Genomic DNA, 922746 nt, shown 5'->3' with positions numbered 1-922746 from the left:
GGGCATCGCCGCCCAGTGCCTCGCCCAGGTCGTCGGTGCCCCGCAGTCCGGCGGCGGTGGCGGTGCGGGTCTGGTGCAGGAAGCGGGGTTCGTCGAAGGCGGCGAGGGCCTCGCGGACGTCGGGCAGATGGGGGTGTTCGGCGTGCAGGGCGGCGGAGAGCTGGGACTTGACGACGGGGACGCCTGCCTGGGCGAGCGCGTTCAGGGCGGTGTGCGGATCTTCGAAGGAGGTGGCGAGGTGGCAGGTGTCGACGCAGATGCCGATACGGTCGTGGCCGATCCCGGTCAGCGGGGCGATGGCGTCGGCGGTGGTCTCGACGATGCAGCCGGGTTCCGGTTCCAGGCCGACGCGGATGGAGCGGCCGGTGAGTTCGGCGAGGGCGTCGAGGCGTTGCGCGAGGGTGCCCAGGGCGGTCAGGGCGGTGGCCGCGCGCTTCTGGTCGTGGGCGGTGCGCCAGGCGAGGGGCAGGGTGGAGATGCTGCCTTCGGTGACGTCGTCGGGGAGGAGCCCGGCGAGGACCCGGGCGAGGTCGGTGGTGTGGGCGAGCCTCTCGGGGTCGGCCCAGTCCGGCTTGTAGACGCGGTACTTGACCTCTTCGGCGCCGAAACCCTCGTAGGGGAAGCCGTTGAGGGTGACGACTTCGAGGCCGCGCCGGTCGAGTTCGGTGCGCAGGCCGCGCAGGGCGGAGGGGTCGGTGACCAGGGCGTGGGCCGCGTTCCTGGCCAGCCACAGTCCTATGCCGAGGCGGTCTCGGCCGAGCCGTCGGCGTACGGGTTCGCAGTGGTCGCGGAGTTGGGCGAGGACGCCGTCGAGGGTTTCGGCGGGGTGGACGTTGGTGCAGTAGGCGAGGTGGACGGTGGAGCCGTCGGGGTGGCGGAAGCGCATCGGTCACTCCCCGCCGCGCAGGACGGAGTTGACCTCGTGGGTGGCGTCGGTCGCGTCGACTTCGAGGTCCAGTCGGCCGCTGAGCCCGTAGAAGGCGACCGGGTTGCGCCACAGGACGCGGTCGACATCGTCCTCGGTGAAGCCCTCCGCCAGCATCAGGTCGCCGACCCTGCGGGTCTTGACGGGGTCGCTTCTGCCCCAGTCCGCGGCGGAGTTGACCAGGACCTGCTCGGGGCCGTAGCCGCGCAGGACGGCGACCATCCGTTCCTCGTCCATCTTGGTCTCGGGATAGACCGAGAAGCCGAGCCAGCAGCCGCTGTCCTTGGCCTCCTTGACGGTGGTCTCGTTGAGATGGTCGACCAGGACGTGCTCCGGGGGCACGGCCGACTCCCGTACGACGTCCAGGGTGCGGCGCAGGCCGGCGAGCTTGTCGCGGTGCGGGGTGTGGACGAGTGCGGGCAGGCCGTGGTCGGCGGCGAGCTGGAGCTGGGCGGCGAAGGCGGTGTCCTCGGCGGGGGTCATCGAGTCGTAGCCGATCTCACCGACGGCGACGACGCGGTCCTTGGCGAGATACCGGGGCAGTTCGTCGAGGACGGGGGTGCAGCGGGGGTCGTTCGCCTCTTTGGGGTTGAGGGCGATCGTGCAGTGGTGGGCGATGCCGTACTGGGCGGCGCGGAAGGGTTCCCAGCCCAGGAGTGAGTCGAAGTAGTCGAGGAAGGAGGCGGGCGAGGTGCGCGGCTGGCCGAGCCAGAAGGAGGGTTCGACGACGGCGCGGACGCCTGCGGTGTACATAGCCTGGTAGTCATCGGTGGTCCGAGACGTCATGTGGATGTGGGGGTCGAAGATGCGCATCAGGACTCCTTCACTTCGGACGCCGTCATCGCCAGGACGCGGTGCAGATCGTCAGGGACGGGGCGGCCGGCGGCGGTGCGTTCGGCGGCGTAGTCGTCGAGCATGCGGGCGAGTTCCGTGTCGGCCCGGGCCCGGTGGAGGAGGTCGGCCACCGCGTCGACGGGCACCCCGGTGAACAGGCATTTCAGCACGGCGTGGCGCCAGTTGTGGGCGTCCAGATGACGCGCGGCGTACGGGCCGACGGCAGCGGCGACGAGGCGCGTGTCGTTGGTGCGCAGGGCGTCTTCGACGAGGTGGAGGGCGTCGGGGCCTGCGACCAGGTGGGGCAAGGCGTGCAGGACGGCTCGGCGTTCGGCGGCGGTGCCCTGTCGGTAGACGCGGGTGAGGGCGTCCGGGCCGGCCTGTGCGGCGTTCAGGATCAGGACGCGTACGGCGTCCGCATGGTCGATGCCACAGCGGCGACCGGCTTCGGCAAGGCGCAACTCCCAGGCGGAGATGGGGCCTTGGGTGTGGGATCGGGCGGCTGCGTCGTCCAGGGCGAGGGCGAGCCAGGTGCGGGCGGCTTCGCCGAGGTGGGCGGTGACCTCGGCGCGGAGATCGTCCAGTGGGATGAGGGGAAGGGGGTTGGGCTTGCCGGCCGCCGGGGCGCCCGGTCCGGTGCGGGGCCGGGTCATGGGGTGCTCCTTTCGGCGGGGGTGGCGGAATGCCCGGTCTGTGGTGTGGCGTGGGTGACAGGAGCGACCTTGGGGGTGGTCGCGATCCGGGGGTGAGTGGTCTGCGCTGCTGCTGAGGCGGAGCGGGCCGCCGGGGTGATTTGCGGATCTGGTGCGGGCCCGGGCGGCGTGGCGGTCGGTTTTGTGGTTTCGGGGAGGTTGGAGGGTGCTGTGCGGCGGAGGTGGTGGAGGGAGTGTTCGGCGTAGTGGGGGCCCGCGTGGGAGTGGCGGGGGAGTTCCACGACGGTCAGGCCCTGGTAGCCGGTGGCGGACAGGGCGGCGAGCACGGGCGGGAAGTCGATCTCACCGTCCCCGAACGGGAGGTGTTCGTGGACTCCGCGGCGCATGTCCTCGATCTGGACGTGCCGCAGCCAGGGTGCGGCGGCGCGGACGCAGTCGGCGGGAGGGAGGGGTTCGAGGCACTGGCAGTGACCGATGTCGAGGGTGAGACCGAGCGCCGCAGGGTCGTCGAGCGCGTGGCGGAGACGGTGGAAGTCGGCGAGGGTGGCGAGCAGATGGCCTGGTTCGGGTTCGATCGCGAGTGGGACGCCGGCTGCGGTGGCCGCCTCCAGGACGAGGGTGAGGGCTTCGGTCAGGCGGTGCCAGGCGGTGTCCGGGTCCGTGTCGGTGGGGCGGATGCCGCTGAAGCAGTGCACTGCGTGGGCGCCGAGGTCTGCGGCGACGCGCACGGCCCTGAGCAGGAGGTCGACGCGTCGTGAGCGGTCGTCCGGGTCGGGGTCGAGGAGCGACGGGCCGTGTTTGCGGCGTGGGTCGAGTACGTAGCGGGCGCCGGTCTCCACGGTGACGCCGAGGCCGAGGGTGTTCAGGCGGCGGGCGACACGTCGGGTGCGCTCGGCGAGGTCGGGGGCGAGCGGGTCGAGGTGCATGTGGTCGAGGGTCAGACCGACGCCGTCGTAGCCGAGGTCGGCCAGCAGACCGAGGGCGTCGTCGAGACGGAGGTCGGTGAGGCCGTTGGTGCCGTACCCGAAACGGAGTGGGGCGAAGGGGGTGCGGGGAGCGGTGGTGGGGTTGGACGGTGGACCGGATGGAGCGCGGTCCCGGTTGGCCCGGTCGCGGGCGCCGTCTGCGGAGGGTGCGCCGGGTCGGGTGCTCACCGGCGTTCCTTGTCTTCGCCAGAGGGTCGGGCGTCCAGGGCCGGTGCCTCCGTGAACGGGGGTGTCTCGGTGTCCATGCCCGTGGGGCGGTGCTGTCCCGCTGTCACGGCGGCGCAGCCCGCGACGACGGTGATGGCGACGGAGCCGCGGGCTCCGATCAGCCATACCCCCACACGAGTTCGAGGACGGGACGACGACGTGGACATGGGCGGCCTCCTTGCCGTTCACGGTGTTCGCGATGTCCGCTGTGTTCGCGGTGTTCACACCCTCCGGCGACGGGACTGGAGGGGAGGGAAGGCGGCGGGCGGAGGTCCGGCGTCCTCCGCCCGCCGCCGCTCAGTCGCCCGCGGCGGCCGGGCTCGCCGGCGCGTTCACGGGCAGTTCCTTGATCCGGATGTCGCGGAAGGACACCTGGTCGTCGGCTCCGTGGTTCTGGATGCCGATGTGACCGTCCCGAAGGCTGCGGGCGGGATCGTTGTTGGTGAAATCGTTGATCCGCACACCGTTGAGCCAGACGCGGAGTCGTTCGCCCTCCACGCGGATCTCGTACGTGTTCCACTCCCCCGGCGGATTCAGCGCACGGTCGCGCTTCCTCAGGTCGGCGGAGCGGAGGCCGTACACGGCCCCGGTGGTGCGGTCGGGGGCGTCGGTCGCGTCGATCTGGATCTCGTAGCCCTTGTCGACCGCCGACCACGGGTCGTCCGAGGGCGGGAAGCCCACGAACACGCCGGAGTTGTCGTCGCCGCGGGCCTTCCAGTCCAGCTTCAGCGAGTAGGCGCCGAAGCTCCGGGCGGAGTACCAGAGCAGACCCAGGCCGCCGGACGACGTCAGTGTGCCGTCGTCGGAGACGGTGAAGCCGCCTGGGCCCGCCTGTTGCCACCCGTCCTGCGAGGTGCCGTCGAAGAGCGGCTCGTAGCCGTCCTCCGGGCGGCAGTCCGCCTGGGCCTTGCCGGTGGCCCAGCGCAGGCCGCCCAACAGGTGCTGCCGGAGAGCCGGTTCGGTGTACGCGGACGACAGGTGGCCGAGGCCTGTGTAGAAGGAGCGGCCGCCCGCGTATTTGTGGCACCAGGCGATCGGGTGGTCGCCGTTCATCGTGCCACCGGTGTACGACGACTCGTCGAGGGAGGCCAGGACGTGTACCGAACTCCGGGGATTGGAGCGGTAGTTGTACCACTCGTCAGTACGGTTCCAGTCCGCGCCCAGGGCCGAGGTCGCCGGGTGGGCTCGGTCCTCCACCTTCATCCGGGCCGGCTGGATGGCCGGGTGCCCCTGGAAGTAGGCGCCGACCAGGCCGCCGTAGAACGCCCAGTCGTACTCCGTGTCGGCCGCCGCGTGGATGCCCACATAGCCGCCGCCGTGGTGGATGTAGCCCTCGAAGGAGGCTTGTTGACTGTCCGTCAAAACGTCGCCGGTCGTCGAGAGGAAGACGACTGCCGCGTACCGGCGGAGGTTCTTCGGGGTGAACGCCGTCGCGTCCTCCGTCGCGTCGACCCTGAAGCCGGCGCTCGTGCCGAGTTCCTTGAGCGCCGCGACTCCGTCGGGGATGGAGTCGTGCCGGAAGGCCGCCGTCTTGGAGAAGACCAGCACCCGGTCGGCGTGGCGTGGTGCGGGCGTGGAGGCGGCCGGGGTCGAGACGCCTCCGAGGAGAAGTGCCGCGCCCACAACAGCGGTGACGGTCAATCGTGTTCGTCCGGTGCGCCCGGCCCGTTCTCTTCTTCCTGATCGTTCTGTTGATCGCATGGCGCGTCTCCCCTCAGCCCGTGGTGAAGGCGAAGTCGTCCACCTCGTACAAGTCGCCGCTCGCCGCTCCCTTGAAGACCAGGTAGAGCGTGGTCGTGGTCTGCGGAGCGTGGGACAGGGTGTCGGTGACGTCCTGGTAGGTGTCCCAGCCGCCGGTCGCCGGTACGGTCGTGCGGCCCAGCACCTTGCCGGTCGGGGAACCCGCGCGGATCTCCAGCCTGCCGCCCGCGCCGGCCGAGGCGACGCGTGCCGTGAGCGACTTGGCGTTGCCCAAGGCGTACGGCGTGAAGGCGATCCAGTCGCCGTTGTCGATGTCGCCGACCGTTTTGCCGCCGTTCGCTGACGCCCGTGAACTGACCACGGTGCCCGAGGAGTTGGTGAAGTGCTCGGCCTGACGGTGGGCGGGCTGGACGACGTTCTGGTCATGGGTCGTCAGGGGCGCCTGGCCGCCGCCACCGAGGTCGGTGTACTGGGCGTCGAAGACCCCGAAGATGTTGGCGTCGGGGTCGTGGCCGCCGTCGGCGCTGGTCTGGATGGTGCCGGAGCAGCCGTTCGCCGAGGTCTGCGGATGGCCGTGGCTGTCGTGGCCGAGGATGAAGGTGACCTGGACCTTGGCGCAGTCGATGCTCCGGCCGTCCTCGCGGTCGGTGACCTTCACCTTGAACGGGATCGCGTCCCCGAACGCGAACAGCTGTCCGTCCTGCGGGAGTTGGAGGGTCACGTTGGGTGCGGTGTTGCCGACGACGACCTGGACGCTCGCGCCGCCCGTGCGGCCGGTGCTGTCCTTGGCGGTCAGCGTCGCCGTGTACGTCCCGTTCTTCCGGTACTTGTGGGAGGGGTTCGGCGAAGTCGATGTGGTGCCGTCCCCGAAGTCCCAGCTGTAGGTGAGGGCGTCACCGTCCTGGTCGGTGGTCCCGGCGGAGGAGAACCTCACCTTCAGCGGGGCCTGCCCGGAGGTGACGTCCGCGGCGGCCTGTGCGACCGGGGAGTGGCCGTCGGTGGCGTTCTCGATGCGGTAGAGGGCGGAGTGCTCGTCACCGCCGAACCAGGAGATGCCGTAGTCGAGGACGTAGAGCGCGCCGTCCGGACCGAAGGCCATGTCCATCACCTGGGTGCCGGTCCACGGGATGTCGTTGATGGACCGCACGGTCCCGTTGGCGTCGCTGCTGATCCGCTTGATCCACTGGCGGCCGAACTCACCGGCGAAGAAGTCGCCGTCGTAGGCCTCGGGGAACTTGACCGGGGAGTCGAGCGAGGCGTCGTAGTGGTAGACCGGGCCGCCCATCGGGGACTCGGAGCCGTCGCCGAACTCCGGTACGGACGCGCCGTTGTACGGGATCCAGGCGGCCTGCGCCGGGGGAAGGTCGGTCAGGCCGGTGTTGTGGGGCGAGTTGTTCTTCGGGGCGGCGCAGTCGAAGGTGGCGCCCGAGGTGCCGGTCGCGAAGTCGTAGTCGACGTAGGCGTCGTTGGCGCCGGTGCAGTACGGCCAGCCGAAGTTGCCGGGGCCGGTCACGCGGGCGAACTCGACCTGGCCTGCGGGGCCTCGGGCCGGGTCGGCCGCGCCCGCGTCGGGACCGTACTCTCCGATGTAGAGGATGCCGGTCGCTTTGTCGACGCTGAAGCGGAACGGGTTGCGGAAGCCCATCGCGTAGATCTCGGGGCGCGTCTTCTCCGTGCCGGGTGCGAACAGGTTGCCGTCGGGGACGGTGTACGAGCCGTCAGTGTTGACCTTGACGCGCAGGATCTTGCCGCGCAGGTCGTTGGTGTTGCCGGCCGAACGCTGGGCGTCGAAGGCCGGGTTGCGGTTCGCGCGCTCGTCGATCGGGGTGAAGCCGTCGGACTGGAAGGGGTTGGTGTCGTCGCCCGTCGACAGGTACAGGTTGCCCGCCGCGTCGAAGTCGATGTCGCCGCCGACATGGCAGCACAGCCCGCGCGAGGCGGGGACGTCGAGGATCTTCTTCTCGCTGGCGTTGTCGAGCGTGCCGTCGGCGTTCAGGACGAACCGGGAGAGCCGGTTGACTCCGTCGAAGGGCGCGAAGTCGGCGGCGGTGCCCGTCTCGGGGGCGTCGCCCGCGGGGGTGTTCAACGGGGGTGCGTAGTACAGGTAGATGAAGCGGTTGGAGCTGAACTGCGGGTCCACGCCTATGCCTTGGAGGCCCTCTTCGTCGTGGGAGTAGACGTCGAGCTTGCCGGCGAGCCGGGTGTTTCCGGCGGCGTCGGTGATGCGGAGTTCGCCGTCGCGCGAGGTGTGCAGGACCGAGCGGTCGGGGAGGACGGCGAGCGACATGGGTTCGCCGACCTCCGGTTCCCCCTTGGCCAGGGTGACCTGCTGGAAGTCCTCGGCGGCGGTCGCCGCGGGGCCGTCCGTGGGCTCGGCGACGGCTGCGCCGGCCTGGGGTACCGCAAGGGTCAGTGACGCTCCCGCGAGCAGCGCGCCCGTGAACAGGGCGAGCGCTCTGCGGAATCCGGGGTGACGTCTGCGACTCCCGGTTCTGCCGGTGCGGGTGGTGTCGACTTTCGCGTGCACGAATGCCTCCAGAATGGAGCTCGTGGTATATGCGGGTGCGATACGCCGGGGTGCGCCGTCACCCCGGAAGCGTCCGGAACAGTCAGGGGCAGCTCAGTCGTTACCCCCGAACGCCGCGTCGAAGGAGGCCGACGGGGGGTCGAAGTCGTACGCCTTGAGGCGGGTCAGTGCTTCGGGGGCGCCCTGGAGCCGGTCCATGCCGGCGTCCTCCCACTCCACGGAGACGGGACCCCGGTAGTCGATCGAGCGCAGCATGCGGAAGACGTCCTCCCAGGCGACGTCGCCGTGGCCGGCGGAGACGAAGTCCCAGCCGCGGCGCGGGTCGCCCCAGGGCAGATGGGAGCCCAGGCGGCCGTTGCGGCCGTCGAGCCGCTTGCGGGCCTCCTTGCAGTCGACGTGGTAGATCCGGTCGCGGAAGTCCCACAGGAAGCCGACCGGGTCGAGGTCCTGCCACACGAAGTGCGAGGGGTCGAAGTTCAGGCCGAAGGCGGGCCGGTGGCCAACCGCCTCCAGGGCGCGCTGGGTTGTCCAGTAGTCGTAGGCGATCTCGCTGGGGTGGACCTCGTGGGCGAACCGCACGCCCTGGGCGTCGAAGACGTCGAGGATCGGGTTCCAGCGGTCGGCGAAGTCCTGGTAGCCGCGGTCGATCATCGACTCCGGGGCGGGAGGGAACATCGCGACCAGATGCCAGATCGCCGAGCCGGTGAAGCCGATGACGGTGTCGACACCGAAGGCGGCCGCGGCCCGCGCGGTGTCGGCGATCTCCGCCGCCGCCCGCCGCCGTACACCCTCCGCCTCACCGTCGCCCCAGATACGGGCGGGCAGGATCGCCTGGTGCCGCTCATCGATGATGGCGTCGCAGACCGCCTGGCCGACCAGGTGGTTGGAGATCGCCCAGCACTTCAGGCCGTACTTGTCGAGGAGCTGGTGGCGGCCCGCCAGATAGGCCGGGTCCGCGAGAGCCTTGTCCACCTCGAAGTGATCGCCCCAGCAGGCGAGTTCGAGCCCGTCGTAGCCGAAGTCCCGGGCAAGACGGCAGACCTCCTCGAGAGGCAGGTCGGCCCACTGGCCGGTGAACAGCGTGAAGTCGCGCGGCATACTCGTCGAACCTCCTCAGACCGATACGGATGACACAGCTGTGGGCGAGACCGCTATGGGCGTGTAGACGGAGTTCCTCCCCGCGCTCTCCTCGACCGCCGCCAGAACGCGTTGCACCTGGAGTCCGTCCGCGAAGGAGGGGCGAGGCCGGCTGCCTTCCGCTATCGCGTGGACGAGGTCGCGGGCCTGGTGGACGAAGGAGTGCTCGTAGCCGAGTCCGTGGCCCGGCGGCCACCACGCGTCCAGATAGGGGTGATCGGGTTCGGTGACGAGGATGCGGCGGAACCCGGCGTGCGCGCCGGGCTCGGTACCGTCGTGGAACTCGAGTTCGTTGAGGCGCTCCAGGTCGAAGGCCAACGAGCCGCGCTCACCGTTGAGTTCGATGCGCAGGGCGTTCTTGCGGCCGGTCGCGTACCGGGTGGCCTCGAAGGACGCGAGGGCGCCCGAGGCGAAGCGGCCGGTGAACACGGCCGCGTCGTCCACGGTGACCTGCCCGGCGCCGACGGTCGCGCCGGCGGTGGCGGTCAGGCCGTTGACCGCGCCGCCGGGCAACGGGCGTTCCCGTACGAAGGTTTCGGTGAGGGCGGAGACTCCGGCGAGGTGTTCGCCCACGAGGTACTGGGCGAGGTCGATGATGTGGGCGCCCAGGTCGCCGAGCGCGCCCGACCCGGCCGTTTCCTTGCGCAGCCGCCAGGTGAGGGGGAACTGCGGGTCCACCAGCCAGTCCTGAAGGTATGTCACCCGCACGTGGCGCAGGCTGCCGAGCCTGCCCTCGGCGACCATGGAACGGGCGAGCGCGGTGGCGGGCAGGCGACGGTAGTTGAAGCCGACCATCGCCAACTGGCCGCGCTGCTCGGCCTCTTCGGCCGCCGCTGTCATCGCCATGGCTTCCTCGACGGTGTTGGCGAGGGGCTTTTCGCACAGTACGTGTTTGCCCGCGGCGAGGGCGGCGAGGGCGATCTCGGCGTGGCTGTCGCCGGGGGTGCAGATGTCGACGAGGTCGACGTCGTCCCGTTCGACGAGGGCGCGCCAGTCGGTCTCGGCCGCCGCCCAGCCGTGCTTGTTCGCTGCCGCTCGGACAGCGCCCGGGTCCCGACCGCAGATCGCGGCGAGCACCGGGCGCCGGGGCAGGTCGAAGACATGGCCCGCGGTGCGCCAGCCCTGGGAGTGGGCTGCGCCCATGAACGCGTAGCCGACCATGCCGACACCGAGTGTCGGCGTGTCGGCGTCTGCCTGTCCCATGCGGAGGTCCTCCTGGTGGTGGGGGGTGATTCAGTGGGTCGGCCGCGGGTCCGTCGTGGCTGGTCGCGCAGTTCCCCGCGCCCCTGTCGGGCGCCCCGTTGCCTCTACTTGAAGCCGGTCGGCATGTACTGGTCGATGTTGGTCTTGTCGACGACCGCCGAGTAGAGCGTGAGGGAGGAGGGGATCTCGAACTCGGCGAGGCCGCTCACCCCCTTGCCCTGGCCCAGTGCGCGGGCGAGGTCGATCGCGGAGGCGGCCATCGTCGGCGGGTAGAGCACGGTCGCCTTCAGGACGCCGTTGTCCTGCTTGATGGCCTGGAAGGCGGAGAGGGCGCCCGCGCCGCCGACCATCAGGAAGTCGTTGCGGCCGGCCTGGTCGATGGCCCGCAGCGCGCCCACGCCCTGGTCGTCGTCGTGGTTCCACAGCGCGTTGAACTTGGACTGCGCCTGCAGGAGTTGGGCCATCTTCGCCTGGCCCGACTCAACCGTGAACTCGGCGGCCTGGCGGGCGACCTTCTTGATGTTCGGGTAGTTCTTCAGGGCGTCGTCGAAGCCCTGAGTGCGCTGCTTGGTCAGTTCCAGGTTGTCGAGTCCGGCGAGTTCGATGACCTTGGCGTCGGACACGTCCTTGAGTTTCTCGCCGATGTACTGCCCCGCGTTGAAGCCCATGCCGTAGTTGTCGCCGCCTATCCAACAACGGTACGCCTGAGGGGTGTTGAAGATCCGGTCCAGGTTGACGACGGGGATGCCGGCACGCATCGCCTTCAGTCCGACCTGGGTGAGCGCCTTGCCGTCGGCGGGCAGGATCACCAGGACGTCGACCTTCTTGTTGATCAGCGTCTCGATCTGGCCGATCTGCGCGGCGGTGTCGTTCGAGCCCTCGGTGATCTCCAGCGTCACGTCGGAGTACTTCTTCGCCTGGCTCTTGGCGTTGTCGTTGATCGCGTTGAGCCAGCCGTGGTCGGCCTGCGGTCCGGCGAAGCCGATGGTGACGGCCTTGCCGGGAGTGTCCGCGGCGGCCGGCTGGTTGTCGTTCGCGGCGGGCTCGTCCGCCGGCTCGTTGCTGGTGCAACCGGCGAGCAGGACTCCCGCCCCGACGGCGGCGGTCCCGAAGAGAAGTCCTCTGCGGCTTGTGAAAGGCGTCGACTCTGGCATGGCGGTGAACCCTTCCCTCAGGTCGTGCTTGCGGTGCGGCGCTGGACGAGCACGGCGGCGACGATGATCGCGCCCTTGGCGATCTGCTGTACATCGCTCTGCAGGTTGTTCAGGGCGAAGATGTTGGTGATCGTGGTGAAGATCAGGACGCCCAGGACGGAGCCGACGATGGTGCCGCGACCCCCGCTGAGCAGGGTGCCGCCGATGATCGCGGCTGCGATGGCGTCCAGCTCGTACAGATTGCCGTTGGTGTTCTGGCCCGAGCCGGACAGGATGATCAGCAGGAAGGCGGCGATCCCGCAGCACAGTCCGGACAGGAGGTAGAGGTAGAGGCGCTGGCGGCGTACGTCGATGCCGGCCAGCCGGGCGGCCTCCGCATTGCCGCCCACGGCGACGGTACGGCGGCCGAAGGTGGTGCGGTTCAGGATCAGCCAGCCGAGAATCGTCACTACCGCGAAGACCAGCACCAGCGGCGGGATGCCGAGGATGTAGGCGTCGCGCTCACCGAGGTCGAGGACGCTGTCGATCGTGACGATCTGTGTCGCGCCGTCGGTGATCTGGAGGGCGAGTCCGCGTGCCGAGGCCAGCATGGCGAGCGTGGCGATGAACGGGACCATCCCGCCGTACGCGATGAGCAGACCGTTGACCAGTCCGCAGCCCAGGCCGACGAGCACCGCGGTGAAGAGGATGCCCGCGAAGCCGTACTCCTGGGTGGCGACGGTGGTCGCCCACACCGAGGAGAGGGCGACGATCGCGCCGACCGACAGGTCGATACCGCCCGACATGATGACGAAGGTCATGCCGACGGTGACAACTCCGATCACCGAGCCCTGGGTGAGGACGAGTTGGAGGTTGCGGGTGTCGAGGAACTCGTCGGGCTTGGTGATGCCGCCGACGACGATCAGTGCGGCGAGGACACCGAGGAGGGAGAGGGTACGGACGTCGGCGCGGGCCACCAGGCCTCGCCAGGCCGGGAGTTGACCGGCCGCCGGGGCCTTGCCGGCGGTGTCGCGCGGCGGGGACACGGGCGCGGTCATGACGCGGGGCCCCTTTCACCGACAGCCGGACTGCCGGCCGCGGAAGTTGTGCTGGCCACAGGGGCTCCTTCCATGACGAGGTCGAGCACGCGGTGTTCGTCGAGTTCGCGGGCGGGTGCCGTGTGGACGACCTGGCCCTCGCGCAGGACCAGGACACGGTCGGCGAGGCCGAGCACCTCGGGCACTTCGCTGGATACCAGCAGCACGGCGAGACCCTCGTCGGCGAGGCGGCGGATGACCGCGTACAGCTCGGCGCGGGCGCCGACGTCGACGCCCCGGGTCGGTTCGTCGAGCAGCAGGACCCGGCAGCCGCGCAGCAGCCAGCGGGCGAGGACCGCCTTCTGCTGGTTGCCGCCGGAGAGGGTGCGGACGGGTGCGGAGGGGTTGTCGGGCCGTAGCGACAGCTCGCGGGTGGCGGCGCGGGCGGCGGCCAGTTCGGCGCGCCGGTTGATCCAGCCTCCGCGTGCGAAGCGGGACATGGAGGAGACCGACACATTGCGGGTGACGGACTCCAGCATCAGCAGTGCCTGCGCCTTGCGTTCCTCGGGGGCGAGCCCGAGCCCGGCGCGCACCGCGGCCCGTACACTGCCCGGCCTCAACACGTGCCCGTCGACGAGCACTTGGCCGGCAGTCGGTTTGCGGGCGCCGTAGATCGTCTCCAGGATCTCCGAGCGCCCCGACCCGACCAGTCCGGCGAGGCCCACGATCTCCCCGGGCCGCACGGTGAGGTCGACGGGCGCGAACTCGCCGTCCCTGGCCAGCCCTTGGACTTCGAGGACCGGTGCGACGCCCGCGTCCCCCGGTGTCGTGGGGCGTTCCGGGAAGACGTACTCGACGTTGCGGCCCGTCATCAGGGCGACGACCTCGCGGGTCGGGGTGGACTTCGCGGGGAGTCCGCCCGCCACCGCCCGGCCGTCCTTGAGGACGGTCACGCGGTCGCCGATGCGGCGGATCTCCTCCAGGCGGTGCGAGATGTAGACGACGGCGACCCCGGCGGCGGTCAGGTCGCCGACGATTCGGAAGAGGTTGTCGACCTCCTCCGGGTCGAGCGCCGCGGACGGCTCGTCCATGACGATCAGCCGTACGTCGTGGGAGAGCGCCCGTGCCATCGACACGATCTGCTGCTGCGCCGCCGACAACTCCCCGACCAGGCGCCCCGGATCGACCTCCGGATGACCGAGTCGGCTGAGCAGAGCGGCTGTTGATGTCTTCGCCGTCCTTCCTCGTACGACGAAGCCGGCGGTCGTCGGTTCATGGCCGAGGTGGACGTTCTCGGCCACCGACAGTCCCTCCACCAGGTCGAGTTCCTGGTAGATGGTGGCGATGCCGAGGCGCATGGCGGCGATGGGCGAACGCAGGGTGACCGGTTCGCCGCGCCAGTTGATGACGCCGTCGTCGGGCTGGTGGGCGCCGGCCAGGACCTTGATGAGGGTGGACTTGCCGGCCCCGTTCTGGCCGAGCAGACAGTGCACTTCACCGGCCTGGACGTCGAGGTCGACGCCGTCGAGGGCCCGGACTCCGGGGAACGACTTGGTGATGCCGGACATGCTGAGCAGCGGTGGTTCTGGTGCCATGACGGTTCCCCTTGGCGGGCGTGCGGGCCGGTTGCAGGGTGGATCGCTTGCTGGGCAGGCGTTTTTGCGCAGGGCAGAGCAGGGCGCTTGTGGTGGTGTGCGTCGAGTGACGGAGGGGTACGGAGTCGGCTTACGCGGGTGAGAACAGGTGGTCGCTGATGAGCCGGGCGGCGCCGATGACTCCGGCGGTGGGGCCCAACTCCCCCAGAACGATGGGCAGGTTGCCGGTCGCCAGGGGCAGCGACTGACGGTAGACCTGGGTACGGATCGCGGCGAGCAGGGTGTGGCCGAGGCCGGTCACCCCGCCGCCGATCACCACCAGGCCGGGGTTGAAGAAGCTGACGAGACCGGCGATGACCTGGCCGGTGCGGTTGCCGCCCTCGCGGATCAGGTCGAGCGAGGTGGCGTCCCCGGCGGCAGCGGCGGCGGCCACGTCGACGGCGCTCAGGGTGCCGCTCGCCTCCCAGCGGGCGGCGAGTTCCGCCGAAAGTCCTTGCTGGGCGGCCTCTTTGGCGTCGCGGGCGAGTGCGGCGCCGCTGAAGTGGGCTTCCAGGCAGCCCCGGTTGCCGCAGGCGCACGGGCGCCCGTCGGGCACCGCCTGGATGTGCCCGATGTCTCCGGCGCTGCCCGTCACCCCACGGTGGACCTCACCGCCGACGACGATGCCGCAGCCGATACCGGTACCGATCTTGACGCAGAGGAAGTCGCCCACGGAACGGGCGACGCCCGCGTGCTGCTCCCCCATCGCCATCAGGTTCACGTCGTTGTCGACCATCACCGGGCAGCCCAGTTCCTGGCTGAGCGCCTCCCGCACGGGAAAGCCGTCCCAGCCGGGCATGATCGGCGGAGCCACCGGAACACCCTCGGGGAAACGGACCGGACCCGGGACGCCGATACCGGCGCCGTCGAACCCCTCCGCGAGCCCGGATGCCCTCAACTTGGCAGCCATGGCCAGGACTTGCTCGAAGACCGCGACCGGGCCCTCGCGTACGTCCATGGGCTGGTTGAGGTGTCCCAGCACTTCCAGTTCGGCGTTGGTGACCGCGACGTCGATCGACGTCGCGCCGATGTCGACGCCGAGGAAGCGCAGGGCGGGGGCGAGTCGGATGTTGTGGGAGCGGCGGCCACCGCGGGAGGCGGCGAGTCCGTCGGCCACGACCAGGCCCGTCTCCAGGAGGCGGTCCACCTCCACGGCCAGCTTGGACCGTGACAGATCGACCTGATCCCCCAGCTGGGCCCGGGAGTTGGGCCCACCGTCACGCAGCAGCCGCAGCAGCCGGGCCTGGTGGGAGTTCGCGGGTCGTGCGGTCATACGTCTCACAAGCCCCTCCCAGCCTGGTCAGGTACCAACCTGCCACGATTTCCGGCCACCTCGCCGGGCTTTCGAGTGGAACGTAGCAGCGACTGCCGGGGCTGGGAAGAAGTCGAGCACAGATTGAAGCTGACTTCTTCCATTCAGAGGACAAAGAGAGGGACGCCGAAGCGCCGTGGGCGCTCGTGGAACGCCTTCCGGAGCCGGAGCCGGAACCGTCACGGGCAGCGGACGACCTGCCCGGCGTACGAGAGGTTGCCGCCGAAGCCGAACAGGAGGACGGGGTCGCCGGTGGAGATCTCGCCGCGCTCGACCAGTTTGGAGAAGGCCAGCGGGATGCTGGCGGCCGAGGTGTTGCCGGACTCGACGACATCACGGGCCACGACGGCGTTCACCGCGCCGATCTTCGCCGCCAGCGGCTCGATGATGCGCAGGTTGGCCTGGTGCAGGACGACGGCGGCGAGGTCCTCCGGGGCGAGACCGGCGCGCTCACACGCCTGGCGGGCGATGCGCGGCAGCTGGGTGGTGGCCCAGCGGTAGACGCTCTGGCCCTCCTGTGCGAAGCGCGGGGGCGTGCCCTCGATCCGTACCGCGTGCCCCATCTCCGGCACCGAGCCCCACAGCACGGGCCCGATGCCCGCGAGCCCCGGCGCGTCCGCTGCGGCGGGCGGGCAGGCCTCGACGACGGCGGCGCCCGCCCCGTCCCCGACGAGTACACAGGTCGTGCGGTCGGTCCAGTCCGTCACCGCGGACATCTTGTCGGCGCCGATGACGAGGGCCCGTACCGATCCCCCGGCCCGGACCGCGTGGTCGGCCGTGGCCAGGGCGTGGGTGAAGCCGGCGCACACGACGTTGAGGTCCATCGTGGCCGCCGAGGGGATGCCGAGGCGGTTCGCGACCCGGGCGGCCATGTTCGGGGAGCGGTCGACGGCGGTCGAGGTGGCGACGAGGACGAGGTCGATCTCGCTCGCGGCCAGGCCCGCCGCGGCGAGCGCCTTGGCGGCGGCGTGCGCGGCCAGCTCGTCCACGGGCTCGTCGGGCCCGGCGATGTGGCGCGTACGGATGCCCACCCGGCTTCTGATCCACTCGTCGTTGGTGTCGACCAGACCCGCCAGGTCCTCGTTCGTGAGTACCTTGGCGGGCTGGTAGTGACCGACGGCGGCGATGCGCGAGCCGTTCATGGGTGGGTCCCCTTTGCTGCTTTGCGGTAGCGGGATCCTCCAGTGTGTTCAGTGACTCACCAGTACGACGGCACGCGATGCCACAGGATTAACGCGGCCGGGTTGTCGGCTTCTATCAGAGTCCCCCGTGTCCGAACACCTACCCTGTGAACAGCTGTGTCGCCTTCTGCACCAGTTCGTAGATGCCGTAACAGAGCGGCAGCCCCACCCACAGCCAGGCGAAGGCGATCAGGGGCCGGCGGTCGGGCGGGCCCGTGTTCTCAGACGGACTGCTCTCGCTGGACATCGGCGGCCTCCTTCGGCGCGGGCACGTGGTGACGGGGATGGACGGGGCGGACGAGTTCGTTGGCGGCGAAGCCGACGGCGAGCAGACCGATCATGATGGCGAACGATGTCCCGTAGAGCGCCGAGCCGTGTTTGCCGGCCTCCTCCTGGCGGTCCGCGATCCAGTTGACGATCAGCGGGCCGAGCACCCCGGCCGTGGACCAGGCGGTGAGCAGCCGTCCGTGGATCGCGCCGACCTGGTAGGTCCCGAAGAGGTCCTTCAGGTAGGCGGGGATGGTGGCGAAACCGCCGCCGTAGAAGGAGAGGATCACCAGGGCGCACAGGATGAACAGCGGCTTGGAGGAGTCCCCGAACCAGGCTATCGACGCGTACATCAGCGCGCCGACGCCGAGGTAGACACGGTAGATGTTCTTGCGGCCGATCAGGTCGGAGGTGGACGACCAGCCGATCCGGCCGGCCATGTTGGCCGCCGAGAGCAGCGCGACGAAGCCGGCCGCCGCCGACACCGAGACCGGTGTGGAGCTGTCCGCGAAGAAGTCCTTGATCATCGGCGCGGCCTTCTCCAGGATGCCGATGCCCGCGGTCACGTTCATGCAGAGGATGACCCACAGGCACCAGAACTGCGGGGTCCGCACGGCGCTGCGCGCGGAGACCTGGACGCCCGTGAGGGCGCTCGGCACGCTCGACCCGCCGGCGGCGGGCTTCTCGCCGCGCGGCACGCGGACCAGGAGCACTCCGAGCGACATGAACGCGGCGTACGTCAGTCCGTGCACGAGGAAGGCGAGCGCGATGCCGGAGCTGTCGGAACCGAACGACTCCAGCATCTGCGCCGACCACGGCGAGGCGATGAGCGCGCCGCCGCCGAAGCCCATGATCGCGATCCCGGTGGCCATGCCGGGCCGGTCGGGGAACCACTTGATGAGGGTGGAGACGGGCGAGATGTAGCCGATGCCCAGGCCGATGCCGCCGACGAAGCCGTAGCCGAAGACGATCAGCCAGTACTGCTCGGTGGCGGCGCCGAGCGAGGCGATGAGGAAGCCGGAGGAGAAACAGATGAGGGCGACGGTCATGGCCCAGCGCGGCCCGTTGCGCTCGACGAGGGTGCCGCCGAACGCGGCGGACAGGCCGAGCATGACGATGCCGAGCTGGAAGGGCAGCGCGCTCTGGGTGCCGCTGAGATCGAGCGCGGATTCCAGTGGCGGCTTGAAGACGCTCCAGGCGTAGGCCTGACCGATGGACAGGTGGACCGAGAGGGCGGCCGGAGGAACGAGCCAGCGGCTCCAGCCGGGCGGTGCTACGGGGGGACTCATGATCCCGGACGATAGGAACCGGCCGCACGGTTGGGAAGGCGGCCGGTCGAACTCGCCGACCGTATGCGGTGAACGGTATCCGCACTGCGCCGAACGGTCGTTCGGACCGGACGAACGGTACCCTCGGCCGCCCGGAGCGCGCCCTCCCGGCCACCGTCTCTCCGCTTCCCGGCCACCGGCGCCGCACCCGGCATCTGTCGCGCCTCTTGTGTCGCACCTCTTGTCGACCCGACGCCCATACTGTAGACAATATGTCGTCAACCCGCTACAAGCCGTTGCCTCGCGACGACAGGATTCCATGGCCCGCGGAGCCGGCTCGCGCGTGCAGGACAATGAGAACGAGAAGGTCACCTACCAGCACGTACAGAACCGGGGCTGATCAGGACATGGGACGAGTCACCGAACGGCGCAGGGTGCTCCGGATCCGGGACGGGGCGGTCTCCACCCGGCCGGACACGCTCGTCGCCGAGGAACCCATGGAGATCCGGCTGAACGGCAAGCCGATCGCCATCACCATGCGGACACCGGGCGACGACTTCGCGCTCGCCGCCGGCTTCCTGGTGAGCGAGGGCGTGCTCGCCGAGCGGCGCGAACTCCAGAACATCGTGTACTGCGCGGGGGCCACCACCGACGGCTCGAACACGTACAACGTGGTGGATGTGCGGACGGCTCCGGACGTGGTGCTGCCCGACATCACGCTGGAGCGGAACGTGTACACGACGTCCTCGTGCGGCCTGTGCGGAAAGGCCAGCCTGGACGCCGTCCGTACGACGGCGCGCTGGGCGATCGACGACGGCGCCGACGCTCCCCCGCTCCGGCTGACACCGGAACTGCTCGCGAGCCTCCCCGACCGGCTCCGCGCGTCCCAGCGGGTGTTCGACCGGACCGGGGGCTTGCACGCGGCGGCCCTGTTCACGGAGGAGGGCGACCTGCTCGACATCCGTGAGGACGTGGGCCGGCACAACGCGGTCGACAAGCTGGTCGGCCGGGCCCTGCAGAACGGCGACCTGCCGCTGTCCCGCGTGATCCTGCTGGTCTCGGGCCGGGCGTCGTTCGAACTGGCCCAGAAGGCAGTCATGGCCGGGATCCCGGTGCTGGCGGCAGTCTCGGCACCCTCTTCGCTCGCCGTCGACCTGGCGGCCGAGTCGGGGCTGACCCTGGTGGGGTTCCTCCGGGGCGCCAACATGAACGTGTACGCGGGCGAGGACCGTATCGCCCTGCGGGCCGCGGCCTCCCGGGGCTGAGCGGTTTCCCCGCGGCACGGCGGCGGGGTCCCGAACGGCGGGGAGCGCCCCCTGCGCCGGTGGGGCCCCGCTTCTCCCCACCGGGTCGCCCCGGCCGCTAGCGCGTGCCCGAGACCCGGGTGAGCAGGCCCAGGAACAGCTCGCGTTCCACGCCGGTGAGCGGCGCCAGCAGTTCGTCGTTGGCCCTGCGTGCGGCCCGCTCGCAGCGGGCCAGCAGTTTTCGCCCCTCCGCCGTGACCGTCACCGCGTTCTTGCGCCGGTCGTGCGGATCGGGTGTGCGTACGACCAGTGAGGCGTCCTGAAGGTCGTTGAGCACGCCGACCATGTCCTTGGCATCGAGCCCCACCCCGCGCACCAGTTCGGCCTGCGCGACCGGGCCCACCTCCGCGACGGCGGAAAGCACCACGTGATGCCACATTTTCAGCCCCTCGTCCGCCAGCGCGGCGGCGACCAGCGCCCGTCCGCGGTCGGCGGCCCTCCCCAGGATCCAGCTGGGGAGGACGCGTATGGAACGAAGTTCGACAGACATGCGGAAATACTAACCAATAATCATTGGACCTCCCAATGGTTATACGTTTATCGTTGGGGCTCCCAACGGTTTCTCGACGCGCGAGTAAGAGGTGCGGATGCGGCGTGTTCGGTACGGGCACACAGGTGGTCCCCGGTTAACAGGTGGTCCCCCGTCAGACGCGGTCGCGGTCGGCGGGGCACTGCTCACCCCGGCGTACGACCTGCCGGTGGGTCCCACGACCGTCACCGGGTTCCAGCCGCACCGAATAGCAAGGTTGTCCTGATCCCCTGACACACGGTTCTTGTGGGGCGGCTGAGCATCCAACTACCGTCTGATGCGCGCACGTTGGACGTAGGATGTCCAGATTTTCGGATGCCCAATTGTTCAGATGTCCAGACCTCTGAAGTCACGAACTCTCAAGTCACGAACTCTGAAGTCCAGACGCATGAAGTCCAGACGTTGAAGGGCAGGGCCGTACATGCCGTCAAGTCTTCGCGCACGTCTCAGATACACCCTCACGGCCGTGTTCACCACGGCCGCTCTGCTGCTCGCGATGCCGAGCCCCGCAGGCGCCGAACAGGCCACCCGTACGGCTACGTTCGAACAGCAGGTGCTCTTCCGGGCCTCTCAGGACCCCGGATACGCCTGCTACCGGATCCCCGCGATCGTCCGGACCCTGAAGGGCACGCTGCTGGCGTTCGCCGAGGGGCGGAAGGACAACTGCGGGGACGCCGGTGACATCGATATCGTCGTCAAGCGGTCGACAGACGACGGGCGCACCTGGGGACCGGTCCAGGTGGTCGACGACGGCGGGGTCGACACGCACGGCAACCCGGCGCCCATCGTGGACCGGGAGACCGGCCGCATCCTCCTCGCGGAGAGCTGGAACACCGGCCGGGGCGGCGGCAACTGCCCGGTGCCCTGCGACCGCAGCCCGCATCTGCAGTACAGCGACGACGACGGGGAGACCTGGTCCGAGCCGCGCGACCTGAGCGCCGAGATCATGCCGCCCGACTGGAACTCCTGGTACGCGACGGGCCCCGTGCACGGTCTCCAGCTCACCCGGGGCGAGCACGCGGGCCGGCTCGTCTTCGGCGTCAACACCGAGACGTGGGACGGCAGTCGGATCACCGCCAACCACGCGGCGCTGATCATCAGCGACGACGGGGGCGACCACTGGACGGTCGGCGCCACCGACAGCTGGCCGATCGCGGCGGACGGCACCTTCCGGCAGAAGCCGTCCGAGGTGACGCTCACCGAGCGCACGGACGGGGTGATCCTGGTCAGCGGGCGTGAACAGGACGGTACCGATCTCGGACACCGCACCCAGGCCTTCAGCTCGGACGGCGGCAGCAGCTTCCTCACCCCGTTCCACGCCCTCCCGGATCTCTACGCGCCCCAGGTCCAGTGCTCCACCGTGGGCCTCGGCGCCCGGGTGCTGCTGGCCTGCCCGGGCGATCCCGACCGGCGCCGGACGATGATGATCCGCTCCTCCTACGACGGCGGGCGCACCTGGGACAGCGTGGACCGGGGCACGGTCGTCACGCGGGACTGGTCGGGCTACTCCGACCTGGTCAGGATCGACAGCGAGACGGTGGGCCTGATGTACGAGGGCGGCACCGTCGACGCACGCGACGAGATCCGCTTCGCCCGCTTCACCGAGGACTGGCTGACGCCCGCACGCGGCCCGGACCCGACCACCCGTGACCTGGCCCCCGGCGCCCGTCCGGCCGCGGTCCTCGGCGGTGCCACGCAGACCACCGGGGTGTTCGGCGGCGGCGCGCTGGAGTTCGACGGCGTGGACGACGCGGTGCGCCTCCCGTACAGCGACCGGCTTCCGCTCGGCACCAAGGACTTCACGGTGGCTCTCTGGTTCCGGACCACGGCGACGACGGGTGACCGGCCGCTGCTGTGGATGGGCGGGGTCGGCTCCACCCAGCCGCAGGTCTGGCTGCGGGCCGAACCCGCGAGCAACCGGGTCCGGGGCCTGATGACCGTCAGGGACGGCGCGTCGGCCGTCAGGACGGCTTCCGCGACCTCCGTGGGTACCTACAACGACGGCCAGTGGCACTTCGCGGCCCTGCGCCGTGGCGGCGGCCAGTTCACCCTCTTCGTCGACGGCACGGCGGTCAGCGTGGCGGACGTCACCGGGTCCGTCAGCCGCAACTCGGTGTTCGGGGTGCACGTCGGGCAACGGGTGGACAGCCTGCAGCACTTCAGCGGTGCGATCGACGATGTCCGGGTCTGGGACCGGGCGTTGGGCACCGCGGAACTGTCCGCGGCCTCCATGACGGCGACCGTGGACGAGGCGGCGGCCACGAGCAGCACGGTGCTGTGGCTGCCGATGGACGAGGTGAGCGAGAGTCGCTCCGCGCGGTAGGTGATTCGTTCGCCGCGGGCCGGTGGGGGCTGGTCGCGCAGTTCCCCGCGCCCCCTTCGGGGCGCGTTGCGCGCCCGGCCCACCCGGTCCGCGGCCCACCCGGTCCGCGGCCCACCCGGTCCGCGGCTCACCCGGTCCGCGGCTCAGCCGGTCCGCGGGCTCAGCCGGTCCGCAACCCACCCGGTCCGCGGCTCAGCCGGAACGGGTCGCCGCTGTCACGCGGGGCGGTCCCGCCGGGTTCTGGTCGGTGGCCGTCTCGTCGGCGGTCACCGGGTCCCGCGACCGGCGTTTGGCGATCACCGCGCACACCATCAGCTGCATCTGGTGGAAGAGCATCAGCGGCAGTACGGCCAGCGCGGCCTGGGACCCGAACAGGACGCTCGCCATGGGCAGTCCGGCCGCCAGGGACTTCTTGGAACCGGCGAACTGGATCGTGATCCGGTCCTCGCGGCCGAAGCCGAGCGCCTTGCCGCCGTACCAGGTGAGCGCCAGCATCACCGCGAGCAGGACGGCCTCGACGACCATGAGTCCGGCGAGCCGGCCGGGGCCGACCTGGTGCCAGATGCCCTCGACCACGCCCTCGCTGAACGCGGTGTAGACGACGAGGAGGATCGAGCCGCGGTCGACCAGCCCGAGCACCTTCTTGTGCCGGGTGACGAACACGCCGATCCAGCGCCGGAGCACCTGCCCGGCGACGAACGGGACCAGCAACTGGAGCACGATGTCGACCAGCGAGTCGAGCGAGAAGCCGCCGCCGGTGCTGCCGAGCAGTGTGGCCGCGAGCAGCGGGGTGACGACGATGCCGACGAGGGAGGAGAAGGAGCCGGCGCAGATCGCGGCGGGCACGTTGCCCCGGGCCATCGAGGTGAAGGCTATGGACGACTGGATCGTGGACGGGACGAGGGTGAGGAAGAGCAGGCCGGTGTAGAGGTCGTGGGTCAGGAACACCGGTTCGAACGCGCGGGCGGCCAGGCCGAGCAGCGGGAAGACGACGAACGTACAGGCGAGAACCGTGCCGTGCAGGCGCCAGTGTTTCAGCCCGGCCAGCGCCTCCCGGGTGGAGAGGCGGGCGCCGTAGAGGAAGAAGAGGAAGGCGATGGCGGCCGTGGAGGCACCCGAGGCGACGTCGGCGCCCGTCCCGCGTGCCGGGAGGAGTGCCGCGAGGCCCACCGTCCCGAGCAACAGCAGGATGTAGGGGTCGATCGGCATCCAGCTCGGCCACTTCAGGCGTTTCACGGTGCTCCACTACTCGGGTTCAGGGACGGTCGGATTCGGGGACGGTCGTGCCCTTTCCATCGTCCTCCTCGGCTCCGTGATCGGGAATCCCGTACACCGCTCTGACTGTCATCGCGGTTCGTGATAACGAGGTAGCGTGGAGACGTGTACGACCCCTCTCATCTGCGGACCTTTCTGACGGTGGCCCAGACGCTCAGTTTCACGCAGGCCGCCCGCCGGCTCGGGCTGCGCCAGTCCACGGTCAGCCAGCATGTGCGGCGCCTGGAGGACGCGGCCGGGCGGCAGCTGTTCTCCCGGGACACGCACTCGGTGGAGCTGACCGAGGACGGCGAGGCGATGCTCGGTTTCGCCCGCCGCATCCTGGAGGTGCACGAGCAGGCGACGGCGTTCTTCACGGGCACGCGGCTGCGCGGCCGGCTGCGGTTCGGCGCGTCCGAGGACTTCGTACTGACCCGGCTGCCGGAGATCCTGGAGGCCTTTCGCAACGACCATCCCGAGGTCGGTGTGGAGCTGACGGTCGAGCTGTCGGGCACCCTGCACGAGCAGCTGGCCGCCGGGAAACTGGATCTCGTCCTGGCCAAGCGGCGCCCCGAGGATCCGCGTGGTGAGCCGGTCTGGCACGACGAGCTGGTGTGGATCGGCGCGCAGCGGCTGCGACTGGAGGCCGACCGTCCGGTGCCGCTGATCGTGTACCCGCCGCCGGGCATCACCCGTGCCCTCGCCATGGAGGCCCTGGAGCGGCAGGGCCGGGCGTGGCGCGTCGTCTGCACCAGCGGCAGCCTCAACGGACTGATCGCGGCGGCCCGTGCGGGCCTCGGCGTGATGGCCCACTCGCGCGGCATGATCCCGCCCGGTCTGGTCCGCGTGCCCGACCGCGCCGGGCTGCCGGAACTGGGCCAGGTCGACTTCGTCCTGGTCCACGGCCGACGCCGTACGCCGGCCCAGGGCGCGGCGGACGCGCTGGCGGCGGCGATCCTCACGAGCGGGGACCGGCTGCACCGGCGCTGACGGGACGGGCGTGACGAAATCGACGTCCGTGACGCAGTGAGAGAAGGCGAACGGTTGCCCGCAGGTCCTTCGGGATCTTAAAGAGAATCCCAAGAGCCCTGGCACGGGCGGTGAGCGGGTCGGTCGGATTCGGTGGAGATAACGGGACCGGGTCGTCCCTCGGCGGAGGAAGATCTGTCCGTCCCCTACCCATACAGACGCAATTTTCCGCCCGCCCCGGCGCATAAGCACAGCACCGCCCGGTTTCGTACCCCCTCCCGCGGTATGAGGCCGTGGGGTAGCTTTCACGGCGCTGTGCAAGGCGTCACGAGGAGCGGGTTTGCGCGAATTCACCAACCCTCCGTTGGCGTTGGCGCCGCCCGTGGGCGGACTGGCCGACGTGGTGTTCGAACATGCCCAGGAAGACCCCCTGCGTGTCGCGCTCGGCCGGAAGGACGAGGCGGGCCAGTGGCAGGACGTGACCGCGGGCGAGTTCCGCGACGAGGTCCTCGCCCTCGCCAAGGGCCTGCTCGCGCGGGGCATCCGGTTCGGGGACCGGGTCGCGATCATGTCCCGTACGCGCTACGAGTGGACGCTCTTCGACTACGCGCTGTGGACGATCGGCGCCCAGGTGGTGCCGGTCTATTCGACGTCCTCGGCGGAGCAGGTCTTCTGGATGCTGTACGACGCCGAGGTCACGGCCGCGATGGTGGAGCACGAGGACCATGCGATGACCATCGCCACGGTCATCGACCGGCTTCCTCAGCTGCGCCAGCTGTGGCAGCTCGACGTCGGCATCGTGCAGGAGCTCTACGAGGCCGGCGCGCACCTCGACGACGACATGGTGCACCGGCACCGGCTCGCGGTCACCCCCGAGTCGACCGCGACGATCATCTACACCTCCGGCACCACCGGCCGCCCCAAGGGCTGTGTCATCACCCACGCGAACTTCATGTTCGAGGCGGACACCGTCATCGAACGGTGGGAACCGGTGTTCCACTCCAAGAAGGGCGACGAGGCGGCGACCCTCCTCTTCCTCCCCCTCGCGCATGTCTTCGGCCGGATGGTGCAGGTGGCCGCGATCCGCGGCGGGGTGCGTTTCGGCCACCAGCCGCAGCTCAACGCGGCAGCCCTGCTGCCCGACCTCGCCGCGTTCCGGCCGACGTTCTTCCTCGGCGTGCCGTACATCTTCGAGAAGGTCTTCAGCGCCGCCCGCCGCAAGGCCGAGCGGGAGGGCAAATCCGGCCCCTTCGAGAAGGCCGTCGAGGTCGCGGTGCGCTACGCGGAGGCCATGGAGGAGAAGGCCTGGGACATGGGCCCCGGCCCGTCGGCGGGCCTGCGGATGCAGCACCAGCTCTTCGAGAAGCTCGTGTACTCCAAGATCCGGGCCGCGATGGGCGGGCGCGTACGGCATGCGATGACCGGCGGTTCGGGCATGGACCGGCGGCTCGGGCTGTTCTTCGCGGGCGCGGGCGTCCACATCTACGAGGGCTACGGCCTGACGGAGACGACGGCTGCGGCCACCGCCAACCCGCCGGAGCGCACCCGTTACGGCACGGTCGGCCAGGCCATCCCCGGTATGACGGTGCACATCGCGGACGACGGCGAGATCTGGCTGCGCGGCGACAACGTCTTCCAGGGCTATCTGAACAACCAGAAGGCGACGGACGCGACCCTGCACGACGGCTGGCTGGCCACCGGCGATCTGGGCTCCCTCGACGAGGACGGCTTCCTCACGATCACGGGCCGCAAGAAGGAGATCCTGGTGACGTCGGGCGGCAAGAGCGTCGCCCCGGGAGGCCTGGAGGAACGCGTCCGGGACCATCCGCTGGTCGCCCAGTGCATCGTGGTCGGCAACGACCGGCCGTACATCGCGGCCCTGGTCACCCTGGACCGGGAAGCCGTCGAGCACTGGCTGGCCATGCGCGACAAGCCGCAGCTGACCTCGACGGAACTGGTCCGCGACCCGGACCTGGAGAAGGAGGTGCGGCGCGCCGTGGTAGCCGCGAACACCCTGGTCTCCAAGGCCGAGTCGATCCGTACGTTCCGCATCCTGGCCCAGCCGTTCAGCGAGGAACACGGTCTGCTGACGCCGTCCCTGAAACTGAAACGCAAGGCGATCGAGGACGCGTACGCGAAGGAGGTCGAGGCCCTGTACCGGGCCTGACCTCCTTCGGGACTGTCTCCGGGACCAGGTGTGGACTAGGTGATGTTCACGCGGAAGATCTTGTCGGACCCGTCCGGCTCCCCTCCGTTGTTGTCGCTGTTGGTGGTGGACAGCCACAGCTGGTCCGCGCCCGGCACCTTGGTGACCGTGCGCAGCCGGCCGTAGGTCCCGACGTAGTACGCGGTCGGCGTGCCCACGCTCTCGTTGTCGCCGTTGATGGGGATGCGCCACAGCCGCTCGCCGCGCAGGGACGCCATGTAGACGACGTTGCGGACGATGGCGATGCCGCTGGGCGAGGCGTCGGCGACGTTCCAGGTGGCCTTCGGGTTGGTCATCCCGGAGACACTGCACGTGCCCTCGCAGGTGGGCCAGCCGTAGTTGGCGCCCGGCTTGATCAGGTTCAGCTCGTCCTTGGAGCTGTTGCCGAACTCTGCCTCCCACAGGCGGCCGCCCCGGTCGAAGGCGAGGCCCTGCGGGTTGCGGTGGCCGAGGCTGTAGACGTAGTTGCCGAACGGGTTGCCGGGAGCGGCTTTCCCGTCGGTCGTCATACGCAGGATCTTGCCGTTGAGAGAGGTCTTGTCCTGCGCCAGGTCGGGTGTCTGGGCCTCGCCGGTGGACACGTACAGATAGCCGTCGGGGCCGAAGGCGAGACGGCCGCCGTTGTGGTAGCGGTTCTTCTTGATGCCCTGGAGCAGGACCTTGTAGTCGCCGAGTTTCGTGCCGTCGTAGGTCATACGGACGACGCGGTTGCCCTCGGACGCGGTGTGCATGAAGTAGACGTAGCGGTTGGTCGCCCATTTCGGGTCGACGGCGACGCCGAGCAGTCCGCCCTCGCCGTTGGTGGTGACGGCCTCGGGGACGGTGCCGACCTTGGTACGGGTGCCGTCCTTGGCGAGTTTCCAGACCCCGAAGTCGTCCCGCTCGGTGACCAGCGCGCTCTGGCCGTCGGGCATCCAGTACGTGCCCCACGGGATCGTCCAGCCCGTGGACAGCGTGGAGACGGAGGACGGGACGCCGCCGTCGGTGGCGCAGGCCTTGGTCGTGAGGCCGACCGTGTTGCTCTGCTCGGAGACGTTTCCGGCCGCGTCGCGCGCGACGACGTTCAGCGTGTAGGGGCTGTCGCAGGCAAGGCCGGTGAGGGTGGTCGAGGTGCCGGTGGTGACGGACTTGTAGACGGTGGAGCCGCTGCGCACGTCGTACGCGACCACCGCCCGGTCGTCCGTCGAGGCGCCCCAGGTCAACTCGGCGCTGTTCGCAGTGACATTGGCGGCCGTAAGGGTGCCGGGCCTGGTCGGCGCGCTGGTGTCGGAGCTGGGTTTGGTGGTGCAGTCGACGACAGGGCTGGCGGCGGAGGTGTTGCCGGCCGCGTCGCGGGCGATGACGGTCAGGTTGTAGGTGGTGGCGGGCGTCAGACCGGTCAGCGCCTTCGAGGTCGAACTCCCGGGCGCCTCACCGATCTTGTTGCCGTGCTCGTAGAGGTCGTACGCCGTCACGCCCGCGTTGTCGGTCGAGGCGCCCCAGGCCAGGGTGAGTCCGGTCTCGCCGATGTCCGCGCAACTCGGCTGCCCGGGACGGGTCGGGGCCTGGGCGTCGGCCGCCGCCGTGACACCGATGCGGTCGAGGTTGGGGCCGCCGTTCGCGGTGGTCGCGGTCGCGCGGATCTTGTTGGAGCCCGCGGTGAGCGGGACGTTGACGGTCTTGTTGACCCAGGTGTTCCAGTCGGCGGTGGCCGGAAAGGTGACACCGGCGGCGACCACCGTGCCGCCGACGGAGATGTCCATCGGACGGTCCACGGCGGTGCCGTTGGAGTACCGCAGGACGACGGCGGAGGTTCCGGCGGAGGCGGCGCTCACCGTGAACTCCACATACGAGCCTGTGACGTTGGTGTAGTCGACGAAGCCGGTGCCCGTGTAGCCGGTGTGGTTGGTGGCCACCGCGCCCTGCACGACGGTGGCGTCCTCGGCCTGGTAGTCGGTGGCGGCCCGCGCGGCGGAGCCCGCCAGGCCGACGAGCGGAAGGGCGAGCGGGACGGCGAGGGCCAGTGACAGCCCCCACGGCCAGGCTCTGCTGGGATTCTTCATGGCTGTCCCCTCAACCCGTGTACTGGGTGAAGACCTTGAGGTATTCGTACGGTTGTTGCGTCACGCCGCTGCAGGCGTCGCCGTCGGTGCCGGACCCGCACGGGCGGTCGCGGTTGACCGACCAGTAGGTGAGGCGGCCGATGTGGTGCTCCTGGGCGTAGGCGAGCATCGTTCTGAAGTCGGCGACGCGGACACGTTCACCGGAGTCGTCGGTTTTGCCGTTCATCGACGACAGGCCGATGTGGGCGTAGGCGGTCGCGTCGGAATAGCCGTACGCCGCCTTGACGCGGGCCTTGAGGCCCTCCATAGCCTGGGTGGTGAGGGTGCCCATGTTCGTCGCGCCGCCGCCGAAGTCGAACGGCATGACGCACCACACGTCGTTCGCCAGACCGGAGTTGGCGGCGCGCTTGATCATGTCGACGCCGGTGGAGTCGGGGCCGCTGGTGGTCGATCCGAAAGTGATGATCGTCTTGAGGCCGGGGTTGTTCGCCTTCGCCGTCTTCAGCGCGTCCACCACGCGTTGCCGCACGGTCGCGTTGGACCACTCGGTGTTCTCGATGTCGATGTCGAGCACCTTGAGCCGGTAGGCGTTGATCACCTTCTGGTAGGCGCCGGCGAGCGCGGCGGCACTGGAGCACTTCTCGCCCAGCTTGTTCCCGCTCCAGCCGCCGACGGACACGACCACGTCACCGCCCGCGGATCTGATCGCGTCGATCTTCGACTGGTCGTTGCCGCCGGTCAGCGGGCGGGTGCCGTCCCACTTCGGGTTGCAGGTGCCGTCGGAGAGGACGAACGCGAGCGTGAACCACTTGACGCCGGTCGCCGACATCACGGCCGTCGGGTTCTGGGGACTGCCCCAGCCGAGGTACTCGTAGGGGGCGACGGCCATGCCGGGCGCTGCTGCTGCCGCCGGCTCCGGGGCTGTCGCTGGCACCGCTGCTGGCGCTGGCGCCGCCGGTGCAGAAACGTTCACGTTGTTAACCGGCTTCACACGGATCAGCCGTGTTTCACCCGGCCGCAGCGTCGCGCTGTACGAGTCCGCGATCACGCCCTTGTGCGAGCCCGACCAGAGGTCCGTGACGTCGCCGGAACCGCTGAAGCCCACCTGGGACCAGTTCACACTGACCGTGCTGTTGCCGGACGTTCCGGTGTTGAACAGGGCCACCACGTAGTCGCCGCTGTTCTCCCGTTTACTGAAGACCTGCCTGACACCACTGTTCACAACCCGTTTCGCGGCCACCCCGTCCTGGTCGACGCCGATCAGCCGGTCATTGGCCAGCATCGCCTTGTCGACGGAGTCGAGTGCGGTGAGGTCGGTGCCGAGCAGCAGCGGGGACGCCGCCATCGCCCACAGGGTGAAGTGCGAGCGCCGCTGGTCGGCGGTCAGCCCCACCTCGTCACCGTTGCCGATCTCCAGGGAGTCCAGGTCGTTCCAGCCGCCCGGTCCGGCGTGCGGCTGCCAGGACGCGGCGGTGTTGAACCGGGAGGAGACATGGGACCAGTCGGTCAGTGGATAACCGCTGCCGTTGGCGCCGGGTCCGCAGTAGCACTCCACGTCGCCCTGCGTGCGCCAGCTGTTGGCGAGCCGGCGCCAGGTGGAGGCGTCCGCGATCGGAAGGTTGTTGGACAGCGCGTAGTTGATGGGCCGTCCGGTGGCACGCAGAGCCTTGTCCCAGGCCTCGACGTCGGGGATGTCCTGGCTGCCCACGCCGTCGATCTTCAGGTAGTCGACTCCCCAGGAAGCGAACTGCCGCGCCCACGAGTTCACGAACTCCTGTGCGCCCGGCTTCCCGTAGTCGATGTAGTACATGTTCTTGCAGTTGTAGTTCTTCTCGGTCTTCGACGTGTCGGCGATGTCCTTGGCGTGGTAGGACGTGCCCTCGATCGGGGTGTTCTTCAGGACGGCGTTCTTGGCGATGCCGGGCGTGACGTAGAAGCCGAACTTCAGGCCCTTGGAGTGGATGTAGTCCGCCAGCGCCTTGATGCCGCCGGGGAACTTCGCCGAGTCGACGGCCCACCGGCCGGCCGAGTCGACGACGAAGCCGTTGTCGTCGCACTTCTGCCAGAAGTCGTCGAGGTTGACGTACACATAACCGTGGTCCTTCAGACCGCTCGACACCAGCGCGTCGGCCTGTGCCTTCAGCTTCGCCTCGGTCGGTGTGCGGCGTACGAGGCTCCAGCTGCTCCAGCCCATGGCGGGCCGGACCGACTGGCCGTTGTCGGAGGCGGCCGCCGGGCGGGCGGCGGCCAGCATTGGGATCGCCGAGGCGATCAGCAGCCCGATCACCGCCACGACCAGCGATCTGACGCGGGTGATACCCGTCATGACTGTCCCTCGTTCCATGACTGTCCCCCGTTCACCGGAGTCGCGTATGAGGTGCCGATCCACGCCTCGTCGATGCGCAGGCGCTTGTAGCGGGTGGTGTCGGTGGCGGCCGCCCAGGTGGTGTCGACTTCGAGGCGTACGTAGCGGGCGCTGACGGCCGTGAGGTCGATCCCCTGCATCCCGCGTCTGCTCGCCAGTTGACCGGTCTTCACCGCGTTGCCCCAGGTCGAGCCGTCGTTGCTGACGAACACCTTGTAGTCCTTGATCCGCGCCGACTGCTCGGTGTCCGAGCGGGCGTAGACGACGGAGTCCTCGCGCTGGTTGAGCCCGACGTACCGCACCTGCTTCGCCGAGCCGAGGTCGAAGGTGAGGTTGACGGGCAGGGTCCTGTCGCTGTCCCAGTAGGTGAGGTGGTCGCCGTCACCGGCGGCGGCGCCCGCGTGGCCGCTCGCCGACGCGCTCGCGCTCACCTTGACGCCGGAGAGGATGCCCTGCCGTCCGGCCGTGGTGACCTTGAAGACGGTGTCGTACGGGTCCCAGTCGCCGAGGCCGCTCAGTGTGAGTACGCCACCCGACTGCGACCAGGAGACCGCCGCTCCGGTACGGAGGTCGGTGACGGCGGAGACGCGGTAGCCGTTGTCCCGGACGCGCAGCACGCTGGTGCTGGGCGGGGTCAGGACGTGCACGTACTGGCGGTTCGGGTCGGCCTTGGCGACCGTGGTGACACCGTGCGCCCCGTCGTTCCAGAAGCCGGGTTTCAGGCCGCCATGCAGGTAGCCGCCGCCCTCGGTGCCGTGCAGGGACTCCCAGATGGGGTCGAGGTAGGAGTCCGCGAAGGTGTTGAAGGAGGCCTGGTTGGCTGGGAAGGTGCCATTGACCCGGGCGGTCTCCGCCATGAGGGCCTTCACTGAGGAGCCGGCGTTGGTGACGAGCCGGCCGAGGGTGAGCATGCGGTCGACGGCGGGGTCGGAGCCGTCGTACCACCAGGCGCCGGACGAGGGGAGCTTGAAGTCGGCCTCGGTCAGGCGGGGTTGTGCGGTGTATACAGCCTGCGGGTAGTCGTATGCGGGCGACATTCCCGTCTTCTGCTCATTGCTGATCATGTCCATGATCGGCGTGTCCTCGTTGTTGTTGCTGAGCGTGTAACCGGGCCGCTTCTGCTGGATCTGCGCGTAGAGGTTGTGGCTCTCCCAGTACGCGTTGTCGTTGTCGATCCAGAAGCCCCCGAGGTCGGGATAGCGGTCCATGACCTCGAAGAAGTTGTCGTAGCCGAACTGCCCGAAACCGTCACGGGTGGTCAGGTCGACGTTCGAGCCCTTGTAGGCCGAGTACGCCGCCGAGTCGAGCCACTCGTGGCCGCCCTCGGCGTGCCACTGGGGGTCGTCGGTCATGTAGAGGATGACCTTCAGCCCCTTGGCCTTCGCGGCGGTGATCAGCTCGCCGACGAAGTCCCGCTCGGTGGAGCAGGAGCCCGGGATCTTCGACGGCCAGGGGCGGGCATAGCCCAGGCGGCTGTGGAAGGTGGCGAGGACGAGGTACTGCGTGTGCAGTTTCTGCGCCTCTTTCACCCAGTAGCCGGGCGTCCAGCCGCCGTTGGTGACGTCGTTCTCCCAGGCGGAGCAGCTGGTGTGGGCGGGTGCGGTGCGCAGGCCCCAGTGCAGGAAGAGGCCGCCGGTGGAGGCCCGGAGGAAGTCCTGGCGGGGGTTGTCCAGGTCGAACGGTCGCACCGCCGGACTCGCCGCGTCGACGGCCTTGACTGCCTTGACTGCGTTCACGGCTGCCGCGCGCGAGGCGGAGTACGGAGCGGGTTGCGGGACGGGGAGCGGGGCGGCGAGGGCGCCGGGCTGGGTGAGTCCGAGGACGGCGGCGAGGACGAACAGGACGATCGCCCCTGCCCCGCGCGGGGAAACGGTGGGGGGTTTCATGGAGGCGGCTCCTCAACCGAGCTGGTAGCCACGGAGGTTGGTGAGCAGCATGTAGGTGTCCTGCAGGGATCCGGAGGTGTCGCCGAGGGAGCGGTAGATGCCCCACTTCGGGCGCACGCGGTCGGCCAGGAAGGTGTCCAGACCGGTTTTCGAGGCGTCGATCACGGTCGCACCGCCGGACTTGAGGATCCAGCGGACCGTGCCCGCCGTGCCGTTGCCGACCTTGATCTGGAAGTCGACGTCGGTCCATTTGTCGTGCAGCGGGTCCAGGTTCACGCGACCGATCAGGACGTTGTCGATGGCCTGCTTGAGTTCGATGGTCTGCACGCCGTTCACCCGGCGCAGCGACTGCACGATGAGCGGCGAGGTGCCGCTGCCCGGCTGCTTCATCTGCATGATGTGGGTGAAGGTGGTGGTCGCCTTCAGTGAGCTCGGGATGTACATCGAGTAGGTGACCCGCCAGGTCTGCCCCTCGGTCCACTTGAGGTAGTCGCTGCCGCTTCCGTTGCGCAGGCCGGTGACCTCCTGGCGCTGGCGGTCGGTCGAGGTGTCGCGGTCGACGGTGTGCATGTTGAAGCGCCAGTTGTTGCCGGTGGCGTAGATGTGCGGGTGTGCGGCGGGGTGGGAGTCGGCGCGGTCGTCCTCGATGGTCTCGAAGGCGCCGAGGCCGTCGGCGCTCGCCGACGGGGCCCACTTCTGCTGCCAGGAGGCGGCGTGGGCAGTGGTGGCGGCCGACAGACCGACGGCCGCTCCGGCGGCCCCGCCGAGGGCGGCACCCAGCAGCGTCCTTCTGGATGTGCTCATGACACTAATCTCCTCGCAGTTGTTCGTTCATGATCAGGAAGGCGCCCAGACCGTGGAAGTCGTTGACGGCCCGGGTGCGGGCGACGTAGTACGCGTAGTCGCCGACGTTGGTGCCGACGGAGATGTCGGCGAGCTCGGTCCGGCCGTCCGCGCCGGTCGAGAGCTTCGCGAGGACGCCCTGGTGACCACGCTCGGCGACAGCCTTGAAGTGCGGGGCCAGATAGCCGCGTTGGGCACCGCGCGAGAGGGCGTAGGTAAACATGCTGGAGCAGGACGTCTCGGTCCAGTTGTCACTCTGGCCGCCCTTGTCGATCACCTGGAACCAGCGCCCGGTCGCCGGGTCCTGGAACCGCTCCAGACCGGCCGCCAACTTGCGCACGATGGCCAGGAGTTGTGGGCGGCGCGGATGGTTCGCCGGGATCGCGTCGAGGACGTTGACGATGGCCATGGAGTACCAGCCGACCGCACGGCACCAGTGCTCGGGAGCGAGCCCGGTCCCCGGATCGGCCCAACCCACGCTCTTCGACTCGTCGTAAGCATGTCTGAGCAGCCCGTTCGCGACCTGCAGATGACCGCCGTAGACGGCGAGTTGCTTCGCGGCCTCGTCGTTCGCGTACGCACTGTCGCCGAACTCCTTGCCGTACTCGACGAGGAACGGATTCACCATGTAGACGCCGTCCGCCCAGAGTTGATGAGCGCGACTCGCGGTGTCCGCGTGCCAGAAAGCGCCGTCGCCCGTGCGCGGGAAGGTGTTCAGACGGTCGCGGATCTTCCTGGCCGCCACGCGGTAGCGGTCCTGGCCGGTCTCGTGGTGCAGGATCACCAGGAGCCGGCCGGCCTGCATGCTGTCGAGGCTGTTGAAGGCCTGGTCGATGGAGCCGTCGCTCTTCACGAAGCGGTCGACGTAGTCCTGGATGTAGGCGAGTTGGCGGGTGTCGTGGGTGCGCCGGTAGACGAGGTACTGGCCGTAGAGGTAGAGGCCGACCGGGTAGGACCAGCCGCCGATGGTGCTCGGCGTGTAGCGGGCCATGGTGGAGTCGACGACGGCCAGGGACCGGTCGGGGGCCGCGGCCGGGCTGGGGGTGGGCCGACCGCTCGCGGCCACGGCCGGTTGCGGAGCGGCCGCGGGGAGCGCGGACAAGGTGACGGCGGTGAGCGCGACGGCCGTGAGGGCCGTCGACAGACGCCGGTGTCTCATGTTCATCCCCTTCGATGGGATTCAGGGGTTTTGTTGGCTTTGTCGGACCTTTCATCGGATGTCTTGCAAATGGAGCCCTCTCGTCGGGGCGGGAGGTATCGCAGACTCGTCCAAGGACGTGTGCCTGCTTTCCGGACGGATGGGGGAGGGAAAGCCCAGGCCAACAGGTTATTCACATAGCCGAACAGAATTCAGCAGCTCGTTCGACGGCGCCATACAGCGTCGCGGCATGACGGGCTGCGGTCAATGGTCCGGACCGATGACCTCGGATGCATTTTTGGCCAATCTTGCTTCCGGGACTGACTCACCGGTCAGTTCGCACCGGTTCCCCGGCGACACAGGCGGCCCGGGATGCGGCACAGGATGCGGCGTGGCTCGTGATCGTACGATGGGAGTCCCCACCCGACGACTGAAGGATCGAGAGCTCGTGAGCAGCAAGGTCCCCCCGATCACTCTGAACAACGGCGTCGAGATGCCCCAGCTGGGCTTCGGCGTCTGGCAGGTGCCGGACGACGAGGCGGAGCGGGCGGTCACCACCGCCCTGGAGGCCGGGTACCGCAGCATCGACACAGCGGCGATCTACGGCAACGAAGAGGGCACCGGCAAGGCCATCGCCGCGTCCGGCGTTCCCCGCGAAGACCTCTTCGTCACCACCAAGCTCTGGAACAGCGACCAGGGGTACGACTCGACCCTCCGCGCCTTCGACACCTCCCTGGAGAAGCTCGGCCTGGAGTACGTGGACCTGTATCTGATCCACTGGCCGCAGCCGGCCAAGGGCAGGTTCGTCGACACGTACAAGGCGTTCGAGAAGCTCTACGCGGACGGCCGCGCCCGGGCTGTCGGGGTCTCCAACTTCCTTCCCGAACACCTCGACCGGCTCCTCCCGGAGACGTCGGTCGTCCCCGCGGTCAACCAGATCGAGTTGCACCCGCATCTCCAGCAGCACGAGTCCCGCGAGTACCACGCGGAGCACGGCATCGCCACGGAGGCCTGGTCCCCGCTCGGCTCCGGCAAGGGTCTGCTGGAGGTCCCGGCGATCGTGGCCATCGCCCAGAAGCACGACCGTACGCCGGCCCAGGTCGTCCTGCGCTGGCATCTGCAGCTGGGCAACGTGGTGATCCCCAAGTCCGTGACGCCGTCCCGGATCAAGGAGAACATCGAGGTCTTCGACTTCAGCCTGGACACGGAGGACCTCGCGGCGATCAGCGCGCTGAACGAGGGCCGCCGGCTGGGTCCGGACCCGGCCACGTTCGAGTCGGGCTGACGACACCCGGACAGTACAGCCGGACAGTCACGGCAACGCCCCGGTCCGCGCCGACTCCGGTCGCCGTTCCGGGGCGTTTCGCTTGCCCCGGGGCGCGTACCCGGCCGTCATGCAGGCGTGAACTCATGACGCCCTGAACCGTGAAGCCGTGAAGCCGTGAAGCCGTGAGCAGAATTTCGGCACGGCCGGGACATCCCGAGGCATCCGGGACGCCACCCCGGTCGGCGGTGCCCGGCGCCTCACTCCCGGCGCACGGCACCCACACGCACCGCCCCCACCACCCGCACTCCCCCGGAACCGCCCGGGCGCCCGCACCCTCCCGGCTCCCGCCCGGCCTCCGCCGCGTCCAACTCCCGGCGGGACGAAGAGAATCGGGCCGCAGCGAACCCCCGTAGCGAACCCCGGTCGACGGGGTTGACGCGGGCATGGTGGCAGGTCCATTTTGGAGCCCACCCGGTAAGGAAACTTTCCTAACAGAAGGGTCCCCCCACAGTGCGCTCTCGAACACTGACCCTCACCGCGGCCGCCGGTGCGGCCCTGCTCGCCACCGCCGCGCTCCCCTCGTACGCCTCGGGCGCGGCCCGGCCGGCGTCCACCAGGGAGGGCTCGGTCAGCGCGGCCGACCTGCTCGCCAAGGTGACGTCCTGCTCCCAGCTCTCCAACGGCAAGTACCGGACCGACGACGAGACCTCGGCGTCGGTCCCCGTGTGCGGCAAGAACGGCGCCGTGTTCTGGAAGGCCGACATGGACGTCGACTGCGACGGACAGCGCACGTCGAAGTGCAGCGAGGACACCGACCCCTGGTACCAGGACGACACGGCGTTCCATCAGTCCAACGGCAAGCCCCTCAAGGCCGATTCCCTGCCGTACGTCGTCGTGCCCAGCTCCAGCAGCATCTGGAACTACTCCGGCGCCGGCATCAAGGGCGGTGGCGTGGTGGCCGTGATCTACAACAACAAGGTCGAGTACGCGGTCGTCGGCGACACCGGCCCCACGAAGATCATCGGCGAGGCGTCGTACGCCACCGCCAAGGCCCTCGGCATCGACCCCGACCCCGAGACCGGCGGCACTGGCTCCGGCGTGACGTACATCCTGTTCAAGAACTCGCAGGTGTCACCCATAGAGAGCCACAGCGCGGCGGTCTCCCTGGGTGACCAGCTGGCCAAGCAGTTCATCCGCAACAACTGACGCGACAACTGACCCGGGGGGGAAGGGGAGTTCGGGGCCCCGATGCCGCGTACTGGGACGCGGCACCGGGGCCCCGAACCAAACAACTCGGCCTGCGACTCCGTCAGTTGGGCTGACCGATAGGACGTACGACGACGGTGTTGACGTCGACTCCCTCCGGCTGGCGGATCGCCCAGACGATCGAGTCGGCCAGCTGGTCGGCCGTCAGCAGATGGCCCGGGGGCAGGCTGCCGTAGCTGTCCCAGAAGGGGGTCTCGACGCGCCCGGGGGCCACCAGTGTCACCCCGACGCCGAACTCCGTGACCTGACGGCGGGTGTTCTCGGCGAGGCCGGTCACCGCCCACTTGGTCGCCCCGTAGATGTTGCCCGGCCCATGGACGAACCCGGCGACACTGCCGACCAGCACGATCCGGCCCCGGGTCTCCTTCAGCGCGTCGATCGAGGCCCTGATGAGCAGCGCGGGCCCGAGCACGTTGGTCAGCACCATCTCGGACCAGCCGGCCGGGTCACCTTCGGCGACGGTGTCGTGGGTGGCGAACCCGGCGTTGGCGACGACCGTGTCCAGCCGCCCGAACTCCTTCAGCGTCGTCTCGACGGCGGCGCGCACGTCGTCGTACTCGGCCGCGTTCCCGGGAATCGTCAACAGGCCCTGCGGGCGCCCTAGTTCCTCCGCGAAGCCGGTCAGCCGTTCCTCGCCCCGGCCGGTGACGGTGACCCGGTGGCCGGCGGCGAGCAGCTGCCGCGCGACGGCCGCGCCGATTCCGCTGCCGCCACCGGTGATGAGTGCGACGGGTGAGTCGGTCATGGTGTCTACCCCCTGTGTGTGCCACGCGTATGCCCTGTCCGTGCCACGCGTGTGCCCTGCGCGTCGGTGAACACCGGGGAGTCCATCACTTGAAGCGCCCTCGAAGTCAAGCCGGAGGCGGGCCCGGCCGCGTCTGACTACCGAACACTTGCCCAGCGCTCCACCCTTCAGGGTGGAGGTGAAGGGCCTCCTGCCCATAGCGGCCCGGCGGGCCGCAGCGGCATGGCTGGAATCGCCTTGTCGGACAACGAAGTTGTCCGACCTACCGCCGGACGGGCGGGAAGTCAGGCCTGCGGAGGCCACGTAAGACCAACCCTCACCGGTCGGCAGAGGCCCGTGAAACAGGAACCCGCGGTGGTACTGCGTAGCAGTACGGACCAGAATCTCCCGCCCTCGGGCAGGAGAGGGCGTCAAGTCTGCGGTTTGCTGCCCGCGTACACCGTGTGCGTGGCCAGGACGAAGATGTCGGGGCGGTGGTGCAGGCCTGCCTTGTCGTCGGGGTCGAGGAGGCGGTCGAGGGTGGCGCGGTCCTCGGCGTCGAGCTCCTCCGCGAACATCGTGCGGCGTCGGTCGAAGACACCGATCACATAGGCGCGGGCCTCCTCCGTGAGCGGTGCGGGCAGATCGAGGAGGAAGGAGCGGGTGCCGGAGGGGCGCAGGCCGGCGGCGGTGAGCAGGGCCGGCCAGTCCTCCGTCTCGCGCACATGGCCGGGCAGGGAGGTCCGCATCTCGCCGAACCAGGACTGCTCGATCACGTCGAGCCGCGCCTCCAGGCCGGGGCGCCCGAAACCGAGGTCACGCGGCAGGTTGCGCTCCGGGAGGCCCCCCTCCATCACGGCGAGCGTGCCACCCGGCGCGAGTGCGGCGGCCAGCGCGGTGAGCGCGGCACGCTGGTCACCGACATGGTGCACGGCCCTGCTCGACCACACCAGGTCGGCGGGATAGTCCAACTCACCCAGTCTATCAGGGAGTTCGGCCAGCACAGTGCTGAAGCGGTCTGCGGTGCCGAGTCGCTCGGCGTTCTCGCGGGCCCGTTCCAGGAGCGGCGCCGAACTGTCGGCCGCGACGATACGCGCCTCGGGGAACGCCGTCGCGAAGAAGCCCGAGATGATGCCGGGGCCGCTGCCCGCGTCGACGATCAGCCCCGGTTCGGGCTGCTGCCCGGCCAGCCAGGCCAGGGCGTCGGCGTAGAGGGGCGCGAACAGTTCGGCCTGCCCCTCCAGGTGCGGAATCATCTTGGCGAAGTCGATGTCGTCGTGGTTGTGGGAATGGTGGGGGGCGGGGGTGGGCGCCTGGTCGTGGTCATGATCGTGCCGGTGCTGATGGGCCATGGTGTGCGGGCCTCCCGTTGTCGTTGGCACCAGCCTGCTCCGCCCGCGCCGAGCAGGCCAGTTCTGTTGCCACTACGGCAAACAGAAATCCCTTCTCGACCGCGCTCGGCAAAAGCCGGATGCGTGGGACAGCCCCGCTCCCCCACGATGTCCGAATGGACGATGAGCTTGTGAAGCGCTTCCTCGAAGACGGGTTCGTGAGGATCGAGGGCGCTTTCCCGCCTCGGGTCGCCGAGCACTGCGCACGGATGCTGTGGCGGGAGACGGGATGCGATCCGGACGACCCTGACACCTGGACGAAGCCCGTGCACTGGGTGTCGGACATGGCTCAGGGCCCGTTCGCCGCCGCGGTCAACACCCCTGTGCTGCATGAGGCGTTCGACGCGCTGGTGGGCGAGGGCCGCTGGGCGTCACGCTATTCGCTGGGCAGCTTTCCGCTGCGGTTCCCGCACGAGGAGGAACCCGAGGACGCGGGCTGGCACATCGAGGGGAGCTACTTCCCCGAGGGCGCGACCTGGCCGTACACGAACCTCCGGTCCCGGGACCGGTCCCTGCTGATGCTGTTCCTGTTCACCGAGGTTTGCGAGGCGGACGCCCCGACCCGCATCCGGGTGGGCTCCCATCTGGACGTACCACCGCTGCTGGAGCCGTACGGAGAGGAGGGCGTCTCGGGGCTGGAGATCGCCCCGGAGCTGGTGGCGGCCTCGGCACACCGGCCGCTGGCGTACGCCACCGGGAGCCCCGGCGACGCGTACCTCTGCCACCCCTTCCTGGTCCACGCGGCGCAACCCCACCACGGCACCCGCCCCCGCTTCATGGCCCAACCACCACTGCATCCGGCGGCACCCTACGAACTGGACCGTACGGACGAGACGTACTCCCCGGTGGAACTGGCGATCCGCCGGGGCCTGGGAAAAACCGCCTGAGCGGACCCGCTGAGGCCGGTCACGCACCCGCGCCCCCCTTCTTTTAGGGGCGCGGGGAACTGCGCGACCAGCCCCCACCGGACCCGCGGCCAAAAACGAACCGCGAATCCGCTGAACCGGCGGAGCCTAGAGCGCCGGGTAGGCGTTCCTCATCAGCTCCTGGAACTGGGCCGAGAACCACTTCCCGGCGAGCGGCGAGTTCCCCAGCGCCCCCGACATGTTGTTGTTGTTCAGGGGGTTACCCGTGTACGTCGGGTCGCACATCCGGTCGAAGCCCTTGCCCTCGTCGTTCGGGATCGCCGAGCTGGCGCCGTCGGACTCGCCCGGAGGCTTCATCCACACGTACGCGTCGATCCCGGTCGCCGGAGCGGCCTTCGGGCGTTCGCCCAGACCCGCGCCGGCCTGGTTGCACCAGTTGCCGACATGGATGCGCCGGTCGATGCGTCCGCCGTCGACGTAGGTGTCGACGCTGGTCTGCGGGCCGGGTCCGGTGGGCCGTGCGGTGCCGCCCCAGCCGTTCCTGGACGTGTCGATCAGCATGCCGATGCCCGACGGGAAGCCGACCGTGACCAGCTGGTTGCGGAAGGCCTGCGCGAAGGAGAGCTCATCGGTGTACCGGTTCCAGTCCACCCACTTCGACTCGCGGACGGACTTGCCGGCCACGGTGTCGTTGATGGTGAAGTTGGTCTCCTTCAGGGCGCTGAAGTTCGCCGTGTTGGAGATGAACCCGTGCACGTCGTTGACGGTCGCACCCTCGGCGGTGGCCGCCTGCTTGAACAGGTCTGCCGCGGGGCCGAAGTTGTCGTCCCAGCCGAGCCAGCCGTGGTGGGCGACATCGATGTAGTTGTAGACGTTCGGCACGTCACCGAGCTTGTTGAGCGCGTAGCCGACACCCTTGATGTAGTTGCCGTTCGCCTTCATCACATTGCACTGGGGCGTGGCCGTGGCCTTGCTGCCGGTGTTGGTGATGAGGTTGGGCAGCGAGTCGATCTCCACTGCCGTGACGATGCGCAGGCCCGCGTACTTGGCGTCCGCGAGGATCGCCGCGATCGGGTCGATGAACTGGGTCTTGTACTTGTCGATCTCCGTCGGGCCGAGTTCCCCGTTGGAGGCGAGGGCGGCGCAGTCCCGTCCGGGCAGGTCGTAGATGACCAGCTGGACGACCATTTCGCCCGTGCCCTTCTGCTGGAGGGCCGCGTCGAGGTGAGCGCGCAGGCCCATCTTGCCGCCTGCTCCGCCGATCGCGGAGATCCGGTCCAGCCAGACGCCGGTGGGCTGGTTGGCGACCCGGCTGCCGCCCGGTTCGGCGGCGGCGTTCGCCGCCCACTCCGGGTTCACGTACACCTTGGCGCCGGCGTACGGGTTGTCGACCCTCGTGCCGGTGCCGGGGCCCGGGTCCGTGGGGCCGGGCGGGTCCGTGGGGCCGCCCCCGCCGTCGACGTTGCAGGTGACCCCGTCGAGGGTGAAGGTGGTGGGAATCGCGTTCGTTCCGCTGTAGCTGCCCTGGAAGCCGAAGCTCGCCGAACCACCGGTGGCGAGCGTGCCGTTGTAGGACTCGTTGGCGGCGGTCACGGCGGTCCCGCTCTGGGTGATCTTCGCGTTCCAGCCGCTGGTGACCTGCTGGTTACCGGCGTACGCCCACTTCACGGCCCAACTCGTCTTGGCCGCGCTGTTGTTGGTGACCGTCACGGCGGCGGTGAAGCCGGTGGACCACTGGTTCTGCACCGTGTAGGCGACGGTGCAGGGGATCGCGGCGATGGCGGCATCGGCCTGCGCGGCGGCCGCCGCGGCACCGGTGGCACCGGCGACCAGCGCCATGGAGGCGAGGATCGCTGTTCTGGTACGGCTCATGAGTGCGGTTGTCCTCTCGTTTTCCTGTGGGGTGCGAAGGGGGTGCGAAGCGCCTTGCCGGGGTGGGGAGTTGGTGCACTAACCGATGGCGCGCAGATGGTCGCGCAGACCGATTCCGAAGGCCGTGGGTGTGCCGTCGTAACCGGAGATCAGGGACGGTCCGGTCGCGCAGTTCCAGGTGTTCCAGGTCCAGCCGAGGTACGACAGGGAGCGGTCGTCGAACCACTTCATGACCCGGTCGACGAAGGAGTGCGCGCAGGTGTTCTCGCCGATCTCACCCGCCACCAGTGGGACCTGGGCGGCGACCGGAGCGAGCGTCGAGTTCCAACAACTTTCGCTGGAACACGAGTTGAAGTTGTAGATGTGCCAGGCGGCGGCGAGATTGCCCGCCGGGTCGGTGGGCTTGTACGTGAGCCACTGGCTGAGGTCGTTCGAGTACGCGAGCCCGCCGGCCAGGATCACGTTCTTGGCGCCGGTGGACCGGACCGCGTCGATCAGATCCTGCATACCGGCTACCTCGTACCCGATGCCGGAGCAGGTGCCGCCGTCCCGCCAACAGGTCCAGGCCTGGGCCGCCGTGGAGGTGGCGCGGTCCGGGTAGGGCTCGTTGAACAGGTCGAACACGACGGTCTGGTCACCCTTGAAGGTGTTCGCGACCGAGGACCAGAAGGCGGGCGAGTACTGCATGTCGGGCATCGGCTTCTGGCAGCTCGCGTGTACGTCGGAGCAGCCGGCCGAGTTGCCCGTGTACTGACCCCAGGTCCAGTGCAGCTCGACGACCGGCGTCATACCGTTCGCCTTCACCTTCGCCACCAGGTCCTTGACGGCGGCGATGTAGTTGGCGCCCGCGTACTCGGGCTTGATGTTGGACAGACCGAGCCAGCACTCCTCGTTCAGCGGGATGCGTACGGTATTCACTTTCCAGTCGGCGATCGCCTTGACCGAGGCGTTGTCGGCCGGTCCGTCCCAGATGCCGTTGCCCTGGACGCACGCGAACTCGCCGCCGGAGCGGTTGACGCCGAGCAGCCGCCGGGTGGCGCCGCCGGAGTCGACGAGCTTGTTGCCGGACACGTGCAGGGCGGGTGCTCCGGCCTCGGGGGCCGGTGGAACGGTGGACGACGCAGTCGGGGACGGCGTCGGGGACGGCTCCGAATCCGCGTTGCATGTCGTCCCGTTGAGCTTGAACGACGCCGGCACGGGATTGCTGCCGGACCGCGAGGCGATGAACCCCGCGCTGACGCTCGCGCCCGTGCCCAGCGAGCCGTTGTAGCTCTCGTTGGCCGCGGTGACGGTGGTGCCGGCCTGGGACCACTTGGCGTTCCAGCCCTGGGTGAGCTTCTGACCTGCGCCGAAGTCGAAGGTCAGACTCCAACTACTGAGCGCCGCCTGGTTGTTGGTGATCCTGACGGAGCTCTGGAAGCCGGCGTCCCAGGTACTGGTGACCGAGTACTCCACCGTGCACGCGGGGGTGGCTCCCGAAGCTGTGAGGACCGGCGCCACCGCGGTGCCCACAAGGGCGACGGCAGCGCTGAGCACAAGTAAAAGACCTGAACGCGGAGGGTGTCGCATGAGCGACTCCTTGCAGATCGGGCGCGTCGTTGCGGACGCGTCGACTGACGGAATCGCTCCCACTGGTGTCAACGAAGCTAGCGCCAAGTGACGGCAAAGGACAGGGGTGGTTGCGTGTTTCCATCAGATGTCGCCGTCGAATCAATTCGAGTCTTCAAACACCTTGACCCTTGACACACCTGTCCCCACTATGGGAGCGCTCCCACTGGTTCAAGGCTTGTTGCTCCTCCCCACATCTCCACGAGCACCTCCGAGCCCGCTAGGAGGAACCAGCACCATGCACCCCCATCGCAGACGCCGTGTCACGCGGCGGTTCTGGACCGCTGCCGTGGCAGCCCTCACCCTCCCTCTGACCATGCTCGCGACCGGCACGACTCCCGCTGAGGCAGCGGCGGTTCAGTGCAGCGTCGACTACAAGACGAATGACTGGGGCTCCGGTTTCACCGCGGATCTGACGATCACCAACCGCGGTACGGACGTCATCAACGGCTGGACACTGACGTACGCCTACGCGGGCAACCAGAAGCTCAGCAACGGCTGGAACGGCACCTGGTCCCAGTCCGGCCAGACGGTCACCGTGCAGAGCGCGACGTACAACGCGACGATCGCCGCCGGTGCGGCGGTCAGCACCGGCGGACAGTTCACCTACAGCGGCGCCAACGCGGCGCCGACGTCGTTCGCCATCAACGGCACGACCTGCGCCGGGGCCCACCAGCCGCCGGTCACTGTGCTGACCAGCCCGGCGGCGGGCGCGGTCTACTCGCAGGGCACCGCGGTGCCGATGGCGGCCACGGCTGCCGCCGCGGACAGCGCGACGGTCACCAAGGTCGAGTTCTACGACGACACCACGCTGCTCGGCACGGACACGACCGCGCCGTACACGTACTCGGCGACCTCGCTGGCCGTCGGAAGTCATTCGCTGCTGGCGAAGGCGTACGACAGCCTGGGCGCCTCGGCGCCGTCCACGCCGGTCGGCATCACGGTCGCCTCCGGTCCCGCCGTGGTCGCCGTACCTACCCAACTCGGCGTCCAGCAGGGCAAGTCGGGGACGTACGACGTCAAGTTGTCGACGCAGCCGAGCGCCAACGTGACCGTGTCGACCGCTCGCGCGAGCGGCAACACGGGACTGTCGGTGACGGGCGGCGCCTCGCTCACCTTCACGCCGGCGAACTGGAACACGGCGCAGAAGGTGACGATCACCGCCAACGCGACGGGCACCGGATCGGCGGCGTTCGACTCGACGGCCACCGGCCACGCCAAGGCGACGGTCACCGTCACCGAGCTGGCGGCCTCGAAGGTGTACGACGCCCGGTTCCTGGACCTCTACGGCAAGATCACCAACCCGGCGAGCGGCTACTTCTCCCCCGAGGGCATCCCCTACCACTCGGTCGAGACGCTGATCGTCGAGGCGCCGGACCAGGGCCACGAGAGCACGTCGGAGGCCTACAGCTACCTGCTGTGGTTGCAGGCCATGTACGGCAAGGTGACGGGCGACTGGAGCAAGTTCAACGGCGCCTGGTCGATCATGGAGCAGTACATGATCCCCACCCACGCCGACCAGCCGACCGGCTCCTTCTACAACGCCTCGAAGCCGGCGACGTACGCCCCCGAGTGGGACCTGCCGAGCCAGTACCCGGCCAAGCTGGACACCGGCGTGTCGGTCGGGACGGACCCGATCGCGGCCGAGCTGAAGAGCGCGTACGGAACGGATGACGTCTACGGTATGCACTGGCTCCAGGACGTCGACAACGTGTACGGCTACGGCAACTCGCCCGGCAAGTGCGAGGCGGGCCCGACGGACACCGGCCCCTCCTACATCAACACCTTCCAGCGCGGACCGCAGGAATCGGTGTGGGAGACCGTTCCGCAGCCGACCTGCGACGCGTTCAAGTACGGCGGTACGAACGGGTACTTGGACCTGTTCACCGGCGACGCGTCGTACGCGAAGCAGTGGAAGTTCACCAACGCCCCGGACGCCGACGCGCGCGCCGTGCAGGCCGCGTACTGGGCGGACGTCTGGGCGAAGGAGCAGGGCAAGAGTGCCGACGTCTCCACGACCGTCGGCAAGGCGGCGAAGATGGGCGACTATCTGCGCTACTCCATGTACGACAAGTACTTCAAGAAGATCGGCAACTGTGTCGGCCCGACGACCTGCCCGGCCGGTACCGGCAAGGACGCCTCGCACTATCTGATGTCCTGGTACTACGCGTGGGGCGGCGCCACCGACACCTCGGCCGGCTGGGCCTGGCGCATCGGCTCCAGCCACACGCACGGCGGCTACCAGAACCCGCTGGCCGCCTACGCGCTCAGCTCGTCCGCCGATCTGAAGCCCAAGTCGGCGACAGGGCAGGCGGACTGGTCGAAGTCGCTGGGCCGGCAGCTCGAGTTCTACCGCTGGCTCCAGTCCAACGAGGGTGCCATCGCGGGCGGCGCGACCAACAGCTGGGCAGGCCGCTACGCGACTCCGCCGGCCGGTACGCCGACCTTCTACGGCATGTACTACGACCAGCAGCCGGTCTACCACGACCCGCCGTCCAACCAGTGGTTCGGCTTCCAGGCGTGGTCCATGGAACGGGTCGCCGAGTACTACCAGCAGACGGGCAACGCGGCGGCGAAGGGCATCCTGGACAAGTGGGTCGACTGGGCGCTGTCCAAGACGACCATCAACCCGAACGGTACGTACCAGATCCCGTCGACGCTCCAGTGGTCGGGCGCCCCCGACACCTGGAACGCCACAACTCCGGGCGCCAACGCGGGACTTCACGTCACCGTCGCCGACTACACCAACGACGTGGGGGTAGCGGCGGCGTACGCCAAGACGCTGACGTACTACGCCGACCGCTCCGGTGACACCGAGGCGGCGACGACGGCGAAGGCGCTCCTCGACGGCATGTGGTCCAACTACCAGGACAGCCTGGGCATCGCCGTCCCGGAGACCCGCACGGACTACAACCGCTTCGACGACGCCGTCTACGTGCCGTCGGGCTGGACCGGGAAGATGCCGAACGGCGACACGGTCAACTCGTCGTCGACGTTCGCCTCGCTCCGTTCCTTCTACAAGAGCGACCCCAACTGGTCGAAGATCGAGGCGTACCTGGCCGGTGGCGCCGCGCCCTCGTTCACCTATCACCGGTTCTGGGCCCAGGCGGACATAGCCCTCGCCATGGGTTCGTACGCGGAGCTACTCGAATAGCCCCCGCCCGGTCCGACCGGACCTGAGCCCCGCGTACCGCGCCGGGCGGCCCCTTCCCGCACTGGGGGCCGCCCGGTGTCGTGTCCTGCTCTCTCCCCCACCCCCTCACCACCCAAAGAGACCTCTTGTCGAGAGGACCCCCACCATGCGAAGAACCCGAATCGTCACGGCCGTACTGGCCCTGGCCGCAGGCCTGTTGGCGGGCAGCCCGCTCGCGCTCGCCGCCCCGTCCGCCGCCGAGGTGACGCTCGCCGCCGACACGTACACGTGGAAGAACGCCCGGATCGACGGCGGTGGCTTCGTCCCCGGCATCGTCTTCAACCGTACCGAGAAGAATCTCGCGTACGCCCGTACCGACATCGGCGGCGCCTACCGCTGGCAGGAGTCGACGAAGACGTGGACCCCGCTGACGGACTCGGTCGGCTGGGACCGCTGGGGCCACACCGGAGTGGTCAGCCTCGCCTCCGACTCCGTGGACCCGAACAAGGTGTACGCGGCTGTCGGCACGTACACGAACAGCTGGGACCCCGCGAACGGGGCCGTGCTGAGGTCGGGTGACCGGGGCACGAGCTGGCAACGGACCGACCTGCCCTTCAAGTTGGGCGGCAACATGCCCGGCCGCGGTATGGGCGAGCGGCTCGCCGTCGACCCGAACAAGAACAGCATGCTGTATCTGGGCGCGCCCAGCGGCAAGGGGCTGTGGCGGTCGACGGACTCGGGGGCGAGCTGGGCGCAGGTGGCGAACTTCCCCAACGTCGGGAACTACGCCCAGGATCCGACCGACACCAGCGGGTACGCCAGCGACAACCAGGGGATCGTCTGGGTCACCTTCGACGAGGCGACGGGGACGGCTGGCAGCGCGACCCGCACGATCTATGTCGGGGTCGCCGACAAGGACAACGCGGTGTACCGCTCGACGGACGCGGGGGCGACCTGGTCACGGTTGGCCGGCCAGCCCACCGGCTATCTGGCCCACAAGGGCGTCCTGGACGCGAAGAACGGCTATCTGTATCTGCCGTACAGCGACAAGGGCGGCCCGTACGACGGCGGCAAGGGCCAGTTGTGGCGGTACGCGACGGCGACCGGCACCTGGACGAACATCAGCCCGGTCGCGGAAGCGGACACCTACTACGGGTTCAGCGGGCTGACGATCGACCGGCAGAAGCCGGGCACGGTGATGGCGACGGCGTACAGCTCGTGGTGGCCGGACACCCAGCTCTTCCGCTCCACGGACAGCGGCGGCACCTGGACGAAGGCCTGGGACTACACCTCGTATCCCAATCGCGCGAACCGCTTCACGATGGACGTCTCGTCCTCGCCGTGGCTGACCTTCGGCGCGAACCCGTCGCCGCCCGAACAGTCGCCGAAACTGGGGTGGATGACGGAGTCGCTGGAGATCGACCCGTTCAACTCGAACCGCATGATGTACGGAACCGGCGCGACGGTCTACGGCACCGAGAACCTCACCAACTGGGACAGCGGCGGCCAGTTCGACATCAAGCCTATGGTCCAGGGTCTGGAGGAGACGGCGGTCCTCGACCTGGCCGCTCCCCCGTCGGGCGGCGCGGTGCTGCTCAGCGCCCTCGGTGACATCGGCGGCTTCCGGCACACGGATCTCACCAAGGTCCCCTCGATGATGTTCACTTCACCGAACTTCACCACCACCACGAGCCTGGACTACGCGGAGACCAACCCGGGGATCGTGGCCCGCGTGGGCAACCTGGACTCGGGCCCGCATGTCGCGTTCTCGACGGACAACGGCGCCAACTGGTTCGCGGGGACGGACCCTTCGGGCGTCTCGGGCGGCGGCACGATCGCCTCGGCGTCGGACGGCAGCCGGTTCGTGTGGAGCCCGGCGGGCACGGGGGTGCAGTACGCGACGGGCTTCGGTACATCGTGGTCGGCGTCGTCGGGCATCCCCGCGGGCGCGATCGTCGAGTCGGACCGCGTGGAACCGAAGACGTTCTACGGCTTCAAGTCAGGCAAGTTCTACGTGAGTTCGGACGGCGGCGCGACCTTCACCGCGTCGGCGGCCACCGGCCTCCCGGCCGGCGACACCGCGCGCTTCAAGGCGCTGCCGGGCACGAAGGGCGACATCTGGCTGGCGGGCGGCGCGTCGGACGGCGCGTACGGCCTGTGGCACTCGACGAACGGCGGTACGACGTTCACCAAGCTGGCGAACGTCGACCAGGCCGACACGATCGGCTTCGGCAAGGCGGCGACAGGAGCGTCGTACCAGACGCTCTACACCAGCGCGAAGATCGGCGGCGTACGCGGCATCTTCCGCTCCACGGACAAGGGGGCGACCTGGACGCGTATCAACGACGATGCCCACCAGTGGGGTTGGACTGGTGACGCGATCACCGGTGACCCGAGGGTGTACGGGCGCGTCTACGTGTCGACGAACGGGCGGGGTGTCATCTACGGCGATACGTCGGACACGAGCGGTGGGGGCGGCGGCGGAGGCACGGACCCGACACCGACACCCACGCCCACCCCACCCACACCCACGGGGGCCTGCACGGTGACGTACAAGGTCACCAGTGAGTGGTCGGGCGGCTTCCAGGCGGACGTGACACTCGCCAACACCGGCACCACCGCCTGGAACGGCTGGTCCCTCGGCTGGTCCTTCCCGAACGGCCAGACCGTCTCCCAGCTCTGGAACGCCGAGTACACCCAGTCGGGTACGGCGGTGACGGCGAAGAACGTGAACTGGAACGCGAACGTGGCGGCGGGCTCGTCGGTGAGCTTCGGCTTCACCGGCAACTCACCGGGCACGAACGGCAGACCGACCGCCTTCAAGCTGGGCGACCAGAGCTGCACGGTCGCCTGAACCGGTGGGTGCGTGTCCGGCGGGACACGCACCCACCCTCGTTCACGGTGTGTAGACCGTCGGCCTCGGTGCCGTCGGCATGTTGTTGCCGATGAAGAAGCTCGGGTGCGGCGGCTGGTTGTATGCGGTGTTCTGCCAGGCGATGCCTGTGCGGTACATCGTGTCGTGGAGAAGGGTGGTGATCCTCGTCGTCGTCTCGATCGGCGTCGAGTAGATACGCAGGGCCGTGTTGTCGCTCGTCGCCCAGACGACCTCCTCGCGCCAGTCGCCGAAGAGGTCCCCGGAGAGTGCCGGGGTGGCCTTCGTGCCGTTGTTGGAGTGGACGGACGCGCCGGTCAGCAGACGGGTGTCCGAGGACGTGCCGTACTTGTCGATGTGCGTGCCGTCCAGGAGTTCACGGACCGGGTCGCCGTCCCACCAGGACAGGAAGTTGACGGAGGACGGTTCGCGGCCCTTCGTGGCGCCGGCCTCGTCGCGGATCGAGGAGTCCGACGCCGACCACACCTCCGCTCCGTCGTTGCCCGCCCAGATGTCCCCGGCGACTCCCCGGCCGTTGTCGCAGCAGGCGGCGAGCTTCCAGTCGACCGTGCCGCTGGCCGGGTCGATGTACAGCTCGGCCGGCTGGGAGGTGCCCTCGGACACCTTGAAGTACTCCAGGCCCGCGTGCGCCGGATCCAGATCGCCCAGATGCTGGGCGTCGCCGTGCCCCGTCTTCGTCGTCCACAGCCCGTTGCCGTTGTCGTCGACGGCCATCGCCCCGTAGACGATCTCGTCCCTGCCGTCGCCGTCGACGTCCCCCACGGACAGGCTGTGCGAGCCCTGACCGTCGAATCCCTTGCCGCTGTTGGTGGAGGAGCTGGAATCGAAGGTCCAGCGACGCGTGAACGCCCCGTTCCGCCAGTCCCAGGCCGCCAGCACCGTACGTGTGTAGTAGCCGCGCGCCATGATCAGGGAGGGGCGGGCGCCGTCCAGGTAGGCGGTGCCGGCGAGGAACCGGTCGACCCGGTTGCCGTAGGAGTCGCCCCACGACGACACGGTGCCGCGCGCCGGGACGTAGTCGACGGTGCCCATCGCCTTGCCGGTCTGCCCGTTGAACATGGTCAGGTACTCGGGCCCGGAGAGCACGTATCCGCTCGAATTGCGGTAGTCCGCCGACGAGTTGCCGATGACAGCGCCGGTCCCGTCGACCGTCGCGTCCGCCGTCTTCATTGCGACCTCGGCCTTGCGGTCGCCGTCGTAGTCGTACACCTGGAACTGTGTGTAGTGCGCGCCCGAGCGGATGTTGCGGCCCAGGTCGATGCGCCACAGCCGCGTACCGTCGAGCTTGATCCCGTCGATGATCGTGTTGCCGGTGTATCCCGACTGGGAGTTGTCCTTGGCGTTGGTGGGCTGCCACTTCAGTACGAAGTCGAGGGCGCCGTCCCCGTCCAGGTCGCCGACCGAGGCGTCGTTCGCCTCGTAGGTGTAGGCGACACCGTCGGGGGTCGTGCCACCGGCGGGCGGGGTGATCGGAACGTCCTTGTATCCGGTGCGGAACTGGATCGCGTGGACGGAGTCGGCCTGTTCGACCCCACCCACGATCGCCCGTACCGTGTAGTCGGCCTGGGCCGGCGCGCCCGAGTGGAAGTAGTTCGTGGAGCCGGTGACCGGCGTCGAGTTGACCTTCGTCCCGGCCCGATAGACGTTGAAGGACACGTCGTTCGGGTCGGTGCCGAGCCAGCGCCAGCTGACCAGGTTTCCGCTGTCGGTGTGCACACTGACGACACCCCGGTCGAGCGCCTCGACCTGACGGGCGGTGGCGGCCTCGGCCGGTGTCACGGAGAGTGACACCAGCCCTGCGGCGGCGAGGACTCCGGCGCTCACGGCGGCCAGCAGAGTCCGGCGTCCGGTGCGGATGGGGATGGGGGTGCGGGTACGGGTGGGGGAATGAGACTGGGCATACGGCTGCGGGTGCTGCACGGAACCAACCTCCTGCGGGGCGGACGGGTTGCACTTCCCAGTCGCCGCCGCTCGCAGGCGAGTTGCCGCTCAGGCACCCCAAGTCGGCTCATCTCGCGGCGAGTTCTCTCGCCGACCTCAGGAGGACCGCGGCTTCCGGAACGCCCGCAGTGTGAACACCGGGTCCGGGCGGGGCCGGTCCTGGTCCGGTAACTCCGCCAGGCGGGCGGCGAAACCGTCGGCCAGCGGGCTTCCCGGCGGTAACGTCATGAACCATCCGCGCCGCAGGTCCGCGACGGCCCGCCGGGGACTGCGCCCCTGACCACGCCCCCGAAAGCGCGCTTCCCCGGCCGGTTCCAGCCCGTGCCCGACGGCATGCGCCTCGACGACGACGGCGGCGTCCGGCGCCGCACGCCAGGGGCGCGAGGCGAGAATTGCGTCGATGTCACTGCCCACGTTGTGCGAGGCACCCTTGTCGACGGTGGTGACATAGACCCCGCCCGGCCGCAGCACCCGCGCGCACTCCCCGACAATGGCCCGGACGTTCTCGTCCCGCCCGGCGAGATGCAGCAGCCAGACACTGGTCACCGCGTCCAACATGCCGTCCGCAAAGGGAAGTTGACGACTGTCGGCAAGTACGACGGCGCCGGGGAGCCGAGCCGCGGCCCGTCTGGCCATCGCGTCGGTCAGATCGACGCCCGCCACCCGCATCCCGGCCCGCCCCGCCGCGAGCCGCCGGGTGACGATGCCCGTACCGCACCCCACGTCGAGCAGGCTGCGCGCCTCTTCGGGTACGAGGCTCAGCACGGCCTGTGCGGCAGCCGCCGCCCTGGGCTCGCCGCCTCGCGAGGCGTCGTAGCGCTCCGCCTCCTGGCTGTAGTCCAGCACGATCGCGTTCCCGCGGCCCGGTCAGCTCGCCCCGTGGCCCGGCGCGAGGGCCTCGACTCTGCGCGCGAGCTCGAAGTCGAGGTCCGTGACGGCCCCGCCCACGCTGTGGGTGTTCACGGTGAGTGACACGGTGTTGTAGCCGAGGGTGAGGTCGGAGTGGTGGTCCAGCTCCTCCTGGACCTGGGCGATGTGGACGACCATCGCCGTGGCGGCGAAGTGCGAGCCGAGGCGGTAGGAACGGGCGATCCGGTCCCCGTGGAGCGACCAGCCCGGCAGCTCCGCCAGCCGGTCCTCGATCTCCTTCTGCGGCAGCGGTTCGAGGGGCATGACCACGCTCCTTCCCTGATGTGGGGTGCACTCCCAGCGTGCCACAGGCCGGGCGTTCCGGCCCAGGTCAGGAGGGGTCGGACCGACGATGTGGCATATGCCGTCCGACGCGGGCGAAGCGGTTCGGGAACGCCGGGGCGCTCGCCTCCCCGGCGATCCCTGTGGCCAGAACCTGTCAGAGCGACAGCGGAACGTGACACACTGCTCGCGATACTTCGGCGCGTAGGGGAGGCGTGGCGTGAGTGAGCGGCGGGCTGCGCCCACCGTGGGCCAAGTGGTGCTCGGACGTCGGCTCCAGGAGCTGCGCGAGGCCGCCGGGCTGAAACGGGAAGAGGCAGCGCGGGTCCTGCGCGTGGCTCCGGCGACCGTACGGCGGATGGAGATGGCCGAGGTCTCCCTCAAAATCCCTTACGTACATGTGCTGTTGACTGCGTACGGCGTCCCCGAGGACGACGTGGCCATGTTCGTGGACCTGGCCGAGGAGGCGAACGCGCCCGGCTGGTGGCAGCGGTTCTCCGACGTCCTGCCGGACTGGTTCAGCATGCATGTGAGCCTGGAGGGCTCCGCCCGGCTGATCCGGAGTTACGAACCGCACTTCGTGCCCGGCCTGTTGCAGACCCCGGAGTATGCGCGTGCCGTCATGGAGGCGGGGACGATCGGGCACGCGGGTCCCGAGGCGGTCGAGCGGCATGTGTCGCTGCGCATGGCCCGGCAGAAGCTGCTGACCCGCGAACACCCGCCCCACCTCTGGGTGATCATCGACGAGACCGTGCTGCGCCGGCCCGTGAGTATCGACGGACAGGTGATGCGCGACCAGCTGGACCGGCTCCTCGACGTGTCGGAGAGCGGCCATGTCACCATCCAGGTCGCCGAGTTCATGGACGGCCCGCATCCGGGCACGTCAGCGCCCTTCGAGCTGTTCCGCTTCGCCGAGCCGGAACTGCCCGACATGGTCTACACCGAGTACCTGACCGGTGCGCTGTATCTGGACTCCCGCCACGAGGTGGCGGCGCACCTGGAGGTTCTGGACCACATGACGGCGGGTGCCGCGTCGGCCCAGCGCACCAAGGAGATCATCGCCGAGTACCGCGACGGCTACTGAACAACGGCCTCGGCCAAGGGACTTGAACAACTTCACCACGGATCACGGAACTTGAGGAGCGACACCGCATGACCGCACCCGAGGGCGCGCCCACCCGCGTGGACACCAGCAGACCCCACCCCGCCCGGGTCTACGACTGGTGGCTCGGCGGCAAGGACAACTACCCGGTGGACGAGGAGCTGGCCCGCCGGATCCTCGCCGTGGACGGCACGGTGCTGCGCGGCGCGCGCGCCAACCGCCGGTTCATGCAGCGGGCGACACGGGCCGCCGCCGAGGCGGGGATCCGCCAGTTCCTGGACATCGGTACGGGCATCCCCACCGAGCCGAACCTGCACCAGATCGCCCAGAGCGTCGCCCCCGACGCCAAGGTGGTGTACGCGGACAACGACCCGATCGTCCTGCGCCACGCCCAGGCCCTGCTGCACGGTACGACCGAGGGCACAACCGACTACGTCCACGCCGACGCCCGCGACCCTGAGACGATCCTGCGCCTGGCCGGCGAGTCCCTGGACTTCACCCGGCCCGTGGCACTGTCCCTGGTCGCGCTGACCCACTACCTGGGCGACGAGACCGACGGCGACGATGTGCACGGCCTGCTGAAGACGTACGTCGACGCGCTCGCCCCCGGCAGCTACCTGGTCCTCTCTCAGGTCACCCCGGACCTCAGCCCCGAGGCCATCACGAAGGCGGCCGAGCACTTCCGGCGCAGCGGCACCCCCTTCTTCCCACGCCCGCTCGCCGAGTTCCACCGCTTCTTCGACGGCCTCGAACTGCTGGGCCCCGGCATCATCCCCGTCTACGGCTGGCGCCCGGAACCAGAGGACGTGGCAGCCCAGGCGGAGGGCATAGTCCCGGTGTACGCGGGAGTAGCCCGCAAGCCGTGAAGCGCCCTGCCGGAAGGGGCGCGGGCCTTTAGGGGCGCGAGGAACTGCGCGAGCAACCACAACGATCCCGCACCCCGCAAACCACCTACACCCCCTACCCCTTCCCGGCACCCCCTTCGTCCCGCTCCTCATCAACAATCTCCGCATCCACCACACCCTCGTCCTCCGACGCCGCCCCGGCGTCGGCCCCCATACCGCCGCTCTCCGTCGGAGACTCCCGCTGGGCCTGCGCATACATCGCCTGCCCCATCCGCTGGCTGACGGTGGCGAGTTTCTCGACCCCCGCCCGCAGCACAGCGATGTCCGTCTCCCCGGACATGAGCGCCTTCACCTCGGCGACCGCTTCCGCGACCTCGGACTGCGCGTCCGCCGGCACCCGTTCCTCGTTGTCCCGTACGAACTTCTCGGTCTGGTAGACGAGTTGCTCGGCCTGGTTGCGTGTCTCGGCCGCCTCCCGGCGCCTGCGGTCCTCGTCGGCGTACTGCTCGGCCTCCCGCATCAGGCGGTCGATGTCGTCCTTGGGGAGCGCCGAACCGCCTGTGACGGTCATCTTCTGTTCGCGGCCGGTGGCCAGGTCCTTCGCCGAGACATGCATGATCCCGTTGGCGTCGATGTCGAAGGCGACCTCGATCTGCGGCACGCCACGCGGGGCCGGCGGCAGCCCCGTGAGGTCGAAGACCCCCAGCTTCTTGTTGTACGCGGCGATTTCACGCTCGCCCTGATAGACCTGGATGCCGACCGATGGCTGGTTGTCGGTGGCCGTCGTGAAGATCTCCGAACGCCGGGTCGGGATCGTGGTGTTGCGCTCGATCAGCTTGGTCATGATGCCGCCCTTGGTCTCGATGCCCAGGGACAGCGGGGTGACGTCGAGCAGCAGGACGTCCTTCACGTCACCGCGGATGACACCCGCCTGGAGTGCGGCTCCCAGGGCGACCACCTCGTCCGGGTTGACGCCCTTGTTCGGGTCCTTGCCCGTGAGTTCCCTGACCAGTTGGGTGACTGCGGGCATCCGGGTGGAGCCGCCGACCAGGATCACGTGGTCGATCGCGGAGAGCTCCACACCCGCGTCCTTGATCGCCTGGCTGAAGGGCTTCTTGCAGCGGTCGAGCAGATCGGCGGTGAGCTCCTGGAACTGAGCGCGCGTCAGTTTCTCCTCGAGGTGCAGCGGTCCCTCGGCGGAGGCGGTGACGTAGGGCAGGTTGACGGTCGTCTCGGAGGAGCTCGACAGCTCGATCTTGGCCTTCTCCGCGCCCTCGCGCAGCCGTTGCACCGCCATCTTGTCGGCGCCGAGGTCGATGCCGTACTGCCCCTTGAAGCGTTTGACGAGGTGGTCGACGATCCGCTGGTCCCAGTCGTCGCCACCGAGTCCGGTGTCGCCGTTGGTCGCCTTGACCTCGATGACTCCGTCGCCGATCTCCAGGAGCGACACGTCGAAGGTGCCGCCGCCCAGGTCGAAGACGAGCACGGTCTGTTCCTCGCCCCGGTCGAGACCGTACGCGAGGGCGGCGGCCGTCGGTTCGTTGATGATCCGCAGCACCTTCAGCCCGGCGATCTCGCCGGCCTCCTTGGTGGCCTGCCGCTGGGAGTCGTCGAAGTACGCCGGCACGGTGATCACCGCGTCCGAGACGTCCTCGCCGAGATACGCCTCCGCGTCCCGCTTCAGTTTCTGCAGTACGCGCGCGGAGAGTTCCTGGGCGCGGTAGCGGGTGCCGTCCACGGATCCCTGCTCGGGGAACCGCCAGTGCCCGTCCCCCATATGGCGCTTGACGGAGCGGGCCGTGCGCTCCACGTTCGTCACGGCCTGCCGCTTGGCGACCTCGCCGACAAGCACCTCGCCGTTCTTCGCGAAGGCCACGACGGACGGTGTGGTCCGCGCCCCCTCGGCGTTCGCGACGACGGTGGGCTCACCGCCCTCCAACACGGCAACCACCGAGTTCGTGGTCCCGAGATCGATCCCGACCGCACGTGCCATGGCTGTCCCCTTCCGCCGGTCTCCTCCTTTGACGTACCCCGGAATCGACGATGCCGCGCACCTCGGGTCGAGGGGCGCGGCAGGGCGGGTGAGCGAGCGTCAGGCGAGCTTCGCCGACAGGGTGATCGTCGTACCGGTCAGGGCCTTGCTGACCGGGCAGTTCTCCTTGGCGTCCTCGGCGGCGGCGACGAAGGCGTCCTCGTCGAGGCCGGGCACGGTGCCTTCCACGGTGAGGTGGATGCCGGTGATGCCCTCACCCGGCTGGAAGACGACGTCGGCCGAGGTCAGCAGCTTGGTGGCCGGGGTTCCGGCGCCGGCCAGGGCGTGCGAGAAAGCCATGGAGAAGCAGCTGGAGTGGGCGGCGGCGATCAGCTCCTCGGGGCTGGTCTTGCCATTCGCGTCCTGGGCGCGCGAGGCCCACGTCACGGGCTGCTCGGCGATGGCGCCGGAGGAGTCGAAAGTGACAACGCCGCTGCCCTCCAGCAGGTTGCCTTCCCAGACGGTGTGTGCAGAGCGCGTGGTAGCCACGGTTCTTCCTTTCGCGTGTGGTCCCGGTGCCGGGGTTCCGTATCCCCCATCCGATCACACTCCGGCCCACTTCCGGCTCACTGCACGCGAAAGACCGGCCCATGGGCGGTGAACGGCAGACGAGCACCCTGCGGAATCAGATACGCGTGCTCGCGCCGCACCCGCAGAACGTCGCACCAGCCGTCCGTGATGACCAGTACGGGTGCCCCCGGCGGGAAGTCGTCGGCCCTGTGCAGCAGGTCGACACCCGGCTGCAGCACGGTCCCACCGCGCCCGTGCACCCGGACCCGTTCGGCGATCTCCGCGACCGGCAGATAGCCCGCGTCGTGCGCGGCGGCATCGCAGAACACGACGCGCGCCGCCGGTACGTCCCGTGCGCCGGCGTACGAGGCGATCGCGCCCAGCGCCTTCCCGAGCAGCGTCCGGTCCATCGACCCGGAGGTGTCCAGCACGACCCCGAAGGTGCAGCGGGCGATCTCCTCGGGCGGGAAGTACCGCCCCGCACGCGGGATGTCGGGGGTGGACGACTGGCGGCGCGAGGGGCGCGCGTACGACCGTACGGGCTCCGGGCGGGGCACGAACTCGTCGAACCAGCGGGCGAGTTGGGCGTCCCAGGGCAGCGGCGGATGGTTCAGCGCGCGGATCTCCTCCACCAACCCGGCGGGCAGGTACCCGCGTTCGTGCTGCTGGTGCAGGTTCAGCCCCTGGCCGAGGCCGCGGCGGTAGAACTCGTCGAGGTCGACGTAGTCGCGCGGCGAGCCCAGCGGGGCGCCCAGGACGTCGCAGGCGCCCTTCCCGCGCAGGGTCGACAGCCGGCGCATCCGGCGCAGGTCGTTCGCGATGCGGTCGTACACCTCCTCCGCCGAGAGGTCGCTCAACTCGACGTCGTACAGGAGCCCTTCGGGCATGGTGCCGACCTCCATCCGCACCAGCCAGCCGTTGACGACGTAGTCGCAGGCGACGTTGAAGAGGTACGGGTCGCGGGTGCCGCAGCGGTCGCCGTGGCGCAGGGCGGCGTGCAGCATCTCGTGGGCGAGGACGAACCGCCATTCCTCGTCGTCCAGGTGACACAGCGGGTTGACGTAGATCTCGCCCGCCTCCGCGTTCACGGCGGCGACGGAGATGCCGTGCGCGTGGGCGAGTTCGAGGTCGGCGACGAGCTTGATGCCGGCGGCGATCCCGCCGAGCAGCGGGTAGGAGGTGACGAACCAGCTCAACGCCTTGTGCCAGGGCCGTACTTGAGCCGACTCGTCGGACATCGACTCGCGTCGGCCGCCGGCCACGTCCATCGCCGTCGCCATCGTCCGGGTCAGGGCGTGGGCGAAGGCGATCTGCCAGTCGGGGACCGACGGGGCCCACTTGTCGTACGGTTCGAGCCACTGGTCGGGTTCGGTGCCCGCCGTACCGCAGCGCTCGAACGCGGCCGGGATCGAGCCCGCGCGGCGCCAGCGGGCGGCGAGCTGCTCCTCGTCGCCGTCGGGGTAGGCGGACGGCAGGAGTTCGGGGGCCGTGCCGACCGGGAAGCCGAGCAGGAAACGGTTGACGACGACACAGCGGGCGGCGATGTCGTAGCGGTCGGGCTGGACGCGTTCGCCCTTCGCCGCCGGGACATGTCCGAAGCCGAGGTGGATGAGGCCGTGCGCGACCGCCCACGCCCACTCGGCCGGTTCGGCCCGCCGGGTGGGGTGGACGTGCAGCAGCCCGTCGGAGTCCGTGCGCACCAGACCGTCGACGGGCGAGAGGGCGCAGCCCTCGCTGCGGCAGGTGTAGAACTGCACCGAGCCGAGCGCCGGGTTGGCGCGCACGAGGGCCAGCCCCGCCTCGTACGCCTCCCTCGCGAGGTCCTTCTTCCGCTGCGCCGGCTTGCGCGCCCGGCTCACCGCCGCGCCTCCACCAGCCGGGGCATGTCCCGCGCCGCCTCCACCAGGAACCAGGCGGGCAGCAGGGGGTTGCCGTCGGCATCGGAGGCGATGACGCTCTGCGCGACCTCCACGGAGATCTCGGCGAGCTGCACGAGCAGCGACTTGGCTCGGTAGGCGGCCTCCCGGCCGTTCGGCGACATGTGCCCCTTGCTGACGGGGAGTTCCTTCACGAGCCGCCCGCGGAACGACTCGGCGAGGTAGTAGAGCAGGTCGCGGTCCTCGACGCGGTGGGGCCAGCGCGCGTCGCCCTTGATGATCGCGTCGATGCCGAACCGGCTGCGCACGATCTTGACGTACCCGCAGAAGGCGGTGGCGTGCGTCGGCGTCAGCGCGCCGTGCGCGATCACCTTGAGGGTCTCCTCGTCGAGCGCGGACCCGAACGAGTGCAGAGCGTCGGAGAGCATGTGCCAGGAGCGGGGCGTGGAGAAGGGCTCCTCGGTCTTCGGCGGCTTGGACCACAGGTGATCGGGCCGGTCGGTGAGGTGGTCCACGACCCACGGGTGGATGTCGTTGTTCGTCGCCCAGACCAGCCAGTCCTTCGGCGAGGCCTCCAGGTGGACATGGGCGAGGCGGTTGATCAGGGCGGAGGCGATCGGCCGGGCGAGGGCGTTGTCCGTGGCGCGGTTGCCGGCGCCGATCACGATCGAGCCCTTGGGCAGCTCGTAGTTGCCGATGCGACGGTCGAGGATCAGCGAGTAGAACGCCTTCTGGACGTCCGGCGTGGCCGCGTTCAGTTCGTCCAGGAACAGGCAGTACGGCTCGTCCCGGGCGATGGCCTCCGGCGGACAGAACACGGACCGTCCGTCGCGGATCTGGGGGACGCCGATCAGGTCCTCCGGCGCCAGTTGCGTACCGAGCAGACTCACGCACTCCAGCCCGAGCGACTCGGCGAACTCCCTTACCAGGGAGGACTTTCCGATGCCGGGGGCGCCCCAGAGGAACACGGGCCGCACGGTCGCGAGACCGAGCAGCAGCTCCGGAATCCGGGCGGGGGTGACGGTGACGGCTGCCTGCACGCAGGAACTCCAGGGGTTCGTAGGGAGCGGAGCGCGCGAAGGCGCGGGGTCCGGTACGAACAGTGTGGGTTCGCGGAAGCGGCAGCGCAGCCGATTTTCCGGCGGCCCGCGCTCAGGCGACCTGGTGGTCCCCGGAGACCTCAAGAGGCACCTGCGGCCCGTTGCACTCGCGCAGCCAGCGCCGCAGTACGCGGTGGAGCTGCTCGGCGCCGACCAGCTCCGCCCCCTCCTCGACCGCCTCCGACAGCGCGGAGGGCGCCAGCAGGAACGGCTTGCTCTGCGCCCCGCCGAGCCCACCGTGCGAGCCGATCTGCTCCTCGAAGGCGAGCACCTCGCCCTCGGCCGGGTCGTACCAGGAGTTGACCATGATGTCGGCGGTGTGCGGGAAGGTGTGCGTACGGCGCACCGCACTCGCCGCGCCGGGACCGAAGTCGGCCAGCACAGTGCCGTGTTCGTCGCCCGGTTCACCTGGCTCGTCTGGATCGCGCGGCTCACTCGCTGTGTTCGGTTCGTCCAGCGCGTCCACCGGGATCTCCACGCCGTGCGCGCCCAGCACCACCCCGCCGTGCTCCTCGCTGGCGACGAGGACGAAGCCGACGCCGGGATGGTTGGCGAGGGTGGTGAGCAGCGCGGGATGGCGGGCGTCGATCTCCTCCCTGGTCATGCGGTGATGCACGTCCGGAAAGGAGATGAGCCCGAGGTTGCCGGAGGCGAGCACCAGCGGTTCGGTGTGGTGGCCGGTGGGCACGTGGTGCCCGCCGTTCTCCTCGACGGGCCGGCGCAGCGCGGCGCGCACGGCGGCCCGCGCCTCGGCCCCGCTGTGGGTACGCCGTGCCCGGCGTGGCACGGGCAGTCCGCAGCCGGCCCGGACCAGGTCACCGAGGCCGAGCCCGTACCGGGCCCGGAAGGTCTCGCCGGGGCTCTGGCCGTGGTCGGAGAGGAGGACGATCCGGTACGGGCGGGGCGCGTGCTGGGCGACTTCCGCGATCAGCGCGGTGGCGCGGTCGAGGCGCTGGAGAACCTTCTCGGCGTCGCGGCTGTGCGGCCCGGAGTGGTGGGCGACCTCGTCGTAGGCGACCAGGTCGGCGTAGACGGCGGTGCGCCCGGCGAGCATGTCGCCCATCACGGCAGCGACGACCACGTCCCGCTCGATGACCGTCGCGAAGGCGCGGATGAAGGGGTAGAGGCCGCCTCGGGCGATCCTCGGGCGCCGTTTCCGTATCCGGGCCATGGTCGACTGGCCGATCTCGCGACCGACCTCGGCGAAGAAGGACAGGGCGGTGCGGACTGCGTTGGCGGGGTCGGAGAAGTAGGCGAAGTAGCCCGAGCGGGAACGGTTCTCCCGGCCGCGCCGGCCCGCGACGGACAGCACGAGGGCCTGCTCGTCGGCGCCGCCGCCGAAGAGGTTGCCCCGGCTGGCGCCGTCGACGGTGAGCAGTCCGCCGTCGCCGGTGCGTTCGACGGCCCGGCGCTGGAGTTCGGCCGCGCTGGTGGGCCGGTTGCAGACCATGACCTCCCCGGTGTCCTTCTCGTACCAGCGGAAGGCCGGGATGTCGTGGTTGGTGCCGTGCAGGATGCCGAGCTGGCTGGCGCCGGTCTGGCTGGACCAGTCGGTGCGCCAGGGGGTGAGCCGGTGGGTGGCGCCCAGCCAGCCCGCGACGGTCGGCATCAGCCCCTTCTCCGCGGCCCGCACCAGGACGTCGTGGCCGACGCCGTCGAGTTGCAGGAACACCACGCCCGGCGTCGTGGGGCCCTCGAACGGCCGCGCGAGGCCGCGTCGGTCGGCGAGACGGTAGAGCCGCCTTCGGTAGGCGTCGTCGTCCCGTACGGCCAGTGCCGCGCCCGTCGCCGAGGCCACGGCGGACATCACGGCGGCGACCACCACCGCCGTCTCCGGGGCCGCCTCGGGGCGGTCGGTCGGGGTCAGCCGCAGGGCGACGAGCAGCAGAGCGCCGTTGAGGAAGAAGACCAGCAGGCCGAGTACGAGGGCGGGCACGAGCAGCAGCAGCCGGACCAGTACCGGCCAGACCAGGGCCGACAGCAGACCGAAGGCGCCGGCGCCGATGGCCGCGGTGACCGCGATCCGGGTGGCGCTGTCGCCGTCACCGGTGCGGATCTGGAAGTCCGGCAGGATGCCGGCGAGCACCAGCATCGTGAGCGTCGACACGGCCCACACCGCAATGCTCCGCCCGATCTGGCTGGCGATCCGCCGCCAACGCCCCGCACCCACGTCCCGCACACCTCACGTCCCGGCCTGTCCCCACGGCGGGGCCTGTGCACACCCTGTCACAACGTGGGAGCGGAGCCCGGAGTGCCGGTCCGGCGCGGGTTCAGCGGCCGTCGTAACCGGCGGTCGGCATGGACAGGCGCCGGTGCACCCGGGCCTTCATCTGGGCGTCGTAAGAGGGTTCCGCGTGGCCCACCGTCTCCACCCGCACCCCGCGTCGCGCGCACTCGGCGGTGAACTCGTCGACCGAGGTCAGCGCGTGTTCCAGGACTCGCTGGCTGGGCGCCACGAAGAGGTCGAGGCCCGGCTCGACGCCGTCCCAGAGGGCGGAGTGGTCGGGCCGCAGACTCCGTACGAGCAGCTCCCGGGTGACGACGTAGCCATGCTCGGCGGCCCAGCGGGCGCACATCGCGTGCTGGCTGCGGGAGTCGACGAGGAAGGGCTCCTCGTCCAGCTCCTCCAGCGGTGTCAGGCTGGCGATCGCGGTCACCCGCGGTACCGGGCCGGGCAGACCTACGGCGGCGTGCGCGTGTCCCATGGCGTCCCCCTCAGCTCCGGGCTTCCCCGCTCACCTCAGGGTTTCCCCACTCGCCCCGGGTTTCCCGCCGACCCTACTCCTGCCCGTAGGCTTCGGGGAGTCGCGCGAAGGAGGCAATGGGGTGCCGGTGGAGATCACGTGGTGGGGTCATGCCACCTGTACGGTCGAGGACTCGGGCGTACGCGTGCTCACCGATCCCCTGTTCGTGCGCCGGCTCGCCCATCTGCGCCGTCGCCGGGGCGAGTTGCCGCCGCCCGGCGCATGGCGCGCGGACCTGGCGCTCGTCTCCCATCTGCACTCCGATCACCTCCATGTGCCCTCCCTCGCGCGCCTCGCGCCGGGCGCGCGCCTGATCCTGCCCCGGGGTGCGGTGAAGGCCGTGCCGGGCCTGGCGCGCCGGCTGGCGCATCTGCGGATCACGGAGGTCGTCGCCGGGGACCACACGAAGGTCGGTGACCTGGTCGTACGGGCCGTGTCCGCGCGGCACGACGGGCGGCGGCTGAATGTCGGACCGCAGCGGGCGCCCGCGCTCGGCTATGTGGTCGAGGGCGAGGCGCGGACGTATTTCGCCGGGGACACCGGCCTGTTCGCGTCGATGGCCGAGGAGGTCGGGCCGGTCGACGCGGCGCTGCTGCCGGTGGGCGGCTGGGGGCCGTATCTCGGGGAGGGCCATCTGAACGCGGAGCGGGCGGCCGAGGCGCTGGCCCGGCTGGCGCCGCGCAGCGCGGTGCCGGTGCACTACGGCACGTACTGGCCGATCGGGATGGACGCCGTGCGCCCCCATGAGTTCCATGCGCCGGGTGAGGAGTTCGTACGGCTCGCGGCGGCTCGCGCGCCCGCGGTCGACGTGTACCGGCTGGAGCACGGGGAGAGCGTGCGCCTGGGGGTCGCGCGGTGAACGTGGTCCTGGCCGCCGCCTCGACCTCGGGGCAGGGGTCGACGGGGCAGGCCATCGGCTATCCGACGCTGTTCCTGCTGGTGATGGTGGGTGCGCTGGTGCCGGTGGTGCCGACAGGGGCGCTGGTGAGTTCGGCCGCCGTGGTGGCCTTCCACGAGACCGCGCCGCTCGCCATGGTCCTGGTGTTCGCGGTGGCCTCGCTGGCCGCGTTCCTCGGCGATGTGGCGCTGTACTGGCTGGGGCGGCGCGGGATGGACTCGAAGAACGGGTCGCGCTGGCTGGCCGCGATCCGGTCGCGGGCACCCGAGGACCGCCTCGCGCAGGCCCAGCGGAAGCTGAGCGAGAACGGGGTGACGGTCCTGGTGCTGTCCCGGCTGGTGCCGGCCGGGCGCATCCCGGTGATGCTGGCCTGTCTGATGGCGAAGTGGCCGGTACGCCGCTTCGCGCGCGGCGACGTCCCGGCCTGCCTCGCGTGGGCCGCGACGTACCAGCTGATCGGCGTCCTCGGCGGTTCGCTCTTCGACGAGCCCTGGGAAGGCGTGGTGGGGGCGGTCGCCCTGACCCTGACGATCAGCGCGGCCCCCGGCGCGTGGCGCCGGGTACGGGGGGTCGGCGGGGCGCGCTGAGTGCCTTTCTTCGCCCCCGCCGCCCCTACCCGTCCCATCCTTGGGGGCTACCGCCCCCAGGCCCCCGCTTCGGCCTGAACGGCCTCGTCCTCAAACTCCCCCAGAGGGGGGACCCCCAGACGGGCTGAAAGACCAGGAGCGGGGGTTCGGGGGCAGCGCCCCCGAGGACGGGAAGGGTAGGGGCGGCGGGGGCGATGAAAACTCAGCCCAGCACCCGCGAGCCCCCCACCGGCAAATCCCACAGGTCCTCCCGGGGCAGACCGGCGCCCTCCCAGGCGGCCCGCACCCGGGTCAGGGGTTCGAGGACCGGCTCCGCCGAGAGGACGAACGTCCCCCAGTGCATGGGCGCCATCCGCCGCGCCCCAAGGTCCACGACCGCCCGCACCGCCTCCTCCGGATCACAGTGAACGTCACTGAGCCACCACCGGGGGTTGTAAGCACCGATCGGCAACAACGCCAGGTCGATCCCCGGGTACCGCTGCCCGATCCGGGCGAACCAGTGGCCGTACCCGGTGTCGCCCGCGAAGTAGACGCGCTGTCCGTCCAGGTCGGTGAGCACCCAGCCGCCCCAGAGGGTGCGGCAGGTGTCGGTGAGGCCGCGCTTGGACCAGTGGTGGGCCGGCACGAAGTCGAAGCGGACGCCGTCCAGTTCGGCCGTCTCCCACCAGTCCAGCTCGGTGACGTGCGTGAACCGGCGGCGCCTGAACCAGCGGCCGAGCCCGGCCGGCACGAACACCGGGGTGTCGCGCGGGAGTCGGCGCAGGGTCGGGGCGTCCAGGTGGTCGTAGTGGTTGTGGCTGATGACGACGGCGTCGACGTGCGGCAGCGCGCTCCAGGCGACGCCCACGGGGGTGATCCGGGCCGGTGTGCCGAGGATGCGGCGCGACCAGACCGGGTCGGTGAGGACGGTGAGGCCGCCGATCCTGACCACCCAACTGGCGTGTCCCGCCCAGGAGACGGCGACCGTGCGCCCGTCGACGCGGGGCAGCGGGCCGGGTTCGAAGGGCAGCCGCGGGATGTCGGCGAGGCCTTCCGGGGTCGGCCGTACCGCGCCCTCTCTGGCGAATCTGGCCATGCCCCTCAGGCCTGGCAACGGGGTGGTCAGCCGGTCGGCGAAGGAACGGGGCCACACCCGGGGCCCGTGCGGCGGCTGAAGCGTCTCGGGCGGCGCGGTCCCGACCGTGCTGTTCACGATGCCGATGCGGGTGTCTGTGCTGGTGGTCGTGGTCGACTCGGACTGCTGCGTCATCGAGGAGACTCCCGTCGCTGAGCGTCGTCACAAAGATCGTCGAAGGTTGCTTCCACCAGGGTCAACGCGCGTCGCACGTGTGGCAGTTCCAGTGGTTCGGGTGACGTGAGCGACTGTGTCCGTTCCTCCGGCGAGTCCCCGAGCAGCGCGCCCGTGGCCAGCCGGACGCGCAGCGACTCGAGGTCGTCCCCGAACCGGTGACCGCCCGGTGCGGGCATGCCGAGCCGGTCGGTGAGATGGTCCTCCAGTTCCTGGGCGTCGCCGACGCCGCGTGCGCCCAGCGCGGTCCGCAGGGGGCCGAGATCGACGTACAGATGGCGTCCGGCCCTGGGCGGCAGGGCCAGACAGCCCGCGGCGACGACCGCGCGGTGCACGGCGTTCGCCACGCGCGCGTGCAGGCGTACGGCGGCGGTGAGCCGTTCGGTGACGGGCTCGGGCTCGCCGAGCGCGTAGCCGGCCGCGGCGGCGACCGGTTCGGCGATCCGGGCGCCGAGCGCGGTGAGTACGTCGAGCACGCGCGCGCGGAGGGCGTCTCCGGAGGCGTTCGCGGGGAAGCGGGCGAGGGCGGCCGGCCAGCCCGGCGGCAGCGACGCGCCGCGCAGGTCGGTGACGACGGTGACCCGGTCGGGCAGCATCTCGGCCGGGCTGAGCAGCACGGTGTCGTGCGGCCGGTGCAGGGTGTCGCGCCAGGTCTCGTCACTGACCAGGTGCAGCCCCTCCCCCGCGGCGGCCTCGACGGTCTCGTGCAGGAGTTCGGGCGGCGCCACGGTGGCCGTCGGGTCGTCCGCCACGGACAGCACGAGCAGCCGCGGATCACCGCCCTCGGCCCGCACCCTCCGTACGGTCTCCAGCAGGGCGTACGGGTCCGGCACGCCTCCGCAGTCGGCCGGCGTGCCCACGTGGAACACGGATCTGCCCAACGCCCGTACCTGCGGCGCCCACCAGGCCGGGCAGGGCCGGGGCACCAGGACGTCGCCGCCGATCGCGGCGGTCAGCGCGTGCAGCAGGGCCGGGGCGCCGGGCGCGGCGGCCACCTGGTCGGGCTCGGCGGGCAGTCCGCGCCGGGTCCAGTAGCCGCAGGCGGCGTCGAGGAGCGCGGGGCCGCCGCCGGCCGGCTGGGCGTCGGGACGGGTGGCCGCGGCGGCGAGCACGGCGGCGAGTTCGGGCAGTACGGGGAGTCCGTCGGCGGGGAGCGGCGGGCCGTAGCGGACGGGGCCGTGCCCCTGGGAGTCCGTCCGCCGCATGCGTTCCTCCGCGCGTTGCCTGTGCGGTGCGTGTGCCCGCCTGTGCCTACGAGTACCCACGGTCACAGGGACTCGTGGGAGCCCGCTCGGGTTGCTTCGACCGGCCCTGCGAGCGGTGCGGGCGGCGGTCCGGGTCAGCCGCGCGCCGGCTTCTCCCTACGGCGCAGCCGGTGTACGGCGGCCCCGGCGGCGCCCGCGATCAGCACGCCGCCGGCGACCAGTGCGGGCACCGAGTCGGTGAACGCACCGCCCTGGCCCGCGTCCACCCCGCGCTGCACCGGTGCGGGGGTGGGTTCGGAGGTGTGCGTGGGGCAGGAGGACACGTCCTGGAAGTCACCGTTCTGGAAGTCACCGTGGGAGTCGGTGGCGCAGGTACTGGTGCCGGTGCCGGTGCTGGTGCTGGTGCTGGTGCCGCTGCCGGTGCCGTCGCGGGTCACTGTGAACGTCGCCTTCCACGCCTTGCCCTGGCCTCCGGCCTGCCCGGGACACGTACCGTCGGCGGTCCATTCGGCGGCGGGGGCGGTCGCGTTCTGGTCACCCTCGAGACTCCAGGCGGGCGCGATCTTCGCGGTGCCGCTGTAGGCGGGGCCGGTCACCTGGTCGTCGTTGCCGGGCACCTGCTGGAGCTGGACGGTGCCCTGCTCGAAGCCCTGGGAGTGCGCGTCGATGGTCGCGGGCGGGGTGCCGCCGGTCGCCTCGCAGGCCACGGAGACGGTGACGGTGCCGCCGGGTCCGACGGTGCGCGGGTTGACCTCCCCGGCGGCGTCCGCGGACACGGCCGAGGCGGCGGTGCCGAGGGCGGCACCGGCCAGGGCGGCGACGGACAGGACACGGGCGGTGCGGCGCATGGCTGGGCTCCTTCGAGCGGCGGCTGCGGGGAGCGTCGGGTGATGCCCCGCACCCCATCACAGCCCGCCCGGCGGCGGGGCGCGCGCGGCCGGGCACCATTCGCGGGACGCGCACGCCCGAGCGGGTGACGGCGGGCCGGACGCACGAGCGCTCACCGAGCGGCTCCAGCTCGGTGAGCGCGACGCGGCAGAAACGGTTCGCGGACCGGAAACCCCTAGGCCCCTCTAGGCCACGTCTTTCATGACCTGGTCCCGCAGCCGGTTGCAGGAGCGGCTGATCAGGCGGGAGACGTGCATCTGGGAGATGCCGAGCTGTTCGGCGATGCGGCTCTGGGTCATGTCCCCGAAGAACCGCATGTAGAGGATGGCGCGTTCACGCTCGGGCAGTGCCCGCAGTCGCGGCTTGACGGCCTCGCGGTCGATGACGGTGTCGAGGGCCGGATCGGCGGCGCCGAGGGCGTCGCTGAGGGAGTATCCGTCCTCGCTGCCGGGCAGTTCGGCGTCGAGGGACAGCGCGGTGAAGCTCTCCAGCGCCTCCAGGCCGACCTTGACGTCCTCCTCGGTCATGTTGGCGTGCTCGGCGATCTCCGCGACGGTGGGCCTGCGGCCCGAGATGGTCTGCGAGAGGTCCTGGGAGGCGAACCGGACCCGGTTGCGCAGGTCCTGGACCCGGCGCGGAACGTGCAGGGTCCACATGTGGTCACGGAAGTGGCGCTTGATCTCCCCGGTGACCGTGGGGACGGCGTAGCTCTCGAAGGCGTTCCCGAGTTCAGGGTCGTAGCGGTCGACGGCCTTGACCAGGCCCAGCGCGGCCACCTGACGCAGATCGTCGAGGCTTTCGCCGCGGCTCCGGAAGCGGCCCGCGAGCCGGTCGGCCATGGGCAGCCAGGCCTCGACGATCTTCGCCCGGAGGGTGTCGCGCTGCTGACCCGGGGGGAGCGCGGCGAGCGTGCGGAAGGCCTCGGCGGTGTCGGGGGCGTCGTTGTGGGGATGCCGCTTCGGACTCGTGTGAGTTCGCATGGTGCGTCGCAACTCCCTAGGAGTGCTTGGGGTGGACGGGTCCCCGCGGGAGAGTGCGCACCACCGGGACAGAGACACCCGGGTCGGTAATACACCGCTCCCACGGACGTGCCTCCTGTCCGAAGCACTGAAGCTGCGCCTGCCCCGCCGTATGCGTGCCAAACAGGTTTACTCAGCGCTGTCCGGAGCGCTGTCCGGCCGCTCCGGTGTGTCGTCCGCTGATCCTCGGGTACGCGGCTGGCACCCCCGAAGTCTGGAGGCACGCATGCAACAAGGCAGCGGCCGCGTCAGCGCCCATCGCGACGACGAAATGAAGCACCAGGTCCAGGGCCTGCTCAGGTCCGGCCATCCGACCCGCACGGAGGAGTGGAACGACCCGGAACCCGCCGCCGAGGACGACCCGCCGATCGCGGGCGGCCCCGTGGCTCCCGGCCGCGCACCGGCCGGGATCGAGACGGTGCGCTTCGAACTGGCCCGCTATCTGGGCCGTACGTCCTTCCCGGCCGGCCCGCGCGAGCTGCGTGGCCTCCTGCGCGCCGGCCACGCCCCCGACACGCTGGTCGAGCCACTGGAGCGGCTTCCCTCGAAGGCGCGTTACGCCTCCGTGCAGGAGCTCGCCGTGGCGGTCGTGAGCGGTCCTGAGAAGAACGCGTAGCCGGGCCCCTGGGGAACGGACCGCGGGACTGCGGAAGGACCAGGAAAGGAGACCACAGGACTATGCGAATCGCGTTTCTGACCGCCCCCGAGGGCGTCGAACAGATCGAACTCACCGAGCCCTGGCAGGCGGTGGCCGACGCGGGTGGTGAACCCGTGCTCGTGTCGACCGAGCAGGGCCGGGTCCAGGCCTTCAACCATCTCGACAAGGGGGACACGTTCCCCGTTCAGGAGGTCGTCGGCGAGGTGGCGGCCGAGTCCTTCGACGGGCTCGTGCTGCCCGGCGGGGTGGCCAACCCGGACCTCCTGCGCACCGACGAGCGCGCCGTCGCGTTCGTCCGGGACTTCTTCGACCAGGGCCGTCCGGTGGCCGCGATCTGCCACGCCCCGTGGACCCTGGTGGAGGCGGACGTCGTCCGCGGCCGGGTGCTCACCTCGTGGCCGAGTCTGCGCACCGACCTGACCAACGCGGGCGGTGACTGGGTCGACGAGCAGGTGCGGATCTGCGACCGCGGACCCGGTGTTCTCATCACCAGCCGCAAACCGGACGACCTGAAGGCGTTCTGCGAGGCACTCGTGTCCGAGTTCGGCAAGAAGGCCGCCTGACGGCTCTTCCCGCCGGTAGCGGACCGCCTTCGTCGCGGCGGTCGCGGCCCATCGGCGCTGGGATCTCCCCCGGTGCGCCGCTGAGATCCACCGCCGCGGGTGCCGCTGCCACGAGCCCCCGGGCCTGGCAGCGGCACCGTTCTCACTCCTGTGCGCAGTCCCGGTCCCGGGCGCCCTCGCGGGTGCGGCCCGCGGCGACCGGGCGGCGCGGATGGCGGCGCAGGTACTCGCCCTCCAGCTGCGCCATCCGGTCGTTGTGGGCGCGCAACGCGTCGCTCGACGCGTACAGCAACGTGTCGTGACGGGTCCGGTGGATCGTCTCCAGCTCCTTCATCAGCTGCTGGTCGTCCAGCCGGCCCGGGTCGACTCCGGTCATGGTGGCACCCCACTCGTCGCGTCCGAGTCCTTCGGTACGCGTGCCGGGTACCCCTCGCCGCCCGGGTGAAGCCCCTACCGCGCCCGCTCCACCCGACGCTCGTCCCACACTGGCTCCGGGGTCTCACGGATCTTCCCGTCACTGCCGAACACCAGATATCGATCGAACGAACGAGCGAACCAACGGTCGTGTGTGACGGCGAGAACCGTGCCCTCGAACGCCTCCAGCCCCTCCTGGAGCGCCTCGGCGGACTCCAGGTCGAGGTTGTCCGTCGGCTCGTCCAGCAGCAGCGCCGTGACGCCCTGCAGTTCGAGGAGCAGGATCTGGAAGCGGGCCTGCTGGCCGCCGGAGAGCCGCTCGAAGCGCTGCTCGGCCTGGGCGGTCAGTTCGTAGCGGCGCAGCCGGGACGAGGCCGCACCCCGGTCCTGCGCGTGCTCGGACCACAGGATGTCGAGGAGCGTACGGCCCTCCAGCTCGGGATGGGCGTGCGTCTGGGCGAAGTGCCCGGGCACGACCCGCGCACCGAGCTTCCACTCACCGGTGTGCGCCACGGTGTCCCCGGCGAGCAGCCGCAGGAAGTGCGACTTGCCGGAGCCGTTGGAGCCGAGGACGGCCACCCGCTCGCCGTAGAAGACCTCCAGGTCGAAGGGTTTCATCAGCCCGGTGAGCTCAAGTCCCTTGCAGGTGACGGACCTTACGCCGGTCCGGCCGCCCTTGAGCCGCATGGTGATGTCCTGCTCGCGCGGCGGCTCGGGCGGCGGTCCCGCCTCCTCGAACTTCCGGAGCCTGGTCTGCGCGGCGGCGTAGCGGGACGCCAACTCATGGCTGATGGAGGCCGCCTGACGGAGGTTCAGGACCAGCTTCTTCAGCTGGGCGTGCTTCTCGTCCCAGCGCCGGCGCAACTCCTCGAAACGCGCGAACCGTTCACGCCGCGCCTCGTGATAGGTCGCGAAACCGGCGCCGTGCACCCACGCGTCCGCACCGGCGGGCCCGGGTTCGACGGACACGATCTTCTGCGCCGACCGGGAGAGCAACTCCCGGTCGTGGGACACGAACAGCACGGTCTTCCGGGTCTCCGCGAGCCGCTCCTCCAGCCACCGCTTGCCGGGTACGTCGAGGTAGTTGTCCGGCTCGTCGAGGAGCAGCACCTCGTCCGTGCCGCGCAGCAGCGCCTCCAGCACCAGCCGCTTCTGCTCACCGCCGGACAGGGTGCGCACCAGCCGCCACTGCGCCTTCTCGTACGGCACGCCGAGCGCGGCCGTGGTGCACATGTCCCACAGGGTCTCGGCCTCGTACCCGCGCGCCTCGGCCCAGTCGGAGAGGGCCTGCGCGTACTGGAGCTGGGCCGCCTCGTCGTCGACGGTCAGCATGCCGTGCTCGGCGAGGTCGACCGCCTTGGCGGCCTCCTGGATCCGCGGTGTGGCGACCGACACGAGCAGGTCGCGTACGGTCGTCTCGTCCCGTACGGAGCCCACGAACTGGCGCATCACGCCGAGCCCGCCGCTCACGTTGACGGTCCCGCCGTGCGGTTTCAGCTCGCCGGAGATCAGCCGCAGCAGCGTCGTCTTCCCCGCGCCGTTGGGCCCCACGAGGGCCACGACGGCCCCTTCGCCCACCCGGAACGACACATCGCCGAGCAGCGCCCTCCCATCGGGAAGGTAGTACTCAAGATGCGCTGCTTCGAGGTGTCCCATGAGGACGCATTCTGCGGGCCCACCACGACCCCGGGCAAACCCATATCCACGCCCGGACAGGTCCTAGCCGTGCAGCGCCTCTCCCGCCGGCCCGCTGCCCGCACCAGGTCCGGCCGCCGCGACGACCGCGCCCGCCCAGGACACCGCCTTCCAGCCGTCCGCCGGGGAACCCTCAAGGACGACCACGCCGGTGTTGTCGAGCCGGTGCTCGGCGGCGAAGGGCACGTCGACGTTGTCCGCGCGGGCCGCCGCCCACATCCGGATCGCGGCGCCGTGACTGACCATGACGACCGTGCCGGCCCCGCTGTCCGCAGCCTCCGCGACGACCGAGTCGAACCGCCCGAGCGCCTCGACGCCGTTCTCCCCGCCCGGCATCCGCAGCTCCGTGTCGCCGGCCGCCCACGCGAACAGGGTGGTCATGTAGGTGTGCGCGGACTCGGGGTCGCCCCGCATCTCCAGGTCCCCGGCGCTCACCTCGCGGATCCCGTCGCGCACCTGGACGTCGAGGCCACGCACCTCTGCCAGGGGCGCTGCGGTCAGCTGCGTACGGATCAGCGTGGAGGCGTACATCGCGTCGACAGCCTCACCCGCCAGGGCCTCCGGCAGCGCGACGGCCTGCCTCTCTCCCAGCTCGGTCAGCCCTGCCCCCGGAACCGCGGTGTCCAGCAGGAACTTCACGTTCGACGGGGTCTGACCGTGCCGGATGAGCAGCAGACGCATACAGGTTTCCTCTCGCCCCACGAATTCTCGCCCCACGGCTTCCCGACGAGCCCCGTGACCTGTTCGACAAGACAAAAAGGCTCACTTCAGGGTACCCAGAGCCTCATGACCGCAGACATCGACCTCACCGTCCCGCAGCTCGGCAGCCACGCCCTGCGCGAGAAACTGCTGAAGCTCGACTTCCGGCTGTTCGAGACCGCAGCCACCAGGAACTGGCCGGGCGCCGAGCGCGTCCTGCCGAGGCTGAGCCGCAGCGCGAACCACGGCGTCCTGTGGTTCGCGACGGCCGCCGCCCTGGCGGCCACCGGGAGCCCCAGGGCCCGCCGGGCCGCCGTCCGGGGCCTGGCCTCGCTCGCCGTGGCCTCCGCGACGATCAACACGGTCGGCAAGCGCTCGGTACGCCGTCCACGCCCCGTACTGGACGCCGTACCGATGGTCAGGCAGCTGAAGCGGCAGCCGATCACCACGTCGTTCCCGTCCGGCCACGCGGCGTCGGCGGCCGCGTTCGCGACGGGTGTCGCCCTGGAGTCCCGGGGTCTGGGGGCGGTGGTGGCACCGCTGGCCTTCTCGGTGGCGATGTCGCGGGTCTACACGGGCGTCCACTTCCCCAGTGACGTCCTGGCCGGCGCGGCCCTCGGCGCGGGCGCCGCGTTCGCCGTACGGGAGCTCATGCCGGCCCGCGACCGGTCCGCGCCCCCGGCCCGGCCGCACGCCGCGGCCCCGGCGCTGCCCGACGGCGAGGGTCTGGTCCTGGTCTCGAACACGGCGGCCGGCACCGCCGACCGGGTCCGCGCCCTGGAGGTCGCGCTGCCGCTCGCGGAGATCGTGGAGTGCGCGCCTCAGGACCTGCCGAGCGAGCTGGAGAAGGCGGCCGCCCGCTGTCAGGTACTCGGCGTGTGCGGGGGCGACGGCACGCTGAACACGGCCGCCGCGGTCGCCCTGCGTTACGGACGGCCGCTCGCCGTACTGCCCGGCGGCACGCTCAACCACTTCACGCTCGACCTGGGCGTCGAGGACGCCCGGGACATCGGCCGGGCGGTCCGCCGGGGCGAGGCGGTGCGCGTGGACGTGGGCCGGTTCCGGTCCGGCGACCAGGAGGGCGTCTTCCTCAACACGTGCAGCCTGGGCGTCTATCCGGAGCTGGTGCGCGAACGGGAGCGCTGGTCCGACCGGATCGGCGCCTGGCCGGCCGGGGTGGTCGCGGCGGCTCGTGTCCTGCGCGCCGACCGCCATCCTCTGGAGGCTCAACTCCGGGGCGAGCGGCGCCCGTTGTGGCTGCTCTTCGCGGGCAACGGCACCTACCACCGGCTCGGCCTCGTACCGGCCCGCCGGGTCGACCTGGCGGACGGGCGGCTCGACGTACGGGTGGTGCACGGCGGCCGTGGGCCCTCGCTGCGTCTCCTGGCGGCGGCCCTGGCCGGACCGTTGACCCGCTCCCCCGCCCACGCGGGCGTCCTGGTCAGCCGTCTCCGGGTGGACGACGTGGCGCCGGGCACCCTCCTCGCGTACGACGGCGAGGTCACGGAGGTGGAGGGCAGCGTGACCCTCGAAAAACTCCCCGAGGCACTGACTGTCTACCGCCCGCTCGGCCGGAACTGACCTCCCCGAGAGACTTGTTGAGCGACCTTGTCCACATCTCAAGACGTGGGTCTCATTATTCGGCACGACTGCGTACGGTGATGAGCGAGTCGTTCGGAGCAGGTTGTTCGAGAAGACGAGAAGGGGCACGGTCATGTCCAAGCCGCAGTCACAGCCGCAGGAGACCGCCGTCTACACGCACGGGCACCACGAGTCCGTGCTCCGCTCGCACACCTGGCGCACCGCCGCCAACTCGGCGGCCTACCTCCTCGGCTCGCTGAAGCCGCACATGAGAATCCTGGACATCGGCTGCGGCCCGGGCACGATCACCGCGGACCTGGCCGAACTGGTCCCCGACGGGCAGGTCACCGGCGTCGACCAAGCACCGGGAGTCCTCGACCAGGCCAGGGCCACGGCCGCCGAGCGGGGTCTCACCAACGTCGAATTCGCGGTCGCGGACATCCACGCGCTGGACTTCCCGGACGACACGTTCTGCGTGGTCCACGCCCATCAGGTGCTCCAGCACGTGGGTGACCCGGTGCGGGCGCTGCGCGAGATGCACCGGGTCACCAAACCGGGCGGGTACATCGCCGTCCGCGATTCGGACTACCTGGCCATGGCCTGGTATCCGGCGTCGGAGGGCATGGACGACTGGCTGGACCTCTACCGGCGGGTGGCCCGGGCCAACGGGGGCGAGCCCGACGCGGGACGTCGGCTGAAGTCCTGGGCGCTGCGGGCCGGGCTCACGGACATCACGGCCACCTCCAGCACGTGGACGTTCGCGGACACCGCCGAGCTGGCCTGGTGGAGCGGCCTGTGGGCGGACCGGACGCTCGCGTCGGCCTACGCGGACCGGGCGACGGAGGGCGGTCTGGCGACCCCGGAGCGGCTGCGGGCGGTATCGGAGGCCTGGCGGGAGTGGGGACGGCAGGAGGACGCCTGGTTCACCGTCCCGCACGGCGAAATCCTCTGCCGAAAGGCCGGCTGACACCGAAATACCGGCCGAACTCCCCGGCCGATGTCTGAGACTCCGATTTCGGGAAACTCGGAGTCCAGGAGGTGCACAATGGTTCCCATTCTGCTCGTACTGCTTCTGGCCCTGATTCTCTTCGGCGTCGGATTCGCGGTGAAAATACTCTGGTGGATCGCACTCATCGTGCTCGTCGTCTGGCTGCTGGGATTCCTGGTGCGGGGCACGAGTGCGAGCGGATCAAGGGGTCGCTGGTACCGCTGGTAGCCGGTGACCCGGTAACAGCGAATGACCCGTCCCCAGGCGTACCCGTCCCTGGGCGTTCAGTCCCTCGGCAGTAGGGGGCCCAGCGGCCCGAGGTCCAGATTCAGGTCCTCGGGCCGCAGCCCGTACCGCTCCCTCAGCTCGGCCATCCGGTCTTCGAGGAGCATGAGTGTGAGCCCCACGCGCTCCTCCTGCTCCTCGGTCATCTCCCCCGTGTCGAAGCGGCGCACGGCCTGCCTCTCCATGAGCTGCCGGAGCAGCTCCACCACGGTCAGGACTAGTTTTACGAGATCCCGTTCGACGGTGTCGGGTTCCAGGTCGAGCCGTTTACGTGCACTCACGTCAACTCTCCCCAGGGCGACGGCACTTGTTCGTTCACTGAGCTGATCAGCGCGTTCAGGTCGATCCGGACGAGGTCCACGTCCGCGATGCGCAGGGTGATGTCCCCGGTGATGACGACCCCGCCGGCGAGCAGCCGGTCGAGCAGGTCGACGAGGGCGACCTCGCGGCGTTCGACGACGGTCACGCGTCCCCCTCCTCGTTCTCTTCCTCGTTCTTCGCGGAGCCTTCGGCGTCTCCGGTGAAGGAGTAGACGGCCCAGGGACCGGTGAGTTCGACCCGCAGTCCCGTAGGGGTCCCGCCGGCGGTGCCGTCCGCGTCGCCTTTCGTCCGGTCGACCAGTTCCACGAGTTGCTCGGAATCCTCGCGCGGAACCAGATAGGCCGCATTGAGCACGTTCTGCCCGGTCGCACCGGAAAGCGCGGAGTTCTGCGGCGCGTGCAGCCGGTGGTCCTCGGCACAGCCGGAAAGGGTGCGATGCAATTCGACGGCGAACGTCTCGGCGCCGCGCCACCGGTCCTCATTCGTCCTGGCGTGCTGTCGCCGCCGACGCAGATAGTCCCGGCCGGAGGTCACCGGCGGGTCCGACGGGACCGGCGTGGAAGTGGAATCGGATTCCGCGTCGGCCTCGTCGGCCTTTTCCAGATACACCTTCACGCCCCACTCGACCCTCCCGTCGAGGCGGTCGAGAGTGCGGTGGAAGTCGTTCTCGCGTTCCTCCATCATCACGCGTACGCCGCTGTCGTCCCGGAAGACGGTGGCGAGCCGCAGCGGCAGCGGTGTGGTGACGGCGGTCAGCGCGTCGATCACGGCCTGGTGGGCGCGCGCCGTCGCGGTCAGCCAGTCGAGGTCCTCCAGCCGGTGCCGGAGGGGCTCTTCGGCGAAGTCCTCCTCCGGCACCGTACTGACGACCGCGACCAGACCGCGGTGGACAAGCAACTCGGGCGGGGCGCCCGCGACCCCCGTCAACCGGGCCTGCAGGGCCGCGTCGAAGGGGCGGCAGACGGCGTAGACGTACCGCAGTCCGGTCATGAGGTCTCCTTCGGCGCTCCCCCGCGCTCCAGTTCGGCCAGCCGTTCACGCAACTCGGCGTTCTCGCGGGCGAGTTCGCCCCGGTGGGCGCGGGAGGACAACGCCGGGTCGTCCTCCCACCAGTCGATGCCCATCTCCTTGGCCTTGTCGACGGAGGCAACGATGAGCCGCAGCTTGATCGTGAGCAGTTCGATGTCGAGCAGATTGATCCGGATGTCCCCCGCGATCACCACGCCCTTGTCCAGCACCCGTTCAAGGATGTCGGCGAGGTTGGAGCCACCGTCATGGCTGTAGGGCTGGGGCAGCCGACTCGCCGGCGAAGTCATCGACGACTCCGGGGCCGGGTCGCGGGCTCGGCTTCGGTCTCGTCCTCGGCGGTCTCCGTCTCGGGCTCGGGCTCGTACGCGGCCTCGCCCTCGTCCACGTCCTCTTCGTACGCCGCCTCGTCCTCGTCGTCGTACGCCGCCTCGTCGTCGTACTCCGGGTCCTCGGGCTTCTCGTCCTCCTCCTCGTACTCACCCTCGGGTTCGGCGGCTTCGGCCTCCTCGTCGACGTCGTCCTCGTACGCGTCCTCCGCCTCGGCCCCTTCTTCTGCCGCCTGTTCCTCCTCTTCCTGCGCGAGGGCGTCCTCGTGGCTCACGACCACCTCGCCGTCCCGGATCTCTCCGCGCCAGCCGTCGTCCGCCTCGCCCTTGATCGTGATGAAGCGGGCGAAGTTCTTGAGGTCGAGCCGGGTGCGCCGGCCCTGGGCGCGCCAGATGTTGCCGGTCTTCTCGAACAGGCCCTTGGGGTAGTACTCGACGACCAGCAGTACGCGGGTGAGGTTCGGGGCGAGTTCATGGAAGGAGACGACGCCCTTGGTCGTGCCCTTCGCGCCCTCCGACGTCCAGGAGATCCGGTCGTCGGGCACCTGCTCGGTGGTGTGGGCCTTCCAACTCCGGTTGGACCAGAAGATCTTGAGCTGCCAGTCGGAGGTCGTGTCGTCGGCGCGGTTCGCGCTCTTGACGCCCTTCGCGAAGGTGCTGAAGTCCTGGTACTGGGTCCACTGGTCGTAGGCGGTGCGCAGCGGGACCCCGACGTCGACGAACTCGATGACGACCGTCGGCTTCTTTCCCGCCCCGCCCTTTCGCCTGCCCTTGCCACCGGTCAGGTTCTTGAAGGCGCCGACCACGCTGTCCTTGGCGTGTCCTGCGCCGACTTCGAGGGCGGAACGCAGGGGCCCCTTCCCCTCGGCGAGTTTGCGGCCGCCGTCGAGGGCCATTTTCGCGAAGCCGGGGCTGTTGCCGTCCGCGATGTCGTTGAGTTTGACGGTCGTCTCGCCGAGCCGGTGTCCGACGCCCGTCAGCAGGCGCTGCGCCTGGGCGGCGAGGTACTCCTGGACCTCCGTCTTCAGCCGGTCGGCGGCCTCGCTCCTGGCGACGTCGGTGATCGGGTTGCCCTTCCCGGATCCGGCGGACTTGACGGACTTGAGGGTGTCGGTCATCGTTCACCGCCTCCCTTGGGCAGCCGCGCGCGGGTACCGCGACCCGCGGCCGTCTTCTTCGCCGCCGTCTTCTTGGCGGTCGCCTTCTTCGCCGCGGGGCCTGATGCCGCCGTCTTCCTGGGGTCCGCCTTCTTCGCGGCGGCCGTCTTCTTCGCCGCCGCCTTCCTGGCCGGCCGCTCGCTCCGCCCGACGGGCTCCTCCTCGTCGCGCTCCTCGTCCGCCGACTCGTCGTAGGCGTCCTTGGCCTCGTCAGCCTCGTCGTCGCGGCCTCGGCCCGGCGTCTCCGGTACGACGCCCGCCAGTTGATCGCGGACCTCCGCCGTGCGGCCGTGCAGACGGTTGGCCAGGGCCTCGACCTGCCGCTCGACCAGTGCGCCCGACGCCGCCTTGCCGACGCCCCGCAGATCCACCCGCAACTGGTCGCCGATCTCCTTGAACTGCGGGTTGTCGCGCAGCTGCCCGGACACCAGGTCCGCGAGCGCCTTGGGGCTCAGTTGCATCCGCTTGCCGGCCACCAGGGTGCCGACAGCGAAGGCCAGTTTCAGTTTCTTCGTACGTCCAAGAACGTATCCGGCCCCTACCGCGAGGCCCAGTCCCACTCGGTTCATCCTCGTGCCGTCCCGTTGTTGGTACCCACGCCCGTGCGCAGGCCTGTCTCCAGCCGGTCGAGGAGCTCGTCCTCGCGGCGGTCGAACTCCTCGTCGTCGATCTCACCCGCCTCCAACTGCTGTTCCAGCTGGGCGAGTTCGGAGCGGACCGTGGCCGGGTCGTAGTACAGCCGTTCCGCCTCGTGCAGCACCTGTCCGATCACCCAGGCGCTGCCGCGCACCGGTGCGAACGGCAGCAGCAGCACCTCCGAGATCAGTCCCATGTCCGGCTCTGTTCCGCCCCGGCGCCCAGTCCGCCCGCCGTGGAACCCGCGGGCTCGCCCGGACCCGGCTCGACGAAGCTGTACGGCGGCAGCGGCCCGTGGACCCGCAGTTCGAGGTAGGGGCGCGCCTTGCGGAGCTGCTCGGTCGCGGTGAGGAACACCTCCGCCGAGTCGCGGGCCACCAGGAAGGACACGTTGGCCAGCCAGCCGGTCGACTCGGCGCCCACGCTCACCGCCACCGCGGACGGCTCCAGCGCCTGTCGCACCTCGACGGCGTCCTCCGCCTCGCGGGCCTTCACCGCGGACACGACCATCTCGCCGAGGCGCACGCGGTCGTCGTAACTGCCGCCGCCTGCTTGCCTGTTGGCCTCGGTGAACGCCCGGATCTCCGGGTTCTCCGCCAGCACGCGGTGCAGGACCGCCTCTTCCTCGTGGCTCGCCTTGACGTTGTACTCGACGTTGCCGTCGAGGGCCCGGAGCCGTTCCTCGTAGTGCTCGGCGCGTTCGGTCAGTACGGAGACGACCGCGTCGTCGTCCGGTGCCACGCTGCCGAACCGCATGGGCAGTACGCAGCCGGCCCCGCCCGCCTCCTCCAGCACATGCTGGTGGGCGAGCAGGTCCTTGCGCTTGGGGCGCAGCCTCTCGGGTGCGTCGCTGACGATCGCCGCGAGGGTGCCCGCTGTCAGGACACGCACGGTACGCGGCGGGTCGCCGACACCGCACAACTCCTTGGCGAAGGAGGGGAGTGCGGGGTGGGTGGCGGCGGTGATGCCGTAGACGTATGTGCCGATGCTCGTGGCGTCGGCCGTCTCGTTGATCGTGGCGTTGGTCGCGTCCGGGTCGCTGCTGGTGCTCACTCCTGCTCCTCCTTCCTGCGCGCGGCCGCGGTCTTGCGGGTGCGGGTCTGCTGCTGCCTGGGTTCGGCCTGGCCCTCGTCACGGGACTGCCGGAAGGCGTCGGAGATGGTCTCGGCGGCACCGGACAGTGCCCCCTTCGACTTGCCCTTCGCCCCGGACTCGGTGATCTCACCGACCAGTTCGGGCAGTCCGGGGCTGCGGTTCGGCCCGGCCTCCAGGTCGAGGCGGTTGCATGCCTCGGCGAACCGGAGATAGGTGTCGACGCTGGCCACGACGATCCGGACATCGATCTTCAGGATCTCGATACCGACCAGGGAGACCCGTACGAACGCGTCGATGACCAACCCCTTGTCGAGAACGAGTTCGAGTACGTCGTAGAGGCCGCTGGAGCCGCCACCTCCGCCGCTCTGCTGTGCCGGGACAACGGTCATACCGTCCACCCCTCCTTGTCTGGTGAAGGACCTGCCGGGCGAAGTACCAGCCGGGGCAGGCCTGTTGATGTGATCCGGTGATGTGCTCCGGGTTATCGGCCGTCGGACCTGCGCGCGTCGGCGCGTCCGCGTTCGTAGCGGCGGACCCGCCGGTAGCCGGTGAGTTCGCCCCGCTTGTCGAGGTCCACGCGGTAGCTCGCGAGAAGGCTCATGGTGTCGGGGACCCTGGTGAGTTCCAGGACCTCGATCTCCAACGCCCAGCCGTTCTCCGTCTGTTCGAAGGACGTCACGGTCTCCGCGGTCATACCCGTGAGTTCCGCGAGCTGGTCGCGCGCCCCGCGCATGATCTCCATGGCCGACTCGGGTGCGTTTGATTCCGAGTGCGATGAGTGCGATGAATTCGTCATAGGTCTCCTGGACATCGGGTGGCCCAGGATCAGCCCCTCAAACCCCGCGGGATCGGACCATCGAGTCGCCGTCGGTCACGGCGCGATCCCCTCCTCCACGAGCAGCCGGCCCGCCGCCATGATGGCCTCGGCGTCGATGCCCGCGGCGTGCAGCTGCTCGTCGGGGCTCGCCGAGCCGGGCATCGTACGAACGGCGAGGCGGGCCAGCCGGGGCGCCGGCCGTCCGTCGAGGAAGGCGTCGAGGACCGCGTCCCCGATACCGCCCTCCTCGCGGTGGTCCTCGACGGTGAGCAGGCAGCCGGTCTCCTCGGCGGCCCGGCGCAGGGTGAGCCGGTCGACGGGCTTGACGGAGTACAGGTCGACGACCCGCACCGGGATGCCCTGGGCGTCGAGCGCGTCGGCGGCGGCCAGCGCCTCGTGGACGGTCACGCCCGCCGCGACCACCGTCAGCCGGTCCGCGCGCCCGGCGGACCGCAGCACCTTGCTGCCGCCGACGGGGAACTCCTCGTCGGGCCCGTACAGGAGCGGGGTCCCACCGCGCGAGGTGCGCAGATACCGGATGCCGTCGAGGCCCGCCATGGTGGTGACGAGCCGCGCGGTCTGGTGGGCGTCGCACGGATACAGCACCGTCGAGCCGTGCAGCGCGCGGAACATCGCCAGGTCCTCCAGGCCCATCTGCGAGGGCCCGTCCTGCCCGATCGCGACACCCGCGTGCGAGCCGACGAGGTTGATGCCGGCCCCGCTGACCGCCGCCATGCGCAGGAAGTCATGGGCGCGGGTCAGGAACGCGGCGAAGGTCGACGCGTACGGAACCCAGCCGCGCGACGCCAACCCCACGGCGGCGGCGACGAGTTGCTGTTCTGCGATGTAGCACTCGAAGAACCGGTCGGGGTACTCCTTGGCGAAGGCCTCGGCGCGCGTCGAGTCGCTGACCTCGCCGTCGAGGGCCACGATGTCGCCCCGGGCGTTGCCGAGCGCGACGAGCGCCTGCCCGTAGGCGTCCCGGGTGGCGACCTTCTCGCCCTCGGCCCAGCGGGGCGGTTCGAGGTGTCCGGCGCGTACGGCGTGCAGCGCGCGGGCGGCACGCGGCTCGGGCGGGCGGACGCGCAGGTCGCGGGGCCCGCCGAGTTCGGCGATCGCGTCGTCGGCGTCCTTGAGCGGCTTGCCGTGCAGGCCCTCGCGGTCCTCGGCGGCCGCGACTCCCTTGCCCTTGAGGGTGCGGGCGAGGACGACGACAGGCTGCCGGGTCGTGGACCCGGCCTCGGCGTAGGCACGGTCGACGGCCTCGACATCGTGCCCGTCGACCTCGACCGTGTGCCAGCCGAAGGCCTTGAACCGGCGGGCGTAGGCGTCCAGATCGTGCCCGTGGCGGGTCGGCCCGCGCTGTCCGAGCCGGTTGACGTCGACGACGAGGACCAGATTGTCGAGCTGTTCGTACGAGGCGTGCTCGGCGGCCTCCCACACCGACCCCTCGGCCAGCTCGCTGTCCCCGCACATCACCCACACCCGGTATCCGGTGCGGTCGAGCCGCTTGCCGGCCAGCGCGATACCGACGGCCACGGGCAGCCCCTGGCCGAGCGATCCGGTGGCCGTCTCGACCCAGGGCAGCCGCCGGGGTGTCGGATGCCCTTCGAGTCGGCTGCCGAGGGTGCGGTAGGTGAGCAGTTCGGCGTCGTCGATGACACCGACTGCCTTGTAGGCGGCGTAGAGCAGCGGTGAGGCATGTCCCTTGGAGAGGACGAAGCGGTCGTTGCCGGGGTGGGTCGGCCGGTCGAAGTCGTAGCGGAAGTGGCGGGCCAGGAGTACGGCCATCAGATCGGCGGCGGACATGGACGAGGTCGGATGCCCGGAGCCCGCGGCGGCCGAGGCCCGGATGCTGTCGACACGCAACTGCTGTCCCAGCTCGGCGAGTTCGGCGGTGTTGTGCAGGGTTTCGGCGATTTTCACGACTCTCCTTCCGATGGGGCGGACCGTTGTGAGGCGGCCCGTCCCGACGACTGTTCCGGCACCCGTTCCGGGGCCTTGCGACGTGCGCCGTCCGGCACCCGCGCCAGCTCCGGCGAGGCCGTGTCCAGCGGCACCGACCAGGACTGCACGAGCCCCAACTGCACGCCCTGGCGCGGGAGTACGGCGTCCAGCAGCCAGTCCGCCGCGACGCGCACCCGGTTTCCGGGCATCGCCACGAGGTGGTAACCCCGGGTGACCGCGCCGGCGACCGGCCCGGACAGTGAGACGCCGGCGGCGACCTGGGGCAGCAGGGGCAGGTACAGGAAGTGGTCGGTCGGGTTCAGCAGGGTGATGTCGGCCTTCTGCCGCGTCAGCCTGGCCGGGGTGCGGGCCGTCCGGTACCCGGCGAAGCCCGCGCCGGCGATCAGGATGCGGGGTCGACTCACGTTTTCGCCTCCGGCGGTGTCGCGGGTGCGGAGCCTTCGGTCAGTCGTACGAACGCCGACGTGGACGTCGTACGGGACCTTCCGCGTCCCCCTGGTCAGGGCACCCAAACGTCTGCCGGCGCCCGGCTCGGCTGACCGCGAAGGCGGACAGTTCCGAGACATGCGGGAACGGGCCGCCGACCCGGCAGGGTCGGCGGCCCGTTCCCGCATGTCTCGTGGCGGTCATGCCCGGTGGTGCGGTCCCTCGGGGTCGGTGCCGTCTCGGCCGGGCGTTCCGGGCGCGGGGACGTTCGGCGCGGCCGGGGGCACGGGCGGCACGTCGACGCCGAACCCGCTCGGGGGCACCGCGGCCGGCGGGTCCGCGGCCGCGCCGACGCTGCCGGCCGGGGGATGCGTACGCGACGGGCCCGGCCGGCCCATGTTGCGCAGCGCGTAGGCCAGGGCACCGAGGATCGCCGCCGTGATGAGAGCGGCGGCCCAGTCCGGCAGCCCCGTCGCCAGGGCCAGCCCCAGGGCGAGCGCGAGCGCCGCGCCCGCGTACAGGGCGACGGCGCCCGACGTGGCGTACAGCGCGGCCGTGCGGCGCTGTTTGCGGGTCTGCTCGCGCAGTTCGTCGCGCACGGCCTCGCGCGCCACCTGCGCAAGCTCGTCGACCAGATGCTTGTCGAGATGTTCCAGGTGATCGATGCGGTCCATGACCGCCGGGTACCCCGGCCCCAGGACGCCTAACGCCGACGGCCGCGCGCGCCCTGCTGCTTCTTCACCATGTCCGAGGTGATCGCCCACCGTTCGTGGTCCCGCCAGGCGCCGTCGATGTAGAGGAAGTCCGGCGAGAAGCCCTCCAGCCGGAAGCCGCAGCGCCGAGCGAGCGCGATCGAGGCGGCATTGCCGGGCTGCACGTTGATCTCCAGCCGGTGCAGCCTCAGTTGCGGCCCGAAGGCGTACCGCACGACGAGACCGAGCCCCTCGCCCATCAGCCCCCGCCCGGCCGCGTGTGCGAAGGCCCCGTAACCGAGGGCGCCGCACAGAAAGGCGCCCTGGACGACGTTGTTGATGTTGATGAACCCGGCGACGGCCCCACCCTCTCCACCGGTCCCGTCGCCCTTCTCGCACACGAGGAACCCGGCCTTCGTCGGATCCTCGATCAGCCGCCCGGCGTACGAGGCATAGGCGTCCGGACTCGCCGGCGGAGCAAGCCAGGGGTGGTGCAGTTCCCGGCTCTCCCGCACCCGGGCGGTGAACTCGGCACCGTCCTCGTAGGTGAACGGGCGTATGCCCACACGGGGCCCTTCGGCGAGATAGTCATTGTGCTCAGACACTCGGTCACCCTACGCGCGGCCCCTGTTCATCTCCGGCGCCGCATGAAGTAGGCCCCGCAGAGGGCGCCGATGGCCGCGGTGCCGAGCAGCGCCATCCACAGCGGCATGGTCACCTCGGGGATCAGCAGCCGGATCCTGGTGGCGCGGGTGTTCTCGAAGATGAAGATCAGGGCGAGCAGGGCGAGCGCCCCGACCGCGACCCTGGCGGGCGTCAGCAGCCCCCGCGCGCCGGTCGCCCTGTCACCACCGGTCCTGCCACCGCTCTCGAAGGTCTTCGGGCTCATGAGGCCAGCATGGGCCGAGCCAGGGCCTCCCGCGCGCCCAGAGGTACGCCGGACGGGTGACGGCACCGCGCCGCTCAGCGCAACGCCGGCTCCTCCAGCGTCAGTGTCCCCGCGTCCGCGTCCAGTTCGGCGGCCACCCCGAACGGGATCGTCAGCGCCCCGTCGCAGTGCCCGAACCCGAACCCCTCCACCACCGGCACCCCGAGCCCGCCGAGCCGGTCGGCGACCACGGCGCGCAGCGCCTCGTACGGACCGCACCGCTCCCACGAGCCGAGCGCGATCCCGGCGACGCCGTCGAGCCAGCCGGTCCGCAGCAGCTGGGTGAGGGTGCGGTCGATCTGGTACGCGCTCTCCCCCACGTCCTCGATCATGACCAGCCCGCCGCGCGCACCGGGCCGGGCGTGCGGGGTGCCCCGTTCGGTGGCGAGCATGATCAGGCAGCCGCCGAGGGTGACGCCCCGGGCCCGCCCGGGCACCACGGGTCCGCCGCCCTCCGGGGCGCTGACGACCCGTACCGACTCCGGATCGAACAGCGTGGCCCGCAGATGCTCCTGGGTGCGCGCGTTCTTGAGGAAGTCGACGGCGGAGATCATCGGACCGTGCAGTGTGGCGAGTCCCAGCCGGACCGCGCACGCCTCGTGCAGGGCGGTGATGTCGCTGTAGCCGACGAACACCTTGGGCCCGGCCGCCCGCAGCGCGTCCCAGTCGAGCAGGTCGACCATGCGCTGCGCGCCGTAGCCGCCTCGGGCGCACAGCACCGCGTCGACCGTGGGGTCGCACCAGGCGGCCTGGAAGTCGGCGGCGCGACCGGCGTCCGTACCCGCGAGGTAGTTGAACTCCCCGTGCCGGTCCAGGACATGGGGTGCGACGACGGGGTCGAGGCCCCAGCCGCGCAGCAGGTCGAGCCCGGACTGCAGCCGCTCCTCGCGCACGGGTCCGCTGGGCGCGACGACGGCCACCCGGGCACCCGGCGCGAGCCTCGACGGCCGTACCAGGGGCTTCACTTGACGAGCTCCAGGGTGGGGATGCCGGGCGGGGTGAGCCCGAAGACCTGTGCGTACAGGGAGAGTTCGGCCTCCAGGACGCGTACGGTCGTGTCCGCGCGCCGGAATCCGTGCCCCTCCCCCTCGAACGCGATGTAGCGGTGCGGCACTCGGCGCCCCTCCGCGGCGAGCCGGGCGAGGAACCGCTCGCACTGCACGGGCGGGCAGATGACGTCGTCCAGCCCCTGCAGCAGCAGGAAGGGGGCGGTGATGTCGGCGGCGTGCTCGGCGGGCGAGCGCTCCAGATAGCGGCCCGGGACCTCGGCGAGCGGTCCGACCAGGGACTCCAGGTACTGCGACTCGAAGTCGTGGGTCTCCCCCGAGCCCCAGCCCGCCAGGTCGAGGATCGGGTAGAGGATCGTGCCGCAGGCGTAGACGTCGGTGCCGGTGAGGGAGGCCGCCGCGGTCCAGCCACCCGCGCTGCCGCCCCGGACGGCGAGCCGGGCACCGTCGGCGGTGCCCTCGTCGGCGAGGGCGAGCGCGACGGCCGCGCAGTCCTCGACGTCGACGACGCCCCACTGTTCGCGCAGCCGGTTGCGGTATTCGCGCCCGTACCCGGTCGACCCGCCGTAGTTGACCTCGGCGACGCCGATGCCCCGTGAGGTGAAGTAGGCGATCTCCAGGTCGAGCACGAGCGGCGCCCGCCCGGTCGGCCCGCCGTGCGCCCACACGACGTACGGGGGCAGCTCGTCGTCGGGCGCCGTGTACCCGGGGTGGTGCGGCGGATAGATGTGGGCGTGGATGTCCCGGCCCTCCGGGCCGGTGAAGGTGCGGATCTGCGGCTCGGGGTAGTGCACGGGGTCGACCGGGTCCTGGTGGGCGGCGCCGATGACCCGGGCCCGTCCCGTACGGGTGTCCAGCTCGACCACCTCGTAGGCGCTGCGCGGGCTGGCCCCGACGGAGACGACCCGCTCCCCGTGCACGGCGAGGGTGGACGCGAACTCGGTCCAGGGGCCGGCCGCGTCGACGACGTCGCCGGTCTCGGGGTCCAGGATGCCGAGCGTGGTCGCCCCGCGTCCGTGCACGACCGCGACGAGGCCGCCGTCCAGCGGGGCGAACCAGCGCTGCCCGACCTTCCACAGCGCCCCGCCGAACTCCTCCGGGCGGGGACACACGGGCAGGTCGTCCCGGTACAGGTTCCACCAGCCGGAGCGGTCGCTGACGTACAGCAGGGCTCCGTCGCTCGCCCAGTCGACCTGCGCGATCGACTCCTCGGGCCCGCCGGCGACCGTCCGGGCCCCGCTCAGCGTGCCGTCGGCGCCCACCTCCGCGAGGACCAGCTCGGTGCCGTCCCAGGGCATGCGGGGGTGGTCCCAGGCGAGCCAGGCCGCGCGCAGGCCGTCGGGCGAGACGCGGGGTCCGGTGACGAACCGGTGCGTATCGTCGGTGAGTTCGCGGACGGCGTCCCGCGCCTCGGCGGCCGACCCGTCCAGCGGCACGGCGGCGAGCACCCGCCGCACGTCGGTGGGTCCGTCGCCGGTGAACTCCTCCAGTACGCACCAGACTTCACCGAGGTCGAGTCGCAACTGCGGCTCCACCCAGCGCAGTCCGCCGCCGACCGGGGACAACGGCGTGAGCGGGCGCGGTTCCTGACCCTCCTCAAGGCGGTACAGCCGCTGATCGGCGAAGTTGACGAAGACGACCAGCGGGCCGTCGTCGCGCATGACGCCGGCCCACGGCTGACCGCCGTACTCCATGACCCGACTGCGCACATTCCACGGCGCGTCCAGGACCGACTCCTGGGAACCGTCCGCGTGCCGCCGCACCAGGGTGCGCCGACCGCCCTCGGTGGGCCGGGGTTCCGTCCACCAGGCCTCGTCGCCGACGAAGCCCACGCAGTCGGGCGACCCGTCGTGGGCGGCGGCGAGTTCCGCGTCGATGGGCGAGAGCCATGATCCGTACGGCAGTGTCTGCACTGTCTTCCCCACTCCTAGGCCGTGCGCAGGAACCGGTCGAGCACCCGGACGCCGAAGTGCAGCGCCTCGACCGGGACGCGCTCGTCGACACCGTGGAAGAGTGCCTGGTAGTCGAGGCCCTCGGGCAGCTTCAGCGGTGCGAATCCGTATCCGGTGATGCCGAGCCGCGAGAACTGCTTGGCGTCGGTGCCACCCGACATGCAGTAGGGCACCACCAGCCCCTCGGGGGCGAACTCCTCGACTGCGGCGCGCATCCGGTCGTACGTGGGTGAGTCCACGGGCGCCTGCAGGGCCACCGAGCGGTGGTGGAACTCCCAGGTGACGTCGGGGCCGGTGAGTTCGTCGAGGGTGGTGCGGAACTCGTCCTCGCAGCCGTGCAGGAAGCGTCCGTCGACGTACGCGATGGCTTCCCCGGGGATGACGTTGACCTTGTAACCGGCGTTCAGCATGGTCGGGTTGGCGCTGTTGCGGATGGTCGCCTCGACGAGCCGGGCGGCGGGTCCGAGCTTGGTGAGCAGGCCGTCGACGTCGTCCAGGTCGGGCTCGATGCCGTGGACGGCGGCGAGTTGGGTGAGCGCGGCCCGGACGGTCGGGGTGAGACGCAGCGGCCACTCGTGGGCGCCGATGCGGGCGACGGCGGCGGCGAGGCGGGTGACGGCGTTGCTGTGGTTGACCTTCGAGCCGTGCCCGGCGCGCCCCTTGGCGGTCAACCTGAGCCAGGCGGTGCCGCGTTCACCGGCGGCGATGGGGTACAGGTGGCGTCCGTCGCCGTCGTGGAAGGTGAACGCCCCGGACTCGCCGACCCCTTCGGTGCACCCGTCGAACAACTCCGGGTGCTCGGCGGCCAGGAACTCGGAGCCGTCCGCCGCGCTGTCCTCCTCGTCGGCGGTGAACGCGACCACGATGTCGCGCCGGGGCCGGACGCCGTGGCGGGCCCAGTCCCGGACGACGGCGAGGATCATCGCGTCCATGTTCTTCATGTCGACGGCGCCCCGCCCCCAGACGACGCCGTCGCGGATCTCCCCGGAGAACGGGTGGACGCTCCAGTCGTCGGCCCGTGCGGGTACGACGTCGAGGTGGCCGTGCAGCAGCAGCGCGTCGGCGGAGGGGTCGGTGCCCTCGATCCGGGCGACGACGTTGGTGCGCCCCTTCGTCCGCTCCAGGAGCTCGGGTTCGAGGCCGGTCTCCGCGAGCAGCGCGGCGGCGTACTCGGCGGCGGGCCGCTCGAAGCAGTCGCCGCCGCCGTGGTTGGTCGTGTCGATCCGGATCAGGTCCGAGGTGAACGACACCACCTCGTCGAGCGCCTGCTGGTCAGCCATACTGCTCCTCCACCGCGGCCGATGCGATCGTCGTGACCGCCTTGAAGGTACGAATGCCCTCGTACATTGTGCCGCTGGTGTACGCCACCTTGCGCTCACCGATCCGCGCGACCCCGGGCACGACGGTGGCGGCCATGGCGAGATGCTCGGCGTCGAACTCCAGGGCGACGGTGAACGGGCCGCCGACGACGGGCTCGTGCCGCACGGCGAGCGCGGCGGCCTCCTTCGCGGCGGCCCGGATGTCGGCCGCGGTCCTGGCGGGCGTCCGGCACACGGCGGCGTACCGCGACACATGGTCCTTGACGGCGACCTTCAACGCCTCGGGCGCGTAGCCGAGGGCGTCCTCGCAGGCGACGTCGTCACCGGTGACGAGCACGACGGGAACCCCGTACTCGGCGACCACATGGGAGTTGAGGAGCCCTTCGCTGGCCCGTACGTCGTTCACCCACACGCCGGTGATGGAGTTGGCGAGGTAGGTGTGGGCGAGGACGCCCTCCATGCCGGCGCCCGCGTGATAGCCGACGAAGGCGATGCCGTCGACGTCGCCGTGCTGCACGCCCTCGACCATGGACAGCGACTTGTGGCGCCCGGTGAGCATCTCCACCCGCTCGTCGAGCCGTTCGAGGAGCAGGTTGCGCATGGTCCAGTGGGCCTCGTTGACCAGCACCTCGTCGGCGCCCCCGTCGAAGAAGCCGAGCACGGCGGCGTTGACGTCCGAGGTGAACATCGAACGGCACCGCTCCCACTGCGGGGTGCCCGGCAGTACGTCGGCCGGCCAGGTGACGCCGGTGGCGCCCTCCATGTCGGCGCTGATGAGGATCTTCATCGTGAGACAGTCCCGTCGCAGGTCAGCGGCTCGCTGTCCGAACGTTACGCGCCGGGCTCCGTCCCGGCCAGGAAGCCCCGCTTCCGCCCCCCGGGTGAAGTCACGGATCTCCGCGCCGAACCGTTCGGTTGCCGGGCAAACACGACAGCCCCGCCTCCCTGCGGAGACGGGGCCGTCGAACGGATCACTGCCCTACGGGACGACGGTGGTCCGTCGGCGCCCGGTCAGGCGCGGCGGGAGCGGCGGGCCAGGAAGAGCGCGCCGGCGCCGAGGGCGACCACGACGGCCGCCACACCGGCGATCGGGCCGACCGGCGCGCCGGCGCCGGTCTCCGCCAGCGGCGGGGTGCTCTCGCTGGGCGAGGGCTCCGGGCTGGTGGGCGGCGTCGACTCCGCCGGGGGCACGTCCGGGGTGGTGGGCGGCGTGGTGGAGGTGGCGGGGGTGGTCGGCGGGACCGTCTCGACCGGCGGCTCACTGCCCGCGGGGGTCGTGGGCGGCGCCGGGGTGGTGGGCGTGGCCGGGGTGCTCGGCGCGGGCTCCGACGGCGTGGGGGCGGGCGGCTCGGAGGCGCCGGTGTCGCACGCCTTGTCCCCGCCGTTCCAGGCGGCTATGAGGTGGTACGGGGTGACCACGTTGCCGGGCTGGTAGGGAGCGGGACCGTGGCCCTCCCCGGTCTGGCCGTCGTACGCGATGTCGTCGCCGTACAGGTCGATCTGCCCGTAGCAGTCCGGGGACTTCACGCTCAGCTTCTGCCAGGTGTGCTCGGCGCCGCCGGCATCGGCGACGTCGGCGGAGGTGAGGTAGACGGTGTCCTTGTCGACCATCGTCTGGTGACCGGAGGTGTTCCAGTTCGGACCCTCCGTCGTGTACTCGGCCAGGGACACGGGGTACTTGCAGCCTTCCCCGACACTCTGGCCCGGGGCCAGCCGCACCTCGACGGCGCCGGGAACGGTGCTCCACGCGTGGAACCCGCCCTGGGAGGTCCAGTCACCGCCGTCGATGCGGTACTGGACGGTGGCGGACTGACACGTGCCGCCCGTGGTCGCGCTCGCCGTGCCCGCCGCGAGCACGGGTACGGCAGCGGCGGCGAAAGCGGTTGCCGCGAGGACGGAAAGAGTTCTGGGGTGGCGCGAACTCGACAAAATGGGCCTCTGTGGATCGTGGCGTGTGGGAGGTGTGTCTAGCGCCAGCGACCGGCGCGGCGGACGCCACGAAGGGTCACGCGGCCAGGTCACTCGCGTTACTTCGCTCGCTTCAGTCACAACGAAGTGATGCGAATTCTGGTCACCTTTCACGACTCTCGTCAATCCTTCACGGGATCATCACATACCAGATTGATCACGGCGGCCGTCGGCCTCGCGGTTCCGGCCGCCGCGATCCTCAGCGCTGGCGCGCCACCACGACCCATTTCGAGGGCAGCACGACACGGGTTCCCTCGGGCGTGTACTCCGTTGTGGTGAGGGGGAGTTCGCCGCTCGCGAGGACCTCGAGGCCGGCGGCGCTCAGGTACACCGGCACCGCCGAGTCCGCCACCTCACCGGGCGCGATGCCGTGCTGGAGAACCGGGCGCAGCTTGGGCGGAGGGCCCTCGGGGCGCTGGGCGAGGTCCATCAGCAGGGGGCGCGCGTCCTGCGACAGTTCGACCAGGAAGGCCCGGCCGCGCTGTCCGATGAGGGTGGCGATGCCGTCGACGAGTGTCTGCCGGTCGTCGGCGTCGCACTGGTGGAGCACCCCGCGCATGTACAGGTTGGTGTCGCCGAGCTTGCCGTGCAGTTCCTCGACCTCGGTCTTCTCGGCGCAGTCGAGCACTTCGTACTCGGCCGCGCCCTCCGGGTCGGCCTGCCGGGCCCGCTCGATCGCGGCGGCCGAGAGGTCGGCGCCGACGACCCGGGTGAACCGGTCGCTGAGGAACCGGGTCTGGGTGCCGTTGCCGCAGCCGAGGTCGAGAAGGGGCAACTCGAAGTCCGCGAGGTGCGGTTCGAAGACGGCGAGGTGGAGGCCGGCGGTCAGCATCGGCTCCGAGTCCCAGAAGACGGCCCCTTGTTCATGGGGGGCCTCGCTCCAGAAGCCCTCCCAGGACTCCCTGTACCGACTCGTCACGCTCATGCCCAACTCCCCAGGGTGCGACGGCTGCCCGTCCTACGTGACGGGCCAGTTCGGTCTACCGTGCCCCGGTTGCGCTCACAAGCGCACCGCGTATTCCTTCACGGCTCGTTCGAGAGGTGTACGCCGGTGTGCGCCTCGCACGCCCCGACCCCGCGGCAACAGCAATCCAAGCACAGGACACTGACGTCACCGACGGAGCGTCAGCGCCGACGCGGCAACGTGAGCTCGAACCACACGGTCTTGCCCGTGCCCGTACGGCTGGCGCCCCACTCCCGGGCCAGTGTGCTCACCACGCGCAGCCCGCGGCCGAACTCGGCAGTGGGCTCGGCGCTGAGCAGCGTGGGCAGGGTGTGGTCGTCGTCGTCCACCTCGCACAGCAGCGTCTCGCCGCGCACGAGCCGCAGTTCGAGGGGACGGCCGTGCGAGCGCCGTACGGCATTGGTGACGAGTTCGCTCACCAGCAGCTCGGCGCTGTCCACCAGCCGCGCCAGGCCCCATTCGTGGAGCTGTTCGCGGACCACGGCTCGGGCCCGGCCCACCTCGGGCGGGCTCGGGGCGAGCCGCCATTCGGCGACGTCGTCCGGTTCGATGCCGCTCAGCCGGGCCATCAGCAGCGCCACGTCGTCCTTGCGGCCCCCGCGCGGGTTGAGGGCGCGGATGATCGTGTCGCACGCGTCGTCCATGGAGGCGGCCGGGTGGGCCGCGGACTCGCAGAGCGTCGCCAGGCCCACCCCGATGTCCTCACCGCGCACCTCGACCAGGCCGTCGGTGCACATCACGAGCCGGTCCCCGGGCGCCACGCGCACGCGTACCGCCTCGAAGGGGACTCCGCCGACGCCGATGGGCGCACCGGTGGGCAGGTCGAGCAGTTCGCTCCGGCCGTCCTCGGCGCGGACCAGCACGGGTGGGATATGGCCCGCGTTGGCGAGGTGCAGCTCGCCCGCGATCGGGTCGTAGACGGCGTAGAGGCAGGTCGCGAGATAGGTGTCGCCGAGGCGCTGGGCGAGGTCGTCGAGGTTGCGCAGAAGCTGGGCGGGCGGCAGGTCGAGGGCGGCCATGGTCTGCACGGCCGTCCGCAACTGGCCCATCATCGCGGCCGAGTTGAGGCCGTGTCCCATGACGTCGCCGACGACGAGAGCGGTGCGGGCGCCGGGCAGTTTCACCGAGTCGAACCAGTCGCCGCCGACCCGGCCGAGCAGCGTGCCGGGCAGATAGCGGGTGGCGATGTCACAGCCCGCCATACGCGGCGGGATGTTCGGCAGCATGCTGTCCTGGAGGGTCTCGGCGACGCTCTCCTGGTAGGTGTACATGCGCGCGTTGTCGAGCACGAGGCCCGCGCGGGCGGCGAGTTCGGCGCCGGTGACGCGGTCCATGTCGTTGAACTCGACGCGCTCCGGGTGGCGCAGCAGGATCATGAAGCCGAGGACGACGTTACGGGCCTTCAGCGGGACGACCAGCATGGAGCGACCGGTGATCAGCGGCCGGATGTCACGCTTCTCGAACTGTGAGGCGATCATGTGCCCCATCTGCTCGCTGATGCGCGGCACGAGGACGGGCTGGCCGCTGGTCATGCACTGGAAGAACGGGGTGTGCGCCGGGAACGGCATGGCCTCGCCGACCGGGACGACGTCGTCCCAACGACCCGGTTCGTCGGTGTGTTCGAGGGCGACGCGGTGCCACATCGTCGTCGTGTCGGGCACGCCGTCGGGGAACCCCTCCCCCGCGACGACCTGTTCACGCAGATAGGTGCCGGCCACATCCGTGAAGCGGGGTACGACGGCCCTGCTGACCTCGACGATCGTGCGGGACAGGTCGAGCGAGGTGCCGATGCGTCCGCTGACCTCGTTGAGGAACTCCAGCCGCTCGCGCACGGCCGCGTACTCGAGGTCCTCGACGTCGTCCTGGAGGTCCTCGGGCAGGGTCTCGCCGGCCTGCGCCGCCCGGGCCGCGCGCTCCCGGCGGGCCTTGCGCTCGGCACGCCGGGGCACGCCCCAGTCGGGGGTGACGGGAATCAGGTCGTTCTGGCTGAACTCCAGGACGGGATAGCCCAGTTCGAGAACCTGGGAGACGATGCGTGCGCTCTCCCCGACGCTCATGCTGGGCAGGATCTCGGGAAGCCTGTGGGCGAGTTCGTCGGCACCGGGGAAGTCGGTGTGCAGGGCGAAGCCGGGCGCGATGCGCTCGACGGCACCCTCGTCGTCCTCGTGGCGCAGCCCGTCGGTGTCGGCGGCCAGCACGAGGAGCCGCTCAGTTCCGGGGCCCACCAGGGGGTAGGCCCACCACAGCACGTCGACGCGGTCGCCGTCGCGGTCGGGCACCGCGAGACGGGCGCGGCCAGCCGCGCGGTAGGGAAGCCGGCCGTCGAGGGAGGACTCCAGGTCGGGTCCGAGGTCGTCGTGGGCCACGTACGACCCGTAGGGGGTCGTGTTCTCGTCCGCGATGTCGGGGAGGGCTCCGGAGACGGGCAGCAGGTCGACGGCGGGCCGGCCGAGGGCTTCCTCCTTGGACGCGCCGAACAGACGCCGTGCGCCCCGGCTCCAGTGCGAGACCATGCCTTCGCGGTCGACCACGACGACGGCCAGCGGGATCCGGCCCGCCGGGGCGTGCTCCGCCGAGGCGCTCTCCCCAGCCCCGCGGCTGGGAGGTACGCCCGTCTCGGTGCCACGGTCCATGGCGCAGGCCCCTTCTTCCCACGGCTCCGCAAGATCTGTGCCGTCGTCACCACCGTACGGCGCCGGTCCGTCGCGATGTGTGGCAATCCGGTAATTGGTCTTGGCCGTTCCGCTCCGGCGCGCGGACGCACGCCCCGCGCGCCGGTACGGCCGAAGCGACCGGCCGCCCGGCCGGCGCCGGGGCCCGGACCTGCTGGTCAGTCGTCGTGTCCGAGCCGGAGGTCGCGTTCCGTACGGCCGCCGCCGGCCACCTGGAGGACGGTGGCGACCGGCGGGTAACCGGAGGCGAGGACCGTGTACTCACCGGAGGCCAGGTCGACGAACCGGAACGTTCCGTCGGCCGAGGTGGTGAGCGTGTCCACGACGGTGCCGGTCATGTCGAGCAGTGTCACGCGCGCGTCCTCGACGGGCCGTCCGCTTCCTGCCCGCACGGTTCCCTTCAGGACCGCGCCGCCGGCGAGTTCGACGTCCTGGCGGGTCTCCCGGGACGGCTTCACGGTGACGGGGAGCGCGGCCGGGCGGAACACGGGGGAGCCGACGGCGAGGGTGTACTCACCGGCCACCAGTTCGGTGATGACGTACCCGCCCTCGTGTCCGCTGCGGGTGGTCGCGACGACCTCGCCGTGCGCGTCGGTGAGCGTGACGGTGGCGTCCGGGACCGGATTGCCGTCCGCTGTCCGTACCCGGCCCGTCAGGTGCCCCGCGCCGCCCAGGACGAGGTCCAGTTCGACGGGTCGTTCCCCGACCGTCACGGAGACCGCCTGGGGCTGGTGACCGCCGGCCGCGGCGATCATGACGTACGTGCCCGAGCCGGGCGTGGACAGCGCGTACCGCCCGTCCTCGGCGCTCGCGCCCCGCCCGATCTGCGCCCCCGTGACGTCGATGAGTGTGAGCGCCGCGCGCGGGACGACGGTCCCGTCCGGGTGCCGCACCGTGCCGGACACCGGGGCTCCGGCGGTGTACGGCGCCCGGGTCTGCGGCATCGCCAGGGTGGCCGAGGTTCCCGCGGGGTCGAGGTCGGCGGAGGCGGTGGGGTGGGACACCAGCGGTTTCTCCTTCAGGAAGCAGGCGACGAGCAGGCCGAGGACCAGTACCGGCACGAGGTAGAGGAAGATGCGCGGCATGGCGTCGGCGTACGCCCTGATGTAGCTGTCGCGCAGCGCCGGGGGCAGCGTGTGGACGAGCTGCGGAGTGAGCGAGTCGGGGTCGGGGAGGCGGGCACCCGCGCGCGTGGGGAGGCTGTCGCGCAGGGACTCGGCGAGCCGGTTCGCGAAGAGGGTGCCGAAGACCGCGGCGCCGACGCTGCCGCCGATCTGCCGGAAGTAGTTGTTGGCGCTGGTCGCGGTGCCGAGGTCGGCGGGGCGCACGGAGTTCTGCACGGCCAGGACCAGGACCGGCATCGCCATGCCGATGCCGGCGCCGAGGACTGCCATCCACAGGCTGTACTGCAGCCGGGGCGTGTCCACTTCGAGGCGGGACAGCAGCCACATGCCGAGCGCCGCCAGGGCGCTGCCGAGGACCGGCCAGATCTTGTAGCGGCCGGTGTGGCTGATGAGCTGTCCGGAGACGATCGACGCGCCGACGATGCCGGCCATCATGGGCACCATCAGCAACCCGGACCCGGTGGCACTGACGCCGTCGACCATCTGGAGGAAGGTCGGCAGATAGCTGGCGGCTCCGAAGAGCGCCACCCCGATCACCAGGCCCACGAGACCGGTGACGTTGAAGACGGAGTCCCTGAACAGCCGCAGGGGGATGAGGGGTTCGGATGCGAAGTGTTCGGCGACGACGAAGAGCGCGCCGGCCACGACCGCTCCGGCACCGAGTCCAAGGATCTCGCGCGAGTCCCACGCGTACTCGGTGCCGCCCCAACTGGTCAGCAGCACCAGGCAGGTCGAGGCCGCGGCGAGCAGCAGGATCCCGAGGAGGTCGAGCCGGGCCCTGACGGTGGGCTTGGGCAGCTTCAGTACGACGGTGACGACGGCCAGCGTCAGCAGCCCGAACGGCACGTTGAACCAGAAGCACCAGCGCCAGGAAAGGTGGTCGGTGAAGTAGCCGCCCAGCAGGGGCCCGGCGACCGAGGCGAGGCCGAACGCGGCGCCGATCAGGCCCATGAAGCGCCCGCGTGCGCGCGGCGGCACGATGTCCGCGATGATCGCCTGCACGCCGATCATCAACCCGCCCGCGCCGGCGCCCTGGAGGGCGCGGAAGGCGATGAGCTGGTCCATGGTCTGCGACCGGCCGGCCAGCGCCGAGCCGACGACGAAGACGACGATCGCGAACTGGAAGACGCCCTTGCGGCCGAGCAGATCACCGAGTTTGCCGTAGACGGGCAGTCCGACGGTGGCGGTGAGCAGATACGCGGTGATCGCCCAGGACATCCTGTCCAGACCGTGCAACTCGCCGACGATCTTCGGGAGCGCGGTCGCGACGATCATCTGCTCCAGGGCGGCGAGCAGCAGGGCGAGCATGAGCCCGAAGAACACCAACCGGATCTGACGCGGTCCGAGTTGTGGAGGTTCGGGTGGGGGTGCGGCGTATGCGGTGGTCGGTTCGTCCTGCACCAGAGTGATCCCGCCCACGTACCGCTCCCCTCGTCGCACCTACCGCACAATTCCCGCTTTGGGCGACAACTGTGAGCAAGCGCGACGAGTTACGGCGTTCCGGTGCACGGGGCGGAGATCCACTCGAACCGGTGAGATGTACGGGGCGGCGGTCAATGCCCCTCGGGAGGTCGCCTCTTGGGCTGTTCCCTTCTTGCTGTGCCCTACTTCTCCACCTCGGTGGCGAGCTTCTCGAGGAGGCCGTCGTAGATGCGGGCGAGGCCCTTGGGGGCGAAGGTCCGCTCGAAGAAGCCGCCGATGCCGGTGGCTCCGGTCCAGACGCTGGTGACGACGACCCTCGACGTGCCCTCGCCGGCGGGGGTGACGCGCCAGGTGGTGACCATTGAGGAGTTGCGGTCCTTCTCGACGAGCTCGCCGTCGGTGGGCTCACTGACCTCCAGGAGGCAGTCCCGGACGCGCTTGCTGGTGGCCTGGAGCTTCCAGTGGACGAGGGTGCCCTCGCCGTCGCCGCCCTCGCGCACCTCGTACTCGCTGAACTGCTCCGGCATCACCTTCGAGCGCGTGCCGCTGTAGTCGGCGAGGGCATCGAACACCGTCTCCGCGTCCGCCGCGACGATGCGCTCCGTGGTGGCCTCGACCTGCGCCATTGCGTTCCTCCAGCAGCTGGTTCTTCGGGGGTTCGCGCTCACCCAACCACCCTGCCGCCCGGCCACCCAAATCGGGGTGCCCTCAAGGACCTTCACGACACTCGAACATACGATCGCACGATCAAGGGAACATGTGTTCTATTCTGGGGCCAGTGCTACCGAGGAGGTGTCATGCGCTGGGAAAACCTCACAGTGGAGTCCGACTCCGGCCCGGCCGACGCCGCGCTGTTCGGCGCGGACGCGGTCACCACCCGTACCTTCGACTCCCCGGAGTTCCGCGGGATCACCTTCCACGAGATCCGGGCCCGTTCGATCATCAACCGGGTGCCGGGGGCCTCACGCATGCCGTTCGAATGGACGGTGAACCCTTATCGGGGCTGCACGCACGCGTGTGTCTACTGTTTCGCGCGCAGGACGCACAGCTATCTGGACCTCGACACCGGTCTCGGCTTCGACTCCCAGATCGTCGTCAAGGTGAACGCGCCCGAACTGCTGCGCCGCCAGCTCGGCTCGCGCCGCTGGCTCGGCGAGCACATCGCCATGGGCACCAACGTCGACTGCTACCAGCGCGCGGAGGGCCGCTACCGGCTGATGCCGGGCATCCTCACCACCCTGCGCGACCACGCGAACCCCTTCTCGATCCTGACGAAGGGCACCCTGATCCTGCGCGACCTCGACCTCCTGGTGCAGGCCTCCCAGGTCACGGACGTCGGCGTCTCCGTCTCCGTCGGCTTCACCGACCCCGACCTGTGGCGCACGGTGGAACCGGGCACCCCCGCTCCGGAACGGCGCCTGGACGTCGTACGGACCCTGGCCGAGCACGGCATCGGCTGCGGGGTGCTGATGGCGCCGGTGCTGCCCTTCCTCAGCGACCACCCGGACCGGCTGCGGGCCACCGTGCGGGCGATCGCCGCCTCCGGGGCGACCTCCGTGACCCCGCTGGTGCTGCATCTGCGCCCCGGTGCCCGCGAGTGGTACATGGCCTGGCTGGGCCATCACCACCCCCACCTGGTGCGCCGGTACGAGCGGCTGTACGCGGAGGGCGCCTACGCGCCCAAGTGGTACCAGCGCCGGATCACCCGCCAGGTCCACGAACTGGCCCAGGAGTACGGAATCGGGCCCAGCGGCGGGGGAATGCCGCGACGGATCACCGAGCCCGTGGAGAACGACGCCGCCGCACCCGACCCGGTCCAGCTGACCCTCCTCTGAGAACGGGAGGACTGGACGACAAGAGAACAATCGGGAAGCCTCCGTACATGCGCTCCGCCTAGGGTGCCGTCATGAACGCCCCGATCCTCGTCCGCGAGATGACCATCGACGACTGCGACCGTGTCTCCGAAATCCGTATCCGGGGCTGGCAGCACGCCTACAAGGGCCTGATGCCGCAGACGTATCTCGACGCCCTGAGCGTGCCGGAGGACGCCGAGCGCCGGCGTACGTTCTTCGTGCGGGCCGGTTCTGAGGTCGTCAACCTGGTCGCGGAACAGTCCGGCACGGTGATCGGCTGGGCCTGTCACGGGCCCTACCGGGACGGCGAGTTCCGCACGGAGGACGCCGAGTTGTACGCGATCTACGTGGCCGTCGAGCGGTTCGGCGCCGGGGTCGGCCACGCGCTGCTGGGCGAGGCGATACGCCGGTGCGCCGATGCCGGGCACCGGCGCCTGTTCCTGTGGGTCGTCGAGGGCAACGACCACGCGCGGCGGTTCTACGAGCGGGCGGGGTTCACTGCCGACGGCGCCGAGGAGCCCTTCGAGGTGGACGGGGTCGCCGTACCGGAGGTGCGGTACGTGCGGGAACTCGCCGGGTGACAGGTTCCCCGGTTCACCTCTGCTTCGGAATGCGCGCCAGGGCGTGCACCGCCGCCTCGGCGAGGGCGGGGTGCGCGAGAGCCTTGTTCAGGACCGGCGCCGCCCGCCGGTCCCCCAGCGTGCCCAGCGCCTCCACACAGGCGAGCGCCACCCGCCGGTAGGGGTCGTGGGGTGTCAGGCGGCGGGTCAGCGTGGTGATCAGCGCCGGCACCGACTCGGGGGCGCGCAGCTCGCCCAGCAGCCGGACCGGGTGCAGGGCGTAGGCGACGCGCAGTTCGTTGGTCGCGAGGGCGGCTGCCGCACGGGCCGTGCGCGGATCACCGAGGCGGGCCAGCGCGTACGCGGCGGAGGCGCAGCGCTGTGGGTCACGGTGGTTGAGGAGCAGGACGAGGGCCTCGAAGGCTCGCCGGTCCCCCGCGAGTCCCAGCCTGAACGCGGCCAACTCCCTGGCCCACAGGGGCTGTCCGGGGGCGGTGAGGACATCGGCCAGTTCGTCGGGGTCTTCGGTCGCCACGAGGCGTTCGTACGTCTCCGAGGTGCCCGCCCCGACCTCGGCCCGTAAACGCTCCGTGAGCGATCGCAACTCTTCGTCCATGAGCCGAGATTAGGTGCGGGAGCGGGAGCGCGTGGGCAGGATCCCGGGACGTACATCACAAAACCGGGGGCTGGCGCGCTCGTTACCCACCGGTTAAGCTCAGACGAGCGAGTTACCCACTCGCCTGTAGTACTTGCTGACGACGGCCTGGTGACGCAGCCGTCGTGAGTGCTGGTCGGTTCGGTACCTCGTGTACCGCAGTACGACCCCGGCTCGGGACAGGGCCGGTCGGATCCACCGTTCCCCGGGCGTGTGCGCTCGCAGTCCGGCAACACCCGCACTCCTTCTCGCACCCGGTGCGCCGTTCTCGGCGAACCCGTAGGTGCTCCCAGTCGTCACCACCTCATTTCTGGAGTCCCGCGATGGCCACTCCCCTGTCCCACACCTCTCCGTCGCCGCTCAGGACCGTCGCCGTGGTCGGCCTCGGCACAATGGGCACCGGCATCACCGAGGTCCTCACCCGCGCCGGCCGCGAGGTCGTCGGCATCGACATCAGCGAGGCCACGGCCGCGACGTCCGTCGCCGCCCTGGAGGCATCGACCGCCCGTGCCGTGGTGCGCGGCCGGCTCACCGAACAGGAGCGCGAGGACGTCCTCGCCCGCTTCCGCACCTCCACCGACCTGCGCGAGGCGGCCGACGCCGACCTGGTCATCGAGGTGGCGCCGGAGTCGTACGAGATCAAGCACCAGATCTTCCGCGCCCTCGACGACATCGTGCGCCCGGAGACGATCCTCGCGACCGGCACCAACGCCCTCTCCGTGACCCGCCTCGCCGCCGACTCGGCGCGTCCCGAGCGCGTCCTCGGCCTGCACTTCTTCAACCCGGCCCCCGCGATGAAGCTGGTCGAGATCGTCTCGTCGGTGCTGACCGCGCCGCAGGCCGTCGCCGCGGTCACCGATCTGGCGATCGAGCTGGGCAAGGAGCCCGTCGCGGTCGGCGACCGCCCCGGATTCGTCGCCGACGGACTGCTGTTCGGCTACCTCAACCAGGCAGCCGCGATGTACGAGGCGAAGTACGCCTCCCGGGAGGACATCGACGCGGCGATGCGGCTCGGCTGCGGTCTGCCCATGGGCCCGCTCGCCCTGCTCGACCTGATCGGCATCGACACGGCCCGTACGGTCCTGGAGGCCATGTACGCCGAGTCCCACGACCGGCTGCACGCCCCGGCGCCCGTCCTGGGTCAGCTGAGCGAGGCGGGCCTGACCGGCAGGAAGGCGGGGCGCGGCTTCTACTCGTACGAGGCGCCCGGCAGCGCGACGGTCGTGGCGGACGCGCTGACCCCGCTGACCGACCTTCCCGAGACCCCCGGCCGCGCCGTCCGCGCCGTCGGTGTCGCCGGCTCCGGCACGATGGCCTCCGGTATCGCCGAGGTCTTCGCCAAGGCCGGGTACGAGGTGGTCCTCGCCGCCCGCAGCGAGGAGAAGGCGCAGACGGCCAAGGCCAGGATCGGCAAGTCGCTGGCCCGCTCCGTCGACAAGGGCCGTCTGACCGCGGAGGCCGCCGCGCAGACCCTCGACCGGATCACCGCCGCGGGCTCGTACGACGCCTTCGCGGACGTCGATCTGGCCGTCGAGGCAGTCGCCGAGGACCTGGAGGTCAAGCAGCAGTTGTTCGCGACGCTCGACAAGGTCTGCAAGCCGGGCGCGGTGCTGGCCACGACCACCTCCTCGCTGCCCGTCGTCGCGTGCGCCCGCGCCACCTCGCGTCCCGAGGACGTGATCGGCATGCACTTCTTCAACCCGGCGCCGGCGATGAAGCTGGTCGAGGTCGTCCGTACGGTGCTGACCGCCGACGACGTCCACTCGACGGTCCGCGAGGTCTGCGTCAGGATCAAGAAGCATGCGGTGGACTGCGGCGACCGGGCCGGATTCATCGTCAACGCGTTGCTCTTCCCGTATCTCAACAACGCGATCAAGATGGTGCAGGAGCACTACGCGTCCCTCGACGACATCGACGCGGCGATGAAGCTGGGCGGCGGCTACCCGATGGGCCCGTTCGAACTGCTGGACGTGGTCGGGCTGGACGTCTCCCTGGCCATCGAGAAGGTCCTGCACCGCGAGTTCCGTGACCCGGGCCTGGCCCCCGCGCCGCTCCTGGAGCACCTGGTGGCCGCGGGCTGCCTCGGCCGCAAGACGGGCCGCGGCTTCCGCGAATATGCCCGCCGCTGACGGGGCCGGCGACCGGTCCGGCCCCGGCCTCGGACCCGCCCTCGGACAGGAGAACGACTGGGGCGGGCTGCTCGGCCCGGCCTCGACACCCCCGCCCGCCCGGGGCGGGGGTGATCCCGGGCGGGCGCGGCACCCCGTGCACATGCAGTACGTTCGGGTCATGTCCCAGCCCGCCAGGTCCTCCCGTACCCCAGCCACGCCCGACGCGCCGGAGAGCGCCGCGGGCGGTCGCGCCGCCGCCCAGCGGCTCAAGATGCGCCGCGAACTGGCGGCCGCGGCGATGGAGCTGTTCTCGACCAAGGGCTACGAGGGCACCACCGTCGACGAGATCGCGGCCCGGGCCGGCGTGGCCCGCCGCACCTTCTTCCGGCACTTCCGTTCCAAGGAAGAGGCGATCTTCCCGGACCACGACGACACGTTGATCCGGGCGGAGGCGGTGCTCAACGCGGCGCCGGCGCACGAGCATCCGCTCGACACCGTGTGCCGCGGCATCAAGGAAGTCATGAAGATGTATGCGGCGCGGCCGGAGATCTCCGTCGCCCGCTACAAGCTGACGCGCGAGGTCCCCACCCTGCGGGAGGCGGAGATCGCGTCGGTCGCCCGCTACGAACGCCTCTTCACCCGCTATCTCCTGGGCCACTTCGACGAGCACGCCCACGACGACGACGCGAACGACGACCCGCTGCTGGCGGAGGTCGCCGCGTCCGCCGTGGTCACCGCCCACAACCACGTCCTGCGGCGCTGGCTGCGGGCGGGCGGCCAGGGCGATGTCGAGGCACAGCTCGACCACGCCTTCGGGATCGTGCAGAAGACCTTCGGCACGGGCATCGGCGTCGGACGTGAGACCGCGCCCCGGTCGGTGCCGGCCTCGGTGACCTCGCAGGGGGAGGTACTGGTGGCGGTCGCGCGGACGGACGCGCCGCTCGACGAGGTGATGCGCACCATCGAGCAGGCGCTGAAGGACCGGTCGTAACGGTCGTAGAGAACCTCGGAAACGGCGGGTCGCAGCCACTGCGGCCCGCCTTTTCTGTTCCCTTCTGGACCCGCCCCCGCCCTACTCTCCAGTAGCTTTTGATCGATCATCGCTCATTTGTTACGTAAAGATTTCATTTGAGGTCAGTTTCTGGCACCCAGTGCCTTGTCACCTGACACGGGGTGCCATACCTTGAAGGTGTCCGGGCGGCCGGCGTGCAGAGACCATTCGTACGTCGACTGTCCCCGCAAACCACGTGTCTGCGCGCCCGGACGCCTGCGTCACAGGCAACCTCCCGCGCCACCACGCGCTGCCGAAAGCACCACCCGCCGAACCGACGGCACGTCTCACCAACCCTCAGCAGCACCGACGTAACCCTCAGCGTCTTCCCTCAGGACGCCATTCGCCGGAGGCAATACCGTGACCGTTAAGGACATCCTGGACGCGATCCAGTCGCCGGAGTCGACTCCGGCGGACTTCGCCGCTCTCCCCCTCCCCGAGTCGTACCGTGCGATCACCGTGCACAAGGACGAGACGGACATGTTCGCGGGCCTCGAAACCCGCGACAAGGACCCCCGTAAGTCGATCCACCTGGACGACGTCCCGGTGCCGGAGCTCGGCCCGGGCGAGGCCCTGGTGGCCGTCATGGCATCGAGTGTCAACTACAACTCGGTCTGGACGTCGATCTTCGAGCCGATGTCGACGTTCGGCTTCCTGGAGCGCTACGGCAGGCTCAGCGAGCTCACCAAGCGCCACGACCTGCCGTACCACGTCATCGGCTCCGACCTCGCGGGCGTCGTCCTGCGCACCGGCCCCGGCGTCAACTCCTGGAAGCCCGGCGACGAGGTCGTCGCGCACTGCCTGAGCGTCGAGCTGGAGTCCAGCGACGGACACAACGACACGATGCTCGACCCCGAGCAGCGCATCTGGGGCTTCGAGACGAACTTCGGCGGGCTGGCGGAGATCGCGCTGGTCAAGTCCAACCAGCTGATGCCGAAGCCGGACCACCTCAGCTGGGAGGAGGCGGCGGCCCCGGGCCTCGTCAACTCCACCGCGTACCGCCAGCTGGTCTCCCGCAACGGCGCCGGCATGAAGCAGGGCGACAACGTCCTCATCTGGGGCGCGAGCGGCGGGCTCGGCAGCTACGCCACACAGTTCGCGCTGGCCGGCGGCGCCAACCCCATCTGTGTCGTCTCCAGCGAGCAGAAGGCGGACATCTGCCGGGCGATGGGCGCCGAGGCGATCATCGACCGCAACGCCGAGGGCTACAAGTTCTGGGCCGACGAGCACAACCAGGACCCGCGCGAGTGGAAGCGGTTCGGCAAGCGCATCCGTGAGCTGACCGGCGGCGAGGACGTCGACATCGTCTTCGAGCACCCCGGCCGCGAGACCTTCGGCGCGTCCGTCTACGTCACCCGCAAGGGCGGCACGATCGTCACCTGCGCCTCCACCTCCGGGTTCAACCACGAGTACGACAACCGGTACCTGTGGATGTCCCTCAAGCGGATCATCGGCTCGCACTTCGCCAACTACCGCGAGGCCTGGGAGGCCAACCGGCTGGTCGCCAAGGGCAAGATCCACCCGACGCTCTCCAAGGTGTACTCCCTGGAGGAGACCGGGCAGGCCGCCTACGACGTCCACCGCAACCTCCACCAGGGCAAGGTGGGCGTCCTGTGTCTGGCCCCCGAGGAAGGCCTCGGTGTGCGCGACGCGGAGAAGCGCGCCCAGCACATCGACGCCATCAACCGCTTCCGGAACGTCTGAGAGGCCTGGATGAGCGAGCGTCAGACCGCGCCTGCGGCGCAGGACGCGCCGGTGTCGAAAGAGACGAAGACAAGGGAGCGCAGCGACCGCGGGCTGAGGAACGTCGACACCGGCACAGAGCGTCCTGCGCCGCAGGCGCAAAAAGAAAGGGACCGGCCGTGGCTCATGCGCACGTACGCCGGTCACTCCACGGCCGAGGCGTCCAACGAGCTGTACCGGCGCAACCTCGCCAAGGGCCAGACAGGTCTGTCGGTCGCCTTCGACCTGCCGACCCAGACCGGGTACGACCCCGACCACATCCTCGCCCGCGGCGAGGTCGGCCGGGTCGGCGTGCCGGTCTCGCACCTCGGTGACATGCGCCGGCTGTTCCAGGACATCCCCCTGGACCAGATGAACACCTCTATGACGATCAACGCCACCGCCATGTGGCTGCTGGCGCTCTACCAGGTCGTCGCCGAGGAGCAGGGCGTGGACATCACCACGCTCCAGGGGACGACCCAGAACGACATCGTCAAGGAGTACCTGTCCCGGGGCACGCATGTGTTCCCCCCGGGACCCTCGCTCCGGCTGACGACCGACATGATCTGCTACACGGTCAACCGCATCCCCAAGTGGAACCCGATCAACATCTGCAGCTACCACCTCCAGGAGGCGGGGGCGACCCCGGTCCAGGAGATCTCGTACGCCATGTCGACAGCCATCGCGGTGCTCGACGCCGTACGGGACTCGGGGCAGGTGCCCGCCGAGAAGTTCGGTGACGTCGTCGCCCGTATCTCCTTCTTCGTGAACGCGGGCGTCCGGTTCGTCGAGGAGATGTGCAAGATGCGGGCGTTCGGCCGGATCTGGGACCAGATCACGCGCGAGCGGTACGGCATCGAGGACCCCAAGCAGCGACGCTTCCGGTACGGCGTGCAGGTCAACTCCCTCGGGCTGACCGAGGCGCAGCCGGAGAACAACATCCAGCGGATCGTGCTGGAGATGCTGGCGGTGACGCTGTCGAAGGACGCACGCGCGCGTGCCGTCCAGCTCCCGGCGTGGAACGAGGCGCTGGGGCTGCCCCGGCCCTGGGACCAGCAGTGGTCGCTGCGGATGCAGCAGGTGCTCGCCTACGAGAGCGATCTGCTGGAGTACGAGGACATCTTCGCCGGGTCGCACGTCGTCGAGGCGAAGGTTGCCGAGCTGGTCGAGGAGTCGCTCACCGAGATCGCCCGTATCGAGGAGATGGGCGGCGCGATGGCCGCCGTCGAGTCGGGCTATCTGAAGTCGAACCTCGTCGCCTCGCACGCCGAGCGGCGGGCCCGTATCGAGTCCGGTCAAGAGAAGATCGTGGGCGTCAACATCTTCGAGTCGACCGAGCCGAACCCGCTCACGGCGGACCTCGACGCGGCGATCCTGACCGTCGACCCGGCCGTCGAGGCCCGAGTGACCTCGGCGCTCCAGGGCTGGCGCGACACGCGGTACCAGCCGCCGTTCAACCACCCGCGTCCCTGCAAGGCGCTGGAGCGGCTGAAGGAGGCCGCCAAGGGCACCGACAACCTCATGGAGGCCACCCTGGAGTGCGCCCGCGCCGGGGTCACGACCGGCGAGTGGGCCGGGGCCCTGCGCGAGGTGTTCGGGGAGTTCCGGGCGCCGACCGGTGTCTCGTCCGCGCCGGTCGCGGTGACCGCCCAGGAGGGCACCGGGCTGGCACTGGTCCGCCGCAAGGTGGAGATCACGGCGCGCGAGATGGGCGTCGGCAAGCTCCGTTTCCTGGTGGGCAAGCCAGGTTTGGACGGGCACTCCAACGGGGCCGAGCAGATCGCCGTGCGGGCCCGTGACGCCGGGTTCGAGGTGGTCTACCAGGGCATCCGGCTCACCCCGGAGCAGATCGTGGACGCGGCGATCGCCGAGGACGTGCACGGCGTCGGGCTGTCCATCCTGTCCGGCTCGCACGCCCAGCTGGTGCCGGACGTGCTCGAACGGCTGCGTGTGGCCGGTGCCACAGACATCCCTGTCATCGCCGGTGGGATCATCCCCAATGGTGACGCCGAACAGCTCAGGGCTGCGGGCGTGGCCGCGGTCTTCACCCCGAAGGACTTCGACATCACCGGAATCATCGGCCGCATCGTCGACGAGATCCGGAAAGCGAACAAGCTCGACCCCCTGGAGGTCCCCGCATGACCACGCCCGCCCCCGTGAACCGGCTCCGTCCGCGACGCTCCTGTCTCGCGGTCCCCGGGAGCAACCCCCGTTTCCTGGAGAAGGCCCAGGGCCTGCCGGCCGACCAGGTCTTCCTGGACCTGGAGGACGCGTGCGCCCCGCTCGCCAAGCCCGAGGCGCGGCACACCATCGTCAAGTTCCTCAACGAGGGCGACTGGACGGGCAAGACGAGGGTCGTGCGGGTCAACGACTGGACGACCGAGTGGACGTACCGCGATGTCGTGACGGTGGTCGAGGGCGCGGGCCAGAACCTCGACTGCATCATGCTGCCGAAGGTGCAGACCGCCCAGCAGGTCGTCGCGCTGGACCTGCTGCTCACGCAGATCGAGAAGACGATGGGCTTCGAGGTCGGCAAGATCGGCATCGAGGCGCAGATCGAGAACGCCCAGGGCCTCAACAACGTCAACGAGATCGCCACGGCGTCCCAGCGCGTCGAGACGATCATCTTCGGCCCGGCCGACTTCATGGCGTCGATCAACATGAAGTCGCTGGTGGTGGGTGAGCAGCCGCCCGGCTACCCGGCGGACGCCTACCACTACATCCTGATGAAGATCCTGATGGCCGCCCGCGCCAACAACCTCCAGGCGATCGACGGCCCCTACCTGCAGATCCGCAACGTGGACGGCTACCGCGAGGTCGCCCAGCGCGCCGCCGCCCTCGGTTTCGACGGCAAGTGGGTGCTGCACCCGGGCCAGGTCGAGGCGTCCAACGAGATCTTCTCCCCCTCGCAGGAGGACTTCGACCACGCCGAGCTGATCCTGGACGCGTACGACTACTACACGTCCGAGGCGGGCGGCAAGAAGGGCTCCGCGATGATCGGCGACGAGATGATCGACGAGGCCAGCCGCAAGATGGCCCTGGTCATCTCGGGCAAGGGCCGGGCGGCCGGCCTGCAGCGCACCTCCAAGTTCGAAGCCCCCGCCGGTTAAGGAGCCCTGAGCACCATGCAGTTCGGACGCACCTACGAGGAGTTCGAGGTCGGGGCTGTCTACAAGCACTGGCCCGGGAAGACGGTCACGGAGTACGACGACCACCTCTTCTGTCTTCTGACGATGAACCACCACCCGCTCCACATGGACGCCAACTACGCCGAGAACACGACGGACTTCGGCAAGAACGTCGTGGTCGGCAACTACATCTACTCGCTCCTGCTGGGCATGTCCGTGCCGGACGTGTCGGGCAAGGCGATCGCGAACCTGGAGGTCGAGTCGCTGAAGCACGTGGCGCCGACCTTCCACGGCGACACGATCTACGGCGAGACGACGGTCCTCGACAAGACGCCCTCCCGGTCGAAGAACGACCGCGGGATCGTCTACGTGGAGACCAAGGGCTACAAGCAGGACGGCACGCTGGTCTGCGTGTTCCGCCGCAAGGTGATGGTGCCGACCGAGACGTACATCAAGGAGCGCGGCGGCGAACAGCCCGGCCGGCCCCAGCTCAAGGAGCAGGAGAAGTAACCATGGCGCGACTCGCCCAGACCGCCGGTCTGACCGACATCCAGCAGGAGATCCTGTCCACGGTCCGGGACTTCGTGGACAAGGAGATCATCCCGGTCGCGACCGAGCTGGAGCACCGCGACGAGTATCCGCAGGCGATCGTCGACGGTCTCAAGGAGTTGGGCCTGTTCGGCCTGATGATCCCCGAGGAGTACGGCGGGCTGGGCGAGTCGCTCCTGACGTACGCGCTCTGCGTCGAGGAGATCGCGCGCGGCTGGATGTCGGTCTCCGGGATCATCAACACGCACTTCATCGTGGCGTACATGCTCAAGCAGCACGGCACGCAGGAGCAGAAGGACCACTTCCTGCCGAGGATGGCGGCGGGCGACGTCCGGGGCGCCTTCTCGATGTCGGAGCCGGGACTGGGCTCGGACGTGTCGGCCATCACCTCGAAGGCGGTGCGGGACGGCGACGAGTACGTCCTGGGCGGCCAGAAGATGTGGCTGACGAACGGCGGGACGTCCAATCTGGTCGCCGTACTCGTCCGGAGTGACGAAGGACATCCCGAGGGGACCGCGCCCCACAAGTCGATGACCACCTTCCTGGTCGAGAAGGAGGCGGGCTTCGGGGAGGTCCGGCCCGGACTCACCATCCCGGGCAAGATCGACAAGATGGGTTACAAGGGTGTCGATACCACCGAACTCATCATGGACGGACTGCGGATTCCGGCCAATCGTGTTCTCGGTGGCACCACCGGCCGAGGTTTTTACCAAATGATGGACGGCGTCGAGGTGGGACGGGTCAATGTGGCGGCACGTGGCTGCGGTGTCGCTCAGCGTGCCTTCGAGCTCGGTGTCCAGTACGCCCAGCAACGCCACACTTTCGGCAAGGCGATCGCCCAGCACCAGGCGATCCAGTTCAAGCTGGCCGAGATGGCTACCAAGGTCGAGGCCGCCCATGCGATGATGGTGAACGCGGCACGCAAAAAGGACTCCGGGGAGCGAAACGACCTTGAGGCAGGGATGGCGAAGTACCTCGCCTCCGAGTACTGCAAGGAGGTCGTGGAGGACGCCTTCCGGATCCACGGCGGCTACGGCTTCTCCAAGGAGTACGAGATCGAGCGCCTCTACCGCGAGGCTCCGATGCTGCTGATCGGCGAAGGTACCGCCGAGATCCAGAAAATGATCATCGGGCGCAGGTTGCTCGAAGAGTACAAATTCCAGGGCTGATTGTCCGCTTCGGGGTGTTTTCTTCGAGTTGAAGGTCACACCCCGTCAGCGCTCTTCAGCCGCCGACTCAGCTTCCTGGCTTACCCAGTTGTGGTCGTGAGCCGCTACGATCGCCGGAAAGCCGCCGTCCCCTGATACCGCGCGGCATCATCCGCTACGAAGGTCATCCATGCCCCACAGCCAAACCTCTGCACCTCGCGACAGCCTGGCAGGCGTACGCCTGGCGCGCGGAGCATCGCCGTGGCTCCTCCCGACCGTCGCCACCGCAGCCCTCAGCCTGGTACGCGCGCGCAAGTCCGGCGCCGCCAAGGCCGTGGCCGTACCCGTCACCGCGCTGGCGGCGGGCATGCTGTGGTTCTTCCGCGATCCCGAGCGCGAGATCACCCAGGGCCGGGTCATCTCTCCCGCCGACGGCGTGGTCCAGAGCATCATGCCCTGGAAGGACGGCCGGACCCGCGTCGCGATCTTCATGAGCCCGCTCAACGTACACGTCAACCGCGCGCCCCTCTCGGGCACCGTGACGTCCGTCGAGCACATCCCCGGCGGGTTCGTTCCGGCGTTCAACAAGGAGAGCGAGAACAACGAGAGAGTTGTCTGGCACTTCGACACCGAGCTCGGTGACATCGAGATGATCCAGATCGCCGGTGCGGTCGCTCGCCGCATCGTCCCGTACCTCCCGCAGGGCACGAAGGTCGAGCAGGGCGACCGGATCGGCCTGATCCGTTTCGGCTCGCGCGTCGACATCTATCTCCCCGAGGGTGTCGAGGTCGCGGTCGAGGTCGGCCAGAAGACAGTGGCAGGGGTGACTCGCATTGACCGTGATTGATCCCGAGACCCAGTGGGTGCCGGAGGCCGACGAGGTGGGTGACGACGAGGAGGAGATGCCTCTTTCTCTCCGCCTCTCAATAGCGGACACCCTCACACTCGGCAACGCGACCTGCGGCTTCATGGCCGTCTACTTCACCACCACGGGCATCCTGATCCCGCACCTCACCGGCAGTGACGAGTCGGGCATGGCCCGTCACTCGGCGGCGACCGCGGTGATCCTCATGCTCTGCGCGGCGGTCTTCGACCTCTTCGACGGTCTGGTCGCCCGCAAGCTGCGCTCCTCCCCCATGGGCGCCGAGCTGGACAACCTCTCCGACCTGATCAGCTTCGGTCTCGCGCCGGCGTACTTCGTGCTGGTGTACGGCATGGTCGCGGACGACGCGTATCAGAAGGTGGCCGCGGTCGGCGCGATCGTCGTCCTGCTCGCGGTGGTGCTGAGGCTCGCGAGATTCTCGTGCGTGACGGTGAAGGACGGCACCTTCCAGGGCATGCCGAGTCCCTTCGGCGCCCTGACGGTCGTCTCGATCGTGCTCCTGGAGCTGCCGTTCGTGGCCACGCTCATGGCCATCGTCGGCACCGCCTGGCTGATGGTGAGCCGCGTCGAGTACCCCAAGCCGCGCGGTCCGCTCGCGATCGCGATGATCTCCTGGATCGTCTCCGGCATGGCCCTCCTGGCGGCCTGGGCCTTCGACGCCCCCGGCGGCCAGTTGCTCCTCCAGACCGGCTGCGCCCTGCAGCTGGTCCTGGGCGCGGTGATCCCGCTCTTCGCCACGGCTCGCCGGGTGAACAACTTCCGCGGCAACCGCCGCGAGGCACGCGCGGCACAGCTGCCGTAGCGGTCGCTGCGACGCAGTCGTACGGAGGGCCCCGAACCGGACGGTTCGGGGCCCTCCGCGTTGTGTGCGGGGTGCTGCCGTGCTCACGCGTCCGGCGCGCGTAGGCCTCCACAGCGGACGATGCCGGCTGACGTCCAGGTCTCGGGCGAGGCCGCGCGATCCGGTCGGGATGACGCCGGCGCCGGACGTGTACCGGCTGTCGGGGCCGACGGGCGGGCGGGAAGCGGCGTCCCGGCTCGCCGGCAGCGGGTGACGCCGCGAGGACGTCACCCTCCCGGCGTCGCTGTCAGACCAGGAAGTCCCGTCCGATGTTCTCCGCGACCCGCTCCAGGATCGGCCCGGCGTCGGCGATGCACTTCGCGATGTCCGGCTCGATCTCCGTCAGGGGGTAGGCCCGCCTGATACCGGCCCGGCCCAGTGCCTCCGGGCGCAGGGAGAGGCGTCCGCACACCGCGACGACCTCGCGGCCCCGCGCCCGTGCCGCCGCGGCGACACCGGCCGGGGCCTTGCCGTGCAGGGTCTGCTCGTCGAGGGAGCCCTCGCCGGTGATCACCAGCGTCGCGCGCTCCAGCGCGGGCGCGAAGCCGAGGACGTCGAGCATGACCTCGATGCCGGGCCGGAACCGGGCGCCGAGGACCAGCGCGCCGTAGCCGATGCCACCGGCGGCTCCCGCACCCGGCGCGGCGGCGTACTGGGCGGCCTTCGCACCGATCGCCGTCTCCAGAACCTTCGCGTAGTGCGCGAGTGACTCGTCCAGGGCGGCCACGTCGTCCGGGGAGGCGCCCTTCTGCGGGCCGTACACCGCGGGCGCGCCCGTCGGCCCGGTCAGCGGGTTGTCCACGTCGCTGGCCAGCACGAGATCGACGTCCGCGAGGCGGGAGTCGAGGCCCGACAGATCGGCCGTGACGAGTCCCTCCAGGCCGCCGCCCCCGGGCGGCACGGGCTCGCCGTCGGCGTCCAGGAAGCGCGCGCCGAGCGCGGACAGCATGCCCGCGCCCCCGTCGGTGGTGGCGCTGCCGCCGACCCCGAAGACGATCGTGCGCGCGCCCGCGTCGAGTGCGGCCCGCAGGAGTTCGCCGGAGCCGTACGTCGATGCCGCGAGCGGCGCGAAGACGCCCGCGGGCAGCCGCTGCAGCCCGCTCGCCTCCGCCATCTCCACCACGGCGGTGTCGCCGCGCAGCGCGAACGCGGCCGTCACCTCGTGCCCGAGCGGCCCCGCGACCCGTGTCTCACGCCGTTCGAATCCGGCGGCGACCGCGGCGGCCACGGTCCCGTCGCCGCCGTCGGCCACGGGCAGCGACGCGATCTCGACGCCGGGTGCCGCCCTGCGCAGTCCGGCGGTCACGCGCTCGGCGACCTCCACGGCCGTCAGGGATCCCTTGAACTTGTCGGCGGCGATCAGCACCCGTACCGTCCGCACACCTGTCACCCGCGCCGTACCCGCAGCGTCCGCCACCCTGTACTCCCCTTGCTTTCCGGCCCCGCACAGATCAGGGCAGTCGCGCCGCTGCGACCTTAACCGCAGGAGCCCCGCCCCGTCATGCCTTCCGGGCCGCTCACAGCCGGGGCACTGCGGCCACCATCACGCCGGGGGAATCGAACACCGTCGGCTCGCTCTGGGCTTGCGTACGGATCTCCGGTCGGGCAAGAGTGCGGTTGACGCGGAGCTCGGGGCTCATCGCGGCGGGACGGGGGCAGACAGGTGTGCAAGACGGATGTGGCCGCCAAGGAGGCGGCGATCGCTCGGTTCCTCCGCGAGTATCCGCAGGCAGCCGAGGCCGGCCGTGGGCATCCTGCCCTCCACGGGTGTGAGGAGGTCCGCTGGTCGGAATTTTCCGAGTGCCCTGCCGCGATCCCGGTCCTGCTGTACGGCCTTCTCGATCAGACTGCCGCGTCCGAGGCCCAGCGTGTGCTCACCAACACCATGTTCAGCATCACCGAGATGAACTCGGCCATGCCGGTAGCCCTGCCGTTTCTGCTTCGTCTCGCAGGCGACCCGCAGGTTCCCGAGCGGTCCGGACTACTGAACCGCTTGGTCACTGCCGCCGACTACTCCAGGCCGATCGATTCCGGCAACCAGGCCATGGCGCTGTGGTACGGCAGCGACAACGATCACCCCGAGCGCGAGCAGTGCAGGGCCGTGTTCGAGCAACACGCGACTGTGGTGGCGATGCTGCCGGAGGGCCTGATCACCCCGGACAGCCGGGCGAGGCTTCAGCAGGCCGCCGGGCTTCTGTGAAACTCCCACGTTCAGGCGGAGGACACCGTACGCAGCGCGGTGTTCGGCTTCGACGGGGTTCGGATCAGTGAACTGGCGGAGCGGACCGTGCGGTTGGGCCACCCGGAGGTGTGACGGAAGCCCGACAGCCCCCGTTTACCGTCTTTCCCCTGGTTACGCTTCCGGGGTGACCACTCAAGACTTCGCCACGTACATCGCCGGGCTGCCTCGCGTCCTGGCCGGCGCCGCCGCCCTCTTCCGTGACGCCGACGGACGGATCCTGCTCGTCGAGCCCAACTACCGTGAGGGCTGGGCGCTTCCGGGCGGGACCATCGAGTCGGACGACGGGGAGACCCCACGCCAGGGCGCACGCCGGGAGACCCTTGAGGAGATCGGCCTCGACCTGGAACTCGGCCGGCTGCTGGCCGTCGACTGGGTCCACATCGCGGGCCATCCGCCGCTGGTGGCGTACCTGTACGACGGTGGCGTCCTCGGCGAGGACGAGCTCAAGTCGATCACCTTGCAGGAGGAGGAGCTGCTGTCGTGGCGGCTGGTACCGCGCGAGGAACTCGCCGAGTACCTCCGGGGCTCCCTGGGCCGCCGGGTGCTGCACGCCCTCGACGTCCTGGCGGAGGGCACGGGAACGGCCGAGCTGGAGAACGGTGACCGGGTGGCCTGACGTCCACCCCGGGTCGGGGTTCATCCCCGGACGTCCGGCGGCTTGACGTCGTCCCCGGCCCGCCTGGCGTCGTCGCGCTCGGCGACCCGGGCCTCCGTGCGGTGGCCGCGCGCGATGTAGTCCCGGACGACGAGTTCGACGGCGTCCTGCGGGTTCCCGACACCGGCGAGCACCATGACTTCGACGACCAGTTCGGCGTCGAGGGATATGGAGACCTTGGCTGCCATGCGGGGACATTAACACCGGACGGTTGTTCGCACAGGGGTACGGCGACAAGGCCCAGGACGGCCCTTCCCGGGCGGATATCCAGTCGCCGCCCGGGACCCCGGAACCTACCCTCGGCTCCATGACCACGAAGCCCCTCGTCGCCGTTCTCAGCGGCGCCGGCATCTCGACCGACTCCGGCATCCCCGACTATCGCGGGCCCAATGGCCTGTGGCGGCGTGAACCCGAGGCCGAGAAGCTCGTCACGTACGACTACTACATGGGCGATCCCGAGATCCGGCGCCGTTCCTGGCAGATGCGGCGCCAGAATCGGACCCTTCAGGCCGAGCCCAACTCCGCGCACCTCGCCGTGGCCGAGCTGGAGCGGGCCGGGGTGCCGGTGCGGGTGATCACACAGAACGTGGACGGGCTGCACCAGCTCGCCGGGCTGCCGGCCCGTAAGGTGCTCGAACTGCACGGCACGGCAAGGGAGTTCGTGTGCACCGAGTGCCATGCGCGCGGGCCCATGGAGGACGCTCTCGCCCGGGTCGACGCCGGGGAGGACGACCCCGCGTGCCTGGTCTGCGGCGGGATTCTGAAGTCGGCGACCGTCATGTTCGGCCAGCGCCTCGATCCGGTCGTCCTCGGTGACGCCCTGGCCATCACCAAGGCCTGCCAGGTCTTCATCGCCGTCGGGACCAGCCTGCAGGTCCAGCCCGCCGCCGGGCTCGCCGGAGTCGCCGCCGACCACGGCGCCCGGCTCGTCATCGTCAACGCCGAGCCGACCCCGTACGACGACCGGGCCGACGAGGTCGTACGGGAGCCGATCGGGACGGCGCTGCCGAAGCTGCTGCGGGAGTTGGCGCGGACGGAGCTGTGACGGGGCGTCACCCCAGGTAGGCGGGGGCGACCGCGGACTTCATCAGGGTGCGGGCCGTGCCGCTGCCGTCGGCGGGGACGGTCCACAGGTCCGAGCCGTAGTCGCCGGGCAGGGCGTAGACGAGGGTGGAGTCGTCGGCCCACAGGGCCTGGTCGTCGATGTTGCGCTGCTCGGCGGTCGGGCTCTCCTTCATGGTGCGCAGGTCGAGGACGTACAGCCGCCAGGGGGCGTCCGGCGAGGCCCCTTTGACGCGTTTCTTGTAGGCGATGCGCGTTCCGTCGGGCGAGAGGGAGGGGCATTCGACGTTGCCGTGCAGGGTGGTGAGGGTGCGTGCGGTGACGTCGCCGCGCACCAGATAGGTCCGGCCGCCGGTCGCCAGCGTGGCGTAGAAACGGGTGTCGTCGGCGAAGGTGACACCCCAGATGTTGATGTCGGCCGCGTGGTGGGTCCGGCCGTCCTTGATGATGCGGAAGGTCTCCAGGTTGTCGTCGACGGCCCAGTTGCGGGTGTCGACGATGGTGGTGCGGGTGGAGAAGTTCGTGCCCGCGTAGGAGTCTCCGCTGACGAAGACCGTCCAGGCCACCAGGTGGCCGGAGGGTGAGACCCGGGCCCGGGTGGGGATGCCCGCTGCCGGGAAGCGGTGCAGCTCGTGCAGACGCGAGTCGAGCACGACCGCCCGGTAGGTGTCCCGCAGGGCGCCGTGCACGGCCTGCAGGCAGACGCCGGTGCCGGCGGCCGCGTGGAAGCGCAGGCACTTGACGCCCGACGCGGTGCGCGGCCCCTGCGGATCGTCGGCCGGTACGGTGGCGAGCTCGTCGCGGTGCGGGCCCCAGGCCAGGTTGCGCACCAGCAGCCGTCGGCCGGTCGTCGGGCGGAGCAAGACGGTACCGGCCCGCACGGTCGGACCGTTCGCCTGCTGCTCGTCACGCATGCCCGAGCGGTGGGCGGCGTACAGCACCGACCCGGTGCCGACGGCACCGAGCAGCACCACGGCGACCAGCAGGATCACCAGGCGGGTTGTCCGGGTCATGCGGGCACCTCATCGGGGGTACGGAGGACGAACGAGGCCAGGACGGCGCTGACGGCGAGGGCCGCGGTGGTGACAGCCAGGGCCGTACGTCCGCCCCACAGGCTCCAGGCCGCGCCGAACGCGAGCGAGCAGGCGAACCGGGCCAGCGCCTGGCCGGTGCCGACGAGTGCCTGCCCGGCGCCCTGGTGCTGTGCCGGTACGGCACCGGCGGTGGCGGCCGCGAGGACTCCGTCGGTGGCGGCGTAGAAGGTGCCGTGCAGGAGGAGGACAGCGACCACGGCCGGGACACCGTGCCACGGGCCGAGCACCAGACCGTAGCCGAGCAGCAGGACGCCGTGGCCGGCCAGGAAGAGCCGGCGGCGGCCGATGCGGTCGGCGAGTGTGCCGAGCGGAAGGGCGAGCAGCAGGAAGAAGGCGGCGGTGCCCAGCGGCAGCAGCGGGAAGAGATGGACGGGCAGGTCTCCTTCACGCTGGAGAAGGAGATAGAGGAAGGAGTCGCTGACGGTGGTCAGGCCGAGCAGGGTCGCGCACACGGTGAGCCGGCGCAGCTCGGGGCGGCGCAGCAGCCCGAGGGCGTCCCTGAGCAACGGCCGGGCGGGCTCGGGGAGTTGTACGGCGGGGGCGGCGGGGACGATGCGCCGGGGCACGAAGAGCACCAGCACCAGTACGCCGAGCAAGGCGATGCAGCCGCTGACCGCGAAGACCGCGTCGTAGCCGTCGACGGTGGCCCGCAGCACGGCGAAGGCGACGAGCGGGCCGAGCAGTGCGCCGGTGGTGTCCATGGCGCGGTGCACCCCGAACGCCCGTCCCCGGTGGGCTGGTTCGGTGGCCAGCGAGATCATCGCGTCCCGTGGGGCGGTGCGGAGGCCCTTGCCGGTGCGGTCGGCGGCGAGGACCGCGCTGATCGCGGGGAGGGTGTGGGCGAGCAGCAACAGTGGCTTGCACAGCGCCGACAGGCCGTAGCCGAGGCCCGCGACCACCTTGTGTCCGCGGCCTCCCCGGTCGGCGAGATGGCCTCCGGCCAGCCGGACCAGGGCTCCGACGCCGTTGTTGATGCCGTCGAGGAGCCCGAAGCCGAGCGGCGACAGGCCGAGTTGCGCAACCACGTACAGGGGCAGTACCGCCGTGACCATCTCCGAGGAGACGTCCGTGATCAGGCTGACGGCGCCCAGGGCCAGTACGGCGCCGGGCACCGCGGCCGGCCGCCGCCCCGGACGGGGGTCCGGGGCGGCGGCGGCCTTGGTGCTGCGGGAGTCCGCGAGATACACGGGCGTCAGTTCCAGATGCCGGCGATGTCGGAGGCCGAGGAGGCGTTGCCCGCGTGTGCGCTCAGACCGGCCAGGTCCTCCACGGTACGCAGGACGTTGTAGTGGTTGTAGGTGGTGGAGCTGGAGCTGCCGGGCGTGACGTGCTGTCCGTAGAGGACGGTGGGGATGCGGTTGCCGGACAGCTTGTTGTCCTCGTCGAAGGTGACGGCGAGGATGCTGTTGTGGGTCTGGGCCCAAGTGGCGTACGCGCTCAGGTTGTTCTTGATCCAGGTGTCGCCGGTGGAGACCGAGCAGTCGTGCATGTCGCTGCACAGGTTCGGTACCACGAAGGAGACCTTCGGCAGGGTCGTGTAGTCGGTCGGGAACTGCGTCATGGTCTTCGCGGTGCTCGTGGGCACGTTGGAGAAGCCGAACCACGGGTTGTGCTTCTGCGCGTAGTTGCCGCTGCTGCAGGTGGTCGAACCCTGGCTGGGCAGCGTCTCGTTGTAACTCGCCCAGGTCTTCCCGGCGGCGATCAGCTCCGAGGCCAGGTTGGGCGCGGAGATGGACCCGACCGATACGCAACTGTCGTCGGTACGGCCCTGGTTGGAGCCCGAGAACAGCATGTAGTAGTTCGGCTCGCTGGGGTGGGTGAGGCCGTAGGACTGGGTGAGGCTCGCACCCCCCGCCTTGAGGGTGTTGTTGAGGTACGGGGCGCTGGAGCTGCCGATCACCTGGGAGTAGGCGTGGTTCTCCATCACCACGACCACCACGTGGTCGGGGGTGGGCAGAGCGGCGGCCTGAGCGGTGGAGGCCGTGGCGGCCCACACCCCGACAGACGTGGCGGTGAGGGCGACGGCCCCGGCGAGTGCGGCGAGGGAACGTCGTTTGCGCTGGGAATCCTTGACGGCTGCCATGACTGTCCTCCGGACAGAGAGACGGACCTACGGGGAGAGCGCCGCTACCTTAGGAGCCCTGAACCGGGCCTGAGTGAAGGTCAGACGAACGGTGGGCCCCACCGGGTAAAGGTCACACCCGGCACAGGTAACGCACAGTAAAAGCCGACGGCGGGCGGCCACCGGCCGGCATTCGGTGAATCCCCCGTCACCAACTGGACATGACTGCCCGGCTGTTGGCATCAGTAGGCCTCGGTCGGCCGTTCACGGTGACAACGGTGACAAGGCCTCCGTGAGTCCCCCTGTCGTCGTGACGGGTGTGGACGCGACCGTCACCGTCGCGGTGGCCAGGCCGCCTCGGGTGGCCCGGACGGTGATGGAGCCCGCCGTGCGTGTCGCGCGTACGAAGACTCTGTTGATGCCCGCTTCCGTGCTCACGTAGGACTGGAAGACGCTGTACGGGATGCCCGCGTTGTGGCCACCGAGCAGCTTCGCCGGGCCGGTGACCGTGAAGTCCACCCGGGCCTGGTCGGTCGGTACGCGGCGGCCCGCCGAGTCCACCGCCTCGACGTCGATCATCGCCACGTCGGTGCCGTCGGCCTTCAGACCGTCGGGTGAGACGTGTGCCGTGAGGCGGAGGGCGACCGCGGGGCCCGTCGTCTGTTTCTGGGTGCGGGTCAGTTCGGTGCCGGCCGAGTCGTGGCCGACGGCGGTGATCGTGCCGGACTGCCAGGCGACGTCGGTGAAGGTGTGCAGGAAGTCGTACTGCGGGGAGGTCGAGGTACCGACCGACGTGCCGTTGACCAGCAGGTCCACCCGGGCGACGCCCGCGGCCATGACGTACACCGTCTTGACCGTGCCGGACGGGTAGGTCCAGTGGCCGACGATGTGCAGGTCGGGGGTCGGGCTCTGCATGACGCGGTGGGTGTAGTAGGTCTCCTTGGGGATGCGGACCGAGTCGACGCGGCCGGAGAGGCGGCACGTCTCCCAGTTGTACTGGCGGCCGTGCTGGTTGGAGTCCGCCCAGGTCAGAGCCGCCGCCCCGGAGTAGCGGCTGTTTCCGGGGCCCTGGATGCGCTGGCTCCAGAACTCGTAGCGGGTGCTCGCGGCGACGGTGGCGGCGAAGTCCTCCGAGGTCCAGTGGTAGGTGACGTCCGGGCCGGTGACGTAGCCGAAGTCCGGTGGGGAGGCGTTGTCCCAGACGCGGCGGGGGGCCTCGTCGCGGGTGAACTCGGACTCGATGAGCGGCACGCGGTCGCGGGCGTAGTCGCTGTAGTGGCGGTTGAGCATCGTGCCGATGTACTCGCACTGGTCCACGGCCGCCGTGCCCCCGTAGGCGGAGTTGTCGGAGGTGGCCCGGGAGCCGATCGCGCGCATACCGCTGGGGTCCCAGGCCTGCTTCAGCGCGCGCATCTGCTGCTGGTGTTCGGCGGTCAGCCAGTTGTTGCCGGACTCCCAGAACAGGATGCTCGGGCTGTTGCGGAAGTAGATCATCACGTCCCGCATGGCCGCGAGCCGCTGGTCCCACTGCACACCGGTGGCGTCGGCCTCCTTGTCACCGGCGGGCTGGACCGACACCAGCCCGTACCGGTCGGTCATCCGGATGTTCGAGGGCTGCGCGGCGAGGTGCATCCAGCGGATCAGGTTGGCGTTGCTCTCCCGGATGAGCCGGCCGTCGTGGTCGCGCAGCCATTCGGGTACGGCGTCGCCGAGCACCGCCCATTCGTTGGTGGCGCGCTGCGCGTACCCGGTGAGGAAGATCTGTCTGTCGTTGATGTAGACGCCGCCGGTGCTCGCCCCGCCTCGGAACTCGGCCTTCCGGAAGCCGGTGCGGACCGTGTACGTGTCGATGACCGTCGTCCCCTCCGCGAGGGTCAACCGCACGGTGTAGAGGGCGGGATACGACGGTGACCAGAAGGTGAGCCGGCTGATCCGGCTGCTGACCTTGACGACATGACTCGTCCCGGCGGCCAGCGTGACCGTCGAGGCGGGCAGCGAACCCACCAACGCACCCTGCCCGTCCAGGACTTCGGCCGACACGGACAGAGTCCGGGAACGGTTCTCGTCGTTGGTGATCTGCGCTTCCGCGTTGATCGTCGCGGTGTGGCCGGAGACGTTGACGGCCGTCGGATAGACGTAGGTGCCGGTGGTGCCGAGGTTGCTGTAGAGAGGGAGCGTGAAGTGGGTCCTGGGCACGACGTGCAGGATGACGTTCCTGGTGAGACCGCCGAAGGTGGGGTTGAAGTCCCGGGTGTCCCACTGGAAGGGCATCCCGGTCGCGACTTCGGGCCGCCACTTGGTGTTGTCCGCGCAGATCGCGAGCACGTTGTCGGCGCCGAAGAGGACCTTGTCGGTGAGGTCGAAGCCGAAGGGGGTGACTCCCGCTTCGTAGCTGCCGATGAGGACGCCGTTCAGGTGGACGGTCGCCGCCTGGCGGATGCCTTCCAGTTCCAGGATCACCTTGTGGCCCGCCTGCTCGGCCGGTAACTGAAAGCGCTTGCGGTACCACGTCGGCTGCATCGCCACCGAGGACTCGCCCGAGCTGCCGATCCAGTTGTCGAAGGAGTCCACGTCGTTGTAGGTGTGCGGCACGCTCACCACGGCCCACCCGGAGTCGTCGAACGTGATCCCCTCGGCGCCGGCCACATTCGACCTGATGAACCGCCAGTCGAGATTCAGGCTGAAACTCTGCCGCTCAGCGGCCTCGACCTGCGCTTCCGAGGCCGTCCCGCCCCTCGGCAGAGCCACCGCACCCGCGCCTGCGGCGGCCCCCTGCAGCACACGCCGTCTGCTCACCCCGTCAGGTTCGAAGGGCGTGGGAGCCGTGGGGGCCGGTGAAGCCGTGGACTCTGTGGAAGCTGTGGAACGGCTGGTGAACTCCATCGTCTACCGCCCTTCGAGACGCGCCCTCACGGGCACCTCCCCCAGACCATTGCCATGCACGCGACAGAAAGCGCTTCACATCATGCGCCGGGGTGTGGCGGGCGACAAGGTGCGGGACGAAGGTCGTTCGGGTGGGGGGTGGGGCTGAGGACGCGGACGGGCCGGGAGAAGCAGCCGGAACACGAGCGGAGAGGTGTTGGAGGAGACGCCGTGAGGGGATGCCGTGGGCGGGGACACCTGAGGCGGGGACGCCATGGGCGGGGACGCCGTGGGGCGGGCTAGAAGAGCGCCGGTCCGCGTTCGAAGTCCAGCAGCCGCTGCTTGCGCTCCAGGCCGCCGCCGTAGACGGTGAGGCTTCCGTCGGCGCCGACCACTCGGTGGCACGGCACGATGATGCCCACGGGGTTCCGGCCGTTGGCCAGGCCCACGGCGCGGGAGGCCTTCGGGTTGCCGAGGGCGTCGGCGAGTTCACCGTACGAGCGGGTCTCGCCGTACGGGATGCGGCGCAGCTGCTCCCAGACGCTGCGCTGGAAGTCGCTTCCGGCCAGCCGGAGTTCGAAAGTGAACTCCTTCAACTCGCCCTGGAAATAAGCCTTGAGCTGCTCGATCGCCTCCCCAAAAGGGGCGTCCTCACGTGCGCCGAAGTTCTCCTCGGCCGGGCGGTGACGCTGGTCGACCATGTAGAGGCCGCAGAGCACCCCGTCGTCGGCCACGAGGGTGAGGAGGCCGTACGGACTGTCGATGACCGTGTGCTGCTTCATTTCTGCTCCTGACGTCCTTGTACCTTGTGCCTTGTACCGGCTCATACCGGGAGGAAGTTGATCGGGTGACTGTCCGTCGCCCACAGATACTGGACCGCGTACGCCCGCCACGGCCGCCACGCCGCCGCCCGTGCCGTCAGCGCGGCCGGCGTCGACGGGAGGCCCAACTCCTGGGCCGCGCGCCGGATTCCGAGGTCCGTGGGGAGAAACGCGTCGGGGTCGCCGAGGGCACGCATCGCGATGACGTCGACCGTCCAGGGACCGAATCCGGGGAGGGCGAGGAGCCTGGCGCGGGCCTCCGGCCAGTCGCTCTCGACACCCAAGTGAAGGTTGCCGTCGGCGAGTTGCTCGACGAGTGTGGCGAAAGTGGCCCGCCGGGTCCGGGGCATGGCCAGGGACTCCGGGTCGAGGGCGGCCAACGCCCGCGGGGTCGGGAAGAGATGCGTGAGACCGCCCTCCGGATCGTCGACCGGGTCGCCGTGTGCCGCGACGAGACGGGCCGCGTGGGTGCGGGCGGCGGCCGTGGAGACCTGCTGACCGAGCACCGCCCGGACGGCGAACTCTGCCTCGTCGACAGTCCGGGGGACACGTCGGCCCGGGCCCTTCGCGACGAGGGGCGCCAGCACCGGATCCGTGGACAACTGCTCGTCGACCGCGACCGGATCGGCGTCCAGGTCGAGCATCCGACGGCATCGGCTGATCGCGACGGGCAGATCGCGCAGATCGCTGAGGGTGAGCCGGCACGCGATGTGATCGGGCTTCGGGGTGAGAGCGGCGATGCCGTGGCCGTACGGGAGTCGCAGGGTCCGGCGGTAGGCGCCGTCCCGCCACTCTTCTACACCGGGTACGGCGGTCGCGGCGAGGTGACCGAAGAGGTTGTCGGGATTCAGCGGGGCCCGGAAGGGGAGGCGGAGGTTCAGCGCGGCGGGGGCACTGACGACCGTGCTCGCGCCACTCGGACCTGGGCCAGGACTCGGACTCGGCTGCGCTTGGGCGCGCGACCTCGGGAGGCGGTTGCGCAGATCGCTCGGGGAGAGGGCGAAGACCTCACGGACGGTGTCGTTGAAGGTGCGGATCGAGGAGAAGCCGGCCGCGAAGGCGATCTCCGCCATGGACAGCGCGGTCGTCTCGACGAGGAGCCGCGCGGTCTGGGCGCGCTGGGCGCGGGCGAGGGCGAGCGGTCCCGCGCCCAGTTCGGCGAGGAGTTGCCGTTCGACCTGGCGGGTGCTGTAGCCGAGGCGGGCGGCGAGGCCGGGGACGCCTTCGCGGTCCACGATCCCGTCGCCGATCAGCCGCATCGCACGGGCCACGAGGTCGGCGCGCTGGTTCCACTCCGGCGAACCGGGGCTGGTGTCGGGGCGGCACCTCTTGCAGGCCCGGAAGCCCGCCTGCTGGCAGGCCGCCGCGCTCGGGTAGAAGGTCATGTTCTCGGGCTTGGGCGGCACCACCGGGCAGCTGGGCCTGCAGTAGATCCGGGTGGTCAGGACCGCCGTGAAGAACCATCCGTCGAAGCGCGCGTCCTTGGACTGCACGGCTCGTACGCAGTGCTCGGTGTCGGTGTGCATCGCGTTCCGCATACGTCCAGCATCGACGATCGGCACGACCGGGGCTGGCGGAAATCCGACATCAGGGTGGCGTGTCCAGGGGCGCTCCGGATCACTTTCCCTCCGAGTCGAGGACCAACCCACAGACTCACCTGCTCAGCGCATCCTTCCAGGCGGCCTCCCTCAGCAGCCGCAGCCCATTGAGGCCGACAAGGACGGTCGAGCCCTCGTGGCCCGCGACCCCGAGCGGGAGCGGCAGCGTGCCGACCAGGTCCCAGGTGACCAGGCCCGCGATGCACACCCCGGCGATCACCAGGTTCTGCGCCACCAGCCGCCGGGCCTGCCGCGCGAGGGCGATCACTGCGGGCACGGTGGCCAGCTCGTCCCGCACGATCACCGCGTCCGCGGTCTCCAGCGCGAGATCAGAACCCGCCCGGCCCATGGCCACTCCGGTGTGGGCGGCAGCCAGCGCCGGGGCGTCGTTGACACCGTCCCCGACGACCATGACCCTGCGGCCGGACGCCGCCAACTCCCGTACCGCGTCCACCTTCTGCTGGGGAAGCAGCCCGGACCGTACGTCCTCGATCCCGACCTCGGCGGCCAGTCGGGCGGCGGCACGCGCGTTGTCGCCGGTCAGCAACACGGGTGCCGTGCCGGTGAGTTCGGTGAGCGCGACGACGGTTGCGGCGGCCCCGGGACGCGGCCGGTCGGCGAGACCGAGCACGCCGACCGGGACGTTGTCGGCGACGACGAGGACCGCCGTACGGCCGGACGCCTCAACCTCCTTGACCAGCGACCGAGTTGCTGAGCCCGACGCCGCCTCTCCCCCGGCCGGCAGCCGCTCCGGCGCCCCGACCGCGACCACGCGCCCGTCGACGACCGCCGTCACGCCCACTCCGGGCGTCGACGTGAAGTCCTCCGCCACGGACAGCGCGAGTCCGCGCTCCCGCGCCGCCTCCACCACGGCCCGGCCGAGCGGATGTTCGCTCGGCTGCTCGGCCGCCGCCGCGAGCATCAGCAGTCGGTCCTCGTCCGGTCGCCCGTCCGGGCCCGGGGCCGGTGCAGCGGGGGCCGAGTGCCGACCCAGGCCCAGCCCCAGACCCAGAACCAGGCCCCGGCGCGGACTCAGTTCCGATCCGGGCAGCGGTCGTACGTCCGTCACCCTCGGCGTCCCCTCGGTGAGCGTGCCGGTCTTGTCCAGGGCGACGGTGTCGACCTGCGCCAGGCGTTCCATCACCACCGCCGACTTGACCAGGACGCCGTGCCGGCCGGCGTTGGCGATGGCCGAGAGCAGCGGCGGCATGGTGGCGAGCACGACCGCGCAGGGCGAGGCCACGATCATGAAGGTCATGGCGCGCAGCAGGGCGTCCGTGAGGTCCGTACCGAAGGCGAGGGGCACGGCGAACACGGCGAGGGTGGCGGCGACCATGCCCAGCGAGTAGCGCTGCTCGACCTTCTCGATGAACAGCTGGGTGGGCGCCTTGGTCTCGGACGCCTCCTCGACCATGCGCACGATCCTGGCGATCACCGAGTCGGAGGCGTCGCGTTCGACCCGTACTCGCAGGGCGCCGGTGCCGTTGAGGGTGCCGGCGAAGACCTCGTCCCCCGCTTCCTTGGGGGCGGGCAGCGGTTCGCCGGTGATGGTCGCCTGGTCGACCTCGCTCACGCCGTCCAGCACGCGGCCGTCGGCGCCGACTCGTTCTCCGGGGCGTACGAGGACAGTGTCGCCGACGGTCAACTCGGCTACGGGAACGGTCAGTTCGCCGCCGTTCTCGTCCTGCCGGGTGGCCGTGGCGGGGGCGAGGTCGAGGAGGCCGCGGACCGAGTCGGCGGTGCGGGCGGTGGCGAGGGCCTCCAGGGCGCCGGAGGTCGCGAAGATGACGATCAGCAGGGCGCCGTCCATGACCTGGCCGATCGCGGCGGCTCCCAGGGCGGCGACGATCATCAGCAGGTCGACGTCGAGGGTCCGCTCCCGCAGCGCTTTGAGGCCCTCCCAGCCGGGCTCCCAGCCGCCGGTGGCGTAGGCCAGCGCGTAGAGCGTGCCCCAGGTCCATGTCGGCGCCCCGGCCGGCTGCAGGGGCAGCGCGAGCAGGAACAGGGCGGTGGCGGCGACGGCCCAGCGGGCTTCGGGGAGCGCCAGGACGCGAGTACGGCGGCGAGGTGCGGTCGGCGTGGCGGCCGACGGGAGGACCGGAGCCTTGGTGAGGGTGGCAGACACCCGAGCCACCATACAGGAACACATGAACACTCATTCATTCGTTCATATGCAATGGGTAGGATACCGCCATGGGTCATGGAGCCGTCGTCACCGCGCAGGACGCCACCGAGCGCGTACGCCTCGACGCGGACAACGTCGCGAAGGTGGCCACCACGCTCCAGGCCCTGTCCACGCCCTCCCGTCTGCTGATCCTGGCCCGGCTGCGCGAAGGCCCGCTCCCGGCGACGGAGTTGGCGGCCGAGGTGGGCATGGAGCAGTCCGCGTGCTCGCACCAACTGCGACTGCTGCGCAACCTGGGTCTGGTCGTCGGCGAGCGCCGTGGGCGTTCGGTGGTGTACACGCTGCACGACCACCATGTCGCCGAGCTTCTCGACCAGGCGGTCTACCACGTGGAGCACCTACGGCTCGGCCTGAGCGACACGGACGCCGACAGCGACAGCGACAGCGAGATGGGCACCGCCGGCTGACTCGGCCGATTCAGCCGGCTCAAGGGGAGTCCGCGGAGACAGCGGTCAGTTGCTTAATTGCCAAATTTCGCAATTGCCTAGATGCTTTACCGGCTGTGCACCCAGACGGCAGACAGCGGGCAGCAGACAGCTACGCCCGTCCACAGGCAGTCACGCGCAAACGAGGGGCTCGGACGTGTCCGTTTCGCTGTACCAGGCCGGCGGCACCGAGTGAGCGGCTCCGGTGGGCGTCGAGCCGGCCACGCATGGCGCCTGGTGCGCTCTCTGCTGCCCGTGCGTGCCGACTTCGAGGCGATGGCCCGTGATCCGCGTCGCGATCTCCTCGCCGGGTTGACCGTGGCGATCGTGGCACTTCCCCTCGCGCTGGGCTTCGGCGTCTCCTCCGGTCTCGGTGCGGCGGCGGGGCTGGCGACCGCGGTGGTCGCGGGCGCGCTGGCGGCGGTGTTCGGCGGATCGAACCTGCAGGTGTCGGGGCCGACCGGGGCGATGACCGTCGTCCTCGTCCCGATAGTCGCCCAGTACGGGCCGGGCGGTGTACTGACCGTCGGACTCCTGGCCGGGCTGTTGCTGATCGGGCTCGCCCTGGCCCGGGCGGGCAAGTACATGCGGTACGTGCCCGCCCCCGTCGTCGAGGGCTTCACGCTCGGCATCGCCTGCGTCATCGGGCTGCAGCAGTTGCCGAACGCGCTGGGGGTGGCGAAGCCCGAGGGCGACAAGGTCCTCGCGGTCGCCGGGCACGCCGTCGAGGCGTTCGTCCGCCACCCCAACTGGACGGCGTTCGCGCTGGCCGCGGGTGTCGCGCTGGTCATGCTGCTCGGTGCGCGGTGGCGGCCGACCGTTCCGTTCTCGATCGTCGCGGTGATCGTCGCGACCGTGCTTGCACAGGTTTTCGACCTGGACGCGGCCACGCCCATCGGGGATCTGCCCGCCGGGCTGCCCGCGCCCTCGCTGGCGTTCCTCGACCTGTCGGCGCTGTCCTCGCTGCTCGCCCCGGCTGTGGCGGTGGCCGCGCTGGCTGCTCTGGAGTCGTTGCTGTCGGCGACCGTCGCGGACGGCATGACGGTCGGCCAGCAGCACGATCCGGACCGGGAGTTGTTCGGGCAGGGCATCGCCAACCTCGCCGCCCCGCTGTTCGGTGGCGTCCCCGCCACGGCCGCGATCGCACGGACCGCCGTGAACGTCCGTACGGGCGCCGGTTCCCGACTCGCGGCGCTCACCCATGCCCTGGTCCTCGCGGTGATCGTCTTCGCGGCGGCGCCGCTGGTCTCGAAGATCCCGCTGGCCGCGCTGGCGGGCGTCCTGCTGGCCACCGCGATCCGTATGGTCGAGATCGGCTCACTGCGGGCGATGGCCAGGGCGACCCGCTCCGACGCCCTGATCCTGGTCCTGACCGCCCTCGCCACCCTCGCCCTCGACCTGGTGTACGCGGTGATCATTGGTCTGGTCGTCGCGGGCACCCTCGCGCTCCGGGCCGTGGCCCAGCAGGCCCGCCTCGACGAGGTTCCGCTGGACCGGGGCGATCACAGCGCCGAGGAGCACGCCCTGCTGGCGGAGCACATCGTCGCCTACCGCATCGACGGACCGCTGTTCTTCGCCGCCGCCCACCGTTTCCTGCTGGAACTGACCGACGTGGCGGACGTACGGGTCGTGATCCTGCGGATGTCCCGGGTGTCGACCATGGACGCGACCGGTGCGCTGATGCTGAAGGACGCGGTCCAGAAGCTGAACCGGCGCGGCATCGTCGTCATGTTCTCCGGCATCCGTCCCGGCCAGCGCCAAGTCCTCGACTCCGTCGGGCTGTTGGACCTGCTACGGCAGACGGATCGCGAGTACGGCTCCACTCCCGAGGCGATTCGGGGCGCGCGCGCTCATCTGGAGTCCACCGGAGTCCTGCCCGCCGTACCGGCGCCGCGCACCACGGTCGAGGCCACGAGCACACCGGCGGCCGGGTCCACCGTCAACAGCACGCGGAACAGTACGGAGAACGACGGGGAGGCGGCCCGATGAGGACGGCACGGCCGGGACCGGTGCGGCCGGCACTGGTGCGGATCGGCGTCCGTGGCCGGGTTCTGTCCTGCGGGCGTCGCGGGCGAGGATGAGCACCATGGTGTTCTTGAATGCGTGGGGGCGATGCGCCGAGGTTCGGCCGGTTCCAGTGCGGTCGTACCGCTGTCCCGGGGAGGCGACGGCACGATGAGTACGCCGCTGTACCAACTCAAGGCCGAGTTCTTCAAGACCCTCGGGCATCCGGCCCGTATCCGTGTCCTGGAACTGCTGAGCGAACGTGAGCACGCGGTTTCGGAGATGCTGCCCGAGGTGGGCATCGAGCCCGCGCATCTCTCGCAGCAGCTGGCGGTGTTACGACGGGCCAACCTGGTCGTCACCCGCAAGGAGGGCTCGACCGTGTACTACTCGCTGACCAGCCCGTATGTGGCCGAACTGCTCCGGGTCGCGCGGATCATCCTGTCCGGCGTGCTGACCGGACAGGCGGAACTGCTGGCCGACCTGCGGGCCGCCCAGGAGGAGGCCGGGGGAACGGCAAAACCGCCGTCCTGACGCGCCGACAGCCCCTGCCCGGCCCGGCCCCCGACAGCCACTATCCGGCCCGGCATCGGCCTGCCCGTCGCCGGAACGGGACGGGGGCCGGGGTCAACGGGCCTCGCCACGGGCCTTCGGTCCGGGCGACGCCAAACACTCACCGCCACCGCACCCCGCACCGCCTACCGCCTACCGCCTACCGCCTACCGCCCAAGTGGACCGAACCCCGGCCGTAGTCAGCGGAGTTGCCCGGCGAACGCCTCGTACGCCTGATCGTCGAAGAGGACGAACCGCACCTCCTCGACCGAGGTCTCCGTGGCCCGTACGGTCTCCACCGCGATACGAGCGGCGTCGTCCATCGGCCAGCCGAAGATGCCGGCGGAAACCGCCGGGAACGCCACTGTGCGAGCGCCGAGTTCGTCGGCCACGCTCAGCGACTCCCGGTAGCACGAGGCCAGCAGCGCCGACCGGTCCTCCTCGGGGAGGTATCGGGGCCCCACCGTGTGGATCACCCAGCGTGCGTCCAGTTCGCCGGCGGTCGTGGCGACCGCTCGGCCGACGGACAGGCCCTTGCCGTAGTGCCCGGCGCGCAGGGCTCGGCAGGCGGCGAGGATCTCGGGGCCGCCTCTGCGGTGGATCGCTCCGTCGACGCCTCCCCCACCCAGGAGTGACGAGTTCGCCGCGTTGACGATCGCGTCGGCACTCTGTCGGGTGATGTCGCCCTTGACAAGCGTGATGGCGGTCATGACTGTCTCAGCCTTCTCCAGACGGCCTTCGCCGCGTTGTGTCCGGACATGCCGTGGACGCCGGGGCCCGGCGGGGTGGCCGAGGAGCAGATGAAGACGGCAGGGTGCGGGGTGGCGTACGGGAACAGGGAGAGCCTGGGCCTCAGCATGAGCTGGAGGCCGTCGGCCGCGCCGGAACCGATGTCGCCGCCGACGTAGTTGGCGTTGCGGGCCGCGAGTTGGGGCGGGCCGGCCGTGGCGCGGGCGAGGACCCGGTCACGGAACCCTGGGGCGAACCGCTCCAGCTGGCGCTCCATGGGGTCGGTGAGGTCGCCCGTCCAGCCGTTCGGGACGTGCCCGTAGGCCCAGAAGACCTGCTTGCCCTCGGGGGCCCGGGAGGGGTCGACGACGCTCGGCTGGACGGTGATCAGGAAGGGGGTGTCGGGGGCCCGGTTCTCGCGGGAGGCGGCGCGCAGAGCGGTGTCGATCTCGGCCCTGTCGGCGGCGACCTGGACGGTGGTCGCCCTGCGGGCCTCGGGCGCCGTCCAGGGCACGGGGCCGTCCAGCGCGTAGTCGATCTTGAAGACGCCCGCGCCGTAGCGGAAGCGCTCGTAGTACCCGCCGAAGCCCGCGATACGGGCCAGTGCGGTGGGTGAGGTGTCGAAGACGTACGCACGCGCGGGTGGCAGGTCGTCCAGCCGCTTGACCTCGTAGTCGGTGTGGACGGTGCCGCCGAGGTCCACCAGATACGCGGTGAGCGCGTCGGAGATCGCCTGCGAACCGCCACGGGCCACCGGCCAGCCGCGGGCGTGTGCCGCCAGGGCGAAGACCAGGCCCACGGCGCCGGTGGCGACCCCGCCCAGCGGAGCCATGACATGTCCGACCAGGCCTGCGAACAGGGCTTGCGCCCGCTCGTCGCGGAAGCGGCGCATCAGCCAGGTCGAGGGCGGCAGGCCGGCCAGACCGAAGCGGGCGAGGGTGACCGGATCGCGGGGCAGGGAGGTCAGAGGCAGGGACATGAAGTCGTGGGCCAGCGTGTCCCACCTGCTGAGGAACGGCTCGACCAGCCTGCGGTAAGCGCCCGCGTCACGCGGCCCGAAGGAGGCGGCCGTCTCGGCCACGGATCGGGCCAGCACCGCGGCCGTGCCGTCCGGGAAGGGGTGCGCCATGGGCAGGTCGGCGTGCAGCCACTCCAGCCCGTACCTGGCCAGCGGCATCGCCCTGAACGCCGGGGAGTTGACGCCGAGGGGGTGCGCCGCCGAGCACGGGTCGTGCCGGAAGCCCGGCAGCGTCAGCTCCTCCGTCCGGGCACCACCGCCCACGGTGTCGCGCGCCTCGAAGACCGCGACGGAGAAACCTCGCCGGGCCAGCTCCACGGCAGCAGTCAGCCCGTTGGGCCCCGCCCCCACCACGACCGCATCGAGCATCGACGGCACCTTCGGACTCCTTTGTCAGCCGACGGCCACTTCAGATCAGGATATGCCGGGACACCGACACTGCCCGGCGCGGGTAACCTCGGCCGGATGACGCGCCGTTTCCGCATCCACTCGCCCGGCGAGGACGCCGACGACACCGCCTGGTTCTGGTTCGAGGTCGAGGACGACGGCTGGGTGCTGCGGCAGGCGGTGTTCGAGGCAGCACTGGAGGTACCGCGTTCCTGCGAGCCCCTCCAGAACGCCGACGGCACCGCCTCCGGCGGCGCCTCGATGGCCGCCTCGCAGACCCAACTGGCCCTCGTACGCGAACGGTTCGGACGGCTGGGCGTCCAGCTCTACCAGACCGTGTACGGGGCGTTCGCCGAAGGCGCCGTGGAGGTGCCGCCGGAGGCGGTGGACGTGAGCGACTCGGAGTTCGAGCGGGCCTGGTCCACGGCCCTGCGGCATCGGCACCTGAGCCACTACGTCACCGGCCCGCTGCCGGAGGGCTCCCTGCTCACCGGCATGGTGTGCGCGCTGCCGTGGGGTCCGGGCCGCACGGGCCTCTTCGTCGACATCAACCTGCCGGTCGACGCCTTCGTGGACGCCGCCTGGCTGCCCTTCGACCCCGCGGACTGGCCGGTGGTGGGCACGGTGGCCGAGTTCGAGGTCGCCACCCTGCGCTTCAGCTCGGCCCGCCCGCAGATCAGGCTGCGCCCGACAGCAGTTCCACCACCCGGCGAGCCGTGGCCGCGTCGCGCGACGCGGTGAACGGCAGCGCGTTGCCGCCGGTTATGCGGAACGGCTCCCCCGCGCGCGTCAGGTGGACGCCGCCGGCCTCCTCGACGAGGAGGATGCCTGCGGCGTGGTCCCAGGCGGCCTCCCAGGAGAACGCCGTGGCGTCCAGTTCACCCCGGGCGATGGCCAGGTACTCCAGGCCCGCCGAGCCGCAGGCGCGCGGCTGGACGCCGTCGGTCCACAGGCCGAGCAGCGCGCGCTTCTGCTCGTCCGTCGTGTAGTCCGGGTGGGAGGTGGCCACCCGGAGGTCGCGGTCGGGCTCGGGCGAGCCCGCGTGCAGGGGGATGCCGTCGAGGAAGGCGCCCTGGCCTCGGACCGCCGTGGCGAGCTGGTCGCGGGCCGCTGCGAAGGTCCACGACGCGCGGACGACCCCGCGGTGGGCGAGCGCGACGAGCGTGCAGAAGCCGGGGTCGCCGTGGACGAACTGCCGGGTGCCGTCCACCGGGTCGACGATCCAGACCGGCGCGTCGCCCTGTATCGCCTCGTACGACGCGGGGTTGGCGTGCACCGCCTCCTCGCCGACGACGACGGAGCCGGGCAGCAGCTTGGGCAGCACCTCGGTCAGATACAGCTCGGCCTTGCGGTCGGCGTCCGTCACCAGGTCGTGCGGGCCGCTCTTCTGGTCGATCTCGTGGGCGGCGAGCTGACGGAAGCGCGGCATGATCTCCGCGGCCGCCGCCTCTCGGACCGCTTCTTCGACGTCGGACGCGTGCCGGGCGAGAAACTCTTCGATGGTTTCGTTGTCTTCGATCATGTCTCCATGAGAGCACGCGGCACTGACAATCCCTGCCGGGCCGGTGGACATGGGATGGAATCCGCCTGAAGACCAGGATTCGGACATCGTCCCGGATGCCCCGGACGCCTCAGCGCCCGACCGCGTACCCCTGCATCCCCCTCGGGTTCGCCGCCGCCGACAGGACACCCGTCTCGGGGTCCCGGGCGACCGCGCACAGCCGGCCCTCGGACCAGTCGTCGCCGATCGTCACGTCGTGCCCCCGGCGGCGCAGCTCCTCGATCACACCGTCCGGCATGCGGGCCTCCACGGTGACGCTGCCCGGGCGTGTGCCGCGTGGGTAGAAGGAGCCAGGGAAGCTGTCGTTGTGCCAGTTCGGGGCGTCGATCGCGCCCTGGAGGTCCAGGCCGCCCCGCACTCTGGCGCCCAGGGCGACCGCGAGGAAGAAGTGCAGCTGCCACTGGTCCTGCTGGTCCCCGCCCGGCGTACCGAACGCCAGTACCGGCACCCCGTCGCGCAGTGCGACGGAGGGCGTGAGGGTGGTCCGGGGGCGGCGGCCCGGGGTGAGGGAGTTGGGCAGGCCCTCCTCCAGCCAGGTCATCTGGAGCCGGGTGCCGAGCGGGAAGCCCAGTTCGGGTACGACGGGGTTGGACTGGAGCCAGCCGCCGCTGGGTGTGGCCGCGACCATGTTGCCCCAGCGGTCGACGACATCGACGTGGCAGGTGTCGCCCCGGGTGGAACCGTCGGCGGCGATCTCGGACTCACCGGGCACGGGGGAGGTGGGGAGCTTGGCGACGGTCGGCTCCCCAACCCCCGGAGCACCGGTCCCGGGCTCGTCCGTGCCCGGCACGCGCGCGTGTGCGCACAGTCGCGGAGTACGCCCGCCGGGGCTCCCGGGCCTGAGCTCGTGCGAGGCCACGCCACCGACGAGGGTCCGCCGGTCGGCGTTGTAGGCGTCGGACAGCAGGTCGTCGAGCGGTACGTCGGCTCCACCGGACGCGTCCCCGTACCAGGCCTCCCGGTCCGCCATGGCGAGCTTGCAGCCCTCGATCAGCAGATGGACGTAGTCGGCGGAACCGTACTGGGGCAGCTCGGCCAGCTCTGACGGGAGCAGCGCGAGCTGCTGGAGGAGGACCGGGCCCTGGCTCCAGGGGCCGGCCTTGCAGAGGGTCCAGCCGTGCCAGTCGTAGGTCGCCGGGGCCTCGTAGGCCGCGGACCAGGAGGCGAGGTCGGCGGCTGTCAGGGTGCCGGTGTGGTGCTCGCCGCTGGTGTCGAGGGTGGGCCGCGCGGACTGGCGCAGGAGCGCCTCGGCGATGAAGCCGGTGCGCCACACCTCTCGTGCCGCCTCGATCTGGGCGACGCGGTCCCCCGCCCCGGCGACCTCGGCGAGCAGTCGCTTCCAGGTGGCGGCCAGGGCGGGATTGCGGAACAGCTCGCCGGGCCGGGGCGCCCGGCCGCCGGGCAGGTAGACGTCCGCCGACGAGGTCCACTCCGTCTCGAAGAGTTCCCGCACGGTCTCGACGGTCGCGCCGACGTTCTCCACGGGTGCGTGTCCGTCCTCGGCGTACCCGATGGCGTACTTCAGGACGTCGGCGAGGGGCTTGGTGCCGTGGTCGCGGAGCAGGAGCATCCAGGCGTCGAAGGCGCCGGGCACGGCGGCGGCGAGGGGGCCGGTGCCGGGCACGAGGTCGAGGCCCAGTCCCCGGTAGTGCGTGATCGTGGCCCCGGCGGGCGGGACGCCCTGCCCGCACAGCACCCGCACCTCGCCGCCGGCCGGCGCGACGATGATCGGCACCTCACCGCCGGGTCCGTTCAGGTGCGGTTCGACGACGTGCAGGACGAAGCCCGCGGCCACGGCGGCGTCGTAGGCGTTGCCGCCGGTCTCCAGGACGGCCATCGCCGACTGGGAGGCCAGCCAGTGTGTGGAGGACACCATGCCGAAGGTGCCCTGGAGCGTGGGTCGGGTGGTGAACACGGGCGGCTCCTTCACTGCGGCACACGATCTGATGATCGTATGTAACCACCAGACCCCAGACCCCAACCCCCAGCTCCCGGCCCCGGCCCCGGCCCCCGACTCTCGACTACGGCCGACGCCGTCCCGCCGTCAGCACGTGGCCGCTCGCGCCGAGCAGCGTCGGTTCGGACTCGATGCGGCGGGTCGCGGACATGACGGCCTCACGGCGCTCAGGGTCGTCCAGCCACTCCTCGACGCCGCCCATGAGCCAGGCGACGCCCTGCAGCCCGTACTGACCCTCGGGGACGAGTCCGGCCTCGCTGAACTCGTCGGGTACCTCGGCCGGTTCGGCGAGGTAGGCGGTGGTGAACGCGCCGTGGTCCGTGCCGTGCCTGCCGTGGGTGCTGACGTCGTCGGTGCGGGCCCGCTGCGCCGGATCGAAGTAGAGCTCCTGCCTCAGCAGGCCGTGCAGCGCGGTGTAGCGGTTGATGGTGGCCGCGACGACCAGCCCCCCGGGCCGGACGGCCCGCAGCGCCTCCCCCAACGCCCGTACCCGGTCTGGCCGTTCGGGCAGGTGATAGAGCGGGCCCAGCAGCAGCACGGCGTCGTACGAGGCGTCGTCCGCGGGCAGCGCACGGGCGTCCCCGAGCCTGGCCGTGACACCGGGCAACCGCCCCGCCTGATCCACATGCAGCGGCACGGGATCGATCAGCTCGACCTCGTACCCGTCCCGCGCCAGCCACTCCGCGTGCACTCCGCTGCCCCCGCCGACGTCCAGCACCCGCGCGGGAGCCGCGGGCAGCAGCCGTCGGAGCACGTCCTGGGTCCGCCAGAACTCCAGCCGGCCGGATCCCTGCCGGATACGGGCGTCCTCCTTGCCGAGCGCGTAGTAGGCGAGGATCTCCTCGCGCACGGCGGGGAGTTCGGGGGATGTGGTCTCTGTGGCGGCCGATGAGGAAGACATACAACAAGGCTGGACAGGGCCGGAGTGACGCAAACGCTTAACGGCGCACCCCACGACCAGTTGAACCGTATCGTCATACATGAGGCCTTTGTCGGAGTTGAAATCACAGTCATCGCACGGCCACGGAGCGAGTTCGCACTTCCACCCCACAGACAGTCATGTGACACTGGCGTCCCGTCCGGAGTGCGGACCCCCCTCCGCACCGACCCCCACGAGAAGTGCGCCTTGAGCCTCCCCCTGCCGCTCGCACTCACCACCCGCCTGGCACCGGTCGCCGTGCTCGCCACGGCCGGCTGGGCGCTGTCCTCGGGCCCGCTCGCCCCCGCGCCGGCCGCCGACACCCATGACTCGGCCACCAAGGGTGCGTCCGCGTCGCCCACCGCGCCCTCGACCTCGGCGGCGACGAAGACGTTCACCGCAGCGCCCGCGCCCTGCTCGGCCGTGACCCCTGGGACGATCAAGTCCCTTGTCCCGGGCGCCAAGGCGGCCGGCAAGGAGATCCCGTCGACGGACAAGGACGCGCGCCGCACCTGCTCCTGGAACGCGCTCAAGGGGTACGACTACCGCTGGCTCGACGTGTCGTTCGAGCTGTCCGACACGGACGCTGCGGCGGAGAAGACGTACAAGGAGCGCCTGACGGAGAAGAGCGGCGGTGGAGTCGTGCCGGGGCTCGGTGACGCCGCCTATTCCGTCGTGAACCTGACCACCGAGGACAAGCAGCAGACCCGCGAGGGTGTCGTCCTGGTCCGCGCGTCGAACGCGCTGGTGGTGATCACGTACAACGGCAGTGACTTCGAGTCGAAGAAGGCGCCCAGCACGGATGTGATCAACAAGGGTGCCATCAAGGCCGCCCGGGACGCGGTGGCAGCACTGGAGGGCACCCGGTAGAACCGGCTACCCTCCGTCGCACCTCACGTCGTCACGTCGTCACGTCACGGGTCAGGCCTTCGCCTCCTCCTGCACCGCGGGCTCCGTCCCGGTCCTGCCCTGGCCGGTCGCCAGCATCAGCACCAGGTAGAGCACCATCGAGGTGCCCAGGCCCACGGCCCAGCCGTAGTCGGCCAGTGAGGACAGGGCCGGGATGGGCCGTCCGTCGATCAGCGGCGCGAAGTTGGCGCCGCCGACGGCCAGCACACCGCCGACCAGGAACGCGACGACCGCCCGCCAGTTCCAGCCGTTGTCGTACCAGTACCGTCCGCCCGCGCGGTACAGGTCGGTGAGGTCGAGCTTGCCGCGGCGCAGGATCCAGTAGTCGGCGATGAGAATGCCGGCGACCGTGCCGAGGAGACCGCCGACCAGCCCGAGCCAGGTGAAGATGTAGCCCTGCGGGTCGGAGTACAGCTTCCACGGGAAGATCAGGACGCCGAGTACGCAGGTGGCGAGCGCACCGGCCCGGAAGCTGATCTTCCGAGGAGCGATGTTGGAGAAGTCGAAGGCCGGGGAGACCAGGTTCGCCGCGACGTTCACGGAGAGGGTCGCCACCAGCACGGTGACCAGGGCGAACAGCAGCCCGAAGACGTTGTCGGTCTTGGCGGCGAGCTGGACCGGGTCCCAGATGGCCTCGCCGTACACGGCCTGCGAGCCCGAGGTGACCATGACGGACAGGAACGCGAACAGCGTCATCGTGGTCGGCAGACCGAGCGCCTGCCCCCACGTCTGGGCCTTCTGGCTCTTCCCGTACCGGGTGAAGTCCGGGATGTTCAGGGACAGCGTGGACCAGAAGCCGATCATGCCCATGAGGGCGGGCGCGAAGATCTTCCAGAAGTCCGCGCCGTAGCCGACCTTGGACGGCTGGTCGAGCAGCGGGCCGAAGCCGCCGGCCTTGCTCGCCATCCACCACAGCATCACGCCGGCGCCGAGGAGCACGAAGGGCGCGGCCCAGTTCTCGAACCGGCGGATGGTCTCCATGCCCCGGTAGATGATGGCAACCTGGATCGCCCAGAAGATGGCGAAGGACAGCCACATCGTCCATGCGTACCCGCCGATGTGCGAGGCGTTCGCCCAGCTGTCACCGATGAGCTTGCCGGCGAGGAAGTAGATCGCCTCGCCGCCGATCCAGGTCTGGATGCCGAACCAGCCGCACGCCACCAACGCCCGTACGACAGCGGGGAGGTTGGCGCCGCGCACGCCGAAGGAGGCGCGGGCGAAGACCGGGAAGGGGATGCCGTACTTGGGCCCGGCGTGCCCGGTGAGCAGCATCGGGATGAGCACGATCACGTTCGCCAGGGCGATCGTGAGCACGGCCTGCTTCCAGTCCATGCCCACGGCGATCAGACCCGAAGCGAGGGTCCAGGAGGCCGTGTTGTGGGCCATGCCCACCCAGAGAGCCGAGAAGTTGTACGTGGTCCAGGTGCGCTTCTCGACTGGAACCGGCAGCAGATCCTCGTTGGCGTACGGCCCGGTGGGAGCGGGCGCGTCGGGGGAGATCTCCACCCGGCCGTCGGGGAGGGTGAGTTGGGAGGACGGCGGTATGGCCGTGGGAGCGGTGTCGGTCATGGGCAGGCCAATCAAAGAGGTGGGTCGGGAAAGGCCGTGCGGGTGGTGGCGCGTTGGGGGATGCGCACAGGACACCCGGAGGTGTCCTGACCCCTTCCCCGGCTACCTGAACGCCGGGGAAGGGGAGTTGATGGGGAGGTAACACAGCAGCCGGTGTACGTCAGGCGTTGACGGCCGGGATGACCGTCGACCCGTAGGCGTCGATGACGGCTTCCTGGGCGTCGTGCATGTCGTAGACGGCGAACTGGTCGACGCCGAGCTCACGCAGCTTGTTGAGCTTCTCGATGTGCATCTCGGGGGTGCCGATGAGGCAGAACCGGTCGACGATCTCGTCGGGCACGAACTGGGTGTCGGGGTTGTCGGCCCGTCCGTGGTGGGAGTAGTCGTAGCCCTCGCGGGCCTTGATGTAGTCGGTGAGTTCCTCGGGTACGGCGGCGGAGTGTTCGCCGTACTTCGACACCAGGTCGGCGACGTGGTTGCCGACCATCCCGCCGAACCAGCGGCACTGGTCGCGGGCGTGGGCGAGCGCCTCGGGCGAGTCGTCCTCGGTGATGTAGGCGGGTGCGGCGACGCAGATCTTCACCTCGGACGGGTCACGTCCGGCGGCGACCGCCGCGTCCTTGACGGCCTTGACCATGTACTCGGTCAGATACAGGTCGGCGAGCTGCAGGATGAACCCGTCGGCCTCCTCGCCGGTCATCTTGAGCGCCTTGGGACCGTACGCGGCCATCCAGACGGGAAGTTCGGCCCCCGGCTTCACCCACGGGAACTTGACGACCGCACCGCCGAGGTCGGCCTCGTCGCCCCGGCCCAGCGAGCGGATGACCTTCATCGCACCGCTGATCCGGGCCAGGGTGTTGGGCGTACGGCCGGCGACACGCATCGCGGAGTCACCGCGGCCGATGCCGCAGACCGTGCGGTTGCCGAACATGTCGTTGAGGGTGGCGAAGGTGGAGGCGGTGACCTCCCAGGTGCGGGTGCCCGGGTTGGTGACCATCGGGCCGACCGTCAACTTCTCGGTGCTGGAAAGGATCTGACTGTAGATCACGAACGGTTCCTGCCACAGCACGGCGGAGTCGAAGGTCCAGCCGTACGTGAAGCCGTTGCCCTCGGCGCGCTGCATCAGCTCGATGACACGCGAAGCCGGCGGGTCGGTCTGCAGAACGAGTCCGAAGTCCATGTGTGTCGCCACTCCTAGTTGAGGTACTGACAGGTGGAGCGCGGGGTGTAGACGCCGTGGCCCGCGCGTCCGGTGAACTCCCGCTCGGTGATGACGAGTTCGCCGCGCGAGAGGACGGTCTCGACACGGCCGGTGAGCCGCTTGCCCTCGTACGCCGAGTAGTCGACGTTCATGTGGTGGGTGGCGGCGGAGACGGTCTGCTCGGCGTGCGGGTCGTAGATGACGACGTCGGCGTCGGCGCCCGGGGCGATGGTGCCCTTCTTCGGGTAGAGGCCGAACATCCGGGCCGGGGTGGCGCAGGCGATCTCGATCCAGCGGCGGCGGCTGATGTGCCCGTCGACGACGGCCTGGTGGAGGAGGTCCATGCGGTTCTCGACGCCCGGGAGCCCGTTGGGGATCTTCGAGAAGTCGCCGCGGCCCAGCTCCTTCTGGCCCTCGAAGCAGAACGGGCAGTGGTCCGTGGAGACGACCTGGAGGTCGTTGGTCCTGAGGCCCCGCCACAGGGCGGCCTGGTGATCCTTGGGCCGCAGCGGTGTGCTGCACACGTACTTCGCGCCCTCGAAGTCGGGCTCGGCGAGGTTGTCGGTCGACAGGAACAGGTACTGCGGGCAGGTCTCGCCGAAGACGTTGAGCCCCTCGTCGCGCGCCCGTGCCAGCTCGGCGACTGCCTCCTGCGCCGAGACGTGGACGACGTAGAGGGGTGCGCCGGCGACCTGTGCGAGCTTGATGGCGCGGTGGGTGGCCTCGGCTTCGAGGAGGGCCTTGCGGACCTCGCCGTGGTAGCGGGGGTCGGTCTCGCCCCGGGCGAGCGCCTGTTCGACGAGGACGTCGATCGCGATGCCGTTCTCGGCGTGCATCATGATCAGGCCGCCGTTCTCGGCGGAGCGCTGCATGGCGCGCAGGATCTGGCCGTCGTCGCTGTAGAAGACGCCCGGGTAGGCCATGAACTGCTTGAAGGAGGTGACGCCCTCCTCGACCAGCAGGTCCATCTCCTTGAGCGTGTCCTGGTTCACGTCGGAGACGATCATGTGGAAGGCGTAGTCGATGGCGCAGTTGCCGTCGGCCTTGGCGTTCCAGGTGTCGAGTCCGTCGCGCAGCGACTGGCCGACGCTCTGCACGGCGAAGTCGATGATCGTGGTCGTACCGCCCCAGGCGGCGGCCCGGGTGCCGGTCTCGAAGGTGTCCGAGGCGGCCGTACCGCCGAACGGCAGTTCCATGTGGGTGTGCGCGTCGACTCCGCCGGGGATGACGTACTTCCCGGTGGCGTCTATGGTCCGCTCGGCCGTCCAGGCCTGGGCGGCCGCGGTTCCGCTGGCGGCGAGGGCGACGATGCGGCCGTCCTCGATGAGGACGTCGGCGTGGAGTTCGTCGGACGCGGTGATGACGAGTCCGCCTCGGATGACGGTACGGCCGGTCATGGGTTCACGCTCCGTTCGGTTGTCTCGAAGGTGCGGGTTGTGTGTGGCTGGTCGCGCCCCGCGGCGGAGCCGCATATGGACGCTGCCCCGCGCCCCTGGAGGGGTGCTTCGCCCCTCCAGGGGCGCGGGAGCACCGCCGGATTTACGGCGCGGTCAGAGGGCCGTAGGCGTCCGGGCGGCGGTCGCGGAAGAACTGCCAGCGGTCGCGGACCTCGCGCATCTTGGCCAGGTCCAGGTCGCGGACGACGAGTTCGGTCTCCTTGTCGCTCGCCACCTCGCCGACGAACTGCGCCTCCGGGTCCACGAAGTACGAGGTCCCGTAGAAGTCGTTGTCGCCCAGTTCCTCGACGCCGACCCGGTTGATCGCGCCGACGAAGTACTCGTTGGCGACGGCTGCCGCCGGCTGCTCCAGCTGCCACAGGTAGGAGGACAGGCCGCGCGAGGTGGCCGACGGGTTGAAGACGATCTCGGCGCCTTCGAGGCCCAGCGCACGCCAGCCCTCCGGGAAGTGCCGGTCGTAGCAGATGTAGACGCCGATCTTGCCCACGGCGGTGTCGAAGACGGGCCAGCCGGCGTTGCCCGGGCGGAAGTAGAACTTCTCCCAGAACCCGGCGACCTGCGGGATGTGGTGCTTGCGGTACTTGCCCAGGTACGAGCCGTCCGCGTCGATCACGGCGGCCGTGTTGTAGAGGACGCCGGGCTGCTCCTCCTCGTACATCGGCAGGACGAGGACGATGCCCAGTTCCTTGGCGAGCGCCTGGAAGCGCTTGACGATCGGGCCGTTCGGAATCTGCTCGGCGTACTCGTAGAACGCCTTGTCCTGCACCTGGCAGAAGTAGGGGCCGTAGAACAGCTCCTGGAAGCACATGACTTGAGCGCCCTGCGCCGCGGCGTCGCGGACCGCCTGCTCGTGGACCTGGATCATCGACTCCTTGTCGCCCGTCCAGGCAGTCTGGAAAATGGCGGCGCGAATCACCCTGCTCATCGGGACCTCCGGTCACTCGGTGTACGGCGAGCCTAGGAAGCCCGGAGATCGGGTTTGAGTTGCACGGTGTCACGCCTGCGGACGCTTCGCGTTCCACGGTGTCACCCTGGCGTCGGCCCATGTTTCACCACTGTTTTCCCTGGTCCTCTGATGTTTCGGAGCGGTAAGACGGAGCGCTGGAGAGTGCGGTCATCGACCTTGCTGGGCGTCGTGCGCGAGGAGCGCGATATGCACGGAGGCGGCCTGCTCGAAGTCGTCGAGATCGAGCCCGAGCCGCGTCTCTATCGCCTCCAGCCGCCGGTAGAGCGCCGGGCGCGACACATGATGAAGTTGCGCGGTACGAGATTTGTTGCGCCCGGTGGCGAGATAGGTCCGGAGCACCGGCAGCAGCTCGGACTCGCCCTCGGCCCCGCACAGCAGTCCGTCGAGCTCCCGCTCCGCGAACGCCTGCACGTGCGGATCGTCCCGCAGCAGCCGGACAAGGCCGCGCAGCCGTACGTCCCTCAGGTGCACCAGCACCGGCAGTTCCTGCCCCGCCGGGGTGTCCGCGACGGCCGCGGCGACGTGCAGCGCCTCGCGCAGTCCGGTGGGCACGTCGTCCCAGCTGGCGAGTGCCCCGGCGGCGGCCACGACGGTCCTGCCCCCGCCGGTCTCCGTGCGCAGCCGGAGCGCGAAGTGCGCGGCCAGCGCCTTGGCGTCCTGGTCGCGGGCCAGGCTCAGCAGGACGGCGGTGGCGTCGTCGGCCAGCTCGGCGACCAGCCCGGGCAGCCCCAACAGCCGCAGTACGCGGTCGAGTTCGGCGGGGTCACCGTCCCGCACGACGAGCGGCACGAAGGTCCGCCGGTTGACGGGCAGCCCGGCGGCCCGCGCCCGCGGCAGCAGCTGCCGAGCCGGTACGACGCCGCTCACCAGGTCCGTCAGCAGGCTCTGGGCGGACTGCTCCTCCCAGGTGCGCACGGAGCCCCCGAGCATGCGGTGCAGGACGAGTGCCTCGGCGGCCCGGTCGGCGAGGAGCCGTCCGGTGGCGGCGTCACCCCGGTAGCCGCAGAGCACGATCCGCCCCCAGCGTTCCCCGCGTCCGCCCAGCTCGGCCCGGATCCAGCCGTCGCCCTCGCTCCCGCCGGCCTGCCGGGAGATGCGCTCCCAGTCGCGCAGCACGTCGTCGACCGCCGACCGCTCCCCCGAGGTGGCGAGGACCCGGTGGGCGAGGTTGGTGACGACGACGGGACAGGCGCTGTGCGAGGCAACTTCGTCGAGAAGACTTTGCAGCGGGGCGCCGGAGGTGATGAGCCCCGTGAGAGCGGTCCGCACCGCCTCGGACAGGCTCACGGCGGCGAACTTCCGCCGTACGAGCCGCGACTGGACCTCCTCCGTCAACTCCGCGAAGGGGGACGGCCGATGGAGCACCACCATCGGCAGTCCGCACCGCTCGGCCGCGCGTCGCATCACGTCCGGCGGCGAGGGGAAGGCCCGCCCGAGCCCGAGGACGACGGCGGCGGCCTCCGCCCGGTGCAGCGACCGGATGTACTCGGCCTGGGCCTCCTCGTCCCCCGCGAGCAGCACCCCGGTCGTGAGGATCATCTCGCCGCCGCTCAGCATCACGCCGACGTCGGCGGCCTCGGCGACATGCACCCAGCGCACGGCCCGGTCGAGCTGGCCGGCTCCGGCCACCACCTCGGGCTCCCCGGCGAGCACCCGTTCCAGGCCGAGGACCTGACGGACCGACAGGGCGGGTTCCAAGGTGGTGGTCGAAAGCATGACGATCTTCCCCTTTTTCTGTGGCTCGGTTCGCCTCCGGGGCGCTCCAGCCTGTGTCGAGAGCCCGACCGTGCTCGACCCTGCGGGCCTCCGCGCGCTCGAACTCTCGGCACAGGCGCGCCCCTTCGGCTCACTCGCCCTTACTCAGGTTCTGCTACTAGGTGCTCCTCAGAGCACGTTCGAGGATCGCGGCGCCCTCCTCGGCCTCCGCGACGGTGAGGGACAGTGGCGGTGCGATGCGCAGCGCGCTGGTGTTGTGGCCGCCCCCCTTGCCGAGGAGCAGCCCCTCCTCCCGGGCCGCTTCGAGCACGGCGGCGGCGGTCTCCGGGTCGGCGGTGTCGGTACCGGGCTTGACCAGCTCGACGCCGATCATCAGCCCGCGTCCACGGACCTCCCGTACGCCCGGAAGCTGTGCGGCGACGGCCCGCAGCCGTTCGATGAGGAGTCCGCCGACGCGCCGGGCGTTGCCCTGGAGGTCGTGTTCCAGGAGGTGGTTGAGGTTGGCGAGGCCTGCCGCCATGGTGATCTGGGTGCCGCCGAAGGTCGAGATGGAGTTGGAGTCGAGGCAGTTCATGATCTCGGCGCGGGCCACGACCCCGCCGATGGACATGCCGTTGCCGATGCCCTTGGCGAAGGTGAGGATGTCCGGCGGACCGTTCTCCGCGTGCGCCTGCCAGCCCCAGAAGTGCTCGCCGGTGCGTCCCCAGCCGGTCTGCACCTCGTCGGCGATCCACAGGATGCCGCGCTCGGCCAGCACCTCGCGGAAGGCCGCGTACAGCCCGTCGGGCGGCGAGGTGAAGCCGCCGACACCCTGGATGGGTTCGGCGATCAGGGCCGCGGGCGGACGGACGTGCCCGAGCAGGTCCTCCAGGTCGTCGACGCAGGCGGCGATGAACTCGGCGTCGCTCAGATCGGCGTACGGACCACGGGTGCGGACGCCGCCGTGGACGTACAGGGTCTGGAGCGGGGACAGGGAGGTCGGGGACCAGCCCTTGTTGCCGGTGATGCCGACCGTGCTGAAGGAGCGGCCGTGGTAGCTGTTGCGCATCGCCAGGATCTGGTTGCTGCGCCGGTAGGAGGTGGCGAGGAGCAGCGCCGTGTCGTTCGCTTCCGTACCGGAGGTGGTGAAGAAGACGCGCGCGTCCGGGATGCCGGACAGCTCGGCGACGCGCTCGGCGAGTTCGACCATCGGCCGGTTGAGATACAGGGTGGACGAGTGGATGATCCGCCCGGCCTGTTCACTGACCGCCTTGGTGATCTCGGGCAGGGCGTGCGCGGTCATCGTGGTGAGGATGCCGCCGAAGAAGTCGAGGTACCGGTTCCCGTCCGCGTCCCACACGTGCCGGCCCTCGCCGTGTGTGATCTCGATCGGGTCGGCGTAGTAGAGGGCGAGCCAGTCCGGCAGAACCGCCTTGTGACGCCCGTACAGATCACCGCTCACGGCTGCACCAGCCCTTCGTACGCGTCCGGCCGCCGGTCCCGGTAGAAGGCCCACTGCTGCCGGACTTCCTCGATGAGATCGAAATCAAGATCCCGCACGACGAGTTCCTCGTCCTTGTCGCTCGCGACCTCGCCGACGAACTGGCCGCGCGGGTTCACGAAGTACGAGGTCCCGTAGAAGTCGTTGTCCCCGTACTCCTCCTGGCCGACCCGGTTGATGGCGGCGACGAAGTACTCGTTGGCGACGGCCGCGGCCGGCTGCTCCAGTTGCCACAGGTGGGAGGAGAGGCCCCGGTGGGTCGCGGACGGGTTGTAGACGAGCTGAGCGCCGTTCAGGCCGAGCTGACGCCAGCCCTCCGGGAAGTGCCGGTCGTAGCAGATGTACACGCCGACCTTCCCGACGGCCGTCTCGAAGACGGGCCATCCGAGGTTGCCGGGCTTGAAGTAGTACTTCTCCCAGAAGCCCTTGACCTGCGGAATGTGGTGTTTGCGGTACTTGCCGAGGTAGGTCCCGTCGGCGTCGATCACGGCCGCGGTGTTGTAGTAGAACCCGGACTGCTCGACCTCGAACACGGGTACGACGATGACCATTCCGGTCTCGCGCGCCAGCTCCCGCATCCGGGTGACGGTCGGCCCGTCGGGGACGGGCTCGGCCCAGCGGTAGTGCTCGGGCTCCTGGACCTGACAGAAGTAGGGCGCGTTGAAGACTTCCTGGAATCCGATGACCTTGGCGCCCTGCCGGGCAGCCTCACGGGCGTGCTCCACGTGCTTGGCGACCATGGACTCGGTGTCACCGGTCCAGGTGGCCTGGACCAGAGCGGCACGTACGACGTTGGCCATGACCTGCTCCTTCGGCTGGACGTCAGAGAGCCTCTACGCCCGTAGACAAGGTCACAAAGGTCGTAGGGGCTTGAAAGTAAGCCTCCGGAGGAGCCTTGCCAAGACCATCGTCGTTAACCCGCGGAGTCGATCACGTTTCACACTCCTGTGGGCGAGTCGCGGGCAGCCGGGCCAGCCCGGTCAGGCGCTGTGCCCGGCGACCCGGAGGGCGTGCACCAGATCCCAGTACCGGTCCTCGGAGGCACCCCGGGCCGCCTCCAGGAGCAGGGGTACGAGGCGCTGCGGGTCGGCGGCGACACTGCGGGCGGCCTCCTCGGGGGTGCGGACCCGGACGTACGCGTCGAGCAGTGCACGCACCTCGCGCCGCCTGCCGTCCTCGGCGAGCCGGAGCACAGCCTCGCCCACCTCCTGGGCCGGCCGCGCCATGCCCTGGCGCAGTATCTGCTCACCGTCGGTGGCCCGCCCCGCCGCGACGAGCGCGTCGGCGGCGGCGACCAGCCGGTCGGCCGGCAGCGAGGCGGCCTCCCAGAGCAGGGTCGCCCAGTCGGCGCCGAGCCCCGCGCGGTGCAGTTCGGCGGCGAGCAGCGGAAAGCGGGCGGCGGGCCACTGGGACGCCTCCACGAGCAGCGCGTGCGCCTCGCCGGTGCGTCCCTCGCCGCGTAGTCGTACGAGGGTGCGGACGGTGTCGATGGTGTCGTGCCGGGCGTCGTCGTCCAGCGCCTCCCGCACCGGTGTCGCGGACTTGGCGGCAGCGGCGGCCCCGGCGAACCGCGCCCCGCGCGGGGCGCGTCGGCCCGGGGTCGCGGCGGGCGCGGGCATCGTCGGCGCCAGGGTGGGGTCGACGGTGGGCGTGGTGCCGGTGTCCGCGTCGTCGATCATCCCGGCGAACCGGGCACTGCCACGGGTACGGCGTTTGGCGCGCTGCTTGGAGGCGGGGCGGGGGTCCGCGGGCTCGGGCTCGGGGGCAGGGGGCTCGTACCAGTCGGCGGGAAGCTGAGGGGGTGTGGTGCGCTCGGCCGAGTCCCCGGTGCCACCGGGAGCGTCGGCCTGCCGGGCGCCGTCAGGGTCGTCCCCCTGCCCGGAGCGCCGACCGCCGTCACGCCCGACGAAGACACCGTCGCCGGTGTCCGGTCCGCCGGAGCCTAGGTCCTCGCCCCGGCGGGCGCCGTCCTGCTCGGCCGCCCGGCCGTCGCGCCAGGCGGGTCCGCCGTCGCCGGAATCCCGGCGGCCGGCGCCGAGACCGTCGCCGTAGGCGGCGGGGTTGGCCCCGCCATCGCCGGCCAGGCGGCTGACGCCGTCTCGCCAGGCGGGTGGGGTGCCGTCGACGTCCCGTTGGCCGGAGCCGCGGTCGTCGCCGTAGCCGGCAGGGTTGGCCCCGTCCCGGTCGGCTGCGCGGCCGGCGCCGTCGTGCCAGGCGGGGGCCCCGTCGCCGGGCCCCTGGCGGCCGAGGGCGCGGTCGTCGCCGAAGGCGATCGCGCGGGCGCCGTCCCGGTCGTCTGTCCGGCCGGCGCCGTCGCGCCACGTGGGTGGGGTGCCGTCGGCGTCCCGTTGGCCAGAACCACGGTCGCCGCCGTAGCCGGCGCCCTCACGCCAGGCGGAGGAGTCGTCGCCGGAACCCGGACCCTGGGGGCCGCGGTCGTCGCCGAAGGCGGCCGGGCGAGCGCCATCCCGGTCGGCGCCGCCGCGCCACGCGGAGGCGCTCTCGCCGGAGTTTCGGCGTCCTGGGCCGAGATCGTCGTTCTTGCGGGCGCCGTCCCGCCAGGCGGGAGCCTCCCCGTCGGAACCCTGGCGTCCGGGGTCGCGTTCGGTGCCGTAGGCGGTCGAGCGGGTGGCGTCCGCGTCGGTCGGGCGGCCGGAACCGGTACGCCACGTGCCGGTCTCGTCGCCGGGACCCGGGCCCCCAGCTGCTCGGTCGGCGCCGTAGGCGGTCGGGCGGGTGCCGGCCTCGTCGGGCGCGCGGCCGGAACCGGTACGCCATGCGCGGGCCTCGTCGCCGAGGGCTCGGGCGGCGGCTTCGTCGGTGGGGTGGCTGGGGCCGCGGGGGCCGTCGCGCCACGCCGGTGCGTCGTCGTACCAGGCGGCCGGGGTGCCCGCCGGGTGCTGTTCGTCCGGGTGGGTGCGTTGGCGCGGCAGGGGCAGGGGGTCGCCCGCAGGCACGTCGGCGGAGTGCGGGGTGTGCTGGACGCGGCCGGTGAACAGGTCGGCCTCGTCGTCGCGGTCGCGGTGCGCGAAGGGCGCCCGGCTCACCGCCCTGCGGGCCAACTGGTCGAGGCGGTAACGGAGTTCGACGCAGCGGGCGGAGGCGCGCTCGTGGTCGTCGTGGGCCCAGGCCAGGTCGAGGCGGAGGCTCTCGGCCTCCTCGTGGCTGGCGGCGGAGGCGAGCGACCGCCCCAGCTCGGCGAGCCGTTCGGCGGCGTACTTCTGTTCCCGGAGCATCACGTCGAGCCGGTCCCCGAGGGTGTCTCGGGCGCCGAGGAGGGTGTCGAACGCGGCGAGCGCGGCCTGGTGCAGGGCACGTGCCTGCTCGGCCTCCGAGGCGACGGCGGCCGTTCCGTACTCCGCGGCGAGATCCTGGAGCAGCGCGTCCACAACGTCCCAGGGCGGCACCTCGGACCCCTCCAGACAGGCCCGCATACCGTCGGGGTCGCGCTGCCAGAACACGCCGCACCAGCCCGCGTCCTGATCGAGACGGGCCAGCAGGCCGTTCAGATACCGCGCGAACTCCCGCACCTGCCCCGGGAGTTGTTCCACCGCCATGACGTCCACCCCATGCCCGACCGGAGTTCTCCGCCCCGTAGAAAACACCAACCGTGTTACGGATGGGCTACGAAGGGTTTTCGGACCGGACGCAGAGTACCGCGCGCCCAGCGGAACGTGACGTGAACCACTGACACATTGGCCGGAACCGCCCCACGAGGCTCACGCCGCGACCGGGGCCGACGGCTCGCACCGCCCGACGAGTTCGTCCATGGACAGTCCGAGGACCCGCGCCAGCGCCGCGACCGTGAAGAAGGCCGGGGTCGGCGCACGGCCGGTCTCGATCTTACGGAGGGTCTCGGCGGAGATACCGGCGTGCGCCGCGATCTGCGCCATGCTGCGACCGCCACGCGCCTCGCGCAGCAACCGGCCCAGCCGCTCGCCGCGTTCACGCTCTTCGGGGGTGAGAGGAGTGCGTACCATGCCACCATTCTAATACCGGTATAGTAATTGGCATGGTGGAACTTAAGACAGACACAGCCATTGATGCCATGTACGACGCGGGTCAGGTGGTCGGCAGCGGCCTGACCGCCGTCCGGGAAGCCGCTGACGTGGGCGTTTCCCTGCGGGAGCTGGACGCGGTGGCGCACGAGGTGCTGCGTGCGGCCGGAGCGACCTCCCCCTTCCTCGGCTACCGCCCCTCCTTCGCGCCCACCCCGTTCCCGGCGGTGCTCTGCGTCTCGGTGAACGACGCGATCGTGCACGGCATCCCGGACGACTACCGGCTGCGCGACGGCGACCTCGTCTCCGCCGACTTCGGCGCCGAACTGGGCGGCTGGGCAGGGGACTCGGCGATCAGCTTCATCGTGGGCGAGCCGCACCCGGCCGACGTACGGCTCGTCGAGACCGCCGAGCGGGCCCTCGCCGCCGGCATCGCGGCAGCGGTCGTCGGCAACCGCATCGGCGACATCGCGCACGCGATCGGCCAGGTGTGCCGTACGGCGGGCTACGGCATCCCGGACGGCTTCGGCGGCCACGGAATCGGCCGCCGTATGCACGAGGACCCCCCGGTCCCCAACGAGGGCCGCCCCGGCCGGGGCATGCCGCTGCGCCCCGGCCTGGTCCTGGCGATCGAGCCCATGCTGATCGGCAGCGGCAAGGACGGCTACTACGAAGCCCCGGACGGCTGGACCCTCCGCACGAACGACGGCTCCCGCGCGGCCCACGCGGAACACACGGTGGCGATCACCGAATCCGGGCCCCGGATCCTCACGGCACGCCAGGACGCCCACACGAGCCGGGCGTAACGTACGGCTCCATGCGCATCAGGAACGGCACTTCGGCGGACACGGAGAGCATCGCGGCCCTGCACACGGCCAGCTGGCGCAGCGCGTACACCGCGCTCATGCCCGCCGCGTACCTGGCCGGCCCGCTGGCGGCGGAGCACCTCGCCAAGTGGCGGGCCCGCACGGACGGCCTGTCACCCGGCCGATGCCTCCTGCTGGCCGAACAGGACGGCGAACTCCGCGGCTTCATCCACCTGGACACGGCCCCGGACGGGCGGGTCCACGTGGACAACCTGCACGCCCGCCCGGACCACGTCGGCACCGGCATCGGCCGCACCCTGCTCCACCACGGCTTCGCCTGGGCCGCCCGCCACCATCCCGGCCAGGACGTCTACCTGGAGGTCCTGGCCGGCAACACCCGCGCGATCGCGTTCTACGAGCGAGCGGGCGGCCTGCGCACGGCCGAACGCCCACTGCGGATGACCGCGGGCTTCACGGTGCGGGAGATCGAGTACACGTGGCCGGCGGCGACGGTCCGCGGCTACGAGGGCGGGCGGTGGGCTTCGAACACGCCGCCGCCCGCTGCCGGCTGACCGAGGACGCCGAGGGCACACGAGTACGCCTGATCCGCCGCGCGGGCCGGGTCACGAGGGCGGGCGGCCTCGAACACACCGACGCCGCCCGCCCTCCGCCGACCTACGACGCCGGCCGCACCACCATCGCCGACCCGCCACCGCGTCGTACCGTCTCGGCGGCGGCCAGCCACTTCCCGTTCGGCAGCCGCTGCACGCCGGTCGCCGCGCCGATCTCGGGGTTGAGCCGGAAGCCGTGGCCGATCGCCTCCAGCTTCGTCCTCAACTCGCTGTTCCACAGCCCCGGTTCGAGCTCGGTGGTCGTCTGGTTGCGCTGGCTCGCGCGGGGTGCCGCGATCGCGTCGACCAGCGGGAGCCCCCGGTCGAGGAAGCCCGTCAGGGTCTGCAGGACGGTCGTGATGATGGTCGCGCCCCCGGGCGATCCGAGAGCCACCACCGGCTTGCCGTGGGCATCCAGGACGATCGTCGGGGACATCGACGAGCGCGGCCGCTTGCCCGGGCCCGGCAGGTTCGGGTCATGGACGGCGGGGCTGGCCGGGGCGAAGGAGAAGTCCGTCAGCTCGTTGTTGAGGAGGAAACCGCAACCCGGGACGGTGATGCCGCTGCCGCCGGTCTGCTCGATGGTCAGCGTGTAGGACACGATGTTGCCCCACTTGTCGGCCACCGTCAGATGCGTGGTGTTCTCGCCCTCGTACGTCGTCGGCGCCGCGACACCGGTGCTCGCGCAGGCCGTCGGGTGACGCGGGTCCCCGGGCGCGACCGGGCTCGTCAGCACCGCGTCGTCCTTGATCAGGCACTCCCGCGAGTCGGCGTACGACTGCGACAGCAGCTCCTTCGTCGGTACGTCCTCGAAGGCCGGGTCGCCCACCCAACGCCCCCGGTCCGCGAAGGCGATCCGGCTCGCCTCGATGTAGCGGTGCAGGAACTGGACGTCGCTCGCCTTCGAAAGGTCCGTCTTCTCAAGGATGTTGAGGGCCTCACCGACCGTCGTCCCGCCCGACGAGGAGGGTGCCATCGAGTAGACGCCCAGGCCGCGATACGACGTCTTCGTGGGCGCCTGGCGCTTCGCCCGGTACGCCGCCAGGTCCTTCAGCGACAGCTCGCCCGGACGCGCGTTGTAGCCCGAACCCGGGTCCACCGGCGGCTTGTTGACCGTGTCGACGATCTCCTTCGCCAACTTCCCCCGGTACAGGGCGCCGACGCCCTTGCTGCCCAACTCCTCGTACGTACGCGCCAGATCGGGGTTCTTGAAGGTCGCCCCGACCACCGGCAGCGCACCGCCCGGCAGGAACAGCTTCGCCGTGTCGGGGAAGTTCCTGAACCGCGCCTCGTTGGACGCGGTCTGCGAGCGGAACGTGTCGTCCACCGTGAAGCCGTCGCGGGCGAGCCGCTCCGCCGGCTTCAGCAGCGTCCCGAGCCGCTGACTGCCCCAACTGTCCAGCGCCGCCTGCCAGGTCGCGGGCGTGCCCGGCGTACCGACGCCCAGTCCGCTCGTGACGGCGTCGGCGAAGGCGATCGGCTGCCCGTTCTCCAGGAACAGACCCGAGTCCGCCGTAAGGGGTGCCGTCTCGCGGCCGTCGATCGTGCGTACCGTACGGGACTTGGCGTCGTAGTAGACGAAGTAGCCGCCACCGCCGACACCGTTGGAGTAGGGCTCCGTGACGCCGAGCGCGGCGGCCGTGGCGACGGCCGCGTCCACCGCGTTGCCGCCCTTGCGCAGGATCTCGATCCCGGCGGCCGAGGCGTCCGCGTCCACACTGGCCACGACACCTCCGTAGCCGACGGCGACCGGGACCTTCTTCGCAGACGTACCCCCGGGCGCGTCCGTGGACGGGGCCGCGGCGGGCGGGGCCGCCGCCCCCACCGACATCACGACAGCCGAAACCGCCAGGACCGCCAGACTTCGCGCGACAGGGCGACGCATCAATACCTCCAGTCAATGACCGTCCGCGCAGCGTAACTTCATCGCCGCGGTCCCGTAAGGGCCCCTCGAACACCGTTGCGGTCGACCGCTAGCATGCGCGCCCATGACTGACGACGTGCGCAATATCGTCCTCGGAGTGGTCGCGGCCGGTATCAGCGCAGCCTTCGGCTGGCTGGCCCGCACCTATCTGTGGAAGCGCAAACTCCGCCGCAAGCAGGCCTTCTTCGGGCTGCCGGACAACTCCGAGTCGCTGCTCGTGGTGAACCGCGAGGCCGGTGGCCCCGAGTTGACGGTGATGCGTCACGACGTGTTCGCGCTGCTGGAACTCGCCGCGCTCATCAAGGACTGCAACGCCCACGCCCAGGTCGTCGCCCACGACGCCACCCAGCAGGGGGTCGGCGAGCGGACCGAGTTCTGTGTGGGCGGCCCGGCCTCCAACCGCCGCATGCTGGCGCATCTGCACTCCCTGCTCCCGGGCGTCCGGGTCAACGTCGACGCCGAACCCGGACCGGACCGCGGCGCCTTCCAGATCGGCACAGAGCGCTATCGCCTGGAGGCGGGCAAGGGCGAGTACGTGATCCTCGCGCGCCTCACCGCCGGCCAGCGCGGCGAGGCCCGGCCGGTGTTCCTGTTCTGCGGCCAGCGCGCGATCACCAACCAGGCGGCGACCCGTTACCTCGCCCGCAATCACGAACGGCTGGCCCGCAAACACGGCAACAACTCCTTCGCCCTGCTCCTGAAGGTCGTCAACTCACAGGCGTACGGCCCCGATGTCGTCGAGGTCGTCGCGGACATCACCCGGGCCGCACAGACGCCCCTGCCGGCCGTCGTCCCACGCAGCTCCCACCGTGCCTCCTAGGGGACGTACGCGGAACGGCCGTCCACGCGGGAGGTCCCCGGAACCAGGCAGAGCGGCACCCTCGTCGCGTACCTTCGCGACGTGGGCCCGCTCGGCCTCGGCGGGTCGGCCGACCCGCTCCGCACATCGAGCACACGTCGACCGGCGCGCAGCTGACCTCCTCCCCGCCAAAAGCACGACCACATACGTGTCGATACCCCTGCACGAGCAGTGATCTCCGGCTGCCGCCGGGCGAGCGAGTGCCCTTCTACTACTGCCCGCCTGGCAGCAGCGTCCCTGAATCGGCCGGTGCGACGGCCTCGGTCCACATCCCGGTGGGGATGAACGACAAATCGTAGTCGAGGTTCGGCTCGGCCGGATTCCCGGCCTCGGCCGCCACCGGGAGCCGGGCCGCCGACAAGTTCACGGCGTCCTCAACTCCCGTGACAGTCAACGATGTTGACCTCAGAGCTCCAGCGTCTCGGCAGCACCTCAGTGCTTAAGGATCTTGGAGAGGAAGTCCTTGGCACGGTCGCTGCGCGGGTCGGTGAAGAACTCCTCGGGGGTACGGTCCTCGACGATGCGGCCGTCGGCCATGAAGACGACCCGGTTCGCGGCCGAGCGGGCGAAGCCCATCTCATGGGTGACGACGACCATCGTCATTCCCTCGCGGGCCAGTTGCTGCATGACCTCCAGAACCTCGTTGATCATCTCCGGGTCGAGCGCCGACGTCGGCTCGTCGAAGAGCATCGCCTTGGGGTCCATGGCCAGGGCGCGGGCGATGGCCACACGCTGCTGCTGGCCGCCGGAGAGCTGGGCGGGGTACTTCGACGCCTGCGAGGCGAGACCGACCCGGTCGAGGAGCTCGTGGGAGCGTTTGTCGGCCTCGTCCTTCCTGCGTCCGCGCACCTTGATCTGGCCCAGCGAGACGTTCTGGAGAACGGTCTTGTGGGCGAAGAGGTTGAACGACTGGAACACCATCCCGACCTCGGCCCGGAGCCGCGCGAGAGGCTTGCCCTCGTCGGGCAGCAGCTGTCCGTCGAGCCGGATCGTCCCGGACTCGATCGGCTCCAGCCGGTTGATCGCCCTGCACAGAGTGGACTTGCCCGACCCGGACGGGCCGATGACCACGACCACCTCCCCCCTGCCGACGGTGAGGTTGATGTCCTGGAGGACATGCAGCTCACCGAAGTGTTTGTTGACTTCCATCAGCTCGATCAACGGATCGACAGCCATGCCCAGCCCTACTCACTTCAGCTGTGTCGTGGTTGCCGCAAACTATCCAGACAGGAGCGGAGTTAATACACGACACGCACCTTTCCGGCATTAGCCGTATTTACGCCAGATGCCCCTCGCGCCTACACCTCCGCGACCTCCCCGTACAGCTGCGACAGCTCGGGAACGCCGCTGGACGCCCACGCGTGTCCGGAGGCGACGACATCGAACTCACGGCCCGACGACAGCCGTACGACGGGCTGGCCGTTGGGCCAGAAGTCCCAGGTGGCACCGGGGACGGTGCGCACGATGACCGTGCCGAGATAGAGGCCCGCGTCGTTGCCGAGCCAGGGCAGCGACTCCTCGTCGTCCCGCCAGCCCGGCACCAGCTGGTCCAGTGCCTCCAACGAGGCGGCGGAGTCGTCGAGTTCGACGCCGGCCCGGTGCGCCTGGGAACGGAGCAGCTCGCATTCGGACAGGAGCCCGGCGACCGCCTCGGGGTCGTGCTCGCCCGCGGAGTACACCGCCACCCCTCGGGCGAGTCCGTGCTTCTTGCGCCAGTTGCCCAGGAAAGGGATGTTCATACGTCCAGCCTGTCATTCACACCGCCGACCGCACCACTGGGCGCGCGGGGTCACGGGTTCCGGCCAACTTCCCCGTCCGCCCCCGCCCGGCGCACCCGCCGCATTGACGGGCCCCCGGCGGCTCCTTAGCTTCACACTGCGGCTGCGCATTGCGGCTTCAGACCGCGTTGAGCGGCGGGCCCGAAGGAGCGGGGGACGGACATGCGCCGAGGTGGCCGAGGCATGCGGGGCCCGGGTGTCCGTGGGCTCCGGGGACCGGGCGTCCGTGGCCCCTGGGGACCGGGCATCGCCCTCGCCCTGTGCGCGGCGCTGACGCCCCTGCCCTCCGCGGCCCGGGCCGCCGAACCCCAACCCCTCCCCCTCACCCGGTACTTCGACAACACCGCCGTCAGCGACGACGCCCGCCCCGAGGCCGCCGACTTCGACGGTTCGGGCGCCTCCGTGTCGGCCCAGGACCTGACGGCCGCCGGCTGGACCAGGGGCTCCGGCCTCACCGTCCAGGGCGCCCGGCTGGTCTGGCCCTGCCGGGAACCGGGCGAGCCGGACAACGTCCGTGCCGCCGGCCAGGCCGTGCGCGTCCGCGGGGAGGGGGACGCCCTCGCGTTCCTCGTCGCCGGCACCGGCGGCGCCGACGTGAACGGCGCGGGCACCGTCTCGTACACGGACGGCACCCGGTCCTCCTACCGGCTGACGGCCCCCGACTGGCGCACCGGCCCCCTCGGCACCAAGGCGGTCACGCTGCCGCATGTGAACACGCCCACCGGTCAACTCGCCGAGAAGGCACGGCTGTACGTCGTCACCGTGCCGATCGCGCGAGGGCACCGGGTCGTCTCCGTCCAACTGCCGTACGCGGCCGACCTGCATGTGTTCGCACTCTCGGTACGGCCCGACACGGCCCGCTGGACGGGCAGTTGGGCGGCGCCGACCTCGACGTACGCGACCGTGGGCCCGTGGACCGACCGGACGTTGCGTCTCGTGGTGCACACATCGGCCGGCGGTCCACGGGTTCGGGTCCGCTTCGACAACACCTTCGCCTCGACCCCGGTACGGATCGGCAGCGCGACAGTGGCCGTGCAGGCGGCGGGCGCCACGGCGAGCGACACTCCTGTGCCGCTGACGTTCGGAGGCTCTCGTGCGGCCCAACTCCCGGCCGGGGCACAGGCGTTCAGTGATCCCCTCGACTTCGCGGTGCCCTCGGACAGCAATCTACTGGTGAGCTTCCACCTGCCAGGCACGGTGACGGCCGCACCTCTGCACCGGCTCGCGCAGCAACGCTCGTACGTCAGCGAACCGGGCGACCACACGGCCGACGGCTCCCCGACGCCGTACACCTCGACGCTGACGACCTGGCCGTTGCTGACGGGGGTCGATGTGGGGGACGGTCCCGGATCCGTGGTGGTGCTCGGCGACTCGATCACCGACGGCGAGCGATCGACGGCGGACGCGAACCGGCGCTGGCCCGATGTGCTCGCCGACCGGCTCCTCGCCCAGAGCACGGTGCCGCACTACGGGGTCCTCAACCAGGGCATCTCCGCGAACCGCGTCCTGTCCGACCGCTACCCGGGCGACGGGGTCTCGACCGACTCGGGCGGGGTGAGCGCCCTGCACCGCCTGGACCGGGACGTCCTCGCCCAGACGTCGGCGCGTACGGCGATCGTCTTCCAGGGCGTGAACGATCTGCGGACGGGCGCGTCGGCGGAGGAGGTCATCGCCGGTCTGCGGGAGCTGGCGGAGCGGGTGCGCGCACGGGAGACACGGGTACTGGTCGCGACGATCGGGCCGTGCGCGGGTGAGGCACGGTGCACGTCGGCGGTCGACGGTCAGCGGATGGCCGTGAACACATGGATCAGGGAGGAGGCTGTACCGGCCGCCGACTCCGGGTCCACGTCCGGTTTTGACGGGGTCGTCGACTTCGACGCGGCGCTGCGGGATCCGGCGCAGCCGGCGCGGCTGCTGCCCGCGTACGACAGCGGGGACCACCTGCATCCGGGCGATGCGGGGCTGGCCGCGCTGGCGGGGGCGGTGGAGTTGGGGGCGCTGGTTCCGTGAGCGCCCCGAGCCCGGCAACCAGGTCTCCCTACACCTCCAGGTCCACCACCACCGGGGCGTGATCCGACGCGCCCTTGCCCTTCCGCTCCTCCCGGTCGACATACGCGTCCTTCGCCGCCTTGGCGAACGGCTCGTTGCCGTAGACCAGGTCGATGCGCATGCCCCGGTTCTTGGGGAAGCAGAGCTGGCGGTAGTCCCAGTACGTGTACGGGCGGTCGTACTTCAGCGGGCGGGGGACCACGTCCGTGAGCCCCGCCTCGCGCAGGGCGGCAAGGGCCGCGCGCTCGGCCGGGGTGACGTGGGTGAGGCCCTCGAAGGCGGCCAGGTCGTAGACGTCGTCGTCCGTCGGGGCCACGTTGAAGTCGCCCAGGACCGCGAACGGGCGGCTGCCGACCGCGTCGGCCGCGACCGCCGCCTTCAGTGCCTCGAACCAGCTGAGCTTGTAGGCGTAGTGGGGGTGCGCCACCTCGCGGCCGTTCGGTACGTACACCGACCAGACGCGGACCGGGCCGCAGGTCGCGGAGACGGCGCGGGGCTCCTCGACGCCCTCGTAACCGGGGTCGCCGGGCAGGCCCCGCACCACGTCCTCCAGGCCGACGCGGGAGATCACCGCGACGCCGTTCCACCTGCCGGTCGCGTTGACCGCCGCCTCGTAGCCCAGCTCGCGCAGCTGGTCGGAGGGGAACTGCTCGGCGGCGACCTTGGCCTCCTGGAGGCACAGCACGTCCGTGCCGGTGCTCTCCAGCCAGGCCAGCAGCCTCGGCAGGCGGGCGGTGATCGAGTTCACGTTCCAGGTCGCGATACGCATGCCCCACAACCTACCCGCCGGGTCTGACAACGCCGCTCAGACCTCCGCCGAGGTCCCCGGCGTCAGCCGCTGGTGCTCGGCGCCGCCGAGGCCGCCGACCAGCCGGCCGTAGATCGGGAGGGCGAGGTCCGTGAGGAGGGCGTCGTGGATGTCGTACGCGCGCTGCGGCTTGACCTCACGGACGTAGTCGACGACCTCGGAGAGCTTGCTCCACGGGGCCATGACGGGGAGCAGCAGGGTGTCGACCGGGTGGTCGGGGACGGTGAGGGCGTCGCCGGGGTGGAAGACGGCGCCGTCGACGAGGAAGCCGACGTTGGTGATGCGCGGGATGTCCGGGTGGATCACGGCGTGCAGTTCGCCGTGGACCTGTACGTCGAAGCCCGCGGCGGTGAACGTGTCGCCGTGGCCGACGGTGTGGACGCGGCCCGGGAAGGCGGCCGATAGCTGCTCCGCGACGGCGTCGAGGGTCCAGAGCTCGGCGGCCGGGTTGGCGTCCAGGGCGGCGCGCAGCCTGCCCTCGTCGAAGTGGTCGGCGTGCTCATGGGTGACCAGGATCGCGTCGGCGCCGGCCGCCGCGTCCTCCTCGCTGAACGCCCCGGGGTCGAGGACGAGCGTCTGCCCGTTCTTCTCCAGGCGGATACAGGCGTGCGACTTCTTCGTGAGCTTCATGGGTCCATCCTGCCGCGCGAGCCCGGGCCGCGTCGCGGCTGGGGGTGGTGCTTTCACCACCCGGCTCAGGGCACATTCCCGGGGATCACCCCTCGGGCGTCGTCTCCTCGCGGATGACCTGCTGGGCCACCTTGAACGCGCTGTTCGCGGCCGGTACCCCGCAGTAGACGGCGGCCTGGAGCAGTACTTCCTTGATCTCGACCGGGGTGAGGCCGTTGCGGAGGGCGGCGCGGGTGTGGAAGGCGAGTTCGTCGAGGTGGCCGCCCGCGACGAGGGCGGCGAGGGTGACACAGCTGCGGGAGCGCCGGTCGAGGCCGGGCCGACTCCAGATCTCGCCCCACGCGTATCTGGTGACGAAGTCCTGGAAGTCCCCGGAGAACTCGTCGGCCTGCGCGAGCGCCCGGTCGACGTGCGCGTCGCCGAGCACCTCACGGCGGACCTTCATCCCGGCGTCGTACTGGTCCGGACGCCCCTGTGCCTCGGGCTGCGGGGCGGGCGGCGCGATCTCCGCGATGGGGGTGACCGGCTGGAGCGCGGCCAGGGCCGGTTTGACCGGGGCCGCCGAGATGGCCATCTGACCGGTTCCGGTGTCGTACGCGGGCTGCCAGGCCGTCGAGAAGTGGCGTACGAGAAGGTCGGTGACGGCGGCGGGCTGCTCCACCGGGACCAGGTGGGAGGCGCCGGGTACGACCGCGAGGCGGGCGTCCGGGATACCCGCGACCAGGGTGCGGGCCTCGGCGGGGCCGGTGACCTGGTCGTCGGAGCCGACGAGGACGAGGGTCGGCACCCCGACGCGGGCCAGTTCGCCCCGTACGTCGAAGGAGGCGAGCGATTCGCAGGCCGCGATGTAGCAGCCGGGGTCGGTGGTGCGGACCATCTGTACGGCCCACTCGGTGATCGCGGGCTGCGCGGCGGCGAAGCCGCTGGTGAACCAGCGCTCGGGGGAGGTACGGGCGATGGGGTCGAGCCCGTTCGTCCGGACGATCACCCCGCGCTGGCGGAACTCGTCGGCCGTTCCGAAGCGGGGCGAGGCGGCGATCAGGGCGAGCGAGGCCAGCCGCTCCGGGTGGCGCAGCGCCAGTTCGGCGCCGATCGCGCCGCCGAGCGCGCAGCCCGCGTAGCCGAACCGCTGCACTCCGACCCTGTCGAGCGTGGCGAGCAGCCGGGTCGCCAGGTCGGTGACCGACCCGGCTGGATGAGCGGGGGCACCACCGTGCCCGGGCAGGTCGAAACGGAAGACCCGCCACTGCTTCACCAGCTCCGGTACCTGCCGGTCCCACATGTGCCAGGTGGTACCCAGTGAGGGACCGAGGATCAGAACCGGGGCGTCTTCTGGCCCGTCAAAGCGGTATTGCAGGGCGTTCGTCGGTGTCTCACTCACCCGCCTGACCCTCTCATCCGTCACGCGATGTCACATCGCCGGGGTGGACCCAGCGGGCCTCGCCCCGCTCCAGCACTGTTCGCGTCACAGCATCAAGTGTGGTGGCACAGACGAGGCTGGACACGACTCACCTGGAAACCTCCCGGAATCCCGCCCAACAGCAGCTTGAACACCACACGGTGAACGCTTGGTGGAAGACTCGGTGGTGGCCCCGTGCTCCGGCTTGCCGTGCCACTCGATCAACCGCGGTGGCGGCGCACCCGTCGCTCGGACAGTAGTAGCGGGTCGCGTGCGATGCTGCTGCTGTGCTGGATGAGATCGACGCGGTGGACTGGGGCTCCATACCGGGCCATCCCCACTGGTACGAACCGGATCGTGCCGCCCATGGTCTACGTGCCCTGGCCCAGGCAGTGAACCTGGTACAGGCGGCGGAGGCCGGCGCGCGGCTCGGCGGGGGTGGAATCGTCCACGGTCACAGTGCCGCTGTGTTCCCAGCCGCCGTGGTGGCGGCTCCACTGCTCCTGGACATCGCCCAGCAGGGTCACCCGGCGGCGAGGGACACCGCGTTGGGGCTGCTTGACGAGGCTCTGTCGTGCTGTCCGCATGCCGGGTACACGCGGGTGGTGGAGCTTGACGGCACCGCGGTTCCGCTCTGCTGTGCCATCGCCCACCATCTGCGAGAGCGCACCGATTTCCTGCTCGGGCTGGGCAGGAGGGGAAAGTCGTTGTTGGCCGACGCGGGCGCGCACTGGCGCTTCGAGATTCGTGAGCGCATCGCCGCCGGCGACGGCACGGCAGCCTTCGGCGTCTTGGCCGGTGGTCTCCCCGACGGCGTGCACGCGGCGGAAATGCATCTCGCCGGTGCCATCACCGTGCTGAGCGAAGTCACCCTCGAATACCCACCCGCAGAAGACTCCCCCGAAGCATGCCTGCGGGTGAACGACCGGCACCCGGACCAACTGCCACCAGGCGCCGTGCTGTTCCCGGCCGAGTGCGGGGATCGCGTTCACTGACCGGCCCCCAGGCGTCAAGGACCTTCTGGAGGAGGTGTCCGCCGCCCCCATGCCCCGCCGCACAGCGGCGTGGTGACGAGAACGCCCGGTGCATGCCCGCGCGTTCGCCACTCAGTGGGCGGGCGTGGACCGCGCGGCCCTGGTGACCCACAGCAGGACGAGCGCGGCGGACTGGATGCCGGTGACGACGACGATCAGAAGCGGGACGGAGACGTCGTACAGGACTCCGGCCAAGGCGCCGCCGACCAGCGCGGCCGCTCCCATGATCCCGGCGAAGACGCCGTACGCGGTGGCCCGGCGGCCCACGGGTACGAGGTCGGCGACGGTGGCACGCAACGTGGACTCCTGGACGCCGACGGCGGCGCCCCACACCAGTGAGCCCGCCACGGCGACCCCCACCGTGTTGGTGAAGGCCAGGGCCGGAACGGCGGCGGACAGCAGCGGCAGGACCACCAGGACCTGGGCGCCGAAACGGTCGTACAGCCAGCCCGTGACCAGCGCCGCCACCGCGTCCGCCGCCATGGCCGCCGCGTACAGCACCGGCACCATCGCTGTCGGCACCAGGTGCCGGACGACCAGGTGGTACGAGAGCACACCGAAGGTGGCGAAACCGGTCAGGGTCGCGGCGGTGAAGACCGCGTAGGCCCAGAAGGCCCGCGGCAGCTTCCTCTCCCGGGACCCGGCAGGTCCCGGCTCCGCGGGCGAGTCCGGCTCCTTGGGCGCCGCTATGCCGACGGTCGTCTCGTAGCCCACCGGATCGGGGACCTTGGCACGCAGCCAGAGCAGCAGCGCGACGGCGGCCACGCCGGGCAGCGCGAGCACCCCGAGCGCCGGGGCGTAGTCGCCGCCGGTGAGGGCGAGGACCCCGGCCACCGTGAGCGGGCCGATGAGCGCGCCGACCTGGTCCATCGCCTCGTGCACCGCGAAGCCGCGGCCCCTTCCGGTGGCGGCGGTGGCGTGCGAGAGCAGTGTGTCCTTGGCCGGGGAGCGCACGGCCTTGCCGACGCGTTCCGCGATCACCAGGGTGCAGGCCGCCCACAGCACGCCGGTCAGACCGAGCACCGGGACGGTGGCCGCGGTCAGCACGTATCCGGCGATCGTCCATGCCCAGAAGCGGCGGCTGCGGTCGGCCAGCGGTCCCGACACCAGACGCAGTCCGAGCGCGGCGGCCTCGCCCGCCCCCGTGACCACGCCGACCACGGCCGCGGAGGCGCCCAGGTGGGCGAGCAGCGGGCCGGTGACGGAACGGGCGCCCTCGTAGACGAAGTCCATCAGCAGGCTGACGCCCCCGAACACCACCACGAACCGCCACGCGGAGAGCCCCTGGGCAGGACCGTCCGAAGGCTCGGGCGTGCCGGACGTCTTGGTACGGGCGTCCTTCACGAGTTCCTCCCCAGGGCGTCGCGTGCCCGGCAGGCCGGACATGGCCTCGACGACATCGGACCACCTCCTGGGGCGCGCACCTCTACACCGGACGAATCCGGCAGGCACATCCTCTCCCGACGCGCTGGAGGAGTCAGGGGCGAAGGTGCAGAGGCGGGTTCAAGGACGCTTCCCCCGCCTGCCGGGCGTGCGTGGCGCCGTTCAGGCCGTCTGCCGCGTCAAGCGCGCCGGGTCCGCGACGTCCTTGCGGGTCACCGCCAGGTACACCACCAGGCCGAGGATGACGGCCAGGAAGAGCCCGCTCGTGACGACGGTGCCGAACCCGAGGCCGCCGTCGCCGGTCTGCTGGGAGAGGTAGTCGCCGATCGAGGCACCGAGCGGGCGGGTGAGGATGTAGGCGATCCAGAAGCTCCACACCGCGTCCAGGCCCAGCGCGAAGTGCGCGACCGCGACGGCGGCGATGGCCAGGGCGAAGAGGGCCGCTGCGAGCCAGTAGCCGAGGTCCATGCGCTCGGAGACCAGGTCGCCGCCCGCCGTTCCGAGGGCGAAGGTGAACAGGACCGCCAGCCAGTAGTACGCCTCGCGGCTGGTGGTGTCGATGCTGTGGATGGAGAGGGTGCGCTCACGCCGGTACCAGACGACGAACGCGACGGCGAGAAGGACGGCGAACACGGTGGTGGTCGTCTCCAGCGGCACGCCCATGTTGTCGGTGAGGTTGTCGCTGATCAGCGTGCCGACGACGCTGATGAGGGCGACGGCGAGCCAGTACACGCCCGCGCGGTACGCCGTGGTGCGGAACTGGACGACGAGGACCACCGCGAGCAGCGCGCTCATGAGCACGGACACGCCGGTCAGGCCCAGGCCGGCTTTCTCGTTGAGCAGGTCGGCCGCGGTCTCGCCGACCGTCGTGCACAACACCTTGATGATCCAGAAGTAGGCGGTGACCTCGGGGACCTTGTTCCAGCGCAGACGGTGGGAGGGGCGAGCGTAGGCACTGGTGCCCGGTTCGGCCTCGGGAGTCCCGGAGAGTTCGTAGGTCATGGGCAGGACGTTGCCAGCGGTTACCTGAACGCATCCTGACTGCCGCGCGGCTTTCCCGGCCCGCCGCGTCCGGCATGATCACGATGGGGCCATGCACACTCGCGCCGCGTCCTGGCTGCGGCACCGGCTCGGCCGCGCCGTCGTCCTCGCCTACGTCCTCGCCCTGCTGCTGCCCGGACCCGGCCTGTGGCTGCGCCACCCCCGTCCCTTACCGCTGACGCACCTGACCCTGCACACCGCACCGCTCCTGCTGTCCCTGGTCCTGTTCTCGGCGGGGCTCCAGGTCCCCGTCCGCGCGCTGGGTGCCCTGCTGCGGCGTCCGAAGGCCCTGCTCGCCGGGCTCGTGCTGCACCTGGCGATCCCGCTGGCGGTGGTGCCGCTCGCCGCGTTCCTGCTGCGGCGCACCCCCGACAGCGACGGCGGCAGCGGACTGCTCACCGCGATGATCCTCGTCGTGGCGATGCCCGTCGCCGCCGGGGCCACCGTGTGGACCGACAAGGGCGACGGCGACCAGCCGACGATGGTGGGCCTCGTCCTGGCCTCCACCCTCCTCAGCCCGCTCACCACCCCGTTGCTGCTGGCCACGCTGTCGCCGCTGCTCAGCGGCGGCTACGCGCACACCCTCGCCGACACCGGCCGGCTGGCCGAAGGCGGATTCGCCCTCACCGCCGTGGTCCTTCCCTGTACGGCAGGCCTGTTGAGCGTGCTCGTCCTGCCGGCGCAGTGGCTGGGCCCTCTCGTCGCGACGGTGGCACCAGCGGCCATGGCCGGTTCGCTGGTCCTGACCTACGTCAACGCCAGCGGCGCCCTCGGCTCCGTCCTCACCCGGCCGCGCCCGCTGCTGTTCGCCGCCGCCCTGGCCGTGGCCGCCCTGGTCTGCCTGCTCTCCTTCGTGCTCGGCCGGGTCGCCGCCCGCCTCCTGCGACTGGAGGCGAGTACCGCCTCGTCGCTGACACTCGCCTGCGGCATGAACAACAGCAGCGCGAGCGCGGTACTGATCTCGGCGTCCCTGCCCGACAAACCTCACCTGCTGCTGCCGGTCCTCGCCTACGGGCTGCTTCAGAAGACCGCCGCGAGCCGGATCGTCACCCGCCTCCGACCGAATCCTGCTCCCGCTCCCGTTCCCACGGCAGGCGCCTGAACGGCCTTCAGCAACCGCCCTCGGAGCCTGTTTCTGACCGTGCTGCTCGTCGGCCTCCGCGCCCAGCTGCGCCGCCGCTGCACGCTGCACGACCAGGACGGACGCAGAGCTGCTTCCCGGGAGTTCGACCTGCTCGCCGTACTGGCCCGGCATGCGGGGGAAACCGTCTCCCGGGAGACTCTGATGGCGGAGGGCGGGGGCACGGATACCGCCTGAACCTCTGCCGGGCCGTCGCCTGCACGACGCGCTGCCGGTGTCGCGGCCGGGGCGCGCCGGCTGCCCGCCGCTTCTCGGTTCAGTCCACGCTGGGCCGGGCGAGGCCGTGGTCGTAGGCGAAGATCACGGCCTGGATGCGGTCGCGGGCTCCGATCTTGGTCAGGACGCGGCCGACGTGTGTCTTGACGGTGGACTCGGACAGGACGAACCGGGTGGCGATCTCGCCGTTGGTCCAGCCCTTGCCGACGGCGACGAGGATCTCGCGTTCGCGGTCGGTCAGGGCACTCAGCCGCGGATCCTCGGCGGAGTCGCTTCTGTGGGAGGGGACGTACTGGGCGTACTCCTCCAGGAGCCGGCGGGTGAGGGCGGGTGCGATGACGGCGTCGCCGGAGGCCACCGCGCGGATGCCGGCGAGGAGTTCCTCGGGGCGCGCATCCTTGAGCAGGAAGCCGCTGGCGCCGGCGCGGAGGGCGGCGTGGACGTACTCGTCGAGGTCGAAGGTGGTGAGTACGAGGACGCGCGAGCGTCCGCCGGCGGAGGCGATGCGGCGGGTGGCCTCGATGCCGTCCATACCGGGCATGCGGACGTCCATCAGGACGACGTCCGGGCGCAGTTCGGCGGTCTTGCGGACGGCCTCGGCGCCGTGCGCGGCCTCGCCGACGACGTCGGTCTCGGGGACGGAGTCCAGGAGGATGTGGAAGCCGTAGCGTTGCAGCGGCTGGTCGTCCACGATGAGGACGGTGGTCATCGGTCACCGCCTTGGGGTGTGAGGTCGAGGACGGCTTCGACTCTCCATCCTCCGCCGCTGGTCGGCCCCGCGTTCACAGTGCCGCCGTACAGAGCCGCTCTCTCCCGCATGCCCACCAGGCCGTGTCCTTCCTCGTTCGGTGGTCCGGACCGTGTGGCCGGGCCGGTGTCGTGGACCCGGATGGTCAGTCGGCTGTCCTCGACGAGGATCGCCAGGTGCACCCGGGTGTCGGCGGCGGCGTGCTTCAGGGTGTTGGTGAGGGCTTCCTGGACGATGCGGTACACCGTCAGCTGCACCCCACTGTCCAAGGCGTCGACGTCACCGGAGGTCCGGTAGACGACCTCCAGGCCGGCGGAGCGCACCCGATCACACAGCGTTCCGACGTCCCCGACGCCGGGCTGTGGACTGAGTTCCAGCGCTCTGGCAGGGCCGTCCGACTCCTCCCGCAGGACACCCAGCACGCGCCGCAGCTCGCCGAGGGCCGTCCGGCCGGTGTCGCCGATGAGCCGCAGGGCCTCCTTGCCCCGTTCGGGAGAGATGTCGGTGGCGTACGAGCCCGCGTCGGCGAGGGTGATGATGACGGACAGGTTGTGGCCGACGATGTCGTGCATCTCGCGGGCGACCCGGGTGCGTTCGGTGGCCGTCGCGAGCTTGCTGCGCTGGTCGCGCTCGATCTCCAACCGGGCGGCCCGGTCCCGCAGTCCGGCGAGCTGGGCCCGGCGGGTCCGTACCATCAGACCGAGCGCCAGGGCCGCGGTCGCCGTGCTCAGCAGGAAGAACAGCGCGTCCCAGACGGACACCGCCGCCGAAGCGCGCACCGCGACCAGCACGATGCCGACCGCCATGGCCCCGCAGGCCCACGGCAGCTGCCGCAGCCGGCCGTGCAGGGACAGGCTGTACAGGGCGATGAACAGGGCGATGTCCGCGCGCAGCGCGGCGCCGAGCGACCACTGGAGAACGAACACGGCCGCGATGGCGGCGAAGGCCGCCATGGGCCTGCTCCGCCGCCACAGCAGCGGCAGCACGAGACCGGACTGCAGGGCCAGCATGGCAGCCGGAGAAAGTTGGTCGAAGGCGAGTTTGAACCGGCGTGGGGCGTCGCCGCCCCCGAGACCCCCCTGCAGCAGATCCGGCAGGCAGAACATCAGGAAGACCAGCACCACCACCGCGGTGTCCAGCACCCACGGATGCGCCCGGTCCGCGTGTCGCAGCCGCTGGCCGCCCCGGCTGAACCGGGCGATCAGCGGTCCCATCCCGCCGATGTCGTCGGTGGTGGTCGTCAAAGTGGTCACCTGCCCATGGTGCGGGCGGTCAGACGTCGCTGCGTACGAGCCGGTACGCCGCGCCGCCCAGCGCCAGCACCGTCCAGCAGAGGAAGACCAGCAGTCCCGCGCCCGGCGACAGGGCCGTGGAGTCGTGGGTCAGGGCGAACATCGCCTCGCCCGCGTTGCTCGGCAGATAGGGGCTGATGTCGTTCTGCCAGGAGCTGGGCAGCAGGGAGATGAGCCCCGGGATCAGCATGAACGTGGCGACCAGCACCGAGATCCCGCCGGCCACCGACCGCAGCAGAGCGCCCAGCGCGACGCCGATCACACCGACCAGGCCCAGGTAGAGCCCGGCGCCCAGCAGGCTGCGCACCACTCCCGCGTGCGACAGGCTCATCGCGGCCGGCGTGCCGGAGACGATGCCGCTGCCGAACCCGAAGGCGACGAACGCGCCGAGCATCCCGACCACCAGCGCGACCAGCCCGAACACGGCCGCCTTGGACCACAGCACGGGCAGCCGACGGGGCACCGCCGCGAGCGTCGAGCGGATCATGCCGGTCGAGTACTCCCCCGCCGTGACCAGCACGCCGAGCACACCCAGGGCCAGCTGGGCGAAGTTCGTACCGAACAGGGACAGGCTGACGGCCGTCGAGGCGGCGAAGTCCGAGTCCAGGTTGCCGGAGTCGATTCCCGACTTGTAGCGGCTCGCGGCGATCAGACCGAAGGCCACCAGGAAGAGCAGCCCGAGGCCCAGGGTGATCCAGGTCGAGCGCAGGGACCACAGCTTGGCCCACTCGGAGGAGAGCACGCGCCGTCCGGTCACCCGGTAGACGGGGCGGGCGGGGGTGCTGCGCGGTTTCTCGGCGGTTGCGGTGAGGGTGCTCACGCGGGCCTCCCGACGGCCTCGATGGTCTCGACGGTGTCGATCCCGGTCGTGGTGCCGTGGTACTCCACGGCATCCCTGGTCAGGTCCATGAACGCCTCCTCCAGGGACACGGTCCGCGCGCTCAGCTCGAACAGCGCGATCCCGTGCTCGGCGGCCTTCAGTCCGATCTCACGGGCGCTCAGCCCGGTCACCTGCAGCTCCTCGGAGCCGATCCGGCCCGTGACGTCGACGCCCGGCCCGGCCAGCACGTCCCGCAGCCGCACCGGGTCCTGGGCCGTCACCTTCACCGTGTCGCCGCCCGCCTCACGGATCAGGTCCGCCACCGTCGTGTCGGCCAGCAGCCGCCCCCGCCCCACGACGATCAGGTGATCCGCCACCAGGGCCATCTCGCTCATCAGGTGCGAGGACACGAACACCGTCCGGCCCTCGTCGGCGAGCCCCTTGAGCAGATTGCGGATCCAGAGCACACCCTCCGGGTCCAGCCCGTTGACCGGCTCGTCCAGCATCACCGTCTGCGGGTCGCCCAGCAAAGCCGCCGCGATGCCCAGCCGCTGGCCCATTCCGAGAGAGAAGGCTCCGGCCCGCTTCTTCGCCACACTGCCCAGTCCCGCGAGGCCGATGACCTCGTCGACCCGGCTGCCCGGAATGCCGTGGGTCAGCGCGAGCGCCCTGAGGTGGTTGTACGCCGAGCGGCCCGGATGGATCGACTTCGCCTCCAGCAGCGCACCGACCTCCTGCAACGGCGCCTGGTGGCCGGCGTAGGGGTGGCCATTCACGGTCACGGAGCCGCTCGACGGGGCGTCGAGGCCGACGATCATGCGCATGGTCGTGGACTTGCCCGCGCCGTTGGGCCCCAGGAAGCCGGTCACCGTGCCGGGCTTCACGACGAAGTCCAGCCCGTCGACGGCCGTCTTCTCGCCGTACTTCTTGGTCAACTGCCGTGCGTCGATCATGCGCGTTCTCTCCCTGTCGGCTGCGGCGTCCGTCGCTTCCGACGCCTCACCGGCAACGCTAAGGTCCGGTTTACCCCGATCCGGTGGTACCGGGAGGCTGAACCGCGCCGCGGGTGTAGTACCGCGGTACTACGCGTCTACCTGCGGTGTCTTCCTTGTTCGCCGGCACCCCGGTGGTCGCAGCAGGCGTCCGGCCGCTACGGGGAGTGGGCCACAGGGTGAGCAGGAGGGCGCCGGCCCCGAAGGTCAGGGTGGGGCGCGAGGGAGGAGGGCCGGCAGGGCCCGCACCCGCTGGGGCACAGCCCCGCCGGTCGCCGGCGTCGTGGCCGGCGCAACCCCCGTAAGCCGCCCCCTGCGTCGACTCTCCCCGGTGTCCAGGCACAGAGTTCCGTGCCCACAGATGTCACGTGTGACGACGTGCAGCTCGGAACCCGTCAGGGCCCCGCCTCACCCTGGGCGATCTCGACCTCGTGGTGGAAGTCGACGACGCCGGCCGTTCCGGCGGCGACGGACAGGACCGTGCAGGCCACGAGGAGGAATGCGGTGATGCGTTTGGCGTGCGAGCGCCCCTCGAAGGGTTCGACGGGGTGGAGGAGGGCGGCGACGCGTTGCGGAACGGGGCCGGTCGTCGCCGCGGGGGCGAAGTCCGGGCGGGTGGAGGGGGAGGCGTGGCAGGCGAGGGCGGCGCGGGCAATGGCTGTGGCGATCAGACGTCGGTCGCCGACGGTGGTGGCGGCGGCTTCGTCGGCGGCCCGTTCGGCGGCGAGCCGGATGGTGTCGCGGGCGGTGCGCAGGGCGGGATGGCAGTGGGCGGTGAGTTCGGCGACGGCCAGGAAGTAGTGGTGGCCGGCCCGGTTGTGGGCGCGTTCATGGGCGAAGAGGGCCTCGCGCTCGGCCGCGTCGAGGCTGCGCAGCATCGCGGTGGTGACGACGATGCGGTGGGGCCGTCCGGGCAGTGCATACGCGTCCGGGTGGGGCGAGTCGACGACGCACAGGTCGCCGGCGGCAGGGCGGCGGTCGGCCTGGGCGCGGGCGGCGTGGAAGGCGCGGGTCTGCCGGAAGGCCGAGCGGGCCAGTGTCCAGGTGCCGAGGGTGAGCACCCCGGTGGCCGCCGTGGCCACGGGCAGGACGAGGTAGTCCGAGGGCGTACGCAGGGGGTGGATGAGTTCGCCGAGGGCAGCGAGGGCCGGGAAGGTGAGCAGCCCGGTCAGGACCAGGGCGCCGAGGGCGGCGACGCAGGCTCCGGCCAGTGCCAGGGCGGAGGCGGTGAGGACCCACAGGGCGGTGGCGGGAGGGAGGCGGTCAAGGGTCCGGCGGGCCAACACCGGTGCCAGGAAGGGCAGGAGCAGCGGCACGAGCAGCAGGGCGGTCATCACTCCCCGCCCTCCAGAAGCCGGCGCAGGTGCTGCTCGTCGCCGGGGCTGAGCTGGGCGACGAAGCGGGCCAGGACCGTTTCCCGGTCGGTGTCCCGGTCGAGTTCGGTGTGCATGCGCCGGGCGGTCAGGCCGGGGGCGTCCTGCATGGGGAAGTAGGCATAGCCGCGCCCCTGCCGCTCCCGGCTGACGACGCCCTTCTCGTGCAGACGGGTCAGTATCGTCGTCACCGTCGTGCGGGCCAGCCCGAAGTCGAGTTCGGTCTGCAGCCGTCCGGGCGTGAGCGGGACCCCGGCCGCCCACAGCGCGGCCATGACAGCGGCTTCGAGCTCGCCGGCCGGTCGCCTCTCGTCCCTCGCGTCGGTCATGGGAACGTTCCTCACTCCGCCATCGTCTACAGTTCAGTAGACCGTCTACAGGATTGTAGTCGGTTGTCGGGTGCCGTCGTGTCACCGATGCGCCGCACCCGACGGTCCGGAAGAAGGATGAAGGGTGAAGGGGCTCCCGACGATGACCACAGCCATGCACCTATCGTCGCAGCTCGCCGTCAATGTGCTGGATGCGCGGTCGCTGCTGTCCGCGTTCGGCGCGCTGGGCGTGGGTGTGGTGCTGTTCGCCGAGACCGGGCTGCTGATCGGTTTCTTCCTCCCGGGCGACTCGCTGCTGTTCACGGCCGGTCTGCTGTGCACCGGCGCCGCCGACCGCGGCCTGAAACTGTCGCTGGGCCCGCTGTTGGTGGCCGCGGCGGTGGGGGCGCTGGCGGGCGCGCAGTGCGGATATCTGCTGGGCCGAAGAGCGGGCGGCGCCCTGCTCGCCCGCAGCCGCTCGGCCCGCCTGCACGAAGGAGCCGAGCGCGCGCAGGCGCTGCTGGAGCGTTACGGGTATGCGAAGGCGATCGTCCTGGCCCGCTTCGTTCCGGTGGTACGCACGGTCCTGAACCCGATGGCGGGCGCCCTGCGGGTGCCGGTGCGGACGTTCACTCTCTGGCAGGTGACCGGGGGGCTGGTGTGGAGCCTGGGTCTGACGCTGGCGGGATACGCACTGGGTTCCTCCGTGCCGGACGTGGACCGGTATCTGCTGCCGATCGTCGCGGTGATCGTGGCCCTGTCGCTGATCCCGGTCGCCTCCGAGATGTACCGCTCACGCCGGGACACGAAGGCGAAGACGAAGGCCAAGGAGGCATGCGGATGAACCTCGCCCTCGACGGTTCGTCGGTCGACGGCCCGGCCTACACCGACGTGGTGAACCTCGCCCGGCACGCTCCCGCGTGGCTGGACGACACGGTCTCGGCGTGGTCGACGTACGGACTCGCCGTGTTCGCGGTGCTCATGGCCGTCGGCTGGTGGCGCGCCCGGCGGGCGGGAGTCATCGCGTCGGTGACGGCACTCGCGGTGCCGTTCGTCGTGGTCGTCGCCTACGGGGTGGACGCGGTGCTGAAGCTGCTGGTGCGCGAGGACCGGCCCTGCCAGAGCCTGCGGGTGGCCACGTTGGAGGCGTGTCCGGCGCCCGGCGACTGGTCCTTCCCCAGCAACCACGCGGCCGTCGCCGCGGCAGCGGCCGTCGCCCTGGCCTTCGTCTCCCGCCGGCTCGGGGCAGTCGGCGCGGTGGCCGCCTGTGCGATGGCGGTCTCGCGGGTCTGGGTCGGCGCGCACTATCCCCACGATGTGATGGCAGGTGTTGTGGTAGGCGCTCTGACCGCTTGGCTCGTCATATCGGCGCTGCGCAGGCATGCGGAGGCCGCCGCCCTGCGGCTCGCCGCCACCCGTCTGCGTCCGCTGCTGGTGGCGGCGTCATGAGGCGCGGTGATCTCGCCGACCTGGCCGGCAGTTGCGGCCTCGGCGCATGGACGGCGTTCGGCGTACTGACCATGGTCGTGGTGGGCCATGACGGCGTGCCGCTGTTCGCGGACGCCGACCTCTCCTCGTGGTCCGTCGCCCACCGACCCGACGTGGCGGTCGCGTTCGCCCGCGGGCTGACCGCCACCGGGACGGGCGCCGTCCCGTTCGCGCTGGCCGCGCTGGCCGGAGTCGTCGCGGGGCGCACCCTCCGGCAGCGGGCGCTCGCCGTCGCACTCTGCCTGGCGTGCCTCGGAGCGGGCCAGACACTGCGGTACGCGGCGATGAGCTTCGTCGCCCGGCCGCGCCCGGCCCCGGCGGACTGGCAGACGCATGCCTCGGGATGGGCTTTCCCCTCCGGCCACGCCACCACGGCGGCACTCACCGCGGGACTGCTGATCGTCGCCGTCCACCTACGTGGCCCACGTGGCAGGACCGGGCTCACCCTGGCCATCGGCGGCTGGGGCGCGCTGGTCGGGCTCACCCGCGTCTACCTCGGCGTGCACTGGTTCACCGATGTCGTCGGCGGCTGGCTGTTCGCGTTCGGCTGGCTGGGAATATGCCTGTGGGCCGTGGCCCGGTGGCTTCCCGAGCGTTTGACCTTCCGTATGACGGACGCGGGCACGGAACCAGCGCGTGGGACGGCGGGACCGATGGGCACGGCAGCCAGCCGAACGGACACGGCACGGGAACCGAAGGAGGGCCATGCGCCAGACGATCCTGGTCGTCGAGGACGATCACGCCCTGCGTGACGTGCTGATGCGCGGGCTGCGCGACGAGGAGTTCGACACCGTGCCCGCGCCGGACGGCGCCACCGCCCTGCGGCTGGCCACCGCCGGCATTTCCGCCGCCGTGCTCGACATCGGGCTGCCCGACGCCGACGGGCGGGACGTGTGCCAGGCGATGCGCGCGAACGGATTCCTCTCCCCCGTCATCTTCCTGACCGCCCATCACCGGCTGCCCGACCGGCTGTCCGGGTTCGCGGCCGGGGGTGACGACTACCTGACAAAGCCGTTCCACCTCACCGAACTCGCGGCCCGCCTGCGGGCAGCCCTGAAACGGGCCGCGCCGCCGCCTGCCGCCACCACAGGAGACCTCGTGCTGGACGCCGTCCGGCACCAGGTCGGCGTCCGAGGCACCCGGGTCGATCTGACACCGACCGAGTTCCGTCTCCTGGCCGCGCTCATGGCGGCTTCCGGCGGCCTCGTGCGCCGCCGTGAACTCCTCCGGGCGGGCTGGCCCGAGGGCGCCCGGGTCCACGACAACACCCTCGACCAGTACCTGACCCGACTGCGCCGCAAACTGCGCGAGGCGGGCAGCGACCAGACGATCGGGACGGCCCGCGGGATCGGCCACCACCTGTCATGAACGGCATCAGCCCTGTCGTGAACGGTGTCCGCCACCGGCCGTGGCCCACCGTGGCGGCTCTCCTCCACCGTCTGGCGCCCCGCACACTGCGCGGCCGCCTCTCCCTGGTGGCACTCACCACGGCCGCCCTGCTGATGCTGGTCCTCACCGTCGCCTTCAACGCCGTGGCGGGCCACCGCCTCCAGCACCAGGCGGACGACGAACTGCGCACCCGCGCCGCCGCCGTCGCGACGACCGTCGACACCAGCGGCACGACGGTACGCGTGCTGGAAACTTCCAACGACGAACTCCTCGACACGAACGTGTGGATCTACGACGGCCGACACCTGCTGGAAGAGCCGCCGGCCGCCGGACCCCTGACCGACGTGGCCGACGCACTCGCCGGACGCGGCGGCCGACGGTGCGTCACCGCCGACGTCCACGGCCCCTTCCGGCTCTGCTCACAGCCGGTGTCCGGCAGGACGAGCGACGCCACCGTGGTCACGGCACTCGACCTCTCCCCCTACCGGAGTTCGGCCGACACCCTGCTCCTGGGTTCACTCGCCCTGGACGCCGTCATGCTCGCCTGCACCTACGCCCTGACCCGGCTGGCGGTCGGCCGCGCGCTGCGCCCCGTCCGCACGATGACCGACCAGGCCACCCAGTGGAGTGCCGTCGCCTCCGAAGAACGCTTCGGCCAGCTGCGGCACCCGGCCGAACTCGCCCGCCTCGGTACGTCGTTGGACGCCATCCTCGACCGCATCCGCACCCTGCTGCGCCACGAGCGGCAGCTCACCGGGGAACTCTCGCACGAACTGCGTACACCCCTGAGCCGGATCATCGCCGAACTCGACTGGTGGCAGGCCCGGCCCCGCACAGACGACCAGACCCGCGCCACCCACCAGGTCATCTCGGCTGCCGCCGAGTCCATGCGGACCATCTGCGACACCCTCCTGGACGACGCCCGTGACGGCGCACTCTCCGCTCCGGGCACCGCAGAGATCCTGCCCACGCTGCAGCGCCTCACCGAAGTCCTGGACATACCAGCCCACTTGACGGTCACCGTCGAGGGTCCGCGCCTGGAAGCCGGAGTGCCGACCGCCCTCCTCGAACGCATCGTCAGCCCGCTCCTCGCCAACGCCTGCCGCTACGCCCACGTCGGCATCACCGTCCGCGCCCACCGCGCACCCGACGGCGTGCGCGTCGACGTCATCGACGACGGACCCGGCGTACCGCCCCCGTTCGCCGGACAGCTCTTCGAGCCCGGCCACCGCGCCGATCCCGGCGACGGACATGCCGGAGCGGGCCTGGGGCTGCCGCTCGCGCGACGCCTGGCCCGCTCCGCCGGCGGCGAGGTGACGTACGACCCCGGACACACCCCGGGGGCACGGTTCGTGGTCAGCCTGCCCGCCGGGTGACGGCAGCCGCACTCGGGGCTGTTGGCGTATCAGGGCGTGATGTCGCGCTGGACGTCCTTACGGGAGACGGCCAGGTAGCCGACGAAGCCCAGGATGGCCACCGTCCAGGACAGCGTGACCGGCCCCAGGCCCAGGTCGAGTCCGCCTCGGCCGTGGCCGACGGCCATCCAGTCGGCGACGGAGGCGCCGAGCGGGCGTGTGATGACGTACGCGGCCCAGAACGCGGCCACCGCGTTCAGGCTCCCCCACCGGTGAGCGACGGCCGGAACGGCGATCGCGGCGGCGTACAGGACGGCGGATCCCAGGTACCCGAGGCCGATCGTGGCGGTGAGGTCACCTGCGGCTGTGCCCAGCGCGAACGTGGCCAGCACGGTGGCCCAGTAGAAGGTCTCGCGGCGCCGGGTGTGGATGCTGTGGATGGACAGGGTGCCTTCGCTCCGGTACCAGAGGACGAAGACGGCGGCCAGCACTGCCATGAAGAACGGTGTCGAGAGCAGGTACGGCACGCCGAGGCCGACGTGCAGGACGTCGGCGGCCATCGTGCCGAACACGCTGACCATGACGATCGCCGTCCAGTAGATCCAGGCCACGTACCGGCGGACGGCGAACTGCAACGCCAGAGCGGCCGCCAGAGCGATGCCGCCGAGGCCGACAGCGGGAATCGGGCCGAGCAGATGGGCCAGGAAGTCGGAGGCCGTCTCGCCCATCCCGGTGGTCAGTACCTTGATGATCCAGAAATAGACGGTGACCTCCGGCACCTTGCTCGCCGCGTGACGCATGTGGCCCGCGGGCCGGTTGTGAGTGAGGTGATCGGTCGACATGGCAGGCACGATGGCACGCTGCCCGGCCTTCGCCCCAGACCCCTTTGCCAGAGTTTTGGCGCTTCCGGTACGGGAGTTGCCCGAGGCTCAGCCGGACCTGAACACGACCTGAACGCAGCGGCCGATGCGCTGGTCAGCAGCGTGCGGCCGGTGGTATTGGCGGTCTCCCGGCATCGTCCTGGCGACTGCGAAGCAGGATGGCGTCCCGCCAGGTGGTGTAGCGGATCAATGCGCCGGAATCCGCAGGTCGTCGCCGCAACGGCGCCGCTCGGGGCCGCGCAGGGCGTTGACGGCAGGTCAGCCGCTGCGTGGCCCGAGAGCCGTGTCCGGTGGGACGATGAGCGAGACAGTCCAGGATCGCTGCGGGACTGCTGGCCCTGGCCGTCCTGTGGGCGGCCGGCAGTGAAGCTGTGGGTACGGACACCCCTTCAGTGACCGACGTGGACATACCCGGCCCACAGTGAGGGGCTGGCCGAATACCGGTCACGCAGGGCGCGTACGGCCCGGTGAAGGGCCTGGGCCGACAGGTCGGTGCGGGGTGGGGTGCTGCCGCCGTGGGTGAGGTCGGCGTAGGTCGCGCGGGTGATCTCCGTCGAGGTGGTGTCGTTGACCGGCCAGAGGGTGCCGATGACGCGTCGGTATCCGGCGAGTTGGAAGGCCCCGGTGATGTGCAGTGCCTCGTCGGCGTTGTCCGGGTGCGTGTTGGAGGTGCTGCAGGCGGACAGGTAGGCGAGGTCCGCGTAGGGCAGTTCCATGGCGGAAAGCTGTTCCACGGTCAGCGGTCGGGTGAGGTGGTCGTGGAGCAGCAGCATGCCGGCTGCGGGGTTCTCCCAGAAGGTGAGGCCGTGGCAGGAGAAATGGGCGACGGGGTGGGCGGGCAGCGCGCGGACGACGTTCTCGTAGGTGGCCTGCGCGCCGGACAGGACCAGGGCGTTCGGCAGCAGTTCCGTGAGGGCCGCGGCCTCTGCCGCCGCGCCCGGCAGCGAGGGGGCGTTCTCGGCGTCGGGCACCGCCACGACCAGCGTGTGCAGGGGCGTACCGGCCGCTGCGGGACCGACCCGGCCGGCCAGGGCGCGCACGGTGGTTGTGTAGGAGGAGACGGCCCGGTCCATCACCGTCGCCTTCCCGCCGCTGTCGTGATGGCCGGCGGCATGGAGCGGGAAGTACGCCATCAGGCCGACGGGGCACCACCAGATGCGGGGCGGGGGCTGCGTGTCGGAGGTCGGGGCGGTGAGGCCCAGCGCGTCGAGCACGGGTGCGGTGACGCGGTCCCACAGCCAGCGCAGGATCTCGTCCAGGTCCCGCTGGGCGTCCCGACGGGCGAGCAGCGACGGGTCGTTCGGGGCGGCGAAGACGGCACGAGTCAGGCGCAGGAGGTGAGCGACGACGTCGGCCTGGGTCAGGCGGGTCAACGGGACTGGCAGGACGGGCTGTTCGGCGTCCGCTTGCAGGATGAGTGCGTCGCAGCGGCGCTCGGAGATGTTCACGATCACTACGGGGCCCTGATCCGCGTGGCGGCGCAGCGCCTGGACGGAGGGCGCCTGCAGGAAGCCTGCCATGCCGTCGAGGCTCCGGATCCGGCTCATCAGGTCGGCCCAGTTCCCGTCGTTCCCGTCGTTCCCGTCGCGGGCAAGGGTGTTGAGCTCGGTGCGCAGCCGCAGGAACTCGGCATGGAGCTGGGGTGACCGGTACCGCAGCAGCCTGAGGTCACGGGCCTCCAGCGTCCGGCCGTGCAGGATTCCGCGCGACAACTCCAGAATTTCCAGGGCCCGTTCCGGTCTGCCGAGCTCCAGTGCGGCGGCAGCGGCACCGTCCGGCAGTCCCTCGATCTGTCTGAGTCCGATGACGTTGCCCAGGTAGGACAGCCAGTCCGGGGTGAGCTGGGGCAGCAGGGCAACTGCGGCTTCGTAGGCGGCGAGTGCGGCGTGCGGGTCACCGAGGTCGGCCTCCATGGCGCCCAGGTGCTGGAAGTTCTTGATCCGTACGTTGGGCGGTCCGGCGGCGGACGCGGCCTCGGCGAAGACATGCCGTGCCTGGCGCCGCCACGCGGCGGTGTCGCCGTCGCCGTGCCTGGCCAGGTCGCGCAGGGTGACGCCCAGATGCCACAGGCGATCGCCACGTTCCCGGTGGTCTGGCGGTGTGGCAGCCGCCACGTGCTGAAACAGCCCCAGCGCCTCATGCAGTGCTGCGGCGTCCGTGCCGCGCGCGTCCACGCTGGAGCGGTACAGCAGGATCGTTGCCAGGGCGAATTGTGCCTCTGTGCGCCAGGGGCCGGGGTCGGGGGCGGCGGCCACGGCCGTGCGGGCGGTCAGTTCCGCGTCCCTGAGCGCGAGTTGGTCGTCGGTCATGGTGTACAGGGCAGCCAGCGACTGAGTGAGGTCGATGAGCGTGTCGGCGTGCTCGTCGGCGGCCGACGGTGTCTCGATCGTCGCCCGCATCAGGTCGATGGCCCGGCGCATCAGGTCGGGGTCCCTGCGGTCCTGGGCGAGCAGCCTGACGGCGGACGCGAGACGTGTCCGACGCGTGTTGAACTCGGGATCGCGCCGCGGTGTGGCCGCAAGGCACTGTTCGCTCAGGTCAACCGCCTCGACCAGCAGTCCCGTGTCCGTCGTCGCGTCGTGCAGTGCCCTGAGAGCGCGTACGAGATCGAATTGTGCCGCGGCAAGGTCAGAGGTGCTGCCGGCCTCGGACAGCGCCTCCCGCGCGAAGACGACGGCTTCCTGGAGCGGTTCGACGTGCGCGGTGGCACCCGCGAGATGCCGTAGCGAGGTGATCAGGGCCGTCCGGAACATGGGGCGGAGTTCGTCGCCGGGCGGGACCGTGGCATAGCCCTCGCGTGCCAATCGGACGGCCTCGACGGGTGCGTCCCGGTCCCCGCTCCGCTCGAAGTGCTCACCGAGCTGGACCACCAGAAAAAACTGGTTCACCTGGAGCATGCTGCTGCCCTGCGGCGTCGCCGCCACGGCCTCGCGGAAAGCGAGCACCGACTCGGCCACGGGCTCGGGGGAGTCCGTGCCCTGTGCGACCGCGAACAGCCGCTGCCCCAGGCTGTTGAAGACCCGGCCGCGGTCGTAGTGGCCCGGGGGCACCAGCGGAACGCAGCGATGCAGCAGGGCGATCGAGGCCGCGAGGTCCGCTTCCCGCTCCGTGCCGGTTCTGCGGCCGGCGCGGTCGGCGAGCAGTTCCGCGGCAGTGAGCAGCACTTCGAGATCGTACGGATCCTCGGCCGCCAGTTCATGCAGCCCGGCCAGTACGTGGGACGGGTCGGTGCCCCGCCTCTCATGCACTTCGGCCATGAAGAGCAGTCTGCGGCGCTTCCACGTACTCATCGCTTCCTTGCTTCCTTCTGGTCCCCCGCAGCGCCCCGGCATCACACTGGCGCCCCACCGCCGACCACCGTAGTGGGATGCGCCGGATCCTGGGACCCCCGTAAAGTCACCAACTCCGGGATCATGCAACTGACATGGCGATCGCGAAGGCAGGGAGCACTCGGTGGACGAACTCGCGGAACGGCTCAGTCGCGTGTGCACACTCATGGGTGCGGGCGAGCTGGAGGAGGCGGCGCGTGAGGCGGGCGCGGCGGAACTCGTCGGGGCTGTTCTTGCGGCGCTGCGCGGAGACGAACCTGTGGCACGCTCCGCGCTGGAGCGTCGGCTGGACACCCTGGACGACCGGATGGCCGCGGCCGGCTTCGGCATCGTGACCAGGGGGGCGAAGGGCTTGCCGACTCTGCCGGGGAACAGCGTCGGCCGTCCGGTGGTGCACCGGTGGATCTGTCCCGCCGCCCACCCCTGCGAGCGGTTGTCGAGCGCGGAGTTGTACCCGGAGGCTCCCGTGTGCGTGATGACCGGCCGTCCCTTCGTCTATGGCCGGGCCCGGCTGTGACCACCTTTCTGTCCGCCCTCGCCGGAAAGGCCGCCGAGAAGTGGCTCGCCCTGCTCGTCCTGCCCGGGGTGGTCTACCTCGCCGGTGTGGCCGCCGCCGTCGTACTGGGACATGCCCACGCCCTGGACCTGGCTGAGCTTCAGCCCGCCATCGACCGGGTGGCCGCCCATCCAGGAGCCTCCAACGCCGGTGCGATCCTCCTCGTGGCCGCCGGTGTGCTGGCGGCGGCCATGCTGGCCGGACTGTGCGCCAGAGCGTCTGCCGTCGTCGTGGAGCGCCTGTGCACCAGTCGGGGCGACCGGTGGCCCGCGCGCCTTTTCGTACGGCGCCGCGTCGACCGCTGGCGGCGCGCCGACGCGGCGTGCGAGGCGGCCGGGACCCGTGCCGAACTCGCCAGGGCCATCGAACGACGCGAGGCCGTCGCCCTCGTCCGCCCCCGGCGGCCCACCTGGACCGGCGACCGCCTCCACGCGGCCGACCAGCGGGTGTACGACGCCTACGGCCTGGAGCTGGGCGCCGCGTGGCCCCGGCTCTGGCTGACGGTCCCCGATGCGGTCCGGGCCGAACTCCTCTCCGCTCGCGAGGCCTACGGCGCCGCTTTCGGGCTCGCCGGATGGGCCACGCTGTACCTGCCGCTCGGCGCCTGGTGGTGGCCGGCGCTGCCCGCCGCCGCGGTCGTCGCGGCAACGGCATGGATCCGGGTCCGTTCGGCGACGGCGGTGTTCGCCGATCTCGTCGAGGCCACCGTCGACCTGCACGCCATCACCTTGGCCCAGGAACTCGGCCTGACCGGCGAACGGCCCGCCCTCACCCGGGAGGTGGGCGACGCCATCACCACCACCCTGCGCAAGGATCCGCCGCCCGATCCACACCGTGATCCGCCGGGCGCCGTCTGATCGCGGCGCCCTGCCTCCCGACAGGTCGGCTGCCGGCAGATCAGCACACCGGCACCGCCAGGTACTGGTGCTCCAGGATCTCCTCGATCTCGACCCGCCCGCCCTCGCGGCCCAGCCCGATGCCCGCGTAGTCGACGAGCTGGGCCCGAGGCTCGGCCTCTGCCATGCCCGGCAAGCTACGCCGCCCGGCCGTGCGCGTACGTGAGTTCACCGGAGCTTCCACCGGCAGTCAGGGTGTGTGCCGGCGGGGCGGGCCGCGCCCGGTCCGGCAGCAGAGCCCGGACGCGCGTCGCGGTCCGGGCCCGCCCCTTGCGGTGCCGCGATGCGGCGGGGGTGCGTCAGCGCTGTGCGGCGTCGTCGCCCGTCTTCGCGGCGCCGTCGGCTGCCTCTGCCTTCTCGCGCATCTTGCGCACCAGCTCCGCCTTCTGGTCGGCGGCACCCTGGCGGTCGAGGTTGCGGTGCGGACCGTTGTTCTGCCGTTCGGTGCGCGACAGCTTCTTGCGCTGGCCGCCGCCCATGCCCACGGGGTTGTTGATGTTCTTGCTCACGGGTTCTCCCGGAATGATGTGAAGTGATCTACGGATTCATTGGTGGGGGACGAGCGCGGCGACATCGAAGGACGTCGGCAGGGGCCCGTCACGCTCTCACTCGTAAATCTGCGGCTGGAAGAACATGGCCAAGACGGTACCCGGTCACGTCAGCTCCGCACACCAGGGCTTTCGCCGTCTGCGATGCCGGCACCGACCGCGCCCCGTCTCTTCTGGTACAGGGCGTCGGGGTGGCCGACCCCGCTGCCCGGAACTGCGCAGTGCATGGCGGTGAAGGTGCCGAGGCCCCCAGGCGGACCCGGTCGCCACCACCACCGCCCCTGAGCCGCAGCTCAGGGGACCGTGGGCGCCCGCCACTGCTCGGCGGCCGTCAGCGGAACGCGGACCGGGAGCTCCACCGACGTCGTGAGCTCGACGCGTCGCCCCTCGGCCGACGAACGGAGGAGGGCGCTCATCGTCTCCAGCACGTGCAGCGCGACGTCACCGTTCGCACGAGGCGGCCGCCGCTCGTCGGAGGCGATGAAGTCGAGCAGGCCGACGCCCCGCGTGCCGCCGACGTATCCCGCCGTCGACGGGAGCGTGCGCCAGTGCGTGGCGCCGAGTTCGAAGAGCCGCACCTCGCCGTCGAAGCCGTTCGGATCCGGCACGGCGAGGGTCCCCGACTCGCCGTGGATCTCGATCGGCGCCGCCGTGGTGGCCACGCCGTCGAAGCTCGTGGTGATCGTCGTCAGGGTTCCGCCCACGTGTTCCAGCACCCCCGAGACATGGGTGTCCACCTCGACCGGGATCCGCTCGCCCGCGCGCGGGCCGCTGCCGATGACTCGCTCGGCGCGCAGCCGGCCTGCCGCCCCGATCACGGCGCTCACCGGACCCATCAGGTGGACCAGGGAGGTGAGGTAGTACGGCCCCATGTCGAGGAGAAGGCCACCGCCGGCGGTGTAGTAGAAGTCGGGGTGTGGATGCCAGCGTTCGTGCCCCGGGGTGATCATGACGGCCGAGGCGAACAGGGGGCGTCCGATGATCCCCGCCTCCAGCGCCGCCCGCGCCGTCTGGATTCCGGTGCCGAGGACGGTGTCCGGCGCGCAGCCCACCCGGACTCCGGCCTTCGCGGCGGACTCCAGGACGGCGTGGGCGTCGGCGAGGTCGGCGGCCAGCGGCTTCTCGCCGTAGACGTTCTTGCCGTGACCTGTGGCACCGAGGGCTATCTCGGCGTGGGCCGCGGGGACGGTGAGGTTGAGGACCGTGTCCACATCCGGACTGCTCAGCAACTCCTCGACGGTCAGCGCCTTTACGCCGGGCAGTTCGGCGGCGACCGCGGCCGACCGGGAGGCGTCGAGGTCGGCGACCGCGGTGACGCGTACGGCGGGATGACCGACCAGGGTGTCGAGATAGGCGCGGGAGATGACTCCGAGACCTACGACGCCGATGCGGTGCGCGTCGCCCACAGCATGCCCCTCTCGATGATGGTGCGAACGTTCGTGTTCTCCAGCACGTCGGGGCTGTGCCCCGGTGTCGTCACCACGATGCGCCCGGCGCCCCACAGCCGGGTCCAGACCGCCGGCGAGCTGACCGGCCGGTGCCAGGGATGCCACGGCCGAACGGGATGCGTGGTGGTGGCGAGTACGTCGATCAGGTCGTCGTGGAGCACCCAGTACTGTTCGGTGTCCAGCTCGAAGTCCTCGATGCCCGCGGTGACGGGGTGTTCGCGGCCGAGCTCGGTGAGGGTGACGGTGTGCGGCAGGTAGTTGTCCGTCTCATCACCCCGGCGCTCGCACGGTTCCCTGCCCGGGTGGGTCGCGAACTGGCCTCCCACCAGGTGGAGATAGTCGGAGGAGGCACGGAACGAGTCGGCGATGCCGCCGTGCCAGCCGGTGAAGCCGGTGCCCGCCACGACCGCCGCGCTCAGTCCCGACAACTGCTCGGCGGTGATCTCCGACATCGTCACGCACTGCACGACGAGGTCGGTGGCGGCCAGTTCAGCGGCATCGGCGTAGACGTCGGGCGACTCCTCGACACGGACGGTGTAACCGCTGCTTTCGAGGAAGGGGAGGAACAGCTCCGTTGCCTTGACCGGCTGGTGTCCTTCCCATCCGCCTCGGACGATCAGGGCCTTCTTCCGCGCCATGGGATTCCTTGTCCTGGGGTTCCGTCGACGTTGTGGCACAGCGCCTTCACTATGCGCGACAGCTGGCACGCCGGGAAGAAGGCCCCCCGAGGCCGGCCCCCGAGAAGACCATCACCTCGCCGGTCTCCACCTCGCGGCGGTCCTTGACGTACGACAACGTCTTCAGAACCACCGTGAGTACGTCCCCGACGCCTTCCACGACATGTGCCATGTGGTCCGCAGGGAAGGACCCAGGTCCCGGCTCCGCGACAGGTCTACTTCTTCGGCGGGCGCAGATGGTGGCTGAGATAGCGGGCGGTGACGCTGTGCGGATCATGTGAGAGATCCTCGGATGTGCCGGTGGCGACGACGGTGCCGCCGGCGGTGCCGCCTCCGAGGCCCATGTCGATGACGTAGTCGGCGTTGGCGATCATGTCCAGGTCGTGTTCGATGACGATGACGGTGGCGCCGTTGTCACCCAGTCGCTGGAGGACGTCCAGGAGCGTGCGAATGTCGAGGGGGTGGAGCCCGACGCTGGGTTCGTCCAGGACGAAGAGGATGTCGGACTGGTTCCGGGTCAGCTCGGTGGCGAGCTTCAGCCGCTGTGCCTCGCCGCCGGAGAGGGCCGGGGTGTCTTCGCCGAGGGTGAGATATCCGAGTCCTAGGTCGATGAGGGCTTGGAGCCGGGTTCTCACCCGGCGGATGTCTCCGACCTGCTCGATCGCCACATTCTTCCAATGAATGAACTCATGGTATCCGTGGACCGACTGGCGATGCCGCCGGACAGGGCGTCGGCGGCACTGATGCCACGTCAGGCCAGTTCCACGCGGTCGATCAGTCCGGCGGCCGTGAAGGCGCCCACGAGCTGCTCGCGGCCCTCGGTGAAGTGGGCCCAACTGTCGAAGTGGACCGGCACGATCCGGCGGGCGCCCAGGATGCGGGCGGCCTCGGCGGCCTGAGCGCTGTCGAGGGTGAGCAACTGGCGGTCCAGGAGATCGGTGCGGACCGCGCCGGCGAACAGCACAGCGGTGTCCACCGGGCCGAAGCGATCGGCGATCTCACGGACCAGCGGGAGTTGGGCGTTGTCACCGCTGACGTAGAGGGTGGGCAGACCGACACCGCTGAGGACGAATCCGACGACCTCGCCGACGATCGGTTCGAGGTCCTCGCGGGCCCCGGGGCCGTGCAGAGCCGGGACTCCGGTGACGGTGACCTTGCCGCCGCCGGGACGGTCCAGGTCTATGGACTCCCAGTCCTTCAGGGGGCGTGCGGTGCCGCCCAGCCTGCCCGCGCCACTGGGCGTGGTCAGGGTCAGGGGTACCTCGGCGAGCAGGGCACGGCCCGAGGTGTCGAGGTTGTCGGCGTGTTCGTCGTGCGACAGCAGCACCACATCGATCCGGCCCAGATCGGCGGGTGCGGCGGAGGCGGACGCGGTCTTGGCCAGCCCCGAGGGGTAGGTGCCGGGAGCATCGAAAGTCGGGTCGGTCAGGAACCGCAGCCCGCCGTACTCGATGAGTGCGGTCGGACCGCCGAAGACCTGGACGGGTACCTGTTCGCTGGACGTACTGGACGCACTGGTTGCGGTCATCACGACATCACCTCACGGATAGATTGGCCTACATCCGTGACAATAGGCGTTTGTCACGGATGAAGGCAAGCTGTAGCGTGAGAAGCGTGAGTGAGACCGATGCCGCCGCCGACACCTCCGACGCTGTCGGCTCCGGGCTGCCGTCGGCCCCGGGCGCCGAGCTCTACCCCGCCCTCGACCTCGCCAACAGCGTCATCGCCCTGCCCGGCGGCCAGTTCCTCGACGCGCTGGGAACCCCGTCCAGTGCCGGCCAATGGCTGGTCGACCACAACCTGGCTCCCGCGGACGCCGGTATCCAGGAACTCTGCGCGGCCCGCCTGCGCTCCCTGCGCGAGCAGGTACGCGACCTGCTCGCCGCTCACGTCGGCGGACACCCCGCCCCCGCCACCGCGCTGAACGCCGTCAACGACGCCCTCACCCGCGTCCCCACCGCCTCCCCGCTCGGCTGGGACTCCGTCCGCGGCATGCATCGCACCGCCCCGCACCCCATCGACCAGATCGTCGACCAGGCTCTCGGCATCCTCGCCGCCGACGCCGCCGACCTGCTCACCGGCTCGGACGCCGAACGTCTGACGGCCTGCCCCTCCACTCCCTGCAACCGCTATCTGCTCCGCGCGGGACGCCGCCACTGGTGCTCGGTCCGCTGCGGCGACCGAGCCCGCGCCGCCCGCGCCTACGCCCGCCGCACCCGGACCACCGCCGGCTGAGTTCGGCCACCCCCGCCCCGCCGACGGTTCACGCGCCGCGCGCCGAGGCGGGGCTTCGCGCATCCTCAGGCCACCGCTAAGGATGGCCCCGCTCTCCACCCAGTTCCGTCCGGCCGTTCCCCACGACCAGCGAGGGACCATCACCGCCCATGACGGCCGCATTCACTCTGCTGACCACCGGTTACGACAGCCTCGACGCAGCAGGCGGGGCATCGGACGGCAACGCGTCGGAGTCGGCGTCGGTGGTTCGGTGGACCGTGCTGCGGGCCGGCGACACCACACCTGGCACGGCCGCCGGCTTCTCCGCCTGCCTGCCGGTGAGTTCCACCCTCACCCGTTGAACGTGTACGCGTAGTCGTACTGCTCCTTGACGCCCGGAACGGCGCCGAGCACCGCATCCCGGCGTCGTTCCAGGTACCGCAGATACGCCTTTGCGCGCCGGAGCCGACGTCGAGCCGCTCGCCCGCCCTGGAGGCGGTCCCCTTGAGGCCGCGCAAGCCGCCCCCGTACGTCGCCAGCGGTTCGTCGGCCGGCTTCACGAGGTAGGTGCCCGCCCGGTAGCTCCCCTCGTTGCGGCCGGAGTCGGCGCCCGGGTCCGCGGGTGCGGACGCCATGGTGGTCACCGTCAGAGAGTTGTAGTCAGGTTCGGACGGCCGTGTGCGGGGAGCCGGCCAGACCTGAGTCGCTCCTGATCTAGCCGCCGCGGCGGCTACTGGAGAGGGTGCGGGCACCGGACTGGTGCCGGACGACGGCCTCGGTGGAAATGCTGCCTGCCGGGCCCTTATGCTTACCTTCGGTAACAATCGCCTCGATACAACCAATGAGGGCGTATGACGCTGCCACGGTTTCCGGCCTTCGATGTCATGACGGCGACCTGCCCGTCCCGCACATCGCTCGCCCGCATCGCCAACAAATGGACAGCCATGGTGGTCATCGCGCTCAGTGCGGGCCCCCGGCGCTTCCGCGATCTGCGCACCGACGTCGACGGCATCAGCGCCAAGGTCCTCACCGACACACTCCGGGACCTGGAACGCGACGGAATCGTCACCCGGCACGTGTACGGCGAGGTCCCGCCCCGGGTCGAGTACGAACTGACCGCACTGGGACGCACTCTGTACGCCCCGATTCAGGCACTCGCCCTCTGGGCCGAGGATCACTTCACCGAGGTACTCGCCGCACGCGAGAGCTATGACGCCCGCCAGTGACCGTGACTGGTCACCAAGGTGCCGATTCAGTGCACCCGACGGTGCGGCGCCCGGCATCTTCCAGGGCGCCGACATCCTCGGCGCGTTCGCCCCGCAGACCGTAGCCCTGTTCGAACAGGGCGGATCCTGATCGCCGGCGGGATGCCGGCGGCCTACTTCCCCCAGAAGGCGTCCTCGGCGCCCTGGTCGCCGGAGAACAGCCACATCTCGACGATCCTGCCGCCCTGGAGACGCAGGACATCCACGCCGTCCATGCTCATGGACGCGTCCTCGCGCCGCCCGCCGAAGTGGATCGAGGCGGCCACCGTGTCGCCGTTGCCCATCAGGGAATGGATCGTGTCGATGGCGAACGAGCCCTGACTGGCCTCCATCATCCCGCCGAGCATCGCGAAGACGGCTTCGCGGCCCTTGTGCTCACCGGAGAACCGGTTGGCGCCGGGCTGATGCCAGACGATCTCCTCGTCCAGAAGCCGGCCCACCTTGGCCAGGTCACCGGTCTGCACGGCCTGGAAGTACTCACGCGCGATGTCGAGGTTCTTGCTGGTCATGACAACACTCCCTCACTGCCTCCGACACGGAGGCAGTACGACTTACTGTTACGGGTGGGATGCGAGGTGCCGCGTGCGCCACTCGGGACGGATCAACGACGCGCGGCCGGGGTTCGGACCGGCCCCTCTCCTTCGGCGAGTTCTCCCGCCGCACCTCAATACTCACGATCGGTATCCAGTCACCTCAACGTAACCAATGGGGTGAAGTGACGCAGGTCACATGCGGTTTGGATGTTGCCCGGGTGTCCATTTCACAAGGGCCGGCCTCCTTCCTGAGTGTGGTCCCACCGCTCATCACCGACGGCGACCGCACCCGGCCACGCAACGTCCGACCCTGCCCCGATCGAGCGATACCACGTCCTGCGACGCGCCCCTCTTTGCTCGATGCCCTGCCGATCGAGCCACACCATGACGGCCCGGTCGTCAACTTCGGGCGGGCACCTGAGACGTCGTCACCGCGAGCAGTCCCATCGATCCACAGGCGTGGGCCATGCCCTCATCAAGAATGTGTTCACGAACCAGGAGTGGGCCGAACCCGGCCAGAGCCCCACGCTTTCGCTCCGCCGAGCGTCAACTGCGCACAGTGGGCCGACGCGGCGGCTGCCGCGAAGATGAGTTACGGCATCCTGACCGCCAAGCACCACGACGGTTTGGCACCGCAGGCGGAGCCGCCGTCGAGCAGCAGCCCTACGCGGGCCGTCGCGAGCAGCAGCGGCAGATCATCCCGTCCTGACCTGCTCTCCGTCCCCCTCCTCCGCTACGGCATGGTGTTGAAGCTCCCACACGACCTCGACGGCGTTCGGCCGGTGTCATCGGCCTCATCACCTTCCCAGGACCGTTCGGGGCTCCCGCACGCTGCGCGCTCAACGAGTTGTGTTCAACCTGAACGTGCGGGAAACCGGCAAGTCAGGGGCCGTGGCTTCCGGGTCGGGACAGTGTGACGGCGGTGGTGCCGGCCGGGCCCGCACCGATGGTGGTCACTCCTCGCTCCCGGGCTGTTGGATCCAGGACCGGCCTTCGGAGACGGGGCGTGGGCCCGGACGTAGACGGTGACTCGCGCCCCGTTGACATGGGTTGTTCCGTACTCGCGGAAGTAGCGCCGCAGGGTGCTTGTTTTCGCTTCCTCCCGTGGGTTGGTCGGCGAGTTCACACCCACCGCGCGGACAGCGACGATCCGGTCGAAGTCCAGCATGCGTGCCGCTATGTCCCGGGCGGGAAGCTCGACACCTGCAAGTGTGTTCGACGAAACGGGATCCTGTGCCAGGGCGAGATCTGTCAGGGAACGGGTGTCCTCGGGGTTGGCCGCGGTCAAGATCCGGTGCTGGCCCGCGAGGTAGAGCAGCCCGTCGCCCGGGCGGCCTTCCTTGCGTACGGCGGCGCCGATTGCGGTGGCGTCATTGCTCCTGCTCTGGGGCGTCCGCAGCGAAAGGCTCGGCGGGACGAGCACGGCCAGTACGGCGACCGCCACGATCCACGGGATCCACCGGACGCACGGGACCCACAGGATCCACGCGTTGCGGGAAGACCGCTGCAGCCGGTGGAAGCAATCCAGCCAGGCGCCCAGCAGCAAGGCGATTCCGATATTGCTGTAGACCACATAGCGGTCGACGAAAAGGGGCTTGACCAGTGACGCGATCAGCAGCAGAAGGCCCGGAAGCACAAGAATCGGCACCGCCAGCACGGGAAGCCGCACGGGCCCCCTCCTCCCCAGGGGCGCCGGGGGCGCCAGGGCACATGCCACGCCCACGACCGCCACAACCAGGAAATAACGAAGCCGGACCGGTCCGCCGATCCAGGACACCTGTTCCGACTGCCCCGCACTGCGGATCGCCAGCGGCAACAGTCCGCCCACCACGCCCGCGGCAGCCACACTCCACGCCTTCAACACCGGTCGTGGAACACGGGAGACGACCAGCGTGACGCCGTGTGCGACCAGGGCGAGGACCGCGAACTCATGGAGCAGACAGGCCAGCAGCATGGTGGAGCCGTAGACCGCCCACCGCCACCGGGTGCGATGCGGGACGCTGACGACGAGTGCACAGGTGGCCCAGGTGACCAGGGCACAGACCATGGCGTACGAGCGGCCTTCCTGTGCGTACTTCTGTACCTGGGGAAGGAGCGGGAACACCAGCCCGGCCAGCAGCCCGGTACGCGGTCCCGCCAGGCGTAGTCCCAGAAGCCCGACTCCGCTCGCGGCCACGGACATTGCCAGCACAGAGGGCAGCCGCAACGTCAGCAACCCCCCGCCGAAGAGGCCGAAGATCTCATGCATCACGGCGTAGTAGAGGGCATGGACGAGGTCGATGTGCTGGGCGGTGTGCCATATCTGCGAAAGATCGCGGTGCGCGAGCTGATAGGTGACGGACTCGTCCCCCCACATGGTGTTCTGCCTGCGGACACCCCAGAGCCCCAGAACGACGGCCAGCGACAGGGGCGCGATGACGACAACGGCTTCGGTCGGGCTCGGTGATCGTCGACGGGCGGGTGCGGGAGGGGAAACCGTCCTGGCCACGGTGGGGGCACGTTCATCAAGGGACATCGGCGACAGGGCCTTTCAGCAGTGGCGAAAAACTCCGCCAGCGTGCCGGGACCTCGTTGACCGTTTGCTGACCCAACCTGACCGGCCGATCAGGAAGGCGGGCCGGCGCTGTGCGAGGCTGCACCGCATGCGCATCCTGGTGGTCGAAGACGAGGTGGACCTTGCCCGGACCCTGCACACCGGTCTGACCGCCGAGGGCTACAGCGTCGACCTCGCCCATGACGGCCGACAGGGACTGTGGATGGCCAGGACCGGCGAATACGCCCTTGTCGTACTGGACTTGATGCTGCCCGGACTCAACGGCTACAAGGTCTGCGCCCAACTGCGCCGGGAGGGCAACGCGACCCCCATCCTGGTACTCACCGCCAAGGACGGGGACTGGGACCAGGCAGAAGCCCTGGACACGGGGGCCGACGACTACCTGGCCAAACCCTTCTCCTACATGGTGCTCGTCGCACGGCTGCGGGCCCTGGTCAGACGAGCCTCCACGGTCGCCCCGCCCGTCCTTGCCGTGGGCGACCTCTCGTTGGATGTCGCCGGCCGGGTCTGCCGCCGGGCCGGGGCCCGGGTGGAACTCACGCCCCGGGAGTTCGCCGTGCTGGAGCTGCTGGCCCGCCGGGCGGGCCAGGCGGTGTCCAAATCGGATCTGCTCTATCACGCGTGGCCCGACGAAGCCCTGGATCCCAACCTGGTGGAGGCGCGCGTCAGCGCGCTGCGCAAGAAGGTGGACGTCGCGTTCGACCGGCAGTCCCTGCAGACCGTCCGGGGTACCGGCTACCGACTGGTGGACGACCGTGAACGCGACTGAGTCGCGACGCCGCTGGTGGCCGCGTTCGGTACGAGCCCGCACGGCCCTGGCCGCCGCCTCGGCCGCCGCCGTCATCCTGGTCGGCATCGGCTGGTGGGTACACCGCGACGTCTACCGCCAGAGCACGCAGATCGCCGAAGGGCAGGCGGAGGAACAGCTCCTGGCTCTCGTCGATCAGTTGAAGCAGGGTGTGGTTCCCGTTCGCAGGAGCACCGTGCCGTACGAGGTCGTCGCGACCGGCCGACGCGCCGCTGTCGCCTACGGCGGCGGCATGGAGGAGTTCGATCCCGGCACCCGCCATGTGCTGCCCGCCCCGCCGAAGGCCGAGTTGCCTGCCCCACCGGATGACGGGGCGGCCTGGGGCTATACGACCCGTCCCATGTACATACCTGCGCGCCACGACTCCAAGTCCTGGGACCGGTTCGGCAAGAACGGTGGGACCTACCTGGTCATGTACGACGACATCCGGGCCGATGAACTGAGCAGCGACAGAGTCGCCGCTCTGGGTGTCGCCGCCGACTCCCAACTGCGGGTCTATGCGGTGGTGCTCCCGCACGCGGCCGAGGACATCGCCGACGCGATCACCGAGGCCACCGACCGCCTGCTGCTCCTGGCCGGGCTCGTCAGTCTCGTGCTGATCGCCGCCGTCGTCTACTTCGCCGTCCGGATCGCGCTGCGGCCGGTCGAGGCCATCCGCGTCCTCACCGCCTCGGTCACCGCGAGCGACCCCCGCGAACGCGTCACCGTCCCCGCCACGGGACACGAGATCACCGCCCTGGCCACCACCATCAACAGCACCCTCGAACGCCTCGACAACGCCGCCGCCCGGCAACGCCGCTTCGTCGCGGACGCCGCCCACGAACTGCGCAGCCCCCTCACCACACTGCTGGCCAGCCTGGAAGTCGCACTCGCCTACCCGGAACGCACCGACTGGCCCGCCGCGGCCACCACCGCCGCACGACAGACCCGCCGCCTCCACGCCCTCGCCGAAGACCTGCTGCTCCTGGCCCGCCTCGACACCCGCACCTCCACAGCCGGCCCGGAAACCGTCGACCTGACAGCCCTTGCCTCCCGGCTGACCGAGCAATATCCCCTCACCGAACGGCCGTTGACCCTCACCTGCGACGGCACCGCCCCCGCACACGTATTTGGAAACCCCGACGAATACGAACGGCTGCTGCGCAACCTCATCGACAACGCCGCACGCCACGCCACACACCGCATCCAGATCACCATCCGAAACCAGGATCCCTGGGTCGTCCTCACGGTGCACGACGACGGACCGGGCGTACCCGCCGAGGACACCGAGCGCATCTTCGAACGCTTCGTCCGGCTCGACGACGCCCGCTCCCGCGACCACGGCGGCACCGGCCTGGGCCTCGCCATCGCCCGCGACCTGGCCCACCGCCACGAGGGCACCCTCACCCTCACCCCCCGGACCCTCGGAGCATGCTTCCAGCTACGCCTGCCCCAAGCCCCCACCCCGGCCGAGAAATGACGCGCCCCACCGCGGCAGCCCTTCGCAACCGGAAGACCACCCGGACCACGCCCACCGCCGCTGCCACGGAACCGATCATCGACTTCACCCGCCGGCTGCGACCCGCACCAGCCGCGGCCCGGCGGCGGCCAGCGCCTGCGGGTGGCCGACCATCGTCGGTCGTACGCCGCGTCCGGCACCACGCCGCCCCGATGTGGGGTAGCGAGCCCGTCGCCTCGGGTCAGGGCTCTGTCGGGTTGCCGAGGCCGGTGAGGGCGCCGACCGGGTCCAGGTCGGGGGTGCCTCGGGGCCACCAGTCGTCGTGGCCCGGTTCGGACTCGTAGGCGTACCAGAGGCCGTCGCGGCCCAGGCGCAGCTGTATGTGGCCGCGCGGGTGGGTGAGGTGGTTTCGCCGGGGTCTGAAGGCGGGGAGGTCCGCGGCGAGGAGGACAGGGCGGGCGCGGTCGAACCGGCCCGCCGGTGGGTCCCAGACCTCTTCGAGGACCGCGAGTCCGTCGAGCCCGCCCTGCCGCCAGGCGGCCACCGCACGTGAGAGATCCGCCGGGGTGCGGCCGGCGGCTCTGGCGAGCGACGAGTAGAGGTGCCGGGTGCCGGCGGTGAGGCCCGAGCCGGGGCGGGCGGCGGCGAGACGTACGGCGTCCTGCCACAGGGTCAGTTCACCGACCGGGTCGTGGCCGGAGGTGAGCAGTGTGTGGGCGCGGGCGGCGGCGTCCGTCGCCAGCTGGTCCAGCGCGAAGGGGTCCGGGCCGCCCGGGGACGCCGGGTAGGCCGGGGGCTGCTCGGGGTGCGGGCGGGGAGGCAGCGGGGCCGGGAGGGGCGGTAGGTGGCGCGGGACCAGCGCCTCGGAGGCCCGGACCCCGGGGAAGGACGCCGGCTGCTGCTCCTGAGCGGCTCGGGCCGCTCGGGCGGCGTTGCGCCGGGACAACTCGTCGAGCACCTCCCGTTCGCCCCGGCCGCGCAGGAGGAGCAGGACGAAGGGGTCGGCGTCGAGAAGGCGGGCGGTCTGGTAGCAGAGGGCCGCCGCGTGCTTACAGGGGTGTCCGGAGTCGGGGCAACTGCACCGGGGTTCGAGGTCGCCGGGGAGGGGCAGCAGTGGTGCCCCGCAGTCGGCGAGGGAGTGGGGCATCTCCTTGTCGAGCAGTGCGGCGATGTGCCCGGGCCGCTCCACGGCGGCGTTCAGGAACCGCTCCCACTCCTGGTCGCCGAGGGTGCGCAGCCGCACCTGGACGCGGTACGGCCGTGGCCGGGAGCCCTGCACATAGGCGAGTACGAGCCCCGGTGTCACGGTGATGGCATCGACGTGCCCCTTCTCCGCGTACCCGCGGCCCCGCCCCAGCCGGGCGGCGTCCAACGCGCCCTCCTCCAGGGCTGCCACCCAGGCGTTCCCCCACCAGCTCTCCGCGAAGCCGACAAGGCCTGACGCCCCGGCCCGGCTCCCCGAGGCCGGCAGAGCGGGGAAGGTTCGGCGCAGCTCGCCGTCCCGGCCGGGGGCGGCCATGGAGGAGGACGAGGAGGCGAGGCGCGAGTTGCCGGCGGGACCGAGAGGACCGGCGGGACCAGCGGGACTGGCAGGACCGGGAGGATCCTCGTCGGGCGGTGCCGCCTGCCGGGACCTGGCAATGTCCCGGGTACCGGGGGTGTCCCGTGTGATGCGGATGCCGGGAGTCTCACGCGTGTCGTGGGTGACCCGGGGGTTCGCGGTGCCATGGGTCTCCCGCATGTCGTGGATGCCCCGGGGGTTCGCGGTGCCGGGGGTCTTCGCGGTGCCCGGAGCGCCCGGCGTGGTCGAGGTGTCCCCCGGCCCGTCTGATGACGCCGCCCCGGGAACCTCGCCGCCCACGGTGCTGTGTCGCGAGACCGGTGCGGCGACGGCACGCAGGACATCCCCGACGGTCACCGGTGGCGAGGTGTCGGGACGTGGGTCGTCGTCCCAGGGCTCCGGGCTCCTCGCCGGGCCGGTGAGGGACTCGTCAGGGGGCAACTCGAAGGATTGGGCGAGCAGTTCCCGTACGTCGCGCCCTCGGTCCGCAGGGCGCCACTCATGTGCCGTCAGCGAGGGCGCGGGCCGGACGGGAGGCCGCGTGGCCTCAGCTGCCGCCGCCTCCGCTTCCAGCCGGGCGCGCCGGGCCTCCCCGCGTGCGGCTCGCAGAGCCTCCCGGGCGACATCCCCAGGCCGCCCGCCCTTGTGGCCCCCGGCGTCGGTGCGCGTCGGCGGCACCTCGCGAACCTCCGGGCCGCTCACGTCCACCGCCCGGGCTTCGGCGTCCTGGGTTCCGGCCGACGTCGCCGCGCCCCGCAGGGCCGCACGAGCCGCGTCTCCCGGCCGACCCTCACGCGCTACGGCCTCGCCCCCGCCGTGCGTCCCGATCGCCTCCTGACCCGCACGCTCCCGCGCCGCCCGCAACGCCCTGCGCGCGGCATCGGCCGGCCGCTCCCTCCCGGCCTCGTCGGACCGAGGCTTCCCGTCCGCTGCCTCCCGCTCCGCGTCATGCCCCGCAGGCATCGCAGCGGCGACCCGATCCCGCTCGCCCTCGTCCTCGCCCGACGAAGGCCACCCTGCCGACGCCTCCCCCACCACGCCACGCCCCCTCGGCGCGACGCCGGCGACCCGCTCCCCCTCCGCCTCGCCCACCAGAGGCTTCCCCGCCGATGCCGGCTCCTCCCCCGTCACCTCGCGCCCCTCGCACACGGCATCGGCGGCCTGGTCCCCATTGGCCTCGCCCGACCACGCACGCCCCTCCGACACCGACACCTCCCCCACCACCTCGCGCTCTGCTTCCCGCTCCCCGTGCTCCTCCGGCGTCATCACACCGCCCCCCGCAGCGAGACCAGGTCCGACAGAGCCCGGTCCGTCAGTTCTGTGAAGGACGACTCGCCGGAGGTCAGGATCGCGTCCGCGAGGGCCCGCTTGGACTCCAGCATCTCCGCGATGCGGTCCTCGACCGTGCCCTCGGTGATCAGGCGGTGCACCTGGACGGGCTGGGTCTGGCCGATGCGGTAGGCGCGGTCCGTGGCCTGTTCCTCGACCGCCGGGTTCCACCAGCGGTCGAAGTGGATGACATGGCCCGCGCGCGTGAGGTTCAGGCCCGTGCCGGCGGCCTTCAGGGAGAGGATCAGGATCGGTGTCGCGCCACTCTGGAAGCGGTCCACCATGCGTTCCCGTTCGGCGACCGGGGTACCGCCGTGGAGCAGTTCCACCGGGACCGCGCGAGCCGTGAGGTGGGACGTGATCAGGCGGGCCATGCCCACGTACTGGGTGAACACCAGCGCCGAACCGTCCTCGGCCAGCAGGGTGTCCAACAGCTCGTCCAGCAGGGCGAGTTTGCCGGAGCGGGCAGCCAGCCGGTCGCCTGCGGCAGGCCCGGGGACCTCCTCCTTCAGATACAGGGCGGGGTGGTCACAGATCTGCTTGAGGGAGGTCAGCAGCTTCAGCACCAGGCCTCGCCGGGCGATGCCGTCCGCCGTCTCGATGGCGAGCAGCGACTCGCGCACGACCGCCTCGTACAGCGCGGCCTGTTCGCGGGTCAGGGGGACGGGGTGGTCCGTCTCCGTCTTCGGGGGCAGTTCCGGGACGATGCCCGGGTCGGACTTCTTGCGGCGCAGCAGGAACGGGCGGACCAGGCGGGCGAGCCGGGCGACGGCCTCCTCGTCCTCGCCGGTCTCCACCGCGCGCGCGTGGCGGGCGCGGAAGGACTTGAGGGGGCCCAGGAGGCCCGGGGTGGTCCAGTCGAGCAGGGCCCAGAGTTCGGAGAGGTTGTTCTCCACGGGGGTGCCGGTGAGCGCCACGCGCGCGGGGGTCGGGATCGTGCGTAGTGCCTTCGCGGTCGCGGAGTACGGGTTCTTGACGTGCTGTGCCTCGTCCGCGACGACCATCCCCCACGGCTGCTCGGCCAACCGGGGCGCCGCCGACCGCATGGTGCCGTACGTCGTGAGGACGAAGCCGCCCGGTGTGTCGTCCAGGGTGCGGTCGGGGCCGTGGTAGCGGCGGACGGGGACGCCGGGCGCGAACTTGGTGATCTCGCGCTGCCAGTTGCCCAGCAGGGAGGCCGGGCAGACCACCAGGGTCGGTTCGCTGCGGGCCCGCCGCAGATGCAGGGCGATGACGGTGATCGTCTTGCCGAGCCCCATGTCGTCGGCGAGGCAGCCGCCGAGGCCGAGGGAGGTCATGAGGTCCAGCCAGGCCAGTCCCCGGAGCTGGTAGTCGCGGAGGCGGGCCTTCAGCCCCGGGGGCGGTTCCACCGGGGTGATGCCGGCCGTCAGCCGGTCGCGCAGGGCCGCCAGCGCGCCGACCGGGACCGCCTCGACGCTCTCGCCGTCGACCTCGACGCGGCCGGTGAGTGCGGCCGAGAGCGCGTCGACCGGGTCGAGCAGGCCCAGTTCACGCTTGCGTGCCTTGCGTACGAGGGCCGGGTCGACGAGCACCCACTGGTCCTTGAGCCGGACGACAGGACGGTGGGCCTCCGCCAGCAGATCCATCTCGGCCTCGGTGAGCGGATCTCCGCCGAGCGCCAACTGCCAGCGGAACTGCAGGAGTTCCTCGCTCTCGAAGAAGCCGGTGCCGTCCTTCGCCGAGCCGGGCGCCGGGCGGACGACAGCCTGGGCGGTCAGGTCCTGGGCGAGGTCCCGGGGCCAGTGCACGGCGACTCCGGCGGCGGCGAGCCGGGTCGCGGCCACCCCGAGGAGGTCGTACAGCTCCTCTTCGGAGAGGGCCAGGACGTCGGGAGACTCCTGCTCGGTGAGGCGGTCGAGCGGGGGCCACACGCGGGCCGCGCGGCGCACCGCCAGGGCGGCGTCCACGCGGGCGCGTGCTCCGAAGGCCGCGTCCGCGGTGCCCGCCCATAGGGTGGCCGCGTCGGTCACCAGGGTGGGGTCGGCGAGGCTGTGCACCTGGACGATCGCCGCGCCCGCGGTACGCACTCGGTCGGGGTCGTCGAACAGTTCGTACGCCGACAGGTCGAGGCGGAGCGAGATCCGTACGCCCGCGTCCATGCCCGCGGCGACCTCCGCCGCCCAGTCGTGGGCGTCCTGCAGCCGCTGGGCCGGGCGCGCGGCGAAGGGCATCCCCGAGGCGTACGGCGCCGCCGGGGTGCGCGGCAGGGTGTCCGCGACGGCGTCCAGGAAGGCACGCAGCAGTGCCTCGGGCTGGGGCAGCAGCAGGGGGCCTGGGCCGGGCAGGGGCACCGCGTGGCCCTCGTACGGCAGGGCCGCGGCGACGGCCCTGAGGTGGGCGATGTCGTCGGGGTCCAGCGGGCCCGCGCGCCAGGCGTCGTGGCCGGCGGGGGTGAGCCCGGGGAGCAGCCTGCCGCGGGCCGTGAGCCGCAGGGCGTGCAGCGCGGCGGCGCCCCAGCAGGCCGTGGCGGGGTGGGCGGCGGGGTCGCGGCGGGCCCGCACGAGCAGGGGCAGCGCCGCGTCGACGGGCAGCGTGAGCGCGGGAGTGGTGCGGCGGCGGACTCCGGCGCCGTGCCGTCGTACGACCGTCAGTTCCGTACGACCGGCGCCCTCGGCCGGCAGGTCCGTGTCTCCTTCCGGGTCCCAGAAGGCGATGCGGCCCTCGCGCGGGAGGGGGGCGGGAAGGAAGACGGCCGCGAGGCGCACGGACACGTCCGCCACCGCTGTCGCCGGTGTCTCCTCACTCAGGTCACCCATGCGTACGTCACCTCCCGCCCTCGTGTCGTGTCCGTCGAGCCGGACGTCTTCGACTGTACGGGCGGGGTCTGACATTGCTGCTGACACCCGGGTCCCGGCGGCGGTCCGGAGGCTGTCGCGCGGCCGGTCAGGGGGTCGTTCGCGAGACGACGTACACCATGTAGTGGTTGGGCTTCGCCCACTTCACGACGATGTGCTGCGTGGGTGCCGGGTTCTTCTGCGGGTGGGCGAGCCCCCACCACGGGCCCGGCTCCTTGAACTTCCAGCCGACGATCTTCTGGTCCCGGGCACTGATGGGGAACTGGTCCTTCTTCAGGCTGGTGCGGGGGACGCCCATGGCCTTGAAGAAGTAGTCGAGCCCCGCGTTCGTGGTCATGAACTGGACGTACAGACGGCTGGTACGCCAGTTGTTCGTCTCGTAGTAGGCGACCTTCGTCGACAGGATGCCTTCGCCGTCGGCCTGGCGCGGGACGGGTACTTCGTAGATGTGGCGCTGGACCTTGGAGGGCCAGGCCTTGGTGAGGCCCCGCGCGGCCCACTTGCGTTCCTTGTCCAAGCCGCTGTCACGGCTCTGGTTGGCGGAGATCACCAGATAACCGGCCGGGACGCCGATGAGGAGCACGATGATCAGCAGGGTCAGGGCGCGCCGGCGGTTGCGGTGACGGCGGTCCTCCGGCGGGCCGGGCGGCTCGTCCGGCGGCAGGGCCTGACGGGGCAGGGAGGCGGTCACAGGGGCCCCTGGGTGGCGCGGCGGGTGGTCTCTACGAACTTCTCGAAGCGCTCGTATCTCTCGAGGCGGCGCCGGTTGGCGCGCCGGAAGCGGCGGGCGACCAGGCGGGCCAGGTCGGCGGCACCGACCATGCCGGCCTCGGGGCCGAGCTGTGCGCGGGCGATGCGGGCCTCGGGGCGGTAGCCGCGGCCGGTGAGATGGCGGCGGAAGGCGTCCCGGGCGGGGCCGATCAGCAGGTCGTCGGCCGCGGAGACACCGCCGCCGATGACGAAGCAGGAGGGGTCGAGGGCGGCGGCCAGGTTGGCGATGCCGACGCCGAGCCACTGGCCGATGTCCTGGAGCAGTTCGATGCACATGGCGTCGCCCTCGCGGGCCAGCTGGGTGATCATCGGACCGGTGATGTCGGCGATGTTGCCCTTGACGTGCTCGATGATCCCGTACGCCACCGGGGAGTCGGCCGCCGCGAGTTCGCGGGCCTCTCTGACCAGGGCGTTTCCGGAGCTGTACTGCTCCCAGCAGCCGCGGTTGCCGCACGGGCAGCGGTGGCCGCCGGGCACGACCTGCATATGGCCGAACTCGCCGGCGACGCCGAACTTGCCGCGCTTGACCTGGCCGTCCTCCAGGATCGCGCCGCCGATGCCGGTGCCGAGCGTGATCATGACCAGGTGGTCCTCGCCGCGCCCCGCGCCGAAGCGCCACTCCGCCCAGGCGGCGGCGTTGGCGTCGTTGTCGACCAGGACGGGGACGGCCAGCCGGCCCGCGAGGCGGTCGCGCAGGGGCTCGTTGCGCCAGGACAGGTGGGGGGCGAACAGGACGCGGTTGCGTTCGGCGTCGACCCAGCCGGCCGCACCGATGCCGACGGCGTGCACGTCGTGCCGGTCTGAGAGGTCGAGAACCAGCTCGGTGATCGTGTCCTCGACGACCTTGGGACTCTTGGACTTGTCCGGCGTCTCGGTGCGGATCGTCTCCAGGATGTTGCCGTCCGCGTCGACGACACCCGCCATCACCTTCGTGCCGCCGATGTCGATACCGACGGTGGGTACGCGGGGCGCCGTGAGGTGGGAACGGCGCTCGCGTGTGCCGACAGTGCGCAGCGCCGGTGCCCGGCGGGAGCCTATGGGGGCGCTTCCCCCACCGGTCGCGTTGAGAGCCCGGGGGAGTGCGAAGTCGCGGTAGGTGCTCATTGCGGCGATTCTGCCTCACCGAGGGACCCGTTGGCGCGCGGGGGAGCGATGGGGTGGTGCGGGGTGTTTGCCGGGTGCGGGTGCGTTGTGGTTGTTCGCGCAGTTCCCCGCGCCCCCGAGGCCAGGGCTGCGCCCTGCCTCATGGGCGTACCAGTAGTTGGAACTCGAATGAGTAGCGCGTGGGGCGGTAGGTGTGGGTGCCGTATTCGACGGCGCGACCGGTGTCGTCGAAGGTGGTGCGCTGCATCGTGAGCAGGGGGGCGCCCTCGCGTTCGGTGAGGCGTTCCGCCTCCTCGGCCGTCGCTCCACGTGCGCCGATCGACTGGCGGGCGCTGTGCAGGGTGATTCCGGCGGCACGCATCAGCCGGTACAGCCCGGTGGCCTCCAGCTGGCCGGTGTCCAGGTCGAAGAGACCGGGCGGCAGGTAGTTGCAGAGGTACGCCATCGGCTCGCCGTGCGCCGACCGCAGCCGTTCCACGTGGTGTACGTCGCTGTCCTCGGCCACGTTGAGCGCGGCGGCGACCTCCGCGGAGGCCGGCACGACCGTGTTGACGAGGACCCTGGTCGCGGGGCGCTGGCCCGCCGCCTCCAGGTCGTCGTAGAGGCTGCTCAGTTCCAGCGGGCGTTTGACCTGGCTGTGCACGACCTGTGTGCCGACCCCCCGACGGCGTACGAGCAGGCCCTTGTCCACGAGGGACTGGATGGCCTGGCGCACGGTGGGGCGGGACAGACCGAGCCGTCCGGCCAGCTCTATCTCGTTGCCCAGCAGACTGCCGGGAGTGAGTGCTCCGTGCTCGATGGCGGCTTCGAGCTGCTGGGACAGCTGGAAGTAGAGCGGTACCGGGCTGCTCCGGTCCACACTGAGTTCCAGCGGCACTGTCGGATCCACATCTGGTTTCGGCACGGCCTGAGCGTAGCTCCGGTGGTTGTTGACGGGAAGTCGTGTAGTTCGATTGTCCTGACATACGCATTGACAGCGTGGCTGGTCGGACCCCAGTTTGGTTCTCATGCGCATCGGAGTCATCGGGACGGGCCGCATCGGTACATTCCACGCGAACACCCTCAGCCGTCACCGCGAGGTGGGGGGATCCCTCATCGTCACGGACGCGGACAGCGGGCGGGCGCAGGATCTCGCCCACCGCTTAGGAGCGACGGCCGCGCCGGGTGTCGACGAGATCTTCACCTGGGGCGTGGACGCCGTGGTGATCACCGCGGCCACCTCGGCCCACGCCGAACTGATCGGTCGGGCAGCACGCTCGGGTCTCCCGGTGTTCTGCGAGAAGCCCATAGCGCTCGATCTGCCTGCCACCCTGGCCGCCATCGCCGAGGTGGAGGCGGCGGGCACCATCCTTCAGATGGGCTTCCAGCGCCGTTTCGACGTCGGCTACGCGGGTGCCCGCGAGGCCGTGCGTTCCGGGCGGCTCGGCCGGCTGCACACCGTCCGCATGATGACGTCGGACCAGACGCCGCCCCCGCCGGAGTATCTGCCGCTGTCCGGCGGGCTGTACCGGGACACCCTGATCCACGACTTCGACATCCTGCGCTGGGTGACGGGGCGGGAGATCGTCGAGGTGTACGCGACCGGGTCGGACGCCGGTCCCCCGATGTTCCGCGAGGCGGGCGACGTCGGTACGGCAGCCGCGGTACTCACCCTGGACGACGGCACGCTCGCCACGGCGACGGCGACCCGTATGAACGGCGCGGGCTACGACGTCCGCATGGAGCTGGCCGGCGAGCTGGACCAGGTCGGCGTCGGCCTGGACGACCGTACGCCGATCGCGTCGACCGAACCGGCGGGTCCGCCGGCCGCGAGCAAGCCGTGGACGGGCTTCCTGGAGCGTTTCGGGACCGCCTACGAGGACGAGCTGTCGGCCTTCGTCGAGGTGGTGCGCGGTGAGCGCGCCAACCCGTGCGACGGCCGGGAGGCACTGCAGGCCCTGCGCGTCGCCGAGGCCTGCGAACTGTCCAGACGGGAACGCAGACCCGTACACCTCGCCGAGATCCCGGGCGGGTGGGACTGAGGGGCGGGCGGTAGGCGGTAGGCGGTAGGCGGAGGACAGTAGACAGTGGACGACGTACGCCCGTCGTCGGCTAGGGCTGGTCCTGCCCGTCTTCTTCCAGGAGTCCCGCGTCGTACGCCAACAGGGCGATCTGCACCCGGTTGTTGAGGTCGAGTTTGGCGAGGATGCGGGAGACGTGCGTCTTGACGGTGGCCACGCTCATGAACAGCGCGGCGGCGATCTCGGCGTTCGACCGGCCCTGGCCGACGGCGACCGCGACCTCGCGTTCCCGGTCGTTGAGCGCGGCTGTCCGGGCCCGGGCGTCGGCCCGCCGGGTGTCGGCCGAGCCGCCGGCCGCGTGGGCCATCAACTGGCGGGTCACGGCGGGCGACAGGACGGGGTCCCCGGCCGCGACCCGGCGGACCGCGGCGAGGATCTCGGCGGGCGGGGTGTCCTTGAGGACGAAGCCGGCGGCGCCCGCGCGCAGGGCGCGCAGTACCTGGTCGTCGGCGTGGAAGGTGGTGAGGACCACGACCTGCGGGGCGTCCTTTCGGGACCTCAGGCGTTCGGTGGCGGTGAGTCCGTCCACCGTCGGCATCCGGATGTCCATGAGTACGACGTCCGGGCCGGTGCGGCCGACGAGGGCCTCGACCTCGCTGCCGTCGGCGGCCTCGCCGACGATCTCGATGTCCTCGGCGCCGCCCATCATGAGGGACAGCCCCGCCCGTACCAGGGGGTCGTCGTCGACGAGGAGCAGTCTGATCACGGTCATGGCCCCACGTAATCACGGTTGTGCGGCGTCCGGCGGTGCACGGGTGCGGGTGCGGCTAGATTGCCGACCTGAACTCCTGTGAAACGAGGGGCCTTTCGTGCGTTACCGGCTGCTGGGCAGGACGGGTTTACGTGTCTCCGAGCTTTTCCTCGGGGCCATGACCTTCGGAGAGCAGGGCGGGGTGGGGGCGCCCAAGGACGAGTGCGCGCGCATCCTCGACGCGTACGAGAACGCGGGTGGGAACGTCGTCGACACGGCGATCAACTACCGCGGTGGTGCGAGCGAGACGATCCTGGGCGAACTCCTCAGGGGGCGGCGCGACCGGCTCGTGCTGTCCACGAAGTACACGATCTCGCGCGACGGCGCCGATCCCAACGCGGCGGGCAACCACCGCAAGAATCTGACGCTGTCCCTGGAGACGAGTCTGCGCCGCCTCGGCACGGACTACGTGGATGTGTACTGGGTGCACATCTGGGACCGGGCCACACCCGTCGAGGAGACCATGCGCGCCCTCGACGACGCCGTGCGCTCCGGGAAGGTGCTGTACGTCGGTATCTCGGACGCCCCGGCGTGGGTGGTGTCCCGGGCCAACACCCTGGCGGAGTTGAGGGGTTGGTCGCAGTTCGCCGCGCTCCAGGTGCCGTACAGCCTGCTCAGCCGGGACATCGAACGTGAACTGCTGCCGATGGCCGAGGCGTTCGGGATGTCGGTGGCGGCCTGGAGTCCGCTGCAGAACGGCATTCTGTCCGGCAAGTACACCCGCGCGCGGGGCATCGCCCCGGACGAGTCGGTGCGGCTGTCCGCGGACGCGATCGGCGAGCGCGAGCACGCGGTGGCGGCGGCGGTGCAGTCGGCGGCGGACGAACTCGGCGCGTCCCCGGCTCAGGTGGCCATCGCGTGGACGATGGCGCACTCCCCCGCCGTGCACCCGATCGTGGGCGCGCGCCGGGTCGAGCAGCTCACCGACAACCTCGGCGCGGCCGAACTGACGCTCCCCGCCGACCTGGTGGCCGGGCTGGAGGAGACCACCGGATTCCGGCCCGGTTTCCCGACCGAGTTCATCGAGGAGACCTCTGCCTGGGTGTACGGGGAGGCGGGACAACGGGTGGTACCGCGTACGGTGCGCGGCTGAAAGCGCCCTCCTCTTCAAAGAGGTGGGGTTCAAAGAGGTGGTGCCGTCACGAAGGAGGTGCCGTCAGGCATCCCACGGCAGCCGGGCCCGGACGGCGAATCCTCCGTCCGGCTCCGCGCCGTGTTCCAGCCGCCCGCCGGCCAGGGTCGCGCGCTCGGTCAGGCCGATCAGGCCCTGTCCGGAGCCGGGGACGTCCGGGACCTCTCCCGGGGGTGCGGGATTGCGTACGGAGACGGTCAGGCCGTCGCCCGGGGCGCCTGTGAGGGACACCGTGACCTCGGCGCCGGGGGCGTGCTTACGGGCGTTGGTGAGGCCCTCCTGGACGATCCTGTAGGCGGTGCGGCCGATGGAGGCAGGTACGGCGGCCGGTGCCGTCACCCGGTTTTCCAGCGCGATCTTCATACCGGCCTCGCGGGATTCGGTCACCAGGAGGTCGAGCGCGGCCAGCGTGGGCTGCGGGCGCCCCGCCTCCTCCGGGTCGCCCGCCCGCAGGACGCCGATGATCTCCCGCAGGTCCTGGAGGGCGTCGTGCGCGCTCTCCCGGATGACCCCGGCGGCCCGAGCGACCTCCTCGCGGGGTGCGTCGGGCCGGAACTCCAGGGCGCCGGCGTGCACGCTCAGCAGGGTGAGGCGGTGGGCGAGCACGTCGTGCATCTCGCGGGCGATGGCCTCGCGGGCGAGCCGCTGCGCCTGTTCGGCCCGCAGCGACGCCTCCGTCTCGGCTCGCCGCAGCCGGTCCCGCAGGCTCACCATGAGCTGCCGCTTGGAGCGCACGAACATGCCCCAGCCGACCGCGGTCGCGGTCAGCAGGACGCTGAGGAACACCGCGGCGAGGTACGGCAGGTCCGGGTCGGGGCGCAGCCAGTAGAAGAACGGGACCACCACGACGGAGGCGCCGCTGACCAGGCCGACGTACCGGAAGGGGCGGTGCACGGCGAGGGAGAAGAGGGCGACCAGCCCTGCGCCGCCCGCGGTCACCGACACGAGGCCGGCCGCGAGCATCGCGACGGCGAGACCGAGCGGCCGGCGGCGGCGCAGCCATACGGCGGCGCAGGCGAGGGCGCCGACCCACTGGTCGACGGCGGCGACGGCGTGCGGGGTGTTCGGGTCGTCGGCCAGGGCGACCGCGCTCAGCACGCCGACGAGGACGGCCAGCAGGAAGCAGGTGAAGTCGACGACCCAGTCGCGGGCGGTGCGCCGGGGCTGTGCGGGCGCCCCGAACCACCTGGCCCGCCGCCCCACGGAGCCCGAACCGGAGCCGGAACCGGGATGCGAGACGGGGTCGGGGTCGAGGCCTTCGAGCACGGCCGACGGGAAGAGCCATCGCGGCCCCGGGAACGCCGTCGTGGGCTCGGGAACGGCCGCAGGAACGGCCGCGGGATCGGATGTCGACCTGTCACCTCTCACAGTCGACAAATCTATGGGGTGACGGCCCGTGCCAACCACGCCGAGCCGTGATCGTCGACCAAAGTCACGCCGCCGCAGACTTTCGGCGCGGTGCGCGCAAGCGACAGCCGACTTCGGAAGAGCCGGTCTCGCCCCGCGGCCGATGCAGGCGGAGGGGCCGCGGAGCGAGCATCCGGGTATGAAGCAGTTTCTGGAAATCGCCGGTTTCATCGCCCTGGTGCAGGGTGTCGCGGGTCTGCTGCACGAATTCACCGACGTGCACTGGGGTCTCGTACAGAAGCTCGGATTCCTCGACGGCTACGAGATCTACGCGAGTGTGGCACTGCTCGTGCTGTCCTTCGCGCTGTTCGCCGCAGCCCAGAGCCGCAAGTCAGGGTGACCGAAGTGGGGAGCCCGGCGGCCGCGGATCAGCCCGCGATGGAGTCGAGTTGTTCCGCTGCCGGGCGCAGGGCCCAGAGGTCACCGCCCGGCGGCTCCTCCAGCAGCGGGACCGCCCGCCGCGCCCGTACGTCACCGGCGTCCGCGGCCGCGTGGACGATGTCGTCCGCGGCGTAGCGGAGGAAGCCGAGTTCCTGATGCGGCCAGGCGGCCGTTCCTGTCGCGGCGGGCAGCAGGTAGTCCACCGCTTTGAACAGGCTCTGCCCGTCCGGGCCCCGGTACGCCCACAGGTTCACGCCGACGTGCCGGCCGATGGCCGCGAGCCGGGTGTGGGCGACCAGGTCGAAGGTCGAGTAGTGCCAGCTTCTGGTCCGTGTCAGCTCCTGGGGCTGGCTGCCGTCGGCCGCGATCTGGGCCGCGATGCGTGTGCCTCGGACGTTCAGGACGGTTCGCCGGGCCAGGTCCCTGTCGCCGGTCGCGTAGGCGAGTGCGGCGAGCTGCATGTCGTAGAAGGTGCCGTGGTTGTTGGTGGCCGCGGCCTCCTCGCTGCCGAAGTCGCTGGTCCTGAGCCAGCCGAGGAAGTCGCTGTTCCACCTCGTCATGCCGGCACGGTCCTTCCGGGTCCAGCCCGGGGCGCCGGTGTCCAGCAGGGCGAGCGCGTCGAGGACGCTGGTGAAGGACTGCGAGAAGTCGATGATGCCGATGGCTCGGCCGTCGTACCTGCAGGGGATGAACTGCGCGTGGTTCAGGTTCGGGTTCATCCTCGTGGCCGGGTCGAGGAACCAGGTGCGCAGCACCTGCCCGGCCTTCTCGGCGTACCGCTTCTCGCCGGTGTAGTACCAGGCGAGGGAGAGGTCGTACGCGGCGTCGAAGGTCTTCTCGACGTCCTGGCGGTCGGTGCCGGTGTCGACCTCGGGGTTGCGCTCGCCGTCGCGTTGCACGTATGGGCAGCCCCAGGCGTTGTCGCTGGTCGGGGGCTTGGATGGCCACCAGTAGGGAGCCTGGCTCAGATAGTCGTGGACGTCGCCGCCGGGTGCGGGGCGTGGTTTGTCGACGACCGTCCAGGGGCCCTGGCTCAGCCATTTGCCGGCTCGGACGCTCAACGCGTCGACGGCTCGGCGCAGTTGGCGGTCGCCGTGCTTCACGCGCAGCTTGGTCCGCTGGAGTTGGGCGCCGTCCAGTACGGCCGTGTGCGGGACCTCGGGCGTGGACTCCGCCGTCACCCGCGCCGAGGCGGTGGGGACGGCGGCGCCGACGGCGAACGCGATGAAGGCCAACAGGAGGACGACCGGTCGTGACAGTGCCGAGGGTGCGCTCGTCTCGCTCATCGATCCACTCCGTTCAGGTGGGCGAACGTGCGGGTGGTGACGCGGGGACAGATCCCGGGCAGGGCAGGGGGCAGAACCCGGGCAGGACACGGGCAGAGCGTCTAGAGCGCGCGCTGTGCCGCGTGCAGGTTCCGCGGGCGTACCGCGTGCGGGCTGCCGTACAGCTCCAGGCGGGTATGGAGGTCGCCGGTGAGGTCGGGGACGTCGATCTGGTCGAACTCCCTGACCTCGTCGATGCCGACGGTGGCGGAGTACGGTGCCAGGCCGTCGATCCTGACGAGTCCCGCGCGGGCGTTGGTGACGCGGATGTTCCAGTGGGTGAAGCGGGCGCCGAACAGGGGGCCGGCGCTCGCGTCACCGCCGTGGCGGCCGGTGTTGTTCAGGGTGATGTCGGTGCGGACGTTGGCGAAGGGCAGTCCGCGGTGGCTGTCGAAGGTGCCCATCCGCATGTCGCCGCGCGACCAGACGTTGTACGAGGACAGCCCCTCGACGTTGATGCCGTGCAGTTGGGTGTTGGAGGGTGCGGGGACGGTGCGCTCCTCGATGGCGAAGTCCTCGACGAGGTTGTCGTGCGAGCCCTCACGGCAGAAGTAGGGGTGGTGGGAGCCTCGGCCGGTGACACGTGTCCGTCGCAGGGTGCACGCGGAGGCGGACACCAGGCCGAAGCCGTTGTCGACGTGGCGGACCGTCACGTCGTCCACCCAGCAGTCGTACGCGCACTGCAGGACGACGCCGTTGTGCCCCTTGTCCAGCAGATGCGGCTGCTGCGGGGTCTCCCTGGCCTCAAGGGTCAGGCCCTCCACCCCGGAGCGCGTCAACTCAGGTACGTGCGTGGTCAGTTGCGGGTTCCATTCCGGGCGTACGTCGAGCGGCAGCGGACGTTCGAGGGTGAGCGTGCGGCCGCGGACCCGGGCGATGCGGACGGGCCACTCGTAGGGGACGTACGACGTCAGCTTCGTCTTGTCGTCCCAGAAGTAGGCCTCGGGTCCGGGGCCGCCGCCGCACATGTGCTCCAGGAGCGTGTGCTGCGCGTCGTCGGCCAGCCGGAGGAGGACCAGGGCACCGGGGCGCAGTGACGTCGGGTTCGTCACCGTGATCGTCCATGAGCCCTGCCGGGCCGGGGCGACCGCCGTGAGCGGGCGCCACTCGTCGCGCAGGTTGCCCGTCCATCCCTCGAAGGGCCACGCCTTCGCCCTGATCGCGGCGACGAGCGAGGACCAACGGGCTTTGGGGGCCAGCCAGATGAGACCGCCCGCCCATGACCAGCCCGACTTGTCGCCGCCGTAGCGGGAGCCGTACGCGCCGATCAGTTCGGTGAGGTTCTTCGTCGCGTACAGGGTCGTACGGCCGCTGCCGGCGCCCTTGAGGGTCACGTTCGACCGGTCCAGGCGGATCACGTCGTCGATGCGGAACGTGCCGGGCGGAATAGTGACCGTGCCACCGCCGGCCCGGCCGGCAGCGGCGATGGCGCGGTTGATCGCGGGGGCGGAGTCGGTCACGCCGTCGGCGACGGCACCGAAATCGCGTACGTCGGCGACAGCGTGACGGCGGGGGTGGTGGGCCGCCCCGCCGAAGCAGCCCGCGCGGCCGACGTAGGGGATCTGCGGGTGCGTGAAGGGTGCGTGGGTGAACTCCCGCCAGAGAAGCGGGGTTTCGGTCAGCGGCGTTCCGGTCGGCGGTGTTCCCGGTCCGGCCGCCGTCGCGATGCCGGTACCGGCCGCCACGGCACCGGCCGCCATCGCGACGGCGCCGCCCAGGACGGCACGCCTGGTCGAGCTGGAGGTCATGTGCATGACATTCGATGTGCCGGTGACGGCTGCGTGTGCGTCTCTCATGTCCGTTCGCCCTTTCCATGGTCTTTCATGGATGTGAACGACGTTCAGATGTGCGCTGAGCGGTGAGCATGCCACGACACACTTGAGGACGAAAGGGCTCGTGCGCTCTTTATTGGCTTGGACCTTTAGAGAGATGGCCTGCACACCGATTCAGATGGGTGAACCGGTCGATGTGGAGCCACATCCCGTCCGAGGCGTTGACGTCATCGGATGAATCTCCTACGTTGCCGTGCGGTCGGGTGCTGCGAAAGCCGTCGCAACCCTTCTCGCTAGGCACGAATGTCATCACCCATGGTTGGGCTGAGCCGCCAGACATCCGACGAATGGAGACAGGACATGAGACGCGGACATCTCTCCGTACTGGCCGTCGTGACGGCGTTGCTGGCCCTCCCGGTCCAGGCCCACGCGCACGCGGCGCAGTCCGGCCGCGCCTACCACGTCGCCCCTCGCGGCAGCGACCACTCACCCGGCACGCGGGCCCGCCCGCTGCGCACCATCGGCGCCTGCCTCGAACGAGTCCGGCCCGGCGACACCTGCCTGGTCCACCAGGGCACCTACCGTGAGCAGTTGACCCCTCCCTCGGGCACCGAGGGTGCTCCGATCACGATCGCCGCGTACGGGGACGGTCCGGTGACCGTGGACGGCACGGAGCGGGTGACCGGCTGGCAGGACGCCGGCGGCGGACTGATCGCCACCGACACCGACCTGCCGCCCGACCCGGACTTCAACGCGGTGTTCCTCGACAACGCCCGCGCCGCCGAGGGCCGTTGGCCCAATTCCGGCGCCGATCCGCTGAACGCCACCTGGGCCGAGGCCGACACCACCTCCACCGACCAGCACATCGACGACACCGACCTGCCCGACGCCGACTGGACCGGCGCCACCGTGCACCTGTGGGCGGGCTCCAACCCCTGGGCCCAGCAGACCGGCACGGTCACCGCCGCCTCGGCGGGCAAGCTGGACTTCCGGGGCGGCAACTACCGCTGCCCGCCCCTGTGCATGGGCAACCAGACCTACCGCAACTACTACCTCGTCGGGTCGAAGGCGGCCCTCGACCAGCCCGGCGAGTGGTACTACGACAGGGCCGCACACCGGCTGTTCATGGTCCCCCCGAAGGACGGCATCGCCGGACACACGGTGACCGCCAAGCACCGGCTGTGGGGCGTCGACCTGAGCGCCAGTTCCCACGTCACCGTGCGCGGCCTGAGCCTCTGGGGCACTTCCCTCCGAACGGGCAAGTCGAGTACGGGAGTTGTGGTCGACGGGCTGCACGCCACGTACGTCTCCGAGTTCTCCACCCTGCCCATGCCGCCGGACAGTGACCTCGCGGTCGAGCCGTTCGAGGGCCACATCGTCGCCTCCCGCATCCTCGACTCGGGCGTACAGATCCTCGGTACCGGCAACACCCTGAGGAACAGCGAGATCTCGCGGTCGGCCGGCGACGGCGTCCTGGTCCGCGGCACCGGCAACACCGTCACCGGCAACTACATCCACGACGTCGGCTGGATGGGCAGTTACACCCCCGGCATCGAGATCAACGGCAACGACCACACGGTCACCCACAACACGATCCGGCGCACCGGGCGGGCGGCCATCGACACGGCCTGGCAGCTCAACGGCACCGAGTTCCACGGCAACCGCATCGCCTACAACGACCTGTCCGAGGCGATGCGCACCTCCCGCGACGGCTCCCCCTTCTACGTGTGCTGCAGCCTGAACGGCTCGGGCACCTCCGTCGACCACAACACCGCGCACGACGCCGACGGCCAGAACGGCTACTACGTCGACAACTACTCCGGCCACTTCAGGCTCCATCACAACGTCGCCTGGAACACCGGCAGCCGAGGCGTCTTCTTCAACGGGCACACCGGCCCGAGCATCGCCAACGAGGACCACAACTCCAGTTACGGGGTGGGCGTCAACGTCGCCTCGGTCGCCCTCAGCGGCGCGACGGACGCGTCGGGTTCGTACTTCAGTAACATCGTCGGGCCCAAGCCGGTCACCGCGACGCAGACCGGAAATCCGCTGCCGGTCGTCCGCTCCAACCTGATCGGCGAGAAGCCCGGCTACGCGGACGCCGTCAACGGTGAGCTGTGGCTGACGCCGGGTTCGCCCGCCATCGACGCGGGCGAGGTGGTCGACGGCGTCACGACCGACACCGTGGGCACGGCTCCCGACCAGGGTGCCTACGAGTACGGCGGTCCCGTCTGGTCGACCGGCTGCGATCTGCCCGGCTGCCGGCAGCGGGTGCGGCACGGCAGTTGGACCGCCACCGCGAGCGACGGCACCGACGCCGCCACCACAGTCGACGGCGACATCAACACCCGCTGGACGGGCGCCGCCCCGCAGGCCGCCGGCCAGTCCCTGACCGTCGACCTCGGCGAGAGCAAGACCTTCGCCCGGCTCTCCCTCGACGCGGGCCGTGACACCGGCGGGCAGCCGTACGGATTCGCGGTCTCCGTGAGCCGCGACGGCACGCACTGGGGTGAGCCCCTCGCCCAGGTCTCCGGCCGCTCCTTCACCCAGGACGCGGTGTTCCCCCGGCAGACCATCGCCCGCTATGTACGCGTCACACTGACCGCGAACGGGCCGACGCCCTGGGTCGTCAACGACATCAGGCTGTACGGGGACGGGCCCGACGCCGCCTCGACGCTCCAGGCCGAACAGGCCACCTCGGTAAGGGGGGTGGCGCGCGGCACGGCGGCCACCGGCGTCCTCGGCGCGGGCGACGGGCTGGGCTTCGACGCGGTGAACATCCGGGGCAGGCACCTCACCGTGCGTCTCGAATCCAGCTGCGCGCGGGGCTGTTCGCTCGGGTTGCGGCTGGACTCACCGGACGGCCCGGTGGCCGCGGTGGTGCCCCTCACGGACACCGTCGGCGAATGGCGGGAACGGTCCGTGACTCTGCGCCGCGAGGTCAGCGGCACCCACGACCTGTACCTCGTGGCGGAGGGCGGGATCCGGGTCGCCGCGCTCGACTGGCTGACGATCCGCCCCTGACCGGCTTCTTCGCCTCCGGTCCCCCGCGCTGCCCGCCGGCGGTCTCGGGGCGGTCAGGCCACGGCGTTCACCAGGTCGGCCACGACGTCGGGCCGCTCCAGTGCGATGAAGTGGCCCGCTCCCCGCACCTGGGTGAACTCTGCGGCGGGCAGCAGCTTCTTGTTGGCTTCGCGGTCCGAGGGCCGGGACCAGTCCTTCTCGCCGTAGACGAGGTGGATCGGGGCCTTGACCTCGGGATAGCGCGAGCGGGCCGCGATGAGGCTGGGCAGGCTCTGGTACACCGCCCGGGCCACGGTCGGGTAGCCGGGGCGGCTGCCCACCTGGAGAAGTTCGTCGATGTAGTCGCCGCGCAGAGCGGTCTTGTCGCCCAGGCCGCCCTGCAGGACCTTGCTGAGGACGGGCTTGGGCTCCACGCCGGCGATCACCGGGCCCACCCCCGGCGCGAGGACACCGCCGACCACCACGCGGGCGAGGAGGCTGGAGCGGGCGATACCGCCGCTGAAGTCGTACGTGTTGACCGCGACGACACGCCGTACCCGGTCCGGCAGATCGGCCGCCGCGGTCAGCGCGAGCACCGCCCCCATCGACTCCCCCACCAACGTCACGTCGTGGAGGTCGAGTTGGGTGAGGAGCCGTTCGACGCCCGCGCGCATCGCCGGCTCGTCATACGACGCACCGGGCACGATCTCGGAGTAGCCCATCCCGGGCAGGTCGAGGGCGTACACGGTGTAGTGGTCGGAGACCAGCGGGATGACGGAGCGGTAGTGCTCGGCCTGGGTGCGCACGGTGTGCAGCAGGACCAGGGGAGCGCCGGTGCCCGCTCTGAGATAGCGCAGCGTTCCTTCGTGGCCGGAGCCTCCCGGGCGGGGGGCGAGGGTGTGGCTGGTGGTCCCCGGAATGTCGATCGTGGGACGCGACGTGGTGTCGGGCATCTCGGACTCCTCGTGGGTGAACTGTGGGCTGATGACTGGGGGTTCGGGCGGGGGGGCGGGCCGGCGGGATGGCGCCGGCCCGGTCGGTCGTCGGGGCGTGTTCCGGTCCGTGGCCTACTGGGCCAGCTGGGGATACAGTCCCGCGAGGTCTCCGGCGAGGCCTGCCTTGACCTGCCGTGAGATGTCGTCGGCGAGTACCTCGTGCGCGCCCGTCTCGATGCCGTCGAGGGCTCGTGCGGCGACGTCGCGCGGGTCGGCCTTGGGACCGTCGGCGCCCGCCGCAAGGTCCGTGTCCACATATCCGACGTGCAGTCCGGTGACACCGATGCCGCGCGGCTGGAGTTCCAGGCGCAGGGAGTTCGTCTGCGACCACAGAGCGGCCTTGGAGGCGCTGTAGGAGCCGCCGAGGGCGAGCCAGGACAGCACCGAGTGCACATTGAGGATGTGGCCGCCGCCGTTGCTCTCGATGACCGGCACGAAGGCCCGGGCGACCAGCAGCGGGCCGTAGAAGTTGGTCTCGAACTCCTGGCGCACGTCGTCGAGCGGGGACCCGAGGAAGGACGCTCCGACCGAGGCGCCGGCGTTGTTGATCAGCACGGTGACATCCTGCGCCTGCGCGGCGGCCGCCGCCACGGACGCCGGGTCGGTGACCTCCAGTGCCACCGGGACGGCGTCGGGATGCGTCACCGTGCGCGGGTCGCGGGCGGTGGCGTAGACCTTGCCTGCTCCACGCAGGTAAAGCTCCTCCACCAGCGCTTTGCCTATCCCGCGGCTACCGCCGGTGACGAAGACGCTCGCGCCCTTGAGGGATGCCATGACTGCCTCCACAACGTGAAACTGACCGGTTTCCACAACAGTAAACCGATCGGTTTCCACGCGCAAGTCCCAACCGACCGGACCTTGGAGGCGGCGTCCGCGCCCGCCTTCGCCCGGGCTGCGGATCCCTGTCGACACAGCGGCGCGGCGACACAAAGGCGTCACAGATGCCTACGCCGAAAGGATGGAGGGGCCCGGCGCCCGCGCGCCACCGGCGCAGGATTCCCCGCCCCCGGCCCGCCGGGCACGAGCGCGGCGCGCCCGCCCGAACCCGCGGCGGGCACCTCGCGGCCGAACCGAGGCCGAGGGCAGGGCCAGAGCCGCGCGTCAGCGCATGTGGCTCGCGTCGAGCATCGCGGCCACGGTGGGCGCGATGAGCCCCGACAACTCGTCGGCGCCGATTCCCGCGCGGGCACTGGCGCCGTCGAAGACCAGGATCAGCTGCCGGGCAAGTAGATCCGGGTCGCTCGCGCCGCCCCGTTCGACCTCGGCACGGAAGAAGCCCGTCAGGTTCGCCTTGACCTGGTGCGCCACCCGGCTGGCAGGGTGGTTCCGGTCCTTGAGCTCGATCTGGACGGACAGATACCGACAGCCGTGGAAGCCGGGCGAATCCGCCTGCGACTCCAGCTGGCGGAAGACATGCGTAATCCGCTCGCGCGGTGAACGGCCGTCGTCCGGCGCGGGCAGGAGCCCGGCCACGAAGGCGGCGGCGCGTTCCTCCAGGCTCGCCGCCAGCAGTTCATCCTTGCTCTCGAACAGCTGGTACATGGAACGCTTCGACACCCCCGCCGCCCTGCACAGCGCGTCGACGCCGATACCTGCACCGTCTCGATAGGTGAGCGTCGCCGCCGCCTCCAGCAGCCGCTCCCTGGAACTTGACTTCGTCTCGGTGGTCATAACGCGAGAGTAACTCGCCTGAGACGAAATGGAAACCGATCGGTTTACGATGATCTCCGGGTGGCTTCGGCGCCGCCGAACAGCCGAAGGCGAGCGCACCGCCCCCGCCGCGATGGCGCACGTCGAGTACGGCCACAGACCCCTCGACGTGAGCTACCGCATACTCCTCGGCGCGTTCCGGCTCAGTGGGCGACGACGGGCTCGCCCTCCGACGGCGCCAGAGCGGCGTTCGGGATCAGGAACGCCGCAAGCAGTGCGCCGACCACGAAGAACCCTGCGCCCCACGCCAGGGTGGCCGTGTAGCCCTCGACGCCGGCCTGGGCCACGGTCAGCGCGCCGGCCCGGTGCGAGGACAGGTAGTCGGTCGTGGCCGACGAGGCGACGGTGGTCAGCAGCGCCGTGCTGATCGAACCGCCCACCTGCTGACCGGTGTTGATCAGCGCCGAGGCGACGCCCGAGTCCTCGTGATGTATGCCCGCGGTCGCGCCCTGGAACGCCGTGGTCATCACTGCACCGAGGCCCAGGCCCAGCAGGATCAGGCCGGGCATGATGTGGGCGGCGTAGGTGCTGTCCAGCTTGAGCTGGGTCAGCAGAGCCATACCGGAGGCGGCGATCAGGAAGCCGGCGCTGACCACGACCTTCGGACCGACCCTGGGCAGCAGCAGCGCGGGCGCCGTGGTCGACGCGACGACGATGCCCCCGACCATGGGCAGGAACGCCAGACCGGTCTTGATCGGCGAGTAGCCGATGCTGGCCTCCAGGTAGTAGGTCAGGAACAGGAAGATCGAGAACATCCCCATGCCGATGACGAACACCGCCAGGAACGAGCCACCGCGCGTCCGGTCGAGCACGAGTCGCAGCGGCAGCAGCGGATGCGCGACCCTGGCCTCCAGCCATACGAACACCGCGAGCAGCACCACGCCGACGGCCATCGAGCCGAGGGAGACCGGGTTGGTCCAGCTGGTCGACTCGACGTGCGCGAACCCGTAGACGATGGCGAACAGCGCGGCGCTCACCACGATCGTGCCCGGGATGTCGAGTTTGGGCCGCTCGGAGATCGCGGGCTTGGCCAGCAGCAACAGCGCGCCGACCAGTGCGAAGGCCGCGAAGATGACATTCACGTACATCACCCAGCGCCACGACGCCCACTCGGTGAGCATGCCGCCGAGCAGCAGCCCGATCGCGCCGCCGGCGCCGGCCAGCGCGCTGAAGATGCCGAAGGCCTTGGCCCGCTCGGACCGTTCGGTGAAGGTCACGCTGAGCAGTGAGAGTGCCGCGGGCGCGAGCAGCGCGGCGAAGAGTCCCTGGGCCACGCGTGCCGCGACGAGGACCTCGAAGTTGCCGGCCGCGCCGCCGAGGACCGACGCCCCCGCGAAGCCGATCAGGCCGGTCACGAAGGTGGTACGCCGGCCGAAGAGGTCACCGAGCCGACCACCGAGCAGCAGCAGGCTGCCGAACGCCAGGGCGTAACCCGTGATGACCCACTGCCGGCTGCCGTCACTGAACCCGAGGTCGTGCTGCGCCGCGGGCAGCGCGATGTTCACGACGGTGGCGTCGAGCGTGACCATGAGCTGCGCGACGCCCAGCACGACGAGCACCCACCAGCGCGTGGCATGTGAGCCGCGGCGGCCCGAGTCTGTTTTCCCGGAAGCGGGCGCGCCGCGATCGAAGGTGGTAGTCATTTTTCCCTTTTTCGCTGGTCGGAGGCAGAACATCGACTGGAAACCGATCTGTTTCCACCTAGGAAAACAGATCGGTTTCCCCAATGCAAGCGAATGGGCCCCCAGGGGCCCCTGATCGGACTCGGCAGGGCCGCCACCGGGCACCAGACGCAGACTCCGTCCCGTGCCGCCCTGTACCGCCACCTCGGAGAGAGCGCCTGAGACCTGGTCGTGGCAGTCCTACCGCGCGTCGAGCGCCTCCACCTCGGCCGCCGCTGAATCCACCGCCTCCGCGTCCGCCCCACTGCCTCGGAGTCCGAGGGCGACGAGAACGGCGGCCGCCGGCACGATCGTCGGTTCCACGGCAATGACCGTGCGAAGGCCCGTCAGCAGGTCCGAGGAGGTGGTGACCAGGCCGGTCGCCAGGCCCCGCTCCGTGTCCGGTATGCCGGACGTGACCGTCAGACCGTAGGAGACGATCACGCCGAGGTGGCACACGCACGCCAGGGAGATGGCGGCCATGGCGAGCCACATCGACGAGACGTCGGCGTTCACGCCCAGCAGCGCCCCGGTCAGCACGCCCTGCCCGGCGAGCGAGCCGGACAGGCAAGGGGACACCCTCGCGGGGCTGCAGCGTGCTCGCTCTGCGACATGCCGCCGCCCGTCCTGGCCGGGGCGGGTACCGCGGAGGTGGAAGCGCCCCCGGCGAGAACCGCGCCGAAGCCGGGCCTGATGTCGGGAACGGCGGACCGGGCATGCCGGGCGCTCGGACGACCTCTCCAACGGTTCGCTCCGGCGTTCACATCCGGCTGCAACCGGCAGGCAGCGAGGCGTAGAAGTGCGGAGGGTGCCGGGCGGCTTCGGCCCAGGTGCGGCGGCAACCAGCGATGGCCGCCGGTCCCCTCAACGACCAGGGGCTAAGAGGGCTGGCAACTCGTCGGTCCGTCAACGGCGCTGGAGGGGCTCTGCCGCGGTGCCCCTTCGGTACGTCCGGGCAGGCGGGTCAGCCGAACAGACGGCGCTGGATCTCCCGCCGGTAGTCCTCCAGGGTCCGGTCCAGGTGTACGGCCGTGGCTTCGGCCGCTTCGTCGGGGTGGCCGTCGCGGATGGCGCGGTAGATGGCCTCGTGCTCTTCGACCGCGGCCGAGGTGCCCTCGCCGAGGGTGTTGTGGATGCCGATCGCGCTGGACTGGCGCTGCAGTCGGCGGGCGTCGCGCACCGCGCTGCCGAGGAAGGTGTTGTGCGAGGCGGCCGCCACCGCCGCGTGGAAGTCGTCGTCGCCCTGGTTGAAGACGTCGACCTCACCATGGAGGTACCCGTGCCGGCACTGCTGCATCGCGACCTCGATGGCGCGCAGTTCGGCCGGCGTGGCGCGGGTGGCCGCGAGTCTGGCGGCGGCCATCTCCTGGACCCGGCGGAACTCGAAGAGCATGAGCACGTGGTCGAGATCCACAGGGCGGAAGAAACCACCCCAGCGACTGGTGATCAGCATGCCCTCGTCGTCCGCGACGAACAGACCGCGGCCCTTGTGCGCCCGCACCCGGCCCAGCGCCGAGAGGATCTTCACGGCTTCCCGGACCACCGCCCGACTGGTGTCCAGCCGCTGCGCCAAGTCGTTCTCCGTGGGCATCCGGTCGCCGGCCACCAGGCGCTCCTCGGCGATGAATTCGAGGATCCGCTCCGCCACGAGCTCGTATCCGGGCCGGTAGTCGCGCCGCCCGTCCGCGCCGTTCACCACTGCTGGCACGGCCGGCGTGTCGTTCATGTGTCCTGCCTCCGGGTGACTGCGACGTGCATGACTGATCCGGTTTGAAACCGCACTCATCGTACCTCAGGCCTCAATAAGTCGTACTCATTATTCAGGGGCTTGATCATAAATCTCTGCGCAACTTCAACCTTATTTACCCATTTGACCAGGTGCGGACGTAAGTTGAGCCGCCCTCTTGCGTCCAACCGGGTCTAAAAAAGCCGTACACACCCCTTGACGCCCCCTTCGATATGGCGGCTAATTTCTTCCGCAGCGGTAATGACAGAGCCGTCAGCCTCAGGCAAACCGAGTGGAGTCGCACATGTCCGTCTACAAGCCTTCGGTCACCCGGGAGACAGGGACCAGCAGGAGACGTGCCGCGTTGCTGGCCGGGTGTGCCACCACCGTGCTGCTCACCGTGACCGCCTGTGGCGGGGGTGGCGGCGCCGGTACGACGACCAAGGACGGATTCGCGCAGGCCGCGCAGAAGGACGGGGCGCTGACCGTCTGGGTGGACGCGACGCGCATGGACGCCGCGAAGCTGTACCAGTCGCAGCACCCGGACGTGAAGATGGACATCGTCAGCTACGACGGCGACGCCAACGGGTCCAACTACCTCCAGACGAAAGTCCAGTTGTTCAACCGCACGGGCAAGGGCTGGCCGGACGTCGTCTTCAGCTCCCAGAACAACGAGGCGAGCTGGGCGGTGGACGCCGGCTTCGCGGCGCCGCTGAACAAGGGCCTGATCCCGGAGGCGACCCTCGGTGGATTCGCCAAGGGCGCCAACGACGTCTGCACCGTCGACGGCACCCTGTACTGCCTGCGCAACGACCTCTCCCAGGCGGTGCTCTGGTACAACGCGCCGCTGCTGAAGAGGTTCGGGTACACGGTCCCGACGACCTGGGAGGAGTACCAGGCGCTCGGCGAGAAGGTCGCCAAGGAGCACCCCGGCTACCTCGTCGGCGACGCGGGCGACTCCTTCACCCCTGAGATCTACCTGTGGGCGAGCAAGTGCGGCGCCAACCACATCACCGGCCCCAAGGCCGTCTCGGTCAACACCACCAGCGAGGCCTGCACCAAGATGGCCAAGCTGATGGACGTACTGATCAAGAACAAGTCGATGTCGATCAGCGGCGTCTTCAGCACCGACTTCGCCAAGAACGAGGCCGACAAGGTCCTGCTGATGCCCGGCCCGGCCTGGTACGGCGGCGCCGTGTTCAAGGACGGCCTCAAGACGCCGGCCAAGCAGATCGCGGTCGCACCCATACCGCAGTGGCAGGGCGACACCTCACCGTCCACCGGCAACGTCGGCGGCGGCACCTGGCTGCTGTCCCAGCACTCCACCCACATCAAGGCGGCCACCGACTTCCTGAAGTGGGTCACCACCGACAACGCCTACCAGGGCGAGAAGGCCCCCGGCTTCCCGGCGTACGCTCCCGCCGCCGAGAACTGGCTGAAGGCGCAGGCCGCCTCCGGGTACTTCGACGGCGACCTCACCGCCCTCAAGGACGCCTCCTCGCAGGTGTGGTCGGACTGGGGTTCGGGCCAGTTCAGCCAGGAGGCGATCTGGGCGGCCACCGTCAAGCCCGGCATGACGCAGGGGAAGACCGTCGAGTCGCTGCTGCCCGCCTGGCAGGACTCGATCGTCAAGTACGCCAAGGCCGACGGATACAAGGTCTCCCAGTGACGCTCACGCACTCCTCCGCCCGCTCTGTCCGGGGGCGCCCTCGCGGCACCTCCCGGCAGAGCCGGGCCGGCGTGGCATTCGTCGCCGGCTACGTACTGCTCCTGATCGCCTTCGGCGTCCTCCCGACCTGTTACGCGATCTACTTCGCGTTCACGGACGCCGGAGGCGCCTTCACCGGCTTCTCCAACTTCGTCACCACGGCACAGGACTTCCGCTTCGTCGACTCCCTGGGCCACGTGGCCCTCTATCTGGTCTTCTGGCTCCTGTCCCTCGTCGTGTTCGTGGTGGTCCTGGCGCTGCTCCTGCACCGGCTGTCCTCCGGGCCGCTCAGCCAGGCGCTGCGCTTCCTCTACTACATCCCCGGCGCGCTCGCCGGCGCCGCGAGCGTCCTGGTGTGGCTGTTCATCCTCGACCCGACGGTCAGCCCCGTCAGCTCCCTGCTGGAGACGCTGGGCTTCCACACCTTCGGCGAGGTCATCGCCCCAGGCAACCTGGCCCTGCTGTTCACGATCATCGCGTTCTGGACCGGAGCGGGCGGCTGGATCGTCGTCATGTACGGCGCGCTCAACAACATCCCCAAGGACGTCATGGAAGCCGCCCGTATCGACGGCGCCAACGGCTGGCAGACCGCCTGGCGCGTCCAGATCCCCATGCTCCGCAAGTGGATCGTCTACATGGCGATCCTGGCATTCGCGGGCGGCGCCCAGCTCTTCGTCGAGCCGCAGCTGCTCTCCCTCGCCAGCACGGGCGTGGCCGGCCGCGACTACTCGCTCAACCAGCTGACGTACGACTTCGCCTTCCAGATGAACAACATCAACGGCGCGGCCGCGGTCTCCGTGGAGCTTCTGGTCGTCAGCGTGTCGGTCGCCGGTGTCTTCGTCGCACGGTCGGGGTTCTTCGATGCCGACTGACACCCGACCCACTCCCCCTGCCACCGCCCGCGCGGAACGGGAGGCGAACACCATGAGCCGAAGCCGCCACGGGGAACCGCGGCAGCGCGGCCGGCGCCCGCGGCACATGGCGTCCCGCCTGCTGGCCGGCTCGGTGCTCACCGTCTTCGTGGTCTTCTTCGTGCTGCCGGTCCTGTGGCTGCTGCTCGCGGCGACCAAGACCGACCAGCAACTGGTCCACGACAACCCGTTGTCCTTCGGATCCTGGCACGCGCTGTCGGTCAACTGGCACGCGCTCACCGCCTTCCAGGACGACGCCATCCTGCTGTGGCTGCGCAACTCCGCCCTCTACGCCTCGATCTCCCTGGTCATCACGCTCTGCCTGGCCATTCCGGCCGGATACGCGCTGGCGATGACCGAGTTCCGCGGCCGGCACACCCTGCTGATCGCGACCCTCGTCGTGATGCTGATGCCGAACGCCACGCTGGTGGTGCCGCTGTTCCTGGAGATCAACGCGGTGCACCTGATCGGCACCATGTGGTCGATCATCCTGCCGTACTCGTTCTACCCGTTCGGCGTGTACCTGACGTACATCTACTTCACCACCGCCGTGCCCAAGGACCTCCTGGCCGCGGCCCGGATCGACGGCTGCTCCGAGTTCGGCGTCTTCCGCCATGTGGCCCTGCCCCTGGCGACGCCCGTCATCGCGCTGGTCGGGTTCTTCAGCTTCGTCGCCAACTGGACGAACTACTTCCTGCCGTACGTGATGCTCCCCGAGAGCGACCAGATGCCGATCCAGGTCGGCGTCGGCAGCCTCCTCAGCAACGTGCCCTCGTTCAACCCGACCGTCGGCACCCTCGCGATCCAACGCCCGCAACTGGCACTGGCGACGCTGGTCGCCATCACACCCGTCCTCGTCGTGTTCCTGTTCGCCCAGCGCTTCCTGGTCAGCGGAATGCTCGCCGGCGCCACCAAGGAGTGACCGCTCTCATGCCCTTCAGCCCGCACCCCGACGCCTCCGGCGACTCGACACCCGATGTCCAGGCCACGGTCCCCCTGCTCGAACCCCCCGGCTGGGCCGTCGCACAGCGCGCCCTGTTCGACCTGCTCGACCACGCCTGGCGCCGCTTCGCCCGCGACTTCACCGGCCCCGACGGACGGCTGAACTACAACGACCGGCTCACCAGCCGCGACGGCGTCGACGATTTCTACGAGGTCTTCTTCAACTGGCCCCAGCTGTACCTCCTCGGCGGCGCCGACGACCTCCTGCCCGCCAGCGAGAAGCACTGGGAGGGGGTCACCAGGCAGCTGACCGAACTGGACATGCTGCGCGACGAGTACGAGCGCGGCTACGACTGGTTCCACCAGGGCGAGAGCCTGCTGCTGCTCTACTTCCTGTGCATGGCCGCCCCCGACCGCTGGGCCGAACGCGCCCTGCGCTTCGCCGAGTTGTACGTCGACCCCGCCAAGGGCAACTACGACCCCGAGCACCGCGTCATCACCCGCCCGCACAACGGCAGCGACCCCGGGCGCACCGGCCTGTTCGACGGCGACGTGTACCCCTGGCTGCTGAAGGAGGCGGAGACCTACGGCTTCCCGCTCGACTGGCTGCCCGAGGCCCAGGACGGCCCGTACCCGCTCTCGGCGGACCCGCGGCTCGGCGACCAGATGCGGGACCGGATGGGCGTCGGCGACACCGCGCTCAACCTCGCCGCGGCGGGACTGGTCCTCAACGCCTGGATCCTGACCGGCGAGGAACGCTACCGGGACTGGATCGTCGAGTACGTCGGCGCCTGGCGCGAGCGCACCCGGGAACAGGGCGGCCTGATCCCGGACAACGTCGGCCCGGACGGGGTCGTCGGCAGCCTCCTGGAAGGCCGCTGGTACGGCGGCCACTACGGCTGGTCCTGGCCGCACGGCTGGCACAGCGTCGGTCACGCGGCCTGCGTGGCGGCGCTCGCGGCGGCGACGGTCACCGGGGACGACGACTACCTCTCCATGGTCGCGACCTCACTCGACGCCCTCATAGAGCGCGGCAAGGTCATGCCCCACACGGAGGCCGACTCCAGCCTGCCCTCCAAGTGGGCAGTCGAACTCGGCCCGGACCAGGACACGCCCACGCTCCACCTGCCCTTCCGGCACAACGACTCGGGCTGGTTCGACTACAACCCGGCCACGCCCCCCGTGCCGGTGGCCCTCTGGCACCACACCTCCTCCGACGCCGACCGCGCCCGCCTCGAGCGGCTGCGTGAGGCCGACGGCATCGACTGGCGCACCGTACGGCCCTTCCGCGCCAAGGAGGAGTCCGGGCACGAGAAGGCGTGGTTCGCGTTCCTCGCCGGCGACGACCCCGGCTATCCGGAGCGGATCCTCGCCGTCGCCCAGGCCCAGGTCCGGCACCGGCTGCGGCGCATCGACCGTTACCGCGACCTGGACGTGCCCGAGGCCGACATCCATGTGTGGCAGCAGACCAACCCGGTGGTCACCGAGGCCCTCGTCCAGCTGACCTGGGGCGGCCCCCAGGTGCTCTACAACGGCGGTCTGCAGCAGGCGAGGCTGCGCTACCACGACGCCGATGCCCGCCGGGCGGGTCTGCCCGCGGACGTCGCCGCCCTGGTCACCTCCATCGCCCCCGAGGCGACCACCGTCGAACTGGTCAACCTCTCCCCCGACGCCGACCGGACGGTCATCGTCCAGGCGGGCGCCTTCGCCGAGCACACCATCACCGGCGTCCGGTACACGACCTGCACGGACGACGGCTGGATCGGGGACATGTACGACTACGGCCACACCGAGCCGGTGGTCTCCGAGGCCGAAGTCCCTTGTGACGGCCCGTATCTGACGGTCCGTCTGCCAGCCTCCACGCGTGTCCGGCTCACCCTGCGGCTGGCGCTTCGTACCCGCACACCCAGCTACTGCACGCCGTTCGACGAGTCCACCTCCCATGGCACGACAGGGGAACCGGTATGAAGCGCATCGCCCAGACCATCAGGCTCATCCCCGAGCACCGCGAGGAGTACCTCCGGCTCCACGCCGCCGTGTGGCCCGGCGTGGAAGCCGCCCTGCACCGGGCGAACATCCGCAACTACAGCATCTACCTTCACGGTGACGTGCTGTTCGCCTACCTGGAGTACCACGGCGAGGACTTCGAGGCGGACATGGCGTCCATCGAGGCCGACCCCGAGACCCAGCGGTGGTGGAAGCTCACCGATCCGTGCCAGGAACCCTGGCCCGACCGGGGCGAGGGCCGCCAGTGGAGCGAACTCCCCGAGATCTGGCACCTGAGCCCGCCCGGCGACGACGCCACCGTCTGACCCGACCCGCATCAGCCCGACCCGACTTGGACCAGCCCGTGAACGCACCTGTGCTCGTCGACGCGCACCACCATCTGTGGGACCTCGACCACCGTCCACAACCCTGGCTGGACGACCCCGGTGTGGCGTCGATCCGCCGCACCTTCACCCCCGAGGACCTGCGTTCCACCGCCACCCACCCCGTCGCGGGCCGGCGGCTGCACGGCACGGTGGTCGTCCAGTGCATCGCGGAGGTCGCCGAGACCGAGGACCTGCTCGCGCTCGCCGAACAGGAGCCGCTGATCCAGGCCGTGGTCGGCTGGGCCGACCTCACCTCCCCGGCGATCGCTGACGTGCTGGATCAGCTGATCGCCGGGCCGGGAGGCGGGTATCTGCGCTCCCTACGGCATCTGGTCCAGGGCGAGACGGACCCGGACTGGCTGCAACGACCGGAGGTGGAGCGCGGGTTGGGGGCCGCACTGGACCGCGGACTGCGCTACGACGTGCTGGTGCGCGATCACCAGCTCGATTCTGCGATCCGGCTCGCGGAACGCTTCCCCGACCTGCCCCAGGTCCTCGACCACGCGGGCAAGCCGGACATCGCCCGGCAGGACTTCGCGGAGTGGGACCGCCGCATCCGGCGGCTGGCCGCACACTCGCACGTGGTGTGCAAGGTCTCCGGGCTGATCACCGAGGCCGACCACACCCGTTGGACCACCGCCGACATCCGCCCCGCCTGGGACGTGCTGGTCTCCGCCTTCGGCCCCGAGCGGCTGATGTTCGGCTCGGACTGGCCGGTCGCCAACCTGGCGGGCGGCTGGAACCGGTGGGCCCGCGCCGTGGACGAACTGCTCACCGGCTGGAGCGAGAGCGATGTCCACGCGCTTCTCGCCGGCACCGCGACCGCGTTCTACCGGCTTGCCCCCGTCGCCGGAGAGAGCGACGGGGCGATCCGAACGACCTGACCCCGCCCCACCGAACATCGCACCGAACCCGCGCCGGACACACCGCCACGCATGCTCCGGGCCGCGCCGAAGGGACCCCTGCCCCATGCCACTTGCCGCCCGCTACCTGTCCGCCCGCACCCTCGACACGACTCCCGCCCCCAGCACCTCGCCGGGCCCCGGCGAGGTGGAGCTGGCCCCCGCCTACGTCGGCATCTGCGGCACCGACCTGCACATCTTCCACGGCGACATGGACGCCCGAGTCGCCGCGCCCGCCGTCCTCGGGCACGAGATGGCCGGCCGTGTCGTCCGGGTCGGCTCGGACGTGGAGGGCTGGGCGCCCGGTGACGCGGTCACCGTGATGCCGCTGCGCTGGGACGACACCTGCCCCGCCTGCCACGCCGGTCACCAACATATCTGCCAGCACCTGGACTTCATCGGCATCGACTCCCCCGGCGCGATGCAGCAGCGCTGGACCGTGCCCGCCTCCACTCTCATACGGCTGCCCGACTCCCTCCCCCTCGACCGGGCCGCCCTCGTCGAGCCCACCGCGGTCGCGGTGCACGACGTCGGCCGGGCCGGGGTGAGCGACGGTGAGCGGGTCGTCGTGGTCGGCGGCGGCCCGGTCGGCGTCCTGATCGCGCTGGTCGCCCAGGCCGCCGGAGGAGACGTCCGGGTGGTGGAGCTGAGCGCCCACCGGCGGCTGCTTGCCGAGGAGTTGGGGCTGACCGTGTGGGACCCGGCCGCCGAGGACCTGCCCGAGCTGGTCCGGCATTGGACCGGGGACGCCGGGGCGGACGTCGCCTTCGAGGTGTCCGGCGCGCAAGGCGGCGTGGACACCGCGGTCGACGTGCTCGGCGTGCGCGGCCGACTCTGCCTGGTCGCGATCCACCCCCGCCCCCGCGAGGTGAACCTGCACCGCTTCTTCTGGCGTGAACTCACCCTCGTCGGAGCCCGGTTGTACGACCGCTCCGACTTCGAGAAAGCGGTGACTCTGGTCGCCGACGGCACCATCCCGGCCGACCGGCTGATCAGCAAGGTCGTGCCGCTCACCCAGGCACCGGCCGCGTTCGAGGCGCTGGAGGGCGGCGGCAACGTGATGAAGATCCTGGTGGACTGCACCGACGAGGCCCAGGAGGCCGCCGTATGACCGCCTTCGACCTCACCGGACGGCTGGCCGTCGTCACCGGCGCCCGGCGCGGCATCGGCCGGGCCATGGCCCGCGCGCTCGCCGAGGCCGGCGCGGACGTCATCGGGGTGAGCGCCTCGCTGGAGGAGTCCGGCAGCGCGGTGGAGAAGGACGTGCGCGCCGCGGGCCGTACGTTCGAGGCGATCCGCGCCGACTTCGCCGATCCCGGGGCCGTCCGGGAACTGGGCGCGGACCTCGCGGGCCGGGAGCGTCCGGTGGACATCCTGGTCAACAATGCGGGCACGATCCGCCGGGCCCCCGCTGCCGAACACACCGATGCGGACTGGGACTTGGTCCTCCAGGTCAATCTCAGCGCCCAGTTCGCGCTGGCCCGCGCGGTCGGCGCGTCGATGGTGGCGCGCCGGCAGGGGAAGGTCATCTTCACGGCCTCCCTTCTGAGCTTCCAGGGCGGCATCACCGTGCCCGGCTACACCGCCGCCAAGCACGGCATCGCCGGTCTGACGAAGGCGTTGGCGAACGAGTGGGCGCCACGCGGGGTGAACGTCAATGCCATCGCGCCGGGCTACATCGCCACCGACAACACCCAGGCGCTCCAGGACGACCCGGACCGCAGCAGGGCGATCCTGGACCGCATCCCGGCCGCCCGCTGGGGCAGCGCCGACGACCTCGCGGGCGCCACGGTGTTCCTCGCCTCGGACGCCGCCGCCTACGTCCACGGCGTCGTGCTCCCGGTCGACGGCGGATGGCTGGGCCGATGACCACCGACCTCACCGCCCTGCTCGCCGGGGCACGGATCGTGCCGGTCCTGACCGTGCCCGATCCCGCCACGGCGGCCCCGCTGGCCCGCGCCCTGTCCGCGGGCGGCGCCCGCTGCGCGGAGGTCACCTTCCGCACCCCGGACGCCGAGCAGGTCGTGAAGGCGATGGCCGCGGAGGGTGGTCTGGTCGTCGGTGCCGGCACGGTGCTGACCGCCGAGCAGGCGGAGCGGGCCGTGGCGGCCGGGGCGCGCTTCGTCGTCTCCCCGGGCCTGGACCACGAGGTCGTCGCCGCGTGCCGGGAACTGGGGGTGCCCGTGGTCCCCGGCGTCGCCACCGCGACCGAGGTGATGGGCGCCCTGCGGGCCGGACTCGACACCGTCAAGCTGTTTCCCGCCGAACCGCTCGGCGGCCGGGCGATGCTCCGGGCGCTCGCGGCTCCCTTCCCCGGGGTGCGGTTCATGCCGACCGGCGGGATCGACGCCGCCGGACTGGCCGACTACCTCGCCGAACCGGCGGTACTCGCGGTCGGCGGCAGCTGGATGGCCGCCCCCGCTCTCCTCGCGAGCGGCGACTACCCGGAGATTCGCCGGCTCACTGCCGAAGCCGTGGAACGGAGCACGCCGTGGCCGACGTGATCGCACTCGGCGAGGTCATGCTGCGCTTCGACCCCGGCGAGGGACGGATCCGCACGGCCCGCGGCTTCCAGGTCTGGGAGGGCGGCGGCGAGTACAACGTCGTACGGGGACTGCGCCGCTGCTTCGGAGTGCGCACCGCCGTCGTCACCGCCCTGGCGGACAACGCGGTCGGACGCCTCGTCGAGGACCTGATCCTCCAGGGCGGGGTCGACGCCTCGATGATCTGCTGGCTGCCCGACGACGGTATAGGCCGCACCGCCCGCAACGGTCTCAACTTCGTCGAACGGGGCTACGGCATCCGCGGAGCGCTCGGCGTCAGCGACCGCGCCCACACGGCCGTCTCGCAACTGCGCAAGGGCGACGTCGACTGGGACACGGTGTTCTCGGCCGGGGCGCGCTGGTTTCACACCGGCGGCATCTTCGCGGGCCTGTCGGACACCACCGTCGACGTGGCCGACGAGGCGATGGCGGCCGCGCGCCGGCACGGCGTCACCGTCTCCTACGACCCCAACTACCGCCCCAGTCTGTGGGCCGGGCGCGGCGGACCGGAGCGGGCCCGCGAGACGGACCTGCGCCTGGCCCGCCACGCCGACGTGGTCGTGGGCGCACTCGGTCTGGCGGGCAGGCATCCGGGGGCCGTGCGGTTCGCGGCCGACGAGGTGCCGGACGCCCTCGCCGCCGTAGCCGGTCTGCTGCCCGCTGCCCAGGTCCTCGCGACGACCCTGCGCGAGGTGCCCTCGGCTGGCGTCAACGACTGGACCTCCGCGGCCTGGTCCGCCGGCACCGGCCACGTCACCGGCCCCGTCATGCCCGGCCTGCACGTCCTGGACCGCATCGGCTCCGGCGACGGCTTCGCCGCCGGACTGATCCACGGCCTGCTCGCCGGCCACTCCCTGGAACGCGCCCTCGCCTACGGCACGGCCCACGGCGCCCTGGTGATGACCACTCCCGGCGATGTCTCCATGGCCACCCGCACCGAGATCGAAGCGCTCATCGCCGGCGCCACGGCCCACGTCCGACGCTGAACGACCCTCTCAGGAGCACCTCTTGCGCCGCCGGAAGATCCCTCACACCCCCGTCGAGGTCACCGAACTCGGCTTCGGCGCCTCGGTGATCGGCAACCTCTACCGGGTGACCGACGCCCATGGTGCCTCGGCCGCCCTCGACGCCGCCTGGGACGCGGGCATCCGCTACTTCGACACCGCACCGCACTACGGCCTCGGCCTCTCCGAACGCCGGCTCGGCGCCGCCCTGCGCGACCGACCCCGCGACGAGTACGTCGTCTCGTCCAAGGTGGGCCGCCTCCTCGTCCACAACGAACACCCGCGGGGCGTCGACGACCAGGGGTTCGTCGTACGGGACGACCTGCGCCGGCAGTGGGACTTCAGCCGCGACGGCGTGCTGCGCTCCCTCGAGGAAACGCTGGAGCGCACCGGCCTGGACCGCCTCGACATCGTCTACCTCCACGACCCCGACGACCACTGGCAACAGGCCGCCGACGAGGCCATGCCCGCCCTCGCGGAGCTCCGCGACCAAGGCGTGATCGGGGCGATCGGCGCCGGCATGAACCAGTCCGCCATGCTCGCCCGCTTCCTGCGCGAGACCGCCGCCGACGTGGTGATGCTCGCCGGGCGCTACACCCTGCTCGACCAGTCCGCCCTCGACGACGTCCTGCCCGCCGCGCAGGCCCACGGCAAGAGCGTCGTCGCCGTCGGCGTCTTCAACTCCGGCCTCCTCTCCCAGGACCGGCCCGCCGAGGGCATGAAGTACGACTACCAGGACGCCCCGACCGACCTGGTGCGGCGGGCCCTGGCCGTCGCCGAGGTCTGCGAGCGCTACGGCACCACCCTGCCGGCCGCCGCCATCGCCTTCCCCCGTACCCATCCCGCCGTCGTCAACGTCACTCTCGGCATGCGCACCGCGGAGCAGGTCAGGCGCAACGTCGAACTGCACGCCCGACACGTCCCCGACGGGCTCTGGGACGAACTGCGCGCGCAGGGGCTGATCAGGGCCGATGTGCCCACCGCGAACGAGGAGCGGCACCCCCGCCGCTGCTGACCGGCACGGCGGCACCGCAGCCGTCGCCCGAACACACCTTCTGGAGCCGCTCATGTTCACGTTCCCGAATGCCCGCGCCCCGAAGAGGGGCAGACACCCGGCCGCATGCAGCCCGCGCCTCCTCCCGGCAGCGCTCACGATGGCGCTCTCGGCCACCGTGCTGGCCTCCCTCACCACTTCGACACCCGCCTCGGCCGCGACCCAGGCCACCTACTACGTCGCCCCCAACGGTGACGACTCCAACGCCGGCACGATCACGGCACCGTTCAAGACCATGCAGCACGCCCGGGACGTCGTGCGCACGGTCAACAACAGCATGACCGGGGACATCAACGTCTATCTCCGGGACGGCACCTACCCGGTGAGCAGCACCGTCTCCTTCACCTCGGCCGACTCCGGCACAAACGGGCACCGCATCACCTACGCCGCCTACCCGGGCGAGAAGCCGGTCCTGGACGGAGGCGTTCAGGTGTCCGGCTGGACCCAGCACAGCGGGAACATCTGGAAGGCCACCCTCAACCGCGACAACAAGCTCCGCGCCCTCTACGTCAACGGCAAGCGCGCTCAGATGGCGTCGAAGACGATCAACTCGGCCGGATGCTACGGGACCTACAGCGTCACGGCCGGCCAGGCTCCCTGGGCCTGGGAGTCGGGTTCGCAGTGCGACGGGGCCAAGTACAGCCTCTCCGACCTGCCGGCCATCGCGTCCAACCAGGACGACGTCGAGATCGTGTCGGCCAGCACCTGGAACACGGCCATCGTCGGAGTCCGCCAGATCACCACGAGCTCGGACGGCGCCAGCCGCGTGGCCCAGTTCCAGGAACCTGGCGCGGCCATCGCCCAGGGATCGGCGTACGCCAAGTTCGTCGCCGGCAGTGGCAGCCACACGATCATGAACGCGTTCGAGTTCCTGGACCAGCCGGGAGAGTTCTACTTCAACAAGAGCACCCACACGCTGTACTACTACAAGGCCGGCTCCGATGACATGACGACGGCGCAGGCCTTCGCGCCGAAGAACCTCTCCACCCTCATCGACGTCGCCGGCACGTCGACGACCGACCACGCACGGAACATCACGTTCTCCGGGCTCACGATCGAGCACTCCGACTGGAACCTGACCAATGTCGCGGGCTCCGTCTTCCGACAGGGCCAGCAGGGCAACGCCAACTCGAACGTGTATGCGAAGCAGAACTTCCACGCGTACACCTACCGCAACGTCGACCTGCCGCCCGCGGCCGTCCGGATCGAGAACGCCGACGGGATCGTCCTGCAGGGGAACACCGTGCAGCACACCGGCGCCGACGGGATCACCTTGGCCAACGACGTGACGGACTCTCAGCTGAGCGGCAACGTCACGAATGACATCGCCGGTTCCGCCCTCACCGTGGGGCACCCCCAGCACGTGTACATCGGTGACCACACCTCGACGAACAACGAGAAGTACCCGGTGAACGTCGAGGGACTCTGCAAGAACATATCGATCACGGACAACTACCTCTACGACAGCGCGGTGCTGTTCCAGGGCTCCAGCCCCGTGTCCGCGTACTTCGTCGATTCCCTGTCCGTCGAGCACAACCGGATCGAGAAGTCCCCGTGGGCGGGCATCACGCTCGGCTGGGGATGGTGGAACTTCGACGGTTCGGCGAACTCGATCAATCCCGGGAACCCGACCACCACGGCGAAGAACAACACCGTCAAGTACAACGAGATCCTCGACACGATGCAGGTGCTCGGCGACTCCGCTCCCATCTACACGCTGGGCAGCCAGCCGGGAACGGAGATCAGCGACAACTACATCAAGGGCGTTCCGGCCGGCCACAAGTACGGCCTGCACCCCGACGAAGGATCCGCCTTCCTCAACGAGCACGACAACGTGTTCGACGTCGACCCGGGCCTGGCGTACACCGTCAACTCCGGCACCTGGGGCCGACAGCACGACCTGACCATCACCAACAACTACGGCACCGTCAACAAGATCGCCGGCAGGAACGTCCCGAACAGCACGATCCAGGACGTGCGGGGCTACGGGGACAACGTGTGGCCGTCGCAGGCGTACGGCATCGCCCTGAACGCGGGTCTGGAGGAGGCCTACAAGAACCTTCTGCCCGCCGCGGTCACGGCGCCGCAGGACTACGCGCTGCCCGCGAGCACGTTCGCCGGCACGGGCGTGCTGACCATTCCCGTGCGCAGCCCCAAGGACGCGACCAGGACGCTGTGGCTGGCTCCCGCCGGTACGACGACGTTCGCCGCCGGTCCCACCATGACCAGCGCGAGCGGCACCTCCACGAGCATCCGCGTCCCGCAGACGGCGGGTGACTACCGGCTCTACGTCGTGGACGCCCAGGGCAACGCGTCCCCCGCGTCGAAGGCGCTTGTGCGGCAGCGCTGGAACCACGTCGACGACAAGGCCGGGGGCGTGACCTACTCCGGCACCTGGTCGAACTGGAACGACACGAAGGACATGAACGGGTCCGAGAAGTTCACGAGCAGCGCGGGCAATTACGCCGAGTTCTCGTTCACCGGCACTGGCGTGCGCTATCTCAGCATGACGCAGCCCAACATGGGCAAGGTGGACGTCCACCTCGACGGCACCCTGACCCAGGCGGGCATCGACGCCTACGCCCCGACGGTGACGAAGCAGGTGCCGCTGTTCGAGAGGACAAACCTGGCCGCTGGCCCGCACACGATCAGGGTGGTGTGCACGGGGACGAAGAACACCGCCGCCTCCAGCACCGTCTGCGCGCTGGACGCGTTCGCCTCCATCCAGTTCCCCGCGAAGAACGCCAACTACAAGGTGGTCAACAAGAGCAGCAACAAGGCGGTCGATGTGTCAGGCGGATCGCTGACCGCCGGAGCCGACATCATCCAGTGGACCGACTCCGGAGCCGGGAACCAGAACTGGCGCTTCGTCCCGGTGGGTGACGGCAGCTACGAGATCGTCAGCCGGAACAGTGCCCTGCTCATGGACGTCAGCGGTGCTTCCACCGCCGACGGCGCGTCCGTCATCCAGTCGTCCGACACCGACGCCGCGAACCAGCACTGGACACTGGCCGCCACCGGAAACGGCTACTACAAGATCAAGAACGTGCACAGCGACAAGGTGCTCGACGTGTCCTCGGGCGGCACTCAACTCGTCCAGACGACGGACACGAACGCCGACAGCCAGCTGTGGAAGGTCGTCGACGTCGACTGATCCGCGAGCCAAAGGGGTGCGAGGGACGGTGCCGGCCAAACCCGGACCGGCGCCGTCCCCGCGTACCTCCAGCACCGCGCATCCGAATCGAGCAGTACCACCTCACATGCGAGGACCCCTACCGAGGGACGGGACTTGTGGACATCACCAGACGACAGCTCGGCCGGCTCGCCGCGGTCGGCACCGGGGCGCTCCTGCTGCCGGGCCTGCTGCCACCGGGCAGGGCAGAGGCGGCCGCACTGTCGGCCGGCAAGTGGGGCGACCAGGGCGACGGCACCTACGTCAACCCGGTTCTCCCGGGCGATTTCAGCGACTGGGACTGCATCCGGGTCGGCGACGACTACTACGGCATCACCAGCACGTTCGGGTACTCGCCCGGCGTGGCCGTCCTGCACTCGAAGGACCTGGTCAACTGGCGCACACTCGGCGGCGCGGTCGGTGACCTGACCCAGATCGGACCACTGCTGAACTGGGACCGGATGAACCGCTACGGCCGTGGCGTGTGGGCCGGGGCCATCCGCTTCCACGCGGGGCGCTACTGGGTGTACTTCAACACTCCCGACGAAGGCTTCTTCATGACGTCGGCACCCTCGCTGGCCGGACCGTGGGACCCGCTGACGGCCGTGTGGCGGACCTCCGGCTGGGACGACCCGTGCCCCTTCTGGGACGACGACGGCCAGGGCTACCTCGTCGCCACGCACTACTCGGACAGCTACAAGATCAACCTGTTCCAGCTGTCCGCGGACGGCAGGTCACTGCTCGGCACACCCACGGTCATCCACCAGTCGCCTGGCAGCGAGGCCAACAAGCTCTACAAGATCAACGGCCTCTACTACCACCTGTACAGCGAGGTGAGATCCGAGGGCCGGGTGCTCATGATGAACCGCGGCTCCAGCCTCCTCGGCCCGTTCGAGACCCGGCAGCTGGAACACGTGAACACCGCGGTGGACCGCGAGCCCAACCAGGGCGGACTGGTGCAGACCCCGGACGGCACCTGGTACTTCGTGACCCACCACGGCCACGGCGACTGGGAGGGGCGTCCGCTGTCCCTCCTGCCGGTGACCTGGGTGGACGGCTGGCCGATCCTGGGCCAGGTGGGCGCGGACGGCACAGGCACCATGGTGTGGACGGGCCGGGTGCCCACCGGCGGCACACCCGGGCTGCCGGTCGACGCACTTCCCGCCGTGGTGACGAGCGACCTGTTCACCGGCACCGGCCTCAAGCCGCAGTGGGAGTGGTACTACCAGGCGCGTGCGGGCTACTGGTCGCTGACCGAACGCCCCGGCCACCTGCGGTTGAAGGCGTTCGCACCGCTGGCCGGCGACAACCTGACCAAGGTGGGGAACACCCTCACCCAGCGGGCGCTGCGCACGGCGGGCGGGGGCACGGTGACCGTCCGCATGGAGTTGGCCGGCCTCGCCGACGGCCAGCACGCCGGACTGTGCCACTACGCGGCCACCTACGCAGGCCTGGGCGTCCGGCGCACCGGAACCACCACCACGATCGCGCACAACGCCGGCGGCACCCTCACCGACGGCCCGGCCGTCATGCAGAACGCCGTGTGGCTGCGTACCACCTGGGACGTCAACGGCGTCAGCAGGTTCTCCTACAGCCTCGACGGCAGCGCGTTCACCCCGTTCGGCAGCACTTACCAGCTCACCTGGGGCGGCTACCGCGGCGACCGGATCGGCCTGTACACCTACAACCCGAACAACACCGGCTACGTCGATGTGGACTCGGTGCAGTACACGATCGCGCCCACCCGGGCGTACAAGTGCGTCAGTGTGCGCAGCGGCAAGCTCATCGAGGTATCCGGAGCATCCTCCGCGGACGGGGCCGCCGTGAGTCAGGTGACCGACAACGGCAACCCGAACCAGCAGTGGGCCTTCCAGTCCACCGGAGACGGCTACCACACCGTCATGTGCGTCAACAGCAGCAAGGTCCTCGACGTGGCGGGGTCCTCCACTGCGGACGGCGCACGGATCGTGCAGTCGACGGCCGACGGGCGGACCAGCCAGCAGTGGCAGCTGCGTCCACTGAACGGTGGCGCGTTCGCCCTGGTCAACCGTAACAGCGGCAAGGTTCTGGATGTCAGCGGTGGCAGTACGGCCGACGGTGCCGCGCTGATCCAGTTCACCGACCGGGGCAGCACCAACCAGCAGTGGACGTTCTCCCGACTCCCCGGCTAGCTCGCGGCGGCGGGGCCGGAAAGCCATGGCTTTCCGGCCCCGCCGTCTTTCTGACCCTTACCGCGTCATCCGGTCACTGGATCGTCCACGCCTGGTTGGACTGGTTCAGTGCCATCCACTGGTCGATGGCGGCACCGTTGGCCGTCGAGCCGGCGCTGACTTCCAGGACCTGCTTGGTCTCGAAGTTGCGGATGAGGTATCCGCCACTGGTCGGCTCGAAGTACCAGAGCTGGTTGTTGCCGCCGCCGTAGGTGTACTGCTGCAGATTGCTCCCTCTGTAGTGAGTCGCACCGTTGATGTCGAGGGCCTTGCCGCTGTTCCTGTTGACGATCTTGTAGAGCTGGCCGCTGACCTGGACGAGGTTCCACTGCTGGTTGGTGCCGCTGTTGGCCGGCCACTGGACGACGCTCGCGCCGTCGGCGGGGGAGGCCTGGTAGACGTCCGCCAGCTGGCCGCTGTTGACGTTCTTGATGGTGTAGTACGTCGACGGGTTGACGTTCGGCGCGCCGGTCGCGTCCTCCAGCGCACCACCGGCCTGCTGCACGCTGAAGTCGGAGAAGAAGAAGTAGGCGCCGTCGGTCTTGGCGACCCGCACGTAACGGAAACTCTGGCGGACGTCGATGTTCCCTGTCAGCGTGGAGGCCATCGGCAGCGTCGTGGCGCCCTGGCGTCCCAGCACGGTGTAGGTGGCGAACGACGGGTCGTTCGAGGCGCGGATCTCGAAGTTGCCGCGCGTCTCGGGCTGGTCGATGTCCTGGCGCATCGTCAGGGAGTACTGGCCGAGCTGGTAGGCCTGGCCGAGGTCGACCTGCCACCACGCCGAGGTGTCGGTCCCGGTGGGTGACCAGCCGGTGGAGCTGTCGTTGTCGTTGCCCTTGGACGCCGCCACGCCGGAGTTCAGGACGGTGGACGCGGTCGCCGGCTTGTTGTAGGCGAGGTTGAGCCGCGCCGACAGGGACTGGTAGGCGGGCTCCAGCCCGGAGGCCTGGATCACCGAGGTGCCCGAGGTCGCGTTGCCGGACAGGGTCACGTTGCTGCCGTTGACGTTCTGGTTGATGAAACCGTCCGTGTGCGACAGCACGTTGTTGGAGACGGTCATGTTGTTGGAGCCCTCGTCCAGGTAGACGCCCGCCACCGCGGAACCGCAGGCAGCCGGACTCCGGACGACGTCGTGCACGTAGTTGCCGTTGATGACGGTGCCCGGGTCGTTGGAGAGGTGGTAGATGCCGGCGGTGTCGCACAGCCGGTTCAGCACATTGCCGAGCCGGTTGTAGCTGATGCTGTTGTTGCCCTCCGCGTTGGCCGCGGACTGCCAGCCCCAGCCCAGCGATATACCGGCCCACGGGGCGTCGCTGATGTCGTTGTGGTTGATGGTGGTGCTGTTGACGAAGCCCGCGTTGATGCCGGCGGTGCCCAGGTAGTCCTCGCCGATCCGGGTGATCAGGTTGTCGTTGACGGTGACGTTCTTGACGACCTCGCGGACGTCCTCACCGGCCGGGGAGACGGGCGGGTTGTAGATGGTGTGGTACTCCACCGTGGGATCGGAGAACTTGCCCACCATGATCCCGTTGCCCGCTATGTCGTACACGACGTTGCCGGTCACGCCGCTGTCGTGGACACCGTGGTGCAGGTCGAGGGCGGTGGACCCCATCTGCGTGAAGGTGTTCCCGGTGAAGGAGACACGGTCGGCGTCCGCGACGTGGACCCCGGCCGGCGGACGGTCGGCGTACTGGTGGTTCGAGGAGTCGGCCGAGAGGTTGTAGAGGCCGCCCTGGCCGTTCAGCAGACCGTTGTTGGTCGCCTCCATCCAGGTGGTCTGGGTGAAGGTGATGCCGGAGAAGCGCAGGTCGTGGACCGGGGCGTCGAGGCTGGTGCCCTTGACCTCCACGAGCGTCGGCAGGGTGGGTGCCTGCACGGTGGCGGTGGACATGTCCTCGCCGGAGCGCGGCTTGTAGTAGAGCGTCTGCGCGGCCGTGTCGACGTAGAACTCGCCCGGCTCGTTGAGGAACTCGTGGGCGTTCTCGAAGTGCAGCGGGGAGCCGTTGGACAGGACCGGGAAGGGCCGCTGGAAGAGGATGCCGGCCTCGTGGTCCTGGATGGAGACGTTGGCGGTGCCGCCCGCGGTGGTGAACGACTTCAGCCGCAGGTAGTTCTCGGCCCACTGCAGTTCGAGGACCATCTCGGTCTGGCTGAGGTTGCTCCAGTTGGAGATCTGCGAACTGAGCACCTGCAGCAGCTTGTTGGTCTTGTCGCTGCCCTGAAGCTGGAAGTCCGAGCCCAGGTCGGGGTACCTCGCGCGGGTGGCGCGCACTCCGTTGACGTACAGCTGACGGAAGTTGAGGCTGCCCACCGACGCCTTGTACTCGCCGTTCGAGGCGGCGGTCCAGCCGGTGATCGTCCGGCCGCTGCTGATGACGGGCGTCTCGCCGTTGTAGGCCTGGTAGACGACGGTGTGGCCGTTCGTGCCGGAGTCGCTCGTGCCCAGGGTGATCGGGCTGGTGAGGTTGTAGGTGCCGCCGCGCAGGTTCACGACGATGTCGCTCGACATGTTCGTGTTCGCGGCGCGGACGGCGGCCTGGGCCGCCTGGATGGTCCTGAAGGCGGCGGTGGTGCTGGTTCCGGAGTTGCTGTCGTTGCCGCCCGTGGGGTCGACGTAGAAGTTCGTCGTGGCCGCTTGCGCCGGCTGGGCCGGCAGTACGGTCGCGAAGACGACAATGCCGGCCGCGAGTGCCTTGGCGAGTCCGGCGAGGCGTAGGGGTCTCATGTGCGGTGTCCTCTCTGAGCCACGTTGCTCATGAGTTGCATTTATCGGGGCTACAGAGGGCACCGGTCAAGGGAATGAGCAGGTATATTTTGGCGAGCCCGCAACCAGAGTCAATGAAGTAGCAGTTCAGAGCCTCTCCAGCCCTTTCGGTATGCACGCGGAGCTACAACTTATCGACAGCCCTCATCAAAAATGAGTCGTACTTATCTAGGATTCTTATCTGGGATCTGGCCATCGGTTGAGCCGAGCGTGCCGGGGCGCGATCCTGGTGGCACCGCCCGTGACGCGTGGTGCCGACGGGGCCGTCGTCACGGCAGGAACGAGAGTGGGTCGTCCCATGGACAACCGGTCCATCGGCTCCGGCGCGGCATTGGGCACCGGAGTACCAGAGGACTTCGCCGTCGTCGTCGATGCCGGTCTGCGAGTCATGGCGTGGAGTTCCGGTGCCCAGGCCCTGTTGGGACACACGCCCGACGACGTCGTGGGCCGTCCGGTCGCCGACCTTCTCGCCGCGGACCTCCCCCACCCGGCCGGTCGGCGGATGGCCGCCGGCGAGCCCTGGACCAGCGAGGTGGCGCTGCGCCACCGTGACGGCGACCGGATCCTCGTACGGCTGCGCGGCGCGCCGCTGTCGACCGGGGGAACGGGTTCCCTCTGGCTCGTCACGGGTGCCACGGTGACCCACGCCTCCGGTCCACGCGCCGCGGACGCGGCCGAACTGTGGGACCGGACGCTCGCGCAGCTTCCGCTGCCCGTCGCGGTCTACGACCACCGCGCCCTGTTCGTGGCCTGCAACGAGGTGATGAGCCAGGCCATGGGCCTGACCGGCGAGGAGATGGAAGGTCTGACCCTCACCGAGATCCAGCCGAGCCACAAGGAGATGGACCGCCTCCAGCGCGAGGTCCTGCGCACCGGGGAGGCGCTCCACAGTGAGCAACGGCCGGGCCGGGGCCTGGGCGAGGTCGACGAGCACGCCTGGTCCGTGTATCTCACCCCGCTCAAGGACCCGGACGGCTCGGTCCAGGGCCTGTCGGCGATGGTGATCGACACCACCGAGCAGTACTGGGCCCGACGGCGCCTGGAGGTGCTCGACGAGGCCGGTGCGCGGATCGGGAGCACCCTCGACGTGAGTCGGACCGCGGAGGAGCTCGCGGAGGTGGCGGTCACGGGATTCGCCGACTTCGTCGTCGTCGACCTGCTGGAGTCCGTCGTCCGCGGGGACGAACCGGAACCGGTGTCGCCCACCGAGCAGATCGTGCTGTGCCGTGCCGCCCATGCCTCGGTGCTCCCCGGGTGTCCCGAGTCCGCGATCGCGGTGGGCGAGACGGCGAGCCGCCCCCCGCGCTCCCCGGCAGCCTGGGCACTGCGCACCGGCCGGGGCACCCGGCACCGCATCGGCGACCCGGTGCTGCGCGAGTGGCTGGCGGAGTCCCCGGCGCGCGCCGAGGCGGTACGACGGTACGGGATGCACTCGGTACTGCTCGTACCGCTGCGCGCCCGCGGCGTCACCCTGGGCCTGGTGTATCTGGTGCGACACCGCACACCGAAGCCCTTTGGCGACGACGACCTGCTGCTGGCCGAGGAGATCGCCGCCAGGGCGGCAGTGAGTATCGACAACGCCCGGCGTTACACCCAGGAACGCCGGACCGCACTCGCCCTTCAGCGCAGCCTGCTGCCCGAGCGGTTGCCCTCCACGACGGCCGTGGACCTGGCCTACCGGTATCTGCCGGCGGGTTCCGCGAGCGGGGTCGGCGGCGACTGGTTCGACGTCATCCCCCTGTCCGGAGGAAGGGTCGCCCTCGTGGTGGGTGATGTGGTCGGCCACGGCATCCACGCCTCCGCGACGATGGGCCGCCTGCGCACCGCGGTCCGTACGCTCGCCGACGTCGACCTCGCCCCGGACGAACTGCTCACCCAGCTCGACGACCTGGTCGTCCGGCTCGACCGGGAGGAGGGACCCGACGCCCGGGGATCGACGAGCGGCGCATCGGGCGAGGTGGGCGCCACGTGCCTGTACGCCGTCTACGACCCGGTCTCGCGCACCTGCCGTCTGGCCCGCGCCGGTCATCCGCCGCCTGCCCTGGTGACCCCCGACGGGACCGTGCGGTTCCTCGACCTGCCCGCCGGCCCGCCGCTCGGCGTCGGTGGGCTGCCGTTCGAAGCGGTCGAGGTCGACCTGGAGGAGGGCAGCGTGCTCGCTCTGTACACGGATGGGCTGATCGAGGCTGCCGACCGGGACATCGACAAGGGGCTCGGCCTGCTGCGGGATGCGCTGAGCCATCCACCGTCCGGCCTGGAGGACATCTGCGACCGGGTGGTCCGCAAGGTGATACCCGCCGCTCCCGCCGACGACATCGTGCTGCTCCTGGCCCGGACATCCGCGCTGGAGCCCGACCGGGTGCACACCTGGCGGCTGCCCACGGATCCCGCCCTCGTTGCCGGGGCCCGCAAGATGGCGAGCGACCAGCTGAGCGTCTGGGGACTGGACGAGCTGGCCTTCGCCACCGAGCTCATCGTCAGCGAACTGGTCACCAACGCCATCCGCTACGGCAGCCAGCCCATCGAACTGCGCCTGCTGCGCGGCGACGCTCTCGTCTGCGAGGTCTCCGACGGCAGCAGCACCGCCCCGCACCTGCGGCGGGCCCGCTCCTTCGACGAGGGCGGACGCGGGCTCCTGCTCGTGGCCCAGCTCGCGGAGCGCTGGGGCAGCCGGCAGACACCCGCCGGAAAGACCATCTGGGCGGAGTTGCCGCTGCCGACGTGAGCGTCCCCGTTTCGTCGGCACTGCGGGGCCGGCGATCCGTGTCGGAAGCAACGAGGTGGCTCGTCGGCACAGACGTCGGCCGGCTCGGCTTCAGGTTCCTGCCTTGCCCCGCGGCCTATGGCGAAGTGGGGGGGTGCGCGGGGCAAGGAGTTCTGCTGTCAGGAACTAGGTCGACGCCCGGCTCACATCACCAGGTGGGCTCTCACCGCACATCTGTTCAGTGATGCGCGCCGACCGCCGGGGCAGTTGGCGGCCCTGCTGAACGCAGGACCGGACTTCCCGGGTTGCACTGTTCCTCGGGCTGATGCGTGGGGGTTCAGCAGCCGTAGTTGACCAGGTTGAACGTGGCGTAGTGGTCGGAGGTGTAGTAGTCCTCCTGGGTCTTCTCGCCGGTGACGATGCGGCGCGCACCGCGCGTGGAGGAGCCCGGCGTGATCACGGTGTACTCGTGATAGTAGCCAGAGGAGTGACTCGGCAGGACGCCTTCCCGGTTCTGGAAGACGACGCCGTCCTGCGAGTACGGGTAGGGGCCACCCTGCTCGATCAGGTCCAGGGTGTCGTGGGCTTGGGAGGGCAGCTTGGTGTAGCAGATGCTGCCGACCGCGGCAGCCGCCGGGGTCGCGGTGACGGCGCCACCGACGACGAGGGCGGACAGGACGGCGGCTGCGGCGCCGATGCGAGTGATCCGTGGGGGGAATCTCATGGCTTCATGATGACGCGCGTAGACAGTGACATGTCAATGACAACTCCGGAGATTTTCCCGTCAAGTCCGATGAGTTTTCGGGAAGTTAACTTGACGCGCGGCATCTGCATGCGATCTACACGTTCTGGTGCGCGGAGGCCTTGCCCCCACATGGGCGGTCCGTGCCTCGAACAAGGTGTCCACGCGCGCGTGGACACCTCTCGGCATGTGACCGTCCGTCGCGTCAGCCCCCGAGTTCCCGGTGCCGGGCCGTCAGTTCCGCCGACCCCTCCTCCGTCAGGGAGCCGAACAGGCGCAGGCGCGAGATCCCACCGTCGGGGTAGATGTCCACGCGCGCGTGCGTGCCCGCCACCGGGGCCGGCAGGACGAAGCGGTGGTTCGTGTCGGGCTGGAGGCGGGTGCGCGGGAGGATCTCCGTCCACTCCCCGTTCTCGCCGTCGCCGTCCCGGAGCGACACCGTCGCCCAACCCGCGCTGTTGCCCTTCAGATACGCCGTGTCGATCTCCACGGCCCTGATCTCCGACCGGGCCACCAGCCGGTAGCTGATCCAGTCGTTGCCCAGGTCGCGGCGCCGGCGCGTCTCCCAGCCGTCGTCCATCTTGCGGGAGCGCCCCGGCTGGATGGTGTTGGACGCCGGTGAGTAGAAGCGGTCCGACGCGTCCTCGGCCCGGCCGCCGTTCTCCAGGGCGACCACGTCGAAGGTGCCCAGCGCCGCCAGCCAGGCAGGGTCGGGGGCGACCTCGCCGTACACCCGCAGGCGCGCGATGCCCCCGTCCGGATGCTGGTTGACCCGCAGGTGCGTGAAGCGCTGTTCGAGCGACACCTCGAAGCCGTTCGCCGCGTGACCGCCCACCTTGGTGCGCGGCACCAGCGTCGTCCACTTCACGTCGTCCGCCAGCAGTTCCTCCGGGGACGGGGAGCCGGGCACCGACACACCCTCCACGGACACGGCCTGCGGATAGTTGCCGCGGAAGTGGGCGGTGTCGACCACGATGCCGCGTACGACGCCCGGCGCGCCGAGCCGTACCAGCGCCCAGTCGTGGTCCTGTGCCGTCGGCCACGGGTGCTCGGCCGACGCACCGCGCCTGCGCCGTGTCTCCCAGCCGTCCATGATCTTGCCCTTGTGGCCGAAGTGCTCGGGCACGAACTCGGCGGGCTCGGGCACGAGCATGTTCTCGCGGTCGGCGAAGAACTCGTCGTTGGCGGCGATCACCCCGGCCCCGAGGCGGCGGTCGGCGAGGTTGGCGTACTGGGTGAAGGGGAAGTCCGCGGTGCGGTAGTCCGCGTACGGGTCGCCGCCTCCGTAGGGGTTCGCGTCGCCGGTGAAGCTCACAGTCGCGGTCACGGTGATCAGTTCTGCCTTTCGGACTTCGGTGTCGGCCGTTGCGGGTGCCTGGAGGGGGATCCGGTCAGGGGATCGGGTCAGGGGGTACGGGTGAGGAGTTGCCCCTTCGGGTCGGTGAACTCGCCCTCCGCCACGATGCGTTGACCGCGCAGCCAGGTCGAGCGGACGACACCGCTGAGGGTTCTGCCCGCGTACGCCGTCACGCGGTTGCGGTGCTGCAGTGCTGCCGGGTCCACGGTGAACGTCTCGTCCGGCGCCAGTACCGCGAAGTCGGCGTCCCGGCCCGCCTCGATCGCGCCCTTGCGCCCGTCGAGGCCGACGAGCGCGGCCGTGCGGGTGGACATCCAGCGCACGACGTCCTCCAGGGAGTGCCCCCTGCGCCGGGCCTCGGTCCACACCGCCGCGAGGCTCAGCTGGAGCCCCGAGATACCGCCCCACGCCGTCGCGAAGTCGGCGGTCTTGAGGTCCGCGGTGGACGGCGAGTGGTCGGTGACCACGCAGTCGATCGTGCCGTCGGCCAGCGCCTGCCACAGCAAGTCCTGGTTGGCGGCCTCGCGGATGGGCGGGCAGCACTTGAACTCGCTCGCCCCGTCCGGGACCTCCTCGGCGGTGAGGGTCAGGTAGTGCGGGCACGTCTCCACGGTGATCCGCACCCCCTCCGCCTTCGCGGCGGCGATCAGTGGCAGCGCGTCGCTCGACGACAGGTGCAGGACGTGCACGCGCGCGTGCAGGCGCTTCGCCTGCTCGATCAGGCCGGCGATCGCCCGGTCCTCGGCGCCGCGCGGGCGCGAGGCGAGGAAGTGCGCGTACTCCGGTCCGCCCTGCTGCGGGGCCGTGTCGAGGTGGTGCGGGTCCTCGGCGTGCACGATGAGCAGTCCGTCGAAGCCGGCGATCTCGGCCATCGACAGGGCGAGTCGCTCCTGGTCGAGGTGCGGGAACTCGTCCACCCCGGACGGTGACAGGAACGCCTTGAAGCCGAAGACGCCCGCGTCGTGCAGCGGGCGCAGGTCCTTGACGTTGTCGGGCAGCGCGCCACCCCAGAAACCGACGTCGATGTGCGCCTTGTCCGCGGCCACCTCCCGCTTCGTACGGAGGTGGCCGACCGTCGTCGTCGGCGGGAGGGAGTTGAGGGGCATGTCGACGAGGGTGGTGATCCCGCCGGCCGCGGCGGCACGCGTCGCCGTCCAGAAGCCCTCCCACTCGGTGCGTCCGGGGTCGTTGACATGGACGTGGGTGTCCACCAGCCCGGGCAGCACGACATCGTCGCCGAAGTCCTCCAGACGCGCGCCGGACGGTACGTCGGCCTCGTACGGGAGTACGGCCACGATCCGGCCGTCGGCGACCGCGACGGTGGCCGCACGCGTCCCCTCGGGTGTGATGACGCGCGTCGAGCGCAACACCAGTTCGACGTCGGGCACGCCGGACCCCTCTCTGTCACCTCTGCACCGTGAATCCCGTCGTTTACTTCCACGTAACGGAATTCAACTTTCTGTTGAAGGAGTCTTCACCGAGCGCCCCACACCGTCAAGAGTCACCCTGCCGACCCACCCGGTCCGATGCCAACCGGAGCGGCGACCTGGATGTTTCCACAAGACGGAATTAGAGTTCCGGAAAGCAGAACGTAGCCATACACCAGCAGGCCGTCAAGCAACCGACCGGTAGGCTGCACCATCGCCTGTCAGCCGTGAAAGGAACGCGCCGTGCCGACGCCCAGCGCCAGCTCCACCGACGCCGCCAAACCCGCCGCCGCCGGCGGTGGTGTCCAGTCCCTGGAGCGTGCCTTCGATCTGCTGGAGCGCATGGCGGACGCGGGCGGTGAAGTCGGCCTCAGTGAACTGTCCGTGAGCAGCGGGCTGCCGCTGCCCACCATCCACCGGCTCATGCGCACGCTCGTGTCCTCCGGCTACGTACGGCAGCAGCCCAACCGCCGGTACGCGCTTGGCCCGCGCCTGATCCGCCTCGGCGAGTCCGCGTCCCGGCTGCTCGGCACCTGGGCCCGCCCCTATCTGGCCCGGCTGGTCGAGGAGACCGGCGAGACGGCCAACATGGCGCTCCTGGACGGCGACGAGATCGTGTACGTGGCGCAGGTTCCGTCCAAGCACTCGATGCGCATGTTCACGGAGGTGGGCCGGCGGGTCCTGCCGCACTCCACCGGCGTCGGCAAGGCCCTGCTCGCCGGTTTCCCGCCGGACGAGGTGCGTTCCCTGCTCGCCCGTACGGGCATGCCGGCCGCGACGGAGAAGACCCTCACGACCCCGGACAGCTTCCTGGCCGCCCTGGAGGACGTACGCCGCCTCGGTTACGCGGTCGACGACAACGAGCAGGAGATCGGCGTCCGCTGCCTCGCCGTCTCCGTCCCCGACTCCCCCACGGCCGCCGCGATCTCGATCTCGGGCCCGGCGGGCCGGGTCACCGAGGAGGCGACGGAGCGGATCGTGCCCGTACTGAAGCAGGTCGCGGCCGAACTGTCGGTGACCCTGGCCAGCTCGGGCAGCCCCACCCACTGATCTCCGCCCCGACGGCCCGCGCCCCTCAGGGGTGCGGGAACCGCCCGACAGGCCCCTACCGAACCGCGGCGCTCGAATCGGCGTATCCAGCGGAGCTCAGCGCGGCGGACTGCCGAACAGTTCCACCGCCGCGCGGACGTCCGACAGGCCACGGGCGAGTGCGCTGACCGAGCCGATCGCGCCGGCGATCAGGAGCAACGAGCGGCGCAGGCGCGGGATTTCGGGGCTCCCCGTGATCGCCATCGCGGCCAGGGAGGCCAGTTCGTCCTCGGCGATGCCACGGTCGGGGAACTCGGCCGGGTGCGCGGCGAGTTCACGGCGCAGCCGGGACACCGCGGTCCGCAACTCCGCAACCCTCGGATCCTCGCCGCTGCCGGTCACCGACCTCTGCCCCAAGCTCCGCAACACAGCTCTCCCCCACTGGCCGCACGTGCGCCCCGCACGCCCCCATGGCGATGGTCGGGCGCCGGGGACGCGGGACAGTAAACGCCAACCACGCGACAGGCGCCACACCATGGACCGAATTTCAGCCCTTGAACACCGGCGGTCCGGCGCCGGGTCAGGTATGCAGGAGACATGACGGAGAAAGCGGACCAGGTGGCAGGGCTGTTGCTCGCGGCGGGCGGGGGGCGACGCCTCGGCGGGCGGCCCAAGGCCCTGCTCGAACACCACGGGCATCTTCTCGTCGAACGCGCGGCCGACGCCCTGCGCACGGCGGGCTGCGCCCCGGTCCATGTCGTCCTCGGGGCCCAGGCCGACGACGTACGGAAGCGGGCGGTCCTGCCCGACTGCGTTGTGGTGGAGAACCCGGAGTGGGAGGGGGGCATGGGGTCCTCGCTGCAGGCCGGGCTGGCATCCCTGCGCGGCACCCCGGCCGGCGCGGTCCTCGTCTCGCTGGTCGACCAGCCGGACATCGGGCCGGAGGCCATGGCCCGTGTGCTCGCCGCGTACACGTCCGGGGAGTCCCTCGTGGCGGCCACGTACGGCGGCACCCGGGGGCATCCGGTGCTGTTCGGCGCCGGCCACTGGGCGGGCGTCGCGGCGTCAGCGGTCGGTGACCGTGGTGCCCGCGACTATCTCAGGGCGCACGAGGACACGATCACCCTCGTGGAGTGCGGTGACGTGGCGGAGCCGTACGACATCGACACACCGTCCGACCTGGACCGCCTGGCGTGACCGGCTGCTCGCCACCAAGATTCTCGACGTCAACAAATGATTGAACTTCCACGATGAGGAAACTAGCATCCACTGATCAGAAACATTCGATCCCAGCAGCTCACAACAGCTCACAGCAAACCGCTGAAGGAAGTGACCGCTCATGTCCGCACCAGCGCCGTCCCCGCTGGCCATCGTCGACGCCGAGCCCCTGCCCCGGCAGGAGGAGGTGCTCACCGACGCGGCGCTCGCCTTCGTGGCCGAGCTGCACCGGCGGTTCACGCCCCGGCGTGACGAACTCCTCGCGCGCCGTGCGGAGCGCCGCGCCGAGATCGCCCGTACGTCGACCCTCGACTTCCTCCCCGAGACCGCCGCGATCCGCGCCGACGACTCCTGGCGGGTCGCCCCCTCCCCGGCAGCCCTGAACGACCGGCGCGTCGAGATCACCGGCCCCACCGACCGCAAGATGACGATCAACGCCCTCAACTCGGGCGCGAAGATCTGGCTCGCGGACTTCGAGGACGCCTCAGCGCCGACCTGGGAGAACGTGGTCCTCGGACAGGTCAACCTGGCCGACGCCTACACCCGGAACATCGACTTCACCGACCCGAAGAGCGGCAAGACGTACGCCCTGAAGGCGGCCGGCGAACTCGCCACCGTCGTCATGCGGCCCCGCGGCTGGCACCTGAACGAGCGCCACCTCCAGCTCGACGGCGAGCAGGTGCCCGGCGCTCTCGTCGACTTCGGCCTGTACTTCTTCCACAACGCGCAGCGGCTGCTCGACCTCGGCAAGGGCCCCTACTTCTACCTTCCCAAGACCGAGTCGCACCTCGAAGCCCGCCTGTGGAACGACGTGTTCGTCTTCGCACAGGACTACGTGGGCATCCCGCAGGGCACCGTCCGCGCGACCGTCCTCATCGAGACGATCACGGCCGCCTACGAGATGGAGGAGATCCTCTACGAACTCCGCGACCACGCCTCGGGGTTGAACGCGGGCCGCTGGGACTATCTCTTCTCGATCGTCAAGAACTTCCGTGACGGCGGCGCCAAGTTCGTCCTCCCGGACCGCAACGCCGTGACGATGACGGCCCCGTTCATGCGTGCCTACACCGAACTCCTCGTCCGTACCTGCCACAAGCGCGGGGCGCACGCGATCGGCGGCATGGCGGCGTTCATCCCGTCCCGGCGCGACGAAGAGGTCAACAAGGTGGCCTTCGAGAAGGTCAAGGCCGACAAGGACCGGGAGGCCGGCGACGGTTTCGACGGTTCCTGGGTCGCCCACCCGGACCTGGTCCCGATCGCCATGGCCTCCTTCGACGCGGTCCTCGGCGACCGGCCGAACCAGAAGGACCGCCTCCGCGAGGACGTCCATGTCGAGGCCGCCGACCTGATCGCCGTCGACTCCCTCAAGGCCGAGCCGACGTACGACGGACTCGTCAACGCCGTGCAGGTCGGCATCCGTTACATCGAGGCGTGGCTGCGCGGGCTCGGCGCGGTCGCCATCTTCAACCTCATGGAGGACGCGGCGACCGCCGAGATCTCCCGCTCGCAGATCTGGCAGTGGATCAACGCGGGCGTCGAGTTCGAGCACGCGGGAGAAACGGTGAAGGCCACCCCGGAGCTGGCCCGCGAGATCGCCGCCGAGGAACTCGCGGCCGTCCGCGCCGAGATCGGCGAGGAGGCCTTCGCGGCCGGCAACTGGCAGCGGGCCCACGACCTGCTGCTGACCGTCGCCCTCGACGACGACTACGCGGACTTCCTGACCCTGCCGGCGTACGAGCAGCTCAGGGGCTGACCTTCTAAGGAGCCGGCTTGTCCGGCCCGTCCTGCCTGTCCGAGTGGCCCAGGGACTTTCCCGGGGCCACTCGGTCGCGTACGGCCTGCTTCACGGCCGTGGGCTCCGGGAAGCCCTGTTCCCTGCGGTCCCAGACCACCTCGCCGTCGACCCGGACGACGAACACGCCGCCGGTACCGGGCTTGAGCGACAGCTCGCCCAACTCCGTCTCGAAGGTGGTGAGCAACTCCTGTGCCAGCCAGGCCGCGCGGGGCAGCCAACGGCACTGGGTGCAGTACTCGATCTGTACTACCGGTCCCACGTGGTTCATCCGAGATGCACCGACCAATCCTGTTCCGCCGCCGGTTTGCCGTGCAGGTCGGGGACCTGCTTGAGCCAGGCCGGCCGCTCCCGTTGTGTCTTCGCCGCGCGTCGCGCGTCTTCCGCGGCCAGTTCCTCGCGGCCGGGGAAGTCGGTGGGCAGCCAGGACGCGGACACCTCCACGCGCGCGTGGAGGTACGTCACATACGCGTCCCGGACCTCGTCGGGGGTCGTGAAGTCGCCCTCGGCCTCCAGCCAGGCGTCCGGCACCTCGGCCAGCACCTCGCGCAGCAGCTTCTCCGTCACGCGGGGCGCCAGTTCGGCGTCGGCGGCGCGGGTGTCCGGGGCGTGGCGGCCGAGGGCGTGGCGGCGGAAGTCGTACGCCTTCTCCGGCGCCGACAGGTCCCACCGGTGGTGGAAGACGAGGGCGGCGCCGTGGTCGATCAGCCACAGGCGCGGCGGCGCGATGCCGAAGGTGGGCCAGACCATCAGGTTGGAACTGTGCGTCGTACGGTCCACGTTGACGGTGAGGGCGTCCAGCCAGACGATGCGGCCCGCCTCCAGGGGATCGACGTCGAACGAGGCCGCCGTCTCCGGGGTGAAGTCCTTGGCGCCCGGCAGGTAGTCCATGCCGAGGTTGAGGCCGGCGCTGGCGTGCAGCAGGTCCTGGACCTCCTGGTGGGGCTCGTGGGCGCCGATGGCCGGGTCGAAGTGGACGAGGACCAGCTCGGGGAAGCGCAGTCCCAGGGCGCGTGCCAGTTCCCCCACGACCACCTCGGCGACCAGCGCTTTGCGGCCCTGCGCGGAGCCGGTGAACTTCACGACGTAGGTGCCGAGGTCGTCGGCCTCGACCACCCCTGGGACGGAACCGCCCGATCTCAGGGGCTCGACGTAGCGGGTTGCCGTGACCTCTCTCATGCCGTGAGCATATTGAATCCTCCCCCAGCTGAAGCAAAGGGATTCCTGGCTCACGCCGCCTACGGGTCAACGACCCGACAGGTCTTCCACGATCAACACCAGCCGGGTTGAAACCAGCCCGGTTTGTACCGCACAGCTTGGAGGTGCATGCGCTGTCTTGGTTCTCGATCAGCACGACGTACGCGCTTGGTTCTCGCAGCGCACGGTGGCTGTGCTACCCAATCTCGTGGCGGTCTTTCGCACCGATCTCAGTTCCAGGAGGGATGCCCCTCCGGTGTGCTGCCGGTGGTGAGTTTGCGGGCGCCCGTGCCGTCCGCGCGGACCGCCCAGATCGCCGGCCGGTCGAAGGGCCCCCGGACGAAGGCCACCCACTTGCCGTCCGGTGACCACACCGGGTCCATCTCCTGGGCGGCCGTCTGCACCAGTGTCTTGTCGTCACTGCCGTCGGCCCTGGCGATGTGGATGTCTCCCCCCGTCCCCTTGCCGGGTGCTCCGGCGGTGTACGCGAGGTAGCGGCCGTCCGGGGACCAGACGGCGTCCAGCGCCCGCCGGGACTGGTGGGTCACCTGCTGGGGTTCGGCGCCCGGCTGTGCCGGATCGACGACGTGGACCTGCCAGCCCGAAGTCTTCTGCAGGCAGACGGCGATGAGCTTGCCGTCGGGGGACCAGGCCGGGTCCTCGACCTTCCCGGAGCCGGTGGTCAGTTGCTGCGCGGAGCCGTCCGAGACGTTCACGGCGAACAGCTGCTGCACACCGTCCGCGCGGCGCAGGACGGCCAGTCGCTTGCCGTCCTGGGACCAGGAGACCCGGCCGCCCGCGATGGCGGCGATCCGGCGGACGCCGGTACCGTCCGCGTTCGCCGTCCACACGGCCGCCCCTTCCGCCGTCTTGCGGGTGAACGCGAACGACTTGCGGTCGGGGGACCACTGCGGGAGGGCGTCGCAGGTCCCGTCGATCAGCTGTACGGGGTTGTCGGTGGTGGAGTCGCGGCGGCCGATCACGCTGTGGCAGTCCGACGATCCGGGCTGCGTGTCCAGCCGGACCAGCAACGGGGCGTCGGGGAACGCGGCGGGGGTCGATCGCTTGGGCGACGGCGAGGTTCCGCCGGCCTTGGCGGCTCCGGGGTCGTCGGAACCGGTCCAGGGCTGCCACACGAGCAGCCCCGCGACAGACGCCGCGACCAGCAGCGCCGCTACGGCGACCGTCCCTCGGCGACCGCGCCGGGCCCCGGTCCCGTTCGACGGTCCGGCACCGCCGGGCGGGGCGGACCCGCCGGACGGGACCGGAGCCGGTGAGAGGACCGGCGGCGGCCCGAAGCCGCGGCCGGGCGACGACTGGACGGTCAGGGGGTGGGAGGCCACGGTCCGGCCCTCGGCAGCCGCCGACTGGGCGGGCGTGGGACGCGGGTCAGTGGCCGGCGCCCGACCGTCAGCCACCGGCGGCGGCCCGTACAAGGCCGCACGCCGGTCCCCGGCCAGGGCCTGCCCGTCGGCAACAGGCGGCGTCCCGGACACCGTCGCACGCTGGTCCCGGGCCAGGGCCCGCCCATCGGCAACAGGCGGCGCCCCCGACACCGTCGCACGCTGGTCCCTGCCCAAAGCCTGCTCCCCGGCGGTCGGCGGCGGGCCGGACACCGTCGTACGCGGATCGGTGGCCGGTGCCTGCCCGTCGGTGACCGGCGGTGGCCCGGACAAGGTCGCGCGCGGATCGGTGGGCGCCGCCGACGGGCGGTCCGCTGCCGCGAGGTACACCGCCGGGGCCTGTCTCCGGATGAGCGCGGTCGCCTCGGCGGGCAGCCAGGTGTCCGACGGATGCCGGACCGTGAGCTGGTCGAGGAACTCCGACGGACCGGGGCGGTCGAGCGGGTCCTTGGCCAGACAGGCCGCGATCAGTCCGCGCAGCGGGTCGGGCACGCCCGAGAGGTCCGGCTGTTCGTGGACGACGCGGTAGGCCCAGGCGGCCGACCCCCCGTCGCCGAAGGGAGTGCAGCCCGCCGCCTGGCTGAGCACCACGCCCAGGGCGAACATGTCCACCGCGGGGGTGAGCGTGCCACCGACGAGCTGCTCCGGCGCGAGAAAGCCGAGCGTGCCGATCTGGAACCCGGTCTGGGTGAGGGCCGTACCGTCGAGGGCCCGCGCGATGCCGAAGTCGATGACCCGGGGGCCGTCCTCCGCGACGATGATGTTGGCGGGCTTCAGGTCGCGGTGGATGACCCCGGCCTGGTGAATGGCGGCCAGCGCCTCGGCGAGGCCGGCGGCCAGCACGGTGAGTGTGTCGGCGGGAAGGGGACCCACCTGGTCGAGCACGTCCCGCAGGGTGGGGCCGGGAATGTAGGCCGTCACCAGCCAGGCCGGCTCGCCCTCCGGGTCGGCGTCCACGACCGGCGCGGTGTGGAAACCGCCGACGCGGCGGGCGGCGGCCACCTCGTCGGCGAATCTGCGCCGGAAGCCCGGATCCGTGCTCAGTTCGGGCCGTACGACCTTGACGGCCACCGCCCGGCCCGACCGCGACCGGCCGAAGTAGACGACGCCCATTCCGCCCTGGCCGAGCCGTCCGACCAGCCGGTACCTGCCCTCCCCGACAGAGGCGGGATCACCTGCTCCGAGCGGTTTCATGACTCCCCCATCTCACCTCTCCGGTCCGGCTGTGGGAACTCATCGCCCCGGCCCCCCGTCCCCGTCGTGCGGCCCTAATGAGCCGCGATGCCCCACTACCGGCCATCAGTCTAGATGTGCCGCTCATGACGTCATCTGGTCCGGAACGGTTCCCCTTCGCCCGCCGGTTCACCCCGCCGGTTCACCCGGTCAGCGGATTCCGCAGCGGGATGTACCGGGCGTCGGCGCCGTCGGCGCCGGTCCAGCGCAGCAGCAGGTTGGTCTTGCCGGGCAGGGTGGGCGAGGCGAGAAGTGCGGCGGCCTCGGGGAGCTCGTGGCGGGACAGCTCCCGGCGTACGGCCGGCCAGGGGTCGAAGCCCGGGTGGCGTTCGCGCAGCACCTCCGCGACCTCGGTGAGGTGGTTGACGACCAGGCAGTACACGAGCCGCTCCCAGCCCGCCGCCCGCGTCACGTCCGGCAGCAGCTTCACGCCCTCCGCGTCCCGGTACAGGGCCTGTACGGGGGTTCCGTGGGCGTCGACCGAGATCAGGCAGTTCTGGACGTGGGCTTCGACGACGACACCGGAACGTGCGAACAGCTCGACGACCGGCGGCACGGCACACCGCAGATACGCCGTCCACCAGGCGCCCGGGTCGGCGAGCTCGTCCAGCGGGTTGCCGTCGAAGCCCTCGACCAGCGCGGCGGCGAGCAGCGGGGTGGCGCCCGGTACGACATGGTCGCGCAGGCCGTCGCGGACCATGACCGCCAGCTCCTCGAAGGCGAAGTCGGCGGTGCGGTAGCCCCGATCGCTGAGCCAGACCGGTCGGCCCTCCGCGGCGGCGACGACCGCCGCGTCCGTGCGGCGCAGCTTCCGCAGGTCGTGGCGCCAGAGCCGGCGTACGTCGTTGGTGATACGGACGTCGAGGCTGAACTTGACGAAGAGGTCGTGCTCGGGCGCGTACAGCGTGCGGATCGCCGCTGTGGGCCAGGTGTCGAACGTGGTCGTGCCCAGCCGGATCAGCCGGCCGTCCGCGAAGGCGTCCGTCAGGCTCGGGCCGACGAGGTCGAGCTGCCAGGGGTGGGCGGGCAGCAGCCGGTAGCCGGGCGGGGCCGTGCCGAAGGTGTCCAGGGCGGACACGTCGCCCTCCTCGGCGACCGCGTCCTCGCGCACGCCGAGCAGCACCAGCGGGAAGGCGGCGTACGCCTCGGGCGCGTACGGCAGCCAGCCGGCGACGGGGCCGCCGCCGCGTGCCTTGGGCGCCGGGTGGTAGGGGTGCCCGGTGAGGAGGGACTGCTCGGAGCGCCGGTACGGGTCGTCGGGCGGGGTGGTGGCGGCGCGGGCGGTGAGCAGTGCGGCGAGCGCGTCCCGGCTGTCGGCCATCTCGGCGGGCAGTTCGGGGTTGGACAGGCCGGTGTGCGCCTGGAGTTCCTCGGCCACGAGCTTGACGAGTTCGGCGTGGCCGACCGGGTGCCAGGTGTCGCCGCCCGTGTTCACCTCGGGCGCGGCGGGCCGCCGTCCCCCGCGCACACGCAGCAGACGCTCCCCACTCGGCAGTCGGTACACATGCGGCTCGCCCGGGCCGGGGAGCGGCTGCGCCACCTCCCGCAGCAGGCAGTTGAGCAGGGGCGCGATCGCGTACGCGTCGGCACGCGCTCCGGTGTCGTCGGGTGTGGCGGGCGTCGCCGGGGGTGCGGTGGGGGGCCTGGTGGGGTCCACGCGTTCCCTCGTTTCTTACGGTGCTTCCCTGCGGTCGCGGTTTCCCGCGCTGGGCCGGCGATCAGTATGTAGGTCGTCGTCCACGCCCGCTCACCAGCACATACCCGCAGCCAAACCCGCACCCGAGGAGCCCGCCCGTGCACCGTCCCTCCAGCGCAGAGGCCGAGGTCGCCGACGAACTGGCCGCCGTGCGGCCCGACCTCGTCGCCCGGTACGCGGCCGAGCTGCCCGGCGCGCGGGCCGCCGTCCTGACCCGGCTGTGGCGGGCGCTCGTCCACGAGCCGCTGCCGTGGATCGTCCGACGTGAGAGCGGTGCGGATCTCCTGCTGGCGGACGGCCGCCGGCTGGAGGGCCCGTACGCCGATCCGTACGCCGTCGACGGTCGGGTCACCGCCGTACGGCTCGGGACACGGTTCGGGGCGGTGTCGTACGAGGACCCGGCGCGGCTGATGACGGACCTGGGCGTCCCGCACGGGGCCGCCTTCGCGGTCGAACTCGGCCACAGTGTCGCCTCGTTGGCCCTGTCCCGCGCCGACCAGGAGCACGTCCCGCGTGCCCCCGGGACCGGCTGGGAGTGGGAGCAGCGGGTCGTCGACGGGCATCCCTTCCATCCCAACTGCCGTTCCCGGCCCGGGTTCTCGGTGGCCGAGCAGCTCGCGTACGGGCCCGAGCACCGGCCGGTCGTGGAGTTGGCGCTGGTGGCGGCGGGCGACTGTGCCGTGCGGGGCGAGTGGCCCGAGTGGCTGCGGGAGGGCGGGCGTCCGCTGATCCCGGTGCACCCCTGGCAGGCGGAACATGTGCTCCGACTCCCCACCCGGGGTGGGCTGTCGGCGCATCCGCTGATGTCCCTGCGCGGTCTGGCGCTCCCGGAGGGCGGACAGCACGTCAAGACGGCGTTGAGCGCACGGCTCACCTCCTCGGTGCGGGACATCTCGCCGTACTCGATCGAGACGGCGGCGACGGTGTCGGCGTTCATGGAGTCCATGGCCGCGCGTCTCGACGGGCTGCTGCACATCACCCGCACCCTCGGCGCGGTCACCGCCGACTCCCCCGATCTGGCGGCGGTGCTGAGGGAGCCGCCCGACCTGTACGCGGACCCGGGGGCCGGCGAGTACGTCGTTCCCGTGGGCGCCCTCGCCGCCACGGGTTTTCCTCGGTCTCCGTCCTGGCTGGCCGAGTTCACCCGTCTCGCCCTCACCGTCGGTCTGCGCCTGCTCGATCTGGGCGTCGCCCTGGAGGCCCACGGGCAGAATCTCCTCGTCGTGCTGTCGGCGACCGGGGACCCGCTGCGGCTGGTCTACCGCGACCTCGCCGACATCCGGGTCAGCCCGGCCCGGCTGGCCCAGCACGGCATCGCGGCGCCGGAGCTGACCGGACGGATCGTCACCGACGACGAACCCGCCCTGCGCCGCAAGCTGTTCGGTTCGCTGGTGGCGGGGGCGCTGGGTGCCACCGCCGGTTCCCAAGCGGCACTGCGGGAGGCGTTGGAGACGGCCGTACGAGGGCTGCCGCGCACGCCCGATCTGCTGGCGCTGCTCGAGCAGCCGCTGCCCACCAAGGCGTTGACCCTGATGCGGCTGTCACCGGACTCGCCGGGAGATCTGTGGACCCAACTGCCCAACCCCTTGGGAGAGGTGACGAAAGAGGGCAGCTGACGGGCCCCGTTTTGAAGCGGGTCGCCCACTGTCAATAGGATCCGTCGATGATCACAAGACAACGGCTGGCGGCGGGCGCCTGCGCCCTGCTCACCGCCCTGGCGGCCGGGATCGCGGTCCCGGCCGAAGCCGTCGCCGACGAAACCACCGCACTCGCTCCCAAGGTCAATCTCCTGCTCGACGTCAGCGGTTCGATGCGGGCGCGCGACATCGACGGCCAGTCGCGGATGGCCGCGGCGAAGCAGGCGTTCAACGAGGTGCTGGACTCGACACCCGAGGAGGTCCAGCTCGGCATCCGCACGCTGGGCGCCAACTACCCGGGCGACGACCGCAAGGAGGGCTGCAAGGACACCGCGCAGCTCTACCCGGTGGGCCCGCTCGACCGCACGGAGGCCAAGGCGGCGGTCGCGACGCTCACGCCCACCGGCTGGACGCCGATCGGCCCCTCGCTGCTGAGGGCCGCCGACGACCTGAACGGCGGTGAGGGCACCAAGCGCATCGTGCTCATCAGCGACGGCGAGGACACCTGCGCGCCGCTCGACCCGTGCGAGGTGGCCCGGGAGATCGCGGCCAAGGGCATCGGCCTCACCATCGACACCCTCGGCCTGGTCCCGAACACCAAGATGCGGCAGCAGCTCAGCTGTATCGCGGAGGCGACCGGCGGGACGTACACGTCGGTCGAGCACACCGAGGAACTCACCGACAAGGTCAACCAGTTGGTCGTCCGCGCCGCCGACCCGGTGGTGACGCCGGTGGCCGTCGAGGGCGCGGCGGGATGTACGAACGCTCCGGCGGTGAAGTCCGGTCTCTACACGGACCGCGAGGAGTTCGGCCAGCAGCGCTGGTACCGCGTCGAGGTGTACCCGGGGAAGGAACTGCGCGCCTCGGTGAGCGTGTCGGCCGACCGTGCCGTCAACCCGGACTACGGGGTGCTGCTGCGCGCGGTGACCACGCACGGCCGTGAGATCGTCCGCGGCGAGGGCAACGGCACCGGTCGTACCGACGTCATCTCGACCGGTCTGCGCTATGCGAAGGCGGACAGCGACGACGACGCGGACAAGCCGGCCGCCGAGACCGTGTGTCTCCAGGTCACCAACTCCTTCTCGGCGGCCGGTGGTGTGAAGTCCGCGCCCGGTCTGCCGCTCGAACTGACCGTGGACGTCGTCGACGGCCCGAGCCAGGCGAGCGACGTGGCCTCCTTCGGTCTCGGCCGCGGCTGGTGGCTGCTGGGCGCGCTCGTCCTGTTCGGCTTCCTCACGGGTGTTCTGTGGGGCTGGATCTCGCGCCTGCGGGTCTCGGTATGGAGGACCAACTGATGCGAGTTGTGCGAGTGATGCGAGTTAGGGCAAGACAACTGCTGCGCGGTACACGCGCGTTGGGCTCGGCCGTGCTGCTGCTCGGGCTGGCCGCGGCCCCGGCCGTCGCCGACGCCTCGCCCTCCCCGAGCCCCTCGGACGGCAGCTCGGCCCCCACCTCGGCGGGCACGTCGTTCCGTACGGCGACGGAGTTCGACCAAGGCCAGCAGGCCACCGCGAGCGGTTCCGCGGGCGACTACCTGTACTGGTCGTTCCCTGCGGACTCCGGTCAACGCCCCACCGTCAAGGCGACGGTGAAGCTGCCGGGCACCCACGCCTCCGAGACCTGGCAGCTCGACGTGTACGACGGTCTGCGGCGCCGCCAGGCCTGCCAGTACGGCGCCCAGACGCGCACCGCCGACGCCGGCACCGCCTCCGTGGAGCTGGCGTGCGTCCTGCGCACGGTCCGCGCCTGGTCTGAGCAGTGGGCCAACGACCCGCTGCCGGGCACGTACTACGTCCGGCTGACGGCGGTGAACCTTCCGACCTCCGACCTCGGCCTCCCGGTCGGGGCCGAAGTGCGGGTGGACTCCAAGGACATCGGCGGCGCGGCGGCCGTGGACGGCTCACTGGCCGAGCCGCTGGTTCCCGGGATCGCGGTCAAGTCCGAGAACTCCGAGGAGGCAGAGGACAGTTCGACGGCGTCCGCCGTGCTGTCGAGCATCGAGCCCGACGACGGCTGGTCCTCCGGCTGGTGGTCCGACCGCTGGGTCTGGACGGCGATCGGCGGTGCGCTGGCCGCTCTGGCGGGCGTCGGCGGCTACGCCCTGACGCGCGGCTCGGGCCGGCCGAGGCAGGTTCCGCCGGGCGCCTGACCCGGAGCTGACGGTACGTCAACATGCCCGCCGCGCAGGGTCGCGGCGGGCATGCCGTGTCTCAGGCCTCGCGCAGGGCCTTGGCGAGCGTCCCGTCGCCGGTCACCTCGATACGTCCGTCCCGTACGGCGTCCAGCACGCTCAGGTCGCCCCGGCCGACCGCCGCACACGTGCCGGTGTCCAGCGACAGGCGGGCGTCGGGCTCCTCGGGCGCGGGGCCGGCGCCGTACACCGGAACGTCCTGGGCACCCACGTACAGATGGAACTCGCCTTCCTCCAGCCGGACTTCGACGAGCCCTCCGCCACTCACGCCGTCCACCGCGTCCAGCCCGCGCAGCAGGGGCAGCGCGAACCAGTGGGCCCGTACGGCGTCCGTGGCGCGCCGCTCGCCCAGCTCGGGCCCGCCCCACTCCCCCAGCGCCTGCAGCACGGGCAGCAACTGGCGTCCCCGGCCGGTGAGTTCGTACACGTATGCGGCCCCGGGCGGAGGCAGCCGACGTCGGGTCGTGAGGCCGTCCCGCTCCATGTCCTTGAGCCGCGAGGCCAGTACGTCCGTGCTGACGCCCGGCAGGTCCGTGTGCAGGTCGGTGTAGCGGCGCGGACCGGCCAGCAGCTCCCGGACGATCAGGAGAGTCCAGCGGTCGCCGACGACATCGAGGGCGCGAGCGACGGAACAGTGCTGGTCGTAGCTTCGGCGAGGTGACATGCGACGCAGTCTAGACATGTTGTTGGACTTTCCAAGCTGAAACTTGGTAAAACCAAGCAACACACGAACCGGAGGGGCGTAAGCGCATGGAGTTCCGGCAGTCGAGCAAGCTCAGTGAGGTCTGCTACGAGATCCGCGGACCGGTGATCGAGCACGCCAACGCACTGGAGGAGGCGGGCCACAGCGTCCTTCGCCTCAACACCGGCAACCCCGCGCTCTTCGGCTTCGAGGCACCGCCGGAGATCCTCCAGGACATGATCCGCATGCTGCCGCAGGCCCACGGCTACACCGACTCGCGCGGCATCCTCTCCGCCCGCCGGGCCGTCGCCCAGCGCTACCAGGAACGCGGTCTGGAGGTCGACGTCGACGACGTCTTTCTCGGCAACGGCGTCTCGGAACTGGTCTCGATGGCCGTGCAGGCCCTCGTCGAGGACGGCGACGAAGTCCTCATCCCCGCCCCGGACTTCCCCCTCTGGACGGCCGTCACGACCCTCGCGGGCGGCAAGGCGGTCCACTACCTCTGCGACGAACAGGCCGACTGGTACCCGGACCTGGACGACATGGCGGCGAAGATCACCGACCGCACCAAGGCCGTGGTCATCATCAACCCGAACAACCCCACCGGCGCGGTCTACCCGAAGGAGATCATCGAGGGCATCCTCGACCTGGCCCGCCGCCACGGCCTGATGGTCTTCGCCGACGAGATCTACGACCAGATCCTGTACGACGACGAGGTGCACCACTCGGCCGCCGCGCTCGCCCCCGACCTGGTCGTCCTCACCTTCTGCGGCCTGTCGAAGACGTACCGCGTGGCCGGCTTCCGCTCGGGCTGGCTGGTGGTGACCGGCCCGAAGCAGCACGCGCGCAGCTACCTCGAGGGCCTGACGATGCTGGCCTCGATGCGCCTGTGCCCCAACGCGCCCGCGCAGTACGCCATCCAGGCCGCGCTCGGCGGCCGGCAGTCCATCCACGAACTCACCGCCCCCGGCGGCAGGTTGCGCGAACAGCGCGACCGCGCGTGGGAACGCCTCAACGAGATCCCGGGCGTCTCCTGCGTCAAGCCGAAGGGCGCGCTGTACGCGTTCCCGCGCCTCGACCCGGCCGTGCACAAGATCCACGACGACGAGAAGTTCGTCCTGGACCTGCTACTCCAGGAGAAGATCCAGGTCGTGCAGGGCACCGGCTTCAACTGGCCCTCCCCCGACCACTTCCGCATCCTCACGCTCCCGTACGCGGACGACCTGGACGTGGCGATCAGCCGGATCGGGCGGTTCCTGAGCGGTTATCGGCAGTAACGCCGACCGGGGCGGTCGACCCGCGTCCGCCATGGGTAGCCCTTCCCCATGACGGACCGACCGCTGCTGCTCCTCGATGTCGACGGCCCCCTCAACCCGTTCCGCGCCCGGCTGCTGCGCCACCGGGGCTACGTGACCCGCCGGGTGCACCCCGCCAACTGGTCCGCACGGCAGAAACCGGGCTCGCGCCGGCTCCGGCGGGGCCTGCGGATCCGGCTGCACCCGGGACACGGCGCCCGGCTGCTCGCCCTGCCGTACGACCTGGCGTGGGCCACGACCTGGATGCACGAGGCGAACGAGATGATCGGCCCGGTGATCGGGCTGCCGGCCGCCCTCCCGGTGATCGAGTTCACCAACCTGTTCGCCGAGGACCCCGACGGCCTGTACTGGAAGACACGGCGCGTCGTGGAGTGGGCCGAGGGCCGCCCCTTCGTCTGGGTCGACGACCTGATCACCGACCTCGACGTCCGCCATGTGGCCGAACATCACGCCGGGCCGGCACTTCTGCTGCGGATCGACCCGCGCCGGGGTCTCGGGGAGCGCGAGTTCGCCGAGCTGGAGCGCTGGGCTCGCGATGTCAGACCCGGGTCGTAGTCTTCGAAAGGGTCGATGACCGTTCGACCTCATCGGCCGACCACCGGGGAGGAGTGCGCCATGACCCGTCCGCCGACCCCCGCCCAGCGACGCGTCATCGAAGCCGCCGACCCCGTCACCGGACGGCTGCGGGGTACGGAGTTCCAGCTCGCCGCGCTGGTGAAGCGAGGGCTTGCCTTCCGGCACCCGCGGCCGCCGCACGCCCACTTCCTGACGCCGTCCGGCCACCGCGTACGCGAGGAGGCCAGACACCCGGACACGCCGGCCCCGGCCGAGGCCGTCCCCGCTTCCGGGGCCCCGGGGGTGTTCGCCGCTCGGGTGGGCGGCGAGGAGGAGATACCGGCCGCCGGGCCCGCCCGGACCCGTGAGGTGCACAGTGCCTGGCAGGGGCTGCTGGAGCTGCGCCGGATGACCAACACGGACGGCGCCACGGACCGTCCGTGCGGCTGGGAGCGTACGCATCTGGTGCAGGCCGCCGCGCTGGCGCTGGAGGCGGCCGGGCACCGCCCCGAGGACGGCGGCGGGGTCGGTGGTGGCTACCGGGTGCGGGCGACTCCGCAGCCGGAGGCCGTCGCCGTGCGCGAGAACGACGGTGCCGCCCTGCGGGCCTGCGCGGCAACCTTGGAGCGGACGGGCTGGCAGGTCGGCGAGCACACCGAACCGCGTACCGGCGCGCGCTATCTGCTGGCGTCACCCCGCCGGAAGTAACTGCCGGATACGCGAAGGCGGTTGACGGCTGTGAGCAACCGCTCAGTACGCTTGCGCCCTCGTCGTGAAGCCGAGCAGTAGTGCCGTAGTGCAGCCTGAAGGGGAAGTCGTGGTCGAACCGTTTTCCGTCCCGGTGACCGTGCGCGGGTACGAGACCGATATGCAGGGGCACCTCAACCAGAGCGTGTATCTCAACTACGCGGAACACGCCCGCTGGTCGTTACTCCACGCCGCCGGGATCAGCCAGGCGGAGCTGTTGGGCGAAGGCGTGGGACCGGTCGCCCTGGAGACCACCATCCGCTATCAGCGGGAGCTGCTTGCGGGTGACGAGGTGGAGGTGAGCTGTGACTTCGTCTGGGGTGAGGGCAAGACCTTCCGTATCCGGCAGACGATCCGCAAGACCGACGGCACGATCGCGGCGGAGGTCACGGCGGTCGGCGGGCTGATGGACCTCAAGGCACGCAAGCTGGTCGCGGACCCGAAGAAGTACTTTCGCGCGCTGGCGTCGGAGCCGCGGCTGTTCGGCCTCTGAGCGGTACTCGCGGCGGCCTCCTGGACGAACTCCGGCCGAGGGCCGTCCCCCTCGGCCGGAGGTCTGTGCGGGCGGCCTGTTGCGGCCTGTTCAGGACGCGCCCGGCACGTCAGGCGCGCGCCGCGATGGCGGCCAGCCGGCGGGCCTCGGCGCGCGTCGAGCGGGCGATCTCGTCCTCGTCCACGTGCAGCAACCGCCCGTTCTCGACGATCTGTTCGCCGTTCACGAACGACGCCGTGACCGGGGCCGCCGCGCCGAAGACGAGGGCGGTGACCGGGTCGGCGATCGACGCGTGGGCCAGGGTGTCCAGGTTCCAGAGGACCAGGTCGGCGAGCTTGCCCGGCTCCAGTGACCCCGTCTCCCTTGCCCGGCCCAGGACTTGGGCGCCGCCGTACGTACCGAGGCGCAGTGCCTGTCGGGCGTTCAGGGCCGCTTCCCGGTGTGCCCCGAGGCGGTTGATGAGGAGGGCGTTGCGCAGTTCGGTGTGGAGTTCGCCGGACTCGTTGGACGCGGTGCCGTCGACGCCGAGGCCGACCGGGACGCCGGCCGCGAGCATGTCGGGGACGCGCGCGATGCCCGCCGCCAGCCGGGCGTTGGAGGACGGACAGTGGGCCACACCGGTCTTCGTCCGGGCGAAGGCGGCGATGTCCGAGTCGTTCATGTGGACGCAGTGCGCCATCCACACGTCCTCGCCGAGCCAGCCGGTGGACTCGAAGTAGTCGGTCGGTCCCATGCCGAAGAGTTCCTTGCAGAACTGCTCCTCCTCGACCGTCTCCGAGCCGTGCGTGTGCAGCCGTACGCCCTTGCGGCGCGCCAACTCGGCGCCCTGGCGCAGGAGTTCGGTCGACACGGAGAACGGTGAGCAGGGGGCGACCGCGACCTGGGTCATGGCGTCGAAGGAGGGGTCGTGGTGCTCGTCGACCGTGGCCTCGGTGGCGGCGAGTGCGCCCTCCAGCGTCTCGACGGCGAAGTCCGGGGGCAGTCCGCCGTCCTTCTCGCTGCGGTCCATCGAGCCGCGCGCGAGGGTGAAGCGGACGCCCATCTCGCGGGCGGCGCCGATGATCGCGCCGGACAGGTCGCCGGAGTCCTTCGGGAAGACGTAGTGGTGGTCCATGGCGGTCGTGACCCCGCCGCGGGCCATCATGGCCAGCGAGCCCTGCGCCGCCGCACGGACCATCGGCTCGTCGATGCGCGCCCAGGTCGGGTACAGCGCCACCAGCCAGTTGAAGAGGTTGTGGTCGGTGGCAAGGCCCCGGGTGATCCACTGGTAGTAGTGGTGGTGCGTGTTGACCAGGCCGGGGGTGACGAGGTGCCCGCTCGCGTCGACGCGCCGGACCACGTCCGCGAGGCCCTCGGGGGCCTTGCCCGGGCCGACCGACTCGATGCGGTTGCCGGCGATCACCACATGGCCGGAGGCGTACTCGGTGTCGGCGGCGTCCACGGTCGCGACCGCGCAGTTCTCGATGACGATGCGCTGAACCATCACTCGGACGTCCTTACAGGTTGGTGAGGTCGGCGGGGATGCGCGGCTCGGCGCCGTCACGCAGGATCGTGCCCTCGATCAGGCCGTACGGCCGGTCTGCGGCGAGGTAGACAGCTCCGTCGGCGGTGTCGTTGGTCAGCCCGAACGGCTTCAGGTCCACCAGGAAGTGGTGCTTGTTGGGGAGGGCGAAACGCACCTCGTCGATCTCGTCGCGGTGCTCGATGATCCGCGCGCCCATCTGGAACAGGGTCTGCTGGAGCGAGAGCGAGTAGGTCTCCGCGAAGGCCGAGAGCAGATGCCGTCGGGTCTGTGCGTAGGACTCCTCCCAGTCGGGCATCTCCCGTTCCTCGTCGGACCAGTTGAAGCGCCAGCGCGCGGACACCTGGGTCGCCAGGATGCGGTCGTACGCCTCGGGGAGCGTCGTGTACTTGTCCTTGACGTAGCCCCAGAACTCGGAGTCGGTCGTGTTCATCACGACCAGGTCCTTGAGCCCGGAGACGACCTCCCACGACGAGCCGTCATACGTGATCTGGGTCAGCCGGGTCTCCTGGCCCTGTCGGGCGAAGGAGTGCTCGCCCTCGCCCGCCGCCTCGATCCGCTCCCAGGAGTACTCCTCGATCCGGATGCGCGCCCTTTTGATCGGCTCCTGGCTGGTCACGAAGTGCCGGGCCAGATGGATGCCGAACTGCTCGGCGGAGTCGATGCCGTACTCCTTGGCGAAGGCGTACACCGTGTTCTTGGTGGTGTCCGTCGGCAGGACGTTCGCGTTCGAGCCGGAGAGGTGGACCTCGTCCATGTCGCCGGAGAGCGACACGGAGACGTTGAGGTCCTTGACGTGGTGGGTGGCGCCGTCGCGGGTGACGCGCACGACGCGGTTCTCGGCCTTGCCGTACTGGTTCTGCCCGAGGAACACGGGCCGGGCCGGGGCGGCCGCATCGGTCATGGCTGCATCGGTCATGGTGCTGCTAGCTCCCTCGGTATACGGAGTAGCCGAACGGGTTGAGCAGCAGCGGTACGTGGTAGTGCTCGCCCGGCACGACGGCGAACGTGATCGCCACCTCCGGGAAGAACGCTCCCGCCGCTCCGCTGTCCCGATTCGCGGGGGCGTCCTGCTGCGCATCGGCCTGTTTCTTCTCCAGATACGGCTCGACCTCGAAGTCGAGCCGTACGTGGGTGATGCCCTCCGGCAGCGCCGGCAGATCCTTGCACCGCCCGTCGGCGTCGGTCGCGCTGCCCCCGAGCGCCCGCCACGCCGCGTCGCGCCCTGCGCGGGCGGCGAGCCGGACGGCGACGTCGGCGGCGGGACGGCCGACGCTGGTGTCCAGGACGTGCGTGGACACGGAGGCGACAGGGGCAGGGGGATCGACGGCGTCGGTGCTCATGTCAGTTACCGCTCTTCTCTTCCTGTTCTTCCCGTACGAGATTGCCCAGCCGGATGCGGTTGATCTTCCCCAGTTCGATGCGGACGATCTCCCTCTCCCGCTCCGGCGTGTTCCCGAGCCGTTCCCGCGCCGCGTCCCGCATCTGCTCGCCGGTCCGGCCGGTCGCGCAGATCAGGAAGACATGACCGAAGCGCTCCTGGTAGGCGAGGTTCAGTTCGAGCATCTCCGCCTTCAGTTCCCCGGAGGCGCCGGCCATACCGCGCTGTTCGCGGGCGGAGGTCGGGTCACCGGGCCTGGGGCGGCCGATCGGCGGGTGCCCGGCCATCGCCTCGGCGAGGTCGTCGGCGGTAAGTCCGGCCGTCGCGGTGTCGCTCGCCGTGTACAGGTCCTCGGCGGTGGCGTACGGCCGCTTCGCGAGCAGGTGCCGCCCCCAGGCCGTCGAGGCACAGGCCTCGTGGAGGGCGGCGCGGGCCGCGGACTCCTCCAGGGCGTTGAACCGGGCGAGTCCGCCAGGGGTCGTACTCGACGTCACGGCGAGCCTCCGTGGCCTTGTGCGTGCTGGGTGTGCCGGTTGTTCCGGGGGTGCGTGCGGTGAGGCACACCGGGCCGGCTGCGTTCGCACAGCTAACGCCTTCCGGCGACGAGACGTCAACACTTTGTTGAAAATCCCGGGGTGGCGGCGCCTTTCGCGCCGGGCCCGTCAGGCCTGTTTCTCGCGGTTCAGGTAGTTGTAGACCGTGAACCGGCTGACCCCGAGGGCGCCCGCGACGGTCTCGACCCCGTGCCGCACGGAGAAGGCGCCGCGCGCCTCCAGTATCCGTACGATCTCCTGCTTGGCCTTGCGGTCCAGTTCAGCCAGCGGCTTGCCGTGCCCCCGCTCCAGCGCGGCCAGGATGTGATCGAGCGAGTCGGCGAGCTGGGGCAGGCGTACGGCGATCACGTCGGCGCCCTCCCAGGCGAGCACCACGTCGTCGGGGCCGGCCCGGCCGGGCGCGAGCAGCTCGCCCCCCATGGCGTCCACCAGCGGTTTCACGGCCGCGACGAAGGCCGCACCGGCGGACCCGTCCCCGGCGCCGGTCACCGGCCGCCCTCGCCGTCGATCACGTTGACCTGGAGCGAGATCCGGGTGGCGCCCGCCTCCAGGGTTCTGCGCAGCAGCGCGTCCAGGGCGGTCAGTACGGCGTCGGCACTTCCCTCGGCGGTGTTGCCGAACGGGCCGACGTCCACCGCGTCCAGTTGGGCCGCCTCGATCACCTCACGAGCGACCAGCGCGTGTGCGGGCGCCTCGTCGAGATCGAAGGGCTCGGTCGTGAACTCCACTCGCAGTCGCACTGTGCACATTCTTCCGTCAGGTCGTGTCCCAGCCACTCGGACACGACCCTAACGGACTCCTCCGCGAAATCAGCGGGGACGGCACCCACACCCGCCGGCAGCCACCCCGCGTCATGAACTGGCTTACAGCCGGAGGGAGTTCACCTTCATGACCGGGTCGGGGGCAGTGTCCCGCGCAGCGGCGGCGCGCCACCTGCGGGCGAGGGAGACGGCCAGTACCGTCATTGCGGCGAGCGTCGCGACACAGGCCGCCAGGGCGGGCAGCGGGGCAATGGCTCCGCCCGCCTGCCGTACGTAGGCCAGGGTCGCCGAGTCGAGGTGCGTGCCCAGCAGATGCGCGGCGGCCAACGCTCCCGAGACGACGACGGCCGCGCCGGTCACGACCGACGACCAGCTGAACCACAGCGCCGCGCCGGCCAGCAGGCAGAGCGCGGAGACACCGAGCGAGGCGGCCAGTCCGTGCTTCGGCGCGTCGACCCAGTCGAGGGGGAAGTGGGCCGCGCCGCAGAGCATGACGAGGACGGCGACGGCCCGGCGGAGCCACAGGACGTCACCCCGCCGGGCACCAGCGACGACCGCCGGCTCCTCGGCGCGCGGTGCGGGGGACTGCGCGATGCGCGGGGCGGTCCCAGGGTCCGCACCATCACCCTGCGCGTCGCCGTCCTGGGCGTCGCCGATGCGCCCGATCAGCTGCACGAGGTCCTCGACGGGCCTGCCGGTGGCGGCGGCGTGCACCGCCTGGGCCTCCGCGTGGGCTGCGTGCGGGGCCGCGTGCAGGAGCGCGACCAGTCGGCCGACCTCGGCGACCGGCCGCTGTTCGGCGGCTGTCCGGATCGCCTCGTCCATCCGGTCGACGCTGTGGTCCGGCGGGCCCAGCAGTTCCACGAGGCGCGAGACGTCCTCCACGGAGCGCGCCACGGCCGCCACGCGCAGGACGGTCGCAGCGGTCGGCAGGCCGTCGGGCGACTGCTCCAGGAGGGTGACGAGCTGGACGACGTCGTCCAGCGGCCTGGCGACGACCAGGGTTCGCACCAGGTCGTCCGTGCGTATACGGGTGACGGGACGGGGTTCGCCCGGTCCGGGGTTCCCCGGGCGGGCAGGGAACGGCTCGACGGCCATGTTCGCCTCTCAACTTCAGTGCACCGGCACACGGGAAACGTGTGCCCCGCTCATATGAACGTTGAACCCTGTGTAACCGCCCGCTTCCCGCCCCGCCACTCGGGAGAGCCCCCTTGACAAGCCCCGGCGTTCGGCGGCAGTCTTCCATCAAGTAGAAACTCATTTCCGCAATGCGGAATATTAAATAGCATGAAACAGAAAATATGGAGTGAGGCATCAATGGAGGCGCCGACGGCCATGGGACTCACAGAGCAGCGCTTCACCGTCAACCTGTCGATCCTCTTCACGGAGCTCCCGCTCCTGGAGCGCCCGGCGGCGGCCCGGGCCGCCGGCTTCACCGCGGTCGAGCTGTGGTGGCCCTGGCTCGACTCCCCCACTCCGGCCAGGTCCGAGCCGGCCTCCCTGCGGTCCGCGATCGAGGACGCCGGCGTCCGGCTCACCGGCCTGAACTTCTACGCCGGACAGCTGCCGGGCCCGGACCGGGGCGCCCTGTCGGTGCCCGGGGCCGAGTCCGAGCGGTTCCGCGCCAACATCGAGGTCGCCGCGGAGCTGGCCGAGTCGCTCGGCTGCGGTGCGCTCAACGCGCTGTACGGCAACCGGATCGACGGCGTGGACCCGGCCGAGCAGGACGCGCTGGCGCTGGAGAACCTGGTACTCGCGGCCCGGGCGGCGAACCGTATCGGCGCGATCCTCCTCGTCGAGGCGCTGAACAAGCCGGAGTCCCCCCGGTACCCGCTGGTCAGTGCCCCGGCCGCCGTGGAGGTCGTCGACCGGGTCAACGAGGCGACCGGGCTGGGCAACGCCCGCTTCCTGATGGACCTCTACCACCTGTCCATGAACGGCGAGGACCTCCCCTCGGTGATCGACCGGTTCGCCGCGAAGACGGGCCATGTCCAGATCGCCGACAACCCCGGCCGCGGCGCCCCCGGCACCGGCACGCTCCCCCTCGCGGACCACCTGGACCAGCTGCGCAAGGCCGGTTACGAGGGCCGGGTGGGCCTGGAGTACAAGCCGGGCGACCGACCGAGCGCCGAGGCGTTCGGCTGGCTGCCGCACACGGCACGCCGCACCCCCTGACATCACCGAGCAACCGACCAGCAGAGAGGCGTCCCGAAATGAGCGATCTCCCCAAGGTCGCCTGGATAGGCCTCGGCATCATGGGCTCCCCCATGTCCGAGAACCTGATCAAGGCGGGTTACGACGTCACCGGCTTCACTCTGGAACAGGACAAGCTCGACCGTCTCACCGCCGCCGGCGGCACGGCGGCGGCATCGACCGCCGAGGCCGTGCGCGACGCCGACGTGGTGATCACGATGGTGCCCGCGTCACCGCAGGTCGAGGCCATCGCGTACGGCCCGGACGGCATCCTGGCGAACGTACGGCCCGGCGCCCTGCTCGTCGACATGTCGTCGATCACCCCGCGGACGTCGGTGGACCTGGCGCAGGCGGCGGCCCAGAAGGGCGTACGGGTGCTGGACGCGCCCGTCTCGGGCGGTGAGGCGGGCGCGGTCGAGGCCGTACTGTCCATCATGGTCGGCGGCGAACAGGCCGACTTCGACCATGCGAGGCCGCTCCTCGAGGCACTGGGCCGGACCATCGTGCTGTGCGGCCCGCACGGCTCGGGCCAGACGGTGAAGGCGGCGAACCAGCTGATCGTCGCCGTGAACATCCAAGCGTGTGCCGAGGCCGTGGTCTTCCTGGAGAAGTCGGGCGTGGACCTGGAGGCGGCGCTGGAGGTGCTGGGCGGCGGCCTGGCCGGCTCCACCGTGCTGACACGCAAGAAGAACAACTTCCTGAACCGGGACTTCGCGCCGGGCTTCCGTATCGACCTCCACCACAAGGACATGGGCATCGTGACGGACGCGGCCCGTTCGGTCGGCGCCGCACTGCCGGTCGGTGCGGTGGTCGCCCAACTCGTCGCATCCCTGCGTGCACAGGGTGACGGGGGCCTGGACCACTCGGCCCTGCTGCGGGCCGTGGAACGCCTCTCCGGCGCCTAGGGTCTGTCGTCACATTCCCGCCGTCCGTCCGAAGGGCGGGCCAGGCGGCGTCAGGTGCGTGCTCTCGGCGTGCCGGGCGCAGGCCCTCGTACTGGTTGTACGTGGGCATGTGTCCGGTGCGGCGAGAGTGCGTGCATGGCGTCGCCAGGCAGGCGGGAATGTGACGACAGGCCCTAGGTCTGACGCCCCCTCCCCGCCCTCCCCGATCTTCCGGGCGGCGCCGGCGCCGACAACTGTCCTGTCGCGCCCAGGCGCCGGCGCCGCCCGGAAACCTCAAATCCAGCTCTGAACCCGGCCCCGGGGGCTTCAACTACCCCCGGAGTCGGGCACATTGTTGTCAGCACGGGGGAACAGCACGGGGGAACAAGGGGAACAACGCACGGGGGAACAACGGGGGAAACAAAGAGGGGGTGCCCATGGGCACCCCCTTCTTCCGTGGCTCAACTGTGTCGGCGTCCTCGGCGTCAGACCTTCAGCGTCCTGATGGACGTCGGCGCATGGCCCGGCTCGGTCGCGATGTCCTCGAACTCCACCACGTTTCCTATGTCGTTGGTCGTCGACATGGAGATGTTCGTGACGCGCTCCAGGATCGCCTCGACGACCACCGGCACCCGGTGCTCCGCGGCGAGCTTCTTGGCCTGCTCGAAGGCGGTGGCCAGTTCGGCCGGGTCCGTCACCCGGATCGCCTTGCAGCCGAGTCCTTCGGCGACCTTGACGTGGTCGACGCCGTAGGCGCCCAGTTCGGGCGAGCCCAGGTTCTCGAACTCCAGGTTGACCTGGAAGTCGATGCCGAAGGCCCGCTGCGCCTGCCGGATCAGGCCCAGGTAGGAGTTGTTCACCAGGACATGGACGTACGGGATGCGGTGCTGGGCGCCGACCGCCAACTCCTCGATCATGAACTGGAAGTCGTAGTCGCCGGAGAGGGCCACCACGGACGCCTCCGGGTCGGCGACGGCGACACCCAGCGCGGCCGGGATCGTCCAGCCGAGTGGGCCCGCCTGACCGCAGTTGATCCAGTGGCGGGGCCGGTAGACGTGCAGCAGCTGGGCGCCGGCGATCTGGGAGAGGCCGATCGTCGTCACGTACCGCGTCTCGGGGCCGAAGACCTTGTTCATCTCCTCGTACACACGCTGCGGCTTGATCGGGATGTCGTCGAAGTGCGTACGCCGCTGGAGGCGGGCCCTGCGTTCCTGGGCCGCCGCCGCCCATTCGGAGCGGTCGGGGAAGCCGCCCGCGTCCCGCAACTCCCTGGCCACCGTGACGAAAAGCTCCAGCGCGGCCTTCGCGTCGGAGGCGATGCCGTAGTCGGGGGCGAAGATGCGGCCGATCTGGGTGGGGTCGATGTCCACGTGGACGAAGGTGCGGCCGGCCGTGTAGACGTCGAGCCGGCCGGTGTGGCGGTTGGCCCAGCGGTTGCCGATACCGAGGACGAAGTCGGACTCGAGGAAGGTGGCGTTTCCGTAGCGGTGCGAGGTCTGGAGGCCGACCATGCCGGCGTTCAGGTCGTGGTCGTCCGGCAGCGTGCCCCAGCCCATGAGGGTGGGGACGACCGGGACGCCCGTCAACTCGGCGAACTCGACGAGGAGTTCGGCGGCGTCGGCGTTGATGATGCCGCCCCCGGCGACGATCAGCGGCCGGTGTGAGGCGTTCAGCAGCGTGAGCGCCTTCTCGATCTGGGCGCGGGTCGCGGCCGGCTTGTGGACGGACAGCGGTGCGTAGGTCTCCGGGTCGAACTCGATCTCCGTCTGCTGGACGTCGACCGGCAGGTCGATCAGGACCGGCCCGGGGCGGCCCGAGCGCATCAGATGGAAGGCCTGCTGGAGGACGCCGGGGACCTGGCCCGCCTCCAGCACGGTGGTGGCCATCTTCGTGACCGGCCGGGCGATGGAGGCGATGTCGACGGCCTGGAAGTCCTCCTTGTGGATCACCGCGGTGGGCGCCTGCCCCGTGATGCAGAGGATCGGGATCGAGTCACCCGTCGCGGAGTACAGCCCCGTGATCATGTCGGTGCCCGCCGGCCCCGAAGTGCCCACGCAGACACCGATGTTGCCGGGGTGGGTGCGGGTGTAGCCCTCGGCCATGTGCGAGGCGCCCTCGACATGCCGGGCGAGGGTGTGGCTGATCCCGCCGGCGGCGCCGAGTGCCGCGTAGAAGGGGTTGATCGCCGCGCCGGGAACACCGAACGCGTGCGTGACGCCCTCTCGCTTGAGGATCTCGACTGCCGCGCGGGCAGCGGTCATACGTGCCATGGAGGAACTCCTCGGATTCGTACTCCCGTCGCGCCCCTCGGAGAGTATGAGATTCCGCATCGCGGAATTTGTTTTCTGCTATCTGGAAACAATGTAAGTGGGGTCGGAAAGGCCGTCAAGAGACGGACAAGCGGGGGTCAGGTGGAGCACGATGGGGCTCTGACCCCGACGTCACGTAGTGGAGTGGGCCATGGCCGAGAGCATGCCGGTGCGGTGCCCGGCCTGCCTGCGCGAGCATCTGTACGCGGCGCCGTCCTATCCGTGCGCGTGCGGTGCGCCGGTCAGCCCGTCGCTCGACGAACGGGCGACCGCGACGGCCGTCACCCACCGGGTCTGGGACGAGCAGTGGATCACTGTGCGCTGCACGGCCTGCGACCGACAGGACCAGTGGCCACACCCCGAACTGGGCTGCCCCTGCGGTACGGTCCTGCGCATCCCGGTGGCCCGGTCGACCCCGGACGCCCAGCCGACGGCCACCCAGCCCCCGCCCGGCACCACGAAGCTCCCCGGCGCCCTGCGCGCCCCCCGCCCTTCCGCCCGCCCCCGGCGCGCCTTCCAGCCGGTCACCATCCGCACCGCGCGCGACGCCGTCACCGCCGCCGCCCTCTATCTGCGCTGGCTCGGCTACCAGGACATCCGCCGCGCGGACCAGCGCCCCCCGTCAGGCGTGGGGCTCGCCGCCCGCGGAGTCCTGGCGCAGGTCGACCCGACGGTGAGCCCGGCATCACTGCGGGACATCGAGTGCCTGTGGCTGACGGCCATGACGGAGTCCTCGGACTGCGTCTACTTCTCCCTCGCCGGCTACGAGGACGAGGCCCGCGCCGGCGCCGAGAGCCTCGGCGTCCCCCTCTTCGTCCTGGACCTGACCGGCACCCCGCAACCGGTCAACACCCCGGCCGACGACCTCGACGCCACGGGGGTCTGAGAGCCGGACAAGCGCGTCCGGCGCCCCCAAGTGGCGCGGGGAACGGCGCGACCAGCCACGACGGCGCCGCAGCGAACCGCCACCCTCTCGCCGCCCCCGTGCGGCGAACTCACTCCCCGGCGTACCTCTCCCGCAGCTCGATCTTCCGCACCTTCCCCGACACCGTCATCGGGAAGGCGTCCAGCAGCTGCAGCCGGCTCGGGATCTTGTAGTGGGCCAACCGGCCCTCGCAGAAGGCCCGTAGCTCGGCGAGGGTGAGCGGTTCGGTGTCCTCGTGCGGGATGACACAGGCGAGGACCTCCTCGCCGTACCGCTCGTGCGGCACTCCGACCACCTGGACGTCGGCGATCTTCGGATGGGCGTACAGGAACTCCTCGATCTCGCGCGGGTAGATGTTCTCGCCACCCCTGATGATCATGTCCTTGATACGGCCGACGATCTCGACGTAGCCGTCCTCGCGCATCACCGCGAGGTCGCCGGTGTGCATCCAGCGGCCGGCGTCGACCGACTCGGCGGTCTTCTCGGGCTCCTGCCAGTAGCCGAGCATCACGCTGTAGCCGCGGGTGCACAACTCCCCTGCTGTGCCACGGGGTTGGGTCGTTCCGTTCGCCGGGTCGACGACCTTGACCTCGATGTGCGGCAGGACCCGGCCGACCGTGCCGGTGCGGTGCTCCAGGTCGTCGTCCCGGCGCGTCTGGAGGGAGACCGGGGAGGTCTCCGTCATGCCGTAGCAGATGGACACCTCGGCCATGTGCATCTCGGCGACCACCCGTTTCATCACCTCGACCGGGCAGGGCGAGCCCGCCATGATGCCGGTGCGCAGGGACGACAGGTCGTACGTCGCGAAGTCGGGGAGGTTCAACTCCGCGATGAACATGGTCGGTACGCCGTACAGCGAGGTGCAGCGCTCCTGGGCCACCGCCCGCAGGGTCGCCGCCGGTTCGAAGGAGGGGGCGGGGATCACGACGCACGCGCCGTGCGAGGTGGCCGCGAGGTTGCCCATCACCATGCCGAAGCAGTGGTAGAACGGCACCGGGACGCACACCCGGTCCTGTTCGGTGTAGGCGATCAACTCCCCGACGAAATAACCGTTGTTGAGGATGTTGTGGTGGGAGAGCGTGGCCCCCTTGGGGAAGCCCGTCGTGCCCGAGGTGTACTGGATGTTGATCGGGTCGTCGCAGGACAGCTCCGGGAACGGCACGGGCGTGCCGCGCGCGATCAGCGCGTCCCAGCCCGGGTCCCCGATGAACACGGTCTCCCTCAACCGCGGGCATCTGCCCCGCACTTCCGCGACCATCGCCCGGTAGTCGCTCGCCTTGTGGCTGACGGAGGCGAAGAGCAGCGAGATCCCGGCCTGGTTGAGGACGTACTCGACCTCGTGGGTGCGGTAGGCCGGGTTGATGTTCACCATGACCGCGCCGATCCGCGCGGTGGCGTACTGGACCAGCACCCACTCGGGGCAGTTGACCGCCCAGATGCCCACCCGGTCGCCCACGGCGATCCCGCTCGCGATCAGCGCGTACGCCAACTTGTCGACGTCGGCGGCGAATTGGGCGTACGTCCAGCGGCGTCCTGACGGTACGTCGACCAGCACCTCGCGGTCGGGCCAGCTCGCGACGGCCCGGTCCAGGTCGGCGCCGATCGTGTCTCCCAGCAGCGGAGTGCTACTGGTCCCGTGGGCATAGGAAGTCACCGGAAGTCCTCCTCGCGGTACTCGTTCTCCGAACCCGCCGCCGTCGCCTCGCGCAGTTCGATCCGGCGGATCTTGCCGGACACGGTCTTGGGCAGGTCCCCGAACTCCAGTCGGCGCAGCCGCTTGTAGGGGGCGAGGACCTCTCGGCTGTGCTCGAACAGCACCTTCGCGGTGTCCGGTCCCGGCTCCCAGCCCGCCGCGAGCACGACGTACGCCTTCGGTACGGCCAGGCGCAGTTCGTCCGGCGCGGGGACCACGGCGGCCTCCGCGACCGCCTCGTGCTCGAGCAGCGCGCTCTCCAGCTCGAAGGGGGAGATCTTGTAGTCGGAGGCCTTGAAGACGTCGTCGGCGCGGCCGACGTAGGTGATGTAGCCGTCCGCGTCGCGCGAGCCGATGTCCCCGGTGCGGTAGAAGCCGCCGGCCATCGCCTCCGCCGTGAGGTCGGCGTCGCCGTGGTAGCCGGTCATCACGCCGACCGGGCGGGTGGAGAGGTCGAGCGCGATCTCGCCCTCGGACGCGCCCGGTTCGCCCGAGACGGGGTCGAGGAGGACGACCTTGTAGCCGGGGCTCGGGCGGCCCATGGAGCCCGTCTTCAGGGGCTGGCCGGGGCTGTTGGAGACCTGGACGGCGGTCTCCGTCTGGCCGAAGCCGTCCCTGATGGTGACGCCCCAGAAGCGGCGCACCTGCTCGATGACCTCGGGGTTGAGCGGCTCCCCCGCGGCCACGACCTCGCGCGGCGGGGTGCGCAGCTGGGTCAGGTCGGCCTGGATGAGCATGCGCCAGACGGTGGGCGGGGCGCAGAAGGAGGTGACGCCCGCGCGGTCCATCTCCGCCATCAGCCGGGCGGCGTCGAAGCGCGTGTAGTTGTGGACGAAGACGGTGGCCTCGGCGTTCCAGGGCGCGAAGAGGTTGGACCAGGCGTGCTTGGCCCAGCCGGGCGAGGAGATGTTCAGATGCACGTCGCCGGGCTTGAGGCCGATCCAGTACATGGTCGCCAGGTGCCCGATCGGGTACGAGGCGTGGGTGTGCTCGACGAGTTTGGGCCGGGCGGTCGTGCCGGAGGTGAAGTACAGCATCAGGGGGTCGTCGGCGTGGGTCGGCCCGTCCGGCGTGAACTCGGCGGGCGCGTCGTACGCGTCCTCGTACCGCTGCCAGCCCTCGGGGGCGCCGCCCACCGCGATCCGGGTGTAGCGGCCGGGGACCTCGTCGAACTTGCCCGTGTCCTCGGCGCGGACCAGGACGTGGGAGACCCGGCCGCGGTCCACCCGGTCGCGCAGGTCGGCGGGGCCGAGCAGCGGGGTCGCGGGGATGACGACGGCGCCGATCTTCATGGCGGCGAGGGCCGTCTCCCACAGCTCCGTCTGGTTGCCGAGCATGACGAGGACACGTTCTTCGGGGCGGATCCCGAGCCCGCGCAGCCAGTTCGCGACCCGGTGGGAGCGGGCGGACATGTCGGCGAAGGACACCTTGGCCTCGGTGCCGTCCTCCTCGACGATGTGCAGGGCGGTGCGGTCGTTGCCGTCCGCGATGACGTCGAACCAGTCCAGGGCCCAGTTGAAGCGGTCGGGGCGGGGCCAGCTGAAACCCTCGTACGCGGTGGCGTAGTCCTCGCGATGGGCCAGCAGGAAGTCCCGCGCCTCGCGGAAACGCTCGGTCACCGTCGTCATCACTCCTCCTCGATCCCGGACCGTTGCCGGGCGACACTCTGACATCGTGTAATCCGTGACGCAGGTCTCACTACCCCCGAACGGGGGTGAGTGCGACGTATGACCGGCGAACACCACGAGCGAGCCGCGACGAAGGGGCGATGACGTGGCAGCAGACACGGCCGAGGCGACCGAGGTGGGGCGGGCGCTGGCCCGGCTGCGGCGGGTGACCGGGCTGCCGGTGGCCTTCGGCGGGCTGGTGGAGAGCGGGCGCCGCCATATGCGCATCAGCGAACTGAGCGGCACCTCCACCCAGTCGCTGCGGGCGCTCGCGGTGACCGCCGGCAACGGTCTGGGCGGCAGGGCCGTGGCCCTGGCCCGCCCGTGCGCGGTGACGGACTACTCCGCCTCCCGGCAGATCAGCCACGAGTACGACGTCCCGGTGGCCGCCGAGGGCCTGCGCTCCGTGGTGGCGGTCCCGGTGGTCGTACGGCGCCGGGTGCGCGGAGTGCTGTACGGCGCACTGCGCACCGCCCTGCCCCTGGGTGACCGTCTGATCGGCGCGACGGTCGAGGCGGCCCGGGACGTGGAGCAGGCCCTCGTCGTACGGGACCAGGCGCGGGAGCTGCTGGCGGCGGCGCGGCCGGAGCCCGCCGGTGCCCGGGGGCCAGGCGACGGGGCGTGGGAGCAGGTGCGGGAGGCGCACGCGGCGTTGCGTGCGCTGGCTCCGCGGATCACCGATCCGGAGCTGCGGGACGCGCTGCTCGACGCGTGCGGTCTGCTGGCCCCGGGGCGGCCGGTGGACGGGGTCGAGCTCGCGCCGCGTGAGCTGGACGTCCTGGCGTGTGTCGCCTCGGGAGCGTCCAACGCGGTCGCCGCGGAGCGGCTGGGGCTGCGCCCGGAGACGGTGAAGGGGTATCTGCGCTCGGCGATGCGCAGACTCGGCGCCCACTCGCGTGGGGAGGCGGTCGTGGCGGCGCGGCGAGCGGGGCTGCTGCCCTGAGCTCTGTCGTCACGCTCCGCACACGTATACGGTGTATTCATTCACGTGTGACTTGAATTTTCCAATGCCTCAACCGTCCTGTTATTCGGCTCACCACGTCGCCGGTCCGAAATTCAAAGATCTGTTGCCTAATATTGGGGCCCACACGACACAGGAGGGGAGCGGTGACCGTGCGACGGGACTTCCAGGAGCCTGGCCGATGCCGCTCTGACCTGCTCATCGGCCGGGAAGAAGCGCTCATCGGGGCGCGCGAGCAACTGTCGCGCGGCGGCAGTGTGCTGCTGCACGGACCGGCCGGAATAGGAAAGTCGACCGTCTTGCGGACATTGGCCGCGGAATACGGTGAATCGGCACGGACCGTGCTGCGTTGCTCCGCGACGGAGTCCGAATCGCATCTCCCCTTCCTCGCACTCGCCGATCTTCTCGGTCTCGCGCTCGACGAGGTGGCCGGCCAGTTGCCCGTCGCCCAGCGTGTCGCCCTGGAGTCGGCGCTCACCGGCCGTGGCGAGTCCACACTCCAGCGCGACGGCCTCGCCCTGCGGCTCGCGGTGCTCTCGGCACTGCGCGCGCTGGCCGCCAAGGGCCCCGTCCTCGTCGTCGCGGACGATCTCCAGTGGCTGGACACCGCCAGCACCGAACTCCTCGGGTTCGCCGCCCGCCGACTGGGCGACGACCCGGTCCGGATGGTGTTCGCGGGGCGGACGGACGGACAGGAGTACGACCGCTATCTACGCGCGTCCACACCGGACACCCTGGCGGTCCGGGTGAACCCGCTGACCCGCGCCCAGGTGGAGGCGCTCCTGGCACACCGGGGCTACGACCTCCCGCGTTCGACCGTGCGGGAGATCCACCGCACCAGCGCCGGCAACCCGCTGTACGCCCTCGAACTGGGCCGCGCCCTGGCCGAGAACCCCACGCCCCCGCGCCCGGGCGAGCCGCTGCCGGTGCCGACCTCGCTGCGCGCGCTGGTGCTCAGCCGCCTGGAGATGCTGTCCGACGACGCCCGCCGCACCCTTCTCGTGGTGAGCGCCGGCGCCCGCCCGACCCTGGCCCTGCTGCACGCGGCCGGCCGGGAGAACGCCGAGGCCGAGACCGCCCAGGCCGCCGCCCTCGGACTGCTGGCGACGGAGCCCGAGGGCCCGGCCGTACGGTTCGCACATCCCCTCGTCTCGGCCGCGCTGTACGCGGAGGCGACCGCCCAGGAGCGCCGGACCGCGCACGCCGCGCTGTCCACGGCCGCCTCCGACCCCATCGAGCGGGCCCGGCACCTCGCCCTGGCCACCGACGGCACGGATCCGGAGGTCGCATCGCGCCTCGCCGAGGCCGCCGCACTGGCCCGGGACCGGGGAGCGCCGACGGTGGCCTCCTCGCTCGGGCTGCTGGCCGCCCGGTACACCCCGGCGGACAGCGCGCCGACCCCCGACGAGCACCGGTTGCGGGCCGCCGAGGACGCGATCACCGCGGGCGAGCTGGATCTCGCGCGGGACATCGCCCGTCAGGTGCTCGCCCGGAGCACGGTTCCCGCCGAACGGGTACGGGCCTGGATCATCGTGATCGACACGGCCGGTCACGCCATGACGGAGGTCGACGCCGTCTTCCCGCAGGCGCTGGCCGACGCGGGCGACGACCCCCAGCTGCTCGCCCTGATCCACTACCAACTGGCCTGGCGGGCGCTGCTCGTGGAGGGCGACTTCGCCGAGAGCCGCGAGGAGTCCGCACGCGCGGCGCAGCTCGCGGCGCGGGGCGGCGACCGGCACACGGAGCTGATGTCGCTCTCCTTCCAGGCCCACACCGAGACCCTGATGGGCCACCCGGACGCGCCCGCGACCATCAAGCGCGCGCTGAAGGAGCCCCAGGACCCGCAGGTGACCGTCCATCACAACGGCATCGGGTCGGTCCGCTTCCGCTGGCTGATCATGAGCGACCAGCTGCCGGAGGCACGGGCCACCATCACCACGCTGCTGCGTGAGGTGCGCCGGCGCGGGTCGGTCGAGAGCGAGGTGCACTTCCTGCGCGGCCTCGCCGAGACCGAACTGCGCTGCGGGCACTGCGGCCGGGCACTGGACCTGGCCCGGGAGAGTCTGCGGCTGGCCCGGGACACCGGAATCGGCGAGGTCGCCTCCGCGATGCTCGCCGCCCTGGCGGAGGCGTCCGGCGGTGACGTGGACCGGGCGCTGGCACTGGCCCGCGAGTCGGTCGAGCACGCCGAGGAGAACGGTGACCTGATCTATCTGTCCCGGGCCCAGGCAGCCCTGGGGTACGCCCGACTGGTGGCCGGGGACGCGCCGGGCGCGGTGCAGTCGCTGCGCAGGGCACGGGAGTTGGAGCACGATCTCGGCGTCGACGACCCGGCACGCGGACGCTGGCAGGGCGACCTCGCGGAGGCACTCGTCCGCGTCGGCGAGCTGACCGAGGCACAGGAGGTCATCGACGTGTCGCGGGCGCACGCACTGCGGCTGGGGCGCGAGAGCGTGCTCGCGGTGCTCGACCGGGCCGAGGCGCTGGTGCGCGCCGCGCAGGGCGAACACGACGCGGCTGTCGCCCAGTTGACGTCCGCGCAGGACCGACTCGCCAAGCTGGGCTACGGACTTGAGGAGGCGCGGGCCGCCCTCGCCCTGGCCGAGCTGCGCACCGGACCACCGGGGCCCGGCGCCACGCCCGCCCCTACGTCGTACGACGAGGCGGCGCGTCTGTTCAGACGCTCCCGCGCGCTGCCCTGGCTGCGCCGGGTGGACGCGGCCACCGTGCCGAATCCCGCCCCGCAGCCCCTCGTACAGCAGCCGCAGGCCGTCGCCGCGCTCGACGGGCTCGCCGCTATGGAACGTCAGGTCGCGGCGCTCGTCATGGAGGGCGCGACCAACCGCGAGATCGCCGGACGCCTGTTCATCAGCGTCAAGACGGTCGAGGCGACCCTCACCCGGGTGTACCGGAAGCTGGGAATCCGGTCCCGGGTCGACATCGTCCGGCTGGCGGCGGGACGCCACACCAACTGACGTCCGCGTACACGCCGTACGGTCGTGTGCCTGCGCGCGATCCATCCTTGCGCTCTCACCGTACCGTGCCGTCGCGCCCGTACGACCGAGGGTTTTCCCTCCCCCAACTCCCCTAGGGGGTTCCCTCATTGGGACGGGCCTTATCCGGCTCCTACCTTGTGAATGTGCCGCTCGCCGGGCACACGGAGCAGTCCCCAGCGCCCCGTGCACGACCCCCACACCCGCGCGTCCCCCCACCGGCAATCCCCACAAGAGGAGAACCCATGTTCGGGCTCGCCCGTGCCAAGAAGGTCGCCGCAGTTCTGGTGGCCACCGCTGCCGCCGCCTCCACCGCGCTGATCGCCGCCCCCACAGCGGTCGCCGCACCCCAGCCCATCGTGGGCGGTACGACGACCACCGCGTCGGCGTACCCCTACGTCATGCAGATCACGGACGCCTCGCAGAACCAGTTCTGCGGTGGCACCCTCGTCTCGGCGACCAAGGTCGTGACCGCCGCCCACTGTATGGTCGGCGAGACCACGAGCAGCGTCAGAGTCGTCGGCGGCCGCACCTACCTCAACGGCACGAACGGCACCGTCAGCAAGGTCACCAAGATCTGGATAAACCCGAGTTACACCGACGCCACCAACGGCGACGACGTGGCCGTGCTGACCCTCGCGACCTCGATGCCGTACACCACGGCGTCGTACGTCACCTCGTCCCAGACCAGCGTGTACGCGGCCGGCACCACCGCCCGCATCATCGGCTGGGGCACCACCTCCGAGAACGGCAGCTCCTCCAACCAGCTGCGCACGGCGACGGTCCCGACCGTCTCCAACTCCAGCTGCTCCAGCTCGTACGGCTCCAGCTACATCGCGAGCGACATGGTCTGCGCCGGCTACACAGCCGGTGGCGTTGACACCTGCCAGGGCGACAGCGGCGGCCCGCTGATGATCGGCGGCGTCCTGGCAGGTATTACTTCCTGGGGTGAGGGCTGCGCAGAGGCCGGCTACCCCGGGGTCTACACCCGGCTGACCACCTTCTCCAGCCTGGTGGCGACGCAGGTCGCGTCGTAACCACCAGCGGTACAGCCACCACAGTCTCCCGAGTACCCCTCGGGTGAATGCCAGGGGGCGTTGCGGACCGGCCACGAGCGGTCCGCAGCGCCCTCTATCCACTTTCCACGCTCTCCCCGTACGCCTACGAGGCGGCGAACCGGATGTCGTACGCCGTTCCCTCGTGCAGTACCGCGAGCATCCGCTCGCCCTCCTCTGCCACCGCCGCCCGCTGATCCTTCGTGAAGTTGCCGAAGGGCTCGACGGTGAGCGTGCCGTCCGTGAGGTGCCACAGGCCCGCGAGGAAACCGTCGACGAGCAGGACGCGGTGCGCCTGATTGCCCGACCAGCTACGGCCCTTGAGGTCGGCGGGGACGACACGGGTGCGGTCGGCGTGCGAGAGCAGCAGGTTGTCGAACTCGGGCAGGAAACGCGGCGGCGCCGGGGTGTCCTCATCGGGGCGGGGAGCGTCGGGGAGGTCGAAGAGCTCGGTGCCGTGCTCGTCCCGGAAGGTGAGCAGCCGGGGGCGGAGGCGTTCGAAGGCGTCGCGCAACCGGGTCAGACCGGCCCAGGTCTGCATGTCCTTCACGGAGGCCGGTCCGAAGGCGGCCAGATAGCGGAGCACGGTCGTGTCCAGCAACGCGGCCGGGTCCGGTTCGGCGGCCCGGCCGAGCCAGTGCTCGGCGGTGGTGAGGGCGACCTGGCCGCTACGGCCCCACAGGCCGCGCGGAGTGACCTGGACGAGCGGGAGCCGGCAGCGCGCGGCGACGGACAGGGACTGCGGGTCGGCGTCCGGCCACTCCACGAGGAGCGCCTCGCGCAGCTGCTTCATCGTGCGCGGCTCCGCCTCGACGAGGTCCCGGGCCAGGCCTGTGAGCCGGTTGAGGTCGACGCCCTCAAGTCCCTTGCGGAAGTAGGTGAGTTCGCGGTCCCGGGCGGGCTGGACGAGTGGACGCAGGGTGAGGCAGTCGTCGGCGGTGTGGGTGTGGATGGTCGAGCGCATGGTGACGATGCGGACGGCCTCGCGGTCGGCCATGAGCCGGGACAGGTCTTCGGGGCCGAAGCCGTCGAGGCGGGCGGCGAGGGCGTAGTACGGGGGCTTGACGTTCTGCGCCTGGAGACCGAGGAGGTGCGCGAGGGCGTCCTTCGCGGACATCGGTGACCAGGTGAGAAGCAGTTGCCGGGCGAGGGTGGCCCGGTTGAGGGCACGGGGCCCGAGGACGGGGGCAGAGGCCGTCGCCGGCGGCCCTGACTTCGTCCTCGGCCTTGTGCTCGTGCTCGTCCTCGGAGTCGCCGTCGAGGGCGTCTTCGCCGTGTTCCGCTCGCTCTGCATGTTTCACACGCTAGCCCTGCTTGCGGACAGTTTCGGTCCGCAATCTCGCCGGGGCACGGCGACACGGAGAGTGAGCAGCCGAATGCCCCGCTGACAGCGCGTCGACCTGGGGCGCACGTGAAAAACTGGGTAAGAGGCTTGTCCGGACCGGATGACCGGACGAGAGGCGGAGGACAAAGTGGACTGGGGACGGTTCGCCCAGGAGATGGCGTCGATGGCGCGGGATCTCCTGGCACAGGATTCGGTCGGTGCCACACTCCAGCGGATCACGGCGTCGGCCACCGAACTGGTGGAGGGCTGCGACGCGGCCGGCATCCTGGTGCTGCGGGGCAAGAAGGTGGAGTCGCTCGCCCCCACCGAGCAGCTGGTCATCGACAGCGATCAACTGCAGGAGCGGTTGGGCGAGGGACCGTGCTTCGACGCGGCCCTCACCGCCCAGGGAGACCGGGTCTTCCGGATGGCCGACGTCACCACCGACCACTCGCGCTGGCCCGCCTACGCCCCGCAGGCCAAGGCCCTCGGAGTGGGCAGCATGATGGGATTCCTGCTGTTCACCGACGACGAGGACCTCGGCGCGCTGAACCTGTACTCCCGCAGCCCCGGCGTGTTCACCGAGGCCAGCGAGCTGGCCGGATGGCTGCTGGCCTCCCACGCGGCGGTCGCGTTCTCCAGCGCCCGCGCCCATGCCCAGATGGAACAGGCCGTCGCCACCCGCCATGTCATCGGCGAGGCGATGGGCATCCTCATGGGCCGCCACCACATCACCGAGGAGCAGGCTTTCGACGTACTGCGCCGATACTCGCAGCAGAACAACACCAAGCTCCGTGAGATCGCCCGGCAGGTCTGTGAACAGGGCGGTATCCCCTGATCGGGCGGGCGGCGGCTCCCCTGGCACAACGTCCGAACCAGAGGAACCTGAGCGGGTTCAGCCCCATGGGTCGCCGAACCTGACCTACGGACCAAGTCCCCCGTACCGCTTCGTTCACACACTCGACAGGCCTTCCTCGTCCACCCCCACCCCTCCCCGTCCCGGGGCACCGCTCCCGTGCGGTCAGGCGCCGGTGTGGTCGTCGGTGTCGGGGTGCGGGGAGAAGGCGACGTCCAGGCGGGTGAGGCCGCGGAAGTTGAGGCTGCGCTGCCAACGCGGTGGCTCGGCGGTGTCGAGCCGCAGGCCGGGGAGGCGGGTGAGGAGGGCCTCCAGGACGATCGCGCCCTCCAGCCGGGCCAGCGCGGCGCCGAGACAGAAGTGCGGGCCGTGTCCGAACGACATGTGCCGTCCGCCCGAGGCCGTGCGCTCGAAGTCCAGCGTGTGGGGGTCGGGGAAGACGGCCGGATCCCGGTTGGCGGCGCCGCACACCAGGAGCACCGTCTGCCCGGCGGTGACCGTGCGGCCCGCGAGCTCCAGGTCGTGCCGCGCCCGACGCAGCATCAGCTGGACCGGGGCGTCGTAGCGCAGGAGTTCCTCGACGGCGGCGGGCATCAGCTCGGGGCGGCGGCGCAGTTGGTCGGCCGCGTCCGGGTCGCGGAGCAGGGCGAGGGTTGCGTTGCCGATGAAGTGGGTGGTGGTCTCGTGACCGGCGATGAGCAACAGGGCGCAGTTGGCGAGTAGTTCGTCGAGGTCCTGCTCGGTGTTCCCGGCCTGTGCGGTCGCCGTCGCGCGCAGGGTGCCGGGGGCCGGCGGGGTGTCCTGGCGGGTGAAGAGCTCACGGAGGTACGTGAGCATCTCCGCCATGCTCTGTGAGGCCTCGCGGTTGCGGTCGGCGTCGAGCCGGGAGTTGCCGATGGCCTCGGCGACCGGCTCGGACCAGGAGGCGACGGCGGCACGGTCCGCCTCCGGTACGTCGAGGAGGTCGCAGATGACGGTGAGCGGGAGGGGCCTGGCGAGGTCCGCGACGATGTCCATCCGGCCGGTCGGCGCCACCCGGCCGATGATTGCGTCGACGGCGTCGACGATCCGGGCCCGGAGTGCGGCCACGGCCCGCGGGGCGAACGCCCTGCTGATCAGGGCGCGGAGCCGTGGGTGGTCGGGGGCGTCGTTGTAGAGCATCTGCCGGCTCAGGACCCGGGCCAGCGGGCGCAGTTCCTCCGGGACGGCCTCGATGTCCGGGTAGCGCACCGAGGACAGTCCCGGATGATTCGCCGCACCACTGACCACCGCGTGCCCGGTCGCGACCCAGGCGCCCGTGCGCCGGTCCCAGAAGAACTCGTCGGCGCTTCGGAGTTCGTCGTAGAAGTCGTAGAGACGTTCTTGGACTTGGGGCCGAAAGGCCGACAGAAGTGATGAGTGGGTGCGCATCGGGCCATTCTTCCAGCCCCGCACGCAGTGGAGTCACCCGATGTCGACCACGCGCGCCCAGGCGGGTGGCGTGTCCGGCTCGTAGTGATCGTCTTCGCCCTCGTCCCACGACCGGCCCGGGCGTTGCCGCCCGACCCGGTGCTGCCGTGGAAACAGCCCGACCACCGTCCTGCACGGCGGTCGGGTGTCCGGCCAGGGTGTCTGGCCGTCGGTCAGCACCACGACGACGTCAGGGCGCGGGGTCGTCCGCAGCGCCCTGGCGAATCCGGTGCGCAGGTCCGTACCCCCGCCGCCCATCAGGGGAATTCCCTCGGCCCGGCACAGCGAGTGCACGATCTGCGCCGACGCGTCGCACGGCAGTACGGTCACCAGATCGCGTCGGCCACCCACCGCGCGGGAGATCGCCGTGACCTCCAGGAGCGCACTGCCCAGTTCGGCATCGCTGACCGAGCCGGAGGTGTCGATGACCACGGAGACCCGGGGCGGTCTGCGCCGCAGGCTCGGCAGGACGATGCCGGGCAGCGAGGCCGAGCGGCGCGACGGTCTGCCGTACGTGTAGTCCTCGCCCACGCCCCCGTCGGAGGCTGCCGAGCGGACCGCCGCGCCCAGCAACTCCCGCCATGGCAGCGGCGGATGGAACGCCTCCTCCGCCCATCGCCGCCACCCCTCCGGGGCGTTCCCGGGGCGGCCGTTGATGCCCTGCGCGACCCGGAACCGGACCGAGTCCCGTTCCTGCTCGGTCAGTCCGTGCGCGCCGTCCGGTCCCAGGTCCCATTCCCGGACCAGCCCGTCGGCCCCGCTGCCGCAGTCCAGCCAGGACAGGCTCAGGGTGTTGGGTCCGAGCCGGAAGCGGCGCAGATACTCCTCCATCAGCTCCCCCGCCGGAAGTCCCAACGCCTCTGGCTCGACAGCGCCTTCGGGGCTGACGAGCCCGTCGCCGAACACGTCGTCGTTGATCTCGCAGTCCGCGGCGATGTTCATCCGCAGCCGCTCTCCGGGGCCGGTCAGTCCGCGCTCGCGGGCGAAACGGTCGCTGCGTCCGTGATGGTCGCGCAGCAGATGCGACACCTCGTGCACCCATACCCCGGCCAGCTCCTCGACGGGGAACCGGTCCACGAACGCCGGTGAGACGTAGCACCGCCAGTGCCGGTCGACGGCCATCGTCGGTACCTGCCGTGACTCCACGGGGTGCAGGGCGAACAGCGCCGTGGCCAGGTAGGGCCGGGCCCGTACGGCGTGCAGCCGGGCGGCGAACAGTTTGTCGAGGTCCAGGGCCCCTGGCGTGTCGGCGTTCATCGGCCGCCCTTCGTTCCGGCGCCCGCCCGACCCGCCACGCGGTCCGCCGCCCGGTCCGCCCGCCGGGAAAGGGACACCACTCCGGCGAACCGTTCGATCGCCGCCGGGACGTCCCAGTCCTCCTGGCGCAGCGAGGCCAGGGTCGTCGCCGGGACGACCACCAGGTCGGGAGCGCCGGTCTCCAGCGCCCGGACCAGCAGCGCCCACGCCGCGTCCCAGCGCGACCTCTCCGGCCGGGCCCGGACCGCCGCCACCACACCGTCCAGTACGGCCTGGCGCAGGTCGCCCCGGTCGGGCAGGACGGCATTCGCCGGGTCGGCGAGCAGCGTCTCGGGGTCCGGCAGGTCCATCCGGTCGAGGCTCGCCAGCAGTTCCAGGCCGGGACCGTCCCCGACCGTGCCCCTGACCAGCAGTGAGAGGACCTCCCGGGAGGACCCGGCGGCGGTCGCGAAGGCGATCAGGCTCAGGGTCATGTCCCAGCTCCGGGGTGACGGCCAGGCGCCTCCCCGGCGGGTCTCGTTGCCGGGCAGTTGATGCACGAGCCCCGGACGGGCGGCGAGAAGCCCGCACACCGCCCGGCGGGCGAAGTCCACGGCGTCCGGCAGCTTTTCGGGCGCGAGCCTCGGCAGCGTGGCCCGGGGCCAGGTCCCGCCCAGGCCGCGTACGACGACCTCGTGGTCGTGGGTCCACTGGAGGTGGATGAACCGGTTGGCCAGCGGCGGGCTCAGCTCCCAGCCGTCGGCGGCCGAGGACCGGGGGTTCGCGGCGGCCACGATCCTTACGCCGGGCGGCAGTTGCAGGGCGCCGATCCGCCGCTCCAGGACCAGTCGGAGCAGGGCGGCCTGAACGGCGGGCGGCGCGGTGGACAGTTCGTCGAGGAACAGCAGCCCCCGCCCGGCCCGTACGAGTCGTACCGCCCAGTCCGGCGGGGCCATCGGGACACCGTGCGTGGCGGGATCGTCCCCGACGACGGGCAGCCCGGAGAAGTCGGACGGCTCGTGGACACTCGCGATCACCGTGGTGAGGGGAAGGTCCAGGGCCACGGCCAACTGGGTCAGGGCCGCGGTCTTTCCGATTCCGGGCTCACCCCACAGGAGTACGGGCAGGTCGGCGGCCACGGCCAGTGTCAGGGCCTCCAGTTGGGAGTCGGGGCGGGGTTCGGTGGTGGTGTCGCGCAGCAGGGTCAGCAACTCGGCGGCGATGTCGAGTTGAGGGGTGGGAGTCGGGGTCGGGGTCGCGGATGTCTCGGAGGTGGGGGTCTCCAGGACGGCGAGGGAATTGCCTGTGGACATGTCTGATCACCTTTGGGGTCGTCGTGTTCGTCGTGTTCGTCATGGGCGGCTGCGGGGGACGGGCGTCCCCGGATCAGCGAAAGGTCGCCTGGCGTGGGCGGGAACGGTGGTCCCGGGTGCGGCTTCGGTCCGGGCGGAGGCCACCGAGTCCGGGACGCGGCCCGGGTCCGGTCAGGCCCGCCCTGAACAGCCCGTAGGTGATCCGTCGCTCGGCGGCCCGCTCGAGTGCGTCGCGCAGAGCGCCGCCGCGCAACACCGCGTCGGGGCCCAACAGGCCTTCTACGACGGCCAGTGCTCCGGCGATGTCCCCGTGGTCCAGGCGTTCGCGGACGCCGGTGAGACAGTCCGGGTGGCGGTGGGCCTCGTCGATGGCCTGCAGACAGGGCAGGGGCGTGCCGGTCAGTTCGGCCAGGAGTTCCTCGCGGCGGATCTCGGCCGGATCGTGGTCCAGCGGGACAAGCACCCCGTCGACCAGGCCGATGCGGTGCAGGGCTCCCCGGCACTCGACGGAGCGCGGCCCGGCTGCCCCGTCCGGGTCACGGGGCGGACGGGTGGGCGGACGATCCGGTACGAGTGCCGAGGCGACCAGCGGGTGCAGCCGGTCCACCTCGATCGCGCCGGTCCGGATCAGCTCCAGGTCGGGCAGCACCCAGGTCGCCGCGTCGGGCAGCACCGGCAGTGCGGAGGCGGCGTCGCCCGGGGGTGCCTCCGTGATCCGCGGTGTCGGCGGCGCGCTGCCGTCCGAGGCCGCGACGAGGTCCAGGAGCAGCCGGTGACGGACCCCGAGCCGTACGGTGACCGCGCCGGGACCGGGGCCGGGGCCGGAACCGGTGGGTCGCCCGTCGGCCCGGAGCAGCAGTTGCGCCTCGGCCGCCCACCGGTCCACAGCGCAGCGACGTCCCTGGGGCAGCCGCGTCAGCAGAGCCGGGGGCGGCGCTGGAAGGGCGCCGGCCGGTGGCCGGCCGGCTCCGGACCGGGTCCGCAGCTCGTCGGTTCTGCGCGCGTCCCACAGATGCCGGTGCAGATCGAGGCGGAACCGTCGGTCGGGGTGGGGGTGCGGATGGCGGCGAGTGGCCGCGTCCGCCAGGGTCCCGTCCCACAGGGCGAGGCTGAGCCGCTGGCCGGCATCCGCCCAGGCGGGCGCGGTCCTGGCCACCAGGTGTACCGGGTGGGCGTCGCGCCCGGCGGTGTCGTACCGGGCCAGACCGATCGTCAGTCCCGGGCGCAGCAGCCCGTCGGGGGCGATCCTCGGCAGGTGCCAGCGCAGCAGGTCGGGCGCCAGGTGGCGGAGATCGGCGCGGAGTCGGGCCGCGAGTTCGTGGCCCCACGTACGGGCCACGGATCGAAGGTTCAGATCGACGTCGACGCCTGCGGCGGCACAGGCGCCCGCCCAGTCACCGACGAGGCGGCGGGCCGTGGCGGTCTCGATCATGGACGGCGGCACGGCGAACTGTCGCACGCGCGGCCAGTAGGAAGGGCGGGTGTCTCCGTACGCGTTCCCAGTGAGCATCAGCACTCACCTTGCGCGGACGGGACCCCCATTCTGCCAACAGAGTGAGTGGTCATCGTGCGGGACGGTATCGGCCCTCTGCCGCAGCCCGCCACCTCTTTTCTTTCTCTCTGCTGCATCTCTTCTGCCTCCCCTTCCGCCTCTCTTCTGCTCAATGTTCCGCCCATACACAACAAACCAGGGCAAATCGATTTCGCTACAAGTTCCGAAATTATTCGTGACGGCGGTGCCACTTGGCCGAAATACCCCCCTCATAGCTTTTTCGCCACCAGCCGCAGTCGGCACCATCCCTGCACAGGAGCCCCGAATGTCCCATTCCTCCAGACGTGGCGTCCTCAAGCTGACCGCGGGCCTGGCTCTCGGGGGCGCTTTCGCCCTCACGGGCTGTGGGCGGAGCGACGACGCCGCCGCCGGGTCAGGCACCGCCGCACCCGTCGACGCGTCCCCCGCCACCGGCACCGTCACCGTCTGGGCCGCCCAGGGCGACGCCGATGCGCTCGACAAGGTCATCAAGCCCTTCAGGACCGCGAACCCCGAGGTCACCGTGAAGGTGACCCTGATCCCGAACGCCGAGTACTACACCAAGCTCCAGTCGGCGATCGCGGCGGGCAAGGGGCCGGACGTCGCCCAGTTCTTCCCCGAGTCGCAGTCGCAGTTCCTCGACCCGGCGATCCTTCGGCCCGTCCCGGACGGCCTCGTCGACAAGTCCGACTTCTTCGAGAGTCTCTGGGCCGCCGGCGTGGCCGGAAACGTCGCCTACACGGTGCCCTGGTACGCCTACACCTACGCGCTCGTCTACCGCGCCGACCTCGCCAAGAAGGCGGGCGTGAAGGCGCCGGCCACCTGGGACGAGACGGTGCCGTTCCTCAAGGCGCTCCAGGGCGCCGGCGCCGGGCACGGTCTGGGGGCCGACATCGGCTGGGACATCTTCAACGGCCAGGACGCCGCGATGTACGCCTGGCAGGCCGGCGGTTCGCTGCTCTCGTCCGGCGGGAAGTGGACCCTCGACAGCCCGGCCATGGTCGACGCGCTGCGGTACAACGCGTCGTTCTTCACCTCCGGCACCGCGGACACCAGCGGGCCCACGTTCCTCGACGCGCAGCCGTACTTCGTGTCGGGCAAGACCGCCATGATGATCACCGGACCGTGGGTCGTCGGACAGCTCGACACCGCCGCGAAGAAGGAGGGCTGGACGGCCGCCCACGTCGCCACCGCGCCACTGCCCGCCGGGGCATCGGGCAGCACCTCCTTCTCCGCCGGGGGCAGCTGGGGCGTACTCGCGGGCGACGGCGACGCGGACGCGTCGTGGAAGCTGGTCCGGTATCTCGCGAAGCCGAGCACACAGGTGGCGCAGTTCAAGGCGTACAGCTCGCTGCCGGCCGTCATCTCCGCGTGGGACGACCCCGCCATCGCTGACCAGCCGCTCCTCGACGCCTTCCTCACCCAGCTGAAGAACACCCGGGCGTTTCCCCAGGTGAGCACCTGGCAGCAGGTCGCGACGCGGCTGGGCAAGGAGATGGAGGCCGTGGCCAAGGGCAAGGAGAGCGCCGCGAAGGCGGCGGCGAACGTCCAGGCGTACGCCGTCAGCCTCGGCACGGGCGCGAAGTGAGCGGCGGATGACCACGACCATCGGGAGTTCCCGGAGTTCCCAAGGTTCCCGGCGCGGGCGCCGGACGGCCGTCGCCTGGCTGTTCCTCGCCCCGTTCGCCGTCGTGTTCCTGCTCTACACGGCGATCCCCACCGTCGCCGCCCTCGGATTCAGTTTCACCGATCTCCGGGGCGCGGACCTGCGGCACCCGTTCGCCGTCGACTTCACGGGCCTGGAGAACTATCTCCGGCTGTTCCAGGACCAGATCTTCCTGCGGGACATCCTGAACACCGCCCTCTTCGTGGCCGTCGGGGTGCCGCTGACCATGGGGCTCGGTTTCGCCCTGGCCGTCGCGCTGAACTCCGGTATCCGGCGGCTGCGCGGGGTGTTCCGTACGGTCTTCTTCGCGCCGGTGGTCACCAACGTCGTGGCGGTCGCCCTGATCTGGCAGTACGCCTTCAACACCGACGGCACCGTCAACAAGGTGCTCGGCGCTGTCGGTCTCGGCGGACCGAACTGGCTGGACGACCCGAACCTGGCGATGCCCGTGGTGATCCTGCTCGGCGTCTGGCGCAACTTCGGCACCGCGATGGTGCTGTTCCTCGCCGGCCTGCAGGCGATACCGCCGGACGTGTACGAGGCCGCCGCCCTGGACGGGGCCGGCCGCTGGAAGCAGCTGCGGCACATCACCCTGCCCCTGCTGCTGCCCACCACCCTCATGGTCTCGGTCCTGCTGACCGTCTTCTACCTCCAGGTGTTCGACGAGCCCTATCTCCTCACGAACGGCGGCCCGTTGGGCTCCACCGAGTCGATGGCGCTGTACACCTACCACCAGTTCGGCTCGGGCGAGTTCGGGGTCTCCTCGGCCGCGTCCTTCGTGATGCTGCTGCTCGTGGCTCTGGTGAGTGCCGTCCAGTTCCGACTGCTGAGGTCCCGCTCATGACCGCCCTCACCGCGCCCGCGACCGCCCGCTCGACCGCCGACCGGGCAGCCCTGCCCCGCCGGTCCCCGTCCCGCCCGCTGCTGTACGGCGCGCTGGTGCTGTGCGCGCTGCTCACGCTGCTCCCGTTCGTCTGGGTGGTGAGCGGTTCGCTGCGCGGCCTCGACGAGATCCGCTCCGACCCCGGTGCCTGGTTCCCGCACCACGTCACCCTCGACAACTTCACCCGACTGTTCCGGACGGCGGGTTTCGGGCGGTTCCTGGCCAACAGCGTCCTGGTCGCGGGCCTCGTGGTGGCCGGCAACATCGTGGCCGCGTCGGCCGCCGGGTACGCGCTGGCCAAGCTCGACTTCGCGGGCCGGCGGATCGCGTTCGGCGCGGTCATGGCGGCGATGATGGTGCCGTTCAGCACGGTGTTCGTCACGCAGTTCGTGCTCACCGTGGACATGGGGCTCGCGGACACCCTCACCGGCATCGCGCTGCCCGGCGTGGCGTTGCCGCTGTCGGTGTTCATCATGCGGCAGTACGCGATGTCCGTCCCCGACGAGCTGCTGGAGGCGGCCCGCATCGACGGCGCCGGCGAGTTCCGGATCTTCTTCCGCATCTTCCTGCCGCTGGCCGGTCCGGCGGTCGCGACGATCACGATCATGTCGTTCCTGTCGTCGTGGAACAACTTCATCTGGCCGCTCATCGTCGCCCAGAGCATGGACACCTACACGCTGCCGGTGGGCCTCGCCGCGACCAGCCAGGCCGCCGCGCACGTCACCGACTACGGTCTGCTGCTGGCCGGCGCGATCGTCGTGATGCTGCCGGTACTGGTGCTCTTCCTGTTCCTGCAGCGCTACTTCGTACAGGGCATCTCCGGATCGGGCATGCGGTGACTTCCATGGACCACCCCGAAGGCATCGCTGTCACCGTCACCGTCCAGGCCCCGGCCGGTCCGGTCGTCGGCCGTCGCACCGGCCCCGTGCAGCGCTTCCTCGGCATCCCGTACGCCCAACCGCCCACCGGCACAAGGCGGTTCGCGGCGCCGGTCCGTCGTGACCGGTTCCCGGAGCCGTTCGACGCGTCCCGGCACGGGCCCACCTCGCAACGCGTTCCCCTGTTCGCCTCGACCACCGTCCCGGAGCCCTCGGTGCCCGGCGACGACATCCTGAACCTGTCCGTCGTCGCTCCCGTCCCCTCCGCCGGCCAGGCGTCCCCCTGTCCGGTCCTGGTGTGGATCCACGGCGGCGGCTTCCTCGCGGGCAGCCCGGCGAGTCCGTGGTACGACGGCCGTTCCTTCGCCCGCGACGGCGTCGTCTGCGTCACCGTCGGCTACCGGCTGGGCGTCGACGGATTCGCCCCGCTGGACGACGCACCCACCAACCTCGGGCTGCGCGACCTGCTGCTCGCGCTCGACTGGGTCCGGGAGAACATCGGCGCGTTCGGCGGGGATCCGGGCCGGGTCACCCTCGCCGGTCAGTCGGCCGGGGGCGCGGCGGTGCTCGCGCTGCTCTCGTCGCCCGCCGCGCACGGTCTCTTCCAGCGGGCGGTCTGTGTGTCCGGCGTCCTCGTCGAAGGGGACCGTGAGCCGGCCCGCCGGTTCGTCGAGCGGCTCGGAAAGCGGCTCGGGGTGCCGGCGACCGGGGCCGGGTTCGGCGGCCTCGCCGTGGAGCGGCTCCAGCGGGCCGTTCTCGAGCTGCGGGACGAACTCGGCGCCGAATCCCTGTCGTTGGGCCCGGTCGTCGGCGACGATGTGCTGCCCGTGTCCGTTTCCGACGGACTCGCCGGGCACGGACATGACGTACCTCTGCTGCTCGGTGCGACGGGCGACGAGTTCGACTGCGCGGCCGCGCCGGAGAACCAGCACCCGAGCCCGTACAGCGGCGCGGAACTCGCCGCCGCCCGCGCCGCCGGTACCCGGGTCACGGACACCCTGTTCCGGGCCGCCTGCCCCCGCGTGGCCTCCGCGCGCCGTGCGGCCGGCGCCGGTACCTGGCTGTACTCCTACGAGTGGCCCTCCCCCGTGCTCGGCGGCGCCGCGCACTGCGTCGACATCCCCTTCTTCTTCGACCTGCTCGACGCGCCGGGCACCGCCGAGGCGCTCGGACCGTACCCACCCGTCGAGTTGGCCACCGCCGTGCACGCCGATGTGGTCGGCTTCGTACACGGCGAGGAGCCGGGCTGGGCGCGGGCGCGAGGCGTGCACGGTGATCCGGCGCGCGAGTACGGCCGCCCCGGCGCGGCCCTCGTCGCCGACACCACCGGAGTGTTCGATCCCGTCGCAGCGGCGGGGACCGGGGCGGAGGCGACATGCTGAGGCCCGGGATGAACGGCATGAACCAGAGCGCCGTCCGACGCGTCAACACCTCGGTGATCCTTCGGACGTTGGCGGTGTCGGCCCAGCCGATGACGTTGACCGCACTCGCCGAGCGGGCCGGCCTCTCGCGCCGCACCATCGAGATCGTCCTGGACGCGCTCGTCGAGGCGGGCTGGGTGACGGAGCTGGCCCGGGTGCCGACCAGCGGCTGTGCGGGGCGCCCCGCCCGGCGGTACGAACTGCGGGCCGAACACGCCCTGTTGGCGGCGCTGCACTTCACCACCTCGGGCGCGTCCGCGGCGGTCGCCGACGTCCGGGGCCGCATCCTCGGCCGGGCGCACCGGCCGCTGCGCGCCTACCTTGATCCGCAGGCCACGCTGGACGACATGGCGGCGCTGGTGCGGGAGGCGCTCGACGACGCGGGCGGGTCGGCGGACCGGCTGCGGGCCGGGGCGGTCGCGAGCGGCGGTGCCATCGACGACGACGGGGTCGTGCGGCGCCTGGTGCACACGACCCGGTGGGAAGGTGTGCGCCTGCCCGACGAACTCACGCGGCGCGTCCGGGTGCCCTGGTTCGCGGACAACGACTCCAACCTCGGTGCGCTCGCGGAGCGTTGGCGGGGTGCGGCGGGCGACCACGACAACGTCGTATGGGCGTTCCTGGGGAACCGGACCGGTCTCGGCATTCTCATCCGGGGTGAGGTGCACCGGGGTCTCGACGGCGCCGCGGGCGAGATCGTCGAGGCGGCCTCGATACCGGCCCACTCGGTCGAGAACCGCCCCGTGGCCTGGCTCACCTCGCCTGACCCGGCCCGGCGTGCGGTGGCGCTCGCCCGGTTCGAGGCGGCCCGTGCGGGTGACGTCACCGCACTCGGTGAGGTCGACGAACTCGTGGACCACATGACGTCGATCCTCACGACCCTGTCGTGGACGATCGCGCCGTCCCTCATCGTGCTCGGCGGCGGGCTGGAGGACGCGGCGGACATGCTGCTGCCCCGGGTACGCGCGGCGCTGCGCCGTGCCCGCACCCCCGCCGTGGAACTCCGGGCCACGGTCCTGGGCCGCGACGCGCCCCTGGTCGGCGCGGTCAAGCTGGCCCTCGACCGCATGGACACCGAGCTGTTCGGCCCGCTTGTGCACAGCGCGTGACGCCCTCCCCCATCACCGGACCGCTGGATCAGCAGCGGGTACGAGACATCAACTGCGGTACAAGACATGGAGCTTCACTGTGACCGACACCCCCCACACCGATGTTCTCGTCGTCGGCAGCGGCATCATGGGCGCGGTCGTGGCCCGGCTGCTGCGGGAGTCCGATCCGGGGCTGCGCATCACGATGGTGGACGGCGGCGAAGCGATCGGTACCGCCCCCGGTGTGCATCTGCACGACGTCGACGACCCTGCCCTGTGGGAGCGCTACAACGACCGGGTCACCACCGGCATCCAGGGCATGTACACGGGTGCCGAGGTGGTGCGGAAGGTGGCGGACGACCTCGACGCGCTGCCGCCCGGCATGTTCCACGCGCTGGCCTTCGGTGAGGACGCCGAGGCGATGCCCGCGACGGCGCTCGCGTGGAACGCGGGCGGGATGGGCGTGCACTGGACGGCCGCGACACCGTGGCCCGCCGGGGACGAGGTGTTCGACTTCGGCGACCCGGCCGGCTGGACGGCTGATCTGGACACCGCACGCCGGGTGCTCGCCGTCACCCCCGCCCCGATCGGCCCGACCGAGGTCGGCGGCCTGGTCCTCGACGTACTGCGCCGGCGCTACGAGGCTGCCGGACCGCCCGACCGGCGACCGCAGCCCATGCCCATGGCGGTCACCGCGACAGACTCGGGCCCGCTGCCGCGCACCGCCCCCGGGACGATCTTCCCGCCGATCGCGGCAGCCGGGGACCCCGCGTTCACCCTCGTGACGGGCACGCTCGTGACCTCGCTCCTCGTGACGGAGGGCCGGGTGGCCGGCGCCCGGCTGCGGCGCGTCGTGGGCGGCGCCGAGTCCGAACTCCGCGCCGGCACCGTGGTGGTGTGCGCCGACGCGCTGCGCACCCCGCAGCTGCTGTTCGCCTCCGGCATCCGCCCGGACGCGCTGGGCCGGTACCTGAACGAGCACGCCTTCGTCACCGCCCGGGTGCTGCTCGACCTCGACCGGTTCGGCATCGACCTCGACGCCCTGCCGCTCCCGCGCGTCGGCGAGTTCTGCACGGACTCGCTCTGGCTGCCGCAGAACGGGGCTCTCCAGCCGTTCCACGGGCAGATCATGAACAGGACGTACGTGGACGACGACGCCCGACCGCTCGCGCACTCCGTGGGCGTCGCGCTGTACGTCCCCGTGGAGTCGCGCCCCGAGAACCGGCTCGTGTTCTCGGAGTCGGACACCGACCTCGCCGGACTGCCCCGGATCGGCGTCGGGTTCGACTACTCCGATACGGACCGGGCACTGATCACCCGCGCGCTGTCCGAAGTCCGGTCGCTCGCGGAGGAGTTCGGCCCGTTCGATCCGGCGACCGAGTCGGCGCTGCTGCCGCCCGGCTCGTCGCTGCACCTGACGGGCACCGTCCGCTCGGGTGCGGCTGACGACGGTACGAGCGTGTGCGGCCCGGACGGCAGGGTGTGGGGCTTCGACAACCTGTACCTCGCCGGCAACGGCGTGATCCCCACCTCGATGGCGGCCAACGTGACACTGACGGGCGCGGTGACGGCCGTACGGGCGGCCCGGGCCATCGCCCGGAACTGACCACCGAAAGCCGCGCAATCTACTTACATCTCAAGGGAGTTGGACCGTGATCGACATCGCGAAGGAATACCGGGTGGCGCTGCCGGCCTGGATCGACGACGAGTTGGCCGACGTGCCCCCCGTCGTCCCCGACCGCGACGACCGGATGCGCCTCGTGCACCGCCTGGCGGATCGCAACTGGCGTGAGGGCAACGGCGGTCCGTTCGCGGCGCTCGTCGCCGAGCAGGACACCGGACGGATCGTCTCGGTCGGGGTGAACGTCGTCCTCGCCTCCGGCGTCTCCAGCGCGCACGCCGAGGTCGTGGCGCTCGGGCTGGCCCAGACAGCCACAGGCGGCTGGGACCTGGGCGGCGAGGGGCTTCCGGCGCATGAGCTGGTCGTCAACTGGCGTCCCTGCGTGCAGTGTTACGGCGCGACCATGTGGTCGGGCGTGCGCGGTCTGGTGGTCGCGGGCGAGGGACCCCAGCTGGAGGAGATCACCACCTTCGACGAGGGCCCGCTCGGCGCCGACTGGGCCGAGCAGTTCGAGTCGCGTGGCATCAAGGTCGTACAGGACGTGCTGCGGGAAGAGGCGCTGGCCGTGTTCCGGAGCTACCGGGACGCGGTCGACGCCGATGACGTCGTCGTCTACAACGCGCGCGGGGGTACCGAGTGACTCCGCCGGCCGCCGGCGAACCGCGCTTCGCCACCGACGTCATCACCTTCTACCACCCGGCGTTCTGGGGGCTCGAAACCCCGGACGCCGTACGGGAGTTGGCGCTCGCCGACCCTGGGGGCTTCTGGGGGCGGATACTGGACGCGCTGGCCGAGGCCGGTGTGACCGGTATCGAGTTGACCTTCGCGCCGGGCGACATCGAGTCGGCCCTGCGCGCCTTCGGCAGCGCGCCCGCGTTCCGGCGCGCGCTGGAGGCACGGGGCCTGAGCATCGTGAGCGCCTTCGTGGCCGGGAGCGACGCCCCCGACTGGCGCCACGGCGACAACCTGGCCGCGATCGTCGCCGACGCCGAGCGGCGCGCGGCCTTCCTCGCCGACGTCGGCGCGGACCTTCTCGTCACCGGACTGCCGATGCGGACCACCTTCGGGACCCGTCCGCCCTTCTTCGTGGACGCCGCGTACATGTCCCGGATGGCCGACATCGCCCATACGGTCGGTGACGCGGTCGCCCGGCTGGGTGTGCGGCTCGCCTTCCACACGGAGTCGAACAGCACGCTCTGGTACGAGCGGGACATCGACCTGTTCATGCTGCTGACCGACCCGCGCCATGTGTGGCTGTGCCCGGACTCGTGCCACATCGCACTCGGCGGCGGCGACCCCGTGGCCGTCGCGCGCCGGCACGCACAGCGGATCGCGCTGGCGCACTGGAAGGACGCGGTCGGGCCGATCGACCGCGAACTGACCATCGACGAGACGGTCTTCGCCCAGCAGCAGCCCTATATGACCGAGCTGGGCACGGGCGTCGTCGACTGGCCGGGCTGGGCCGACGCGATGTCCCGGACACCCGGCGCCGGCACGGTGCTCGTCGAACTGGACGAGGCGCCCGACCCGGTGGCCGCGCTCCGGGCGGGGGTGGCCGTCGCACGGCGGGCTCGGGCGTGACCGGCCGCGCGGGTGTCCGCCACACCCCGGACGGCCCTCCCTATCCGGTCCGCTAATACCGCAATCATCCGATTCGTCCGAACGGGCCGATTCGATCTTCTTCACTGTTCCCATACATAGCTCGATGGGGGTGTTCGCTCCACGAGACGAGGACACAGTGTTCAGAGCAGGACCAGGCACCGCCGCCTCGCGCCGGCGCGTGCACGACTCTCCGCCCGGTCTGCGGAGACGGCTCGCCGGTCTGACCGGCCTGAGTCTCGCGCTCGTAGCAACCGGTTCACCGGCCGTCGCCGCGACCGGCCTCGGCCCGCTCACGGCGGCGACCACCCGGGCCGCCGCCGGCGACGGCGCGGTGACCGTACGGGTCGTCACCGAGGTGGACGCGGACGGCGCGTACGACAGCGTCCTGGAGCCGGGCCTCGCCGGTGTCAGGGTCACCCTGACGGACGACGTCGGCAGCGTCCGGCACCTGACGACCGGTGCCGAAGGCACCGTCACCTTCGCTGCCACGCCCCAGCTCACCGGTGGCAAGTACCGCGTCCAGGTCACCAACCCGGACCCCGGCAACCTCTCCCCCGCCGTCGCCGGCCCGGGCACAGGCCCCGACGTCATCCGCAGCAACGTCGGCTTCGTCGACGTCTCCGGCGGTACGGACGTCACGTACACCACCGGATTCTGGGAGCCCGGCGTCTACTGCCAGGAGAACCCGACCCTGGTCAGCTGCAACCTCACCAAGGGCGACGCCCCCGCCACCTACCAGGGCCTGGTCTCCTTCGGCGGGGACTTCACTAACACCTCCCCCGGCGGAACCGTCACCCAGCTGACCGACAACACCAAGCAGCAGGCCGTGTTCGGCATCGGCGTGGACCGCACCGGCAACAAGTACATGGGCACGCTGGTCAAGCGGCACACGGCCTACGGCCCGGCGGGCGCCACCAACACGATCTACCGCCAGTTCGGCGGCAACACCACCGTCGACACCTTCGTCACCCTGCCCGGCACCCTGACCGCGCACGAGACCACCGACAACTGGCTGCACGACAACGCCGTCTACAGCAAGGTCGGCCGCGAGGGCATCGGCGACGTCGACGTCTCCGGCGACGGAAAGACGCTGTACGCGGTCAACCTCAACGACTCCAAGCTGTACAGCGTGCCCATCCTGGGCTCCGGCGCGACCGTCCGGCCCGGCACGCAGAACGCGTACGACATCCCGAGGCCCAGTGCCTGCACCGGCCAGTGGCATCCGTACGGCATCGGCGTGCGCGGCAAGCGCGTGCTGGTCGGCGGGGTGTGCGGCGCGGAGACGACCGTCCCCACGGCCGCCCCGTGGGGCGACCCGGCGCAACTCAGCGCGCACGTGTACGAGTTCAGCGGCGGAGCATTCAGCGAGATCTTCACGCACGCGCTGAACTACCCGCGCGGCTGCGCCTACCGGTTCACCGGTGACCCGGCCGACGCCTACCGCTGCAAGAAGCCCTCCGCTGTCGGCCAGATCATGAGCGGCGCGTGGGAGGCCTGGAACGAGCGCGTCCCGGGCACGGATCCCCACCTGTTCATCTCCGCGCCGCAGCCCATCCTGTCGAACATCGAGATCGCCGACAACGGCGACCTGGTGCTCGGCTACCGCGACCGCTTCGGCGACATGACGGGCACCGCGACGTACGCGTACAACAGCACCGCCCAGCCGCTGGTGACCGGCATCGCCGCCGGTGACGTACTGCGTGCCTGCAAGTCCGGGACGACGTACACGCTGGAGAACAACGGCTCCTGCGGCGGGCTGAAGGGCAGTCTGCCGGGCAACGACGAGGGATCGGGCCGCGGCGAGTTCTACGACGACTCCACCACGCTCTTCGACGCGGTCCACGACCAGGTCGGCGAGGGCGGCACGGTGCTCCAGCCGTACCGGAAGAAGGTGTGGAGCACGGTCTACGACCCGTACGACCCATTCCAGCAGGGCGCTCGCCGCTGGAACGCGGACACCGGCGCGGTCGAGGGCAATCTGCTCATCCAGTCGACCTCGGGCAACGACCTCGCCCTCAGCCAGAACCTCTTCGGCAAGGCCAACGGTCTCGCCGACCTGGAACTCGTCTGCGACCAGGCACCCGTCCAGATCGGCAACCGCGTCTGGTACGACTCGAACGGCGACGGCGTCCAGGACCCGTCGGAGCCGCCCGTAGCGGGCGTCCTCGTCACCCTGACCCCGACGTCGACCGGGCCGGCGCTGACCGCCACGACCGACGCGAACGGTGAGTACTACCTGGGCACGAAGGACGGCCTGACGCCGAACACGACGTACCACGCCACCTTCGGCTACAGCGGCGTCAACCCGTCGGCACTGCCCGGCTCCCCGACCCTGGCGGAACTGAAGTGGACCCAGGAGGGCGCCGGCCGCGACCGTGCACTCGACTCGAACGTCGACCCGGCGGGCCGGACCGACGTGGTCGTCGGCGACCCGGGCGACGTCAACCACACGATCGACGCGGGTCTGGTCGGTCCCGTCAACAGGCTCGGTGACCTCGTCTGGTACGACACCAACGGCAACGGCATCCAGGACCGGGGCGAGCCCGGCACGAAGGACGTCCCGGTCGAGCTGACCGACCCCGCCACGGGTGACGTGCTCAGGACCACCAGGACGGACTCGAACGGGCACTACCTGTTCCCCGCACTGCCCGACGGACGCTACAAGGCCTGCTTCCGCAGCCCGCGCGGCTACCTCTGGACCAGGCAGAACGCGGGCGCGACAGGTGACGACTCGGTCGTCGACCGGACCAGCGGCTGCTCCCAGCCCGTCACCCTCGGCCCCGGCAACCGCCACGACCTCACCCTCGACGCGGGCCTGGTCGCGGAGCTGTCGCTGACGGTCGTCAAGACCGACCGCAAGACCGGCAAACCGCTGCACGGCGCGGTCTTCCAGCTGTGGCTCGACAGCAACGGCAAGCCCGGCCTCCAGCCCCAGGGCGCGGGCAGGGACCGGATGGTCGGCGACTGTGTCACCGGCCGGACGGGCAGGTGCTCCTTCGACGACAACCAGATCGGCACGTACTACCTCGTGGAGAAGGACGTCCCCGAGGGCTACGTCCTGCCGCGCAACCCGGTCTTCGGCCCCTACCGGCTGACCCTGGAGAACGGCACGGGCGCCGAGGGGCTGATCGTGAAGATCGCCAACGAGCGGGGTGAGCCCTGCAAGGGCAAGAAGTGCTGACGCCCTGCCCAGTGGGGTGACGGCCGCGCACCCGGGAGGGTGACGCGGGGCGGGCCGCGTACCGGTGTCGACCGGTACGCGGCCCGCCCGCATGTAGAGACGTCCCATGCGACGCATCAGGAGCGGTACGACCGAGAAGGCGCCGGGGGCGCGAAGGGTACGGCGGACCTGGTGGGCGGTGGGCGCCCTCGCGGCGGCGGCCTGCGCCGGTCTCCTCCTCACCGGCGGCGGCGATCCCGGCCCCCGGCCCCTCTCTCCCGCCGAGGCCGAACGGATGGCACTGGCCCGCTTCCGCACCTACCGGGTCAGCCCCTCGGAGATCACCCTGCGCGCGGCGTCGGGCGACGGCTCGGCCGTGGTGCGCGCCGTCGTCGACCACCGCAGACACCGGGCCGTCGGATGGTACGAGGTGGCGGGCGCCGGGCGTCCGAACGGCGGCCTGCTCGCCTGGGACCAGAGCGGGCTGGCGGTGGCCGACGGGTCCCCCACACCTCCCGCCGAGGGCGCGCTGCGCGCGGCGGAGCGGCTGAAGCCGACCGCGTGGAAGCGCCGCGCGTTCGGCGCCGCGCCCCTGGACACCGCCCTGCGGCTGGCCCTGTCGCTGGGCGCCGACCGCCCCGACAACGCGCAACTGCTCGCGCAGTCGGGGCCGTTGCGGTTGCGCGACGAGCGCGTGGACGGTCGGCGGTACGACGTCTTCTCGGGGCCGCGACCCCGCCCGAACGCGTCCGCGTCCAGCTCGGCGCGTACCCGTTCCCCCTTGTCGTACTGGGTCGACGACGAAGGGGGCCTGCGGCGCGTGCGGGTGGATCTCGGCCGGGGCCGGAAGATCACCATGGATCTGGGGGGCGTTCGGGTCAAGGGGGTCAGCGGGGTGCCGGGGGCGCCTTGGGGGGAGGGGTGAGCACGGTTTGGCGGCTGCTGGTTCGTTGTGGCTTGTCGCGCAGTTCCCCGCGCCCCTTAGGGGGCGCCCTTCTCACCCGGCAGCAGGAACTTTTCCGGGGTCACCTTGCCCGGTAGGGCTACCGCTGGGCTGGGCGGGGCTGTTGCGGCCTTGGGCATGGGGTGTTGGTTCGGGGGTGGCGGGACGTCCTGGAAGGAGATGCCCGGGGGTGCCTGGACCGGGGTCGGGTGGCCCAGGGGGTCGCGGAGCAGGCCGGTGTCCGGCTCCGCCCGTGCGGCGCCCCGCGTGTCCTTTCCGCAGCGCGTCTCGCGGGGCAGGTCGGCCGGGCTCGTCAGCGACTCGCCGTTGCCGGTGAAGCAGTTGCCTGCCGGGGTGCCGGTGGCGAGGACCAGGTCGGTGCCGTTGCCGGTGACCCGGTTGGCGCGCACGGTGTTGGCACGCGCCGGATAGCCCTGTACGTCGCTCAGCAGCACTCCGGCCGCCTTGTTGTCGCTGATCAGGTTGCGCTCGATGACGTTGGCCCGGCCGCCGCCCGCCCCGACCCCGATCCCGAAGCCGCCGTCGGCCTGTTCGGGACTGGCGTCGTCGTTGTTGTCGGTGAGCGTGTTGCCCGCGACGACCGCGCCGTGCTGCGGGCCGAGCGCCTCCAGGTCGTTGGAGTTGAGGGTCAGACCGACCCGGTTGCGGCTCGCCCGGTTGCCCAACAGGTAGAGCCGTTCGGAGGCGTTGGTGACCTCCAGGCCGACCGCGTTGTGCTCGACGGTGTTGTGCCGCACGACCGTGTCGCAGGGGCGGCACTGGCCGACGTAGATCCCGGAGTCGGCGTGTCCGGAGGCGTAGGAGTGCTCGATGATCCCGCTGCGGGCGTCGAAGGCGTAGATGCCGTACAGCGCGTTGTCGTACGCGGTGACGTAGGAGGCCCGGAACCCCTTCAGCGGGGGGAACTTGACGGTGTCCAGCGGGTCGTAGGCCGAGCCCCCGGCGCGGCCCGCCCGTAGCGCGGACGGGTCGGTCACGCCGGTGAACAGGACGCCGTTGGCGAGATGGTCGCGGACGGTCAGGTTCTCCACGACGGAGCCCGCGCCGGTCACGGTGATGCCGTTGGCGCGCTCGAACTCCCCGTCGACGACCACCCGGGAGCGGTCGAGGCCGCGCAGCACAACCCGTGCCTTGGAGACGGTCACGCTCTCCCGGTAGACGCCGGGTGAGACCAGTACGAGCCCGCCCGCACGGACCCGGTCGACCGCGTCCTGAAGGGAGTTGGTGTCCTGCGGCACCCGGACGACCGACGCCGGTTCGGCTCCGCCCGAGCCCGGGGGCGAGGAGCCCGCACAGGCGGTGACGCCCACGAGGAGGAAGGCAGCGACGACGAACAGGCCTCGTGACACGGTTCGTCCGATTCGCGGAAAGAGGATGTTTGACACGATCGCAGATGTATCGTCCCTTTCACTCCTATGACAGCACATGCCTCTTTCCCCACGCCCGACGGCGCGTCGGACCCCGTACGCCGGGATGTCCTGACCCGCGCCGCAGCCCTCGGCGTCCTCGCCGCGACCGCCTCCGCGTGCACCGACGACGCACGCTCCCGTCCCGCCGCCGCGGGCCCGCCGGCCTTCCGCTTCCGGGGTCCGCGCCAGGCCGGCGTGACGACCCCCCAGCAGACCTCCGCACTCGTCACCGCGTACGACCTCGCCCCGGAGGTCCAGGGAGCGGACGGCGTGCGTGCCCTGAAGGAGGTGTTCGGGCGGTGGACGCGGGCGCTGGCGGAGACCCTGGACGGCGAACTCCCGTCCCCAAGTCCCGTACGTGGGAAGGGGATCGCGGAGGAGATCTCGGAGGGTGCTCCGATCGAGGGGGCCGGGAAGGCCCGGCTCACCGCGACCGTGGCGATCGGTCCCCGGCTCCCCCGGCTCCTGTGTGTCGCCGCGCCGGGCGCGCTGCGTGAGCTGCCGCCGTTCCCCGACGACCGGCTCGACCCCGCGTTCGGCGGCGGCGATCTGCTGCTCCAGCTCTGCGCCGACGACCCGCGTGTCACGACGGCCACCGCGAGCGCGCTCACCCGGCTGGCGGGCAGCACCCTGCGTCCGCGCTGGCGGCAGACCGGGTCCCTGGCGCCGACTCCGGCCGGGCAGACACCGCGCAACCACCTCGGCTTCAAGGACGGCACGGCGAACCCGACGCCGAAGGAGTGCGAGCGCTGGGTGTGGTCCGACGACGCCACCTACCTGGTCGTGCGGCGTATCCACATCGACGTGGCCGGGTTCGCGCGGCTCGGTACGCGGCGGCAGGAGGAGATCATCGGGCGGCACAAGGCGAGCGGGGCGCCGCTCGGGCAGCGGCACGAACACGACGACGTGGACATCTTCGCGAAGACCCCGCAGGGGCGGTACGTGATCCCGCCGCGGTCGCACGTACGGGCGGCCAGTCCTCGGCTGGACTCCGGTGCGCGGATGCTGCGCCGGGGGTACGGCTACGACGCCGGACCGGAAGACCGTGGCCTGCTGTTCCTCGCCTTCATGCGGGACCCCGCGCTGTTCGCCCGCGTCCAGCACCGGATGACGGCGACGGACGACCTGAGCCGCTTCATCGAGCACCGGGGTTCGGCGGTGGCGTACGTCCTTCCGGGTGCTCTTCCGGGTGAGGACCTGGGGGCACGTCTGCTGGCGTGACCGCGTCCGCGTCCGCCTCCGTGTACTCGGGCTTGGGCTCGGTCGGTCGGGGCCTCAACTTCCGTTCCGTACCGGGCTTTTCGCCCCACACGTACACCGCGTCGTTCTTGGCGAGGGTGTTCCACAGCCGCTCGGCGTCGTCGAGGCGCAGGTTGACGCAGCCGTGGGAGCCGCCGGTGAACAGGTCGCCAGGGGTGCCGTGGAAGGCCTGGCCCTCGCTGAAGAACTGGGAGTACGGCATGGGCGCGTTGTCGTAGAGGTCGGAGTAGTGGTCGAGGTCCCGCCAGTAGACGGTGAACCAGCCGGTGCGGGTCTCGTAGCCGTCGCGCCCCGAGCGGACGGGCACGGGCGCGAACACGACCCGGCTCCCCGTCTGCACCCACATCAGCTGCCGGGCCAGATCGACACAGGCGATGCGGTACGTGCGGACGGGGCACCTCCCGGCGGCGTTCGGGTTGGCGCGGGCCTCGACGACGAGCATCGTGCGGTAGGTCGTGAGGCCCGCGTAACCGTCGGCGGGCCGGACCCCGTTGCGGTTCTGGAAGGTACGGACCGCCTCGCAGTCGGCGGGCGTCTGCCGTCCGTCCACGGGCAGTTTCAGATGCTCCTCCAGCTCGCGCTGGTAGGGGCCGGTGCCGGCGGTGCAGGTCTCGGGGGTGGGTGCGGCGGCCGTGGCGATTCCCGTCGGCACCAGCGCCCCCAGGAGGAACCCCAGGGCCATGGCCACCCTCGTACGAGGGATACGGACTCGGGTTCTCGCCACAGCGCCTCCTCGACGGACCGGCATGCGTCCTCACCGACAGGGACACGCCTACAGAGATACGTCACCCGGGCGGGGCGGGACGGTCGCGCCGGGCCGGGCGAGCGCGTTTCGCCGCTGGTCGGCGGCGCCCCGAAGGGTCGTGGGGAACCGCGCGACCAGCCACTTCGGCGCCGCGGACGAACGACGGCGCGGCCCGCCGCTTCCGGCGGAGCGCTTAGCCCGAGCGGGTAGGCAGCGTTCTCCGCTTCGCCCGTCGGTGCTGATGCCCCCGTACGTCGATCGCCGTGAGCGCCATCGCCAACGGGCCCGGGGCCAGGAACGCGAGCGGCGGCAGCATCCACGCGCACAGCGCGGCCGTCACCAGCGCGAGCAGGACCAGGGCGCTGCCGCCCAGGTCCTGGACGGACCGCCGGGCCGCCGCGCCCACGGCGGCCGGCCAGTCGGTGAGCGACTCGGGGCGTCCGCAGGCGCGCAGGCCGGTCACGGCCGCGCAGGCGCCGATCGCGGCGGCGACGGCCGCGAAGGCCCCGCCGCCGGGCAGGCCGGTGCGGGCGAGTGCCAGATCGGCGAGCAGCAGCAGGACGCCCGTCACGGCGGCGAGGCCGGCGGCCAGGTCGCCGGTGCGCAGCCGCTGCCGCAGGAGGCGGAAGTAGCGTCCGGCGGTGGCCGGGCGGTCCTCCCGGGTGCCGCGCAGGATCGCGCAGGCCGTGGAGAGCGCGGCGGGCGCGGTCAGCAGCGGCAGGCTCGCCACGGCCGTGGCGAGACCGATGCTCAGGACGTCCGCGAAGAGGGTCATGCGCGGGCCGAAGATCTCGCCCGGTTCACGGGTCGTACGCATACCGCTCACCGCCTCACCCCTTGATCCCGGAGTTGGCCATGCCCTCCACCAGGAACCGCTGGAAGGCGAGGAAGAACAGGACGATCGGCAGCAGCGCGATCACCGACATGGCGAACATCGGGCCGAAGGCGGAGGTGCTGGACGCGTCCACGAACGACCGGAGCGCCAGGGTGAGGGTGAACTTGTCCGGCGAGAAGAGATAGATCAGCTGGGTGAAGAAGTCGTTCCAGGTCCAGATGAAGGTGAAGATCGCGGTGGTGATCAGCGCGGGGCGGGTGAGCGGGAGGATCACCAGGAAGAAGGAGCGGAACGGGCCACAGCCGTCGATGCGTGCCGCCTCCTCCAGTTCTCTCGGCAGTCCGCGCATGAACTGCACGATCAGGAAGACGAAGAACGCCTCCGTGGCGAGGAACTTGGGCAGGATCAGCGGCCAGTAGGTGTTCACCATGCCGAGCTGGTTGAAGATGATGTACTGCGGGATCAGCACCGCGTGGTGCGGCAGCATGATCGTTGCGATCATGAACGCGAAGAGCGGGCCCCGGAAGCGGAAGCGCAGCCGTGCGAAGGCGTAGGCCGCCAGGGAGCAGCTGATGACGTTGCCGAGGACGGCGCCGCCCGCGATCAGCAGGGAGTTGGTGAGCAGGCGCCAGACGGAGACGTCGTTCACGCCGTCGAGGGCTGTCTTGTAGTTGGACCACTCCAGGTGGCTGGGCAGCAGGTCGAGGCTGGCGATGACCTCGTTCGCGGGCTTGAGAGAGGTCGCGAGCAGCCACGCGAGCGGGTAGAGCATGACGAGCAGCGCGGCCAGGCAGGCGACGTGGAGGGCGATCCGCCGCCGGGCAACGGGCCTGCGCCCGACGGGAGTTGAGGTCACGGTGGTCGTCATCGGACGCCCCCTTCGGTGTCGGAGGCGTAGAAGACCCAGGAGCGCGAGGTCCGGAAGAGTACGGCGGTGACGGCGCCGATGACGATCAGGAGCACCCAGGCCATCGCGGACGCGTAGCCCATGTGGGAGGCGACGAAGCCCCGGTCGTAGAGGTACAGCGTGTAGAAGAGGGTCGAGTCGGCGGGGCCGCCCTTGCCGCCGCTCACCGCGAAGGCGGGGGTGAAGACCTGGAACGCCTGGATCGTCTGCAGGACCAGGTTGAAGAAGATCACCGGGGACAGCATCGGCACGGTGATGGAGCGGAACTGACGCCATCGGTTCGCGCCGTCCACCTCGGCCGCCTCGTACAACTCCCCCGGGATCTGCTGGAGTCCGGCGAGGAAGATGACCATCGGGGCGCCGAACTGCCACACGGTCAGCAGGGCCACGGTGACAAGCGCCCAGCCGGGCTTGAAGATCCAGCCGCCGGTGCCGAAGAGGTTGTCGACGGTGCCGCCGTCGTTGAACAGCGCACGCCAGACCAGGGCGACGGACATCGAGGCGCCCAGGAGGGAGGGGGCGTAGAACGCGGAGCGGTAGAAGGCCCGGCCGCGTTTCATGTTCTTCAGGGCGAGGGCGACGACGAGGGCGAGTCCGAGCTGGAGCGGGACCGCGATGACGACATAGGTGAGGGTCGCGACGACCGACCGCCAGTAGCGCGGGTCCTCGGTGAACATCTGCGTGTAGTTGCGCAGGCCCACCCAGTTGGGCGAGTTGAACATGTCGTAGTCGGTGAAGGAGAGGTAGAGCGACACCGCCATGGGGAGCAGGGTGAGCACGCAGGCGCCCAGTACCCATGGGGACAGGAACACCCAGGCGGCGCCCTCGCGTTGCCGTTTCGGCCGCCGTACGGGGGTGGCTTTCGCGGTGCGGGCGGGGACCGGTGTCTCGGTGGTGGTCATGACCGCAGCTCCGCCTTCGCCTCGGTGACGTAGTCCTGGGCCGCCTCGCGCGGCGACATGCGCTCGTACGACACCTGGTCGTAGTCGCGCTGGAAGGTGGTCTGCAGGGCGCTGTCACCCGAAGGGGGCGCCTGAGGCGGAGTGGCGAGCTTCCCTTCGAGGGTGGCCTGGTAGGCGTAGATCGTCTTGTCGAAGTCCTTCAGCTTCGGGGCGAGTTCCTCGCGGATCGACTCGTTGACGGGGATGCCCCGGGTCGCGCCGAGGATCGCTGCGGCCTCGCGGTCATTGAGCATGAAGTCGATGAGGAGCGCGGCCTGTTCGGGGCTGCCGGTGTCCGCGGCGACGCCCATGAACATGGAGGGCTTGAAGTACTGGCCGGGGGTGCCGTCGGCGCCCGACGGCATGGGGGCGAGGCCGATGCCGTCCGGGATCAGGGCGAGGTAACCGCTGGCGGGAGCGTCCCAGTTCATGTCGGACAGGGCCGTGCCGCGGCCGAGCGGGGTGTTCTCCACCGAGCCGTCGAGCTGGGTGGTCTGCTCGGCGGGCGAGACGACGCCCTCGCGGCGCAGGCCGTCGGTGAACGTCCACCAGCGGGTCAGGTCGTCGACGGTGAAGCCGAGTCGGTGGTCCTTGGTGTAGAGGGACCCGCCCTGGCCGCGCAGCCAGACCTCGAAGGAGTCCTCGCTCTGCCCGGGGTCGGTGCCGCCGGGTTTGCCGGTCTTCTTCTTCAGCGCCCGCATGGCGTCGGCCCACTGGTCCCAGGTCCAGCCGCCGGCCGTGGCGTCGGCGGGCGGCGCGAGACCCGCCTTCTTCCACTGGGCCTGGTCGTACACGACGGTCTCGGTGCCGCGTCCCTGCGGGACGGCGTACTGCTTGCCGTTCAGTCTGCCGGTGGCGAGCAGTCCGGGCTCGAACTCGCCTGTCTTCAGGGTGGTTTGCTGCGTACCGAGGTCGAGGAGGACACCGCCGGAGGCGTACTGGTCGATCATCCGGTAGTCGAGCTGCATGACGTCGGGGGCGTCGCCGCCGGCCGCCTGGGTCGCCAGCTTCTGCTTGTAGGCGTCGTATCCGGCGAACGAGGTCTGCACGTCGACGTCCGGATGCTTCTTCTCGAAGAGGTCGACCGCGGCCTGGGTCCTGGCCGCCCGGTCCGGGTTGCCCCACCAGGTGTACCGCAGGACGACCTTGCCGCCCGCGCTCGTCGAACCGTCCGGGCCAGAGCAGGCGGTGAGTGCGGCACAGAGAGCGAGGGTGAGCCCCGCGGCGACGGTCGCAGTCGCCTTCCGTGACCGCCTGGACTTCCTCCCCGTGCTGGTCCTTGTGCGGTTTCCGGGCATGAGTGGGTCACCTCTTTCACTAGAAAGCGCTTCCACCCCCTCGAACGTCGACCCTAGGGAAGGTCCGGATGTCACAACAAGACCCGTGCACGGATCATGCACCGATCACCACGTCAGGTGGAGGCTCCGCGGCGAGCGGTGGATCATCGTCGGACTCATCGTGACCGGATGGTCCCCGGCCAGTCGCAGACCCGGCAGGCGGCTCGTCAATTCCTGCAGGGTGAGCCGGAGTTGCTCGCGGGCGAGCTGGGATCCTGGGCAGGCGTGGACGCCGAGACCGAAGGCGAGATGACGTACCGGGCTGCGGGTGATGTCGAACTCGTCCGGCCGGGGGTGCCGCGCACCATCCCGGTTGGCGGCACCGAAGGCGACGAACAGCGAGGCTCCGGCCGGGAGTTCGGTGCCCGCGAGGGTGACCGGGCGGGTGGTGACGCGGCGGAATCCCTGGAGCGCCGTGTCGTACCGGGCGGCCTCCTCCACGGCGGCCGGGATGCGGTCGGGTTCCGCGCACAGCAGCTCCCACTGGGCGGGGTGCCGGAGCAGATGGAGGACCGTCGTGCCGATGAGCGCGGTGGTGGTGAGATGTCCGGCGATCAGGAGGTTCTGGAGGTGGGACACGGCCTCGTGGCGCTGGTCGAGGGTGAGTTCGGCGCTGTCGTCGCCGGCTTCGCTGTCGCCGGGGACGGTGACGGAGGCGACGATCTCCGTGCAGAGGTCCTCACGGGGTTCGGTGTGCCGGGCACGGGCGTACCGGTCGAGGATGTGCTGCGTCGCGACGACGTCCTGGGCGGCGGCGATCTGCTCCTCCTCGGGGAGGGGCCGGAAGAGGAGTTCCTCGGCGCGGTACCCGCCGTGCACGACGGCCGACACGTCGGCGGGGTCGAGTCCGACGATCCTGCCGATGACCTCCCCGGGCAACCGGCGGGCGTACGCGGACATCAACTCCACGTGTCCGCCCTCGTGTTGACCGGCGTCACCCGGGTCACCGCTCACGAGCGCGCCGACCAGGGCGGCGGCACGCTCGGCCGCGTACGGCATGACGGCGGCGACCCGGGCGGGCGAGAGGCCCTTGACGATGGGGGCCCGCAGCTCCTGGTGGCGGACACCGTCCGCGCCGACGACGACGGGCCGCCCGCCGAAACCGCCGCCCAGCACCGCGAGCGCGGCGGGCGCCGGCATGACGTCGGGGCGCAGCGCACCGGCCGAGGAGAAGTCCTGGTCGCGGCGGAGGACTTCGCGTACGTCGGCGTCCCGGGCGACCAGCCAGGCGTCGAGTTCGGCGACGAAGGTCAGCCCTTCGGCGTCGCGGGCGCGGGTGTAGTGCGGATAGGGCTCACTCTGCAACTCGTCGAGTCTGTCGAGCGGTTGACGGTCCACGCGGTGCCCTCCGGCCGGGGGTGCGGATCACGGGTCACGGGGTCGCGCCCATGGTGTCGCACACCGCGCGGGGGCGGAAGCGGTCGTCGGCGCACAACCTCGCCCCGGGCCCACCGGTCCCGGCGCGGCGCGCAGCCCGTCGCCCCTGTGCGGGCCCGCGCCGAACACGGGCCGCACGGCCCCGGAACGTGCCGTGCGGCACGGTCGGGTTCCCTACGATCGTGCCGTGGTCAACTTCCTCCTCGAACGTACGGTGCCGCTCCCCCTCGACGACGCCTGGGGCCGGCTCACGGAGTGGCCCCGCCACGCCTCCGTGGTCCCCCTGACCCGCGTCAGGGTGCTCACCGCCCCGCCGACCCACGAGGGCACGGTGTTCGTCGCCCGCTCGGGGATCGGCCCCCTCGCCTTCGACGACCGGATGGAGGTCACCGTCTGGCGGCCACCGACCGAGGACTCACCGGGACTGTGCCGCCTGGAGAAACGCGGCCGGGTCGTCCTGGGCTGGGCGGAGATCGAGGTGCGTCCGGGCCCGGGCGGCCGCTCACGGGTGGTCTGGCGCGAGGAGTTGCGCGTACGGCTGCTGCCGTCGCTGTTCGACCGTCCGCTGGCGGCGGTGTCGCGGTATGTGTTCGGGCGGGCGGTGAACCGGCTGCTGAGGATGGGGTGACGGACGTTACGATCGACTCCGTGGAGCCGGCGGTACGGCCGGTCGGGGGAAGGGGCGAGCGTGCACGAGGAGAACGTGCGGCTGGAGCTTCGGATCGACTCGGGTCCGGGCGCCACCGCGGAGCAGACGGACCGTCAGGTCCGCAGTCTGTACGGCAATCTGCGCACCCTCGGCCTCCTCCGGGTCGAACGCGGGACGGTTGCCGCGCCCGAGGAGTCGATGGCCGGCGTGGGGCACGACCTGGCGGTGCTGGTGGTCAGCGGGGCCTTCTCCGCCGCCGCGCTGAAGGCCCTGAGCAACGTCGTCGTCGCCTTTGTGCAGCGCTCGAAGGCACGGTCGGTGGAGTGGGAGATCGACGGGCACAAGGGGTCGTTCGACGCCCTGTCCGCCAAGGACCAGCAGGCGCTGGTCGAGGCGGTGACCGCACGGATCCAGGCGGGGACGGCCGCGGTGGCGAGCGCCCCGGCCGATTCGGGCACCGGCGTCGCGACCGGCCCGAACACCAACAGCGATCCGGGAGTTGGCGATGGCGGGACGCCGGATCGCACTGCTCGTCGCGACTGACGGCTACCAGGATCCCGGGCTCAGCAGACTCAGACGGCCCGCCCGGGGTGCCACCGAGCTGAAGGCTCTGCTGGAGGACCGGTCGATCGGCCGTTTCGAGCCGGTCCTCGAACTGCTGAACAGGCCCAAGGACGAGATCGAGTCCGCGATCGAGGAGGTTCTCAGCAACCGCGACCCCGACGATCTCGTGCTGCTCTACTTCGCGTGCCACGGCATCCGCAACGACGCCGACCGGCTGTTCTTCGCCACGCTCAGCACGAGACTGCAGCGTCCGCACACCACCGCCATCCCGGCCGCGCTGCTGCACCAGCTCCTCGACGAGTGCGAGGCCCGCACCAAGATCGTGCTGCTGGACTGCTGCTACAGCGGGCTCTTCCACCGGGGCTCCCCCATGTCGCCCGCCCCCGTGAACGTAGAGAAGGCGCTCGGCGGGCGCGGCACGTTCGTCATCACGGCGTCGACGGCCCTGGAGTACGCGTACGAGGGCGAGCAGCTCAGTGTCGACAACAGCCTGTCGGCGCCGAGGTTCACGGCCGCCGTGATCGAAGGGCTGCGCAGCGGCCTCGCCGACCAGAACCGCGACGGCGTGATCACCCCGGAGGAGCTGTACACGTTCGTCCACGACACGGTGGTCAACCAGGCGGGGCCCGAGCAGACGCCGACCAAGTCGGGCCAGTGCGAGGGGAATGTCGCCCTCGCCTACGCGCCCTGGATCGACGCGTCCGCCGGCCCCGCCGCCCGCGCCGCCCTGGCCGACGAACTCACGCTCGGCTCGCTGCTGCCGCCTCCCGTGGAGACCGTCGACCGGGGTTTCGTCTGCGACGCGTGGGAAGGCGCATCCCGGCTGCTCGTGCCTGTCGGCCGCCTGGAGAACAGCACCGGGTCGGAAACCATGTGCGTGGACTTCGCCGGCCGGGACGGCAACGCGGCGGTCGTCGGCAAACTGGGCAGCGGCAAGACCACCCTGCTGCGCTCCATGATCATGTCGCTGGCGCTGACCCACACCCCGCACGAGGCGGAGTTCCATCTACTGGAGGGCGCGGTCAACCGGCTCGGCGTGCTGCGCTCGCTGCCGCACGTACGGACGTTCGCGGCGCCGCACGAGCACAGCGCGGTCGAGGAGGCTCTCACGGCGGTCAAGGCGGTGATCTCCACCCGGCGCACCCTGTTCCGCGACCTCGACATCGACTCCATCGAGGCGTTCCGCGCACTGCGCACCACCGGGCGGATCGAACAGGGGGCGGCGAGCGACGTCTTTCTGGTGGTGGACGGCTGGCTCGACTTCACCTGGGAACATCCGGAGTTCGCGGAAACGGTCCACCGGCTCGCCAACACCGGACTGAACTACGGCGTCCATCTGGTGGCCACGGCCCGCCGTTGGAGCGACTTCACCACCGATCTGCGCGGGCTGCTGGGCACCCGGCTCGAACTCGCCCTGGACGACCCGGAGGAGTCCTTCTTCGACCCTTCGCTGGCGTCCGGGATCTCGGTCGGCTGGGCGCTGTCCCGGCGTCGGCGGTTCCGGGTGGCGGTGCCGCGCTTCGACGACGGGGCGGGTCCGGTGGCAGCGCGGGAGTCGCTGGCGGAGACGGCGGAATCGGTTCGGGCCGGGTGGGCGGCGCTCCGGAGCCGGGAGAGCACTGGTGGGCACGCCAGGCCTTCCGTCGGCCGCCAAGGAGGCGTTCTCACCGGCCTGTTGGGGGTCGGGAACACGGCTTCGCCCAATCTGGCGGCCCTGCGCGCCCGGCCGTCCCCCGAGGACCGGCTGAGGGTGCCGATCGGGCTCGGCGAGGACGGTCAGACGGTGTTCCTCGACCTCAAGGAGAGCGCGCACGGGGGAATGGGCCCGCACGGTCTGTGCGTGGGCGCGACCGGCTCCGGCAAGTCAGAGCTGCTGCGCTCGATCGTCCTGGGACTGGCCGTGCGCCATTCGCCGGAGGAAGTGGCCTTCGTGCTGGCCGACTTCAAGGGGAGCGCGACGTTCGCGCAGCTCGCGGACCTGCCCCACGTCTCGGGGATCATCTCCGGGCTGGCGGACGATCCACTGCTCGTGGCGCGGATGGGAGAGGCGATCAGCGGCGAACTGGCCCGGCGCCAGCAGCTGTTGCGGGCCGCGGGTCTGAGCATCCATGAGTACCAGAAGGCCCGCGCCTCCCGCGACGGCCTCGAACCGCTGCCGACGCTGGTGCTGATGGTCGACGAATTCTCCGAACTCCTGGTCGCGTACCCGGACTTCATCGACCTCTTCGTGCAGGTCGGCCGGGTCGGCCGGGCCCTGGGCGTGCACATGCTGCTGGTCTCGCAGCGTCTGGATGAAGGCCGACTGCGCGGGCTGGAGGCCCATCTGTCGTACCGCATCGGGCTGCGCACCTTCTCGGCGGCCGAGTCCCGTGCGGTGCTCGGCCATCCCGACGCCTACCATCTGCCGCCGGACCCGGGTGCCGGGTTCCTCAAGGCCGACACGACGGACACGCTGGTCCGTTTCAAGGCCTCGTACGTGTCCGGCCCGGTGCCGAAGGCGGACCCGGCCGACGACTACCTCTCGCTGGTGGATATGGCCGTCGAACAGCTGCGGGACGCCGACCCGGCCGCCCACCGGATCTGGCTGCCACCACTGGACGAGTCGCCCACCCTCGATCAGGTACTTCCCGGGAAGATCGCCCTCAACTCCCGGCATGGCTTGCAGGCCCCGGGCTCCGAGCTTCTCCTCGCCCGGTTCGCACTGGCCGACGACCCGTACCACCAGCGGCGCACCGTCATCTCCCTGGACGCGTCCGGGGCCGAGGGGAACGCCCTGGTCGTCGGTGGACCGCAGTCCGGCAAGTCGACCCTGCTCGCCACGCTCATCACCTCGCTCGCCCTCACCCACACCGCCGCCGAAGTGCAGTTCTACTGCCTCGACTTCGGTGGCGGAGGACTGGCCGCCCTGGCCGAACTGCCCCATGTCGGCGGCGTCTTCTCCCGGCTGGACCCGGACCAGGTGCGGCGTACGGTCGCCGATTTCTCCCGGGTCCTCGGTGAGCGCGAGGTGTTCTTCCGCGAGCAGGGCATCGACTCGATCCGCACGTACCGCCGGCGCCGCGCCGCCGGCGAATGGCCGGACCAGCCCCTGGCCACCGACATCTTCCTCGTCGTCGACGGCTGGGCGACCCTCCGGAGGGACTTCGAGGCGCTCGAACCCGTCGTCACGGAAATCGCCTCCCGTGGCCTGGCCCACGGCGTGCATCTGCTGGTCGCCGCCTCCCGCTACGCGGAGGTGCGGCCGCACCAGCGCGATCTCCTGGTCAGCAGGTTCGAGCTGCGTCTCGGTGACACGGCGGAGTCCGAGATCGACCGGCGCCAGGCGCAGTACGTCCCCCCGGGCCGTCCGGGTCACGGCCTGGCCCGCAACAAGCTGCACTTCGTGACCGCCCTGCCAAGGATGGGGACCGAGGCCGCCGGGGAGCTCACCGGCGGGACGACGGAGAGTCTGGTCGCGGCCGTCCGCGCCGGCTGGCAGGGCCCGACGGCCCCACCCGTACGCACCCTTCCGGCCCTGGTCCCCCTCGACGAGCTTCCCGGCCCCGACGACTCCCCGGGCCGTGCCATGGCCGTCGGCATCGACGACGCCAGTCTCGCCCCGGTGTTCCTCGACTTCTCCAACGACCCCTTCTTCCTGGTCTTCGGTGAGTCCGAGTCCGGCAAGAGTTCGTTTCTGCGGCTGCTGGTCCGCCAGTTGTGCGCCCGGGTGTCGCCGGAGGAGGCTCAGCTGCTCGTGGTCGACTACCGGCGGTCACTGCTCGGCGAGGTGCCCGAGGAGTACCTGCTGAGCTACTGCCCTTCGGGGCCCCCGGTCGCCGAGGTCATGACACAGCTGGCCGACGTCCTGAAGGCCCGGATGCCCGGCCCCGATGTGACGGCCGAGCAGCTGCGCGACCGCAGCTGGTACCGGGGCAAGGAGGTGTACCTGCTGGTCGACGACTACGACCTGGTCGCCACCAGCAGCGGCAACCCCCTCGCGCCGCTCATCGAATATCTGCCGTTCGCCCGCGATCTGGGCCTGCGCGTCGTACTGGCGCGCAGTTCGGGCGGGGCGTCGAGGGCTCTGTACGAACCCTTCGTGACACGGTTGAAGGACCTCGGCGCGCAGGGGCTCATGCTCTCCGGCGACCCCAACGAGGGCTTCCTGCTGGGCAGCGTCAAACCGACCCGTCAGCCGCCCGGACGCGGCACCCTGGTCACGCGCAGGGCCACTCAGGGGGTCCAACTCGCTTATCCGCCACCGGCGTTCGAGTGACGTCAGGCCACCGACCCGATCCGCCCCGCCGGTACGGACACCGAGGTGACGTCGTGATGGATCGGCGTGTGCGCCCCGGTCAGCGAAACCCCGCTGCCGCCACGCCTGTTGGCGACGATCTCCGACATGATGGACAACGCGGTCTCCTCGGGCGTACGGGCACCCAGGTCCAGCCCGATCGGTGACCTGAGGCGCGCCAACTCCAGCTCGGTGACGCCGACTTCGCGCAGTCTCTCGTTCCGGTCCAGGTGGGTCCGGCGGGACCCCATCGCGCCGACGTACGCCACCGGCAGCCGCAGTGCGAGCTGGAGCAGGGGTACGTCGAACTTGGCGTCGTGGGTGAGGACGCACAGGACCGTACGGGCGTCCACGGCCGTCCGTTCCAGGTAGCGGTGCGGCCACTCGACGACGATCTCGTCCGCCTCGGGGAAACGGGCGCGCGTCGCGAACACCGGGCGGGCGTCGCAGACCGTCACGTGATAGCCGAGGAACTTGCCCATGCGGGCCAGCGCGGACGCGAAGTCGATCGCGCCGAACACGATCATCCGGGGCGGCGGCACCGACGACTCGACCAGAACCGTGAGCGGTGCTCCGCAACGAGAGCCCCGCTCTCCGATCTCCAGGGTGCCGGTGCGGCCCGCGTCGAGCAGGGCGCGCGCCTCGGCGGCCACCGTACGGTCCAGCTCGGGATGCGCGCCGAAGCCGCCCTCGTACGAGCCGTCCGGGCCGACGAACAGCGGCCGGCCCAGCAGCTCTCCCGGGCCGGAGACGATCCGCGCCACGGCCGCCGCCTCCCCGTTCGCGGCGGCGGCCAGCGCCGACGCGAACACGGAACGGGCGGGCGCCGACGCCCGTACCGGCGTCACCAGGATGTCGATGACGCCGCCGCAGGTCAGGCCCACGGCGAAGGCGTCGTCGTCGCTGTAGCCGAAGCGTTCGAGGACCGACTCGCCGTCCACCAGGGCCTGTTGGCACAGCTCGTACACCGCGCCCTCCACACAGCCGCCGGAGACCGAGCCGATCGCCGTGCCGTCGGCGTCCACCGCGAGGGCGGCGCCGGGCCGGCGGGGCGCGCTGCCGCTCACGGCCACCACGGTGGCCACGGCGAAGTCACGTCCCTGCTCGACCCACCGGTGCAGTTCTTCGGCGATGTCCAGCATCTCGGTCTCCTTGACGACGGCGGAACGGAAGGGCCTGCGGGGCCGGCTGTGCGGCTAGTGCACGCCCAGCCAGCCCTCAAGAGGATTGAGGGCGAAATAGACGAAGAAGATGCCTGTCAGGGCCCACATGAACGCACCGATCTCCCGTGCCCTGCCCTGCGCGACCCTGATGGCGGTGTACGAGATCACGCCGGCCGCGACACCCGCCGTGATCGAGTACGTGAACGGCATGATCACGACGGTCAGGAAGACCGGGACGGCGGTGGCACGGTCGGCCCAGTCGACGTGCCGGGCGTTCGACATCATCATCGCGCCGATCACCACCAGGGCGGCCGCCGCGACCTCCCCGGGCACGATCGCCGTCAGCGGGGTGAAGAACAGACAGGCCGCGAAGAACAGGCCCGTGACGACGGAGGACAGGCCGGTGCGGGCGCCCTCCCCCACGCCCGTCGCCGACTCCACGAACACCGTCTGGCCCGAGGCCCCGGCGACGCCGCCGATCGCCCCGCCCGCGCCGTCGATGAACAGCGCCTTGGACAGGCCCGGCATCCGGCCCTTGTCGTCGGCGAGTCCGGCCTCCGTGCCGACCCCGATGATCGTCGCCATCGCGTCGAAGAATCCGGCGAGGACGAGGGTGAACACGATCATGCCGACCGTCATCGCGCCGACCTGTCCCCAGCCGCCGAACTCGACGTCCCCGAAGAGCGAGAAGTCGGGCATCGACACCGCGCTGCCGTGCAACTCCGGTGCGCCGCTCGCCCATTGCCTCGGGTCGATGACGTGCGTCGCGTTGAGCACGACGGCCAGCACGGTACCGCTGACGATGCCGATGAGGATGGCGCCCGGAACACCTCGGGCCTGGAGCATGAAGATGAGGAGGAGGGTCGCGGCGAACAACAGCACGGGCCAGCCCGCGAGTTCGCCGTCCGGGCCGAGGGAGAGCGGGGTCGCCTCGCCCTGGTGGACGAAGCCGGCCTTCACCAGGCCGATCAGCGCGACGAACAGACCGATGCCCATGGTGATCGCGTGCTTCAGCGCCAGTGGGATCGCGTTCATGATCATCTCGCGGAGGCCGGTGACGACCAGCAACATGATGACGACGCCGTACAGCACGCACATGCCCATCGCCTGCGGCCAGGTCATGGCGGGCGCCACCTGCGAGGACAGCACGCCGGACACGGACAGGCCGGCCGCGAGGGCTAGCGGGACCTTGCCTAGGAAGCCCATGAGGAGCGTGGTGAGGGCTGCGGCGAAGGCGGTGGCGGTGATCAGGGCGTGCTGGTCGAGGGTGTTTCCGGCGGCGTCCTTGCCGGAGAGGATCAGCGGGTTGAGGAGCAGGATGTACGCCATCGCCATGAAGGTGGTGATGCCGCCGCGTATCTCGCGGGCGAGGGTGGAGTCTCGGGCGGTGATGTGGAAGTACCGGTCCAGCCGGGACCGGCCCGGCTGGACGGGGGTTCCGGGTGCCCTGTCTTCCAGGGTCTGTTGGGTCATGTGCCGACTCCCAAGGTTCATAGGGGGTTGGGAAGGTGCACGACCCGGGGGACGGCCCGAGGCGAACGAGGGGTTGTTGGGTTCGTGGTCGGGTGCGGGCCCGTGGGGCTTCTCGCGCAGTTCCCCGCGCCCCTAAGAAAGGCCCTGGTCCTGCGGCCCGAAAGACGAGGGGCGAAGCCCCCGCGTTTCAGGGGCGCGGGGAACTGCGCGACCAGCCCCCACGGACCCGCACACGGCAACGAACCGACTACGCCGTACCAGTCAGGTGCTCCGGGCGTACCGGCGTCTTCGTCAGTTCCAGGCCCGTCGCGGCGCGGATCGCCGCCAGGACGGCCGGGGTCGACGACAGGGTCGGTGCCTCGCCGATGCCACGGAGGCCGTACGGGGCGTGGTCGTCGGCCAGTTCGAGGACGTCGACCGGGATGGTCGGGGTGTCGAGGATGGTGGGGATCAGGTAGTCCGTGAAGGACGGGTTGCGCACCTTGGCCGTCTTGGGGTCGACGACGATCTCCTCCATCACCGCGATGCCCAGCCCCTGGGTGGTGCCGCCCTGGATCTGGCCGACGACCGACAGCGGGTTGAGCGCCTTGCCGACATCCTGTGCGCAGGCCAGTTCGATGACCTTGACCAGGCCCAGCTCGGTGTCGACCTCGACGACCGCCCGGTGCGCGGCGAACGAGTACTGGACGTGTCCGAATCCCTGCCCGGTGCGCAGGTCGAAGGGTTCGGTGGGCCGGTGCCGCCACACCTCCTCGACCTCGAAGGACTCCTCGCCCAGGACGTCCACCAGGTCGGCGAGGACCTCGCCGGCGTCCGTGACGACCTTGCCGCCCTCCAGGAGCAGTTCAGCCGTCGCCCAGGCCGGGTGGTAGGAGCCGAACTTGCGGCGTCCCGCCTCCAGGACCTTCTCGCGGACCAGCTCGCACGAGTTCTTGACGGCGCCACCGGTGACGTACGTCTGCCGGGAGGCCGAGGTCGAACCGGCCGAGCCGACCCGGGTGTCGGCGGGGTGGATCGTCACCTGGGTGACGCCCAGCTCGGTGCGGGCGATCTGGGCGTGGACGGTGACGCCGCCCTGGCCGACCTCCGCCATCGCCGTGTGGACCGTGGCCACCGGCTCGCCGCCGACCACCTCCATACGTACCCGGGCGGTCGAGTAGTCGTCGAAGCCCTCGGAGAAGCCGACGTTCTTGATGCCGACCGCGTAGCCGATGCCCCGGACCACACCCTCGCCGTGGGTGGTGTTGGAGAGGCCGCCCGGCAGCTGGCGTACGTCCGCCGCCTCGCCCGCCGTCAGCCACTGCTGCTCCGGAGGCAAAGGCATCGCCTTCACTCGGCGCAGGAGTTCGGCGACCGGGGCCGGGGAGTCGACCGCCTGTCCGGTCGGCAGGAGCGTGCCCTGTTCCATGGCGTTGAGGCGGCGGAACTCGACCCGGTCCATGCCCACCGCGTCGGCGAGCTTGTCCATCTGTGCCTCGTAGGCGAAGCATGCCTGGACCGCGCCGAAGCCGCGCATCGCGCCGCAGGGCGGGTTGTTGGTGTAGAGGGCGAGGCAGTCGATCTCGACGTCGTCGACGACGTACGGGCCGGCGCCGAGCGAGGCCGCGTTGCCGACGACCGCCGGTGAGGTGGAGGCGTACGCGCCGCCGTCGAGGACGATCCGCGCCTTCAGGTGGGTCAGCTTGCCGTCCTTGGTGGCCCCGTGCTCGTAGCTGAGCCTCGCGGGGTGCCGGTGGACGTGGCCGAAGAAGGACTCGAAGCGGTTGTAGACGATCTTCACCGGTTTGCCGGTGCGCAGGGCGAGCAGACAGGCATGGATCTGCATCGACAGGTCCTCGCGTCCGCCGAAGGCGCCGCCGACACCGGACAGTGTCATCCGGACCTTGTCCTCGGGCAGGCCGAGGACGGGCGCGATCTGGCGCAGGTCGGAGTGCAGCCACTGGGTGGCGATGTACAGGTCGACGCCGCCGTCCTCCCCGGGGACCGCGAGGCCCGACTCCGGGCCCAGGAACGCCTGGTCCTGCATGCCGAAGGTGTACTCGCCGGTGACGATGAAGTCGGCGCGGGCGCGGGCGGCTTCGACGTCGCCGCGAACGATCGGTTGGCGGTGGACGATGTTGGGGTGGTCGACGTGGGCGAAGTGGCGGTCGGTGCGGTTCTCGTGGATGAGGATCGCGTCCGGCGCGGTCGCGGCGGCCTCGTCGGTGACGACCGGCAGTTCGCGGTACTCGACCTTGATCTTGGCGGCGGCTCGGCGCGCGGTCTCCGGGTGGTCGGCGGCGACGATCGCGACGGGTTCGCCGTGGTGGCGGACCTTCCCGTGGGCGAGGACCGGGGTGTCCTGGACCTCCAGGCCGTAGTTCCGCACGTCGGTCGGCAGATCGTCGTACGTCATGACGGCGTACACGCCGGGGAGCGCGAGGGCCTCGGCGGTGTCGATGGAGACGATCTCGGCGTGGGCGACCGTGGAGCGCAGGATCTGGCCCCAGAGCATGTCCTCGTGCCACATGTCGGACGAGTACGCGAACTCGCCGGTGACCTTGAGGGTGCCGTCGGGGCGGAGCGTGGACTCGCCGATGCCGCCCTTGGTCTTCGAGCCCTGGGTGACCTTGGTGGGGGTCCCGAGGGGTGCGTTCCTGCCGGGCATGTCAGACCGCCTCTCCCTGTCGGGCCGCCGCCAGCCGGACCGCGTCCATGATCTTCTCGTAGCCCGTGCAGCGGCACAGGTTGCCCGACAGCGCCTCGCGGATGTCCGCGTCGGTCGGGTTGGGGTTCTGCTCCAGCATCTCGTCGGCGGCGACCAGCAGTCCGGGCGTACAGAAGCCGCACTGGACGGCTCCGGCGTCGATGAACGCCTGCTGGATGGGGGCGAGTTCGGTGCCCTCGCCGGTCTGGGAGTCGGCGGCGCCCTTGGGCTGCCAGCGCTTGGCCGCGTCAAGTTCCGTACCGCAGGCGCCTGTTGTGCAACCGCCGTGCTCCGTACGCTGCTTGGCGTAGTCGGCGAGCCCTTCGACCGTGATGACCTCGCGCCCCTCCACCTGCCCCGCAGCGACCAGGCACGAGCACACGGGTACGCCGTCGAGCCGGACGGTGCACGACCCGCACTCGCCCTGTTCGCAGGCGTTCTTGGAGCCCGGCAGGCCGAGCCGCTCCCGCAGGACGTAGAGCAGGGACTCGCCCTCCCACACGTCGTCGGCCTCCTGGGGCCGTCCGTTGACCGTGAAACTGACGCGCATTACGCGACTCCCTCCGTGTGGGCGGCGGTGCCGCGGTACGACTCCCAGGTCCAGGTGAGCGTGCGCCGGGCCATCACGCCGACCGCATGGCGGCGGTAACTCGCGGTGCCCCGGACGTCGTCGATGGGGTTGCAGGCGCCCGCGCACAGCGCGGCGAACTGCTTGGCGACCGACGGGGTGATGATCTTCCCGTTGTCCCAGAAGCCGCCCTCCTCGAGTGCCGCGTTCAGGAACTCCTCGGCGGCCTTGGCCCGGACGGGTGTGGGCGCCGCCGAACCGATCCCCGTACGGACGGTCCGGGTCTCCGGGTGCAGCGCGAGCCCGAAGGCGCAGACCGCGATGACCATGGCGTTGCGCGTGCCCACCTTGGAGTACTGCTGGGGCCCGTCCGCCTTCCTGATGTGGACGGCGCGGATGAGCTCGTCGGGGGCGAGCGCGTTGCGCTTCACGCCCGTGTAGAAGTCGTCGATCGGGATCAGCCGCGTCCCCCGGACGGACTCGGCCTCGACTTCCGCCCCGGCGGCGAGGAGCGCCGGGTGGGCGTCACCGGCCGGGGAGGCGGTGCCGAGGTTGCCGCCGACGCCGCCCCGGTTGCGGATCTGCGGGGAGGCGACCGTGTGCGAGGCGAGGGCCAGGCCCGGCAGTTCACCGCGCAGGTTCTCCATGATCCGGCTGTACGGGACCGAGGCGCCGAGCCGCACGCTCTGCTCGCCGGTCTCCCATTCGTACAGATCTCCGACCCGGGTCAGGTCGAGGAGGTACTCGGGCCGGCGGTGGTCGAAGTTGATCTCGACCATCACGTCGGTGCCGCCCGCGATGGGCACAGCGGTGGGGTGCTCGGCCTTCGCGGCGAGCGCCTCCTCCCAGCTGGCGGGGCGAAGGAAGTCCATGACCGGCTCTTTTCCTCTTCGTCGCGTACGCGGGTGCCATTGGCTCGTTCATGCGCTGTTCACGTGCGGTGAAACCAGTACACAGGGCTGTGCCGCACCGGGGTCAGTCACGGAAACCATGAAGGAGTTGGCTGGCCAGGGCAATCGTCTTGTAGATTCGTATAAACAGGGGGCCATCGGTAACGTCTCCGATTTTCCCTGGAAACAGTGATCGCCGCGCAGGCGCGAAAGCGCGGCTCTCGGACAGAACGGCGGCGACGAGAATGCGGCTGCGCGCACTGCTGGACACGGACGCGCTGGGCCTCACGCTGCTCGGCGGCGAGGACGAGCTGGACCGCACCGTACGAGGGGTGATGACCACCGACCTCAGGGACCCCAGCCGCTATCTCTCGGGCGGCGAGCTGGTGCTCACGGGTCTGGCGTGGCGCCGGGACCCGGCGGACTCCGAGGCGTTCGTACGGCTCCTGGCGGGTGCCGGGGTCGCGGCCCTGGCCGCCGGTGAGGCCGAGCTGGGGAACATCCCGGACGATCTGGTCACGGCCTGCGCCCGGCACCGGCTGCCGCTGTTCGCGGTGCACGAGTCGGTGGCGTTCGCGTCGATCACCGAGCATGTCGTGCGGCAGGTGTCCGGTGAGCGCGCCGGAGATCTGGCGGCGGTCGTGGACCGGCACCGGCGGATGATGACCTCGGGTCCGGCGGGCGGCGGCCCCGATGTCGTCCTGGACCTGCTCGGCTCCGACCTCGATCTGCGCGCCTGGGTCCTGTCCCCGGCCGGCCGGCTCATCGCGGGCTCGAAGGTGTCCGGCCCCGCCCCGGCTCCCGGCGTCCGCGCGACGCTGGCGGCCGAGTACCTGGCGGCGGCCCGCACCGGCAGACGTGGACCCCACCGGGTGGTGGTGGGCGGCACGGCGTACTCCCTCTTCCCCGTCCGCGGCGACAGCCGCACCGGCGCCGACCAGGGCGGCTCACGGGACGTGCGCGAGACCCTGCTGTCCGACTGGCTGCTCGCCGTCGAGGCGGACGCCGGGGACTGGCCGGCGGAGCGGCTCGATCTGCTCCAGGGCGTCACCCAGCTGATCGCGGTCGAGCGCGACCGGCGCGACGCGGCGCAAACGGTACGGCGGCGGCTCGCGCAGGAGGTTCTGGAGCTGGTGCAGACGGGCGCGGCGCCCGCTGAGATCGCGGCCCGGCTGCGGGTTGCCGCGCCGGTGCTGCTGCCCGGCCTCGGAGCGGCCCCGCACTGGCAGGTCGTCGTGGCCCGCGTGGACTGGTCCGGCGGCGGGACCGAGGGCGGCCCGGTGGCCCAGGCTTTGCTGGAGGAAATCCTTGTCGACCCGCTGCTGACGGGCCCGGAGCACTCCGACCGGATCGCCGTGGCCCATACGGGGGACGAGGCGGTCGCCCTCGTACCGCTGCCGGCGGTGTCGTCGGAGCACGACGGTTCGGAGGCGGGGATCCTGGCCGAGGAGCTGCTCGCCGCCGTACGGGATCCGCTGTCGGCGGGCCTGGACGACGACGGGCGGCTGACGATCGGGGTCAGCGCGACCGTGCACTCGGCGGAGGGACTGCGCGGGGCACTGGAGGAGGCACGGCACGCCCGCCGGGTGGCCGGGGCGCGCCCCGGCCGGGTGTGTGCGGCGGGCCATCAGGAGCTGGCCTCCCATGTGCTGCTGCTCCCGTTCGTCCCGGACGACGTCCGCCGCGCCTTCACGGCCCGGCTCCTGGACCCCCTGCGGGACTACGACCGACGGCACCGGGCCGAGCTGATCCCGACGCTGGAGGCGTTCCTGGAGTGCGACGGCTCGTGGACACGGTGCGCGGCCCGGCTGCATCTGCATGTGAACACGTTGCGGTACCGGGTGGGGCGGATCGAGCAGTTGACGGGCCGGGAGCTCTCGCGTCTGGAGGACAAGCTGGACTTCTTCCTGGCGCTGCGGATGAGTTGAGGCGGCGCGGGCGTCCGACGCCCCGGGTGCGGGGCGTGCGGTCCTGGTGCGCGCCGGGTGGCGCCGGCCGCGCGGCAACCGGGGCACGCAAACTTCCCCGACTTTGTGAATTCTTTCACCTACCCCCTGGCCCGGCACCGGGATTCGTGCTGAGATGCCGCCACACTCAACAGGCTCGATGGCGTGCTCGGGGAGGGCAACGTGGCGCATACCGCCATGTCTGGTTCCGGAACGACTTCTGGTGACGATCCACTCCAGACCGCGGTATGGCGGCTGCGTTCACGCGCCTGCTGGGCGGATGCGGCGGCGCTGCTCGAACCCACCACGGCCGACGCCTCGCTCCAGCGGGCCGCGCTGCTGGTGGAGCGGTGCCTCTACACCGAGCAGGGTTGGGGGGAGGCCGAGGACGCGCTGCGTACGGCGGAGGCGGTGGCCCAGAGCGACGACGAGCGGGGCGCGGCGGCGTGCGAGCGCGGGCAGTTGGCGTACGCGTCGACGCTCCTCGGCGTACGGGACCGCGCCGACGAGGCGCGGGCCGCGCTGGGTCGGGCGGCGGCGTTGATCCCGCCGGGGGCGTCGGGGCGGGCGGTGCTGGACTTCCGGCGGGGGCTGCTGGCCGAGAACCTCGCGCGTTCTCCGCAGGCTGCGCGGGCCGCGTACCGGCGCGCGCACGCGGGGGCGACCGCGCACGCCGATCCGCTGCTGTTGTCGTTCACGTGGCGTCATCTGGCCGGACTCGCCCTGCGCGAGGGGGAGTTGGCGGAGGCGCGGCACGGGTTCAGTGAATCGCTGCGGATTCGGGAGGAGTTGGGGTATCTGGTGGGGACGGCGCCCGCGCTGGCGTCGCTCGCCGATGCGGAGTCCGAGCCGGAGGCTTCGCGGTTGCGGGCGGAGGCGGGGCGGTTGTTCCGGCTACTCGGGGGCGTTCCCACGTGGCTGGCGCGGCAGTTGGCTCCGCCGGCCGCGTCTGCGTGATCGTGTTGCTTTGCAGTGCGCCGTCCGGGCGGGGTGGTTCGGTTGGGTGGCGGGTGCGGGTGCGTTGTGGCTTGTCGCGCAGTTCCCCGCGCCCCTGAGGTCCGGTCAGCGGGCGCCGGTTGCATGGTCTCGGGTCTCAGTGGGCGTCCGGGCGGGGTGGTTCGGTTGGGTGGCAGTGCGGGTGCGTTGTGGCTTGTCGCGCAGTTCCCCGCGCCCCTGGGTGGGGTGAGTCCGGGTTGGCCGCATGGACCCGCACCCCGCTGGACAACAACGACACGTCAGTGGGCGCCTGTTACATGGTCTCGGGTCAGTGACTGGACCAGTTGTACGTCTCTTTCGATCAGGGCGTCCAGCAGGGAACCGTGGTCTGCCGCGTCTGCCATGAGGGCTGCTCGGCTGGTGTCGGTCTTCGTGTCGGCCAGGGGCCATTGGGCGCGGCGGTGGAGGTCGTCGGCGAGCTGGACGAGTTGGGTGTTGCCGGCGAGGGACAGGACCGCCCGGTGGAAGGCGCGGTCGGTCTCCGCGTAGGTGGCGCGGCAGCCGGTGGACGCCGCGCGGGCCGTCGCCTCGGCGAGGGGGCGCAGTTCCGTCCAGCGTTTGGCGGGGACCGTGGCGGCCAGGCGGAGCAGCACCGGGAGTTCGATCAGGGCGCGGATCTCGGCCAGCTCGGCCAGCTCGCGGGCGCCGCGTTCCACGACGCGGAAGCCCCGGTTGGGGACGACCTCGACGGCGCCCTCCAGCGCGAGTTGCTGCATCGCCTCGCGAACCGGCGTCGCGGACACCCCGAACCGGTCGCCCAGCGCGGGGGCCGAGTACACCTCCCCGGGCGCCAGCTCGCCCCCGACGAGCGCGGTGCGCAGGGCGTCGAGGATCTGGCCGCGTACGGAGGACCGCTGGACGACGGACCGGGTCCGGGCCGGAGGTGTCTGCGCCGGACGGGAACGGTCGGGACGGGACTGTTCCGTGCGAGGCAACGGGATCGGCTGCTCACTGTGTGTGTGCTCACCCCGGGCGCCGTCGGTCGGCGCGCTCGCGGCCTCGGTGTCTCGAGCCGCCGGACCGCTCGCCCCGGGGCGCCACCCGCGGTCCACGTCCGCCGCTGTGAGCTGCGGTGGAACGCGTACGGCGCCCGGGCGGGAGGCCGGGGCCCCGGTCTCGGTCGAGCCGTGCGCGCCCTGTGGGCCGGCGTGCTGCACGGGGGCCTCCTCCGGGCTAGATGGCACCTTGACGGCACATGGGGTCATTGCGGCGGGTTGTTACTCGCCCGTCAAGCACCATAGGCGCACATTCCGTCAGTTCAAATCCCGATTCGGGTCCGGGTTCGGATCCGGCCGGGATCCAGGCCGGATCCGGTGTTAAATCCGGATCACATCACAGGCATGATGGGTAAGGTAAGGCTTACCTTTGATCTTCGAGCGATCTATCGAGATGCGGTGGTCCCGGCATGTCCGCTCCCGTACAGACCCGGTCCGCCCTCGCGGACGCGTACGACCGGCTCGCCGAGGCCTACCCAGACGCGGCCGTCACCGAACTGGCCCCCGGACAGGCGCACCCGCGCGGCCCCGGATGGGTGCGGGTCGCCGGGCTCGCGGCCGGGGACGGCGACCTCGACTCCTTTCTCGACTGGGACGACGAGCAGGTGCTGCGGGACTACGGAGAGCGGGGCCGCCCCGACGTCGTGGCCGGTTTCGGGCTGCACCGGTACGCGTGGACCGCGTGCCTGCTGATCACCGTGCCGTGGTTCCTGCACCGCCGGGTGCCACGACTGCCTGTCGAGGACGTCTCCTACCACCGCACCGACGGGCGCTTCAGCGTCCGCACCGGCGCCTTCGCCTGTCTGCCCGGCGACCCGGCGGCGGTCCTGCCCGGCGCCCGGGTGGCCGGCGACGAGGAGGCGCTGCGCGGGGAGGTGCGGGCGGCGCTCACCGAGCACCTGGAGCCCCTGCTCGGCGGTTTCGGGCCGCGGATGCGGCGGCGCGGCCGGGCCCTGTGGAGCGTGGTGACCGACGACGCCGTGGAGGGCCTGCAGTACATAGGACAGGTCGTCGGGGAGGCGGACCGCGCGCGGCGCGAACTGGAGCTGCTGCTGCCGGGCTCGACCCGACCGTTCGTCGGATCGGCCGGCTTCCGGGAGGTGACCGGGCCGGACGGCGCCACGCTGCCCACCCGCGACCGGGCCAGTTGCTGCTTCTTCTACACGATCCGTCCCGACGAGATGTGCGACAACTGCCCCCGCACCTGCGAGAACGATCGCGACGCCAAGCTGTCGGCCGCCGCCGCGAGTTGAGGCACCCTCAGCGACGGACCCCTCCCCCCGGGGCCCGCGGGGCGTGCCGTAGGATCCCGCCGTAAGATCGCGTTCGACTGAGGCTTCCCATGGTTACGGGCACTTCACAAGTTCCTCACTTTCCGCAGGAACTTTCCGTGGAACCACCCGTACGGGTAGTCTTATTCGAACTCAACTCCCGCCCCTCAAGCGGCAGTTCGAGCAGAATGTCGCCCTGAGCATCCCCTTGCACCTCCTTAGGCGGCCTCTTGCCCCGAAACAGCCTGAGGGCTGAGGGGATTGGGCCACTATGGCGGGCGTTACGCCCTATCCCAATGCAAGGGACCCCAGATGAGACTGACCGACATATCGCTTAACTGGCTGCTTCCGGGCGCCGTACTGCTCCTGGGCGTGCTGGCGGCGGTGGCGGTGCTCGCGCGCGGCAAGCGCTCCTCCGGGGGGAAAGCCGGCGAGGACGACTCGTGGGAGCGCACCGAAGAGCGCCGCAGGCGCAAGGAAGCCATTTTCGCCTCGGCGTCCTACGTCCTCCTCTTCTGCTGTGCAGCCGTCGCCGCAGCTCTTTCCTTCCACGGACTCGTCGGCTTCGGCGAGCAGAACCTGAACCTCACCGACGGCTGGCAGTACCTCGTCCCGTTCGGTCTGGACGGAGCGGCGATGTTCTGCTCCGTGCTCGCGGTGCGCGAGGCCAGCCACGGTGACGCCGCCCTCGGTTCCCGGATACTGGTGTGGCTGTTCGCCGCCGCTGCCGCCTGGTTCAACTGGGTGCACGCGCCCCGGGGCCTCGACAACGCCGGTGCCCCTCAGTTCTTCGCCGGTATGTCCCTGTCCGCCGCGGTCCTCTTCGACCGCGCGCTGAAGCAGACCCGCCGGGCCGCCCTCCGCGAGCAGGGCCTCGTGCCGCGTCCGCTGCCGCAGATCCGTATGGTCCGCTGGGCGCGGGCGCCCCGTGAGACGTACAAGGCCTGGTCGCTGATGCTCCTCGAGGGTGTGCGCAGCCTGGACGAGGCGGTCGACGAGGTGCGCGAGGACCGGCGCCAGAAGGACCAGGCCAAGATGCGCCGTCGTGAGCAGGAGCGGGCCGAGCGCGCGCACCTCAAGGCGATCAGCCGGGGCCACCGCGGCCCGTTCGGTGGCGGCGGTGGCGGCGGTGGCCGACAGCAGGTCGAGGTGGAGCGGGCGCCCGCCCAGGTCACCTCGGAACCTGCCATATCCACCGCGGAGCAGCTGCCTCTGCGCGCCCGTCACTCCCTTCAGCCCGTCCGGGGCACCAGTGACTCGATCACTGTCGACCTGACGGCGGAGGACGACACGATGGCCCTGCCCCGCCTGGACTCCCTGGAGCGCAAGCTCCGGGACCTTGAGCAGCAGTACGGCTGAGCCGTACCGCTGAGCACGAGTTGAGCGCTGGTTGAGCGCGAACCGACATGGGGGCGTGGCCTGTTCAGGCCGCGCCCCCGTTCAGTTCGAACCACACCGCCTTGCCCACGCCGTGCGCCCGGACTCCCCACGCGTCGGCGAGGGACTCCACCAGAACGAGCCCTCTGCCATGCGTACCGTCGTCGGGGACCGGTGCGCGCAGCCTCGGCCTGCGTCCCACGAAGTCCCGTACCTCCACGCGCAGTCCGTCCGGCGAGACCGTCGCCGTCAGCACCGCGTCGCGGTCGGTGTGGACCAGCGCGTTGGTGACCAGCTCGCTGGTGAGCAGTTCCGCTATCTCCGAGCAGCCGGGCCGCCCCCAGTGCCGTAACAGCTCGCGCAGTGCCCTACGGGCCTCCGGTACCTCGCGCAGATCCGAACAGCCCAGCCTGCGCCTCATGTACGACGCCTCCCCCCGGTGCGTGCCACCGTCGTCCCCGATGGCGTTGTCGCTGTCGTTGTCGTTGTTGCCGTTCTCGGTCGTTTCCTCCGCCGTTTTCGCCGAGAAGGCCCCGATGGTTACGGGACCGCCCCCTCGCGCCTGCCTCTTCATGACCCCCGCCCGGACGCCGGTGTACTGTCCCCTCCTGATCGAACGCGTTCACGGGATCCATGCCCCCGACCTGAACACGGCAGTCATGTCGAATCCTCAACGACCGGATGTACGGGCCTGGTTGGACTGTTCCTGGCCGGATCCTGACGTCGAGGGCGCCCCCCGCACGCTGCTGGAGGGGCATTTGGAGCGGACGCTGCGGCAGTTCACGCGCCCGTCCAGGCGGGGACGGGCGCGTGCGGGCGGTGGATCGGCCGGACCGTCCAGTGCGTCCTGCCGATCCGGCCGTAGGTCACCTACCGCCGACTACCGCCGATGCCCTTCGTGCCGATGTGGATGATCCGGTGGTCGCGGTTCATGTCGACGACCAGCTTGGTGGTGCTGGTGGTGCTCCCCGAGCCCCAGGTCAGCGTGATGCCGACCTCCGTGTGATCGGAGGTGCCGTTGTCGGTCACCGTCCAGCGGAGGGGGACGTTCTGGGCGCCCAGGACGCCGTCCGCGTGGTTCTTCTCCTCCCAGCCGACCAGCTTCTTCAGATAGTCCGGGTGGATGTAGTACTTGCGCAGTTCCGCCGCGAGCTTTCCGCCTTCGCCGGGGCCGCTCTGGGCGTCGATGTAGGCGCCGTAGAAGTCGGCGATCCGCGTCACGGAGTCGGACGGGCTGCCGGCGACCGTCCGGGGCGCCGAGGCGGCTGCCTTGGCCGGGGTCGCCTCCGCCGAGGCGGTCAGCCCCAGCGGGAGGGCGGTGACGGCCGCGACACCCAGGGCGAGGGCTACGGCACGGCGGGCGGGCTTGCGAGCGATGGTGCGGCGGTTCATGTCGGTGTTCTCCCCGTGGACGATCGGTCGGTGATCGGTGGATCCGGTGGAACCGGTGGAACCGGTGGGCCGGTGGAACCGGTCGATCAGTGGAACTGGCTTGATACGACCGGTCAGTAGAGCTTGTTGACGGCCGTGGTCGTCGTCTTCTTGAAGGCCGCCACCGGGGCGCCGGCGAAGCCGCCGAGCTGGCCCCAGTCCACGACGGTGACGGTGTGGCCGTCCCGGCCGACCGACAGGAGACTGATGTCGGTGGCGCCGTAGGAGGTCTCGGTGTGCAGGCCGTAGACGTGCGCGCCCTCCTCGACCGGGAGCGTGCCGTAGTCCTTCAGCTCGGCCTCGATCTCGGGGTCGGACCCCTCGATCCGCGTCGGGCAGGAGCGGATCTCCTTGTTGAGCCGCGTCGCCAGAGCCTTGGCCTTGGCGTCGCTGCCGGCGACGATCGTGAGCTGTCGGGCGCTGGCGTCCAGGTCGGTGCGGAACGCGCGGTAGCGGGAGTCGTAGCCCGGCAGCGCCGCGCCGAGGCAGAACTTCAGCTCCTCCGGCACTCCGTCCTTGACCCGGTCCGCCGTCCAGGTGGCGCTGGGGTGCGGCGGCAGTTCGGCGGCCGAGAGGAACTTGGGCGGGGTGGGTGCGCTCACCTTTGCCGTGGCACCGGCCGGGGCCGCGAGGGCGAGTCCGGCCGCGAGGAGGGCGGTGAGTGCGGTGAGTGCGGACGCTGTGGTGGCGTGGACATCGCGAGTGGGCATGGGTGTCCCCCGTGAGTGGATGCACGACTGTGCATGGGTTCGCATGGCTGGGTGATGTCGGATGTCGCCGCGCCGGATGGTCGGTCCGGCGGCGGTCGGTGCGACGTCCACAGCATCGGCTGCCACTCGGGGCAACCGCAACCGGCGACACGCGATGCGCGACGGTGGAACCATCCCATCCCCTCTGACGTGCAGGTATATGGAGTGCCTGGGACGGCTTCCCGGGACGCGAGGATCAGAAGAGGACGGGGTCGGGTGTGTCGACGGACGACGACGTGACGGAGTTCGCGGCGCTGCTGACGCGGCTGAAGGGGCGTACGGACCGCAGTTACGGCTCACTGGCCCGGCGGCTGGCCATGAACCCCTCCACCCTGCACCGCTACTGCTCCGGCGACACGGTCCCCCTGGACTTCGCCCCGGTGGAACGGTTCGCCGCGCTGTGCGGAGCGTCGCCGGAGGAACGCGTGGAACTGCACCGCCGGTGGATCCTGGCGGTGGCGGCGCGGCAACGGACACGTACACCCGCGGAACCGACTGCTCCGGTGGAACCTCGTACGGCTGAGAAGCCGGGCAGGTTCGCGGAGCCGGGCACGTCCCCCGCAGCGAGGGGCGCCTCCGAGGGGCCGGCCGTCCCGGACGTGTCCTCCTCCGTCGGGCGTCCCCCTGCCCACCGTCCCTGGTACCGGCGACGTCGGATCGCGGTCACCACCGCCGTGGCCGGCACTCTCGTCGCCACCCTGGGCACGCTGGGCGCTCTGTCGGCCCTGTCGTCCGCCGACCGTTCCCCGTCCAAGGCGTCCCCGACCCCGTCCCACTCCCCCGTCGAGGCCACTCCCGCGCCGGTCACCTGGACCGCGAACTCCCAGGCCTGGATGCTCGGTTGCGGCCACGACTACATCATCGCCAAGTCACCGGAGCAGGTACCTCCGCCGCCGGCCGCGCAGGACGCCGCGCCCTGGGCGGCGAGCCAGCACGCGGTGCACGGCGGCGACACCAACGTCGAGATCTCGGTGCAGGGACGGACCTCGACGGCCGTGGTCCTGGAGGCGCTCCGGGTCCGGGTGGTCGGACGCGACGATCCCGCCGAGGGCACCGCCTACTCCATGGACCAGGGCTGCGGCGGCTCCATCACTCCCCGGTCCTTCTCCGTCGACCTCGACAAGGACCGGCCCGTCGCCCGCTCGGTGGCCGGGAGTGACGTGGGGACGCCGATCCCGGCGGTCCGCTTCCCCTACCGCGTCTCCGCCCAGGACCCGGAGGTGCTGCTGGTCAACGCCCGGACGGTGGCCTGCGACTGCCGCTGGTACCTGGAGCTCGACTGGTCCTCCCAGGGCCGCACCGGCACCGTCCGCATCGACGACGCCGGACGCCCGTTCCGGACCAGCGGCATCAAGGGGCTGCCCCGCTTCTGGTACTCGATGCGCGAGTGGATCCCCCGCACCGACTGAGCGGCCCCTTCCCCGATGTCCCCCTCGCGCCCGGTCACGTCTCCCAGACGGCGGCGGCCGTACGGTCGTCCGCGTACCCCTTGACCCGTACCTGGGTGTCCGCGAGGAACCCGGCGAGGCCGGGCGGGGTGCCGCCTGACCAGCGTCCCGTGAGGTACTCGCACAGCTCGGGCTCGCCCCGCAGCGGATCGGCGAGGCCGCCGGTGCACAGCAGCAGCGTGTCCCCGGGGCGGCCCACGGAGGCACGGAAACGGAAGGGTTCGCGGGGCGGTTCGGGGGCGGGCTCGTAGGGGCTGGGAGGTGTGGTGATCCCGAGGTCCATGGTCAGCCGGTCCCCGTCCGGGGTCTCGTGCGGCGGCGAACCGAAGCCGACGACGGGCTCACCGGCCGGGATCTCGGTGACCCGCGGTTCGATGTCCTGCCACTCGCCGTCCCGGAGCCGGAACAGTCCGCCCGCACCGACGCCGAAGAAGACGCGCGTACGGCAGTCGGGATCGGCGGGGAGCAGCAGGCAGCGCAGGCCCGCGGTGTACTCCTCGGGTGCGATGCCCTGCTCGGAAGCGCTCGCACGGAGCTTGCCGAGGCTGCGGTCGGTGAGCCGGTGCAGCCCCGACTTGAGATCACCGCGCCGGGCGGCACGGAGATCCTCGGCGAGCCGTACATGGCTGCGCCCCACCGCGCGCCCGATCCACTGGCAGGCCTCGGCGGCGGCCCGGTGCGCGCCGGGCGTGGCACGGGCGCCGGTCGCCATGGCGATGAGGACGAGCGCGTGGTCGCCCGCTCCGAAGCGGGCGGTGAGGAGCGAGTCGCGGCGGGGCTCGCCCCTGAAGCGTGCCGAGTCTCCGCGCAGGGAGACCGCCCGGAGCGTGCAGGCTCCGTACTGCGCCCCGTCGAGCACGGTGTCGGCGACCAGGTCTCCCAGGTCGTCGGGGTCGGCGGGCGGGAGGGCGGTGGGTTCGGGCGCGTAGGTGGGGGGACCGGTGCCGACGTGGTCGACGCCGCGTGGAGGCCCGTAGACGGTGAGGGCGGAGCTGTCCCGGGGAGCGGAGTCGACCGGGACGCCGTCCTGGACGAAATCGCCGGGAATCGCGTCGCGCGGGGGAACGGTCGCCGGGGTGGTCCGGGCGGCGTCCTTCGTCTCGGCGTCCGACGCCCGGGCGCTCTCGCCGGTCGTCCCGGCGCCCCCGTCCACGAACGCGGCGCCGAAAGCCGGCGGCTGCCCCTTGTCGCGGAAACCCGCGGGCTTGGGGCCCGGCGGGAAGCTCGCGGGACCCGGTGGCATGGCGGGCGGGGGTTCCCAGGGGGCGCGGGGCCGCCCGGAACCGCTGCTCCGAGGCGTGTCCCGGGCCCCGTGGGGGACCTCGGCGCGCGGCGGCGGCAGCGAGACCGGAGGGGATACGGGCCGCGCCGGCGGTGTCGGTGGCGGAGCCCCGGCCCCCAGGTCGTCCCACTCCTCGTAGGCCCCGGAGGCCTTGGAAGCACGAGAGGTATCCCCCGACACGGTCTCGCGCCCGAACACCGCGCCTCCTCCGTCCCGCTCCGGAACCGCGTCGACCGTGCCCGACGCCGAGGCGAACCGGTCGTCCAGGGAGTCGCCCGCGGCCGTGGGCCCGGTGTCCTCGGTGGAGTCGTCGTACAACTGCCCCCACCAGTCGTCCTCGTGACCGGTGGACCTCTCCCCCTGCTGGCTCATGCCCCCAATTGTCCACCGGATGGGCCGCTTGAAAACGGGGCATCCGGAAAATCCGGCGGGGTGTTCCGTCGTGAACGGCGTGTTCGACGGCGTGTCGGATGACATGGCGAACGTACGTACGAAACAAGTCGCCCGAAACAAGTCGCCGGGCGGCCCCACCCCCCACGGGAGAGCCGCCCGGCGACGCCGGGGTGACCTGTGCCGGTCCACTACGACCCGAGTGTGACCGGTCCACCTTGGAATCCGCTGTGATCAGCCAGCTCTCCCCTGACCTGCGGCTTCCCCCGTTCTCCGGCACCCTGGTCAGATGGGAGCGTGGGATCTCCTGCTGATCGGCCTGGTCATGCTGTTCGGTCTGTGCGGAGTTCTGGTGCCCGGGGTGCCGGGATCGTGGCTCGTGTGGGCCGCGGTCCTGTGGTGGGCGATGAAGGATCCGCAGCCCGTCTCCTGGTGGGTGCTGGTGAGCGCGACCGTCATCCTGTTCCTGTCCCAGGTGATCCGCTGGCAACTGCCTCCGCGTCGGCTGCGTGCGGGCGGCGCCACCCGCCGAATGGCGGTGTACGCCGGGGTCGGCGCCCTTCTCGGCTTCTTCCTGCTGCCCGTACTGGGCGCGTTCCCCGGCTACGTGGGCGGCGCCTATCTCCACGAGCGGCTGCGGCTCGGCCGGCGCGCCGAGGCGGTGGCGGCGGTACGGAGGGTGATGCGGGCGGGCGGCACCAGCGTCTTCATCGAACTCTTCACCTGCCTGCTGATCACTGGGGCGTGGATCGGCGCCACCCTTTGGGGCTGATTCGTCGGATCTCTGTCGTGGCCGGCCGCCGACGCCTCACAGGCTCCTGAGGTCGGCCAGGTCGATCGTGTCGGCCATGGCCCGCATACCGGCGTCGTTGAAGTGGAGGTGGTCGCCGGAGTCGTAGGCGGCGCGCATCCGGTGCGGGGACGCCGGATCGCGGACGACGGCGTCGAAGTCGACGACCTCGTCGAAGATGCCGCCGGTGCGGATGAAGGTGTTCACGTCCCGGCGTACGGATTCGCGGGCCTCGCTCCACTGGGCATAGCCGCCGAACGGGGTGATGGTGGCGCCGATGACGCGGACGCCCTGGGCGTGGGCGCGGGTCACCAGCGACTTGTACGCCTCCTTGAAGGCGCGCGGGACGGTCTGTTCGGGGGTGCCGTTGATGTCGTTGACGCCCTCGAAGACGATCAGTGCGCGCACCCCGGTCCGCGAGAGCACGTCGGCGCCGAACCGGGTCAGGGCGCGCGGGCCCACGCCGTCCAGGAGGACGCGGTTGCCGGAGATTCCCGCGTTGAGGACGCCGAGGCGGCGGGCCTCGGGCAGTGCGGCGAGCCGGTCGGCCAGGCGGTCGGGCCAGCGTCGGTTGGCGTCGGTGGTCGAGCCGCCACCGTCGGTGAGGGAGTCGCCGAGCGCGACCACACTCCCGGCGGCGGGTGCGTCGAGGACGTCCACACCGGTGACGTAGTACCAGGAGCTGAGGGTCTTGGTGTAGGCGTCGCCGTCCGTCATGGCGGCCCAATTCCCCTTGGTCGCAAGGAAGTTGGTCTGCTTGGCCGTACGGTGGTAGGTCGCCGGGCCGGAGTTGCCCGGGGTGTGGACGGTGACGAGCAGATTGGCACGGGCCGGCACCGCGAGTGTCACGGTGTCGGTGACCCGGTCCTCGCCCGCCGGGATCGTCACGGTGGGGGCACCCGCGAAGGTGGCCGTACGCATCGAGCCGGGTACGGCGTCCGGGCTCTTCGGTTCGCCGGGTTCCTGGAGGGCGACGGTGACGGCGCCGAGGCGGAGGGGCTGGGTGCCGAGCCGGTTGGTGAGACGGACGCGCAGCGCGCTGCCGCCGACGCTGAGATGCAGGACGTTGCGGTAGGTGGCGTCGGGCCTGGCCGCGACGGTGCCGGAGGCGGCGGCCTCCCAGGTTCCGGTCCAGACCCGCGGAACAGGCGTTTCCAGTACGGGCGAAGGGGAGAGGGAGGAAGGGGGAACCGGGGGCGGGGCGGGGGTGCTTCCCGGGTCGGCTCTCGCTGCGGGCGGGGCGAGCGCCAGGGCGGTCACGAGGGCCGCGAGGATGTGCCGAACCATGATCGCGCGGGTCATGTGCGCATGGTTCCCCGGCCGGTCTCTCGTGCCACCGCGATGTCACACCCATGGCGGCACGCACGTACGTTCGCACATACACCCGCGTTTCCGCTGCGCCTGCCGGGACCGCCGTGTTTGGCTTCCGGTATGACCGAATTCAGCGCGGCCGAGCGTGCCTACCTGCGGACCCAGCGCCTGGGACGGCTGGCCACCGTCGACCCCCAGGGCCAGCCGCAGGCGAACCCCGTCGCCTTCTTCCCGCAGGACGACGGGACGATCCTGATCGGCGGCTACTCGATGGGCTCCACCAAGAAGTGGCGCAACCTGGAGAGGAACCCGAAGGTCGCCCTGGTCGTCGACGACGTGGTGAGCGTGCACCCCTGGAAGGTGCGCGGCGTCGACATCCGGGGTGAGGCGGAACTCCTCACGGGGCCGCACGAGTTGGGCCCGCACTTCAGCGACGAGGTGATCCGGGTCCACCCGAGGCGGATCCACAGCTGGGGCCTCGAGGAGGACTGACGTGCGTCACCGTCACGGGGTGAGCGGGACGCCCTCCAGGCCGAGCAGATGTCGCTTGCGGTCGAGGCCGCCCGCGTACCCCGTGAGGGAGCCGTCCGCGCCGATCACCCGGTGGCAGGGCCGGACGACGAGCAGCGGGTTGGCGCCGATCGCACCACCGACGGCCCGTACGGCGGCCCTGGGGGCCCCGATCCGCGCGGCGATCTCGCCGTACGTCGTGGTGCTGCCGTACGGCACCGCGTCGACGGCGTCCCAGACCCGCTGCCGGAAGTCGGTCCCGGTGCTCCGCGACTCCAGCCGGAACTCGGTGAGTTCACCGGCGAAGTAGGCGGCGAGCTGTGCCTGCGCCGTCCGGAAGGGCCCGGGATCGTGCCGCCAGCCCTCCTCGGCACTCCGGACGACCTGTCCGCCCTTCTGCCCGGGCACGGAGAGCGAGGTCAGCACGCCCGACTCGTCGGCGGTCAGGAGGAGTTGACCGAGGGGACCGTCGAGGAAGGTCCAGTAGGTGGTCGTGGGAGCGGCCGTGGCTGTCGTCATGGTGCGGGCTCCCGGTCGGCGGCGTACCTGGTGTTCTGGTCGGTCACGCTGTCCAGTCTGGGGTACGCCGGAAGGTGCCGCTGGCGGCTTTCCGACGCGACGTTCTCCACCGGCAGCGGCAGGCACCGGGGACCCGGGGCAGCTGCGGCGGCGTGGCCGGGGGCCCGGGGCAGCGCGCCCCGGACCCCCACCACGCCACCGACCCGCCGTATCCCTATCGCTGACGCCCCCGCTTCGCCTCCATCGCCGCCCTGCCCTCCGCCCCCTTCTTCTTCCAGTCCTTGCGGATCTCCGCCCGCAGCCGCGCGTCGGTCTTGGCGACGATGTACTGGTTCTCCCGCAGCAGCTTGCGGTAGCTGTCGAGGCGCCGCTGGGCCAGCGCGCCCGAGTCGAGCGCCTCCAGCACCGCGCACCCGGGCTCCGCCGTGTGGGCGCAGTCCAGGAAGCGGCACCCGGCGGCCAGTTCCTCGATCTCGGCGAAGACCTGCCCGACGCCGGTGCCGGCGTCCCACAGGCCGACGCCACGAAGCCCCGGTGTGTCGATCAGGACTCCCCCGCCGGGCAGGGCGAGCAGGTTGCGGGTGGTCGTGGTGTGCCGGCCTTTGCCGTCGGCGTCACGGGTGGCCTGGACCTCCATGACGTCGACGCCGAGCAGCGCGTTCGCGAGCGTCGACTTGCCCGCGCCGGACTGCCCGAGCAGCACGGCCGTACCGCCGGAGACGACGGCCGCGAGGACGTCGATGCCGTCGCCGTTGTTGGAGCTGACGGTGAGCACCGGCACCCCGGGCGCGGTGGCCTCCACGTCCTCGACGAGATACGAGAGGGTCGTGGCGTCCGGTACGAGGTCCGCCTTGGTGAGCACCACGACGGGCTGCGCACCCGATTCCCAGGCCAGCGCCAGGAACCGTTCGACGCGGCCGAGGTCCAGTTCCACGGCCAGTGACACGGCGACGATGGCGTGGTCGACGTTGGCCGCGAGGATCTGGCCCTCGGAACGCTTGGACGAGGTGGACCGTACGAACGCGCTCCGGCGTGGCAGATACGTACGGACGTATCGGGGATCGCCGACGGGTTCGACGACCGCCCAGTCGCCCGTGCACACGACCTTCAGCGGGTCGTGCGGGGTGACGAACGCGGTGTCGGCGCGCAGCACACCGTCCGCGGTGGCGACGTCGCACTGGCCGCGGTCGACGCGGATCACCCGCCCCACGAGCAGCCCTTCGGCGGCGTAGGGGGCGAACTCGGCGGCCCAGGCGTCGTCCCAGCCGTAGGCGGCGAGCGCGGGGAACGACGCCGACGAGGTGGAACGAGGTGAAGAAGATGATGCGGATGAAGCTGATGAAGCCGAAAGCGAAGTCAAGGGAGACCCTTCACAAGGGTGGCCCCGGCACGCGCACTTGGGCGCGAAGGAAGTGGAAGGTCAGCCGGTGGCCACGGAGGTGGACTTGATGAACTCCTGGATGCGGGCAACGCCCATCGCAAAGACAGTCATCGGGTCACACCTCCTCGTATCGCTCGATCGGCAACGGCCGTGAACGGCCGGTGAAGGCCGTCACGGAAAGCTCTTTCACTCTAGGCGCGCACCCGGTCTCGACGCCACCCGATATCCGGCTGAACAACTGGGGCCCCACCAGCCGTAACTGATCTGTGTGGCGGTTGGGAGACCGCACCGAGCGAAGGAGCACACCATGAAGGCGACCGCGCAGATCGGCGTCACCGGCCTTGCGGTGATGGGCCGGAATCTGGCCCGGAACTTCGCCCGGCACGGTTACACCGTGGCCCTCCACAATCGGACCCCCGCCAGGACCAAGGCGCTGGTCGAGGACTTCGGGCACGAGGGCGACTTCGTACCCGCCGAGACCGCCGAGCAGTTCGTGGCGGCGCTGGAGCGCCCCCGGCGGCTCATGATCATGGTGCAGGCCGGCGCGGCCACCGACGCGGTGATCGACGAGTTCGCCGCGCTCCTTGAGCCCGGCGACATGATCATCGACGGGGGCAACGCCCACTTCGCCGACACCCGCCGCCGGGAACTGGCCCTGCGCGGGCTCGGTATCCACTTCGTGGGGGTGGGTGTCTCGGGCGGCGAGGAGGGCGCGCTGAACGGGCCGAGCATCATGCCCGGCGGCTCCGTGGCGGCGTACAACGCGCTCGGGCCGATATTCGAGACGATCAGCGCCAAGGTGGACGGCGAGCCCTGTGTCACCCATGTCGGCACGGACGGCGCCGGGCACTTCGTGAAGATGGTGCACAACGGCATCGAGTACGCCGACATGCAGCTGATCGGCGAGGCGTACCACCTGCTGCGCCAGGTCGGTGGCTATGAGCCGGCGCGGATCGCCGAGATCTTCCGCCAGTGGAACAAGGGGCGCCTCGACTCCTACCTGATGGAGATCACCGCCGAGGTGCTCGCCCACACCGACGCCTCCACGGGCAGACCCTTCGTGGACGTGGTGGCCGACTCCGCCGGCCAGAAGGGCACCGGCCGCTGGACCGTACGGACCGCCCTGGACCTCGGTTCCCCGGTCACCGCCATCGCCCAGGCCACCTTCGCCCGTGCCGCCTCGGGCCAGCGGGCCCTGCGCGCCGCCTATCGCGAGCTGCCGGGTGGCACCGACCGGGACCTCACCGCGTACGAGGCGGAGCGCTTCGCCTGCCTGGTCGAGCACGCCCTGTACGCGTCGAAGCTCATCGCCTACGACCAGGGCTGGAAGATGATCCTGGACGCGTCGGCGGAGTACGGCTGGGACATCGACCTCGGCGCGATAGCGAGGATCTGGCGTGGCGGCTGCATCGTCCGCGCCGCCTTCCTCGACCGGGTCCGGGCCGCCTACGCCGCCGATCCCTGCCGGGTCACCCTGCTCACCGAGGACGGTTTCGCGGGCGAGATCGCCGACGCCCAGGTGCCCTGGCGCGAGGTCGTCGCCGCGGCCGCCCGGCACGGGGTTCCGGTCCCGGCCTTCTCCGCCGCCCTGTCGTACTACGACACCCTGCGCACCGAGCGCCTCCCGGCCGCCCTCACCCAGGGCCAGCGCGACTACTTCGGCGCCCACACCTATCGGCGTACCGACCGTGAGGGCCGCTTCCACACGCTCTGGGAGCGGGCGGACCGGAGCGAGACCGAGGTGATCTGACCTCGCCGGGCCCGCATCGCGAACGGGCCGGCCACGCCCGCGGCGGCACCGCCGGGTGTGGCCGGCCCGGGGCCGCGTACGAACGGCTCAGATCGTGCAGCGGCTGCCGTTCAGGGTGAAGTCGAACGGGTCCTTGTTGCTGCCCTGCCAGCTGGCGAGGAAGCCGAAGGAGACCGTGCCGTCGGCCGCGACGGACCTGTTGTAGTCGGCGGCCGTGGCCGTGACGCGGGCGCCGTCCTGGGCGAAGCTCGCGTCCCACATCTGGCCGACCTGCTGGCCGTCGCGGAAGCTCCAGGCGATGCGCCAGCCGTCGATGGCCTTCGCGGTGGTGACCCTGATGGTGGCCTGGAAGCCGTCGGGCCACTCGTTGACGAGGTCGTACTCGACCTCGCAGGTCGCCGCTTCGCTCTTGTCGGGGCTCGGTTTCGGCGCCTCGCTCCGCGCGGCGGCCGTGGCCGTGCCCTGGGGTTCCGTGTCGGAATTGTCGGACCGGGTCGGGGATGCGGCCGGGTCGGACTTCGGGGGAATCGCGGACGGGGTGGCACCCGCCGGGACGGTGAGGCCGGACGGCAGGACGGACGCCGGGTCCATCACGGGCTTGCCGTCGGTCATGCCGCGCCGTGCGGCGTCGTCGCCCGAGCCGTCGAACGGCATCATGGAGACCGTGAGCGCGAGCCCGGAGACGATGACGGCCGCGACCAGGATCGCCGTACGGCCGATGCGCGGGCGCGACTCCCCCATGGTGAGACCGGTGTTGAAGCCGGCCTCACCGCGCCCGCCGAGCAGGCCCGCCTCGGCCGCGCGGCGGCGCCGTTCCAGGTAGGCGAGCCCGCCCCAGCCGATGACGCCGCCGGCGAGCGCGGCCGGCAGTCCGCCGATCCCGCCGTACAGCCGGAGGCAGGCGGCGGCCTCGGCGCACTCCACGCAGGTCGCGAGGTGGCGGGAGAGGTCCTCGGGGACCTCGGCGCCCTGCGAGCGGGTGACCGCGTCGAGCAGCCGGGCGAAGCGGCGGCAGTCGGGGCTCATCGGGGTGTCGAGGAGGTTGCGCTGGCAGCGGTCCCTGAACAGGACGCGTACCTGGGCGAGTTCCTCGGCGGCGCTCTCCGGGTCGAGGCCGAGCCGGCGGGCCACCTGGGGCAGCGGCAGCGCCTCCACCTCGGCCAGCCAGAGCAGGGCGGCGTCCGGTTCCTGCATGTCGCGCAGGGCGCGCAGGGCGAGCGGGCGGCGCAGTGGGGGGCCAACGTACCGGGCGGCCTTGTCGGAGTTGAGCCACAGTCGCAGGTCGGGGTCGAGGTGGTTGCCCTGCCCGTTCTCCTCCCAGGACGTGGCGGTGCTGCGAACCGCCGCGAGCAGCAGGGGTATCCAGGGCAGGCGGGGTATGCGGCGCCCGGTGTTGCGGGCGCCGAAGTCGGCGGCCCGGGCCGCGTGGATACCGTGTCTGAACGCCTCGGCGGCCAGTTCGGTGCCGGCGGACGCGCCGGACGTGCACAGGTCGGCGTACGAGAGGACCGCGTCCCAGCACTCGGAGAACAGCGCTGCTTCGGCGGCGTCCTGAGGGGTCGGCAGATCTGGCATATGGGGGGACTCCAGCATCAACGGCTTGCACACGCCAACGTCAAGGTCAAGATCGAACGCCAACTGCCCCCAGGAACAGGGGAGTTGGGGAACGTTTTCCAGAACCGAGCCCCGAGCTTTTCACGTATCCCGCACAACTGACAAGCGACGTATTCACATGTCGGCACATGTCAACGCGGCTCGCCGTACGGGGGTCGTGAGGTGAGCGGAACGACGTGCGGGTTCTCAAGCCCCCATACGGGCCACGACGCCGTTCCGTTCAGTTGTTCTCAGCCTTTCTCAGTCCTTGGGCTCACGTCTTCGACGCGGGCTCCCGGGCCGGCAGGCTGTCCATGAAGGAGCTGACGGAGAATACCGCGCGGCCGGGACCGGGTTCGCCGTAGCCGGGGGGTGAGGCGAGGCCGAACTCGTCCATCGTGGCGCGGTAGGCCTCCAGCAGGCGGATGTGGTACTCCAGCGGCGCGCCCTGGGGGTTGGCCTTGCCGAGCGGGGTGGTGGGCTCGGGGCACCAGGTGGTGAAGCGGGGCGTGATGCCGTGCGACATGAAGAAGCGCAGGCCCTCGGTGGTGGAGGCGATGGCCTCGTCGACGGTCGTGAACCCGGACGGAGCGGCCATCTCCACACCGGCCACGAAGTTGGGGATGACGTTGCGCGCGCCGAAGACTTCCGCCGAGTCGAGGATGCGCTTGTGCCACTCGTCGCGGCCCACGTAGCGCTCTTTGCCGGGGCAGTACAACTCGAAGAGCTTGCGGTCCCACACCTCGTAGTTGGGGTGGTAGATCTGCACGCCGTAGTCCTTGAAGCGCTGGACGTCGTCCTTCGGCAGCGCCTGGGCGACGACCTTGCCGATCCAGCGGCCCGGGAAGTGCTCCTCGATGGCCTTCGCGTACATGCCGTAGAAGTCGGCCTCGTCGCGGCCCTGGAGCTTCGAGGTGATCGCACCGCCGGTGAGCGTGTAGGCGGTGGACGTCTTGTTGGTGTCGTACCGGTTGATGATCTCCAGTGCCTCAAGGACCTCGTCCACGTCCTTGACGCCCGTGTAGGGCCGGCCGGCCGCCTTGTGCTGGCGCCAGTTGTGGTTGATGTCGCAGTACTGGCACTCCTCCTTGGCGCCGAAGTACTGGCAGACCCGGAAGACGGTCAGGTAGACCAGATAGCCCCACTGGATGGTCGGGGCCACCTCCATGACGGACTTCCCGTTGGAGAGGGTGTGACGGTAGTACTCGGGCATCGGCGGGACCCCGACGTCGGAGATCCGCTTCCCGTCCAGGTAGAGGCCGAGGACGCCGTCCTCGTCGGCGGCCACCCGGTAGGGCGAGGCGGGGTTCACCCGCACCGACACGACGGTCCGGCGCAGGTCGTAGGGGCCGCCGGTGAGGATGATCTCCTCCGGCGGGCGGCGCAGCGCGGCCTCGCCCAGCTCGGGAAGGGTGCCGTGGTCGAAGGAGAAGATGAAGTACGACTTCGGCTTGACGTCACCGCTCTCGTTGTCACTGAGCGCGGACGGGTCGAAGGCCACACCACCCCTGAGCAGGTCCTCTTTGAAGACGGCTTCCCGCGGTACGTGCGGAAAACGCTCCATCAGGTCCTCGACCAGCGCGGTGCGGCTGCCCATCCCGTGTCTCCTCCAGCTCCGGTCCAGCTCCGGCGGTACTCCGGCGTTCGACTCCTCACGGTATGCCCCCGCCTGCGTGTCCGTGGTCGCGGGGCCCCTCGGGCATGTCACATCCACCTGCGTGAGAAGGTCATCGCATCTGAGCGGAGGGACGGACCCGATGGCCGAGACGCTGACCAACTGGGCGGGCAACATCATCTACACGCCCACGGAGCTGCACCGACCGCGCTCCCTGGACGCCCTGCGGGCGCTCGTGGCCCAAAGCGCCGGGGTGCGGGTGCTGGGCAGCGGGCACTCCTTCAACGACATCGCCGAGCCGGGCGCCGACGGCGTCCTGCTCTCCCTGGCCGGGCTGCCCCAGGAGATCGACGTCGACACCGCGGCCCGTACGGTCCGGGTCGGGGGCGGGGTCCGGTACGCGGAGCTGGCCCGGGCCGTCCACGGGCGCGGGCTCGCGCTGCACAACATGGCGTCCCTGCCGCACATCTCGGTGGCGGGGTCGGTGGCGACCGGTACGCACGGCTCGGGCGTGGACAACGGTTCGCTGGCCAGCGCGGTGCGCGCGGTCGAGCTGGTCACGGCGGACGGCTCGACGGTGACGATCACCCGGGGCGAGGACCGGTTCGAGGGCGCGGTCACCGCGCTCGGCGCGCTGGGCGTCGTCACCGCCCTCACCCTCGACCTGGAGGCGGACTTCGAGGTCGAGCAGTACGTGTTCACCGAACTTCCGCTGGACGGGCTGGACTTCGAGGCGGTGGCGGGCGCCGCGTACAGCGTGAGTCTGTTCACCGACTGGCGGGCGCCGGGCTTCCGGCAGGTGTGGCTGAAGCGGCGTACCGACCAGGCACCGCCGGACTTCCCGTGGGCCGCTCCCGCCACCGAGGCGATGCACCCGGTGCCGGGGATGCCGGCCGTGAACTGCACGGAGCAGTTCGGTGTGCCGGGGCCCTGGCACGAGCGGCTCCCGCACTTCCGGGCGGAGTTCACGCCGAGCAGCGGCGAGGAGCTCCAGTCGGAGTATCTGCTGCCGCGCCCGTACGCCCTGGACGCGCTGCGGTCGCTCGACGCGATCCGGGAGGTCGTCGCGCCGGTGCTCCAGGTGTGCGAGGTCCGGACGATCGCCGCCGACACCCAGTGGCTGAGCCCGGCGTACGGGCGGGACAGCGTGGCGTTCCACTTCACCTGGGTGGCGGACACCGAGGCGGTGCTGCCGGTGGTGCGGCGGGTCGAGGCCGCGCTGAACCCGTTCGGGCCGCGTCCGCACTGGGGCAAGGTGTTCACCGTGCCGGCGGAGACGGTGCGCGGACGGTATCCGCGGCTGGCGGACTTCGGGGCGCTGGGGGCGTTTCTCGACCCCTCGGCGAAGTTCACGAACGCGTTCGTACGGGAGGCGCTCGGCGGCTGACCTCGCGCCGGGTGCGTGATCGAGTGCGCCGGGACTTTCTTCAGCCCCTTTCCTAACCCCTTGTCGAACCTCCCCCGCTGCCCATAGCCTTGCGCCGCGCCGGTGCCGTCGTGCCCCGGGCTGTCAGCACTGAGGTCTGCACGGCGAGGGGGCATGCCCGGTGGTGAAGCGCACATCGCGTGACATCCGCACCGCGAACCGCTACGAGGTACTGCGCCAGATCATCGCCCAGTCGCCCACCTCCCGGCAGGAGCTGGCCGCCGCCACCGGGCTCAGCCTGGCGACGGTGGCGACGCTCGTCGGGGAGCTGATCGAGCTGCGGATGCTGACCGAGGTCGGGTTCGAGGACTCGGCGGGTGGGCGCCCGAGGGGGCTCGTGGCGGTCAACGAGACGGGCGGCGCCCTCATCGGCGTCGACATCGCGGAGACGTACGTCCGGGTCGAGCTGTTCGACCTGGGGCTGAACGTCCTGGCCCGCGCCGCCGAGCACATGCGCCCCGGCGAGAGCCGCCCCGAGCAGGTGGTCGGGCATGTCACCACGGCCGTCGGCTCGGTGGTCGCGCAGGCCGGCATCGAGGGCGCCCGGGTCCTCGGCGTCGGGGTGAGCGTGCCGGGGCAGGTGGACCGGGTCACCGGTATCGCCGAGTACGCGCCGAACTGGGACTGGCACGACGTACCCCTCCTCGACCTGCTCACCGAGCACATCGCCTATCCGCTGTACCTCGACAACCCGCTGCGCGCCTGCGCCGTGGCCGAGCTGTGGTTCGGGGCGGTACGGGGGCACGGCAACGCTGTCGTGGTGAACCTCGGTACGGGCGTCGGCGCCGGTCTGGTGATCGGCGGCGCGGTGCACCGGGGGGTCAGCAACAGCGCCGGGGAGTGGGGGCACACGACGCTCGTCCTGGACGGGCGGCCCTGTCACTGCGGCAACCACGGGTGCGTCGAGACCTACGTGGGCGCGCCAGGAATCATGCTGAACCTGGAGGAGTTGGACCCGGGTGGCGCGCTGCTGCGTCCCGACGACCAGACGGCGACCGTCGACGCGCTGGCCCGTGGGGTCGCCGCCGGTGATCCGGTGGCCGTGAAGGTGGTCCGGGACATGGCCCGGTATCTGGGCGCGAGCATCTCCGACCTGGTCAACCTGCTCAACCCCGAGATCGTCGTGCTGAGCAGCTGGGTCGCTGCCACGCTCGGCGAGCCGCTGGTCACCGAGGTGCGCGAGGCGGTGGCCCGGCACGCGCTGAAACGGCCCCTGGCGGCCACCGAGATCGTCCTCTCCCCCATCCCCGGGGATCCGGTGTGCCTGGGCGCGGCGACCTTCGCGCTCGAAGGCGCCCTGTCCGCGGTCATCCAGCGGTCGTCGACCGCCCGGCGCGGTGGCCCGATGCCGCTGAAATAGGTCTGGGCCAACCTCAACCACCCCCGTGCGAACCGCAGTTGAGGCGGTCCGCCGATCCGTCGCGTCCGATATCCCGAACACTCCGCAACGTTTCGAACGGGCTTCGTCCAACCCCTTGCCGAAGGCTTAGCCGAAGGTTAACGTCCCGCTCCGCAACTTCATTTGAGCCATCTGGCGCTGAAGCGACAGAGCCGCAGCCGTACTCGAGACAAGGACGTCACATGTCGGCATTGAGCAACAGCAACTGGGACCGCCGGAACGTTCTGCGGGCCGCCATGGGCCTGGCCGCCGCCGGCGGACTGACAGCGTGCGGCGGGAACACCGGCCGCAGCGGCGGGGGTTCGGGCGACTCGCTCGTCCAGTACTTCCACGCGTACGGCGAGGCGGGCACCGAGCAGGCCATCAAGAAGTACGCCAAGGCCTACAAGGGCGCCGACGTGACCACGCGCTGGATCACCGGCGACAACTTCGAGTCCAAGCTCTTCTCCTCGCTGCTCACCAAGCAGGCGCCCGACGTCTTCGAGTTCCACCCGCAGCTGCAGATGGTCAAGAGCGGCCAGGTGGCCGACCTGAGCGACCTCATCGACCCGGTCAAGGACGACTTCAACCCGAACGACATCAAGTCGCACACGGTCGACGGGAAGATCTACGGGATCCGGATGATCGACGACCCGCAGTTCTTCTACTACCGCAAGTCGATGCTGGAGCAGGCCAAGGTGGAGGTTCCCACCACACTCGAGGAGCTGGTCGAGGCCGCCGCCAAGCTCACCACCGACAAGGTCAAGGGCGTCTTCCTCGGCAACGACCTCACGGCGATCCAGAACGTCATCATCTTCTCGGCCGGCGCCGACACCATCGACGCGAACAACAAGATCGCCTACCACACAGACGGTGTCGTCGACGGCCTCAAGCAGCTCCGCAAGCTCTTCACCAGCGGCAACCTGCTCCTCGACGCCCCCACCAACTTCTGGGACCCGTCCTCGCTCAACCAGGGTCTGTGTGCCATCCAGTGGGGCGGCATGTGGTCCATGCCGGCCATGCAGGCGGCGCTCGGCGACGACCTCGGCATCTTCCCCTTCCCGAAGATCGGCAGCAGCGGCAAGCAGTCGGTCTACAACGGCGGCTGGTCGATGTTCGTCAACGCCAAGAGCAAGAACCTCGACGCGGCCAAGGAGTACGTCAAGTGGCTGTGGATCGACCAGAAGGAGTACCAGGAGGACTGGGCGCTGTCGTACGGCTTCCACATCCCGCCGCGCACGTCGATCGCCAACTCGGCCACGAAGCTCAAGTCGGGCCTGCCCGCTGAGGCCGTGAAGCTCTTCACCGACTTCGGCCACTTCGACAACATCTCGTACGACCAGACCATGCAGACCGCGTTCGCCGAGGTGATCGCGTCCTCCGTTCGCAAGGACGGCGACCCGGAGAAGGCGCTCGACACGTGCGACAAGAAGGTCGACGTCGAACTCAAGAAGCTGTTCGGATAGGCCGCCGGGAAGACAACGCCATGTCGACGACCACCACACGCGGGGTCGCCCAGCCCGCCCCGGCCAAAGCCTCCCAGGCTCGGCCGCGGCGGGGCCTGCGGGGCAACGCCACCCTCAACTTCTGGCTCTTCACCGGACCGTTCCTCATCGGCCTGGTGATCTTCGTCTTCGTGCCGATCGGCTGGAGCATCTGGCTCAGCTTCTTCGACGCGCGGTACACCGTCACGCCGAGCAACTTCGTCGGCTTCGACAACTACAAGCAGATCCTCACCAACAGCGACTTCCCCGACTCGCTGCTGACGTTCTCCGTGTTCGCCGCGTTCATCGTGCCGACCACCTGGGCGCTCTCGCTCGGACTGGCGCTGCTGGTGCACCGGCTGCGGTTCATGCGGGCGTTCTTCCGGTCGGTGTTCTTCCTGCCGACCGCGGTCTCCTACGTCGCCGCCGCGCTGATCTGGAAGATGTCCATCTTCAGCGGCGTCCGCTTCGGCTTGATGAACACGGTCCTGAGCTGGTTCGGTGTGGACAACATCGCCTATCTGGCGAACCCGAGTCCGCCCTGGTACTGGCTGGTCATCGTGAGCCTGCGGCTGTGGATCCAGTCCGGGTTCTACATGATCCTGTTCCTGGCGGCGCTGCAGAACATCCCCGCGGAGCTGTACGAGGCCGCCGCCATCGACGGTGCCAAGCCGGGTTGGCAGACCTTCCGGCACATCACTCTGCCTCAGCTGCGCGCCACCTCGACAGCGGTGGTCCTCCTGCTGCTCATCGCCGCCTACCAGGCGTTCGACGAGTTCTTCAACATCATCGGGACCAAGGCGACCTGGGCCCAGACACCGCTCATGGAGCTCTACAAGGCAGCCCTCGGCAGCAGTCAGGACTACGGCGCCGGCAGCGCGGGCGCGGTCATCCTGTCGCTGCTCATCTGTCTCGTCACTCTGGTGCAGGGCAAGTTCATGGGCTTCGGCAGAGGGGAGGAGGCCAAGTGACCACCACCGCACCTCAGGTTCGCAAGCAGCGTGGGAAGGGCCGGGGCGTCCTCGGCAACGCAGGGTTGTACTTCGCCGTCGGCGTCGCCGCCCTGCTCTTCCTGATCCCCTTCTATCTGATCCTCCGCAACTCCCTCTCCACGGATCTGGAGATCACGGGCGAGAACTGGAAGCTGCTCCCGTCCTTCCAGTGGGGCAACATCTCCGAGCTGTTCGCCGACCCGACGGTCGAGTTCGGCCGCTCCCTGTGGAACTCTCTGGTCGTCGCCGTCCTGACCACCCTCGGTACTCTTCTGGTGTGCTCCCTCGCCGGATACGGCCTCGCCCGTATCCCGTACAAGCACGCCAACAAGGTCTTCTACGCCGTGCTGGCGACCCTGATGATCCCGACAGCCGTCACCTTCGTCCCAAGCTTCGTGCTGGTCTCGTCCCTCGGCTGGGTGGACACCTACCGCGGCCTGATAATTCCCGGTCTCTTCAGTGGTTTCACCTGCTTCCTTTTCCGGCAGTACTTCCTCGGGTTCCCGAAGGAGCTGGAGGAGGCGGCGCGGGTGGACGGGCTCGGCTACTGGGGCGCGTACTGGCGGGTCGTCGTACCCAACTCGCTGAACTTCATCGCGGCGATCGCCACGATCACGTTCATCAGCGCCTGGAACGCCTTCCTGTGGCCTCTGGTCATCGGCCAGGACCCGAGCTCCTGGACCGTCCAGATCGCGCTCTCCTCCTTCATGACCAACCAGACCGTAAACTTCCATCTGATCTTCATGGCCACCGCCATCTCCATCCTTCCCTTGGTGTTCGTGTTCCTCTTCCTCCAGCGCTGGCTGGTGCAGGGGATCGCGCAGACCGGAATCAAGGGCTGAAACCAAGGGCTGACACCTACACCTCACCCCAGGAGACCGATGTCCCTCCGCACCACGGCAGAGTCCACATCGACGACGACCGACTACGTCGAGGACGTCTCACCCGGCAGCGGGGCCCTTCCGCCCCGCGCCTGGTACGCGTCCTCGGACGCCGGATCGCTGTCCCTGAACGGCAACTGGAGTTTCCGGCTGTCGTCGACCGCCGACGGAGCGGACGACTCGTTCGCCGAGCCGGGATACGACGCCGGGGACTGGGCCGAGGTGACGGTCCCCGGCCACTGGGTCCTCCAGGGCGACGGAGAGTTCGGTTCGCCGATCTACACCAACGTCCGCTACCCCTTCCCGGTGGACCCGCCGCGGGTGCCGACCGAGAACCCGACCGGCGACCACCTGCACGTCTTCGACCTGCCGTCCGACTGGCCAGACCTGTCGGACGGCGGGGCGGTGCTCCGTTTCGACGGGGTCGAGTCGTGCGCCCGGGTGTGGCTGAACGGCACGGACCTCGGCGAGTTCAAGGGCTCGCGGCTGGCGCACGAGTTCGCCGTCGGTCATCTGCTGAAGCCCGGCGGCAACGTCCTCGCCGTCCGGGTCCACCAGTGGTCGGCGGGCTCCTACCTGGAGGACCAGGACCAGTGGTGGCTGCCGGGCATCTTCCGTGACGTGACGCTGCTGCACCGCCCGGCGGGCAGCGTCCTCGACTTCTTCGTGCACTCCTCGTACGACCACACGGCCGGTGAGGGCACGCTCCGCGTCGAGTCCGACGTCGAAGGGCGGGTCACCGTCCCCGAGTTGGACATCGATGTCAGGACCGGCGAGCCGGTGACGGTCCCGGTCGAGCCGTGGACCGCCGAGACGCCCCGCCTGTACGACGGTGTGCTGGTCACGGCCGGTGAGCGGGTGCCGTTGCGCATCGGCTTCCGTACCGTCGAACTGGCCGACGGACTCATCAAGGTCAACGGAAAGGCCGTCCTCTTCAAGGGCGTCAACCGGCACGAGTGGCACCCCGAGAAGGGGCGCGCCCTCGACCTGGAGACCATGCGGGCCGACGTGCTGCTGATGAAGCGGCACAACGTGAACGCCGTCCGCACCTCGCACTACCCGCCCCACCCGGCCTTCCTCGACCTGTGCGACGAGTACGGCCTGTGGGTCATCGACGAGTGCGACCTGGAGACCCACGGCTTCCACGAGCAGAACTGGCGCGACAACCCCGTCGACGACGACCGCTGGACCCCGGCCCTCCTGGACCGCGCCTCCCGGATGGTCGAGCGCGACAAGAACCACCCGTCGGTCGTCATCTGGTCGCTGGGCAACGAGGCCGGCACCGGGCGCGGGCTGACCGCCATGGCCGAGTGGATCCACGGCCGCGACAGCTCCCGGCTCGTGCACTACGAGGGCGACTGGGACTGCCGCGACACGGACATGTACTCCCGCATGTACGCCGACCACGCGGAGACCGAGCGCATCGGGCTGGGCCTGGACGGCGGCACCAGCAAGCGCCGCGGACTCCCCTTCATCCTCTGCGAGTACGGCCACGCCATGGGCAACGGCCCCGGCGGCATCGCCGACTACCAGCGGATCTTCGAGGCCCACGAGCGCACCCAGGGCGGCTTCATCTGGGAGTGGATCGACCACGGCGTCAAGGACGAGCGGTTCGGCTACGCGTACGGCGGTGACTTCGGCGAGGAGCTGCACGACGGCAACTTCGTCTGCGACGGGCTGATCTTCCCGGACCGGACGCCGTCACCGGGGCTGGTCGAGTTCAAGAAGGTCATCGAGCCGGTCCGGATCGACGGCGACGGTACGGCCGGGACCGTGCGCGTGACGAACGCGTACGACTTCGCCGACCTGTCCGCGCTCACCTTCGAGTGGTCGTACGACGTCGACGGCACGGCGGTCGAGACCGGCACCCTGGAGGTGCCCGCGACGCTGGCCCCCGGCGAGTCGGCGGACCTGAAGCTGCCCGAGCCGCCCGCCGACACGCGGGGCGGGGCGGAGTCGCAGTGGACAGTACGGGCGCTGCTGGCCGAGGAGTCGGCCTGGGGCGCGAAGGGACACCAGGTGGCCTGGGGTCAACTCCCGGCGTCCGCACGCCCGTTGCCGACGGTCGCCGCCTCGGCCGCGCCCGCTGTGGCCGACGGGGTCATCACCCTCGGCCCGGGCTCCTTCGACGCCCGCACGGGTGCGCCGCGGTCGATCGGCGGCCGCGAGGTCCAGGGGCTGCGGCTGGACGTCTGGCGGGCGCCCACCGACAACGACGACGGCGCGGCCTGGCAGCCGGACGAGCGCTACGGCATGCTCTGGCGCCAGCTGGGCCTGCACCGGATGCAACACCGCCTGGACGCCGTCGAGTTGGCCGAGGACGCGCTGACCGTACGGACCCGGGTGGCGCCCGCCGCGGCCGAGGTGGGCCTGAACACGGTGTACCGCTGGACGTCCGACGGCGACAGGCTGAAGCTGACCGTGTCGGTCGTCCCGGAGGGCGACTGGACGCTGCCCCTGCCGAGGCTCGGTATCCGTCTGGGCCTGCCGGACGCGGACCGGGTGACCTGGTTCGGCGGAGGCCCGGGCGAGGGCTACCCCGACACCAAGTCGGCCTCCATGCTGGGCCGTTGGGAGTCCACCGTCGACGACCTCCAGACTCCCTACGTCCGCCCCCAAGAGAACGGCGCCCGTGCCGACGTCCGCTGGGCGGAGCTCGGCGGTCTGCGGGTCGACGGCGACCCGGAGTTCTGGTTCACGGCCCGCCGCTGGACCAGCGAACAGCTCGACGCGGCCGGTCACCTCACCGACCTGGCACCCGGCGACACCGTGTGGGTCAACCTCGACCACGGACAGCAGGGCATCGGCTCGCAGTCCTGCGGGCCGGGCACGCTCCCGCAGTACCTGCTGCGCGTACAGCCCGCTGAATTCTCCTTTGTGTTCTCGGCACCGGACGCCTGACACTGTTACCGGTAACCACGGCCGTCCGGCTGCACCGCCGGACGGCCGTGTTCGCGTGTTCCAGGCACCCCCGGAGGTTTTCCGCGTGAGTGGCTCCATCGAGGTCAGCGGTCTGTCCCGCACCTTCCACACCACCGTGCGCCGGCCCGGATTCGCGGGCGCGCTCAGGTCCCTCGTCAATCCGGAGCGGGTCGCGAAGGACGCCGTCTCCGACATCTCCTTCAGTGTGGCGCCGGGCGAACTCCTGGCCCTGCTCGGGCCGAACGGCGCCGGCAAGTCGACGACCATCAAGATGCTCACCGGCATCCTCACCCCCACGTCCGGCGAGGCACACGTCGCCGGGGTGGTGCCCTACCTGGAGCGCGAACGCAACGCCCGCAACATCGGGGCGGTGTTCGGCCAGCGCACCCAGCTCTGGTGGGACCTGCCGGTGCGCGAGTCGTTCTCGATCCTGCGGGACATCTACGAGATACCCAAGGCCGAACACGCCGTACGGCTGCGGGAGTTCGACGACCTGCTGGAACTGTCCACGTTCTGGGACACCCGGGTACGGCATCTGTCGCTGGGCCAGCGGGTGCGCTGCGACCTGGCCGCGGCCCTGTTGCACGACCCGCAGGTCGTGTTCCTCGACGAGCCGACCATCGGGATGGACGTGGTGGTCAAGGAACAGGTGCGGGAGTTCCTGCGCCACCAGGTCGAGGAGCGCGGCCGGACCGTGCTGCTGACCACCCACGACATGACGGAGGTCGAGCGGCTCGCCGAGCGGGTCGTCCTCGTCAACCACGGCCGGCTCGTGCTGGACGGCACGCTGGACGAGATCAAGAAGAGGTTCGGCTCGACCTGGCAGGTCCGGGCCACGCTGGCGGACCCGCACGCGGAGGTCGAGGCGCTTCCCGGCATCGCGCTGCTGCGCCACGAGGGTCCCCAGGTGGTCTTCGGCCCCGACGGCCCGGCCTCTCCCACGGTCCACCAGGCGCTCAAGCGGGTCATCGAGCGGTACGAGGTGACGGACATCGCCCTCGACGAGGCCGACCTGGAGGACGTGATGCGCGCCGCCTACGTCCAGGCCGAGGTGTCCGAAACGTACGGGGGCGGCTGACATGGCCGTCCTGCATGCCTGGCGGTCCGCCAGGGTCACCCCGCTCGGTGAGCTGCACGCCCCGCCCCGGATGACCGCCGCCCTGGTCAGGCTGACCGTCCAGGTGGTCCTGGTCGCGTCCCTGTGGCACGGCCTGTACCAGCAGAGCGGTACGACGGCCGGCCTCACCCGCGACCAGGCGGTGACGTACGCCGTGATGGCCGTACTCGCCTCCCGGCTGCGGGAGTTGGACCAGTACGCGGGCCGGGACACCGTGCTCCAGCACATGCACTTCGGCACGATCGTCTACTGGTACCTGCGCCCCCTGGCACCCCAGCGCTACTACGCGCTGCGAGCGCTGGGCGAGCAGTTGTACGGGTTCGCGTGGGCGCTGGCCGGGTTCGCGCTCTGTCTGGCCGTCGGGGTGGTCCAGCCGCCCGAATCGGCCGCCGTGGCCGGGGTGTTCGCGCTCAGTCTGCTGCTCGGCCAGCTGGTCCTGTACTACGTCATGCTCGTCATCGACCAGCTGTGCTTCTGGACGCTGCGCAACGGCGCCGCGATGCTCATCCTGATCTTCGCGCAGAACCTCCTGTCCGGGGTGTACGCACCGCTGTGGTTCTTCCCGGACTGGTTCATCACCCTCAGCTCCTTCCTGCCCTTCCAGGCCACCCTGAGCGTGCCGCTGTCGCTGTACGTGGGGCGCGTCCCGCTCTCCGACGCCGCCTTCCAGCTCTCCGTCCAGGCCGCCTGGATCGTCGTACTGGCCCTGTTCACCCGGTTCCTGTGGCGGCGGGCCGCCCTCCGAGTCATCTCCCAGGGAGGCTGATCCGTGAACGGCGTACGTATCGCGTGGCGCATCACGCGCCTCAACTTCCGTGCCCAGCTGGAGTACCGCTCCGAGTTCCTGATGATGATCGCCATCGGCGCCGTCTGGCAGGTGTCGGTGATCGTGTTCGCGACGGTGCTGCTGACCCGGTTCGCCGGGATGGGCGGCTGGGACAGCTCGGAGGTGCTGCTGATCCCGGCGACCAGGATGCTGGCGCACGGCATCTTCGTGCTGTTCCTCGGGCGGATGCACGGCATCGGCCGGATCATCCAGGAGGGGATGATCGACACCTATCTGGTCCGTCCGATGCCGGTGTTCCGCCAGGTCCAGCTGTCCGTCTTCCCCACCAACGCCATCGGCGACCTGACGGTGGCCGCGGGCCTGATGGCGGGCGCGCTCTCCCGCAGCGACCTGGACTGGACTGCGGGCCGCATCACGTACCTCGTGGTCTGCGTCCTCGGCGGGATGCTCCTGGAGGCGGCCCTGTTCACGGCGGTGGCCTGCGCCTCGCTGCGCTTCCCGGCCGCCGACTACTGGGGCCGCTGGCTGGAGGAGCTGCTCGGCACGTTCGGCAGCTATCCCCTGAACGTCCTGCCGAGGGCGGTGAGCGGGTTCCTCACCTTCGGACTGCCGCTCGCGTTCGTCGCGTACTTCCCGGCGGCGGTGCTGACGGGCCACGGCCACGACACGGGCGTCCCGTACTGGCTGGCGGCGGCCTCGCCGTTGCTGGGCCTGGTGGCGTTCCTGGGGGCGCGGCTGCTGTGGCGGTGGAGTTTGGGGCACTACACGGGGGTGAACGGGTGACAGGCAGGGCGCCCGTGTCCGGCATACGTGGGGCGCTACCTCGGTAGCGCTTCAGCGTCGCCGGGATGTGCTCGGCGAAGTACTTGAGGCGCCCGCTGCGTCTCTTTGTTTCGCCTCGAGTGCCTACGATCCCGGAATCTGAGCAACCCGGTGGCCGTGCAGCGGGCCGAGCTCACCCGGATACTTGAGAGCGCTGAACAGCGCAGACCGGTGCGGGACGCCAACGCCACCCGGGCAGTGGCATCCCGCACGCGGCATCATGAACCGTTGATCAATTTCTGAATCTCGGGCGGAAGTTTGTTGCCCGAGTAGGAGGCAACGAACTTGGCTTCATCGGGCGTGTCCCCGACTGCAATGGCCACCTCCGGGGAAATGCCGTCCACCTCATAGGCGGTCTCCGTCGCCTCCACTTCGGCTTCGTCCTGCCCGCCGGTGTCGTCGCAGGGCGGGATGGTGGCGGCACCGAGTTTCTCTCCGGCCACGAATTTCACATTCGCGACGTCCCGGTATGTTCGGTTCTCATACTGGACCCGGTAGGCACAGGACGCCGATTCTTCGTCACCGTCACTGCTGCTGCCCGCCGTGCACGCCACAGCCGACACCAAAATGGCCGCCACCAGCGGCAAGCTCGTGAATCGCCCCGCCCAGCTCATCAACGTCCTCCTAGTAGATGCTGCGAAGCGCCAGGATGTCTCCCTTGCCGAGCGTCCTGGCGATCGTCTTGCACGTGAACGAGTTCGTGTACATCGTGAGGTTTTCGTGTCCCGAACCGACGTGACTCAGTCCGAAGACGTGTCCGGCCTCATGAGTACCGACGGAGCGGATGTCATATTTGTTCGAGCAGCTGCTGGTCGGCTTGTTCGTGAAGTCGAAATCGTGGGTGTTGAAGCGGATGTCGGCTTCACGCAAGTCGTTCTTCACGCCAGGCATGGACCAGGTGTACGAGCAGGTCGTCGCGACGACACCACTCTTGAGGTCTCCCGCGTCCCACACACTCAGACCGTCCTGGCCAGTGCACTTGCCGGTGCTACTAACGCTCGCCTCACGACTGGTCTCGGACAGGAAGTTCGATTTCGCGCCGACGTAGTCGCCGAACCCGCAGTTGTTGTAGCTGTCGGTGATGTTGTCGATGGCGTCGTAGAACGCCCACTTGGCGTCTGTCCGAGACAGCCCCCCAGGCATCCCGCCGTCGCCGATGTACCAGTTGTAGGTGCCGTACTCCTTGCGGTCGGCCGTCGAGTACGCACCATCGCTGCACGCCGAGGCGGAGCTGAGCGCGTCCACGTCTGCCACTTCGGCGCCCGCCGCGTTTGCGTCCGAGGCGTCGGTGACCGTGTCCGTCTCCACCGGCAGGCCGGCTGCCGCGTCAGCGTTGTCCGCCAGTGCGTCGGGGAGATCGGAGCCCGCAGTGGAAGTGTCCGCGCCGGCGTCGTCAAGGTTGTAGGACACCTTGCCGTCCGTGGCGACCTCCAGCGTGAACCCGCGTGACTGGCCGTCCGTGGTCAGCATGTCGATGCTCGCGGCAGAACCGGGTTCGGGCACCGTCACACCGGCGCCGTCGTACGTCACCACGCGCCCAACCGCGTCGCACAAGATCACAGACGAGCCGGCGGGCAAGTCGCTGATGGTCAGGTCCCCGTCCGAAAGCTCACAGACGTCCGGCCCTGCTACGGCCACGTTTGTGCTGCTGACGGCCGCTGACAGCGAAGCCGCGAGCACAAGGGCCGTGATTGCTCTACCTATGAGTCCGGAGTTACGCCCAGCCACTCTCCACCCCCGTGGATGTCCTCCCGCAGTGCGGGACTTGATCAATTCCCGTGGAGAGTAGCTGTCAAGTCATCATGAATTCTTTACAGTTCAGGACAAAAGCTCACGCGTCTACGCCTGGCCTTCGACTCACTTGTGTACCGATTTGCGTTGGTACCGACTGCTCTCCGACCGCTACTACATGAACAGTTGCCCTGCCACAGACGGCGCGCTTGCCGTATTCCGGCGCCACGACCCGATTCCGTTTAAGACCTTGATTCCTCGCCCACAGAAGTCCGCCCAGCATGCTCACGCCGCAAATTTCAGGAGTACCGCAAGCAGGTCCAGGCGGTCGGGATCACCCCGCTCATCGCCCGCCGCCGCACCGAACACGGCTCAGGGCAGCCCGCCCCGGAGCGCGAGTGCGGTCCGGGGCGGGCTCATGGTGTCGCCGGTGGGATCAGGCCAGGCCCTCGGACTTCAGCCACTGCTTGGCGACGTCGCTCATGTCGTCGAGCTTGGCGACCTTTCCGTTGAGCACCATCAGTTCCTCGGTGGTCAGGGCGGCGGACACGGCGTCGAGCGTGCTGCTGACGGTCGGTGTGAGCTTCTTGGTGTTGCCGACGGGCAGGATGTTCTCGGCCAGGAAGAGGTTCTTGTCGTCCTTGAGGACGACGAGCTTGTTCTTGGCGATGGCCGGGTCCGTGCTGGTCATGTCACCCACCTGTACCTGGTTGCCGGTGATGGCGGCCAGGGTCAGCGGGCCTCCGGCGTCCAGCGAGACGAACTTCTTGAAGTCCAGGCCGTAGACGTCCTTCAGCCCGACCACCCCGTTGACCCGGGTCTTCCACTCCGGCGGCGCCCCGAGAGCCATCGACCCGGCCACCGGGGCGAGGTCGGAGATGGTGCTGAGGCTGTTCGCGGTCGCGGTCTTCTGCGTGACGGCGAGTACGTCCTTGTCCTCGGCGGAGGACGCCTTGAGCGAGCTGATGCCCGCCGGCAGCGCCTTCTTCAGCGCGGCCGTGACCTCGTCGGGGGTACTGGCCTTCGTCTTCGGGTCGAAGTACTGGAGCAGCGCGCCGGTGTACTCCGGGAGCAGGTCGATCGAGCCGTCCTGGAGCGCGGGAATGTACGTCTCCCGGCTGCCGATGTTCAGCCGCGTCTTGACCTTGACGCCCTTCGCCTTCAGCGCCTCCGCGTAGATGGTGGCGAGCAGTTCGCTCTCGCTGAAGTTCGCGGACCCCACGGTGATGGTGTCGGGGGACGACGACGCGCCCGCGTCGGCCGTGGTGCTCATCGGGTCGCCGCCGCCACCGCACGCGGTGAGGACGAGGGCACCGGTCGCGGCGAGCGCGCCGAGGCCGAGGAGCTTCCCGGCTCTGGTGTTCCGGCTTCTTACGGACGTACCGGCAATGAGGTTGGTCTTCATCGTGCTCTCTTCACTGTGCGGGGGCCTTGGGCGTGGCCGGGAGGGAACGGGGACTGCGGGGGGAGACCCTGCGGGTGAGGCCGGGCGAGACGGCGAGCCGGGCCAGACCGAGCAGGACGAGTTCGACGACGAGGGCGAGTGCGGCGACGAGGAGTGCGCCGCCCGCCATCTGCGCGTAGTCGTTCTGCGCGAGACCGTCGATGAGGTAGCGGCCGAGGCCGCCGAGCGAGACGTACGCAGCCACCGTCGCGGTCGCGATGATCTGCAGGGCGGCGGCGCGTATCCCGGACAGCATCAGCGGGAGCGCGCAGGGCAGTTGGACGCGCAGCAGGATGTCCCGGCGGCGCAGACCCATGCCGCGCGCGGCGTCCACGGCGGCGGCGTCGACGGCGAAGACGCCCGCATAGGTGTTGGTCAGGATGGGCGGCACCGCGAGCAGTACGAGCACGAGCAGGCTCGGGATGGTGAACGCCAGGTCGGAGGTGATGCGTGGGGTGATCAGCAGCACCGCGATCATCAGCACGCCCAGGGTCGGCAGTGCCCGCAGCGCGTTCGCCAGTCCGCCGACCAGGACACTGCCGCGCCCGGTGTGCCCGATCAGCAGCCCGGCGGGCACACCCAGTACGAGGGCGATGGCGAGCGCGACGGCGGAGAGTTCGAGGTGGGCCAGCACCTGGGTGGGGATGCCGTCGGGACCGCTCCAGTTGGCGGGGTCCGTGAGCCAGCCGGTGATGCTCATCGGGCGGTCCTCCCGGGCTGCCAGGGGGTGAGCGCGTGCCCGGCGAGCAGGATCAGCCCGTCCAGCAGCAGCGCGATGACCAGGCTCAGTACGACGCCTGTGACGATCGGGGTGAAGAAGTGGAGCTGGAAGCCCTGGGTGAACAGCGTGCCGAGCTGCGGTACCCCGAGCAGTGCCGCCATGGAGACGAGGCTGACGTTGGAGACCGCCGCGACCCGCAGCCCGGCGGTGATGACCGGTACGGCGATGGGCAGTTCGATCCGCAGCAGGCGTTGGCGCGGGCGGTACCCCATCGCGTGCGCGGACTGAACGGCCTCGGCCGGCACCGCGGAGAGCCCGTCGGCGACCACGCGCATCATGAGCGCCACGGTGTAGACGCTCAGCGCGACCACCACGTTGACGGGGTCGAGGATGCGGGTGCCGAGCACCTTCGGCAGCAGGATGAACAGCGCGAGGGACGGCACGGTGTAGACCAGCCCGGCCAGCGCCACCAGCAGCGGGTAGAGTCCGCGGCTGCGGTGGGCCAGCCAGCCGAGCGGAAGCGCGACCGCCAGTCCGATCACCAGCGGCAGCACGGACAGCCACAGGTGCCAGCCGACGAGGTCGGTGATCTCTCCCAGGTTGTGGCTGAGCCACTCGCTCGCGCTCACCCCTGGCTCCCGGCTGCCGCGGCCGGTACGTCGCCCGAGGTGCTCGCCTCGATCGCGCGGGCCACCGAGGTCGGCGAGACGGTGCCCGCCAGCCGCCCCTCGGCGTCGACGACGACGCCGCGCCCGCTGGGCGAGGACAGCGCCGCGTCCAGCAGCTCGCGGAAGGTGCCGTCGACACGGGCCGTGGTGGCGCTCAGGTTGAGGTCCCGTTCGGTCACCCGGTCGCCGTCGAGCCGGTCGAGTGCGGCCCAGCCGACCGGTTTCCCGTCGGTCCCGGTGACCAGGATCCAGCCGTCAAGTGCCGCTGCCACGGCCTGTGTCCGCGTCGCTCCGAGTGCCACCGAGGGCTCCGGTACGGGCAGTACGGTGCCTCCCGTACCGGTGAAGCCCAGTGCCCGGTAGCCGCGGTCGCGGCCGACGAAACCGGCGACGAAGGCGTCGGCCGGGCGGGCGAGCAGTTCGGCCGGGGCCGCCATCTGGGCGAGCCGCCCGCCCTCGCGGAGCACCGCGACCTGGTCGCCGAGTTTCAGTGCCTCGTCGATGTCATGGGTGACCAGCACGATCGTCTTGCCGATCTCACGCTGCAGGCGCAGGAACTCCTCCTGCAACTGCCCCCGCACCACCGGGTCGACGGCGCTGAACGGCTCGTCCATCAGGAGATACGGCGGATCTGCGGCCAGTGCGCGGGCGACGCCGACGCGCTGCTGCTGCCCGCCGGACAGCTGCCAGGGGTAGCGTTCGGCGAACTGCGCCCCCAGACCGACCCGTTCGAGGAGTTCCAGGGCCCGGGTGCGGGCCTCGCGGCGGCCGAGCCCGAGGAGCCTGGGGAGCGCCATCACGTTGTCGGCCACGTTCTTGTGGGGGAAGAGCCCGGCATGCTGGATGACGTAGCCGATCTTCCTCCGCAGCTGCGTGACGTCCGTCCCCGCCACCGGCTCCCCGCCGAGGCTGATCGTGCCGACGGTGGGCTCGATCAGCCGGTTGATCATGCGCATCGAGGTGGTCTTGCCGCACCCGGAAGGCCCCACCAGGACGGTGATCTTTCCGGTGGGCGCTTCAAGACTCAGCCGGTCGACGGCGACCGTACCGTCCGGATATGCCTTGGTGACATTGTCGAATCGGATCATGACTTTCTCTCCGTTGCGGTGCGGTTGACCCGGAGGCCGTATTCCAGCTGCGGCGGATTCCCGCCGAGCGAGCGCGACAGATCGTGGGCCTCACCGGCGAGCCGGGTCCCGATTCGGGTGATGCTGTCGCCGCGCAGCCGGTAGTCGGGGATCACCACGCTCAGGGCGGCGATCACCCTGGAGCCGGTGAGCAGCGGTGCGGCGATAGCCGAGACGTCGCTTTCGACGCCGTGTTCCACGACGAGATAACCGCGGGGCGGCGTGTCCCCCGCGAACACCGCACCGACCGAGGTGCCCCGCCGCGGGACCGTCCGGCCGACCCAACTGGTGTGCCGGACCGAGTGGGTGCCCTCGGTGATCGCGATGTACAGGGCGGTGTCGTCGTGCGAGGGGATGCTCAGGTACACCGACTCCCGGGTCACCGCGGCGATGCGTTCCATGGCCTCGTGGCACAGCGACACCAGTGACTCGTGGCTGAGCGCCTGGGCCCCGATCTGCACGATCCGGGTCCCCGGGCGGAACGAACCGTCGGTCTCGCGCCGTACGAAGCCGCCGTTCTCCAGCGCTCGCAGGAGGCGCAGCGCGGTGCTGGCCGCCAGCCCGGTTTCCCGGGCGCACTCCGCCAGGGTGATGGTCCCGTGCTCGCACACCACGGCCAGTAGAGCCATCGCCCGCTCGGCGGTCCGTGTCGACGCCTCGCTCATAGCCACCTCCTGAATTGGCCGCAACGGTAGACGCGGCTTTTTTTCAGGCGAGTGCGCGGGCGTTTCTGGTGGGTGAATCCCTATTGCCACCTGATGGAAAGATGGTCACTTTACGTAATGCTCAATGAGCGGAGAGGGATCTAATCCCGTCCGTGAATCACCCCTCGAAGATCGATTGAGGGCACTTGGAGAGCCAGCAACTCGAAAAGCGTCCGCAATTGCAGAACTCTCTGCCGTCTGGTGGCAATCGGAATTCATTCAGCGGAAACCGGTGCGGGCCAAGTGGTCTGGTTTGCTGTCAAGGAACCATCCCGCGCTACGAGGACGGAACACGGAATATGAGCGTTTCCCGGGAGACGATGGTCCCCGCGCCCGCCGCGCCGGTGGACCTCGCGCCGGTGGTCGTCGGCCACGCCCCGCTCACCATCGCCGACATCGTGGCGGTGGCCCGGCACGGAGCCCCGGTGGCGCTCACCGAGGAGGCCGTCCGGGCGGTCGAGGAGATGCGAGTACGCCTGCTCGCCGGCCTCGGCACGGACGCGCCGCCCGTCTACGGCCTCACCACCGGCGTCGGAGACCTCTACAGCGTCTCCGTCACCCCCGAACACGTGTCGCGAGCCCAGCTGAAGATACTGAAGAGCCACGCCTGCGGGGTGGGCGCGCCCTACCCCGTCGAGGTCATGCGCGCCATGATCCTGCTGATCGTCCGGGCCATGGCGCAGGGCCGCAGCGGCGTGAGCATCGGCCTCGTCGACACCCTCGTCGCGATGCTCAACCGGGGTGTCACCCCCTGGTCGCCCGGGCGCGGCTCGGTCGGCTACCTGATCGGCACCGCACACATCGGCCTCGTCGTCGCCGGGCTGGGGCAGGCCTACCACGGCGGCGCGCTCCTGTCCGGGGCGGAGGCGATGCGCCGGGCGGGGCTGCCGGTACGGGACCTGGGCCCCCGCGAGGGCCACGCGCTGGTCAGCGGTACCTACGAGGTGACCGCCATGGCCGCGCTCGCCGTCCACGACGCGCGGGCGCTGACTTTGACCGCCGACATAGCGGCGGCGATGAGCCTGGAGGCGTTGCGCGGCAACGACCGCGCCTTCGACCCGCAGGTGCAGCAGGTCCGTCCGCACCCGGGCCAGACGGCCACGGCCACGAACCTGCGCACGTTGCTCGACGGCAGCGAGATCGTCGCGAGATACCGCCACCACCGCCTCCAGGACCCGCTGAGCCTGCGGTGCGCGCCCCAGGTCCACGGCAGCGCGCGCGACGCGCTGGACTACGTGGAACGGACGGTCTTCGTCGAGGCCAACTCGGTCACCGACAACCCGTTCTTCAGCGTGAGCCCCGAGGACGACACGGTCACCGCCCACACCGGCGGCAACGGCCACGGCGCGCCGGTCGCGATGGCGCTGGACGTCCTGACCATCGCCGTCACCCACCTGCTCAACATCTCCGAGCGCCGCACCGACCGGCTGACCAACTCCCACGTCAGCGAGCTGCCCGCCTTCCTCGCGGCGCCCGGCGGCGAGGACTCCGGCTTCATGATCCCGCAGTACGTCACGGCCTCACTGGCCGCCGAGGCCCGCGCCCTCGCCCAGCCCGCCTCGGTGCACAGCATCCCGACCTCCGCCATGCAGGAGGACCACGTCAGCATGGGCGTCCCCGCCGGATGGCAGGCGCGGCAGGCCGTCGAGTACGCACAACAGGCGCTCGGCATAGAGGTCCTGGCGGCGGCGCAGGGCCTGGAGTACCACGGCGGCCTGCGTCCCGGGACGGGCACAGGCGCCGCCTACCGGGCGGTCCGCGAGCGCGTGCCCCGGCTGGCGGAGGACCGCGAGCTGTACCCGGACCTCGCCGCGGCCGCCGAGCTGGTCGCCGACGGCGCTCTCGTGGCGGCCGTCGAAGCCGCCGTCGGCCCGCTGGCCCGCTGACGCGGCACGGCACGGCAACCCCCCACAAGCGATACAACGGAAGGAAGGCCAGACCATGGCGGCAACCAGCCCCCTGTCCGGCGTCAGGGTCCTGGATCTGTCCAGGGTCCTGGCCGGCCCGCTCTGCGCGGCGCTGCTCGGTGACCTCGGAGCCGACGTCACCAAGGTCGAGATGCCCGGCACCGGCGACGACTCCCGGCACTTCGCCCCGCACGTCAAGGGCGAGAGCTCGTACTTCATGCTGCTCAACCGGGGCAAGCGCGGCATCACCCTCAACCTCAAGTCGGAGCAGGGCCGCGAGCTGCTGCACCGCCTGGTGCGCGACGCGGACGTCCTCGTCGAGAACTTCCGCCCCGGCGTCACCGCCCGGCTCGGCATCGACCAGGAGACTCTCGCCGCCGTCAACCCGCGGCTGGTGTACGTCAGCATCTCCGGCTTCGGCCAGACCGGGCCGCTCGCCCACCGTCCCGCCTACGACCACATCATCCAGGCCATGGGCGGCATCATGAGCCTCACCGGCTGGCCCGACTCCGGCCCGACCCGCGTCGGCGAGTCCATCGGCGATGTCGTCGCCGGGATGTACGGGGCGTACGGCGCACTGGCCGCGCTGCGGCAGCGGGACGTCACCGGCGTCGGCGGGCATGTGGACGTCGCCATGCTCGACTCCGTACTGTCCCTGCTGGTCGTGGCGCTCGCCCAGCTGACCGGCGACGGCACGGAACCCGACCGGATCGGCAACCGCCACCCTGTCTCCGCCCCGATGGACAGCTTCCCGGCCCGCGACGGGCAGGTCGTCCTCGCGGTCGCCAACGACGCGCTCTTCGCCCGTCTGTGCGCGGAGACCGGCATGCCCGAACTCCTCGACGACCCGCGCTTCGCCACCGACGCCCAGCGTGCCCGGCACCACGCGGAACTCCGGGCGCTGATCGAGGGCTGGACCCGCGACCGCACGGTGGACGAGGCCGTCGGCCGACTGGAGGCGGCGGGCGTCCCCGCGGGCCCGATCTGGAGCCTGCGCGAGGCACTGGACAGCGAACACATCCGCAAGCGGGGACTGCTGGACACCGCGCACCATCCCGTGGCCGGGGAGGTCGCCGTCATGCGGCAGCCGGTCCGCTTCTCCGAAACGGTCCCCCCGGCCCCGTCCCCCGCACCACTCCTCGGCCAGCACACCGACGAGGTGCTGACCGGCGAGCTCGGGCTGAGCCCCGAGCAGATAGCGGGCCTGCGCGCCCTCGGCGTCATCTGAGCCCGGAAGGAAGAGAAAAGGAAGAAGAAAATGCCCGAGAATCCGGAACAGCCGCCCAGGGTGGCGGTGATCGGCGCCGGGACCATGGGCGCCGGTATCGCCCAGGTCTTCGCCCGCGCGGGCTGCCGCGTCACGCTGTGGTCCCGCAGCGAGAGCACCCTGGCCGCCGCCCGGGCCACCGTCCCCGACGACGTGCGCTGCACCCGTTCGCTCGCCGAGGCGCTGGAGGGCGCGGACGTGGTGAGCGAGAACGTCGCCGAGATCGTCGCTCTCAAACAGGACATCCTCGCCACGGCCGAAGCCGCCGTGGCGCCGGAGTGCCTCCTCACCACCAACACCTCCAGCGTGCCGATCACCCTGCTCGGCACGGCACTTGAGCACCCCGGCCGGTTCCTGGGCATGCACTGGTTCAACCCCGCGCCCGTCATGCCGCTGGTCGAACTCGTCGCCGGCGCCGCCACCGACGCCGCGGACATGACCCGCGCCGAGTCCCTGACCAGACGGCTCGGCAAGCTCCCCGTCGTCGTACGGGCGGACGTGCCCGGCTTTGTCGTCAACCGCATCCAGTACGCCGTCCTGCGCGAGGTCCTGCACCTCGTCGAGTCCGGCGTCACCTCCGTCGAGGACGCCGACCTCGCCGTCCGCACCACACTCGCCCCCCGCTGGGCGGCCTGCGGACCGCTGGAGCTGATGGATCTGGCCGGCCTCGATGTCGTCCAGCAGGTGTCCGGCATCCTGATGCCCGAACTGAGCAACTCCGCCGAAGTGCCGGCGAGCGTCAGCAAACTGGTGGCCGATGGCGCGCTGGGTGCCAAGTCGGGCCGTGGTTTCTACCCGTGGACGCCGGAGCGGACCGCACAGGTCAAGGCCCACCGGGACGCCGTCGTCAGCAGGCTGACCGCGGAAGGCGGCGGCGACGATGACTGACGGAGTCGTCCACACGAAGGTCGAAGGCCCGGTGGGCCACGCCCGCCTCGACCGCCCGCACGCGGCCAACGCGCTCAACCGCTCGATGATGACCGCCCTGCTCGACGCCGTACGCGCCTGGGACGCGGACCCGGAGGTCCACTGCGTCGTGATCAGCGGAACCGAGAAGGTGTTCGCGGCGGGCGCCGACATCGCGGAACTCGCAGAACTCTCCCGGTCCGGGCCGGTCGGAACGTACCTCGACGACTTCAGCGACCTGTGGGAGGCGCTGTACGAGACCCGCATCCCACTGATCGCGGCGGTGAGCGGCCACGTCCTGGGCGGTGGCTGCGAACTCGCCATGATCTGCGACCTCGTGATCGCCTCCGAGACCGCCCGCTTCGGCCAGCCCGAAGTGCGGATCGGCGCGATCCCCGGGGCGGGCGGAACCCAGCGGCTCGTCCGCGCCGTCGGCAAGGCACTCGCGATGGACATGATCCTCACCGGCCGCACCCTCACCGCCCCCGAGGCCCTCGCCGCCGGGCTGGTCAGCCGTGTCGTGCCCGCCGGCGAACTCGACCGCGTCGCCGACGACACGGCCCGCGCCATCGCGGACCACCCCGCCGTCGCCGTCCGCATCGCCAAGGAAGCGGTCCTGACGGCCTTCGAGTCCCCCCTGTCCACCGGAATCCGCACCGAACGCCGCCTGGCCGCCCTGAACGCGTCCACCAACGACCACATGGAGGGCCTGCAGGCCTTCCTCGACAAACGCCGGAGGTAACGAACGATGACTGGAATGCCGGGAGCGCGCCCCGTACGAGCGCCGCGCGGTACGGAACTGAGTGCCCTGGGATGGCAGCAGGAGGCCGCTCTGCGGATGCTGCAGAACAACCTGGACCCGGAGGTCGCCGAGCACCCCGACAAGCTCGTCGTCTACGGCGGCACCGGCAAGGCCGCCCGTGACTGGCGTTCCTTCGACGCCATGGTCCGTACCCTGCGCACGCTGAAGCAGGACGAGACGATGCTCGTCCAGTCGGGCCGCCCGGTCGGTGTCATGCAGACCCACGAGTGGGCCCCCCGTGTCCTGATCGCCAACTCCAACCTGGTGGGCGACTGGGCGAACTGGGAGGAGTTCCGGCGTCTGGAGCAGCTCGGTCTGACGATGTACGGGCAGATGACGGCCGGGTCGTGGATCTACATCGGTACCCAGGGCATCCTCCAGGGCACCTACGAGACGTTCGCCGCCGTCGCCGCGAAGAAGTTCGGCGGCACCCTCGCCGGCACCATCACCCTGACCGCCGGGCTCGGCGGGATGGGCGGCGCCCAGCCGCTCGCGGTGACGATGAACGACGGCGTCGCGATCTGTATCGACGTCGACCCGCGGGCCATCGAACGCCGTATCGAGCACCGCTACCTCGACGTCCGCGCCGACTCCCTCCAGCACGCCCTCCAGCTCGCCGTCGAGGCGCGGGATGCGCGCCGGCCTCTGTCCATCGGTCTGCTGGGCAACGCGGCCGAGCTGCTGCCGCGGATGCTCGCCGAGAGCGCCCCCATCGACATCGTCACCGACCAGACCTCGGCCCACGACCCGCTGTCCTACCTGCCCGTCGGCGTCGACTTCGACGACCTCGCCTCCTACGCGGCGAAGGACCCGGCCGGCTTCACCACCCGGGCCCGCGAGTCCATGGCCCGGCATGTGGAGGCGATGGTCGGCTTCATGGACGCCGGCGCGGAGGTCTTCGACTACGGCAACTCCATCCGCGGCGAGGCCCAGCTCGCCGGGTACGAGCGGGCGTTCGCCTTCCCCGGCTTCGTCCCCGCCTACATCCGCCCCCTGTTCTGCGAGGGCAAGGGCCCCTTCCGCTGGGCCGCCCTGTCGGGTGAGGCGTCCGACATCGCCAAGACCGACAAGGCGATCCTTGCGCTGTTCCCCGAGAACGAGTCGCTGCACCGGTGGATCAAGATGGCCGGCGAACGCGTCCACTTCCAGGGCCTGCCGGCCCGGATCTGCTGGCTCGGCTACGGCGAGCGCGACAAGGCCGGCGAGCGCTTCAACGACATGGTGGCGTCCGGTGAACTGGCCGCGCCGCTGGTGATCGGCCGCGACCACCTCGACTCCGGCTCCGTCGCCTCCCCCTACCGCGAGACCGAGGCCATGCTCGACGGCTCCGACGCCATCGCCGACTGGCCCCTGCTCAACGCCATGGTCAACGTCGCGTCCGGGGCGTCCTGGGTCTCCATCCACCACGGAGGCGGCGTCGGCATGGGCCGCTCCATCCACGCCGGCCAGGTCTCCGTCGCCGACGGCACCAAGCTGGCGGGCGAGAAGATCCGCCGGGTGCTCACCAACGACCCCGGGATGGGCGTCATCCGGCACGTCGACGCCGGCTACGACATCGCCGAGACCGTCGCCGACGAGCGCGGCGTACGGGTACCGATGCGCGAGGGTGACGACGCGTGACGGACGCCCCGCACCGACTGGTACACGGGGGTCAACGGGTGACGCCCGTGCGGTGATCCCGTCAGTGGTCCGCGCAGCACGGTGTCGGGTCCGGCACCTCGAACGGCACCAGGGTGCCGCCGACGGCGGGCATGGCGGCGAGGACGAGTTCGCCGCCATGCCAGTGCGGGCGCACATGATCACGCGTCACCATCCGCTGGTCCGACGGTGGTTGACCCTGGGTGCCCAGTACCGTCACCCGGTCGATGGCGCTCCGGGCCAGCAACTCCCCCACCGTGACCGTGCCGGTGAGGGAGTCGGCGCCCGGGTAGAGCACCGCGCGGCCCGCTTGGTCCGGAACCCCGGGCGTCACCTCGTACCCCTGAGTTCGGAGCCGCTCCTCGGCGGTGCGCAGGAGCGGCTCCGAGGGCAGGGTGAACGACAGGGCGACACGGGGGCGTTCGCCGCGTACGAGGTGTGTGCAGGCGAACGCACTCTCGGGCAGGTCGAGTTCGGCCGCGAGGGCGAGGAGCAGGTGGTCGGCCGCGCGGAGGGCCGACACCGAGGTGTCGGCCCAGAGGGCGTACGGCGGTGTCACGAAGGGAGCACCCACACCGGGTTGGAGTAGAACCACAGGTCGCGCCACGGGTCCGCGTCACCGACGACGTCGATGGCCGGGCCCGCCAGGTCGACCGCCGCGCCCATCGCGCCGACGGCGGACCGGTTGCCGTCGCTGCCGCGCAGCCGGACGTACACCGGACGGTCGACGCGCCCGAGGTCGTAGGTGAGCCGGACCGTGCCGGTCGACTTGTTCACCTCGTACGACTTGACGACCCTGGCCGTCGGCGCCGTGAACGTGTCCCGGTCAGCGACCAGGCCCGTGACATCGCCCTGGATGACGTCCACGCGGGCCAACGTCGGTACGAATCCCGCCCAGTTGGGGCCGCCGGCCGCCGCCACGTCCACCGTGAGGGTGACCCTCGTGCCCTTCTTCACGTGGAGGGCACCGCCGAGCGTGCTCCACCTGCCGCCGCCCGCGACACGCACGTCGAGGCCACTGAGCAGCTGGCCGTGGTCCACCCAGATCCGGCCGGCCCGGATGCCGTCCATGACGGCGGCGTACGAGAAGCCGTCGGCGCCGACGTGGGTACGGCTGTACTGGCCGGGCCAGTAGTCGCCCTGGGTGAGGTCGATCCCGCCGGAGTAGACGGGGTCGGTGTGACGGCCGTTGAGGTCGTAGTCGCTGTCCGGACCGCCGCGCTTGGCGGTGTCCGTGTACACCTGGTGCGAGTCGGAGTTGGCGGTGATCCACCAGGGCCTGCCCTCGGCGAGCAGGCTGTCCCACAGGCCGCCGACGGTGGACGTCATCCAGTCGAACCCGCCCCAGGTGCGGTAACTCTCCAACGGGTAACCGGCGAAGGAGTTGGCGCTGGGGCTGTTGTCGTAGATGCCACGGGCCCGGCCCATACCGGTCGGCGCGGCGATACCGGCCGCCTGGTGGCCGGGCGCGCCCTCGAAGCCGACGGCGATCCGGTGCGCCGGGGTCGCGTCCCGCCAGGCGCGGATCTCGTGCGGGGAGTCGATGCCCTTGCGCGCCGGGTGGTTGGCGAGCATCAGGACGTCCCTGACCTTGCGCCGCTTCACCTGCTCCGCGAGGAAGTTGAGGCCGGCGACAGCGAGCGCCTCATTGGCCGGCGTCGAGTCGGTGGCGCCCTTCACACCGCCGTCGTAGTCGGTCTCGAACTGCTTGAGGACGGAGACCTCGTTGTTGCCGGGGTGCACGAAGACCGTGCCGTGCTCGGCGGCCGGGATGTTCCACTCCAGGCCCTGGAAGACGAGGGTGTCCTCGTAGGCGGCGCGGGCCGCCCTGATGTCCGGGTTGACCTTCTCGACGCCGATCTTCGAGTGGGTCACGTTGCCGTGGTCGGTGATGACCAGCCAGTCCATGCCGTGCCGGGCACCCTGGCGGACCTGGTCGACGACGCGGTACTTGCCGTCGTTGCTGTACTGCGTGTGGATGTGGTGGTCCCCCGCCAGCCACAGGAAGCCCTTGCCCTTGGTGCGGCGGCTGTTGGTGGTGGCGGCGTACGCGGGGGCCGCGGCGGCCGGGGTGACGACGCTGGTGGCGGCGAGGCCCGCGCCGAGCAGACCCGCCCTGCGCAGGAGCGAGCGGCGCGACCTCTGTTCGGGGCTCAGGGCCTCGTCGGGCACCGAGGTGTCGAAGGCCGCGGGCAACTCCGTACCCGTACCGCCCTCGTGACCGTCTCCGTGGTGATGGTGGTGATCCCCGTGTCCGTGCGAGTGCCCGTGGCCCATGGCTGCGTCTCCTCCGTCGCGCGGCGCCCGTGGTAGTGCGCCGCCTGAGGAGAATCGGTGTCAAACATGAACCTTGGTCAACCGGGGAGTGATCGCCGGGCGACTCGGACACGGCAGATCATCACTCCACTCACTGTTCCCCCAACTGCCCTTGCCCGTCACACTGTTGGCCGTGAACCTGAGCCGTGTTCACCTACCCCCCTCTGGAGACACCCCCACCATGAGAAGACTCATCGGCACCCTTGTCGCCGGCGCGCTGGCGGTCGCCGGTCTCGCCGCCACGACCGCTCCCGCCGCGCAGGCCGCCGCTCCGGCCTCGGGCACCTTCAACGTCCTCACGTACAACGTCGCGGGCCTCCCGGACGTCCTGAGCTCGGGCAATCCCGAGGTGAACACCCCGCTGATCTCGCCGCGTCTGGGCGCGTACGACATCGTCAACGTGCAGGAGGACTTCAACTACCACGCGGCGCTGTACGCGAACGACAACCACGCGAACCGCACGGCGACAAGTGGCGGAGTGCCTTTCGGGGACGGTCTCAACACCCTCTCGAACTACGCCTTCCAGGACTTCGAGCGGGTCAAGTGGGCCAAGTGCACCGGCACCAACTGCCTTACGCCCAAGGGTTTCTCGCTGGCCCGGGTACGACTCGCCGAGGGCGTCTACGTGGACGTCTACAACGCCCACCCCAACGCGGACGACACCGAGGACGCGTACGCCGCCCGCCGGGCCAACATCTCGCAGCTGTCGGCCTTCATCCAGGCCAACTCCGCGGGCAACGCGGTGATCGTCGCCGGTGACACGAACACCCGGTACACGCGCACGCCCGACAACATCCGTACGCTCGCGTCGGAGAACGGTCTGACGGACGCCTGGGTCCAGCTGGTGAAGGGCGGTACGCCGCCGGTCCAGGGCAGCGAGCCACTGATGTGCCCGACGACCGCGCCGACGAACAACTGCGAGGTCGTCGACAAGGTCCTCTACCGCGGCAGCAAGCTCGTGAACCTCTCCGCGACCCGCTACAACAACGAGTGGGCGAAGTTCCTGGACTCCGCGGGCGGCAACCTCTCCGACCACTTCCCGCACACGGTCGACTTCTCCTGGACGCTGCCCTCGAAGCTGCGCGCGAGTGACTTCATCGGTGGCCCGCACGGCACGGCGTTCACCGACGCCGACGACCTGCCGGCGACGCCCTCGCCCCGCACGCTCACCCTGCGCGGCAGCTCCCGCCTGGACGCGGTGTCCCTGACGCTCGACGGCGGCACGACCCTGACCCACGGCGGCACGGGCGGCACCGCCTCCTCCCTCACCCTGGCGTCCGGCGAGCACCTCACCTCGGTGAAGCTGACGCAAGGTCAGAAGGACGGCCGGACAAGGATCTTCTCGGCGGCGTTCACGACGGACAAGGCCCGCACCCTGACCTCCGGCACGGCCACGTCGGACACGGCGACGTTCACCGCACCGTCGGGCTGGCAGATCGTGGGCTTCACGGGCCGCTCGGCCGACGAGATCGACAAGCTGGGCGTGGTGTACGCACCGATCGCCTGACCGGTCCAACTCCCTCTACCGGTAACGCTGTTGCGCGGGCGGACACCCATCCGGTGTCCGCCCGTCCGCACACCAGCCAGCACACCAGTCCGCATACCGGCCCGGACGGCCGGAAAACCATTCCGCGCCCGGCCTTCCCAGCCGGTAGCTTCGGAAGAATGAGTGATCACTACGACGTGCGTGGCTCCGGCCCCGTCCTCCTCATCATCCCCGGCGGCGCCGGACACCCCATGGGCCTCGACAAGGCCACCGACCACCTCTGCGAACGCTTCACCGTCGTGACGTACGACCCCCTCGGCCTCGCCCACGGCCAACTCGGCAAGCCTGTCGAGGAACAGCGCGCCGAGTGGTGGAGCGACGGCGCGGCCCGGGTACTGGACGAGGTTCTCCCGGAAGGTGACTCCGCGTACGTGTTCGGCACCAGCGCGGGGGCCGTCGCCGCCCTCGACCTGGCGTCCCGGCACCCGGGCCGGCTGCACCACGTGGTCGCGCACGAGCCACCGGTCGTGGCGGTCCTCCCGGACGCCGAGCGGCAGCGGGCGATGTTCACCGAGGTGCGCGAGACCTATCGCGCCCAGGGCCCGAAGGCCGCCTCGGCCCGAATGACGGCGGGCCTGGAGGAACGGGCTCTCACCGAGCAGGAGCAGGAGCAGGAACAGACCACGGTGGCGGACACGGCGGACCAACCGCCCTCCCCCACCGACGAGTTCGCGACCCCCCTGGGCATCGCCCTTACTCGTGTCCTGGTCCCGTTCACCTCCTACGCCCCTGATCTCGCCGCCCTTCGCGCGCCCTCGCCTCGTCTCACCCTCGCCGTGGGCGTCGACTCGGCCGGTCAACTCCTGCATCGCACCGCCATGTTCCTCGCCCGCAGCACAGGCAGCGCCACCCGCCAGTTCCCCGGAGGGCATCTCGGGCTGCTCACCCACCCGGAGGAGTTCGCGGCGCGGCTCAAGGAGACGTTGGTCCCGGTCGGCTGATCCGGACCGGCGCCGCGTTGGAGCCGTGGCGCTGGTGACCGAGCCCCACCACGTCGTCGTACGAGGGTGCCTCACCCCGGGGTACCCGCCCCGCCCGGATGTCGCCGAGCGCCTCCACGGCCGCGCCGAGTGCCCGCCGGTAGAGGAGTGAACCGAGGCTGATGCGGCGTACGCCGAGGTCGCCGAGTTGGGCGACCGTGGGTCCGGTGGGCGAGTAGAGGATGTTGAGCGGCACGTCGAGGCGTTTCACCAGCGCGGCGATCCCGTCCGGGTCGGTCAGGCCGGGCACGAACACCCCGTCGGCGCCCGCCTGTTGGTAGGCGTCGAGGCGAGCCAGGGTGTCCCGGGCCAGGGTGGGGGACCCGGGGTCGCCGAGCCAGTACGCGTCCGTGCGGGCGTTCACGAAGAGGCCCGGGGCTGCGGCTTTGACGGCGGCGATCTTCTCGGCGTGCGGGGCGACGGGGACGAGACCGTCCTCCAGGTTGATGCCGACGGCGCCGACCACCAACAGCTCCCGTGCGAACTCCCCCACCTCGGCCGGGTCTTCGCTGAATCCACCCTCGGCGTCGACGGACAGGAGAAAGTCCTCCGTGCCGAGGTTCAGGGCGAGTTGGAGGGTGTGGTCGCGGGTCGCCGCCGCACCGTCGGGCAACCCGACGGCCGCGGCGACACCGAGACTCGTGGTGCCGATCGCCGCGAAGCCCTGTGCGGCGAGGAGCACGGCCGAGGCGTGGTCCCAGGCGTTGGGGAGAAGGAGCGGCTCGGCACGGTGGTGGAGGGCGGCGAAGGCGGACACGGGCGCGGTCATACGGTCACCGTAGGGGCGTGATCGTTCGGCGCTCGCCGAACCGTCTCGGCATCCCGGCCGACCGGCCCGTCCCAGCACCCCGGCCCTCCGGCCGGCCCCGTCCCGGTCCGGCATCTCGACCTTCCGGCCAACCGGCCCGATCCGGCGCCCCGCCCTCAGACCATTCCCGACCTCGGTCCGACCCGGCAACCCCGGCCAACCGGCCCGATCCCGCCTCCCGGCCCTGAGACCAGTCCCGGCCTGATCCGGCACCCCCTCCCACCGCCCCCGGGCCGGCCCCGATCCGCTCCCGCGGCAACCTTTCCCCACCCCCCGGCAACAGACAGGTATGACCTCAGCACCACTCCCCCGCACCTCCGCCCACCGTCGCACCCACGCGGCCCGCAAGCCCCTGATCGGCGGGCTCGCGGCGGTCGGGCTGCTCGCCGGCGCCTGGTACGCGACCGCCGGGGCGGCGACCACCACGGCGACGCCCGCCGCGCCCACCCTCGCCGTCACGAACACCTCCGTGACGCTGCCGGCCAAGTTTTCCTATCTGTCCGCCGGTTACAACAACATGCGGGAGTGGACGCGGACGGCGACAGCGGTCGCGCCCAACGGCACCCTGCGGGTCGCCTGGCCGGCGTCGGACGGTGTGCACGTGACGCCGCTGACCTCGGCCGGGAAGCGCGCGGGCGGTGACGCGATCGTCAAGGGGGCCAAGGAGGTCGGTGGACTGGTCGCGCACAGCGACGGCTTCGCGCTGCTCACCCGGGTCGCCGACACCAACAAGTGGAAGGAGACAGCGGCGGCGCTGGTCCGTTTCTCGCAGGGCAAGGAGGCCTGGCGCACCAAGCTGACCGGTACCGCGTCCAACGACACGTCCCCGACGCTGGACGGCCAGCTCACCTGGAACGGCACCAAGTACGGCGCCTACTTCGTCGTCCACGGCGCGGGCGGCTTCGCGGACGGCCACTTCGGCGACAAGCTGTCGTATCTGAGCGCCAAGGGCGCCAAGCTCAGCGGCGGTTGGGGCTGGGGCTGCTCGCACAACGAGGGCATCGCCCTGCACGCCGAGCCCACCGGCGCCTTCACCTCCCTCTGCTTCGACGACTGGCGTTCGAGCCTGTTCGTGTCGACGGGCATCGGCGCCCCCGACAACGCGCCGGCCGTGCAGCGCGAGCAGTGCTGGGCGGGCTACTGCGGCGGCACGTACGCCGGCCGCACCGGTGACCTGGTGAAGTCGTCGACAGGCCGTTACGCCACCGCCTACGGCTCGCGCGGGTCGGCCTCCGCCGCGAAGAACCCGGACGACTCCAGTGGCCGGGGCTGGACGGTGAAGCCCAGGTGGAGCACGCACCAGGTGGCGGTGTCGTTCCTCAAGAACCGCAACTCGCCCGCAGGCAAGGCCATTTACCTGACGAACGCGCCGGGAACGGAACACGTGAACGTCCGCGTCGCCCCGTACGGCAAGGACCGGCTGCTGGTGTCCTGGGAGTCCCTGAAGAACGCCAAGTGCGCCAGCGGCACCTGCACCGGCACGTTCACGGGCACGCATCTGCGGCTGATCGACTGGAACGGCGCGTTCAAGACGCCGGACAAGGTCGTGCAGGCGCACATCACCGGCGACATAGCGGCGCTCAAGGACGGCTCCCTGACCTGGGCGTACGCACCGGTGACCCCGTCGTACGCGACCCCGCTGAACGGGGCGTCCCCGACGACCGCGACGCTGCGGATCGCCCGGCTGGCACCCTGAACCGGCGGCACCGGCAGCGCCTCGTGCGTCTCGGCCCGCGAAATTCGATCGACGCTTCGCCGTGTACCGCAGAGCATGACCACCATGGTGGACACCTCTCTCTACGCGGCCTTCCTCGCCGCCGCCTTCGCCCTGTGTGTCGCTCCGGGGCCCGACATGATGTTCATCGTGGCCATGGGCGGACGCGGCGGCCCGTTCACCGGCTTCCTGGCCGCGCTGGGAGTTGCGGCCGGTGCGCTGGTGCACGCGGTGTCGGCGGCGCTCGGCCTGTCCGCGCTCTTCACGACACTGCCGGTGCTGTACCACGTACTGCGCTGGCTCGGCGCCGCCTATCTCCTCCACCTGGCGGTCAAGGCGTTCCGCGACCGCTCGCCGCTGGCAACCGAGGCGGACGGGGCGGCGGGCGGGACCGGGGCGGCCAGAAGCCCCGGTCCGGGCCGTCGGCGCGCTTTCTGGCAGGGCGCCGTCACCAATCTCCTCAACCCGAAAATGATCCTGTTCAACGTGGCGTTCCTGCCGCAGTTCGTGAACCCGGCCCTGGGGCACGTGAGTTGGCAGCTCCTGCTGCTGGGACTGACGCTGGTCATGATGGGCTTCACCATCGACGCCTCGGTCGGTCTGCTCTCCGGCCGCCTCTCGTCGGCGCTGCGCGGCAGCCGCCGTGTCGCCCGCGGCCTCAACATCTTCAGCGGCACAGTCTTCACCGGCCTCGCCGTACGGCTGGTCGCGGCACCGAAGTAGCCGGGAGCGGCCGGGGCGAGCCGCCGTTCAACCTGGAGCGCCCCGGTTCCGGTCGGGACGCTCCAGGGGCTTGTGCCGGACCATCGGCCCAGGGGTCTCTACCGCACCTCGCCCCGGGGAACGAGCCGCTGCGCCACCAGTTCGTCGCGCACCAACTCGGCGTAGGCCGTGGCCCCTTGGACGGACGTGTGCGTGTTGTCGCGCTTCTCGTTGTAGAGGTACAGCGCCTTGGAGCCCTCGACGCCGAGGGACTCCACCAGCGTCTTCGTCTTCGCCGTGAGGTCGATCAGCGGTACGTCCTGTGCCGCCGCGACCGCGCGGATCACCGCCGGGTGGTCGACGCCGAGGCCGTTGACCAGCAGGGCGGTGCCGTTGTTCAGGGTGCCGTCGGAGTTGAACCAGCGGCGCACGATCGGAGTCACCAGGACCGGTTTCCCTCCTCGCTCGCGAATACCCGCGACGAGGGTCTCCAGGTTCGCGCGGTACGTCGGCTCGTCCGTCTGCTTGTCGTTGTGCGCGAGCTGGACGAGGACGAGGTCGCCGGGACGGATCAGCGGCTGGACCGTCGGGAAGAGCGCGGGGTTGGCGAGGTAGGTGACCGTACTCTCCCCGGAATCCGCGTAGTTGGCGACGGACAGACCCTTGCGGAGGTACTGCGGGAGCCGCTGGCCCCAGCCGGTGTACGGGTCTGCGGGCTGGTCGCAGACGGTCGAGTCGCCGACCAGGAAGATCTGCCGGGTGTGGCGGGCGGCGGGGGTCACCCGGATGTCCGCCAGGGCCGGCGCCGAGCCGCCGAGCACCAGGTCGAGGCCCGGGGTGCCCTCGGGGCCGGTCGGTTCGCCCTCGGGCGTACGGACGTTGACGGTGAAGCTGCGGGCCACGTGCTCGCCGGCCGCCGTGGCGGTCTCCGGGAGGAGGGCGCGCCGGGTCTCGCCGGTGACGGCGGTACTGGCGGCGGTCTCGCCACCGAGCAACACCCGTACGTCGTAGGTGCCGGGCGCGATGTCGAAGTGGCAGGCGGTGGCTGTGCAGTTCGCCAACCCCAGGGCGCGCGAGGGCCGTTCATGGGCCGTGGCGGGTACGGCGGCCAGGGTGGTGGCGGTGCTCAGCGTCACGGCTGCCAGCACGGCTCGGTTGAAACGTCTCATCGCGGTTCCCACAGCAGTCCTCCGACGCTCGACAAGGCCCAGCGGCAGGACGGTACCCGTTCCGGCAAGCGCTTTCTAGAGTCCTGCACGATTTCACACAACTGCCAACTTCCTTACAACGAAAGCCCTTTCGCGAAAACGATTCAACTGTCACGCTGCCGAACATCGGCGCACACCGCCGCACCCCCCTTCACCCCCCACACCTCACCCGCAGACCTCCGAAGGAGGCACCCCCACATGTCCGCAGCGAACACCAACGACAGACACCCGCAGTCCCAGTTCCACCTCGGCCGCCGTGCGCTCGTCCTGGGCGCCACGGCCACCGCCGCCGGACTCGCCCTCCCCGGTACCGCGCAGGCGGCGACCTTCGGCTACACCGACGACGGCACGAACTACGTCATCGACACCGGCGCCAACCTCGTCTTCAAGGTCCGCAAGTCCAACGGCGACCTGTCCTCGCTGGTCTACCGGGGCACGGAGTACCAGGGCTACGGCGGCATGAACTCGCACATCGAGTCCGGCCTCGGCTCCTCCACGGTGACGATCCAGCAGTCCGGTTCGACGATCCTGGTCAGCGTCACGTACGGCACGCTGAAGCACTACTACGCGGCCCGCAGCGGCGAGAACAACGTCTACGTGTGGACCAACAAGGCCGACACGTCGGTCTCGGCGACCCGCTTCATCCTGCGGGTCAAGGCGGGCCTGTTCCTCAACGACGAGCCCGACTCGTACACGTACACGAACAGCACCATCGAGGCCTCGGACGTCTTCGCGAAGTCCGACGGCCAGACCCGCTCGAAGCACTACTCGAAGCTGCGGGTCATGGACTACGACTACGTCGGCTGGAAGACCGGAAGCGTCGGTCTGTACGTGGTGCGGAGCAACCACGAGAAGGCGTCCGGCGGCCCCTTCTACCGCTCCCTCCTGCGCCACCAGAGCGCCGACGGCGGCGGCCTCTACGAGATCCTGTACTACGGCCAGAACCAGACCGAGGACCAGCGCTTCGGCCTCCAGGGCCCGTACGTCATCGCCCTCACGGACGGCGGCGCGCCCTCCTCGTCGCTGTTCCCGGGGACGCTCACCACCTCGTGGGCGGACTCGCTCGGCATCTCCGGTTACGTCGCCGCGGGCGGCCGGGGCCGGGTCGCCGGCGTCGGGATCACCGGGCGCAACATGGCGTACGCGTACACGGTCGGGATCGCCAACTCGGCGGCGCAGTACTGGGGTTCGGCCCGCTCGTCCGACGGCTACTTCTCCATCGCCGGTGTCCTTCCGGGCACGTACACGCTCACGGTGTTCAAGGGCGAACTCGCCGTCCACACCACCTCCGTGTCGGTGTCCGCCGGCGGCACGACCACGCTCAACTCGATCGCGATCCCCTCCACGAACGACCCGAGCAACGCGAGCGCGATCTGGCGGATCAACGACTGGAACGGCACGCCGAGCGGCTTCAAGAACGCCGACCTGATGACGTACGCGCATCCGTCGGACGTCCGGGCGGCCGCCTGGACCGGCAACGTGGTGATCGGCAGCGGCACCGAGACGTCCGCCTTCCCCTGCTACCTCTGGAAGGATGTCAACAGCGGTCTGCTGGTCTACTTCAAGCTGACCGCCGCCCAGGCCGCCGCCGCGCACACCCTGCGCATCGGCGTGACGACGGCCTACGCCAACGGCCGCCCACAGGTCGTCGTCAACGACAACTGGACGTCGGCCATCCCCTCCCCGCCCACCCAGCCGAACACCCGGTCCCTGACCAACGGGTCCTACCGGGGGAACAACAACACGTTCACCTACAACGTGCCGGCGAGCGCCTGGCTCACGGACACAAGTCAGTACAACGTGCTGAAGATCAACGTGGTGAGCGGTTCGGGGACCACCTCCTATCTCAGTGCCGGGACGGCGATCGACGCGCTCGACCTACTCGTCTGAGACGCTGAGCTCAGGTGCCTCGTGTCCACTGCTGGTTCGTGCCGCTGCCGCACGTGTACGTGATGACGGCGGCCGAGTCGGCGGTGGACGCGCCGCTCACGTCGAGGCACTTGCCGCTCGCGCGGGAGACGACGTTGACGTAGGAGCCGGTGGTGGTGAGCGACCACTGCTGGTTGGTGGCGGAGCCGCAGTTCTCCTGCGTGACCGTGCCGGTGTTCTCCTGGACGCACAACGAGCTGTTGCGGACCATCAGTTGGTAGTAGCCGCCCGCGACGGACTTGAACCAGTACTTCTGGTTGTTGCCGCCGTTGCAGGTGTACTGCTTGATCTGGGCGCCCGCCCACAGCGACTGGCTGGTGACATCGGCGCACTTGGACGAGTGCCGGGCGATCAGCGTGTTGTACGTGGCGCTGTTGCCCGTGACCGTCCCGGTGGCCGTGTCGAGGGTGACCTCCGGCGACCAGGACATGGACATCGTGGTGGAGGACGGGAAGCTCAACGGCAGCCAGACGTAACGGGAGTCGTTCACGGTCCCGCCGAAGGAATTGCCCCAGCGGTCACCCATGTACAGGTACGAGGTGCCCGAACTCCCCTGCACGGGAAGGACGTACGCGGCCTGCGAGCCGTACGTCGTCGAGTCGCCGACATTGGTCATGGCGGTCCAGGGGCCGGTGATGCTGGTGGCGGTGGCGTACTGCTGCTGGTTGGGGCTCCAGCCGGTGGCCGCCGAAGTCACCATGAAATAGACGCCGTTGCGCTTGAACAGCGCTGGCGCCTCGCGGTGACCGTTGTGCCACGGGTCGGCGACCAGGCTGTCGATGCCGGTGTAGTCGGCCGTCAGCCGGTAGATCTGGAGGTCGTAGTTCTCGCGGGCCGCCGAGATCATGTAGCCGGTGCCGTCGGTGTCGACGAAGACCGTGATGTCGCGGGACATGTGGACGCCCAGCGGCTGGAAGCTGCCCTGCCAGGTGTAGTTGCCGTCCACGGTGTCGGAGACGGCGACGGCGGCACGGGCCTCGCTGTAGTCGGCGCCGTTCTCCTTGTGCATCCACATCACGTACTTGCCGGTGGCCGCGTTGTAGATGACCTTCGGCCGCTCGATGTTGGCGGTCGCGAGTTCGGAGGCGCTGGACTGGCTCAGGACGTGGTTGCGGAACTCCCAGGTCTTCAGGTCTGTGGAGCGGTAGGCGTCCACGTACTGGAAGGTGTTGTCGGCGTTGCGGTGCTCGCCGAACCAGTAGTAGTAGGACCCGACCTTGATGACCCCGCCGCCGTGCGCGTGCACGGGGTCGCCGTTGGTGGCGGTGAACTGGGTGCCGTTGGTGATGGTCACGGCGGCGGCCTGGGCGGGCCCGGCGGTCGCGAGGGCGCCGGCCAGTGCCAGACAAAGGGCGAGGAGAACCGCGTACACACGTCTCATGAGCCACTCTCCGTAAGTGAGCCGACCTGCGTGCCTGACTGTGTTTCCGTCTGCGTGCCTGTCTGTGTGTCGGCGACTGGGACACCGAAGTCCGGGGTGCCGTCGGCGTGCCAGCCGAGCTTCTGCACCCGGGTGTGCCGGTTGGGGTCGTTCAGCGGATCGCCGACGATCTCCTTGTACTGGCGTGCGTGGTAGACGAGGACGTCGGTACGGCCGTCCTCGGCGACGGTGAAGCAGTTGTGGCCGGGGCCGAACTGCTTGGTGGTGTCGTTGCTGGTGAACACGGGCGTCGGGGACTTGGTCCAGTTGGCCGGGTCCATGAGGTCGGCGCGGGCGTCGATCGTCAACAGGCCCATGCAGTAGTGGTAGTCGGTGGCGCTCGCCGAGTACGACATGAAGATCCGGCCGTTGCGCTTGATGAACGACGGCCCCTCGTTGACCCGGTAGCCGATGCGCTCCCAGTCGAACTCCGGTGTGGTGAGCCTGATCTGAGGTCCCGTCAGCGTGACCGGGTCGGCCATCTTCGAGAGCCAGACGGCGGTGTTGTTGTCCATGCCGGGCTCGTGCTGCGCCCAGGCGAGATAGCGGGAACCGCGGTGGGTGAAGGTGGTGGCGTCGAGGGAGAAGGTCTCCCAGGCGGTCTTCAACTGACCGCGCTCGACCCAGGTGCCCTTGAAGGGGTCGCGGTGGGCGTTCTCCAGGACCCAGATACGGATGTCCCAGATCGCCTCGGCGGGCGCGGAGGCGAAGTAGACGTACCACTTGCCGTCGATGTGGTGGATCTCCGGCGCCCAGATGTGCGAGCCCATGGGCCCGGTCTCGTGCTTGCGCCAGATGACGGACTCGTCGGCGGTGGCGATCCCGCGAATGGTGCGGGAGCGGCGCAGGATGATGCGGTCGTACTCGGGGGCGGTGGCCGTGAAGTAGTAACGGCCGTCGGTGTGGCGGTGGATGTGGGGGTCGGCGCGGTTGCGCACGAGGGGGTTGACGTAGCCGTCGGCAGGGCAGGGGGCGCCCGCCGGAGCGGTGGTGGCGGTGGCGGTGGCGGTGGCGTGTGCGACTCCGGGAACGGTCACCAGGGCACCTGCGGCCAGGGCGCCCTTCAGGAGCGTTCTCCGGGCAGAAAAAGCCGAGTCTTCGGACTGTTCGTCTGTGCGGCTCATGCGGACTGCCTCTCGGGGGTGGGGCACGAGATGTTGGCGTGTGTGCGGATGTGGGGGGTGACACGAGAAACGTTCGTAATTACGAACAAGATCAGTCATTCCGAACGCCGAAAAGGTAAGCGTGTGTTACGGGAAGGTCAACGGGTCGGAGGGGACCAAAACCGATGAGCAACTTTCTGTTATTACCCGCAGGTCCGTTCCGTCTCCGGTGACGTGCACAGCCACTCCCCCATCACCAGCCCTGCCCACCGGACAGTGACGGCCGCCGCGGCCCTCGCCATGGCCGCCCTTCTGCTCGGCGCCCCGCCCGCGTCGGCGGCGGCCAGCCGGGACATCACCGCCGACGTACTCGCAGGCCGGGACGTCACGCTCACCGGCGACACGGTGGTGAGGGTGCCCGCCGGGACGACCACGTACAACGGTGTCCTCCGCGGCGAGGGCACTCTCACCGTGCGCGGTACGGGCACCCTGATCCTCACGAGGGACAGCGACTTCACGCTGCCCAGGTCCCGGCAGGGGCAGAAGGTGAGCATCCCGGGCGGCAACCACCCGTACGTCACGGTGACGAACCCCGACCCACCGGCGGTGACGGTCGAGCGGGGAGCCACCCTGCAGTACGGCAACAGCGGTACGACGGGCCTGATCGGCCACTTCCCGTACAACACCCCGGCGTTCCGGCTGAACCAGGACAACATCCGGGTGGACGGCACCCTGCGCCTGTCACTGAAGAGCGCGTACAACCTGGGCACGATCAGCGGCGCCGGACTGGTGACACAACCCCGTTTCCTCTGGGGCACCTGGGACCTCTCGGGCGTCCACCCCTTCTCCGGGGTGATCGACAACGGCACCCAGGTGAACGCGGGACGCCCGGAGTTCGCGACCTCGCTCCCCCGGGTGCGCAAGGTCCTCAACCAGGGCACCTGGACGGTCGACACCCCGCTCGGCCAGACGGTCACCATGGGCATGGACTTCTACCAGCGCGAGTACGGCAGCGACATCAACATCCAGTCCCGCCCGGGCTCGAAGGTGGTCCTGACGGGCCAGTACAGCTGGTCGAACCAGGGCGGCGACACCAACCCCTCACTCAGCGCCCCCGCTCTCAACTGGACTCCCGCGAAGAAGAACGTCAACAAGCGCGGCACCAACATCAAGGGCGCGAACGTCCAGTGGGGCGACGGCACGACCAACAAGATCTTCATGCCGGGTACGGCGGAGACGGTGTACATCAACCTGCTCGCGGCCAGGTCCCGTTCACTCCTGACGTTCGACTACGACGGCCCGGTGACGCTGGGTGCCCCGATAGGCGGCGGCCGGTTCCACGACACGCTGTCCGCGCCCGGCGCCGGGGACATCGTCATCAGGGGGACGCGCGGCAACGACGTCACGTTCGCGGCCGTCCAGTACTACGACGGGTCGACGGCGGTCGAGAAAGGCGCGGTACTGCGGCTGGGCAGCGGGAAGCCGGGCGGCGACGGCGGTCTGTACACGAAGGGCTCGCTCTACAAGGTCGTGAACAACGGCTCGCTGGTGGTGCGGAACACAAGCAGGGCGCTGACGCTGTCACGGATCAGCGGTGGCGGCTCGTTCACGCAGTCGGGCGCGGCGACGACGACACTGGCGGGCAGCGGAGTGACGTACAGCGGCAGCACGACGGTCACGAAGGGCACGCTGGCGCTCAGGAGCGGAGCAACTCTCGCTCGCAGCAAGGCGATTCGGCTGACCTCGCCGGGCGCCCGGCTGGACGTCGGCTCGGCGGGGCTGCGCGTGGGGACCACGATCACCGGCTCGGGCACGGTGCGGGGCTCGGTGACCAACGAGGGCGTGGTGGCGGGCGGGTTGACGGTGACGGGGAGCTACACGCAGGGCGCGAAGGGCGAACTGGTGCTGCGGGGACGGCCGTTGAAGGTCACCGGAGCGGTGCGGCTGGCGGGGGCATTGGACCTGTCGGCTGTGGGTCCGGCCGCTGCCCCTGCCTCCGTTCCTGCCTCCGCCCGCACGATCCCGGTGCTGAACCACGCGGGGCGCGCGAAGACGGCCGGTACGTTCAGCGGCCTGAAGGAGGGCACGGCGCTGAAGCTCGGCGACGCGACGTACCGGATCACCTACCGGGGCGGCGACGGCAACGACGTGGTCCTGAAGGCGGTCACGAAGAGCGCGTCACCGGCGGTGACCGCAGGAGTGCGCTCGGGATCCGCGGCGGGGCCGGGCTCGGTCGCCGCAGCCGGCGCGAGCACCAACTCGGGCCTGGCCGCGTCCGGTTCGGGGCTCGGCTTCTGGCCGTACGCGATGGCGGTGGGCCTGCTGGCGGGGCTGATGATTCCGGCTACTCGTAGGGTCCGGGGACGCGGAAACGGCCGACGACGGGCCGGCCGGCACGCGGCGCAGGGCTGACTCGGGGGCCTCTGCCGGCCGGGGTCGATTCGGGACGGGCGGAACCTGTCGGGACCGCCTCCCGCTCCGGATACCGGGGGCATGGAATTCGCCGTCTTCATGACCTTGCCCGGCCTCGTCATCCTGCTGACCGCCCTGGCCTTCGCGGATCAACTGCTGCTGCGGGCGGGCCGAGCCGGAGTGTTCCCCTGGCGGAACAGCGCCCGCCAGGGCCAGATATCGGCGACCGGGTTCGAGCAACTCCACGCGACCTTCTCGCCCGGAAAGCAGAACGAGCTGAAAGAGCGCCAGTCGGCACTGATCCTGCGGGACGACGAGGAGGACGGAGCGCCTCCGCACCGGACGACGGTGAACCTGGAGGACGGCATCGCGATCGTCCGGATGCCGCACGCCGGCCGGTAGGGCGCGGGAAGAGCGACACCGTTCGCCCACGTCACTCAAGACGCTCCGGCCGCGCCACGCTGACCGTCAGGTTCTCGTCGCTCGGCGCCGTCCACACCTGACCGCCGCCGCAGAGGGGGCGGAGCAGGTACGTCCCGTCCCGGACATCTGTGACGACGGCGCTCTTCACGGCGGCGTGGTCGTACACCTGGTCGCCGACCCATGCTTTGCCGCCTTTCACTGGCTCCCCTCGCAGCCCATCTCTGCCCAGACCGTCTTGCCCCACGGATGGAGGCCGTCGAGCGGGTCCTGACGCTCAGTGGTCAGCTCCAGAAGTCCTTCGGGCAGAGTCAGTCAAACGTGATCGAATGCTGCGCGTCACGGTGCTCGGGGTACTGATGCCGCGCGCGGCCACCCTCTCTTCGCGATGTGACGTGGGTCATATCGGCCCCACGTCACGAACGGAAGGGCAGCTTGCGTCTGGTGGTCGTTCGCACGGCGGGAACCACCGACACGAAAAGAGACAGCAGAGCGATGAACACAACTGCAGCGCAGCAGCACGAAGTCCTGGTCCTGGGCGCCGGCTACGCCGGGCTCTCCGCCGCGATCCAGCTCGCGGCCCGCACCAGGAAGCCCGGGAATCCGCGAGTGACTCTGGTCAACCCCTACGACACCTTCACCGAGCGGCTCCGACTGCACATGACCGCCACCGGTCAGGAGACGGCCGAGATGAACATCCCGGAGCTACTGGACGGGACCGGCGCCGACTTCGTCCGCGGCTGGGTCACCGCCGTGGACGCCGAAGCCAAGACCGTCCGAATCGACGACGACCGCGTCCTGCGCTACGACACCCTGGTTTACGGCCTCGGCAGCATCGCGGACACCGTCGCCGTGCCCGGCGTGGACGACCACGCCTACACCCTCAACGGCCCGGAGGACGCCGTCCTCCTCGCCGACCGGTTGACCCGGCTCGACGGCGGAACCGTCGTGGTCGGCGGCGGCGGCCTCACCGGCGTCGAGGCCGCCGCGGAGATCGCCGAGCGGCACCCGGAGCTCGAGGTGGTGCTGCTGGGCCGGCAGGAGCCGGGTACGAGCATGCACCCGAAGGCCAAGGCCTACCTGGACGCGGCGCTCGCCCGGCTCGGCGTGCGGGTGCGCAGCGGCGTCGAGGTGGCCAAGGTGCTGCCGGACAGTGTCGAGCTCGCGGACGGCTCCAGCATCCCGGCGGACGCGGTGCTGTGGACCAGCGGCACCCGTGTCTCGCCGCTGGCTGCCACCGCGGGCCTGACCGTCGACGAGCGCGGCCGTGTGGTCACCGACAGCGCACTGCGCTCGGTCTCCCACCGGGACGTCTACGCCGTGGGCGACGCGGCGGCGATCCGCCAGGGTTACGGCGTAATGCACGGGACCTGCCAGGGCGGCATGCCCACCGGCGTGCACGCGGCCCTCTCGATCCTGCGGGTGCTGGCCGGCAAGGAGCCCAAGCCCTTCCGCTTCGGCTACTACCACACCCCCGTCAGTCTGGGCCGGAACGACGCCGTCGTGCAGTTCACCCACCCCGACGACAGCCCGCGCCGGATCGTGCTGACCGGCAAGCGGGCCGCGAAGTACAAGGAGACGGTCACCGCCGCGCCGTGGCCGACATTCGCCCGCATGAAGAAGATGCCCGCCTCGGGCGCGTTCTGGCCGCACGGCGGCCGCTACACCCGGATTCGGAGCGCCAAGTGACCCAGCCGCAGCAGGCCGGCCCCGACCAGCTCGCCTTCCAGCAGTACCGCACCCTGCTCTTCTCCGTCGCCTACCGCATCCTCGGCACCGCCGCCGACGCCGAGGACCTGGTCCAGGACGCCTGGCTCAAGTGGTCGGCTGCCGACCGTTCCCAGGTCGCCGACCCCAAGGCCTACCTGACCCGGATCGTCTCCAACCTGGCGATGGAGCGCCTTCGTTCGACGCGCCACCAGCGCGAGACCTACGTCGGGCCATGGCTGCCCGAGCCGATCCTCACCGGCCCGGGCACCGCCGACGGCGTCGCCACGGCGGACTCGGTCTCCATGGCACTGCTCGTCGTTCTGGAGACGCTGAGCCCTCTGGAGCGCGCGGTCTTCGTGCTGAAGGAGGTCTTCGCCTTCAGCTATGCGGAGATCGCGGAGGCGGTGGAACGCTCGGAGGCGGCGGTCCGGCAGGCCGCGCACCGGGCCCGCGAGCACGTCCAGGCACGCCGGCCCCGTTTCGCCGCGGACCGCGCCCGCCAACGCGACGTCACCGAGCGCTTCTTCGCGGCGACGGCGGGCGGCGACATCAACACCCTCATGGAGCTGCTCTCCCCGGACGTGACGCTGTGGACCGATGGCGGCGGCAAGGTCCGCCAGGCCCTCAAGCCGGTCGTCGGCCTGGAGACCGTGGCCCGTTGGTTCGCCGCGCTCGGCACCGTGACCTACCAGGGCATCGAGCCCGGGCAGATGCGGGCAGAGCTCACCTGGATCAACGGCGGCCCGGGCGTGGTCTTCCGCGGCCCGGACCGCGTGGCCGCCACGCTGACCTTCGACTTCGACCCCGAAGGCCGCATCTCGACCATCCACAACGTGGCCAACCCCGACAAGCTCCACGCCGTCGCCGACGGCACTCGGCACGAACTCACCTGAGCCGCCCCATCGTTGCCGACGCCCGCCGGAATCCTCCTGAGCGCCCGGGCCCGCCGCCCCAGCACGACCCGGGCCCAGGTGGAAGCGGATGCGGCAGGCTGTGGCCGTCGTGATCCACTTCTGCTGATCGGCCTGCCTGCCTTGCCCGTAGCCATCGCGCGCCCGATCGTCCTGACTACCGCCGAACGGCACCGGCTGAAGAAAGCGGCCTACGGCCACAGGACCCCGCACCAGGACCGCCTGCGGGCGCAGATCGTGCTGCAGGCCGCCCGGGGGGCGGGGCAACGCAGCGATCGCCCGCGAAACGGGAGCGCACCTGGACACCGTGCGCACCTGGCGGGTCCGCTTCGCCGACGGCGGCCCGGCCGCCCTGACGGCGCTCCTCGGCGACCTGCTCGCTCTGGTCGGGGCCGTCGCCAGGCCGGATACACGGCCCTGAGCGAGAAGTCGCGCGCGGACGTGAGTGCACCGCTCTACTCGACGTTCACCTCGCTGGTCTGCGGCATGGAACTCCTCGCCGTCTGCCGGCTGGCCGACATCCCGCTGACCGGCTTCGACCGGTCCACCCAACTGTCGCTGCTCGGACTGCTGCTCCTCCCGCAGATCCTGGGACTCGGCTCACTGAACTTCGTCCTCGGGAGAACGTCGGCGACGACGATGAGCGTCCTGCTCCTGCTGGAGACCCCCGTGGCCGCGCTCGCCGCCCGGTGGTTCATGGACCAGAACCTCGCGCTCGCGAGGATCCCCGGGCTGCTGCTGATCATCGTCGACGTCACGGTCGTGGTCACCAGCGGCGGCGAACAGCTCGCCCCGGCACCGGACGAACACGGCGTGGCGATACCGCGTCCGGCCTATCCCCCGCACATCCCCCAACCAAGGTCCGTGACGATGCAGTTGACGCTTCCTCGCCACATCGGGCGGACCCCCGGGCGGGACCCCAGACTGGACTGGGCGAGGCACACCGAGAGTCCGACCGTCACGCTCACCTACCACGAGGCGGGGGCGTTCGACACCCTGCACATGCGCAAACCGCGCCGCAAGGTGCAGGAGGAACCGTTCACCGACGATCCCACCGTGACGCTCACGACCCCCGCCCGACAACGGTGATCATGCGGCCCAGCAGGCCTGGTCAGTTGCCGCCGGCGGCCCCGAACATGTACTTCTCGGCCTTCTGCCGGCTGGCGTTCCAGTACGTGACCAAGGGGTTGTCGTCGATGTTCAGGAAGGTGGCCTCGGCCGGCAGCGGGGCCTTGATCGGCGCGCTGTCCGGGTCGGCGTTGGAGACGCGGCCCTGGAGGCTCACAGTCACCCTCTCCACCGCCTCGGTCGGCACTCCCTCCCGGAAGAGGAGCATGCCCGCGTACGCCTTCTCGCCGGGCCCGATCATGACTGTCTTCATCTCGGACTCCATCGGGCCCACCTGATCCACCCCGCCTTCGTCGAAGCGGACGACCGGGTACCGGTAGAGAGCACACTTCTTGCCGCCGGTGTTGGTGGCCGTGAGGAGGAGGTGCCTGGCCGAGTCATGTGCGTAGAGCGTCGTGGCGATCGAGATGTTCGCTTCGGTGCAGGTGGCTGTGGCTGTGACGGCGGCAGTGGCAGTGGTGGACGTGCTGATGGTGGCCGCGTCGCCGCCGGTGGTGCTGGGCCGCGTGGAGGCGGTCGTGCTCGGTGAGGCGGACAGAGTGGACGGGGCGGCCGGGACGGACGGGGTGGTGCCCGCGCCGTTGTTCGTGCCGGCCGAGTCGCAGGCCGTCATGGAGAGGAGCGTGGTGAGAGCCGCGGCTCCCATGACACAGGCCTTCCAGCTGTTGTACGTGGTGCGCATGGTGATCCCCCGTGTGCAGTCATGTGGTTCGGTGCTCAGCCGGAAACTAGCCGCAAGCACCGTTCCATCTCGTCAACCGAGGGGTTGAAGCGCACTGCAACCAGAGTGGTCGTCGGACTACCACCAAGGTTGCAGCTGCGGTCGCCTACGCGGTGGTGTCGGTAAGTTCCTCGACGTCCTGCGTCACCTGCCGCCCCCGCATCCACACGTACACCGGAATGCCCGCGAACAGGAACAGCACCCCCTGGTACACCGCCGCGTAGCCCGCGCCCGCGATCAGCCAGAAGGAGAACGCGAAGGACAGGGCGGCGACGATCAGGTCGCGGACCAGGCCGGCCGGGCGGACGCGGTCGCGGGTGCCTCTGGCCAGCCAGTACAGCTGGGCCGCCGCCGAGAGGAGGTACGGGACGCAGCCCGTGAACGTCGTGATCAGGACCAGGACGCGGAACGTGGTGTCCGGGCCCGCCGTGTAGTTGAAGGCGATGAGGACGGTGCCGAGGATCGCGCACGCCCAGACGCCGAAGCCGGGCACCCCGCCCTTGCCGACCTTCGCGAACGGGGCCGGGAAGAGACCGTCACGGGCCGCCGCGTACGGCATCTGGGCGGCCAGGAGAATCCAGCCGTTCAGGCAGCCGACGATCGATGCCACGGCCACCAGCGCGATCGCCGTACCGCCCCAGCTGCCGCCGGTGATCACGTTCACGGCGTCGGCGAAGGGGGCGCCGGAGTTCACCAGCTTGTCGTGCGGGACCAGGCCGAAGACGGCGACCGTACCGAGGATGTAGACGAGGGCCGAGCCGAGCGTGCCCAGGACGCTCGCACGTCCCACGTTGCGCTCGGGGTTCTCCACCTCGCCCGCGCTGACCGCCGCCGACTCGACGCCCAGGAAGCTGTAGAGAAGGAGTGCGGCGGAGGCCGCCAGGGCCCCGGGCACGCTGTCGCCCGATGCGTTGAAGGCGCCGAAGTTGTCCGTGTCGACGAAGAACAGGCCGATGGTCGCGACCAGCAGGAGCGGCACGAACTTGAGGATCGTCGACACGATCTGTACGCCCCCGACCCACCGGGTGCCGGCGAAGTTCGCGGCGGCCGGCAGCCAGAGGGCCAGAATCGCGACCAGCGCCCCCAGGGCGTGGCTGTCGTGCAGGGGGATCAGTACGTCGACGTAGCCGACCACCGCGACCGCCAGGGCGGCGATGCTGACCCAGGTCATCGTCCAGTACGACCAGGCCGACAGAAAGCCGGCGAAGGGGCCGAACGCGTCGCGCGGGTACACGTACAGGCCGCCGGTGACCGGGCTGCGGCGGGCCAGCTTGCCGAAGAGAAGGGCGAGCAGCACCGCGCCTATCGACAGGACCAGGAAGGCGAGCAGGCTGACCGAGCCGTACGGGGCGACCGTGGCGGGCAGGACGAAGATGCCGCCGCCGATGATGTTGCCCATGACGAGCGCGGTGGCGGCGGCCAGGCCGAAGGTGCGGCGGCGGGTCGGCGTCTCGGCGGGCGCGGACGTGCCGGTCGAGGTCAGCTCGGGCTCGTCGGCGTCGGTGGTGCTGGGAGCGGTCATGACACTTCCGGTCAGCGGGGAGGGACGGGGAGGGGGAAAGACGGGGAGGGCGCGATCGTAGCGCGGCGTCCCACATGGTGGTCCATCTGTTCATGTACTGGACACATCCGGCCGTCGGTTCCGCCGTCGACTAGCGTCGGAGCATGACCAGCGAGACCAGTGAGATCAGCGAAGCAGCCTCCCGCCCCTCCTTCTCCGCCGCTCTGGCCACCGGCGCCCCCCTCGTCCTCGACGGCGGCATGTCCAACCAGTTGGGGTCCGCCGGGCACGACCTGAGCGACGAGCTGTGGTCGGCGCGGCTGCTCGTCGAGCAGCCCGAGGCGATCGTCGATGCGCACCTCGCCTACTTCGAGGCGGGCGCGGACGTCGCGATCACCTCCAGCTACCAGGCCACCTTCGAGGGCTTCGCCAAGCGGGGCATCGACCGGGCGCGAGCCGCCGAGATGCTCGCGCTGAGCGTGGAGCTGGCGCGCGAGGCCGCGCGCCGGACGAAGACGGAGCGGCCGTTGTGGGTGGCGGCCTCTGTGGGACCGTACGGGGCGATGCTCGCGGACGGGTCCGAGTACCGGGGGCGGTACGGGCTCAGCGTGCGGGAGCTGGAGCGGTTCCACCGGCCGCGGGTGGAAGTGCTGGCCGCCGCCGGGCCCGATGTGCTGGCCCTGGAGACGGTCCCCGACGTCGACGAGGCCGACGCCCTGCTGCGCGCGGTGCGCGGGCTCGGGGTGCCGGTCTGGCTGGCGTACAGCGTGGCCGGCGACCGGACCCGGGCCGGGCAGCCGTTGGCCGAGGCGTTCGCGCCGGCCGCCGAGGCGGACGAGGTCGTGGCCGTCGGGGTGAACTGCTGTGTGCCCGAAGACGTCGAGGGCGCCGTGGAGTTGGCGGCCCGGGTGACCGGGAAGCCTGTCGTGGTCTATCCGAACAGCGGTGAGGTCTGGGACGCCGACGCCCGTGCCTGGACCGGCAGTTCCACGTTCGCCGCAGGTCAGGTGACGGGCTGGCGGGACGCGGGGGCACGGCTGATCGGCGGGTGCTGCCGGGTGGGACCGCAGGCGATCACGTCGATCGCCGACACCTTGCGGTGACCGCGTAGGCGGTGCGGTGAGGATTTCGGCCTCCGGGTCTCGTTCGCCCGGTCTCGTTCGGCGGCTCCCGTCCGTTCGCGTCCGCTGCTAGCCTCCGGCACGGGAACCGGTTGCCGTCGTGTTGCTGCCGTCCTTCCCGGGGAGAGGGCGGCACGCGACATGACGAGGAAGAACAGCGGCGGGGGCAGCGCGACGCGCAGCACCATCCGGGACGTGGCGGCCCGTGCCGGGGTGTCCGCGTCGACCGTGTCCCGGGTGCTCGGCGGCGAGTACCCGGCGAGCCCGGCGACCCGCAGCAGTGTCATGCGCGCCGTGCGTGAGCTGGACTACGTCGCCGACGCACGCGCCAAGGCGGTCGCCGGTGTCGGTACGCCCACGCTGGCCTTCGTGCTCGACGACATCACGGGCCCGTCGTTCGCGCTGATGGCGCACGGCGTGGAGCGTGAGGCGACCCGGCTGGGCCATCTGTGCCTGGTGTGCAGCACGGACGGCGACACCGCGCACGAGCTGGAGTTCGTCGAGATGATGCGCGCCCAGCGCGCCGCCGCCGTGATCCTGGTCGGCGGCACCGCCGACACCCCGGAGTACCGGGCGCGCACGGCCCGTATCGCCGACTCGCTGGCCTCGGCCGGCTCCCGCCTGGTGCTGTGCGGCCGGCCTCCGCTGGAGCGCGGTACGCCGGTCACGGTCATCGAGTACGACAACGAGGGCGGCGCCTACGCCCTGTGCGCCCACGTCCTCGCCCAGGGCCATCAGCGCGTCCTCTTCCTCGGCGGCCGCCCCGACCACACCACCGCCCAGGGCCGCGAACGCGGCTACACCGCCGCCCACCGTGCACGGGGCCTGGAGCCCGACCCGGGCCTGCGTCTGTACGGCGACTTCACCCGGGACTCGGGGCACCGTCTGATGCGCGGGGCCCTGTCCCAGGGGCTGGAGTTCACGGCCGTGATGGCCGCCACCGACATGGTCGCCGCCGGCGCGCTCACCGCCCTCCACGAGGCCGGTCTCTCCGTGCCGGGTGATGTGTCCCTGGCCGGGTACGACGACATCCCGTTCGCCCGGGACCTGCATCCGGCGCTCACCACGGTCCACGTCCCCTACGAGGAGCTGGGCCGCCTCGCCGTCCGTACGGTCCTCGGCCGTACCCCGGACGACCCGGACGAGCACCTGCTGCTGGGCACGCATGTCGTCGTACGGGACTCGGTGGCGGCGGTGTCCCCGTAGGGAGGGCCGCCGGTGCCTCGCCGGGCCGCAGATCCGCCACCTGGCCGAAACCCCCTGAGCGGCTCCGGTCAGCGCCGGTGGACGGCGCCGGGGAGGCGCAGGCGTCGTACGACCGACCTGGTCTCCGCACCGCGCAGAAGGGCATGGGGCCGGTGGGTCTCCTCGGGAGCGGTGTCCGGCGGCGTGGCGTCGGCCGCCCACAGGGCCATTTCGCGGTCGCGCGGCCCCTCTACGGTGTGCGGGTCGCCGTCGCCGAAGACGTGCACGGGGTGCGAGGCGTCCCAGGGCCGCCAGCCCGGGTCACCGTCGACGGCGAAGCGTACCCACGCCGTGTGCGTGGCCTCGGCGAGCTCCTGCGGGGCGCCGTCGCCCGCGAGCTTGGCGGACTCGGGGGTTCGGCAGGTGTCGAACACGAATCCCAGTTCGATGGAGTGGCAGGCGCCCAGTCCTGGCTTGGTGGACGGCCAGGCGAACTCGTAGACGTAGGCCCGGCCGCCCTCGCCGCCCCCGCCGCCCCGCCCGTCCTCGCAGCGTTTCCCGCCCTCGGCGCGTGCATCCGCGAGTCGGTGCAGCGGTACGCGGAGCAGGTGGTCGGTGACCAGCTGGCCGACGAGGTCGGCCGTGCCGGCGTCGGGGTGCAGGGTGCGGTAGCCGCGCGGAACCTCGGGACCGCAGTGGCAGCGGGCCATGGCGCCGGCCAGGGCGACCGGGCCGAGCCGGTCGAGGCGCTCCAGGAGCCCGCCCGGCACCAGCCACAGCCGGTACTCGTCCCGGGTCCAGCCCAGCAGCAGGTCGACGTCGGCGGCGGCCCCCTCGACGAGGGCCTCCAGGGGGTCGCGGGGGACGAGGTCGCCGTCGACGACGATGCCGAAGGCGGGCCCGCCGAGGACCGGGCTGCTCAGCCGCCCGGCCCCGCCCTGGACGCGCAGCAGCAGTTCCCGGTCGACGGCGGCGAAGGCCTCTGCGGTCGCCGGGATCTTCAGCCGGGCCGCCATCCGGCGCACCATCCGCCGTACCTTGTCGCGGTCGCTCACCTCCGGCGGCCCGCTCTGCAGCACCGCCCGCCGGAAGAGCCCCCGCGCCCGCGGGGAGGCGAGCAGCGCGCCGATGCTGATGGCGCCGGCCGACTGGCCGAAGACGGTGACACGGTCGGGGTCGCCGCCGAAGGCCGCGATCGACGCCTGTACCCACTCCAGCGCGGCAAGCTGGTCACGCAGGCCCGCGTTCGGGGGTGCGTCCGGGAAGAGGCCGTAACCCTCCACGCCCAGGCGGTAGTTGACCGAGACGAGGACCACGCCGTCGCGGGCGAAGGCGTGGCCGTCGTAGACCGGCATGGCGGACGAGCCGCGGGTCAGGGCGCCGCCGTGGATCCACACCATGACCGGGAGCCGGGCCTCGCGTCCGAGTTCCGGTGTCCACACGTTGAGGTTGAGACAGTCGTCGCCGGGGACCATCGGGTCCGACAGCAGTCGGGAGAAGACCTCGGAGTACGGCGGTTTCGGCGCGGTCGGACCGAAGCCGCCCGCGTCGCGCACCCCGTCCCAGGGGGTGGGCGGCACGGGCGGCCTGAACCGGCGGGGGCCGACGGGCGGCGCGGCGTACGGGATGCCGCGGAACACGGCGATCCCGTCGCCCTCGTAGCTGCCCCGGACGTCCCCGTAGGGCGTCCGCACGACGGGTTTCGTCGGTTCTGCCGTCATCTGCCCACCAGCTCCCTCGCCGCCGCTCGTGAACCGTTCAGATCAGAGCAACACACGACCGGCCGGTATTCCTGCGGAAGGAGCCTTTCGGTGGGTGACCGTACGGCTATCTGGCGTACATGAGGGTGCCGAAGCCGAGCTGGTCGAAGCCGCCGCTCGTCGTGCCGTAGTCACCTCCCCCGCCCTCGGGCCGGACGCTCTCGGCCATCGCCTGGATGTAGGGGACGGACAGGCCACGCCGTTTGGCGTAGTGGTAGTAGAGGAGGTCCCAGACCGGGCGGACCTGGCCCCGGCTCGCGGAGGAGATCACGGTCTGTGACGTCTGGGCGCAGTTCTGGCCGGTCCCCCAGGTGTAGGTGGTGTACGGGACGTCGTTGCCCAGGTTGTACTTGGCGACGTACTGGGCGGCCTTCATGAACCGGTTGCTGTCGTAGCCGTACAGGTCGTCGCCCTGGGACCAGGCTGTCTCGCAGAAGGCGCCCATCTGGCCCATGCCCATCATGGTGTGGCCCTGGTCGCGCCCCGACTCCTGCCACTGGCCGAGGGCGTAACCGGCGGAGTCGGTGTAGAGATACGGGACCGCGTGGGCGAGGGAGCCGTTGCCTGCGCCGGTCTTGAAGTAGTTGACGGCCTGGTCGTACTTGGCCCCGTCGTCGCACAGGATCCCGATCGCGAGGATCGAGTTCATGTTGCAGAGGTCCCAGTTCGCCCAGTAGTTGGTGATGCAGGCGTCGTTGTGGCCGGTCAGGAACTGGTTGTTGAGGGGGTAGAAGACGTTGAGCATCATCGTCTTGAACCGGTCGAGGTCGAATCCGCTGTAGCCGCGCATGAGTTCGGCGGCGTTGGCGAACTGGTAGCCGTAGATCCCGGCGGCCAGGAACCGGTCGGCGTTGCCGGTGAGGGTGGTGAGGGTGGACGACCAGGCGTTGAGGATGCGCACCGCCGTGTCGCCGTTGGCGGTGGTGCCCGCGATCTTCCAGCGCAGTGCGTTCTGGTAGGCGGCGTGGATGTCGTTGTAGAGGACGGTGTAGTTCTCGCCGGTACCGCCCCGGATGATCGTGGCCTGGGGGCGGGGCGTCCAGGTCGACGCGGAGTGGGAGTTGGCGGTGAGACGGTTCCAGCCGGAGAGCCAGGGGTCGGTGCCGGCGGCGACCCGGACCTTGGCGCGGTTGAGTTCGCCGTAGGCGTGGAGCATGCCGGGGTGGGTGAAGGTCGCGGGTGCGGCGCGGGCGACGGTGGACGTGAGCGCTGCGGCGGAGGTGCCGAGGGCGAGGGCGGCGGTGAGACCGCCGGCGGACTTCAGCAGTCCGCGGCGGCTCAACTGGGCTCGATGGTCGGGTACTTGGGGCTGGTAGGAGTGCGTGTGGGGGTTTTCGCGGCTCATTGCGATGCATCTCCAATCCTGGTGGATCCAGGAGGATCAGGTGGGGCTGATGCTCATCTCGTCGAAGTACGAGGTGCAGCGGGCCAGCGGGTCGCGGGAGCAGACCACGAGGCCCACGTAGTGGGGGGCGTCGCCGAAGCCGGGGATCTCTCCCTCGGCGAGGGGGGTCCAGCTGACGCCGTCATCGGTGGAGACGGTTGCGGAGAAGGTGGTTCCCGTGTGCTTCAGTCGCAGCAGGCAAGGGAGTTGGAGGGCGGGTGCGGGGGTTCCGGTGCCAGTGCCGGTGAAGACCGAGGCGCCGGCCACCGTCTTGCGCAGCATCAGCTGGGCGGTGGTGCCGCCGGTGACGATCACCCCGGCCGCCTGGTCGAACGGTGACAGGGACTTGGCCATCAGCAGCCCGACCCGGTCGGCTGTGGTGGCTCCGGTACGGGAGATCAGCCGGGCGGTGAGAACACTGTCGCCGGTGACCTGGCGCCGGACGAACTGCCCGGTCATCCCCTGGCCGTTGACGTTCAGATCGGTTCCGGCACCCCGGACGACGAAGGTCCCGTCCCCCACGCCATCCGCGTCCTTCGGTTCGTACGAGGTGACGCCGGGCGTGCGTACCGCCACCACGCCGTAGGTTCCCAACTCCCGTTCGTCGAGGACGACATCGCCGAGGTCGCCGTAGGTCCAGGGGGCGGGCGGCGGCGTCCCGACGGTGAGGGTGAGGGTGGCCGAGGCCGTGCCGGAGGCGTTGCTCGCGCTCGTGGTGACGCCGAACTCCCCGCTCTCGGTGGGCGTTCCGGAGACGAGGCCGGTGCGCCGGTCCACGGTCAGCCCCTTCGGCAGCCCGGCGGCGGCGAACCGCACGGGTGCGCGCGAGGCCCGGATCAGGTGCCGGAAGGGAACGCCCACGTTGGCGAACGCCGTGTTCGCCGACAGCGCCTGAGGCACCGACGGTGTCGGCATCAGGGCGGAGGCGGGGGTCGAACGCGGGCCACGGCCACCGGAGTTGGTCTTGGCGACGGTGTAGTGGTACGTCCGTCCGGGTGCCCCGGTGGCGTCCGCGTACCGCATCCGGATGCCGAAGCCGACCGGTCCGACATCGCCGGCGACCCTCTCGTACGGGCCGTCGGGACGCGTGGCCCGCAGCACCGTGTACCGCGCCGACAGATCGGGGTCGGTCCACGTCAGCTCGACGGCGTCGGCTCCGGTGGACGCCCTGAGATCGGTGGCCGTGCGCCGGGGACGCGGCACGCACCAGACGGGCCCCGAGGCGTCGGTCACCCGGACGTTGTCGAAGGCGCCGGTACCGGTCTCGGCGTACCCGGCGTTGACGCCCAGGCTCGAGGAGAGGGCGAGCCCGGCGTACACCGAGCGCCCCAACTCGACCTCGGTGACACCGACTTGCGTCCAGTTCTCGCCGTCCGGGGAGATGGACCCCGCACAGCGGCGGCCCTGGCGCTCGACGCGTACCCAGTAGGGGGCCCGCAGCCGGTAGCCGTCGCCCGCGCCCTCGACGTGGGGCGCGGTGAGCGGGGTCGCCGACTCCGGGATCGTGCCGAGGTCGGAGATCGGGAAGGAGGCTGCTGTGGTGATCGTCTGCTGCTGAGAGGGCGGCACGGGGGTGCTGCCGGTGGCGGAGAGCGCCGCTCCGGGCGCCGGGCGTACGGTCCACACACCGCTCCAGGTGTGCAGCGGCAGGCCCTGGATCAGCATCGACGCGTGCGGGGCGGCGGCGTCGAGGGAGGCGCGCAGGGTGACGCCGATCCTGGAGTACTGGGAGCCGAGCGGCCACACGATCCGCGCGGTCACCGTGCCGTCGCCGCGCAGCGGCAGGTGGGCCAGGCGGTACGCGTCCGCCGTTCCGCCCGCCTCCAGCACGAACCGTTCCCCGTCGAAGACCGCCGAGCCGGGGACGCCCGTCTCCCCCACGTCCTCCGTCTGCCAGGGCGCGGGCAGCCCGGCAGTCGCCGCCGCCCAGCCCGAAGTACCGCTCGTACCAAGGGAGTTGGTGGCGAGGACCGTGTAGTAGGAGGTCCGGCCGCGGTGGACGTCCCGGTCCGTGTACGTGTCGGTGGTGACGGCGTCGGCGATCGTCTCGTACGGGCCCTCGGGACGGTCGGCTCGCCGGACCGTGTAGCCGGTGGCCCACGTGGAGGGGAGCCAGGAGACGGTGATGGTGTCGGTGTGGGGCGCGCCGAGCGCCGTGACGCCCGCCGGGACGGTGGGCGCGGCCGGTGCGGGGGCCGTGTCACCCGCGAAGGTGAGGGTGCCCCAGCTCGGCAGGTCGTCGTTGCTGCCCTCCACGACCCGGGCGCCGCCCGTCCCCCGGAAGACGGCCGCCTTCGTGGCGGGGGTGTCGAGGCCGCGTACGCCCGCGTAGTGCGCGTACGCCATCTCGTAGATCGGGGGCAGGGTGCCGCGCCCGATCGCGGAGACGGACGTCTTGATGTACTTGCCGGTGCGGTCGAGGTCGGGGGTGAAGGGGACGTCGCCGCCGAGGTTGTAGCGGGCGGCGTACTCGAAGTTGGCGAGGAGACGGTTGTCGTCGTAGCCCCACAGGTCGACGCCCTGGTTCCAGGCGACCTGGGCGATGTCGCCGGTCAGACCGACCGCGAGCTGTTCGTGGCCCTGGTCGCGGCCTGCCTCCTGGCCCTGACCGGCGGCGGTGACGATGCGATGGGCGATGCTGCCGTTGCCGGCGCCGGCCGCCATGAAGCGCAGGGCGTCCTCGAAGAGGGTCGGCTCCTCGCAGAACACCCCGACGGCCAGGATGGTCTGGACGGCCGTCAGGTCCCAGTTTCCGTTGGCGTAGAGCATGTAGCCGGAGACGGCCGGATACCAGACGTCGAGGAAGGAGCGCTCGCAGCGGGCGATGTCCGCGTCCGTCCAGCCGTCGTAGTCGCCGCTGTGGCGCAGGAGTTCGGCCGCGTTGAGAAACTTGAAGGCCTGGAGTCCCGCGCCGAGCGGGCCGTCCGCGCCCGTGACAGCGGTGAGCGACGCCGACCAGGCGTTCAGGATGTCGCGGGCCTTGTCGGCGTTGGCCCGGTTGCCCGTGACGGCCCACATGAGCGCGTTCTGGTAGGCGGCGGCCGAGTCGGCGACGGCCTGGCTCATGAAGTTGGCCGGGCCACGGCCCCAGGAGGTGATCTGGCCGGTGTTCTGCACGGTGTACGTCGACTTCGAGCGCGCGTGTGCGGCGAACGCCAAGTAGCCGTCGCAGACCGGGGGTTGCTGTGCCGCGACGGCTTCCCTCATCCGGGTCAGGTCGTCGGTGCCGTGCAGCAGCCCGGGGTGGGTGAAGGCCCGCCGACCTGCCGCCGCCCAGGCCTCGCCGGGGGCTGCGAGGCCGGTGACGCCCGACGCCAGCAGCAGGGCCGCGGCGCCGGTGCCGCCGAGGAAGCCCCGGCGGCTGAGCGGGGAGATCGTCATGAGGTCGCCGCCGCTTCTGACTCCGTCGCTGCCGCCGCCTCGGCCGCCGCCTCTGCCGTGGTGAGGAAGCGGAGGTTGGTCACGTGCTCGTTGGTGTGCATCGGGATGGTGTCGGTGGTGAGGTACCAGGTCGGCTTCTTCATCGAGTCCGCGATCACCGTGCCGTTGACGACGAGGTTCTCGAAGGTCACGTCCTTGATCGCGTGCTTGGCGTCGTAGCCGAGCAGCAGGCACGTGGCGAGCGGCTTGCCGGTGTAGGAGAGGTCCTTGACGTGGACGTTCCGGATGCCGCGGCCGACCGAGGTGTTGTACTTCGTGTTGTACATGATCCGCATGTGGATGAGCTGGCCCCAGCGGAAGTCCTCGACGCGTACGCCGTCGACCTTCACGTTCCTGATCAGGTTGCTGTCACCGGCGTTGAGGGCGATGCAGCCCTGGTAGCCCATCTGGGGCTCTCGGTGGTCGAGGATGTCGAGGTTCCTGAAGGTGAGGTTCTTCAGTACCTCGGGGTTGTCCGTGTTGCCGTGCGTGCCCACGTTGATGGGGTGCGCGACGTCGGCCCAGAGGGTGGAGTTGCGGACGGTGATGTTCGTGGTGTCGCCGTAGTACTCCCAGCGATGGGTGTAGATGGCGATGCAGTCGTCGGAGTTGCGCATGAACACGCCGTCGATGACGACGTTGCTGCTGCAGAAGACGTCGATGCCGTCGCCCCAGCCCTTGGAGCTGAAGGAGCCGAGACCCCTGATCGTGACGCCGGTCGCCTCGCCCAACTGGACGGCGTAGCCGTTCGGGTTGAGCACGGTGACGGCGCCGATGGAGATGTTCCGCGAGTTCTCCACAAGGGCTCCGCCGCCCGCGGTCCCGGCGAGCACACCCCGCCCGGCGAGCCCGGCATGCTCCACGCCGCGGAAGATCACGGTCGCCCTGAGGACGGCGCCGCCGTCCAGGTACACGGTCTTGCCGGAGGGGACGAGCAGGGTGCCGTCGGCGGTGGTGTGGACGCCGGGGCCGTAGTAGAGGACGTTCGGGTCGTCCGGCGCGGGTCGCTTCTTCTCGATCGCGCGGGCGAACAGGTGGAGACAGTCGAAGATGTCGTCGTTGATCTGGACGACGACGTTGCGCGGCTCGTCGAGCGTGAACCGCAGGGTGTCACCGAGCAGTTCGGGCGTGATGCCGTACGAGTCGGGTCTCACCCGGGCCTTGGTGGTGCCGCCCTTGAGGTAGGTGACCTCGATCTCGACGGAGCCCTGGAAGTCGAAGTACGCCAGCGAGGAGTTGTAGATCCTGCTCGACCCGGTGGTGGGGTTGATCTCGCCCAGCTGTGGCCGCCAGATGTCCAGGGTCTGCCAGTCGCCGTCGGGGGCGGTACGGACCCGCACCTTGAAACCGGTGTTGGTCGGCATGGCGGACGGGCGGGGGTAGGTGACGAGCGCCGGTGCCGCCACGGCCTCGTCCGCCCGGGCCGTCGTGGCCGTCAGGCTGGTGAGACCGGCCGCGAGGGCGGCGGCACCGGCCGCCTGCAGGGCGGTACGGCGGGACAGGGACGGGTTCATGGACAACTCCTCGCAGAGGTGAAGAGACGCAACGACAGGGCGGAGAGGCGAGAAAAGGGAGATGGGAAAAGGGAGAGAGAGGAAGTGAAAGGAGAGGCAGGACAGGTCACTTGAGGCCGGTCGTGGACATACCGGCGACGAACCCGCGCTGGGCGACGAGGAAGATCAGCAGGATCGGCACGACGTACATCACGGATCCGGCGGCCAGCAGGTTGTTGACGGGGAGCCCGCCCGGGGTCACGTACTGGGTCATGATCGCGACGGAGAGCGTGGTGCGGTCACTGGACAGGAGCAGCATCGGAGCGATGAAGTCGCCCCAGCTCCAGGTGAAGGCGATCACGAAGCTCGCGGCCAGCACCGGCCGGGCCTGCGGCAGGAAGATCCGCCAGAAGACGGTGGGGTAGCCGCAGCCGTCGATGATCGCGGCCTCCTCCAGTTCCCGCGGCATCCCGGCGAAGAACTGCCGGAACAGGAAGACCAGATAGGGCGCCGCCGACAGCCCCCACAGCACCCACGGCCAGTACGTGTCGACCATGCCGACCTTGGCGAAGACGAGGTACGTCGGGAAGAGCGTGATCATCTGCGGCAGCATCATCGAGCCCAGCAGGATGCCGAACAGCACCTTCTTGCCGGGAGCGTCCAACCGGGCGAAGCCGAAGCCGACCCAGGCGGAGCTGAGGGTGACGAGGGTGGCGTAGATCAGGGCGATGACGAGGGAGTTGCGGGCGTATCCCAGGAAGTCGATGCTGGTGAAGGCGTCCGCGAAGTTGTGCCACTGGATCCTGTCGGGCAGCCAGTGCACCGGGGAGGCGGCGAGTTCGGGCGTCGTCTTGAGGCCGGTGACGATCAGCCAGCCGAAGGGGCCGATCATCAGACCGGTGATCACGACGAGGACGGTGTAGAGGACAAGACGGTACGTGCGAATCCGTACCCGGGTCCCGGAGCCGTCGTCCCCGGGGGTCACGGCGATGGCGGGTCCGGACGGGGAGTTCCCGGAGGAGGAGGAGGAGGTCACGGTGGTGGCGGTCACTTCTTCGCCTCCGGATCGACGTTGTAGAACACCACACCGGAGGTGAGTCTGAAGATCAGACCGGTCGCGATGAGGATGAGGACGAAGAGGACCCACAGGAGCGCGGAGGCGTAGCCGTAACGGCCGAGCGCGAAGTACTCCGCGAACACGTGCATCATGTACATGTAGTTGGTCTGCGGGATCGCGGTGACGCCCTTGGGAGTCGCGTCCGCGGCGATCAGCAACGGCATGATCGTCTGGACCGAGGCGATCATCCCGGTCACCCCCTGGAACAGCAGCACGGGCGAGAGCAGCGGGACGGTGACGCTGCGGAAGGACCGCCACGCGCTCGCGCCGTCGATCCGCGCCGCCTCGTGGAGTTCCCGGGGTACGTCCTGGAGGCCTGCCAGCGAGATGATCATGACGTTTCCGGCACCCCACAGCACCGCCATCAGGATCACATAGCGGGCGTACGGGTCGTCCAGCCACGCGACGGCGTCGATGCCGGCCAGATTGAGGACACCGTTGGCGGCGCCCGAGTCCCGGTTGAAGAGCGTCTTGAAGACGAGGCCCGCGCCCACGGGCGGAACCACAGCCGGCAGATAGAGCAGCGTGCGCCACAGGCCCCGCGCCCGCAACGGGCGGTTGACCAGGACCGCCAGCACCAACCCGGCGACGATCGACAGCGGCACCGAGGTGAGGGCGAACACCCCGGTCCGGCTCAGCGAGTCCCAGGTCACTCGATCCGACAGCAGCTCGCGGTAGTTGGCCAACCCGACGAAGCTCCAGTGCGGGGAGATCCCGTCGAAGGTGGTGAAACTCAGCCACAGCGCGTACGCCATGGGCCCGACGGTCAGCAGCAGGAAGCCGATGATCCAGGGCGAGGTGAACAGGTAGAACGCCCGGTACCGACGGGCGGTCATGGAGGTCCGGGGCAGGGCACCGGGGCGTACGGCGCCGGTGCGGGCGGCGGGCGGCCCGGGCCGCCGGCCGGCTTCGGAGATCTGGCCGACGGTCATCCCACCTGCTCCTTACCGCGCTGCAACTGCTCGTTGACCGAGGAGCCCAGGCGTCCCGCGAGGGTGTCGACGGAGATCCGGCCGTTCATCGCGGCCGGCATGACCTGGTTGATGAGTGCTTCGAGCGCGTCCCACTTGGCGTACGGGGTGAAGGGGGTCACCGAGAAGTGCTTCAGCTCGGCCTCCTGCACCGCGAGGACCCGCTTCTGGTACTCCTCCTTCCTCGGCATCAGCGGACGCAGCGACTTGAGGGTCGGGATGCCCCAGCCGCCCGCCGCGCGGGCCTTGGCGGGTCCCTCGCCGAAGAACCACTCGAAGACCCGCCAGGCGGCGTCCTTGTTCCGCGCCTTCTTCGGCATCCACATGCCCGTGCCGGCCTGGCAGGAGCTGATCCGGGGGCCGCCCTCGAAGACGGGGGCGGGGGCGAGCCGGGACACCCTCGCGATCTTCGGCTCGGCGTTGATCATGCCGCCCAGCCAGTAGCCGCTGCCCGACATGGCCATCCGGTTCGCCACGTAGGTGGGCCCGTCCCAGGCGTCGGGGTTGGGCTGGACGAGGCTCGGCCCGACCTTGGCCTTCGCGTAGTCCACGTACCAGGTCAGGGCCCGGCGGGCCTCGGGGGTGGTGAAGTCGACGCGGGTGAAGTCGTCGGAGAAGAGGCTGCCTCCGGCGGCGGCGACCAGGTTCGTCAGAAGGACGCACAGGTTCACACCGTTGTAGCTGCCGCCGTACACCGCGGTCTGGCCGTTCTTGCGCTCGACCAGGCGCTCGGCCTTCTCCAGCCACTCCTCGTACGTGGTCGGCTCGGTCTCGGAGGGGTGGTCGACGCCCGCCCTGTCGAACTGGGCGGTGTTGAACCAGAACATCGCGTCCTGCGAGAAGTCCTTCGCCATGCCGTAGCGGGGGCCCTTGCCCTGGGTGGTGCCGTCGAACCGCCACAGGTCGTTGGCGGGATCGAGGTCCTCGGCCCTGAGGACGGTGGATGCGGCGAAGTACGGGTCCAGGTTCTCGGCGACGCCCCGCGCCGCGTAGAACGGCGCGTCCAGGGCGCCCACACCGCGCACCAGGTCCGGCGGGTTGCCGCTGGTGAGCATCGCGATCAGCCGGGTGATGTCGTCCTGCACCACGGTGATGCCGATGCCCAGTTCCCGCTGCGCCTGCTGGATCAAGTCCGTGGAGACGTCGTCGAGTTTGACCATCATGGTGATGGATTCGCCGCCCCCCGTGGCGGCGCCGTCGACCCGCAGGGCGCAGCCGCTCAGCGCCGTCGCGCCGACCGCCGCACCGCCCGCCGCCGAGAGGGCGAGAAACCGGCGGCGGCTCGGGTGCGTACCGGTGGCGACCTGTGGGTGCATGAACGTCCCTCCTCCTGCTGTGACTTGTTCGGGATACCGGCATACCGGCATACCGGTCACGCATAACAACCGGTTGTCATGGCGTCGTGGGCAGAGCTTCTTCCTGTCTGCAAACGACGTCAAGGGTGTCGGCGACTTTTCGATAACACTCGCCGAGGCAGTTACCGCGATCAGTAGAGCAACCGGTTCCTGCGCTGGTTCCTACGCCGGTTCCTGCGTTTCGGGGAGTTCCCGTACGTCGAACCAGTCGAAGTCGGCCGGGGCGCGGGTGCCGCCCAGGTCCTGGGCGCAGACGCCGACGAACGCGCCGGTGAAGCGCAGCCGTTCGCCGTAGTCGTCGGAGAGCCTGCTCGCGTCGAGGGCGGGTCCGACGGGCCGCCAGTCCGTGCCGTCCGGGGAGGCGGAGAAGCGGAGTTCGGCGCCGTCGATGCGGGCCCGCAGTTGCACGGACGGCCAGTCGTCGACGTCCAGTTGGGAGTCCGGGAACTCGCCGTACGTCCCGTCGTCGGTCTGGATCACGCCGAGCACCCTGCCTCTGCCCTCGGCGTGGGTGACGCGGAGGTAGTAGTGCTGGGTGGTGTCGTACCAGCAGATCAGGCCCGCCAGTTGGGTGAAGTCGGCGGGGCGGAAGTCGACCACTGTCGTCACCTCGCAGCGCACCGAGGTCAGCCGGCGGGCGACCAGGCTCTGGTCGTACCGCGAGTGGGTGCTCTGCCTGCCGCGCAGTCGCAGATGACCGGGCCGTTCGGTGAGGGTGAGCCACTCGGGGGTGGCGGGGACACGCAGCGTGCTCCAGTGGCCGGGGAGAACGGGGCCGTCGAAGTCGTCGCGCCCGGAAGCCGGTGTATCTGCGGAAGCCCTTGCCGGGGCGCCGGTTGGCGGCTCCGCCGCCGCGGGCGCCGGAACCTCCAGGCTCGGTCGGCGGCTCCCGTCGGCCAGCCGCAGCCAGCCGTCGTCCGTCCAGGTCACGCGTTGCAGACAGGTCTCCCGTCCGAGCACACAGCGCGGCCCGTCGGGGGTGGCCACGGGACGGGAGGCCAGATGGGCGAGGTACCACTCCCCCGTCTCCGTGCACACCAGCTCCCCGTGCCCGGCCTTCTGCAGCGGCCAGTCGGGCAGGTGACGGGTCGTCAGAAGGGAGCCCTGGGGGTCGAGTTCGTAGGGTCCGGCGAGTTCGCGCGAGCGGGCCATCAGGATGCCGTGGTTCCAGCCGGTGCCGCCCTCGGCGAGCATCAGGTAGTACCAGCCGCCCCGCCGGTACACGTTGGGGCCCTCGATCAGCTCCTCGTGGGTGAGGATCGTCCGGGGCAGCCCGATCAGGGCCTGCTTCTGGGCGTCGTACTCCTGGAGGAGGATTCCGGCGAACGACGGACGGCCCGCGCGGGGGTCCCACCGCATGTTGAGCAGCCAGCTGCGGCCGTCCTCGTCATGGAAGAAGGACGGGTCGAACCCGGAGGAGTTCAGGAACACCGGTTCCGACCAGGGGCCGTCGACGGACTCGGCGGTCACCAGGTAGTTGTCGAGGTCCTTGTAGGGGGAACCGACGGTCCTCACGACGCTGTAGACCAGCCAGAACCGACCCTCGTGGTACGACAGCGAGGGCGCCCACACACCGGCCGAGTCGGGGACTCCGCGCAGGTCGAGGCGGTCGGCGCGGTCCAGGACGTGACCGGCCGGCGCCCAGTGGACGAGATCCGTCGAACGGTGCAGGGGGACGCCCGGGAACCATTCGAAGGTGGAGGTCGCGAGGTAGTAGTCCGCGCCGACTCTCAGGATGCTCGGATCCGGATGGAATCCGGGGAGAACCGGATTGCGGATGTGGTCTGCGGTCATGCCCGCACCTCTCAAGGCTGTGCTCATGCCGTCGCCGTGTTCGCGTTCGCGTTCGGTATTTCGAAAATTTCGTTCGGCGTGATCCTCTGGATTCCCACGTCTTCACGCCGTGCTGAGGCGGGCTTAATGTAGAAACCGGTTGCTACGCGGTCAATGCTTCCGTCGTGTGAGCGGTGCTATTCGAAATTTTCGCCGCCCCCGGGCCGGTCGGAGAGGCGGTTGGAGATGGTCCGCACCGGAGGTGGCGTCTCCCCAACGGGCCGCACGGGCCCCACAGGCCCCACACTGGCGGTCGTGGCCCGGGAGGCCGGGGTCTCCGTGCCGACCGCCTCGAAGGTCGTGAACGGCCGGGAGGACGTGGCGCCGGAGACACGACGACGGGTCACCGAGGTACTGGACCGGCTCGGCTATGTCCGCAGACCCCGCTTCGACGCGTCCAAGCCGCCCGGTCTGGTCGATCTCGTCGTCCACTCCCTGGACAGCTCCTGGTCGGGTGCGGTGCTGCACGGTGTGGAGGAGGCGGCGCACGACGCGGGTCTGGAGATGGTCGTGTCGGCGGGGCTGACCCGGACCCGGGGCGGGCGCCCGGAGCGCGGCTGGCTCGACAAGCTGACGACACGCGGTTCCTCCGGTGTCCTGTTCAACCTCGCCGAGCTGACCGCCTCGCAGTACGCCTGGCTCGACCAGCACCGCATCCCGTTCGTGATGATCGACCCGGTGCTGGAACCGCCGCCGGGCGTGGTGTCGGTGGGCGCGGCCAACTGGCACGGCGGGGTGACGGCGGCCGAACACCTGCTGGCCCTGGGCCATGAACGCATCGCGGTCATCGCCGGCTCCCGGCGCAAGATGTGCAGCGGCGCCCGGGTGGCCGGCTACCGCTCGGCCCTCGCCACGGCCGGTGTGCGCCAACGCCCCGAGTACGTCCGTTACGGCAGCTTCGACGAGACGGTCGCCCACCGGCGCATGCTGGAACTCCTCGATCTGTCCGAGCCGCCGACCGCGGTGTTCGTCTGCTCGGACAAGATGGCACTCGGGGTGTACAAAGCCCTGGCCGAACGGGAGTTGAGGGTGCCGGAGGACGTCAGTGTGGTCGGCTTCGACGATCTCGCCGAGGCTCGCTGGGTCAGTCCGGCGCTCACCACCGTCCGGCAGCCGCTCGCCGAGATGGCGGCGACGGCCCTGAGGTTGCTGGTGCGGATGATGGCGGGGGAACGGCCGGAGGGAACACGCACGGAGTTGTCCACGCGACTGGTGGAGCGCGGCAGTACGGCTGCGCCGGGCAGGCTCCGGTAGAACTTCTCACACCTCTCACACTTCTGACACTTCGTCACCATGGTTGATCCCGCCGGGTAACGCGCCAGTCCCGTCCCTCGCGCGACTGGCTTCGTCTGCGGTCTTGACCTGGTCGGCGAGGAGGTACAGTCTCCGTCAATGCGCATCAGGTAATACGCATTAACGGAGGCGACCGGGAGGGAAGCCACGGTGGAACGCAGGAAGCGGCCGGGGCGTACGCCCGCGCCGACCGGGCGTACGGGACGGCCGCGACAGGCCGAGGTGGCCCGGCTGGCGGGAGTGTCCCAGGCGACCGTGTCCCTGGTGCTGTCCCCCAAGCCCGACGGCAAGGGGCGCGTCATCTCCGAGGAGACCCGCCGACGGGTCCTGGAGGCGGCCCGGAGCCTGGGTTACGTGCCCGACCCGGCCGCCCGGCGGCTGGCCGCCGTCCGCAACAACCTGCTCGGCGTCTTCAGTTTCACCGCCACGTTCCCCACCGATGTCCAGCACTCGTACTACCCGTTCCTGGTCGGCGTGGAGTGCGAGGCGGCGGCGCTCGGCTACGACCTCGTCCTGTTCACCGGGTCGAGCACCGGCGGTGCGGGGGCCGCGGTGCCCGACGCCCTGAGCCGGGTCCGGCTCGCCGACGGGTGTCTCTTCATGGGCCGGCACACACCCCGGGCCGAGCTCAAGCGGCTGGTCGAGGACGGGTTCCCGGTCGTGCACCTGGGGCGCCGCGAGGCGTTGGAGGGCGTGGCCTGGGTGGGCGCGGACTATGTCGCGGCCACCCGTGAAGTCGTGCGCCATCTCGCGGAGTTGGGGCATCGGGGGATCGTCCTCGTCCGGGAGGACGACGACGCGCCCGCCTCGGCGGACCGTCAGCGCGGCTTCCTGGAGGGACTGGAGGCGGTGGGGCTCCAGTCCGGGCCCGCGACCGTCTTCCGGTCCGCCGATCCGCAGCGGGACCTCACGGCCGAACGGCTGCGTGCCTGGGCCGATGACGGGGTGACGGCGTTCGTCGCGGAGGAGACCGACACCGGGGCGGCCTGGCGAGGCCTGCTCTCCGCCGTACGGGCGGCGGGCCTCGACTGTCCCGAGGACGTGTCTCTCGCCCTGCTCGGCAGCCCGCCCGCCGATCTGGCTAGCGAGCCCGTACCCACCGGATTCGACATACCCCGGCCCCAGTTGGGCGCCACGGCGGTACGGCTGCTGGCCGCGCTCGTCGCGGGAGAGGGAGCGGGAGCGGAGGAGGAGGCCCGGGAGTCGCTCGTCAGCTGTGCGTTCCGGCCGGGCCCGACGACCGGACCCCCGCCGCCCGCCCGGCCTTGAGCACGGTCCGTTCCGCCCCCCTTCCCGTCCCCCGCCCATGAGCCCGATCCAGCAGCCAGGAGAAGCGTGATACCCGAAGCGGACATACTCGTCGTGGGCGGCGGTCTCGGTGGTGTGGCCGCCGCGCTCGCCGCCTGCCGGGCGGGACGCAGTGTCGTGCTCACCGAGGAGACGGACTGGATCGGCGGCCAGCTCACCAGCCAGGCCGTACCGCCCGACGAGCACCCGTGGGTGGAGCGGTTCGGTACGACCGCCTCGTACCGGCGGCTGCGCGAGGAGATCCGGCGGTACTACCGCCACTGGTATCCGCTGCGGGCCGAGGCCCTGGCGCTCACCGACCTCAACCCGGGAGCGGGCCGCGTCAGCAAGCTCTGCCACGAGCCGAGGGTCGCCCTCGCCGTCCTGGAGGGCATGCTCGCACCCCACCGGGCGGCGGGCCGCCTGACGGTGCTCACCGAGCACCGGCCGGTCTCCGCCGAGTCCGACAGTGACGTCGTACGAGCGGTGACCCTGGAGGACCTGCGCGACGGAACGCGTCGCACCCTCACCGCGCGCTACGTCCTGGACGCCACCGAGACGGGCGAGCTCCTCCACCTCGCGGGCGTCGAGCACGCGAACGGGGCGGAGGCACGCGCCGAGTTCGACGAGCCGCACGCCCCGGACGAGGCCCAGCCCCTCAACCAGCAGGGCATCACGGTCTGTTTCGCGCTCTCCCACCACGAGGGCGAAGACCACACCATCGACCGCCCGGACGACTTCGACTTCTGGCACGACTACCGGCCCTCGTTCTGGCCCGGTCCGCTGCTCGGCTTCGAGGCACCCGACCCGCGCACGCTGGAGCCGATGCCACGCACCTTCGTACCGAACCCCGAGCTCGACCCGCTCGGCGTCTCCGCCGACCAGAGCGCCGACGCCGGTGACAAGGAGCTGTGGGGTTTCCGCCGCATCCTCGCCCGCAAGCTGCACACCCCCGGCGCCTTCGACTCCGACATCACCCTGGTCAACTGGCCGCTCAACGACTACTGGCTCAAGCCGTACATCGGCCAGGAGGCCGAAGCGCTGCGCGGGGCACGGCAGTTGTCTCTGTCGCTGCTGTACTGGTTGCAGACCGATGCGCCACGCCCGGACGGCGGCACCGGCTTCCCGGGCCTCAGGATCCGCCCGGACGTGACCGGCACGGCGGACGGCCTGGCCAAGGCGGCGTACGTGCGCGAGTCACGCCGTATCAAGGCCGTCACCACCGTCACCGAGCACGACGTGGCGATCGACCTCGTCGGGCCGTACGGCGGCACCCGGCACGGGGACTCCGTCGGTGTGGGCGGGTACCGCATCGACCTGCATCCCTCGACCGGTGGCGACAACTACGTCGACATCGGGTCCGTGCCGTTCGAGATCCCGCTCGGCGCGCTGGTGCCGCGTCGGGTCCGCAACCTGCTGCCCGCGGGCAAGAACATCGGCACCACCCACATCACCAACGGCTGCTACCGGCTCCACCCGGTGGAGTGGAACGTCGGCGAGGTCGCCGGCGCACTGGCCGCGCACTGTGTGGCCGAGGGCGTCGAGCCGCACCAGGTGCAGGCCGACGGCAAGCGGCTCGGGGAGTTCGTGCGGCTGCTCGACCGTGAGGGTGTCCAGCGCCACTGGCCGGACGTTCGCGGCTACTGAACGAACCCTGCGCGCAGGGGAGTTGGGCCCGCAGACGAACCGATCCAGGAGAAGAAGGAGGTGCCCGGACAATGACCAGACCCCGTATCCGCGTCGGCATCGACGTGGGCGGAACCTTCACCGACGCCGTGGCCGTGGACGCCACGACCCTCGAACTCCTGGGACAGGTCAAGGTCCCGACCAGCCACCGTCACGAGGACGGCGTCGCACACGGCATCGTCAAGGCGCTCGGCCGGCTCCTGAAGCAGACCGGCCACGCCCCCGACGACGTCGCCTTCCTGGCGCACGGCACGACGCAGGCCACCAACGCCCTTCTGGAGGGCGACGTGGCGACGGTCGGACTGATCGGCATCGGGTCCGGCCCCTCGGCGGTGTTCACCCGCCGCCTCGCCTCGTTCGCCAAGCTCGAACTCACCCCCGGCAAAAGGCTTCCGCTGGTCTACGCACATGTCTCCGACCCGTATGACACGGCAGAAGTGCGCCGCGCCGTAGAGCAGTTGAAGGACCAGGGCGCCCAAGTCCTCGTCGCCAGCCAGCCGTTCAGCGTCGACCGCCCCGAGGGCGAGCGGGCCGTCCTGGACGCGGCACGGCCGTACGGACTGCCGATGACCGGCGCACACGAGATCACCTCGCTGTACGGGCTGCACAGACGCACCCGCACCGCCGTGGTCAACGCGGCGATCCTGCCCCGCATGCTGGCCACCGCCGACCTGGTCGACGCCTCCGTCACCGAGGCGGGCGTGACCGCGCCCCTGATGGTGATGCGCTGCGACGGCGGTGTGATGGCCCTGAACGAGATGCGTCGCAGGCCGCTGCTGACGGTGCTGTCGGGACCGGCCGCCGGAGTCGCGGGCGCGCTGATGCGGGAGCGGGTGAGCGAGGGCGTGTTCCTGGAGACCGGGGGCACGTCGACCGACATCAGCGTCGTACGGAGCGGGAAGGTCGCCGTCCGGCACGCCACCGTCCTCGGGAGGACCTCGTATCTGAGCGCCCTCGACGTGCGCACGGTCGGCGTCGGCGGCGGCTCGATGGTGCGGATCGGCGACGGCCGGGTGACGGGAGTCGGGCCGCGCAGCGCCCACATCGCGGGGCTGCCGTACGCCTGCTTCGCCTCCCCCGGGCAGTTGCGCGACGCCACGGTCGACACCGTCCGGCCCGTGGACGGCGACCCGGCGGACTACGCCGTGCTCGACGCGGCGGGCGGCCGGTTCGCCGTCACCATGACGTGCGCCGCCAATGCCCTCGGCCGGGTCCCCGAGGGCGACTTCGCCCGCTGCGACCCGGAGAGCGCGCGCGCCGCGCTCGCGCCGCTGGCCGCCGCGCTCGGCACCGACGTCGCGACCGCCGCCACCCGGATCCTCGACGCGGGCGTCGCCCAGGTGAGGAAGGTGGTGGACGCCGTGATCCGCGACCACCGCCTCGACCGGGACACCGCCGTCCTCGTCGGCGGAGGCGGCGGGGCCGCGTCCGTCACCCCGCACCTCGCCCGCACCAGTGGCCTGGAGGGCCGGATCGCCCGCCACAACGAGGTCATCAGCCCCATCGGCGTCGCCCTCGCACTCGTACGGGAACAGGTCGAGCGGATCGTGCCCGGCGCCACGCAGGAGCAGATCCTCGCCGTCCGCGCCGAGGCGGAGCGCGCGGTCGTCGCGCAGGGCGCCGCCGCCGAGGGCGTCGAGGTCGAGGTCACCGTCGACCCGCAGACCAACACCGTGCGAGCGGTCGCGACGGGCGCCACCGAACTGCGCGCCCAGGACCGGGCCCACCGCGCCGACGACACCGAGCGCCTGCGTGCCGCGGCGGCCAGCCTCAAGACCGACCTCGCGGCGGTCCACGTCCTGGCGGGCACCGCAGCCCACACGGTCTACGGCACCGAGACGCGCCGCCGGCTGCGACCGACCCGTCGGCCCGTGCGGATCGTCGACATGGACGGTGTCGTACGCCATCACGCCGCCGACGCCCGGGTGGAGACCACCACCGTGGCCGGCGCCCCCGAGGTGCTCGCCCGGCTGGTCGGCGAGTCCACCTCGTACGGCGACGGCGGGGTACGCGCTCCGGCCCTGCGGCTGCTGCTCGGCTCCCGCATCGCCGACCTGTCCGGCGTTCTCGATCCGCAGCCCCTGCTCGCCCTCGCCCAGAGCGAGTTGCGGACCCGCGCGGCCGACGAGCCGGTGGTCGCGGTCCTGGAGGTGCGCTCATGACGGCCACATCGGACGAACTCGCCGCTGAGAAGGATGAGTTGACGGACCTGACTGCCGTCGACGACATCGAATGGGCCGTACGGCTGCTGTCCGCCACGCCCACCCACGAGGGCCGCGACCGTGAGCTGCTGCGCCAATGGGCCCGTAGAGCCGACGAGTTCGGGTCCCGGCTCGCCCCCGGCCCGTCCACCGCACGCGTGGTGGAGCGGGACGACGGCCTGCGGCGGATGCTGATCGCCCGCTACACATCACGGCCCCCGACGGTCGAGCTCTACACCGACACGCTCGCCCTCGCCGAGGAGTTGGCCGAAGCACGCGGCTGGCGGGCCTGGTACCCGCCGGGCTCGGTGCGTGCCGCGGCGCTCGCCCACGAGACCGCGCACGCTCACCTCCACCACGGCCCGGCGAGGGCCTCGCTCAGAGAGGCACTCGGCCACACCGTGCTGCGCCTCGGACGTCACCGCGTGTACGGCCATGTCGCCGGTGCCGAAGAGGTCGCCGCCCATGCCTACGCCAGAACCGTCTGCGGGCTCGGCCGCAGCCCCCTGCTCCTCACCGCCGCGCTGCGTGACGCGCTCACCCGGCCCGGAAGAGAGAGAAGAGAGAACTGACCCATGGGTGTCGTCATCCTCCTCGTCATGGCCGCCGGCGTCGGCCTGATGCTCACCCGCAGGCTCCCCACCGCCTTCGCGCTGGTGCTGCTCGCCGTCGTCATCGCCTTTCTCGCCGGGGCACCGCTCACCGGTGAGAACAGCGTGCTGGACACGGTTCTCCAGGAGGGCGCGCCGACCCTGGCCGCCACCATGATCGCGATCATTCTGGGCTCCTGGCTGGGCAGACTCCTCGACGAGACCGGTATCGCGGGCACGCTCGTCCGCAAGATCGTCGAGTTCGGCGGTGACCGTCCGACCGCGGTGGCCCTCGGCGTCCTCGCCGTGTCCGCGCTCGTCGGTACGGTGACCGGCTCGGCGCCCGCCGCCATGCTCGCCGGCATCATCGGCATCCCCGCGATGGTCGCGGTCGGTGTGCCCAAGGTGACGGCGGCGGGCACGGTGCTGATGGGTATCGCCGTGGGCGTCCCCTTCGAGCTGCCGTTGTGGCAGTTCTTCTCCACCGCGCTGGACCTGCCCGTCCCGACCGTGCGCGACTTCATGGTGAAGCTGTTCCCCTTCGCGCTGGTCGCCGCCGTCGCGTTCGTCCTCGTCGAGACGCACCGGCGGGGCACCGAGCACGCCTGGTCGCTCAAGTCCGTTGCCCCACGGCCTCGTTCACGTCGCGAGGAGCTCGGCGACGCCCCCTGGTACGCGCTGCTCGCCCCGGCAGTCCCGCTCGTCCTGGCCCTGGGGTTCGAACTGGCCATCGTCCCCTCGCTGTTGGCGGGCGTGCTGTACACGCTGGTCACCACGACCCGGCCCCGCGAGATGAACAAGCGGCTGCTGCGCACCCTTTACGGCGGCTTCGAGGTCGCCGCACCGCCGCTCGTCCTGTTCGTCGCCATCGGCATACTGCTCACCGCCGTGAAGCTGCCCGGCGCCGTGGACGCGCTGGAACCGCTCGTCAGGGCCGTCAGTCCGCAGAACCCCGTGGTGTTCGTCGTCGTCTTCACCCTCCTCGTCCCCCTGTGCCTCTACCGCGGCCCCCTCAACGTGTTCGGACTCGGTGCGGGCATCGCCGGTGTCCTCATCGCCACCGGCATCTACCCCGCGGCCGTCGTCCTCGGCATGGCCACCTCGTACAACCAGGTCTTCGGCGTCGCCGACCCCACCAGCACCCAGACCGTGTGGAGCGCCCAGTACGCGGGCGTCACTCCCCAACAGGTCATGGTGCGCACCCTGCCGTACGTCTGGGCGGTCGCGCTCGGCGGCCTGTGCGTCACGGCCGTCGCCCACCTCTGACCCTACGGACACCACTGACCCGACGGACATCCCCGAACCCGATCGACACCTCTCCCCCGCCAGACACCTCACAACCCGACAAACCCCACAGACCCGACAGACTCGCTGTCAATGGAGCCCCCCATGCACGAGCACCACCTCGACCGGCGCCTCTTCCTGCGCGCCGGCGCCGCCACCGGAGCCGCCCTCACCGTCGGGACGGCCGTGGGAGCACAGCCCGCGACCGCCGCACCCGGCGGTTTCCCCAACTACACATACGTAGGAACGCTGCTGACGGCATCTCAGCTCAAGTACAACCCCACCGACGAGATCATCTTTCCCTGCATCAGGGGCGTCTACGACAAGCTGAGCAACCCCCTCGGGCGGTACTACCTCTACTACGCGCCGCACGACCCGCCCGGCGGAATCTGCCTGGCCTACGGCGACTCGCTGGAGGGTCCGTTCACGGAGTACCCGTCGAACCCGATCGTCTCCAACCAGTGGTCGCCGCACTACTCCGTCAGCCATGTCTCGTCGCCCCACGTGCTGTGGAACGCGGACGCCAAGGAGCTCTGGCTGTACTTCCACGGGGAGAACACCACGACCCGCCTGGCCCGCTCGTCCGACGGGATCCACTTCACTTACGACAAGGTCGTGCTGTCGACGTCGATGCTGCCGGCGGGCACCACGGAGACGTCGTACGCCCGGGTCTTCCGCCACGACCTGCCCTCGCGCGGCGCCCGCTACGTGATGGTCTTCATGACCAACAACACCACCAACCACCGTGACATCCACTGGGGTTGGTCCGCCGACGCCCGCACCTGGATCTTCGACCAGGAGCCGCTGATCCGGCACAGCGATGTCGGCGCCGTCAACGTCGGCGGTGCGCACCTTCTCCACCGCGACAACAGCACCTACGTCGTCTACAACAAGGACAAGTCGAGCGGCGGCGACATCATGATCACCGAGGTCGGCAACGACTTCAGTAAGCGCACCCATCTCGGTGTCTTCTACAACTCCCGCAGCGGGTCTCCCGAGGACGGGCGCGCAGCGGCGCCTTCCTTCGGAACCGACGGCGGCGTCCCGTACATGATCTACGAGGCCGGAGAGCGGCTCTCGGGATCCATCGCCGTGGCCCGGGGCTGACCCGGCGTCGCGTCGACTCCCGCCGAACTGCCGTCCGCAGCCGATGTGTCGCTGTTTCACGGTTGTGCGACAGCGGTGTCCCGATGGACAGACGGACGTGACCCCGGAGCCCCATGGCTCCTCTCACCCAACGCAAGATCCGGAAGCTGGCGGAAACGCCGCCGGTCTTCCATTCCCCCCTTGGAAGGAACCACCCCTGATGAACCGCCACCTGCGCAAGGCCGTTTTCGCCACCGCCGCGATCACCGCCGGGCTGCTGATGACGGCGTGCCAGAGCGGCACCGCCGACGACTCGTCCGACAAGAGCGCAGCGGACAAGCCGTCGGCCTCCCAGACCTCGAAGAGCGTCGGCTCCGACGCCAGTTCCACTCCCGGTTCCGACTCCAGCCCCGCTCAGGACTCCGGCTCCGGCTCTGGCTCTGGCTCTGGCTCCAACACCGGCTCCACCCCCGCTCCCGGCTCCGACACCGACTCCAGCCCCGTTCAGGACTCCGACACCGACACCCGCGACACCGCTGTCGAGGGCATCAACAACGGCAAGGGCGTCAGCGGCACCTGGTTCGGCAATGTCTCCTATGTGGCGCCGGGCAAGTACTCCGTCTCCGACTCGAAGGGCACCGAGCAGCAGTTCTTCGTCGCCGAGGACACCAAGATCATCGGCTACGACGACATCTGCGAGGCCGTGAACACCGGACCGGGCGGCGAGGGCGGCGTCGAGTGCACCGAGGCCCAGCTGGAGAAGGCTGCCAAGAAGGGCGTCAGCGCCAAGGTGGTCATCAGCAACGGCATCGCGACCACCATCACCGACGACCACTGAGCCACACCGCACAGCGATTCACGGTGGGCCGGGCCACGCGAGGCCCCGGCCCACCGGACGAGTCGGCGGCCGGGTGAGGGCGCGCCGCGGGGATCGGGCGCGTCCGTTTCGTTCAAGACCGGCCATCGGCACAGCGCCTAACGTGGCCCTATGACCTCACGACCGACCACGAGCCCGACCAGACGTCCCACCCCCCGGTTCGACGCCATCGGCATCGTCACCGCCGACCTCGCCGCCTCCGTCGCGTTCTACCGCCGACTGGGACTCGATTTCCCCGAGGGTGCCGAGAAGCAGCCGCATACCGAGGCTGAACTCCCGGGCGGGCTGCGGCTGTTGCTCGACCCCGAGGAGACCGTCCGTTCCTTCCACCCCGGGTGGCGGCCACCCAGCGGCGGCAGCCGGATCGCGCTGGCGATGCTGTGCGGCTCGGCCGCCGAAGTGGACTCCCTGCACGAGGAGTTGGTCGGCGCCGGATACCGGAGCGAACTGAAGCCCTGGGACGCCGTGTGGGGACAGCGCTACGCGTCTGTGCTCGACCCCGACGGCAACGGCGTCGACCTGTTCGCACCGCTGCCCCCGGCCTCTTCCTCTGCCTCCGCCTCAGTCGCCCCAGCCGCCGAGTAGCTTCCGGAGCGGCAGTCCCGTCAACTCCCTTACGTCCCGGGCGAGGTGGGCCTGGTCGGCGTACCCCGCGAGAGTCGCCGTCTCCGCGAAGGGGACTCCCTTCCGGGCCAGCGCCAGTGCCCGCTGGAGGCGGAGGATACGGGCCAGCGTCTTGGGGCCGTACCCGAAGGCGGTCAGGGAACGGCGGTGCAACTGGCGTGCACTGAGGCCCAGTTCGTCGGCCGTACGTCCCACCGGGCGCCCCCCTCGCAGGGCCTCGACCAGGCCGGTCAGCAGCGGGTCGGGCGGGGGCGTCCGAGCCGCCCTGCGCAGAGCCAGCTCTTCGAGTGCCGCCGCACGGTCGGGCGCCGCATCGACGCGTGCCCTCAGACGCCTCACCTCGACGGCTCCCCACAGGTCGGTCAACTCGACGCGCCGGTCCCGGAGTTCGTGCGCGGGTACGCCCAGCAGGGCCGGTGCCGTGCCGGGGTGGAAGCGGACGCCCACCCAGAGCGCGGGGGCGCCTTCGGGGACGTACGGGCCGGTGTCGGGCCCGGCGACCAGCAGCCGGCCCTCGCTCCACAGCAGGTCCATGCAGCCGTCGGGCAGTACGGGCCGCGCGACGCCGGACCGGGCCGGGGATTTCGTCCACACCGTCGCGCCCGGCAGCCGGGAGGCCCGTTCCTCGTACACACCCAAAAGACTACGCCGGCCGGCGGTCACGGCCTGGGCGGCCGTCCCCCGCGGCCCGGGACGCCCCCGGCATGGCTGCCGCACGTCTGCCGGAACCGCACGTCCGCCGTGCTCGTCTTGTGCGCTGACTGTGTGCGAGCCAGGAATGCGGGGGAACGTCGTGATGCGGAACGTGACGAAGGCAGGTCTCACGGTGATGGCCGTGGCGGCCGTACTCGGGGCCTCTGCCTGCGGCGGGGACGCCGGCGCGGTGGCCGGAACCGGCGGGACACTCCCCGCGCACGACAAGGCGCCCGCGTCGTCCGGCGTCGTGGGCATGTCGTCCGGGGCCGTGCGAAGCCTGGCGGCTCCGCTCACTACCCGGCATGTGCCGTGGAACCTGGACATTCTCGACCAGCGGTCGCGGCCCCTGAACGGAAAGCTCACCACCACCGCCACGGGCAAGGGCGTTCACGTCTACGTGATCGACACGGGGATGGACATCGCCCACACGGAGTTCGGCGGACGCGCCCACCTGGGCGCCGACTTCGTGGGCGCTCGGGACTCCGGCGACTGTTTCAGCGAGGACGGGGTCGGCCACGGCACGTTCGTCGCGGGCGTCATCGGCGGGGCGAAGTACGGGGTGGCGCCCAAGGCGCAACTCGTCCGGGTCCAGGGCATCCTGTGCGAGAGCTCGGGCGGCGGCTCCCCCGCCGCTGCGGAGGCCGCGCTGGTGAAGGCGGTCAAGTGGGTCACCGCGCACGCGCAGAAGCCCGCCGTGGTGAACATGTCGCTCAACCTCGACCACCGGTCGGCGGCCCTGGAGTCCGCCGTGAAGAAGATGGTCGACGCGGGGATCCCGACGGTGGTGTCGGCCGGCAACTTCCATGACGACGCCTGCAAGCACTCCCCGGCCGGTGTCCCCGGCACGATCGTCGTGGCGGCCTCCACGACGAACGACCGCCCGTGGAGCGACGGGGGCTCCTACGGTTCGGGGTACGGACGGTGCGTGGACCTGTACGCCCCCGGCCAGAAGGTGACCGCGGCCCTCGCCGGCGGCGGTACGGCCACGGAGGACGGCGGCGCCACGTCCTGGGCCGCGCCGCACGCGACCGGCGTGATCGCCCTGTACCTGTCGGCCCACCCCCACGCCACGGCCGCCCAGGTCCACACCTGGCTGGACCACACGGCCACCCGCGGCGTCCTGCACGGCGTACGCTCCGACACTCCCAACCGGCTGCTCAACACCGGGGGCCTCTGACCTGGCCCGATCGCACCTGCGATGGTCTGCGCTTCAACGAGGCAAAAGGACCATCCTGCCCTCGATCACCCTTAGACGTGCTCGTGATCTCGCCGAAGCGCGTCACTTGCATGCCCTTGCGGGGTACTGGAAACAGGAGCCCAGCTCGTACTCGTAGGCCCCTAGGAGGACGCTCATACGGTCGCCGGGGACGGGCTCGGGCAGGTCGGCATCAGTGCTCCGTGAGCCGGTCGTCGTCCAGTGGCAACGTGACCGTCAGCCGGTCGGGGTCCACCTGGATCCACTCGGCTCCCCCGCCGGTGGGCGGGCGCAGGAGGTACGTACCTCCGCAGACGTCTGTGACGATGCCTGTGCGGTACGTGTCCTCGTCCCGGACCTCGTCGCCCACCCACGCCATGCCGTTCTTCACTGCTCGACCTCGCTCTTCATCTCTGCCCAGACGGTTTTGCCCAGCGGTGGAGATCTGTGCCCCAGCGGTCCGACAGTGCCTCGACCAGGACGAGCCCACGACCCCTGATCTGGTCGCCGCCGGAGTCCGTTCGCATGAGTGAACGGCTCCCGACCCCCGAGCGGCAGGAAATATCGGCCCGGTGTGCATCCGCCCCAACCGGAAATTCTGGGCCATAGACCCACTGACGGGGGATCAATCTCTACCGTGCGTACGTGGAGGAGAACGAGTACCTCAAGAGCGCGATGCGGGAGCGCGGGAATGGAAGCCGAGCAGCGCCTGCGCGACCGCGAGGGTGATCAGCTCGGCATCGGCCAGCTGCGGCGGCCTACCCATCCAACGGCCGGCTTCCAGCTCATCAAAGCAGCGCCAACCTGATACGGCTGGGGCGGATTCAATGCCTGACCAGCCACAAGACCCGGTCCCACGACAGCAGGTGGTACACGACCAGCACACCGGCGAGCATCAGGGCGAGAGTGCGGGATCCCGCCGCGTACAACGCCGCCGCACCGCCGAAGAACACAGCCAGCTCCAGCAGGAACCGCAGCGGACCAGGTGTCGCAATCACCGTCCCCCCGGACCGGGATGCATCGTCTGGGGTGGCGAAGACCCCCCACAGCACGGCCACGATCAGGGGAACGGCAACCACGCAGACATACCGCAGGAAACCAGGCACGACAGCCCATGCCCAGAGCCCGAAGCACACCAGAGCCACCAGCTCCAACACGAACCTCACACCGAGAGACAACGGGTGAAAGCCATACCCGGACGACATACGCGCAGTTCCCTCCGCCGTAGTCCCTCAAGGATCACAGACCACCGCACGGGAAGTTCAAGAACCACCAGATCAGACATAGGACTTATTCATCTAGGTCAGGACCAGCCAGCGGCGGCCGTCGATGAGCTCTCGTGCCGCATCGAGGTGGCCGGCGTGGCACGCAGTCTCGGTGATGACGTGCAGCAGGACGTCGCGCAGGGTGTGCAGGTGCGGTTCACCGAACAGGTCGTGGGGCCACCAGGCCAGGGCGGCGTCAATAGGGGTGGTGGTGATGAGAGCGTCGGCGAACTCCGCTTCCTGCCGGTATCGGTCGAGCACGTCGCCGGCCAGCACTTCCGGGGCCACGTTCCAAGCTTCGTCGCCGCTCGTCAGGCCATGAATGATCTCCTCGTCGCCGCCGACGACTGCGCGGAACCAGAACCGCTCAACGTCCAGCGCGAGGTGCTGGACCAGCCCCAGGCAGTGCCATCCGGACGGCAACACGGGCCGTCGCAGAGCCTCCGCGTCGAGTTCGTCGAGAATGCCGAGGACGTGGCGTCTTTGCCCGTCCAAGGCCCTGAGAAGTGCTCCGACTTCGCTACCTGGAGCCATTTCGCTCGTGCTTTCGGTCACGGCCATCCAAGATCCCCCGATTCCTGCGGCCAGGCAAGGCGTTCTCTGACATCCGGGGACCACAGTCGCAGGACCGCTTCCCGGACCGGTTCGTGCGGAACACGGCCAACCAGCACCAGACACGAACAGCGACAGCGGCCCGGTGTCCGTCACTTCTGGGGCGGCAGGCCCTCTTCCGGCTTGGGGCTGCTCTTCGCGTGGGTCCGCAGCCGGGACGTCACGTCCTCCGGGGGCAGGAAGCGCGACCAGCGTTCCGGGAACTCGGAGGGCATGTCGCAGTCGTCGGGGTCGTCGTCGGCGTCCTCGTGGGGCTCGTGGGAGTGGACGACGGCCATCCGGGCGATGTACTCGGCGGCCTCCTCCTCACGGATCCGTTCGTTGGCCGCGCGGGCGGCGGCGGTGGCGGCGGCCGGCCAGACGCGGTCGATGGCCGCGTTGACGGCGGCCCCGACCAGCACCGCGAACGCGGACACCCCGACCCACAGGAGTACGGCGACGGCCGCGGCGAGCGAACCGTAGATCGTCGCGCCCTCGATCGTCTTGGTCAGGTAGATACGCAGCAGGAAGCTGCCGAACACCCACATCGCGAGGGCCATCAGCGCGCCCGGGACGTCCTCGATCCACGGTGAGCGCACCGGGACCGACACATGGAACAGCGTCGTCAGGAAGGCGATGGACAGCAGGATCACCACGGGCCAGTACAGGACCTGTACGAGCGTCTCCGACCACGGCAGGACCTTGAGCACGGCGTCCGGCCCCGCCACCATCAGCGGCAGGGCGACGGAGCCGATCAGCAGCGCCACGACGAACAGCACGAAGGCGACGAGCCGCGTCTTGACGATGCCCCGGACGCCGTCGAGGCCGTACATGACGGTGATGGTGTCGATGAAGACGTTCACCGCGCGCGAGCCGGACCAGAGGGCGAAGAGGAACCCTATGGAGATGACGTCGGGCCGGCCGCCCTTCATCACGTCGTTCAGGATCGGCCGGGCGATCTCGGCGACGCCCTTGTCGGACAGGACCGTACGGGACGCCTCCAGGAGATTGGTCTCCAGGCTGGTGATGGTGTCGGTGCCGGTCCAGTCGTCGACGTAGCCGAGCAGCCCGATGAGGCTCAGCAGCAGGGGTGGCACGGACAGCAGCGTGAAGAACGCCGCTTCCGCCGCCAGACCCAGGATCCGGTACTCGACGCACGAGTTGACGGTGTCCTTCAGCAACAGCCATGCGGTCCTGCGCTTGGAGACGTTCCGGTAGAGGACGCGCGCGCGGTGGAGTCGGCCGCTGGGGCTCTCGGGAAGTTCACTTGCTGCCTGCACGCCCTAACGGTATCGGGCGGGCACCACCCCTCTCACCCTCCGGTGCCCCGGTCACGGCGCAGCGCCCGTGGGGCGCTCCCTTCCCTCCGTTCCCGTGACGCAGCAGAAAACGATGAGAAACCCAGCGGAAACCGGGCGGAACGATACGGCAGATAAATCGAATACTATTTCTGTCATGCTCTTGGCGGCCATTTTCCGGCGCCCATAAACGGAATACCGCCCGGCAATTACACCCGCCTTACGGAAAGCTCCCTGGTGAGACCGGCGAACGCTTAATCGCTATCTGTACGAAAAGTCGTGACTCTGTAACAGGAAAGCGACATTACGCCGAGCGACCTTGACCCCCTCATAACCGGGTCGAAACAATTCGGATTGCATTCGCCGGGTCCACACCCGCTCAAGCCGAAATCCACGTGATCCGCAGGAAAACCCGCACGCCAACGTGCGGATCGACGACTTGCCGCACATCGTTCCTCATATCGCGTCAGCTGTCACTCCCGTCCCCAGCCGCATCACGGACGCACCACGGGCGCACAGCTGACGCGAAATCCATCGCGCCAATTTACGGAGCGACCCATGCCTTTACCGAGGTTTGCCTCGCGATCCCGGCCCTCCCAGTCGAACCGCTTTTCCGCCGGAGGCCCGGCGGTTGTCACGCGGGAAAACGCAGCAGTGGCGCCACGCATCGCCGGAGTGGACGTGGCCCGCGGCCTCGCCCTGCTCGGGATGTTCTCCGTGCACGTCTTCGGTGCGTTCGAGCCGGACGCTTCACCGACGGTGGCCTGGCAGTTGGCGGGCGGCCGGTCCTCGGCGACCTTCGCGCTGGTGGCCGGGGTCGGCCTGGCCTTCACCACCGGCGGCCGTACGCCCCGGGTCGGCCGCGGCTCACTCGCCGCCGTCACCGCCCGGGCGCTGACCGTCGGTCTGATCGGGCTGCTGCTGGGCTACGCCGCCAACGCGGGCGACCTCGGCGTCGACGTCATCCTCGTCTTCTACGCCCTGCTGTTCCTGCTCACCCTGCCCCTGCTGACCCTGCGGGCAAGGACGTTGGGCTGTGTGGCCCTCGCCCTGGGCGTGCTCGCGCCGTTCCTCGTCCACGTTCTGCGGGGCGTGCTGCCCGAACCCGCCTTCGACGGTGATCCGACGCTCCAGGACGTGGTCACCGACCCGGCAGGCCTCCTCGGCGACCTCCTCGTCCACGGCCCCTATCCGGTCCTGGCCTGGACGGCGTACCTCTGCGCCGGCCTCGCCATCGGCCGCCTCGACCTCTTCGACCGACGCACCGCGACCCGGCTGCTGTCCGCCGGAGCGGCACTCGCCGCCGCTTCCTGGCTGGCCTGCTCCTGGTGGCTCTTCCACTGGGGCGGCCTGGAACGGCTGCGCCGGACCGAGTTCCCGGACGCGACCGGGCCGCACGCCCGTGACCAGGTCCTGTGGGACACCCCGGACGGCGAGACCTGGTGGTCGATGATCTCCCGCGCCCCGCACTCCACCTCGCCGTTCGACCTGCTCCACACCCTCGGCGCGGCCACGGCCGTGCTCGCGGTGGCGCTGCTGCTGACCCGGGTCACCTGGGTGCGGCGCGCGCTGCTCCCGCTGGCGGCTGCCGGAAGCATGCCGCTGACCCTCTACAGCGCCCACGTCCTGTTCCTCGCCACCGGCACGCTGAACGGCTCTCCCGGGATCCAGTACGCCGTGCTGGTCGCGGGCTCGCTGCTCTTCGCGGTCGCGTGGCGGCTCACCAGGGGCCGGGGACCCCTGGAGGTCCTGGTCGCGGGGGCCGCCCGGAAGGCCCGGGCGTGGGAACGCGGAAGGCGGACCCCGGGGAGCCCGCCCGATCTGCCGGCCCACCGATCCGAACCAGCTCAACCGTCTCAGCCATCTCAACCAGCCGCACCAGCCGCACCAGCCGCACCAGCCGCACCAGCCGCACGAAGCGAAAGCCAGGACCAGCACCGCTAGGGAGCCCCTTTCGGGGGGAGAGTGAGGGGAAAAGTGGGGGGAAATCCGATCGAGTTGGCGGTCGTACCGCCGACCGATCCGACCAGGGACACGTCCGGCGCCGGGGGCGCCACCGAGCGGATCCTCGCCGAGGTGCTCGCGGGTGTCATGAAGAGCGACCATGTCCCGCTGGACAGCCACTTCTTCGACGATCTCGGCGCCAACTCACTGGTCATGGCGCACTTCTGCGCCCGGGTCAGGAAGCGCGACGATCTGCCGTCGGTGTCGATGAAGGACGTGTACGGCCATCCGACGATCCGGAGTCTCGCGGCGGCTCTCACCGACGCCCCCGCCGAGGCGCCCGTCGCGCCGCCGGCCGAGGCCCCGGTGCCCGGCAGTACCTCGCGCTATGTGCTGTGCGGGGCCGCGCAGTTGCTCATCTTCGCCGCCTACTGCTTCCTCGCCGGGCTCGTCACGGTCGAGGGCTACCAGTGGATCAGCGCCGGTTCGGGGGCCGCCCACGTCTATCTTCGGTCGGTGGTGTTCGGCGGCGCCGTGTTCGTCGGGATGTGCGTGCTGCCGGTGGTCGCCAAGTGGGTGCTGGTCGGCCGGTGGCAGGTGACCGAGTTCCCCGTCTGGGGGCTCGCCTATCTGCGCTTCTGGACGGTCAGGGCGCTGCTGAGCGCCAACCCGATGCGCCTGTTCACCGGGAACCCGCTCTACGTGCTCTACCTGCGGGCGCTCGGGGCGCGGATCGGCAAGGGCGTGACGATCCTCTCGCCGGCCCTCCCGGTCTGCACCGACCTGCTCACGGTCGGCGCGAACACGGTCATCCGCAAGGACTCCTACTTCCTCTGCTACCGGGTCGTCGCCGGACGCGTCCGGACCGGCCCGGTGACTCTCGGCAGGAACGTCCACATCGGTGAGAAGACCGTCCTCGACATCGGCACGTCGATGGGCGACGGGTCCCAACTCGGCCACGCGTCCGCGCTGTTCGAGGGCCAGACGGTGCCCGCGGGTCTGCGTGGGCACGGCTCGCCCGCGCAGCCCACGGACGTGGACTACGTACGGATCCCCGAGGCCCGCTGCTCCACCCTGCGACGGGCCGCCTACGGCCTCGCGAGTCTCCTCCAGCTTCTGCTGGTGTACGTACCGTTGACGGCCGGGGGCGGGTTCCTGCTGCTCGACCTGGCCCCCCGCCTCAAGTCACTGGTCGACCCGGACCTGGCCGGCATGACCTCCGTCCGCTTCTACGCCGAAGCCGTGGGCCTGTCCCTGGCGCTCTTCGGCGTCGTGATCGTCGTCGGAGCCGTGGCCGTGTCCCTGGTTCCCCGGCTGCTGAACCTGGTGATCCGGCCGGGCCAGGTCTATCCGCTGTACGGCCCGCACTACTCGGCGCAGCGGGCCGTGGCGCGGCTGACCAACCTCAAGTTCTTCAAGTGGCTGTGCGGCGACAGCTCGTACATCGTCCACTATCTGCGGGCCATCGGTTACGACCTCTCGCACGTCGAGCAGACCGGCTCCAACTTCGGTACGGAGGTGGGGCACGAGAACCCGTTCCTGGTCTCCGTGGGCAGCGGCACGATGGTCGCCGACGGGCTGTCGGTCCTCAACACCGACTACTCCGCCACGTCCTTCCGCGTCTCGCGCGCGTCGATCGGAGCGCACAGCTTCCTCGGCAACCACATCGCGTACCCCGCCGGTGGCCGCACCGGGGAGAACGTGCTCCTGGCGACCAAGGTGCTCGTGCCGCTCGACGGCGAACTCCGCGAGAACGTCGGCCTGTTGGGCTCACCGGCCTTCGAGATTCCGCGGTCGGTGGAGCGCGACAGCAGCTTCGACCATCTACGGGAGGGCGACGAGTTCCACCGCAGGCTCGCCGCGAAGAACCGCTACAACCTGCGCTCGATGTGCCTGTTCCTGTTCGTCCGCTGGCTGCACTCCTTCCTCCTGACGGTGCTCGGCTTCGCCGCCCTCGCCGTGCCGGGCACGCGCGGCGTCGCGGCCGGCGCACTGGTCGGCGCCTCCCTGGTCCTCGGGCTCGTGCTCACCGCCGGGTACTACGTGCTGGTCGAGCGGCTCATCACTCGTTTCCGGCGTCTGGTGCCGCGGCTGGTGTCCATCTACGACCCGCACTTCTGGTGGCAGGAACGGCTGTGGAAGGTGCCCGTCGACTTCCTGGTTGTGTTCAACGGGACGCCGTTCAAGAACCTGCTGTGGCGGCTGATGGGCGTCCGCATCGGACGCCGGGTCTTCGACGACGGCGCCATCATCACCGAGCGCACGCTCACCACGATCGGCGACGACTGCACGCTCGGCGCCCACAGCAAGATCCAGGCCCACTCGCAGGAGGACGGCACCTACAAGTCCGACCACATCGTCCTCGGCGCGGGCGTCACGCTCGGCACCGGCGCGCTCGTCCACTACGGCGTGACGATGGGCGACGGCTCCCAACTCGCCCCGGACTCCTTCCTGATGAAGGGCGAGGACGTGCCGTGCCTGGCCCGCTGGGGCGGCAACCCGGCGGTGGCCCTGCGCAGCGACCAGATCGCACCCGGCACGGACGACGCACACATCGCACACACCGCACGCATCGCACAGACAGCAACGGGGGCAGTCCTGTGAACACCATTCCACGCTGGATCTCCGACCGGGCGGCGGGCGCGCCCGAGCAGGCGCGGTACGCGTCGTACGAAGTCCCGCTCGACGCCGGTCTGTTGAGGTCGGCCTCGTTCGAGTCCGCGCTGCTCGCCGCGCACGCCAAGGTCCTGGCCCTGCTCTCCGGCGAGCGGGAGGTCACCACCGGGTACGTGGCGGTGAAGGGCGAACGGCCCGTGCCCCGCCGGATGGTGGTCGACCCCGGCTCCTGGCGGGAGCTGCTGGCACTCACGGACCTCGCCGACGAGGCGAACGCGCCGACCGAGGCGAACACCGCGTCGTACGAGACCGTGCTCGACCCGCACAGCGGTGAACCCAGCGAACCCCGCGAACCCGCAGTCGACGGCGCCGTGCTGCACCTGAGTGTCGGTGAGCGCACCCTGCGGCTGCGGCACCGTACCGACGTCCTCGATGCCGGCGCCGCCGCCCGGATCGCCGGCTACCACCTCGCCGCGCTCTCCCTGATGACCGCCGAACCGGACGCCGACCACCAACGGCAGAGTCTGCTGTCGGAAGACGAACTCGCCTTCCAGCTCGACGGGTTGGCGGGACCGGACCGTGAACTCCCGGACCACCGGGTGCACGAGCTGTTCGAGGAGCGGGTACGGAAGCACCCGGACGCGGTCGCGGCCGTGCTGGGCGGGACGGAGTGGACCTACCGGCAGCTCAACTCCCGGGCGAACCAGCTCGGTCGGGCGCTGCTGGCCCGGGGGCTGACCCGTGAGGGTGTCGTCGCCGTGGTCACCGAGCGCAACCTCGACTGGATGGCGGCTGTGCTCGGGGTGCTCAAGGCGGGCGGGGTCTATCTGCCGGTGGAGCCGCACTTCCCGGCCGAGCGCATCGCCGCCACCCTCACCCGCGCCGAGTGCGCATTCGTCGTCACCGAACACGGCAGCACCACCACTCTTGACGCCACGGGCACGGACGTACCGAGGCTGTACGTCGACGAGATCGGGGCGGAGGGGCACGCGGACGACGACCTCGGGGTGAGGGTCGACGCGGATCAACTGGCCTACATCTACTTCACCTCCGGGTCGACCGGTGAGCCCAAGGGCGCGATGTGCGAGCACGCGGGCTTCGTCAACCACGTCCTCGCCAAGCTGGAGGATCTCGGCGTCGGTGAGGGGCAGTTGGTCGCGCAGACCGCTCCCCAGTGCTTCGACATCTCCCTGTGGCAGCTGGTGTCCGCGCTGCTCGTCGGCGGCCGGACCCTGCTGGTCGCACAGGACGTGATCCTCGACGTGCCCCGGTTCGTGGACACCGTCGTGGACGGCGGGGTGAACGTCCTCCAGATCGTGCCGTCGTATCTCGAAGCCGTACTGGCCGAGTTGGAGCAGCGGCCTCGGCAACTCCCCGACCTGCACTGTGTGTCGGTCACCGGGGAAGCGGTGAAGCGGGAGCTGGTGCAGCGCTGGTTCGCCGCCCAGCCCGGCATCAAGGTCGCCAACGCCTATGGCCTGACCGAGACTTCGGACGACACCAACCACGAGGTGATGGACCGGGTGCCGGACGGGCCCCGCGTCCCGCTCGGCCGGCCCGTGCGCAACGTACGCGTGTACGTCGTCGACGAACACCTCGCGCCCGTGCCGCTCGGGGCGCCCGGGGAGATCGTGTTCTCCGGGGTGTGTGTCGGGCGCGGGTATGTGAACGACCCCGAGCGCACGGCGGCGGCATTCACCGTGGATCCGTACCGGCCCGGTGAGCGGCTCTACCGCAGCGGTGACCACGGGCGCTGGCTGCCCGACGGCAGGCTGGAGTTCCTCGGCCGCCGCGACACCCAGGTCAAGCTGCGGGGCTTCCGGATCGAGATCGGCGAGATCGAGAACGCGCTGCTGCGGGTCCCCGGAGTCCGGGACGGCGCCGTGGTGGTCGTGCGGGGCGCGCGGCTGGCGGCGTTCTGCACCGGCAGCGAACTCACCTCCGTCCAGGCGCGGTTGGCCGAGTCGCTGCCCGCGTACATGGTCCCGGCGGCCGTGCACTGGCGGGAGCGGCTGCCGCTCACCGCCAACGGCAAGACGGACCGCAGGACGCTCACCGTTCTCGCGGAGGAACTCGCCTCCGCCGAGGACGGTGCCGGGGACTGCGTGCGCGGGCCGGAAACCGCAGGTGAGAGGCGTCTGGCCGCCGCCTGGGCCGAGGCGCTCGGCGTGCCGGCGGACCGGGTCGGCCGGCTGGACCACTTCTTCGACCGCGGCGGCACCTCGCTGTCGGCCGTCCGGCTCGCGATCGCCCTGAACCGGGCGATCACCCTCAAGGACGTCGTCCGCCATCCGGTCCTCGCGGACCTGGCCGCGCTGCTGGACACACCGGCCGCGACCGCCTGACGACGACAGCGCCGCAACACGAAAGGAACGACGACACCATGACACTCTCGTCCGCCTCGCCGACCTCGGCTTCCGTGCCCCAGGCGGCACTTCCCGCCCTTGAACTGCTTCCCGGCCGACCCCCGATCCTGCGCACCCCGTCCGTCTCCGACGCGGTGGAGTGGGCGGGCGCCCACCGGGACGCGCTGCGCGCGGCAGTCGCCGAGCACGGCTCGCTGCTGGTGCGCGGCCTCGGCCTGCACGAGCCCGCCGCGACCGGCGCCGTGCTGCGGCGGCTGGCCGACGGCCTGATGAGCGACCAGGAGGCCTTCGCGCCCCGGCGGCGGTACGCCGACGGCGTGTACTCGTCGTCCAAGTGGCCGCCGAACCAGCCGATGTGCATGCACCACGAGCTGAGCTACGCGCTGGAGTTCCCCGGTCTGCTGATGTTCGCCTGCCTCGAAGCGCCCGCCGAGGGCGGCGCGACCGGGGTGGCCGACTCGGCGGCCGTCCTCGACGCACTGCCCGCCGAACTCGTCCAACGCTTCGAACAGGAGGGCTGGTTGCTCACCCGGACGTTCAACGACGAGATTGGGGCGACGGTCGCCGAGGCCTTCGGCACCGCCGACCGGGCCTCGGTCGAACGCTACTGCCGGGCCCACGCTATCGAGTTCACCTGGGAACCGGACGGCTCCCTGCGCACCCGCCAGCGCCGCGGCGCCGTTCTGCGCCACCCGGTCACCGGTCGTCGCTGCTGGTTCAACCAGATCGCGTTCCTCAACGAGTGGACGATGGACCCGGAGGTCCACGAGTACCTGGTCGACGTGTACGGCGCCGACGGCCTCCCCTTCAACACCCGCTACGGCAACGGCGATCCGATCGGCCTGAACGTCGTCCAGACCCTCAACGCGGTGTACGAGGCGCACACCGTGCGCGAACCGTGGCGCGGCGGCGATCTGCTGCTCGTCGACAACATCCGTACGGCACACAGCCGCGAGCCCTTCGAGGGACCGCGCGAGGTTCTCGCCGCCCTGGCCGACCCGGTCCGCCGCACCGACTCCGCCGACACCACTGAAGGGACAGCCTCATGACCACGAACCCTGTCACGGTCCCGCCGTTCTCCGTCGTCTCCGGCGAGCAGGTCCAACGAGCCCTCCAGGGGCGGGAGTCGGGCGTCGTCGACCTGGTCGAGGCGGTGTACCGGCTGCACGGGGCCGGGGACTCGGTGAACCCGCCCTCGTACTTCCTGCGGTTCCCGGACCGTCCGTCGTCGCGGATCATCGCGCTGCCCGCGTCGATCGGCGGGGACGTGCGGGTGGACGGGCTGAAGTGGGTCTCCAGTTTCCCGGAGAACGTCGCGAGCGGGATCCCGCGGGCGTCGGCCGTGCTGATCCTGAACGACCACGACACGGGCTATCCGTTCGCCTGTCTGGAGAGTTCCATCATCAGCGCGTCCCGAACGGCGGCCTCGGCCGCGCTGGCCGCCGACCGGCTGAGCCGGGGGCGCGCTCGGCCGACCCGGGTGGGGTTCGTCGGGACGGGGCTCATCGCCCGCTACATCCACACCTATCTGGCCGCCACCGGCTGGGAGTTCGACGAGACGGGCGTGTACGACCTGTCCGCCGACAGCGCGACCGGCTTCCGGGGCTATCTGGAGCGGTCGGACGGCGGCGGCAAGGTCACCGTGCACGACAGCGCCGAACAGCTCGTCAGGTCAAGCGACTTGCTGGTGTTCGCCACCGTCGCCGCGAAGCCGCACATCCACGACGTGTCGTGGTTCGACCACCACCCGCTCGTCCTGCACGTCTCGTTGCGTGACCTCGCGCCCGAGATACTGCTCGAATCGGCGAACTACGTCGACGACGTCGAGCACTGCCTGAAGGCGGAAACCTCTCCGCACCTGGCCGAACAGCTCACCGGCGGGCGGGAGTTCATCGACGGCACGCTCGACGACGTACTCACCGGGCGTGCCGGGGTCCCGGTCGACCGGCCGGTGGTGTTCTCGCCCTTCGGACTCGGAGTGCTCGACCTCGCCGTCGGCAGGTTCGTCCACGACGAGGTGGCCCGCCGGGGCGAACTGCGTGTCGTCGACGGCTTCTTCCACGAACTGCGGCGGCACGGCTGACCTCTCCAGGGGGTCGGACGCAGCGTCCCTAACCGGATGCCGTGCCACGGATCAGGCGTGCCGAGGAGAGGCGCGCCGCACACAGGGGGACAACATGCCAGTCATTTCCCAGCCATCGGACTTCAACGAGGATGAGCTCTACGTCGACCTCCGGGCCACCGTGGGACTCCCCCTCTTCCTGAAGTGCGAGGGCTTCAACTTCGCCGGGTCGATCAAGATGAAGGCCGCCTACGAGATGGTGACGGCCGCCGAGCGGGACGGCGGGCTGCGGCCGGGAGCCGTTCTCGTGGAGTCCTCGTCGGGCAACCTGGGCGTGGCGCTCAGTGTGCTCGCGGCGAGCCGGGGCTACCGCTTTCTGTGTGTGACGGACTCGCGCTGCAACGCGCAGGCGATCCGTCTGATGGAGGCGCTGGGCAGCCGGGTGCACGTCATCGACCAGCCCGACCTGCGCGGCGGCTTCCTGGGCGCCCGGATCGGGTACGTCCGCGCGCTGTGCGCCTCCGACGAGCGGTATGTCTGGCTCAACCAGTACACCAACCAGGGGAATTGGCGGGCTCACTACCGTACGACGGCACCGGCGATCGCCCGCCGGTTCCCGGGCCTGGACGTCCTGTTCGTCGGCGCCGGCACGACCGGCACGCTGATGGGCTGCGCGCGCTGGTTCTGGCAGTGGAACCGGCGGGTGCGGATCGTCGCCGTGGACGCCGTCGGCTCGGTCACCTTCGGGGGGCCGCCGGGACCCCGCATGATCCCGGGGCTGGGCACGAGCGTACGGCCGCAGCTGCTCGACGAGTCGTACGTCGACGAGGTGATCCGCGTGGAGGAGGCGGACGCGGTGGGTGTCTGCCGCCGGCTGGCGTCCCGGGGCTTCCTGTTCGGCGGATCGACGGGCACGGTGATCAGCGGGGCGACGCAGTGGCTGGCCCGGCACGACGGCCGTGACCTCACGGCGGTGGCGATCGCCCCGGACCTCGGCGAACGCTACCTCGACACCGTGTACCACCCCGGGTGGCTGGAGGCCCACCAGGGCGAGCAGGAGATGACCCCGCTGGCCTCCGACGAACTGGCGGTCCTCTCCCGGCCGGCCTGACGGGCGGCCTTGGGCCGGGGTGCTGTGCTGCGCGGGAATCCTGTGAACACGCCGTACCGGAGGGTACGTTCTTCGCATGGCAGCCAGCACCCACACCGTGACCAACCAGGTGCCGCCCCTGGTCGGATATGACGTCTTCACCGCCGACAAGGCCCTGGTGGCGGCCGTCGAGCGGCACCTCGACCCCGGGCTTCTGGAGGAGGCCCGGGAGGACCTCTCCGGGCTCGGGAACTCCGCCGGGTCCGCGCAGGTGCAGGAATGGGGGGCGCTCGCCAACGAGAACCCCCCGAAACTGCGGACGCACGACCGGTACGGCAACCGGATCGACGAGGTGGAGTTCCATCCGGCCTGGCACCGACTGCTCGGCAAGGGTGTCTCGGCGGGCCTGACGGCGGCCTGGACGCGGCCGGGCGGGCATGTGCGGCGGGCCGCGGGGTTCGTGGTGTGGTCGCAGGCCGAGGCGGGCCACGGCTGTCCGCTGTCGATGACCCACGCGGCGGTGCCCGCGCTGCGCACCGACCCGGCGCTCGCCGCCGAGTGGGAGCCCCGGCTGACGTCCACCGTCTACGAGGAGGGGCTCGGCCCGGCGGACCGGAAGGCCGGCGTGCTCTTCGGGATGGGCATGACGGAGAAGCAGGGCGGCAGCGACGTACGGGCCAACACGACCGTCGCGAGGCCGCTCGCCGAGGACGGGACGTACGGGCTGACGGGCCACAAGTGGTTCTGCTCGGCGCCCATGTCGGACGGTTTCCTGGTGCTGGCGCAGGCCCCCGGCGGGGTGACCTGCTTTCTGCTGCCTCGCGTGCTGCCCGACGGCACGCGCAACGAGTTCCGCATCCAGCGGCTGAAGGACAAGCTGGGCAACCGGTCCAACGCGTCCGCCGAGGTCGAGTTCGACGGGACGTGGGTGCGCCGGGTCGGGGACGAGGGGCGCGGGGTGCGCACCATCATCGAGATGGTCGCGATGACCCGGCTCGACTGTGTGCTCGGCGCCGCCGCGCTGATGCGGCAGGCGGTGGCCCAGGCCGTGCACCACTGCACGTACCGCGAGGCGTTCGGCGGGAAGCTGGTCGACAAGCCGCTGATGCGCAACGTACTGGCCGATCTGGCCCTGGAGTCGGAGGCGGCGACGACGCTCGCGCTGCGGCTGGCCGCCGCCTACGACGACGGCGGCGAGCAGGAACAGGCGTTCCTGCGGCTCGCGTTGCCGGCCGCCAAGTACTGGGTGACCAAACGCTGCACCCCGCTGGTGGTGGAGGCGTCGGAGTGTCTCGGCGGCAACGGCTACGTCGAGGAGTCGGGCATGCCGCGGCTGCTGCGCGAGTCGCCGCTCAACTCGATCTGGGAGGGCGCCGGGAACGTACAGGCGCTGGATGTGCTGCGGGCGATCCAGCGGGAGCCCGCCGCGCTCAACGCGTTTCTCCAGGAGGTCGGGAAGGCGCGTGGGGCGGACCACCGTCTGGACGGCGCCATCAAGGACCTGTTGACCGAACTCGCCGACCTGGAGGGCATCGAGGGCCGGGCACGACGCCTGGTCGAGCGGATCGCGCTGGTGCTCCAGGGTTCACTGCTGGTCCGTTTCGCACCCCCCGAGACCGCCGACGCCTTCTGCGCCTCACGCCTGGGCAACGACTGGGGCAACGCCTTCGGCACCCTCCCCCACACCCTGGACCTGGCGTCGGTGGTGGACCGAGCCCGACCGGTGAACTGAGGGGCTGCGCCCCGAAAGGGGCGCGGGGAACTGCGCGACCAGCCCCCACCGCCCGGCAGCCAAGGACCCGCCCAACCAGCGGAGCGCGTCGCGGGAGTGGTGCTGCGCCGACACGGCACCACTCCCGCTCACTTGCCCCGCATCGCTCGGGAGCACGGACGCCGCGCACGGCGTCGCCCAAGTTTCAGCCACCGCTGGGCGGTTCACCAGGGTTGCGGGGGGTTGCAACTTGTTGGCGGGTGTGTGCGGAGTGTGGTCTTCCGCGCCCCCGGGGCGGCACCATGAGACATCCAGTCAATACGGGCCGGGAGGACACAGTGGCGAACCCGCCGATGGACGTCGCGCGGCTGGCCGTCCGTGACACGGCGCAGGCGGCGCGGCTGCTCAGTGACGTACGCGCGGCCCGCCTCACCGGACAGCGACCGCGGCTGGCGCCCCGCCCGGTGATCGACCAGTCATGGGACCGCATGCTGCGCAGTGGCGTCGACCCCGACCACGACGTCCGGGCGGGGCTGCTGACCAGCGACGAACTGGAGCGGCGGCGCGAGGCGTCCCGGCTGCGGCATGTCCTGCCGGTGCTGCGGCAGGGGCTGTTGTCGGCCGCGGACGTCACCCAGCACATCGTGGTCGTCGCGGACGAGGACGGCAGGGTGCTGTGGCGCGAGGGCAGTACGCCGGTGCTGCGCAGGGCCGACTCGTACGGGTTCGAGCCCGGCGCCGACTGGGCGGAGGGCGTCGTCGGCACCAACGGCGTGGGCACTCCGATGGTCGCCCGGCGCCCCGTACAGGTCTTCGCCTCCGAACACTTCGTACGGTCGCTCGCGGCCTGGACGTGCGCCGGCGCCCCGATCACCGACCCGCGCGACGGCAGGCTGCTCGGCGTGGTCGATGTCAGCGGGCCGCTGGAGACCATGCATCCGGCGACGCTCGCCTGGGTCGACTCGGTCGCCAAGCTCGCCGAGGCGCGGCTGCGGGAGCGGCACCACCGGTCGTTGGAGCGACTGCGGTCGGCGGCGGCGCCGGTGCTGGCGCGGCTCGGCGGGCGGGCCCTGGCGGTGGACCGGGACGGCTGGACGGCCGCCGTCACCGGTACGCCGTACACGAACCGCGTCGCCCTGCCCAAGTCGTTGTCCCCGGGCCGCCGTTGGCTGCCGGCGCTGGGACTGTGCGAGGTGGAGCCGCTGGCCGGCGGCTGGCTGATCCGAGCCGCCGAGCCCGAGGCGCGCGGCGCCTCACGGATCGTCCTGGACCTGGGCCGGCCGCGCCGCTCGTCGGTGACGGTGTCGGGCCCGGCGGGTTCCTGGACCCACGAACTGAGTCCTCGGCACGCCGAGTTGCTGTACCTCCTGGCCCTGCACCCGGCGGGCCGCAGCGCCGCGGAGCTGGCCGACGACGTGTTCGGGGACCCGGCCCGCACCGTGACCGTACGCGCGGAGATGTCGCGGATACGGCGGTATCTCGGGGCGTTTCTGGACCACCGCCCGTACCGCTTCAGCGAGGACACGGAAGTGGACGTCCTCCTCCCGGACGATCCCCGCGATCTGCCCCACTCGACGGCCCCGGCCGTGGCACGGGGACGGGCGGCGGAGAAGACCGCCGGGGTGTGGACGGCGCCGGACGACGCACAGTGACCCGGCCGTGACGCCGGGGTGAACAAACACGTCCGAACGGCCCCCGAACGCAACACAAGCGCATGGATTCCGGCGTATTCGACCAGGCCCGGCGCCCCCTGACGTACCATCCTTCCCACGGCCCCCCACACTGCGTCCCCGGTTTCAACGTACGGACCGCGAGCCGCAGTTGGCCTGCCTCGGGAGGATGAATGAAACATCGCGGCCGACACCGCAGGCAGCGAAGGGGCAGAGCGCTGCGCGGCGCCCTCGCCGGAACCGCCCTCGCACTGACCGCCGCGGCCACCATCGTCAGCGCCTCCCAGGCCGTGAGCAGCGACAACCCCGGTCCCCTGAAGTCCGTGACGTCAGCCGCGGAGCTGAAGGACTTCCAGCTCAAGGAGCACCTGGCGACGAAGCGTTCGCTCGACCGGCTGGCCACCTCCATGGGCGGCACGGTGGGCGTGAGCACCGTCCTGGAGCACACCAACCGCACGATGCGCGCCGCGGACGAGTGCGCCCCGACCGAGACCGAGGCGCTGCCCGTCGCCCCGACGGCCACCCGCGCGTACTGCTGGGACGAGGCCGATGCCGCCAGCCGGCGCTGGCTGCCGCAGTCCGTGACCACCTCCGGTGACGCGGACGAGGACGGCCGCTGGGGCGCCAACCGGGTGATCCTCTCCGGCTGGACGCACAACGACGCCAAACCGGACGAGCCCGAGGTCTCCAAGGGTCTCGCGCGTGTCGCCGTCATCGACGCGAACGACCTGAGCGACATGACGTACCGCTGGGTGCTGCTGGTCGTGCCGACGGAGGACGGCTCGGACTACCGCAAGCTGGAGTCCTCGATCTCCGGGATGGTCTGGTACCAGGACAAACTACTGGTCACCGCCTCCGCCGCGGACACCGACCGCAAGTCCCTTTACGTCTACGACATGAACCGCATCCAGCGTGCCTCGGTCGACAGCCCGGCGGTCGGCCGGGTGCCCGGCGGCTGGTCGGCGCACGGCTACGGCTATGTCATGCCCGCCGTCGCCTCGTACAGCCTGACCGGCGGGGCGTGCGACCCGGCGGCCGACGACGGCGTCCCCTGTTTCGGCTCACTCTCCCTGGACCGCAGTTCGACGCCCGACAGTCTGGTCGCCAGTGAGTGGTTCCCGGCGGACGCCGATCAGCGCAGCCGCCTGTGGCGTTACTCGTTCAGCCGCGCGGGCGACCGTTCCGGCCTGCTCGCCGCGAACGCCTTCGGCCGGGTGAACGCGGTGGAGGCCTACTCGACGAAGGCCACGGGCATCCAGGGTGTCCTGTCGTACCGGTCGCCGGGCGAGGAAACGGCGGACTGGTACGTCGGTCGCGCCCCCGGCTCGAAGGACCGGCACGGCACCCTGTGGCGACTGGACTCCGACGGCGCGAAGGCCGCCCGCTGCGGCACCGACGACGGCTCCCGCCGCTGCTGGGGCGAGCAGGCCGAGTCCCTCTCCTACTGGGAGGGCACCGGCGAGGTCTGGTCCCTGACGGAACGCGCGGCGGACAACCGCTTCGGCACCCCGATCCCGGAACGCGTCCTGTACGCCGTACCTCTGTCTCAGATCACCGACTCGCTGAGATAACGCCCACACGGCCGGAGTGGGCACTGATAAACGGGCGCTGATAAAGCGGCCGCGCGACAGCGCGCCGCCAGGGGCGCGGGGAACTGCGCGACCAGCCCCCACGGACCCGCACCCGAACGACCCATGGTTCCCTGGCCCCTATGAGCAACATCGCTGTGACCACCTGGTCCCTGCAACAGACCACCCCGACCGACCTGCTCCCCGCAGAGACCCCCGACGGGGACGTCAGAGTCGTCCGCGCCGAAGTCCCCTCACCCGAGTTCAGCCGCTTCCTGTACGCCTCGGTCGGCGGCGACATCCGCTGGACCGACCGGCTGACCTGGACGTACGCGCGCTGGCAGGAGTACCTGGAGCGCCCGGGCGTGGAGACCTGGGTCGCCTACGACCGCGGTACCCCGGCGGGCTACGTGGAGTTCGAGCCCCAGGACGACGGAGTCGTGGAGATCGTCTACTTCGGGCTGATCCCCGCCTTCCGGGGCCGGCGGATCGGCGGGCACCTGCTGTCGTACGGGGCCGCCCGGGCCTGGGACCTCGGGGACCGGTGGCCGGGGCTGGCGCCGACGAAGCGGGTCTGGCTGCATACATGCAGCAAGGACGGGGAGCATGCGATGGACAACTATCTTCGCCGCGGCTTCGCGCTCTTCGACACCAAGGTCGAGGAGGAGGCCGAGGTGGCCGCACCCGGCCCCTGGCCGGGCGCGTACAGCGTCTGACCTGCTCAGGAGCGGTCGGCCGCGCACCGTTCGACCTGTCGTGACCCCGCCATGTGACCGAGGACACCCGCGTCTCACCGTACGAGACCAGGGTGTCCGCATGACGGACAATGCTGGACTGTGTCCAGATCGCCATGACACGCTTCCGTCATGTCTGGAACTGGGATTGCCTTGGTGAGTCGGCGGCACGTCGACCTCGGCCGCATGTCCAGCGCCATCTGTCCGGCGAGCTGAAGAGCCCTCAGCCCCGCCGATCTCCCCCTTTGCCTCAGCCTGCGCAGAGCCGCGCCAGTCTGACCATGCGCCCGTACGCGCAGGTAAGAGCCGCTTTCCGCCTGTCCCGAAGGACCAAAAACATGGCCGCCACCCCGCAGAACCCTGCCGCCGCGCCCCGCCGCAAGGTGAGCCGTCACCGTGGTGAGGGTCAGTGGGCCGCGGGACACTTCACCCCGCTGAACGGGAACGAGCAGTTCAAGAAGGACGACGACGGTCTCAACGTGCGGACACGCATTGAGACGATCTACTCCAAGCGCGGCTTCGACTCGATCGACCCCAACGACCTCCGGGGACGGATGCGCTGGTGGGGGCTCTACACCCAGCGCAAGCCCGGGATCGACGGCGGCAAGACCGCGATCCTGGAGCCGGAGGAGCTGGACGACAAGTACTTCATGCTGCGCGTCCGCATCGACGGCGGCCGGCTCACCACCGACCAGCTGCGGGTGATCGGCGAGATCTCGCAGGAGTTCGCGCGCGGCACGGCCGACCTCACGGACCGGCAGAACGTCCAGTACCACTGGATCCGCATCGAGGACGTCCCGGAGATCTGGAACCGCCTCGAAGCGGTCGGTCTGTCCACCACCGAGGCCTGCGGTGACACGCCCCGCGTCATCCTCGGTTCGCCGGTCGCCGGGATCGCCGAGGACGAGATCATCGACGGCACGCCCGCCATCGAGGTGATCCAGCGCCGGATCATCGGCAACAAGGACTTCTCGAACCTGCCCCGCAAGTTCAAGTCGGCGATCTCCGGCTCGCCGCTGCTCGACGTGGCGCACGAGATCAACGACATCGCGTTCGTCGGCGTGGAGCACCCCGAGCACGGCCCCGGTTTCGACGTCTGGGTCGGCGGCGGCCTCTCCACCAACCCGAAGATCGGCCAGCGTCTGGGCGCCTGGGTCCCGCTGGACGAGGTCCCGGACGTCTACGAGGGCGTCATCTCGATCTTCCGCGACCACGGCTACCGGCGGCTGCGCACCCGCGCCCGCCTGAAGTTCCTGCTCGCCGACTGGGGCGTGGAGAAGTTCCGCCAGGTCCTGGAGGACGACTACCTCAAGCGCAAGCTGACCGACGGCCCGGCCCCGGCCCAGCCCGTCGAGCGCTGGCGCGACCACGTCGGCGTCCACCGCCAGAAGGACGGCCGCTTCTACGTCGGTTTCGCCCCGCGCGTCGGCCGCGTGGACGGCACGCTCCTCACGAAGATCGCCGACCTGGCCGAGGCCCACGGCTCGGGCCGCCTGAGCACCACCGTCGAGCAGAAGATGATCGTGCTCGATGTCGAGGAGGCGCAGGTCGCCTCGCTCGTCGAGGGCCTGGAGGCGCTCGACCTCACCGTCAAGCCGTCCCCGTTCCGGCGCGGCACGATGGCCTGCACCGGCATCGAGTACTGCAAGCTCGCGATCGTCGAGACGAAGGCGCGCGGCGCCTCCCTGATCGACGAACTGGAACGCCGTATCCCGGAGTTCGACGAGCCGATCACCATCAACGTCAACGGCTGCCCGAACGCCTGCGCCCGTATCCAGGTCGCGGACATCGGTCTCAAGGGCCAGTTGGTCCTGAACGACGCGGGCGAGCAGGTCGAGGGCTTCCAGGTCCACCTGGGCGGCGCCCTCGGTCTGGAGGCCGGTTTCGGCCGCAAGGTCCGTGGTCTGAAGGTGACTTCGGAGGAGCTGCCGGACTATGTCGAGCGCGTGCTGAAGAACTTCCAGGCCGAGCGCGAGGACGGCGAGCGGTTCGCCACGTGGGCGGCCCGCGCCTCCGAGGAGGCCCTGTCATGAGCGAGCGAGCCGCCCCCTTCCACTGCCCCTATTGCGGCGACGAGGATCTGCGCCCGAACGAACAGGGCCACGGCGCCTGGGAATGCGGAGCCTGCAATCGAGCCTTCCAGTTGAAGTTCCTCGGGCTGCTCGCCCGCGGATTTCAGCACCGGGAAACCGGAGGGGACGAGATATGACCACGGTTCAGGAAGACCGTACGACCGACGAACTGAAGGCACTCGCCGAGCAGGCGGGACGTGACCTGGAGAACGCCTCCGCACTGGAGATCCTCACGTGGGCCACTGCCACCTTCGGTGACAAGTTCTGTGTGACCTCCTCCATGGAGGACGCGGTGGTCGCCCACCTCGCCTCCCGCGCGATGCCCGGTGTGGACGTCGTGTTCCTCGACACCGGCTACCACTTCCCCGAGACGATCGGCACCCGGGACGCGGTCGAGGCCGTGATGGACGTCCGTGTCCTCACCCTCACCCCGGTCCAGACGGTCGCCGAGCAGGACGCCCAGTACGGGCCGAAGCTGCACGACCGCGACCCCGACCTGTGCTGCAAGCTGCGCAAGGTCGAGCCCCTGGAGCGCGGCCTCGAGGGGTACGCGGCCTGGGCGACCGGCCTGCGCCGCGACGAGTCGCCGACCCGGGCGAACACCCCGGTCGTCGGCTGGGACGAGAAGCGGCAGAAGGTCAAGGTCTCCCCGATCGCCCGCTGGACGCAGGACGACGTGGACGCGTACGTCGCCGAACACGGCGTCCTCACCAACCCGTTGCTGATGGACGGCTACGCGTCCGTCGGTTGCGCGCCCTGCACCCGCCGGGTGCTGGAGGGCGAGGACGCGCGCGCCGGCCGCTGGGCGGGGCGCGGCAAGACCGAGTGCGGGCTGCACGGCTGATGACCGAGACCGAGATCAAGCTTCAGCCTCAGACGGAGACCGCGACCCCCGACGACCAGGAGATACCAGTGACGACCGGAGCCACCGTATGGCTCACGGGTCTGCCGAGCGCCGGCAAGACCACCATCGCGTACGAACTGGCCGGCCGGCTGCGCGAGGAGGGCCACCTCGTCGAGGTGCTGGACGGCGACGAGATCCGTGAGTTCATCTCGGCGGGCCTCGGCTTCAGCCGCGAGGACCGGCACACGAACGTGCAGCGCATCGGCTTCCTCGCCGAACTGCTCGCCCGTAACGGCGTCAAGACGCTGGTCCCGGTGATCGCGCCGTACTCGGACAGCCGCGAGGCGGTGCGCAAGCGTCACCAGGAGAGCGGCGCCGCGTACGTCGAGGTGCATGTGGCGACCCCGGTCGAGGTGTGCTCCGTACGCGATGTGAAGGGTCTCTACGCCAAGCAGGCCGCGGGCGAGCTGACCGGTCTCACCGGGGTCGACGACCCGTACGAGGAGCCCGAGACGCCCGATCTGCGGATCGAGTCGCAGGACCAGACCGTCCAGGAGTCCGCGGCGGCCGTCCACGCGCTGCTCACCGAGAGGGGACTGGCATGACGACCACCGTTGCCAAGGCGCACGGGGGCGAGACGGACGCCCCGTACACCCTCTCCCACCTGGACGCCCTCGAGTCCGAGGCCGTGCACATCTTCCGCGAGGTGGCGGGTGAGTTCGAGCGGCCGGTGATCCTCTTCTCCGGCGGCAAGGACTCCATCGTCATGCTGCATCTGGCGCTGAAGGCCTTCGCCCCCGCGGCGATCCCCTTCACGCTGCTGCACGTCGACACCGGGCACAACTTCCCCGAGGTGCTGGACTACCGGGACCGCGCGGTCGAGCGGCACGGGCTGCGGCTGCATGTCGCCTCCGTGCAGGACTACATCGACCGCGGGGTGCTGAAGGAGCGTCCGGACGGGGTGCGCAACCCGCTGCAGACGCTGCCGCTGACAGAGAAGATCCAGGCCGAGAAGTTCGACGCCGTCTTCGGCGGCGGGCGCCGGGACGAGGAGAAGGCCCGGGCGAAGGAGCGGGTGTTCTCGCTGCGGGACGAGTTCTCGCAGTGGGACCCGCGCCGGCAGCGCCCCGAGCTGTGGAACCTCTACAACGGGCGGCACGCGCCCGGCGAGCACGTCCGCGTGTTCCCTCTCTCCAACTGGACCGAGCTGGACGTCTGGCAGTACATCGCCCGTGAGGGCATCGAGCTGCCGGACATCTACTTCGCGCACGAGCGTGAGGTGTTCCAGCGGGCCGGGATGTGGCTGACCGCCGGCGAGTGGGGCGGCCCCAAGGCCGACGAGACCGTCGAGAAGCGCCAGGTCCGCTACCGCACGGTCGGTGACATGTCCTGCACGGGCGCGGTCGACTCCGACGCGGTGACACTGGACGACGTCATCGCCGAGATCGCCGCCTCCCGGCTCACCGAGCGGGGTGCCACCCGCGCCGACGACAAGCTGTCCGAGGCCGCGATGGAAGACCGTAAGCGCGAGGGGTACTTCTAGTCATGACCACGACCACGGAACTCACCGAACTGGCCGAGACGACGCTCCTGCGGTTCGCCACCGCCGGTTCCGTCGACGACGGCAAGTCCACCCTCGTGGGCCGGCTGCTGCACGACTCCAAGTCGATCCTCAGCGACCAGCTGGAGGCGGTGGAGCGCGTCTCGGCCAGCCGCGGCCAGGACACCCCCGACCTCGCGCTGCTCACGGACGGCCTGCGCGCCGAGCGCGAGCAGGGCATCACCATCGATGTCGCGTACCGCTACTTCGCGACACCGAAGCGCCGGTTCATCCTCGCCGACACGCCCGGCCATGTGCAGTACACCCGCAACATGGTGACGGGTGCCTCCACGGCCGAGCTGACGGTGATCCTCATCGACGCCCGCAACGGCGTCGTCGAGCAGACCCGCCGACACGCGGCCCTCGCGGCTCTGCTGCGCGTCCCGCACGTGGTGCTCGCGGTCAACAAGATGGACCTGGTCGACTACCAGGAGTCCGTGTTCGCCGCCATCGCCGAGGAGTTCACGGCGTACGCGCTGGAGCTGGGCGTCCCCGAGATCACCGCGATCCCGATCTCGGCGCTGGCCGGCGACAACGTGGTGGACCCGTCCGCGAACATGGACTGGTACGGCGGGCCGACCTTCCTGGAGCACCTGGAGACGGTCCCGGTCGCCCACGACCTGAGCCACTGCCACGCCCGTCTCCCCGTGCAGTACGTGATCCGGCCGCAGACCGCCGAGCACCCCGACTACCGGGGCTACGCGGGCCAGATCGCCGCCGGTTCCTTCCGCGTCGGCGAGTCCGTGACGGTCCTGCCGTCCGGCCACGCGTCGAGGATCGCCGGTATCGACCTGCTCGGCGTGGCGGTCGACGTCGCCTACACCACCCAGTCGGTGACCGTCCTCCTGGAGGACGACATCGACATCTCGCGCGGCGACCTGATCGTGCCCAGCAAGGACGCGCCGCCGACCACGCAGGACGTCGAGGCGACCGTGTGCCATGTCGCCGACGCGCCGCTGACGGTCGGCCACCGGGTGCTCCTCAAGCACGGCACCCGCACGGTCAAGGCGATCGTCAAGGACATCCCGTCCCGTCTCACGCTCGACGACCTGTCCCTGCACCCGCATCCGGGACAGCTCGTCGCCAACGACATCGGCCGCGTGAAGATCCGCACCGCGGAGCCGCTGCCCGTCGACTCGTACGCCGACTCGCGGCGCACCGGCTCGTTCATCCTGATCGACCCGAACGACGGCACCACGCTCACCGCGGGCATGGTCGGCGAGTCGTTCGCGTCCCCGGAGCCCGTCAAGGACGAGGCCGAGGACGACGGGTGGGACTTCTGACATGAACGGCACCGACTACTACTCCACGTTCGCGAAGGAGGGCGGCCGCGTCGGCAGCGGCGCCCTCGGCAGCGGGCAGGGCGGGGTGGGGCGATGTGCGTGTTGACGTACGCGCACCGCTTGCGCGCCCTGTCCCCCCACCGGACGTCCCGACGACGAAGACCTGCCGACCTCCCGGCCACGACCTGAGGGCGTGACCGCCGGGCCAACGAGAGGAAAACCTCCCGTGCCTGCCAACCGCTCAGCACTCCTCCGCCGCGGCCTCGCCGTAGCGACCGCACTCCCCCTCCTGACGCTCGCCGCCTGCGGTTACGGGTCGGACTCGAAGGACGACAGCTCCAAGGCGAAGGTCGCCGCCGGAGCCCAGAAGATCGACGGACTCGACTCCGTCAAGATCGGCTACTTCGGCAACCTGACCCACGGCACCGCGCTGGTCGGTGTGAACAAGGGGTACTTCCAGAAGGCGCTGGGCGCCACGGAAGCGAAGTACCAGGTCTTCAACGCCGGCCCGTCCGAGATCGAGGCCCTCAACTCGGGCTCCATCGACATCGGCTGGATCGGCCCCTCCCCCTCGATCAACGGCTACACCAAGTCCAAGGGCACCAACCTCCGCATCATCGGCGGTTCGGCGTCCGGCGGTGTGAAGCTCGTCGTCAACCCGACGAAGATCAAGTCCGTCAAGGACGTCAAGGGCAAGAAGATCGCCACGCCTCAGCTGGGCAACACCCAGGACGTGGCGTTCCTCAACTGGATCGCCGACCAGGGCTGGAAGGTCGACGCGGAGAGCGGCAAGGGCGATGTGTCGGTCGTCCGCACCGACAACAAGGTGACCCCGGACGCCTACAAGTCGGGTTCCATCGACGGCGCGTGGGTGCCCGAGCCGACCGCGTCCAAGCTGGTCGCCGAGGGTGCGAAGGTGCTGCTCGACGAGGCGGACCTGTGGCCGGACAAGAAGTTCGTGATCACGAACATCATCGTGTCGCAGAAGTTCCTCAAGGAGCACCCGAAGGCCGTCGAGGCGGTCCTGAAGGCCTCGGTCGACACCAACAAGTGGATCAACGCCAACTCAGAGGCGGCGAAGGCGGCGGCCAACGCCCAGCTCGCGATCGACTCCGGCAAGGCCCTGAAGCCCGAGGTCATCGACCCGGCGTGGAAGTCCATCCAGTTCACCAACGACCCGCTGGCCTCCACCCTCAACAGCGAGGCGGAGCACGCGGTCAAGGCCGGTCTGCTGGAGGACCCGCTGCTGAAGGGCATCTACGACCTCACGCCGCTCAACAACGTCCTCAAGGCCGAGGGCGAGAGTCCGGTCGACGACGCCGGTCTCGGCGTCAAGTAGTCCCGATCCCGAGAGTTCCCAGGAGGTGACGACCATGGCCACCGCGATCGCCAAGGCCGAATCGGCCGAGTCTGTCGAGTACGCCGCCCGAATCGAGCACGTATCGAAGTCCTTCGCCGGGCCCGCCGGGCAGCAGCTGGTCCTCGACGACATCACGCTCGATGTCGCTCCGGGTGAGTTCGTCACCCTCCTGGGGGCCTCGGGCTGCGGCAAGTCCACACTGCTCAACCTGGTGGCGGGTCTCGACGACCCGAGCGCCGGCAGCATCAAGACCGACGGGCGTCCCGCTCTGATGTTCCAGGAGCACGCCCTCTTCCCGTGGCTGACCGCGGGCAAGAACATCGAACTCGCCCTGAAACTGGGGGGAGTTGCGAAGAACGAGCGACGCGGTCGCGCCGAGGAGCTGCTCGCCCTCGTCCGGCTGCAGGACTCGTACGGCAAGCGGGTGCACGAGCTGTCCGGCGGTATGCGCCAGCGGGTCGCACTGGCCCGGGCGCTGGCCCAGGAGAGCCGACTGCTGCTGATGGACGAACCGTTCGCCGCGCTCGACGCCATCACGCGTGACGTCCTGCACGACGAGCTGACCCGGATCTGGGCGGAGACGGGCGTCTCCGTTCTCTTCGTCACGCACAACGTGCGGGAGGCGGTGCGGCTCGCGCAGCGCGTCGTCCTGCTGTCGTCCCGGCCGGGCCGGGTGGCCCACGAGTGGACGGTGGACATCCCGCAGCCGCGCCGCATCGAGGACGCCCCCGTGGCCGAGCTGTCCATCGAGATCACCGAACAACTGCGTGGGGAGATCCGCCGTCATGGCCAGCAGTGACACGAAGTCGGGCCTGACGGACACGCGTCAGGCCCGGGCGGACGGCAACCAGCAGACCGGCGGCCTGGAGGCCGGTCTGGACGCCCTGGAGAACGTGGCCACCACGCGCACACCCTTCTCGGTGACCTTCCGCGCCAAGATCCTCCCGCCGCTCGTCGCGACCGGCGTGGTGCTGTTGATCTGGCAGGCGCTGATCACCTTCAACATCGTCACCGACCCGACCAGGCTGCCCTCGCCCGGCGATGTGGCGGCCGAGTTCAAGGACTCCTGGCTGAAGGGCAAGCTTCTCGGCTACATCTGGACGAGTGTCGAGCGCGGTCTGCTCGGCTTCCTGCTGGCGCTGGCGATCGGCACCCCACTGGGTCTGGTCGTGGCCCGGGTGAAGTTCGTCCGGGCGGCGATCGGACCGGTCCTGTCGGGTCTCCAGTCGCTGCCGTCGGTGGCGTGGGTGCCGCCGGCGGTCCTGTGGCTGGGGCTGAACAACTCGATGATGTACGCGGTGATCCTGCTCGGCGCGGTCCCGTCCATCGCCAACGGTCTGGTCTCCGGCATCGACCAGGTGCCGCCGCTGTTCCTGCGGGCGGGCCGCACGATGGGCGCGACCGGCTGGAAGGGCGCCTGGCACATCGTCCTGCCCGCCTCGCTGCCGGGCTATCTGGCCGGGCTGAAGCAGGGCTGGGCGTTCTCCTGGCGCTCACTGATGGCGGCGGAGATCATCGCCTCCTCCCCCGACCTGGGCATCGGTCTGGGCGCACTGCTGGAGAACGGCCGCAACGCCAGCTCCATGCCGATGATCTTCGAGGCGATCTTCCTGATCCTCTTCGTCGGTATCGCCGTCGACCTGCTGATCTTCAGCCCGGTGGAACGGCGGGTGCTCCGCAGCCGGGGCCTCATGGTGAAAAGCTGAGGCCAATGTCTAACAAGCCCGTCCGCCCCGTTCTCGTGGTGATCGCCCACGGAAGCCGCGACCCGCGGCACGCGGCGACCGTGCACGCCCTCGTGCGGCGCGTACGGTCGCTGCGGCCGGGGCTGCGCGTGGAGACGGGCTTCCTGGACTTCAACATCCCGTCCGTACCAGGGGTGTTGAAGTCTCTGGCGGCGGAGGGCGTACGGGATGTCGTCGCTCTCCCCCTGCTCCTGACCCGCGCCTTCCACGCGAAGGCGGACATCCCGGCGGTCCTGCGGGACGCGCCGAGGCGGCTGAACATCCGCCAGGCGGAGGTGCTGGGCCCGTCCCCGCTGCTTCTCTCGGCGCTCGAACGACGCCTGTACGAGGCGGGGTTGACGCCCGCCGACAAGTCCTCGACCGGGGTCGTACTGGCCTCGGCGGGGTCCACCGACCCGGAGGCGATCGCAGTGATCGCTGAAATCGCGCGGGAGTGGCGGCACACCGGTTGGTGCGCCGTGCGACCTGCGTTCGCCTCCGCTGCCCTTCCCCGCACCGAGGACGCGGTACGGGAGCTGCGTGAACTGGGCTGCGAGCGTGTCGCGGTCGCGCCCTACGTTCTCGCCCCCGGCTTCCTCCCGGACCGCATCGCGCGGGGCGCGGCGCGGGCGGACGTCCTCGCCGACGTCCTCGGACCGGCGCCCGAGGTGGCGCGGCTGCTGCTGCGGCGGTACGAGGAGGCGGCGCTGCGGGTGCCGTTGTCGGGGCGGGCGGCGGTGAGCGCGTAGACGTTCCGGCTCACCTGAACCGCCTTACGGTCAGGTGGAGTTGGAGGTGTCACCGCCCTCGGCCGGGGCCTTCCGGACGAGCGCGACGGCCTCGTCCGCCAGCCGTACGAGTTCCGCCGAGGGCAGGGAGCCCGCCGGCCGCCGTTCCCGGGCGAACGTGTTGGCCAGTCGTTGCAGCAGCTCGTTCAGGGGTGTTGGTACGCCGTGCAGGCGTCCCAGGAGCGCGATCTCGCCGTTCAGGTAGTCGGTCTCGATCGTGCCGGTGCCCCGGCTCAGGGACTGCCAGGTGGAGCCGCCGCCGGGCTCGGTGCCGGGCAGCTGGTGCAGGGTGATCTTGTCGCCACGTCTCGACCTCGCCTCCTCGGCGCTCGCGTACGGGATCCCGGCCGCCGCGAGCACCGACTCGCCCTCGGTGTTCACCCGCCTGCGCAGCCGCTCGCTCTCCTCACTGTCCGCCGGGCCGCTGAGCGCCCGGATGGCGTTGCCCAGGTTGGTGAGCAGCTTGGCGTACTGCCAGCGCGCCACGTCCGGCACGACCGGCGCCTCGATCGCCGCCGTCTTCTCCAGGTCGGCGGCGATCCGGCGGACGGTGTCGTCGGTGCCGTGCGGGTGGCGGCCGAGGAAGAGGATGCCGGTGAGGGGTGCGCCCGGGGCGGAGACGATGCCGGGTTCCTCGTAGGCCGCGGGGAGCCAGACGCAGACGCCGTACACCCGCCGGAAGCGGCGCAGGGCGAGCCGCGGTCCCTCCACGCCGTTCTGCGCGCAGAGCAACGGGAGCCGCTCGGCCGCCGTACCGCCGCCGGCGACGGGTACCGGCCCCCATGCCGCGAGGGCCGCTTCGCTGTCCTGCGTCTTGACGGCGAGGACGAGCACGTCGTCGGCGCGCAGCTCCCCGAGTCCGGCGGGTCCGTCGACCGTCGGCAGGCGGTACGTGTGCGTCCCGTCCGGCGTCACCAGCCGCAGCCCGTGCGCGCGCAGCGCCTCGTACTGCGCACCCCGGGCGACGAGGACGACCTCGTGCCCCGCCCCGGCCAGCCGTCCGCCGATGGCACCGCCGACCGCCCCTGCTCCGATGATGATGTAGCGCATACCGATCAGCCTGCCATGGTGCGTGCACAGCACAGATAGTGTCCGCCGCATGGCTTCCGACACATTCATGATCGGCGGTGAGTTCCCGGTCCGCCGTCTCGGTTACGGCACCGCCCAGTTGACCGGCCCCGGCTACTGGGGTCCGCGTGGCGACCCTGGCGACGCGGTGGCCGTGCTGCGCCGGGCCGTCGACCGGGGTGTGACGCTGATCGACACCGCCGACAACTACGGTCCGTCGATCGCCGAGGAACTCGTCGCCGAGGCCCTGCACCCTTACCCGGCGGGGGTGTTGGTCGCCACCAAGGGCGGCGTCGTACGGACCGGCCCCGACGCCTGGCACATCGACGGGCGGCCGGATCGGCTGCGCGCGATGTGCGAGGCGAGCCTGCGTCGGCTACGGCGCGAGACCATCGACCTGTACCAGCTGCACCGGCTCGACCCGCGCGTCCCGATGGCCGAACAGCTGGGCGTACTCGACGAGTTGCGCGGGAAGGGCAAGATCCAGCAGGTCGGGCTCGACTCCGTGACGGCCGAACAGCTGCTCGCTGCCGACCAGTTGACGTCGATCGCCTCCGTCCAGAACCGCTATCACCTCCTCGACCGCTCCTCCGAGCCGCTGCTGAAGCTGTGCGAGGCGCACGGCATCGCGTTCCTGCCGTGGTTTCCGCTGGGCAACGGGGAGTTGGCGACCGATCCGGTGTGCGCGGAGATCGCCGCCGCGCACGGAGCGACCCCGGCCCAGATCGCGCTGGCCTGGCTGCTGCACCACTCCCCGGTGCTCTGCCCCACCCCGGGCACGGGCTCCCTCGTACACCTGGAGGAGAACCTGGGCGCCACGGCCGTACGGCTGTCCGGCGCCGAACTGGCGCGCCTGGACGGCCGGTAGGTCACTCCGGTAGGTCAGGCGCCGTCGTCGCCGAACGGGGTCGCCTGGTGGAAGTACAGCAGCCAGTCGCCGCCGTCGGTGTCCCGGCGCCACAGTGAACTCCGGTGGGCGCGGCGGCCGTTGCTGTCCGTGTCGAAGGTGAGGTGGACCAGGTCGGGGGCGAGTCGTACGCCCGTCAGGTGCGAGACGACGAAGGGGCGGGCGCCCGGTTCGGTGGTCGCGGCGAGGGCCGCGATGATCGACGCCCGGTCCCAGTGCCGCCCCGAAGCGCCGAACTCGTGGAACCCGGGATGCAGCAGCGCTCCGGTCAGCTCGGGTGAGCTGCGGACCTCTGGGTCGAGCAGCCGCAGTTCGGCCTCGATGGCGGCGTCGACGGCGGGGTCGCGGCCCCCGTCACGGTGGTCGTCTCGCGTCGGTCTCACGTGCCCGGGGTCCCGTCCTCGGTCAGTTCCACCAGCTTGACGACGGTGTTCCAGTTGCGGGTGGTCGCGATCAGGCCCTTCAGGAAGCGGGGCTTGGCGAGCTGCCCGGCGAGCTTGGAGCGGCCGAGGCCGTCGGGCGCGTACAGGTACAGCGCGCGGTCGCCGAGCCGGAACTCCTCGGGGAGGTGGGCGGCCTGGTCGATGTCCGCGAAGCGGGTCTCGTCGACGGGGGTGGAGAAGTAGGTGACGTGGAGTTGCTTGGCCTCCAACTCGGCTGCCGGGAAAGGGCAGTTGTCCCTGATCGCCCGCAGGTGTGCGTGGTCGCGCACGATCACGTCGACGGTGAATCCGAAGTGCTGCGCGATGGCTTTCGCGATCTCCCCGGCGAGGGACTCCTCGTCCCCGTGAGCGGCGGCGAACACGGCGTTGCCGCTCTGCAGATACGTCCGTACACCGCCGTACCCGAGGCCCTCCAGCAGGGTGCGCAGCTCGGCCATGGGGACCTTCTTGTTGCCGCCCACGTTGATCCCGCGCAGCAGCGCCGCATAGGTCTTCGTGGCCTTCTCACCTGTCGTCATCCGCTCACCATAGGGCGGCCCACTGACAGCGCCCCTGATGAACCACCCCGAGATCGTCTTTTAGATGTAGGGGGCCGGTGTCCTACCCAGTGGGGAGACACCGGTGTCCGAGGGGAGGACTTCGGCCGGACACACCTCACCGGGGAGCACGAGGAGATGGTCTTATTCGGCCCCTACCTTCGAACTAAAGGTGATGGCAGGGGGCTGTCGCCGCATACGAGGGGGCAAGCCCGACATGGGGAACGGAGAAACGCGGGTGCGCGGCATAGCCGCCCGGGCCGGTGGCTGGAGTGCCCGGCACCGCTGGGCGGCCGTCGGGATCTGGTTGCTGTTCGTCGTCCTGGCGATGGGGCTCGGCTCCGCCGCCGGCAGCGTCGAGGTCAAGGAGAGCGACCAGCTGGGGGGCGAGACCCACACGGCCGCCAAGATCATCGAGGACGCCGGGATCGACGAACCCGCGAGCGAGACCGTCCTCATCCAGGCGAAGGACTCGGGCGTCAAGGCCACGGACGCCACGTTCCGGGCCGCGGTCGCCGACGTCATGAAGGCGGTCGACGGGACCGGCAAGGTCACCGACGTCCAGTCGCCTTACGACACGAACACCCTCTCGAAGGACGGACACAGCGCGCTCGTCCAGTTCGACATGCGGGGCGACGCCGACACGGCGGGCGACCGGGTCGAACCGGTGCTCAAGGCCGTCGCGGACGTCCAGAAGGACCACTCGGAGCTGCGGATCGAGGAGATCGGCGGCGCCAGTATGAACAAGACGTTCGACGACGCCTTCGGGGACGACTTCAAGAAGGCCGAACTGTCCGCCGTACCGGTGGCCCTCGGCATTCTGCTGATCGCCTTCGGCGCGCTGGTCGCGGCCCTGCTGCCGGTGGCGCTGGCGATCACCGCGATCATGGCGACGATGGGCCTGATGGGCATCGTCAGCCATCTCCAGCCGATGGACGACACCGCCAGCTCCGTGATGCTGCTCGTCGGCCTCGCCGTCGGTGTCGACTACTGCCTGTTCTATCTGCGCCGGGAACGCGAGGAGCGGGCGGCGGGCCGCAGTCCGGAGGCCGCGCTGCGGATCGCCGCGGCGACCAGTGGCCGCGCGATCATCGTCTCCGGTGTCACGGTGTGTGTGGCGATGGCGGGCATGCTGTTCACCGGGCTCGCCACGTTCGAGGCGATGGGCCTGGCTTCCCTGATGGTCGTGGCGGTCGCCATGGTCGGTTCGGTGACGGTCCTCCCGGCGTTGCTGTCGCTGCTCGGTGAGCGGGTCGAGAAGGGCCGGATCCCGTTCCTGCACCCCGACAAGCGGCGCGGGAACGGCAGCCGCGGCAAGGGCAACGGGGAGAGCCGCTTCTGGACGGCCGTACTGAAGGTCGTCCTCGCCAGGCCCGCCATCTCGCTGATGGTCGCGGCCGGCGCCCTGCTCGCCGTCGCCGCGCCCGCGCTCGGCATGAAGACCCAGAACCTCACCCTGGACCAGGAGTTCGGCGACTCGCTGCCGATCGTCGGCACGTACAACCGCGTCAACGACGCGTTCCCCGGCGGCTCCGACCCCGCCGAGGTGATCGTCAAGGCGAAGGACATCAACGCGGCCGACGTGAAGTCCGCGCTCGCCGACTTCCGTGCGCTGGCGATCAGTTCGGGCGCCTCGCGCGGCCCGGTGGACATCAAACTGCACGACGCCGAGAACATCGCCTTCGTGTACGTCCCGCTGGTCGGCGGCTCCGACCTCGACAAGGCGGGCGAGAGCCTGGACAAGCTGCGCGACGAGGTACGCCCGGCCACCCTCGGCAAGGTCGACGGCGTCTCGGCGCCGATCACCGGTCAGGTCGCGGGCTCGAAGGACTTCAACGACCAACTGGCCGGCGCGGTCGCCCCGGTGTTCGCCTTCGTGGTCGTGTTCGCCTTCCTGCTGATGCTCCTGTCGTTCCGCTCCCTGACGATCGCGGTCACCTCCATCGCGCTCAACCTCCTGTCGGTCGGGGCCGCTTACGGCATCCTGGTCGCCGTATTCCAGCACGGCTGGGGCGCGTCACTGGTGGGCGCGGAGGGCGTGGGCGCCATCATCACCTGGCTGCCGCTGTTCCTGTTCGTGATCCTGTTCGGCCTGTCGATGGACTACCACGTGTTCGTCGTCTCCCGGATCCGCGAGGCACATCTGCGGGGCCGGTCGACGAAGGACGCGATCCAGCACGGGGTGGTCACCACGGCCGGGGTCGTCACCAGTGCCGCCGTCATCATGGTCGCCGTGTTCGCCATCTTCGGGACCCTGTCGATGCAGTCCATGAAGCAGATGGGTGTGGGCCTCGCGGCCGCGGTGCTCATCGACGCGACGATCATCCGGGGTGTGCTGCTGCCCGCGGTGATGGCGCTGCTGGGCGAGCGCAACTGGTACTTCCCGAAGTGGCTGAACCGCCTGCCGGACCTGACGCACGACGAGACGCCGGAGACCCTGTCGTCGCCTCCGCCGCCCGCCGTGGAGGGTGAGCGGGTCGGAGTCTGAGTCGCTCTCGTCTCTCTGATCAGTCCAGTCACTCCGATCACTCGTACGACCCTTTGAACATCCCGCAAGTCCCTTGAGCTGAGGGCCCGTTGGTCACCGGGGAGCCAACGGGCCCTCTTCCTTGCCCTGGCAGGCGCCGACGAAGGCGTGCGGTTCACCGCTGGTAGCGCGCCAGTACCAGGTTGCCGTCCTCCTCCAGCCGTTTGCGCAGTTCAGCGAGGTCGATGGCACCGCTGTAGTACTCCTGGAAAGCCGGGGTCGCGACCTTGTCCTTCCACTCCGGGTAGCCGCGCACCGACTGGGCGGGGGCCGAGCGGAGGTGGGCGGCCAGGGCCGTGCCGGGGGCCCAGCCGTTCCTCTGGGTGCGCAGGGCCGGGGACTTCAGCGCCGCGGTGCCGGTGGGGAGCATCCAGTCGCCGAGGGCGAGGCGGACCATGTTGTCGGGGCGCAGCAGGAAGTCGACGAACTCGGCCGCCTCCCGCTGGTGGTGGCTGTCCTCGGCGATGGAGAGGGTCTGCGGGCTGACGCCCTGGGTGAGTCCGTCGGCGCCCGCCGGGGCGGGCAGCACCTGCCACTCGAAGCCCTTCGGTGCCTGTTGCGCGATCTGCTGACGGTAGGAGAAGCCGAGCGGAACCATCGCGTATTTGCCGCCGAAGAACCCGGGCAGGGTGTCGGAGCCGCCGCTGCCCAGCGTCGAACTCGATGCGCTGTCATCGGAGTTGACCTGGTCGTGGATCGTACGGGGGACCACTTGCTCGGGGCCGCCGAAGCTGACGGTCACCTTGCCGTCGGTGCCCCGGTGGAACAGCTGCCCGCCCGCCGACAGCGACAGGTTGAGCGTGACGGAGACGGGCTCCTTGAGCGGCCAGGCCACACCGTACTTGCCGTCGCCGCTGAGTTGCCGGGTGATCTTCCTGAACTCCGTCCAGCTCCAGGGCTGTTGGGGAGTGGGGATCCGTACTCCCGCCTCCTTCAGCCAGTTCGTGTTGGCGATCAGCACCCGCGGCTCCTGGAGGAACGGCACGCCGTAGACGCCGCCCCCGAAGGTCGTCGTCTCCCAACTCCGCTGCGGGATGTCGGACTTGAGCCGCTCGGGCAGCAGGTCACTCAGATCGGCGAGGTAGCCGCCGTACGCGAAGTCCGCCAGGTCGTCCGAGGCGTCATGGATGATGTCGGGTGCCTCACCGCCTTCGAAGGAGGTGAGCAGCTGGTCGTGAACGCTGTCCCAACTCCCCTGCACGTACTCGACCCTGACGTCCGGATGGGTCGCGTTCCACTCCTTCACCAGCGCCTTGTTGGCGGCGACGGACTCGTCCTGCCAGGCGAGGGACTGGAAGCGGAGGGTGATCCGGCCGCCGTCCGCGCCGCCACCGCCGCCCGTGCAGCCGGCGAGGAGCAGCATGAGGGCGACGAGCCATCGCGCGCGCATCAGCTCTTCACCGCCCCGGTCATCATGCCGCCGGTGATACGGCGTTGGACGATCGCGAACACGACGAGGGATGGCAGCGTCGCCAGGAACGCGGCGGCGGCCAGCGGTCCGAGGTCCGCCACGCCCTCCGCGCCGATGAAGTGCGTGAGGACGACCGGCAGGGTCTGTTTCTCCGGCGTCTTCAGGAGCACCAGGGCGAAGAAGAACTCGTTCCAGGCGGTGACGAACGCGAACAGTGCCGTGGCCACGATCCCCGGTGCGAGCAGCGGAGCCGTGACGGAGACGAGGGTACGCAGGCGTCCGGCGCCGTCGACGGCCGCCGCCTCCTCCAACTCGACGGGCACGGCCCGGACATACCCGCCGAGCATCCACAGCGCGAACGGCAGCGACCACACCACGTACACCATCACCAGCCCGAGGACGGAGTCGATCAGCCGCAGGTTCTTCAGCACCAGGAACAGCGGGATGATCACCAGCACGAACGGGAACGCCTGGCTGACCACCACCCACCCGGTCGCCGCCCGCCCGAGCAGCGTGCGGTGCCGTGCCATGACGTAGGCCATCGGGGTCGCGAGGAGTACGGCGACCAGGGCGGCCGAGGCCGCCGCGAACAGGGAGTTCAACTCGGCGTGCAGCAACGGCTGTTCGTCGAAGGCCTGGCGGAAGTTGTCGAGGGTGGGGTGTTTCGGGATCCAGGTGGGGTGCAGACTGCCCAGTTCGCGCGGGGACTTGAAGGCGGTGGACAGCAGCCAGAGGAACGGGAGGGCCAGAAACGCGAGATAGGCGAGAAGGGCCGTGTACTGGCCGACGCGGACGCTCGTGCTCGTCCTCAACTCTCCTCGCCTCCCCGCAGCCGGCCGACGAGGAACACGGCGAGAAGGACGGAGATCAGCGCGACCATCACACAGCCCATCGCCGCCGCGTAGCCGAACTGCCCGTAGCGGAAGGCCTCTTCGTAGGCGAAGAGCATCGGCAGCCGGGTTCGTCCGCCGGGGCCGCCGTTTGTCAGGACGTACACCAGGGCGAAGGAGTTGAAGTTCCAGATCAGGTTGAGGGAGGTGATGGCGAGCGCGATCGGCCGCAGGGCCGGCCAGGTGACGGTCCGGAAGCGGCACCAGGCGCCGGCGCCGTCCATGGCCGCCGCCTCGTGCAGTTCGCGCGGGGTGTTCTGCAACCCGGCGAGCAGGGCGACCGTCGTCTGCGGCATCCCCGCCCAGACGCCGACTACGATGACGGCGGGCAGCGCGGTCGCGAGGCCGCTGAGCCAGTCGCGGCCGTCGCCCAGGCCCAGGTCACGCAGCGTCTCGTTGAGGACGCCCGCGTCCGCGTTGTAGACGAGCCGCCACATGATGCCGACGACGACCTCGGGCATCGCCCACGGGATGATCGCAAGTGCGCGGGCCAGCCAGCGCAGCCGTAACTCCTGGTTGAGGAGGAGGGCGAGACCGAGGGCCAGCAGGAACTGCGGCACGGTCACCCCGACCGCCCAGACCAGCCCGATCCGGAACGACTCCCAGAACAGCGTGTCGTGCAGCAGGTCCTGGAAGTTGAGCGTGCCGATCCACCGCGTGGACGCGGTCCGGCCCGACTGGGCGTCGGTGAACGCCAGCAGGATCCCGTACAGCAGTGGTCCCACGCTCAGGACGAGGATCGGGATCAGGGCGGGCAGGACCAGGAACCAGGCGCCCTGGCCGCCGAGCGCCCGACCGCCGTCCGGCCCGGCGCGGGTCGCGTGCTTGACCGGCCGCCTCGTTCCGGTCGCCAATGTCACGTGATCGGCTCCTTTGGTCGCCCGAGGTGGCCCCGTCATGGTCGTGAAGCCCTGGTAACCCGTCAAGGCACCGCGCACACGCCCCCACCAGTACGAATGCGACACTGACCGGCGGATGGCGTGAACCCGACGCCGTTCACGGACGTACTGGCACGGCCGGGTACGAGGGACTGCGCGGGAGGCGGACGATGGACGAGGCACGGGCCCGGGACGTACTGGCCACGGCGGGCGTACTGCCCGGCACGGCACCGGAGGCGCGGCTTCTCGCGCTGGGCGAGAACGCGGTGTTCGCCGCCGGTGACCTGGTCGTCAAGGTGGGCCGCGACGCCGAACTCCTCGACCGTGCGCGTCGGGAACTGGCCATCGCGCTCTGGCTGACCGAGGAGGGCGTCCCGGCGGTACGCGCGGCCGACCCGGAGGCACACCTCGTCGAAGGCCACCCGGTGACGGTGTGGCACCGGCTGCCCGATCCCGTACGCGCCGCCGAACCCGGGGATTTGGCCGAACTCCTACGGACCGTCCACGCCCTGCCGACGCCGCGCACCTTCACGCTGCCGCCCCGCGAGCTCCTGGGCGGCGTCGAGCGGTGGCTGCGGCTCGCGGGCGACGCCATCGACCCGGCGGACGCCGCCTACCTGCGCGAACGCCGCGACGGTTTCGCCACGGCCGCCGCCGCGCTCACCCCGCGGCTGCCGCCCGGCCCGATCCACGGCGACGCGCTTCCCCGCAACGTGCACATCGGCCCGGACGGTCCGGTCCTGGTCGACCTGGAGACCTTCTCCGCCGACCTGCGCGAGCACGATCTGGTGGTCATGGCCCTTGCCCACGACCGCTACGCCCTTCCGGCCGAGGCGTATGCCGCGTTCGTGGAGACGTACGGGTGGGACGTACGGGAGTGGGAGGGGTGCGGGGTGTTGCGCGGGGCGCGGGAGACGGCGAGTTGTGCGTGGGTGGCGCAGCATACGCCGGTCAATCCGAAGGCGCTGGCGGAGTTCTCGCGGCGGGTGGGGTCGTTGCGGGACGGGGATTCGACTGTGCGGTGGTATCCGTTTTGAGCGCCTGGGGGGCTTGGTGATTTCGGGCGGGTGCGGGTTGTTTGTGGCTGGTCGCGCCGTTCCCCGCGCCCCTAAAAGGGGCGCTACTCCTCAGCCCTGATTTGCTGTGCCGCTCGTTGCAGCTCTGTCAGTACCGTTCTCACTGCCTTGCGGGCCGTGCGTTCCGGGCGGTGGAGGGCGTCGATGCGGCGTTTGGCGCGGACGCCGCTGAGGGGTTTGAGGACCAGGGCGGGGTGCGGGCGGGAGGTCCAGCGGGGCATCAGGGCGATGCCTCCTCCGGCGGCCACCACCTCCGCCGCCACCGTGAACTCGTTGATGCGGTGGGCGAGCCGGGGACGACGGCCCGCCGCGGTGGCGATGGCCTCGATCGTCGCCATGATCGGGAAGCCGTCGTGTACGGCGATCCAGGCCTGGTCGGCCACATCGCCCGGGGTCAGTCGTCCTTTGGCGGCGAGCGGATGGTCGGCGGGCATGGCCACGTCGAGGGGTTCGCGCAGCAGCGGGGTCGCCGCCACCGTGCGCGGCCAGGGCGGGGCGTGGTCCAGACGGTGGGCGAGGACGAGGTCGTACTCCCTGGTCAGCGACGGGAAGTCGTCCTGCGTGACGTCCTCGTCGGCCAGGGTGAGTACCGGCCCGTCCGGTCCGGCGAGGGCCCGCAGCAGCAGCGGGAAGAACGCGGCACCCGCGCTGTGGAACGCCGCGACGGACACCTCCCCGTCCGGCCGGTCCAGGAACTCCTCGACGGTGTGCCGGGCCCGCGCGAGCGCCGACTCGACCTCGGCCGCCGCGCCCGCCAGTGCCTGCCCGGCGTCGGTCAGCACCAGCCGACGCCCCTGCCGCTCGGTGAGCGGGACCGGGATGGCGCGCTGGAGCAGCCGCAACTGCTGCGAGATGGCGGAAGGCGTGACGAGCAGGGCTTCGGCGACCGCGGTGACGCTGCCCAGCTCACCCAGTTCGCGCAGGATCCGCAGCTGACGTTCGTCCACGGGGTGAGTGTAGAGGGACCGTGCAGTAAAGCTAAAAGATCGTTGAAGAGAGTGGGCCTGGGCTTCAGGGTCGTCGCCGGTGCACTGTGGGGCGCGTGGCCGACTCCCGCCGTACCGACGCGGTACTCCTCCTTGTCGCGCTCGTCTGGGGTTCCAGTTATCTGTCCGCCCAGACGGCGACCTCCGCCCTGCCCGTCCTCGTGGTCCTGTTCGCGCGTTACGCCCTCTCCGCGCTCGCCTGTCTCGGCCTGGTCGCCGCCGGGCGGGGGACGGAGCGGAAGCGGGGCAGTGGTCTTCGTCTCCGGAGTCTCTGGAGGCTCCGGACTCTCTGGACCAGGGAGGAGGTGCGGGCCGGGCTGCCGCTCGGGGTGACCCAGGCCGCCGTCCTCGTCGTGGAGACGTACGGAGTCGCCCACACCACCGCCGCCAACGCGGGTCTGATCATCAGCCTGACCATCGTGCTCACCCCTCTCCTCGATCGCGCCGGACACCCCGGTGGGCTGCCTCCGGCCTTCTACGCCGCCGCCGGTGTCTGCGTCCTGGCCGTCGGCCTGCTCATGTCCGGCAACGGCTTCCACGCGCCGCGTCTCGGTGACCTGCTGATGCTGGGCGCGGCCCTGGTGCGGGCGGTTCATGTGGCCCTGGTCGGACGCCTCACCTCGGGCCGGCCGATCCGGCCCCTTCACCTCACGACGCTCCAGACCGTGATCGGCACGGCCCTGTTCCTGCCGGCCGCCGCTCCCGACCTGTCGGCGCTCGGTCGCGCCGACACCGGGACCTGGACGCAGTTGCTCTATCTCGCCCTGTTCTGCAGCGTGTTCGCGTTCCTCGCCCAGACGTGGGCCGTGCAGCGTACGTCTGCGAGCCGGGCCAGTCTGCTGCTGGGTACGGAGCCGATCTGGGCGGCGGCGATCGGGATCGCTCTGGGGGGCGAGCGTCTGACGGCGCTCACGGCGTTGGGTGCGACGCTGATGGTCACGGGCACGTACTGGGGTCAGTCGGTGGAACGCGCCCACCGTGCGCGCCGGCTGGCACTCGGGAGGGTTTCGCCCCCGCCGCCCCTACCCGTCCCATCCCTGGGGGCTGTGCCCCCAGACCCCCCTGTCGGCCCTTAAAGGGCCTCGTCCTCAAGCTCCCCCAGAGGGGGGACCCCCAGACGGGCTGAAATCACCCTGGCGCATCGGCCATGTCCCGTCGATCACCGCGTCCGTTTCCCCCTTGCGGCGCAGGAAGCTCTGGAAATCGGCTGCCCATTCCGCGTACCACTCGATCTGACGCCGGTGCAGTTCCACCGGTCCCAGTCCCGCGACCTTGGGGTGCCGCTCGGCTATCGCGCACGCCAGTCGCGCCGCTGCCAGGGCGTCCGCCGACGCGTCGTGAGCCGCGTCCAGTGGTACGCCGTACTCCCCGCACACCGCTTCGAGGTTGCGTTTTCCGCGCCGGTAGCGATCGACGGAGCGGTCGATCGTGTACGGGTCGATCACCGGCGCCGGCTCCAGCCCGCCCAGCCGCTCCCGCAGGGACGGCAGGCCGTGCCGTCGCAGCTCCGCGGAGAGCAGGGTGAGGTCGAAGTTCGCGTTGTAGGCGACGACCGGTACGCCCGTCTTCCAGTACGTCGCCAGGACGTCCGCGATCGCGTCCGCGACCTGGTCGGCGGGCCGACCCTCGCTGGTGGCGCGCTCGTTGGTGATGCCGTGCACCGCCACCGCCTCCGCCGGGATCTCCATCCCCGGATCGGCCAGCCATTCACGGTGGCCGAGCGGCTCACCGCCCCTCACCTCGATCACCGCGCCGGTGACGATGCGCGCCTCGGTCGGATCCGTCCCGGTCGTCTCCAGGTCGAAGCCGATCAGCAGCTCATGGTGCCAGCCCATGCCTGGCCCCCCTTCTTGCCTTCTTGGTGGTGCTTTCCCCCAGTGGTCTCCACGATCCCATGAGCCACTGACAATCAGAGGACCGCATTCCACTTGAGGAGGACAGGCAGGTCAGGACACCGGACGCGAATCCGCCCAGGCCACCTCGAACTCCTCGCGATATGTCGGGAAGAGGCCGCTCTCCTCCGTCTCGCCCGGCTTGACCACTCGGGTCCCACCACGCAGCACCAGCACCGGCGCCTCCATACCCCGCGTCCGGCGCAGATACGTCTGCACGATCGCGACCCCGTCCGAGCCGTCCCCGTCGACGAGGTAGGCCGTGAAGCGGGGCGTCTCGTCGAAGACCTGGATCTCGAAGGCGCCGGGGTCACGCAGATTCGACCGCACCCTGCGCATGTGCAGGATGTTCATCTCCACCGCGCGGCTCAACTCACCCCGCTTGATGCCGAGTTCCCGCTCGCGCCGTTTCACCGCACTGGAGGCGGGGTTCAGGAACAGCAGGCGTACCCGGCAGCCCGACTCCGCCAGCCGTACCAGTCGCCGCCCGGAGAAGTTCTGCACTAGCAGATTGAGGCCGATACCGATGGCGTCGAGGCGACGCGCGCCGCCGAAGATGTCCTCGGCCGGGAACTGGCGCATCAGCCGTACCCGGTCGGTGTGTACGGCGACCACGTCCCCGTACCGTTCGCCCACCAGGGCCTCGACCGCGTCGACCGGCAGACGGCGCGCGGAGGGCACGTCGCCGCCCGCGCCGAGGGTCTCCAGGAGCTTGCCCGAGGCCCGCTCGGCCTGGTTCAGGACGGCCTCGGACAGCGCCCGGTTGCGGGAGACGACGTTGCGGGTGACCTCCAGCTCGTCCAGGGCGAGTTCGACGTCACGGCGCTCGTCCACGTACGGCTCGAAGCACGGCCAGTGCTGCACCATCAGCTCGCGCAGCTGGGGGAGGGTCAGGAAGCTGAGGACGTTGTCGTCGGCCGGGTCGAGCAAGTAGCCCTTGCGGCGGCTGACTTCACGTACGGCGACCGCGCGCTGCACCCACTCCTGGCCGGCCGGCCCGGCGGCGGCGACCACCCACTCGTCGCCGTGGACGGGTTCGTAGATGGGGCGCAGCACGGCGGCCACGACCGCTCGCAGCCGCTGCTCGACCAGGTTCAGCCAGATGTAGGCCCGGCCGGCCCGCTGGGCGCGTGTACGCACCTCGTGCCAGGCGTCGGCGTCCCAGTCCAGTTCCGGTCCGATGGAGCCCGTTTCCATCGGCCGTGCCAGGGACACCGCACCGGGCGGGACCTCTGTGGAGTTCCCCTCGTGACTCTCGTCACCAGGGGGCAGCTCCAGCCCTCCCGACCCCACCCGCGTACCGCCTTCCGCTCCCCCGAGCTCTCCCCGTGGCCGGTCCCGGCCGACGATCAAGGAAGGGTACTCCGGGAGCGGTCAGCGGTGCAGCAGGATGGACAGGGTCGTTTCTCAACTACCGCTTTCGACATGCCCGTTCTGGTCGGCGAGGGCGGCGGGAGTGAGCGGATTCATAGCCGTAACATCGCGCGGGGCGATGGAGAAGCCCTGCCAGTGGACGGGCATGGGCTGCTGGTCCTCGTCCCGGGCTATGTGGTGGAAGCCCACGTTCACCCAGACCAACGGGTGGGTGAGGGTCTGCCCGTTGACCCATCCGTCGACGGATGTCTTGGCGCCGACACCGCAGTTGCCCAGGTTGTCGCTGGCGAACTGCTCGCACTTGTTGTACTCGGTGAAGTAGACGTCGTGCCGGGTGTAGCTGCGGCCGGGGTACTTGGTGGTGGCGCCGGGGACGATCTCGTACGACCGCGCGTGGCCGTCCTTGTTCTTGCCGGTGGCGCTGACGACACGCCACCAGCGCATGTTCTTGGCGTCGCCCGCGAGTTCCTTCTTGACCTGGGTGCGGGTCGTCTTGTTGGTCGGACCCTCCTGGCCGTTCACGGGCGGGCTGACCACGGAGTCGTACTGCTCGACCTTCCCCTTGGAGGAGCCGTCGAGACCGAAGTCGAGCCGCCAGAAGACGTTGTGGCTGTGGCTGGTGGCGTACGCCTTGGCGCCCTTGCCGATGGGCCAGCCCCGGCCGTCACCCGCGTCGTAGTCCTCGGGGGCGAGGCTGCCGGTGGCGCCGATGTTCATGTTGACGGTGCCGTCGTCCTGGAAGCGCCACTCGGTGATGTACTCGTACCAGCCGACCTGGTTGACGGTGTAGACGAGCAGGTCCTTGCCCTGGGTCTGCCAGACCTTGTTCGCGGTGTCGCCCTGCATGCGGTAGGCGTGGCCGCGTGAACGGGTGGTGGTGCACAGGCCCTTGACGTTCTCGTTCTCCGGCTCCCAGGCCTCGGGCACCTTGACGGTCTTGATGGTGCCGCCGGGGCACTCACCGGCCGCCAGGTTCATCAGGCCCTGGCCGAAGCCGGCCCCGGTGAGGTCCTGGTACTCGGCCTTTCCGTCGTCGTAGGGGACGTGTATCTGGCCGAGCCGCGCGGAGTTGAGCACCTTGATCGGCCGGGCCTCGCCGGGGGGCTGGTACGAGATGTTCTCCAGGACGAGGCCGGCCTCGCTCTCGTAGCGGTAGCACATCCGCCAGGTGGTGCCCGTGGCGAGCTTCTTCTCGATGCGGTAGGGCGCGCTGCACTCGGCGGGCGGCACGGGTCCGGCCTTCGGCTGGGCGACGGCCGGTCCCGCCGCCGAGGTGAGGCCGGCGGACAGGGCGACCGCGGAGAGGCCGACGAGCCCGGCCGTCGCCCGCCCTCGGGTACGGCTGTTGTTGTTGACGCGCATGAAGTCGTGACTCCCTGGAGAGAGCTGAGGAAAGCAAAAGGAGGTTGAGAGGTGAACCGAGGGCCGCTCGCCCAGAGGTCAGCCGAGCTTGGCGACCTTGCGGGCGCTCAGGTCGATCACGAGCGAACGGGCGTCGATCCACGACCCGTTCCTCACCTTCGGGAAGAGCCGCACACAGCGGTGCTCGCCGCAGGTGTCGAGTACGGCGGGCTGGGCGCCCGGCGTGGCGCGGTACACCATGCTGGTGACGAGCAGCTGGTCCGGCGAGGTGAGTTCCGTGCCGGTGGCGTCCTTGTAGTCGGCCTTCAGGCCCGCGCCCAGGGGGTCGGCTATCAGGAGCGCGGTCGCCTCGGCCGTCTCGGCGCGGCTCAGGGGCGGCTGTACGCCGTGCTGGGTGCCGGTCCGCTCGACCTTGCCGGTGTCGAGGTTGACGGTCCTGGTGACCAGGGTGTCGTCCTTGTAGTCGTAGTACGACACGTCCGCGCGCCGTGGCGCGTTCGGGTCGTCCACCTCGGCGGCCTCGGGCTCGGCGAGGTCGATGCCGATCCGCTGCGGGCCGCGCTTCCCCTCGACGTTCTCGCTGGATTCGAGCAACTGCCGGTTCAGGGCGATCCGCTCCACCCGTGCCGTCTCACCGTCGGTGAGCGGATCACGGCCCGTGCCCTTCTCGCCCTCGGCGGGCACCTGTTCGACTGCCCCGGGCGGCGCCGCGGCCTGCTGCTGCCCGGACTGTCCCGTGCCGCCCGTACTCGCCGTGCTCCCTGCGGTCCCGGTGCCTCCCGACTCGTCGGCCCCCGCCGATCCCGGCAGCGTCACCGCGATCATGACGGCCGTACCGGCCACCGCGATCCCCGTCCCCGCCACCACCTTGCCCAGGTGGCGGCGCACGATCTTGCGCACGTTGTCCCCTTACTCCCCCTCACTGCCCAGGGAGTACGTGAAGAAGGAAGTGTTTTGACATACCCGCGCAGGCGGGTACGCACTGGTCGACCGGTAAGAGGGACGTAAGTCGTAGGTGGTTCCATCACTTTCGGGGAGACTCGGAGGGGAGCAGGCCCCAGCGGCGGACCACAACTGAGAGAGTCGAGCGCATGCAGGTCTGGCCAGGAGAGGCGTATCCACTCGGTGCCACGTACGACGGCGCCGGCACCAACTTCGCGGTCTTCTCGGAGGCCGCCGACCGGATAGAGCTGTGTCTGCTCCACGACGACGGCTCGGAGACGGCGGTGGAACTTCGGGAGAGCGACGCGTTCGTCCGGCACGCGTATCTGCCGGGCGTGATGCCGGGCCAGCGGTACGGCTTCCGTGCGCACGGCGCGTACGCGCCCGAGCGCGGCCAGCGGACCAACTCGGCGAAGCTGCTCCTCGATCCGTACGCGAAGGCGATCAGCGGTTCGGTCACCTGGGGCGAGGAGGTGTACGGCTACCACTTCGACGAGCCCGAGCGGCGCAACGATCTCGACTCGGCGCCGCACACGATGTCGTCGGTCGTGGTGAACCCGTACTTCGACTGGGGCGACGACCGGCGCCCCCGCACCGAGTACCACCACACGGTGCTCTACGAGGCCCATGTGAAGGGCCTGACCATGCGTCACCCGGCGCTGCCCGAGGAGCTGCGCGGCACCTATGCGGCGCTCGCCCACCCCGCGATCATCGAACACCTGACCGAACTCGGCGTGACGGCGCTGGAGCTCATGCCGGTGCACCAGTTCGTGAACGACCACCGTCTGGTGGACATGGGCCTCAACAACTACTGGGGCTACAACACCATCGGCTTCTTCGCCCCGCACAACGCGTACGCCTCCTGGGGCGACCGCGGCCAGCAGGTCCTGGAGTTCAAGTCGGCGGTGCGGGCGCTGCACGAGGCCGGTATCGAGGTCATCCTGGACGTGGTCTACAACCACACGGCGGAGGGCAACCATCTCGGCCCGACGCTGTCCTTCCGGGGCATCGACAACGCGCAGTACTACCGGCTCGCCGAGGACCAGCGCTACTACACGGACACCACGGGCACCGGGAACTCGCTGCTCATGCGGTCCCCGCACGTACTCCAGCTGATCATGGACTCGCTGCGCTACTGGGTCACCGAGATGCACGTCGACGGCTTCCGCTTCGACCTCGCGGCCACCCTGGCCCGGCAGTTCCACGAGGTGGACCGGCTGTCGTCGTTCTTCGACCTGGTCCAGCAGGACCCGGTGGTGTCCCAGGTGAAGCTGATCGCCGAGCCCTGGGACGTGGGCGAGGGCGGCTACCAGGTGGGCAACTTCCCGCCGCTGTGGACCGAGTGGAACGGCATGTACCGCGACACCGTACGGGACATGTGGCGGGGCGAGCCGCGCACGCTCGCGGAGTTCGCGTCCCGGCTGACGGGGTCCTCGGACCTCTACCAGGACGACGGCCGACGCCCGCTGGCCTCGATCAACTTCGTGACGTGCCATGACGGTTTCACCCTCAACGACCTGGTGTCCTACCACGAGAAGCGCAACCTGGCCAACGGCGAGGACAACCGGGACGGCGAGAGCCACAACCGGTCCTGGAACTGCGGCGCGGAGGGCGAGACGGACGACCCCGACGTCCTCGCCCTGCGGGCACGCCAGCTGCGCAACTTCATCGCGACGCTGATGCTGTCCCAGGGTGTGCCGATGATCAGCCACGGCGACGAGTTCGCCCGCACCCAGGGCGGCAACAACAACGCGTACTGCCAGGACAACGAGATCTCCTGGGTACCGTGGCCGAACCAGGACGAGAGCGGGAACGGGAACGGGACCGAGAACGCCGGACTGCTCGACTTCACGCGCGCCATGGTGTGGCTGCGCAAGGACCACCCGGTCTTCCGCAGGCGCCGCTTCTTCCACGGCCGCCCCGTGGAGGGCACGCACGACGAGTTGTCGGACATCGCCTGGTTCACTCCGGCGGGCGAGGAGATGGTCCAGCGCGACTGGGACTCGTCACAGGCGGGCGCGCTGAGCGTGTTCCTGAACGGCAACGCCATCTCGGAGCCCGGTTCCCGTGGGGAGCGCATCGCCGACGACTCGTTCCTGCTGATGTTCAACGCCTCGCCGAAGACCCTGGAGTTCGTGGTCCCGGTCAACCACGGCCGCCAGTGGCAGGTCGTGGTCGACACGGCCCTCCCGGAGGGCGTGGCACCGGGCACGGGCGCGAAGGTCGCGGCGGGCGACCGGCTGACCCTCCTGGACCACAGCCTGACGGTGCTGCAACGCCCGGCCTAGGGCCTGTCCCACGGCCCCCCACGCGCGCGTGGAGGGCCGTTTCGGTGACCGTACGCAGGAGTCGATGACACGAAAGGCGGTGGGGCGGGTACGTAGGTTCCCATGACATCTGAGCGTTCTGAGCCGGTCGTGCCGACGGCCACCTATCGGCTGCAGCTCCAGCCCGCGTTCCCCTTCGGTGCCGCGGCGGACGCCGTGCCGTACCTGGCCTCGCTCGGCGTCTCGCATCTGCATCTGTCGCCGTTCCTCGAGTCCGTGCCGGGTTCGACGCACGGCTACGACATCGTGGACCACGCGCGCGTGCGCGGTGAACTCGGCGGCGAGGAGGGACTGCGCGCGCTGGCACGTACCGCGCGGGAGCACGGTCTCGGCCTGGTCGCCGACATCGTGCCCAACCACATGGCGATGTCCCCGCGTCACAACCGCCCCCTGTGGGAGGTGCTCCGGGAGGGCCCCGGGTCACCGTACGCGCGGTGGTTCGACATCGACTGGGAGGCGCAGGGCGGGCGCCTGCTGCTGCCGGTGCTCGGGCAGCCGCTGGGCGCGGAGTGGGAGCAGCTGAAGGTCGAGCCGTGGCAGGACGCGCATCTGGGGTACGAGGGCCAAGTCCTGCGCTACTACGACCACGTCCTCCCTGTGCGCGAGGGCACCGAGAAGCTGCCGCTGCAGCAGCTCGTCGACGCGCAGTGGTACCGCCCGGCGTGGTGGCGGCTGGCGCGCACCGAGCTCAACTACCGGCGCTTCTTCAGCATCTCGGAGCTGATCGGGGTGCGCGTCGAGGACCCCGAGGTGTTCGCGGCGACCCACGGGAAGCTGCTGGAGCTGCTCGCGGACGGGGTGGTGGAAGGGCTGCGGGTCGACCATCCGGACGGGCTCGCGGACCCGGGCGGGTATCTGCGCCGACTGCACGGGGCCACCGGGGGCCGCTGGACGGTGGTCGAGAAGATCCTGGCCGACGGGGAGCACCTGCCGGCGGCCTGGCCGGTCGCGGGGACCACCGGTTACGACGCCCTGCGGCACCTGGACGGCCTGTTCACGGACCCGGCGGGTGTGGGCGAGCTCCTCGGCCAGTACCGCCGGTTCGCGGCCCCTGAGGCCGACCGGGGCGGGCACTGGGAGGCGACGGTACGGCGGGCGGCGTACAAGGTGGTGACGCACGAGCTGGCCACCGAGGTGGACCGGCTGACCCGCGTGGCGAACCGTCTCTGCGCCGCCTCTTCCGATCCCGCGCTGCGCGACCGCGCCTCCTGGGCCCTGCGTACGGCGCTGCGTGAGCTGCTGGTCCGGCTGGAGGTGTACCGCCCCTACACCCCCGGGGACACGGCCTCCGTGGTCACCGAGGTGGCCGCCGCGGAGGCCCGCCTGGCGTTCGCCGTCCCGGAGGAGGGCGAGGCCGTGGACGTCGTACGGGACCTGCTGCTCGGGCGGGCGGCGGGCGGGGACGCGAACGACCCCGAGCAGGTGGAGTTCCGGGACCGGTTCGCGCAGACGTCGTCGGCGCTGCGGGCCAAGTCCGTGGAGGACACGGCGTTCTACCGCTATGTGCCGCTGGTGTCGGCGACCGAGGTCGGCGGCTCTCCGGGCAGCCCCGCGGTGTCCCCGGAGGACTTCCACGCGTACTGCGCGCGCGTGCAGCGCGACTGGCCGGCCACGGGGACGGTGCTGTCGACGCACGACACGAAGCGCAGCGGCGACGTACGCGCGGCGCTGGCCGTACTCACCGAGTGCCCGCAGCGCTGGGCCGACGTCCTGGCGGAGGTCACCCGCACCGGTGAGGGGCTGCCCGACGCCCAGCTGGCGTGGGCGGCCTGGCAGACGGCCTTCGGCCTGGGCCCGGCGGACGTGGAGCGTCTCCAGGGCGCCCTGCTGAAGCACATCCGGGAGGCGGGCCTGCACACCGCCTGGACGGAGCAGGAACCCGCGTACGAGGAGGAGGTGGCGGCGTTCGTGGCGGCGGGCCCCTGCGGGGCGCCCGGCGAGCACGTGGCGGCGCTGCGGGCCGACCTGGAGACGTACATCCGGGCGAACGTCCTGGGCGCGGCCCTGGTCCACCTGACGATGCCGGGCGTACCGGATCTCTACCAGGGCACGGAGAGCGAGTACCGGGCGCTGGTGGACCCGGACAACCGCCGTCCCGTCCGGTTCCCTCCCGAGGCCCCCGGGGAGAAGGAGAGGCTGACGGCGACGGCGCTGCGGCTGCGCGCGCGGCGTCCGGCGGTGTTCGGCGACACGGCGACGTACACACCGCTCGTCGCGCTGGGCCCGGCGGCGGCGCACTGTGTGGCGTTCGCGCGCTCCGGGGAGGTGGTCACGGCGGTCACCCGGCTGTCGTCGCGGCTGGCGGACGCGGGCGGCTGGCAGGACACGCGGTTGCCGCTGCCGCCCGGCAGGTGGGCCGATCTGCTGACTCCGGAGCGGGAGTTCACCGGGCACGCGCGCGTGGAGGAGCTTTTCGCGCGGCTGCCGGTGGCCCTTCTGGAGCGTGTCGGCGAGGAGTGACGGCCGGGGGCGTGAATCCTTCGACGCGCGCCACTTCGAGCGCTTAAGCACTCGGCGCACATCAGCGCGCGCTCCGGCGCGCAGGTACGGCTACCGGCGTGTGGTGGTGAGCGCCCTCGACGGGCCGTGCGGGGCCGTCCCGCGCGGCAGACGTCCCTGCCGACCGTTGCCTCCGGCCGTACCCGTCCTCGCCGTCGGGGGTGAATGCTTCCTGGCGCCCCCGGGAGCCGCCCCCGCTGCCTCCTTGACAGTTCCTGGACGCCATGGGGTACTGCGGATTGCGACGCCGGGTGGACCAGACGGGGGTGAGTCTCCTGCCGGAGCTGCGTTACCCCAGTGTGAACGAACTCGTCTCGTCCGCGCGGGCGCTGGCCGCTCACCGGCCGGGTCTGTGCACCTTCACTCAAGTGGGCTACTCCCGCGCGGGACGGCCCCTGCATCTGCTGTCCGTTGGCCACGCACGACGCGCCGTACTCGTCGTCGCGGGTGCCCATGCCAACGAGCCCACGGGGGGCTCCACGCTCCTCGCGCTCGCGGAACGGACCGTGCACGACCGTGAGTTGCGGGCGGGCACCTCCTGGCACTTCCTGCTGTGCGCGGACCCGGACGGTGCCAGCCTGCACGTCACTCCGGCGCCGCGCAGCCTGCTCGACTACCACCTCGGTTTCTACCGGCCCGCCGGTCCCGAGCAGCCGGAGTGGGCGCCCTCCGTGCTGCCGCCCGACCGGCTGCCGCCCGAGACCCTCGCCCTGACGCGTGTCATCGACGAGGTGCGGCCGTATCTCCAGGTCACCCTGCACGGCACCGACGTGGGTGGCAGCTGGGTGCAGTTGACGAAGGACGTCCCCGGGCTCGCCGAGCCGTTCGCCAAGTCGGCGGCCGAGCTGCACATCCCGGTCGAGACGGGCGCCTCGGACGCGGCGGGCTGGCCCGCGTCGGGGCCCGGCGTGCACGTGATGCCGGCGCCGGGCACGGACGCGGCGTACCCGAGCATGCCGGACGACGCCCGGCACAGCACCTGGTACCACGCTCACCGGTACGGCGGTCTGACCGCTGTCGTCGAGGTGCCGATGTGGGCGAGCGACCTGGTGGACGACCCGGCCCCGCATCCGGCGCCCGCGGCGGCGATACGGCGGCTCGCGGGCCGGCTGCTGCGGGACGGCACGGAGGTCGAACGGGTCCTCGCCGAAGCGCGGCCCCGTCTGACGGGCGCCGAGGGACCACTGCTGCGAGCCGCCCAGTGGGCACTGGAACTGGTGCCCGGGCTGGCCGCCGACTGGACGCACACACCACCCGCCGACACGACGATGGCGTACGTCGGCAGCGTGGACGCGTTCGGCCGTCGGCTGCCGCTGCGGGCCGCCGCGATGCTGCTGCGGGTCCTGCGGGAGACCGACGACCGCGCGGTACCGCGCCTCGAACACGTGGTCGCGGCCTGGAGCGAGGCCTTCATGGTCCGCTTCCGGGCGCGCTGGGTGCCGTTGGAGCATCAGGTCGAGCACCAGGCCCGTACGGTGGTGGCCGCCGCACGGCACGCGCGCGAGGGTGCCCCTCGGAGCGGTTAGGCGCGACGGTTCGCTCGGTCAGGGCACCCTCCGGGGCCGCTACAGGGCGAACACCGCCCCGGTCCTCGCGCCCAGTTCGCATCCGTTGGAGAAGGTCCTGTCGTACTCCCGCGGGCGCCCGTTCCATTCGCCCTGCGCGTGCACGGTGACGGGCGAGTACAGCATCGGGCAGAGGGTCTTCCTCGGCGGGATGCGGCCGATGTCGCCGTCCGCCGCCGCGAGGTCCGCACAGGCGCGGGCCGCCTGCGCGTGCCCCTGGGGCGGGTCGCAGAGCACCAGCGTGCTTCGGGTGTCGCCGGTGCCCGCCTCGCCCCGGCTGACGGTGACGTAGAGCCAGTTGTCCCGGACGTCCTCCCGGGTGACCGCCTGGGCGGGCGCGGAGCCCGCGACGAGGAGGCCGACGGCCAGCAGGGCCCCGCGCACCGCGCGGGCGGTGCCGACGGTCCTGGTGACGCGTCCGGGTTCGGTCGTGTTGCCGGTGCTGATGGTGTGGGTCATTCCCTGTGCATCGGCACCGTGGTCCCCGCACCCCACCCCGACTCACCCGAACGGGAGCCCACGGGCGCGCGGCTGCCCGCCAGTTCGAACGCGGCGAGCGCCACCCGCGACTGGTACTCCACCTGCCGGGCGACCGGGATCCAGCGCGCCCCGCAGCCGTCGCGGTAGTCGGCGCACCACTCGTCGATCAGCCTGTCGAGCGCGCACAGGACGTCCACGGCCCCCGGACCCGCGCCGCGCGCCAACTGGTGCAGCAGCCCCGCGGTACGCAGCGCCAGCCGCCGTCCGGCGATGCGCAGGGTGGCCAGGTGGGCGTTGCTGAGCGGTGGCAGCCGGCCCGCGGTGCCGTCGTCCGTGTCGGGGTCCCAGGCGTCGGCGAGACCGGGGCAGACCATCAGATAGTCGTCCACCGGGGCGAGGAGACGGTCCGCGTCGGGCACGCGCGCGAGGTGGGGCCGCAGCCGCCCGAGGACCACCTCCAGGTACCGCGTGTCGTGCCGCAGCGTGTGGCTGACGGTGCGCAGTACCGCGTCGGCGTCGACGGGCGGTGTGTCGTCCTCCACCGCGGCCACGCCCCACATGGGCGCCTCGACGATCGCCGTCACCGTGCCGTGCCGGTGCGGATGGAACCAGGTCGACTCGACGGCCGCCTCCGTGATGGCCGCGGCCATGTCGCCCGGTGTCGGCGGCGGAATCCGGTGCACGGCCGGCCCCAGCCTGGGCCAGTACAGGGTGTCGAACGCGCCCAGCTCGCGCGGGATGCCGAGCCGGGCCGCCGTCTGCGCGACGCGCTGCGGGAGACCCGGCAGGTCGCGCGTGAGTTCCACGAAGGCGCCGCCGACGTCGACGCCGTGCAGCGAGCACTGGAAGAACGGCCGCAGCTCGTCCTGGACGGCGAGCAGCGCGCGGGTCTCCGGCAGGGCGGCCCCAGCCGCGCCGTCGGGCAGCCACTCGGGCTGTTCCAGGAAGCCGGGCCGGAAGAAGTTCCGGAAGTGGTGGCCGAGGGTGAAGGGACCCGCGAGCCAGCCCTCGTTGCGGCGCGAGCCGTCGGGATCGAGGCACAGCAGCAGGTTCCAGGTGGCGTCCGCGCGGACGGTCGGTCCGGGGTCGGCGAGGGCCCGTTCGGCCAGCCGGAGGGCGGTCGCACCGCCCACGGGCTCGTTGGCGTGCGGTCCGGCGACGATCAGGGCCTGCCGGCTGCCGTGCCCCACGGAGAGCAGCCACAGGGGTGTCCCCGCGCGCGAGGTGCCGATGGTGCGCAGCCGGGCGTCGGCGGGATGACGGGCGACGAGCGCGGCGGCCCGGTCGGCCAGCTCGTCCACGGACGGGTAGCGGAGGAGCGGCGACAGGGCAACCTCCACAGCGGGGCCGTCGATTCACTTGGTGTACATGGCGCACCCACAGTCAGTCACGAATCGTGAGGGTACGTCAACACCACGGCGCGCAAAGTGAATCGCTCCCCCGCGGCCGGCCCCGGGCAGGCGCTGTCACTCCGTCGAGAGGCGGAACGCCATGTGCCCGAAGCCGATCTGGTCGCCGGCCCGGACGACGGCCGCGCCGATCACACGACGCCCGTTGACCGTCGTGCCATTGGTCGAGCCGAGGTCGCGCAGCACCCACAGGCCGCCCTGGTGCCGGAGTTCGGCGTGGACGCGCGAGACCGTCTCGTGGGTGAGGCGCAGGCCGTTGGCGGGGTCGCGCCCTATGCGCAGCGGGTGGCCGTTGGCGGGGTGGGGCAGCAGCAGCTTGGGGAGCCGCTCGGACTGCCAGGCCCTGCGCAGTCGTACCGTGAAGCCGGAGACCGCTTCGACCGTCCCGAACACCAGGCGGGAGAGACGGTTCTCGGTGGGCAGGTCGGCGGTGAGGATGGCCAGTTCGTCGGACCGCCGGGCGACCAACGCCAGTTCCATGCGCCGGATGAACGTGTCGTGCGAGAGCCGCCCCAGAGCTACCCCGTCGCGGAGTGCCTTCAGCGCCCGGTCGCGCTCCGCGTCGGTGAGGCGCGCCGGGTACGTGTGGAACTCGAAGGACGATGTCACTTCGTGATTGTCGGGCAGCGCGCGCGGGGTGTCCACACAACGCGGAAACGGGTGCCCTGCGGGCCGATCCGACGACACCTGAGGCAAACGACAGGATGCGAGCGCGGGGCGTCCGGGTTTGAAGCACCATGGGACGGGCTACGTCCCGGTGAGCACCGCTCGGCAGAGTAAGGGGATCCGTCCGTGCACTTCGAGGTGTGGGCACCGCAGGCCAGTCGCGTGACGCTCCATTGCGACTCGGCCACGCGCGCGTTGGAGCGCGATCCGGAGCGCACCGGCTGGTGGTCCGCCGAGGCCGAGGCCGGGGACGGGTCGCGTTACGGCTTCGCCGTCGACGACGGCCCCGTGCTGCCCGACCCGCGCTCGCGCCGCCAGCCGGACGGCCCGGACGGGCTGAGCGCGGTCGTCGACCACGGCCGCCACACCTGGCGCACCGAGTGGGCAGGACGCGCACTGCCGGGCGCGGTCCTGTACGAACTGCACGTCGGCACGTACACGCCCGAGGGCACGCTGGACTCGGCGGCCGAGCGGCTCGGCCACCTGGTGGAACTGGGCGTCACACACGTCGAGTTGATGCCGCTGTGCCCGTTCCCGGGGCGGCACGGCTGGGGCTACGAGGGGGTGTCGCTGTGGGCCGTGCACGAGCCGTACGGCGGCCCCGAGGCGCTGAAACGCTTTGTCGACCGGGCGCACGAGCTCGGCCTCGGTGTGGTCCTGGACGTCGTGCACAACCACTTGGGACCGTCCGGCAACTATCTGCCCGCCTTCGGCCCGTACTTCACGGACACGCACCAGACTCCGTGGGGCTCCGCGGTGAACCTGGACGCGCCGGGCTCGGACGAGGTGCGCGCGTATCTGCTCGGCAGCGCGCTGGCCTGGCTGCGCGACTACCGGATCGACGGGCTGCGGCTGGACGCGGTGCACGCGCTGCGGGACACGCGCGCGTGCCAGTTCCTGGAGGAGTTGTCGACGGCCGTGGACGCCCTCACGGCCGACCTGGGCCGGCCGCTGTTCCTGATCGCCGAGTCCGACCTCAACGACCCGCGGATCGTCACCCCGCGCGCGGGTGGCGGCCTCGGACTGCACGCGCAGTGGAGCGACGACTTCCACCACGCCCTGCACACGGCACTGACCGGAGAGGCACAGGGCTACTACGAGGACTTCGCGCGGGCCCCGTTCGAAGCGCTCGCCAAGACGCTCACTGGCGGCTACTTCCACGACGGCACGTACTCGACCTTCCGGGGCCGTCTGCACGGCCGCCCGCTCGACCGCACCGGCGTCGCCGCCCACCGGCTGCTCGGCTACACCCAGACCCACGACCAGGTCGGCAACCGCGCCCAGGGGGACCGCCTTTCGGCCGCCCTCTCCCCCGGACTGCTCGCCTGCGCCGCGGCCCTGATGCTCACCGGGCCGTTCACGCCGATGCTGTTCATGGGCGAGGAGTGGGCGGCGGGCACCCCGTGGCAGTTCTTCACCGACCACACGGACGCGGAGCTCGCGGAGGCCGTACGGCGGGGCCGGCGACGGGAGTTCACGGCGCACGGCTGGGCCGAGGAGGACGTTCCGGACCCCCAGGACCCGGCGACCCGGGACCGCTCCTGCCTCGACTGGTCGGAGCCCGGACGCGAGCCGCACGCGCGCGTACTGTCCTGGTACCGGGACCTGATCGCCCTGCGCCACGCCCAGCCCGACCTGACGGACCCCGACCTCTCGGACATCAAGGTCGCCTACGACGAGGAGGCCCGCTGGCTCGCCTTCCGGCGCGGGGACGTACGGGTGGTGGCGAACCTCGCCCCGAAGTCGGCGGCGATCCCCCTGGGCCCACGACGGGCGCGGGTGCTGGCCGCCTGGGAGCCGGTCGAACTCCCGGGCACGGACGGGCTGTTGCACGTCCCCGGGGAGTCCTGCGTGGTGCTGGAGCAGGGGTGAGCGCGATGCGGACGTAAACGCTTGCGCAAGCGTTTACGCACCCCGGCCCTCTCCTATCCCTCCTCGTCCGCCTCCCGAAGCTCCGTCACCCGTTCCAGGAGGATCGCCTCCCACGCGCGCCGCAGCTGGACTCTCAGCAGCGGCAGCGGGCCGGCGTCGCGGCGGGCGAGGCTCTCGGCGAGGCGGACGACCGTGTCGCAGCGGGCGAGCCACAGGCCGCGCAGGCAGGGCCGGGCGGCGTAGCCGGCGAGGGTGGCGGCGCGTACGGCCGCGGGCGAGCCGACCGCGAGGGCGAGGCCGGCGATGTCCTCGGCGGGGTCGCCGACCACCGCGCCGGTCCAGTCGAGGACACCGCGCACCCGCCCGTCGGCGCTCACGACGAGATGCTCGCCCCGCAGATCGTGGTGGACGAGGACCGAGGTCCCGGCCTGCGCGGCGAGCTGCGTGGTGGCGGACGGGGTCAACTGGTGCAGCAGGACGGGGTCGAACTCGTCGGCCGCTGCGAGGCGTTCGGCCGCCCCGGCGGCGGCCCGGCGCAGCGCCTCCAGGGAGCGTGGCCCGACCCGTGGCACACCGAGCGTCTCGGCCTGGCGTACGGGCACCTCGCGCAGCCCCGTGAGGAGCGCGGCGAGGTCGGCCTCGCCGACGGCGGAGACGTCGTGTTCCTCGGCCGAACCGCCGGGCACCCTGGTGTCCAGCGTGTAGGCCAGTCCGGGGGCCCACTCGCCGTGCGCCACGCCGACGGGGACGGCGACGCCGATGTGCGGGCGGACGAGGTCGCGCAGGCGCGGTTCGCGGCGCAGCCGTGCGGACGCCTCGCGGTCGGGGGCCAGGCGCAGTACGTGCCGGGAGCCGACCCACCAGGTGAAGTGCTCGCCGCCCGCGCCGACCGGCTGGACCTCGGGGCCGGTGGTGCCCGTCGCACCGCCCGGCCCGTCGGCGGCGCCGTCCGCGAGCAGGGAACGGACCAGTCGGCGGACCGCGTCCGCGGTGGGTGTCGGTACCTGGGTCATGATCGCGCCGCTGTCGTCCGGGGATGGGGGCGGGGAGGGGGCTCCTGGTGCGGGGTCAGTCCACTGTGACCAGCTCGCGGGTCGTGTTGTTGAGGCGCCGGCCGCCGGCGCCGTCGTCGGTCACCGTCACGATGTCCTCGATACGTACGCCGAAACGCCCGGGCAGGTAGACGCCGGGCTCCACGGAGAAACACATGCCGGGGACGAGGGGCCGCTCCTCGCCCTCGATCATGTACGGCGGCTCGTGCGTGGTGACGCCGATGCCGTGGCCCGTGCGGTGGATGAAGTACTCGCCGTACCCGGCCTCGGTGATGACCGCGCGGGCCGCCCGGTCGACGTCCTGGCACGCGGCGCCCGGCCGCACGGCGCGGAAGCCCGCCTCCTGGGCCTCCCGCACGATGTCGTGGACCCTGCGCTGCTCGGCGTCCGGTTCACCGACGTGGACCGTGCGGGAGGTGTCGGAGCCGTAGCCGTGCAGAAGGCCGCCGAAGTCGAGGACGACCATGTCGCCGTGTTCGATGACGCGGCCGCCGGCCTCGTGGTGCGGATTGGCGCCGTTGGGGCCGGAGGCGACGATAGTGAAGTCGACCTGGGAGTGCCCGAACCGTCGCAGCAGATCGGCCAGGTCGCCCGCGACGTCACTCTCCCGGCGCCCCCCGAAGGGAACCTTCCGGATCTCGTCGTACGTTGCGTCGGCAGCCGCGCCCGCGGCTGCCAGGCGGGCCAGCTCCGCCGCGTCCTTCACCGCTCGCAGCATCGGCAGTGCCTCGGTGAGCGAGACGTACGAGCTGCGGGGCAGCGCCTTCTGGAGTGCCAGCAGGTGCAGTGCCCACGCGTTGTCGCTGACCCCGAAGCGTCCGGCTCCGTCGAGGAGGCCGGCGGTGGCCGCGTAGGGGTCCTTGCCGTCGGTCCAGTCGCGCAGGGTCAGAGCGGGCGCCCCCGCCGCCTGTGCCGCGTCCGGGGCCTCCAGCGCGGGGACCACGAGGACCGGGTCCTGCCCGGCGGCCAGTACCAGCAGGGTGAGGCGTTCGGTGACCGCGGTGGGCGCGTAGCCGGTGAGCCAGACCAGGTCGGGGCCCGGTGCCACGAGGAGCCCGGCGAGCCCCGCGTCCTCCGCCGCCCGGGCGGCGCGCCGCATCCGGGCCCGGTAGTCGTCGGCGGTGAAGAGCGCGGGCGTGCTGCCTGGCATCCGGGCCTCCGTGGAAGGACGAGGGGCTACGGGCAGCATCCTGCCCGGATGCACGGGGCGGCGCGAGCCGATTGACGGCGCCCTCACCTGCTTCACCTGCCTACCACCCCCTCCACTAACGGATGAGAGTTGAGCAACCATTAGATCTAATGCTTAGATCTGCCTGAACCATTAAGGGAGGCGGAGGACCATGCTCGTACTCGCTCACATCAGCGATCTGCACCTCGACGGAACCGCGCGGTCCACGGCGCGTGCCGAACGGGTGCGCGACCGGTTGTGGGAGCTGCCGGGGCATGTCGACGCCCTGCTGGTGACCGGGGACATCGCGGACCACGGCACGGAGGCCGAGTACGAGGAGGCCGCACACCTCCTTGGGCTGCGCACCGGAGACGCGCCCTTCCCGGTGCTCACCTGCCCGGGCAACCACGACAGCCGCGCCCCCTACCGCAAGGCACTGCTGGGGCTGCCCGCCACCGAGGGACCGGTCAACAGCGCGCACGTCTTCGACGACGCCGCCGTCCTGATGTGCGACTCCAGCGTGCCGGGCGACGACGAAGGAGCCCTCGCCGACGAGACGTACGACTGGATCGAGTCGACGCTCGACGAACTGGACGACGGCGTCCCGGCGCTGCTCGCCTTCCACCATCCGCCCGTCGCCCTGCACCACCCGCTGCCGGACGCCTACCGGCTGACCGAACCCGGCCGCCTGGCCGCCCTGATGGAGCACCGGCCCCAGATCGCCGCGCTCATCACCGGCCACGCGCACACGCCGGCGGCCACGTCCTTCGCCGGCCGGCCTCTACTCGTCGGCCCCGGGGTGACCTGGACCCTCCGGCTGCCCTGGGAGGGCGAGCGGCCCGCCGACCTGGACGCGCCGGTCGGGCTCGCTTTTCACATACTGGACGACACCGGGCGGCTGACCAGCCACTTCAGGGTGGTGGTGTGACGGAGGCGGGTCAGGTGACAACGCCCAGAATCGCCACCAACTGCTGGTACCCGCCGCTGAGATGACGGACCGTCACAGTGATCTCCGTGCCGGGCCGGGCGGCGGCGACCGCCCGGGCGAGACCGGCCGCCGAGTCGACCCGGGTCCCGCCGAACGTCGTGAGTACGTCGCCCCGGACGAGGCCCGCGGTGTAACCCGGGCCCGGCACATGGACGCCGACGACCAGGGCACCCGCCTTCTCCGCGTCCACCGCCTCGACACCGAGCGTCGCGGTCACCGCCGACGGCGAGAGGGCCGAACCCGCGCCGCCCGAGGGCGACTTGGAGGGGCCGGCCCCGGACGCGGATCCGGACTCGGAAGGGGACACCGCCCCGGAACCGGACCCGGCGCCGGACCCGGCAGGTGCGCCACCCGGCCTACCCGGCGTCTCCCCCGGCTGCCCTGTCCGCCCGTCCTCACCGACCCGGCCCCGCAGGTCGGCGAGCTTGCCCATGCCGATCACGGTGGCGCCGAGCGTGCCGAGCCCGACGCCCGCGAGGACCAGGACGGTCCCGACGAACAGGCCGAACAGAAGAGTCGCCAGCCGTCGGCCACGTCGGCGCGCGGCATGTGGGCGCCGGGCCGGACGGGATGTGGTGCCGCCGGCCCGTTCCTGCCCGGGCATCGGCTTGGGACGCAGCGCAGTCTGTTCCATGGTTCGCCTCCGCCAGATGCTCTACCCGGCACACCCGCGCCCCACGAGCCACGAACGAGTGAGACTGACACAGGGTCGGACATGGGCAGACACAGACGACCGAACCCACACCCGGCCGGCCGGGAGCGCCGGCCGTGAACCCGGTGGGCCAGGACTCCTCAGCGGATCGACAGCGCCGAGCTGTGGTCCGGCAGAAAGCCGTGGGACCTGCGGGCCAGGTGGTCCGCCTGGTAGCGGGGGACCTCCCGGTGCCAGTTCAGGATGCCTGCCAGCCAGTTCCGCAGCTCGTCCACATAGCCGTCCATGGTCGCGCGTGCCTCCTTGGTGAGCTTGAAGTCCTCGTACATGACGGGGAATTCATGGGCGGCGACATGCTCGAACTGCTGCATACGCTGGGTCATCAGATCGTGGATGATCCCGAGCGCGGTCGGATAGTCACAGCCGAAGAAGTTCTGGACGACGAGGATGCCGTTGTGGATCTCGCCCTCGTACTCGATCTCCTTCTGGTAGGAGAAGACGTCGTTGATGAGCATCCCGTAGTCGAAGGCCGCGTTCTCCAGCGAACGGACGGGGCCGCTGCGGTAGACCTCGGAAGGGACCGCCCGGCCGTGACCGATGCGGCACAGGCTCGCCGTGAGATCCGAACCGAAGGTGGCCCGGCGCATCTCCAGGTAGTCGACCGGGTCGGGGATGCGGTTCTGGGTCTGGTTGAGCAGTTCCCACACCCAGCTCTCGGTCATCTTGTCCACCGCTGCGCGGAACGTGCGCCGCTGGTCAGGGGTCATCCCGACCGTCGTACGCCGCCACAGGTCGATGAGGCCGCGTTCCATGCCGTTGACCGGAACGGGGAAGTCCTCGCCCTCGACGGGCATACAGGCGGAGAGGCGCTCGGTGCACAGGTGAGCCGCCGCCAGGTCGCGGCGGTGACCGAAGACGAGGGGGTAGTAGTCGTCGCCGTAGGTGCCCCAGGCCAGCCAGGCGGAACTTAGATCGAGGGCGTCGGCCGTCGCGTCCGGGTGGATGCCGGCCGCGCACAGCGACAGGTCGGCCGCGGCGAGCTTGTCCTCGTCCCAGACGCCCTCCTGGAGGATGCCCACGCCGTGCGACCACTCGACGAGACGTGACCGGGCGCCGTCCAGATGCGGGCTCAGAGTGAGCCCGAACGGCATGTGGAAATCGGGCAGTACGGACGGGCCGACCTTCTGGTACGGCACGTGCGTGTAGGCCCGCAGCCGTTCGGCGCCGGCCGAGGCCAGGAGTGCGCCGATGTTGGCGGCGGACGTGCCGAACCCGCCCAACGCGAACGGCCGCGCCTCCTCCAGGGCCCCTTCGTTCATGTAGCGGCTGGAGCGCAGGTGCCACTCGTGCCCGCCGGACTGCCAGTCCTGCAGTCCCTGCGTGTACGCGGCCACCGCGGCGACCTGGTCCGGTGTGAGGCCCTTCACCAGGGCCAGCCCGGGCACCTCGGTGAGCGCGGTGTGCTCGAACTGGTGGAGCCGTGAGGTGAGGATGTCGTTGACGGTGTCGGCGGCCTCCTGGGTGGTGCACCCGAAGAAGGTCTCCAGGACGAGCACGCCGTTGCTGAGTTCGCCCTCGTCCTCGACCTCCCGCTGGTAGGAGAACAGGTCGTTGCGCAGGTGGACGCCGTCCGAGAAGGTCTCCATCAGTACCCTCAGCGGCCTCGACTCCGCGACGGACTCGGGCACTTCTGCGGTCGCGTACTCCACGAGCCCCGCCGACCAGGGCGCGCCGCCGACCTTGCGGCGCATCTCGATGTACTCGACGGGGTTGGCGATCCGCCCCTCGTTGATGTTGGACAGTTCCCACATCGACTCGTTCAGCAGATGCTCGGTGGCGACGGCGAACCGCCGGCGCCAGTCCACGGACATGGCCGGAACGGTCCGCGCCCACAGATCGGCGAGGCCCGCCTCCACCGGATTCTGCGGCTCGGGCACGGGAGTCGCGAGGTCGAGCGGCATGAACAGGGGCAGCCGGTCCAGATAGGCCTTGCCGCCGTCCCGGTCCTGGCTGCGCTTGAAGACCTCCAGGAAGTGGTCGTCGAAGAAGAACACCCACACGTACCAGTCGGTGATGAGCGAGAGGGCGGCGCCGTCGCAGTCGGGGTGCGTGTAGGCGCACAACAACCCGTAGTCGTGCGCGTCGAGGTCGGACTGCTCCCAGACGCCCGAGCCCTCCAGCATTCCCATCTCCCGTGCCCAGACGGTCGAATGGGCACGCGCCTCGTCCAGATGCGGGTTCAGCCGCGCGGTATACGGCATGTAGAAGTGCGGGAGTACGAACGGCTGTGTCATGGGCGGGGCCCTACCCCTGCCCCGGACGAGCCATCCACCGGGCGGCACATGATCACACCATCGCGTGAATCAGGCTCGATTCCGGGATTCCGGACGGGCGTTGTGAGTTCACTCGACATGCGACGACTACGACGATTCCGACCACTACTACGGCACTTGTACCGCCGACACTCCCGACGACACCTGAATCACCGCACGCGTACCACTCGTCCGCCAGCGCTCCCCCTCCGCGACGACGAGCGCCGACTCGGTAAGAGCGTCGAGGCCGACGATCACCTCCGACTTCAGGGTGCGCAGGGCGGCCACGGGTCCGGGAAAGTAGGCGGTGACGTCCGCGAAGGGAGTGGTGGGGGGCCTGAGCCGGTCGCCCACCAGGCGGCGGTAGTTCAGGTCGCCCTTCATCAGGGTGACCGTGGCCGAGGCGAACTCCTCGCGAAGGTCGCCCGGCATCGCCGCGTACGGGAGCGGGGCGCAGGAGAAGGGGTGGGCGCGGACCACCAGCCGGCCCTCGGCCAGCGCGGACCAGAGCCGCCGGCCATACGAGGCGGCGGCACCCGGAGCGCGGATCAGCCGGCGCAGGGCGTCGACCACGTCGGCGGTGGTCGCGTCGGAGACGAAGTAAGGGTGCGGTTTGACGTGCAGGACGGCCCGGTCGGCGTACCCCCGGGTCAGCAGGTGATCCAGGAGCAGCAGGTCGGGGACGAGTTCCCGGCCCGCGTTGTCCGCGACCAGACACACCGCTCCGGCGCCCGTGCCGGCGCCAGGGCGGGCGGATCGGAGCAGCGACCAGAGGGCCTCGCTGTCGTCGGCGACGAGTCCTGCCGCCTCCCCTCCCTCGTCCGCACCGGAGAGCCGGAAGCCGAGGTCGGCCCGGTTGCCCCACAGCGACCCGTGGAGCAGAGCACGCGCCTGGTCCTCCTCCGGCCCGCTCACCAGATCGTCGAGCGCGGCCAGTTCCTCGTCGGTCTCGGGGGCGTCCAGTTCCGCGAGCTTGAAAGGGCGGAAGGGGTCGATCCCACGCCAGGCCCCCTCGCCCCCACCGCTGCCGAAGTATCCGACCGCTTCGAGGAGTTGGCGATAGAAGTAGCCCTCCGCCCACAACCACGGCACGTCGAACCAGGACCGGCCGGCGTACTCCCGGGTGCCCCACTCCTCCCACTGCCGCCGGTCGTCCGCGTCCGCGGGGAGCGGTTCGATGAGACCCTCGGCGCAGTTCTTGAGGAGCGCGTCGAGCGCGCGATGCTGCTCCGGGCCGTACGGGAAGGCGTCCCGCACCTTCTGGATCAGCGCGGGATGCCTCTCGGCCAGGACGCTCCAGGGGAACGAACCGGGTTCGTTGCCGAGGATCACGGGCGGGGACACGGAGTCGGAGGCAGGCATACGCCTCACCGTACCGCCGGAGAACGCGCGGCCCCGGAGGTGACCGCGCGAAGGCAGGGCCGCCCGAAGTCAGGCGTTCAGCCCGTACGGCCGGAGGCGTCCGGGCGCCGACGACGCCGACCAACTGCCGGTCGAGGCCGTGCGCAGCCGCTCGCCGCGCTCACCGGATCGTCCGGGTCGCTCGCCGGATCAGCCGGATCGCGCCGACCGCCTCACGCCACCGCTCGTAGCTCCCGCTCCAGCTGCGCCACCAGTCCCAGATACCGTGCCCGCCTCGGCGTGGGCACCAGCGCCCGGATGGTGAGCCGCCACATGTCAGCCGTCCGGCGCGGCTGGCGGGCCACCGGCTCCACCGCCCGGCTGACCACGCGGCTGCCGACGAAGAAGCTGACCAGGGAGTGCGCCATCGCCTCGGCATCGACATCCGGGTGGACGTCGGACTCCTTGACGGCGCCCAGGAGTTTGCCGGCCGCCATCTCCGACCACTCGCGGAACGGGTGCCGCAGAGGAGGCCGCACGGCGACGTCACCGGCGGCCAGACGCAGGCCCGCCCTGGCGATCGGGCCCTCGACGGCCATCCGCGTGATCCCGAAGGTGACGCGGATCAGCGACTCCAGTGAGGAGTAGCCGCGTCCGTCGATGTCCCTGGCCATCCGCCGGGAGGTCCTGGACTGGATCTCCAGGATGGCGTGGGCCAGGTCCTCCTTCGCCGCGAAATGGAAGTAGAGGGCGCCCTTGGTGACATGGGCGTGCTCGACTATGTCACTCAGGCTGGTCGATTCGTAGCCATGGCGGTCGAACAGGTCGGCCGCGGCCGTGATGATCGTCGCGCGAGTCTGCTCGGCGCGTAACTGCCTCGGCATCGGCGCCACCCCTCCCCACCGTCGCGGTGCTCCCGAACTCCCCGAGGAAAAACGGGATATGCCGTTTGTTTCTTACTGTCTGTACAAGATAGCCGACCGCTCAGCGGTGCCCACCACACACTCGAAAATCGTGCGCCCCTCCTGGGTCCCCACCACCTTCAGGGCTCCGTCACCCTCGTCCGTCGAGTCGATCCAGGTGGGCAGGTCCAGTTCGGCGAACTGATGGAAGGTCGTGTCGAACGACACAGGCATCCGTCTACCGCCCGGGCCCGTTCGTGCCAGCGCGGCCTGCCGAGCGGCCTCCAGGAGCAACATGCCCGGTATGTGATCGAGAGGATGATCGAAGAAAACAGCATGACCGGTATCAACCCGCAACTGCCAGTCACCACCACCCTGCTGGGGCGGCGCCAGCACCACGTCCGCGGCCGAATCCCGGCCCACGTCGACGGCCGGCAGGCCCGGCGGCACGGGCAGCGGCGTCACGGTGGCCGCCGTACGGCCACCGCGCAGTCTGCTGAAGACAGCGCCGCTGGTGCAGGTGAAGGCGACGTCTGCGTGTGCGACCGATTCGCCGTCCAGCCGTACGTCGGCCTCGTAGCGGGCCGAGACCAGGCGCTTGCCCCGATGGCGGATGTCGGAGAAGGTGATGTCGACAACGGGTTCGGCCGGGGCCGGTCCCACGCCCAGACGGTCGGCGAACGTAGTGATCCGGAACTCCTGGAGCACGAACTGGTGGTCCAACGGCACTTTGTACTCGGTGTGGTTGAGCAGGGTTCCGGCCTGCCGTACGGTCTCCACGACGAGCAGCGGGTCGTACGCCGTCCGATCAGGCGACACGTGTAAACAGTGGACACGCGGCCACTGGGCGGAGACGCTGAAGCGGTCGGTTTCCGTCCGGGTCCAACCGGTCGGGAACGTCTCCGCGATCGAGGCGCGGTGCACGAGTTGACGCGGAACACTCGCCGTCATGGTTGGGGTTTCGGCAGACTGCGGCACTGGAAGCAATGTCTCTCCTCGGTCCCCCCGTTGTGGCGTGGCAGACGGAAAGGCGCCCGCTTCGTGAGCGATAGAGTACGAGGCGACCGGTTTGTTTTCAACGAGATCAGTCGGTCCGGCCCTATGATCGGCGGGTTCCGGCGCAGCTGACGACACTCCGTCACGCATCGGCACGGCACCGATTCGGCACTGACCAACGAGACCGGCCAACTGGGCGCCAGGGAGGGGCTCTTATGGCGAAACAGGAGCGCGCCATCAGGACGCGCAGGGCGATCCTGGAAGCCGCGGGCGCGGTTTTCGACGAGCACGGCTACACCTCCACGACCATCTCGATGGTGCTGGAGCGGGCCGAGGTCACCAAGGGAGCCCTGTACTTCCACTTCCCTTCCAAGGAATCGCTCGCGCAGGCGGTGCTCCACGAGCAGGTGCCGTTCGGGAGTGTGCCGGCGCAGCCCTGCAAGCTGCAGGAGATCATCGACATGACGTTCGTGGTCGGCCAACGGCTGCTGACCAACTCCCTGCTGCGGGGCAGTGTCCGGCTGGCGGTGGACCAGGAGACACCGAACCACGTCGATCACGCGGAGCCGTTCCGGCAGTGGTCGGACCGGCTGACCTCCCTGATGGAACAGGCTCGGGGGCAGGGCGAGTTGCTGCCCACGGTGGATCCCCCGGAGACGGTGGACCTGCTGGTCGGCGGCTTCACCGGCATCCAGCTGATGTCGCGGGCGATGACCGACCGGGCCGATCTCGGCCACCGGCTGTCCGTGCTGTGGGCGCACATCCTGCCGAGCATCGCGGTGCCGGGGCTGCTGCTCGGTCTCGACAGCAGGGCGGACCGGGGTGCCCGGGTTCTCTCCTCGATCGACTCTCTCGACCTGCGGGCGTCGTGATCCTGCTGACCGGCGCGACCGGCACGGTCGGGCGCCTGGTGGCCCGGCGCTTTCCCGCCGCCGAGCCGGTACGGCTGCTGGTCCGCGACCCCGCCCGCGCCGCCGCCCTCGTGGGTGGGCACGCCGAGGTGGTGGGCGGTGACTTCGAGGATCCCGCCAGTCTTCGCCGGGCGCTGGCCGGCGTCCGGTCGGCGCTGCTCGTCACCACGAATCCGCTGACGCACACCCACGACGAGAACTTCCTGACGGCCGCCCGCGCCGCGGGAGTCGGGCACATCGTGAAGCTGACCACCCTGTCGGTGACCGAGCCCGACGCGGCCGACCTGGTCACGGAGTGGCAGCGGGAGAACGAGCGGCTGCTGCGTGCCTCGGGCCTGTCCTGGACTCTGCTGCGACCGCGCGCCTTCATGTCCAACACCCTGGGCTGGGCCGGTTCGATCCGGGCGGAGGGTGTGGTGCGGAGCGCGGGCGGTACCGTCCCCACCGCGGCGATCGACCCGCAGGACATCGCGGATGTGGCGGTACGGGCGCTCACGGACCCGGAGGGCCGCACCGGAAGGGCGTACGCACTGACCGGGCCCGTGGGAGTGACCCCGCTGCGACAGGTGGAGATCCTGGGCGAGTTGCTGCACCGCCCCCTGAAGTTCGTGGAACTGACGGAGGATCAGGTGCTGGGTGGGCTGCTCGCGCGCTACCCGGAGCCGGTGGCCCGCGCCCTCGCGGAGAGTGCGGGGCGCGGGCGGCACGGGTCGAAGGCGCAAGTGGAGCCGTCCGTCACGGAGTTGCTCGGGCGACCCGCGCGCGGGTACCGGGAGTGGGCGGCAGAACATCTGGCGGAGTTCGGCGGCCCGGCGGCGCGGTGAAGGGCACATGGCCGGCGCACAAGGGCGGGCACACGACGGCGGGCCGACCGGCGTCCATCCACGCCGACCGACCCGCCCGTTCGCGTCACTCCGTCAGTTCGACTGAACCGGCGGGTGGTTCGGCCCGATGGACCGGTGCTCGGAAGATCAGAAGGTGAGCTTCCAGCTGTTGATCTTGCCGGTGTCCGAAGCGGCCACGTCCTGGACGCGGAGCTTCCAGGTGCCGTTGGCGGTCTCGCTGGAGGCGTCCACCGTGTACGTGGTGTTCACGTTGTCGGCGGAGTCCGAGGTGCTGGAGGCCTTCAGCGGGTAGGTCGTGCCGTCGGGCGCCACCAGGGTGATGACCAGGTCACCGCGGTAGGTGTGGGTGATGTCGACGCCGACCTGGAGGGCCGAGGGGGCGTTGCCGGTCCGGCCGGTGACGGCGATCGAGGACTCGACGGCCGCGCCGTTGTCCGGGATCGAGACGGCGGTGCTGGAGGAGAAGACGGTTCCCGTCGTGCCGCCGCCGGTGCTGCCGCTCACGGCCTGCACGGTCTTGGTCGCGTCGGCCAGACCGGCGCCGCAGCCGCCCGAGCAACTACCCGGCAGAGCACGGGCGTTGTTCTTGATGGCCGTCTCGATCTGCGCCGGGGTGAGCGAGGAGTTCGCCGACTTCATCAGCGCGACCAGGCCCGCGATGTGCGGGGTGGCCATGCTGGTGCCCTGGTAGTAGGCGTAGGACTCGGTGGACGGGGTCTTCGCGCCGGAGTTCAGCGTGGAGAGGATGCCGTTGGCGGTGCCGGTGCTCATCTCGCCGCCGGGGGCCGAGATGTCCACGACGGTACCGAAGTTGGAGTACGAGGCACGGGCGCCGGTGCGTCCGGTCGCGGCGACGGTGATGACGTTGTTGCAGTTCGCCGGGTTGGAGGTGGAGGCGTTCGCGTTCTCGTTGCCGGCTGCGACGACCACCGTGGTGCCGCGGTTGACCGCGCCGGTGATGGCGCTCTGGGTCGCCGCGGAGCAGGCGCCGCCCCCGCCGAGGCTCATGTTGATGACCTTGGCGACGTTGGTGTTGGCCGGGACACCGGAGACGGTGCCGCCGGACGCCCAGGTGATGGCGTCGATGATGTCGGAGTCGTAGCCGCCGCACTTGCCGAGCGCGCGGACCGGGGAGATCTTCGCGTTGTACGCGATGCCCGCGACGCCCTTGCTGTTGTTGGCGACGGCGGCGATGGTGCCCGCGACGTGCGTGCCGTGCCAGGAGGAGCTGCTGCCTTCGGTCTGCTCGCACTCACCGGCGGCGTACCAGTCGCCGGGGTCGGCCGGGTTGCTGTCGCGGCCGTCGCCGTCCACGGAGACCGCGGTGTCGGAGATGAAGTCGTAGCCGCCGACGATGTTCGCGGCGACGTCGGAGTGCGTGACATAGCCGGTGTCGATGACGGCGACGGTCACGCCGGTGCCGGTCGCGGTGGTCCAGGCGCCCGGGACGCGCATACCCGCGGTGGCCTCGAAGAGGTCCCACTGCTTGGCGTACTCGGTGTCGTTCGGGTCCGCCATCGGCTTCTTGAGGCGGTCCGGCACGACGTAGGCGACCTGCGGGTCGGCCTTGTACTCGGCGATGACGTCGGCGACGTCCGTCTTGCTGAGCTCCTCGCCCAGGTCGACGAGGGCCGCGCCGGTACCGAGACGGCGCTGGAAGTCCAGGTTCTCGCCGGCCTCCTTGCCCTTGGCCGCGGCGTCGGCGTCGGCGGCCTTGTTCGACGTGGCCTCGGCGGCGCCCGCCTTGTAGCCGACGATGAGCCGTTCGGCCGGGGCGGCGACCGCCTGCGCGGCGGCGTCCAGGGCGGCGCCGGGGGCGGCGGGCTCCTGGGCGACGGCGACCGACGTGGTGGCCGCGGCCACCAGGGCCGCGGAGACCGCGGCGACGGATATCAGCTTCCGCCCCGTGACACGGGTGAGAGAGGTACGCAAGGGCTTGCCTTTCGGGAGCCTTACTCCGGGCGGCGCGGGCAGCGAGGAGTGGCGGGATTCGCTTCGTCGTCGAAGCGGCGGGGGGTGCGGTTCGAAAAGCGGCGCGGCGGCCGGCCAAGCGCGAGCGGCCCGTTCCGGGGTTTCCTGTGGGGCGGCTGTGGTGGAACAGTAGGCAAAGAGAAGGTCATCCGGATACAGGGGAAACCCTCGATCGGCCCAAATCCCCACCCTCGAACGCCGGAAACCGGCCATGTACGACGGCCAGTTGACCGGGGTTGACCGGCTTGGGCGAGTTGCGCTGGTTCCCGGCGCCGCCCGCCGGTTGAACGCGGGCCGCCCGCTTCCCGTACTGCCCGAAGGCAGACCTGTCCCTGGGTCGGCCCGCAGCAGTTCTGTTCCCCCTGGTCGAGGAGACGTCCCGGATGACCGCCCACCGCCGCACTCTCCCGACCTCCGCACTCGCGGGGGCCGCCGCACTCGCGGCACCGCTGTTGCTCACGTTGTCGGCGGCGGGTCCGGCTCAGGCGCACGGTGCGCCCACCCAGCCGGTCAGCCGCGCCTTCGCCTGTTCCCCCGACGGCGGCACCCTGGCCACGACGGCGGCCTGCCGGGCGGCGGTCACCGCGAACGGCGGGGCGCCCTTCACCTTCTGGGACAACCTGCGGGTCTCGAACGTCAACGGCCGGGACCGCGCGGTGATCCCCGACGGCCGGCTGTGCAGCGGCGGCCTGCCCGACTACCGGGGACTCGACCTCGCCCGCTCCGACTGGCCCTCGACCACGCTGACGCCGGGCGCGCGGCTGACGATGACGTACCGCTCGACGATCCCGCACACCGGCACGTTCAAGATGTTCCTGACGAAGCCCGGGTACGACCCGTCCGGCCCGCTGAAGTGGTCCGACCTGCCGGACCGGCCGTTCGCCGAGGTGAAGGATCCCGCGATGAAGGGCGACGCGTACCGCATCGGGATGACTCTGCCGTCCGACCGGACCGGCCGCCATGTCCTGTACACGATCTGGCAGAACTCCAGTACGCCGGACACGTACTACTCGTGCTCGGACGTGGTGTTCCCTGCAGCGAAGGGCAATGCGGGCGGCACGGGTGGCTCGGACGCGTCCGCGCCGACGGCCACCGCCTCGTCCGCGGCGCGGTCCGGGTCGGCCGATGCGACCGCTTCGGCGACGCCGGCCGGGCAGCCGGCGCGGGCCGCGGAGACGGAAGGGGCGGCGGAGTCCGCCGACTCCGCCGCCCCACAGGCCGCGGGCACCGTGGCCGGCGCGCCGGTGGCATCGACCACCGACGATGCCGGACCGCGGCACCTGATCGCGGGCGCCGCCGCGGCCGTACTGCTCGCCGCGGTCGCCGCCATTGTGCTACGGCTGCGCCGCCGGTGAACACCGTTGGCGCAGACGTTTATTGACGGTTCGTCAGTTGACGAAGACCGTGGCGCCGCCCTGCGTCACGTCCGTCACCGGGGCGTACTTGGCGGTGAAGTAGCCGTTGGCGAAGCAGAGCGACGAACCGGACGTCTTGGTGAACGCCTGGGCCGTGAAGTTGATGCTGTTGTCGGCGGCACCGGTCGTGCCCGTGAGGCTGGGCGCCTGGTAGACACAGTTGATGCTGCCCAGCAGGGTGCGCAGCACCACGGTCGTCTGGATGGTGGAGCCCGCCGCCGGGGTGACGGAGACGGAGCCGTCGGAGCCCACCACGGTGGTGTAGGGCAGGTTGTTGACGGTCACGCTGGTGACACCGAGCACGCCGAGCACGTTGCTGGTGCAAGTGCCGAAGGTGTGCGCGGTGACCGACTCGGTGGCGCTGCCGGGGGCGGCCGGGTTGTCGGTGACGGCCGCCGTGAAGGTCGACGCCGCGCAGGAGACACCGCTGGTGCCGGTCGCGCTGGAGTAGAGGGTGGCGGCGGTGCCGGTGGCGAGGGAGGCATTGAGGACGTCGCCCACGGCGACGGCGTCGCCGGCCGCGCTGTTGATGGTGAGCACGGTGTCGGCGGCGGACGCGGGGGTGACCGCGGCGACCGACAGACCGGCGACGGCAGCGGCGAGGGCGAGGGCGGAGCGGGTGCGAGTACGCATGATGCGGGTGCCTCTTTCTGGAACTGGGGGTGTTGGGGGTGGCGCCGAGGAGACCCAGGGCGCGCGGAAGTACGCGTGCGGGACGCATATTGGACGCGGGAAAACGCCGTTGCCGGCCCGTAACGCCTTCTCCGTACGTGACGGACCGGCAACGACAACCGGCCGGTGACCGGAGGAAGGCTTGGAGGGAGGCTTCCTGACCGGACCGGGCGGGACAGGGCGACCCGGCAGTGACCCAGGGGGGAAACGGCCATGCCGGTGCCTCGGGGGCGGACTTGAACAATGAGCTGAGTCCGGGAAGAGCGGTGACTCGCACCGCTGCGGATCCGGCGCCACGGATCCGGGGAAACCAGCTTGTTTCTAGACCTGAGGGACCGTCAACGTCAAGACGTCTCACGGAAGTTGATGTCGCTCGTCGAACTTTCCCGTGAAGTTCCGCGCACCTCCCCCACCCGTCCGACCCCCCTTCAGAAGGCCTCCGGAGGCCCCTCGGGCGCCCCGGACGACCATTGAACGGCCCGCAAAGTCACAGGTGGCGCATAATCCGCACCCTTTTTCCACAACTCCCTTGACCCCCCAAAGTAACCACGGGTAACTTCCTCGGCGGCTACTGGTGCGTAACCGTGAAAGCCCTTGCATCCGCCGGGAGTTGCGAGGAGAGGTAACGCCACAGGCGCTGTCCGCGCCAGGACAACGTGCCAATGAAGCGTGACCAGCATTGACGCAGTTGACTATGTACTGGGAGCAGCCATGGCCTCGTCCTCGGACGCCTCGTCGTCCGCCGGATCCAACCCCGAGCAGCCAGGAAGCGGTAACGCCTCCGAGGCCGCCGGGGCCGCGGGATCCACCAACGTGTCCGAATTCTTCGAAGGTGCCGGAAAGGGCGCCGAACGACGCGGGCGGGTCCGTGCTCGCCGCGCCGCCGTGATGGCGGTGCCGGCCACCCTGGTCGCCGCCACGCTCGCGGTTCTCACCGCACAGGGCGCCCTCGGCGTTCAGTTCGCCATCTCGGGCATGCCGTTCAGGGTCAAGGCGACCGAGATGACCGGCACCGGTTTCGAGCAGTTCGGCGCCCTCGACCACATGATCGAGGGCAGCCCGAACGAGGGCGACACCGGCGGCCAGGTCCTGGTCATCACCACCGCGATCAAGAACGCGACGATCACCAAGTTGTGCCAGAGCGTCGACCTCGGCGGCATCAACCTGATGATCAGGGCGGGCGGCAACGGCACTCCGGTGTCCGCGACCGACCTGACGCTCGACGGCACCGAGCAGTCGGGCGACGCGTCCTTCACCAACATCGAGATCGGCAACGACGCCAGCACGCTCAGCAAGGCGGGCGTCAAGGGTCCGGCCGGCGTCTTCAGTCAGCAGGCGGACACCATCCGCATCGCCAACCTGGATTCGACCAACTACGCCACCACGGCAGCCGTGTTCAAGCTGCCCGGGCTGAAGCTCAGCTTCAGCGAGTCGGGTTGCTGATGTTGGGCACGGACCAACAGGAGGTGGGGCCCGCTTTCAGAACGTGGCGGGCCCACCGTCCGTTCCTGGGCGGGCTGCTGCTCACCCTGGGCGGGGTGGAGATCCTCGTCACGATGAAGGTCTCCCTGAAGATCGTCGTGCACCTGGGTATGCAGGGTCTGGCCGGTTTTATGCTGCCGGCCCTGATGGTGGTGTGCGGTCTGTTGATCCTCTTCAACCCCGCGCAACGCCTGTTCTACTCGATCGTCGGCATCATGCTGACGCTGGGCACCTGGGTCACCTCGAACCTCGGCGGCTTCCTCGTGGGGCTCGTACTGGGAATCGTGGGCAGCTGCATGGCCTTCGGCTGGCTGCCGGACCAGGAACCGCGCGTCAGTCGCCGTCAGCGGCGCAAGGACAAGCGACAGGGCAAGGCCGCCATGGCGGGGCCCGAGGCGACGGGATCCACGGATTCCACCGGGCCCACAGCGGCGGACGACGGTCACGAAGGCGGCGAAGTCAGCCTGCGGGGGCTGATGCGCTCCTCCACGGCCGAGTCCCCCTCGCACCTGACGACATAGGCACCCCTGCCCGGCAACTCCGCGACTGCCTCGACGAGTTCGGTCCCTCGGTACACGAGGCCGACCCCGTCGTCGGTGCAGTGCGTGGTGGGCAGGGTGCCGTCGGCGACAAGCCGGTGGACCAGCGGGCGGCGGCCCGCGTCACTGTCGTAGTGCACGCCGTTGCCGTACGGAAGGAAACCCAGCGCGTCGGTGAGCGGCCTCAGTTCGGGGCCGAAGGAATCGGTGGTGCCCCCTCTGAACCAGCAGAGGGAGCCCGCGCTCACCCCGCTGAGCACCACCCCGGCCTCCCAGGCGCGCCGCATGATCCGGTCGAGGCCGTGCACCCGCCAGACCGCCAGCAGATTCGCCACCGAGCCCCCCATGACCCAGACGACGTCCTGGTCGAGCACCGTGCCCTCGACGTCGTCCAGGTTGGGCATGGGGAACAGGTGCAGCGGTGTGAGGTCGAAGCCGGCGACCCGGGCGGCCTCACCCATACGGGCCGTGAAGTGCTCGGCGTCCCCGATCGCCGTACCGACGTACAGGACGCGTGGTCTGCGGCCGTGGACCCCGGACAGGTCCACGGCATGATGGACGAGGGCGTCGAACGCCACCATCCTCGCGACCTCCGGCACGGTGTCCGCCGGAGGTCGCGAGGATGGTCGGTTCGGAAGCGGGCATGCCGATGATCCTATCGATCGGCGACGGGCTCCCGTCGGTCGGCAATCGCCTCGGCTGCAACCGTCTCGGCCCTGACGGGCTCGGCCCGGTCGACCACGGGTTCGGCAGGGAAACCGCCGCTCACCTGCGAAGATCCCTCCCCCGCCGGCCCACTCGCCGCCCCGTCCTCCTTCAGCGCCTGCGCCTCGCTCTTGAGGATGCGCATCGAGCGACCCAGGGCGCGTGCCGTGTCCGGCAGCTTCTTCGAGCCGAACATCACGATGAACACGATGGCCACTACCAGCAGGTGCCAGGGTTCCAGTCCGTTGCGGAGCACAACCTCACCGCCCTTTCCTTCGTCAGACATAACAGTTGCCACTTTGCGCAACTGTACAACCAGGGTGAGACGTGAGAAGGGCGCCGATGACCACCAGCACGAGCAGGCCAGCCGTACCCCCGCGACACCGGTCCGCCGCGGGCACCCGGCGGCGGAAGCCGGGGCGGCGCGGACGGCTGGCACTCGCGATCTGCCTCTCCCTCCTGCTGCTCCTCGCGGGCGGCGCGGGCTGGGTCTATCTGCAGCTGGACGGTGACATCAAGACCTTCGACTCGGGCGGCATCGCGGACAACCGCCCCGCCGCGGGCTCGTCCAAGGGTGAGAACGTGCTGGTCATCGGCTCGGACGCGCGCAACGACGGCAACGCCAAGCTCGGCGGCGGCGACGTGAACGACATCGGGCGCTCCGACACCGCGTTCCTGCTGCACATCTACGCCGACCACAAGAACGCCGTCGCCGTCTCCATACCCCGCGACACCCTGGTCACCATCCCGCCCTGCAAGCTGCCCGACGGCAAGTGGACGACCGCCCGGCAGAACACCATGTTCAACGAGGCCTACTCTGTCGGCGAAACCGCCAAGGGCAACCCCGCCTGCACGCAGAACACGGTCGAGAGCATCACCGGTCTACGCGTCGACCACACCGTGGTCGTCGACTTCAAGGGCTTCGCCGCGCTGACCGACGTGGTGGGCGGGGTGAAGGTGTGTCTCCCTCAGAAACTGTACGAGGGTGATCTCAACCCCAAACGCCCCACGCGCGGCAAGCTGCTCTTCGACAAGGGCGAGCAGACCGTCTCGGGGCAGAAGGCGCTGGACTACGTCCGGATCCGCCACGGCATCGGCGACAACTCCGACATAGGCCGGATCAAGCGCCAACAGGCCTTTGTGGCAAGCCTGATGAAGGAGGTGAAGAGCAACGGTCTGAGCCCGACCAAGCTCCTCCCCCTCGCCGACGCGGCCACCAAGTCCCTGACCGTGGACCCCGGTCTCGGCTCCGCCCAGAAGCTGATCTCCTTCGCGATGTCGCTGAAGGACATCGACCTGCACAACACCAAGTTCGTCACCATCCCCTGGCGGTACCAGGGGAAGCGCGTCGCGATCGTCGAACCCGACGCGAGCGACCTCTGGGCGGCCCTGAAGGCGGACCGCACCCTGGACGGCAAGGACGCGAGCGGAAAGAAGAAGGCCTCACCGAGCGCCAGCACCACAGCTCCTGCCCCAACTCCCGTGTCCGGCAAGGGAATCACCGTCACCGTCTACAACGGCACCACCGTCACCGGCCTGGCCGCGAAGGCCGCCGCCGAGCTGACCTCCGACGGTTTCACGGTCGCCGGCACGGCGACGGCGCGCAGCCAGGACCACGCGACGACGGTCATCGAGTACGGCCCCGGCCACCAGTCCGAGGCCCGGACCGCGGCCCGCGTCTTCCCGGGCGCGGCCATGCAGCCGGTGCCGGGGGTGGGAGTCAACGTGGTCGTCGGCAAGTCGTACACGGGCGGTTCCACGGCCACGCCGCGGCCCACCGCGATCCCGAAGGACATCACCGAGGGGGCCCGCTCGGCGGACGACAACCCCTGCTCGAACCTCAGCTACGGCTGAGCCGCCACCGCCGGGCGACGGCGACGGCACCCCCGTACAGCCCCAGCACCACCACCAGAAGGGCGTAGTACGACCCCGGGAGCCCCACCAGTCCCAGCGGTGGGCCGAGGGGGGACAGCGGCAGCAGCAGCCCGACGGTGGCCAGCCCGGCCGCGGCCCGTCCGACGGCTCCCCGGATCCGGCCGCCGCCGCCACGCAGGAGCACCATGACGACGGCCTGGGTGAGGAGGTTCTCGGTGAACCAGGCCGAGTGGAAGACAGCCCGGTCGTCCAGGGCGCCGGGGCCGTGCGGGGCGAGGGCGAGCACGGCGAAGGTGGCGAGGTCGGCGACGGCGTTGAGCGCGCCGAAGCCGCCGAGGAACCGGAGGAGGTCACGGGGGCGCGCAGCGGTCGGCCGGGCCAGGGCGCCGGGCGCCGGACGGTCGTAGGCGTACGCCAGTTGGGCCGCGTCGAAGCACAGGTTCTGCGCGAGGACCTGGGCCGGGAGCATCGGCAGGAAGGGCAGCAGGAGTCCGGCGACGAGCATCGCGACGACATTGCCGAGGTTCGAGGAGAGCGTGACGCGCAGATACGTGGTGATGTTGCCGCTGCTGTGCCGACCGACCGTGACGGCGTGGGCGACCGCGGCGAGGTCCTTTGCCCCGAGGACGACGTCCGCGCTCTCGCGGGCCACGTCGACGGCGGCGCGCGGCGCGATCCCGACGTCGGCGGCGCCCAGCGCGGGCACGTCGTTCGTCCCGTCGCCGAGGAAGCCGACGGTGTGCCCGCCGGCCCGCAGCGCGGCGACGATCCGGGCCTTGTGGGCGGGGGCGCAGCGCGCGAAGACGGTCGTACGGCGGGCCAGGTCCGTCAGTTCGGCGTCGCCGAGGCCGACAGCGGCGTCCGCGTCCACGACCTCCCCGGGATCGAGGCCCAGGTCGTGGCAGACGCGGGCGGCCGTGCCCGGATGGTCGCCGGTGAGGATCTTCACGTCCACCCCGAGCGCGCCGAGGTCGCGCAGGGCTTCGGCGGCGGTGGGCGCGAGGTCGTCCCGCAGGGCGACGAAACCCCGGAAGGTCAGGCCGCGTACGTCGGCCGGGGTCCACGCGCGGGTGCGCGCGGGCCGCTCGGCGGTCGCGACGGCGAGCAGGCGCAGTCCGCTCGACGCCTGCTCTTCGGCGTGCGCGAGAAGCCGGGCCCGCTCGGCGGGGTTCGGCGCGCACCGTTCGACGACGTCCGCGACCGCGCCCTTGACGACGAGGACATGGGTCCCGAGTCGCCCCCGTACCACTGCCGTGGCCAGTCGCCGCACCGGGTCGAAGGGCAGTGCCACCACCCCGTCGTACCGTTCGCCGACCGGTCCGGCCGCTGTCAGGAGCGCCTCGTCGAGGGCGTCCGGGGTGGGCGGGTCGGCGAGTTGCAGGTTCCACCAGGCGGCGGTGGCGGCCCAGTCGAGCACCGCCGGATCGTCCCGGCCGGCGGCGTCCGTGGACCGTTCGACGACGGGCCGGTCCTGGGTGAGCGTGCCGGTCTTGTCGAGGCACAGGACGTCGACCGCGCCCAGGTCGTGCAGTGCGGGCAGCCGTTTCACCACGACCCCGTGCGCCCGGGCGAGGCCCGAGGCGCCACGGGCCAGACAGGTGCTGACGACGACCGGCAGCATCTCGGGCGTCAGCCCGACGGCCACCGCGACGGCGAACGGCAGCGTCTGAGGCCCCTGCCGGCGCAGCGCCGCGCTCGCCATCAGCACGAGCGGCGGGGCGAGCAGCATGAACCGGATCAGCAGCCAGGAGATCCCGTGCAGCGACCGGTCGAAGGCGCTCCTGTCCCGTGCCGCGACCGTCCTGTGCGCGCCCGCGAAGTGCGTACGCGCCCCCGTGGCCAGCACCACGGCGGTGGCGCTGCCGGAGGCGACGGCGCTGCCCTGGAAGCACAGCTCGGGCCGCGCGAACACGCCCTGGTCGACGGCGCCCGGCCGCGCGTCCTTCGCGACCGGCGCCGACTCGCCCGTCAGCGGCGCCTGGTGCACGGTCAGCCCGGTCGCGCGCAGCAGTCGTACGTCCGCCGGGACCAGGTCACCGGGTCCGAGCCGGATCACGTCGCCCGGCACGAGTTCGGCGACCGGGATCTCCCGGGCGAGCGGCGGCCCGTCTTCCCGGGGCCTGCGCAGGACCGTCGCGGTACCGGCGACCAACTCGCGCAACCCTCTGAGGAAACGTTCCGCCTGATGTTCTCCCGAGGCGCGCAGCACACAGCTGACCGCGACCAGGGAGAGGATCACCGCGGCCGTCCCCCAGGCCGTGACGGCGGCGGAGACGAGCCCGAGACAGAGCAGTACGGCGGTGAAGGGGTCGCGCAGACTCCGTACGAACCGGACGGGCCACCGGATCGGCCGGGCGGCCGGAACGACGTTCTCCCCGGCGGCCGCCAACCGTGCCTCGGCCTCGTCGTCGGTCAGACCGCGCGCGAACCCGTCGAGCCGTCGTGGCGTCCGGAGCTCAGACTCCACGGAGGTGCCGTACGGGGGCGCCCTCGGCCCGGTCGGTCAGCCGCCCGACGAGCAGCCGCACGACGGTGACGATGTCCGGGTCGTCGACGAGGTACACCTGCCGGCGCCCTTCGCGTCTGGAGCGTACGAGCCCGGCGAGTCTCAGCTTGGTGAGGTGCTGGCTCACGGCGGGCAGCGCGCCGCCGACCCGCTCGGCGAGCCCCGTCACATCGCTCTCACCCTGTGCCAGCGCCCACATGATGTGCAGCCGCGCGGGCGAGGCGAGCAGCCCGAACGCTCCGGCGGCCTCCGCCAGCACCTCTGCGGACGGATCGTCGGAACCTGTGTTGCCCGTACCTGTCACCACCGCGCCAGTTTAGGCGGGTGCGCGGCCCGTGCTGCGTCGCACGATGAGGTGGGCGGGAATGACGGAGACCACCGCGCCGTCCGTGCCCGGCTCGTCCCCGCCGTCGATCCGCGCGAGGAGCAGCCGCAGCGAACGGGTGCCGATCTCCTGGAAGTCGGTGCGGATGGTGGTGAGCGGGGGCAGCAGATGGGCGGCTTCCGGGATGTCGTCGTAGCCGACGACGCTGACGTCGTCCGGGACCCGGCGGCCTGCCTCGTGGAAGGCGCGCAGCGCGCCGAGCGCCATCTGGTCATTGGAGGCGAAGACGGCGGTGACGTCCGGATCACGGGCGAGCCGCCGGCCCAGCTCGTACCCGGAGTCCGCGCTCCAGTCGCCGACGAGCGGCTCGGGCACCTCGGCCCCGGCCTTCTCCAGGGTCTCGCGCCAGCTCGCGGCCCGGCGTTCCGCGGACGTCCAGCCGGCCGGTCCCGCGATGTGCCGCACCGTACGGTGGCCCAGCCCCAGGAGGTGTTCGGTGGCCAGGCGGGCCCCGCCCCGGGAGTCGGCGGTGACCATGGGGGTGTCGTCGCCCAGGGCGTTGTCCATCACGACGAGGGGGATGTCGAGGTGGGCCTCGGCGAGCGCCCTGCCGACGCGCCGCTGCGGGGCGATGGCGATGACCCCGTCGGCGCCCTCCGCCGACAGCCGGTCCACGGCCTGGACGACGGTGTCCCGGTCGGCGGTGTCGAGGGCGATGGAGCTGACCAGGTAGCCCGCGTCCTGGGCGGCGGTGTTGATCGCGGTGAGCGTGGAGGCGGGCCCGTAGCGGGCCGCGTCGAAGGAGATCACCCCGAGCATCCGGGTCCGCCCGCTGGCCAGTGACCGCGCGCTGCGGCTCGGCCGGTAGCCGAGCGACCGCATGGCCTCCAGCACCGACTCGCGGGTCTCGGCCCGTACGGCGGGGTTGTCGTTGAGCACCCGTGACACGGTCTGCTTGGAGACACCGGCCAGGCGTGCCACGTCGTCCATCACCGGCCGTGTGCCCGCGAAGTTGCGTCGGCTGCGTCCCTTGGGAGCGGCGCCGCCAGCGGCACTTCGGGTCATGGGGGTCGCATCCTTAGGATTTGTCGCGCGGCGGTCGTGCCCCGCCCGGCTGGCCCACAGGATAGGCCGCCGGACGGGGGTGACCAGTGGCAGGCCCTACCCCGCGACCACGTGAGTCCGGACCGTGACCCACTCGGCCCGCGCGACCGAGGCCTCGCCCACCGGCACGGGCACCGGCAGGTACACGGGTGCGTCGGCCGGGAACGGCAGCACCCGCACCCGCAGCCCGCCGTCGGCGCGCAGTGCGTCCTCCGGCAGCCGGTCGAGGCCGATCTCCCAGACCCGCCCGGAGAAGTACTGGTCGGCGACCAGGGTGTCCCCCGCGTACGCGCGGGCGACGTCTCCGGTCCAGTGGACGCGCAACAGGGTTCCGGTGCGCGGGAGTTCGTCCGGTACGGCGATGAGGTACTCGGCGGCGGAGGTGTCGAAACACCTGTCGGCGGGGGCACTGGCCCGGTCCAGTACGCCGGTGACGGTGTCGGGGGCGGGCCCGGCGGCCCGGACCAGGGACACGTCGAGGACGCCGGACGCGCCGCCGGTGGCCAGCGTGTATCGGGTGAACACCCCGTCGGCAGCCGGGTTCTCGCCGGGGGGCCGCTCGGGTGCGGGCAGCACGGCGAGCGAGGTCTCCGCCGCCGGACTGTGCACCCGTACCTCACCGGCCGGCTCGTCGAAGACGACCCCGCCGCCGTCACCGCACAGGAGCAGCCGCTCAGCGCCCCAGGCCGTGCCCCGGTAGGCGGTACGGGCGGTCGCCGCGTCCAGCACCAGCAGGCCGACCTGTCCGCCGTCCGGCGTCCCGACCTCGACGAGCGCGTCCGTACCGGGTCGCAGGCCGGTGACGAGGAAGCGTCCGTCGGCGGACTCGACCTTCCCCATGGGGGTGTGCACATACCGCAACGTGGCGATGTCCAGGGCGAGTTCGACGGGAATCCCGTCGGTGGCGGCCAGCACCAGGACGGTACGTCCGCCGACGTCGACCGTGCACACCGGCTGGGCGGTGGCCCAGTCGAGCCGGAGCCCTGCCACGTCGAGGCGTAACGGCCAGCAGAAGTAGGCACCTTGAGGGACCGTCACCGGCGCGCTCGGAAAGGTCAGTTCGGGACCGTCCGGGAGGGCGACCGTGAACGAGGTGTCCGGACGGTCCGGCAACGGCTCGTGCGGCTGGTGGTTGTTGACGAAGAGGAACCCGGAGTGGCCGTCGCTCCGGACGGCCCACCGCAGGGTGTCCCGGTCGCCCTGCCCGGCCGGCCGCCGCTCGGGCAGCACGGACTCCATGGGTGCGAGGCGCTCGCCGAAGTCCGCCAACAGCAGGTGCTGGAGGCGCAGTTCGTCGTACGACGGCCGGTACTGCCCGTACTCGCCGAGCGGCGCCTGGAAGTCGTACGTCAGGACGGGCAGGTCGTTGGGGTAGCCGGTGGCGTGGGACTCCTGGAGGGTGGTCAGCTCGCCCGCCGGGTTGGTGCCGCCGTGGAACATGTAGTAGCCCTGCCAGACCGAACCGCACCCGATCTTCGTGAGCCCGAGCGCGCCGACGTCGGCGGCGTCGACGCGTGGCCGACGGTGATAGGACACCGCCATCCCGCCGCCCAACTCGCAGGTGGCCCAGGGGAAGCGGTCGGTCGGCGCCGGTTCGCCGCCCCGCACCTGGGTCGGTCGCAGGTCGGCGCCGATGCCCTCGTCGTCGCGCTGGTGGGTGAAGAAGAAGTGCTTGCGGCAGGTGTCGGGCCAGCCGCCGTCCCACTCGGTCCAGAAGGTCTCGGGGTAGCCGCCGAACAGCGGAAGCAGTTCGTCGGGCGGGAGTTGGACGCCGCCCCAGGCCGTCGAGGTCCAGAGCGGGGCGCTCAGCCCGGCCTCCTGCGCCATTCGCTTCAGGGTGAGGAGATGGCCGGGCTGGTCGTACAGCTCGTTCTCGACCTGGATGGCGACGATCGGGCCGCCGTGCGCCCGGTCGAGTCCCTTCAACTGCTCGCCGATCGCGGTGAACCAGCGGCGTACGGCTGCCAGGTAGACGGGGTCGTCGGTGCGGGGTGCGGGGGTGCGGGCGAGCAGCCAGTCGGGCAGCCCGCCGTTCCGCACCTCGGCGTGGCTCCAGGGACCGATGCGCGGGACGAAGTCCAGACCGTGGCGGGCGCAGAGTTCGGCGAAGCGACGCAGGTCGCGGTCGCCGTCGAAGCGGATCCGGCCCTCCGCCTCCTCGTGGTGGATCCAGATGAGGTAGCCGGCGACGACCGTCACTCCGGCCGCCTTCATCTTCAGCAGCTCCTCCTCCCACTCCGCGGCCGGGTAGCGGGAGTAGTGGAACTCGCCGGAGACGGGGAACCAGGGGCGTCCGCCACGGGTGAACCAGCGGCTCGTCACCCCGATCGGGTCGGCGACTCCCGGTGCGTCGGAGAAGGGGAGGTGGCCGCTGAGCGGGGGTTCGGCGGTCGTGGGGACCCGGAGGAAGTGGTGGGTCATGGCTTCACCGGGCCGAGGTCGGGTGTGTCGGTCAGCAGGGCCTGCGCGGAGGTGGTGGCGTTCAGCTCGAGGAGCAGCAGGTCGTTGGCGCCCGGGCGCAGGACGGGCGCAGGCACGTAGAGGGTGCGCTGCGGTCCGCGGTTCCAGTAGCGGCCCAGGTGGAAGCCGTTGATCCAGGCCTGGCCCTTGGTCCAGCCGGGCAGCGACAGGAAGGTGTCGGCGGGGGCCTTGACCTCGAACGTGCCCCGGTGGAAGGCGGGTTGAGCTGCCTGGGTCGCGTCCGAGGGCGCGAAGGGCAGAGCGCTGAGGTCGTCCAGGGTGAGGGGGTGGCTGTCCCAGCCGCGCAGGGCGTCGCCGTTGAAGGTGACCGCCCCGAGGAGGCCCTTGGGCGAGCCGATGCGCGGCCCGTAGTTGACCCCGCCCATGTTCTCCACGAGCACCTCGACCGACGCTCCGGCGAAGGGAATCCGGACGGGCAGGGACTCGTCGTGCCGCTCGCGTTCGAGGACGCCGACGGGGGCTCCGTCGACGAACACCTGCGCTCGGTCGCCGACTCCGCCGGCGAAGTGCAGCAGTCCGTCGCCCGCGACGGGGGCGGTGGTGCGGTAGAGGACGTACCCGGCGCGCAGCCCCAGTTCGTCCATGGTCACCGGGTCCTCGGTGCGCACGGGCTTGGCGAGGAGCCCCACATGGGGCAGCAGCGGCGCCCGCTGCTCCAACTCGACGACGGTGGGCGGGAGTTTGACGCTGCACGCGGGGACCGGTTCGTCGGGGACGGGTGCGTGCCGGGCGATCACGTCTCGGAAGGCGTGGTACTTCGGTCCGGGGTCGCCGTTCTCGGTGAGGGCGGCGTCGTAGTCGTAGGAGGTGACCATGGGCTGGTAGGCGTGGTCGTGGTTGGCGCCGTTGGTGAAGGCGAAGTTGGTGCCGCCGTGGAACATGTAGATGTTGACGGACGCGCCCGCCGAGAGCAGCCGGTCCAGGTCGGCGGCGGCGTCGGCCGCGTCCCGGGTGTGGTGCTCCTCGCCCCAGTGGTCGAACCAGCCGATCCAGAACTCCGCGCACATCAGCGGCCCTTCGGGCTGATGCGCCCTCAACTGCTCAAGATTCGCCTCGACTTTGCTGCCGAACGTGCCCGTGGTGAGCACTCCGGGGAGGCTGCCCGCTGCCAGGTGCTCGGGGTTCGCCTGGTCGCACGTGAAGAGCAACTCCCCGATCCCGCGCGAGCGCAGAGCCTCCGCGAGGTGTTCGAGATACGCGGCGTCGTCACCGTAGGCCCCGTACTCGTTCTCCACCTGGACGGCGATGACGGGACCGCCCGACTCGGCGAGGTACGGCAGCAGGGGCGGCAGCAGCAGGTCGAGGTAGCGGTCGATGGCGCCGGTGAAGCGGGGATCGCTGGAGCGCAGCCGGATGTCGGGATCGGTGGTGAGCCAGGAGGGCAGACCGCCGCCGTCCCACTCGGCGCAGATGAACGGGCCGGGCCGCAGCAGGACGCGCAGCCCCTCCGCCTGGGCCAGCCGCAGATAGCGCGGCAGATCGAGGATGCCGTCGAGGGCGAGCGTGCCGGGCTCGGGCTGGTGGAGGTTCCAGGGGACGTACGTCTCCACGGTATTGAGGCCCATCAGACGGGCCTTGCGCAGCCGGTCGGCCCACTGGTCGGGGTGGACGCGGAAGTAGTGCATCGCGCCGGAGATGATCCGGAACGGTTCGCCGTGCAGCAGGAAACCGTCGGACGTCGTTGTCAGGGCGGGCATGCGGGGGTTTCCCTTCGGTTCGTGCGCTCCAGCCGGTTCGCTGGAGGGGCAGGGGCAGGGGCAGGGGCAGGGGCAGGGGCAGGGGCAGGGGCAGGGGCAGGGGCAGGGGCAGGGGCAGGGGCAGGGGCAGGGGCAGGGGCAGTTGGAGGGTAGGGCGGGCACAGGTGCAGGTGGCGGGGCTGGGGTGATCGTCAGTGGTCGCGGAGCGTTGGTGCGTTCATCGGGCCCGGGTCGCCCGGATCAGCCAGACCGTTGCCGCCAGGCACAGCGCCGAGACCCCGCCCAGCAGCAGTGGCACGGCCCGTACGCCGGACCACTCGATGGCCTTGCCGAGCGCCGGCCCCGCGGCCACTCCCCCGGCCATCGATGCGGCGATGACCACGGCGCCGGCTCTTCGCGCCCCCGAGGCGGCCCGGTTCAGCCAGGGCAGTCCGGTGGGGAAGATCGGCGCGATGAAGAGGCCGACGCCCGCGTAGGCGTAGGGGGCGAGTCCAGGTACGGCGGCCAGGAACAGGCAGGCGGTCATACCGGCGCAGGACACCGCGACGATCGTCTGCGGCGAGAAACGCAGGGCGAGCGGCGCGGCCAGGAACCGGCCCACGGTCATCATCAGCCAGTACACGGAGGTGGCCGTGGCGGCGGCTGTGGCCCCGTAGCCGACCGTCTCCAGGTGCGTCGGCTCCCAGCCGCCGACGCCCGCCTCGATACCCACGTGCAGGACGTAGAGGGTGACGAAGACACCGATCACGGAGACCAGGCTGCGGGCGAGCACCTGTCCGCCGGGACGGCCGGACTCGCCGGACGCGTCGGACTCGGGCGTGGGAACCGACTGCGGAAGGTGCTCCCGTACGCCTCGAAGGCACAGCAGCAGGGGCAGGTTGGCGAGGGAGAAGGCCAGAAAGACGGCCGGATAGTGCTCGGAGCCGACCGCGCCGATCAGCGCCGGACCGAGGATCGCGCCGACGCCGAAGTGGGCGTTGAGGATGTTCAGCATCGCCGTCGAACGCTCGCCGAAGCCGACCGCGAACAACTGGTTGAGGCCGTAGTCGATACCGCCGAACCCGAGCCCGGCGAGCAGGGCGGCGGCCAGGGCGACGGGCCAGTTCGGCGCCAGCGCGAAGCCCGCGGCACCGACCGCCATCAGCACGTACGAGCTGCCGAGGATGCGCCGGTTGCCGATCCGCCCGTGCAGCCGGTCGAACAGCAGCACCCCGACGACCCCGCCGGCGAAGTGGGCGCTCAGACCGAGACCCGCGGCCGACGGGGAGAGCCCGAACTCCTCACGGAAGGCCGGGATCGACGGGCCGTACAGGGCCTGGATGACCCCGATCAGCACGAAGCCGAGGCAGGAGGCGACCACGGCGACGGGGCTGAAGACGGGAGTGGTCGCGGTTACGCGGGTCGTAGGGCCCGCAGGAGCCCCAGGGACTGCCGGAGGCACAGGAGCCACGGGATCCAAAGAGGGCACCGAGGAAGCCCGTCGCTCCGTGACCGCCGGACGCCCGGAGGGTTGGTCGGTCACGTGGACTCCCGTCGCCTTGGTGGAGAACGCGGCTGACTCGTCCTCGCGCCGATGCGGGGACGGCACAAATGTTACCGGTAACATTTGTGCCGTCAAGATCCCCCGAGGCCTTTCGCCTCAGGGAATTCGCGAGAGAGATTGCGGGATCAGCCGCCCGCGCCGAGTGACCAGCTGGGAACACTGCCGGCCAGCCGGCAGGCGAGGACGTACAGCGGTATCGGCGGGGTGTACGGGGAGTCGCCCTCGGGGCTGTGGATCAGCCGGGGCCGGGCGGACGGGGACGCCGGTCGGGTGCGTGTCCAGGACGGGTCGGCCAGCTGGGCGCCGACCCGGTAACGGGTGCTCGGGGGCCAGGTGACACCGATGTGGGAACCGGACGGGACGATCCACCACCAGCACTGGTCGTCGGCGAAGACACAGCCGGCGTGGGGCAACGAGTCCATGATCCGCTGCCCGTGCTCACGGGGCGTACCGACGGCGTCACAACCGAGGCCGGCGGCCAGCCGGGCGGGAAGGACGAGGTGGCCGGAGGGACCGAAGTGCGCACGCTGGACCTTGGCCGAGGGGGACGCGTGGAGCGGCGGCGGGGCCGAGAGGTGGGTGGCGACGGACTGGAGAGGGCGAGACGCGTGGGGGACGTGAGACGGATGGGGTGCGTGTGACCCGAGGGACGGGTGGGCGACCGGGCCACGCGGGGCGAGCGGGCGCGGGTCAGGAGCGGGAGTACGGGGGATGCGGTGCTGTCGTTCCATACGGTCCATGTGGGGCGATTCCTTCGGCCGAGTGGGGGACGGGCCGGATGCGGTGCGGGGCCGACGGATGCCAGGGGGCGGACGCGACGACCTGTACGGCGGGGGCAGCGAGGGCTGCGTGGGCGGTGGGGGAAGTGGGGGCCGCGTGGACGATGGATGGCGCGGTCGGGAGGGCCAGGGTGGGCGCGGTGGCATGGGCGCCCGGGGGAAGCGGAGCCGGAGCCGAGACGGATGCGGCTGCTCTGACCGGCGCTGGTGCGAGCAGCGCCGCCTCGGCGACAGTCGCCGGCTCGGCGGGGCTCGCGACGCCGGTGGGAGTCGTCGCCTCGATGGCAGTCGCCGTAGCGACCGGTGCCGATGGTGCGGGTGCCGCCGACGCCGTGCTCGGTGGTATCGCCGGGGATGCTTCCGTCAACTCCGCTTCCGCCGTGGGGAGTTCCGCCCAGACAATGCGACCGGAGCCGTGCGGGGCGTCGCGGACGCCCCAGTCGCTGCTCAGGACGCCGACCAACAGGAGCCCACGCCCGCACTGTTCGTCGAAGCCGGGCCGGCGCTGGGCCGGCAGGGTCCCGGCACGGTTCTCGTCCTCGACCTCGACGTGCAGCCGACCGACGGAGAGGCGCAGTCGGCAGACGATCCGCTCGCTGGCGGTGTGGGTGAGGGCGTTGGTGACGAGTTCGGAGGTGATGAGAAGGGCGTTGTCGGAGGTGTCGGCGTCGACGCCCCAGGCGTCGAGCAGTTCGCGCACCTTCCGGCGGGCCGCACTCACGGAGGCGGGAGCCGCGGGCAGAACGAACATGTCCGACTGCGGAGAGTGACCGACAGGGTCCGGGAGAGCCGAGTTGTCTGGGCGGCCGGCACGTCGGCCGCCGGGCATTCGGCCGAGCGGCTGGGGGAGGGAGGGCGGAGCCATCGCCGTTCGCCTTTCGTCTGCCTGCGCACCCTGGCCGGTGCGACACCGCCCCGAGATGACCCGCGAGTAGGTCAACCTGCATCAAAACAGCACAGGTTGCAGCCCCTTCTCCCCCAACTGGGCCGTTCACACTCGTCGTTCACCGTTTCCGGGAAGGTACGAACACTGTGACACCTGACAACAACGGCTCGCAACCAGCAAGTTGAAATTTGCATTTTGTGGGGTGCATGCTGCTTCCGTCGAAAGATGATCGTGACAGACTGCGACCCTGAGCCCGGCGTGAGGGGGTTGGCGTGACCGCGGAGACCGACTGGGGCGGCGCCCCCTCCGTCCTGCGCATGATCCTCGGCAGACAGCTGGAGGAGCTGCGGACGCGCGCCGGTCTCTCGTTCGAGAACGCGGGTATGGCGATCGGTGTCAGCCACTCCACGATCCGCAGGATGGAAGCGGCCAAGGTGGCCCGCCTGCGTCTGCCGGACGTCGAGAAACTGCTGCAGACGTACGGGGTGACGGACCAGCAGGAGATCGACACGTTCCTGAAGTCGGTCCGCGAGGCCAACAAGCGCGGCTGGTGGCACAACTACCGGGACGTACTGCCCGACTGGTTCGCCGCATATCTGAGCCTGGAGCAGGCGGCGCTGCAGATCCGCGCGTACGAAGCGCAGTTCGTGCCGGGTCTGTTCCAGACGGCGGACTACGCGCGTGCGCTGCTGGGGGCCGGCAATCCGCACGGCTCCTCCGAGGCGACGGACCGGCGCGTGGCACTGCGTCTGCGCCGCCAGGAACTGCTGACCCGTCCGGCGCCGCCGCGGGTGTGGATCGTGATGGACGAGACCGTGCTGCGGTGGCCGGTCGGCGGTCCGGAGGTGATGCGCGCACAGATCGACCATCTGATCGAGATGAACGCGCTGCCCCATGTGACCTTGCAGATCATGCCGTTCGGCAACGGCCCGCATCCCGCGATGCGGGCCGGGGCGTTCCATCTCTTCCGGTTCAGGGCACCCGAGTTGCCGGACATCGTCTATCTGAGCGGTCTGGTCGGCGCGGTGTATCTCGACAAGGGCGACGACGTCGTCGTCTATCGCGAGGCTCTGGACCGGCTGGGCGCGCAGTCGGCGCCCGCCAGAAAGACCGAGGCTCTCCTCGGTGCGATTCGCAAGGAGCTCTGACATGCACCACCCCACGCATCCCCACCTCACGAACACCCACTCGGGCCACTCCGGCCACTCTGTCCACTCCCACCCCGTCCGCAACGGCATGCCGGCCCGTGAACTCGGTTCACGGGGCTGGTCCAAGCCGTGGAGCGACGACGCGGGCGGCGCCTGCGTCGAGGTGAAGAAGCTCGCCGACGGCCGGGTCGCCGTCCGCCAGTCGACCGATCCCGACAGCCCGGCCCTGGTCTTCACCCCGCATGAGATGACGAGTTTCCTGGCCGGCGTCAAGGCGGGTGACGCAGACTTCCTGCTCTGAACTGCCTTGTTTCTACTGAGACTTGACTGACCTGACTCAGAACCGGACTCACGAGCTGAATGGGAGGGCGGCGTGCCCGAAAACGGATGGCCTGCCGACCGAATCGACACGGAGAACGCACACTCCGCGCGGATCTACGACTACATCCTCGGCGGTAAGGACTACTACCCCGCCGACAAGGAAGCGGGCGACGCCATGTCGCACGAGTGGCCCGCCATGCCGATCCACATGAAGGCCAACCGCGACTGGATGAACCGCGCGGTGGCCTACCTGGCCAAGGAAGCGGGCATCCGCCAGTTCCTCGACATAGGCACCGGCATCCCCACCTCCCCCAACCTGCACGAGATCGCCCAGGCGGTGGCTCCCGAGTCACGGGTGGTCTATGTCGACAACGACCCGATCGTCCTCACCCTCTCCCAGGGCCTGCTGTCCAGCACCCCGGAGGGCCGGACGGCGTACATCGAGGCCGACTTCCAGCACCCGGAGGCCATTCTCGACTCCCCCGACTTCCGCGAGACCCTGGATCTCACCCAGCCGGTCGCCCTCACGGTGATCGCGATCGTCCACTTCGTCCTGGACGAGGACGACGCGGTGGGCATCGTCCGCCGTCTCCTTGACCCCCTCCCCTCGGGCAGCTACCTGGCGATGACCATCGGCACCGCCGAGTTCGCCCCGGAGGAGGTGGGCCGGGTGGCCCGCGAGTACAAGGCCCGCAACATGCCGATGCGCCTGCGCACGTACCCCGAGGCCGAGCAGTTCTTCGAGGGCCTAGACCTGATCGAGCCGGGAATCGTCCAGGTCCACAAGTGGCACCCGGACGCGACGAGCGGGGAGGGTATCCGGGACGAGGACATCGCCATGTACGGGGCGGTGGCCCGAAAGCCGTAGTACGTACACGTAGAACCCGCGGGGGTCCGTGTCACCCTGGCACGCCGCCAGGGCGAACGGACCCCCGCACCCTCGGAGCCCCTGCCCCCTCCGACTCTCGACGAATTGGTGAACCCCGGGGCACAAAGGGGAACCGGAGGCCCCATTTCCCCTTCCATTCCCCCTCCGCACCGGTAATCCTTCTGATTACCACCCAGGACCTCCGAGGGGATCACATGAGCCGGGGACGCGGTTCCAACTCGTTGCTCACTTGACTACCAGGCGTCACATCCGGTTGGCTCCGCCCCAGCGAAAGTCGGACAGTCGGTGCACGTCGACCGGCGATCGCACGGATTTCGCCGTACCCGCACTCCGTTCTCGTCCCTCCCCTTGCCCCCTGCCCCTTGCTTCTCCCCCTCTCCCTCCCCCTCCCTTCTCTCCTCGGCCGCACAGCGAGGTGCCGCGCTTCCATGAACACACCCTCCGCCACTTCCGGTTCCACACGATCCGTCCGTGTCACGGCCGTTGTCGCCGGTCTGGCCGCCGTCTGTCTCCTCGCGGCCGGCTGTTCGGGCTCCGGCTCCGACGGGCAGGACTCCGGCCAGGGCGCCGCCGGCGCCGGTACCGCCCGGATCAAGGTCGCCCTGATCACCCACGGAGCCAAGGGCGACGCCTTCTGGGAGCGGGTGCAGAAGGGAGCGCAGGCCGCTGCGGCGAAGGACAACATCGAGCTGACGTACGCGAGTGACCCCGATGCCGCCGCCCAGGCCGATCTGGTGCGCGACGCCGTCAAGAACAAGGTCGACGGGATCGCCGTGACCCTCGCCAAGCCGGAGGCGATGAAGAGCGTGGTCTCGCAGGCGAAGGCGGCGGGGATTCCCGTGGTCGGCCTCAACTCGGGTATCGACGCGTGGCGTTCGGCGGGTCTGCTGGAGTTCTTCGGCCAGGACGAGAGCACCGCCGGCCGGGCTCTCGGCGACAAGCTGGACTCGCTCAAGGTCAAGCACGCCCTCTGCGTCATCCATGAGCAGGGGAACGTCGCCCTGGAGGCGCGCTGCGCCGGTGTGAAGAAGACCTTCACCGGCGAGACCGAGAACCTGTACGTGAACGGCACCGACATGGACACGGTGTCCGCGGTCATCGCGGCCCGGCTGAACCAGGACCCGAGCATCGACGAAGTGGTCACGATGGGCGCACAGTTCGCGCTGTCGGCGGTGAAGTCGGTGGACGACTCGGGCAGCAAGGCGAAGATCGCCACCTTCGACCTCAACAACGACATCGTGGGCGCTATCAAGAGTGGTGCCGTGCAGTTCGCCGTGGACCAGCAGCCGTACCTCCAGGGCTATCTCGCTGTCGACTCGCTCTGGCTGTACAAGTCCAACGGCAACTTCAGCGGAGGTGGATCGGCTCCCGTGCTCACCGGGCCCGCCTTCGTCACCAAGCAGAACATCGCCGACGTCGCCAGGTTCGCGGCCGACGGCACCCGCTGAGCGACACGGACGTTCCGTATCCCCTTCCGGTGCGCTCCCGAACCCCCTTGGCCAGCAACCGTCGTACAACGGCTACGCCAAGCTTTGGGGGCTCACGGTGTGTACGTTCACTTGTACGGATAGCATCCTGCCGACCCGGGCGGCTTCCGCCACCTGTTCCGTTTCCGCTCTCACCCGCCACCCGTCACCTGCCAATTGTCACTCCCACCCACCGCTGATCGCCCTAGGACGACGATGCCTCCACGCAAAGGTGCCCGGCGCCGTCTCGGCTCCATACGTCTTTCGCTGATCCTCCTCGCACTGGTTCCCAGCGTCCTCCTCGCCGCGATGTGGGGTGTGACGACGATTCAGATGTTCTCGGAGGGCATGCGACTGCGGGACCAGACCGAACTCAGCGAGGCGACCGGAGCCATGGGCACCGACGCCACGTTCGCGCTGCAGAAGGAGCGAACCCTGTCGGCCGAGTGGCTGGCCTCGCCCAAGGGCGACCGCGCCGCCCTGGACGCGCAGCGCAAGGCGACGGACGCGGCGGTCGCGAAACTGGTCGGACAGACCAGGGCCGTCCAGGAGGCCCCCGACCGGATCGGGGAGCGGATGTACTCGGTCATCGCGGCGACGGGCAGCCTGGAGTACTACCGCGGGCAGGTCGACCGTCTCACCGACATCTCCCCCCAGCAGGTGCTGGACCAGTACTCGTCGATGATCGACAACCAGATCCACGCCTTCCAGGCGCTCTCCCAGGTCGACGACGGCGACCTCACCTCGCAGGCCGGCCCACTCGTGTCACTGGAGCAGGCGGCCGAACTGGTTGCCCAGGAGGACTCCCAGCTCACCCTGGCCTGGCCCTCGGGGCATTTCGACCAGAAGGAGTGGGAGTCCTACGTCCGGCTGGTCAGCGCCCGGCGCTGGGTCGTCGAGGACCAGCTGATCCAGTCCCTCACCGGTACGGCGAAGACCCGCACCGAGGCGATCCTGGCGGGCCCTGCCTGGCGGACCGTGAACTCCGTCGAGGACCAGGTGCTGGCGTCGGGCACGCCCGGCGGCGGCGCCGAACGGAAGGTCACCCTGCCCGGCAGGCAGAAGCAGTGGTCGGCCGCGATAGACCAACTGAGCCTCCAGTACGGCTCGCTCATCGACGACGAGACCCGCGGGCTCCTCACCCGCAGCGCCGACGAGGCGAACTCGCTGCTGATCAAGGCCGCCGTGCTGAGCGCCGGTGGACTCGGCGGACTGGTGCTGTGCGTGCTGCTGTCCTGGCGCATCACCCGGTCCCTGTCCCGTCGGCTGCGCGGGCTGCGCGTGGCGACCCTGGGCCTTGCCGAGGAGCGGCTGCCGGACGTGGTCGCGCGGCTCAACCGGGGCGAGAAGGTCGACGTCGAGTCGGCCACCCCGCCGCTGGACTACGGCGACGACGAACTCGGCCAGGTGGCACAGGCGTTCAACGCCGCGCAGCGTACCGCCGTACACACCGCGGTCGAACTCGCGGACACCCGGCGGGGTTTCCAGAAGGTCATCCTGGGCATCGCCCGGCAGAGCCAGAACCTGGTCAACCTCCAGCTCACCAAGCTGGACGCGCTGGAACGCGCCCACCAGGACCCGGAGATCCTCAAGGGCCTGTACGAACTCGACTCGACGGCGAGCCAGTTGCGCCGCTACGAGGAGAACCTCGTCATCATCAGCGGTGAACGGCCCGGCCGCAGCTGGACCGAGCCGGTCGCGCTGATCGACATCCTGCGCAGTGCCGTCGGTGAGGTCGCCCAGTACCAGCGGGTGGAGGTGCAGACCGAGGAGGACGTGTACCTCGCGCCGCCCGCGGTGGCCGACGTCATCCATCTGCTGGCCGAGCTGATCGACAACGCGACCGCCTACTCCCCCGCGCCCAGCCCGGTGGGCGTACGGGCCGCGATGGTCGCCAAGGGCCTGGCCATCGAGGTCGAGGACCGCGGACTCGGCATGTCCGAGGACGACTACGCGTCCTTCAACGAACACCTGTCCAAGGCCCCGCAGTTCGACGTGGTGGCCCTCGCCGACGACCTGCGGCTCGGCATGTTCGTGATCGCGCGCCTCGCCGTCCGGCACGGCATCCAGGTCACGCTGCGCTCCTCGCCGTACGGCGGTACGACGGCGATCGTGCTGATTCCGCACGAGGTCGTCGTACGGGAACTCAGCGCGCCCGACACGGACTTGTCGGTGTCGGACGAGGCGTCCGCCGAGGCGCCCGGGCCGGCCGTCGCGGACCGCCCGGCGCACGAGCGGGTCCGGGAGACGCAGTCCGCCGTGGCCCGCGTCCGGACCGCCGACGCCGGTTCCGCTTCCCGGCCCGGCGTCCTCGTCGGGGCGGACCGGGGCGCGGGTCCGGGTGGTGAGCGCAAGGCCGAACTCGGTGGCGCCGCCGCCCGCAAGGGCGGGCTCACCCCGCTGCCGCGCCGGGTTCCGCAGACCAGTCTGGCCGCCGAGCTGCTGGAGGACACCGAACCGGACGGCACGTCCGAGGACGCGCTCGACGAGTTCTCGGCGGAGCGAGCGGCCTCCTCGCTCTCCGGTTTCCAGCGCGGAACCCTCCAGGCCCGTGACGACGACGCCGAAGAGCAGTACGACCAAGGGGAGGACAACGCTCCTCAGGAACCTGACGCACCGCTCCCCGACGCAGGCACTCCGGTCACCTCGACTCCGCCCGCAGACCGCTGATGAAGGACAGAGAAATGACACGCCCCACCCCCGCCACGCACACCGAGCTCGACCAGTTGCTCACCGGACTTGTGGACCGGGTAGCCGAGGTCAACCATGCCGTCGTGCTTTCCGAGGACGGACTGGTCGTCAGCAGGTCCACGGCGTTTCTGCGTGACGACGCCGAGCGGCTCGCGGCGACCGCGTCCGGGCTGATGAGCCTCAGCAAGGGCGTCAGCATGGACTTCCGGGGCGGCCCGGTGCGCCAGGCGCTGATCGAGATGCGCAACGGCTACCTGATCCTCACGGCGGCCGGCCCGGGCGCCCACCTCGCGGTGCTGACCAGCCAGGGCGCGGACGTCGGGGTGGTGGCGTACCAGATGAACATGCTGGTGAAGAAGATCGGTGAGCACCTCAGCGCGGCCCCGCGTGCCGGGGTCGTCGGCGCGGCCGGCGAGTGAGGTGAACGGAAGCGACGCGGCCGGCCGTCTCGTACGGCCGTTCACGCTGACCGGCGGGCGGACCAGGCCCAGCCGCGCCGACTTCACTCTGATCACGTCGGTGACGGCGGTGGAGCCGCAGCCGGACGGGCCCACGCGCCCGCAGCCCGAGCACGCTCGGATCCTGCGGCTGTGTGCTCGTCCCGTGGTGGTGGCGGAACTCGCGGCCCATCTGGACCTGCCGGTGAGCGTGGTCGTCATCATGCTGTGCGATCTGCTGGAGGCCGGCCGGATCACCGCCCAGTCCCCGAGGCAGATCTCGCGCACCACGGACATGGACCTGCTCAAGAAAGTGAGGGACGGCCTTGGCCGGCTCTGACCCGACCCTGAACGGGACCTCGGCGCCCGACACGGTCAAGATCCTCATCGCCGGCGGGTTCGGCGTGGGCAAGACGACGATGGTCGGCTCGGTCAGCGAGATCGTGCCCCTGCGCACCGAGGAGCCGCTCACGGCGGCCGGCCTCGGCATCGACGACCTCGACGGCATCGAGCAGAAGAAGGCCACCACCGTGGCCCTCGACTTCGGCCGGATCACCCTCAGCCAGGAACTGATCCTGTACCTCTTCGGTACGCCGGGTCAGCAACGGTTCTGGTTCATGTGGAACGACCTGGCCATCGGCGCGCTGGGGGCCGTGGTCCTCATCGACGTGCGCCGGCCGGAGTCGAGCTTCGCGGCGATCGACTTCTTCGAGCGGCGGGACATCCCGTTCGTCGTCGGGGTGAACGGCTTCCACGGGGAACATCCGTACGAGCCGGACGAGATCCGGGAGTCGCTGGCGCTGCCGGAGCACACTCCGGTCCTGCTGTGCGACGCCCGGGACCGGGACTCGTGCCGGGACGTGCTGATAGCGCTGATCGACCAGCTGATAGCGTCCGCGACCCCGGGCGGCGGCAACGCGCACACGGCCTGAAGTCACGTGTCAGTAAGGCACGTACCACTGGGCTCCTGTGGGCGGGCTGTGAGTCCGCTGATTCTCATTCGTCGCTCAGAGTCGCCTCAGGGTCGCCCCAGATACGGCCCCGATCGTCACTGGCATGAACGAAACGAACGCGAGGGGCGTCCGGCAGCGTTCGGTCGAGATCGTGGTGCCGGTGTACAACGAGGCGCACGTACTCGCCGACAGCGTCGGCCGTCTCCACGCCCACCTCGAAGCCTCCTTCCCGTTCCCGTTCCGGATCACGGTCGCGGACAGCGCGAGTACTGACACCACCTGGCGGGCGGCGACCGAGCCGGCGCTCCGCCTCCCCCATGTCCACGCCGTCCGTCTGGACGCCAAGGGCCGGGGCCGCGCCCTGAACCACGTGCGGAGCCGCTCCACGGCCGACGTGATGCGCGGCCCGAAGCGCGAGTTCGTCTCCCGCTCGTACAACGCCCTGCTGAAGTCCGGCCTCCCGGCCCTCCCCCACTCTCGGCTCGGTTCGAGCGGGGGAACCCCCACCTCCGACGCCCAGGGCGGTTTCAAGGCCGTCCGCACCGACGTCTCCCGGTCCCTGGAGCCGCACATTCAGGACAACTCCTGGTTCTTCGACACCGAGTTGCTGGTCCGCACCGCCCTGGACGACCTCAGGGGCGTACGCCGGATGCTGCGCGCCGGTCTCACCGGCCGCTCCCGGGTCCCCGTACCGCATGGCCACACCCCGGTCGGCGCACCCCAACACATCAGCAGCCCCGTCCCCAGCTTGGAGTACGCGTAATGACGACCCTCGTCCCGCCGCCGACCCGCGACAGCGCGCCGAACCACCGCCACCGGGCCGAACCCCCGCCCTCGGACGGCGGCCTCGCGGCCCGCGCCCGGCGCCTGTTCACGGGATCCCCCGAGGACCCGCGCTGGACCCGCCCCACCCTCTGGGGCATCCTCCTCCTGGCCACGGCGCTCTATGCCTGGAACCTCTCCTCCATCACTGGCAACACCTTCTACGACGCCGCCGTGTACAGCGGTACGAAGAGCTGGAAGGCGTTCTTCTTCGGCGCGTTGGACTCCGGCAGCTTCATCACCGTCGACAAACCCCCCTTCGCCCTCTGGGTGATGGGCCTGTCGGCCCGCGTGTTCGGTTACGGCACCTGGCAGTTGATGCTGCCGATGGTCGCGGTGGGCACAGGCTCGGTCGCGCTGCTGCACCGGATGGTGAAGCGTGACTTCGGACCGGTCGCGGCGACGATCTCGGCCCTGGCCCTCACCCTGACCCCCATCACGGTGGCGATCACCCGGGACACCAACCCGGACCCGATCCTCGTCTTCCTGATGCTGCTGGGCGCGGCGGCCCTGATGAAGGCGGTGCGCACGGGCCGGCTGATGCCGCTGGTGTGGTCGGCGGTCGCGATCGGCTTCGCGTTCAACACCAAGATGATGCAGGCGTACGTCGTCCTGCCGGTCTTCTTCCTGGTCTACCTCTGGGCGGCGAACGCGAGCCTGGGCAGGCGCCTTCGCAACCTGACGGTGGCCACGGTGGCGCTGGTCGTCTCCTCCGCCTGGTGGATGGTGATCGTCGACCTGATCCCGGCCTCCTCCCGCCCCTACATCGGCGGTTCGACCGACAACACCGTCTGGGACCTGGTCATCGGCTACAACGGCTTCGGCCGTATCTTCGGGGCGAGTTCGTCGGTGGGCTCGCAGGGCAACGGCGCGAGTTTCGGTGGCAGTTCGGGCCTCTACCGGATGTTCAACGAGATCATGGGCGGCCAGATCTCCTGGCTGATCCCGTTCGCCCTGATCGCCCTGGTCGCGGGCCTGGTCCTGCGCGGCCGGGCACCTCGTACGGACGCCAAGCGGGCGGCGCTGATGCTGTGGGGCGGCTGGTTCGTCCTGCACTACCTGACCTTCGCCCTCGCCGAGGGTACCTTCCACCCGTACTACGTCACGGCCATGGCCCCGGGCATCGCGGCCCTGGCGGGCGCCGGCGGCGTCATGCTGTACCGCGCCTTCCGCGAGGGCTCGGCGGTCGTGGGGGTCCCCCCGCGCGAGCGAAGCCGAGCGTGGGGGAGGGCTTGGGTGCTGCCGGTGGCGGTCGCGGCGAGCGCCGTCTGGGCGGTCGTGCTGCTCCAGCGGGTCTCGGGCTCCGGCACCCTGTACACGATCGCGGAGATCGTCGTGGCCGTGGCGGCCACGGTCTCGGTCGTCGGCCTGCTGACCGGCCGGTTCATGAAGCGGCAGCGCCTGCTGGGCATCGCGGCCCTGGCGGCGGTCGTCGCCCTCCTCGCGGGCCCAGCGGCCTACTCCGCCTCGGCGGCCACCAGCTCCACCAACGGCACGAACCCGACGGCCGGCCCCAGCACAGGCGGCGGAATGGGCGGGGGCATGGGCAGCGGCGGTGGCGGTGCTCCGCAGGGCTCCAGCAGTACGAGTGGTACCAGTGGCAGCAGCAGCGGTACGAGCAACAGCGGCGGCCGGTCCATGGGTCAGCCCCCGTCCGGCAACACCTCGTCCACCAGCGGGAGTTCGTCGGAGGCGGCAGCCGAGTCGAGCACCCGTCCGAGCGGCGGCGGGATGGGCGGCGGCACCCAGGTGTCGTCCGACATGATCACGTACCTCAAGAAGCACCAGGACGGCGCGACCTGGCTGCTGGCGGTGGCCACCGACCAGACGGCGTCCTCGATCATCCTGGAGTCGGGCCAGCCGGTGATCTCCATGGGCGGCTGGTCGGGCAGCGACAACGCCATGACCCTGGCCAAGCTCAAGAGCCTCGTGAAGTCGGGCAAGCTGCACTACATCATCGTCAGCAGCGACACCGGCCAGGGCACGAACTCGGAGATCGCCACCTGGGTGAAGAAGCACGGCACGGCCGTCAACTCCTCGGCCTACAGCACCAGTTCGTCCACCTCAAGCACGTCCACGACGTCGACCAGTAGCGGTCTGTACCGTCTGGACACGTCCGACGTCAGCTGACCGACCCGCTCCGCACGCTCCCACGGGCGGGCCACCGGAATCCCTCCGGCGGCCCGCCCGCCCGCGTCCGACGGGCACCGCCTCAGTTCACAGGCAGTACCGGACCAGCCACTCGTCCTCGTTGTACGCACCCGTCGCCGGATCCGGCACGGACGCCGGCTGCGCCGCCACCATGTCCTCCACGCGGATCCGCTCCGGCAGGTGCCCGAAGCGGGCCTGGCGGACCGCCTCGGCGGTTTCCGGGGCCCCTGCTTCTACCATCGCCTCGGCCTTCGTCTCGGTCTTCGTTTCGACCTTCGCCTCGTACGTCATCCCGATCCCCGTTCGCCTGGAGCCGACCGTACTTCCAGCGTACGCGGACGTCCGCCTATTCCGCGTGGGCCATCAGCAGCCCCGCGAGGAGCGCGGTACGGGCGGGCACGTGGGCCAGCAGCACATGTTCGTCCCGGGCGTGCGCGCCCCCGCCCACCGGGCCCAGGCCGTCCAGCACCGGGCGTCGCAGCGCGGAGACGAAGTTGCCGTCGCTCGCCCCGCCCACGCCCGTCTCACGGATCGTCAGGCCCAGCTCGGCGGCCACCGACTGCGCCTGTTTGACCAGGAGTTCGGAGGCTGGCGTCGGCACCATCGCCGGGCGGTTCCAGCCGCCGGAGACCGACACCCGTACCCGGGGATCCGAGGCCGTGAGGGCGGCCAGTTCGGCGTCGACGCGGGCCGCCTCGGCGGGGTCGGCGATGCGCACGTCGACACCGCAGCGGGCATGTCCGGCGATGACGTTGCGTCCCGTACCGCCGCTGATCACCCCGACGTTGACCGTCGTGCCGTGCTCCCGTGAGCCCAACCCGGCGATCCGGGTGACCAGTTCGGCGAGGGCGTGCACGGCGCTCGCGCCGCCGTACGGGTCGAGGCCGGCGTGTGCCTCCACCCCCTCCACGGCCACCTCGAAGAGGCCGACGCCCTTGCGGGCCGTCTTCAGGTCCCCGTCGGGACCCGCAGCCGGCTCGCACACCAGCGTGGCCGCCACCTGCTCGCTGAGCCGCTCGATGTGGGGGCGGGAGAAGGGGCTGCCGATCTCCTCGTCCCCGTTGAGGAGCAGGCGGACCGTGGAGCGCGGCAGATCCCGTTCACGCAGCAGCCGCAGCGCCCAGATCGCCTGCACCAGACCGCACTTCATGTCGAAGGCGCCGGGCGCGCTCACCCGCCCGTCGTCGGTCACGGTGAACGGCCACTCGGTGAGGGTGCCGGCCGGCCACACGGTGTCGTAGTGGGCGAGCAGCAGCACCGTGGTCTCGGAGGTGCCCCGGTAGAGGAGTTCCAGGACGTCTCCGTGTTCGCCGCCGTCGTGGCGCACGGCGTCGTCCGGCGGGCCGAGACGCCGAAGCGCCAGGTCCTCGATGGCGGCGAGTCCGGCGCTCAGCAGCTCCTTGTCGTCGCTGGGGGTCTCGCATTCGACCAGTGTCCGCAGGTCGTCGATCATCTCGGGCAGGGCGGTACGGGCCAGGGACTCGATGTCGTGCGGTGACACGGGCAGCTCCTCGGACGGCGCGGGACGACACGGGACGGCGTGGCAAACCCGGTAGCTACCCAGAAACCCGGTGAGTCATGGACGCCGACCGCCGCTGAAGGCCGCCTCGCGGCTGCCGCCCGGAGCTCGAAAAGTTACGCCCGCATTGCGCGAACCCTTGACGCGCCCTCTCCGACTGCGTAGATATGACTGCGCAGTCATGACAGCGCAGTCAGAAAACTGGCGAGCGCGGTTCCACGTCATGTCCACGGCAGCCAAGGTCACCCTCCGGCTACCGTGGGCACCGGCCACCGGGAGTCACCGTGACACGACAGACAGGACGGGGTGCGACCTCGTCGACGCCTCGCAGTGTCGACGTGGCACGCCTCGCGGGGGTCTCGCAGAAGACCGTGTCCAGGGTCTTCAACAGCGAGCCGTACGTCTCCGAGGACGTACGGCGCCGTGTTCTCCAGGCCGCCGAGGACCTCGGCTACCGGATGAACAACGCGGCCCGGGCGCTCGCCTCCGGGCGCACGAGATCCATCGGCGTGGTGACGCTGGGCACCGCCCTGTACGGGCCCGCCTCGCTGCTCATGGGTATCGAGCGCGCCGTCCGGGACACCGGGTACGCGCTGCGCGTCGTCAACACGATGGAGGGCGACCCCGCGGGCGTCGCCGGCGCCGTCGGCTCACTCCTCGAACAGGGGGTGGACGGCATCGTCGTCTCCGAGCCGATCGACGAGGGGACGAGTGCGGCGGGACTCTCCGTCGACGTGCCGGTCCTGGTCATCGGCGCACCGACGCCCTTCGCCACCTCCCGCCCGGTCACCTCGGGCGGCGGAGCGGACCTGCTGACCCGGGCCGCGACCCAACACCTGCTGGACCTGGGCCATGTGACGGTCCATCATCTGTCGGGACCGCCACGCTGGTACGCGGCAAGGGACCGGCTCACCGCCTGGCGGGCCGCCCTCGCGGCCCATGGAGCGCCCGAGCCGCCCGTCGTCGTGGGCGACTGGTCGGCCGCCTCGGGATACGCGGCGGGGCGCCAGCTCGCCGCCGACCCCTCGGTGACCGCCGTGTTCGCCGCCAACGACGACATGGCCATCGGGCTGATCCGGGCCCTGACGGAAGCCGGCCTGCGCGTGCCGGACGACGTCAGCGTGGTCGGGTTCGACGACATCCCGGTCGCCGCGTACATCACACCGCCGCTCACCACCGTGCGCCAGCCCTTCGACGCCGTGGCGCAGGAAGGCCTCAAACGGCTCCTGCACGCCATCGAGAAACCGGACGCGGACCCCCTGCCGCCGAGCGACCCACCGGTCGACCTCGTCGTACGGTCCTCCACCGCACCCCCGCCCCACCGGTAGCCGCACCGACAAAGGCCGGTCAGCCCCACCTGCGGCCCCCTCCCCCGCATCTCCGCCTCCCTTCCTTCTCAGCCGTCTCTCTCACGTCTGCCTTCTCTGCCTTCTCTCCACTCCCTTTCGCCCCGGCCGGAGTTCACCATGCCCAGAAACATCGCCTCCTCCTCTGCCATCAGCCGTCGTCTCCTCCTCACCGCGGCCGGCGCCGCCTCGCTCGGCGCGGCCCTGACCGCCTGCGGCGGGGGCGGCTCCGACAGCGGCTCGACCTCGTCGAAGCCGGTCAGCCAGGCCGACATCGACAAGGCGATGAAGACCCCGACCGAGCTGACGTTCTGGACGTGGGTCCCGAACATCGAGCAGGAGATCGCCCTCTTCGAGAAGAAGTACCCGGCGATCAGGATCAAGGCCGTCAACGCCGGTCAGGGCGTCCCGGAGTACACCAAGCTGCGTACGGCCCTCAAGGCCGGCAGCGGCGCCCCGGACATGGTGCAGATCGAGTACCAGGCCATACCGACCTTCACGATCACCGACAGCCTCCTCGACCTGCGGCCGTACGGCGCCTCCGCTCTCAAGTCGCAGTTCGTCGACTGGACCTGGAGCCAGGTCAGCGGCAGCGACGGCGAGCTCTGGGCGATCCCGCAGGACACCGGCCCGATGGGCATGCTGTACCGCAAGGACATCTTCGACAAGCACGGCATCCAAGTCCCCAAGACCTGGGACGAGTTCGCCGAGGCCGCGCGCAAGCTGCACAAGGCCGACCCGGACGTCTATCTGACCAACCTCGCCGCGAACCAGGTGGCCGCCTGGCACGGCCTGCTGTGGCAGGCGGGGGCCAAGCCCTACGTCACCTCCGGCAAGAGCGACATCACCGTCAGTGTCGACGACGCGGTCTCCAAGAAGCTCGGCGCGTTCTGGGGCGGGCTCGCGCAGGAGGGCGTCATCGGTGTGGAGCCGGACTTCACGGACTCCTGGTACGCGGCGCTCAACAAGGGCAAGTACGCGACCTGGATGACCGGGGCCTGGGGCCCGGCGTTTCTCTCCGGGTCGGCGAAGGACACCTCAGGCAAGTGGCGGGCGGCGCCGATGCCGCAGTGGGACGCGTCCGCGCCGAGCGCGGGCAACTGGGGCGGCTCGACGACCGCGGTGATCCGGTCCACCAAGAACCCCATCGCGGCTGCCCAGTTCGCCCAGTTCCTCAACAGCGACCCCGAGAGCGCGAAGATGTTCGCGACGAAGCAGTTCTTCTTCCCGGCCACCAAGGCGCTGCTCGCGGACCAGGGTTACCTCGGCGACACGCCCGCCTTCTACGGCGGCCAGAAGGTCAACGAGGTCTTCGCCGGCATCAGCGACCAGGTCAACCCCTCCTTCCAGTGGCCGCCGTTCCTCGATCAGGTGGCCACCGACTGGACGGAGACCGTGGGCCGTTCGCTGGCCAGGAAGACCGACACGGTCGCCGCGCTCGCGGGCTGGCAGACGCGGATCACCACGTTCGCCAAGAGCCAGGGCTTCACCGTGAAGGCGGCTCCCTGACATGCCCAGGCACCTCGCGCGGCCCCGGTCGGCGGGCCCGCTGTTCATCGCCCCGTTCATGGCCCTGTTCCTCCTCCTGTTCCTCGCTCCGCTCGGCTACGCGGCCTATCTGAGCCTGTTCCAGGAGAAGTTGGTCGGCGGAACGTCCTTCGTCGGCCTGGAGAACTACGTCACCGCCGTCAAGGACCCGCAGCTCCGTGCGGGTGTCCTCCGGGTGGCGACCTTCTTCGTGATCCAGGTCCCGGTGATGCTGCTGCTGGCCCTGCTCTTCGCCCTCGCCCTGGACAGCGGCCTGCTGCGGCTGTCCCGGGTGATCCGGCTGGGCATCTTCGTGCCGTACGCCGTCCCGAGCGTGGTCGCCACCCTGATGTGGGGCTACCTCTACGGCCCGGACTTCGGCCCGTTCGCCCAGCTCAGCGACAAACTGTCCCTGCCCGCACCGCACTTCCTGACCGACAGCTGGATGCTCGGCAGCCTGGCGAACATCGTGACCTGGGAGTTCGTCGGCTACAACATGATCATCCTGTACGCGGCCCTGCGGACCATTCCGGCGGACCTGTACGAGGCCGCCGCGCTGGACGGAGCGGGGGCCTGGCGGATCGCCTGGTCCATCAAACTCCCGGCGCTGCGGCCCGCGTTGACGCTCACCCTGCTGTTCTCGGTGATCGGCAGCTTCCAGCTCTTCAACGAACCCAACCTGCTGATGAAGATCGTCCCGGACGTCATCGACAGCTCGTACACCGCCAACCTGTACGCCTACACGCTCGCCTTCACCAGCCAGCAGATCAACTACGCGGCGGCCGTCTCCTTCCTCCTCGGCCTGCTGATCGTGATCATCTCGTACGCCTTCCTGCTCACCGCGAACCGCAGGAGGCCCGCGTGACCACCACAACTCCCCCTGCCGGAAGCGTGGTTCTCACGGCCGGCCAGGCGCCCGAAGCCGCCGAGCAGCAGCGGCGTCGCCGACCGGCCCGCCGGCGCAGCACACCGCTCACCATCGCCATGCTGGCGGTACTCGCCTACTTCCTCCTGCCGCTCCTGTGGCTGCTGATCGCCTCCACCAAGAGCACCCATGACCTGATCAACAGCTTCGGCCTGTGGTTCTCCGACGCGCCGCAGCTGCTGACGAACATCCGCCTGACCTTCACCCAGGACGACGGCGTCTTCCTGCACTGGCTGCTCAACACCCTGCTGTACGCCGGTGTCAGCTCCGTCGGCGCCGCGATCCTGGCGGCGGCCGCGGGGTACGGGTTCGCCAAGTTCCGGTTCCGCGGGAACGGCGCCGCCTTCAACCTCGTACTCGGCGCGGTCATGGTGCCGGCGACGGCCCTGGCCATTCCGACGTACCTGCTGTTCGCCAAGGTGGGCCTGGTGAACACGCCGTGGGCGATCATCCTGCCCTCGCTGGTGAGCCCCTTCGGGCTGTACCTCATGCGGGTGTACGCCCAGGACGCGGTGCCGGACAGCATCCTCGAAGCCGCCCGGATGGACGGGGCCGGGGAGTTCCGGATCTTCTCCCAGATCGTGCTGCGGCTGCTCGCACCAGGGCTGGTGACCGTGCTGCTGTTCACGCTGGTGGCGACCTGGAACAACTACTTCCTGCCGCTGATCATGCTCAACGACCCGGACCTGTACCCGATCACGGTCGGGCTCTCCTCCTGGGCCGCCCAGGCGCAGAACGGCGGGGCGGGCGCCAGCAGCGACATGCTCGCGCTGGTCGTGACCGGGTCGGTGATCTCGGTGATCCCGCTCGTCGTGGCCTTCCTGATGCTCCAGCGGTACTGGCAGAGCGGCCTGGCCACCGGCGGCGTCAAACAGTAACTCCCGGCCCAGCCGCGCGAGTTACCCAACTCCCCTTCCCCCACTGGAGGTTGACTTCATGGCGGTTCTGCCCGCCCGCGTCCTCTTCGGCGCCGCGTACTACCACGAGTACCAGCCCACCCACGGCCCCGACTTCCGTCCCGGCCAGCAGCTCAAGACCGACCTCGACCTGATGGCCGACGCCCGCTTCACCGTGATCCGGGTCGGCGAGTCGGTCTGGTCGACCTGGGAGCCGGAAAACGGCCGCTTCGACCTCGACTGGCTGGAGCCGGTGCTCGACGGCGCCCATGAGCGCGGTATCGCCGTGGTCCTCGGCACCCCGACCTACGCCGTGCCACCGTGGCTGGCCCGCCAGTACCCGGAGATCACCGGCGAGCGGGCCACCGGGGAGCGGATCGGCTGGGGCGCCCGGCAGGAGGTCGACTTCACGCACCCCGCGTTCCGGTTCCACGCCGAGCGGGTGATCCGGAAGATCGTCGCACGGTACGCCGACCACCCGGCGGTCATCGGCTTCCAGGTCGACAACGAGCCCGGCAACGAACTCCTGCACAACCGGGGCGTGTTCGAGCGCTTCGTCGACCATCTCCGGGCGAAGTACGGGGACATCGAGACCCTGAACCGCGAATGGGGCCTCGTCTACTGGTCGCACCGCCTGTCCACCTGGGCCGACCTGTGGACCCCCGACGGCAACGTCCAGCCCCAGTACGACGTCGCCTGGCGGGAGTTCCAGGCCCGCCAGGTCACCGAGTTCATCGGCTGGCAGGCCGGCATCGTCCGCGAGTACGCGAGCCCCGAGCAGTTCGTCACCACCTGTATCTCGTACACCCGTCGGGCGGTGGAGGACGAGGAACTCAGCGTGCCGCTCGACATCGCGTCGGGCAACCCGTACTACACCATGCAGGACGGCCTCGCGCTGCCCGACCTCACACCGGACGCGTACGCCCAGCACTGGAAGACCACGGGCGTCTGGGCCCTCTACCAGACCGCCGACTGGATGTTCTCGTCCAAGCAGGCCCCGTTCCTGGTCACCGAGACGAACGCCTCGTCCATCGGCGAACCGTGGCACAACCGCCCCGCCTACGACGGCCAGTGGCGCCAGGCCGCCTGGGCACTGGTCGGACGCGGGGCCAGGATGATCGAGTACTGGCACTGGCACACCCTGCACTTCGGCGCCGAGACGTACTGGGGCGGTGTCCTCCCGCACAGCGGCCGACCCGGCCGGACGTACGCCGAACTGGCCCGGCTCGGCGCCGAGTTGGACACGGCGGGCTCGCTGGTGGCCGGTCTCGAACCGGACGCCGACATCACGATGGTCTACTCGACGCCCAGCAAGTGGCTGATGCAGAAGTACCCGCCGATCGCGACGGGCGACGGCGGCCCGGACAGCGCCGCGTACCACCGGATCTTCGACCCGTTCTACCGGGGCGCCTTCGACGCCGGCCGCCAGGTCCGGATCGTCCACGCCCGTCAGCTGCACGACCCTCGGGGCGAGCGAGAGGGCCTGACCCCAGAGGAGGCGGTGAGCCGTCACCCGGTCCTGGTCGTCCCGGCGCTGTACGTCGTCGACGACACGACCCTCGACTGGTTCGCCGCGTACGCCCACGCCGGCGGCCACCTGGTCCTCGGCCCGCGCACGGCATACGCCGACCACGAGGCCCGGGCCCGCCACGAACCCGCCCCCGGACGCCTGGTGGACGCGGCGGGCGTCAGCTACGACGAGTACAGCAACCTGACCCAGGAGATCCCGGTGCGCGGCGTGCCGGGCGGTCCCCTCCGACTCCCCGAGGCCGCGACGGCGTCGCACTGGGCCGACGGTCTCACCGTGACCGACGCCGAGCCGCTGGTGACGTACGACCACCCGCACTTCGGCCGCTGGCCGGCGGTCACCACCCGCCGTCACGGCGCGGGACAGGTGACGTACGTCGGGACGGTGCCGGGCCGCGACCTGGCCCGGGAGCTGGCCTCCTGGCTGACTCCCACCGCCCGCAGCGTCTGGGGCGACCTCCCGGCCTCGGTCACGGCGACCACCGGTACGGCCGAGGACGGGCGGCGCGTGCACATCGTCCACAACTGGAGCTGGGAGCCGGCACGGGTCACGGCCCCGGCCGACCTGACGGACGTACTGAAGGGCAGCCCGGTCCCCGTGGGCACCGAGCTGGAGCTCGGCGCCTGGGACGTCCGGGTGTTCAGCACGGAGGCCTGACGGCGGGCGCAGGGTGTAGCGGGCTACACCACGCATTCGGGAGAACGGTCCCTCGTGGCGGCGGGCGGGCACGGGGATCGTGGTCGGCAGAGATCAGGCACCGAAGCCCTCGTCAGCCCATGAAGTGAAGGGACCCCTTTCCATGCCCTCGAACCGCCGTCGTGGCCGTCGCAGCGTCACCCTCGTCACCGCCGTCGCCGCCGTCGCCCTGACCGCCGGACTACTGACCGGCTGCGAGGACCTCGACAACTCCATGGACTGCCTCGGCAACGCCGACACGATCTCGGACAGCATCAAGGCGATCCACGAGGCCGGCTGGGACGCGGTGAAGGATCCGTCGAAGACCGACGACTCCATCGACACCATCGACAAGAACCTGGACAAGATCAACAAGGAGACCGACGACAGCAAGGTCGACAAGGCGGTCAACGATCTGGACAAGGCGATTGACGACTACAACAAGTCGATCCTGAACGGCGACACGAACCCCGACTCCAGCAGGATCGACGCGGCCGCCGACCGGCTGAAGGACGTCTGCACGTCCTAGGAAGAACACGTCTGGGGCCCTGCCGTACGACGGCAGGGCCCCAGACGCGATTCTCACCACCCGGCACTCAGCCCTCGTCGGGCGCCAGCCGCAACGAGATGCTGTTGATGCAGTACCGCTGATCCGTCGGGGTCGGATAACCCTCACCCTCGAACACGTGCCCGAGATGCGATCCGCACCGAGCACACCGCACCTCGGTCCGCACCATGCCGTGGGTCCGGTCCGACAGCAGCTCGACCGCGTCGGTGTCCTTCGGGTCGAAGAAGCTCGGCCAGCCGCAGTGCGACTCGAACTTCGTGTCCGAGGTGAACAGTTCGGCCCCGCAGGCCCGGCAGGAGTAGACGCCCGTCGTCTTGGTGTCCGTGTACTCACCCACGAAGGCGGGCTCCGTGCCGGCCTGACGCAGAACCGCGTACTCGGCCGGCGTCAGCTCCGCACGCCACTGCTCGTCCGGCTTTTCGACGTCGTACGACATGAAGCTCAGCCCCTTACTGCGAAAGTCACCACGAAATTCACTGCGGAACCGTGGACGTCACCGTGCCAGGCGGTCCAGGATCCGCGGGCCCAGGTCCGTCACATCACCCGCGCCCATGGTGAGAACGAGATCACCGGGCTTCGCCATTCCCGCGACCGTCTCGGGCACCTCGGCCTTGTCGGACACGGCCGTCACATCGGCGCCCGCCGCCCGCGCGGCGTCGATGATCAGCGCGCTCGTCACACCGGGGACCGGGTCCTCGCGGGCCGGGTAGATGTCGAGGACGACCGACGCGTCCGCGAGCGCCAGCGCCTGCCCCATCTCCTTGCCCAGCTCCTGGGTACGGGAGAAGAGGTGCGGCTGGAAGACCACCAGGATGCGCGCCTCACCGACCGCCGCCCGCATCGCCTCCAGGTCCGCCGTCATCTCGGTCGGGTGGTGCGCGTACGAGTCGATGACCTGGACGCCCGCCGCCTCGCCCTTCAGTTGGAGGCGCCGCTTCACGCCCGTGTACGCCGCCAGGGCGGGGGCCAGCTCGCCCGCGGGCACGCCCAGCGCGACGCCCGCCGCCAGCGCCGCCACCGCGTTGAGGGCGTAGTGCCGGCCGGGAACCGACACCGCGAAGGTGAGCGGAGCGCCGTCCAGCTCGACGGTCACCTCGCTCTTCAGCCCCTGCGGTACGACCGACAGCACCCGCACGTCCGCGTCCGCCGCCTCCCCGTACGTCACCACCCGCACGGAGTCCGGCAGGCGCCGCGTCAGCTCGCGGGCGCCCTCCTGGTCGGCGGAGATCACCAGCGTCCCGCCGGGCACGATCCGGCCCGCGAACGTCTCGAAGGACTCGTAGATCTCGTCCATGGAGGCGTAGTTGGCGTGGTGGTCGAGTTCGACGTTGAGGACGATCGCGACCTCGGGCGCGTACTTGTGGAAGCTGCGGTCCGATTCGTCCGCCTCGGCCACGAAGATCTCGCCGTCGCCGTGCAGGGCGTTCGAGCCGGGGGCGTCCAGGTCGCCGCCGATCGCGTAGGAGGGGCTGCGCCCCAGCTCGCTCAGTGACACCGCGAGCATCGACGTCGTGGTCGTCTTGCCGTGGGTGCCCGCGACCGCGATGGGCCGCAGGCCGTCCATGAGCCGGGCGAGCGCGTCCGACCGGTGGACCACCGGGATCCCCAGCTCCGCCGCGCGCGCCAGCTCCGGGTTGTCCGCGCGGATCGCGGAGGAGACCACGACACAGGTGGCGTCGGCGGCGAGATGCCCGGCCGCGTGCCCGATGTGCACGGTGGCGCCCAGCGCCCGCAGCGCCGCCGCGGTCTCGGACTCCCTGGCGTCGCTGCCGGCCACCACGGCACCGCGCTGCGCGAGGATCTTCGCGATCCCCGACATCCCGGCGCCTCCGATGCCGATGAAGTGCGGTCGGTCCATGGCGGCAGGAAGGCCGGGTGCCATGTGTCTCTCCCAGTGCGTGGTACGTACGGCGAACGTTCGAGGAGCCAGCCTATTGCCTCCGAAATGAGGGCGACCGCATCTCCCCGAGGGTCACACCTTGCTGTGCGAGAACAGCTTCAGCACGGGCACCCCCACCTTGTGCCGGGCCCGGGAGGCCCAGTCCCGGTGGAAGAACTCCTCCACGTAGTGCGGATCGGTCAGCACGATGACCTCGTCCGCCTCGATCTCGTCGACCAGTCCCCGCAACGCGTCGAGCGGATGGTCCTCGACGATCCGCCCCTCCGCCTCGTGACCGGCGGCTCGCAGCGCCGCCAGCGACACCTCCAGCGCCTGCTCCCCCATCGCCGCCGCGTCCTTGCCCTCGGGGGTCTCCCGCTCGTGCGCCGCCTCGTCGAGCTCGCCCAGCGCGATGTCGTCGATGGCCCGCAGCAGTCGGTCGGCCTGGTCGCCCCGGGGCTGGAGCAGCACGTGGAAGGCCACGTCCTCATCGCCGTGCAAGGTGGTGACGAACTCCACGTCGGCGGACGTCAGGGCCTTCTCGATCATCAAAACGCTTGTGAACACGACAGGCGCCCTTCTCCTCCGTGGGCCGTTCGTAGGCCCCTGCTGAAACCATCCTGCCCCGTGATCGCACGGGGACTGCGAAATTTAGTGTGCCCAGCGATAGACAAACGGAACGAGAGATTCCGGATCGTGTCGGGGCGAGCGTGCCCCCGCGCGTCAGGAGCGGTGATAGCGGCTGAACAGGAAGCCGGACTCCTCCAACAAGGACACCAGTTCGAAGCGCCGGGGCACCGGCACCGCGGGCCCGCCCGAGATCCGCTGGGCGTCCCCCACGGTGAGCATCGGGGAGATCGTCAGGCACAGTTCGTCGAGCACCTCGGCCGCCACCAACTGCCCCAGCAGCCGCGGCCCGCCCTCGGCCAGCAGCCGGGTGTGACCGAGGTCGGCGAGGGCCTGCACGGCACGCGCCGGGTCGACGCCCATGCCGTCGCCGGCGACGACCACCCGGGCGCCCGCCTTCTCAGCGGCCGCGACGCGGTCGGGGGCGGCAGCCGCGCCCGTGAGGATCAGGGTGGGCACCAATGGTGAGGTGAACAGCGGGAGCGAGTAGTCCAGCTCCAGGCTCGCGCTGACGATCGCGATCGCCGCTGCCTGTGCCTGCCCGGCCGCCTCGCGGGCCGCCGCGAACTCCGCACGCGCACGTGCCGGGCGGTACCCCTCCTGGCGTACCGTTTCCGCACCGACCAGGACCACGTCCGCCAGTGCCCTCAGGGTGCCGAAGATCCGCATGTCGGAGGCGGAGGAGATGGGCTGGGAGCGGCCGTCGTGCTGGGCGGCGCCGTCGAGCGTGGACACCATGTTGGCGCGCAGCCAGGCTTCCCGGCGCTCGTTCGTCCGCTCGGGGTAGGCGTAGGCGGCGGCCAGCTCGTCCAGGCTCCACTCCCGGTCGACCGCCCTGCCGCCGCCGGGCGAATCTCCGGCACCACCCGCCCGTACGGCCCCTCCGGAGGCGTCGGCCACTGTCTCTTCGGTCACAGGGAACAGGCGTCGCATGCCAGGCAGTCTGGCACGGGGCCCAGTGCCTGTCCGGTGGGCCGGGCCGGTGACCGAGCAGGGGCCACGGGGTGCGGCGCGCCCAACTGCGACGTTGCCGTCGCCGGCCGGCGTTGCGCGTCGCGACCGTCCGCCGCCTCACGGTCGTACGTGGCACAAGCCGCCCACCCGCACGGCGGTGCACCCCCGGGTCCGGGCCCACCGGGCAGGCTTAACATGGTGAACCGTGCATACCACCCCCGCCGCCTCCGGTTTCGGTCCGATAGCCGACGCGGCCCCGCTGTCCCTGTGCGTCCGTGAGCCGCATGTCCCCGCGGACCGGCTGGTCGCCGAGATGGTGCCGCCGCCCCGGTTCGACTCGGTGCGCTTCGGGACGTACGACCCGGACCCGAACCAGCCGAGCCAGACCGAGGCCGTGCGGGTCCTCGACGGCTTCGCGGGCGGGCTCGGCGGGGCGCACGCCGTGGGGGGCGGCAAACGGGGGTTCTTCGGGCTCGGGAAGGTCAAGCCGTCGAAGGTGCCGGCCGGTCCCCGTGGCGTCTACCTGGACGGCGGCTACGGCGTCGGCAAGACCCACCTCCTCGCCTCCCTCTGGCACGCCACCCCGGCGGAGCCCGCGCTCAAGGCCTTCGGCACCTTCGTGGAGCTGACGAACCTGGTCGGCGCCCTCGGCTTCCAGAAGACCGTCCAGACCCTCTCCGGCCACCGGCTGCTCTGCATCGACGAGTTCGAACTGGACGACCCGGGCGACACCGTCCTCGTCTCGACCCTGCTCGGCAAGCTCGTCGACGCGGGTGTGGCGCTCGCCGCCACCTCGAACACCCTGCCGGGCAAGCTCGGTGAGGGGCGGTTCGCGTCGGCGGACTTCCTGCGCGAGATCCAGGGTCTGTCCGCCCACTTCCGCGCACTGCGCATCGACGGCGAGGACTACCGCCACCGGGGGCTGCCCCGGGCCCCGGCGCCCTACTCCGAGGAGCAGGTGACCAAGGCCGCCTACGCCACCCAGGGCGCCTCGCTCGACGACTTCCCGCAGCTCCTCGACCACCTCGCCCGGGTGCACCCCAGCCGGTACGGCGCCCTCACGGACGGCCTGAAGGCCGTGTGCCTCACCGACGTGCGGCCGGTTCCGGACCAGTCGACGGCGCTGCGGCTCGTCGTGCTCGCCGACCGGCTGTACGACCGCGAGGTGCCGGTGCTCGCGTCCGGTCTGCCCTTCGACCAGTTGTTCAGCGAGGAGATGCTGAACGGCGGCTACCGCAAGAAGTACTTCCGCGCGATCTCCCGCCTGACCGCGCTGGCCCGCGACGCCAAGGGCCTCGTAGAGCCTTCGTGACACCCCGAGGCGCGCGCGGCCCTGATCTGCGGAACATATGAACTTCCGCAGGTCAACGATCAGTTCACGTCATCCCACCCCTGCTTTTCAGGCTCTCTTCAGCCTGAAACGTTAAGTTAACCCAGCAAACAACTTCGCAGGGTTAACGTGTTTCTTGACCCGCGGTTGACCAACCGTTGACGTGTACAAGAGACTGCCGAACGCCGGGAGGGGGGCACATGTTCCGAGGTAGTACTGCCCGGAGCGTGATCGCCCTCCTCGCCGCCGCCCTGCTGACACTCCAGCTCTTCGCTCCGACGGCGTCCTTCGCATCCGCGCACACGGCCCGTCACGCCGAGGCCAAGACCGAGCCCAGAAACAAACCCAGGGCGGCGTCCCAGCGCGACGAGTACGTCACCTGCGGTGATGGCGGCCGGCATCACGACCCGAGCCTGCCGCTGCGCATCCGCGACCGGCACCGCGTCGTCGACACGAGCCCCCAGGGGCCCGAACGCCCGCTTCTCTCGGTGGACCGCGCGACCCCGGCCGGTCCGGACAGACGTGTCGCGTCCCGCCATCAGGAACCCAGATCGTCGACCGCGCACACCCCGGCGGCGCTCCAGGTGTTCCGCTGCTGACAGCCGGGACGTCCCCCCACCCACTGTCAGCACGTCCGACTGTCATGTACGTCCGACGCGCCGTCGAGGCGCGCCAGGAGGAGTCACCACATGCAGCCCCTCATCGACAACGCCCGCACCTTCGGTCAGCGCCCTGAGGAGTTCGCGAAGCTCGCCGAAGGCCAGTCCCCCCAGGTCCTGTTCATCACCTGCTCCGACTCCAGGGTCGTCCCGGCCCTGATCACAGGTGCCAGGCCTGGTGAGCTCTTCGAGCTGCGCACCGCGGGCAACATCGTCCCCCCGTACGCCTCTGCCCGCCCCACCGGCGAGGCGGCCACCATCGAGTACGCCGTGGAGGTCCTCGGCGTCAGCGACATCGTGGTCTGCGGTCACTCGCACTGCGGCGCCGTCGGCGCCCTGGTACGCGGCGACGACCTCACCGCCGTACCCGCCGTACGCGACTGGCTCGCGCACGCGGCCGACGACCCCGGGGCCACGGCCCCGTCCGACACCGACGACCCGACGGTCGCCTCGGCCGTCCAGAACCACGTCCTGACACAGCTGTTGCGACTGCGCTCCTACCCCTGTGTGGAACAACGCCTGGCCAAGGGCCAACTGCGGTTGCGCGGCTGGTACTACGAGGTCCACACCGGGTCCGTGCGCGAACACCGCGCCGCCACCGACGCGTTCGAAGCGCTGTGAGGGCCGCCATGAACATACGTACCGTGTCCGCCAAGGTCCCTCATCTGCGGCAGGACTTCGCCGCCTCGCTCGTCGTGTTCCTGGTCGCCCTGCCGCTGTGCGTGGGCGTCGCCGTCGCCTCGGGTGTGCCGGCCGAACTCGGGCTGGTCACCGGCATCGTGGGCGGCATCGTCGCCGGACTCCTGCCGGGCAGCAGCCTCCAGGTGTCCGGGCCCGCCGCCGGCCTCACCGTGCTGGTCTTCGAGGCCGTACGGGAGCACGGGCTGCCCGCGCTCGGGGTGATCGTGCTCGCCGCCGGGCTGCTGCAACTCGCCATGGGCGCCCTGAAACTGGGGCGCTGGTTCCGGGCCATATCGGTGTCCGTCGTCGAGGGCATGCTGGCCGGAATCGGCCTCGTGATCATCGCCGGGCAGCTGTACGCGGCGGCCGGGCTGAAGGCGCCGACCGCCGGGCTGGACAAGATCACCGGGCTGCCCGAGGCGGCCGTGAAGGCGGCGGGGAGCACCGGCGCGCTGGCCTCGCTGGCGGTCGGCGCGGGCACGATCGCCGTGATCGTGCTCTGGCAGCGGCTGCCCAAGAAGGTGCGGGCGGTGCCCGGCGCGCTCGCCGCGGTGGTCCTGGCGACCGTCGTCACCCTTGTGTTCAGCCTGCCGGTGGCGACCGTCGAGGTGAAGGGCCTGCTGGACGCCGTCCAGCTGCCCGGGCTCGGCGCCTTCGGCGAGCTCGGCAGTCTGAGCGTGCTCGGCACGGTCGTGGCGTTCACCCTGATCGCGTCCGCCGAGAGCCTGTTCAGCGCCGCCGCCGTGGACCGGCTGCACGACGGTCCGCGCACCCAGTACGACAAGGAACTGATGGCGCAGGGCGCCGGCAACACGGTGTGCGGGCTGCTGGGCGCGCTGCCGATGACCGCGGTGATCGTGCGCAGCTCGGCGAACGTCCAGGCGGGGGCGCGGACCAAGGCGTCCCGGGTCATGCACGGCGTATGGCTGCTGCTGTTCGCGGCGCTGCTGCCCGGCGCGCTGGCGCTCATTCCGCTGCCCGCGCTGGCCGGGATACTCGTCCACGCCGGCTGGAAGCTCATACCGCTGCGCGGGATCGTCTCGCTGTGGCGCGAGCACCGGGGTGAGGCACTGATCCTGGTGGTCACCGCCCTGGCCATCGTGTCCGTGAACATGTTCGAGGGCGTACTGATCGGTCTCGCCCTGTCCGTGGGCAAGACCGCCTGGGAGGCCTCGCACCTCAAGCTGGAGGTCATCGACAAGGGCGCCGGGCCCGTCCAGGCGTATCTGTCGGGCAACGCGACCTTCCTGCGGTTGCCGAAGATCCTCGACAACCTGGAGGCGCTGCCCCAGGACCGGCCGATAGAGCTGGACCTGTCGGGCCTGCACCACCTGGACCACGCCTGCCGTACGGCTCTGGAGAGCTGGGCGGAGCGGCACAGCGCGGTCGGCACGGAGCCGGTCAAGATGATGACGCCGTCGCTGTAGCCTTCACGGCTTCTCGCGGCGTGCCGGCTTCCCAGTACGTGGTTGCCCGGTGCGGGGCTCGACCCGAGCCCCGCACCGGGCATATCGTTTGTTAAGAGTGCCGATCGGCACATACGGGACGGCTGCGAGAGGTCGTCGTCATGCTTGAGGAACTGCTGGCCGCGGGCGTCGCCGCCGCAACCGCCGGGCTCGTCTACGTCGGGGCCGCCGCCCGGGTCGTCAAGCAGTACGAACGCGGCGTCGTCTTCCGGCTCGGCCGCCTCGCCGGAGACACACGGCCGCCCGGTTTCACGCTGGTGGTCCCGTTCGTGGACCGGTTGCGCAAGGTCAACATGCAGATCGTCACCCTGCCGATCCCGGCCCAGGAGGGCATCACCCGGGACAACGTGACCGTGCGCGTGGACGCGGTCGTCTACTTCAAGGTCGTCGACGCGGCGAACGCGATCATCCAGGTCGAGGACTACCGGTTCGCGGTCTCCCAGATGGCGCAGACCTCACTGCGCTCGATCATCGGCAAGAGCGACCTGGACGACCTCCTCTCCAACCGGGAGAAGCTCAACCAGGGGCTGGAGCTGATGATCGACAGCCCGGCCATCGGCTGGGGCGTACAGATCGACCGGGTCGAGATCAAGGACGTGTCCCTGCCGGACACGATGAAGCGCTCGATGGCCCGGCAGGCCGAGGCCGACCGGGAACGCCGGGCCCGCATCATCAACGCGGACGCCGAGCTGCAGGCGTCGAAGAAGCTCGCGGAGGCCGCCGCGGTGATGTCCGAGCAGCCCGCCGCACTCCAACTCCGGCTGCTCCAGACGGTGGTGGCGGTCGCGGCCGAGAAGAACTCGACACTCGTCCTGCCCTTCCCGGTGGAACTGCTCCGCTTCCTCGAACGGGCGCAGACCCAGCAGCCACCGCCAGGCGGGTCACCCGGATGAGGCGCGCTTCGCGCGTGGTTCCCGAGGCCCGTACGGCGTGATACACACAGCAAGGTCACAGTCCTGTCCGCCAGCAGGAAGGTCGCCCCCCATGTCCGCATTCGGCATGCCCGAACTCGACGGCCCCTCAACAGACGCTCCGACCGAGGCAGTTGACGGCTCCCCCGCCTCCCGACGCCAGCTTCTCGCCCGCACCGGCGCCCTCGGGGCCGGTATCGCCTTCACCGGGGCCCTCTCCGAGCTCTTCGCCGGTACCGCCGCCGCCCAGGAGCCGGCGCACTCCGGCTACGGACCCCTGATCCCCGACCCGAAGCGCCTGCTCGACCTGCCGAAAGGTTTCCGCTACCGGGTCCTGTCCCGTGAGGGCGACGCCCTGCGCTCCGGTGAGGGCCTCGTCCCCTCCAACCACGACGGGATGGCGGCCTTCGCGGGCCGGCACGGCCGCGTGCACCTGGTCCGCAACCACGAGAACCGCGTCACCGCCAAAGCTCCGGTCCCGACGGTCAAGGGCCTCACCTACGACCCGACGGGCAAGGGCGGCTGTACGTCGCTCACCCTCGACCGGGACGGCGACGTCCTCGCCGAGCGGGTCGCCATCGCCGGTACGGCCGTCAACTGCGCGGGTGGGCCAACCCCTTGGGGTACCTGGCTGACCTGCGAGGAGACCGAGGACAAGGCCGGTACCAACGGCTACACCAAGGACCACGGCTTCGTCTTCGAGGTCGACGGGGCCGACCCGCACCGCACCGGCGCCGTCCCGCTCACCGCGATGGGCCGCTTCCAGCACGAGGCGATCGCCGTCGACCCGAGGAACGGCATCGTCTACGAGACCGAGGACGCCTTCCTCAAACCCTTCGGCCTCTTCTACCGCTTTCTGCCCAACAGGCCGCTGGGCGGGGTGGGTTCACTGCGCGCGGGCGGCCGGCTCCAGGCGATGCGGGTACCGGGCGTACCCGATCTCTCCTCGATCCAGGAGCCGGGTGCCTGCTTCGACGGCGTCGAGTGGGTGGACGTACCGGACCCGTCGGCCGCCCAGACCCCCGTCCGGCTCCAGGACTTCGGCCGGAAGGGCATCACGCACGCGCAGAAGCTGGAGGGCTGCTACTGGGGCGGGCGGTGCGTGTACTTCGTGTCGTCGTTCGCCCACGCGGGCGACGGCTCCGCGGCCACCCACTTCGGCCAGATCTGGCGCTACGACCCGGCCGCGCGCCGCCTCACCCTGGTCATCGTCTTCGGCCCGGACACGGACGTCCAGCTGCCCGGCGAGTCACCGGACAACATCTGTCTCGCCCCGAGCGGCGGCCTGATGGTCTGCGAGGACGGGAACGGCGCCCAGCACGTGTACGGCGTGACGCGCGGGGGCGAGGTGTACGCGATGGCCCGCAACGCCCAGAACATTGGATCCGAAGCCGCCCCCGAGTGGGGCGAGTTCGCGGGCGTCACCTTCTCTCCCGACGGCAGGACGATGTACGTCAACTGCTACACGCCCGGGACGACCTTCGCGGTGCGGGGTCCCTGGAAGCGATAGCGGGTGCCCCCTGAACGGGACATGGCGGGCAGGCCATTAACCTGTCCGCCATGAACGTACCGGGGGACGTGGTCGACGGCAGGTTCGAGCTGCTGGAGCGGCTCGGCAGTGGCGGAATGGGCACGGTGTGGCGGGCCCGCGACGCCGTGCTGCACCGCGAGGTCGCACTGAAGGCGGTACGGGTCATGCACGACCCGGCGACGTCCGACATCGTGCGGGAGCGGGTGATGCGCGAGGCCCGGGCGCTCGCCCGGCTCAGCCACCCCCAGGTCGTCACGGTCCACCAGATCATCGACGCCGACCCGCAGCCCTGGATCGTCATGGAGCTGGTGCCCGGCGTCTCGCTCGACAAGCGCCTGGAAGCGGGCCCGTTGACGCCGGTGGAGGCGGCGCGGATCGGCGGCCAGGTGCTGGACGCGCTGCGCGCGGCGCACGCGGCGGGTGTCCAGCACCGGGACGTGAAACCGGCGAACATCCTCCTGCGCGAGGACGGCAGCGCGGTCCTCACCGACTTCGGGATCGCCGCGCTCCAGGGCGCGACGGCCCTGACGATGACCGGCGAGCTCATCGGCTCCCCCGAGTACATCGCCCCGGAACGCATCCGGGGCCCCTCCGACGACCCGGCCGCCGACCTGTGGTCCCTGGGAATCGTGCTGTACGTGTGCGTGGAGGGCGTGAGCCCCCTGCGCCGCGAGACCTCGCTCACGACGCTGGCCGCCGTCCTGGAGTCCGAGGTCCCGCCGCCGTCCCGCTCCGGCGCGCTGGCCCCCGTACTCGAAGCGCTGCTCGACAGGGACCCGGCGGCGCGTCCCGAAGCGGGCCGGCTGGCGGAGATGCTGCGGCAGGTGGCGACGGGCGAAACGGCGAGGTCCGAGCAGCCGACGCTGACGGGGCCTCCGGCTGTGCCTACGGGGCGCGTGCCCCTGGCGAGCGACGCGGGCCGGCGCGAGGACGGCCGGGGTCTCGGGCGGTCGCCGTACCGCCGTAAGCGGATCGCCGTGTCCGTCGTGCTCGCGGTCGCCGTCGCCGCTGCCGCCGTCTTTCTCGCCCCGCGCCTCCTCGACGGGAACGAGTCGGACGGGGCGTCCGGTACGAGCACTTCGCCTCCCCCCTCCGCCACCCCTTCCGCCGTGGGCGACCGCTGGATCGCCCAGCTCCACTCCGAGCCGGTCGGCTCCGGGACCGCCGCCCGGGACGCACAGCTCGCCAAGGTCAGGGAGTCGGTGCCGGAGGCGGTGTTCGTGCGCAGCGACGCGTACGCCTCCCTGCGGCCGGGCTACTGGGTGATCTACGCACCCGGCCCGTTCACCGACGGCCGGGCCGCGCTGTCCTTCTGCGGCGAACGCGGCCTGACGACCCCGGACACCTGTGTGGGCCGTTACCTGAGCACCAGCGTCGCCGACTTCGCCGACCTGTGCCGCCCGCCCGCCGACAGGCCCACGGGGCGCTGCACACGCGGCTAGGCCCGACCGCTGGCGCGCCCCGCTCCCGCGTCGCAGGATCGAGGGACCGGACCGGAAGAGGTGCCCCATGGCCGAGAAGGGCTCGAAACAGGACCCCAGGAAGCACGCGGAGGACGCCAGGAGCACGCTGGGTGAGCTGCTGCGCGTACCGGGCGGGGAGCGCGTGGACCTCGGCGCGTACGACGCCGGGGCCACCCCGGGCGGGCCCGACGGCAAGGCGGCCGGGCTCGCCGCCACCGCCCTGCTGGGCGAACGGCTCGCGGACCTCCAGGAGCGGCTGTGGGCGGCGGGCTCGGCCGGAGACCGTCGCCGGCTGCTGCTCGTCCTGCAGGGCATGGACACCAGCGGCAAGGGCGGCACCGTCAAGCACGTCATCGGCCTGTTCAACCCGTCCGGCTGCCGGATCAAGGCGTTCAAGGCACCCACCCACGAGGAACTGGGCCACTCCTTCCTCTGGCGCATCAAAAGGGCCCTTCCCCAGCCCGGCGAGATCGGCATCTTCGACCGCTCGCACTACGAGGACGTCCTGATCGCCCGCGTCCGCGAACTCGCCTCCCGGGCCCAGCTCACCAGCCGCTACAGCCAGATCAACGGCTTCGAGAAGTCCCTCGCCGAAGACGGCGTGACGGTCGTGAAGTGCTTCCTGCACATCTCCTACGACGAGCAACGGCGACGGCTGCTGGAACGTCTGGACAACCCCGACAAGCACTGGAAGTTCAACGTCGGCGACATCGAGGAGCGCGCGCTGTGGCCTGCCTACCAGGAGGCGTACGAGATCGCCCTGGAGCGGTGTTCGGCCGACGCGCCCTGGTACCTGATCCCGGCGGACCGCAAGTGGTACCGCAACTGGGCGATCAGCCGGTTGCTGCTGGAGCATCTGGAGGCACTGGACCCGCAGTACCCGAAGGCGGACTTCGATGCGGCGGAGGCCAGACAGCGCCTGCTCGCCACCTAGCGTGACCGGCTTACGCTGGTGCCATGGGTGACGAACACGAGGGCGACCCCGGCGGGCCGCCGTACGCGGAGTGTGTGCTGTGCCGGGAGCCGACCGAGTACCCGAGGGCACGGAAGGGCATCACGCTCTGCCCGGTGTGCGAATGGCAGGAGGCGCAGCGGTCGGCCTGCTCAGGGTGAGCGACGTGAGGTGAGCGCACAGGCCACGGCGGTCGCCGTCGCCGTGAGCAGGGCCGCCGCGGCCAGCGGCAGCAGGGGGACGGGGATCGTGCCCGAGCGCGAGCCGGTCACCAGGGACGTGATCGCCGCCTTGGCCGGGGAGCCGGTCACCACCATCGTCAGCAGCGCGCCGAGCATCATCGCCGGCACCGCCCGGCCGGGCGAGCGCAGCAGCGGCCAGGTCGTGAGCGCGCCGACGGCCGTGCCGAGCAGGGCGCACGCCAGGGCGGCGAGCAGCCCGGCCGCACCGGCAGGGAGCAGCTCCACCCGGACCTGGTGATCGGCGCTCGCCGGGTCGCTGATCAGGGTCACCAGGACGGTCGCGGCGGTGCCGAGGGCCGCCGACGCGGCCAGTGCCACCAGGAGACAGGCGAGATGCGCCCGTCCGGGGCCGACGGCCGCGGCCACGGCGGCGCGGGCGGCGGGCGGCTCGTTGGCCGCGCAGATCCGCACCAGCCAGGCGGCCACCGGCAGGACGGCCGCCGCGGCATAGCCGAGCGAGTCCAGCACCGGCTGCCCGCCCTGGACGCCGACGCCGAGGAACACCGCGTACAGGATGAACGGCGGCAGCCAGCGCTGCGAGCGCACGAGCAGGGCGGCCTGGTAACGCAGCAGGGCGGTCATCGGCGGCTCTCGTCGGTGGCGAGCGGTGCCGGTACGTCGGTGCCGGCGGGCGTTGTGGTCCTGTCGGCGGTCTCCGGTGCCACGCTCACCACGTGCCAGGGCGGGCGGGCCGTGAGCAGGGCGCGCAGGACGACGTCCGAGTGGGTCCCGGGCACACCGATCCGGTGGCGGCCCGGCGCACCCGTCTCCGCGCTCGACGTCGCCCAGCGCAGCGCCTCGGCCGGGGGTTGTGCGCCCGGCGGTCCCTGCGCCTCGACGACCAGGTGCGGGCCGGGGTTCTCCGCCGAACCGGCTTGTGCCGTACGGAGGTTGAGGCCGCCCTCGATCACGGTGTACGTCGCGTCGGGCGCCCCCGCGAGGCGGCCCGGGTCGTGGTCGACGAACACCACCGAGGCGCCGGACGCGGTGCGTTCGGCGACGACCCGCTCCAACTCGCCCCGGGCGGCGGCGTCGAGGCCCGTCCACGCCTCGTCGAGGACGAGCAGTTCCGGGTCGGCGAGGAGGGCCTGCGCGACGGCGACCTTCTGGCTGCTGCCCTTCGACAGTTGCGCCATGGGCGTGCGGGCGTACGCGGCGGCGCCGAGCCGCTCCAGCCACTCGTCGGCGGCGTCGGCGGCGGCCGTACGGGAGAGTCCGTGAACGGCGCCGAGATGGGTGAGGTAGCCGTGCGCGGTGAAGGGGAGCGCCGAGGGGAACCGTTCGGGGACGTACGCGGTGCGGGGGCGGCCCGTGATCCTGCCCTCGGTGGGGGCGTCGATGCCGGCGAGCACACGCAGGAGGGTGGACTTGCCGGTGCCGTTGGCGCCGTCGACGCGGGTGAGGGTCCCGGGGGCCAGTTCCAGGTCCACGCCGCGCAGGACCCAGGGGCCGCGGATGCCGTAGCGGCGGCCCACACCGTCCAGCCGAAGCGTGTGTCGCATGCGTCCCCGTTCCTCTCCCCCACAAGAGCCGATCTTCCGCCTGGCAGACTGAAGGACGTGACCAATGACCCGGCCGTTCCCGGCGACAGCCCTTTTCAGTCCGAGCGTTCGCCTCGCGACGAGGCGCCCCAGTTCGTCCTCCCTCTCGTCGCCCGGATCGAGAAGGCCGGCCCGCCCGCTCGTACGGACGCGCTGGAGACCGCCGCCCGGGCCGTTCTCGTGATCCTCGGCGACGAGCGGTCGGCCGGGGACGGGGAGTGGGCGCAGGCCATGCTGGACTGGCAGGACGCCCGGATCCGCAAGGTCGTGCGGCGGGCACGGGGTGCCGAGTGGCGGCGGGCCGAGGCGCTGCCCGGCATCACGGTCACCGGCAAGTCGGCCGAGGTACGGGTCTTCCCGCCCGTGCCGCTGGACGGCTGGCCCAAGGATCTGGCCCGGCTCCAGGTCTCCGGCACCGACCTGGACGATCCGGAGCCGCCGCTCCCCCCGGACCCGGCGGTGCCCGTCCTCTGGCTGAACCCGGAGCTGGACATGTCGGCGGGCAAGGCGATGGCCCAGACGGGGCACGGCGCCCAACTGGCGTGGTGGGCACTGTCGGACGAGGCCCGCGCGGCCTGGCGCGACGCGGGTTTCCCGCTCGCCGTCCGCACGGCGGAGCCGGACCGGTGGCGCGAACTGACCTCCGGCGACCTCCCGTTGGTCCGTGATGCCGGTTTCACGGAGATCGCGCCCGGCTCGGCGACGGTGGTCGCGGACCATCGTCCCCTGGGCCGCACAGGGTTCAAACATCTTCGTTGAACATCCCCGGGTCGCCGCCCGTACCTTCTGTCGCTGGCCACGTAACACCTGCCCAACGACCAGTTGGTTTCCCCGGGAGGCTCCCTTGCCGCGCTTTAACCACTCGGCCCTCGTCATCGCGGCCCTGACCACGACGATTGCCGCGCTCTCGTTCCCTGTGTGGTCGTACGCCGACCGCTCCGGCACCGGAGTCGCCAATGTTGCCTCCGGCACGGTGAACACGCAATGGGGTCCGCTGACCGCCTCCGACCGCGACCTGATCGTGCGTGTGCGGCTGGCGGGACTGTGGGAGGGGCCCGCTGCGGAGAAGGCGATGGCGCGCTCCAAGAGCGCCGCTGTCAGGGAGGCGGCGGACCACCTGATCGTGGGTCACACCGACCTCGACGAGCGGGTGCGGACCGTCGCCCAGCAGCTCGGCGTCGAACTGCCCAACCAGCCGAACGCCCAGCAGCAGGGCTTCCTGGCGCAGATGGACGCGGCTCAGGACGGGGTGGCCTTCGACCGGACCTGGGCGAACCTCCTGCGGTCCGCGCACGGCAAGATCTTCCCGGCCATCGGGACGGTACGGAACAACACCCGCAACACGCTGGTGCGTCAGCTGGCCACGGACACCAACCAGACCGTGCTCGACCACATCACGATGCTGGAGAAGACCGGCCAGGTCGACTTCGACGGCATCGCCAACGGCACGATCTGACACGTGTCGGCAACGCGGGTCCAGGCCTTGACCCCGGCCCGCCAGCCCGAACTTCCCGATACGTCCCACGTATCTCCCTCACTGGCCAAGTGACACTCCCCAACGACCAGTTGGGTTTCCCCGGGAGGCTTCTTTGCCCCGCATGAACGGCTCGATCCTTGTCGGCCTGGCAATCGCAGGCACGATCGGCGCGCTCGCGTACCCCGTCGTCTACTCGTACCCCCACCGCGATGACGCCACGAAGGCGGCCGCGCTCACCGGAGAGACGGTGAACACGCAGTGGGGGCCGCTGACCCCCCTCGACCGCGACCTGATCGTTCGTGTGCGTCTCGCCGGACTGTGGGAGCTGCCCGCGGGGCAGCAGGCGATGACGCGTTCCACCAACGCCGCCGTCAAGGAGGCGGCGAACCACCTGATCGTGGGCCACAACGACCTCGACAAGCGGGCGCGGACGATCTCCGCGCAGCTCAACGTCCCGCTGCCCAGCCAGCCGAACGCCCAGCAGCAGGGCTTCCTGGACCAGATGACGTCAGCCTCGGCCGCGGACTACGACAAGGTCTGGGCGAACCTTCTGCGGACCGCGCACGGCAAGATCTTCCCGATCATCGCGACAGTACGGAACAACACCCGCAACTCGCTCGTGCGCCAGCTGGCCTCGGACGCCAACCAGACGGTGCTCGACCACATCACGATCCTGGAGAAGACCGGCCTGGTCGACTTCGAGACCATCGCCGAGGGCGCCGCCGGGCCGAGCGCCAGCCCGACCGGCCCGCCGCCGCCGGTCGCCGGAGTGGTGCCGCCCAACGCGCCCGCCCTCGAGTCGCCGGGCAACATCCCCGTGAAGTCGCAGCCGTCACCGACGACCCCGGGCGTGGTCAACACCAACCGGCCGGAGGCGAAAGACCCCAACACCGTCGGCCAGGGCGGATAGCGCGGCCCGAGCGGCGAAAGCTCAAATGTTGCTCTGAAGATCCCCCCTCAGGGGTTCGTCCCGGCCGACGGGGGCCATCAATCCGTCGGCCGGGACGGTCGGAGAAGGAGACACACGATGAAGCGACTGGGACGGCTGGAGCGGCTGGGCACGGGCATCGGGTGGCGGCCGGAGATCGCGGACGCCGTGGAGGCCATGCCGGGCATCGACTGGGTCGAGGCCGTGGCCGAGAACCTCTGCCCCGGCCATCTGCCCGAGTCGCTGCTGCGGCTGCGCGAGCGCGGCGTGACGGTCGTCCCGCACGGTGTCTCCCTCGGTCTCGGCGGCGCCGACCGGCCCGCGGAGGACCGGCTCACGGCGCTCGCCGAGCGGGCCGGGGCGCTGGGTTCGCCGCTGGTCACCGAGCACATCGCGTTCGTCCGGGCGGGCGGTCCACTGACCGCGTCCCCGCTGCTGGAGGCCGGGCACCTGCTGCCGGTGCCCCGCACCCGGGACGCGCTCGACGTGCTGTGCGAGAACGTCCGCATCGCGCAGGCCGCGCTGCCGGTGCCCCTCGCGGTCGAGAACATCGCCGCGCTCATCGCCTGGCCCGACGACGAGCTGACGGAGGGCCAGTTCCTGTACGAGCTGGCGGACCGGACCGGCGTACGTCTCCTCGTCGACGTCGCCAACCTGCACACGAACCACGTCAACCGGGCCGAGGACCCGGCGAAGGCCCTGGCCGAACTGCCCGTCGAGGCCATCGCGTACGTCCATGTCGCGGGCGGCTTCGAACGGGACGGCGTCTGGCACGACAGCCACGCCCACCCGGTCCCGGACGCCGTTCTCGACATCCTCGCCGACCTCGCCTCCCGGGTTGCGCCGCCCGGGGTCCTGCTGGAGCGGGACGACAACTTTCCCGACCCGGGCGAGCTGGAGCGGGAGCTGGACGCGATCCGGCGGACCCTGAAGCGGGCCGCCCCGACGGAGTCGGCCGCCGCGCGCCGGACCGCTTCCGTGACCACGCCAACAGCGACGACGGCGGAAGCGCCTGTGGCCGACGGCCTCCCCGACTCCGCCGCCGCCCGCCAGCGCGTCGGGCTCGCACAGGCCGCGCTGCTCTCCGCGCTCGTCGCGGGGACGCCCGTGCCGGAGGGGTTCGACCGGGTGCGGCTCGGGGTGCAGTCGCGGGCGCTCGGGGCGAAGCGAGCCGATGTCGTGGCGAAGGTCGCGCCGGAGCTGCCCGAGATCCTCGGGGCGGAGTACCGGCCCGCCTTCCTCGCGTACGCCCACGGGCACCCCATGTCCGACGGCTACCGGCGTGACGCGCTGGACTTCGCCGCGCACCTGCTGCTGGGCGGGCAGCCCGAGATCCCCGGGAGCACGGAGAGCCGGCGGCTGCTGCGCGAGTGGTGGCTCGACCGCTCGGGCCCGGCCCCGCGCTCCCAGCGCCCCACGGCCCGGCTGGCCCGGGCCACCCGACGCGTACTGCTGCGCCGCTGACGCGTGGGGGCACCGAGCGACGAACGTCACTCCCCCCGCGTACGCCGTCCCACCTGCCGCCGCCGGGCGGTCACCTCCGCCTCAACCCCCGCAAACTGTGCGGGGGTTAACAGGGCCGCCCATTACGTGGCACTTCGCCCTCGATTTTGCGGCGGTTTATTCCCATATGCACTGGACTGACGCTCCGTCATCAGGCGTCCGCGACCTCCCCCCGCAGCCGTCTTCGCTCGTACGGCGGTCGGCGTAGGGGTCGCAGTACGATGCCAACTCCGTGCCCGAAGCGCATTAGCGTGCGGTGCCGCGACAGGAGGCAAGGCACCATGCGATCCAACCGAAGTTCCGGTCTCGGCGGCACCGGGCTCATCGTCGCGGGGCTGGCGGCGACCCTCGTAGCGCTGATCTTCCCGGTCTGGTCGTACACCGACCGTGCCGGTACCGGCGTGGACGTGCTCAACGCGCAGACCGTGTCGACGCGGTTCGGTCCGCTGTCGGCGCTCGACCGCGACTTCCTCACCAAGGTCCGGCTGGCGGGGCTGTGGGAACTGCCCGCCGGTCAGCAGGCCCAGTTTCGCGGCACCACCGAGGCCGTACGGATCGCGGGCCGGCACCTGGTCGATGGCCACACGTTTCTCGACGCGCGGGTCCGGGACGTCGCGTCACGGCTGGGGCTCGCTCTGCCCGACCAGCCGAGCGCTCAGCAGCGCGAATGGCTAAGGACCATGGACGCGGCCCAGGGCGAGGACTTCGACCGCGAGTTCGCCAATCTGCTGCGGATGGCGCACGGCAAGGTGTTCTCCGTCGTCGCGCAGGTCCGCGCGAGCACCCGCAACTCCCTGGTCCGCTCCCTCGCCGACGACGCGAACACGACAGTGCTCGACCACATCCAGGTCCTGGAGGCCACCGGGTACGTCGACTTCGACGCCCTCGCGAACGGAATGGCAGCCGCGAGCACCCCGCCGCTCACCTACTCCCCGGCCCCGCCCGGCCCGACGTCCGCCCCCGGGTCGGCCGTGCCGGTGACGCCCTCGCCGGTCGCGACCTATCCGCTGCCGCCTCCGGCGACGAGCCCGCCGCCGGAGGCCGGGGAGGTTACGTCTCGTACCGGCCATACCTCGTCCATATCCTGAAAGCCCATGGCGTTTCAGGCACCCTTCGCATAGAACAACGGCATGTTCTGGTCCTTTCTCCTGCTGCTGGCCTGGATCGCCGCCGGTACGGCGTGCGTTCGGCTGTGTCTGGCCGCCATGCACACGGCTGCCGCCGACCCGGACGCGGGCCCCGGCGGACGCGGGCGTGACCTGACTCTGTACGAGGCCGCGTTCCTGTCCGGCGGACCGGCGCGGGTCGCCGATCTCACGCTGGTGTCGATGGCCCGGCAACGGCGGCTGCTGCTCGCCCACACCGGCTGGGCGACCGTCGTGGATCCGAGCGGGCGGGACGAGATGGAGCGGTCGGTGATCGGCGCGATCGGACCGGAGGGACAGTCGCGCATCGCCCCGGTACGGACGGCCGCGGCGGGCACGGAGGCCGTACGGGGGCTCGCGGACCGGCTCGTCGCGGCGGGCCTGGCCGTGCCCGACGGCGCCCGGCGCGGAGTCGCGTTCGCCGTCCGTCAGGTGCGGGCCGCGGCACTGGCCGTCGCAGCCCTGGGCGCGGTCGCGCTGATGCTGCCGGGGCGGGGCAGCGTGCCGCGCGACCTGGTCGCCCTCTGGTTCGCGCTCCCTCTGGTCCTCACCCTGAGCTGCCTCGCCGTCGCCCGGATCGAGGTCCACCCGTACTCGCGCTGGGCGTCACCGGCCGGGCAACGCCTCCTCACCGCACTGACCCGCCGGACCAGGACCACCGCCCCGCACGGCGCCGGTGACGAACACACGTACCTCACCTCGGTCGCCGTGCTCGGGGTCCGCGCGGTCGACGAGCCCGATCTGCGCGCCGCCTTCGCGCACCGGGAGCCCCAGGACATCCTGCGCGAACGGCTGCGCTGACCCGGCTGCCGCACTGTCTCCCGGCGCCCCAGGGGTGTGCGGGGGGGCGCACAGGAGTGCTCGCGGCGACACCGGGCGGCCGGTGCTTGCCTTCGTCGACCGCCGCCCGAAACATCCCTTCTGTTGCCACCGAAGGGATACGCGATGCGAGCTGCCGCCCTCTACTCGGCTGCCGGGTCCTTGCTGCTGACCACTCTGGCCGCCGCCCCGGCGGACAGCGCCCCGGGCCTGTCCGGCCGGCCGGGAGGCCCCGGGTCGGCGGAGTTCCGGGGTTCCGTGCTGGCCGCCGCGCGCGCCGAGGCGGCCGGTATCCGCTTCGGCGAGTGCCCGGCGGCGGAGGAACTCCCGGACAGCGTGCGCTGCGGCACCGTCACCGTGCCGCTGGACTACGCGCACCCCGACGGCAAGCAGATCAAACTCACCGTCAGCCGGACGGAGGCGACCGGCAAGAACCCGCGCGATCCCGAGCACAGGGTGGAGCGTCAGGGCGCCCTCGTCTACAACCCGGGCGGCCCCGGCGCCTCCGGGATGTTCTTCCCGATGATCGGGGTCATCCCGGAGTGGAAGCGCATCGCGGGCGCGTACGACCTGGTCGGGTACGCCCCGCGCGGGGTGGCCCGGTCGGCGCCGCTGTCCTGCAAGGACCCGAAGCGCTTCTTCAAGGGGCCCACGCAGGCACCGGTGCATCCCTCGGAGTCGTACAAGAGGGAGCGCGTCGCCGAGGCGAAGGCGTACGCGCGCGGGTGCGCCGAACGGTCGGGTGACGCGCTGCGCCACTACCACTCCCTCAACAACGCCCGCGACCTGGACGTCCTGCGGGCCGCGCTCGGCGAGGACCGGCTGACGTTCATGGGCGCCTCGTACGGCACCTACTTCGGGGCGCTGTACGCGACGCTGTTCCCCTCGCACGTACGCCGGATGGTGTTCGACTCGGTGGTCAACCCCGACCCGGGCCAGATCTGGTACCGCAACAACCTCGACCAGTCGACCGCGTTCGAGAGCCGCTGGGCGGACTTCCGGGCCTGGGCCGCCCGGCACGACGACGTGTACGGGCTGGGCGCCACGCCTCAGGCGGTGCTGCGGAGCTACGAGAAGGCGGCTGCGCGACTCGCCGCCGAGCCGGCCGGCGGGAAGGTGGGGCCGGGGCAGTTGCAGGGCGCGTTCCTGCAGGCCGGGTACTACGACGACTACTGGCCGCACCGCGCCCACGCCCTGTCCGCCTACCTCAAGGGGGATCCGCAGCCGCTGATCGACCAGGCGGCGCCGATCACGGAGGCGGCCGTCGAGGCGGAGAACGGCAACGCGGTCTACACGGCCGTCGAGTGCAACGACGCGTCCTGGCCGACGAGTTGGCAGGTCTGGGACCGGGACAACACGCGGCTCGCGCGCACGGCGCCGTTCGAGACCTGGGACAACGTGTGGATGAACCTGCCGTGCGCCTACTGGCCGGCGCCCCGGCAGACGCCCCTCGATGTGCGGACCGGGCCGGGCGACCTGCCGCCGGTGCTGATCCTTGCGGCCGAACGGGACGCGGCGACGCCGTACGCGGGCGCCCTCGAACTGCGGCGCAGGCTGCCCGGTTCGGCCCTGGTGACGGAGCGGGGCGCGGGGACGCACGGCATCGCGGGCGGCCCGAACCAGTGCGTCAACGACTACCTGGACGCCTATCTGCTGGCGGGCCGTCTGCCGGGCCGGAGCGCGGAGTGCGCCCCGCATCCGGAGCCGCGGCCCGCGGCCCGGGTCGACCGTTCCCATCGCGTGCACGAAGGACACGGAGGAAAGGCCGCCCGGGGCGCGTGAAGCGGGCGCTTCGTCAGGCGAGAGAGGCGACCAGCTCGCCGATGTCCTTTCGACGGCCCGTGTAGAACGGGACCTCCTCGCGGACGTGCATACGGGCCTCGGAGGCGCGTAGATGGCGCATGAGGTCGACGATGCGGTACAGCTCGTCGGCCTCGAAGGCCAGCAGCCACTCGTAGTCGCCGAGGGAGAACGAGGCGACCGTGTTGGCGCGCACGTCCGGGAAGCCGCGGGCCATCTTGCCGTGGTCGGCGAGCATCCGGCGGCGGTCCTCGTCGGGCAGCAGGTACCAGTCGTAGGAGCGCACGAACGGATAGACGCTGATGTAGTTCCGGGGCGTCTCGTCGGCCAGGAACGCGGGGATGTGCGAGCGGTTGAACTCGGCGGGGCGGTGCAGCGCCATGTTCGACCAGACCGGCTCAAGGGCGCGGCCAAGCCTGGTGCGGCGGAAGAGGTTGTACGCCTCCTGGAGCTGGTCCGCGGTCTCGGCGTGCCACCAGATCATCAGGTCGGCGTCGGCGCGCAGCCCGGACACGTCGTAGGTGCCACGGACGGTCACGTCCTTCGCGGCGAGCTGGTCGAAGAGCTCCTGGACCTCGTCGGCGAAGCCCGTGCGGTCCTCGGGCAGGACGTCCTTCAGCTTGAAGACGGACCACAGGGTGTAGCGGATGACCTCGTTGAGGTCCTTGGCCAGCTTGCCCTTGTTCGGGATGCGGGCCGCGTCGGTGGTGGGGGCGTCGTCACTCATGTGCCTATTCTCCCGCTCCGTCGGCCGCGCTTCGCACCGGGCCCGCCTCCAGGGCGTCGACCGCCGCGTACGCGCTTGCGATGCAGGCGGGGATGCCGACCCCGTCGTACGCCGCGCCGCACACGGCGAGGCCGGGGAGCTTGGCGATGTGCTCGCGGACACGGTCCACGCGCGCGTGGTGGCCGACGGGGTACTGGGGCAGGCCGTCGTCCCAGCGGGTGACTCGGGTCTCGACGGGGGCCGCCGTCAGTCCGGTCGCCTCCCTGAGGTCGTGGCGGGAGACGTCCACCAGGTCGGCGTCGGGGCGCTGCAGGATCGCCGTCTCGGCGTACCGCCCCACGGAGGTCCGCAGGACCAGCAGGTCCGGGTTCTCCTCGGCGATCCAGCCCCACTTCTGGGAGGCGAACGTCGACGCCTTGATGGTGCGTCCGTCGACGGGCGGCACCAGGAAGCCGCTGCCCTCGGGGAGGGTGATGTCGGCGCGGCGGTAGGCCAGGGTGATCAGTGCCATCGAGGCGTACTCCACGCCCGCGAGTTCGGCCGCGGCGGCCGGTGCCTCGGCGCGCAGCAGCCCGGCGGCCACGGGGGTGGGTACGGCGACGACCACCCCGTCGGCGTCGATGACCCGCTCACCGGCGACGACCCGCCAGGCCGTCGCTGTCCCGGCCGTCCGGCGCAGCTCGGTCACGGGTGCTCCGGTGACGATCTCGCCGCCGCGCGCGCGGACCGACTCCGCGACGGCGAGCGGCAGTTGGCCCACGCCTCCCTGGATGCCCATGAAGACCGGCCCGCCCTGCTGGGGGGCGGCGGCCATCCGGGCCTGGATACCGCGCACGCCCTCGGTCAGGGACGCGTGCTTCCGGGCCACCTCGAAGAGCTGGGGCACGGCCGAGCGCATCGAGATGCGGTACGCGTCGCCCGCGTAGACCCCGCCCAGCAGTGGTTCGACCAGCCGGTCGACGACCTCGCGGCCCAGGCGCGCGGCGACGAACTCGCCCACCGCCACGTCGTCGCCGACCTCCGTGCGCGGCAGGTCGGCGTCGCGTTCGATGCGGGCCAGCCCCTCGTCCGAGAGGACGCCGGCCAGGGCGGAGGCGCTGCCGGGGACGCCCATGACGTGTCCCTTGGGCATGGGCCGCAGGGCGCCCCGGGTCCAGATCGAGGCGCTCGAGGTGGCGGGCGTCCGGAGGCGGTCGTCGAGGCCCACCTCTCGGGCCAGCACGATGGCTTCGGGTCTGCGCGCGAGCATCGACTCGGCGCCGAGATCGACCCGCGCGCCCGCGATCTCGCCGGGCAGCAGCTTGCCGCCGACGCGGTCGGACGCCTCCAGGACGGTGACTCTCGCGCCCCGGTCCAGCAGCCGGTGGGCCGCGGCCAGGCCCGCGATCCCGCCCCCGATGACGACGACATGCCCGGCACCCGCACGGGCCTCCACTGCGCTCATGCGACCACCTTCTCAGACGCCACTGACACTCCCGTCGGCGCACGGCGGCCCCGGTGACCTGCGCGAGTCCCGACCGTGACCTCATCGGGACCCTGACCGGCCAACGTCCGGGCCCCTTCGGGCGTCGAAGGAGCGTCAGTCGTGCACCACGACGGCCCAACGACAGCCCTCGGGGGGAATCCGCAAGATGAACACCCTGCGCACAAGCCGTACACGTCCCGTCCAGGCCCTGGCGGGCGTCCTGCTCGCCGCGTCCCTCGCGCTCACCGGTTGCAGCAGCGGCGCCAACGACGCCGGCACGACCAGCGACTCGGGCGCCGCCGCGAAGGGGGCGGCCCCCGGCGCCCTGGAGGACCAGGCCGGGTCCGACAGCAAGCCCGGTGGCGGCAAGGGCGCCGGCACCCAGGCCAGTACGGCACCCCAGGCGGCTACCGGCCCGCACATCATCCGTACCGTGTCCGTCTCCGTGCAGGTCAAGAACGTACCGAAGGCCTTGGCCAAGGTTCGTGCCACCGCGGAGAACGCCGGCGGTTTCGTCGGCAGCGAGATGACGACTCTGGACGAGGAGGAGGGCGGCGAGAGCACCGACGTCGTCCTGCGGGTGCCCGTCGGCGAGTACGAGCGGGTGCTCGACGCCCTGGAGGGCACCGGCAAGCTGCTGCACCGGGAGGCGGAGGCGACGGACGTCACCGACCAGGTCGTCGACGTGGAGAGCCGCATCACCACCCAGCGTGCCAGCGTGAACCGCATCCGGGAGCTGATGGACAGGGCCACCAAACTCGCCGATGTGGTCACCCTGGAAGGCGAGTTGAGCAACCGTCAGGCCGATCTGGAGTCGCTGCTCGCCCGCCAGGCCTCCCTGAAGGACCGCACCTCCCTGGCCACGATCAACCTCTCCCTGTCGGAGAACCCGGCCGAGGCGTCCGGCAAGGACGACGACCCGGGCGTCCTGGACGCCCTCACGGGCGGCTGGAGCGCGTTCGTGTCGATGCTGCGCTGGATCGTGGTGGCCCTCGCCGCGGTGCTGCCGTTCGCCGCGGTGGCGGCCCTGCTGGTGTTCGCCTGGCTGCGACTGGCCCGGCCCCGCCGGGAGCAGCACCGCGCCCCGGTGACAGCCGCGGGCCCGGCCCCGACGACAACCCTGCCGACGGCTCCCCCGGCGCAGCCCGACGGACCGGACCGGCACTGACCGTTGGTCACTCCTTTCAGGAGTGACAGCAGTGAAATGCGGGGTCCCCGTAGCGTGTTCGTATGAGCATGAGCGATGGCCGCACGGACGAAACGAACGACACGAAGCGTGGGACCGAGCGTCTGGTGGTGATCGGCGGCGACGCGGCGGGCATGTCCGCCGCGTCGCAGGCGCGTCGGCTGAAGACGCCCGGGGAACTGGAGATCGTGGCGTTCGAGCGCGGCAACTTCACCTCCTACTCGGCGTGCGGCATCCCCTACTGGGTGAGCGGCGACGTCCCGGAGCGGGACCAGCTGATCGCCCGCTCGGCCGAGGAGCACCGGGCCCGCGACATCGACCTGCGCATGCGTACGGAGGTCATGGAGATCGACGTCCCGGGCGGCCGGGTACGCGCGCGTGACCTGGAAACGGGCGCCGAGTCGTGGACGTCGTACGACAAACTGGTGATCGCCACCGGCGCCCGTCCGATCCGGCCCTCACTGCCGGGTGTCGACGCCCCCGGGGTGCACGGCGTACAGACCCTGGACGACGGCCAAGCGCTCCTGGACACCCTGACCACCACCGAGGGCCGCCGCGCGGTCGTGGTCGGCGCGGGCTACATCGGTGTGGAGATGGCCGAGGCGCTCATCAAGCGCGGCTACGAGGTGACGGTCGTCAACCGGAGCAAGGAGCCGATGTCGACGCTCGACCCGGACATGGGCCGCCTGGTGCACGAGGCGATGGAGGGCCTGGGCATCACCATGGTGAACGACGCCGAGGTCACCAAGCTGCTCACCGGCGACGACGGCCGGGTCCGCGCGGTCGCCACCGAGGACGCCGAGTACCCGGCGGACGTGGTCGTGCTGGGCATCGGCGTCCGCCCCGAGACGACGCTCGCACGGGCGGCGGGGCTCCCCGTGGGCGACCACGGCGGGCTCCTCACCGACCTGGCGATGCGGGTGCGCGGCCACGAGAACATCTGGGCGGGCGGCGACTGTGCCGAGGTCCTGGACCTCGTCTCCGGCCGGCACCGGCACATCCCCCTCGGCACGCACGCCAACAAGCACGGGCAGGTCATCGGCGCGAACGCCGGTGGCGGCTATGCCACGTTCCCCGGTGTCGTCGGCACGGCCGTGAGCAAGGTGTGCGACCTGGAGATCGCCCGCACCGGCCTGCGCGAGAAGGACGCGCACGAGGCCGGGTTCCGGTTCACGTCGGTCACCATCGAGTCGACGAGCCGGGCGGGCTACTACCCGGGCGCGGCCCTGATGACGGTGAAGATGCTCGCCGAACACCGCACGGGCCGCCTCCTCGGTGTCCAGATCGTCGGCCGTGAGGGCGCGGCGAAGCGGGTCGACATCGCCGCGGTGGCCCTCACAGCGGGCATGACGGTGGAGCAGATGACAGCCCTGGACCTGGGCTACGCCCCACCGTTCTCCCCGGTCTGGGACCCCGTCCTGGTGGCTGCGAGGAAGGCGAGCACGGCGGTACGCGAGGGCACTTCCTGACTACGCCGTCCCGTTGATCCGGTCGATCGCCTGGCGGGCCTGCTCGCCCGGCGGGCGGGACGGCAGCGCCGACACGGACGCCGACGCCGAAACCGACGGCGTCTGCTGGGCCTGGGCCGGCTTGGCGTGGGCACCCAGCCCACTGGACCGCAGCCGATGGCTCACCGCCTCGTCGAGCGACACCGGCCGCTGCATCTGCGTGGCCAGCCGCCCCGCCTCCTGGCCGAGACGGGCCACGTCCTCCCAGGGCAGGTGGACCACCAGTGCGAGTTCGGCCTCTCCGTTCGGCAGAGCCTGTACCGACTGCAGCGGAGCAGTAACTCGGTCGTTCATCGCCTGTTCCTCACGTCGTCCCCGCGACCGCCTTCGCCGTGCCGCGGACGTTGAGGACAGATACGGACACACGGACAGCCGCGTTCACCGATTCACGAGACGCATCGCGGGCAGTACTTCCTTGTGGTCATCCCCGTCCATGACGTGAACCCCGTGAGTCGCACTCCTTGGGTCACCTACGCGCTGATCGCCGCCAACGTCCTCGTGTTCCTCTCCATGCCCGGTACGGCGGGCTCGGTGACGGGCGAGAGCGGCCTGGCACAGCTGTGCCATCTCCAGGCCTTCCTGGACCACTACGCGGCCGTCCCCCAGGAGCTGATCCACCACCGGCTGCCGCGTCTCGTCCCGACGGGCGAGGCCGGGATCGGCAGCGGCGGGCCGGGCTGTGTGGTCGGCCCGCCGGGCTACCACAAGTCCCCCGCGCTCTCCGTGTTCACGGCGATGTTCCTGCACGGCGGCTGGCTGCATCTGCTGGGCAACATGCTGTTCCTGCTGATCTTCGGGAACAACATCGAGGACCGCATGGGGCACATCCGCTTCGCGCTCTTCTACGTCGCCTGCGGGTACGCGGCGTCCTACGGGTTCGCCCTTGCCAACTCCGATTCGAGCGACCCCCTGATCGGCGCCTCCGGGGCCATCGCCGGTGTTCTGGGCGCCTATCTGGTGCTGTATCCGAAGGCCCGGGTGTGGGTCCTCGTACCGTTCCTGGTCTTCCTGCCGCTGCGGCTGCCGGCCTGGCTGGTGCTGGGCTTCTGGTTCGCGCTGCAGGCGGTGTACTCCTCCGGTGAGGGCGTCACCGAGGCCGGCACCGTGGCGTACGCCGCCCATGTCGTCGGCTTCCTCGCGGGCATGCTGCTCGCCTGGCCGCTCAGGGCGGGCACCCCGCCGCCGCCGGAACCGCGCGGCCTGCTGTTCGGCAGGCGGGCACGGCCGGGCCTGTAGGCACGGCCCGGCCGCGGGCCCTCCCGGACGGGATCCCTCGCGGGAGCCGGTCAGTTCCGCAGGGTCAACGGGTCGCCAGGACTGCCGGATTCCCGTCCCCCCTGCCCCTGCCGCACCCGCAATTCGCTCAGCGCCCGCAGCGGAAACACCGGCCGGTGCCGTGGCGGGAGCCCCGGTGCCAGAGTCAGCTCGGGCATCCTGGCGGCGACGGCCTGGATCGCGATCTCCAGTTCCGCGCGGGCGAATCCGGCTCCGAGGCAGAAGTGGATGCCGTGCCCGAACGCGAGATGCGTGGCGGACCGGCTGCCCGGACTGAACGCGGCCGGGCACGCGTGAGCGCGACTGTCCCGGCCGGCCGCTCCGTACAGCAGAAGCAGCCGGCTCCCGGGGGCCAGGTGGACGCCGCCGACCGACACGTCACGGACCGCGGTCCGGTACATGCCGGCCAGCGGGCTGTCGAACCGCAGCCCCTCCTCGACGAGGTCCCGGGTGGCGATCGTCCCGTCGACGACCTCGGCCCAGCCGCCGGGTGACCGGAGCTGCTGGAAGAGGATCGTGCCGAGCGCCTCGGCACAGGTCATGTGACCCGCGAAGATCAGGGTGGGGACCTGGACGGAGACCTCGTCGGCGGTGAGCGTGTTGCCCGCCTTGCCCTCGTGGAGCAACTCGCTGATCAGGTCGTCCTGCGGGGAGGCCAGTCGCTCCCGCACGAGCGAACGGGCGAACTCTCCGAACTCCATCAGCCCACGGGCGTGTTCACGCAGGAGGTCGGGATCGGTGTCGCCCCGCAGCATCATGAGTTCGATGCGCTGCTCGGACCAGGTGCGGCAGCGGGCGAGGTACTCGTCCGGGATCCCGAGCCGCCGGCAGATCACCTCGAGAGCGTACGGAACGGCGAACGCCGAGATGAAGTCGAACTCCGGCGCGACCGCAGCACGCTCGACCAGGTCGGCGGCGATCTCACGGATCGTGGGTTCGAACGCTCTGACCCTGGCCGGTGTGAACCCGGCGTTGAGCACTTCCCTGATCCTGGCGTGCTCGGGAGGGTCGAGTGAGCCGACGGCCACCGCGCCGGCGCCTCGCCAGGTGCGGAACATCCGGCTCACGTCCTCGGGCAGCTCGACCGCGGGGCGTGGGTTGTGGTCGCGCGCCGAGAAGCTCCGGTCGTCCCGCAGCACGGCGACCATGTCCTCGCGCCGGGTGACGCACCACGCGTCGAGCAGCGGGGCGTAGAACACGGGCTCCGCGTCGCCGATGTCGGCCAGGAACGAGTACGGGTCGTCGCGATGTGCGCCATACGGGTCGAACGGCCTGCCCTCACGGAGCTGCTCAGAATCGGCCGATATAGCCATTTCACCTCGCCAGGTATTTATCTGCCATTGAATACCGGCTCAATAGCCGGACCAGCAGCCACTGCCATTCCACAGGATAGTCCAGTCCCGGACTCGCGCCGTTTTCTTTGGGGTTTTTCCCAAAGTCGAGAACGATCACGCCACGCCGTTGACACGGCCGAAGACGGTCGTTCAGGATGGCGGTCGGAACGATCACGCATATTCCGGGGCTGTTCCGGTGCCGTTCCGGGGCTGTGCAGACAATTGCAGAAAACACCCAATGCGATGCCGATTTTCCGGTGGTTCAATTCGCGAAACGCCATGTGCGCAGGTCCGAGCAGGAATCGGGAAGACCTGCGACCGGAGGGGAATCCCGATGAGCACACTCGACACCTCGTCGCCCGGGCTCCGAGCCCTTCTCTCACCGGGGACGGTGCGGTCCACGGTATTGCCCGTCATGCGGCAGCAGGTTTCCGCGCTGGAACCGACCCTGGCCCGGATCTGCTCCTATCACCTCGGTTTCGTCGACGAACACGGTGACCCCAGCGGTGCGGGGGGCAAGATGACCCGCGCCGCCCTCATGACGACGGCGGCCGACGGAGTCGGCCTGCGGCCGGAGGATGTGCGGTCCCAGGCGGCGGCACTGGAATTGCTGCACAACGCGACCCTGATCCACGACGACATCATCGACGGGGACGAGCTGCGCCGCGGACGCCCGGCCGGGTGGAAGCTGTTCGGCACCAGTGCGGCCATCCTGGCCGGCGACGCGATGCAGACCCTCGGGCTGCGGATGGTCGTCGACGACCCCGGTCCCGGCCGTGCGGAGATCTCCAGCGTGTTCACCGAAGCCTTCGGTCTGGTGCTCGCCGGCCAGGCTCGCGAACTGACCGCCCGGCTGGATTCGGGCACCGGCGTCGCGGAGTACGAGCGAATCGTGGAGGAGAAGACGTCCGCGCTGCTGGAGTGCGCACTGGTGACGCCCGCCCTGCGGGCGGGCAGCCCGAGGCACGTCCTGACCGCTCTGCGCGGCGCGGGCAGGCATCTGGGCCTGGCCTTTCAGATCCTCAACGACGTCGAGGACGTCTGGGGCGACCCCAAGGTGACCGGCAAGCCCGTCCGGAGCGACATCCTGCGGCGCAACCCGTCCCTTCCGGTGCTGGTGGCCCTGTCCGCCGACAGCCCGGCCGGCGAGCGCCTGCGCCGGCTGTGGCACTCCGACAGCACCACGCTGGCGCACCTGGAGGAGATGGCCGGCCTCACCGAGGAGACCGGCGGCCGGCACACGGCCGAGCAGCTGTCCCGCAGCCATCTGGACTCGGCCCTGGAGCACCTCGGACGAGCCGAGCTGTCCCCGGCCGCGGCCACCGAACTGACCGTCCAATTCGACCGCATCGTCCATCGCACGGCATGACCCGCGGCAACCCGGCCGCGCCCGTCGTCCGCGGCGAGCGCGAGCGCAACCTCGATTCCGGCGGAGGCCGTCAGTGAGTACCCCAGCTCAACTGCCTTTCGAACAGACGAATGTGCTGCAACTCGCGCCAGGACTGCGCGCGCTCCAGGCCCGGGGCACGGTCCATCGGGTGCGTACCGCCGAGGGCCACGAGGCGTGGTTGGTCACCGGTCACAGCCAGGTGGCGCGGTTGCTCGACGACGACCGGCTCAGCCGCTCCCATCCCGATCCGGAGGCGTCGAAGGACGGCGGGGCGGCGCTTCTCGCCGGCCTCCTCGGCGACTTCGCCACCGACCACGCTCGGTTGCGCGCGCTGCTGGAACCGCACTTCTCAGCCGAGCGGATGCTGGCGCTGCGGCCCTACGTCGAGAAACTGACCGGGCGGCTCCTGGACGGACTGGCCGAGCGGAAGCCGCCGGTGGACCTGCGCGAGGCGTTGGCGCTGTCGCTGCCGATCCAGGTGATGTGCGAGTGGCTGGGCGTGCCCCAGGAGGACAAGGACCGGTTCGGCAGCTGGACCCAGGACGCCGCCAATGTCGGTGACCCGGTCAGGTCCAAGCAGGGACTGGGCGGGTTGTTCGGCTACTGCCGGCAACTCGTCGCCGACAAGCGGCGCAGTCCGGGCGATGACGCGATCTCCAGGATCTGCGCGACCGAGGGGGTCAGCGACGACGAGGTCCTCGGGCTGACGGCGTTGCTGCTGTTCGGCGGTTACGAGACCACGGTGGCCCGGATCGGCACCTGTGTGCTGCTGCTGTTGTCCGACCCCGAGCAGTGGCAGGCGTTGCTGGACGACCCGGGCCTCGTCCCCGGCGCGGTCGAGGAAACCCTGCGCAGGTCGATGCCGAACCCGCACAACGGCGGCATGCCCCGTTACGCGGTGACGGACTTCGAGATCGACGGGGTCACCATCCGGGCCGGCGACTTCGTGCTGCTGAACATCATCGCGGCCAACCACGACGAGGCGGTCTTCGCCCACCCGGGCCGGGTCGATGTCTCGCGCGACACCTCGGGCAGCCTCGCGTTCGGGTACGGCGCCCACTACTGCGTGGGGGCGGCGCTGGCGCGGATGCAGCTGCAGGTGGTGCTCACCCAGCTCCTCGCACGATTTCCGACCATGCGTCCGGCCGTCGGTGTGGAGGAGCTGAGGCTGCGCCACGACACGCTGATCGGCGGACTGGTCCAACTTCCGGTGACATGGTGAGGGGGATCCCGGTGCTGCACAAGATATCCGTGGGCGCGGTGACGAAGAGCCCGGACTCGGTCCGGGCGTATCTCCTTCTGATGCGGCTGGACAGGCCCACGGGGTACGTGCTCTACCTGCTTCCAGGTCTGTGGGCCGTCTTCCTCGCCTCCGGGCGACGACCGGACCTGCTGACGGTGGTGGTGGTCGCTGTCGCCGCGGTGCTGGTGCGCGGCGCGGCGTGCGCGGTCAACGACGTGGTCGACAAGGACGTCGACGCCCGAGTGGCCCGCACAGTGTCGCGTCCTGTCGCGTCGGGGACGATCAGCATCGGCAACGCGCTCCTGTTCGCCGCCGCGCAGGCCGTGGTCGCCCTGCTGGTCCTGGCGGTGGCGAACGTGGAGACGGCCATGGTCGTCGGGGCCTCGTACCCGTTGATCGTCGCGTACCCCTATATGAAGCGCGTCTTCTTCTGGCCGTCGGCGTTCCTCGCGTTGGTGATGAGCGTCTATGTGCTGATCGGCTGGACGTCGGTGACCGGGAGCGCCGACTATCCGCTCGCGGTGTACGGCCTGTACGCCTGCGGGGCCTTCTGGACGCTGATTCACGACGCGATCTACTCCCATCAGGACAAGGAATACGACCGGAAAATCGGTGTCAGGTCTTCCGCCCTGCTGTTCGGCAGGGCCACCAAGGCATGGCTGGCGGTTTTCGTCGTCATCAGTGTCAGTGGCGCCCTGTGGGCCGGTTCCCGGACGGCAATGGGGCCGGCGTTCTATCCGATCGTCGTGTTCGCGGGAGTTTTTCTTTCCTATCTGGTCGTACGGGTCGACCTTGATGATCCGAAATCGTGCTGGGACACCTTTGTCGCGAACAGTTTCTACGGCTGGATCATTCTCGCGGCAGTGATCGCCGGGCAGTTCACATGAGAGGAGGAGCGCGTGTGACAGAGTCGATGTGGCAAGGAACCGACGTCGATCTGGACGCCTACCTGTCCCGCGTGGGACACCGGCCCGAAGTGGCCCCGGATCTCGCCACGCTACGGGGGCTGCACGCCGCCCACGTCGACGCGATCGCCTTCGAGAACCTCGACGCGGTGCTCGGGCGGCCGACGGTGTCGTTGGACCTGGCCGACGTCCAGGAGAAGATCGTGCGGCACGGCCGCGGCGGCTGGTGCCTGGAGCAGGTCGTGCTGGTGGCGGCCGTACTGGACCGTATCGGATTCACGTTCACGGCGTTCGCCGGCCGGACGCGGATCCGCACCGGGAACAAGTTCGGGCCGGCCCTGCATGTGGCCCTGTGCGTGGAACTCGACGGCGAACGCTGGCTCTTCGACGTGAGTTTCGGCGCGTACGGACCGCACGCACCGATCCGGCTCGCCGAGAACGCGCGGCTGGAGGGCGACTGGCCCTTCGACCTGGTGACGGAACCGAATGGTGAACAGGTGCTGCGGTTCCTGCGGCCCGAGGGTCCGGCGGAGCTCTACGGTTTCACCACCGACGTGCGCTATCCGTCGGACTTCGAGATCCTCAACCATTTCTGCCTGACCCACCCTCGCTCACCGTTCAACCGCCAGATGGTCCTGCAGCGAACTCAGGCCGAGGTGAGGCACCTCCTCGTCGGCACCACTCTCACGGAAATACGTCCCGGGGAGCCGGCGACCTCCCGGGAACTCGACAAGGACGAGGCGCTTTCCGCGCCCGAGGAGATCTTCGGGATCACCTTGGAACCGGGTGACTTCCAGGCGCTCTGGAAAACCCTGGACGGTCCGTGATGCGTACCTTGCTGCTGGACAACTACGACTCGTACACCTTCAACCTCTACCAGTTGATCGCCGACATCAACGGCCGGGAACCGGTCGTCATGGTCAACGACGATCCGGCGTTGGCCGGCCTGCGGCTGGAGGACTTCGACAACATCGTCGTCTCGCCCGGCCCGGGACGGCCGCAGCACGCCCGCGACGTCGGCCTTCTCGGCGACCTGCTGCGCCGCACCACGCTGCCCGTGCTGGGCGTCTGCTTCGGCCATCAGATGATCGGGCACCTGGCCGGAGCGTCGGTGACCGCCGCGCCCGAACCGAGACACGGGCACCTCGCCAAGATCTCCCACGAGGGAGATCCGTTGTTCGCCGGAATTCCGCGTGAGTTCGTCGCTGTTCGCTACCACTCGCTGTGCGTGCGGGAGCCCCTGCCCGAGGAGCTGATAGCCACCGCGTGGGCGGACGACGGTGTGCTCATGGCGCTGCGTCACCGCGATCTGCCGCAGTGGGGCGTGCAGTTCCACCCCGAGTCGATCGCTTCCCAGTACGGGCGCGAGATCCTGCAGAACTTCGCCGAACTGACCCGCCGGACGCAGAACGGGCAACGTCCGTCCACCACCGTCATCGACACCGGCGCCCGCACCACCGTTCACACCCACTCCGCGCTGTCCGACGACCCGCCGTCCGGTGCGGTCGAGGAACTGAGGATCATCAGCACGGTCGTGCCGACCGCCGCCGATTCCGAGGCCATCTTCCTCAACCTCTTCGACAACACCCCGTACTGCTTCTGGCTGGACAGCAGCCGGGTGGAGGAAGGCCTGTCCCGGTTCTCGTTCCTCGGCGACACCTCGGGTCCACTCAGCGAGGTCCTGACCTACCGGACCGGCAGCGGGGCGGTGGAGGTAACCGACGCGAACGGCGTCCACAGGGCCACCGGCAGCGTGTTCGACGTCCTCGAGCAGCGGCTGCGTGAACGGCGCATCCCCGACTCCGACCTGCCGTTCGACCTGACCGGCGGATATGTGGGCTACTTCGGCTACGAACTCAAGGCCGAGTGCGGGGCCCCGGCCCGCCACACCGCCGAAACGCCGGACGCCGTCTGGATGTTCGCCGATCGCGTCATCGCGGTCGACCACCAGGAGGGCCTGACCTATCTGGTGGCCGTCCACAACGAGGAGACCCGGCGCGACGCGCAGGAGTGGGTGGAACGGACGTCCGCGCTCCTGAGGGGCCTGGACCCGGCCGACGCCGAGCCGCCGGGCGAACCCGCCGCCGGCCCGCCGCCCAATGCCGAGGAATACCTCAGCCGCGGCCGGAACCAGTACCTGGCGGACATCACGGAGTGCGGGCGGCAGCTGGCCCAGGGCGAGAGCTACGAGATCTGCCTGACGAACAAGCTGCACATGCCGTTCCACGACGACGACACGTCCTTCTACCTGAGGCTGCGCCGGGCGAACCCGGCACCGTACGCCGCGCTCCTGCGTCTCGGCGACGTCACGGTCTTCAGCTCCTCGCCGGAGCGGTTCCTGCGCATCGAGAGAGACCGCACGGTCACCAGCAAGCCGATCAAGGGCACGGCCCCTCGCGACACCGACCCCGTGCGCGACGCCGAACTGGCAGCCACCCTCGCATCGAGCGCCAAGACGCAGGCCGAGAACCTGATGATCGTCGACCTGTTGCGCAACGACCTCGGCCGGGTGTGCGAGGTGGGCAGCATCGAGGTCGACCCGTACCTGGCCGTCGAGAGCTACGAGACCGTGCACCAACTGGTCTCCACTGTTCATGGACGGCTCAGTGACGGGGTCAGCGCGATGGACTGCGCCCGGCAGTGCTTCCCGGGCGGGTCGATGACCGGGGCGCCGAAACTGCGCACCATGGAGATCATCGACCGTCTGGAGACGGAGGCGCGGGGTGTCTACTCCGGCGCCCTCGGCTACTTCGGCCTCTCCGGAGGTACGGATCTGAACATCGTGATCCGCACCGCGGTCCGCGTCGGTGACCGGTTGACCATCGGGGCCGGCGGGGCGATCGTGCTGGACTCCGACTCGGCTGAGGAGTACGAGGAGATGCTGCTCAAGGCGGCGGCGTCGCTCCGTGCCTGGCGGGCGCCGGCGGTGTCGGACGTGAGCGGCTCCCTCCGATGAACACACCGATGGGCACAGCGACGAACTCGGTGACGAGCACAGCGACCGACCAGGGCGTCCGCCGGTGGTGGGACGCCGACGGCGGATGGTCGGCGGCCGACGCGTCCGGGACGGTGCTGGTCATCGACTCCTGGCTCGTGGACGAGGGGCGGGTACGGGGACTCGACCGGCACGCCGAACGCTTCGGTCAGGCCTGCGCCCGGTTCTCCGAACCGGCGGCCGAACGGACGAACCGGTTCCTGCAGGCGGTCGCCGAGTCGTTGCCCGCGCGGGGGCGCTGGTTTCCCCGCGTCGAACTCGTGGAGACCGGGTCGGGAACCCGGCTGCGGATGTGGCTGCGCCCCGCGCCACCGCGTACCGCGACCGTCCGGTTGTGGACCGCGCCGGGACCCGACCGCCGACGGCTGCCGGCCGTCAAGGGCGCCGACCTGGACCATCTGGCCGCCCTGCGCGCCGCCGCGGCCGCTGCGGGAGCCGACGAGGCACTGCTGGTCTCGCCGGCGGGGCAGGTACGCGAAGGGGCGTCCACGAGCGTCGTCTGGTGGCGGGGCGACACGCTGTGCGGGCCGCCGCCCGGCCCCGGCCTGCTCCCCGGGATCACCCGCGCCCTGCTCGGCGAGCTTGCCGGTGCGGCGGGGCACCGGGTCGTCACCGAGCAGGCCACCGCGGCTGATCTCGCCGACGTACCCGTCTGGACGCTGAACGCCCTGCACGGCATCCGGCCGGTCACCGAGGGGCTGGGCCGGTTCCGGGACACGGACGCCGAAGCGGCCGAGCGCTGGCAGTCACGCCTGACCGCGCTCGCGGTTCCGGTCGGCGCCTCCCTGATTCCTGTGGTGAACCCATGAGGAGGTTTCCCGATGACCGCGGCCCGTGAAGAGCGCGAGTACGAGCGCGACCTGTTGGTGCAGCTGACGCGCCGCTGGGGGAAGCGGGTCGCCGTCAAGAAGGACGAGCTCGACCTCGACGGTCACTTCGACGCGGCACTGCCGGACTTCCCCGAACAACTCGTGCCGGTGCTGAGCCTGCCGGGTGCCGACCGGCTCGACCGGGACGCTCGCGAGCGCATCCTGTCCGCGGCGTGGATCTCGTACAACGCCAAGACCGCGGCCATCGAGGACGAGATCATCCTGCCGGCCTGCCGACTGATGCTCCAGGAACGGATCCCCGTCCGCCGCGACGACGTCGCCGTCGACGCGCTGCACCAGACGATCATCGATGAGCACTACCACATCCTGATGTGCCACAACGCCGTCGGCGTCACCCGCAGGCGGCGCGACATGGCGGACGTACGGTTCGCGCCGGGTGTCTGGTCGGTCGTCCAGGGACGGGAGTCGGTCCGCGCCGGGTTGTCCGGGTTCGACCGCGACATCGTCGACATCGCGTTCTCCCTCGCCGCCGAGACAACGATCAGCGGGTTCCTCTCCGCGCTCGCCACCGCCCAGGAGATCCAGCCGATGAACCGGATCACCACCGATCTGCACCGGCGGGACGAGAGCGGACACGCGGTGGTGTTCCGCGAGTTGTGCGGCTCGCTCTACCAGAACCTGGACGGCGCACAGCAGCGGGCGTTTCGCGAGGCGCTCGTCACCGGGCTGACCGCGTTCCGCTCGGCGGACCTGGAGCCCTGGGTGACCGTGGCGGCCCAGGGCGGCTTCGAGATCGACACCGGTCTGCTGAGCGAGTGGGCCGCGTCCCGCCCGGTGCCCGCGCGGGACACCGGACCGTTGCAGTTGCTGCTCGACGACCTGGGCATCGGCGACGACCTCGTCGGGATGCTCCAGCGCTGACCGCCCCGCACCGCCCAGCCATGAGAAGCGGACGGAGATCATGTTGTCCCTCACCGGCGAAGCCGCCGCGCACTGGCGGACACTCGTCGCCCATCAGCGGCCCGAGTGGTCCAGCCTCGCCGAGCTCGGCGATGTGGTGGACCACCTGTCAGCCCTGCTCCCGTTGGTCCAGCCTCAGGAATCCGACGTGCTCACCGCCCGACTCGCTCAGGCGGCGGAGGGCAAGGCGTTCCTGCTGCAGGGCGGCGACTGCGCCGAGCGCTTCGACGGTCTCTCGACGCGGACGATCCACGGCAAACTGCGCCTCCTGGAGCGGATGGCCCTGATCCTTACGTACGCGTCGGCGGTACCGGTGGTCAAGGTGGGCCGGATGGCCGGACAGTACGCGAAGCCCCGATCCCGGCCGACCGAGACCGTCGACGGACGCACGCTGCCGGTCTACCGGGGCGACGCGGTGAACGGCGTGGGCTTCAGCCGGGCCGAACGACTGCCGGACCCGGCTCGGCTGCTTCGGATGTACGACGCCTCGCGCTACACCCTGGACGTCATGCGCGCGTTCGCCCGTGACGGCACCGACCCGCGCGAACTGCACCAGGAGAACCAGGACTTCGTCTCACGCTCGCCTGCCGGTGAACGCTACGCCGAGCTCGCCGGTCGAATCGGCCGGGCACTGTCCTCCGGCGAGGCGTGCGGCGAGGATCCGTCGCGCACCACGGAGTTGTTCGCCAGCCACGAGGGACTGCTGCTCGACTACGAGGCCGCGCTGACCCGCCGCGACCCGCGGTCCGGCCGGCGGTACGCGGGCAGCGGCCACATGCTGTGGATCGGTGACCGCACCAGACAGCTCGACAGCGCCCACGTCGCCTACTTCGCGACCATCGACAACCCGATCGCGGTGAAGCTGGGCCCTGCCACCACGCCCGATCAGGCACTGGCCCTGATCGACCGCCTCGACCCCGAACGGCGGCCGGGCCGGCTGACGTTCATCGTGCGGATGGGGGCGCACCGTGTGCGGTACCTGCTGCCGAAGCTCGTGGAGGAGGTCACGGCTTCCGGAGCGCCGGTGGTGTGGGTGTGCGATCCGATGCACGGCAACACCTTCGAGGCGCCCAGCGGGCACAAGACCAGGCGGTTCGACGACATCCTCGCCGAGGTCGCCGGCTTCTTCGAGGTGCACCAGGCGCTCGGCACCCACGCCGGCGGGCTGCATGTGGAGCTGACCGGCGAAGACGTGACCGAGTGCGTCGGCGGCGGCGCCGAAGTGGGTTTCGACGACCTGCACCGCGGCTACGAGTCGGCGTGCGACCCGCGCCTCAACGGAGGCCAGGCGCTCGATCTGGCCTTCCTGGTCGCCGAGATGTTCAACCCGGGAGCGACCCGGGGCGCGAGTCACGGCAATTCTCCCGCCTCGTTCGGCGCGTGAAACCAGCACCCCTTTCGAGGGTGCGCACACGCTTCAGGAATATGCCGCAGGGCCCGCGGCGTCGGGCGCGTTCCAGCCACTGTCGCAGTGCAAAGGTCAGCCATTTTCGTGATTCCGTTGCACGTCACACCCTTTCGACCTTGACGAATTGATTGAGACATAAGCAAAATGTAGTACAGCGATCGACTATCTGTGCGCGCTCGCCGAGTTTTCGGCGCATTACCGACCGACAGCAGGGATATGCCGTCGGCAACTCGAACGGGGACAGCGTCTTAGCCGGACGAAACCGCCACCTGCCCCCGAAAGAGTGTTTCCTTTGCTTATACGTCTTGTGACAGCCGACACACGACTGACACCACTCAAAGCTCATTTGACCGAATGCGGGTTCACCGTCGAGATCGCCCCTTCCGGTGAGGACGCCCTTCGCGACCTGGCCCGGGCCGACCTGCTGCTGCTCGATCTGGACATCGCGGATCGCGACGGCCTGGACGTCTGCCGTGAGATCAGGGAGCTGAGCGACCTGCCCATCCTCTGCTTCACCTCCCGGACCCAGGAACTCGACCGGGTCCTGGCTTTCCACGCCGGCACGGACGACTGCCTGGTCAGGCCCTTCGGACTGCATGAACTCAGGGCGCGCATCGAAGCCATCACCCGTCGGCTTCGGGGCGTGTCGACCGCACAACCGTCGAGGGTGATGGAGCACGGCCCCCTGCGGATCGTCGCCGAGTCACGCGAGGTGTGGATGCGCGACCGTCTCGTGCCTCTCACCCGCAAGGAATTCGACCTGCTATTCCTTCTCGCCTCCCGGCCCAAGGGTGTGATGTCACGCCGACAGCTCCTCGACGCGGTGTGGCGTGACAACTGGTCCGGTCCTGGGAGGACTCTCGACAGTCATGTGAGCAGTATTCGCCGAAAGCTGGGTTCACCTGACTGGATCATGGCAGTCCGCGGCGCGGGATTCATGTTCGGTCGGGAAAGCCGTCCGTGACATCGGCCTGTCTCGCACTGTTTACATGACATCTCACTTGAAGGCAGAGACCCTGGGAAAGAAACCCGTCAGTGAAACTGATCAACCCGGAGGTTTGCCTTGCGAGTCCTTCTGCTGGAAAACGATGAGGTCCTGGCCGTCTGCCTTGCGAAGCAGATCCGCCGATCCGGTCATGATGTGCACAACGTCACTTCCGTAGAGGACGCCCTGCGCCGTTTACCTGGGTTCGATCTCGTCATACTCGATCTCGACACTCCCGACGTGGACGGCCTGGAAGCCTGCCGACGCATCAGGGCCGTCTCCGACATCCCCCTCATCACCACCACCGACCACCGCTCCGAACTCATCAGAGCCCTCGCGTTACGGCAGGGCGCCGACGACTGCCTGGACAAGCCGTACGGCTTCCGGGAGTTGCTGGTCAGGATGGCCGCGGTGATGCGGCGTTTCCGCCTGCAGCCCCACGAGGAAGGGAATCTGTCGTTCGGTCCGCTGCGGATCGATCCGGACATGCACAGGGTCACGCTCGACGATCGGGTCGTCGAACTGACCAAGAAGGAGTTCGGCCTCCTTCAACTGCTCGCGTCCCGCCCCGGCGTGGTGGTGTCCCGCCAGGAGCTCATGACGAAGGTCTGGGGCGACACCTGGAACAGCACCGGACGCACCATCGACACCCATGTCAGCAGTCTGCGCGGAAAGCTCGGTGACGGCTGTTGGATTGTCACGGTGCGCGGCGTCGGCTTCCGCTTCGTCGCCGAACCGACCGTCATGGCCGAAGCTGCCGCCGGCGGCAGCAGCAGCTGACCGGTGCGCCGCTAAGCCCCGCGCCGGACGTGGTCCCGGTCCGTCAGGCACTCCTCCAGGAACGCGAGAGCCCGCAGGTGATAGGCCCTGGCTGCCCACCCGAGGCTGATGTTGTGGCCGGCTCGGGGAAGGCGGTCGACGACCACCCGGGACGCGGTGAGCAGACCCGTCATCTCCTTGAGGGTGGCCTCGTCGTGGAGCCACCACCGCTCGAACTCGGCAAAGGTGAAACGGACCGGGACCCGTACCCCGGCCGCGATGGCGGCGAAGGAACCGGGCCACCGCACGGCCTCCGCCTCCTCCCGCACCGGCATGGCGGTGACCAGCCGTTCGGCCAGGCGGAACGTGCCGGGTGGGTACAACTGGAGCGGTCCCCAGTGCAGCCGTGTCGTACGGCGGCCGTGGAAGCCGCCGAGAGCGTGGACGTCGATGGCACGGCGGTGGCTGATCCCGGACAGGTCGAGACCGAGGAGCCGGCCGCCGGCCTCGGCGTCCCGGGCCGCATCCGCGAGGGCGAGGGCGACCGTGCCGCCGTAGGAGTGTGCGATCAGGAACATCCCTGCCCCGGTGGCGTGAGCGGCGGTGAAGTCACCGAGGGCGGCGTGCAGCATGTCGGCCTGTTCGCCGAGGTCCGCGCCCTGTGGGAGCGCGGCTGCGGAGAGCCCGTACCCGGGCCGGTCGACAGCCAGCACCGTGAACCCCAGTCGCGCCCCGAGCGTGAGCAGGGACAGGCTCGGGTGGGCCTGGCCGTGGAAGTACCCGGCGCGCATGCCGCCACCGTGGAGGGCGACGACAACGGCCCTGGGCGGTGTGTCGCGCGGCTGCGCCAACAGGGCCGACAGCCGGGTGCGGCCCGCGTCGAGGACGATCTCCCGCACGTCGCAGTCGGCGGAGTTCAGCGGGGAGACCGCGGGTACGACGGGCATCGGAGCTCCAGGGGATGGCGGCATCAGTCGATGCCCCGAACGATGTGCGGTTCCGCCGAGTCGGTCTCGTCCTCACCCGCCAGGAGGACCCCCGGTACGGGGAAAGGGACCGGGAGCGGCTCGGACACGGCCGTGACCGTAGCCGTACGGGTGCCGGGGCGGGGCGCGTGCTGATGCGGCTGATCGGTGGTCATGACAGATCCCCTCGGTGGGATTTACGACGGCCCGGTCAGGTTCCGTACGGAGTCCTCGTCCGGGCCTCGGACAGCGCGTTGCCCCACCAGACGAGCTGGTCCAGCAGGGTCTCCGCGGCGGCCGTCGCCGCCTGCGGCTCCTTCAGGGCGCCGGTCTCGTCGAACTGCTCCCAGCAGTTGTGGAAGCTCACCACGTCACGGACGGTCACCGCGTGCAGCTCGGCGAAGACCGGGCGCAGCTGTTCCACCGCGCGCAGGCCGCCGGCCAGTCCGCCGTAGGAGACGAAGCCGACGGGCTTGGCCTGCCACTGCGTGTTGTGCCAGTCGATCAGGCTCTTGAGCGAGGACGGGAAGCTGTGGTTGTACTCGGGTGTCACCACGACGAAGGCGTCCGCCTCCGCCAGTCCCGGTGACACCTTCGCCAGTTCGGCGGCCACCTCGGCGCCGGGGCTCTGGGACAGCGAGTGCGGCAGCTCGTGCTCGGCGAGGTCGAGCAGGTGGACGTGCAGCTCCTCGCGCTCCTTGGCGATCGAGGTGATCCAGTTGGCGACGGTCGGACCGAACCGGCCTTCCCGGACACTGCTGTTGATCACTGTGAGGCGCAGGGGGGTGCCAGACATGGATATCTCTCCTTTATTTCTCTTATTGCTTTTGTTGTTCTTTATTGGTTTCTCCCTTGGCCGCGGACGGCACGAGGCCCAGCAGCGCGACGGCGAGGACGACCACGACGGCCGCCCGGTCTCCGGCGCCCGACACGGCGACCGCGGCGACCATGGCCGGCACCAGGGCCGCCGCGACCTGGACGGCGGTCTGGTACAGGCCGATGGCGGCCTGCCGGTCGGGTGCCGCGACCCGCGAGGTGGCCTGCATGTTCAGCGCCGCGAAGGCCAGCACGAACCCGGCGCCCATCAGCAGCATCGACGGCAGTACGTCGGTGGTGTAGCGGACGGTGGGACCGGACGCACGCAGCAGGTACAGCAGACAGGCCACGGGTGGGCAGAGCGCTCCCAGGGCGATCAGCCGGGCCGTGCCGAAGCGGCTCACCAGCCGCCCCGTCACCAGCGCGGTCACCGCCACCGGAGCGCTCGCCGGCAGAAAGGCCAGCGCCGTCTGCCAAGGCGACCAGCCGTGGTACGTCTGGAGGCGCACCGTGGCGAGCAGCAGCAGGCCCAGATAGGAGCCGTTGAGGGCGGCGGCGCCCACCATCGAGCGGACCAGCGTGGCGTTCCGCAGCACGTCGAGGCGGACCAGGGGCCGCAGGGCGCACCGCTCGGCGGCGACGAACGCGACGGCGAGCAGGGCCGCGAGCGCGATCAGAACGATCGTCCGCGGGGCGGACCAGCCGACCTGAGCCGCCGTCACTGTTCCATATACGAGCGTCAGCAGCAGTCCGGCGAAGGACGCGGCGCCCGCCACGTCGAAGGAGCGCGGTGCCGACGGGCGGGGTTCGTCGGCGGGGACGAGCCGCACCGCGAAGGCGAAGAGGACGAGTACGACGGGGGCGGGGAAGAGGAAGGCCCACCGCCAGCCCGCTCCGGTGAGCAGTCCGGACAGCAGCAGGCCTGAGGTGAAGCCGGCGGCGCCGAAGAACGCGTAGACCGAGACCGCCCGGTGACGGTCCGGGCCCTCGCGGAAGGCGGCGGCGATGATGGCCAGCCCGGTGGGGGCGGTGAGCGCGGCGCAGAAGCCCTTGACGAACCGCATGGCGACAAGGAGCCACGGCTCGCTCGTCAGCCCGGACACCACGGAGGCGGCGGCGAAGGCGACGAGCGCGGCCAGATAGATCCGGCGGCGTCCCAGCAGCTCCACCACCCGGGCGCCGAACAGCAGCAGTCCGCCGAACCCCAGGGCGAACCCGCTGACCAGCCACTGCAGGCCGGTCAGCGACAACCCGAGGTCCTGGCCGACCGAGGGCAGCGCCACGATCACCACGGACACTTCGAGCGCGTCGATGAGCATGTTGCCCGCCAGCACGATCAGCAGGCCCCATTGCCCTGGGCTCCAACGCCCTGGAGACCACTGCTCCGGAGTCCTCCACCCGGCGTCCGGCGTGGGACCGGAGGGTCCTCTGGTCATCGGTCCGCCTCAGCCGAGCAGGGTTCCGCCGCTGGCGTCGATGAAGGCGCCAGTCACCCACCGGGCATCGTCGGAGGCTAGGAAGGCCACGACGTCGGCGACGTCCTGCGGCTCCCCCACCCGCCCGAAGGCCGACAGCTGTGCCATCTGCTCTACGGCCTCGGGGATGTCGAAGACGGGGCTGCCGTTGCGGGTGATGCCCGGCGCGACGCTGTTGACGGTGATGCCGCGCGGGGCGAGGAACCTGGCGAAGTGCAGGGCGATTTGTTCCAGCGCACCCTTGCTCATCGCGTACGCGATCTCGTCGGGGTTGGCGACACGGGTGAGGCCCGAGGAGATGTTGATGATCCGGCCGCCTTCGGTGAGGTTGGTCAGTGCACGCTGGATGACGAAGAACGGTGCCCTGGCGTTGACCGCGAACAGCCGGTCGAACTTCTCCGGGGTGGTGTCCTCGACGGAGACCCCGCCCATGACCCCGGCGTTGTTGACGACGATGTCGAGATCGGCCGATCCCGTACGTTCTTTCAGCCCCTGTTCGAGGGCGAGGAACAGCTCGTGGACATCACCGGGAACTCCGAGTTCGGCCTGGACGACGAAGGCTCGGCCGCCCTCCTTCTCGATCGACGCGACGACTTCCTCGGCGGTCGGCACACCGGTGGAGCAGTGGACCGCGACGAGTGCCCCTTCCCGGGCCAGCCGTGTGGCGATCCCGCGGCCTATGCCCCGGCTCGATCCCGTGACCAGTGCCGTCTTGCCGTTGAGCCTGCTCATGTCGTGTCTCCGTTCAACTGGGGTGTGGTGTCCGGTAGTTGTACGTGTGTGACCGGGGTGGGCCGGCCCGCCGCACCAGGTGTGCAGGGCGGCGACCAGGGGCTGTGGGCCAGGGGGTCCGGCCGAGGCGATCCAGGCGACATGACCGTCCGGGCGGACGAGCACGGCGTCGGGGCCGGGGAGCGGGCCGAGGGAGTCCGGTTCTGCGGCCACGGTGTCCACGCGGTCCGCCCAGGGTGCGGCGGTCGCGCGCAGGAGCGCGTGGTGCTCCGGGTCGCCGTAGGCGTCGATGAGCAGGCCTCGCCCGGAGCGCATGGGGTGGTCGTGTGCCAGGCGGGCGCCCAGCAGTGGATGCCCGCTCGCGTCGACGTCGTAGCGGATGTCCAGGCCGGAGATCATCCCGGCCAGGTGGCGTCGGGCGGGTTCGTGGGTGATGAGTTCGGCCAGGACGGCACGCAGGGGGTTCACTTCGGGGCCGCCGAGCAGGAGTGCCGCCTGGGCGTTGATGTTGCCCAGCACCCGTCGGCCGACCGCGTGGCGTTCGGCGTGGTAGGTGTCGAGGAGGTTGTCGGGTGCCCGGCCGGTGAGGTGGAGGGCCAGTTTCCAGCCGAGGTTGACGGCGTCCTGGAGGCCGAGGTTGAGGGCCTGGCCGCCGATGGGCATCTGCTGGTGGGCCGCGTCGCCGGCGAACAGGACCCGGCCGTGCCGGTAGGCGGCGAGTCGACGGGAGGCGTCGCCGAAGGCGTTGACCCAGATCGGGGTGCCGTGGGAGATGTCTTCGCCGGTGACGCGCCGCCAGGCGTCGCGGATGTCGGCGAACTCCGGGTCGCCGGTACGGTGTCCGGCCGGGCCGTCGAACTCGTGGACCATGACCCGGGTGACGCCCTGGGGGTTGCGGGCGGCGATGGCCAGGCCCCGCTCCAGGCGCTGGAAGTGCCGGGCGGGGATATCGATGCCGTCGATGTCCGCCCGGATCAGTTCCCGGCCCGCGTCCTGTCCGGGGAACTGGGCCCCGAGGAGGCGGCGTACGGTGCTGTGCTCGCCGTCGCAGCCGACGACGTACCGTGCGCTGATGCGCAGCGGCCCGGCCGGGCCCGACACCTGCGCCTCCACCGCGTCCGGGTGGAGCGTGAGTGCGGTCAGTTCGTGTCCGCGCCTGAGGCGGGCGCCCAGGGACAGGGCCCAGTCCTGGAGGATGGCCTCGGTGCGGACCTGGGGGGCCTTCCACTGACCGGGGTAGGGGCCGGGCAGGGTCAGGTCCAGGGGGATGCCGCCGAAGTGGCCCATGGTGTGGTGGGGCAGACTCCCGAAGCGGTCCAGCAGTCCGCGGGCGGCGAGGATCTCCATGGTGCGGGCGTGCAGGGTCGACGCCCGCGACTCGGTGGTCGGCTCGGTCCTGCGCTCCACCACCACGACGTCCGCGCCGCCGAGCCGCAGTTCCCCGGCGAGCATCAGCCCGACGGGGCCCGCCCCGACGATGACGACGTCACTGTCCAGGACGTCCACGCTCAGCGCTTGCTCTCGGCGTGGTTCTTGGCGTGCTTCTCGGCGTGGTCCTTGGCGTGGTTGAGGGTGGCGCGGCTGTTGGTGCTCAGCGCGCCGTGTACGTAGGCGCGGGCGTCCGCGACGGTCGCTTCGGGGCCCAGGATCTTGGCGATGTTGGCGGTGTTGAGGACGACGGTGTGCTGTGAGGAGGCGGCGACGCCCTCGTCGTTGTCGGTGAAGGTCCAGTAGCCGGTGTGCAGGGTCATCAGCGCGGGCAGGGTGACCTGCTTGTAGGCGATCTTGTGGTGCGGGAAGGCCACCCGGTAGGACTTGGTGGTGTGCGTCGACCCGTCCTTCGCGCGGGTGTCCATCTCCAGGCTCTGCAGCCCGGGGGTGTCCTCGGTGAAGCGGACGGAGGCCACGTGCGGCAGCCGCTCCACCCACAGCCCGGCCTCGTTGACGAAGTCGAAGGCGTCCTTGGCGGAGCCGTCGATCTGGACGGTGTCCTCGAAGGAGAAGGTCAGCTCTTCGGCGGCGTGGGCACGTTCGACGTTGGTCTTCAGCGCGGCCAGTTCGGACCGGGAGTTGCGGTCGACGGCCTCGTCGATCCACTTCAGGCTGTCGGGGTCGTCGTCGATCGCCCGGTAGTCGTGCAGCAGACGGACCCGGGAGGCGGCCTCGGACAGCGGCTCGATGATCCAGGTGCCGCCCATCGCGGCGACCGGCGGGGCGGACACCTCCTGCCGGAACGTGATCGTCAGCCGCTGCGGGTCCAGGGTGCGACGCGACGTCCAGTTCTTCGCCTCACCGTTGGCGGTCGCCCAGATCCGGATGCGTTCCTCGCCCTCACCGAGCCCGACGTGGTCGACGTAGATGGTGGGCGGGAAGATCCGCGGCCAGTTCTCCACCTCGGCGATCAGCCGGTAGACGGCGGCGGCCGGAGCCTCGACGCTGATCTCGTGCTCGACCTCGCGGGGTTCCTGCTGAGCCATGCTGTTCTCCTCTTTTCCAGAAAGGGGCAGGAAGGGGCAGGGATGGGGGGAAGGGCAATCAGAAGTTGCCGAGGCCGCCGCAGACGTTGAGGGCCTGCGCGGTGATGGAGGCGGCGGTGTCGGAGACCAGATAGCCGACCAGGCCGGCGACCTCCTCCGGGCTGGAGTAGCGGCCGAGCGGGATCTTCGCGGAGAACTTCTCCATGATCGCGGCCTCGGTGGTGTCGTAGGCGGCGGCGTAGCCCTGCCGGACGCGCTGGGCCATGGGCGTCTCGACATAGCCGGGGCACACCGCGTTGACGGTGATTCCGGTCGGCGCGAGTTCGTTGCCCAGGGCCTTGGTGAAGCCGACGACACCATGCTTGGACGCCGAGTAGGGAGCGCCGAGCACCACACCCTGTTTGCCGGCCGTCGAGGCGATGTTGACGATGCGGCCACGGTCCTTGTGGCGCATACCGCCGGAGTTGAGCACCTCGTGGGTCAGCCGGAAGACGCTGTTGAGGTTGGTGTCGATGACGTCCTGCCACAGCTCGTACTCGATGTCGGCGGTGACCCCGCCGCCACTGCGGCCCGCGTTGTTGACCAGTACGTCGATCGTGCCGAACCGGTCGACGGCGGCCTGGACGAAGGCCCGCACATCGACCGCCGAGCGGACGTCGAGGATCGTGCCGTCGACATCCAGACCCTCCGCGCGCAACTCCTTGACCGTGGTGGCGACGTTGTCGGCGTTACGGGCCCCGATGAACACCCGGTGACCCTGACCGGCCAGCAACCGGGCCACGGCGAGCCCGATACCGCTCGTCGCACCCGAGACCAGCGCGACCCGTGTCGGTGCGCTGACGGCGTCCTGCTGTTCGGAGACTGAGGTGACAGTCATGTTCCGTGCTCCCGGACTCGGTTCAGGCCGCGGCTGCGGCGAGGTGGGTGTTGACCAGGTCGATGAGCGCGCGCGGCGTCGTGGCGTCGGCCAGCGCGGACTCGTCCAGGGCGATGGCGTACTCGCGCTCGATGCGGCTGCTGGTCTCCAGCAGGGCGAGGGACTCGTAGCCCAACTGCTCGAACTCCGTGTCGAGGATCTCGGCGTCGAGGTCGACGCCCTCGTCGGAGCCCGCGCCTTCGAGGAGGATCCGCTTGAGATCGGCGAGCGTGAACGGAGACATGTCGGTTCCCTTCAGGGTGTTTCGGGAGGTTTTATGGCGTTCGGGGTGCGGTGGTCGGGTGAGCCGGGGGCGCCCCATGGCGTCAGCCGGTCGGGCGGTCAGACGGCTCGTACGACGAGCGCCGAGTTGAAGCCGCCGTGGCCGCGGGCCAGTACCAGCGCACTGCGCACTGTCATGGGCCGCGCCTCACCGGTGACCAGGTCGAGGTCGTGGCCGGGGGCGGGGTCGGCGTTGGTGGTCGGCGGGACGACGCCGTCCTGGATGGCCAGCAGCGCGGTCGCGACATCGAGGGCGGCGGCGCCGGAGTAGAGGCGGCCGGTCATCGTCTTGGGCGCGGTCACCGGGACGCCGCGCGGGCCGAAGACGGCGCGGATCGCCTCCGCTTCCACCCGGTCCAGCTCCGGGACCGCCGCCGCGTCCGCGAAGACCACGTCGATGTCCCCCGGCTGGGCTTCGGCGTCCGCCAGGGCCAGCTCGATCGCCTTGCGCAGCCCGGGTTCACGGCCGGTCTTCGGCGCGGGGTCGAAGGTGGCCGCGTAGCCGGCGATCTCGCCGTAGACGCGGGTGCCGCGCCGCCGGGCCGCCGCCGCGTCCTCCATGATCAGGATGGCGCCGCCCTCGCCGGGCACATGCCCCCGGGCCTCCGCGTCGAAGGGGACATAGGCGCGGGTGGGATCGTCGCAGGTGCTCAGCCGGCCGCTCGCGAGCTGGGCCACCCAGCCCCAGGGGCAGACGGAGGCGTCCATACCGCCGGAGACGACGAGCGGTGTCCCCTTACGGATCTGGCGCCGGGCCTGCGCGATCGCGTCCAGTCCCCCGGCCTGGTCGCTGACGACCACTCCGCTGGGGCCCTTCATTCCGTTGCGGATGGAGATCTGGCCGCTGTTGACGGCGTAGAACCAGGCGAAGGACTGGTAGGCGCTGACGTACTCGCTGCCCTGGCCCCACAGCTTCTGGAGCTCGTTCTGGCCGAACTCGAAGCCGCCGGACGAGCTGGCGGTGACGACGCCCATGTCGAAGGCCGGGAGTTCGCCCGGCTTGACCCCGGCGTCCTCCAGGGCCCATTCCGCCGCCGCCAGCCCGAGCTGGGTCATCCGGTCGGTCTGCGGGATCAGCCGGCCGGGGATGTGGTCCCGCGCGGTGAATCCGGGTACCTCGCCCGCCAGTCGGACGGGGTAGCCGCTCGGGTCGAAGCGGGTGATCGTGCCGATGCCGCTCCGGCCGGCCAGGGTGGCCTTCCAGTAGTCGTCCGCCCCCAGTCCGTTGGGCGCGGCGACGCCCAGGCCGGTGACCACGACGGAGGGGCTCATGCCGCCCTCCGGTCGGGCCGGGCCAGCACCATGGCACTCTGGAAGCCGCCGAACCCGCTGCCCACGGTGAGCACCGCGTCCGTGAGCTGGTCACGTGCTTCGAGAGGGACGTAGTCGAGGTCGCACTCGGGGTCGGGGGTGCGCAGGTTCGCCGTCGGCGGCACGACCGAGTTCTCCATGGCGAGGGCGGAGGCGGCGATCTCGATGGCGCCGATCGCCCCGAGGGAGTGCCCGACCATCGACTTGATGGAGCTGACCGGGGTCCGGTACGCGTGGTTGCCCAGGCTCCGCTTGAACGCCGCTGTCTCGTGACGGTCGTTCTGCTTGGTGCCGGAGCCGTGGGCGTTGATGTAGTCGATGCGGTCGGCGGGCATCCGAGCCTCGTCGAGGGCGACGCGGATCGCCTCGGCCATCTCCACGCCGTCCGGCCGCAGACCGGTCATGTGGTACGCGTTGCTGCGCGTGGCGTACCCGGCGATCTCGGCGTAGACATGGGCGCCGCGCCGTCTGGCGCTCTCCAGTTCCTCCAGGACGAACACCGCCGCTCCCTCGCCCAGCACGAACCCGTTGCGGGAGCCGTCGAAGGGGCGGGACGCCCGTTCGGGTTCGTCGTGCCGGGGTGTGGTCGCCTTGATGGCGTCGAAGCACGCCATGGTGATCGGGGAGATCGGCGCGTCCGTCGCACCGGCGATCATGACGTCGGCGGAGCCCTCACGGATCACGTCGACGGCGTGGCCGACCGAGTCCAGGCCCGAGGTGCAGCCGGTGGACACCACCGTGCTGGGGCCCTGGGCGCCGACCGCCCACGCGACCTCGGCGGTGAAGGAGCTGGGCACCAGGTAGTCGTAGAGATGGGGTACGGCGTACTCGTGGTCGACGAGTGCCAGCCTGCCGCCGTCACTGACGATCCGGTACTCCTGGTCGAGGCCCGTCGTGGCGCCCACGGCGCTGCCGATGGTGACGCCGACGCGGTACGGGTCGTGGGAGTCGAGCTCGATCCCGCTGTCGGCGACCGCGCCGCGCGCCGCGACGACCGCGAACTGCGCGGCCCGGTCCATCCGCCGGACCTCCTGCGGGCTCAGACCGTGGGCCTCGGGGTCGAAGTCGATCTCCGCCGCGACCCGGGAGCGGAAGGGGGAGGGATCGAAGAAGGTGATGCGGCGGGTCGCCGTACGTCCCTCGCTCAGCAGGCTCCAGAAGTTCTTGACGCCGACACCGCCCGGAGCGAGGACGTCCATGCCGGTGATGACGACGCGTCGCCCGGTCATGACGCCTCCCAGCTGTAGAAGCGGGTGGCCATGGCATCGGCCGGTGAGCGCCAGGTCGCAGGGTCGTACGCCTCGATGAAGGGCTTCAGGTCCTCGCTGATCCCGATGAACCGTGGGTCCGTCTTCGCCTCCTCGATGAGCCGGCCGCCGTTGTCCTCTTCGAAGTCCTGGAGGTGGAAGTAGAGCCCCCGGTACGAGAACAGCTGACGGCGCCGCGTGCCCATGCGATGGGGCATCTCCGACTCGTCGAAGGCGCCGAACAGCCGTGCGACGTCCGCGCTGGAGCCGGGTTCCATCCGGGCCACAATCAGGGTGCTGTGCATGGATTTCCTTTCGTGTCCTGCTGTTTCCGGTGTCCTGCGGCAGCCGTGCGGGGCCGTGGGTCTAGCGGGCGGGGCCGAACCAGCGGTCCAGGGCCATGGGGAGGTCGCTGTGGCAGCCGGGCGCGGCCCAGGCCACGTAGCCGTCCGGGCGGATCAGCACGGCGGTGGTGCCCGCCGGGAGACCGTTGCCGGTGGCGTCCTTCGGCTGTGCGGTCACGATGTCCACGCGGTCCCGCCACCCGCCGGCGCGGCGCCGCAGTTCCGAGTTGTCCGCCAGATCGAGCAGGACACCGCGTCCCGTGCGCAGAGCCTCCGTGCTGCTGTCGGCGGTGCCGCCGGACAGCTCCAGGTGCGGCATGCGGCGACCGAGCAGCGGGTGCCGGCCTCCGGCGACCGGGTAGTGGACCTCCAGACCGCTGACCATCCCCGCGAGGTGCCGGCTCACCGGCAGATAGGTGATCAGCTCGGTCAACACGTCGCGCAGTGGCTGGACTTCGGGACCGCTGAGGAAGAGCAGGCCCTGGGCCTGGGTGTTCATCAGCAGCCGTTGGCCCACCGGGTGTCGCTCGTCGTGGTAGGTGTCCAGCAGCGCTTCGGGGGCCCGGCCTTGCACCACGGCGGCCAGCTTCCAGCCCAGGTTCACGGCGTCCTGGATGCTGGTGTTCATGCCCTGGCCGCCGGCCGGGAGATGGATGTGCGCGGAGTCGCCCGCCAGGAACACGCGGCCCTGCCGGTACCGGGTCACCTGGCGGGTGGCGTTGCCGAACGAACTCACCCACACCGGCTCGCCGTACGAGATGTCGTCGCCGGTGAGCCGCTTCCAGGCCGCCGCCACCTCGTCGTACTCGGGCGGCACCTCCCGCCGCTGCGGAGGCGTGCCCCGTTCGCAGACGATGAGCCGGGTGACGCCGCCGGGGAGCGGGCCGACCATGACCATGCCGCCGGGGAGCGTCTCACCGACCATGCGCGGCTTGAGGTCGAGCCCCTTCACGTCGGCGAGGAACATCTCCATCGTGGACGGCGTGCCCGGGAAGTCGAAGCCCATGGTTTTGCGCACGACACTGCGTCCGCCGTCGCAGCCCACCACATAGCGGGCGGTCAGCCGGTGCACGCCGTCGGGGCCGTCGACCTCCACCTCCACGAGATCGCCGGTGTCCTTGAGGGAGAGCAGCTCGTGCCGGCGCCGGATGTCCCCGCCCAGCTCCTCGACCCAGTTCTCCAGAACCGTCTCCGTCTGGGACTGCGGCACGGTCTTCGCGGCCTGGTGGGCACCGTCGAGTACGGCGAAGTCGACGGGGAGACCACCGAAGTGGCCCTGGTTGCTGATCTCGATGTCCCCGAACCGGGACAGCAGTCCCCGCTGGTCGAAGACCTCCATGGTGCGCGCGGTGAACCCCAGGCCCCGGGACTCGCCGGTACGTTTCTCCAGCCGCTCCAGGACGATGACGTCGACCCCGGCCAGCCGCAACTCTCCGGCGAGCATCATTCCGGCTGGTCCCGCTCCGACGACCACTACTTCGGCGTCCATATCTCCTCCTCGGTAGCTGCAACAAGGATTCGGCGAAATTCCGGCAGATTCCGGGCACACGGGCCCGGCACGACCCGCAGAAGAAAATTCAGGTCCGGCTCGGGGAAGCAATGGCCGGGGTTTTCGGGGCCCCGAAATGCGAGAATGGGTAACTGAGAGAAATCTTCCTCGCCATTTCAGGGGTGGGTCAAGGAGTCGATTCAAGAGACCGGTGAGGAATCATCAGACAAACGTCAAGAATCGACTGGGACCCAGCGAAGTGTCAGAGGAATGTCAATACGGGACCAGGCGGAGGGCGCGGTCGTAGCGGCTGACGGTGGCGCTCTCCGGGTCAGGTGGAAGTGCGCGGAGATGCCACCGGGGTACGCGTCCGGCTCGTTCTCCAGCGCCTCCAGGGCCTGCAGCGCCTCCAGGGCGACATGGGCCCAGGCGCGCTGCCGGTCCGGGTCAGATCCCGCGAACTCGACGTCGACGACCACGAATGCCTCGTGGACACACGCCAGTGGCCGAGGAGACCGGGCCGGCTACGCGCCGTCCCGCACGGCGATCCGCGCACACCCGGTCATCCCTGCAGGGCCTCGGCGATCATCGCCGCTGTCAGCATCTGCACGCCCCTGCCGCTGGTCGGGTCGCAGCCGGTGACATCCTCGATCCGCCTCAGCCGGTAGTCCAGCGTGCTGCGGTGGATGAACATGGTGCGGGCCGCCTTGTTCCGGCTGTAGTCGGCGTCGACGAAGGCGGTCAGCGTCTCCCACAGGACCTTGTGCGCCCGAAGTGGCCTGATCATCGACGCCAGTTCGGTCCGCACCCTCTCGTTCAGGGTGACCGCGTACTCGACCAGCACGTCCGACATCGTGTAGGCGCCGCTCGGGCGCAGTCCCGCCATCACCAGCTTCAGCACATAGGACGCTTCGTTGAACCCGTCGACGAGTTGCGCCCTGTCCCGTTCGGCGGTCGCGAGCCAGCTCCTGCCGCCGAGGCACTCGGTCAGCCGCTTCACCGAGCGTTCGCCGCTGCCCGGACCGCCCGCCGGGATGAAGAGCACGACGTTGCCGTCCCGGTGCGTCAGCAGGGTGTCCTGCCCCGACACCGAGCACAGCGCGTCCTCCTCGCGGCCGCCGGGCTCCGCGAGCCTCACCGCGGCGATCAGGTATCGAGGAGCAAGTCCTGCGAACACGTCCGCGGGCAGCGGACGGCCGTCGGCGAGGTCGCCGGCCAGATCACGCGAAGCATCCGTAGTGGCCTTCTGCTGGTATCCGTCGAGGAAGTCCTGCAGCAGGCGCCCCCCGGCGCGCACGATGGCGGCCAGCTTCGGATCGCCTGCCGCCGCCCTGGTCAGCAGCTCGACCAGTTCGTCCGGCTCGTTACCGGTCCACTGCCGCCCCGCGGCCCGCACCTTCGCCCTGAAGTCGGCGACCCTGGCCTCCTCCGGCGTCGAGCAGTCCGTCTCGCCCGGAAATAACGACCTGCCTGCCGTTTCGATCATTTTTCACCGCCCAGACCTACCACAGGCATTGACGGCAACGTCGAAGAAAATTCACTCGCCGAAGCAGTGGGGGTTTTCGGCACGACACTCTCCACATCATGTCCACGAGGGCGCATCGAAGCCCGTTGGGGGGGGCTTCGAGCATGGACATGCTAACACAATTGCTTGAACCTTATAACATATTACCCGCCGGTCGCGGACTCTTAGCCGGGCCGGCAACGCCACACCTCTGTACATATAGGGACGAACAAGACCTGCATGCCGCAAAAATGGGAGGGAATTCCGAGGTGGGCGGAAAATGCCGGGGCACCACGGGGGCGCCGGTGACAAAGGATGAGCGGGACACCTAGGATGCCAATCAAGTAGGTCCTCACTCTGTATTTCACCGATTACGGTCCTGGCCTGATCGGCTGTACGGGATGGATGGGTGACATGGACAATCCTCAGAACGGCCTGAAGAGCTGCTTTCGCCGCTCGGACTGTGCCAGAAATCAAAATTGCGGTCCGCTTTCCCCCGACTGGGGGCTCAGCTCAGTCCAGGCCAGGATCCTGGAGGGCGTTGCGGCCGGCTTTTCCAGCGGGCGACTCTCGCGAGAGATGTACCTCAGCTCGAAGACCATCGACTATCACGTCCGCGTAATGTCCGAGAAACTGCAGGCACCGAATCGTGTCGCTTTGGTTTCGAGGGCATACGCCCTCAATATTCTGATAACGGAATCCTGGCCCCCGCGCGTCGCGTGTGAAGCCGTGGATTGACGCACGCCGGTTCGCGGGATCACGATCCGCATCCTGAGGGCGACGAGTTCTCTCGTCGGCTCGTCGGACCGCGTGCGGCCACTCACGCCTGGGCGTCCGCGCCCCCCTCGATGTCCACGCCCATCTCCTCGGCGATGCGTACGGCCTCGGCCAGGAGGGTCTCCACGATCTGTGACTCCGGGACCGTACGGATCACCTCGCCCTTGACGAAGATCTGGCCCTTGCCGTTGCCGGCGGCGACACCGATGTCGGCCTCGCGCGCCTCCCCGGGCCCGTTGACGACACAGCCCATCACCGCCACCCGCAACGGCACCGGGAACCCCTCGAGCGCAGCGGTGACCCGCTCGGCGAGGGTGTGCACATCGACCTGGGCCCGACCGCAGGACGGACACGACACGATGTCCAGTCCCCGTGGCCGCAGCCCCAGCGACTCCAGTATCTGCGCGCCGACCTTGACCTCCTCGACCGGTGGCGCGGAGAGCGAGACACGGATGGTGTCGCCGATGCCCTCGGCGAGCAGCGCGCCGAACGCGACCGCGGACTTGATCGTGCCCTGGAACCGGGGGCCCGCCTCAGTCACACCGAGATGCAGCGGGTAGTCGCACCGGCCGGCGAGCTTGCGGTACGACTCGATCATCACCACCGGGTCGTGGTGCTTCACCGAGATCTTCAGGTCGGTGAAACCGTGCTCCTCGAACAACGAGCACTCCCACAACGCCGACTCCACCAGGGCCTCCGGAGTGACGCCGCCGTGTTTGCGCAGCAGCCGCTTGTCCAGCGACCCGGCGTTCACACCGATCCGGATCGAGATACCCGCGTCCATGGCCGCACGGGCGATCGCGCCGACCTGGTCGTCGAACTGACGGATGTTTCCGGGGTTGACCCGTACCGCGGCGCAGCCGGCGTCGATCGCGGCGAACACGTACTTCGGCTGGAAGTGGATGTCGGCGATCACCGGGATGCCCGACTTGCGCGCGATCACCGGCAGCGCCGCCGCGTCGTCCGCCGATGGCACGGCGACCCGCACGATCTCGCAGCCCGCCGCGGTGAGCTCGGCGATCTGCCGCAGCGTGGCGTCGATGTCGACGGTGGGCGTGGTGGTCATCGACTGCACCGACACCGGCGCGCCGCCACCGACCGGCACCGTGCCCACCGTGATCCGGCGGGAAGTGCGCCGCGTGGCCACCGAGAGCGGGACCTCACCCCTGCGCGGCAAGGGCATTCCCAAAGCGACGGACGTCAATGTTCCTCCTCCGAGTGAACCGGCCAGGTGCCGGCGTCGTCGATGCCTGCCGGCGCCGGTGCGGCGTCGAGGCCGGTCAGCAGTTCCACCACGACCCTGGTGATGTTCTGCGCGGTCAGCCCGCAGGCGGCGAGCACCTCGGCCCGGGAGCCGTGGCTGAGGAACCGCCTCGGGATGCCGAACTCGCGCAGTGGGGTACGTACGTCGGCGTCCCGCAGCTCCTGCGCGATAGCGGAACCGACACCGCCGACGCGGCTGTTGTCCTCGACCGTGATCGCGACCCGGTGGCGGCGGGCCAGGTCGGCCAGCGCGGGGTTGACCGGGGTGACCCACCTCGGGTCCACCACGGTCACCCCGATGCCCTGTGCCCGCACGCCCTCGGCGACCGTGAGCGCGAGCCCCGCCAGCGCACCGACCGCGACGATCAGCACGTCCAGCGATCCGGAGCGGCACAGCACGTCCAGCCCGTTGAAGGTGGCGACCGCCGGCAGGTCCTCGCCGACGGGCCCCTTGGGGAACCGCAGCAGAGTCGGACCTTCGTCCCACGCGACCGCCTCGCCCAGCAGCTCGGCCAGCCGGGTGCCGTCCCGCGGCGCCGCGATCCGCAGGCCGGGCACGACCTGGAGCACCGAGAGGTCCCACATGCCGTTGTGGCTCGGCCCGTCGTCACCGGTGACCCCGGACCGGTCGAGGACGAAGGTGACCGGGCGGCGGTGCAGCGCCACGTCCATCAGCAACTGGTCGACCGCGCGGTTGACGAACGTCGAGTAGATGGCCACCACCGGGTGCACCCCGCCCATGGACAGCCCGGCGGCCATGGTGACCGCGTGCTGCTCCGCGATGCCTACGTCGATCACCCGGTCCGGGAACTTCCGCTGGAGCGGCAGCAGGCCGGTCGGCTCGGTCATCGCGGCGGTGATCGCCACCAGGTCCTCGCGCCGCTCGGCCAGCTCGACCAGCGTCGCGCCGAACACCGAGGTGAACGACCGGGCCGACGCGCCGAGCGCCTGCCCGGTGCGCGGGTCCATCGGTCTGATCGCGTGGCCCAGGTCCAGGTCGTTGGCCTCGGTGTGCGAACAGCCCCTGCCCTTGGCCGTGATCACGTGCACCACCACCGGTCTGCCCAGCGCGTGGGCGCGGCGCAGGGCGTCCTGGACAGCGGGCAGGTCGTGGCCGTCGATCGGGCCCTGGTAGGAGAGCCCGAACTGTTCGAACACTGCAGGGGCGCCCCCGTTCCGCAGGTCGGCCAGGTGCTCGGCCAGGCCACCGACCGTCGGCGCGTAGGACCGCTGGTTGTCGTTGAGCACGATGACGAGTGGCCGGTCCGGGCCGCCCGCGATGTTGTTGAGCGCCTCCCAGGCCATACCGCCGGTCAGCGCGCCGTCGCCGATGACCGCGACGGTCGCCCGGTCGCGTCGGCCGAGGTGGGCGTCCGCCCTGGCCAGCCCGTCGGCGTAGGACAGCGCGGTGGACGCGTGCGAGTTCTCCACCAGGTCGTGCTCGGACTCCTCCCGGCTCGGGTAGCCGGAGATGCCGCCCGACTTGCGCAGCCGGTCGAACCCGGCCTGACGGCCCGTGAGGATCTTGTGCACGTAAGCCTGGTGCCCGGTGTCCCACAGCAACCGGTCACGCGGGGACTCGAACACCGTGTGCAACGCGATGGTCAGCTCCACCACTCCCAGGTTCGGCCCGAGGTGTCCCCCGGTGGCGGAGACCCGCTCGATCAGGAACGCGCGGATCTCTCCGGCGAGGTCGCGGAGCTCCCCGGCGGTCAGCTCACGCAGCCGCGCCGGGTCGCGCACGGTTTCCAGCAGCGCCATGTCGAACAGTGCTCCTCACCGGGTGCGGCGGGCGGCCACGGCCACCCGCTCGGTCAGTTCGGACTGCCGGTCCGGCCGACGGCCTCGGGTGCCGGCCGACGCCGGCGGGGACTCTCGTACGGCTCGCCATGAAGGTGAAGGTCGCCCTCAGGGCGTGGGGTGGTCTCGACCGGTGGGGCGTGTCGGGGCCGGCGGCGACAGGAGCCGCCCGGTCTCGCCCGCTCTCGCCCGGTCACGGCGTGTCCGCCGCTTCGGTCAGCCGCGCGGGCGGGGAGAACACGATGTCCTCGGTCGCCACCCGGGCCACGGCCGTGTCCGCGTAACCCAGTTCCGCGAGCCGGTCGAGCAGCTGGTCGACGAGGATCTCCGGCGCGCTCGCCCCGGCGCTCACCCCGACCGTGCTCACGCCGGCCAGCCATGCGGGGTCGAAGTGGGTCACGTCCGGCACCAGTTCGGCCCGGCCGCCGAGCCTGCGCGCGACCTCGACCATCCGGACCGAGTTGCTGGAGTTGACCGAACCGACCACCAGTACCAACTCGCACCGGTCCACGATGGCCCTGATGCCGTCCTGGCGGTTCTGGCTGGCGTAGCAGATGTCGTCGGTGGCGGGCCCCCGCAGGCCGGTGAACCTGCGCCGGAGTACGGCGATGATGTCCTTGGTCTCGTCCACCGAGAGCGTGGTCTGGGTGAGGTAGGCGACCGGTGCGTCGGGGGGAAGGTCCAGCGCCTCGGCGTCGGCAACCGTCTCGACGATGATCGTCCGGTCGGGAGCGTGCCCGAAGGTGCCCTCGACCTCCTCGTGGTCGGCGTGCCCGACCAGCAGCAACGTCCGCCCGTCCCGGGCGAACCGGCGGGCCTCCTGGTGCACCTTGGCCACCAGCGGGCAGGTCGCGTCGAGCACGTCCAGCCCGCGCGCCTCCGCGTTCTGCCGCACCTGCGGGGAGACGCCGTGCGCGGAGAAGACACACACCGCGCCCTCCGGCACCTCCTGCTCGGAGTCGACGAAGCGGACACCCCGGCGCTGGAACTCGCGCACCACGTAGTGGTTGTGCACGATCTCCTTGCGGACGTATATCGGCGCGCCGTGCTGTTCCAGCGCGAGGTCGATGATGGCTATCGCCCGGCGTACGCCGGCACACAAACTCCGCGGCTCGGCCAGCAGGACCTGCTTACCGCCACTCATTCCCACTCCGTTCCGTGCCGTGGCGTCCGCGTCGGCACGCCCGGCTTCGCGTCGCCGTACAGGGCATCCACGCCGGTCGGTAGAACCGAGTCCTTCTCAGAAGTCTTGTCCGCCCTCGAGTGCCGGCTTAATGGCCTGACTCGAACACGACTTTGGCGCCGCGTACAGCAGCCGCCAATCCGCAGAATAGTCCAATCCAGGGTCTACGCCGTATTCTTTGGGGTTTTTCCCAAGGTTGGACCTTGCTCACTCCACGTAGTTGACACGACCAGAGGTGCCCTCCACGATGGAATCCGATGGTCGCCGCCCAATTTCGAGGCGACTCCGGATTTCCCCGGTACAACGGTCCGTCGTCGCATCCGATTCCTGGAGAAGTGATCGTGACAAATCTGGATGAATTCTCTGGTTCAACCCAGACAGCACTGGCCCCTCAGGATGAGGTAAAAATAGTCGGCCAGTACTACGACGGAAAAACAGCGAAGCTTGTTCGCAAATACGGGCCCGGGCCCAGGATTCACTACCATGTAGGTTATTACCCTTCCTCCGATGTGCCGCCGTATGCTTCCGATCCGACACCGGATGACATTCGCCGCAGCGTACGGCTTCACCAAGAGGGTCTCCTGCGGTACGCGGCCAAGATCTGGGGCGCTGAACACCGACTGTCGGGACGAATCCTGGATGTCGGCTGCGGTCTCGGCGGGGGCTCGCTCTTCTGGGCCCAGGAATACGGTGCCGACGTGACAGCGGTCACCAATGCACCGGAACACGCGCCGATAGTCGAGGGATTCGCGCGCGAATGCGGTTTGGGTGGGAAGGTCCGAGCACTGGTCTCCGATGCGATGCATCTCCCCTTGGACGGCGGCCCCTACGACGCGGCAGTGGCCATCGAGAGCAGCGGATATTTCAACCGTCCGCAGTGGTTCGAGCGTCTGGCGCGCGTGCTTCGTCCGGGCGGGAGTGTGTGCATCGAGGAGGTGTTCACCACCCGCCCGCACGGGGCCGATGTGTGGGCCGAGTACTTCTACACAAAACCCACTACGGTACTTGACTACGTGGAAGCCGCTCGGGCCGCCGGTTTCGAATTGGTCGACGAAGTCGACGCCACGTCGGAGACCTCGCCGTTCTGGGAGGAGAGTGCCGCCTGGACGAAGGCGGTACTGGACAGCGACAGCGACATTTCACCGGTTGCGCGCAGGGATCTGAGGATCTCGCTGCTGGCGAACCAGGCACTCGGCAAGGAATGGCGGGCAGGCGGCCTGCAGTTGGGCTTCCTGCGCTTCGAGTTGAAGTCCACGACAGGGAGTGCCTCATGACGGTCGAACAGTCCCCCGCGCCCAGCGACGTCCGCGACGTGTACGACGGGTTCGGTCGGATCTACGGTTCCGTGTGGGGCCCCAACATCCACTACGGCTACTGGGAGAACGACGCCGACGACAGCTCCGTCGAGGTGGCCACAGACCGTCTGACCGACCTGATGATCTCGGGTCTCGGCGCGCAGGCCGGCCAGCGGGTCCTGGACATCGGCTGCGGCATCGGCCATCCCGCGCAGCGGCTCGTCCGCACCTGTGACGTGAACGTGGTGGGCATCACCGTCAGCCACGTCCAGGCCCAGGAGGCCACGGAACACGCGGCCAAGGCCGGGCTGGCCGACCGGGCCACGTTCCAGTTCGGGGACGCGATGGACATGCCCTTCCCCGACGGCTCGTTCGACGCGGCCTGGGCGTTCGAGTCGATGTGGCACATGCCCGACCGTGGCCATGTGCTCTCCGAGGCCGCCCGCGTCCTGCGCCCCGGTGGCCGCCTCGCCATCGCCGACGTCATCCAGCGCGACCCGGTCAGCCCCGAGGGACGCGTGGTCCTGGACCACATCTGCGAGAACTACGCGGTGCGTTCCCTGGGCACCGTGGACGAATACCGGGTGGCGTTGGCCGCCAGCGGTTTCGTCGACGTGGAGATCCGTGACATCACCGACAACGTCATCCGTACCCTCGGGCTCATGGCCGACGCCTTCGAGACCGTCAGCGACAAGCTGGCCGATCTGGTCGGCAAGGAACGGGCCGACTCGCTCATCGACTTCGTGCGCAGGTTCGGCTCCATCCCGGAGAGCGGCTACGTCTTCCTGACCGCGGTCCGCGCATAGTCGAGGCACTTCCTGGCGCTCCCCGAGTCCTGAGCCGTTCTCCGTGACGAGTTCGACCCCACGGGCAGCTCCCGGGCTCGGCACAGTCCCCGCGCGCACGCAGCCGTAGCCGCGCGGGGTCTGTCGCCGGTCGCGCACCGACTCACGAACGACCGGTTCCGTACGGAGGATGACGTGGCGCCAGGCCACGGACGCCTCCTCCACCGGCTGACGCACGGTGGTCAGGCGCGGCTCGGTGCGCTGAGCCAACGGAACGTCGTCGAACCCGCGATCTCCGGGTGCCGTACGAGGAGTTCCGCCCCGGCTTCGGCCACGGTGTGCCGATCGTTGCGGGCGCCCGGGTCAGTGGGCCGTGTTCGTGTGGACGTATTCCACGAGGCGCGTCAGGGCGTCCGGCGGCGTGTTCGGCATGACGCCGTGGCCGAGGTTGAAGATGTGGCCCTCGAGGCCCTTCGCGGAGTCGAGGACCTCGCGGGTCTTCGCCTCGACTGCCTCCGTGGAGGCGAACAGGACCGTCGGGTCGAGGTTGCCCTGGAGCGCCTTGCCGGGGCCGACGCGACGGGCGGCCTCGTCGAGCGGGACGCGCCAGTCGACGCCCATGACGTCCACGCCGGCCTCGCTCATGGGGGCGAGCAGCTCGCCGGTGCCGACACCGAAGTGGATGCGCGGCACGCCGTACCCCTCGACGGCCTTGAAGACCTTCTGCGAGGCGGGGAGCACCGAGCGGCGGTAGTCGGCCGGGGCGAGGGCGCCGGCCCAGGAGTCGAACAGCTGGACGGCGCTGGCGCCCGCCTCGATCTGGACCTTGAGGAAGGCCGCCGTGATGTCGGCGAGGCGGTCGAGGAGGTCGGCCCAGAGCTGCGGGTCGCCGTACATGATCGCCTTGGCGTTCTCGTACGTCCGGGACGGGCCGCCCTCGACGAGGTAGCTCGCGAGCGTGAAGGGCGCACCGGCGAAGCCGATGAGCGGGGTGGCGCCGAGCTCGCGGGTGAGCAGGCCGATGGCCTCCGTGACGTACGGGACGTCCTCGGGGGTGAGGTCGCGGAGCTGGGCGAGGTCCTCGCGGGTGCGGATCGGCTTCTCGACGACCGGGCCGACGCCGGGCTTGATGTCGAGGTCGACGCCGATGGCCTTGAGCGGGACGACGATGTCGCTGAAGTAGATCGCCGCGTCCACGTTGTGCCGGCGGACCGGCTGGAGCGTGATCTCGGTGACCAGCTCGGGCCGGGTGCAGGACTCGAGCATGGGGATGCCCTCGCGGACCTTGCGGTACTCGGGCAGCGAGCGCCCGGCCTGGCGCATGAACCACACGGGCGTGTGCGGCACCGGCTCGCGTCTGCACGCCTTGAGGAAGGCGGAATCCTGCACGGCGTCGTTCTTGACGGCGGCGGACGTCGCTGTCGGCTGCTGGCCCGCGGGGCTCTGGTTCGCGCTCACGACCAGAAGTCTCGCACGCCCCACCGACAGTCCCGCGAACGGCCCTGTCGGCGGCTCCTACCGGACTGTGGTCCGTTCCACGGGTGTCTCTCCCCGCACGGAGGCTCCGTTCCCCTTAATCTTCCCCGCATGGCTGCGGCACAGGGACGACTGTCGGACGGCGCTGGCGAAATGGACGACGCGAAGGAGGGGGACCGGGATGGGGAGACGGCTCCGTTGCCCTTCCGGGCTGCCGTCGACGCGTTGCGGTCCGCGCGGCTGAGGCCGCAGATCGAGATCGAGCCGACGCGGGCGCCCCAGCGCCTCGCTCCGTTCGCGTACGCCCTGGAGGCGGCGGTCGTCGACGGCGAGGAGGACCTGGCCGACGGCCGGCTCGTCCTGCTGCACGACCCGGCCGGGCACGACGCCTGGCAGGGCTCCTTCCGGCTGGTGACGCTGGTGCGGGCCGAACTGGAGGCGGAGATGGCCGCCGATCCGCTGCTGCCCGACGTGTGCTGGTCCTGGCTGACCGGGGCGCTCCAGGCGCGCGGACTGTCGTACGGCGAGGCCAGCGGCACGGTCACGCGCGCGAGTTCGCACTACTTCGGCGGGATGTCGGAGCGGCCGGCCGCGTCCCAGATCGAGATCCGCGCCTCCTGGACGCCGCGCGAGGGCCTGGGCGGTGTCCCGGACACCGCGTCCCACCTGGCCTCCTGGTGCGACCTGCTGGCCCAGATCGCGGGCCTGCCGCCGGCCGGCCCCGGGGACGCGTCGGTGGTGACGCTCCCTCAGCGACGCGGGCCCCAGTCCCGCTGAACCCCGGCCCGACCTGCTGAACGGCCTTGCGGTCCCTGTACGGGGACCGCAAGGCCGTTCCTTTGCGCCCCCTCCAGGTGCGCTCCTTCTGCCGGTATCGGCACGCCGTCTTTAGTAGCTCTTTGTCGATACGGCCACTTTCGGCCGCGTATCGACGCAGAGCGAAACCGTTCGATCTTCGGATGATCGATCGCGTGTCCGAATTGCACGGATTGTTACTCACCAGATCGTGATCTTTCTCTAAAGGAGCACAGGTTTGATGCCGAAGACCTCTGTGACCTTGAAAGCACGGTCGATCCGGTTTCACCCCCAGGGCCGGATCCGTTCCGCACTCCAGGAGGCCTGGTGTCCGTTCTTCTTGAGCAGCCCGCAAGCCTGGTCGCCTACCGCCCGAACAAGCCGACCGCCATGGTGGTCGTGGCCGACCCCCGCGTCCGCTCCACCGTCACCCGCCATCTGTGGGCGCTCGGTGTGCGCGACGTGATCGAGGCCTCGTCCATCGCGGAGGCTCGTCCCCGCATCGGCAACCCCCGCGACATCTGCGTCGCAGACGTCCACCTGCCCGACGGCAGCGGGCTCACCCTGCTGTCCGAGACCCGTGCCGCGGGCTGGCCCAACGGCCTGGCCCTGTCCGCCGCCGACGACATCGGCGCCGTACGCAACGCCCTCGCGGGCGGTGTGAAGGGCTACGTCGTCACCGGCACCCGCAACAACATCGGCCTGCCCAGCCGGCCGGGCGCCGCCCCCATCGGCGCCGGCGCCCGTATGCACCGCCGCCCCCCGGGTGCCCCGAGCCACCCGGGCGGCTACCGCGAGCTGTCCGGCCGCGAGGTCGAGGTCCTGCGACTGGTCGCCGAGGGCCAGTCGAACAAGGCGATCGGCGTCTCCATGGGCCTGTCCGCACTGACCGTCAAGAGCCACCTCGCCCGGATCGCCCGCAAACTCGGCACGGGCGACCGCGCCGGGATGGTGGCGGTGGCCCTGCGCACCGGAATCATCCACTGACACCGATCCCGATCCCGATCCCGATCACCGCTCCTGAGCCCGGCCCCTGATCACTGACGCACGACCATGGGCGACCGGCCGCTGACGACCGCTTCGCCACCACTCCTGACCGAGATGACCGACAGAATTCACTGACACGTGTGACACGTGACCGGTTTACGACCCCAAGGCGCCCGTCGACGGAACGTTCCGTCGGCGGGCGCCGTCCATACACAGATACCCTTGACAGGTGACCGAAGCCCAAGAGACCGCAGCAGACAGCTCACTGCGAACCACCGGAGGCGCCCCTCCGGACGACAACGGATCTTCTGAGGCTCCGGCGCCGGTCCCACTCCTCGATCCACGTGACGGAATTCCGCCGGTCGTCACCGACGAGCACTCGCTCGCCGAAGTGATCGCCGCGTTCGCCGCGGGCAGCGGCCCCGTCGCCGTCGACGCCGAACGGGCGTCCGGTTACCGCTACGGACAGCGCGCCTACCTGGTGCAGCTGCGCCGCGAGGGCGCGGGCACCGCACTCATCGACCCCGTCGCCTGCCCCGATCTGTCGGGCCTCGGCGAGGCACTCGGCGATGTGGAATGGGTGCTGCACGCCGCCACACAGGACCTGCCCTGTCTCCGCGAGATAGGCATGATCCCCACTCAGCTGTTCGACACCGAACTGGCCGGACGACTGGCCGGGTTCCCCCGGGTCGGCCTGGGCGCGATGGTCGAGGGCGTCCTCGGCTTCGTACTGGAGAAGGGCCACTCCGCGGTCGACTGGTCGACCCGGCCACTCCCTGAGCCCTGGCTGCGGTACGCGGCCCTTGACGTCGAACTCCTGGTCGACCTGCGGGACGCGCTGGAGAAGGAGCTGGACCGGCAGGGCAAGCTGGAGTGGGCCCGGCAGGAGTTCGACGCGATCGCGTCGGCGCCCCCGCCGGAGCCCCGCAAGGACCCCTGGCGTCGTACGTCCGGCATGCACAAGGTGCGTCGGCGCCGGCAGCTCGCCGTCGTACGGGAGCTGTGGGAGACCCGGGACCGGATCGCGCAGCGCCGGGACGTGTCGCCGGGCAAGGTGCTCTCGGACGCGGCGATCGTCGAGGCCGCGCTCGCCGTGCCGGTGAACGTCAACGCGCTCGCCGCGCTGACCGGATTCGGGCATCGGATGGGGCGGCGACAGCTGGAGCAGTGGCAGGCCGCGGTGGATCACGTGAAGACGCTCACCGACTCGCAGCTGCCCCAGCCCGGGCAGCCCGTCGTCGGGCCGCCGCCGCCGCGGGCCTGGGCCGACAAGGACCCGGAGGCAGCGGCCCGGCTGTCCGCCGCGCGGGCCGGCGTCTCCGCGCTGGCCGAGCGGCTGAACATGCCCCAGGAGAACCTGATCACTCCGGACACGGTGCGGAGGGTCTGCTGGGAGCCGCCCGCTTCCGTGGACGCCGACTCCGTGGCCGCGGCCCTCGCCGGGTACGGGGCTCGGGCCTGGCAGGTGGAGCAGGTCACCCCGGTGCTGGTGGAGGCGCTTTCCGCCGAGGCGCCGTAGGGATTCGGCGGCTCACCTCGTCGCCCCCTTCATGAAGCCGTTGTAGATGAACCTCTGCAGCGACAGGAAAGCGATCAGGGTCGGCAGGATGACCAGCACCGCGCCCGCCGAGATCGTCTCCCAGTGGGCCGCGAAGGGGCCCTTGAAGCGGAAAAGCGACGTCGAAATCACGCCAAGATCTTCGGAGGGCATGTAGAGGAAGGGGATGTAGAAGTCGTTGTAGACCGTGATCCCCTTCACTATCACCACCGTGGCGATCGCCGGCCTGAGCAGCGGGAAGATGATCTTCCGGTAGATCGTGAAGGCGTTGGCCCCGTCGAGGCGTGCCGACTCGTCCAGGGAGATCGGAATCGACCGGACGAACTGCAGGAAGATGTAGATCGACACGATGTCCGTGCCCATGTAGAGCGCTATCGGCGCCCAGAGGGTGTCGAACATGCCGAAGCTGTTGACGATCTGGAACGTCGCCACCTGGGTCGTGACACCGGGGACCAGGGTCGCCACCAGGAACAGGGCGATCACCAGCTTCCGGAAGCGGAACGTGAAGCGGTCGATCGCGTACGCCGTCATCGAGCCGATGAGGACGGTCCCCGAGACGGCGAACACCAGGATGAGCGCCGTGTTGGCGAACGCGGACAGCATCTCGCCGTCCTGGAACGCCGTCACGTAGTTGTGGAAGTTCAGCAGGTCGTCCGGCAGCGAGAGCGCCCCGCTGTCGTCCGCCATCTCCCGCTCGGTCTTGAGCGAGGTCAGGACGATCACGCCCAGCGGCAGCAGGACGACCACCGCCGCGAGGACCAGGGACAGGTACACGAACGTACGGGCAACCACTCGGCGCGTCATACGAGATCCACCCTGTCGTCCGGAACGAGCCGCCGCTGCACCCAGGTCGCGGCCAGCACGATCAGCAGCAGTACGACGGCCGCCGCCGAGGCGAGCCCCGTCTTGTTGAACTGGAACGCCAGCTTTACCGTCTGGATCACGAAGGTCTCGGTGCCGGTCGCCCCGCCGGTCATGATGTACGGGATCTCGAAGACCGACAGCGAGCCCGAGATCGACAGGATCACCGTCAGGCTCAGCACCGGTTTGATGCCCGGCGCGATGATGTACCGGAACTGGTGCCAGCGGTTCGCCCCGTCGAGTTCGGCCGCCTCGTACAACTCCCCCGGGACGGACTGGATCGCGCCCAGGAACAGCACGAAGTTCAGGCCCGTGTAACGCCAGACCGAGACGCCGGCGAGCGAGGTGTTCGCCGATGCCGGTGTGCCCAGCCAGGCGTGGTCCGGGTGGACGCCGAACAGGCTCAGCACCGAGTCGAGGGTGCCGCCGTCCTGGAAGAAGTAGAGGAACACGAAGCCGATCGCGACCCCGTTGATCAGGTACGGGAAGAACAGCACGCCCTTGAAGAAGTTCCGGAAGCGGACGTTGAAGCTGAGGATCGTCGCGAAGTAGAGCGCGGCGGCGATCTGGAGCGCGGAGGCGGCCAGGTAGTAGCCGCTGACGAAGAACACCTCGAACAGCTCAGGGCGCGTGAGGAGTTCGGTGTAGTTCTCGGCTCCCGTGTAGTGCAGTTCGGGGCTGACGCCGTCCCAGTCGGTGAAGCTGTACGCGACCATGTTGACGATCGGCGCGTAGGTGAAGGTCAGCAGCAGCGCGAGCGGGGCGATCAGGAACAGCCAGGGGGTCACGCCCCGCCACAGACGTGCCCTGCGCGGGGTTGGCCCGGGTGCGACGCCGGTGGGCGGCGGGGGCGGCGGCTCCTTCCGCCGCGCCGCCCTTCGTCCCGTCAGGCCGGCTTCGGTGGTGTCCGTCACCGTGTCCCCACGGACTGCTGTGCCTCGGTCCAGCGCTTGCCGAGGTCCCCGAGGAAGTCGTCGAGACTGCCCTTGCGTGCGCCGCGGGCCAGGTCGACGAGATCCTGACGGTAGTCGGGGGCGAAGATGCCGACCTCCGACTCGGAGTCGATGAGCTTGACCCGGGCTCCCTCGGTGTCGTCGACCTCGATGAACTTCACACCCGCTGCCTCGTACGGCTGCAGCACCTCGGGCAGCGGGGCGTCCTTCAGCGGGGAGATGGAGAGGTTGTCCTCCGCGTAGCCGGACTTGTCGGTGAACCAGTCGATCCAGGCGCGGGCGGCCGCCTTGTGCTCGCTGTGGACGTTGACCGCCTGGTTGTAGTCGGGGCCGACGACGGCACAGAACTCTCCGTCCACCTGGGTCGGGAAGGGCATGAACCCGATGTCGGCGGGGTCGACGCCCGCCTTCTTGGCGGCGTCCTGGAACTGGACGATCGCCCAGGTGCCGAGCCACTGGGTGGCGATCTGCCCCTTCGCCATCCTGGGCTTGGACGCCTCCCAGTTGGTGGTCGTCGGGTCCTTCTCGGCGAGACCTTCGTGCACGATGTCGTACAGCAGGGTGTCGCCGACGCGCAGGTCCGCGCCCTTCGCCCACGGGTCGCTCTCGACCAGTTTCGCCGTCGCCCCGGTGTCGCAGCCGACCGATCCGTTGACGGACGTCCAGGAACTGAGCGGCCACTGGGCCGCGAAGTTGGTGTAGTACGGGTCCGCGTCCGTCTTGGACTTGATCGCCTTCAGCGCGGTGAGGAACTCGGCGGGGGTGGTGGGCCAGTCGGTGACCCCGGCTTCCTGCCAGACCTTCTTGTTGTAGAGGAACCCCGGGGCCACCCCGACCGGGCTCTGACCGTAGACCTTGCCGTCGACGTCTGTGAAGTCGGTGAAGCGGTACTTCTTGGCGCGCTCCGCCTGGGTGCCGAGCGAGGCGAAGAACTTCGGGTAGTCGCTCTTCTTGATCACCGCGGGGATCAGCAGGACATCGCCGTAGTTCTCCGTGTTCATACGGATCTTGACTTCGGCCTCGTAGTTGGTGAGCCCCTCGAACTCGACCTTGACCTTCGGATAGATCTTCCGGAACTCCTCGGCGTACTTCTTCAACGTGCCGTCCTGCACCAGGTCGGTCCGCACGGTGAGGACCTTGATGGTTCCACTCACTTTTGACGGATCGTCAGGCGCCTTCGCGTCGGCGCCCTTCGAGGTGCCCCCGGCTCCGGTGCACGCGGAGAGCAGCAGGCCGGCGGTGAGGAGTGCGGGAATCGTGCGGCGGTTCATGTGCATCAGCTCCGTTCGGGACGGAAGAGCACTACTGGGATGGCTGATTCGGCACTCTGACACCATCTACTGAACCGGTAAAGTCGCTATTTCGCCAAGGGTGCCCCCATTTTCTCCGCGTCTGACCCACGCGTTGATGGAACGGTTTAGGGAGTGTGCATGCTGGAGGCCACACCGCTCACCGAAGGCTGGACCGTACGGTACGAGGGGGGCGAACTGCCTGCCGCTGTCCCCGGATGTGTACACACCGACCTGCTGGCGGCCGGAGTGATCCCGGACCCCTTCATCGGCCGGAACGAGGCAGAGGTCGCATGGGTGGGGCGCCGGGAGTGGACGTACGAGACCCAGCTCGCGGCCACTTCGGCGCAGGAGCAGACCGATCTCGTCTTCGACGGGCTCGACACCGCCGCCGAGATCCGGCTCGACGGTCAACTCCTGGGCCGGGTACGGAACATGCACCGCTCGTACCGCTTCGACGTGACCGGGATGACCGGGCTGCTGTCGGTCCGGTTCGCCTCCGCCTACGCCGAGGCCGAGGCCGTGCGGGAGCGGCTGGGTGAGCGGCCCGGCGCCTATGCCGAGCCCTACCAGTACATCCGGAAGATGGCCTGCTCTTTCGGCTGGGACTGGGGTCCGACCCTCGTCACCGCCGGCATCTGGCGGCCGGCGCGCCTGGAGCACTGGTCGACAGCCCGGATCGCCCGGGTGCGCCCCGAGGTGACGGTCGACGAACAGGGCCTGGGGCACATCGGGTTGACGGTCGACGTCGAACGCACCCGGGTGGAGGCCGGGCTGACGCTGGAGGCCCGGGTGATCGGTGGCGGACTCCCCGGTGGCGGTGAGGTTCTGGCGCGCGGCGAGGTCGACGGGACCAGCGGTGCCGTGCGACTGGAAGTGCCGGACGTGGAGAGGTGGTGGCCGCACGGATACGGGCAACAGGTGCTGTACGACGTCGAGTTGATACTCCGTCATGGCGATGTTCCGCTGGACGGCTGGCGCCGGCGGGTCGGGTTCCGGACCGTCGGACTCGACACCTCCTCCGACGCCCACGGGACCGGGTTCACCCTGGTCGTCAACGGGGAGCGGCTGTTCGCGCGGGGCGTCAACTGGATCCCGGACGACGTGTTCCCGTCCCGGATCACCGCACAGCGGTACCGGGAACGGCTCACGCAGGCAGCCGGCGCCGGTGTGGACCTCGTGCGCGTGTGGGGCGGCGGGATCTACGAGAGCGAGGACTTCTACGACGTCTGCGACGAGTTGGGGCTCCTGGTCTGGCAGGACTTCCCGTTCGCGTGCGCCGCCTATCCCGAGGAGCAGCCGCTGCGCGGTGAGGTGGAGGCGGAGGCCCGGGAGAACGTCGTACGGCTGATGCCGCATCCCTCGCTCGTGCTGTGGAACGGCAACAACGAGAACCTGTGGGGTTTCCGGGACTGGGAGTGGGAGCAGCGGCTCGCCGGGGAGTCGTGGGGCGAGGGGTACTACCTGGGCGTACTGCCGCGTGTAGTGGCCGAGTTGGACCCCACGCGGCCCTATACGGCGGGCAGTCCCTGGTCCGGGTCCTGGGAGCGGCATCCGAACGATCCGGCGCACGGTACGCATCACTCGTGGGAGGTGTGGAACCGGGAGGACTATGCCGACTACCGGCTCGAAGTCCCCCGATTCGTGGCCGAGTTCGGGTGGCAGGCACCAGCCGCGTACGCCACGATGCGGCGGGCACTGCCGGGCGAGCGGCTCGACTCCGACTCCCCCGGGATGCTGCACCACCAGAAGGCGGACGACGGGAACGGCAAGCTGGAACGCGGTCTCGCCCGGCATTTCCCCTTGCCGGAGGGGGACTTCGACCGCTGGCACTACCTCACTCAGGTCAACCAGGCCCGTGCCGTCGCCGCCGGGATCGAGCACTGGCGGGCGCACTGGCCCGTGTGCGCGGGGACGATCGTGTGGCAGCTCAACGACTGCTGGCCTGTGACTTCCTGGGCGGCGATCGACGGGGACGGGCGCGAGAAGCCGCTCTACCACGAGCTGCGGCGACTGTACGCGGACCGGCTGCTCAGCCTTCAAGTACGCGGCGGGGAACTGGTGTTGGCCGTCATCAACCAGGGGGCGGAGCGGTGGACGGGGTCGGTGGAGCTGCGCCGGCTGTCCGTGGACGGGGGTGGGGTGGGCGCGTCGGTACAGGTCACGTTCGTGGCGGAGCAGCGGGCGGTCGCCGAGGTGCGGGTGCCGCAGGAGCTTGTGCCGGTGGGGGCCAAGGAGTTCCTGGTCGCGGACTTCGATGCAGATGCCGATGCCGATACGGAGGGGATCGGCGGGTCGGGGCTGCGGGCGCTGCACTTTCCCGTCCCCGACCGTGAAATCCCTTACCCCCGGCCCGAGTTCGACGTGCGCGTCGCCCCGGGGGCGGTCACGGTGACGGCTCGTACGCTCGTACGGGATCTGCTGCTGCAGGCGGACCGGCTGGACCCTGGAGCGCGGGCCGATCGTGGGCTGGTGACCCTGCTGCCCGGGGAAGAGGTGACCATCGGGGTGCGCGGCTGGGAGACTCCGGATGCCGAGACCGCCCGATCGGCCCTGTACTGCGTGGAGCCCGCCAGATGACGGCATCGCCGACCCCCCGCGTCACCATCAAGGACGTCGCCGCGCGCGCGGGCGTGTCCAAGGGGGCCGTGTCCCTCGCCTTCAACCACAAGCCGGGACTCGCCGAGGCGACCCGGGACCGGATCTTCGCCGCCGCCCGCGAGCTGGGCTGGGAGCCGAACCTCACCGCGCGGTCGCTGGCCGGGGCCCGGGTGGACGTGGTGGGGCTGGCGATCTGCCGGCCGGCCCGGCTGCTCGGGCTGGAACCGTTCTACATGGACTTCATCTCGGGCGTGGAGAGCGTCCTGACCGAGCGTTCCTGCTCACTGCTGCTCAGGCTCGTGCGGACCCTGGAGGAGGAGGTCGGGCTTCAGGAGTCCTGGTGGCGGGGGCGGCTGATCGGCGGGGCGATCCTGGTCGACCTGCGGGCCGACGATCCCCGGGTGCCGGCCGTCGAGCGGCTCGGGATGCCCGCGGTCGCGGTCGGGCATCCGTCGTTCACCGGGGGCCTCACCTCCGTGTGGACCGACGACGCCACGGCCGTGACGGAGGCGGTGCGGTATCTGGCGGCGCTCGGGCACCGGCGGATCGCCCGGGTGGGGGGTGCGGCGGCACTCGGGCACACGAACATCCGTACGGCGGCTTTCGACGAGGCCGCTCGGGGGCTCGAGCTGGCCGGGGCGTGGCAGGTCTCGACCGACTACTCGGGCGACGCGGGGGCGCGGGCCACCCGGTCGCTGCTGTCCGCCCCGGCGGCGGACCGGCCCACGGCGATCCTGTACGACAACGACATCATGGCCGTGGCGAGCCTGTCCGTGGCCGCCGAGATGGGCCTGAGCGTGCCGGGTGACGTGTCGCTGCTGGCCTGGGACGACTCGCAGCTGTGCAGGTTGACGCGGCCCACGCTGTCGGCGATGAGTCACGATGTGCACGGGTTCGGGGCGGATGTCGCGCGGACGTTGTTCGAGGTGATCGGCGGAGGCGGGGGCGGGTCTCATTCGGTGGCTACGCCTGTGCTCACCCCCCGGGGGTCCACCGCTCCACCCAAGGGGTAGGGGCTTTCTCTTGGTTCGCGGCCGGGGGTCACGTTGTGGCTGGTCGCGCAGTTCCTCGCGCCCCTTGGGTGGGTGTGTGTAACCGGGGGTAACATGCGAAGCCCGTGTGACCTTCGCCGCTCCGGTGCTCAGGGGTGTGCAGTACGGTTACTCATAAGTAGCATAGGGCTGAGCGCCCGCTCAGGTTGCGTATCGCAGCAGTGCCGTCCCGCACCTTTGGAGGAGAGCCATCGTGCCTCGTACCGTCAGGGATGTCGTCTTCGTCGACGGCGTCCGCACCCCGTTCGGCAAGGCGGGCCCGAAGGGCATCTACCACGAGACCCGTGCCGACGACCTCGTCGTGAAGGCGATCCGGGAGCTGCTGCGCCGCAACCCGGGTCTCGACCCGAAGAAGATCGACGAGGTCGCCATCGCCGCGACCACGCAGATCGGTGACCAGGGACTCACACTCGGCCGCACCGCCGGAATCCTGGCCGGTCTGCCGCAGTCCGTGCCCGGCTACTCCATCGACCGCATGTGTGCCGGTGCGCTGACCGCCGTCACCTCGACCGCCGGTTCGATCGCCTTCGGCGCCTACGACGCCGTCATCGCCGGTGGCGTCGAGCACATGGGCCGCCACCCCATGGGCGAGGGCGTCGACCCCAACCCGCGGTTCGTGAGCGAGAAGCTCGTCGACGAGTCGGCCCTGTTCATGGGCATGACCGCCGAGAACCTGCACGACCGGTACCCGCACATCACCAAGCTGCGCGCCGACGAGTACGCCGTGCGCTCGCAGGAGAAGGCCGCCAAGGCGTACGCCAACGGCAAGATCCAGCAGGACCTGGTGCCGATCTCGGTGCGCAACACGAACGACCAGGTCGGCGAGACCGGCTGGGGCCTCGTGACCGCCGACGAGCCGATGCGGCCGGGAACCACCCTGGAGAACCTCAGCGGGCTCAAGACGCCGTTCCGTGTCCACGGGCGGGTCACCGCCGGTAACGCGGCCGGTCTGAACGACGGCGCCACCGCGTCGATCATCGCGTCCGAGGACTTCGCGCGCGAGAACAACCTGCCCGTCAAGATGCGCCTCGTCTCGTACGCCTTCGTCGGCGTCGAGCCCGAGGTCATGGGCTACGGGCCGATCCCCGCGACCGAGAAGGCCCTCGCCAAGGCCGGCCTCGGCATCGGTGACATCGGTCTGTTCGAGATCAACGAGGCCTTCGCCATCCAGGTCCTCGCCTTCCTCGACCACTACGGCATCGCCGACGACGACGCGCGCGTGAACCAGTACGGCGGTGCCATCGCATTCGGTCACCCCCTGGCCTCGTCGGGTGTGCGTCTGATGACGCAGCTCGCCCGCCAGTTCGAGGAGCAGCCGGAGGTCCGCTACGGCCTGACCACCATGTGCGTCGGCTTCGGCATGGGCGCCACGGTCATCTGGGAGAACCCGCACCACAAGGACGCCGGAGGCGAAAAGTGAGCACCACCGAACTCCTCAAGGGCGCGGCCGAGCTGTTCCCCGACGAGGTCGTGACCTCGGCGCACGTACGCCACCTCGATCTGCCGTTCGACGCCGGACGCTTCGCGCTGATCACCCTCGACAACGGCTTCGACCACACCAAGCCGACCACCTTCGGCCCGGCGTCGCTGGCGAACCTGAGCATCGCCATCGACCAGGTCGAGAAGGAGGCGTCGGCCGGCGAGATCGTCGGTGTCGGCATCACCGGTAAGCCGTTCATCTTCGCGGTCGGCGCGGACCTCAAGGGCGTGGAGCTCCTCAAGAACCACACCGACGCGCTCGCCATCGGCAAGGGCGGCCACGAGGTCTTCAAGCGCCTCGCCGCTCTCGCGGTCCCGACCTTCGGCTACTACAACGGTGCCGCCATGGGCGGTGGCGTCGAGGTCGGTCTGCACTGCGAGTACCGGACGGTGTCCAAGTCCATCGCGGCCTTCTCCCTCCCCGAGGTCTTCCTCGGCCTGGTCCCGGGCTGGGGCGGCTGCACGCTCCTGCCGAACCTCATCGGCGCGGACCGCGCGGTGAGCGTGATCATCGAGAACTCGCTCAACCAGAACAAGCAGCTCAAGGGCCAGCAGGTGCTCGACCTGGGCATCGCCGACGCGCTGTTCGAGGGCGCGGACTTCCTGGAGCAGTCGCTGATCTGGACGGCCTCCGTCCTCAAGGGCGACATCAAGGTCGAGCGTCCGGCCATCGACCGCGGCGAGGCCTGGGACCAGGCGGTCGCCAAGGGCCGCTTCATCGCGGACAGCAAGGTGCACGGTGCGGCTCCGGCCGCCTACCGCGCCCTCGACATCATCGCCGCGGCCAAGAACGGCGACCTCCAGCAGGGGTACGACGCCGAGGACGTGGCCCTCGCCGACCTGATCATGGGCGGCGAACTCCGGTCCGGCATCTACGCGTTCAACCTCGTCCAGAAGCGCGGCAAGCGCCCGGCGGGTGCGCCGGACAAGTCGCTGGCCCGTCCGGTCACCAAGGTGGGCGTGGTCGGTGCCGGTCTGATGGCCTCGCAGCTCGCGCTGCTCTTCCTGCGCCGCCTGGAGGTGCCGGTCGTGCTGACCGACATCGACCAGGAGCGCGTCGACAAGGGTGTGGGCTACGTCCACGCCGAGATCGACAAGCTGCTCGGCAAGGGCCGTATCAACCAGGACAAGGCCAACCGTCTCAAGGCCCTGGTCACCGGTGTGCTGGACAAGGCGGAGGGCTTCTCCGACGCCGACTTCGTCATCGAGGCCGTCTTCGAGGAGATCGGCGTCAAGCAGCAGGTGTTCGCGGAGGTCGAGGCGGTCGCCCCGGCGCACGCGATCCTCGCCACCAACACCTCCTCGCTGTCCGTCACCGAGATGGCGTCGAAGCTGAAGAACCCCGAGCGGGTCGTGGGCTTCCACTTCTTCAACCCGGTCGCGATCCTGCCGCTCCTGGAGATCGTGCGCGGCGAGCAGACGGACGACGCCTCGCTCGCCACGGCGTTCGGTGTCGCCAAGAAGCTGAAGAAGACCGCGGTGCTCGTGAAGGACGCCCCGGCGTTCGTCGTGAACCGTATCCTTACCCGCTTCATGGGCGAGATCCAGAACGTGATCGACGAGGGTACGCCGGTCGCGGTCGCGGAGAAGGCGGTGGAGCCGTTGGGTCTGCCGATGTCGCCGCTGGTGCTGCTGGAGCTGGTCGGTCCGGCGATCGGTCTGCACGTGTCGGAGACGCTGAACCGGGCGTTCCCGGACCGCTTCACGGTGTCCCCGAACCTCGCGGCCGTCGTCAAGGCCGGCAAGCGTGGCTTCTACGTGTACGACAGCGGGAAGCCCGAGCTGGACCCCGAGGTCGCCGCGCTGCTGAAGCAGGGGGATGTCGTCCTGAGCGAGGAGCAGGTGCGGGACCGGGTGCTCGACGCGGTCGCCCAGGAGATCGGGCTCATGCTCGACGAGGGTGTCGTGGCCGAGGCGCAGGACATCGACCTGTGCCTGATCACCGGTGCGGGGTGGCCCTTCCACCTGGGTGGGGTTACGCCTTACTTGGACCGTGAGGGTGTCTCCGAGCGGGTGAACGGGAAGCGGTTCCTGGAGGCCGGGGTGGCTTCCGTCCCGGCGTAACGGTTGTTGTGATCGCCGAGTGCCCTGTACGCCGTGGTGGTGTGCGGGGCACTCGTTTTTTCGCCCCCGCCGCCCCTACCCGTCCCATCCTCGGGGGCGCTGCCCCCGAACCCCCGCTCCTCAAACGCCGGAGAGGCTGAAATACCCAGCCCGTCCGGCGATTGAGGACGAGGCCCCTTCAGGGCCGAAAGGGGGGTCTGGGGGCGCAGCCCCCAGGGATGGGACGGGTAGGGGCGGCGGGGGCGAGGAAAATGCCCGTCACACCACCGTCCACGCCTCCAACGCCAGCCCCGCCTCCCGCTTGCGCCGCGCCACCCTCAGCTCTCCGCCGGGGGCAACCGTCGCCGCGATCACCCTGCCGCTCGCGTCCTCCGTCAGCGACACCCGTGCGTCCAGGGGGAGTTGGGGGCCCGACTCGGTCCACCACGCCCCCGCCGACTCCTGCTCCGTCGGATACGCGGCGAACGCCACCCGGCCGCTCGCCGAGCGCTGCGCGAGCAACGTGCAGTCGACCTCGTCCAGAGTGCAGCGGATCACCGACACCGGTCCGGGACCGGCCCCCGGGAGCAGTTCGACCGGCTCGCTACCCGACCGCCACGCGCACACCGTGTCCGTCTCGTCGGTGTAGAAGAGGGTCACGTGCTCGTCGGAGGTGACCAGCGCCCGCAGGCTGCCCTGACGGGCCGTCGCCTTCAGCGGGGCCTCGTCGAGTTCCGGGATCCAGCCGGGTCCGCCCTGCGTCCAGCGCAGGATGCCGTGAGGCGAGTTGCCGTACAGCTCGACGCGTCCGGACGTACGCGTGACGGCCGTCAACTGCTCTTCCACGTCCTCGCCCTTGAGGTCGCGCCAGGGGCCCCAGCCGCCGCGCTCCTTCTGGCCGCGCATGCTGACACCGCCCACGGCGTTCCGTACGAAGACATGGGCGCGGCCCTCCGCGTCCACGGCGACCGCCGGTACGCCGGTCCAGTCGCCCTTCTGGTTCGGGTGGCCGAGGGGCGTCCAGTCGAGGGCGGCGAGGGCCGGCCGGAAGTGCGTGGTGTGGATCACACCCGCCTCGCCCTTCACGGTGGGCCGCCAGGTCGCCAAGTGGGCGTACTCGTCGGCGCCTTGGCCGACGCCGAGCATGGGATGCACGCGCTGGTCGCCGCCGATGCGCCGGGGGGCGAGCCAGGGGCCGCCGGGCAGGGACTCCGCGCGGCAGACGATCCCGTCTCCCACGGCGTCGTACGTGCTCAGCCGGCCGTCGCGACCCCGTATGAGCCAGTCACCGTTGACCGACTCGGGACGCCCCGCGGCCGTGGTAGAGGAAGGAGGAACAATGGGCACTGGACTACTTTAGTGTGCTCTTACCTTTGCCGCGCCCCCCGCCCCCCTCATCCGGTACCCCTGATTCCGGTCCCCCGCGTGCGACCCTGATCCTCATGGATGCTCCGCTGCTCGTGATCGTCGACGCCGCGAATGTCGTCGGCTCGGTTCCCGACGGCTGGTGGCGGGACCGGCGCGGGGCGGCGGAACGGCTGCGAGACCGGCTGGTGGCGTACGCCGAGAGCGGGTTGCCGGAGCGGGCGGGACCCGTGGAGATCGTCCTGGTGGTCGAGGGAGCGGCTCGCGGGGTCGCCTCGGTGCCGGGCGTACGGGTGGTGTCGGCGTCCGGCAGCGGGGACGACCGGATGGTCGAGCTGGTCGCCGAGGCTGGGGACCGGGAGTGCCTTGTCGTCACCGCCGACCGTGAACTGCGGCGCAGGGTCGGCGAGTTGGGTGCCGAGGTCGCCGGGCCCCGTACGGTACGGAAGGACTAGCCCGCCGTACCGTACGGAAGCCGGTCATCAACTCCGGTGACCGTTCTGGCTAGTTGGTGTCCGCTGTCGTCTCCTGCTGACGTCCGAGGCGGCTGTGGGAGCGGCCGTACAGGAAGTACACGAGGAAGCCGATCGCCATCCAGACGCCGAACCGGAGCCAGGTCTCGGCAGGCAGGTTCAGCATCAGCCAGAGCGAGGCGAGCACCGACAGGATCGGGATGAACGGCACCCACGGTGTCCGGAAGGCCCGGGGCAGGTCGGGGCGGGACCTGCGGAGGATGACCACGCCGATCGCGACGACCACGAAGGCGAACAGCGTGCCGATGTTCACCAGTTCGGCGAGTTCGCTCAGCGGGGTGAAGCCGGCGACGATCGCGATGATCACGCCCAGCAGGATCGTCGGCCGGTGCGGGGTCCTGAACCGCGGGTGGACGTGGGAGAAGAAGGTGGGCAGGAGTCCGTCGCGGCTCATCGCGAAGAAGACGCGGGTCTGGCCGAGGAGCAGGATCATGCAGACCGTCGTGAGGCCCACGGCGGCGCCGAAGCTGATGAAGCCGGCGAACCAGGGGTGCCCGGTGGCCTTGAAGGCGTCGGCGAGCGGCGCCGTCACGGACAGCTCGGTGTAGTGCTGCATGCCGGTCACCACGATCGACACCGCGACATAGAGGGTGGTGCAGATGATCAGGGAGCCGATGATGCCCCTGGGCATGTCGCGCTGCGGGTTCCTGGTCTCCTCCGCGGCCGTGGCCACCACGTCGAAGCCGATGAAGGCGAAGAACACGACGGAGGCCGCGGTGAAGATGCCCATCACACCGAAGTTCGAGGGCGCCCAGCCGAACATCAGCTGGATGAGCGGCGATTGGAGGCCGTCACCGGCCGTCACCTCCTGCGCCTTCGGGATGAACGGGTGGTAGTTGTCGCTCTTGACGAAGAAGGCGCCCGCGATGATCACGACGAGGACGACGGTCACCTTGACGGCGACAACGATCGAGGTGACGCGCGCGGAGAGCTTCGTGCCGAGTACGAGGATGCCGGTCAGCGCCAGGACCAGTGCGGCGGCGAGGATGTCGAAGCCGAAGCCGTCGGCCCCGTCCCGGCCGCTGAGCGCCTCCGGCAGATGCCAGCCGGCGTTGTCGAGGAGCGAGGTGATGTACCCGGACCAGCCGACGGCCACCACCGCCGTACCGAGCGCGAACTCCAGCACCAGGTCCCAGCCGATGATCCAGGCGGGCAGTTCACCGAGCGAGGCGTACGAGAATGTGTACGCGGACCCGGCCACCGGGACCGTGGAGGCGAACTCGGCGTAGCAGAGCGCCGCGAGGGCGCAGACGACCCCGGCGACCGCGAAGGCCAGGGCGACGGCGGGGCCGGCGTTGTTCTTGGCGACCGTGCCGGTGAGGACGAAGATGCCGGTGCCGATGATGACACCGACGCCGAAGACCGTCAGGTCCAGCGCGGACAGGGATTTCTTGAGCGCGTGCTCCGGTTCCTCGGTGTCGCGGATGGACTGTTCGACCTTCTTCGTTCTGAAGAGGGTGCTGGTCACGGGTGTACCTCCCACGCTGTGTCGTCCCGGCCATGATCGGGAGGGGGCGTGGAGCGCATGCCCCGGCGCGCGGAGTTTCACTCCAATAGGGGGCACATTCACACCGGGGTCGCTCCGGGCCGGCCTGGGGCCGGGGGTTGTCCCCCGGGTGAGCGCAGTTACGCCGATGGGCCGGTCCCACCACCGTGAAGAGTGGGGAAACCGGCCCATCGGCGGCTCAGCGGCAGGTCAGTCGCGGACGGGCTCCACCGAGTCGACCGAGTCGACCTCCGACTGCTCGAACCGTCCGTCGATCCTGGACACCAGTCCGGTGACCTGACGGGCGATGTCCGGTGCCGTCAGTCCGATCTCCGCCATGACCTCGGCCCGGGAGGCGTGGTCGAGGAAGCGCGGCGGGATGCCGAAGTCGCGCAGCGGTACGTCGACCCCCGCGTCCCGCAGGGCCTGTGCGACGGCCGAACCGACGCCGCCCACGCGGGAGTTGTCCTCGACGGTGACGACCACGCGGTGCCGCTCGGCGAGCGGCGCCATGGCCTCGTCGACCGGCTTGACCCAGCGCGGGTCGACGACGGTGGTGGAGATGCCCTGCTGGTCGAGGAGGGCCGCGATCTCCAGGCACATGGGGGCGAGGGCGCCCACGGAGACCAGCAGCACGTCCGGGGTGTCCGTCCCCGGCTCGCGCAGCACGTCCATGCCTCCGACGCGTCCCACGGCGGGTACGGCGGGGCCGACGGCGCCCTTCGAGAAGCGGACGACGGTCGGCGCGTCGTCGACCTCGACGGCCTCGCGGAGCTGGGCGCGGACCTGGTCGGCGTCGCGCGGGGCGGCGAGCCTGAGGCCCGGGACGACCTGGAGGATCGACATGTCCCACATACCGTTGTGGGAGGCCCCGTCGGTGCCGGTGACCCCGGCCCGGTCGAGGACGAACGTCACACCGCACTTGTGCAGTGCCACGTCCATGAGGACCTGGTCGAAGGCCCGGTTCAGGAAGGTGGCGTACACCGCGAAGACGGGGTGCACTCCCCCGGTGGCGAGCCCGGCGGCGGAGACGGCGCCGTGCTGCTCGGCGATGCCGACGTCGTAGATACGGTCCGGGAAGGCGTCCGCGAACTTCTTCAGGCCGACGGGCTGGAGCATCGCGGCCGTGATGGCGACGATGTCCTCGCGCTCCTGGCCGAGTTTCACCATCTCGTCGCCGAAGACGGAGGTCCAGTCGGCGCCCGAGGCCTTGATCGGCAGGCCGGTGTCGGGGTGGATGGGGCCGATGCCGTGGAAGCGGTCCGCCTCGTCCTGGAGGGCGGGCTGGTAGCCGCGGCCCTTCTCGGTGAGGCAGTGCACGATGACTGGGCCGCCGAAGCGCTTGGCGCGGGCCAGCGCGGATTCGAGTGCCTCGATGTCGTGGCCGTCGATCGGGCCGACGTACTTGAGGCCGAGGTCCTCGAACATGCCCTGCGGGGCGATGAAGTCCTTGAGGCCCTTCTTGGCGCCGTGCAGGGTCTCGTACAGCGGTCTGCCGACGACGGGGGTGCGCTCCAGCAGGTCCTTGCCCTTGGCGAGGAACCGCTCGTAGCCGTCCGTCGTGCGCAGGGTGGCCAGGTGGTTGGCGAGGCCGCCGATGGTCGGCGCGTACGAACGTTCGTTGTCGTTGACGACGATGACCAGCGGGCGGTCCTTGGCGTCGGCGATGTTGTTCAGCGCCTCCCAGGCCATTCCGCCGGTGAGCGCGCCGTCACCGATGACGGCGACCACGTGGTGGTCGTCGCGGCCCAGCACCTGGTTCGACTTCGCGATGCCGTCGGCCCAGCCGAGGACCGTCGAGGCGTGCGAGTTCTCGATGACGTCGTGCTCGGACTCGGCCTGCGAGGGGTAGCCCGACAGGCCGCCCTTCATCTTCAGCCTGGAGAAGTCCTGACGGCCGGTGAGCAGCTTGTGGACGTAGGACTGGTGGCCCGTGTCCCAGAGCACCTTGTCCTTCGGTGACTCGAAGACCCGGTGCAGGGCGATGGTGAGCTCGACGACACCGAGGTTGGGGCCGAGGTGGCCGCCGGTCTTGGAGACCGCGTCGACGAGGAAGGTCCGGATCTCCTCGGCCAGCTGGTCCAGCTGCTCCAGGCTGAGCCGGTCAAGATCGCGCGGTCCCTTGATGCGGGTCAGCAGCGGCACCCGTGCCTCCTTGCAGTAGAGCTGATCGAGCTTTCGCCGGGCGTGTCGAGTCTAGTGTTCCGCCTTCGCGACCGACGCCCGGCCTCTGCGTGATACGTCACGCGATCGGCCGTACCCAACAACTGTGCCCGGCATCGCCACACGATGCCGGGCACATTTGTCTGAAAGGCCGCCGCAGGCGCCTTTCAGGGGCGCGGGGAACTGCGCGACAAGCCACAACGGACCGTCAGCCGCCAGATGACCGCACCCCTACGGCGGGCGCTACCGCGTCACGCACGCCCCGCAGCCTTCTGGCTCCGCCGCGACACCGAGTCGATGACAACCGCACCCAACAGCACCGCACCAGTGATCATGTACTGGATCGACGTGTTCATGTTCAGCAGGTCCAGACCCGTCTGGATCGACTGGATCACCAGCATGCCCAGCAGCGCCGACCACACCGTGCCCCGCCCACCGAAGAGGCTGGTGCCACCGATGACCGCCGCCGCGATGGCCAGCATCAGCGTGTTGCCACCACCGGCGTTCAGCGTGGCGGACGCCGTTACGCCGGCGAAGAACATGCCGCCGACCGCCGCGAAGCCGCCGGAGATTGCGAACACGCTGATGCGGACCATCGGCACGTTGATACCGGCACGACGGGCAGCCTCGATGCCGCCGCCCACCGCGAACACCTTGCGGCCGTACGTCGTACGACGCAGCACGAAGTCCACGATCACCAGCGTCGCCAGGAAGATCACCAGCGAGTTGGAGACACCCGCGGCGTTGTTCAGCACGGCCGCGGCCACGAAAGATGCGACCGCGAGCGCCCCCACGCGAAGCAGGATCTCGCTGTTCGGCCGGAACGGCACACCAGCCGCCCGGCGGCGGCGCTGCTCACCGAAGTTACCGACCAGGGACAGCACGACCGCGAGAGCGGCCAGCAGATACGCGCCGATGATGGCCTGGTCCATGAAGAAGGAGCTCTTGCCCAGCAGGTGCACCGGACCGCTGTCCGACGGAATGTTGATGGTGCCGCTGGAGCCCAACAGCCACAGCATCAGGCCGTTCCAGCCGAGGAATCCGGCCAGGGTGACGACGAACGCCGGTACGCCGATCTTCGCGAAGAACCAGCCGTGCAGCGCTCCGATGGCGACGCCGGTAAGGATCGCCAGGATCAGCGAGAGCCAGGGGTTCATGCCGTGGTTCACCACGAACACGGCGAACAGCGTGGACGCCAGACCGCTGACGGAACCGACCGACAGATCGATCTCGCCCAGCAGCAGGACGAACACCAGGCCGATGGCCAGCATGCCGGTGGCCGACATGAAGTAGCTGATGTCGGAGAGGTTGCCGGCGCTCAGGAACAGGTCGTTCTTCAGCTGGAAGATCGTCCAGATGACGATCAGGCCGACGACGACCGGCAGCGAGCCCAGCTCGCCGCCCTTCACCTTGCGCTTGAACTCGGTGACGTAGCCCTTGAGGCCCTCGTCGCGGACCAGCAGACGCGGGTCGACGACGGACACCGGCGCCGCGGTCGGGTCGTCGGCGGGTGCCACCGTGTTCTGGTGCTCCGCCTCTGGGTCGGGCTTCACGGTCTTGGACGTGTCGCTCACTTTGCCGCCTCCGTGTCGCGACGCCCCGCACGACGGGTCACGGCGTTGTCCGTGGCTCCGGTGATCGCGGCGATGATCTCTTCGTGGCTCGTGGTCTTCACGGGGAAGGAGCCGTTGTTCTTGCCGAGGCGCAGGACGTGGACGGTGTCCGCGACCGCCTTCACGTCGGCCATGTTGTGGCTGATGAGGATGACGCCGAGGTTGCGCTCGCGCAGCCGCTCGACCAGGTCGAGGACCTGGGCGGTCTGCTCGACGCCGAGGGCGGCGGTGGGCTCGTCGAGGATGACGACCTTGGGGTCTCCGATAAGGGCGCGCGCGATGGCGACGACCTGGCGCTGACCGCCGGAGAGGCTGGCGATCGGGATGCGCACACTCGGGATGCGGATGGAGAGGGTGCTCAGCAGTTCGCGGGCGTTCTTCTCCATCGACACCTCGTCGATGACGCCGCGGTGCAGCAGCTCACGGCCGAGGTAGAGGTTGCCGACCACATCGAGGTTGTCGCACAGGGCGAGGTCCTGATAGACGGTAGCGACGCCGAGTCCCTGGGCGTCGTGGGGCTTGTTGATGCTGACCGGGTTGCCCTCCCACTCGATGACTCCCTCATCGATGGGGTGGACGCCCGCGATCGTCTTGACCAGGGTCGACTTTCCTGCGCCGTTGTCGCCCACCAGGGCGACCACTTCTCCGGGGTGGACCTCCAGCTCTACGTCGGTGAGGGCCTGGACCGCACCGAACCGCTTGGAGACTCCGCGCAACGCCAACACGGGCGTAGCGGACACGTGAACCATCTCCTTCGCCGCCTGACCGGCGGGGATGCCGCGCTTGGGGAAGGCGCGGAGGGGTGTGCTCAAGGCACTGGTTTACAAGATGAACATGCGCGCATCCGCTGCCGATGGCAACGGTTCCGTCCGACGCCCGGCCCGGCAGCGGGGTATGAAGGCCGGGCCGGGCGTCGGACAGGTTTCGTGGGGCCGCCGGGCGGTCATGTCCGGGTGAGTGCTCTCGTGGTGCTCACCGAGTACTCGTGAGCGCCCACCCGGGGACCGGCGGCCTTGGTGCGCCTGCCGGCTACGAAAGACCGGCGGTCTTGCAGGCGGCGGCGTACTCGCCGGCGCAGATCTCGGCGACGGTGTAGAGCTTGTCCTTGACGACCGTGTCCGAGATGTTGGCCTTGGTGACCGACACCGGGGTCAGCAGCTGCGAGGGGACCTTGTCACCGGAGCCGCTGGTCAGGCTCGTCGTGGCGAGCGAGTCGATGCTCTTGCCCTCGAGCAGGTTGACCGCGATCTGGGCGGCGGCGTCGGCCTCCGGCTTGAAGGCCTTGTAGACGGTGCTGGACTGGGTGCCGGCGACGATGCGCTGGATACCCGCGAGCTCCGCGTCCTGGCCGGTCAGCGGGATACCGCTGATGCCCGCACCCTTGAGGGTGTTGGCGATGCCACCGGCCATGCCGTCGTTGGCCGCGTAGACGCCCGCGATGTTCTTGGCGCCGAGCTGCGTGATGGCGGCCGACATCTTCTGGGCGGCGACGGTGTCCTTCCACAGGCCGGACTGCTCGTAGGCGATGTCCACCTTGCCGTCGAGGGCGGCGTGCGCGCCCTTCTTGAACTGACCGGCGTTCGGGTCGGCGTCGTCACCGTTGATCATGACGACCTTGGACTTCGGGGTCGCCTTGGCGCCGAGGGAGGCGAGCAGGGCCTCACCCTGGAGCTGGCCGACCTTGACGTTGTCGAAGGAGACGTACGCGGAGACCGGGCCCTGGGCCAGACGGTCGTACGCGACGACCTTGATGCCCTTGTCGACCGCCGTCTGGATGGACGACTTGATCGCGGCGGAGTCCTGGGCGCTGACCACGATCACCTTGACACCCTTGGTGATCATGCTGCTGACCTGCTGGGCCTGCTTGGCCGCGTCACCGGCGGCGTTCGCGTACTCGACCTTGCAGTCGGCACACAGTTCCTTGACCTTGTCCACGAAGTACGGCTTGTCGAACTTCTCGTAGCGCGCGGTCACGCTGTCGGGAAGCAGCAGACCGATGGTCTTGTCGCCGCCCGAGCTGCTGCTGCCGCTGTCGGACTTGTCGTCCCCGGCCTTGCCGCAGGCCGCCACGGCAAGGGCCATGGATACAGCAGTGGTACCGATCACGACTCTACGCATCATCGCGTTCATTCTGGTGGTGCCTCCCTGACAGGGCCGCAACGCTGCGACCGAGGTGGCTGGAAGTCAACTCGGCCACACGTGCGACGTCAAGAAGTAAATCCTTAACGGGTTGGCAACGGCTTTGTTCGTTCTCTAGGTGAAGGCAGGAGTTGCTGCGTTCAGCGTGCCGTCCAAAAGGGTCGAATCGCCCATCTCGCTCAATGCGAGAGCGAGCGCTCCGAGCACCTCCGCACGACCTCCAAGTGCCCCTGGAAGAACGGACAGTTGACGTGCCGCACTGGGGATCGCATAGCGGCCGACAGACTCTCTTATGGGACCGAGCACCAGCTCACCGGCCTCGGCGAGATCACCGCCGAGGACCACTCTGCTCGGGTTCAGCAGATTGCAGAGATTGGCGACTCCACTGCCGATGTGTCGGCCGACGTCGGCGATCACGCGACGGCAGCCAGGGTCGCCGTCCCGCGCCAGCCGCACGACACCTTCCATGGTCAGGTCGGTTCCGTGGCTGGACTGGAGGAGCGGCAGCACGTAACGAGCCGCCGCAAAGGTCTCCAGGCAGCCCCGGTTTCCGCAACGGCAGACGGGGCCGGATTCATCAAGAGTAATATGCCCGATTTCTCCCGCTGTGCCACCCGGGCCGCGGTAGATCTTGCCGCTGATCACCAGACCGGCCCCGACACCGCTCGCGACCTTGATGTACGCCAGGTCGCGCACCCCCCGCCCGCTGCCCCAGACCAGCTCACCGAGGGCCCCCAGGTTGGCGTCGTTGTCGACGTGCACCGGCACGTTCAGGCGCCCGCGCAGCTCCTCACCGGGCCTGGTCCCGATCCAGCCGGGCAGTATGGCGCTGGAGCCCAGGGTGCCCGACTCCACGTCGATCGGACCCGGTACGCCCAGGCCCACACCGGCGATCTTCGACCGGTCGACGCCCGTTGCTGCGATCAGGCGATTGACCAGCTCCTCGGCCCTGTCGAAGCCCTGCGCGGCGGAGGCGTCCACGTCCAGCGGCTCGGACTCCTCGGCCAGCACCTGGTGGGCCAGGTTGCCGATCGCGACCCGTAGGTGCGTGTGCCCGAAGTCGACGCCGATCACAATGCCGGCGTCCCCGCTCAGCGAGACGGCCCGGGCCCTGCGGCCACCCGCCGAGGTGGGCGTGACCTCGACCGTTCCGCCGTCCTTCAGCTCGCGCACGATGTTGGACACCGTGGCCGCGGACAGACCGGTGCTCCTGGCGATCTCGGCCTGCGTCAATGACCCGGCCAGGCGCACGGCCCGTACGACCCGTTCCAGGTTGGCTCGGTGCAGTGACGACTGCGACCCCGGAGTCTCCACGACGACCTCCTGCGCACGGGACCGCTTCAATGAGGCCCCGTCTATGTCCAACTAGTGAACTCTAAGATGAGCCGTTCGGGTCGCCTCCCGTCAAGAGGTTGAACCGCATCCGGGGTCTTGTGCGCATAGGTGCGCGCGTGCACGGTTTGCGGCATGCACGCGCGCGTACGGGGGCTGAACAACAGGTTCCGGTTACTTCAGCGCGCCCGCTGTGAGTCCCGCCACCACCTGACGCTGGAAGACGATGTACGCGGCCAGCACCGGCAGCATCGCCATCACCAGGCCGGCGAAGAGGCCCGACCAGTCGCCCTTGTAGCCCTGACTGGCGGCCAGCTGCACCAGGCCCTGGGTGAGGACCTTTTTGTCGGGGTCCGTGTTGAGCACCGTCGGCAGCATGTACTGGTTCCACTGGCCGAGGAAGTTGAAGATGCCCACGCTGATCAGCCCGGGTTTGGCCATGGGCAGCATGATCTGGAAGAACGTCCGGGTGTGCGAGGCACCGTCGACGAAGGCCGCCTCCGCCACCGAGGTCGGCAGGGTCCGGAAGAACGCGGTCAGGAAGAACACCGTGAACGGCAGCGAGTAGGCGATGTAGACCAGGATCAGCCCGTGGATCGTGTTCAGCAGGCCCATGTTGTTCACGACGTAGAACAGCGGGACCAGCGCCAGCATGATCGGGAAGCTCATGCCGCCGACGAACAGGAAGTAGATGAACCGGTTCCCCGGGAAGTCGAAGCGGGCCAGGACGTACGCCGCCATCGAGCCCAGCACCAGGGTGCCGACGAGCGAACCGCCCACCACCAGGATGGTGTTGAGGAAGTAGTCGCTCATGTTGGCGTCGGTCCAGGCCCGCGCCCAGTTGTCGAAGTGCAGCTCGTCCGGCAGGGACCAGGGTGAACTGAAGATCGCGTTGTCGTCCTTGAAGGACGTCATCACCGCCCACAGGAGCGGCATCACGACCATGAACGCCCACAGGACGAGCATGCCGTGCGAGAAGACGTTGAGGACCCTGCCCTCCTTCTTCTCCCGCCCCTCCTTCCCGGCCGCGTTCTCCTTGCGCACGGGCCCACCGGACTGCATGGGAACCGTGTCCGGCGGGGTGCTGTCGGTCGTCTTCATAGGTGTCAGTACTCCAGCCGCTCGCGCCGGCCCAGTCGCATCACGAGGGCCGCGAAGGCCAGCGTGACGACGAGCAGGGCGACCCCGATGGTGGTTGCGTAGGCGGCCTGGCCGTCGCGGAAGGCCTTCTGGTACACGTACAGGACCATGACGGTCGTCGAGTAGTCAGGACCGCCGGGCCCGGTCGTCATGATCTGTACGACCGCGAACGACTCGGCGCCCAGCGCGAGGATGCCCATGTACACCCAGCCGGACTGCACGGTGTCCCACAGCAGCGGCAGGGTGATCCGGAAGAACGTGGTGGCCCGGCCCGCGCCGTCGAGCAGCGCGGCCTCGTACAGGTCCGCCGGGATGGAGGCCATGCCCGCGGAGAACAGCACCACGAAGAAGCCGACCGTCGACCACACCAGCACGGCCATCACGCACCACAGGGCGAGGCTCGGGTCGCCCAGCCAGAGCGGCTGGACGCTGTCGAGCCCGATGCCGCGCAGCAGCGAGTTGATCGCGCCGCTTTCCGGGTTGTACGCGAACGCGAACAGCAGCGCGACGATCGCGATGGACAGCACCTGCGGGAAGAAATAGACGATTTTGTAGAACGAGGAGCCGCGGACCCCGGAAATCACCGGTCCGCCACGGCGCCGCTTCCCGCCCACATTGATCATGAAGGCGAAGAACAGCGCCAGACTGATCGTCACCAGTGGCAGCACCAACGCGAACAGCAGGCTGTGCTGCAACGACTTCCAGAAGATCTCGTCGTCGAGCATCCTCTTGTAGTTGTCGAGGCCCACCATCTTGAATTCCGGGCTCAGTCCGGTCCAGTCCGTGAACGAGTAATAGATGGACTGGATGAACGGCCAGATGACAAACAGTGCGTACAGCCCCAGAGGGACCGCCAGGAATCCCACGATGAAGCGGTACTTGCCGTGCTGCATTACCACAGACCCCGTTCCGTGCGCCGGTGCCGCCGCTGGTGACAGATCATCGACTTCGGGTCTACTGGTGCTTGTAGTGCTTGATCGACGAGTCCTTCGCGGTCTCGTCGGCGTAGCCCTGGATCTTCTTGATGGCCTCGGCCGGGGTGAGCCGTCCCGCCATCATCTCGCCGAGCCCGGACACCCCGATCTTCTCCTTCTGGAGCTGCACGTACCAGTCCTGCAGACGCGGGTTCACCACGTTCTGCCCGGCCTTCTCCAGCGCCGCCACACCGGACTTGAGGCCGGGGGTGAGGGTGATGCCGTCGGTGCCGCCGTTGTACGCGGTGAGCGACTTGACCTTGGCGGTGAAGTTCTTCGAGGACGCCTCACTGAGCATGATGCGCAGCTGCTCCATGCCGCCCGCCGTGTTCTTCGCCTTGGCCGGGACGATGAACGGTTCGCCGCCGGAGGCCCAGATCGTGCCGAACGGCAGCTTGTCGGAGCTGTCGATGCCGGTGGGCGCGGAGACGGCGAGGTCGAAGTCGGCGGGGATGACGTTCGCCGACTCGTTCTCGACCCAGGAGCCGTTCGGGATGAACAGCGCCTTGCCCTTGGCCCACGCGGTCTGCGACTGGATGTGGTCGAGACCAGGGGTGCCCTTGAGGATGTAGCCCTTCTTGTAGAGCTCGTAGTACGCCTCGAAACAGGCCTTGACAGCCGGGGCCTTCCAGGCGTTCGGCTCCAGGTTGTCGATGGCGTTGAGGACCTCGACGCCGCCGACCTTGCCGATCATCGCGTAGAGCGAGAAGGGCAGGTAGTACGGGTACTTGCCCGCGTAGGTCCAGCCGGCGATGCCCTTTTTCTTGGCCTTCTCGCACACGGCGAGCATCTCGTCCCAGGTCTCCGGGTACGTGGCGTCGAGGTTGTCCAGGGCCTTCTGCGAGTACCAGACGCCGTACACCGTGTAGGCGTAGTACATGATCCACACCGGGTCGCCCTCGAGCTGGCCCATCTCGACGATGCCCGGCCGCAGTGTGTCGCGGACCTTCTTGTTCGGGTCGTCGTAGGACGGGGCGTCCAGCAGCGGGGTGAGGTCGGCGAGCTGGTTCTTGCCGGCCAGGACGCCCATGTCCATCTGCTCGGCGCCGGAGTTGTCGATCAGGTCCGGCGGGGTGCCCTGGTTGAAGCGGGGCTGCAGCGTGGACTGGATCTTCTGGGTGGCGGAGAACTTGACCTTCGCCTTGGGGAAGTTCTTCTCGTAGACCTTGACCGCGTCCTCGGCGTACTCCTTGCCGAAGCCGCCGTCGAACAGCACGAACTCCAGTTGGGCGGTGTCGTTGACGGCCAGCGGGTTCTGGGCGGTCTTCTTGCCCGCCTTGGCCTTGTCCTCGTCTCCTCCGCCGCTGCTCGCACAGGCGGAGAGGAAGCTCATCGTGGGGACGGCGATCAGGCCGAGTGCCGCTGACCGCTTGATCAGGTCGCGGCGGCCGAAACCGTTGACGGGGGTGGTGCCGGTCATGCGCTCGGGGGTGCGGCTCTCGTCGGAGGTGGATCCCATGCTCAAGTCCTCGCCTTCTCCAGGACTCAGGCGGTGAACCGGATCCTCCCGGCACCGCGATCGGGTCGAACTGGGTCGTGCAGGAAGTACTTAGTGCGTGATGCGCCCTGACCAGAGGAAAAACCCGGCAGGCCGCGCGTTCGGCACGTCAAACCACCCTTCCGGCTCCCCTCGCACCGGGCGTCGACCGGTCGAACAGTGGCAGATGCCGACAGGTATAGTCCACTTCCCGTCAAAGGGGCAAGATCGAATGCATGGTTGGCCGCGGGTCTTTTCCGAGTTGAGACCTCGCGGAAATATGTGGACCGCGCTCATCTCTTTGCCTGGGTAATTCGCGATATTGGGCCCGAATGCCGCACCCAACACCCTTGACACCACTGGTCACTTCACTCCCTACTGGTTCCTGCGCAGCCAAGGTGACAACGTTGTCCAGCGGCAGGGAGGGTGCTCTCGCATGCGGCAGGGAGTTCGGTACAGGGCTCGGTACGGATGGACGTTCGGATCAATTCCGGCCATCGCAGCGGCGTTCGCACTGGTGATCGGCGGGCAGGGTGCGGCGACCGCTCTGCCGGCCCGCGCACCGGCTGCCGACCAGGAGTTCGCCTCCTCGTTCGAGGCCGGTGAGGCGGCGCCGGACTGGCTGAACACCGTCGACACCGGGCCGGACGGCACGAAGCGGGCCTCCGGTGTCGACGGCGGATACAGCAGCGGCATCCCGGGCAACGTGACCGACCATGTGACCGACGTACGGGCGAGCGACGAGAACACCGGTGGGGGCGAGGTGAAGGAGAACCTCGTCGACGGTGAGCCGGGGACCAAGTGGCTCACCTTCGCGCCGAACGGCTGGGCGGAGTTCGACCTGGACGAGCCGGTCAGGGTCGTCACCTACGCGCTGACCTCGGCCAACGACCACGCCGAGCGCGACCCCGCCGACTGGACGCTCCAGGGCTCGGCGGACGGTACGACGGACTGGCAGACCCTCGACACTCGCGCGGGTGAGTCGTTCGCCGAGCGGTTCCAGACCAGGTCGTACGACCTGTCGTCGTCGGCCTCCTTCCGGCACTTCCGGCTCGACATCGGACGCAACAACGGGGGCGCCATCACACAGCTCGCCGATGTCCAGTTCTCGACGGGCGGCGGTGACGCGCCGGTGCCCCGGGACATGCTGTCGCTGGTCGACCGCGGCCCGAGCGGCTCGCCGACCGCGAAGGCCCGCGCCGGTTTCACTGGCAAACGGGCGCTGCGGTACGCCGGTACGCACCGGGCGGACGGACGGGCGTACTCGTCCAACAAGGTGTTCGACGTGAACGTGGCGGTGGGCCGGGACACCGAACTGTCGTACCGGGTCTTCCCGTCGATGGCGGACGGCGATCTCGACTACGACGCCACGAACGTGTCGGTGGACCTTGCCTTCACGGACGGCACCCTGCTGAGCGAGCTGTCGGCCCTCGACCAGCACGGCTTTCCCCTGACGCCCCAGGGGCAGGGCGCGGCCAAGGGGTTGTACGTCAACCAGTGGAACCATGTGGCTTCGCGGATCGGGGCGGTGGCGCAAGGGAAGACCGTCGACCGGGTGCTGGTGGCGTACGACTCGCCGACCGGGCCCGCGAGGTTCCGCGGCTGGCTCGACGACGTGGCGCTGCGGACCGTCGCTCCCGAGCCGCCCCGGGAACACCTGTCCGACTATGCGGTGACGACCCGTGGCACCAACTCCAGCGGCGCTTTCTCCCGGGGCAACGACTTCCCGGCGACGGCCGTGCCGCACGGTTTCAACTTCTGGACGCCGGTGACCAACGCGGGCTCGCTGAGCTGGCTGTACGACTACGCGCGGGCCAACAACGCCGACAACCTGCCGACGATCCAGGCGTTCAGCGCGAGTCATGAGCCGAGTCCCTGGATGGGCGACCGACAGACCTTCCAGGTGATGCCGTCGGCCGTCGCCGGCACCCCGGACACCGGGCGCACGGCGCGGGCGCTGGCCTTCCGGCACGAGAACGAGACCGCGCGGCCGTACTACTACGGGGTGCGGTTCGAGAACGGTGTCAAGGCCGAGATGACGCCGACCGACCACGCGGCGGTCCTGCGCTTCACCTACCCCGGGGCCGACGCGAGCGTCCTGTTCGACAACGTCACCGACCAGGCGGGCCTGACCCTCGACCCGGAGAACGGCACCTTCACCGGCTACTCGGACGTGAAGTCGGGGCTGTCGGCGGGGGCGACCCGGCTGTTCGTGTACGGGGTGTTCGACGACGACGCGGTGGTCACGGAAGGGTCGTCGAGCGGGGTCAAGGGCTATCTCCGGTTCAGGCCATCCCCTGACGGGACCGTGACGCTGCGGATCGCCACCTCGCTGATCAGTGTCGAGCAGGCCAAGGCCAATCTGCGGCAGGAGATTCCGGACGGTACGTCCTTCGAGGCGGTACGGGCCGGTGCGCAGCGGCAGTGGGACGGGCTGCTCGGGAAGGTCGAGGTGGAGGGGGCGATGCCGGACCAGCTGACGACGCTGTACTCCAGTCTGTACCGGCTGTATCTGTACCCCAACTCCGGCTTCGAGAAGGTCGGTTCGAAGTACCAGTACGCGTCTCCGTTCTCTCCGATGCCGGGCCCCGACACCCCGACGCACACCGGGGCGAAGATCGTGGACGGCAAGGTGTACGTCAACAACGGCTTCTGGGACACGTATCGGACGACCTGGCCCGCCTACTCGCTGCTGACTCCTCGTCAGGCGGGCGAGATGGTCGACGGGTTCGTGCAGCAGTACAAGGACGGCGGCTGGACCTCGCGCTGGTCCTCCCCCGGCTACGCGGACCTGATGACGGGGACCTCGTCGGACGTGGCGTTCGCCGACGCGTATGTGAAGGGTGTCGGTTTCGACGCGAAGTCGGCGTACGACGCGGCCGTGAAGAACGCCACCGTCGTGCCCCCGATGTCGGGCGTGGGCCGCAAGGGCATGGCGACCTCGCCCTTCCTCGGCTACACGAGCACCGAGACCCACGAGGGCCTGTCGTGGGCGCTGGAGGGCTACCTCAACGACTACGGCATCGCCCGGATGGGCCAGGAGCTGTACCGGCAGACGGGCGGGCAACGGTACAAGGAGGAGTCCGAGTACTTCCTCAACCGGGCCCAGGACTATGTGCGGTTGTTCGACAAGAAGGCCGGCTTCTTCCAGGGGCGGAACGCGCGGGGCGACTGGCGGGTGGAGTCGTCGGCGTACGATCCGCGCGTCTGGGGCCACGACTACACGGAGACGAACGGCTGGGGGTACGCCTTCACCGCCCCGCAGGACAGCCGGGGTCTGGCCAACCTGTACGGCGGCCGGGCGGGCCTGGCGGACAAGCTCGACGACTACTTCGAGACCCCGGAGACGGCCTCACCGGAGTTCGTGGGCTCGTACGGCGGGGTCATCCACGAGATGACGGAGGCCCGGGACGTCCGGATGGGCATGTACGGCCACTCCAACCAGGTGGCCCACCACGTCACTTACATGTACGACGCGGCCGGCCGGCCCTGGAAGACACAGAAGAACGTCCGCGAGATCCTCTCCCGCCTCTACACGGGCAGCGAGATCGGCCAGGGCTACCACGGCGACGAGGACAACGGCGAGCAGTCGGCCTGGTACCTGTTCTCGGCGCTCGGCTTCTACCCGCTGGTCATGGGCAGCGGCGAATACGCCGTCGGCTCCCCGCTGTTCACGAAGGCGACGCTGCACCTGGAGAACGGCCGGGATCTGGTGGTCGAGGCCCCGGACAACAGCGCCCGGAACGTGTACGTACAGGGGCTGAAGGTCAACGGCCTTCCCTGGACGTCGACTTCACTCCCCCACTCGATCGTCTCCCAGGGCGGAACCCTGAAGTTCGACATGGGCCCCGAACCGTCGACCTGGGGGGCGTCCAGGAACGCGGCGCCGGTCTCGATCACCCAGGACGACGAGGTGCCGACGCCTCGGGCGGATGTGCTGGAGGGTGAGGGCGCGTTGTTCGACAACACGTCGGCGACGGACGCGACGGTGAGGTCCCTGGAGCTGCCGATCGCGGGTGGCGACGCGAAGGCCGTTCAGTACACGCTGACGTCCTCGGACCGGACCGAGGCTCCGACGGGCTGGAAGCTGCAGGGCTCCTCGGACGGCACGAACTGGCGGACCCTGGACCGGCGTTCAGGCGAGTCGTTCCGGTGGGACAGGCAGACCCGGGCGTTCTCGGTGGCGTCCGGGGGCTCGTACGCGCGGTACCGCCTGGTCCTCGACGGCGAGTCGACGCTGGCGGAGGTGGAGCTGCTGGCCTGAGCGCTTCCCGCCCGCTTCTCGCCCGCTTCGCCAGGTCAGGGCTCGGGGAAGCGGGCGGGGAGGCGGGGCAGCAACCGGCGTAGGGCGTCGGCGTGTTGGTGGACGCGCATGAGCAGGGTGCGCCGGTTGTGGATCGTGCCGGGGACGTCCTGTGGTGGGCCGCAGCCGGTGGCGGTGTAGATGTCTTCCAGCGACGCACCCCGGCCTTCTGCGCCGTCCGGCGCGATCCGGCTGAGATACGTCCATATGCTGTGCTCAGGTCGTCCCCAATAGAATCCGAGGCGCACTGCTAGGTCGGAGCGGCGGTACATCAGCTCGCAGTCGTCATCCTCCGGCTCGGCAGAACCCTCACTCTCGACCAGGAACGCGAAGGCGCCGCGGGCCTCGGACTTGAACTCATCCAGAAGGTACGGCCGTTGCCCCATCTCTCGATGGTCGCGCGCCACGGTGTGGCCCGCCAGAGGCGGTGACGGTCAGGCGGTCGCCAGGGTGAAGACGTGCAGGTTGGCGTCGGCCGGCAGGCGGACGCTCGCGATGCTCCTGCCCGGCGGTGCCTGGAACGGGCTGGTGGCGAACACGTACGTCGGGACCGGGTCCCGGCCCGCTCCCGAGACGTTCCGGTACGCGGCTCTCGCGACGACCGCGTTGCCGTACTGGACGCTGCCCGTACCGCCGCCGAGCGTCCAGTCGGTGAGGGCGAGGTCGATCGTGTCGGTGGTGCCGTCGGTGTAGGTGACGGTCGCCTGGGTTCGCCGGCCGCCGAAGACCGCGCTGCCGATGAATGACAACTGGGATGCGGGCGAAGTGAGTTGGATGGGCTGGGCGGTCGCCGAAGCGTTGTCGGGGCGGCCCGGCGGCGAGGCCGGCCAGGTGAACGTCAGGCCCGTCGGAAGCTTGCCCCGCGCGCCCGGGGTCAGGCCCGCCGCTGCCAGGGCCTGGCGCGAATAGCTCCAGCCGCCGCCGTCGTAGTCGGCCTCGGAGTGGTCGCCGGTGTCGTCGGAGACGCCCGTGTTGTTGTAGGCGGCGAGAAGGGAACCCGGGGCCGCCACCGTCAGGGAGATCGGCTGCTCGTACGCCGTGTCCGTCGACGTCACCTTGACTCTCGCCTCGTAGAAGCCCGGCTCGGCGGTGGGCGGGACGGAGATCGTGATCCGTTGGAAGCCGTCAACCACCGTCCCCGAGACGGGCGTTGCCGTGACTCCCGTCGGGGTCTCCACCTCGAAACGCACCCGGGGTCCCGGGGTGGCGGCGCCCCTCAGGGACACGGCCCGGATGTCCACCCCCGCGCCGCCACCCGGTGCGAGCGTCGCCGTGGTGGGGCCGACGCCGATCTGGTACGGCTGCTCGCCCGCCCGGAAGGACGGTGGGGCGTCGGACGGAGCCGCGCCCCAGGTGGGGTTCGGGGTGGCGGTGAGGGTGTAGTCCAGGGTGCCGCCGTGCCGGACGAAGGACGCCGGGAGCCAGGGGCGGTCGCTCGTCAGGCCGTTGACCGTGAGGGACTGGACGTACGGGGTGTCGGCCGCCGCTCCCTGTGCGTGGATCGAGATGTCGTTGCCGTAGGGGCGGTTGATCTCGATCCTCGGGAACAGGGGCGAGGCCAGGACCAGTTCGGCGCGGGACGGCACCTGCGGGTACATGCCGAGCGCGGCGAAGACGTACCAGGAGGACATCGCGCCCAGGTCGTCGTTGCCGGGGATGCCGCCCGGGCGAGTCGACCAGAGTCTCGTCATCGCCGCGCGGACCGTCTCCTGGGTTTTGTGCGGTGCGCCCGCGTAGGCGTACAGGTAGGGGACGTTGACCGAGGGTTCGTTGTCCAGCTCGGACTTCTCGCCGCCGCTGCCGGTGAGCGCCCAGCTGCCGTCGGCGTGGTGGAAGAAGGTGTCCAGGCGGTCGACCGCCGGCGCGGTGCCGCCCATCGCCGCGAACAGGCCCGCCGGGTTGTGCGGGACCATCCAGGTGTACTGGGCCGCCGTACCCTCGACGAAGCCGTTCCCGGTGGCCGGGGTGAAGCCGGGGACCCAACTGCCGTCCGCCTTGCGGTTGGTGATGTAGCCGCCGCTCGGGTAGGCCGCGATGTCGAAGTTGTTCTGCCACCACTGGGCGCGCTTCATGAAGCTGTCCGCCGTCCTCGTCCGCCCTGCCGCGCGGGCCAGTTCGGCGAGGGCGAAGTCCGCGCCCGACATCTCCAGCGTCTCCGCGGCGCCGCCCCACGCGTTGGACACGGACGGCATGTAGTTGTGCGCCAAGTAGGCGTCCAGAGAGGGGCGTTGGCCGACCGAGAGGATCGGTCGGCCGGCCGGTGACAGGTCCTGCCGGGTCGGTGTCGTCGCCGCCCGCAGCAGTGAGTCCAGCGCGCCCCGCAGGTCGAAGTTGCTGCCACCGAAGGCGCGGATGCCGGCGAGGGCGGCGGGCGAGGGGTCGCCGTTCATGACGTGGGTGCCGCTCGCGCCGTGCAGCCAGCGGTCCCACAACCCGCCGTTCTGGCAGGCGAGTTCATAGAGGGACTGGGCGATGTCCGAGCCGGTGTCGGGGTCGAGAAGGGTGAGCAGCTGGACCTGGGAGCGGTAGACGTCCCAGCCGGAGAAGGTGCCGTACTGGTGGTCGTGGCCCGCGCGGACCAGGTGCACCTCGCCGTCGGCGCCCCGGTATCGACGGTCGGCGTCGCTGATGATGTTCGGGTGGAGGAGGGAGTGGTAGAGGGCGGTGTAGAAGGTGGTGCGCTCCGCCTCCGTGCCGCCGCCGACATTGATGGCGGCCAGCTTGTCCCGCCAGACCTGTCGGGCCGCGGACTCGACCGAGGCGAAGGATCGGTCCGGCGGGTTCTCGGCCGCGAGGTTGGCCTCGGCGCCCGCCCGACTGACGTACGAGATACCGACCTTGACGCCCACCGGGCCCGCGCCGGGCTCGAACTCCACGTATCCGCCTGCCCCTTTGCCCGCCACAGGTCGGCCGCTGTTCGCGGTGAAGCCGCCTGTTCCGCCGGACGCGGAGGTGGCACCCGGGCTCAGCCGGTCGTCCTGCCAGGTGCCGGTCGCCTTGAAGGCGCGGTCGAAGCGGGCCGTGAAGTGGAGGGTGTAGTAGGGGCGTCGGCCCTCGGGGTCGAGGTGGCCGCAGAAGTTGCCGGAGGTGACCGAGCCGGAGACCGTGCGGGCGGCGGGGTCGATCGTGACCGTCGAATCCGTCGAGCCCACCTCGGAGTTGGCGGTACGGATCAGCATCGACGCCGGTCGGCCGGGCGGGTAGGTGAAGCGTGCGGAGCCTGTGCGGGTGGTCGCGGTGAGGTCGGCGGTGACTCCGGACGCCAGGCCCACCCGGTAGTGGCCGGGCTCGGCCGTCTCGTCGGCGTGGCTGAAGTCGGCCGCGTACACCGCGTCCTTGGTGTCGCTCGACGGGGAGGAGGTGACCTGACCGGCGTACGGGAGGAACGGGATGTCGCCGCTGCCGCCCGCGCAGCCCGTGCCGGACATGTGAGCGAGGCTGAACCCCCGGATGCGGGTGGCGTCGTAGTGGTAGCCGCCTGGGGCGGCCGTCCGGGTGGCGTCGCCCCGGGTGTTCTCCGGGCTCCAGGAGAACATGCCGAACGGGACGACCGCGCCAGGGAAGACATCACCGCCGTTCCTGGTGCCGATGAGCGGATCGACGTATGGAGTGGGGTCCTGGACCAGGGAGTTCGGGGGTGCCGGCGTCGCCGCGAGCGCCGGGGTGGGCGTGCCGAGTGCCAGGGTGACGGCCAGCAACAGGGACGTAGGGCGGACACGCATGACGCGGCCCCTCCTCCTTCGGACGGGTCGCGCACAGCAGGTCGCACAAGCCGCGGGACAGTGACGTGCGCCAGCGGTACCACGGGAGGGCGAGCGCCTCCGAGGGGACGCGCACGCCGGTCACGCGTGCGGGGTACCGGGTGCACTCCGACGGGGGAGCAACCGGCTTGACGATGTTGTCCGTTGGGGCGATAGAGTGATGTTCGAACCGTCGGACAACGTTGTCTCGTCCAGGCGGTTCACACCCCCCATGCCCTACTTCCCCGGGCCTCATCCCCCGTGCGGGCCCGGCTCGCGGACCCGGTGGCCGACAGCCACCGGGTCCGCCCTGAGCGGTCTCTCAGTCGCGGTGCGGCCCCGCCGGTCTAACCGACCCGGCAGGGCAGCGTAGTTGCCGTATCACCACCCGAGCCCCGGACGACGTACCCGAACGTCGCCGTCCTGCCCGGATCCAGCGAGCCGTTCCAGTTGGCGTTGTGGACCATCACCGCCTGGCCGTTGTAGGTCGCGTCGCCGTTCCAGAGGCTGTCGACCGCCTGGCCCGCCGGGAGCGACCAGTCGACCATCCAGCCGAGCATGGGCACGGTCCCGGAGTTGGTGACGGTCACCTCGGACTGGTAGCCGCCGTTCCAGCTGCCCGTCGTACGGCGGGTGGCGGTGCACGCGCCGGGCGGGGGCTCGGTTGGCGGGTTGCCGGGGTCCTTGATGCCGGTCACCTCGCCGTTGCCGCCGTCGAAGACGACGTCGGAGCAGGAGTAGAAGGTCTCCGCGCTGTCGGAACGCTGCCACACCATGTAGATGAGGTGGCGCCCGGACTTGTTCGCCGGGAGCTTGCCGTTCCAGGAGTAGTTGGCCTCGACGTTGCCCGGGGTGCCGTTGAGCGGCGGGTGGTCGACGGTCAGGAACGGCTGGGACTCCAGCGCGTCCCAGGTGAGGGTCTTGGTCGGGTCGAAGCCGTCCTTGGTGATGTAGACGTAGAACCAACCCGGGTGCGCCGCCCACGCGTTGTACGAGAAGTCGACGTTGGCGCCCGAGGTGAGGTGGGTCAACGGCCAGTCGGCGCTTGGGGTGTTGAACCCGGTGAAGTTGGTGTTGCCGCCGCTGCACAGCTGGCCGTCCGGGACGAAGCCCCGGGTGCGGCCCGCGCCGTCCGAGCGCAGCACCGAGAACCAGTTGTAGAACGGCGTTGTCCCACTGACCTGTTGGGCCGTCTTGCAGGCCGGGTTGATCGCCTTGATCTCGCCGGTGTCGGTGAGTGCGTCCTCCCAGCACAGGAAGGTACGGCTGCCGGGTTTCATCGGGGTGCCGTGGGCCTGCGCGTCGCCGCCCGCCGTGACGACCAGACCGAGGGCCGGGATCACGGTGAGCAGGGCCAGGAGAACGAGGAGGAGGGCTCTGCCTCGGGTGGGGAGCGGTAATCGGCGTGGGGTGCGGGGGGAGGATGGGGAGGTCGATGCGAATGTCAGGGCCATGTCATGATCTCCTTCAGTCGTACGCGGTGCGCCGTACGTCGTGCGGTACGTACGGAACGTGCGGGTGAAGGGGCGCGCCCGGCTGGGGGCGCGCGTGCTGCGCGATGCGCACGGGGTGCTGGGTGTGTGTGGGGGGGGTGGTGAGGTGGGAGCGGTTCCCGCTTACGGGTTCCGGTCCGCTCGGTATGGGAGCGCTCCCACCTCACTCACTCCTGAAGCTAGCGCCGCGCGGTGAAGATGTAAACGGCTGACGCACGAGGAGCGCGCTTGGCGGCCCGCCGTGAGGTCTCCCGGTACGGCCACGGCCACCGTCGGGTGCTCGTACGGAGGCCATGACGCGGTGTCGCCACGGGAACCGGTATGCCTGGGTGAGGTGTCGTCGGCCTGGCTGCGCTTGCCGGCGAAGTCGGCGCGGATGACAGGGCGGGGTGAGGGCCTGCTGCTGGTCGCCCGCCTCGACGAGGGGCGGGCGTTGCCTCGGCCGAGGTGGATCTCGCGGCGGGGGGGGTCGCCGGATTCACCATGAGCACAGTCCATGGTCCGGCTTCGCTGTCACCGTCTCGAACCCTCGTTGCACCCGTGGCCGAAGCAGGCATTGGCACTTCCCGGCCACAGGAATCCCTTGAGTCGCTTTCCGCACAGCGACCACCCTGATCACTGGCCTCCGCTCCACCGGGCGGAGGCGATGCACAGTGTTCAGGGGAGGAAGTCCACCTATGCGAAGACTCCACGCCGTTGCCGGGACCGTAGTCAGGTCTCGGCATTCCGGGTATTTCGGACCGGAAGGTCCGTCACATCACCAAAGCGTGAGGGCTTCGGCTTGAGTACGGTCTCTCGTTTCTGTCTGCCGCTGGTGAGGCAGGGTTGCGCCACCTGCCCGCCCCGCCTCCGCCTTGCGGCGGGGGCGGGTGGCGCGGGCCTTCTGGTCGGCTCCACGAGGCTTCGACACCGCCGGGGCGGTGTCCTGGTCTCCGGCCACTCCGGTACCAGTTACTGCGGCTGCCGCGAGCGCGGCGAGGTTGAGTGCGGCGTTGTCGTCCCGGTCGATGACCAGACCGCAGGCGTCGCATTCGTAGGTCCGGACGTGCAGCGGCAGCTTGGCTTTCACTACGCCGCACCCGGAACAGGTCTTGGAGGAGGGGTACCAGCGGTCGGCCACGATGATGCGGGTGGCGTGGCGCTGGCTGGTCTTGTAGTCGAGCTGGCGGCGGATCTCGCCGAATCCGGCGTCGGCGATCCGGCGGGCCAGCCGCCGGTTGCGCAGCATCCCGGCGACGTTGAGGTCTTCCACCACGACGGCGCCGTACTCGGCGGCCACGGCGGTGGTGAGCTTGTGCAGGGCGTCTTCGCGGAGGTTCGCCACCCGGTGATGCACCTTGTTGCGGGCGGCGTTGGCCTTCTCCCACCGCTTCGATGGCTTCTGTCCGGTGCGCCGGTCAGGTCCCTGTCTGCGGGACACGACCCGGGAGGCGCGGCGCAGCTGCTTGCGCGCCCGGTCGTAGTGGTTCGCGTTGGGCGCGGTGCGGATCTCGCCGGTGCTGTCGGCCATGACCGCGAGGGTCTTCACCCCGAGGTCGATGCCGACCGCCACGTCCGGCCGCGCCACGTGTTCGAGGTCGCGCTTGACCTCGGCCTGGAACGAGACGAACCAGCGTCCGCGTTCGTGCCGGACGGTCGCGGACAGGATCCGGGCCGTGCCGGCGTGGACTCGGTCGAGGAACTTCACCGTGGGTTCGTGGCTGCGGATCGTGCCGAGGCGGGGCAGGGTGACGTGCCGGCCGTCGGCGTCCACGCGGATCGTGCCGGTCGTGAACCGGCAGGACAGGCGCGCCTTCCGCTTCGACTTGAAGCGCGGCATACCGACTCGCTTGCCCTTGCGCTGTCCGCGCTTGGACTTCGCGTAGTTGTCGAACGCGGCGGCGGCGTTCGCCAGCCCGGTGGAGTACGCCTCCTTGGAGTTGTCCTCCCACCAGGCGGAGAAACGCGGGTCGGTGTGCTTGCCTTCGTTGAACGCCTTCCGCAGCGCAGGCAGCGACCACGGCCGCCACCGCGTCAGCTGCTCCTCGGCGATCCCGTACGACTCTTCGGCCTTGCGCTGCCACCACGACGCCTCGACCCAGGCAACCGCCCAGTTGTACGCGGCACGGGCGGCGCCGCAGTGCGAGCGCAGCGCGGCCTCCTGGGCGGCGTTCGGGTCCAGCGCGAACCGGAACGCCTGCACCACAAAACCGGGCTGCGGCTGGAACTTCCTCACTCGGCGTCCTCGCCGGTCGCCACGGCCACCGCGCGCTCTGCACGGTTCTTCGCCGCCCGCCGCCCGTACAGGCGGGCGCACATCGACGTCAGCACCTCGGTGATGTCCCGCACCAGGTCGTCAGCGGCCTCGGTGGGGTCGAGGACGACCAGGCGCCGCCCGGACGCCGACAGGACGGCTTCGAGATGCTCGACGCCGAACCGGGCCAGCCGGTCACGGTGCTCGACCACGATCACCACCGTCTGCGGGTCGGACAGCAGGCGGTGCAACTTGCGGCGTCGTCCGTTCAGCCCCGAGCCGACCTCCGTCACGACGTCGGCGACGGCCAGGCCGAGCCCGTTCGCGCCGGCCACGACCCGGGCGGGCTGCCGCTCAAGGTCGGCACTCTGGTCGGCGGATGACACGCGGCAGTACGCCACCACCCGCCCCGAGGTCGCAGAGACGGCCGCAGCGGGCTCAGCGACCAGCCACGTTCCAGATGGCGCCTGACGGACCGGCACCGGCATCTTCCCGTCCTTCACCCATCGCCAGGCGGTCTGGTAGCTCACACCCTGCTGCCGCGCCCGCTCCGAAAGCTTCACAAGGTCAAGATATTCAAGATATACGACCAGAACTAACTATGAATTGGCTTCGTCAGTGACAACCGACTCCATTGGTAGGTCAGTTTTGACTCCACCTGGCGCTCGTGGGACCGAACTCTGTAGCTGAGAAGTAACTCCACCTGAGGACATGCTCTGGGGCCCGACGGCACTCGCGGAGTGCTCTGGTCGGGATGGTTCACCGGGTTTGAGGTCCCCCACCGCTGGCTGGTGCGGGGACCTCGGTGACCTCAGTGGTGGAACAACCGGAGCCCGGTGCGGGTGAGAGCGATCTGATGCTCGCGGCAGGCGTCCTCGACCTCGCTGGAACGGACCGATCCGCCCGGCTCGGCGATGAAACCCACGCCGTGCCGGTGAGCATGGTCGACGTTGTCGCGGAACGGCAAGGCGCCGTCCGACACGAACGCGACCTCTCTCAAGCCAGTCAGCCACTGTTTGCGCTGGTCGTCAGTCAGCTCGGGTGCGGGTGTGGAGAGTGCTTTCGCCAGCCGAACGTTCTCGTCCGGGGTGAGGTCTCCCTCGATGAAGCGGATCTGCCAGTTGATCCGGTCCTGGCGCCGAATGTGCGGCTGGAAGGTGAGCGCGCGGACCGCCGGGTGGCGTCGCAGCCACCAGGTGTCGGTCTTCGCGCCGGCCAGGCGGGTGCAGTCCACGCGGGACTGCTGGCCTGCGCCGATCCCCAGGGTCGCCCCGCCGCGCAGGTAGCACACGGAGTTGGACTGGGTGTAGCGCAGGACGGCCAAGCCCAGCAGGAGATCCTCCGCTGCCGTCGCGGACAGCGCACCACACACGACGTTGTCCAGCAGAGCGCTGGAGAGCGTCACAGCGTCGCGTTGCTGGGTCAGCCGCAGGCCGAACACCTCCCGTGCCTCGTGTTGCGGGGGCACGAACGCCTCGTCTGCTTCCATGACCAGGAAACGGCCGTTCTTCTTCCGGCTGAGCGTCGCGACGGTGCCGGGAGCGTAGCCGGGGGCGATGATGCCGTCGCAGACCACACCGGCCAGCAGCTCGGCGAGTTCGGTGTCGACCGGATGTGAGACGGCGGCGAAATCGCCGTAGGAGGACTTCGGATCGGCATCGCGGGCACGCAGGTAGGCGCTGGTGAGCGCTCCGACACCGTCGCGGTCGATGCTGTAGAGCTCGGCCGTGACGTCATCGACGGGCCCGGCCACCGCCGCGCCGGCCGGCGAGACATGCTTGAAGGAGGCGGCGGCTGGTCGCTGCAGAGCCCGGGCGGCCTCCAGGACCAGTTGCCAGCTGTTCAGCGCGTCCAGCACGTTGATGTAGGACGGGCTGCCCTGCAGCACCCGGACCGGCCACTGGCCGGGGCGTACTGGTGCGACATAGGCCGCGTGCTGCTGCGGGTTGGTTCCGTAACGTAGATCCACGTCATAACCTCCTGGGTCAGCTGGACATCACTGACGCAGGCGCCCAGGCGGTCGACGCTCACGTGGGAAAACGGCCGCTCCCCGGTGGTTGTCCACCTTCGCCAGTTGCGGCCGGGCAGGATCTTACCCGGCGCCGCACCCGGTCGGGGCGCGCAGTCAACTCGCGGCAGCCGCTTCGGCGCGGGCGCGGGTGACAGCCAGGCGGTAGGAGTCGGTGCCGGTCTCGATGATGTTCCCGCCGAACGTCAACCGGTCCACGATTGCCGCGCAGAGCCTTGGATCCGTAAAGGTTTTGGTCCACCCTCCAAAGGATTCGTTGGAGGCGATCGCCACAGAATTCTTTTCCTCACGCTCCGTCAAAACCTGGAACAGCAGCTCCGCCCCGCGACGGTCAAGCTCCATATAGCCGAGTTCATCAATACACAAAAGATCGACGCGGCCGTAGCGGGCGATGGTCTTGGCCAGCAGCTTCTCATCGGCAGCCTCAACGAGCTCGTTGACGAGCTTGGTGGCCAGCACGTACTTCACCCGGTACTCATGCATCGCCGCCTCGGTGCCCAGCGCGATGAGCAGGTGTGACTTGCCGGTTCCGCTGTCGCCGATCAAGCACAGCGGCAGGCCCTTCTTGACCCAGTCGCACTTGGCGAGGGTGTGGATGGCGGCCGGGTCAATGACGGGGTTGGCGTCGAAGTCGAACTGCCGGAGCGATTTCTCGCGCGGAAAGCCGGCTGCCTTGATCCGGCGCTCGGAACGGCGCCGTGCCCGGTCGTCGCATTCGGACAGCAGCAGTTCGGCCAGGAACCCGCGATAGACACCTAAGGCGCTTAACTCGTCAAGCCGAGCAGCTGTGTGCGCCTGGGGAATCGAACACTGTTGGCTCGCTGTCTTGGCTTGCGTGCGGATCGCCGGTCGGGCAAGAGTGCGGTTGACGCAGAGCTCGGGGCTTATGGCGGCGGGACGGGGGACAGACAGGTGTGCAGGATGGATGTGGCCGCCAAGGAGGCGGCGATCGCTCGGTTTCTCCACGAGTATCCGCAGGCAGCTGATGCCGGCCGTGGGCATCCTGCCCTCCACGGGTGTGAGGAGGTCCGCTGGTCGGAGTTTTCCGGGTGCCCTGCCGCGATCCCAGTCCTGCTGTACGGCCTGCTCGATCAGGCTGCCGCGGCCGAGGCCCAGCGTGTGCTCACCAACACCATGTTCAGCATCGCCGAGATGAATCCGGCCATGCCGGTGGTCCTGCCGTTCCTGCTTCGTCTCGCAGGCGACCCGCAGGTTCCTGAGCGGTCCGGACTACTGGACCGTCTGGTCACTGTCGCCGACTACTCCGAGCCGATCGATTCCGGCAACGAGGCCATGGCGCTGTGGTTCGGCAACGACAACGATCACCCCGAGCGCGAGCAGTGCAGGGCCGTGTTCGAGCAACACGCAAGTGTGGTGGCGATGCTGCCGGAAGGCCTGATCAACCCGGACAGCCGGGCGAAGCTTCGGCAGGCCGCCGGACTTCTGTGAGATCCCCGCGCTCAGGCCACCCGCGCGACCGCAGAGACTGGGGCAGGAAAAGCCACGGCTTCGTCGAAGCGGCGGCCGTGCTGGAGACAGTGGTAGAGCTGTCCGAGCAGGCGATTGAAGAGGTTGCGCTGGGCGGATGCGTGCCAGTCTCCGTGATCGTCGCGACGCCGGCGGTAGTGCATCTTGGCTCCAGGCGAGGCGTTGGGTGCGGAGAAGGCCCAGAGATAGCCGACGTGGTTCAGTCGGTCGTTTTTCACCCACCGCCGGGTGACGCTCGACTTTTTGCCTGAGGCGCGAGTGATGGGTGAGGCGCCGGCGTATGCCTTCAGTCCGCGGGCGTCTGCGAAGCGCTGGCGGTCGTCTCCGATCTCGGCGAGCACCCGGGCGCCGAGCTGGATGCCGAGGCCGGGAAAGCTGAGGATGATCTCAGCATCCGGGTGCTCAGGGAACGCTTCATCCACCGCCTCTTCGAGGTCGTCGGCGGCCTTGGAGGCGGCTTCCAGCTGAAGCAGGAGGGCGAGCATCTGCCTGCCGAGTGCATCTTCAACCAGCTGAGGTTGGTGAGCCCAGTCGGCTCGGAGGATGTCACGGAGCCGGTCAGCCTCCGCGGCGATGCCGCGTTGGCGGCCGGCTCGCTTGAGGGCGGCCTGAAGCTGTGCGCGGGTCAGCTCTGCGGCTCGCGTCGCAGTGGGGGCGAGGCGGAGAAGTTCGCGGGCCTCGGGCCGGCACAGGCCCTTCTTCCACGACTCAACGGCCATCAAAGCCGCGGGGTAGTACTTGACGGGCCACGAAGTTTCCGGACAGGCACCCAATAGGGTTGTCCTGAACAAGGAAACGAGGAAGAAGTGGCGCCACCCAGTAAGTACTCTCCGGAGTTCCGCGAGGAAGCCGTCCAGATCGCGTTGAGGTCCAGCAAGACGATCTCCGAAGTCGCCCGGGAGCTTGAGCTGAACTCGGAGACGCTACGCGGCTGGGTGAAGAAGCACCAGAAGCAGCAGGAACCGGCTCACGATGCGGAACTGACGTTGAACGAGCGGGCGCGCCTGAAGGAACTCGAACGACGCAACCGCGAGCTGGAGATGGAAGTTACCTTCCTGAAAAAAGCCGCAGCGTACTTCGCGAAGGAACCCCGGTAACAAGCAAGTACGAGTTCATCGACGAGATGCGGCTCGACACCGAGGAGTACGCATACAGCGTCGAGTTCATGTGCGGCCGACTCGGCGTTTCCAGATCCGGCTACTACGACTGGCGATCCCGCCCGGAATCCGCGACGGTCCAGCGGCGTGACGAACTGAAACTGCTCATCAGGAAAGCCTTCGACATGTCCGACAGCACCTACGGACACCGGCGCGTCCAGGCCCAGCTGGACCGCTGGGGCGTCGCCGCGGGCATGGAGCTGGTCCGCCGCCTCATGCGCGAACTGGGCCTGGTGCCCTGCCAGCCACGGCCGAAGAGGTTCGGCCTCACCCAGGCCGCGGCCGGCGAGGTGCCGGACCTGGTGGGCCGTGACTTCACCGCCGACGCACCCGGCGAAAAGCTCGTCGGTGACATCACCTACATCGCGACCGGGGAGGGCTGGCTGTACCTCGCGACGGTAATCGACTGCTGTACGAAGGAAGTCATCGGTTACGCGATGGACGACCACTACCGAACTCCTTTGATATCCAGGGCGATCCGCAACGCATCACGGAACAGGAGCCTCTCGGCGGGCGCGATATTTCACTCCGACCGCGGAAGCAACTACATGTCAGCCGAGTTCGGGAAGGTGCTCAACCGGTTTGGGCTCCGAAGATCCTCGGGCCGCACCGGGATCTGTTTCGACAATGCCATGGCCGAATCGTTCTTCGGGGTTCTGAAGAACGAGCGTGTATCAAGGGTGACTTACCTGACTCGCGAGGCCGCCCGGCAGGACATCACTCGCTACATTGAATTCTGGTACAATCGCAAACGCCTCCACTCGGCAGTGGGTTACCGCCCTCCACGTGAAGTCCACGCCCAGTACGAGAAGTTGCGAATCACCGCGTGAAATAGACGGTCAGATGCCTGCCCGGAAAACGCGAGGCCCCTCAACTCCCTCAGCAGGGAGCGGAGTTGGTTGGCTATCTGCTGGCGGTTCCAGACAGCATCCTGCTGGGCGCGAGCGAGAACCGTGACGGCACGGGCCAGCTCACTGTCCTGCGGCAGTGGCCGGTGGGCATGCATGTCGGTGCGCAGGATGTTCGCCAGGACCAAGGCGTCACCGGGGTCGGACTTCTTGCGGGAGACGGCATGCCGGTCGCGATAGCGGGCTGCGGCCATCGGATTGATCGCGAATATCTTGCGCTTGCCCGTCCGCAGCACCGCGACCAGCAGGCCACGGGAGGTTTCGATCGCAACTGGGATCGGGTTCTCCTCGGTGTCGCCGTACTCAGCCAGCAGATCCAGGAGCACCCGATAGCCGGCGGCATCGTCGGTGATGTGCCGTTTGGCGACGAGTTGGCCGCTGTCGTCGACCAAGGCAACGTCATGGGTACGTTCGGCCCAATCAATCCCGCAGTAGATCAAGGCTTTCCTTCCGCCGTAGCTCTGTCCTATCCACGAGCTCATGCGGGCCACGCAGCGACCTAATCCCAGGACTCAGCCTCTACAGCCGGTCCGCCACCTCAGTAGCTGTTCGTGGCACCAGCTCGCCCCACGGGCCTCGGTCTATGCAGGAGCTCAGACGGCTCAGGCCTATCAAGAGGTCACCATGAGGTGGGCTCGTCCCACCAACACCAACGAACGAGCAAGGCCTGGTGTTGATGCCCGACAGCGCTGAACGGCGCCGATCTACCGCCAGGCCTTCTCAGCCCAGTCATCTGCAGGCGTACGTCCAGCGCCGACGAGCACCAACATGCAGGTCGGGGTGATGGCCCACGGGCGCCAAGACGTGCCCAGTCTGTCCGTAGGCCTCAAAGGCCAGGCCGAACCGCATGCATCCACCTGGCACCCGCGCGGCCATCACCGCTTGAGCGTCCAACTCGACCGCTCTAACTACGAATTAGGTCATCTGATCGCGGACCGCGGCGTCGGCGAGTTCGGGGTACTGGGTGCGGATGGTGGGCAGCCGGAGCATCCGGCATGCCTGGTCCACGGCGGTGTCGGCGGCCTGTTCGGTCAGTCCGCGGTTGCGCTTGGCGGTCACGGTGCCTCTTCCTGGTATGCCTGGCCGTCGGCGGGACGCCGACGGAATCGCAGCAGCTGGTCGTAGGCGGCCACCGACGGCAGCGGCCTGGGGTCGGGCGGCAGCGCGGCCAGGCGCCGCTCGGTCAGCGAGGTCACGGTCGCCCCGGCATCCACCCGGCGCGGCGGAATTTCCTGGTCGTCGGCCGGCTGGTCGGCGCCCTGGTCGGCCTCGCCCCACTTGCGGGCCTCCAGGGCGACCGCGTCGGCGGTCAGCGCTCCGGCCCGCAGCGCGGTCGCGATTCCGGCCACAACATGCTCGTGGACCATGTGCCGGTGCAGCAGCAGGACCGCGATCAGCGCCCGGGTGCCCTCAGCGTCGCCGTGAGCGGTGCAGGCCGCCTGCCACCAGGCGTCGTGGACCGGGGTGAACTTGCCCGCCGAGCGGGCCTGATCCAGCGCGGTCGCTCCGGGCAGCGCGCCCGGTTTGCGGACCAGCGCCTCCAGGTAGTGGTCCAGCTCCAGTCGGGAGCCGCCCTTGGCGATCAGCCGCTCGTGGCGGGCGACTTCCTTGTGCGCGTCGTAGACAACGAGTTCGGAGGCGTGCAGCACGACCCGTACCATCCGGCCGATCAACCTGACCGGTACCGAGTAGTGGTTGGTGCGCACGCTGACCTGGCTGTAGCGGTTCACCCGTAGCGAGGACACCAGCCCGGTCTCGAACTCCTCCTCCGGCAGCGCCTCCAGCAGCGGGCGCTCGACGGCGAACATCTCGCCGATGGTCAGCGCCCGCTGCATGATCCGGCGGGCGTCGTCCTCCTCGTCCCAGCGCTCCACCATCGCGTTCAGCTCTGCCAGCGAGGCGACCTTCGGGACGGGGACCAGGTGGTTTCTGCGGAACCAGCCGATCTGCCCCTCGACGCCGCCCTTCTCGTGCGCGCCCTCGATGCCGGGATTGCAGTAGAAACTGGTGATCGAGAAGTGCGACCGGAAGGCCGTCCAGCGGTCACTTTCCACCCGGCCCCGGGTGCGGCCCAGCACCTGGCTGACCGCGGCGCGCAAGTTGTCGTAGCGAATTTTTCCGCGCGGCACGCCGCCCAGCACTTGCAGCGCGTGGACGTGGCCTTCCAGAAATGCTTCCTGCCCGCACGAAGCGAAGATCTTGTGCACGGCCTTCCCACTGAACGACAGCCGCAGCGAGAACAGGAACACCTTGGTAGGCACGCCGTCCAGGTGGATCCACACATCCCCGAAGTCGACCTCCGCCTCGTCACCAGGGCGGTGGGTCTGCGGCACGAACACCTGCGGAGGGCTGCGGCCCTCCTCGACGCGGATTTCCGGGCGCCGCTGGAAGATATAGGCGCGGACCATCGAATACGTCACGCCCCGGGCGTCGTGCTCGTCGATCAGCCGGTCGAAGACCCGCTTGACGGTGTGCCGCTGCTTGCGCGGCGCGTCCAGGTCATCCCGCAGGATCTCGTCGATCGTCGCCTTGAACGGATCCAGGCGCGAGATCCGGGGCGGAAGCTGCTTGCGCGGCGCCGGCCACACCGACTCCAGCGCCATCGCGACCGTCCGCCGGCCCACCCCGTACTTGGCGGACAAAGCCCTGCTGGACAGCCCTTCGACCCGAGCGTCATGGCGTATCGCCGCGTACAACTCGACCTTCGAAAGGGGCACTTGAGCCACCCAGGGCTAGCTGATGCACCCCGATACTCCCACCGCAAGGCCCCCAGTGGAGTCAAAACTCACCGACATCAGTTCTCCGCCGACAGCACTGGAGTCACAACCCACCAACACCTGGCCTCAACTCTCACCTACAAAGCCACTATGAATGATTAGAAAACCTGTAGCAGCATTCACCCCCTCGACGGCCGGACCGGGGACCCCGGTCACCGAGCCGGGCACCACAAGCGCTACGGGCGTTACGGGCGCCACGAGCACCCAGACCGCCACCCTCGTCACCGGTGACACCGTGAAGCTCACCACGGGCCCGGACGGCAGGTCGGCCGTCGACGTCGAGCGGGGCAAGGGCCGTGAGGCCGCCAACTTCGTGTCCACCGAGCAGGACGGCGAGATCAGCGTCGTACCGGAGGACGCGTTGCCGCTGGTCCAGGCGGGCCGTCTCGACCCGGCCCTGTTCAATGTCAGCCAGTTGGTGCGGCAGGGATACACGGACGCGGCGACCGGCGGCATTCCGCTGATCGCCGGGTACGAGAAGGGCGCGGCGACCCCCCGAGGGCGCACGGCGGACACGCGCGCTGCCGGACATCGACGGCGCGGCACTCGACGTCGCGAAGCCCACCGCCTTCTGGGCGGACATCGCCCCGACGCTCGGCACCGAGCCCACCGCGAAGGCCGCGAAGCGGCTCGGCGACGGCATCGACAAGCTCTGGCTGGACGCCAAGGTCAAGGTGGCCCTCGACGTCAGTGTTCCGCAGATCGGCGCGCCGGAGGTGTGGCGGGCGGGCTACGACGGTACGGGGGTGAAGGTCACGGTCCTGGACACGGGAGTGGACGCCGGGCACCCGGATCTCGCGGGCAAGGTCCTGGACGCGCGGAGTTTCGTGCCGGGCGAGAGTGTGGCCGACGGCCATGGTCACGGCACCCATGTGGCGTCCACGATCGTCGGTTCGGGCGCGGCCTCGGGCGGTAAGCGCAAGGGTGTGGCGCCGGCCGCCGAGCTGCTGGTCGGCAAGGTGGCCGACAACACCGGTTACGCGCAGACCTCGTGGATGATCGCAGGCATGGAGTGGCGTGTTCGGGACTCCGACGCTGAGCTTCGGCAAGTACGAGGACACCGACACCGGGGTCGTCCCGAGCACGGCCGGCGTGACCGTCCCGGCGAACGGCAGCGCCACCGTGCCAGTCACGGTCGACCTCGCGCGGGAGACGCAGGGCCGGCACGCGGGCCGCGTCACCGCGACCGCCGACGGCATCGTTGTCACGACCGGCGTGGGCTACGAGAAGTCGCCCGGGACGGCCGGTCTGAAGGTGAACCTCGTCGGCCGCGACGGCAAGGCGGTGCCGTCCGCGCTCTACACGCTCACGGGGCTGAACGGCGAGATCGCCAACGGGTACGGCTACGTGACCAACGGCTCGACCCTTGAGGTTCCGACCGGTACATACGCCCTGGCCACCTGGATATCCGACCGCGACACGGGCGGCACTGCGGCGACGGGTGAGCGAGCTGCAGGAACAGCTGGGGGCAGCGAGCAGGTTCCAGCTGGGGATGCGGGCCGCGCAATGCGGCTGGCTCTGACCGCGGAGGTCCGACGACGGATCGCGCAGGTCGGGCGACAGGAACGCGAAGGGCCGCACCCCGTTTCGGAGTGCGGCCCAACTGCCCTGCCTGATCGACTAGTTGCGGATCAGGTTGCGCAGCACGTACTGCATGATGCCGCCGTTGCGGTAGTAGTCCGCCTCGCCGGGGGTGTCGATGCGGACGACCGCGTCGAACTCGACGCCGGTGTCGGTGGTGACCTTGACCGTGCGCGGGGTGGTGCCGTTGTTCAGCTCCTCGACGCCGGTGAAGGAGAAGGTCTCCTCGCCGGTGAGGCCGAGGGACTCGGCGGTGGCGCCCTCCGGGTACTGGAGCGGGAGGACACCCATGCCGATGAGGTTCGAGCGGTGGATGCGCTCGTACGACTCGGCGATGACGGCCTTGACGCCGAGGAGCGCGGTGCCCTTGGCGGCCCAGTCGCGGGACGAGCCGGAGCCGTACTCCTTGCCGGACAGGATGACCAGCGGGATGCCCTGCTCGATGTAGTTGCGCGAGGCGTCGTAGATGAACGCCACGGGCGCACCCGGCTGGGTGAAGTCGCGGGTGTAGCCGCCCTCGGTGCCCGGCGCGATCTGGTTGCGCAGGCGGATGTTGGCGAACGTACCGCGGATCATCACCTCGTGGTTGCCACGGCGGGAACCGTACGAGTTGAAGTCACGGCGCTCGACACCGTGCTCCGTGAGGTACTTGCCACCGGGGGTGTCGGCCTTGATCGCGCCGGCCGGGGAGATGTGGTCGGTGGTGACCGAGTCGCCGAGCTTGGCGAGGACGCGGGCGCCGGCGATGTCCGAGACCGGGGTGGTCTCCATCGTCATGCCCTCGAAGTACGGGGGCTTGCGCACGTAGGTGGACTGCGGGTCCCACTCGAAGGTGTTGCCCTCGGGGATCGACAGGGCCTGCCACTGGGCGTCGCCCGCGAAGACATCCTGGTAGGACTTGGAGAACATGTCCTCACCGATGGCGTTCGCGACGACGTCGTTGACCTCGGCCTCGGAGGGCCAGATGTCGGCCAGGAAGACCGGCTTGCCCTCCTGGTCCACGCCGAGCGCGTCACGCGTGATGTCCACCTTCATGGAACCCGCGAGGGCGTAGGCGACGACGAGCGGCGGGGACGCCAGGTAGTTCATCTTGACGTCGGGGTTGATCCGGCCCTCGAAGTTACGGTTGCCGGAGAGCACCGAAGTCACGGCCAGGTCATGGTCGTTGACGGCCTTGGAGACCTCGTCCGGCAGCGGGCCGGAGTTGCCGATGCAGGTGGTGCAGCCGTAGCCGACGAGGTTGAAGCCGACCTTGTCGAGGTAGGGGGTGAGCCCCGCCTTGTCGAAGTAGTCGGTGACGACCTTGGAGCCCGGGGCGAGGGTGGTCTTGACCCACGGCTTGCGGGTCAGGCCCTTCTCCACGGCCTTCTTCGCGACGAGCGCGGCGGCGACCATGACGTACGGGTTCGAGGTGTTGGTGCAGGAGGTGATGGCCGCGACCGTCACCGCTCCGTGGTCGATCTCGTACGTCGAACCGTCGGGGGCGGTCACGGTGACCGGGTTGGACGGGGCGCCGTTCGGGGCGACGGCCGGGGAGTCGGAGGCCGGGAAGGACTCCTTGCCCGCCTCGTCCACGTCGTCCACGTAGTTGCGGACGTCGACCTTGAACTGCTCGGCGGCGTTCGCGAGGACGATACGGTCCTGCGGGCGCTTCGGGCCGGCGATGGAGGGGACGACCGTCGAGAGGTCGAGCTCCAGCTTCTCGGAGAAGTCAGGCTCGGCGGCCGGGTCGAGCCAGAGGCCCTGCTCCTTGGCGTACGCCTCGACGAGCGCGAGCTGCTGCGGGGAGCGGCCGGTGAGCTTGAGGTACTTGATGGTCTCGCCGTCGATCGGGAAGACCGCGGCCGTGGAACCGAACTCCGGCGACATGTTGCCGATGGTCGCGCGGTTCGCGAGGGAGGTGGCGGCCACGCCCTCGCCGTAGAACTCGACGAACTTGCCGACGACACCGTGCTTGCGGAGCATCTCCGTGATGGTCAGCACGAGGTCCGTGGCGGTGGTGCCGGGGGTGAGCTCACCGGTGAGCTTGAAGCCGACGACGCGCGGGATGAGCATCGAGACGGGCTGGCCCAGCATCGCGGCCTCGGCCTCGATACCGCCGACGCCCCAGCCGAGCACACCGAGGCCGTTGACCATGGTGGTGTGGGAGTCGGTGCCGACGAGGGTGTCCGGGTACGCCTGGCCGTTGCGGACCATGACCGTACGGGCGAGGTGCTCGATGTTGACCTGGTGGACGATGCCGGTGCCCGGCGGGACGACCTTGAAGTCGTCGAACGCGGTCTGGCCCCAGCGCAGGAACTGGTAACGCTCCTTGTTGCGGCCGTACTCCAGCTCGACGTTCTGCGCGAACGCCTCGTTGGTGCCGAACTTGTCGGCGATGACGGAGTGGTCGATGACCATCTCGGCCGGGGAGAGCGGGTTGACCTTCGCCGGGTCACCGCCGAGCGCCTTCACGGCCTCACGCATGGTGGCGAGGTCCACGACACAGGGCACGCCGGTGAAGTCCTGCATGATCACGCGGGCCGGCGTGAACTGGATCTCCTGGCTGGGCTGCGCCTGCGAGTCCCAGCCACCGATGGCCCGGATGTGGTCGGCGGTGATGTTCGCGCCGTCCTCGGTACGGAGCAGGTTCTCCAGCAGCACCTTCAGGCTGTACGGAAGGCGAGCCGAGCCTTCCACCTTGTCCAGCCGGAAGATCTCGTACGACTCGTCGCCCACGCTGAGCGTGCTACGGGCGTCGAAGCTGTTCGCCGACACGACAGTCTCCTTCATTGATGTGCGCGTTCCACCGCATCCTGCCGCCAGGACCACTTGGCCGATCAGCTAAGGTCAGGCTAAGTTAGGTAAGCCTTAGTGGCACAGATATCTCGATGTCGAGATAACTCTAGTGCATGGGTGGCGGAAGGTCATGCCCGGCGGGGGTCGACTTCGACCGGCGCAGCCATCGGTGGCACTAATGACCAGCTGTACATTAAGAGTCGTGAACAGCGAACCTCCCGGCATCCCCGCCGTCGTCAGGAAACGCGTCCGCGCCCCCGAGGCCCACCGCGAGGCGATTCTGGAGGCGGCGCGGGCCGCGTTCGCCGAGCGGGGCTACGCCCGTGCCACCATCCGGGAGATCGCGGGGCGGGCCGGTGTCACCCACGGTCTGGTGATGCGGCACTTCGGCTCGAAAGAGCACTTGTTCCTCGCGGCCGTGCCCGGACCCCGAGACCTGCCCGAACTGCTGCCCGGCCCGCCCGAGAGCATGCCGGACCGGATCGCACGGGCCTTCGTCGAGCGCATGGAACACGCCGACGGCAACGACCCGTTCCTCGCGCTGATCCGCAGCGCCGCCTCCGACGAGAAGGCCGCGACCGGGCTGTACGAGGCGATGCGGCGCAACAGCATGGAGGCGTACCGCGCGGTGCTGAGCGGGCCCGACGCGGACGAGCGCGTCGACCTGCTCGCCTCCCAGCTCATCGGCGTCATCTTCAGCCGGTACGTGCTCCGCGGCGGCCCGGTGGCCGAGATGCCACCGGAGCGGCTCGTGGCGTACCTCACGCGCACCCTCCGGTGTCTCCTCGAGCCCCTCGATCCCCTCGAGACCGAGACCGAGACCGTCGATCCTCCCGAGTCCTCCGAAGGGACCTCCCCGTCATGACGGAACAGGGCATCATCCACGTCGCGTTACCCGCGTCCCTCACCGGCCGGACGGTCCTGCCGTCCGACGCCCGCTACGAGCGGGTGCGCCACGGATATGTGCACCGGGGCGCCCCGGCCACGGTGATCTTCCCCGAGAGCGTCGAGGAGACGGCCGCGGCACTGGCGTACGCCCGAGCCACGGGCACGGTGGTGTCCGTGCGCAGCGGCGGGCACGGGATCAGCGGACGGTCGACCAACGACGGCGGTGTCGTCGTCGACATCTCCCGCCTCGACCACATCGCCGTGCTGGACCGGGCACAACGCCGGGTCCGGATCGGGGCGGGCGCCCGCTGGGGGAGAGTCGCGCAGGTCCTCGCCCCGCACGGGCTCGCCATCAGCTCCGGGGACACCGGCGACGTGGGCGTGGGCGGGCTGGTCACCGCGGGCGGCATGGGCTGGTTCGCGCGGCGGCACGGGCTGACCATCGACCATGTGACGGCCGTCGAGATCGTCCTGGCCGACGGCACCTTCGTCCGCGCCGACGCGGAGCACCACCCCGACCTGTTCTGGGCGGTCCGGGGCGCGGGTGGCAACTTCGGCGTCGTCACGGCGGTGGAGCTGGAGGCGTCCGAGACCGGCGACGTCGTCTTCGCCAACCTCGTCTTCGACGCGCGGGACACCGCGCCGCTCGTCGAGGAGTGGGGGGCCGTACTCGAGGCCGCGCCCCGCGAACTCACGAGCTTCCTCACCATCATGCCCGCCGCACCGGGCCGCCCGGCCATCGCCCATGTCGCCGCGGTCTACGCCGGAGACCGGCCGGACGCCGCCCAGCGGGCGTTGACTCCCCTGCTGGGCCTGGGCCCGCTGCTGAACCAGGAGGCGGTGCTCGCCCCGTACCCGGCACTGGTGCCGCTCGGCGGCGCCCCGCACCACGGGCAGGGTCTGGGCGCCACCCGATCCGGGCTGCTGGACCACGTCTCCACGCACACCGCCCGCTGCCTCGCGGACGCGCTGGCGTCGGGGCAGGTACTGATGGGGCAGTTCCGTTCGGTGGGCGGCGCGGTCAACGACGTCAGTCCGTCAGCCACCGCCTACGCCCACCGCACCCAGAACTTCCAGCTGCTCTACGCGACAGTGCCCGAACGGGAGCGTTCTCTCGACGCCCACTGGGCGCGGCTCGCCCCGGAGGTGAACGGCATGTACCTCAGTTTCGACACCCGCCGCTCCCCCGAGGTCCTCGCCGAGGCGTTCCCCGAGCCGGCCCTGAGCAGGCTGCGCGCGCTCAAGGCCCGGTACGACCCTGAGAACGTGTTCGACCGCAACTTCCCGCTGCGGTGAGAGCGGTTTCCGGGGACCCGGCGGAGGGGCTGTCAGCCCTTGCCGTGTGTGCGGGCGCCGTCGATCGCCGCCTGATACGACGTGGCCGCCATCTCCTTGAACTGCGAGAGCCTCGGCACGTGCGCCGACTTGGTCAGCTCCGCGTGCAGGAACGTCAGGTCGGAGGCAAGGCCCACCATGCTGAGCGCCGCCTTCAGGTACGACTCCTGGTGGTCGAAGTCCTGACGGGGCGTGCCCGGACCGTAGGCGCCGCCGCGCGCGGAGGCCACCACGACTCTCTTGCCGGAGAGCGGGCCCTGGCCGGTGGCCGGGTCGGCGATCAGCGGCGCGATCAGGACGCGGTCGAACCACGCCTTGAACGTGGACGGCACCGAGAAGTTGTACATCGGTACGCCGAGCAGGATCGTGTCGGCCGCGAGGAGCTCCTCGATCAGCGGCCAGGTCACCGCCCAGCTCGCCTCCTCCTCGGGCGTCAGTGACGCCCCGCGGGCCTCCGCGAGGTCGCGCACGCCCTCCGTCTCCAGGCGGTGCATGATCTCGATCTGCGCGTGGTCGACATGCGGTACGGGGTTGGCGGCCAGGTCACGGTAGACGTAACGGCCCTCGGGGTTGGTCTTGCGCCAGGTCTCCGCGAACTCGCCCGAGATCTGGCGGGAGACCGAGCCACGGCGGGGGCTGGAGTCGAGATGGAGCAGTGTGGGCATGGCGGAAGTCCCTTGTCCGGTCGGTGCGTTGAAGGAGTCGATCTCGATCTCCGTCTCCATTGAAGTCGTCGCCATGACCCTTGTCCCGTAACCTGGCGTGATACTTCGTAACCAGAAGCGTTAGCGAGGATGACGGGTGCTGGACGTACGGAAACTGGTACTGCTGCGCGAGGTCGGGGCCCGGGGCTCGATCGCCGCAGCCGCGCAGGCACTCAACTACACGCGTTCCGCGGTCTCCCAACAGCTGTCCGCGCTGGAGTCGGAGACCGGTGCCTCGCTGCTGGACCGTGGCAGCAAACGGGCCGAACTCACCGCCGCGGGGCGAATGCTGGTCGCTCACACCGAGCTTGTTCTCGCCCAGCTCGAGGCTGCGGAGGGCCAGTTGCTCGCGCGGGACGGCAAGGTCACCGGCGAGCTGCGGGTGGGCGTACCGCTGCACGAGGGGCCGGCTCTGCTGGTGCCGGCGCTGACCCGGTTGCGCGCACGTCATCCGGAACTGCGCATCACCCTGCACGGCGTCGATCCCGACGAGGGCCGGCAGACGGTCCGGCTCGGGCGGCTCGACGCCGTCCTGGCCTCCGGCTACCCGCAGGTGCCCGAGCCACGGGTGCCGGGGCTGTACGAGGAGGAGGTGGTCAGTGATCGCATTCGCCTGGCCATCGCGCCCGGTCACCCGCTCGCCCGCAGCGAGGAGCCGCGTGCCCTCGCCGAGTTCGCGGAGCAGCCGTGGCTGCTGGACCGGACGTCCAAGCTCGGCCAGTTGGTCCTGCACCTGTGCGCCGACGTCGGTTTCGTCCCCGACATCGTCTCCGACATCGGGGACATGCAGGCCGTGTTCGGGCTGGTCTCGCTGGGCTGGGGCGTGGCGCTCGTCCCCGACCTGGTGCCCGACCGGCCGGGGCATCCGGTCACTCGTATGTCCCTGAAGGGGATCGGGCCCATCCGCCGGATCACCCTCGTGGTGCGCGAGGGCGCTCTGGACAGCCCGCCGGTGGCGGCCCTGCTGCCGGCCATCCGGGAGGCGGCCGAGGAACTGCGCCGCTCCTCGGCGGGCCGGATCGGCCCTCTGGGGGCCGACAGGCTTCGCCGGGCCGAGGCCGACCGGCACCCCCGGCCCGCAGCCGACGAGTCACGTCGTCCGGCGGCCGAGGAACCTCCCCGGCCGCCGGTGTGACAACCTCGCCGCCCGACACCCGACCGACCCCGGGCCGAGGCAGGCGTACGCCGTCTTCGCCCGTCAGCTCTCGATCACACGCTGGAACGCGACGGTGTCGAAGATGTCCTCCATACGGACGGCTCGCCCGCCGCGCAGCACCCAGGAGTGCACGAACGGCTGCGTCTCGGTGTACCCGCTCAGGGAGATGACGTCCCGGTGGCCGAAGACGACCACGCGCTCGCCCTCGCGGACGAACTCGGCCGGGTGCAGCCGCATACCGCCGAGGACGGTGGGGACATGGGCGAGGAACTCCTTGACGCCGGCGTGCCCGTGCTTGGTGCCGCCGAGGCCGTACTTGTCCATACCCTCGGGGTGCACCCACTCGATGTCCGGGTCGAAGGCGTCCAGGAGTGCGCCCACGTCACGGGCGGCGAAGGCCGCGTAGGCGGCGTGGATCGGGGCCAGCGGATCGGTGCTGTCGGTCATGGCGGGAGCCGTTCCTCTCACTTCTTGAGGTGTTCGGGGTACAGGGCCGCGAGGGTGCGCCGGATGCCCTCACGCCACGGCACCTCGCACGGGCCGGTGAGCGAGCGGCGCAGCGTCGGGTCGAACTGGTAGGTCTCGCGGGTGACTTCGCTCGGTTCGAGCTTCGCCTCGACCCCCGTGAGCTCCTCCAGGTAGCGGACACAGTCCGTGACGCCGACGGACTCGTCGCCGCCCCAGTTGGTCAGGGTCACCGGAACACTCGCCGCGCTCCACAGGTGCGGGACCTGCTCGACGAGGTCGTCGGTGTAGAGCAGCGAAGTCCAGTTCTGGCCCTCCAGCGGGACCGGGATCGGCTCCCCGGCGAGCATCCGCTTGAAGTAGAGCATCGGTACGCCGCCGTAACCGCCCGGCCCGTAGGCGATGTTGAGGCGGGCGATGACGGTCGGCAGGCCGAGGGTCTGCGCGAACGCCCGGACCGTGCCCTCGGCCGCGATCTTGGCCACTGGATAGGCGGGCAGCCAGTCGGCCTTGCCGTCCAGCGGGTCGGTCTCGGTGTACTTGTGGTCGAGGGTCTGGCGGGCGTACAGGGCGCCGGTGGAGACGTACAGGAACGCTTCCGCCGTACGGCAGTGGGTCATCAGGCGCCCCGCGGCTACCGAGTTGACCTCGACGGCCGCACTGAAGTCGCCGTCCTCGCCGCGGCGCACCGCGGAGTGGAAGACGTGGGTGAAGTCCTCCGGCAGCCCCTTGAGGGAGCCGGCGCTGGTGTCGTCCATGTCCCAGCGGAAGGTACGAACGCCGTGGCGGGTCAGCTTCTCCTCGGCTCCGGGGGCGCCGAAGCGGCCCAGCGCCCACACCTCGTTGCCGTCGGCCAGGGCCTCGGCCACCGGTCCTGCCACCTGTCCGGTGGCACCGGTCACCAGAATCTTCTTGCCGTTCACGTACTGCCCCTCCTAGGGGTCGGGGGTCGAAGGTCGGTGGCGTTCAGGCATCGCCGAGGGCGCGGGTGAGCTCCTTGCGCAGGATCGACTGGAAGGCCGCCACGTGCGCCGGGCCCATCAGCGTGTAGTGCTCGCCGGGTACGTCGATGTAGCGGTTCTCGCCGGTCGCGTGCTCGTCCCAGCGGCGCAGCTCGTTGTTGAGCCAGTCCTCCTTGGTGCCCCGCAGCGGAATGGCGTAGAAGACGCTCATCGAACGGACGCTGCCACCGGGCGAGTAGCCGCGTCCGAGGTTGGTGAGGCCGTCGGCGAGCTCCGCCCATGCCTTGAACTTCTCGAAGGTCAGGTCGAGTTCGGCGAGGCGGCCCTCGGGCGCGTGGTCGATGAAGTACGCGAGCTGCTCGTCCTTCGGCAACGACCGTAGCTGCGCGGGCAGTTCGAGCGACTGCTTCTTGTCTGTCAGTTCCAGGAAGAACGCCAGGTTGGCGGCGGTCTCGACGAAGTCCAGCTCGTTCATGCGGTACTTGATGTGCGGCGGCAGGTTGAAGCTGCCGACGAAGTCGACGCGCTCGCCCTGTGCTTCGAGCACCTTGGCGATCTCGAAGGCGACGGCGCCGCCGTACGAGTACCCCGCGACGGCGTACGGGCCGTGCGGCTGGCGGGAGCGGATCGCTCGGACGTAGGTGTCGACCATCTCGGCGAAGCTCTCGAAGGGCGTCTCGCCGGGGTTGAAGCCCCGGGCACGCAGTGCGTAGAACGGCCGTTCGCCCACGAAGTACTTGGCGAGGTTGACGAAGACGAGGACCTCGCCGACGCCCGGGTGGACGCAGAACAGCGGGGTCTTGTCGCCGATGACCTGCATCGGCACGATCGGGTCGTACTCCCCCGCGTCGTCCGCGGTCCCGTCGAGGTGGGCGGCCAGGGCACGTACGGTCGGGGACCGCAGCACGGTGATGATCTGCAGGCCCTCCGCGCCGAGGCGCTGGGCGACCAGGGAGCGCAGGCGCAGGATGTCGAGTGAGGTGCCGCCCAGGTCGAAGAAGTTGGCGGTGGCGCTCAGCCGGGCCGGGTCGGTGTCGAACATCTCGGCGTATATGCCGACGAGGACCTTCTCCGTGTCGCCCTCGGGCGCGGTGTAGCCGCCCAGCCGGCGCAGCACCAGGTCGTCGACGGTGTCCTTCACCGCGTCGTACGCCCCGGCCTCCAGCCGTTTGCGCATCAGCGCGCGCTGGATCTTGCCGAGGCTGGTCTTGGGGAAGGCGTCCTTCGGCAGCGGCAGGATGAGCGCGGGCCGGAAGCCCCAGTGCATGACGACGCTGCTGCGCACCGCGCTCAGCACCCGGTACAGGGCGAGCTCGTCGCCGTCGGCGCACTCCGGGTGGAAGGCGACGACGAGCTGCTCGGTGTCGCTGCCGGGGGCGCGGGTGGGGAAGGCCGCGACGTAGGAGCGGGCCACGTCGTCGAGGCCTTCGAGGAGCGTCTCGATGTCGTGGCTGAAGTAGTTGACGCCATTGACGATGACGCTGTCCTTGCTGCGGCCGACAAGAGTGAGGCGGCCGTCGTCGATCCGGCCGAGGTCGCCGCTGCGGAACCAGCCGTCGGGGGTGAAGGCGTCCTGCGTGGCCTGCTCGTTGTTGTGGTAACCGGTCGTGATCATGGGGCCGTTGAGCTGGAGTTCGCCCACTTCGCCTTCGGGCAGCTCACGGTGTTCCTCGTCGGCGACGCGGATGTGCAGACCCTCGACGGGCCGACCCAGGTTGGCGAACTCCTGGCCCTGGTCGGCGGCCGGGAAGTCTGTGGAGTAGATGCTGCCGGCGCAGGTCTCGGACATGCCGAACGCGGGCCACAGGGCGTCGGCGCGTAACCCGTACGGGGCGAAGCGGCGGAGGAAGGTCTCACCGGTGGTGCGGACGACGGCCTCGCCGCCGCTGATGACGTGCCGAAGCCGGGACAGGTCGGTGTCGGCGCCGTCCTCCTCGTCGAACCGGTCGGCCTGCGGGTTGATGAGCCCCAGCAGGAAGTTGGGGGTGAAGGTCATGGTGACGCCGAAGCGGGAGACGAGCCGCAGGAAGTTCAGCGGTTCGTGGAGCACCACGGGCGCTTCGACGTGCAGTTGCGTGCTGCCCGCGGACAGCGGCAGCAGGTGGCATTCGAGAAGGGCGGCGACATGGTCGAAGGAGACCCAGTTGAGGCTGATGTCCTCGGCGGTCAGCCGGTGGTAGCCGTTCTTGCCGGTCATGGAGGCACGCAGGTTGGCGTGGCTGAGCATCACGGCCTTGGAGTTGCCGGTGGAGCCGGACGTCAGCACGAGGACGGCGGTGTCCTTGGGGTCGGCCTCGTGGAAGCTGATCGCGAGGTGCTCGGCGTGCAGTTCCTCCAGCGCGACGACGGACAGGCCCTCGGCACGCGGGAGTTCGGCGGCGAGGGTGGCGCTGGTGACGATCAGCGGGTGGTCGAGGAGGGTGTCGACGTGCGTGAGCTGGGCTGCCCAGCGTTCGGGGTCGCCGCCCAGGGCGGCCATCGGGCAGGGCACGAACCCGCCAAGCTGGCAGGCCCAGAACGCCGCGAGGAACTCCTGCGGTTTCTCCAGGAGCAGGACGACCTTGTCCCGTGGGGCGAGGCCGCGTTCCCTCAGTCCGGTGAGGACCGAGCGCGCCGCGTCGAGGAGTTCGGAGTAGCTCTGCAGGGGTGCGTCACGGTCGTCGACGCCCCGGGGGTAGCGCAGCCCGGACTCCGTGTGGTCCCGGGCGGCGTCACACAGCAGGTCCACGATGGTCCGCGTCGTCGTCAGGGCTGGGGTCATGTGGCATGCCTTCTTCCTCTGCGTCGGCCGCCGTGCCCGGGATCGCCGGGACGGTATGCCGAACGGCGTACGGGGTGTCGTTCGGACTTGTTGGTCCCCACCACAGAGCCAATAGGCGGAATGGTCGAATCCGATTTCTGCCGGCCACCCCTTGAGCCACGACGTCGGGGCTCCAAATATTCGCCGAGAATAGGAACCGACGGTTGGACTTGTCAAAGCTTTAGAAGCAGGGCAGAAAATGCCGGAAAGGGGAAATACAGTCCGCCAAACCCTCCCTGGACGTGGGAGAGAACACACAGGCCAGGGCGGCTCTCCGCGAAGAATCGGCAAACGACTCCCCCCTTGACCTGCGAGTCGTCGATCCAGGCAACTTGCCCGTCACATTGCGACTTCCGGATGTGCGGCAAAAGAACCCGGTGCCGCTTTTCCTGACGGCATGCGTAAGCAATCGAGACAGGTAGGAAAGAAATGGTCAAGAAATGGGTGGCCATTCAGGATGATCGCGCCGGACACGGACGCGGATGCGGAGACCGAGCCGGGAAGAACGGCCGGGAGGCCATCACCGCGCCGATCCGGGGTAACCGACCCCTATGCCTCTCACCTTCCGCAAGAGCTTCCGGATACTTCCCGGTGTACGCCTCAACATCAACAAGGGCTCCTGGTCGATCACGACCGGCGGCAGCCACGGCCCCCGGCACACCCACAGCAGCACGGGACGCCGTACGACGTCGATGGACCTGCCCGGTCCGTTCGGCTGGCGCCGCACCCGTTCCGCCAAGCGCCGCTGACGGTTCGTCACCCGCACGGACTCCCCAGAAGGCGCCATCTCATATCTGAGATAACCTCGACCCCATGGCAGACGACTACCTCGTACGTATCGGCAAGCTCATCCGTGACGCCCGGCAGCACCGTGGCTGGACACAGACGCAGCTCGCCGAGGCACTCGGCACCAGCCAGAGCGCGGTCAACCGCATCGAGCGCGGCAATCAAAACATCAGCCTTGAGATGATCGCTCGAATCGGTGAAGCCCTCGACAGCGAAATCGTCTCTCTGGGATACGCGGGACCGATGCACCTGCGCGTGGTCGGCGGTCGCCGGCTGTCCGGCTCCATCGACGTCAAGACCAGCAAGAACGCCTGTGTCGCGCTGCTGTGCGCCTCGCTCCTCAACAAGGGGCGCACAGTGCTGCGCCGCGTCGCCCGCATCGAAGAGGTGTACCGCCTGTTGGAGGTGCTGAGCTCCATCGGCGTACGGACCCGGTGGATCAACGACGGCGTGGACCTGGAGATCGTGCCGCCGGCCGAGCTGGACATGGCGTCCATCGACGCCCAGGCCGCCCGCCGGACCCGCTCGATCATCATGTTCCTCGGTCCGCTGCTGCACCGTATGGACAGCTTCCGGCTGCCGTACGCGGGCGGCTGCGACCTCGGCACCAGGACCATCGAGCCGCACATGATCGCGCTGCGCCGGTTCGGGCTCGACATCGCGGCGACGGAGGGGCTCTACCACGCCCGCGTCGACCGCTCCGTCTCCCCCGGCCGCCCGATCGTGCTGACCGAGCGCGGGGACACCGTCACCGAGAACGCGCTGCTCGCCGCCGCCCGGCACGCGGGAGTGACCGTCATCCGCAACGCGTCCTCCAACTACATGGTCCAGGACCTGTGCTTCTTCCTGGAGGCGCTGGGCGTACGGGTCGAGGGCATCGGCACGACGACGCTCACCGTGCACGGCGTACCGACCATCGACGTCGACGTGGACTACTCCCCCTCCGAGGACCCGGTCGAGGCGATGAGCCTCCTGACGGCGGCGGTCGTCACCGAGTCCGAACTGACCGTGCGCCGGGTGCCTATCGAGTTCCTGGAGATCGAACTGGCGGTCCTGGAGGAGATGGGGCTCGACCACGACCGTACGCAGGAGTACTTCGCGGACAACGGCCGTACCCGGCTGATCGACCTGACCGTCCGGCCCTCCAAGCTGGAGGCGCCGATCGACAAGATCCACCCGATGCCGTTCCCGGGCCTGAACATCGACAACGTGCCGTTCTTCGCGGCCATCGCGGCCTCGGCCCAGGGCAAGACCCTCATCCACGACTGGGTCTACGACAACCGCGCGATCTATCTGACCGACCTGAACCGCCTCGGCGGACGCCTCCAGCTCCTCGACCCGCACCGCGTCCTGGTCGAGGGCCCGACCCGCTGGCGAGCGGCCGAGATGATGTGCCCGCCCGCGCTGCGACCGGCGGTGGTGGTCCTGCTGGCGATGATGGCGGCGGAGGGCACGTCCGTACTGCGGAACGTGTACGTCATCAACCGGGGGTACGAGGATCTGGCGGAGCGGCTCAACTCGGTGGGGGCGCAGATCGAGATCTTCCGGGACATCTGACCTCCGCTCCAGCGGGCTCCTCCGGCCGCCGTCACCGTCAGGTCCACGCGGCGTAGCCGCCGTCCACGCGTATCGCGTCGATACCGCTGATGTAGCGGGCGCCGCAGCGGTCCTGGGGCAGGACGAGCTGGGGGCCGGCCCGGTCGAGGGGCGTGTCGTCGAGGGTGACGGCGAGGAGGACGGGGGCGCGGCCGAAGTCGGGGTCGATCTCGGCCCAGGACAGCAGGGCGTGGTGTCCGTCCGTGCCGCGTACGGCGATGAGGAAGCGCAGCCGGTCCTTGCGGCGGGCGGGATCGAAGGCCGGGCGCGCATCCTGGAGGACGTCGTGCAGGAGCGGGCCGGTGAAGGTGTGACGCTGGACGCCGCTGGTGGCGCACTCGAAGGCGACCTCGGCGCGGTGCTGGGGCCAGGCGAGCAGGTCCGGCACCGTCAGCCGGGCCGGCCGGTCCAGGTCGCCGGTGAGGACGAGTTCCGCCGCGGGTCCGGCGGCCGTACGGGCAGCTGCGAGGGTCTGGCTCACGGGCTACCACCTCCCGGGTGACCGTACCCGGATGTCCCTCACGTACAAACGCACATGCCAGCCTGACAGATCAGTATTCCGGCTCATGCGATGCCACAGCAGACTATGACCTTGTATATGCGGCACTATGATCGACGAGTGCACACCTACCGGATCGGCCTCGCGGCCCACGCCCGCGAGGCACACCGGGCGGAACGGGAGTCCACCGGCTCCTCGGCCCGGAACGGGGCCGGCGCCCGGTGTTCCGGCGATGGCCGTGACCAAGTCGACCGACGTGGTCGTCGAGAGACCGTAGACAAGGCCGCCAGGCCATAGTTGGGTCCGTCAGGACCTTGAGGGAGTAGACCCGTGATGACCCGTTCCGTGCGCCGGACCCGCCGGACACTGCAGGTGACCGGTGTGAGCGTCGCCGCGCTGCTGGCCCTGAGCGCCTGCTCGTCCTCCGACGACTCCTCGTCGGCGAAGTCGGACACCGCCGCGTCGGCGTCCTCCTCACCGAAGCTGTCCGGGACGGTGACGGTGTTCGCCGCCGCCTCGCTCAAGGAGAGCTTCACGACCCTGGGCAAGGAGTTCGAGAAGGCCCACCCCGGCACCACGGTCACCTTCAACTTCGGCGGCAGCGACACCCTCGCGGCGAGCATCACCGGCGGCGCCCCCGCCGACGTCTTCGCCTCCGCCAGCCCCAAGACCATGGCGATAGTGACCGACAAGCAGGACGCGGTCGGCACCCCCGCCACCTTCGTCCGCAACCAGCTGGAGATCGCCACCCTGCCGGGCAACCCCGACAAGGTCTCCTCCCTCAAGGACCTGACCAAGTCCTCGCTGAAGGTCGTGCTGTGCGACAAGTCGGTGCCCTGCGGCGCCGCCGTCCAGAAGACGCTGGACGCCGCCAAGCTGAAGCTCACTCCCGTCTCCTACGAGCAGGACGTCAAGTCCGCCCTCAACAAGGTGGTGTTGAAGGAGGCCGACGCCTCCGTCGTCTACAAGACCGATGTGAAGGCGGCGGGCAGCAAGGTGGAGGGCGTGGAGTTCCCCGAGTCCGCCGGCGCCGTCAACGCCTACCCGATCACCCTCCTGAAGGACGCGCCCAACGCGGAGGCGGCCAAGGCGTTCATCGCGCTGGTGCGGTCCGCCGAAGGCCAGAACGTCCTGACCGAGGCCGGATTCCTCAAGCCGTGACCTCTCCCTCCCCGGACAGGGCCGACGCCGCGGACACCCTCACGGGTGGCCCGCGGCGCCGCCCTGTCCTCAAGGGGATGCGCGGGGGCGCCCCGCTGCCGCTTCTGCTGCCCGCGCTGATCGGCCTGGCGTTCCTCGTGCTGCCGCTCGTCGCCCTGCTGATCAGGACCCCGTGGCGGAGCATGCCCGACCTGCTGACCAGCACCGAGGTGTGGCAGGCGCTCCAGCTGTCCCTCGTCTGCGCGACGGCGGCGACCGCGGTGAGCCTGGTGCTCGGGGTGCCGCTGGCCTGGCTGCTCGCCCGGGTCGAGTTCCCGGGACGCGGTCTCGTACGGGCCCTGGTCACCCTGCCGCTCGTCCTGCCGCCCGTCGTCGGGGGTGTGGCCCTGCTGATGGCGCTCGGGCGCAACGGGGTCGTGGGGAAGTGGCTGGACTCCTGGTTCGGCGTCACCCTGCCCTTCACCACGGCGGGTGTCGTCATCGCCGAAGCCTTCGTCGCCATGCCGTTCCTGGTCATCAGCGTCGAGGGCACCCTGCGCGCCGCCGACCCGCGGTACGAGGAGGCGGCAGCCACCCTGGGCGCCTCCCGCTTCACCGCGTTCCGCCGGGTCACCCTGCCCCTCATCGCCCCCGGCGTCGCGGCCGGCGCGGTACTGGCCTGGGCCCGGGCGCTCGGCGAGTTCGGCGCGACGATCACCTTCGCCGGCAACTTCCCCGGCCGCACCCAGACCATGCCCCTGTCGGTCTACCTCGCCCTCCAGAACGACCCCGAGGCGGCGATCGCCCTCAGCCTGGTCCTGCTCGCCGTGTCGATCGCCGTGCTGGCCGGGCTACGAGACCGTTGGATGACCGCCTCATGACCGACATCGACAAGGCCACCACGGTTGCCCCCGTCCGCACGGGCGAGGGGCTCGACGCCCGGCTGGTGGTCGAGCGCGGTTCCTTCCGGCTGGACGTGACGCTGAGCGCGGCGCCCGGTGACGTGGTCGCCCTGCTGGGCCCCAACGGCGCCGGCAAGACCACCGCCCTGCGCGCACTGGCCGGGCTCGTCCCCCTCACCGGCGGCCATCTGCGGCTGGACGGCGAGCGGTTGGACCGTACGCCGCCGGAGTCCCGTCCGGTGGGGGTCGTCTTCCAGGACTACCTGCTCTTTCCGCACCTGACCGCGCTGGACAACGTGGCGTTCGGGCCGCGCTGTCACGGCGCCACCAAGGCGCAGGCTCGTGCCGAGGCGGCCCGGTGGCTGGACCGCATGGGCCTGACCGACCACGCCGGGGCCAGACCCCGCCGCCTCTCCGGCGGCCAGGCCCAGCGCGTCGCCCTCGCCCGCGCCCTGGCCACCCAGCCCCGCCTGCTGCTCCTCGACGAACCGCTCGCCGCCCTCGACGCCCGGACCCGCCTCGACATCCGCGCCCAACTCCGCCACCATCTGGCCGACTTCGAGGCCGTCGCCGTACTGGTGACCCACGATCCCCTGGACGCCATGGTCCTGGCCGACCACCTCGTCGTCATCGAGGACGGCCGCATCGTCCAGGAGGGCACCCCCGCGCACATCGCCCGTCACCCCCGCACCGACTACATCGCCCATCTGGTCGGCCTGAACCTCTACCGGGGAGAAGCAGAAGGACACACGGCCCGCCTCGACGCCGGCCCCGCGATCACGACCGGGGAGGACCTCACCGGTCCCGTCTTCGTCGCCTTCCCGCCGAGCGCCGTCACCCTGTTCCGGGAGCGCCCCACCGGCTCCAGCGCCCGCAATGTCTGGCGCTGCGAAGTGGCCGGCCTGGAGACCCACGGCGACCAGATCCGCGCCGACCTCACCGGCGAACTCCCCCTCGCCGCCGACCTCACCACCCTCGCCGCCGCGGAACTCGACCTGCACCCCGGCGCCACGGTCTGGGCGACGGTGAAGGCGACACAGACGCACGCGTATCCCGCCTGAGAGAAACCTGAGAGAACCCTGAGCGAACAACGTGCACGCCTGCGCGCGTGCGTGCGGGACAGCCCGCCGTCGGACTACCGTGGGTCACACAGCACCCCCAAGGTGAACAAACCACCTGAACCTGAACCCGAACCTGCGAGGCGTCCCACCATGAGCCTGAGCATCCGCAACCAGCTCCCCGGCACCGTCACCGCGCTCACCCCGGGGGAGGCCATGGCGACGGTCAGGGTCCGCCTCGACGGCGGCCAGGACGTCACCGCCGCCATCACCCTGGACGCCGTCAAGGATCTCGGCCTCGCCGAGGGTTCCACCGTGCGCGCCCTGGTCAAGGCCACCGAGGTCTCGCTGGCCACCGGCCCGGTGGAGGGCCTGTCCATCCGCAACCGGCTCGCCGGCACGGTGCGCGAGGTCGCCACGGGTGCCGCCATGGCCTCCGTGCGGGTCTCCGTCGACGGCGGCGAACTGACCGCCGCCATCACCATGGACGCGGTCACCGACCTCGGCCTCACCGAGGGCTCCGCCGTCACCGCCCTGATCAAGTCGACAGAGGTCTCGCTCGCGACCGTCTGAGCCCGGTTCGGCGCCGGAGGCCTAGTAACTGTCGTAGGTGGGCTTGCCGTTCGTCCGGTAGACGCCGACGACGGTGCCGCCCTTCGTCGTCGAGACGCTGACCGGCTCCAGCGCGGTGGGGATCGCTCCGTCGGCGAACAGCCGCTTGCCGGCACCGATGATCACCGGATGGATGGTCAGCCGGAACTCGTCGACGAGGCCGTGCCGCATGAGGGTCTGGGCGAGGTCACCGCTGCCGACGACGTTGACGTTGCCCCCGTCGGACGCCTTCAGCTCGCGTACGGCATCGACGACGTCGCCCTCCAGCAGCGTGGAGTTCTGCCACTCGACGGACGTCAGGGTCCGGGACGCCACGTACTTCTCCATGCCGTTCATCCGCGCGGTGAACGGGTTGCCGGGGTCGGCGGTCGGCCAGTACGACGCGAAGATCTCGTACGTCTTACGGCCGAGCAGCATCGCGTCGGACTCCTCGTACCAGCCGGCGATGGCCGCGCCGACCTCGTCGTCGTCCACCGGCTTCTGCCAGCCGCCGTGCACGAAGCCGCTCTCGGCGTCCTCGTCCGGACCGCCCGGCGCCTGCATCACGCCGTCCAGCGTCAGGAACGTGCAAACAATGATCTCGCGCATGGTGCGCCCCTTTCGTCGACAGGTAGACCGCACGACCGCCGGAAACTCATCGGTGAAAAGTCTGGGGTGCGGCACGGCAGCGCGCACGCCGGAAACCAGGCCTCCCGCGCGCTGAGGAACCCGGACCCGCACCGAAAGCCCACCCGCCGGATCCGCCCTCGGACGGTAGGTCAACCCTCCTCGCGGTAATTGACAGGGTACGAACGTACCTCTTAACGTACCCACATTCGCGGCAGCGCCGTCAGCTCAACGAGGAGCACCGATGCAGCACGTATACGACATAGACGTCCGGGTTCCGATGCGCGACCGGGTGGCCCTGGCCGCCAATGTGTGGCATCCGGCCGAGGGACAGGCTCCGACGCTGCTCGTGCGCATGCCCTACGGCAAGGACGCGATGGGTGTCAGCCCGGGCGGGGTCGTACCCGATCTACCGACGTTGCTGGAGGCCGGTTACGCGGTGGTGGTGCAGGACTGCCGGGGGACACACCGTTCGGAAGGCGAGTTCGTTCCGCACATGGCCGACCGGACCGACGGCGAGGACACCGTCGCCTGGATCGCGGAACAGCCGTGGTCGGACGGCACGGTGGGCATGTACGGCCCGTCCTACCTGGGGATGGTCCAGTGGGAGACCGCCGTGACCGGCGCCCCTGCCCTCAAGGCGATCGCGCCGGCCTTCACGTCGATCGACAACTACGAGTCGCCCTGGTACAGCCCGGGCGGTGCGCTCTCACTGAGCCTGGTCACCCTGTGGAACGCCATGATGTACGGGGCCGACGCGCAGCGGTCCCTGGCGGCCGGTGCGGGCTCCTTGGACCAGGTGCAGCAGATCGGTCAGGCGCTGCTGTCCGCCGAGTCCCTCAACGAGGTCCTGCCGACGGCGGAAGTCCCGGTCCTGGCGGCGTACGGGAAGTGGTGGGACGACTGGATGGCCCACCCCTCCCACGACGCGTACTGGGATGCCATGGAGCTCACGCCCGAGCTCAAGAACGTCACGGCCCCGGCGCTCAACATCGGTGGCTGGTACGACCTCTACATCGGGCAGACCGTGCGCACCTACACCACTGCCCGCCAGCAGGCGGGCAGCGCGCAGGCACGCGACGGGCAACGACTGATCATCGGTCCGTGGGACCACATGTCCTCGACCGGCGTCTATCCCGACCGTTCCTTCGGTCCGCTGGCCAGTGCCCAGATGCTGGGCCTGACCGGCCTGCACGTGAAGTTCTTCGACCACTGGCTGCGCGGCGACACCACCGCGCTGGACGACGTGGCATCGGTGAAGATCTTCGTGATGGGGATCGACCAGTGGCGCGACGAGCAGGAGTGGCCGCTGCCCGACACGCGGTGGACCGACTTCCACCTCACGAGTGCCGGGCACGCCAACACGGCGGGCGGCGACGGCGCGTTGACGGCCGACCCGCCGACCGGCGCCGGGCACGACACCTACCTCTACGACCCGCGCCGCCCGGTTCCCACCGCCGGCGGGGCAACCATGCCGGTGACACTGGAACTCTGCGGCCCGGTCGACCAGCGGACCGTCGCCGCCCGCGAGGACGTCCTGTGCTTCGCCGGCCCGGTGCTGGAGGAGCCCGTCGAGGTGACCGGTCCGGTCAGCCTGACCCTGTTCGTGTCCTCGTCGGCGGTGGACACCGACTTCACCGCCAAGCTCGTCGACGTCTTCCCCGACGGCAAGGCGATCAACCTGTGCGACGGCATCCTGCGCGCCCGCTACCGGGGCGGTCTCGCCACGGAAGAGCTGATGGAGCCCGGCACGGTCTACGAGATCACCGTCGACATGACGGCCACCTCGAACGTGTTCCTGCCCGGTCACCGCATCCGCGTGGACGTCTCCAGCAGCAACTTCCCCCGCTACGACCGCAACACCAACACCGGTGGCGTCATCGCCCGGGAGACCGAGGAGCAGATGATCCCCGCCGTCAACCACATCCACCACGGCCCCAACCACCCAAGCCGTCTGGTTCTGCCGGTCATCGACCGCAAGGACCAGTCGTGACCACCGCCGACCGGGTCGCCGAACTGACCCAGAGATTCACGGCTCCCTCCCTCGACGTGGCCTGGCTGCTGTGCGACCAACACCCGGCCGACCGCGTCGCGTTCACCGTCGTCGACGGCAACGGCGGGACTCGCACCCTGACCTACGGTGAACTCGCCGAGCAGTCGCACCGCTGTGCGCGGGCGTTGCGGGGCCTGGGGGTCGGTCCGGGCGACCGGGTGGCGACCCTGATGGGCAAGAGCACCGACCTGGTCACCGTCATCCTGGCGATCTGGCGGCTCGGCGCGGTCTACGTCCCGCTGTTCACCGCCTTCGCGCCCCAGGCCATCGCCCTGCGTCTGGAGGGCGCGGGCGCGCATGTCGTGGTCGTCGACCCGGACCAGCGTCACAAACTCGACCCGGGCCCGGACATGCCGGACGACCCCCAGCGCCGCGTCGTCGTCTCGGGGGCCGGCGGGTGCGGCGACGACTTGATGCTCGCCTTCCTCGTCGCGGCCGCGTCACCGGAGCCGCTGCCCGCCGTCACCACGAGCGGGGCCGGGCCCCTGGTGCACATGTTCACCTCCGGCACCACCGGCAAGCCCAAGGGCGTCATCCACCCCGTCTCCTACATCGCGGGATGGCAGATCTACCTGGAGTACGGCCTGGGCGTCACCCAGGACAGCAGTTACTGGTGTGCCGCCGACCCCGGCTGGGCGTACGGGCTGTACGCGGCCATCGTCGCCCCGCTGGCCGCGGGCATCCCCAGCCTGCTGCTGTCCGGGGGCTTCTCCCCCGAGGCGACCTGGCGCACCCTCGCCGACCACCAGGTCACCGACTTCACCGCCGCCCCGACCGTCTACCGGGGACTGCGCTCCTCGAAGGTGCCGGTACCGCAGGGGCTGTGCCTGCGACGGGCGTCCAGCGCGGGCGAGCCCCTGACCCCCGAGGTCAACGAGTGGACCGGCGCCGCGCTCGGCCTCGCCGTGCACGATCACTTCGGCCAGACCGAGGTCGGCATGCCCCTGGCCAACCACCACCACCCCGAACTCGCGCGCCCCCTCAAGACCGGCTCGATGGGCCGGCCGGTGCCCGGCTGGAGCCTGACCGTCCTGGCCGACGACAAGGACGAGCCCGCCGGCCCAGGCGTGCTCGGCCGGGTCGCTATCGACGTAGCGGCAAGCCCGTTGATGACCTTCCTCGACTACCAGACAGCAGGCCAGAGCTACGGCAAGTTCACCGCCGACGGCCGCTACTACCTCACCGGTGACGCCGGGCGCATCGACGCCGACGGGGACTTCTTTTTCTCCTCCCGAGATGACGACGTCATCATCATGGCCGGCTACCGGATCGGGCCGTTCGAGATCGAGAGCGTCCTGGCCCAGCACCCCGCCGTCGCCGAGTGCAGCGTCATCGGCGCACCCGACGAGGTGCGCGGCGAGGTCATCGAGGCATACGTAGTCCTGCGCGACGGCGGCCAGGGATCGGCCGAACTCGCCACCGAACTGCAGCAGTTGGTCAAGACCCGCTACGCCGCCCACGCCTACCCCCGCACCATCCACTTCATCGACGCCCTGCCCAAGACCCCCAGCGGCAAGACCCAGCGCTACCTGCTGCGCAGCCGCAGACGCACCGAACTCACCACCCGAGAGACACCGTGACCGCCACAAACACCGACTCCAACTCCGACTCCAACACCGAGGCCCTCCCCCTCGTCGTCGAGCAACGCGGACCCGTCCGCTGGCTGCGGCTCAACCGCCCCGAACGGCGCAACGCCCTCGACATCACCCTGATCGAGGCCCTGGACAAGCAGATCACCAGCGCCGAGGCCGACCCCGACACTGCGGTCATCGCCGTGGCGGGCAACGGGCCGAGCTTCTGCGCCGGCGGGGACTTCCACCAGTTCCTCCAGCTGCACGAGCAGGGCCAGAACCCGGTCGACTTCCTGGCCGACGTGTCCGCCTGCTTCAGCCGTATCGCGGCCAGCCCGAAACCGTGGGTCGCCGTGCTGCACGGTCACGCCGTCGCCGGGGGCCTCGAACTCGCCCTGGCCTGCGATGTCGTCGTCGCCGCCGACACCACCCTCATCGGCGACGGCCACCTGCAGCGGCGGCTCGTACCGGCCGGCGGATCCAGCGTCCGGCTCCCCGGCGCCGTCGGACGCGGACTGTCGCGCTGGCTCCTGCTCACCGGCGAGCTGCTGCCCGCCACCGAGTTCGCGGACACGGGCTGGATCCGGGCGATCGTGCCCGAGCCGGACCTCGACGCCACCGCGACCCGCGTCTGCCGTCAACTGGCCGACCGCAGCAGCCCCGCCCAGCAACACCTCAAGACCCTGCTGCACCGCATCGACGGCATCGCCCCCGAGCCCGCCCTGCGCGAGGAACTCGCCACCTTCGCCGACAACTGGCAGGCCAGCTCGGTCGCCGACGCCCTGCGGGCCTTCCTCGCACCCCGGACCACGAAAGCAGACACCCAGTGAACCGCTACCCCGGACGCGTCGTCGCCATCACCGGCGCCGCACAAGGCCTCGGCCTCGCCATGGCGACCCGGTTCGCCGCGGAGGGCGCCACCGTCGCCCTGGCCGACGTCAACGAACAGGCCCTCACCGACGCCGCCGGGACCATCACAGACGCCCATGACGCGAAACTCCGCACCGACGTCGTGGACGTGACCGACTCCGCCCGGGTCAACGCCTGGATCACCGGCATCACTTCTGATCTCGGCCGCCTCGACGTGCTGGTCAACAACGCCGGCATCATCCGCGACAACCGGGTCGAGGACATCACCGACGACGACTGGCACGCCGTCATCGACGTCAGCCTCACCGGCGGCTTCCACTGCGCCCGCGCCGCGTTCGGCCCCATGAAACGCCAGGGCTACGGACGTATCGTCAGCTTCTCCTCCATGTCATGGCGCGGGAACTTCGGCCAGACCAACTACGTGGCCGCCAAAGCAGGCATCGTCGGCATGACCCGCACCCTCGCGCTCGAAGGCGCCCGCCACGGCATCACCGCCAACGCCATCGCCCCCGGCCTCATCGAGACGCCCATGCTCGCCTCCATGAACGGGCCCGCACGCGACAAGCTCACCAACAAGGTCCCGATGCGCCACACCGGCCGCCCCGAGGACATCGCCGAAGCCGCCGCCTTCCTCGCCAGCGAGGCCGCCGGCTACATCACCGGCATCGTCCTCGACGTCGACGGCGGCATCTCCATCGGATCCTCGATCCGCTAACCGCGAGACCGCGAGACCGGCGGCCGAGCATGCGCAGGTACGTTGACCAGTACGCTGGTACCCATGCACCAGGGTCGGTCTGTCGGCCCGGACGATCGACTCCCCGCTTCGGCGGGGACTCTCATGGGAGGCTGCCGCGGTGACGGCCCCAACTGACTCGCGTGACCGACGCCCGCGCCGAACTGCACGCAAGCGGGTCGTCGACACTGGCCGGCGGGACGAACTGCTGCGCCAGGCCGAGACGATCATCCTGGCCGAAGGCTTCACCGCGGTGACCATGGACGAGCTCGCCCAGCGGCTCGGATGCTCCAAGGCGACGCTGTACAGCCTCGCCTCCACCAAGGAACAGCTGGTACTCGCGGTCACCCGCACCTTCTTCCGGGAAGCGACCGCCGTGATCGAACAGGCCGTCCAGGCCGAACCCGACCCCCGGCAGCGCATCCGCGTCTACCTCAACGGCGTCGGCACAGCCATGCGCCGGCACTCCCACGCCTTCTACGACGACATGGTCGGCTACGAGCCGACGGCGCAGATCTACCGCAAGAACTCCGACGCCGCGGCGCACCGAGTCCACGAACTGATCGAGGAGGGCGTCCAGGCGGGCGTCTTCCGCGCTCTCAACGGGCACTTCGCCGCCCATGTCGTGGCGGTCACCATCGACGCGGTCCAGTCCGGAGCCCTCCTGGAGCGGACCGGCCTGACCGCCGGCGACGCCTTCTCCGAACTCGGCGACCTCCTCCTGGACGGACTCAGCTCGACACAGGACCGAGAAAGGTAAGTGGACCGACTTGCCTCCGGGATGACGGGTGCGTTACCTTTCCGAAGGTGAGTCCATCGACTTACCTCACTTTTCGGCAAGGAACAATCACCATGAATCGTCTTGCGGGCAAGCGTGCCCTCATCACCGGCGGTACGAGTGGTATAGGCCTGGAGACCGCGCAGCGATTCGTCGCGGAAGGCGCTCAGGTGCTGGTCACGGGGGTCACCCCGGCCAGCATCGAGAAGGCGCGGCAGATCCTCGGGGACGAGGTGCCGGTGATACAGGCCGACGCACGCGATCTCGACGCGCAGCGCGGCCTGGCGGAGCAGGTACGGGAGCACTTCGGGAAGCTGGACGTGGCGTTCCTGAACGCCGGTGTCTCGGACTGGCGGCCCTTCGAGGCGCACACGGAGGACAGCTACGACCGGCTCTTCGACATCAACGTCAAGAGCGTCTTCTTCCTCACCCAGGCCCTGGTGCCCCTGCTCACCAACCCGTCCTCGGTCATCCTCAACGCGTCCAACAGCGCGCACGGCGGCTACGCGCACTCGAACGCCTACGCCGCGACCAAGGCGGCCGTCGGCTCCCTGATGCGGTCGTGGAACGCGGACCTGCTCACCTCGCACGGCATCCGGTTCAACGCGATCAGCCCCGGCCCGGTGGACACCCCGCTGTACCGCAAGCTGGGCATCGAGGATCCCGAGCAGCAGGCGGCCGTTCTGGAGGCGATCAGCGCCGGCATCCCGCTGGGGCGCATGGGCAAGCCCGAGGAGATCACGGAAGCCGTCGTGTACCTGGCTTCCGACGCCTCCGCCTTCACTGTGGGCCAGGACCTTATCCTGGACGGCGGCCAGACCATCTTCTGAGATGCGAGGATGCGGCTGAGAGACGGGAAAAAGGGGCGTGGACATGACGACGGTGGACCGCGACCGAGCGGAAACCGGTGACGGCACGTGCGAGGCCGGGTACCACGCGCAGATCAAGGCGGAGAACCGCGCGCGCATCATCCGCGCCGCCCGCGACCTCTTCCTCGCCCGGGGATACGCCAAGACCTCCCTGGCCCAGATCGCCAGGGAGGCGAGTGTCTCCACGGGCACCCTGTTCAAGCGGTACCCCTCGAAGGCCGCGCTGTTCGCAGCCGTCACCTCCGAGCAGTGGGAGCTGGACGTGCAGTACGTCGAACCGCCCCCGCCAGGCGATCCCCAGTACGGCCTGATGCACATCGGCCGTGACTACGCCTGCCTGGTCTCGCGTCCCGGCACGGCGGCCCTGTGCCGCCTCGTCATCACCGAACTTCCGCAGATGCCGGAACTCGCCGACATCGTCGGCACCGGCTTCGCCATCGATCGCGGACCCTTCTTCGACCGGCTCCGCGACTACCTGGAGGCCGAGGCAGAGGCCGGCGCACTCGCCTTCCCCGCGACCGACGGACAGACGCAGCCGGCCTCCGCGGTGGCCGAACAGTTCCTCGGCATGATCTGCGGCCAACTCCTGTGGCCTCAACTCGTACGGACCGACTTCGTCCCGCCCACCGACCCCGTCGACAGCACGGTCGTGGACGAAGCCGTCGCCCTCATGCTCACCCGCTATCGCGCCGGATCCTGAACCCGGACCACCAGCCGGACCACCAGATGGTCACACCGCTCAGCTGCCGAGAGCCCGCCGGATGAACTCCTCGCGGGTCGCGTTGGAGGCGCGTGACACAGCCGCGTCAGCCGCCGACAGGTCGGACCCGTGGAAGGCTCCGCCCCACATGTGCAGATCGACGCTGACGCCCGCCTCGGACAGGCGGCCGACGCAGGTCAGGATCTCGTCGCGGAACCGTTCCTAGTGACTGGTCGCCGGTGCGGCGGCATCGGCTGCTGCTGTCGGTTGGCTCATGCCGAGTTCCTCACTCTGTCTCGCCCTGTCTCGCCCCCTTGGCGCGCTGTGTCGTATCGCGCGCCGGGCCGTCAGGGGCGGTCGATGCCCTCCCACAGGTCGAGGACCTGCTGGTAGTGGGCGGTGCCCTCGAAGGGAGAGTTGCCGACGGTTTCCGAGGTGGGCTTGTCCGTGACGGCGGGCCACAGGCGGGAGTGCTCGCCGGTGGCGAAGTCGATCAGGATGTCGCGGATACGGGTGTCACGCTCCGCCTGCTCCGCGCTGCGGCCCGGCTGTTCCTGGCCGACCAGGGCGTGCATCTCGGTGCCGTGCACGGCGGGCGCGCCTTCGGCGGGGCCGATCACCAGGAGGTGGGCGTTGCCGCCGGCGGCGGCGTGGGCCAGGGCGCCGCGGGCGGCGGGGATCGCGAAGAGGTAGTCCGCCATGACCGCGGCACGGACCTCGGCCGGGGTACGGCCGCCCTGGTCGTAGGCGTCGACGATCCTCTGCGCGCGGGAGCGGGAAATACGCCACCCCGCGACCTCGTCGACGACGCGGTCGATGGTGCCCGGGTCGAAGCGTTCGAGGTCGTTCGCCACCCACCAGCCCATGTCGTCACTGGCCATGCTCAGCAGGACGTCGACATCGCGGTGCGCGCCCGAGGCGAGGACGTCCATGGGGTGGGCGTGCACCACCGCGCCGGGCTGCCCGACGTCCAGGACGACGCCGGTGGCCTTGTTGTCCACCCCGCCGCGGACTCCGAGGTCCGTCGGGAGGACCTTGCGCAGGGCGTCGCGCAGGGCGAGCGGGTCGAGGTCGAGCACCTTCTCCGGGTTGTCCGCGACACCGAGTTCGGTGACGAACCGGTGTGCGAGTTCCTCGGCCCACCAGGCCGGGATGGAGCGGGCGGGCCCGCCGGAGAACCCGGCCAGGCGCCGGTACAGGCCGTCGGCGGAGGAGGCGCCGAGGAGTCCGAGGGAGGAGTAGGCGCCGCCGCTGTGGCCGTAGACGGTGACCTGGTCGGGGTCGCCGCCGAAGTGGGCGATGTTCCGCTGGATCCAGGTGAGCGCGGCGATGATGTCCTGGAGGAAGAGGTTGCCGGCCTCGGCGAGCTTCCCGCCGTACTGCGAGAGCGAGATCGCGCCCAGGGCGCCGAGCCGGTAGTTGATGGACACGCCCACCACGCGCCCCGTCGCGGCGAGACCGGAGGCGTTCGAGGTGATCTGCGTGTTCGCGCCGACCTCGAATCCGCCGCCGTGGATGTACACGGTCACCGGGAGCGCCTTGCCGGCCGACTGCTCGGGGGCCCACACGTTCAGGTTCAGGCAGTCCTCGCCCATCCCGCTGTCCGCTTCGAGCCAGTCACCGCTGTCGGGCTGGATCGAGACGACACCCTTGCGGTCGTAGGGGAGGCCTGGATCGAAGTCCGCGACCACGGGGCGGCGGTACCGCTCAGCGGTGGCATACGGGATTCCCCACCAGGAACGCACTCCGGGTGCGGTCAGGGCCTTGGGAACGGAGGCGGTCATGACGTCGGATTCCTTCCGTCGCGGATCGGGTGCTTCGCGCGGCGTGGCGGCTGCTGTTCGCTCGCGGTCACGCTCTCCGAGCATCCCGTGGAATCCGAACCATCGGCCGGCGGGCAGCGGCCACCTGGTGGTCACCAGGTGACACTTCGCTGCTCCCCCGCCTCCTCGTAGCACGGGCAGGCTGGGGCGGCCTGCGATCCTGCTGTCAGCACACTCAGCGCACCAGGTGGACCTTGTCCGGAGGGAGCCAACCGAGCAGGGCACAGCACCGTGCCACCGGTGAGCAGCCGCTCCCGAGGTCGAGCAGCAGCGGTGCGGCGAATGACGGAAAGCCGAGCTCAGTGGGCCGGACCGAAAGCCGGCGGGGGCCGTGCGCACGGTCCTGTGTGCGTCAACTCCGGGAGGCGGCGCCGTCCCCGCCGTTCGATATTCAGAAGATGCGACGACACTCGGTCATTCGCCCCCGAGCCTCCCGGGCACCACTGAGGCGAGGCGCGCTTCCATGGCCCAAGGCCGGGGCCCGGTCAGTTCTTCGCGGTCGCCGGAAACAGGCGCCCGACGGCCGCGACGATGGCGGCCCGGCGCGCCGCCAGGAACGTGGCGCGGTCTTCGTCGTGCGGGGGTCAGCAGGTCGGGCTGGGCAGCCCAGGCCGTGGAGATCTGGTGGACGAAGACCAGGATGTCGACCGGGTCCCAGCCGTCGTCCAGCCGGCCGGCTTCCTGAGCCTCGCGAAGTTGCTCGACCTTACCGGTCACCGTTTCCCGGAAGGCGTCGTGCGGACGGGAGTCGTCGGCGTCCAGCTCCAGTTGCCCCCAGCTCATGAGCCGGAAGCGGTCGGGGTGCTCGGTGAAGTAGTCATGCAGGCGGCCGGCGTAACCGGGCAGGTCGGTGGGGTCCATGCCGGTCGCTTCGCTCACGGCCGCGAGTTCCTGCGTGGAGACGAACCGGTAGAGGGCCACCTTGCTGGAGAAGTAGGCGTAGACGCGTTCCTTGCTCGTCCTCGCGGCCTTCGCGATCCGGTCGATCCGCGCCCCGGCGATCCCGTACTGGGAGAACTCGGCCTTGGCTGCACTGACGATGCGGTCGCGGACCGAGTCTGCGCGGGTTGCGGTACTCATACCTCCAGGCTACCCGACCGAACCGTTTGGTTTGCCACTGGACGATGGTCGGCGTACGCTTACACATACATTTAAAACCGAACTGTTTGGTTTCACATCAGGAGATTCGCATGCAGCACAGGACACTCGGCACCCAGGGCCTGACCGCCTCGGCAATCGGCTACGGCTCGATGGGCCTGACCATGGCCTACGGTCCCGGTGACGAAGAGGCGGGCATCGCCGCCATCCGCCGCGCCCACGACCTGGGCGTCACCTTCTTCGACACCGCCGAGCTCTACGGCCTGGGCACCGGCTCCAACGAGATCCTGGTCGGCAAGGCGGTCAAGGACTTCCGCGACGAGGTGGTCCTGGCCACCAAGTTCGGCTTCGACCTGTCCGACCTGTCTGACCTGTCCAAGGGATTCGGCGTCAACAGCCGCCCCGACAACATCCGCAAGGTCGCCGACAACAGCCTGCGCTACCTGGGCGTCGACCAGATCGACGTCTTCTACCAGCACCGCGTCGACCCCGACGTGCCGATCGAGGACGTCGCGGGCACCGTCAAGGAACTGATCGACGCGGGCAAGGTGAAGTACTTCGGCCTCAGCGAGGCCGGCCCGGAGACGATCCGCAAGGCGCACGCCGTCCAGCCCGTCTCGGTCCTGCAGACCGAGTACTCGCTCTTCGAGCGCGAGGTCGAGCAGCTCTTCCCGCTCCTCAAGGAGCTCGGCATCGGCTTCGTCCCCTACTCGCCCCTCGGCCGAGGCTTCATCACCGGCACCGCCAAGCCCGCCGGCACCTACGACGCCACCGACATGCGCAACACCGACCCGCGCTGGCAGCCCGGCAACTTCGAGAAGAACGTCGAAGCCGTCGACCGACTCAGCGACCTGGCCAGGGCCAAGGGCATCACCGTCTCCCAGCTCGCCCTGGCCTGGCTGCTCGCCCAGGGCGAGGACATCGTCCCGATCCCGGGCACCCGCAGCGCAGCCCGCATGGAGGAGAACGCCCACGCGGCCGACGTCACCCTCACCGAGGCCGACCTCGCCGCGATCCACGAGATCCTCCCGACCGGCGGCTTCGGCGCCCGCTACGCCGAAGAGCACACCCCCAACTGGGTCTGACCCCAGCCCGAGCGGACCTCCGAATGCGGACCTCCGAATCGATCGGGAGCCCCACGGCATGAGCGCCCCTCACCCTGACGGTCAGGGGCCCTCGGGCCGTCGCCGCGCTCCGCTCACGGGTGGGGCCCGGAGTCGCGGGCCGCGAAGGCGGCCGGGGTGAGACCGGTGCGGTCGCGGAAGAAGCGGCCGAAGTTCGCGGGATCGGTGAAGCCGAGGTGGACGGCCACGGCCCGGGCGTCCCACCGGGCCACTCCCAGCAGGCGTCGGGCTTCGAGAAGGCGCCGCTCGTCGATGAGTTCACGTACGCCCTTGCCGGTGGCGTCCCGGGCGGCGCGACTCAGGGTGCGGACCGAGCAGCCGAGCAACTCGGCGTAGTCCGCGGCTTGGTGCAGTTCGCGGAAGTGCAGTTCCAGGGCGTCCAGGAAGCGGCCGTACCTGTCGGCGAGGCCCGCGCCGGCCGTGACCGTGCCGACGGGGGCGATACCCGGGGCGCCGGCCAGGCGCAGCAGCAGGGACTCGAGCAGGCTGCGGCGCAGGGCGTGGTGGACGTCGAGGGGACGGCGCCCGAGGGCGCGGTGTTCGTCCAGGAGCTGGAATGCCGTCTGCAGGAGCCAGGCGGCGTCCTCGGGGTGCGGGCTCAGCACGGCAGGCGCGTCGTGCGCGGTGAGCGGGGCCAGGAGACGGGCCAGCTCGGGCCGCAGTACATCCGGTTCGAACATGATGAACGGGCCGCGGGCGGTGCCGGGCGGATGCCAGCACAGCGTGTGTCCGGGACGCCCCCAGAGCCACTGGCCGGGGGCGACGGTCCGCGTGACGTGGTCGATGTCGTGCCGCAGCTCGCCCTCGGTGACCGCGATGAGGTAGTGGAAGCCGGCGCGGATGGGTCGGGGCGGGTTCCACGGCCAGTTGTCGTGCTGGGCGAAGAAGTCCTCGATGGTGTTCACCTCCAGCCCGTAGGGAGTGCCGACCGGGGGCTGGAAACCGTACAGCGGAAACACGGCCTGTCCGGCCTGTCCGCTCGGCCTGAGGTGTCGCTTGTCGACCATCACGTGTCCGCAGTCTACTGCCCTTTTCCGTCTCTTTCAGGGAGAGGATGGGCTGCGCCCCGCCGCGACCACCTCCTGAGGAAGGCACCGCCCCATGAACGGAACGGACCTGCACAAGACCGCCGCCGACTGCGCGGAGGAACTTCCCGGAGCAGCGCTGGAGCACCCCTTCGGCCCCGACTGGGAGGTGTTCAAGGTGCGCGGCAAGGTGTTCATGCTGATGACCGAGGCGCCGGGGCGTCCTGTCGTGATCCTCAAGGCGGACCCCGCCGAGGCCCACGCCCTGCGGGAGCAGTACAGCCACATCACCCCCGGCTACCACATGAACAAGAAGCACTGGATCACCCTGGAGGGCGGGGAAGGCGTCGACAAGGAACTCGTCCGGGAACTCGTCACCGAGTCCTACCGGCTCGTCCTCGCCCGCCTGCCCAGGGCCGAGCAGCCCGTCGACCCGCGCACGTACGGCACAGGCACAGGCACCGGCACGCTGGCGGCCCGGTGAGCGCGGCCGGCGACCGGCTCCAGGACACCGCCCGTCGGGCTGCCCTGGCCCTGCCCGACGTCAGCCACGGCTACCCCTTCACCCCCGGCCTCGACGTGTACAAGGTCGCGGGCAAGGTGTTCCTGATCGTCACCGACGACCCGGACGAGCAGATCATCACGGTCAAGTGCGAACCCGAACACGCCCGCGCCTACGTGCACGACCACGCCTCGATCACACCGGGCCGCTATCTCGACAAACGCCACTGGATCTCACTGGGGCCGGGCCCCGGCGTCACCGAACGGCTGATCACCGACGCGGTCGAGGATTCCTACGACCTGGCCGTCGAGCGACTGCCGCGACGCGACCGTCCCGGGGCTCGATGAGCGCCGCGCACCTCCCCGCGAGCGGCTGAGCCCAGACCTGATGTCAGTGCCCCGTGCGAGGCTTGTCGTGTCCACACACGTCGTCCACACCCCTCCGCCTGCGACCCGAGAGACCGATGGAACCGACCGAAGCGACCCTGCCGCTCTTCGGCGAGGAGCCCGCCCGGCCCCTCGCCGACCGCCTGCGCCCCACCCGGCTGGATGAGGTCGTCGGGCAGGATCACCTCCTTGCCCCGGACGCCCCGCTGGGCCGCATGGTCGCCCAGCAGCGCCTCAGCTCCGCCATCCTGTGGGGCCCGCCCGGTGTCGGGAAGACGACCATCGCCCGGCTCCTCGCGGACGCCGGCAGCCTCGCCTTCGAACCGGTGTCGGCCACCTTCTCCGGCGTGGCCGACCTGCGCAAGGTCTTCGCCGCCGCACGGAGCCGACGCGGCATCGGCCAGGGCACCCTGCTGTTCGTCGACGAGATCCACCGCTTCAACCGTGCCCAGCAGGACAGCTTCCTCCCCTACGTCGAGGACGGCACGGTCACCCTGATCGGCGCCACCACGGAGAACCCGAGCTTCGAACTCAACGGCGCCCTCCTCTCCCGCACCCAGGTCCTCGTCCTCAAACGCCTCGACGAAGCAGCGCTGTCCACGCTGCTCGACCGTGCCGAGCAGCTCACCGGTCACCGTCTGGCGCTGGACGACGACGCCCGCCGCGCCCTGATCGCCATGGCGGACGGCGACGGCCGCTACCTCCTCAACATGGCCGAACAGCTCCAGGCCATCCCGGCCACGGGGACTCCCCTGGACACCGCCGGGCTCGCCCATCACATCCAGCAGCGCGCCCCGCTGTACGACAAGGCGCAGGAGGGCCACTACAACCTGATCTCCGCGCTGCACAAGTCGATGCGCGGCTCCGATCCGGACGCGTCCCTGTACTGGCTCGCCCGCATGCTCGACGGCGGCGAGGACCCGCTGTTCGTGGCCCGCCGTCTGGTCCGCTTCGCGAACGAGGACATCGGCATGGCCGACCCGCACGCCGTCCAGCAGACACTCGCCGCCTGGGACGTGTACGAGCGACTCGGCTCCCCCGAGGGCGAGTTGGCGATCGCCCAGGCCGTCGTCTATCTCGCCACCGCCCCCAAGTCCATCGCCGTCTACCGCGGCTTCAACGCCGCACACAGCGCCGCCCGCCGCACCGGCTCACTCATGCCGCCCGCCCACATCCTCAACGCCCCGACCCGACTGATGAAGAACCTCGGCTACGGCAAGAACTACCAGTACGACCCCGACAGCGCCGACGGCTTCTCCGGCGCCGACTACCTCCCCGACGGCATGAACCGCGAGACGTACTACCAGCCCACCCGCAACGGCTACGAAGCCCAGATCACCGAACGCCTGCGCCACTGGGCCACTCTCCGCGCCCGAAGACAGGGCGGCTGACGGGCCGACGCCCGCGAAGACTCGGCCCGGCCGGGGAAAACGCAGACGGTGCACCCGAGTCGTCCGTGACGGGCCTCGACACGGTCGTCGACCCGCCGGGCGATCTCGGCCGGGTCAACGCCCGCGCACAGCCGGGTGGACAGCGCCGAGTGCAGGGGCGGGTTTGGCCGTTGTCGCCCTCGATCGCGCTGCGGAAAGTGCGGCCTCCACCGCACCGACTCCGGCGGCCTGTCGGCCCTGCCGACCAGGGCCCGGAGCTCCGAGCGGCGCGTCGCCCTGCCGACGCCGTGCCTGCGCTCCCCCGACCGCGAACAACACCGCGCCCCTCTTTGGCTCCGTCTCTCGGCGGTGTCAGTCGCTCAGGGCCGTGCGCAGGGTGGTGGCCATCAGGTCGATGGCCTCCTTCCCTTCCGGGGCCGGGCCGGCGTGGGTGAAGTAGTGGTCGACGTCCTCGAAGACGCGGTGGGTGACGGGGACGCCGGCGGCCTCAAGGGCCTTGGCGTAGGCGGCGCCCTCCTCGTGCAGGCGGTCGTTCCGCGCGGTGATGACCAGGGCGGGCGGCAGTCCGGCGAGGTCGTCGGCGAGTCCGGGCGAGACGAGCGGATGGGTGAGGTCCGCCGGGTCCGGGACATAGGCGGCGGTGAAGATCCGCATGAGCTGGGGCGTGAGCAGCGGCTTGGCGATGGGGGAATGCTTCGTGGCCGGGTCGGCGACTTGGTCGAACGGCGCCGAGTCGAGGAGCTGGAGCCGGGGCGTGAAGGTGCCGCGGTCTCGTGCCGTGCGGCAGACCGCGGCGGTCAGGTTGGCCCCGGCGCTGTGTCCCCCCACGGCGAGTCGCGAGCCGTCCCAGTCGTGGGCCTCGCCGTTCTCGGCGACCCACGCGGTGACGTCGTACGCCTGGGTGACGGGGGCGGGGAACGGATGCTGCGGGGCCACGGCGTAGTCCACGTTGATCACGACGCAGCCGGCCTTGGCCGCTATGTAGCGGCAGATGTGGTCGTCCTGCTCGTGGCGGGCGACCACGAAGCCGCCGCCGTGCAGGTTGACGTACACGGGGGCGGGGGGCTCGGTGCCGACCGGCGGACGGTAGACGGTGCACGTCACCGGGCCGGCGCCGGTCTCCACCCGGAGGGTCTCGGTGCGCTTCGGGATGTCGGTGAAGCGCAGGTCCTTGTGCACATGGGACATCACGCGGCCGAGCAGCAGCTGGATCGCTCTGGCCTTGATTCCGGGGCTGAATGGCATGGCTCGGTCACCCATCACTGCAACATTGAACTATCAGGATTCCTGATAATGAACGCTGCTCCCACATCGCGCAATGGGGAGACGGGTACCGGCTTCACGGGAGGGGCGGGAAACCGGCTTCCACGCCCGGTCGGCACGCCTCATGGGCCCAGCGGCCCGCCCCTCCCCTCCCGCCCCGAAGCCGGTCAGCCGGTCAGCCGGTCAGCCGGTCATGGCGTCCCGTACGAGCGCCGTGTCGACGAACTGTTCGAAGCGCACGATGAGTCCGCCGCGTACGACGAAGTGGTGGGCCACGCGGACGTCGATCGGCTTGCCGGTCGCCTTGTTGGCGGCGGTGTAGCGGGCCAGGACGACGACGTTCTCGCCGTCCACGACGTACGTGTCGTCGTGCGCGGCCCAGCCCTCCCAGTCCTGGCCGAGCTTCTCCATCACGCCGGCGGTGACCCCGTCGGGGGTGCGGTAGGTACCGGCCAGCGGGAAGCCGGCCATCTCCGTCCACTCCACGTCGGGCGCGAGAGTGGCCCGCAGAGCATCCAGATCACCGGCCGCCGAGGCCAGGTACTGCCGCCGTACGACGTCGGCGGGAGCCGTGGAGGTCGCGAACTCGCCCATGGTCAGCCCCACTTCATCTCGCCCTTGGCGACCTTCGCACCGATCTGGGCGGCGATCAGCATCCCGTTGTCCGGGTACCGGGCCACGAGCGCCTCGGTCAGCGCGGCGCCGTCGGCCGCCTTGCCCAGCTCCTCCTCGAAGGCCACCAGGTACTCACGGGTGGCGGAGATCGCGGTCGCATCGGCCGCGGTGCCGGGCAGGCGGTGGCCGGGGACGACCAACTCCGGGGCGAGGGCGGCCATTTCGTCCAGCAAGCCGATCCAGGTGGCGCGCGACTCGGGGGTGGCGGTGTCGGCGACCCAGACGTGCTCCTGCTGGAAGAGCAGGACGCCGCCGAGCAGGGCGCGGGACTCGGCCTGCCACAGGTAGTGACGGTCGGGCAGTCCGGCCGGGCCACCCTTCAGCTCGAAGCGGTGACCCTCCAGGGTCAGGTCACCGGTCAGCGGGGTGAGGTCGACCAGACGGGTCGGCAGGTTGGGACCGAGCGCCGCCCAGGCCTTGAGCTTGCCCTCGTAGGAGTGAGCGATGTGCTCGATGACGATCGGGGTCGCCACGAAGACCGCATCCGGGAACGCGTCAGCGATCACTTCGGCACCGAAGTAGAAATCGGGGTCCGCATGCGACACGAAGACCGTGGTCAGCGTCTTGCCCGAGTCGAGGATCTCCGCGGCCAGGCGGTGACCGTCCGCGCGGGTGAACGCGGCGTCCACCAGCAACGCGTCCGTCTCACCGGTGACGAGGGTGGCCGTCTTGTTCTTGCTGCCGGCCGGGAAATCCAGGTCCAGGACCTTGAAGGACAGGGCACTCATCGAAAGCTCCTTGCGGGTAAGGGTGTTGGCGAGGGCGTTGAGGGTGGCGAGGGGATGCAGGGGTGACGGGGAGAGTGGGGACGGGGAGGTTCAGGGGGTACGAAGGGTCGCGAGCCGCTGGTCGACCTCGTCGGCGGTGGCATGGCCCCGGGCCAGGTTCGTGACACGGTCGCCGTCGACGGCCAGGAGGGTCGGGAAGCCGGTGACGCCCAGCGAGGAAGCCCGGTGGAAGTCGACTCCGGCCGCGACCCGCACCCCGGGCCCTTCGAAGGCGGCCACCACCGCGTCGGCGTCCAGGCCGGCCGCCTCGGCGACCTTCCGGTAGGTCGCCGGGTCGGAGAGGCTGAGCCCGTCGACGTAGAAGGCCCGCTGCAGCGCGATGGCGAGCTCGGACGCACGGGCGGGAGCGGCCTCGCGCAGGGCGGCGACCCCGCGGGCGGCGACCTCCGAGTCCATCACGAACGAACCGTCGGCTATCAGATCCTCGTACGCCTCACCGAACTCGGCACCGGTCAGCTCGGCGATCTGGTCGTTGGCGCCCTTGACGTACCCGAACTGGCTGATCGGCACCCGGCGCGAGCCGGTGAACAGACCGCCGGACACCACCTCCACCGGGATCTCCGGGTGACGGGAGACGATCTCGCTCAGGGTTCCGGAGAACCCGTGCGACCAGCCGCAGTATGCGTCGAACGCGTAGACGAGCTTCATGGGGGACCTCGGCAGGGGTGGGGCGCCCACCCGGTGCGAGCGCTTCGCCTGAGAGAACAGTATCTGACGCATCAGATATTTCCCCGCATCCGTCGCCCCCATGTGGCGCCCACCACACCCGCGCCACCACACCCGCGCCCGTCGGGTCAGGGCAGGCGGGGCAGCTCGTCGCGTGCGGAGTGACTGAGGATGCGCAGGTCCTCGCTGAACCGCTCCCAGTCCTCGGGCGGCAGCGGTGCCACGAAGTAGCGGCGTATGTTCTCGACGTGCAGCCGGGACGCCCGCACCACGGTCTCCTCCCCCAGCCCGGTCAGCCGCACCAGCCGGCCACGCCGGTCGTCCGGATCCTCGGCTCGCTCGACGAGTCCGGCCGCCGCCATCCGGTCGACGAGACGCGTCGCACCGCCCGTGGTCAGCACCTGCTCCTGGGCGACGGCCCGCATCGACAGCCCCGGTTCACCCGCCCGCCCCAGGATGAGCAGCACCTCGAACATGAGGTGACTGATGCCGCACTCCTGCTCCAGGGACCGGCCGAGGATGTACTCCAGCCGGTTCGCCGCCCCCTGCAACCGCCCGAACGCCAGCACAAGCGCGTTGTTCGCGGCCTCACGCGGCGACGAGATCTCCGCCTGCCCAGCCGCGTCGGCCCCGCCGCCGTCACCGTCGCTCACGCCCTCCACAGCTTCCATCCACCGATCATCCCGCGTCCGAGATTTAGCAGAGTGCAAAATTTACCCTGAGCAATGATTGAATCCCTCCTCACTCCCGTACCTCCTGACGTACGAGCCGCTCACTTCAGGAGGCACCATGCCCATCTCGGCCAAAAAGGCGGGGAACGTGTTCGTGTTCGGCGCTCTGGGGCTGACCCTCACCGCGCTGGCCTACCCGGCCATGGTCGGGGTGCAGAACACGACGAGTTCACCGGACCGTGTCATCGCCAACACCCGGTACGGCCCGCTGACCGAGGCCGACCGGGACTTCGTGGTGAAGGTGCGCGCGGCCGGGCTGTGGGAGTACCCGCTGGGCGAGATGGCGATGCAGCGGGGCACGACCCCGGAGATGAGGGAGGCCGGCAAGCACCTGATCGTCGGTCACGCCGGCCTCGACGACATGTGCCGCAAGATCGCCCCGGAGCTGGGGGTCGCGCTGCCCAACCTGGCGTCGCCGCAACAGCAGCAGTTCGTGGCCACCGCCGACGCGGCCACCGGCAAGGAGTTCGACTCCACCGCCGTCGCCATCATGCGGGTGACGCACGGCCAGATCTTCCCGGTCATCGCCAAGACCCGCGCCACCACCAGGAACTCCATGGTCCGCGCCCTGGCCGACCTGGCCAACGACACCGTCCTCGACCACATGACCGTGTTGGAGAACACCGGTCTGGTCAACATCGACCAGGTCAACTTCCAGCAGAGCACGCCACCGAAACTGCCCAAGGACAACACGACCCCGCCGCCGCCCCAGCAGGGCGCACCGATCGTCGCGCTCACCCCGCGCCCCGACCTCAACATCCACACGGCCGCCCCGGCGCCCACGGGCCCCTCCACCCCGTCGCCGTCGGCGGGCTGAGAGACCCCGGGCGCCGTCTGCGCGCTCAGAGACCCCGTGATGGGAGACTCCGGACCGGGGTCTTCCGGCCGGGGAGCTCCGGTACCGGGGAGTTCCGATGCCCGGGAGCTCAGTTGCCCGGGAGCTCAGTTGCCCGGGACGGTGTCAGACGATCACGGTGTCCACCCAGCCGAGCGGGTGGGTCTCCGTGTCGTCGGCCGCCGGGGCCGGGGGCTCGCCGCCCGCCTCGGTGAACACGGTGAGCGCCTCGACGAGCGACGCCCGCTGGGCGGGGGCGAGACGGGCGACGATCCCGGAGATCTCGGCCCGCCGCCGAGCCGTGACGTCCTCGACCGTACGACGCCCCTCCTCGGTGAGGCCAAGCTGCGTCTCACGGCGGTTGTCGGGGTTGAGGTGCCGCTCGGCGAGGCCTGCCGCGATCAGCCGGTCGACCATGCGCATCGCGGTGGACGGGGCCACCTGGAGCAGGTCGGCGAGCGTCACCAGCTTGGTGTCCCCGCGGGTGGACAGCACGACCAGCATCCGGAACTGCGGAAGTGTCACGCGTTCCTCGACCGCGGCGAGTGACCGGGCGGAGACCGCCACCAGCAGCCGTGACGCCGTCAGCACCGCACGGGTCACCGCGTCAACATCGTCCATGTCCCCTGCAGGGGTCTCGCGGTCCGCCATGGGTCCTTTCTACCGTGCCGAAGTGACCGCTCCCGCCCGCGCGGGGAACAGATTGCCGATTCACCCATGACCCCGGCGGCGGAGCGGGAGGTTCTGCGCCGCAGGTGGGCGGCTACCGGCGATGATCCCGCGGTTGTAGCGTGACCGGGTGCCGGACAACGACTCAAGTGACGTGATCGACTCTTCCGACGGGTACCGGGAACTGGGCGAGGCCGCCTGGTCGTGGGTGCTGGACCAGATCCGTGAGGACGACGGGCCGTGGTTGCCGGAGACGGTGTCCGAGGAAGCGGCGGACGACGGCCCGGACCCCGTACCCGCGAAGGACCGCGACTCCCTGTACGGAGGGATCGCGGGCCTGGCCCCCGTGCTGGCCGAGATCGCCCGCCACCGCGAACTCACCGACCGGGAGCGGTCGTTGGCGACCGGCATCGTGACGAGACTGTCGGCGGCGGCACGAACCCGGACGGAACCCTCGCTGTACGACGGTCTCGCCGGCGATGTGACGGGGCTTCGGCTGCTCGCGCCGGGCACGGAGTCGGTCGCGCTGCGGCGGCTGGCCGAGCTGGCGGCGCCCGACGGCTGGCGGACCACCCTCGGGTTCGAAGAGGGCTCCGACGCGCCCCTCAACGACATCATCATGGGCGCCGCGGGCGTGGTGCTCACCGCGGTCTGGGCGGGCGGCGAGCACGCGGAGTCCATCGCGACGACGGGCTGCGAGGCGCTGCTGCGGGTGGCGCACCGTACGGAGGCCGGTCTGGACTGGGGCATCGGGGCGGCCACCGAGTGGCGGGCGCCGAACTACTCGCACGGCACCGCCGGAGTGGCCTCGGCGCTGGCCGTGGCGGGGGCCGCGCTGGGCCGCGAGGACTTCGTCGAGGCGGCCGTCCGGGGAGCCCGGCACGTCCTGTCGGTGGGCTCCCTGGACGACGGCGGCTTCGTCGTTCCGCACACGATCCCGCCGTCGAAGCGTGAGGTCGAGCCGGTGACGTACACCTGGTGCCACGGTCCGGCGGGCACCTCGCACCTGTTCTCGGCGCTGGCGCACGCGGGCGTGCCGGAGGTGTCGGGGCTGGACGTGGGTGAGCTGCGGCAGCGTTGTCTGACCTCGATCCTCACCTCGGGTCTCCCCCAGCGGCTGCGCCCCGGCTTCTGGGACAACGACGGCCGCTGCTGCGGCACGGCGGGCGTGGGCGACGTACTCCTGGACGCGGCTCAGGACAGCGCGGACCGGGATACCGTCGAGACCCTGGTGCGGGCGGCTCGCGTGATGGGCGACGCGTTGGTGGAGCGGGCCGTCAGGGACGGGGCGGGCGCCCGCTGGCGGTTCGTCGAATACCGTCTGGAGTCCCCGCTGCTGCCCCCGGGCACCGCGTGGATGCAGGGCGCGGCGGGTATCGCGGCGTACCTCTTCCGGCTCGCCCGCTTCCTCGACACCGGGCCCGAGGCGGGGGTGGTGGACCGGCCGGACCAGTGGTGGGCGGTCCCGGAGCGGCTGCGCGTCGCGGGCGGTACGGCCGTCTCCTGAGCACCCTTGAGCGTCCTCGGCGGACCGCCGGTATGCGTCAGGTCAGCGCCTGCTTCCTCCCCCGCCCCGTACGGCAACGACCGAACACGTCCGAACGCGCACGGTGAGTTCGCGTACGTCCGGCGCGGTGGGGGTGGGGCGCCTCAGTGGGCCCAGTCGCCCCGGACATGGCCCAGGTGCCGGGTCATCACGGTCCGTACCCGCTCGGTGTCCCGGGCGAGGAGCGCGTCGAGGATCTCCAGGTGCTCCTCGGCGGTCGACTTCAGCAGGCCGCGCTCGGCCAGCGCGGTCAGCCCGTACAGCCGGGACCGTGCGCGCAGGTCGCCGACGACCTCGACCAGATGCTGGTTGCCGGCCAGGGCGAGCAGACCGAGGTGGAAGCGGCGGTCGGCCTCGACATGGGCGATGAGGTCGCCGCTCTCCGCCGCGGCCACGCTTTCCTCCGCGTGCGGGCGCAGCGCCTCCAGATCGGCCGGGTCGGCGGTCGCGGCGAGACCGACGGTGGTCGGGATCTCGATCAGTGACCGGATGTGCGTGTACTCGTCGAGCTGCCGCTCGGAGACCGTGGTGACCCGGAAACCCTTGTTGGGTACGGGGTCGACCACGCCCTCCTTCACCAGGTCGAGCATGGCCTCGCGCACCGGGGTCGCCGAGACGCCGAAGCGGGCGGCGAGCGAGGGCGCCGAGTAGACCTCGCCGGGCCGCAGTTCACCGGCGACGAGCGCGGCCCGGAGGGCGTCGGCGACGCTCGCCCGGTAGCTGGGCCGCGACCCGCCGATGCTGGGCAGGGCGGGCCCGGTGCGCTGAGCGGCCATGGGTTCTCCTGGATGGATCTCGGTTCGTGCGGTGTTCAGAGTACGAACCCGGCCGGGAAGGGATCGTCCGGGTCCAGCAGGTACTGCGCGGTGCCCGTGATCCAGGCGCGGCCGGTGATCGTGGGGATCACCGCCGGACGCCCGGCGACCTCGGTGTCCTCGACGAGCCGCCCGGTGAACGACGTGCCGATGAAGGACTCGTTCAGGAAGTCCTGGTGCAGCGGGAGTTCACCCCGTGCGTGCAGCTGGGCCATCCGGGCGGAGGTGCCGGTGCCGCACGGCGAGCGGTCGAACCAGCCGGGGTGGATGGCCATCGCGTGCCGGGACCGGGTGGCGTTCGAGCCGGGGGCCGCCAGGTAGACGTGGTGGACGCCGTTGATGGTCGGGTTCTCGGGGTGTACGGGGGGACCGTCGGCGTTGATCGCGTCCATCAGGGCGAGTCCGGCGGCGAGGATGTCGTCCTTCCGCCCGCGCTCGAAGGGCAGGCCGAACTGGTCGAGGGGCAGGATGGCGTAGAAGTTGCCGCCGAAGGCGAGGTCGTACGTCACCGTGCGCCCGTCGGCGAGGGTGGCCTTGCGGTCCAACTCCACCGCGAACGAAGGTACGTTGCGGATCGTGACGGCCTTCGCCGCGCCGTTCTCCACCGCCACCTCGGCGACGACGAGCCCGGCGGGGGTGTCCAGGCGGATGGTGGTGACCGGCTCGACGACGGGGACCATGCCGGTCTCGACGAGCACGGTCGCCACCCCGATCGTGCCGTGGCCGCACATCGGCAGATAGCCGGAGACCTCGATGTAGACCACGCCGTAGTCGCAGTCGGGTCGGGTCGGCGGCTGGAGGATCGCCCCGCTCATCGCGGGGTGCCCGCGCGGCTCGTCCATCAGGAAGTGCCGTACGTCGTCCCGGTGTTCACGGAACCACAGTCGGCGTTCGTTCATCGTCTCGCCGGGGATCGGGCCGATACCGCCGGTGACGACCCGGGTCGGCATGCCCTCGGTGTGCGAGTCGACGGCGTGCAGGACGAGCTTGCTGCGCATGATCGCGATCCTCTCAGGTTCACTCGGGTCGATGCGGGTCGGCCGGCCGCCGGCTCAGCCGAGGCCGAGGGCGACGGCCTTCTCGGTGGCCTCGCGGACCGCCTTCTCCTGCTCCGGCAGCAGGGGCATGCGCGGCGGCCGGACCGGACCGCCGTGCCGGCCGACGATGTCCATCGAGAGCTTGATCGCCTGCACGAACTCGACCTTGGAGTCCCAGCGGTGGAGGGCGTGCAGCTGCCGGTAGAGCGGCAGCGCGGTGGCCAGGTCGCCCGCCACGGCGGCGCGGTACAGCTCGACCGTCGCCCGGGGCAGGGCGTTGGGGTAGCCGGCGACCCAGCCCACCGCTCCGGCGGTGGCCAGCTCCAGCAGGACGTCGTCGGCGCCGATCAACACGTCGAGTTCCGGGGCGAGTTCCTGGATCTGGTAGATACGCCGGGTGTCGCCGGAGAACTCCTTCACACCCTTGATGTGTCCGGCCGCGTGCAGCTTGGCGAGCAGTTCGGGGGTGAGGTCGATCTTGGTGTCGATCGGGTTGTTGTACGCCACGATGTCGATACCGACCTCGGCGACGGCCGCGTAGTGCGCGAGGACCGAACGCTCGTCACCGCGGTAGGCGTTGGGCGGCAGCAGCATGACGGCGGCGCAGCCGGCGTCCTTGGCCTGCGCGGCCCAGCGGGCGGACTCGGCGGAGCCGTAGGCGGCCACGCCGGGCATGACCCGGTCCCCGCCGATCGCGGCGACCGCGGTCTCGACGGCCTTCGCCCGCTCCTCGGTGCTGAGCACCTGGTACTCGCCGAGCGAGCCGTTCGGTACGACGCCGTCGCAGCCGTTCTCGACGAGCCAGCGGCAATGGTCCGCGTAGGCGGCGTAGTTGACGCTCAGGTCGTCGTTCAACGGCAGCGCGGTGGCGACGAGGACGCCTCGCCAGACGGGGCCGGCGGTGGTGATACTCACAGGAACCTCACTTTTCGACATGCAGGGATAGGGCGCCCCTTTCAGGGCGCGGGGAACTGCGCGACCAGCCACAACGGCCCCGCAGACAAGACACGTCGGTCAGTCCTCCGGCTCCTTCGCCAGCACACTCAGCGGTACCGGACGAGCGAACGGCCGCTTCGTGGCACCCGCCGGGCACCCCGCGACCCCGGCGACCCCGGCCGCGCAGACCCGCCCCTGACACCAGCCCATACCTGCCCGGGTGAGCAGCTTGACGGTGCGCAGATCCGTCGCCCCCAACTCCTCCACCGCCTCGCGGACCTCCGCCGCCGTCACTTCCTCGCAGCGACATACGACGGTGTCGTCGGCGACCTGTTCCGCCCAGTGGGCGGGCGGGGCGTACACGGCGTCGAGGGCGGCGGAGAACCTCCGCAGCCGGGTACGGGTCCGGTCGGCCTTCGCCCGGGCGGCGAGGGGCGGCTCGGCTCCCTTCAGCCGGGCTGCGATCGAGTGCCCGGCGATCTCGCCCTCGGCCAGCGCGAGCACCGCTCCCCCGATGCCGGTGGCCTCCCCCGCCGCCCAGACACCGTCGACGTCGGTGCGCTGCTCGGCGTCGGTGACGACGAAGGGGTCGGCGGTGGCGTCGATCGAGCACCCGAGGGTCTCGGCGAGGTCGGTGTGCGCGAGCATGCCGTGTCCTACGGCGAGGGTGTCGCAGGCGATCCGCCGCCGGGTGCCCGGCCGCGCCCGGCCGTGGGTGTCCAGGGCGGCGACGGTGACGGCCTCGACGCGGTCGGTGCCGTGCGCCGCGACGACGGTGTGACGTACCGTCACCGGGACTCTGTGGCGCAGCAGTTGGGCCGTGTACTGGGCGGCCTCGGCGACCTTCGCCGGGTTGGCTGCGAGCGTCGCCGCGTGCCGTAGAAAGCCGGCGGGGTGCGTGGACTCGACGTACGCGACGACTTCGGCGCCCGCCGCGGCGAGGCCGGCCGCGACCGGCATCAGCAGCGGCCCGGTCCCGGCGACGACCACCGTACGGCCGGGCAGGACGAGGCCGCCCTTGAGCATCGCCTGCGCTCCTCCCGCGGTGACCACTCCGGGGAGAGTCCAGCCGGGGAAGGGCAGCACCTTCTCGTAGCCGCCGGTGGCGAGGAGGACGGCGTCGGCGGTTACGGTCTGCGACCCGGTCTGCCCGGGCCCCTGGAGGGCGTGCACGCCGAAGCCCGGGCCACCCGCGAACTCCCGCTCCACGAACCACACATGACGGTCCACCAGATGCCGGATCCGGCCCGCCGCGACATGTGCCGCCAGCCGGTCCCGAAGTCGCTTCCAGGTGCCCCAGGCGTGGTGCAGGGCCTGGGGCCTGCGCGCCTTCAGCTCGGGCGCGGGCTGCCGGTAGAACTGTCCGCCCGCCTGCGTGCCCGAGTCGAGCAGTACGACCCGTACACCCCGGTCGGCCGCCGTCAGCGCGGCGGCGAGACCCGCCGGACCCGCGCCGACCACCGCGAGCGACAACGCGCTAGCCGAGTTCGTCATGGCCGGTGCCCTCCTGGGTGCGGATCGCGTCGCCGGGCGCGGCCGGGACGAGGCAGGCCCGTTGGTTGGGGTGGTCGTTGACGGTGACCAGGCAGTCGAAGCAGACCCCGATGCCGCAGAAGATCCCACGCGGCGCACCGCTGCCCCGGGTGCCGCGCCAGGAGGTGATGCCCGCCGACCAGAGCACGGCGGCGACGGTCTGACCGGGCAGCGCGTCGGTCTCGTCCCCGTCGACGGTGACGGTGAACGCAGGTCCGGGCCGGGCGCGCGCCAGCTCCAGCGGAGTGGTTCTCTGCACCTGCTGCCCCTGCTGCACGTCCTTCACCTGTCTCACCTTCTTCATCCGCCTCCCCTTCGTCGGCCTCTTCACGGGCCTCACTGTTCCCCGCCGGTGAACCTGTCCGGGCGGAACGGCGTCAGATCGAGGTCGGGTGTCCGCTCCGTCAGCGACTGCGCGATCAGGTGCCCCGTACCGACCGCGAGCCCGATCCCGGCGCCCTCGTGACCGCACGCGTGGTAGAGCCCCGGCGCCCGGGGATCGGCCCCGATGGCCGGCAGATGGTCCGGCAGATAGGGGCGGAAGCCGAGGTAGGCGCGCATCGCGTGGACCGTGCCGAGAGCCGGGAAGAGGGCCGTCGCCTGCGCGGCCAGTCGGCGCACGACTGGGAGGGAGAAGGTCCGGTCGAAGCCGACCCGTTCACGGCTGGCCCCGATCAGCACCGGGCCCGCGGCCGTGCTCTCGACGACCGCGGAGGACTGGAGCCCGGCATCACCGCTGGCGACATCGGCGACGTAGTCGGCGGCGTACACCTTGTGCCGGACGGTGCCGGGCGGCAGTGGTTCGGTGACCAGGACGAAGCCCCGTCGTGGCAGCACGGGCAGCCGCACCCCGGCCAGCGCGGCGACCTCGCCGCCCCAGGTGCCGGCCGCGTTGACGACGACCGGGGCGTGGATGTCGCCGAGCCCCGCCGTCCGTACGCCGCGCACGGAACCGTCCGGCGCGCGCAGGATGTCCGTGACGGCCGTGCCGGTGCGCAGCTCGGCTCCGGCCCGCCGGGCCGCCCGTACGACCTGGGCGGCGGCGAGGGAGGGCATCACCTGGCAGTCCTGCGGGTACCGGACGCCGCCCGCGAGGCCGGGGGCCAAGTGCGGTTCCAGGTCGGCGAGTTGCCGGGCGTCGACCACCTCGGCCGCGACGCCCGCCGCCCGTTGTCCGGCGGCGAAGCGGCTCAGCGCGGCCATGCCTTCCGCGTCGGAGGCGACGACGATCCCGCCCTTCGCCTCGAACTCGACGGCGCCGCCCACACCGGGTTCGGCGGCGAGGTCGTTCCAGAGCCGGCCGGAGAGCAGCGCGAGGTCCAGCTCGGGCCCCGGCTCCTTGTCGGAGACGAGCAGGTTGCCCTCACCGGCCCCGGTGGTGCCGCCGGCCACCGGTCCCCGGTCGAGGACGAGGGTCGCCAGGCCCGCCCGAGCGAGATACAGGGCGCAGGCGGCGCCGACCATTCCGGCACCGACGACCACAACATCGCAGGTCAGTCGCTTGCTCACGTCAGTACAATGTCACATGTTCCTGATCTCGCCAAGGGTGCCTCGGCTCGACCCCCCGCCCGCCGCCGCCGTGACTTCGGCTCTGTCCTCGTCGGTCAGCGCGTCAACAGCGGCGATGATGACTTCGGGCCCGTGGGTGTCGACGAGCTCCACGAACGGCTGGAGATCTCGGCCGGCGGGATCGTATTCCGCGTACTCCTGCAGCTCACCCCATGAGGCGTAGCCAACACCTTGAGGTTAACCAACAGATGTCGCTCTATGTGAGAGAAGTTGGCCGGATCGAAAGGAAGCACGCCGACAGTTCTGCCTGAACCAGTGCGTGTCGGAGGACCGGTCCTGGCTCGATGTAGCCTGGCGCCCGGCATTGGGCCGAGTCTCGGGGCGACCGTCCGGTGCGGCGGCCCCGCCCTCCGCGCCCGGTCGGCGCGCAGGCCGGCTCTGGACTCGATGATCACGCGCCTGGGCGGGCGCTCAAGCGGTCCGCCGGCCGAGAGGCCGATGGCCCGGGTTCGCCGGTGACGCGGCCGACCGGATGACGGAGCAAGGAGGCGGTGTCGGATGGGCGGAGATGCTCTGCGCTGGAGCGAGTACCGCAGCATGCCGTGGAAGAACGGCGGTGGTACGACCCGAGAGGTCGCGTCGGGCACCGTGCACGCTCCCCTGGCCTCGATAGAGCCCGCGGACGGCTTCGACTGGCGGGTGAGTGTCGCGGACGTGGACGCGGGAGGCTCTTTCTCCGCCTTTCCCGGGATCGACCGCGTGATCACCCTGGTCGAGGGCGCGGGCATGGTCCTGACGGTGGACGGAACGCCGTATCCGGTCGGGCCGTTGAGTCCCTTCGCCTTCCCCGGCGACGCGGCGACCGACTGCCGGCTGGAAGCGGGCGCGGTTCGCAACATGAATGTGATGACCCGCAGGGGCCAAGCGACGGCACAGGTGCGGATCATCACCGTCGCCGCCGCACAGGGGGCAGAGATGGCGTGCGCCACGGGCGAGACGCTCCTCGTCATGGCCGTCACCGAGGGCATCGCCGTCGGCGGACCGGCCGGCCGGGAGACCACGCTCGGTCGCCTCGACTGCGTGCGTCACGAAGGCCCGGCGGCACTGACTCTGCGGGGCGACGGCACCGTGGCCGGGATCAGGATCACCGCGGCGCGCTGACGACGTGAACCGGCGCCCGCCGACCGGTCGTCCCGTCCCCGGTGCCGACGATGTACTGACGCACACGCCGCACCGGTGACGTCGCGATGACAACGCGGCGGGGCGCGTCGGGAGCCGGCCCTGCGCGCCCCGCCGTACGGTCACAGGTCGCCGACGCGGCCATCCGCACGGGCACGACGTCACCTCTGGAGGTACGGGTAGGTCCAGTCCGTGGCGCCACGGAGACACCCATTAAGGAGCGGCCCGTCCTCGGTCAGCCGTCCTGGCTCTGCGGTGCGACGAACTGCATGTCCAGGTGAAGCTTGACGACATCGCCGAGGAGCCCGGTGCCGAAGTCCAGCCCGAAGTCGCTGCGGCGGATCTCGCCCGTCGCCTCGAACCCGGCGTGCTTCCTCTGGTCCATGGGGGAGTCCATCACCCCGCCGAACTCGACGCCGAGCGTGACCGGGCGGGTCACGTCCCCGATGGTCAGGTCCCCCGCGATCGTCCAGTCCTCGCCCTCTCCGGACACCTGCGTCGAGCGGAACGTCATCGTCGGCCGCTTCTCCACATCAAGGATCTCGGCGGAGCGGGTGTGCGCGTCACGGTCGGAGTTGCCGGTGTCGATGGAGGCGAGCGCGATCTCGGCGCTCACCCGCACATCGTCGGCGGTCTCACCGACGTACAGCCCGGTCTTGAACTCGGTGAACCGGCCCCGCACCTTGGCGATCCCGAGGTGGCGGATGGTGAAGCCGACCGCCGAGTGAAAGGGGTCGAATTCCCAGTCGCCCGGGGAGAGGGGCAGCGCGGCGACGGACGCGGCGGTGATGTTCGCGGAGTTTTCAATGCTCATGGCTTCATCGTGCGAGCTACGAGGCGGGGGAGGGAGACCGGGCGAAGGGTAGTAGTGGCAGGGCCATCCTCCGCGACGGCACGCGTTGTACGGTTCGACAGGTGAACGACAACGAGTTGGGCACCTTCCTGCGCGCCCGCCGTGAAGCTGTCACCCCCGCCGCGGTGGGCCTGCCCGCGGGCCTGCGCCGCCGCACTCCGGGACTGCGCCGGGCCGAGCTGGCCACCCTCGCCGGCATCAGCATCGAGTACCTCACCCGGCTCGAACAGGGCCGCGACCGCAACCCCTCGCCCCCGGTCCTCGGCGCCCTCGGTGACGCCCTGCGCCTGTCGCACGCGGACCGTCTCCTGTTGCACCGGCTGGCCAAGGACCACGGCGATGCCAAGGCTGTGTGCCAGTCGGTCACCGTGCCGCCGGTGCGTACAGTGCGCGCCACCGTCCAGTCGCTGCTGGACCGCCTGGAGCCCGCACCGGCCGTCCTGCTCAACTGGATCGGTGACATCGTGGCCTGCACCCAGGGCTACGAGCGGTACGCCCGCCCGCTCGGCCTGCTCGACGGCGATCCGCCCAACATGATGCGGTATCTGTTCACCGATGCCCGGGCACGCGCGGTGTACCCGGGATGGGACAGGCTGGCCGACGAACAGGTCGCCCATCTTCGCGACGAGGCCTCGCCGCACGACCCTCATGTAGCCGCCCTGGCCGAGGAGTTGACCGCGACGGTGGGGGCGCCGTTCAGCGACCGGCTCGCCGTTCCGGCCCTGCCCACCCAATTCGGGACCGAGCTCGTCGACCACCCTGCGGCGGGCCGCCTGCGCCTGTCGTACGAGACGCTCACGCTCTCGGACGAGGGCCAGCGCCTGGTGGTGCACCTCCCGGCCGACGACGCAACGGCCACCGCGCTCGACCGTCTCAACGGCCGCAGGCCCGGAGCCCTGCGAGCCGTGAGCGGCTGACGCCACGGGGTCGCCCCGGTCGGCCCGCCCGACCCCGACCCGGCTTCGTCGTCGTGCTGTCGTCCTTCTTTGTGCTGTGCCCGGTCATCGGTTCACGTGGACGCGCACCACGTTGAACGGCAGGTGTGGGTCGGCGATCTGGAACTGGAAGTTGACGATCAGCAGGTCGCGTCCGTCGTAGGCCGCCGTGGAAGGGCTGTGCATACCGTGACCGTGGATAGTGCGCACGAGCTTGGCCCTGGTGTAGTCGTGGCTCAGTTTCAGGATCGCGATCTGGCCCTCGGGATGGTCGAGTTCGGTCACGGCGGTGAGGGTGTTGCCGCGCAGCAGCAGACCATCGCCGGAGACGCCCTCGGCACCGCCGAGGGCGATGGGAACGACCTGGTGGGTGATCGTGTCGATGCGGTAGAAGGCGTAGTCGTTGTAGTCGGCCAGCAGGACGTAGCGGCCGTCGTCCGTGACGACCAGGCCGTTGCCGTTGAAGCCGGCGTTGTAGTCGATGGGGGACCTGGCCAGGTCCGCACCGACGCGCAGCGGCTGCTGGACGTGCTCGCTCGTCAACTCCGCCGCCGTGATGTGCCACAGCACCGGGTGGACGGAGTCCGAGATGTAGGCGTCGCCGTTGGGGGCGAGGGCCACGTCGTTGAGGAAGACGTCGGTGCGGCCGGTGTCGAACACGTGCAGCAGGGCGCGGGTACGGGTGTCGTAGACGAAGACCTTGCCGGTGGCGCCGCCCGCGACGATGAGGCGTCCTGCGGTGTCGGTCTTCATGCCGGCGACGGAGGTGCGCCCGTCCTGGCCGCCCGGCAGGAACACCTTGGTCGCGCTCTGGTGGACGTCACCACGGTAGACGGTGCCGTCGCTGGTGCTGCCGACGTAGAAGTAGGGAGTGCCGTGCTGGCGGGCGATGCCCTCGGGGTAGGTCCGGTCGCCGGGGATCGAGTAACTGGCGGGCAGGTGGGCGCGGTGCTGAGCGGAGGCGGCAGGCCTCCCGGTCGCGTCAGGGGTGGCGAGAGCCGGGGCTGTGGCTGCGCCCATGACGGCCAGTGAGGCCACCGCGACGGCCGCGACACGGGCATGGCGGATACGAGCTGACGGCATGACGAGTCCTTCTGAAGGAGTGGGCTGCGAGGAGCGGAGAGGCTGGGCTCAGTGGTCGGCGGGGAAGAGGGACCGGTTGGCGATGTCGATGATGAACGGGCCGACATGGGAGGGGTATCGGTCCGTGATCGCCTTCTTGTACGCCTCGCCGTCGTCGCCGAGCAGTTCCTGGGCGTCCGCGAGGTAGCGGCGCACCTCCTCGTAGATCTCCGGCCCGGCGGGCAGGCCGTGGCCGGCGAGGATCGTGTCGTAACCGGATTCGGCGGCGAGCGCGTCGACCACCTGCTGCCAGCCGGCGATGTCGTTGTTGCCCAGGTAGAGGTGGACGTCGTGGTAGACGAGGTCCTGGGCTATCAGGACGCCCTGCTCGGGGAGTTTGACGAGGAGTTCGTCGGCGGCCTCACCACCGGCGACGGCCTGGAAGACGAACGGGATCCCGTCGACGACCTCGGTGCCGGCGGTGATCTCCACGTTCGGCGTGAAGTCGGTGACCGGGATGACCTGGCCGGTGGGCAGCCGGCTGTCGCCGCGCGCGAGGATCTGCTCGCGCACCTGGGCCAGCGCGTGAACGGGGACGCCGAAGCGGGCGGCGCCGTTGTAGTGGTCCGGGTGGGCGTGGGTGATGATGAGCCGGTCCAGCGGCTTGCCGAGCCCCTGGGCATAGGCGACCGCCTCGTCCGCGTAGGCGGGGGTCAGCTGGGCGTCGACCGCGATGATCCGCGCCGGGGTCTCGATCAGCTGCGTGGTGGTGTGGAAGGTGTCCGCCGGTGACATGTAGCTGTGGATGCGGACCGCGCCCTTGTCGAGGACCGTGACTGTGCCGTTCATGGAGGTGCCCCTTGTGGTGGGGGCGGCCGTGCGCCGCCTTGACGTCATCCACTCTCGCCGCAAAAGCACAGGTGGGCGAGGTAACCTGAAGACCCGGTGTGGTAAATCGAGGACATCCAGGAGAGGCGTGATGAACTCGGCGGATCTTGGCGAGGCTCCTCCTCCCCGGGGCGGCGGCATCGTACGGCTGGACTTCAACCCGCCCGAGAATCGGATCCCCGGCTTCGAGATCATCGATCTGTCCACCCTGCACGAGCGGCGCCGGCGCAGACAGCCGGATGCGGTGCACCGGGTCGACTTCCACACCCTCACGCTCGTCACCGAGGGCAGCGGCGACCACGCCGTGGACTTCGTGACCTACCCCTGCGGCCCGGGCACCTTGCTGTGGATCCGCCCCGGACAGGTACAGCGCTTTGTGCGACCGGGCACGGCGAACGGCATCCACCTCTTGTTCACGCCGGCCTTCCTGCCCCATCCCAGCGGCGCCGACCGGCTGGTCAACGAGTGGTACGGACCGGTCTGCCGGCAACTGGGGGCCAGTGGCGACTACGCGGTACTGGCCACCCTGCTGGGCCAGTTGCGGGCCGAGTACGACCGGCCGGCACAGACCGTGTCGGCGGAGATCCTCCAACTCCTGCTCGCCACCGTGCTGTTGCACATCGACCGGCTGCCCCAACCCGACGGCGGCGGCGACCGGACTCCCAGCCGGGAGGTCTACACCCGCTTCCGCACCGAGCTGGAACTCTCCTACGCCACCACCCGCCGGGCCGCCGACTACGCCCAACGCCTCGGCTACACGGTCAAGACACTCACGCGCGCCTGCGCAGCCGCCACCGGACAGCCCGTGAAGCACGTCATCGACGCCCGCGTCGCCCTGGAGGCCCAACGACTGCTCGCCCACACCGGCGAACCGGTGGCGACCATCGCCCGCCACCTCGGCTTCCCCGAACCGACCAACTTCGGCAAGTTCTTCACCCGCCACACCGGCGTGACACCCGGCGCCTTCCGGCTGGCCCATCAGGACCAGCAGTGAATCCGGTGCCAGAGCCGCGCGTTGTTCCGGATACTCCCGAAGAACCTTCACGGAACCGGAGTTCACGCTCACCCACTTCGGCCGAAGAAGCCGGCCGCCTTCTCAGGACCAGGTGGCGACGGGCACCATGCGGTTGCTCAGGTGCGTGATCCGCCCGTCAGCGTTGACGGTGGCGTGCTCGATACCGCTCTGGCCGGCCAGGCGGCCGTCGGTCCCGCGACCTGCCTGGACCCAGTGGCACTCCAGCCTGCCGTCGTCGAGCTCCGTGACGGTCCAGAAGTGCTTGCTGTCGACCATGACCTTGGTCAGCTGCCTGTACGCCGCCATGATCGCGGGCAGGCCGGTCACCGGTTCCGTGTCCCCGTCGAGCTCGACGGTGGCGTCCGGTGCGAAGATCGACTCAAGCTCCGTCAGCGCCTCGGGCTCGTACACCGTACGGTCGACGATCCTGATGTAGCGGTCGATGACGGTCTCTTCGGGAGTGGTTGTCACGGTCGCCCGGGTCATTGACGCTTCCTCCGTCGTTCCTCAACTCGAACCGGAGCGCTCCGGTTCCTGACTGTGTTTCGTTCCGGGGTAGGTGGCGATCAGGGCGAGCATGGCGTCCCGTCGCTCGCGCAACAGCCGCAGACCTTCCTCGGCGACCGTGCGGAGCTCGGCGGGTCCGACTCCTTCAGGGCCGGCTTCTTCGGGGCGGAGCAAGGCCGTGACCGCGGCGGCCATGACCTTGTCGGGGTCGTCGACCGTGACGCTGGTCGGGGTCGGTGGCCGGGTGGCGGCGCCGAGGAAGCCGGTCATGAGCGCCTGCAGGGCGTAGGCCTGTTCGTCGAGGGGCCAGTCGGTTCGTACCAGCCGGTACTCGCGCCACACCGGCAGCACCGAGTGGACCACCGTGGCGGGGCCCAGCCTGCCGAGCAGTTCCACGCTGCGCGGATGCTGGCCGAAGGCGCCCAGCCGGTCGTCGTCGCCGGTTTGCATCGCCCGTACGATCGGGTAGTTCAGGGCGTTGCGGGCGACCCGCGGGCAGAGCCGCTGCGGCATGCCGGCCTCGGGGTCGGCGTCCAGCGCCTGGATCTCGCCCTCCAGGAACGTCAGGAAGTCTCTGGCGAACAGCTCGAACAGGAGGTCCTGCTTGGTGCCCCAGTACAGGTACGCCGTGCCCTTGCCGACGTGCGCCTTCTCCGCGATCTCGGCCACCGTCAGCCCCTTGACGCCGCGTTTGAGGATCAGTTCCCTGGCCGCGGCGAGAATCCGGGCCGCCGTGGCGGAGTCGTGTTCGGCCAGTACTGCCATCGTCGTTCCCTTGCCCGTCCCGATCAGGCCCGCGGCCGCGGAGCCGGCCTCATGCTATGGCGAGGTCACGGTCCTTGAGCCGGCCCGCCTTGTTCCCGGCCTGCATCCGCTTCAGCAGGTGTGACGCCCCTGGGGTCCGCATCACCAGGTTGAAGACCCTGCGCAGAGCGAGCTCCTTATGGTTGGCCGGCACGAAGATCATGCGCTGCTGGATGCCGTTCTGCTGGAACACGTCGACGTGGGGCCGCAGGGTCTGTTCCCAGACGGCCAGGGCGCGGCGCACATCGGCGGGGTGGCGATCCAGCACGGTGCCGAGGAGGTCCGCCCCGGTGATTCCCATCGAGACGCCCATGCCGGCGTAGAGACTGACACACCATGCGGAGTCGCCGACAAGTACGACCCGGCCGCGATGCCAGGTGTCCATCCGTGTCTGCTCGACCGAGTCGAACAACGGATCCTTGACGGTGTCCAGCGCGTCGAGCACTTCGCCCAGGAGTCGGCCGGTGGGCCCGGGACCGAACGCCGCGCGTACGCGCTGGGCCGGCGGCTCCTTGAACTCGGCGTCCACATCGGCGGTGTGGTAGCTGAGCAGTACCGTCTGCGGACCACCACGGAAAGGGAAGATCCACATCGACCGGTTGGCTTCCATCAGGGTGGCGCCGTCGTCCGGATGGAGTTCGCTGAGCGGGCCGGGAAGGCGAGGGCGCCGGGCCGCCGGTTCCCCGCGCGGTCGAGGTCGTACTGGACGGTGCCGGGAGGGGTTGGAGCTGCTCGTGAAGGAGTGCGTACAGGGCCGAATTAGCTCGATCGTGTGATCGTTCGTGTGCGGGCTTGTGGTGGTCTGGGCTGTTCGGGCCAACGTGATCGTGCGACCTGGGACACCGGGTACGGCGTCAGCGTACGGGGCCCCTGCTCCACCAGAGTTGAGACGGGTCCGCCAGGCGCGGTCGAGGGCATTGATCCGGCCCCCCGCACGACCGCGCGGCTGATGCACGAGTTGGGCGTCAAAGGCGTCAGCGCGGCCGATGGCACCGCACCACGGTGCCCGAGCCGTCGCAGACTCGGGCACCGTTCACGTCATGGCAATCGCTTGGTTCAAGTCCGACCGCTGGTCCGAGTCCGACCGCATGGCGGGAATGACTCGTGATCCTCGCCATCTTCGTGATCTTCGAACGACCTGACCACGCCTGCGAGACCGGGTCGTTCTTCTTACAGTCCCGCCTCGGCGAGCACATCGGTCGCGCGGGAGTCGTAGTACTCCTCGAGCCTGCTGATCAGACCGCCGGAACTGAGCTCGACTCGCATGAAGGCGGGAAGCCGGAGCCGACGGCCCGTGAGGAGATCGGCCGTCAGGGTGTGCTGGAGGAACACCTGTTGACCCACCGCCGTCATGCGGCGGTCCTCGTAAGCCACCTTCGAGGACGCCGGACCCAGCAGGCTGACCCGCTGGAGGCACGTGTCCACGTCCTTCTCGACCTCGTCGTCCGCGTGCCAGACGACGGCATCGGGCTCGAAACACGTCAGGAGCCGTTCCATGTCACCGTCCTCGGTGGCGGTGTACATCCTTTCGATTGCCTCGTAGCCGTTGGGACCGGGGAGTTGTTCCGCCATATCGTCCTCAACCTTCATTCTGTTGTGAATGACCTGCTTGCCTGGCGCGTTGTGAGCCCGCGGGCCGTTGCCTCAGTCGGTGAGCTGCATCTGCATCTGCAGTTGCAGCAGCTCCTCGACATGCCGGACCTCGACGATCCGGCCGTCGACCACCCGCGCGAGGTCGATGCCGGAGCAGGTGACGTCACGGCCGGTCGCGGGCAGTCCGAACCAAGGACCGGTGTGGGTCGCTGTGATCACCCACTGGGAGACGACCCAGCCGTCATCCGTCTCGGCCTGGTAGACGACCTCGTGGTGAGGGTTGGTGAACCCGTCGCGCATGGCAGCGACCATCCCCTTCATCCCCTCGATCGCCGACGGGGCCCCCGCGGGCAGGTTGTGGTCGATGAGATCGGGCGAGACCAGGGTGTCCAGTGCGGCGATGTCGCCCGCGTCGAAGGCCGCGAAAAGGCGAGTGGGAACATCGCGGGCAGAAGTGATGTGACTGTTCATCAGGGGCTTTCCTTTACCTCGGTGTGCTGGTTCTCGGAGTCGCCGTCCAGGGTCCGCACGTGCTTTGCGGCGGACGGGACGGAAGCCATGTGGTGTTTCCTGGTCAGGAGTTGGGGGTGGGGGTGGGGTAGAAGGCGTTGATCTCGGCCAGGACGCGGTCGGGTGCTTCGTGGAGGAGGAAGTGTCCGGCGCCGGGGACCTCGGCGGAGGTGGCGGCGGGGGCGGCGTCCTGGAGGGGCGCCAGGACCATGTCGGCGAGGCCGGCCTGGGTGATCATGCGGACCGGGATGGTCAGCGGGGTCTCCTGGAACGTGGTGTTGTCGGCCTCGTCCTGGATCTCGGTCCGGTACAGCTCGAAGCCGGCGTGCAGGACCTGGGGGCGGGAGTACAGCCGGACGAACTCGGCCAGTTCGTCGGCGGAGACGTTCTCGCCGGCGGTCCTCATCCCCTGGAAGAAGTGGGTGAGGAAGGTCTCGACCCGGCCGGTGACCAGTTCCTCCGCGAGCGGACCCTGCTTGTTGAAGGAGAAGTGCCAGAACATCGACTCGATGGCGGCGAACTTCAGGTTCTTGCCGGTCAGGCCGTAGTCCATGAGGAACAGGCCTGCTGTCTGCTCGCGGAACTGGGCGGCCAGCGGGTAGGCGACACTGACGCCGAAGTCATGGGCGACGACGTGTACGTTCTCGCGGTGGCCGAGGTGGTTGAGCAACTTGTGGACGTACGTGGCCAGGACCGCCTTGGCCCTGGAGGGCGGGTTCCCTGTGGAGTCGCCCAGGCCCGGCAGGTCGATGGCGATGACGGTGCGGCCGGGCAGCAGCGAGGGCATGACCTGGCGGTACTCGTACCAGCTCTGCGGCCAGCCGTGCAGCAGCACCATGACCTGCGGGCCGTCGCCGCCGATGACGTAGTGCATCTGCACGTCGTCGATGGTGGTGAAGCCGTGCCGGAAGAGCTCGTTGAACTCGGCGTCGTCCTTGGTCGCCGCGTCGTAGCCGGAACTGAGCGGCTCCTCCGACCCGACGGCCAAAGCGGTGGTGGAGGCAGTGGTGAAGGCGTTCATGGTCATGACGGTGGTACGTCCTTTTGGTAGGGGGTTAGTAGGGGGTGTAACGGGGGGTGTCGTCGTGCGCGGCGCCATGGCCGGTGGCTGCGCCGGCCGAGAGCTCTGCGCCGAGCGCGGGCACGGCGACGTTCAGGTGGCCGCGGCCGCCCGGGGCGGGCGGTCAGACCGAGGAGCCGCCGTCGACGTTCCAGGTGCTGCCGGAGACGAACCGGGCTTCGGGGTCGGCGGTCAGACGACGCACGATCGCGGCACCGATGCCCCGGGACCCGCCCGTGACCAGGGCGGTCTTACCTTCGAGGGGTCTTACGCCGAACGGGGTGGTGCCGGGGCGAGCTGGGTGCTCATGGCACGCGCTCCGAACCTCCTCCACGTACTGACGAATCGAAAATACCGACGACTCGATACGAACCGAACCGCTCGGTTACTATAACCACGAGGGCACTAACCTGAGCAAGCCGCCGATCCACTCCACGGCGGCGAACTTTTCCCAAAGGAGGCTTCGATGCCCAGCACGGGGCGGCCCCGGTCGTTCGACACCGACGAGGCGCTGGAAGTGGCGATGCGGCTGTTCTGGGCCGAGGGCTACGAGGGTGCCTCGCTCGCCGCGTTGACCGAGGCCATGGGGATCAACAGGCGCAGCATCTACGCCGCCTTCGGCAACAAGGAGGAACTGTTCCGCAAGGCCGTCGACCGCTACGTGCAGGGCCCGGGAGCCTTCGTGGAACCGGCTCTCCAGCTGCCCACCGCACGACAGGTGGCCGAGGCGATGCTGCACGGAGGGGTCAACGCCCACACCCTCCCGGACTGCCCCCGCGGCTGCCTGCTGGTGCAGTCCGCACTGGCCGCCGGCCCGGACAGCGAACCGGTCCGCCGCGACCTGGCCGAACGCCGGGAGGCCGGAGTGGCCGCCCTGCGGAAACGGTTCGAACAGGCCCAGACCGAGGGCGACCTGCCGCCCACTGCTGACCCGGACACTCTCGCCCGCTACGTGAACACCGTCGGGCAGGGCCTCGCCGTGCAGGCCTCCGGCGGCGCCAGCCGAGAAGACATGCACCGCGTCGCCGACCTGGCTCTCAGCATCTGGCCGAGCGTCTGAACCGACACTCGGCCATGACCTGAACGCATCGCCCGTTGCGGCGGCGCGGAGCAGCCCTTGAGCCTGTCGCCACCCAGTGACCGCGCGACCTCCGCATCGGACGGTACAGAAGTCATGCGGGCAGGCGGGCAGGTGCGCATGGGGCACCCTGGCCCGAACCCGTCCCCGGAACCAGCCGTGCAACCGTCACGAGCCGAATCCGAGCCACGGGCGTCGCGATCCAGGGCCCAGCGGGTGAGCCGGCACCCGGCGCAGGCGACCGGTTCCGGCGGGAAGGGCCAGGAGTCCAGCAACCGGATCACCCTATCCATTTCTACTGGTACGGTGGCGACAGTCAACCGGAGCGCCCTATCCGAATCTCGATACGGATAGGGCTATCCGAATCACTTGCTTCGACCAGCCAGCTTTTGGAAAGGATCGCTGTGACCAGCATCGCCATCGTTGGAGCCGGCCCCCAGATGGGCCTGGCAATCGCCCGTACCTTCGGCTCCCAGGGCTTCGACGTCGCCCTGATCTCCCGTAACCGCGAGAAGCTCGACGGTCTTGTCGGCACACTCGCTGCCGACGGCATCACCGCTGCCGCGTTCCCCGCGGACGTGCTCGACCGCGACGCACTCACCCAGGCGCTCAAGGACGCCACCGCGCGGTTCGGCGGGATCGACGTCCTGGAGTACTCCCCGGTGGGGTCGTTCGGTGTCATCAAGCTGACCGCTCCGGCCGAGACCGAGCCGTCTCATGTGGAGTTCGAGATGAACTTCCAGCTCTACGGAGCCATCACCGCCACCAAGGCGGTACTGCCGGCGATGCGGGAGGCCGGCGCGGGCACCCTGCTCTACACCACCGGCGCCGGCTCGATCTGGCCCGACCCGCGGGTCGCCAACGTCAACGCCGCCGCCGCGGCGCTGCGCAACTGGGCGATGAACCTGCACAAGGAGCTGGACGGCACCGGCATCCAGGCCGCTCACGTCGGCATCGACTCGTCCATCGGCGTCTCGGTCATCCCCGGCATCGAGGCGGCCAAGCCCGAGCAGATCACCCCCCTCTACTGGGAACTGCACACCACCAAGCGCGACGAGGCCGAGCTCGTCTTCCGCCTCGATGCCGAGGGCTTCCCGCGCGCCTGACACCGCGCCGGTTCTGCTGACTCGGCCCCTCGTCGAACCCCGATCGCGTCGCGGCGGCCCAGCGCCGCGACGCGACCCCGAAGAAGGCTCCGCTCCGATGAACGCGATCGTTTGTGGGGTTCAGCCGGAGCGGATCGGCAAGAGGACACCTCGTACGCTGCGCCTCCCGATTAGCTTTGCAGCGTCGGCCCTCACGCAGCAGCAGCCGACCTGCCCCCAAGACGAAGAAGGTGCCCCCAGGTGTCCAGGGAATCCACGGAGCCCACCGAGACCGCCGAAGCCGTCGACCCCGCAGAGACCCCAGGAACTCCCGGAACCCCCGAATCCCCGGAGACCAAGGACCGTAAGAACCGCCTCTACCCGTCCGTCTCGCCGCAGCTGGCCGCGCTGATGACGACGGGGTGGGCCGACACCGAGCTTCAGGATCTGCGCCCCGTGGAGCAGGCGCCGTACGCCGCCGAGCGCCGCGCCGCCCTCTCCGCCCGGTTTCCCGGCGAGCGCCTGATCGTCCCGGCCGGGAATCTCAAGGTCCGCGCCAACGACACGCACTACCCGTTCCGCCCGTCCACCGAGTACGTCCACCTCACCGGCGACCAGACCGAGGACGCGCTTCTCGTCCTCGAACCCCGCGCCGACGCCACCGGGCATGACGCCACCGCCTATCTTCTGCCCCGCTCCGACCGGGAGAGCGGCGAGTTCTGGCAGGGCGCGGCCCAGGGCGAGCTGTGGGTCGGCCGCCGGCACTCCCTCGCGGAGGCCGAGCAGCTGCTGGGCCTGCCGTGCCGTGACGTCCGCAAGGCCGCCGACGAGCTGCGCGCGGCCCCGGCCGCCCCCACCCGGATCGTGCGCGGCTACGACGCAGGGCTCGAAGCCGCCGTCGCGACTGACGAGGAGCGGGACACCGAGCTGAAGTCGGTCCTGTCCGAGCTGCGTCTGGTGAAGGACGAGTGGGAGATCGGCGAGATGCGCAAGGCGGTCGACTCGACCGTACGCGGATTCGTCGATGTCGTACGGGAGTTGGCGACCGCCGTCGCCACCTCGGAGCGCTGGATCGAGGGAACCTTCTTCCGCCGCGCCCGACTTGAGGGCAACGACGTCGGCTACGGCTCGATCTGTGCCGCCGGCGAGCACGCCACGATCATGCACTGGCAGCGCAACGACGGCCAAGTCCGCCCGGGTGACCTCTTGTTGCTCGACGCGGGCGTCGAGACGAACTCCCTCTACACCGCCGACGTCACCCGCACGCTCCCCATCAGCGGCACCTTCTCCCCGCTCCAGCGCAGGATCTACGACGCGGTGTACGAGGCGCAGGAAGCCGGCATCAGGGCGGTCAAGCCCGGTGCCGCCTACCGGGACTTCCATGTCGCCGCCCAGCGGTACCTGGCCGAGAAACTCGTCGAGTGGGGTCTCCTGGAGGGCGACCCGGACGACGTGTACGAGCTGGCCCTCCAGCGCCGCTTCACCATGGCCGGCACCGGTCACATGCTCGGCCTGGACGTGCACGACTGCGCCAGGTCGCGCACCGAGGCGTACGTCGACGGCACCCTCGAACCCGGCATGATCCTCACGGTCGAGCCGGGCCTGTACTTCCAGCCGGACGACCTGACGGTGCCCGCGGAGTACCGGGGCATCGGGGTCCGGATCGAGGACGACATCCTGGTGACAGCGGACGGTCACGAGAACCTGTCGGCCGGGCTGCCCCGTACGTCCGACGAGGTCGAGGCATGGATGCGGGGGCTGACCGGCGCGTAGCACCGGCCGGCCCCCGTTGGTCCGTGGGTCTGTGGGGCCGGGTGCGGATCAGACCTCCGTGAGGACGACTTCCTGGATCCGCTCCGAGTGGACGGTCGGCAGCGGGATGAAGCCCGAGCGGCGGAACTCCACCAGGCTGGTCTTCACCCGCACCGGGCCGGGCCGGTACGCGCCCGGCTCGGTGGCCTTGGTGTTCGACCACTGGTGCCAGGAGCCGTCACAGCTCGCGGGGATGCTGTCCATGCCGTACCAGACGTTCTCGCCGCGCTCGATCGAGGCGGCGACGCGGACCGAGTCGCCTCCGGCGTTGAGGCAGCGGTAACTGCCGGCCAGCGTGAGTTCGCCGTCGTGCGTGATGGTGCCGGACTCGACGGTCACCTGGTCGAAGCCCTCGTCCGCGGCCTGGGCCGCCGTCGCGGCGGGGGCCACGGTGAGCAGCACGGCGCCGGCGGCGACGGCCGCGGCACGGGCGAGGGACGAGAAGGCCGGGAAGGACGGCGCGAAGGACAGTGACATGGGGAAACCTCCTTGGGGGGAGTCCACAGGTACTGGTCCCACGCGCCCACGCGCGTGATCATCACCCCTTCGTCGGCGAGTCGCGCGCTCCGACTGCCACGCTTTCGGATCTTTTACGAATGTCAGGGTGGTGTCACAGCACGTCCGCGTGGTGTCACGCTTCCTCGACACGACTTGGCGCCGGGCCCTCGGCACGGGCATCGTCAGAAGTGGCAAGGAACCATCGCAGGCGAACACCCGAGCACCGCATCCCATCCGGAGGCACACCATGTGTTCACACCAGCCGCCGTGCCCCTCGGCCGACCGACCCGACCGTGACGCCGCGCACATCGTCGCCTTCCACCCCGAGCAGGGCTGGAACCTCCTGTGCAACGGCGCGATCGTCTTCGACGACACCGGCGAGCTGCTGCCCGACGGCAGCGTGATCTCCCCGCACCGCCTGGCCACCGCGGCCTGAACGACCGTCCGGGTCCCCGACCCGCTACGGCAGCACCGCGAACCCGTCGAGTTCGACCAGGGCGCGTTCGTCCCAGAGCCGCACGATCCCGACGACCGCCATCGCCGGATAGTCGCGTCCCGCCAACCTCCTCCAGATACCGCCGAGTCGAGGGGCCTGGGCGCGGTATTCGGCGACATCCGTGGCGTACACGGTGACGCGCGCCAGGTCGGCGGGCTCACCACCGGCCGCACGCAGCGCGGCGAGCAGGTTGGCGAGGGCCCGCTCGAACTGCTCGGGCAGGGTGTCCCCCACGACCTTCCCGTCGGCGCCGAGCGCGGTCTGCCCCGCGAGGAACACCAGCCGGGAGCCGGTGGCGACGACGGCGTGCGAGAAGCCGGTGGGCGGCGAGAGGCCGGCCGGATTGACGCGCTCGGCACTCATCGGGCACTCGCCCCGCCATCCACGTTCTTGTACAACTCCTTGGCGATGACCGTCCGTTGGACCTCGCTCGCCCCCTCGTAGATACGCGGCGCCCGCACCTCCCGGTAGAGGTGTTCGAGGAGATGGCCGCGCCGCAGTGCCCGCGCGCCGTGCAGCTGGACGGCCGCGTCGACGACGTACTGCGCGGTCTCGGTGGCCAGCAGCTTCGCCATCGCGGCGCGCCCCGGGACGCCTGAGGCGCCCTCGTCGTACGCCGCCGCTGCCGCGTAGACCAGGAGCCGGGCCGCCTCCGTGCGCAGTGCCATGTCGGCGACCTGGTGGGCGACGGCCTGGAGGTCCTTCAGCTTGCCGCCGAACGCGTCCCGCCCGGCGGTGTGGGCGAGGGTCGCGTCCAGGGCCGCCTGGGCCATGCCGACCGCGAAGGCGCCGACGCTCGGCCTGAACAGGTTCAACGTGCCCATGGCGACCCGGAACCCGCGGTCGGGTTCGCCGATGACGTCGTCCGCGGTCACCGGTACGGCGTCCAGGGCGAGGGCGCCGATGGGGTGCGGGGAGAGCATGTCGAGGGCGCTGCCGGTGAGGCCGGGCCGGTCGGCGGGGAGCAGGAAGGCCGTGACTCCACGGGCCCCCGCCCCCGCTGTCGTACGGGCGAAGACGGTGTAGAAGTCCGCCTCGGGGGCGTTGGAGATCCAGCACTTCTCGCCGGTGAGACGCCAGCCGGAGGCGCCGTCGGGGGCGGCAGTGAGGGACAGGGCCGCCGCGTCGGAGCCCGCGCCCGGCTCGCTCAGGGCGAACGCGGCCACGGCGCTGCCCTCACTCACCCGGGGCAGCCAGCGTTCGCGCTGGGCCGGGGTGCCATGGGCGTGGACGGGATGCGCGCCGAGGCCCTGGAGGGCGAGGGCGGTCTCGGCCTCGGTGCAGGCGTGAGCGAGGGACTCCCGCATCAGGCACAGGTCGAGCGCGCCGGAGGTGAACAGCCGGGAGATCAGGCCGAGTCGGCCGAGTTCGGCGACGAGGGGGCGGTTGACGCGGCCCGGTTCACCCTTCTCGGCGAGTGGGCGCAGCCGGTCGGCGGCCAGCGTGCGCAGCTCGGCACACCAGGCGGCCTGTGCCGGTTCGAGCGAGAATGCGGGCATCGCCGGTCCTCCCTCCGAGGCCGCCGGTCGCGGCTCACCTTCGACGATATCGCGCACCGTTGACTGTCGTCACCAACACGATACGCTCCTTTGGCAGGGCCGGTCCGGCCCACCAGTACGCCCACCACGGCAAGGGGGCGAACCGCTATGGACCCCACGCACACCAGGCACGCCAAGCAGCCCGGACACCCGGGGCATCCCGGGTACGGCGGGGTTCCCGAGGAGCGCACCGACCCCGCCCGGCGGGCCCCCTCCGCCCATGTGGACACCTTCGCGCGCGACCATCTCCCGCCCCCGGACCAGTGGCCCGACCTCCCCCTCGACCTGCCCGAGCTGCGCTACCCCGACCGGCTGAACTGCGCGGCCGAGCTGCTGAGCGGCCCCGACGCCGGGCGCCCGGCGTTCCGTACCGCCGCCGGCGAGGTGTGGACGTACGGCGAGCTGCGCACCCGTGTCGACCGGGTCGCGCATGTCCTGACCCGGGATCTCGGGGTCGTGCCCGGCAACCGGGTCCTGCTGCGCGGCCCCACCACTCCCTGGCTCGCGGCCTGCTGGCTGGCGGTGCTGAAGGCGGGCGCGGTCGCGGTCACCGTGCTGGCCCAGCAGCGCCCGCAGGAGCTGAGCACGATGTGCGAGATCGCCCAGGTACGGCACGCGCTGTGCGACATCCGGGCCCTCGACGACCTCGCCGGGGCGGAGATACCGGGGCTGCGGATCACGACGTACGGCGGCGACGGTCTCGACGACCTGCTGAACCGTCCGGTGCCCGGCACCCCGTATCCCGATGTGGACACCGCGGCCGACGACGTGGCGCTGATCGCGTTCACGTCCGGCACCACCGGTCGCCCGAAAGGGTGCATGCACTTCCACCGGGACGTGCTCGCCATCGCCGACACGTTCTCGCGGCACGTTCTGAAGCCGCACGCCGACGACGTGTTCGCGGGCAGTCCGCCGCTGGGTTTCACCTTCGGGCTGGGCGGTCTGGTGATCTTTCCGATGCGGGCCGGGGCCAGCGCCCTCCTCCTCGAACAGGCGGGCCCCAAACAGCTGTTGCCGGCCATCGCCGAGCACCGCGTCTCGGTGCTGTTCACCGCGCCCACGGCGTACCGGGCGATGCTCGAGGAACTCGACGCCCACGACACCGGCTCACTGCGCCGCTGTGTCTCGGCCGGCGAGAACCTGCCCTCGGCCACCTGGCGGGCCTGGTACGAGCGCACCGGCCTGCGGCTGATCAACGGCATCGGCGCGACCGAGCTGCTGCACATCTTCATATCGGCGGCCGACCAGGACATCAGGCCCGGCACGACCGGGCTGCCGGTGCCGGGTTGGCACGCGCGCGTGCAGGACGAGAACGGCCGTCCGGTGCCGGACGGCACGCCCGGGCTGCTCGCGGTGCGCGGTCCCGTCGGGTGCCGGTATCTCGCCGATCCGCGCCAGGGCGCGTATGTGCGGGGCGGCTGGAACATCACCGGGGACACCTACGTCCGGGACGGCGACGGCTACTTCCGGTACGTGGCCAGGGCCGACGACATGATCATCTCGGCCGGGTACAACATCGCGGGCCCGGAGGTCGAGGAGACGCTGCTGCGCCATCCGGACGTCGTGGAGACGGCGGTGGTGGGCCGGCCCGACGAGGCGCGCGGGCAGGTCGTGGTGGCGTACGCCGTGCTCAAGGAGGGCGCGCGACCGGACGCGGAGGCGCTGCTCGCGTTCGTCAGGAAGGAGCTGGCGCCGTACAAGTGTCCACGCGAGATCGTCTTCCTGGACGCCCTGCCACGGACGGCGACGGGCAAGCTCCAACGCTTCCGGCTGCGCCCCACATCAAACGATCTTGACCGAAAGTCATTCACCGAAGGTAGTTGACCAGCGGAAATGGCGAGCAGCAGTGACTCCGGCGGCCTAAAATGATCAACGTGTCCGAACAGCACGCCCCTCGGTCCCTCATCGTCACGCTCTACGGCGCGTACGGCCGTTTCATGCCCGGCCCGGTCCCCGTCGCCGAGCTGATCCGGCTCCTCGCCGCGGTCGGCGTCGACGCGCCCTCCGTACGGTCGTCCGTGTCCCGCCTCAAGCGGCGCGGCCTGCTCCTGCCGGCCCGTACGGCGCAGGGTGCGGCCGGGTACGAACTGTCGCCGGAGGCCCGCCAGTTGCTCGACGACGGCGACCGGCGCGTGTACGCCGCCGCCCCGCCCCCGCGCGACGAGGGCTGGATCCTCGCCGTGTTCTCCGTCCCCGAGTCGGAGCGGCAGAAGCGGCACGTCCTGCGTTCCCGGCTGGCGGGACTCGGCTTCGGCACGGCGGCTCCGGGCGTGTGGATCGCCCCGGCGCGCCTCTACGAGGAGACGCGTCACACCCTGGAGCGGCTGCGTCTCGATCCGTACGTGGACTTCTTCCGCGGCGATCACCTGGGCTTCGCGGCGACGGTCGAGGCGGTCTCCCGCTGGTGGGACCTGGCCGCGATCGCCAAGGAGCACGAGGCGTTCCTCGACCGCCACGCGCATGTGCTGCGCGACTGGGAGAAACGCGAGGACACTCCGCCCGAGGAGGCGTACCGCGACTACCTGGTGGCCCTGGACTCCTGGCGCCACCTGCCGTACACCGACCCCGGCCTGCCCGCCCACCTGCTCCCCGCCGACTGGCCGGGCGTCCGCTCGGCGGCCGTCTTCCGAGGCCTGCACGCCCGGCTGCGGGACGCCGGGGTGACATTCGCGGGGCTGTGACCTCTGCCACACCAGGCGCCCCTCCCGGGGACGGCTGCCACGGCGGTCAGGAACGAGGTCAACTGCCCAGGGTGAGGCGGGGTTTGGGGTCGTCCGTGCGTCCGGTGCGCGGGCGTCGGCGGCCCGCACGGTACGGCGCGGGCCAGACGACGCCCGGCCCCTCGTAGCCCTGCTCGGCCGCCGCGTGCAGGGTCCAGTTCGGGTCGTAGAGATGAGGGCGGCCCAGTGCACACAGGTCCGTACGGCCCGCCAGGATCAGCGAGTTGACGTCGTCCCAGGAGGAGATCGCGCCGACGGCGATCACCGGCGCACCCGTCTCGTGGCGGATCCGGTCGGCGAACGGCGTCTGGTACGAACGGCCGTACTCCGGAAGCTCGTCGGCCACCACCTGCCCCGTCGAGACGTCGATGGCATCGGCTCCGTGGGCGTCGAAGGCACGCGCGATCCCGACGGCGTCCTCGGCCGTCGTACCGCCGTCCGCCCAGTCCGTGGCCGAGATTCGGACCGTCATGGGACGTCCGTCCGGCCACACCTCCCTTACGGCGTCGAAAACTTCGAGGGGGAAGCGGAGACGGGCGGCGAGCGGGCCGCCGTACGCGTCCGTGCGGTGGTTGGTGAGCGGGGAGAGGAAGCCGGAGAGCAAGTAGCCGTGGGCGCAGTGGAGTTCGAGCAGATCGAAGCCGGCGCGGGCGGCTCGCCGGGCGGCTGCCACGAACTGCCCCCGGATCATGTCGAGTTGAGTGAGCGTCAGCTCGTGCGGGGTCTGGCTCTCCGGCCGGTACGGGATCGGGGACGCGGCGACCAGCGGCCAGTTGCCCTGCTCCAGGGGCTCAGAACCGTAGGCGGCCTCCCACATCAGCTTCGTCGAGCCCTTGCGGCCGGAGTGGCCGAGCTGGACGCCGAGGGCGGTGCCGGGGGCCTGGGAGTGGACGAAGGCGGCGACGCGCTGCCAGGCCTCGGCCTGTTCCTCCGTGTAGAGGCCGGCGCAGCCCGGCGTGATGCGTCCCTCCGCGCTGACACACACCATCTCGGTCATCACCAGGCCGGCGCCGCCCAGCGCTCTCGCGCCCAGGTGGACGAGATGGAAGTCGCCGGGGACGCCGTCGGTGGCCGAGTACATGTCCATGGGGGACACGACGACACGATTTCGGAGGGTCAGCCCGCGCAGCCGGAAGGGGGTGAACATCGGCGGGGTGCCGGGCGGGCACCCGAACTCCCGCTCCACGGTGGCGGTGAAGCGCGGGTCGCGCAGCCGCAGGTTGTCGTGCGTGACGCGACGGCTGCGGGTGAGGAGGTTGAACGCGAACTGGCGGGGCGGCTGGTCCAGGTAGAGGGGAAGGTTCTCGAACCACTCCAGGCTGGCCCGGGCCGCCCGCTGGGTGGAGGCGACGACGGGCCGCCGCTCCTCCTCGTACGCCGCCAGCGCCTCGGCCAGGGTCGGCCGCTCCTCCAGACAGGCGGCGAGCGCGAGGGCGTCCTCGACGGCGAGCTTGGTGCCGGAGCCGATGGAGAAGTGGGCGGTGTGGGCGGCGTCCCCGAGGAGGACGACGTTGCCGTGCGACCAGCGGTCGTTGACGACCGTACGGAAGGTGGTCCACGCCGGTTTGTTGGCGCGCAGCGGCCGTCCGCCGAGGGCGTCCGTGAAGATCTTGGCGCAGCGTTCGACCGACGCGGCGACGTCCGGTTCGTCGAAACCCGCCGCCCGCCACACCTCCTCCCGCATCTCGACGATCACGGTCGAGGCGCCGAATTGATTCTGCGGCCCGGAGGGCCCCGTTGAGGGGTGGTGGTCGGGCGACGGGCGGGAGTACGGGTAGCCGTGCAGCTGCATCACGCCGGCTTGCGTCTCCGCGATCTCGAAGCGGAAGGCGTCGAGGGCGAAGTCGGCGGCGAGCCAGAGGTAACGGCAGCGGTGGCTGGTCAGCCGGGGGCGGAACTCCTGGGCGTAGGCCTCACGGACGGTGCTGTTCACCCCGTCGGCGGCGACGACCAGGTCGTACGTCTCCGCCAGCCGAGCCGGGTGCGGGGCCTCGGTCCGGAAGCGCAGCTCGACGCCGAGGGAGCGGCAGCGGGCGTGCAGGATCTCCAGGAGCCGACGCCGGCCGAGGGCGGCGAAGCCGTGTCCGCCGGAGGTGTGGCGGGTGTCGCGGTGGACGATGTCGATGTCGTCCCAGCGGGTGAAGTGCTGTCGCAGGGCCGCGTGGACCACGGGGTCGGCGTGTTCGATGCCGCCGAGGGTCTCGTCGGAGAGGACCACGCCGAAGCCGAAGGTGTCTTCGGGGGCGTTGCGTTCCCAGAGGGTGATCTGCCGATCGGGTTGGCGGCGTTTGAGCAGGGCGGCGGCATAGAGACCGCCTGGGCCGCCGCCGATGATCGCGATTCGGTGGGGGTGGTTCGGATTCGTCGGCGGGTGCGGGTTTGTTGTGGCTGGTCGCGCAGTTCCCCGCGCCCCTTGGGGTGAGGCCGACTTCATCGGTTCTGCCACTTCGGAGGGCGTTTCTCCGTGAACGCCGTGTGGAACTCCTTGTAGTCCTCGCCGGTCATGAGGAGAGCCTGGGTGGCGGCGTCCAGCTCCACGGCTGCGGCCAGCGGCATGTCCAGTTCGGCGGTGAGGAGGGCCTTCGTCTGCGCGTACGCCAGTGCCGGGCCCTCCGCGAGGCGGCGGGCCAGCGACTGGGCGGCCTCGTCGGCGCGACCCTCGTCGGTCAGTTCGCTGATCAGGCCGATGCGCTCGGCCTCCGGCGCCCGCACCGGCTCGCCGAGCATCAGCAGACGGGTCGCGTGGCCGAGCCCGACGACCCGGGGCAGGAGGTAGGCGGCGCCCATGTCTCCACCGGAGAGGCCGACCCGGGTGAAGAGGAACGCGAAGCGCGCCGACGGGTCGGTGACGCGGAAGTCCGCGGCCAGCGCGAGCACCGCACCGGCGCCCGCCGCCACCCCGTGCACCGCCGCGATCACCGGGAACGGGCACTCCCGTACGGCCCGCACGACCTGCCCGGTCATACGGTTGAAGTCGAGCAGCTGGGCGGTGTCCATGGAGAGGGTGGCGCCGATGATCTCGTCGACGTCTCCCCCGGAGCAGAAGCCGCGCCCTTCTCCGGCCAGCACCAGTGCCCGTACCGACCGCTCCCGGGACAGCTCGGCGAGCAGGTCGCGCAGGTCGGCGTAGGCGCCGAAGGTGAGGGCGTTGAGTTTCTCGGGGCGGGCGAGGGTGACGGTGGCCACGCCGGTGGGGGCGAGGTCGACGCGGAGGTGATCCCAGGCGGAGGTGCGGGGCGTCGAGCCGGTGAAGGGACTCATGCGCGGCCTCCTCGTCGAGGGGGGACGACTCCTTCGAAGCTATCACTCATCTGTGACTGTCGTCACGAGTTCGCGACACGGAAGCCGGAGACACAGCACGCGGAGACGCCCTGTTCCGGTGATCCCGTCCCGTAACGAGGTGTCAATAACGCGGTAACAGTGGGAGTGGTCGAGGGAGAGGGACCGTTGGTGTGGGTAAGTCGAACGGTGAGGGGGAGGGGGACCGAAGGTCCCACCCCGGCACCCGACCACCGCCCCTGCCCGACCCCGCCGTACCCTTTCTATTGTTGAAAGCAGGACAACCTGCTCCATGAACGGAACCGCCGTGCAAGAACTCCCCGCCCCCGCCTCCTGGCGTATCGCCCTGCCGCACACCGCCGCGGCGGTGCCTGTCGCCCGCGCGCTGGTCCGCACGGCTCTGACCGAGCTGGAGCACGCGGCGGCGGACTGCGACACGGCGGAACTCCTCACCGCCGAGCTGGTGGCGAACGCCGTGGAGCACACGGCCGGGGACTCGCCGATAGAGCTGGTGGTGGAGTTGCTGCCGACCAGCTGCCAGGTCGAGGTGCACGACCCCGACCCGGCCCCGCCGGGAAACCTGACGCGACCGTTGTCGGAGGAGCCGGACCCCTGGCAGGAACACGGCCGAGGCCTACTACTGATCCGAACCCTGAGCTCGTCCTGCGGACACCGCCCCACAGAATCGGGCAAGGCGGTGTGGTTCCGGGTCCCGGTGGTACCGGCACAGTGGCGCAGGCAGTAGAACTCCGGCGCCGGCCAGCATTTTCAGCCCGTCCGGCGCCTTTCCAGCGCAGGCCCGCACCTCCAGCCCATCCGGCACCTTTCCAGCGCAGGCCCGCATTTTCAGCCCGTCCGGCGTTTGAGGACGAGGCCCCTTCAGGGCCGATGGGGGGCCTGGGGGCGCAGCCCCCAGGAACGGGATGGGACGGGTAAGGGCGGCGGGGGCGAGAAAACAACCGCCTAAGCCAACGCGGCGACCAGAACCGCCTTGATCGTGTGCAACCGATTCTCCGCCTCGTCGAACACCACCGAATGCTCCGACTCGAACACCTCGTCGGTCACCTCCAGCGACTCCATCCCGTACGTCTCGTATATCTCGCGCCCCACCTTCGTCCCGAGATCATGAAACGCCGGCAGACAGTGCAGGAACTTCACACCCGCGTTCCCCGTCGCCCGCAGGACGTCCATCGTCACGGCATAAGCAGCCAGCGCAGCGATCCGCTCGGCCCACACCGCCTTCGGCTCCCCCATCGACACCCACACGTCGGTGGCGATGAAATCGGCACCCCGGACACCCGCCGCCACCTCCTCGGTCAGCGTCACCCGCGCACCACTCACCTCCGCCAGCTTCCGCGCAGCGGCGACGACATCCTCGGCCGGCCAGTAGGCCTGCGGCGCGACGATCCGTACGTCCATGCCGAGCAGCGCGCCGGTGACCAGATACGAGTTGCCCATGTTGAAGCGCGCGTCGCCGAGGTAGGCGAAGGCGATCTCCTTCAGGGGCTTGTCGCTGTGCTCGGTCATCGTCAGTACGTCGGCCAGCATCTGCGTGGGGTGCCAGTCATCGGTCAGGCCGTTGAACACCGGTACACCCGCATACGCGGCCAGCTCCTCCACCGCCGCCTGACTGTCGCCCCGGAACTCGATCCCGTCGTACATCCGCCCGAGCACCCGCGCGGTGTCCTTCACGGACTCCTTGTGCCCGATCTGCGAGCCCGACGGGTCGAGGTACGTCGTCGAGGCCCCCTGGTCCGCCGCCGCGACCTCGAACGCGCAGCGCGTACGCGTCGAGGTCTTCTCGAAGATCAGGGCGATGTTCTTGCCGGTCAGGTACCGCGTCTCTGTCCCGGCCTTCTTCGCCGCCTTCAGCTCGGCGGCGAGGTCGAGCAGGCCGCGGAACTCCTCCTCGGTGAAGTCCAGCTCCTTGAGGAAGTGGCGCCCGGCGAGGGCGGTCGGAACGGTCGCCATGGGGCACTCCAAGTGATCCGGGGCAGGACGTACGGGACACGAACGATGGAAGTCTATACGACCTCTAACATTTCTATGCGGAAAGGTATTCGAGCGAGCCCAGACATGGGAGGAACCGCCTACGTCACCGCGTCCCGTTGCACCGGGCAGCTCATACAGCGCGGACCACCCCTCCCCCGCCCCAGCTCACTGCCCGGGATCTCTATCACCTCAAGGCCCTGCTTGCGCAGATGCGTGTTCGTGGTCGCGTTGCGCTCGTACGCGACGACCACACCCGGCTCGACGGCGAGGACGTTGCACCCGTCGTCCCACTGCTCGCGCTCGGCCGCGTGCACGTCCTGGGTCGCGGTCAGGACGCGGATCTCGCTCAGTCCGAGTGCGGCGGCGATCGCCCGGTGCATGTGCTCCGGCGGATGGTCGGTGACCTTCAACTCCTTGTCCCCGACGCCCGGTTCGATGGTGTAGGAGCGCAGCATGCCGAGTCCGGCGTACTGGGTGAAGGTGTCTCCGTCGACCATCGTCATCACGGTGTCGAGATGCATGAACGCGCGCCGCTTGGGCATGTCGAGCGCCACGATCGTCTCGGCCGAACCGGCGGCGAAGAGCTTGTGCGCGAGCATCTCGACCGCCTGGGGCGTGGTCCGCTCGCTCATCCCGATGAGTACGGCGCCGTTGCCGATGACGAGCACATCCCCGCCCTCGATGGTGGAGGGATAGTCCGCCTGCCCCTCCGACCAGAGGCGGAAGGTTTCGTCACGGAAGAGCGGATGGTGCCGGTAGATCGCCTCGAAGTGCACGGTCTCCCGCTGGCGGGCGGGCCAGCGCATCGCGTTGATGGAGACGCCGTCATAGATCCAGGCGGACGTGTCGCGGGTGAAGAGATGGTTGGGGAGCGGACCGAGCAGGAAGTCGTCCAGGTCCATGACATGGAAGCGGACGGAGGTCGGCTCCGCGTGCGCGGCCAGGAACTCGCGCTTGGTGATGCCACCGATGAGCAGCTCGGCCAGCGCGGGGGCGGCCAGGTTCTCGAAGGCGGCGCGGAGATGGTCGGTGGCGAGTGGCCCGTACTCCTTCTCGTCGAAGACACGGTCCAGTACGAGGGTGCGGGCCGCCGGGATCGCCAGGGCCTCGGTGAGCAGGTCGCCGAAGAGGTGGACGGCGACACCCCGGTCACGCAGGACGTCGGCGAAGCCGTCGTGCTCGGCGCGCGCCCGGCGCACCCACAGGACGTCGTCGAAGAGAAGAGCGTCCTTGTTGCTGGGGGTGAGCCTTTTGAGCTCTAGATCCGGCCGGTGCAGGATGACGCGGCGCAGCCGCCCGGCCTCGGAGTCGACATGGAATCCCATGTCTCCATCCTGACCACTGGGCACCCCGTTCACCCGCTGGTCGGCGGTTTATGTGCGACAACACTCCGCACCCCGCCCCACCACACCACATCCCCCCATCTCGTCCCCTTGACGATAAGCAGGTGGACCGAATATCGTCTACCTGACGACAAGGGATGCGGAAGGGCTTGCGAGCAGCGGCTCCCGCACCGGACGCTCCCGTACTGGACGAGGGATGGACGACAGACACATGGCCGACATCACCCGGCGCCTCGGCTGGCGCCATCTGCGCGGCACTCCCACCGCCCACATCCGCCATCACCGCTCCGGCCGACTGACGCACGACGGTCCCGGACTCAGTTTCTGGTTCCGCGCCCTGACCGCCACCCTCTCCGAAGTCCCGGTCGACGACCGTGAGTTGGCGATGACCTTCCACGCCCGTACGTCCGACTTCCAGGACGTGGCGGTCCAGGGAGCCGTCACCTACCGGATCAGCGACCCCGCCCTGGCAGCCACCCGCCTCGACTTCTCCGTCGACCCGGACACCGGCGTCTGGCGAAGCGCGCCCCTGGAGCAACTGGCGACGCTGCTGACGGAGACGGCCCAGCAGCACGCCCTGGACGTCCTGGCCCGTACGGCACTGTCGTCCGCGCTGGTCGACGGGGTGGCGTCGGTGCGGGAACGGGTCGCGGCGGGGCTGGCCGCCGAGCCGCGGCTGCCGGCCACGGGCATCGAGGTCGTGGCCGTACGGGTGGTGGCACTGCGGCCGGAGCCCGAGGTGGAGCGGGCGTTGCGGACACCCGCCCGCGAACAGATCCAGCAGGAGGCCGACCGGGCGACCTACGAACGCCGTGCGGTGGCCGTCGAACGCGAGCGGGCCATCGCCGAGAACGAACTGGCCAGCCAGATCGAACTCGCCCGAAGAGAAGAGCAGTTGGTCGACCAGCGCGGTACGAACGCCCGCCGGGAGGCCGAGGAGTACGCGGCGGCCGACGCCGTACGGGCCGAGGCGGAGGCGGCGCGGGTGGTACGCCTCGCGGAGGCGGAGGCCGAGAGCGTGCGCGGGGTGGGCGAGGCCCGGGCCCAGGCCCAGGTCGCGTGGCCGCACGCCCACGCCGACGCGGATGTGACGATGCTGCACGCCCTGACGGGCACCCGGCTCGCCGAGAACCTGCCCCGGATCGACAGCCTGACGGTGTCACCGGACGTACTGACCGGCCTGCTCGCCAGGCTGGGAGGAGCACAGCAGTGAGCCTCGCTCCACGGGCCGTTCTGGTCCATCGCACCACGGAGTACGAGGAGTTGGTGGCCCGGCACGGCACCCATGGCCAGGCCGCCTTCTTTCTGCGCTCCCGGGGACGGGACATCGAGGAGATCGCCGAACGCCACCACCGGGCCCGCCGCTCCATGGCCGAGGTGACGGCCGCGATTCCGCTGACCTGGCGTCAGACCCGGGTCGAACGGGCCGACTTGGACCGCTTCCTCTTCGCTCCCGAGGACGTGGTCGTCGTGGTCGGGCAGGACGGGCTGGTGGCGAACGTCGCCAAGTACCTCGCGGGACAACCGGTGCTGGGCGTCGACACCGACCCGGGCCGCAATCCCGGGGTGCTGGTGCGACACCGGCCGGCGGACATGGCGGGTCTGCTGCCCGCCGTACTCGCACGGGACACGGGCGTCGACGAACTCACCATGGTCGAGGCGGTCGCCGACGACACACAGCGGCTGGTCGCCCTCAACGAGATCTACCTGGGGGCACCCGGCCACCAGACGGTCCGGTACCGCCTGGGCCTCGACGACGACAGGGGTGCCGTCGAGGCCCAGGCCTCGTCCGGGGTGCTGGTGGGCACGGGAACGGGGGCGAGTGGCTGGCTGCGGTCGGTGTGGCAGGAGCGGGGCGCGACCTTGCCCCTCCCCCGCCCCACCGATGACCGCCTGCTGTGGTTCGTGAGGGAGGCATGGCCTTCGCCGGTCACGGGGACGTCGTTGGTTGCCGGCGAACTGGCGATGGGGTCGGGGCTCCGGCTCACGGTGGAGTCGGAGCGGCTGGTGGCGTTCGGGGACGGGATGGAGGGGGACGCGGTGCAGCTGACGTGGGGGCAGACGGTACGGGTGGGGGTGTGCGGGGAGCGACTGCGCCTGGTGGGCTGAGGGGGGTGCGACGAACGAGGTTGCTCCAGCCCAGGCCGTGTTTCCCACCCAGCCCACCCGTTCACCGCATCTGTCCAGCCCAGGCCGCACCCCTCCAACTCCGGCCCGCACCCCTCCAACCCCAGGCCGCACCCCTCCACCCCCGGCCCGCACCCCCAGCCCGTCCGGCGCTTGAGGACAAGGCCCGTTCAGGGCCGGAGCGGGGGTCTGGGGGCGCAGCCCCCAGGTACAGGATGGGACGGGTAGGGGCGGCGGGGGCGAAACCCCCTACAGCCGAGGATCCACCGGCTCGGACTCCAGCGCCAACACCCCGAACACCGCCTCATGCACCCGCCACAACGGCTCCCCCTCCGCCAGCCGATCCAACCCCTCCAACCCCAACGCGTACTCCCTGATCGCAAGCGACCGCTTGTGGTTCAGGAACCGCCCCCGCAGCCGAGCGAGGTTCTCCGGCCGCGTGTACTCCGGCCCGTAGATGATCCGCAGATACTCCCGCCCCCGGCACTTGATGCCAGGCTGCACCAGCCGCCCCTTCCCGTCGCGCACCACACCGCCCAGCGGCTTGACGACCATGCCCTCACCGCCCCGTCCGGTCATCTCCAGCCACCAGTCGACGCCCGCCCGTACCGACTCCGCGTCGGCCGTGTCGACGTACAGTCGGCGCGTCGTCTGCAGCAGACCCGTGGCGTCGTGCTCCACCAGCCGGTCCAGCAGGGCGAGTTGATCGTCGTGAGGAAGACCCGCCAGGCTGCGCCCCTCGGTCGCCAGGACCTGGAAGGGCGCCAGCCGGACCCCGTCCAGCCCCTCCGTCGGCCAGCAGTAACGCCGGTAGGCCGCCGTGAACGCCGAGGCGTCCGCAGCCCGTTCACGCTGGCGCGCGAGCAGGTCCCCCACATCGATGCCCCGCGCCGCCGCACCCTCCAGCGCGGCCAGCGCCTGCGGGAACACCGCCCCGGAGGCGGCACCGACCGCGGCGTACTGCGACCGCAGCAGCCCGGACGCCTTGAGCGACCACGGCATCAACTCGGCGTCCAGCAGCAGCCAGTCGGTGCCCAGCTCCTCCCACAGACCGGCCGCGTCCGCCGCCGCGCGTACCCGGCCGAGGATCTCCTCGGTCATCTTCGGGTCGTCGACGAACGGCCGCCCGGTACGGGTGTACAGCGCCCCGGCCGGCCCGTCGTCACCACCGTCCACACCGAACCGCTTCCGAGCCACCTCGGCGTCGCGGCACACCAGCGCCACGGCCCGCGAACCCATGTGCTTCTCCTCGCACACGACCCGCTCGACCCCGTCCGCCCGGTACTGCTCGAACGCCTCCGCCGGGTGCTCCAAGTAGCCTTCCACGTGGGAAGTCGCCGTCGGAGCCATCGTCGGCGGCAGGTACGGCAGCAGACGCGGGTCCACCGCGAAGCGGCTCATGACCTCCAGGGCCGCCGCCGCGTTCTCCTCCCGGACGGTGATCCGGCCCGCGTGGCGCGTCTCCACCACCCGGCGGCCGTGGACGTCCGCCAGGTCCAGCGGCCGGCCGTCGTGCCCGCCCGGCGCCTCCGACCGCAGCGGCCTGACCGGCTCGTACCAGACCTGCTCCGCCGGTACGTCGACCAGTTCCCGCTCCGGCCAGCGCAGCGCGGTCAGCTTGCCGCCGAAGACGGCACCGGTGTCGAGGCAGATGGTGTTGTTCAGCCAGCTGGCCTCCGGAACCGGCGTGTGACCGTAGACAACTGCCGCCCGACCCCGGTAGTCCTCCGCCCAGGGGTAGCGCACCGGCAGGCCGAACTCGTCGGTCTCACCGGTCGTCTCGCCGTACAGGGCGTGCGAGCGCACCCGGCCCGACGTACGGCCGTGGTACTTCTCGGGCAGCCCGGCGTGGCAGACCACCAGCCGTCCGCCGTCCAGGACGTAGTGGCTGACCAGACCGTCGATGAACTCCCTTACCTGCGACCGGAATTCGTCACTCTCTCCAGCCATCTGCTCGATGGTCTCGGCGAGCCCGTGGGTGTGCTGGACCTTGCGGCCCTTGAGGTGACGGCCGTACTTGTTCTCGTGGTTGCCGGGCACGCACAGCGCGTTGCCCGAGCCGACCATGGACATCACACGGCGCAGCACGCCCGGGCTGTCCGGGCCGCGGTCGACGAGGTCACCGACGAAGACCGCGGTACGGCCGCCCGGGTGCACCCCGTCCTCGTAGCCCAACGCGCCGAGCAGGGACTCCAGTTCGGACGCGCAGCCGTGGATGTCGCCGATGATGTCGAACGGGCCGGTGAGGTGCGTCAGGTCGTTGAAGCGCTTCTCGGTGCGGACCTCGGCGCTCTCGATCTCTTCCACACCGCGCAGGACGTGGACCTTGCGGAACCCCTCGCGCTCCAGGTGGCGCAGGGAGCGGCGCAGCTCGCGGATGTGACGGTGGATGACCCGGCGCGGCATGTCGGCCCGGTCGGTGCGGGAGGCGTTGCGTTCGGCGCACACGTCGTCGGGCACGTCGAGGACGACGGCGATGGGCAGGACGTCGTACCGCCGGGCCAGCTCGATCAGCTGCTTGCGGCTGCTCTCCTGGACGTTGGTCGCGTCGACGACCGTACGGCGGCCCGCCGCGAGTCGCTTGCCCGCGATGTAGTGCAGGACGTCGAAGGCGTCCGCGCTGGCACTCTGGTCGTTCTCGTCGTCGGCGACCAGACCTCGGCAGAAGTCCGAGGAGATGATCTCGGTCGGCTTGAAGTGCCGCCGGGCAAAGGTGGACTTGCCCGAGCCGGACGCCCCGATCAGGACCACCAGGGAGAGATCGGTGACGGGCAACACGCGCCCCTTGTTCTCGACACTCGCGACGTTCTCAACGCTGTTCATGCTGCCTTCGCCTCCTTCTTCCCGCTCTTCTCACTCGCGGACGTGGCCGCCGCATCGTCACCGGTCTCGTTCCTCATCGTGAACACGGCCATCTGGGTCGGCGGGCCGACCTCCGGGTCGTCCGGCCCGACAGGCACGAACTCCGCCTCGTACCCGTGCCGTTCGGCCACCTTCCGGGCCCAGGAGCGGAACTCCTCCCGCGTCCACTCGAAACGGTGGTCGCCGTGCCGACTGTGGCCGGCCGGGAGGGACTCCCAGCGGACGTTGTACTCGACGTTCGGCGTCGTCACGACGACCGTGCGCGGGCGGGCGGCGCCGAACACGGCGTACTCCAGGGCCGGCAGCCGCGGCAGGTCGAGGTGCTCGACGACCTCGCACAGTACGGCGGCGTCGTACCCCTTGAGCCGCTTGTCGGTGTAGGCGAGCGAACCCTGGAGCAGCTTGACGCGCGACGCCTGCCGCTCCCCCATCCGGTCCAGCTTCAGCCGCCGCGAGGCGATGGTGAGCGCGCGCATCGACACGTCCACCCCGACGATGTCGGTGAACGCCGGATCCTTGAGCAGCGCCTGCACCAACTGGCCCTGACCACAACCGAGATCAAGCACCCGGGTGGCCCCGGACGCCTTCAGCGCCGTGATGATCGCGTCCCGGCGCTGAGCGCCGAGCGACGTCGGCTTCTCCTCCGGCTCAGCCTCCGTCTCGTCCTCGACGGCGTTGTCGATCTCCTCGACCTCGCTGTCGTCGGTCTCGGCCAGCCGGACCAGCTCCAGTCGCTCCATCGCCTGCCGGGTCAGCGACCAACGCCGGGACAGATAGCGGCTGGTGATCAGCTTCTGCTGCGGGTGCGCGGGCAGCCAGCCCTCGCCGGCCCGCAGCAGTTTGTCGACCTCGTCGGGTGCCACCCAGTAGTGCTTGGCGTCGTCGAGGACCGGCAGCAGGACGTACAGGTGCCGCAGCGCCTCGGCAAGGGTCAGCGTGTCCGACTCCAGGTGCAGCCGCACGTACCGGGAGTCGCCCCACTCCGGGAACTCCGTGTCCAGCGCGACCGGTTCGGCCGTCACCGTCCAGCCGAGCGGCTCGAAGAGGTTCCGTACGAGGTCCGCGCCGCCCCGAGCCGGGAGCGCGGGCACCTCGATACTCAACGGACGTACCTCGCCCGGGAGTTCGGGCTTCGCCCGGCACTGGCCCTTCATGGCGCTGCTGAACACCGCGCTGAGCGCGACCGCGAGCAGCGAAGAGGCCGCGTACGGACGGTCGTTGACGTACTGCGCGAGGGCCGCGTCGGGTGCGCCACCGCGCCCCTTGCCCTTGCCGCGCCGGACCAGTGCGACCGCGTCGACCTCCAGCAGCAGCGCGGCAGTGCAGCGCTCGTCGGACGCCTCGGCGTAGAGGACGTGCGCGGTGCCGTAGGACAGATTAGTTGAGAAGGGGTTGTCAGGGTGCTTGTGGAGCAAGAACCCCAGGTCAGTAGCTGGGTTCTGCTCATTGCCGTTGGTGGAGATCGTCAGGAACACGAGTCGAGTATCCGTGCGTACGGGCCCGTAGCGGTACTGGATTACCGGAGTACGACAGAGGACCCCCGCCATGTCGGCGAGGGTCCTCTAGGGGCTCAGAGAAATCTACTCGCCATCGTGCGCCTGGAGAGCCTGTGAGATGGCACCCACGGACGGGTTGCGACTCCGACCGTCCGCCGTCTTGTACGTGAGGTGCGGCTGAATCTGCCGGATGGTGAATCCCTTGTCCCTGAGCGCTACAGCCTGAGCAGTCAGAGCCTCAGACATGACCGCACGCCGTCCGCCGACACGGCCACGCTTCTTCGCAGCCTCAAGACCGTTCTTGGTCTTCTTCACGATGTCCCGACGCCTGTCCTCTGCCAGAGCGAAAGCAAGGTCGAGAATCAGGGAGCGCTCTGTGTGGTCACCCTTGGCGATGCCGTCCAGCACCTTGACCGCGTAGCCCTTTTCGAACAGCTCAGTCAGCATCAGCAGACCCTCAAGGAGGTTCCGGCCGAGTCGGTCAACTTCCTGGACGCACAGCATGTCCCCTTCCCTCATGTACTCCAGTGCCGAGACAAGTCCGGGGCGCTCCGAGACGCTGAGCTTCCCAGAGATCTTCTCCTCAAAGATCTTCACCGCCCCTGCCTCAGCGAGTGCGTCGTGCTGCCGTGCCGTCTCCTGCTTGTCCGTCGATACCCGAACCAATCCAACAAGTGCCATGACTCCCCCTCGCGTTCATCAAACACACCTACCAACAAGATGAACAGTATCAGATAGATGAACGAGTAGATGAACAGATCCAGGTATCGGTAGGGCCAACCTGACTGGCGGTAGCGCCGGTTCATCTAAGGATCGTTTGATGAACAACACTCTTGCTACAAACCTTGAGACAATAGAGGGGGAGGCAGGCAGACATGACAGAACAAAGGAGAGAGACGTGGGCATGAACCCCGTGGACCTAGGCGCGGTCGACGCAATGGCGCAGACGGCCACAGAGAACGCCGGACAGGCAGATGACATGTGGCAGGGGCTCCAGCGGCGAGGGATGGCGCTCTGCGACGCATCACGCTCGGGCAACTTCGCCCAAGGGGCCCTAGCCGGACGAGTAGCGCCAGTGCTTAGCATTGAGGGCGCATCAAAGAACAGCCCATAGGCTGTGATTTTCATCACTAACTAACCGGATAGCGGACAGGCCGAGTAACTGCTCTTTACGCAGAGCAACCGATATAGCCCTGGAAATTACTGATTGTGATTTCCAGGGCTTTTGGCTGCTCGGGGGTCGTCTGGCTCTCACCAACGTTGAATGCATACATGCGAGAATAGACATTAGGAGGGTGAGGTCGACGGAGAGGCAAACATCAATCGACCCCCTGGAGCAATTAACTATGAGCGTTATCAACACGGTTCAGATTCCTCGCACGACCGTACCGACCGTACCCATTCACCAGGTCAAGTATCTATCGCTTCACGCGAAGGTTGTTTGGAGTGCTTGGCACATCGGGCTCCCTGTCACTGAAGAGGCTTGGGAGGACTATCTGGCCAGAATGCGCGTACCTTACATTTCACTCGATGAGTGCAAGGATGAGCTACGTCGCAATGGCTGGCTGGTATGAGCCGGAGCATTGCAGACCTGACGCCACAAGCCTTCACGGTGCTACACATAATCCGCGCGCGCCGGGAACGCCACGAATGGGTTTCTACCGGCGTACTGGCACACGAGACACACATGACCCCGGGCCACGTCAGAGAGTGCCTTAGGGAGCTGTCTGAGTGGCTAGAGAGGGCACTAATCGCTTAGAGGAAGGATGAGATGGACGAGCAGACAGAAGTAATCGAGCTAAGACGAGAAGCAAGGGTGAATGCCCGAGCCAACATGCTTTGGCTGTACTTGAACGCACAGGATGAGGAAAAGGAACTGAGGTTCACTCAGGATGAACTCTGTGAGGCTTTGGGGTGGGGCATGGATCGCAAACACCTTAGAGGAGCCGTATCCGCACTAGAAGATAGAGAAATGCTTGTGGTGAATCGCAGTCACAAGCCGCACCGCTACACACTAGGAGAGAACCTATGACCAACCCTATGAACCCATTCGCGTTCGGAGCCCAAGAGCGTAGCCACAACTACTGGGCAGATCGGCTAGACCCCGTAAAGGAAGCTGAGCGTAAGGCTAAGCAGGATGCTATGGAGGCCGAGCAGCGCAGAATGATTGCGGCTCACCAGGAGCAGCAGAGGGCACAGGCAATCATGACGCATGCTGGGCCGGCGCTTGTAGACATGATCCGCAAGTACGACGCACAGAACAGACCGGCCGTAACGAGAGACGTAGAGCGTGATTTCACTGAGGCCCTACCGGGCGCTACACCGGATGAGTTCCGTATCGCTCTCGCACATCTCAAGGCTTCTGGAATTGAGCACGAGTTGACTTCCAGCACCCAGGGCTTTATGGGAGAAAAGACCAATCATCTGCACATCCTGGGGGATGTATGAGCGAAATAAGCATTCCCGTTATCGCTCTCTTCACAGAACTGCGTGATAGCGGGGAGCGGTACCCAAGAGAGACATTCGAGAGGGAGTTTCCCGGAGCTGACTATGACACAGTACTTAGTGAGGCTCTGGAGGAACTGAGGAATGCGGGGCTGTCTACCGAACCGGCACAGGCTTTCACGTACAAGAGACCTAAGGGAGTCGTCTTCACGCAGAAGAGTGCGAGAACTATCCGGATTGACTAAGGAACAAGAAAGCCCCCAGCCGAGAGAATTAGATCTCTTGGAAGGGGGCTTTCTCCTGATGGCCTCAGGCAAGGAAATACGTCCGGAGAGAGGGACCGTCTGATGCGCCGAATCATGATTCGTAGTGGAGCGATCTAGAGAAAGTTCGGAATGATGGCCACCACGCCAATAGTGACCAGAACACCTATAAATCAACCTACCAATAAGGATACCAGGAATGACAGACAACAAGGATTCAGAGAAGGGTGTTGTAGTGGCAGGGGTGAACCTATCGGAACACGCTTTGGTACTGGACCGAGAGCTACCGCAGTACGCACGTGGACACTTCAACGTCGTACCGAAAGCTCTGATCAGAGACCCGGAACTGAGCAGTGACGCGAAGATTCTGTGGCAAATCATCAATGACTATGCCGGGACCAATCGACTAGCCTTCCCATCTCATTCGACCTTGGCAAAGGACATGGGGAAGTCCGTGGCCTCGATCAAGAGATACATTGACGAATTGATTCGTAACCGATGGTTGACCGCACAGAACCGCATTGGGACATCGAATTACTACTACTGCGCAATGCCTATGGAGCACTACAAGGCATTCGACAACCCAGTCATCGAGGGGAACTACGTACCATCAATGAAGCGCGTGAAGTTCCCAGAGCTTCCCCCAGTTCAGAAGGGGGGTAGCTCACCTATGAGCTAGGGGGTAGCTCATAGGTGAGCTAGGGGGTAGTTCATCAGTGAGCTATCGGGTAGGTCACCAGTGAGCTACTAACTATATAGAGAGAACCAGATAGAAGTAACGATATAGACCTAACGATTTCCCTACCTGGCGCAGCCAGGGAGGGAAGGAATGAGAGAGACAATAATTCAGTAGACCAGGGAAAACCCCTGGCTGATACTAATGCCGCCTTCGGCGGAATGGGCATCTCTGGTGAAGTAGCCAAGGAATCAGAAAGGACTAACAGAAATCCCCCTCTGGCTGACGAAGTCACCGCTAACGCGGCTCCTTCTAAATCCCTCTATGACATGATGGGAGTCAACAAAGTTGATCTTGGTCGGAATGGTAGTGGCTCGCAGAGCCGAACGGATAGCCCAGCAAGGCCCCTCACGCCCTGCTGGGCGGACTCCTTTACCTCGCTGGCCGAGCTGCCCGTCGCAGCCTGTATGGAGCCGCAGACGGCCGCACAGGGATTTACGGCGCAGATGGCGCCCCGAATGGGTGACTCTGGACAATTACTATGCCGATCCGGTACGGTAACTCCGTTCACGGGGAGGGGGGGAAGGGGGGTGGGGTAGTCGGTTAGGCAATTATGATGGATAAATCGAATACTGATACTTAGTATCTCAATATACTCAATAGCTATAATTACCCTAATTAAAATAGTCAGGTAAATCCCAATTCAACAAGAACTGTGGATTTCTTGAAATTCAAGGCTACTGAATTGTCAATTCCATGGCTAAATAGCCTTGACTCCTGGTTTTCTGGGTAGTTCCGTGGGTATCTCGATTTAGATGAGTTACTTATGTCTACCCTCGGAATAGAAGTGCCGATACCTCCGAGTTTGGAGATACCGGCATTCCCTTTGCTAGTTACTTCTCTGGATAGTGCATTGTCACGAACGTGTTGTTCTTGACGGCCATCTTCTCTGCCTTGTAAAGCGTCAAGATTCGGCACTTGATTCCTGACTGGTTCGTCCCTGGCTCGATGGACAGAATCTCCACTTTCTTACCGTTTTGAAGTCTCAGGTAATCCCCTGCCTTCAACTTGTCTGCTCTCTTGCGTAGTGGTCTGTTGATGCTTCCTCCTCATGTATACGCTGCCTCTCTGACAACGTGCTCCTAGCATTTCATGAGGCACTGACAAACAGACATGAGTCATTCCGGTTCCGGACACAGAGAAGCGCCCGGCTCCGACAGAGGAACCGAGCGCCTGTCTGCGGGCACTTACTCACAAATACTTTTGAACGTGGTCGTCGTCGTAGTCCACATCGCCATTCATCATGAGGATTGCATTACCGTGGTTCATGTTTGATTGAGTCTCCGATGCGGCACAACTGCCACAGAGTCCTTCGCCATACTCGTCATAACTGATTCCTTCACCAAACTCAGAGTTGTACTCGTCTCGCGCTTCCTCGACGTTGAATTCAGTCTTGCATTCCAAGCATTTTGTCATGCCGGTATGCTACCGGATGCGTGAAGCCTCTGGTTAGGACAGGTCTGCCTAGATCATGTCCGTAGCAACCAGAGGCTTCACATTGGTCGCCCAGTGATCACTATTGAGGAGATCTCACTGCGTCCCGAGTACCTTCACGTCACACGTCCATCCCTCAGTGTCTCCGGGAACACCATGGACAGTGAAGGTGATGGTCTTCCCCGGAGCGATGCCATCTGTAGTCATCTTGACTCCGTGCGCCTGCCTGCCCTGGGCATCGAACCAGTAAAGCTGAATCAGGTACGCCGTAGGGTCCGCGAATTCGTTGGTTGCCTGAATATCCATAGAGGAACCCAAGTCCTTGCCGACGGCGCAGCGGGTGACCTTTACCGGCTCATCTGATTCAGCGTCATCGCTGCTTTTGTCTCCCTGACCTCCACATCCGGCTACCGAAACCGCAGACAGCAGAGCCATTCCCGCCAAGCCGGTACGTATTCTCTCGCTGCTCCTCATGACCTCTTATGCTCCTCGCTACTGACTCAGCTTTGCAGCCCAGATACGCGTCATGATCCGGAGAAGATCCGGGTCAATCAGCTCTACTAGGACGGCATGCTCACGGTGGGCATAGATATCCCATCCGGGACCGGAGTTACCGAGTTCATGCGCCACGATCACAGCGTCTTCCGGATCTGTGATCACCTCTTGGCAGTGCCGGCACACACGTACGGGACTATCCATGCTGCGCCCCGAGATTCACGTAGTGGTCGGCAAGGGCACTGACGGACCGTGCGAGCCGCTGAGCGTGCGCTACGCCTGCCGGAAGAGTCCCACTGGAAGGTTCCAGCCTGAGCCGCATACGGGCCTCTCCAATGCACGCCAGAGCGCATGCGCGGGGAATGTCGTCCTCGGGGAGGTTTCCGGCCGCTGTCTCCACATCGGGGATGGCCACCATGATCATTCCCCGGAGTAGGAGAGCCAGGGTCTCCAGCTCTTCCAGGGAGGGAAGTTCAGCATCCTCTGAGAGCAGCCGTGCAGCCGTCTCGCGCATCGTCTGAACATCGATGGGAACGGTCGGCTCGGGCTTGTGTTCGGGCGCACCCTGCGCGATAGCGTTCACGCTGTCGGCTCCTTGCAGTCGGCCAAGCTCCGGGACCGTTCGCGCGGTCGCCGGAGCGCAGGCCTCCATGCAATCGACTTGTCAAGAGTGCTTACAGGGACGCAACGTCCTAGTTCTTGCGCCTTAGTCGGCAACCCCAAGGAACTCTGCCAACGACCGCAGCCCTGGCGGATGGTTGGGAAGTGACCACAAGTCACGCACGATGGCTACGGCCAACGTGTGGTGTTGCATCCACGTCGGTGCCACCTTACGAAGTGATTCCAGGGTCTTCACTGCCCCGGCAGCATCACCAATGTCCGTGTGCGCTCGGGCCACGTCCAGCAGCAGCCACGTACGCCACGACGGCGGGGTGTCCTTGCTCAGCCGCATGCCTTTGGCGAGTGACAGCGCGTCCTCAGGGTGGCCGTACTGAACGGCCAGACGTACCCGCTCGATGCGGACGGATGACGGACTGAACACGCTCACCATGCGGTTGTCGCTCCCGGAAGGGAGCTTGGAGACACGGGCTGCTTCCTTCTCCGCCCGTCCCATCATGTCCGCTGCGCGGTCATAGTCTCCGCTCCGTGCCGCTGACGTAGCAGCGCTCATGGTCAACGCCCCCCACACCTTCAACCCGTCAGCCGTCTCCGTATGGCCAGCGTTCGCCATGGCGTCGGCAGCACGTAGAGCGATGGACAGGGCGTCCTCAAGACGCCCCTGTCGCTGGTAGGTCCATGCTGTGGAGTTGACGATCATGGGCAGTAGAAGCGGGTCGGAAGACCGTCCCGCAGCGTCTATCGCGCGTTCCAGGCTGATCAGCGCAAGGTCTGTCTTCCCCATCCGCACAGCGACGTGTCCGGCGAGTTGAAGCACTTTACCCAGAGCCGCGAAACCCGCCTTACGGTCATCCTCGCTGGCTGAGGCAGTGGCAGCGCGGGCATCCGCAATCAGGTCCGGGAGTGCCTTCATGACGGTGTCGAACTCAGCCGAGTGGTACTGAGTCCAGCCGTCTGCGATCTGCTCACGGAGATGGTCCAGCGAGAAGTGAGCCCCTGGCGGCTCGGACCGTGGTCCCCAGAGCGCGGGCATGATGGCACGCCGTACGGCTACGAACTTTGGTCCGTCGCTCTCCCCCGTAGACGAGACCGCTGGAGGGTCCCCCAGGAGCGTCGTCAGCTCTACACCGAGCCCGTTGGCCAGTGCGTGAAGCGTGGGCAGGCGTGCCGAGTGTTTCCGTCCCTGCTCAAGCTGACGGATCACGTCAACGGACACGTTCGAACGTTCCGATAGTTCGTCCTGCGTCAGTCCGGCCAGACGGCGGAGACGGCGGAGGGTCCGGCCTAGGTCTTCGTTTGCCACCCTGCCACCGTACGCGGAGCAGCGAGAGGCTTACCAGGCACTCAGAGCAATTGAGCCGCCCCGGCTACTGCCTGAACCCTTTAGAGCTCTACGTACTCGGAAGACCTGACCACCCTTAATCCGAGTCGGATTTTTAATGGTTGGGGGTCGGGAATCAGTCCGACTTGCCAAGGCCTCTCAGATGTCCAGGGATGTCATCGGGTGCGTTCGGGTAAGTTCTCCGGATGACCTCCAGCATCCCCGGATCTGATGTCAGATCAGGGTCAATCCAGTGCGCCGGTACGTTCCATCCAGTCATCTGCCATCCCTCGATAGAGGCAGCGTCCAGACCTGCCGCTAGAGCAAGTTCCTTCAGGTCGCCGAGCGTTACGACAACACCATGCGCACCATTGGCAATGGCCTGCTTCCATACATAGACACGTACATTCGTTCCCGTCAGGTAGTCCCTACGAGCCTCTGTATTCATGCCGCCCCATTTTTGCGCCCACGTTGGTCCCGTCTTCACATAGCGAACTACAGCCGGGCGCACCGGCTTGGCTTTGAGTTCCTTGGTCTTCCTGATGAGATTCCCATGCATGCGCCAGTAGGACTCTTCCTTGTCCTGGTCGTCGTACCGGCCGTTCTCATAGTCCTTTTCCAGGCGCAGCAGACGTGCTGTGACCTGCTCAAGCTCTGCGGTGTGGTCCTCCCCTGGCTCGGTCACCTTCACTACCTCGGGAATTTCCCCGAGTCGACTCAAAAGGGCTTCCTCAAAGATTTCGTTAAGCAAGCCCTCTGAGATCCGAGCGGGAGCGCCACAGGGCATTCCCTTAGAACGTGACGTACACGAGTAGTGCCGATAGACCTTGACTTCCCCTGTGGCAAGAGTCTTCTTCAAACGGTGACAGAACATACGCGCTTCACATTTCCCGCAACGTGCAACGCCAGTCAGCAGGGAGGCTTGGTCGCTGCGTCGAATATCCGATACGCCTCGGGACTTGACTGCCGATACAGTGGCTTGCCACTCGGCATTAGTGAGAATCGGGTGCTCGGTGGCCATAACAAGGTTCCCGTCATCATCCTCGTACGGCTCACCCTTGTACGCGAGGAATCCAGCGCAAGTAGGGTGCTTGAGGATTCGCTGTACCACCTGAGGACTCCAGTTGGTTCCCCTGGGCTCTGTCAGCGCCGTTCCGTTCCTGCGCCTTGGGTCTTCACTGCGCAGCACTCGGAGATGATCCCGCCACGTGAGTACACCTTTGGCGTTCAACTCACGAGCAATCTGATTGGTCGAGACTCCCGCTCGTACACGCTCTGCGATCTCCTGCAAGAGCTTGGCGTAGGTAGGTTCCGGCACCAGGACGTAATGCTTGCCGTCCTCGGAGTCTCCGTAGACGTAGCCGAAGGGAGTCAAGCCACCTGCGAACAAGCCGTTTCGGCGTAGGTAGTCCCTGGCATCGGTGACCCGCTGCCGGATCTTCCTCAGCTCCGCTGCTGCCTGAGTCGCCTTGGCGTAGGCAATGAGCCGTCCCGTTTCGGTGGAGATATCGAACGAGGGATCGTCCAGGACAACGAGCGTCTTCCCCCAGTCAAGAACGTTCTTCACGAACGCCATGAAGTGCAGATCGTCACGGCTGAGCCGGTCCTGGGTGGTGACTGCGAGAACATCCCACTTCTCCCGCCCTTCCTCCGTGAGCCAGGGACCCATAGAGGGTCTGTCAGGGAGGTCTACAGAGCCGGACACCGACCGGTCCTCCACTACCCCCGCCACTGGGTAGCTGAGCCCCTGTGCCCACGCGTGGAGCTTCTCCAACTGCCGTGGGATGGAGGTTGATTCGTCGGTGTCGACGCTGATCCGAGCGGCGAGTAGCGCCCTCTGGTTGTCCGTCATGGGCCAGAGGCTAGCGCAGTTTCAACCAATGATTCTACGGAGTGCCGTAGGAGGTGGAGAACGTCTGCGCGTTGTCGGGATGCTTGTGCAGCAGGTAGCCGAGGTCGGTCGCGGGGCGTTCGGGGGTGCCGGTGGTGCTGATCGTCAGGAACACGATGGCCAGGCCTCAGAGAAGGGTTTGAACTGGGAATACGTACTGTGCGTCAACGTACAGCGAACCGACCCGGCGTACTCGGGCATTTTCCGCGGCCACGGTTTCGCCGAGTTCGCCGAGTCGCCGAAGCTGAGCCGAGTTCCTCTCTTCGCGTAGGCCGGGGGCAGGTGTCGGAGCGTTGTGACAAGATCCGCTGCCATGTCGTCGCTGCCCGCGTGGTCTTCGAGAACCGGTCTCCGTCTGCTCGCCGTCCTGCTCACCCTGCTGATGACAGCCGCCTCAACCACGGCCGGGGCGGTCACGGCCGGGGCGGTCGCGCCCAAGGCCTCGGCGACACCCGACCGTCCCCGCTACGACGTGAAGCTGCGCGGCGACACCGACGGCTCCCACTGGACGGGCCGGCAGCGGGTGTCGTTCCGCAACGCCTCGGATCGCCCGCTGCGTGAGGTGTACGTGCGTCTGTGGGGCAACGGCGACGACGGGTGCGGCGCGGCCGGCAGGCCGTCCCCCGTCAGGGTGTCCAAGGTGCGCGGTGGCACTCCGGGACGCCTCACCGTGAACTGCACGGCGCTGCGCATCACCCTGCCGGAGCCGGTCGCACACGGCGAGCGGACGGCCGTCGCCTTCGACGTGTCCATCACCGTGCCCGGACGCAACAACCGCTTCGGCCGCGAGGGCGCGTTCCGCTTCCTGGGCAACGCGCTGCCGGTCCTGGCCGTGCACGACGCGAAGGGGTGGCACCTCGATCCGTATGTGTCGACCGGCGAGAGCTTCTACACACTGGCGAGCGACTTCCGGGTGCGTCTGGACCACCCGTCGGCCCTCAAGGTCCCTGCGACCGGCCGCACTTGGACCCGCCCCGGAAGGCCCGGCCGCACGGTCACCCACAGTGTCGCCCATCGTGTACGGGACTTCGCGTGGGCGGCCGGCCCGTTCCGCACCGCGACCGAGACCTCGCCCGGGGGTGTGCGCGTGAAGCCGTACTGGTCACCGGACAAGCCCGCCACGGGCGTCCGCCTCACCCGCCAGGACGGCGTCGCGGCCGTCGACCGGTTCGGCAGGGAGTTCGGCCGCTATCCGTACGGCGAGATCGACCTCGTGATGACGCCCGGGTTCGGCGGTGGCATGGAGTACCCCGGGCTGGTCTTCCTCGGCACCACCGAAGAGGTGGGCGCCGTCGTCCACGAGGTGGCCCACCAGTGGTGGTACGGCATCGTGGGCAACGACGAGTACAACTCGCCCTGGCTGGACGAGAGTTTCGCCCAGTACGCCAACGCGCGCTTCTACGGCTGGGACACCGTCGGTTGCTGGTCGCCGGACGACTGGCCGGACGACAGCGCCGCGCTCACCAACTCGATGGCCTACTGGTCCACCCACCGCGGCGAGTACCACCTCGTGTACACGGCCGGCTCCTGCGCCCTGGCGGATCTGGAGCGCGCCCTCGGGGCCGACACCATGGCGCGACTCCTCAAGCGGTACGCCCACGACCACTGGTACGGCGTCTCCACCACCGCCGACTTCAAGAAGGCCGCCCAGGCGGTGACGACCAGGAACCTGGGCCCCTTCTGGAAGCAGCACCGCATCCGCTGAAACCACCACGCCTGGACGGTCACCCGGGGCCGGGAACGTATGCGCCGCCTCCACGGCCTGTCGGTGGCCCGCGTCACGGGCGTACCCCGTCGCAGCCGGAAGGGGGAGGCTTCGACGGGGTACGCACCGGCCATACACCGGCCACGCGCCGGGTTACGACAGCTGGGACTGCACCTGCGAGGAGATCAGCTCCAGGTGGTCCAGGTCGTCGAGGTCGAGGATCTGGAGGTACATCCGCTGGGAGCCGATCTCCGCGTACCGGCCGATCTTCTCCACGACCTCGGCCGGCGACCCCGCCAGTCCGTTGGCCTTCAGCTCGTCGACCTCGCGACCGATCGAGGCGGCGCGACGGGCCACTTCCTGGTCGTCCTTGCCGACGCAGACCACGAGCGCGTTCGAGTACGTCAGTTCGTCGGCCGCGCGACCCACCTCCTCGGCCGCCGCACGCACCCGGCCGAACTGGCGCTCGGCGTCCTCGACCGACCCGAAGGGCATGTTGAACTCGTCGGCGTACCGAGCGGTCAGCCGCGGGGTACGGGCCGCGCCGTGGCCGCCGATGAGCACCGGGATCCGGGCCTGCGCAGGCTTGGGGAGGGCCGGGGAGTCGGTGAGGTCGTAGTGCGTGCCGTGGTGGCTGAACGTTTCGCCGGCCTTGGTCCCCCACAGGCCGGTGACGATCGCCAGCTGCTCTTCGAGGCGGGCGAACTTCTCCTTCGGGAACGGGATGCCGTACGCCTTGTGCTCCTCCTCGAACCAGCCCGCGCCCAGGCCGAGTTCGACCCGTCCGCCGGACATCTGGTCGACCTGCGCGACCTGGATCGCGAGGACGCCGGGGAGACGGAAGGTGGCGGCCGTCATCAGGGTGCCGAGGCGTATGCGCCTGGTCTCGCGGGCGAGTCCGGCGAGGGTTATCCAGGCGTCGGTGGGGCCGGGCAGGCCGTCCCCGTCGCCCATGCGGAGGTAGTGGTCCGAGCGAAAGAACGCGTCGAACCCGAGGTCCTCGGTGGCCTTCGCCACGGCGAGCAGGGTGTCGTAGGTGGCGCCTTGCTGGGGTTCGGTGAAGATACGAAGATCCATGGCCCCCATCCTGCACGGTCGAACACCGGTCAACCCCACCGGTGCCCCCTGCCCCACGCCTCCCCGGTCGGGTGAAAAAGCGTCAACCGCGCGTGAGGTGCGGGGCCGTGCCAGTGACCCCCCACAGCGATGATCGTTGGCTCCGTCGGTGCCGGCCCGATCGGCGCCCGCCCCGGCACCGACCGGCCGGCAAGTTCGATTGCCGGCCCACTCGCTCCGGGGCGCACCCGCGTCGGCCCCTTCGGGGGCCAGGGGCCGAGGAGGCCGTCCATTGTCCGAAGAAGTCGTGCCGCAGCAGGCGGGGCCCGCACAGCCGAAGGGGCTGCTGCAGCAGATGGAGGAGCTGATGGCCGCGCTGAACGCGGATCTGTCCAATCTCCACGAAGAAGCGGGTTTCTCTCCCTTGGAGTCCCAGGAGCAGATCCGCAGCTCAGTGGCTGAATAGCCCCGCACAGGTGCCCGGATCCACGTCCGGGCCCGGCTCCGAATCGCCAGGCCGGCAGCACTCACGGCCTGGCGATCGAAGAGAGCCGGAGGCGCCCCGGGGCGCCTGTACGTTTCCGCAGATCAGAGCATCAGGGCCGTCGACGTACGGCACGGCGCCCATGCCAGAGGACATCGACGGGGCCGACTCGGTGCCCTCCAGCACGGCCCGGCCCAGGACGACGTCGACGCCAGGCACTGGGTGCGAGCAGCGCGTCCTGAGGCGCTCGCGGACCGGGCCCGGCACCGTCAAAGACCGCTGACCTGCCAGGAGATGGCCGGGGCATTCGGAATGGACGTGATGCCGGCAAGGGTGGAGACACTGCGGTCGAAGGCGAACCGTGTCATGAGCAGGGTCATCGACCACTAGATCATCGCTTCGGACGCTGATCCGAAAAACTTGAAACTTCACATTGCCCCGCAGGCGATAGTCCCGCAAGATGATGATCAATCGCATCCCCCACTCTCTATGCGAAGGAATCAACGCAGCCATGCAACGACTCGTCACCAGGGCCCTGACCACGGCAGTGGTCGCCGCCGCCCTGATCGCCACAGCCGCCGGCATCGCCTCCGCCGACAGCGGCAGCAACTCCGTCTCCGTCAACAGCACGTGTTCGAAGCCCTGGGCGTGTTGGCCGTAACCGTGGACTCCGGCAGCGGCACGGTCGGCTCCTGCGACCGTCCCAGCTGACGCGAAGGCGAGGGGGCGGCCGGTGCACAGCCCGCCCCCTCGCCACAGGGCTCAGTGGATTCGCGGGAAGCCCAGGTCCACGCCAGTGGGCGCCTCGGACGGGGCGGGCCGACAGGTCGTGACGACCTTGCCGCTGGTGGAGTAGAAGTACGTGCCGTCGGTGCCGTAGATGTGGTGGTCCCCGAAGGTGGGAGTCGTTTCTGCCGCCGGAGGAGTGGCCCACCGGGGCCGGGATCGGCACGCCGTGCCTTGAGGAACTCCCCCAACTCGTTCAGGTGCTAGGTCCTGACTCATTGACCTCTCACTGAGCGCACCCTCTGACCAGCTCTGGCGTGGTCTGGTTAGAAGGGCGGGATCTGCTCGGGTACGAGTCCGGCCTGGCGGAGGAGGCCGTACAGGTCGGTCTCGCCCCAGAACTCGACGATCCGTCCGTCTCGGAGCCGGTAGGACTTGACTCCCGTCATGGTGAGATCCCGGCCGCTGCGGTCGTGGGTGTAGGTGAGCGTGAAGGCCACGGTCACCCGGTCGCCGGCGGAGAAGAGGTCGTCCACCTTCACGCGGCAGTTGGACAGCCCCGGAGTCAGCACTGCCCCCTCGGGGAAGTGCCGGCCCTGGCCGTGAAAGCCCGCGCCGTGAACGAGGACGTCCTCGGCGACGAGCTCCTCGAATTCGGCGACTTCCTTCGTCTCGAAGACCCGAAGATAGCGGCGGACGACCTCGGCATTGCGCTCGCTGACGGCTTCGGCTGAGTCAGACATGGAAGGACCGTATCCATGGGCCAATCGGACTCGCCAGTGCACGCCCCTTGCCGGCCTTGCTCGCACACACCGCGGGAAATCAGTCCCCGTGGCCGAGAAAGTGAGTGCCCGTGAGATCAACGACGACGAAGGCAGGCGGCTGCTGCGGATCGTGCGCCGGGCACCGGATCGGTGGTGACCTGGCGGCGGGCCCAGATGGTGCCGCTGTCGGCACAAGCCATGCCGGTGGCGAGGACCGCGGAGGTGACATTCACCAGCGCGGACCGGCTCCGGGACGTGATCCACGACTTCAACGCGGACGGCTTCGAGGCGCTCTGCCCGAAGCTCGACGCGCTCGTGGCCGCCACGGCACAACGGCTCGTGACCGAGATCGAGCACTACCGCACCTTGGAGCCGGAGGACCTACGGCAGGTGTTGTCGCGCAACACTGCCCTGTGCCTCGCCCATCTCGCCCACCTCGCGGGCTCGGGCGAGACACTTGACCTGTCCGGCCCGGCAGCCACCGGCCGCCTCCGGGCCGGCCAGGGCGTGCCGCTGCCGGAAGTACTGCGCGCCTACCGACTTGGATTCATCTCCGTCTGGGAACAACTCCTCGTCGAGGCAGAGCAGTCCGGGCCACAAGCCCAGCGTGCGCTTCTGCACGCGGCCACCACCTTCTGGCGGATGTCCGACGCGCACTGCCAGGCCGTGACCGCCGCCTACCGAGACGCCATCGCGGAACGCCTGGTCGAGACCGATCGGCGACGCTCGGCGCTGATCGCCGCGCTCGTCGACGGGCCTCCACCGGGTGATGACACCGCCTGGGAGATCGCGAACATGCTCGACTTCCCCTATCGGGGCACCTTCCTCGTCGTGACAGCCGAGACCGCCAGTCCGGGCCCCCCACCGCTTCCCGGACTGGACGCCAAGTGCCGGGAGCTGCGAACCGGGTCGGCGTGGCGCGCGCAGCCGGGCCATGAAATGGGCGTGCTCTCCTGCCCCACACGCCAGGCCGCCCAACACGTCCTGGAGGTTGTCCGGGCCACCGCCACCGGCCGAGTCGGCGTCAGCCCGGCCTACCTCCAACTCGACCAGACGCCCCGCGCGTTGCGCTACGCCCAAGTCGCCCTCGAATCGCTTCCCGTGGGGGCCCCGGCGGTTCGACAGCTCGACGACACCCCGCTGACCGAGATGGTGATGACCAACCTCGAGACCACCCGGCGCGCCGTCAACCGCATCCTCGGTGGCGTGCTGTCGCTGCCCGAGACCGACCGCACCACCCTCCTCGCCACCGCCCGTGCCTGGCTCGACGCCCACGGATCGGCCGCCGAGGCGAGCCATGCGCTGTACTGCCACCAGAACACCGTGCGCTACCGCATGCGCCGCCTGGAGGAGTACCTGCGCGGTCCACTGGAGGATCCAAAGGTCGTCGCCGAACTGGCCATGGCCCTGGACGCCATCGGTACCTTCCCGACCCTGCTGGAACACCAGCGCGCATCCGGACCGCCTGCCGGCCGACCATGACCCGGAGATCGCCCTCGAGATCCGCCGGATCGCGGGTGAGGGCGGTGACCAACTCGTGGGCCGAGGCGAGAGTGCTGTCGCACAAGGGACAGTGCACGGGACAGTGCGTGGCCGCGGAGCTCCCGGAGTCCCGTCGCGGCAGGCCGAGGGAGACCAGGCGGACGCGCCGCTCGGTGGCCTGCGTGGTGAAGGCGGCGTTCGCGGGCAGGGCACGCTTGCGATCAGCGATCATTACGTGAGCCTGCCGTGCGCGCGCCGTAGTTCGGTGGCAGCTGGTGAATCGCTAGCCCGCGACCCGTTCCGCTCCGCCCGCCGCCTCCCTGGCGGCCAGTTTTCGGAGCATCTCCAGGACCCGGTCGCGGGACTCGTCCGCCGCGTCGATCGACTCCATGCACTGCCAGTACGTCGTCTCGTCGGCCGCCGCGCTGGCGATGCCGACCAGGGCTATGCCGGCCTCGCCGAGGAGGTTGCCGAGGCAGACGAGGGCCTGGCGGGCATCACCCAGCTCGGTGAGCTGGGCCGCGCGTAAAGCGCCGACGCCAAGGCGCGGTTCGTCCAGTACGCCGCAGCCTCGGCCCGCCAGTTCGGTCAACCCGAGTGCCTCGCCCCGCAGTTCGGGTGGTCCGGTGACTGCGAGGCGACTGCCTATCGCCTGCGCGAGAGCCTGCGCCTGCCACACCTCCGCCAGGGTCCGGGACACGCCTTCGCTGATCGCGAGGGCGTGTCTGCTCGTCAGAATGAGCTGCACCGCGTCCATGCGCTGCCCCCGTCTGTTCCGACGCGCTGTCCGCACGTCCGCCCGAACTACACCGTCCACTACCCAGAGTGAATGCCTGTGGGGCGAAAAGCCAGAGGAAGGCGGAAATCTGCGGACAACAAAAGGAGAACGGATCGCAATTCGACTCCGGAGCGTAACTATTCTGCTTTGGGGAACCTCTGTTCGTTGCGGTCGATCTTCGCGTCGAGGGCGGCCAGCGCGTCGATCCCGAGCACCTCGCACAGTTGGAGCAGATACGCGAGCACGTCGGCGACCTCGTCGGTCACCCGGTGGGCGGTGTCCGGGTCGTCCATCACCCGTGCCGACTGCTCGGGCGTCAACCACTGGAAGATCTCGACCAGTTCGGACGCCTCCACACTGAGCGCGGTGGCGAGGTTCTTCGGCGTGTGGAACGGCTGCCAGTTCCGTGCCGCCGCGAAGTCGGCCAGCCTGCGCTGGAGTTTCGCCACGTCCAACTGGTGGAGGCCTTCGGGGTGTTCTTGGTCCGTCACGGCTTCAGGTGTACCACCGTCACCCCCGGCACCCCCTCCGCCCAGGACGCGTCGCTCACCGTACCGAGGAGGCGGATGTGCCCGCGGTCGCACATCCGGGCCGCCAGGCGCAGGAGTTGCTCGCGCTGCCGGACGTCGAGGGACCGGTCGAAACCGTCGGCCAGGACCGTGAGCGTCTGGAGGGCGTCGGGTACCTCGCCGGGCCGGTCGACGGTCAGTACGCCGGGGCCGGTCAGCAGGACCAGCGCCAGACCCGCGTACCTCAACTCGCCGTCGCCCAGCCGGCCGAAGCGGGTGAGCAGTCCGTCGCCCCGGTCGAGTACGGCCCGGACGCGTCCGTCGGCGACCTCGTCGGCGCGTACGTCGCTGACCGGGCCCGCGCAGCCCTCACGGACGGCGCCGACCAACAGGCCGTGCCGGATGGTGCATTCGGACCGGGTACGCCGGAGGACCTCGGCCAGGTTGCCGCAGCCGGGCAGGAGCCGCCCGCTGTCCACGGGGACCGCCGCGCGCATCTGGTCGGGCCGGGGATCGCAGGCGAAGACGGAGCGCAGGGCGACGACCATCTGCTCGGCGGCGGCGATGACCTGGCGCTGCCCGTCCGTCTTCCCGGCCACCCGCAGCGGCAGCAGGGCCGTGCCGAGCCGGTCGTCCGGCATCGGGGCGCGGGTGACCGACGCCGAACCGGCGGTGTACCAGGCGGCCTGGACGGTGCGCCGGCCGGGATCGCGCAGCGCCGTCTCCAGCAGGACCACTCCCCCGGCGCTCAACCGCTCGCCCACGATGCGCAGTTCGGGCTCGGCCTGGACTGCGACGTCGAGCCGTACGGGCCCCTCGGGACCGTCCGCCGTACAGCCGATGCGGAAGCCACGTCGGCTCTGGGCGTCGGGGCGGGCGCGTTCCGGTACGCAGGCGGCCGGGTCCCGGAACGCCTCCCCGACGACGGCGCCGGAGCCGAGCCGGGCCAGCGACTCGTACGCCCTGAGCGCAGTCGACTTGCCGCCGCCGCTCGGACCGGCGAGAAGAGTGAGCCGCCCGAGCGGGAACCTGGCCTGTCGGTGCCCGGCGTAGGCGGCCAGCCTCAGTTCGGTGACGCTCGGCCGGTCGGGACGCTCCGCCCTCTGTTCCTCGGTGGCAGGGGAGGGCGGTAAGTCCAGCGAGAGGGTCATATCCGGACCGTAGGCCTCCGCCTGTGAGGCGAACCGTTTTGTCCGCCGCACCTTCCTACGAACGGGGGACGGATCTCGCTGTGCGGCCGGTCTCAGTGTCCCGGGATGCCCGCTCCTCCCATGAGTCCGCCGACCTCGGTGCCGGGCGGGGTGAGAAGGAACACGTTCCGGTCGACCCGGTGCATCCCGCTCGCCAGGCCGAAGACGACGCCCGTGCTGAAATCGAGGACCCGCTTGGCGGTGTCCGCCTCGGCGCCCGTCAGATCGAGGAGCACCGGTATGCCCGCCATCAGCGTCTCGGCGACCTCTCGCGCGTCCGCGAAGACGTTGACGCGCAGGACGACGAAACGCCGCCTGGCCTCGGTCTCCGCCTCGGGCATCGCTCGGTGGCTCACCGCCGACGGCCAGGCGTCCCGGCCTCTCAGCGGCACTACCTGGGCGAGCCCCTCCCACTGTTCGTCGGTGACATCGTGGCTGTTCATCGACCCACTCCGCCCTGGCTCGCACTGACTGTCTGCATCAGCCAATTCTTACTCATGGTCACCCGATCGGCCCAATACGACACACTCAGCGACCCCCTGTGTGAGAAAAACCCGAACACCTATCCGTACCTCACAGCACTGACACTCGGCCTGTGCAGCGGGCGTAACCGCTCATGATCGGACCACGTGACATCGACGTAACGGGCAATTCATACGCTCACGAGTAGCCGGCCCGGCATATAGAACGACGGAAGACGGAGAAAGGCAGCACGTGACCACTACCCCCACGACCACGCAGGTGCGAACGGTGTGCTCGTACTGCGGGGTGGGCTGCGGAATCGTGCTGGACGTCGGCCTCGGACCCGACGGGCGGCGTACGGTCTTCAAGGCGTCCGGGGACAAGGCGCACCCCGCGAACGCGGGGCGGCTGTGCACCAAGGGTGCGACCACCGCCGACATGCTCGGCGCGCCGGGCCGGCTGACCACCGCGCTGGTCCGGGACGGCCTCGACGACCGGGGCGAGGAACTGGTGCCGGCGCCCGTCGCGGACGCGATCGCGGAGACCGCGCGGCGGCTGCGGGCGATCGTCGACGAGCACGGGCCGGACGCAGTCGCCTTCTACGTCTCCGGGCAGATGGGCCTTGAGGCCCAGTATCTGGCGAACAAGCTTGCCAAGGGGTTCGTGGGCACGAACCAGATCGAGTCCAACTCCCGGCTGTGCATGGCGAGCGCGGGCACCGGATACAAGCTGTCGCTGGGCGCCGACGGGCCGCCCGGCTCGTACGACGACTTCGACCACGCCGACGCCTTTCTCGTCATCGGGTCGAACACGGCCGACTGCCATCCGATCCTGTATCTGCGGATGATGGAGCGGGTCAAGGCGGGGGCCAAGCTGATCGTGGTCGACCCACGGCGTACCGCCACCGCCGCCAAGGCCGATCTGTTCCTGCAGATCAAACCCGGGACCGACCTGGCGTTCCTCAACGGTCTCCTCCATCTCCTGCACGTCGGCGGATACACGGACCCGGAGTTCATCGCCGCCCACACCGAGGGCTGGGAGGAGATGCCGGCCTTCCTCGCCGACTACGCGCCGGACGCCGTCTCCGCGAGCACCGGAATCCCCGAGGAGGACATCCGGGCGGCGGCCCGGATCATCGGTGAAGCCAGTGCGTCCGGTGAGTGGATGAGCTGCTGGACCATGGGGCTCAACCAGTCCACACACGGCACCTGGAACACGAACGCCCTGGTCAACCTGCATCTCGCCACCGGTGCGATCTGCCGCCCCGGCAGCGGGCCCTTCTCCCTCACCGGGCAGCCCAACGCGATGGGCGGCCGGGAGATGGGGTACATGGGACCGGGGCTGCCCGGGCAGCGATCGGTGCTCGTGGACGAGGAGCGGGCGTTCGTCGAGGACCTGTGGGAACTGCCAGCCGGCACGCTCCGCAAGGACGGCGCCGGACACGGCACGATCGAGATGTTCCGGCGGATGGCCGAGGGGCAGATCAAGGCCTGCTGGATCATCTGCACCAACCCGGTCGCCTCGGTCGCCAACCGCCGTACGGTCATCGAGGGCCTGGAGGCCGCCGAGTTCGTCGTCACCCAGGACGTCTTCGCCGAGACGGAGACCAACGCGTACGCCGACATCGTCCTGCCCGGCGCGATGTGGACCGAGGCGGAGGGCGTCCTCGTCAACAGCGAGCGCAACCTCACCCTCGCCCGGGCCGCCGTCGACCCGCCCGGCGATGCCATGGCCGACTGGCGGATCATCGCGGACGTCGCCCGTGCGATGGGGTTCGAGGGGTTCGCCTACGAGAGCGCGGAGGACGTCTTCGAGGAGCTCAAGCGGGCCTGGAACCCGAAGACCGGGTGGGACATTCGCGGGGTCACCTACGAGCGGCTGCGGGAGACTCCCGTGCAGTGGCCGGCCGCTTCGGTGGACGGGCCCGCGCGCAATCCCATCCGGTACCTGGAGAACACAGGTGCAGGTGAAGTCGAGGGTGGAGGTGAGGGGTTGCGGTTTCCCACGGCCAGTGGGCGTGGGATCTTCTACGCCCGGCCGCAGCTGCCCGCCGCCGAACTGCCCGACGACGACTTCCCGTTCGTCCTCAACACCGGGCGCGTGCAGCACCAGTGGCACACGCTGACGAAGACGGGGAAGGTCGCCAAGCTCAACAAGCTGAACTCCGGGCCGTTCGTTGAGGTCCATCCCGAGGACGCGCGGGAGTTGGGGGTGGTGGACGGCGACTCGGTCGAGGTCGCCTCGCGGCGCGGGCGGGCGGTACTGCCGGCCGTTGTCACGGAGCGGGTGCGCAGGGGTTGCGTCTTCGCGCCCTTCCACTGGAACGACCTCTTCGGGGAGTACCTCAGCATCAACGCGGTGACGAGCGACGCCGTCGATCCGCTGTCCCTGCAGCCGGAGTTCAAGATGTGCGCGGTGTCCCTGGTGAAGGTGCACCGGCCCGAGGCCCAGGTGGAACCCGCTGTGGAACCCCCTGCGGCCTCCGAGCCCGAAAGCCCGCAAGTCCCGCTCTCCGTAGCGGAGTTGGCGTTCACTCCCGCTCCCCCGCCCGTCCTCAGCGCGCGCGAGCGTCGGTACCTCTCGGGTTTCCTCGCCGGGCTGCCCACCGGCGCCGTGGGGACTCCCGTGCTGCCCGCCTCCGCCCCGTTCAGTGCCGAGCACGCCGACTGGGTGAACGGGATGCTCGCCGGGATGTACTCCAGGACCGTGGAGGCTCCCCCGCGGGAACGAGTCGGTGTCGGGGTCCAGGTCGACGGGCGCGAGGTCGTCGTGCTGTGGGCCTCACAGACGGGCAACGCCGAGGAACTCGCCGGCGCGACCGCCGAGCGGCTGAACGCCGGCGGGCACCGGGCGAGGCTCGTCGGCATGGACGAGGCCGATGTCACCGCCCTCGCGCGCAGTGCCGACCTCCTCTTCATCACCAGCACCTTCGGCGACGGCGACGCCCCCGACAACGGCTCCGGCTTCTGGGACACGCTCTCCGGGGAGCAGGCACCGCGACTGGACGGCGTGCGGTACGCCGTCCTCGCGTTGGGCGACTCCTCGTACGACGACTTCTGCGGGCACGGGCGCCGACTGGACGCGCGGCTCGACGAGTTGGGGGCGGTGCGGATCGCGCCGCGCACCGACTGCGAGCCCGACTTCGAGCCGTCGGCGGACGCGTGGCTCGACCAGGTGCTCGACGTGCTGGACACGAAGGACACGAGCGACGCGAGGGACACGCAGGACGCCCATGGCGTGCAGGAGCCGGGCTCCTCGCAGAAGCAGCAGACGGGCGGGACGGCAGCCCAGGCCCCAACTCCCGTTCCCGTTCCCGCTGCCTCCCCCGTCCTCCGGTCCGCCAAGTCGGCCCCCTCGCCCGCCCGTCTCGTCGGCAACCGGCTACTCAGCCTGCCCGGCGCGACCAAGGAGGTGCGCCGGTTCACCTTCGACACCAGCGGTACGGCACTGACGTACGAAGCGGGTGACGCGCTCGGCGTACGGCCCGTCAACTCCACGTCCCTGGTGGCGGAATGGCTGGCCGTGACCGGACTGGACGCGTCAACCGGCGTACAGGTCGAGGGAGTCGGTGTGTTCTCGCTCTCCGAGGCGTTGCACCGGCAGCTCGACATCACCCGGATCACCCCCGACCTGCTGCGCTTCGTCTCCGAACGGGCCCGGGACAACCGTGAGTTGAAGAAGCTGATGCGGTCCGACAACAAGGACGGCCTGGCCCGTTGGTCCTGGGGGCGACAGGCAGTCGACGTGGTCGCCGAGTACGGGGTACGGGCCTCCGCGCAGGAGTGGGTGAAGGTGCTGCGGCGGCTGCAGCCCCGTCTGTACTCCATATCGTCGAGCCCGCTCGTCGACCCGGCGCGGGTGTCGCTGACGGTGTCCGTGGTGCGGTACGAGAACCTGCGCGGCCGGCCACGCGGCGGAGTCTGCTCGCCCTTCCTGGCCGACGCCGGGCCGGACACGGCGGTCCCCGTCTTCGTCCAGCGCGCGCCGCACTTCAGGCCCCCCGCGGATGCCTCGACGCCGATGGTGATGGTGGGGCCGGGGACGGGCGTGGCGCCGTTCGTGGGGTTCCTGGAGGAGCGGCGGGCGCTCGGACACTCGGCGCCGAACTGGCTGTTCTTCGGCGAGCAGCACCGCGCCACCGACTTCTACTACGAGGACGAGTTGGCCGGTCTGGTGGCCGAGGGCACGCTGACCCGCCTGGACACCGCGTTCTCCCGCGACCAGCGCAACAAGGTCTACGTCCAGGACCGGATGCGCGAGCACGGGCCCGAGCTGTGGCACTGGCTCCAGGAGGGCGCCCACTTCTACGTCTGCGGCGACGCCTCACGCATGGCGAAGGACGTGGACCGGGCGCTGCGGGACGTCGCGGTGGCGCACGGCGGTCTGAGCGAGGAGGAGGCGGCTGCGTACGTGAAGCAGCTGACGGCCACGAAGCGCTACGTGCGCGACGTGTACTGACTGGCCGTGTACTGAATGGACGTGTGATGACTGAACGACCCGAGGCCACCCGAATCGTCATAAAAAGCTACCGACGGACACTCTTACCGGCCTCACACCGGACCCTTCACCTCCACCCGCACCCGGCACACCGGGCACGATTACGTTCCGATGTCGTGCACTTGGCAGAAACGGCGCCGGACGTCACGGCGAAGACCGGCCCCCCGCGATCCCGCCCCCCGGAGCCCGACGCGCCCGCGCAGTGGCATCGTGTGCTGACGCTGCTCGCGACCGTCAGTCTGTTCATCGGTACGCGTGCGGTCTGGACGCAGGCCGCCAGTCACCGGCTGGCCATCGCCGCCGTCATCTCGCTCTGCTATCTGTCGATCCTGGTCAGCGGCGTGCTGACGCTGACCGTACGCCGGACGCGTTCGCTCGCCCGCCTCGATCTGTGCGTCCTGGTCACCGCCGTGACACTCACTCTGTGCACGTTCGCCCTGAACCACGCCGGCGGCGACGAGGGCGTCCTCACGGCGCAGGCCGCCCGCGCACTGGTCGCCGGGCACCCGGTCTACGGGCAGCCCTGGCCTTGGCTCTTCCAGCACAACCCCGATGTGGCCCTGACGCCGACGATGAGCGGCGGCTACGACCTCACGTACGGCTACCCGCCCCTGGCCCTGCTGCTGACCGCGCCACTCCTGTGGCTCGGGCACGGCGCGCTCGCCGCGACCGCGGTGACGACCGGGGCGCTGCTCGTCGGCGCGGTGACGCTGTGGCGGCTGCTGCCGGTGCCGTGGCGGTCGGCGGCGACCATGGCGTGCCTGGGCTTCGGGTTCCTGCCCAGTTACGCGCGGCTCGGTTATCCGGCGATCATCGGGCTCGCGCTGCTCATCCCGGTGGTGGTGCGCTGGCCGAGGACCGGTGCGGGCGGGCGGCTGGGGTGGGTCGGTCTGGCGCGGGGCGCCTGTCTGGGCGCGGCCTGTGCGGCACAGCAACTGCCGTGGTTCCTCGTGCCGTTCCTGCTGGCCGGGATCTACGCCGTGCGCCGGGGCGAGCTGGGCGCCCGGCCGGCCGCCGGGGTGGTGCTGCGGATCGCCGGGACGGCGGTCACCGTATGGCTGCTGATCAACACGTACTTCGCCGTGAGCGAGCCGCGCACCTGGGCGGCCGGGGTCGCGCTGCCGTTGACGCAGAACGCGACGATCCACGGGCAGGGCCTGGTGGGTATCACGCTGTACTACACCGACGGCAGCGACCGGCTGGCCTGGTACAGCCTCGCGAGCATGCTGCTGACCGGGGCCCTGCTGGCGCTGCTCGTGCTGTTCGTGCGGCGGCTGGGGCCGGCGGCGACGGTGCTGCCGTGGTGCGCCTTCTTCCTGGCGACGCGTTCGCAGGACGGCTACTACCTGCTGATGACCCCGCTGTGGCTGGCGGCGGCGGTGACCACGCCGGCCGCGTCCTTCGCAGGGGCGTGGCAGCCCCGGCCGCGTTTCCTGTCGGGCCCGCGCAGGCGCCCGGCGCTGATCGCGGCGGCCTCGCTGCTCCTCGTACCGGCGCTGGCGAGCGCGGCCGTGGCGGCCACGGGTTCGGCGCCGCTGCGGATGCGGGTGACGAGGGTGCTCACGATCCGTCCGGACGCCGTGTCGGAGCTGACGCTCCAGGTCACGAACACGGACGACAGCGCGCTGACGCCCCACTTCACGTTCACCACCGGCCAGGGCATGAGCCGGTGGTGGAAGGTGGTCCGGGGGCCGGCCACGCTGTCCGCGCACACGAGCGCCGTCTACCGGCTCCGGCCGCCCGGGCCGGTGTTCCAGGTGTCCCGGCGCCCGGGTACCCGTATCCGGCTGCGTGTGTTCACCGCGTCGCCGGACACGTTGTCGAGCATGGACGTACGGCTGCCGGGCGAGCGACCGTAGAGCCCTGCGGCGTCGCCCCTCAGGCGGGTGTGCGGGTGAAGCGGAGGGTGGCCGTGACCGTCGTACGGCCGCGGATCATGCCCAACTGGTTCCAGCCCAGGCCGAACTGGTCCCGGTCCACGCTGAACTCCGTGTCCAGGGTGAGCGCGTCGGCGCCGGCGTCGGTGAGGCGTGCGGTGACGCTCGTGGGGCGGCTGATGCCGCGCACGGTCAGCTGGCCGGTGACGTGGACGGAGTCGCCGTCACGGAGTTCGGCGCCGCGCACCGCGAAGGTGATCTCGGGGTGGTTCTCGACGTCGAAGAAGTCGGCCCCGTGCAGGTGCTTGTCCCGCTTGGCGTGCTTGGTGTCCAGCGACGCGGCGTCCAGGGTCACGGTGCCGGTGGCGGAGCCGTCGGGGAGGACCTCGCCACCGCCACCGGTGACGGCGAAGGTGCCCTGCACGGTGACCAGGTTCCACATCGTCTTGTGCTTGATGGCGACGGTGGACGCCGTCCGGTCGAGCTGCCACAGGCCGGTTTCCACGGCAACGGTCATGAGCTGTCTCCTGACAGGAACGAGGGTTGTGCGAGTCGTGCGCGATCCGCGAGATGCGTGAGCCAGTCATCCAAATTTGGATGAGCGGGCGATGGCGCCACGCTAGCCCGTTATCCAAATTCGAACAACCCCCTCGTTGAAAATTGGACAACCGCTAGAATCGAGGCATGGCCGCCGCTTCCGAACACCCCGCCGATCCGCCCCCCTGTCCCGCCGCGCAGGAGGGCGGGCTGCTCCCGGCCGAGCTACGGGGCTGGATGGTCCTGCTGGGCGCGACCGGAGCGATCGAGCAACGGCTCGGCCCCGCCCTCAAGGACGCGCTCGGGGTCTCCCACGACGAGTTCCTGGTGCTGTGCCTGCTGGCGGAACGGCCCGACGACGGGCTGCGGATGACCCGGATCGCGGAACTGCTCGGCCGCCCCAAGACCCGGCTCACCTATCAGATCGCCTGCCTCTCGCACGCCGGGCTGGTCACCCGGCGCTCGGTGTGCGGCGACAAACGGGGCGTCGAAGTGGCTCTCACCGGCAAGGGCCGCCGTCTGATCACGGAGGCCTCGCCGACGCTGGCCGACACCGTCTCCTCGGGGCTGGCGATGATCGGCCCCGAGGAGCGCGAGACGATGCGCGCCCTGCTGCCGGAGGAGGCGGACCCGGCGAAGCCGTGACAGCCTCCTCCCGGTGCGCCTCTCCGTCAGGCGGCCAGAGCCGCCGCCGGAATTCCGTCCGCGGCCTCGGCCCCGGCCATCGGCGCCGCTCCGTTCTCGGCCTGGGCGAGCAGCTCGACGAGGGTCGCGCGGGCCCGGGCCACACGTGAACGCACCGTCCCGACAGGGCAGTCGCTGACCTCGGCCGCCTCCGCGTAGGGCAGCCCCATCAGCTGCGTGAGGACGAACGCCTCGCGCCGCTCGTCGGGCAGCGCGGCCAGCAGGTCGAGAAGCGCGACCCCGTCGTCGAAGCCGGGCAGCCCGCGCGGCTGGGCCAGTTCGACGGTCAGGCGCCAGTCCTCCGTGTCGTACAGCCGGGGCCGGGCGGCGGCATGACGGAAGCTGTCGATCACCGCTCGCCGCGCGATGGCCATCAGCCAGGAGCGGGCCGAGGACCGCCCCTCGAACCGGTGCAGACTGCCGAGCGCCCGCAGGAACGTGTCCTGGGCGAGGTCGTCGGCGGCCTGCGGATCGGCGGAGAGGTGGGCGACGTAGCGCACCACATCGCGGTGCAGGGCGCCGACGAAGCGTTCGACGGCGACCGGGTCGCCGGCACGTGCGGCGAGCGCCCAGGCGGTTATCGACTCGTCGACCGGGAGGGTCGGGGAGCCCATGAGGTTCGGGGCTGGCGGTACGGGAGTGATCACCTGGTGTCCTTCTCGGATCATCCGGAATCCGGCAGGGCGGCCCTCGAAGGCCCTGCGCGGCGGTACGACGCGCGGGCGATGCAAGGGCGGCGGCGACGCGGTGCGCGATACGTGAACGCGCGCCGCCGGCTGCCGGCAAGGGAGGACGGCCGTCCCGTGAGCGTGGGTACGGCCGGGGCCCGGAGCACCCGCGCAGGCCGACGGAATGACGTCGGCGCCACCTGGAGCACACCGGGGAACCAGCTGTCTCAGACGACAGCGATTCCGGCCGGCGGGCCCCGCGAGGTGATCGTGTGGACGAGCGGAAGCAGGCGTGGTGCCCGGTCCGAGCGGTTGCGCCGCGGGCGGGGACGGAGACCGAGCCAGTCCGGTGTCACGGGCGGCGTGAGGATCAGCCGCAGCGGCGCGACCAGCCGGACGGCCACCGCCCGCACGATGCGGAACGCGGCACGCTCCCCGTAGGCCAGCCACAGACCGCACAGCAGTGCGGCGAGCGTGTGGGCGGCGAGCATCCCGTACGAGGAGGACAGGACGTCCGTGCCGTAGCCGCCGTGGGCCGGGTGACCCGCACCGGCACCGGCACCCATGTCCATGCGCATACCCATGCCGGTACCTGTGCCGGTGTGCGCCATGCCCATGGAGTCCGTGGCCGTACCGGCGGGGCCCGTGACCATGCCCTGGGTGATCGAGAACACCGAGTGGAGCGCGCCCTGGGCGACGACCACCACGGCGACGACCAGCGGGAGTCCGCGCTCGCGTCCGGCCAGACACCAGCCCACGCCGCCCGTGACCACCACCCCGGCGGCCAGCGTCCACCGGTCGACGGAGGAGCCGGACATCAGCACATGCCCGAGGGCGGCGAGCAGCACGCAGACAGCCGCGAACACCGTGGCCCGCAGCGCGCGTGAACCCCGCCCGGCAGTCATCTCGGCCCTCATCCTCCCGTCCGGGGCTCGAACGTCACTGACAGATACGCAAGTTACCGAGCAACCACTCGGCGTGGCACCCCGGCCGGCCTACTCAGATCCAACCCACAGTTCGCCACAGGTAGTTTTTGAACGCGTTCAAATATTTGCGGTACGCTTGCGACACCTGTTCCGAGCCCTGGGAGAAGCCGTGAAGATCGTCATACCCGGAGGAACCGGCCAGGTGGGTACGGTCCTGAACCGTGCGCTCACCGCCGCCGGTCACGACGTCACCGTCCTGACGAGGCGGCCGACTAACGCCCGCGAGATCGGCTGGGACGGCGAGACCCTGGGCGCCTGGGCCGAGGCGGTCGACGGCAGCGACGTCGTGATCAACCTGGCGGGCCGCAGCGTCAGCTGTCGCTACACCCCGGCCAACCTGCGGGCCATGATGGACTCTCGCGTGCACTCCGCCCGGGTCGTCGGCGAGGCGATCGCCGGCGCCGCGCGGCCACCCCGGCTCTGGCTCCAGATGAGCACGGCCACGGTCTACGCCCACCGCTTCGACGCCCCCAACGACGAGGCGACCGGCGTCATCGGCGGCACCGAACCCGGCGTACCGGACTACTGGGCGTACAGCGTCGAGATCGCCAAGGCCTGGGAGCGCGCACAGGATCAGGCCGCGACGCCCGCCACCCGCAAGGTCGCCCTGCGGACCGCCATGGTGATGAGTCCGGATCGCGGCGGCGTCCTCGACGTCCTGCTGCGGCTGGCCCGCCTCGGCCTCGGCGGCCCGGTCGCGGGTGGCGCGCAGTACGTGTCCTGGATCCACGACCACGACTTCGTACGCGCCGTCGAGTTCCTGGCCGGCCGGGACGACCTCGCCGGACCCGTGAACCTCGCCTCTCCCCACCCCCTCCCGCAGCGCGCGTTCATGCACGCGTTGCGGGCCGCGTGGGGTGTCCCGGTGGGCCTGCCGGCGACGCGGTGGATGGCGGAGCTGGGCGCGTTCGCGCTCCGCTCGGACACCGAGCTCCTGCTCAAGAGCCGCCGTGTCGTCCCCGGCCGCCTGCTCGACGCGGGCTTCACGTTCGAACACGCCGAATGGCCGGAGGCCGCCACCGACCTCGTACGCCGGGTGCGCGACCGGGCGGGGACGAAGCCGGGCGCGGAGACTTCGGCCCGGTCGTCGGCCGGGGGGCCGGCGGGACGGTGACCGGCCGATGACGAGGGCGACGACGAGCGAGGGGGCTCGTGGTCCCGGCCGAGGCTTCTGGACGCGGCTCCTGGACGGGCGCCGCGGCCGCTCATGACGACGTGTGCGTCGGACGCGGGGCCGCTCGCTTCTCCCCTACGGACGCGCCGCACCGCCCGATGTCTCCGGCCTCGGCGAACCGGCCCCGGCCTCGGGGACCTGGCCGTGCGAGGTGGCCTCCGGGCCTCGGCCGATGGGCCGAAAGCAGGCCGTCGGCCTCCCCGGTCCCGCCTCGGACGCGGCCCGTCGGCTACGGCCGGTCCGTGCTCCGATGCCAGGTCCGCCGAGAGCCGCGCAAGTGACCCCTGGTGCGCGGGCCACCGAGAGGGAGAGGGAAGCTGATCTCGATCAACTCTCCTTGGAGGTACGTGAGATGACGAGCCGTCTGCCGCGCCGTACGGTGCTGGGCGGAGTGATCAGCGGTCTGGCGCTGGCCTCGGCCGGCACGGGTGCCGCATCCGCACTGGCCACAGGCCGCACGCTGGGCGCCACCGGACAGGGGGCCGTCGGCCCGGAGCCGTACGTGCCCGTACCCGTGGGCGGCGGGGGCGGGCCCGCCGGGACGGACCGGGTCCATGTCCTCAAGGTCGGCCCCGACTCGGCGGCCACCGTCCTCGTGCTCGTGCCCGGCCAGTTCGGCGCGGCGAACGACTTCCGGCTGCTGGCCCGTGACCTGGTCGCGGGCGTGCCCGGCCTGCAGGTGTGGGCCCTCGACCGGCGGGAGGAGAACCTCGCCGACCGCTCGGGCTTCACCGGGCCGGACCCCCTCGCCTACTACCTGGACGGCCACTACCGCACCCAGGACCCGGCCGCCTCCCCCTTCGCCGCGCACTGGGGCCTGCCCCTCACCCTCGCCGATCTCCGTGCCGTCGTGCGGTCGGCGGGACGCGGGGGCCGGCGCGTGGTGCTCGGCGGGCACTCCTGGGGCGCGACGACCGCGATGGCGTACGCGGCCTGGGACTTCGACGGCTGCCCCGGCTACCAGGGCCTCGCGGGGCTCGTGGTCGTCGACGGCGGTGTGCGCGGGGCGTTCGACGGGACGGGCGAACCGGTGCTCGACTCCCCGGCGGAGATACGCGACCGGCTGGCGGCCATCGACGCCGGGGCGGTCTTCGACCTGACCCTGAGCGGCGTGGGCCTGGGCAGCCGCGCGGAGAGCACCCAGATCTGGTACCAGCTCGCCGGGCACTACGCACTCCACGACCCCGACGGCCCCTCCGTCCTCCAGCCCCGCCTGCCCGAGGCTCTGCGTCTGCCGTACACCGTCACCAACGCGGGCCTGCTGGGCTTCTTCGTGGACGCGGGCTTCGGCTGGCCCAACTCCATCACCGTGCACTCCGGACACCTCGCCGACAGCGGGGACGTACGCGGCTGGGTCGACACCGGGATCACGCCGATACACCGGGTCGCGGCGGCGTACGCCGGGCCGGTGCCGGCCGTGTGGGAGTGGTACTGGCCTGCCCGGCTCTCCGTCGACCTCGACGTCACGGACGCCTACACGGACTCCGCGCTCGCCCGCTCACTGGGCCTGCGACTGCTGCACGCCGACCGTCTCGACGTACCGCTGTACGCCTTCGGCACGAGCTACGCCAAGGGCACGATCGAGGAGGCGGCGCGCACGGTGGTGGCCGACTCCCGTATCCCGTACGCCACTTACGAGACCGACAGAGGCATGAACCATCTCGACCCGCTCTTCGCGGCCCCGGCGGACAACACCCTGACGCGGACACTCACCGAGTTCCTGAAGGGGCCGGGGGCGCACTGACGCGAGAACCCGTCCGGCCGGTGCCCCCGCAGGCACAGGGACCGGCCGGACGGGCAGGGGTGTCAGTGGTCCCGCGTCCCCTCCGGGATCAGGTGCGGTGCGCGGGCTCCGAGGATGCCGAGCACCTCCCTGATCGCCGGGCCCCGGAGCTCGGGGAAGAACGCCTCGTCGATCCGGTCCTCGCGGGCCCAGATCCCGGCGAGCGACTCCGCGCACAACTGGGCGCGGACACTGCTGAAGTCCTCGCGCCGAAGGACCTCGAAGATGGCCTGCTCCAGCCATGCACCGCCGTGGAACTCCAGATCCATGGCAGCGTCGTACTGGTCCGCCTCGGGCGCCTCCGGGTCGTTGAGGATGGCCATCAGCTGGACGGCTACTGAATCGTCGGGTGCTGGGGTCATCGACATGGCCGTGGCCGTTCCTCCCAGAAGAGATCCTTGATTCCCTCGGCGATGCTCTCACCGAAGCCACTGCCGATGATGCCGCCCACGACTCCCCCGACGACTCCGACCACGGTCCCCGGCCCCGGGAACGCGCTGCCGATGGACCCTCCGGCCTCGGCTCCGTAAGCCGCGCCGGCCAGACCGCCGGCGAGGCCCGCCGCGTCGCGGGTCGCCGTGCCGACCTTCTGGTCGCTCGGAGCCGAGGCGACGTCATAGACGTCGTAGGCGACCTCCGCCCCGAGGAGCAGCTTGCCGCCCACCCGGACCCCGCTCTTCATCAGGTCGATGCCGCCCGGCTTCACCCATGGCTCCTCCATGTCCCTGACCGTCGGCGGCTGCGTCAACAGCGCGGCGGCCACGACCCCCTACCTGCTTGCACAATAAAACCGATCGGTTTACTGTCGTGGAAACCGATCGGTATCCCATCCGTGAAGGAATGTCCACGACCGCATTGCGAGGCGCGAACGCCTTCGTCACGGGGAGCTTCACGCACCCGGGCGCCGCCCCGGTTCGAGGCCGTGCGAACAGAAATTCACGAGACCGGAGAGGAAATCAACCATGAGTACTGATTCGCAGAAGAAGAAGTTTTACGCCCTGAACATGTTTGACGTGGTCGACCTGGAGAAGTACCTCGCGTATTTCAGCCGTTTGCCCGAAGTGGCTCCGCAATATGGTGGTCGAATGGTGGCATTCGGTCGCTTCCGAGACAACGTAGCCGGTGACCTCACGCCGCGGCAGGTTCTGTTTCTCGTTGAGTGGGAGTCCGAAGAGGCGTTCAACACCTTCCGGGACGATCCGGACCTGGCCGACCTGCATCCGCTGCGGGAGAACGGGACGGCGTCCTATGTCTGGCAGACGTTCGACGGTCTCGATATGAGTGACCCCGCCGACGTTTCGCTCGACGACGTACTGGCAGTGCTCAAACCTTAGAACCCGCATCGCCACGGAGCCAGAGCCGGAGGAGCCGGCCGACGAGTCGTCGGCCGGCCCTTCATCGCCCCGAGCAATTCGGTGGTCATCATGCTGATCGAGCGTGCGACGTGGGTGAAGGGTGTTGCGGCGCCGGGCAAGGCGGTTCCTCTCCATGGCGCACAGTCATCCGCGCCGCGTCGGGTGTCTCAGCGGTGGGCAGCGCGGTTCATCTCGACGACGTCGTCGACGGTGGGGTTGGCCGGAAGGGCGGCGAAGCGTTCCGGCAGGCTGTCGCGGACGCGGGCGTCCTTGACGCGGTCGGCCGCGGCCAGGGCAGCCGGCAGCTCGTCGAGGGTCAGCTCGGTGCAGTAGGCGGGGCTGTTCGGCTGCTGGCGCCAGGAGTCGGCCAGCGTGCCGGCGTCGTAGGAGTCGAAGCCGGTGTCGTCCACGAGCCGCATGGCCACGCGCCGCGCCTCCTCGAAGTCGCCGGCGACGGGGATGGCGAGGCGGCCGGGCGTACCAGCCGGAACACCCTTGGTCCGCTGGGTCTCTGCCAGGGCGGCGTTCCACGCCTTGACCACGGGGCGCCCCAGTTGCTCGGCGTTCCACACGCTGTCGATCTCGCCGTCGTCCACGGCCTCGATGGGCCCGTTGAGGTGCGGATAGTAGTTCGAGGTGTCGATGACCACCGTCTCGGCGGGGACCGACGCGAACAGGTCCGCCAGCTGGCCCGCCACACCGAACGGGATCGACAGGATGATGACGTCCCGGCCCTGGACGGCATCGGCGAGGTCCACCGCGCGGGCCCCGGACTCCAGCACCTCCGCCCGGATGGCCTCGGGCCCGCGGGCGTCGGCCACCTGCACGTGGTGACCGGCCGCGCTGAGCTTGGCGGCAAGGTTCCCGCCGATAGCACCGGCCCCTATGACAGTAATTTTCATGATTTGTTCCTTCAGAGGTTATGCCGCCCCGAGGGCAGCGCGCCGTGACGGCCGGGTGGCGGTCCGCCTGATGTTGCGGGGCGGGGTGGGGTGCCGGGCGGTTTACGCCTGGGTGCCTTGCTCGCGGTAGCCGCTCGCGATGAGCATGCGGAGCCGGTCGAGCGACTCCTCCTCGGTACCCGTGCCCTTGATCCAGGCAACGGAACAGGCCGCGAGAAACAGGTCGTTCCCCCGCACCGACGCGCGCACACGCCCCGCGAGCTGCGCGGCTCGCACGTACTGATCGGTGGCGGCGATGAGGATGTCGCAGGGAATCGTGAGCGGGTTGTCCGGCTCCTGCGCCCGGGCCGCGGCCATGAGCGGCTCCGGCAGCCCGCTGAAGGCGCTGAAGTACTCCTCCATCGCCCGCAGCCACTGCTCCAGCGCCTCGGCCGGGTCACCGAGCTGCTCGATGTCCGCCTGGCGGGCCACCAGCTCCTCGGAGCGCGTCTGCAGCACGGCCGCCAGCAGCGCCTCCCGGGTGGGGAAGTGCCGGTACAGGGTGCCGGGCCCGACGCCCGCCTCCTTGGCCACCGCTTCGAGGGAGGTGCCGACCCCGTGCTGCAGGAAGTGACGCTGCGCGGTCTCCAGGAGTGCCGCGCGGTTGCGCTGAACGTCCGCGCGGGGCTTGCGTTCCCGCTGTTCACCGGCGCTCATGCGCCCTCCCGCCTGCCGTGATCCTGCGACCGCATAAAAACGGATGCTGCCTCCGTACACACTCGAGAGTAAAACGGAGGCAGCGTCCGGTCAAATGGGCGGCCTACGCAGGGAACCCGGACATCGCAGGGGACCCGGCATATTCGGCCGTGGAGCGCAGGGCAAAAACCGTGCCGGAGCCCTGCGGGAGCCGTGCCGGAACCATGCGGGAGCAGTTGCGGGTTGCACCGTTCCCGGCCCCTGTCCGACCACTCCCGCGCGAGCCCTCCCCCTCCCCCTCCCCCGGCCCAGGACGTCAGGGCGTGAGCTGCTGGTGCCCTATGACGGAGAGCAGTTCGAGCTTGCCGTGGCTCTCCGTGTCGGGACGAGTGGTCAGCACCACCAAGCTCTGGGCGCGGTTCTCGGTGAACAGGAGCTGGGCGTCGACGTCGATGCGGCCGAGTTCGGGATGGAGGATGGTCTTGCAGTCCTCGTAGCTCTGTGCGACTTCCTGAAGTTCCCACATGCGGACGAACTCGTGACTGTGTTCCTGGAGTTCGGCGAGGATCCGGGCGGCTCGGGGGGTGTCGCTGCCGGCTGTCAGCGCGGCCCGCAGGCGCGCCGCATGGGCGCGACCGTGGTGTTCGTGGACGTCTTCGGGATACACCAGTCGCTCGGCCGGGTCCATGAACCAGCGGTAGTAGCCGCTACTGGCCAGACCGGTGTGGCGGGTCTGGTCGCCGAGCAGCGCGATGGCCAGGGGGTTCATCGCGAGGGTGTCGAGCAGGTCGGTCTGCACCAGGGCCGGGGAGTCGTCCAGGCGGTCCAGGACTCGCATCAGCGTGGGGCTGACGTGCTCGGAGCGCTCGAAGCGGGCCGGGGCGTTGTGGCCGATGAGGACGAAGAGATGGTCGCGTTCGTCCAGGTTCAGCCGCAGCGCCCGGGCGAGAGCCGCGGTGATCTGGACGGAGGGCTGCGGAGCACGCTGCTGTTCCAGCCGGGCGTAGTAGTCGGTGGACATACCGGCGAGCTGGGCGACCTCCTCGCGGCGCAGCCCCTGGGTACGCCTGCGCGGCCCCTCGGCCAGCCCGACGTCGCGGGGGCGCAGCGCCTCACGCCGGTGGCGCAGGAATTCCGCCAGTTCCTTCTTGTCCATGCCCCCATCCTCGCCGCATCCCGCCCGGCTATCCAGAGACCGCCGATCCATGGCTGAGCCCTCCTCTGCTGCCCGCGCGAAGCCACTCGTACGGCCGACGCGAGGGCGCGCAGCGAGGAAGGTGGCCCACGGCGACGGCCTCCGCCGAGGACACCTTCCCGTCGGAAACAGCAGGTCGGTCAGCTGCTGGTGATCATGGCGAGGACGTCGTCGTAGGAGCCGTTGGCCTGCGCGTCGCGGATGAACCTGGCGCGCTCGACGACGATCTCCTTCGCGTCGGGCTTCTCACGCAGCAGGCCGAGAGCCTCGGTGAGGAAGTCGTCCAGCGGCATGGCGTGGTCGTTGTCCTCCTGGCCGAGCAGGGTCGTGCGCACGCCCGGCGGGACAATCTCGATCACCTGCACGCCGGCGTCAGCACCGGCGAGCTGGATGCGCAGACTCTCGGAAAAGGAGTGCAGCGCGGCCTTGGTCGCGCTGTAGGTCGGGGTGCTCGGGTACGGGACGAACGCCAGTGCGGAGGTGACGTTCATGACGACCGCGTCGTCCTTGCCCGCGAGCAGGGGCAGGAAGGCGTACGTCATCCGGATCGTGCCGAGCAGATTGGTCGTGACGTGATCCTCGGCGACCGGGAGTTCGGCCGGGTCGAGGAGGTTCTCCCGCAGCATGATGCCGGCGTTGTTGACCAGGACGTTCAGCCCCGGGTGGCTCGCCGCCACGGTCTCACGGGCCCGGGCGATCGAGTCGGGGTCCGCGACGTCGAGGACGAGCGCGTCGATGCCCGGGTGCTCGGCCGTGATCTCGTCGAGGAGCTCCTTGCGCCGGCCGGCGACGATCACCTTGTTGCCGGCCTCGTACAGACGCAGGGCCAGACCGAGTCCGATGCCCGAGGTGCCGCCGGTGATCAGGATCGTGTTGCCGGTCATCTTCATGGGGTCTTGCTCCTTCGTTACTGCGGTCCGGTGAGCGCCCGCAGCCTCGACCGTAGGGACGCCCGCGCAGGGGCGGGAGAGGACGGCTTATCCATGGATCGGCGGTCTCTGGCGGCAGGCCCGCAGGAAGGCGCCGAGGACGACCAGGACGCAGATGACGTGGATGACGTAGCGAACGCAGTTGACGCAGATCGCGGTGACCAGGATGCGGTCAGCTGTGCAGGGCGTGCAGCACCTTGTGGAAGGCGGCCTTGCTCTCGAAGCCGATGCCGGGGGTGTCGGTCAGGCCGACGCGGCTCTTCTCGACGACGGCGTCGTCGGCGAAGCCTCCGGTGGGCTGGAACTCGCCCGGGTAGGACTCGTTGCCGCCGAGCTTGAGGGCGGCGGCGATGTGCAGGGAGAACTGGTGCCCGCCGTGCGGGATGCAGCGCCTCGATGACCAGCCGTGCCGGCGGAGCATGTCCTGGATGCGCAGGTACTCCACCAGGCCGTAGGAGAGCGCGGGGTCGACCTGGATGGTGTCGCGGTCGGGGCGCAGGCCGCCGTAGCGGATCAGGTTGCGGGCGTCCTGGAGGGAGAAGAGGTTCTCGCCGGTGGCGATGGAGCCGGTGTAGTGCTCGGCGACGGTGGCGTTGAGGTGGTAGTCGAGCGGGTCGCCGATCTCCTCGTACCAGAACAGCCCGTAGGGCTCGATGGCCCGCCCGTACGCCAGGGCCGTGTGGAGGTCGAAGCGGCCGTTGACGTCGACGGCCAGACGGGAGCCGTCGCCGTCCAGGATGTCGATGACGGCCTCGATGCGGCGCAGGTCCTCCGCCAGGTCGGCGCCGCCGATCTTCATCTTGACGACGTCGTAGCCCAGGTCGAGGAAGCCGCGCATCTCGTCCTGAAGGTCGGTGAGGGTCTTGCCGGGCCTGTAGTAGCCGCCGGCGGCGTACACGAAGACGGAGTCGTCGGGCTGCCCGTCGCCGTAGCGCTCGGACAGATACCGGTACAGCGGCTTGCCCTCGATTTTTGAGGCCAGGTCGAACAGGGCCATGTCCACCACGCCGACCGCGACCGAGCGCTCGCCGTGCCCGCCGGGCTTCTCGTTGGTCATCATCACGTTCCACGCCTTGGCGTGGTCCAGTCCGCCCCGCTCGTCGAGCAGGCTGCCGGGCTCGGCCTCGAGGAGGCGGGGCAGGATCCGGCGGCGCAGGATCTCGCCCGCGCTGTAGCGGCCGTTGGAGTTGAAGCCGTAGCCCACCACGGGCTTGCCGTCCCGGATGACGTCGCTCTCGATCGCCACGATCGAACAGTCCATGGAGCTGAAGTCGATCCAGGCGTTGCGGATCGAGGAGCTGATCGGAACGACGCCCTCGTAGACGTTGGTGATCTTCACTGCGGAACCTTTCTCATATCTTATAAGATGTGACGGCTGTTAGAGTGGGCCGGTCCGATGGGGGCTGTCAAGGGGTGGGGAACCTCCGGAAAGGAACGGTCAGGGGGCCATGGCAGGACAGAACCTGTTCTTCAGCAAGAGCGACCTCGCCTACGCGGAACTCCGCGATCGGATCCTCTTCGGCACCCTTCCTGCCGGGTCACGGCTAGCCCAGTACGACCTCGCCGAGTCCCTCAACATGAGCATCACGCCCCTGCGCGAGGCCATCCGCCGCCTCAGCAGCGAGGGACTCGTCACCGTCGAAACCCACCGCGACGTCCGGGTCTCCGTCATGGACTCGAGCGAGGCCAGACAGCTGTTCGAAGTCCGCCTGTCCCTGGACCCGACCGCCGCCGAACTCGCCGCCCAGCGACGCACCGACGACGACATCGCCACCATGCAGGCCGCCGTCGACAAGCTCCTCCCCGTCACCCGCCAATGGGGGGAAGAGGCGCTCACGGCCCACCGCGCCTTCCACCAGGCGCTGTACCGGGCCTCGCACAACGACGTCCTCATCCATCTCCTGGACGACCTGTGGGACAAGTCCGACCGCTACCGTCGCCTCGGCCTCGAACTCCCGCCCGGTGACGAGCCCCGCACCCGGGACCTACAGGAACACCACGAACTCGTCTCCCTCATCGTGGACGGCCGCGCCGCCGAAGCCGCGCAGCTGATGCGAGGCCACATCACCCACAGCCTCACCGCCACCGCCATCAGCGCCCTCGAAGACCACGAGGGCCTTCACATGACGTGAAGCGCGCCGACCGGCGCCGGCGTCGTCTCGCAGCCGTCCCTGTCGGTTCAAGGGAGCCCGTGCGCTGGAGCGCGAAGGATCGGCATCAGGCACGCGTGCCCCGCTCACAGTGCCCAAACGCTGTCGCCGAACAGCGCGTACGGGTCGTCGAAACAGCCGGGCCACGCCGTCCTCGGACTGATACGCCCTGTCTCACCACGGGAAGCGCCGCAGCAGACGCCCCCGGTGCCGACGGCCCGGTCCCCGCGGCCGGGCCGGAGAGGTCCGTGAGGTTGAGACTTCCCGATTCGAGCGTCGTCCGAGCGTCAGGATTCTGCACTCCGCGTCGACACATCGCCCGCGACCCCCGCGCCGGCCCGTGAAGCCGCGGCTCAGACCTTCCCAAACAAGCCGAATCGACCATCTGGAATGCAAAGCAGCAGGTCAGACGCCCTTCGCGACCGGCTCAAGAATCGCCACGCACTCCACATGATGCGTCATCGGAAAGATGTCGGCCTGAGCGGGTCCCGGAAAAGGCCAGGTCAGAACCTGTTTCTCGGCTACCGCTCCCGTGCGGGGACGCCCAGAACGTCAAACGAGCGTCATAACCGACAAGTCCATTCCTCCTGCTCCGGGCAGAACGGTGTGCCGCAACCAAGCTCACCCTGCACGGGTCCGCGCCGCTCGCTCCGGACCTCGGCTCGCGCATCACGACCCGCACGACTTTCCAGGCCGCCATAATGAAGGCATGCCCTCCAGCCGACAGCACCCCGCCCCCACGTCGAGAAACCTCTCGGGTGCGGAAGCCGAGGATCTCGCGTTGTATCGGGAGAAGTTCCGGCGGCGTCTCCCGGAGTCCAGCTGCAGCATCTTCGGCGACAGCGTCGCCAGGTAGATGGAAATGTCGTGCTCGGCAGGCATCGCCAGCCGCATGGGCTTGGCCTCCCCGCCCGGCAGCGGGATCTGGAACTCCCGCCCGGAGTAGGGCTTCTGATTGCCCGCGTTCGCTCCGTGGTCCGGCGGCATGGATCGGGTCCGTGGTCCGGGAAAGGGAGGGCGGGGTACCGCACGCCCGAGGACACTCCGGTCGGCCTGGACAGCATCGCCCTCACACGATCACTCCGGTCGTGTGAGGGCGATGCTGTCCGTCACCGGATCGGGTGCCTTTGAGCGCGCCTGCCGATCGCCACGACGAGGTGGGTGCCACAGAGACCGGTGCAGCCGGTCAGCAACGGAGAGGTGCACTCCTGGACAGCGCCGCAGTCTCAACGGCGACAGCCTGGCGGACTCGACCGTGCAGCGAACGCGACTGGCCCGTTGGCGCGTGGCTCAGTTGGCGTTGAGCCACTTCATGAAGGTTTGCGCCTTGTCTTTCCACAGGGCTGGACGTGTCATCGACAAGTGTCCCGTTGAATCGTCTGTAGTCGGGCGTACGGCGTATCTTCCGTGCTGCACCTTGGTCATGTCTCGCTGCAGGATACCCAGGCTGTCGCGGTAGAATTCGTCGTCGGCAAAGTTCACTGCATACACCTTGGCCGTGATATTCCCTAGGTGAGGCTCGGCGTTGAAATATCGGGACGCCTCCAACGAGTAGATGAGGTCATTGGCGTCGCCGCCAGCGGATTGCGCTTTGACGGCCTGGATGAACTCGTCAGCCTGCCCCGGTGTGGTGACTTCTTCTTGTAGGTGCGAGACACCGTCGATCATCATGCGCGCAATGCTGGCAGCAGCCGCCGCTGCAGGTGGCTGTTGTTGGTAGTTTCCGCCGTTCCAGGTTGGGTCGGATTTTATTTGGTCGACAATGATTTTTCGCCACAGCAGGTTACGTCCGCTGATCGGCGCTGGGAAGCACGCCACTGGCATGATCCCGTCCATCGCGGTTGGGTAAGCTTCTGCCCACTGCCAGGCGTTCATGCAGCCCATGGACGTCCCCACGACTGCGCGCAGATGCGAGATGCCGAGTGTCTCCGTGACGAGCTTGTGTTGGAGATCGACCATGTCGCCGTACCCATAGTGAGGGAATCCGCTTTTAAGTCCGTCGCTCGGCTTGCTCGACTGACCGTGCCCGATCGCGTCGGGAATGATGACCAGATAACGTGTCACATCAAATGGAGCGCCTGGCGCGAAAAGCGACTGTTGAAACTCCGGTGTCAACAGGGAATTGCTGCTCGCGCCCGTCCAGTGAAGGAGCAAGACAGCGTTATCGATCACGCCCTTCTGATTTTTATGTGGTTCGCCGAGTAGAGTGTAATGAAGTTTCAGTTGATCGATTGTGCCGCCGTCCTGGAACTTGTAGTCAGCGAAAGTAGCGTCCCCTTCGCGGGGAGTCGTCACACCGGACTGGGGCGACGGTGCCCCATTTGTCGCCGCGCCTGCAGCAGCTTGGAGCTCGGTGGCCGACCATGAGGGGCCGGCGCAGCCTTGAAGCAACGCGCACAGTGCTAGAGCGGTGACAGTGATGGCCACACGGCCAGTCCTGTGCCCTATGAGACTTTTCTTGCCGTGATTTGCGCGTGAGCGTGTTGACATCTTTCTCCTACTTTCCTAATTAATTACTCAAGGGAAGGCTTCCGGAGCCGGAGTCATCGCCCCGGTGAGTCAGAGATCGGTCGCTGGATCATCGAGATCGAATTGCTGTAGGCCGTGCTCGCACCTGGTCTTGTCAGGTCCGCCGGACTCCCGGCCGGGGCGGCGGGACAACGCTGCGGTCCCCGAAGATGACCAGCGTGTGCGCCGGTGCGCAGGCGCACTGCGAGGCTGCGGCGGCCCGGCCGGAGGGTGAGGGCCGTCCCCAGGGCGATCATCATCGAGGTGAGGGCCGGCATCGGACGCCCGAAGAGCGTGATCTCCTTGATGTGCCTCGCGGTCGAGTCGCAGCAGCTGTGCCTCCTCGAACGGCTGGGTCCTTACCCGCGCGTTGTGGAGCACCGCGTAGGCGTTGTCCTCGCCGGTCCGGGTGTGGAGGCTGATGCCCTCGACCGCTGTGAACGCGGAGGCCAGGAAGTCTCGCAGCCGGCCGGGTCTCCTCTCGAAGGGGAACTGTTCGGTGAGTGGTGGGACGAGCACGACGTCCGCGCTCAGGGACGGCGGCCGCGGCGTCGACGTCACCGCGTTCCAGGGCGTATCGCCAGCGCGCGACGGCAGTGGCGGCGGAGTGTGGGGGTCGAACATGGGTCTCCCCCGGTATGAACGGCGCGATCGGGTTTGCAGGTGGCGGGTGTCAGCCGTCGAGCTCGTTGAGCTTGCGGATCTGCCTGTCGAAGGCCCAGGCAGGAACGAGGCAGCGCAGTATGCTGGCGCGTCCGGCCAGGAATGCCGGCGGTGTAGCGCAGCTTCCGGCTTCATGACGGTCGCTGCCACACCGCACTCGGCGGCCAGCCACCCATCAGCCGTGCAAACAACGCTGCGGCTCAATACACCTGGTGCCCGGCGGTTGAACTGCCGGCGTAGGCGGGTCGAGCGAGTTGGGTGGTGGCCATGGATGCGGTCGCCGCTGCGAGGAACGTACGTCGTTTCATCCGAGCTCTTCTTTCAGGCGACGGGGACGGTCGGTTGCCGGAAGTCGATGTCGGAGCCGCCGAGCAGGGTCGGGGTGCGGGCGGCTACGGATTCGTGGGGTTGGCCGAGCGGGATCCGGCTGGCTTCGTCCAGTTGCTGGTATTGCTCGTGGCTGAGTTCGACGTCGAGGGCGGCGAGGTAGGTGTCCAACTGGGACAAGGTGCGTGGGCCGATCACAGGGACGAGTCCGGTGGTGGCGATTGCCGCGCGGTGTCGTAGCCACGCGATCGCGACCTGCGCCGCGATGGTGCCGAGATCGTCGGCGATGCGCAGGACGGTGTTGAGCACGGTGCTTTTCTGTTCGGTGTCTTCGGTGTGGATCAGTCGACCCAGCGTGGTGAGTCGTCCCTCCGACTGGTGGCGATACTTGCCGGTCAGCAGCCCGCCGCCCAGCGGTGACCAGAACGTCGCGCCCAAGCCGAGCGCTTCGGCCATGGGCAGGATTTCCCGGTCGGCGGAGCGTTCGACGAGGCTGTACTCGGCCTGCACGCCCACGATCGGGGCCCAGCCGCGCACCTCGGCGAGGGTGACGGCCCGTGCGGTGCGCCAGGCCGGGAAGTTCGACAGCCCGGCGTAGAGGATCTTCCCGGAGCGCACCAGGTCGTCCAGTGCACGCACGATCTCCGTCGTCGGGGTGACCGGGTCCGGGAAGTGGACCCACAGCAGGTCGATGCGGTCGGTGCGGAGCCGGGCCAGGCTGCCCTCCACCGCCCGGATCATGGTCCGACGGGAGGCGCCGGTGCCTTGCACGCCCGAGGCGGGGTTGATGCCGACGGCGAACTTCGTGGCCACGGTGAACTGGTCGCGCCGGGTGGTCAGCAACTCCCCGAGGATCTCTTCGGACTCGCCGGCCTGATAGCTCTCGGCGGTGTCGAGGAAGGTACCGCCCGCGTCCGCGAACCGGTCCAGCATCCGAGCCGTCTCACTCCGCTCGCTGCCGGCGCCCCACCGGGTGCCGAAGGTTGCGGTTCCCAGAGCGTATTCCGACACGCGCAGGCCGTTGCCGCGGCCGAAGGTCAGGTACTGCATGATGCCGCTCCAAAGTAAATCGATCACTTTACTCAACCGTAGCCGACGACCCCGCCCAAAGTAAAGCGGCCGCTATACTTGAGTGGTGACCAGCACCGAGAAGATCCACCAGGGTGGACGTGGCGCACGGGAGCGCATCCTGCGCGCCGCGGCGGAACTGTTCTCACGAGACGGCATTCACGCCACCGGCGTCGCCCGGCTCGCTGAGGTGGCTCACGTGTCCAGCCGCACCCTGTACCAGCACTTCCCCAGCAAGGAGGCCATCGTCGCCGCCTATCTGGGACGCTTCAGGGCCGAGCCGCCGTTGCCCGCCGTGGCGCAACTGACCCGCGACGACGTCGATCCGCGGCAACGCCTGCTCGCCTTGTTCCGCGAACCCCCGACCAGCCCGGACGCGGTATATCGCGGATGCGTGTTCCACAACGCCGTCGTCGAGGGTGCAGGCACCATGCCCGAGGTCGCGGACCTGGTCCAACAGCACAAACAGGCATTCACCCACCGCCTGGCTGGGATTGCCGCCGAAGCAGGCGCCCCCCACCCGGAATCCCTCGCCCGCCGCCTGGCGCTGCTGTTCGACGGAGCCCGCGCGCTGTCCACCTCACTCAATGACACCCAGCCCTTCCACGACGCCCACGAAGTCGCGGAAATGCTGATCGACCAGGCCATCCCGCCGGCTCCGAACTGACCCCCAGCTGAAGATCACCCCCCGATCTTGAATGCGAGCGGGCGGCTGGGGTCGAAAACCTGGGCGAGGGCGACGCGGCGCAGTATGCGCGTGTCCGGCCGTGGGGTCGGCGGTGTAGCGCGGCTTCGGTTCGGCGTCGGTGGCGGGGGCGTCACCGTCCTTGATCGCCTCCGCCATCACGCGGTCGACGGTGAAGGGCAGCGAGCAGGCCCTGGGCGCCATGGCGGGCGCGTAGGCGCGGCTGATCTCGGCGCGCTCCAAAACGCTCGTGAGGCAGATGCAGGGATACGGCGTCGTCGCGGCCGCTGAGGCAGAGGGTGATGGCCAGACGGGCGAGCTCGTCCGGGCCAGCTGGATGAGGCCGTGCACCTGTCGCTGGGTGCCGACGTCCACGCGAGCACAGGCTTCTTGGCTTGTGGCATGACCGGCAGCACTCTTACGGCCTTCGGGCTTCCCGTCGATTGTGGGGAGGCGGGGACGTGAGGCCGTGAGCGCTGCTCCGGCTGCCGGAGTCGGGCATCACTCCGAAAGGGCGCTTCGGTCGCCGATCCTGCTCGAAGTCGGGGCGGTATCAGTGCATGTCTGCCGCATCGAGCAGGGCGGTCACAGTGGGCGCGATGAGCCTGGTCAGATTGTCGGCGCCGATGCCCGCGCGGGCGCTGGCGCCGTCGAAGACCAGGCTGAGCTGCCGGGCCAGCAGGTCGGGGTCGCTCGCCCCGCCCCGTTCGGCCTCGGAGCGGAAAGAGGCCGTCAGGTGCGCTTTGATCTGGTGGGCTACCCGGCTTGTGGGGTGACTCTGACCCTTCAGTTCAATCTGCACCACCAGGTACCGGCAGCCTCGGAATTCGGGCGTACCTGCCAGCGACTCCACCCGCTCGAAGACGTACAGGATCCGCTCACGGGGGGATCGGCCATCATCCGCCGGGGGCAGGACCCTCGCCACGAAGGCAGCGGAACGCTCCTTCAGGCTCGCTGCCAGCAGTTCGTCCTTGCTCTCGAACAGCTGGTACATGGAGCGCTTCGACACTCCCGCCGCCTTGCACAGCGCTTGGACGCCGATGTTGACGCCGTCGCGGTAGGGGAGTGTGGCCGCTGCCTCCAGCAGCCGCTCCCGGGGGCTTTGCTTCACTTTTATAGTCATAGCGCGAGGTAACTCCCATCGGATGCAATAGAAACCGATCGGCTTCCATGTGGGGTCGGGGGGGCGCCCGCCGTCGTGGGCGGACGTCTGAAGGTCAATGAGAGGCTCGGCAACGGTTCGAGGGGAGAGGTCGTCGCCAACCCTGATGGTGCGCGCGCCCCTCGTCCCCACGGGGGCCACTCCGAGCAATGGCCCCGTCTTGGGTGAGCCGCCTTCCGCTACGCCGAGGCAACGGCCTTCTCGGGCTCCGACTCGACGGGGACACGGTGCAGCCCCTTGCGGTCGTACCAGCCCGTCGCGCCGAAGCCGAAGAGTGCGGCCGCCGTGAGGCCGACGGCCATCATGACCCAGCCCCGGGTCAGGCCGGCGTCGGCCTGGGCGTCGTAGTAGAGGATCGAGCGGATGCCGCCGGTGATCTGCCGCAGCGGCTCGAACTCCGCCAGGAAGCGATAGAAGCCGGGCAGCGCCTGAAGTGGCGTGGTGGCGTTGGCCGTCGGCACCGCCATCCCGATGAAGACCAGCGTGACCACCAGCATGCCGGGCGTACCGAAGACGGCGAGCAGGCTGAGCGCCCCGATCCCGGCGACGGCGATGGCGCACACCGAATACAGCCACAGCAGGGGCAGATGGACGGCATGCATCCCCATGAGGCCGACCGCGCCCACCATGACCAGGCTCCCCATCAGCAGGGACAGACCGGCCATGAGAGTGCTGCTGATGGCGAGGGTCTGCACCCGGGTGGCGCGGATCAGCGGGCGGTGGATGCGCAGCGGGCCCATGTCGTTGTGGGTGTAGCCAAGGGCGTGGTCCACCTGGCCGCTGATGACGTTGGCGGAGAGCATGCCGCAGACCACCAGGACGAGCGCGTAGTAGAAGGCCGTCAGACCCAGACCGCTGTGCGAGTCGAGGGGATGGCCGTCCTTCACCGTGACGGCGGCCGGATCGGCCAGCAGGACGCGTGCTGCGGTGGGCAGCTTCGCCTGCCCGGTCCCGCCCTGGGACGTGAGTTCCTTGCCCACCTGGAGCGAGGCGCTTTCGGCCGCCTGCGTCGTCGCCGTCCGGGCCAGACTGGAGCCGATACTGCCGGCGGACTGGTTGGTCAGCACCGTCAGCGTCGGACGGGTCGGGGTCCCGGTGATCGCGGCGCCAGTGAGTGCGGTGGTGGCGGAGGTGAAGTCGGCGGGGACGACTAGCGCGCCGTACAGCTTGCCCTTGCCGAGTTCCTCCTTCATCTCCTTCTCGTCCATCACCTTCCAGTCGATCTTGTCTCCGTTCGCGGTGGATTTCTTGATCGACTCGGTGATCCCAGCCCCCAGGTTGATCTGCTTGCCGCCGACAGCGGCCCCCTTGTCGGCGTTGACCAGGCCGACGGGCAGATTCTTCATGTGATCGACGGGATCGATGTTGGCGCCGACATAGAACACGGTGAACAGCAGGGCGAGGACGCCCGTGATGACGCCGTTGGCGATCCACAGGGGTTTGGTGCGCAGGACGCGGAACGGGTGAATCCCACTCATGACTCATTACTCCGGTCTCGGATGACACGCTCATATCCGGAGAAGGGCGGACGATTTCATTGCGGTCCGGCGCCCCTGGTCGAGGCGCTGGCCCATATGCGGCTGCGTGAGCAGTTCGAGGGGTGATCCGACGGTTCCGCACCAGCAGCCAGTGGCGGGAAATGCCAGGCCGGTTCGGTCCGTGGCCGACGGTCCACGGGAGGCGGAGACTGGAAACTGAGCGGCAGCCACCGCGCAAGTGCCTGCCCCGACTCAGGAGGGTGTGCGCGTTGGCGCCAGCTCGGCTGTTACGGCGTCGGCTACAGCATCCCTCACCTGCGCCTCCGTGGGCGTGGGCCGGTCGAGTTCGGCAGCGAGTTGAGCCAACGAGGTCATCCGGACACCGGGCAGGGCGCAGGCCGTGAACGTGGTGTAGACGTCGAGGTCCGGGTCGACGTTGAGCGCGAATCCGTGGCTGGTGACGCCGCCGCTGATGCGCATGCCGATGGAGGCGATTTTGCGGTGGTCGGGGGTCCACACGCCGACCAGGCTCTCGGCGCCTCGGGGTGTGTCCCGGCGTATCGCCTCGAATCCGAGTGATCCCAGGGCACGGATCAGGGTGTGTTCGATCCGTCGTATCAAGCCGCGCGGTCCCAGCTCGCGTACGTTCAGAACGAGATACCCGATCAGCTGCCCTGGCCCGTGATAGGTGGCGTGACCTCCCCGGTCGACTTCGACCAGGCTGATCGGTGAAGCCGGCTCCGGCAGTTGGTCGGTCGGTGTCCGCGCCGTGTAGGTGATCACGGGAGGGTGGGTGAGCAGAAACAGTCGATCGCCAGTACGCCCCTGCTTCCGCTCGGCCACCCAACCAGCCATGTCGGCCTGCGCCACCCCATACGGCACCTCACCCAGATCGACTCGCTCCATCTCCCCTGGCTGCATTACCTCTCCTCTGCCTTCGAGGCGACATCGCCTCGCGCCGCCCCTGCAAACTCCTGGTCCGGTGTCGCCGATGAGCAGACTGTGCATCGCATGGTGGGGGCGGTCTCGGCGGCGAGGCGGCCCCTCGCCTCGGTGGAGGTGAGCTGTTCACGCTCGGCCACGCCCGGCTTCAGCCACTGCTTGATCTGTTCCTCGGGGAATGTGCCGAGCTGACGGAGCAGATGCGCATGGTCGATGCGGTCGAACAGCGCTGCCAGGGCCGCGTCGAGACTCCACCGGCGGTGCGGGTTCTTGCGCCCGCGACCGAATCGCCGCGACCTGCACCGGCAAGCCCTGCCCCGACCGGTTCCGCGCCCGGGCCGGGGTCGCCCGCTGCACGGCTGGGGTGCGCTCCGATCCGGCGACCATGCGGCCACCTGGCGTGAGCCGGAGTGGTCACGCGAGCCTGACCGGCCCGGCGTCGATGGGCAGGCGGACCAGGAGGTAGGGCTTGCGGCGCAGGTCCTTGCCCTCGTGGAAGGGCGACAGCCGGTTGAGCTGGTTGGCGATGGCGTAGAGGTGCCGGTCCGAGGCGACGGACAGGGTGTCGACCCAGAGCAGGTCGCGTCCCTGGGCGAGGGTCCGGTAGGTGCCGTTCGGGCTCCTGCGCCAGATCGCGTTGTGTTCGAGGTCGCCGCCGTACAGCCGCCCCTTGTCGTCGCTCTCCAGGCCGTCAGCCATCGGCTTGAACCCGAGGTCCTCGACCGTCGCCGCCACCTCGGCGTCCGTGGCGTCCGGGTCGGCGAGGGCCTCGGTGGACACGCTGTGCAGTCGGCGGCTGGAGAGCGGGCAGTAGTACAGGCGCGTGCCGTCGGCGCTGAGAGCGATGCCGTCGGAGCCGGTCTCGTAGTACGTGGGTTCGCCGCCCGCGGGGCGGACCATGAAGGGCTCGCCCTCGATGACGGGAAGGAACTGCGCGTCCGGGAGCGCCGAGGGATGCCCGGTCAGACGCCGCCAGGAGCGGCCGGTGGCGAGGTCGACCACGATGATGCCGTTGGAGCCGCCCGAGTCGGTGATGAACGCCGTGCCCTGGGCGCCTCGTCGCAGGTCGAAGCGCACGTCGTTGGGGTAGCTGTTCGCCGGGACAACATCGGGCGGGAAGAGGATTGTCCGTACGATCCGGTCGGTGCGCAGGTCGACCGCGACGAGCTTGGGACCGCCGTAGGAGGACCCGGCGAACCCCGGGCTTCCGGTGTCGAGGATCCACAGCCGGTCGGCCCCATCGACGACGACGCTCTGCACCGACTGGAAGTGCCCAGCCAGGTCTGAGGCGTCCTGACGGTTCACCTCGGCGTTCGGGTAGGCCACCGGTTTCCCGCCGCGAAGTTCGGCGACGGTGAACGGGACGTCGTCGCCCCAGCGGGGAAAGTTGACGAAGATCCGGCCTCGGCGCGAGACGGTGACACCCGTCGGCATCGCGTCCCAGAAGCGGGCAACGACCTCGTAGTGACCGGCTGTTGACCGGGAGGGGGAGGCGGAGGCGTAGGCGGGTCCGGCGAGTTGGGTGGCGGCCAGCGACGCGGTGGTCGCCGTAAGGAAGGTACGTCGTTTCATGGAAGCGTCTCCTGTTGGGTCAAGTCACTGAAGGGCGCGACGAGTTGCCGCAGCACCTCGGCGCGTGGTGGGAATGGCCGGACACTGCCGTGGCTGGTCGACGCCGCCACCAGGAGCGCTGTCCGCCGAGGATGTAGCCTGCGGCTCCCGCCGGCTCCTGGAAGGGGATTGGGGCCGAACGGCCGTGGACCCGGTGCTCTCAGGTCCGCCTGGCTGCTGGGCGGGTCTTCGCGACCATGCTGCGGTCCCCTGAGGAGACCATCGCGTGAATGGGTACGGTGCTGACGCTCATGAGCGTCGCAAGGCCCCGGCGGCCCTGCTGGCGAGCGAGAGCCGGACCCATGAGGTGCAGCAGGGCGGTGAGGGCCGGCATCGGACGCCCGAAGAGCGTGATCTCCGTGATGCGTGCCTGGTCGTCGAGCCGCAGCATCTGCACCTCCTCGAACGACTGGGAGCCCACCCGCGCCCGGTAGACCAGCGCGTACGCGTCGCCCTCGCCGGTCTGGGTGTGGTAGCGGACGTCCTTGACCTTCGCGAACGCCACGGTCAGGAAGTCGCGCAGCTGGTCGGATCCCTCGAAGCGGAACTGGTCGGTGAGCGGCGAGCTGAGCACGACGTCCGGGCTCAGGCACGCGACCGCGGCGTCGACGTCACCGCGTTCCTCGGCGGAGCGCCAGCTGGCGACGGTAGCGGCGGCGGAGTGCAGGGTCTCGGACACGGGTCTCTCCCGGTATCAACAGCGCGAACGGGTTTGTGGGTGGCGGGATGCGCGGGTGGCGGGTGTCAGCCGGTGAGCTTGTTCATGCTGCGGATCTGCTTGTCCAGGACCCAGGCGGGGACGAAGCGGAGCATGCGTGCGCGTCCGGCCATCGGACCGGCGGCGTAGCGCAGTTTCGGCTTCGCGTCGGTGGCGGCTGTGACGATCGCCTTGGCGACCACGGCGGGGTCGTCACCGGCCTTGATCGCCTCCGTCATCAGGCGGTCGAAGACCTGCCGCTGATCGGCATAGGTCTGCAGGGGGCTGTCGGGCTTGGCGCTGTTGGCCTCGAATCCGGTGTTGGTGTAGGCGGGTTCGACGAGGAGCGAGCGGACGCCGTACTGCCGGACCTCGTGGTCCAGGGACTGGGAGTAGCCCTCGATCGCGTGCTTGGAAGCGCCGTAGACGGCCATGTAGGGAGCGGGGATGAAGCCCTGTACGGACGAGAGGTTGATGATGCGGCCGCGTCCCCGGGATCGCATGTGCGGCAGGACCTCCTTCACCATGCGCATGACCCCGAAGACGTTGATGTCGAAGACGCCCTGAGCCTGCGCGAGGGAGGTCTCCTCGGCCGCACCGATCGAGCCGATACCGGCGTTGTTGACCAGGACGTCGATCCGCCCGAACCGCTCGATCACCTGCTGGACCACGGCGGTGACCGACTTGTCGCTGACCACGTCGAGGTCGAAGAACGTCACGCCCTGGAGCGGGGTGACGCGTGAGGTGTCGCGGCCGGTGCCGGCCACCTCGAAACCCGCCGCGACCAGCGCGAGCGCGGTCTGCTTGCCGATACCGGAGGACGCGCCCGTCACCAGGGCAACCGGCCGATTTGTCGTCATCATGCACTCCCTAAGCCATCTGGGAAACCGGCCGGTTTCCCCTTGGCCTCAATGTAAGGCGATCGCTTTACTTTGCGCAAGCTCAAGCACGGAACTGATCCCGGGCCGCGCCGCCGGCCGGCTTCAGGTCGAGGCGGCCGACGCCCGCCGAGATGGCGGAACGCGCCGGATGAGCAGGCAGGAGAGACGTGACAGCACCATCGGCGCGCCGCGATCACGAGTTCGGGCCCAAGGGCTGCTACGGCAGTTCCGCCGAGGCCATTGCCAAACGGGCCGGCGCCACGCAGCCGTACCTCTTCCGACTCTTGCCCGGTGAGAAGACGATCGCCGCCGCCTTGACGCGGAGCGCGGAAGAACGCCCATCTGGCGTTCGAGATGGTGGCCAAGGACGCACCGCACGAGCGGGCCTCCCCTGCCATGAGCACTCAATGGCGATCGGATACCTGCGGCCGATCTCGGCACACCCCGAAAACGCTCCAGACGTAGATGGAGAGATACGCCGTCGCGGCAGCCACCAGATACACCAAGCGCATCAGGCAGCAGAAACCCTCGGCAGCGTCGGGCGGGACGGGCGCGAGCCCGATGCCGCCGCCGACGATCACCGGCAGGGCGCAGTACTCGATTCGGGCGAATGCGTCCACCGCGCGCACACCGACAGCGGCTGCGGTCGAGAGACCCCAGGCGCTCAGCGGGTCCGGGGAATCCGGGCCTGCCTGATCAGGGCTGATCGCTGATGGCGCGGTACGCCGCGATGTACAGGGTGTGACACAGGTCGATCAGTTCTTCGACGGTGGCGTTCTGGTGGCCGAGGGTCCAGTCCACGAGGAGTTCGTTGACTCCGCCGACCAGGCTCATCGCGGTCATGGTCAGCCGGCTGGAGGAGGCTTCCGGGCCGGGGAGCGGCGCGACGACGGCGGCGACCATCGCGGCGAACTCGTGCAGGACCTCACGGCGGCGTACTTCAAGGCGGGGACTGGCGCCCACGACCTCGATGAGCACCAGGCGGGCCACGCGGGCGTCGCCGGCCAGAGCGCGGATGAACACCTCGAGGCCGGCCCGCAGCTGGGCGTCGACATCGGGTGCGACTGCCGCTGCGGCCTGCGCGGTTTCGGCGATGATCGTAGCGATCAGCTCGTTGTAGACCCCGGCGAGAAGGTCTTCGCGGTCACGGAACGACTCGTAGAAGTAGCGCTCGGTCAGTCCGGCGTGCGAGCACACCTGCTTGACGGAGACCGAGGCGTATCCGGCCGTGCCGAACAGGTCGAGGCCCGCCTGGACGAGGCGGGTACGGCGCTCCTGCTGCCGTTGCGCCGCGTCGCGTCCGCCGTAGCGCCGCCCGGCGGTCTGTGTGCCGGTCATTTCTCCCCTTCGCAGAGGTGTTGACACCGGTGTACTCCGAACTGACACTCTAGCTTGTCAGTTCATCTGACATGGCATCGTGTCAGACAAGCGTGAGGTCCGCCGGCCGCTCGGCGTTCCGCTGATGCTCAGGGCAGGAAAGGGGCTCGACCGTGGCAGCACCGCCCAGAAACCCGTACACGTCCAGCCGGAGAGACCGCGACAGGCTCCCCCGCACGCAACCCCTGGCCGGCCGGGTGATCGCGGTCACCGGGGCGGGCCGCGGAATCGGGCGTGCCGTCGCGGCCCGGCTCGCCGCGGCCGGAGCAGCCGTGGCGATCGGCGATATCGACGCGCAGCTTGCCGAGGAGGCGGCTGGGGCCATCGGCGCGGAACTCGCCAAGGAGATGGCCGGTGGCATGGGCGCGCGTCCCGGGGGACGGCTGCTCGGGCTGTCTCTCGACGTCACCGACACACCTTCCTTCGAAGGCTTCCTGCACACCGTCGAGACCCGGCTGGGGCCGATCGACGTACTGGTCAACAACGCCGGAATCATGTGGGTGGGCCCCTTCGAGGAGGAACCGGAGGAAGCCGCCCTGCGCCAGTTCGACGTCAACGTCCACGGCGTGCTGCGGGGGATGAAACTGGTGATCCCGGGGATGCGGAAACGCGGTCGAGGCCACGTGGTGAACATCGCCTCCGCCGCCAGCAAGGTCGCCCCGGCCGGCGAGGCGACCTACGCGGCGACGAAGCACGCCCTCCACGGCTACAGCACAGCCGTCCGCACCGAACTGCGCGGCACCGGCGTGCATGTGTCCCTGGTGATGCCCGGCGTCGTGGACACCGAGCTGGCCGTGGGCACCGCGACCGGACCCACCCGGCGCCTGACGACGGAGCAGGTCGCCGACGCGGTGCTCGACGTCGTACTGCGCCCTCGGTACGAGGTCTTCGTTCCCCGCCAGGTGGCCGCCCTGACCCGGCTGGCGGCGGTGCTGCCGGGCCGTGCCCGCGACGCCCTGCATCACCTCCTTGTCCCCAACCAGCTCGCCGCCCTGTCCGACCGGACGGTCCGCGCGGCCTACGAGCAGCGCACCCGCACCGCCCGCCTGCCCGAAGGATGAGCCCGTGACCACCACGCCCAAGCCGGCACCCAGCGCGAAGAAGACCAAGGAGGCCATGGAAACCAAGGAGGTCGTGGAGGCCCAGGACGCCGCCGCTCCGCGTCCCATCCCCGAATTCGAAGGGGTCCATGACGTATGGCCCCGCGGTGACAGGCTGCGCGCCGTGCGCAGCGCAGCTGCCGCCTACCGTGAGCGGTTCGTCCAGCAGGGCCGCATCCACGCCGTCCGCAGCTTCGACATCGCCGCCGCCCCGTACCCGACCCGGTTCGGCTTCCACGGCGCCGCGCTGGCCGTCAACCCGTTCGTGAGCATCGTCAACCGGATGCTCGTCGTGCAGTTCGACGGCTTCGACGGTGAGCTGAAGACACTGGTGTGGGAGCCGACCGTCGCCGCCGGAACGGCTCAAGCGCCGTTCTACGCCCAGCTCAAGCGCCTGGCGGGGGACTTTCTCACCGAGCACGTCTTCACCCGCTACTACCACGACCCGAACACCGTCCTGCCCTCCTGCGGTCTGCGACCCGAGGACGTGGACTACGTCAGCTTCGACCATCTGCACGTCCAGGACGTGCGCATGATCATGGGAAGCTCCAGCACCATTCCCGGCGAACGGGCGCCCCGCGAAGCGATGTTCCCGCGCGCCCGGCTGCTGGTGCACCGCAAGGAGCTGGGCACCTTCGAATCGACGCATCCGATGCAGTGGGCCTGGTACGTCGACGGAGGCATGGACGGGGTACCGGACGAGCGCGTCACCGCCTTCGACGGCGATGTCGAACTCGGTGCCGGCGTCAGCCTGCTGTGGACCCCCGGCCACACGGACGGCAACCACTCCCTGGTGCTGAACACCCCCGACGGCGTATGGGTCTCCTCCGAGAACGGCATCTCCGCCGACAACTGGCAGCCCGAGCTCTCCCGCATCCCCGGGGTGCGCCGCCACGCCGCGTTCTACGGCCATGAGGTGGTGCCCAACGCCAACACCCTGGAGGACTCTCTCGACCAGTACGACTCCATGGTCAAGGAGAAGACCCTCGCCGACCCCAGCCGACGCGATCCACGCTGGCTGCAGATCCTGCCCTCCTCCGAGCTGGCCCCCTTCAAGCGGCAGTGGCCGGTGCGGCCCAGCTTCCTCCACGGCGGTCTCAACTACGGCGAACTGACGCCTCCCGGTCGTGGCCGATGACCGGCCCGGCCGCCCGCCGAATCGCCGTGGACGGCGCGGACGGCGTGGAGTTGGCCGCCTACCAATGGGGAGCATCCACAGCTCCTGCGGTGGTGCTGGTCCACGGTTATCCGGACACCAGCGCCGTGTGGCGCCCGGTCGCCGAGCGCCTGGCCGACCGCTTCCACGTCACCGCCTTCGACGTACGGGGAGCCGGTGCCTCCCACCGGCCCAGGGGTCTGCGCGCCTACCGGATGTCCCGCCTGGAAGCCGACCTGGAGGCGGTTCTCGACGCCGTGAGCCCCGACCGCCCGGTGCACCTGGTCGGACACGACTGGGGATCCATCCACTCCTGGGAGTCGGTCACCGGCAGCCGCCTGGCCGGGCGGATCGCCTCGTTCACCTCCATCTCCGGACCCTGCCTGGACCACGTAGGCCACTTGATCCGTGCCCGCCTCCGGCCGCGGCATCCGGATCTGGCGAAGATGCTGCGGCAGGCCGCACGGTCCTGGTACATCGGCTACTTCCATCTCCCGCTCCTGCCCGCCCTGACCTGGAGATCACTGGGACACCGCTGGCGCACCTTCCTCACCAACTCCCAGGGCGTGCCCGGCCATACCCCCTACCCCGCGCCGACCCTGGCCCGCGACGCCGTGACGGGCACCGCGCTGTACCGCGCCAACATGCTGCCCCGCCTGCTGCGTCCCCGGGACCGGTCGACCACCGTCCCGGTTCAGCTCATCATCCCCACCCGCGACTTCTGCGCCACCCCCGTGCTGTCGTACGGAGTCGAGCACTGGACACGCCAGATACAACGGCGCCCGATCGACGCCGGGCACTGGGTACAGCTCAGCCACCCCGAGGAGATCGCGTCCCGGATCGCAGAATTCGCGCACCGGGTCGATGGCGGCTCCCTGCGCAGTCCGGACCACACCGCGCACCCGATCTGACAGACCGGCAGTACTGGACGACTGCCTGACCGCCCCTTCCCACATCTCCGATCGCTGACGGAGGAGGAACCTGTCATGTTCCGAGCCGCACATGCCCACCCGCATCGTCCGTCCGAGCCCATCGACCACCACGACCTGGTGCTGCAACCCCGGGACGTCACCTTCGACTGGAGCACCACGCCGCTGCACTGGCTGCCGGGTGAGCCCTTCGCAACCCACACCTTCGATGTACTCCACCTCATGCTCCCCGAACTCGAACGCTGGTTCGTGCGCACCTTCGAGCAGGCACTGCCCTTGATCACCGACGACCGGCTGCGCGAGGACGTCCGCGGCTTCATCGGCCAGGAAGCGATGCACGCCGAGGCGCACCAGGAGGTCCTGGAGCACCTGCTCGCCAAAGGGCTGGACCCGACTCCGTACACCCTGCAGTCCGAATGGATCTTCCGAAGGGTGCTCGGAGACCGTCCGGAGCTGACCCCGGCCGCCACCCACGCCCACCTCCTCCAACGACTCGCCCTCATAGCGGCCTTCGAGCACTTCACCGCGTACATGGGTCACTGGATTCTCAGCAACGAGCACCTGGACCACACCGGCGCGGACCCCGCGATGCTCGATCTGTTCCGCTGGCACGGCGCCGAGGAGGTCGAACACCGTTCGGTCGCGTTCGACCTGTTGGTGCACCTCGATCCCCGCTACCGGCGCCGAGTGGGCGGCATGCTCGTCACCGCTCCGGTGCTGACCCGGCTGTGGATCCGCGGAGTCCGCTTCCTGATGAGCACCGATCCCGAACTCGACGACCGGGTCGAGGTCCGCTTCCGCGACTACCTGGCCGCCGCCCGCAAGAACCTGCTGCCCCCGCCAGTCGCGTTCACCCGCTCGGTACTGCGCTACTTCCGCCCCGGCTACCACCCGACCCAGGAGGGCTCAACCCAGCAGGCGGTCGCCTACCTGGCGACGTCCCCCGCTGCCCGAGCGGCCGCCCAGTGACCCAGCAACCGGCAAGGCACCCCATGGACATCAGGACACCCCTCACTCAGCCGCCGGACCTGTACGGCAGACCGCGCGGCGACTCCTACATGCAGAAGCTGGCCGCCTTCAGCGACCACGCGGTCACGCGCCTCGCGCGGCGCAGCACTCCTCCCAGGCGCCCGCCGGCCACCGAGACGCCCGCGATCCGGGAACTGGTGGTCGCCACCAAGCACCAAGAGGCCGAGGACGTCGTCTCCCTGCGGCTGACGGCACCCGACGGGGGAGTGCTCCCGCCCTGGCAGCCCGGCGCCCACATCGAACTGCACCTGCCCTCCGGCCGCAAGCGCCAGTACTCCCTCTGCGGCGACCCCGCCGACCCGTACCGGTACCGCATCGCAGTGCGCCGTATCGCGGGCGGCAAAGGCGGTTCGGCCGAGGTGCACGACACCCTCGGAGAGGGTGTGCGCGTCGCCGTCACCGGGCCCCGGAACGCCTTCCCCTTCGCCGCCGAAGCATCCGTCCTGCTCATCGCGGGCGGCATCGGCATCACCCCGATCCTGCCGATGGCTCGGGAAGCCGCCCGACGCGGGCTGGACTTCAGGCTCGTACACACCGGCCGCAGCCGCGGCTCGATGCCCTTCGCGGCAGAGCTGGCCGAACTCGCAGCCGCAGCCCCTGGCCGGGTCTCCGTCCGTCCTGACGACGAGTCCGGCGTGCCCGAAGCAGCCGATCTGCTGAGCTCGATCCCGGCGGCGGGTGCGGTGTACTGCTGCGGACCGGCACCCATGATCGACGGCGTTCGGCGCGCGTTCGGCGGTAGCCGCGCGTCAGCCCTGCACTTCGAGCGTTTCGCCCCGGCCCCGATCACGGACGGCCGCGCCTTCGAACTCCAGCTGGGCGCCACCGGACGGGTGCTGCCAGTGCCGTGCGACCGCTCCGCCCTGGATGTTCTCCACGAGGCCCTGCCCAACCTGCCGTTCTCCTGCCGCCAGGGGTTCTGCGGCACCTGCCGGGTACGGGTGGCCCACGGCCACGTCGACCATCGCGACCGCCGGCTCACCGCCACCGAACGCGCGGCCGGCGCCATGCTGCCCTGCGTCTCGCGTGCACCCGAAGGAAAGCGGTTGGTTCTGGATGTATGAGCGATGGCCGAGCGCCCGTCGAGCGCGGCCGTCGCCGCGAGGAACCTCAGCGGCAGGATTGACACCCGACCCCTGGCACGACGCAGAGTACGGCCGCCCGGCCCCGGTGCGGAACGTGGACGTGAGGCTGCCGGGCGGGCCGCACCTGGGCGGACTGGACGCGCTGACCTGAGGGCGCTGGCGATGTCGGCGAAAGCGAGGAGGCACTCGGCAGTGCGCCTGGCGTTGTACAGCCGATTCTCCCCATGCGCTCCCCAGCGGCGCTGGCCGAGCATGACTGCTCGGACCACGGAATTCCCGGCGCCCTGCCTCACGGCCCCAGCCCCCAGACCGTCTGACCAGCGACTCAGCACACCTGACACCCCATCAGAACGAGCGTCAAATGAGCGTCACGAGCGTCATTTCAGCGTCAAGATATCGCCCGTAACGCCTACACCGCACATAACGCGCATCCATAAAACGGCAGGTCAGGCGCCCTTCGCGACCGGCTCAAGAATCGCCACGCACTCCACGTGATGCGTCATCGGAAACAGATCGAAAGCCCGCAGAGTCCGCACCCGGTACCCCCCGTCCCGGAAGTACCCCAGATCCCGCGCCAACGCAGCCGGGTCGCAGGCCACGTACGCGATCTTCCTCGCCCCCAGCTTCACCAGCTGCTCGACCGTCTTCTTGCCCGCTCCCGCCCTCGGGGGGTCCAGGACGATCAGGTCGACCTCGGTGATACCCGTGCGCGGGAGCACCGCCTCGACCTTGCCCTGTTCGATGCGGACGCGGTCGAAGGCGGCCAGGTTGTGCCGGGCGTCCTCGACCGCGCGCTTGCCCGACTCGATGCCGAGGACCGCGCCCTTCTCGCCGATCCGGTCGGCGAGGGCGCCCGCGAACAGGCCGACGCCACAGTAGAGGTCGAGGGCCATGTCGCCCTTGCGCGGAAGCAGACCCTGCATGACCGCCTTGGTCAGGGTGTCCGCCGCCATCGGGTGGACCTGCCAGAAGCCGCCGCTGCCGACCCGGTGCGTACGGCCGTCGGCACGCTCGCGGACGAACGCGCGGCCGTGGACGCGGTGGATGCCGCCGTCGTGCTCCTCGACGCGCATGACGGAGACGGGCTTGTCGAGCTCGACGAGGGGAAGGCGGGCGCCCGGCTTCGGCTCCAGGATGACCATGCGGTCCTGGGATCCGGTCGCGGCGATCACGTCGACGGACTCCATCCCGGACCAGTCGTGCTTCTCGATGCCCAGCTCGCTGACCCCGGGCGCCGCGATCATGCAGTGCTCGATCGGCTCGACCTCGTGCGAACGGTGGCGCCGCAGCCCGGCGTTGCCGTCCTCGTCCACCGCGTACTGGACCCTCGTACGCCACTGAGGTACCTCGCCCGGCGGCAGCTTGTCGCCCTCGGCCGGCATCACCGTGCCGTCCCAGCCGGCCTCCTCCGGGGTCAGCCCGGCGAGCCGCTGCAGCTGCTCGGTGATGACCTCGCCCTTGAGGCGGCGCTGCGCGCCCGGCTTGGCGTGCTGCCAGTCGCAGCCGCCGCAACGGCCGGGGCCGGCGTAGGGACAGGGTGCCTCGACCCGGTCCTTGGACGCCGTCAGCACCTCCACCGCGTCCGCGCGCAGGAACCGCGCGCCTTCCTCGCCGTCCGTCACCCGGGCCACGACGCGCTCACCGGGCAACGTGTGCCGGACGAAGAGGACCTGCCCGTCATCCGTACGGGCGACGCAGTGGCCCCCATGGGCGACGGGACCGACCTCGACCTCGTACTCCTGCCCCACCAGCGACTTCTTCGGTTCTGCCTGCATGGCGGGGTGACTCCAGGGGAGAGAAAAGGGAACGGCCGGACAACAGCCCACCAGTCTACGTGGGTGCCGCCCGACTACTCACCACAAGCCGAGACCGGACTGACCAGACATGGCCCCCGGCAGTCGTCAGCCCTTCGTGCTCGACTCCTGCGACGGCTCCTGCGACCGCTCCTGCGCGGGCCCGCGCCGGACGGATCCGGGCGCGTTCCACTCCTGGCGCTTGCGGGCCCGCTTCTTGGCCACCTCGGACGACTGGAGCTGGTAGGGCACCGACGTCACCATGACACCCGGGGTGAACAGCAGTCGCCCCTTGAGCCGCAGCGCGCTCTGGTTGTGCAGCAGCTGCTCGTACCAGTGGCCGACCACGTACTCCGGGATGATCACGGACACGGCGTCGCGCGGCGACTCCCGGCGCAGCCCCTTCACGTACTCGATCACCGGCCGGGTGATCTCCCGGTACGGCGAGTCGAGCACCTTCAGCGGGACGGTGATCCCCCGCCGCTCCCACTCCTCCTGCAGCGCCTTCGTCTCCGCCGGATCGACGTTGACGCTGAGCGCCTCCAGCGTGTCGGAGCGCATCAGTTTCGCGTAGGCGAGGGCGCGCAGCGTGGGCCGGTGGATCTTCGAGATCAGGACGACCGAGTGCACCCGAGACGGCCGTACGCTGTCGTCGCCCGGGCCCTCCGGTGCGGCGATCTCCTCGGAGACGCGGTCGTAGTGCTTACGGATCGCCGTCATCACCGCGTAGAAGATCACCATGCCGAGCAGCGCCACCCAGGCGCCGTGGGTGAACTTCGTGCCCAGTACGACGACCAGCACCAGCCCGGTGAAGAAGGCGCCGAAGGTGTTGATGGCGCGGGAGCGGACCATGTGCCGCCGCTTCACCGGATCCTTCTCGGTGGCCAGGTGGCGGTTCCAGTGCCGGACCATGCCGGTCTGGCTGAGCGTGAAGGACACGAACACGCCGACGATGTACAGCTGGATGAGGCGGGTCGAGTCCGCCCCGTAGATCCACACCAGCAGGATGGCGGCCCCGGCGAGCAGCACGATGCCGTTGGAGAAGGCGAGCCGGTCACCGCGTGTGTGCAGCTGGCGCGGGAGGTAGCGGTCCTGCGCGAGGATCGAGCCGAGCAGCGGGAAGCCGTTGTACGCGGTGTTGGCGGCCAGGAAGAGCACCAGTGCGGTGGCGGTGGCCAGCAGGATGAAGAAGAAGCTGCCGTCACCGAACACGGCCTCGGCGACCTGCGAGATCACCGGGTTCTGGACGTAGCCGGAGCCGACCTCGACTCCCTTGTTCAGCAGGTCATTCGCGGGGTGCTCGGCCATCCGCACGTTGGTGGCCATGGCCAGGCCGATGATCCCGCAGAACATGGTGACGGCGAGGAGGCCCATCGCCGCGAGCGTGGTCGCCGCGTTCTTGGACTTGGGCTTGCGGAAGGCCGGCACACCGTTGGAGATGGCCTCGACGCCGGTGAGCGCGGCACAGCCGGAGGAGAAGGCGCGCAGCAGCAGGAACACGAGTGCGAACCCGGCGAGTCCCTGGTGTTCGGCCTTGATCGTGTAGCCGGCCGTCGGCGCGCGCATGGTGTCGCCCAGCACCAGACCTCGGAACGCGCCCCACGCGATCATGATGAAGACTCCGGCGACGAACACGTACGTCGGAATCGCGAACAGCTTCCCGGACTCCTTGACGCCCCGCAGGTTCATCAGCGTGAGCAGCACGATGACGGCGACCGCGCAGAACACCTTGTGCTCGACGACGAAGGGGATGGCGGAGCCGAGGTTCTCGATGCCCGACGCGATCGACACGGCGACGGTCAGCACGTAGTCGACGAGCAGGGCGCTGGCGACCGTGAGGCCGGCCTTGGGGCCGAGGTTGGTGGTCGCCACCTCGTAGTCGCCGCCGCCGCTCGGGTACGCGTGCACGTTCTGCCGGTAGGAGGCCACCACGGTGAACATCAGTACGACGACAGCGACCGCGATCCACGGGCTGAAGTGGTACGCCGACACACCCGCGATCGACAGGACCAGCAGCACTTCCCCGGGAGCGTAGGCAACGGAGGAGAGCGGGTCGGAGGCGAAGACGGGGAGGGCGATGCGCTTCGGCAGGAGCGTTTCGCCAAGCCGGTCACTGCGCAGTGCGCGCCCGATCAGGATCCGTTTGGGCACGTCGGTCAGTTTGGACACGGACAGGATCGTAAGCTGCCCGCCTTGTTCTGGGCACATCCGGGTGAAATCCCGACGGGCCGTCGAGTGAAATCCCGGTATCCGAGACAGGCGAACGCCCCCGGGACGGCGTCCTCATGGCTATATGACGAAACCGCAGCACCCTTTGCGTCTTCGTCAGCCACCCATGTGTTCGTCAGCCACCCTGCCGGCCTTCTCGCTTCCCCCTCATGCCCGGGAGATCCCATGCCGCATCTCGCCGCCGAGCTGATCGGCGCCGCCGCAACGTTCGTCGTCCTCGCCCTTCTGACCGCGGCAAGTGTGCGCAGCATCAGCCGCAGGTAGCCGGCCCACGGGTGAAGACGGAGCGCACACGGGGGTGCCCTCCGACGACCGTGCGTGTGTAGCTTGGGCGGGGGTCTGAGACCCTGTTCAAGCCAGGTCAACAACGGCGGGCTTCGACATCGGATCGGAAGGACGGTCGTGCACATCGTCATCATGGGCTGCGGCAGAGTGGGTTCCGCTCTCGCGCAGACCCTGGAGCAACAGGGGCACACGGTCGCCGTGATCGACCAGGACCCCACCGCCTTCCGACGACTGGGCTCCGGGTTCGGCGGCCGTCGTGTCACCGGGGTCGGCTTCGATCAGGACACCCTGCGCGAGGCGGGCATCGAGGAGGCCGGCGCCTTCGCCGCCGTCTCCAGCGGGGACAACTCGAACATCATCGCCGCCCGGGTGGCCCGCGAGATGTTCGGCATCGAGAACGTCGCGGCCCGCATCTACGACCCCCGCCGCGCAGAGGTCTACCAGCGCCTGGGCATCCCGACCGTCGCCACGGTCCGCTGGACGGCGGACCAGATGCTGCGCAGGCTGCTGCCGTCCGGTGCGGAGCCGCTGTGGCGCGATCCCACCGGGGGCGTCCAGCTCGCGGAGGTGCACGCGTCCTCGGCCTGGGTGGGCCACAAGATCAGCAGGATGCAGGACGAGACCGGCGTGCGTGTCGCCTTCCTCACCCGCCTGGGCGAGGCGGTTCTGCCCACCTCGCAGACGGTGCTGCAGGAGGGCGACCTGGTGCACGTGATGATGCGTACGGACGACGTCGAGAAGGTCGAGGCGTCCTTCGCCGAGGGCCCTGAAGAGGAGGCCGGTCACTGATGAGGGTCGCCATTGCCGGTGCCGGTGCCGTCGGCCGCTCGATCGCGGGCGAGCTGCTGGAGAACGGCCACGAGATCCTGCTGATCGACAAGGCCCCCACGGCCATCTCGGTCGAACGAGTCCCCCTGGCGGAATGGCTGCTGGCCGACGCCTGCGAGATCACGTCGCTGGACGAGGCCGCACTGCAGCGCTGCAACGTCGTCATCGCCGCGACGGGAGACGACAAGGTCAACCTGGTCGTGTCCCTCCTCGCGAAGACGGAGTACGGCGTTCCGCGCGTCGTCGCCCGCGTCAACAACCCGAAGAACGAGTGGCTCTTCAACGAGTCCTGGGGCGTGGACGTGGCGGTCTCCACGCCCCGTCTGATGTCTGCCCTGGTCGAGGAGGCGGTGAGCGTCGGCGACCTGGTACGCCTGCTCCGCTTCAGCCACGGCGACGCGAACCTCGTGGAACTGACCCTGCCCCCGGAGTCGGCGCTGGCCGGCACCCAGGTCGGCGACGTGGAGTGGCCGGAGGACACGTCCCTGGTGACGATCATCCGCGGCACCCGGGTCCTGACCCCGAGCCGGGAGGACTCCCTGGAGGCAGGCGACGAACTCCTGTTCGTAGCCGCCCAGGCAAGGGAGGAACAGCTGGAGGACCTCCTGTCGGTACGCAAGGAGGACACAGCAGGCTGACCGGCGCGCCATCCCAGCCCGTTGGGGGTCCCCCCTCTGGGGGAGTTTGAGGACGAGGCCCCTTCAGGGCCGACAGGGGGGTCTGGGGGCGCAGCCCCCAGGAACGGGATGGGACGGGTAGGGGCGGCGGGGGCGAAAAACCCACCGCCCACCCCGCGCACCCTTACCCGGAAACCCTCACTCGGAAGAAGACGCGGCCTTCCGCTGCTCCTCCGCCCGCTCCTCCGCCTCCATCTCCGCGAACACGTCGATCGGCGCCGGCGCCTTCGCGAGGAACACCCACGTGAGCCACACGGCCAGCAGGAACGGCGGAATCTTCAACGCCACCAGCACCCACCCGAGCGACGCCGTGTCCGCCCACCAGTACAGCGGGAAGAGAATCGCGCACTTGGTGAGCAGGATCAGCCCCCACGCCCAACTGGCCTTCGTGTACGCCTTCTTGCGCCCCGGATTGCGGGTACGCCAGGAGAGGTTCTCCTTGAAGACCGGGCCGAGGATCAGCCCGAGCAGCGGAACACCGGCCAGCGTCGTGATGATGTACGCCAGGGCCAGTCCCAGCGTGTAGAGCATGCCTGGCAGATAGAAGTTCTTGGCGTTGCCCGTCATCATCGCGAAGACGACACCGAAGGCGACGCCGAAAACACCGCTGAAGGCGTGCTTGACGGTGTCCTTCATGACGAGGCGCACCACGACCAGCAGCACCGAGACACCGAGGGCCGCGATGGCCGACGAGTGCAGGTCCTTGTTGATCGTGTAGATCGTGACGAAGAGCAGCCCCGGCAGGACCGTCTCGATCATGCCCCGCAGACCGCCGAACGCCTCGAAGAGCGCGGCCTCGGTCACCGCCCTGGAATCGTGCTGGGCGTCTTCGGTCGGCTTGTCGAGCGACGTCACCGGCTACTCCCGTCCGAGGGGTCTCAGTTCGTATTTCGGATTGAACAGCACACGGCGGCCCCGGCTCATCGAGATCCGCCCCGACGCGATCAGCTTGCGTCCCGGCTCTATCCCGACGATGGAGCGTCTGCCGAGCCACACCACGTCCAGCGCGGCCGAGCCGTCGAAGAGCTCGGCCTCCAGGGCCGGAACCCCGGCTCTCGGCCGCAGCGTGACCGTGCGCAAGGTACCAGTAACCGTCACCACCTGTCGGTCGTGGCAGTCACCGATACGCGTACAGCCCGCGGTCGCGGTGTCCTCGCGCAGTTCCTCGGACTCCAGATCCTCCTGGGACGAGGAGAGCCGGTCGAGCATGCGCCGAAACCGGCCCACCGGCTTCTCGGAACGAGGAACAGCACTCATACCTGAAGCGTACCGGCGCCCACCGACACCGACGTACCCCGGGAACGTTCGCCTCCCCGGGAACGGCCCTACCGCTCGAACCGGTATCCCATGCCGGGTTCGGTGATGAAGTGCTTCGGATGCGAGGGATCCGCCTCCAGCTTGCGCCGCAGCTGCGCCATGTACACGCGCAGATAGTTGGTCTCCGTCCCGTACGAGGGCCCCCACACCTCCTGGAGCAGCTGTTTCTGGCTGACCAGCCGGCCCGTGTTGCGCACGAGCACCTCCAGCAGATGCCACTCCGTGGGAGTGAGCCGTACGTCGCGCCCCGCGCGGTGGACCTTTTTCGCGGCCAGGTCGACGGTGAACTCGTCGGTCTCCACCATGACGTCGTCCTCGCCGCTGCCCGTGGGCTCGGCCCGGCGGACGGCGGCCCTGAGCCGGGCCAGCAGTTCGTCCATGCCGAAGGGCTTGGTGACGTAGTCGTCGGCGCCCGCGTCGAGTGCCTCGACCTTCTCGTCGGACGAGTGACGGGCCGACAGCACCAGGATGGGCACCCGTGTCCACCCCCGGAGGCCCTTGATCACCTCGACACCGTCCATGTCGGGCAGTCCCAGGTCGAGCACGACCACGTCGGGGTGCCGGGCGGCGGCGAGTTCGAGGGCGGTGGCACCGTCGGGGGCCGCGTCGACCTCGTACTTGCGTGCCTTGAGGTTGATCACGAGGGCACGCACGATCTGCGGCTCGTCCTCGACCACCAGCACCCGGGTCATGACACCTGCCTCTCCGACTCCGCCGGCCGGACCGGCCCCGCTGACACTTCTGTTCCCACTTCCACGGCCCCCGCTCCACCACTGGTCAGCAGCTCAGCCCCGTCGCCGGCCACTGTTCCCATCCTCGCCGCCCGCACTGTCAGCACCATGCTGAGCCCGCCGCCAGGCGTGTCCTCGGCCCGCAGGGTGCCGCCCATCGCCTCGGCGAACCCCCGGGCCACCGCGAGCCCCAGCCCCACCCCGGCCCCGCGCGGGGCGTCACCGTACCGCTGGAAGGGCTCGAAGATGCGGTCCTTGGCCTCGTCCGGCACGCCCGGCCCCCGGTCCACCACCCGGACCTCCACCCGCTCGGCGATCGCGCTGGCGGCCACCAGCACCGTCTCCCCGTCCGGGCTGTACTTGACGGCGTTCTCGACCAGGTTGGCCACCGACCGCTCCAGCAGCCCCGGGTCCACGGCGACCATCGGCAGGGTCTCGGGAATGTCCAGCTCGACACTGTCCTCGGGTACGCCTCCCAGCGCCATCGGCACCACCTCGTCGAGGTCGATCTCCCTGATCAGCGGGGTGACGGTGCCGGTCTGGAGCCGGGACATGTCCAGCAGGTTGCCCACCAGGTGGTCGAGCCGGTCGGCGCCGTCCTCAATGCCGGCCAGCAGCTCGGCCTGGTCCTCCTCGGACCACGCCACGTCGTCCGACCGCAGCGACGAGACCGCAGCCTTGATCCCGGCCAGCGGGGTACGCAGGTCATGGCTGACGGCGGCGAGCAGCGCCGTGCGGATGCGGTTGCCCTCGGCGAGGGCACGGGCCTGGTCGGCCTGGGACTGGAGGCGCCGGCGGTCCAGCACCACGGCCGCCTGGGCGGCGAACGCGGCCAGCACGCGCCGGTCGGCGGCGGGCAGGACCCGGCCGGACAGCGCGAGCGCCATGTGGTCGCCGACCGGCATGTCCACGTCGGCGTCCTCCGGCCGCGCCACCGCCCGGCGGGGGCCGACGCTGCCCGCGCAGGTCCACGGATCGACGTCGGAGGCGCGTTCCAGCAGGGCCACGGAGTCCATCCCGAAGGTCTCCCGGACCCGGTCGAGGAGGGCCTCAAGGCTGGTCTCACCGCGCAGGACGCTGCCCGCGAGGAAGGAGAGGATCTCCGACTCGGCTCGCAGCCGGGCTGCCTGGAGGGTGCGCCGGGCGGCCAGATCCACCACGGACGCCACCGACACGGCGACCCCGAAGAAGATCACGAGGGCGACGATGTTCTTCGGGTCGGCGATGGTCAGCCGGTGGTACGGCGGCGTGTAGTAGTAGTTCAGCAGCAGCGAGCCGACGGCCGCCGAGGCGAGCGCCGGATAGAGGCCGCCGAGCAGGGCCGCCGCCACCGTGAGCGACAGGAACAGCAGCATGTCGTTGGCGAGGCCGAGGTCGACGGCGTTCAGCAGCAGCGCGAGGCACACCGGGCCCACGACGCCGACCAGCCAGCCCCAGATGATCCGCGCCCGGCCGAGCCTCGCTCCCCGGGCCACGGGCAGCCCGCGGCCCTTGCCGGCCTCGTCGTGGGTGATCAGATGGACGTCGAGATCGGGCCCCGAGTCCCGGGCCACGGTCGCGCCGACCCCGGGTCCGAACACGTACTGCCAGGTCTTGCGCCGGGAGACGCCCAGCACGATCTGCGTGGCGTTCACGCCCCGCGCGAAGTCCAGCAGGGCCACCGGGACATCGTCCCCGACCACATGATGAAACGTTCCGCCAAGGTCTTCGACCAGCGTGCGCTGGACGGCGAGCTCCTTCGGGGAGGCGCTGGTCAGACCGTCACTGCGGGCGACGTAGACGGCCATGACCTCGCCTCCGGCGCCCTTCTCCGCGAGCCGCGCGGCCCGCCGGATCAGCGTGCGGCCCTCGGGTCCGCCGGTCAGTCCGACGACGATCCGCTCGCGCGAGCCCCAGATCCTGGAGACCTGGTGCTCACTGCGGTACTCGGTCAGGTACTCGTCGACCCGGTCCGCCACCCAGAGCAGCGCCAGTTCCCGCAGGGCGGTCAGGTTCCCGGGCCGGAAGTAGTTGGCGAGAGCCGCGTCGACCTTGTCCGACTTGTAGATGTTGCCGTGGGCCATCCGCCGCCGCAGCGCCTGCGGGGACATGTCGACGAGCTCGATCTGATCCGCGCGCCGGACCACTTCGTCGGGAACGGTCTCCTGCTGACGTACACCGGTGATCGACTCGACCACATCGCCCAACGACTCGAGATGTTGGATGTTGACGGTCGATATCACGTCGATACCGGCGGCCAGCAGCTCCTCCACGTCCTGCCAGCGCTTGGTGTTGCGCGAGCCGGGAATGTTGGTGTGCGGCAGTTCGTCCACCAGGGCGATCTGCGGCCGGCGGGCGAGCACGGCGTCCACGTCCATCTCGGTGAACACGGCTCCGCGGTAGGGCAGCTCCCTGCGGGGAATCTGCTCCAGCCCGTGGAGCATCACCTCCGTACGGGTCCGGCCGTGGTGCTCCACAAAGGCGACCACACAGTCCGTCCCCCGCTCGACACGGCGGTGCGCCTCGGACAGCATCGCGTAGGTCTTGCCGACGCCCGGTGCCGCACCGAGGTAGATCCGAAGCTTGCCGCGTCCCATGGCCTCATTGTCTTCCCGCGCCCGCTGAGTGCGCAGCGTCGACCTTACGTCCAGCAATGTCGACAAAAGGGACGAGAAGCAGGCCGGAGCGGCTCTTTGACGTAACCCTGACGCGCCGGTGAACCGAGCACGGGCCGCACTCCTCGGTGAGGAGTGCGGCCCGTGCCGGGAAAGCCGCTGTTGCCGTCAGCGGACCTCGGTGATCTCCGGTCCGCGCTGCAGCTGGCCCATGCCCCCACCGAAGCGGGAACCGGCCTGCTCCTCCTGCTGGACACCCTCGGGCACCATCTGTGCGTCGTTCGGCAGCTTCAGGACGATCGGGTCGCGCGGCGCCATGGGTCCCTCGCCACGGACGACGACCGTGTCCCTGAAGATCTGCTCCAGCAGACCGGCGGCCTGCGGCTGCACGGCACCCTGACCGGAGATGACCCCACGCAGGAACCACCGCGGACCGTCCACACCGACGAACCGCACGACCTGGAAACCGCCCGTGCCGTCCGGCAGTTGCACCGGCACCTGCGCCCGCAGCTCCCAGCCCAGCGGCCCCTCGACCTCGTCGACGATGCCACCCTGCTGGGTGATGCCGCTGGCGATCTCCTCGCGCACCTCGCCCCAGATGCCCTCGCGCTTGGGCGCGGCGAAGGCCTGGAGCTGCACGGCGCTGTCGCGCAGCACGACGGTCGCCGCGACGATCGCGTCACCGGCGACCTCTACCCGCAGTTCCATGCCGTCGACCCCGGGCACGAACAGTCCGCCCAGGTCGACCCGGCCCTCGCCGGGCTCGCGCACCTCGGTGTCGTCCCAGGGTCCGTCGGGACGCGGCTCCGGCTCCAGCCGGACGCGCGAACGCGAACCCGCTGCTTCGTCCGCCTCAGTGTCGACGCTGTCGACGACCTGCTCGGCCTCGCCGGCCGCGTCCTCGGCGGCACCCTTCTTCTTGCGACGTCCGAACACGTCACTGTCCTTCCCGGTCGGATACGACCGAAGCGTATCGATTCCCACCCGTTGTGCCGCCTACCGCGGCCTGACCGCTGTGACCGCTCGCACCGCCCACCGAGGCGTGACCGCCGGTGGACCCGAAGCCCCCCTCGGCCCGCGCCGAGCCGGGAAGTTCCGCGACCTCCCGGAAGCGGACCTTCTCGACCTGCTGGACGACCAGTTGGGCAATCCTGTCGAAGCGCTCGAATCGCACGGGTTCGTGCGGGTCGAGATTCACCACGATCACCTTGATCTCCCCACGGTACCCGGCATCAACCGTCCCCGGGGCATTCACCAGAGCGACACCGCACCGGGCCGCCAGCCCCGAACGGGGGTGCACGAAGGCCGCGTACCCCTCCGGGAGGGCGACAGACACCCCGGTCGGCAGAACAGTCCGTTCGCCGGGCGCCAGTTCGCACCCTTGCGTGGTCCGCAGATCGGCTCCGGCGTCGCCCGGCTGCGCATACGCCGGAAGCGGTACGTCCGGATCGACGCGGCGGATGAGGACGTCCAGGGGCTCACGGCCCACGGGTGCGGGGCTCACGGGTTCACCTCGAATGCGCGGGCGCGCCGGACCTGGTCCGGGTCGCTCATGGCGGCCCGGATCTCCTCCGGGCGGCCGTTGTCGATGAAGTGGTCGACCTTGACCTCGATGAAGAGGGCCTGGGCGCGCAACGCGACGGGCCCGCCGGGGCCGCCGATGCGTCCGGTGGCCGTCGAGTAGATCTTCCGCCGGGCCACAGCCGTGACCTCGGCCTCCAGGTACAGCAGGGTGTCGACGGGGACGGGCCGGACGAACTCGGTCTCCAGCCGTCCGGTCACGGCGATGGTGCGCAGCAGCCAGTTCAGCGACCCGAGGGTCTCGTCCAGCGCGCTGGCGAGCACACCGCCGTGGGCGAGGCCGGGGGCGCCCTGGTGAGCGGCCCGCACGGTGAACTCGGCGGTGACCGTCACTCCGTCACCGGCCCGGGCCGCGAGGTGCAGTCCGTGGGCCTGCCCACCACCGCATCCGAAACACTGTTCGTAGTGGGCACCGAGCAGCTCTCCGGGCGCGGGCGCGTCCGGGTGCCGCACGGGCGCCACGGCGTCGGCGGGGGGCTGCAGAGCTGCTGAAGGACCACTCACAGCCGCAGACCTTACCCGCGAGTCGGCCCTCGACCGACACCATGCCAAGCTTGGTTCCATGCAGCTTTCCGCCTCCCCGTACGAAGAACGCCTCACGGCCCCGCGCTCCTGGTGGCTGATCTCGTTCCTGGTGGGTGTCTCCTTCGCCCTGATCCTGCTGCCGTTCGGCACGCTGCCCCTGCTCGGCGGCCTGGTGGGCGGCACCGCCGTGGCCGCGGTGGCGGCGAGTTCGTACGGTTCGATCCGGATCCGGGTCGTGGGGGACTCGTTGATCGCCGGAGAGGCGAAGATCCCTGTGGCGGCCCTGGGCGAGGCGGAGATCCTGGACGCGGAGGAGGCTCGCGCCTGGCGCACGTACAAGGCCGACACCCGCGCCTTCATGCTCCTGCGCGCCTACATCCCCACGGCGCTGCGCGTCCAGGTCACGGATCCCAAGGACCCCACGCCGTACCTGTATCTGTCGACGCGGGAGCCCGAGCAGCTGGTCGCCGCCCTGGAATCGGCGCGGGCCGCGGCCGCGCGCGACGTGGGCTGAAACCGGCCGGAACCGCGGCTCGGCGGGCGTCGGCAAATTCTTCTTCGACGGCGGGCAAAGACTTGCCCGCCGTGCCTGTACCCGGAGTCGTACGCGCCCCTCGGCGCCGCTACGTCCCGAGTTCCTTCGCCGGGTCCCCGAGCCCGAGGTCCAGCGCGTCGGTGGGCGGTTCCAGCGGGGGCAGTTCCGGGAGCTGCTCCCAGGGGACCTGGAATCTGCGCAGGTCCTTGCGGATGCGGTCCGCGAGTCTTCTGGTGTCGCGCCGGTTCATGACCGCGCCGACGGCGGCGCCCACCATGAACGGCATCAGGTTGGGCAGGTCGCGGACCATCCGCTTCATGATCTGCTGGCGCAGTTCGCGCTTCATCTGGCCGCCGAGGGCCAAGTTGATCGTCGACGGCTTCGTCACGTCGATCCCGCGCTCACCCGACCACGAGTTCAGGTAGGCGGTACTGCGCTGTTTGAGACCGCCCGGCGGTCGTGCGCCGTAGACCTCGTGCAGTTCGGCGATCATTTTCAGCTCGATCGCGGCCACACCGGTGATCTCGGCGGCCAGTTCGGTCGGCATGGCCGGTGGCACCGGCAGCATCGCCGCCGCTCCGATGCCCGCGCCGACGGTCGCCGTGGCGCTCGCGGCGCCCGCGACGAGCTTGTCCGCGAGTTGCTCGGGCCCCAGGCCCGGGAACTGCCGACGGAGGGTGGCGAGGTCGCGTACGGGGATACGCGGGGCGTTCTCGATGATCCGGTCGGTGAGGTAGGCCAGACCCGCTCTCGCGCGGCTGCCGCCCTTGCGGACGCCTTCTCTGGCCTTCTGGATCGCGGCCGTCCGTCGCCCGGCGACAGGTGCGGAAGGCTCGGCCGGCACCGGGAGGTCATCCCCGTGGTCGGCCGGCCCGGCGGCCGGTTCGAGCGAGGCCGATCCTGTAACGGATGAGCCCCGCTCGTCGTCACGCACACCATGAGGGCCGTTCTGCGGCCCCTGGTCCGCTCCCCGCGAGGGGAAGCGGCGCTTCCAAGGAGGGGTCGAGCCAGTCACGGCCGACCCTGCCTCAGTCGCAGTCGCGGCAGATCGGCTGACCGTTCTTCTCGCGGGCCAGCTGACTGCGGTGGTGCACCAGGAAGCAGGTCATGCAGGTGAACTCGTCCTGCTGCTTGGGCAGCACCCGGACGGCCAACTCCTCGTTCGAGAGGTCCGCTCCGGGCAGTTCGAGGCCTTCGGCGGCCTCGAATTCGTCGACGTCCACGGAGGAAGTCGACTTGTCGTTCCTCCTGGCCTTCAGTTCTTCAAGGCTGTCCGAGTCAACGTCGTCGTCGGTCTTGCGTGGGGTGTCGTAATCCGTTGCCATGTCGCGCTCTCCCCCTCTGGGTGTCTGCGGTGTCTCAGCGCAGGTAACGCGTGAGAGGCCGGACTTGTGCCCGACCTGAGGCGGAGATTTTGCCTCACATCAAGGTCTGTTACTGAATCGACACCCAACCGACCCCCTTGGGAGAGGTCGGGATGGATGGCGATCGGGACCGTACACGGTCCGAATGCCGCACTTCAAAGGCGCCCCACCGTGTACTTCCCGTGATCAAGACCCCCGAAAACCCGGATTTACCGGGCCTTACGGCGACTTGCATGATCACGGTGAGTGGATGGCGGGTAATTCACCCTTGTGATCGATCACACACGAGGGCGCCGGGAGGGTACCCCGAAAATTCTGCGCAAAGCGAACATCCTCGCGTGTCGGCGACATGATCTCAGATCGGCAGGGCGACTCGCATCACGAGCCCACCCCCCTCCCGCGGCTGGGCCGAGATGTGACCGCCGTGAGCGCGCGCCACAGAGCGCGCGATGGACAGTCCGAGGCCCACACCCTTGTCGCTGCCCGTACGCTCCGTACGCAGCCGCCTGAAGGGCTCGAAGAGGTTGTCGATCTCGTACGCCGGGACCACGGGACCCGTGTTCGAGACCACCAGCACCGCCTGGCCGTGCTGGACCTCGGTGGTCACCTCGACCCAGCCGTCCTCCGGCACGTTGTACCGCACCGCATTCTGTACGAGGTTGAGGGCGATCCGCTCCAGCAGCACGCCGTTGCCCTGGACCACCGCGGGATCGCGCTTCCCGCGGAACTCGACCCCCTTGGCCTCGGCCTCGGCGTGCGTCTGGTCGACGGCCTGCGTGGCGACCTCGGCGAGGTCCACCGGCTTGCGCTCGACGATCTGGTTGTCGCTGCGGGCGAGCAGCAGCAGCCCTTCGACGAGCTGCTCACTGCGCTCGTTGGTGGCCAGCAGCGTCTTGCCGAGCTGCTGGAGCTCCGGTGGCGCCGCCGGATCCGACAGATGCACCTCCAGGAGCGTGCGATTGATCGCCAACGGCGTTCTCAGCTCGTGCGACGCGTTGCCGACGAACCTCTGCTGGGCGGTGAAGGCCCGCTGCAGACGCTCCAGCATGTCGTCGAGGGTGTCCGCCAGCTCCTTCAGCTCGTCGTCGGGGCCGTCCAGCTCGATCCGGCGGGACAGGTCCGAACCGGCCACCGCGCGCGCGGTGCGGGTGATCCGGCCGAGTGGCGTCAGGACCCGGCCGGCCATGGCATAGCCGAAGGCGAAGGCGATCACGGCGAGGCCGAGGAGCGTGAGCAGCGAGCGGCTGAGCAGATCGTCCAGGGCATGCTGCCGCAGGGCGTCGTTGCACGCCTTGAGCGCGGTGTTGCGCTGGTCGTCGTTGGTCGCGGTGTTCAGCCCCGGGCACGTGTCACTGGTGATGCTGATGCCGCTGCCCCTGATGTCGAACGACTGGTTGCTGCCCCCGCGGATGGCCTGGGCGGCCAGCAGATAGATGATGGACAGCAGCAGGATGCCGGCGATCAGGAACATGCCGCCGTAGAGCAGCGTCAGCCGTATGCGGATGGTCGGGCGCAGCCAGGGCAGCGGCAACTGCTGTGGTTTCCTCGGGTCCCAGGTGGGCTTCGGAGGCGCCTTCGGGGGAGCGGGTGTCGTGGCCATCGGTTTATCAGATCCGGTAGCCGGAACCCGGCACGGTGACGATCACGGGAGGCTCGCCCAGCTTGCGGCGCAGAGTCATCACGGTCACACGGACGACATTTGTGAACGGGTCGGTGTTCTCGTCCCAGGCCTTCTCCAGGAGCTGCTCGGCGGAGACGACCGCGCCCTCGCTGCGCAGCAGCACCTCCAGGACGGCGAACTCCTTGGGCGCGAGCTGGACCTCCTTGCCGTCACGGAAGACCTCGCGGCGGTTCGGGTCGAGCTTGATCCCGGCGCGCTCCAGCACGGGCGGCAGCGGCAGGCTCGTACGCCGGCCGAGGGCACGCACGCGTGCCGTCAGCTCGCTGAAGGCGAACGGCTTCGGGAGGTAGTCGTCGGCGCCGATCTCCAGCCCCTCGACCCGGTCGCTGACGTCTCCGGAGGCCGTGAGCATCAGCACGCGGGTGGGCATGCCGAGTTCGACGATCTTGCGGCAGACGTCGTCGCCGTGCACCAGTGGAAGGTCCCGGTCCAGGACGACCACGTCGTAGTCGTTGACGCCGATGCGTTCCAGGGCCGCCGCGCCGTCGTACACGACGTCGACGGCCATGGCCTCCCGGCGCAGTCCGGTGGCCACCGCATCGGCGAGCAGTTGCTCGTCCTCGACGACGAGTACGCGCACGTCGTTTGTCCTTCCTCGGGGTCGCCCGCGGGCCGGGACGGCACGTTGGCGGAAACTTTTCCTGTGGTCAGGCCTCCATCCTGCCGCTTTGGTCCGTAAACCGGTTGTAAGAGGCCCTTGGCCGATCGCCGCACGGCACCTTCTCGGCCGCCCCGAGCCGCTCCGGCGAGGGCGGCGGGAAGAAATCTTGGTGGGTTGAGGTTTCCTCCGCGAGGAGCACGGGGAGGACGGCTTTACACCCCGCGATCACGCTCTGCGTGTGCCATGACACCTAGTGGCACAACGGACCGCTTCCGCAGAGCGGGCGTGGGTGTCCGGCACCGTCGCCGCCCGGCAGGGCAGCGCTGGGCACCCAGTTGGAGACGTGATCGCCCCTTCCGAATCGGCACACCCCCGTGCCATCGACCCACGACCCAGGACGAGGGGGCGCAGCATGGACGCATTCACCGCAGGACTTCAGCAGCGCATAAGGGCGACCGAGACCGACTTGACGCGGGCTCGCGACGAGGGCGACGACTTCCTCGTCGAGGTGGAACAGGCCGAGCTCGACGACCTGCGCCGTCTTGCCGCCGAACACGGTGTGGAGGTCGGCGCGGCCAGCGTCTGATCAGTCCGCAAGAGAGATGAAAAGAGGGGCCCCGGCATCGATCCAGTGCCGGGGCTCCTCCCTTTTCCTCAGCTTTCCTCAGTCGTGCCAGGCGCCGAAGTCCTCCAGGAGGCGCTGGAGGGGTTCGAAGACCCCGGAGGTGCCCGCGACCGTCAGATCGCGTGACGGGCGCTCTCCGGGGCGTCCACCGGTCAGCGCGCCCGCCTCTCGGGCGATCAGGTCGCCCGCGGCGACGTCCCAGGCGTTGAGGCCCCGTTCGTAGTAGCCGTCCAGGCGGCCGGACGCCACGTCGCACAGGTCGACCGCGGCGGAGCCGCCGCGCCGGATGTCGCGCAGCAGCGGGATCAGTCGCCGGGCCACCTCGGCCTGGTGGGCCTTGACCTCGGCGACGTAGTTGAAGCCCGTCGACACCAGCGCCTGGTCCAGTGGCGGGGCCGGGCGGACGGCGAGCCGGCGTTCACCGTCCCAGGCCCCGGTCGCCCAGGCTCCCCCGCCGCGCACCGCGTGGTACGTCTCGCCGCGCATCGGCGCCGCGACCACGCCGACGATGCGCTCGCCGTCCTGCTCGGCCGCGATGGAGACAGACCAAGTGGGCAGCCCGTACAGGTAGTTGACTGTGCCGTCGAGGGGGTCGATGACCCACCGGATGCCGCTGGTGCCCTCGCTGGAGGCACCCTCCTCGCCGAGGAAACCGTCGTCCGGGCGCTGCTCGGAGATCACGTCGGTGATCAGCTTCTCCGCCGCGATGTCCATCTCCGTGACGACGTCGATGGGGCTGGATTTGGTGGCGGCGACCGCGAGATCGGCCGGCCTGCCGTCCCGGAGCAGTTCTCCCGCGCGGCGGGCCGCCTCCTGGGCGAGCCGGAGCAGTTCGGGGAGCAGGGGGTCGGTCACAGGAGTCCTCACGCGTACGGGCTGTCGGCGCCCGCGGCGGCGGGCCTGGGGGCACGGGACGGGCAGCAGCCCACCGGGCAGAGGTCCTGGCTCGCGCCGAGCGTGCCCAGGGCGCACGGGGTGATGTCCTGCCCGTTCTCGGTGGCGGCGCGCTCCAGGACGAGTTCACGGATCGCGGCGGCGAAGCGCGGGTCGGCGCCCACCGTCGCGGAGCGGCTCATGGGCAGGCCCAGTTCCGCCGCCTTCGCCCTGGCCTCCGTGTCGAGGTCGTACAGGACCTCCATGTGGTCCGACACGAACCCGATCGGCGCGATCACCACGGCCGGGACACCGTCGCCGTGCAGCTCCTCCAGGTGGTCGCAGATGTCGGGTTCCAGCCACGGGATGTGCGGGGCTCCGGAGCGGGACTGGTAGACGAGCCGCCAGGGGTGGTCGACGCCGGTCCGCTCACGCACGGCGTCCGCGATCAGCCGCGCGGTGTCCAGGTGCTGTTTCACGTACGCCCCGCCGTCCCCGTGGTCCTCGACGGGCCCGGAGGTGTCGGCGGACGCGGTCGGGATGGAGTGGGTCGAGAAGGCGAGGTGCGCGCCGTCCCTGACGTCCTCGGGGAGGCCGGCGAGGGAGGTGAGCACGCCGTCGATCATGGGCTCCAGGAAGCCCGGGTGGTTGAAGTAGTGCCGCAGCTTGTCGACCTCGGGCAGGTCGAGGCCCTCGCTCTCCAGGGCGGCCAGGGAGTCCGCGAGGTTCTCGCGGTACTGACGGCAGCCCGAGTACGAGGCGTACGCGCTGGTGGCGAGGACGAGGATGCGGCGTCTGCCGTCCTGGACCATCTCGCGCAGGGTGTCGGTCAGATACGGGGCCCAGTTGCGGTTGCCCCAGTAGACCGGCAGATCCAGCCCGTGGTCCGCGAAGTCCTTGCGCAGGGCGTCCAGGAGGGCGCGGTTCTGGTCGTTGATCGGGCTGACCCCGCCGAACAGGAAGTAGTGCTGTCCGACTTCCTTGAGGCGTTCCTTGGGGATGCCCCGCCCGCGTGTCACGTTCTCCAGGAACGGAACCACGTCGTCCGGGCCCTCGGGGCCGCCGAAGGAGAGCAGGAGCAGGGCGTCGTAGGGGGTGGCGTCGAGCGCATCTCGCATGGTTCCGATCCTGCCACCCCCCTCTGCCAGCCGGGATCCCGGCCCGTCCCCGCGGGTGCGTGGGGATCGCCCGGCCCGTAAGCTGTATCGGCCGCCTTCACGCCTTACCCACGCTTCCCTCACGCCTTACCGGATCGACCGGAGTCTCCCGTGCCCAGCCCCTACCGCGCCCTGTTCGCCGCCCCGGGCTCCAGGCGCTTCACCGCCGCGGGGTTCCTCGGCCGGATGCCGCTGTCGATGATGGGCATCGGCGTGGTCACGATGGTCTCCCAGCTCACCGGCAGGTACGGGCTCGCGGGCGCGCTCTCGGCGACCATCGCCATGGCCGCCGCCGTGGCGGGCCCCCAGGTCTCGCGTCTGGTCGACCAGTACGGGCAGCGCCGCGTGCTGCGCCCCGCGACGCTCTGCGCCCTGCTGGCCTCGGCCGGGCTGCTGCTCGCCGCGCACTTCGGGTGGCCCGACTGGGTGCTGTTCGTGTGCAGCGCCGGCATCGGCTGCGTACCGAGCGTCGGCGCGATGACACGGGCACGCTGGGCGGCCGTCTACCGGGACACCCCGCAACTGCACACCGCGTACTCCTTCGAGTCCGTGGTGGACGAGATCTGCTTCATCTTCGGGCCGATCATCTCGATCGGTCTCTCCACGGCGTGGTTCCCGGAGGCGGGGCCGCTGCTCGCCGCCTGTTTCCTGGCGGTCGGCGTCTTCTGGCTGACGTCCCAGAGCGGCACCGAACCGAAGCCGCATCCGCGCGCGCGGATCAAGGGCGGCTCGGCGCTGCGCTCCCCCGGTCTCAAGTTGCTGGTGGTCACCTTCGCGGCGGTCGGGGCGATCTTCGGGGCCGTCGACGTGGTCACCGTCGCCTTCGCCGAGGAACGGGGCCACAAGGGCGCCGCGAGCGTCGTACTGGCCGTCTACGCGGCGGGCTCCTGCGCGGCGGGAGCCGTGTTCGGGCTGCTGCGCCTCCCGGGAGCCCCGGAACGCCGGTGGCTACTGGGCATATGTGCGATGGCCGTGAGTATGATCCCCCTCCTACTGGTCGGAAACTTGCCGTTCCTGGCCGTGGCGCTGTTCGTTGCGGGACTGTCCATCGCTCCCACGATGATCACGACGATGTCCCTCATCGAACAGCACGTACCACGCGCGCAACTGACCGAGGGCATGACCTGGGTGAGCACCGGGCTCGCGGTCGGCGTCGCGCTCGGCTCCTCCGTGTCCGGCTGGGTGATCGACGCCGCCGGTGCGAGGGCCGGGTACGGGGTTCCGGTGGCGTCCGGAGCCGTCGCGGTCGCGGTCGGTTTCCTGGGGTACCGCCGGCTGAACAGACCGGCTCCGTGTCGGGGAGGCACCGTTGAGCAGCACACTGAGCGGCAAGAGCGGCACGTGGCGTAACTGGGCGGGCAACGTCACCGCCCGGCCCGTCCGGGAGGTCACGCCCGCTTCCGTGGAGGAACTGTCCGCGGCCGTTCGGAAAGCGGCCGTCGACGGTCTGAAGGTGAAGGCCGTCGGCACAGGGCACTCGTTCACGGCTGCCGCCGCCACCGACGGGGTGTTGATCCGCCCTCAACTGCTGACCGGAATCCGCGACATCGACCGCGAGAACATGACGGTCACGGTCGAGGCGGGCACTCCGCTCAAGAGACTCAACCTGGCCCTCGCCCGCGAGGGTCTCTCGCTCACGAACATGGGCGACATCATGGAGCAGACGGTCTCCGGCGCCACCAGTACCGGCACGCACGGCACGGGCCGTGAGTCGGGCTCGATAGCCGCCCAGATCAGGGCACTTGAGCTGGTGACGGCGGACGGTTCGGTGCTCACGTGTTCGGAGAAGGAGAATCCGGAGGTCTTCGCGGCGGCCCGGGTCGGCATCGGCGCCCTGGGGATCCTCACCGCGATCACCTTCGCCGTGGAGCCGCTCTTCCTGCTCACCGCCCGCGAGGAACCGATGACCTTCGACAAGGTCACCAGCGCGTTCGACGAACTCTGGGCCGAGAACGAGCACTTCGAGTTCTACTGGTTCCCGCACACCGGCAACACCAACACCAAGCGCAACAACCGCAGCGCGGGCCCCGAGAAGCCGGTCAGCCCGGTCAGCGGCTGGATCGAGGACGAGTTCCTCTCCAACGGCGTCTTCCAGGTGGCCCAGTTGGTCGGCCGCACGGTGCCCGCCACGATCCCGACGATCGCCCAGATCTCCAGCAAGGCCCTGTCCGCGCGGACCTACACCGACATCCCGTACAAGGTCTACACGTCTCCGCGCCGGGTGCGCTTCGTGGAGATGGAGTACGCCGTTCCGCGCGAGGCCCTGGTGGCGACACTGCGCGAACTCAAGGCGATGGTCGACCGGTCGGACATGCGGATCAGCTTCCCCGTGGAGGTGCGCACGGCCCCCGCGGACGACATCGCGCTCTCCACGGCCTCGGGCCGCGACAGCGCCTACGTCGCCGTGCACATGTTCCGCGGGACGCCCTACCAGGCGTACTTCACCGCCGCCGAGCGCATCTTCACGGCGCACGAGGGACGGCCGCACTGGGGCAAGGTGCACACGCGGGACGCGGAGTACTTCGCCGGCGTCTACCCGCGCTTCGGGGAGTTCACCGCGCTGCGGGACCGGCTCGACCCTGAACGCCTGTTCCAGAACGACTACTTGCGACGGGTTCTCGGCGCGTAGCGAAGCGATTGGTTCCGTTTCCGATGTTTACGTGAACTCTGCTGCATCCGAGGTCACGCAACCGGTGGGGGAACCGTCAACTCGCACTCCCCGGCAGGAATTGGGTGGCGTGCCAATCCACGCACGTGGCCCAAATGGAGTACTGTTGCGAGCCCTGGGCCCGGTCTCCCGCCTGGGCGTCCGGGGTCTTTCCGGGATCGTCAAGAGGGAGCTCGTTGCACAGGGTGACGGAGTTTGTCACTTAGCGTTGCGAATAGATAACCGTGGCATAACGGCGACCTCGGGCCCCTGCCCGACACGCCGGGCAACTCGGCAAGGTTGTGGCAGGCTGCACCCGGGCAGGCCACACTCGACTAGCGGAAGCAGCGACGCACGTGACGTCGGCAGGCACCACCCGGGAGGTCCCCATGCCCGAACTGCGTGTCGTGGCCGTCTCTAACGACGGCACACGGCTGGTGCTGAAGGCTGCGGACAGCACGGAGTACACGCTTCCGATCGATGAGCGTCTGCGCGCCGCCGTACGCGGCGACCGTCCCCGCCTCGGCCAGATCGAGATCGAGGTGGAGAGTCATCTCCGCCCCCGCGACATCCAGGCACGCATACGTGCCGGTGCGTCGGCGGAAGAGGTTGCGCAACTTGCCGGGATTCCGGTGGATCGCGTACGCCGCTTCGAGGGCCCCGTGCTGGCCGAGCGAGCCTTCATGGCCGAGCGGGCCCGGAAGACTCCGGTCCGCCGGCCCGGTGAGAACGCCGGTCCACAGCTCGGCGAGGCCGTGCAGGAGCGGCTGTTGATCCGTGGCGCCGAGAAGGACACCGTCCAGTGGGACTCCTGGCGCCGCGACGACGGCACCTGGGAAGTCCTGCTGGTCTACCTGGTGGCCGGCGAACCGCACTCGGCGAGCTGGACGTACGACCCGCCCCGGCGGCTCGTCCAGGCCGTCGACGAGGAGGCCCGCTCGCTGATCGGCGAGTCGGACGACCTCGCGGCGCCCGAACCCAGCTTCCCGTTCGTACCGCGCATCGCCCGGCTGCCGCGCGACCGCCCGCTGGACCGTCCGGCCCTGCCCGCGCCGACGTCCGAGCTCACCGAGGAAGGCGTGAGCGCGAGTGAGCGTGACTCGCTGACGAGCCTTCTGGAAGCGGTACCGAGTTTCCGCGGCGACATGGTCGTGCCGGAACGGCCCTCCTCCACCGAGGTCCCGGAGGAACCGGTCCCCGATCCCGAGGCAGAGGAGCCTCCGGCTCCCGCGGCCTCGGCCGGTTCCGCGTACGCGGACGTGCTCATGCCTCGCTCGGTCGGCGCCCACCGCGACCGTCTGGTCGGTGCCACCGACCGCCAGGCCGAGGCGGACGGCGTCCGTCCCGGCCGCAGAGCGGCGGTGCCGAGCTGGGACGAGATCGTGTTCGGCACACGCCGGAAGAACAAGGAGCAGTAACCCGTACGGGCTACTCGTGCGACTGTGGGGCCGCGTCCGTCGGACGCGGCCCCACAGTCGTTCACACCACTCGTTCACATCACTCGTTCGAGCTACTGCGGATCGGGCCCCACGGCCACGGGCCGCGTCGGGTCCCCCGACCATTCCGACCACGAACCGACGTACAGGGCGGCCGGAATGCCCGCCACCGCCAGGGCCAGGACCTCGTGGGCGCCCGAGACGCCCGAGCCGCAGTAGACGCCCACCGCGGTGGCGTCCGCCGCGCCCAGGGTCTTGAAGCGGTCCGTCAGTTCGTCCGCGGGCAGGAAGAGCCCGTCCGCGCCCACGTTCGCGTTCGTGGGCGCGGAGACCGCGCCCGGGATGTGTCCGCCGACCCGGTCGATGGGTTCGACCTCGCCCCGGTAACGCTCCCCCGCGCGCGCGTCGAGCAGCAGTCCGGAGCGGGCCAGCGCGGCGGCCCCGTCCGCGTCGAGGAGTTCCACCGCTCCCGGCACCGGCGTGAAGTCGCCCTCGGCGGGCGCGGGCACGTCCGTGTCGAGCGCCCCCTCCCAGGACGGCAACCCGCCGTCAAGGACCCGCACGTCCGGGTGACCCGTCCAGGACAGCAGCCACCAGGCACGGGCCGCCGCCCAGCCCTGTCCGCCGTCGTACACAACCACCGGTACTCCGGACGAGACGCCCGCGCGGCGCATGGCGGCGCCGAACACCTCCGGCTCGGGCAGCGGATGCCGCCCGGCCGGCCCCGAGGGCGAGGCGAGTTCCCTGTCCAGGTCGACGAAGACCGCCCCGGGAAGGTGCCCCGCGGAGTACTCGGCACGCCCGTCGAAAGGCGCCGCGCCACCTGGGGCGGGCATGCTCAACTGCCAGCGGACGTCGAGGAGAACCGGCGGCCGGGAACCAGCCAGTTCGTTCACTAGTTCGGGTGCGGAGATGATGGCTTTCATGGCTCCATCCTTACCCACGGGGTGGCCGCGGCGGCCAGGTCCGGCTACTCTCCCGCCGGACAGGTTCGATCACGTGGTGTACGGGATCGGACACATGCTGTACGACCTATGGACACGGTGCGGTAATCGCGCAGAAATGGGCGGGAAAAGCCGCTTCAGGCACCCTCGGGACGAGGACGCACTGGGTCGGCGCGGCCCGGGCGCGCGGTGCCGCGGGTGGTGCGAGCATCGGCACGGAGCATTGCGGGTACGCGAGAACGCGGCCCGGCACGACCGACGTACACGGCGGAGCACGCCCTGCGACGGCGTGCGGCAGGTCCGCCGACGGGGCGGACAGCGGAAGTGACACGGCCACCGCGAGGGGTCGAGGAGAGAGTGACGATGACCGAGGCACGGGAGTCGGCCGGCCGGAACAACGAAGCGCCCGCCCGGCACGCGCCCGGCACACCATGCTGGGTGAGTCTGATGGTGCACGGCATGACAGCGACCCAGGACTTCTACGGGGAGTTGTTCGGCTGGGAGTTCGAACTGGGCCCGCAGCAGCTCGGCTGGTACGTACGAGCCCTGCTGGACGGCCAGGAGGTGGCCGGCATCGGTCAACTGCCGCCGGACCGCCACCTCCCCGTCGCCTGGACGCCGTACCTCGCCTCGGACGACGTGGACCTCACGGCGGAGATGGTCCGGCACTCGGGAGGCACCGTGGGGGTCGGCCCCCTGGACGCGGCCGAGGCGGGCCGGCTGGCGCTCGCCTCCGACCCGATGGGGGCGGTGTTCGGCATCTGGCAGACCGCCGCCCATCTGGGTACGGGCGTCACCGGCGTCCCCGGCACCCCCGCCTGGAACGAGCTGGTGACCCGCGACTCGTCGAGCGTCGCCAAGTTCTACAAGACCGTCTTCGGGTACGAGGAGGAGCCCGTGGTGTCGGCGGACTTCGACTACATCACCCTGCATGTCGAGGGCCGTCCGGTCGCCGGCATCCACGGCGTGGGCAACTTCCTGCCCCGCGACCGGGGGCCGCACTGGAGGACGTACTTCGAGGTCGCCGACACGGACGTGGCGGCCACCCGGCTGGTGGACCTGGGCGGCCACGTCGTGAAGCCCCCGCACGACAGCGCACACGGGCGCGTGGCGACCGTGACGGACCCCGAGGGGGCGATGTTCTCGCTGATCCAGGGCGCCCACTGACGGAGCCCTGGAAGGGCTCCTACGCGGGCCGCAGGACGCTGTGGATCGCCGCCTCACCGGCCGCGAAGATCGAGTCCTCGCGCACCCTGGACCCCGGATTCGGTGCGTGCATCATCATTCCGTCGCCGACGGAGATGCCCACGTGCCCGACATGGCCCGCCTCGCCGTGGAAGAAGACGAGGTCACCGGGCCGGACGTCGGCGAGGTTGATCACCATGCCGGCGCTCGCCTGCTCGTGCACGGCACGCGGGAGCGCGACCCCGGCGGCCTTCCAAGCGGCTTGGACCAGACCGGAGTTGTCGTACGACCCCGGGCCGGCCGCGCCCCAGACGCACGGTCTGCCGATCTGCGCCCGGGCGAAGGCGACCGCCTTCGCGGCCTTCGCGCCGGACTCCGAGGCGAACGCGAGGCCGCTCATACCGGTCCCGGCCCCCGGGAACGGCTCGGCGCCGAAGTAGTAGCTCCCCGTGGCGTACGACGTCTGCGTGCCGTGGGGCGGTGTCTGCGTGCCGTACTCCGTCGCGTAGGAGGTCTGTGTGCCGTGCGGCGGCGTCTGCGCGATGTAGGGCGCCTGTGCGACGTACGGCGTCTCCGGCACGGGGACCGGGAACGGGTCGGCGACGGGGAACGGTTCTGTGACGAGGGGGAGTTCGGTGACCAGGGCGTAGTCCCCGTCGCGGAGCGTGCCCGCGTAGAGGGGCGTGTCCGCGTCGAGAAACGCGTCCGGGCTCAGGCCGGCCGGCTGGGGCAGCTGCCACTCCTCGGCGGGCTGGGGGCCGGCCTGCACGACGGAGTCGGGAAGGCGCCAGGCGTCCTCGGCGGGCAGGCCGCCGGCCACCGGGAGCGGAGCCGCGCCCTGGGAGGGCGACGGGAACCAGCTGGGCTCGGCGGAGAGCGGGCTCGGGCTCAGGCCCGCCGGAGCCTCCTGGCGCGGCGCGGGCACGGCCGACAGCGCCGTCATGGGCGCGGCGGGCAGTTCGGCGACCGCCGCGGGCGGCAGCGCGGCCATGGTCCCGGGCGGCAGTGCGGCCGTCGGCCCCGCGGACAGCGCGGCGACGGGCCCTGCGGACAACTCCGGCGCCGGACGAGCGGTCAACTCGGGGGAAAGGTCGGCGGGTCGGGCGGGCCGGGCCTCCGTCGTACGGGCCGGCCTCCTGTCGGGCGGCAGCACCGCCGGAACGGTCGGGCCCAGCTGGGCGCGCCCCACGTCGAACCACGGTCGGGTGACTTCGTCGAGGGCGGGATCGGAGCGCCTGCGCGCGGTCTCGGGCGCAGGGTTGACGCGCCTGCGCATCCCCAGCTTCATCGCGCGGGTGGCGTTGAAGGTCCCGGTGAAGCTCTCGGCCTGGTCGTAGAGGCTGTTGATCCGTTGCTGGACCTCCTCACGGGTCGGCCCATCATCTCGGGTTCGTTCCGGCGCCATGCGGGACGAGCTCCTTCCGTGGTACGTCTTCCCCGGCCAACTGTCAGGTGCGGACAACAGGTTTGGGAAGGTGTTCGGAGGTCAACTTAGCCAACTTGTGTGCCTCAGGTGAAGATTGAAGCGTGAAATGCCCGATACGTTATTGTGACCTTCATCGTATCGGAACGGCTGGAAAGAACTGCCGAACGCAACTATCAGGCCGAGTTGACCGGCAGGACGTCCGGAGAGATGGCAGAGGCGTGCGCGGAGGCGCTCGTCATATGGCGTCGGTGATGCCGTCGGCACAGCACCTCGTAGCCGACCTCCTCGGCCGTGCGGTTCACGTCACCGACGACGACCTGCTCACCCTCCACGACCATCACACCGTCCACGGTGCGCGCGTTGTGCGTGGCCCGTGCCCCGCACCAGCACATCGCCTCCACCTGGAGGGTCTCGATCCGGTCCGCCAGCTCGATCAGCCGCTGGGAACCCGGGAAGAGCTTCGTACGGAAGTCTGTGGTGATGCCGAACGCGAAGACGTCCAGCCCCAGGTCGTCCACCACTCGCGCCAACTGGTCGATCTGCTCCGGCGCGAGGAACTGCGCCTCGTCCACGATCACGTAGTCGACCTTGCCGCCCCTGGACATCTGGTCCACCAGATAGGCGTGCAGATCCATCCCCACGGCCGCCTCGACCGCCTCCGTCACCAGACCGAGCCGGGACGACAGTTTCCCCTCCCCCGCCCGGTCGTCGCGGGTGAAGATCACCCCCTGCAGCCCTCGTGCCGACCGGTTGTGTCCGATCTGGAGCGCCAGCGTCGACTTCCCGCAGTCCATCGTTCCGGAGAAGAACACCAGCTCGGGCATGGGAGGTCGAGCACCTTTCGGCGAGATACGCGGGTCACGCGCAGGACGGGAGGAGGTCTGGGCAGGGGCTGTCGGACAGGGACGGGCGTCAGGAGCGTACTTGGAGCAGCGGGACCAACTGTTCCGCAGGGGTCATCGAGCCGTGGTTGCCGACCATCGCCGACTCCCTCGGCTCCCGCTCGGAGGCGATGATCAGGACGTCGTCCCGGGCTGCCGCGACCACGTCGCCGATCCGGCCGTACACGCGTTCGTCGACCGTCGGACCGAACCAGCCCGCCGCGATCGCCTCGTCACGCGAGGCCACCCAGAACTGCTCACCGAGCACCTCGCGCCAGCAGGTCAGTACGTCCGCCTCGGCGCCCGGAACCGCGTACACATGCCGCGCGCGGCCCTCGCCGCCCAACAGGGCGACACCGGCGCGCAGTTCCCAGTCCTCGTCGAAGTCGATGCGGTGCTGCTCGTCGAACGGGATGTCGATCATGCCGTGGTCGGCGGTGACGTACAGCGCGGCGCGCGGCGGGAGTTGTTCCGCCAGCCGCTGGACGAGCCGGTCGACGTACATGAGCTGACCGCGCCAGGGGTCCGAGTCGACGCCGAAGCGGTGCCCCTTGCCATCCACCTCCGCGTAGTACGTGTAGACCAACGAGCGGTCCCCGGCGGCCAGTTGTTCGGCCGCGAGGTCCATGCGGTCCTCGCCGGAGAGCTTCCCCCGGAACGTTCCGCCACTGAGCGCGATCTTCGTCAGCGGGGTGTTCTCGAAGGTCGGCGAGGAGACCTGGGCCGTGTGCACCCCGGCCTGGTGCGCCAGCTGGAACACCGTGGGATACGGCTGCCACGCGCGCGGGTCCGACCACGGCTGCCAGCGCAGCTGGTTCATCAGCTCGCCGGTGGCCGGATTGCGCACGGTGTAGCCGGGCAGGCCGTGTGCGCCCGGCGGAAGTCCGGTGCCCACGGAGGCGAGGGAGGTCGCGGTGGTCGCCGGATACCCGGTGGTGATCGGGCGGCCCGTGTCACCGCGCGAGCTGCTCATGAGCGAGCTCATGAAGGGGGCCTCGTCCGGGTGGTCCCGCAACTGCTCCCAGCCCAGTCCGTCGATCAGGAACACACAGTTCCGGTCGGCGGGCGCCAGCTCCGGGATCGCGGCGGACATGCCCGGTACGTCCATGCCGGCGGCCAGGGTGGGCAGCAGATCGGCCAGCGAGCCCGTGCCGTACTGCGGGACGGGGGCGGAGGAGACGGCCAGGGGTTCGGGATCGTCCCAGGCGGTGGAGTAGGAAGGGGCGGGCGCGGAGCGCCCTCGGTCATGGGCGGGGGATGGCGGGTGGGACATCAGCGGGCGACGTCCGCGGTCGCTTCCGAGAGGGCCTGCGCGAAGACGAGGGCCTGGCGGACCGTCTCCGGGCCGTCTCCGGCCTCGCTGACCCGCAGGCTCAGGTCGTCCGCCGTCGAGCTGCCCGTGTAGCCGTGGTCCGCCTCGCAGTTGGGGTCCCCGCAGGCGGCCGGCTCCAGGTCGATACGGGAGACGGCGCCCCAGCCGATGGTCAGGACGACCTCGCGCGGCAGCGTGCCCGGGGCGTACGACTCCGGGTTGGCCACGACCCGGCTGACGACCACGGACGAGATCCGGCCGAGCTTCACGGACTCCGTGGACGTGGTGGCGTACGGCGTCGGGGACGTGGTGTCCTCCGCCTGCTCGTCGGTGTGGCTGACGATGAAACGGTTGCCCGTGAGGACGAGCACGGTCACGTGCCGACGCACCTCGTTCGCGTCGAATGTCGTCTCCTGGTGGACCAGGTACGACCGGATGGAGTCGCCGCCGATCGCGGCCTCCACCGCCTCGGCCACGAGGGCCGGGTAGTAGCCGCTGCGCTCGATCGCCGCTCGCAGCCCCTGGGTCGACGTACTGGTCTTGGCCATGAGCCCATCTTACGGGGGCCCACTGACTGCGAGGCACCGCTCAGTACACAGGAAGTGTCCTGGGACCGAGGTCGTCGCGGACGGGCGGCGGCGCGAGCCGCACCGACGCCCCGAGCACGCTCAGGCCGTGCTGCGCGACGACCACCGGCTCCAGGGAGACCGCGATGACCTCGGGATGGTCGTCGACGAGCCGCGACACCCTGAGCAGCAGCTCCTCCAGTGCCTCGCTGTCGACCGGTGCCGAGCCGCGCCAGCCGAAGAGGAGCGGCGCCGTCCGGATCGACCGGATCAGTGAGGCCGCGTCGCGGTCGGTGACCGGTATCAGCCGGTGCGCGATGTCCCCGAGCAGCTGCGAGGCGGGTCCGGCGAGCCCGAAGGAGAGCACCGCTCCGGCCGCCGGGTCGATGACCGCCCGTACGACGGTGTCGACTCCCCGCGGTGCCATTCCCTGCACCACGGGCCGTACCTCCTCCGAGGTCCCGAAGAGGCCGGTCAGTTCGGCGTACGCCCGCCGCAGCTGTTCCTCGTCCGCGAGATCCAGGCGTACGCCGCCCAGGTCGGCGCGGTGCCTCAGGTGCGGGGCGGTGGCTTTGAGGGCGACCGGGTAACCGAGGGTCCGCGCGGCGGCCGAGGCGTCGTCGGCGCTCGGCGCGGGCAGGGCCCCGCGCACCGGGATGCCGTACGTCCCGAGGAGCTCGGCCGTCTCGTCCGGACCGAGGGTGAGCCCCTGCCCACGCGCGAGCAGCCCGCCGATCAGCGCGGCGGCCCCCTTCTCGTCGATGTCCGCGTCGATGAACTCGGGCACCTTGCCCGGTTCGGCGGCCTCCCGCCGCCACTGGGCGTACTTCACGGCTTCCCCGAGGGCCCGCACAGCGCGCTCGGCGGCGGGGTAGGCGGGGATGAGACGGGAACAGGAACCGGGGGCGGGCGGGGGCGCCGGTGCGGGCGTCGCCACGGCGGTGGGCGGACGTTCCGCGGGGCGCGACGCCCGGGAGCCGCCGGCGGGTCCGGCCGCGGGTGCCGGTGAACCCGCCTGTGGCGCCGTACTGGCGGCGGCCGACAGCGCCTCCGCGAGCCCGCCCAGCTCCACGTGCACCACCAGCACGGGCTTGCCGGGAACCTCCGCCGCGGCCGACCGGAGCGCGTCGGCCAACGCGGCGTCCCGGGGGGACCCCTCCCCCACCGTGGGGATCGCGGTGACGACGACCGCGTCGCAGCCCTCGTCCGCCAACGCCTCCGCCAACGCCCGGTGGAAGTCCTCCGGCGACGCCCCTGTCGTCAGGTCCAGCGGAGCGAGCGGCCGCAGCCCCTCGGAGAGGCACGCGTCGTACGTCAGCAGGCCCAGCGACTCCGAGTTCCCCAGGATCGCCACCCGGGGCCCGGCGGGCAGGGGCTGCCGAGCGAGCAGCAGCCCCGCGTCGACCAGTTCGGTGATCGTGTCCACCCGGATCACCCCGGCCTGCCGCAGCAGTGCGGACACCGTCGCGTGGGGCAGCCGCGTGGCCCGTACGGCATGTCCTTGGGGAGCGGCGCCGCCGTGCCGCGCCCCCTGCACGACCACGAGCGGTTTGGCCGCCGCCGTGCGCCGTGCGAGGCGGGTGAACTTGCGCGGGTTGCCGATGGATTCGAGGTACATGAGGACCACGTCGGTGTCCGGGTCGTCGTACCAGTACTGGAGTACGTCGTTGCCCGACACGTCGGCCCGGTTGCCGGAGGAGACGAAGGTCGACACGCCGGTGACCCCGGTGACGCCACCTCCCCGCCGGTGCAGCCGGGACAGCAGCGCGATCCCGATGGCCCCGGACTGCGCGAACAGCCCGATCCGCCCGGGCCTCGGCATCTCGGGGGCGAGAGACGCGTTCAGCCGGACGTTCTCGGCGGTGTTGATGACCCCGAAGGCGTTGGGGCCGATGATGCGCATCCCGTACGTGCGCGCGTGCCGTACGAGTTCACGCTGGCGTTCCCGTCCCTCGGGGCCGCTCTCGGCGTACCCGGCGGAGACCACGACGAGTCCCTGCACGCCGTGCTCACCGCACTCGGTGACGACATCAGGGACGTGCGCGGCCGGGACGGCGACGACCGCGAGGTCCACGGGACCCCCGATGTCACGCACCGACCGGTGGGCCGGTACTCCGTCGATGTCCTTCTGTTCCTCCGGGAAGGCGCTGTTGACGGCGTACAGCTCGCCGGTGAAACCGGCGTCCCTGATGTGGTCGAGGACGCTGCGGCCGACGCCACCGGGGGCGCGGCCGACGCCGATGACGGCCACGGCGCCCGGGACGAGCAACCGTCGTACGGAGCGTGCCTCGGCCCGCTGCTCCCGCGCGCGCTGGACGGCGAGTGAGCGGTCGGTGGGCTCGAGGTCGAACTCGAGTCGTACGACACCGTCCTCGAAGCTGCGCTTCTGGGTGTAGCCGGCGTCAGTGAACACCTTGATCATCTTGCTGTTGGCCGGCAGCACCTCGGCGGCGAAGCGGCGGATGTCGCGCTCCCTGGCGACGGCCGCGATGTGTTCGAGGAGAGCGGAGGCGACACCCCTGCCCTGGTGCGCGTCCTGCACCAGGAAGGCGACCTCCGCCTCGTTGGCCGGACCGGAGGCGGGCAGTCCGTCGGCGTCGATGCGGTCGTAGCGTACGGTGGCGATGAACTCGCCGCCGACCGTGGCCGCGAGCCCCACCCGGTCCACGAAGTCGTGGTGGGTGAAGCGGTGGACGTCCTTTGCGGACAGGCGCGGATAGGGCGCGAAGAAGCGGTAGTACTTCGACTCGTCCGACACCTGCTCGTAGAAACTGACCAGCCGGTCGGCGTCGTCCGCGGTGATGGGCCGGATACGGGCGGTGCCGCCGTCGCGCAGCACGACGTCCGCCTCCCAGTGGGCGGGGTACTCGTGCCGGTCCGCCGAGTTCTGCATGCGCCCCAGAGTACGGCTCGCGTCCGACAGCGTCGCGATGCAGTCTGTGGGGGACCGAAGTCGGGCCCGGGCCGGGGTTCGAACGCGGTTCCGGAACAGGTTTCGTCCTGCCTTCCGGCACGCTTCACGCTATGGAACAATGGTCTAGACAACCCTGAGACAGTGAAGGGCAGCATCACATGGCTGAGCGCCGCGTCAACGTCGGCTGGGCGGAGGGCCTCCACGCCCGCCCCGCCTCCATCTTCGTCCGTGCGGCCACGGCCGCCGGCGTCCCCATGACGATCGCCAAGGCCGACGGCAACCCCGTCAACGCGGCCTCCATGCTGGCGGTCCTCGGCCTGGGCGCCCAGGGCGGCGAGGAGATCGTCCTCGCCTCCGAAGCGGAGGGCGCCGACGCCGCGCTCGACCGCCTGGCGAAGCTGGTGGCCGAGGGGCTCGAGGAACTTCCCGAGACGGTCTGAGGACCCCTCGGGGCCCTCGATCGATGGCGCCGGCGGACGCCGCCTCACAAACACCATCCGCATACCGCGAAGGGCCTGCCTGAATATCAGGCGGGCCCTTTGTTATTCCCGATCGCGGGCAGCGAAAATAATCTCCCGCGAATTCAACCCTCTTTGTATACGGTGCCCGTGTTAATGACGCAGGCCCGTCATGTTTACGGGATGTTGCGAAGTCCTCACACGATCCGGGCGGTCTCCGCCTCCCGGAAAGCGCAGCCGGTGTGCGGCGGTCGCCCGCTCGGTGTGCAGCGCTGTGATCGCCCGCGCCCGCTCACTGTCGCCTCGCGCCACCGCGTCCACGATCGCCCCGTGCTCCGCCCAGGAGTCGACCGGGCTGGCCGGCGCCTCCACCGAGTACATCCAGGCGATCTTGTGCCGGAGCTGGGTGAGCGTCGAGGCCAGGGCATGGCTTCCGGAGGACTGGGCGAGCGTCTCGTGGAACCAGCCCCCCAGGGAGCGCAGATCCTCGCTGTTGCCCCTCCTGGCCCGTTCCTGACCCAGCCTGACCAGGCCGCGCAGCACCTTGAGGTGTGCCTCGGTCCGCCGTTGGGCGGCCCGGGAGGCGCCCAGCGGTTCCAGGAGCATGCGCATCTCCAGCAGGTCGGAGGCCTCCGGCTCGGTGGGTTCCGCGACGCACGCGCCCGCGTGCCGCCGGGTCACCACGAAGCCCTCGGCCTCCAGCGTGCGCAGGGCTTCGCGAACAGGGACGCGCGAGACGCCGTACCGGCGCGCCAGCAGTTCCTCGGTGAGCCGGCTGCCGCGCTCGTAGACACCGGCGACGATGTCGTCCCGGATCGCCGTGCATACCGAGTGCGCCGGAATACGCATGTCCGACCTCCGCTTTAATCCCCGTGAAACGTCGACGATTGACGTGTGTTCAGTGACTCTATTGCAGAGAACCGGAATTTCCGACGGCAGGCCGGAATCCATGGATATTTTTTGGACACACCACCCTCCGAAACGCCGAAAGCCCCGGCTCGGGGAGCCGGGGCCACGACAAGTGGTGCGCGGGTTCGTCAGACGTTCACACCGTGCGAGCGAAGGTAGGCGACGGGGTTGATGTCCGAGCCGTACTCCGGGGTCGTGCGCGCCTCGAAGTGGAGGTGCGGACCTGTGACGTTGCCGGTGGCCCCGGAGAGGCCTATCTGCTGCCCTGGGGTGACCGTCTGGCCGACGGAGACGTTGATGGACGACAGATGACCGTACTGAGTGTAGGTACCGTCGATCATCTTGATCACGATGTTGTTGCCGTACGACCCGCCCCAGCCCGCCTCGACGACGGTGCCGGAGCCCACCGCGTGCACGGTGGTGCCCGACGCGGCGTGGAAGTCGATGCCGGTGTGGCTGCCGGAGGACCAGATGCCGCCGCCCGCCTTGTAGCCCGTGGAGATGTACGAGCCGGAGATCGGGGCGACATAGCTGTTGAGGCGCTTGCGCTCGGCCTCGCGGGCGGCACGGGCCTGCGCCTCGCGTGCCTCCTTGACGCGCTCCTCCGCCTCCTTCTGCGCGGCGGCCACGGCCTTCTTCTCGGCGGCGGCCTTCTCGGCGGCCTGCTCCTGGGCGGCGGCCTGGGCGTCGATCTGGGCGGCGAGCGACTCGCCGATGGAGATCACCGGGGTGAGTCCGGTCTGCTCGACGGCGGACTCCGCCGCGAGCGCCGGGGCGGCGAGGGAGCCGACGACGCCGGTGGTCGCGAGGGCGGCTACGCCGGCAGCGCGGGCGGTCGTACGGGTGACAAGGCTGGGGCGGCTGGGACGACGGTGCTTCCCGGTGGCGCGGGTGAACGCCATGTAGTGGCTGGTCCTTTCCTTCCTTCTCGCCTACCGGGTTAGCTGACGGGTTCGGAGCAGGAAGGTCTCCTACGGACCCCCTCGCTGCGCGCGCGGGCGTCCGATTCACCCCAGGGACTGCACATGGTGGGTCCCCGGCTCCCCTGGCTCGCGCCGTACGGGGACTCGGCGATGACTGCCCGGTGCCGCGGCTGCGGCGCACTGCATGACGGACAGCCGGACAGACGCTAAGCGGGACCTCTTTCAATCAACAAACCGATCACGGGTTTTGTCGCACATGCCACAGTGCAGACTGTCAACCTCTCCACCAATACGGGCAACTTGCGCATCAACACGGACAAAGCATGGGCAAAGAGGGGCCCGGTGACGCTGCCGTCACCGGGCCCCTGTCGTGTACGCCGATGCCGCTACTCGGCGGGGACGACGCTCACTTCACCGATGCCGAGGGCCCGGACGGGCCCCTCGATCGTCGCCGCGTCGCCGACGAGGACCGTCACCAGCCGGTCCACCGGGAAGGCGTTGACGGCCGCCGCGGTGGCTTCCACGGTGCCGGTCGCCGCGAGCTGGCGGTACAGCGTCGCCTGGTAGTCGTCGGGCAGGTGCTGCTCGACCTGGTCGGCCAGCGTGCTCGCCACGGCCGCCGCGGTCTCGTACTTGAGCGGGGCGACGCCGACCAGGTTCTGCACCGCGACATCACGCTCGGCGTCGGTGAGCCCTTCGGCCGCGAGGGTGCGCAGCACCTTCCAGAGGTCCTCCAGGGCGGGACCGGTGTTCGGGGTGTCGAAGGAGCCGCTGATGGCGAGCAGCGCGGCCCCTGTGCCGTCCGGAGCCGAGCGCAGGACCTGGCCGAACGCCCGCACACCGTAGGTGTAGCCCTTTTCCTCCCGCAGGACGCGGTCCAGACGGGAGGTGAGGGTGCCGCCGAGGCAGTACGTGCCGAGGACCTGGGCGGCCCAGACACGGTCGTGCCGGTCGGCGCCGATACGGCCGATGAGCAACTGGGTCTGCACGGCACCCGGCCGGTCCACGATGACGACCCGGCCGGTGTCGTCGGCGGTCACCGGCGGCACCGGACGCGGCTCGGCCGACGAGCCCGCCCAGGCCCCCAGGGTTTCGCCGAGCAGCGCGTCCAAGTCGACGCCGGTGAGGTCACCGACGACCACGGCGGTGGCCGTGGCGGGCCGGACGTGCCTCTCGTAGAAGGCGCGGACGGCCGCCGCGTCGATCTTCGCGACCGTCTCCTCGGTGCCCTGGCGCGGACGTGACATGCGCGAGGACGCCGGGAACAGTTCCTTGTACAGCTGCTTGGCGGAGCGGCGGGCCGGGTTGGCCGTCTCGTGCGGGATCTCGTCCAGCCGGTTGCGCACCAGCCGCTCGATCTCGCTCTCCGAGAACGCGGGCGCCCTGAGGGCGTCGGCCAGCAGCCCCAGCCCCTTGGGGAGCCGCGACACGGGGACTTCGAGGCTGAGGCGGACACCGGGGTGGTCGGCGTGCGCGTCGAGGGTGGCGCCGCAGCGCTCCAGCTCGGCGGCGAACTCCTCGGCGGAGTACTTGTCGGTGCCTTCGGAGAAGGCCCGGGACATGATCGTGGCCACGCCGTCCAGACCGGCCGGCTCCGCCTCCAGGGGGGCGTCGACGAGCACCTCGACGGCGACGACCTGCTGGCCGGGGCGGTGGCACCGCAGGACGGTCAGACCGTTGCCGAGCGTGTCGCGTGCGGGGGCCGGGAAGGCCCAGGGCCTGGCCTCTCCCGCCTGGGGCTGGGGGTGGAACTCCATCGTGGCGAGCTCGGTCACTTGGCCGCCTCCTCGTTCTCGTCGCCGGCTTCGACCGTGGCCTCGGCCTCGGGGTCCTTGGGCGGATCCGCGTCCTCGGCCGTCACCTCGGAGACCGGCTCGTAGACGAGCACCGCGCGGTTGTCGGGTCGCAGCCGGGCCTTGGCTGCCTCCTGGACCTCCTCCGCCGTCACGTCGAGGACGCGCTGCACGGCGGTCAGGGCGAGCTGCGGGTCGCCGAACAGCACGGCGAAGCGGCACAGTTCGTCGGCACGGCCCGCGACCGTACCGAGCCGGTCCAGCCACTCGCGCTCCAACTGGGCCTGCGCGCGCTCCATCTCCTCGGCCGTCGGGCCCTCCGCGGCGAACCGGGCGAGCTCCTCGTCGACAGCGGCCTCGATGACCGGCACCTCGACGTCCGCGGAGGTCTTCACGTCCAGCCACCCCAGGGAGGGTGCTCCGGCCAGCCGCAGCAGGCCGAACCCGGCCGCGACCGCCGTACGGTCCCGCCGTACGAGCCGGTTGTAGAGGCGGGAGGACTCGCCGCCGCCGAGGACGGTGAGCGCCAGGTCGGCCGCGTCGCACGCGCGCGTGCCGTCCTCCGGGAGCCGGTAGGCGGCCATCAACGCGCGCGCGGGAACCTCTTCCACGACGACCTCGCGCAGTTCCTCGCCGATGACGTCGGGAAGTGCCCCGGAGCGCGGCGCGGGCTTGCCGTCGTGCCCGGCGATGGATCCGAAGTACTTCTCGACCCAGGCGAGGGTCTCCTGGGGGTCGATGTCCCCGACGATCGACAGGACCGCGTTGTTGGGCGCGTAGTACGTGCGGAAGAACGCGCGCGCGTCCTCCAGCGTCGCCGCGTCCAGGTCCGCCATCGAGCCGATCGGCGTGTGGTGGTAGGGGTGTCCCTCCGGGTAGGCGAGGGCGGTCAGCTTCTCGAACGCCGTGCCGTAGGGGACGTTGTCGTAGCGCTGTCGGCGCTCGTTCTTGACGACGTCCCGCTGGTTCTCCATGGACTCGTCGTCGAGGGCCGCGAGCAGCGAGCCCATGCGGTCCGCCTCCAGCCAGAGGGCGAGCTCCAGTTGGTGGGTGGGCATGGTCTCGAAGTAGTTGGTGCGCTCGAAGCTGGTGGTGCCGTTGAGCGAACCGCCCGCGCCCTGGACCAGTTCGAAGTGGCCGTTGCCCTTCACCTGGCCCGAGCCCTGGAACATCAGGTGCTCGAAGAGGTGAGCCAGGCCGGTACGGCCCTTGACCTCGTGGCGCGACCCGACGTCGTACCAGAGGCACACCGCTGCGACCGGGGTCAGGTGGTCCTCGGAGAGCACCACGCGCAGCCCGTTGGCGAGGCGGTGTTCGGTCGCTGTCAGGCCGCCGGAGCCTGCCTCGGCTGTGGCCGTGTGACCCATGGGCATGTACGTCCCTTCGATCGCGGATGCGGTTGTTGCAACCGCTGTGTTCCTGCCGGTCCTGCCACTGTATGCAAGCGTGTGGAGTGCTGGCGAAGTTCCCGGCGGACGTACGCCGACAGCGAGATTCCTCGGGTTCCAGGCGGTACGTTTCAGCATCAGCGGCCACCGCCCAACACCGCCACCGGAACGGGCCTTGGTCCGCGTTGTCAGTGCGGCAGTCCACAATGGTCCGCGTCAGAACCCGTTCAGTCTCAGCAGGAGTGAGCCGCAGGGGTGCGCCCCGTAGGCGAACGACAGGAAACAGAAGGAGCCGGCAGCGATGGCCCGCCGCAGCACGAAGACCCCGCCGCCCGATGACTTCGAGGAGCGGATCCTCGACATCGACGTCGTCGACGAGATGCAGGGCTCCTTCCTCGAGTACGCGTACTCGGTCATCTACTCCCGAGCCCTGCCCGACGCCCGCGACGGTCTCAAGCCCGTACACCGTCGCATCGTCTACCAGATGAACGAGATGGGTCTGCGCCCCGACCGCGGCTATGTGAAGTGTGCCCGCGTGGTCGGCGAGGTCATGGGTAAGCTGCACCCGCACGGCGACTCGTCGATCTACGACGCCATGGTGCGTCTCGCCCAGCCGTTCTCCATGCGCGTGCCGCTGGTCGACGGGCACGGCAACTTCGGTTCGCTGGGCAACGACGACCCGCCGGCCGCCATGCGGTACACCGAGGCCCGTATGGCCGACGCGACGTCCCTGATGACGGAGTCGATCGAAGAGGACACGGTCGACTTCGCCCCCAACTACGACGGCCAGGAGCAGGAGCCGGTGGCACTGCCCGCCGCCTTCCCAAACCTGCTGGTGAACGGCGCGTCGGGCATCGCCGTCGGTATGGCCACGAACATGCCGCCGCACAACCTCGGCGAGGTCATCTCGGCCGCCCGGCACCTGATCCGCTACCCGGCCGCCGACCTCGACACCCTGATGCGGCACGTCCCGGGCCCCGACCTGCCCACGGGCGGCCGGATCGTCGGCCTCGCCGGGATCAGGGACGCGTACGAGTCGGGCCGAGGCACGTTCAAGATCCGCGCCACGGTGTCGGTGGAGAACGTGACGGCGCGCCGTATGGGCCTGGTCGTCACCGAACTGCCGTTCACGGTCGGCCCGGAGAAGGTGATCGCCAAGATCAAGGACCTGGTCGGCGCGAAGAAGCTCCAGGGGATCGCCGACGTCAAGGACCTCACCGACCGCAGCCACGGCCTGCGTCTGGTCATCGAGATCAAGAACGGCTTCGTGCCGGAAGCCGTCCTGGAACAGCTCTACAAGCTGACGCCGATGGAGGAGTCCTTCGGCATCAACAACGTGGCGCTGGTGGACGGCCAGCCCCTCACCCTGGGGCTGAAGGAACTCCTGGAGGTCTATCTCGACCACCGCTTCGAGGTCGTACGGCGTCGCTCGGAGTTCCGCCGCGGCAAGCGCCGCGACCGGCTGCACCTGGTCGAGGGCCTGCTCACCGCGCTGGTCGACATCGACGAGGTCATCCGGCTGATCCGCTCCAGCGACAACTCCGCGCAGGCGAAGGAACGCCTGATGGAGCGCTTCTCCCTCTCGGAGATCCAGACGCAGTACATCCTGGACACCCCGTTGCGCCGGCTGACCCGGTTCGACCGGATCGAGCTGGAGTCCGAGAAGGAGCGACTGGCCGCCGAGATCGCGGAGCTGACCCGGATCCTGGAGTCGGACGCGGAGCTCCGCAAGCTGGTCTCGACCGAACTGGCCGCGGTGGCCAAGAAGTTCGGCACCGAGCGTCGTACGGTCCTGCTGGAGTCGGCCGGTGCCGCCCCCGCGGCCGGCGTCCCGCTCCAGGTGGCCGACGACCCGTGCCGGGTCCTGCTCTCCTCGACGGGCCTGCTGGCGCGTACGGCGAACGGCGAGCCGTTCCCGGCGGACGAGGACGGGCGGCGCGTGAAGCACGACCTGATCGTCTCCGCGGTCCCGGCGACGGCACGGGGCGAAGTGGGCGCGGTGACGTCCGCCGGCCGCCTGCTGCGTATCAACGTCATCGACCTCCCCCGGCTGCCCGACACGATGGCGGCGCCCAATCTCTCGGGCGGGGCCCCGCTGTCGGAGTTCCTCTCCCTGGAGGACGGCGAGACGGTGGTCTGCCTGACGACACTCGACGAGTCGTCGCCGGGCCTCGCGATCGGCACGGAGCAGGGCGTCGTCAAGCGTGTGGTCCCCGACTATCCCTCCAACAAGGGGGAGTTGGAGGTCATCACGCTCAAGGACGGCGACCGGATCGTCGGGGCCGCGGAGCTGCGTACAGGCGAGGAGGACCTGATCTTCATCACGGACGACGCCCAGCTGCTGCGCTTCCAGGCCGCCCACGTCCGCCCGCAGGGCCGTCCGGCCGGCGGTATGGCCGGCATCAAGCTCACGGACGGCGCCAAGGTGATCTCGTTCACGGCGGTGGACCCTGCGGTGGAGGCGGTCGTCTTCACGGTGGCCGGATCACGGGGCACGCTGGACGACTCCGTGCAGACGACGGCGAAGCTGACGCCCTTCGACCAGTACCCGCGCAAGGGGCGTGCCACCGGCGGTGTCCGCTGCCAGCGGTTCCTGAAGGGCGAGGACTGTCTGTCCCTGGCCTGGGCGGGCCCGACCCCGGCGCGGGCGTCCCAGAAGGACGGCACCCCGGCGGAGCTCCCGGAGATGGACCCGCGCCGCGACGGCTCGGGCGTGTCGTTGCCGAGGACGGTGGGTGTGGTGACGGGCCCGGTGTAGGTCAGCCGACCTCTCCGGGGTCCTCCGGACTCTGCTCCTGTACGTATCTCAGGACGCCCCACATGCTGTGCTCGTCGGCGTGTGGGGCGTCGTCCATGCAGGCCTCGAGTTCCTTGCCGAGGGTGGGCAGTCCGATGCCGGTTCCGATGAGGACGAGTTGGGTGAGACGCTCCTCGCCGTCGGCCCAGGGCTCGGGATAGAACCGTAGGAACCGCCCGACGGCGTGCACGACGTACCGGTTGCCCGGGTCGTGCGGCCCGAAGTCGACGTACCCCTTGATGCGGTAGAGCCCTTCGGGCCGGCTGTCGAGGAAGTCCATCAGCCGACGCGGGTGGAGCGGAGTCGAGGAGCTGAAGGAGAGACTGTCGTAGGCGGCGTGCAGATGCCCGGAATGGTCTCCCTCACCGTCCCGGTGTTCGTGGTGATCGTGCAGGTCGTCGAAGGTCAACTGACCGACGCGCTCCTGGGCCGGTCGGCAGTCGAAGAGGAACTCCGGGTCGACGCGCCCGTAGTCGGCGGGGACGACAGCGGCACGGTCGACGAGCCCACGCACGGTCCCCAGGACTCGCTCACCGCCATCGGGGACCTGTCCGACCTTGTTGACGACGACGAGGTCGGCGAGCGCGAGATGTCGGTCGACCTCGGGGTGCTTCGCCCGCGTGGCGTCGAACTCGACGGCGTCGACGACCTCGACCAGCCCGCCGTAGACGACCCGGGGGTTCTCACTGGCGAGCACCATCCGAACGAGTTCCTGCGGCTCGGCGAGCCCGCTGGCCTCGATGACGATGACGTCGATCCGGGCCGAGGGCCGAGTGAGCCGGTCAAGATAGACATCGAGCTCGCTCGCGTCGACAGCACAGCACAGGCATCCGTTGCCGAGCGACACCGTGGAGTCCCCCAGCGCCCCCGCGACGGCCATGGCGTCGATCTCGATGGCCCCGAAGTCATTGACGATGGCCCCGATACGACTGCCACCGCCTCGGTGGAGGAGGTGGTTGAGGAGAGTGGTCTTGCCGGAACCGAGAAAGCCGGCGAGGACGATGACGGGGATCTGCCGAGAGCTCTGGCTCGGACCCGGCTGACTCAATCTGCGACCTCTCTCACGCCGACGCGCACACCGGCTCGGGGCCCCGCGCGCGTACGAGGAACGAATGCGGACCCAGGATACGAGCCGGCGGAGTCGTCGCTGGGTGATCGACTTCCGGCAGTCGGTACGGGGCACTCGCTCGGTGGGGCACCGGAGTGTGTCTGCTTCGGGGTTGGCACGGCCACAGGGAAGAGCCCGTCAGCAGACGCCAGGCACCAGGCTGGCAGCGATGCCGTCCACGACGACCATCACACGGCTAGCCCTCCAGGCCGACTCCCGGCAGCTGGTGCAGCGCCGTGTCGAACTCGAAGCGGCCTCGTCGGAAGGAGGTGGCGAAGCCGCCGGGGACGTTGTGGCGTTCGATCAGGAGGATGTGCAGGTGCGCGCGTTGGAGGGTGGCGACGGTCACTGTTCGGCGGCCTCTTGGGCGATCCGCTCGAACTGGGCGCCCATGGCCTCGCCGAGCGCCTGGGCCGCGGAGAGCGGGCGCACCATCACCGTGAACTCGTCGATCTTCCCGTCGTCGTCGAAGTGCAGGAAGTCGCATCCCTGGAGTTGCTTGCCGGCGACGGTGGCGGTGAAGACGAAGGCGTGGTCGCGGCCGTCGGGGTTGGCGATCTCACGGATGTAGGTGAAGTCCTCGAAGACCCGGAGCACGCCACGCAGGATCGCGGCGGTGAGGGCCTTGCCCGGGTACGGCTTGAAGGCGACGGGGCTGGTGAAGACGACGTCGTCGGCCAGCAGAGCGGCCACGGCATTCATGTCACCGCTCTCGACGGCCTTGCGGAAGGGATGCATGAGCCCACCTCGATACCCAATAATTTGAATAGGTGTGATGGACACTAGAGGGCCGGTCGCGCCTTGTCCACGAGGAGAGAGCGACCATCTGTCACTTCGTTGACTAATCACCACACTGCTAGCGTGTCGCCCATGGCTCTGCGGAACGCGGTGATGGCCGCGCTGTTGAAGGGTGAGGCGTCCGGGTACGACCTCGCGAAGGCGTTCGACGCGACGGTGGCCAACTTCTGGATGTCGACGCCCCAGCAGCTGTACCGGGAGCTGGATCGCATGGAGACCGAAGGGCTCGTCACGGCCCGCGTCGTCGAGCAGGAGCGCCGCCCCAACAAGCGGCTGTTCTCCTTGACGGAGGCCGGGCGGAAGGCCGTCCACGCCTACACCGCCGAACCCTTGGGCAAACCGGCGGTGGTCCGGGACGAGTTGCTCGTCAAGGTGCAGTGCCTGGACGTGGGCGACATGGAAGCCGTCCGGACTGCCGTCGCGGAGCGCATGGAGTGGGCCACCACCAAGCTGGCCCACTACGAGAGGCTCCGGCAGCGTCTGCTCGACGGGCGTTCGGAGGAGGCGTACTTCGCCGAGGCCGAGCGCATCGGCCCGTATCTCACCCTGCTGCGCGGGATGTCGTTCGAGCGGGAGAACCTCCAGTGGGGGGACATTGCACTGCGCAGGATCGAACAGCGCACAGCCGCACTGCGGGCCGACGGCTGACCGCGGCGATCCCACCCACACGATCAGTCAACAAAGTGAGCAGTGAGGCGACCGTGCCCAGCCCCACCCCTCACCGGTCGTCGGACTACGCCCGAGCGAGGACCGGCTGCGGTTCCTCGTCAGCGGGAACGCGATGCAGCCCCTTGCGGTCGTAGAACCGGGTCACGCCGAAACCGAAGAGGCCGGCGACCGCGAGTCCCACGCCCAGCATGACCCAGCCCCGGGTCAGACCCGCGTCGGCCTGGGCGTCGTAGTAGAGGATGGAGCGGACGGCGCCCGTGATCTGGCGCAGGGGCTCGAACTCGCCGAGGACGCGGTAGAAACCGGGGAGGGCCTGGAGGGGGACCGTGGCGCCGGACGTCGGTACCGCCATGGCGATGTAGAAGACCGTGATGAACAGCATCCCCGGCGTGCCGAACACGGCGAGCAGGCCGAGCCCGCCGATGCCGACGACCGCGATCGTGCACACGGAGAAGAGCCACAGCAGGGGCAGGTGAGAGGCGTCCATGCCCATGATGCCCACCGCACCGGCCAGGGCCAGGCTGCCCATGAGCAGGGACAGGCCGATCATGAGGGTGCTGCTGATGGCCAGGGTCTGGACGCGAGTCGCGCGCAGCAGCGGGTTGTGGATCCGCAGCGGGCCCATGTCGCTGTGGGTGTAGCCGAGGGCGTGGTCCACCTGGCCGCTGATGACGTTGGCGGCGAGCATGCCGCAGACGACGAGGACGAGGGAGTAGTAGAAGGCGCTCAGGCCTAGGCCGCTGTGCGGGTCGAGCGGATGCCCGTCCTCGACCTGCACCACGGCCGGGTCGGCCAGCAGCAGGCGCGCGGCGGCGGGCAGTTCGGCCTGCGCGGCCTGAGCCCGAGCGGTGAGCTGTTCACCCAGCTGTACGGAGGCCGACTGCGCGGCCGTCGTCGTGGCCTGCCGCGCCATGCTCGACCCCATGCTGCCGGCGGACTGGTTGGTCAGCACGGTCAGTGTCGGGCGGACGGGCTTGCCGGCCGTCCCGGGGCCGGTGAGTGCGGCGACGGTGGAGGTGAAGTCGCGGGGCACAACGAGCGCGCCGAACAGCTTGCCCTTGCTCAGCTCCTCCTTCATCTTCGCCTCGTCCATCACCTTCCAGTCGATCCTGTCTCCGCCCTGGGACGACTTCTTTATCGACTGGGTGATCTGTGCACCGAGGTCGGTCTGCCTGCCACCGACCTTCGCCCCCGCATCGGCGCTGACCAGGCCGACAGGCAGCTTGCGCAGGTGACCGGCAGGGTCGACGTTGGCGCCGACGTAGAACACCGTGAACAGCAGTGCCACGAAGCCCACGATCACGCTGTTGACGATCCACAGACGCTTCGCGCGCAGGACGCGGAAGGGGTGGGCGTTACTCATTTCCAGCTCCGGTACGAGGAAGAGAGAAGTGCAGCAGAGGGAGCCGCCGGCGTCGTCGCGGGCGGGAGCCTCATACGGCTGAGGAGGTGTCCCCGGTGGACGCGGCCACCGGAAGCAGAGCCGGCCGCTTGGCCTGACGGCCGTCGCCGGAGGAGCGGCCACGCAGGCGGCGGCCGACCCAGGGGCCGAGGAAGGCGCCGGCCCAGCGCAGTTCGGCCCCCACGGTCCTCCAGCCGGAGATGCCTGTCCTCTCGGCCAGTAGGGGGAGGGTCCATGTGTCGTCGCTGCCCGGCAGACCGAGCGCCTGGGCCACGGCAGCCGCGATACGCGCGTGCCCCAGGGGGCCGGCGTGCAGCCGGTCGGCACTCCACAACCGCGGATCGGTTGCCGCCGCGTGTGCGGCGGTCTCCGCCACCACCACGCCGTGGCGGCCGGCGGCCTCCCGGATGCGCGCGTTGAGCGCGAGAACCCGGTGGCCGATCGGGCGGGCCAGCGGCGTGATACGCCCGACGTCGGGAAACATGAGGGTCGCGACGGTCGCGCCCTGGGCGGTGAGGGCGGCGAACATCGCCTCGACATGGCCGGCCACCTCGTCGAGGTCACAGCTCGGACGCAGCACGTCGTTGACGCCGGCCACCACAGTGGCGAGGTCGGGCCGCATCGCGAGCGCCGGGGCGAGCTGCTCGGCGCGCACCTGACCGGCCTTACGGCCGCGCACCGCGAGGTTGGCGTAGCGCAGGCCAGGGCTGCTGCGGGCGCCCTGCTCGGCGAGCCTGTCCGCCCAGCCCCGAAGGCCACGGACGTCGTCGCCGTCGCCGAGACCCTCGGTGTGACTGTCGCCCAGGGCGACGTAGCGCAGATACCCACTGCTCGACACGGGGCCGACCGCCTCTCGTCAACTCTGCTGATGGAAGTGGCACACGGCCATCGCTAAACAACTAGGCACCTAGTCGCATTGTTGACTATGAAGATAGCTGCGGGCTCACCTTCCCGCAAAAGTGACCCCGCTCGGGCAGGAGCTGAGGCCGTCGAGGGCGGTCCACCGCCACGCACTCAGGACGCGGGCGGCGAGACGGTGGCCGCGGGGACCAGGAGGTCCTCGACACACCCGGTCCGACGTCGACGTCATGCGAGTCGACCGTTCGCAGGTGGGGTGGTTCGGCCCGTGGTCCGATGTTCGCCGTGCGGGCGCCGGCGGACCGGAAGCCGGGGGCCTCGCGAGGACCTGACGGTCTGGGTGTCCCCCGGGCAGTGATGACGACGTGCCCGCGGCAGTGAAAGGAACCGGCCGGTGCCGGACAGCTGGAGGCGTGGAATCCATGCTGGAGCAGAAGCCTGCCCGGGCCCGAGAGGCCCGCTTCGAGGCGCCGGCGCACGCGGTCGCAGAGCCGCTGCAGCCGTCTCCGGGCAGGTTCGGCCGGCCCCTGATGCGCTCGCCGGTCGGCGGGAACGGTACTCGGAGGCCGGTGTGCTCACGCTGGTACCAGGCGGCGCCCAGCCCGAGAACGGCCCGCCCGCCGGAGAGCTCGTCGAAGGTGGTGACGATCTTGGCGAGCAGCCCGGGATGACGACATGTCACCCCTGTGACGAGCAGGCCGAGTCAGGTCGCCGAGGTGTCGGCCGCGAGATGGCCGAGGGATTGCGCAGCCCGCCGGCACGGGATCGCTCGCGGTGAGCCCGTACGCCTCCACCTGGAAGCAGCGGTCCATGACGGAGAGCCGGCCGATGACGGCCGCCTTCGCCGCGGCCGGCTCGAACCCGAGGGGCCCCCGTTCAGCCGGCGCGGTAGCGGAGTCCGTCGAGGAGCAGATCGAGCATGCGGCCCGCACGGTCACGCAGCCCCATGTCGGTGGTGATCAGCAGGATGCCGCCGAGGCTGAAACCGACATCGAGAGGGTCGACGTCGGAGCGCAGGACACCCGCCTCGGCCCCGGCCTTCAGCAGCGCACTGATGGCCGAGCTGATCCGGTCCAGGCTCTCGGCGAACGGGTCCGACTCGCCGGAGACGATGACGGCCTTCAACGCGTCCGCCATGCCCTGCTTGGTTGCCAGATAGTCGATGAACCGGTCCATCCACATCCGCGTCGCGATGTCGGGCGGGTGCTGCGCCAGGAGTTCCTCGGCACCGTCGCAGACCCGCGCGACCTCGTTGCGGTAGGCGGCCTCGATCAGGGCCTCCCGAGTGGGGAAGTGGCGATACAGCGTGCCGATGCCCACTCCGGCCTCTTTGGCGATGGCCTCCAGCGACGCGTCCGTGCCCCGCTCGGAGAAGGCGCGTACGGCGACGTCAAGCAGACGTTCCCGGTTGCGCCGCGCGTCGGCACGCAGTCCGCGTGTGTTGCCGGTCACAGCATTCCTTCCTCCTGGACAATCGGAGGACCCTCCGCTTAAGGTTCGAAGCAATTCGGAGGCCCCTCCGCTTTCGAGCGTAGCAAACCAGGAGCACTTGCCGACATGGCTACGAGCACGCGTATCACCACACCGTTCACCGCCCGCTCGACGGCCGCAGAGGTCATCGCGGACACGGATCTCACCGGCCGCCGCGCCATCGTCACCGGAGCCGCCTCCGGCATCGGCGTGGAGACCGCCCGGGCGCTCGCCGGGGCCGGCGCGCAGGTCGTCCTCGCCGTGCGGGACACGGCCGCCGGCCGCCGCACCGCGGAGGACATCAGGGCCACCACCGACTCCGAGGGCGTGACGGTCGCCTCCCTGGATCTGACCGATCCGGCGTCCGTGGAGGCGTTCGTGACCGCGTGGGACGGCCCGCTGCACATCCTCGTCAACAACGCGGGCGTCATGGCGACCCCGGAGACCCGGACGCCGCAGGGCTGGGAGCTGCAGTTCGCCACCAATCACCTGGGGCACTTCGCGCTCACCGCCGGGCTGCGCGGTGCGCTCGCCGCGGCCGGCGGCGCCCGGGTGGTGTCGGTGAGCTCCAGCGGACACCTCTTCTCTCCCGTCGTCTTCGACGACCTCCACTTCGCGGAGCGGCCGTACGATCCATGGCTCGCCTACGGGCAGTCCAAGACGGCAAACGTGCTGTTCGCGGTCGAGGCCGCCCGGCGCTGGTCCGACGACGGGATCGCGGTCAACGCGCTGATGCCCGGCGGGATCCAGACCAACCTGATGCGTCATATCGGGGACGCCGAGATGGCGCAGTTCGGGGCCCACCTCCAGGCCCTGATCGGGGAGGGAACACAGCCACCCGAGGTGTCCCTCAAGACGGCAGAGCAGGGGGCCGCGACCTCGGTGCTGCTGGCCGCGTCGCCCGTGGCCGACGGCGTCACCGGCCGGTACTTCGAGGACTGCGACGAGGCCGAAGCGCACCGGCCCGGCACCAACACCGGGGTCGCCGCGCACGCCGTGGACCCGGAGGCGGCCGCACGCCTGTGGCAGGCCTCCGAGCAGCTCCTGGCCTGACCTCCCATTCCATGTTCCATCAACTCCCTTTTCCCACTGGAAGGTTCTCGTGTCCAAGACCTGGTTCGTCACCGGCTCGTCCCGCGGCTTCGGCCGCGCGTTCGTCGAAGCCGCGCTGGATCGCGGAGACTCGGTCGCCGCGACCGCGCGAAGCACGGAGTCCCTGATGGACCTCGCGATCGCCTACGGCGAGCAGTTGCTCGTACTGCCCCTGGACGTCACCGACAAGACCGCCGCGTTCGACGCGGTCCGCAAGGCCCACGCGCACTTCGGCCGCCTGGATGTCGTCGTCAACAACGCCGGCTATGGCCACTTCGGCATGGTCGAGGAGCTGACCGAGGCCGAGGCGCGCGACCAGATGGAAACGAACTTCTTCGGCGTGCTCTGGGTCACCCAGGCCGCGCTGCCGCTGCTGCGCACCCAGGGCGGCGGCCACATCGTTCAGGTCACCTCCGTCGGCGGCGTGCTCTCCTTCCCCAGCCTCGGCGTCTACGCCGCCTCCAAGTGGGCGGTGGAGGGGCTGTCCGAGGCCCTGGCCGCCGAGGTCGCCGGGCAGAACATCAAGGTCACCCTGGTCGAACCCGGCCCCTACCCCACCGACTGGCCCGGCGCCTCCGCGGTCAACTCCGAGCCCAACCCGCTCTACGACGGCGTCCGCCAAGCCCTGACCGAGGGCCTGGACCTGTCCGACATGGGCGATCCGAAGGCCGTGGGACCCGCGCTGCTGACCATAGTGGACGCCGAGAACCCGCCGCTGCGGGTGTTCTTCGGCAGACCGCCGATCGAGCTGGTCAAGGACCACTACGCGCGCAAGCTGGCGACCTGGGCCGACTGGGAGCACATCTCCCTCGCCGCCCACGGCTGACCCCATGGCATTCATGACCCAGGGCGCCTTCCGCCCTATTACTTGAAATTTCAAGATCAATTACCCGATCGCCTGCCTCCCGGAGGAACCAATGGCACGCACCGGATCCGGACGCTGGAAGCGCCGGCTGATCGTCGGCGTTGCCGCCGACGCCCTCGTGGGCGTCGGCGGCCCGTACGTCTACATCAACTACATCCAGGACGACCCACCGGCCGCGCTGTCACTCGACAGTCCGCCGACCGCGCCGGAGAGCGCGTCCGGCTCCGGCGATCAGGCGGGCCGGAGCGTCCAGGGCAGCTGGCGGGTCGGGAGCGGCTCGCAGGCCGGCTACCGCGTCGACGAGGTGCTCTTCGGCCAGAACACCACGGCCGTGGGCCGCACCGGCCAGGTCACCGGAGGGCTGAAGATCGAGGGCACCCAGGCTGTCAGCGGGAGCTTCACCGTCGACCTGGCCTCGGTGCGGAGCGACTCCGACCAGCGCGACAGCCAGTTCCGCGGCCGGGTCATGAACACCGAGCGGTACCCCGACGCCACCTTCGAGCTCGCCGAGCCCGTGGACTTCGGCTCGGTGCCGGACGTGAACGAACAGGTCACCGGCGAGGCCACGGGGGATCTCACCGTCCACGGCCAGACCAGTTCCGTCACGTTCGACCTCACCGCCCAGCGCACCGCCGACGGCTTCCGGGTGAACGGCTCGATCCCCGTCACCTTCGCCGACTACGGCATCGACGCACCGAACTTCGGCGGGATCGCCGTCGAGGACGAAGGGACCGTCGAGTTCCTCCTCGCCTTCGCTCCCGCGTGATTCCGACGGCCACAGCCACCCCGTAACGCATCACTCGTCGCACCCGTATTGGAGAACACCGTCATGCGCAGCTCCTCCCTGTCCAGGAAGGCCGTGGCAGCTCTGCTGGCCACGGCGGCCGTCGGATCCGTGGCCGGGTTCGCTCCCGGCGCCACCGCGTCCGTCCCGGCATCCACACCGGCCGTCGCGGACTTCCGGCACCCGAGCCCCTATGTGCAGGAGCGCAACAAGCGCGTCGCCGTCCACGTACTCAGGCAGCTCTTCGAAGAAGGCAACCTCAAGGTCGCCGACCAGTACATCCGTGCGGACTACATCCAGCACAACCCGACGGCCCCCGACGGCCGGGAGGCCATCAAGAACTTCATCCGCGACTGGCACGAGCGCTTCCCGGACCACATGTACAACGTCAAGCGGGTCATCGCCCAGGGCGACCTGGTCATGGTGCACTCCAACCCGGTCTACGAGCCCGGCACCCGCGGTTCGTCCGTGGTCGACATCTTCCGCTTCGACAAGAAGGGCATGATCGCCGAGCACTGGGACGTGGTCCAGGAGGTACCGGAGACCACCGTCAACGGCAACGACATGTTCGGCACAGTCAGCCGGCCGCGCACCGACCAGCCCGGCCCCCGCTGGATGACCCCCTTCAGCCAGAAGGTGGCGACCGCCTACTTCGACACACTCCTCGTCGACAAGAACCCCGACGCGGTCAGGTACCTGACGCCGGAGTACTACCAGCACAACCCCACCATCCCCAACGGCTCGGCCGGCCTGCGCGAGCAGTTCACCAACTTCTTCCAGCAGTTCCCGAACCTGATCGTGGAACGCAAGCGCGTCATCGCCGAAGGCGACCTCGTGGCCATCCACGCCCACTACCGCCTCAGCCCCGAGGACCGCGGCCAGGCCGTCGTGGACATCTTCCGCGTCGGCAGGCAGAAGGACGGCACGCTCAAGATCCTCGAGCACTGGGACTCCGTCCAGGACGTGCCGTCGACCCCTCCCGTCAACGACAACACCATGTTCTGAGCCCGTTCCGCCGCGAGGGCCTGCCACAAGCATCGATCATGCGCCGATGTGACCGCTGTACAGACACTCGTCCGTACAGCGGTCCAGCTCATCCACCGGTTCTCGACGGACGCCACACCGGCGACCGTGCTCGGCCCGTTCCACATCCACGACTCACCCGAGGCCGCGTTCGGGGCCGACATGTTCGACGAGATCCCCGACGCCCCGTCGCCTCTCCGGCCGGGTCCTCGACGTGTGGCAGGCCGACGCCGACGGCAGGTACGAGGCCCAGCTCATGGACGTCGACGAGGCACGGCTGCGGGCCAAGTACCGCACCCGGGCGGACGGCACGTACCGCGTGCGCGCCATCGCGCCGCGCGGGTACGCGATCCCGATGGACGGCCCGGTCGGCGACCTCGTCAGCGGGACGGACATCAGCTGCTTCCGTCCCGCGCACAGCCGCTTCCCTGTCGGCCACCCCGGCTACCTGAGGCCCATCCCCGTACGGCGGGCTGGATCGCCCACGCTCTGGAGGAGTACGGCGAGCGTCCTCTACGGATGCGCCCGTCCGGAACCCACGTGGGTGAACGCCCTCCGCAACCGCTCCCGGAGAAGCCCGCGGACACCGGAATCACCCGTTCAGCGCGATGAAAAGCGGCCCCGACCCTAGGTCAGGTTAGGCTCACCTGTGTGAGTAGGTGCGCAACCGTCTCCCGGGACCTCGATGAGCCCATCGCTGGGACCGCCGCGACCGCGAGGACGTGGCTGCTGCTGGAGCAACCGGGCCCGTGGGGCGCCCAGGCGCTCACCATGAGCCATCTGGACCCCGCGCTCGGCCGCGCCCTGGAGAAGGCCGCCGAGGGCACCGGCGTACGGATCGCGCTGATCCGCCGGCCAGGCCGCCACGCCGACTTCGGTACCCCCGCGGTGAGGCAGGTCTACGCGGCCCACGTCACGCCCGGGAACGTCTGGCTGCACAGCGCCACGACCCGCACCCCCGAACAACTGCTCGACCTCGACTTCGCCGCCCTCGGCCAGGGCGCCCCGGGGAACTTCGACGCCGTACTCCAGGCGCGGCCCCACACCGGCGACCCCCTCGCGCTCGTCTGCACCAACGGCAAGCGCGACCGCTGCTGCGCGTTGCTGGGCCGTCCCCTCGCGGCCGAACTGGCCGCCTCCGGGGTCGAGGGCGCCTGGGAGGTCACCCACCTCGGCGGACACCGCTTCTCCCCGACGCTGCTCGTCCTCCCGTACGGATACGTGTACGGCCGCGCCCAGGCCCCGCACGTCAAGGAGATCCTCCAGGGCGTGCGCGAGGGGCGTGTCGTCCTGGAGGGCTGCCGTGGCGGCTCCGCGTGGGAGCGGCCCGGCCAGGCCGCGGAACTGGCCGTCCGCGCGGCGGCGCGCGAGTACGCGGCGGACGCGCTGAGTGTCGTACGCACGTCCGGCTCGGCACCGCGCTGGGAGGTGACCGTCGCCCACGCGGACGGACGCCGGTGGGGCGTCACCGTCGTCCAGGGCGCCGCGCTGCCGCCTCGCCCCGAGAGCTGCGGATCGGCGTTGGGTTCGCCGGCGCGGATGGACGTGGTGGCCTTGCGCGAACTGGAGTCCGCGGCCCCGGCACGCTGACCGCACACGCGCCGGACACCGGCGCCCCTGCAGCCGGGGACAGCCGGGATCCGCCCGTCACGCACCCCGTACGAGCACTGATCCATGGTGTTGATCAGGGAATCCACGTCACACCCCTCTACGGAACGTCCCCCTCGTCCCCGTACCGTCATGGGTATGAGCCCCACTCCCCCCGCACGCCGCCTGCGCCTCGGTCTGCCGCGGCGCATGTTCTCGCAGGTGCTGCTGATGCAGGTGGCGATCGCCGCGGGAGTCGCGGTGCTCGCGACCGGGCTGTTCCTGGCGCCGCTCAGCGATCAGCTGGACGACCAGGCGATGCGCCGGGCGCTGGCGATCGCGCAGACCACCGCCGCCCAGCCGCAACTCGCCGAGGACCTGCAGAGAAGCAGGCCGACCGTCGACGGGCCCGTCCAGGCCGAGGCGGAGCTGATCCGGAAGGCCAGCGGGGCCGAGTACATCGTGGTGATGGACATGCGGGGCGTGCGCTGGTCGCACACGGATCCGAAGGAGATCGGCCGGGTCGTCTCCACCGACCCCCGTCAGGCCCTGGCCGGCAAGGAGGTCATGGAGATCGACAACGGCACCCTGGGCCGCTCGGCCCGCGGCAAGGTGCCCCTGCGTGACACCCGGGGGAGGGTCGTGGGGGCGGTCTCGGTCGGCATCGAGTACGACAGCGTGCGGGCCCTGCTGATCCACGCGATTCCGGGGCTGCTCGCCTACGCGGGCGGCGCCATGGCCGTCGGCGCCCTGGCCGCCTGGCTGATCTCCCGGAGGGTGCAGCGGCAGACCCGGGACCTGGCGTTCTCGGACATCGCGGCGCTGCTCGCCGAACGTGAGGCCGTACTGCACGGCATCCGCGAGGGCGTCGTCGCCCTGGACCGCGCGGGCCGTGTCCGGCTCCTCAACGACGAGGCGCAGCGCCTGCTGGGCATCGGCGAGGAGGCTGTCGGCCGCTCCCTGGACGAGGCGCTCGGTGAGGGCCGTACGACAGATGTGCTCGCCGGCCGCGTGACCGGCACCGACCTGCTCACCGTGCGCGGCCAGCGTGTCCTGGTCGCGAACCGCATGCCCACCGACGACGGAGGAGCCGTCGCCACCCTGCGTGACCGCACCGAGCTGGAGCAGCTCGGCCGTGAGCTCGACTCCACGCACGGTCTGCTCGACGCGCTGCGCGCCCAGGATCACGAACACGCCAACCGCATGCACACGCTCCTGGGGCTGCTCGAACTGGAGATGTTCGACGACGCCGTGGAGTTCGTCGGCGAGGTGGTCGGCGACCATCGGGCCACCGCGGAACAGGTCGCCGAGAAGATCCGCGATCCGCTGCTCGCCGCACTGCTGGTCGGCAAGGCCACCGTGGCGGCGGAGCGCGGAGTCGCCCTGTGGGTCTCGGACCGCACGTCGCTCCCGGACCGGCTGGTCGATCCCAGGGGACTGGTCACCGTCGTCGGCAACCTGGTCGACAACGCGCTGGACGCCGTCGCCGGCACCGCGCACGCGCGCGTGGAGGTCGAACTGCGAGCGGAGGGCCGTACCGCGGTCCTCAGGGTGCGCGACACAGGGCCCGGAATCCCTGCGGAACAGCGCGAGTTGATCTTCACGGAGGGCTGGTCCACGAAGAAGCCGCCGGCGCACGGCAAACGCGGAATCGGGCTCCCATTGGTACGCCGCCTCGCGGAACGGCAGGGTGGGAGTGCGCGCGTGGACGAGGCCGAGGGCGGCGGCGCGGAGTTCACGGTCGTCCTGCCGGAGGCACTCGCGGAGGCCGATCCGGCGCCGGAACCCCGGCACAGGCACGTCCCGGAGGAACACGCACGCGTCCCGGACCCGTCCCCGCAGCCGGCCGCCATCCCGGCCACCGGCGTCCACGCCCCTCAGGAGGAGTCGAGATGATCGAGGTCCTGGTCGTGGACGACGACACCCGGGTGGCGCGGGTCAACGCCGCCTACGTGGAGAAGGTGCCCGGATTCCGCGTCGCGGGAGAGGCGCACAGCGCGGCCGAAGCACTGCGGCAACTGGAGGCGCAGCCCCAGATCGACCTCGTCCTGATGGACCACTATCTGCCCGACGGAACAGGCCTCTCGGTCGTCCAGGAGATGCGTCGGCGGGGTCGCGAAACCGACGTGATCATGGTGACGGCGGCCCGGGACGTGTCGACCGTCCAGGCGGCGATGAGACAAGGGGCGCTGCAGTATCTGGTCAAGCCGTTCGCCTTCGCGGGGCTGCGCGCCAAACTCGAGGCATACGCGGAACTGCGCCGCACCCTGGACAGCGGCGGCGAGGCCGAACAGGCCGAGGTGGACCGGATCTTCGGAGCCCTTTCCTCCGGCCCCGAGCCCGAACTCCCCAAGGGCCACTCCCCCACCACCGCGGAACTCGTGCGCCGAGCCCTGGTTAACGCCGAAGGCCCCCTGTCGGCCCAGGAGATCGCCGAACGGACCGGGGTGAGCCGCCAGACCGCCCAGCGCTATCTGAAGCTGCTGGAGCGCACGGGACGGGCCAGGCTGACCCTCAAGTACGGTGACGCAGGCCGCCCGGAGCACCGTTATGTGTGGGCGACCCGCGCCGGAGGTGCAGCCGGACCCCCCACGGAGTTGTGAAGATCTTGCTCGCTCCACGCCGTTCGATGGCGCGGGACATGGCGCATGCCACAACATCGGTCTTCCGGCCGCAAGCCGCTCTTCTGCCGGCAAAGGTCTGTTGTGCTCGTCGGCCCTGAGGGAGAGGCCCGATGATTGACGTCCTGGTGGTGGACGACGATCTTCGCGTCGCGGAGATCAACGCCAAGTACGTGGGAAAGGTTCCCGGATTCAGGGTGGCCGCCCGCGCGCACAGCGCCGCCCAGGCTCTGGTCGCCGTGCAGCAGGGCACGATCGACCTGGTCCTGCTCGACCACTATCTGCCCGACCAGACGGGACTCGAACTCGTCCACCGCATGCGGGAGCAGGGCCACTGCACCGACGTCATCATGATCACGGCGGCGAGTGACGTGGTCACCGTGCAGACCGCGATGCGCCTGGGTGCGGTGCACTACCTGGTCAAGCCGTTCACCTTCGCGGCGTTGCGCACCCGTCTGGACTCCTACGCCGCTCTGCGCCGCACCGTCGACCACGTCAACGACCGGAGCCGGGCCGGCCAGGAACAGGTCGACCGGATCTTCGGCGCCCTGCGCACGCCACCCGGCCCCGCGTCCCCCGGCCTGCCGAGCGGTCACTCGGAACCGACCACGGATCTCATCTGCGGTGTGCTCCACCGCGCCGGCCATCCGCTCTCGGCTCACGAGGTGGCCGCGGAGACAGGCCTGAGCCGCTCCACGGCGCAGCGCTATCTCCGCCACCTGGAGCAGGAAGGCCGCCTCCGCCTCTCCCTCAAGTACGGCGACACCGGCCGCCCCGAACATCAGTACGCATGGGTGGCCCCGTGAACCGCTCCCACCACTCAGGGGCGTACGACGGTGCGGTCGCCGCCCGCTAAACGGCCCCCGCCCCCGTGAGCGACCGCACCTCGGTCTCCGCGTGCTTGGCCTCATCCGGGTCCTCCGCGGAGGTGACCGTGCCGAGCCAGCCGGCGAGGAATCCCAGCGGGATCGAGACGAGCCCCGGGTTCTGCAGCGGGAAGTACTGGAAGTCCACTCCCGGGAACAGCGATTCGGGGCTGCCCGACACCACGGGCGACAGCAGCACGAGGACCAGCGACGGAATCAGCCCCCCGTACACCGACCACACCGCACCCCGGGTCGTGAAGCCGCTCCAGAACAGCGAGTAGAGCAGCACCGGCAGATTCGCGGACGCTGCGACGGCGAAGGCGAGGCCCACCAGGAACGCCACATTGAGGTCGCGGGCCAGCAGGCCGAGGGCGATCGCGACCACGCCGATGCCGACCGCGGCGGTCCGTGCCACAGCCACCTCGCTTCGCGGCTTGGCGCGCGGGCGACGCAGCGACGCGTAGAGGTCGTGGGCCACTGACGCAGAGGACGCGAGCGTGATGCCTGCGACCACGGCGAGAATGGTTGCGAAGGCGATGGCGGCGACGATCGCGAACAGAACCGTTCCGCCTGTGGAGTCCGCGCCGCCGCCCAGATCGAGGGCCAGAAGCGGGACCGCCGTGTTCCCCGCCGCGTTCGAGCCACGGACCGCCTGCGGCCCGACGATCGCTGCCGCGCCGAAGCCGAGGACGATCGTCATCAGGTAGAAGCCGCCGATGAGCCCGATCGACCAGACGACCGACCGGCGCGCGGCCCGAGCGGTCGGCACGGTGTAGAAGCGGGAGAGGATGTGGGGCAGTCCGGCCGTGCCCAACACGAGGGCGAGCCCCAGGCTGATGAAGTCGAGACGTGAGGTCCAGTCACCGCCGTACCTCAGCCCGGGAGCGAGGAACGCGTCACCGTGACCGCTGCGATCGGCCGCAGTGCGCAGCAACTGGTCGAAGTCGCCGTGGAACCGCACCAGCACCAGCACGGTCAGCGCGATCGTCCCGCCCATCAGCAGGACCGCTTTGACGATCTGGATCCAGGTAGTGGCCCGCATCCCTCCCAACGACACATAGATCACCATGAGAGCGCCGACGGCGATCACTGTCCAGGACTGCGCCACCTCGCTCGAACCACCCAGCAGCAGCGCGACCAGACTGCCCGCCCCGACCATTTGCGCCACCAAATACAGAACGGACACGGTGACCGAGGAAGTTCCCGCAGCGATCCGCACCGGCCGCTCACGCATCCGGGCCGCGACGACATCCGCCAGCGTGAACCGCCCGCAGTTGCGCACCAGTTCGGCCACGAGGAACAGCACGACGAGCCAGGCCACCAGGAAGCCCACCGAGTACAACAGCCCGTCGTAGCCGAAGAGCGCGATGAGGCCGGAGATCCCCAGGAAGGACGCGGCCGACATGTAGTCGCCCGCGATGGCAAAACCATTCTCCATCGGCGAGAAGAGCCGGCCGCCCGCGTAGAACTCCTCCGCCGAGCCCTGCCGGTGTCGGCTCACCCAGGTGGTGATGGCCAGCGTGACGGCCACGAACGCGCTGAACAGCACCAACGCCAGCATCTGATGATTGCCGGTCACGATCCACCGCCTCGAAGGCCACGCGTCAGTTCCTGGGTGTCCCAGCGCAGATCGAGCGCGGCCCGGTCCCTGCGCAGCCGCGCGTGCCGCGCATAGGCCCAGGTGAAGAGGAACGTCGTGAGGAACTGTCCGAGTCCCGCCAGCATCGCCACGTTCACCGCGCCCACCACCGGCCGGGCCATGAACCCGGGCGCCGTGGTCGCGGTCACCACATAGCCCACGTACCAGGCGAGGAAGACAACGACGCCGGGGATCACAAACCTCCGGTACCGCCTGCGTACCTCCTGGAAGGCGGCGCTGCGCTGTACCTCCAGATAGACGTCGGCCGCGCCGCCGCCCGGGCTCTCCTGCTCCCGGCGTGTGGGCGGAACGACGGGGGCGGGCGCACCCGTACCGTCCAACTCGCCCCAGCCGGAGGCAAGCGCGTCATACCAGGGGTCGTCGAACCGGGTGTCCCCGCCCACCCCCTCGTGGGTCGGGACGGCCTCACGACCTTCTTGGGTCTCGGCCGAAATCTCAGGGCCGCTCCCGCGTCCAGGACGACCGGTGCTTGACTGCATGCCCAAGGATGGACAGAACGGGAAGTTCCCCGACTCTTGTTCGCCACGCAGTTCACCCCATCAGGTGACTCACCGCGTGGGAGGCCGCACCAATCCCTTGCCATAGGCGTAACGCACCGCCTGCGCACGGTCCTTGATTCCCGTCTTGGCGAAGAGGTTGTTGATGTGGGTCTTCACGGTCGCCGTGGAGACATGCAGCCGGTGCGCGATCTCCTGGTTGCTGAGTCCGTCCGCGATCAGCACCAGCACCTCGGCCTCCCTCGTGGTGAGCCCGTCGGGCGGCTCGGCGGGCGCGGGAGGCTCCTTCTCCGGCTCCGTCAACCGCTCCAGCAGCCGCCGCTGAATGCTCGGTGCGAGCCCCGCCTCCCCTGACAGCACACTGTGCACCGCTCTGACGATCTCGTCGCCGTCCGCGTCCTTGGTGAGATAGCCGCGCGCGCCTGCCCGCAACGCGCGGAACAGCGACTCGTCGTCCGCGAAGGTCGTGAGCACAACGACCTGCGTCCCGGGGTGCTCCGACCTGATCCGCCGGGTCGCCTCGACACCGTCGCAACGCGGCATGCGCAGGTCCATCAGCACCACGTCCGGCGCGAGTTCGCCGGCCAGCCGCACAGCCTCGTCCCCGTCTCCGGCCGCTCCGACGACCTCGATCCCGGGCAGCAGGCCGAGCAGCATCACGATGCCTTCCCGTACGACGGTCTGATCGTCCGCGACCACGACACGCGCGACTTTCCGGCCGGTCACGTCCGTCACGTCGGCACCCTCAGTGTCACCACGAACCCCTTCTCGTCCGGTCCGGCCGCCAGCGAACCCCCCAGCAACTCGGCCCGCTCCCGCATACCCAGCAGACCGTACCCGCCGCCCACCCCGGTGAGTTCGCCCGGCGAACCACCCGTGTCCCTTACGTCCAGCGTCACTTGGTGCTCGCCGTACTCCAACCGCACCTGGACCGTGGCGCCCGGAGCATGCTTGCGGACATTCGTCAGTGCCTCCTGGGCCACCCGGCGCACGGCCTGCGAGGCCTCTGCCGACAGCGGTCTGCGCTCACCCGTAATGGTGACGCCCACGGTGTCGGTCGCACCGATGAGCTCACTCAGGTAGTCCTCCAGCGGGGACATCTCGCCCCGCAGCGCGGACAGTGCGTGTCTCGTCTCGGCCAGACCGTCGCGGGCCATCCCCCGCGCCGCCACCACCCGTTCGAGGATGCGGTCGCGGTCGGCGCCCCGCTCGATCAGCAGTCGGGCCGCTTCGAGGTGCACCAGCTGTGCCGAGAGGCTGTGCGCCAGTACGTCGTGGATCTCCCGCGCTATCCGGGCACGCTCCGCGAGCGCCGCCGACTCCCTTTCCGCCGCACGGGCGGCCCGCTCCTGGGTGAGGAGCAACTGGGTGTTGCCGCGTGCTTCGGCGTCGAGTCGCAGGACGTATCCCAGAAGTGCGAGACCGATGCTGGTGACGGTCGTGGTGAGCAAGGCGTCGTCGTTGACCACCGCGTACGAACCGAGGGCCACCATGGTCAGGGGCAGGGCGGCTGACAGAGGCAGTCTTTCCAGGGCCGTGATCGCGCATCCGCACCACAGGACGAGCGCCGGCACCCGGAAGCCCGCGGCCTGGCCCGCGACCGCGAGCCCTTGAAGCAGCAGCAGGAGCGACACGGAGGGCCACAGTCGGTGCTGGAAGGTGGTCCGGTAGAGCGCCCGGGCGAGCAGCGCGGCGACACCTACTCCCCCGACGGCCAGCGCCGCGCCCCAGCCCCGGAGCGGACTGCTGCTGACGGCTCCCCACAGCAGCATGGCGAGGACCAGCATCCGGGTGGCCCACGCGAGCCGACGGCGGTTGTGTGAGATTCCCTCGCGGCCGAGCGCTTCCTTGGAGGGCCAGCGCAACCAGTCGTTCTTCGTCACACGCGCTCCTTCCGCGACCGCACGCCGTCACCGTAAGCCGTGGCAGGCCCGTGCGCCGAGGGTGCGGACGCCGGATGCGGTGGCTCGGTGTGCGGGGAGGTCAGGTGCAGAGCCTGGACTCGCCAGTGCAGGATTCCGGCGCGGAGCAGGAGGGTCGCCGCGAGCGCGAGGAGCAGGGCCGAGGTGTCCTGGTGGACGCCGAGCGCCGCGCCCAGAGCGAAAAGAGCTGCACGAAGGCCGATCCCGATCACCCACACGGCGAGGCTCGCCCTGGTGCTCCGGCTCCACACCGCCCCGTCCGGCTCCGCCCAGACACGGGTGGTCCAGGCCCAGCCGGCTCCGGTCACGAGGCCGATGAGCAGTTCGACCGCGAGCAGGGTGATCGACTCCGTGCGGTGGTGGATGTCGACAAGACCGGGCTCGCGCAGCGCCACGACGGCCAGGATCACGGGCACGACCCACCAGCGCCGGTCCGTGCCTATCCGGCGTGTGCGGAACTGTCGTACGACCACCAGGGCGACGACGGCGACGATCAGTGAGGCGTCAACGAGCCCGGACATCAGGCCTCCGTGGGCGAAGAAGGAGCGGCGGCCGGCAGCGGGTGCTGTCGACGCCTTCGACGCTACGGAAAACGGCAGGTCAGAGAATCGGAGCGGGGGTGGATCACGGGTGGATTCGCAGCGGTCCGGTGGTCCACCTCAGGGTGGAGAAGGGTGCCGACGCAGCGCTGGGAAGCGCTGCGCCGGCACCGGGACCCGGACGGGTCAGGCGTCGATTCGGGACCTGTCCAGCGTCGCCGCCGAGCTGGAGATGAACTCCTTGCGAGGAGCTACGTCGTTGCCCATCAGGAGATCGAAAACCCGTTCGGCAGAGTCGAGGTCGGACAGGTTGATCCGGCGCAGCGTGCGATGGCGCGGATCCATCGTGGTCTCGGCCAGCTGATCGGCGTCCATCTCCCCGAGGCCCTTGTAGCGCTGGATCGAGTCCTTGTAGCGGACGCCCTTGCTCTGGAACTCCAGCAGCTTCTCGCGCAGCTCACGGTCCGAGTACGTGTAGACGTACTTGTCCTGGCCCTTCTTCGGCTGGACGAGCTCGACACGGTGCAGCGGCGGCACCGCGGCGAACACCCGGCCCGCTTCGACCATGGGCCGCATGTAGCGGTGGAACAGGGTCAGCAGCAGGGTGCGGATGTGGGAGCCGTCGACGTCGGCGTCGGTCATCATGATGATCTTGCCGTAGCGAGCCGCATCAATATCGAACGTACGACCTGATCCTGCTCCTATGACCTGGATGATCGCGCCGCACTCGGTGTTCTTGAGCATGTCGGTCACGGACGACTTCTGGACGTTGAGGATCTTCCCCCGGATCGGGAGCAGCGCCTGGAACTCGGAGTTCCGGGCGAGCTTGGCCGTACCGAGCGCGGAGTCGCCCTCCACGATGAACAGTTCGCTGCGTTCGACATCGTCACTGCGGCAGTCGGCGAGCTTGGCGGGCAGCGAGGACGACTCCAGGGCCGTCTTACGACGCTGCGCGTCCTTGTGCTGACGTGCCGCGATGCGCGTACGCGCGGCCGCCACGGCCTTCTCCATGACGACGCGGGCCTGCGCTGCGGCGTCCCGCTTGGTGGAGGTCAGGAAGTCCTTGAGCTCCTTCGACACCACGTTCGTCACGATGCGGCGCGCCGCCGAAGTGCCGAGCACCTCCTTGGTCTGGCCCTCGAACTGCGGCTCGGCGAGACGCACGGTGACGACCGCGGTGAGGCCCTCCAGGGCGTCGTCCTTGACGATGTCGTCCTCGGCCACGCGCAGCAGCTTCTTGGCGCGCAGTACCTCGTTCATCGTCTTCGAGACGGCCTGTTCGAACCCCGCCATATGGGTGCCGCCCTTGGGCGTGGCGATGATGTTCACGAACGACTTGAGGGTCGCGTCGTAGCCCGTTCCCCAGCGGAGCGCCACGTCGACACCCAGTTCGCGGGTGACCTCGGTGGGTGTCATCTGGCCGTGGTCGTCAAGGACCGGGACCGTCTCCTTGAAGGTGCCCTGTCCGGAGAAGCGGAGGACGTCGCAGACCGGTTTGTCGGTGGCCAGGTACTCGCAGAACTCGCTGATGCCGCCGTCGAAGCGGAAGGACTCCTCGCCCTTGCTGCCGCCCTCGCCGAGCCCGACCTCGTCACGGACGACGATGGTGAGGCCCGGCACCAGGAACGCGGTCTGCCGAGCGCGCTGGTGGAGGTTCTCCAGGGAGAGCTTGGCGTCCTTGAGGAAGATCTGGCGGTCCGCCCAGTACCGCACACGCGTGCCGGTGCGGGTCTTGGGGATCCGCTTGGTCTTGCGCAGGCCACCCGTCTCGAACGTGGCGTCAGGGCCGACGGCGGCGAAGGAGCCGGGCACACCGCGCCGGAAGCTGATCGCATGGGTGTTCCCCCCGCGGTCGACCTCGACGTCCAGGCGCGCCGAGAGCGCGTTCACGACGGACGCGCCCACACCGTGCAGGCCGCCGGAAGCGGCGTAGGAACCGCCGCCGAACTTGCCGCCGGCGTGCAGCTTCGTCATCACGACCTCGACACCGGAGAGGCCTGTTTTGGGCTCGACATCCACGGGGATGCCTCGGCCGTTGTCCCGCACCTCGACGGAGCCGTCGTCGTGCAGGACGACATCGATGTGGTCGCAGTAGCCCCCGAGGGCCTCGTCCACGGAGTTGTCGATGATCTCCCAGAGGCAGTGCATCAGGCCACGACTGTCGGTCGACCCGATGTACATGCCCGGGCGCTTGCGTACGGCCTCCAGCCCCTCAAGGACGAGCAGGTGCCGCGCGGTGTAGTTGGAACCGTCCCGGTCTGCTCCTGCCAGCAGCGCTGTGGACGGCACGGACGTATCGGCGGTCACGCGGTTCGCTCCTCGCTGAATTTCAGTTGGAGCCCTGATGGGTAAGGGCCCGGCTTCGGTCGCCGCTCAGAGGGTACCGAGGCCTGGTAGAGCCGATGTAACGCCACCCTCGTCTGAAGTCACACTAATCCAGAGTCGCATACCTGTTCGATCCCTCGATGGAGTGAAGTACATATCACGTTCCCTTACAGGCATGAACCATTTAGGCTCCGGGCACGTCCTCATGAACAACCGGCAACCCAGCCGGACGGACCTACACCCCTACAGACGACAGACAGCGCGAACCCGTACAGACACAAAGACACGCAATACGGCACATTCGCCGCCAACCGGCATCAGACAGCCGTCTCGAAAAGATTTTTTTCGAGGAAGAGCCACGAGCGGGAACGTTTTCGGCCTGGTTGGATGTTGACCCTGGTACGACAGCTCGTCGAGCTAGAGAAGAGGCGACGTGACTACTGTTCTGACCCCCGCGAGCCCGCTGACGGCCGCTGATCGCTGCGACCGCTGCGGCGCCCAGGCATACCTTCGCGTTGTCTTGGCGAGCGGCGGAGAACTGCTCTTCTGCGCCCACCACGGTCGCAAGTTCGAGCCGGAACTCAAGAAGATCGCCGCTGAGATACAGGACGAGACGGAGCGACTGACGACCGTTCCCGCCAGCTCAACCGAAGAAGACCGCTGACAGGTGCGCTTCGACGACGAGCCAGCCCCGGCACAAGCCGGTTGATTCGGGCGGCCACTCCTGCACTCAGGAGTGGCCGCCCGCTTCACACAAGCCGTTCACGGTCCATCAGGCACGCCACGACGGGGCAAGCCGGATAGGGACCGGAAAACCTCTCAGGACGCCGTACAGGGCTCCTCAGCCGCCGTTCCCGCGGGCAGTGGCAACGCCCCACCCCATCGTCCTCACGACGTCCGAGATCCGCGTATAGACGCCCGGGCTGCCGGGCCGTCCACAACCGCTCCCCCAGGACACGAGCCCGACCAGTCTGCCCTGAGCCACCAGCGGTCCTCCGCTGTCCCCCTGGCAGGCGTCCGGTCCCCCCGCGGCCTCGCCCGCACACAGCATGCTGTCGGCTCGGTACGTCCCGTCGGCGCTGCCCGGATACGCCCGCTCACAGAGCGAGTCGGACAGCACGTGCACCCGCGCGGCCCGCAGACTGCGCGCATAGCCGCCGCCTCCCGTGATGTCGCCCCAGCCGTAGACCGTGGCACTCGTGTCGGGTCGGTAAGCAGGATCGCCCGCCCCCGCCATCCCGATGACCGAGTTCTCCGGGAGTGCCTCGGCGAGGGTGAGCACAGCGAAGTCCCCGGCGTTGCTGAGTCTGTCGTAGCCGGGATTGACCCAGGTGTCGCGCACGGCGATCTCCCTGCCCTCTGCCGACGTCAGATCCGTACGCCCGGTGATGACCTTCAGATCCTTCGCGCGGTGCGGCGGCGCCCCCAGGACGTCGTCGCCCATGCAGTGGGCCGCGGTCAGTACCGTGGTCCGGCCGACAGCCACGCCGCCGCAGAACTGACCGGCCCGCGTACCCCCGAACCGGTCACGGCTGGACAGCGCCACCGTCCACGGGCCCTCGGACACGTCGACCGGGAATCCTCCTACGACGACGCCGTCGGCTGCCACAGGGGCGGCGGACGCCAGCGGTATGACGGCTGCCGAAGCCGCCAGAACCAGCGACCGGGTCAGCGCCCGGGACAGGGCCCGGACAAAGGGATGACGCATGCGCGCTCCTCACTCAGGGATGATCACGAGAAACCCAGAGTGATCCAGCGGGCTCCGTCCCGCACGCGCGCGCCACGAACGAGGGACCCCTCCGGCAGAAGCGCCCCGCTCCGCACGCGCCGAACCGCACTCCCCGCACGCCGGTGCGACGACCCGCGCCGGCTCAGCACGAAGGCCCAGCTTCCTGTCGCGGGAAGCCGGGCCTTGTGTGTCGTACGACCGCGACTCAGTCGAGGTAGTCGCGCAGCACCTGGGAACGCGACGGGTGGCGCAGTTTCGACATGGTCTTGGACTCGATCTGGCGGATGCGCTCGCGGGTGACGCCGTACACCTTGCCGATCTCGTCGAGGGTCTTCGGCTGACCGTCGGTGAGACCGAAGCGCATCGAGACGACGCCCGCCTCGCGCTCGGAGAGAGTGTCGAGGACGGAGTGCAGCTGCTCCTGAAGGAGCGTGAAACTGACCGCGTCGGCCGGGACGACCGCCTCGGAGTCCTCGATCAGGTCACCGAACTCGCTGTCGCCGTCCTCACCCAGGGGGGTGTGGAGGGAGATCGGCTCCCGGCCGTACTTCTGGACCTCGATGACCTTCTCCGGGGTCATGTCGAGTTCCTTGGCCAGCTCCTCCGGGGTGGGCTCGCGGCCCAGGTCCTGGAGCATCTGACGCTGCACGCGCGCGAGCTTGTTGATGACCTCGACCATGTGCACCGGGATACGGATGGTGCGGGCCTGGTCGGCCATGGCCCGGGTGATCGCCTGACGGATCCACCAGGTGGCGTACGTCGAGAACTTGTAGCCCTTGGTGTAGTCGAACTTCTCCACCGCGCGGATCAGACCGAGGTTGCCCTCCTGGATCAGGTCCAGGAAGAGCATGCCGCGGCCGGTGTAACGCTTGGCCAGGGAGACCACCAGACGGAGGTTGGCCTCCAGGAGGTGGTTCTTGGCGCGGCGACCGTCCTCGGCGATGATCTCCAGCTCGCGCTTGAGCTTCGGGGCAAGCTTGTCGGCGTTGGCCAGCTTGTCCTCGGCGAAGAGGCCCGCCTCGATGCGCTTGGCGAGCTCGACCTCCTGCTCGGCGTTGAGCAGCGGGACCTTGCCGATCTGCTTGAGGTAGTCCTTGACCGGGTCGGCGGTGGCACCGGCCACGGCCACCTGCTGGGCCGGCGCGTCGTCCTCGTCGTCGTCGGAGAGGACGAAGCCCTTGTTCTCGGCTCCCTCCTCTTCCTCTTCGCCGGGCTTGACGTCTTCGAGTGCTTCGTCCTCGACGGCCTCGGCGTCGTCCTTGCCGGCGGTCGTCTTCTTGGCCGCCGTCTTCTTGGCGACGGTCTTCTTCGCGACCGCCTTCTTGGCGGTCGTCGTCTTCTTGGCAGCGGCCTTCTTCGCGGGCGTCTCGTCCTCGACGGAGGACTCGGCGGAGGGGGCCGCAGGGGTGGCGGTGGCGGTGGCCTTCTTCGTGGTCACCGTCTTCGCCGCGACCGTCTTGGTGGCGGTGCGCTTGACCGGACTCTTCGCTGCGACGCTCTTTCGGGTGCGCTTTGGCTCCGCGGCACTGACCATCAGCGTCACACCCTCTTCCTCGAGGATCTGGTTGAGGCTGCGCAGTACGTTCTTCCACTGAGTGGCCGGAATCTGGTCAGCTTCGAAGGCCCGACGCACGTCGTCGCCGGCGATCTGCCCCTCGGCCTTTCCCCGCTCGATGAGCGCCATGACAGAGACGGACTCGGCGATCTCGGGCGGGAGCGTACGGGATGTGCTGGCCGACACGAACAACCTCTCGGAACGTTGGAAAACGGCTTCCGGCCCCGTCCACTACGGACAGGAGCCGACGACCGCCGACTGGGGATGGGCCGACGGCGCGGGCGGGGGGCCGGGAAGATGCACAGCGCCTGGAACGGCGTCTGTATTCCCTCCGCGGCTGCCACCTCTTAGGTCATCGCGCTGCTTCCGCGAGCGTTACGCCCAATCTGCGTGGCCCGAGTCACACCCCGTAAGCACTCAAAAGCTGTCAAATACGGTTAGAGGTGGTCAGGCATGGCGACGGCCAGGCCGAGCCGACCGATCCACGCCCGCATCTGCAGCCCGTTTCAGAGCTGTGGCGGGCGCTTCGGGACGGTCCACCGCCGCTTCGTCCCACCGCTCACCGCGCGGTGGGCCCCGTCTCGCTGCCGGACCCCGCGGAGCCCTCTCGGGGTCCGACGGGGCCCGGCAGCGACGGTTCGCGAGCCGAGCGATGTTCGCGGTGGGCGGCACGGCCCCCGGTCACGCCGCTCTCGGCGCACGGTCAGTGCTCGCGCGGAGCCGGGACCACGCGCTCCACCTCGGGGTGGACCATCAGAAGCTGTCGCATGGCCGCCTCCGCCGCCGCACCGTCGCCCGCCGCGAGAGCCTCGACGATCCGGGCATGGTGTGCCAGGGATGCCTCGGTGGGACGGTCACAACCGGTGATCGGACCGCCGGACACCTGAAGGGCGGCGGAAACGATCCCCGAGAGGTGCTCCAGCATGCGGTTGCCGGCGAGCTGGATGAGCAGCGAGTGGTACTCCGCGTCGGCGCGCGAGAACGTCAGCGCGTCGCCCTGGTTCATGGCGTGGCCCATGATCTCGACCATGTCCACGAGCCGCTGCTGGACCTCCTCGCGGCCGTGCCCGGCTGCGAGGCGAGCGGCGAGCGGCTCGATCGTCCAGCGCAGCTCGCCGAGCTCGCGGCGCTGGTTGTCGCGCTGCGGTCCGAAGGCTCGCCACTCGATGATGTCGGGGTCGAGGAGGTTCCAGTCGCTGACGGGACGCACGCGCGTGCCCACGTTCGGCCGGGCGCTCACCAGGCCCTTGGCCTCCAGAACCCGGAGCGACTCGCGGACTACGGTGCGGGAGACCTCGAAACGCTGGCCGATCTCCTCGGGCACGAGGGGGCGGTCCGCGCCCAGGTCGCCGGAGACGATCATCTGGCCCAGTTGCTGGACGAGTTGACCGTGGAGCCCGCGACCGCGGCTGCCCGCGGTGCGGCGGCCGACACGGCCCAGCTCCGGGTCCCCGGCGTCCCAGGAGGGGACTCCCACGCGGTCGGCCCCGGGTGCCTCGGCGAAGGGGTAGCGGTCGAGCCCGCCCGGGCCGACGAGACCGGAGTCTGCGGAGCGGGCGGCGGTCATCATGGTGTGCGCAAGGGTACTCACGGATCCTTTGTCGGCGCCGTCTCCAACTCCCTTGAGGTCTTTGGTGAAAAGCACACGAAAGGGTGATCGCTCACCCCGTCGCAATTGACGCCTTATCGGAAAGAAACGGGCGTTCCCCGGGGAGTTGTGCGCAGGGCAGGACCGGAAGGTCGCTGACGGTCGTCATCGGACCCTGCTTCGCAGGGTCGTGAGCAGATACGCACAGAGCAGGGCAGTCAGCGACAACGTCAGCGCGCCACCGACGGGTTGGGCGATCATCCGCGCCACGGAGACCAGATACCGCTCGCCCCCGAACGGCCACTCGGCCAGGAACAGTTCCCGCGACCGCATGGCGAGTCCGGCCGTGCTCCGCACGGAGGAGCCCTCCAGGAACTTCTGTACGAGGGGCACCACGAGGACCGGTACGGCGACCACCGCGGCGAGTCCGGCGGTGGTGGACCGGAAGATGCCCGCGGCCAGCACTCCGGCCCATGAGCAGCCGATCACGAGGCCGATCCAACTCGCGGTCAGTGCGAGCCAGTCCGCGGGAACCCTCGCCAGCTCCCGTCCGTAGACGAGGTAGAGCACTTCGGCGTCGCAGCCCACGGCGAGGACGGCCAGCAGCAGCCCGGTGACCGCGGCGACGAGGAGCTTGGCGACGAGCAGTCCCAGCCTGCGGGGCACCGTGCCGCGGTCGACCGCCAGGGCGGGGTGGCGGAACTCGTCACCGAAGGCGACGGCGCCGAGCAGCCCGGCGCCGAGTGCCGCGGGCGGCAGCGGCAGCTCCTGGGGCCAGGCGGCCAGCAGACGGTGCTGTGGAGTGTGGCCGACGCGGGCCAGGAGTACGGCGACGAGCGCGGAAGAGACGAGCACAGCTGCCCCGGTCAGGAACCCGGTGCCGACACCGCAGGCCCGGCGCAGCTCGTAGCGGAGGGGACGCAGCGGACTCGGAGCGGGGCGGACGGAGATCGGAGGTGGGAGCGGGGGCAGGTTGTCGGAGGCGAGCACGCCGGAGGGGCGCGGGCGGGCTCCCTGCGCGTGGGCGGGCGCCGACTCCGCGGGGACACGGGCAGCTGTCAGGACGCGACTGGAAGCCCCGTTCGGCTCCGGGGCGCGTGCCGCCGGAGTGACCCCGGTCGAGGTTGTCGTTGACACGCGAAGGCCTTGTCCGGTGGAACCGTGCGACGCGGAAATGTCCGAAGGAGTGGCAGGACCCGGCCGAACGCCGATGTCCTCCGGCGTAACCGAGGCGGATTCCCGGCCTGCGCCGCCGACGATCTCGCCGGTTTCGACGGTCCTTCTGTCCTCGTCGGCAGCCGTCGCCCCATCAGCCGTACGGCCCTCTCCGGAAGTCCGCGTCCCGCCGTACACCGGCGTCCCGCTGCGGGGCGAGCCTGCTCCGGGGCCCATGTCACCGACCTCGTCGGCGAGTTGGTGGACGAGGATGCCGTGCCTGAACGCGGTCTCCCCGATGTCCGCGCAAGTGCTGCCGTACACGGAGAGCCGGTTGCCGGTTTCCCGTACGACCTCCACGGAGCGGTGTGCCGCCCGGGCCTCTTTGGTCAGCAGGGCTTCGAGACGCGTGGCGTGCGGGCTGCGGACGGCGACGCGTGGGCGCAGTCGGGTGCGGGAGAAGTCCGAGGCCTCCTGGTCGGCGACGAGTCGCCCCTGTTCCAGGGTGACGATCCGGTCCGAGGTGCGGGCCGCCTCCTTCGGGTCGGTGGTGGTGCACAGGACGGTGCCGCCCTGGGTGGCGTGGGCGCGCAGCATGCCGTGCAGCCACTGACCTTCACGCGCGGACAGGCCGTCGGCGGGCGCGTCGAGCACGAGGGTGTGAGGGTCTGCCAGAAGGGCGCAGGCCAGGCCGAGCCGACGGTCCATGCCGCGTGACAGCGTGCCCAGGCGTTCGTCACGCAGGCTGACGAGGCCGACGACCTCCAGGACTTCGTCGGCACGGCGGACCGGGACGCCCGCCGCCGCGCACAGCATGCGGAGTTGACCTCGGACGGTGCGCGCGGGGTGCCCCGGCACATCACCGAGGAGAACGCCGACCTCGCGTGAGGGATGGGCGACGCGGTGCAGTGGGCGGCCTCTGAAGTAGGTGACTCCACGGCCCTGTTGGAGTTCGAGCATGAGCCTGAGCACTGTTGTCTTGCCTGCGCCCGGGGAGCCGAGGAGCGTCGTGACGCAGCCCGCGCGCGCCTCGAAGGAGACGTCGTCGGCGGCGGGGGGAAGATCCTTGCGAGAGTTGCTGGTCAGTCCGAAGGCCTGGATCACCCGTAGCAAGATAGCGCGTTATGTCCGTTTTCCCTGGTGTGGCGGGGCCCACCGTGCGGATTCGGGGTCAGACCTCGGGACGCAGCATCGGGGGGTTGAGCAGGGTGGCTCCCCCGGCTCGGAAGAGCTGGGCCGGACGACCGCCCTGCCGGGTGGTCGTACCTCCGGTGGGGACGAGGAAGCCCGGTGTGCCCGTGACCTTGCGGTGGAAGTTGCGTGGGTCGAGAGCGACGCCCCACACCGCCTCGTACACGCGGCGCAGCTCTCCGACGGTGAACTCGGTCGGGCAGAACGCCGTGGCCAGCGACGAGTACTCGATCTTGGAGCGGGCGCGTTCCACCCCGTCCGAAAGGATCTGGGCGTGGTCGAAGGCGAGTGGTGCGGCCTGTTCGCCGTCGCGGCCGTAGCCACCCTGCCGCAGCAGCTCCTCGACGGGTGCCCAGCGGGCGCTGTTGGCGTCACCGCCCGCGCGGGGAGCGGGCAGGTCGGGGGCGAGCGCGAGATGAGCGACGCTGACCACCCGCATCCGGGGATCCCGTTTGGGGTCGCCGTAGGTCGCGAGCTGTTCCAGGTGGGCGCCGTTGTCCTGGGCCGGGGCATCAGGGTCGTGGGCGCGCAGGCCGGTCTCCTCGGCCAGTTCGCGCGCTGCTGCCTGGGAAAGGTCCTCGTCTGCCCGTACGAATCCGCCTGGCAGCGCCCAGCGTCCCTGAAAGGGCTGCTCCCCCCTGCGTACCGCCAACGCGCACAGGGCATGACGACGCACGGTCAGCACGACCAGGTCCACGGTGACGGCGAAGGGCGGGAAGGCTGACGGGTCGTAGGGCATGCCGTGATCATAGTCGTCTGCCTGACGATAAACACTCCCTTCTCCGGCCGCACACCTGACTGGTCCACGGTGGTCAGGCAGCGGTGTCACAGCTGCTCCCGGTCGTCCTCCGGAGACGGCTCGTGCGAGGTCACGCTCGCAATTGCAGTCCTGCGGCAGCCTCCTCGACCATGGCGACGCCGAGCCGACTGACCCGGACCGAGAAGGGGGCACCTGCGATCCGCAGCCCCGTCAGGCCGATCTCACCCAACGGCACGCTGCGTACCGGGCGGAGCATGACCGTGCTCGCCGGAGCGTCCGGACGGACACCGGTCAGGGTCGCGAGCAGCAGCACCCCGGAGGCGGCAGCGGTGGCCGACGGTCGGCAGGCCGCCGGGTGGGGCAACGGCGCGCTCCCTTCCGCGCGCTGCTCCCCCGCGTACATCTCCGGCAGCCGGTATCCGAACGTGTCGGCCGCCGCCAGGAGGCCGCGCAGCAGCGAGCTCGCCTCCTTCTCGTACCCGGCGGTGGCCAGGCCCGCGACGGCCACCGCGGTCTCCTGGACCCGTACGGCACCGCTCCGGTGGCCGAACGGGTTGTAGCCCCCCTCTTTGACCCCCAGGCCGCGCAGCCCCCAGCCGGAGTCCATGGCCGGGCTGCCGAACAGACGGGCGAGCTGTTCGGTCTGCACCTTGTCGAGCAGTCCGGGGGCCGGCTCGCCCTCGCCCAGCAGACCGGTGTCGAGGAGATGGGCGGCGATCGCACCGAAGTGCGGCACGACACGCCCGTCCGGCGTTCGGGCGGCGGCGGGTCTGCCGCCACCCCGGTCCTCGACCCAGAACTCGGCCCTGAACGCGGTGCGCAACTCCTGGGCCCACTGCCTCAGCCCGGCGCCGCCCGGTCGGCCGTACGCGTCGAGAAGATCGGCGCCGAGGAGGGCGGCGCGATGTGCGTGGGCCTGCGTCTCGCAGCGCAGCGGGCCGCCCGGTTGCGGATCGGGCAGGTAGGTTCCGTCGCCCACGGTCGTGCGAAGCCAGGTCAGACAGCGCTCGGCGGTCGGGAGCAGTTCCTCGGTCGCCTGTTCCGGGAGTCCCCAGCGACGGGCCTCGGCCAGGAGCACGGGGAAGAGCAGCGTGGCTTCCGTGCCTGTACAGCCAGGTGGCAGATGTGGGCCCGCGTCCCGGCGCGGGCCAGGAAGCATGCCGGACCTCGGGCCCGGCCCAGGGAGCTGGGTGCGGGCGAGGGCTCGCAGCGTGCCCACCGCGAGCCCGGTGCCGAGGGGGAGCGTCATCCGGGCGGCGGCGAGAGCCTCGGCCGGGGCCATCCCGCAGCGCCACGGTGCCCCCGCCGCGAGATGGATGCCACTGGGATGCGCGGAGTCGCGCAGGAGCAGCGCCTGCAGGTCTTCGATGCTGGTCCGCAGCAGCGCCTCGACGCGTGGGTCGTCGCCGGTGGCCCGAGCCGGGGCGAGGGGGCTTGTCGCCGCGCGGCCCACGGCCCGGACGGGTCCCGCGCCGTCCTGCCGTACGCGCAGTTCCAGGGTCGTGGAACCGCCGGGGGGAAGGTCGAGCTCCCAGCGCAGCAGGCCCGCGGAGGCCAGCGCGTCGGCGGGGGGCGGTTCGGCCGTGACGGCCGCCCCACCGGTGGCGCGGGACCAGCGCAGGCCGGAGGCGTGGACGCTGGCGGGCAGTTCTGGGCCGGCGGTGCCGGACGCGATCATGCCCAGGTCCGCCAGGTCGGTGCCGAGTGATACCTCGACCGGCAGGCGCAGCGGGCGCGGCGCCGAACTGTGCAGGGTGATCCGCTCGGTGCCGTCCGCGTGGCGGATGCGTTCGACGACGAGGTCGGGGTCCGGGCCACCGTCCGGGGAGACACGTAACGTCCCGACGAAGCGGGCGCTGTCGGCGGCGGTCATCCGGGCCTGTACCGCGAGCGGTTCACGGCCGGCCACGCGCACCTGGCACCGGGAGAGCACGCGCCTGCCCCCGCGATAGAAGCCCTCCAGTCCTCGGCCGGTGAGCTGCCCCTGGTCCGTGGAGATCGCGAGCCCGGGAAGGGCAACGCAGATCAGGGCGGTGTGGGTCGGGGGCAACTGGGCGGGACGGCGGGCGGCAGGGGACGGGGCGAGCGACGGCCGGGAAGAGGGAGGCTGGTCGAACGGCGGCAGCGCGCTCCTCGCCGGAGGCGTGGAGGGGCGCCCGGTGCCCGGGAAGCGTGGCTCCGAGCCGCGCGGGTCCCCCGCGTTGCCGGGTGGTCCGCCGCCACCTCCCCGCAAGGGCGACGTGGGTGTGCCTGCGGCACGGCGGTCGTCGTCGGCGGCCGAGGGCGGGGTCGGCGGGTGCATGGGCGGCTTCTTCTGCGCTCTGGGCGCCGAGGGCGCGCTCGGCGCCCGGTAGGGGGCTTCGGCAGGACAGGGGTGATGCGGCGGCTCGGCCCGTCCAAGGGTTCCGCCACTCAGGTGAACGGACCGGGGCTTGCCCGAGTCACGCCTCCGGCGGGACAAGCCGACCGAATGGCGGTGGGGCGGGGCATGCGTCCGGCCGGTGCCGGGACGACCGCGACGGTTGTCCGCCGTGGCGCTGTCCGCCGTGGTCGGGATGGTGAGGTGATTGTGGGCCGCCCTGGCGTCGGTCAGTACGTGGGACGCACTGCCGTTGCTCAATCGCCGGTCGCGGGTTCCACCGTTGCCGGACCGTCCGCCGACCGGTGCAGGGTCGCCTGGTCGCCGAACGCCCGTCCCGTCGCCCTTCGGCCTCCCGCCGCCTGCCCCGCCCGCGCCGATCCGTCGGCCAGGCACAAGGCAGCGGCCAGCAGGCCTGCGCATTGCTCCGCCCCTGTTCACCCGTCGTCCCCCCTCGCGCGGTGGCCGCGAGGGGCGGCTTCCCCCGTGCCCGGGCCGCCGTGCCGACGTACGACGGGCTTGCCCAGTGGCTGGGGCCGGCTTCCGCCCGCCCTCCTGGCACGGGGATGCGTCTCGGCGCCATCGGCGGGGCCCACCCGACGTCGACGCCTCGTGGCCGACTCCAGCGCCCGGGTGGCGCCGCTGATCGACGTCGAGCAGGACGGGGCGCCCGGGACACCGTCGCGGGGCGGCGTGGGTTCCGTACCGGCGACGGGCAGGCCGTGGCTGTCGGTCCCCTCCGCGCATTCGGCACCGCTCGTTGCCTCGAAGCCGTCGGCGGCCTCGAATCCCTCCAGGTACTCACCCCAGCCGCTGCCCGTGTCCTCGTACGCCTCGCCGGCACCGATCCGCTCGCTGTCCGGCATCGTCCCGGACCGCCCGTCGGCCGGGCGAACTCGGCCGCCGCGCTCCGCGCGCAGACAGCGGCGGATCGACTCCGGATCCAAGCCCTCGTTGCAGGCCTGGTGCAGCAGGCGGGCGAACAGGTAACCGGGGTCCGCGCCGAGTGCCATGGCCAGGGCTTCCCTGGCCTCCAGTTCATCGCCGGTCGACCAGGCGACCCAGCCGGCCAGCGTCAGAGGGGCCGCCGCGTGCTCGCGGTAGGGCCCGACACAGCGGCGGGCGAGAGCCCGCCAGAGGCGCAGGGCCGGTGTCGCCTCGTCGCCCTCCATCCACTCCGCCGCGCGATCGCGGGTCGTACGGTCCTGGAGGCCCAGAATCAGCGTTGCGGCCTCGTCGTGTGCGAGCAGTTCGTCGTCGCGGAGGTCTGCCGAGAGCGTGCCGGAGGCGGCGGGTGCGTCGGCGAATCGGCTCATGACCCGTCGCGCCTGGCGCAGGGTTTCCTCAGCCACGTCCGCACGGCTCACGTCGTCGAGGATCCGCGGGACCAGGCGGGCGTTCGCTGTGTCGAGGACGCGTTCCTGTTCCAGCGCCGCGGCGGTCTCCCAGGGGTGGAACCTGGCCCTCAGCTCACCCAGCGTCCCTCGCACCTGCAGGCCGGCATAGGTCGCGGCGGCGGCCAGCACCGAGGTGCCGGGCAGGCCCATGGGCACTCCGTCGTCCGGACAGCACTCGGGCGTCACACAGCAGTAGGACCAGAAGCGGTTGTCCGCGATGCACAGAGCCTCGACCACCGGTACGTCGAGCAGGCCGCATTCGGTGCGCAGCAACTGGGCGAGTGGGCGCAGCCGTTCCCTCACCTGGAGCCGTGCTTCGCCCGCCGCCGGTTCCTGACAGAGGTACACGACCATGCTCTCGGGGCGTGCGCCCCTGCGCTCACTTCCGGTGACCAGACCGTGTGTCAACTGCTGTGCCACGGCGGGCCAGTCTTCAGGGTTCGCCGGAATTCCGAGCCGCGCACGGCCGCCGAACCGGCCGCGCCCGTCCCTGTCGTGCAGCGCGACCAGGACGATGCTGTCCTCGGGGTGATAGCCCAGCAGATAGGGCAGGGCGTCGGCCAGTTCGGCCGGAGTACGCAGGGTGACCTGATGCGTTTCGCTGTGATTCGTCATGCGTTGACGATCTCGCGGATTCGCGAGTTCCGCTTGGGCCTGTGGATAACTCCGACCAGGGACACGTCAAGGGGCGTTACTCGCCGCTTCGAACGGGCACTCGCACGTCACCAATGGACAAAGGTGAGGTGGCATACCGGACATGGAGATCTCAGGCGTCATCAGTGCGATCGTCATCGGCATCGTGATCGGTGTCCTCGGCCGGCTCGTCGTACCCGGACGCCAGCGCATCGGCATCCTGTGGACGATCGGAATCGGCATCATCGCCGCGTTCATCGGAAGCGGCATCGCCGCCGGCCTCGACGTCGCCGACACCGATGGCGTCGACTGGGTCGAGTGGCTCATCCAGATCGCCCTCGCGGCCCTCGGTGTCGCCGCGCTCAGCAAGGTGAAGTTGCGCCACTGACCTGGCCGTTGACCGGGAGCCCTTGCCGGCGGAGCTGACGCCGGCGGACCCGGCGGGAGGCGACCCGCTCACCCCGCCACGGCAAGGGTGAGGGGAAGGACCTGGTCTGCTCCTGTCTGGCGCAGGAGGCGGGCGCCCACAGCCAGGGTCCAGCCGGAGTCGGTGTAGTCGTCGACGAGCAGGACCGGGCCGGGGGTGCCCGCCAGGGCTGCCGCGAGTTCGTCGGGCACGGTGAACGAGGCGGCCAGTGCACGCAGCCGCTGGGCGGAGTTACTGCGGTGCGCCGCGTACTCGCCGGCCTGCGGGGTGTAGGCGAGGCTGCCCAGCAGCGGCAGCCTGCCGACCCGGGCCAGACCCCCGGCCAGGGAGGAGACGAGCTGAGGGCGGGTACGGGAGGGCATGGCGACGATCCCCACCGGCCGTGCCATCGCGTCCGGACCAGCGCCGGCCCAGCCGCCAGGTGAGCGGGCCCAGTCCGCCACCACCGTCACGACAGCGGCCAGCACGTCGTCCGGCACCGGCCCGTCCGCAGCCTGTTCCGACAGCAGCGGACGCAGTCGGTTGCCCCAGCCGATGTCCGACAGCCTGCCCAGCGCCCGCCCGGTGGCCGCCTGACGACCCACGGGGATACGGCCCTTGAGGTCCACCCCGACCGCCGCCATGCCCGAGGGCCACATCCGGCGCGGCTCGACCTCGACCCCGGGACGGTCCAGTTCACCCGTCGCACCCGCGAGAGCGCCGGAGGACACGGAGGGATCGAGCCAGGGCCCGGCGCACGTGTCGCACCGACCGCACGGAACCGCCTTCTCGTCGTCGAGCTGCCGCTGCAGGAACTCCATCCGACACCCGGAGGTCGCCACGTAGTCCCGCATGGCCTGCTGCTCGGCAGCCCGCTGTTTGGCGACCCAGGCGTAACGCTCGGCGTCGTACGCCCATGGCTGCCCTGTCGCGGTCCAGCCCCCCTTGACGCGCTTGACCGCTCCGTCCACGTCCAGGACCTTCAGCATCGTCTCCAGCCGCGAACGCCGAAGATCCACCAGCGGTTCCAGCGCCGGCAGGGACAGCGGACGCCCAGCGCCCTCCAGAACCTGCAGGGTGCGCCGGACCTGTTCCTCGGGAGGGAAGCCCACCGACGCGAAGTACGCCCAGATCGCCTCGTCCTCCCGCCCCGGCAGCAGCAGCACGTCCGCATGATCCACGCCACGACCCGCACGCCCCACCTGCTGGTAGTAGGCGATCGGGGACGAGGGCGATCCCAGGTGCACCACGAACCCCAGGTCCGGTTTGTCGAAGCCCATCCCGAGTGCCGATGTCGCCACGAGCGCCTTCACCCGGTTGGCCAGCAGGTCCTCCTCCGCCTGCAACCGGTCGGCGTTCTCGGACTTCCCCGTGTACGAGGCCACCGGATACCCACGCTGCCGCAGGAACGCCGCGACCTCCTCGGCCGCCGCCACCGTGAGCGTGTAGATGATCCCCGAGCCCGGCAGATCCCCGAGCCGCTCGCCCAGCCACGCCAGCCGATGCGCCGCGTCCGGCAGCTCCAGCACGCCCAGCCGCAGGCTCTCCCGGTCCAGCGGCCCCCGCAGCACCAGGGCGTCGCCGCCCCCCGTGCCGAGTTGCTCGGCCACATCAGCCGTCACCCGCGCGTTCGCGGTCGCCGTCGTGGCCAGCACCGGCACACCTGCCGGCAGCTCCGCAAGCATCGTGCGCAACCGGCGGTAGTCGGGGCGGAAATCGTGTCCCCAGTCGGAGATGCAGTGCGCCTCGTCGACCACCAGCAGACCGGTCGTGGCCGCGAGCCTGGGCAGGACCTGATCGCGGAAATCCACGGAGTTGAGACGTTCCGGACTGACCAGGAGGACATCGGTCTCTCCGCGCTCGACCTCCCCGTAGATGGTCTCCCACTCCTCCGGGTTGGCCGAGTTGATCGTGCGCGCCCGAATGCCTGCCCGGGCCGCCGAGTCGACCTGGTTTCGCATCAACGCCAGCAACGGGGAGACGATCACCGTCGGGCCGGAGCCACGCCGCCGCAGCAGAGCCGTCGCGACGAAGTACACCGCCGACTTGCCCCAGCCGGTGCGCTGCACGACCAGGGCGCGCCGGCGCTCCTCCACCAGGGCGGCCACCGCCTGCCACTGGTCCTCCCGCAACCGCGCCGAACCCTCCGGGGCACCGACCAGCTCAGCGAGGACGGCGTCGGCTTCTGCACGCAGCTCCTGGTTACTCATGCCCCCATGCAACCCCACAGCACTGACATCGGCCCAATCCTCATGGCCGCCCCGAAGCAGGCACGGCCCTTCCACCCCGCCCCCGCCGCCGCATCTCCTCCTTTCGGACGACTTCGCTGTGACCGGGTGGACCCTCGCGGTGACGGCCCGGATGGTCCGACGGAAAGCCGCGCACGGGGGTCGCCACTGGTCCGCGCCCCGCCCTGCCCGTGAAGGGGACATGAACCAGGCCGAACAAGCGGACGAACGCCCCGTTCCCTGCCACCCCAGCCATCTACAAATGACACACCTGGCAGGGATATAATCCACAGATCACCAGAAGCCGGTCGGTGGCCCCATTTGCTCGTTGCCGCAACCCAGTTCGGCAGCAAGAATTGGAGTCCGCTCCCCGCACGGCAGGTCCGTGGTCCGGCAGGGCTCCCCTGCGGTGTGCGCTCCCCCAAGTCCGATCTCCCGCCCGCAGTGTGGGCGCGTAGCCGAAGGGAGGACTGTGACCTTCGGATTCGCTCCGTCCCCCGCGGCATCCATGTCGACGTCTGCCGACCTGTCCGCCGCTTCCACCAACTCAGCCGCCCGCATGCTCGAACCCGCGGAGTGGGCCGCAGCCGGGATTCCCCTGCTGCGCAATCCCCGCGAGGTCGTCAGCGGACTGCACGCGCGGCACCGTCCCGGGCCCGCGACCGCGATCGTGGCCGTCCTCGATGCGGACGAGCGGTTGCGGGCGAGTGCCTCGTTCACCCGTCGCTCGGCACCGGCCGACGGCTGGATGTTCCGCAACTCACTGCTCGCGCAGCTGCGTCGGGTCATCCCGCACGACCTGCGTCGGCGTACTCCGGTGCGCACCGCCGTCCTGCTCTACTGCCGTGACGGCGACGCCCGTTGGACGGAGGAGGACGGCGCGTGGATGTGGGGTCTGCGTGACGCCTGCACCCTGCACGGGCTGCGCTGCGGCGCGTACATCACGCTGACCCGCGACGGCTGGCAGGTGCTCGGTGAGGGCCGCGGCGGGCGGCGTCCCAACGCGGACTCGCCACCGGAGCCGTTCGCCATGTCCGAGGCACCGCCGCCGCTGCCGATGCCACGCACCGGAGGCGCCGCCTCGGACATCCTGCGCCGCGCGGCAGCCCGCTGACACCGACGCGCAGCGGCCGACCACCCCGTACGACTGCGCCAGTCGGCCAGGGTGACGTCCACGTCGTACACAGACAGTCACCGCGGACAACGGCGTCCGCCGGTACGACGTACGGCAGCGAGAACCCGCGCGCGGGCAGCACACGATCCACGCGACTCGCCTAGAGACGCGGGCAGCACCACCACTCGCCCGGACGGCGGCCGACGCGCGACAAGCAGGGGTACGCGCGCGTACCCCTGTCGCTTACGACTCTCCCGTACGCCGGTTTCCGGTCGTCGAGGGCAGGACATGCCGAAGCCCCGCACGGCAGCCGGCGCGTTCCCGGCGTTTCCGCGTCGGGGCACGCCGGATCGCCCGCCGTACGGTCATCGCTACAGGAGACCTCCGTCAGCCGGTCCGGTGTCGCTGGACCGGCTGACCCGGGTGGTTCCCGAAGCTGCTCGGACGAACCGGAACCGGCTCAGACCCCCGCGCCCAGCACCGAGTTGATCAGCTGCGGGTCACCACAGCAGATCAGCAGGGCGCCGGCTCGGCCGAGGGCCAGGGGAAGGGCCGCGGCCGTCGCCGTGTCGGCACCGCCGTTGACGGCGACAACGACCACGGGACGGGAGGCTGCACGGCTCAGAGCGGCGGCGTCGGCATAGAAGACGTCGTCACCCGCGTCGTGCTGCGCCCAGTACGGGCCCTCACCGAAGGACAGCTCGTGCGCGGCCCACGGGTGCGGATCGCCGGTGGTGATCACCAGCACCTCACCGGGGGCCCGACCCGAGTCCAGGAGCAGGTCGACGGCTTCCTCGGCAGCGTCCAGCGCGCCCTCGGCCGAGGCCGGGACCAGCTGGATCTTCGGGGTCACCGGGGCCTTGGAGGCGGGCGCGGAAGGGATGGAAGGGACAGGGGCGGCCGGAGCCGCGGGCGGCCCGGGCTTGACCGCGCCGGCGGTCGAAGCCACGGCCGCGGGCGCGTCGTGCGGTGCACGCTGGGCCGGCGCGGTGGGCCGGAAGGGACCCGGACGGCCGGGACGCGGCGATGCCGCGGGGCGCGGGCCGGGTACGGGACGGGGGGTCGGCGCGCTGTGGCCACTGGCCGGAGCGACGCGGGGACCCTGGGCACTCTCGTGAATCTGAGGCTCCTCGGGAATGAGAGGCATGACTTGATATTTATCAAACACCGGTGCGACTCGCGTCGGTGGGTGGCGCATGAGTGCGAACGGAGACGTCAGAAGTCGAAGCCGAGCTGGCCCTCGATCTCCGGAGCGTTCCCGCTCGCCCAACTGCGGGCCTTCTTCAGGTGCCGCCACTGGGGCAGCGCATCAAGATACGCCCACGACAGCCGGTGGTACGGGGTGGGGCCCCGCTCCTCCAGCGCGGCCCTGTGCACGGGCGACGGATACCCGGCATTGGCCGCAAAATTGAAGTCTGCATGGTCGACACCCAGTTCGGCCATCATTTTGTCGCGCTGGACCTTGGCGATCACGGACGCGGCCGCGACCGCCACGCACGACTGGTCACCCTTGATCACCGTACGGACCTGCCACGGCGACCCCAGGTAGTCGTGCTTCCCATCGAGGATGACCGCATCCGGACGGACCGGCAAGGCCTCCAGGGCGCGCTCCGCGGCGAGCCGCAGCGCGGCCGTCATCCCCAGGTCGTCGATCTCTTCGTGGGAGGCGTGCCCCAATGCGTACGACGTCACCCATTCCCGCAGTACCTCCGCGAGTTGGGTACGCCGCTTGACCGCGAGGAGCTTGGAGTCGGTGAGTCCCTCGGGGGGCCGCCGCAGACCGGTGACCGCCGCGCAGACGGTGACAGGACCGGCCCACGCGCCCCGCCCGACCTCGTCGACGCCGGCGACGACCTTCGCTCCGGTCGTGGCGCGCAGGGAGCGCTCGACAGTGTGGGTGGGTGCTTCGTACGGCATGGCGGTCTTAGCGTACGCCGCCCGGAAGGCCACGCGACACCCGGCTCCCCCAAGCGACTTGAGGGTCACCGTGAGGCACCCCCCGACGGCCTTCGGAGGTGGCTTCAGGCACGGTCCGCCCGCAGCAGCGGAACCATCAACCGGTCGATCATCTCCTCGATGTCCCGCTCCTCCCATTCGCTCGCGCACACCTTTGTGCGGTACATCATCATCGCTGGAATGGCGTCGAAGACGTAGCCATTGGCAGCGTCGGGGCGGGTCTCTCCCCGCTCGATCCCGCGGTCGATGATCTCCCGGAGAAGTCTCGCCGAGGGCTCGAGGAGCGCCCGGAAGATCACACTCTGAAAGCGCTCCGCCTGGGGGCTGTCGCATTCGTGAATCACCGAGCGCAGCGCGAATCCGGGGCGCGAGAACATGGTCTCCCGCACCTGCCGGCACAGCTCCAGAAGGTCGTCCCGCACGCTCCCGAGGTCGGGCGCCCGATCGAAGCTCGGCAGCCCGGCCTGCAGCGCGTCCGCGACGAGATCCTCCTTGGAGGGCCAGCGCCGGTAGACCGCGGCCTTGCCGGTCTGGGCGCCGGCGGCAACGCCCTCCATCGTGAGCCCGTTCCAGCCGACCGTGCTGAGCTGTTCCAGGGCGGCATCGAGGATCGCGCGTTCGAGCACGGCGCCGCGCCGTCGGGGGGAGGCCGCCTGGGCGGGGGCGGCCGTCCAGCGCGAGGTAACCATCTGAGTGTCTCCAGCGGGCAGGGTGCAGGGGAGAGCGGGGAGTGCGAGCATTTATAAGGATTGTCGGTATTGAGGGGATCGTCGGCGAGGTGGATCGCTGAGATTACCCGGGCGACCGGGACACAACACGGCGGCGGCTTCAGTGAACGCTTGCGTTCACTGTCGGGGACTCACTACCGTTCGACGCGACAGTGAACGCGAGCGTTCACTATTGCTCCTATGGGGGACCCATGGTGACTACCTCTTCGTTGCCGAAAGACCAGAAGCCAGGTGCGGCCCGCCGGGAGGGGCATCCCGGCATAGCGCTCACCGTCATCGCGGCCTGCCAACTCATGGTGGTACTCGACGCGACGATTGTGAACATCGCGCTGCCGCACATTCAAGCCTCTCTCAAGTTCAGCACCACCGACCTCACGTGGGTGGTCAGCGCCTACACGCTCACGTTCGGCGGCCTGCTGCTGCTCGGCGGGCGGGCCGGTGACATCCTCGGCCGCCGCCGGGTCTTCATGACCGGCATCCTGCTGTTCATCGCCGCCTCCCTGCTGGGCGGACTCGCCCAGGAGCCCTGGCAGTTGCTGGCCGCGCGGGCTCTGCAGGGCGTGGGCGGGGCGATAGCCTCGCCCACCGCGCTGGCGCTCATCACCACCACGTTCGCCGAAGGCCCGGAGCGCAACCGGGCGTTCGGTGTCTTCGCCGCCGTGTCGGCCGGCGGCGGCGCCGTCGGTCTGCTCGCCGGCGGCATGCTCACGGAGTGGCTCAACTGGCGCTGGGTGCTCTTCGTCAACGTACCGATCGGCATTCTGATCGCCGTGCTCACGCCGATGTACATCGGCGAGTCCGAACGTCACCCGGGCCGCTTCGACTTCGTGGGCGCGCTGACCTCGACGCTGGGCATGGCGTCCCTCGTTTACGGCTTCATCCGCGCGGCGGAGAAGGGCTGGCGGGACAGCCTGACCCTGGCGTCCTTCGCCACGGCAGTGGTCCTGCTGGCCGTCTTCGTCCTCGTGGAGATGCGCGCCAAGGAGCCGATCACCCCGCTGAAGATGTTCGCCGACCGCAACCGCTCGGGCACCTACGTGATCATGCTGAGCCTGGCCGCGGCGATGTTCGGCATGTTCTTCTTCATCGTCCTCTTCGTGCAGAACGTGCTGCTGTACACGCCGATCGAGGCGGGCCTCGCATTCCTGCCGGTGACCTTCGCGATCGCCACGGGCGCGGGGCTGTCGCAACGGTTCCTGCCGGTCCTCGGGCCCAAACCGTTCATGGTGGCCGGCTCGGCACTGGCCACGCTCGGCCTCGCCTGGCAGGCCTTCATCACCCCGGACAGTTCGTACGTCGGCGGGGTGCTGGGCCCGATGCTGGTGTTCGGTTTCGGTATGGGCCTGAACTTCGTGACGCTGACCCTGACGGCCGTCTCCGGGGTCGCCGCGCACGAGGCGGGCGCCGCGTCCGGGCTGCTCAACGTCACGCAGCAGGTGGGTGGTTCGCTCGGCCTCTCCATCCTGACGACGGTGTTCGGCTCGGCCAGCCGTGACGAGGCGGGGAAACAGGTGTCCAAGTTCCTCGCCGAGGCGACGGCGGGACAGAAGGCGCAGTTCGCCAAAACCGGTCAGCTTCCGGCCCCCTGGAGCCACGAGGTACTCGCCCACGGCATCTCCACGGCGTTCATCCCCGCCGCCGCGATGGCCGCCCTGGCCCTCGCCACCGCCTGCTTCGTGATCCGCGTCCGCAAGAGCGACCTGGACGCCCTCGCGGGTACGGCGAGCACCGCGGGCCCGGCCAGCGGCTGATCCCCCGGCCACGGGCCGGCAGGCGCCACCAAGGGGGTGGCGGCCGACCGACCGGCGGTGTGTATCTCCGGTGACCGGAGTGACGTACCGCCCGCTTGCGGAAGCTCGCGGGACGGCATCCCACAGGAGGTCAGCGGTGGGGCGGTGAGACGTTACGACGACTACGGGCCCGCCGAGGGGACGCGCCGTCAGTTCAGGTGCCCCCAGACCCCCTGTACCGACGGCGAGCACAGCGGCACCCCGCCTGCCCGGCACCCGCGGAGGATCCTCACCCGCGCTACGCCCCTGAGGGCACCCACTCCGGCAGCGCTTCCGTGCGCTCCAGCCACTCCGACGGCGGGGCCCCTGCCTTCCCTGCGGCGAGCACGCCGCCCACGATGGCGCAGTTCGTGTCCACGTCTCCGCCCACCTGGGCCGTTGCCCAGAAGGCTTCCTCGTAGTCACCGAGGGCGCGCGCCGCGGACCAGAGCGCGAACGGCACGGTGTCGTGCGCCGACGTACGCCGGCCACAGCCCAGGACAGCCGCGACCGTGCCCGCGTCGGCGTAGTCCAGCATGTCCTTGGCGCGCCGCAGCCCGGCCGAGACGGCGCTCCTCGGGACGAGCGCGATCACCGCGTCGAGGAGGGCACCGGGACTCGGCGGGCCGCCCGGGGCGGCCACCAGGGCGGCGGCAGCCGCCACGGCCATGGCTCCCACGACGGCCTCGCGGTGCTGGTGCGTGGGATAGGCCGAGATCTCCGCCTGGTGGGTCGCCTGCTCCGGGTCGTCCGCGTACCAGGCACCCAGAGGCGCGATGCGCATGGCCGCGCCGTTGCCCCAGGACCCCTGGCCGTTGAACAGGGCGGACGCCAGCTCGCGCCAGTCGCCGCCCTCCCGGACCAGCCGCAGGAGCCGGTTCACCGCGGGACCGTACCCGCGGTCGAAGTCGTGGTGCTCCGCGAAGGAGCGGGCCAGGGCGTCCTGGTCGACGCGGTGGTGGACGGCCAGCACGGAGACCACGGAGCACGCCATCTCCGTGTCGTCCGTCCACTGCCAGGGGCCGGACGGCAGCTCACGGATCTTGAGCAGCGGGTGGTTCACGGGCACGAAGAACTGCGACCCCAGCGCATCCCCCACCGCAAGCCCGCGCAGACTGGCCAGGGCGCGCTCCATGCGCTCGTGAGAAGAGGAATCAACGGTCATCGCCCTGCCACTCTATCCGGTGATTCCATACGATTCCGGATCACGCCAACGCTCGAACGGCCGGTCAAGGGTGTACCTGCCGTCACTGCCGAGAACGAGCATCCGCATCTCCGCGTTCCCCGGATTCGACAGCGACTCGAATTCCGCGACCGTCCAGTGGAACCAGCGCATGCAGAACAGCCGCATGGCCAGCCCGTGGGTCACCAGCAGCACGTTCGGCGGATGGTCGGGGGCCTCGAAGCTGCGGTACAGGCTCTCCAGGAAGCCGCCGACCCTGTCGTACACGTCGGCTCCGGACTCCCCCTGGGCGAAGCGGTAGAAGAAGTGTCCGTACGCGTCCCGGTACGCCTTCTGCAGCTGCACGTCGTCCCGGTCCTGCCAGTTGCCCCAGTCCTGCTCGCGCAGCCGGGGCTCCTCCCGTACGCGTATGTGGTCGGGGTTCAGACTGAAAGCGCGCAGGGTTTCATGCGTCCGACGGTAGGGGGAGACGTAGACACTCACCTGCTCCTGCCCGAACACCTCGCGCAGCCGCTTGCCGGTCTCCTCCGCCTGTCGCCAGCCGCGTTCCGTGAGCGCGAGGGCATGATCCGGTTCACGCTCGTAGACGGTGTCATCGGCATTGCCCATTGACTCGCCGTGCCGGACAAGGACGATGCGCCGTGGTCTTACCATGTCAAAACCCTAGATCGGGTCGACGCCGACCGGGCACTCAGGCGCCCTCTATACGGCGTATGTCACACATGTCGTGCGCGTTGGAGCACAGCAGGTCGCGAACACGGAGTCCGGAAGGCGGAGTCCGAGGCACAGTGTCCGGACCTCAGACTATCCAGCTGGGTTCCAGTTCGACGATGTCCCCGGCGAGAGCCGCGACGTCCGCCTCCAGCTGCGCCCGCAGCGCCAGTCGCTCCACCCGCTCGGCCCGGTACTTGCCGTGCTCGGCGGCCGAGCGCCACATCGACAGGATCAGGAACTCGTGCCCCGGCGCCTCGCCGAACAGCCCTCGCACCATGCCGGGCGAACCCGCCATCGCGGGGTTCCAGACCTTCTCCTGCATCAGCGCGAAGTGCTCGGCGCGCTCCTCGTGGACACGGCAGTGCGCCACCCGTACCAGGTCGGAGTCCGTGAAGCGCGGCTCGAAGCCGGTCTTCACGTCGAAACGGTGGTCGAAGAGCTTGACCTGCTGATCCTTGAAGGTGCCCGACTGCGCGGTGGCGAGCCGGTCATGGGACCGGGCCATGAAGGAGTCGTAGAAGGCGCGGCTCTCCCAGAAGGCGAAGACGTGCGCCACGCCGGGACGCCCCCGGCTCCAGCCCCCGCCCTGCCCCCGGAATCCCGGCTCCCCCAGAAGTCCCGCCCACTTTCGCTGCCCCCGTTCGAAACCGCGGCGGTCCACCACGGTGCAGCGAATCCACTTGACCAGCACGGCGCCATCGTAAGGCCCCGCAGCGTGGCGCCGGTCACGCTCGGGCGGAGTACGACCGCGCGAGCGCCCCCGCGCGCGTGGCACGATGGACAACCAGCTGTGAGGTACCGGCAGTTGGAGCGAGAGCACAACGGCGAACGGGGAAGGGAAGTCTGTGAAGGCCCTCAACAAGGGGATCCGCAAGGCCGAAGTCTCACTGAAGTGGGATCCGAGTCCGACGGGACAGCCGCCCACCGATCTCGACATCGTCGCAGCGACCTACCCGGCGACCGATCCGTACGGCGATCCCGCCTATGTGGTGCACTTCGACAGCCGCTCTCCGGACGGCACGATCACGCTCAACCGGGACAGCAAGGACGGCAAGGGCTTCGGCTGGGACGAGGTCATGACACTGGAGTTCGACCGACTGGGCGCCCAGTACGCGCGCGTGGTGGTCGGTGTCATCATCCAGCAGCGCTCCACTCACCGGACGTTCGTCAACGTCCTCAGTCCAGGCCTGCGCATCCGCGAGGGCTACACCGTGCTGGCCGAGGACGACTTCGGCGGCGTCCTGGGTTCCACGGCGGCCACGGTCGCGGAGTTCGTCCGCGACGAGGCCGGGTCGTGGGACTTCCACTCCGGCGTCCAGGGCTTCGAGGACGACCCCGACACGTTCACCATGACGATGGGCCACACACGTCAGACCTGATCCCTCCCCGAAGGGGAGGGCAGGTAGGGGGTGACGATCGCGAGGGTGGTGGCCAGGGCGTCGAGTACGGCCTCCCTGTGGGTGACCGTGCTCGGCGGACCGTCCCCGCCGGGCGCGAGCAGTCCGCGGTCCACCAGCAGGTAGAGCATGCGCAGGGTGCGCATGGCGTTGGAGGCCCAGGGGGGAACCGGCCCCGGCTCCCCCGTCCGGAACGCCGCCGAGACGGCGTCCAGCCACCCCACCGACCCGGCGACGGCGAGACCGGGCCGGCACAGGAGCTGGGCCAGCGCACGGGCGATCCGGTCGTCCTCCTGCGCGTCGAAGACCTGCCCGGTGTCGGCCAGCAGCCGCGCGACGGCCAGCTCGAACAACGGCGCGGGATCCTGCTCCGGGCACCTGGCGAGGGCCGCCAGCAGATCGGCCCCGTGCGCGGCGGCGTGCACCCAGCCGAGCTCGGAGTCGTACCCGCGCAGATCGGTCTCGCCGGGATACCACCCGGCGAACGCCTCCCACCACTCCTGCCGCCAGACCCCCGCGTCCACGAGCCGGGCCAGGACGAGGGGAGCGAACGCCCGCGCCTGAATGCCGGGATCGTCGAACAGCCCGGCCGTACGGTCCCCGAGCCACCGCCGCTCCACCGCGTCGAGGCCGGGTATCCAGCGGACAGCCGCGCCGTACGCGCCCTCGTCGCGCACCAGGGGATCCGGGGAACGGAGATCCGCGACCAGCGCTTCGAGAGCGGCGGTCCGGGCGGGCCCCCGGAGTTCACCGATGTCACCGTCGTGTCGCCGCAACGTGTCGTCCATGGACGGAGGTTACGTGCCCCACGACACGACGAAGGAGGGGCGCCGGCACCTGGCCGACACCCCTCCTCCCTCACTCACCGGTCAGGGACCGTATGTCGCGGTCAGCTGCAACCGCTGGTCGACCCGCATCCCTCGCAGATGTAGCAGGACCCGGCCCGCTGCATCTTCGTACCGCAGGAGAAGCACAGCGGGGCGTCCGCCTGGATGCCCAGCTGCATCTCGACCAGTTCGGCACTGGTGTGGACCTGCTGCAGCGCGGGCTCCGGCACCTCCGCGATCACGGCCTTCGGCGTCGCGACGGCCTTCAGTTCCTGGGCGCGGGGAGCCGACTGGGCCAGACCCTCGATGTCGACCTCGTCGTCGATGGACGGCTCGTAGGAGCCCGTCTCCAGGTGACGCTGGCGCTCGTCGGCGGAGTGGATGCCGAGGGCGGAACGCGTCTCGAAGGGGAGGAAGTCGAGCGCCAGGCGCCGGAAGATGTAGTCGACGATCGACTGGGCCATCCTGACATCGGGGTCGTCCGTCATCCCGGCCGGCTCGAAGCGCATGTTCGTGAACTTCGAGACGTACGTCTCCAGCGGCACGCCGTACTGCAGACCCACCGAGATGGCGATCGAGAAGGCGTCCATCATGCCCGCGAGGGTGGAACCCTGCTTGGACATCTTCAGGAAGACCTCGCCGAGACCGTCGTCCGGGTAGGAGTTGGCGGTCATGTAGCCCTCGGCGCCGCCGACCGTGAAGGACGTGGTGATGCCGGGGCGGCCCTTCGGGAGGCGCTTGCGGACCGGGCGGTACTCGACGACCTTCTCGACGGCCTCACGGATCGTCGCCTCGGTCTTCGCGGTCACCTCGGCCTTCTCGTTCTCCTTCTTCTTGACGGAGAGCGGCTGGCCGACCTTGCAGTTGTCGCGGTAGATCGCGAGCGCCTTGACGCCCATCTTCCAGGCCTCGAAGTAGATCTCCTCGACCTCCTCGACGGTCGCCGTCTCCGGCATGTTGACCGTCTTGGACAGGGCGCCGGAGATCCAGGGCTGGATCGCGGCCATCATCCGGACGTGGCCCATCGCGGAGATGGTCCGCTCGCCCATGGCGCAGTCGAACACCTCGTAGTGCTCGTGCTTGAGGCCCGGGGCGTCGATCACATGGCCGTGCTCGGCGATGTGGGCGACGATCGCCTCGATCTGCTCCTCCTGGTAACCCAGGCGACGCAGGGCCTGCGGGACCGTGCCGTTGACGATCTGCATCGAGCCGCCGCCGACGAGCTTCTTGAACTTGACCAGCGCGAGGTCGGGCTCAAGACCCGTGGTGTCGCAGGACATCGCGAGACCGATGGTGCCGGTCGGGGCGATGACGGAAGCCTGCGCGTTGCGGAAGCCGTTCTTCTCGCCGATGCGGACGACGTCCTGCCAGGCCTCCGTGGCGGCGGCCCAGATCGGGGTGTCCAGGTCGTCCATCCGGACGGCCTTGTCGTTCTCGTCGGCGTGCTGCTTCATGACCCGCAGATGCGGCTGCGCGTTACGGGCGTAGCCGTCGTACGGGCCGACGACCGCGGCGAGTTCGGCGGAGCGGCGGTACGACGTGCCGGTCATCAGGGAGGTGATGGAACCGGCCAGGGCACGGCCGCCCTCGGAGTCGTACGCGTGACCGGTCGCCATCAGCAGGGCGCCGAGGTTGGCGTAGCCGATGCCGAGCTGGCGGAACGCGCGCGTGTTCTCGCCGATCTTCTGCGTGGGGAAGTCGGCGAAGCAGATGGAGATGTCCATCGCGGTGATGACGAGCTCGACGACCTTCGCGAAGCGGTCGATCTCGAAGGACTGGCGGCCCTTGCCGTCGTCCTTGAGGAACTTCATCAGGTTCAGCGAGGCGAGGTTGCAGGACGTGTTGTCCAGGTGCATGTACTCGCTGCACGGGTTCGAGCCGTTGATACGGCCGGACTCCGGGCAGGTGTGCCAGCGGTTGATCGTGTCGTCGTACTGGATGCCCGGGTCGGCGCAGGCCCAGGCCGCCACCGCCATCTTGCGGAAGAGCGTCTTGGCGTCGACCTCCTCGATGACCTCGCCGGTCATCCGGGAGGTGAGCCCGAACTTGCCGCCCGCCTCGACCGCCTTCATGAACGTGTCGTTCACACGGACCGAGTTGTTGGCGTTCTGGTACTGGACGGACGTGATGTCGTCGCCGCCCAGGTCCATGTCGAAGCCCGCGTCGCGCAGGGCGCGGATCTTCTCCTCCTCCTTCACCTTGGTCTCGATGAAGTCCTCGATGTCGGGGTGGTCGACGTCGAGGATGACCATCTTGGCCGCGCGGCGGGTGGCGCCGCCCGACTTGATCGTTCCTGCCGACGCGTCCGCGCCGCGCATGAAGGAGACCGGGCCGGAGGCGTTGCCGCCGGAGGAGAGCAGCTCCTTGGAGGAGCGGATCCGGGAGAGGTTCAGGCCGGCGCCCGAGCCGCCCTTGAAGATCATGCCCTCTTCCTTGTACCAGTCGAGGATCGACTCCATGGAGTCGTCGACGGACAGGATGAAGCAGGCCGAGACCTGCTGGGGCTGGGGGGTCCCGACGTTGAACCAGACGGGGCTGTTGAAGCTGAAGATCTGGTGCAGGAGGGCGTACGCCAGCTCGTGCTCGAAGATCTCCGCGTCGGCCGGGGAGGCGAAGTACTTGTAGTCCTCACCGGCCTTCGTGTACGTCTTCACGATGCGGTCGATGAGCTGCTTGAGGCTCACTTCGCGCTGCGGGGTGCCGACAGCACCGCGGAAGTACTTGCTGGTGACGATGTTGACCGCGTTCACCGACCAGAAGTCGGGGAACTCGACGCCACGCTGCTCAAAGTTGATCGAGCCGTCGCGCCAGTTGGTCATGACGACGTCACGGCTCGCCCACTCGACCTCGTCGTACGGGTGCACGCCGGGGGTGGTGTGGATCCGCTCGATGCGCAGGCCCTTGGCCACCTTCGTCCCCTTAGCTCGGGAACTCCGTGCCGGACCGCTCGCCGTCTCTGTCATGCCGCCTCCCTGTATCGGGCAAAACGCCCAGAAGTGTCACGTTGTTCCCATGACACGGTGTATTTCTTGCGCTGCGGGCACCTCTCGATGCTGTCCGCAACAGGTCTTTGGATCGCCGCCCCCGGGGCCAAGTCCGCACGTACTGTCCGGATCCGGCCCGCCGGTCAGTCGGCGGCGTTGGCGGGCACGGGGACCTGAGCAGTCCCCCCGGACCCGCGATGCTCTTCCTGGCGCCCCACATCCGGGTCTTCGTCGTCCACGGCGGGGCTGCGCGGCGCTTCCCTGAGCTCCGCGATGGCGGCCTCGAAGTCGTCCAGCGAGTCGAACGCCCGGTAGACGGACGCGAATCGCAGGTAGGCGACGAGGTCGAGTTCCTGCAACGGGCCGAGCATGGCCAGCCCCACGTCGTGGGTGGTCAGCTCGGCACTTCCGGTGGCCCGCACCGCTTCCTCGACCCGCTGGCCGAGTTGGGCGAGCGCGTCCTCGGTGACCGGCCGTCCCTGGCATGCCTTGCGCACGCCGTTGATGACCTTCGTCCGACTGAACGGTTCGGTGACTCCGGACCGCTTGACCACCATGAGCGAGCACGTCTCGACGGTCGTGAACCGGCGGGAGCAGTCAGGGCATTGGCGGCGCCTGCGGATGGACGTGCCGTCGTCGGTCGTACGACTGTCGACGACACGGCTGTCGGGATGCCTGCAGAAGGGGCAGTGCATGTTCTCCAACCCTCCCTCACAGCAGACTCAATAGCCTCGTAAAGGCCCTTGAGCCCCTCGAAGCAGCCCCCAGCATAGGTGATGCCTGAGGGGTTGATGACCCGGGGACCACAACTTCTGGGCCACTGCTGCAATCCAACCACTAGATGTGGGGATTGGCCCGTACATCCACCGCGTACGCGCGTGTCGCACCAGTATTGGCGGGTGCCGTACGGCCACACCCTCACGGCAGGCCCGAGCCGGCACAGCCGTATCGCTCGGGAGCATGCGGAGATACGGTGAGGACCGCGCGCGACGGAGGGCCGATTCCCGGTTGACGGGGATCCGGGTGGCAGACTTGAGCACCGGCCCACGAGGTCGCCGCCCCGGCGGTGAAGGGTACAACAGGGAGCCCTTTTGTCCGCCCGGCACGACGCGAGCCATACACCCAAACATCTGATCGCGGCAGGCCATCAGCAATTTTTCACTCGAACGTGTGTTTGGCGCAACCTTTCGAAAGCAACTACCGTTGCACTGCACGGGAGACCATCGAGAGGGGCCGACGTGACCACCACCGCTGACAGTGCCACCATCACTGCCCAGGACCGCTCCCAGAGCCGACTCGAGCCGGTGCATGCGATGAACGAAGCCACGAATCCCGAGGGGCCCAAGCGGTCCCTCCCTGGACGACCTCCAGGAATCCGAGCGGACAGCTCGGGCCTCACCGACCGGCAACGGCGCGTGATCGAGGTCATCAGGGACTCCGTGCAACGACGCGGTTACCCGCCGTCGATGCGCGAGATCGGGCAGGCAGTCGGCCTCTCCAGTACCTCATCGGTCGCACACCAGCTCATGGCTCTGGAGCGCAAGGGATTCCTGCGCCGCGATCCGCATCGCCCGCGCGCCTATGAAGTACGCGGTTCCGACCAAGGGGCTTCCGTGCAGCCCACGGACACCGCGGGCAAGCCCGCCGCGTCGTACGTCCCCCTTGTGGGCCGTATCGCCGCCGGCGGTCCCATCCTCGCCGAGGAATCGGTCGAGGACGTGTTCCCCCTCCCCCGCCAACTGGTGGGTGACGGAGAGCTGTTCGTGCTGAAGGTCGTCGGTGACTCGATGATCGAGGCCGCGATCTGCGACGGCGACTGGGTCACCGTACGCCGCCAGCCGGTCGCCGAGAACGGCGATGTCGTGGCCGCGATGCTGGACGGCGAAGCCACCGTCAAGCGTTTCAAGCGCGAGGACGGCCATGTCTGGCTCCTCCCGCACAACTCCGCGTACCAGCCGATCCCCGGTGACGAGGCGACGATCCTCGGCAAGGTGGTGGCGGTGCTCCGCCGCCTGTGAGAGCGGCTGGAGGCCGGGGTCGTCGAGACCCCGCCCCTGACCGGGCCCCGGAACCCCTGCGCCGGTTCCGGGGCCCTGTGTTGTCCAGGTATCCAGGTGCGTCACTGTGCCGGCCACCGACCTCGGTCGGTGGCCGGCACAGTGGTGTCTACGCCTCCTCCGCCTGCTCGGCCGCATCCACGACCGGCTCGGTGGCCTCCGCCTGCTGCGCCACGGCGTCGATCGCGGCCAGCGAGCGCCGGACCACGTTGGGGTCGGTGGTGTACCAGAAGTCCGGCAGGGACGCCTTCAGATAGCTCCCGTAGCGGGCCGTGGCGAGGCGCTGGTCCAGTACGGCGACCACACCGCGGTCCCCCGTCGCCCGTACGAGGCGGCCGGCGCCCTGGGCCATGAGCAGGGCGGCATGGGTGGCGGCGACGGCCATGAAGCCGTTGCCCCCTGCGTCCTCGACAGCCTTCTGGCGGGCGCTCATCAGCGGGTCGTCCGGGCGCGGGAACGGGATCTTGTCCATGACGACCAGCTGGCAGCTCGCGCCCGGTACGTCGACGCCCTGCCAGAGGGACAGCGTGCCGAACAGACAGGTCCGCGGATCGGCCGCGAAGTTCTTGATCAGCTCGCCGAGCGTCTCCTCGCCCTGCAGGAGGATCGGGAACTCCGGGATGCGTGAACGCAGTTCCTCGGCGGCGAGCTGGGCCGCCCGCATCGAGGAGAACAGGCCGAGCGTGCGCCCGCCCGCCGCCTGGATCAGCTCCGTCAGCTCATCGAGCATGTCACCGCGGTCACCGTCGCGCGCGGGACGGGCCAGGTGCTTGGCGACGTACAGGATGCCCTGCTTCGGGTAGTCGAACGGCGAACCAACGTCGACGCCCTTCCAGTGCGGCAGGTCGTCGCCCGCCGTGCCCTCCGGGGCGAGGCCCAGGGAGGCGCCGACGCCGTTGAAGTCGCCGCCCAGCTTGAGTGTCGCCGAGGTCAGGACCACCGAGCGGTCCGTGAAGAGCTTCTCCCTGAGGAGGCCCGACACCGACATCGGGGCGACCCGCAGTGAGGCACCGAAACGGTCGTGCCGCTCGTACCAGACGACGTCCCACTCGGAGCCGTTCGCGATCCGCTCCGCGACGTCGTGGACGCTTTCCACCGAGGCCAGCGCCTGTTTGCGGACCGCGTCCTCGTCCTGGACGGACTTGTCACGGGTCGCGCCGATGGCGGAGATCACCGTGCGGGCGGCGTCCCTCAGTGCCATCAGCGCGTACCCGAGGTCTTCGGGGACCTCCTCCAGGCGGCCCGGCAGGGCCAGCTCCATCACCCGCTCGAAACCCTCGGCCGCCGTCTGGAGCTGGTCGGCGGCCTTCTCGTTGACGAGCTTCGCCGCCCGGCGCACGGCACGGTTGACCTGACCCGGAGTGAGCTCACCCGTGGCCACTCCGGTGACCCGCGAGACCAGTTCGTGCGCCTCGTCGACGATCAGCACCTCGTGCGGCGGGAGGACGGGCGCGCCCTCGATGGCGTCGATCGCCAGCAGCGCGTGGTTCGTGACGATCACCTCCGCGAGTTTGGCGCGCTCGCGGGCCATCTCGGCGAAGCACTCGGCTCCGTACGCGCACTTCGAGGCGCCCAGGCACTCTCGGGAGGAGACGGAGACCTGCGCCCAGGCCCGGTCGGAGACGCCGGGGGTGAGGCCGTCACGGTCGCCGGTCTCGGTCTCGTCGGACCATTCGCGCAGGCGCAGCAGATCCTGGCCCAGCTTGCTGGTGGGCGCCGCGGCCTCGAACTGGTCGAAGAGGCCCTCGTCCTCGTCCTGCGGAACGCCCTCGTGGAGGCGGTGCAGGCACAGGTAGTTCGATCTGCCCTTGAGCATCGCGAACTCGGGGCGGCGGCGCAGTACGGGGTGCAGGGCGTCGACCGTGCGCGGCAGGTCGCGCTCCACGAGCTGGCGCTGCAGCGCGAGGGTCGCGGTCGCGACGACGACCCGCTCCCCGTGCGCGAGCGCGGGTACGAGGTAGCCGAGCGACTTTCCGGTGCCGGTGCCTGCCTGGACCAGCAGATGGGAACCGTCGTCGATCGCCTCCGCGACGGCTTCGGCCATGGTCACCTGGCCGGGGCGCTCCGTGCCGCCGACAGCGGTGACGGCAGCATGCAGGAGTTCGGGGAGTGAGGGCTTCGTCATAGCCCGACCACCCTACGGGGCGGCACTGACAATCGGGTGATCAAGCCGGGAGCGCACGGTGGGACAGGGCGTGGCACAGGGGGTCTACAGCGCATCGCGCAGGCCCCGGTCCCGGACCATGAGGGCGGCCTGTTTGGCGGGCAGGTCGAGCTCGGCGGAGAACCGGAATCCGGCGCTCAGAAAGGCCGAGACGGAGGGGGTGTTGCGCAGGTCGGGTTCCGCGACGACGCGCCCGCAGCGAGGACGGTTGTCGAGTACGAGGTCGGCGACGGCTCTGAGCAGGACTCCGCCCAGTCCACGCCCGCGATCGGCGACACCGCCGAGCAGGAGGTGCACTCCGGTGTCGTGGGGACGGGCGGGATAGTGCCGGGCCAGTGGGTCGAGGTCGGCGCGGTAGATCTCCCAGTAGCTCATCGGTGTGCCCTCCAGCACGCCGAGACAGGGGACGCTGCGTCCGTCACCGTCGAGCTGGGACCGCAGATGGGCCTCGGTCACGCGTTCGGTGCCGGCGAGTTCCCAGAAGGTGGCGACAGTGGGGTCGTTTATCCAGCGCCCGACGAGAGGGAGATCGCGCTCGATCCGTACGGGCTGGAGGCAGAACGAGCCTGCGGGCGTGTTCCTCGGCCCCCATTCCCCGATGCGGTCGAGGAGGTCGTCGTCGGTCGGGGGGACGGTGTCCGCGGCGTTGCCGGCGGCTGCGTACAGCGCGAGGAACTCGTCGGGCAGACGCAGCTCCAGCGTGGCCTCGCTGTCGCTCTCGGTGGTCGAGGTGGTTCGGCGGTCGGTACGGGCGTCGGTGCGCGCGTCGGCAGAAGGCACGGGACGCTCCTCTCAGGAGATGGGGTGTGGGGTGTTCCTCGGGGGTGAAAGGGAGTCGGTGTCGTCACTGGTGTCGGCGGAGTCAGGGACGAAGGGGGTTGGCGATGGTGACGTAGACGGACTGGGTGTCGACCGGGCCCACCAGCTCGTCGAGGCCGTGGAGCCGGGTGAGCAGGTTGGCCTTGCAGCGCAGGACGGGTGAGTCGAGCAGCCGGCCGGGCAGGGTCGTACGCAGCCGGGCGGGGCCGGAGGCGACGTCACCGAGGAAGCGTCGGAAGGCGGCGAGCAGCAGTTGTTCGTCGGCGAGGCGCTGGGAGCCGAACGCGCCGATGAGGCCCAGTACGTTGTTGATGCCGAGGTAGTAGGCGAAGCGTTCGTCGGTGACCTCGTCGGAGACGAACGTGTCGCTCTGTTCGCCGATGCCCGGCAGCCGGGCGTCGAGTTCGCCGCGCCGGGACTCGCGGAAGTAGTACCCCTGGTTGTCGCGGTAGCGGCCTCCCCTGGGCCAGCCCTCGCTGTCCAGCAGGAGCAGGGTGTTCTGCTGGTGGGCCTCCAGGGCGATGCCCGCCTCGCTGTCCAGCCAGAGCACGGGCCGGACGACCTGCTCCAGGTAGCGCAGGAACCACTCGGTGGCGACGGCACCGCGCGGGCGGCCCGTTTTCCCGGCGAGACGTGTGACGACCTCGGCCAGCCGGGACCGCAGGAGCGGGCCGACCGCGCTGCCCGCCTGCGCGTGGGGCCTGGGCGAGACCAGACCGGCGATGCAGGACACGTCGTCCGCCGGGTGGAACGGGTTGTGCCGGATCATCACGTCGAGGCCGGGGACCGGGCGGCCGTCCGGGTCGTCGACGGCGAGCCAGGCCGGATCGCGGACGATGTCGAAGCCCGGGTGCGTGGACTGCCACTGCTTGGCGAGACCTCCGCGCAGCAGTCGATGGACCTCGACGCCCCGGTGGAGTTCCTTGCGGAGGTTCTCGCGCCGCGAGTTGGTGATGCGCAGCCCCAGCGAGAGCTTCAGCATCGCGGGGGCCCCCGAGCGGTGGACCGTGCGCACGGAGGAGGTGGGGTGCCAGGGGGAGCCGTGGGTGCAGAGGTCGCGGAGCAGCCCGGCTTCGAACAGGGCGGCGGTCTGCGGGCGGTGCCTGGTCTCGCGGATCTGCCAGGGGTGCAGCGGGAGAGCCGCGTAGCCGTCGGGCAGCGGCAGTGCGGCGCCGATCAGCTGCGCGGTGAGCTGCTCGGCGCGGATGGGGCGGCCTCGCTCGGTCCAGGCGGAGTCCGTGGCGAGGACGGAGGGGGCCACCGCCAGCCAGTGCAGGGGGAAGGAGCCGCGCAACTCGGGTGAGTAGAGCCGGGCTTCGGCCTCGGCGAGCCCTTCACGGCTCTTCGGGGTCGGATGCATCGGGTGGCCGAGCAGCAGTGCCTGTTCGGCGGAGAGAAAGAGGTCGGGGCCGTCTGCGGGCTGTGCACGACGGTCGCTGATGAAGGTGGCGGTCCGTCGGACCGAGTCGGCGACCCGTGCGACCAGGTCGACGGCGTCGGGGGGCAGGACGGAGGCGGCGGAGGAGACGGGAGGTGCCGGGGTGGGGGCTTCGGTGGGGGCTTCGGCGGGGGCCTCGTCGGCCGCCGACGTGCCGCCCGCGTGGAGCGGGGGCGCCTCGGTCGCCGGGTCTGCGCCGCCCACAGTCGGCTGCGGGCCGTTGTACGCCTCTCGCGCGAGCAACGTCGCGACGGTGACCGCGTCCGCCGCCGGTGCTCCTGCGGGGGCGTCGGCCAGGTGGGGGAGGCCGAAGCGGTGCCAGCCGGTCGGGGACCAGTAGTGGACCGGGGCTAGCAGGGCGGTGCCGCTGGTGGGGAGGGGGATGCGGAGGGTGCCGTCTTCGGGTGCGGTGAGGTCGTTCTCCCGCACCCAGCAGCGCAGCAGGTTCTCGGTGGCGGCGGCCTGGGCGGCGGTGTGGGGATCCAGGTGTTCCAGCAGGTCGGCCGTGGCGCCGCGCGCCCACTCGGCGCCGCCGGCTGTTCCCTTCTGCCGGGGCACCGTCTCCCGCGCGGGGACGATGTGGGAACGGCCTTCGGGTACGGGGGTGCTGTTCAAGACCAGTCCTCGGGATATTTCCGGGTGCGCGTGCGGGGGGATACGAACCGGGGTGCTAGGGCCAGGGGTGGTACTGGCGGGCGTCGGGTCTGGCTAGCCCGCTCGCTCGGAGTGGCCGGCACGGGGACGGCCGAGGTGGGTGTGACCGCGAGACACCGCTGCCACGGCGTCGGCCAGCCGGTCGAGTACCGCGACGGCCTGTTCGTCGCTGATGGTCAGCGGCGGCAGCAGGCGGACAACGCTCGCCCGGCGTCCACCGAGTTCGACGATCAGGCCCCGTCGCAGGCACTCCCGCTGTACGGCGGCGGCGAGTTCCGGCGCTGCGGGACGCGGCCCGCCGTCGGCCGGCCCGGGGAAGACCTCCGGGTCGGCGTCCCGGTACCCGTCGACGGAGTCCGTGGCGGCCCCCGGCCCAAGCTCCGCCCCCGGCTCGACCAGTTCGACCCCGATCATCAGCCCTCGTCCACGCACGTCCCCGATGATCGGGAACTCCGCTGCCAGCTGCCGGAGTTGGGTGAGCATACGGGCGCCCAGGATGGCCGCGCGTTCGGCGAGTCCGTGCTCGCGTACGTAGGCCAGAGTGGCCGTGCCGGCTGCCATGGCAAGTTGGTTGCCGCGGAACGTGCCGGCGTGGGCGCCGGGTTCCCAGACGTCGAGGTCGTCGCGGTAGACCACGACGGCCAGCGGCAGGCTGCCGCCGATCGCCTTGGACAGCACCATCACGTCGGGGGTGACCCCGCTGTGCTCCACCGCCCAGAACCTGCCGGTACGGCCGACGCCGGTCTGGATCTCGTCGGCGATCAACGGGATCGAGTGGGACTCGGTGATCCGTCGCATACGCCGCATCCAGGGGTCCGGCGCCGGAATCACCCCGCCCTCGCCCTGTACGGGTTCGAGGATCATGCCCGCAGGCAACGGCACCCCCGACTTGGTGTCGTCGAGGACGGACTCCGTCCAGCGGGCGGCGAGTTCGGCGCCCCGGGCACCGCCCATCCCGAAGGGGCAGCGGTAGTCCTGGGGGAAGGGCAGCCGGGCGACCTGGACGTCGGTCGCATGGCCGGACGCGCCGAGCGAACCGGCGGTCATGCCGTGATACGCGCCGGTGAAGGCGAGCATGCCGGTACGGCCGGTCGCGGCGCGCACGAGCTTGAAGGCGGCCTCCACCGCGTCCGTCCCGGCCGGTCCGCAGAACTGCACGCGCGCGTGGTCGGCGAGTCCGGGCGGCAGGGTACGGAACAGTTCGGTGGTGAAGGCGTCCTTGACGGGCGTCGCCAGGTCGAGGACGTGCAACGGCGCCCCCGAGTCGAGGACCTTGCGGATCGCCTCCAGTACGACGGGGTGGTTGTGGCCCAGGGCCAGTGTCCCCGCGCCCGACAGGCAGTCGAGGTAGCGGCGGCCGTCGGCGCCCTCGATCGTCAGCCCCCGTGCCCGTACGGGCACGATCGGCAGGGCGCGCGCATAGGTGCGTGCCGCCGATTCACGCGCCGACTGGCGCCGCAGAATCCCCTCGTGCGCCCCGCGCGCGCCCGTGCACTCCCCCGTGTCCATGGACTCCCGCAACTCCAACGCCCCAACTCCCCGCTGCTCCACTGCTCTGCCGCCCCGCCAACCGCCAACCGCCAACTCGGCGATACACCGCTCCCGTTACCAACACCCGGCGCACCCCAGGAGTCACGGGTCGCCTCAAGATCCTTACGGCGAGACCTACTGCGACCTACTGCGACGACGCCTTCGCCTCAGCACGGCGGACTCGGCACTCCGGGAACAGCCGTGCCAAGGCGTCACACCGGCGGGCCGACAGACGATCCGCAGATCAGGCCGCCCGTAGCGAAACCGTTGCCGTTCTCTCGGATGTCCCCCACAGCGACCGCATAGTGTGTGGTGCCGTGCGGGGACAGCACAGGGTTGGACCACGCCAGGGGGAGTCAGATCATGCGACGCATACGCCCACCTTTCATCACCCGCCACGGGAACGGTGGGCGCCGCAGAACCTCCTCCGCGCCGGCCGCCGTCGGCCTCGCTCTGGCGCTCGCGCTCACCGCCACCGCCTGCGGCTCGGGTTCCGGGAACTCCGAAGCCGGCGGGGAAGCCTCTTCCTCCGCGGCCGACGACGGTGCCGGTGCCGGCACCGGAAAGGTCACGATCCCGGACGGGCTCAGGGACAAGCTCAAAGAGCACGGGATCGACATCGACAAGTGGAAGAACGGCGCCTGGAAGAACTGGGACAAGGACGACTGGCTGCGCGAGGCCGAGGACTACGTCAATCCCATCATCGAGGGTCTGTGGAACACGGACCGGATGCGGGGCGCCGACGACCCGGAGAAGAGCGTCGACGCGGGCGACCTCTCGGGCGACCAGGGCGTCACCGACCCGACGCCGGCAGCGGTGGACGCCAAGGCCGTGCCGCCCGCCTATCACGCCAACGTGCCCGAGGCGGGCAAGGTGTTCTTCGACGCCCCCGAAGGCACGATGGTCTGTTCGGCGACCGTGGTGGAGGACCCCGCTCACCCCGGGAAGTCGAACCTCGTCTGGACGGCCGGTCACTGCGTGCACGCCGGCAAGAAGGGCGGCTGGTACCGCAACCTCGCCTTCGTGCCGTCGTACAACAACGCGGGCAGGTCGAGCGCCGAGGTGGAGAACGCCCCCCGCGCGCAGATCGCTCCCTATGGCGTCTGGTGGGCCGACGGGGCACGGACCTCGGACCAGTGGATCGGGCAGGGCGGTTCGACGGGCGGTGACGGAGCACCGTACGACTTCGCGGTCATCCATGTGACACCGGAGAAGGGCGGCAACAGCAAGTCGTTGGAGGAGACGGTCGGTTCGGCCCTCCCGGTGGACTTCGACGCGCCCGCCGTGTCGCGGGTGGAGAGCATCACGGCGACGGGCTATCCGGCGGCGGCGCCGTTCGACGGCGAGACGATGTACCAGTGCCAGGACAGGCCGGGCCGCCTGTCGATCGTCAAGGCCGACCCGACGATGTACCGCATCGGCTGCACCATGACCGGGGGCTCCTCCGGCGGCGGCTGGATCGCCACGGGCGCGGACGGCGACCCGGCCCTGGTCTCCAACACCTCGATCGGCCCGGTGAGGGCAGGCTGGCTGGCGGGCCCGCGCCTGGGCAAGGTGGCCAAGGGCGTGTACGACGAGGTGAGCGAGAAGTTCGCGGCCCAGTAAACGCTGTGAGTCCCCCCATGCCGAAGGCAACGGGGGGACTCACAGGGGCGCGGGGAACTGCGCGACCAGCCACAACCAACCCGCAGACGACACACCGAACCTCAGGCGGAGCCTAGAGCGCCGCTGCCGCCGGAACGTACGGCGACAGCTCCGCCGCCAGTTCCTCGTGCACGCGCGCCTTGAGCAGCGTGCCCTCCGCGGTGTGCTCCTCGGAGATCACCTCGCCGTCGGTGTGGGCACGGGCGACCAGCTTGCCGTGGGTGTACGGCACGAGCGCCTCGATCTCGACCGAGGGCCGGGGCAGCTCGTTGTCGATCATTGCGAGGAGCTCGTCGATGCCCTGACCGGTGCGGGCGGACACCGCGATGGAACGCGTCTCCATCCGCATCAGCCGCTGCAGCGTCAGCGGGTCCGCCGCGTCCGCCTTGTTGATCACGACGATCTCGGGTACTCCGGTGGCGCCGACGTCCCTGATGACCTCGCGTACGGCGGCCAGCTGCTCCTCCGGAGCCGGATGCGAACCGTCGACCACGTGCAGGATCAGGTCGGCGTCGCCGACCTCCTCCATCGTGGAGCGGAACGCCTCGACCAGGTGGTGCGGCAGGTGCCGGACGAAACCGACGGTGTCGGTCAGCGTGTGCAGCCGCCCGCTGGGGGTCTCGGCCCGGCGCACGGTCGGGTCGAGGGTCGCGAACAGGGAGTTCTCGACCAGCACGCCCGCGCCCGTGAGGCGGTTGAGCAGCGAGGACTTGCCGGCGTTGGTGTAGCCCGCGATGGCGACCGAGGGCACCTTGTGGCGCTTGCGTTCCTGGCGCTTGATCTCGCGGCCGGTCTTCATGTCCGCGATTTCCCGGCGCATCTTCGCCATCTTCTCGCGGATCCGCCGCCGGTCCGTCTCGATCTTGGTCTCACCGGGACCACGGGTGGCGAGGCCGCCGCCCTTGCCGCCGCCCATCTGACGGGACAGCGACTGACCCCAGCCGCGGAGCCTCGGCAGCATGTACTGCATCTGCGCGAGCGCGACCTGCGCCTTGCCCTCCCGGGACTTGGCGTGCTGAGCGAAGATGTCGAGGATCAGGGCCGTCCGGTCGATGACCTTGACCTTGACGACGTCTTCGAGGGCGATGAGCTGGCCGGGGCTGAGCTCACCGTCGCAGATGACGGTGTCCGCGCCGGACTCGACGACGATGTCACGCAACTCCAGGGCCTTGCCGGAGCCGATGAAGGTCGCCGCGTCGGGCTTGTCGCGGCGTTGGACGACGCCGTCGAGCACCAGCGCGCCCGCGGTCTCCGCGAGGGCGGCGAGCTCGGCGAGCGAGTTGTCCGCGTCGCGGACGGTCCCCGTGGTCCACACGCCGACGAGCACGACCCGCTCCAGGCGGAGCTGGCGGTACTCGACCTCGGTGACGTCCTCGAGCTCGGTGGAGAGGCCCGCCACGCGGCGCAGGGCCGCGCGCTCGGAGCGGTCGAACTGGTCGCCGTCCCGGTCTCCGTCGATCTCGTGGCTCCAGGCGACGTCCTCTTCCATCAGGGCATCGGCCCGAAGACCTTCGGGGTAGGCGTGCGCGAAGCGCTCAGTGTCCTGGGAAGGGGAAGAAGAGGAGGTCATTGGGTCCTTACGTCGATGGGGTTACGGGTGCGGTGCCGGAGCGAGCCCCGTCACCTGCCACAACGCACGAGCGTCCCGGGAGATTCCCGGAACCTGTCCTGTGGAGCCGGGGGCAGCGCCGCCGACCTGAAGATGGTCGCACGGCACGCCCCGTCTCGTCACGGTGTTATTTCGCGGCGCTATGCCGTGGGCGCGACGGACTTCCAGTCGGGGTGCCCGGGCATCGGCGGTGTCTTCTCCGCGTACAGCCAGGCCTGGAAGAACGCGCTCAGATCACGTCCGGCGATGTCGGAGGCGAGTCGCTCGAAGTCGGCGGTTCCGGCGACGCCGTCCTTGTGGAGGCCCACCCATGCTTCCTCCACGCGCGCGAACGCCGGGCCGCCGATCTCCTGGCGCAGGGCGTAGAGGGCGAGGGCTGCCCCGTCGTAGACGTTCGGGCGGAAGATGCCGATCTTCTGGCCGGGCTTGGGCTCCTTGGGGGCGGCCGGTGGTCCGCCGGCGGCCCGCCAGCGGTCGGAGGCCCCGTACGCCGCCTTCATACGGTCCACCAGCTTTCGGCCCGCCTTCTCCTCCGCGTACAGGGCCTCGTACCAGGTGGCGTGCCCTTCGTTGAGCCACAGGTCGGACCAGGTGCGGGGACTGACGCTGTCGCCGAACCATTGGTGGGACAGTTCGTGCACCATGATCGAGTCGACGTACCAGGCGGGGTACGCGGGCTCGGTGAACAGGTCTCTCTCGAAGAGAGAGAGGGTCTGAGTCTCCAGTTCGAAGCCCGTCGACGCCTCGGCGATGAGCAGCCCGTACGTCTCGAACGGGTAGCGGCCGACCTTGCTCTCCAGCCACTCGATCTGCGCGGGCGTCTTCTTCAGCCACGGCTCCAGCAGCGCGCGGTCCTTGGTGGGGACGACATCGCGGACCGGCAGCCCGTGCGGCCCGTCGCGGTGCACCACGGTGGAGCGGCCGACGGACACCTGGGCCAGCTCGGTGGCCATGGGGTGCTGGGTGCGGTACGTCCAGGTCGTGGCCGTGCCGACCCGGTCGACGCCGGTGGGCAGACCGTTGGCCACGGCCGTGTAGCCGTTCGGGGCGGTGACCCTGATGGTGAACATCGCCTTGTCGGAGGGGTGGTCGTTGCACGGGAACACCAGGTGGGCGACATCGGCCTGGTTGGCCATCGCGAGCCCGTCGTTGGTGCGCACCCAGCCGCCGTCCCGCCCGGCCGGCGACACGGGGTCGCTGGTGTGCCGCACGGTGATCCGCGTCCAGCTCCCGGCGGGCAGCGGCGCCCGGGGCGTCACCACCAGGTCCTCGTCGGCAGTGGTGAACGACGCCGGCTCCCCGTCGACCTCGACCGAGGCGACCGTGCCGTGGGAGAAGTCGAGGTTGATCCGTTCCAGCGGGGTGGTCGTCCAGGCGTCGATGGTCGTGACGGCGGACAGTGGCTTGTTGTTGGTTCCCGGATAGCTGAAGGCGAGGTCGTACGACGCCACGTCGTACCCGGGGTTGCCCAGGTGCGGGAAGAGGCGGTCGCCGACGCCCAGGGGAGCCGCGGGCGCACTCGCGGCGACGAGGCAGACGGAGACGGCGGAGGCGAGCAGCGCCGACGTGAACCGGGTACGGGGGTTGAGCAGCATGCACCATCGCTACCAGCGCCCGCCCGCCGGAGGGCGGCGACTCGCGCCGGGCCCACCCGAACGGGTACCTCAGGGAACCGCCACGTGATGCTGCGCCCGGCTCACGTCGTACACACCCGGCACGTTGCGCATGGCCCGCATGAGGGCCGGAAGGTGCGCGGCGTCGGGGAGTTGGAGCGTGTAGGTGTGGCGTACGCGCTGCTGGCTGGGGGGCTCGACGGTCGCCGAGACGATGGCGACGCCCTCCAGGGCGATGGCTTCGGTGAGGTCGGCCAGCAGATGGGGCCGCCCAAACGATTCGGCGACCAGGGTGACCCGGGCCTCGGTGGTGTCACCCCAGTGCACACCGACCTCCGCGCGCCCGGTGCTCTTCATGTGCGCCACCCCGGAGCACTCCACCCGGTGGACGGTCACCACCCCCCCGCGCACGGCGAAGCCGGTGACCTCGTCGGGCGGTACGGGCGTACAGCAGCCCGCCAGCCGTACGGTCGCGCCGGGCTGGTCGACGACGGCGGTCGCGGCGGCCGGGGGTGCGTCGGAGCCGTCCTGGGCGGAGCGGGCGTCGACGGCCGCGCGGGCGGCCTCGGCGGGGTCACCGGAGGCCTCGGGCCCGTGCACCGGATCGTCGTGCGTCGGATGGGCGGCCAGCCAGCGCTGGATGGCGATCCTGGCGACGGGCGTGCGGGCGTGCTCCAGCCACTCTCTGGAGGGCTCGGAGGCCGGGTCCTGACCCATGAGGAGCTGGACCGTGTCGCCGTCCCGCAGAACCGTGCTCAGCGTCGCCAGCCGGCCGTTGACCCGGGCGCCGATACAGGCGTGCGCGTCCTCGCCGTACTGCGCGTACGCGGCGTCCACGCAACTCGCGCCCTCGGGCAGCCCCAACGAGCCCCCGTCGGCCCGGAAGACGGTGATCTCGCGGTCCTGGGCCAGATCCTCGCGCAGGGTCGACCAGAAGGTGTCGGGGTCGGGCGCTGCCTCCTGCCAGTCGAGGAGACGGGACAGCCAGCCGGGCCGGGTGGGGTCGATGCGCTCGCCGTCGGGGTCGGTCGGCGCCGGGTCGCTGCCTGACTGCTCCTCCGAAGGAGGAGCGTAGGGATTGCCGAGCGCGATGACACCGGCCTCGGCGGCCTTGTGCATCTGGTGGGTACGGATGAGCACTTCGGCGACCTGGCCGTCCGCACGGGCGACGGCGGTGTGCAGCGACTGGTACAGGTTGAACTTGGGGACGGCGATGAAGTCCTTGAACTCCGAGACGACGGGCGTCATACAGGTGTGGAGCTCGCCCAGTACGCCGTAGCAGTCGGCGTCCTCGTTGACGAGCACCAGGACCCGCCCGAAGTCGGAGCCGCGCAGCCGGCCGCGTTTGCGGGACGCCCGGTGCAGGGACACGAAGTGCCGTGGCCGGATGAGGACTTCGGCCTGGATCCCCGAGTCGCGCAGTACCGCGCGCACCTCGTCGGCGATCTCCGCGAGCGGGTCGTCCGCGCGGGACGCGTTGTCGACGATCAGCTCCCGGGTGTGCTGGTACTCCTCGGGGTGCAGGATCGCGAAGACCAGGTCTTCCAGTTCGGTCTTGAGCGCCTGGACACCGAGGCGTTCGGCGAGCGGGATGAGCACGTCCCGGGTCACCTTGGCGATGCGCTCCTGCTTCTCGGGGCGCATCACACCCAGGGTGCGCATGTTGTGCAGACGGTCGGCGAGTTTGATCGACATCACGCGGACGTCGTTCCCGGTGGCGACGAGCATCTTGCGGAAGGTCTCGGGCTCGGCGGCGGTGCCGTAGTCGACCTTCTCCAGCTTGGTGACGCCGTCGACGATGTAGCGGACCTCGGCGCCGAACTCCTCGCCGACCTGATCCAGCGTCACGTCCGTGTCCTCGACGGTGTCGTGGAGCAGAGACGCCGTCAAAGTCGTGGTCTCGGCGCCGAGTTCGGCGAGGATCAGGGTCACCGCGAGCGGGTGCGTGATGTACGGCTCGCCGCTCTTGCGCATCTGGCCGCGGTGCGAGGACTCGGCCAGGACGTAGGCCCGGCGCAGCGGTTCCAGGTCGGCGTCGGGGTGGTGGGCGCGGTGCGCCTCGACGACGTGACCGATGGCGTCGGGCAGCCGGTCGCGGGTCGCGGAGCCGAGGAACGCCGCTCTGCCCAGTCGGCGCAGGTCGATCCGGGGGCGGGTCCGCCGACGGGGCGACGGGGGCCCGTCCTGTTCCAGCGAGGCCGCGAGCTTGGGCGAGGACGTCACAGCACCTGGGCTCGCGGGATTCGTGGCCTCCGCACTCATGGGCACCTCCGGCTACCTGGACCGGCGGACGGGATGCCCCATGGCGGACGGCGGCTCAGGGGATGATGTTGTTCCCCCGTCCGGGCCGGTGCTTGATGCTACCGAGCCCATCACGCGCGACTGACCACCTCTCGTCGAGCGTGAAACGGATCACCCATTCGAGCGACACTTCAGGACACTGTGTTTTCAGGCCGGGCCGGTCGCGATTCATCCTGCCTTCGGGCTTCGGCAGATCTCAGGAACTGTGTTTCCACGGTCCAGAGACCTCATGGGCTGCGATACCCAGCCGCCGACCACGTCAGATCAGCGCGGTTTCCAGCCATTCCGCATCGATCTCACCCTCGGCGACGATCACCGCGGGACCGGTCATCTCGATCTCACCGTCGGCCCTCTCGGTGATCACGAGGCGCCCGCCGGGCACATCGACGGTGTACGTCACCGGGGTTCCGCTCGCGGCCGGGTCGGCGCCGTCGCGCCGGGCGGTGGCCACGGCGACAGCACACGCGCCCGTGCCGCAGGAGCGGGTCTCGCCGGACCCACGCTCGTGCACGCGCAGCGCGACATGCCCGGGGCCCCGGTCGACCACGAACTCGACGTTGACGCCGTCCGGATACACCGAGGCCGGGCTGACCGGCGGCGCGGTGAACAGGTCGCCCGCGTGCGCGAGGTCGTCCACGAAGGCGATCGCGTGCGGGTTGCCCATGTTCACGTTCCGCGCGGGCCAGCTGCGCTCACCCACCCGCACCACCACCTCCCCTTCGGGGAGGAGTGCCTTGCCCATACCGACGGTGACGTCGCCCTCCTTGGCGAGGTGCACGCTCTTCACGCCTCCGCGCGTGGCGACCTTGAGGTCCCCCTCGGTCACCTGTCCGGCCCGCTGGAGGTAGCGGGCGAAGACCCGCACCCCGTTGCCGCACATCTCCGCGACGGAGCCGTCGCCGTTGCGGTAGTCCATGAACCACTCCGCCTCGGCCGCCATGCCCTTCGCCTCGGGATGCGCGGCGGACCGTACGACGTGCAGCAGTCCGTCACCCCCGATGCCCGCACGCCGGTCGCACAGGGCGGCGACGGCGGCCGGGGTGAGGTCGATGACGTTCTCGGGGTCGGGGACGATCACGAAGTCGTTCTCGGTCCCGTGGCCCTTGAGGAAGGCGATCCGCGTGCTCATTCCCCGATCGTACGGGGTGGCACTTCGGCCCGGCGGCGTGCCGACAGGGCTCAGCGGAGCCGGGCGACCCGCCACACGGCGAGCCCGATGACCACGACCACCGTCACGACGTACGCCGACACGACCCGCCAGTCCCGTCTGCGGTCCTCGCCGAGCCCCGGAGCCGTGTAGCCGACCCGGCGCGCGGCCATCATCCCCCAGCCCGCGGCGCAGGAGCAGATGAGCAGCCCCAGCATGGCGATCACGGCTCCGCTGTCGCCGAAGTCGAACGCCAGGGGGAAGGCGAACATCAGGGAGCCAAGCGCTGCCAGGACCACGATCGGAGCGAGCTGCCAGATGCGCAGGCGGCGCTGCGGTCGCAGCTCGACCTCGACCTCGGGCCCGAGGAACATCTCGTCCGGTTCGGGTCCGTCGGCGGTCACGCCGTCCTGTGTCTCGTCGGGCCCGTCCGGGCTCAGACGGTCCTCGCCCTGTTCCGCTTCGCCACCGTCACCGGTGACGTGTCCCGCGCCTTGTGCGGTGTCGCGAGGGCCGGCCTCCATCGCCACGCGCCCTCCCAACTCGGACTCCACTTGGTCGATCGAAGCTCGATGATGGCACGGCGCCGGAGGCCTGGATGACGGCCGGAGCGTCCCGATGCCATGACGTGATCAGGCTGTGACCGGTCGTTCGAGCAACGCCAGTGCGAGGTGCGGAAGTTCTGTGAGATCCGCCGCAGCCCCACTCAACCAGTGCACCCTGGGATCGCGCCTGAACCACGAATCCTGACGGCGCGCGAAGCGCTTGGTGGCGCGCACGGTCTCGGCTCGCGCGTCGTCCTCGCCGTACTCCCCGGCGAGCGCCGCGAGCACCTGCTGGTAGCCCAGCGCGCGCGACGCCGTGAGCCCCTCGCGCAGGCCGCGCGCCTCCAGCGCGCGCACCTCGTCCACGAGCCCCGCCGCCCACATCCGGTCGACCCGGCGGGCGATGCGCTCGTCCAGTTCGGGGCGGGACACGTCGACGCCGATCTGCACGGTGTCATACACGGAGTCGTGGCCCGGAAGGTTGGCGGTGAACGGCTTGCCGGTGATCTCGATGACCTCCAGCGCCCGGACGATACGGCGGCCGTTGCTGGGCAGGATCGCCAGCGCGGCCTCGGGGTCGGCGGCGGCCAGCCGTGCGTGCAGGGCGCCGGAGCCGCGCAGGGTGAGCTCCTCCTCCAGCCGAGCCCTGACCTCGGGGTCGGTGCCGGGGAACTCCAGGTTGTCGACGGCCGCTCGGACGTACAGGCCGGAGCCACCGACCAGCACCGGCCAGCGCCCCTCGGCGAGCAGCGCGTCGATCCGTTCGCGGGCGAGGCGCTGGTATTCGGCGACGCTCGCCGCGACGGTCACGTCCCAGATGTCCAACAGGTGGTGCGGGATGCCGCCGCGCTCCTCGGGCGTCAACTTGGCGGTACCGATGTCCATCCCTCGGTAGAGCTGCATCGAGTCGGCGTTGACGACCTCGCCACCGAGACGCTGAGCGAGAAAGACGCCCAGATCGGACTTTCCGGCTGCGGTGGGGCCGACGACGGCGATGACTCGTGGGGTGGGGGCTGCGCTGCTCACCGCCACAGTCTCGCAAACCCCGGACCTCTCCTCGAACGAGCGACGTGACGGCGGGGGTCCGGGGTCGTTGCCAGTTGCGAGGTTCGCGCCGCCGGATTCGAGTGGCGGTGACGGGGGCGACGCAAACGGACGCACCGGGCTACGCGGGATTTCGCCCGCACGAGTAACGTATGGAGTGGATATGGGCGTTTTTGCACGGCTTCTTGGACGGTCGAAGACCACGGAGGAGGCGTCGACCGCCGACGAGCAGTCCGTCGTCGTGACGGAAGAGCCGGCGGCGGAGGAGACGGAAGCGGCGAAGGGGTCGCACGAGGCCGGCAGCGGTGCCGAGACGGAGATCACGGCGGAGAAGACGGAGGCCGTGGCCGTACCCGCCACCGAGGGCGTCGAGATTCCCAAGCAGCAGTCCGCCGAGGAGGCCGCCGACAGCGAGGCCGGTGAGGGCGCCCGCAAGTAACTGCCCGCGAGGGAAGGCGAACCATGGGTCTGCTGGACAATCTGAAGGCAAAGCTCGCCCCGGCCAAGGAGAAGGTCGCGGACTTCGCGCACCAGCACGAGGGCCAGATCGAGCGAGGTCTCGACAAGGCCGCGAAGGTGGTCGACGAGAAGACCAAGGGCAAGTACAGCGACAAGATCCATACGGGCACCGGCAAGGCCAAGGGCGCCGTGGACCGACTCGCTCACAGGGACGGTGGCACCCCGGACGACACCTTCACACCGCCGGACGCACCGCCGCCGGCTTCCTGACCGGCACGCACGACAGCACGACACCTCGCACGGCACATCGGCGGACGGCCGCGGAGCGACGGGCTCCCGGCCGTCCGCCGTGTCACGGCACCAGCGCAGGCCGCGCGCCCGGCCGGCGACGCTACGACCAGGCCGCGACCACGTAACCGACGCCGTAGGGCGCGTCCTCGTACAGCAGTGTGCCCGCGAGGCCGGTGTTCTCGGCCGCGCCCGCGAGGACCTGCCAGGGCGCCCGGCCCGAGGCCTTCAGCTCGTACGCCAGTTCCGCGTCCAGCGCCTTGAGCGCCGACACGTCCGCCGCCCCCAACGCCCTCGCGACCTCCGCGTCGAACCCTGCGGCCCGCTCGTCCAGGTACCCCGGCGACTTGAGCGTGCGGCACGCGCTGGCGTCGCCCATCACGAGCAGGGCCACCCGCTGCGACTGCCTGCCGATCCCCCTGCCGACCTCGACGCATCGCTCGGCCGCCAGCGGCTCCCCCACACCCAGCCCCTCCACGGGCGCCTCCGACCAGCCGGTCCGCTCCAGCAGCCACGCGGCGACCGCGAGTGCCGGGGGCAGCTTCCGTTCCTCCGCTGCCGCTGCCGCGGTCCCGGCGCCCAGCGTCACGTCGAGGTCCACCCCGAAGCCGCGGAACGAGCCCCGCGTGCCCGCCGGGTGCGGTCCACGTCCGCTCTCTTCGGCGGGGCCGACGACCAGCAGACGGTCCGGGCGGGAGGCCGCGAGGACGCCCAGCGCGTCCGTACAGGCGGTGCGGGCGGCGTCCAGCTCGGGAGCGGCGCCCGCGGCCACGTCGGGCACGAGGAGCGGCGGACAGGGGCAGACGGCGGCGGCGACAAGCATGATCGGCAGCGTAACCCCGCAGGACGGACCGGTGTCAGTCCTCGAAGAGCACGTCGGTCAGGTCGATGACCGTCAGCACGAGGACCACGAGCTTGCCCTCAGTGATCACGTACTCGATGAAGAGATTGCGCGACAGGGCGAGTCCGCGTGTGAACTCGTCGCCGAGGACGGAATGGGAGAGCTTGTGCCGCGGGTCGGTCGACAGTATGGCCAGGCCACGCTCCAGCAGGTCGCGCCTGTCGGCGGTCAGGCTGTCGCGCACTTTGGCGGCCTGTTCGGTGAACGCGACGCTGTACGGCAACATGTGATGCCCCTTCCCTGTCCGTATTGTGCCAGGACGTCAGTCGCAGCCGCAGCCGCTTCCGGCGGCCACCGGCAGCGGAGCCGGAGCCCCGATCCCCGGCAGACCGAGCATGACGCCCGCCGGCTTCGCGGCCTCCGCGGTGTTGCGCTTCTCCCAGGCGTCACCCGCGCGCGTGGGACGCACGTTCAGGACGGCGCCCTCGGCGAGGAGGTGGTGCGGGGCGGCATACGTGATCTCCACCGTCACCACGTCCCCCGGGCGCACCGCGGTGTCGGGCTTCGTGAAGTGGACCAGGCGGTTGTCGGGGGCACGGCCGGAGAGCCGGTGGGTGGCGCCGTCCTTGCGGCCCTCGCCCTCGGCGACCATCAGCTCCAGGGTGCGGCCGATCTGCTTCTTGTTCTCCTCCCAGGAGATCTCCTCCTGGAGAGCGGCGAGACGCAGGTAACGCGCCTGGACGACCTCCTTGGGGATCTGGTTGTCCATGGTGGCGGCAGGCGTGCCGGGCCGCTTGGAGTACTGGAAGGTGAACGCCTGTGCGAACCGTGCCTCGCGCACCGCGTGCATCGTCTGCTCGAAGTCCTCCTCGGTCTCGCCGGGGAAGCCCACGATGATGTCGGAGGTGATCGCCGCGTGCGGGATGGCCGCCCGCACCTTCTCGATGATCCCGAGGTAGCGGTCCTGGCGGTACGACCGGCGCATCGCCTTGAGGATCGTGTCCGAGCCGGACTGCATGGGCATGTGGAGCTGCGGCATCACGTTCGGGGTCTCGGCCATCGCGGCGATCACGTCGTCCGTGAAGTCGCGCGGGTGCGGGGAGGTGAAGCGGACGCGCTCCAGGCCGTCGATCTTCCCGCAGGCCCGCAGCAGCTTGCTGAAGGCCTCCCGGTCCCCGATGTCGGAGCCGTACGCGTTGACGTTCTGGCCGAGCAGGGTGATCTCGGAGACGCCCTCGCCGACCAGCGCCTCGATCTCGGCGAGGATGTCGCCGGTACGGCGGTCCTTCTCCTTGCCGCGCAGGGCCGGGACGATGCAGAAGGTGCACGTGTTGTTGCAGCCGACGGAGATCGACACCCAGGCCGCGTACGCGCTCTCGCGCCGCGTAGGCAGCGTCGACGGGAACGCCTCCAGGGACTCGGCGATCTCGACCTGCGCCTCTTCCTGCACGCGCGCGCGTTCGAGCAGCACGGGCAGCTTGCCGATGTTGTGCGTACCGAAGACGACGTCCACCCAGGGCGCCCGCTTCACGATGGTGTCGCGGTCCTTCTGTGCGAGACAGCCGCCCACGGCGATCTGCATCCCGGGACGCTTCGTCTTCATCGGCGCGAGCCGGCCGAGGTTGCCGTACAGCTTGTTGTCGGCGTTCTCGCGCACGGCACAGGTGTTGAAGACGACGACGTCCGCGTCACCGTCCGCACCCTCGGGCGCCCGCACGTAACCGGCGTTCTCCAGCAGACCGGACAATCGCTCGGAATCGTGGACGTTCATCTGGCACCCATAGGTGCGCACTTCGTATGTCTTGACGTCCACGGCCTGGATCCGGTCACTGCTGCTCATGCGACTAGGGTAGGCGGTGCGTGAAGCAGGGCCGTACGGGTTACCGCTCGCCCGCCTGCCACCCCTGGTCGCGCAGGACGGCTGCGACGTCCGGGGCCCGGTAGTGGTCGCCCTTGAGCACCTTGCCGTCGGCCCTGCGGGCGACCATGCCGTCGGGGCTCAGCTTGGTCATGTTGGCCCGGTGGATCTCCGCGATCACCGCGTCGAGGTCGATGCCGTGGACCAGGGCCGTGCCGTACGCCACGTACACGACGTCGGCCAGCTCGTGCGCCAGGCGGTCCAGCGGGCCGGTGACCGAGACCTCGGCGACCTCCGCGGCCTCTTCCGCGAGCAGTTCACCCCGGTGCGCCGCGAGCTGCGGGGAGACCTCGGCAGGCGTACTGCGGGTGTCCAGGCCGAAGGCGAGGTGGAATTCCCGGACGAGGTCGACGGGCGAGGCGGCGGCGGAGGGAGTGGCGGAAGCAGAGGTACCGGGGCGCATGCGGTGACTCTAGCGATCCCTTCCCCTCCCTCCTTTTTCCTGGCCAGTACGGGGCCCGTACTGGCAGGATCTCGCCCATGTTCAAGGTGCTCCGGATCCGCAGGCGACACGCCCTCATGGGCTCGGCCGCCGGTTTCGTGGCCTTCGGGCTGCTGCTGTGGTGGCTGCTGCCGCTGGACGAGGCGCCCCCGGGCGGGACGATCACGTTCAGCACCGGGACACCTTCCGGCGTCTACCAGCAGTACGGATCGGGGCTCCGTGCGGCCTTCGCGAAGGACATGCCGAACCTGGACGTACGGATGCTGACCAGCCAGGGGTCCCAGGAGAACGTCCGACGTGTGGCCACGGGCAAGGCGGACTTCACCATCGCGGCGGCCGACGCCGTGGAGACGTACGAACTGCAACGACTGCCCGGGGCCGACAAACTGCGTGGGGTCGCGCGTCTGTACGACGACTACATGCAGCTCGTTGTTCCGCGTGACTCGAAGATCAACACGTTGGGAGATCTGCGGGGCAAGCGGGTCTCCATAGGGCCGGAGAGCTCGGGCGTACGGCTGATCGCAAACAAGATTCTCGTCGCCGCCGGCCTCGACCCCGCCAAGGACATCAAACCCTTCGCCGACGGCATCAGCACCGGGCCCGAGCGGCTCCAGCGTGGCCAGATCGACGCCTTCTTCTGGTCGGGCGGGCTGCCCACGAACGGTCTGGTGCAGCTGGCCAAGAGCTTCCCCTTCCGCTTCATCCCGATCGACGCGGAGCTGGTCACCAGGCTGCACGAACAGGGCGGGGCCTCCCGCTACTACCGGGCCACCAACATGCCCGAGTCGGCCTACCCGTCCATCCAGGACGGCTCGACCGTGGCGACGCTCGCGGTGTCCAACCTGCTCATGACCCGCGAGGACATGGACCCGAGGCTCACCGAGTGGCTGACCCGGTCGGTGATCAACAGCCGGGACCGTATCGGCGCCAACGTCCACTCGGCGCAGCTCGTGGACCTGCGGACCGCCATCTACACCGACCCGCTGGCCCTGCACGAGGGCGCCCGGCGCTACTACCGCTCGGTCAAACCGTAGGCCTGTCGTGGCGCGGGCCCCTCAGGATGCGGGACTCTCAGGACGCCGGGCCCGACCTCGGCACCCGCACCGTCACCTTCAGGCCGTGCGGCTCGTGATGGTCGTACGAGATCGTGCCGCCGCCCGCCGCCAGCAGGACCCGGGAGATGGACAGGCCGAGGCCCGAGCCCTTCACGTTCTGGTGCCGGCCGCTGCGCCAGAAGCGGTCGCCGATACGGGCGAGTTCGTCGTCGGTGAGACCCGGGCCGCCGTCGGTGACCACGACGGTCGAGATCTCCCCGTTCGACGCCACCGACACCTGTACGCGCTCGTCCTCGGGCGTGAACTTCACGGCGTTGTCGATCACCGCGTCCAGGGCGCTGGACAGCGTGACCGGGTCGGCCCACGCGGTGGTGGCCGGGCAGTCGCCGAGCAGGCGTACGCCCTTGGCCTCGGCGAGCGGGGTCCAGGCCGCGACGCGTTCGGCAGTCAGCGCGCCGATGTCGGTGAGGACGAGGTGCGCCTCGGCGTGCTCGGCCAGCGCCAGGTCGAGGAGGTCGTCCAGGACCTCGGCCAGGCGCTTGCCCTCGGTCTGGACCGAGGCGATCTCCTCGTTTCCCTCCGGCAGTTCGAGTGCGAGCAGTTCGATCCGCAGCAGCAGCGCCGAGAGCGGGTTGCGCAACTGGTGCGAGGCGTCGGCGACGAAGGCACGCTGCTGCTCAAGCACGTCCTCGACGTTGTCCGCCATCTCGTTGAACGACCGGGCCAGCCGTCTGAGTTCCGGCGGCCCGCCGGCCACCGCGACCCGGGACTTCAGGCTGCCGGTCGCGATGTGGTGCGTGGTGGCGTCGAGCACACGTACGGGTTTGAGCACCCAACCGGTGAGGCGCAGCGCGGCTCCTACGGCGAGCAGCATCGCGGCGATCTCGCCGGCCCCGATGACGAGCCAGCCGTGGAGCGTCCGCGAACGCATCTGCCCGGTGGGCGAGTCGGTGACCACGACGGCCACGACGTCGCCGTCCCGGATGACCGGCGACGCGACGACGAGCCGGTGCCGCTGCCAGGGCCAGACCTGTTCGGGATCGTGGCTGCGGCGGGAGAGAAGCGCTTCGGCGAACGCGTCACGCACCTCGCCCGTTTCCGGCAGGTACCAGTCGGCGGGCGCGTTGGCCATGGGAGCGTCGTTGCGGTAGAAGACACCGGCCCTGATGCCGTAGACGTCGTAGTAGCTCTCGAGTTCGCGTTGCAGGGTCTCGCCGCGCTCGTCGGTGGCCGCGTCCTTGACGCGGGACCCGGTGGGCCGGTCGGTGACGAACTGGGCGAGCGCCGCGAAGCGCGCGGTGTCGTCGATCCGGTCGACGACGACCGTCTGCTGCTGCGCGCCGGCCACGCTGATGGCGAGCGGGATGCCGAGCGCGAGCAGGACGGCCGCCATCAGGACGATGAGCAGGGGGAGAAGACGTGTGCGCACCCGTGATCTGTCCCCGCTACTGCGTCGGGGCGACGAGCCGATAGCCCACGCCGCGGACGGTCTCGATCAGCGCCGGCATCCGCAACTTGGCGCGCAGGGACGCGACATGAACCTCCAGGGTGCGGCCGGTCCCCTCCCAGCTGGTGCGCCAGACCTCGCTGATGATCTGTTCGCGTCGGAACACCACTCCGGGACGCTGCGCGAGGAGGGCGAGCAGATCGAACTCCTTGCGGGTCAACTGGACGACCGAACCGTCCACGAGGACCTGCCGGGTGGACAGTTCGATCCGCAGCGAGCCCAGGAGCAGCGCGTTCTCGGCGGCGTCGGCGGTGTCCTCGTGGACGTTGCGCCGGCTGACGGCGTGGATCCGGGCGAGCAGTTCCCCGGTGTCGTACGGCTTCACGACGTAGTCGTCGGCGCCGAGGTTGAGGCCGTGGATGCGGGAGCGGATGTCGGAGCGCGCGGTGACCATGATCACGGGGGTGTTGGTGCGCTTGCGGATCTTGCCGCACACCTCGTACCCGTCCTGGTCGGGCAGGCCCAGGTCGAGCAGCACCACGCCGAAGCCGTTGCCTTCCGGGACGAGCGCCTGCAGGGCCTCCTCGCCGCTGCGGGCGTGGGTGACGGCGAAGCCGTGGCGCGCCAGGACCGCGGAGAGCGCGGCGGCGACATGGTTGTCGTCCTCGACGAGGAGCAGTCTCATCGCGACCCCTTTCGGTTCATCGGCTTCGGTTCATCGACTTCGCTTCGTCGGCCGTACCGTTTCGACTTGTACACCACATGCGGTGCCCCAGCGGAGTACACCATGGGGACACACACGCGCGCGTGCATGGTTCCGGCTTCGGACCGCTCCGTTATCCAGCCGGTACACCTCTTTCAGGGGGCGCTACAAAGTGTGTTGACCTGACATCAGATCGTTATCCTCAAGTTCCCCTCAGATGTAATGACGCTGCTCTCACGCGGTCACTACTGTCCTCCGAAACCGAGGTGGACGGAGCCAGTAAGCGATGACCGAAGTATCGGTGGCCAAGGACGACGTGCCCGTGACCGGCGACCTGGTCGTCCTGAAGAGCGTCAACAAGCACTTTGGCGCGTTGCATGTTCTCCAGGACATCGACCTGACCATCGCCCGCGGCGAGGTGGTCGTGGTCATCGGACCCTCCGGGTCCGGTAAGTCCACTCTGTGCCGCGCCATCAACCGTCTGGAGACCATCGATTCGGGAGACATCTCGATCGACGGCAAGCCGCTCCCCCAGGAGGGCAAGGCGCTGGCCCGGCTGCGGGCCGACGTCGGCATGGTCTTCCAGTCCTTCAATCTCTTCGCGCACAAAACAGTGCTCGAGAACGTGATGCTGGGCCAGATCAAGGTCCGCAAGGCCGACAAGAAGGCGGCCGAGGACAAGGCCCGCGCACTGCTCGACCGGGTGGGCGTGGCCACACAGGCGGACAAGTACCCCGCTCAGCTCTCCGGTGGCCAGCAGCAGCGTGTTGCCATCGCGCGCGCCCTGGCCATGGATCCCAAGGTCATGCTCTTCGACGAGCCGACGTCGGCGCTCGACCCGGAGATGATCAACGAGGTCCTGGAGGTCATGCAGCAGCTCGCCCGCGAGGGCATGACCATGATCGTCGTCACCCACGAAATGGGGTTCGCCCGTTCGGCTGCGAACCGAGTGGTGTTCATGGCGGACGGCCGCATCGTCGAAGAGGCTGTGCCGGACCAGTTCTTCAGCAACCCGCGCAGCGACCGCGCGAAGGACTTCCTGTCCAAGATCCTGCATCACTGATCCCACGGCACTTCCCGCAGTCGGCCCTTCCCCGCCGCTTCCCGCAGCGGTGAGGGAATCCGCCTGATCGGCGGCCTCCGGACCGCGGACGAACTGCGGCACCCGCTCGTGACAGCCCGTATTCACTTCACCACTCAAAGGATGTTCACCATGAAGCTTCGCAAGGTCACCGCCGCGTCCGCCGCAGCCCTTGTCCTCGCCCTCACGGCGACGGCCTGTGGAGGCGACGACGACAAGAGCGACAGCGGCTCCGGAGGCGGCGACAAGATCAAGGTCGGCATCAAGTTCGACCAGCCCGGCATCGGCCTGAAGGAGCCCGACGGCTCCTTCTCGGGCTTCGACGTGGACGTGGCGACGTACGTGGCCAAGCAGCTCGGCTACGCGCCCGACAAGATCGAGTGGGTCGAGACCAAGAGCGCCGACCGTGAGACCGCGCTCGCCCGTGGCGACGTGAAGTTCATCGCGGCCTCGTACTCGATCAACGACAAGCGCAAGGCGAAGGTCGACTTCGCCGGCCCCTACCTGCTCGCCCACCAGGACCTGCTCGTCAAGACGGACTCCAAGATCGCCAAGGGCACGGACCTCAACGGCAAGAACCTCTGTTCCGTGACCGGCTCCACCTCGGCACAGAACATCAAGGACACGATCGCCCCGAAGGCCAACCTGCGTGAGAACTCGGGTTACTCGGAGTGCATCGCCGCCCTGCAGAGCGGTGCCGTCGACGCGGTGACCACGGACGACTCGATCCTCGCGGGCTTCGCCGCCCAGGACAAGTACAAGGGTCAGTTCAAGCTGGCGGGCCTCAAGCTGAGCAACGAGAACTACGGCGTCGGTGTCAAGAAGGGCGACACCGCGACCGTGACCAAGATCAACACCGCGCTGGAGAAGATGGTCAGCGACGGCGCCTGGGAGACCGCGGTCGAGAAGAACTTCGGTCCGGCCGGTTACAAGAACGAGCCCGCTCCGAAGATCGGCGACATCGTCAGCTAGCACACGGTTCCGCAGGTGCGCCGCCGCCCACCGCGATCAGGGCGGCGGCGCGCTGCGTCTGCCACGTACACCATGTACGCCACATACGCCTCACACCCGGAAGCGCGGGGATCGTGTTCGACTTTCTTGATGGTTACGACGTCCTCGGGGCGTTCTGGATGACGGTGAAACTCACCGTCTTCTCCGCCCTCGGCTCCCTGGTCTGGGGCACACTCCTGGCAGCCATGCGGGTCAGCCCGGTCCCGCTCATGCGCGGATTCGGCACCGCCTATGTGAACATCGTCCGCAACATCCCGTTGACGGTCATCATCGTCTTCACCTCACTCGGCCTCGCCGACATCTTCGGCGTGACGATGGGCGCCTCCGACGACTTCCCGCTCCAGGGCTTCCGGCTGGCGATCCTCGGCCTCACCGCCTACACCGCAGCGTTCGTCTGCGAGGCACTGCGCTCCGGCATCAACACCGTGCCTCCGGGCCAGGCCGAGGCGGCCCGCGCCATCGGGCTGAGCTTCCGCCAGGTGCTGGGCCTCGTCGTGCTGCCGCAGGCCTTCCGGTCGGTCATCGGCCCGCTGGCCAACGTACTGATCGCACTGACCAAGAACACCACCGTGGCCGCCGCGATCGGCGTCGCCGAGGCCGCGGCTCTGATGAAGACGATGATCGAGAACGAGGCTCAGTTGGTGCTCATCGGCGCGGTCTTCGCCTTCGGGTTCGTGGTACTCACGCTGCCCACCGGGCTCGCCCTCGGCTGGCTGAGCAAGCGACTGGCGGTGAAGCGATGACCTCCGTGCTCTACGACGCACCGGGCCCCCGCGCCAAGCAGCGCAATGTGGTCCTCACGATCGTCTTCTTCGTCCTGCTCGCCGTGTTCCTGTGGTGGATCTGGCGCACGATGGACGACAAGGGGCAGCTGAAGTGGGCTCTTTGGGAGCCGTTCACCACGTCACAGGCCTGGACGACCTATCTGCTGCCCGGCCTCGCCAACACCATGAAGGCCGCGGCACTCTCCATGGTGATCGCCCTTCCGCTGGGTGCGGCCCTGGGTATCGGACGGATGTCCGACCACCGTTGGGTCCGGGTGCCGGCCGGAGTGGTGGTCGAGTTCTTCCGGTCGATTCCGGTGCTGCTGCTCATGCTGTTCGCCGCCGCGTTCTACGTCAGCTCCACGGACATCAGCAGTGAGGACCGCCCCCTCTACGCGGTCGTCACCGGCCTGGTGCTCTACAACGCCGCTGTGCTCGCCGAGATCGTACGAGCGGGCATCCTGTCCCTCCCCAGGGGCCAGCAGGAGGCCGCTCTCGCGATCGGTCTGCGCAAGGGACAGACGATGACGAACATCCTGCTCCCGCAGGCCGTCACGGCCATGCTGCCGGCGATCGTCAGCCAGCTCGTCGTCATCGTGAAGGACACCGCGCTGGGCGGCGTCATGCTGGGCTTCCCCGAGCTTCTCAACTCGCGCAGCACGCTCGCGGCCAACTACGCCAACGTCGTCGCGAGTTTCATCGTGGTGGCGGTCATCTTCATCGTGATCAACTTCGCCATCACCAGTTTCGCGAGCTGGCTGGAGGGCCGGCTGCGGCGCGGCAAGAAGTCGACCGGTGTGGTGCTCGGACCGGCGACGGTGGCCGGTACGGAGGCGACCGGCGCGGGCGGCACCATCTGACGGACGCTCAACTCACATGTCCCGCCCGGAGGCAGGGGTGTGCCCGACACTGAGGCAGTGGCGCGTTCGCCACTGCCTCAGTCGTTCGCCGTCGGCACCGGGTGCGCGTGCCGTACCAGGGGAAACGTCGAGTGGACCGGGTCAGGTGCCGGGGGTGCGTCCAGCTTGACCGGGTGGCGCGGAATCTGTTGCATACGTTCTGTGATCGCACACCCCGCTCCAACTTCCTGTTCACTTGTGTCGATGAAGACATCGCTCGGGACAGGGGGCACCGCGCCATGGACCCGGTGATCATCGTCGGAGCGGGGCCGGTCGGACTCACGCTGGCGCTTGCGCTGGCGCGCCAGGCGGTCCCCTCGGTCGTCCTCGACGAGGGGCCAGGCAAGGACGACCAGCGTCCCGCGCGCACCGTCGTACTGCGCGAGGACACCGCCGCGCTCCTGGAGCGGCTGACGGGTGTGCCGATCGCCGAGGCCGGTTTCCACTGGGCCGGATGGCGGTCGATGCGGCGCAAGCAGGTGACACGTCGGATTTCTTTCGGCCCCGAGGAATCCGGCGGCCCGGCGGACGCGCCCTCGGGCCTCCGGTCTCAGTCCGTCACGGACTCGGACGTCCCCCTGCACATCGCCCAGCACCTACTGACCGGCGCCCTGCGGGCCGCCATCGTGCGCGAGCGACTCGTCAAGGTCGCCGTCAACAGCCGCCTCGACTCGGCCGAGCAGGAGCCCTCCGGTGTCACGGCCCACACCCGCGGCCCGGACGGCACCTGGTGGCGCGGCAGCTACCTGGTCGGCTGCGACGGCCCGCGCTCCACGGTCCGCAAACTGCAGGACATCCGCTTCCCCGGACGTACGGCCGTGGAGCGACACGCCGTAGCCGCGCTGCGTACGGAACTTCCGTGGCCCGGCGAGGCGTTGTTGCACCGGATGCCGCCGTGGCGGACATCGGGGCCCTCGGCCGGGGAGATCACCGCCCGCCCGCTTCCCGACGGTGTGTGGCGCCTGGACTGGCTGCTGCCGCCCGGCAAGGACCTGGTCACGCCCGAACTCCTCGTGACCCGCGTCCGCGAGACCCTCGCGGGCTGGAGCGGCGGGCCCACACCGCCGTACGACCTGCTCGACACCGGCGTCCACATCGTCCACCACCGGCTCGCCCGACGCTGGCGGGTCGGCCGGGTCTTCCTCGCGGGAGATGCCGCGCACCTGCTCGGCGCGCTCGGCACCCAGGGGCTGGACGAGGGGCTGCGGGACGCCGACAACCTCGCCTGGAAACTGGCCCTGGCCTGGCACCACGGCCCGCACGAGGCGCTGCTCGACAGCTACCAGACCGAGCGGCGCGCGGCGGTCTCCGCCCGGCTGCGCGCCGCCGACCAGGCGCTCCCGCTGCTGCGCGGCGGCGCGGGTCTGCGGTCGTACGTCCCCGGGTCCACGCGGGGAAACGATGCGCTGCTCACGGACGGTCACCTGGGGCGCGGGGTTCTCGGCGAGCCGGGGACGTACGCCCGTTCGCCGCTGGCGCCCCAGCACCTTGAGGCGGAGGTCGCGGTGGACACCCTGCCCGGCGCACAGGTGACGGACGTACGTGTCACCGCCGAGGACGGTTCCTTCGTGCGGCTGCGGGAGCGGCTGGGCCGCGGTGCGCTGCTGGTGGTGCTGGTCGCGCCGGGTACGGGTGTGTGGGAGCGCAAGCACTGGGTGGGCGCCGGGATCATGCCCCGGCTGGCGGCCGCGGTGGCCGCGCTGCCGCATCCCGCCGAGCTGCTGGTCACCGAGAGCTATCCGGGCGCCGCCGCCCACACTGTGCTCCTGGTCCGCCCGGACGGGCACCTGGTGACCGCGCTGAGCGGAGTACGTCCGGCCGACCTGTACGCGGCGGCCGAGGCGACGCTGGGCGGGCCTCCCCAGGACAGGACGGACGACGAGGCCGACGGAACGAGCAGCGGGTCCGACAAGTCGGACACGACGGCGAACACGGAAGCCACAGCGGGTACGCGCTGACAACTACTTTCGTGGGCGCCGCCCGCACCTCCCATCGCCACGCGTCCACATGCTGACTGCGAGTTGACCACTCCGCACCGTCATGCTGTACTCCGGAACGTGACCGATGCCGACACCGATGTGCGCCTGTGGCGGAGGGTCCATATGGACCTCGTCCGCTACGCGGGCTGCGTGTGTCGCCCGTCCTGCTGAATTCGCATATCTATTTCCCTCGCGCGGCGTTGAGTACATGCCGTCGCGCGCTTCCCGCGAACGTTCATCAGGACGGTACCCGTGTCCCTGTCACCCTCCGCATCCGTACCCGCCGGGGTCTCCGACGCTTCCAGGACCCCGACGCAGGCGGACCTGCTCGAATTCGTACGACGTACGGCCGCCGACACCGAGCTGATCGCCTCCCTGCCGCTCGACCCCGAGGGCCGCACCTGGGTTCGTCTTGAGGGCCCCGGCGGCAGCGAGGCCTGGCTGATCGGCTGGCCGCCCGGCACCGGCACCGGCTGGCACGACCACGCCGACTCGGTCGGTGCCTTCCTCACCGCGGCCGGAGAACTCAAGGAGAACTCGCTCGCCGCCCGGCTGCCCACCGACGGCTGGAAGACCCTCGAACTCTCCGAGGACGTCGACCGGGAACGGCGACTGCCCGTCGGCCAGGGCCGCGGATTCGGCCGCCACCATGTGCACGAGGTGCTCAACGAGTCCCGCGACCAGCACGCGATCTCGGTCCACGCCTACTATCCGCCCCTCCCGCAGATCCGCCGCTACAGCCGTACGGGACCGGTACTGCGTCTGGAGCACGTGGAGCGCCCGCAGGACTGGCAGTGAGCGAACAGCGAGTCGGCGTCGACGAGTTGCTGGACCGCGTGCGCGGGACCTACGCGCGCGTGCAGACCCACGAGACGTACGAGGCCGCACAGGCCGGCGAGGCGCTGCTGGTGGACATCCGGTACGCGGCGCTGCGTGAGCGCGACGGTCTGATCCCCGGCGCGCTCGTCGTCGAGCGCAACGAACTGGAGTGGCGTCTCGACCCCCTGGGCAGCCATCGAGCGCCTCAGGCGACCGGCCACGACCTGCGGATCGTGGTGATCTGCAACGAGGGCTACGCGTCAAGTCTCGCGGCCGTGTCCCTGCACCAGCTGGGGCTGCACCGGGCGACCGACCTGATCGGCGGGTTCCAGGCGTGGCGGGCGGCGGGGCTTCCGGTGACGGCGTATGACGGCGTGGACGCACTGAGCGCCTGAAGTCGTCCGAGTATCTGAGCATTCGACGCCGTCGTAACCGTCCGCCGAGCCCTGAACGCGGTCGGCGCCCCCGCGCGTCCACCGTGTTCAGGGCCGGGAACCCCGACCTCCCGAACATCGACTGCCGCTCGGGACGGCCAAACCTCGGCACGCAGCGCTCAGTACTCGTCGTCCCCGAGGAGCTCGGCGTCGTCGCCCTCTTCGCCCTCCGCCTCCAGTGCCTGCCGAACCACTCGCAGGGCCATTCCCTGGGGGTAGCCCTTGCGTGCGAGCATGCCTGCCAGCCGTCGCAGCCTCTTGTCGCGGTCGAGGCCGCGGGTGGCCGGCAGCTTGCGGGCGACGAGTTCACGCGCGGTCGTCTCCTCCTGCTCGGAGTCGAGCTGCCCGACGGCCTCGTCGATGAGCGTCGAGTCCACGCCCTTGGTGCGCAGTTCCTGTACGAGGGCCCGCCGGGCCAGTCCCCGGCCGTGGTGGCGGGACTCGACCCAGGCGTCCGCGAATGCGCTGTCGTTGATCAGTCCGACCTCCTCGAACCGTGACAGCACCTCCTCGGCTGCCTCGTCCGGGATCTCGCGCTTACGCAGGGCGTCCGCGAGCTGTTTGCGCGTACGCGGGGTCCCGGTGAGCAGGCGCAGGCAGATCGCCCGCGCCCGCTCCGCCGGGTCCGCCGGCGGCTCCGCCCTCTCGGCCCTCGACGAGGAGACGGAACCTCCGTCCTGTGGGTCGCCGCCCGGCTCGCCGAAGCCGCGCTGCCGTCGACGACCGCGCCCACCACGCGAGCCCTCACGTGGGCCGCCCTCGCCGAACGGGCTGCCTTCGCCGCTCGGGTCACCGCCGCCACGGCGCCGCCCGCCTCCCGGCGAGCCGTCGCCCCGACGTCGGCCGTCCCCCGGCGCACCCCGGCCGCGGCGTGCTCCGGCAGCGGGGCCTCCGTCACCCTCGTACAGCCCGTCGCCTTCATGGGCGCCGGGGCCGCCCCCGTTCGGCCCGGCGTCCCCGTAGGCGCTGTCACCCCCGGTGGAGCCCCCGCGGACCCCGCCGCCCCGGTCTTCCGAGGCATCGGGGTAGGCGTATTCGGCCCAGTCGGTTCGTCGTGTCACGGGCTAGCCCTTGGCCGCCGTGGCCCTGGCCTTGGTGGTCTTGGCCGCCGGAGCAGGCACGGTCTTCGCCGCCTCGTCCGAGGCGACCGTGACCGCCGCGTCCGCGCCAGGCTCCTCGGCGGGCTTCTCCGGCCGCACACCGACGCCCAGCTTCTCAAGGATCTTCTTCTCGATCTCGTTGGCGAGATCGGGGTTGTCCTTCAGGAAGTTGCGCGCGTTCTCCTTGCCCTGGCCGAGCTGGTCGCCCTCGTACGTGTACCAGGCGCCGGCCTTGCGGACGAAGCCGTGCTCCACGCCCATGTCGATCAGACCGCCCTCGCGGCTGATGCCCTGCCCGTAGAGGATGTCGAACTCGGCCTGCTTGAAGGGCGGCGCGACCTTGTTCTTGACGACCTTGACGCGGGTGCGGTTGCCGACCGCGTCGGTGCCGTCCTTGAGCGTCTCGATACGGCGGATGTCGAGCCGCACCGAAGCGTAGAACTTGAGGGCCCGGCCACCGGTCGTGGTCTCCGGCGAGCCGAACATCACGCCGATCTTCTCGCGGAGCTGGTTGATGAAGATCGCGGTCGTCTGGGACTGGCTCAGCGCACCGGTGATCTTGCGGAGTGCCTGGCTCATCAGACGAGCCTGCAGACCCACGTGCGAGTCACCCATCTCGCCCTCGATCTCCGCGCGCGGGACGAGCGCCGCGACGGAGTCGATGACGATGAGGTCGAGGGCACCGGAGCGGACCAGCATGTCCACGATCTCCAGGGCCTGCTCGCCGTTGTCCGGCTGGGACAGGATCAGGTTGTCGATGTCGACGCCGAGCTTCTTCGCGTACTCGGGGTCGAGCGCGTGCTCCGCGTCCACGAAGGCGACCTGGCCGCCAGCTCTCTGCGCGTTCGCCACCGCGTGCAGGGTCAGGGTCGTCTTGCCGGAGGACTCCGGGCCGTACACCTCCACCACTCGGCCGCGCGGCAGGCCACCGACGCCAAGGGCGACGTCGAGCGCGGTCGACCCGGTGGGGATGACCTCGATGGGCTCATTCGGCCGCTCGCCCAGGCGCATCACCGCGCCCTTACCGAACTGCCGTTCAATCTGTGCGAGCGCGGCGTCCAACGCCTTCTCGCGGTCGGTTCCTGCCATGGGTTCCACCCGGTTTGCTTGAGTCGATCGCTTCACGTCAAAGACGCTAACGCCTGCCACTGACAATGCGCCCCGACGCCCGTCCAGCCTGTGGATAACTTGGGTACATCTGCATGAAAACCCTGACGAAACATCCGTCGAGAGCCTCGCCGGAATCTCCATCAGAACGGATGTTCGATTTTCGTGTCAAGCGCAACACCCGACACTTCACGAGACTAGATTCGCGGTCCGCCAACGGCCCGGACATCGGGTCCGACACCCCAGGGGGACACGCGGCACGGGCCGTCCTCGACCGGACCGGACGGCACCGAGCAACTCCTGCCACCCGGCCGGCGACTGCGCGGCGTCTTCGCCTGCGCCGCGACTGCAGCACCACTCAGGCGGGCGTTGAACCTTCCCCCGACCCGGATTCCGGCCCTGATTCCGACCCCGACCCCGGTTCCGACCCTGATTCCGGCTTCGGCGCCCCAGAGGAGTGCGCCGAGCCCCCGGTGCCGCCACCCCGGCGCCCTTCCAGCAGCTTCCGCACCCGTGTGCCGATGCTCGCGCCCCGCCCGCGGTGCCCCTGGACACGGGGGTCGTCCGTGACGGCGTACCGCTTCACGTACGCCCCCAGGAACGCCTGGAGCGTGGCGACCGCCGGGATGGCGATCAGCGCGCCGACAGCTCCGAGGAGCGCGGTACCTGCGATGACCGAACCGAAGGCGACCGCGGGATGGATGTCGACGGTCTTCGCGGTCAGCTTGGGCTGCAGCATGTAGTTCTCGAACTGCTGGTAGATCACGACGAAGCCCAGCACCCACAGCGCGTACCAGGGATCGACGGTGAAGGCGATCAGCATCGGCAGGGCACCCGCGAGATAGGTACCGATGGTTGGGATGAACTGCGAGACCAGCCCCACCCAGACGGCGAGCACGGGCGCGTACGGCACGCCCAGGATTTCCAGCAGTACGTAGTGGGCGACCCCGGAGATGAGCGCCATCAGGCCGCGCGAGTACAGATAGCCGCCGGTCTTGTCGACGGCGATCTCCCACGCGCGCAGCACCTCGGCCTGCCGGGCGGGCGGCAGTACGGAGCACAGCGCGCGACGCAGTCTCGGCCCGTCGGCGGCGAAGTAGAAAGCGAACAGTGTGATCATCAGCAACTGGAAGAGGCCGCCCAGCACCTGGGCGGAGACGTCGAGGACGCCGGTGGCGCTGTTCTGGACATAACTGCGCAACCAGTCGGACCGGAGCAGGCCCTCCTGGACGTCAACCCGCTTCAGGTCGGTGTTGAAGTGCGCGTTGACCCAGCTGATGACGGAGTCGAGATAGTTCGGGAACTCCTCGACGATCTTGATGATCTGCCCCGCGAGCATGGAGCCGAGCAGAGTGACGAACCCGGCGATCGCGATGAGCAGGCCGAGGAAGACCAGGAAGGTGGCCAGTCCCCGGCGCATACCGCGCGACGCCATGCGGCTCACCGCGGGTTCGATCGCCAGCGCGGCGAAGAACGAGATGAGGATATTGATCAACAGGCCCGTGAGCTGGTGGAAGGCCCAGCTGCCCAGCTGGAAGAGGCCGATGAGGGCGAGCGCCAGCATCATGGCGCGCGGCAGCCAGCGGGGCATGCGCGCGCCCTGCCCGGCGGTGTGCCCGGCCGGTGGTGCGGGCGGCGGCGTGCCGAACGGAGACGTCTGCTGTCCGAGCTGTTCGGTCTCGTCTGTGGATGCCACGGTGCAAGTCTGGCCCACGCCACAGACAATCAGTCGCCACCCTGCGCCCTACGCGGCCGACCGACGTCGTTTCCGTATGATTTCAGCGGTTCTCCGAGGGAACGTTCATGGCCGCGCACACCACACGCCACACGTCCTTCGCCTCCCAGCCGGCGTCCAGGGCCTCGTGCACGGTCCGTTCGCCGAGTTCCGTCATCACGTGATCGCGCGCGAAGGTGTCGGCGTAGCCCGAACCGAAGTGTTCCGCCATCCGCTGCCAGAAAACCGTCAACCGCATGACTTCAGTATCCCGCCCCTGAGAGTGGGCCCCCGCCGGGACCGCTCACCGGGACCGCTTCGCGCCCTACGGTCTGACGCATGGCCGAAACAGGAGCAGCCCCACTCCCCCCGACGCCCCCCGCGCGTTCCCCGCTCTTCCGTGCCGAGCACTTCGTGTGGCTCACCGCGCGCGTGCTGGAGCAGCGCCGCTTCGCGTACCACTTCCTGAACGGAGGCGCGGACGCGGTCGAGACCGCGCTGGACGCCTACCGCAACGAGGACGGCGGATACGGCCACGCGCTGGAACCCGATCTGCGCGGCCCCGTCAGCCAGCCCCTGCACACCGCGCACGCGCTGCGCGTCCTGGACACCATCGGCCGCTGCGGCGGCCAGCGGGTGGAGCGCGTGTGCCGTTATCTGACCTCCGTCTCCGCACCGGACGGCGCACTGCCGGCGATCCACCCCAGCCAGCACGGCTATCCGGCGGCGCCCTTCGTGTCGATCGTGTCCGACCCACCGAGTGAACTCCTCGCCACGGGCCCCGTGGTGGGCCTGCTGCACCGCAACAAGGTGTGGCACGCCTGGTTGTTCCGCGCCACGGACTTCTGCTGGCAGGCGGTCGACTCCCTGGAGGAGTCCCATCCGTACGAGGTGGAGGCCGCGGTGGCCTTCCTGGACTCGGTTCCGGACCGCTCGCGCGCGGAGGCGGCGGCCGACCGGCTGGGCCGTCTGGTGCGCGAGCACAGGCTCGTGGCACTCGACCCGGAGCGCCTCGACGCCTCCCCGGTACCGCCCGGCTACGCCCCGGGCGAGCACCACTTCCCGTACGACTACGCGCGGACACCGGGCTCACTCGCGCGCGCGTGGTTCACCGACGAGGAGATGACACGTTCGCTGGACTTCCTCGCGAGCGAGCAGCGCGAGGACGGCGGCTGGCCCATCCGCTGGCGCGCATGGGCACCGGGCACCGCCCTGGAGGCACGCCCCATGGTGACGGTCGAGGCACTGCGCACCCTGAGGGCGTACGGCCGCCCCGTCGGCTGACTCCGGTGGCGCGGGCGCGGCCGGCGTTCAGCCGGTCATCGCCCGGACCGCCGCCGTCACCACCACGGCCGCCGCGACGACGAGCAGGAAGGGAGCACGCAGCACCAGCGCCACAGCGGCGGCGGCGAGCCCGGCGGCCTTCGCGTCCAGGACGAGCGCCCGCCCGTCGGCGAAGGCCTGCTGGGCCGTGAGAGCGGCGAGGAGGGCGACGGGCAGCAGGGCGGCCAGCCGCCGGACGAGCGGACGTTCCAGGACACCGGCGGGCACCAGGAGCCCGGCGAGCTTGACCACGTAGCAGCCGACTGCGGTCACACCGATCGCGATCCAGACGTTCAACGGTCCGCACCCCTTCCGTCCTCAGCCCTACGACGGCCCTGGAACCAGAGAACGGCCGGTGCCGCGAGCGCTGCCACGAGAACCGGTACACCGGTCGGCAGTACGGGCAGCAGGCCGAGCCCGAGGACCACTGCGAGGCCCGCGACTGCGCGCTCCGCACCGGACTTCAGCATCGGCGCCAGCAGCGCCAGGAAGACCGCGGGTCCGGCAGCGTCCAGACCCCACGTGTCGGTGTCCCCGATGGCCTCGGCCCCCAGCCCGCCGAGCAGCGTCGTGAGGTTCCACAGCACATACAGGGTGAGTCCGGTGACGGCGAACCCGATACGCGCGGCGCGCCGAGTGGGCTGGGCCAGGGCGACCACCGTGGTCTCGTCGATGACCCATTGGGCGGCGAACGGCCGTACCGCGCGCGGGAGTGCCAGCAACTGCGACAGACGCAGCCCGTAGAAGGCATTGCGCACCCCCAGGAAGAAGGCGCCCGCTGCCGCGGTGAGTGGATTGCCGCCGGCCGCGAGCGCGCCCACAAGGGCGAACTGGGAGGCCCCGGTGAACACCAGAAGGCTGAGCGCACAGGTCTGCAGAAGCGTGAGCCCACTGCCGACCGACGTCACTCCGAAGGCGAAACCGGACAATCCGACGGCGACCCCGACTCCGAGGGCGTCTCGTACGACGGCGGCGTCCGGTTTGCCTCCGTCGTCGGCGTGCAGGTCTGCGCGAGCTGTCTGTTCTGCCACCCGTCGGACGATAGGAGCAGGTGCCCCGACGGGTCTTGTACGTTCTTGCGCTCACGCTGGTACGCCCCCGGGGGCACGCCCACGATGCGGGTGAAGTGCCGGTTGAGGTGCGGCTGATCGGTGAAGCCGACGGCGACGGCCGCGTCGGCGGGCAGGGTACCGGCGTCCAGCAGCCGCCGCGCCCGCCGCACGCGCGCGTCCGTCAGCCAGGCGTGCGGCGGCAACCCGTACGTGTCACGGAATGCCCGCAGCAACGCGAAGGGGCTGGTGCCGAGGTCTGTGGCGAGTTTCTCCAGAGTCGGCGGCCCGGCCATCGTCTCCTCCAGCACAGCACGCGCGCGTGCCGCGATCCGCCCGCCCGCCGTACGCACCACGCGTTCCTGAAGAGCGCCGCCGTTGAGCCGGAGCAGCCGGGTCACCACCACCCGCAGCAGCGTGTCGGCGGCCAGCGCGTTGCCTTCCTCGGCGCCACGCAGGACCTCATGAACGAGGGTGACCGAATACGGATCATCGAACACGGGGGCGACAAAACCTGGGGTCCCCCGAATCACGGTGGTCTCCGCGGCGATCTCGGCCACCACGTCGGGCGCCGGGTAGACAGCTCCGTACCGCCACCCTTCGGGTACCCCGGCACGCCCCGTATGCGGTGTATCGGGATTGACCAGCGCGAGCGCCCCCGGTCCCGCGTACTGATCGGCCTCCCGGTGGTGAAACACCTCCACCCCTTCGGTGATGGCGGCGATGACGAAGTTCTCGTGCGTGTGCCGGACAAAGGTCTTGTGGATGTACCGGGCGCGCAGAAGATCGACACCGGGCAGCTCCGCGTACCGCCAGTGCCGAGCCCGCTCGACCGAACCCGCCATACACCCATTCTCCGTGAAGGAGCCTCAGCCCACCCCGGCACACCCCCACGCACCTCCGTCGCCGGAGCCGAAATCGCAGGTCAGGGCGATTGTCAGTGGCGGGGTGCAGGATGGACGCATGGTCAGCTCCGCACACCGAGCCCTCGACGGCTTCTCCCCCGCGACCCGCGACTGGTTCACGGGGGCCTTCTCCGCGCCCACCGCGGCCCAGACCGGCGCGTGGGAGGCCATCCGCGAGGGCTCGGACGTGCTGGTGGTGGCCCCGACCGGCTCCGGCAAGACCCTCGCCGCGTTCCTCGCCGCACTCGACCAGCTCACCTCGACACCCCCGCCGGCCGACCCCCACAAACGCTGCCGCGTGCTCTACATCTCTCCGCTCAAGGCCCTCGCGGTCGACGTGGAACGCAACCTGCGCAGCCCCCTCACGGGCATCCGCCAGGAATCGGTACGCCAGGGGCTGCCCGAGCCCGAGGTCAAGGTGGGCATCCGCTCCGGTGACACCCCGCCCGCCGAGCGCCGTGCTCTCGCCACCCGCCCGCCGGACATCCTGATCACCACCCCCGAGTCGCTGTTCCTGATGCTCACATCGGCCACACGCGAGGCACTGACGGGCGTGGAGACGGTGATCCTGGACGAGGTGCACGCGGTCGCGGGCACCAAGCGCGGCGCTCATCTCGCGCTCTCCCTGGAGCGGCTGGACGAGCTGCTGCCGAGGCCCGCCCGGCGTATCGGCCTCTCCGCGACCGTCCGCCCGGTCGACGAGATCGCGCGTTACCTATCACCCCACCGCAAGGTGGAGATCGTCCAGCCCAAGTCCGGCAAGGAGTTCGACCTCTCGGTCGTCGTCCCGGTCGAGGACCTGGGCGAACTGGGCGGTTCTCCGGTCGCCGAGGGGAAGGAGGGGGCCGAACGGGCGTCCATCTGGCCGCATGTCGAGGAGCGGATCGCCGATCTCGTCCAGGCGCACCGCTCGACGATCGTGTTCGCCAACTCCCGCCGCCTCGCGGAGCGTCTGTGCAACCGGCTCAACGAGATCGCGTACGAGCGGGCCACCGGTGAGCCCCTCGCCGACCACCATGCGCCCGCCGAGCTGATGGGCGGCTCGGGCGCGGCCCAGGGCGCCCCCGCGGTCATCGCCCGGGCCCACCACGGTTCGGTCTCCAAGGAGCAGCGCGCGCTTGTCGAGGAGGACCTCAAAGCGGGCCGGCTGCCCGCCGTGGTCGCCACGTCCAGCCTCGAACTGGGCATCGACATGGGAGCGGTGGACCTGGTCATCCAGGTCGAGTCGCCCCCGTCCGTGGCCTCCGGGCTGCAGCGCGTCGGCCGCGCCGGACACCAGGTGGGCGCGGTCTCCACAGGCGTCGTCTTTCCCAAGTACCGGGGTGACCTCGTGCAGGCGGCCGTGGTCACCGAGCGCATGCGCACCGGTTCCATCGAGTCCCTGCGGGTCCCCGCGAACCCTCTGGACGTCCTCGCCCAGCAGCTCGTCGCGATGGTTGCGCTGGACACCTGGCAGGTCGACGACCTGCTGTCCACCGTCCGCCGGGCGGCGCCCTTCGCCTCCCTCCCGGAGTCCGCGTTCACCGCGGTCCTCGACATGCTCGCGGGCCGCTATCCGTCCGACGCGTTCGCGGAACTGCGCCCGCGCGTGGTGTGGGACCGCGTCGCCGGCACCGTGACCGGCCGGCCCGGTGCACAACGACTCGCCGTCACCTCCGGGGGCACAATTCCCGACCGTGGACTCTTCGGGGTCTTCCTCGCCGGCGCCGACCCCAAGAAGGGCGGCGGCCGGGTCGGCGAGCTGGACGAGGAGATGGTCTACGAGTCCCGCGTGGGGGACGTCTTCACGCTCGGTACGAGCTCCTGGCGCATCGAGGACATCACCCGCGACCGTGTCCTGGTCTCCCCGGCTCCCGGTGTCCCCGGCCGTCTCCCCTTCTGGAAGGGCGACCAACTGGGCCGCCCGCTCGAACTGGGCCGCGCGGTGGGCGCGTTCCTGCGCGAGGTCGGTTCCCTGCCCGAGGAGGACGCCCGCCTGCGGCTCCTCGCCGCAGGACTCGACACATGGGCCGCCGGCAACGTCCTCTCCTACCTGGCCGAACAGCGCGAGGCCTGCGGCCACATCCCGGACGACCGGACCATCGTCGTGGAGCGGTTCCGCGACGAACTCGGCGACTGGCGGGTCGTCGTCCACTCCCCCTTCGGCGCCCAGGTCCACGCCCCGTGGGCACTTGCCCTCGGCGCCCGCCTCTCCGAGCGTTACGGCATGGACGCACAGGTCATGCACGCCGACGACGGCATCGTGCTGCGCCTCCCGGACGCCGATCTGATGAGCCTGGACCTGCTCGACCAGGAGCCGGCCAGGACCGGCACGGAATACGACGCCGAGCAGGCACCCGTGGGCGCGGCGGACGTGGCCTTCGACAAGGGCGAGGTCAACCAGATCGTCACCGACCAGGTGGGCGGCTCGGCCCTGTTCGCGGCCCGCTTCCGCGAGTGCGCCGCGCGCGCCCTGCTGCTCCCGCGCCGCAACCCCGGCAAACGCACCCCGCTCTGGCAGCAGCGTCAGCGGGCCTCCCAACTGCTCCAGGTGGCAAGCGAGTTCGGTTCCTTCCCCATCGTCCTCGAAGCGGTCCGCGAATGCCTCCAGGACGTCTTCGACGTGCCCGGCCTCGTGGAACTGATGGGCGACATCGAGTCCCGCAAGGTGCGCCTGATCGAGGTCAGCACTCCCGAGCCCTCCCCCTTCGCCCGTTCCCTCCTCTTCGGGTACGTCGCACAGTTCCTGTACGAGGGCGACTCGCCGCTGGCCGAGCGGCGCGCCGCCGCCCTGTCGCTGGACTCACGGCTGCTGGCCGAGCTGCTGGGCCAGGCCGAGCTGCGTGAACTGCTCGACGCCGAGGTGCTGACCGAGCTCGAGCGGGAACTGCGATGGCTCACCGAGGACCGACGCGCGAAGGACGCCGAAAGTGTCGCGGACCTGCTGCGCCTGCTCGGCCCGCTCACCGAGGCCGAGCTGGCCGAGCGCGGCGCCGATCCGCAGTGGGCCCGGGAGCTGGCCGACGCCCGCCGCGCGATCCGGGTCCGCATCGGCGGCGCCGACCACTGGGCGGCGATCGAGGACGCGGGCCGGCTGCGCGATGCGCTCGGCACGGCACTGCCGGTCGGTGTCCCGGAGGCCTTCACCGAGCCGGTCAAGGATCCGCTCGGCGACCTCCTCGCCCGCCACGCCCGCACCCACGGCCCGTTCACCTCGGCCACCGCGGCAGCCCGCTTCGGCCTGGGCGTGGCGGTCACCGAGGGCGCGCTTCAGCGTCTGGCGGCGAGCGGCCGCGTCGTACAGGGGGAGTTCCACCCGGCCGGCATCGGCCAGGAATGGTGCGACGCGACGGTCCTGCGCCGCCTCCGGCGCCGCTCTCTGGCCGCCCTGCGGCACGAACTGGAGCCGGTACCTCCCGAGGCACTCGCGCAGTTCCTGCCGCAGTGGCAGCACATCGGCAAGGGCCACGGGCTGCGCGGCGTCGACGGGCTGGTGCGCGCGGTCGAGCAGTTGCAGGGAGCCTCCGTGCCGGCGTCCGCCCTGGAGAAGCTGGTCCTGCCGTCCCGAGTGGCGAACTACGCCCCCGCGATGCTCGACGAACTCACGGCAGCCGGGGAGATCGTCTGGGCCGGAGCGGGCGCTCTTCCCGGCAAGGACGGCTGGGTGTCCCTGTACCTGGCGGACGCGGCCCCGCTGCTCCTGCCACCGCCCCACCCCCTGGAGCCCACCGCGCTCCACCAGTCCGTCCTCGACGCCCTCACCGGGGGCTACGGGCTCTTCTTCCGCCAGATCGCCGACCAGGTCCGCGCCACCACGCACCCGGACGCCACGGATCCCCAACTGGCCGACGCCATCTGGGACCTGGCCTGGTCGGGCCGGCTCACGAACGACACCCTGACCCCGATGCGCTCCCTGCTCGGCTCCGGCCGCACAGCGGGCTCGACGGCCCACCGGGCGAAACGCGCCGTCCCGCGCGGCCGGTACGGCTCGCTGACAGCAGCCGCACGCCCCGCCTCGCGCAGTGGCCCGCCAACGGTGGCCGGCCGCTGGTCCCTGCTCCCGGGACTTGAGCCCGACCACACCGTCCGCGCCCACGCCCTGGCCCGCACCCTGCTCGACCGCCATGGGGTGGTCACCCGCGGAGCCGCTTCCGCAGAGGGCGTCGAGGGCGGCTTCTCAGCCGTGTACCGCGTCCTGGCCGCCTTCGAGGACAGCGGTCAGGCCCGTCGCGGCTATGTGGTGGAGGGTCTCGGCGCCGCCCAGTTCGCCATGGATGGCGCGGTGGACCGCCTCCGCGCGACAGCGAACGCCCGAGACCGCGGCGACTCCCGGCCCTCCCCGGGCTTCGACCCCGGCATCCCCGGCAACGCCGATTCGGTCGACGCACCCGGCGCGGCCTTCCCCGCGGACCACGGCTTCGTGGACGACTTCGACGCCGACCTCGACCTCGACTTCAACTCTCCCTCACCCCACGCCCGCACAACCCGGAGCCCCCGCGACTCGGCCCACGGCTTCGCCGGCAGCGCTTGGTCCGGTGCCTCCTCCGCCTCGTCCACTTCCACCTCCTCCGTGGCCACCCGTGCCGTCGTCCTCGCCGCCGCCGATCCGGCGAACGCGTACGGTGCAGCGCTTTCCTGGCCCGAGCCCCCGACCGGCGCCGGCCACAAACCGGGCCGGAAGGCCGGTTCCCTGGTGGTACTGGTCGACGGCGAACTGACCCTCTACATGGAGCGCGGCGGCAAGACGCTGCTGGCCTGGCCCTCGGAACCGGACGGCGGGCCCGTCGAAGACCCGTGTCTGCGCGCGGCGGCGGATGCCCTTGCCGCAGCCGCCCGGGCCGGTTCCCTCGGCACGGTCACCGTGGAGCGAGTCAACGGCGCCTCGGCCCTGACCTCTCCCTTCGGCACCCTGCTGGAAGGAGCGGGCTTCATCGCGACCCCCCGCGGCCTGCGCCTACGCGCATGATCTTCTGCGCGAAGGACCTGCCCGACGCCGACATGTCACCCTGGAACCATGCCCGAGGGTGACACGGTCTGGCAGGCAGCGAGGCGACTGCACGACGCGCTCGCCGGCAAGGTGCTGACCCGTTCCGACCTCCGTGTGCCCAAGTACGCCACGGCCGACCTCACCGGCTGCACCGTCCTGGAGGTCACTCCCCGCGGCAAGCACCTCCTCACCCGAGTCGAAGGCGGCCTGACCCTCCACTCGCATCTGCGGATGGACGGCTCCTGGAAGGTGTACGAGAACGGCCGGCGCTGGAGCGGCGGCCCGTCGCACCAGATCCGGGCGATCCTCGGCACCGCGGACCTCAGCGCCGTCGGGTACCGCCTCCCCGTCCTCGAACTGCTGCGCACCTCCGACGAGCACCGGGCCGTCGGCCATCTCGGCCCCGACCTCCTGGGCCCGGACTGGAACCCCGACCAGGCTCTCGCCAATCTCCTCGCGGACCCCGCCCGCCCGCTGGGCGAGGCCCTGCTCGACCAGCGCAACCTCGCCGGCATCGGCAATGTCTACAAGAGCGAGCTGTGCTTCCTCCTGGGCGCCACCCCCTGGCTCCCCGTCGGCGACCTGCCCGCCGACCGCACCGCGAAGCTGCCCGCCTTCGCGAAGAAACTCCTCGAAGCCAACCGGGACCGTCCGGTCCGCAGCACGACGGGCCGCCGCGGCCAGAACCTCTTCGTGTACGGCCGCGCCTCCCGCCCCTGTCTGCGCTGCCAGACGCCCGTCCGCGTCGCCGACCAGGGCGACGGCTCCCGCGACCGCCCCACCTACTGGTGCCCGACCTGCCAGCGGGGCCCGGCCCCCGTCTCCGGCGCCGCCAGAACACAGCGCAAGCCACTCCCGTACGCCTGACACCGCACAGGCACCGCGCGACGGGAACCCCACGCCCGCGCACCTCAGAACCGAACCCTGCGCTACCAATTGACGATCCGTCAGAAACCCTCGTACCGTCCCAGCATGCCCGTACAGGCGTACGACCTCACCGGACGCACCGCATTCGTCACCGGGGCCGCCAGCGGCATCGGACGCGCATCCGCCGTACTGCTCGCCGAGGCGGGCGCCACCGTGCACTGCGCCGACCGGGACGCGCAGGGGCTGCACGAGACGGCGACCCTGATCAAGGGCATGGGCGGCACGGCCCGTACCCACCACCTGGACGTCACCGACCGGGCCCAGGTACGGCAGGCGGTCGCCTCGTCCGAGCGGCTGGACATCCTGGCGGCGGTAGCCGGGGTCATGCACAGCAGCCCCGTGCTCGAGACCCGCGACGAGGACCTCGACCGGGTCCTGAGCGTCAACTTCAAGGGCGTGCTGTACGCCTGCCAGGAGGCGGCCCGTTTGATGATCTCCCGGAACACCAGGGGCAGCATCGTCACCATGGCCTCGGGCGCCGTCGACACCGGCAGCCCCGGCCTGCTCTGCTACGGCGTCGCCAAGGCAGCGGTCGTCCAGCTGACGAAGACGCTGGCCGCCGAGATCGGGCGCCACGGCATCCGGGTCAACGCCGTCGCGCCGGGCTGGATCCGGACGCCGATGACCGACCGCCACGACGGCGAGGCACAGGCGCACACAGAGGCCCTGATGGCCCGCATGGCCCCCCTGGGCCGGGTGGGCGAGCCGGAGGAGGTCGCCCATGCCGTGCTGCACCTGGCGTCCGACGCTTCGGCGTTCACGACAGGCCAGATCATCCGCCCGAACGGCGGCGTGGCGATGCCCTGGTAGGACCGGCGCAGGCACTCTCACCGCCCAGCCCCAGCCTCTCCCCCGTGGCCCCCACCACCCGCGTCGCCGAAGCCTTCGGCACGCAGTGCACCGGCAGCAGACTCAGCCCCCATCCCCCGGCCGCGACCGCCCCCTCCAGCACCCCGGCGCCGGGCGCCAGCGCGAGCCGTAGAACCGCCCACCACCAGACGCCCCCGAGCCCCAGCAGCGCCCCCCAGCGAACTATCCGCACCGCCATGGCCCACCTCCAGCCCCACGCTAGAACGCCCCGCTCAGCCGCACACAGGGCGCATCACCGGCACAGAGGCGCACCAGCTCTCCCGGAGACGACAGCGCGGGAAACCGCGCGCGCCCGCCTTCTCACACCATGACCGCCCCGCGGCCCACCGGCAAACGCACCCAGGGACGGACCCCCGAGAGCGCGCGGAGCGGGCACCCAACGCGAGAACCCCGACCGCGCCCCTCCGGGTCTCCCCGGAGAAGCCCCGGCCGGGGCTCTCACACACGTTGACTCTCGTGCACCTCAGGCGGCGACGACATCCACCGCCTCGGCGGGCGCCTTGATGGTCACCCGTTCCGGTGGCACACCGGCCACCGATACGGAACCCAGCATGGGACGCACCGGCGTGGGTACAGGTTCGTTGGCCGCAGCAGACTGGGCCAGCTCTGCGAGTGCGAGATCGTCACTCACTTCCCGCATGAGCTCGGACATCCGTACGTCCAGCGCGTCGCAGATCGCGGACAGCAGCTCGGAGGATGCCTCCTTCTGCCCCCGCTCCACCTCGGAGAGATAGCCGAGTGAGACTCGGGCGGACGAGGAGACTTCGCGCAGAGTACGGCCCTGGCGCTGGCGCTGCCGACGCAGCACGTCACCCAACAGGCGACGGAGCAGAATCATCGGTGGCTCCCTCCTCGGACCGTGTAGCCGCATCCTTCACGCCCCACCGTACCGCCTTGCGCCGCGGCCGTGCGGGGAGCGATGCCGTGTTCACTCAGGGCTGCAAACATCAGGTCCCCCCGTTCTGTTCCGTATTCTGTGCCCGCTCATTCCCGGTCTGTTCGCCCGCAATCCCCTCAAGGAGGAGTGCGAGTACGCTCCGTACACTCTCCATACGAATTTCCGCCCGGGAGCCGTTCAACCGCAGCGACGCCACTTTTCCGCCACATTCAGAACCGGATTCCGCTGCGCGAGGGCCGTCGACAGCCACGAAAACCGTTCCGACGGGCCGCCCGTCCTGCGGTTCCGGGCCGGCGACACCAGTCGTCGCGATACCCCAGTCGGCGCCGAGGACTCTGCGGGCCCCGCTCGCCATCTGGGCCGCGACCTGCGGATCCACCGCTCCTCGGGCGCCCAGCAGAGCGGCGTCGACGCCCAGCACCTGCTGCTTCAACTCGGTCGCGTACGCGGTCACCGCCCCCCGGAACACCTTGGAAGCCCCGGGCACCGATGTGATCTCGGCCGCGACCAGACCGCCCGTGAGGGACTCCGCGACAGCGAGCGTCTCACCCCTCACTGTCAGTAGTCTCACCACGTCAACGGCCATGGAACTCACCGTTCCGCCTCCATGGAAGCGGCCTCGCGCGCGGCGATTCCCTCATTGCGCAGCACAATGGCCTGTCTTACGTAGTCGAGGCCGGTCACCACGGTCAGCACCACCGCCGCGGCCATCACCCAGAACCTCAGGCTCGCCAGCGGCCCCGTCAGCGCGAGGACGTACATCCCGACGGCCACGCCCTGAGTGAGCGTCTTGAGCTTGCCGCCGCGGCTCGCGGGGATCACCCCGTAGCGGATCACGACGAAGCGCAGCAGTGTGATCCCGAGCTCACGCCCGAGGATGACACCGGTCACCCACCACGGCAGATCACCGAGCGCGGAGAGACAGAGCAGCGCCGCCCCCATGATCGCCTTGTCGGCGATGGGGTCGGCGATCTTCCCGAAGTCGGTGACGAGGTCGTACGTACGCGCCAGATGGCCGTCGAAGATGTCCGTGATCATGGCTACGGCGAAGGCCGCCCACGCCAGCGAGCGCCACGCCGGGTCGTACCCCCCGTCGGCCAGCATCAGGGCCACGAAACCCGGCACAAGGAGCAACCGGATCATCGTAAGAATGTTCGCGATGTTCCAGAGGCTGGCCTGATTGACGGCGGCGGCGCCCAACTTCCCGCCGCGCACCGCCTTCACACCCTCCAGGTCATCAGTGACCAGGGAGTCGACGCCGGACCCGGATGTCTCGGAGCCGACAGCGGAGCCGGAGGGCGCGGGAGCGACCGAGGAGCCGGTGGCCCCGGGGGTACCCATCGCGCCCGGCACAGTCACCGCACCCGGAACGCTCTTGGCGTTCCGCGCGCTGGAGGAGCCGCCCGCTGCGGATGCCGGGACTCCGGTCATCTGGTCGCCTCCTCTGACTCCGAACACACGAGCGCGCCGAGCGAACCCGGAAGCAGCTCGGCCACCAGATCGACGCCTTCCGTACCGACCACTTTCGCCTCGACCATACGACCGACACTCAGCTCTTCGCCGCTCGTGAGAGCCGAGAAGTCCGCGAAGTTGGTGAACAGCACCTGCCCATCGGTCTCCGGCGCCTGGTGCGCGCCACGGCCGTACGCACCCTCCTCGCCGCCGACCGACTCGACCAGCACGTGCACGGTCTCACCGACGCGCTCCTCCGCGCGCTGCGAGACCAGCTCCTCGGCCAGCCGCGACACCCGGGCGAGTCGCGCCGCGACCACGTCCTCGTCCAGCTTGTTCTCGTACGTCGCCGCTTCCGTGCCGTCCTCGTCGGAGTACCCGAAGACACCAATGGCGTCCAGGCGCGCGTTGTTCAGGAAGCGCTCAAGCTCCGCCAGGTCGGCCTCGGTCTCACCGGGGAAGCCCACGATGAAGTTGGACCGCACGCCGGCCTGCGGCGCCTTGCTCCGGATGGTGTCGAGCAGCTCCAGGAAGCGGTCGGTGTCACCGAAGCGCCGCATCGCGCGCAGCACGTCGGGCGCGGAGTGCTGGAAGGAGAGGTCGAAGTAGGGGGCGACCTTCGGGGTCGAGGTCAGCACGTCGATGAGCCCCGGGCGCATCTCGGCGGGCTGGAGATAGCTCACGCGCACGCGCTCGATGCCGTCGACGTCCGCGAGCTCGGGCAGCAGCGACTCCAGCAGACGGATGTCGCCCAGGTCCTTGCCGTACGAGGTGTTGTTCTCGGAGACGAGCATGACCTCCTTGACGCCCTGCTCCGCGAGCCACCTGGTCTCGTTCAGTACGTCGCTGGGGCGGCGCGAGATGAAGGAGCCGCGGAAGGACGGGATGGCGCAGAAGGTGCAGCGCCGGTCGCAGCCGGAGGCCAGCTTCACAGAGGCGACGGGCGAGCCGTCGAGTCGCCGGCGCAGCGGCGCGCGGGGGCCGGAGACCGGAGCGACGCCTTCGGGGAGATCGGCGGGCGCCTCGACCGGTTCCACCGGCCCGGCGACGGCACCGGCGTCGGTGTCCGTGGCCGCACCGTGCCCCGGGAGAGCGATCCCCGCGCCCGCGCTCTGTCGCTCCGCCGGGCTGATCGGCAGCAGCTTGCGCCGGTCGCGCGGGGTGTGCGAGGCGTGGATACCGCCGTTCAGGATGGTCCGGAGGCGGTCGGAGATGTCGGCGTAGTCGTCGAAGCCGAGCACGCCGTCGGCCTCGGGCAGAGCTTCGGCGAGTTCCTTGCCGTACCGCTCGGCCATGCAGCCCACCGCCACGACGGCCTGGGTTCTGCCGTGACCCTTGAGGTCGTTGGCCTCAAGGAGTGCGTCGACAGAGTCCTTCTTGGCGGCCTCGACGAAGCCACAGGTGTTGACGACGGCGACATCCGCGTCCTCGGCGTCCTCCACGAGTTGCCAGCCGTCCGCCTCCAAGCGGCCTGCGAGCTCCTCCGAGTCCACCTCGTTACGGGCGCAGCCAAGGGTGACAAGTGCGACGGTACGGCGTTCAGGCATGGGCTCAAGACTACTTCGTCCCACTGACACCCCACGTCGACGGGGCTGGCCGATCCCGGCCAGCCCCGTAGCTGTGGACTTCGAGAGCGTGTGCGGCTCAGCCGACCTCGGGGTCGCCCTTGGTGTACGTGAGCCGTTCGACGGCCCCCGACTGGAACTCGTCGTTGATCTTCTTGCCGTTCACGTACAGCTGGATGGCGCCCGCGTCACCCAGGACGAGGTTGACCTCTTCGTCGTCCTGGAAGGTCTGGGACTGGCCCTGCTTGAGCAGGCCGTCGAAGAGCAGGCGGCCGTTGTGGTCCTTGGCGGAGATCCAGCTGCGCCCGTCCGTGGCGCTCACCTGGACGGTCACCTTGTCGGCCGGAGCCGCCGCGATGGCGCTTTCCGACGGGTCCGGCTTCGGGTCGGCGGGCTTGTCCTTCTTGGGCGTGGGCGAGGCCGGATCGCTGGCCGTCGGCGTGGCACCCTCGGCGACCTGGGTTCGCGCATCCGCGTCACTGTCGCCGCCCTTGACCAGCGTGAAGCCGACGAAGCCGATCACGGCGACGATCGCGGCGACCATCGCCGCGGTCCAGTTCGGCCCGCGCCGCTCGGGGCGGATGCGTTCCGCCTCGAACAGGGGTGCGGCCGGGGTGGGCGCAGGACGTCCACCGTGGGCGTCGGCGAACTGCGCGAGCAGCGGTTCGGGGTCGAGGTGGACGGCACGGGCGAGAGTCCGGATGTGCCCGCGCGCGTAGACGTCTCCACCACAGGGGGCGAAGTCGTCCTGTTCGATCGCGTGCACGATGGCGATCCGGACCCGGGTGGCGGAACTGACGTCGTCGACTGTCAGCCCTGCCGCGATGCGCGCCTGCTGGAGGGCGCGACCGATCGAAGGGCGGGCTGCTTCCTCGCGATCGTCGCGGTCTTCTTCGAACGGACGCTCGTCTTGTGGAGAGTTGCCGATGGACACGGGGGCGCCTTTCGAGCGTTTAGCCACCTGTGCTGGAGGTTCAGTTTAGGGGGGTTCGGGAAGGGTGGGGCAACCGGGCGGACGGACTTTGTACGCCATCAGAATGGCCAGGACACGCTGATGGTCAGGTCATGCTGAGGCAAGGATCTGTTGCCTCCCTCAACTTGACGTACGCCGAAGGGAAACGGTTGCTCAATGATCCCTTACGAGTGAGTCACATTCGACCACCCGGCTGCCTCACACACGGACACCCGCACAACAGAGGACTCCCTAGGAGTCAGTCTCCCCACGAATCACCGCGAGCATCTCGTCCAGCCCGTCAGCCTTCACAAGAACGTCACGCGCCTTGGACCCCTCGCTCGGCCCGACGATGCCCCGCGTCTCCATGAGGTCCATCAGTCGGCCCGCCTTGGCGAACCCGACTCGCAGCTTGCGCTGGAGCATCGACGTGGAGCCGAACTGACTGCTGACGACGAGTTCGGCAGCCGCGCACAGCAGTTCGAGGTCGTCGCCGATCTCCTCGTCGACCTCCTTCTTCTGCTTGGTGCCCACGGTGACGTCGTCCCGGAAGACCGGCGCCATCTGGTCCTTGCAGTGCTGGACGATCGCGGCGACCTCGTCCTCGGTGACGAAGGCGCCCTGCATACGAGTGGGCTTGTTGGCGCCCATCGGCAGGAACAGTCCGTCGCCCTTGCCGATCAGCTTCTCGGCACCCGGCTGGTCGAGGATGACCCGCGAGTCGGCCAGGGAGGAGGTGGCGAAGGCGAGCCTCGACGGCACGTTCGCCTTGATCAACCCGGTCACGACGTCGACGGACGGCCGCTGCGTGGCGAGGACGAGGTGGATGCCGGCCGCGCGCGCGAGCTGCGTGATGCGCACGATGGCGTCCTCGACGTCCCTGGGGGCCACCATCATCAGGTCGGCCAGCTCGTCGACGATCACCAGCAGATACGGGTACGGCTGAAGCTCGCGCTCACTGCCCTCCGGCAGCTTGACCTTGCCGTTCCTGATGGCCTCGTTGAAGTCGTCGATGTGCCTGTATCCGAACGCGGCCAGATCGTCGTACCGCAGATCCATTTCCCGTACGACCCACTGGAGCGCCTCGGCGGCCCGCTTCGGATTGGTGATGATCGGCGTGATCAGGTGCGGGATGCCCTCGTACGCGGTCAGCTCGACGCGCTTGGGGTCGACGAGGACCATCCGGACGTCCTCCGGGGTCGCCCGGACCATGACCGACGTGATCAGGCAGTTGATACATGACGATTTACCCGAACCGGTAGCACCTGCGACGAGCAGGTGCGGCATCTTCGCGAGGTTGGCCATCACATAGCCGCCCTCGACGTCCTTGCCGAGCGCGACCAGCATCGGGTGGTCGTCCTCGGCCGCGTCGGCCAGCCGGAGCACGTCCCCCAGGTTGACCATCTCGCGGTCGGTGTTGGGGATCTCGATGCCGACCGCCGACTTGCCGGGGATCGGGCTGATGATCCGTACGTCGGGGCTGGCCACGGCGTAGGCGATGTTCTTGGTGAGGGCGGTGATCCGCTCGACCTTCACCGCGGGGCCGAGTTCGACCTCGTACCGCGTGACCGTCGGACCGCGGGTGAAGCCGGTGACCGCGGCGTCGACCTTGAACTCCATGAAGACGTTCGAGAGGGAGGCGACCACGACGTCGTTCGCCGCGCTGCGGGTCTTGCCGGGGCCGCCGCGCTCCAGCAGGTCGAGCGAGGGCAGCGAGTAGGTGATGTCCCCGGAGAGCTGGAGCTGTTCGGCGCGCGGCGGCAGGTCGCGCATCTCCTCCGGGGGTGCCTTGGTGAGGTCCGCGACCGGGGGCTTGACCGGTTCCGGCTTGAGCTTCTCCTGCTTGGGGCGTGCCCCCGGGACGGGAGTGCGCGTCGGGGTCGTCTCCTCACGGTCGCCCCCGTTGCTCACCCCTTGGGTGAGGTCGGCGACGATCGGCGAGGGCGGCATCCCGTGCAGCACGGCGCCGTCGAGGGCGGCAGCGGCGGCCGCGGCGACGTCCACGGCGTCCATCGGCCGCCCGGCGTCGGGCTGCCGCACAGCGGAGCGCCTGGGGCGGCTCCGGCGCCTGGAGAGCGCCTCCTGCTCGGCGTCGTCGGGGTCGTACGCCTCGGGGGCGGATCCGCGCCCGCGAGGGCGCCCGGGCAGCGACTCGCGCCATTGGTCGTCGTAGCGCTCGTCGTCCTCGGAGAGCTCGTCCTCCTCAGGGTCGCGGAGGATGCCGAGCCGGATCCCCAACTGCCGCAGCCGCTGCGGAATCGCGTTGACGGGCGTCGCGGTGACGACGAGCAGCCCGAAGACGGTCAGCAGCACCAGCAGCGGTACGGCGAGGACCTCGCCCATCGTGTACGTCAGCGGAGTCGCCGCGGCCCACCCGATGAGCCCGCCGGCGTCCCTTATGGCCTGCATGCCGTCGCTGCGCGCGGGCGCGCCGCACGCGATGTGGACCTGCCCGAGCACGCCGATCACCAGCGCCGACAGCCCGATGACGATCCGGCCGTTGGCATCGGGCTTCTCGGGGTGCCTGATGAACCGTACGGCGATGACCGCCAGCAGTATCGGCACGAGCAGGTCGAGGCGGCCGAAGGCGCCGGTGACCAGCATCTCGACCAGGTCGCCGACAGGACCGCGCAGGCTGGACCAGGTGCCCGCGGCGACGATCAGCGCGAGGGCGAGCAGCAGCAGTCCCACGCCGTCCTTCCGGTGGGCCGGGTCGAGGTTCTTCGCGCCCTGTCCTATGCCGCGGAACACGGCACCGACAGCGTGCGCGATGCCGAGCCACAGGGCGCGTACGAGGCGGTAGACGCCCCCGGTGGGACTGGGTGCCGGAGGGGGCGCGACCTTCTTCGCCGCGGCCTTCCTGGCGGGCGCCTTCTTCGCGGGGGCTTTTTTCGCCGTGGCCTTCCTCGCCGGAGCCTTCGCGGGCACGGCTGCCTTCTTCGCGGGCGGCTTCTTGGCTGCGGAAGGACGTGAGGCCATGTGTGTGAGGTTACCGGTGGAGACGACAGCGGACACGCGTGCCTGCTGCTTCACCCGTTCGTGTCGCCCGAGCGTGAGCACTGAACTGACGTGTGCTCACGCGCAACGCCACTCGATTCCTGGCGAGTTCGGTGGTGGAAGCGGCGACCGACGCGCGCGTCAGTTCGGTGACGGCAACGACGGCGCCCCGCTGCCGGTGCCCGGTTCGAGCGCGTCCAGAGCCCGGCGCAGGCCGGTCAGTTTGCGTTCGAGATGGGCCGCCGTGGCCACTGCCGCCGCGTCCGCAGACTCGTCGTCGAGCTGTTTGGACAACGCCTCCGCCTGCTCCTCGACGGCCGCGAGCCGCGCGGACAGTTCGGCGAGCAGACCCGCCGGCTCCTTCGCCGCACCGGCCGCCGCCTTGCCCCCGCCACCCTCCAGCTGCAGCCTCAACAGGGCTGCCTGTTCCCGGAGTTGACAGTTCTTCATGTAGAGCTCGACGAACACCGAGACCTTCGCCCGCAACACCCACGGGTCGAACGGCTTCGAGATGTAGTCCACCGCACCCGCCGCGTAACCCCGGAAGGTGTGATGCGGACCGTGGTTGATCGCGGTGAGGAAGATGATCGGGATGTCCCGGGTCCGCTCCCGCCGCTTGATGTGCGCGGCCGTTTCGAAGCCGTCCATACCCGGCATCTGCACGTCCAGCAGAATGACCGCGAAGTCGTCCGTCAGAAGTGCCTTGAGCGCTTCCTCCCCGGACGATGCCCGCACCAGTGTCTGATCCAACGCAGAGAGGATGGCCTCCAGCGCCAGCAGATTCTCCGGCCGGTCATCGACCAGGAGGATCTTGGCCTTCTGCACCATGGCCCGCCCTCCTCGCCCCGGCTTGGGGCCTCCCCTGTCCTCAGGACTTGGGGCAGCACCAGCGGGCGCCGCCCCAGGGGACGGCTCCCTTACGCCGCCCGTCCTCGTGCCGGTCATGGTAGCCGCACCCCGCCCGTCGCCACACCCTGTCACCGCGATGTCACTGTGCACGTAGCAGAAACGTAGCGGGAGACCAGAAGGTTCCCCGAATCCCGTACTTCTACACGGCTTCGGCCACACTGAGTCAGCAACTCCGCGTGAACACCCGAGGTTCCCGTTCCGGCGACGGAAACACCCAGCTCAGCCGTCACTCCCCTCGCATCCACTGCTCCATCACCGACAGCAGGTGATCAGGATCGACGGGCTTGGTCACATAGTCGGAGGCCCCCGACTCGATCGCCTTCTCCCGGTCGCCCTTCATCGCCTTGGCGGTCAGCGCGATGATCGGGAGTCCGGCGAACTGCGGCATCCTGCGGATCGCCGTGGTCGTCGCATAGCCGTCCATCTCGGGCATCATGATGTCCATCAGTACGACGGTCACATCGTCGTGCTGTTCCAGGACTTCGATACCCTCCCGGCCGTTCTCCGCGTACAGCACCGACAGCCCGTGCTGCTCCAGGACGCTCGTCAGCGCGAAAACGTTACGGATGTCGTCGTCGACGATCAGCACCTTCTCGCCGTCGAACCGGATGCCCCGGCGCGGCTGCTGCGCCGCCTCCTGCTCCCCGGCCACCCAATGGCCGTTGGCCCTGGAGGAAGCGTTCAGTTCGGTCACCGACACGGCCCTGCGGCGCCGCCTGAAGAGCGCGGCGGGCCCGTTCTGCGCCTCGTGGTACGACCTCACCTCGGCCGGCGTCTCGATGTCCGCCCCGGCCACCTCCGCCTCGGAGGCCAGCAACTCGCCGACCTCCAGGGAGGGCGCCAGCTGCGCGTAGCCCTGCGGGGGCAGTTCACTCGGGTGCAGCGGCAAATACAGCGTGAACGTCGAGCCACGGCTCGGCTCGCTCTGCGCGTGGATCTCACCGCCGAGCAGCCGCGCGATCTCCCGGGAGATGGACAGCCCCAGACCCGTACCGCCGTACTTGCGGCTGGTCGTGCCGTCCGCCTGCTTGAACGCCTCGAAGATCACCCGCATCTTGCTCGCCGCGATACCGATACCGGTGTCGGTCACCGAGAACGCGATCATGTCGGCGTCCGCGTCCCGCAGCGACCCCGCCTCCAGCAACTGCTCCCGGATGGCCACCGGGACCTCCGCGCCGGCCGGCCTGATGACCAGCTCGACGGCTCCCGAGTCGGTGAACTTCACCGCGTTGGACAGCAGGTTGCGCAGCACCTGGAGCAGCCGCTGCTCGTCGGTGTGCAGCGTGGCGGGCAGATCCGGCGAGACCCGTACGGAGAAGTCGAGGCGCTTCTCCGCGGTCAGCGGACGGAAGGTGGCCTCCACGTAGTCGACGAGCTGCACGAGCGCGATGCGCGTCGGGGAGACGTCCATCTTGCCCGCCTCGACCTTCGACAGGTCGAGGATGTCGTTGATCAGCTGGAGCAGGTCCGAGCCCGCCCCGTGGATCGTCTCGGCGAACTCGACCTGCTTGGGGGTGAGGTTGGTGTCCGCGTTGTCGGCGAGCAGCTTGGCGAGGATCAGCAGCGAGTTGAGCGGCGTACGCAGCTCGTGCGACATGTTGGCGAGGAACTCGCTCTTGTAGCGCATCGACACGGCGAGTTGCTCGGCGCGCTCCTCCAGGACCTGCCGCGCCTCCTCGATCTCCGTGTTCTTGACCTCGATGTCACGGTTCTGCTGAGCCAGCAGCTCGGCCTTCTCCTCCAGCTCCGCGTTGGACGACTGAAGCGCCTTCTGCCGGTTCTCCAGCTCGGCCGAGCGCTCCCTCAACTGCTCGGTCAGCTCCTGCGAGTTCTTCAGCAGCACCTCCGTCTTGGTGTTGACGGAGATGGTGTTGACGCTGGTCGCGATCATCTCGGCGATCTGGTTGAGGAAGTCCTTCTGGATCTGCGTGAACGGCGTGAACGACGCCAGTTCGATGACCCCGAGCACCTTGCCCTCGAACAGGAGCGGCAGCACGATCACCTGTGCGGGCGGCGCCTCGCCGAGCCCGGAGGAGATCTTCAGGTAGCCGCTCGGCGCGTTCTCCACCAGGATCGTGCGCTTCTCCTCGGCGGCGGTCCCGACCAGCGCCTCACCGGGCCGGAACGAGGTCGGCATGGAGCCCATGGAGTAGCCGTACGAGCCGAGCATGCGCAGTTCGTACGCGTTCTCCGGGGCGCTTCCCTGGTCCTTGCCGTCGACCGTCTGCATCGCCAGGAAGAAGGCGCCGTGCTGGGCGGTGACGACAGGCGTCAGCTCGCTCATGATCAGCGAGGCCACGTCGTCGAGGTCCCGGCGGCCCTGCATCAGGGCGGAGATCCGGGCGAGGTTGCCCTTGAGCCAGTCCTGTTCCTTGTTGGCGATCGTGGTGTCGCGCAGGTTGGCGATCATCTTGTTGATGTAGTCCTGAAGTTCCTGGATCTCGCCGGAGGCGTCCACGTCGATCTTCAGGTTGAGGTCACCGCGGGTCACCGCGGTCGCCACGCGCGCGATGGCACGCACCTGCCGGGTCAGGTTCCCGGCCATCTCGTTCACCGACTCGGTGAGGTCGCGCCAGGTGCCGTCGACGTCCCGCACCCGCGCCTGGCCACCCAGCTGGCCTTCCGTACCCACCTCTCGGGCGACTCGGGTGACCTCCTCGGCGAAGGACGACAGCTGGTCGACCATGGTGTTGATCGTCGTCTTGAGCTCAAGGATCTCGCCGCGGGCGTCAATGTCGATCTTCTTGGTCAAGTCGCCCTTGGCGATGGCCGTCGTCACCATCGCGATGTTGCGCACCTGACCGGTCAGGTTGGACGCCATCCCGTTCACCGACTCGGTGAGGTCCTTCCACGTACCGGCCACACCCGGCACCCGCGCCTGTCCGCCCAGGATGCCGTCCGTACCCACCTCACGGGCCACCTTGGTGACCTGGTCGGCGAACGAACTCAGCGTCTTCACCATGGTGTTGAAGGTGTCGGCGAGCTGCGCGACCTCGCCGCGCGCCTCGATCGTC

787 protein-coding genes, 17 pseudogenes and 2 riboswitches (2 of these 806 cut by a window edge) are annotated in these 922746 nt (G+C 70.3%); of the genes and pseudogenes, 345 read left to right on the top strand and 459 right to left on the bottom strand.

Annotation, left to right across the window (positions count from 1 at the left end):
- The 16 genes and pseudogenes from eboE to OG241_RS44605 form a co-directional block, all read right to left on the bottom strand.
- A protein-coding gene (gene eboE, locus OG241_RS44680; RefSeq protein ID WP_405824118.1) for a metabolite traffic protein EboE crosses the window boundary here: on the bottom strand, positions 1-886 show its 5' portion. Its footprint begins 284 nt before the window's first position; 886 of the gene's 1170 nt are visible here — the first part of the coding sequence; the start codon lies at positions 884-886; the stop codon falls past the left edge of the window.
- 3 nt (positions 887-889) lie between these two features.
- The gene (locus OG241_RS44675; protein WP_405824116.1) at positions 890-1738 is read right to left on the bottom strand and encodes a TatD family hydrolase; all 849 of its coding nucleotides are present in this window, start codon (positions 1736-1738) and stop codon (positions 890-892) included.
- A complete protein-coding gene (locus tag OG241_RS44670; RefSeq protein ID WP_405824114.1) occupies positions 1738-2412 on the bottom strand; it encodes an EboA domain-containing protein in 675 nt (224 codons plus the stop codon). The genes OG241_RS44675 and OG241_RS44670 overlap by 1 nt, the downstream gene beginning before the upstream one ends.
- Complete coding sequence (locus OG241_RS44665) at positions 2409-3566, bottom strand: sugar phosphate isomerase/epimerase family protein (RefSeq protein WP_405824112.1); 1158 nt, start codon at positions 3564-3566, stop codon at positions 2409-2411. The genes OG241_RS44670 and OG241_RS44665 overlap by 4 nt, the downstream gene beginning before the upstream one ends.
- A 29-nt stretch (positions 3567-3595) precedes the next feature.
- A pseudogene (locus tag OG241_RS44660) lies at positions 3596-3772 on the bottom strand (myo-inositol-1-phosphate synthase); the annotation flags it as partial.
- Positions 3773-3902: 130 nt separating this feature from the next.
- Positions 3903-5306, bottom strand: coding sequence for a ThuA domain-containing protein (locus OG241_RS44655; RefSeq protein WP_405824110.1), 1404 nt, complete (start codon positions 5304-5306; stop codon positions 3903-3905).
- Positions 5307-5319: 13 nt separating this feature from the next.
- Positions 5320-7833 (bottom strand): PQQ-dependent sugar dehydrogenase, encoded by a 2514-nt coding sequence (locus OG241_RS44650; RefSeq protein WP_405824108.1) that lies wholly within the window; start codon positions 7831-7833, stop codon positions 5320-5322.
- Positions 7834-7926: 93 nt separating this feature from the next.
- Positions 7927-8931 carry a sugar phosphate isomerase/epimerase family protein gene (locus OG241_RS44645; protein WP_405824106.1) on the bottom strand — a complete coding sequence of 335 codons (1005 nt, stop codon included), beginning with the start codon at positions 8929-8931 and terminating at the stop codon, positions 7927-7929.
- Between the two features lie 15 nt (positions 8932-8946).
- Complete coding sequence (locus OG241_RS44640) at positions 8947-10173, bottom strand: Gfo/Idh/MocA family protein (protein ID WP_405824104.1); 1227 nt, start codon at positions 10171-10173, stop codon at positions 8947-8949.
- Positions 10174-10277: 104 nt separating this feature from the next.
- On the bottom strand, positions 10278-11327 hold the full coding sequence (locus OG241_RS44635; RefSeq protein ID WP_405824102.1) for a substrate-binding domain-containing protein: 1050 nt from the start codon (positions 11325-11327) through the stop codon (positions 10278-10280).
- Between the two features lie 17 nt (positions 11328-11344).
- Positions 11345-12364 (bottom strand): ABC transporter permease, encoded by a 1020-nt coding sequence (locus OG241_RS44630; protein ID WP_405824100.1) that lies wholly within the window; start codon positions 12362-12364, stop codon positions 11345-11347.
- Positions 12361-13938, bottom strand: a complete 1578-nt coding sequence (locus tag OG241_RS44625) for a sugar ABC transporter ATP-binding protein (protein ID WP_405824098.1) — start codon at positions 13936-13938, stop codon at positions 12361-12363. Before OG241_RS44625 ends, OG241_RS44630 begins: the two co-directional genes overlap by 4 nt.
- 130 nt (positions 13939-14068) lie before the next feature.
- Positions 14069-15250: an ROK family protein gene (locus OG241_RS44620; protein WP_405824096.1), complete on the bottom strand. Its 1182-nt coding sequence runs from the start codon at positions 15248-15250 to the stop codon at positions 14069-14071.
- A 218-nt stretch (positions 15251-15468) separates the two neighbouring features.
- Positions 15469-16431 (bottom strand): beta-ketoacyl-ACP synthase III, encoded by a 963-nt coding sequence (locus OG241_RS44615; RefSeq protein WP_405824094.1) that lies wholly within the window; start codon positions 16429-16431, stop codon positions 15469-15471.
- Positions 16432-16570: 139 nt separating this feature from the next.
- Positions 16571-16717 (bottom strand): hypothetical protein, encoded by a 147-nt coding sequence (locus OG241_RS44610; RefSeq protein ID WP_405824092.1) that lies wholly within the window; start codon positions 16715-16717, stop codon positions 16571-16573.
- Entirely contained in the window at positions 16692-18026 is a 1335-nt protein-coding gene (locus OG241_RS44605) for an OFA family MFS transporter (RefSeq protein WP_405824090.1), read from the bottom strand. The genes OG241_RS44610 and OG241_RS44605 overlap by 26 nt, the downstream gene beginning before the upstream one ends.
- 386 nt (positions 18027-18412) lie before the next feature.
- On the opposite strand from OG241_RS44605, the gene fdhD reads away from it, so the two are divergent.
- Positions 18413-19270, top strand: a complete 858-nt coding sequence (fdhD, locus tag OG241_RS44600) for a formate dehydrogenase accessory sulfurtransferase FdhD (protein ID WP_405824088.1) — start codon at positions 18413-18415, stop codon at positions 19268-19270.
- A gap of 97 nt (positions 19271-19367) precedes the next feature.
- Here fdhD and OG241_RS44595 read toward each other — a convergent pair whose 3' ends face one another.
- On the bottom strand, positions 19368-19799 hold the full coding sequence (locus tag OG241_RS44595; protein ID WP_405824086.1) for a MarR family winged helix-turn-helix transcriptional regulator: 432 nt from the start codon (positions 19797-19799) through the stop codon (positions 19368-19370).
- A gap of 460 nt (positions 19800-20259) precedes the next feature.
- Here OG241_RS44595 and OG241_RS44590 point away from each other — a divergent pair, with 460 nt between their 5' ends.
- Positions 20260-22161, top strand: a complete 1902-nt coding sequence (locus tag OG241_RS44590) for an exo-alpha-sialidase (protein ID WP_405824084.1) — start codon at positions 20260-20262, stop codon at positions 22159-22161.
- 192 nt (positions 22162-22353) lie between these two features.
- Here OG241_RS44590 and OG241_RS44585 read toward each other — a convergent pair whose 3' ends face one another.
- Positions 22354-23370, bottom strand: a complete 1017-nt coding sequence (locus tag OG241_RS44585) for a bile acid:sodium symporter family protein (RefSeq protein ID WP_405826772.1) — start codon at positions 23368-23370, stop codon at positions 22354-22356.
- Positions 23371-23541: 171 nt separating this feature from the next.
- On the opposite strand from OG241_RS44585, the gene OG241_RS44580 reads away from it, so the two are divergent.
- Both OG241_RS44580 and OG241_RS44575 read left to right on the top strand, forming a co-directional pair.
- On the top strand, positions 23542-24405 hold the full coding sequence (locus OG241_RS44580) for a LysR substrate-binding domain-containing protein (RefSeq protein WP_405824082.1): 864 nt from the start codon (positions 23542-23544) through the stop codon (positions 24403-24405).
- 319 nt (positions 24406-24724) lie between these two features.
- The gene (locus OG241_RS44575; RefSeq protein WP_405824081.1) at positions 24725-26551 is read left to right on the top strand and encodes an AMP-dependent synthetase/ligase; all 1827 of its coding nucleotides are present in this window, start codon (positions 24725-24727) and stop codon (positions 26549-26551) included.
- A gap of 35 nt (positions 26552-26586) precedes the next feature.
- Here the strand turns inward: OG241_RS44575 and OG241_RS44570 are convergent, their stop codons facing one another.
- From OG241_RS44570 to OG241_RS44550, 5 genes are read right to left on the bottom strand one after another with little or no spacing between them, the layout of a single operon-like run.
- Positions 26587-28632, bottom strand: coding sequence for a PQQ-dependent sugar dehydrogenase (locus OG241_RS44570; RefSeq protein WP_405824079.1), 2046 nt, complete (start codon positions 28630-28632; stop codon positions 26587-26589).
- A 10-nt stretch (positions 28633-28642) separates the two neighbouring features.
- Positions 28643-30958 carry an alpha-galactosidase gene (locus tag OG241_RS44565; RefSeq protein ID WP_405824077.1) on the bottom strand — a complete coding sequence of 772 codons (2316 nt, stop codon included), beginning with the start codon at positions 30956-30958 and terminating at the stop codon, positions 28643-28645.
- Positions 30955-32883 carry a discoidin domain-containing protein gene (locus OG241_RS44560; protein ID WP_405824075.1) on the bottom strand — a complete coding sequence of 643 codons (1929 nt, stop codon included), beginning with the start codon at positions 32881-32883 and terminating at the stop codon, positions 30955-30957. Before OG241_RS44560 ends, OG241_RS44565 begins: the two co-directional genes overlap by 4 nt.
- 12 nt (positions 32884-32895) lie before the next feature.
- On the bottom strand, positions 32896-33687 hold the full coding sequence (locus tag OG241_RS44555) for a Tat pathway signal sequence domain protein (RefSeq protein WP_405824073.1): 792 nt from the start codon (positions 33685-33687) through the stop codon (positions 32896-32898).
- A 4-nt stretch (positions 33688-33691) separates the two neighbouring features.
- Positions 33692-34885 carry a glycoside hydrolase family 105 protein gene (locus OG241_RS44550; RefSeq protein WP_405824071.1) on the bottom strand — a complete coding sequence of 398 codons (1194 nt, stop codon included), beginning with the start codon at positions 34883-34885 and terminating at the stop codon, positions 33692-33694.
- Between the two features lie 427 nt (positions 34886-35312).
- Here OG241_RS44550 and OG241_RS44545 point away from each other — a divergent pair, with 427 nt between their 5' ends.
- Complete coding sequence (locus tag OG241_RS44545; RefSeq protein WP_405824069.1) at positions 35313-36149, top strand: aldo/keto reductase; 837 nt, start codon at positions 35313-35315, stop codon at positions 36147-36149.
- A gap of 492 nt (positions 36150-36641) precedes the next feature.
- On the top strand, positions 36642-37337 hold the full coding sequence (locus OG241_RS44540; RefSeq protein ID WP_405824068.1) for a glycoside hydrolase family 75 protein: 696 nt from the start codon (positions 36642-36644) through the stop codon (positions 37335-37337).
- 103 nt (positions 37338-37440) lie between these two features.
- Here the strand turns inward: OG241_RS44540 and OG241_RS44535 are convergent, their stop codons facing one another.
- Together OG241_RS44535 and OG241_RS44530 are read right to left on the bottom strand one after the other, a co-directional pair.
- Positions 37441-38142 (bottom strand): SDR family oxidoreductase, encoded by a 702-nt coding sequence (locus OG241_RS44535; RefSeq protein ID WP_405824066.1) that lies wholly within the window; start codon positions 38140-38142, stop codon positions 37441-37443.
- A gap of 410 nt (positions 38143-38552) precedes the next feature.
- The gene (locus OG241_RS44530) at positions 38553-39473 is read right to left on the bottom strand and encodes a class I SAM-dependent methyltransferase (protein WP_405824064.1); all 921 of its coding nucleotides are present in this window, start codon (positions 39471-39473) and stop codon (positions 38553-38555) included.
- 155 nt (positions 39474-39628) lie between these two features.
- Between OG241_RS44530 and OG241_RS44525 the strand changes: the two genes are divergently transcribed.
- A complete protein-coding gene (locus OG241_RS44525) occupies positions 39629-40399 on the top strand; it encodes a phytanoyl-CoA dioxygenase family protein (RefSeq protein ID WP_405824062.1) in 771 nt (256 codons plus the stop codon).
- A gap of 126 nt (positions 40400-40525) precedes the next feature.
- Here the strand turns inward: OG241_RS44525 and OG241_RS44520 are convergent, their stop codons facing one another.
- Together OG241_RS44520 and OG241_RS44515 are read right to left on the bottom strand one after the other, a co-directional pair.
- A complete protein-coding gene (locus OG241_RS44520) occupies positions 40526-42250 on the bottom strand; it encodes a glycoside hydrolase family 6 protein (protein WP_405824060.1) in 1725 nt (574 codons plus the stop codon).
- Between the two features lie 78 nt (positions 42251-42328).
- Positions 42329-43819: a cellulase family glycosylhydrolase gene (locus tag OG241_RS44515; RefSeq protein WP_405824058.1), complete on the bottom strand. Its 1491-nt coding sequence runs from the start codon at positions 43817-43819 to the stop codon at positions 42329-42331.
- Between the two features lie 277 nt (positions 43820-44096).
- Between OG241_RS44515 and OG241_RS44510 the strand changes: the two genes are divergently transcribed.
- Both OG241_RS44510 and OG241_RS44505 read left to right on the top strand, forming a co-directional pair.
- The gene (locus OG241_RS44510; RefSeq protein WP_405824056.1) at positions 44097-47012 is read left to right on the top strand and encodes a glycoside hydrolase family 48 protein; all 2916 of its coding nucleotides are present in this window, start codon (positions 44097-44099) and stop codon (positions 47010-47012) included.
- Between the two features lie 145 nt (positions 47013-47157).
- Positions 47158-49845 (top strand): cellulose binding domain-containing protein, encoded by a 2688-nt coding sequence (locus OG241_RS44505; RefSeq protein ID WP_405824054.1) that lies wholly within the window; start codon positions 47158-47160, stop codon positions 49843-49845.
- A gap of 42 nt (positions 49846-49887) precedes the next feature.
- Here OG241_RS44505 and OG241_RS44500 read toward each other — a convergent pair whose 3' ends face one another.
- The 3 genes from OG241_RS44500 to OG241_RS44490 all read right to left on the bottom strand — a co-directional run bounded on the left by OG241_RS44500 (position 49888) and on the right by OG241_RS44490 (position 52998).
- Positions 49888-51804, bottom strand: coding sequence for a rhamnogalacturonan lyase (locus OG241_RS44500; RefSeq protein WP_405824052.1), 1917 nt, complete (start codon positions 51802-51804; stop codon positions 49888-49890).
- A gap of 117 nt (positions 51805-51921) precedes the next feature.
- A complete protein-coding gene (locus OG241_RS44495; protein WP_405824050.1) occupies positions 51922-52671 on the bottom strand; it encodes a class I SAM-dependent methyltransferase in 750 nt (249 codons plus the stop codon).
- A 21-nt stretch (positions 52672-52692) separates the two neighbouring features.
- The gene (locus tag OG241_RS44490) at positions 52693-52998 is read right to left on the bottom strand and encodes a 4a-hydroxytetrahydrobiopterin dehydratase (protein ID WP_405824049.1); all 306 of its coding nucleotides are present in this window, start codon (positions 52996-52998) and stop codon (positions 52693-52695) included.
- A gap of 238 nt (positions 52999-53236) precedes the next feature.
- On the opposite strand from OG241_RS44490, the gene OG241_RS44485 reads away from it, so the two are divergent.
- Together OG241_RS44485 and OG241_RS44480 are read left to right on the top strand one after the other, a co-directional pair.
- Complete coding sequence (locus OG241_RS44485; protein ID WP_405824047.1) at positions 53237-54100, top strand: helix-turn-helix domain-containing protein; 864 nt, start codon at positions 53237-53239, stop codon at positions 54098-54100.
- Positions 54101-54168: 68 nt separating this feature from the next.
- On the top strand, positions 54169-54984 hold the full coding sequence (locus OG241_RS44480) for an SAM-dependent methyltransferase (protein WP_405824045.1): 816 nt from the start codon (positions 54169-54171) through the stop codon (positions 54982-54984).
- A 94-nt stretch (positions 54985-55078) separates the two neighbouring features.
- On the opposite strand, the gene dnaK is transcribed toward OG241_RS44480, so the two are convergent.
- The 6 genes from dnaK to OG241_RS44450 form a co-directional block, all read right to left on the bottom strand.
- On the bottom strand, positions 55079-56956 hold the full coding sequence (dnaK, locus tag OG241_RS44475; RefSeq protein WP_405824043.1) for a molecular chaperone DnaK: 1878 nt from the start codon (positions 56954-56956) through the stop codon (positions 55079-55081).
- Positions 56957-57055: 99 nt separating this feature from the next.
- Positions 57056-57484, bottom strand: a complete 429-nt coding sequence (locus OG241_RS44470; RefSeq protein ID WP_319094690.1) for an OsmC family protein — start codon at positions 57482-57484, stop codon at positions 57056-57058.
- Between the two features lie 77 nt (positions 57485-57561).
- The gene (locus OG241_RS44465; RefSeq protein WP_405824041.1) at positions 57562-59364 is read right to left on the bottom strand and encodes a DUF2201 family putative metallopeptidase; all 1803 of its coding nucleotides are present in this window, start codon (positions 59362-59364) and stop codon (positions 57562-57564) included.
- Positions 59361-60422 carry an ATP-binding protein gene (locus tag OG241_RS44460; protein ID WP_405824040.1) on the bottom strand — a complete coding sequence of 354 codons (1062 nt, stop codon included), beginning with the start codon at positions 60420-60422 and terminating at the stop codon, positions 59361-59363. Before OG241_RS44460 ends, OG241_RS44465 begins: the two co-directional genes overlap by 4 nt.
- A 112-nt stretch (positions 60423-60534) precedes the next feature.
- Complete coding sequence (locus tag OG241_RS44455) at positions 60535-62661, bottom strand: phage holin family protein (RefSeq protein ID WP_405824038.1); 2127 nt, start codon at positions 62659-62661, stop codon at positions 60535-60537.
- Positions 62662-62752: 91 nt separating this feature from the next.
- Positions 62753-63187: a hypothetical protein gene (locus OG241_RS44450; RefSeq protein ID WP_405824037.1), complete on the bottom strand. Its 435-nt coding sequence runs from the start codon at positions 63185-63187 to the stop codon at positions 62753-62755.
- A gap of 121 nt (positions 63188-63308) precedes the next feature.
- On the opposite strand from OG241_RS44450, the gene OG241_RS44445 reads away from it, so the two are divergent.
- Together OG241_RS44445 and OG241_RS44440 are read left to right on the top strand one after the other, a co-directional pair.
- Positions 63309-64085: an MBL fold metallo-hydrolase gene (locus OG241_RS44445; RefSeq protein ID WP_405824035.1), complete on the top strand. Its 777-nt coding sequence runs from the start codon at positions 63309-63311 to the stop codon at positions 64083-64085.
- Positions 64082-64711 carry a DedA family protein gene (locus tag OG241_RS44440; protein WP_405824033.1) on the top strand — a complete coding sequence of 210 codons (630 nt, stop codon included), beginning with the start codon at positions 64082-64084 and terminating at the stop codon, positions 64709-64711. Before OG241_RS44445 ends, OG241_RS44440 begins: the two co-directional genes overlap by 4 nt.
- A gap of 202 nt (positions 64712-64913) precedes the next feature.
- Here OG241_RS44440 and OG241_RS44435 read toward each other — a convergent pair whose 3' ends face one another.
- From OG241_RS44435 to OG241_RS44420, 4 genes are all read right to left on the bottom strand, one after another.
- Positions 64914-65960, bottom strand: coding sequence for an MBL fold metallo-hydrolase (locus OG241_RS44435; RefSeq protein WP_405824031.1), 1047 nt, complete (start codon positions 65958-65960; stop codon positions 64914-64916).
- Positions 65957-67204, bottom strand: coding sequence for an aminotransferase class I/II-fold pyridoxal phosphate-dependent enzyme (locus OG241_RS44430; protein ID WP_405824029.1), 1248 nt, complete (start codon positions 67202-67204; stop codon positions 65957-65959). The genes OG241_RS44435 and OG241_RS44430 overlap by 4 nt, the downstream gene beginning before the upstream one ends.
- 134 nt (positions 67205-67338) lie before the next feature.
- The gene (locus OG241_RS44425) at positions 67339-68052 is read right to left on the bottom strand and encodes a hypothetical protein (protein ID WP_405824027.1); all 714 of its coding nucleotides are present in this window, start codon (positions 68050-68052) and stop codon (positions 67339-67341) included.
- A 225-nt stretch (positions 68053-68277) separates the two neighbouring features.
- Positions 68278-69072 (bottom strand): RNA polymerase sigma factor SigF, encoded by a 795-nt coding sequence (locus OG241_RS44420; protein WP_405824026.1) that lies wholly within the window; start codon positions 69070-69072, stop codon positions 68278-68280.
- 265 nt (positions 69073-69337) lie between these two features.
- Between OG241_RS44420 and OG241_RS44415 the strand changes: the two genes are divergently transcribed.
- Positions 69338-69727 carry a DUF2795 domain-containing protein gene (locus OG241_RS44415; RefSeq protein ID WP_405824024.1) on the top strand — a complete coding sequence of 130 codons (390 nt, stop codon included), beginning with the start codon at positions 69338-69340 and terminating at the stop codon, positions 69725-69727.
- 62 nt (positions 69728-69789) lie between these two features.
- Entirely contained in the window at positions 69790-70332 is a 543-nt protein-coding gene (locus tag OG241_RS44410; protein ID WP_405824022.1) for a type 1 glutamine amidotransferase domain-containing protein, read from the top strand.
- Positions 70333-70474: 142 nt separating this feature from the next.
- Here OG241_RS44410 and OG241_RS44405 read toward each other — a convergent pair whose 3' ends face one another.
- From OG241_RS44405 to OG241_RS44395, 3 genes are all read right to left on the bottom strand, one after another.
- Positions 70475-70708, bottom strand: a complete 234-nt coding sequence (locus tag OG241_RS44405) for a DUF6158 family protein (protein ID WP_405824020.1) — start codon at positions 70706-70708, stop codon at positions 70475-70477.
- Between the two features lie 74 nt (positions 70709-70782).
- Positions 70783-72402: an ABC-F family ATP-binding cassette domain-containing protein gene (locus OG241_RS44400; RefSeq protein WP_405824019.1), complete on the bottom strand. Its 1620-nt coding sequence runs from the start codon at positions 72400-72402 to the stop codon at positions 70783-70785.
- Between the two features lie 63 nt (positions 72403-72465).
- On the bottom strand, positions 72466-73122 hold the full coding sequence (locus tag OG241_RS44395; protein ID WP_405824017.1) for a histidine phosphatase family protein: 657 nt from the start codon (positions 73120-73122) through the stop codon (positions 72466-72468).
- A gap of 105 nt (positions 73123-73227) precedes the next feature.
- Here OG241_RS44395 and OG241_RS44390 point away from each other — a divergent pair, with 105 nt between their 5' ends.
- From OG241_RS44390 to OG241_RS44380, 3 genes are all read left to right on the top strand, one after another.
- Positions 73228-74721 carry a bifunctional phosphatase PAP2/diacylglycerol kinase family protein gene (locus OG241_RS44390; RefSeq protein WP_405824015.1) on the top strand — a complete coding sequence of 498 codons (1494 nt, stop codon included), beginning with the start codon at positions 73228-73230 and terminating at the stop codon, positions 74719-74721.
- 133 nt (positions 74722-74854) lie between these two features.
- Positions 74855-75688, top strand: coding sequence for a class I SAM-dependent methyltransferase (locus OG241_RS44385; RefSeq protein ID WP_405824013.1), 834 nt, complete (start codon positions 74855-74857; stop codon positions 75686-75688).
- A gap of 78 nt (positions 75689-75766) precedes the next feature.
- A complete protein-coding gene (locus tag OG241_RS44380; RefSeq protein ID WP_319094675.1) occupies positions 75767-75937 on the top strand; it encodes a hydrophobic protein in 171 nt (56 codons plus the stop codon).
- Between the two features lie 56 nt (positions 75938-75993).
- On the opposite strand, the gene OG241_RS44375 is transcribed toward OG241_RS44380, so the two are convergent.
- From OG241_RS44375 to OG241_RS44260, 24 genes and pseudogenes are all read right to left on the bottom strand, one after another.
- Entirely contained in the window at positions 75994-76275 is a 282-nt protein-coding gene (locus tag OG241_RS44375) for a gas vesicle protein K (protein WP_405824011.1), read from the bottom strand.
- Positions 76272-76460 (bottom strand): gas vesicle protein, encoded by a 189-nt coding sequence (locus tag OG241_RS44370; RefSeq protein ID WP_006376647.1) that lies wholly within the window; start codon positions 76458-76460, stop codon positions 76272-76274. The genes OG241_RS44375 and OG241_RS44370 overlap by 4 nt, the downstream gene beginning before the upstream one ends.
- Entirely contained in the window at positions 76457-77305 is an 849-nt protein-coding gene (locus tag OG241_RS44365) for a GvpL/GvpF family gas vesicle protein (protein ID WP_405824009.1), read from the bottom strand. The genes OG241_RS44370 and OG241_RS44365 overlap by 4 nt, the downstream gene beginning before the upstream one ends.
- Positions 77302-77631, bottom strand: coding sequence for a gas vesicle protein (locus OG241_RS44360; protein ID WP_006376666.1), 330 nt, complete (start codon positions 77629-77631; stop codon positions 77302-77304). Before OG241_RS44360 ends, OG241_RS44365 begins: the two co-directional genes overlap by 4 nt.
- A complete protein-coding gene (locus tag OG241_RS44355) occupies positions 77628-78788 on the bottom strand; it encodes an SRPBCC family protein (RefSeq protein WP_405824007.1) in 1161 nt (386 codons plus the stop codon). The genes OG241_RS44360 and OG241_RS44355 overlap by 4 nt, the downstream gene beginning before the upstream one ends.
- Entirely contained in the window at positions 78785-79396 is a 612-nt protein-coding gene (locus OG241_RS44350; RefSeq protein ID WP_405824005.1) for a DNA primase, read from the bottom strand. Before OG241_RS44350 ends, OG241_RS44355 begins: the two co-directional genes overlap by 4 nt.
- Positions 79393-79659: a gas vesicle protein GvpG gene (locus OG241_RS44345; RefSeq protein ID WP_405824004.1), complete on the bottom strand. Its 267-nt coding sequence runs from the start codon at positions 79657-79659 to the stop codon at positions 79393-79395. The genes OG241_RS44350 and OG241_RS44345 overlap by 4 nt, the downstream gene beginning before the upstream one ends.
- Positions 79650-80450, bottom strand: coding sequence for a GvpL/GvpF family gas vesicle protein (locus tag OG241_RS44340; protein ID WP_405826770.1), 801 nt, complete (start codon positions 80448-80450; stop codon positions 79650-79652). Before OG241_RS44340 ends, OG241_RS44345 begins: the two co-directional genes overlap by 10 nt.
- A 62-nt stretch (positions 80451-80512) precedes the next feature.
- The gene (locus OG241_RS44335) at positions 80513-80947 is read right to left on the bottom strand and encodes a gas vesicle structural protein GvpA (RefSeq protein WP_405824002.1); all 435 of its coding nucleotides are present in this window, start codon (positions 80945-80947) and stop codon (positions 80513-80515) included.
- A 92-nt stretch (positions 80948-81039) separates the two neighbouring features.
- Entirely contained in the window at positions 81040-81354 is a 315-nt protein-coding gene (locus OG241_RS44330; RefSeq protein WP_405824000.1) for a gas vesicle protein, read from the bottom strand.
- 75 nt (positions 81355-81429) lie between these two features.
- Positions 81430-83301 carry a transketolase gene (locus tag OG241_RS44325; protein WP_405823998.1) on the bottom strand — a complete coding sequence of 624 codons (1872 nt, stop codon included), beginning with the start codon at positions 83299-83301 and terminating at the stop codon, positions 81430-81432.
- A pseudogene (locus OG241_RS44320) lies at positions 83298-83591 on the bottom strand (NAD(P)/FAD-dependent oxidoreductase); the annotation flags it as partial. The pseudogene OG241_RS44320 and the gene OG241_RS44325, both read right to left, overlap by 4 nt.
- Positions 83592-83969: 378 nt before the next feature.
- A complete protein-coding gene (locus OG241_RS44315) occupies positions 83970-84443 on the bottom strand; it encodes a phage holin family protein (RefSeq protein WP_405823997.1) in 474 nt (157 codons plus the stop codon).
- A gap of 29 nt (positions 84444-84472) precedes the next feature.
- Positions 84473-85066 (bottom strand): GNAT family N-acetyltransferase, encoded by a 594-nt coding sequence (locus OG241_RS44310; RefSeq protein ID WP_405823995.1) that lies wholly within the window; start codon positions 85064-85066, stop codon positions 84473-84475.
- A gap of 26 nt (positions 85067-85092) precedes the next feature.
- Positions 85093-85350: a DUF1049 domain-containing protein gene (locus tag OG241_RS44305; RefSeq protein ID WP_405823993.1), complete on the bottom strand. Its 258-nt coding sequence runs from the start codon at positions 85348-85350 to the stop codon at positions 85093-85095.
- Positions 85351-85424: 74 nt separating this feature from the next.
- Positions 85425-86354, bottom strand: coding sequence for an LD-carboxypeptidase (locus OG241_RS44300; protein ID WP_405823991.1), 930 nt, complete (start codon positions 86352-86354; stop codon positions 85425-85427).
- Positions 86351-88309 (bottom strand): prolyl oligopeptidase family serine peptidase, encoded by a 1959-nt coding sequence (locus OG241_RS44295; RefSeq protein WP_405823989.1) that lies wholly within the window; start codon positions 88307-88309, stop codon positions 86351-86353. The genes OG241_RS44300 and OG241_RS44295 overlap by 4 nt, the downstream gene beginning before the upstream one ends.
- Before the next feature lie 14 nt (positions 88310-88323).
- Positions 88324-89628: a M20/M25/M40 family metallo-hydrolase gene (locus tag OG241_RS44290; RefSeq protein WP_405823987.1), complete on the bottom strand. Its 1305-nt coding sequence runs from the start codon at positions 89626-89628 to the stop codon at positions 88324-88326.
- A complete protein-coding gene (locus OG241_RS44285) occupies positions 89621-90454 on the bottom strand; it encodes a M55 family metallopeptidase (RefSeq protein ID WP_405823985.1) in 834 nt (277 codons plus the stop codon). Before OG241_RS44285 ends, OG241_RS44290 begins: the two co-directional genes overlap by 8 nt.
- Before the next feature lie 224 nt (positions 90455-90678).
- Positions 90679-91596: a hypothetical protein gene (locus OG241_RS44280; protein ID WP_405823983.1), complete on the bottom strand. Its 918-nt coding sequence runs from the start codon at positions 91594-91596 to the stop codon at positions 90679-90681.
- Positions 91597-91834: 238 nt separating this feature from the next.
- Positions 91835-92560, bottom strand: coding sequence for a class I SAM-dependent methyltransferase (locus tag OG241_RS44275; RefSeq protein WP_405823982.1), 726 nt, complete (start codon positions 92558-92560; stop codon positions 91835-91837).
- Between the two features lie 200 nt (positions 92561-92760).
- The gene (locus OG241_RS44270; RefSeq protein ID WP_405823980.1) at positions 92761-95232 is read right to left on the bottom strand and encodes a SpoIIE family protein phosphatase; all 2472 of its coding nucleotides are present in this window, start codon (positions 95230-95232) and stop codon (positions 92761-92763) included.
- 197 nt (positions 95233-95429) lie between these two features.
- Complete coding sequence (locus tag OG241_RS44265) at positions 95430-97814, bottom strand: MFS transporter (protein WP_405823978.1); 2385 nt, start codon at positions 97812-97814, stop codon at positions 95430-95432.
- A gap of 185 nt (positions 97815-97999) precedes the next feature.
- Positions 98000-98443 carry an SRPBCC family protein gene (locus tag OG241_RS44260; protein ID WP_405823976.1) on the bottom strand — a complete coding sequence of 148 codons (444 nt, stop codon included), beginning with the start codon at positions 98441-98443 and terminating at the stop codon, positions 98000-98002.
- A 171-nt stretch (positions 98444-98614) separates the two neighbouring features.
- Between OG241_RS44260 and OG241_RS44255 the strand changes: the two genes are divergently transcribed.
- Positions 98615-99652 (top strand): Rv2578c family radical SAM protein, encoded by a 1038-nt coding sequence (locus OG241_RS44255; protein WP_405823974.1) that lies wholly within the window; start codon positions 98615-98617, stop codon positions 99650-99652.
- A 71-nt stretch (positions 99653-99723) separates the two neighbouring features.
- Positions 99724-100251: a GNAT family N-acetyltransferase gene (locus OG241_RS44250; RefSeq protein WP_405823973.1), complete on the top strand. Its 528-nt coding sequence runs from the start codon at positions 99724-99726 to the stop codon at positions 100249-100251.
- A gap of 13 nt (positions 100252-100264) precedes the next feature.
- On the opposite strand, the gene OG241_RS44245 is transcribed toward OG241_RS44250, so the two are convergent.
- Positions 100265-100846: an adenylosuccinate lyase gene (locus OG241_RS44245; RefSeq protein WP_405823971.1), complete on the bottom strand. Its 582-nt coding sequence runs from the start codon at positions 100844-100846 to the stop codon at positions 100265-100267.
- Between the two features lie 362 nt (positions 100847-101208).
- Between OG241_RS44245 and OG241_RS44240 the strand changes: the two genes are divergently transcribed.
- The 9 genes from OG241_RS44240 (at position 101209) to pssA (ending at position 112279) form a co-directional block, all read left to right on the top strand.
- Positions 101209-103014, top strand: a complete 1806-nt coding sequence (locus OG241_RS44240) for a 3-hydroxyacyl-CoA dehydrogenase family protein (RefSeq protein WP_405823969.1) — start codon at positions 101209-101211, stop codon at positions 103012-103014.
- A gap of 160 nt (positions 103015-103174) precedes the next feature.
- On the top strand, positions 103175-103987 hold the full coding sequence (locus OG241_RS44235) for a TetR/AcrR family transcriptional regulator (protein WP_405826768.1): 813 nt from the start codon (positions 103175-103177) through the stop codon (positions 103985-103987).
- Positions 103988-104407: 420 nt separating this feature from the next.
- Positions 104408-105751 carry a crotonyl-CoA carboxylase/reductase gene (ccrA, locus tag OG241_RS44230; RefSeq protein ID WP_405823967.1) on the top strand — a complete coding sequence of 448 codons (1344 nt, stop codon included), beginning with the start codon at positions 104408-104410 and terminating at the stop codon, positions 105749-105751.
- 9 nt (positions 105752-105760) lie between these two features.
- Positions 105761-107911, top strand: coding sequence for a protein meaA (locus OG241_RS44225; protein WP_405823965.1), 2151 nt, complete (start codon positions 105761-105763; stop codon positions 107909-107911).
- Positions 107908-108879 carry an HpcH/HpaI aldolase/citrate lyase family protein gene (locus OG241_RS44220; RefSeq protein ID WP_405823963.1) on the top strand — a complete coding sequence of 324 codons (972 nt, stop codon included), beginning with the start codon at positions 107908-107910 and terminating at the stop codon, positions 108877-108879. The genes OG241_RS44225 and OG241_RS44220 overlap by 4 nt, the downstream gene beginning before the upstream one ends.
- Positions 108880-108894: 15 nt before the next feature.
- Positions 108895-109407, top strand: a complete 513-nt coding sequence (locus OG241_RS44215) for a MaoC family dehydratase (RefSeq protein ID WP_033279386.1) — start codon at positions 108895-108897, stop codon at positions 109405-109407.
- A gap of 2 nt (positions 109408-109409) precedes the next feature.
- Positions 109410-110615, top strand: coding sequence for an acyl-CoA dehydrogenase family protein (locus tag OG241_RS44210; RefSeq protein WP_405823961.1), 1206 nt, complete (start codon positions 109410-109412; stop codon positions 110613-110615).
- 169 nt (positions 110616-110784) lie between these two features.
- Positions 110785-111441, top strand: a complete 657-nt coding sequence (locus OG241_RS44205; RefSeq protein ID WP_405823959.1) for a phosphatidylserine decarboxylase — start codon at positions 110785-110787, stop codon at positions 111439-111441.
- A 16-nt stretch (positions 111442-111457) separates the two neighbouring features.
- Positions 111458-112279 (top strand): CDP-diacylglycerol--serine O-phosphatidyltransferase, encoded by an 822-nt coding sequence (gene pssA, locus OG241_RS44200; protein WP_405826766.1) that lies wholly within the window; start codon positions 111458-111460, stop codon positions 112277-112279.
- A 286-nt stretch (positions 112280-112565) separates the two neighbouring features.
- Here pssA and OG241_RS44195 read toward each other — a convergent pair whose 3' ends face one another.
- A complete protein-coding gene (locus tag OG241_RS44195; protein ID WP_405826765.1) occupies positions 112566-113684 on the bottom strand; it encodes a glycerate kinase in 1119 nt (372 codons plus the stop codon).
- A 312-nt stretch (positions 113685-113996) separates the two neighbouring features.
- On the opposite strand from OG241_RS44195, the gene OG241_RS44190 reads away from it, so the two are divergent.
- Together OG241_RS44190 and OG241_RS44185 are read left to right on the top strand one after the other, a co-directional pair.
- Positions 113997-114518 (top strand): hypothetical protein, encoded by a 522-nt coding sequence (locus OG241_RS44190; RefSeq protein ID WP_405823958.1) that lies wholly within the window; start codon positions 113997-113999, stop codon positions 114516-114518.
- A gap of 166 nt (positions 114519-114684) precedes the next feature.
- Positions 114685-115176: an NUDIX domain-containing protein gene (locus OG241_RS44185; RefSeq protein ID WP_405823956.1), complete on the top strand. Its 492-nt coding sequence runs from the start codon at positions 114685-114687 to the stop codon at positions 115174-115176.
- A gap of 20 nt (positions 115177-115196) precedes the next feature.
- Here OG241_RS44185 and OG241_RS44180 read toward each other — a convergent pair whose 3' ends face one another.
- Positions 115197-115403 (bottom strand): DUF2191 domain-containing protein, encoded by a 207-nt coding sequence (locus OG241_RS44180; RefSeq protein ID WP_405823954.1) that lies wholly within the window; start codon positions 115401-115403, stop codon positions 115197-115199.
- Between the two features lie 119 nt (positions 115404-115522).
- Between OG241_RS44180 and OG241_RS44175 the strand changes: the two genes are divergently transcribed.
- On the top strand, positions 115523-116260 hold the full coding sequence (locus tag OG241_RS44175) for an SIR2 family NAD-dependent protein deacylase (RefSeq protein ID WP_405823952.1): 738 nt from the start codon (positions 115523-115525) through the stop codon (positions 116258-116260).
- Between the two features lie 7 nt (positions 116261-116267).
- Here the strand turns inward: OG241_RS44175 and OG241_RS44170 are convergent, their stop codons facing one another.
- The 7 genes from OG241_RS44170 to OG241_RS44140 form a co-directional block, all read right to left on the bottom strand.
- Positions 116268-117290: a TolB family protein gene (locus tag OG241_RS44170; protein ID WP_405823950.1), complete on the bottom strand. Its 1023-nt coding sequence runs from the start codon at positions 117288-117290 to the stop codon at positions 116268-116270.
- A complete protein-coding gene (locus tag OG241_RS44165; RefSeq protein ID WP_405823948.1) occupies positions 117287-118558 on the bottom strand; it encodes an MFS transporter in 1272 nt (423 codons plus the stop codon). Before OG241_RS44165 ends, OG241_RS44170 begins: the two co-directional genes overlap by 4 nt.
- Before the next feature lie 5 nt (positions 118559-118563).
- Positions 118564-119454 (bottom strand): alkaline phosphatase family protein, encoded by an 891-nt coding sequence (locus OG241_RS44160; protein ID WP_405823947.1) that lies wholly within the window; start codon positions 119452-119454, stop codon positions 118564-118566.
- Positions 119455-119697: 243 nt separating this feature from the next.
- A complete protein-coding gene (locus OG241_RS44155; RefSeq protein WP_405823946.1) occupies positions 119698-122229 on the bottom strand; it encodes a glycoside hydrolase family 2 protein in 2532 nt (843 codons plus the stop codon).
- A gap of 365 nt (positions 122230-122594) precedes the next feature.
- Positions 122595-123077, bottom strand: a complete 483-nt coding sequence (locus OG241_RS44150) for a methylated-DNA--[protein]-cysteine S-methyltransferase (RefSeq protein ID WP_405823944.1) — start codon at positions 123075-123077, stop codon at positions 122595-122597.
- Between the two features lie 41 nt (positions 123078-123118).
- Entirely contained in the window at positions 123119-124654 is a 1536-nt protein-coding gene (locus tag OG241_RS44145; protein WP_405823943.1) for an AlkA N-terminal domain-containing protein, read from the bottom strand.
- Positions 124655-124769: 115 nt separating this feature from the next.
- Positions 124770-126863 (bottom strand): heavy metal translocating P-type ATPase, encoded by a 2094-nt coding sequence (locus OG241_RS44140; RefSeq protein ID WP_405823941.1) that lies wholly within the window; start codon positions 126861-126863, stop codon positions 124770-124772.
- Positions 126864-126907: 44 nt separating this feature from the next.
- Here OG241_RS44140 and OG241_RS44135 point away from each other — a divergent pair, with 44 nt between their 5' ends.
- From OG241_RS44135 to OG241_RS44125, 3 genes are all read left to right on the top strand, one after another.
- Entirely contained in the window at positions 126908-127306 is a 399-nt protein-coding gene (locus OG241_RS44135; RefSeq protein ID WP_405823939.1) for an ArsR/SmtB family transcription factor, read from the top strand.
- A 294-nt stretch (positions 127307-127600) separates the two neighbouring features.
- A complete protein-coding gene (locus OG241_RS44130; protein ID WP_405826763.1) occupies positions 127601-129313 on the top strand; it encodes a SulP family inorganic anion transporter in 1713 nt (570 codons plus the stop codon).
- Positions 129314-129499: 186 nt separating this feature from the next.
- Positions 129500-129862: an ArsR/SmtB family transcription factor gene (locus tag OG241_RS44125; RefSeq protein WP_405823937.1), complete on the top strand. Its 363-nt coding sequence runs from the start codon at positions 129500-129502 to the stop codon at positions 129860-129862.
- Positions 129863-130080: 218 nt separating this feature from the next.
- Here OG241_RS44125 and OG241_RS44120 read toward each other — a convergent pair whose 3' ends face one another.
- Both OG241_RS44120 and OG241_RS44115 read right to left on the bottom strand, forming a co-directional pair.
- Positions 130081-130590: an O-acetyl-ADP-ribose deacetylase gene (locus tag OG241_RS44120; RefSeq protein ID WP_405823935.1), complete on the bottom strand. Its 510-nt coding sequence runs from the start codon at positions 130588-130590 to the stop codon at positions 130081-130083.
- A complete protein-coding gene (locus OG241_RS44115; protein ID WP_405823933.1) occupies positions 130587-131996 on the bottom strand; it encodes a phytoene desaturase family protein in 1410 nt (469 codons plus the stop codon). Before OG241_RS44115 ends, OG241_RS44120 begins: the two co-directional genes overlap by 4 nt.
- Positions 131997-132092: 96 nt before the next feature.
- On the opposite strand from OG241_RS44115, the gene OG241_RS44110 reads away from it, so the two are divergent.
- A complete protein-coding gene (locus tag OG241_RS44110) occupies positions 132093-132755 on the top strand; it encodes a hypothetical protein (protein WP_405823931.1) in 663 nt (220 codons plus the stop codon).
- Here the strand turns inward: OG241_RS44110 and OG241_RS44105 are convergent.
- The 3 genes from OG241_RS44105 to OG241_RS44095 form a co-directional block, all read right to left on the bottom strand.
- The gene (locus tag OG241_RS44105; protein ID WP_405823929.1) at positions 132691-133536 is read right to left on the bottom strand and encodes an inositol monophosphatase family protein; all 846 of its coding nucleotides are present in this window, start codon (positions 133534-133536) and stop codon (positions 132691-132693) included. The genes OG241_RS44110 and OG241_RS44105 overlap by 65 nt on opposite strands.
- A 109-nt stretch (positions 133537-133645) precedes the next feature.
- Complete coding sequence (locus tag OG241_RS44100; protein ID WP_405823928.1) at positions 133646-135490, bottom strand: gamma-glutamyltransferase family protein; 1845 nt, start codon at positions 135488-135490, stop codon at positions 133646-133648.
- A 106-nt stretch (positions 135491-135596) separates the two neighbouring features.
- Complete coding sequence (locus OG241_RS44095; protein WP_405823926.1) at positions 135597-136433, bottom strand: class I SAM-dependent methyltransferase; 837 nt, start codon at positions 136431-136433, stop codon at positions 135597-135599.
- Between the two features lie 225 nt (positions 136434-136658).
- Between OG241_RS44095 and OG241_RS44090 the strand changes: the two genes are divergently transcribed.
- Positions 136659-137321, top strand: a complete 663-nt coding sequence (locus OG241_RS44090) for a hypothetical protein (protein ID WP_405823924.1) — start codon at positions 136659-136661, stop codon at positions 137319-137321.
- A 51-nt stretch (positions 137322-137372) separates the two neighbouring features.
- On the opposite strand, the gene OG241_RS44085 is transcribed toward OG241_RS44090, so the two are convergent.
- The 9 genes from OG241_RS44085 to OG241_RS44045 form a co-directional block, all read right to left on the bottom strand.
- Positions 137373-138929 (bottom strand): NCS1 family nucleobase:cation symporter-1, encoded by a 1557-nt coding sequence (locus tag OG241_RS44085; RefSeq protein ID WP_405823923.1) that lies wholly within the window; start codon positions 138927-138929, stop codon positions 137373-137375.
- 160 nt (positions 138930-139089) lie between these two features.
- Positions 139090-140109, bottom strand: a complete 1020-nt coding sequence (locus OG241_RS44080) for a TIGR03842 family LLM class F420-dependent oxidoreductase (RefSeq protein ID WP_405823921.1) — start codon at positions 140107-140109, stop codon at positions 139090-139092.
- A 14-nt stretch (positions 140110-140123) separates the two neighbouring features.
- Positions 140124-141527 carry a dihydropyrimidinase gene (gene hydA, locus OG241_RS44075; protein ID WP_405823919.1) on the bottom strand — a complete coding sequence of 468 codons (1404 nt, stop codon included), beginning with the start codon at positions 141525-141527 and terminating at the stop codon, positions 140124-140126.
- Between the two features lie 142 nt (positions 141528-141669).
- Positions 141670-142512: a nitrilase-related carbon-nitrogen hydrolase gene (locus tag OG241_RS44070; RefSeq protein WP_405823918.1), complete on the bottom strand. Its 843-nt coding sequence runs from the start codon at positions 142510-142512 to the stop codon at positions 141670-141672.
- Positions 142513-142701: 189 nt separating this feature from the next.
- The gene (locus OG241_RS44065) at positions 142702-144270 is read right to left on the bottom strand and encodes a PucR family transcriptional regulator (RefSeq protein ID WP_405823917.1); all 1569 of its coding nucleotides are present in this window, start codon (positions 144268-144270) and stop codon (positions 142702-142704) included.
- Between the two features lie 157 nt (positions 144271-144427).
- Positions 144428-145711, bottom strand: coding sequence for an aspartate aminotransferase family protein (locus OG241_RS44060; protein WP_405823915.1), 1284 nt, complete (start codon positions 145709-145711; stop codon positions 144428-144430).
- The gene (locus OG241_RS44055; RefSeq protein ID WP_319094620.1) at positions 145708-146550 is read right to left on the bottom strand and encodes a nitrilase-related carbon-nitrogen hydrolase; all 843 of its coding nucleotides are present in this window, start codon (positions 146548-146550) and stop codon (positions 145708-145710) included. Before OG241_RS44055 ends, OG241_RS44060 begins: the two co-directional genes overlap by 4 nt.
- A 180-nt stretch (positions 146551-146730) precedes the next feature.
- The gene (locus tag OG241_RS44050; protein WP_405823913.1) at positions 146731-149307 is read right to left on the bottom strand and encodes a hypothetical protein; all 2577 of its coding nucleotides are present in this window, start codon (positions 149305-149307) and stop codon (positions 146731-146733) included.
- A gap of 162 nt (positions 149308-149469) precedes the next feature.
- The gene (locus OG241_RS44045; RefSeq protein ID WP_405823911.1) at positions 149470-149730 is read right to left on the bottom strand and encodes a helix-turn-helix domain-containing protein; all 261 of its coding nucleotides are present in this window, start codon (positions 149728-149730) and stop codon (positions 149470-149472) included.
- A 32-nt stretch (positions 149731-149762) separates the two neighbouring features.
- Between OG241_RS44045 and map the strand changes: the two genes are divergently transcribed.
- Both map and OG241_RS44035 read left to right on the top strand, forming a co-directional pair.
- On the top strand, positions 149763-150554 hold the full coding sequence (gene map, locus OG241_RS44040; protein ID WP_405823909.1) for a type I methionyl aminopeptidase: 792 nt from the start codon (positions 149763-149765) through the stop codon (positions 150552-150554).
- Positions 150555-150565: 11 nt separating this feature from the next.
- A complete protein-coding gene (locus OG241_RS44035; RefSeq protein ID WP_405823907.1) occupies positions 150566-151126 on the top strand; it encodes a GNAT family N-acetyltransferase in 561 nt (186 codons plus the stop codon).
- Positions 151127-151229: 103 nt separating this feature from the next.
- Here the strand turns inward: OG241_RS44035 and ggt are convergent, their stop codons facing one another.
- Complete coding sequence (gene ggt / locus OG241_RS44030; RefSeq protein ID WP_405823905.1) at positions 151230-153050, bottom strand: gamma-glutamyltransferase; 1821 nt, start codon at positions 153048-153050, stop codon at positions 151230-151232.
- Between the two features lie 103 nt (positions 153051-153153).
- Between ggt and OG241_RS44025 the strand changes: the two genes are divergently transcribed.
- Complete coding sequence (locus OG241_RS44025; RefSeq protein ID WP_405823903.1) at positions 153154-153909, top strand: hypothetical protein; 756 nt, start codon at positions 153154-153156, stop codon at positions 153907-153909.
- A gap of 33 nt (positions 153910-153942) precedes the next feature.
- A pseudogene (locus OG241_RS44020) lies at positions 153943-154123 on the top strand (acyl esterase); the annotation flags it as partial.
- A 36-nt stretch (positions 154124-154159) separates the two neighbouring features.
- Here OG241_RS44020 and OG241_RS44015 read toward each other — a convergent pair.
- The 3 genes from OG241_RS44015 to OG241_RS44005 all read right to left on the bottom strand — a co-directional run bounded on the left by OG241_RS44015 (position 154160) and on the right by OG241_RS44005 (position 155687).
- Positions 154160-154315 carry a hypothetical protein gene (locus OG241_RS44015; protein ID WP_405823901.1) on the bottom strand — a complete coding sequence of 52 codons (156 nt, stop codon included), beginning with the start codon at positions 154313-154315 and terminating at the stop codon, positions 154160-154162.
- 65 nt (positions 154316-154380) lie between these two features.
- Positions 154381-155124, bottom strand: coding sequence for an amino acid ABC transporter ATP-binding protein (locus tag OG241_RS44010; RefSeq protein WP_405823899.1), 744 nt, complete (start codon positions 155122-155124; stop codon positions 154381-154383).
- A 122-nt stretch (positions 155125-155246) separates the two neighbouring features.
- A complete protein-coding gene (locus OG241_RS44005) occupies positions 155247-155687 on the bottom strand; it encodes a DUF6278 family protein (RefSeq protein ID WP_405823898.1) in 441 nt (146 codons plus the stop codon).
- 222 nt (positions 155688-155909) lie between these two features.
- On the opposite strand from OG241_RS44005, the gene OG241_RS44000 reads away from it, so the two are divergent.
- Positions 155910-157736: an SGNH/GDSL hydrolase family protein gene (locus tag OG241_RS44000; protein ID WP_405823896.1), complete on the top strand. Its 1827-nt coding sequence runs from the start codon at positions 155910-155912 to the stop codon at positions 157734-157736.
- Positions 157737-157764: 28 nt separating this feature from the next.
- Here OG241_RS44000 and OG241_RS43995 read toward each other — a convergent pair whose 3' ends face one another.
- The 3 genes from OG241_RS43995 to pcaC all read right to left on the bottom strand — a co-directional run bounded on the left by OG241_RS43995 (position 157765) and on the right by pcaC (position 160594).
- A complete protein-coding gene (locus OG241_RS43995) occupies positions 157765-158544 on the bottom strand; it encodes an exodeoxyribonuclease III (protein WP_405823894.1) in 780 nt (259 codons plus the stop codon).
- Positions 158545-158580: 36 nt separating this feature from the next.
- On the bottom strand, positions 158581-159213 hold the full coding sequence (locus OG241_RS43990; protein ID WP_405823892.1) for an MBL fold metallo-hydrolase: 633 nt from the start codon (positions 159211-159213) through the stop codon (positions 158581-158583).
- Between the two features lie 85 nt (positions 159214-159298).
- The gene (gene pcaC, locus OG241_RS43985; protein WP_405823890.1) at positions 159299-160594 is read right to left on the bottom strand and encodes a 4-carboxymuconolactone decarboxylase; all 1296 of its coding nucleotides are present in this window, start codon (positions 160592-160594) and stop codon (positions 159299-159301) included.
- A 305-nt stretch (positions 160595-160899) separates the two neighbouring features.
- Here pcaC and OG241_RS43980 point away from each other — a divergent pair, with 305 nt between their 5' ends.
- Positions 160900-161607 carry a hypothetical protein gene (locus OG241_RS43980; protein ID WP_405823889.1) on the top strand — a complete coding sequence of 236 codons (708 nt, stop codon included), beginning with the start codon at positions 160900-160902 and terminating at the stop codon, positions 161605-161607.
- A 111-nt stretch (positions 161608-161718) separates the two neighbouring features.
- Here the strand turns inward: OG241_RS43980 and OG241_RS43975 are convergent, their stop codons facing one another.
- Together OG241_RS43975 and OG241_RS43970 are read right to left on the bottom strand one after the other, a co-directional pair.
- On the bottom strand, positions 161719-162990 hold the full coding sequence (locus OG241_RS43975) for an MFS transporter (RefSeq protein ID WP_405823887.1): 1272 nt from the start codon (positions 162988-162990) through the stop codon (positions 161719-161721).
- Positions 162991-163191: 201 nt separating this feature from the next.
- Positions 163192-164031 carry a hypothetical protein gene (locus OG241_RS43970; RefSeq protein ID WP_405823885.1) on the bottom strand — a complete coding sequence of 280 codons (840 nt, stop codon included), beginning with the start codon at positions 164029-164031 and terminating at the stop codon, positions 163192-163194.
- Positions 164032-164122: 91 nt separating this feature from the next.
- Here OG241_RS43970 and OG241_RS43965 point away from each other — a divergent pair, with 91 nt between their 5' ends.
- Both OG241_RS43965 and OG241_RS43960 read left to right on the top strand, forming a co-directional pair.
- Complete coding sequence (locus OG241_RS43965) at positions 164123-165172, top strand: sodium-dependent transporter (protein WP_405823883.1); 1050 nt, start codon at positions 164123-164125, stop codon at positions 165170-165172.
- Positions 165173-165211: 39 nt separating this feature from the next.
- Positions 165212-165388 carry a winged helix-turn-helix domain-containing protein gene (locus OG241_RS43960; protein ID WP_405823881.1) on the top strand — a complete coding sequence of 59 codons (177 nt, stop codon included), beginning with the start codon at positions 165212-165214 and terminating at the stop codon, positions 165386-165388.
- A 79-nt stretch (positions 165389-165467) separates the two neighbouring features.
- Here OG241_RS43960 and OG241_RS43955 read toward each other — a convergent pair whose 3' ends face one another.
- The 6 genes from OG241_RS43955 to OG241_RS43930 form a co-directional block, all read right to left on the bottom strand.
- Entirely contained in the window at positions 165468-166136 is a 669-nt protein-coding gene (locus tag OG241_RS43955) for a response regulator (protein ID WP_405823879.1), read from the bottom strand.
- On the bottom strand, positions 166133-167389 hold the full coding sequence (locus tag OG241_RS43950) for a sensor histidine kinase (RefSeq protein ID WP_405826761.1): 1257 nt from the start codon (positions 167387-167389) through the stop codon (positions 166133-166135). The genes OG241_RS43955 and OG241_RS43950 overlap by 4 nt, the downstream gene beginning before the upstream one ends.
- Positions 167390-167447: 58 nt before the next feature.
- Positions 167448-168287 (bottom strand): ABC transporter permease, encoded by an 840-nt coding sequence (locus tag OG241_RS43945; protein ID WP_405823877.1) that lies wholly within the window; start codon positions 168285-168287, stop codon positions 167448-167450.
- The gene (locus OG241_RS43940) at positions 168284-169240 is read right to left on the bottom strand and encodes an ATP-binding cassette domain-containing protein (protein WP_405823876.1); all 957 of its coding nucleotides are present in this window, start codon (positions 169238-169240) and stop codon (positions 168284-168286) included. The genes OG241_RS43945 and OG241_RS43940 overlap by 4 nt, the downstream gene beginning before the upstream one ends.
- 434 nt (positions 169241-169674) lie before the next feature.
- On the bottom strand, positions 169675-170613 hold the full coding sequence (locus OG241_RS43935; RefSeq protein WP_405823874.1) for a M48 family metalloprotease: 939 nt from the start codon (positions 170611-170613) through the stop codon (positions 169675-169677).
- Positions 170613-170981, bottom strand: a complete 369-nt coding sequence (locus tag OG241_RS43930) for a BlaI/MecI/CopY family transcriptional regulator (protein ID WP_405823872.1) — start codon at positions 170979-170981, stop codon at positions 170613-170615. The genes OG241_RS43935 and OG241_RS43930 overlap by 1 nt, the downstream gene beginning before the upstream one ends.
- 142 nt (positions 170982-171123) lie before the next feature.
- Here OG241_RS43930 and OG241_RS43925 point away from each other — a divergent pair, with 142 nt between their 5' ends.
- Genes OG241_RS43925 through OG241_RS43905 form a run of 5 tightly spaced genes read left to right on the top strand, consistent with a single transcriptional unit; the run spans position 171124 to position 175213 of the window.
- Positions 171124-171804 carry a DedA family protein gene (locus tag OG241_RS43925; protein ID WP_405823870.1) on the top strand — a complete coding sequence of 227 codons (681 nt, stop codon included), beginning with the start codon at positions 171124-171126 and terminating at the stop codon, positions 171802-171804.
- Positions 171801-172409 (top strand): phosphatase PAP2 family protein, encoded by a 609-nt coding sequence (locus OG241_RS43920; protein WP_405823868.1) that lies wholly within the window; start codon positions 171801-171803, stop codon positions 172407-172409. The genes OG241_RS43925 and OG241_RS43920 overlap by 4 nt, the downstream gene beginning before the upstream one ends.
- Positions 172406-173200 carry a phosphatase PAP2 family protein gene (locus OG241_RS43915; RefSeq protein ID WP_405823866.1) on the top strand — a complete coding sequence of 265 codons (795 nt, stop codon included), beginning with the start codon at positions 172406-172408 and terminating at the stop codon, positions 173198-173200. Before OG241_RS43920 ends, OG241_RS43915 begins: the two co-directional genes overlap by 4 nt.
- Positions 173154-173816: a response regulator transcription factor gene (locus OG241_RS43910; protein WP_405823864.1), complete on the top strand. Its 663-nt coding sequence runs from the start codon at positions 173154-173156 to the stop codon at positions 173814-173816. The genes OG241_RS43915 and OG241_RS43910 overlap by 47 nt, the downstream gene beginning before the upstream one ends.
- Positions 173813-175213, top strand: coding sequence for a sensor histidine kinase (locus tag OG241_RS43905; protein ID WP_405823862.1), 1401 nt, complete (start codon positions 173813-173815; stop codon positions 175211-175213). The genes OG241_RS43910 and OG241_RS43905 overlap by 4 nt, the downstream gene beginning before the upstream one ends.
- 29 nt (positions 175214-175242) lie before the next feature.
- Here the strand turns inward: OG241_RS43905 and OG241_RS43900 are convergent, their stop codons facing one another.
- Both OG241_RS43900 and OG241_RS43895 read right to left on the bottom strand, forming a co-directional pair.
- Positions 175243-176034, bottom strand: a complete 792-nt coding sequence (locus OG241_RS43900; RefSeq protein WP_405823860.1) for a hypothetical protein — start codon at positions 176032-176034, stop codon at positions 175243-175245.
- Between the two features lie 428 nt (positions 176035-176462).
- Positions 176463-179363 (bottom strand): CHAT domain-containing protein, encoded by a 2901-nt coding sequence (locus OG241_RS43895; protein WP_405823858.1) that lies wholly within the window; start codon positions 179361-179363, stop codon positions 176463-176465.
- A gap of 163 nt (positions 179364-179526) precedes the next feature.
- Here OG241_RS43895 and OG241_RS43890 point away from each other — a divergent pair, with 163 nt between their 5' ends.
- Positions 179527-179919, top strand: coding sequence for a hypothetical protein (locus OG241_RS43890; protein ID WP_405823857.1), 393 nt, complete (start codon positions 179527-179529; stop codon positions 179917-179919).
- The gene (locus OG241_RS43885) at positions 179916-180815 is read left to right on the top strand and encodes a hypothetical protein (RefSeq protein ID WP_405823855.1); all 900 of its coding nucleotides are present in this window, start codon (positions 179916-179918) and stop codon (positions 180813-180815) included. The genes OG241_RS43890 and OG241_RS43885 overlap by 4 nt, the downstream gene beginning before the upstream one ends.
- Before the next feature lie 40 nt (positions 180816-180855).
- Here the strand turns inward: OG241_RS43885 and OG241_RS43880 are convergent, their stop codons facing one another.
- From OG241_RS43880 to OG241_RS43855, 6 genes are all read right to left on the bottom strand, one after another.
- Positions 180856-180981 carry a hypothetical protein gene (locus OG241_RS43880; protein ID WP_405823853.1) on the bottom strand — a complete coding sequence of 42 codons (126 nt, stop codon included), beginning with the start codon at positions 180979-180981 and terminating at the stop codon, positions 180856-180858.
- 172 nt (positions 180982-181153) lie between these two features.
- Positions 181154-181363, bottom strand: a complete 210-nt coding sequence (locus tag OG241_RS43875; protein WP_405823851.1) for a DUF6243 family protein — start codon at positions 181361-181363, stop codon at positions 181154-181156.
- A gap of 332 nt (positions 181364-181695) precedes the next feature.
- Positions 181696-182808, bottom strand: coding sequence for a Gfo/Idh/MocA family protein (locus OG241_RS43870; RefSeq protein ID WP_405823849.1), 1113 nt, complete (start codon positions 182806-182808; stop codon positions 181696-181698).
- A complete protein-coding gene (locus tag OG241_RS43865) occupies positions 182778-183488 on the bottom strand; it encodes a ThuA domain-containing protein (protein WP_405823847.1) in 711 nt (236 codons plus the stop codon). The genes OG241_RS43870 and OG241_RS43865 overlap by 31 nt, the downstream gene beginning before the upstream one ends.
- 254 nt (positions 183489-183742) lie before the next feature.
- Entirely contained in the window at positions 183743-184195 is a 453-nt protein-coding gene (locus tag OG241_RS43860) for a hypothetical protein (RefSeq protein ID WP_405823845.1), read from the bottom strand.
- Positions 184196-184278: 83 nt separating this feature from the next.
- Entirely contained in the window at positions 184279-185055 is a 777-nt protein-coding gene (locus tag OG241_RS43855) for an MBL fold metallo-hydrolase (protein ID WP_405823843.1), read from the bottom strand.
- An 86-nt stretch (positions 185056-185141) separates the two neighbouring features.
- On the opposite strand from OG241_RS43855, the gene OG241_RS43850 reads away from it, so the two are divergent.
- The 3 genes from OG241_RS43850 to OG241_RS43840 all read left to right on the top strand — a co-directional run bounded on the left by OG241_RS43850 (position 185142) and on the right by OG241_RS43840 (position 186967).
- A complete protein-coding gene (locus OG241_RS43850) occupies positions 185142-185762 on the top strand; it encodes a CGNR zinc finger domain-containing protein (RefSeq protein ID WP_405823841.1) in 621 nt (206 codons plus the stop codon).
- A 149-nt stretch (positions 185763-185911) separates the two neighbouring features.
- Positions 185912-186103, top strand: a complete 192-nt coding sequence (locus OG241_RS43845; RefSeq protein ID WP_405823839.1) for a hypothetical protein — start codon at positions 185912-185914, stop codon at positions 186101-186103.
- A gap of 489 nt (positions 186104-186592) precedes the next feature.
- Positions 186593-186967: a winged helix-turn-helix transcriptional regulator gene (locus tag OG241_RS43840; protein WP_405823837.1), complete on the top strand. Its 375-nt coding sequence runs from the start codon at positions 186593-186595 to the stop codon at positions 186965-186967.
- A 152-nt stretch (positions 186968-187119) separates the two neighbouring features.
- Here the strand turns inward: OG241_RS43840 and OG241_RS43835 are convergent, their stop codons facing one another.
- On the bottom strand, positions 187120-187515 hold the full coding sequence (locus OG241_RS43835) for a nuclear transport factor 2 family protein (RefSeq protein WP_405823835.1): 396 nt from the start codon (positions 187513-187515) through the stop codon (positions 187120-187122).
- 510 nt (positions 187516-188025) lie between these two features.
- Here OG241_RS43835 and OG241_RS43830 point away from each other — a divergent pair.
- Positions 188026-188228, top strand: a pseudogene (locus tag OG241_RS43830) (alpha-L-fucosidase); the annotation flags it as partial.
- A gap of 164 nt (positions 188229-188392) precedes the next feature.
- On the opposite strand, the gene OG241_RS43825 reads toward OG241_RS43830, so the two are convergent.
- The gene (locus OG241_RS43825) at positions 188393-190054 is read right to left on the bottom strand and encodes a hypothetical protein (RefSeq protein ID WP_405823834.1); all 1662 of its coding nucleotides are present in this window, start codon (positions 190052-190054) and stop codon (positions 188393-188395) included.
- Between the two features lie 127 nt (positions 190055-190181).
- On the opposite strand from OG241_RS43825, the gene OG241_RS43820 reads away from it, so the two are divergent.
- Entirely contained in the window at positions 190182-190862 is a 681-nt protein-coding gene (locus tag OG241_RS43820; RefSeq protein ID WP_405823832.1) for a response regulator transcription factor, read from the top strand.
- Positions 190849-192360 (top strand): sensor histidine kinase, encoded by a 1512-nt coding sequence (locus OG241_RS43815; RefSeq protein WP_405823830.1) that lies wholly within the window; start codon positions 190849-190851, stop codon positions 192358-192360. Before OG241_RS43820 ends, OG241_RS43815 begins: the two co-directional genes overlap by 14 nt.
- Before the next feature lie 220 nt (positions 192361-192580).
- Here OG241_RS43815 and OG241_RS43810 read toward each other — a convergent pair whose 3' ends face one another.
- The 5 genes from OG241_RS43810 to OG241_RS43790 all read right to left on the bottom strand — a co-directional run bounded on the left by OG241_RS43810 (position 192581) and on the right by OG241_RS43790 (position 200797).
- Entirely contained in the window at positions 192581-195166 is a 2586-nt protein-coding gene (locus tag OG241_RS43810; RefSeq protein WP_405823828.1) for an SWIM zinc finger family protein, read from the bottom strand.
- Positions 195166-198006, bottom strand: coding sequence for a DEAD/DEAH box helicase (locus OG241_RS43805; RefSeq protein WP_405823826.1), 2841 nt, complete (start codon positions 198004-198006; stop codon positions 195166-195168). The genes OG241_RS43810 and OG241_RS43805 overlap by 1 nt, the downstream gene beginning before the upstream one ends.
- 127 nt (positions 198007-198133) lie before the next feature.
- Positions 198134-198736, bottom strand: coding sequence for a sugar kinase (locus OG241_RS43800; RefSeq protein WP_405823825.1), 603 nt, complete (start codon positions 198734-198736; stop codon positions 198134-198136).
- Positions 198733-199920: an ROK family glucokinase gene (locus OG241_RS43795; protein ID WP_405823823.1), complete on the bottom strand. Its 1188-nt coding sequence runs from the start codon at positions 199918-199920 to the stop codon at positions 198733-198735. The genes OG241_RS43800 and OG241_RS43795 overlap by 4 nt, the downstream gene beginning before the upstream one ends.
- Before the next feature lie 139 nt (positions 199921-200059).
- The gene (locus OG241_RS43790) at positions 200060-200797 is read right to left on the bottom strand and encodes a GntR family transcriptional regulator (RefSeq protein ID WP_405826760.1); all 738 of its coding nucleotides are present in this window, start codon (positions 200795-200797) and stop codon (positions 200060-200062) included.
- Between the two features lie 130 nt (positions 200798-200927).
- On the opposite strand from OG241_RS43790, the gene OG241_RS43785 reads away from it, so the two are divergent.
- A complete protein-coding gene (locus OG241_RS43785; protein ID WP_405823821.1) occupies positions 200928-201941 on the top strand; it encodes a Gfo/Idh/MocA family oxidoreductase in 1014 nt (337 codons plus the stop codon).
- Positions 201942-202011: 70 nt separating this feature from the next.
- Here the strand turns inward: OG241_RS43785 and OG241_RS43780 are convergent, their stop codons facing one another.
- On the bottom strand, positions 202012-202692 hold the full coding sequence (locus OG241_RS43780) for a response regulator (protein WP_405823819.1): 681 nt from the start codon (positions 202690-202692) through the stop codon (positions 202012-202014).
- A 97-nt stretch (positions 202693-202789) separates the two neighbouring features.
- Between OG241_RS43780 and OG241_RS43775 the strand changes: the two genes are divergently transcribed.
- Positions 202790-203824, top strand: coding sequence for an aldo/keto reductase (locus OG241_RS43775; protein WP_405823817.1), 1035 nt, complete (start codon positions 202790-202792; stop codon positions 203822-203824).
- A gap of 63 nt (positions 203825-203887) precedes the next feature.
- On the opposite strand, the gene OG241_RS43770 is transcribed toward OG241_RS43775, so the two are convergent.
- Positions 203888-205231, bottom strand: a complete 1344-nt coding sequence (locus tag OG241_RS43770) for a histidine kinase (protein WP_405823815.1) — start codon at positions 205229-205231, stop codon at positions 203888-203890.
- Positions 205232-205409: 178 nt separating this feature from the next.
- Here OG241_RS43770 and OG241_RS43765 point away from each other — a divergent pair, with 178 nt between their 5' ends.
- Positions 205410-205610 carry a hypothetical protein gene (locus tag OG241_RS43765; protein WP_405823813.1) on the top strand — a complete coding sequence of 67 codons (201 nt, stop codon included), beginning with the start codon at positions 205410-205412 and terminating at the stop codon, positions 205608-205610.
- A 28-nt stretch (positions 205611-205638) separates the two neighbouring features.
- Here the strand turns inward: OG241_RS43765 and OG241_RS43760 are convergent, their stop codons facing one another.
- Complete coding sequence (locus OG241_RS43760; RefSeq protein WP_405823811.1) at positions 205639-206937, bottom strand: alginate lyase family protein; 1299 nt, start codon at positions 206935-206937, stop codon at positions 205639-205641.
- A gap of 101 nt (positions 206938-207038) precedes the next feature.
- A complete protein-coding gene (locus OG241_RS43755; protein ID WP_405823809.1) occupies positions 207039-208724 on the bottom strand; it encodes a glycosyl hydrolase family 28-related protein in 1686 nt (561 codons plus the stop codon).
- Positions 208725-209108: 384 nt separating this feature from the next.
- Here OG241_RS43755 and OG241_RS43750 point away from each other — a divergent pair, with 384 nt between their 5' ends.
- The gene (locus OG241_RS43750; protein ID WP_405823807.1) at positions 209109-211772 is read left to right on the top strand and encodes a discoidin domain-containing protein; all 2664 of its coding nucleotides are present in this window, start codon (positions 209109-209111) and stop codon (positions 211770-211772) included.
- A gap of 53 nt (positions 211773-211825) precedes the next feature.
- Here OG241_RS43750 and OG241_RS43745 read toward each other — a convergent pair whose 3' ends face one another.
- From OG241_RS43745 to OG241_RS43720, 6 genes and pseudogenes are all read right to left on the bottom strand, one after another.
- Positions 211826-212704, bottom strand: coding sequence for an alpha/beta fold hydrolase (locus OG241_RS43745; protein WP_405823805.1), 879 nt, complete (start codon positions 212702-212704; stop codon positions 211826-211828).
- Between the two features lie 114 nt (positions 212705-212818).
- Complete coding sequence (locus OG241_RS43740) at positions 212819-213520, bottom strand: SDR family oxidoreductase (RefSeq protein WP_405823803.1); 702 nt, start codon at positions 213518-213520, stop codon at positions 212819-212821.
- Positions 213521-213847: 327 nt separating this feature from the next.
- Positions 213848-214417: a TetR/AcrR family transcriptional regulator gene (locus OG241_RS43735; protein ID WP_405823801.1), complete on the bottom strand. Its 570-nt coding sequence runs from the start codon at positions 214415-214417 to the stop codon at positions 213848-213850.
- Positions 214418-214599: 182 nt separating this feature from the next.
- Entirely contained in the window at positions 214600-216099 is a 1500-nt protein-coding gene (locus tag OG241_RS43730; RefSeq protein ID WP_405823800.1) for an MFS transporter, read from the bottom strand.
- 219 nt (positions 216100-216318) lie between these two features.
- Positions 216319-216684: pseudogene (locus tag OG241_RS43725) on the bottom strand (MFS transporter); the annotation flags it as partial.
- 397 nt (positions 216685-217081) lie between these two features.
- A complete protein-coding gene (locus OG241_RS43720; protein WP_405823798.1) occupies positions 217082-217843 on the bottom strand; it encodes a FadR/GntR family transcriptional regulator in 762 nt (253 codons plus the stop codon).
- Positions 217844-218147: 304 nt separating this feature from the next.
- Here OG241_RS43720 and OG241_RS43715 point away from each other — a divergent pair, with 304 nt between their 5' ends.
- From OG241_RS43715 to OG241_RS43655, 13 genes are all read left to right on the top strand, one after another.
- Positions 218148-219512, top strand: a complete 1365-nt coding sequence (locus tag OG241_RS43715; RefSeq protein WP_405823796.1) for an ABC transporter substrate-binding protein — start codon at positions 218148-218150, stop codon at positions 219510-219512.
- Positions 219509-220423: a carbohydrate ABC transporter permease gene (locus OG241_RS43710; protein ID WP_405823794.1), complete on the top strand. Its 915-nt coding sequence runs from the start codon at positions 219509-219511 to the stop codon at positions 220421-220423. The genes OG241_RS43715 and OG241_RS43710 overlap by 4 nt, the downstream gene beginning before the upstream one ends.
- 106 nt (positions 220424-220529) lie before the next feature.
- Positions 220530-221384 carry a carbohydrate ABC transporter permease gene (locus OG241_RS43705; protein WP_405826758.1) on the top strand — a complete coding sequence of 285 codons (855 nt, stop codon included), beginning with the start codon at positions 220530-220532 and terminating at the stop codon, positions 221382-221384.
- Between the two features lie 8 nt (positions 221385-221392).
- Positions 221393-223372, top strand: coding sequence for a hypothetical protein (locus OG241_RS43700; RefSeq protein ID WP_405823793.1), 1980 nt, complete (start codon positions 221393-221395; stop codon positions 223370-223372).
- Positions 223369-223716: an L-rhamnose mutarotase gene (locus OG241_RS43695; protein WP_405823791.1), complete on the top strand. Its 348-nt coding sequence runs from the start codon at positions 223369-223371 to the stop codon at positions 223714-223716. The genes OG241_RS43700 and OG241_RS43695 overlap by 4 nt, the downstream gene beginning before the upstream one ends.
- 38 nt (positions 223717-223754) lie before the next feature.
- Positions 223755-224660, top strand: a complete 906-nt coding sequence (locus OG241_RS43690) for an amidohydrolase family protein (RefSeq protein ID WP_405823789.1) — start codon at positions 223755-223757, stop codon at positions 224658-224660.
- Positions 224661-224745: 85 nt separating this feature from the next.
- Complete coding sequence (locus OG241_RS43685; RefSeq protein ID WP_405823787.1) at positions 224746-225789, top strand: zinc-binding dehydrogenase; 1044 nt, start codon at positions 224746-224748, stop codon at positions 225787-225789.
- Positions 225786-226547, top strand: coding sequence for an SDR family oxidoreductase (locus OG241_RS43680; protein ID WP_405823785.1), 762 nt, complete (start codon positions 225786-225788; stop codon positions 226545-226547). The genes OG241_RS43685 and OG241_RS43680 overlap by 4 nt, the downstream gene beginning before the upstream one ends.
- A complete protein-coding gene (locus OG241_RS43675) occupies positions 226544-227182 on the top strand; it encodes a bifunctional 4-hydroxy-2-oxoglutarate aldolase/2-dehydro-3-deoxy-phosphogluconate aldolase (protein WP_405823784.1) in 639 nt (212 codons plus the stop codon). The genes OG241_RS43680 and OG241_RS43675 overlap by 4 nt, the downstream gene beginning before the upstream one ends.
- The gene (locus tag OG241_RS43670) at positions 227170-228207 is read left to right on the top strand and encodes a sugar kinase (RefSeq protein ID WP_405823782.1); all 1038 of its coding nucleotides are present in this window, start codon (positions 227170-227172) and stop codon (positions 228205-228207) included. Before OG241_RS43675 ends, OG241_RS43670 begins: the two co-directional genes overlap by 13 nt.
- A 22-nt stretch (positions 228208-228229) precedes the next feature.
- Positions 228230-229240 carry an aldo/keto reductase gene (locus OG241_RS43665; protein ID WP_405823780.1) on the top strand — a complete coding sequence of 337 codons (1011 nt, stop codon included), beginning with the start codon at positions 228230-228232 and terminating at the stop codon, positions 229238-229240.
- A gap of 52 nt (positions 229241-229292) precedes the next feature.
- Complete coding sequence (locus OG241_RS43660; protein ID WP_405823778.1) at positions 229293-232433, top strand: RICIN domain-containing protein; 3141 nt, start codon at positions 229293-229295, stop codon at positions 232431-232433.
- 137 nt (positions 232434-232570) lie between these two features.
- Entirely contained in the window at positions 232571-234622 is a 2052-nt protein-coding gene (locus OG241_RS43655) for a family 43 glycosylhydrolase (RefSeq protein WP_405823776.1), read from the top strand.
- Positions 234623-234695: 73 nt separating this feature from the next.
- On the opposite strand, the gene OG241_RS43650 is transcribed toward OG241_RS43655, so the two are convergent.
- On the bottom strand, positions 234696-237386 hold the full coding sequence (locus OG241_RS43650; RefSeq protein ID WP_405823774.1) for an RICIN domain-containing protein: 2691 nt from the start codon (positions 237384-237386) through the stop codon (positions 234696-234698).
- 337 nt (positions 237387-237723) lie between these two features.
- Here OG241_RS43650 and OG241_RS43645 point away from each other — a divergent pair, with 337 nt between their 5' ends.
- Positions 237724-240150 carry a SpoIIE family protein phosphatase gene (locus OG241_RS43645; RefSeq protein WP_405826757.1) on the top strand — a complete coding sequence of 809 codons (2427 nt, stop codon included), beginning with the start codon at positions 237724-237726 and terminating at the stop codon, positions 240148-240150.
- A gap of 316 nt (positions 240151-240466) precedes the next feature.
- Here OG241_RS43645 and OG241_RS43640 read toward each other — a convergent pair whose 3' ends face one another.
- The 3 genes from OG241_RS43640 to allB all read right to left on the bottom strand — a co-directional run bounded on the left by OG241_RS43640 (position 240467) and on the right by allB (position 243616).
- Complete coding sequence (locus tag OG241_RS43640) at positions 240467-240853, bottom strand: ribonuclease (RefSeq protein WP_405823772.1); 387 nt, start codon at positions 240851-240853, stop codon at positions 240467-240469.
- A 223-nt stretch (positions 240854-241076) separates the two neighbouring features.
- Positions 241077-242198 carry an allantoicase gene (alc, locus tag OG241_RS43635; RefSeq protein ID WP_405823770.1) on the bottom strand — a complete coding sequence of 374 codons (1122 nt, stop codon included), beginning with the start codon at positions 242196-242198 and terminating at the stop codon, positions 241077-241079.
- Between the two features lie 77 nt (positions 242199-242275).
- Positions 242276-243616 carry an allantoinase AllB gene (gene allB, locus OG241_RS43630; protein ID WP_405823768.1) on the bottom strand — a complete coding sequence of 447 codons (1341 nt, stop codon included), beginning with the start codon at positions 243614-243616 and terminating at the stop codon, positions 242276-242278.
- A 282-nt stretch (positions 243617-243898) separates the two neighbouring features.
- On the opposite strand from allB, the gene OG241_RS43625 reads away from it, so the two are divergent.
- The gene (locus tag OG241_RS43625; RefSeq protein ID WP_405823767.1) at positions 243899-244705 is read left to right on the top strand and encodes an IclR family transcriptional regulator; all 807 of its coding nucleotides are present in this window, start codon (positions 243899-243901) and stop codon (positions 244703-244705) included.
- 96 nt (positions 244706-244801) lie between these two features.
- Here the strand turns inward: OG241_RS43625 and OG241_RS43620 are convergent, their stop codons facing one another.
- Positions 244802-245113: a DUF5955 family protein gene (locus tag OG241_RS43620; RefSeq protein ID WP_405823766.1), complete on the bottom strand. Its 312-nt coding sequence runs from the start codon at positions 245111-245113 to the stop codon at positions 244802-244804.
- A gap of 168 nt (positions 245114-245281) precedes the next feature.
- On the opposite strand from OG241_RS43620, the gene OG241_RS43615 reads away from it, so the two are divergent.
- Together OG241_RS43615 and aceB are read left to right on the top strand one after the other, a co-directional pair.
- The gene (locus OG241_RS43615) at positions 245282-245881 is read left to right on the top strand and encodes an NTP transferase domain-containing protein (protein WP_405823764.1); all 600 of its coding nucleotides are present in this window, start codon (positions 245282-245284) and stop codon (positions 245879-245881) included.
- A 142-nt stretch (positions 245882-246023) separates the two neighbouring features.
- The gene (gene aceB, locus OG241_RS43610) at positions 246024-247655 is read left to right on the top strand and encodes a malate synthase A (protein ID WP_405823762.1); all 1632 of its coding nucleotides are present in this window, start codon (positions 246024-246026) and stop codon (positions 247653-247655) included.
- Between the two features lie 4 nt (positions 247656-247659).
- Here the strand turns inward: aceB and OG241_RS43605 are convergent, their stop codons facing one another.
- From OG241_RS43605 to OG241_RS43590, 4 genes are all read right to left on the bottom strand, one after another.
- The gene (locus OG241_RS43605) at positions 247660-247956 is read right to left on the bottom strand and encodes a SelT/SelW/SelH family protein (RefSeq protein WP_405823761.1); all 297 of its coding nucleotides are present in this window, start codon (positions 247954-247956) and stop codon (positions 247660-247662) included.
- Positions 247957-247961: 5 nt separating this feature from the next.
- Positions 247962-248873, bottom strand: coding sequence for a HipA family kinase (locus tag OG241_RS43600; protein WP_405823759.1), 912 nt, complete (start codon positions 248871-248873; stop codon positions 247962-247964).
- Positions 248874-249121: 248 nt separating this feature from the next.
- Positions 249122-251488: a protein kinase domain-containing protein gene (locus OG241_RS43595; protein WP_405823757.1), complete on the bottom strand. Its 2367-nt coding sequence runs from the start codon at positions 251486-251488 to the stop codon at positions 249122-249124.
- 181 nt (positions 251489-251669) lie between these two features.
- Complete coding sequence (locus OG241_RS43590) at positions 251670-253184, bottom strand: IucA/IucC family protein (RefSeq protein WP_405823755.1); 1515 nt, start codon at positions 253182-253184, stop codon at positions 251670-251672.
- 137 nt (positions 253185-253321) lie between these two features.
- Between OG241_RS43590 and OG241_RS43585 the strand changes: the two genes are divergently transcribed.
- From OG241_RS43585 to OG241_RS43575, 3 genes are read left to right on the top strand one after another with little or no spacing between them, the layout of a single operon-like run.
- Positions 253322-254839, top strand: a complete 1518-nt coding sequence (locus OG241_RS43585) for an IucA/IucC family protein (protein WP_405823753.1) — start codon at positions 253322-253324, stop codon at positions 254837-254839.
- A 47-nt stretch (positions 254840-254886) separates the two neighbouring features.
- Positions 254887-256155 carry a VWA domain-containing protein gene (locus OG241_RS43580; protein WP_405823751.1) on the top strand — a complete coding sequence of 423 codons (1269 nt, stop codon included), beginning with the start codon at positions 254887-254889 and terminating at the stop codon, positions 256153-256155.
- 41 nt (positions 256156-256196) lie between these two features.
- Positions 256197-257009 (top strand): hypothetical protein, encoded by an 813-nt coding sequence (locus OG241_RS43575; protein WP_405826755.1) that lies wholly within the window; start codon positions 256197-256199, stop codon positions 257007-257009.
- Positions 257010-257070: 61 nt separating this feature from the next.
- On the opposite strand, the gene OG241_RS43570 is transcribed toward OG241_RS43575, so the two are convergent.
- On the bottom strand, positions 257071-257715 hold the full coding sequence (locus tag OG241_RS43570) for a winged helix-turn-helix transcriptional regulator (RefSeq protein ID WP_405823749.1): 645 nt from the start codon (positions 257713-257715) through the stop codon (positions 257071-257073).
- A gap of 86 nt (positions 257716-257801) precedes the next feature.
- Here OG241_RS43570 and OG241_RS43565 point away from each other — a divergent pair, with 86 nt between their 5' ends.
- The 4 genes from OG241_RS43565 (at position 257802) to OG241_RS43550 (ending at position 260844) form a co-directional block, all read left to right on the top strand.
- On the top strand, positions 257802-259010 hold the full coding sequence (locus OG241_RS43565; RefSeq protein WP_405823747.1) for a pyridoxal phosphate-dependent aminotransferase: 1209 nt from the start codon (positions 257802-257804) through the stop codon (positions 259008-259010).
- Between the two features lie 48 nt (positions 259011-259058).
- Entirely contained in the window at positions 259059-259604 is a 546-nt protein-coding gene (locus OG241_RS43560) for a hypothetical protein (RefSeq protein ID WP_405823746.1), read from the top strand.
- 60 nt (positions 259605-259664) lie between these two features.
- Positions 259665-260312, top strand: coding sequence for a hypothetical protein (locus tag OG241_RS43555; RefSeq protein ID WP_405823744.1), 648 nt, complete (start codon positions 259665-259667; stop codon positions 260310-260312).
- A gap of 109 nt (positions 260313-260421) precedes the next feature.
- Positions 260422-260844 carry an acyl-CoA thioesterase gene (locus tag OG241_RS43550; RefSeq protein WP_405823742.1) on the top strand — a complete coding sequence of 141 codons (423 nt, stop codon included), beginning with the start codon at positions 260422-260424 and terminating at the stop codon, positions 260842-260844.
- Positions 260845-260953: 109 nt separating this feature from the next.
- On the opposite strand, the gene OG241_RS43545 is transcribed toward OG241_RS43550, so the two are convergent.
- From OG241_RS43545 to OG241_RS43515, 7 genes are all read right to left on the bottom strand, one after another.
- Positions 260954-262327: an 8-oxoguanine deaminase gene (locus tag OG241_RS43545; protein ID WP_405823740.1), complete on the bottom strand. Its 1374-nt coding sequence runs from the start codon at positions 262325-262327 to the stop codon at positions 260954-260956.
- Positions 262328-262340: 13 nt separating this feature from the next.
- On the bottom strand, positions 262341-263270 hold the full coding sequence (gene pucL / locus OG241_RS43540; RefSeq protein ID WP_405826754.1) for a factor-independent urate hydroxylase: 930 nt from the start codon (positions 263268-263270) through the stop codon (positions 262341-262343).
- 22 nt (positions 263271-263292) lie between these two features.
- On the bottom strand, positions 263293-263709 hold the full coding sequence (uraH, locus tag OG241_RS43535) for a hydroxyisourate hydrolase (RefSeq protein WP_405823739.1): 417 nt from the start codon (positions 263707-263709) through the stop codon (positions 263293-263295).
- A gap of 1 nt (position 263710) precedes the next feature.
- Positions 263711-264241, bottom strand: a complete 531-nt coding sequence (uraD, locus tag OG241_RS43530) for a 2-oxo-4-hydroxy-4-carboxy-5-ureidoimidazoline decarboxylase (protein ID WP_405823737.1) — start codon at positions 264239-264241, stop codon at positions 263711-263713.
- Between the two features lie 168 nt (positions 264242-264409).
- Positions 264410-264790, bottom strand: coding sequence for a helix-turn-helix domain-containing protein (locus OG241_RS43525; RefSeq protein WP_405823735.1), 381 nt, complete (start codon positions 264788-264790; stop codon positions 264410-264412).
- Positions 264787-265041: a hypothetical protein gene (locus tag OG241_RS43520; protein WP_405823733.1), complete on the bottom strand. Its 255-nt coding sequence runs from the start codon at positions 265039-265041 to the stop codon at positions 264787-264789. Before OG241_RS43520 ends, OG241_RS43525 begins: the two co-directional genes overlap by 4 nt.
- A 123-nt stretch (positions 265042-265164) precedes the next feature.
- Positions 265165-266160, bottom strand: coding sequence for a hypothetical protein (locus OG241_RS43515; protein ID WP_405823732.1), 996 nt, complete (start codon positions 266158-266160; stop codon positions 265165-265167).
- Between the two features lie 237 nt (positions 266161-266397).
- Here OG241_RS43515 and OG241_RS43510 point away from each other — a divergent pair, with 237 nt between their 5' ends.
- Both OG241_RS43510 and OG241_RS43505 read left to right on the top strand, forming a co-directional pair.
- Entirely contained in the window at positions 266398-267237 is an 840-nt protein-coding gene (locus OG241_RS43510) for a TIM barrel protein (RefSeq protein ID WP_405823730.1), read from the top strand.
- Positions 267238-267275: 38 nt separating this feature from the next.
- Complete coding sequence (locus tag OG241_RS43505) at positions 267276-268160, top strand: 2-hydroxy-3-oxopropionate reductase (RefSeq protein ID WP_405823729.1); 885 nt, start codon at positions 267276-267278, stop codon at positions 268158-268160.
- A gap of 464 nt (positions 268161-268624) precedes the next feature.
- Here OG241_RS43505 and gcl read toward each other — a convergent pair whose 3' ends face one another.
- A complete protein-coding gene (gene gcl / locus OG241_RS43500) occupies positions 268625-270409 on the bottom strand; it encodes a glyoxylate carboligase (protein WP_405823728.1) in 1785 nt (594 codons plus the stop codon).
- A 190-nt stretch (positions 270410-270599) separates the two neighbouring features.
- Between gcl and OG241_RS43495 the strand changes: the two genes are divergently transcribed.
- A complete protein-coding gene (locus tag OG241_RS43495) occupies positions 270600-271334 on the top strand; it encodes a hypothetical protein (RefSeq protein ID WP_405823726.1) in 735 nt (244 codons plus the stop codon).
- Between the two features lie 109 nt (positions 271335-271443).
- Here the strand turns inward: OG241_RS43495 and OG241_RS43490 are convergent, their stop codons facing one another.
- Together OG241_RS43490 and OG241_RS43485 are read right to left on the bottom strand one after the other, a co-directional pair.
- The gene (locus tag OG241_RS43490; protein ID WP_405823724.1) at positions 271444-273027 is read right to left on the bottom strand and encodes an AMP-binding protein; all 1584 of its coding nucleotides are present in this window, start codon (positions 273025-273027) and stop codon (positions 271444-271446) included.
- Positions 273024-274694: an AMP-binding protein gene (locus tag OG241_RS43485; RefSeq protein WP_405823722.1), complete on the bottom strand. Its 1671-nt coding sequence runs from the start codon at positions 274692-274694 to the stop codon at positions 273024-273026. The genes OG241_RS43490 and OG241_RS43485 overlap by 4 nt, the downstream gene beginning before the upstream one ends.
- A gap of 145 nt (positions 274695-274839) precedes the next feature.
- On the opposite strand from OG241_RS43485, the gene OG241_RS43480 reads away from it, so the two are divergent.
- The 3 genes from OG241_RS43480 to OG241_RS43470 all read left to right on the top strand — a co-directional run bounded on the left by OG241_RS43480 (position 274840) and on the right by OG241_RS43470 (position 279724).
- Complete coding sequence (locus tag OG241_RS43480) at positions 274840-275676, top strand: response regulator transcription factor (RefSeq protein ID WP_405823721.1); 837 nt, start codon at positions 274840-274842, stop codon at positions 275674-275676.
- 164 nt (positions 275677-275840) lie between these two features.
- On the top strand, positions 275841-278669 hold the full coding sequence (locus OG241_RS43475) for an AAA family ATPase (protein WP_405823719.1): 2829 nt from the start codon (positions 275841-275843) through the stop codon (positions 278667-278669).
- Between the two features lie 263 nt (positions 278670-278932).
- The gene (locus OG241_RS43470; RefSeq protein WP_405823717.1) at positions 278933-279724 is read left to right on the top strand and encodes a S1 family peptidase; all 792 of its coding nucleotides are present in this window, start codon (positions 278933-278935) and stop codon (positions 279722-279724) included.
- Between the two features lie 124 nt (positions 279725-279848).
- On the opposite strand, the gene OG241_RS43465 is transcribed toward OG241_RS43470, so the two are convergent.
- The gene (locus OG241_RS43465) at positions 279849-281036 is read right to left on the bottom strand and encodes a winged helix DNA-binding domain-containing protein (RefSeq protein ID WP_405823715.1); all 1188 of its coding nucleotides are present in this window, start codon (positions 281034-281036) and stop codon (positions 279849-279851) included.
- A gap of 151 nt (positions 281037-281187) precedes the next feature.
- Between OG241_RS43465 and OG241_RS43460 the strand changes: the two genes are divergently transcribed.
- Positions 281188-281904: a GAF and ANTAR domain-containing protein gene (locus OG241_RS43460; RefSeq protein WP_405823713.1), complete on the top strand. Its 717-nt coding sequence runs from the start codon at positions 281188-281190 to the stop codon at positions 281902-281904.
- Positions 281905-282087: 183 nt separating this feature from the next.
- Here OG241_RS43460 and OG241_RS43455 read toward each other — a convergent pair whose 3' ends face one another.
- The 4 genes from OG241_RS43455 to OG241_RS43440 all read right to left on the bottom strand — a co-directional run bounded on the left by OG241_RS43455 (position 282088) and on the right by OG241_RS43440 (position 287430).
- The gene (locus tag OG241_RS43455; RefSeq protein WP_405823711.1) at positions 282088-283332 is read right to left on the bottom strand and encodes a cytochrome P450; all 1245 of its coding nucleotides are present in this window, start codon (positions 283330-283332) and stop codon (positions 282088-282090) included.
- A 33-nt stretch (positions 283333-283365) separates the two neighbouring features.
- A complete protein-coding gene (locus tag OG241_RS43450) occupies positions 283366-284628 on the bottom strand; it encodes a DUF2201 family putative metallopeptidase (protein ID WP_405823710.1) in 1263 nt (420 codons plus the stop codon).
- A complete protein-coding gene (locus tag OG241_RS43445; RefSeq protein ID WP_405823708.1) occupies positions 284625-285920 on the bottom strand; it encodes an AAA family ATPase in 1296 nt (431 codons plus the stop codon). The genes OG241_RS43450 and OG241_RS43445 overlap by 4 nt, the downstream gene beginning before the upstream one ends.
- Positions 285921-285993: 73 nt before the next feature.
- On the bottom strand, positions 285994-287430 hold the full coding sequence (locus tag OG241_RS43440) for a hypothetical protein (protein ID WP_405823706.1): 1437 nt from the start codon (positions 287428-287430) through the stop codon (positions 285994-285996).
- Between the two features lie 307 nt (positions 287431-287737).
- On the opposite strand from OG241_RS43440, the gene OG241_RS43435 reads away from it, so the two are divergent.
- The 10 genes from OG241_RS43435 (at position 287738) to OG241_RS43390 (ending at position 300695) form a co-directional block, all read left to right on the top strand.
- Positions 287738-289039, top strand: coding sequence for an extracellular solute-binding protein (locus tag OG241_RS43435; RefSeq protein ID WP_405823704.1), 1302 nt, complete (start codon positions 287738-287740; stop codon positions 289037-289039).
- A gap of 7 nt (positions 289040-289046) precedes the next feature.
- A complete protein-coding gene (locus OG241_RS43430) occupies positions 289047-289961 on the top strand; it encodes a carbohydrate ABC transporter permease (protein ID WP_405823702.1) in 915 nt (304 codons plus the stop codon).
- A complete protein-coding gene (locus OG241_RS43425) occupies positions 289958-290839 on the top strand; it encodes a carbohydrate ABC transporter permease (RefSeq protein ID WP_405823700.1) in 882 nt (293 codons plus the stop codon). The genes OG241_RS43430 and OG241_RS43425 overlap by 4 nt, the downstream gene beginning before the upstream one ends.
- A 5-nt stretch (positions 290840-290844) precedes the next feature.
- Positions 290845-292260 (top strand): carboxylesterase family protein, encoded by a 1416-nt coding sequence (locus tag OG241_RS43420; protein WP_405823698.1) that lies wholly within the window; start codon positions 290845-290847, stop codon positions 292258-292260.
- Positions 292254-293408 (top strand): ROK family protein, encoded by a 1155-nt coding sequence (locus tag OG241_RS43415; protein ID WP_405823696.1) that lies wholly within the window; start codon positions 292254-292256, stop codon positions 293406-293408. The genes OG241_RS43420 and OG241_RS43415 overlap by 7 nt, the downstream gene beginning before the upstream one ends.
- A 79-nt stretch (positions 293409-293487) precedes the next feature.
- Positions 293488-294993, top strand: coding sequence for a GMC oxidoreductase (locus tag OG241_RS43410; protein ID WP_405823694.1), 1506 nt, complete (start codon positions 293488-293490; stop codon positions 294991-294993).
- Positions 294994-295039: 46 nt separating this feature from the next.
- Entirely contained in the window at positions 295040-295648 is a 609-nt protein-coding gene (locus OG241_RS43405) for a nucleoside deaminase (RefSeq protein ID WP_405823692.1), read from the top strand.
- Complete coding sequence (locus OG241_RS43400) at positions 295645-296589, top strand: sugar phosphate isomerase/epimerase family protein (protein ID WP_405823690.1); 945 nt, start codon at positions 295645-295647, stop codon at positions 296587-296589. Before OG241_RS43405 ends, OG241_RS43400 begins: the two co-directional genes overlap by 4 nt.
- Before the next feature lie 199 nt (positions 296590-296788).
- Positions 296789-299791, top strand: a complete 3003-nt coding sequence (locus OG241_RS43395; protein ID WP_405823688.1) for an SdrD B-like domain-containing protein — start codon at positions 296789-296791, stop codon at positions 299789-299791.
- Positions 299792-299897: 106 nt separating this feature from the next.
- Positions 299898-300695 carry a hypothetical protein gene (locus OG241_RS43390; RefSeq protein ID WP_405823686.1) on the top strand — a complete coding sequence of 266 codons (798 nt, stop codon included), beginning with the start codon at positions 299898-299900 and terminating at the stop codon, positions 300693-300695.
- 56 nt (positions 300696-300751) lie between these two features.
- On the opposite strand, the gene OG241_RS43385 is transcribed toward OG241_RS43390, so the two are convergent.
- Positions 300752-302083, bottom strand: coding sequence for a nitrous oxide reductase family maturation protein NosD (locus tag OG241_RS43385; protein WP_405823684.1), 1332 nt, complete (start codon positions 302081-302083; stop codon positions 300752-300754).
- Between the two features lie 66 nt (positions 302084-302149).
- On the opposite strand from OG241_RS43385, the gene OG241_RS43380 reads away from it, so the two are divergent.
- Positions 302150-303364 carry a Dyp-type peroxidase gene (locus tag OG241_RS43380; protein WP_405823682.1) on the top strand — a complete coding sequence of 405 codons (1215 nt, stop codon included), beginning with the start codon at positions 302150-302152 and terminating at the stop codon, positions 303362-303364.
- A gap of 67 nt (positions 303365-303431) precedes the next feature.
- On the opposite strand, the pseudogene OG241_RS43375 reads toward OG241_RS43380, so the two are convergent.
- From OG241_RS43375 to OG241_RS43350, 6 genes and pseudogenes are all read right to left on the bottom strand, one after another.
- Positions 303432-304085: pseudogene (locus tag OG241_RS43375) on the bottom strand (L,D-transpeptidase family protein); the annotation flags it as partial.
- A gap of 256 nt (positions 304086-304341) precedes the next feature.
- Positions 304342-304965 (bottom strand): hypothetical protein, encoded by a 624-nt coding sequence (locus tag OG241_RS43370; protein ID WP_405826752.1) that lies wholly within the window; start codon positions 304963-304965, stop codon positions 304342-304344.
- Between the two features lie 13 nt (positions 304966-304978).
- On the bottom strand, positions 304979-305851 hold the full coding sequence (locus OG241_RS43365; RefSeq protein WP_405823680.1) for a carbohydrate ABC transporter permease: 873 nt from the start codon (positions 305849-305851) through the stop codon (positions 304979-304981).
- Positions 305848-306792 (bottom strand): carbohydrate ABC transporter permease, encoded by a 945-nt coding sequence (locus OG241_RS43360; RefSeq protein ID WP_405823678.1) that lies wholly within the window; start codon positions 306790-306792, stop codon positions 305848-305850. The genes OG241_RS43365 and OG241_RS43360 overlap by 4 nt, the downstream gene beginning before the upstream one ends.
- Positions 306789-308129, bottom strand: a complete 1341-nt coding sequence (locus tag OG241_RS43355; RefSeq protein ID WP_405823676.1) for an ABC transporter substrate-binding protein — start codon at positions 308127-308129, stop codon at positions 306789-306791. The genes OG241_RS43360 and OG241_RS43355 overlap by 4 nt, the downstream gene beginning before the upstream one ends.
- A gap of 105 nt (positions 308130-308234) precedes the next feature.
- Complete coding sequence (locus OG241_RS43350; protein ID WP_405823674.1) at positions 308235-309506, bottom strand: cytochrome P450; 1272 nt, start codon at positions 309504-309506, stop codon at positions 308235-308237.
- Between the two features lie 226 nt (positions 309507-309732).
- On the opposite strand from OG241_RS43350, the gene OG241_RS43345 reads away from it, so the two are divergent.
- From OG241_RS43345 to eccCb, 3 genes are read left to right on the top strand one after another with little or no spacing between them, the layout of a single operon-like run.
- A complete protein-coding gene (locus OG241_RS43345; protein ID WP_405823672.1) occupies positions 309733-310173 on the top strand; it encodes an SRPBCC family protein in 441 nt (146 codons plus the stop codon).
- 60 nt (positions 310174-310233) lie between these two features.
- A complete protein-coding gene (locus OG241_RS43340; RefSeq protein ID WP_405823670.1) occupies positions 310234-310737 on the top strand; it encodes a hypothetical protein in 504 nt (167 codons plus the stop codon).
- Entirely contained in the window at positions 310700-315013 is a 4314-nt protein-coding gene (gene eccCb / locus OG241_RS43335; RefSeq protein WP_405823668.1) for a type VII secretion protein EccCb, read from the top strand. The genes OG241_RS43340 and eccCb overlap by 38 nt, the downstream gene beginning before the upstream one ends.
- Positions 315014-315015: 2 nt before the next feature.
- Here eccCb and OG241_RS43330 read toward each other — a convergent pair whose 3' ends face one another.
- The 5 genes from OG241_RS43330 to OG241_RS43310 form a co-directional block, all read right to left on the bottom strand.
- Positions 315016-316173, bottom strand: a complete 1158-nt coding sequence (locus OG241_RS43330; protein ID WP_405823666.1) for an XdhC family protein — start codon at positions 316171-316173, stop codon at positions 315016-315018.
- A 54-nt stretch (positions 316174-316227) separates the two neighbouring features.
- Positions 316228-317667, bottom strand: coding sequence for an NCS2 family permease (locus tag OG241_RS43325; protein WP_405823664.1), 1440 nt, complete (start codon positions 317665-317667; stop codon positions 316228-316230).
- 247 nt (positions 317668-317914) lie between these two features.
- Positions 317915-320314: a xanthine dehydrogenase family protein molybdopterin-binding subunit gene (locus OG241_RS43320; RefSeq protein ID WP_405823662.1), complete on the bottom strand. Its 2400-nt coding sequence runs from the start codon at positions 320312-320314 to the stop codon at positions 317915-317917.
- A gap of 1 nt (position 320315) precedes the next feature.
- Complete coding sequence (locus tag OG241_RS43315; protein WP_405823660.1) at positions 320316-320903, bottom strand: (2Fe-2S)-binding protein; 588 nt, start codon at positions 320901-320903, stop codon at positions 320316-320318.
- On the bottom strand, positions 320903-321793 hold the full coding sequence (locus OG241_RS43310; RefSeq protein WP_405823659.1) for an FAD binding domain-containing protein: 891 nt from the start codon (positions 321791-321793) through the stop codon (positions 320903-320905). Before OG241_RS43310 ends, OG241_RS43315 begins: the two co-directional genes overlap by 1 nt.
- A gap of 263 nt (positions 321794-322056) precedes the next feature.
- On the opposite strand from OG241_RS43310, the gene OG241_RS43305 reads away from it, so the two are divergent.
- Positions 322057-323739 carry a PucR family transcriptional regulator gene (locus OG241_RS43305; RefSeq protein ID WP_405823657.1) on the top strand — a complete coding sequence of 561 codons (1683 nt, stop codon included), beginning with the start codon at positions 322057-322059 and terminating at the stop codon, positions 323737-323739.
- Between the two features lie 201 nt (positions 323740-323940).
- Positions 323941-324714 (top strand): hypothetical protein, encoded by a 774-nt coding sequence (locus OG241_RS43300; RefSeq protein WP_405823655.1) that lies wholly within the window; start codon positions 323941-323943, stop codon positions 324712-324714.
- Between the two features lie 278 nt (positions 324715-324992).
- Here the strand turns inward: OG241_RS43300 and OG241_RS43295 are convergent, their stop codons facing one another.
- Positions 324993-325910 (bottom strand): GntR family transcriptional regulator, encoded by a 918-nt coding sequence (locus tag OG241_RS43295; RefSeq protein WP_405823653.1) that lies wholly within the window; start codon positions 325908-325910, stop codon positions 324993-324995.
- Positions 325911-326158: 248 nt separating this feature from the next.
- Between OG241_RS43295 and OG241_RS43290 the strand changes: the two genes are divergently transcribed.
- Positions 326159-327001: a (2Fe-2S)-binding protein gene (locus tag OG241_RS43290; RefSeq protein WP_405823651.1), complete on the top strand. Its 843-nt coding sequence runs from the start codon at positions 326159-326161 to the stop codon at positions 326999-327001.
- Between the two features lie 330 nt (positions 327002-327331).
- Entirely contained in the window at positions 327332-328378 is a 1047-nt protein-coding gene (locus OG241_RS43285; RefSeq protein ID WP_405823649.1) for a DUF2637 domain-containing protein, read from the top strand.
- Positions 328379-328442: 64 nt separating this feature from the next.
- Here OG241_RS43285 and OG241_RS43280 read toward each other — a convergent pair whose 3' ends face one another.
- The 3 genes from OG241_RS43280 to OG241_RS43270 form a co-directional block, all read right to left on the bottom strand.
- The gene (locus tag OG241_RS43280) at positions 328443-328817 is read right to left on the bottom strand and encodes an ATP-binding protein (RefSeq protein ID WP_405826750.1); all 375 of its coding nucleotides are present in this window, start codon (positions 328815-328817) and stop codon (positions 328443-328445) included.
- Between the two features lie 449 nt (positions 328818-329266).
- Positions 329267-329788, bottom strand: coding sequence for a hypothetical protein (locus OG241_RS43275; RefSeq protein WP_405823647.1), 522 nt, complete (start codon positions 329786-329788; stop codon positions 329267-329269).
- 113 nt (positions 329789-329901) lie between these two features.
- Positions 329902-330537: a hypothetical protein gene (locus tag OG241_RS43270; RefSeq protein ID WP_405823645.1), complete on the bottom strand. Its 636-nt coding sequence runs from the start codon at positions 330535-330537 to the stop codon at positions 329902-329904.
- A 257-nt stretch (positions 330538-330794) separates the two neighbouring features.
- On the opposite strand from OG241_RS43270, the gene OG241_RS43265 reads away from it, so the two are divergent.
- Complete coding sequence (locus OG241_RS43265) at positions 330795-331985, top strand: helix-turn-helix domain-containing protein (RefSeq protein ID WP_405823643.1); 1191 nt, start codon at positions 330795-330797, stop codon at positions 331983-331985.
- 34 nt (positions 331986-332019) lie between these two features.
- On the opposite strand, the gene OG241_RS43260 is transcribed toward OG241_RS43265, so the two are convergent.
- Positions 332020-333678 carry a protein phosphatase 2C domain-containing protein gene (locus tag OG241_RS43260; RefSeq protein WP_405823641.1) on the bottom strand — a complete coding sequence of 553 codons (1659 nt, stop codon included), beginning with the start codon at positions 333676-333678 and terminating at the stop codon, positions 332020-332022.
- A 307-nt stretch (positions 333679-333985) separates the two neighbouring features.
- Between OG241_RS43260 and OG241_RS43255 the strand changes: the two genes are divergently transcribed.
- Complete coding sequence (locus OG241_RS43255; protein WP_405823639.1) at positions 333986-334468, top strand: DUF456 domain-containing protein; 483 nt, start codon at positions 333986-333988, stop codon at positions 334466-334468.
- Positions 334469-334504: 36 nt separating this feature from the next.
- Here the strand turns inward: OG241_RS43255 and OG241_RS43250 are convergent, their stop codons facing one another.
- Positions 334505-335788: an SGNH/GDSL hydrolase family protein gene (locus tag OG241_RS43250; RefSeq protein WP_405823637.1), complete on the bottom strand. Its 1284-nt coding sequence runs from the start codon at positions 335786-335788 to the stop codon at positions 334505-334507.
- Between the two features lie 129 nt (positions 335789-335917).
- Here OG241_RS43250 and OG241_RS43245 point away from each other — a divergent pair, with 129 nt between their 5' ends.
- Entirely contained in the window at positions 335918-336289 is a 372-nt protein-coding gene (locus OG241_RS43245) for a PPOX class F420-dependent oxidoreductase (RefSeq protein ID WP_405823635.1), read from the top strand.
- A 12-nt stretch (positions 336290-336301) separates the two neighbouring features.
- Here OG241_RS43245 and OG241_RS43240 read toward each other — a convergent pair whose 3' ends face one another.
- On the bottom strand, positions 336302-336826 hold the full coding sequence (locus OG241_RS43240) for a methylated-DNA--[protein]-cysteine S-methyltransferase (RefSeq protein ID WP_405823633.1): 525 nt from the start codon (positions 336824-336826) through the stop codon (positions 336302-336304).
- Between the two features lie 214 nt (positions 336827-337040).
- Positions 337041-338186, bottom strand: coding sequence for a ribosome small subunit-dependent GTPase A (rsgA, locus tag OG241_RS43235; RefSeq protein ID WP_405823632.1), 1146 nt, complete (start codon positions 338184-338186; stop codon positions 337041-337043).
- A 328-nt stretch (positions 338187-338514) separates the two neighbouring features.
- On the opposite strand from rsgA, the gene gndA reads away from it, so the two are divergent.
- Positions 338515-339957, top strand: coding sequence for an NADP-dependent phosphogluconate dehydrogenase (gene gndA / locus OG241_RS43230; RefSeq protein ID WP_405823630.1), 1443 nt, complete (start codon positions 338515-338517; stop codon positions 339955-339957).
- Positions 339958-340044: 87 nt separating this feature from the next.
- On the opposite strand, the gene OG241_RS43225 is transcribed toward gndA, so the two are convergent.
- Entirely contained in the window at positions 340045-341532 is a 1488-nt protein-coding gene (locus tag OG241_RS43225) for a cellulose binding domain-containing protein (RefSeq protein WP_405823629.1), read from the bottom strand.
- Positions 341533-341824: 292 nt separating this feature from the next.
- Complete coding sequence (locus tag OG241_RS43220) at positions 341825-343147, bottom strand: radical SAM protein (RefSeq protein ID WP_405823627.1); 1323 nt, start codon at positions 343145-343147, stop codon at positions 341825-341827.
- Positions 343148-343307: 160 nt separating this feature from the next.
- Here OG241_RS43220 and OG241_RS43215 point away from each other — a divergent pair, with 160 nt between their 5' ends.
- The 9 genes from OG241_RS43215 (at position 343308) to OG241_RS43175 (ending at position 354935) form a co-directional block, all read left to right on the top strand.
- On the top strand, positions 343308-344552 hold the full coding sequence (locus OG241_RS43215; RefSeq protein ID WP_405823625.1) for an FAD-binding protein: 1245 nt from the start codon (positions 343308-343310) through the stop codon (positions 344550-344552).
- 163 nt (positions 344553-344715) lie between these two features.
- Positions 344716-345951, top strand: a complete 1236-nt coding sequence (locus OG241_RS43210) for an ROK family transcriptional regulator (protein WP_405826748.1) — start codon at positions 344716-344718, stop codon at positions 345949-345951.
- A 221-nt stretch (positions 345952-346172) separates the two neighbouring features.
- The gene (locus OG241_RS43205; RefSeq protein ID WP_405823623.1) at positions 346173-347435 is read left to right on the top strand and encodes an ABC transporter substrate-binding protein; all 1263 of its coding nucleotides are present in this window, start codon (positions 346173-346175) and stop codon (positions 347433-347435) included.
- A gap of 20 nt (positions 347436-347455) precedes the next feature.
- The gene (locus OG241_RS43200) at positions 347456-348424 is read left to right on the top strand and encodes a carbohydrate ABC transporter permease (RefSeq protein WP_405823621.1); all 969 of its coding nucleotides are present in this window, start codon (positions 347456-347458) and stop codon (positions 348422-348424) included.
- Positions 348421-349287 carry a carbohydrate ABC transporter permease gene (locus tag OG241_RS43195; protein ID WP_405823619.1) on the top strand — a complete coding sequence of 289 codons (867 nt, stop codon included), beginning with the start codon at positions 348421-348423 and terminating at the stop codon, positions 349285-349287. Before OG241_RS43200 ends, OG241_RS43195 begins: the two co-directional genes overlap by 4 nt.
- 39 nt (positions 349288-349326) lie before the next feature.
- Positions 349327-352227, top strand: a complete 2901-nt coding sequence (locus OG241_RS43190; RefSeq protein WP_405823617.1) for a glycoside hydrolase family 2 TIM barrel-domain containing protein — start codon at positions 349327-349329, stop codon at positions 352225-352227.
- Between the two features lie 85 nt (positions 352228-352312).
- Positions 352313-353326, top strand: coding sequence for an ATP-binding cassette domain-containing protein (locus OG241_RS43185; RefSeq protein ID WP_405823615.1), 1014 nt, complete (start codon positions 352313-352315; stop codon positions 353324-353326).
- Position 353327: 1 nt separating this feature from the next.
- The gene (locus OG241_RS43180; RefSeq protein WP_405823613.1) at positions 353328-354131 is read left to right on the top strand and encodes an ABC transporter permease; all 804 of its coding nucleotides are present in this window, start codon (positions 353328-353330) and stop codon (positions 354129-354131) included.
- 3 nt (positions 354132-354134) lie between these two features.
- Complete coding sequence (locus OG241_RS43175; RefSeq protein WP_405823611.1) at positions 354135-354935, top strand: ABC transporter permease; 801 nt, start codon at positions 354135-354137, stop codon at positions 354933-354935.
- Positions 354936-355192: 257 nt separating this feature from the next.
- Here the strand turns inward: OG241_RS43175 and OG241_RS43170 are convergent, their stop codons facing one another.
- From OG241_RS43170 to OG241_RS43140, 7 genes are all read right to left on the bottom strand, one after another.
- Positions 355193-355588 (bottom strand): DUF6281 family protein, encoded by a 396-nt coding sequence (locus OG241_RS43170; protein WP_405823609.1) that lies wholly within the window; start codon positions 355586-355588, stop codon positions 355193-355195.
- A 10-nt stretch (positions 355589-355598) separates the two neighbouring features.
- On the bottom strand, positions 355599-356534 hold the full coding sequence (locus tag OG241_RS43165) for a matrixin family metalloprotease (protein WP_405826747.1): 936 nt from the start codon (positions 356532-356534) through the stop codon (positions 355599-355601).
- A gap of 607 nt (positions 356535-357141) precedes the next feature.
- On the bottom strand, positions 357142-358110 hold the full coding sequence (locus OG241_RS43160; protein WP_405823607.1) for a glycine betaine ABC transporter substrate-binding protein: 969 nt from the start codon (positions 358108-358110) through the stop codon (positions 357142-357144).
- A gap of 10 nt (positions 358111-358120) precedes the next feature.
- Entirely contained in the window at positions 358121-358849 is a 729-nt protein-coding gene (locus OG241_RS43155; protein ID WP_405823605.1) for an ABC transporter permease, read from the bottom strand.
- Positions 358846-359499: an ABC transporter permease gene (locus tag OG241_RS43150; RefSeq protein ID WP_405823604.1), complete on the bottom strand. Its 654-nt coding sequence runs from the start codon at positions 359497-359499 to the stop codon at positions 358846-358848. The genes OG241_RS43155 and OG241_RS43150 overlap by 4 nt, the downstream gene beginning before the upstream one ends.
- Positions 359496-360626: an ABC transporter ATP-binding protein gene (locus OG241_RS43145; RefSeq protein WP_405823602.1), complete on the bottom strand. Its 1131-nt coding sequence runs from the start codon at positions 360624-360626 to the stop codon at positions 359496-359498. Before OG241_RS43145 ends, OG241_RS43150 begins: the two co-directional genes overlap by 4 nt.
- The gene (locus OG241_RS43140) at positions 360623-361330 is read right to left on the bottom strand and encodes an IclR family transcriptional regulator (RefSeq protein ID WP_405823600.1); all 708 of its coding nucleotides are present in this window, start codon (positions 361328-361330) and stop codon (positions 360623-360625) included. Before OG241_RS43140 ends, OG241_RS43145 begins: the two co-directional genes overlap by 4 nt.
- 338 nt (positions 361331-361668) lie before the next feature.
- Between OG241_RS43140 and hutH the strand changes: the two genes are divergently transcribed.
- The 5 genes from hutH to hutU are packed head-to-tail and all read left to right on the top strand — an operon-like array spanning position 361669 to position 367871.
- Positions 361669-363255 (top strand): histidine ammonia-lyase, encoded by a 1587-nt coding sequence (hutH, locus tag OG241_RS43135; protein ID WP_405823598.1) that lies wholly within the window; start codon positions 361669-361671, stop codon positions 363253-363255.
- A gap of 55 nt (positions 363256-363310) precedes the next feature.
- Entirely contained in the window at positions 363311-364504 is a 1194-nt protein-coding gene (locus tag OG241_RS43130) for a CaiB/BaiF CoA transferase family protein (protein ID WP_405823596.1), read from the top strand.
- A gap of 30 nt (positions 364505-364534) precedes the next feature.
- Positions 364535-365431 carry a 3-hydroxyacyl-CoA dehydrogenase family protein gene (locus OG241_RS43125; RefSeq protein WP_405823595.1) on the top strand — a complete coding sequence of 299 codons (897 nt, stop codon included), beginning with the start codon at positions 364535-364537 and terminating at the stop codon, positions 365429-365431.
- The gene (locus OG241_RS43120) at positions 365424-366191 is read left to right on the top strand and encodes an enoyl-CoA hydratase-related protein (RefSeq protein WP_405823593.1); all 768 of its coding nucleotides are present in this window, start codon (positions 365424-365426) and stop codon (positions 366189-366191) included. The genes OG241_RS43125 and OG241_RS43120 overlap by 8 nt, the downstream gene beginning before the upstream one ends.
- 15 nt (positions 366192-366206) lie before the next feature.
- Entirely contained in the window at positions 366207-367871 is a 1665-nt protein-coding gene (gene hutU / locus OG241_RS43115) for a urocanate hydratase (RefSeq protein WP_405823591.1), read from the top strand.
- Between the two features lie 61 nt (positions 367872-367932).
- Here the strand turns inward: hutU and OG241_RS43110 are convergent, their stop codons facing one another.
- Together OG241_RS43110 and OG241_RS43105 are read right to left on the bottom strand one after the other, a co-directional pair.
- The gene (locus OG241_RS43110; RefSeq protein ID WP_405823589.1) at positions 367933-368448 is read right to left on the bottom strand and encodes a hypothetical protein; all 516 of its coding nucleotides are present in this window, start codon (positions 368446-368448) and stop codon (positions 367933-367935) included.
- Positions 368445-370166 (bottom strand): PHP domain-containing protein, encoded by a 1722-nt coding sequence (locus tag OG241_RS43105; protein ID WP_405823587.1) that lies wholly within the window; start codon positions 370164-370166, stop codon positions 368445-368447. The genes OG241_RS43110 and OG241_RS43105 overlap by 4 nt, the downstream gene beginning before the upstream one ends.
- Positions 370167-370386: 220 nt before the next feature.
- On the opposite strand from OG241_RS43105, the gene OG241_RS43100 reads away from it, so the two are divergent.
- Positions 370387-371712, top strand: coding sequence for a jacalin-like lectin (locus OG241_RS43100; RefSeq protein WP_405823585.1), 1326 nt, complete (start codon positions 370387-370389; stop codon positions 371710-371712).
- Between the two features lie 158 nt (positions 371713-371870).
- Positions 371871-372692 (top strand): alpha/beta fold hydrolase, encoded by an 822-nt coding sequence (locus tag OG241_RS43095; RefSeq protein WP_405823584.1) that lies wholly within the window; start codon positions 371871-371873, stop codon positions 372690-372692.
- Here OG241_RS43095 and OG241_RS43090 read toward each other — a convergent pair.
- On the bottom strand, positions 372664-373500 hold the full coding sequence (locus OG241_RS43090) for an isocitrate lyase/phosphoenolpyruvate mutase family protein (protein ID WP_405823582.1): 837 nt from the start codon (positions 373498-373500) through the stop codon (positions 372664-372666). The two genes, OG241_RS43095 and OG241_RS43090, sit on opposite strands and share 29 nt — an antisense overlap.
- A 328-nt stretch (positions 373501-373828) precedes the next feature.
- On the opposite strand from OG241_RS43090, the gene OG241_RS43085 reads away from it, so the two are divergent.
- Together OG241_RS43085 and OG241_RS43080 are read left to right on the top strand one after the other, a co-directional pair.
- Positions 373829-375235, top strand: a complete 1407-nt coding sequence (locus OG241_RS43085) for a hypothetical protein (RefSeq protein ID WP_405823580.1) — start codon at positions 373829-373831, stop codon at positions 375233-375235.
- A gap of 84 nt (positions 375236-375319) precedes the next feature.
- Positions 375320-375976, top strand: a complete 657-nt coding sequence (locus OG241_RS43080; protein WP_405823578.1) for a LysE family translocator — start codon at positions 375320-375322, stop codon at positions 375974-375976.
- A gap of 98 nt (positions 375977-376074) precedes the next feature.
- Here the strand turns inward: OG241_RS43080 and OG241_RS43075 are convergent, their stop codons facing one another.
- A complete protein-coding gene (locus OG241_RS43075; RefSeq protein ID WP_405823576.1) occupies positions 376075-377124 on the bottom strand; it encodes a rhamnogalacturonan acetylesterase in 1050 nt (349 codons plus the stop codon).
- A 237-nt stretch (positions 377125-377361) separates the two neighbouring features.
- On the opposite strand from OG241_RS43075, the gene OG241_RS43070 reads away from it, so the two are divergent.
- On the top strand, positions 377362-379053 hold the full coding sequence (locus OG241_RS43070) for a rhamnogalacturonan lyase B N-terminal domain-containing protein (protein ID WP_405823574.1): 1692 nt from the start codon (positions 377362-377364) through the stop codon (positions 379051-379053).
- A 10-nt stretch (positions 379054-379063) separates the two neighbouring features.
- Here the strand turns inward: OG241_RS43070 and OG241_RS43065 are convergent, their stop codons facing one another.
- Complete coding sequence (locus tag OG241_RS43065; protein WP_405823572.1) at positions 379064-380473, bottom strand: RICIN domain-containing protein; 1410 nt, start codon at positions 380471-380473, stop codon at positions 379064-379066.
- Positions 380470-381636 carry a family 43 glycosylhydrolase gene (locus OG241_RS43060; RefSeq protein ID WP_405823570.1) on the bottom strand — a complete coding sequence of 389 codons (1167 nt, stop codon included), beginning with the start codon at positions 381634-381636 and terminating at the stop codon, positions 380470-380472. Before OG241_RS43060 ends, OG241_RS43065 begins: the two co-directional genes overlap by 4 nt.
- 279 nt (positions 381637-381915) lie before the next feature.
- Between OG241_RS43060 and OG241_RS43055 the strand changes: the two genes are divergently transcribed.
- Both OG241_RS43055 and OG241_RS43050 read left to right on the top strand, forming a co-directional pair.
- Positions 381916-384027: an autotransporter gene (locus OG241_RS43055; protein ID WP_405826745.1), complete on the top strand. Its 2112-nt coding sequence runs from the start codon at positions 381916-381918 to the stop codon at positions 384025-384027.
- An 81-nt stretch (positions 384028-384108) separates the two neighbouring features.
- Complete coding sequence (locus OG241_RS43050) at positions 384109-384429, top strand: DUF6191 domain-containing protein (RefSeq protein WP_405823568.1); 321 nt, start codon at positions 384109-384111, stop codon at positions 384427-384429.
- 31 nt (positions 384430-384460) lie between these two features.
- On the opposite strand, the gene OG241_RS43045 is transcribed toward OG241_RS43050, so the two are convergent.
- Positions 384461-384649 carry a hypothetical protein gene (locus OG241_RS43045; protein ID WP_405823566.1) on the bottom strand — a complete coding sequence of 63 codons (189 nt, stop codon included), beginning with the start codon at positions 384647-384649 and terminating at the stop codon, positions 384461-384463.
- Between the two features lie 293 nt (positions 384650-384942).
- Between OG241_RS43045 and OG241_RS43040 the strand changes: the two genes are divergently transcribed.
- The 4 genes from OG241_RS43040 to OG241_RS43025 all read left to right on the top strand — a co-directional run bounded on the left by OG241_RS43040 (position 384943) and on the right by OG241_RS43025 (position 388157).
- Positions 384943-386136: an NAD(P)/FAD-dependent oxidoreductase gene (locus OG241_RS43040; protein ID WP_405823565.1), complete on the top strand. Its 1194-nt coding sequence runs from the start codon at positions 384943-384945 to the stop codon at positions 386134-386136.
- Positions 386133-387050 carry an RNA polymerase sigma-70 factor gene (locus tag OG241_RS43035; protein ID WP_405823563.1) on the top strand — a complete coding sequence of 306 codons (918 nt, stop codon included), beginning with the start codon at positions 386133-386135 and terminating at the stop codon, positions 387048-387050. The genes OG241_RS43040 and OG241_RS43035 overlap by 4 nt, the downstream gene beginning before the upstream one ends.
- A gap of 292 nt (positions 387051-387342) precedes the next feature.
- Positions 387343-387489 carry a hypothetical protein gene (locus OG241_RS43030; RefSeq protein WP_405826743.1) on the top strand — a complete coding sequence of 49 codons (147 nt, stop codon included), beginning with the start codon at positions 387343-387345 and terminating at the stop codon, positions 387487-387489.
- A gap of 20 nt (positions 387490-387509) precedes the next feature.
- A complete protein-coding gene (locus tag OG241_RS43025; RefSeq protein ID WP_405823561.1) occupies positions 387510-388157 on the top strand; it encodes a hypothetical protein in 648 nt (215 codons plus the stop codon).
- A 22-nt stretch (positions 388158-388179) separates the two neighbouring features.
- On the opposite strand, the gene OG241_RS43020 is transcribed toward OG241_RS43025, so the two are convergent.
- Both OG241_RS43020 and OG241_RS43015 read right to left on the bottom strand, forming a co-directional pair.
- Positions 388180-388878 (bottom strand): DUF4232 domain-containing protein, encoded by a 699-nt coding sequence (locus OG241_RS43020; protein WP_405823559.1) that lies wholly within the window; start codon positions 388876-388878, stop codon positions 388180-388182.
- A gap of 145 nt (positions 388879-389023) precedes the next feature.
- Positions 389024-390439, bottom strand: coding sequence for an amino acid permease (locus tag OG241_RS43015; RefSeq protein WP_405823557.1), 1416 nt, complete (start codon positions 390437-390439; stop codon positions 389024-389026).
- 143 nt (positions 390440-390582) lie between these two features.
- Between OG241_RS43015 and mmuM the strand changes: the two genes are divergently transcribed.
- Together mmuM and OG241_RS43005 are read left to right on the top strand one after the other, a co-directional pair.
- Entirely contained in the window at positions 390583-391521 is a 939-nt protein-coding gene (gene mmuM / locus OG241_RS43010) for a homocysteine S-methyltransferase (protein ID WP_405823555.1), read from the top strand.
- A 159-nt stretch (positions 391522-391680) separates the two neighbouring features.
- Entirely contained in the window at positions 391681-392745 is a 1065-nt protein-coding gene (locus tag OG241_RS43005) for a LacI family DNA-binding transcriptional regulator (RefSeq protein ID WP_405823553.1), read from the top strand.
- Between the two features lie 68 nt (positions 392746-392813).
- Here the strand turns inward: OG241_RS43005 and OG241_RS43000 are convergent, their stop codons facing one another.
- From OG241_RS43000 to OG241_RS42965, 8 genes are all read right to left on the bottom strand, one after another.
- Positions 392814-394445, bottom strand: coding sequence for a carboxylesterase/lipase family protein (locus OG241_RS43000; RefSeq protein WP_405823551.1), 1632 nt, complete (start codon positions 394443-394445; stop codon positions 392814-392816).
- A gap of 106 nt (positions 394446-394551) precedes the next feature.
- On the bottom strand, positions 394552-395829 hold the full coding sequence (locus OG241_RS42995; RefSeq protein WP_405823549.1) for an alginate lyase family protein: 1278 nt from the start codon (positions 395827-395829) through the stop codon (positions 394552-394554).
- A 36-nt stretch (positions 395830-395865) separates the two neighbouring features.
- Positions 395866-399249, bottom strand: a complete 3384-nt coding sequence (locus OG241_RS42990; RefSeq protein ID WP_405823547.1) for an alginate lyase family protein — start codon at positions 399247-399249, stop codon at positions 395866-395868.
- Entirely contained in the window at positions 399246-400802 is a 1557-nt protein-coding gene (locus OG241_RS42985; protein ID WP_405823545.1) for a glycosyl hydrolase family 28 protein, read from the bottom strand. The genes OG241_RS42990 and OG241_RS42985 overlap by 4 nt, the downstream gene beginning before the upstream one ends.
- Before the next feature lie 106 nt (positions 400803-400908).
- Positions 400909-401832, bottom strand: coding sequence for a carbohydrate ABC transporter permease (locus tag OG241_RS42980; RefSeq protein WP_405823544.1), 924 nt, complete (start codon positions 401830-401832; stop codon positions 400909-400911).
- The gene (locus OG241_RS42975) at positions 401829-402830 is read right to left on the bottom strand and encodes a carbohydrate ABC transporter permease (RefSeq protein WP_405823542.1); all 1002 of its coding nucleotides are present in this window, start codon (positions 402828-402830) and stop codon (positions 401829-401831) included. The genes OG241_RS42980 and OG241_RS42975 overlap by 4 nt, the downstream gene beginning before the upstream one ends.
- Positions 402827-404185, bottom strand: a complete 1359-nt coding sequence (locus tag OG241_RS42970; RefSeq protein ID WP_405823541.1) for an extracellular solute-binding protein — start codon at positions 404183-404185, stop codon at positions 402827-402829. The genes OG241_RS42975 and OG241_RS42970 overlap by 4 nt, the downstream gene beginning before the upstream one ends.
- A gap of 201 nt (positions 404186-404386) precedes the next feature.
- Positions 404387-406018, bottom strand: a complete 1632-nt coding sequence (locus OG241_RS42965; RefSeq protein ID WP_405823539.1) for a glycoside hydrolase family 43 protein — start codon at positions 406016-406018, stop codon at positions 404387-404389.
- A gap of 225 nt (positions 406019-406243) precedes the next feature.
- Between OG241_RS42965 and OG241_RS42960 the strand changes: the two genes are divergently transcribed.
- The 9 genes from OG241_RS42960 to OG241_RS42920 all read left to right on the top strand — a co-directional run bounded on the left by OG241_RS42960 (position 406244) and on the right by OG241_RS42920 (position 416946).
- Complete coding sequence (locus tag OG241_RS42960; RefSeq protein ID WP_405823537.1) at positions 406244-407311, top strand: LacI family DNA-binding transcriptional regulator; 1068 nt, start codon at positions 406244-406246, stop codon at positions 407309-407311.
- Positions 407312-407500: 189 nt separating this feature from the next.
- The gene (locus tag OG241_RS42955) at positions 407501-408619 is read left to right on the top strand and encodes a LacI family DNA-binding transcriptional regulator (RefSeq protein ID WP_405823535.1); all 1119 of its coding nucleotides are present in this window, start codon (positions 407501-407503) and stop codon (positions 408617-408619) included.
- 66 nt (positions 408620-408685) lie between these two features.
- Entirely contained in the window at positions 408686-410284 is a 1599-nt protein-coding gene (locus OG241_RS42950; protein WP_405823533.1) for an FAD-dependent oxidoreductase, read from the top strand.
- Positions 410285-410355: 71 nt separating this feature from the next.
- The gene (locus OG241_RS42945; protein ID WP_405823531.1) at positions 410356-412485 is read left to right on the top strand and encodes a hydantoinase/oxoprolinase family protein; all 2130 of its coding nucleotides are present in this window, start codon (positions 410356-410358) and stop codon (positions 412483-412485) included.
- A complete protein-coding gene (locus OG241_RS42940) occupies positions 412482-413096 on the top strand; it encodes a hypothetical protein (protein WP_405823530.1) in 615 nt (204 codons plus the stop codon). The genes OG241_RS42945 and OG241_RS42940 overlap by 4 nt, the downstream gene beginning before the upstream one ends.
- Before the next feature lie 3 nt (positions 413097-413099).
- A complete protein-coding gene (locus OG241_RS42935; protein WP_405823528.1) occupies positions 413100-414380 on the top strand; it encodes a transporter in 1281 nt (426 codons plus the stop codon).
- 123 nt (positions 414381-414503) lie between these two features.
- On the top strand, positions 414504-415505 hold the full coding sequence (locus OG241_RS42930; RefSeq protein ID WP_405823527.1) for a hypothetical protein: 1002 nt from the start codon (positions 414504-414506) through the stop codon (positions 415503-415505).
- Between the two features lie 199 nt (positions 415506-415704).
- Positions 415705-416322, top strand: coding sequence for a hypothetical protein (locus OG241_RS42925; RefSeq protein ID WP_405823525.1), 618 nt, complete (start codon positions 415705-415707; stop codon positions 416320-416322).
- Positions 416323-416472: 150 nt separating this feature from the next.
- Complete coding sequence (locus OG241_RS42920; protein WP_405823523.1) at positions 416473-416946, top strand: VOC family protein; 474 nt, start codon at positions 416473-416475, stop codon at positions 416944-416946.
- Here the strand turns inward: OG241_RS42920 and OG241_RS42915 are convergent.
- On the bottom strand, positions 416923-417618 hold the full coding sequence (locus tag OG241_RS42915) for a helix-turn-helix domain-containing protein (RefSeq protein ID WP_405823521.1): 696 nt from the start codon (positions 417616-417618) through the stop codon (positions 416923-416925). The genes OG241_RS42920 and OG241_RS42915 overlap by 24 nt on opposite strands.
- Before the next feature lie 163 nt (positions 417619-417781).
- Between OG241_RS42915 and OG241_RS42910 the strand changes: the two genes are divergently transcribed.
- Positions 417782-418858 carry a S8 family peptidase gene (locus tag OG241_RS42910; RefSeq protein WP_405823519.1) on the top strand — a complete coding sequence of 359 codons (1077 nt, stop codon included), beginning with the start codon at positions 417782-417784 and terminating at the stop codon, positions 418856-418858.
- Positions 418859-419069: 211 nt separating this feature from the next.
- Here OG241_RS42910 and OG241_RS42905 read toward each other — a convergent pair whose 3' ends face one another.
- The 4 genes from OG241_RS42905 to OG241_RS42890 all read right to left on the bottom strand — a co-directional run bounded on the left by OG241_RS42905 (position 419070) and on the right by OG241_RS42890 (position 422012).
- Entirely contained in the window at positions 419070-419267 is a 198-nt protein-coding gene (locus OG241_RS42905) for a hypothetical protein (protein ID WP_405823518.1), read from the bottom strand.
- Between the two features lie 433 nt (positions 419268-419700).
- Complete coding sequence (locus tag OG241_RS42900) at positions 419701-420042, bottom strand: YrdB family protein (protein ID WP_405823516.1); 342 nt, start codon at positions 420040-420042, stop codon at positions 419701-419703.
- Positions 420043-420174: 132 nt separating this feature from the next.
- Positions 420175-420702, bottom strand: a complete 528-nt coding sequence (locus tag OG241_RS42895; RefSeq protein WP_405823514.1) for a DinB family protein — start codon at positions 420700-420702, stop codon at positions 420175-420177.
- A 143-nt stretch (positions 420703-420845) separates the two neighbouring features.
- The gene (locus OG241_RS42890; protein ID WP_405823512.1) at positions 420846-422012 is read right to left on the bottom strand and encodes a YihY/virulence factor BrkB family protein; all 1167 of its coding nucleotides are present in this window, start codon (positions 422010-422012) and stop codon (positions 420846-420848) included.
- Between the two features lie 672 nt (positions 422013-422684).
- Between OG241_RS42890 and OG241_RS42885 the strand changes: the two genes are divergently transcribed.
- From OG241_RS42885 to OG241_RS42785, 21 genes are all read left to right on the top strand, one after another.
- Entirely contained in the window at positions 422685-423974 is a 1290-nt protein-coding gene (locus tag OG241_RS42885; protein WP_405823511.1) for a heparan-alpha-glucosaminide N-acetyltransferase domain-containing protein, read from the top strand.
- A 147-nt stretch (positions 423975-424121) separates the two neighbouring features.
- The gene (locus OG241_RS42880; RefSeq protein ID WP_405826741.1) at positions 424122-426578 is read left to right on the top strand and encodes a Pls/PosA family non-ribosomal peptide synthetase; all 2457 of its coding nucleotides are present in this window, start codon (positions 424122-424124) and stop codon (positions 426576-426578) included.
- The gene (locus tag OG241_RS42875; RefSeq protein WP_405823509.1) at positions 426575-428935 is read left to right on the top strand and encodes a non-ribosomal peptide synthetase; all 2361 of its coding nucleotides are present in this window, start codon (positions 426575-426577) and stop codon (positions 428933-428935) included. The genes OG241_RS42880 and OG241_RS42875 overlap by 4 nt, the downstream gene beginning before the upstream one ends.
- 38 nt (positions 428936-428973) lie before the next feature.
- The gene (locus OG241_RS42870) at positions 428974-430005 is read left to right on the top strand and encodes a TauD/TfdA family dioxygenase (RefSeq protein WP_405823507.1); all 1032 of its coding nucleotides are present in this window, start codon (positions 428974-428976) and stop codon (positions 430003-430005) included.
- The gene (gene sbnB / locus OG241_RS42865) at positions 430002-431039 is read left to right on the top strand and encodes a 2,3-diaminopropionate biosynthesis protein SbnB (protein WP_405823505.1); all 1038 of its coding nucleotides are present in this window, start codon (positions 430002-430004) and stop codon (positions 431037-431039) included. The genes OG241_RS42870 and sbnB overlap by 4 nt, the downstream gene beginning before the upstream one ends.
- 94 nt (positions 431040-431133) lie before the next feature.
- Positions 431134-432129: a 2,3-diaminopropionate biosynthesis protein SbnA gene (gene sbnA / locus OG241_RS42860; protein WP_405823504.1), complete on the top strand. Its 996-nt coding sequence runs from the start codon at positions 431134-431136 to the stop codon at positions 432127-432129.
- Between the two features lie 76 nt (positions 432130-432205).
- Positions 432206-433840 carry an acyl-CoA dehydrogenase family protein gene (locus OG241_RS42855; protein ID WP_405823502.1) on the top strand — a complete coding sequence of 545 codons (1635 nt, stop codon included), beginning with the start codon at positions 432206-432208 and terminating at the stop codon, positions 433838-433840.
- Positions 433841-434172: 332 nt separating this feature from the next.
- A complete protein-coding gene (locus OG241_RS42850; RefSeq protein WP_405826740.1) occupies positions 434173-435471 on the top strand; it encodes a GAF domain-containing protein in 1299 nt (432 codons plus the stop codon).
- 191 nt (positions 435472-435662) lie between these two features.
- A complete protein-coding gene (locus OG241_RS42845) occupies positions 435663-437060 on the top strand; it encodes a hypothetical protein (protein ID WP_405823500.1) in 1398 nt (465 codons plus the stop codon).
- 140 nt (positions 437061-437200) lie between these two features.
- Complete coding sequence (locus tag OG241_RS42840) at positions 437201-437773, top strand: GNAT family N-acetyltransferase (protein WP_405823499.1); 573 nt, start codon at positions 437201-437203, stop codon at positions 437771-437773.
- Between the two features lie 150 nt (positions 437774-437923).
- Positions 437924-438007: a putative leader peptide gene (locus OG241_RS42835; protein WP_309486338.1), complete on the top strand. Its 84-nt coding sequence runs from the start codon at positions 437924-437926 to the stop codon at positions 438005-438007.
- A 122-nt stretch (positions 438008-438129) separates the two neighbouring features.
- Entirely contained in the window at positions 438130-439824 is a 1695-nt protein-coding gene (locus OG241_RS42830) for a nitrite/sulfite reductase (protein ID WP_405823497.1), read from the top strand.
- A complete protein-coding gene (locus OG241_RS42825) occupies positions 439821-440000 on the top strand; it encodes a hypothetical protein (protein WP_319095786.1) in 180 nt (59 codons plus the stop codon). Before OG241_RS42830 ends, OG241_RS42825 begins: the two co-directional genes overlap by 4 nt.
- Positions 439997-440707: a phosphoadenylyl-sulfate reductase gene (locus OG241_RS42820; RefSeq protein ID WP_405823495.1), complete on the top strand. Its 711-nt coding sequence runs from the start codon at positions 439997-439999 to the stop codon at positions 440705-440707. The genes OG241_RS42825 and OG241_RS42820 overlap by 4 nt, the downstream gene beginning before the upstream one ends.
- The gene (gene cysC / locus OG241_RS42815) at positions 440707-441312 is read left to right on the top strand and encodes an adenylyl-sulfate kinase (RefSeq protein ID WP_405823493.1); all 606 of its coding nucleotides are present in this window, start codon (positions 440707-440709) and stop codon (positions 441310-441312) included. Before OG241_RS42820 ends, cysC begins: the two co-directional genes overlap by 1 nt.
- Positions 441309-442250, top strand: a complete 942-nt coding sequence (gene cysD / locus OG241_RS42810; protein ID WP_405823491.1) for a sulfate adenylyltransferase subunit CysD — start codon at positions 441309-441311, stop codon at positions 442248-442250. The genes cysC and cysD overlap by 4 nt, the downstream gene beginning before the upstream one ends.
- Before the next feature lie 2 nt (positions 442251-442252).
- On the top strand, positions 442253-443590 hold the full coding sequence (locus OG241_RS42805; RefSeq protein ID WP_405823489.1) for a sulfate adenylyltransferase subunit 1: 1338 nt from the start codon (positions 442253-442255) through the stop codon (positions 443588-443590).
- Positions 443591-443816: 226 nt separating this feature from the next.
- The gene (locus tag OG241_RS42800) at positions 443817-444929 is read left to right on the top strand and encodes an ABC transporter substrate-binding protein (RefSeq protein WP_405823487.1); all 1113 of its coding nucleotides are present in this window, start codon (positions 443817-443819) and stop codon (positions 444927-444929) included.
- 34 nt (positions 444930-444963) lie between these two features.
- On the top strand, positions 444964-445749 hold the full coding sequence (locus tag OG241_RS42795; protein WP_405823485.1) for an ABC transporter ATP-binding protein: 786 nt from the start codon (positions 444964-444966) through the stop codon (positions 445747-445749).
- Complete coding sequence (locus OG241_RS42790) at positions 445736-446656, top strand: ABC transporter permease (RefSeq protein WP_405823484.1); 921 nt, start codon at positions 445736-445738, stop codon at positions 446654-446656. Before OG241_RS42795 ends, OG241_RS42790 begins: the two co-directional genes overlap by 14 nt.
- A 5-nt stretch (positions 446657-446661) precedes the next feature.
- Positions 446662-447423, top strand: coding sequence for a sirohydrochlorin chelatase (locus OG241_RS42785; RefSeq protein ID WP_405823482.1), 762 nt, complete (start codon positions 446662-446664; stop codon positions 447421-447423).
- Positions 447424-447453: 30 nt separating this feature from the next.
- On the opposite strand, the gene OG241_RS42780 is transcribed toward OG241_RS42785, so the two are convergent.
- Positions 447454-448512 carry a ketopantoate reductase family protein gene (locus OG241_RS42780; RefSeq protein WP_405823480.1) on the bottom strand — a complete coding sequence of 353 codons (1059 nt, stop codon included), beginning with the start codon at positions 448510-448512 and terminating at the stop codon, positions 447454-447456.
- A gap of 49 nt (positions 448513-448561) precedes the next feature.
- Here OG241_RS42780 and OG241_RS42775 point away from each other — a divergent pair, with 49 nt between their 5' ends.
- Positions 448562-449398: an aldo/keto reductase gene (locus OG241_RS42775; protein WP_405823478.1), complete on the top strand. Its 837-nt coding sequence runs from the start codon at positions 448562-448564 to the stop codon at positions 449396-449398.
- 14 nt (positions 449399-449412) lie between these two features.
- Here the strand turns inward: OG241_RS42775 and OG241_RS42770 are convergent, their stop codons facing one another.
- Entirely contained in the window at positions 449413-449820 is a 408-nt protein-coding gene (locus tag OG241_RS42770; RefSeq protein WP_405823477.1) for a DUF4440 domain-containing protein, read from the bottom strand.
- On the bottom strand, positions 449817-450398 hold the full coding sequence (locus tag OG241_RS42765) for a DUF1697 domain-containing protein (RefSeq protein WP_405823475.1): 582 nt from the start codon (positions 450396-450398) through the stop codon (positions 449817-449819). The genes OG241_RS42770 and OG241_RS42765 overlap by 4 nt, the downstream gene beginning before the upstream one ends.
- Positions 450399-450633: 235 nt before the next feature.
- Between OG241_RS42765 and OG241_RS42760 the strand changes: the two genes are divergently transcribed.
- Positions 450634-452904: an MMPL family transporter gene (locus OG241_RS42760; RefSeq protein WP_405823473.1), complete on the top strand. Its 2271-nt coding sequence runs from the start codon at positions 450634-450636 to the stop codon at positions 452902-452904.
- A 154-nt stretch (positions 452905-453058) separates the two neighbouring features.
- On the opposite strand, the gene OG241_RS42755 is transcribed toward OG241_RS42760, so the two are convergent.
- Genes OG241_RS42755 through OG241_RS42745 form a run of 3 tightly spaced genes read right to left on the bottom strand, consistent with a single transcriptional unit; the run spans position 453059 to position 456104 of the window.
- The gene (locus OG241_RS42755) at positions 453059-454333 is read right to left on the bottom strand and encodes an ABC transporter substrate-binding protein (protein ID WP_405823471.1); all 1275 of its coding nucleotides are present in this window, start codon (positions 454331-454333) and stop codon (positions 453059-453061) included.
- Entirely contained in the window at positions 454333-455166 is an 834-nt protein-coding gene (locus OG241_RS42750; RefSeq protein WP_405823469.1) for a carbohydrate ABC transporter permease, read from the bottom strand. The genes OG241_RS42755 and OG241_RS42750 overlap by 1 nt, the downstream gene beginning before the upstream one ends.
- Complete coding sequence (locus OG241_RS42745) at positions 455163-456104, bottom strand: carbohydrate ABC transporter permease (protein WP_405823467.1); 942 nt, start codon at positions 456102-456104, stop codon at positions 455163-455165. The genes OG241_RS42750 and OG241_RS42745 overlap by 4 nt, the downstream gene beginning before the upstream one ends.
- Before the next feature lie 188 nt (positions 456105-456292).
- On the opposite strand from OG241_RS42745, the gene OG241_RS42740 reads away from it, so the two are divergent.
- Complete coding sequence (locus OG241_RS42740) at positions 456293-457159, top strand: phosphotransferase enzyme family protein (protein WP_405823466.1); 867 nt, start codon at positions 456293-456295, stop codon at positions 457157-457159.
- An 83-nt stretch (positions 457160-457242) separates the two neighbouring features.
- Here the strand turns inward: OG241_RS42740 and OG241_RS42735 are convergent, their stop codons facing one another.
- Positions 457243-458145 (bottom strand): LysR family transcriptional regulator, encoded by a 903-nt coding sequence (locus tag OG241_RS42735; protein ID WP_405823464.1) that lies wholly within the window; start codon positions 458143-458145, stop codon positions 457243-457245.
- 95 nt (positions 458146-458240) lie between these two features.
- On the opposite strand from OG241_RS42735, the gene OG241_RS42730 reads away from it, so the two are divergent.
- Entirely contained in the window at positions 458241-459260 is a 1020-nt protein-coding gene (locus OG241_RS42730; protein ID WP_405823462.1) for a DMT family transporter, read from the top strand.
- 12 nt (positions 459261-459272) lie between these two features.
- Here OG241_RS42730 and OG241_RS42725 read toward each other — a convergent pair whose 3' ends face one another.
- The 4 genes from OG241_RS42725 to OG241_RS42710 form a co-directional block, all read right to left on the bottom strand.
- On the bottom strand, positions 459273-460019 hold the full coding sequence (locus OG241_RS42725) for a 3'-5' exonuclease (protein WP_405823460.1): 747 nt from the start codon (positions 460017-460019) through the stop codon (positions 459273-459275).
- 111 nt (positions 460020-460130) lie between these two features.
- A complete protein-coding gene (locus tag OG241_RS42720) occupies positions 460131-461369 on the bottom strand; it encodes an SAV2148 family HEPN domain-containing protein (protein WP_405823459.1) in 1239 nt (412 codons plus the stop codon).
- A 114-nt stretch (positions 461370-461483) separates the two neighbouring features.
- Positions 461484-462812, bottom strand: a complete 1329-nt coding sequence (locus tag OG241_RS42715) for a copper amine oxidase (protein ID WP_405823457.1) — start codon at positions 462810-462812, stop codon at positions 461484-461486.
- Positions 462813-462890: 78 nt separating this feature from the next.
- Positions 462891-463712 (bottom strand): Tat pathway signal sequence domain protein, encoded by an 822-nt coding sequence (locus tag OG241_RS42710; RefSeq protein ID WP_405823456.1) that lies wholly within the window; start codon positions 463710-463712, stop codon positions 462891-462893.
- Positions 463713-463903: 191 nt separating this feature from the next.
- On the opposite strand from OG241_RS42710, the gene glgX reads away from it, so the two are divergent.
- From glgX to OG241_RS42695, 3 genes are all read left to right on the top strand, one after another.
- Positions 463904-466042: a glycogen debranching protein GlgX gene (gene glgX, locus OG241_RS42705; protein WP_405823454.1), complete on the top strand. Its 2139-nt coding sequence runs from the start codon at positions 463904-463906 to the stop codon at positions 466040-466042.
- Positions 466043-466144: 102 nt separating this feature from the next.
- Positions 466145-468541, top strand: a complete 2397-nt coding sequence (treY, locus tag OG241_RS42700; protein WP_405823452.1) for a malto-oligosyltrehalose synthase — start codon at positions 466145-466147, stop codon at positions 468539-468541.
- Between the two features lie 305 nt (positions 468542-468846).
- A complete protein-coding gene (locus OG241_RS42695) occupies positions 468847-470106 on the top strand; it encodes a M14 family zinc carboxypeptidase (RefSeq protein ID WP_405823450.1) in 1260 nt (419 codons plus the stop codon).
- 39 nt (positions 470107-470145) lie between these two features.
- Here OG241_RS42695 and OG241_RS42690 read toward each other — a convergent pair whose 3' ends face one another.
- The 3 genes from OG241_RS42690 to OG241_RS42680 all read right to left on the bottom strand — a co-directional run bounded on the left by OG241_RS42690 (position 470146) and on the right by OG241_RS42680 (position 472643).
- The gene (locus OG241_RS42690; protein ID WP_405823449.1) at positions 470146-470604 is read right to left on the bottom strand and encodes an SSI family serine proteinase inhibitor; all 459 of its coding nucleotides are present in this window, start codon (positions 470602-470604) and stop codon (positions 470146-470148) included.
- Complete coding sequence (locus tag OG241_RS42685; RefSeq protein ID WP_405823447.1) at positions 470601-471965, bottom strand: M14 family zinc carboxypeptidase; 1365 nt, start codon at positions 471963-471965, stop codon at positions 470601-470603. The genes OG241_RS42690 and OG241_RS42685 overlap by 4 nt, the downstream gene beginning before the upstream one ends.
- Before the next feature lie 126 nt (positions 471966-472091).
- Positions 472092-472643, bottom strand: coding sequence for an FHA domain-containing protein (locus OG241_RS42680; protein WP_405823445.1), 552 nt, complete (start codon positions 472641-472643; stop codon positions 472092-472094).
- Positions 472644-472826: 183 nt separating this feature from the next.
- On the opposite strand from OG241_RS42680, the gene treZ reads away from it, so the two are divergent.
- Positions 472827-474572 carry a malto-oligosyltrehalose trehalohydrolase gene (gene treZ, locus OG241_RS42675; RefSeq protein ID WP_405823443.1) on the top strand — a complete coding sequence of 582 codons (1746 nt, stop codon included), beginning with the start codon at positions 472827-472829 and terminating at the stop codon, positions 474570-474572.
- A 53-nt stretch (positions 474573-474625) separates the two neighbouring features.
- On the opposite strand, the gene OG241_RS42670 is transcribed toward treZ, so the two are convergent.
- Entirely contained in the window at positions 474626-475585 is a 960-nt protein-coding gene (locus OG241_RS42670; protein ID WP_405823441.1) for a phosphotransferase family protein, read from the bottom strand.
- A 55-nt stretch (positions 475586-475640) separates the two neighbouring features.
- Positions 475641-476774, bottom strand: coding sequence for an aminopeptidase P family protein (locus OG241_RS42665; RefSeq protein ID WP_405823439.1), 1134 nt, complete (start codon positions 476772-476774; stop codon positions 475641-475643).
- 190 nt (positions 476775-476964) lie between these two features.
- On the opposite strand from OG241_RS42665, the gene OG241_RS42660 reads away from it, so the two are divergent.
- Positions 476965-477720: a metallophosphoesterase gene (locus OG241_RS42660; protein ID WP_405823438.1), complete on the top strand. Its 756-nt coding sequence runs from the start codon at positions 476965-476967 to the stop codon at positions 477718-477720.
- A gap of 10 nt (positions 477721-477730) precedes the next feature.
- Here the strand turns inward: OG241_RS42660 and OG241_RS42655 are convergent, their stop codons facing one another.
- The 5 genes from OG241_RS42655 to OG241_RS42635 all read right to left on the bottom strand — a co-directional run bounded on the left by OG241_RS42655 (position 477731) and on the right by OG241_RS42635 (position 483938).
- A complete protein-coding gene (locus OG241_RS42655) occupies positions 477731-478414 on the bottom strand; it encodes a PDZ domain-containing protein (protein ID WP_405823436.1) in 684 nt (227 codons plus the stop codon).
- A gap of 158 nt (positions 478415-478572) precedes the next feature.
- Positions 478573-480726: a germacradienol/geosmin synthase Cyc2 gene (gene cyc2 / locus OG241_RS42650; protein WP_405823434.1), complete on the bottom strand. Its 2154-nt coding sequence runs from the start codon at positions 480724-480726 to the stop codon at positions 478573-478575.
- Between the two features lie 147 nt (positions 480727-480873).
- Complete coding sequence (locus OG241_RS42645; RefSeq protein ID WP_405823432.1) at positions 480874-482106, bottom strand: damage-control phosphatase ARMT1 family protein; 1233 nt, start codon at positions 482104-482106, stop codon at positions 480874-480876.
- A 212-nt stretch (positions 482107-482318) separates the two neighbouring features.
- Positions 482319-482969: a ScbR family autoregulator-binding transcription factor gene (locus OG241_RS42640; RefSeq protein ID WP_405823431.1), complete on the bottom strand. Its 651-nt coding sequence runs from the start codon at positions 482967-482969 to the stop codon at positions 482319-482321.
- Positions 482970-483041: 72 nt separating this feature from the next.
- A complete protein-coding gene (locus OG241_RS42635; protein ID WP_405823429.1) occupies positions 483042-483938 on the bottom strand; it encodes a ScbA/BarX family gamma-butyrolactone biosynthesis protein in 897 nt (298 codons plus the stop codon).
- A 260-nt stretch (positions 483939-484198) separates the two neighbouring features.
- On the opposite strand from OG241_RS42635, the gene OG241_RS42630 reads away from it, so the two are divergent.
- Together OG241_RS42630 and OG241_RS42625 are read left to right on the top strand one after the other, a co-directional pair.
- Positions 484199-484855: a ScbR family autoregulator-binding transcription factor gene (locus tag OG241_RS42630; RefSeq protein ID WP_405823427.1), complete on the top strand. Its 657-nt coding sequence runs from the start codon at positions 484199-484201 to the stop codon at positions 484853-484855.
- A complete protein-coding gene (locus tag OG241_RS42625) occupies positions 484852-485718 on the top strand; it encodes an NAD(P)H-binding protein (RefSeq protein ID WP_405823426.1) in 867 nt (288 codons plus the stop codon). The genes OG241_RS42630 and OG241_RS42625 overlap by 4 nt, the downstream gene beginning before the upstream one ends.
- Positions 485719-485865: 147 nt before the next feature.
- On the opposite strand, the gene OG241_RS42620 is transcribed toward OG241_RS42625, so the two are convergent.
- Entirely contained in the window at positions 485866-487671 is a 1806-nt protein-coding gene (locus tag OG241_RS42620) for a S8 family peptidase (protein ID WP_405823424.1), read from the bottom strand.
- Positions 487672-488093: 422 nt separating this feature from the next.
- Between OG241_RS42620 and OG241_RS42615 the strand changes: the two genes are divergently transcribed.
- The gene (locus OG241_RS42615) at positions 488094-489065 is read left to right on the top strand and encodes a lytic polysaccharide monooxygenase (protein WP_405823422.1); all 972 of its coding nucleotides are present in this window, start codon (positions 488094-488096) and stop codon (positions 489063-489065) included.
- A 33-nt stretch (positions 489066-489098) separates the two neighbouring features.
- On the opposite strand, the gene OG241_RS42610 is transcribed toward OG241_RS42615, so the two are convergent.
- Positions 489099-489758 (bottom strand): Tat pathway signal sequence domain protein, encoded by a 660-nt coding sequence (locus OG241_RS42610; protein ID WP_405823420.1) that lies wholly within the window; start codon positions 489756-489758, stop codon positions 489099-489101.
- Between the two features lie 750 nt (positions 489759-490508).
- On the opposite strand from OG241_RS42610, the gene OG241_RS42605 reads away from it, so the two are divergent.
- Complete coding sequence (locus OG241_RS42605) at positions 490509-491240, top strand: DUF6230 family protein (RefSeq protein ID WP_405823418.1); 732 nt, start codon at positions 490509-490511, stop codon at positions 491238-491240.
- Positions 491240-491800 (top strand): DUF6114 domain-containing protein, encoded by a 561-nt coding sequence (locus tag OG241_RS42600; RefSeq protein WP_405823416.1) that lies wholly within the window; start codon positions 491240-491242, stop codon positions 491798-491800. The genes OG241_RS42605 and OG241_RS42600 overlap by 1 nt, the downstream gene beginning before the upstream one ends.
- Here the strand turns inward: OG241_RS42600 and OG241_RS42595 are convergent.
- Both OG241_RS42595 and tatA read right to left on the bottom strand, forming a co-directional pair.
- A pseudogene (locus OG241_RS42595) lies at positions 491722-492463 on the bottom strand (Type 1 glutamine amidotransferase-like domain-containing protein). The gene OG241_RS42600 and the pseudogene OG241_RS42595 overlap by 79 nt on opposite strands.
- Before the next feature lie 10 nt (positions 492464-492473).
- Positions 492474-492779, bottom strand: a complete 306-nt coding sequence (gene tatA, locus OG241_RS42590) for a Sec-independent protein translocase subunit TatA (RefSeq protein WP_405826738.1) — start codon at positions 492777-492779, stop codon at positions 492474-492476.
- Between the two features lie 86 nt (positions 492780-492865).
- Between tatA and OG241_RS42585 the strand changes: the two genes are divergently transcribed.
- Complete coding sequence (locus OG241_RS42585) at positions 492866-494377, top strand: LCP family protein (protein ID WP_405823415.1); 1512 nt, start codon at positions 492866-492868, stop codon at positions 494375-494377.
- On the opposite strand, the gene mgtA is transcribed toward OG241_RS42585, so the two are convergent.
- The 8 genes from mgtA to OG241_RS42545 all read right to left on the bottom strand — a co-directional run bounded on the left by mgtA (position 494364) and on the right by OG241_RS42545 (position 505584).
- A complete protein-coding gene (gene mgtA / locus OG241_RS42580) occupies positions 494364-496865 on the bottom strand; it encodes a magnesium-translocating P-type ATPase (RefSeq protein ID WP_405823413.1) in 2502 nt (833 codons plus the stop codon). The two genes, OG241_RS42585 and mgtA, sit on opposite strands and share 14 nt — an antisense overlap.
- Positions 496855-497211 (bottom strand): ArsR/SmtB family transcription factor, encoded by a 357-nt coding sequence (locus tag OG241_RS42575; RefSeq protein WP_405823410.1) that lies wholly within the window; start codon positions 497209-497211, stop codon positions 496855-496857. The genes mgtA and OG241_RS42575 overlap by 11 nt, the downstream gene beginning before the upstream one ends.
- Before the next feature lie 9 nt (positions 497212-497220).
- Positions 497221-498294, bottom strand: a complete 1074-nt coding sequence (locus OG241_RS42570; RefSeq protein ID WP_405823408.1) for a LacI family DNA-binding transcriptional regulator — start codon at positions 498292-498294, stop codon at positions 497221-497223.
- Between the two features lie 96 nt (positions 498295-498390).
- On the bottom strand, positions 498391-500754 hold the full coding sequence (locus OG241_RS42565) for a beta-galactosidase (RefSeq protein ID WP_405823406.1): 2364 nt from the start codon (positions 500752-500754) through the stop codon (positions 498391-498393).
- Entirely contained in the window at positions 500751-502511 is a 1761-nt protein-coding gene (locus OG241_RS42560; RefSeq protein ID WP_405823404.1) for a glycoside hydrolase family 35 protein, read from the bottom strand. Before OG241_RS42560 ends, OG241_RS42565 begins: the two co-directional genes overlap by 4 nt.
- A 217-nt stretch (positions 502512-502728) precedes the next feature.
- Positions 502729-503871: an MFS transporter gene (locus OG241_RS42555; protein WP_405823403.1), complete on the bottom strand. Its 1143-nt coding sequence runs from the start codon at positions 503869-503871 to the stop codon at positions 502729-502731.
- Between the two features lie 308 nt (positions 503872-504179).
- On the bottom strand, positions 504180-504794 hold the full coding sequence (locus tag OG241_RS42550) for a hypothetical protein (protein WP_405823401.1): 615 nt from the start codon (positions 504792-504794) through the stop codon (positions 504180-504182).
- Positions 504745-505584, bottom strand: a complete 840-nt coding sequence (locus tag OG241_RS42545; RefSeq protein WP_405823399.1) for an ATP-binding protein — start codon at positions 505582-505584, stop codon at positions 504745-504747. Before OG241_RS42545 ends, OG241_RS42550 begins: the two co-directional genes overlap by 50 nt.
- 407 nt (positions 505585-505991) lie before the next feature.
- On the opposite strand from OG241_RS42545, the gene OG241_RS42540 reads away from it, so the two are divergent.
- The 10 genes from OG241_RS42540 to OG241_RS42495 all read left to right on the top strand — a co-directional run bounded on the left by OG241_RS42540 (position 505992) and on the right by OG241_RS42495 (position 516576).
- On the top strand, positions 505992-506867 hold the full coding sequence (locus OG241_RS42540; RefSeq protein ID WP_405823398.1) for a helix-turn-helix domain-containing protein: 876 nt from the start codon (positions 505992-505994) through the stop codon (positions 506865-506867).
- A 1-nt stretch (position 506868) separates the two neighbouring features.
- Positions 506869-507168, top strand: a complete 300-nt coding sequence (locus tag OG241_RS42535) for a DUF397 domain-containing protein (RefSeq protein WP_405823397.1) — start codon at positions 506869-506871, stop codon at positions 507166-507168.
- Positions 507169-507240: 72 nt separating this feature from the next.
- Positions 507241-508056 carry an SAM-dependent methyltransferase gene (locus tag OG241_RS42530; RefSeq protein WP_405823395.1) on the top strand — a complete coding sequence of 272 codons (816 nt, stop codon included), beginning with the start codon at positions 507241-507243 and terminating at the stop codon, positions 508054-508056.
- A gap of 449 nt (positions 508057-508505) precedes the next feature.
- Complete coding sequence (locus OG241_RS42525; RefSeq protein WP_405823393.1) at positions 508506-509525, top strand: substrate-binding domain-containing protein; 1020 nt, start codon at positions 508506-508508, stop codon at positions 509523-509525.
- A gap of 234 nt (positions 509526-509759) precedes the next feature.
- Positions 509760-512213: a nitrate- and nitrite sensing domain-containing protein gene (locus OG241_RS42520; RefSeq protein WP_405823391.1), complete on the top strand. Its 2454-nt coding sequence runs from the start codon at positions 509760-509762 to the stop codon at positions 512211-512213.
- A gap of 14 nt (positions 512214-512227) precedes the next feature.
- Positions 512228-512653, top strand: a complete 426-nt coding sequence (locus OG241_RS42515) for a roadblock/LC7 domain-containing protein (RefSeq protein ID WP_006377390.1) — start codon at positions 512228-512230, stop codon at positions 512651-512653.
- Position 512654: 1 nt separating this feature from the next.
- Positions 512655-513011 (top strand): DUF742 domain-containing protein, encoded by a 357-nt coding sequence (locus OG241_RS42510; protein WP_405823389.1) that lies wholly within the window; start codon positions 512655-512657, stop codon positions 513009-513011.
- Entirely contained in the window at positions 512998-513603 is a 606-nt protein-coding gene (locus OG241_RS42505) for a GTP-binding protein (protein WP_405823387.1), read from the top strand. Before OG241_RS42510 ends, OG241_RS42505 begins: the two co-directional genes overlap by 14 nt.
- A gap of 124 nt (positions 513604-513727) precedes the next feature.
- Entirely contained in the window at positions 513728-514387 is a 660-nt protein-coding gene (locus tag OG241_RS42500; RefSeq protein WP_405823385.1) for a glycosyltransferase, read from the top strand.
- Complete coding sequence (locus OG241_RS42495) at positions 514387-516576, top strand: ArnT family glycosyltransferase (RefSeq protein ID WP_405823384.1); 2190 nt, start codon at positions 514387-514389, stop codon at positions 516574-516576. Before OG241_RS42500 ends, OG241_RS42495 begins: the two co-directional genes overlap by 1 nt.
- Positions 516577-516663: 87 nt before the next feature.
- On the opposite strand, the gene OG241_RS42490 is transcribed toward OG241_RS42495, so the two are convergent.
- Positions 516664-516888, bottom strand: coding sequence for a hypothetical protein (locus OG241_RS42490; protein WP_405823383.1), 225 nt, complete (start codon positions 516886-516888; stop codon positions 516664-516666).
- Between the two features lie 55 nt (positions 516889-516943).
- The gene (locus tag OG241_RS42485) at positions 516944-518098 is read right to left on the bottom strand and encodes a M20 family metallopeptidase (protein WP_405823381.1); all 1155 of its coding nucleotides are present in this window, start codon (positions 518096-518098) and stop codon (positions 516944-516946) included.
- 302 nt (positions 518099-518400) lie between these two features.
- Between OG241_RS42485 and OG241_RS42480 the strand changes: the two genes are divergently transcribed.
- The 6 genes from OG241_RS42480 to OG241_RS42455 all read left to right on the top strand — a co-directional run bounded on the left by OG241_RS42480 (position 518401) and on the right by OG241_RS42455 (position 525542).
- A complete protein-coding gene (locus OG241_RS42480; protein ID WP_405823379.1) occupies positions 518401-519444 on the top strand; it encodes a LacI family DNA-binding transcriptional regulator in 1044 nt (347 codons plus the stop codon).
- A 138-nt stretch (positions 519445-519582) separates the two neighbouring features.
- Positions 519583-520971, top strand: a complete 1389-nt coding sequence (locus OG241_RS42475) for an ABC transporter substrate-binding protein (protein ID WP_405823377.1) — start codon at positions 519583-519585, stop codon at positions 520969-520971.
- 1 nt (position 520972) lies between these two features.
- Positions 520973-521854, top strand: coding sequence for a carbohydrate ABC transporter permease (locus OG241_RS42470; RefSeq protein ID WP_405823375.1), 882 nt, complete (start codon positions 520973-520975; stop codon positions 521852-521854).
- The gene (locus tag OG241_RS42465) at positions 521851-522792 is read left to right on the top strand and encodes a carbohydrate ABC transporter permease (RefSeq protein ID WP_405823374.1); all 942 of its coding nucleotides are present in this window, start codon (positions 521851-521853) and stop codon (positions 522790-522792) included. The genes OG241_RS42470 and OG241_RS42465 overlap by 4 nt, the downstream gene beginning before the upstream one ends.
- A 58-nt stretch (positions 522793-522850) precedes the next feature.
- Positions 522851-524995, top strand: a complete 2145-nt coding sequence (locus tag OG241_RS42460) for a beta-galactosidase (RefSeq protein WP_405823372.1) — start codon at positions 522851-522853, stop codon at positions 524993-524995.
- Positions 524996-525137: 142 nt separating this feature from the next.
- Positions 525138-525542 (top strand): hypothetical protein, encoded by a 405-nt coding sequence (locus tag OG241_RS42455; protein WP_405823370.1) that lies wholly within the window; start codon positions 525138-525140, stop codon positions 525540-525542.
- A gap of 67 nt (positions 525543-525609) precedes the next feature.
- Here OG241_RS42455 and msrB read toward each other — a convergent pair whose 3' ends face one another.
- The 4 genes from msrB to OG241_RS42435 form a co-directional block, all read right to left on the bottom strand.
- On the bottom strand, positions 525610-526017 hold the full coding sequence (msrB, locus tag OG241_RS42450; RefSeq protein ID WP_405823369.1) for a peptide-methionine (R)-S-oxide reductase MsrB: 408 nt from the start codon (positions 526015-526017) through the stop codon (positions 525610-525612).
- Positions 526018-526074: 57 nt separating this feature from the next.
- Complete coding sequence (gene murC / locus OG241_RS42445) at positions 526075-527463, bottom strand: UDP-N-acetylmuramate--L-alanine ligase (RefSeq protein ID WP_405823367.1); 1389 nt, start codon at positions 527461-527463, stop codon at positions 526075-526077.
- 90 nt (positions 527464-527553) lie between these two features.
- The gene (locus OG241_RS42440; RefSeq protein WP_405823365.1) at positions 527554-528027 is read right to left on the bottom strand and encodes an indole-3-glycerol phosphate synthase; all 474 of its coding nucleotides are present in this window, start codon (positions 528025-528027) and stop codon (positions 527554-527556) included.
- A 156-nt stretch (positions 528028-528183) separates the two neighbouring features.
- The gene (locus tag OG241_RS42435) at positions 528184-529020 is read right to left on the bottom strand and encodes a pyrimidine reductase family protein (RefSeq protein ID WP_405823363.1); all 837 of its coding nucleotides are present in this window, start codon (positions 529018-529020) and stop codon (positions 528184-528186) included.
- Between the two features lie 226 nt (positions 529021-529246).
- Here OG241_RS42435 and zapE point away from each other — a divergent pair, with 226 nt between their 5' ends.
- The 9 genes from zapE to OG241_RS42390 all read left to right on the top strand — a co-directional run bounded on the left by zapE (position 529247) and on the right by OG241_RS42390 (position 538195).
- On the top strand, positions 529247-530353 hold the full coding sequence (zapE, locus tag OG241_RS42430) for a cell division protein ZapE (RefSeq protein ID WP_405823361.1): 1107 nt from the start codon (positions 529247-529249) through the stop codon (positions 530351-530353).
- Positions 530354-530571: 218 nt separating this feature from the next.
- Complete coding sequence (locus OG241_RS42425) at positions 530572-530970, top strand: hypothetical protein (RefSeq protein ID WP_405823360.1); 399 nt, start codon at positions 530572-530574, stop codon at positions 530968-530970.
- Positions 530971-531060: 90 nt separating this feature from the next.
- Positions 531061-531651, top strand: a complete 591-nt coding sequence (locus OG241_RS42420; protein WP_405823358.1) for a carbonic anhydrase — start codon at positions 531061-531063, stop codon at positions 531649-531651.
- 8 nt (positions 531652-531659) lie between these two features.
- Positions 531660-533138 carry a SulP family inorganic anion transporter gene (locus tag OG241_RS42415; protein ID WP_405823356.1) on the top strand — a complete coding sequence of 493 codons (1479 nt, stop codon included), beginning with the start codon at positions 531660-531662 and terminating at the stop codon, positions 533136-533138.
- Positions 533139-533278: 140 nt separating this feature from the next.
- On the top strand, positions 533279-534070 hold the full coding sequence (locus tag OG241_RS42410; RefSeq protein ID WP_405823354.1) for a slipin family protein: 792 nt from the start codon (positions 533279-533281) through the stop codon (positions 534068-534070).
- 106 nt (positions 534071-534176) lie between these two features.
- Positions 534177-535598 (top strand): alkaline phosphatase PhoX, encoded by a 1422-nt coding sequence (locus OG241_RS42405; RefSeq protein ID WP_405826736.1) that lies wholly within the window; start codon positions 534177-534179, stop codon positions 535596-535598.
- A gap of 50 nt (positions 535599-535648) precedes the next feature.
- Positions 535649-537061, top strand: coding sequence for a serine/threonine-protein kinase (locus OG241_RS42400; protein WP_405823352.1), 1413 nt, complete (start codon positions 535649-535651; stop codon positions 537059-537061).
- Between the two features lie 67 nt (positions 537062-537128).
- Positions 537129-538016, top strand: a complete 888-nt coding sequence (locus OG241_RS42395; protein ID WP_405823350.1) for a PPK2 family polyphosphate kinase — start codon at positions 537129-537131, stop codon at positions 538014-538016.
- Between the two features lie 23 nt (positions 538017-538039).
- A complete protein-coding gene (locus OG241_RS42390; protein ID WP_405823348.1) occupies positions 538040-538195 on the top strand; it encodes a hypothetical protein in 156 nt (51 codons plus the stop codon).
- Here the strand turns inward: OG241_RS42390 and OG241_RS42385 are convergent.
- Both OG241_RS42385 and OG241_RS42380 read right to left on the bottom strand, forming a co-directional pair.
- A complete protein-coding gene (locus OG241_RS42385; RefSeq protein ID WP_405823346.1) occupies positions 538187-538858 on the bottom strand; it encodes an ABC transporter in 672 nt (223 codons plus the stop codon). The two genes, OG241_RS42390 and OG241_RS42385, sit on opposite strands and share 9 nt — an antisense overlap.
- Entirely contained in the window at positions 538855-539778 is a 924-nt protein-coding gene (locus tag OG241_RS42380; RefSeq protein WP_405823344.1) for an ATP-binding cassette domain-containing protein, read from the bottom strand. Before OG241_RS42380 ends, OG241_RS42385 begins: the two co-directional genes overlap by 4 nt.
- 57 nt (positions 539779-539835) lie before the next feature.
- On the opposite strand from OG241_RS42380, the gene OG241_RS42375 reads away from it, so the two are divergent.
- The 7 genes from OG241_RS42375 (at position 539836) to OG241_RS42345 (ending at position 547471) form a co-directional block, all read left to right on the top strand.
- Positions 539836-540576, top strand: coding sequence for a peptidyl-tRNA hydrolase (locus OG241_RS42375; RefSeq protein ID WP_405823342.1), 741 nt, complete (start codon positions 539836-539838; stop codon positions 540574-540576).
- Positions 540577-540661: 85 nt separating this feature from the next.
- Positions 540662-541273 carry a DUF4142 domain-containing protein gene (locus OG241_RS42370; RefSeq protein WP_405823341.1) on the top strand — a complete coding sequence of 204 codons (612 nt, stop codon included), beginning with the start codon at positions 540662-540664 and terminating at the stop codon, positions 541271-541273.
- A 133-nt stretch (positions 541274-541406) separates the two neighbouring features.
- Positions 541407-542204 (top strand): DUF4142 domain-containing protein, encoded by a 798-nt coding sequence (locus OG241_RS42365; RefSeq protein WP_405823339.1) that lies wholly within the window; start codon positions 541407-541409, stop codon positions 542202-542204.
- 117 nt (positions 542205-542321) lie between these two features.
- Positions 542322-543686 (top strand): DUF692 domain-containing protein, encoded by a 1365-nt coding sequence (locus OG241_RS42360; protein WP_405823337.1) that lies wholly within the window; start codon positions 542322-542324, stop codon positions 543684-543686.
- 320 nt (positions 543687-544006) lie between these two features.
- Positions 544007-544813 (top strand): DUF4142 domain-containing protein, encoded by an 807-nt coding sequence (locus OG241_RS42355; protein WP_405823335.1) that lies wholly within the window; start codon positions 544007-544009, stop codon positions 544811-544813.
- 42 nt (positions 544814-544855) lie between these two features.
- On the top strand, positions 544856-545671 hold the full coding sequence (locus OG241_RS42350) for a TIGR04222 domain-containing membrane protein (RefSeq protein ID WP_405823333.1): 816 nt from the start codon (positions 544856-544858) through the stop codon (positions 545669-545671).
- A 144-nt stretch (positions 545672-545815) separates the two neighbouring features.
- Positions 545816-547471, top strand: coding sequence for an alpha/beta hydrolase (locus tag OG241_RS42345; RefSeq protein ID WP_405823331.1), 1656 nt, complete (start codon positions 545816-545818; stop codon positions 547469-547471).
- A 13-nt stretch (positions 547472-547484) separates the two neighbouring features.
- Here the strand turns inward: OG241_RS42345 and hemQ are convergent, their stop codons facing one another.
- Complete coding sequence (hemQ, locus tag OG241_RS42340; RefSeq protein ID WP_405823329.1) at positions 547485-548216, bottom strand: hydrogen peroxide-dependent heme synthase; 732 nt, start codon at positions 548214-548216, stop codon at positions 547485-547487.
- Between the two features lie 4 nt (positions 548217-548220).
- Positions 548221-549660 carry a protoporphyrinogen oxidase gene (gene hemG, locus OG241_RS42335; protein ID WP_405823327.1) on the bottom strand — a complete coding sequence of 480 codons (1440 nt, stop codon included), beginning with the start codon at positions 549658-549660 and terminating at the stop codon, positions 548221-548223.
- A gap of 187 nt (positions 549661-549847) precedes the next feature.
- Here hemG and OG241_RS42330 point away from each other — a divergent pair, with 187 nt between their 5' ends.
- Together OG241_RS42330 and OG241_RS42325 are read left to right on the top strand one after the other, a co-directional pair.
- Positions 549848-550849, top strand: coding sequence for a DUF4349 domain-containing protein (locus tag OG241_RS42330; protein ID WP_405823326.1), 1002 nt, complete (start codon positions 549848-549850; stop codon positions 550847-550849).
- A 68-nt stretch (positions 550850-550917) separates the two neighbouring features.
- On the top strand, positions 550918-552336 hold the full coding sequence (locus OG241_RS42325) for an FAD-dependent oxidoreductase (RefSeq protein ID WP_405826734.1): 1419 nt from the start codon (positions 550918-550920) through the stop codon (positions 552334-552336).
- Here OG241_RS42325 and OG241_RS42320 read toward each other — a convergent pair whose 3' ends face one another.
- Positions 552337-552669: a hypothetical protein gene (locus OG241_RS42320; RefSeq protein WP_405823324.1), complete on the bottom strand. Its 333-nt coding sequence runs from the start codon at positions 552667-552669 to the stop codon at positions 552337-552339.
- Positions 552670-552792: 123 nt separating this feature from the next.
- Between OG241_RS42320 and OG241_RS42315 the strand changes: the two genes are divergently transcribed.
- Positions 552793-553611 (top strand): rhomboid family intramembrane serine protease, encoded by an 819-nt coding sequence (locus OG241_RS42315; RefSeq protein WP_405823323.1) that lies wholly within the window; start codon positions 552793-552795, stop codon positions 553609-553611.
- Between the two features lie 50 nt (positions 553612-553661).
- On the opposite strand, the gene OG241_RS42310 is transcribed toward OG241_RS42315, so the two are convergent.
- The gene (locus OG241_RS42310; RefSeq protein WP_405823321.1) at positions 553662-554963 is read right to left on the bottom strand and encodes a cytochrome P450; all 1302 of its coding nucleotides are present in this window, start codon (positions 554961-554963) and stop codon (positions 553662-553664) included.
- 355 nt (positions 554964-555318) lie between these two features.
- Between OG241_RS42310 and OG241_RS42305 the strand changes: the two genes are divergently transcribed.
- From OG241_RS42305 to OG241_RS42260, 10 genes are all read left to right on the top strand, one after another.
- Positions 555319-556353: a polyprenyl synthetase family protein gene (locus tag OG241_RS42305; RefSeq protein WP_405823320.1), complete on the top strand. Its 1035-nt coding sequence runs from the start codon at positions 555319-555321 to the stop codon at positions 556351-556353.
- A 73-nt stretch (positions 556354-556426) separates the two neighbouring features.
- Positions 556427-557596 (top strand): cytochrome P450, encoded by a 1170-nt coding sequence (locus tag OG241_RS42300; RefSeq protein WP_405823318.1) that lies wholly within the window; start codon positions 556427-556429, stop codon positions 557594-557596.
- Positions 557597-557607: 11 nt separating this feature from the next.
- Positions 557608-558504 (top strand): UbiA family prenyltransferase, encoded by an 897-nt coding sequence (locus tag OG241_RS42295; protein ID WP_405823317.1) that lies wholly within the window; start codon positions 557608-557610, stop codon positions 558502-558504.
- Positions 558505-558518: 14 nt separating this feature from the next.
- The gene (locus tag OG241_RS42290) at positions 558519-559349 is read left to right on the top strand and encodes an arylamine N-acetyltransferase (protein ID WP_405823315.1); all 831 of its coding nucleotides are present in this window, start codon (positions 558519-558521) and stop codon (positions 559347-559349) included.
- On the top strand, positions 559349-561478 hold the full coding sequence (pabB, locus tag OG241_RS42285) for an aminodeoxychorismate synthase component I (RefSeq protein WP_405826732.1): 2130 nt from the start codon (positions 559349-559351) through the stop codon (positions 561476-561478). The genes OG241_RS42290 and pabB overlap by 1 nt, the downstream gene beginning before the upstream one ends.
- 8 nt (positions 561479-561486) lie before the next feature.
- A complete protein-coding gene (locus OG241_RS42280; RefSeq protein ID WP_405823313.1) occupies positions 561487-562326 on the top strand; it encodes an aminotransferase class IV in 840 nt (279 codons plus the stop codon).
- A gap of 12 nt (positions 562327-562338) precedes the next feature.
- Positions 562339-563268: a diiron oxygenase gene (locus OG241_RS42275; protein WP_405823311.1), complete on the top strand. Its 930-nt coding sequence runs from the start codon at positions 562339-562341 to the stop codon at positions 563266-563268.
- Between the two features lie 40 nt (positions 563269-563308).
- Positions 563309-564691, top strand: coding sequence for a 3-deoxy-7-phosphoheptulonate synthase class II (locus tag OG241_RS42270; RefSeq protein ID WP_405823309.1), 1383 nt, complete (start codon positions 563309-563311; stop codon positions 564689-564691).
- 370 nt (positions 564692-565061) lie between these two features.
- Positions 565062-565679, top strand: coding sequence for a response regulator transcription factor (locus tag OG241_RS42265; protein WP_405823307.1), 618 nt, complete (start codon positions 565062-565064; stop codon positions 565677-565679).
- Positions 565680-565778: 99 nt separating this feature from the next.
- Positions 565779-566480: a response regulator transcription factor gene (locus OG241_RS42260; RefSeq protein WP_405823306.1), complete on the top strand. Its 702-nt coding sequence runs from the start codon at positions 565779-565781 to the stop codon at positions 566478-566480.
- 11 nt (positions 566481-566491) lie between these two features.
- Here OG241_RS42260 and OG241_RS42255 read toward each other — a convergent pair whose 3' ends face one another.
- The 14 genes from OG241_RS42255 to OG241_RS42190 form a co-directional block, all read right to left on the bottom strand.
- A complete protein-coding gene (locus OG241_RS42255; RefSeq protein WP_405823304.1) occupies positions 566492-567406 on the bottom strand; it encodes an alpha/beta hydrolase in 915 nt (304 codons plus the stop codon).
- A 23-nt stretch (positions 567407-567429) separates the two neighbouring features.
- Positions 567430-567600 carry a hypothetical protein gene (locus OG241_RS42250; RefSeq protein WP_405823303.1) on the bottom strand — a complete coding sequence of 57 codons (171 nt, stop codon included), beginning with the start codon at positions 567598-567600 and terminating at the stop codon, positions 567430-567432.
- A 35-nt stretch (positions 567601-567635) separates the two neighbouring features.
- Positions 567636-568220, bottom strand: coding sequence for an NADPH-dependent FMN reductase (locus OG241_RS42245; RefSeq protein ID WP_405823301.1), 585 nt, complete (start codon positions 568218-568220; stop codon positions 567636-567638).
- Positions 568221-568242: 22 nt separating this feature from the next.
- Positions 568243-569676 (bottom strand): MFS transporter, encoded by a 1434-nt coding sequence (locus tag OG241_RS42240; protein WP_405823299.1) that lies wholly within the window; start codon positions 569674-569676, stop codon positions 568243-568245.
- A 9-nt stretch (positions 569677-569685) separates the two neighbouring features.
- Positions 569686-571953 carry an SDR family oxidoreductase gene (locus OG241_RS42235; protein WP_405823297.1) on the bottom strand — a complete coding sequence of 756 codons (2268 nt, stop codon included), beginning with the start codon at positions 571951-571953 and terminating at the stop codon, positions 569686-569688.
- 2 nt (positions 571954-571955) lie between these two features.
- Positions 571956-572924, bottom strand: a complete 969-nt coding sequence (locus tag OG241_RS42230) for an aromatase/cyclase (RefSeq protein WP_405823295.1) — start codon at positions 572922-572924, stop codon at positions 571956-571958.
- A gap of 58 nt (positions 572925-572982) precedes the next feature.
- Positions 572983-573801, bottom strand: a complete 819-nt coding sequence (gene fabG / locus OG241_RS42225) for a 3-oxoacyl-ACP reductase FabG (RefSeq protein ID WP_405823293.1) — start codon at positions 573799-573801, stop codon at positions 572983-572985.
- A 22-nt stretch (positions 573802-573823) separates the two neighbouring features.
- Positions 573824-574084: an acyl carrier protein gene (locus tag OG241_RS42220; RefSeq protein ID WP_405823291.1), complete on the bottom strand. Its 261-nt coding sequence runs from the start codon at positions 574082-574084 to the stop codon at positions 573824-573826.
- 98 nt (positions 574085-574182) lie between these two features.
- Entirely contained in the window at positions 574183-575394 is a 1212-nt protein-coding gene (locus OG241_RS42215; RefSeq protein WP_405823289.1) for a ketosynthase chain-length factor, read from the bottom strand.
- Positions 575391-576662 carry a beta-ketoacyl-[acyl-carrier-protein] synthase family protein gene (locus OG241_RS42210; protein ID WP_405823288.1) on the bottom strand — a complete coding sequence of 424 codons (1272 nt, stop codon included), beginning with the start codon at positions 576660-576662 and terminating at the stop codon, positions 575391-575393. The genes OG241_RS42215 and OG241_RS42210 overlap by 4 nt, the downstream gene beginning before the upstream one ends.
- A complete protein-coding gene (locus tag OG241_RS42205) occupies positions 576659-576985 on the bottom strand; it encodes a TcmI family type II polyketide cyclase (RefSeq protein WP_405823287.1) in 327 nt (108 codons plus the stop codon). The genes OG241_RS42210 and OG241_RS42205 overlap by 4 nt, the downstream gene beginning before the upstream one ends.
- A gap of 61 nt (positions 576986-577046) precedes the next feature.
- On the bottom strand, positions 577047-578513 hold the full coding sequence (locus OG241_RS42200) for an FAD-dependent monooxygenase (RefSeq protein WP_405823285.1): 1467 nt from the start codon (positions 578511-578513) through the stop codon (positions 577047-577049).
- Positions 578514-578746: 233 nt separating this feature from the next.
- The gene (locus OG241_RS42195) at positions 578747-578992 is read right to left on the bottom strand and encodes a hypothetical protein (RefSeq protein ID WP_405826932.1); all 246 of its coding nucleotides are present in this window, start codon (positions 578990-578992) and stop codon (positions 578747-578749) included.
- 83 nt (positions 578993-579075) lie between these two features.
- A complete protein-coding gene (locus OG241_RS42190) occupies positions 579076-579999 on the bottom strand; it encodes a PucR family transcriptional regulator (protein ID WP_405823283.1) in 924 nt (307 codons plus the stop codon).
- 423 nt (positions 580000-580422) lie between these two features.
- Between OG241_RS42190 and OG241_RS42185 the strand changes: the two genes are divergently transcribed.
- On the top strand, positions 580423-580755 hold the full coding sequence (locus tag OG241_RS42185) for a helix-turn-helix transcriptional regulator (protein WP_405823281.1): 333 nt from the start codon (positions 580423-580425) through the stop codon (positions 580753-580755).
- Between the two features lie 82 nt (positions 580756-580837).
- Here OG241_RS42185 and ispG read toward each other — a convergent pair whose 3' ends face one another.
- The 3 genes from ispG to ispH all read right to left on the bottom strand — a co-directional run bounded on the left by ispG (position 580838) and on the right by ispH (position 585001).
- On the bottom strand, positions 580838-581998 hold the full coding sequence (ispG, locus tag OG241_RS42180; RefSeq protein WP_405823279.1) for a flavodoxin-dependent (E)-4-hydroxy-3-methylbut-2-enyl-diphosphate synthase: 1161 nt from the start codon (positions 581996-581998) through the stop codon (positions 580838-580840).
- Positions 581995-583818: a 1-deoxy-D-xylulose-5-phosphate synthase gene (locus OG241_RS42175; protein WP_405823277.1), complete on the bottom strand. Its 1824-nt coding sequence runs from the start codon at positions 583816-583818 to the stop codon at positions 581995-581997. Before OG241_RS42175 ends, ispG begins: the two co-directional genes overlap by 4 nt.
- 232 nt (positions 583819-584050) lie before the next feature.
- Positions 584051-585001 (bottom strand): 4-hydroxy-3-methylbut-2-enyl diphosphate reductase, encoded by a 951-nt coding sequence (gene ispH, locus OG241_RS42170; RefSeq protein WP_405823275.1) that lies wholly within the window; start codon positions 584999-585001, stop codon positions 584051-584053.
- Positions 585002-585297: 296 nt separating this feature from the next.
- Here ispH and OG241_RS42165 point away from each other — a divergent pair, with 296 nt between their 5' ends.
- Together OG241_RS42165 and OG241_RS42160 are read left to right on the top strand one after the other, a co-directional pair.
- On the top strand, positions 585298-586314 hold the full coding sequence (locus OG241_RS42165) for a methyltransferase domain-containing protein (RefSeq protein WP_405823273.1): 1017 nt from the start codon (positions 585298-585300) through the stop codon (positions 586312-586314).
- Positions 586311-587141: a methyltransferase domain-containing protein gene (locus OG241_RS42160; RefSeq protein WP_405823271.1), complete on the top strand. Its 831-nt coding sequence runs from the start codon at positions 586311-586313 to the stop codon at positions 587139-587141. Before OG241_RS42165 ends, OG241_RS42160 begins: the two co-directional genes overlap by 4 nt.
- A 138-nt stretch (positions 587142-587279) precedes the next feature.
- Here the strand turns inward: OG241_RS42160 and OG241_RS42155 are convergent.
- Both OG241_RS42155 and hemE read right to left on the bottom strand, forming a co-directional pair.
- Positions 587280-587408, bottom strand: a pseudogene (locus tag OG241_RS42155) (LacI family transcriptional regulator); the annotation flags it as partial.
- A 75-nt stretch (positions 587409-587483) separates the two neighbouring features.
- Positions 587484-588578: a uroporphyrinogen decarboxylase gene (hemE, locus tag OG241_RS42150; protein WP_405823269.1), complete on the bottom strand. Its 1095-nt coding sequence runs from the start codon at positions 588576-588578 to the stop codon at positions 587484-587486.
- Positions 588579-588707: 129 nt separating this feature from the next.
- On the opposite strand from hemE, the gene OG241_RS42145 reads away from it, so the two are divergent.
- The 3 genes from OG241_RS42145 to OG241_RS42135 all read left to right on the top strand — a co-directional run bounded on the left by OG241_RS42145 (position 588708) and on the right by OG241_RS42135 (position 591897).
- Positions 588708-589373 carry a DUF3000 domain-containing protein gene (locus OG241_RS42145; protein ID WP_405823268.1) on the top strand — a complete coding sequence of 222 codons (666 nt, stop codon included), beginning with the start codon at positions 588708-588710 and terminating at the stop codon, positions 589371-589373.
- Between the two features lie 345 nt (positions 589374-589718).
- The gene (locus OG241_RS42140; protein WP_319095917.1) at positions 589719-590378 is read left to right on the top strand and encodes a response regulator transcription factor; all 660 of its coding nucleotides are present in this window, start codon (positions 589719-589721) and stop codon (positions 590376-590378) included.
- Positions 590379-590607: 229 nt separating this feature from the next.
- Positions 590608-591897 (top strand): HRDC domain-containing protein, encoded by a 1290-nt coding sequence (locus OG241_RS42135; RefSeq protein WP_405823266.1) that lies wholly within the window; start codon positions 590608-590610, stop codon positions 591895-591897.
- A 12-nt stretch (positions 591898-591909) separates the two neighbouring features.
- Here OG241_RS42135 and OG241_RS42130 read toward each other — a convergent pair whose 3' ends face one another.
- Genes OG241_RS42130 through OG241_RS42120 form a run of 3 tightly spaced genes read right to left on the bottom strand, consistent with a single transcriptional unit; the run spans position 591910 to position 595021 of the window.
- Positions 591910-592740 carry a carbohydrate ABC transporter permease gene (locus OG241_RS42130; protein WP_405823264.1) on the bottom strand — a complete coding sequence of 277 codons (831 nt, stop codon included), beginning with the start codon at positions 592738-592740 and terminating at the stop codon, positions 591910-591912.
- Positions 592737-593711, bottom strand: a complete 975-nt coding sequence (locus OG241_RS42125) for a carbohydrate ABC transporter permease (protein ID WP_405823262.1) — start codon at positions 593709-593711, stop codon at positions 592737-592739. The genes OG241_RS42130 and OG241_RS42125 overlap by 4 nt, the downstream gene beginning before the upstream one ends.
- On the bottom strand, positions 593708-595021 hold the full coding sequence (locus tag OG241_RS42120) for an extracellular solute-binding protein (RefSeq protein ID WP_405823261.1): 1314 nt from the start codon (positions 595019-595021) through the stop codon (positions 593708-593710). Before OG241_RS42120 ends, OG241_RS42125 begins: the two co-directional genes overlap by 4 nt.
- Positions 595022-595180: 159 nt before the next feature.
- Between OG241_RS42120 and OG241_RS42115 the strand changes: the two genes are divergently transcribed.
- The 4 genes from OG241_RS42115 (at position 595181) to OG241_RS42100 (ending at position 602235) form a co-directional block, all read left to right on the top strand.
- A complete protein-coding gene (locus OG241_RS42115; protein ID WP_405823259.1) occupies positions 595181-597619 on the top strand; it encodes a glycoside hydrolase family 2 protein in 2439 nt (812 codons plus the stop codon).
- A complete protein-coding gene (locus OG241_RS42110) occupies positions 597616-598653 on the top strand; it encodes a LacI family DNA-binding transcriptional regulator (RefSeq protein ID WP_405823257.1) in 1038 nt (345 codons plus the stop codon). Before OG241_RS42115 ends, OG241_RS42110 begins: the two co-directional genes overlap by 4 nt.
- Before the next feature lie 232 nt (positions 598654-598885).
- Complete coding sequence (locus tag OG241_RS42105) at positions 598886-600112, top strand: thiolase family protein (RefSeq protein ID WP_405823256.1); 1227 nt, start codon at positions 598886-598888, stop codon at positions 600110-600112.
- Entirely contained in the window at positions 600109-602235 is a 2127-nt protein-coding gene (locus OG241_RS42100; protein ID WP_405823254.1) for a 3-hydroxyacyl-CoA dehydrogenase NAD-binding domain-containing protein, read from the top strand. The genes OG241_RS42105 and OG241_RS42100 overlap by 4 nt, the downstream gene beginning before the upstream one ends.
- A gap of 258 nt (positions 602236-602493) precedes the next feature.
- Here OG241_RS42100 and OG241_RS42095 read toward each other — a convergent pair whose 3' ends face one another.
- Positions 602494-603561 (bottom strand): hypothetical protein, encoded by a 1068-nt coding sequence (locus OG241_RS42095; protein ID WP_405823253.1) that lies wholly within the window; start codon positions 603559-603561, stop codon positions 602494-602496.
- A 95-nt stretch (positions 603562-603656) separates the two neighbouring features.
- On the opposite strand from OG241_RS42095, the gene OG241_RS42090 reads away from it, so the two are divergent.
- Entirely contained in the window at positions 603657-604034 is a 378-nt protein-coding gene (locus tag OG241_RS42090) for an NTP pyrophosphohydrolase (RefSeq protein WP_405823251.1), read from the top strand.
- A gap of 49 nt (positions 604035-604083) precedes the next feature.
- Here the strand turns inward: OG241_RS42090 and OG241_RS42085 are convergent, their stop codons facing one another.
- The 9 genes from OG241_RS42085 to ngcE all read right to left on the bottom strand — a co-directional run bounded on the left by OG241_RS42085 (position 604084) and on the right by ngcE (position 616418).
- Positions 604084-605580, bottom strand: a complete 1497-nt coding sequence (locus tag OG241_RS42085; RefSeq protein ID WP_405823250.1) for an amino acid permease — start codon at positions 605578-605580, stop codon at positions 604084-604086.
- 228 nt (positions 605581-605808) lie between these two features.
- On the bottom strand, positions 605809-607743 hold the full coding sequence (gene dxs, locus OG241_RS42080; protein WP_405823248.1) for a 1-deoxy-D-xylulose-5-phosphate synthase: 1935 nt from the start codon (positions 607741-607743) through the stop codon (positions 605809-605811).
- A 269-nt stretch (positions 607744-608012) separates the two neighbouring features.
- Positions 608013-609335, bottom strand: coding sequence for a sugar ABC transporter permease (locus OG241_RS42075; protein WP_405823247.1), 1323 nt, complete (start codon positions 609333-609335; stop codon positions 608013-608015).
- Positions 609332-610123, bottom strand: a complete 792-nt coding sequence (locus tag OG241_RS42070; RefSeq protein WP_078507121.1) for an ATP-binding cassette domain-containing protein — start codon at positions 610121-610123, stop codon at positions 609332-609334. The genes OG241_RS42075 and OG241_RS42070 overlap by 4 nt, the downstream gene beginning before the upstream one ends.
- 280 nt (positions 610124-610403) lie before the next feature.
- The gene (locus OG241_RS42065; protein ID WP_405823245.1) at positions 610404-611504 is read right to left on the bottom strand and encodes a sugar ABC transporter substrate-binding protein; all 1101 of its coding nucleotides are present in this window, start codon (positions 611502-611504) and stop codon (positions 610404-610406) included.
- A gap of 123 nt (positions 611505-611627) precedes the next feature.
- Positions 611628-612827 (bottom strand): ROK family protein, encoded by a 1200-nt coding sequence (locus OG241_RS42060; protein ID WP_405823243.1) that lies wholly within the window; start codon positions 612825-612827, stop codon positions 611628-611630.
- 192 nt (positions 612828-613019) lie between these two features.
- Positions 613020-613946, bottom strand: a complete 927-nt coding sequence (locus OG241_RS42055) for a carbohydrate ABC transporter permease (RefSeq protein WP_405823242.1) — start codon at positions 613944-613946, stop codon at positions 613020-613022.
- A gap of 5 nt (positions 613947-613951) precedes the next feature.
- Positions 613952-614878, bottom strand: coding sequence for a carbohydrate ABC transporter permease (locus tag OG241_RS42050; protein ID WP_405823240.1), 927 nt, complete (start codon positions 614876-614878; stop codon positions 613952-613954).
- A gap of 61 nt (positions 614879-614939) precedes the next feature.
- Positions 614940-616418 carry an N-acetylglucosamine/diacetylchitobiose ABC transporter substrate-binding protein gene (ngcE, locus tag OG241_RS42045; RefSeq protein ID WP_405823238.1) on the bottom strand — a complete coding sequence of 493 codons (1479 nt, stop codon included), beginning with the start codon at positions 616416-616418 and terminating at the stop codon, positions 614940-614942.
- A gap of 454 nt (positions 616419-616872) precedes the next feature.
- On the opposite strand from ngcE, the gene OG241_RS42040 reads away from it, so the two are divergent.
- Positions 616873-620700 carry a GH92 family glycosyl hydrolase gene (locus OG241_RS42040; RefSeq protein WP_405823236.1) on the top strand — a complete coding sequence of 1276 codons (3828 nt, stop codon included), beginning with the start codon at positions 616873-616875 and terminating at the stop codon, positions 620698-620700.
- A 35-nt stretch (positions 620701-620735) separates the two neighbouring features.
- Here OG241_RS42040 and OG241_RS42035 read toward each other — a convergent pair whose 3' ends face one another.
- From OG241_RS42035 to istB, 7 genes are all read right to left on the bottom strand, one after another.
- Entirely contained in the window at positions 620736-621125 is a 390-nt protein-coding gene (locus OG241_RS42035; RefSeq protein ID WP_405823234.1) for a hypothetical protein, read from the bottom strand.
- Positions 621126-621173: 48 nt separating this feature from the next.
- A complete protein-coding gene (locus tag OG241_RS42030; RefSeq protein ID WP_405823232.1) occupies positions 621174-624461 on the bottom strand; it encodes a GH92 family glycosyl hydrolase in 3288 nt (1095 codons plus the stop codon).
- A gap of 365 nt (positions 624462-624826) precedes the next feature.
- The gene (locus tag OG241_RS42025; RefSeq protein ID WP_405823230.1) at positions 624827-625933 is read right to left on the bottom strand and encodes a lytic polysaccharide monooxygenase; all 1107 of its coding nucleotides are present in this window, start codon (positions 625931-625933) and stop codon (positions 624827-624829) included.
- A gap of 796 nt (positions 625934-626729) precedes the next feature.
- Entirely contained in the window at positions 626730-628187 is a 1458-nt protein-coding gene (gene tnpB / locus OG241_RS42020) for an IS607 family element RNA-guided endonuclease TnpB (RefSeq protein ID WP_405823228.1), read from the bottom strand.
- The gene (locus OG241_RS42015; protein ID WP_405823227.1) at positions 628184-628768 is read right to left on the bottom strand and encodes an IS607 family transposase; all 585 of its coding nucleotides are present in this window, start codon (positions 628766-628768) and stop codon (positions 628184-628186) included. Before OG241_RS42015 ends, tnpB begins: the two co-directional genes overlap by 4 nt.
- 248 nt (positions 628769-629016) lie before the next feature.
- The gene (locus OG241_RS42010) at positions 629017-630174 is read right to left on the bottom strand and encodes a phosphoribosylaminoimidazolecarboxamide formyltransferase (RefSeq protein WP_405823225.1); all 1158 of its coding nucleotides are present in this window, start codon (positions 630172-630174) and stop codon (positions 629017-629019) included.
- A 34-nt stretch (positions 630175-630208) separates the two neighbouring features.
- Positions 630209-630293, bottom strand: a riboswitch (ZMP/ZTP riboswitch).
- A gap of 37 nt (positions 630294-630330) precedes the next feature.
- Complete coding sequence (gene istB / locus OG241_RS42005) at positions 630331-631122, bottom strand: IS21-like element helper ATPase IstB (protein WP_405826730.1); 792 nt, start codon at positions 631120-631122, stop codon at positions 630331-630333.
- Positions 631123-631155: 33 nt separating this feature from the next.
- Between istB and OG241_RS42000 the strand changes: the two genes are divergently transcribed.
- On the top strand, positions 631156-631683 hold the full coding sequence (locus OG241_RS42000; RefSeq protein ID WP_110627331.1) for a hypothetical protein: 528 nt from the start codon (positions 631156-631158) through the stop codon (positions 631681-631683).
- Between the two features lie 11 nt (positions 631684-631694).
- Here OG241_RS42000 and OG241_RS41995 read toward each other — a convergent pair.
- Positions 631695-632462, bottom strand: a pseudogene (locus OG241_RS41995) (transposase); the annotation flags it as partial.
- A 66-nt stretch (positions 632463-632528) separates the two neighbouring features.
- Between OG241_RS41995 and OG241_RS41990 the strand changes: the two are divergent.
- Positions 632529-633709 (top strand): IS3 family transposase gene (locus tag OG241_RS41990; protein WP_405820544.1). Its coding sequence is split into 2 segments (ribosomal slippage): positions 632529-632793 and positions 632793-633709, totalling 1182 coding nucleotides; the frame shifts between segments, so codons are not numbered across the junction.
- A 44-nt stretch (positions 633710-633753) separates the two neighbouring features.
- Here OG241_RS41990 and OG241_RS41985 read toward each other — a convergent pair.
- The 3 genes and pseudogenes from OG241_RS41985 to istA form a co-directional block, all read right to left on the bottom strand.
- A pseudogene (locus tag OG241_RS41985) lies at positions 633754-634269 on the bottom strand (IS110 family transposase); the annotation flags it as partial.
- A 436-nt stretch (positions 634270-634705) separates the two neighbouring features.
- A pseudogene (locus tag OG241_RS41980) lies at positions 634706-634846 on the bottom strand (AAA family ATPase); the annotation flags it as partial.
- On the bottom strand, positions 634843-636504 hold the full coding sequence (istA, locus tag OG241_RS41975; RefSeq protein WP_405823223.1) for an IS21 family transposase: 1662 nt from the start codon (positions 636502-636504) through the stop codon (positions 634843-634845). The pseudogene OG241_RS41980 and the gene istA, both read right to left, overlap by 4 nt.
- A 734-nt stretch (positions 636505-637238) precedes the next feature.
- Here istA and OG241_RS41970 point away from each other — a divergent pair.
- The gene (locus OG241_RS41970; RefSeq protein WP_405823222.1) at positions 637239-637934 is read left to right on the top strand and encodes a S8 family peptidase; all 696 of its coding nucleotides are present in this window, start codon (positions 637239-637241) and stop codon (positions 637932-637934) included.
- A gap of 250 nt (positions 637935-638184) precedes the next feature.
- Here OG241_RS41970 and acnA read toward each other — a convergent pair whose 3' ends face one another.
- Positions 638185-640902: an aconitate hydratase AcnA gene (gene acnA, locus OG241_RS41965; protein WP_405823220.1), complete on the bottom strand. Its 2718-nt coding sequence runs from the start codon at positions 640900-640902 to the stop codon at positions 638185-638187.
- A 223-nt stretch (positions 640903-641125) separates the two neighbouring features.
- On the opposite strand from acnA, the gene OG241_RS41960 reads away from it, so the two are divergent.
- Together OG241_RS41960 and OG241_RS41955 are read left to right on the top strand one after the other, a co-directional pair.
- A complete protein-coding gene (locus tag OG241_RS41960; RefSeq protein WP_405823218.1) occupies positions 641126-641788 on the top strand; it encodes a TetR family transcriptional regulator in 663 nt (220 codons plus the stop codon).
- Complete coding sequence (locus tag OG241_RS41955) at positions 641785-643107, top strand: FAD-binding oxidoreductase (protein WP_405823216.1); 1323 nt, start codon at positions 641785-641787, stop codon at positions 643105-643107. The genes OG241_RS41960 and OG241_RS41955 overlap by 4 nt, the downstream gene beginning before the upstream one ends.
- 32 nt (positions 643108-643139) lie before the next feature.
- Here OG241_RS41955 and OG241_RS41950 read toward each other — a convergent pair whose 3' ends face one another.
- Complete coding sequence (locus tag OG241_RS41950) at positions 643140-643886, bottom strand: FMN-dependent NADH-azoreductase (protein ID WP_405823214.1); 747 nt, start codon at positions 643884-643886, stop codon at positions 643140-643142.
- A 61-nt stretch (positions 643887-643947) separates the two neighbouring features.
- Here OG241_RS41950 and OG241_RS41945 point away from each other — a divergent pair, with 61 nt between their 5' ends.
- The gene (locus tag OG241_RS41945; RefSeq protein ID WP_405823212.1) at positions 643948-644985 is read left to right on the top strand and encodes a LysR family transcriptional regulator; all 1038 of its coding nucleotides are present in this window, start codon (positions 643948-643950) and stop codon (positions 644983-644985) included.
- 63 nt (positions 644986-645048) lie between these two features.
- Here OG241_RS41945 and OG241_RS41940 read toward each other — a convergent pair whose 3' ends face one another.
- From OG241_RS41940 to OG241_RS41930, 3 genes are read right to left on the bottom strand one after another with little or no spacing between them, the layout of a single operon-like run.
- Positions 645049-645453, bottom strand: coding sequence for a nuclear transport factor 2 family protein (locus tag OG241_RS41940; protein ID WP_405823211.1), 405 nt, complete (start codon positions 645451-645453; stop codon positions 645049-645051).
- A 17-nt stretch (positions 645454-645470) separates the two neighbouring features.
- Complete coding sequence (locus OG241_RS41935; RefSeq protein ID WP_405823209.1) at positions 645471-646394, bottom strand: NAD-dependent epimerase/dehydratase family protein; 924 nt, start codon at positions 646392-646394, stop codon at positions 645471-645473.
- A 43-nt stretch (positions 646395-646437) separates the two neighbouring features.
- Positions 646438-649194 carry an AMP-binding protein gene (locus OG241_RS41930; protein WP_405823207.1) on the bottom strand — a complete coding sequence of 919 codons (2757 nt, stop codon included), beginning with the start codon at positions 649192-649194 and terminating at the stop codon, positions 646438-646440.
- Between the two features lie 590 nt (positions 649195-649784).
- Here OG241_RS41930 and OG241_RS41925 point away from each other — a divergent pair.
- Together OG241_RS41925 and OG241_RS41920 are read left to right on the top strand one after the other, a co-directional pair.
- Positions 649785-649982: a DUF4236 domain-containing protein gene (locus OG241_RS41925; RefSeq protein ID WP_405823206.1), complete on the top strand. Its 198-nt coding sequence runs from the start codon at positions 649785-649787 to the stop codon at positions 649980-649982.
- Between the two features lie 64 nt (positions 649983-650046).
- The gene (locus OG241_RS41920; RefSeq protein ID WP_405823204.1) at positions 650047-651576 is read left to right on the top strand and encodes a helix-turn-helix domain-containing protein; all 1530 of its coding nucleotides are present in this window, start codon (positions 650047-650049) and stop codon (positions 651574-651576) included.
- 37 nt (positions 651577-651613) lie between these two features.
- Here the strand turns inward: OG241_RS41920 and OG241_RS41915 are convergent, their stop codons facing one another.
- On the bottom strand, positions 651614-652096 hold the full coding sequence (locus OG241_RS41915; protein ID WP_405823202.1) for a molybdopterin-dependent oxidoreductase: 483 nt from the start codon (positions 652094-652096) through the stop codon (positions 651614-651616).
- Between the two features lie 351 nt (positions 652097-652447).
- Between OG241_RS41915 and modA the strand changes: the two genes are divergently transcribed.
- The 4 genes from modA to OG241_RS41895 all read left to right on the top strand — a co-directional run bounded on the left by modA (position 652448) and on the right by OG241_RS41895 (position 655787).
- Entirely contained in the window at positions 652448-653275 is an 828-nt protein-coding gene (gene modA / locus OG241_RS41910) for a molybdate ABC transporter substrate-binding protein (RefSeq protein ID WP_405823200.1), read from the top strand.
- Complete coding sequence (gene modB, locus OG241_RS41905; protein WP_405823198.1) at positions 653272-654135, top strand: molybdate ABC transporter permease subunit; 864 nt, start codon at positions 653272-653274, stop codon at positions 654133-654135. The genes modA and modB overlap by 4 nt, the downstream gene beginning before the upstream one ends.
- Positions 654132-655217: an ABC transporter ATP-binding protein gene (locus OG241_RS41900; RefSeq protein ID WP_405823197.1), complete on the top strand. Its 1086-nt coding sequence runs from the start codon at positions 654132-654134 to the stop codon at positions 655215-655217. The genes modB and OG241_RS41900 overlap by 4 nt, the downstream gene beginning before the upstream one ends.
- A gap of 150 nt (positions 655218-655367) precedes the next feature.
- Positions 655368-655787 carry a molybdopterin-binding protein gene (locus OG241_RS41895; protein ID WP_405823195.1) on the top strand — a complete coding sequence of 140 codons (420 nt, stop codon included), beginning with the start codon at positions 655368-655370 and terminating at the stop codon, positions 655785-655787.
- A 21-nt stretch (positions 655788-655808) separates the two neighbouring features.
- Here the strand turns inward: OG241_RS41895 and OG241_RS41890 are convergent, their stop codons facing one another.
- On the bottom strand, positions 655809-656414 hold the full coding sequence (locus OG241_RS41890) for a dihydrofolate reductase family protein (RefSeq protein WP_405823193.1): 606 nt from the start codon (positions 656412-656414) through the stop codon (positions 655809-655811).
- A gap of 262 nt (positions 656415-656676) precedes the next feature.
- Between OG241_RS41890 and OG241_RS41885 the strand changes: the two genes are divergently transcribed.
- The 7 genes from OG241_RS41885 (at position 656677) to OG241_RS41855 (ending at position 664006) form a co-directional block, all read left to right on the top strand.
- Positions 656677-658425 (top strand): CocE/NonD family hydrolase, encoded by a 1749-nt coding sequence (locus OG241_RS41885; RefSeq protein ID WP_405823191.1) that lies wholly within the window; start codon positions 656677-656679, stop codon positions 658423-658425.
- Entirely contained in the window at positions 658422-660065 is a 1644-nt protein-coding gene (locus tag OG241_RS41880; RefSeq protein ID WP_405823189.1) for an AMP-binding protein, read from the top strand. Before OG241_RS41885 ends, OG241_RS41880 begins: the two co-directional genes overlap by 4 nt.
- On the top strand, positions 660062-660886 hold the full coding sequence (locus OG241_RS41875; protein WP_405823187.1) for an enoyl-CoA hydratase/isomerase family protein: 825 nt from the start codon (positions 660062-660064) through the stop codon (positions 660884-660886). The genes OG241_RS41880 and OG241_RS41875 overlap by 4 nt, the downstream gene beginning before the upstream one ends.
- Positions 660883-661641 (top strand): SDR family oxidoreductase, encoded by a 759-nt coding sequence (locus tag OG241_RS41870; protein ID WP_405823186.1) that lies wholly within the window; start codon positions 660883-660885, stop codon positions 661639-661641. Before OG241_RS41875 ends, OG241_RS41870 begins: the two co-directional genes overlap by 4 nt.
- A 139-nt stretch (positions 661642-661780) precedes the next feature.
- On the top strand, positions 661781-662419 hold the full coding sequence (locus OG241_RS41865) for a TetR/AcrR family transcriptional regulator (protein WP_405823184.1): 639 nt from the start codon (positions 661781-661783) through the stop codon (positions 662417-662419).
- Between the two features lie 92 nt (positions 662420-662511).
- Positions 662512-663267, top strand: a complete 756-nt coding sequence (locus OG241_RS41860; RefSeq protein ID WP_405823182.1) for an SDR family oxidoreductase — start codon at positions 662512-662514, stop codon at positions 663265-663267.
- Positions 663268-663310: 43 nt separating this feature from the next.
- The gene (locus OG241_RS41855) at positions 663311-664006 is read left to right on the top strand and encodes a TetR/AcrR family transcriptional regulator (protein ID WP_405823180.1); all 696 of its coding nucleotides are present in this window, start codon (positions 663311-663313) and stop codon (positions 664004-664006) included.
- 347 nt (positions 664007-664353) lie between these two features.
- Here the strand turns inward: OG241_RS41855 and OG241_RS41850 are convergent, their stop codons facing one another.
- Both OG241_RS41850 and OG241_RS41845 read right to left on the bottom strand, forming a co-directional pair.
- Positions 664354-665790: a carboxylesterase family protein gene (locus OG241_RS41850; RefSeq protein WP_405823178.1), complete on the bottom strand. Its 1437-nt coding sequence runs from the start codon at positions 665788-665790 to the stop codon at positions 664354-664356.
- Between the two features lie 453 nt (positions 665791-666243).
- Positions 666244-666909 (bottom strand): TetR family transcriptional regulator, encoded by a 666-nt coding sequence (locus OG241_RS41845; protein WP_405823176.1) that lies wholly within the window; start codon positions 666907-666909, stop codon positions 666244-666246.
- Positions 666910-667019: 110 nt separating this feature from the next.
- Between OG241_RS41845 and OG241_RS41840 the strand changes: the two genes are divergently transcribed.
- Entirely contained in the window at positions 667020-668012 is a 993-nt protein-coding gene (locus OG241_RS41840) for an aldo/keto reductase (protein ID WP_405823174.1), read from the top strand.
- A gap of 113 nt (positions 668013-668125) precedes the next feature.
- Here the strand turns inward: OG241_RS41840 and OG241_RS41835 are convergent, their stop codons facing one another.
- On the bottom strand, positions 668126-669061 hold the full coding sequence (locus OG241_RS41835) for a helix-turn-helix domain-containing protein (protein ID WP_405823172.1): 936 nt from the start codon (positions 669059-669061) through the stop codon (positions 668126-668128).
- Positions 669062-669152: 91 nt separating this feature from the next.
- Between OG241_RS41835 and OG241_RS41830 the strand changes: the two genes are divergently transcribed.
- The 3 genes from OG241_RS41830 to OG241_RS41820 all read left to right on the top strand — a co-directional run bounded on the left by OG241_RS41830 (position 669153) and on the right by OG241_RS41820 (position 671355).
- A complete protein-coding gene (locus OG241_RS41830) occupies positions 669153-669560 on the top strand; it encodes an MmcQ/YjbR family DNA-binding protein (protein ID WP_405823170.1) in 408 nt (135 codons plus the stop codon).
- On the top strand, positions 669557-669925 hold the full coding sequence (locus OG241_RS41825; protein WP_405823168.1) for an MmcQ/YjbR family DNA-binding protein: 369 nt from the start codon (positions 669557-669559) through the stop codon (positions 669923-669925). The genes OG241_RS41830 and OG241_RS41825 overlap by 4 nt, the downstream gene beginning before the upstream one ends.
- 116 nt (positions 669926-670041) lie before the next feature.
- A complete protein-coding gene (locus OG241_RS41820; protein WP_405823166.1) occupies positions 670042-671355 on the top strand; it encodes a replication-associated recombination protein A in 1314 nt (437 codons plus the stop codon).
- Between the two features lie 351 nt (positions 671356-671706).
- On the opposite strand, the gene OG241_RS41815 is transcribed toward OG241_RS41820, so the two are convergent.
- From OG241_RS41815 to OG241_RS41795, 5 genes are all read right to left on the bottom strand, one after another.
- Positions 671707-672600, bottom strand: coding sequence for an alpha/beta hydrolase (locus OG241_RS41815; protein WP_405823165.1), 894 nt, complete (start codon positions 672598-672600; stop codon positions 671707-671709).
- A gap of 201 nt (positions 672601-672801) precedes the next feature.
- A complete protein-coding gene (locus tag OG241_RS41810; protein ID WP_405823163.1) occupies positions 672802-673212 on the bottom strand; it encodes a nuclear transport factor 2 family protein in 411 nt (136 codons plus the stop codon).
- Between the two features lie 2 nt (positions 673213-673214).
- A complete protein-coding gene (locus tag OG241_RS41805) occupies positions 673215-674021 on the bottom strand; it encodes an MBL fold metallo-hydrolase (RefSeq protein WP_405823162.1) in 807 nt (268 codons plus the stop codon).
- A gap of 90 nt (positions 674022-674111) precedes the next feature.
- Complete coding sequence (locus OG241_RS41800) at positions 674112-674729, bottom strand: DsbA family protein (RefSeq protein ID WP_405826729.1); 618 nt, start codon at positions 674727-674729, stop codon at positions 674112-674114.
- 146 nt (positions 674730-674875) lie between these two features.
- Positions 674876-675418 carry a MarR family winged helix-turn-helix transcriptional regulator gene (locus OG241_RS41795; RefSeq protein ID WP_405823160.1) on the bottom strand — a complete coding sequence of 181 codons (543 nt, stop codon included), beginning with the start codon at positions 675416-675418 and terminating at the stop codon, positions 674876-674878.
- A 118-nt stretch (positions 675419-675536) separates the two neighbouring features.
- Here OG241_RS41795 and OG241_RS41790 point away from each other — a divergent pair, with 118 nt between their 5' ends.
- The gene (locus tag OG241_RS41790) at positions 675537-676295 is read left to right on the top strand and encodes a DUF4142 domain-containing protein (RefSeq protein WP_405823158.1); all 759 of its coding nucleotides are present in this window, start codon (positions 675537-675539) and stop codon (positions 676293-676295) included.
- Between the two features lie 144 nt (positions 676296-676439).
- On the opposite strand, the gene OG241_RS41785 is transcribed toward OG241_RS41790, so the two are convergent.
- The gene (locus OG241_RS41785; protein ID WP_405823157.1) at positions 676440-676964 is read right to left on the bottom strand and encodes a MarR family winged helix-turn-helix transcriptional regulator; all 525 of its coding nucleotides are present in this window, start codon (positions 676962-676964) and stop codon (positions 676440-676442) included.
- A 172-nt stretch (positions 676965-677136) separates the two neighbouring features.
- Between OG241_RS41785 and OG241_RS41780 the strand changes: the two genes are divergently transcribed.
- On the top strand, positions 677137-678489 hold the full coding sequence (locus tag OG241_RS41780) for a lanthionine synthetase LanC family protein (RefSeq protein ID WP_405823155.1): 1353 nt from the start codon (positions 677137-677139) through the stop codon (positions 678487-678489).
- A 143-nt stretch (positions 678490-678632) separates the two neighbouring features.
- Here the strand turns inward: OG241_RS41780 and OG241_RS41775 are convergent, their stop codons facing one another.
- The 7 genes and pseudogenes from OG241_RS41775 to OG241_RS41745 form a co-directional block, all read right to left on the bottom strand.
- Complete coding sequence (locus OG241_RS41775; RefSeq protein WP_405823154.1) at positions 678633-679304, bottom strand: GntR family transcriptional regulator; 672 nt, start codon at positions 679302-679304, stop codon at positions 678633-678635.
- Between the two features lie 35 nt (positions 679305-679339).
- Entirely contained in the window at positions 679340-680341 is a 1002-nt protein-coding gene (locus OG241_RS41770) for a proline racemase family protein (RefSeq protein ID WP_405823153.1), read from the bottom strand.
- A gap of 54 nt (positions 680342-680395) precedes the next feature.
- On the bottom strand, positions 680396-681316 hold the full coding sequence (locus OG241_RS41765) for a dihydrodipicolinate synthase family protein (protein WP_405823151.1): 921 nt from the start codon (positions 681314-681316) through the stop codon (positions 680396-680398).
- A gap of 78 nt (positions 681317-681394) precedes the next feature.
- Positions 681395-682810 carry an FAD-dependent oxidoreductase gene (locus tag OG241_RS41760; RefSeq protein ID WP_405823149.1) on the bottom strand — a complete coding sequence of 472 codons (1416 nt, stop codon included), beginning with the start codon at positions 682808-682810 and terminating at the stop codon, positions 681395-681397.
- Entirely contained in the window at positions 682794-683153 is a 360-nt protein-coding gene (locus tag OG241_RS41755; protein WP_405823147.1) for a (2Fe-2S)-binding protein, read from the bottom strand. The genes OG241_RS41760 and OG241_RS41755 overlap by 17 nt, the downstream gene beginning before the upstream one ends.
- A 32-nt stretch (positions 683154-683185) precedes the next feature.
- Positions 683186-684358 carry an NAD(P)/FAD-dependent oxidoreductase gene (locus OG241_RS41750; protein WP_405823145.1) on the bottom strand — a complete coding sequence of 391 codons (1173 nt, stop codon included), beginning with the start codon at positions 684356-684358 and terminating at the stop codon, positions 683186-683188.
- 63 nt (positions 684359-684421) lie between these two features.
- Positions 684422-684580: pseudogene (locus OG241_RS41745) on the bottom strand (DNA helicase); the annotation flags it as partial.
- 336 nt (positions 684581-684916) lie between these two features.
- Here OG241_RS41745 and OG241_RS41740 point away from each other — a divergent pair.
- Entirely contained in the window at positions 684917-685519 is a 603-nt protein-coding gene (locus tag OG241_RS41740; RefSeq protein ID WP_405823143.1) for a HutD family protein, read from the top strand.
- A 253-nt stretch (positions 685520-685772) separates the two neighbouring features.
- Here the strand turns inward: OG241_RS41740 and OG241_RS41735 are convergent, their stop codons facing one another.
- Entirely contained in the window at positions 685773-686351 is a 579-nt protein-coding gene (locus OG241_RS41735) for a YceI family protein (RefSeq protein ID WP_405823141.1), read from the bottom strand.
- Positions 686352-686452: 101 nt separating this feature from the next.
- Here OG241_RS41735 and OG241_RS41730 point away from each other — a divergent pair, with 101 nt between their 5' ends.
- Positions 686453-687307 (top strand): helix-turn-helix transcriptional regulator, encoded by an 855-nt coding sequence (locus OG241_RS41730; RefSeq protein ID WP_405823139.1) that lies wholly within the window; start codon positions 686453-686455, stop codon positions 687305-687307.
- Between the two features lie 84 nt (positions 687308-687391).
- Here the strand turns inward: OG241_RS41730 and OG241_RS41725 are convergent, their stop codons facing one another.
- Together OG241_RS41725 and OG241_RS41720 are read right to left on the bottom strand one after the other, a co-directional pair.
- Positions 687392-688408, bottom strand: a complete 1017-nt coding sequence (locus OG241_RS41725; protein WP_405823137.1) for an SMP-30/gluconolactonase/LRE family protein — start codon at positions 688406-688408, stop codon at positions 687392-687394.
- 48 nt (positions 688409-688456) lie between these two features.
- Positions 688457-689236 (bottom strand): MBL fold metallo-hydrolase, encoded by a 780-nt coding sequence (locus tag OG241_RS41720; protein WP_405823135.1) that lies wholly within the window; start codon positions 689234-689236, stop codon positions 688457-688459.
- 130 nt (positions 689237-689366) lie between these two features.
- On the opposite strand from OG241_RS41720, the gene OG241_RS41715 reads away from it, so the two are divergent.
- Positions 689367-690269: a helix-turn-helix domain-containing protein gene (locus tag OG241_RS41715; RefSeq protein ID WP_405823133.1), complete on the top strand. Its 903-nt coding sequence runs from the start codon at positions 689367-689369 to the stop codon at positions 690267-690269.
- 102 nt (positions 690270-690371) lie between these two features.
- Here the strand turns inward: OG241_RS41715 and OG241_RS41710 are convergent, their stop codons facing one another.
- From OG241_RS41710 to OG241_RS41680, 7 genes are all read right to left on the bottom strand, one after another.
- The gene (locus tag OG241_RS41710) at positions 690372-690776 is read right to left on the bottom strand and encodes a nuclear transport factor 2 family protein (protein ID WP_405823131.1); all 405 of its coding nucleotides are present in this window, start codon (positions 690774-690776) and stop codon (positions 690372-690374) included.
- Positions 690777-690797: 21 nt separating this feature from the next.
- On the bottom strand, positions 690798-691562 hold the full coding sequence (locus OG241_RS41705) for a TetR/AcrR family transcriptional regulator (protein ID WP_405823130.1): 765 nt from the start codon (positions 691560-691562) through the stop codon (positions 690798-690800).
- Between the two features lie 49 nt (positions 691563-691611).
- On the bottom strand, positions 691612-692211 hold the full coding sequence (locus OG241_RS41700; RefSeq protein WP_405823128.1) for a hypothetical protein: 600 nt from the start codon (positions 692209-692211) through the stop codon (positions 691612-691614).
- A gap of 560 nt (positions 692212-692771) precedes the next feature.
- The gene (locus OG241_RS41695) at positions 692772-693173 is read right to left on the bottom strand and encodes a nuclear transport factor 2 family protein (protein WP_405823126.1); all 402 of its coding nucleotides are present in this window, start codon (positions 693171-693173) and stop codon (positions 692772-692774) included.
- Between the two features lie 72 nt (positions 693174-693245).
- Positions 693246-693665, bottom strand: coding sequence for an ester cyclase (locus tag OG241_RS41690; protein WP_405823124.1), 420 nt, complete (start codon positions 693663-693665; stop codon positions 693246-693248).
- Positions 693666-693768: 103 nt separating this feature from the next.
- Entirely contained in the window at positions 693769-694731 is a 963-nt protein-coding gene (locus tag OG241_RS41685) for an alpha/beta fold hydrolase (RefSeq protein ID WP_405823123.1), read from the bottom strand.
- 157 nt (positions 694732-694888) lie between these two features.
- Positions 694889-695098 carry a hypothetical protein gene (locus OG241_RS41680; RefSeq protein ID WP_405826930.1) on the bottom strand — a complete coding sequence of 70 codons (210 nt, stop codon included), beginning with the start codon at positions 695096-695098 and terminating at the stop codon, positions 694889-694891.
- Between the two features lie 132 nt (positions 695099-695230).
- Between OG241_RS41680 and OG241_RS41675 the strand changes: the two genes are divergently transcribed.
- From OG241_RS41675 to OG241_RS41665, 3 genes are all read left to right on the top strand, one after another.
- Positions 695231-695824 (top strand): TetR/AcrR family transcriptional regulator, encoded by a 594-nt coding sequence (locus OG241_RS41675; protein WP_405823121.1) that lies wholly within the window; start codon positions 695231-695233, stop codon positions 695822-695824.
- 422 nt (positions 695825-696246) lie between these two features.
- On the top strand, positions 696247-696948 hold the full coding sequence (locus tag OG241_RS41670; protein WP_405823119.1) for an SDR family NAD(P)-dependent oxidoreductase: 702 nt from the start codon (positions 696247-696249) through the stop codon (positions 696946-696948).
- A gap of 390 nt (positions 696949-697338) precedes the next feature.
- The gene (locus tag OG241_RS41665) at positions 697339-698700 is read left to right on the top strand and encodes an aminopeptidase P family protein (RefSeq protein ID WP_405826727.1); all 1362 of its coding nucleotides are present in this window, start codon (positions 697339-697341) and stop codon (positions 698698-698700) included.
- Positions 698701-698748: 48 nt separating this feature from the next.
- On the opposite strand, the gene OG241_RS41660 is transcribed toward OG241_RS41665, so the two are convergent.
- Complete coding sequence (locus OG241_RS41660; protein ID WP_405823117.1) at positions 698749-699216, bottom strand: DUF6299 family protein; 468 nt, start codon at positions 699214-699216, stop codon at positions 698749-698751.
- Between the two features lie 268 nt (positions 699217-699484).
- Between OG241_RS41660 and OG241_RS41655 the strand changes: the two genes are divergently transcribed.
- On the top strand, positions 699485-699673 hold the full coding sequence (locus OG241_RS41655; RefSeq protein ID WP_405823115.1) for a DUF5999 family protein: 189 nt from the start codon (positions 699485-699487) through the stop codon (positions 699671-699673).
- A 24-nt stretch (positions 699674-699697) separates the two neighbouring features.
- Here OG241_RS41655 and OG241_RS41650 read toward each other — a convergent pair whose 3' ends face one another.
- Both OG241_RS41650 and OG241_RS41645 read right to left on the bottom strand, forming a co-directional pair.
- Positions 699698-700096, bottom strand: a complete 399-nt coding sequence (locus OG241_RS41650) for a RidA family protein (RefSeq protein ID WP_405823113.1) — start codon at positions 700094-700096, stop codon at positions 699698-699700.
- Positions 700093-701232, bottom strand: coding sequence for an acyl-CoA dehydrogenase family protein (locus OG241_RS41645; protein WP_405823111.1), 1140 nt, complete (start codon positions 701230-701232; stop codon positions 700093-700095). Before OG241_RS41645 ends, OG241_RS41650 begins: the two co-directional genes overlap by 4 nt.
- Positions 701233-701379: 147 nt before the next feature.
- Here OG241_RS41645 and OG241_RS41640 point away from each other — a divergent pair, with 147 nt between their 5' ends.
- Together OG241_RS41640 and OG241_RS41635 are read left to right on the top strand one after the other, a co-directional pair.
- Entirely contained in the window at positions 701380-703095 is a 1716-nt protein-coding gene (locus OG241_RS41640; protein ID WP_405823109.1) for an AMP-binding protein, read from the top strand.
- 41 nt (positions 703096-703136) lie between these two features.
- Complete coding sequence (locus OG241_RS41635) at positions 703137-703952, top strand: PaaX family transcriptional regulator C-terminal domain-containing protein (protein ID WP_405823107.1); 816 nt, start codon at positions 703137-703139, stop codon at positions 703950-703952.
- A 58-nt stretch (positions 703953-704010) separates the two neighbouring features.
- On the opposite strand, the gene OG241_RS41630 is transcribed toward OG241_RS41635, so the two are convergent.
- Together OG241_RS41630 and OG241_RS41625 are read right to left on the bottom strand one after the other, a co-directional pair.
- Positions 704011-706425 carry a bifunctional salicylyl-CoA 5-hydroxylase/oxidoreductase gene (locus OG241_RS41630; protein ID WP_405826725.1) on the bottom strand — a complete coding sequence of 805 codons (2415 nt, stop codon included), beginning with the start codon at positions 706423-706425 and terminating at the stop codon, positions 704011-704013.
- Complete coding sequence (locus OG241_RS41625) at positions 706422-707252, bottom strand: enoyl-CoA hydratase family protein (RefSeq protein WP_405823105.1); 831 nt, start codon at positions 707250-707252, stop codon at positions 706422-706424. Before OG241_RS41625 ends, OG241_RS41630 begins: the two co-directional genes overlap by 4 nt.
- A 310-nt stretch (positions 707253-707562) precedes the next feature.
- On the opposite strand from OG241_RS41625, the gene OG241_RS41620 reads away from it, so the two are divergent.
- Entirely contained in the window at positions 707563-708015 is a 453-nt protein-coding gene (locus tag OG241_RS41620) for an ATP-binding protein (RefSeq protein ID WP_405823104.1), read from the top strand.
- 218 nt (positions 708016-708233) lie between these two features.
- On the opposite strand, the gene argF is transcribed toward OG241_RS41620, so the two are convergent.
- Positions 708234-709241, bottom strand: coding sequence for an ornithine carbamoyltransferase (gene argF / locus OG241_RS41615; protein WP_405823102.1), 1008 nt, complete (start codon positions 709239-709241; stop codon positions 708234-708236).
- A 119-nt stretch (positions 709242-709360) separates the two neighbouring features.
- Positions 709361-710587, bottom strand: coding sequence for an arginine deiminase (locus tag OG241_RS41610; RefSeq protein WP_405823100.1), 1227 nt, complete (start codon positions 710585-710587; stop codon positions 709361-709363).
- 229 nt (positions 710588-710816) lie between these two features.
- On the opposite strand from OG241_RS41610, the gene OG241_RS41605 reads away from it, so the two are divergent.
- Together OG241_RS41605 and OG241_RS41600 are read left to right on the top strand one after the other, a co-directional pair.
- On the top strand, positions 710817-711818 hold the full coding sequence (locus OG241_RS41605) for an SPFH domain-containing protein (RefSeq protein ID WP_405826724.1): 1002 nt from the start codon (positions 710817-710819) through the stop codon (positions 711816-711818).
- A complete protein-coding gene (locus OG241_RS41600; RefSeq protein ID WP_405823098.1) occupies positions 711815-712714 on the top strand; it encodes a hypothetical protein in 900 nt (299 codons plus the stop codon). Before OG241_RS41605 ends, OG241_RS41600 begins: the two co-directional genes overlap by 4 nt.
- 267 nt (positions 712715-712981) lie before the next feature.
- Here OG241_RS41600 and OG241_RS41595 read toward each other — a convergent pair whose 3' ends face one another.
- The 3 genes from OG241_RS41595 to OG241_RS41585 form a co-directional block, all read right to left on the bottom strand.
- The gene (locus tag OG241_RS41595) at positions 712982-715555 is read right to left on the bottom strand and encodes a polynucleotide kinase-phosphatase (RefSeq protein WP_405823096.1); all 2574 of its coding nucleotides are present in this window, start codon (positions 715553-715555) and stop codon (positions 712982-712984) included.
- On the bottom strand, positions 715552-717069 hold the full coding sequence (locus OG241_RS41590; RefSeq protein ID WP_405823094.1) for a 3' terminal RNA ribose 2'-O-methyltransferase Hen1: 1518 nt from the start codon (positions 717067-717069) through the stop codon (positions 715552-715554). The genes OG241_RS41595 and OG241_RS41590 overlap by 4 nt, the downstream gene beginning before the upstream one ends.
- Before the next feature lie 105 nt (positions 717070-717174).
- Positions 717175-717771: a recombinase family protein gene (locus tag OG241_RS41585; RefSeq protein WP_405823092.1), complete on the bottom strand. Its 597-nt coding sequence runs from the start codon at positions 717769-717771 to the stop codon at positions 717175-717177.
- Between the two features lie 1090 nt (positions 717772-718861).
- On the opposite strand from OG241_RS41585, the gene OG241_RS41580 reads away from it, so the two are divergent.
- From OG241_RS41580 to OG241_RS41570, 3 genes are all read left to right on the top strand, one after another.
- Positions 718862-719122: a hypothetical protein gene (locus OG241_RS41580; RefSeq protein WP_405823090.1), complete on the top strand. Its 261-nt coding sequence runs from the start codon at positions 718862-718864 to the stop codon at positions 719120-719122.
- Entirely contained in the window at positions 719119-719538 is a 420-nt protein-coding gene (locus OG241_RS41575) for a hypothetical protein (RefSeq protein ID WP_405823089.1), read from the top strand. Before OG241_RS41580 ends, OG241_RS41575 begins: the two co-directional genes overlap by 4 nt.
- Before the next feature lie 459 nt (positions 719539-719997).
- On the top strand, positions 719998-720477 hold the full coding sequence (locus OG241_RS41570) for a helix-turn-helix domain-containing protein (protein ID WP_405823087.1): 480 nt from the start codon (positions 719998-720000) through the stop codon (positions 720475-720477).
- 1248 nt (positions 720478-721725) lie between these two features.
- On the opposite strand, the gene OG241_RS41565 is transcribed toward OG241_RS41570, so the two are convergent.
- From OG241_RS41565 to OG241_RS41540, 6 genes and pseudogenes are all read right to left on the bottom strand, one after another.
- The gene (locus OG241_RS41565; RefSeq protein WP_405823085.1) at positions 721726-721950 is read right to left on the bottom strand and encodes a hypothetical protein; all 225 of its coding nucleotides are present in this window, start codon (positions 721948-721950) and stop codon (positions 721726-721728) included.
- 114 nt (positions 721951-722064) lie between these two features.
- Entirely contained in the window at positions 722065-722442 is a 378-nt protein-coding gene (locus OG241_RS41560) for a hypothetical protein (protein ID WP_405823083.1), read from the bottom strand.
- Between the two features lie 217 nt (positions 722443-722659).
- Positions 722660-723046, bottom strand: a complete 387-nt coding sequence (locus OG241_RS41555) for a DUF6415 family natural product biosynthesis protein (RefSeq protein ID WP_405823081.1) — start codon at positions 723044-723046, stop codon at positions 722660-722662.
- A gap of 123 nt (positions 723047-723169) precedes the next feature.
- Positions 723170-724384, bottom strand: a complete 1215-nt coding sequence (locus OG241_RS41550; RefSeq protein ID WP_405823079.1) for a helix-turn-helix domain-containing protein — start codon at positions 724382-724384, stop codon at positions 723170-723172.
- Between the two features lie 154 nt (positions 724385-724538).
- Positions 724539-726254 carry a recombinase family protein gene (locus tag OG241_RS41545; RefSeq protein WP_405823077.1) on the bottom strand — a complete coding sequence of 572 codons (1716 nt, stop codon included), beginning with the start codon at positions 726252-726254 and terminating at the stop codon, positions 724539-724541.
- Between the two features lie 40 nt (positions 726255-726294).
- Positions 726295-726408: pseudogene (locus tag OG241_RS41540) on the bottom strand (hypothetical protein); the annotation flags it as partial.
- 198 nt (positions 726409-726606) lie between these two features.
- Here OG241_RS41540 and OG241_RS41535 point away from each other — a divergent pair.
- Positions 726607-727998, top strand: coding sequence for a M1 family metallopeptidase (locus OG241_RS41535; RefSeq protein ID WP_405823075.1), 1392 nt, complete (start codon positions 726607-726609; stop codon positions 727996-727998).
- 153 nt (positions 727999-728151) lie between these two features.
- On the opposite strand, the gene OG241_RS41530 is transcribed toward OG241_RS41535, so the two are convergent.
- Positions 728152-729075 (bottom strand): LLM class F420-dependent oxidoreductase, encoded by a 924-nt coding sequence (locus OG241_RS41530; protein ID WP_405823073.1) that lies wholly within the window; start codon positions 729073-729075, stop codon positions 728152-728154.
- Positions 729076-729346: 271 nt separating this feature from the next.
- On the opposite strand from OG241_RS41530, the gene OG241_RS41525 reads away from it, so the two are divergent.
- Both OG241_RS41525 and OG241_RS41520 read left to right on the top strand, forming a co-directional pair.
- Complete coding sequence (locus tag OG241_RS41525; RefSeq protein WP_405823072.1) at positions 729347-729520, top strand: hypothetical protein; 174 nt, start codon at positions 729347-729349, stop codon at positions 729518-729520.
- A 529-nt stretch (positions 729521-730049) separates the two neighbouring features.
- The gene (locus OG241_RS41520) at positions 730050-730199 is read left to right on the top strand and encodes a hypothetical protein (protein WP_405823071.1); all 150 of its coding nucleotides are present in this window, start codon (positions 730050-730052) and stop codon (positions 730197-730199) included.
- Between the two features lie 101 nt (positions 730200-730300).
- Here OG241_RS41520 and OG241_RS41515 read toward each other — a convergent pair.
- Positions 730301-730490: pseudogene (locus OG241_RS41515) on the bottom strand (methylmalonate-semialdehyde dehydrogenase (CoA acylating)); the annotation flags it as partial.
- A 100-nt stretch (positions 730491-730590) separates the two neighbouring features.
- Positions 730591-731007 carry an ester cyclase gene (locus tag OG241_RS41510; protein ID WP_405823070.1) on the bottom strand — a complete coding sequence of 139 codons (417 nt, stop codon included), beginning with the start codon at positions 731005-731007 and terminating at the stop codon, positions 730591-730593.
- An 88-nt stretch (positions 731008-731095) separates the two neighbouring features.
- Here OG241_RS41510 and OG241_RS41505 point away from each other — a divergent pair.
- Positions 731096-732510 (top strand): annotated as a pseudogene (locus OG241_RS41505) (PucR family transcriptional regulator).
- 283 nt (positions 732511-732793) lie between these two features.
- Here OG241_RS41505 and OG241_RS41500 read toward each other — a convergent pair.
- The 4 genes from OG241_RS41500 to OG241_RS41485 all read right to left on the bottom strand — a co-directional run bounded on the left by OG241_RS41500 (position 732794) and on the right by OG241_RS41485 (position 735430).
- Complete coding sequence (locus OG241_RS41500) at positions 732794-733267, bottom strand: DUF6099 family protein (RefSeq protein WP_405823068.1); 474 nt, start codon at positions 733265-733267, stop codon at positions 732794-732796.
- A 158-nt stretch (positions 733268-733425) separates the two neighbouring features.
- Positions 733426-733779 carry a nucleotide pyrophosphohydrolase gene (locus OG241_RS41495; protein WP_405823067.1) on the bottom strand — a complete coding sequence of 118 codons (354 nt, stop codon included), beginning with the start codon at positions 733777-733779 and terminating at the stop codon, positions 733426-733428.
- Positions 733776-734948 carry an ATP-binding protein gene (locus tag OG241_RS41490; protein WP_405823065.1) on the bottom strand — a complete coding sequence of 391 codons (1173 nt, stop codon included), beginning with the start codon at positions 734946-734948 and terminating at the stop codon, positions 733776-733778. The genes OG241_RS41495 and OG241_RS41490 overlap by 4 nt, the downstream gene beginning before the upstream one ends.
- Before the next feature lie 92 nt (positions 734949-735040).
- Positions 735041-735430: a cell division protein SepF gene (locus OG241_RS41485; protein ID WP_405823063.1), complete on the bottom strand. Its 390-nt coding sequence runs from the start codon at positions 735428-735430 to the stop codon at positions 735041-735043.
- 271 nt (positions 735431-735701) lie between these two features.
- Here OG241_RS41485 and OG241_RS41480 point away from each other — a divergent pair, with 271 nt between their 5' ends.
- The gene (locus OG241_RS41480) at positions 735702-739907 is read left to right on the top strand and encodes a molybdopterin-dependent oxidoreductase (RefSeq protein WP_405823062.1); all 4206 of its coding nucleotides are present in this window, start codon (positions 735702-735704) and stop codon (positions 739905-739907) included.
- A 155-nt stretch (positions 739908-740062) separates the two neighbouring features.
- The gene (locus OG241_RS41475) at positions 740063-741805 is read left to right on the top strand and encodes a hypothetical protein (RefSeq protein ID WP_405823060.1); all 1743 of its coding nucleotides are present in this window, start codon (positions 740063-740065) and stop codon (positions 741803-741805) included.
- Between the two features lie 19 nt (positions 741806-741824).
- Here the strand turns inward: OG241_RS41475 and OG241_RS41470 are convergent, their stop codons facing one another.
- A complete protein-coding gene (locus tag OG241_RS41470; protein ID WP_405823058.1) occupies positions 741825-742340 on the bottom strand; it encodes a YceI family protein in 516 nt (171 codons plus the stop codon).
- Between the two features lie 167 nt (positions 742341-742507).
- Between OG241_RS41470 and OG241_RS41465 the strand changes: the two genes are divergently transcribed.
- A complete protein-coding gene (locus tag OG241_RS41465; RefSeq protein WP_405823056.1) occupies positions 742508-743005 on the top strand; it encodes a MarR family winged helix-turn-helix transcriptional regulator in 498 nt (165 codons plus the stop codon).
- A 26-nt stretch (positions 743006-743031) separates the two neighbouring features.
- On the opposite strand, the gene OG241_RS41460 is transcribed toward OG241_RS41465, so the two are convergent.
- Positions 743032-743658, bottom strand: coding sequence for a sigma-70 family RNA polymerase sigma factor (locus tag OG241_RS41460; protein ID WP_405826722.1), 627 nt, complete (start codon positions 743656-743658; stop codon positions 743032-743034).
- A 281-nt stretch (positions 743659-743939) separates the two neighbouring features.
- Positions 743940-744617, bottom strand: a complete 678-nt coding sequence (locus OG241_RS41455) for a hypothetical protein (RefSeq protein ID WP_405823055.1) — start codon at positions 744615-744617, stop codon at positions 743940-743942.
- 190 nt (positions 744618-744807) lie between these two features.
- Here OG241_RS41455 and OG241_RS41450 point away from each other — a divergent pair, with 190 nt between their 5' ends.
- Together OG241_RS41450 and OG241_RS41445 are read left to right on the top strand one after the other, a co-directional pair.
- Positions 744808-745812 (top strand): TIGR01777 family oxidoreductase, encoded by a 1005-nt coding sequence (locus OG241_RS41450; RefSeq protein WP_405823054.1) that lies wholly within the window; start codon positions 744808-744810, stop codon positions 745810-745812.
- 412 nt (positions 745813-746224) lie between these two features.
- Positions 746225-747616 (top strand): alpha/beta fold hydrolase, encoded by a 1392-nt coding sequence (locus OG241_RS41445; RefSeq protein ID WP_405823053.1) that lies wholly within the window; start codon positions 746225-746227, stop codon positions 747614-747616.
- Positions 747617-747678: 62 nt separating this feature from the next.
- Here OG241_RS41445 and OG241_RS41440 read toward each other — a convergent pair whose 3' ends face one another.
- Positions 747679-748023, bottom strand: a complete 345-nt coding sequence (locus OG241_RS41440; RefSeq protein ID WP_405823051.1) for a hypothetical protein — start codon at positions 748021-748023, stop codon at positions 747679-747681.
- Positions 748014-748418 carry a hypothetical protein gene (locus OG241_RS41435; protein WP_405823049.1) on the bottom strand — a complete coding sequence of 135 codons (405 nt, stop codon included), beginning with the start codon at positions 748416-748418 and terminating at the stop codon, positions 748014-748016. Before OG241_RS41435 ends, OG241_RS41440 begins: the two co-directional genes overlap by 10 nt.
- Before the next feature lie 199 nt (positions 748419-748617).
- Here OG241_RS41435 and OG241_RS41430 point away from each other — a divergent pair, with 199 nt between their 5' ends.
- The gene (locus OG241_RS41430; protein ID WP_405823047.1) at positions 748618-748989 is read left to right on the top strand and encodes a DUF1330 domain-containing protein; all 372 of its coding nucleotides are present in this window, start codon (positions 748618-748620) and stop codon (positions 748987-748989) included.
- 188 nt (positions 748990-749177) lie between these two features.
- Here the strand turns inward: OG241_RS41430 and OG241_RS41425 are convergent, their stop codons facing one another.
- From OG241_RS41425 to OG241_RS41405, 5 genes are all read right to left on the bottom strand, one after another.
- On the bottom strand, positions 749178-749912 hold the full coding sequence (locus tag OG241_RS41425; RefSeq protein ID WP_405823046.1) for an NADPH-dependent F420 reductase: 735 nt from the start codon (positions 749910-749912) through the stop codon (positions 749178-749180).
- Positions 749913-750014: 102 nt separating this feature from the next.
- Positions 750015-750608, bottom strand: coding sequence for a TetR/AcrR family transcriptional regulator (locus tag OG241_RS41420; protein WP_405823044.1), 594 nt, complete (start codon positions 750606-750608; stop codon positions 750015-750017).
- 295 nt (positions 750609-750903) lie between these two features.
- Positions 750904-751743, bottom strand: a complete 840-nt coding sequence (locus OG241_RS41415) for a helix-turn-helix transcriptional regulator (RefSeq protein ID WP_405823043.1) — start codon at positions 751741-751743, stop codon at positions 750904-750906.
- 179 nt (positions 751744-751922) lie between these two features.
- The gene (locus OG241_RS41410; protein ID WP_405823041.1) at positions 751923-752672 is read right to left on the bottom strand and encodes an SDR family oxidoreductase; all 750 of its coding nucleotides are present in this window, start codon (positions 752670-752672) and stop codon (positions 751923-751925) included.
- A gap of 211 nt (positions 752673-752883) precedes the next feature.
- A complete protein-coding gene (locus tag OG241_RS41405; RefSeq protein WP_405823039.1) occupies positions 752884-754050 on the bottom strand; it encodes a mandelate racemase/muconate lactonizing enzyme family protein in 1167 nt (388 codons plus the stop codon).
- 109 nt (positions 754051-754159) lie between these two features.
- Here OG241_RS41405 and OG241_RS41400 point away from each other — a divergent pair, with 109 nt between their 5' ends.
- Positions 754160-754843: a GntR family transcriptional regulator gene (locus OG241_RS41400; RefSeq protein WP_405823038.1), complete on the top strand. Its 684-nt coding sequence runs from the start codon at positions 754160-754162 to the stop codon at positions 754841-754843.
- A gap of 687 nt (positions 754844-755530) precedes the next feature.
- Here the strand turns inward: OG241_RS41400 and OG241_RS41395 are convergent.
- The 3 genes from OG241_RS41395 to OG241_RS41385 form a co-directional block, all read right to left on the bottom strand.
- Entirely contained in the window at positions 755531-755848 is a 318-nt protein-coding gene (locus OG241_RS41395; protein WP_405823036.1) for a hypothetical protein, read from the bottom strand.
- A 303-nt stretch (positions 755849-756151) separates the two neighbouring features.
- On the bottom strand, positions 756152-757288 hold the full coding sequence (locus OG241_RS41390; RefSeq protein ID WP_405823034.1) for an alpha/beta fold hydrolase: 1137 nt from the start codon (positions 757286-757288) through the stop codon (positions 756152-756154).
- Between the two features lie 1065 nt (positions 757289-758353).
- Positions 758354-759436 (bottom strand): aldo/keto reductase, encoded by a 1083-nt coding sequence (locus OG241_RS41385; RefSeq protein ID WP_405823032.1) that lies wholly within the window; start codon positions 759434-759436, stop codon positions 758354-758356.
- 58 nt (positions 759437-759494) lie between these two features.
- Here OG241_RS41385 and OG241_RS41380 point away from each other — a divergent pair, with 58 nt between their 5' ends.
- Complete coding sequence (locus tag OG241_RS41380; protein ID WP_405823031.1) at positions 759495-760094, top strand: TetR/AcrR family transcriptional regulator; 600 nt, start codon at positions 759495-759497, stop codon at positions 760092-760094.
- A gap of 571 nt (positions 760095-760665) precedes the next feature.
- Here the strand turns inward: OG241_RS41380 and OG241_RS41375 are convergent.
- A complete protein-coding gene (locus tag OG241_RS41375; RefSeq protein ID WP_405823029.1) occupies positions 760666-761235 on the bottom strand; it encodes a TetR/AcrR family transcriptional regulator in 570 nt (189 codons plus the stop codon).
- Between the two features lie 218 nt (positions 761236-761453).
- Positions 761454-762752 carry an SNG1 family protein gene (locus OG241_RS41370; protein ID WP_405823027.1) on the bottom strand — a complete coding sequence of 433 codons (1299 nt, stop codon included), beginning with the start codon at positions 762750-762752 and terminating at the stop codon, positions 761454-761456.
- Between the two features lie 99 nt (positions 762753-762851).
- Here OG241_RS41370 and OG241_RS41365 point away from each other — a divergent pair.
- Positions 762852-762964: pseudogene (locus OG241_RS41365) on the top strand (IS5/IS1182 family transposase); the annotation flags it as partial.
- 40 nt (positions 762965-763004) lie between these two features.
- Here the strand turns inward: OG241_RS41365 and lipB are convergent.
- The 6 genes from lipB to OG241_RS41335 all read right to left on the bottom strand — a co-directional run bounded on the left by lipB (position 763005) and on the right by OG241_RS41335 (position 768221).
- The gene (gene lipB, locus OG241_RS41360) at positions 763005-763673 is read right to left on the bottom strand and encodes a lipoyl(octanoyl) transferase LipB (protein WP_405823025.1); all 669 of its coding nucleotides are present in this window, start codon (positions 763671-763673) and stop codon (positions 763005-763007) included.
- Positions 763674-764108: 435 nt separating this feature from the next.
- On the bottom strand, positions 764109-765266 hold the full coding sequence (locus OG241_RS41355; RefSeq protein ID WP_405823023.1) for an L-dopachrome tautomerase-related protein: 1158 nt from the start codon (positions 765264-765266) through the stop codon (positions 764109-764111).
- 199 nt (positions 765267-765465) lie between these two features.
- Complete coding sequence (locus OG241_RS41350; protein WP_405823021.1) at positions 765466-765984, bottom strand: nuclear transport factor 2 family protein; 519 nt, start codon at positions 765982-765984, stop codon at positions 765466-765468.
- Between the two features lie 65 nt (positions 765985-766049).
- Positions 766050-766862 (bottom strand): oxidoreductase, encoded by an 813-nt coding sequence (locus OG241_RS41345; protein ID WP_405826720.1) that lies wholly within the window; start codon positions 766860-766862, stop codon positions 766050-766052.
- 425 nt (positions 766863-767287) lie between these two features.
- Positions 767288-767512, bottom strand: coding sequence for a hypothetical protein (locus tag OG241_RS41340; protein WP_405823020.1), 225 nt, complete (start codon positions 767510-767512; stop codon positions 767288-767290).
- A gap of 67 nt (positions 767513-767579) precedes the next feature.
- A complete protein-coding gene (locus OG241_RS41335; protein ID WP_405823018.1) occupies positions 767580-768221 on the bottom strand; it encodes a TetR/AcrR family transcriptional regulator in 642 nt (213 codons plus the stop codon).
- Between the two features lie 152 nt (positions 768222-768373).
- Between OG241_RS41335 and OG241_RS41330 the strand changes: the two genes are divergently transcribed.
- The 5 genes from OG241_RS41330 to OG241_RS41310 all read left to right on the top strand — a co-directional run bounded on the left by OG241_RS41330 (position 768374) and on the right by OG241_RS41310 (position 773538).
- On the top strand, positions 768374-769321 hold the full coding sequence (locus tag OG241_RS41330; RefSeq protein WP_405823017.1) for an SDR family oxidoreductase: 948 nt from the start codon (positions 768374-768376) through the stop codon (positions 769319-769321).
- Between the two features lie 4 nt (positions 769322-769325).
- Complete coding sequence (locus OG241_RS41325) at positions 769326-770498, top strand: hypothetical protein (protein ID WP_405823016.1); 1173 nt, start codon at positions 769326-769328, stop codon at positions 770496-770498.
- A complete protein-coding gene (locus OG241_RS41320) occupies positions 770495-771427 on the top strand; it encodes an alpha/beta fold hydrolase (RefSeq protein ID WP_405823015.1) in 933 nt (310 codons plus the stop codon). The genes OG241_RS41325 and OG241_RS41320 overlap by 4 nt, the downstream gene beginning before the upstream one ends.
- Before the next feature lie 75 nt (positions 771428-771502).
- Positions 771503-772414 (top strand): metal-dependent hydrolase, encoded by a 912-nt coding sequence (locus OG241_RS41315; RefSeq protein ID WP_405823014.1) that lies wholly within the window; start codon positions 771503-771505, stop codon positions 772412-772414.
- A 23-nt stretch (positions 772415-772437) separates the two neighbouring features.
- Entirely contained in the window at positions 772438-773538 is a 1101-nt protein-coding gene (locus OG241_RS41310) for a PDR/VanB family oxidoreductase (protein WP_405823012.1), read from the top strand.
- 467 nt (positions 773539-774005) lie between these two features.
- Here the strand turns inward: OG241_RS41310 and OG241_RS41305 are convergent, their stop codons facing one another.
- A complete protein-coding gene (locus OG241_RS41305; RefSeq protein WP_405823011.1) occupies positions 774006-775334 on the bottom strand; it encodes a class I SAM-dependent RNA methyltransferase in 1329 nt (442 codons plus the stop codon).
- Positions 775335-775460: 126 nt separating this feature from the next.
- Complete coding sequence (locus OG241_RS41300; RefSeq protein WP_405823009.1) at positions 775461-777521, bottom strand: APC family permease; 2061 nt, start codon at positions 777519-777521, stop codon at positions 775461-775463.
- 462 nt (positions 777522-777983) lie between these two features.
- On the opposite strand from OG241_RS41300, the gene OG241_RS41295 reads away from it, so the two are divergent.
- Positions 777984-778655, top strand: coding sequence for a TrkA family potassium uptake protein (locus OG241_RS41295; RefSeq protein WP_319199920.1), 672 nt, complete (start codon positions 777984-777986; stop codon positions 778653-778655).
- A complete protein-coding gene (locus tag OG241_RS41290; RefSeq protein ID WP_405823008.1) occupies positions 778655-779332 on the top strand; it encodes a potassium channel family protein in 678 nt (225 codons plus the stop codon). The genes OG241_RS41295 and OG241_RS41290 overlap by 1 nt, the downstream gene beginning before the upstream one ends.
- A gap of 177 nt (positions 779333-779509) precedes the next feature.
- On the opposite strand, the gene OG241_RS41285 is transcribed toward OG241_RS41290, so the two are convergent.
- The 7 genes from OG241_RS41285 to OG241_RS41255 all read right to left on the bottom strand — a co-directional run bounded on the left by OG241_RS41285 (position 779510) and on the right by OG241_RS41255 (position 786098).
- Positions 779510-780226: a DUF3159 domain-containing protein gene (locus OG241_RS41285; protein ID WP_405823006.1), complete on the bottom strand. Its 717-nt coding sequence runs from the start codon at positions 780224-780226 to the stop codon at positions 779510-779512.
- Between the two features lie 3 nt (positions 780227-780229).
- On the bottom strand, positions 780230-780628 hold the full coding sequence (locus tag OG241_RS41280; protein WP_006380510.1) for an OB-fold nucleic acid binding domain-containing protein: 399 nt from the start codon (positions 780626-780628) through the stop codon (positions 780230-780232).
- A 68-nt stretch (positions 780629-780696) separates the two neighbouring features.
- The gene (locus OG241_RS41275; RefSeq protein ID WP_319096069.1) at positions 780697-781380 is read right to left on the bottom strand and encodes a response regulator; all 684 of its coding nucleotides are present in this window, start codon (positions 781378-781380) and stop codon (positions 780697-780699) included.
- Positions 781377-783995, bottom strand: coding sequence for an ATP-binding protein (locus OG241_RS41270; protein ID WP_405823004.1), 2619 nt, complete (start codon positions 783993-783995; stop codon positions 781377-781379). Before OG241_RS41270 ends, OG241_RS41275 begins: the two co-directional genes overlap by 4 nt.
- Before the next feature lie 186 nt (positions 783996-784181).
- Complete coding sequence (locus tag OG241_RS41265) at positions 784182-784949, bottom strand: DUF3710 domain-containing protein (RefSeq protein WP_405823002.1); 768 nt, start codon at positions 784947-784949, stop codon at positions 784182-784184.
- A 1-nt stretch (position 784950) separates the two neighbouring features.
- Positions 784951-785502, bottom strand: a complete 552-nt coding sequence (dut, locus tag OG241_RS41260; RefSeq protein ID WP_405826718.1) for a dUTP diphosphatase — start codon at positions 785500-785502, stop codon at positions 784951-784953.
- An 11-nt stretch (positions 785503-785513) separates the two neighbouring features.
- Positions 785514-786098 (bottom strand): PaaI family thioesterase, encoded by a 585-nt coding sequence (locus OG241_RS41255; RefSeq protein ID WP_405823000.1) that lies wholly within the window; start codon positions 786096-786098, stop codon positions 785514-785516.
- 58 nt (positions 786099-786156) lie between these two features.
- Between OG241_RS41255 and OG241_RS41250 the strand changes: the two genes are divergently transcribed.
- Positions 786157-786633, top strand: a complete 477-nt coding sequence (locus OG241_RS41250) for a DUF3093 domain-containing protein (protein WP_405822998.1) — start codon at positions 786157-786159, stop codon at positions 786631-786633.
- A gap of 109 nt (positions 786634-786742) precedes the next feature.
- On the opposite strand, the gene OG241_RS41245 is transcribed toward OG241_RS41250, so the two are convergent.
- The 4 genes from OG241_RS41245 to OG241_RS41230 all read right to left on the bottom strand — a co-directional run bounded on the left by OG241_RS41245 (position 786743) and on the right by OG241_RS41230 (position 790279).
- Positions 786743-787669, bottom strand: coding sequence for a hypothetical protein (locus tag OG241_RS41245; RefSeq protein ID WP_405822996.1), 927 nt, complete (start codon positions 787667-787669; stop codon positions 786743-786745).
- Between the two features lie 13 nt (positions 787670-787682).
- On the bottom strand, positions 787683-787979 hold the full coding sequence (locus tag OG241_RS41240) for a DUF4193 domain-containing protein (protein WP_006380512.1): 297 nt from the start codon (positions 787977-787979) through the stop codon (positions 787683-787685).
- Between the two features lie 394 nt (positions 787980-788373).
- The gene (locus OG241_RS41235; RefSeq protein ID WP_405822994.1) at positions 788374-789618 is read right to left on the bottom strand and encodes a sensor histidine kinase; all 1245 of its coding nucleotides are present in this window, start codon (positions 789616-789618) and stop codon (positions 788374-788376) included.
- A gap of 7 nt (positions 789619-789625) precedes the next feature.
- Positions 789626-790279 carry a response regulator transcription factor gene (locus tag OG241_RS41230; protein WP_006380516.1) on the bottom strand — a complete coding sequence of 218 codons (654 nt, stop codon included), beginning with the start codon at positions 790277-790279 and terminating at the stop codon, positions 789626-789628.
- Between the two features lie 433 nt (positions 790280-790712).
- Here OG241_RS41230 and OG241_RS41225 point away from each other — a divergent pair, with 433 nt between their 5' ends.
- Positions 790713-790886 (top strand): hypothetical protein, encoded by a 174-nt coding sequence (locus OG241_RS41225; RefSeq protein ID WP_179200522.1) that lies wholly within the window; start codon positions 790713-790715, stop codon positions 790884-790886.
- A gap of 78 nt (positions 790887-790964) precedes the next feature.
- On the opposite strand, the gene OG241_RS41220 is transcribed toward OG241_RS41225, so the two are convergent.
- Entirely contained in the window at positions 790965-791780 is an 816-nt protein-coding gene (locus tag OG241_RS41220) for an inositol monophosphatase family protein (protein ID WP_405822992.1), read from the bottom strand.
- A gap of 8 nt (positions 791781-791788) precedes the next feature.
- Positions 791789-792916 carry a ferrochelatase gene (locus OG241_RS41215; protein ID WP_405822991.1) on the bottom strand — a complete coding sequence of 376 codons (1128 nt, stop codon included), beginning with the start codon at positions 792914-792916 and terminating at the stop codon, positions 791789-791791.
- 150 nt (positions 792917-793066) lie between these two features.
- Between OG241_RS41215 and OG241_RS41210 the strand changes: the two genes are divergently transcribed.
- From OG241_RS41210 to sepH, 3 genes are all read left to right on the top strand, one after another.
- A complete protein-coding gene (locus tag OG241_RS41210) occupies positions 793067-794305 on the top strand; it encodes an MFS transporter (protein ID WP_405822989.1) in 1239 nt (412 codons plus the stop codon).
- Entirely contained in the window at positions 794265-795584 is a 1320-nt protein-coding gene (locus OG241_RS41205) for a D-arabinono-1,4-lactone oxidase (RefSeq protein ID WP_405822987.1), read from the top strand. The genes OG241_RS41210 and OG241_RS41205 overlap by 41 nt, the downstream gene beginning before the upstream one ends.
- Before the next feature lie 407 nt (positions 795585-795991).
- Complete coding sequence (gene sepH, locus OG241_RS41200; protein WP_405822985.1) at positions 795992-797020, top strand: septation protein SepH; 1029 nt, start codon at positions 795992-795994, stop codon at positions 797018-797020.
- Positions 797021-797112: 92 nt separating this feature from the next.
- Here sepH and OG241_RS41195 read toward each other — a convergent pair whose 3' ends face one another.
- The gene (locus OG241_RS41195; RefSeq protein ID WP_405822983.1) at positions 797113-797964 is read right to left on the bottom strand and encodes a sulfurtransferase; all 852 of its coding nucleotides are present in this window, start codon (positions 797962-797964) and stop codon (positions 797113-797115) included.
- Between the two features lie 381 nt (positions 797965-798345).
- On the opposite strand from OG241_RS41195, the gene OG241_RS41190 reads away from it, so the two are divergent.
- Positions 798346-799149, top strand: a complete 804-nt coding sequence (locus OG241_RS41190; RefSeq protein ID WP_405822981.1) for a VOC family protein — start codon at positions 798346-798348, stop codon at positions 799147-799149.
- A 19-nt stretch (positions 799150-799168) separates the two neighbouring features.
- Here the strand turns inward: OG241_RS41190 and OG241_RS41185 are convergent, their stop codons facing one another.
- The 5 genes from OG241_RS41185 to OG241_RS41165 all read right to left on the bottom strand — a co-directional run bounded on the left by OG241_RS41185 (position 799169) and on the right by OG241_RS41165 (position 806245).
- Positions 799169-800572 carry an NlpC/P60 family protein gene (locus tag OG241_RS41185; protein ID WP_405822979.1) on the bottom strand — a complete coding sequence of 468 codons (1404 nt, stop codon included), beginning with the start codon at positions 800570-800572 and terminating at the stop codon, positions 799169-799171.
- 194 nt (positions 800573-800766) lie between these two features.
- Positions 800767-801417, bottom strand: a complete 651-nt coding sequence (locus OG241_RS41180; protein WP_405822977.1) for a thymidine kinase — start codon at positions 801415-801417, stop codon at positions 800767-800769.
- Positions 801418-801505: 88 nt separating this feature from the next.
- The gene (locus tag OG241_RS41175) at positions 801506-802747 is read right to left on the bottom strand and encodes an alkaline phosphatase family protein (protein WP_405822976.1); all 1242 of its coding nucleotides are present in this window, start codon (positions 802745-802747) and stop codon (positions 801506-801508) included.
- Positions 802747-803334, bottom strand: a complete 588-nt coding sequence (locus tag OG241_RS41170; protein ID WP_405822974.1) for a DUF5998 family protein — start codon at positions 803332-803334, stop codon at positions 802747-802749. The genes OG241_RS41175 and OG241_RS41170 overlap by 1 nt, the downstream gene beginning before the upstream one ends.
- Positions 803335-803374: 40 nt before the next feature.
- Positions 803375-806245 (bottom strand): GNAT family N-acetyltransferase, encoded by a 2871-nt coding sequence (locus tag OG241_RS41165; protein ID WP_405822972.1) that lies wholly within the window; start codon positions 806243-806245, stop codon positions 803375-803377.
- A 179-nt stretch (positions 806246-806424) separates the two neighbouring features.
- On the opposite strand from OG241_RS41165, the gene OG241_RS41160 reads away from it, so the two are divergent.
- The gene (locus tag OG241_RS41160) at positions 806425-806706 is read left to right on the top strand and encodes an HPr family phosphocarrier protein (protein WP_006379745.1); all 282 of its coding nucleotides are present in this window, start codon (positions 806425-806427) and stop codon (positions 806704-806706) included.
- A gap of 171 nt (positions 806707-806877) precedes the next feature.
- On the opposite strand, the gene OG241_RS41155 is transcribed toward OG241_RS41160, so the two are convergent.
- The 4 genes from OG241_RS41155 to OG241_RS41140 all read right to left on the bottom strand — a co-directional run bounded on the left by OG241_RS41155 (position 806878) and on the right by OG241_RS41140 (position 811722).
- Positions 806878-807573 carry a GntR family transcriptional regulator gene (locus OG241_RS41155; RefSeq protein ID WP_405822970.1) on the bottom strand — a complete coding sequence of 232 codons (696 nt, stop codon included), beginning with the start codon at positions 807571-807573 and terminating at the stop codon, positions 806878-806880.
- 188 nt (positions 807574-807761) lie between these two features.
- Positions 807762-808535 (bottom strand): M23 family metallopeptidase, encoded by a 774-nt coding sequence (locus OG241_RS41150; protein WP_405822968.1) that lies wholly within the window; start codon positions 808533-808535, stop codon positions 807762-807764.
- A 13-nt stretch (positions 808536-808548) separates the two neighbouring features.
- Positions 808549-808716, bottom strand: a riboswitch (cyclic di-AMP (ydaO/yuaA leader).
- Positions 808717-808942: 226 nt separating this feature from the next.
- Positions 808943-810331 (bottom strand): M16 family metallopeptidase, encoded by a 1389-nt coding sequence (locus tag OG241_RS41145; RefSeq protein WP_405822966.1) that lies wholly within the window; start codon positions 810329-810331, stop codon positions 808943-808945.
- Positions 810328-811722: a M16 family metallopeptidase gene (locus OG241_RS41140; RefSeq protein WP_405822965.1), complete on the bottom strand. Its 1395-nt coding sequence runs from the start codon at positions 811720-811722 to the stop codon at positions 810328-810330. The genes OG241_RS41145 and OG241_RS41140 overlap by 4 nt, the downstream gene beginning before the upstream one ends.
- 316 nt (positions 811723-812038) lie before the next feature.
- Here OG241_RS41140 and OG241_RS41135 point away from each other — a divergent pair, with 316 nt between their 5' ends.
- Positions 812039-814495: a DNA topoisomerase (ATP-hydrolyzing) subunit A gene (locus tag OG241_RS41135; protein ID WP_405822963.1), complete on the top strand. Its 2457-nt coding sequence runs from the start codon at positions 812039-812041 to the stop codon at positions 814493-814495.
- Position 814496: 1 nt separating this feature from the next.
- On the opposite strand, the gene OG241_RS41130 is transcribed toward OG241_RS41135, so the two are convergent.
- The 3 genes from OG241_RS41130 to OG241_RS41120 form a co-directional block, all read right to left on the bottom strand.
- On the bottom strand, positions 814497-815582 hold the full coding sequence (locus tag OG241_RS41130; protein ID WP_405822961.1) for a CobW family GTP-binding protein: 1086 nt from the start codon (positions 815580-815582) through the stop codon (positions 814497-814499).
- Between the two features lie 256 nt (positions 815583-815838).
- Positions 815839-815991 (bottom strand): NAD(P)-binding protein, encoded by a 153-nt coding sequence (locus OG241_RS41125; RefSeq protein WP_405822959.1) that lies wholly within the window; start codon positions 815989-815991, stop codon positions 815839-815841.
- Positions 815988-816380, bottom strand: a complete 393-nt coding sequence (locus tag OG241_RS41120; protein WP_405822957.1) for a nuclear transport factor 2 family protein — start codon at positions 816378-816380, stop codon at positions 815988-815990. The genes OG241_RS41125 and OG241_RS41120 overlap by 4 nt, the downstream gene beginning before the upstream one ends.
- 132 nt (positions 816381-816512) lie before the next feature.
- Between OG241_RS41120 and OG241_RS41115 the strand changes: the two genes are divergently transcribed.
- Positions 816513-817088, top strand: a complete 576-nt coding sequence (locus OG241_RS41115) for a PadR family transcriptional regulator (protein WP_405822955.1) — start codon at positions 816513-816515, stop codon at positions 817086-817088.
- 85 nt (positions 817089-817173) lie between these two features.
- Here the strand turns inward: OG241_RS41115 and OG241_RS41110 are convergent, their stop codons facing one another.
- The 4 genes from OG241_RS41110 to OG241_RS41095 form a co-directional block, all read right to left on the bottom strand.
- The gene (locus OG241_RS41110; RefSeq protein WP_405822953.1) at positions 817174-818472 is read right to left on the bottom strand and encodes a DUF3533 domain-containing protein; all 1299 of its coding nucleotides are present in this window, start codon (positions 818470-818472) and stop codon (positions 817174-817176) included.
- Between the two features lie 70 nt (positions 818473-818542).
- Positions 818543-819349 carry an SGNH/GDSL hydrolase family protein gene (locus OG241_RS41105; RefSeq protein ID WP_405822951.1) on the bottom strand — a complete coding sequence of 269 codons (807 nt, stop codon included), beginning with the start codon at positions 819347-819349 and terminating at the stop codon, positions 818543-818545.
- A 105-nt stretch (positions 819350-819454) separates the two neighbouring features.
- Entirely contained in the window at positions 819455-820051 is a 597-nt protein-coding gene (locus OG241_RS41100) for an LLM class flavin-dependent oxidoreductase (protein WP_405822949.1), read from the bottom strand.
- Positions 820052-820245: 194 nt separating this feature from the next.
- Positions 820246-820821: a TetR/AcrR family transcriptional regulator gene (locus OG241_RS41095; protein WP_405822948.1), complete on the bottom strand. Its 576-nt coding sequence runs from the start codon at positions 820819-820821 to the stop codon at positions 820246-820248.
- Between the two features lie 105 nt (positions 820822-820926).
- Between OG241_RS41095 and OG241_RS41090 the strand changes: the two genes are divergently transcribed.
- From OG241_RS41090 to OG241_RS41050, 9 genes and pseudogenes are all read left to right on the top strand, one after another.
- A complete protein-coding gene (locus tag OG241_RS41090) occupies positions 820927-821892 on the top strand; it encodes an SDR family NAD(P)-dependent oxidoreductase (RefSeq protein WP_405822946.1) in 966 nt (321 codons plus the stop codon).
- 49 nt (positions 821893-821941) lie between these two features.
- Entirely contained in the window at positions 821942-822757 is an 816-nt protein-coding gene (locus tag OG241_RS41085) for an SDR family oxidoreductase (protein WP_405822945.1), read from the top strand.
- A 91-nt stretch (positions 822758-822848) separates the two neighbouring features.
- Complete coding sequence (locus OG241_RS41080) at positions 822849-823562, top strand: YceI family protein (RefSeq protein ID WP_405822943.1); 714 nt, start codon at positions 822849-822851, stop codon at positions 823560-823562.
- A gap of 63 nt (positions 823563-823625) precedes the next feature.
- Positions 823626-824585, top strand: coding sequence for a nuclear transport factor 2 family protein (locus tag OG241_RS41075; protein WP_405822942.1), 960 nt, complete (start codon positions 823626-823628; stop codon positions 824583-824585).
- A 232-nt stretch (positions 824586-824817) separates the two neighbouring features.
- Positions 824818-824991: pseudogene (locus tag OG241_RS41070) on the top strand (catechol 1,2-dioxygenase); the annotation flags it as partial.
- Between the two features lie 263 nt (positions 824992-825254).
- Complete coding sequence (locus OG241_RS41065) at positions 825255-826193, top strand: sucrase ferredoxin (protein WP_405822941.1); 939 nt, start codon at positions 825255-825257, stop codon at positions 826191-826193.
- Between the two features lie 156 nt (positions 826194-826349).
- Positions 826350-828086 (top strand): ATP-binding protein, encoded by a 1737-nt coding sequence (locus OG241_RS41060; protein ID WP_405822939.1) that lies wholly within the window; start codon positions 826350-826352, stop codon positions 828084-828086.
- On the top strand, positions 828083-828793 hold the full coding sequence (locus tag OG241_RS41055) for a response regulator (RefSeq protein WP_405822937.1): 711 nt from the start codon (positions 828083-828085) through the stop codon (positions 828791-828793). The genes OG241_RS41060 and OG241_RS41055 overlap by 4 nt, the downstream gene beginning before the upstream one ends.
- Positions 828794-828924: 131 nt before the next feature.
- Positions 828925-829617, top strand: coding sequence for a response regulator (locus tag OG241_RS41050; protein ID WP_405822935.1), 693 nt, complete (start codon positions 828925-828927; stop codon positions 829615-829617).
- A gap of 46 nt (positions 829618-829663) precedes the next feature.
- On the opposite strand, the gene OG241_RS41045 is transcribed toward OG241_RS41050, so the two are convergent.
- From OG241_RS41045 to OG241_RS41020, 6 genes are all read right to left on the bottom strand, one after another.
- On the bottom strand, positions 829664-831256 hold the full coding sequence (locus OG241_RS41045) for a cation acetate symporter (protein WP_405822933.1): 1593 nt from the start codon (positions 831254-831256) through the stop codon (positions 829664-829666).
- Positions 831253-831816 (bottom strand): DUF485 domain-containing protein, encoded by a 564-nt coding sequence (locus OG241_RS41040; protein ID WP_405822931.1) that lies wholly within the window; start codon positions 831814-831816, stop codon positions 831253-831255. The genes OG241_RS41045 and OG241_RS41040 overlap by 4 nt, the downstream gene beginning before the upstream one ends.
- A gap of 69 nt (positions 831817-831885) precedes the next feature.
- Positions 831886-832569 carry a response regulator gene (locus OG241_RS41035; protein ID WP_405822929.1) on the bottom strand — a complete coding sequence of 228 codons (684 nt, stop codon included), beginning with the start codon at positions 832567-832569 and terminating at the stop codon, positions 831886-831888.
- Positions 832566-833717 carry a sensor histidine kinase gene (locus tag OG241_RS41030; protein WP_405822927.1) on the bottom strand — a complete coding sequence of 384 codons (1152 nt, stop codon included), beginning with the start codon at positions 833715-833717 and terminating at the stop codon, positions 832566-832568. Before OG241_RS41030 ends, OG241_RS41035 begins: the two co-directional genes overlap by 4 nt.
- The gene (locus tag OG241_RS41025) at positions 833714-834277 is read right to left on the bottom strand and encodes a DUF1453 domain-containing protein (protein WP_405822925.1); all 564 of its coding nucleotides are present in this window, start codon (positions 834275-834277) and stop codon (positions 833714-833716) included. Before OG241_RS41025 ends, OG241_RS41030 begins: the two co-directional genes overlap by 4 nt.
- A gap of 204 nt (positions 834278-834481) precedes the next feature.
- Entirely contained in the window at positions 834482-836602 is a 2121-nt protein-coding gene (locus OG241_RS41020) for a type IIA DNA topoisomerase subunit B (RefSeq protein WP_405822923.1), read from the bottom strand.
- A gap of 451 nt (positions 836603-837053) precedes the next feature.
- Between OG241_RS41020 and OG241_RS41015 the strand changes: the two genes are divergently transcribed.
- On the top strand, positions 837054-837284 hold the full coding sequence (locus OG241_RS41015; protein WP_044471628.1) for a hypothetical protein: 231 nt from the start codon (positions 837054-837056) through the stop codon (positions 837282-837284).
- 177 nt (positions 837285-837461) lie between these two features.
- Here OG241_RS41015 and OG241_RS41010 read toward each other — a convergent pair whose 3' ends face one another.
- The 7 genes from OG241_RS41010 to OG241_RS40980 all read right to left on the bottom strand — a co-directional run bounded on the left by OG241_RS41010 (position 837462) and on the right by OG241_RS40980 (position 848969).
- A complete protein-coding gene (locus tag OG241_RS41010) occupies positions 837462-838328 on the bottom strand; it encodes a S1 family peptidase (protein ID WP_405822921.1) in 867 nt (288 codons plus the stop codon).
- 226 nt (positions 838329-838554) lie between these two features.
- Positions 838555-840090, bottom strand: coding sequence for an RNA polymerase sigma factor (locus OG241_RS41005; protein ID WP_405822919.1), 1536 nt, complete (start codon positions 840088-840090; stop codon positions 838555-838557).
- 517 nt (positions 840091-840607) lie between these two features.
- Complete coding sequence (locus OG241_RS41000) at positions 840608-841495, bottom strand: FadR/GntR family transcriptional regulator (RefSeq protein WP_405822917.1); 888 nt, start codon at positions 841493-841495, stop codon at positions 840608-840610.
- Between the two features lie 162 nt (positions 841496-841657).
- A complete protein-coding gene (locus tag OG241_RS40995; protein WP_405822915.1) occupies positions 841658-843751 on the bottom strand; it encodes an ATP-binding cassette domain-containing protein in 2094 nt (697 codons plus the stop codon).
- Positions 843752-843818: 67 nt separating this feature from the next.
- The gene (locus tag OG241_RS40990) at positions 843819-844577 is read right to left on the bottom strand and encodes an NUDIX domain-containing protein (RefSeq protein WP_405822913.1); all 759 of its coding nucleotides are present in this window, start codon (positions 844575-844577) and stop codon (positions 843819-843821) included.
- Between the two features lie 130 nt (positions 844578-844707).
- A complete protein-coding gene (locus OG241_RS40985; RefSeq protein ID WP_405822911.1) occupies positions 844708-846900 on the bottom strand; it encodes a glycogen debranching N-terminal domain-containing protein in 2193 nt (730 codons plus the stop codon).
- 494 nt (positions 846901-847394) lie between these two features.
- Entirely contained in the window at positions 847395-848969 is a 1575-nt protein-coding gene (locus tag OG241_RS40980; RefSeq protein WP_405822910.1) for a DUF4192 domain-containing protein, read from the bottom strand.
- Between the two features lie 142 nt (positions 848970-849111).
- On the opposite strand from OG241_RS40980, the gene OG241_RS40975 reads away from it, so the two are divergent.
- A complete protein-coding gene (locus OG241_RS40975) occupies positions 849112-849375 on the top strand; it encodes a GlsB/YeaQ/YmgE family stress response membrane protein (RefSeq protein WP_405822908.1) in 264 nt (87 codons plus the stop codon).
- A gap of 68 nt (positions 849376-849443) precedes the next feature.
- Here the strand turns inward: OG241_RS40975 and OG241_RS40970 are convergent, their stop codons facing one another.
- A complete protein-coding gene (locus OG241_RS40970; RefSeq protein ID WP_405822906.1) occupies positions 849444-851603 on the bottom strand; it encodes a DEAD/DEAH box helicase in 2160 nt (719 codons plus the stop codon).
- 490 nt (positions 851604-852093) lie between these two features.
- On the opposite strand from OG241_RS40970, the gene OG241_RS40965 reads away from it, so the two are divergent.
- The gene (locus OG241_RS40965; protein WP_405822905.1) at positions 852094-852735 is read left to right on the top strand and encodes a hypothetical protein; all 642 of its coding nucleotides are present in this window, start codon (positions 852094-852096) and stop codon (positions 852733-852735) included.
- 460 nt (positions 852736-853195) lie between these two features.
- Here the strand turns inward: OG241_RS40965 and OG241_RS40960 are convergent, their stop codons facing one another.
- The 3 genes from OG241_RS40960 to OG241_RS40950 all read right to left on the bottom strand — a co-directional run bounded on the left by OG241_RS40960 (position 853196) and on the right by OG241_RS40950 (position 855380).
- A complete protein-coding gene (locus OG241_RS40960; protein WP_405822903.1) occupies positions 853196-853882 on the bottom strand; it encodes a hypothetical protein in 687 nt (228 codons plus the stop codon).
- A 68-nt stretch (positions 853883-853950) separates the two neighbouring features.
- Positions 853951-854652, bottom strand: coding sequence for a ribonuclease HII (locus tag OG241_RS40955; RefSeq protein WP_405822901.1), 702 nt, complete (start codon positions 854650-854652; stop codon positions 853951-853953).
- Positions 854653-854756: 104 nt separating this feature from the next.
- On the bottom strand, positions 854757-855380 hold the full coding sequence (locus OG241_RS40950; protein WP_405822900.1) for a TetR/AcrR family transcriptional regulator: 624 nt from the start codon (positions 855378-855380) through the stop codon (positions 854757-854759).
- Positions 855381-855613: 233 nt separating this feature from the next.
- Here OG241_RS40950 and OG241_RS40945 point away from each other — a divergent pair, with 233 nt between their 5' ends.
- Positions 855614-857170 carry an MFS transporter gene (locus OG241_RS40945; RefSeq protein ID WP_405826716.1) on the top strand — a complete coding sequence of 519 codons (1557 nt, stop codon included), beginning with the start codon at positions 855614-855616 and terminating at the stop codon, positions 857168-857170.
- A gap of 277 nt (positions 857171-857447) precedes the next feature.
- On the opposite strand, the gene OG241_RS40940 is transcribed toward OG241_RS40945, so the two are convergent.
- The 3 genes from OG241_RS40940 to OG241_RS40930 form a co-directional block, all read right to left on the bottom strand.
- Positions 857448-858353: an ADP-ribosylglycohydrolase family protein gene (locus OG241_RS40940; RefSeq protein WP_405822898.1), complete on the bottom strand. Its 906-nt coding sequence runs from the start codon at positions 858351-858353 to the stop codon at positions 857448-857450.
- Positions 858354-858365: 12 nt separating this feature from the next.
- Complete coding sequence (locus tag OG241_RS40935) at positions 858366-859025, bottom strand: histidine phosphatase family protein (protein WP_405822896.1); 660 nt, start codon at positions 859023-859025, stop codon at positions 858366-858368.
- A gap of 145 nt (positions 859026-859170) precedes the next feature.
- Positions 859171-859776: a YdbC family protein gene (locus OG241_RS40930; protein WP_044473835.1), complete on the bottom strand. Its 606-nt coding sequence runs from the start codon at positions 859774-859776 to the stop codon at positions 859171-859173.
- A gap of 154 nt (positions 859777-859930) precedes the next feature.
- On the opposite strand from OG241_RS40930, the gene OG241_RS40925 reads away from it, so the two are divergent.
- Positions 859931-860464, top strand: coding sequence for a TerD family protein (locus OG241_RS40925; protein ID WP_405822894.1), 534 nt, complete (start codon positions 859931-859933; stop codon positions 860462-860464).
- Here the strand turns inward: OG241_RS40925 and OG241_RS40920 are convergent.
- The 3 genes from OG241_RS40920 to nrdR form a co-directional block, all read right to left on the bottom strand.
- Positions 860455-861270, bottom strand: coding sequence for a DUF2785 domain-containing protein (locus tag OG241_RS40920; RefSeq protein WP_405822892.1), 816 nt, complete (start codon positions 861268-861270; stop codon positions 860455-860457). The two genes, OG241_RS40925 and OG241_RS40920, sit on opposite strands and share 10 nt — an antisense overlap.
- Before the next feature lie 101 nt (positions 861271-861371).
- Complete coding sequence (locus OG241_RS40915) at positions 861372-864272, bottom strand: vitamin B12-dependent ribonucleotide reductase (RefSeq protein WP_405822891.1); 2901 nt, start codon at positions 864270-864272, stop codon at positions 861372-861374.
- 164 nt (positions 864273-864436) lie between these two features.
- Positions 864437-864988, bottom strand: coding sequence for a transcriptional regulator NrdR (gene nrdR / locus OG241_RS40910; RefSeq protein ID WP_405822889.1), 552 nt, complete (start codon positions 864986-864988; stop codon positions 864437-864439).
- A 543-nt stretch (positions 864989-865531) separates the two neighbouring features.
- Here nrdR and lexA point away from each other — a divergent pair.
- Positions 865532-866311 carry a transcriptional repressor LexA gene (gene lexA / locus OG241_RS40905; protein ID WP_006378242.1) on the top strand — a complete coding sequence of 260 codons (780 nt, stop codon included), beginning with the start codon at positions 865532-865534 and terminating at the stop codon, positions 866309-866311.
- 148 nt (positions 866312-866459) lie between these two features.
- Here lexA and OG241_RS40900 read toward each other — a convergent pair whose 3' ends face one another.
- The 4 genes from OG241_RS40900 to OG241_RS40885 form a co-directional block, all read right to left on the bottom strand.
- A complete protein-coding gene (locus OG241_RS40900; protein ID WP_405822887.1) occupies positions 866460-868475 on the bottom strand; it encodes an ATP-dependent DNA helicase in 2016 nt (671 codons plus the stop codon).
- Between the two features lie 84 nt (positions 868476-868559).
- The gene (locus OG241_RS40895) at positions 868560-869294 is read right to left on the bottom strand and encodes a GNAT family N-acetyltransferase (protein ID WP_405822885.1); all 735 of its coding nucleotides are present in this window, start codon (positions 869292-869294) and stop codon (positions 868560-868562) included.
- Positions 869295-869376: 82 nt separating this feature from the next.
- Entirely contained in the window at positions 869377-871386 is a 2010-nt protein-coding gene (locus OG241_RS40890; RefSeq protein WP_405822884.1) for an IucA/IucC family protein, read from the bottom strand.
- Positions 871387-871479: 93 nt separating this feature from the next.
- A complete protein-coding gene (locus OG241_RS40885) occupies positions 871480-872934 on the bottom strand; it encodes a diaminobutyrate--2-oxoglutarate transaminase family protein (RefSeq protein ID WP_405826714.1) in 1455 nt (484 codons plus the stop codon).
- Positions 872935-873318: 384 nt separating this feature from the next.
- On the opposite strand from OG241_RS40885, the gene OG241_RS40880 reads away from it, so the two are divergent.
- Complete coding sequence (locus tag OG241_RS40880) at positions 873319-874560, top strand: hypothetical protein (protein ID WP_405822882.1); 1242 nt, start codon at positions 873319-873321, stop codon at positions 874558-874560.
- Between the two features lie 112 nt (positions 874561-874672).
- Here the strand turns inward: OG241_RS40880 and hflX are convergent, their stop codons facing one another.
- The 6 genes from hflX to miaA form a co-directional block, all read right to left on the bottom strand.
- Positions 874673-876169, bottom strand: a complete 1497-nt coding sequence (gene hflX / locus OG241_RS40875; RefSeq protein ID WP_405822880.1) for a GTPase HflX — start codon at positions 876167-876169, stop codon at positions 874673-874675.
- 179 nt (positions 876170-876348) lie between these two features.
- Positions 876349-877803: a M1 family metallopeptidase gene (locus OG241_RS40870; RefSeq protein ID WP_405822878.1), complete on the bottom strand. Its 1455-nt coding sequence runs from the start codon at positions 877801-877803 to the stop codon at positions 876349-876351.
- A 69-nt stretch (positions 877804-877872) separates the two neighbouring features.
- Positions 877873-880083 carry a RelA/SpoT family protein gene (locus OG241_RS40865; protein WP_405822877.1) on the bottom strand — a complete coding sequence of 737 codons (2211 nt, stop codon included), beginning with the start codon at positions 880081-880083 and terminating at the stop codon, positions 877873-877875.
- Between the two features lie 298 nt (positions 880084-880381).
- Positions 880382-881251, bottom strand: coding sequence for a diaminopimelate epimerase (gene dapF, locus OG241_RS40860; RefSeq protein WP_405822875.1), 870 nt, complete (start codon positions 881249-881251; stop codon positions 880382-880384).
- A gap of 50 nt (positions 881252-881301) precedes the next feature.
- Positions 881302-881793 carry a hypothetical protein gene (locus tag OG241_RS40855; RefSeq protein WP_405826712.1) on the bottom strand — a complete coding sequence of 164 codons (492 nt, stop codon included), beginning with the start codon at positions 881791-881793 and terminating at the stop codon, positions 881302-881304.
- 108 nt (positions 881794-881901) lie between these two features.
- On the bottom strand, positions 881902-882840 hold the full coding sequence (miaA, locus tag OG241_RS40850) for a tRNA (adenosine(37)-N6)-dimethylallyltransferase MiaA (protein WP_405822873.1): 939 nt from the start codon (positions 882838-882840) through the stop codon (positions 881902-881904).
- Between the two features lie 181 nt (positions 882841-883021).
- Between miaA and OG241_RS40845 the strand changes: the two genes are divergently transcribed.
- Together OG241_RS40845 and OG241_RS40840 are read left to right on the top strand one after the other, a co-directional pair.
- Positions 883022-883297 carry a hypothetical protein gene (locus OG241_RS40845; protein WP_405822871.1) on the top strand — a complete coding sequence of 92 codons (276 nt, stop codon included), beginning with the start codon at positions 883022-883024 and terminating at the stop codon, positions 883295-883297.
- A gap of 23 nt (positions 883298-883320) precedes the next feature.
- Complete coding sequence (locus OG241_RS40840) at positions 883321-883587, top strand: antitoxin (protein WP_405822870.1); 267 nt, start codon at positions 883321-883323, stop codon at positions 883585-883587.
- 121 nt (positions 883588-883708) lie between these two features.
- On the opposite strand, the gene OG241_RS40835 is transcribed toward OG241_RS40840, so the two are convergent.
- From OG241_RS40835 to OG241_RS40820, 4 genes are read right to left on the bottom strand one after another with little or no spacing between them, the layout of a single operon-like run.
- The gene (locus tag OG241_RS40835; protein WP_405822869.1) at positions 883709-884428 is read right to left on the bottom strand and encodes a class III extradiol dioxygenase subunit B-like domain-containing protein; all 720 of its coding nucleotides are present in this window, start codon (positions 884426-884428) and stop codon (positions 883709-883711) included.
- A gap of 34 nt (positions 884429-884462) precedes the next feature.
- Positions 884463-884732 carry a hypothetical protein gene (locus tag OG241_RS40830; protein WP_405822867.1) on the bottom strand — a complete coding sequence of 90 codons (270 nt, stop codon included), beginning with the start codon at positions 884730-884732 and terminating at the stop codon, positions 884463-884465.
- Between the two features lie 36 nt (positions 884733-884768).
- Positions 884769-886286: a tRNA (N6-isopentenyl adenosine(37)-C2)-methylthiotransferase MiaB gene (miaB, locus tag OG241_RS40825; RefSeq protein ID WP_405822865.1), complete on the bottom strand. Its 1518-nt coding sequence runs from the start codon at positions 886284-886286 to the stop codon at positions 884769-884771.
- A gap of 40 nt (positions 886287-886326) precedes the next feature.
- A complete protein-coding gene (locus OG241_RS40820; RefSeq protein ID WP_405822864.1) occupies positions 886327-886767 on the bottom strand; it encodes a MazG nucleotide pyrophosphohydrolase domain-containing protein in 441 nt (146 codons plus the stop codon).
- A gap of 77 nt (positions 886768-886844) precedes the next feature.
- Here OG241_RS40820 and OG241_RS40815 point away from each other — a divergent pair, with 77 nt between their 5' ends.
- Positions 886845-887840, top strand: a complete 996-nt coding sequence (locus OG241_RS40815; RefSeq protein ID WP_405822862.1) for a TAXI family TRAP transporter solute-binding subunit — start codon at positions 886845-886847, stop codon at positions 887838-887840.
- A 37-nt stretch (positions 887841-887877) separates the two neighbouring features.
- On the opposite strand, the gene OG241_RS40810 is transcribed toward OG241_RS40815, so the two are convergent.
- Both OG241_RS40810 and OG241_RS40805 read right to left on the bottom strand, forming a co-directional pair.
- Positions 887878-889290: an ATP-binding protein gene (locus OG241_RS40810; RefSeq protein ID WP_405822861.1), complete on the bottom strand. Its 1413-nt coding sequence runs from the start codon at positions 889288-889290 to the stop codon at positions 887878-887880.
- Positions 889291-889306: 16 nt separating this feature from the next.
- Positions 889307-889993, bottom strand: a complete 687-nt coding sequence (locus OG241_RS40805) for a response regulator transcription factor (protein ID WP_405822859.1) — start codon at positions 889991-889993, stop codon at positions 889307-889309.
- A 304-nt stretch (positions 889994-890297) separates the two neighbouring features.
- On the opposite strand from OG241_RS40805, the gene OG241_RS40800 reads away from it, so the two are divergent.
- From OG241_RS40800 to OG241_RS40765, 8 genes are all read left to right on the top strand, one after another.
- A complete protein-coding gene (locus OG241_RS40800; RefSeq protein ID WP_405822857.1) occupies positions 890298-891074 on the top strand; it encodes an amino acid ABC transporter ATP-binding protein in 777 nt (258 codons plus the stop codon).
- A gap of 150 nt (positions 891075-891224) precedes the next feature.
- Entirely contained in the window at positions 891225-892064 is an 840-nt protein-coding gene (locus OG241_RS40795; protein WP_405822855.1) for a glutamate ABC transporter substrate-binding protein, read from the top strand.
- A gap of 113 nt (positions 892065-892177) precedes the next feature.
- A complete protein-coding gene (locus OG241_RS40790) occupies positions 892178-892846 on the top strand; it encodes an amino acid ABC transporter permease (protein ID WP_405822853.1) in 669 nt (222 codons plus the stop codon).
- Positions 892843-893727: an amino acid ABC transporter permease gene (locus tag OG241_RS40785; RefSeq protein ID WP_405822851.1), complete on the top strand. Its 885-nt coding sequence runs from the start codon at positions 892843-892845 to the stop codon at positions 893725-893727. The genes OG241_RS40790 and OG241_RS40785 overlap by 4 nt, the downstream gene beginning before the upstream one ends.
- Positions 893728-894005: 278 nt before the next feature.
- Positions 894006-895724, top strand: coding sequence for an FAD-dependent monooxygenase (locus OG241_RS40780; RefSeq protein WP_405822849.1), 1719 nt, complete (start codon positions 894006-894008; stop codon positions 895722-895724).
- A gap of 99 nt (positions 895725-895823) precedes the next feature.
- Entirely contained in the window at positions 895824-895916 is a 93-nt protein-coding gene (locus OG241_RS40775; protein WP_348640150.1) for a putative leader peptide, read from the top strand.
- 81 nt (positions 895917-895997) lie between these two features.
- A complete protein-coding gene (locus OG241_RS40770) occupies positions 895998-896543 on the top strand; it encodes a cysteine dioxygenase (RefSeq protein ID WP_405822847.1) in 546 nt (181 codons plus the stop codon).
- Entirely contained in the window at positions 896540-896959 is a 420-nt protein-coding gene (locus tag OG241_RS40765) for a rhodanese-like domain-containing protein (protein WP_405822845.1), read from the top strand. The genes OG241_RS40770 and OG241_RS40765 overlap by 4 nt, the downstream gene beginning before the upstream one ends.
- 158 nt (positions 896960-897117) lie before the next feature.
- Here OG241_RS40765 and recX read toward each other — a convergent pair whose 3' ends face one another.
- The 4 genes from recX to OG241_RS40745 all read right to left on the bottom strand — a co-directional run bounded on the left by recX (position 897118) and on the right by OG241_RS40745 (position 901178).
- Positions 897118-898059: a recombination regulator RecX gene (recX, locus tag OG241_RS40760; protein ID WP_405822843.1), complete on the bottom strand. Its 942-nt coding sequence runs from the start codon at positions 898057-898059 to the stop codon at positions 897118-897120.
- A gap of 3 nt (positions 898060-898062) precedes the next feature.
- Complete coding sequence (recA, locus tag OG241_RS40755) at positions 898063-899187, bottom strand: recombinase RecA (protein WP_405822841.1); 1125 nt, start codon at positions 899185-899187, stop codon at positions 898063-898065.
- A gap of 376 nt (positions 899188-899563) precedes the next feature.
- Complete coding sequence (locus OG241_RS40750; RefSeq protein WP_405822840.1) at positions 899564-900901, bottom strand: AI-2E family transporter; 1338 nt, start codon at positions 900899-900901, stop codon at positions 899564-899566.
- A gap of 82 nt (positions 900902-900983) precedes the next feature.
- Positions 900984-901178, bottom strand: a complete 195-nt coding sequence (locus OG241_RS40745) for a DUF3046 domain-containing protein (RefSeq protein WP_006379718.1) — start codon at positions 901176-901178, stop codon at positions 900984-900986.
- 80 nt (positions 901179-901258) lie between these two features.
- On the opposite strand from OG241_RS40745, the gene OG241_RS40740 reads away from it, so the two are divergent.
- Complete coding sequence (locus OG241_RS40740) at positions 901259-902203, top strand: hypothetical protein (protein ID WP_405822838.1); 945 nt, start codon at positions 901259-901261, stop codon at positions 902201-902203.
- 27 nt (positions 902204-902230) lie between these two features.
- On the opposite strand, the gene OG241_RS40735 is transcribed toward OG241_RS40740, so the two are convergent.
- The 3 genes from OG241_RS40735 to OG241_RS40725 are packed head-to-tail and all read right to left on the bottom strand — an operon-like array spanning position 902231 to position 904136.
- Entirely contained in the window at positions 902231-902539 is a 309-nt protein-coding gene (locus tag OG241_RS40735; RefSeq protein WP_405822836.1) for an AzlD domain-containing protein, read from the bottom strand.
- Positions 902536-903246, bottom strand: coding sequence for an AzlC family ABC transporter permease (locus tag OG241_RS40730; protein WP_405826710.1), 711 nt, complete (start codon positions 903244-903246; stop codon positions 902536-902538). Before OG241_RS40730 ends, OG241_RS40735 begins: the two co-directional genes overlap by 4 nt.
- On the bottom strand, positions 903147-904136 hold the full coding sequence (locus OG241_RS40725; protein ID WP_405822834.1) for an AraC family transcriptional regulator: 990 nt from the start codon (positions 904134-904136) through the stop codon (positions 903147-903149). The genes OG241_RS40730 and OG241_RS40725 overlap by 100 nt, the downstream gene beginning before the upstream one ends.
- A gap of 118 nt (positions 904137-904254) precedes the next feature.
- Here OG241_RS40725 and OG241_RS40720 point away from each other — a divergent pair, with 118 nt between their 5' ends.
- The 3 genes from OG241_RS40720 to OG241_RS40710 all read left to right on the top strand — a co-directional run bounded on the left by OG241_RS40720 (position 904255) and on the right by OG241_RS40710 (position 910899).
- A complete protein-coding gene (locus OG241_RS40720) occupies positions 904255-909141 on the top strand; it encodes an ATP-dependent helicase (protein WP_405822832.1) in 4887 nt (1628 codons plus the stop codon).
- Positions 909142-909189: 48 nt separating this feature from the next.
- Complete coding sequence (locus OG241_RS40715) at positions 909190-910029, top strand: DNA-formamidopyrimidine glycosylase family protein (protein WP_405822830.1); 840 nt, start codon at positions 909190-909192, stop codon at positions 910027-910029.
- 105 nt (positions 910030-910134) lie between these two features.
- Positions 910135-910899, top strand: coding sequence for an SDR family NAD(P)-dependent oxidoreductase (locus tag OG241_RS40710; RefSeq protein ID WP_405822828.1), 765 nt, complete (start codon positions 910135-910137; stop codon positions 910897-910899).
- On the opposite strand, the gene OG241_RS40705 is transcribed toward OG241_RS40710, so the two are convergent.
- The 9 genes from OG241_RS40705 to OG241_RS40665 all read right to left on the bottom strand — a co-directional run.
- Positions 910862-911137, bottom strand: coding sequence for a hypothetical protein (locus tag OG241_RS40705; protein WP_405822826.1), 276 nt, complete (start codon positions 911135-911137; stop codon positions 910862-910864). The two genes, OG241_RS40710 and OG241_RS40705, sit on opposite strands and share 38 nt — an antisense overlap.
- 285 nt (positions 911138-911422) lie before the next feature.
- Positions 911423-911797, bottom strand: a complete 375-nt coding sequence (locus OG241_RS40700; RefSeq protein ID WP_006379734.1) for a helix-turn-helix domain-containing protein — start codon at positions 911795-911797, stop codon at positions 911423-911425.
- 109 nt (positions 911798-911906) lie between these two features.
- On the bottom strand, positions 911907-912452 hold the full coding sequence (locus OG241_RS40695; protein WP_405822824.1) for a CinA family protein: 546 nt from the start codon (positions 912450-912452) through the stop codon (positions 911907-911909).
- A complete protein-coding gene (gene pgsA / locus OG241_RS40690; protein WP_405822822.1) occupies positions 912449-913288 on the bottom strand; it encodes a CDP-diacylglycerol--glycerol-3-phosphate 3-phosphatidyltransferase in 840 nt (279 codons plus the stop codon). The genes OG241_RS40695 and pgsA overlap by 4 nt, the downstream gene beginning before the upstream one ends.
- Positions 913285-914856 carry a 30S ribosomal protein S12 methylthiotransferase RimO gene (gene rimO / locus OG241_RS40685; RefSeq protein ID WP_405822820.1) on the bottom strand — a complete coding sequence of 524 codons (1572 nt, stop codon included), beginning with the start codon at positions 914854-914856 and terminating at the stop codon, positions 913285-913287. Before rimO ends, pgsA begins: the two co-directional genes overlap by 4 nt.
- Positions 914857-914953: 97 nt before the next feature.
- Positions 914954-915808 carry a helix-turn-helix domain-containing protein gene (locus OG241_RS40680; protein ID WP_405822818.1) on the bottom strand — a complete coding sequence of 285 codons (855 nt, stop codon included), beginning with the start codon at positions 915806-915808 and terminating at the stop codon, positions 914954-914956.
- 270 nt (positions 915809-916078) lie between these two features.
- The gene (locus tag OG241_RS40675; RefSeq protein ID WP_405822816.1) at positions 916079-918805 is read right to left on the bottom strand and encodes a DNA translocase FtsK; all 2727 of its coding nucleotides are present in this window, start codon (positions 918803-918805) and stop codon (positions 916079-916081) included.
- Positions 918806-918964: 159 nt separating this feature from the next.
- On the bottom strand, positions 918965-919651 hold the full coding sequence (locus OG241_RS40670) for a response regulator (protein WP_319095963.1): 687 nt from the start codon (positions 919649-919651) through the stop codon (positions 918965-918967).
- A 307-nt stretch (positions 919652-919958) separates the two neighbouring features.
- On the bottom strand, positions 919959-922746 hold the 3' portion of the coding sequence (locus OG241_RS40665) for a HAMP domain-containing protein (RefSeq protein ID WP_405822815.1). The gene runs 2684 nt beyond the window's last position; 2788 of the gene's 5472 nt are visible here — the last part of the coding sequence; the start codon falls outside the window, past its right edge — the gene reads right to left on this strand; it ends in the stop codon at positions 919959-919961.

This window comes from Streptomyces sp. NBC_01390 (assembly GCF_045040105.1).
Taxonomy (GTDB): domain Bacteria; phylum Actinomycetota; class Actinomycetes; order Streptomycetales; family Streptomycetaceae; genus Streptomyces.
This window is presented reverse-complemented; position numbering and strand designations above follow the sequence as displayed.

What these genes read in the sequence shown, in the direction of transcription:
- OG241_RS44675 (WP_405824116.1), bottom strand. Translation starts at nt 1,738, where the DNA reads ATGCGCATCTTCGACCCCCACATCCACATGACGTCTCGGACCACCGAT.
- OG241_RS44670 (WP_405824114.1), bottom strand. Translation starts at nt 2,412, where the DNA reads ATGACCCGGCCCCGCACCGGACCGGGCGCCCCGGCGGCCGGCAAGCCC.
- OG241_RS44655 (WP_405824110.1), bottom strand. Translation starts at nt 5,306, where the DNA reads ATGCGATCAACAGAACGATCAGGAAGAAGAGAACGGGCCGGGCGCACC.
- OG241_RS44645 (WP_405824106.1), bottom strand. Translation starts at nt 8,931, where the DNA reads ATGCCGCGCGACTTCACGCTGTTCACCGGCCAGTGGGCCGACCTGCCT.
- OG241_RS44640 (WP_405824104.1), bottom strand. Translation starts at nt 10,173, where the DNA reads ATGGGACAGGCAGACGCCGACACGCCGACACTCGGTGTCGGCATGGTC.
- OG241_RS44635 (WP_405824102.1), bottom strand. Translation starts at nt 11,327, where the DNA reads ATGCCAGAGTCGACGCCTTTCACAAGCCGCAGAGGACTTCTCTTCGGG.
- OG241_RS44630 (WP_405824100.1), bottom strand. Translation starts at nt 12,364, where the DNA reads ATGACCGCGCCCGTGTCCCCGCCGCGCGACACCGCCGGCAAGGCCCCG.
- OG241_RS44625 (WP_405824098.1), bottom strand. Translation starts at nt 13,938, where the DNA reads ATGGCACCAGAACCACCGCTGCTCAGCATGTCCGGCATCACCAAGTCG.
- OG241_RS44620 (WP_405824096.1), bottom strand. Translation starts at nt 15,250, where the DNA reads ATGACCGCACGACCCGCGAACTCCCACCAGGCCCGGCTGCTGCGGCTG.
- OG241_RS44615 (WP_405824094.1), bottom strand. Translation starts at nt 16,431, where the DNA reads ATGAACGGCTCGCGCATCGCCGCCGTCGGTCACTACCAGCCCGCCAAG.
- OG241_RS44610 (WP_405824092.1), bottom strand. Translation starts at nt 16,717, where the DNA reads ATGTCCAGCGAGAGCAGTCCGTCTGAGAACACGGGCCCGCCCGACCGC.
- OG241_RS44605 (WP_405824090.1), bottom strand. Translation starts at nt 18,026, where the DNA reads ATGAGTCCCCCCGTAGCACCGCCCGGCTGGAGCCGCTGGCTCGTTCCT.
- fdhD (WP_405824088.1), top strand. Translation starts at nt 18,413, where the DNA reads ATGGGACGAGTCACCGAACGGCGCAGGGTGCTCCGGATCCGGGACGGG.
- OG241_RS44595 (WP_405824086.1), bottom strand. Translation starts at nt 19,799, where the DNA reads ATGTCTGTCGAACTTCGTTCCATACGCGTCCTCCCCAGCTGGATCCTG.
- OG241_RS44590 (WP_405824084.1), top strand. Translation starts at nt 20,260, where the DNA reads ATGCCGTCAAGTCTTCGCGCACGTCTCAGATACACCCTCACGGCCGTG.
- OG241_RS44585 (WP_405826772.1), bottom strand. Translation starts at nt 23,370, where the DNA reads ATGCCGATCGACCCCTACATCCTGCTGTTGCTCGGGACGGTGGGCCTC.
- OG241_RS44570 (WP_405824079.1), bottom strand. Translation starts at nt 28,632, where the DNA reads ATGAAGAATCCCAGCAGAGCCTGGCCGTGGGGGCTGTCACTGGCCCTC.
- OG241_RS44565 (WP_405824077.1), bottom strand. Translation starts at nt 30,958, where the DNA reads ATGACGGGTATCACCCGCGTCAGATCGCTGGTCGTGGCGGTGATCGGG.
- OG241_RS44560 (WP_405824075.1), bottom strand. Translation starts at nt 32,883, where the DNA reads ATGAAACCCCCCACCGTTTCCCCGCGCGGGGCAGGGGCGATCGTCCTG.
- OG241_RS44555 (WP_405824073.1), bottom strand. Translation starts at nt 33,687, where the DNA reads ATGAGCACATCCAGAAGGACGCTGCTGGGTGCCGCCCTCGGCGGGGCC.
- OG241_RS44550 (WP_405824071.1), bottom strand. Translation starts at nt 34,885, where the DNA reads ATGAGACACCGGCGTCTGTCGACGGCCCTCACGGCCGTCGCGCTCACC.
- OG241_RS44535 (WP_405824066.1), bottom strand. Translation starts at nt 38,142, where the DNA reads ATGACCGACTCACCCGTCGCACTCATCACCGGTGGCGGCAGCGGAATC.
- OG241_RS44530 (WP_405824064.1), bottom strand. Translation starts at nt 39,473, where the DNA reads ATGGCCCATCAGCACCGGCACGATCATGACCACGACCAGGCGCCCACC.
- OG241_RS44525 (WP_405824062.1), top strand. Translation starts at nt 39,629, where the DNA reads ATGGACGATGAGCTTGTGAAGCGCTTCCTCGAAGACGGGTTCGTGAGG.
- OG241_RS44520 (WP_405824060.1), bottom strand. Translation starts at nt 42,250, where the DNA reads ATGAGCCGTACCAGAACAGCGATCCTCGCCTCCATGGCGCTGGTCGCC.
- OG241_RS44515 (WP_405824058.1), bottom strand. Translation starts at nt 43,819, where the DNA reads ATGCGACACCCTCCGCGTTCAGGTCTTTTACTTGTGCTCAGCGCTGCC.
- OG241_RS44510 (WP_405824056.1), top strand. Translation starts at nt 44,097, where the DNA reads ATGCACCCCCATCGCAGACGCCGTGTCACGCGGCGGTTCTGGACCGCT.
- OG241_RS44505 (WP_405824054.1), top strand. Translation starts at nt 47,158, where the DNA reads ATGCGAAGAACCCGAATCGTCACGGCCGTACTGGCCCTGGCCGCAGGC.
- OG241_RS44490 (WP_405824049.1), bottom strand. Translation starts at nt 52,998, where the DNA reads ATGCCCCTCGAACCGCTGCCGCAGAAGGAGATCGAGGACCGGCTGGCG.
- OG241_RS44480 (WP_405824045.1), top strand. Translation starts at nt 54,169, where the DNA reads ATGACCGCACCCGAGGGCGCGCCCACCCGCGTGGACACCAGCAGACCC.
- dnaK (WP_405824043.1), bottom strand. Translation starts at nt 56,956, where the DNA reads ATGGCACGTGCGGTCGGGATCGATCTCGGGACCACGAACTCGGTGGTT.
- OG241_RS44450 (WP_405824037.1), bottom strand. Translation starts at nt 63,187, where the DNA reads ATGGGACACGCGCACGCCGCCGTAGGTCTGCCCGGCCCGGTACCGCGG.
- OG241_RS44435 (WP_405824031.1), bottom strand. Translation starts at nt 65,960, where the DNA reads ATGACGCAGCAGTCCGAGTCGACCACGACCACCAGCACAGACACCCGC.
- OG241_RS44430 (WP_405824029.1), bottom strand. Translation starts at nt 67,204, where the DNA reads ATGCGGCGGACGGACTCCCAGGGGCACGGCCCCGTCCGCTACGGCCCG.
- OG241_RS44425 (WP_405824027.1), bottom strand. Translation starts at nt 68,052, where the DNA reads ATGCGCCGCACCGCCCGTGTCCTGTCCGTCGCCGCCCTGGCCGGTGCC.
- OG241_RS44420 (WP_405824026.1), bottom strand. Translation starts at nt 69,072, where the DNA reads ATGCGAACTCACACGAGTCCGAAGCGGCATCCCCACAACGACGCCCCC.
- OG241_RS44415 (WP_405824024.1), top strand. Translation starts at nt 69,338, where the DNA reads ATGCAACAAGGCAGCGGCCGCGTCAGCGCCCATCGCGACGACGAAATG.
- OG241_RS44410 (WP_405824022.1), top strand. Translation starts at nt 69,790, where the DNA reads ATGCGAATCGCGTTTCTGACCGCCCCCGAGGGCGTCGAACAGATCGAA.
- OG241_RS44405 (WP_405824020.1), bottom strand. Translation starts at nt 70,708, where the DNA reads ATGACCGGAGTCGACCCGGGCCGGCTGGACGACCAGCAGCTGATGAAG.
- OG241_RS44400 (WP_405824019.1), bottom strand. Translation starts at nt 72,402, where the DNA reads ATGGGACACCTCGAAGCAGCGCATCTTGAGTACTACCTTCCCGATGGG.
- OG241_RS44395 (WP_405824017.1), bottom strand. Translation starts at nt 73,122, where the DNA reads ATGCGTCTGCTGCTCATCCGGCACGGTCAGACCCCGTCGAACGTGAAG.
- OG241_RS44390 (WP_405824015.1), top strand. Translation starts at nt 73,228, where the DNA reads ATGACCGCAGACATCGACCTCACCGTCCCGCAGCTCGGCAGCCACGCC.
- OG241_RS44385 (WP_405824013.1), top strand. Translation starts at nt 74,855, where the DNA reads ATGTCCAAGCCGCAGTCACAGCCGCAGGAGACCGCCGTCTACACGCAC.
- OG241_RS44380 (WP_319094675.1), top strand. Translation starts at nt 75,767, where the DNA reads ATGGTTCCCATTCTGCTCGTACTGCTTCTGGCCCTGATTCTCTTCGGC.
- OG241_RS44365 (WP_405824009.1), bottom strand. Translation starts at nt 77,305, where the DNA reads ATGACCGGACTGCGGTACGTCTACGCCGTCTGCCGCCCCTTCGACGCG.
- OG241_RS44360 (WP_006376666.1), bottom strand. Translation starts at nt 77,631, where the DNA reads ATGACTTCGCCGGCGAGTCGGCTGCCCCAGCCCTACAGCCATGACGGT.
- OG241_RS44355 (WP_405824007.1), bottom strand. Translation starts at nt 78,788, where the DNA reads ATGACCGACACCCTCAAGTCCGTCAAGTCCGCCGGATCCGGGAAGGGC.
- OG241_RS44350 (WP_405824005.1), bottom strand. Translation starts at nt 79,396, where the DNA reads ATGAACCGAGTGGGACTGGGCCTCGCGGTAGGGGCCGGATACGTTCTT.
- OG241_RS44345 (WP_405824004.1), bottom strand. Translation starts at nt 79,659, where the DNA reads ATGGGACTGATCTCGGAGGTGCTGCTGCTGCCGTTCGCACCGGTGCGC.
- OG241_RS44335 (WP_405824002.1), bottom strand. Translation starts at nt 80,947, where the DNA reads ATGACCGTTGTCCCGGCACAGCAGAGCGGCGGAGGTGGCGGCTCCAGC.
- OG241_RS44330 (WP_405824000.1), bottom strand. Translation starts at nt 81,354, where the DNA reads ATGACGAATTCATCGCACTCATCGCACTCGGAATCAAACGCACCCGAG.
- OG241_RS44315 (WP_405823997.1), bottom strand. Translation starts at nt 84,443, where the DNA reads ATGGACCGCATCGATCACCTGGAACATCTCGACAAGCATCTGGTCGAC.
- OG241_RS44305 (WP_405823993.1), bottom strand. Translation starts at nt 85,350, where the DNA reads ATGAGCCCGAAGACCTTCGAGAGCGGTGGCAGGACCGGTGGTGACAGG.
- OG241_RS44290 (WP_405823987.1), bottom strand. Translation starts at nt 89,628, where the DNA reads ATGGCTGACCAGCAGGCGCTCGACGAGGTGGTGTCGTTCACCTCGGAC.
- OG241_RS44285 (WP_405823985.1), bottom strand. Translation starts at nt 90,454, where the DNA reads ATGAAGATCCTCATCAGCGCCGACATGGAGGGCGCCACCGGCGTCACC.
- OG241_RS44275 (WP_405823982.1), bottom strand. Translation starts at nt 92,560, where the DNA reads ATGAGCGTGACGAGTCGGTACAGGGAGTCCTGGGAGGGCTTCTGGAGC.
- OG241_RS44270 (WP_405823980.1), bottom strand. Translation starts at nt 95,232, where the DNA reads ATGGACCGTGGCACCGAGACGGGCGTACCTCCCAGCCGCGGGGCTGGG.
- OG241_RS44260 (WP_405823976.1), bottom strand. Translation starts at nt 98,443, where the DNA reads ATGGCGCAGGTCGAGGCCACCACGGAGCGCATCGTCGCGGCGGACGCG.
- OG241_RS44255 (WP_405823974.1), top strand. Translation starts at nt 98,615, where the DNA reads ATGCGCTGGGAAAACCTCACAGTGGAGTCCGACTCCGGCCCGGCCGAC.
- OG241_RS44250 (WP_405823973.1), top strand. Translation starts at nt 99,724, where the DNA reads ATGAACGCCCCGATCCTCGTCCGCGAGATGACCATCGACGACTGCGAC.
- OG241_RS44245 (WP_405823971.1), bottom strand. Translation starts at nt 100,846, where the DNA reads ATGGACGAAGAGTTGCGATCGCTCACGGAGCGTTTACGGGCCGAGGTC.
- OG241_RS44240 (WP_405823969.1), top strand. Translation starts at nt 101,209, where the DNA reads ATGGCCACTCCCCTGTCCCACACCTCTCCGTCGCCGCTCAGGACCGTC.
- OG241_RS44235 (WP_405826768.1), top strand. Translation starts at nt 103,175, where the DNA reads ATGTCCCAGCCCGCCAGGTCCTCCCGTACCCCAGCCACGCCCGACGCG.
- OG241_RS44225 (WP_405823965.1), top strand. Translation starts at nt 105,761, where the DNA reads ATGAGCGAGCGTCAGACCGCGCCTGCGGCGCAGGACGCGCCGGTGTCG.
- OG241_RS44220 (WP_405823963.1), top strand. Translation starts at nt 107,908, where the DNA reads ATGACCACGCCCGCCCCCGTGAACCGGCTCCGTCCGCGACGCTCCTGT.
- OG241_RS44215 (WP_033279386.1), top strand. Translation starts at nt 108,895, where the DNA reads ATGCAGTTCGGACGCACCTACGAGGAGTTCGAGGTCGGGGCTGTCTAC.
- OG241_RS44210 (WP_405823961.1), top strand. Translation starts at nt 109,410, where the DNA reads ATGGCGCGACTCGCCCAGACCGCCGGTCTGACCGACATCCAGCAGGAG.
- OG241_RS44205 (WP_405823959.1), top strand. Translation starts at nt 110,785, where the DNA reads ATGCCCCACAGCCAAACCTCTGCACCTCGCGACAGCCTGGCAGGCGTA.
- OG241_RS44180 (WP_405823954.1), bottom strand. Translation starts at nt 115,403, where the DNA reads ATGGCAGCCAAGGTCTCCATATCCCTCGACGCCGAACTGGTCGTCGAA.
- OG241_RS44175 (WP_405823952.1), top strand. Translation starts at nt 115,523, where the DNA reads ATGACCACGAAGCCCCTCGTCGCCGTTCTCAGCGGCGCCGGCATCTCG.
- OG241_RS44170 (WP_405823950.1), bottom strand. Translation starts at nt 117,290, where the DNA reads ATGACCCGGACAACCCGCCTGGTGATCCTGCTGGTCGCCGTGGTGCTG.
- OG241_RS44160 (WP_405823947.1), bottom strand. Translation starts at nt 119,454, where the DNA reads ATGGCAGCCGTCAAGGATTCCCAGCGCAAACGACGTTCCCTCGCCGCA.
- OG241_RS44150 (WP_405823944.1), bottom strand. Translation starts at nt 123,077, where the DNA reads ATGAAGCAGCACACGGTCATCGACAGTCCGTACGGCCTCCTCACCCTC.
- OG241_RS44145 (WP_405823943.1), bottom strand. Translation starts at nt 124,654, where the DNA reads ATGCGGAACGCGATGCACACCGACACCGAGCACTGCGTACGAGCCGTG.
- OG241_RS44140 (WP_405823941.1), bottom strand. Translation starts at nt 126,863, where the DNA reads ATGTGTTCCTGTATGGTGGCTCGGGTGTCTGCCACCCTCACCAAGGCT.
- OG241_RS44135 (WP_405823939.1), top strand. Translation starts at nt 126,908, where the DNA reads ATGGGTCATGGAGCCGTCGTCACCGCGCAGGACGCCACCGAGCGCGTA.
- OG241_RS44130 (WP_405826763.1), top strand. Translation starts at nt 127,601, where the DNA reads ATGGCCCGTGATCCGCGTCGCGATCTCCTCGCCGGGTTGACCGTGGCG.
- OG241_RS44125 (WP_405823937.1), top strand. Translation starts at nt 129,500, where the DNA reads ATGAGTACGCCGCTGTACCAACTCAAGGCCGAGTTCTTCAAGACCCTC.
- OG241_RS44120 (WP_405823935.1), bottom strand. Translation starts at nt 130,590, where the DNA reads ATGACCGCCATCACGCTTGTCAAGGGCGACATCACCCGACAGAGTGCC.
- OG241_RS44115 (WP_405823933.1), bottom strand. Translation starts at nt 131,996, where the DNA reads ATGCTCGATGCGGTCGTGGTGGGGGCGGGGCCCAACGGGCTGACTGCT.
- OG241_RS44110 (WP_405823931.1), top strand. Translation starts at nt 132,093, where the DNA reads ATGACGCGCCGTTTCCGCATCCACTCGCCCGGCGAGGACGCCGACGAC.
- OG241_RS44105 (WP_405823929.1), bottom strand. Translation starts at nt 133,536, where the DNA reads ATGATCGAAGACAACGAAACCATCGAAGAGTTTCTCGCCCGGCACGCG.
- OG241_RS44095 (WP_405823926.1), bottom strand. Translation starts at nt 136,433, where the DNA reads ATGTCTTCCTCATCGGCCGCCACAGAGACCACATCCCCCGAACTCCCC.
- OG241_RS44085 (WP_405823923.1), bottom strand. Translation starts at nt 138,929, where the DNA reads ATGACCGACACCGCTCCCACGGCCATACCGCCGTCCTCCCAACTCACC.
- OG241_RS44080 (WP_405823921.1), bottom strand. Translation starts at nt 140,109, where the DNA reads ATGGACTTCGGACTCGTTCTGCAGACCGACCCGCCGGCTTCGCGTGTC.
- hydA (WP_405823919.1), bottom strand. Translation starts at nt 141,527, where the DNA reads ATGACCGGCCGTACCGTCATCCGAGGCGGACTCGTCATCACCGCGTCC.
- OG241_RS44070 (WP_405823918.1), bottom strand. Translation starts at nt 142,512, where the DNA reads ATGAGCAGGGTGATTCGCGCCGCCATTTTCCAGACTGCCTGGACGGGC.
- OG241_RS44065 (WP_405823917.1), bottom strand. Translation starts at nt 144,270, where the DNA reads ATGCTTTCGACCACCACCTTGGAACCCGCCCTGTCGGTCCGTCAGGTC.
- OG241_RS44055 (WP_319094620.1), bottom strand. Translation starts at nt 146,550, where the DNA reads ATGGCCAACGTCGTACGTGCCGCTCTGGTCCAGGCCACCTGGACCGGT.
- OG241_RS44050 (WP_405823913.1), bottom strand. Translation starts at nt 149,307, where the DNA reads ATGGCGGTGGAACAACTCCCGGGGCAGGTGCGGGAGTTCGCGCGGTAT.
- OG241_RS44045 (WP_405823911.1), bottom strand. Translation starts at nt 149,730, where the DNA reads ATGGTACGCACTCCTCTCACCCCCGAAGAGCGTGAACGCGGCGAGCGG.
- map (WP_405823909.1), top strand. Translation starts at nt 149,763, where the DNA reads ATGGTGGAACTTAAGACAGACACAGCCATTGATGCCATGTACGACGCG.
- OG241_RS44035 (WP_405823907.1), top strand. Translation starts at nt 150,566, where the DNA reads ATGCGCATCAGGAACGGCACTTCGGCGGACACGGAGAGCATCGCGGCC.
- ggt (WP_405823905.1), bottom strand. Translation starts at nt 153,050, where the DNA reads ATGCGTCGCCCTGTCGCGCGAAGTCTGGCGGTCCTGGCGGTTTCGGCT.
- OG241_RS44025 (WP_405823903.1), top strand. Translation starts at nt 153,154, where the DNA reads ATGACTGACGACGTGCGCAATATCGTCCTCGGAGTGGTCGCGGCCGGT.
- OG241_RS44010 (WP_405823899.1), bottom strand. Translation starts at nt 155,124, where the DNA reads ATGGCTGTCGATCCGTTGATCGAGCTGATGGAAGTCAACAAACACTTC.
- OG241_RS44005 (WP_405823898.1), bottom strand. Translation starts at nt 155,687, where the DNA reads ATGAACATCCCTTTCCTGGGCAACTGGCGCAAGAAGCACGGACTCGCC.
- OG241_RS44000 (WP_405823896.1), top strand. Translation starts at nt 155,910, where the DNA reads ATGCGGGGCCCGGGTGTCCGTGGGCTCCGGGGACCGGGCGTCCGTGGC.
- OG241_RS43995 (WP_405823894.1), bottom strand. Translation starts at nt 158,544, where the DNA reads ATGCGTATCGCGACCTGGAACGTGAACTCGATCACCGCCCGCCTGCCG.
- OG241_RS43990 (WP_405823892.1), bottom strand. Translation starts at nt 159,213, where the DNA reads ATGAAGCTCACGAAGAAGTCGCACGCCTGTATCCGCCTGGAGAAGAAC.
- OG241_RS43970 (WP_405823885.1), bottom strand. Translation starts at nt 164,031, where the DNA reads ATGACCTACGAACTCTCCGGGACTCCCGAGGCCGAACCGGGCACCAGT.
- OG241_RS43965 (WP_405823883.1), top strand. Translation starts at nt 164,123, where the DNA reads ATGCACACTCGCGCCGCGTCCTGGCTGCGGCACCGGCTCGGCCGCGCC.
- OG241_RS43955 (WP_405823879.1), bottom strand. Translation starts at nt 166,136, where the DNA reads ATGACCACCGTCCTCATCGTGGACGACCAGCCGCTGCAACGCTACGGC.
- OG241_RS43950 (WP_405826761.1), bottom strand. Translation starts at nt 167,389, where the DNA reads ATGGGACCGCTGATCGCCCGGTTCAGCCGGGGCGGCCAGCGGCTGCGA.
- OG241_RS43940 (WP_405823876.1), bottom strand. Translation starts at nt 169,240, where the DNA reads ATGATCGACGCACGGCAGTTGACCAAGAAGTACGGCGAGAAGACGGCC.
- OG241_RS43935 (WP_405823874.1), bottom strand. Translation starts at nt 170,613, where the DNA reads ATGACCGCCCTGCTGCTCGTGCCGCTGCTCCTGCCCTTCCTGGCACCG.
- OG241_RS43930 (WP_405823872.1), bottom strand. Translation starts at nt 170,981, where the DNA reads ATGACCGACGCGAGGGACGAGAGGCGACCGGCCGGCGAGCTCGAAGCC.
- OG241_RS43925 (WP_405823870.1), top strand. Translation starts at nt 171,124, where the DNA reads ATGACCACAGCCATGCACCTATCGTCGCAGCTCGCCGTCAATGTGCTG.
- OG241_RS43920 (WP_405823868.1), top strand. Translation starts at nt 171,801, where the DNA reads ATGAACCTCGCCCTCGACGGTTCGTCGGTCGACGGCCCGGCCTACACC.
- OG241_RS43915 (WP_405823866.1), top strand. Translation starts at nt 172,406, where the DNA reads ATGAGGCGCGGTGATCTCGCCGACCTGGCCGGCAGTTGCGGCCTCGGC.
- OG241_RS43910 (WP_405823864.1), top strand. Translation starts at nt 173,154, where the DNA reads ATGCGCCAGACGATCCTGGTCGTCGAGGACGATCACGCCCTGCGTGAC.
- OG241_RS43905 (WP_405823862.1), top strand. Translation starts at nt 173,813, where the DNA reads ATGAACGGCATCAGCCCTGTCGTGAACGGTGTCCGCCACCGGCCGTGG.
- OG241_RS43900 (WP_405823860.1), bottom strand. Translation starts at nt 176,034, where the DNA reads ATGTCGACCGATCACCTCACTCACAACCGGCCCGCGGGCCACATGCGT.
- OG241_RS43895 (WP_405823858.1), bottom strand. Translation starts at nt 179,363, where the DNA reads ATGAGTACGTGGAAGCGCCGCAGACTGCTCTTCATGGCCGAAGTGCAT.
- OG241_RS43880 (WP_405823853.1), bottom strand. Translation starts at nt 180,981, where the DNA reads ATGGCAGAGGCCGAGCCTCGGGCCCAGCTCGTCGACTACGCGGGCATC.
- OG241_RS43865 (WP_405823847.1), bottom strand. Translation starts at nt 183,488, where the DNA reads ATGGCGCGGAAGAAGGCCCTGATCGTCCGAGGCGGATGGGAAGGACAC.
- OG241_RS43855 (WP_405823843.1), bottom strand. Translation starts at nt 185,055, where the DNA reads ATGACCGCAACCAGTGCGTCCAGTACGTCCAGCGAACAGGTACCCGTC.
- OG241_RS43845 (WP_405823839.1), top strand. Translation starts at nt 185,912, where the DNA reads ATGACGGCCGCATTCACTCTGCTGACCACCGGTTACGACAGCCTCGAC.
- OG241_RS43840 (WP_405823837.1), top strand. Translation starts at nt 186,593, where the DNA reads ATGACGCTGCCACGGTTTCCGGCCTTCGATGTCATGACGGCGACCTGC.
- OG241_RS43835 (WP_405823835.1), bottom strand. Translation starts at nt 187,515, where the DNA reads ATGACCAGCAAGAACCTCGACATCGCGCGTGAGTACTTCCAGGCCGTG.
- OG241_RS43825 (WP_405823834.1), bottom strand. Translation starts at nt 190,054, where the DNA reads ATGTCCCTTGATGAACGTGCCCCCACCGTGGCCAGGACGGTTTCCCCT.
- OG241_RS43820 (WP_405823832.1), top strand. Translation starts at nt 190,182, where the DNA reads ATGCGCATCCTGGTGGTCGAAGACGAGGTGGACCTTGCCCGGACCCTG.
- OG241_RS43810 (WP_405823828.1), bottom strand. Translation starts at nt 195,166, where the DNA reads ATGACGCCGGAGGAGCACGGGGAGCGGGAAGCAGAGCGCGAGGTGGTG.
- OG241_RS43805 (WP_405823826.1), bottom strand. Translation starts at nt 198,006, where the DNA reads ATGGGTGACCTGAGTGAGGAGACACCGGCGACAGCGGTGGCGGACGTG.
- OG241_RS43795 (WP_405823823.1), bottom strand. Translation starts at nt 199,920, where the DNA reads ATGAGCACCTACCGCGACTTCGCACTCCCCCGGGCTCTCAACGCGACC.
- OG241_RS43785 (WP_405823821.1), top strand. Translation starts at nt 200,928, where the DNA reads ATGCGCATCGGAGTCATCGGGACGGGCCGCATCGGTACATTCCACGCG.
- OG241_RS43780 (WP_405823819.1), bottom strand. Translation starts at nt 202,692, where the DNA reads ATGACCGTGATCAGACTGCTCCTCGTCGACGACGACCCCCTGGTACGG.
- OG241_RS43765 (WP_405823813.1), top strand. Translation starts at nt 205,410, where the DNA reads ATGAAGCAGTTTCTGGAAATCGCCGGTTTCATCGCCCTGGTGCAGGGT.
- OG241_RS43760 (WP_405823811.1), bottom strand. Translation starts at nt 206,937, where the DNA reads ATGAGCGAGACGAGCGCACCCTCGGCACTGTCACGACCGGTCGTCCTC.
- OG241_RS43755 (WP_405823809.1), bottom strand. Translation starts at nt 208,724, where the DNA reads ATGACCTCCAGCTCGACCAGGCGTGCCGTCCTGGGCGGCGCCGTCGCG.
- OG241_RS43750 (WP_405823807.1), top strand. Translation starts at nt 209,109, where the DNA reads ATGAGACGCGGACATCTCTCCGTACTGGCCGTCGTGACGGCGTTGCTG.
- OG241_RS43745 (WP_405823805.1), bottom strand. Translation starts at nt 212,704, where the DNA reads ATGCCCGACACCACGTCGCGTCCCACGATCGACATTCCGGGGACCACC.
- OG241_RS43740 (WP_405823803.1), bottom strand. Translation starts at nt 213,520, where the DNA reads ATGGCATCCCTCAAGGGCGCGAGCGTCTTCGTCACCGGCGGTAGCCGC.
- OG241_RS43735 (WP_405823801.1), bottom strand. Translation starts at nt 214,417, where the DNA reads ATGACCACCGAGACGAAGTCAAGTTCCAGGGAGCGGCTGCTGGAGGCG.
- OG241_RS43730 (WP_405823800.1), bottom strand. Translation starts at nt 216,099, where the DNA reads ATGACTACCACCTTCGATCGCGGCGCGCCCGCTTCCGGGAAAACAGAC.
- OG241_RS43720 (WP_405823798.1), bottom strand. Translation starts at nt 217,843, where the DNA reads ATGAACGACACGCCGGCCGTGCCAGCAGTGGTGAACGGCGCGGACGGG.
- OG241_RS43715 (WP_405823796.1), top strand. Translation starts at nt 218,148, where the DNA reads ATGTCCGTCTACAAGCCTTCGGTCACCCGGGAGACAGGGACCAGCAGG.
- OG241_RS43705 (WP_405826758.1), top strand. Translation starts at nt 220,530, where the DNA reads ATGGCGTCCCGCCTGCTGGCCGGCTCGGTGCTCACCGTCTTCGTGGTC.
- OG241_RS43700 (WP_405823793.1), top strand. Translation starts at nt 221,393, where the DNA reads ATGCCCTTCAGCCCGCACCCCGACGCCTCCGGCGACTCGACACCCGAT.
- OG241_RS43695 (WP_405823791.1), top strand. Translation starts at nt 223,369, where the DNA reads ATGAAGCGCATCGCCCAGACCATCAGGCTCATCCCCGAGCACCGCGAG.
- OG241_RS43685 (WP_405823787.1), top strand. Translation starts at nt 224,746, where the DNA reads ATGCCACTTGCCGCCCGCTACCTGTCCGCCCGCACCCTCGACACGACT.
- OG241_RS43680 (WP_405823785.1), top strand. Translation starts at nt 225,786, where the DNA reads ATGACCGCCTTCGACCTCACCGGACGGCTGGCCGTCGTCACCGGCGCC.
- OG241_RS43675 (WP_405823784.1), top strand. Translation starts at nt 226,544, where the DNA reads ATGACCACCGACCTCACCGCCCTGCTCGCCGGGGCACGGATCGTGCCG.
- OG241_RS43660 (WP_405823778.1), top strand. Translation starts at nt 229,293, where the DNA reads ATGTTCACGTTCCCGAATGCCCGCGCCCCGAAGAGGGGCAGACACCCG.
- OG241_RS43650 (WP_405823774.1), bottom strand. Translation starts at nt 237,386, where the DNA reads ATGAGACCCCTACGCCTCGCCGGACTCGCCAAGGCACTCGCGGCCGGC.
- OG241_RS43645 (WP_405826757.1), top strand. Translation starts at nt 237,724, where the DNA reads ATGGACAACCGGTCCATCGGCTCCGGCGCGGCATTGGGCACCGGAGTA.
- OG241_RS43640 (WP_405823772.1), bottom strand. Translation starts at nt 240,853, where the DNA reads ATGAGATTCCCCCCACGGATCACTCGCATCGGCGCCGCAGCCGCCGTC.
- OG241_RS43615 (WP_405823764.1), top strand. Translation starts at nt 245,282, where the DNA reads ATGACGGAGAAAGCGGACCAGGTGGCAGGGCTGTTGCTCGCGGCGGGC.
- aceB (WP_405823762.1), top strand. Translation starts at nt 246,024, where the DNA reads ATGTCCGCACCAGCGCCGTCCCCGCTGGCCATCGTCGACGCCGAGCCC.
- OG241_RS43600 (WP_405823759.1), bottom strand. Translation starts at nt 248,873, where the DNA reads ATGAGAGAGGTCACGGCAACCCGCTACGTCGAGCCCCTGAGATCGGGC.
- OG241_RS43595 (WP_405823757.1), bottom strand. Translation starts at nt 251,488, where the DNA reads ATGAAACCGCTCGGAGCAGGTGATCCCGCCTCTGTCGGGGAGGGCAGG.
- OG241_RS43580 (WP_405823751.1), top strand. Translation starts at nt 254,887, where the DNA reads ATGATCACAAGACAACGGCTGGCGGCGGGCGCCTGCGCCCTGCTCACC.
- OG241_RS43570 (WP_405823749.1), bottom strand. Translation starts at nt 257,715, where the DNA reads ATGTCACCTCGCCGAAGCTACGACCAGCACTGTTCCGTCGCTCGCGCC.
- OG241_RS43565 (WP_405823747.1), top strand. Translation starts at nt 257,802, where the DNA reads ATGGAGTTCCGGCAGTCGAGCAAGCTCAGTGAGGTCTGCTACGAGATC.
- OG241_RS43560 (WP_405823746.1), top strand. Translation starts at nt 259,059, where the DNA reads ATGACGGACCGACCGCTGCTGCTCCTCGATGTCGACGGCCCCCTCAAC.
- OG241_RS43555 (WP_405823744.1), top strand. Translation starts at nt 259,665, where the DNA reads ATGACCCGTCCGCCGACCCCCGCCCAGCGACGCGTCATCGAAGCCGCC.
- OG241_RS43545 (WP_405823740.1), bottom strand. Translation starts at nt 262,327, where the DNA reads ATGGTTCAGCGCATCGTCATCGAGAACTGCGCGGTCGCGACCGTGGAC.
- pucL (WP_405826754.1), bottom strand. Translation starts at nt 263,270, where the DNA reads ATGACCGATGCGGCCGCCCCGGCCCGGCCCGTGTTCCTCGGGCAGAAC.
- uraH (WP_405823739.1), bottom strand. Translation starts at nt 263,709, where the DNA reads ATGAGCACCGACGCCGTCGATCCCCCTGCCCCTGTCGCCTCCGTGTCC.
- OG241_RS43515 (WP_405823732.1), bottom strand. Translation starts at nt 266,160, where the DNA reads ATGGCCGTCGAGCCGTTCCCTGCCCGCCCGGGGAACCCCGGACCGGGC.
- OG241_RS43510 (WP_405823730.1), top strand. Translation starts at nt 266,398, where the DNA reads ATGGGACTCACAGAGCAGCGCTTCACCGTCAACCTGTCGATCCTCTTC.
- OG241_RS43505 (WP_405823729.1), top strand. Translation starts at nt 267,276, where the DNA reads ATGAGCGATCTCCCCAAGGTCGCCTGGATAGGCCTCGGCATCATGGGC.
- gcl (WP_405823728.1), bottom strand. Translation starts at nt 270,409, where the DNA reads ATGGCACGTATGACCGCTGCCCGCGCGGCAGTCGAGATCCTCAAGCGA.
- OG241_RS43495 (WP_405823726.1), top strand. Translation starts at nt 270,600, where the DNA reads ATGGCCGAGAGCATGCCGGTGCGGTGCCCGGCCTGCCTGCGCGAGCAT.
- OG241_RS43485 (WP_405823722.1), bottom strand. Translation starts at nt 274,694, where the DNA reads ATGACGACGGTGACCGAGCGTTTCCGCGAGGCGCGGGACTTCCTGCTG.
- OG241_RS43470 (WP_405823717.1), top strand. Translation starts at nt 278,933, where the DNA reads ATGTTCGGGCTCGCCCGTGCCAAGAAGGTCGCCGCAGTTCTGGTGGCC.
- OG241_RS43465 (WP_405823715.1), bottom strand. Translation starts at nt 281,036, where the DNA reads ATGCAGAGCGAGCGGAACACGGCGAAGACGCCCTCGACGGCGACTCCG.
- OG241_RS43460 (WP_405823713.1), top strand. Translation starts at nt 281,188, where the DNA reads ATGACCGGACGAGAGGCGGAGGACAAAGTGGACTGGGGACGGTTCGCC.
- OG241_RS43455 (WP_405823711.1), bottom strand. Translation starts at nt 283,332, where the DNA reads ATGCGCACCCACTCATCACTTCTGTCGGCCTTTCGGCCCCAAGTCCAA.
- OG241_RS43450 (WP_405823710.1), bottom strand. Translation starts at nt 284,628, where the DNA reads ATGAACGCCGACACGCCAGGGGCCCTGGACCTCGACAAACTGTTCGCC.
- OG241_RS43445 (WP_405823708.1), bottom strand. Translation starts at nt 285,920, where the DNA reads ATGTCCACAGGCAATTCCCTCGCCGTCCTGGAGACCCCCACCTCCGAG.
- OG241_RS43440 (WP_405823706.1), bottom strand. Translation starts at nt 287,430, where the DNA reads ATGCTCACTGGGAACGCGTACGGAGACACCCGCCCTTCCTACTGGCCG.
- OG241_RS43435 (WP_405823704.1), top strand. Translation starts at nt 287,738, where the DNA reads ATGTCCCATTCCTCCAGACGTGGCGTCCTCAAGCTGACCGCGGGCCTG.
- OG241_RS43430 (WP_405823702.1), top strand. Translation starts at nt 289,047, where the DNA reads ATGACCACGACCATCGGGAGTTCCCGGAGTTCCCAAGGTTCCCGGCGC.
- OG241_RS43425 (WP_405823700.1), top strand. Translation starts at nt 289,958, where the DNA reads ATGACCGCCCTCACCGCGCCCGCGACCGCCCGCTCGACCGCCGACCGG.
- OG241_RS43420 (WP_405823698.1), top strand. Translation starts at nt 290,845, where the DNA reads ATGGACCACCCCGAAGGCATCGCTGTCACCGTCACCGTCCAGGCCCCG.
- OG241_RS43415 (WP_405823696.1), top strand. Translation starts at nt 292,254, where the DNA reads ATGCTGAGGCCCGGGATGAACGGCATGAACCAGAGCGCCGTCCGACGC.
- OG241_RS43390 (WP_405823686.1), top strand. Translation starts at nt 299,898, where the DNA reads ATGCGACGCATCAGGAGCGGTACGACCGAGAAGGCGCCGGGGGCGCGA.
- OG241_RS43380 (WP_405823682.1), top strand. Translation starts at nt 302,150, where the DNA reads ATGACAGCACATGCCTCTTTCCCCACGCCCGACGGCGCGTCGGACCCC.
- OG241_RS43370 (WP_405826752.1), bottom strand. Translation starts at nt 304,965, where the DNA reads ATGCGTACGACCCGTGAACCGGGCGAGATCTTCGGCCCGCGCATGACC.
- OG241_RS43365 (WP_405823680.1), bottom strand. Translation starts at nt 305,851, where the DNA reads ATGACGACCACCGTGACCTCAACTCCCGTCGGGCGCAGGCCCGTTGCC.
- OG241_RS43360 (WP_405823678.1), bottom strand. Translation starts at nt 306,792, where the DNA reads ATGACCACCACCGAGACACCGGTCCCCGCCCGCACCGCGAAAGCCACC.
- OG241_RS43355 (WP_405823676.1), bottom strand. Translation starts at nt 308,129, where the DNA reads ATGCCCGGAAACCGCACAAGGACCAGCACGGGGAGGAAGTCCAGGCGG.
- eccCb (WP_405823668.1), top strand. Translation starts at nt 310,700, where the DNA reads ATGGCGGGACGCCGGATCGCACTGCTCGTCGCGACTGACGGCTACCAG.
- OG241_RS43330 (WP_405823666.1), bottom strand. Translation starts at nt 316,173, where the DNA reads ATGCTGGACATCGCCGAAGAACTGCACCGGTGGGTCGAGCAGGGACGT.
- OG241_RS43325 (WP_405823664.1), bottom strand. Translation starts at nt 317,667, where the DNA reads ATGACCCAACAGACCCTGGAAGACAGGGCACCCGGAACCCCCGTCCAG.
- OG241_RS43320 (WP_405823662.1), bottom strand. Translation starts at nt 320,314, where the DNA reads ATGCCCGGCAGGAACGCACCCCTCGGGACCCCCACCAAGGTCACCCAG.
- OG241_RS43315 (WP_405823660.1), bottom strand. Translation starts at nt 320,903, where the DNA reads ATGCGCGTCAGTTTCACGGTCAACGGACGGCCCCAGGAGGCCGACGAC.
- OG241_RS43310 (WP_405823659.1), bottom strand. Translation starts at nt 321,793, where the DNA reads ATGGACTTCCTTCGCCCCGCCAGCTGGGAGGAGGCGCTCGCCGCGAAG.
- OG241_RS43305 (WP_405823657.1), top strand. Translation starts at nt 322,057, where the DNA reads ATGCGGCTGCGCGCACTGCTGGACACGGACGCGCTGGGCCTCACGCTG.
- OG241_RS43290 (WP_405823651.1), top strand. Translation starts at nt 326,159, where the DNA reads ATGTCCGCTCCCGTACAGACCCGGTCCGCCCTCGCGGACGCGTACGAC.
- OG241_RS43285 (WP_405823649.1), top strand. Translation starts at nt 327,332, where the DNA reads ATGAGACTGACCGACATATCGCTTAACTGGCTGCTTCCGGGCGCCGTA.
- OG241_RS43280 (WP_405826750.1), bottom strand. Translation starts at nt 328,817, where the DNA reads ATGAGGCGCAGGCTGGGCTGTTCGGATCTGCGCGAGGTACCGGAGGCC.
- OG241_RS43275 (WP_405823647.1), bottom strand. Translation starts at nt 329,788, where the DNA reads ATGAACCGCCGCACCATCGCTCGCAAGCCCGCCCGCCGTGCCGTAGCC.
- OG241_RS43270 (WP_405823645.1), bottom strand. Translation starts at nt 330,537, where the DNA reads ATGCCCACTCGCGATGTCCACGCCACCACAGCGTCCGCACTCACCGCA.
- OG241_RS43260 (WP_405823641.1), bottom strand. Translation starts at nt 333,678, where the DNA reads ATGAGCCAGCAGGGGGAGAGGTCCACCGGTCACGAGGACGACTGGTGG.
- OG241_RS43255 (WP_405823639.1), top strand. Translation starts at nt 333,986, where the DNA reads ATGGGAGCGTGGGATCTCCTGCTGATCGGCCTGGTCATGCTGTTCGGT.
- OG241_RS43250 (WP_405823637.1), bottom strand. Translation starts at nt 335,788, where the DNA reads ATGACCCGCGCGATCATGGTTCGGCACATCCTCGCGGCCCTCGTGACC.
- OG241_RS43245 (WP_405823635.1), top strand. Translation starts at nt 335,918, where the DNA reads ATGACCGAATTCAGCGCGGCCGAGCGTGCCTACCTGCGGACCCAGCGC.
- OG241_RS43240 (WP_405823633.1), bottom strand. Translation starts at nt 336,826, where the DNA reads ATGACGACAGCCACGGCCGCTCCCACGACCACCTACTGGACCTTCCTC.
- gndA (WP_405823630.1), top strand. Translation starts at nt 338,515, where the DNA reads ATGAAGGCGACCGCGCAGATCGGCGTCACCGGCCTTGCGGTGATGGGC.
- OG241_RS43225 (WP_405823629.1), bottom strand. Translation starts at nt 341,532, where the DNA reads ATGCCAGATCTGCCGACCCCTCAGGACGCCGCCGAAGCAGCGCTGTTC.
- OG241_RS43220 (WP_405823627.1), bottom strand. Translation starts at nt 343,147, where the DNA reads ATGGGCAGCCGCACCGCGCTGGTCGAGGACCTGATGGAGCGTTTTCCG.
- OG241_RS43215 (WP_405823625.1), top strand. Translation starts at nt 343,308, where the DNA reads ATGGCCGAGACGCTGACCAACTGGGCGGGCAACATCATCTACACGCCC.
- OG241_RS43205 (WP_405823623.1), top strand. Translation starts at nt 346,173, where the DNA reads ATGTCGGCATTGAGCAACAGCAACTGGGACCGCCGGAACGTTCTGCGG.
- OG241_RS43200 (WP_405823621.1), top strand. Translation starts at nt 347,456, where the DNA reads ATGTCGACGACCACCACACGCGGGGTCGCCCAGCCCGCCCCGGCCAAA.
- OG241_RS43190 (WP_405823617.1), top strand. Translation starts at nt 349,327, where the DNA reads ATGTCCCTCCGCACCACGGCAGAGTCCACATCGACGACGACCGACTAC.
- OG241_RS43180 (WP_405823613.1), top strand. Translation starts at nt 353,328, where the DNA reads ATGGCCGTCCTGCATGCCTGGCGGTCCGCCAGGGTCACCCCGCTCGGT.
- OG241_RS43170 (WP_405823609.1), bottom strand. Translation starts at nt 355,588, where the DNA reads ATGAGCTGGGCGGGGCGATTCACGAGCTTGCCGCTGGTGGCGGCCATT.
- OG241_RS43160 (WP_405823607.1), bottom strand. Translation starts at nt 358,110, where the DNA reads ATGAAGACCAACCTCATTGCCGGTACGTCCGTAAGAAGCCGGAACACC.
- OG241_RS43155 (WP_405823605.1), bottom strand. Translation starts at nt 358,849, where the DNA reads ATGAGCATCACCGGCTGGCTCACGGACCCCGCCAACTGGAGCGGTCCC.
- OG241_RS43145 (WP_405823602.1), bottom strand. Translation starts at nt 360,626, where the DNA reads ATGATCCGATTCGACAATGTCACCAAGGCATATCCGGACGGTACGGTC.
- OG241_RS43140 (WP_405823600.1), bottom strand. Translation starts at nt 361,330, where the DNA reads ATGAGCGAGGCGTCGACACGGACCGCCGAGCGGGCGATGGCTCTACTG.
- hutH (WP_405823598.1), top strand. Translation starts at nt 361,669, where the DNA reads ATGAGCGTTTCCCGGGAGACGATGGTCCCCGCGCCCGCCGCGCCGGTG.
- OG241_RS43130 (WP_405823596.1), top strand. Translation starts at nt 363,311, where the DNA reads ATGGCGGCAACCAGCCCCCTGTCCGGCGTCAGGGTCCTGGATCTGTCC.
- OG241_RS43125 (WP_405823595.1), top strand. Translation starts at nt 364,535, where the DNA reads ATGCCCGAGAATCCGGAACAGCCGCCCAGGGTGGCGGTGATCGGCGCC.
- OG241_RS43120 (WP_405823593.1), top strand. Translation starts at nt 365,424, where the DNA reads ATGACTGACGGAGTCGTCCACACGAAGGTCGAAGGCCCGGTGGGCCAC.
- hutU (WP_405823591.1), top strand. Translation starts at nt 366,207, where the DNA reads ATGCCGGGAGCGCGCCCCGTACGAGCGCCGCGCGGTACGGAACTGAGT.
- OG241_RS43105 (WP_405823587.1), bottom strand. Translation starts at nt 370,166, where the DNA reads ATGGGCCACGGGCACTCGCACGGACACGGGGATCACCACCATCACCAC.
- OG241_RS43100 (WP_405823585.1), top strand. Translation starts at nt 370,387, where the DNA reads ATGAGAAGACTCATCGGCACCCTTGTCGCCGGCGCGCTGGCGGTCGCC.
- OG241_RS43095 (WP_405823584.1), top strand. Translation starts at nt 371,871, where the DNA reads ATGAGTGATCACTACGACGTGCGTGGCTCCGGCCCCGTCCTCCTCATC.
- OG241_RS43090 (WP_405823582.1), bottom strand. Translation starts at nt 373,500, where the DNA reads ATGACCGCGCCCGTGTCCGCCTTCGCCGCCCTCCACCACCGTGCCGAG.
- OG241_RS43085 (WP_405823580.1), top strand. Translation starts at nt 373,829, where the DNA reads ATGACCTCAGCACCACTCCCCCGCACCTCCGCCCACCGTCGCACCCAC.
- OG241_RS43080 (WP_405823578.1), top strand. Translation starts at nt 375,320, where the DNA reads ATGGTGGACACCTCTCTCTACGCGGCCTTCCTCGCCGCCGCCTTCGCC.
- OG241_RS43075 (WP_405823576.1), bottom strand. Translation starts at nt 377,124, where the DNA reads ATGAGACGTTTCAACCGAGCCGTGCTGGCAGCCGTGACGCTGAGCACC.
- OG241_RS43070 (WP_405823574.1), top strand. Translation starts at nt 377,362, where the DNA reads ATGTCCGCAGCGAACACCAACGACAGACACCCGCAGTCCCAGTTCCAC.
- OG241_RS43065 (WP_405823572.1), bottom strand. Translation starts at nt 380,473, where the DNA reads ATGAGACGTGTGTACGCGGTTCTCCTCGCCCTTTGTCTGGCACTGGCC.
- OG241_RS43060 (WP_405823570.1), bottom strand. Translation starts at nt 381,636, where the DNA reads ATGAGCCGCACAGACGAACAGTCCGAAGACTCGGCTTTTTCTGCCCGG.
- OG241_RS43055 (WP_405826745.1), top strand. Translation starts at nt 381,916, where the DNA reads ATGGCCGCCCTTCTGCTCGGCGCCCCGCCCGCGTCGGCGGCGGCCAGC.
- OG241_RS43050 (WP_405823568.1), top strand. Translation starts at nt 384,109, where the DNA reads ATGGAATTCGCCGTCTTCATGACCTTGCCCGGCCTCGTCATCCTGCTG.
- OG241_RS43040 (WP_405823565.1), top strand. Translation starts at nt 384,943, where the DNA reads ATGAACACAACTGCAGCGCAGCAGCACGAAGTCCTGGTCCTGGGCGCC.
- OG241_RS43020 (WP_405823559.1), bottom strand. Translation starts at nt 388,878, where the DNA reads ATGCGCACCACGTACAACAGCTGGAAGGCCTGTGTCATGGGAGCCGCG.
- OG241_RS43015 (WP_405823557.1), bottom strand. Translation starts at nt 390,439, where the DNA reads ATGACCGCTCCCAGCACCACCGACGCCGACGAGCCCGAGCTGACCTCG.
- mmuM (WP_405823555.1), top strand. Translation starts at nt 390,583, where the DNA reads ATGACCAGCGAGACCAGTGAGATCAGCGAAGCAGCCTCCCGCCCCTCC.
- OG241_RS43005 (WP_405823553.1), top strand. Translation starts at nt 391,681, where the DNA reads ATGACGAGGAAGAACAGCGGCGGGGGCAGCGCGACGCGCAGCACCATC.
- OG241_RS43000 (WP_405823551.1), bottom strand. Translation starts at nt 394,445, where the DNA reads ATGACGGCAGAACCGACGAAACCCGTCGTGCGGACGCCCTACGGGGAC.
- OG241_RS42995 (WP_405823549.1), bottom strand. Translation starts at nt 395,829, where the DNA reads ATGAGCCGCGAAAACCCCCACACGCACTCCTACCAGCCCCAAGTACCC.
- OG241_RS42990 (WP_405823547.1), bottom strand. Translation starts at nt 399,249, where the DNA reads ATGACGATCTCCCCGCTCAGCCGCCGGGGCTTCCTCGGCGGCACCGGC.
- OG241_RS42985 (WP_405823545.1), bottom strand. Translation starts at nt 400,802, where the DNA reads ATGAACCCGTCCCTGTCCCGCCGTACCGCCCTGCAGGCGGCCGGTGCC.
- OG241_RS42975 (WP_405823542.1), bottom strand. Translation starts at nt 402,830, where the DNA reads ATGACCGTCGGCCAGATCTCCGAAGCCGGCCGGCGGCCCGGGCCGCCC.
- OG241_RS42970 (WP_405823541.1), bottom strand. Translation starts at nt 404,185, where the DNA reads ATGCACCCACAGGTCGCCACCGGTACGCACCCGAGCCGCCGCCGGTTT.
- OG241_RS42965 (WP_405823539.1), bottom strand. Translation starts at nt 406,018, where the DNA reads ATGACCGCAGACCACATCCGCAATCCGGTTCTCCCCGGATTCCATCCG.
- OG241_RS42960 (WP_405823537.1), top strand. Translation starts at nt 406,244, where the DNA reads ATGGTCCGCACCGGAGGTGGCGTCTCCCCAACGGGCCGCACGGGCCCC.
- OG241_RS42945 (WP_405823531.1), top strand. Translation starts at nt 410,356, where the DNA reads ATGACCAGACCCCGTATCCGCGTCGGCATCGACGTGGGCGGAACCTTC.
- OG241_RS42940 (WP_405823530.1), top strand. Translation starts at nt 412,482, where the DNA reads ATGACGGCCACATCGGACGAACTCGCCGCTGAGAAGGATGAGTTGACG.
- OG241_RS42935 (WP_405823528.1), top strand. Translation starts at nt 413,100, where the DNA reads ATGGGTGTCGTCATCCTCCTCGTCATGGCCGCCGGCGTCGGCCTGATG.
- OG241_RS42930 (WP_405823527.1), top strand. Translation starts at nt 414,504, where the DNA reads ATGCACGAGCACCACCTCGACCGGCGCCTCTTCCTGCGCGCCGGCGCC.
- OG241_RS42925 (WP_405823525.1), top strand. Translation starts at nt 415,705, where the DNA reads ATGAACCGCCACCTGCGCAAGGCCGTTTTCGCCACCGCCGCGATCACC.
- OG241_RS42920 (WP_405823523.1), top strand. Translation starts at nt 416,473, where the DNA reads ATGACCTCACGACCGACCACGAGCCCGACCAGACGTCCCACCCCCCGG.
- OG241_RS42910 (WP_405823519.1), top strand. Translation starts at nt 417,782, where the DNA reads ATGCGGAACGTGACGAAGGCAGGTCTCACGGTGATGGCCGTGGCGGCC.
- OG241_RS42895 (WP_405823514.1), bottom strand. Translation starts at nt 420,702, where the DNA reads ATGGCCGTGACCGAAAGCACGAGCGAAATGGCTCCAGGTAGCGAAGTC.
- OG241_RS42880 (WP_405826741.1), top strand. Translation starts at nt 424,122, where the DNA reads ATGAAGAGCGACCATGTCCCGCTGGACAGCCACTTCTTCGACGATCTC.
- OG241_RS42870 (WP_405823507.1), top strand. Translation starts at nt 428,974, where the DNA reads ATGACACTCTCGTCCGCCTCGCCGACCTCGGCTTCCGTGCCCCAGGCG.
- sbnB (WP_405823505.1), top strand. Translation starts at nt 430,002, where the DNA reads ATGACCACGAACCCTGTCACGGTCCCGCCGTTCTCCGTCGTCTCCGGC.
- sbnA (WP_405823504.1), top strand. Translation starts at nt 431,134, where the DNA reads ATGCCAGTCATTTCCCAGCCATCGGACTTCAACGAGGATGAGCTCTAC.
- OG241_RS42855 (WP_405823502.1), top strand. Translation starts at nt 432,206, where the DNA reads ATGGCAGCCAGCACCCACACCGTGACCAACCAGGTGCCGCCCCTGGTC.
- OG241_RS42850 (WP_405826740.1), top strand. Translation starts at nt 434,173, where the DNA reads ATGGACGTCGCGCGGCTGGCCGTCCGTGACACGGCGCAGGCGGCGCGG.
- OG241_RS42845 (WP_405823500.1), top strand. Translation starts at nt 435,663, where the DNA reads ATGAAACATCGCGGCCGACACCGCAGGCAGCGAAGGGGCAGAGCGCTG.
- OG241_RS42840 (WP_405823499.1), top strand. Translation starts at nt 437,201, where the DNA reads ATGAGCAACATCGCTGTGACCACCTGGTCCCTGCAACAGACCACCCCG.
- OG241_RS42835 (WP_309486338.1), top strand. Translation starts at nt 437,924, where the DNA reads ATGTCTGGAACTGGGATTGCCTTGGTGAGTCGGCGGCACGTCGACCTC.
- OG241_RS42830 (WP_405823497.1), top strand. Translation starts at nt 438,130, where the DNA reads ATGGCCGCCACCCCGCAGAACCCTGCCGCCGCGCCCCGCCGCAAGGTG.
- OG241_RS42825 (WP_319095786.1), top strand. Translation starts at nt 439,821, where the DNA reads ATGAGCGAGCGAGCCGCCCCCTTCCACTGCCCCTATTGCGGCGACGAG.
- OG241_RS42820 (WP_405823495.1), top strand. Translation starts at nt 439,997, where the DNA reads ATGACCACGGTTCAGGAAGACCGTACGACCGACGAACTGAAGGCACTC.
- cysC (WP_405823493.1), top strand. Translation starts at nt 440,707, where the DNA reads ATGACCGAGACCGAGATCAAGCTTCAGCCTCAGACGGAGACCGCGACC.
- cysD (WP_405823491.1), top strand. Translation starts at nt 441,309, where the DNA reads ATGACGACCACCGTTGCCAAGGCGCACGGGGGCGAGACGGACGCCCCG.
- OG241_RS42805 (WP_405823489.1), top strand. Translation starts at nt 442,253, where the DNA reads ATGACCACGACCACGGAACTCACCGAACTGGCCGAGACGACGCTCCTG.
- OG241_RS42795 (WP_405823485.1), top strand. Translation starts at nt 444,964, where the DNA reads ATGGCCACCGCGATCGCCAAGGCCGAATCGGCCGAGTCTGTCGAGTAC.
- OG241_RS42790 (WP_405823484.1), top strand. Translation starts at nt 445,736, where the DNA reads ATGGCCAGCAGTGACACGAAGTCGGGCCTGACGGACACGCGTCAGGCC.
- OG241_RS42785 (WP_405823482.1), top strand. Translation starts at nt 446,662, where the DNA reads ATGTCTAACAAGCCCGTCCGCCCCGTTCTCGTGGTGATCGCCCACGGA.
- OG241_RS42780 (WP_405823480.1), bottom strand. Translation starts at nt 448,512, where the DNA reads ATGCGCTACATCATCATCGGAGCAGGGGCGGTCGGCGGTGCCATCGGC.
- OG241_RS42775 (WP_405823478.1), top strand. Translation starts at nt 448,562, where the DNA reads ATGGCTTCCGACACATTCATGATCGGCGGTGAGTTCCCGGTCCGCCGT.
- OG241_RS42765 (WP_405823475.1), bottom strand. Translation starts at nt 450,398, where the DNA reads ATGACGACAGGTGAGAAGGCCACGAAGACCTATGCGGCGCTGCTGCGC.
- OG241_RS42760 (WP_405823473.1), top strand. Translation starts at nt 450,634, where the DNA reads ATGGGGAACGGAGAAACGCGGGTGCGCGGCATAGCCGCCCGGGCCGGT.
- OG241_RS42755 (WP_405823471.1), bottom strand. Translation starts at nt 454,333, where the DNA reads ATGCGCGCGCGATGGCTCGTCGCCCTCATGCTGCTCCTCGCCGGCTGC.
- OG241_RS42740 (WP_405823466.1), top strand. Translation starts at nt 456,293, where the DNA reads ATGGACGAGGCACGGGCCCGGGACGTACTGGCCACGGCGGGCGTACTG.
- OG241_RS42725 (WP_405823460.1), bottom strand. Translation starts at nt 460,019, where the DNA reads ATGGGCTGGCACCATGAGCTGCTGATCGGCTTCGACCTGGAGACGACC.
- OG241_RS42715 (WP_405823457.1), bottom strand. Translation starts at nt 462,812, where the DNA reads ATGCGCGTCAACAACAACAGCCGTACCCGAGGGCGGGCGACGGCCGGG.
- glgX (WP_405823454.1), top strand. Translation starts at nt 463,904, where the DNA reads ATGCAGGTCTGGCCAGGAGAGGCGTATCCACTCGGTGCCACGTACGAC.
- treY (WP_405823452.1), top strand. Translation starts at nt 466,145, where the DNA reads ATGACATCTGAGCGTTCTGAGCCGGTCGTGCCGACGGCCACCTATCGG.
- OG241_RS42690 (WP_405823449.1), bottom strand. Translation starts at nt 470,604, where the DNA reads ATGACCCACACCATCAGCACCGGCAACACGACCGAACCCGGACGCGTC.
- OG241_RS42670 (WP_405823441.1), bottom strand. Translation starts at nt 475,585, where the DNA reads ATGACCCAGGTACCGACACCCACCGCGGACGCGGTCCGCCGACTGGTC.
- OG241_RS42665 (WP_405823439.1), bottom strand. Translation starts at nt 476,774, where the DNA reads ATGCCAGGCAGCACGCCCGCGCTCTTCACCGCCGACGACTACCGGGCC.
- OG241_RS42660 (WP_405823438.1), top strand. Translation starts at nt 476,965, where the DNA reads ATGCTCGTACTCGCTCACATCAGCGATCTGCACCTCGACGGAACCGCG.
- OG241_RS42655 (WP_405823436.1), bottom strand. Translation starts at nt 478,414, where the DNA reads ATGGAACAGACTGCGCTGCGTCCCAAGCCGATGCCCGGGCAGGAACGG.
- cyc2 (WP_405823434.1), bottom strand. Translation starts at nt 480,726, where the DNA reads ATGACACAGCCGTTCGTACTCCCGCACTTCTACATGCCGTATACCGCG.
- OG241_RS42645 (WP_405823432.1), bottom strand. Translation starts at nt 482,106, where the DNA reads ATGCCTGCCTCCGACTCCGTGTCCCCGCCCGTGATCCTCGGCAACGAA.
- OG241_RS42640 (WP_405823431.1), bottom strand. Translation starts at nt 482,969, where the DNA reads ATGCCGAGGCAGTTACGCGCCGAGCAGACTCGCGCGACGATCATCACG.
- OG241_RS42635 (WP_405823429.1), bottom strand. Translation starts at nt 483,938, where the DNA reads ATGACGGCGAGTGTTCCGCGTCAACTCGTGCACCGCGCCTCGATCGCG.
- OG241_RS42630 (WP_405823427.1), top strand. Translation starts at nt 484,199, where the DNA reads ATGGCGAAACAGGAGCGCGCCATCAGGACGCGCAGGGCGATCCTGGAA.
- OG241_RS42615 (WP_405823422.1), top strand. Translation starts at nt 488,094, where the DNA reads ATGACCGCCCACCGCCGCACTCTCCCGACCTCCGCACTCGCGGGGGCC.
- OG241_RS42610 (WP_405823420.1), bottom strand. Translation starts at nt 489,758, where the DNA reads ATGCGTACTCGCACCCGCTCCGCCCTCGCCCTCGCCGCTGCCGTCGCC.
- OG241_RS42605 (WP_405823418.1), top strand. Translation starts at nt 490,509, where the DNA reads ATGGCCTCGTCCTCGGACGCCTCGTCGTCCGCCGGATCCAACCCCGAG.
- OG241_RS42600 (WP_405823416.1), top strand. Translation starts at nt 491,240, where the DNA reads ATGTTGGGCACGGACCAACAGGAGGTGGGGCCCGCTTTCAGAACGTGG.
- OG241_RS42585 (WP_405823415.1), top strand. Translation starts at nt 492,866, where the DNA reads ATGACCACCAGCACGAGCAGGCCAGCCGTACCCCCGCGACACCGGTCC.
- OG241_RS42570 (WP_405823408.1), bottom strand. Translation starts at nt 498,294, where the DNA reads ATGACCCGAAGTGCCGCTGGCGGCGCCGCTCCCAAGGGACGCAGCCGA.
- OG241_RS42565 (WP_405823406.1), bottom strand. Translation starts at nt 500,754, where the DNA reads ATGACCCACCACTTCCTCCGGGTCCCCACGACCGCCGAACCCCCGCTC.
- OG241_RS42560 (WP_405823404.1), bottom strand. Translation starts at nt 502,511, where the DNA reads ATGCCCGCCCTGACAACGACGTCCGACGGTTTCCTGCTGCACGGCGAA.
- OG241_RS42550 (WP_405823401.1), bottom strand. Translation starts at nt 504,794, where the DNA reads ATGGACCGTATGGAACGACAGCACCGCATCCCCCGTACTCCCGCTCCT.
- OG241_RS42545 (WP_405823399.1), bottom strand. Translation starts at nt 505,584, where the DNA reads ATGTTCGTTCTGCCCGCGGCTCCCGCCTCCGTGAGTGCGGCCCGCCGG.
- OG241_RS42535 (WP_405823397.1), top strand. Translation starts at nt 506,869, where the DNA reads ATGCACCACCCCACGCATCCCCACCTCACGAACACCCACTCGGGCCAC.
- OG241_RS42525 (WP_405823393.1), top strand. Translation starts at nt 508,506, where the DNA reads ATGAACACACCCTCCGCCACTTCCGGTTCCACACGATCCGTCCGTGTC.
- OG241_RS42520 (WP_405823391.1), top strand. Translation starts at nt 509,760, where the DNA reads ATGCCTCCACGCAAAGGTGCCCGGCGCCGTCTCGGCTCCATACGTCTT.
- OG241_RS42515 (WP_006377390.1), top strand. Translation starts at nt 512,228, where the DNA reads ATGACACGCCCCACCCCCGCCACGCACACCGAGCTCGACCAGTTGCTC.
- OG241_RS42500 (WP_405823385.1), top strand. Translation starts at nt 513,728, where the DNA reads ATGAACGAAACGAACGCGAGGGGCGTCCGGCAGCGTTCGGTCGAGATC.
- OG241_RS42495 (WP_405823384.1), top strand. Translation starts at nt 514,387, where the DNA reads ATGACGACCCTCGTCCCGCCGCCGACCCGCGACAGCGCGCCGAACCAC.
- OG241_RS42490 (WP_405823383.1), bottom strand. Translation starts at nt 516,888, where the DNA reads ATGACGTACGAGGCGAAGGTCGAAACGAAGACCGAGACGAAGGCCGAG.
- OG241_RS42475 (WP_405823377.1), top strand. Translation starts at nt 519,583, where the DNA reads ATGCCCAGAAACATCGCCTCCTCCTCTGCCATCAGCCGTCGTCTCCTC.
- OG241_RS42470 (WP_405823375.1), top strand. Translation starts at nt 520,973, where the DNA reads ATGCCCAGGCACCTCGCGCGGCCCCGGTCGGCGGGCCCGCTGTTCATC.
- OG241_RS42460 (WP_405823372.1), top strand. Translation starts at nt 522,851, where the DNA reads ATGGCGGTTCTGCCCGCCCGCGTCCTCTTCGGCGCCGCGTACTACCAC.
- OG241_RS42455 (WP_405823370.1), top strand. Translation starts at nt 525,138, where the DNA reads ATGCCCTCGAACCGCCGTCGTGGCCGTCGCAGCGTCACCCTCGTCACC.
- msrB (WP_405823369.1), bottom strand. Translation starts at nt 526,017, where the DNA reads ATGTCGTACGACGTCGAAAAGCCGGACGAGCAGTGGCGTGCGGAGCTG.
- murC (WP_405823367.1), bottom strand. Translation starts at nt 527,463, where the DNA reads ATGGCACCCGGCCTTCCTGCCGCCATGGACCGACCGCACTTCATCGGC.
- OG241_RS42435 (WP_405823363.1), bottom strand. Translation starts at nt 529,020, where the DNA reads ATGCGACGCCTGTTCCCTGTGACCGAAGAGACAGTGGCCGACGCCTCC.
- OG241_RS42425 (WP_405823360.1), top strand. Translation starts at nt 530,572, where the DNA reads ATGTTCCGAGGTAGTACTGCCCGGAGCGTGATCGCCCTCCTCGCCGCC.
- OG241_RS42420 (WP_405823358.1), top strand. Translation starts at nt 531,061, where the DNA reads ATGCAGCCCCTCATCGACAACGCCCGCACCTTCGGTCAGCGCCCTGAG.
- OG241_RS42415 (WP_405823356.1), top strand. Translation starts at nt 531,660, where the DNA reads ATGAACATACGTACCGTGTCCGCCAAGGTCCCTCATCTGCGGCAGGAC.
- OG241_RS42410 (WP_405823354.1), top strand. Translation starts at nt 533,279, where the DNA reads ATGCTTGAGGAACTGCTGGCCGCGGGCGTCGCCGCCGCAACCGCCGGG.
- OG241_RS42405 (WP_405826736.1), top strand. Translation starts at nt 534,177, where the DNA reads ATGCCCGAACTCGACGGCCCCTCAACAGACGCTCCGACCGAGGCAGTT.
- OG241_RS42400 (WP_405823352.1), top strand. Translation starts at nt 535,649, where the DNA reads ATGAACGTACCGGGGGACGTGGTCGACGGCAGGTTCGAGCTGCTGGAG.
- OG241_RS42395 (WP_405823350.1), top strand. Translation starts at nt 537,129, where the DNA reads ATGGCCGAGAAGGGCTCGAAACAGGACCCCAGGAAGCACGCGGAGGAC.
- OG241_RS42390 (WP_405823348.1), top strand. Translation starts at nt 538,040, where the DNA reads ATGGGTGACGAACACGAGGGCGACCCCGGCGGGCCGCCGTACGCGGAG.
- OG241_RS42385 (WP_405823346.1), bottom strand. Translation starts at nt 538,858, where the DNA reads ATGACCGCCCTGCTGCGTTACCAGGCCGCCCTGCTCGTGCGCTCGCAG.
- OG241_RS42380 (WP_405823344.1), bottom strand. Translation starts at nt 539,778, where the DNA reads ATGCGACACACGCTTCGGCTGGACGGTGTGGGCCGCCGCTACGGCATC.
- OG241_RS42360 (WP_405823337.1), top strand. Translation starts at nt 542,322, where the DNA reads ATGAAGCGACTGGGACGGCTGGAGCGGCTGGGCACGGGCATCGGGTGG.
- OG241_RS42355 (WP_405823335.1), top strand. Translation starts at nt 544,007, where the DNA reads ATGCGATCCAACCGAAGTTCCGGTCTCGGCGGCACCGGGCTCATCGTC.
- OG241_RS42350 (WP_405823333.1), top strand. Translation starts at nt 544,856, where the DNA reads ATGTTCTGGTCCTTTCTCCTGCTGCTGGCCTGGATCGCCGCCGGTACG.
- OG241_RS42345 (WP_405823331.1), top strand. Translation starts at nt 545,816, where the DNA reads ATGCGAGCTGCCGCCCTCTACTCGGCTGCCGGGTCCTTGCTGCTGACC.
- hemQ (WP_405823329.1), bottom strand. Translation starts at nt 548,216, where the DNA reads ATGAGTGACGACGCCCCCACCACCGACGCGGCCCGCATCCCGAACAAG.
- hemG (WP_405823327.1), bottom strand. Translation starts at nt 549,660, where the DNA reads ATGAGCGCAGTGGAGGCCCGTGCGGGTGCCGGGCATGTCGTCGTCATC.
- OG241_RS42330 (WP_405823326.1), top strand. Translation starts at nt 549,848, where the DNA reads ATGAACACCCTGCGCACAAGCCGTACACGTCCCGTCCAGGCCCTGGCG.
- OG241_RS42325 (WP_405826734.1), top strand. Translation starts at nt 550,918, where the DNA reads ATGAGCGATGGCCGCACGGACGAAACGAACGACACGAAGCGTGGGACC.
- OG241_RS42320 (WP_405823324.1), bottom strand. Translation starts at nt 552,669, where the DNA reads ATGAACGACCGAGTTACTGCTCCGCTGCAGTCGGTACAGGCTCTGCCG.
- OG241_RS42310 (WP_405823321.1), bottom strand. Translation starts at nt 554,963, where the DNA reads ATGGCTATATCGGCCGATTCTGAGCAGCTCCGTGAGGGCAGGCCGTTC.
- OG241_RS42305 (WP_405823320.1), top strand. Translation starts at nt 555,319, where the DNA reads ATGAGCACACTCGACACCTCGTCGCCCGGGCTCCGAGCCCTTCTCTCA.
- pabB (WP_405826732.1), top strand. Translation starts at nt 559,349, where the DNA reads ATGCGTACCTTGCTGCTGGACAACTACGACTCGTACACCTTCAACCTC.
- OG241_RS42280 (WP_405823313.1), top strand. Translation starts at nt 561,487, where the DNA reads ATGGGCACAGCGACGAACTCGGTGACGAGCACAGCGACCGACCAGGGC.
- OG241_RS42275 (WP_405823311.1), top strand. Translation starts at nt 562,339, where the DNA reads ATGACCGCGGCCCGTGAAGAGCGCGAGTACGAGCGCGACCTGTTGGTG.
- OG241_RS42270 (WP_405823309.1), top strand. Translation starts at nt 563,309, where the DNA reads ATGTTGTCCCTCACCGGCGAAGCCGCCGCGCACTGGCGGACACTCGTC.
- OG241_RS42255 (WP_405823304.1), bottom strand. Translation starts at nt 567,406, where the DNA reads ATGCCCGTCGTACCCGCGGTCTCCCCGCTGAACTCCGCCGACTGCGAC.
- OG241_RS42250 (WP_405823303.1), bottom strand. Translation starts at nt 567,600, where the DNA reads ATGACCACCGATCAGCCGCATCAGCACGCGCCCCGCCCCGGCACCCGT.
- OG241_RS42245 (WP_405823301.1), bottom strand. Translation starts at nt 568,220, where the DNA reads ATGTCTGGCACCCCCCTGCGCCTCACAGTGATCAACAGCAGTGTCCGG.
- OG241_RS42240 (WP_405823299.1), bottom strand. Translation starts at nt 569,676, where the DNA reads ATGACCAGAGGACCCTCCGGTCCCACGCCGGACGCCGGGTGGAGGACT.
- OG241_RS42230 (WP_405823295.1), bottom strand. Translation starts at nt 572,924, where the DNA reads ATGGCTCAGCAGGAACCCCGCGAGGTCGAGCACGAGATCAGCGTCGAG.
- fabG (WP_405823293.1), bottom strand. Translation starts at nt 573,801, where the DNA reads ATGACTGTCACCTCAGTCTCCGAACAGCAGGACGCCGTCAGCGCACCG.
- OG241_RS42220 (WP_405823291.1), bottom strand. Translation starts at nt 574,084, where the DNA reads ATGTCTCCGTTCACGCTCGCCGATCTCAAGCGGATCCTCCTCGAAGGC.
- OG241_RS42215 (WP_405823289.1), bottom strand. Translation starts at nt 575,394, where the DNA reads ATGAGCCCCTCCGTCGTGGTCACCGGCCTGGGCGTCGCCGCGCCCAAC.
- OG241_RS42210 (WP_405823288.1), bottom strand. Translation starts at nt 576,662, where the DNA reads ATGACCGGGCGACGCGTCGTCATCACCGGCATGGACGTCCTCGCTCCG.
- OG241_RS42205 (WP_405823287.1), bottom strand. Translation starts at nt 576,985, where the DNA reads ATGCACAGCACCCTGATTGTGGCCCGGATGGAACCCGGCTCCAGCGCG.
- OG241_RS42200 (WP_405823285.1), bottom strand. Translation starts at nt 578,513, where the DNA reads ATGGACGCCGAAGTAGTGGTCGTCGGAGCGGGACCAGCCGGAATGATG.
- OG241_RS42190 (WP_405823283.1), bottom strand. Translation starts at nt 579,999, where the DNA reads ATGATCGAAACGGCAGGCAGGTCGTTATTTCCGGGCGAGACGGACTGC.
- OG241_RS42185 (WP_405823281.1), top strand. Translation starts at nt 580,423, where the DNA reads ATGGGTGACATGGACAATCCTCAGAACGGCCTGAAGAGCTGCTTTCGC.
- OG241_RS42175 (WP_405823277.1), bottom strand. Translation starts at nt 583,818, where the DNA reads ATGGCGCTGCTGGAAACCGTGCGCGACCCGGCGCGGCTGCGTGAGCTG.
- ispH (WP_405823275.1), bottom strand. Translation starts at nt 585,001, where the DNA reads ATGAGTGGCGGTAAGCAGGTCCTGCTGGCCGAGCCGCGGAGTTTGTGT.
- OG241_RS42165 (WP_405823273.1), top strand. Translation starts at nt 585,298, where the DNA reads ATGGTCGCCGCCCAATTTCGAGGCGACTCCGGATTTCCCCGGTACAAC.
- OG241_RS42160 (WP_405823271.1), top strand. Translation starts at nt 586,311, where the DNA reads ATGACGGTCGAACAGTCCCCCGCGCCCAGCGACGTCCGCGACGTGTAC.
- OG241_RS42145 (WP_405823268.1), top strand. Translation starts at nt 588,708, where the DNA reads ATGGCTGCGGCACAGGGACGACTGTCGGACGGCGCTGGCGAAATGGAC.
- OG241_RS42130 (WP_405823264.1), bottom strand. Translation starts at nt 592,740, where the DNA reads ATGACGCGCCGAGTGGTTGCCCGTACGTTCGTGTACCTGTCCCTGGTC.
- OG241_RS42120 (WP_405823261.1), bottom strand. Translation starts at nt 595,021, where the DNA reads ATGAACCGCCGCACGATTCCCGCACTCCTCACCGCCGGCCTGCTGCTC.
- OG241_RS42115 (WP_405823259.1), top strand. Translation starts at nt 595,181, where the DNA reads ATGCTGGAGGCCACACCGCTCACCGAAGGCTGGACCGTACGGTACGAG.
- OG241_RS42110 (WP_405823257.1), top strand. Translation starts at nt 597,616, where the DNA reads ATGACGGCATCGCCGACCCCCCGCGTCACCATCAAGGACGTCGCCGCG.
- OG241_RS42090 (WP_405823251.1), top strand. Translation starts at nt 603,657, where the DNA reads ATGGATGCTCCGCTGCTCGTGATCGTCGACGCCGCGAATGTCGTCGGC.
- OG241_RS42070 (WP_078507121.1), bottom strand. Translation starts at nt 610,123, where the DNA reads ATGGTTCACGTGTCCGCTACGCCCGTGTTGGCGTTGCGCGGAGTCTCC.
- OG241_RS42065 (WP_405823245.1), bottom strand. Translation starts at nt 611,504, where the DNA reads ATGAACGCGATGATGCGTAGAGTCGTGATCGGTACCACTGCTGTATCC.
- OG241_RS42055 (WP_405823242.1), bottom strand. Translation starts at nt 613,946, where the DNA reads ATGAAGACGACCGACAGCACCCCGCCGGACACGGTTCCCATGCAGTCC.
- OG241_RS42050 (WP_405823240.1), bottom strand. Translation starts at nt 614,878, where the DNA reads ATGCAGCACGGCAAGTACCGCTTCATCGTGGGATTCCTGGCGGTCCCT.
- ngcE (WP_405823238.1), bottom strand. Translation starts at nt 616,418, where the DNA reads ATGGGATCCACCTCCGACGAGAGCCGCACCCCCGAGCGCATGACCGGC.
- OG241_RS42040 (WP_405823236.1), top strand. Translation starts at nt 616,873, where the DNA reads ATGCGGCAGGGAGTTCGGTACAGGGCTCGGTACGGATGGACGTTCGGA.
- OG241_RS42035 (WP_405823234.1), bottom strand. Translation starts at nt 621,125, where the DNA reads ATGGGGCAACGGCCGTACCTTCTGGATGAGTTCAAGTCCGAGGCCCGC.
- OG241_RS42030 (WP_405823232.1), bottom strand. Translation starts at nt 624,461, where the DNA reads ATGCGTGTCCGCCCTACGTCCCTGTTGCTGGCCGTCACCCTGGCACTC.
- OG241_RS42025 (WP_405823230.1), bottom strand. Translation starts at nt 625,933, where the DNA reads ATGGCCCTGACATTCGCATCGACCTCCCCATCCTCCCCCCGCACCCCA.
- OG241_RS42000 (WP_110627331.1), top strand. Translation starts at nt 631,156, where the DNA reads ATGGATGTGGCCGCCAAGGAGGCGGCGATCGCTCGGTTTCTCCACGAG.
- OG241_RS41955 (WP_405823216.1), top strand. Translation starts at nt 641,785, where the DNA reads ATGACGGAACAGGGCATCATCCACGTCGCGTTACCCGCGTCCCTCACC.
- OG241_RS41950 (WP_405823214.1), bottom strand. Translation starts at nt 643,886, where the DNA reads ATGGCGACGACTTCAATGGAGACGGAGATCGAGATCGACTCCTTCAAC.
- OG241_RS41940 (WP_405823211.1), bottom strand. Translation starts at nt 645,453, where the DNA reads ATGACCGACAGCACCGATCCGCTGGCCCCGATCCACGCCGCCTACGCG.
- OG241_RS41930 (WP_405823207.1), bottom strand. Translation starts at nt 649,194, where the DNA reads ATGACCCCAGCCCTGACGACGACGCGGACCATCGTGGACCTGCTGTGT.
- OG241_RS41925 (WP_405823206.1), top strand. Translation starts at nt 649,785, where the DNA reads ATGCCTCTCACCTTCCGCAAGAGCTTCCGGATACTTCCCGGTGTACGC.
- OG241_RS41920 (WP_405823204.1), top strand. Translation starts at nt 650,047, where the DNA reads ATGGCAGACGACTACCTCGTACGTATCGGCAAGCTCATCCGTGACGCC.
- modA (WP_405823200.1), top strand. Translation starts at nt 652,448, where the DNA reads ATGACCCGTTCCGTGCGCCGGACCCGCCGGACACTGCAGGTGACCGGT.
- OG241_RS41900 (WP_405823197.1), top strand. Translation starts at nt 654,132, where the DNA reads ATGACCGACATCGACAAGGCCACCACGGTTGCCCCCGTCCGCACGGGC.
- OG241_RS41895 (WP_405823195.1), top strand. Translation starts at nt 655,368, where the DNA reads ATGAGCCTGAGCATCCGCAACCAGCTCCCCGGCACCGTCACCGCGCTC.
- OG241_RS41890 (WP_405823193.1), bottom strand. Translation starts at nt 656,414, where the DNA reads ATGCGCGAGATCATTGTTTGCACGTTCCTGACGCTGGACGGCGTGATG.
- OG241_RS41885 (WP_405823191.1), top strand. Translation starts at nt 656,677, where the DNA reads ATGCAGCACGTATACGACATAGACGTCCGGGTTCCGATGCGCGACCGG.
- OG241_RS41860 (WP_405823182.1), top strand. Translation starts at nt 662,512, where the DNA reads ATGAATCGTCTTGCGGGCAAGCGTGCCCTCATCACCGGCGGTACGAGT.
- OG241_RS41855 (WP_405823180.1), top strand. Translation starts at nt 663,311, where the DNA reads ATGACGACGGTGGACCGCGACCGAGCGGAAACCGGTGACGGCACGTGC.
- OG241_RS41850 (WP_405823178.1), bottom strand. Translation starts at nt 665,790, where the DNA reads ATGACCGCCTCCGTTCCCAAGGCCCTGACCGCACCCGGAGTGCGTTCC.
- OG241_RS41845 (WP_405823176.1), bottom strand. Translation starts at nt 666,909, where the DNA reads ATGAGTACCGCAACCCGCGCAGACTCGGTCCGCGACCGCATCGTCAGT.
- OG241_RS41840 (WP_405823174.1), top strand. Translation starts at nt 667,020, where the DNA reads ATGCAGCACAGGACACTCGGCACCCAGGGCCTGACCGCCTCGGCAATC.
- OG241_RS41830 (WP_405823170.1), top strand. Translation starts at nt 669,153, where the DNA reads ATGAACGGAACGGACCTGCACAAGACCGCCGCCGACTGCGCGGAGGAA.
- OG241_RS41820 (WP_405823166.1), top strand. Translation starts at nt 670,042, where the DNA reads ATGGAACCGACCGAAGCGACCCTGCCGCTCTTCGGCGAGGAGCCCGCC.
- OG241_RS41815 (WP_405823165.1), bottom strand. Translation starts at nt 672,600, where the DNA reads ATGCCATTCAGCCCCGGAATCAAGGCCAGAGCGATCCAGCTGCTGCTC.
- OG241_RS41810 (WP_405823163.1), bottom strand. Translation starts at nt 673,212, where the DNA reads ATGGGCGAGTTCGCGACCTCCACGGCTCCCGCCGACGTCGTACGGCGG.
- OG241_RS41805 (WP_405823162.1), bottom strand. Translation starts at nt 674,021, where the DNA reads ATGAGTGCCCTGTCCTTCAAGGTCCTGGACCTGGATTTCCCGGCCGGC.
- OG241_RS41800 (WP_405826729.1), bottom strand. Translation starts at nt 674,729, where the DNA reads ATGAAGCTCGTCTACGCGTTCGACGCATACTGCGGCTGGTCGCACGGG.
- OG241_RS41795 (WP_405823160.1), bottom strand. Translation starts at nt 675,418, where the DNA reads ATGGAAGCTGTGGAGGGCGTGAGCGACGGTGACGGCGGCGGGGCCGAC.
- OG241_RS41790 (WP_405823158.1), top strand. Translation starts at nt 675,537, where the DNA reads ATGCCCATCTCGGCCAAAAAGGCGGGGAACGTGTTCGTGTTCGGCGCT.
- OG241_RS41785 (WP_405823157.1), bottom strand. Translation starts at nt 676,964, where the DNA reads ATGGCGGACCGCGAGACCCCTGCAGGGGACATGGACGATGTTGACGCG.
- OG241_RS41775 (WP_405823154.1), bottom strand. Translation starts at nt 679,304, where the DNA reads ATGGCCGCTCAGCGCACCGGGCCCGCCCTGCCCAGCATCGGCGGGTCG.
- OG241_RS41770 (WP_405823153.1), bottom strand. Translation starts at nt 680,341, where the DNA reads ATGCGCAGCAAGCTCGTCCTGCACGCCGTCGACTCGCACACCGAGGGC.
- OG241_RS41765 (WP_405823151.1), bottom strand. Translation starts at nt 681,316, where the DNA reads ATGTCGAAAAGTGAGGTTCCTGTGAGTATCACCACCGCCGGCCCCGTC.
- OG241_RS41760 (WP_405823149.1), bottom strand. Translation starts at nt 682,810, where the DNA reads ATGACGAACTCGGCTAGCGCGTTGTCGCTCGCGGTGGTCGGCGCGGGT.
- OG241_RS41755 (WP_405823147.1), bottom strand. Translation starts at nt 683,153, where the DNA reads ATGAAGAAGGTGAGACAGGTGAAGGACGTGCAGCAGGGGCAGCAGGTG.
- OG241_RS41740 (WP_405823143.1), top strand. Translation starts at nt 684,917, where the DNA reads ATGGGCGGAGATGCTCTGCGCTGGAGCGAGTACCGCAGCATGCCGTGG.
- OG241_RS41735 (WP_405823141.1), bottom strand. Translation starts at nt 686,351, where the DNA reads ATGAGCATTGAAAACTCCGCGAACATCACCGCCGCGTCCGTCGCCGCG.
- OG241_RS41725 (WP_405823137.1), bottom strand. Translation starts at nt 688,408, where the DNA reads ATGCCGTCAGCTCGTATCCGCCATGCCCGTGTCGCGGCCGTCGCGGTG.
- OG241_RS41720 (WP_405823135.1), bottom strand. Translation starts at nt 689,236, where the DNA reads ATGAACGGCACAGTCACGGTCCTCGACAAGGGCGCGGTCCGCATCCAC.
- OG241_RS41715 (WP_405823133.1), top strand. Translation starts at nt 689,367, where the DNA reads ATGAACTCGGCGGATCTTGGCGAGGCTCCTCCTCCCCGGGGCGGCGGC.
- OG241_RS41710 (WP_405823131.1), bottom strand. Translation starts at nt 690,776, where the DNA reads ATGACCCGGGCGACCGTGACAACCACTCCCGAAGAGACCGTCATCGAC.
- OG241_RS41705 (WP_405823130.1), bottom strand. Translation starts at nt 691,562, where the DNA reads ATGGCAGTACTGGCCGAACACGACTCCGCCACGGCGGCCCGGATTCTC.
- OG241_RS41700 (WP_405823128.1), bottom strand. Translation starts at nt 692,211, where the DNA reads ATGGAAGCCAACCGGTCGATGTGGATCTTCCCTTTCCGTGGTGGTCCG.
- OG241_RS41695 (WP_405823126.1), bottom strand. Translation starts at nt 693,173, where the DNA reads ATGGCGGAACAACTCCCCGGTCCCAACGGCTACGAGGCAATCGAAAGG.
- OG241_RS41690 (WP_405823124.1), bottom strand. Translation starts at nt 693,665, where the DNA reads ATGAACAGTCACATCACTTCTGCCCGCGATGTTCCCACTCGCCTTTTC.
- OG241_RS41685 (WP_405823123.1), bottom strand. Translation starts at nt 694,731, where the DNA reads ATGACCATGAACGCCTTCACCACTGCCTCCACCACCGCTTTGGCCGTC.
- OG241_RS41675 (WP_405823121.1), top strand. Translation starts at nt 695,231, where the DNA reads ATGCCCAGCACGGGGCGGCCCCGGTCGTTCGACACCGACGAGGCGCTG.
- OG241_RS41665 (WP_405826727.1), top strand. Translation starts at nt 697,339, where the DNA reads ATGACGACGGGGTGGGCCGACACCGAGCTTCAGGATCTGCGCCCCGTG.
- OG241_RS41660 (WP_405823117.1), bottom strand. Translation starts at nt 699,216, where the DNA reads ATGTCACTGTCCTTCGCGCCGTCCTTCCCGGCCTTCTCGTCCCTCGCC.
- OG241_RS41655 (WP_405823115.1), top strand. Translation starts at nt 699,485, where the DNA reads ATGTGTTCACACCAGCCGCCGTGCCCCTCGGCCGACCGACCCGACCGT.
- OG241_RS41650 (WP_405823113.1), bottom strand. Translation starts at nt 700,096, where the DNA reads ATGAGTGCCGAGCGCGTCAATCCGGCCGGCCTCTCGCCGCCCACCGGC.
- OG241_RS41645 (WP_405823111.1), bottom strand. Translation starts at nt 701,232, where the DNA reads ATGCCCGCATTCTCGCTCGAACCGGCACAGGCCGCCTGGTGTGCCGAG.
- OG241_RS41640 (WP_405823109.1), top strand. Translation starts at nt 701,380, where the DNA reads ATGGACCCCACGCACACCAGGCACGCCAAGCAGCCCGGACACCCGGGG.
- OG241_RS41635 (WP_405823107.1), top strand. Translation starts at nt 703,137, where the DNA reads ATGATCAACGTGTCCGAACAGCACGCCCCTCGGTCCCTCATCGTCACG.
- OG241_RS41630 (WP_405826725.1), bottom strand. Translation starts at nt 706,425, where the DNA reads ATGAAGTCGGCCTCACCCCAAGGGGCGCGGGGAACTGCGCGACCAGCC.
- OG241_RS41625 (WP_405823105.1), bottom strand. Translation starts at nt 707,252, where the DNA reads ATGAGTCCCTTCACCGGCTCGACGCCCCGCACCTCCGCCTGGGATCAC.
- OG241_RS41620 (WP_405823104.1), top strand. Translation starts at nt 707,563, where the DNA reads ATGAACGGAACCGCCGTGCAAGAACTCCCCGCCCCCGCCTCCTGGCGT.
- argF (WP_405823102.1), bottom strand. Translation starts at nt 709,241, where the DNA reads ATGGCGACCGTTCCGACCGCCCTCGCCGGGCGCCACTTCCTCAAGGAG.
- OG241_RS41610 (WP_405823100.1), bottom strand. Translation starts at nt 710,587, where the DNA reads ATGGGATTCCATGTCGACTCCGAGGCCGGGCGGCTGCGCCGCGTCATC.
- OG241_RS41605 (WP_405826724.1), top strand. Translation starts at nt 710,817, where the DNA reads ATGGCCGACATCACCCGGCGCCTCGGCTGGCGCCATCTGCGCGGCACT.
- OG241_RS41595 (WP_405823096.1), bottom strand. Translation starts at nt 715,555, where the DNA reads ATGAACAGCGTTGAGAACGTCGCGAGTGTCGAGAACAAGGGGCGCGTG.
- OG241_RS41585 (WP_405823092.1), bottom strand. Translation starts at nt 717,771, where the DNA reads ATGGCACTTGTTGGATTGGTTCGGGTATCGACGGACAAGCAGGAGACG.
- OG241_RS41580 (WP_405823090.1), top strand. Translation starts at nt 718,862, where the DNA reads ATGGACGAGCAGACAGAAGTAATCGAGCTAAGACGAGAAGCAAGGGTG.
- OG241_RS41575 (WP_405823089.1), top strand. Translation starts at nt 719,119, where the DNA reads ATGACCAACCCTATGAACCCATTCGCGTTCGGAGCCCAAGAGCGTAGC.
- OG241_RS41570 (WP_405823087.1), top strand. Translation starts at nt 719,998, where the DNA reads ATGACAGACAACAAGGATTCAGAGAAGGGTGTTGTAGTGGCAGGGGTG.
- OG241_RS41565 (WP_405823085.1), bottom strand. Translation starts at nt 721,950, where the DNA reads ATGACAAAATGCTTGGAATGCAAGACTGAATTCAACGTCGAGGAAGCG.
- OG241_RS41560 (WP_405823083.1), bottom strand. Translation starts at nt 722,442, where the DNA reads ATGAGGAGCAGCGAGAGAATACGTACCGGCTTGGCGGGAATGGCTCTG.
- OG241_RS41545 (WP_405823077.1), bottom strand. Translation starts at nt 726,254, where the DNA reads ATGACGGACAACCAGAGGGCGCTACTCGCCGCTCGGATCAGCGTCGAC.
- OG241_RS41535 (WP_405823075.1), top strand. Translation starts at nt 726,607, where the DNA reads ATGTCGTCGCTGCCCGCGTGGTCTTCGAGAACCGGTCTCCGTCTGCTC.
- OG241_RS41530 (WP_405823073.1), bottom strand. Translation starts at nt 729,075, where the DNA reads ATGGATCTTCGTATCTTCACCGAACCCCAGCAAGGCGCCACCTACGAC.
- OG241_RS41520 (WP_405823071.1), top strand. Translation starts at nt 730,050, where the DNA reads ATGCAACGACTCGTCACCAGGGCCCTGACCACGGCAGTGGTCGCCGCC.
- OG241_RS41510 (WP_405823070.1), bottom strand. Translation starts at nt 731,007, where the DNA reads ATGTCTGACTCAGCCGAAGCCGTCAGCGAGCGCAATGCCGAGGTCGTC.
- OG241_RS41500 (WP_405823068.1), bottom strand. Translation starts at nt 733,267, where the DNA reads ATGGACGCGGTGCAGCTCATTCTGACGAGCAGACACGCCCTCGCGATC.
- OG241_RS41490 (WP_405823065.1), bottom strand. Translation starts at nt 734,948, where the DNA reads ATGACCCTCTCGCTGGACTTACCGCCCTCCCCTGCCACCGAGGAACAG.
- OG241_RS41485 (WP_405823063.1), bottom strand. Translation starts at nt 735,430, where the DNA reads ATGAACAGCCACGATGTCACCGACGAACAGTGGGAGGGGCTCGCCCAG.
- OG241_RS41470 (WP_405823058.1), bottom strand. Translation starts at nt 742,340, where the DNA reads ATGACCGTTGCCGTGGAAACCGGCCTGTGGCAGCTCGACCGGACGGCG.
- OG241_RS41465 (WP_405823056.1), top strand. Translation starts at nt 742,508, where the DNA reads ATGGCCGCCGCTTCCGAACACCCCGCCGATCCGCCCCCCTGTCCCGCC.
- OG241_RS41460 (WP_405826722.1), bottom strand. Translation starts at nt 743,658, where the DNA reads ATGGGCTCCCCGACCCTCCCGGTCGACGAGTCGATAACCGCCTGGGCG.
- OG241_RS41455 (WP_405823055.1), bottom strand. Translation starts at nt 744,617, where the DNA reads ATGACTGCCGGGCGGGGTTCACGCGCGCTGCGGGCCACGGTGTTCGCG.
- OG241_RS41445 (WP_405823053.1), top strand. Translation starts at nt 746,225, where the DNA reads ATGACGAGCCGTCTGCCGCGCCGTACGGTGCTGGGCGGAGTGATCAGC.
- OG241_RS41440 (WP_405823051.1), bottom strand. Translation starts at nt 748,023, where the DNA reads ATGTCGATGACCCCAGCACCCGACGATTCAGTAGCCGTCCAGCTGATG.
- OG241_RS41430 (WP_405823047.1), top strand. Translation starts at nt 748,618, where the DNA reads ATGAGTACTGATTCGCAGAAGAAGAAGTTTTACGCCCTGAACATGTTT.
- OG241_RS41425 (WP_405823046.1), bottom strand. Translation starts at nt 749,912, where the DNA reads ATGAAAATTACTGTCATAGGGGCCGGTGCTATCGGCGGGAACCTTGCC.
- OG241_RS41420 (WP_405823044.1), bottom strand. Translation starts at nt 750,608, where the DNA reads ATGAGCGCCGGTGAACAGCGGGAACGCAAGCCCCGCGCGGACGTTCAG.
- OG241_RS41415 (WP_405823043.1), bottom strand. Translation starts at nt 751,743, where the DNA reads ATGGACAAGAAGGAACTGGCGGAATTCCTGCGCCACCGGCGTGAGGCG.
- OG241_RS41410 (WP_405823041.1), bottom strand. Translation starts at nt 752,672, where the DNA reads ATGAAGATGACCGGCAACACGATCCTGATCACCGGCGGCACCTCGGGC.
- OG241_RS41400 (WP_405823038.1), top strand. Translation starts at nt 754,160, where the DNA reads ATGGCAGGACAGAACCTGTTCTTCAGCAAGAGCGACCTCGCCTACGCG.
- OG241_RS41395 (WP_405823036.1), bottom strand. Translation starts at nt 755,848, where the DNA reads ATGCCGCCGGACCACGGAGCGAACGCGGGCAATCAGAAGCCCTACTCC.
- OG241_RS41375 (WP_405823029.1), bottom strand. Translation starts at nt 761,235, where the DNA reads ATGACTATAAAAGTGAAGCAAAGCCCCCGGGAGCGGCTGCTGGAGGCA.
- OG241_RS41370 (WP_405823027.1), bottom strand. Translation starts at nt 762,752, where the DNA reads ATGAGTGGGATTCACCCGTTCCGCGTCCTGCGCACCAAACCCCTGTGG.
- lipB (WP_405823025.1), bottom strand. Translation starts at nt 763,673, where the DNA reads ATGCAGCCAGGGGAGATGGAGCGAGTCGATCTGGGTGAGGTGCCGTAT.
- OG241_RS41355 (WP_405823023.1), bottom strand. Translation starts at nt 765,266, where the DNA reads ATGAAACGACGTACCTTCCTTACGGCGACCACCGCGTCGCTGGCCGCC.
- OG241_RS41345 (WP_405826720.1), bottom strand. Translation starts at nt 766,862, where the DNA reads ATGACGACAAATCGGCCGGTTGCCCTGGTGACGGGCGCGTCCTCCGGT.
- OG241_RS41335 (WP_405823018.1), bottom strand. Translation starts at nt 768,221, where the DNA reads ATGACCGGCACACAGACCGCCGGGCGGCGCTACGGCGGACGCGACGCG.
- OG241_RS41320 (WP_405823015.1), top strand. Translation starts at nt 770,495, where the DNA reads ATGACCGGCCCGGCCGCCCGCCGAATCGCCGTGGACGGCGCGGACGGC.
- OG241_RS41315 (WP_405823014.1), top strand. Translation starts at nt 771,503, where the DNA reads ATGTTCCGAGCCGCACATGCCCACCCGCATCGTCCGTCCGAGCCCATC.
- OG241_RS41310 (WP_405823012.1), top strand. Translation starts at nt 772,438, where the DNA reads ATGGACATCAGGACACCCCTCACTCAGCCGCCGGACCTGTACGGCAGA.
- OG241_RS41305 (WP_405823011.1), bottom strand. Translation starts at nt 775,334, where the DNA reads ATGCAGGCAGAACCGAAGAAGTCGCTGGTGGGGCAGGAGTACGAGGTC.
- OG241_RS41290 (WP_405823008.1), top strand. Translation starts at nt 778,655, where the DNA reads ATGAGGGTCGCCATTGCCGGTGCCGGTGCCGTCGGCCGCTCGATCGCG.
- OG241_RS41280 (WP_006380510.1), bottom strand. Translation starts at nt 780,628, where the DNA reads ATGAGTGCTGTTCCTCGTTCCGAGAAGCCGGTGGGCCGGTTTCGGCGC.
- OG241_RS41275 (WP_319096069.1), bottom strand. Translation starts at nt 781,380, where the DNA reads ATGACCCGGGTGCTGGTGGTCGAGGACGAGCCGCAGATCGTGCGTGCC.
- OG241_RS41270 (WP_405823004.1), bottom strand. Translation starts at nt 783,995, where the DNA reads ATGGGACGCGGCAAGCTTCGGATCTACCTCGGTGCGGCACCGGGCGTC.
- OG241_RS41250 (WP_405822998.1), top strand. Translation starts at nt 786,157, where the DNA reads ATGCAGCTTTCCGCCTCCCCGTACGAAGAACGCCTCACGGCCCCGCGC.
- OG241_RS41240 (WP_006380512.1), bottom strand. Translation starts at nt 787,979, where the DNA reads ATGGCAACGGATTACGACACCCCACGCAAGACCGACGACGACGTTGAC.
- OG241_RS41235 (WP_405822994.1), bottom strand. Translation starts at nt 789,618, where the DNA reads ATGGCCACGACACCCGCTCCCCCGAAGGCGCCTCCGAAGCCCACCTGG.
- OG241_RS41225 (WP_179200522.1), top strand. Translation starts at nt 790,713, where the DNA reads ATGGACGCATTCACCGCAGGACTTCAGCAGCGCATAAGGGCGACCGAG.
- OG241_RS41215 (WP_405822991.1), bottom strand. Translation starts at nt 792,916, where the DNA reads ATGCGAGATGCGCTCGACGCCACCCCCTACGACGCCCTGCTCCTGCTC.
- sepH (WP_405822985.1), top strand. Translation starts at nt 795,992, where the DNA reads ATGCCCGAACTGCGTGTCGTGGCCGTCTCTAACGACGGCACACGGCTG.
- OG241_RS41195 (WP_405822983.1), bottom strand. Translation starts at nt 797,964, where the DNA reads ATGAAAGCCATCATCTCCGCACCCGAACTAGTGAACGAACTGGCTGGT.
- OG241_RS41190 (WP_405822981.1), top strand. Translation starts at nt 798,346, where the DNA reads ATGACCGAGGCACGGGAGTCGGCCGGCCGGAACAACGAAGCGCCCGCC.
- OG241_RS41185 (WP_405822979.1), bottom strand. Translation starts at nt 800,572, where the DNA reads ATGGCGCCGGAACGAACCCGAGATGATGGGCCGACCCGTGAGGAGGTC.
- OG241_RS41180 (WP_405822977.1), bottom strand. Translation starts at nt 801,417, where the DNA reads ATGCCCGAGCTGGTGTTCTTCTCCGGAACGATGGACTGCGGGAAGTCG.
- OG241_RS41175 (WP_405822976.1), bottom strand. Translation starts at nt 802,747, where the DNA reads ATGTCCCACCCGCCATCCCCCGCCCATGACCGAGGGCGCTCCGCGCCC.
- OG241_RS41170 (WP_405822974.1), bottom strand. Translation starts at nt 803,334, where the DNA reads ATGGCCAAGACCAGTACGTCGACCCAGGGGCTGCGAGCGGCGATCGAG.
- OG241_RS41165 (WP_405822972.1), bottom strand. Translation starts at nt 806,245, where the DNA reads ATGCAGAACTCGGCGGACCGGCACGAGTACCCCGCCCACTGGGAGGCG.
- OG241_RS41160 (WP_006379745.1), top strand. Translation starts at nt 806,425, where the DNA reads ATGGCTGAGCGCCGCGTCAACGTCGGCTGGGCGGAGGGCCTCCACGCC.
- OG241_RS41155 (WP_405822970.1), bottom strand. Translation starts at nt 807,573, where the DNA reads ATGCGTATTCCGGCGCACTCGGTATGCACGGCGATCCGGGACGACATC.
- OG241_RS41150 (WP_405822968.1), bottom strand. Translation starts at nt 808,535, where the DNA reads ATGGCGTTCACCCGCGCCACCGGGAAGCACCGTCGTCCCAGCCGCCCC.
- OG241_RS41140 (WP_405822965.1), bottom strand. Translation starts at nt 811,722, where the DNA reads ATGCCCATGGGTCACACGGCCACAGCCGAGGCAGGCTCCGGCGGCCTG.
- OG241_RS41135 (WP_405822963.1), top strand. Translation starts at nt 812,039, where the DNA reads ATGGCCCGCCGCAGCACGAAGACCCCGCCGCCCGATGACTTCGAGGAG.
- OG241_RS41120 (WP_405822957.1), bottom strand. Translation starts at nt 816,380, where the DNA reads ATGCATCCCTTCCGCAAGGCCGTCGAGAGCGGTGACATGAATGCCGTG.
- OG241_RS41115 (WP_405822955.1), top strand. Translation starts at nt 816,513, where the DNA reads ATGGCTCTGCGGAACGCGGTGATGGCCGCGCTGTTGAAGGGTGAGGCG.
- OG241_RS41110 (WP_405822953.1), bottom strand. Translation starts at nt 818,472, where the DNA reads ATGAGTAACGCCCACCCCTTCCGCGTCCTGCGCGCGAAGCGTCTGTGG.
- OG241_RS41090 (WP_405822946.1), top strand. Translation starts at nt 820,927, where the DNA reads ATGGCTACGAGCACGCGTATCACCACACCGTTCACCGCCCGCTCGACG.
- OG241_RS41080 (WP_405822943.1), top strand. Translation starts at nt 822,849, where the DNA reads ATGGCACGCACCGGATCCGGACGCTGGAAGCGCCGGCTGATCGTCGGC.
- OG241_RS41075 (WP_405822942.1), top strand. Translation starts at nt 823,626, where the DNA reads ATGCGCAGCTCCTCCCTGTCCAGGAAGGCCGTGGCAGCTCTGCTGGCC.
- OG241_RS41060 (WP_405822939.1), top strand. Translation starts at nt 826,350, where the DNA reads ATGAGCCCCACTCCCCCCGCACGCCGCCTGCGCCTCGGTCTGCCGCGG.
- OG241_RS41055 (WP_405822937.1), top strand. Translation starts at nt 828,083, where the DNA reads ATGATCGAGGTCCTGGTCGTGGACGACGACACCCGGGTGGCGCGGGTC.
- OG241_RS41050 (WP_405822935.1), top strand. Translation starts at nt 828,925, where the DNA reads ATGATTGACGTCCTGGTGGTGGACGACGATCTTCGCGTCGCGGAGATC.
- OG241_RS41040 (WP_405822931.1), bottom strand. Translation starts at nt 831,816, where the DNA reads ATGCAGTCAAGCACCGGTCGTCCTGGACGCGGGAGCGGCCCTGAGATT.
- OG241_RS41025 (WP_405822925.1), bottom strand. Translation starts at nt 834,277, where the DNA reads ATGTCCGGGCTCGTTGACGCCTCACTGATCGTCGCCGTCGTCGCCCTG.
- OG241_RS41010 (WP_405822921.1), bottom strand. Translation starts at nt 838,328, where the DNA reads ATGCGTCATCCCTTTGTCCGGGCCCTGTCCCGGGCGCTGACCCGGTCG.
- OG241_RS40990 (WP_405822913.1), bottom strand. Translation starts at nt 844,577, where the DNA reads ATGCCCTACGACCCGTCAGCCTTCCCGCCCTTCGCCGTCACCGTGGAC.
- OG241_RS40985 (WP_405822911.1), bottom strand. Translation starts at nt 846,900, where the DNA reads ATGCACCCGCCGACCCCGCCCTCGGCCGCCGACGACGACCGCCGTGCC.
- OG241_RS40980 (WP_405822910.1), bottom strand. Translation starts at nt 848,969, where the DNA reads ATGACGAATCACAGCGAAACGCATCAGGTCACCCTGCGTACTCCGGCC.
- OG241_RS40975 (WP_405822908.1), top strand. Translation starts at nt 849,112, where the DNA reads ATGGAGATCTCAGGCGTCATCAGTGCGATCGTCATCGGCATCGTGATC.
- OG241_RS40970 (WP_405822906.1), bottom strand. Translation starts at nt 851,603, where the DNA reads ATGAGTAACCAGGAGCTGCGTGCAGAAGCCGACGCCGTCCTCGCTGAG.
- OG241_RS40960 (WP_405822903.1), bottom strand. Translation starts at nt 853,882, where the DNA reads ATGCCTCTCATTCCCGAGGAGCCTCAGATTCACGAGAGTGCCCAGGGT.
- OG241_RS40955 (WP_405822901.1), bottom strand. Translation starts at nt 854,652, where the DNA reads ATGCCGTACGAAGCACCCACCCACACTGTCGAGCGCTCCCTGCGCGCC.
- OG241_RS40950 (WP_405822900.1), bottom strand. Translation starts at nt 855,380, where the DNA reads ATGGTTACCTCGCGCTGGACGGCCGCCCCCGCCCAGGCGGCCTCCCCC.
- OG241_RS40940 (WP_405822898.1), bottom strand. Translation starts at nt 858,353, where the DNA reads ATGACCGTTGATTCCTCTTCTCACGAGCGCATGGAGCGCGCCCTGGCC.
- OG241_RS40935 (WP_405822896.1), bottom strand. Translation starts at nt 859,025, where the DNA reads ATGGTAAGACCACGGCGCATCGTCCTTGTCCGGCACGGCGAGTCAATG.
- OG241_RS40920 (WP_405822892.1), bottom strand. Translation starts at nt 861,270, where the DNA reads ATGGACGACACGTTGCGGCGACACGACGGTGACATCGGTGAACTCCGG.
- OG241_RS40915 (WP_405822891.1), bottom strand. Translation starts at nt 864,272, where the DNA reads ATGACAGAGACGGCGAGCGGTCCGGCACGGAGTTCCCGAGCTAAGGGG.
- nrdR (WP_405822889.1), bottom strand. Translation starts at nt 864,988, where the DNA reads ATGCACTGCCCCTTCTGCAGGCATCCCGACAGCCGTGTCGTCGACAGT.
- OG241_RS40900 (WP_405822887.1), bottom strand. Translation starts at nt 868,475, where the DNA reads ATGACGAAGCCCTCACTCCCCGAACTCCTGCATGCTGCCGTCACCGCT.
- OG241_RS40885 (WP_405826714.1), bottom strand. Translation starts at nt 872,934, where the DNA reads ATGGACACGGGGGAGTGCACGGGCGCGCGCGGGGCGCACGAGGGGATT.
- OG241_RS40880 (WP_405822882.1), top strand. Translation starts at nt 873,319, where the DNA reads ATGCGACGCATACGCCCACCTTTCATCACCCGCCACGGGAACGGTGGG.
- hflX (WP_405822880.1), bottom strand. Translation starts at nt 876,169, where the DNA reads ATGACCTCCTCTTCTTCCCCTTCCCAGGACACTGAGCGCTTCGCGCAC.
- OG241_RS40870 (WP_405822878.1), bottom strand. Translation starts at nt 877,803, where the DNA reads ATGCTGCTCAACCCCCGTACCCGGTTCACGTCGGCGCTGCTCGCCTCC.
- OG241_RS40865 (WP_405822877.1), bottom strand. Translation starts at nt 880,083, where the DNA reads ATGAGTGCGGAGGCCACGAATCCCGCGAGCCCAGGTGCTGTGACGTCC.
- dapF (WP_405822875.1), bottom strand. Translation starts at nt 881,251, where the DNA reads ATGAGCACGCGGATCGCCTTCCTCAAGGGCCACGGGACCGAGAACGAC.
- OG241_RS40855 (WP_405826712.1), bottom strand. Translation starts at nt 881,793, where the DNA reads ATGGAGGCCGGCCCTCGCGACACCGCACAAGGCGCGGGACACGTCACC.
- OG241_RS40845 (WP_405822871.1), top strand. Translation starts at nt 883,022, where the DNA reads ATGGGCGTTTTTGCACGGCTTCTTGGACGGTCGAAGACCACGGAGGAG.
- OG241_RS40840 (WP_405822870.1), top strand. Translation starts at nt 883,321, where the DNA reads ATGGGTCTGCTGGACAATCTGAAGGCAAAGCTCGCCCCGGCCAAGGAG.
- OG241_RS40835 (WP_405822869.1), bottom strand. Translation starts at nt 884,428, where the DNA reads ATGCTTGTCGCCGCCGCCGTCTGCCCCTGTCCGCCGCTCCTCGTGCCC.
- OG241_RS40830 (WP_405822867.1), bottom strand. Translation starts at nt 884,732, where the DNA reads ATGTTGCCGTACAGCGTCGCGTTCACCGAACAGGCCGCCAAAGTGCGC.
- miaB (WP_405822865.1), bottom strand. Translation starts at nt 886,286, where the DNA reads ATGAGCAGCAGTGACCGGATCCAGGCCGTGGACGTCAAGACATACGAA.
- OG241_RS40820 (WP_405822864.1), bottom strand. Translation starts at nt 886,767, where the DNA reads ATGCGCCCCGGTACCTCTGCTTCCGCCACTCCCTCCGCCGCCGCCTCG.
- OG241_RS40815 (WP_405822862.1), top strand. Translation starts at nt 886,845, where the DNA reads ATGTTCAAGGTGCTCCGGATCCGCAGGCGACACGCCCTCATGGGCTCG.
- OG241_RS40805 (WP_405822859.1), bottom strand. Translation starts at nt 889,993, where the DNA reads ATGAGACTGCTCCTCGTCGAGGACGACAACCATGTCGCCGCCGCGCTC.
- OG241_RS40800 (WP_405822857.1), top strand. Translation starts at nt 890,298, where the DNA reads ATGACCGAAGTATCGGTGGCCAAGGACGACGTGCCCGTGACCGGCGAC.
- OG241_RS40795 (WP_405822855.1), top strand. Translation starts at nt 891,225, where the DNA reads ATGAAGCTTCGCAAGGTCACCGCCGCGTCCGCCGCAGCCCTTGTCCTC.
- OG241_RS40785 (WP_405822851.1), top strand. Translation starts at nt 892,843, where the DNA reads ATGACCTCCGTGCTCTACGACGCACCGGGCCCCCGCGCCAAGCAGCGC.
- OG241_RS40780 (WP_405822849.1), top strand. Translation starts at nt 894,006, where the DNA reads ATGGACCCGGTGATCATCGTCGGAGCGGGGCCGGTCGGACTCACGCTG.
- recA (WP_405822841.1), bottom strand. Translation starts at nt 899,187, where the DNA reads ATGGCAGGAACCGACCGCGAGAAGGCGTTGGACGCCGCGCTCGCACAG.
- OG241_RS40745 (WP_006379718.1), bottom strand. Translation starts at nt 901,178, where the DNA reads ATGCGGTTGACGGTTTTCTGGCAGCGGATGGCGGAACACTTCGGTTCG.
- OG241_RS40740 (WP_405822838.1), top strand. Translation starts at nt 901,259, where the DNA reads ATGGCCGAAACAGGAGCAGCCCCACTCCCCCCGACGCCCCCCGCGCGT.
- OG241_RS40725 (WP_405822834.1), bottom strand. Translation starts at nt 904,136, where the DNA reads ATGGCGGGTTCGGTCGAGCGGGCTCGGCACTGGCGGTACGCGGAGCTG.
- OG241_RS40720 (WP_405822832.1), top strand. Translation starts at nt 904,255, where the DNA reads ATGGTCAGCTCCGCACACCGAGCCCTCGACGGCTTCTCCCCCGCGACC.
- OG241_RS40715 (WP_405822830.1), top strand. Translation starts at nt 909,190, where the DNA reads ATGCCCGAGGGTGACACGGTCTGGCAGGCAGCGAGGCGACTGCACGAC.
- OG241_RS40710 (WP_405822828.1), top strand. Translation starts at nt 910,135, where the DNA reads ATGCCCGTACAGGCGTACGACCTCACCGGACGCACCGCATTCGTCACC.
- OG241_RS40705 (WP_405822826.1), bottom strand. Translation starts at nt 911,137, where the DNA reads ATGGCGGTGCGGATAGTTCGCTGGGGGGCGCTGCTGGGGCTCGGGGGC.
- OG241_RS40700 (WP_006379734.1), bottom strand. Translation starts at nt 911,797, where the DNA reads ATGATTCTGCTCCGTCGCCTGTTGGGTGACGTGCTGCGTCGGCAGCGC.
- pgsA (WP_405822822.1), bottom strand. Translation starts at nt 913,288, where the DNA reads ATGACCGGAGTCCCGGCATCCGCAGCGGGCGGCTCCTCCAGCGCGCGG.
- rimO (WP_405822820.1), bottom strand. Translation starts at nt 914,856, where the DNA reads ATGCCTGAACGCCGTACCGTCGCACTTGTCACCCTTGGCTGCGCCCGT.
- OG241_RS40675 (WP_405822816.1), bottom strand. Translation starts at nt 918,805, where the DNA reads ATGGCCTCACGTCCTTCCGCAGCCAAGAAGCCGCCCGCGAAGAAGGCA.
- OG241_RS40670 (WP_319095963.1), bottom strand. Translation starts at nt 919,651, where the DNA reads ATGGTGCAGAAGGCCAAGATCCTCCTGGTCGATGACCGGCCGGAGAAT.